Raw genomic sequence first — 917723 nt, forward strand, 5'->3', positions numbered from 1 at the left:
CCACGCCGGCCCGCCTCATGCGCCAGCACGTTGTAGGCGCCCATCCGCGTCTTGCGGGCGTCCACGTCGTCGGGCAGTGACTCCGCCTGCTGAATGGCGCTGCGCAGCAGCTCCAGGCCCATGGCGCGGTCGCGTTCGAGCACGAATTGCCCCTCGGCGAAGCTCATCTGCGCGAGCTTGCCCGCCGAGGGCTGGCCGCGGCGCAGCTCGGACAAGGTGCGCCGCAGCAGGTCCGCGTCCTGACTGTCGGCGCCGAAGCGCGCCAGGTTGGACAGCAGCAGCGCGCCGGGCAGCCCCAATGAGCCGCCGCACTCCAGGGCCCGCTCCAGCTCGTGCCGCGCCTCCTCCGCGTCGAACTCCAGCCAGGCCAGGTACGCCAGGTTGCGGTGGACGTACGTCCGTTGCTCGCAGGACTCCGGCATCCGAGCCAGCGACTCGCGCAGGTATGCCCGCGCGCTGGCGACGTCCAGCCGGTAGCGGGCGATGTGCGCCAGCTCCTGGAGGAACTGCTGCTCCAGCTCCCATTCCTCCAGCTCCCGGGACGCCTGCCACCCGCTCCACGCATGCTCGAAGGCCTCGGCCGGGCGGTTGAGCGCGAGGTACAGGTCCGACAGCCGCTTCTTCAGCGTGACGCAGCGGTAGCTCAGCCCCTGGCCCCGACAGGCGCTCACGGCCGCGCGCAGCCGCGCCTCCGCCTTCCACCAGTCACCGCTGCGCGCCTCGGCGCCCGCGAGCTCGCGCTCGGCCAGCAGGGACAACCAGGGGTCGTCTGCCTCGCGAGCGAGCCGGGTGAAGTCCTCCAGGTGGCGCGGCACGGCCATCTGGTTGACGAGCGCGCCCAGGTACAGGTCGTCCTCGCCCGCGAGGCGAAGCGTCTCCAGGAAGCGCTGTCGCTGGGGTGATGGCAGCTCCCCACGCACGAGCTTCGCGTAGTCGACCGCCAGGGGCGCGCGGTGCCCGAAGTCCCGCTGCGCCACGCGGAGCACGTAGTGCCGGAGCACGGCGCCGCCCTGGACGCCGTCCAGCACGTCGGCCAGGGGCAACAGGCGCAGCGCCCGCTCGCGCGACGGAGCGGCCCGCACCGCGTCGTAGAAGGCCAGCCGGACGATGCCAGGGAACCGCCGGGCCTCTTCCAGGGGCAGCCGCGCCTGGGCGTCCACCATCAAGTCCCGCACCGCCGCTCGCGCCCCCTTCCAGGCCCGGCCGCGCGCCTGCGTCTGCTGTCGGAGCGCCCGTGCCCGGCTCCGGGCCTCCTCGCTCCAGCCCGGCGCGCCCTGCTTCGCCACCGCGTCGAAGGCCTCCGCGGCCAGCAGCGTCAGCCCCATCTGCCGCAGCACCAGCGCCCGGTTCCACTGCGCCTGGGCATGGTCCGGCGCCTGCCGCAGCACCCCGTCCAGCAGCGCCAGGGCATCCTCGGGGTGCCCCTGCTCCAGCGCGATGATGGCCAGGTCGCTGTCCCGGTCCGGCGACGACGGCATCCGGTGAAGGAAGTCCGAGGCCTGCCGCAGGTCCTTGCGGACGAGGTACGCGGCGGCGATGCCATGCAGGTCGCCCCGGTCCTCCAGGTCCGCCAGCGCTCGCAAGGGCACCACGGGCGTGGCGACAGCGTCCGCCGCGCCGGCGCGCAAGGGCGCGTAGGGCCGGTGGGCATCCGCGTGCGCATAGGCCACCCGGGCCTCGAGGATGCGCGAGGAGGCCTGCCCGAGCCACACCTCGTCCCGGACCTCACGCACGGTCGGCTTGAAGACGAAAAACAGCAGGATGGCCGCCGCCATGGCGCCCACCGCGCCCAGGGTCCATCGAACACGCGCGCGCCATGTGGCGGCAGGACGCGACGTCGGGGGTACCGGCACGAAGGACTCCAGCGACGCGTCGGCCGCGTCCTCCTCCAGCACCTTGGGGTCACCCAGGGCATGGAAGCCCAGGAGCTCCAGCTGCATCGCCTCGTGCAATCCATTCGCGCATGGGTCGCAGCGGGCGAGATGGTGACGGAAGTTCTCCTCGTCCACCGGCGTCAGCTCACCGTCGAGAAAGAGCGAGAGCCGGTTGCAGAGCGGGCTCATCACGCACCGCCTCCGCCGGTCAGCGGCAGCAACAGTTCCTTCAGCTCCTTGCGGGCCTGGTAGAGCCAGCTCCCCACGGTGCCTTCGGGCACCCCCATGCGCTGGGCGATGGCGCGGTAGCGCAGCCCGGAGGCGTGCAGGGTGTAGGCCTCACGCACGCGCGGATTGGAGAGCTGGGCGATGGCGCTCCGGAAGTCCTGCTCGGAGATGTGCTCCCACACCTCCTGCGCTTCCGGCTCGGGCGCCGCGACCTCGTCGCGCACCAGGCGCAGCTCCGGGCGCTCCTGCTCCAGCAGCTCCGAGCGTCGTTTGCGACACTGGTCCAGGAAGTGATTGGTGAGCGCGCGACACAGCCACGCCCTGTAGACCGGCTCCGGCTGCGCGGAGAGCGAACCGTGGTGCAGCAGTCCGCGCGTGAGCGCCTCCTGCACCAGGTCCTCCGGGTCAATGCCTCCCTGACCGCACAGCCGCTTCGCCAGGGCCAGCAGCATGGGCCTGACACGATGCGCGAACTCCTCGAACTCGTCGGGATGCACACCCGTACTGTAGGCCACAGGAATTCGAATGACTGTGGCAATGCGATGGCCGCTCATCGACCCGGCCTCCTTCCACGCCTCTCGAAACGTGGTTCGGGCCAATCCTTGGGAAGCCGTCGTGAAGCAGACTTAATCGCATTCAGTTGCGCTCGCTCACGGACATCCCCTCCGCCCCCAGGGCCAGGACGATGCAACCTGGCGGAATTCGATGCCGGCCGGGCCTGGGGCGATGGTGGAGCGTACGCTCCTGGCACTCAGCGCACCGTGGCGAGAAACCCGTCCAGCAGTGTGTTCACCACGTCCGGTGCATCGAGCTGCACCCAATGGCCCGTGCCCTCCACCTTCGCGTGCGGCAGCTCGGGGACGAGCCGGTGGTACGAACCAGGCTCCTCGTTGAGGGCCGTCACCACCGACAAGCGCGGACCCGGGTAGGCCCGAAGCGGCGCCACCGGGTCGAAGTCCAGCAACGCCCCCAGCCCGCCTCGGACGCCCGCCTGCGACGTCGCACGCATCTCCGAGAGCACGCGCTCTCGCACTTCCGGGCGGGACGGCGCCAACATGGGCGACCAGGCCTCCTCCACCACCGCGCTCCACGCTTCGGTGGCCAGCACGGCCATCAAGCCCCGCGCCTGTTCCTCCGGAATCAGGCGCCCGTCCGAGGCTGGGTCGAGCAGGAACAGCCCCGCGACCCGGTCCGGGTGCGCCCCCGCGTATGCCACGCTGACGGCGCCGCCCAGGCTGTGGCCCACCAGCACGAAGCGCTGGAGCCCCAGCCCGTCCACCACCGTCCCCACGTCCCGCGCGAAGTCCTCCACGCGGAACTGGCCATCCGGCGGGAGCGCCGACCGGCCGTGCCCTCGCAGGTCCAGCGCGACGGCCCGCCGGGTCCGCCGCAGGTGCGCGAGCTGCGCGCTCCAGTGCATGGTGTTTCCCGCGCTCGCATGGACGAAGACGACCGGCAGACCGCCCTCGCCTCCGTCGTCGACGTTCAGCATTCCGATGGACCGCATCATGATGACCTCCACTGGCCTCGAGGCGCGCAGCCGTGCGCGACGTGATGCTTGTGGAGTACGGCCCATCCCTGTCAGAAACTGTCACCAATGACACGGGTCGACCGGGTGATGCGTCTGATGGACTTCCTGCGGGCACGCGAGGCGACCACCGTCGCGGAGATTGCCGAGGCGCTCGACGTGAGCCCGCGCACCGTGCATCGCGACCTGGCGACGCTCCGGCAGCGCGGTGTCCCGCTGAGCAGTGACTCGGGGCCCGGCGGTGGCGTCCGCCTGGAAAGGGACCGGGGCGTGACGGCCGTGCACCTGTCCCAAGAGGAGGTGGTCGCGCTCTGGCTGGCCGCCAGCCTCTCCGCCACGGGCTCCACGCTGCCCTGGGGCAACGCGGCGCGCTCGGGGCTCCAGAAGCTCTTCGCCAGCGTCCCCAAGGAGCGTGCCCGGGGAATGCGCGCGCTCTGCCGTCGGGTGGTGGTGGGACGGCCCGCGAGCGCCCGGGTGCTGGCGGACGTCGGCACGCCACCCGAGGAGCTGCTCGCCGTCTTCGAGCGCGCCTTCCGTGAGCAGGTCTGCCTGTCCTTCGAATACCGCGACCGCCACGGCAACACGAGTCGGCGGTGCGTGGAGCCCCACGGGCTGCTCGTCGAGGCGCCCGTCTGGTACGTGCTGGCCCGGGACGTGGAGAAGCAAGCGGCGCGCATGTTCCGGATGGACCGGATCCGCCGGGCCCGCCTCGTCCCGGACCGCCCCTTCACGCCGGACATGGAGGGCCTCCAAGCGCAGGCGCATGCCCAGCGCGACCAGGCCCGAGGGCTCTCCTCCGAGGACGCCCCCCTCGAACGCGCGGGATGAGGCACGGGCGCATGCCCGCCCGCATCAGCAGTCCGTGCGACAAGCCGGGCCGGAGGGTAGGCTGCGCGCCCGCCGGAGCCGGAGTGCGCGCCGGAGTCGCCAGGAGTCACACGGTGCGGTACTTCGCCATGGTCGCGGCCGGGGCCACCCTCTGGGGGTGCTGGGCGCTCTTCTTCCGTCCCGCGGGCTTCACCGGACCGCAGAACGCCGTCCTCGTGCTCACGGCCATGTCGCTCCCGGCGCCCTTCCTCTTCCGGCGCGACGCACTGCGTGACCGACGGGCCACGCTGGCCCTGCTCGTGGTGGCCCTGGCGGACGCGGCCAACACCACCCTCTTCTTCGCCGCCATGGAGCGCGGCCCCGTGTCGGTGGCGGTGCTGACGCACTACCTCGCGCCGCTCCTGCTGGCGGTGTCGGCCCCCTGGGTTCTGGGTGAAGAGCGCTCCACCCGGGCCCTGGTGGGGGTCCCCTTGACGCTGGTGGGCCTGGCGCTGCTCATCGGCCGCCCGGAGGGTGCCTTCTCAGGGGTGACGGCCCTGCTGGGCGCGGGCAGCGCGTGCTTCTACGCCATCATCGTCCTCGCGGCGAAGCAGGCGGCGCGGGCGTACTCCCCCATGGCCGTCACGTCGCTGCATGCGCCCCTCTCCGTCGCCGTCCTCCTGCTCTGCTTCGGTGCGCGCGCACTCCCACCCACGGTGGACGGAGGCACGCTCCTCGTGCTCGTGGGCGGAGTGGTTTGCGGCCTCATTGGAAACATCCTCTTCCACACCGGTTTGCGACACGTCCCCACCACGGCCACCGCGGCGCTCACGTACCTGGAGCCCCTCACCGCCTCGTTGGTGGGCTGGGCCTTCTTCGCCGAGACGCTGACGCCCCTGTCCGTGGGAGGCGGCCTGCTGGTGCTGGTGGCCGGCGCCTGGGTGGCGGCCGAGCGCCGTGCCTCGCTCCGGGCCGTCACCGTGCAGGCCGCCACACGATGAACCCGTGTTCCAAAACACCCCTTGCATGCCTGGGGAGTCCTTTGGTCCTCTTGGGACCCCGCACACACCCTTCCCTCCGTTCCTGGCGACGCCGTATGCCTATGGAAACCGCAGCCGACAGCCGTGAGTACCGCGTCGTCTTCTTCTGCCCCGCCTCGAGCGCCCGGCTCGAGCGGCTGGAAGCGCCCGTGCGTCGGCTGCTCTCGCGCATCCACGCGCCGCCCGCGGAGCTGGCACCGCTCCAGGAGGCGGGCGCGCTCACCGATGCGGGCTGGCAGGTGTTCCTCGTCCGCTCGCTGACGGAGCGCTCCGCCGCGCAAGCCATGGCCGCCTACGTCAGCGAGGCCACGGCCGCGCTGGCCGCGGAGCTGGACGCGGAGGTGCTGGGCCTCTACGTGGACGTGTCCGGCGACACGGCGCGCATCTGCCGGTGCGGCCCCGAGGACGGACCGGAGACCTTCGCCGGGCGCCGGCAGGCCGCGCTCAACCGCACCGCCGAGTGGTTGGAAGTGACGCCGGTGAGCCTCTCCGCCCTGTTCCACCTCGACCTGCCCGACGCGGAGTACGAGCCGGACGCGGATGACCGCTTCGTCGAGGAGAAGCTGCGCGAGGCCCGGGCCCTCATGGAGCGCTACCGCCAGGGCAAATGAGGTCTCGTACGCCCGAGGACCTCGCGGGCCGCTGCCCGCGCTGCTTCCTCCCCGTGTCGCTGTGCCTTTGCGCCGAAGTGCCGTGCGTCCCCACGCGCACGGAGCTGCTCATCGTCCGGCACCACAAGGAGACGTTGAAGTCCACCAACACGGCGCGCATGGCGGCGCTCGCCCTGCCCCGCTGCCGCATCGTCTCGTATGGCTCTCCGGGCGTGCCCTTCGACGCCTCCGTCCTGGAGGGTGACGACACGTGGCTGCTCTTTCCGGATGCGCAGCAGACGCCCGAGCCTGGCGCCGAGCTTCCGCGGCGGCTCATCGTGTTGGACGGGAGCTGGGGTCAGGCGCGGCGCATGGTGCAGCGAGTCCCCGCGCTGCGCCGGTTGCCCGGCTTGAAGCTGCCACCGCCGCCGCCGGACTCCCGGCGCCTGCGCCGTCCGCCCCACCCGGACGGTATGTCCACGCTGGAGGCCATCGCCGGTGCGCTCGCGCACCTCGAAGGCGAGCACGTCGCGCAGCCGCTCTACACGCTGCACGAGCAGATGATTGACCGCGTCCTCGCGAGCCGGGGACGGAACGGATAGCCCATGGCTTGGGCAGCGCGGCCTCGCCGCGTCCCCGTAGCCCCCTGAGGGATTCCGGGCCGATGTGCGGCGCCTCGGGCCAGGGATTATTCGGACCGAGTTGGACCTGACCGAAGGCCTTCCGGAAGACGCACCCGCCTCTCAATCCTGCGCGTGCTTGCCGTACCGCTCCTCGACGAACTCATCCAATTCAGAGGATTCCGAGTACGAGAGGAGTGTTCCAAGCTTGAGCTGTCCTCTGGCGACAGCGATGACCCCGAGCAGGGTTTGAATGCCTGATTCCTCCTCCGCGGTCCGAACGTCCTTCAACGCAAGCTCGAGGACTTCCTCCCAGGCCTTCGCATATGACTCCTGGCACCAGGTGGGCAGCGGCGGGTTCTGGGGTCGATGGCGCTCGATTTCGATGGTCGCGAGCAGGCTGTAGAGGTTCCGGTCTACCTGGGTCGCGGCGCTGGCGATACGCACGAGATGCGGCACAGCCGCATAGGACGCTTCACCGACGTCGCCTTGATGATGCAATTCATCCCAGAGCTCATCCCATACGTCCTCGCCTGCCTCCAACTGGCGGAGGACGTCAGAGGCGTCGTATGGGATTCGGTAACCACCGTTGAGCGTCTTCCACCTTGGGTCGTCGAGGGCCAGCATTGGCCCCTTATCTCCCATGGGAGGGCTCGGCGTCACTCGATTGCCGCGACGCGATACTCGCCATCCTCGAGTACCAGCCGGACTGCCCGGTCGTCGCCCAGTGGGAAAACGGCTTCACCCGCGCCGACACGGACATGGGTGTTGAGCGCGAGCCGGGCGCGGCGAAGGCGCTCCTTCGCCAGCGGGTCACGCTCGAAATCCTCGCGAAACCGCTCGGGTGTGTAGCGCGCCCGCAGAGGACCAGAGAGCTGGCTCCAGGCGGACTTCCAGTCGCGCGCTTCCACCCGTTCGATGAAGAGACGGAGCGCAGCGCGGGGGACATCGGCAGGCCGGGCCTCGACCACGCGCCACCCTTGGGGCGTCTGCGCGACCGTCAAGGAGGGCGCTCGCGCCTCGAGCTCGGACGCCCCGGCGCGGACAGCAGCCGCGCGCGCGGTCCGAGCCTCCGCGTCGGAGTAGCGCTCCAGGAAAGCAGCCTCCTCCCCGGGCCCACTGGCGGTCAGGGCGAACGCCTCTCCGACACGTCCCTCCTCGAGCGCGCGGGCGTATGCCTCCGCGACAGCCTCCGGCTCACGCGGCGTGGTCGCACAGGCCGTCAGCAGGAGGCAAAGTCCAGGTAGGTGCTTCATGCGCATGCCGGGAGCATACCTGTCCTGAGCCGAGTGCGGTCCCATCTGTCATCTGGCCTGCCGGCGCGACATTTGCCAGCCGCTCTTCGTGAGCACGGACGAGCGGCCTAGCCTACTGCGCTCGGGTATCGGGCTCATCGCCAGTTCACCCTGCCTGGCCCCCGGTGCGCTCATGGCAGAGGTACGCGCCAGGTGTGCTTACGATCGGCCAGGACAAGCTCGCCGCGCCGAGGGTCGAACAATGCGCCGTCAGCGGGTGGCAGCGGTACCGCGGAGAACGAATGGAGGTCGACAAGCGCGCGGTCAAGCGCGAGCCATCGTCCACATGGGGACGCGGCGAGGATGCGTTCACTCGTACTCTCCCAGCGTACCTCGAGCGTCTCCGTGTCCCGTACGACGACCGTTCCTCCCACCTGCTTGACCGCCAGGTAGCAGCCGTTACGCGCAAACAGCAGGTCCTCCACTTCGCCCTCTCCAAGCGAACATGTGCGGAGGACGCGCCTACCAAACTCGTGCAGTGTGAGTTGCGCCGGGCCGAAGCCTTCACCGCTCGCGAGCCGGTCGAGTAGCGGGTCGTAAGTGACAGAGCTGGCGTCGGGGTCGCACGAAGCAGCACGGGTGAAGGCAAACGCAGCCGCGTCAAGCATCGCGACGCCTGCGCGATAGCGCACGAGCGCACGCGGTTGCACCGGGTCGGCCCATAGCACCACGTCGCCTTCATGTTGCCAGGAGCCATCGACGCGAGAGGCCTCGACCGAGCGCTTCACGTCCCAGATTCGCAGCCCAGAGGCGAAAATATCGCCGATCGCAGAAATCAGGTGCGCGCCTGCAAAGCGCATCTCACGCAAGAGCCAGTCATCGGTGCGCCAGGTGTCGTGCTCAAGTCGGAGCTGACCAGCCTCGTCGCGTACTTCGAGGCGCACGTAGTTGGCCCTCGCGGTGAAGCACTTGCCGTCCACCCATCCGAGTGCTGCGACGTGCATGGGTTGGCGCGAGAGCGCTTCGAGTCGTTTGGTTTCCACGGTGCCGCCCCCGATGACTGAACGTTCACACTGATTGTCGTCAGGCCGACTCCACGATGAAGCGGCGGCGTACGTCCTCGGAAATCGGTCGGGTCATCCCCAATAGAACACGCCCAGGGGCCACACCGGCGTGGCGGTCAACGTCCCCCGAATCCGCCGGCACCTGAATCAGTCAGATGGCGGATGGGCCCGCCCACGCCGTTCGCCCTACTGTCCACTTCATGCGCGCGTTGCGAGCACTGCTGGTACTCACGTTGGGGTGTAACGGGCCCATGCCTCACCCCATTGCGGCACAGGGCGCTCCGCCAGATGTCGGCGAGACATATGAAGCCTGCGGCTGCGGCTGTTGCGCGATGGCGGGGCCGGTGCACGAGTGTCTCTACTGGACTCGGGGAGACAGCCTCCAAGACGTCATCGCCAAGGACAAGGCGATGAAGGACGGATACTGCAAGGGCTCCCGCATGAGGCCGGTGAAGTGGACCCCGTTTTTTGGACCACCCCCATCTTTGCGTTTTGAGCCGACTCCCACGTAGGAGAACGGCCATGAAGCAGAGGAACAAGAAGCGGTTCGACCCGGAGTTCAAGGCGCGCGTAGCGCTGGAGGCGCTGCAGGAGAAGGAGAGCGCAGCTGGGGCGCCGGCACGGGGTGCACCCGGTGCTGGTGGGCCAGTGGAAGAAGCAGCTGCTGGAGAAGGCGGCCACGGCCTTCACCACCGAGGCCGCGGGGCGGGACGCCGAGAAGGTGCAGGACGAACTGCTGCGGAAAATCGGCGAGCTGACGGTGGAGCGCGATTTTTTAGCGCGCGGGCTGCAGCGCTCCCGCTGAGCGAGAGGCGAGCGATGGTGCAGCCCGGACTCGACACGCTCTCGGTGCGCAAGCAGTGCGACCTGCTCCAGGTCTCGCGCTCGGGGCTCTACTACCAGCCCATCGAAGTGAACGCCGAGGAGCTCCAGCTCATGCGCCGCATCGACGAGCTGTACCTGGCGCGGCCCTTCTACGGCAGCCGCCGCATGACGGTGGTGCTCCAGCACGAGGGGCACGAGGTGAACCGCAAGCGCGTGCAGCGGCTCATGCGCCTCATGGGCCTGGAGGGGATGGCACCTGGGCCGCATACCAGCCGGCCCCACCCGGAGCATCCCGTCTACCCGTACCTGCTTCGAGGGCTGGCTATCGTGAAGCCGAACCAAGCCTGGGCGGCCGACATCACGTACGTGCCGCTGGCGTACGGGTGGGCGTACCTGGTGGCCATCATGGACTGGTTCAGCCGGGCGGTGCTGGCCTGGCGCGTGTCCAACACGCTCTCGACGGACTTCTGCATCGAGGCTCTCGAAGAGGCCCTGCGCCACCATGGACCTCCCAGCATCTTCAACACCGACCAGGGGGCGCAGTTCACGGACAAGGACTGGCTCGCGGTGCTCAAGGGGCAGCAGGTGCGCATCAGCATGGACGGCAAGGGCCGGTGCGTGGACAACATCTTCGTCGAGCGGCTCTGGCGCAGCCTCAAGTACGAGGAGGTCTATCTCAACGCCTACGCCGACGTGCGCCAGGCCTGGGCGGGCGTGGGCCGCTGGCTGCGCTTCTACAACCTTGAGCGCCCGCACCAGGCGCTCGGGTACCGCACGCCCATGCATGTCTACCGCACCGGCCTCATCGAGCACGCGGCGTGACTCCACAGGCCTCCACAGCTATCCACAGGTTACGAGTCTCCCCCCGCGCCCCCCTCGACACGACCACGACGACGACGTATCAACACACTCTCACCGTCGGCTCAGGCGCAAAGATGGATTGCCCCAAAGTGGTCCAGCCGATGGGGTCCACCTCACGGGATGCTCATTGGGGACGCTGTACAGGTACTGTGATTGAAAGCACCGGTGCCCTTCGCAGGCAGTAGCGAGACGAGCGCGGAGGAAGCGTGGGGCCCAGGGTCCGAAGGCACTCATGGGAGGTCTCGGCCGCGGAGACGCACGCCCGGAATTCCCCGCAGCTTCGGCGTCACCTGACAGCGTGGGCTGTTAGACTTGCCGCATCATGACCGGCGTCCTTCCGCCAGGAAACGAAGCTTCCAGCGCCCAGTCCCCGAGGGTCGTGGTCCTCTTCGACGGCGTTTGCAACCTCTGCAACGGCACGGTCCTCTTCCTCATCGACCGGGACCCCGAAGCACGCCTGCGCTTCGCAGCGCTTCAGTCCCAGCGAGCTGCCGCGCTGCTGGCGCCATATGGGGTGGTGCCCAAGGAGGAGCCCGACAGCTTCCTCCTTCTGGAGGACGGCAAACTGTACGAGCGGTCCACGGCCGCGCTGCGCGTCGCACGCAAGCTGAGCGGGCCCTGGAAGTGGCTGTACGTGTTCATCGTGATTCCCCGGCCGCTGCGCGACTTCGTCTACCGAGTCGTCGCGCGCAACCGCTACCGCTGGTTCGGCCGCGAGGCCCAGTGCCGAATCCCCACGCCCGAGTTGAGGGCCCGCTTCCTCCCGGAGACCACACCATGACGACCCGCCTTGCCCACGTCCTGAGCGCCGCGGCCATCGTCGTGGCGCTGGTCATCGCCGGAACGCTCTACTCGAAGCTGCCGGACCCGGTGCCCACCCACTGGAACTTCCAGGGACAGCCGGATGGCTTCACCCCCAAGCCGCTCGGTGTGTTCCTGGGGCCCGCGGTGATGACAGGCGTGTGGCTGCTGTCCCTGGTGACGTCACGCAACTCCGCCAGAGCCGCGACGCGCCGGGTCCCGGCCGTGCTGGTGCACGCGCTGGTCATTGTCGTCATCGGTGTCGTGAGCACCGCGTCCCTGATGGCCGCGGTGAAGCAAGCTCCCCAGGCCCTCTCCCAGGAGCAATCAGCCGGCGCCCCGGACGCGCCTGCGAACGGCTAACGAGGCCCCGGCGTCAGCAGGCGTTGGCGTCCGTGCAGCGCGCCTTCTTCATCTCCGACGCGAAGGGACTGGGCGCCAGGAAGCCGGTGACGCGGGGCTGGGCGAGCACCTTGCCCTCCGGGGAGATGAACGCCACGGTGGGCAGGCCCTCCACGCCGAAGCGCTCCATCAGCGCGTCCAACGAGTCCTCGCTGTTCGTCGCATCAATCTTGATGTTGAGGAAGCGCCCCGCGTCGGACTCGGAGATGACCTCCGCGGCGGGATAGGTGTCGCGGTCCAGTTCCTTACAAGCGGCGCACCAGTCGGCGAAGAAGTCGATGAGCACCGGCCGCCCCTCCGCCTTCGCCTGGGCAAGCACCGCGTCGAAGGCCTCGGGAGAGAACGTCGCCTGCTTCGCCGGCATCACGTGGTGCCACTGCCAGGACGGGGCGCGCGGAGGCTGGGCCAGCCCCATGCTCACCCACAGCGTGCCCACCGGCCCCGCATCCAGCGCGCCGCCGCGCAGCACCAGCGCCCCGACGACGAGCACCACGCCCAGCGCCTTGAACGAGAACTCCCGCGCGCCCTCCTTGAACGAGCGGTGCACCGCCCCCAACGCCACGCCCACCGCCACCAGCACCGCGGCGATGGCGGCCCCCGGCACCCGGCCCACCTGGAGGCCCAGGCCCTTCACCACGTCCCGCGCCCAGGGCGAGGCATCCTTGAGGTAGCTGAAGGCCAGCGCCACCAGCATGATACCCAGCACGCTCTTCACCCACTCCATCCACACGCCGCCGCGCGGCAGGCGCACGGTGAAGACGCCGATGAGGAAGAAGGGCACGCCGATGCCCAGCGCGTAGACGAACAGCAGCGACGCCCCCAGGGTGGTGTTGGCCGACCTGGCCACGAAGGCCAGGAGGCCCGTCAGCACCGGCCCGGTGCACGGCGCCGCGAGGAAGCCCGACACGCTGCCCATCAGGAACGCGCCCGCCACGCCCGCGCCGCCCACGTCATTGAGCTTCGTCTGGAGCGACGACGGCAGCGCCAGCTCGAACGCGCCGAACATGGAGGAGGCCAGCAGCAGCAGGAACACCGCCAGGCCCGTCACCACCGCCGGGTGCCCCAGCATGGAGCCGAAGGCCTGGCCCGTCTTCGCCGCCAGCACACCCAGCGCGCTGAACACCACGCCCATGCCCACGATGTAGGACGTCGTGAGGAGCAGCGCGCGGCCCCGCCCCTCCGCCTTGCGCGCGCCGAAGACGGACACGGTGATGGGAATGAGCGGATACACGCAGGGCGTCATCGCGGTGAGCAGGCCGCCGGCGAATACCACCGCCGCGCCCACCGCGAGGCTGCCGGATTCGAGGAACCGGGCCGCATCCAGGTTCGCGTTGGGCCCCGTGGGCAGCAGCCACGGCACCACGGCCACCGCCACCCCGGCCAGCACCGCCATCACTCCCAGCTTCTTCGCATCCATGCGCGCGTGACTCCGTGGTCCCAGGCCTCCTTGTATACGCAGGCCCGGGCCCCCGGGCTACTGCGCTGGAGCAGCAAGCGGGGAGGCAGGCGTCTTGAGTCCCGCAGAGCGCGCCAGGCCCATGACGCCCTCGACGGCGGCGGCGATGTAGCCAAATGGATTGGCTCCATCCACCGCGGTGACGTGCACCTCGCCCATCTTCTGCTGGAAGGCGGCGGCCACCTGGGGGAGCTGCTGCGCCAGCGTCATCTGGATGACCTCCGGGCTGACGCTGTTCTCGATGTCGCGCAGTGCCCGCGCCTTGCCCAGCTCCAGCTCCTGCTGCGCCCGGTCCTTGCGCACGCTCAGCTCGGCGATGGCCACCTCCGTCTCGACGATGGCGCGCCGGGCCTGCACCACCTGGAGCTCCGCGTGGAGCCGCTCCGCCTCCTGCTGGTGCGCGGCCATCTGCACCTCGTGCCACGCGGTGGCCTGCTCGTGCTCGCGGCGCAGTCGCTCCAGCTCCAGCTGGGCCTTGGCGCCGGCCTCCTCCTGCTCGCGGCGCAGCTTCGCCAGCTCCACCTCCTGCTCGTGCCGCTGGCGGGCCAGCTCCAGCTCCTGCTCGCGCTGCTGCCGCGCCAGCTCCATCTGCGCCTTGGCGTTCTCCGCCTCCTGTGCGCGCTGGAGCCGCACCAGCTCGATTTTCGCCTGCGCGGCCTCGGACTCCTGCGCCAGCTTCAGCTTCTCCAGCTCCAGCTTCGCGCGGCCCGCCTCCGTCTCCTGCTCGCGCTTGAGCTTCTCCAGCGCCACGCGCTGGCGGGCGACCTCCGCGTCCTGCTCGCGCTGGAGCTTCTCCATCTCCACCTGCGCGCGGCTGACGGCCAGCGCTCGCTCGGAGACAATCTTCGCGTCGGCCAGACGCGACTCGGCGGCCAGCGCGTCCAGCTTCGCCTGCTCGTCGGCCACCTGCTTCTTCTGACGGACCTCCTGCTCGGCGGCCATCTTCGCCAGGGCCACCTCGCGCTCCACGGAGGCCTGCTCCTGCTTCAGCGTTCGCTCCTGGGCGAGCTTCGCCTCGGCCACGCGCGCCTCCACCGCCAGCGCCTCCAGCCGCGCCTGCTCCTCCGCGGTCTGCTTCTTCTGGCGCACCTCCTCCTCGGCCGCCAGCCGCTGGAGGCTCAGCTGCCGCTCGGCCTCCGTCTCCTCGCGGTGGACGAAGCGCTCCTTGGCCAGCTCCGCCTCGCGCGCCTGCCGCTCCTGCTCGTGGCGGAAGCGCGCCTGCATGTTGGCGAAGACGGTGGAGGACAGGACGCGCACGTCCTGGATTTCAATCGTGTCCAGGATGACGCCCCAGCCCGCGTCCGTCCCGTCTTCCAGCCGGCCCCGGCCGGACAGCACCGGCGCAATCTCCCGCATCAGCTCGCCCGCGATGCCCTCCTTGCGCTTGGAGAGGCACTCCTCCACGGACATGTTCGCCACCAGCCGCCGCGCGGCACCGACGAACATCTCCCGCAGCAGCTCCGCCAGCTTCTCCTGCGCGCGCTCCGGGAAGGAGAAGTTGAGCATGCGGAACGCCACCAGCGGATCCGCGATGCGGTACACCGCCAGACCCGTCACCTGCACGCCCACCTTCTCGTGCGTCACCTGGTCCGCGGTGAACTGGAGCCGCTGGATGCTGGTGGGGACGATGGCCACCGAGTCCCCCGGCCACTTGAAGCAGCTGGCGCCCTGGCCGCTGACCTCCCGCACCCGGCCGCGCCGCATGTGGACCAGGAACTCGCTGGGCCGCGCGGTGATGAGCCCCCAGCGCTTCATCTTCTCGGGGTCCTCGGCGGGCTTGCCGGCACGCCACCCCTCCGCGTACCGCGGCTGCTCCAGCTTGCCGCCGCCCCCGTCCATCCGGACGAGGTGGGTCCTGTTACCGCCCTCGCCCACCTCGGGTGCTTCCTTCGTGCGGGCCGTCTGCTTCGCGCTCATGTGCCTGCCTCCCTGTGGTGCCGCCCCACGGTGCAGGCGGCCGGCCAGGGAGGGGCCTGTCGGGAAATCAAGCAGTTGGCCAGGGGGGCTGCGCCATTCCAGCGCACGCCGCACCAGGACGGCACACGCGGACTGATCCACGCCGGTGCAGCGTTACTTAAGACGGCCTGTTGGGAGCACACACCGGCGCCGCCAGCGCTCCGGATGTTCGCTTGACCCGAAGGTGCCCCTTTTTATATTTGACCAGTCCGGTCCACATTCAGGTGTGACGGTGTAGGCTCCCCTGCGGCAAAGGCCCACTCAGGGCGCCGGTCGACGTCCCCTCCAGGAAGGTGTTGGAAGCAATGGTGAAGCTGCCGATCTACATGGACAACCACGCCACCACCCCGCTGGACCCGCGGGTGCTGGAAGCGATGCTGCCCTACCTGCGAGAGGACTTCGGGAACGCCGCCAGCCGCAACCACGTCTTCGGCTGGAAGGCCGAGGCGGCGGTGAAGAAGGCCCGCCAGCAGGTGGCGGAGCTCATCGGCGCGTCCGAGCAGGAGATCGTCTTCACCTCGGGCGCCACCGAGTCCGACAACCTGGCCATCAAGGGCGTCATCGAGTTCTACAAGTCCAAGGGCGACCACATCATCACCCTGAAGACCGAGCACAAGGCCATCCTGGACACCTGCAAGCGCCTGGAGCGCGTGCGGCAGGAGCGCCTGGACGAGCTGAAGCTGCTGCGGCTCGGGCAGCTCGCCGGCCAGGAGGTCACCGAGGACAACCAGGCGGAGCTGCTCGCGAAGCACGACGTGGAGTCCGACGAGACGTACCGCAAGTGGGCGGAGCTTCCCACCGGCGGCGCGCGCGTCACCTACCTGGACGTGGAGCCCGACGGCCGGGTGAGCCTGGAGAAGCTGGCCGCGGCGATGACGCCGAAGACGGTGCTGGTCTCCATCATGTTCGCCAACAACGAGATTGGCGTGGTGCAGCCCGTCGCGGAGATTGGCGCGCTGTGCCGCTCGAAGGGCGTGCTCTTCCACTGCGACGCGGTGCAGGGCATCGGCAAGGTGCCCTTCGACGTGGAGGTGATGAAGGTGGACCTGGCGTCCATCACCTCCCACAAGATGTACGGCCCCAAGGGCATTGGCGCGCTGTACGTGCGCCGCAAGCCGCGCGTGCGCATCGCGCCCATCATCGACGGCGGCGGCCACGAGCGCGGCATGCGCTCCGGCACCCTGAACGTGGCGGCCATCGTCGGCTTCGGCGCGGCGGCCGAGATTGCCCGCAAGGAGCTGCCCGAGGAGTCGGCCCGCATCCTTCGCCTGCGCGAGAAGCTGCGCAAGGGCCTGACGGACGCGCTGGACATGACCACCATCAACGGTTCGCTGGAGCACCGGCTGCCAGGCAACCTCAACATCTCCTTCGCCCACGCGGAGGGAGAGTCCCTGATGATGGGCATCAAGGACGTGGCGGTGTCCTCCGGCTCCGCGTGCACGTCCGCCTCCCTGGAGCCCTCCTACGTGCTGCGCGCCCTGGGCGTGGACGAGGAGCTGGCGCACAGCTCCATCCGCTTCGGCCTGGGCCGCTTCAACACGGAGGAGGAAGTCGACTACGTGGTGAACCTCGTGGTGGACAAGGTCCGCAAGCTGCGCGACATGAGCCCGCTCTACGAGATGGCCAAGGAAGGCATCGACCTCAAGAGCATCGAGTGGACGGCGCACTAGCGCGCCTTCCCAGGCAGACAGGGGGGCGCAAGCCTCCACGCCCGGCGGGCGTTGCCCTCCGGAACCTTTGTTGAGCAGCATCCGTTGAAGGAGCAGGCATGGCTTACAGCGACAAGGTCATCGAGCACTACGAGAACCCCCGGAACGTCGGGACGCTCGACAAGGAAGACCCGAACGTGGGCACCGGCCTGGTGGGCGCGCCCGCTTGCGGCGACGTGATGCGCCTGCAGCTCAAGATTTCCGATGACGGGCTCATCGAGGACGCCCGCTTCAAGACGTTCGGCTGCGGGTCGGCCATCGCGTCGTCGTCGCTCGTCACCGAGTGGGTGAAGGGCAAGACGGTGGACCAGGCGATGACCATCTCCAACAAGGACGTGGCCCGCGAGCTGTCGCTGCCGCCGGTGAAGATTCACTGCTCCGTGCTGGCCGAGGACGCCATCAAGGCGGCCATCGAGGACTTCAAGAAGAAGCGCGCCGCGCGTCAGGCCAAGGCGTCCTGAGCGAGGCAGAAAGGGAGAGGCGAACCATGAGCGAGCAGGCGACCCAGGAGACGACGCAGCCCAAGGCCCCTGCCCCCGCGCCCGTGGCCAAGCCCCCCAAGGGCATCACCATCGCGGACAGCGCGGTGGCCCGGCTGAAGGAGCTGCTGGAGCAGCGGCAGACGCCCGAGGCCGGCCTCCGGCTGGCCGTGAGGGGCGGCGGGTGCTCGGGACTCCAGTACTCCATGGAGTGGGCGGAGAAGGCCCGCGAGCGCGACAAGATTTTCGAGAAGGATGGCGTGCGCGTCTTCGTGGACCCGAAGAGCTACCTGTACCTGATTGGCACCGAGCTGGTGTTCGAGCAGACGCTCATGGCCTCGGGCTTCAAGCTGAACAACCCCAACATCAAGGCGGCCTGCGGCTGCGGAGAGAGCTTCTCCGTCTGACGCGGCAGCCCGCGCCGCTCCGCCTGTCACGGGCGGGAGGCGCCACCACGCGGGCCCGGCCAGCCGCCGGGCCCTTTTCGTTTGTCCCCCTCCCCACCTGGAGAGCCCCGTGAGGACCCACTTCGACGTCTTCGGCCTGAAGCGCGGCTATGACGTGGACGTGCCGGCGCTGGAGAAGCAGTACCGCGAGCTGTCGTTGCAGCTCCATCCGGACCGCGTGGCACAGGCCAGCGCGCGCGAGCGCCTGCAGGCCCTGGAGGGCACCACCGCCCTCAACGAAGCCTTCAAGACGCTGAAGGACCCGGTGCGCCGGGCCTTCTACCTGCTCAAGCTCCACGGCATCGACCTGGACCGCGAGGACGCGGGCGCCCAGAAGGACATGCCCCTGGAGTTCCTCGAGGAGGTCATGGACCTGCGCGAGGCCCTGGACGCCGCCATGGCGAAGAAGGACCTGAACCGCGCCCGGGCCATGGCGGATGACGTGGAGGCCCGGAAGAAGGCGGCGCTCGCCGAGGCGGCTGGGGCGCTGCGCACCCTGGAGGCCGGCGAGACGGGGGACGGCGGGCAGGCACTGGTGAGAAAGGCATCGCACGCGCTGGGGCGGGTGCGCTACTTCACGCGCTTCCTCGAGCAGGTGGACGCGTTCGAGGAGGAGATTCAGGCGTGAGCAAGAACGGCTACCTTCAGATTCACGACCCGCTGAAGCCCAAGGGGCAGGCGGTGGGCATCGACCTGGGAACGACGAACTCGCTGGTGGCGGCGGTGGTGAAGGACAAGCCCGTCTGCGTCCCGGTGGACGATGGCGACTCGCTGCTCCTGCCCTCCGTCGTGCACTACGCCCAGGACGGCGGCGTGGTGGTGGGTGCCCGGGCCAAGAAGCTCGCGGCCGAGCACCCCACCGACACCATCGCCTCCGTGAAGCGCTTCATGGGCCGCAGCCCGGACGACGCGGAGACGCGCAAGCTGGGGCACTACAAGTTCGCGCCCGGCGCCAAGGTGGTGCGCTTCGAGGTGGCCGGCGGCACGCCGGTGACGCCCATCGAGGTCTCCGGCGAGGTGCTGCGCGCCCTCAAGCGCCGCGCGGAGTCGCACTTCTCCTCCAAGGTGGAGCAGGCCGTCATCACCGTGCCGGCCTACTTCGACGACGCCCAGCGCCAGGCCACCAAGGACGCGGGCCGGCTCGCGGGGCTGGAGGTGCTGCGGCTGCTCAACGAGCCCACCGCCGCCGCGCTGGCCTACGGCCTGGACAAGGGCAGCCAGGGCACCTTCGCCGTCTACGACTTGGGCGGCGGCACCTTCGACATCTCCATCCTCAAGCTGGTGGACGGCGTGTTCGAGGTGAAGTCCACCGGCGGCGACTCCGCCCTGGGTGGCGATGACTTCGACCGCGCGATTGCCCAGCGCGTGCTGGTGGCCCTGGGCGAGACGGCCCCCGCCCCCGCCCTGGTGGCCGAGGTGCTGGCGGCCTCGCGCAAGGCGAAGGAGGCGCTCACCGACGCGACGTCCGTGGAGCTCTCCGCGGGCGGGAAGACGCACACGGTGACGCGCGAGGACTTCGACGCCTGGATTCAGCCCTTCGTCCAGAAGACGGGCACGGTGTGCCGCCGGGCGATGAAGGACGCGGGCGTGACGGCCGGGGAACTGGACGGCGTCATCCTCGTGGGCGGCGCCACGCGCGTGCCGGCGGTGCGCCGGTACGTGGCGGAGCTGTTCGGCCGCGAGCCCCTGGGCGACATCGACCCGGATCAGGTGGTGGCGCTGGGCGCCGCGGTGCTGGCCAACCTGCTCACCACGGCGGACCGGCAGGACGACGTGCTGCTGCTGGACGTGATTCCCCTCTCCCTGGGCCTGGAGACGATGGGCGGCATCGTGGAGAAGCTGATTCAGCGCAACTCCACCATCCCCACCACCGCAGGCCAGGTCTTCACCACGTTCAAGGACGGACAGACGGGCCTGGACATCCACGTCCTCCAGGGCGAGCGCGAGCTGGTGGAGGACAACCGCAGCCTGGCGCGCTTCACCCTGTCCGGCATCCCCCCGCTGGCCGCCGGCATGGCCCGGGTGGAGGTCCGCTTCCAGGTGGACGCAGACGGCATCCTCTCCGTCAGCGCGAAGGAGCAGAGCACCGGCGTCAGCCAGTCGATCACGGTGAAGCCCAGCCACGGCCTCACCGACGAGGAGATCGAGCAGATGCTGCTCGACTCCATCGACTACGCCGAGGAGGACATCCAGGCCCGGCAGGTCCGTGAGCAGCGGGTGGACGCCGAGCGCGTCCTGGCCGAGGCGGACCGGCAGCTTCGGGAGCACGGCTCGCTGCTCCAGGACGGGGAGCGCGCCACCATCGACGCGGCCATTGCCCAGGTCCAGGCGCTGATGAAGGGTGACGACCACCTGAAGCTGAAGGAGGCCGTGCACGCGCTGGACGAGGCGTCGCGCCCCTTCATCGAGCGGGTGATGAACCAGGCCATCACCCAGGTGGTGGCCGGCCAATCCGTGGAGGACTACTGACGTGCCGAAGGTGACCTTCAAGAGCCCCCTGGCCGAGGTCAGCGCCGACGTGCCCACGGGCACCACCCTGCTGGACGCCGCCGAGTCGTGCGGCGCCCAGGTGGGCCACAGCTGCGGCGGCGTCTGCGGCTGCTCCACCTGCCATATCTGGGTCCGCAAGGGCCTCGATTCGCTGAGCGAGCAGACGGACGCGGAGGCGGACCGCCTGGACATGGGCTTCGACGTCCGCCCCTACTCCCGGCTGTCCTGCCAGACGGAGCTGGGGACCGAGGACATCGTGGTCGAAATCACCGAGGAGTCCCTCACCGCCTTCATGGACGAGAACCCCGTCCTGCGCCGTTCCCTCGAAGCCGAAGGGAAATGGCCGCTGAAGAAGTGAGGTTGTTACGTAGTGCTTGACGGGCCGGGGCAGGAACTCTATATGTCCGGCCCATCGCAGCGCCGCACCGCGATGCACCGCCTGCCCAGGTGGTGGAATTGGTAGACACACTAGATTCAGGGTCTAGCGCCTGCAAGGGCATGGAGGTTCGAGTCCTCTCCTGGGCACAAAGTTGAGAAGGGGTCCCGGTTTCAAACCGGGGCCCCTTTTCGCTTTTCAGGGGTCAGGGTGACGCGGGCTCCACGGCATCGTGAGCCACGTGGTGCGCGGCCTCTCGTGCGAGGCTGCCGCCCTTGCGCAGGTCCCGGACGCGAATCTTCCGCAGGTGGACGGAGACGGCGCCCACCGCGACCTGGCTGATGACGGTCCCCAGGTGCGTGAGCGTGGAGAAGGCCGCCGCGTCCTCCGGCGAGGCCCCCAGGCTGCGGGCCGCCCAGCTCGTCACGAAGTAGTAGATGCCCATGCCCGCCGGGACACCCGGGAGCGACTGCCCCAGGGAGATGGCTCCCAGCACCACCGCCCCCGCGAAGATGCCTCCGGAGATGCCGATGCCGTGGAGCGCCAGCCCGTAGCCCAGCGCGGAGGCCAGCACCGGCGCCACCGAGAAGACGAACACCTTGGCCATGCCGGTGAAGGAGCGCGCTGTGCCGAGGCCCTCGCTGACGTGGTGGAGGAAGCCCACCACCCGAGGGAGCTTGTGGCGGCGGTGCAGCGCGAAGGCGAGCGGCCCGGACCAGTGCGCCATCAACACCACCAGCGCGACCAACCCCACGCAGAGTGACACGGCCACCTTCAGCTCGCCCTCGAAGCGAGACAGCGTCCGGCCGAAGGGCCCGAGCAGCGACAGCGTGACGAGCAGCATCAGCGCCGCGAACTCCATCAGCTTGCAGACGCCCACCGAGCCCAGGCACCGCAGGAAGGGGATGCGCTGCGTCCTCGCCAGGAGGAACGAGCGCATGATGTCCCCCAGCTTTCCCGGCAGGGCGTTGTGGACGAAGGCGCCAATGGCCACCAGGTGGTAGCGCTCCTTCAGGGGCACCGGCCGGCGCAGGGTGCGCTGCCACTGCACGGCGCGCAGGGGGATGATGGAGGCCTGGAGCAGCATGAAGGGCACCAGCCACACGAGGTGGCCCGGCAGGTCCCTCACGAACTGGCCCAGTGGGAAGCGCGGCTGGAGCAGCGGCCCTCCGCCGCCGAGGTTCCACTTGAAGAAGGCGGTGGAGAGCAGGACGACGGAGAGCACGAGGCCCAGGAAGGCGACCAGCACCTTGAACAGCGCCCGGCCTCCTTCACGCCTCGCCCTCCCCTTCACGGCACCAACCGGAGTCGAGGGGTGGAGTCCAGGTACGCCGCCGCGAGCCGCTCGTGGAGCTGCGCGCAGTGGGACAGGCCCGAGAGGTCCAGGGGCGCCTTCGCGGGCCAGCACACCAGGCTGTTGGCCTCCGTGCGCGTCAGGCCCCCGTGCGAGCCGAACTCCCAGGCGAAGCCCACGGTGCCACCGCGCCGCACGGCCTCGCCAAAGAGGACCAGGTCCCCCGCCGTCGACATGGTGGGCAGCACCCGGAGGAAGTCCGCCACCGCGCGCTTGCTGAACTCGGAGGACAGCGGGGCGCGGTCCAGCGCGTCCGCGCCATAGACGCCGCCGCGCACCAGCGCCACCGCGCCGTTGCCGCGTCGCAGGGCCACGAGGCCGATGTCCGGGCTCCGTGTCACCCGGGCGAGGACGTCGGGATGGCGCGCGAGCAGGTCCATGGCCTCCAGCGGCCTGGGTTCGCCGGACAGGTACACGTGGGCGAAGTTGCCGCACTCGATGGCCACGGGTGCGAATGGCGCGCGGGGTGTCGCGTCCGGCTCCGGGCGGGCGCGCCCATCACAGAGGCCACGCACCACGTCCTCGGGGATGGGTCCGTCGCCGTGTGGCGCCAGCAGCCATTGCTCCAGGTGCTGGCCCTTCCGCTGCTCCCAGGGCAGGCAGTCCACGTGCCCGTGGTCGGAGAGGATGACGACGTCGTAGGGCCGCTCCACGGCGCCCGCGACCGCGTACAGCTCCGCCAGGTACGTGTCCACGCGGTGCAGCTCGGCCAGGGCCTGGACGGAGCGAGGTCCCCGGCGGTGCGCCACCTCGTCGTAGTTACCGTAGACGAGGTAGACGACGGGCACACCGCGCGCCATGTCCACCAGGGACTTCGTGAAGGCGAAGCTCCAGCCCAGCCGCTGGAGGAAGACATGGCTGAAGAGGAAGGTCGGCTCGTGGCGCCAATCCTGGAGCCCGCGAGCCCAGTGGATGACCTCGCGCGCCGCGGCCCAGGTGTCCATGCCCAGGGAGCGCAGGTAATCCCAGACACCGCGCGTGCGCGCACTGAGCAACCCCATCATCTCGTAGGAGAAGGACCGGGACATCTGCTTGAAGCTGGCCAGCGTGCTCATGCTCAGCGCGTTCTCGGCGCCCGCGCGGAACAGGGAGAAGTATCCATGGCCGCCGCCGTCGAGCAGGCTGGTGCGGCCCGCGCCGCGCAGACGCTGGTCGATGGCCAGTGCGTCCGCCGGGGTGTTCATCTGCACCTTGCGGCCCAGCTCCCGGTCGAACCAGGAGTACGCCGGCAGGTTGGACTGGCGCATCCCGTAGAGCAGCCCTGCCTGGAAGTACGGCGTGGAGGTGGGTGCCCCCCAGAAGGCCTCGTCCAGGTGGAAGGTGCCCGAGCGGATGAGCCTCGACAGGAAGGGCATCCGGCCTGACACGAGCGCCTCGTCGAGCAGCGCCTTCGGCACGCCGTCCAGGTGGACGATGAGCAGCTTCCTCGCCCTGCGTGCGGGCGAGGGCGGCACGCGCGTCTGGACTCGCCGCACGAGGCCGTGGGCCCATAGGTGCATCGCTGGGGAAAGCACAGCGCTCACGGGTCGTATCCCCTCCTCCGGCAGCCAAGATGACCACTTGGGTGAGCAGCCGCCCTGGAGCGGGAACCGCCTTCCAGCAGAGCGGGCGGGCAGCCGTTGCGGCTGATGGCTCCGGGAAGAAACGCAGGCGCCAGAGCGTCCCAGGCGGCCCCCTCATGCTCATTCCCGCCACGGCCGTCCTCCTCGTCAGCCTGAGCGCTTCCCCGGCGGTCCACGCACCACCGGCGCCGGGGCTCGAGCCCGTGAGGCAAGATGCCTTCGATGCGATTGCCATTCCCCTGGTGAGCTTCAGCTCGGACCATGGCTTCGGCTACGGCGCGGTGGGCGGGATGTACCTGTATGCGCCGGGAAAGAAGCCCTACGCCCACGCCATCAGCGCGCAGGTGTTCTTCAGCAACCGGGGCGCGCAGAGTCACTCATTGCGCTACGACGGACCTCGCCTGCTGGGGCCGCTCCGCGTCGAGGGACGGCTGGACTATCGACGGGAGCTTCGCAGCCCCTTCTTCGGTGCGGGCAACCAGTCCGCGCCGGACTTCCGGGGGGACGTCGACAGCGAGCTGTACAACTTCGACAAGGGCACTCCCGGTTTCTGGCTCCGCCTGCGCGGCCATCCCTTCGGGGAGGCGCACCCGCTCCAGTCCTATGTGGGCTACGGCTGGCGACACATGCGCGTGGAGGCCTACGAGAAGTCCATGCTGTCGCTGGAGAAGCCCCTGGGCATGGAAGGCGGCAACATGGGGCAGTTGCTCGCCGGTGTGCTCTGGGACACGCGGGACAACGAGTCCGAGCCGCGACGCGGTGGCGTGGAAGAGCTGTCGCTGCGCGTGTCGGGCAACGCCACGGGCAACCGCTATCACTACATCGGCATCACCCTGAGCGAACGGCGTTACTTCCAGCTGTCGTCACGGCTGACGCTGGCGCACCGGATGACCCTGGACATGCTCTTCGGCGACGTGCCGTTCTACGAATGGAGCAACACCGGCGGCGTCAATGTGTCCGAGGGCATTGGCGGGGCCAACAGCGTGCGCGGCATCGAGCGCAACCGGTTCGCCGGGAACATCAAGGCGTTCATGAACACGGAGCTGCGCTATCAGGCGGCGCAGTTCCGGGTGCTCGGGCAGCAGTTGAAGCTGGGCGCGGTGGCCTTCGTGGACCTGGGCCGCGTGTGGCACCCGGGCGTCGCGGACGGCAAGTGGTGGCAGTGGCACCCGGGCGTCGGCGGCGGGCTGCGCTTCTCCCGGCGCGCGGCGGTGATTCGCATGGACTACGCCGTCTCCACCGGGTCCGGGCGGCAGCGCTGCTACGTCACGTTCGGGCACATGTTCTGACGCCCGCGGGCGGCACGTCCCCTTCGCGAGGGCGGCCGGGTCTGCCCAGGTCTCCGAGGGAAGCCTCGAGAAGGACAGTCTTCTCTCCGTCGCGGCCGCTGACCTAGTCTGTCCTGTCTCATGAACCGCCTCGCACTCGTGCTCCTCTTCGCCGTCAGCATGGCTTGCAGTTCCACGACTGCCTCCGACTCCCCGGACGCAGGACAAGGCGGGCCCCCAGGCTCCGCGGATGCCGGCTCCGGGGGCAATCATGGCATCCCGGATCGCGAGACAGCGTGTTCCGGCACCGACAACCCTCCGGGCCGGATCGTCGAGATTGTCTGGCCCAGCCGGAGCAATGTGCACTTCGCCACCGAAGGCGACACCGTGCGCTTCGTCTGGAACGACGGCGAGCCGCACAACGTGCTGCAGGTGAAGAACTTCGAGGGACAGGATCCGCCCGTCGACACCTACGGCGACGCCCAGTGGCCCCAGCAGATCGCGAGCGGGCCGAAGACGCTCCAAGGCTCGTTCGACTGGAACACCGGCACCTCCCCGTGCGGCTATCGCCCGGGCATCTACTTCTTCGTGGACGAGGGAAACCCCGCTGGCGGCGTCGTCTCCATCGCCCTGACCACGCGCGAGAACCCCAGCCCTCAGTACGCACCGAAGCCGTGCAGCGCGCTCGCCAATCCGCTCCACTACAACGGGCGCTACGCGGCCTATGCGAACCGCGAGGACTGCACGCTGTTCGAGGTCAACAACTTCACGACCGTGGCGCATTACGACTGGGTGGAGCCGACCTTCGCGGCGAAGCAGGGCGACCTGGTCCTCTTCCGCTGGACCGGTCTGCACAACGTCGTGCAGGTCCACAACGTGAACGAGGACGCGCTGATTCCTGGGGGGCTCGCGAGCGGCCCTCGCACCAACTGCGTGGGCGGGCCGAACTACACCTGCGTCAACGGGCCGTACCACCTTGGTGAGTTCCTGATCGACACGGCCCAGTATCGCCCGGGGATGATTCACCTCTCGGATGGCTGCGCCTACGGCTGTGCGGACTGTCCGTGGGAGTGCCGCGGGCCGGACCACGTTCCCACCGGGACGAACATGCAGTTCCTCCTCTCCCGCGCGGAGACCGGCCCCTCGTCGGAGGATGGGGCCTGCTGCGCGATCGACCCTTCCAAGGGGCGGAAGTGCCGTGTGGTCGAGCTCTACAACGACGCGGAGGGAATGCAGTTCGAGTACAACGTCCCGGTGAATCGTGGCGACCTCGTGCGCATGCGCTGGGCGGGGACGCTGAAGATCGTGCAGACGACCCCAACGGCCAATGGCGCGCCCAGCCGTAACCCCAAGCCGGGTGGACTCGCGATGGACGCCCCCGTGGAGTGCGTGCCCGGTCCCAACTGGTCCTGCCTGGGTGGGAACACGGCGCAGGCCGAGCTGGTCCTCGACGTCGACAAAGCCATCCGCGACGGCAAGGCCGAACGGTTCGAGCACGGCCAGCACTACTTCACGTTCCACGCCTTCGGAGAGAACACGGACGGGTACTCCTCGCAGGACTCCGGCATCCTGCTCTATGTCGCGCGAGGCGAGCCCTACGCCGACAATCCGCCCTGCCCCTGAGCGCGCGGTGGGACAACTCCGCTGGGCCGTTGCACGGGCCTCGTCTTCCGTGGGTCGGATGCGCGCCCGCCGGCCCCGGGCGAGGTTGCCCCTTCTCCCAGAGCGGCCCCGGAGGGCAGGAGACTGTCATGAACCGACAGCCGCACAACAGGGCGAGAGGGATTGAAAAACACGTCAGGTATATCTGGTCGCGACCGTGGCCACCCGCCCACGCTCGATGTCTGGCCATGGTCCTTCCCTGACGCAAGGAGCCCCTCATGGCCCACAAGTCCCAGCCGGACTACTCCAGCCGTGCCCTGGATGAATTGAAGCAGGCGTTGCGCGAGCGACTGAAGACCAACCAGCTCGCGCACCGAGAACTGCTGTGGGAGTCCACCCGTGGCAGGGAGGAACCGAGCGAGAACGGGCGAGACGTCGAAGCGTGGTTCCTGGGGCCCCGCGCGGAGAACGCGGACGTCTTCGAACAACTGGTGCTGGAGGCCTTGAGGGACCACGCCTTCTGGCGCCGGAACTTCCACCCGATGGACCCTCCCGCCATCACCCAGAGCATCAAGCGGGACCCGGGCTATCTCCGGGCGCTCGATACGCTGCACACCGAGTTCGACAACCTCCTGGCCGAGCTCAAGAAGTCCGCGCCGTTCTTCAGCATGCGCTACCAGGGGCACATGACCTGGGACCAGACGCTCCCGGGCATGGCTGGCTACTTCGCGGCGATGCTCTACAACCAGAACAACGTCGCGCTGGAGGCCTCGCCGCTGACGACGGTGCTGGAGGTCCGGGCTGGCGAGGACCTGTGCCGGATGGTGGGCTACACCCAGCAGGGCAACATCCGTCCCTGGAGTCACCTGACCAGCGGCGGTACCACCGCCAACATCGAGGCGATGTGGGCCGCGCGAAACCTGAAGTTCTATCCCCTGTCCCTGCGCGAGGCCATCCGGCAGGAGCCCGCGCTCTCCGCCGCGAAGGCCTTGCAGGTGACGCTGCCCTCCGGAACGAAGGCGCGCCTGCTCGACCTGGATGAATGGCAGGCGCTGAACCTGGACGTCGACGAGGTGCTGGGCATCCCCACCCGCATTCAGGAGGAGTTCTCCATTCCCGTGGAGACCCTGACTGCACGGGTGAGCAACTACATGCTCCAGGACCTGGGGCTCGTGGAGTTCACCCGGCGCTACCTGGGCAACATCCGGGCCCCCGTGTTCATGGTCCCCGGCTCAAAGCACTACTCGCTTCCGAAGGCGGCGGCGATCCTGGGCATCGGCGCGGACCACATGTTCAGCATCCCCCTGGATGAAGAGGGGCGCATGGACGTGTCGGCCCTGGAGGAGCGGCTCGACCAGTGCAAGGCGGACAAGCAGCCCGTCATCGCGGTGACGGCGGTGTTGGGGACGACGGAAGAAGGTCTGGTGGATCCGCTCGAGTCGGTGCTGGCGCTGCGCCGGCAGAAGTACCACCCGCAGGGCATGTCCTTCTGCGTGCATGCGGATGCGGCCTGGGGCGGATACTTCGCCTCGCTCCTGCGGGCGCCGCCGAGCGTCTCGAAGCGCCTCGGCGGCCCTCCCGCGCCAGCGCTGCCGCTGAGCAGCTACGTGGAGAAGCAGTTCAAAGCCCTCCCAGAGGCGGACACCATCACCGTGGACCCGCACAAGACGGGCTACCTGCCCTACCCCGCCGGGGCGCTGTGCTACCGCAACCAATCCATGCGCAGCCTGGTGGCCTTCGAGGCGCCCTACATCAACACGGCGGGAGGCCATGAGGACCTCACCGTGGGCAAGTACGGCATCGAGGGCTCCAAGCCCGGTGCCGCGGCGGCGGGCGTGTACCTCAGCCATGCCGTCGTGCCACCGGACCAACGTGGCTACGGGAAGATCCTCGGGAGGGCGCTCTACAACTGCAAGCTGTTCCACGCCCGACTGCTGCTGATGAACTCCGCGGCGAGCGACTACGTCGTGGTGCCAGGGCCGCGCTTCAAGCTGACCGACCCCCTCAAGCTCAAGTACGGCGGGGAGCAGCAGGCGCTGGAAGTCCTGCGTCAGCAAATCCAGGGCGTGCGCCAGGAGCAGCTCCTCACGGCGTCCGGTGGAGAGGAGCTGGAGCTGCTGCGCGAGACGGGCGCCGACCTCAACATCCTTACCTACGCCTTCAACTTCACCACCGGGCAGGGCCTCAATCCGAGCCTGGAGGAAGCGAACACCTTCAACCGGAAGATCTACGAGCGCCTGGGGGTCAAGGCGGACGGCCGCGACATCTACGGCTACCGGCTGCTGGTGAGCACCACGGACTTCATCGAGGAGGACTACGGCAAGAAGTTCTTCGAGGACTACAAGACGCGCCTGCTGGGAAGTGGCGCGGCGTCGTGCCGTGGAAAGGAGGGCCGCATCACGGTGCTGCGCTCTGTCATCATGGACCCCTGGATTACGGAGGACCTCCAGCGGCGGCCGTTCCTCGACACCATCATCGAGGAGCTGCGCACGGCCGTGGAGGACGCGCTCGCCGAGATGAAAGGCACCTCGACCCGGCGCACCCGTTAGCCCCATGGCGGAGCGAGGCCGGTCGAGCACAGGCCTCGCCCCAACAGACTCGCTCAGCTCAACGCATCTACCCACGTTCGCAAGCGAGGCTCCGCCCGAGCTTCGCCGCGCACTCTGGGCTCCTCGTCCAGGGGCAGCGTGTGGGCGACCCGGAACCACTCCTGCATCTCCACCGGCATCGGTATGCACACCAGGTTCCACGGCGGCGGCGCGTCACTCAACGCACCTCATCACGTCGTTGGCCGGACGGATACATTGGGCCGAGCCACCGGCGGGGACGATACCGCTGGGTGGAGGAGCGCCGAGACGAAATCTACCCTGCCCTCCTCCACCTGGACTGCAGCCTCATCCTGTTGCGGAGGCTTGCCGGGCATTGAAAGAAGCTCTAACCCAGACCTGGGCGCTGGAGCACACCCCAGACCCGATTCAGGCCGCCTGAGCCTCAAGGGAGAGGGTGGGCGGGGCTGAAGGAGTAGGATGTGCTTTGCCGACCCTGCTCACGCTGACCCGAGATCGTCCTCCTCAGTTGGTTCCATTGGCTCCGACAAGACCAACGTGACCCAGCGTTCGTCGCCCCCAGACTTCATCAGGTTCGCCAAGTACTCGCGGGCGATGGATTGACTGCGGGTCGCGAACGCACTCGGCAACTCATGCGTCTCTCGCGCCGCGTACCAGCTCTCGTAGGTGGGCTCGAATCGCCCAGCACGCTTCATGTAGACATCGCCTCCGAGCACTGCGATCTCCGTCGGTCGAAGCAACTCCAGTACCTGAGCTGCGTCCTCCGGATGCCAGGCGAACTCCTCGACCCCGAGCCCTGACAGGCTCTCAGCCTTGCTCCAGAGCTCCTTGGGAACAATCAGCCTGCTCATGGGTTTCCCCTGCTTGGGCACGAACAGCCGATGGTTCACCGTACCATTGGGCTCGACGATCCATTCGAAGGCCGCTCTTACAGTCCTTCCTCGAGAGCAGGGCTGTTCCTGTCTGGGGCCGAAGTACGAAGACCGGCGAATATTGAGGGTGCGCGTTTAACTCAGGGCTTCCACCCAGCCGCGCAACCTATGAAAAGCCTGCATCTCGCCGCGCACTCCGGGCTCCGCGTCCAGAAGCAGCGTGTGGAAGCCGCGGGCTTCCAACCCCTTGCACATCTCCGCGCGCACCTGCGCATCCGGCGCGAACAGGATGCAGCCGTCGCCGCCGCCCGCGCCGGACAACTTCCCCGCCGCGCCGTAGCTCGCCGCCAGCGCCAGCACGCGGCGCATGCCTTCCGTCTCTAGCGGGCCCAACTCCAGCAGCAGCGCGTGCTGCGCCTTCACCGCCTCGGAGAAGGCCCGGAAGTCGCCACCGGCCAGCCCGTCCTCGATGGCGTGCCCCAGCAGGTCCGAGCGCTCCACGAAGTGCTGACGGCCCTGCGCCTCCAGCCGCGCCTCTACCTGGCCAATCAGCACCCGCGTCGAAGCACTCTCACCCGTGAAGGCATACGCCATGGACACGCGGGGCGAGGGCAGCCGCCACACGTCCACCGACGGAGACTCCGCCAGCGCCGCACGCAGCCGCCCGGTGTTGCTCGCCTCCATCAGCGGCGCCACGTCGTAGCGACGGTAGCGCAACACGCCACCCGCGAAGCTCGTCGCCACATCCCCGCCGCTGCCCTTGCCGCCCTGCCCCGCCGTGTGCGCCAGCAGCGCCAGCTTCAGCGCATCGAAGCGCTCCTCCAGCACGTAGCGCGCAGCCTCTGACGCCAGCACCGTCGCGCATGCACTGCCGCCCATGCCCAGCTTCTGCCCGTTCGGCCCCACCGCGGACGGCGCCACCGCCAGGTCGAAGCCAGGGCTCGCGCGGCCGTGTGCCCGCAGGGCTTCGTCCAGCGCCCGCGCCACGAAGGAGAACCCCGCAGGGACTTCGCGCTCCCAGCGCACGCCCAACGGGGTGGTGCTCCCCGCCAGCGTGCCCTCCTCCAGGCACACGTGCACCCGGGCATCCGAGCGGCGTCGCACGTAGGCGGCCGTTCGAGGCGCCACCGCGGCCAGCCGCGCCACGCCGCCCCACAGCACGGCGTACTCGCCGGAGAGGAACAGCTTGCCCGGCGCGGAGAGGGCGCGCTCCATCAGAAGAGGTGCTCCTGCTTCAGCGTGGCGTCACCGCCAGGCACGCAGCGAATCACGTCCACCGCGCCGCACGCGCGCGCCAGCGCCTCCGCGGCCACCTCGTGCGCGGCATCCGTCAGCAGCACCGGGTTCGGGCCCGCGTCCAGCGTGAACCACACCGGGATGCCCTTCTTGCGCTGCTCCTTCAGGTGCTGGATGAGCGCCAGCGTGCCGGCGTTCATGTAGCTCAGCGGCGGATTCGCCGCGAAGACGGTCGCGTGCATGCGCCACGCGTTGCGCTCGCACAGCTCGCCCAGCGCCTGCAGGTCCCGCCGAGCGATGTGCTCACGCGCCTGCACCACCTCCACCTCGGCGTCCTTTACCCACGCCGGGTAGTACGGGCTGGTGTCCACCGTGTGCTTCATCCCGTCCCGCGACTTCACCTCCTTCTCGCCGCGGTCGAGAATCGCCACCACCATGCGCACATCCGGCCAGTGGGCCGCATCGAAGCGCTGCACCGCGAAGCTGTCCTCGCCATCCGAACGCTCGCCGCGCTGCCACTCGCAGAAGCCGCCCTGCACGCTGCGGCACGCGGAGCCGCTGCCCATGCGCGCCAGGATGCTCGCCGCGCGAGGCTCGGACGGCAGCCCCGCCGCCGCGCGCCCCGCAACCGCCAGCGCCGCGAAGCCGGCCGCGCTGCTGGCCAGGCCCGCCGCCATGGGGAAGTCCCCGCGCGACACCACCTTCGCGGGGCCCAGGTCACCCTTCGCCTGGGCGCGCACCGCCTCCAGGAGCCGCAGCACACGGTCGCGCTCGCTGCCCTTCGCGGTGTGCCCGTTGAGCTCCACCTGGTCGCTCGCGGCGCCGAACTCCACCGTGGTCGTCACCGACAGCGGGGACAGCGTGAGGGACAGGCTGGACTGGTGCGGAAGAATCAGCGCGTCGTCCCGCTTGCCCCAGTACTTCACGAGGGCGATGTTCGGATGCGCCAGAGCTGTGGCTTTCATGGGAAGACTCACGACGCCCGCGGACCCGCGAGCTGGCTGCTGAAGCAGCGCACGCCCATCCGGGTGAGCTTCGTCACCACCGGCTTGGGCTCGAGGAACAGGCCGATGACGGCCCCACCATCTCCACCGGCTCCGGTGAGCTTGGCGCCCAGCGCCCCCAGCTCCCGCAACCGGTACACCATCTCTTCCAGCGGCGGCGACGACAGGCCCAGCGCCGCCAGCAGGCCCTGGTTGACGTTCATCGCGTCGCCCAGCGCCTCCAAATCTCCCGCCGCCACCGCCTTCGCCCCCTCCGAGGACACCCGTCCAATCTCGGTGAACAGGCGCTCGTAGCGCGACGGCCAGCGGGCCTGCCGCTCCCGCAGCGCGCCCACCGTCTTCTTCGTGGGGCTGCGCTCACCCGCGAGCGCCACCACCACGTGCAGGGGCTTGGGACTGTCCACCACCTGCCCCGTCCCCTTGGCCGCGCCCGGCTTGCGCCGGTAGAAGACGAGCTGCTCCATCGCGCTGGTGGTGTGGTCCAGTCCGGACGGCGAGCCGTGGAACTCCTGCTCCATCGCCCACGCCACGCGCACCGAGTCCTTCGGCGTGGGCGTCTTCCCCGCCGCCTGGAGCAACAGCCGCGCGCACGCCACCGACAACGCGGCCGAGCTGCCCAGCCCCACCGCCAGCGGCAGGTCCGCCTCCAGCGACACCTTCACCGGAGGCGCCCCCGTCGCTTCCGCCGCACGGGCGAATGCCGCCGTGAGCTGCGCGCGCTGCACGCGGTTGAGCGTGGGGGGCAACGAGAGCTGACACGCCTTCGCCGGCACGGCGCGCGCCGTCACGCCCTGAGTCAGCGGCCCGGCCAGGGCCGGGTATCCGTACACGACGCTGTGCTCACCCAGCAGGATGACCTTGCCGGCGCCGAAGGCCGACAAGGATTCAGAACGAGGAGCCACGGCGTCAGACGTTGGTGCCGGTCGCGATCGCGGCATCCTCGGCGGGGAGGCTGGCCAGCAGCTCGCGGGCCTTCTCCACCTTCACGTGGCCCGCCTTCACCAGCAGGTTGGCGATCTTCTCCACCCAGTCCCCCCGCGCACCCGCCGTCACCGCCACGCAGCGCGCGTGCATGGCCATGTGGCCCTTCTGGATGCCCACGCTGCCCAGCGCCCGGAGCGCCGCGAAGTTCTGCGCCAGTCCCACCGCCGCGAACACCATGGACAGCTCGCGCACCGTGGAGGTCTGCATCAGCTTGAGCGCCATCTGCACGCCCGGGTGGATCTTGATGGGCCCGCCCACCGTGCCCAGCGCCATGGGCAGCTCGATGCGGCCCACCAGGTGTCCCTCCTCCAGGTACCAGGTGGACAGCGGCCGGTACTGTCCGTTGCGGCACGCGAACGCGTGCGCGCCGGCCTCGATGGCGCGCCAGTCCTGCCCCGTGGCGATGGCCACCGCGTCGATGCCGTTCATCACGCCCTTGTTGTGCGTGGCCGCGCGGTACGGGTCCGCTTCCGCGAAGCGGCTGGCCTGGGCGATGCCCTCGGCAATCTCCTCGCCCGGCATCTCGAAGTCCGCCAGCAGCGGCACCGGGATGCGGCACATCGCGCGCGCCAGCCGGCGGTCCGCGAGGTTGGAGAGGATGCGCAGGTACACCTTGCCGCCGGTAATCTGCTCGATGAGCGGCGCCACGCCCTCCGCCATGGTGTTGATGAGGTTGGCCCCCATCGCCTCCTGGGCGTCGATGATGAGGTGGACGATGAGCAGCGGCTCGCCGCGCGGGCCCTCGGGGGCCGGCAGCACGCGCACCTCGACGTCCTTCGCCCCGCCGCCACGCGCCACCATCGCCGGGTGGAAGCTGTTGGCCAGCGCGAGGATCTGCTCCTTGTGCGCCAGGATTCGCTCGGAGGCCACGGTCGGGTCGCCGTAGCGCGACACCTGCACCTGGCCAATCATCAGCGACGGGTCCGCCTCGCCAATGAAGCCGCCCGCCTCGCGGACAATCTTCGCCGCGAAGGACACCGCCGCCACCACGGACGGCTCCTCCACCGCCATGGGCACCAGGTAGTCACGGCCGTTCACCTGGAGGTTCAGCCCCAGGCCCAGCGGCAGTGAGAAGGTCCCCACCGCGTTCTCGATCATCTGGTTCGCCAGGACGGGCTGGAGTGCCTCCGAGCCCAGCAGCTGCTGCAGGTCCTCGGGCGTGAGCCGGAACATGCGGGAGAGGTGCGCGTGGCGCTCCTCCATGGGCAGCTTGTGGAACCCGGGAAGCCGGGACGTCACGGTGTCAGACATGTTCTTCCTTCCAAACGTCGGCGCGGCCACCCTCTACAGCGCCGCCAACCAGTCCTTCAACTCCCCGGTAATCACCCGGGGCCGCTGCCTCAGTTCAGCGCAACTTCTGCTTCCCGTCAGGATGAGCGCCTGCCGCAACCCGCCCAGGATGACCTCCAGCGCGGCTTCCGCCGCGGGAAGGCCGCCCTGCTGCTGCGCGCGGAACAACGGCAGCGCCATGCCCGCCAGGTTCGCGCCCAGCGCCAGCACCTTCGCGGCGTCCAAACCGGTGCGCAGCCCGCCGCTGGCGACCAGCCGGACGTCAGAGCCCACGGCCCGCCGCACGGTGGCCAGGGCGGCTGCCGTGGGGATGCCCCAGGCGCTGAACTCGGCGCCCAGCTGCGCCTGCACGCCCGACGCGCGCAGCTGCTCCACGCGCACCCACGACGTCCCCCCCAGCCCGGAGACGTCGATGTTCCGCACGCCCAGGTCCGCCAGGCGCCGCGCGACGTCCGGGCCGATGCCGCACCCCGTCTCCTTCACGAGCAGCCGCTCGCCAAAGGCGCGCACCAGCAGCTCCACCACGCGGTAGCCGCCCTTGAAGTCGCGGTCGCCCTCCGGCTGCGTGAGCTCCTGGCCGGCGTTGAGGTGCAGGGCCAGCCCATCCGCGCCAATGCCGTCCACCAGCCGGCGCGTGCCGTCCACGCCCAGGTGGATGGCCTGGAACATGCCAATGTTGCCCAGCAGCGCCACCGTGGGGGCCACCTGCCGCACCTGGAACGACGCGGCCCGCGAGGCGTCCTCCGACATGGCGCGCTGACTGCCCACGCCAAAGGCGAGGCCGTGCTTCTCGGCGAGCTGCGCCAGGTCGCGGTTCACCGCGCCCGCACGCTCGGTGCCACCCGTCATGCCAGTGACGAGCAACGGGTAGCGCAGCTGCTTGCCCAGGAAAGGCGTGGACAGGTCCACGTCGTCCGCCGCCAGCTCCGGCATCGCGCAGTGGACCAGCTTCACGCACTCGAGCAACGTGCTGTTCCCGGTGGGCTCGACATCACCCGTGGCGCAAAGGTCGAGATGCGCATCCTTGCGTCTGGCTGTGAGGTCGTCGCCCATCTCGCTGGATTCCGGTCTGCCCCCGTGGCGGCGAGGCTTGTAAGTGCCCGAATGACGAGGGTTTCCTAGCAAGTGGAACGGTCATGGCGCAAGCCAAAGGGCCCGGACGGTCGCCCTCGCGGTGTGGGTGGACGATGCCTCCTTTTGAGCGGTATGAGCCTCGCGTGAGCGCCCCCCCGACCCACGTGGTTGTCTTCCTCCACAGCGGCGACTACGACCGCGTGCACCAGGGTCTCTCCATCGCCGCCGCAGCGGTGGCCTCGGGCCGCAAGGCGGAGGTGTACCTGTTCTGGTGGGCCCTGGAGCGCTTCCTTGATGGGAGGCTCGACGAACCGGACTTCATGGGTCGCGACGACGTGTCGGACCGCTTCGAAGCCCGCGGCATGCCCACGTTGCGCGCACTGCTCGCACACCTGGTGGACTCGGGCTTGTTCACGCTCGCTGGGTGTACGGGCTCCCTTGGAGCCCTGGGCGCGGAGTCCCGCGCGGATGCGAGCGGCATCTCCCTGTGGCTGGGCTGGAGCGCCATCCTCCAGCGCACCGCGGGCGTGAGCGACCGCTTCTATCTCTGAAGCAGCCGCCGCCCGCGGTGGGACCGCGCGTCACACGTTCAGCTTGAAGCCCAGGATGAAGGTCCGGGGCGCGTTGGGCCGGGCACCGTAGGGCCGGCGCGACACGATGACCTGCTCGTCCAGGATGTTGCGCACGCTCAGGTACAGCTGCCCCCAGCGGGAGAAGTTCCAGGCCGCGTTGGCGTCGAAGGTCAGCAACGCGTCCGTCAGCTCGCCCGGCGCCGCCTCGCCCTGCCCCGCCTGCTCCCGCATGGCATCCACGTAGAACGCGCTGAGGGACAGGCCGCCCAGCGCCGACTCCACGCCCGCGGTGGCATAGAGCTGGTGCTGCGGTACGTAGGGCAGCTCATCGCCCGCGCGCACGTTGCCGAACTGCGGGTCCGCGGACTGGAAGTCCTCGCGCAGGCGCGTGCGCGTGAAGGTGTACGACAGCGAGACGGGGAACGTCACGCCGCCGCCCGGGCGGAAGGTCTTCTCGCCGAAGACCTCCAGACCGTAGATGTACGCCTTGCCCGCGTCCGTCTGCCGGTCGAGGTCCTCGTTGAGGCAGCCGCTGGAGAACGTGCAGATGTCGGTGAGGTTCGAGTAGTCGTTGAAGAAGCCCACCGCCTCCAGGCGCTCACCCCGGCGCGTCCATCGGGTGCCGGCCTCGTAGTTGATGCTCTTCTCCGGGAGCACCGTGTCAGGCTGCCCCGGTGCCGGCGGCGAGAAGCCGCGATAGGCGCCCGCGAACAGGCCCAGCTCGCGCGTCAGCGCGCCGTAGACGCCCAGGCCCGGCATGAGCACCTCGAGCGCGCCGCGCGACTCGGTGTCGGTCAGCCGGTTCTCCGAGTGCGAACGGATGATTTCCAGCCGGATGCCGGGCGTGAAGACCAGGGGCCCCCAGGCGATGGCGTCCGTCGCATGCAGGGCGACGGCGTGCGTGGAGTCCCTGTTGTTGGCCGTGGTGTACGTGGGCTCGTTCGTCCGCACGAGCTGGCCGCCCTGCATGAGGAAGGCGTCCTCGGTGTGGAGGCGCTCGATGCTGTCGAAGTGGTAGCGCGCGCCGACTTCGACGTTGTGGTGCAGCGGCCCCGTCGTCCCGCTCCAGCGGGCCACGCTCTGCAGGCCCTGGGACACGAAGGTCCGGTCATTGGGACCAATGAGCAGCGCGTCCTGCGTCGACGAGCTGTCGAGCTCGCCGGTGAGCACGCCGTAGTAGATGGCGTTGCGCGCGCTCGTCGGGTCCGCGAGCACGCTGGCGATGGAGGCGCCGCGGAAGCGGTTCACCTTGCGCCAGGCGCGCGTCAGGTCATGCCGGTAGGCCGACGTGGTCACCGCCAGGGCGCCCGCCTCGACCACATGGCTGAGGACGACCTGGGTGCGGTGCCACTTCATGTGGTCCAGCGCGCTGGCGACGTAGCGGCGCAGCGGATTCGCCGCGAAGTCGGCGTCACTCAGGCCCAGGTACGTCTCGTTCGAGGCCTCGTCGGAGTAGCCCAGCTTGAGCTGGAGCGTCTGACGGACCGGGCCCTCCGGCACGAGCAGGTAGCGTCCCTTCGCCATCCACTCGTTGCGGACGAAGCCCGTGTTGCCGCCCACGGTGTCCAGCTCCTTGAAGCCGTCGCTGCGCAGGTGGAGGCCTTCCAGCAGGAAGCCCGCGCGCTCGGTGCTCGCGCCAAACGCGCCGTGGGCCTTGCCGTAGAGGTAGCCGCCGCCCGCCACGTCCAGCCAGAGGGACTCGGCGGCGGGGATGTCCCGGGTGATGAACTCCACGGAGCCGCCCACCGTCTGCGGCCCCTGCTGGATGGCCGAGGGCCCCTTGAGCACGCGGATGCTCTGCATGCGCGTGGCGAGCGGGAAGTAGTAGGCCGCGGGCGCCGAGTACGGCGCGGGCCCGAAGAGGACGCCGTCCTCCAGCAACGTCACCTTCTTGCTGCGGTCCGGGTTGACGCCGCGCAGGCCCACGTTCGGTCTCAGGCCGAAGCCGTCCTCGCCTCGGGCATACACGCCGGGAACCGTCTGGAGGATGGCGGCCGGGTCATCCCGCTCGAAGCGCTCGAGCTGCGCGGGCTTCAGCACATGGATGGAGCCGCTCGTGCGCGCCTCCGACGTGCCCACCACCACGCTCTCGAACTTCTTCTCGACGGCCTCGGGCGAAGGCTCCAGCACGAGCGCCTCGCCCACAGGTGCCTCGGTGGCCAGTGGCGCATCGCCCATGGGCGACTCCGCGGTCGACCCGGAAGGGTCCTGGCCACCCACGGCAAGCGATGAAGCCGGCTCCGGCGGGAGCGAGCCTTCCATCGCGTCCTCCCGGGACGGCCCGGAAGCGTCCTGGCCACCCGCTTCGGCCGCTTGGACCTGCGCTGGCGGGAGTGGGCCTTCCACGGCGCCGTCCCGGAGCGGAGAGGAAGACGTCCGGGCCTCCGCTTCGGCCGCTGGAGCCGGCCCCCCCGGGAGGGAGCCTTCCTCGACGACCGCCTGGGAAGTCGCGGCGGGGCCGGCCGACGCCGGCACAGGGCGCGTGGCGGCCTCCTGCGCCTGGGCGGATTCGGTTTGCGCCGCGGCAGGGGTTGCCCATGCCAGCAAGAGCGCCGGAAGCGTCCAGCTCCGCGCCCGCATCAATTCGTGCTCGAACAGTGCCATCTGAAGCGTATCGACCTTGTCTCGACGGGGATGTCCGCCATTCAAAAAGCCAGGAGCCGGGGGTGGAGGACCGCCCGCGCGCGGCCCTCCCTCCCCGGCTCCTGCTTCTTCACAACAGCCGCTACTACCGCTTCTCGATGGGGCCAGCGATCACGACCTTGCCATCCGACTGGACGGCGACGCCGCGAGCGGTCTCCTCGGTCTGCGCCGTCACGACGTTGAGCGTCGCGATGCCGCCGGTGCCGAAGGACGGATCCAGGTTGCCATCCGTGGTGAAGCGCGCCACCACCATCCGGTTGTCGCCACCCTCGGTCACGAAGCCCGCCGCGTAGATGCGGTTGGACGAATCGAAGGTGACGGACCAGAAGCGGTCGTTCTCCGTGGTGGAGATGGGCGTGGCCTTGAAGACCTCCTCGCCCGTGCCGCCCGTCGGGATGATGGCCAGGACGGCGTCGTCGTTCTGGTTGCCACCGGCGCGGTAGCCCGCCGCGGCCACCCAGTTGCCGTCCGGCGACTTGGCCACGCCGAAGAAGGCCTGGTCCGGGCGGTCGAAGCCGTAGGTCTTGTAGCCTTCCGGCGCGAAGGTCGTGTCCGGCTGACCGTCCGGCGTCTGCATCAGGATGAGGGCCTGGATGTTCTGCGCGCCCAGCGTGCCGCTGCCCACGTGGCACACGCGGTCGTCGTTCAGGACGACCAGGTTGCGGCCGCGGTCGTTGTCACCGGCCAGGTCCAGCACCACGGAGCCACCCGTGCCCCACGTCGGGTCGAGCTCGCCCGTCGAGGTATAGCGGAAGGAGACCAGGTCCACGGTGCCCGTGGACGCGGAGCGGCCGTAGCCCGTCGTCACGTAGCTGCCGTTGGACTGCAGGCCCGCGGCATAGGCCTCGGCCATGCCCCACTCGGGGTTGGTCTCGCTCTGGGCCTGGAACGGCGCGGACGTCACCACACCCTTCCAGCCAAACGTCTCATCCGACTTGCCGTCGTCGTTCAGCCGCTGCAGCACGATGCGGTTGGCCGCCTGCGCGCCCACGCCCGTGGGCATGGACGTATAGCCGGACGCCATGATCTTCCCGTCCGGCTGGATGAGGCCGTAGCGCATGCCGTCATTCAGGTTGGCCAGGTTGAGGGTGCTGAAGCCGTTGGGCGTCTCGCCCGAGCCGAACGTCGTGTCCAGCGCGCCCGCCGCCGTCAGCCGGGCCACCACGCGGTCGGTGTCCGCGCGCGTGCCATCCGCGCGCTTGTTGCCGAACAGGACGATGCGGTCCGAGCCGTCCACCTTCACGTCCCACAGGGAGTCACGCGTGCCGTCGCGGCCGGTGCCGAAGTCCACGTGCGTGATGCCACCCGCACCGAACGTCGTGTCGTGCGTACCATCCTCGTTGAACCGCACCACCGCGATGTCGCTGTCCAGCGGCCCGGTGCCCGCGTCAGGGATGGGGTCCGTGCCCGCATCCGTGCCTGCGTCCGTGTTGGTGCCCGCATCGGGGATGGGCGTCGGCGTGGGCTCGTCGTCGTCGCCACACCCCGTCAGGCACGCCAACGTGAGCGCCAGGGCCGCTCCACGCACCAGGAAGCTGCGGTGCTTCACCGTCTTCAACATGATGGTCTTCCCCTCCTCGGGAACATCTTAACTAGAAATTGATAATCATTATCAATTTCATGGCGCCACTCTCCTACTCCGGAAGCAAACCGAGGGTCAACCTCCAAACTGCGGAAACCCGCACATTCCTCGAAGGCTGCCCTGAAGTTGATTGTCATTACCAACTTCACCATGCTAGCGAGCCCCCCATGAACACTGCGTCGTCGCGCCCCCTCTCCGTGCTGCGTGCGAGCACCTTCGCGCTCGTGGTCCCCGCCCTCCTTTCGTTGTCGGCCTGCAAGTCGGACAGCCCGACGCCTGCGGACGCGGGCACCGATACGCCCGATGACACGGTGGCCACGACGCGGGCCGCGCTGCTGGAGTCGTCGGGGGCGTGCGTGCTGCAGACGGCGCGCGAGTTCCAGACCGTGGCCACGGCGCTGGAGAGCGCGGTCGCGGCCCACGCGGCCACGCCGGATGCCGCCACGCGGGACGCGGCGCGCGCGGCGTTCCACCAGGCCATGGACGCGTGGCAGGTGGCGGAGGTGATGCAGTTCGGGCCCGCCGCGCCCCGCAGCGTCCCGGGCGGCGCGGAGATTCGCGACAACATCTACTCGTGGCCCCTGGTCAGCCGGTGCGCCGTCGAGGAGCAGATCGTCAACCGCAGCTATGAGGCGGCGGGCTTCGAGAACGCGCTGGTGAGCCGCCGAGGCCTGTTCGCGCTGGAGTACCTGCTCTTCTTCGAGGGCGCGGACACCGCGTGCCCCAGCACGTCCGTCATCGTGTCACAGGGCACGTGGGCGGCGCTCTCCGCGGACGAGCGGGCCGCGCGCAAGCGGGCCTACGCCGCCGTGGTGGCCGCGGACATCCACCGCCGCGCGGACGCGCTCGTGAGTGCGTGGGCGGCGGACCAGGGCAACTTCGCCCGGACGCTGACCACGGCTGGCTCCGGCAACGCCGTGTACCCGTCGACGCAAGCGGCGCTGAACTCCGTGAGCGACGCGATCTTCTACTTCGAGCGAGAGGTGAAGGACCTCAAGCTGGCGCGGCCGCTGGCCCTGCGGGACTGCGCCACGTCGACCTGTCCGGAGCACCTGGAGTCGCCGTTCGCGGCGCGCTCGAAGGCGAACCTCCGGGCCAACCTGGTGGGCTACCGCCGCCTGACGGAAGGCTGCGGCGAGAATTTCTCCGGCACGGGCTTCGACGACCTGCTCGAGGCCTCGGGCGCTGGCGCCCTGGCGACGAAGCTGCGCGAGCGCAACGCCGCGGCCGCGGTGGGCATCGAGTCCGTGCCCGGTGACGACCTGGCGCCGACGCTCGCCCAGGACAAGGCCGCGGTGCGCGCACTCTATGACGCCGTCAAGGGTGTGACGGACGTGCTCAAGACGGAGCTCGTCACCGTGCTGGACCTGGAGCTGCCCCAGTCCGTCGAGGGGGACAATGACTGAGGTGCCGCCCGCCGAGCGGCCCGCGTCCGGGCGCCTCTGGAAGGCCCTGCTGGCGCCGCGTGACATCGCGGCGCTGGTGGCGTTCCGCGTGGCGCTCGGGCTGCTCGTCTGCGTGTCGGCGGTCCGGTTCCTCGCCTATGGGTGGGTGGACGTGCTGTTCACCGGCCCCCGCTTCCACTTCACCTACTGGGGCTTCGACTGGGTTCCCGCGCTCCCGGCGCCGTGGATGCACGCAGTGTTCGCGCTGCTCGCGGTGCTCGGGCTCTGCATGGCGGTGGGCCTCTTCTACCGCGTGACGGTGGCCCTGCTGTTCGTCGCCTTCACCTACGTCCAGTTGGTGGACGTCAGCAACTACCTCAACCACTACTACCTGGTGAGCCTGCTGCTGGGGCTGATGTGCTTCGTGCCCGCGCACCGGGCCTTCTCGGTGGACGCGTGGCGCGAGCCCGCGCTGCGCACGGCCTGGCTGCCCGCATGGTGCACCCTGCTGCTGCGCTTCCAGGTCGGCGTGGTGTACGTCTTCGCCGGGCTGGCGAAGCTGACCGGTGACTGGCTGCTGCACGCCCAGCCGCTCAGCATCTGGCTGTCGGCGAGGACGAGCCTGCCCGTCCTCGGCCCCGTGCTCGACGAGCCGTGGGTCGCCTATGTCGCGGCCTGGTCGGGCTTCCTCTTCGACACCACCATCGTCGCCTTCCTCCTGACGCGGAAGTTGCGGCCCTTCGCCTACGTGGCGGTGCTCGGGTTCCACGCGGCGACCTCCGCGCTGTTTCCCATTGGCATGTTCCCCGTCATCATGGTCACCGGCGCGCTCGTGTTCTTCGAGCCCTCGTGGCCACGGCGGTTGTTCAACGGGTTGCGCGCGCGTCTCGCCAGGCACGCCGCTCCGCCGGCTTCCGTGGACGCATCCGCGACGCCGGCGGGGATGGCCCCGGGATGGAAGGGCCGGATTGCCCTGGGCCTGGCCCTGGCCTACGCCGTCGTGCAGGTCGTCGTGCCGCTGCGCACGCACCTCTATGGTGGCAATGTCCTGTGGCATGAGCAGGGCATGCGCTTCTCCTGGCGGGTGATGGCGCGCGAGAAGAACGGCAGTGTGACGTTCATCGTCCGCGACCCGGCGTCGGACCGCGAGTGGCACGTCTCGCCGAGCCAGTACCTCACGCGCCTCCAGGAGCGGGAGATGTCGGTGCAGCCCGACCTCATCCTCCAGCTCGCGCGGCGCATCGCCCGGGATTTCGAGGCGCAGGGCAAGGGCCGCGTGCAGGTCCACGCCGAAGCCTATGTGTCCCTCAACGGCCGCCCGGCGGAGCTGCTCCTGAACCCCCGCGTGGACCTCGCCCGCGAGGTGGACGGCCTGGCGCCCAAGCGGTGGATTCGCCCGGCGCCAGACTCACCGCCCATCCGCCTGCGCGCTCCGCTGCGCGCCGCGACCGCCGAGCGGCCCTAGGCCCGAACGCCAGTCGCTGCGGCTGCGCTGCGCCGAGCACACCACGTCCCTCCAGGCACGCCCGGATTCATTGCCGCGTCCGCACGCCTGTTTACGTTTCCGAAGGGCCCCATCTGGGGCCGGGAGACGAGGGCGACCATGGCGAGAATCGACACCTACGACTCACCCCGGACCGGCCCCAGCCGCCCCACCCTGCATGGCGGCGGCGGAGGGCATCGGCTGGGCAACGCCCTGAAGACCACGGTGCTGCTGGCGGGCCTGACGGCGCTGGTGCTCGTCATCGGTGACCGGCTGGGCGGCCCGCAGGGGCTGCTGTTCGCGGGCCTCTTCGCCGTGGTGATGAACTTCGGCTCCTACTGGTTCAGCGACCGCATCGCGCTGGCCATCCACCGCGCGCAGCCCCTGCCCTACGAGCAGGCGCCCTGGCTCCATCAAATGGTGGAGCGGCTGGCGGCCCGAGCGGGAATGCCGAAGCCCAAGGTCTACCTCCTGCCCACGGCGGCCCCCAACGCGTTCGCCACCGGTCGCAACCCCAGCCACGCGGCCATCGCCGTGACGGCGGGCCTCATGGAGCTCCTCGACCGGCGCGAGCTGGAGGGCGTCCTGGCCCACGAGCTGGGCCACGTGCGCAACCGGGACACGCTGATTGGAACGGTGGCGGCCACCCTCGCCGGCATCATCAGCTATGCCGCGCAGATGCTGTTCTGGTTCGGGGGCTCCATGCTCAGCCGGGGCGACAACGACGAGCGCGGAGGCCTGGGCAGCGCCTTCGCCAACCTGGGCCTGCTGCTGGTGGCCCCCATCGCCGCCACGCTGCTTCAGCTCGCCGTCAGCCGCTCCCGGGAGTACGGCGCGGACCAGACGGGCGCCGAGCTCGCGGGCGACCCGGATGCGCTCGCGGACGCCCTGCTGAAGCTGGAGCGCGGCGCCGAGGCCATCCCCTACGACAGGGCCCCCGCCACCTCCCACCTCTTCATCGTCAACCCGCTCCACCATGGCGGAGTGATGGCGCTGTTCTCCACCCACCCGCCCATCCCCGAGCGGGTGCGCCGGCTCCGGGAGATGGGCGCGCGCCTGGGCGCCCGGACCGGCGGACGCGGCGGCTGGGAGTACGCCTACTGAGGCGCGCATGCCGGGACTCCCGGAGCGGTAGACGTGGCTGGGAGTGCGCCTCCTGAGGGGCGCATGCCCGGACGCCCGGAGCGACCCATCCGGCGGCCGGCTGTCCCCCTGCCGGGAAGGCGGACGGCACCCCGCCGGCACGCCCCAAGGCTTCCGACCGAGCCCAAGCATGCAGCCCTCAGAGTGAAGGCGAGCACGCCCAGCAGTGGACCCTTGACGCGCCAGGGGCTGACGGTAGGCTGCCCCGCTTTTTGCATTTCCCCGTGGAGGTCGTTCCCGTGCTGGTCCTGGTCCTCGCCCTTGCTGTCGGGCTCGCCATCTCGCTGTATTTCAATCTCTTCGCCGGCCCCAAGCACGCCGCGCTCCCGTCGCCGACGGCGTCTTCGTCCGCGCCCCGCGCCGAGCTGGTGACGGACACCCAGGCGCGCGCCAAGGCCGAGGCGGAGCTCCAGCGCAAGCAGAAGGAGCTGGACGAGCAGCGCGCGCAGCTCCAGGACGTGAAGGAGCAACTGAAGCAGGCCAAGCGCAAGCTCTACGAGCAGAAGGAGTCCGACAAGAGCGCCCAGGACCTGGCCAAGGCGCGCGCCGAGGTGGAGCGCAACGCCTCCGTGCAGCTCGAGCGGACCCGTGAGGAGCTGTCCCACGCGCTGGTGGAGAACCAGCGGCTGAAGTCGGAGCTGGAGGCCAAGGGCCGCCGCCCGCAGCCCGCGCCTGTCGCCCCTGCCGCGCCCGCAGCGCAGGTGGCCGCCCCCGCGAAGGAGGGTGAGTCCGTCATCGCCGCGGTGGTCCCGGTGGTGCCCACCGCGACGGAGACGGCGCCCCAGGAGCGGGGCCAGCGCCGCTTCCGCGAGCTGAACGACGCCGACCGCGAGAAGATGGAGCGCCTGGAGCACGCCGCGAACAAGGAGCGCAACCGCGCGGTGGAGCTGGAGAAGGAGCTGCGCCGGGTGAAGGGCCGCAACGAGACGCAGCAGCGCGTCTACGCCGCCACCAAGCACGACCTGGACCTGAGCCGCGACAAGTACAAGGCCCTGGAGAAGCGCCTCAACCGCACCCTCCTGGAGCGCGACCTGCTCCGCCGCGCCATCAAGGACCTGGAGAAGAAGACGGGCATGCTCGCCGACCGCACCGAGCTGACGCCGGAGGAGGTGGCCGCCAGCGACCAGCGCACCGAGGAGACCTCGCGCGTGCGCGCCGAGGCCGAGGCCCAGGCGGCGGCCGCGTCGCAGCCGGAGGCTCCGCCGGACACCGAGCAGGCGCCCGAGAGCGCGGCTCCGGCCGACGCCGAGGCGAAGCCCGCGCAGGCCTGACACCCCGCCCGCCCACGCGCAGGACGAAGGGCTCGGCTTCCTGGATGGCCTCCAGGGCCGGGCCCTTCTCCATTTCAGCGGCTCAGGATTCGGGACCGCCGCCGCAACCTTCCGGCGGCAGCGGGCCGCGGGCCTGGATGAGGCCCGCCTGCAGCTTCTCCATGAGGCGCTTGAGCTCCACCAGCTCCGGGGCCGTGAGGTGGCGGAGAATCTCCTCGTCCGTCCACACGAGGGCGTCGCGCAGCAGCCCCAGCTCGGCCCACCCCGCCGGGGACAGCTCCAGGCGCACACACCGGCGGTCATCACCGGTGTTGCGGCTCACCAGCCCGTCCTCTTCCAGCCGCGCCACCAGCCGGCTCACCGCGGGTGCGTCCACCAACAGCCGCTCCGCGATAGCGGACTGGCTGCGCACACCGTCGGCAATCGCCTTCAGGGCCAGCAACTGCATGAAGGGCCTGTGTGTCTGCTCGCCCAGTCGCTCGGTCAGGAGGCGACGGAGCGCGCGACGCAGGGAGGCCATCTGCTCCGCCACAGTCATCTCACCTAAAGATGGTTGCAGACTACAACTGTTGTCAATTACATCGACGCGGCGCGTTTCGTCGCAACGGGGGGAAGTTTTCAGCCCACACGTAGTTCTCCCCTTTCTTCCTCCTGCGTATGGCATCCCCTTCCGTCATCCTCATGGCGCTCGTCGCGGCGTCGACGCTGGCCGAGCCGTCATCGTCCATCCCTGCGCCCGTCCCCTTCCAGCCGAAGGTGGAGGACGCGATGCTCACCCCTGTCCCCCCCGCCCAGCGGCAGGTGACGACCTGGCAGGAGGCGCTCGCGCTCCTCCGGGAGCGCTCCACCGACCTGCGGTCGGCCGAAGCCGGCGTCGAGCGCGCCGCGGGCCGCTCCCGGCAGGCCCTGGCCGCGCTCCTCCCCAATGCGCGGATGTCGGCCAGCATGGGCGTGGACCTGCTCAACCCGGACCTTCCCGTCGGTGCCGGTGGCACGCCCCTGGTCGGTATCGGCGGGGGCGACGGTGCCTCTCCCACCACGCCGCTGCTGACCGCGAACGCGAACCTGACGCAGTCCATCGTGGACGTCAGCGCCTGGCGCGGGAGGGCCTCCGCCGTGGCGGCGGAAGAAGGCGCGGTGGCGACCCTGGCCGAGACGCGGCGGCTGCTCACCCGCAGCCTGGCCCAGGTGCTGGTCTCCACGGTGGCGGCGGAGCGGGCCGCGGAAATCAACCGCGTGGGCCTGCGCCAGGCGCTGGAGCGCTTCGCGCTCGCGCAGCGCACCTTTGAGCTGGGCGCGGGCAACCAGCTCGACGTGGTGCGCGTGGAGCAGGACGTGGCGGTGGCGCGCAGCGCGCTCGTCGCGGGTGACGAGCAGCTGCGCCGCGCCCGCGAGGCGCTCGGGCTGGCGGTGGGCTTCGACAGCGCCATCGGCGTCAGCCGGGACTTCAACCTCCAGGGGCTCGTCGAGGAGACGAAGCAGGCCTGCACCCCGCTGAAGGACGTGAACGAGCGGCCGGACCTGGTGGCCTCGCGCGCCCAGGTGGAGTCGGCGCGCGACAGCCGCCAGCAGGCCACGGCCGGGTACCTGCCGACGCTGGGCCTGTCCAGCACCGCCGTGGGCCTCACCACCAACCCGGGCGTGGGGCGCGTGGCCATCTGGAGCGTCTCCGCGGTGCTCTCCGTTCCCTTGTGGGAGGGCGGCCTGCGGGGTGGCCTCATCCGCGAGCGCGAGGGGCTGGAGCGCCAGGCGGAGCAGACGCTGGAGAACACCCGGCGCAACGTGTCCATCCAGGTGGCCCAGGCGCGGCGCGCCGTGGAGGTGGCCGAGAACCTGGTGGCGACGGCGGTGGCGTCCCGCGACCTCGCGGAGCGGACCGACCGCCTCACCCGCCGTTCTTTTGAAGTGGGCCGCGGCAGCAGCCTGGAGCTGGTGCAAAGCGGAGCGGCCCTGCGCCAGGCGGAGCTGAACCTGGTGCTGCGTGAATTCGAGCTCGTCCAGGCCCGACTGGACGCATTCTTGACGGAGGCGCGGTGCGACTGGTGAACCGGATGAAGGCAATGTGGGGTGTCACCCTGCTGGCGGCGGTGGCGGGTTGTTCGGGGCAGAAGGCGGCCCCGGCGGCTCCTCCTCCCCGGGAGGTGGAGGTGGTGACGCTCACGCCCCGAGAGGTGCGGGACACGGGGGAGTACCTGGGCTCGCTGCTGTCGCGGCAGAGCGTCACCGTGCTGCCCCAGGTGGCCGGCTACGTGCGCAAGATTCACGTGCGCCCCGGCGACAAGGTGGAAGCCGGCGCGCCGCTCATCGAGGTGGACTCACGCGAAGGCACCGCCGCGCTCGACAGCGCCCAGGCGCAGCTGAGCTCCACCCAGGTGAACCTGGAGCTGGCGCGCAGGACGCTGGAGCGCACCGAGGCCCTCTACAAGGAGGGGCTCGCCAGCGCCCAGGAGCTGGAGCAGGGCCGCGCGCAGGTCGAGGCCGCCGAGGCCGCGGCGCGCTCTTCCGCCGCGCAGGTGACGCAGCGCCAGGTCCAGCTGCAGTACCACCTGGTCCGCGCCCCGTTCGCGGGCACCGTGGGTGAAGTGCTGGTGCGGCTGGGCGACTACGTGGGCCTGGCGACGCCGCTGACCAGCGTGGCGCAGGCGGACGTGCTCGAGGTGAGCGTGTCGGTGCCGTCGCCGCGTGCCCGGTCGATGAAGCCCGACACCGCGCTCGAAATCCTCGACAGCGAGGGCAAGGTGCTGCTCACCAGCAACGTCTTCTACATCGCGCCCCAGGCGGACCCACGCACCCAGCTGGTGGAGGTGAAGGCGGCCTTCCGCAACACCGTGGGCCTGCGTCCCAGCGAGCTGGTGCGCGCGCGGCTCGTCTACTCGGCCCGGGATGCGCTGCAGATTCCCGCGCTCGCCGTCGTGCGGCAGAGCGGGCAGGCCTTCGCGCTGGTGGTCCACGAGAAGGACGGAGCGACGGTGGTGGAGCGCCGCCCCATCACCCTCGGCGCGTTGGGAGAGATGGCCTACGTGGTGGAGAAGGGGCTTCAGCCCGGCGACCAGATCGCCGTGTCCTCGCTCCAGGCACTGCGTGATGGCATGGCGGTGAAACCCAAGCAGGCCAACGTCCCCTCCGCGCCGACTGGCAGCAGCCCCCCGCGGGCTTCTGGCAACGGCGGCGGCGCGGTCGGTGGGAGCCGCTAACGAAGGGCCGGATAACGCACCATGTTCGTCGAATTCTTCATCCGTAGGCCCGTCTTCGCCATCGTCTGCTCCATCCTGCTGACGCTGGTGGGCCTGATTGCCATCCCCACGCTGCCCATCGCCCAGTACCCGGACCTGGCGCCTCCGCAGGTGACGGTGTCGAGCACCTACGTGGGCGCGAGCGCCGAGGTGGTGGAGAGCGCCGTCACCATCCCGCTGGAGCAGGAGCTCAACGGCGTGGAGGGCATGCGCTACATCACCTCCACCAGCAGCAACGACGGCTCCAGCCAGATCACCATCACCTTCGACGCCACCCGCGACATCGAGGTGGCGGCCGTCGACGTGCAGAACCGCGTCAGCCGCGCCGCGGCGCGCCTGCCCTCGCAGGTGAACCAGACGGGCATCGTCGTCAACAAGGCCTCCAGCCAGATGCTGCTGACGGTGGGCCTGTACAGCCCGGACAACCGCTACGACGCCAAGTTCCTCAGCAACTACGCCGACGTGAGCCTGAAGGACGCCATCAAGCGCGTGCCCGGCGTGGGCGACGTCCGCATCTTCGGCGAGCGCAAGTTCTCCATGCGCCTGTGGCTGGACCCCACGGAGCTGGCGCGGCGCAAGCTCACGCCCCAGGACGTGACGCGCGCGCTCCAGGAGCAGAACCTGCAGGTGGCCGCGGGCCAGATTGGCCAGCCGCCGTCCACTGACGACCAGCCCTACCAGCTCGCGGTGCGAGCCCGGGGCCGGCTGGTGGAGCCGCAGGAGTTCGGCGACATCGTCCTGATGCGGGACACGGACGGCACGAGCGTCCGGGTGAAGGACGTGGGCCGCGTGGAGCTGGGCGCGGAGAACTACGGCACCCTCCTGCGGTTCAATGGCAAGACGGGCGTGGGCCTGGGCATCTTCCAGCTGCCCACCGCCAACGCGCTGGACGTGCGTGACGGCGTGTACGCGGAGCTGGAGCGCCTGTCGAAGCAGTTCCCGCCCGGCATGCAGTTCCAGACGGGCACCGACACCACCCTGGCCGTCCGCGCCTCCATCAACGAGGTCATCAAGACGCTGGTGGAAGCCATCGTCCTCGTCATCCTCGTCATCTTCCTGTTCCTGCACGGCTGGCGCAGCGTGCTCATCACCGCCTTCACCCTCCCCGTCTCGCTGATAGGCACCTTCGCCTTCGTCCACCTGATGGGCTTCTCCATCAACACCCTCACCCTCTTCGGCCTCACGCTGGCCACGGGTCTGGTGGTGGACGACGCCATCGTCGTCATCGAGAACATCGAGCGGTTGATGGTGGAGCGGCACCTGTCCCCCGTACAGGCCGCGCGCGAGGGCATGAAGGAGGTGGCCGGCGCGGTCATCGCCATCTCCATCGTGCTGGTGGCGGTGTTCGTCCCGGTGGCGCTCTTCCCGGGCACCACCGGCGCCATCTACCGCCAGTTCGCGCTGACCATCGCCGCCTCCGTTGCCCTCTCCACCTTCTGCGCCCTCACGCTCACCCCCGCGCTCAGCGCGCGGATGCTGAAGCACCACGAGGGCGAGAAGTGGGTCTTCTTCCGCTGGGTGGACAAGGTCCTGGACGGCACGAAGGCGATGTATGGCCGGGGCCTGCGCAGGATGCTGAAGCACCCCTACCTGGTCCTGCTCGCCTTCCTGGCGTGCATCGGCGGCACGGTGCTGCTCTTCCGCGTCGCGCCCACGGGCTTCATCCCCGACGAGGACCAGGGCTACATCATGGTCTCCATCCAGGGCCCCGAGGGCATGTCGCTCGCCCAGACGGAGAAGGTGCTGATCGAGGCGGAGGCGATTCTGCAGGCGCAGCCCGAGGTGCGCGCCATGTTCGCCATCGGTGGCTTCTCCGTGATGGGCAGCGGCCCCAACATGGCCATGATCTTCACGTCGCTGACGCCGTGGGAGGAGCGCACGGGCAAGGACCAGTCGGTGGCCGCGCTGGTGGAGCGGCTGCGTGGCCCGCTGAGCCAGATTGGCGGCGCGCGCGTGCTGCCCTTCCAGCCACCCGCCATCCGCGGCGTCGGCAGCGTGGGCGGCTTCCAGTACATCGTCGAGGACGTCGACGGCACCAGCTCACTGGATGACCTGGCCGCGGCCACGCAGATGCTGGTGGCGAAGGCCAACGAGCAGGGCCAGCTGCGCGGCGTCTTCAGCACGTTCAACGCGGACACGCCGCTGCTGGACGTGGAGGTGGACCGGCAGAAGGCGAAGGCGCTCGGGGTGCCCATCGAGCAGGTGTTCGGCACCATGCAGGTCTACATGGGCAGCCAGTACGTCAACGACTTCAACTACGCCAACCGCACCTACCGCGTGTACGTCCAGGCGGAGCAGCAGTTCCGGGACAACCCGGCCGACATCGGCGCCTTCTACGTGCGCAGCGACACCGGGGACATGATTCCGCTGGAGTCGCTGGTGAAGGTGGAGCCCACCGTGTCCGCCCAGGTCATCCGCCACTACAACCTGTTCCGCTCGGCGGAAGTCAACGGGCAGCCGGCACCGGACGTGTCCTCCGGCCAGGCGCTGGAGGCCATGGAGACGCTGGCGGCGCAGCACCTGCCCCAGGGCATGAGCGCGGAGTGGACGGGCATCAGCCTGGAGCAGAAGGAGAGCGGTGGCCAGACGGCCATCATCTTCGCGCTGGGCCTGCTGTTCGTGTTCCTGGTGCTCGCGGCGCAGTACGAGAGCTTCAGCCTGCCGCTGGTCGTCATCTTCTCCGTGCCCCTGGCCATCATGGGCGCGCTGGGGTTGCAGCTGGCACGCGGGCTCGCCAACGACGTGTTCTGCCAGGTCGGGCTCGTGATGCTGGTGGGTCTGGCGAGCAAGAACGCCATCCTCATCGTGGAGTTCGCCGAGCAGCTCCGGGAGGGCGGGAAGAACGCCATCGACGCGGTGGTGGAGGCGGCGGAGGTCCGCCTGCGCCCCATCCTGATGACGTCCATCGCCTTCCTCCTGGGCGTGGTGCCGCTGATGACGGCCTCCGGCGCTGGCGCGGCGTCGCGCAACTCGCTGGGCACGGCGGTGTTCGGCGGCATGCTGGTGTCCACGGTGGTGAACTTCGTGTTCATCCCCGGGCTCTACGTGCTGATGCAGAAGCTGCGCGGTGACGCGAAGCGGTCCACCGGTGAGGACGAGGCGGTGCCCACGCCCGCCGCGTCGCACTGAGTGCCCAGGCCTCCGGGACTCCGGAAATGAGGCGGCCTGGCTCCTCGCACGAGGGGCCGGGCCGCGTTCTTTTCAAGCAATCAATCAGCCCAACCGCGGCGATGACTCCTGAACGCCCTACGCACCTATCGGTGGAGCCTCCGGTGTCCTCGGGTAGGGCAGTGCGCAAGGCGCTCTTCACGCTCGCATTGCGTTGCTCCCAATGTAGGACAGAGGCATAGACCACCAGTGCCCAGGCGCAGCCTGCACGCGCCTGAAACGAGTGCCCCGTCTCTCCTCCGAGCGGACAAGCGCCCCCGCCTCGGAGAGCCTTACATTGAGGCGGGACTGGGCGTGCCAGGGCCACAGCAGAGCAAGTACCCCGCATCGCTCTCAAGTTTGAACGGATGGTCACTGTGAACCGAAGTCTGCCGCTGAGTCTAGTTGAGCTATGCGCCAGAGGATTCGCGGCGTGTCGCGTTCGGATGCGCCGAGGAATTTTTGCGTGAGAAGCCCAGCCGGGACAGTGTCCGCTGCATGGAAGCCCGGCTGGCCGTGATGCTGGTGCGCGCCGTCAGCCCCTCCAGCAGAGCCTCCACGGTGGCATTCGGCGACTTGGCCACCAAACGCATGAGTTCCTCGGCCACCTTGTCCTGGATGGGCGAAAGTTACCGCCCTGTGGCCTGGGCGTGACGTCACGCGTCTCTCGGCGGAATCTCAGGATGCAACTGACCGGGGCCGCCCTAATGCCCATCAGATGGGCAATTCGCCGGCACGTCAGGCCCGCCTCCCAAAGGTTCGGCCGATGGCTTGCCGCAAATTCTCCGGGCTGGGAAATCCAATGCGCGCCCTTGATGCAAATCAGAACCCGCCAATCGAGCCATCCGTGCCTTGGAGTAGCCGCTGCAATGAACTGCCCAGGCAACCGGAAGTGGTCTGGCATTACTTGGCTACAATGCATGACATGCAAAGAACCTCATTACCCAACGCTCGGTTGGTATCGCCACCACACGCGCCTTCGCTCAGGAGTACTACCACCTGACGCCTTAGAGTGGGCGTCAGTCGCGAGGATCGCCCTGGCCATCGGCGCGCACGCTGGCTGTCCAGACGCAATCGCGCGCTCCGCTTGTTCACCGCAACACCAGACACACCCAGACTGCGAGCAACCCGCCCCTGCTGCACTCTGCGACGTAGAAGGCGCGTCGACTTTACAGCAGCATTCGTGGTTCTGCTCGGCGCAGAGGTGGCGAGGCTTCAAGCCATGAGACGCCTTCCTCACGAACTCAACAGCCCCGCCTTGATGTCACTCTCTAATGCTCCTTAGACATCCCCAATCGGCACACCGCCGCCGCAGCCACACTCCACAACCTGCGGGGAGTACGAGTACTCGGTGCAAGAAGCACCCGCAACGTTCAAACACACGCGGTAACGATTCCGTCCCTGGAAGATCGTTCCCGTCGTCGTCCACCTGCCATCGACTAGAGTCCTGCAATTAGGCGCAGCATCGTCACACGCAGACTGCGACCCGCAGTTGACATACTCCGACCACGCCGAGCAGGATCCGTATCCAGCATCCACGCAGCTAGTGCCGGTAGAGGGCACACAGGAATCAGCCAGTGACTCCAACATGGCAGCATCTGGCACCGGAATCTCGGTGCTCAGAGCCGCATCATTCGAGATAGCCTCCTCCCCCCCCGAATGCTGCTCATCGACGGGACCGCACCCAACAAGAACAGCCATCAACGTCAAGCCCCAAAACACTCCAAGCTTATTCACAGGCAACACCTCCGGCCTGCCGCCCAAAGCCGTATCAGCGGCCCGCCATCAAATGATCACGGACCATAGTGTCATTTCCAGGGATGCGGCGACTTGCCCCAATCAATGGGGTTCCCAGGCCAATTTCGCATTTTCCCTGCCAACTCACAATAAATACTTTCCAAACAAAACGATCTGCCACTCAACCTAATTTCACTTGCATCGCCCCCCAAAAGCCTCTCATTCAATATCAGAGAAAAAATCCAGACACGCCGACTGGCATTCGGGGCTCCCCTCTCCATCAACTGGTGGCCCATTCCAGCGCCCCCACAGGCCGTATGGCGACTGCGTCAAGCCGTCGCGGCAATGTTGTGGCTTGTCTACGCGTAAATTGTCGTGGTCCTCGTCCCTGGGGGAATGCAATGACCCCATCCTGGAGTACGCTATGACCCACTGGAGGTAGCCCCTCCCCCCTGGCGGCCCCCGAGCAGGCGCCCTGCGCCCCCTGGAGACGAGACTTGCGCCTGGACCGCCCGCCGCGTAGCGAGCAATGCCCGTGAAGCTCTCCCTCGCGACACGCATCTTCCTGGGCTACGCCGTGGTGCTCGGCACCTTCGGGCTGGTGTCCCTGTTCAGCGTGACGGAGCTCCACCGCAACCGGCTCGAAATCCGGCTGGTGAGCCAGGGCTACCTCCAGCTCTCCCAGGACGCCGCGGAGCTGGAGACGTTCCACGCCACCCAGGAAAAGGACACCGAGCGCCTGCTCCAGGAAGGCAGCGTCGAGGCCCGCCGCGCCTTCATCCGCCTGGCCCGGCTCTACAACCCACCCCTCATGTCCCAGCGGCTCGCCGCCGCCCAGGCCAAGGCGCACGAGGTGCTGGCCTCCGCGCCCGACAGCGAGGTGCCCTTCATCCGCGGCCTGGAGGCGCGCTTCGGCGAGCTCCAGGCCCGCTACCGCGACTACGGCCGCGCCGCCGAGGCCGTCTTCGCCGCCCTGTCCGCGGAGGTCCCCGACCGCGAGCAGGTGGCCCTGGCCACCGCCGAGCTGCGGCAGCTGGAGAACTCCATCGGCCGCGAGATTCGCGTGCTGCGCGCCGCCCTCTCCAACCGCATCCGCGAGCGCGTGGACGGCGCCGAGGAGCGCGAGCGCACCACCGGCCTGTTCATCATCGGCTTCTCCGTGGCCGCCATCGCCGTGGGCGTGGGCGCCACCGCCTGGTCCGCCCGGACGCTGCGCCCCATGCGCAACCTCATCCGGGGCGTGTCCCGCATTGGCCGCGGCGACTACAACGCCCAGCTCGGCGTGCGTGGCGATGACGAGGTCGCCGTCCTGGCCCGCGAGTTCGACCAGATGGCGCGCTCGCTCCAGGCCCGCGAGGCCCAGCTCAAGGCCCAGGCCGAGGCCCTCATGCGCGCCGAGCAGCTCGCCGCCGTGGGCCGCATCTCCGCGCAAATCGTCCACGAGGTGCGCAACCCCCTGTCCTCCATTGGCCTCAACGTGGAGCTGCTCCAGGACGGCCTGGAGCGGGCGGCCTTCGCCTCCCCCGACGACGCGGCCGAGGTGAAGGACCTCATCTCCGCCGTCACCCAGGAGGTGGACCGGCTGGCCGACGTCACCGAGCAGTACCTGCGCATGGCCCGTCCCCCCCGGCCGGACCTGGACCCGCGGGACGTCACGGCGGTGCTGGACAATGTCCTCGACTTCTCCCGGGAGGAGCTGGAGCGTGCGGGCGTGGACGTGGTGCGCGAGTTCGCCCCGGACACGCCCCCCGTCCTGGCGGACGAGGGGCAGCTCCGGCAGGTCTTCCTCAACCTGCTGCGCAACAGCCGCGAGGCCATGCCCTCCGGCGGCCGGCTCACCGTCGTCACCCGGCCCCTGGAAGACGCCGTGGAAGTCACGGTGCGGGATACCGGACAGGGCATGACGGAGGACGTCCGCCAGCACCTCTTCGAGCCCTTCTTCACCACCAAGGAGGGCGGAACGGGGCTGGGACTGGCCGTGAGCCAGCAAATCCTCCAGGCGCACGGCGGCTCGCTCTCCTGCCAGAGTATTCCCGGCCAGGGCACGGCCTTCGTGTTAAGGCTTCCTCGCGCATGAGCTTCACTACGTACCGGGACGTGCTGCCCTCCGGGCTGCGCGTCGTCACCGTCGAGACGCCCCACCTGCACACGGCCCTGCTGGCCGTCTACGTGCGGACCGGCAGCCGCCATGAGACACTGGTCAACAACGGCGTCAGCCACTACCTGGAGCACCTCTTCTTCCGCGGCAGCGAAGGCTGGCCGGACACCGTGAAGATGAACGCGGCCGTCGAGGAGGTGGGCGGCAACCTCAACGGCGTCACCACCCGGGACCACGGGTACTACTACACGCCCATCCACCCCGCGCACGTGCGCGTGGGCCTGGACATCATCGGCGACATGCTCACCCGGCCCCGCCTCACCGACATGGAGGTGGAGCGGCAGATCATCCTCGAGGAGATGCTCGACGAGGTGGACGAGAAGGGCCGGGACATCGACCTGGACAACCTGTCCAAGCACCTGCTCTTCCCCGGCCACCCGCTGGCCCTGAAGATCGCCGGCACGCGCGAGTCGGTGACGAACCTGACCCACGACCAGATCCTGGAGCACTTCGCCCAGCACTACGTGGCGGGGAACATCGTCGTCACCGCCGCGGGCCGGGTGCGGCACTCGGAAGTCCTGGAGATGAGCGAGCGCGCCTTCGCCCGCCTCCCGCGCGGCCCGTCCAGCGTCGAGGCGCCGCCGCCCCCCACCCCGCCCGGTCCCCGCCTCCACTTCGTCAGCCACGACGAATCCCAGACGGAGTTCCGCCTCAACTTCCGCGGCGTCCCCGAGCAGCACGAGGACTACCCGGCGCTGCAGATCATCCGGCGCGTGCTGGATGACGGCCTGTCCTCGCGGCTGCCGTTCGAAATCGTGGAGAAGCGCGGGCTGGCCTACTCCGTCAGCGCGTCGCTGGACGCCTACCACGACGCGGGCCTCTTCGAGATTGAAGCCGCCAGCGCCCCGGAGAAGGCCGCCACGGTCATCACCGAGGCCTTCCGCGTGCTGTCCACGCTCTGTGAGAACGAGGTGGGCGAAGAGGAGCTGGCGCGCGCCAAGCGCCGGCACCGCATGCTGCTGGAGTTCTCCCAGGACTCGCCGGGCGAGCTGGCCGGCTGGTTCGGCGGCACGGAGCTGTTCCGCACGCCGGAGTCCTTCAACCACCGCGCCGACCTGGTGGACGCCCAGTCCGCCGCCCGCGTGCGCGAGGTGGCCCGGCGCTACTTCAACCGGGAGAACCTCACGGTGGTGGCGGTGGGCCAGCGCAAGGGCCTCAAGGCCCTGGAGCGCGTGGTGGCGGAGGCCCCCGGCCTTCCCGGACCGGAGGCGCCCGCGGTCGCCGCCGTCAGCGGCCGCCGCGGATGATGACCGGGCCCGAGGACTTCTTCTTGGGCTTGGGCAGCAGCGCGGTGAGCTTCTTCTGGGTGCGGAGGTACTCCTCGTTCTCCGGCTCCCGCTTCAGGGCCTCCTCGATGAGCTTGAGGCCCTGCGACACCTTGGTCTGCATCCGGGCATAGAGCGCGGCGAGCTGAGCCTTCTCCTCGATGGTGGCCTCGCTCAGGGTCAGCAGCCGCTCCAGCGACTCCTGCGCGTCCGACACGCGATCCGCCTTCAGGTGCATCCGCCACATGCGCGAGTGCACCGGGGCGAAGCGTGGTTCGGAAGAGAGGGCGAAGCGATAGGCCTCCTCCGCGCCGCGGCGGTCGCCCTGCTCCTCCAGCGAGCGCCCTCGCACATAGAGCGCCCGCGCCAGCCGGGGGTTGAGCTGGAGCGCCTGGTCCACCAGCGCCTGGGCATCCGTCCGGCGCCCCTGGAGGAGCACCGTCTCCGCCAGCCACGCCAGCGCGTCCGCGTTCTGCGGCTGAGCCTTCACCAGCGTGCGCAAGGCCTCCTCCGCGTCCGGCGCGCGCCCCAGCGCCAGCAGCACCCGCGCCCGCAGCGTCACGGCGTCCGGCCGCAAGGCGTCATCGCCCTTCACCGCGTTCAGGTCGGCCTCGGCCAGCTCCGGAAAGCCACTGACGAGGAAGTAGCGAGCCCGCAGCAGCCGCGCGGAGGCCAGCGACGGATCCTGGTTGAGGAGCCGGTCCATGAGGTTGGCGGCCAGCAGCTCGTCGCCCTTCAGCCAGAGCACCTCGGCCTCCACGGACTTGGCCTCGGCGTCGTCGGGATTCTCACGCAGGATGCTCTCCAGCGTCTTGAAGGCTGCATCAATCTGGCCCTCGCGCGCCTGGAGCCGGGCCAGCCGCAGGACGTCCGCGTCGGGCAGGTTGCCCGCGTCCCGCATGGCGATGAGCGCCGCGAGCGCGTCCCGCGTGAGGCCCTGCTGGAGGTAGATGTCGGCCAGCTGGCGCTGAATCGTCGGGTCGGTCCCGGGGGACATGGACGCGGCCTGCTTCAACGCGAGAATCGCGGCGCCCTCGTTGCCCGCCATGCGGTGGGCCTGCGCCATCAGCAGGTGCGGCTCCGGACTGTCGGGTGCCGCGGTGGCGGCTCTGCGCAGTGCGGCAAGCGCGGCATTCGCCTGGCCGCTGGACAGGTGGCTGCGCGCCTCGGTCAACGCGTCCTGGGCCCGCTGGGCCCGGTTCTCCGCGGCGGCCACTTCCGGTTCCTTGCAAGCAAGCAGCGGAAGGAGCGCCAGGGTCCACGGTCTGATTCGAAAAAGACGGTGCATCGCTGAGCGACAGGGTACCGGATGTTATCCTCCCCCGTCGATGGACCCATTCGTTCGGCGCCTCGTGGAGAGGCTCCATGACCCCAGCAAGCCGCTGTCGCGAAACCGGCACTTCCACACGTTCGACACCCCCGAGGGGCGAGCGGCGCTGAAGGTCGTCCGTCGGCTGCGCAGCCTCCAGAAGGACATCCTCGCGTGCCACGCGGAGGGCCTGCGCGCGCGCATCTTCCGCCGGGCGAATGGGAAGGGCGAACACCGCATCGAGCTGCTCATGGAGCGGCTCTCCGGCCGCCGCGTGTCCCTGCTCCAGTCCGACGAGTTCGAGCTGCTCACCGCGCTGCCGGGCGTGCGCGACGCGCTGGAAGTGCTCGACGAGGCAGCATAGGCTCCCCTCCATGCCTTCCAACCGGCACTTCGCCCCCGTGGCGTTCCTTCGCCTGCGCGGCTGAGCGCGGCAGTGAGCTGACGCTTCCGCGCCGAACGGCCGTGGCCTCGCCGCGTCCGTCCCGTGCAAGGTGTGCCCTCTGAGGCACAGCCCGTCTCGCTGCCGACACCGTGCCCGCTTCCCGCGTCGCGGAAGGTCCGGGCGCGATGTGCCGCGCCTTCGTTCCTGAGCCAGGAGTCCCTCTCCGCCGTGAGCCACGTGCGTGACGCGCCGCCGTCATGCGCGCGGCCCCCGTGCTGGCGGGCCTCCGTGCGCTCACACGAGGTCCTGACACCCGCGCCTCCGGGCTTCCCGCGACTCGTCCCCGGCCACACGCCGCAACGAGCCCCTGGAGCCCTTTTCCGCATGTCAGCACCGACGTCATCTCGGTTTCCCTCACACCTGCTTTCCCTGCTCTGTTGCCCCATCTGCCAGTCCGCGCTCCGGCAGGAACCCTCCGCGCTGCGATGCGCGGCCCGGCATGCCTTCGATGTCGCGAGGCAGGGCTACGTCCACCTCCTCCCGGGCCGCCGGCCGCCGGGCAATGCCGATACCCAATCCATGGTCGCCGCGAGGCAGGCGTTCCTCGCCCGGGGCCACTACGCGCCGCTGGCCAGGCTGCTGGCGGAGCATGCCGCGCGGCTCGACGCCACCGAGGGCACGGAGCGCTGCGTCCTCGAGGTCGGCGCGGGCACGGGCTACCACCTGGCGCATGTGCTCGACCGCTGCCCGGGACAGGCCGGGCTCGCCGTCGACCTCTCGCGCTTCGCGGCCCGGCGCGCGGCCCGAGCCCACGTCCGCGCCGGTGCCATCATCGCGGACGGAGAGCGAGCGCTTCCGGTCCGGAGTCAGAGCGTTGCACTGGCGCTCAGCGTCTTCGCGCCTCGCAACGCCCGGGAGCTCCACCGCGTCCTGCGTCCCCAGGGCGCGCTGCTGGTGGCCACCCCCACCGAGCGCCACCTTCGGCAGCTCATCGCGCCCATGGGCCTGCTGAGCGTCGACACGCACAAAGAGGAGCGGCTCCACGCGCGGCTGCGGCCCACCTTCGAGCCGGGCACCCGCGAGTCCCTCGAGCTGGACATGGCGCTGACGCGTGAGGAGGTCTTCCTCCTCGCGGCGATGGGGCCCAGTGCCTTCCACGTCCCCGCCGAGGAGCTCCGTCGGCGCGCGGACGCGCTGCCCGCGCGCACCACCGTCACCGCGTCCTTCACGGTGGCGACGTACCACCGCGTGGAACCGCCGCCCGCACCGGGGGATGGGCCGCAGCGGAGGTAGCGCCGGCTGAGCTGGGCGGCGCTCACGTGGCGCCAGGGGCCGTCCCCTGGCGTCCCCTGGTGGTCCCCGCGCCTCGGCAGCAAGCACCGTCCGCACACGCTCAGTGGGCAACAGGCTCGACGCTCCCGAGCCACCCAGGAAAGTCGCCTCCCCGTCGTCGCGCACGGCCCCTGCGCCTTGGCGGCCCCCCCAGACCGAACACCGTCAACGGTCGCGTGTCGCCACGGCCAACGCTCGGCCTTGCGCGAGGTCGTCAGGACGGAGCGGCCCCATCGTGGCCGCCGCGCTCAGAACATGTGGTTGAAGTCCAGGTAGAAGCCCGTGGTCCCATCCTGCGGGCTGACGCCATAGTCCAGGCGGACGATGAAGTTCTTCTCCCAGGCGGCGCGCAGGCCGCCACCGCCCGCGTAGCGCCCCATGCCGCCATCCCGGAACGACAGGTCCGCCCACGCCGCGCCCGCGTCCAGGAAGGCCACCAGCGTGAAGTCCACGCGCTGGTTCAACGGCACCACGGAGAGGAACTGCCAGCGCACCTCACCGTTGAGCAGCGTCTTCACCTCACCCTGCAACCGGTTCTTCAGGATGCCACGCGAGGTGAAGACGCCGCCCACCCCACCCCATCCGTCCCTCCACTCCACACCGCCGAACGAGCTGAGCAGGAAGAAGGGCACGTCGCCCCCCATCGCATCGCCCATGAGGCGCAGCGCCGCCACCAGCCGGTCCGTGCCCAGCGGGTGGTAGAAGCGGAAGTTCGCCGTCACGCCCCAGTAGTTGAAGGAGCTGCCCGTGGCCCCCGCCGCGCCGCGCACCGCGAGCTCGTGGAACATCCCGCGTATCGGCGCGGGCTCGTTGTCGCGCAAGTCCAGCAGCAGCCCCGCTGTCAGCTCCGCCGTGCGGAACGTCCCCACCACCGGCTTGCCGTCGTTGAGCACGCCCGCCTGGACGTCCTCCTCCAGCCGGGAGGCCCGCGACTGGCCCAGGTCGTCCGCGTCATAGCGCGTGCCCACGCGCGTCATGCGGAAGCGGTACCCCATGGCCACCTGCCAGGGGCCGAGCACCGGCCGACGCGCGTTCAGCACCACGCTCGGCAACGTGCGCTGCTCGAAGTTGTAATAGCGCAGGCCGCGGAACGACGGATTGCCCGGGCAGACATCCGGCGCGTCCTCCAGCGCGTTCCGGTCGTCACACGCGGCGAAGTCCCGGTCGAACGTGGCCGCGCCGCCCACGCCGTAGTACGGCGAGAACCGGTCGCTGAGGATGCTCAGGTCCAGCCCCAGCCGCCACCGTGAGTCGAGGAACGTGGGCGCATCCAGCATGAGCCGGTGCACCGCGTTGCCTCGCGTCGTCTGGAAGAACTGCGCGACGATGGCGTGCCGGTAGGGCGCCTGGGTGCCATCGCCCGCGTCCACCAGCATCAGCCGCGCGCCATAGCCCAGGCCCTCGTCGCTGTTGAAGTTGAGCAACGGCAGCCCCTGGACACGCCACCCCGTGCGAGGTGGCGGCAACGTGGGGGCCTCGGGCGAAGGTGGAGGTACCCTCTCCTGCGCCCGCGCGGCGGCACCTCCCAACAGCGCTGACAGCACCACGGCCCACGTTGTCCGAATCGCGTACATGCCTGTCTCCGGGGCGTCTCAGGGGCGTAGGAACCAGGCCACGGCCAGGCCGAGGTAGGTCCCCAGCGCGAACCCCATGATGCCGGTGGTCACACCAGACACCATCAGCTCCCGATTGCGCAACGCACGGGCCACCGGGCCGATGAAGGCCGGCCCGAAGATGGTCGCCGTCGAGGTGATGAGCACCGTGTCCGCGTCGATGCGGAACAGGGCGCCCAGGCCGAAGTGAAGCGCGACGGCCAGCACCAGCACCGCGGCACAGAAGGCGAAGACGAAGAGCCCCGCCTCCTGGAGGCGGCTCGCGTCGGCCAGCGTCCCCACCGCCACGCAGAAGACGAGCAATGCGTAGTCCCCCAGCGCGTAGCTCCCCGGCAGCGCGCGGATGGCGGGCTGGAACGAGGCCGCCAGCGCCAGGGTGGTGATGAGCAGCAACACCACCGTCACGTCCAGCCGCCCCAGCAGCCACATCGACACGCCCGCCGACAGCCCCACCACCGCCACGGCCAGCAGCAGCGCCAGGCCGCCCCCACGCACCTGGGCCCAGGTGGGCCAGAGGGGCGCCCCATCGCCGTGCGCTCCCGCGTCCTCCCAGCCGGTGGCGTTCTGGAAGCGCGGCAGGAAGAGGAGCGCCAGCCGCTGCGCCACCGTCACCAGGAAGAGCAGGTACACCGCGCCGACGACGATGTCCGCCGTGTTGAGGAGCACGAAGGTCTCCTCGCGCACGCCCAGCGCCAGCCCCACCGCGTTCATGTTGGCGGTGCCGCCCGTGTAGACGCCCGTCAACATGCCGGCCATCTTCCACCACTCGTCCGAGCGGCCCGCGACGGCGTACCCCACCGCCCCGGCGCTCACCATCGCGGAGACACAGGCCAGGACGAAGGACAGCAGCGTGGAGCGCGCCAGCCGCATCCACCGCGGGACGTCGGTGGTGAAGAGCAGCAGGGGGATGGCCAGCGGCACCGCGGCCTCGCTCACCGACAGGCTCACCTCGGGCAGGAGCGGCACGCCGGGCAGGTTGGCCAGCACGATGCCCGCCGCGTAGCACACCACCACCGGCCCCACCCAGGCCACGGGCTTGACGTACCGCGCCGCCAGCAAGGTGAGGCCGGGGATGCCCACCAGGAGAAGGACCTGGATGAGCGTCATCATTCGTAGAGGGCGTCCATGAACTGGCGGATGAAGTCAGCGGCCTCGCGGCGGTCGGGCATGGCGCCCAGCATCCCGTACATGGCCGCGCTGCCCTCGGGGGCGGGCGCGCCACTCGCCAGGCTGGCTGCGCATTCCCGCAGGTCCGCCAGGAAGGGCTCCGCCACGGTCGCGTGCGCGGGCGTCACCATCAGGTGCAGGGCCGGCGGCCCCATCTGCCGGTCCAGCTTCCAGCCCCGCGCCTCCATCGCGTCGCCCAGGGCATAGACGTCCAGCGTGTCGGACGAGAAGGCGAAGACACTGAGCTCCGGCGCGCCCAGCAGCTTCAAGCCGGGAACGGCGGCGATGCCTTCGCGGAGGACGCGCGCGGTGTCCAGCACCGTCCTGGCGAGCTTCAGGTAGCCCTCCTCGCCCAGGTACTTGAGGATGGCCCACGCCGCGGCGATGGCACCGCCCGGCCGCGTGCCCGCCATGGAGGGCGAGGCGTAGATGCCGCCACACCAGTCCGCATAGGTGAAGAACTGATGGCGGCGCAGCTCCGCCGAGCGGTACAGCACCAGCGACGCACCCTTGGCCGCATAGCCATACTTGTGGAGGTCCGCCGACAGGCTGGTGACGCCCGGCACGGCGAAGTCGAACGGGGGAATGTCCTGGCCGAGCCGGCGGGCGAACGGCAGCAGGAAGCCCCCGAGGCAGGCATCCACGTGGAAGAGGACGCCCTTCTCCTGGGCCATGGCGGCCAGCTCGGTGATGGGGTCCACCACGCCATGCGGGTACGCGGGCGCTGAGCCCACCACGAGCACCGTGTTCGGCCCCACCGCGGCGCGCATGGCCTCCACGTCCGCGCGGAAGTCCGCGGCGAGCGGGACGTTGACGGGCTTCACGCCGAAGTAATGCGCGGCCTTCTGGAAGGCCGGGTGCACGGAGGCTGGCAGCACCATCTCCGGCGCGGTGATGCCCTTCTCCGCGCGCGCGAAGTCTCGCGCCGTCTTGACGGCCATGAGGATGGACTCGGTGCCGCCCGACGTCATCGTGCCCGCGGCCGTCTCGCCCTGGAACAGCTCCGCGGCGATGGCGAGCACCTCCGACTCGAAGGTGCGCAGGCTGGGAAAGGCCAGCGGGCTCAGGCCGTTCTCCGACATGAACTCCGTATAGGCATCCGCCAGCAGCCGGCGGATGTCCTCTCCCGCGTTGTACACGAGGCTCCACGTCCGGCCTTCCCGCCAGTTCGCATCTTCCGCGCGCATTTCCCGCATCTTCGCGAGCACGTCCTGGTGGCTCATTCCCTGAGAGGTCAGACGAGGCGTCTTCGGCATCACGGCTCCTGTCATGGGGGCCTGGCGTGGCCCGGAAGGGAGAGCGTCGCCTACTCAGCGTCGAAGTAAACCCCTCTCATCCACCGGGCGCCCGAGAACGCTGTGCGCGCATGCAACATCCGCCAGTTGTCGTAGATGAGGAAGTCGCCCTCGGCGAGCCGGAAGCGGTACTGGTGGCGCTCGTCACGCACCAGCTTCGCGAAGCGGTTGTAGGCGCGGTACCACGCCTCCATCTCCGCGAAGGGCACGCGGTGCGGCGCCAGCGTGAAGTAGCTGTAGCGGATGCGAAAGCCTCCCGGCGCGGCGAAGTCGAGGATGGGAGACACCAGCACCTTCTCGAAGCCCCGCTGCTTCCGGTGGAACGTCACCGGCACCGTGCGCAGCAGGTCGAACGCGTGCGAGTCCACGTCCGCCAGATGCAGCGCCGCGGCGAGCGCGTCCACCACGCTGTTCTCACCGCCCTCCTCCGCGGGCCGCTGGCAGTGCAGGAGCTGGTAGCGCGGCGGCCGCTCCAGGAAGGGCTGGTCCGTGTGGAGTTGCACGGCGCTGTCCGTGTACCCGAGCTGGTCCGTGTTGCGATTCGTCGTGTTGTCGGTGCGCAGGTCCTCGATGCGGCCGAAGTGCGTCTCGATGACGGAGAGGCCCTCGCGGGCGAAGGCCGCGATGAGCGCCTCCGTATCGGCACCGAAGCCCCGCACCACGGCGGCGCCCGTGTCCTGGAGCCGCCGCAGCACCGCGTGGCCCAGCGGGCCGTCGAGACGATGGAGGTCCACCGCCAGCGCGGCGCTGTCGGAGGGCGGCACTGGAGCCGGGCTGCGTCCCATGGCGTAGGCGTGCGTCTGGAGCCAGTGGCTGTCGTAGCGGCTCACCTGCCCGTCGGTCCGGTCGCCCCAGTCGACTTCCAGGGCGGCCGCGTCGGCGGAGACGCGCACGTCCTTGGGGCGCAGCTCCAGCGGCAGGTCCGACGAGCAGACGATGCGTTCGCGCGTCACCGGATGCCGGTCCAGCTCCGAGTTGTGACGGAGCCAGAACCAGTGGAAGTCCGCGTGGCGTGGACCGGCGCCGGGCTGGAAGTGGACGCGCAGGAAGTCGGCGTGCGACTCGAGTCGGTGAATCGTCATGGAGGGACTCCGGGCAGGAACGGGCAAGGACGCGCGCACCCGGACACACCGCGGCTCAGGCGGGCGTCAGCGCGCTACGGGTGCGCGGGTGCTGGCTTCGGGGCGTGCGGCGGCTCGACTAACAACACACGCCGCGGCAACAGAGGCCGCAGGCGGTGGTCAGGAGCCGGTCGCACGAAATACGCATCGTGAGGTGAAGCTAACGGCGAGTGCCAGGATGCGTCAATGGCAGACACCGTGCCATCCGTGAAACGCAGCGGGCCCGGCGCACCTGATGGCGTGCCGGGCCCTCGTGCCGAGCGTTACTCCGGAGGTCCGCGCCGGGGTGGCGGCGCGTGCTTCAGACGCTCGTACTCTTCATCGGTGAAGACGCGGCTGCGGGTGATGAAGCGCACACCCAGCGGCGCCTCCAGGCTGAAGCCCGCGCCCCGCCCCTTCACCACGTCCAGGGTGAGGTGCGTGTGCTGCCAGTACTCGAACTGCGCACCGCCGATGTAGACGGGGCAGCCCTCGACCTCTCCCAGGAACACGTCTCGCTGGCCCACGCGGAAGTCGCCCACGGGGTAGCACATGGGCGCGCTGCCATCGCAGCAGCCGCCCGACTGGTGGAACATCAGCGGCCCGTGCGAGGCGCGGAGCTGGCGGATGACGGCGGCGGCCTCGGGCGTCACGTCCACCCGGGCCACCGCCGTGGCGCCGCCCTGTCCGCCCGTACCGGGGCCGGCACCGGCGCCGCTCATCAGAAGAAGCCCATGGCCTTGGGGCTGTAGCTGACCAGCAGGTTCTTCGTCTGCTGGTAGTGGTCCAGCATCTTCCGGTGGTTCTCACGCCCGATGCCGGACTGCTTGTAGCCGCCGAACGCCGCGTGCGCGGGGTAGATGTGGTAGCAGTTGGTCCACACCCGGCCCGCCTCGATGGCGCGGCCGGCCCGGTAGGCGGTATTGCCATCCCGCGTCCACACGCCAGCGCCCAGGCCGTACAGCGTGTCGTTGGCCTGGCGCATGGCGTCGTCGAAGTCCTTGAACGTCGTCACGCTGACCACGGGGCCGAAAATCTCCTCCTGGAAGACGCGCATCCGGTTGTGGCCCTGGAACACGGTGGGCGCCACGTAGTAGCCGCCCTTCAGGTCGCCGGAGAGCTCCACGCGCTCGCCGCCCGTGAGGACCTTGGCGCCCTCCTTCTTGCCGATGTCGATGTAGCTGAGGATCTTCTCGAGCTGGTCGTTGGACGCCTGCGCGCCGACCTTGGTGTCGGTGTCCAGCGGGTTGCCCGGCTTCACCTTGCGCACGCGTTCCAGCGCCTTCTCCATGAACTGGCTGTAGATGCGCTCGCTGATGAGCGAGCGCGAGGGGCAGGTGCAGACCTCGCCCTGGTTGAGGGCGAACATGGCGAAGCCCTCCAGCGACTTGTCGAGGAAGTCGTCGTCCTGCGCCATCACGTCATCGAAGAAGATGTTGGGGCTCTTGCCGCCCAGCTCCAGCGTGACGGGGATGAGGTTCTCGCTGGCGTACTGCATGATGAGGCGGCCCGTGCTCGTCTCACCGGTGAAGGCCACCTTGGCGATGCGAGGGCTGCTGGCCAGCGGCTTGCCCGCCTCGACGCCGAAGCCGTTGACGATGTTGAGCACGCCGTCGGGCAGCAGGTCATGGATGAGCTCGGTCCACAGGAGGATGCTCGCGGGCGTCTGCTCCGCGGGCTTGAGCACCACGCAGTTGCCCGCGGCCAGCGCCGGGGCCAGCTTCCACGCCGCCATCAGCAGCGGGAAGTTCCAGGGGATGATCTGCCCCACGACGCCGAGCGGCTCGTGGAAGTGGTACGCCACGGTGTCGTGGTCCAGCTCGCTCACGCCGCCTTCCTGCGCGCGGATGCAGCCGGCGAAGTAGCGGAAGTGGTCGATGGCCAGCGGGAGGTCGGCGGCGAGCGTCTCGCGCACCGGCTTGCCGTTGTCCCACGTCTCGGCGACCGCGAGCATCTCCAGGTTCTGCTCCATCCGGTCGGCAATCTTGTTGAGGATGTTCGCGCGGGCGGCGGGCGAGGTGCGGCCCCACGCCAGACGCGCCGCATGGGCCGCATCCAGCGCCTTCTCGATGTCCTCGGCCGTGGAGCGCGCCACTTCACAGAAGGGCTTGCCCGTCACCGGGCTGATGTTCTCGAAGTACTGACCGCGCGTGGGCTCGACCCATCGCCCGCCGATGAAGTTCTGATAGCGGGGCTTGAACTGGACCTTGGAGCCGGGCTGGTTGGGGGCGGCGTAGATCACTGCGCTCTCCTTCGGTTGGGCGGTGAGTGGGGTGCTCGTGCTTTGGACTCGGACCGCTCCACAGCAGCACGCGTGCCAGGGCCCGCCTCCGTCGGCGTCGCGGCGCGTCGTGTCGCGCTCTGCGACACCTGTCCGGACACGCGTGATGCAGGGCGCGACACGTCCGTCCCAGGACGGGCACCGTTGCGCAGTGAACGTTCAGCCCCGTGAGGGCAGTGCGATGCCGAAGCGCTCCGCCATCCGGTAGAGCGTGCTGCGGGCAATGCCCAGCCGGCGGGCGGCCTGGGCCACGTTGCCGCCGCTGAGCGCCAGCGCTTCCTGGATGGCGCGCGCTTCCAGCTCCCGGAGCGGGCGGGCGGCCCCCGCCCCTGCATGTCGCGCCACGGCAGGCGCCCGAGGTGGCGTGGGCAGAGGCGGCATGAAGGTGCCGGGCGGTTCGGCCTGCTGCATCGGCATGGGCGAGCTGCCCAGGCTCGGGGGCAGCGCATCCACGTCCAGCACCGGCGCTCCCCCCGCGCGCACGAGCGCCAGGCGCAGCACCGTCTTCAGCTCGCGCACGTTGCCGGGCCAGCGATGCGTGGCGAGCCGTGCGAGCGCGGCGGCGGAGATGGCGGGTGGCGACAGCCCTTCCTCTTCCGAGAGCCGGGCCAGCAGCGCCTGGGCCAGCTCCGGCAGGTCCGTGCGCTCACGCAGCGGGGGCAGCCGCAGCACCGCGCCCTGGAGGCGGAAGTAGAGGTCGGAGCGGAAGGCGCCGTTGCGCACGGCGGCGTCGAGGTCCCGGCACGTGGCGCCCACCAGGCGGAAGCGGGAACGCCGCACGCGGGACTCGCCCACGCGCGAGTAGCAGCCGTCCTCCAGCACGCGCAGCAGCAGGACCTGGAGCGCGGGGGGCATTTCCGCCAGTTCATCCAGGAAGAGGGTTCCGCCGTCGGCCGCCGCGAGCTTTCCCTCCGCGCCACCCGCGCGAGCCCCGGTGAAGGCGCCGGGCGCATGGCCGAAGAGCTCGCTCTCCAGGAGCGCGGGCGACAGCGCGCCGCAGTTCACCGCCACGAAGGGCCCCGTGGCGACGGTGCTCGCGGCGTGGATGGCCCGCGCGAGCAGCTCCTTGCCCGTGCCTGTCTCCGACAGCAGGAGCACGGGCAGGCTGGTGGGCGCGAAACGCTCCGCCTCGCGCAGTGTCGCGCGGTGCTGCGCGTCGTTGCCCTTGAGCGCCGCCCAGGGGCCGGCCGCACGCAGCGGGCTCGACGCCCATGCGCCTGGAACAGGGGCTCGCAGCGAAGTGCCCATGCCTCCCGAGGACGGGGCGTCCAGAGACGGTCGCGAGTCATCGGCCCTGTATCGGGACGCTCCGCCAGGGGTGGACGTCGGCGATACGGCCCGCGGGCCCTGCGCGAATTGAGCAAGGGAGTCGCCACTGGCGATGGAAGCAGGCGACCTGTCCCGAGGGCCCGGCGAGGCATGGGCAAGGGAGTCGCCACTGGTGATGGACGCAGGCGACACGTTCCAGGCCCCACGTCGCCCCTGCTCCAGGCGCTCCGCGCTGGAACTGGGGCTGGGGGTTGAGAACACGTCCAGGCCTCCGTCCCGGGCCTGCTCCGTGGCCTCCACGCCGAAGCCTGGCGGCACACCCGGGTCGCCGTACAGGCCCAGGGGCTGAGGCCCCGCGCCGGTGACGACGGTGGGCGTCCCATGCAGGGCCCGCGCGCCGAATGGCTCCAACCGGACCAGCACCGCGAGCGCCGCGCTCCCCGTCCCCACCGCCTCCGCATGGACGCGCCAGGCCGGCCCCGCCTTGGGCACCCGCGCCTCCAGCGCCTCGCCCCGGAGCGACGCGTCCGCCAGCGCCCGCCAGGAGATGCCGAGCACCGCCTCCACGGAAGCCGTGTTCCGCCCGCCCAGCAGGGCCCGCGCGGCGGCGTTGGCGCGGCTCACGCGCCCGGGCGACTCGATGACGAGCACCGGCCCGTCCTCCCGCGCCAGACGCGACTCCAGGCCGCCCCTGGCGGCCGCGGCCACCCGGGCCCAGGCCACCTCGCGCAGCCGCGCCTCGGCCGCCTGTGCCACGCTCGCCACCGCCACCAATACCAGGGGGTCCGCGGCCCCGGCCGGCCCCGTGACATCCAGCACCGCCACCAGCTCCCCGAAAGGGTCATGGACCGGCGCCGCGTAACACACGAGCCCATGGTGCCGCTGCGCGTAGTGCGCCGGGCCCACCACCGCGACAGCGGAGGCCTCCGCCAGCGCGGTGCCAATGGCATTCGTCCCGCGAGACGTCTCATCCCAGCAGGCGCCTTCCACCAGACGCACGTAGTCCGCATGCGCCGTGAAGTCCCCGCCCGAGCTGCGCGTCGCCAGGATGACGCCTTCCCGGTCCGCGAGCACCGCCACCCGGCCCGAGGGCAGCGGCGCGGCGGACAGCATCTCCAGCATGCCGCCCAGCTCATGCCACACCGGCTCCAGCCGCGCACGGCGCTCCACCAGCGCCAGGCTCCCCACACTGGGCCCTTCGTCTGGCTGACCGGTGCTCGGGGCGCCCAGCGTCCGCGACCGCTGCCAGCGAGGCAGGATGGACCTCAGCTCCGGGCGCAGCCCGGCCTCCCCGTCGAGTGCACCGACGAGAAACTGCTCCCACAGGAGCGGTGATGCGCTGAGCGTCAGCGTCCCCAAGGACCTTGAATCTTGGTGGAATCTCCGCGGGGACAACAACCGCCGAGCGCCGCAATGTTTCTGGCCCAACCTGACGCAGCGCGTCTTGCCTGTCGGATGGCCACCTACCCCACCTCGGGCGTTGAGGGCGGCGACCTCGCCTGACGCGTCATTGACGTGTCCGGCGCCCGCTGTCCCAGGCCGTTGACGCGTCAACCGCGCGGCCCGAGACCCAACCCACCCCACAGGTCCCTCTCACAGACGTCCCAGGTCCGTATTTGCAGGGATGTGGCGCGTCACATGCAAAACACGGCTTGTTGCATTGTAGGTAGGCGGACACCCGCGTGCGCCGTGTTGGCGCGACGTTGAGGGGGAGGAACCCTTGTCTTCACACATGTATTACCCATGGCTCGGAGGGCTGGCCGTCCTCTGGGCTGTAACGGCCCAGGCCCAGACGCAGCGCATCCCCGGCATCGAGCTGGAGCGGCTGCAGCTCAACCCCGGCGCGAAAGACAGCCTCGTGCTGTCCACCGGCGACCTCATGTCCCGCGGCGAGTACCGCCTCGGCCTCACCGGACACTATGAGAAGGAGCCGCTGGTGCTCGTCTCTGGTGGGGAGCAGCAGGGCGTCATCGTCTCCAATCGCGTGACGGTGCACCTCAGCGGTGCCTACGCCGTCACCGACTGGCTCGAGCTGGGCGCGCAGGTGCCCATCGTCGCGCAGTGGGGGCCGGACACCGGAGCGCTGGGCGTCACCACGCCGTCGACGAGCGCGCTGGGCACGCCCTGGCTCCAGGCCCGCGCGGGCCTTCTCTCCGAGCAGCGGGGGAGCTGGATGGACCTGGGCGTGCACCTCGGCGCGGCCCTGCCCCTCGGCAGCACGGAGACGCTCACCCGGGACGAGGGCTTCGTCTTCTCCCCGCGCATCGGTCTGGGCAAGCAGCTGGGCGGCACGTTCCGCGTGGGCGCCGACGTGGGCGCGCTGGTGCGCACCAAGACGTACGCGCTGTCTCCCAACACGCAGCCCTTCCTGGACGAGCTGGGCACGGAGGTGAACGGCGGCGTCAACCTGTCCGCGGGCCTGGCCGGCTTCCGCCAGGAGCTGGTGGTGCGCGGCACCCTGCCCGTCGCGGACGCTCCCGAATCCATGGAGGTGCTGCTCGGCGTGCGCATCCCCACGCCCGCCGGCACGGAGTTCTATGCCATGGGTGGCCCTGGCTTCGGCCAGACGCCGGGCACGCCGTCGTTCCGGGTGCTCGCGGGCCTCAACTTCGGCACGCCCTCCGCCACGCCCAACGCATGTGTGGAAGGCCAGCCGCATGACCCAGCCCGCTGTCCGGACCTCGACCTGGACGGTGACGGCATCAAGAACGCGGCGGACCGCTGCCCCACCGACGAGGGCCTGTCGGAGCTCTACGGCTGCCCGGACGGCGACGACGACGGCGACGGCATCGCCAACCTGGCGGACCGCTGCCCGAAGGAGGCGGAGAACGTCAACGGCTTCGAGGACCACGACGGCTGCCCGGATGACCCGGACCGGGATGGCGACGGTGTCTCCGATTCCAAGGACCAGTGCCCCGACCAGCCCGAGGACCAGGACGGCTTCCAGGACGAGGACGGCTGCCCGGACCCGGACAACGACAGCGACGGCGTGCCCGACACCACCGACCGCTGCCCGAACGATGCCGGCCCCAGGGAGAACCGCGGCTGCCCGGACCAGGACCGCGACGGTGACGGAATCGTCGACCGGCTGGACAACTGCCCCACCGAGCCCGGCCCGGCGAAGAACCACGGCTGCAAGCAGAAGCAGCTCGCGCAGATTGGCGAGAACCGCATCCAGCTGCTCGAGGCCGTCTACTTCGAGAACAACAAGGACGTCATCGTCGCGCGCAGCCACAAGCTGCTCGACACGGTGGCCAACATCCTCAACGCCCACCCGGAGGTCGAGAAGGTGCGCGTCGAAGGCCATACCGACAACCGCGGCAACGCCGACTACAACCTGGACCTGTCCCAGCGTCGCGCCGAGGCCGTGGTCCAGTACCTGGTGAGCAAGGGCGTGGCCCGGGAGCGGCTGGAGTCCAAGGGCTTCGGTCCGTCCCAGCCCATCGCGGACAACGCGACGGCGCAGGGCCGCGCGAAGAACCGCCGCGTGGAGTTCAAGATCGTCGGTGATGCCGAGGGCATCCAGACGCAGCAGGGCGAGCCCTCCACCGACACCCACTGAGAATCGAGGCAGATATCCCCATGAATACGCGTGTCTTCAAGTCGGCGGCGCTCTGTCTCGCGCTGCTCTCCTCCCTGACGGGCTGTGACTCGGGCGGCGCACGTCCGTCCCCGGCCCCCTCCGAGCCCGTGCTCGCGAGCCAGTCCGCTTCCCTCGTGGGAGATGGCCGGCTCGAGCCCGGCGAGGAATGTGACGACGGCAACACCACCAGCGGCGACGGCTGTTCCGCCACCGGCACCATCGAAGCCGGCTACCTGTGCCACGTGCCCGGGCGGCCCTGCTCGCTGGCGAGCCTGTGCGGCAACGGCGACGTCGACCCGGGCGAGGCGTGCGACAGCGACGACCCCGCCTCCAACTGCACGGCGGACTGCGACCTGTCCCTGTGCGGCAACGGCGTGTTCGACAACCGCGCGCACCCGTCCTACGCGCAGGAAATCTGCGACGACGGCAACCGCTTCGAGGGCGACGGCTGCAGCCGCCTGTGCGAGGTGGAGCCCGGCTTCGCCTGCGCGGGCAGCCCCAGCCGCTGCGTGCGGGCGGGCGTGACGGTCTTCAACACCGGCGTGGACGAGAACAACCGCCGGCTGGAGTCCGGACCGGATCCCCACTGGTTCTACAGCGGCACCACCACCGGCGCCGCCACCGGCCCCCGCACCGCCAGCGACTGGCCGCAGGAGCTCCAGACGGCCCGCTTCATGGCGGCGCCCCTGGGGGAGCCCGTCTGCGTGTACCAGGACTTCATGGTGCCCTCGACGACCAACATCTCGCAGTTCCGCCTGCGGCTGGCCACCTTCAACGACAACGAGTTCGACAGCGCGCGCGTCAACGGCCAGCCCTTCACGCCCACCGTCGTCAGCGAGCCGCCAGGTCAGCCCTGGCAGAAGAACATCTTCCGCGAGTTCGGCACCAACGCGCCCTGGCAAGCGGGCCGCAACCGCATCGAGCTGTGCAACGAGAACCTGGAGTCCGAGCCCAACTCCTTCCGCTACCTGTTCGTCGACGCGTATGACGACCGCTGCGGCGACGGCGCCGTGTCCCTGCGCGAGGAGTGCGATGACGGCAACACCACCGACGGCGACGGCTGCTCGGCCACCTGCGGCATCGAGGCGGGCTACGGCTGCACCGGCCAGCCCAGCACCTGCGCCCAGACGTGTGGCAACGGCACGCTGAACCCGGGCGAGCAGTGCGACGACGGCAACACCTCGGCCGGCGACGGCTGCAACGCGAGCTGCCGCGTGGAGTCCGGCTACGCCTGCCCCACTCCGGGCCAGGCCTGCGTGATGACGTGCGGCAACGGCGCCATCGACGCGGGTGAGCAGTGCGATGACGGGAACACCTTTGACTCGGACGGCTGCTCCTCCGCGTGCCGCGTCGAGCGGGGCTACGAGTGCCAGGGCGCCCCGTCCAACTGCGCCCCCCTGTGCGGCAACGGCCAGATGGACCCGGGTGAGCTGTGCGACGACGGCAACACCACCCTGGGCGACGGCTGCTCCAACGCCTGCACCCTGGAGCTGGGCTACGCGTGCCCCACGCCAGGCCAGGCCTGCGTGGCCACCTGTGGCAACGGCAACGTGGACCCGGGCGAGCAGTGCGACGACGGCAACCTGGATCCTCAGGATGGCTGCAACACCGAGTGCCGCGTGGAGGATGGCTACGCGTGCAGCACGCCCACCAGCGGTCCGTCCGTGTGCATCGCGAGCTGCGGCAACGGCGCGCTGGACCCGAACGAGACGTGCGACGACGGCAATACCTCGGCCGGCGACGGCTGCTCGTCGGGCTGCCGCGTGGAGAGCGGCTACTCGTGCAGCGGCGCGCCCAGCACCTGCGCCACCCTCTGTGGTGACGGCATCCGCGCGGGCACCGAGACGTGCGACGACGGCAACACCACGGCCGGCGATGGCTGCTCCGCCACCTGCGCGGTGGAGCCGGGCTGGAGCTGCCCCGGCGCGGGCACGCAGTGCTTCAACACCTGCGGCAACGGCGCGGTGGACAGCGGCGAGACGTGCGACGACGGCAACACCGACAGCGGCGACGGCTGCTCGTCGAGCTGCCGCGTGGAGAGTGGCTACTCGTGCAGCGGCGCGCCCAGCACCTGCGCCACCACCTGCGGTGACGGCGTCCGCGCCGGCAGCGAGGTGTGCGACGACGGCAACCTCGAGAACGGCGACGGCTGCTCCGCGCGCTGCCTGCTGGAGGACGGCCAGTCCTGCAACGCGTCCGGCGTCTGCGAGAGCGGCGTCTGCGACCCGACCACCAACACCTGTGTCACCCCTGGCATCTGCGGCAACGGCGTCCTCGACGAGGGTGAGCAGTGTGACGACCGCAACACCACCCATGGTGATGGCTGCTCCGCGGCCTGCGCCATCGAGGCGGGCTTCGACTGCACCGGCATCCCGTCGACGTGCGCGGTGACGTGCGGTGACGGCATCAAGGCGGACAGCGAGGCCTGCGACGACGGCAACACCGTCAACGGCGACGGCTGCTCGGCCACCTGCACCATCGAGTCGGGCTTCGCGTGCCAGACGGCGGACGTGCACGTGTTCATCAGCCGCCGGGGCATCACGGACTGCACGCAGGTGACGGACCTCGCCGCGCCGGCCCTGCCCGAAGACGCCATCCAGGCGGCGCTGAGCGTCCCGGGCCGCTACCGTGTCCGGTACGTGTCGGGCGCGGTGAGCTACTCGGACGGCGTCAGCTGGTACCCCGGCATCATCGGCGTCAACGCCAACGCGGGCACGCAGCTGCAGGCCTTCTCCCTGGGCCAGGTGCCGGCGTCCGGTCCGGGCTCGGCCACGCGGGCCGAGGCCATGGTGCTGGGCTTCCCGGTGTCGCGTGACTTCACGGCGGCCACGGGCGATGTGCGCCTCGCGCTGGTGGACACCGACTGCTCGCTCAACAACAACTCCGACACCGCGGTGACCTACCGCGTGGACGCGCTGTCCATCTGCCAGCAGGCCCCCGTCGTCACCTCGCCCACGCCGGGTGGCACCGCGGGCCCGGAGGTGGAGGGCACGGCCACGCCGGGCGCGACCGTGGACGTGTACCTCGATGGCGACCCCGCCCCCGTGTGCACGGTCGTCGCCGATACCTCGGGCAACTGGAGCTGCCCGCTGCCCGGTGACCTCGAGGAGGGGCCGCACACCGCGGTCGTCACGTCCACCTACCCGGGTGCGCCGCAGACGACCTCGACGGTGGACTTCACCGTCGACCCCACGCCCTCGCCCGCGCCGGTCATCACCGGCCCTGTCGATGGCGCCGTGGTGACCACCCAGACGCCGCCCCTGAGCGGCACCGCGACGCCGGGCGCCGAGGTGACGGTGTACGAGGGCGGCACCGTCCTCTGCACCGCCACGGCCGACGTGAACGGCAACTGGAGCTGCACGCCCACCTCGCCCCTGCCCGAGGGGTCGCACACGGTGACGGCCACCGCCACGCCTCCGGGCGGCAACCCCAGCCCCACCTCGACGCCTGTCACCTTCACCATCGCCCTCAGCGGGCCGGAGGCGCCGGTCATCACCGGTCCGCCCGACGGCGCCGTGCTGAACGACCCGACGCCGCCCCTGAGCGGCACGTCGGCCCCGGGCACGGTGGTGACGGTGTCCGCGGGTGACACGGTCCTGTGCACCGCCACCACGAACGACGTGGGCGAGTGGACGTGCACGCCCGCCGAGCCGCTCGAGGACGGGCCCTACACGCTGACGGCCACCGCCACCGACGGCGCCACGGGCCAGACCAGCGCGCCCTCCGCTCCCAGCGAGCTCCTCATCGACACGCACGAGCCCGACACGGTCATCCGGCGCTCGCCGCCCGCGCGCGGTGAGAACCCGACGGCGACGTTCGAGTACGGCGCCTCCGAAGAGGACGTCACCTACGAGTGCAGCCTCGACGGTGGCCCCTTCGAGCCGTGCCGGGACAGCTACGACGTCGGCGAGGGAGAGCACACCCTGCGGGTGCGGGCCACGGACCGCGCGGGCAACGTGGACAGCACGCCCGCGACGTACACGTGGCGGGTGGAGCTCACGCGCGCCTTCGCGGGCGGCGGCTGCAGCGCGGCGCCCGGCGTCTCGTGGGTGGCGCTGCTGAGCCTGCTCGGCCTGCGTCGGCGCAAGCGCGACTAAGGGCGGACCACTACGACTTTCCGCCGGGAGGCCCACACCTTCCCCCTCGGAGGCCCTCCGCCAGCCTCGTGGGCCTCCCGGCGGTTTTTCCCCCCGCCACGCGCCAGCCCGTATGCTGGGGCCGTGCACGTGGCGGGGCGACTGAGTGAGACGTACGAGGAGGAGCTCCTCCTCGCGATGGACGAAGGGCTGCTCTCCGGAGAGGAGGCCGCGGCCCTGCGTGAGGAAGCCCTGCGCCTGCGGCGTGGCCCCCTGGAGCTGCTGCGGGAGCGGGGCCGGCTCTCCGAGGACTCGCTGATGGCGCTCCGCGAGGAGCTCGCCGCCGAGAGCACGGATCCGGGCGCCGCCCGGCCGCTGGAGGCCCCCACCCTCACCCCGGCCACCCCGGGCGTCGCGCAGCCCGCCTCCCCCATGCCGGACGGGACGGACTTCCCCATCCCGGACTGGGACCGCTACCAGCCCGTGCGCTTCCTGGGCCAGGGCGGCATGGGCCGCGTGTTCCTGGCCTACGACCCGCTGCTCCGGCGCAACGTGGCGCTGAAGTTCGTCCGCGGCGAGGACGCCGAGCTGGCCCGCCGCTTCCTCTCCGAGGCCCGCGCCCAGGCCCGCGTCCGGCACGAGCGCGTGTGCGAGGTGTACGAGGTCGGCGAGGTGCGTGGCCGCGGCTACATCGCCATGCGCTACGTGGACGGCCAGTCGCTGGGCCAGCTGGCGCGCTCGCTCACGCTGGAGCAGAAGGTGCTCCTCCTGCGCCAGGCCGCCGAGGGCGTGCACGCCGCGCACGGCGCCGGGCTCATCCACCGCGACATCAAGCCGGGCAACATCCTGGTGGAGCGCACCGCGGACGGCGGGCTCGCCCCCTTCGTCATGGACTTCGGCCTGGCGCGCGACTGGCGCGAGGAGGGCGCCGCGCCCAACGCCGTGCAGGGCACCCCGCACTACATGGCGCCGGAGCAGGCCCGCGGCGAGGTGGCGCGCCTGGACCGGCGCGCGGACATCTACGCGCTGGGCGCCACGCTCTACTCGCTGCTCACCGGGCGCCCCCCCTTCACCGGCGCCACCGAGGCGGAGGTCATCACCCGCCTCCAGAACGAGGAGCCGGTGCCGCCGCGCGCCCTGGACGCCGACATCCCGTCGGACCTGGAGGCCATCGTCCTCAAGTGCCTGGAGAAGCAGCGGCCCGCCCGCTACGACTCGGCGCGGGCGCTGGCGGAGGACCTGGAGCGGTTCCTCGACGGCGAGCCCGTCCTCGCGCGCCCGGGGCTGGCCTACCGGCTGCGCCGCAAGGCGCGCAAGCACCGGCTGGCGCTGACGCTGGGCTCGGCGGCCTTGACGGTGGTGCTGCTGGCGCTGGTCCAGACGGCCCTCGCCCGCGGCGAGGTGGCCGAGCGCGAGCGCCTCACGCGCCGCTTCACCGAGCGGGTGGAGCGCATCGAGGCGTCGGCGCGCTACTCCGCGCTCTCACGGCTGCACGACACGCGCGAGGACCGGCGCGAGCTGCGCGCGAGCATGGAGGCGCTGGAGGCCGAGGTCCGGGAGGCGGGCATGCACGCATTGGGCCCTGGCCAGTACGCCCTGGGCCGCGCGTTGCTCGTGCTGGATGAGCGGGAGGCGGCGCGCACGCGCCTGGAGGCCGCGTGGGCCCAGGGCTACCGCGAGCCCCGGGTGGCCTGGGCGCTGGCGCAGGTGCTGGGCGACCTGTACCAGGAGCGGCTCCTGCTGGACGTGGAGCGCCGCAGCCCCGAGCAGCGCGAGCTGCGCCGCAAGGAGCTGGAGCGGAACTTCCGCGACCCGGCCCTGGCCTACCTGCGCCAGGCCGAGGGCCCCGACGTCCCCGTGCCGCCCCGCTACGTGAAGGCGCTCTTCGCGTTCTACGAGGGCCGCCACGAGGAGGCCCTGGACCACCTGGAGGCCATGGGCCGCGCGCAGCCCTGGTTCTACGAGGCCCCGCTGCTGCAAGGCGACGTCCTGCTGGCGCGGGCCACGCAGCGCTGGCACCAGGGTGACAAGGTCGGCTCACAGGAGGACCTGGACGCGGGCCGCCGCGCCTATGCGACGGCCATCGCCACCGCGGAGAGCCAGCCCACGGGCCACTACGTGCTCGCGCGGTTGGAGCTGGCCGCGATGGTGATGGCGCTCTACGGCGAGGGCGATGTCCTGCCCCACTACGAGCGCGGCGTGGAGGCCGCCTCGCGCGCGCTCATCGCCGCGCCGGACCATCACCGCTCGATGGTCGTCATGGCCCGGCTGCACCGCCGGCTCGCCGAGCAACGCATCAACCAGGGACGCGAGGACGCGGAGCCGCCGCTGGAGAAGTCCATCCACGCCGCGCGCGAGGCCCTCGCCCTGGCGCCGCCCAGCGACCGGGTCGCCCTGGAGCTGGCCATCTCCTACCGGCTGTGGGCCCGCTACCGCCAGGAGCGCGGCCAGGACCCGGCCGAGCAGCTCCGGCTGGCCATCGAGTCCTTCGAGCGCCTGCGTCCCGAGGAGCGGGACTACGCCTTCCACGCCAACCTCGGGCTGACGTACCAGGTCTGGGCCGACGCGGAGGCGGAGCGCGGCGTGGACCCGCTGGAGCACCAGGGCAAGGCGATTGACGCGTACCTCGCCGCCATCCGCCTGCGGGAGAACCAGGCGGACGCGTGGATCAACCTGGGCAACGCGCTGCGCAGGCGCGCCTCGACTCCGGGCGCAGCCGACGCCGCGGGGGACCTGACGCGGGCCCGCGACGCGCTCGCGAAGGCGCTGGCCCTCAACCCCGGCAACGTCGTGGCCTGCTTCCGGGGCGCGGAGATCTCCGAGCAGCTCGCCCGCTGGCGCGCCAACCACGGAGAGCCCCACGAAGCGGACCTGGAGCGGGCGTTGGCGCTCTTCCGCCAGGGCCTGGGCATCAACGCGAAGCTCCCCCCGCTCCACAACGGCCTGGGCGCGGCGCTGCTGTGGCAGGCGGAGCAACGCTGGGAGGAAGGCGGCGACCCCGAGCCCCTGCTCCAACAGGCGCAGGCGGCCTTCGAGGAAGCCCGGCGGCTGGCGCCCAAGCAGGTGTATGCCCACAACAACCTGGGCGAGGTGTGGACCCTGCGCGCCACCTTCCAGTCCGCGCGCCAGGAGTCCCCGGAGGCGAGCGGGCGCGCCGCCGTGGAGGCCTACCGGCAGGCGCTGGCGCTTCAACCGAAGGACGCGGACCTCTGGGCCAACCTGGGTCACGTGCAGACGCTGCTGGCCACGTGGCGCCTGGAGACGGGCGGTGAGCCGAAGGCGGAGCTGGCGAACGCCGAGGCGTCCCTGTCACAGTCGACGGCGCTGAACTCCCGCCAGGGCCACGCCTGGAGGAACACCGGTGAGGCCCGGGCGCTCAAGGCACGCTGGCTGGCGCGCCGGGGCACGGCCCGGGACGCCGACTTCGAGCGCGCGGCCCAGGCCTTCCAGCAGGCCCTGTCGCTGGAGCCCCGGCGGCACGACTACCGACTCGCCGCCGCGCGGTTCCAGCTCGCCTGGGCCGAATGGCGCCAGCAGCACGGCGAGGACGCGGCGCCGCTGCTGAAGCAGGGCCTCGGGCTGGTGGAGGAAGTCCTGACGGACCGGCCCGGCTGGGCGCGGGCCCAGGCCCTTCGCGGCAGCGCGCTGCTCGCGCTGGCGGAATTACCCCAGGCCTCCACCGAGCAGCGGCAGACCTGGCGCGGCCTGGGTGCGGAGGGGTTGCGGCAGGCCTTGGCCCGCAACCCCCACCTGGAACCCGAATGGAGAGGCCGGCGCGTTTCGGCTCGCGAGCCGCTGGCCGGCCCTCCGACGCCCTGACGTGGGCCGAGGGCTCAGGTCTCCGGCGGGTCCGTCGTCACGTCCAGGTTGCCGTTCTTCGTCTCCAGCTCGCTGCCGTGGCTCGGCTTGCTGGACGTGGGGACGTCCACCGTGAACGGGTACGGAATGTACGCGGCCGAGTCGGCAACGGGGTCATCGCGCTTCGCCGCCGCGAGGGAGGTGTTGTCCAGGGTGAAGGATGCCGTCGAGACGAGACACGCGGGCGGATTCACGGTCGCGCTCGAAGGCCCTTCCGCCGAATCGAGGATGAAGCGAACAGTGTCTCCGTGCCGGACCTTGTTGCTGGGGTCGTAGACCAGATCCCCCGACTTCTTGATGATGACGGTGACAATGCCCATGGGCCGTGGCTCCTGTGCCCCGCGAGGGGCCGCTGAAGAAGTGCTGCCGATTGTGAATTGCAGGCACCGTACCAGACAGGTTTGGTTCCCGGCACACTCGGAGACTCCTTTTCAGCGCGGACCTCCGGAAGCACCTGGACACGTCAACCGAACCCAGCAGGTTCGGACTGACGCGTCAGGTTGGCTCAGTCCTCCTCCGGCGGATCCGTCGTCACTTCCAGGTTGCCGTTCTTCGTCTCGCTCCTGCTCTCCAGGCGGGGGTTCCCTTGCGGAGTGGGGACCTCCACCGTGAACGCATACGTGTTGGACGGGGCCACGGCGTCGACGAGGTCATCGTATTGCGTCGGCCCCTCGGGGGGCATTCGCAGGGTGACGGGCTTCTTGTCGACGAGGCAGTCCGGCGGATTGACGGTCGCGGTCGGAGGCCCGGCATCCGGGTCCAGGACGAAGCGGACGGTGCACCCATGCCAGACCGTGTTGCCGGGGTCGTATTCCAGATCGCCCGACGCCTTGATGGTGACTTTGACGAGATTATCGCCCATGGGCCATGGCTCCCGAGCCCCGCTGGGGGCAGGTGAAGGACAGCTGCCGGTGGTGGATTGCAGGCGCTGTTCCAGGCAGGCCTGGCGCACGGTGCACTCGGAGCCCCGTTCCCAGCGGGGTCATCCGAAGGCCTCTGGACACGTCAGCCGAACCCAGCAGGTCCGGGCTGACGTGTCAGGCCACCTCACCCACCACTGAGGCCCAGCTCCCGCACCCTTCGCTGGAGCGCGCGCTTGGAGACCTCCAGCCGCTGCACCATCCGGTCGAGGTCCCCTTCGCACTCATGGAAGCACTGGGCGATTTCCTCGGGGCTCAGGTCGCGGGCGGTGCGCAGGAGCGAGCTCTTGTCGATGAGGACGTACACGGAGGGCCGGGGGATGCCCAACCAGTCCGCGGTGGCCTTGAGGTCCCAGGAGCACGCGCGCAGGGCCTCGAGCAGCTCCTGTTCGCCCACATCGGCCGGCTTGCGCCGCGCCGCCTTCGCCCCGTCGCCGTCGTCCTCGCCCGCGCGCGGCGTCAACGGGCGCCCCGGAATCGGCTGTGCGTCCGCATCCAACATCTGCTCCAGCCGCGCGTCGGTACGCAGCCCCGGCAGGCCCCGGCTGCCAATGACGAGCTGCCGGGTGACGTTGCGAAGCTGGCGGATGTTGCCGGACCACGCATGGCGCACCAGGCGGACGGCCAGGGACGCGGGCAGCCACGGCTCGGCGCGCGGGTCCGAGGCGGTCAGCCGTCCGCCCTCCCCCATGGCCTCCAGCTCCTGGCGGGCGAAGTGGTGGAAGAGCAGGCCAATGTCCTCGCGGCGCTCGCGCAGCGGCGGCACCAGGATTTCGAAGCCGGCCAGGCGGTGCAGCAGCGGGGCCTTGAAGAGGCGCTCCTGGATGCGCGCCTCCAGGTGCGCGTCCGTGGCCGAGACGAGCCGCACGTCGACAGGCACCGGCGAGTGTCCACCCACCGGATAGATTTCCCCCGTCTCCAGCACGCGCAGCAGCGCGGCCTGGACCTCGGGCGGCGCCTCGCCGACCTCGTCGAGGAAGAGCGTGCCGCCCTCCGCGGCCCGGAAGAAGCCCTCGCGGTCCCGACTGGCGCCCGTGTAGGCCCCGCGCTGCGCGCCGAAGAGCTCCGCGGCCACCAGCTCCTTGGCGAGCGCGCCCAGGTTGACGCTGACGAAGGGACCGGCGCGGCGGGGGCCACTGGCGTGGATGGCGCGCGCCACCAGCTCCTTGCCCGTGCCCGTCTCGCCGCGGATGAGCACCGGCACGTTGAGGTCGGCCACCCGGATGATGTCCTCGCGCACGCGGTGGATGCCCTCGCCATGGCCCACGATGCCCAGATCCAAGGGGCTCACCTGGCGGAACGACGACGCCAGGTGGAGCAGCAGCACCACGCGCTCGGCGAGCACCAGCGGCACCCCGGCGGACAGCTCCTCGCGGGAGAACTCACGACCGCCCTGGACCAGCGCGTCCGCCACCCGCACCTGCGTCCCGTCCTCCGGCACCAGCATCCGGAGCCCACCGCGCGGGCCGGGCTCGAACTCCACGGGCTTGCGGCTGAGGAAGGGGTCCCCCAGGGGCAGGGCCATGAGCCCCCCGGGCCGGGAGAAGTCCGGCGCGTTGCGAGACAGGGCCGCCGTGCGGCCCTGGGCCGCGAGCACCTCCAGCAGCAGCCGCTCGCCAATGCGCTGTGGCTGGGGGTGGGACACAATCGTCAGGGCGGGCACGGAGAGCGCTACCGGCGTGTTCCCGGTCTGTGCGCGGCCCGCGGTGGTCGACATGTCTGCGGCGAGTTTCTGCTGCATGGGTATTCGCGTGAGTCCTGGGATACCCGTTGAGCCTACACTGCTCTGCGTCGAAGAGCGGGACCTATCCCCCTGAAATTCGAGGCAGGACGCCACGAGTGGGGTTCGCGGCCCCTCCTCCAGGTCGGCCTCCCATGCCAGACCCTACTCGCAGCGTCCCTCCGTCCCACTCGCCGCCGTGGCATGGCGGCAGGCGTGCAGCGCCGGAGGCACGTCCAGCGAGTAGCTGAGCTGGAGGACATCCTGGCTGCTCTGGATGTTGACGCTCTGCGCCTGAGGGGCCCCCGGGTCGAAGGTGTCAAGGCTGTAGCGAATCTGCCCTTGTGGGTTGATGCTCACCTTGGTGGTGGGCTCCGCCGGAGGCATCAGGACGCTGCGGGCGAGCGAGCGGGCGTAGGAGCCATCCGGCCGCCGGAACGAGTCCGCGCAGTCCGCGGCCCCGTCACCATGTTGGCCTGGTAGATGCGGGCCTGGTTGGTGCCTCCCACGGCGCAGCGCGAGCCGTTGTCGGGCTGGAACTCCAGGGAGTTCCAGACCACGCAGCTGGCCAGCACGCCGGAGCCGCTCGCGGTGCGCTCCGCCATCTGCCCGTACTCCAGCCGCCAGCCGTCGGAGGCCGGCCCGGCGGTGCCGCCGTCCGTGACGTCCACGAGCCGCGCCTCGCGAAGCCTCGTGCGGTCGAATGCGTCCGCCTCCGCCTCGTCTGAGAACGCTCGCACCACCGTGCCGCCGTCGGCTTGCTGCACGGCCTTCCCGTAGGACCAGAACCCGTAGTACCGGTTCTTGCTGACGTGCGTGGCCGGGAAGGTTCCCACGGGGCTCGTGTCGAAGGTCCCCCCATCGAGCGACGCCTGGTCGGTGGTGCAGCCGTAGCCCCCCTCCTGCTCGCCGCAGTGCACCGTCTTGTGCTTGAGCACCTTCGGGGAGGAGAGCCCACCGCAGGCGGAGACCGTGTCCACCTGGGTGCCACGGAAGCCCCCACACACGGCGCCCGGCCTCCGTCACCTGCGACAGCCGTCTACCCGCCAGCTCGGTGGACGTGACGTACTCTCGCGCGCCGACCTCCAGGGTCAGGGTGCTCCGCCAGGTGCAGGCGTACTTCCCGCAGGCGTAGGGGTTGTCGACCTTGCACTTGGGCCTGGGCCCGGCTCTGGGCCCGGGCCATGGTCGCGGCGAGGTCGTCGAGCGCGCCCATCACGTCCATGCGCGGCTGCATCCCGGAGAGCGAGGCCACGGACAGGGTCGCCAGGATGCCCATCAAGGCGACCACGATCACCATCTCCAGGAACGTGAATCCAGACACACGTTTCCGCCACACGAGGCGCCCTCCAGCTTCAATCACATCCACGCGGGGATGACCTGGACGGCGCCAGAGCGCCCACGGCCCGAGACGTCATTTGTTTCACTTTTCCAGCTCAGGAGAGTTGAATCCGACCCGTGCGACACGACACGCCGTACGAGCACGGGTCGACAACCACCCAATCACTAACAGTTTGATATCAGAGAGCCCGCCCAGCCCGGTGCTCCAGGCTGAATTGACAGACTTCCACATGTTTCCGGAGACGAACGAGGTCTCCTGGAGTGAATGTCATTCCCGGCCTCCGGGACGGCGGAGGATGGCCCGGCTCCCGGGATGTGAGCGGGGGACTGGCTGGTCCAGGAAGCCCGACCTATCCTCCCATCGCCATCCACCTCCGGACCCCATGGGCTACGTCCACATCATTCGAGACTTCGCTTCCCCGCATGAGGGGCGCTCGCGCACCGTGCGCATCTACACACCGGATGCGTACGACGCCTCACCTGACAGGTCCTTTCCCGTCCTCTACATGCAGGACGGGCAGAACGTGTTCGCCCATCCGGAGTCCGCCCTCTTCGACACCTGGTGCGCCAACCTCACCCTGGAGCGGCTGGTGGCCGAGCGCCAGGTGGAGCCGTGGATCATCGTCGCGGTGGACTCCACACACGAGCGCCTCTCCGAGTACTCCCCTTGGGACGAGCCGCGCAGCAACGTGGCGGCCGGCGCCGCGCCCTACGTGCGCTTCCTCATGGACACGCTCAAGCCCTACATCGAGCGCACCTACCGCGTCCGCCGCGGCCCCGAGTGGACGGCGGTGATGGGCGCCTCGCTGGGCGGCCTCATCTCCCTCCACCTGGGCTGGACGCACCCGGGCCAGTTCGGTCGCATCGGCGCGCTGTCCCCATCGGTGATGTGGAGCTGGAACCGGATGTTCTCCGAGTGGTCAACCCACACGCGCCAGTGGACGCGCATCTACCTGGACGCGGGCACCACGGAGACGGTGGACCCGGTGGGCTACGTCATGCGCTACGGCGAGGCGACGCGGGACTTCCACCGCCACCTCCAGTCCCTGGGCTACGCCGACCATGAGCTGCGGCTGGTCCTCGAACCCGGCGGCGAGCACCACGAGCGGGACTGGCAACGGCGGCTGCCGGAAGCCATGCGCTGGCTGCTGGGCTGACGTGCCGGGCCATCCGGCGCGTGGCGGGGCAGTGCTAGGGTGTCCGCCGAATGGACGCATCGATTCCAGCGACCCCGGAAGAAATCTTCGTCACTTTCGGTCTCCCCCTCCTCTTCGGCGGCATCCTCCTCTATGCCGCCTGGGTCGTCGGGAGCTTCATCCGCGATGCGATGGTGGAGCGGAACGTGCTCAAGCACGGCGAGGACGCGGAGGCCACCGTGCTCAAGTTGCGGGACACGGCCTGGCGCGTCAACCACCGCCCCGTCTTCGAACTTCTCCTGGAGGTCCGTCAGCGCGGACGCGCGTCGTATCAAGCGCGGGTGAGGAAGCGGCTGGGCCCACACCAGAGCGTCGGGTCGCTGGGCGTGGGGATGCGCCTGAACGTCAAGATCGACCGGAACGACCCGGGCAAGGTCGCCATCGTGGGCGCGGCCATGACAGCGCCTGCTGGCGCCTTCGTGATTCAGGGGATGCCGTCCGCGGGGGATCCGGTGAAGGCCATGAAAGACCTCCAGTCGCTGATGGATGCCGGCCTCATCACCCCGGAAGAATTCGAGGCGAAGAAGGCGCAGATTCTCGCGCGCATCTGAAGCCTCCTCGCGCTACACGATGGACGCGGCGGCCCGCTGGACCTGGGGCACGCCGGGCAGCGTGGGCGCTGGATTGAGCGCCTGGACCAGCAGCGAGCGCAGCGCGTCCGCGAGGTCATCCCCCGAGCCCAGCGCCCCCGCCGGAGCCCCCTGCAACGCCGCGGGGACCTCCGCGCCCACCACCACCACTGGCATCCGGACCTCCCAGGCCAGGTAGTGCGCGAGCCGCACGGAGGGCTCGGCCACGTCCATCAGCAGCGCGCCCATGGCGCCCGCGGTGAAGGGACGCCACAGCGGCCGCGCCGCCTCCGCCGGAGGCAGCACGCAGAAGTCCAGACGCAGCACCTCGCTCAGCACCAGGCGCCCCAGCGTGCCGAAGCCGCTCTTCACCGCGGTGGGCTCGGCGGACAGCGCCTCCATGCCGGGCATGCGGGAGAGGACCCGACGGGCCGCGCCCGCGTTGCTGCCGCACACGAAAATCTTCGCGGTGGCCACCTTCGCGGGGGCCCGCGTGCGCAGAATCCGGCCGCGCAGCGCGTGAACCTCCGCCGCGCCCAGCAGCTCGCCCGTGACGGCCTCCACGCCGTCCCCGTCCGCGGCCTTCGCCACGCCCCGCTGCATGAGCGTGGTGAGGACGTTGAGCACCTCCAGGTCGGTGGCCGGCGCCAGGTCCAGCACCTCGCCCAGGGCGCGCGGCTGGCGGAGCAGGTCCACCACCTGCTGCGTCACCGGGTGCTGGTCCCCTTGCAGGTCCGCGTCCGGCGCCAGCATCAACCGCGTGTGGCGCGGCGGCAAGGCCGGCATCAGCCGGTTCACCTCGTCCGACTGGCGCATGCCCTCCAGCAGCGCGTCATCCATGCCGCGGTTGATGCGCGGCCGCGCCGTGTTTCCACCGGGCGAGAAGGTGAACGTCCCATCCACCCAGGCCAGCAGGCGGAACAGGGCCTTCTCCCCTTCCACGCGCCCCAGCTTCGCATTCACGGGGCGGCCTTCGACCACGGCAATCTCGCCGCGGTCGTTGCCGCGCTCCAGCGTCAGCCGGCCGCTGCGCCGGTTCATGCCCAGCAGCTGCATCAGGTCCGGGATGCTGAGCTGGCTGAGCGAGCCTTCGATTTCCTGCTGCTCGCTCTTGAGGTCCTTGGCCGCCTCGCTGCGCCGGAAGATGTGCTCGATGCGGCTGAGCACCTCGTCCAGATTGAAGGGCTTGCGCAGGTAGCCGTCGCGCAGGCCCCGCAGCCGGTCCGATTCGAAGCTCGCGGTGGTGAGCACCACCGGGATGTCCTCGGTACGCGGGTTGGTGCGCAGAATCTGGATGAAGGTGCGCGCGTCCAGCAGGCGGCAGGCCTCGTCGAACAGCGTGAGGTCCGGGTGGCGCAACACGGCCACCTCCAGCGCCCGCGAGCCGTCTGGCGCGTAGTGCACCTGATACCCCTTGGTGCGCAGCGCCCGCGACAGCGAACGCACGGACTCGAGGTCGGGGTCGGCGATGAGGATTTTCCGGACCGGGGCCACGGTGGCGCTCCGCTTCGTGTCAGTAGGGCTGCAGGTCGTATTCGGCCTGCAGCTTGGAGATGAGCCCGTCCACCACCGCGGTGTCCGAGGTGTGGAACCCCCACGTCGCTCCGTGCCCCCGCCGCTGGATGAGCGCGTAGGCCGCGTTCTCGGAGAGCCAGAGGATGAACTCGTGCCGCGCGATGCGCTCGTCCCCCTCCAGGAACACCGGCGTCAGCGCGGGGTGCGACTCCAGGTCCATGCGGCGGCCGAGCAGGTAGATGCGAGAGGCCAGGTCGGGCGGCGCGGACTCCAGCCCGGCCGCGATGGGCAAATCCGTGCGAATCTCCGGCCCGCCCACGTACAGGAGCCCGCGAGAGCCCGGGTCGCGCATCATCTCCCGGGCAATCTCCGCCTGGAGCTCGTCGAAGAGGACGTCGGCCACCTTGCCCCGGCGGCTCGGCTCGGAGCGCTCGTCCACCGGCAGGCGGGGGCTGTTGGGCGTGCCCAGCAGCAGGTCCACCTCGTCCCAGAAAGGCAGCCCGTCCAGCATCAGCCGGCGCTGCAACGACGCGCGCCGCTCGTCCATGCGGCGGCGGCAGCGGTGCACCAGCTCGTCGAAGTCCTCGCCGTCCTTGGGGAAGGTGCTCGCCCCGCCCACCAGCATCAGCGGCAGGCGCTGGTCCACCTCCATGGCCTCGGGCTCCTCGCGCACGGCGGCCACGGCGCGGCGCACGAACATCAGCGCCCCGAAGAAGTCCGTCTCCGGCAGCAGGAGGTAGAACTCCTGGTCGCTCGCCTTCGCGATGACGTCCGAGTCGCGGATGATCTTGCTGAGCGCCTTGATGATGCCGCGCACCGCCTTCTTCGCGTCCGCCGCGCCCTGGCGCACGCGCACCAGCGGCAGGTTGTCGATGGAGAAGGTCAGCAGCGAGAACGTCCGGCCGTAGCGCCGCGCCTTGTAGATTTCCTTGGAGGCGTAGTCGGTGAAGTAGCTGAGGTTGTACGCCGCCGTCTCGCGGTCGCGGAGGCCCAGGCGCTGGAGCGCGAGCATCTTCCGGCCGTTCTTCAGGCCCACCGCCGCGAAGTCCGCCAGCACGCGCGCATCGCGCATGTGCTCGGGACGGAAGTCCCCCGCCAGCGGGTCGGAGAGCTGCGACAGGCCGACGACTTCTCCCGACGCCACCAGCGGCACGTACATCACCGCCGAGCGCTCGTCCCGGGCCAGCCACGGCTGGGCCTCGCGCAGCCGTCCGGACAGCGGGCCCTCCGGGCTCATCTTCTCCGCGAGGAACTGCCGGTCCAGCAGGCCGCGGTAGGCCCGCAGCACCAGGTCTCCCCGGTCGTCCGTCACCCACAGCGCCGCGCTCTGCGCGTCACAGACAGCCGCGAGCTCCGAGGTGAGGCGCTCCTGGAGCCACTCCAGGTCGGGATGGGACAGCAGCTCCAGGCAGCGCTGGTGCAGGTTGTGGAAGCGGGCGAACTCGAGGTTCTCGTCGCGCAGCTGCGTGCGCTCGCGCCGCAGGGACGCGCGCTCCAGCGCCCGGTCCACGGCGAGCAGCATGTCGTGGGCGTCCACCGGCTTGGTGAGGCAGTCCGCGGCGCCCGAGCGCAGCGCCATCTCCGAGCCTCGGAGGTCGGTGCGCTGGCTGACGAGGATGACCTCCTGGTCCGGGTCTCTTTCGCGCAGGCGTGCGGTGAGGGCGAAGCCGTCCACGCCCGGCATCACCACGTCGGTGATGACCAGGTCGAACGGCGTGCGAGCCGCCTCTTCGAGCGCGAGCGTTGCGTTCTCCACGGCCACCACGCGATGCCCGTTACGCGTGAGCAAGTCGCTGGCGAGCTGACGGAAGAACAGGTCGTCGTCGACGACGAGGATGGGTCCGGCCACGGCGCGTTCTGACCTGGGGGCGAGAGGAACGCGGGAGGTTACCGGCCCGAGGGAACCGCGACAACGCCCTCGAAAACAAACGCCACCGGTCCACGGAGGCGGATGTCGGACAGGTCGGCGGGGACGCGGATGCTCAAGTCGCCTCCTGGCAGGGTGACGCGCAGCCAGGCATCCGCCGGCAGCCGCCTGGCCAGCACGGCCGCCACGGCGGAGGCGCACGCGCCCGTACCGCAGGCCTGCGTCAAGCCGCAGCCCCGCTCCCAGACGACGACGGTGAGCCCGTCCGGGTCCACGCGGACGAACTCCACGTTGGTGCGGTCCGGGAAGGACGGGTGCCGCTCCAGCAGGGGGCCCAGGCGAGGGGCGTCCTCCAGCGGCTGGTCCAGGAGGACCAGGTGGGGGTTGCCCATGCTGACCGCATGGGCGCGCAGCGGGGGGTGGCCCGGCAGGAGCTCGTCAAGGAAGGGCTTTCCCGTGGCGCCCGACGGCAGATTGGGCGCGACCAGCCGCGCTGGGCCCATGGAGATGTCCACGCCCACCACTCCCCCCTCGCCATAGGACGGGAAGCAGGTGAGCACGCCCGCCCCCGTCTCCACGTCGATGTGGCCCGGCGTGGTGCCCGCCGTGTCCACGAGGTACTTCACCGCGCAGCGCAGGCCGTTGCCGCACATCTCGGCGATGCTGCCGTCGGCGTTGTGCACGACCATCCGGGCAACGCCTCGCTCGGAGGGCAGCAGCGCCAGGACGCCGTCCGCGCCGATGCCGAGGCGGCGGTCACACATCCACTGGGATGCGGCGGCGTCGATGTCCACGCCGGAGCCCCTGCGGTCCAGCACGACGAAGTCATTGCCCAGGCCCTGGTACTTGAAGATGCGCTCGCGAGCTTCCACGGGCGCAATCCTAGTCGTGGGCGATTACTCGCGCTCGCCCGGTTTCACGGGAGGACGCTGAGGCGGCAGGTCCAGGGCGGGCACCGCGCTTCGAGGGGCCCTCGCCTGGGTCCGGGCGCCCGTGGCCGGCCCGGACGCCGAGGGCTCGGGGCGGCGGGCCAGCTCGTTCTTGCCCGTGTTCTTCCCGGCGGCGGACATGTCCTGCAGGGAAGTCTGGAGCGCGTCTCGTTCGGCCTCGAGGTCCGCGAGCTTCTGCTGGAGGTCTTCCACCAGGGACTGGAGGAGCTCCATTTCCGCGGCCATCTCCAGCACGGCCTCCGGCTGGGAGGACGCCTTGAGCGACTCCACGGTGGCGAGCAGCTCGGTGCGCTCCTTTTCCAGCGCCTCCAGGCGAGCCTGCTGCTCCTGGAACTGGACGTGGAGGCGCCGGAGCTGTTCGTCGAGCTGGGCGCGCTCGGCCTGAAGAGCCTCGAGGTGTCCCGAGGCATCGCCTTCGCGCTGCTGGAGCCGCTGTGTCGCTTCTTCGAGCGCCTGCTTGAGGCGGGCGCTCTCGGCTCGCTCGGCGTCGAGGATGCGGACCGCGTCGGTGGACGCGGCTTCCAGGGCCGTCACACGGCCTTCAAGACGGACCCGGGCGGCGCGTGCCACCGTCAGGTCGGACTGGATGCGCTCGCGGTCGGAGTCGGCTCGCGCGAGCCGTTCCTGCGCGGCCTGGAGTGCGGCGGCGCGCTCCGCGGCGGTGGCTTCCAGGTCTGTGCGAAGCGTGTCGAGCTGGGCCGTGAGCTCGGCGATGCGAGCCTCGTGGGAAGCCTGGTCGGCTTCGAGCTGCGCGGCGCGCTCGCTGGATGCTGAGAGACGGGCTTCCAGCTCCGCCTGCTGCGCGGTGAGCAGGGTCTCCAGCTCGCCGCGAGCGGCGTCCGCGGTGGCAAGCTGGGTGGCCCACTCGGCGCGCTGTGCTTCCAGCTCGGCGCGCTGAGCGCCGGCCCTGGCGGTGACTTCCGCCAGCTGCGCCTCCAGCGCGCCGCGCTGCGCTTCGCTCTGAGCAGTGGCCTCGGCCAGCCGGGCCTCCAACTTGGCGCGCTGCGCCTCTGCCTGGGTGGTGACCTCGGACAGCCGGGCCTGCAGCTCGGCGCGCTGCGCCTCTGCCTGGGTGGTGACCTCGGACAGCCGGGCTTCCAGCTCGGCGCGCCGAGCTTCGCTTCGCGCAGTCGCCTCGGACAGCCGGGTCTCCAGTTCGGCGCGCTGCGCCTCGAACGATGACGTGACCTCGGACAGCCGGGTCTCCAGTTCGGCGCGCTGCGCCTCGAACGATGACGTGACCTCGGACAGCCGGGTCTCCAGTTCGGCGCGCTGAGCCTCCGCACGTGCCGTGACCTCCGCGAGCTGGCGCTCCAGCGTCTCGCGTTCAGCCGCGACCCGGGCTGCAACCTCCGCAAGCCGATGCTCCGCCTCGGCGCGCTGCTCCTCGGAGCGCGCGACGGCCTCCGCGAGCTTGCCTTCCAGCTCGGCACGTTGCGCTTCGGCGCGTGCCGTGACCTCCGCGAGCCGTGCCTCGAAGCCCGAGCGTTCCGCCTCCCGGGCCTCCAGCTCCGCCCGGGCTCGGGCCAGCCCTTCCGTCGACTCCGCGAGCTGGGCCTCCAACGTGCTCGCCCGCGACTGCTCCACGGCGACCGCCTCGTTCGCGCGCGCCAGCTCGCCTTTCAGCGTCTCCAACGCCGCACGCTCGGCTTCGAGCGAACTCTCCATCGCGGTGGCCTTGCCCGCGAAGCGGCGCGCCGTTTCCAGCTGCACCATGAGCAGCTCGGCGTTCTCCCGCTGCGCCGCGAGCCGGTCCTGCGCGTCCACCAACTCGGCGTCGAGCCGAGCGATGTGCATGCCCCGTTCGTGCACCGCCGCCATGGCGCGCTGGAGCTGCGCCCCCAGGTGCATGTTCTCCTGCCGCGCGGCCACGAGGTTTGTCAGCTCCGACTGGAGCGCCGCCAGCTCCTGCTGTTTGGACACCAGGGCCGCATGCGTCTGGTCCCGCTCCGCCGCCAGCGATTCCAGCTCCCCTTGCTGCCGCTCCGCGCGGGCAACCGCGCCGGCCAGCTCGCGCTCCAGGTCCGCGACCCGCTCCTGCAACGCGGCCTGCTGCCGGGAGAGCTCCTCGCGCGCGTCGCCCAGTGCCCGCTCGTGCCGAGCCGCCAGCTCGCGCGCGCGCCCTGCCTCGGCCTCACCTTCCGCGACCTGCTCCCGAAGCTGGGCCACCTGGGCCTCCAGCGCTTCGATGATTCCGGCACGCTCGGCGAGCTGAGCGTCCGCGGCGCTCCGAGCCGCCTCCAGGTCCGAGAGCGACTGTGCCAGTGCCACGGCACGTGCCGCGTCCGCCTCGCGCTGCGCGCGCATCTCGGTGAGCTGAGCCTCCAACGAGGCACGCTGTTCCTGCGCGGTCCCCTCCATCCAGGTGCGCTCGGACTCGAGCCGGGCCACCGCGTCGCGGAGCGCCTGCTCGCGGGCCTCGGCCTCGACCCGCTGCGACTCCAGCGCCCGCTCCTGCTCGGCCATCACACGCTCGGCGGCCGCCAGGCGCTCCTGCCGCGCCTGTTCGCGCTCCGACGTCTCCACCCGCAGCGCTGCCAGCGTGGACTCGGCATCCTCGCGAGCGCCGCGTTCGCGAGCGGCCTCCTCCTGAACGCGCGCCAGGGCCTCCACTGCTTCGGTCCGCGACCGCTGCTCGTCTTCGAGCGCCGCACGAGACTGGGCCAGAGCAGCCTCGGCCTCGGTGCGAGCCCGCTGCTCGGCCTCGAAGGCCGCACGAGCCTGAGCCAGAGCGGCCTCCGCCTCGGTGCGAGCCCGCTGCTCGGCCTCGAAGGCCGCGCGGAGCTGGGCCAAAGCGGCCTCGGCCTCGGTGCGAGCCTGCTGCTCGGTCCCGAGCTGCGCGCGGACCTGCGCGAGCGCACTGGAGACCTCCGCGTGCGCGGAACGTTCCGTCTGGAGCTCGGACCGCGTCTGAGCCAGCGCGGTGTCGAGCCGAGCCCGCTCTTCACGCTCGGAAGCCGCCTCCTCCTGGAGACGCGTGACGACCTCGTCCGCCCCGAAGGCGCGCTCCCGCATCTCCGTGAGCTCAGCGGCAAGTCGCTCGCGGTGCTCACGCTCACTGGCGAGCCCCTGTCGGGCCTCGGTCAGGGATGCCGACAGCTCTGCTTCGACTCGCGCCCGCTCCGCCTGCGTGTCGTCGAGACGGTTCCGGACCGCGGCGAGCGCATCGTCCGACTGCGCCCGCGCCGCCGCTTCCGCTGCGTGCTGGGCCAGGGCCGCCGCCAACGAGGCTTCCAGCTCGGTGAGGCGCTCGGCATCCTCACGCTGACGGGTCTCGGCGACGGCAAGGGCGGCCTCGACGTCCTCGCGACGGCGTACCTCCTCTGCATGACGGGCCCCGGCGGTAGCAAGCTCGGCCGCCAGTTCCTCGCGACGCCGCGCCTCCTCGACATGACGGGCCTCGGCGGTAGCGAGCGCGGCCGCCAGCTCTTCGCGACGGCGTACCTCCTCGGCATGACGCGCCTCCGCCGTCGCGAGCGTGGACGACACGTCCTCATGCCGCGACGCCTGCTCGGCATGACGTGCTTCCGCTACCGCGAGCGCGGACTCAACCTCTTCGCGCCGACGTACCTCATCGGCATGACGCGCTTGAGCAGTCTCGAGCGCCGCTTCAACCGCTTCGCGCCGCTGCGACTCCTCGGCCTGACGGGCCTGCGCCTCCGCCAGCGCCGACTCCAGACGGGCCCGCTGCTGGCCTTCCACCTGGAGCTGCGACTGCGCATCCGCGAGCGCGGCCTCCCACCGTGAGCGCCGCTCCTCCTCCGAGGCCAGCGCCTCCCGCACCTGGGTCAGCGCCTGACGCGCCTCTTCCAGCCCTGCCCGCGTCTCCGCCAGGGATGCCTCGGCCCCGCCCCGCCGTTCCTGCTCCGCCTCCAGCTGCGCGCGCAGGGTCTCCAGGGCGCTACCCGACTGGGCACGGCCTTCCTGCTCGGACACCAGCGCGGCCCGCGCCTCCGCGAGCGCACCTTCCAGCTCCGTGCGCCGCAGCACCTCCGCGTCCAGCGCCTCGCGGGTCCGAGCAAGGGTGGCCTCGGCCTCCGCCAGCCGCTGCGCCGCGCCCTCCAGCTTTCCCCGAGCGAGCCGCAGCGCTTCCTCGACCGCGGCCCGCGCCTCGCGCTCGGAGTCCAGCTCTTCGCGCGCCTGCCCGAGCTGCGCCTCCGAGGCCTGCCACTCCCGATGTGCGGACTCCAGCTCAGCCCGCGCGGTCTGTAGCGCCGCCTCCAGCTCCGCCGCGCGCTCCGAGGCCTGCCGCCCCGTGCGGGAATGCGAGGAGGCCTCCGCCTCCAGCTCCACCACGCGCCGGACCAGGGCCGCGCGCTCCTCTTCCAGCTCCTGCCGCCGGGCCTCGACCTCCGACTTCGCGGAGACACCGTCGAGGACCTGCTGCTCCAGAGCCGCCGCGCGAGCCCGCTCCTCTTCCAGCTCGCGCTCCAGCGTGGCCAGTCGGGACTGAAGCTCCGCCCGCTCCGACGTCAGCGCCTGCCCCAGCCGCTCCTCGGTCCGCGCGCGCTCCGCCTCCAGCACCTCCAGCCGCTGCGTGGCTTCGTGGAGCGACTCCTCCCATTTCTGCGCCGTGGCCCGCGCCGCGGACTCCGCGCGCGAGAGGGACTCCACCTCCTGGCCCAGGCGCGCCTGGGCCTCGCGAGCCGCGACCAGCTCCGTCTCCAGGCCGCGCACCTCCGCCTGGAGCGCCGCCAGGCGCGACTCCGCGTCCTTCTGCGCCCCTTCCGCCGTGGCCGTCCGCTGCCGCGCCTCCGCCAGCTCTCGCGCCGCCCGCGCCAGCTCCGCGTCCTTCACGGAGACGGCTGTCCCCGCGTCCCGCGACGCCTCCGCCGCCCGGGCGGCCTCGGCCTTGAGGTGCTCCACCGCCGCCAGGGCCGCCGAGTACTGCTCGGCGATGCGCAGCTCCCTATCTCGCGCGGCCTCCGCGGCGCGGCGCCGGTCCTCGGACTGCTCCACGGCGCGCTCGGCCGCCAGCCGGTCCCGCTCGCGTTCGATGCGCAGCGTGGCCTGCTCGTCCTGGAGCTCCCGCACCTGCGCGTACGCCTGCGTCAGCCGCTCGCGAGCCTCATCCAGCGACGTCGCCGTCTCCTCCCGGCGGGCCCGCTCCAGCCGGAGCGCCTCCTGCGCCGCGAGCAACTGCACGCCCGCGTCCGCCTGCGCGCGCTGCGCGGCCTCGACCTCCAGCCGCTGCGCCGCGAGCCGCCGGTCCGTGTCGGCCAGCCGCTCCTGCGCCACCTGGAGCTCCAGCTCGCGCCGCCGCAGCTTCCCGGACAGGTCATCGCGCTCGCGCTGGGCCTCCTCGCTGCCGCGCGACTGCTCCAGCTGCGCGGTGAGCCGGGCCACCTCCTCGCGAGCCGCCTCCAGCGCGGGCCGCAGCGACGCGGCCTCCGCCTCCCGGTCCGTCAGCTCCGCGCGGAGCTTCGTCAGCGCTTCCTTCAGCCGGCCGCTGCGCTCCTCCCACGACTTCGCGCGCGCCACCACCTCGTCGAGCTTGCCGCGCGTGAAGGCCAGCGGCTCCGGAGGCAGCTGCACCCACGTGGGGTCCACCACGCGCGCGGACTCCTGCCCCGCCACCACCAGGAAGTAGGCGGCCTCGCTGTGGTGCACCAGCGTGCCATCCACCTGGAGCCCCTCGCCCCGCTCGAAGGCGAGCTGGTACCCCAGCACCGGCGACTGCGTGGCCACCTCCACCTGGGCGAAGTGGGCCGACAGCGCATCCAGCAGCTGCCCATAGGTGGGCGGGACGGCCTCCTCGGCCTCCAGCAACTGGGGCAGCGCGAGCCCCGCGACGTTGCGCAGGCCCCCGATGAGGAAGCCCTGCCGCGCCACCAGCCGCGCCAGCTCCGCCAGGAGCTCCGGCGCCTTCACGTAGGGCGCCAGGTCCGCCACCAGCACCACATCGAAGCTGCCCGACTCGAAGTCGTCGTAGACGTTGGCCCGGAAGCGCAGGTTGGGACCGCCGTGCGCCTTTTGCGCCGCCTCGACCGCCGCTACATCCCTGTCGCACGACACGACCGCGCGCGCACCTCGCTCCACGAGGAAGCGTGCGCTCTCGCCCCCGGTGGAGGCGACGGCATCGACCTCCAGGACCCTTCGACGGGCGAAGAGGCTCTCCGCGAAGATGTAGCGGGGCAACAGCTCACTGGGCCCCAAGCGGCGGAATGTGTGGTGCATCGGTGTGTTCGGGAGTGGGAGTATACCCCCGGGCCGGCGCGCCCCAAGTTAAGCGCCGGGGCCGGAAATCGGCCTCGCGCTCGCACGTCAGGAGGGCAGGCGACATGAACGGAAACGCACAACAGGGGTTCGGCTACCGGGCGAAGCGCACCTTCACGCGGCTGCTCGTCTTCACTCTCATCCTGGGCCTGGGAGGCGTCGTCGTCTTCCTCTTGTCCCAGCTCAACGCCCGCACCTTCACCCTGGCGCTCCAGAATGGGCAGCTGGTGGTGATGAAGGGCCGCAACGCGCCCATGGGCGCCGTGCCCTACCGCACCGGCGACCCGCGGCTGGCGGACGCCTACGCGCCCATCGCCGTCGAGGGCCAGGACGTGTCCGCGCTCCTCACGCGCAAGTTCACCGACCGGGACGAGCTGGACCAGGCCCTCTTCCCCGTCCTCGAGTCCCTGGCCCGGCCGCGCATCGCCTCGGACGAGCCGGCCCGGGTCGACCAGGGCCTCTACTACCTCCGGCGCGCGGAGAAGCTCTCCGGCATCACCGAGGAGCAGCGGCTGACGCTCCAGAAGCACATGGTGGACGTGGCCTACTACCAGGCCCGGCAGAAGCTGGAGGACGCGCGCCGGCTGGTCAGCGAGGCCCTCACCCAGCTCAAGCTCGCCGCGGAGAGCCAGAGCCGCAACGCGCGCAGCGCCAACCAGATGCTGTCCGCCGTGGCCCCGCCCGCGCGCGACCTGGAGGACGCCCTGCGCCGGGCCGTGCACACGCTCAGCGGGCCCCAGGCGGCGCCTCAGGCCCCGCAGCAGGCCGCGCCCCAGCAGCCCGCCCCGGCCGCGCCGCCGCCCACGCAGACCGCCCCCACGCCCCTGCCGGAGACCACCGGCGAGGCCCTGGACGAGGCCCCCCAGGCCCCGGCCGGAACGGATGCGGGCGGTGTGGGCCAACCGCCTCCTTCGGGCACTTTCTGACCGTCCACGGTGGATTCCAGGAGGCCCACACTCCACGTTCCTGAGCGGGGCCCCTGAGTGTTCAGCGTGTGACGCCGAAATCGCTTCGGAGATCGATCATAGATTGCACGGCCCGTGCCGGGCCGAGCACTAGATCTCGCGTTGACAGTCCTGACACCCCCCCATAGCTTGTGGCTGGTCGATGGCGCCCCACCAGCCGATGTGGCTGGGAGCTGGGGCAGAGGAGGGATTGTGGGTTTCTTGCACACAGCATCGGTTTGGCCCATAAATCTCCTCAGACGCACCGTCGAATCCGACCGCTAGCCCGTCCCGCCCGGAATGGGCCTTACCTGAACAGTTTTCCAGTAACGTGGTGGGGAAGTCCGCTTCCCTGGGCAGGCCTCGTGTCTGCTCGCAGGGCCCCGCTTTTGTCTGGAGTGAGCCGCTCGTGAACTTCGATACGCCCGTGAAGCCCGCCGCCAACATGACCGTCCCGCCCGTCACCTCCGGCAGCCCCACGCCGACGACGACCGCGCCGGCGGGCACCGCAGCCTCGGCCGCTCCGGCGTCCGAGCAGCCCACGGCGGGCGATTTCGGCGCCACCTCGATGCGCGTGCGCAAGCGCAACGGCGGCACGGAGACGGTGGACCTCAACAAGATTGTCCGGGCGGTGGGCCGCTCCTGCGTGGGCCTGCCCCGCGTGGACGCCATGCGGGTGGCCACGAAGACCATCTCCGGCCTCTATGACGGCGCCACCACGCGCGAGCTGGACAGCCTCTCCATCCAGACGGCCGCGGCCCTCATCGTCGAGGAGCCCGAGTACGGCCGGCTCTCCGCGCGCCTCCTGGCCACCTTCATCCAGAAGGAGGTCAGCAACCAGGACATCCACTCCTTCAGCCAGTCCATCGCCGCGGGCCACAAGCACGGTCTCATCGCGGACCGGCTGCTCCAGTTCGTCCAGGCCAACGCGCGCAAGCTCAACGCGGCCATCGACCCGTCGCGCAACGACCTCTTCGAGTACTTCGGCCTGCGCACCGTCTATGACCGGTACCTGCTGAAGAATCCGCAGACGCGCGAGGTGCTGGAGACGCCGCAGGAGTTCTTCCTCCGCGTGGCGAGCGCGCTCAGCGGCGACAATGTGAACGAGGCCATCGAGCTGTACCGGCTGTTCAGCTCGCTGGAGTACCTGCCCAGCTCCCCCACCCTGTTCAACTCGGGCACGCGCCACGAGCAGCTCTCCAGCTGCTTCCTGCTGGACTCGCCCGCGGACGAGCTGGACGCCATCTACAAGAAGTACTCGGACATCGCGATGCTGTCGAAGTTCTCCGGCGGCATCGGCGTGGCGTACCACCGGGTGCGCGCGCGCGGCTCGCTCATCAAGTCCACCAACGGGCACTCCAACGGCATCGTCCCCTGGCTGAAGACGCTGGACGCCTCCGTGGCGGCGGTGAACCAGGGCGGCAAGCGCAAGGGCGCGTGCTGCGTGTACCTGGAGACGTGGCACGCGGACATCGAGGACTTCCTCGAGCTGCGTGAGAACACCGGCGACGACGCGCGCCGCACGCACAACCTGAACCTGGCCAACTGGGTGCCGGACCTCTTCATGAAGCGCGTGGAGGCGGACGGCGACTGGAGCCTGTTCGACCCGAAGACCGTCCCGCACTTCACGGACCTGTACGGCGACGCCTTCGAGCAGGCCTACACGAAGGCCGAAGCGGACGGCCTGGCCATGCGCAAGGTGAAGGCCCGCGACCTCTACGCCCGCATGATGAAGTGCCTGGCGCAGACGGGTAACGGCTGGATGACCTTCAAGGACACCAGCAACCGCAAGAGCAACCAGACGGGCAAGGACGGCAACGTCATCCACCTGTCCAACCTGTGCACCGAGATCCTGGAGGTGACGAGCCAGGGTGAGACGGCGGTGTGCAACCTGGGCTCGCTGAACCTGGCCCGGATGGTGGTGGACGGGAAGTTCGACTTCGAGCGGCTGCGCGCCAACGCCCAGCTGGCCATGCGGCAGCTCGACCGGGTCATCGACCTCAACTACTACCCCATCCCCGCCGCGGCTTCGTCCAACAAGCGCTGGCGTCCGGTGGGCCTGGGCCTGATGGGGCTCCAGGACGTCTTCTTCCAGCTCAAGCTGCCCTTCGACGCGCCCGAGGCGCGCGCGCTGTCCAAGAAGATTTCCGAGGAGATCTACTTCGCGGCGCTGACCACGTCGTGCGAGCTGGCCGAGCAGTACGGCGCACACCCCTCCTTCCCGGAGACACGGGCGGCGAAGGGCGAGCTCCAGTTCGACCACTGGGGCGTGGTGCCCGAGGACACGGCGCGCTGGGACGCGCTGCGCCAGCGCATCATGAAGCACGGCCTGCGCAACTCGCTGATGATTGCGATTGCCCCCACGGCGACGATTGCCTCCATCGTCGGCTGCTACGAGTGCATCGAGCCGCAGGTGTCCAACCTGTTCAAGCGCGAGACGCTGTCGGGTGACTTCCTCCAGGTGAACCGCTACCTGGTGCGCGACCTCCAGGCGCTGGGGCTGTGGAACGAGAACATCCGCAACCGCATCAAGCTGGCGGAGGGCAGCGTGCAGGACATCACCGAGCTGCCCGAGCACCTGCGCGCGGTGTACCGCACGGCCTGGGAGCTGCCCATGCGCTCGCTGCTGGACATGGGCGCGGACCGCGGGGCGTTCATCGACCAGAGCCAGTCGCTCAACCTGTTCGTGGAGACGCCGAACATCGGCAAGCTCTCCTCGATGTACTTCTACGCGTGGCAGAAGGGCCTGAAGACGACGTACTACCTGCGCTCGCGTCCGGCGACCCGCATCGCCAAGGCGACGGTGGGCGCGGGTGGCGGCGCCGGCATGGCGTCCGCGGCCCCTGCCCCGGTGGCGAAGGCGACCGAGGCCGAGGCGGTGGCCTGCTCGCTGGAGAACCCCGAGGCGTGCGAGGCCTGCCAGTAGGCCCTGGACGCTATCGGTTGGGCATCACGAAGAACGACTGAATCGAATCACCGCGCCGCAGCGCGAGGAGCACGGAAGCAATGCTGTTGGACCCTGGCCTGAATCTCACGCTGCGCCCCATGGCGTATCCGCAGTTCTTCGAGATGTACCGGAACGCCATCAAGAACACCTGGACCGTGGAGGAGGTGGACTTCTCCACGGACCTGGTGGACCTGCGCTCGAAGATGACGGACGCGGAGCGGCACCTCATCCACCGGCTGGTGGCGTTCTTCGCGACGGGAGACAGCATCGTTGGCAACAACCTGGTGCTGAACCTCTACAAGCACCTGAACGCGCCCGAGGCGCGGATGTACCTGTCGCGCCAGCTCTACGAGGAGGCACTGCACGTCCAGTTCTACCTGACGCTGCTGGACACGTACGTGCCGGACCCGGCGGAGCGGGCGAAGGCCTTCGCGGCCATCGACAACATCCCCTCCATCCAGCGCAAGGCGCAGTTCTGCATGAAGTGGATGGACAGCATCCAGGGGCTGGACACGCTGAAGACGAAGGCGGACCGGCGCCAGTTCCTGCTGAACCTCATCTGCTTCGCGGGCTGCATCGAGGGCCTCTTCTTCTTCGCGGCCTTCGCCTATGTGTACTTCCTGCGCAGCAAGGGCCTGCTGAACGGCCTCGCCGCGGGCACCAACTGGGTGTTCCGCGACGAGAGCGCGCACATGGCGTTCGCCTTCGAGGCCATCCAGGTGGCCCGCAAGGAGGAGCCGGACCTCTTCGACGCGCAGATGGAGCGCGACGTGGTGGCGATGCTCCGCGAGGCGGTGGAGTGCGAGACGCAGTTCGCCCAGGACCTGCTGAGCGGCGGCGTGGTGGGCCTGTCCGTGCAGGACATGCGCGGCTACCTGGAGTACGTCGCGGACCAGCGGCTCCAGCTCCTGGGCATGTCGCCGGTGTTCGGCACGAAGAACCCGCTGCACTTCATGGACCTGCAGGACGTGCAGGAGCTCACGAACTTCTTCGAGCGCCGCGTGTCGTCGTACCAGGTGGCCGTGGGAGTTGGTGCGGCGACTGACGTGGTCCTCGACGCGGCGTTCTGAGCTCAGTCGTCGCAGCCTGTAAAATACGCCAAGCCGGTAGGCGGGGCTCGTAAGCAAACTGACCGGGTGGCCCCAGACACGCGGTGCGGCCGTCGTCCCGCCAGCCAACCTCCTCTTCAGCCGCACAATCTTCGCACCAGAAGAAAGACCGAGCCCTCACCAACCGCAACAAACGAATATAAAGGAACAGTATGGACCGGTGCTTCGTCATACAACCATTCGACAGAGGCAAGTTCGACAAACGATACGGGGACACATATGAGCCTGCAATCAAGGCTGCCGGATTAACCCCGTATCGGGTTGACTGCGACCCACAAGTCACGATCCCCATAGACGAAATCGAAAAGAACATCCGCGAAAGCCGCGTTTGTCTCGCCGACATAACAACCGACAATCCAAATGTCTGGTACGAAGTGGGATTTGCAATCGCATCCCGAAAGGACGTCGTCCTCCTCTGCTCCACAGAGCGAGAAGGCAAATTCCCATTCGACATCCAACATCGCTCAATCCTGAAATACGGCATCGATTCAGCAAGCGACTGGATCAAACTAAAGAACTCAATAGCAGAGCGACTACACGCCATACTGTCGCGACAGGCCAAAACAGAACTCATCGCCGATATGTCCCCAGTCCGCCCGACCGAAGGACTGACACCGCACGAAATGGCAGCATTGGTTGTAATCGCCGAGTCGTGCATGATGCTTGACGACCACATTACCGGCTGGCGCTTCAGACAAGGAATGAACAACGCAGGCTTCACCGACTTGGCAGCCAGCGTAAGCCTAAGGTGCCTGGAACGCAAGAAATTCATCTCATGCAAGAGAGAGCATGACGAAAATGGAGCCCCATTCACAATGATATCCCTGACCAACAATGGAGAGTCCTGGCTCATTGAGCATCAGTCGCGATTTGACATGAAGCTAGCCCACACAAAGAAGCTCCGCCTCGAAGACGACGATATTCCGTTTTAACAAGAGTGTGGAGCATCCAACCCAAAGAGTCTTGCTTTTCAAATGCCCAAAGGCCTCTCAGCAAACGTAAGGGTAGAAACTGCGCAGGGGCACGACGCAGCAACTGAGGACGTGGAAGTCGAAGTGGACGTCAACCTTGCATTCGTCATCGGCACTAAGGCGACGGAATTGTGAAGTTGCTTGATTTCGCAGAGCGTTATTGACTCTCGACCTCAGACAAACACCTGAAGCAGTTTTCAGGGAATGTGGCTAGCATCAGCGCGGCATCCCGTAAAGCCACCACATCAGCGCCCCCACCGCGAGCTGGCCACCGACGAACAGCGCCAACCGCCACGGTAGGCGCACCGGCCGCCCCTGGAAGTCACCGAAGCGCACCAGGGCGAACAGAGCCCAAACCAGCGTCATCACGCCGCTGAGCACAAAGCCTTTCACGGGGCTATCCACTGGCGGGGCGAAGATGAAGTGGTACAGCACCGCGGGCACCACGAATGCCACCAGCAGAACCAGGCCCCAGACGCGCGCGGCAGGCACCAGCGTGGCCGCCCTGCGCATCCTCCGGGCCCTCCCGAGCTTCGGCGCCATCTCGCTCACCGGCGTCGGCTTGGGCAGCACCTTCCCCTTCCACACCAGGTAGTGCGTGGCCATCAACCGCGTGGCGCGCGTGAGATTGAAGCCCTCCACGGGCGTCCCCGCCGCCATCGCGCCGCGGCAGCTCACCGCCCAGTCGATGTAGTGGTGAACCTCCTCTAGTGGCAGCTTGACGATGCTCCGGATGACCTCGCGCGCCACCACGGGCGCCAGCGGGTCCACGGTCCAGCCGTCGGGCCCCAGGGTGCTCAGCGCCTCGTCCTCCCGCTTCGCACCGGTGGGCGCGCCCTCTTCACCCTGGGACTCCAGTTCCCAAGCCATGGTGCCCACGTCGCCCATCCACACCCGCGTGCTCCGGAAGCCCGCCTCCTTCGCCAGGCTGGCGACTCGCGTCAGGAACTCGTCCTTCACCGCGGACTCGACCGTCCCCGGCTCGCCTTCGACGACGCGCGGCGCTCCGAGCACCTGCACGTCGATGAGCGTCAGTGCCGGCCCGAACTGGAAGACATCCGCGACGACGATGTCGCTCCGAGGCTGCTCCCCGAACGACGTCCCCAGCGCGGCATCCATCCACTGCCGGACCCCGGACCGGTCCGGGCTCCCATGAATCCAGAGGTGATTCGCGATGCCGTAGGCCATGAGTTCCTCGACCCCGATGCCTACCAGAGACGCGGCGCCACGCTCCAGGATGTTGGAGCCCTTCCCCCTTGCCGTATGCCACGCTGGGTCATTGTGGGCAGGGACGCACCGCATGTGTCGCCAGGCCCTCGCGTCTGGCTCTGAACGCGCCTCTTCGGCGTCAACTGCGTGTTCCGGGGCATGCCGAGCACCGATTCCGGGCCAAGCCGAGCAGCGATTCCGGACCAAGGTGAGCAGCCGTTCCGGGCATGCCGAGCAGCGATTCCGGGGATGCCGAGCAGGCATTCCGGGCAAGGCGAGCACCGGTCCGTGGCCGACAGCCGCACCGCCTCCGCATCGGAGACTTGCAGGTAGCCTTGCAGCAGCAGCGCCATGCACAGCAGGGCCGGGGGCTGAGGCGCCTCCCCCTGGCCCGTCTGTCGGTACATGCCCTCCAGCTCTTGCTGGAAGGCCTCGTCGAATAGCTCGTGGCGGTGCCGCCGCAAGAAGACCAAGAGCTTGCGGCTCTTGCCCGCCAGCTTCAGCAGCCGCTCTTCCCTCTCGCTACACGCGACCTCGGGGCTCCACCGATCCATGTTCACTCCTGCCGTGTCCATGGGCCTACCTGCTCACTTCTGACGCTGGCGTCGATCCCCTGGTCCCTGCCTGCTCGCTCGCCGTAACCTGATCGACGTTCTAGCCGAGGGACTCCGTCAGCGCCTCGAAGGTGTCCGCCGACTCCTTGCCGCGAACGTCGCGCGAGGTGACCAAATGCATCATTTGCAGGTGTGCGTACAGTCCAACAAGTGGAGGCTATTTCCTCATCTGTAATTCCACGACGCGCGCGGTTGCGATCTCCCCCAGGATTCTCCGCAGGGTGCCGAGGTTACTTCCTCCGAGGTCAAAAGCTATCCGGTTCCCGGTTTCTGATCTTGGCGTCCCCCTGCACACCATGACCGCATCGGGCCGCTCATAAAGTCTGCAAAGCGGACCGGTGGGAATTGGTTGCTCGAAGCCAAGACTGCTCATCACAGAGTCAAGGTTCGTTAGAAATTCTGGGGTGTCGCCCTTGAGGCTGCCGCTGCTGGTGTGCGGTGCCTTGTCGATGCGGAAAAGTGAGAGCGCCCCCCACGCCAGCATCTCCCTCAGCGTCTCGAAAGCATCGGTCAGTTCCTTACCGCGGGCTTCGCGCGAGGTGACCATGGCATCATTTCGGGCGGGCGCATTGAAGTCATAGAAGAGATGAAGCGGCATCATCTCATCGGACTCATAGGCGATAAGCAGAAAGCGGGAGTCGGGCTTGACCAATTTCTGGGCGTAGCACGCCAGTACGCGATGAGCCGAGAAGTCCAGGGTCGGGTACGCCAGGGGTCCCATGCTCTCGCCCATTCGGAGCAGAAACCATCGATAGAACGGCGGCAGGGGGCGTCCGGCGATCCGCTCAATATTCTCAATCGCAGCAAGTTCTGCCCCCCGCCACTGCTCAGCGAGCCCAGGGACGGTCCTCAACAGCAGGCGCTCCATCTGATGCTCTACTTCTTCGTGTGTTGACATTGCGTCTCCTGAACTTCCGGGCAGATCATCATTGGGAGAAGGACACAACAAGTGCCGCACGGCGGGACCGTCTTTCCATGCTCGAATGGCCCTGCCACTACAGTGCCGCTCGCTCTGTCCCGGAACTTGATCTGCCCGCGAGTTGGATTCCCTTCCGGATGGAACCACTGCTCCGTGATGCCGCCAGGGAAAGCTCTGTCCTGCATCACGAGCACAAGCGTCTTCGGGGCCGCGCACCGCCCCGGCGGATAGGCTGCTGGGAGTTCCTGGTTGCGGCGGAACTTCTGGAACTCCTTGTCGGCCTCCACCCAGACAGTCTCCACGTCACCCGCTCGGTCCTTGAGCCGTCTCTTTAGGAACTCGAAGACCCCGTTGCGCGTGGAGAATCCGCCAGCATCCTTTTCGGAGGCCTCGTCCTGCTCCTCTTCCTTTGGAACCTGGGCGTGGTGCCACCCAAGCTCTTCCGCGCTGGCACAGAACTCATCGTCCGTTTCACCTGAGCGCTCGGCATAGTGCTTCGCCTTACACTTGCATTGGACGACCCCGAGCATCGTGGCGTTCGGATACTCCTTCTTGGTAAGCCTCTTGGCCAGCCGCTCGGCGTTGACCTTGGTCGCCTTGGTCTCTTTGATGGAGCCCTGCTTTCCATGTGCCTTCTTGCACAACGGGCACTTGTCATCTCCCGTGACGAAAACGACAGCGCCGGCGGCCTGGACCACCCCTAGCATCGTTGCCGCATTGGCAGGGCTTCCGCTCGGCCCGCAGTTGTTGAGCATCGGGTCACCGAGCAACTGGACGTTCTTTCCTTCGAACTTCACGTCCATGGCCCCAGGCCCCACGAAGCTGGTGGGCCCCTCTACGTTGGCGGAGACAATCCCACCACCAGTGCCCTTGCTGGCGACATCCCCCATGGAGCCAAAGGTGGCGCCCTGGATTGCAACCTTCTTGCCCGCGATGGTCACCGTCTTGGTGTAGTTCCGTGGGTCCTGCCCGCTCTTGCCAATGCTGGGCAGCGGCGTTGGAACGAACGGAGCCGGAGGCCCCGGCATCTTGCATACGTTGGGCAGCGTCGCAGCGGCGATACCGTTGCTCCCCTCTGTCACAGGGGTTTTCGGTGCGTTGATTGAGACCTTTGGCATGAATGTCCCTCCCTAGGACTCCCGTGGCTCCTGAAGCAACATCGCCCCTCGCAGCCCTCCATCCGAGCCCGCTACGACCAGAGCCCGCGGGCCACTCGCATACCCTCGGGCAAATGCCCGGACCGCCAGGATGCCCCCAAGCGCGCCGGAGGCGGCACCAACATCGCCCCAGCAGTTGCTCGGGGCTTTGTAGCCAGTGGACTTCCAGACGGATGACGTCCGCAGCATGACGAAGCCCCACTCCTCGCTCCGATAGCGCTCTCCATTGAGATCTGTATACAGGTTGTCAACCCCCTGCTGAGGCAGCTTGAGCACCGACACGGCGCCCTCGACCGCCTGGGTCATCCCGACGCCGAGCGAGCCCGTGCGGCTATCGCGAAGCTGCCGCTCCATTGCGGTGCACGCCCCCAGCACGACAGCCAGCCTGGGCAGTCCCAGACGACGTCGGTGCCCAGCGCTCATCACCGCAAGACAGGCAGCGCCCTCGCCAGGCGTGAAGCCATTACGAATCCCCGGCTGCGCAAATCGGCGAGCCTGCTCCAACCAGAGGAAAGTTTCGGTGTGAAGATACGTGTCGACCCCTACCACCAGGAAGAGTTGCTCCCTACCGTCGGCACACTCCCTCAGGGCTTGCTCCACCGCCTGGAGCGTGCCCGCGTGGCCACGTCCAGCGAGCACGACGCGCACGCCGGGACTTTTCGCGCGGTAGCGCACTTCTACGGCGTTGACCAACCAGCCCTCGTCTTCCTCTGAGAATCCGGGGCGGACCTCTGGACACGACAGCAGCACACTGAGCCGGCTTCGCTGGAGCACTTCAGGGCCAAGTTTTGCCTCGACCTCCCACAGCGCGCTCTCAAGCAGTGGCAGGAGCCGCTCCCGCCCCTCCAGCTTCGGGTCAAGCAGCCCATCTGCGGCAATCACCACGGGCTCGCCCTGAGCGTCGGCGAACGGGTACTCCGCGTAGCGAGAAATACCAGCGCGCACAGCCGCCGCGCTGCTCTCCGCAGTATACCCAACCGGGGTCCGTGCGCCGACCGCAACGACGTCAAGTGAGGTGCTCATTCCTCCCCCCGCAGTTCAACAATCTCCGTCTCGTCAAGATAGTCCGCCTCCGGCGCTGGAACACTCAGCGCGCCCTGCCACACGAGCGAGAGCCGCCTGACCTCAGGCTCCACGAGGACCGTAGTCAGGCGTGCGCCATACTCCTCGCTCCTCCGTCCTACATGCGTGGTAAAGCCGAGCGAGATGCGGGGCAACTCGAAGCGCAAGAAACCCTCGGGCGTCAAGTTCACCAATTCGACCCGCTCGCCGCCTGCAAGAGCCCTATCGAACCGCTGGTCCCCGGGAGCACTCAGCGCGAAAGCAGGGTCGTAGTCGTCGGGAAGTAGCGGCTTCTTCGTGCGCTCCCACCGAGCGTCATAGGTCCCCGCGAGTTTGCGCCGCGGCATCCAGGTGGCGTCGATGGGGCCGAACCCCGCTGGGCCACGGATTGCCGGGTCGCCTTTGGGATACTCGATGGTGTGGGCTGGCTTCCCCGCCAGATGGGCATGGCGTGTCACGAAGCCGCGCCCGACAGGATTTCGCTCGTCAAACCGATGATTGCTAGAGTCAGTGTCCGTCTGGTCATAGCCCCCGAATGCGGATTCATAGCGAATGGGGCTGGTGGTGAAGGGCTGTGGCCGGCCCGTTCCCACCCCGAGAATCCCCCGAGAGTAGATGCGCGGCCCGTATACGAGCAAAACCTTATGGAGCGTTCCGAGTCTCAGCGAGACTGGTACCGTTTCGGCGGGCTTGCCGCGCGGAGCGTGCGCACATGCATCAAGCAGCACCTCCGTGCTCGGCTTCACCGCCAGCAAGTCTGAGTCATAACGCAAGCTCGACTGACCGGGTGCGCCAAAGTACTCGGGCATCAGTACGGGAGGAGGCTGCTCGTCTGCCAACTGGAGCCGCCCCCCAGGCGCAATATCGAAAGTCGCCTTGACCGCAACAAGCCACCAGTGGACTCCGTCCTTGTCACGTATCCAGTTTCGCTCCGCAGCGTATGCGGTGCGGTTCTTGAGTGCCCACATGGGACTTCACCCCCCAAAGGTGCGAGCCAGCGGTCGCGCCGGCACGTTCGCGCACACACGCTCAAACCGGGCCAACTCCGCACGTTGCCGAGCCGTAAACGCTAGCGTCTGCACGTTGTGTGCGCCCTGCGTCCTCAACGCCAACTCTTGCGCATGGACGTGTCGTCGCCGCATCGGCCCTCGCGCAAGCACATCCAGCAGCGCATCGCCACTGAACGGCTTGCCGCCCAGATACCGCGCACTCCGTGAGTAATCCTTACGCGCTCGCTGCCACCAGTCAGCAACTGCTGCGCGCGCCGGCACCGGCAATTCGTCCTCTTGCTTGGGGGTCAGGTCAGCGTCGAGATCGTCTTCCTCTAGTGGTGGGAGAAATTCCTCTTCTTCCACCTCCACGGCGTAGGTGTCTTTCAGCACCAGCCCCGTGATGGCGCTAAAAGCTTCTCCGGCCAGACGCGATACTGGGGGCACCTGCCCCATCAGTTCCAAGCAAGCCTCCGCAGCAGCAATCCGCCCTGTAAACCCCAGTGCCCATAGTACGTTCTCGCGGGCGGATTCATCAGTGAGGCACTCCACCATGCGCTCAACGTCCTGGTCATCCCCGCAGATCGCCTGGAGCATCCGGGCAGCATATGCGCCTTCGCCATGGCCTTGCGCCTCCTGCTGACAAGCATCCCATGCCGCGCGTACCCCAGACAGCAGGCCGGATTCAATGGCCGCAAGTCGCACCTGCGAGCGATTGTCGCCCAGCAGTCGAGTTCGGTCGCGGAGCCCGATGTCCCTTCCCCACGCGCCAAGGCCCCGCAGTGCCGCCACCACCACCCGGCCATCCACATGATCGAGCAGTTCCAAAGCCGCTCCTCGCGGTAAGGCTCCACGGAATGCGAGAACCTCCAATGCCAATGCCTGCAAGGATGCATCAGGAACCCTCAGCAACGAAACCAGCGTGGTCTCCAACCCAGAACGTCCGCTGAGTTCGAGCGCGCGCCGCAACGATGCCTGTACCGCCGGTGGCGCGACCGGCGCCAATGCGAATACCGCTTCCAGCGCAGCAGGTGGGGATTCGGCAATGGACGCGAACGCTGAGCAAAACACCTCTCCAGGCTCTCCGCCCTCCAGCGCTGGCCGCAGCAGCGTCTCAGCGACTGGGTCCCCCCCGACCACCAGACCGTCCAAGTGCGCCAGCAGTCGCTCCTCCAACTGTGCTGTCGCCTCCAAATTGAAGCGTGGCCCCCGTAGCGCCCGCTCCCATTGTGACTGCAGGAAAGCCGCTTCGGAAAGGTGCTCTTCGTAAACGTCTATCCTCAGCATGAACATGGCTCCAGATCCCCCGAACCGAGCCGCAATGGCTCCAGGTGACTCCGGCAGAGTGGAATCACAGCCTACACCTCTCAGCGCATCCTCACCGTTGCGCAGCAGGGACTGATGGCCCCGCTGTAGCTCAGCCCGTGCTCGTTCTTTCCCGCATTCGTGACGCGCCTACGCTCCGCCACCTTTCCTACCTTGACCGCTGCGTCGTGCGTCGAGTCTCCGTCAGGCATTGCCTCAAGGAGAGCGAGCAAAGCACGCAGAATACCATTCATCTCCTCCAGCGCCGAAGCGGCAGCAGGAGTCACGACTTAGCCGGGCGTCAGCGCCGGCCCGAACTGGAAGACGTCCGCGACGACGATGTCACTCCGAGGCTGCTCCCCGAACGACGTCCCCAGCGCGGCGTCCATCCACTGCCGGCCCCTGGACCGGTCCGGGCTCCCATGAATCCAGAGGTGATTCGCGATGCCGTAGGCCATGAGTTCCTCGGCCCGGATGCCTACCAGAGACGCGGCGCCACGCTCCAGGGTGATTGGAGCCCCGCCCTCCCCCGGATGCCACCCCGGGTCATGGTAGACAGGGACACACCGCATGGACCGCCTGTCCCAGCTCTTCTGGCTCTGGATGCTCTTCTTCGCCGTCAACGCCCTCTGGGCGCTGGCGCAAGCCGCCGTGGCCAGCACCCTGGGAGCACGGCCCGTGTCCGTCGTCCTGGGCTTCGGCCCCACCCTGCTCTCCGGCCGACTGGGCGGCATCCTCTGGGCCTTCCGGCCCCTCGCGCTCGGCAGCTCCGTGGGCTTCGACGACCCCGTGGACGGAGCCCAGTCCCGAAGCCGCCTGCTCCAGCTCTCACCGCCCCTGCACGCCGCCGTCATCCTCCTGCCCTGGGCCGTGCAGGTCGGCATCGCCATGGCCTGCCTGGGCCCCACAGAGGCCCTGCACCAGTTCCTGAGCGGCTTCGCCGTGCCCTTCCAGCCCGCCCTGCTCCCCGGCCGCGTGGAGCGCTTCCTCGCGCTGCTCCAGCACGGCGAGCTGCTGACGGCCTGGGGCCTGATGAGCGCGAAGCTGGCCGCGCTCAATCTCCTGCCCCTGCCCGCGCTCGCGGGAGGCGCCTTCCTGCTCCTGCCCTGGCGCAAGGGCTACCCTGTCTGGGCCGGCCTGCTCGGCATCATCGGCCTGCTGGCCGCCGTGCCGTGGGTCCTCTACGTCCTCTACGTCATCATCACCGTGCTCTTCTGACGTGACGGCGGTGCGCGACGAGCGAGGGACGCCGTCGCCACCTACTCCTGGCGCTGCAACGCCAGCCGAGCCCCCAGCGCGACGAACACGCCGCCCGTGACGCGCTTCTGCCACACCGCCACCCGCGGGTTCCGCCGCAGCCAGCCGCCGAAGGCTCCGGCCGACGCCGCCAGCAGCACCAGCCACGACGTCCCCGTGAACGAGAACATCAACCCGAGCCCCAGGAACTGGAGCCCCGTCGAGCCCGCGGACGCGTCCACGAACTGCGGCAGGAAGGCCAGGAAGAACAGGGCCACCTTCGGGTTCAGCACGTTGGTGACGACACCGTCGCGGAAGATGCGCCACAGGCCCGTGGGCGGAAGCGCCTGCACCGCCTCGGGCGCGGCGTCCTTGCTGCGCAGCATCTGCACGCCCATCCACACCAGGTAGGCCGCGCCGCCCCACTTCACCACCGAGAAGGCCAGCGCCGACGTCGCCAGCAGCGTGGACAGCCCGAGCGCCGCAGCGGCGATGTGGAACAGGCACCCGCCGAAGATGCCCAGCGCGGAGACGATGCCCGCCCTGCGGCCCTGCCCGAGGCTCCGGGCCAGCACGTACATCGTGTCCGGCCCAGGCGTCAGGTTGAGGGCAAGTCCCGCCAGGAAGAACGCGGTGAGGCGCGTCGGGTCGAAGAGCATGACGGCGGCTCCAGTGGGCGGGCACGGAGGAGGTCCCGCGCACCGTCACCGTACCCGCCGGCGCCCTCCGCGCAAAGCGCCTCGCCGCATCACACGGGCGCCCGTGTACCGCCCCGGCCCTCCGCCAGCCGCTCGGCGCGCTCGCGCCGGAGGGCCGCCTCGGCCTCCTGCGCTGAGATGGGCACAGAAGGCCGGAACACCGTGCGGTACACCGCCGCCGCGGTGGCGCCGCCCAGGAGCGGGGCCACGATGAACAGCCACAGCTGCCCCATGGGCACGCTCCCCGCGAACACCGCCGGCCCCAGGCTGCGCGCCGGGTTCACGGACGTGTTCGTCACCGGAATCCCCACCAGGTGGACGAGCGTCAGCACCAGGCCAATGGCCAGGCCCGCGAAGCCCACCGGCGCGCGCGCGTCCGTCGCGCCCAGCACCGTGAGCACGAGCAGGAAGGTGAGCACCACCTCGGTGAGGAAGGCCGCTCCCATGTTGAAGCCGTCAGGCGAGGCGGCGCCATAGCCATTGGCCGCGAGCCCTTGCGTGGCCACCGAGTACCCACCGGGCATCCCCCGGGCAATCAGCAACACCACACCCGCGCCGAGGATGGCCCCCGCGCACTGCGCCACCACGTAGCCGACCGCGTCCTTGCCCTCCATCTTCCCCGACAGCAGGAGGCCGAGCGTCACCGCCGGATTCACGTGGCAACCCGAGATGGGCCCTATCACGTACACCATGGCCAGCAGCGACAGGCCAAAGGCGAGCGCCACCCCCTGGAAGCCGATGTGGTCTCCCGCCAGCACGGCCGCTCCGACGCCGCCCAGCACCAGACCGAACGTCCCGATGAACTCCGCGACGTACTTCCGGACGGCCTCGTTGTTGTTCTGGTTGCCTGCCCGGGCCAGCGCGGCCCTGTCCCTGGATGCCTCCATGCGCAGCCTCACTCCGCGCGGCGCGTCGCCACGCTTCCGTGCATTCTTCCAGGCATGCTGTGCACGGGCATGGTGACGACAACGCACAGCGGCACCTCATGCCCGCTGAGCGGCCACCGCGAACGGCCCATGCCCCTTCGCCAACCCTGACATCCTCAGACAGAGACAGGCCTTCTTTGACTTTCATATTCAAGCAAGACAGCCTGGACAGGCCGTTCCCACCCGAAAGGACTTGTCATGAAGGCTGCGAGATTGCTGCTTGTGGTGACGACGTTGGTGGCTGGGGTTGGCTGTGGTCCCGTGGACGCGTCGGACGCGGAAGCCGACCTGGGCCAGAGCGAGACGGAGCTGAACAACTGCGGCACGTTCAAGTACGCGTGCCCCACTGGGGAAATCATCCGGTGCCCCGCCGGCACGCAGTCGTGCGGCATGTACACGACGTGCTCGATCTACTGCGACGCCATCGAAATCACCTGCAATCTCCCCTACATCTGCCCGCTCATGTGACGCCAGCGGCCCACAACGGATAGGCCCCCGCCATGAAGACTGGAAGCCTGCTGTTCGCGGTCGCGACGATGCTGGTGCTCGGTGCCTGTGGTCCGGTGGACGCGCCGGAGAACGACGTCATCGCCGAGGAGCTGGGCGAGCGCACCGCGGAGCTGCACACCTGCACCAACAGCTGTTCGAGCACGGGAGGCTCGCCCATCAGCTGTACGGGCAACGCCTGCTCGTCCGCGAGCGACTACGTCGTCTGTGATGGCCGGTACACCTACTGCCAGCCCCCGAACCCGTCCGGCTGCGGGAACTACGGCATGCGCTGCCCTGGTGGCAGCACCATCTGGTGCCCCTCCTACACGCAGACCTGCTCGGATTGGACCAGCTGCTCCATCCGGTGTGACGACGTGGAGATTCGCTGCCCGATGCCCGCGGGCGAGCTGTGCCCGTTCTGAGCATCACCTGAGGACCGGTGCGGCGCCGCGCACGGTGGGCGGCGCCCGCACTCCCAGGGGCACTACTTGTTCTTCATCACCCCGATGAAGGGGATGTTCCGGTACACCTCGGCGTAGTCGAGCCCGTAGCCGACCACGAAGAGGTCCTCGATGACGAAGCCCTTGTAGTCGATGTCCACCTTCGTCCGGGCGCGCGCGGGCTTCTCCAGCAGCGAGCACACCTTCACCGAGGCGGGGTGGCGGGCGCGCAGGTTCTCCAGCAGGAACTGCATGGTGAGCCCGGTGTCGATGATGTCCTCGATGACGAGCAGGTGCTTGCCCGCCATGGGCTTGCTGACGTCGGTGGTGATGCGCACCTCGCCCGTGGACTCCGTGCCGCCCTGGTAGCTGGAGACGCCGAGGAACTCGAGCTTCACCGGCAGGTCGATGTACTTCGCCAGGTCGATGGCGAAGAACGCCGAGCCCTTGAGCACGCAGATGAGCGTCAGGTCCTTGCCCGCGTAGTCGCGGGTGATCTCCGCGGCGAGCTCGCGCACGCGCGCCTGCAACTTGTCCTCGGAGATGAGGACGTCGACTTCCTGCTCGTAGAACGCCAAGGGTTCCTCCGCTACACGTACGCGTTGTTCATGATCTCCCCGAAGCCGCCGCCTCCGGGGACGATGTACTGCCGGTCATCCAGGCCCCGCTCCTTCTCCCAGAGCGCGCCCGGCGCCGTGCCGAACACCTCCGGCGGGGACAGGCCCCGGTCCAGCCGGAGCGCGTAGATGATGACGTCCGGGTGGTCCGTGGTCATCTTCCGCAGGTACTCCGGCGTGACGATGAGGTTCAGGGTGATGATGCGCCGGGGCTTGCCCGGCACCTTGTTCTTGTAGAGCGAAATCGCCGTGGACAGGCTCCCGCCCGTGGCCCCCATGGGGTCGGGGAACAGCACGAAGGCGTCGTCCACGTCGCCGCCAATCTTCGCGCCGCCAATCTCCGAGCCCACCACCGACTCGGAGGCGTCAATCATGCGGCTCATGATGATGTGGTCCTGCCGCACCACCGTGGGGTCCAGCGTGGCGTTCATCAGGTCGTACGTCACCTGCGACGGCAGCGTTCCCGCCCGGGCGATGTTCACCGTCACCACCCGCACCTGCGGGTCGATGACCTCGCCCTGGTAGAGGCCCTGCGGCGTGGAGTCGATCATCCGGGTGGGCAGGCTCACGTTCTTGCGCGGGAACTCCGCGTTGAGCACCGTCTTCACCAGGTCGACGTACAGCGTCTCCACCAGCCGGTTGATCTGCGGCTGGATGACGCCCTTCGAACACAGCGTCGCCAGCTGGGTCAGGAGAAAGGGATTTCCCACCAAGTGGACATGCGGTCCATAGTGGTGGGTCATCTCGTTCAGCTTGAAGGGAACGTTCGAGTACAGGGTGTCGCGCATCCGTTCAGCTCCCGCTCAGTCGAACAACTCCAGCGTCTGCGGCGGCGTGCCCTCCGCAGGTTCCGCCACGTGACACTTGCGGCAGCGCGGCTCGTACGCGCCCGCGGCGCCCACCACCACCCGCTCGCCGCTGGACACGATGCGCTGCGAGCGGTTGGCCGGGTTTCCACACACCACGCAGATGGCCAGCTCCTTCGTCACGTACTCCGACACCGCCATCAGCTGCGGCATCGGCTCGAAGGGGCGCCCCTGGTAGTCCTGGTCCAGGCCGGCGCAGATGACGCGCAGGCCCTTGTTGGCCAGCGCCTCCACCACCGCCACCACCTCCGCGCCGAAGAACTGCACCTCGTCGATGCCCACCACCTGGGTGTCCGGGGCGAGCCTGTAAAAAATCTCTTCAGCCCGCTCGATGGCCGTCGACATGACCTTGAGCTGGGAGTGGCTCACCACCGCGGATTCGTCGTAGCGGTTGTCGATGCGCGGCTTGAAGACCTGCACCTTCTGCTTGCCGTAGACGGCGCGTTGGACGCGGCGGATCAGCTCCTCCGTCTTGCCGGAGAACATGGAGCCGCAGATGACCTCTATCCACCCGATATCTTTGGGGAATTGATGCAAGGAACGCTCACGGGCCGGGGGCGGAAGGGGCGCGGATAGTCTGCCACGACCCCAGGGGAGTCAACTTCCCGCCATGCCCGTCCCATAGCCGAATCGCCCCCGGATGTCGCCCGCTTCCTCGCCTGCTCACGCACAGCCCTCGCGGGCGTTGGCAAGCCTCTTGAAGGGCTCTGGCCACGGACCGGTGAAGGGGGATGGGCGTGGCGGCGACTTTCGAGCAGATGCGGGGCGCGGTGTGGGGCAGCAGGGCTTCGTTCTACCTGTCACCGGCGTCGGTGGCGCTGCTGACGCTGAACCTGCTGGACGGGCTCTTCACCCTCTTCTTCCTCCAGCTCGGGGTGGCCGAGGAGCTCAACCCCATCATGCGGCTGGCGTACGAGCAGTCCCCGCTCTTCTTCATGTTCTCCAAGCTCGTCATCGTGAACGCCGGCCTGTGGCTGCTGTGCCTGCACCGGCACCTGACGGCCAGCCGCGTCGCCATCCGGCTGGGGGCCGCGGTGTACGCCGTCATCGTGGTGTACCACCTCGCCTTCCTCACCCACCTGGTCCTCCACTGGCCGCAAATGCTGACCTAGCCTCCAATCGCAGCGGCGGACTGTGGGCGCATTGAACAGTGGCGCAAAACTCCCTCGCGCCCGCCCTTGCAATTGACACCCGCTATGTCCCAGGCTTCCCTTCAGCTCCGACCTTTCGGGTTCGGGGGGGGACCATGAACATCACCGACGTCCGGGTGTTTCCGGTCGAAGAGGACAAGCTCAAGGCGTACGTCACCATCACCTTGGACCACTGCTTCGTCATTCGCGATTTGAAGGTCATCCACGGCTCGACCGGGCTCTTCATCGCGATGCCAGCCAAGAAGCGGAAGGATGGGACGTACAAGGACATTGCCCACCCGCTCAACGCGGATACGCGCAGCCAGATGGAACGCGTCATCCTGATGGAGTACGAGCGACACCTTCATCAGGCGCAAGCCGGGATGCTTGTCGCAGCGCCAGCGGACCTCGACTAACGACTTCTTTCCTTCCGTCCGCGTCCAGGTTAGTCAGCGGCCCCACCATGCAGCCGCGTGACTTCAAGGTGTTCGCCGGGAACTCGAATCCCGGCCTGGCGCATCGCATCTGCGAGTACCTCAAGCGCCCTCTCGGCAAGGCGGAGGTCGGTCGCTTCTCGGACGGGGAGATCCACGTCGAGATCGGCGAGAACGTCCGCGGCCATGACGTCTTCATCGTCCAGTCGACGTGCCCGCCGGCGAACGACCACTTGATGGAGCTGCTCATCATGTGCGACGCGCTCAAGCGGGCGAGCGCCGGCTCCATCACCGCCGTCATCCCGTACTACGGGTACGCCCGTCAGGACCGGAAGGTGGCCCCGCGCACGCCGATCACCGCGAAGCTCATCGCGGACCTGCTGGAGTCCGCGGGCGCCGGGCGCGTGGTGTCCATGGACATGCACGCGGGGCAGATTCAGGGCTTCTTCAACATCCCCTCGGACCACCTCTACGGCTCGCCGGTGTTCCTGGAGGACCTGCGCAAGCGCTTCCCGGAGCCGCAGGAGCTGGTCATCGTCTCGCCGGACGCCGGCGGCGTGGAGCGCGCCCGCGCGTACTCCAAGCGGCTGAACACGGGCCTGGCCATCATCGACAAGCGCCGCCCCCGCCCCAACGCCTCCGAGGTGATGAACCTCATCGGCGATGTGAACGGCAAGGACGCGGTGCTGGTGGACGACATGGTGGACACCGCCGGCACGCTCACCCAGGCCGCCGCGGCGCTGAAGGCCAAGGGCGCGCGCCGGGTGGTGGCCTACGCGGTCCACCCCATCCTCTCCGGCCCGGCCATCCAGCGCATCCAGGACTCCGTGCTGGAGGAGGTCGTCTTCACCGACACCGTGCCGCTGGCGCCCGCCGCGCAGGCCTGCGCGAAGATCCGCCAGCTCACCACCGAGCGGCTCTTCGGCGAGGCCATTGCCCGCATCCACCGCGCCGACTCGCTCAGCTCGCTGTTCGTCTGAGCCGGCGCCCGCCTGCCTGCCGGGTGGCTTGACTCCAGGCCCTCCGGCTGGCATGTGCACGCCCCTCCATCGGTTGCCTCCACAGGCGCCGTCTTCGGGGCCCACCACTGGGGTGGGATGCCGAGGGCGCCAGGGTGGCCGGTGGCACCCGCAGTCCCATCCGTGAGGATTCCATGTCCGTCGATACCCGCACCCTCGAGGCCAAGCCGCGTGAGGGCTCCGGCAAGGGCGTTGCCCGTCGCCTGCGCGCCCAGGGCCTGATTCCCGCCGTCGTCTACGGCAAGCACCTGGAGAAGCCGGTGCACATCGCCGTGGACCCCAAGGCGATGCGCCAGGCCATCAACACCCCGCACAAGTTCAACACCCTCATCCAGATCAAGGTCGAGGGCGGTGACCGTCAGGTGCTCCTGAAGGACTACCAGATGGAGCCCGTCACCCGCGCCATCCTCCACGCCGACTTCATCGACGTGCTCCCGAACGAGAAGGTGAAGGTCAACGTGCCGCTGGTGCTCACCGGCCGCGCGCAGGGCGTCGCCGACGGCGGTCTGCTCACCCAGGCCCGCCGTGAGATCGAGGTCTGGTCGCTGCCCGCCTCCATCCCCGAGCGCATCGAGGTGGACGTGACGCCGATGAAGATCGCCGAGGTGCTCCACATCAACGATGTGAAGCTGCCCGAGGGCGTGTCGGTGAAGACGAACGTCAACTACACCCTGGCCGTCATCAGCGCGCCGGAGACCGTGGAGCAGGGTCCGGGCGCGGCGGCCGCGGCGGCCGCGGCGGCGCCCGCCAAGGACGCGAAGGCGGCGAAGGCCCCGGCGAAGAAGTAGTCTGTCGCCCACAGCGGTCCTTCTGGAACGGGGCCGGCCCGGTAAGGGGCTGGCCCCGTTTCTCGTTTCGGGAGCCACGTCATGAAGCTCATCGTCGGGCTGGGCAATCCGGGGCGCGAGTACGAGCGGCACCGGCACAACATCGGGTTCATGGTGGTGGAGGCGCTCCTGTCGCGGGCCCGGGCGGACCTGAACCAGGAGAAGTTCGCGGCCAGGGTCGGCCAGGGCACGCTCGCGGGCGAGCGCATCCTCTTCCTGGAGCCCCAGACGTTCATGAACCTGTCGGGCCGCTCCGTGGCGGAGGCCGCGCGCTTCTACAAGGTGCCGCCCGCGGACGTGCTCGTCATCCACGACGAGCTGGACCTGCCCTTCGGGCGGCTGCAGCTCAAGGCCGGCGGCGGCAGCGGCGGCCACAACGGCCTCAAGAGCATCGTCTCCAGCCTGGGCGACGAGGGCTTCATCCGCCTGCGCTTCGGCATTGGCAAGCCAGAGGGCCCCAACGCCCGCGAGCGCGTGTCCGGCTTCGTCCTGTCCAACTTCGACGACGCCGAGCGCCGGGAGCTGGAGGCGCTCACCGGCCGCGCCATGGACATGACGGAGACCTGGATTCGCGAGGGCCTGTCGGTGGCCATGAACCGGTTCAACCGGAAGGCCTGAGGCGCCCGGGAGGTTCCAGGCGGGCGAGCGCGGCGCCCGGCCGCTTGACTTGGCGGGGGGCCCCCCATAGAAGGCCCGTTCCCACACCGGGATGACCCGGTGGGATGTTCTTTTCCAGCTTCCCGTGTTGGTACACGGGACGTAGCGCGAAGGTGACGGGCGCGCGGTTTCCCGTCCCCGGTGGTGGGCCCCCTGGCCTGCCGACCGTTTCCCCGCTCTCCGGATCCGCCGGAGGGCACTCGACCCCAAGGGGAGAGAAAACAATGGCTGAGACGCAGGCCGCGACGCGGCTTCGTGAGTACGAGACCATCTTCCTGGTCAAGCCGGACCTGACGGACGACAACGTGGACAAGCTCAAGGAGCGCGTCCGCGGCATCGTTTCGCGTGAGGGTGGCAAGGTCATCCGCTTCACGGTGTGGGGCAAGAAGAAGACCCTGTTCCCCGTGGCGAAGCAGCCCCGCGCCATCTACGTGCACACCCACTTCCTGGGCGGCGCGAAGCTGGTGGCGGAAATCGAGCGCAACCTCCGCAACCTGGACGAGGTCACCCGCTACATCTCCGTGAAGCTCGCGGACGAGGTGGACCCCGAGACGCGTCCCGTCCTCGAGGACGTGAAGCTGGCCGGCGACGTGGAGGAGGCCCGTCCGGGCGCTCCCGCGGACCGCGAGGGCGGCTTCCGCTCCGAGGGCGCCGAGGAGCAGGGCGGCGATTCCGACGAGGAGTCGTCCGAGGAGGCCTGAGGGCCTTCCGGGTCAATTCGCTAGAGACCATTCCAGGATACGAGAACGCTCATGAGCAACGGAACGGATAGCAAGACGGCCTCTGCCCCCGCCGCCCGCAGCGGTGGTGGCTTCGGCGCTGGTGGTGCGCGCGGCGGTGACCGTGGCGACCGTGGTGGTGATCGCGGCGACCGCGGCGGCGGGCTGGGCGGCGACGACGACAAGCGCGGTGGTGGCCGCGGCTTCGGCCGCAAGAAGGTCTGCCGCTTCTGCGCCGAGAAGAACGCGTCGGTGGACTTCAAGGACCAGGCGACGCTGAAGTACTTCGTGACCGAGCGCGGCAAGATCATCCCCCGCCGCATCTCCGGCAACTGCGCCAAGCACCAGCGCGAGGTGGCGGTGGCCATCAAGCGCGCGCGTGGCATCGCGCTCCTCCCCTACAACGCGGTGGTCGGCTAGTCCGCCGGTCCGCACAGGAGACTGAACATGAAGGTCATTCTGCGTGAGGACATCGAGAACCTGGGCAAGTCCGGGGAGCTCGTCACCGTGAAGGACGGCTTCGGCCGCAACTTCCTCCTGCCCCGCAAGAAGGCGGTGCTGGCGAGCGAGCAGAACCTGCGCCAGCTGGAGCATGAGAAGGCGGTCATCGCCGCTCGCAACGCCAAGCTGAAGGGCGCGGCCGAGGAGCAGGCGAAGAAGATTGGCGCCATCAAGGTCAGCATCAAGCGCCGCGTGGGCGAGCAGGACAAGCTGTTCGGCTCCGTCACGGCGCTGGACATCGCGGAGGCGGTCGCCGCCGAGGGTCAGAGCATCGACCGCCGCCACATCCACCTGCCCGAGCCCATCAAGGCGCTGGGCAACTACGAGGTGGAGCTGCGCCTGCACCGCGAGGTGACAGCGAAGATCAAGCTCGAGGTCCTGCCGGAGTAGTCCTCCGCGGGCATCGACGCTGTTCGGCGAGGCCGTCCGGGGCAACCCGGGCGGCCTTTCCATTTTCGGCCCATGGCCCGCCGCCGGTCCGGCTCGCGCCGGCGCCGGACCGGCTGGCGACGTGCGCGTGGAGCGCCTGGGACGACGTGCGTATCCGGGAGGCGAGGAGACGCACGAATGAGCACCACCGCCCCGCCGTACACCGCCGAAGCGCACCGCCCGGACCTCGACTGGCTCCGGGTGGTGGCCATCCTCCTGCTGCACCTCTTCCACACCGGGATGATGTTCAACACCTGGGACTGGCACGTGAAGAGCCCCCAGGCCCTGCCCTGGCTGGAGCCGCCCATGGCGGTGCTGCACCACCTCCGGATGCCACTCCTGATGTGCATCTCCGGCCTGGGTACCGCGTTCGCGCTGCGGCGGCGCTCGCTGGGCGCCTTCACGAAGGACCGCGTGAAGCGGCTCCTGGGGCCGCTGGTGTTCGGCATGTTCGTGGTGGTGCCGCCCCAGATCTACGTGGAGCGGCTCCAGCGCGGGACGTTCCAGGGGCGCTACGCGGACTTCTACCCGTCGGTGTTCGGCTTCGTGCCCTACCCCGCGGGCAGCTTCAGCTGGCACCACCTCTGGTTCGTCGCCTACCTCTTCGTCTACTGCCTGCTCGCGCTGCCGCTCTTCGCGGCGCTGCGCACGGACCGGGGCCAGGAATGGCTCGCGCGGGCCGAGGCCTGGCTGTGCCGGGGCTGGAACGTGGCCTGGGGGTTCCTCCCGCTCGCGCTCTTCGAGGTGCTCCTCCACCGCTTTCCCCGGACGCACGCGCTGCTCGATGACCCGAGGACCTTCGTCCACTTCGGACTCTTCTTCCTCGGAGGTCACCTGCTGGGCCGCTGTCCGCGCGTCTGGGAGCACCTCGTGGCACGCCGCAAGGCGCTGCTGGGGGCGAGCGCCCTGCTCCTCGCCCTCATGGCGCCCTCGAACACGTACCCCTTCATTCCGGAGACGCTGGGGCGCACCGCGCTGCAGTGGCTCTTCATCCTGACGGCGCTCGCCTGGGCGCGGGCGTGCATCCACGTCCGCCGTCCCTGGCTCCAGCACGCGCGTGAGCTGGCCTACCCGTTCTACATCCTCCACCAGACGGTCATCGTCGTCGTCGGCTTCGCGCTCCTGTCCTGGTCCACGGGGCCCTACACGCTCTTCCTGGCGGTGCTCACGGTGTCCTTTGCCCTCACCTGGGCCTTGTGCCTGGGCGTGGCCCGGGTGCCCGGGCTGCGAGCGTGCTTCGGGATGACGGCGCGCCCCTCGCGGGCGGCCCCCGCGCCGTCCACCACGGCGGTGCATACTGCGTGACGACCCCATGCCCCCCGCTCCGCCCCAGGCCGCCCCGGCCCCCTGGCAATGGCCCCGCCTTCGCGCACGCCCGGCCCTGGCGCTGTTCGCCGTCACGCTCGCCATCGGGCTGTGGCTGGGGCTCTCGGTCTCCCTCACCATCCTCGCGGAGGGTGGCAGCGTGCCCGGCGCGAAGCCCTTCGTCTGGGAGGTCACCGGGGCGCTGGGCATCTGGGCGGTGCTCCCCATCCTCTTCACGGCGGTGCGCAATGCCCCGGGCCCCCAGGTCGGCTGGGGCCGGTTCCTGGGCATCCACGCCGCGGCCTTCGTGCTCTTCACCAGCGTGCACATCGCGCTGATGGCCGGAGCACGGCACCTGCTGTACGCGCTGCTGGGCTGGGGCACGTACGACTACGGCGCGCTCGTCTTCCGCATCCCCATGGAAGCGCAGAAGGACCTCGTCTCCTACGTCGGGGCCGCCACCCTCGTGCGCCTCCTCCACGCGTGGCGGGAGCGCCAGGCCCGGGCGCTCCGCGCGGCCTCGCTGGAGGGTGAGCTGCGCGCGGCCCAGCTCCAGGCCCTCACCGGGCAGCTGCACCCCCACTTCCTCTTCAACGCCCTGAACACCATCAGCGCGGTGATGTACGAGGACCTGGCACGCACCGACCGGCTGCTGAGCGACCTGGGCGGCCTGCTGCGGGCCAGCCTGGAGCGCCGGGAGGCCACGTGGACGCTGGCCGAGGAGCGCGCCCAGGCCGCCCGCTTCGTGGCCCTGCTGTCCGCGCGCTTCGGGGAGCGCGTGGCGGTGCGCTGGGACGTGGCGCCGGGCCTGGAGCGCGCCCGGGTGCCCTGCTTCGCGCTTCAGGCGCTGGTGGAGAACGCGGTGAAGCACAACCAGGACCGGACCGAGCCGCTGGAGGTCCGCATCCGCGCCAGGGAGGACGGGACGGGCTGGCGACTCGAGGTGGAGGACACGGGCCGGGGCTTCGGGAGCCTCTCGCCCGCGTCCGGTCCCGGCGTGGGGCTGGCGCACCTGGAGCGCATCCTCGCGTTGCTCCATGACGGCCAGGCGCGCCTCGAAAGGGGCCAGGGCCCCGAAGGCGGCGCGCGCGTGTCCCTCTGGCTGCCCCGGGAGGCCACGCCATGACGCGCTTCCGGGTCCTGGTGGCGGACGACGAGGCGCCCGCGCGCGCCAAGGTGAAGCGCCTGCTGGCGGACGACGCGCGCTTCGTGCTGGAGGGCGAGGCGGCGGATGGGACGGAGACGCTGAACCGGGTGACCGCGCTGCGGCCGGACCTGCTGGTGCTCGACGTGCAGATGCCCGGCCTCACCGGCTTCGAGGTCCTGGAGGCGCTGGGCCCCGAGCAGTGCCCGGCCGTCATCTTCTCCACCGCGTATGACGCCTTCGCCGTCGCCGCCTTCGAGGCCCAGGCGGTGGACTACCTGCTCAAGCCCTACGACGCGGAGCGCTTCGGCCGTGCCCTGGACCGGGCACACACCGTGCTGCGCAGTGGGATGCCCGAGACGGCCCGGCTCCACGCCTTGCTGGCGGAGCTGAGCGACCGCGCCCCGGCGAGCCGTCCGCTGGAGCGGCTGGTGGTGAAGGTGGGGGAGGCCTGGGTCCCCCTGCGGCTCGCGGAGGTCTGGCGCCTGTCCTCGGAGGACAAGTACGTGCGGTTGTACACGGACCAGGGCGAGCACCTGGTGCGCCAGACGCTGCGGGCCCTGGAGGAGCGGCTGGACCCCACGCGCTTCGTGCGGGTGCACCGGGGCGACATCGTCAACCTGGACGCCGTGGCCCGCCTGGAGCCCTGGACGCACGGAGACGGAATCCTCGTCCTGAAGAACGGGAGCTCCGTCGTCCTCAGCCGCACCTGGCGTGAGGCCTTCCTCCAGCGGTGGGGACTCCAGGGGTAGGCGTCAGTGCTACAGGCCTGTGGCAAAACTTGGCTATGTCAGCCCTGCCTGTAGAGTGGGCAGGCTGCCATGGAGAACGTCCACGAGTTCAGAGAGGGTCGGAAGGTCCACGAGGACCTCGCCGCCGAGCGCGCCGTCCTGGGCGCCGTGCTGGCGGACAACACGCTCATCGCCGCCGTAGGCGAGGTCGTCCACCCTGATGACTTCTCCAGCCCCGCGCACGCCCAGATTTTCGAGGCGATGCTCAAGCTCGACGGCCAGTCGAAGCAGGTGGACCACCTGACGCTGGCCGAGGAGCTGAAGGTGTTGGGCCACCTGGTGTCGGTGGGCGGCCCGGCCTACCTGATGCGCCTGGACCAGGTGGTGCCCATCGCGGCCAACGCGGTCCAGTACGCGCAGATCGTCAAGGACCAGGCCATCCGCCGCCGGCTGGCCAATGTGGGAAGGGAGATCCAGGACCTCGCCAGCCAGGAGACGGGCGAGCTGGAGGTGCTGCTCGACGAGGCCGAACGCAAGGTGTTCCTCCTCGCGGAGAAGAAGCGCGAGGGCGACCTGCGACCGGTCAGCGAGCTGATGGAGCATACGCTCGATCTGCTCGACAAGATGAAGGCGGCGTCCACGGGCATCACGGGCCTGTCCACCGGCTACATCGACCTGGACAACCAGCTCACGGGCCTGCACGCCGGCGAGCTCATCATCCTCGCGGCGCGTCCTGGCATCGGCAAGACGTCCTTCGCGATGAACATCGCGGTCCACGCGGCGCTGAAGGAGAACAAGGCCGTCGGCATCTTCAGCCTGGAAATGCCCGCCGACCAGCTGCTGATGCGTCTGCTGGCCTCCACCGCGCGCGTGGACATGAAGAAGCTGCGTGGCGGCCGGCTGTCGCCACACGACGAGGAGAAGTTCCAGGAGATGGCGGGTGCGCTCTACAACGCGCCCATCTACATCGACGACTCCGGTGGTCTGTCTCCGTTCGACCTGCGCGCCAAGGCTCGCCGCGTGAAGCAGCGCGACCCGCGCCTGTCGCTCATCATCATCGACTACCTCCAGCTCATGCATCAGAAGGGCAAGGTGGAGAGCCGCCAGCTCGAGGTCGCCGAAATCTCCCGCGCGCTGAAGCAGCTCGCCAAGGAGCTGGAGGTCCCCATCATCGCGCTCAGTCAGCTCAGCCGAAAGGTGGAGGATCGCAAGGGCGGCAAGCCCATGCTGTCGGACCTGCGTGAGTCCGGCTCCATCGAGCAGGACGCCGACGTGGTGATGTTCATCCACCGCGAGGAGACCGAGGCCGGCCCCGACGGACAGCCGGCGCAGCCGACGAGCACCGTCATCCCCGTGGAGCTCATCGTCGCCAAGCAGCGCAACGGCCCCATCGGCTCCATCGACCTGGTGTTCCTGGGCGAGTACACCCGCTTCGAGAGCCGCTCGCGGTCGGAGTAGTGGACGCCTCGCGGCGCCGGTCCGCAGGGAGCGCACCACGAGCGCGCGTGGGCAGCGCGACGGCGCCCTACTCCGAGCCGGTGCGCAGGTAGCGGACCACCAGCGCCCGGGCCGTGCGCACCGCGGTCTCCAGCTTGCGGCCCCGCCCCAGCTCCGTCGCCAGCGCGGAGGCCAGCCGGCAGCCCGTGCCACGACGTCCCGGGGCGCGCGCCAACCGCCGGCCCTCCAGCACCCGCACACGCCCCGCCGTGGCCAGCACGTCCGCCAGCCCCTGCGTGTCCGGCAGGTGCCCGCCCTTCACCAGCACCGCGCCGAAGCCATGGCGCGCCAGCGCCTCGGCGGCCTCGGCGGCCTCGGCCACCGAGCGCGCCACGGGACGCCCCAGCAGCCACCCCGCCTCATCCAGGTTCGGCGTGAGCACCACGCGCGGCCCGGCCAGGGCCAGGTAGGCCCGGGCGGACAGACGCGTCAGCGGCTCGCCCCGCGAGGTGCGCACCACCGGGTCCACCACCCACCACGGCTCCGTGCCCGCCAGGGCCTCGCGCGCGGCCTCGAGCTGCGCGCGCCCCGGCACCATGCCGCACTTCACCGCGTGCACCGGCCCCAGCTCGAGCGCGGCCACCACCTGCGCCGTCAGCACGCGCGGCGGCGAGGCCGTCCAGCCGAAGGTGCGCGCCCCCTGCGCCGTCTGCGCCGTGGGCACCGCCACCGGCTGCCCGCGCAGCGCGCGCACCGCCGCCACGTCCGCCAGCAGCCCCGCCCTGCCCGTGGGCTCCAACCCCGCCAGCAGGAGGACGCGAGCGCTCACCGGCGGTGCTCGCGCGCCTTCTGCACGAACGCCTTGTACAGGCCCACGTGCACGGGAATGGACGTGGACATGTATTCGGGGTGCCACTGCACGCCCACGGCGAAGACATGCACCGTGGACTCGATGGCCTCCACCACGCCGTCCGGCGCCACCGCGGTGATGACCACGTCCTTGCCCGCGCGGCGCACCGACTGGTGATGCGTGGAGTTGACCATCAACTGGCCGTGCCCCACCGCCTCCGCCAGCAGCGTGCCGCTCTTCACCTCCACGGGGTGCTGCGGCTGGGTGCGGTCGTGCTTCTGCTCGTGCTCCCGCGCGCCCTCCACCTCGCGGCCGATGTCCTGGTACAGCGTGCCGCCCAGGATGACGTTGAGCAGCTGCATGCCCCCGCAGATGCCCAGCACCGGCATGTTGCGCTTGAGCGCGCCCCGCATGAGCGCCGCCTCGAAGGCGGTGCGCCCCTCCTTCAGCGCCCCCAGGCCCTCGCGCGCATCCTCGCCGTAGGCGGACGGCGGAATGTCGAACGCGCCCCCCGTGACGAGCACCCCGGAGACGCGGTCCAGGTAGGACTCCACGCACGCGGGCTCGTCCGAGTACGGCAACACGAAGGGCAGGCCCCCCGCGCGCAGCACGGCGTCCGCGTACGGAACCTTGAGCTCGTAGCGCGCGAAGGCCTGCTCTCCGGGGGGACTCCAGTCCGGGGTGATGCCGATGTTGGGGCGGCGCGGCGCCTGCCCGTGGTGACGCGAATGGTTGTTCATGGACGCTCCTGGCTTCGAGGCTATGCCCCGGAGCGCCCCTGTTCAAACGCGGCGCCCAGCAGTCTCACACGCTCGGTGATATCCGCAGCGCGCAGCGCGTCGGACACCACGGCCGCGCAGTGCGCTCCCGCCGCCGCGACCCGGGCGATGTTCTCCAGCCCGACGCCCCCGATGCCCACCACCGGCAGCGGGCTGTCGCGCACCACCGCCGCGAAGGCCTCCAGGCCCAGCACCGGCGCGGGCACCTGCTTCGTCGCTGTGGCGAAGACGGGCCCCAGGCCCACGTAGTCCGCGCCCGCCGCCTGGGCCGCGCGCGCGCCCGCCGCGTCGCGCACCGTGACGCCCACCAGCCGGCCGGGCCCCAGCAGCGCACGCGCGTCCCCGGCGGGGACGTCCTCGTCGCCCACGTGCACGCCGTCCGCGTCCGCCAGCAGCGCCAGGTCCACCCGGTCGTTCACCAGGCACAACGCGCCTTGCTGGCGGCACAGCGCCACCACCCGCCGCGCGGCGGCCAGCGCCTCACGGGCCGGGGTGCGCTTCATGCGCAGTTGCACCACCCGCGCCCCACCGGCCACCAGGCGGGCCGCCTTGTCCACCAGTGAAAGCTCTGGCAGGACGGTGTCGTCGCACAGCAGGTAGGGACCGCGGGGAAGGTGCGGGCGGGACGGTGCGTTCATCGGCTCTGGAAGGCAGGACGGCGGCGTTGACAGTTGGCCACCCTGCTATAAGGTGCCGCGCTGTTTTCCAAGCAATTCTGAGGATTTGAACCATGGCGGATTCGGCGGACCCGAAGTACCTCGATAAGCGCACCGTGGAGCGGTACGTGCGCTCTGGCCAGCTCGACGAAGCGGCATACGAGCGCCACCTCCAGGGGCTGCCCGACGTGGCGGAGAAGGCCGTGCCGATCGAGACGCTGATGCTCGATGACGCCGACGACTTCGACGACGAGGATGACATCGACGACGAGGACGACTTCGACGACGAGGACGAGGACGAAGACACGTCCACGGCGGCCTCGAGCGCCGAGGCGGACATGGCGGCTGCGACCTCGAGCGCCGCGGCGGACATGGCGAACAGCGACGACGGCGCGGACAGCGGCGACGACGCGGATGCGGCCTCGGATGACAGCGCAGACGCCTCCAACGACGAGGGGCCGGTCTCCGCATGAGCTCCGGGGACGAGAAGCGCGGCGAGACCTTCGTGATGCGGGGGGAGGCGCGCTCCGCGTCCGAGGAGTCGATTTCCTTCAGCACCTTCATCGTGGGGCTGGGCACCGCGGTGCTCATCCACCTGGGAGGTGCGCCCAATCCGGAGACGGGGCAGATGGAGAAGGACCTGCCCCTGGCCCGGCAGAACCTGGAGCTGCTGTCCATGCTGCGCGTGAAGACGCGCGGCAACCTCACGGAGGAAGAGGAGAAGCTCTTTGACGGGCTCCTCGCGGACCTGCGGCTGCGCTACGTGGAGGCGACCAAGCGTTGACGGACCCGCGCCCGAGGAACCTGCCGGGAGGCATCCGCTTCGCGGCCATGGTGGGGATGGTGTTCTCCGCCTTCACCGGCTGGAGCGCCCTGCTCGAAGCCTTCAGGATGTCTCGCTTCTTCGAGTCGCGCTCGCTCGCCATGGAGCAGGCCGAGTCCACCCTGAACGGGCCGATGCTGGAGCTGTACCAGCGGCTCACGGAGACGTACTTCTCCGCGATGGAGCCCCAGCACGAGCCGCGCATCGTGCTGATGGCGATGCTGACGGTGACGTGCGCGTTCGTCTTCGTGGCGTCGGGGCGGCTTCTGCGGCCGTATGGCCTGCGCCGAGACGGGATGCGGCGCGTGCTCAGCCGGGCCGCCATCCTGACGGCGGTCCTCCGGACCATCGACGGGGCCCAGCTCGCCGCGGTGGCTCGCCGGGTGGGGACGACCCTGGCGGCATCCCTGGACCTGGTCCCCGATCTGCCCCCCGAGCCCAGCGCCGCGGAGGTCGGGCAGTACCTCCCGTCCTTCTTCGCGGGGGGCTCCATCCTCTTCACCCTGCTCGTGGCGGGCACCTTCGCCATCCTGGGGCAGTACTTCCGCAGCGAGAGCGTCCGTGAGGCGGTTGCCGTGAGGGACGGGCCCCAGGAGGAGTAGCCCGCCTCAGAGGGCGTCGGACTCCGGGAGCGGAATCTGGCTGGAAGGCAGCAGGGCTTCCAGGAAGGCGGTGCCCTCCGCGTCCTGCCCTTCCAGCGCCAGCTCGTGGCTCGGCGCCACCCGGTGCAGTCGCAGCAGCTCCTTGCGCGTGAGGCCGAACACGTAGGCCAGGTGCCCCATGGGCCAGCGCTCCTGCATGTACGTGAAGGCCGCGTCGTCCATCTGGTCCAGTGGGACGGGCAGCTCCACGTCCTCGTAGACGACCCGCTCGCCGCCCACCCGCCGACCGTTGCCGTAGGCGATGACTTCCTCGCCCTCGTCCGGATCATAGACGTAGGCCTGGACGGTGACGTTCGCCGCCCGCGAGAGCAGCCGGGGGAGCGCATGGTGGGCCGCATACCAGTGCGCGCCCGGCCTCCCCACGGTGAAGGGCCCCACGTACGCCAGACGGACCACCTTCCGGCGCCGGTTGACGGACACCTTCAGCCCCGTCGCGCCCATGGCTCCGTCGAGCGCCAGCGCTTCACGCGCCAGCCGGAGGAGCTCCAGGCCGCCGAAGCTTTCGAGTCGTACGAGATAGCCGCCGTGCGCTTTCAGTGTCAGCCCCCCAGGGGAATGGGCGCCGCCTATACCCGGCATCATACCCTCTGGCAACTCCAGCACCGAGGAAAGCCAGCGGTTACCAGGGGCTCAAACATTTTCAGGAAAAGCAAAACCCCGGTGCCGCGCGCGTTGCTTGCCAAGGGGTGTCCGACTCTTACGTTGGAGTCATGCGACTCGACAAGTACACAGTGAAGGCGCAGGAGGCGATCCAGGAGGGTCAGACCCTGGCCCGTCGGGCGGATAACCCGCAGTACGAGCCCGAGCATCTGGCCGTGGCGTTGCTTGGCCAGAAGGACGGTATCGTCGAGCCCCTGCTCCGCAAGATTGGCGCGGACGTGAAGCTTTTCGCCGCACGGCTGGGTGAGGCGCTCCAGAAGCTGCCCCGGATGCAGGGCGGCGAGAGCGCGCTGCTCGGCCAGCGGCTGCTGAAGACCTTCGACAAGGCCGAGGACGAGGCCAAGTCCCTCAAGGACGAGTTCATCTCCTCGGAGCACCTGCTGCTGGCGCTCACCCATGACAGGGGCGCGGTGGGCGAGGTGATGAAGTCGTCGGGCGTCACGCGTGAGCGCGTGCTGTCCGGCCTGAAGGAGGTCCGCGGCTCCGGGCGCGTGACGAGCCAGGACGCCGAATCCACCTACCAGGCGCTGGAGAAGTACGGCCGCGACCTCACGGAGGCGGCGCGCTCCGGCAAGCTGGACCCCGTCATCGGCCGAGACGAGGAGATTCGCCGCTGCGTCCAGGTGCTGAGCCGGCGCACGAAGAACAACCCGGTGCTCATCGGCGAGCCCGGCGTGGGCAAGACGGCCATCGCGGAGGGGCTGGCGCGGCGCATCGTCGACGGCGACGTGCCCGAGGGGCTGAAGAACAAGCGCCTGGTGTCGCTGGACCTGGGCGCCATGGTGGCCGGCGCGAAGTACCGCGGCGAGTTCGAGGAGCGCCTCAAGGCCGTCCTCAAGGAGATCGCGGACGCGGCGGGCGAGGTCATCCTCTTCATCGACGAGCTCCACACGCTGGTGGGCGCGGGCAAGGCCGAAGGGGCCATGGACGCGGGCAACATGCTCAAGCCGGCGCTGGCGCGCGGCGAGCTGCACTGCATCGGCGCCACCACGCTGGACGAGTACCGCAAGCACATCGAGAAGGACGCCGCGCTGGAGCGCCGCTTCCAGCCCGTCCTGGTGGGCGAGCCCAGCGTGCACGACACCATCAGCATCCTCCGCGGCCTGAAGGAGCGCTACGAGGTGCACCACGGCGTGCGCATCCAGGACAACGCCCTGGTGGCCGCCGCCACGCTGAGCCACCGCTACATCGCGGACCGGTTCCTGCCGGACAAGGCCATCGACCTGGTCGACGAGGCCTCCAGCCGCCTGCGCATCGAAATCGACTCCATGCCCACGGAGCTGGACGACGTGCGCCGGAAGATGACGCAGCTCCAGATCGAGAAGGAGGGCCTGCGCAAGGAGACGGACCCGCACTCGCAGGAGCGCCTGGGGCAAATCGAGAAGGAGCTCGCCAACCTGGGCGAGAAGTTCAGCGCGCTCAAGGCCCACTGGGACGCGGAGAAGACGGCCATTGGCGCCATCCGCGGGCTGAAGGAGAAGCTGGAGAAGGCGAAGAACGACCAGGCGGCGGCCGAGCGGCAGAGCGACCTGAACCGGGCGGCGGAGCTGAAGTTCGGCGTGGTTCCCTCCCTGGAGAAGGAGCTGAAGGCGCAGAACGAGAAGCTGACCGAGCTCCAGAAGAACCAGAAGTTCCTCAAGGAGGAGGTCGACGCGGAGGACATCGCGCAGGTGGTGGCCAAGTGGACGGGCATCCCCGTCTCCAAGCTGATGGAGGGCGAGGTCCAGAAGCTGGTCCACATGGAGGAGCGGCTGGCGGACCGGGTGATTGGCCAGCGCAGCGCCATCGAGGCGGTGTCCAACGCCGTGCGCCGCGCGCGCAGCGGGCTGCAGGACCCCAACCGCCCCATCGGCTCGTTCATCTTCCTGGGCCCCACGGGCGTGGGCAAGACGGAGACGGCCAAGGCGCTGGCGGAGTTCCTCTTCGATGACGACTCGGCCATGGTCCGCATCGACATGTCCGAGTACATGGAGAAGCACGCAGTGGCCCGGCTGGTGGGCGCGCCTCCGGGGTACGTCGGCTACGAGGAGGGCGGCCAGCTCACCGAGGCGGTGCGCCGGCGGCCGTACACGGTGGTCCTCTTCGACGAAATCGAGAAGGCGCACCACGACGTGTTCAACGTGCTGCTCCAGATTCTGGACGAGGGCCGCCTCACCGACAGCCAGGGCCGCACGGTGGACTTCAAGAACACGGTGCTCATCCTGACGTCCAACATCGGCTCGCAGGACATCCAGGCCGGCATGGCGGGCAAGGACGAGCTGGACGAGCGCACGCGCAACGAGGTGATGGACGCGCTGCGAAGCCACTTCCGGCCGGAGTTCCTCAACCGCGTGGACGAAATCGTCATCTTCGAGCCGCTGCGGAAGAAGGACATCTACCGCATCGTGGACCTGCAGCTGGCGCGGCTGTCGAAGCTGCTGGCCGACAAGCGGCTGACGCTGGAGCTGACGGACAAGGCGCGCGAGCTGCTCGCCGAGCGCGGCTACGACCCGACGTACGGCGCGCGGCCGCTGAAGCGCGCGGTGCAGAAGAACCTGCTGGACCCGCTGGCCCTCAAGGTGCTGGGGGGCGAGTTCGTGCCCGGCGACCACATCCTGGCGGATGCGGGCCCCGACGGGCTCACCTTCGCCAAGGTGCTGGTGGACGCCACGAAGAACGTGAAGCGCTCGGCGTAGGGCCGCGCGCCCTCCCCGGCCCGGCGTCATGGCTTGACGCCGGGCCGCCGCCGCGAGAAGAGCCCCGGCCATGAAGCCCTGGGAGACGCTCGAGCGCGCAGAGGCCCCGGACGTGGGGGAAATCACGCTGGCCCGGCGCGGAGACGAGTACGTCCTCCGGGTGCGGGGCCAGACGCTCATGTCCAGCCGGCAGCACGGCTCCGAGGAAGCGCTGGCGGAGGCCGGCTGCGCGGGGCTGGCGGGCCGTAGCGACGTCCGGGTGCTCGTGGGCGGGCTGGGCTTCGGGTACACGACGCGGGCGGTGCTGGACCGGCTGGGCCCCGATGCCCGCGTCACGGTGGCGGAGCTGCTTCCCGTGGTGGTGACGTGGAACCGAGGGGTGCTCGCGCCGCTGGCGGGCGCGCCGCTGGAGGACGCGCGCGTCACCGTGGTGGAGGGCGACGTGGGCAAGCACATGGCCCGGCAGTCCGGGGCCTATGACGCCATCCTCCTGGACGTGGACAACGGCCCCTCCGCCCTCACCCACCCCGACAACCATGGCCTCTATGGCCGTGTGGGGCTCGCCCACGCCGTCCAGGCGCTGCGGCCGGGAGGGCTGCTGGGCGTCTGGAGCGCGGGGCCCGCCCCCGCCTTCGAGCGCCGCATGGAGCAGGCAGGCTTCACCGTCCAGGTCCTCCACCCGGCCGCCCATGGCACCAAGGGCCCGCGGCATGCCCTGTTCATGGGCAAGCGGAGACCCCAGGGCCGGCGTTAGTAGGGGCCCCATGATTCCTTTCTCCGTCCTCGACCTCTCCCCCGTCACCCAGGGCTCCACCGCGGCGGACGCGCTCCGGAACACGCTGGACCTGGCACGGCACGCGGAGGAATGGGGCTACAAGCGCTTCTGGCTGGCCGAGCACCACAACATGACGGGCATCGCCAGCGCGGCGACCTCGGTCGTCATCGGCTACGTCGCTGGCGGCACCCGGAGCATCCGGGTGGGCTCCGGCGGGGTGATGCTGCCCAACCACGCGCCGCTCGTCATCGCGGAGCAGTTCGGCACGCTGGAGACGCTCTACCCCGGGCGCATCGACCTGGGGCTCGGCCGGGCGCCGGGCACCGACATGCTGACGGCGCGCGCCCTGCGCCGCGACATGACCGCCCCCGCGGACACCTTTCCCCAGGACGTGGTGGAGCTGAAGTCCTACTTCGAGCCCACCGAGCCGGGGCAGCTCATCCAGGCGGTGCCGGGCGCGGGGCTGCGGGTGCCCATCTGGCTGCTCGGCTCCAGCCTGTTCAGCGCGCAGCTCGCGGCGCTGCTGGGCATGCCCTTCGCCTTCGCCTCCCACTTCGCGCCGGACCTCCTGCTGCAAGCGCTGGCCATCTACCGCGAGCGCTTCAAGCCGTCCGATTCGCTCGACCGGCCCTACGCCATGGCGTGCGTGAACGTCTTCGCGGCGGACACGGACGCGGAGGCCCGCCGCCTCTTCACCTCCGTGCAGCAGCAGTTCATCCGCCTGCGCCGCGGCACGCCCGGGCAGCTCCCGCCGCCCGTCGATGACATCGACGCGGTGGCCTCCCCTCTGGACCGCGCGAGCGCGGACCATGCGCTGAAGTACTCCGTCATCGGCGGACCGGACGCCGTGCAGCAGGGTCTGGACGAGTTCATCCGCCTCACGGGCGTTGACGAGCTGATGGTCACGGGCATGGTCTACGACCATGCGGCGCGGCTGCGCTCGTTCGAGCTGACCGCGCAGGCGCGCGCGAAGCTCGCCGCCGCACAGGCCTCCTGACACCGCGCGCCGCCCTGCCCTGTCACCCTGACGGACCTTCGCCTCCGGAGGCACTCCGGTGCGCAGTTCGGCGGAGCCTCCAGCGGCGTGTCGAGCGCCGCGCGCAGGGAGCAGCAGGCCGCCTCGGGCTCGCCGCACGATCCAACAGCGCGGACGAGCGCACCCGCCTCCGCGAGCCCTGCGCCCAAGCTCCGCCCGCCCCCCCAGGCGCGCGTCCAGGCCCTGAACAGCGGACCTGCCGCCAGCCCGAGGCGGCGAGGCAGTGTGGCGTGTAGCGGCCGTGGATACAGCGCGGACCTGGCTGTAGCGCAAACCGCTACACGCCCCTCGTGAAGATGCCTGGAGCATGGCGGTCTGCCTGGGCCCGTGCAGCCCGCCTCGCGCGGCGTGGCAGATGCATGGATGATGGGGCCACGGCGTGCGGTCCCTGCTTCGACCCAAGGTTCCCGCATCGGCACACAGTCCACATGGACGCCTCACCGGGAAAGGTCCCCTCTCTCCGGCGTCGCGCCCGACTTCCCCGCCCCCGGGCCACCAGGAGACCTCATCGATGCGAGGGCGGCTGTACCTTCTCGGCATTCCCGCGGCAGTCCTCGTGCTGACCGGCGTCTGGGCCCACGCGAACCGGCGCCCCCCGCCGCTCGAGCTGGGCGAGCTCGCGACCCGCGCGGAGCCTGACGAGGAGCTGTCCGGTGGCGCCACGTCCGTGGCTGACGCGGGCCGGAATGCCTTCGGCCGTTCGCCCATGAACCTCGCGCGGTCGCGCTGGCCGACGTTCCTCGACGGCAAGCGCATCTTCGACCGCGACTGGACCGACGTGGACGGGCCCGTGCAGGTGGGCCCGCTGTTCAATGCCCCCTCGTGCATGACGTGCCACGTGAAGGATGGGCGTGGGCGCCCGCCCGAGTCTCCCCAGGAGACGCCCGTCTCGCTCGCGTTCCAGCTCAGCGGGCCGGACGGCCGTGGCCCCCATCCCCTCTACGGCGCGCAGCTCGACGTCCGCCACGTGGACGGACAGGGAGCGGAAGGCACCGTCGAGGTGACGTACGAGGAAGTCACCGGCCGGTTCGCGACGGGCGAGGCCTTCTCGCTGCACCGGCCGAGCTACCGGTTCACCGCGCTGTCCCAGGGGCCGCTCGGCGAAGGCGCCCGCTTCTCGCCTCGCGTCGCCCCCGTGAACTTCGGCCTCGGGTTGCTCGAGGCCATTCCCGAAGCCGCGTTGCTCGCCCACGAGGACCCCGACGACCGCGACCAGGACGGCATCTCCGGTCGGGCCAACCGCATCCAGGACGCCGCGTCGGGACAGCCCCGGCTGGGACGCTTCGGCTGGAAGGCCAACCAGCCCACGCTGCACCAGCAGGTGGCCCATGCGCTCGTCACCGACATGGGCCTGACGACCGCGATGTTCCCTCGCGAGCAGGGAAGCGCCCCACGTGACGCCGCCGCCGAGCCCGAGGTCAGCCCCGAGGAGTTGGACGCGCTGCTCTTCTACACGCGGCTGGTGGCCGTCCCCCAGCGGCGCGACTGGGAGGCGCCCACGGTGCTGCGAGGCAAGGCGGTGTTTGGCGCCATCGGCTGCGCGCAGTGCCACCTCGCCACGCCCTTCGTGACGGAGGACGTCCCGGGCTTCCCCGAGCTGTCCGGGCAGCGCATCCGTCCGTACACGGACCTGCTGCTGCACGACATGGGCGAAGGCCTGGCGGATGACCGTCCTGACGGGCTCGCCACCGGCACCGAGTGGCGCACCCCGCCGCTGTGGGGCATTGGCCTGGTGAAGGCGGTGAATGGCCACACGCGCTTCCTGCATGACGGGCGGGCCCGGAACCTGGAAGAGGCCGTGCTGTGGCATGGCGGCGAGGCCGCGCCCGCCCAGGAGCGCTACACACGCCTGCCCCTGACGGACCGGCAGGCGCTGCTCGCGTTCCTCGAATCGCTCTGAGCCCGGTCTGCGCGCTTCGCGTCACGAGGCCGCGATGCCCGGGGCGTCCCCGCCTCGGGACGACCGCCGCATGGGCTGGACCTTTCCATACGTGAGCGAGCGCCACAGCCACTCCGCGGGGCCGAAGCGGAAGCGAGACAGCCACAGGTGACTGAACACCACCTGCGCCGCGAAGACGATGCAGCAGATGACGACGATGCGCGACGGCGGCAGCTTGCCGATGAAGCCCAGCCCCCAGCCGTCATAGATCCAGATGCTCACCGCGGACTGCATCAGGTAGTTCGTCAGCGCCATGCGGCCCACGGGCGTCAGGACGCCCAGCCAGCGGCGCCAACGCTCGCGCTGGAAGAGCAGCGCGAAGGCCGCCACGTAGGCCGCGCCCATGGCAATGTACCCCGGCTCCTGGAGCCCGTTGAGGAGCATCATCCACGGTCCCTGCGGGTCCCACTCCAGCACGCCGGCCTTGCGCAGGCGATACAGCACGAACCCGCCTCCATTGAGCACCAGCCCCACGCCCAGGCCCCAGGCCAGAATCCGGCGCAGCAACGTGCGGTGACGCGCCACGTCCTGCAATAGGAGCAGACGGCCCGCCAGCAGGCCCAGCAGGAAGCGCCCGAGGATGAGGCTCATCCAGAGCACGCGCCGGAAGCCGCCGCCCAGATTCTCCAGGAAGAAGCGCGCGTTGCCCGCCTGCGCCGTCCAGAACGACTCGCTCGACAACGCCACCAGGGTGTCAGCTCTCAAGGCCTTGTCCCTGGCCTGACTGGCCGTCACGGCCTCGGCCGCGGCCTCCGCGCCGTTCAGCAGGACGGGGACATAGCGAATGGCCGCGGGGACCAGGAACGGCATCACGGTGACGAGCCCCAACGCCCAGAACAGCACCGTGCGATTGGCGCGAGCCTGGAAGGCCATCAGCAGGAATCCCACCATCGCGTAGGTGTGGAGGATGTCACCCGTCCACAACAGGAGGGCATGCGCCAGGCCGATACCGAAGAGCACCAGGAGCCGCCGGCTGAAGAGCGGCACCGCGGAGACGCCCCGCGCCTCCGCCCGGGCGAGCTGGATGGAGAAGCCCAGGCCGAAGAGGAACGAGAAGATGGAGATGAACTTCTGCGTCACGAAGAGCTGGTAGACCGCGCTGACCACCTGCTCCAGCGGGGACGCCGCCAGCGCAGCGGCCGCGTCGCGCGGCATGAAAGCCCGGCCGCTGAGCCACATGAGGCTGTTGGAGACAAAGACACCCCACAGCGCGAAGCCACGAAGGGCATCCAGCAAGATGACTCGCTCGGAGGCATCCACCGGATGCGCGCCGGAGGCGGTGCTCGCCGGAAGCGGGCTCGATTCGGACATGCACGCAGCAGACGCGCGCTGCCGGCTGGCCGTCAATCCCACCCAGTCCTGAATGACAGGACCCGCGGGCCTGTCCCCTCCCGACACGGCGGGTGTGCTCTAGTACCGCCCCGCCCCCTCGTCGGACAGGAGTCCGCCCGTGAAGACTTCGCACCTGCTGGCCCTGCTGCTCACCTCACTGGCCGTGCCTGGCGGCCTCGCACTCGCCGCGGAGGCGCCTCCCGTCCTGGGCGGTCTCGACGCGCTCTACCCCGAGCTCGACGCGCTCTACCGCGACCTGCACCAGACGCCGGAGCTGTCCAACCAGGAGACGAAAACGGCGGCGAAGCTGGCCGAGCGCCTGCGCAAGCTCGGCTTCGAGGTCACCCCCAAGGTGGGCGGACACGGCGTGGTGGCCCTGCTGCGCAACGGCCAGGGCCCCACCGTCATGCTGCGCGCCGACATGGACGCGCTGCCGGTGCAGGAGAAGACGGGCCTACCCTACGCCAGCAAGAAGACGGCGAAGGACGCGACGGGCGCGACCACCTCGGTCATGCACGCGTGTGGCCATGACGTCCACATGACGTCGTGGCTGGGCACGGCCACGCTGCTGGCTCGCGCGAAGGACCGCTGGCGCGGCACGCTGATGCTGGTGGGCCAGCCCGCGGAAGAGGTGGGCGCGGGCGCCCGGCAGATGCTCCAGGACGGCCTCTTCAAGCGCTTCCCCAAGCCCGACTTCGCGGTGGCGCTCCACGTCAACACCGCCGCGGCGGGCACCGTGGAGTACACGCCGGGCTACGCGATGGCGAGCGTGGACGCGGTCGAAATCACGCTCCACGGCAAGGGCGGGCACGGCGCCTATCCCCACACCACCGTGGACCCCGTGGTGATGGCGGCGCGCGTCGTGCTGTCCCTCCAGACGCTCATCAGCCGGGAGAAGAACCCATTCGAGCCCGCAGTGGTGACCGTCGGCTCCATCCACGGGGGCACCAAGCACAACATCATCCCCGACGACGTGAAGCTCCACCTCACCGTGCGCTCGTACAAGCCGGAGGTCCGCAAGGCCCTGCTGGACGGCATCGAGCGCATCGCCAAGGCGGAGGCCATGGCCTCGGGCGCCCCCCGTCCGCCCGACGTCGCCATCACCGAGGGGACCCCCTCCACCTTCAATGACCCGGCCCTCACCCAGCGGCTGGTGGGCGCGGTGGCCCGCGTCCTGGGCGAGAAGAACCTCCACGAGGCGCCTCCCGTCATGGGCGGCGAGGACTTCTCCGAGTATGGACGAGCGGGCGTTCCCGCCGTGCTGCTCTGGCTCGGCTCCACGGAGCCGCAGCAGCATGCCAAGGCGAAGGCATCAGGCGCGCCGCTGCCCTCCATGCACTCGCCGCTCTTCGCGCCGGACCGGGAGCGCACGTTGCGGACCGGCGTCACCACCTTGACCACCGCCGCCCTGGAGTTGTTCGACAAGCCCTGAAGCCTGGGAACAAGCCCGGCCTACCGGTGGGTCGGGCACCCGCGCCTCGCGCGCCGATTTGACTCGAACGGACGCGGAAACGTAGACACGGGACTCCCGTATCGCGACAGGACGTCCTCCCTTGTTCAATCACAATCATGTTCTGCGAGCCCTGCTGGGGGCCTCGCTGTGGTGGAGCGCCGGCTGCCAGTCGGACGCCTTCGTGAGCCACGAAGGCACCGTCCGCAGCGGCGCCTCCGTTCCGCTGAGCCTCCAGGTTCACTTCGGCCCCGGCAACTCCGACGGACTCGACGGGCAGATGGTGGCCTGTATCGCGCTGCCCACGGGGTGGCAGGCGCCGAGCGGCAGCTACACGTACGCGGGCTCCGCGGCGGTCGCCGCCCAGGTGGGCTCCGCGGAGCTCGTCAGCAACGCGCAGGCCGCGTGGCCGGTCGAAGGGTCCACCTGGCACTGCCTCATCTCGGAGCGCGTCACGCTGGGGACCGAGGCCGCCTTCGCGACCGCGCAGCTCTCGCTGCCCATCCCCTCCGTGGCGCAAGGCGCCTACCGCCTGCGCTACCAGACCGGCTTCCGAGACACGACGCCGACCGACCCGCCCCATCGCTTCACCGGGCGGCTGGAGCGCCTGCTCCACGTCAACGTGGCGCCCGCCACCACCTTCGACCACTGGGAGGCGGGGACCGCGATGGGGACGTCGGAGACGCCCTCCGCGACGCGCGCGTGGCACGGGGGCGGAACCTTCCTGGCGACGACGAGCGGGAGCGCGGAGATGCTCCGCTCGACGGACGGCCTCACGTGGACGGGCTTCACGCCGGTGGGCGAGGACACCCTCACCCCCATCCAGTTGGAGCGGATGGTCTACTCCCAGCGCAAGTGGTTCGGCCTGGCGAACGGCAGCATCGTCGTCTCCTCCGACAACGCCAACACATGGGTTCCGCTCTACGAGGCCACGCCGCCCCCGGGTGGCACCGCGCGCCGGAGCTTCCTGGCCATCGCCCTCAGCGGAAACCGGCTGGTGGCCGTGGGCACCGCGGGCCTCATCGCCAGCTCGCCCGATGGGGTGACGTGGACGGATGAGAGCATCTCCAGCGACTACGACCTGGTGACGCTGGCGACGGGCCAGGGCAGCTTCCTCGCCGTGGCCAATCCCATGGCCGGCGCGCCTTCGACCGTGCCCGCGCTGGTGCGCCCCCGGGCTGACAGCTCCGGCTGGGAGCTGTTCGAGCCCAGCACGCTGTCGGGGCTCCCCATTCCGCAGCTCGTCGGTGGCAACAACCGGTTCCTCGCCTTCGTTGCGAACACCGAAGCCCCTCCGCCGCCGGCACTCCCCTCCCAGACTCCCGCGGAGGGCTTCTTCCTCTCCGAGGACCTGGGCAGCACCTGGACGCGGGTGGACCGGCTCCAGGTCCCCGTCGATGCGCCGTCGGCCATCCCGCTGGTGACGTTCGTGGACCAGAGCTTCGTCGTCAGCTGGACGGGCACAGCGCCGCAGGGCGAGGCAGCGCTGCCCGCCTTCGAGCTGTGGGTGTCGGCGGATGGCCGGGAGTGGACGTCCCACCTGACAGGCGCCGGCGGCACCTTCACGGCGGACGCCTTCGCGACGGGCGAGACGTCCGTGGTCGCCGTGAACGCCCAGCAGCTGCTGAAGGCCACGCGCCGCCCCTGGCCGCAGCCGGAGCTCCTCACGGAGAGCCTGCCTCCCTTCCACGTGGGGACGACCTACCACGTGGGTCTGGATGCGCGCGGCTCGGGGACGCTGACGTTCGAGCTGGAGGGCACCCTGCCCCCGGGCCTGAGGCTCCTCCCCACCGGAGCCTTCTCTGGCACGCCCACGCAAGCCGGCAGCACCGCCGTCACGGTCCGCGCTCGCGACGCACGCGGTGGTGTGGCCGCGCGCACCTACAGCGTGGATGTGGTGAGTGACCTGAGCATCTCCGGCGGCGCGCTGGCGTCCGCGACGCAGGGGCGCGAATACGAGGCCCGCTTCACCGCCACGGGCGGCCGAGCCCCCTATACCTGGAGCCTGGCCGGCGGGCCCCTTCCCGGAGGCATGACGATTCAGCAGCGCGACGGCGCCTACGTGCTCAGCGGGATTCCCACCGTCAGTGGCACCTTCCCGCTGACGGTGCGCGTGACGGACGCGGCGAACCGGACGGCGGAGCGAAGCGTGTCACTGCAAATCGTGACGCCCCCGCCGCCCACGGACGACGGCGGGGACTCGCCCAGCGGCTGCGGTTGCAGCGGTGGCGGCGCGGGCGTCCAGGCCCTGGGGCTCGCGGCGCTGGCGCTGCTCGGCCGCGTCCGCCGGAAGCGGTAGGCGCCTCGCGAAGGCCTTGCCCTGGCGTCCCCCTCACGGGAGGACGCCGGGGCGCATGTGGCCGTCAGCCCTTTCTCGGCACGTGCCGGGCGCGCGCCTCGATGATGCGAGGCATGCTGTCCTCAATCCACTCCGCGAGCGCCTCCACGCGCGTGGCGACCTCCTCGCCCATGGGCGTGAGGCTGTAGTCCACGTGGGGCGGAATCACCGGGTGGACTTCGCGGTGCACGAAGCCATCCTGCTCCAGCGCCTGCAGCGTCTGCGACAGCATCTTCTCGCTCACGCCCGCCACCTTCCGGCGCAGCTCGCTGAAGCGGTGCGTGCCCTCGAGGAGCGCAATCAACACCAGGACGCCCCAGCGGCTCGTCACGTGGTCCAGTACGCCCCGAGAAGGACACGCGGGCGCGTACAGGTCGCCTCGCTCCACCGCCTGCTTCGCCATCATCCGGGCCAGCGGTCCCGTGCGTTTGTTCGCGCGCATGCCAGTAACTTACCTGAAGGTGGGTACTTACGAAAAGTGAGTGTCGCCGTTAGGGTCTTCTCGCGTCTGGAAATCCCTCCACGACGGGAGATGCGAACCCCATGATTCTTGTGACTGCAGCAACCGGTAAGCTGGGCCGCCTGGTGGTCGCGGGCCTGCTCGAAAAGGTCCCCGCCCACGACATCGCCGTCGCCGTGCGCGACCCGGGCAAGGCCTCGGACCTGGCGGCCAGGGGTGTCCAGGTCCGGCAGGCGGACTACAGCAGGCCGGAGACACTGGGCCCCGCCTTCGCGGGCGTGGACAAGGTGCTGCTGATTTCGTCCAGCGAGGTCGGCCAGCGTGCGAAGCAGCACCAGGCCGTGGTGGACGCGGCGAAGAAGGCGGGCGTCCGGCTGATTGCGTACACCAGCATCCTGCGCGCGGACACCTCGGGCATGGCGCTCGCCGCCGAGCACAAGGCGACGGAGGAGGCGATTCGCGCGTCCGGCCTTCCCTTCGTCTTCCTCCGCAATGGCTGGTACACGGAGAACTACACGGAGAACCTGGCCCCCGCGCTGGCGCATGGCGCCATCATCGGTAGCTCGGGTCAGGGCCGCATCGCCGCCGCGACCCGGGCGGACTATGCCGCCGCCGCGGTAGCCGTCCTCACCGGTACGGGGCACGAGAACAAGGTCTACGAGCTGGCCGGCGACACGTCCTTCACCGCCGCCGAGCTGGCCGCCGAGGTGTCCCGGCAGACGGGCAAGACGGTCGTCTACAAGGACTTGTCGCAAGCGGACCACGTTGGCGCGCTCGTCGGCGTCGGCGTCCCCGCGCCGTTCGCGGAGGTGCTGGCGAACTCCGACGCGGGCGCGGCGCGCGGCGAGCTGAACGACACCTCCGGCGATTTGCGCCGGCTCATCGGGCAGCCGACGACGACGCTCGCGGACGCCATCGCCGCGGCCGTCAAGCGCTGAGGCCTCTCGGTACGCGCATCCGGTCCGGAAGACCAGGACTCGATCCAGGCGGCGGGCGAGCACAGGCACGGGCAGCGATGTCCGCAAGGCCCTGAATCGAACCAGGCCCACGCCCAGTCGTGGGTCGCCGCGTCCATCGCCCACAAGGTCCTGGCTCGAGCCGGACCCCATGGCGCGCGCGCTTCAACGCTGTTGCCCACGGGGCCGCGTCACGAGCCAGGCCCGCGTGCGAGCGCGGGCCCCTGGCTCAGTTGCCCAGGCGCGACAACAGCCAGTCGCGGACGTAGGCCCAATCGCGCTTCACCGTGACGGGTGACACCCCCAGCACAATGGCGGTGTCCTGGAGGTCCAGGCCCACGAAGTAGCGCAGCTCCAACATGCGCGCGAGGCGCGGCTGGAAGGTGTCCAGCTCCGACAGCGCCCGGTCCAGCTCCAGCACTTCCAGGCTCAGGCCGGGTGGGACGTCGGACTCCGTGTCGCCCAGGCTCAGCCGCTCCAGGCGGGCCTCCCGCACCTGGGCCCGGCGCAGCCGCGCCCGGTCCACCATGACCCGGCGCATGGCCTGAGCCGCGGCCCCGAAGAAGTGGCGGCGTGCCTCGGCCGGTGCGCCCGCGCCGAAGAGCCGCATCCAGGCCTCCTTCACCAGCACCGCGGGCTGGAGGGCCGGAGGTGACGACGCGTCGAGCACGGCCCGCTGGGCCATCTGCTGCAGCTCCCGATAGGCCGCCGCCATCAACGCGTCCCGCGCGCCCTGCTCCCCCCTGCGCGCGTGGTCCAGTAGCTCTGTCAGCTCCGACATGCCCACGTTCACCTCCAGGCCAGACGGGTTCGCCGCCCCCCTCACAGACACTACGCACTCAACGAGAAATCTTGGAAAACTGGGGTAGGTACCCTCCACCGCGCAACGGTTCTCGCGGACGCAAGGGCGAGTGGACGACATTCACCCACACGACGAAGCGCCTCCGGCGAGGCGTTGCGCCCGGGCACATTCCGGCCCGCCCAAGCTGGGGAACCGTGTCTATCTGGATTTCCCGGGAACGTGCTAGCGAGCCGCTCGCGACTGGCCGCGCAGGTCCGCGCCCGGCCGCAGCCAACGTGTCACGTGCCCCGGAGCCGCCATGAAGCCGCTGATGTCCGCCTTGCTGCCGTTGCTCTGCCTCGCCGCCACGGCTTCCGCCGCGCCGCAGGCGCCTGTCGCCGTCCAATCCACGCAGGCCTTCCTGTCCGGCCCGCCGACGCTGACCTTCGCCGCGGACTGGAGCGTCACCCTCTCCGGCCAGCCGGAGGCGGGCGGACCGTTGGACATCGTCTATGACACCACGCGCCTGCCGCTCTGCCGCGGCGACGGGTGGACCATCACCGGCTTCTCGATGACGAACCGCGGGCCGGTGCAGCGCTTCGCCGTGGCGGATGCCACCACCGTGGGCGCCGTGGCACAGGTGCAGCTGGCGCTCGCGCAGGGCGGCACGCTGGAGGTGTGGTTCCACAACACGGATGCCACCGGCTGCTCCGCCTGGGACTCGAACCTCCAGTACAACTTCCACACGTGGGTGACGCAGAACCCGACGATTTCGTTCCACCCCGCGCCGGCATGGACGTACACGGTCCACGGCACGCTCCAGGGCGGCACCACGCTGATGGTGGACTACGACATCGGCCGCATCGCGCAGTGCCGGGCGCAGTACATGAATTACAAGGCCTGGGGCACCACCGTGCACTACCGCATCAACGGCGGCCCGGTGACGATGCTCAGCCTGACGACGAGCTGGGGCGAATGGGACGCCGAGTTCTGGCGGCAGGTGCCCGCGTTTATTCCGCTGCCGCCCGGCCCCGCGACGCTCGAGCTGTGGTTCTCCAGCCAGGACCGCAAGGGCTGCCAGCAGTGGGACTCGCGCTACGGGCAGAACTACGGCTTCGCCATCCAGTGATGTGATTCACGACGGGGCCCGGGGCGCGCACGCCTTGCGAGCTCCGGGTCTCAGCCTCCGAGCGACAGCAAGCGCTCCACCGCCGCGCGCACATCGCGCAGCAGCGCCGGGTCCGTCACCGCGACGAAGATGGTGTCGTCTCCCGCCACCGTCCCCGCGAGCCCCGGCAGCTCCGGCTCCTTGTCCAACGCCAGCGCGAGCACCGGCGCGAAGCCCGGCGCCGTTCGAACCACCAGGAGGTTCGGCGGCGCCTCCAGGATGGTGACGCGCGGTCGCTCCGGCACCACCACGGGCATGGCCGGCGCGCGCTGGTAGCGCCCGCCCACCTTCACGACGCCCAGCTTCTTCAGCCGCCGTGACAGCGTCGACTGGCTCGGCGCCTGCCCCTCGGCCTCCAGGAGCTGTTGCAGCACGGCCTGATCGCCGATCTCACGTTCGGTGATGAGCCGCAGGATGGCCTCGTCCAGGTTCATTCCCACCAACATGCATCCCCGTGAATATTCATGCAAGAACCTGCATGCGCCCGTTGCGAATAATCCGCTTGCGCGGCGTGTCGTTCTGCATAATATCCGCCGCCTTTTCGCGGCAATGCACGCATTTTCACGCATATTCATCACGAATATGCAGGCAGCCGCTGTCGGGGAGGCAGGCCCATGAAGCACGTCACGCACATCAAGGATCTGGGGCCCGAGGGCGTGGAGGCGGTGCTCGCGCAGGCGGCCGCGTGGAAGCAGAAGGGCCCGGAGCAGGCGCTGTTCGCCAACACCCTGCTGGGCATGGTGTTCTTCAACCCGTCGCTGCGCACGCGCACCTCGTTCGAGGCCGTCATGCTGCGCGGCGGTGGCAACGCCATCATCCTGGACGTGGGCGCTGGCGTCTGGAAGCTGGAGCACCGCGAGGGCGCGGTGATGAACGCGGACCGGGCCGAGCACCTCAAGGAGGCCGCGCCCGTGCTGTCCCGCTTCGTGGACATGCTGGGCGTGCGCACCTTCTCGCAGGGCGGCGGTGACGAGGAGGACGAGCTCGACCCCGTCATCAACGCGTTCCGCAAGTGGGCCACCGTGCCGGTGGTGAGCATGGAGTCCGCGCGCGAGCACCCCTGCCAGGGCCTGGCGGACGTGCTCACGCTGCGCGAGACGTTCGGCGGCACGAAGAAGCTGCCAGTGACGCTGACGTGGGCGCCGCACATCAAGCCGCTGCCCAAGGCCGTGCCCAACTCCTTCCTGCTGAGCGCGGCGGCCGCGGGGTGCGAGGTCCGCGTGGCCCATCCTCCCGGCTTCGAGCTGCACCCGGCCGTGCGCGCCGAGGCGGAGGCATACGCCAAGGCCACGGGCGGAAGCATCACCTACACCCACGACCAGGACGAGGCGCTGGTCGGCAGCCGCGCCGTCTACGCCAAGTCGTGGGGCCCCACGGCCGCGGCGGCCTTCTCGCCCAACGACGTCACCGCGCTGCTCGCCTCCTACTCCGGCTGGATGCCCACGCGGCTGACGATGTCGCGCGCGGCGAAGGACGCGGCCTTCCTCCACTGCCTGCCCGTGCGCCGCAACGTGGAGGTGGCCGATGAGGTCCTGGACCACCCGAGCAGCCGCGTCGTAGACGAGGCCGGCAATCGCTACCACGTCCAGCGGGCGCTCCTGCACTGGATGCGCTCGCGCTGAGCGGCCCCTCCGCACTCCCACTTTTTTCGACTTCGAGGTCTCACGTGCCCCTCTCGCCCGACCCCTATTCCGCGCTTCGCAACGCGGCGAAGTACGTGCAGCAGTTCCGCCGCAAGACGTTCGTGGTGAAGCTCGGCGGCGCCATGCTCAGCGACCCGCGGCTGCGCCGCGCCGCCTGCGAGCAGATTGCCCTGCTGTGGACCTTCTCCATCCGCCCCGTCGTGGTGCACGGCGGCGGCCCGGAGCTGGACACGCTGTGTGACGCCCTCCACCTGCCCATCGAGAAGGTGGCGGGCCGCCGCATCACCTCCGCGCCCGTGCTGGACGCGGCGAAGATGGTGCTCGCGGGCAAGCTGCACACCGACCTGCTGGCGGACCTCCAGGCGGCGGGTGTGCCCGCGGTGGGCCTGAGCGGCGTGGACGCCGGGCTCATCAAGGCGCGCAAGCGCCCGCCCGTCATGGTGACGGAGGCCGGCGCCACCGAGGGCAAGCTGGTGGACTACGGCCTGGTGGGTGACATCGAGCAGGTGGACACCCGCGTGGTGGAGCACCTGCGCTCGGCCGACTACGTGCCCGTCATCGCCCCGCTGTCGGGCGGCGCGGACGGCGCCGTGTACAACACCAACGCGGACACCGTGGCCGCGGCGCTGGCGGTGGCGCTGTCCGCCGAGAAGCTCTTCTTCCTCGTCCAGGTGCCGGGCCTGCTGAAGAACGTGAGCGACCCTTCGTCGCTCGTCACGCTGGCCAACCTCACGGACCTGGCCACCATGGAGAGCACCGGCGCCATCTCCGGCGGCATGAAGCCCAAGGCGCACGCCATCCGCCACGCGCTCGTGGGCGGCGTGGGCAGCGTGCACCTGGTCAGCGGCGTGCAGCCCAACGCGCTGCTGGAGGAGGTCTTCACCAACGAGGGCAGCGGCACCATGGTCGTGCGGGAGAACGCGCAGAAGCCCGCCGGGGCGGTGGGATGAAGGCGACGGAGCTGCTCCAGGCGCTGGTGGCCATCCCCAGCGTGTCGGGTGACGAGGGCCGCATCGCGGACACCGTGTCCGGGTGGGCGGAGGGCTGGGGTGCGCGCGTCCAGCGGCAGGGCCACAACGTGTGGTTCTCCGTGGGGAGCGGACCTCGCCGGCTGCTCGTCAACTCGCACCTGGACACGGTGAAGCCGTGCGCCGGCTGGACGTACGAGCCCCACGCGCCGGTGTGGCGCGAGGACCGCCTGTACGGCCTGGGCAGCAACGACGCCAAGGGCTGCGTGACGGGGATGCTGCTGGCCGCGAAGACGCTGCTCGCCGAGGGCGCGCCCGCCGACGCGGAGGTGGTGTTCGCCTTCACCGCGGAGGAAGAGACGGGCGGCCAGGGCCTGGGCACGCTCCTGCCGAAGCTGGGGCCGCTGGACGCCGCCATCGTCGGCGAGCCCACCAGCCTCAAGCCCTGCACCGCCCAGCGCGGCATGCTGCTCCTGCGCTGCACGGCGCACGGCAAGAGCGCGCACGTCGCGCACGCGCACTCCACCGAGGCCGTCAACGCCATCCACCTGGCCGCGACGGACATCGCGGTGCTGGCCGAGCTGCGCTTCCCGCCCCACCCGCTCCTGGGCGAGGCGCGGGCGCAGGTGACGCAGGTGCTGGGCGGCCTCGCGCGCAACCAGGTGCCGGACCGGTGCGAGTTCTTCGTGGACCTGCGCACCACGCCGGGCATGGAGCACGCGGCGGTGGCCCGGCAGGTCGCGGCCGCGCTGAAGAGCGAGGTGCAGGTGCATTCGGAGCGCTACCTCCCGAAGGCGACCTCGGCGGAGCAGCCCATCGTCCGCGCGGCGGTGGCGGCGTCCGGCGAGCAGCCGGTGGGCTCCAGCACGGCGTCGGACTGGGCCTTCCTGGGGGACATCCCCGCGGTGAAGGTGGGCCCCGGCGACACGCTGCGCAGCCACCTGGCGAACGAGTTCATCACCCGGGCGGAGCTGGAAGCCGGCGCCGCCTTCTACACGCGACTGGTGCGCGGTTACTTCGAGGAGGTGGCGCGTGGCTGAGACGCTGTGGGGCAAGGGCCTTCCCCTGGACGCGGCCATCCACCGCTTCACGGTGGGCAACGACCCGGTGGTGGACCTGGCGCTCGCGCCGCATGACGCGCTCGGCTCGGCCGCGCACGCGCGGATGCTAGCGCGCGTGGGCCTGCTGAAGGACGCGGAGGCGAAGGCCCTGGTGACGGCGCTCAAGGCGCTGCACGACGAGGCGCGCGCGGGCACCTTCGGCATCCGCCCCGAGCAGGAGGACGGCCACACCGCGCTGGAGGCGGCGCTGGTGGAGCGCGTGGGCGAGCCGGGCAAGCGCATCCACCTGGGGCGCTCGCGCAACGACCAGGTGCAGCTGGCCCTGCGCCTGCTGCTGCGCGAAGAGGTGCTCACGCTGGGCGCGCGGGCGGCGGAGCTGGCCGGGGCCTTCCTGGACTTCGCGCAGGCGCACGCGGACGTGGCGCTGCCGGGCTACACGCACCTGCGTCGGGCCATGCCGTCCACCTTCGGGCTGTGGGGCATGGCCTTCGCGGAAGGGCTGCTGGAGGAGCTGGAGGCGCTGCGCGGCGTGTGGGCGCGGCTGGACCGCTGCCCGCTGGGCGCGGCGGCGGGCTTCGGCGTGCCCCTGCCCATCGACCGGGAGTACGTGGCGACGCTGCTCGGCTTCTCGCGCGTGCAGCGCAGCCCCATCGACGTGCAGAACGGCCGCGGCCGGCACGAGGCGGCGGTGCTGGGCTGGGCCTGCTCCGTGGCGGGCACGCTGGAGAAGTGGCTGTGGGACGTGCAGCTCTACAGCATGGACGAGTTCGGCTTCCTCGGGCTGCCGGACGCGTACACCACGGGCTCGTCCATCATGCCGCAGAAGAAGAACCCGGACGTGGTGGAGCTGGCGCGGGGCCGCTGCCGCGAGCTGCGTGGCCTGGCGCACCAGGTGGAGGCGATTGCCGGCGGGCTGCCCTCCAGCTACCACCGCGACTTCCAGCTCCTGAAGTCCCCCACCCTGACGGCGCTGGGCTCCACGCGCGAGCTGCTGGACGTGCTCACCCGGCTGGTGCCGGCGCTCCAGGTGAAGGCGGACGCGGCGGCGCGCGCGAGCGACGACACGCTGTACGCGGCGCACCATGCCTATGCGCTGGTGGCCCAGGGGCTGGCCTTCCGCGACGCCTACAAGCAGGTGGGCCGCGAGCTGGTGGAGGGCACCTTCCGCCCCGACCGCGGCGCCCTGACGGCCACCCACCTGGGTGGCGCCGGCAACCTGGGACTGCCCCAGGCTCGCGAGGAGCTGGCCGCGGCGCGCGCCTGGCTCGACGAGACACACCGCGCCGTGGCCTCCGCCGCCGGGCGCGTCTGGACGTTTTGAAGTGCTTCCCCGTGAGGAGCGAATCATGAGCAACAAGAAGAACGCAGTGCTGGCCTTCTCCGGCGGACTCGACACCGCTTTCTGCACCGTCTACCTGCGCGAGCAGGGCTACGACGTCACCACCGTCACGGTGGACACCGGCGGCTTCCCGCCCGAGCAGCTGGCGCGCATCGCAACGCTGTCCAAGCAGCTGGGGGCGGTGGAGCACGTGACGGTGGACGCGCGCGAGACGCTCTTCCAGGGCTACCTGCGCTACCTCATCGCTGGCAACGTGCTGCGCGGCCAGGTCTACCCCCTGAGCGTGTCCGCGGAGCGGGCCTGCCAGGCGGTGGAAGTCGTCCGCGTGGCGCGCGAGAAGGGCGTGCAGGCGCTGGCCCACGGCAGCACGGGCGCGGGCAATGACCAGGTGCGCTTCGACGTGGCCTTCCGCTCGCTGGCGCCGGAGCTGGAGCTGCTCACGCCCATCCGCACGCTGTCCCTGAGCCGGCAGCAGGAGCTGTCCTACCTGGCCGAGCGCGGCGTCCACATGCCCCCGAAGCTGGGCTCGTACTCCGTCAACGAGGGCATGTGGGGCACCTCCGTGGGCGGCGCCGAGACGCTGGACTCCTGGAAGGCGCTGCCCGAGGCCGCCTTCCCCGGCGGCGAGCTGCCCGCGGACCTCAAGCCCCGGCCGCTCACGATTTCCTTCGAGAAGGGCGTCCCCGTCGCGCTGGACGGAGAGAAGCTGGGCCCCGTGAAGCTCGTCGAGGCGCTCAACGCGCTGGGGCGCACCTACGGCATCGGCCGCGGCGTGCACCTGGGTGACACGATTCTGGGCATCAAGGGCCGCGTGGGCTTCGAGGCGCCGGCGGCGCACCTGCTCGTCACCGCGCACCGCGAGCTGGAGAAGCTGGTGCTCTCCGGCAAGCAGCTCTTCTGGAAGGAGTCGATGGGCAACCTCTACGGCTCGCTGCTGCACGAGGGCCACTTCTTCGACCCGCTGGTGAAGGACCTGGAGGCGTTCCTCACCTCGTCGCAGGAGCGTGTGACGGGTGACGTGCGGCTGGTGCTGCACGCGCGCACCCAGGTGGTGGAGGGCGTGCGCTCGCCGCACTCGCTGATGGACGCGAAGGTGGCGACGTACGGAGAGGCCAACGTGCTGTGGAACGGCTCGGAAGCCGCGGGCTTCGCCAAGCTGTACGGCGTCGCGCAGATGCTCTCGCATCGCGCGAAGTGAAGTGAGGGTGCCATGAAGGTTTTCGTCGACAAGGTGGGCAGCGTCACCCGCAACCTCGGCCTGGGGCGGACGGTCCACCTCGCCTCCGAGGTGAAGGCCGAGGAAGGCGCCGTGGTGGCCGTGCGCATCCACGGGGAGAAGAGCACCTACAACCAGCTCGAGGACGTGCACGGCCGGCTGGTGACGCTGCACGCCGGCGACATCGTCGTGGGCGCGCTGGGTCACCGCAACGCGCTGCACGGCTACGAGGGCGTGGTGCCCGAGACCGTCACCGTGGGTGAGCGGCTGCACGTGCTCAACATGGGCGGCGTCATCGGCAAGTGCACCTCGCACAACCACGGCGTGGGCCTGCCCTTCGAGGCCGAGGTGCTGGGCCAGGTGCTGGAGTTCCCGGAGCTGATGTCGCGCACCGGGCAGCCGGCGCACGTGTCCTCCGGCGCGCTGAAGGGCACGTCGGCGCCGGTGAAGTGCCCCGTCGTCTACGTGGTGGGCACCTGCATGAACGCGGGCAAGACGTTCGCCGCCGCGGCCATGGTGCGCAAGCTGGCGCAGGCGGGCTTCCGCGTGGGCGGCGCCAAGCTGACGGGCGTGTCGCTGATGCGCGACACGCTGAGCATGCAGGACTCCGGCGCGGACGTGGTGATGGACTTCACGGACGCGGGCATCGTCTGCACGGGGCCCCGCACGGGCGCGCGCGTGGCGCGGGTGCTGTTCTCCGAGCTGGCGGCGGAGAACGTGGACGTCATCGTCGCGGAGACGGGCGACGGCATCATGGGCGAGTACGGCGTGCAGGGCATCCTCGCCGACCCGGAGCTCAAGAGCCTGGCGGGCGCGTGGGTGCTGTGCGCCAACGACCCGGTGGGCGCGTCCGGCGGCGTGCGGCACCTGCGCGAGACGTACGGTATCGAAGTGGACGTGGTGGCCGGCCCGGCCACGGACAACGCCGTGGGCGTGCGCTTCGTGGAGCAGGTGGTGGGCATCCCCGCTCGCAACGCCCGCGCGGACGCGGCGGCGCTGGGCGGACTCATCCTGGAAAAGCTCGCCCCCAAGCTGGGCGCGGGGAGGAAGTCATGACGCAGGTCAACATCTACATCCTGGGTGCCTCCGGCTTCGGCGGCGGCGAGCTCCTACGCATCCTCTCCAACCACCCGGCGGTGGGCAGCATCCGCGCCGTCTCGCGACACCACGCCGGCGAGCCCATCCACAAGGTCCATCCGCACCTGCGCGGGCTGGTGGAGGGCCGCTTCGAGGCGGAGCCCGACTGGAAGTGGCTGGCGGACTGCCAGCAGCCCGTCGTCTTCAGCGCCCTGGGGCACGGCGAGCTGGCCAGGCAGTTCGCGGGCCTGGAGAAGCAGTGGGCGGAGGTCGGCATCGCTGAGCGCCTGCTCCTGGTGGACCTGTCCTCCGACTTCCGGCTGGACCACCCGGGCCGCTACGCGGGTGCCTACGGCCGCCCCCACCCCTCCCCCGAGCTCCTGGGCACCTTCACCTACGGCCTCACCGAGTGGAAGCGCGAGGCGGTGAAGACTGCGAAGCGCATCGCCAACCCGGGCTGCTTCGCCACGGCGGTGCAGCTGGCGCTCCTGCCTATCGCCTCCACGCCGGGCCTGGGGCTGCTCGCGGTAACGGGCATCACCGGCTCGTCCGGCTCGGGCTCGCTGCCCGGCGAGGGCACGCACCACCCGACGCGCGCGCACGACTTCCGCGCCTACAAGCCGCTGGAGCACCAGCACGAGGCCGAGGTGGAGGTCATGCTGGTGGCCCACGGCGCGCAACGGCACCGGCTGGCCTTCGTGCCGCACTCGGCGCCCATGGTGCGCGGCATCTTCGCCACCGTGCAGTTCGAGTGGCCGGAGCATGGCGGCGCGGTGGTGACGGCGTCGCTGATGGAGAAGTACCGCCGCTACTACGAGGGCTCGAAGTTCGTGCGCATCGTCGAGGGCACGCCGCGCATCGCCGCGGTGGCCGGCAGCAACTTCTGCGACATCGCGGTGGCCACCAAGGGCCGCTCTGTGGCGGTCATGGCCGCGCTCGACAACCTGGTGAAGGGCATGGCCGGCCAGGCGGTGCAGAACTTCAACGTCGCCCTGGGGCTGCCGGAAGACACGGCGCTGCGTCAGGCCGCCTGCTACCCGTAGGCCGCGCGTCACCGGGGCCTGGGCGCGCGCGCCCGGGCCCTCCTCGTGGGCGCGCCACCTCGCCCTGGGGGCTGTCAGGCGCCTCCTGCGCGAGCAGCTCCCGCATCAGCTTCCGCCCGAGCAGCAGCCCCAGCAGGAGGCTCACCACCATGCCGGTGGCGGACACCGCCGTCATCCACGTCTTGCCCTGCCCCAGCGAGCTGCCGAAGAGCGTCGTCAGCAGCGTCCCGGGGACGGTGCCCACCGCGGCCCCCAGCGCCAGCGGCCCATAGCGCGCACCGGACGCGGAGGCCGTCGCCAGCATCACGTCCGCGGGTATCACCGAGTTGACGCAGGCGAGGAAGCCCAGCTGGAAGCCATGCTCCTTCGCGGCGCGCTCGAACACCGGGTGCTTGTCCCCCGCCAGACGCCGCATGGGCTTGCGACCCAGCCTGTGCGCCAGGACATGGATGAGCCCCGTGGCCAGCACCGTCCCGACGAGGGCGTACGCCGTGCCTGCCGCCATGCCGAAGAGGATGCCGCCCACGGCCGTGAAGAGCTGCCCGGGCAGCAACGTCACCGGCCGCACCGCCAGCAAGAGGATGAAGGCCACGGGCGCCAGCGCTCCCAGGGGCCGCAGCCACTCCGAGAGCGTGCGCTGATCCAGGTACTGGGGCCCCAACAGCCGCAGCCCCACGAGCAGCCCGATGGAGATGCAGAGCGGCCCGATGAGCTTGAGACCCGCTCCCAGCCGTCCTCCCTTGGAACGGGGGTGCTTGGACATGGCCCAAAGCTGGGAAGCCTCTTACCTGGACGCAAGAGCAGGCGGGCACGAAGCGGCAGGCTTGCATTACGCCTCACCCTGGCATTTTGCCTCGCCCACCGGCCGAGCAGGAACCTCGTCCAGCGCGTCTGTGTTCAGCGCAACTGCGCTATGGTCCCGCGCTTCGAACCAAACGGGTAAGGGACGATGCACTTCGAGTTGGCCTTCGTACTGATTTTCGCCATCGCGACCGCCGTGGCCATCGGCGCGCGGTATTTCAAGTTCCCCTATACGGTTGCCCTGGTCGTCGCGGGTCTGCTGTTGGGGACGTTCAAGGCGTTCGAGCCGCCGCACCTCACGAAGGAGCTGCTCTTCGCCATCATCCTCCCGGGCCTGCTCTTCGAAGCGGCCTTCCACGTCGAGTTCCGCAAGTTCTGGAAGAACAAGATGGCCATCCACGCCCTGGCGATTCCCGGGCTCGTGGCCTCCGCGGCGCTCACGGCCTTCATCCTCACCCGAGTGGTGGATGGGCTGGACTTCGTCCATGGCTTCGGGATGCTGTCCGCGCTGGTGTTCGCGTCCGTCATCGTGTCGACGGACCCCATCGCCGTGGTGGCGCTCTTCAAGTCGCTGGGCGCGCCCAAGCGCCTGCTCATCCTCGTGGAGGGCGAGAGCCTGCTCAACGACGGTTCCGCCGTCGTGCTCTTCACGCTCATCGTGGCGGTGGCCACCGGCGGCCAGTTCACGGTGGGCGGAGCCCTGTTCGACTTCATCAAGGTGTTCGGCATGGGCGTGCTGGTGGGCAGCGCGCTGGGCTTCGCCGTCGCGCAGGTCATCAAGCGCGTGGACGACGCCATGGTGGAAATCACCCTCACCGTCATCGCGGCCTACGGCTCGTTCGTGGTGGCCGAGCACTTCCACTACTCGGGCGTCATCGCGTCGGTGGTGGCCGGCATGCTGTGCGGCAACTGGGCCACGCATGAGGGCATGAGCCCCGCCACCCGCGTGGCGGTGGAGAGCTTCTGGGAGTACCTGGCCTTCGCGCTCAACTCCGTGGTGTTCCTCCTCATCGGCCTGGAGGTGCAGCTCTCCTCGCTGCTGGCGTCGTGGAAGCCCATCCTCGCGGCCTACGTGGCGGTGATGATTGCCCGCGCGGTGGTTGTCTACGGCGTGTCCGCGCTGCTGCGCTTCACCAAGGAGAAGATGCCCTGGTCCTGGAGCGCGGTGCTCACCTGGAGCGGCCTGCGTGGTGCCATCTCCATGGTGCTGGTGCTCGGTCTCCCCAACGACTTCCCGCACCGCGAGCTGCTGGTGAACATGACGTTCGGCGTGGTGGTGCTCTCCATCATCTTCCAGGGCCTCACCATGGCGCCGCTGCTGCGCAAGCTCCGCATCACCGGCCTCAAGGACGAGTTCCAGGAGCAGTACGAGCTGGCCCGCGGCCGGCTGGGCGCCATCCACGCCGCCATGGCCGCGCTGGAAGCCATGCGCCGCACCCGGGAGATTCCGGCCGACGTGGTGACGCAGCTGGAGAAGGACTATCAGGAGAAGGAAGCCGTCGCGGAGAAGGAGCTGGCCGCGCTCAAGCAGCAGTCGATGCGCTTCCACGAAGAGGAGCACCAGGAGGCGGTCCGCCGTGTCCTCATCGTGGAGAAGGCGTCGCTGCTCAAGGCCTATCAGTCCGCCACCATTGGCAAGGAGGCCTTCGAACGGCTGACGGCGGAGCTGGATGAGCGCATCCACGCCGCCGACGCCGCCGAGAACCACGTGCCGTCGCAGGACGAGGCCCCGGCCTCGGCAGGCGCCGCGAGCGCGTGAGTCGCCAGGGCACGGCACATCCGCCTGACGACAGTCGGGCGGTTATGCCGTGCCAGCAGGCCTGCCTGCCCCTAGACTCATGGGCGTGAAACCACGAAAGCAGGCGTACCCGCAGCGGCTTCGCAGAGTGCTCGTCGCGACGGACTTCTCGGAGTCGAGCACGCACGCGATAGGACGGGCCGCGTACCTTCCGCTCGAGGCTGGAGCGAAGTTGTTGGTGACGCACGCGCTCCCCAGCCGGATGCCCACGGAGGTGGGGACACGCGCGCTGCAAGGCACCGCGCGCGAGTTGGAGCGTGTCGCGGAGCGCCTGCGCAAGGCGCTTCGGACCGCGGGGAGCTCGGCCACCGTCGAGACGCACATCTCCCGCGGGAAGCCCGTGGATGCGCTCCTGCGCCGGGCCGATGCCTTCGGCGCGGAGCTCATCCTGCTGGGCCGGCACGGCGCCAAGCCGCTGCGCAACATGTTCCTGGGCTCCACGGCGGAGAACGTCATCCGGCGCGGCCACCTGCCGGTGCTCATCGCCAACCGGCAGGCCACCGGACCCTACCTGCGGCCTGTGGCGGCCGTGGACGCGGACGCGACGTCGCGCAATGTGACGGGCTTCGTCCCGACGCTGATGACACCGGGCTCCGAGCTGACGTTGGTGCATGCGTACGACGTCCCCCTGGAGTACGCGGTGTTCCCCGGCCTGCCGTCCAAGGAGCGCACGCAGTACCAGAAGACGTTCAAGGCGGCCGCGGAGCGCAAGCTCTCGGCGCTGCGGCGGGAGCTCGACGCACGCGGAGTGCCGCACCAACTGGTGATGGAGAACGGTGGCTCGCGCTCCATCGTCCTCGAGTTCGTGGACGACCAGGGCGCGGACCTGCTGGCGCTGGGCACCCGGGCACGCTCCGGCGTGGCGTATGCGCTGCTCGGCAGCGTCGCGACGGACCTGATTCGGGAGGCGAAGTGCGACGTGCTCGTCGTCCGGGAGCGCGAGCCCGCCGCGTAGGCCGCGTAGGAGGTGGCGCCCGGCCCGCGTCGGCCCAGGCCGTAAGCACGAGGCCGGCCGGGGCGCTCCGTTCAGGCGGCAGATACCTTCCAGCCCCGGCACTGCCGTAAGCACGAGGCCCGCCGCGGCGCTCCGCTCAGGCGGCAGGCAACTACTGCCCCGGGCACTGCCGTAAGCACGAGGCCCTGGGTCGCTCCGCTCAGGCGGCAGGCAACTACTGCCCCGGACACTGCCGTAAGCACGAGGCCCTGGGTCGCTCCGCTCAGGCGGCAGGCAACTACTGCCCTGGGCACTGCCGTAAGCACGAGGCCTGTGAGGCGCTCCGCTCAGGCGGCAGGCAATTTCCGGTCCTCGGCATACGCCGTAAGCGCGAGGCCGGCCGCAGCGCTCCGCTCAGGCCTCGGGCGACTTCCGTTCCTCAGTGCTGGCCGCGGGTGGCGGCTCCGACGGAGGCGATGCGGTCACCTGCTCTGCAGACATGACGGACGCGGCAGCTTGCAACGCGTGCGCATGCTCCGCTTCGGACGGCACGGAACCCGTCGACACCGGAGGCTCAGCCGCGGCCTGCGCCACGGCAGTGGGCGTGGATGCGGTGCCGGGCTGCGTCTGGGCGCCGTCGGACGTCCCAGCCTGCTCTGAAGTGTTGGACTCCGGCGTAGCAACAAGCTGCGCCGCCGCCACATCGGGCGTCGCCGAAGCCACGGATGCTGCGTCCGAGGCCGTGCCCCCAGACGTGGCGGCCTGCGCCTCCCGCTGCTCCAGCCGGGCGCCGCCCTGCTCCGCCGCGCGGAGGAACTCGTCGTACTCGGACTTGCGCTCCTGGGCCTTCGTCTGCGCCTTCACCGTCTGCTGCGCCGCCGCGGCCCGCCCCATCGTCACCGCCCGAGCGGTGAGCACGACGCCCCCGGCGAACGCCGCCACGCTCAGGAGCGAGCCCAACCCGCCCAGCCACAGGCCATTCACACCGTTCTGAACGAAGGCCAGCGCGTGCACGAACGCCGAACCCGCGACCGCGGCGCCGCCCGCCGTGGTCCATGGGCGCAGCTCGATGATCCGCGCGGCGAAGTAGCTCAGCAGCGGCAGCACACCGAGCACCCACAGGTTCTCCAGCAGCACCGCCAGCGCCACCCGCAGCACCCCCACCGGCACCGCCTGGATGCGCACGCTCAGCCGCAGCGTCAGCGCCACGCTCAGAATCGAACCGGCGACGACCGCGATGAACCCCAGTCCCATGATGAACTGGAAGCGACGAACACGGACGCGCAGCGGTTCGAGGACACTCGTCTTGGAGCTCACGGGCAGGCAGCCTACCCCACTTCAGCCCTCGTCCTCCTCCGCGTCCGCCGAGCCCCCCGCCGTGCGGGCAGGCGGGCCGTCCCCGTAGAAGACCTCCTCCAGGACCAGTCCCTGCGGTGGCGCGGTGGGCCCGGCGCGCTTGCGGTCCCTGGACGCCAGCACCTCCGCCACCCAGGCCTCGGGGCGCCGCCCCTTCCCTACCTCCACCAGCGTCCCGGCCAGGTTGCGCACCATGTGCTTCAGGAACGCGGTGCCCTCCACCACGAAGGACACGGCATCGCCCGAAGCCCCTTCCACGGCCAGGCCCCGGACTTCGCGCACCGCGTGCTTCGCCTGGCAGTCCGACGCGCGGAACGCCGAGTAGTCATGCCGCCCCACCAGATGCACGGCGGCCCGCCGCATGGCCTCCACGTCCAGCGGCGCGAAGATTTCCCAGTGCGTCATCCGACGCAAGGGCGAGCGCGTGCGCCGGTTGCTCACGCGGTAGCGGTAGCGCTTGCCCAGGGACCAGCGGCGCGGGTCGAAGTCCTCGGGCACCTCCACCGCGTCCACCACGGCCACGTCGGGGGGGAGCATGCCGTTGAGGCCCATGAAGTAGGCCTTCATGGGCAGCACCCGGCGCGTATCGAAGCAGGCCACCTGCCCCAGGGCATGGACGCCCGCATCGGTGCGCCCCGCGGACGCCACCGAGACGCGCTCTCCCAGCAGGCGCTCCAGGCCCTCTTCCAGCACGGACTGGATGGAGGGCCCCTGGGGCTGCACCTGCCAGCCCACGTAGCGCGTCCCTTCGTATTCGAGCGTCAGCTTCAGCCGGGGCATGGTCAGCGGTACTTGAGCCAGGACTCGAGCAGCTCTGCCACCATGCGGCCCGCGGAGACGTTGTTGCGGCGGGCCACCGCTTCGAGCGCCTCGGACACGGACTGACTCAGCGGGACGGCGAGCGTGCGCGGCTCGGTGCGGTCATCGGCCGCGGGCGGCTCGGGCTCCGGCTCCGGCGCGGACGGCCCTCTCGCGGTGTCGAGCGCGCCCACGACCTCGGACAGCTCCAGCGCCTCTTCCGACGTCGGCGCCGCCGCGGCGCGCACGGCCAGTCGGCGCTGCTCTCCGGCCAGCTCCTCCTCGAAGAGCTGCTTGATGAAGTTGGAGAGGTGCAGCGGCGTGGGCGTGAACTCGTAGGCGTCGAGGAAGGCGTCCAGGTCCTGCTGCATCTGCGCGGCCGTCTGGTAGCGCTTGTCGCGGTCTCGCTCCAGCGCTTTCATCAGGATGACTTCCAGCCGCTCCGGCAGGTCCTCGCGGAAGTACGACGGCGCGTAGATTTTCCCCTCGGTGATGCTGCGCATCACCGCCGCCTCGGACTCTCCCGTGAAGAGCTTGAAGCCGGTGAGCCACTCATAGAGGACCACACCCAGGGAGAACACGTCGCTGCGGCAATCAAGGGGCTTGCCCAGACACTGCTCCGGGCTCATGTAGCTGAGCTTGCCTTTGATTTCGCCGTTGCGCGTCTGCTCCATCTGGTTCGCGGCCTTGGCGATGCCGAAGTCCAGAATCTTCACCGAACCGTCGAAGGCGACGACGACGTTCTCCGGCGAGACGTCCCGGTGGACGATGTTGAGCGGGTTGCCGTACAGGTCCACCTTGGTGTGCGCGTGGTGAAGGCCCGCGCAGACGCACGAGGCAATCTTCACCGCGTACACCAGCGGGAAGGGAATCCCGAGCGCCTCCGCCTTGGGCACGACGCGGCGCATGTCGCGGCCGGACACGTACTCCATGGCGATGAAGTAGCTGTCCGCGATCTTTCCCAGGTCGTGAATCTGCACGACGTTGGGATGATTGAGCTGCGCGGCGAGCCGGGCCTCGTTGAGGAACATCTTCACGAAGGCCGCGTGCTTGGACAGATGCGGGCGGATGCGCTTGATGACGACCGGTGCTTCCCGGCCGTCCTCCTGCTGCTGGTGCGCCAGGAATATCTCAGCCATCCCTCCCACGGCGATGCGGTCGATGAGGCGGTACTTTCCAAAGCGGCCGGTGTCGCGCTGAGGGGCGGCGGGAGGCATGGCCCGGCGAGCCTACCCGTGCCGGGCCACGGAGTGCCACCAAACTCGGGCGGCGCTCGCAGGGTCGCTATTCGTACCTGCAGACCTCCGCGACCTCATCCCAGGCGCCACCCCCGTCGAGGCATCGGTCGATGTCCCAGCCTTCGAAGAACCAATAGATGAGCGCCGCGGCGACGAAGGCCATGCACATGACGAACACGATTCGCTCCCAGCGCCGCATGCGAATGAGTGTACCGGAGTGCGAGTGAGCAGACCGAGGGCACACCGCCTCGGTCCCTGGTGCTACCGGACCTGCACCCGGTGCACCTTCAACGCCGGTTCCTGTCCGGAGGGCGGCGGAAAGTCGAGCGCGGACGGCCCCAGCGAGCCCAGCGCATTGCCCTGCCGCCCCGCCTGGGAAACCCCTTCCAGCACCATCGCCTCGAAGCGGCGAGCGGCCAGCCCCGCGTGGTTGCAGCACGCCACCAACTGCCCGCCCGGGCTCACCACGCGCGCGGCGGCCTCGGCCAGCCGGGCATAGTCGCGCGCGGCGGAGAACCGCCCGCTCCGCGTCGTGGAGAACGACGGCGGGTCGGAGATGACGATGTCGAAGGACTCGCCCTTCTTCGCCAGCCGCTTGAGCCACTCGAACACGTCGCCGGCCACGTAGTCATAGCGGTCCACCGACTGGCCATTGAGGCGTGCGTTCTCCTCGCCCCACTCCAGCACCCGCCGGCTCGCATCCAGATTGAGCACCCGCTTCGCGCCGCCCGCCGTGGCCACCACGCCGAAGGCACAGGTGTACGCGAACAGGTTGAGCACGGTGAGCCCCCGCGCGTGCGCCAGCAGCCAGGCCCGCGTGTCCCGCATGTCCAGGTACAGGCCGACCGACAATCCCTGTCCGGGACGGATGAGGAACGAGAGGCCGTTCTCGAGCGCCGTCAGGGACTCCACCGGCTCGCCCCGCGCGGGCAGCTCGGGCGCGAGCGACTCCTTCGCCACGTTGGCCAGGACGCGCGCCTCCCGAGGACGGCGCTTGAGATAGATGCTGCGCGGCGCCCAGGCCGCCGCGGCGGCGTCGAGCAGCGTCTCCTCCTCCGCGGGCGAGAAGTCGCGGTAGAGGCTGATGACGTACAGGTCGCCGAACACATCCGCGGTCACGTCCGGCACGCCGTCCGCTTCGCCATTCAGCACGCGCAGGGCCGTGGTCCGGGCGTCCCCGAGCAGCGGCCCGCGCCGGCCGCGCGAGGCGCGCAGCGTGTCCACCAGTGAGCCAGGCAAGGCGCCCATGACGCCGCTCAAGTCCCCAGCCGTGCGCGCGTCCAGACGCGCTCCATTGCCTGGGTCGCCGCGCGGGAAAGCTCGGTGTACTCGAGCCCCAGCAACTGGCCCTCGCGAACACAGACGCGTCCGTTGACCACGGTCCAGGCCACCGGCGACTGGGCCAGCTGCCCAAGCAGGTGCGGCGAGTAGCCCGTCTCCGGGTCGGCCGTCGGCACCACGTCATAGACGACGACGTCCGCGATGCTCCCTTCCTCCACGTTGCCCGAGGGCAGGCCGAACAGCCGCGTGCACAGCTCCGCGGGACCGTTGATGAGCAGGTGCGCCAGCGCGCCGTCCACGTCCGGCAGCCGCCCGGAGCGGGAGATGCGCAGCACGCCCACCGTCGCCGCGAGCAGCTCGTCCTGCAGGCTGCCGTGGCCACCCGTGCCCAGGCCCAGCAGGTGGACCCGCATCAGCACCGAGTCCATGGGGTCCACGCCGTGCTCCAGCGTGCGCGCGCCCCGCGCCGCCAGCGCCACGAAGGCGCCGGTCTGCTCCAGGAGCTCGGCCTCCGCGCTGTCCAGCACGCGCGCATAGCCCGCGATGGCCCGGGGACCGAGCAGCCCCAGCGCATCCAGCCGCGGCACCACCCGCTTGCCATGCTGGGCGTAGGTCGCCGTCAGGTCGTCATCGCTCTCGGCGAGATGGAAGACGGTGGGCGCGTCCAGCACGCGGCTCAGTTCCGCCACGCGGCGCAGGAGCGCGTCGTCGCAGGTGAACGAGGCGTGGAAGCCCAGCGCCCCGCGCACCAGCGGATTCGCCCGGTGCGCGCGGGTGAAGTCCGCGTTGGCCTCCAGCCACGCGTTGGCCTGGGCGGCGCCGTCCAGGCCATGGGTGGAGTGGCTCGTCACCAGCCGCAGCCCCACGGCCTCGGCGGCACGGGCCTGCGCGGCCAGCCCTCCGGCCACGTCCTGGCAGGACAGGTGCTCCACCGCCATCGTGACGCCATGGCGCAGGGCCCGCGCCGCCGCGAAGCGGGTGAGGGCCTCCACGTCCTCGTCCGTGAGGAGACGGGCCACGTGGTGCATCCGCGCGAGCCGCTCCCGGGGCGGCAGCATCAGGAAATGCCCCGTGGGGGGCAGCAACTGGCCGTTGACGAGGTGCGTGTGACAGTCCACCAGGCCCGGGGCGACGAGCCGGCCCCGGCACGCCACTTCCCAGTCACCGGGCAACACGGGGACCTGGGCGTCGGGGGCCACTTGGCGGATGGTATTTCCCTCCACCACCACGGCCATGCCGTGGCGGACGCGCCCATCCGCCCTGAATACGGCACAGTCTTTCAGCAGCAGGCGGCCTTCCATGAAATGCCAGTTCTAACACGCGTGTGGCGCGGCGCGAGGGGCGCCGCCCATCCGGACCATGTTAGGGTCCATACGGTATGACGCCGCTGAGCCCCGCCGTGAACCCGTCGACGCCCGTAACGGCTCCGTCCCCTCGGGGGGCCCTGGCCTTCCGGGACTTGTGGCTCTTCTCGCCGCGAGCGGATTCCCTCATCGTCGCCCTGCCGCTGGCCCTCGCCCTGAGCACCGCCGCCGCCACCGTCCTGCTGGCCCCGGGCGCCGCGGAGGGCGCGCACCGGCTGTCTGCCTGGACGGCGCAGAACCTGCTCGGCAACGCCACCCACGTCATCCTCACGTTCCTCCTCTTCGCCGCGCACCGGGACGTGCTGACCGCCGCCCCGGGCCAGCCCCGCCAGGTGCTCGCGGGCTCGCTGGCCATGCTCGGGGTGGGCACGGTGCTCTTCTTCACCTTCTACGCGGAGCGCACGGCGCACACCTACGGCGTGGCGGTGCTCTTCAACGTCTTCGGCACGCACCACACGCTGTCCCAGCACCGGGGCATCTGGTCGCTCCACGGGCTGCGCGCGAGCAAGGCCGGCCTGCCCGGCGCGTCCGCGATGGAGCGCAAGCTCCAGCAGATGTACGTCCCGCTGATGCTCACCCTGCTGCTGGTGCGCATCTTCTTCGTCCCCGAGTCCGCCGGGCCGGATGCGCCCGCGTACCTGGACGTGGGCCAGGGCCACGTGCTCCCGCACGGGACGCTCGCGGTGCTGCTGGCGGTGTGGCTGGGCTACTTCCTGCTGCTGTTCCGCTCGGTGATGCGCGCGACGTCCGTCAGCGGACCCAAGGTGCTGTACCTCCTGGCCGTGGCGACGGCGACCGGGCTGGTGCTGGTGGCCCCCACCTGGGGGTACGTCATGCTGCCGGGCATGCACGGGCTGGAGTACTACATGCTCACCGCGCGCATGCTGGAGCCGCGCGAGGGTGACACGCCCCGGCTGCCCCGGAAGCTCATCGTCCCGGCGATGATTGCGTCCATGCTGCCGCTGTTCGCGCTGGGCGCGGTGCATGGCCTGCTCCAGCAGGGCATCGTCCGCGGCGCCCTGGGCAGCAACATGGGCGTGGCGGAGACGCATCCCCTGCTGCGCGCCATGACGTCCCTGGGCTTCGCGTGCGTGCTGGCGCACTACTTCGCGGATGCCCTCATCTACCGCTTCCGGATTCCGTCCATCCGCGCGGTGATGCTGAAGCGGCTGGGCTTCAGCTGACCGTGCGTGGGGCCCTCGGAGCCAGCGGCGTCCGGGCGCGCCGCCCTATGCGCAGGAACCCCCAGCGCCCTGCCGCTCGGCATTGGCCGCGAAGGCGTCCCGCAGGAACAGCGAGAGGCCGGCGCGCACCCGGTCGATGTTCTCCGTGAAGCGCGTGTCCGCGACGTACATCTCCCCCAGCCCCCGGTGCATGGCGGGCGGGCACAGGTAGAACCACTTGCCGAGGTACTGCCGGTGCGCCTCGGCCAGGTCCATGACCTCCGTCGAAGCGGGGCTGGCCCCCGCGGCGAGCAGGTCCGCCAGCGCCTTGAAGAGCGCGTCCCCCTCCTCCTTGATGCGCTTCCAGTCCTCCTTCGTGTAGCGCGCCGCTCGCCGGGAGGACTCCTTGTAGGCCTCCGTCTCTCCCCAGCGCTGCTTCGCCTCTTCCTCGTACTTCGACGGGTCGAAGTCGCCGAAGGCCTCGAACATCGCTTCCTTGTCCACGTGCGTCCCCTTCTCCAGCGCGTCCAGCGCTGCGTCCACGGCGTGCACCAGCGCGTCCAGCCGCGAGGCTCGCTCCGTGAGGAGCTGCCGCTGCATCCGCAGCGCGGCGCGCAGGTCGAAGGCGGGGTCGGCCAGGATGCGGCGAATCTCCTCCAGCGGGAAACCCAGCTCCTTGAAGAAGAGCACCTGCTGCAGCCGCTGCAGGTCCGCCTGCGAGTAGAGCCGGTAGCCGGCCTCGCTGCGGTCCGAAGGACGCAACAGGCCCAGCTCGTCGTAGTGGTGCAACGCTCGGATGCTGATTTTCGCCAGCCGGGCGACCTGGCTCACCGTCAGGGCCATCTCCACCTCGTCAGGGAGAGGTGTAGGGCCTCACGTCGCGTGAGGGTCAAGCCTGTGGGAAGGGGAGCTGCTTCTGCTGGCCGGGCACCGGACTGACGGGGCAGCCCTCGACCTCGGCCGGCCGAGAGGAGCCACCCGCGCGAGGCGGGTGGGGCTCCCCCCGGAAGGAGACGGCTCAGTACGCGTTGTTCTGGCCGAACGTCTTGATGGTCTTCTTCTCGAGGTTGCGCTGACGCTCGGTGGCCTCGGTCTCCACCGCGGCGTTACCGGCGAGCGCGTCGGCGGAGGCGCCGAACAGCTTGCGGATGTTGTCGCCGAACAGGGTCACCACGCCGATGGCGGCGATCGCGATGAGGGCCACGATGATGATGTACTCGGTCATGCCCTGGCCACGGGACTTACGGAGCTGCTTCTTCGAGATCGCCTTCATGGAACTCTCCGGGGATTGCAGTGGTGGAAAAGTCACCCTGCTGCTTGGGTGATTCGCACCCTAGGGCAGATCCCACTTCCACCTCCATCGGTCATCGGGAGGATGGCAGGAATTCCCTGTGATTCCAGCCAGTTACCCCTGAATTGTTGATCCACGAACCCCGTTTCAGGGGCTCGCCGGGGCCGCGACAGGGACAGTAGCGCCGTCGCAGGCCGAACGGGGAAGTGCCTCGCAGAGCGAGCGCAGCGCCCGGGCCAGAGTCGCATCGTCCGGGTGCCGGGCCGCCACCTCCCGCCCCAGGGCCACCGTTTCCTGCAGGGCACCCACAGGCGTCCACATGGTGCGCGACGCCCAGATTCGCGCCGTCACCAGCTTCAGGTACGCCGTCACCAGCTCCGGCTCCCGCCCGCCGCGGGCCACCTCCGGCTCCAGCAGCGACGCCGCCAGCGTCAGGTCCTGCTGGGCCAGCGCCGCCTTCCCCAGGGCCAGGGCGGACTCGGGGCTGTCGGGTGCCAGCCGCCGCCACTGCGCCGCCGCGCCGCGCACCATGGGGTCGTTCGGCGCGTGGTAGCGCTCGATGTTCCGGTACAGCCCGGCGGCCTGCTCGGCCGTGGGCGGGTGCTTCTGGACGTAGTCGTGGAGGAAGAGCCGGTCGGCCCCCTCGGGCGAGCGCCGCTCGTCCCGCACCCGCACGTCCAGGTTGGACACGAAGAAGGCGATGGGCGACGCGTACTCGAGCAGGTTGTGGTCGTCCGTGTTGATGGGCCCCTGGCCCGCGAACTCGAGCTGCCCGGCCTCGCTGTGCACCTGCTTGGACAGCAGCGCGAACACGTCGTTGATGCCCACGCGCGACAAGTCCTTCCGCACCTCCGGGTGGCCCATCCGCTCGGCCAGCCGCTCCGCGTCGAAGGCCAGCGGCTTGCGGCTGGCGACCATCACCAGGTCATGCGGCCCCAGCCACGTGGTGGCGTGAGGGAAGGTGTCGCGCAGGGTGCGGACCACCAGCTTGATGAGGTCCTCGTTGCTCTCGTAGGTGTGGATCCACTGCACCAGGATGCCGTCGTCCGCCAGGTGCCGGTCCACCGTCTGGAAGAAGTCCCGCGTGAAGAGGCCGGACACGCCCGCCACCCACGGGTTGGAGGGCACGCTCACCACCAGGTCGTACTTGCGCGGCGACAGCGCCATGAACGTCTTGGCGTCGTCCACGTGCACGTGCGTGCGCGGGTCATCCACCGCGTTGCGGTTGTCGGCCTTGAACAGGCGCGCCGCGTCGATGACGGCCGGGGCAATCTCCACCATGTCCAAGTGCTCCACGGGGTGCGCCAGCACGCTGCCCGCGGTGATCGCCGCGCCGGCGCCCACCAGCAGCACCGTCTTGGGCTCACGGGGGTGCAGGAGCGCGCCCAGGTGTCCGGCCACCACCTGCGTCTCCGCGTCGCCGCCGTTGGACGCGTCAATCTTCCCGTTGAGCTTCATGAAGCGCAGGTTGTCCACGGGCGCGTCCGCCACCATCACCGTGGCGAAGGTGTCGTCCTGGTAGAAGATGGGCCGGATGATGGCCTCGGTCTCCTCCACCAGCTTCGCGTAGCTCTCCGGTGGCTTCTGGTGGGAGCGGATGGAGGCGATGCTCGACAGCCGCACCGCCCAGCCGCTCATGCCGCCCAGCACCACCAGCGCCAGCACCGCCGTGGCGGCCACCGGCCACAGCGCACGCACCGGCTGCGCGGGACGCCCCGGGGCCGCGTGGAAGGCCAGCCCCGCGCCGAGCAGGTTGGCCGCCACGCCCGCGATGAAGTTGCCCTCCATGCCCCACCACGGCATCAGCACCAGCACGCCCAGCGCCGAGCCCGTGATCGTCCCCACCGTGTTCCACAGGTAGACGCCCCCCAGCTGGCGCCCCACCTCGGACACCTTGGCCGTGGCCACGCGCGCCGCCGCCGGGAAGGCCGCGCCCATGAAGAAGGTGGGCACCAGCAACACCAGGCAGCAGAAGCTGAAGGTGAGGAGCTGGAACAGCGGCCACGTGTCCAGCGAGCGCGTCATCATCCACTGCGCCTTGCGGAACAGGTGCGGCAGCCGGACGTAGAGCGGCAGCGCCACGCAGATGCTGGCCACCAGCGCCACCTGCAGCCGGCCGAAGAGCCGCAGCGAGTCCACCTGCCCCTTGCGCGTCATCAGCCAGAAGCTGCCCAGGCCGATGCCCATGATGAACGCCGTGAGGATGAGCGTGAAGGCGTAGGTGGACGCGCCCAGGACGATGGACAGCAGGCGGATCCACGTCACCTGGTACAGCATGGACGTGAAGCCCGACAGCAGCACGCCCACCAGCGCCGCGCGCACCGCGATGCGCGGATAGGACACCTCGTCCTCATCGCCGCCCGCGGGAGGCGCCTGCCCCGGCGCCAGCGCGGGCGCGAACCTGCGGGCCAGCCCCAGCGCGCCAAACGCCAGGAGGATGTTGAGCCCCGCGGCCAGCCCCGCCGACGCGGACAGGCCGATGGCGGGCACCAGCTTCGTGCCGGCGATGAACACGCCCACCGCCGCGCCCAGGCTGTTGACCGCATAGAGGCGCGCCAGCTCGTAGCGCACGCCAGACAGGCTGGAGGCGAAGTGCCGGACCAGCGCGGGCAGCGTGCCGCCCATGAGCAGCGTGGGAATCACCAGCGACGCCGCGGAGACCAGGAGACGGGGTCCCAACCGCCAACCGTCCGGCACCGCCGGTGCCACGCTCAACCAGAGCGCGCCCAGCACATCGAGCACATAGGGGAAGGCCAGCGCGTACAGCCCCACGCCCAGCTCGAGCACGCCGTAAAGGGCCAGGGGGTTCTTTGCCCGGTCGGCTGTCTTCCCGAAGACAAATGCCCCCAGCGCCTGACCGCCCATGAACGTGGCGAGCACCACGGCATGCGCCTGGCCGCTATTCCCCAGGACGTTCCCGAGGTACTTGGACCAGACGAGCTCATAGACAAGGGCAGTCCCCCCAGACAGGAAGAGGAGGCAGGCCACAAGGTTCTTAGGAAAACGCGCCGTAGATGACATGGGGACAGCGCGGAACCTTAGTCGGTATGTTTCAGGCCCACCAAATGAACACCCATCTCCTGCAAGCCGCGATGCTCGCCTGGACTCCGAGCCTGCGGGTGACACGCGCCGAAGGCGATCTCGCCAGCATCCTGCGCCGCCCGGCCGATGCCCTGCTGGAACAACCGCTGCACGATGTCCTCGGTGTGTCGCCCGCGCGCGCCCGCGAGCTCGACGCCCGCGCCCGCGAGGACCGCCGCGCCGTGGAGTTCATCTCCGCGAACCTGGGCGGCGAGGACGCCACGCCCCTGCGCCTGGCGCTGGGCCTGGACGCGGGCGAGGCCAGCGCCACCGTCCAGGACCTCAACGCCCTGCTGGACGGCGCGCCGCCGGTGCAGATTTCGCGGCTGTCGTCCTCGCTCAGCCACGAGATTCGCAACCCGCTCTCCTCCGTGAAGATGGCGGTGCAGACGCTGGCCCGGAACACCGGCCTCAACGACCGGGACAAGCGGCGGCTCACCATCGCCAACCGGGAGATTCGCACCATGGAGCGGATGCTCTGGCTGCTGTCCGAGTACGGCCGGGACACCACGCCGAAGCTGGATGCCCACCCGCTGCGGGGCGTGGTCCAGGAGGCCACGGACATGGTGGCCCCCGAGCTGGCCGAGCGCCGCGTGGAGGTCCACGTGGACGAGGAGCCCGACCTCCCCCGCGTCCGGGTGGACCCGACCCGGCTGCGGCCGGTGCTGGCCCAGGTGCTGCTCAACGTCGCCATGGGCCAGCCCGAGGGCAGCCCGGTGGAGGTGGCCCTGCGCCGGGGCGGCTCCGGCCAGGTGATGATGGTGCTCCACGACCCCGCCGCCGCCCTGCCCCCCGAGGAGAACGGCACCCTCTTCGAGCCCTTCGGCTCCCGCCTGGCGCGCGGCGCCGGCCTGTCCCTGGCCGCCCTGCGGCGGGTGATGATGGGCGTGGGCGGAGACGTGGCCGCCCGGGGCAGCGCCGAGCCGGGCGTGGTGCTGACGCTGACGTTCGCCACCTGAGAGCGCCATGGAGACCCTTCTCATCGTCGACGACGACGTCTCGCTCCTCGAAACGCTGAAGATGCACTTCGAGGAGATCGAGCAGGACGGCCAGCCGCGCTACCAGGTGGCCACCGCCACCAGCGCCGCGGCCGGGCTGCGCGCCGCGCAGGAGACCATGCCCAGCGTGGTCATCCTCGACATGATGCTCCCGGACCGCACGGGCCTGGAAATCATCGAGGAGATGAAGGGGCTGTGCGGGGACGCGCGCATCATCCTGGTCACCGCGTACCACGACATGGAGACCACCATCCGGGCCATGAAGGCCGGGGCCTTCGACTACATCCACAAGCCCTTCCCGGACCCGGCCGCCCTGGACCTGGTGGTGGAGCGCGCGCTGGAGTACCGCCAGCTGTCGCGCCGCGCGGACGAGGTCCACCGCGAGAATGCCGCCGCGCGCCTGGGCGACATCGTGGGCACCAGCCCGCTGATGCAGCAACTGGTGAAGGAGATTGGAAAGGTCACCGGCAGCCACGCCACCGTGCTGATTACCGGCGAGAGCGGCACCGGCAAGGAGCTCATCGCCCGCGTCATCCACAACTACTCCTACGACGAGCCCCGGCCCTTCATCGGCATCAACTGCTCGGCCATCGTCGACACGCTGCTGGAGAGCGAGCTGTTCGGCCACGAGAAGGGCGCCTTCACCGGCGCCACGGCGGGCAAGCCCGGCAAGTTCGAGCTGGCCGAGGACGGCACCGTGTTCCTGGACGAGATTGGCGACATGTCGCTGATGCTCCAGGCCAAGCTCCTGCGCGTGCTCCAGGAGCGCGAGTTCGAGCGCGTGGGCGGCGTCAAGCGCATCAAGCTGCGCGCCCGCGTCATCGCCGCCACCCACCGCGCGCTGGCCGAGGAGGTGGAGGCCGGCCGCTTCCGCGAGGACCTCTACCAGCGCCTCAAGGTCATCACCCTCCAGATTCCCCCGCTGCGCGAGCGGCGCGAGGACATCCCCCCGCTGGTGAAGCACCTGCTCGAGCGCATCAACGAGAAGGTCCACAAGCGCGTCACCCGCGTGCCCGGCGAGGTGATGGAGCGCCTCACCCGCCTGCCCTGGCGTGGCAACGTGCGCGAGCTGGAGAACGTCCTCACCCGCGCCGTGGTGCTCGCCCCCGGGGACGTCCTGCGCGGCGATGACCTGCCCGCGCTGGAGTCCGCCACGCCCGCCCCCGAGACGGGCCGCCCCGCCCCGCAGGCCGCCAGCGCCATGTTCGCCGCGCCGGCCGAGGACGACGCCAGCCTGATTCCCACCCTGGAAGAGGCCGAGCGCCAGCTCATCGCCCGTGCGATGAGCGTCACCAAGGGGCACAAGGGTCGCACCTGCCAGATTCTGGGAATCAGCCGCCCCACCCTGGAGCGCAAACTCCAGAAGTACGGTCTCGCACAGGGCCAGAGCCCTCAAGTGCACACCTTCCCCGTGAAGGATGCGTCCTGAGCACTCCTGGACAGTGTCACTGCTCCGACACTCACGGGTCCGGTTTGAACGTTTCGTTCAAATTGATCAGACTGTTTGAACGTTCTGTTTCAGGTTTTGGACACAGAACGGGGGTCGGTGCGGGCCTGTAGCGCTAAGTACCCGGCATTTCAGGCGGTGTTGTCCCGGCAGCATTTCAATTCCCGCTGGCACGTTCCTTGGAGAAGGGAAGTCCCGTTCGCCGCTGAAGCAGACGGCCAGACTTCCCCACGTTTTCTTCCCAGGAGTGAATGCCATGCACGGTTTCAACCGCCCCCTCGGCCCCATCGGTTCCAACGTCGTGGCGCCGCTGCAGACGACCAGCTCTGGGATGATGGTCACCGCCAACAAGCTGGTGCCCGGCCAGGAGGCCATCGACTTCAAGGGCTACTTCAAGGTCGAGTCCTTCCCGCACAACTCCACCATCTACCGCCCCGGTGACAACACCGACCGCGTCTACCTGCTGAAGTCCGGCCGCGTGCGCCTGATGCGCATCGGCAAGAACAGCACCCGCTCGGTGGTCTCCATCCTCCGCCCGGGCGACCTCTTCGGCGAGCTGTTCCGCCCCGAGGGCACGCCGATTGAAGAGATGGCCATCGCCGCCGGCGAGGCCGAGGTCTGGAGCATCGAGGGCCGCGACTTCCGCGCGCAGCTCGAGGCCCGTCCCGCCCTGGCGGTGGACGTGGTCCGCGCCTACGCCGAGCGCGTGCGCGCCCTGCGCAAGCGCGTGCTGGGCCTGACGTTCAAGGAAGTTCCGGCCCGCCTGGCGGACACCCTGCTCACCCTGGTCGAGGCGCACGGCGAGCGCTGCCCGCACGGCGGCGAGACGGACCTGCGCGGCATCACCCAGCAGGACCTCGCGGACCTCGTGGGCGCCTCGCGCTCCTTCGTGTCCACGCTCATCAACGAGATGAAGCGCGAGGGCGTGCTCGGCAACGTCGGCCGCATCCTCTGCGTGCGCGACCAGAAGGCCCTGCGCAAGATTGCCGGCAAGGAGAAGTAATCGCGTGCCCGCCCGGCGCGGGTCGTGAGGCCAGACGGGCCTGACCATGCGGGATGCCGCGTGGCCGGGCCCGTGGCGTTTCCGGGGAACGGCTTCGACCCCGGCACGCGGCGCCGCGGCCCTCCGTGTCAGACGCGGCGGCGCAGCTCCTCCACCTCGGCGCGCAGCAGCCAGTCGTCCGGGAAGTCCGTGGCGGCCGCGGCAATCTGGCTCAGCCGCTCCGGCTTCACGGTGTGCGTCTCACGCATCGTCCGCACCTCGCGGTAGAGCGCGGCCAGCGCCGGAGGCAACGCCAGCGCCTTGCGCGAGCGGGCCTTCTCCTCGCCATCCCCCGCCGCGAAGGCGCTCAGCTCGCCATACCAGCGGTCCCACGTCTCCGGATCCGACGGCCCCCCCGCCACCGAAGGCAGGTGCGTGCTGACGAAGAGCCTCGCCACCGCCGGCAGCGCCAGCTCCCGTCCCGCCAGCCGGCCGCGCAGCGCCAGCACCTGGCCACCGTCCGTCGCGAAGCCCTCCAGCTCCAGCCCGCTCGCCAGCGCGAGCTTGAAGGGCCCGCGCTCCGGCAGCAGCCCCGCGCCAAATGCCACCAGCGCAGGCCCGTTCCACGGCCGCGCATCCAGGGACTTCCCCTCGCGCGAGGTGAGAATCGGCCCCTCCATCCGGACCAGCGCGGTGCCCAGCCCCGGCCCCACCGGGCGCGGCGCGGCCAGCATCTCCACGACCTGCCCCGTCACCTCGAGGCCGTCCGCCAGCACCAGGTGGTTGACGGTCCGCGCCCGCAGCGCCTCCGTCAGGCCGAAGTCACCGCCCCGCTTCCACGACAGCGTGGCCTCGAACTCCGCCAGCACCTCGAACAGGTGCTCGAAGTCGCGCGCCACGAAGAGCTGCGGCTGCATGCGGGTGATGTCGTAGTCCATGTCCGCGCACGCCACGCTCAGCGGCAGCTTCTTCACCGCCGGCGTCAGGCAGTGCTGCGCCTCGCCAATGCTGGACAGCAGCCCCGCGCCGTAGATGCGTGGCGACTCCAGGCTGCCCACGAGGCCGTACTCCGCCGTCCACCAGTAGAGGCGGCTGGCCCGGGTGCTCTCACTGACGAAGCGGCGGCTCGCGCTGGCCGCCTCCAGCCGCGCCTGTGCGTGCGCCACCTCCGCCTCGCTGGCGTCCGGGTCCTCCTTCACCACCGACAGGTTCCGGATGGCCTCGAAGACGGCCTGGTCCTCCACGCTGGCAATGGCCTTGAAGCCCACCAGTCCGCAGGCCTTGAGGTACTCCGCGTAGCGCCGGTTGGCGATGATGGGCGCGTGGCCGGCGCTCTCGTGCACGATGTCCGGCGCCGGCGTGTACTCGATGTGCTCGTGGGTGCGGATGTCCGCGGCAATCGCCAGGACGCCCATGGCCTGCAGCTCCGTGAAGACCGCGGGCGGGATGAAGCCACGCACGCCCACACAGGCCCACCCCATGCGGGCCAGCTTCTCGTTCATCTCGTCCAGGCTGGGGATGGACTCCGAGCCAATGCCCGTCGCCTCCAGGCCCTCCAGGTAGACGGGGTGCGCCTTGTCCGCCAGGTGGCCGCGCAACGAGCCCAGGATGTTCCGCCACACGGCCTGGTCCCGCGACGTATACGCCGCGTAGTCCTGGCTCACCACGTAGCGACGCAGATGAGCAGGCAGGCGAGCAATCGTCCGTTCCGTGGGAGTCATCATCGTTCACCTCAGGCAGAATCTTCTACTCTTTGAAGATATCCCCTCTTTGGGTGAACGGAAATCCGGCAGAAATCGACGGCTTCGTCGTTTTAGCGTCGGACTAGTCTGGCTGGCGGCGGAGCCCATCCAGGACGAGCCGGGCCCCCGGGCTGAGCGCGCCGGAGGGCCACAGGGCCACCACCTCCACGGCCTGGGGCTCCTCCTCCGTGAGCGGCCAGACCTGGAGGTCCGGTGGGAAGGGGTGCATCGGCCGGAGGTCCGGGGTGATGGCGCAGGCCCGGAACGCGCGCAGCAGCTCGTAGAGCAGGAGGAAGCTCTCCGCGCGCCCCACCTCCTCCACCGTCACGCCATGGGCGGCGAAGCGGGCGCTGTTGGCGCCGCCATAGGGGTCGTCGCGAAGCCAGTCCACGAAGCGCTGACCCTCCAGGTCCGTCACGTGCAGCGTCTTGCGCGAGGCCGCCCGCCGCGCGAGCGCGTTGTCCGGTCCGGCCAGCACCACGAAGGGCATGCGCAGCAGGGACTCCGACTCCACGCCTTCGTGCGTGGGCAGCGGCGTGAAGTCCAGCGCCAGGTCCAGCTGCCGCGTCTGCACCTGGCGCGTCAGCTCATGCGGCCCGCCGAAGCTGAGCACCAGCTTGAGGTCCGCGGCGGCGGCGTCCCGGGCCACGGTGCCCACCAGGGACAGGGACAGCGTCGGATTGAGCCCCAGGCGCACCACCGGCTCCGCGCTGGCCAGGTCGCGCAGCCGCTTCATGTCCAGCTGGTGCAGCGGCGTCTGGGTGCCCGCGAAGAGGCGCTCCCCCCGGGCCGTGAGCTGCAGGCGCCGGCCTGGCCCACGCTCCAGGAGCGGAGCGCCGTCCGCCAGGGCCAGCTCCAGGGCGCGGACGTGCTCGCTCACCACCGAGCGCGCCACGCCCAGGTGCTCGGCGGCGGCCTCGATGCTGCCCGCCTCAACAGCAGCAGCGAAAGATTCCAGCCATACCAGATGCCGGACGAGTTTACGCGGAGGCATGAGGAGCACCCTTGTACGCCCCACCAGCGAGTTACGCCGATGGACTTCATTGATGCTTGCGAAATTCCGCCCTGCGGAATATCCGCAGCCGCGAATGTCACGATTCCTCAGCGCGATTTCGAACACAAAAGCGACTTGCCACGCTCGCTTCGAGGAGGCCCGTCCATACCTCAGTAACGCCCTGATGTGGTGCGTACTGCACGGCCTGGTCGCCCTCGTGTACTTCGGGAGCGCGTTGCGCCTGGCGGTGGAGCGGCTGGCGCCGTCCCTGCGCCCGATGCTGCTCGTGGGCAGCGTCGCCCAGGCGCTGTTCCTTGGCCTGGTGGCCTTCGTCGGAACGCTGCCGCTGGCCGTCCTGCTCGGCCGCCGCTACCGGTTCGTACTTCCCTCCCTGACAGCGGTGGGTGGGGTGCTGCTCGGCCTGGACGCGCTGGTCCTCAACGCCCTGGGCTTCCACATCAACGGCCTGGTGCTGGCGGTGGCGCTTCAGCCCCGTGCCCTCGCCGAGACGGGCCTGTCCCCGACGGAGATGGGGCTCCTGGCCGTGGCCATGGTGGCCCTCCTCACCGTCGATACGGCCGCGGGCATCTGGTTCCTGAAGCGAGGCTTCGGGCCCCGCCGGGTGGCACGCGCCGTGGTGGTGCTGACCGCGCTGTGCACCGCGGAGCGGCTGGTCAATGCCTCGCTCGTGTTCGCCCATGGTGGCGCCGTGCAGCACGCCGCCACCACCCTCCCCCTCCAGGCGCCGGTGCGGATGAACACCCTCCTGTCGCGCATCACCGGCAGGACCCCCGCTTCCGGCCTTCGGCTGGGTGTGAGCCCCGAGGCGGGCGCCCCGGCCGCGACCATCTCCCCCGAGTCGGTGCGGTTCACCCGTCGTCCGGACATCGTCATCGTCCTGGTGGAGAGCCTGCGTGACGACTTCTTCACCCCGGAGGTGATGCCGAACATGTGGCGCCGGGCCCAGAGTGGCACGCGCTTCTTGCGGCACCACAGCGCGGCCAGCTCCACGGACTTCTCCCTGTTCAGCATGTTCTTCGGACTGGAGGCCCAGCGCCGCGACGCCGTGGTCGGCGCGGGGCGCGCGCCGCTCCTCTTCCCGGCGCTGGCCCACAACGGCTACCAGCAGGCCTTCCTGGCCGCATCCTCCGTCGACTGGATGGGCCTCAAGGACACCGTCTTCCGCGACGTGAAGGGCGGCCTGCGCACGGACTACGAAGGCCGCAGCCACGTGCGGGACGCGGCCATGGTCCGCGACGCGGTGGCGTTCGTGGAGGCCACGCCCAAGGACACGCCGCTGTTCCTGTTCGTGTTCTTCGCCGGTACGCACTTCGACTACGACTACCCGCCGCGCTCCGAGGTCTTCGCGCCCGCCTGGAATGGCAAGGGCGGGTTGTCCACGGCGCGCGTGCCTCCCGAGCACCTCAAGGCCCGCGCGTGGAACGCCGCCTACGAGGTGGACACCAAGGTCGAGGAGCTGCTGACGCGCATCGAGTCCGTGCGCGGCACGCGCCCGATGATTCTCTTCACCGGCGACCATGGCGAGGAGTTCCGCGAGCACGGCCGCGTGGGCCATGCCAGCGACGTGACAGCCTCTCAGCTCCACGTGCCCATGATCATGTTCGACGAGCAGCTCCCCGTGGGCCAGGTCGACGCCGTCACGGGCCACATCGACGTGGTGTCCACGCTCTTCGATTTGCTGGGCGACACACACTCCCCCGCGATGCTGGGCGACGGGATTCCGATGACGCGGCCGGACCCTCAGCGCTACCTGCTCACCACCGTGGGCTGGGAGGCGCGCTACGCGCTCATCGGCCAGGAGCTGAAGGTCCACTTCGGCGCGGGACTGCCCGGCACCGTCATCACCGACCTGAGCGACCGGCCCCTGGCTGATGGCAAGGAGCGCTTCGCGGCGGAAGCCCCACGCATCCTCCGCCGGCTGAAGGGCACCTCGGACACGAAGCTGCCGGATTCGGCCACCGCCTCGGACATGATGCCCTGACGACACGCCAGGGTTTGCAATTGGGGCGGCGCCCGCGGACGCCGCTTCAGAACCGGAGCTTCACACCCAGGGCCAGCGTGAAGAGCTCCACGTTCACCGTGGAGGGGTTCCGGACGAACTGCACCAGCCGGTAGTCGGTGGCGACGAGCTCGAAGTACCCCTCCACGAGCCGCAGGTTCAGCGACTCCACCGGCCTCCCCGCGCTGGCCCCCAGCAGCAACGCCGGACGGATGGCGGTGCGGAACCAGTAGTAGCCCCGGTCGTAGCGGCTGGGCAGGCCCGCGAAGTAGTCGTCGCCCACGGTGTAGCTGAGCATCCCGCCCACCATGAGCGGGCGGAGGGTCCACCCCGCGGCGTCGATCCGGAAGGGCCGCCACTGCCCCTTCAGCGTGAAGGTGATGAAGTCCTCTCCCGCCAACGCGGGAGGCGCCCAGCCCACCAGAAACGCGGCTTCCAGGGAGTCGTCGCGAAAGCTCCAGCCCGGCCCCGCGGAAAGAAAGCCAATGGCCCCCGCGAACTGCATCGCCGCATGGTCAGGGACATACCAGGGCGACGACGCGCGTGAGGGTTCCGCCTCCGCTCCCCGCGCCGCGAGAAGGAGTGCCGCCAGCAGCGAAGCCCGCAGACGCCCGTGCGCATTCATCAGAAATACGCTTTCTGCACCTGCACCGAGGTGCCGTCCACGTCCACATAGAGATAGCTCCGGCCGTTCATCGCATCGGCGGTGACGTAGCGGACGCCGTACGCGAAGATATCGTTGTACCGGTGGACATGGCCGTGGAAGGAGATGGAGACGCCCTTCTGCCGCTGGAGCTCCACCAGTGGCTCGACCAACGCATCGTCGAAGTCCCCGTTCCCCGGCGGCACGTGGGAGAAGGTGAAGGTGTTCTGGACCGAGGGCTCCGGCGAAAGCTCCGTCTTCAGCCACTGCAGGTCCGGGATGTTGCCCGGGAAGCCGTACTCGCGGGAGTTGGAGTCGAAGAAGACGAAGCGGGTGCCCGAGTACGTGAAGGAGAAGGACTCCGGTCCAAAGGTGCGCCGGTAGAGCTTCTGCCCCATGCCCAGCGCGTCATGGTTGCCCATGACCACGAAGAACGGGACCTTCAAACGGGACAGCAGCTCGACGCCCCACTCGTACTCCTGCGTGCTGCCGAACTCCGTCAGGTCGCCCATCTGCACCACGAAGTCGACATTGCGCTGCTCCAGGTCCCGCATCGCCGACGCGGAGTCATCCAGGAACAACTGCATGTCGCCAATCACCGCGAAGCGAAAGGCGCGCTTCGGCTCCGCTGCGAACAGCCGCTCGAGTGAGCGTGCATGCAAGTCCCTGTGGTTTCCCCGTATCTCGTAGGGGTGGAACTCGAAGGCGCCACATCCCGCGCACACCAGTAGCAATGTCAGCCAGACGCGCACGGGCGCAAGGTAACGTCGGCCTCCCGATGCTTCCATGGAATGTGACGCTGGATTGCGGCGCGCGCGACGACGAGAAACAGCCATTCTCACACGCCATATGAACTGGACTCAGCATGCCTCCGGCGCCCTCCTCACCTCTGTCACGGCGGCGTTGCAGTGAGCACACCTCTGTCGACATGGGAGCTGCTGCGGTGGGTGGCAGGACAGCCGTCGGTGAGCTCTCGGGAAGGGCTGGATGCGCTGTGCGCGCGAGCGGACTTCACACACATCGCCACGGACGTGCTGCGGTCGGGCACACCCGCCGAGAAGACCACGGCCCTGCGCGCGCTCCGGGAACTGGCGACACCGGAAGCGCATGCGCTGACCCGGCTCGCGCTCCGTGACGAAACCGTCACAGTCCGAGCCATGGCGGCCCGAGCGCTGGCCCGTTCGCGAGACGCCGAGGACTGGCAGCACCTCCAGGAGGCCTTGGACGACGCGGAGCCCTCCGTGCAGCACGCGGTCATGGACTCGCTCGCGCGGATGAACCCGGCAGCCGCGAGCGCGCTCTTCCGCACCCGCTTCGACCACGCGCCGGAGTCGGAGAAGCTCAACGCGCTCGCCACCGCGCAACGACTGCGGCTCCCCGAATCCATGGCCCTGGCTCGCCTGGGCCTGGCCTCCCGCTCATCCACCACGAGGACCGCGGCCGTTGCCCTGCTCGGCCGGGAAGGCGAGGCCGCGGACGGACTTCTCGTCCAGGCACTCACGGATGCCGCCGAGGACGTGCAGCTCGAAGCCCTCCGCGCCCTGTCCCGCCGCATGCGGGTACCCGCCCGTGTCTTCGCGCCACTGCTCTCCTCCCCCGTTACAGCACAGGTCCGGGAGCAGGCACTCCAGGCGATTGTCCTGCGGGGTGACGCCAGCGCGTGCGCCCCCGTCATCCAGCTTCTGACGAACCCTGAGCCGGCGCTTCGCCAGCGCGCCATTCGCGCCATCGGCCAGCTCGGCTGCACTGAAGCGACGCACGCACTGCTGTCGATGCTGGCCGGGACGCATGACGAGGACGAACGCGCGGACCTCGTCACCGCACTGGGCAGACTCGGTGGCCCCGAAACCTGGGAGGCCCTTCGAAAGGAACTGACCAGCGTCGCTCCCCGTGTCAGGCGCGCGGCCGTCACCGCCTGGGCCTCTAACGCGGCCCCAAGGGACGCAGCCGCCGTGCTGATGGAGCGCCTGCGCGGCGACCCCGACGCCGAGGTGCGGATGGCCATTGCCCTGGCCCTGGCGAACAGCGGCCGGCAAGAAGCACGCGATGCCCTGAAGCTCGCGCTCGAGGACGCGGCGCCCGAGGTCCGGCGGATGGCCGTGCGCACGCTGGGCCGCGACACCAGCGCGGAGGCCCTTCAAACCCTGCGCGACCATCGAGCCACCGAGCAGGAACCGGGCGTCTTGCGAGCGCTCGCCGCCGTGCTCGAACAACCGCAGGGACCCGGAGACACTCCCTCACGAGCAGCCTCGCCCGCCGAGCGTCCCCTCTTCGACCCAGCACGAACGGGACAAAGTGTGACCGAGTGGCTCGCGGCCCCCGAGCGCCATCCCGCCACCGACCGCGTGTACTTCTACGAAGGCGGCCACCTGGAGCACCTGGAGACCGACGGCAAACTCCACGTGTTCCGGTACGCCGTCACCGGTGACGGCCTCCACATCCTGCCCGAGGGCGCGCCCGAACGAAGCACGGCCTTCACCGTGACTCCCGCGCCATCTGCCTCCGGTGACACACCCCACCGCTTCCGCCTGGAGCTGGACCGGGACATCCTCTCCGGAACGGACGCGCCACGAACCCTGTACTGCGTCCAGACCGGGGCCGCCGACGCGGAACCGGGCGCCCCCCACTGACGCGCAAGGCGCGCTACGCCGCCTCGGCCCGGGCGCCGTCCCAGTCCTCGACCTCGTAGAGGAACTTCGAGCCGCCCATCAGCTTGCGGTTGGCCGAGGTGCTCTGCACGAAGACGACGAACTTCTCCAGACTCGCGGGCCGGATGCGCACCGTCTCTCCCGGCGGCAGGCCCAGCATCTCCCGGGCCCGCTCACCGCTGAAGAGGTCCCCCGTCTTCCGGTCCATGAGCACGACCTCCTTGCGCCCCTGGATGGTCTCCGTCTTCGTGAACTCGTAGAAGCCCCGCCCCGTCTTGAACCGCAGCCCGTTCTCCTGCACGAAGTCCTTGATGGGCTGCGTCCGGTCCACGTCCAGCACCTGGAACCTTCCCGGAGGCACCGCGCGCAGGTCCGCCTCGCCGTAGAGCGGCGCTGCCTGTCGCTGGAGCATGGTGCTGAACATCGCGTTCAGGCCCCGGCTCATGCGGCCCTCGCGCACCACTTCCTGCTCAAACGATTGGAGCTGCGCGTCCGACGACTGCTTGTAGCAGACGGCCAGCAGCATGTCGGTGACGTGGGCGAACTGGTCCAGGCTCAGGTGGAAGCCGCCCGACTTCTCCGCCAGCTCCCTGTAGAAGGGCGTCGCATGGCGCCGCGCCAGGGCTTGCACGCCATACACAGGCACGCCCATCCGTCCCAGCGCATCCACTTCCTTGCGCCAGTCCAGCTTGTGCGGATTCTGGGACGGCCCGTGCGGCACGTCGTCGCCAATCAGCACCAGCGCCCGTGTATAGCCCACCGTCCAGGACAGGCTTTGCGCCTGACGCAGCACCCACTCGTAGCATTCGGGCGCGTCGCCCCCACCTGTCTGCTCCACCCGGTCGACGAAGCGGACCACCGCGTTCTCGTCGTCCGTCAGGTCCAGCATCTTGGTGACATATGTGGAGCCCGCGTCGCAGTAATCCCCGTGCGCGATGATGCCGATACGGATGCCGGGAATCTCCTTCATCAGCCGGGACACGGTGCCACGCAGCTTCTTCCTCACCTGCGCCAGACACGGATACATGCTGCCCGTGGTGTCAAAGCTGAAGACGATTTCGACGCGATTATCAACGACAGACGTGCTCATCGCAGTGCCCCCTCGTGACTGCCGACGAGGACAAACATACGTGTGGCGTCTGACATGAAACGGGGGTGGAGCGGGCGCCGGAAACCCGCTCCCGGCGGGGCTTTTCGGAGCCTCCGTCGACCCGGCGTCACCCGATTGCAGCTGCCGCTTGCCCTGGGGGCCGCGCCCCCGCAGCATGCGTGCCCATCGTGTCCGCCACCGCCGAGCCCCCTTCCCCGCACCGTACGTACACCGAGCGCCGCGCCGCCGCGCAAGCTGAGCTGGCCATGCTGGACCGCGTGAGCGCCCGCTACGCCAATTTGCGAACAGTCGCCTTCCTGGCGGCCGCCGGCATCGCGGGCTTCGTCCTCGCCGGGCGCCTGCCCAAGGTGGCGTGGTGGGCCAGCGCCGCCGCCCTGGTGCTCTATGGCGTGCTGGCCGTCCTCCACCACCAGGTCTTCCGCCGCGAGGCCCGGACGAAGCTCTACGTGACGCTGAACGAGCGCGGACTGGCGCGGCTCGGGCCCGGCTGGCACGAGTTCGCCGAGCGCGGTGAGCGATTCCTCTCCCCCAGCCACCTGTACACGCCGGACCTGGACGTCTTCGGCCAGGGCAGCCTCTACCAGTTGCTCAACGAGACGGCCACGCGCGCCGGCGAGGAGCGGCTGGCGGCATGGCTCTCCGCGCCCGCGTCCGCCGAGGAGGTCGAGGCCCGGCAAGGCGCCGCGCGCGAGCTGGCGCCCAACCTGGCCTTCCGCCAGGACCTCTGCGTGGACGCGCGGGACGCCTCCCGCGAGAAGGCGGACCCGGCGCTGTTCATCCAGTGGGCCGAGTCAGGCCCGTCACTGGATTCCATCCGCTGGGCGCGGCCGGTGGCGGTGGTGCTGCCCCTGGTGACGCTGGCCGTCTACATCCTGGGAAAGCTGGACGTGCTGCCGGCGTCCGCGTTCTGGCTGGGACTGGCCGCGCAGCTCGCCGTGGCGCTCGTCACCCGGCGCCCGCTGAAGGCCATGGACGAAGGCGTGGAGGCAGGTGAGCGCGGCTTCGTCCGCTACGCCCCCCTCTTCGAGCGCGTGGAGGGCCAGCGCTTCGAGCACCCGCGCCTGAAGAAGCTCCAGTCCGGGCTCCAGCCGCCCGGCCAGCCGCCGGTGTCCGAGCACTTCAAGCGCTTCAGCCGGCTGTACTCGTTCATCGAGTTCAAGCGCCACCAGTTCCACCCGGTCATTCACTGGCTCACGCTCTGGGACATCCACGCGCACTTCGCGCTGGAGCGCTGGCGCGCGGCCCACGGCAAGCAGCTGCGCCAGTGGTTCGAGGGGCTCGCCGAGCTGGAGGCCCTCTCCTGCGTCGCCGGGCTCGCGCATGACCGGCCGGAGTTCACCTGGCCCGTCATGGCCGCCTCGGGCCCCTGCGTGGAGGCCACGGCGCTGGGGCACCCGCTGCTGGACGCGCCGGTGCCCAATGACGTGTCGCTGCCGGGACCGCGCCACGCGCTGCTCATCACCGGCTCCAACATGAGCGGCAAGACGACGCTGATGCGCGCGGTGGGCGCCAACGTGGTGCTGGCGCTGGCCGGCGCGCCGGTGTGTGCGAAGTCCTTCCGCCTGTCACCGCTCCAGGTCCTCACCAGCATGCGGGTGAAGGACTCGCTGGAGCGCGGCGTCTCGTACTTCTACGCGGAGGTGCAGCGCATCAAGGCGGTGCTGGACGCGGCGCAGGCGGCGCGCGGACAGGCGCTCTTCCTCCTGGACGAAATCCTCCTCGGCACGAACACCCGCGAGCGGCAGATTGCCTCGCGCGAGGTGCTGCGGCTGCTGCTGGGCACGGGCGCCATCGGCGCGGTGACGACCCACGATTTGTCCCTGGCGGTGCTGGCGGACGAGCCCGGGGCGCACGTGGTCAACGTCCACTTCCGGGACCACCTGGAGGACGGGAAGATGGTGTTCGACTACCGGCTGCGCCAGGGCGTGGTGGACACGACCAACGCCCTGCGCGTGCTGCGCCTGGCCGGCGTGCCCGTGGACGACCCGGACGAGGCCGCCGCGGCGCGCTGAAGCCCGGCCTTGCCCCCCAAACGACACGGGCCCCGGGGTTTCCCCCGAGGCCCATGCCCACGTCACGCTGTCACCTCGACGCGGTGACTACTTCGCCGCCTCGATGAGCGCCGCGAAGCCCATGCCGCCGCCGATGCACATGGACACCACGCCGTAGCGGCCGTTGCGGCGCTTCAGCTCGCGCAGGATGGTGGCCACCATGCGCGCGCCGGACACGCCCAGCGGGTGGCCCAGGGCGATGGCGCCGCCGTTGGGGTTCACCTTGTCGAGCGGGATGCCCAGCTCGCGCACGCAGTGCAGCGCCTGCGCCGCGAAGGCCTCGTTCAGCTCGAAGACGTCGATGTCCTCGATCTTGAGCTTGTTCTTCTCCAGCAGCTTGCGGACCGCCGGAATCGGGCCGATGCCCATGATTTCCGGAGGCACGCCCGTCACCGTGGCGTCCACGAAGTAGCCCAGCGGCTTCACGCCCAGCTCCTTCGCCTTGGCCTCGCTCATCACCACCGCGGCGGCGGCGCCGTCCGTCAGCGGCGACGCGTTGCCGGCCGTCACCACGCCCTTGGCGTTGAAGGCAGGACGCAGCTTCGCCAGCCCCTCCACGGTGGTCTCCGGGCGGAGGATGGTGTCCACGGACACGGTGACTTCCTTCGCCACGCCGTCGTCGTCGTAATACGTCGTGGTGACGGGGACGATCTCCTCCTTGAACTTGCCCTGCTCGCGCGCGGTGGCGGCACGGCGCTGGCTCTCGGCGGCGAACTTGTCCGCGTCCTCACGCGACACGCTGTAGCGCGAGGCGATGTTCTCGGCGGTGGCGCCCATGGAGGTATAGACCTCGGGCAGACGCTCCATGATTTCCGGGTTGGCGCTCGTCTTGTTTCCGCCCATGGGGACCATGGTCATGGACTCGGTGCCGCCACCGATGCCCACGTCATACATCCCCGCCTGGATGGCCTGGGCCACCTGGGCGATGGACTGCGACCCGGACGAACAGAACCGGTTGATGGTCATCGCGGGCACCGTGACGGGCAGCCCCGCCAGCAGGGTGGCCAGACGGGCCACGTTCATGCCCTGCTCGGCCTCTGGCATCGCACAGCCCAGGACGACGTCACCGATGTCCTCCGGCTTCAGGCCGGGGACCTGGGCAACGGCCTCCTTGATGGCGATGGCGGCCAGGGTATCCGGCCGGGTGTCCTTGAACTCTCCCTTGTGGGCGCGGGTGAAGGGCGTGCGGACCGCGCTGGCAATCACGACTCGACCAGCCATTGTGCTGTCTCCTTGCCCGGGGAGCACCCGGGCATTCAACGAATCTCAGTTCAGTAGCCTATGGATACTGGCCGGCCGTCAGTTCCGCAGCGGCTTGCCCTTCTCGATCATGTGCTGCAGGCGGTCCTGGGTCTTCTCCTCGCCGCACAGGCTCAGGAAGGCCTCCGCCTCCAGCTCCAGCAGCCGCTCTTCCGTCACGAGCAGCGACGGGCTGGTGTTGCCACCCGTGAGCACGGTCGCCAGCTTCTTGGCGATCTTCCGGTCATGCGCGCTCACCTGGCCGTTGAGCTCCATGTCGTAGAGCATCATGTCGATGGTGGCCGCGCCGCTGACACCCGGCAGGCGGAAGCGCGAGGGACGGGGCGCCTTGAAGCCGGCGTCCGCCATGCCCAGCACGCGGGCCTTCGCGTCGGACAGCAGGAAGTCGCGGTTGGCGCTGATGCCATCCGCCTGCGACAGGAAGCCAATCTCGCGGGCCTCCTCGGCGCTGGTGGCGACCTTGGCCATGCCGATGGTGAGGAAGATCTTCTTGAGGAAGGGCAGGAAGTCGAAGTCCTTGTCCGTCCCGTAGGGGCCGTACACGTTGCGCAGCAGCTGCATGTTGCCGCCGCCGCCCGGGATGAGGCCCACGCCCACCTCCACCAGGCCCATGTACAGCTCGGCGCTGGCCTGGATGGCGTTGCCGCCCATCGTCACCTCGGCGCCGCCGCCGAGCGTGAGGTTGAAGGGCGCCGTCACCACCGGCACCGGGCTGTAGCGCATGCGCTGGTTGACGGCCTGGAAGCCCGTCACCAGCTTGCGGATGGACTCGAACTCGCCGCTCTTGGCCGCCCACAGCAGCGCCACGATGTTCGCGCCCGCGGAGAAGTTGGAGCCGTCATTGCCGATGACGAGGCCCTTGAAGTTCTTCTCCGTCTCGTCCAGCGCGGTGTTCATCATCTCGATGATCTGGTCATCGATGGAGTTCATCTTGGTGTGGAACTCCAGGAGCGTCGCGCCGTCGCCCAGATCCCACAGCGTGGCCCCGTCATTGCCGGCGATCTTCTTGTTGCCGCGCTTGAGGTACTCCACGCGCTGCGTGCGGGCGTTCTCCGGCACCACCTTCACGGACTTCGTCGGGATGTCCCAGTACGTGTCCTTGCCGTTCTCCACGCCGTAGAAGGACGTGCGGCCGGCGGCCAGCATCTCCTCCACCCAGGCGGCCGGCTTCAGGCCCAGGGCCTTCATCCGCTCCACGCCCTTCTTCACGCCGTAGGCGTCCCAGACCTCGAAGGGCCCCAGGTCCCAGCCGAAGCCCCAGCGCACGCCGCGGTCCACGTTGACCACGTCGTCGGCGATCTCCGGGATGCGGCGGCTGGTGTAGGCCAGCACGTCCAGGGTGACGCCCTCGGCGAACTTCGCCGCCTTGTCCTCGGCGTTCATCACCGAGGCCACGCGCTCGCGCACGTTGTCGATGTCACGCGCGGCGCCCAGCGACTCGTAGCGCACCTTCGCCTGCGGCCGGTACTCCAGCGTCTTCAGGTCCAGCGCGAGGATTTCCTTGCCCTGCTTCTTGTAGAAGCCGCCGCCGCTCTTGTCGCCCAGCATGCCCTTCTCCACCATCTTCTGGAGGAAGGCGGGGCTGGCGAACACGTCACGCTCTTCGTCGTGCGTCAGCGTGTCGTAGCAGTTCTTCGCCACGTGGGTGAACGTGTCCAGGCCCACGATGTCCGCGGTGCGGAAGACGGCGGACTTGGGACGGCCCATGGCCGGGCCAAAAATCTTGTCCACCTCTTCGATGGTCAGCTCCGCCTTGTCCATGGCGGCGATGGTCCGCATCATCCCGTACACGCCGATACGGTTGGCGATGAAGTTCGTGGTGTCCTTGCCGTAGACGATGCCCTTGCCCAGCACCTCTTCGCCGAAGCGGTGCAGCGTCTTGAGCACCTCCGGGTCCGTCTCCTTGCCGGCCACCAGCTCCAGCAGCTTCATGTAGCGGACCGGGTTGAAGAAGTGGGTGACGAGGAAGTTCTTCTTGAACTCCGCGCCGCGGCCCTCGGTCATGCCCACAATCGACATGCCGGAGGTGTTGGACGACACGATGGTGCCCGGGCGGATGTGCTTCTCCACCTTCGCGAACAGGGCCTGCTTGACGGCCAGGTCCTCCTTCACCACCTCCACCACCCAGTCGCACTCGGCGATGCGGTGCAGGTCGTCCTCGAAGTTGCCCACCTCGATGTTGGTGAACACCTCGCCGGAGACGATGGGGCTGGGCTTCTGCTTGCGCATGTTGGCCAGCGCGCCCTGGGCGAACTTGTTGCGAAACGCCTTCGAAGAGGTGTCCTCGCCCGGCGCGGCCTTGGGCGGAACGATGTCCAGGAGGAGCGCACGCACGCCCGAGTTGGCCAGGTGCGCGGCGATGCCGCTGCCCATTACTCCGGCGCCCAGCACAGCCACTTTGCGGATCCGCGTCGTCATGTGGAAAAGGCTCCCTGTTGGGAAAGGAGGGGACTGCACAAATGTAGGCGATTGACCCGAAAGTCAATCGGATCGGACGGCCAGGGCGCTCGCCACCGGAGGACAAGCCGACTAGATACCGACGCTCCATGGCTCGCCTCGACCCGCACTCGTACAACGACAGCACGCAGCCTGAGACGGAAACCCTGGACTGGAGGGCCCGCGTCGATTTCAGGACGCAGCGGCTCCACGCGGAGGTCACCCACACCCTCAAGGAAGCCTCGGCCGGTCCGCTGGACCTGGATACCCGGGATCTGGAAATCCGAGGCGTGGTCGACACCGCGGGTCGCCCCTTGCCCTACATCCTCTCTCCCGCCGAGCCCATCCTCGGCAGCCGGCTGCGCATCGAGCTGCCGGCGGGGCTGCGGCAGTTCACGGTGCGCTACCGCACCTCGCCGCGGGCGAGCGCGCTCCAGTGGCTGACGCCCTCCCAGACGGCCGGGGGGCAGCACCCCTTCCTCTACAGCCAATGCCAGGCCATCCACGCCCGCAGCGTGGTGCCGCTGCAGGACACGCCGCGCATCCGCATCCGCTACCAGGCGGCGCTGCGGATTCCCAAGGCGCTCAAGGCCGTCATGGCGGCCAGCTTCCTGCGGCGCGAGGAGCTCGGGGTGGAGGCGGAGGAGCACTACGAGATGCCCCAGCCGGTGCCGCCGTACCTGCTCGCCTTCGCGGTGGGCAGCCTGGCGCCCAAGGAGCTGGGGCCCCGCTCGCGCGTGTGGGCGGAGCCGGAGCTGCTGGAGGACGCCGCGGACGAGTTCTCCGGCGTGGACGACATGCTGCGCGCGGCCGAGGCCCTCTTCGGCCCCTACGACTGGGAGCGCTTCGACCTGCTCACCATGCCGCCCTCGTTCCCCTACGGCGGCATGGAGAACCCGCGCCTGACGTTCCTCACGCCCACGCTCATCACCGGCGACAAGAGCCTGGTCAACGTGGTGGCGCACGAGCTGGCGCACTCGTGGACGGGCAACCTGGTGACGAATGCCTCCGCGGAGCACTTCTGGCTCAACGAGGGCTTCACCGTCTTCGCCGAGCGCCGCATCCTCGAGGCGCTGGCGGGCCCGGAGATGGCGTCGCTCCACGGCGCGCTGGGGCGCCGCGCGCTGGACTCCGCGCTCCAGCACTTCCGCGCGCACCCGCAGCTGACGTCGCTGCGCACGCACCTGGCCGGTGTGGACCCGGACGAGGCCTTCTCCCAGATTCCCTACGAGAAGGGCTACCTGTTGCTGCGCGCCATGGAGGACGCGGCGGGCCGGCCCGCCTTCGACGAGTTCCTCCGCCGCTACCTGGCCACCTACCGCTTCCGCGCGCTCACCACCGAGGAGTTCGTCGCCTTCGCGGAGAAGGAGCTGCCCGGGGTGCTGGCGAAGGTGGACGCGGAGGCGTACCTGCACCGGCCCGGCGTGCCCGTGGGGGCGCCGTCGCCGCGCTCGCTGCGGCTGGAGGCCATGGAGAAGCTGCGCGGCTCCGTGCCCACGCCGGAGCAGGCGAAGGACTGGACGCCGACGGAGTGGCAGCTCTACCTGGAGTCACTGCCCCGGGAGACGCCGCGGGACGTCATCCAGCAGCTCGACGCGCGCTTCAGCCTCACCCAGAGCCGCAACCCGGAGGTGCTGGTGGCGTGGCTGGTGGCGGCGGTCCGCGCGAGCTGGGAGCCGGCCGTGTCCCGCACCGAGACGTTCCTCGGCGAGGTGGGCCGGATGAAGTACCTCAAGCCGCTGTACGGGGTGCTCTCCGCCACCCACGAGTACCGCGGCCTGGCGCGCATGCTCTTCAAGAAGCACGCGGAGCGCTACCACCCCATCGCCCGGCAGGGCGTGGAGCTCATCCTGTCGCGCGCCTGAGCGCGCTCGGGCGGGCGGGACTACCGGGAAGCGATGGCGTTGAGGCGCTTCTCGGACAGGTCGAGGTACTTCTCGTCCATGTCGATGCCGACGTAGCGGTGGCCCAGCTTGAGGGCCGCCACGCCGGTGGTGCCGCTGCCGTTGAAGGGGTCCAGCACCAGCGCGTCCGGGGGGCAGCTCGCCTCGAGGATGCGCTCCAGCAGCGCCACCGGCTTCTGCGTGGGGTGGCTGCCGAAGGCCTTCTCCTCGCCGCCGCGCGGGACGGTGAGCGTCCACAGCCGGCCCTCGCCGTCCGCCGTGAGCTCCGCGTCACCGGAGGGCGGCAGCACCCAGGCGTCGCGCATCTGCTTGCCGCCGTTCTCCGCCTTCATGCGCGCGTAGTTGAACGTGTGCTGCAGCTTGCCGCCCGACTTCGGCGAGGCCCAGATGAGCAGCTCCGTGGAGTGCGTGAAGTAGCGGCACGCCAGGTTGGGGCTGGCGTTGGGCTTGAACCAGGTGACGGTGTTGAGCAGCTTGTAGCCCAGCTTCTGCATCGCGAAGCCGACGTTGAAGATGACGTGCTGGGTGCCGCTCACCCACAGCGTGCCGGTGGGCTTGAGCAGGCGCTGGCAGGCCGCGAGCCACTCGGTGGTGAACTTGTGGTCCTCCTCCACGCCGCGCGACACGTCCCAGCCGCCCTTGGCCACCGAGGCGCGCTTGCCCCCCTTGCAGGTAAAGCCGCCGTTGGAGAGGAAGTACGGCGGGTCGGCGAAAATCATGTCGAACGTCTGGGGCTCGAACTGCGACATCAGCTCCAGGCTGTCGCCGTGCAGCAGCGTGTAGGCCTCCCCTTTGGAATGGACGCTCTCGCTGAGCGAGCGGCGGACGACTTTCAGGGAAGGGGCTGCAGCGTGCGCGGACATCTCGCCTCCGTCGGACACTTCGTCGTGGACGCGGCGGACTGTGCGGTCGCTTCGGTGCTACGTCTAATTTCTGGCCTGTAGCACCCTGAAACTTGACGAGGGATTCAGGCTGTAGAAGCACCGCGAGCAGGGCGGGAGGACCTCTCTTGGAAGGTCTCCGGCACCCTGCTCGGCGGGAACTGCCTGGGCTGTCGAACGCGGACTACGCCTTCTTGGCGGCGGTCGGCGACGCGCCGTACTTCTTGCGGAAGCGGTCGATGCGGCCGGCCGTGTCCACGAGCTTGTACTTGCCCGTGAAGAAGGGGTGGCAGTTCGAGCAGATTTCCACCGAGAACGAGCCGCGGGTGGACTTCGTCTCCACGACGTTGCCGCACGCGCAGGTCACGCGGGAAGGCGGGTAGACGGGATGGATTTCGGGCTTCATGTCTCTCTCCAGTATGCCTTGCCCCCACCCGCCCACGGGTGGGAGGTCCGGCGCTGAGGGGTGGCCGGCGCTTATAATGGCGCTTGGGCCGGTTCACAAGCCAGCTCGGCTCAATGGGCCGCCGAGCCAGGAGGCTCGACGCGCTCCACCCGCTTCTGGACGGCTGGGTCGGCCGCCACGTCGCTGCCGAGCTGGATGTACGACAACAGATGCGTGCGACCGCCGCCCGTTGCGCCGCCTTCCAGCGTCTTGTGCAGGGCCTTTTGCCGGGCCTCCAGGCTGGCGACCGCCTCCTCCAGGGCCCGCTTCTCCGCCGCGTCCTGGGTGCCCGAGAGCCGCGTCCTCGCCCGGGCGAGGTTGTTCTCGAGCAGCCGCAGGCTCTGCCGCGCGCGCTCCTGCTCACCGGCGTCCTCGAAGCGGCCCTTCCCGTCCAGTTGGAGCACGAGCTTCGCCAGCTGACGCCCCCGGTCCCCCGGAGGAATCACGGTGGCCTGCGCCTGGCGCTGGGCGATGCCCGGCGGCCGGCCCTCGTGGGACTGCACCACGAAGTCCACGCCCTCCACCTGGTCGGCCAGGCGCAGCGCCTCGGCGTGAGGCAGCGCCGCGAGCACCACCACCACGTCCACCTTCGACTTCTGGCGCAGCTGCCGGACCTCGGCGGACAGGAGGGACTCCACCGCCAGGCCCTGGACCTGCTCCTGGGGCGCGCCCGGCGCGGGCACGCCCACTGGCACTGGCTTCTCCGTGACGGGAGACACGCCCACCACGCCCACCTTCACGCCGCGCACGGTGGTCACCAGGGAGGCGGGGAACAGCCGCTTGCCCTGTGCGTCCGCGAGGTTCACCGAGAGGAGCTTCATCCGCGCCCGCTGCGTCTGGCGCTTCAGGAAGGCCACGCCGAGCCCGAGGTCGCGCGTGCCCACCGCCATGGCCGCGGTGCCCTGCGCGTCCATCTCGGACAGCAGGAGCTCCGCGCGCGCCCGGGCATCCGGCGCACTCGCGCTGTCCCGGCTCTTGAAGAGCGCATTGCCCGCGTCCAGCACGAGCACCGGCAGGCCCTGCTTGCGCTCCTTCTCGATGACGACTTTTCGTCTGGCCAGACCGCCAGACGGGTTGTGCCTTCAACCACAGGGGGCGACTTCGCCCCCATTGTCTCCGGTGAAGAGGAGGACGAGCTGCTTCGGCGCCGCCCCCGCCACCAGCGGCAGCAGGAGCAGCAGCGCGAGCGCGGCCAGCTTCAGCGGGCGCGGGCTCATTTCTTGGCCTTCTTGGCCGGCGCCTTCGCCTTGTCCAGCTCGGCGATGCGCGCCTTGGCCGTCTTCGCCTCGGCGGACTTCGGGTAGCTCTTGATGAGCTCCTCGAGCGCCAGCCGCGACTCCTCCTTCATCTTCAGCTGGGCGAAGCAGTCCGACGAGCGCAGGTACGACTCCGGCGCGGAGTCCGACTTCGGGTAGTCCTGAAGCACCTTGCCGTACTCGAAGAGGGCCTCGCGGCACTTGGACTCGGCGAAGTACGTCTCGCCGAGGCCGAAGTGGGCGTCACCCACCAGCGGGTCCTTGGCCCACTTCTTCATGAACTCGTTGTAGAGCTGACGCGCCAGCAGCAGGTCCCCGGCCTTGGCCTTCTCCTTGGCGAGCGCGAGGAACTCCTTCTTGTCCGTGGGGCGCTTGAGCTCCTCGGCCTTCTTCTTCGCCTCAGCCTCCTTCAGCGCCGCCTCGCCCTGCATGGCCACCAGCTTCTGGTCCTGCGCGGCCAGGGCCGTCTCCAGCTCGGTGATTTTGTGGAGGTAGGTCTCCACCTGGCCGCGGAGCTGGGCGAGGTCCTCGACGGTCTTCTGGAACTGGACGCCGATGTCCGCGTCCTTGCGGCGCGAGGCGGTGTCCAGCCCCTTCAGGGCCTTGGTGACCTCGGCGACCTTCTCGTCGATGAGCGGGAGCGTGGCGGCGAGCTGGTCGCGCGTCTCCTTCAGCTCCGTCTGAATCTGGGCCGTGTCGGCGCCGAGCCGGTCGACCTTCGCCTCGAGGGCGCGGCCGCGGTCAGCGGGGTAGAAGCAACCTGGGAGTGCCAGCAGGGATATCAACGCCAAGCTTCGCATCGCCCGCCATCTTAGGCCCAAACGCCCTGCCCGTCCGGACTTCTGTCGCGCATCCGGCCTTCCGCCGCCGCCTGCCTGGCTGGCCGGTCAGCGCCTCCGGCCGGAAAACTCCAGCCGCTCGGCAGCATGCGCGCAGGCCACCCGGAGCCGGGCGGGGTTGAGGAAGAAGGGAACGGGCCGTGAGCGCCCCGCCTCCAGGGACTCGAGGGCCCGCCGGTACTCGCTCGCGGCCTCGGGCGCGCGGCGGCACTGCTCCAGCAGGAGCCCGAGGAGATAGCGGGCCGCCGCGTGGTCCGGATCCAACGCGAGGCAGCGGCGTAGCTCCCGCTCCGACACGCTGTCCGGCACGCCCGAGGCGGCGCCGTCCAGGACGCAGGCGAAGAGCAGGTCCGCCTCGGCGATGGCATCCGGGCCCGGGAGGAGTTCGTGGGGCACGGCCGCGGCAGGACCCGGGACGGGCTCGTGGGGCACGGCCGCATCCGGCTCGGTGGTCCGGAGCGGGCCCGCCCCCCGGGCCTCGCGCGTGTCCCGCGAGGTCCCAGGCCCAGGGGCCGCAGCCTCCCTGGGCGCAGGGTCAAGGCGCGTCCTCGCGGGCGCGCCCATCGCCCGGGCCGGGGCGTTCGCGCCACGAGCACCGGGCCCCGGCGATACGCGTGCGGTGGCCTGCCGCGGCGGAGGGCCGACCTCGGCTGCCGCCGCAGCAGCCTCCGCGGCCGAGGCCTCCTCCACCGGGCGCACATAGAAGAACGCCTGCTCGCCGCGGTGGACCCGCAGCGTGGGTGGCACCTGGAGCAACGGCTCGGAGGCGGACAGCACCAGCGTGCCGCCGGGCGCCAGGCTCGCGGCCAGCGACTCCACGGTGCGCTGGAACGCCTCGGCCGTGAAGTAGATGAGGACGTTGCGGCAGAAGATGACGTCGAAGCCGCCCCCGCCCGGCGCCACGGGATATGGCGTCTCCATCAGGTTGTGGAACTGGAAGCTCGCGCGTGCACGCAGCGCGGGCGCCACGACCTCCTGCGCGCCGGACCGGACGAAGTATCGCGCGCGCAGCTCGGGCGGGACGCGGCCGAGCTGCTCCCGGCTGAAGGCCAGCCACCGCGCACGATGCAGGGCCTCGCTGGAGATGTCCGTCCCCAGCACCGTGCTGTCCGGGTCGGCGCCCGCCTCCGCGAGGAGGACGAGCAACGTGGCCACCTCCTCCCCCGTGGCGCACCCCGCGCTCCACACACGCAGCGGCCGCCGCGCCCGCGCCACCAGCGGCGTGAGCACCTGGCTGCGGAACGCGGCGAGCTGCACGGCGTCCCGGAAGAGGTCCGTCTTGTGCACCACCAGCGCGGCGATCAGGTCCTCCAGGTCCGTCGCGCCCGCCGGAGACTTGAGGAACATCAGGTACTGGTGCGGCGTGAGCCCCTGGCTGCGAGCCATGAGCCGCTCCTCCAGCCGCCGAAGCTGGGGACCGCTCAGCGCCATGCCCGTGAGCGCCGACAGGAAGGCGCGCACCTCGGGCCATGGCGCGCCGCCGGCCACCCGCGCTCAGCGCCCCACTGCGAGGGACTCGCCCCGGGACAGCCGCACCAGCGTCGCCGCGACCTCGTCACCGTGGATGAGGTGGTCCACCGCCTTGCGCTCCACCGCCGCGCCCGGCATGCCGAACACCACGCAGGACTCCTCGTTCTGCGCCACCGCCAGGCCCCCGGCCTGCTTGATGGCGAGCAGGCCGTCAGCGCCATCCGCGCCCATGCCCGTCAGCACCAGCCCCACCGCGCGGCGGCCATAGGTCCGCGCCGCGCTCTCCAGCAGCACCGTCCCGGAAGGCATGTGCCCATCCCGCTCCACCCCCGGCTTGAGCGCCACCCGCCCCCGGAAGGGGATGACGGTGTGCTGTCCCGGCGGGGCGATGAGGACGTGGCCCGGCATGAGCGGCTCGCCGTCCTGCGCCAGCCGCACCTTCAGCTTGCTGGCGCCCGCCAGCCACCCGGCCAGCGACTCCGCGAAGGCCGCGTTGATGTGCTGGACGATGACGATGGGCGCCGGGAAGTCCGCGGGCAGCTCCGACAGCATCTTGAAGAGCACCTGGGGCCCGCCCGTGCTCGCCGCCACCACCACCACGCCCATGGACACCGCCGGCAGCACCGACGTGGCCACCCGGGGCGGCAGCAGCGGCCCACGCTGGGGCCGGCGCAGGTGGCGGATGACGCGCACCGAGGACAGCAGCCGGATTTCGCGCACCAGGTTCCACGCGTCCGGCCCCGCGTCGATTGCGGGCTTGATTTGCAGGGCGAGCGCCCCCAGCTCCAGGGCGCGGTAGGTCAGCTCCGGCGCCTGCGAGCGCGGGTCCGCCGTGAGCACCAGGATGGGCGTGGGGCACTCGGCCATGATGTGCTCGGTGGCCGTGAGCCCATCCATGACGGGCATGTCCACGTCCATGGTGATGACGTGGGGACGCAGCTCCTTGGTCATCTCCACGGCCTGCTTGCCGTCCGCGCAGGTGCCCACGACTTCGATATCGGGGTCCTTGCTCAGCGCCTCGCAGATGAGCTGTCGGCAGATGAGGGAGTCATCGACCACCAGCACCGACACTTTCTTGCCCATGCCCTGTCCATACCCCGTGCGCGAGCCCGGGAGTATAGCCAATGCGAGGGCCTGTCAGCCCAGCAGTCGCCGCACCACATCCACCAGGTCCTGTCGGACCAGGTCCCCCTTGGTGATGTAGCCGTCCACCCCCGCCGCCAGCCCCCGCCGCCGGTCCTCCTCCCCCCCACGGGTGGTGAGGATGACCACGGGCAGCCGCGAGTGGACGGGGTGCCCCTTCAGGCGCCGCGCCAGCCCCAGGCCATCCATGCCGGGCATCTCCAGGTCCGTGACGACCAGGTCCACGGAATGAGAATCCAAGACGTCCAGGGCCTCCGCGCCATCCGCGGCGATGGTGGTGTCATACCCCACCGCCTCCAGCAGGTTGGCGATGAGCTCCCGGGTGAGGGGTGAATCATCCACCACCAGGATTCGACGGCGCCGGACCTCCGGGCCTGGCGCCTCGGACGGCGCCGGACGAGGCAGCGCGTTGCCGTGGTGGGCACTGGCGGTGAGGTAGGCGGCGGAGAGCACCATGGCCAGGCGCCCGTCCGCCAGGGACGTGGCGCCAGTGAGGTGGCTGAAGCGCCCCAGGATTCCCTTCAGAGGGAGGATGGCCTGGACGCGCTCCTCCAGGACGCGGTCCACCACGAGCGCCGCCGCCCCGCTCTGGCTCTTCACCACCAGCGCCAGCTCCCCCTCGCGGGCGGGCCGCTCCGGCTCCAACCCCATCAACGAGGCCAGCGGCGCCAGTGGCAACACCCGGCCCTCCACCAGCAGCGACGGCCGGCCAGCCACCTCGCACAGGTCCGCGACGTCCACCTTGAGCGCCCGGGAGACATGGGTGGCGCTCAAGGCCAGCGTCTCCGCCCCCACCTGGATGAAGAGCAAGGGGGCCACGGTGAGGGAGACGGGGACGCGCAGCTCGAAGATGGTGCCCCAGCCCGGCGCGGACTCCACCCCCACGTCGCCGCCCAGGCCCTGGATGGAGGTGCGGACCGCGTCCAGCCCCACGCCGCGCCCCGACAGGTCGGTGACGACGTCCCGCGAGGTGAACCCGGGCAGGAAGATGAGGTCGCGGGCCGCCGCGTCCGACAGGGCATTGGCGGCGCTCTCGTCCAGCAGCCCCCGGCGCACGGCCACCTTGCGGAGCTGGGCCGGGTCCACGCCCATGCCGTCGTCCTCCACGCGGAGGATGATGCGGCTGCCCTCGCGAGCGGCGCGCAGCGTGAGGCAGCCGCGCGGCTTCTTGTCCGCCGACACCCGGTCCACCCGGGTCTCCAGGCCATGGTCCAGGGCGTTGCGGACCAGGTGCATCAGCGGCTCGCGCAGGGCCTCCACCACCGCCCGGTCGGCGCGGGTGTCCTCACCATCGATGACGAGCTCCACCTCCTTGCCCAGCTCGCGAGACAGGTCGCGCACCATGCGGGGGTAGGGCTCGAACAGGACGGAGAGCGGCAGCATGCGCAGCGTCTGCACCTCCTCCACCAGCATGCCCAGGTCGCGCAGCTCCGCGTTGGAGAGCAGCTTCGACTCGCGGTGGAGCGCGGCGGCCGTCTCCTTGGCGGAGCCCAATCGTGCCGCCAGCGCGGCACCGGCGGGCCCCAGGTCCTCCGCCTCGCGGGCCAGCTGGCTCAGCTCGCGGGCCAGGGCCAGCCGCCGGGCGTTGGCCAGCTCCCGGCGCCGGGCCACCTGCGTGAGGTTGGTGACGGCGCTGGTGAGCAGGTCCAGGCTCTCCACGCCGATACGCACCGCGGTGTCGGGCCGAGGCTCGGGCTGCCGGGACACCGTCGTTCCCGAGGCCCCCTGTGCACCCGATGAACGCAGGGGGGCTCGGACCACGAGCCCGGGGGAGGACGCGGCGCTGGAGGCCACCGACGCCGAGGCTCCCGCCGAGGTGACGAGGCTCGACGTGGGGCTGCGGCTCGCCGGAGGCGTAACCGGCGTCGTGGCGCCCCCACTCGTGGGAGCGGAAGCACCTGGGGCCCCGGTCGACATCACGCCGCGGCTCGCGGTGGGGGAACCAGGAGAGGCTTGCCCCCCCATGACGAGCGCGGCAGCGCCTGGGGCCCCGAGCGGCGTCGCGCGATGGCTCGCCGAGGGGAAACCGGGAGCGGCAGGTCCACCACTGGCGGGTGTGGCAGCTCCTGGGAGCCCATTCGACGTCCCGCCGCCCTCCCGTCCGGGTAACGCCGGGTGTTGCCCGCTCCCCATGACGAGGGAAGCCCCCACGTTCGGGCCCCTTCCTCCGCCCCCGCCGGGCCGAGCGCCATGAAGCGCAGCGCCTGCAACCAGAGAGGCGGCCTGACGCGTGGAGGCCGTGGAGGGGCCTGGGTTCCCAGACGCGGCGTCCCAGTCTCCCGAGCGGGCGTCGTCCGGCGCTCCCACCCGGACACTATCGCGCTCCATCTGCTGGCCCGCGACAGGCGCCCTCACCATCGTCGGCCGTGCAGCCTCCGAAGCCCCTGCGCTCAAAATCGTCCCGGCAGTCTGCTCGCCAGCGACAGGCGCCCCCGTCATGGCCTGCCGTGTGCCCTCCGAAGCCCCAGCGCTCGCAATCGTCCCGCCAGTCTGCTCGTCAGCGGCAGGCGCCCCCGTCATGGCCGGCCGTGTGCCTTCCGAAGCCCCAGCGCTCGCGACCGTCCCGGGTGGGAGGCGCTCCTGCTCGGAGCGCATGCACTCCTGCAACCAGGCCACGAGCCGCTCCACCGCGGGCGGCGGCGCATCAGCGGGCTGCGTGCCGGAGAACACGAGCACCGCATCCGCGGTGGTCAGCAGCGCGTCCGTGGAGGCCGGCGAGAGCGCGTAGCGAAGCGGCTCCGTGCAGCGGACCAGCTCCTCCATCTCATGGACGAGCACATTCACATCATCGAAGCCCATCATCCGGGCCTCGCCCTTGAGGCCGTGCAGCTCCCGCAGCACGCCCCGCCCCGCCTCCGCGCTGGCGCCGGCCTCCAGCTCCATCAAGGACCGGGTGATGCGCTCCAGGCGCACCGTCACCAGGTCCCGGAACTGCCTGAGCAGGCGCTCGCTCGGGTTCACCCGCCCTCCTCCCCGAGCGGCTCCTGGCCAATCTGGAAGCGCTCGACCACGCCTTGCAAATCCCTCGCGAGCACGAGCAGGTCCGTGTTCGCGGTGCTCACCTGCTTGGTGGCGTTCAGGCTCTGCTGCGTAATCCGGAGGATGTCCGCCATCGTGTCGGCGAGCTGGTCCGTCCCCGTCTGCTGCTGCTGGGTGGCCAGGGAGATGCTGCGCACCGCGTAGGACGTCTGCCCGGCCAGGTCGACAATCTGCCGCAGCGACTCGGACACCTGCTGCGCCAGCGTGGTCCCCGTCTCCACGGCGCGCACACCGCCCTCGGTGGCGGACACGGCCGCGGCGGAGGCCTCGCGCACCTCCTCGATGAGGCCTTCGATTTCCTTCGTGGACTCCAGCACGTTCTCCGCCAGGCGCCGCATCTCGGCGGCCACCAGCGAGAAGCCCCGGCCCACCTCACGGGCCTTGGTGCCCTCCAGCTCGGCGTTGAGCGCCAGCAGCTCCGACTTGTCGGCCACGCCGTTGATGAACTCGACAATCTTGCCAATCTGCTGCACGCGCTTGTTGAGGCGCACCACGGCGGAGGAGATGGCGGCGTTGTCCTGACGCATGCGGGCCATGGACCCGAGGAAGTCCTCCGCGCTCCCCTGCCCCTGTTGCGCCGCCCCCAGCGTGCGCTGCGCAATCTCCGCCACCGAGCCCGCGTTCTCCGCAATCTGTCGCGCCGAGCGCGCCAGCTCCTCCGTGGTGGCGCTCGTCTCGTCCAGCGAGCTGGCCTGCTCCGCCGCGCCCGCCTCGTAGCGCCCCGACGTGGAGAGAATCTCCTCCGTGGTCGCGGTGATTTGCGCACCGGCGCGCTGGAGCTGGGACATCACGTCCGCCAGGTGCGCGCGCATGGTGGAGAACGCCGCGGACACGTCCCACACCTCGTCCTCGGCGGGCACCACGCGCGGGCTGGCGAGGTCGCCCTCGGCGATGCGCTTCGCCTCGTGGGACAGCTCGCGCAGCGGCCGGCCCAGCAGCGTGCCTCCCAGGTACGCTGCCGCCAGGGCCAGCGCGAAGACGAGCAGCACCAGCCCCCCGCCCTGCGTCAGGGCCTCCAGCCGCAGCTCCCGCGCCAGCTCCAGCTGGCGGCTGACGTCGTGCTCCGCCATGAGCCGCGTGAACAGGCGCTCCCCCAGCGCCGACGCGAGCTGGGCGGACAGCACCGCGGGCGTCACCACCGTCACGAAGGCGAAGGCCGCCAGCCGGGCACGCAGCTCCGCGCGCCGGGGCATGGCCTCGATGAGCTGCGCGTGCGTCATGCCCAGCTCCGCCAGCCACAGCACCACCCGGCGCGAGCGCAGCACCACGAGGCAGTGGACGAGCAGCGCCGTGAGCGGCCCGAAGAGCAGCCCCAGCGCGGCGATGCGCGCGGCCACCGCCAGCGGCACGTCCATGCCCAGCCACATGCACACGCCCAGCATCAGCGTGGTGACCAGCCACATGCCCAGCGAGCCCAGGAAGGCCTCGTCTGGCGCGCGCGTCACCTCCGCCACCGCCGACGCCAGGTTCTCCGGCGTGGTGGGCACATCGCCCCGCTCGAGGGCGCGCAGCGTCCGCTGCCGGCCCAGCGAGGCCGCCGCCCCCGCCGCCAGGGCCGTCACGCAGAGCGCGCCGCCCAGCACGCCGAGCACCCCCAGCCGGCCCTCCAACGGCTCCGCCAGGGTGAGCGAAGCGAAGCGCAGGCTGAGCGCCGCCCCCACCAGGTTGGCCAGGGGAACGGGCACCACGAGGTGCCGGCTGAAGGACGCGCGCCGGGGCGCCTTCTCCGCGCTCACGCGTCACCTCCCGGCCCGATGTGGAAGCGCTCCACGGCCCGCTTCAGGTCGCGCGCCAGGGTCGACAGGTCGGCGTTGGCCGCCGCCATCTGCTTGGTGGCCGCGTAGTTCTGCTCGGTGACGCGGAGGATGTCGCCCATGGCGGCCGCGAGCTGGTCGGTGCCCGTCTGCTGCTGCTGGGTGGCCAGGGAGATGCTGCGCACCGCGTGCGACGTCTGCCGCGCCAGCTCCAGGATGAGGCTCAGGCTCTCGTCCACCTGGGCGGCCAGCACCGTGCCCGCGTCCGTCGTCTTCAATCCCGCCTCGGTGGCCATGACGGCGGCGTGCGTGGCATCGCGAATCTCCGCGATGAGCTGCTCGATCGCCTTCGTGGAGCGGATGACGTTCTCCGCCAGCCGCCGCATCTCCGCGGCCACCAGCGAGAAGCCGCGCCCCACCTCGCCCGCCTTGGTGCCCTCCAGCTCCGCGTTGAGCGCCAGCAGGTCCGACTTGTCGGCAATCTCGTTGATGAACTCCACCACCTTGCCAATCTGCTGCACGCGCTTGTTGAGGCGCACCACCGCGTCCGCGATGGCCTGGTTGTCCTCCTTCATGCGCTGCATCGCGCCCAGGAAGGCGGCGGCGCCGCGCTGCCCCGTCTGCGCCGCGGCGAAGGTCGTCTCCGCGATGGCGGACACCGACTCGGCGTTGCCGGCAATCTGCTGCGCCGAGCGCGCCAGCTCCTCCGTGGTGGCGCTCGTCAGGTTGAGCGACGCGGCCTGCTCGTCCGCGCCGGACTCCTGCTCGCCGGACGTCGCCACGAGCTGCTCGGTGGTGGTGGAAATCTGGAGGCCCGCGCGCTGCAACTGCGTGAGCGCCTGACCGAGCTGCGTCTGCATCTGCGCGAAGGCGGCGGAGGTGGCCCACACCTCGTCCTCCGCGGCGATGATGCGCGGCGGACGGAAGTCGCCCTGGGCGATGCGGGTGGCATCCTCGGTGATGGAGCGCAGCGGCTCGGCGACGACCGCGCCCCCCACGTAGGCCGTCACCATCACCAGCACCGCCACCAGGCCTGCCACCGCGAGCCCCTGTGTCTCGCTGGCACGCGTGGCCACCTCGCGCTGGACCTGCGCCGGCGCGCCCACCATGGCGTCCACCGCGGCGAAGCTCCGGAACACGGCGGCGTCGAGGATGAAGAAGGACGGGCTGAGCAGCGCGACGGCGGTGACCAGCACCATGCGCCGGCGGACCCGCCGCTGGCGCGGCGGCGTCGTGGCCACGACCTCCATGGGCGACAGGCCCTGGGCGGCCACCAGCTCCACGGCCTTGCGGGAGCGGCGAGCCACCAGCAGGTAGACGAACAGCGCGCTCAGGGGCCCCAGGAACAGCCCCATCAGCGCCAGGCGCAGCCCCAACGTCCACGCGCCGTCCACCAGCGGAACGAACACGAACGCCATGCCCAGCGACACCAGGAGCCAGCACTGGAGGACGAAGCCGAAGCTCCGCTCGGGGAAGGTGCGGGCCTCCAGCAGCGCCTGCAACAAGGACTCCGCCGAGGCCGCCTGCCGGCCCTCGCCCAGGGCATAGAGCACGCGCAGCGCGCGCCGCCCATGGACGCCGGTGAACCAGAGCGTCAGCGCCAGCACCAGCCCCACCAGCAGCAGGAAGGGCGCCCATGCCCCCGGGGGGACGGTGTCGGTGAGCTGGCAGTGCAGCACCGCCAGCGCCGCGCCCACCGAGCAGCCCAGCAGCGCCGGACGCGCCATCCACCGCGCGAGGCCCCTCAAACCCACGGGCACCGTCATGCGCCCTCCCCCCGTTCGCGCAGGAAGCGCTCGAAGTCCGCCAACCCCAGCAGGGGCCACAGCTCGCCGCGCGCCACGACGAAGCCCTGCAGGCTGCCCCCCGAGGCCCGCACCGCCACCGGTGGCGCGGGCAGCACCGGGTGCGGCTCGGCGTCGATTTCCAGGGTGTCCACGCCCACCGCGCCGCCCGACGCCGTCACCAGGGCACGCGAGGCACCGTCGGGCACATGGAAGGCCCGACGCGCGCACGCGACCGTCCGCCCCACGGGCGAGGTGATGGAGGCCACCTCATGCGCACGGAAGGCCAGCCGGTGGGCACCGGCATGACACAGGAGCATTCCCCGGACGTGGCCCGGTGGCTCCATGACTCAGGCCCCCTGGCTGAGGTGGTCGAAGAGTCCTTCCGGGTCGATGACGGCCACGTCCCGGGGGCCGCTCTTGGCGGGGCCGCGCAGGTGGACGTGGACGCCGGTGGGGCCCAGGGGCTCCAGCGTGCCCGTCACCGGGGAGACGCCGGCCACCGTACTGGCCGTGAGGGCCAGGGTGCCACGCGGCAGGCGCACCAGCACCGCCCTTCGTGAACCCTGGCTGACGCCGCCCACCAGCAGGCCCATGTCCACGACGGGGATGACTTCTCCCCGGTGCGCGAACACGCCCAGCAGGTGGGCTGGAGCGCCGGGCACCCGCGTGAGCTCGGGGAAGGTCACGACCTCCGCCGCGCTCTCCGCGGGCACCGCATACCAGCTGCTGCCACAGGCGAAGACGAGATAGGACTGACGCGCTTCAGGCTCTTGAACGGCCATCACGCCGCGCAGCCTACCTCAGACTAGCGCTGGAACTCGACGCGGCGGTTCTCCGCCCAGGCCTCTTCGCTCGAAGCGGAGTTGGCCGGACGGGTCTCACCGTAGCCCACCGTGCTCAGCTGGCTGGCCGGAACGCCCAGGTCCGTCAGGTAGCGCTTGACGGAGGCCGCGCGGCGGTTGGAGAGCTGGAGGTTGTACTCCTCGGTGCCGCGCTCGTCAGCGTGGCCGGCGAGCGTGATGCGGCCGGACTCCGACTTCAGGCACTGGGCCAGGTCGGACAGGCGCTGCTGCGCCTCCGCCGTCAGGCCGGACTCGTTGAAGCCGAACGGGATGGGGCTCCAGTCGCAGCGCTCCGCGGCGGCCGTCACGCACTGGCCGGCCTGGCACTCCTGGCCCTCGCCGCAGTCGGCGCTGGAGGCGCAGGTGTTCTCGGGGGCCTGGCACCGACCCGCCTCGCACTTGCCGCCACCGGGGCACTGCGTGTCCTCCTGGCACTGGGCCTGCTCGCACTTGCCGGCCTCACAGATGCGGCCGCTGCCACAGGCGCTGTCCGTGGTGCACTCCGGCGGCTTGGGGGCGCACTTGTTCGCCTGGCAGGTGAAGCCCTCCTGGCAGTTTGCATCCGTGGCGCACTCCTGGCACTGGCCCTGGACACAGACCTCGCCCTTCTCCGCGCAGTGCTCGTCTTCGTTGCACTTGGGGTACGAAGGGGTGCAGCCGCCCATAATGGCGACGGCGAGGGAGAGCCCCGCCAAAAGGGAAATCTGACGCATTATTTCCTCCAGTAATCCTGTCGTCGAAAACGCGCCCGCGCCCGCGGGGGTATTGGGTGGCGTGTAGTCTCACTGGAGGGGGTGAGTCAAAACATTTGTCCCGCCCCAGACACCCCGCCCGGTCGCCGAACCCCTTGAATGTCCAAATATTTTCCGTGAGATTGTCACGATTGACCCGCGCGTGGCCGCGCCCTTGAGCCACCTCGGGGAAAGCCCGCCATGCCCGCCTCCGTCCTCATCGTCGATGACGAGAAGAACATCCTCCTCACCCTGAGCCAGTCGCTCCAGCTGGCGGGGTATCAGACGCACCTGGCCAGCAGCGGCCAGGTGGCCCTGGACGTCGTCAGCGCGCGTCCCGTGGACGCGGTGCTGATGGACGTGAAGATGCCGGACATGGACGGCCTCACCGCGCTGGCGAAGCTCACCGAGCTGAAGCCCGAGCTGCCCGTCATCATGATGTCCGGGCACGGCACCATCGACACCGCGGTGAAGGCGACCCAGCTTGGAGCCAGGGATTTCCTGGAAAAACCAATCGCCCGCGAACGGCTGCTGGTGGCGCTGCGCAACGTGCTCAAGCACCAGGCAGCCATGGCGGAGCTGCAGGAGCTTCGCGCGCAGCTGGGGCGCTACGACATGGTGGGCAGCGGCCCGGCCATGCAGCGCATCTTCTCGCTCATCCAGCGCACGGCGCCGTCCGAGGGCCGGGTGCTGATCACCGGCGAGAATGGCACGGGCAAGGAGCTGATTGCCCGGGCGCTGCACCAGCACTCGCGGCGCAAGGGGCAGCCCTTCGTGAAGCTCAACTGCGCGGCGGTGCCGCACGAGCTCATCGAGAGCGAGCTGTTCGGCCACGAGAAGGGCGCCTTCACCGGCGCGGTGAGCGTGCGGCGGGGCAAGTTCGAGCTGGCCCACGAGGGCACGCTGTTCCTGGACGAGATTGGCGACATGCCGCAGGCCATGCAGGCCAAGCTGCTGCGCGTGCTCCAGGAAGGCGAGCTGGAACGCGTGGGCGGCGCGGAGACGCACAAGGTGGACGTGCGCGTCATCGCGGCGACGAACAAGAACCTGGAGGCGGAGATTGCCGCCGGGCGCTTCCGCGAGGACCTCTACTACCGCATCAACGTGGTGCAGATTCACTCGCCCCCGCTGCGCGAGCGGCGCGAGGACCTGCCGGACCTCATCAAGACGTTCCTCGACGAAGCCTGCGCCAAGAACGGGCGCCGGCCGCTGACGCTCTCCCCCGAGGCGCTGGCGGTGATGAGCGCCTACGACTACCCCGGCAACGTGCGCGAGCTACGCAACCTGGTGGAGCGGCTGGCCATCCTGTGTGAAGGCCCGGTCGTCACCCGGACGGATGCGCTGGAGTTGCTGCCCCGGGGACGGAACGTGCCGCCGCCCGCCCCCGTGGAAACGCCGAGCCCCCTGCCCTCTCCCGAGGCCGCGGTGGCCGTCGCGGCGAGTACGCCCGCGCCCGCCATCGCCGCCCCGGTGGCACCCGAGCCCCCCGCCCCCACAGGCTTCCGGCCCCGCGCGGACCGGACGTTCCGCGAGCAGGTGGAGGACGCGGAGCGCGAGATCATCCAGTACGTGCTTTCCCATACACATGACAACGTGACGGAAGCCGCGCGACTGCTCGACCTGGAGCGAGGACACTTCTACAAGAAGATGAAGGCCTTGGGCCTGCGACGCGGAAGCTCCGAGTCGTAACGCATGGGCTGGATTGAGTTTTCCAGCATCGCTCCCAACGTGCGATTCATGAGTCCTCCCTTTCCTGCGTTTCCGGCGTGGACACGACAGGCATGAGGGAAATCAGCAAACCAAGGCGCACCGCAGCAAGACCAGCGGCGCCTGGCAATTCCAGACATACAAAAGCAATTGCATTCCCTGCCGCCCCGACGGCTCCGACATCGCGGACGAAGGCCCGGAGCCTCGGCGTCTCTCCGCCGCGCCCCGGGCCTCATTTGACACCCGCGCCTCAGCTCAGGGACGCGATGCCCTGTCCCAGCAGCTCCGCCTCGCGGCCACGGCGAGACGGGTAGCGGTCCCCGAAGTCCTCCAGGTTGGCCTTCGCGTCATCCCAGCGCTGCTCCGCCACCTGCGCGAAGAAGTTGGGCGTCTCCGACCTCAGCGAGCCGTACTGGAAGCCGACGGAGGCAATCACCGTCTGCATCTCCCGCGGCAGCTCCGCGAACCGCGGTCGGGAGCCACCATCCGCGGCATTCAAGGCGTCGACCTGGGCGTTGTACTCATTGACGATGTTGTCCAGCGCCTCGCCCTTGACGGCCCGGTCCAGTTCCCTGACCTCGTCCGCCGTCAGCGTCAGCGGGTTCTCCGCCAGGAAGTCCGCGGCCTCCTGGCCCTGCTTGCCCAGATAGGGCTCCAGCTTGGCCTTCAGCGCGTCCGACAGCCCCAGCCGGTCCAGGTCGTTCATGTCCCGGGCGCCCAGGTCCACGCCCGTGCCCACCGTGACGCCGCTCCTGCTGCCCGAGGGGTCCGGGACATAGCCCTGCTGGACCGCCCGGCCCTCCTGCTCGGCGATGAAGTCCCAGTCGACGTCGGGCTCCGTCGCGGCGACGGTGCCAGCGGCCTCCGCCTGGACCGCCTGGATTTGGCCCCGGGCCTCTCCCTGGAGCTGCACCCCGCGCTGAGCCGACCGCGAGTCCCACCCATCCTTCACCGAGTACCCAGCAGCCCGGTTCTGCGCCGGCTGCCGCGCCTCCTCACGCCGGGTCGCTTCGTTTCGGATGCCGCGTGCCCCCTCGTCCCGGGACACACGCGATTCCCTCTGGGAGCTTCTCGAAGATGACGAGCGATCGATTCCAGTCATGGCAAGTCCTCACTGAGTCCGGGGGAAATCGACTGTCAGTGCGAAAGCGTGCCACCCACATCCCCCTCCATCAAGCCGCAGTGCGTGATTTGACCTGAACTCAACCTACACCCGCCATCCGCAACAAAGCTGTAACGCCCGCGGCGCCCACGACGACCACCACGAAGGGCAGCTTCCGCCACGCCAGCAGCGCGCCGACGAGCACGCCCGCCGGACGGGCCCAGCCCGCGAAGCCACCGCCCGCCGTCAGCGTGGCCGTGGCCACCAGCGCGGTGAGCAATGCAATCGCGGACAGGGACAGCAGCCCCTGGACCCGCGTGGACACCTGCATGCGCTGGCTGAGCAGCGGGCCCGCGAGCCGGAATGCGTAGGTGCCCGCCGCGAGGACGAGGATGGGAAGCAGCGTCATTTCAGCGCCACTCCGACCGCCAGCAGCGACAGCAACACGGGGACCCCGGCGGGAAGAAACGGCGTGGTGGCCAGCGCGATGATGGCCGCGCCCACGGCCACCCAGCGCGCCCTGGCGGCGGCGGCATCGGCCTCGTGCGCCCGCGCCGTGTCCGGTGCGCCCTCCGCTTCGGGTCCGGCCTGCTTCCCTCTCGCGGGTGCGGACAGGGAGGGCAACAGCAGCGCCAGCATGCCGGCGGGGAACGCGGCATCCAGCCCCAACGCATCGGGATTGCCCAGCGCCTGACCACCCCACGCGCCCACGATGACGCCCACGTTCCAGGCGATGAACAACGCGCCGCCGCACAGCCAGTACGCGGCTTTCCTGCGGGCCGGCGAGCCCTGCGCGAGCGCGAAGGCCACGGACTCGTCCACCATCAGGTGCGCTCCGAGCAGCCGCATCGGCCAGCGCGTGCCGAGCACCTCCGGAATGGCCAAGCCGAACGGCAGGTGCCTCGCGTTGAGCAGCAGCCCCGCGACGACGGCGGCGACGGGACTGCCTCCCGCCGCCACCACCCCCACGGCCATGAACTGCGCGCCGCCCGCGAAGACGAACAACGACATGGCCGAGGCGAGCCACACCGACAGCCCCGCGGCCACGGCGATTGCTCCGAACGACGCGCCGACAACGCCCGATGCGGCGGCCACGGCCGCCACGTCCCGAATCAACCGCCGATCGACATGCTCCATGGCGCGCATCCATGGAACGGCGCCGCCAGGCGGTCAACGAACAACCGCGGCGTGGCCGCGTGCGCGCCGTACGCACCCAGCGGCACATTTCTACTGCCCGTCTCCTCGGACCGCCGCCATGGAGTGAAGCGAGCGCAACCGGGCTGCAAGTGACCCACCCCGGCTGCACGCGTGCCCGCTTTCAGGGGCTGAACGTGCCGACGGGACGTGGGAGAGTCGGCGTCGATGAGTACCGGCTCCATCCTTGGCATCGACTTCGGGACCACCAACACCGCCGCGGCCTACTTCGACAAGGCAGGCAAGCTCCGCGTCGTTCCGGTGACGGACAAGAGCGTCACCCTGCCCTCCGTGGTGTGGTTCCACGCCGCGGACAAGGCCATCGTCGGCCACGCCGCGCGCCGGCAGATCATCGACGACCCGCGCCACACCGTCTTCGGCGCCAAGCGCTTCCTGGGCCGCCGCTTCCAGTCCGAGTACGTCACCCAGCACAAGGACAAGTACGCCTTCGAGCTCGTCGAGGCCGAGGACGGCTACACCGCCGTGACGATGTACGGGAAGCAGACGTCCCTGACGGACGTCGCGCACCTCATCATCAAGCAGATTCTCACGCTGGCCAACCACGCCGCGGGCACGCCCTTCCGAGAGTGCGTGCTCACCGTGCCCGCGCACGCCAGCAGCCGCCAGCGCGCGGCCGTGCGGCACGCCGCGGAGCAGGCCGGCCTCCAGGTCCGCGCCATCATCAACGAGCCCACCGCCGCCGCGCTCTATTACGCCAACCTGCGCAACCCCGAGCAGACGGTGATGGTGTTCGACCTGGGCGGCGGCACCTTCGACGCCACCCTGCTCGCCGTGCAGAACAAGGTCGTGAAGGTGCTGGCCACGGGCGGCGATGCCTTCCTGGGCGGCGCCAACTTCGACGAGCGCATCGTGGAGATGCTGGTGGACGACTTCCAGCAGAAGCACGGCATCGACCTGCGCGGGAACAAGGTGGTGATGCAGCGGCTCGTCTTCGCCGCCGAGTCCGCGAAGATGAGCCTGAGCCAGCGCGACGCCACCGTGCTCCGCGTTCCGTGCATCGCCCAGAAGGACGGCGGCTTCGTCGACTTCGACTTCACGCTCACGCGCAAGCGGCTCGAGGAGATGGTGTTCCAGCTCATCGAGCGCACCGCCTCCGCCTGCGACGACGTGCTGGAGCGCGCGCAGCTCAAGCCCGACCAGATCGACGAGCTCGTCCTCGTCGGCGGCCAGACGCGCATGCCCGCCATCCGCCAGCGCTTCTCGCACTTCAAGCGGCTGTCCTCGGACAAGGAGGTCCACCCGGAGCTCGGCGTCGCGGTGGGCGCGGCCATCCTCGGCCGGAACCTGGCGCGGGGCATCACCGGCCTGGCGGACGTGGTGCCCATGCCCATCAGCATCATGGTGCCCGGCGGCGCCCAGCACGAGGTCATCCCCGCCAACACGCCCGTGCCCGCGACGAAGTCGATAACGCTGGAGCTGCCCATGATTCCCGGGCCGCTCTCCATCGCCCTCTTCGAGTCGCTCGACACCACCACCGTGGACCGCGAGCTGCTGGGCACCGTCCGCGTCGAGCTGGACTGGCGCACCACCCACAAGGGCCCCACCACGCTGGAGCTCCGCATGGGCCAGGACTTCGTCCTCAGCGCCGCGCTCGTCTCCCCCCAGGGCGCCCGGCACCCGCTGACCATCAGCGACCTGCGCGCCCCCAAGCGCTCCGCGTAGGCCCACAGCCCGACCGCCTCGGGCACCCGGGTGTCCACGAGCGTCGCGGGCGCAACCGGTCTGCACCGCAAACCAGTTATTGACAGCGACCATTCGGGCGACTATCCAGGAGCGGTTTGCATCACAAACTCGTCTGTCCCATCCAAGGACTGAACATGGAAGACCGGCTCCGTCGCATCCAATCCGTGACGCGGTATTACGACTGGCTCCAGGGACTGCGGTTCCTGCCCTTCGGCCTGGTGCTGCTCGGCTTCGCGCTGTGGCTGGCCTGGCTTCCCGCCGGCGGAGGTAGCGCCGCCGCGGTGGGCGCGCTCTCGCTGGGGGTGGGCGTGCTCGCCGCGCTGGTGCTTCATCCGGTGCTCGGCATCTATTACCAGCGCCGGTTCGGTCAGGTGCGCCCCAGCGCGGCCACGAAGCGGCCCCGCCTGCAGATGGCGCTGGCCTTCTCAGGGGTGGGGCTGTTGCTGGCCTTGGGTCTGGCGGCGCTCGCCAGCCGAGGCTCGGACTCACACCTGTCCGTGAGCGGGGCGCTCGCCGTGAGCGCGGCGGCGCTGGTGGCCTACTGGGCGGTCATCGGGCGCTTCATCCCGCACTATCCGCCCATCGCCGGCGCCATGTTCCTCGTCGCGGCGCTGCACCAGCTCGGGCTCAATCCCGTGTGCGGTTGGATGCACGCTGGCGAGGCCACATCGACCGGCCCGTGCGGCCTGGTGACCTTCAACGCCGCGTGGGGCCTGGCGCTCGTGGTGCTGACGCTGCTGGACCACCGCATGCTCGTCCACACGCTGAGCCCCGCGCCCGCCGAGGCGGTGGAATGAAGGCGCCCTTCGAGCAATTGGCCACGCTGGACCGGCTCATCCACGAGCCCGCCCGGCTGTCGCTCCTCACAGCCCTGGCCGCCTGCGACAGCGCGGACTTCCTGTACCTGCAGAACCTCACGGGGCTGTCCAAGGGCAACCTGTCCAGCCACCTGTCGAAGCTGGAAGAGGCGGGGCTCGTCACCGTGGAGAAGCAGTTCAAGGGCAAGACGCCGCATACCCTCCTGCGCATCACCCGCACGGGACGTGAGGCCATCGAGAGACACTGGGAGCAGCTCGAGAAGCTGCGCAGCAGTGCCCGGCGCTGGGCCCCCGAGGAAGGCAGCGGGTAGACCGCCTTGAGGGCCCTCGCCCTCAAGGCCGCAGCGTGACGCACACCGCCGTGCGAGGATGCGCGTGCAACCTGGGAGGTACACGGCATGGTGGGTAAGTCCGCGGTGGGTTTGACGCTGATCCGCGTGGTGTTCGGTCTCTCGCTGGGGCTGGGGCATGGGTTTCCCAAGCTCACCGGCGACATGAGCAGGTTCGCGGCGGGCGTGGCGCAGCTCGGCTTCCCCTTCCCGACCTTCTTCGCCTGGTGCGCCACCCTGGCGGAGTTCCTCGGCGGGCTGCTGGTGGCCGTGGGCCTCTTCACGCGTCCGGCGGCCGCGATGGCGGGCTTCACCATGCTGGTGGCCCTGTACCGGCACCGCGCGGACCCGTTCGGACGCATGGAACTGGCGCTGCTCTACCTCGCCGTCATGGCCGCGGTGGCGCTCATCGGCCCGGGGCCGTGGAGCCTCGACGCCAAGGTGCGCCGTCGCGCCTGAGCGCAGCCGCTCAGGCGGCCACTCGCTCCACGCAGGCCGGGGTATCGTTGGCGGGGGAGTTCACCACGCGCGACACCTCGTAGGCGTCCAGGGCCTCTTCGCCGAACGGCACCAGCAGCGGGAGCAGCACCGAGGACTCCTGCGGCTCCGGACGCAGCCACACCTCCTGCGCCTCGGGTGCGAGGATGACGGGCATCCGGTCATGGATGGGCGCCATCAGCGCATTCGGTCCGGTGGTGATGATGGTGCAAGTGTTGAGGACCTCGCCCGTGTCCGGCGCGGTCCACTCCTCCCACAGCCCCGCGAGCGCCAGCGGTTGCCCGTCCTTGCGGTGGAAGTGGTACGGCGTCTTCGGCTTCGTGGACTGCTTCCACTCGTACCAGCCATCCACGACGACCAGACAGCGACGCCTCTTGAGCGCGGAGCGGAAGCTGGGCTTCTCCGCCACCGTCTCGCCCCGGGCGTTGATGAGCTTGTTGCCGATGGCCGGGTCCTTCGCCCACGAGGGGATGAGGCCCCAGCGGAAGGCGTCCAGCATCCGCGCGCCATCGTTGGTCACCACGGGCATCAGCTGCGTGGGACACAGGTTGAAGCGCGGCCGGTCCACGGCGGTACGGATGCCCGCGAGGCCCAGCCCGGTGACAATCTGCTCAGGAGAGGTTCGGACGGTGACACGGCCACACATGGGCGGGGAGTATCGCCCTGGCCGGCCGAATGCCCAAGAAGACGACTGACTGGCGCAGGCGAACAGGCGGGCGGACGCCGCGGTAGAATGGCGGGCATGAGCGACCAGGACAGCACCCGCTTCGGCGGCAAGCCAGCGGAGTCCCCGAAGAACCCCAAGGTATTCGGGATGCCGGTGAAGATCGATCCGTACACGTCGGTGCGGCCGGGCCCACCCACGGGCACGACTCCAAGCGCGCCGAAGAAGAAGGACGAGCGGCCGTTCGACCCCTTCGGCGTCGTCATCGAGTCGCCAAAAGGTGGAGACTGAGCAGCGGAAACCGGCGCCACCTGCGGGGCCCTGGACTACAACGGGCGTGCCATGAACCGGACCTCGTTGCTGTCTCTTTGCGTCGCTGCCTCGCTCGTCGCCTGCACCGAGCGAACCCCTGGCCCCACCACCGGAGCCGACTCCGGCGCGTCCGCCGCTTTACCCGCGCCTGCGGGACAGACGCCGACGCCTGCACCAGGAGGCGCGGGCAACGCTGCTGCCCCGGAAGCGGAGCGGCCCACGCCGTCAGGCACGCCTGCGACGGACGCGGCGACTGCGGATTCCGGCTCCCAGACCGCGGGCATCAACGATGCTGGCGTGGGCGAGTACACCGGAGCACCAGCGGCGGAGAAGGGAACGTGCTCGGCGGCGGGCCTCTCTCCGCGCGCGACGCCTGCGTCCCCTGCCCTGCCTCCCCCGGTGGAGTCCATGCGCCAGCGCATCATCGCCGCCGCGGTGGCGTGCGATTACACGGCGCTCAACACCCTGGCGGATGAGAATGGCAAGGCCGTGCGGTTCACCTTCGGCGACGCAACCAACGCGGGCGAGTACTGGCGCGCGTCGGAGAAGCTGAACAACCCCGTGCTGGCGCGCATCGTCAAGGTGCTGAACCTGCCCTACGCGAAGCAGGGCAACCTCTACTTCTGGCCGGCGGTCCACGTCACCGGTCCGACCTCCGACAAGGACTGGTCCGCCATCACCGGCGTCTACCCGGAGGACGAAATCGAGGGGATGCGAGACCAGGGCAGCTACCTGGGTATCCGCGTGGGCATCACGCCCGAAGGCGACTGGCAGATTGCGGTCGATGGGGACTGAGGACTCGTTCGACGCGAGGGCGGCATCAATCGTCGTCACTCGCCCACCCTGCACGGATCCTGGCGACCATTTCCAATGCATCCGCATCAGACGAGGACTGGGCAATGGACTCGGCCCTTGTCAGGCACGAATGTGCACTGTCAGCTTGACCTAACCGCCAGCGGACGCCCGCCAAGGCGAGCAACGGGAGCGGATCGCGAGCTGCGGTAGCAACTGCTTCTTCGTAGTAGAGCGCCGCCTCCGAAAGCCTCCCGGCCCCCTCGCAGAGGAGTCCCGCAGTCCTAGCCAGGAGGGATGCGTTGGCGGGCCGTTCCTTGTCGGACCGAGTGCGAGCCAGCGCCGACTCCAGGCAATCGATGGCCTCAGACGTCCTGCCTGCTTGGGCGAGAGCGGACGCGGTACGAAGTGGACTCTCGTGGTTCACAAGGACATTCCTCCCAGGCCGGAAGCGTTGAGCGCGAAATACGACCTTGAGCTTCACCCTTGAGACGCGCCAACCAAGAGCTACGGTCCGTGCTCTCCGCGTCCGACGTTCGTGAGCACGGTCGTAGCTTGGGTAGCATCTACATCCGCGACGAACCCGCCCCTGCTACTGGTGACAGATGCAGGAAACAACGACTCCATCTGCCACCTGCACCCCGTCGCCGCACTTCAGACGCTCGCCACCATCGGAAACGCCGATCCACTTTCCAAGCCACCAGCGATCCTTTGCAACCGGCCAGAAGCACTCCTCCCTGGACGGGGGAGCGAAAAGGCTCATTCCGTATACGGTCTTCACCTCCAGCAGGGGGACGACGAAGCGACCGAGCCCGATGCCAACGAGGAGGGCGACGCCTGGAAGTAGACGCCTGGTCCCCGTCAAGGCGCTAGAAGCCATTCTCGCAATCCTCCCGAAGGGTTGCCTCATTGGAGCGATGTAATCTGTACATTAGCATTCCCCTGCCCCAGGACGTGGTTGGCGTGAGAGGTGTTCGGAAGGGCCTGAACGTCATAGGGGGTGAGGATTGGCCTTTCCACTCCGAAGAAGCGTATCCGTCTGGTAGGCGCCGTGCCGGGAAGCTTGATGACGGACGAGAACCGTGTTCGGCGAGCGCCGAGCCGGGCCACGTCGTTGACGTTGGTGTCCGTGAAGAATCGCAGGCGCGCTCCGCTGGCCAGCACCACCTCCAGCAGCGCCGTATTCGACTGCGACACGCCAGCTAGGAGTGTGTAGCGGTAATGGGGTTGGGAGCGAGGCGGGGCGAGAGACGCCGGTGGGCCGCAGGGTGCGGCAGGCCGTTACGCTGCTGCCGTCGCTCGGAAGAGCTTGAGGAGGTTGTGGGTGGCGCAGATGAGGGCCCACTCCTCCCGGGCGGCCTTCAGGCCTCGGCGCAGCAGGGCGCGGATGCCGCGTGCCTCTTTGATTTGGCCGAAGACGGGTTCCACAATCGCCTTGCGCATCCGGTACACCTCCTTGCCTCGCTTCGTCGCCAGCTTCCGGACCATCCGCTCCTTGGGGGTGAGCCCCGCGGGCGGACGGCCCCTGACTTTCGGTGGCGCTTCTCCATGCTTCTGGCGGCCGGTGGCGAGGTACGGCTCGACGCCCACTGACTCCAGCCAGCGGACATTCTTCGCCGAGAAGTAGCCCGCGTCCGCGCTCAGCTTGCCTGGCACTTCTTCGAGGTGGGCGGCCACCCGGTCCACCAGTGCCGGCAGGTGCTCGGCGTCCGGAGGCTGGTTGGTGAGGGCCTGGGCGACAATCACCTGGTGCGCCGCGTCCACCGCCGCCTGCGCGTTGTAGGCCTGCTCGAAGCTTGCGCCCTTCTTCATGATTCGGCTGTCGGCGTCCGTGAAGTTGCGCTGCGCCTTCGGCGTCGGCTTGCCCTCGGCCGTGTGGGGCACGGTGTGGCCGGGCAAGTCCTGGGCGGGCGGGGGCGCGTCGTCGTCATCATCCTTGCCCTTGTCTGCTTCGGCGGCCGCCTTGGCTTCGGCCTCCAGCGCCTGCCGGGCCTCTCGAATGCGCTGCAGCCGCTCCCGCGTGCGCCGCAACTCCTCGGGAAGCTCGTCGCCTCGCTTGCCCTTGCCGTGGCGGGCGTCCTCTTCCGCGTCGACGGCCTCCGCCTGGGCCAGCAGGTGCCGCACCTGCTCGCGCAGCTTCCCTTCCTCCTGCTTCATCCGCTCGTAGCTCATCGCCTTGTGCTTGCTGGCGTTCGCCTTCAGCTTCGTGCCGTCCAGCGCCACGTGCCCCAGCTTCACCAGCCCCGCCCTCGCGCACAGCTTCAGCATCTGCACGAAGAGACTCTCGAAGTGCGCCCCGTGCCGACGTCGAAACTCCGAAATCCGCGAGTGGTCTGGGGACTGGTTCGCCGCCAGCACGCGGAAGGCCACGTCCTCCTGCGTCTTCCTCTCAATCTTCCGAGAGGACGTCACCCCAGTGCAGTACGCGTACAGCAGCAGCGCCACCATCATCTTCGGCTCGTACGGCGGGTAGCCTCGCAGCTCCTTCTCGTACGACTCGTAGATGGGCCCCAAGTCCAGCTCCTCCACCACCTCCAGCACGAAGCGCGCGAGGTGGTGCTCCGGCAGCCAGTCCAGCAGCGACGGCGGCAGCAGGAAGTCCTGCTGCACATTCCAGGGGCGGTACTTCTTGCTCATGCGGGGCATTGAGCCCCTTCAGACTCCGCCGGGCAAGCCCCTCGCGATTACCGCGACAGGCTCCTAGCTCCAGCGGCAGCAGCCACACCGGCTCCGCCCTCCAGGCCCGCTGGCGTCGGGGCCGGTACACCCATGACTGCAGCGTGCTCAGGCGCAGACCTCGCTGCGACGCGAGCTCCTGCTGCGTCAGCCCGCTCGCCTCGAAGGATTCAGCGCCCCGGAACCACTCCTGCTTCTCCACCGGCTTCGACATGCTCTACAGTGCCTACGGCGCCGACTCCTCACTCAACGTCCCTCACCACGTCGTTGGCTGGACGGACACACCAAGTCAACCTCAAGGCATGCCTCGCTGATGTCCTGCTGCGCGTGCAGGCGCACCTCAACTCCCGCGTCGGTCAGTTGCTACCCCGCGAGTGGGTGCGGCGACGCGTCGCTTTCCCGGCCCAGTCGCCCCTCCGGCCCAGTCCCTGAACACCCTCGCTCCTCACGGCGCTCGCCGAACACGGTCCTCGTCCGCCATCAAGCTTCCCGGCACGATGTCCACTGGACGGTTACGGTGCTCGGCTTGCCCCGGAACACGCAATGGAGATCTCGACACGGTGGCCGAGCTGCGCAGCCAGGGCCGGAGCTGGAGGGAGATCTCCCAGCCCCTGCACGTCCCCCGGCGGCCCCTCACCAAGCCCTGGGTGCTGAAGCACAACCCTGGGCTGGATTCAGCTGCCTGAGCCCCGAGAGAGAGGGTGGGTGGGGCGAAAGGAGCAGGTTGTGCCGCTCAGTGGGACGTGGCGGTATTCGGCCCCGGGCCGCCATCCTCGGCGGCGTCCATAGTAATCATGAGCGTGGCTATTGCGGTGCCATCCGGCGCGTGCGGCTCCTCGACCGAGGTCGCCAGCATAATGTTCAGCTCGCTCGGACCCACACGCCACGAGCGCTCGGTGCCGCCAGCAAGGCAGGCGACTCCATTACAGGCGCAGTCTGCTCCGGAACCGTGTTGCCGCAACATGGCGGAGAAGTCTCTGGACAGCGAGTTGAAGAGATCGCAGGTCCAGAGCGCTGGTCCCTGCATTCTCCAGAGGACAACGCTTCTGACGGTTCCGTCCCGCCAGAGACTGACTTCCACCGGCTGAGCGACATCATGCCCAAGGCACTGGTACGCCCGGTCGCCATACTTGATGCAATTGGCTGGCAGATCTGTGGCTGGGACACCAGGGCGAACGATGCCCTGCTTCATCGTAAAACCGCCGTCCGCGAGCCGCGTCAGCAAGGCCCGACTGAAGTCCTCGGTCCGCTGAGCACGGGAACCAGCACAGGCAACCGTGACGAGGACGAGCACCAAGAGCAAGCAACGGCCCTGCATCACTTGCTCCAGGCGATCTCTACGGCGCACGCCTCGATGCGCTCGTAGAGGTTGCCGTCGGTCTTGTTGTGCGGAGTGCAAGTGGGCCATGGACCGCAGAGGTGAACCGAAGTCGGCGTATTTCCAGTACAAGCGCAGCCAATTGACGTAGGACTCAATCGCCCGCGCTTTCCATCCCTCCCTGGAATCAATTTACAAATCAGATTCAAAGCAAGGCACATCACTATGACATCCAAGCAACACCCAGCGCCGATACGCGAGCGTGGGTCGACAAAGGCACAGCAGCCCCAGCACCAAACGAGAAAGTACAGGCACAGACAAGCAGCACGCAATGGCTACCTGCACCGCAACTTCCGGCGGCCATGACAACGCCATCGTATGCGCCCCAACGTAAATCACTACCATCACGTCGGCAGCTTGATACCCGACAGCCGCTGGAACAGCTCCACCGCGAAGCCGTCCGTCATGCCGGAGATGTAGTCCGTCACGCACAGCAGCCGCTGGTACTTCGACAGCCGGGCCACGGCCTCACCGATGGCCTCGTCCCGGGACGCGGGTTCCGGCCTCGCGTCCCGCGCATGCTCCGGACGCTGAAAGAGGTCCAGCGGCAGCAATTGCCGCAGCTTCTTCTCCTCGCGGTTCGGCGTGTCCGTCACCACCGCCGACGCGAACATGTCCAGCAGGCCGCCCAGCGTCTTGAAGCCCGCGCTCTCGATCTGGAGCACGCGCTCGCTCTCATAGCCATAACGCCGCGTGAGATTGCGAATGGCATCCAGCGGCTGCTTCACGTCCTCCCGCGCGGAGGCCAACGGCTTCTCCCACCGCCCCTCCTCCATTGCCTCCACGTTCTCCAGGAAGACCTTCACGCAGGCCTGGATGAGCTCGCCAATCGCCCGCGCTCGCGCCTGGGCCAGCCGCGTCTCGGGGTGTGACGGCGGTGGACGCACGGGCCCCTTCACCGGCTTGGGTAGCACCGCATCCAGCAACTCACATGCATCCCGGATGGGAATCAGCCCCAGCTTCGCCGAGTCCTCCAGGTCGATGACCGCGTAGCAGATGTCGTCGGCGGCCTCGACGAGGAACGCCAGCGGATGCCGCGAGAAGACGCCGGGCTCCCGCTCCACCAGCCCTACGGCCCGATACGCCTCCAGCGCCAGGGCCTCGTCGTCCTGGAAGTAACCGAACTTCTTCTCCGATACGCGCGCCTTGTCCCGCTCCCGCCCGCCGGGAAGCACCGAGGCACGCGGGTACTTGCTCATCGCCCCCAGCGTCGCGGCCGTGTAACGCAAGCCACCGCGCCGCTCGCGCGATTGGAGCCGGTTGAGGATGCGAAAGCCCTGCGCATTGCCCTCGAAGGACTCCAGGTCCTTCCACTCCTCCAGCTTCGCGAAGGGGCTGGGCCGCCCCTCCACCGTGGCTCCCGGCGGCGCCAGCCGCTGTGAAACCCAGTGCTGGATGGCCGCTTCCCCCGAGTGCCCGAACGGCGGATTGCCAATGTCATGCGCGAGGCAGGCCGCCGCGACGATGGTGCCCAGGTGCGAGGGATTCACCAGGACATCCCGCGCCCGCAGCCCCCGGCCCGCGAGCGCCCCCAGTGAGCGCCCCACGCACGAGGCCTCGATGCTGTGGGTCAGCCGCGTGCGCGTGTAGTCGCTGGTGGACAGCGGAAACACCTGCGTCTTGTCATGCAGGCAGCGGAACTCCGCGGAGAAGACGATGCGGTCATAGTCGCGGTCGTACTCGGTCCGCTCGTCCTGGAGCAGCGCGTCCATGTCGCTCAGGACGGGCGCCGGCGCCTCCACCGGCTTCTTGTCCGACCCGACCCGGTAACCCGACAGAAGCTGCCGCCAACGCTCCGTTCGACTGCTGCTGCTCACGCCTGCCTCGCTGTGCGAAGGGACCCGGAGCGACATGCTGCTCCCCTCTGCGTGCGAGGCAAGTTTTACCAGCCGGGCGGACGAGCCCCGTCACATCCCCCACGTCGGACATCGCGGCGCTGGACGAACGCGCGGCGCCTGGGCAGCCTCACGCCCGGCGTACACCTCCCCTCACCGAGGAGTCCTCACGTATGAAGCTCAAGGCACTGTGCATCGCCGTGTCGCTGCTCACCCTCCCTGGCGTGGCCTCCGCGCAGGGCGCGCTCGATGCGCTCGGCAAGGCCGCGGGCAGCGCCGGCAAGTCCGCCGTGGAGAAGCGCGTCAACTCGAAGCTCCTGGAGGAAGGCCGTCAGAACCAGTGCAGCTTCAAGACGGGCACCGCGCAGCTCGACGCCGGGTGCGAGGCGAAGCTCAAGAAGCTGGCGAACGCGCTCATCAACGCCAAGAAGCAGCTCGTCGCCGCGGGCGTGAAGTCCTACAAGTTCGAGGTCTCCGGCCACACCGACTCCTCCGGTGACGCGGCCAAGAACAAGACGCTCAGCGAGCAGCGCGCGGAGACCATCGTCAAGGAGCTCGTCGCGCGTGGCATCCCGCGGAGCGAAATCATCGCCGTGGGCTACGGCTCCGAGAAGCCGCTGGTGAAGCCCGACGACACCGCCGCCAAGAAGGCGAAGAACCGCCGCTACGAGCTCCAGGTTCGCCTGTAGCCTCAGCCCGCGCGGGCGCCCGTGGCGGTTTGCACCGCGGGCGCCCCAGGCGCGGAGGCCTCGTCCCGCAGCGGCGTCGTCCGGGCCGCGGGAATGAAGCTCATCGCGCGCTCGGCCAGCGCCGTAATCGTGAGCGACGGGTTGACGCCCGGGTTGGCGGAGATGGCGGAGCCGTCCACCACGTACAGGCCTTCGTACCCGTAGACGCGGTGCCGCGAGTCGATGACGCCCGTCTCCGCCGAGTCGCCCATGCAGCAGCCCCCCAGGATGTGGGCCGTCGTTGGAATGCCCAGCAACGTCTCGCTCACCATCGTCATCGCGTAGCCATCCAGCTTGCCCGCGACGCGCCGGGCCAGGTCGAACGCCTCCGGCATGTTCGCCGTGGGCGCCGGGCCCGCCTGGAGCGCCGTGCCCAGCCCCAGCCCCCGGGAGCGCTTCATGCGCAGGTGTCCTTCCAGGGTCCGCATGTAGAGCAGAATCAGGGTCCGCTTCGCGAAGTCCGGGACGAACCACGCCTTGAGGAAGCGGAGCGGATGCCGGGCCAGCAGCCCCACCAGCCGCGTGAGGCGCTGGAACAGCGTCGCCCCCGGCACCTGCGGCGCCATCAGCAAGCGGAAGAAGCCCGAACCCGCCGAGTAGCGTACCGGCTCCAGATGGGACTGGGCGTCGGTGTGGAGGATGGAGCCAATCGCGATGCCGCGCGACAGGTCATGCTCCTTCCGGCCGCTCACGACGCCCACGAGCGCCTCGGAGTTCGTGCGCACGCCATCACCCAGCCGGTCCGACAGTCGCGGCAGGCCGTCCGGGCTCGCCTTCAGCTTCAGGAGCAGGTCCAGCGTGCCCAGCACGCCACCGGCGAAGACGACGTGCCGGGCGGTGAAGCGCAGCGTCTTCCGGAGAAAGCGCCGGGCGCCCTGGAGCGCCTCGACCTCGTAGCCGCCCTCGGGCAGCGGGCGCACCCAGGTGACCTCGGTGTCCGCATGCAGCGTGAGGCCGCGTCGCTCCGCCAGGTAGAGGTAGTTCTTGTCGAGTGTGTTCTTGGCCTCATGGCGGCACCCCAGCATGCAGCCGCCGCACGCGTTGCAGCCGGTCCGGTCAGGGCCCTCGCCGTTGAAGTAGGGGTCCTTCACGGTGACACCCGGCTCGCCGAAGTAGACGGCGACGGTGGTCGGCTGGAAGTCCGTGCGCCCCAGGTCCGTGCCCACGTCCTGGAGCACCTGGTCCGGCACGGTGCGCAGGGGATTCGTGGTGGCTCCCAGCATCTTCCGCGCGGTCGTGTAGTGCGGCGCCAGCTCCTCCTTCCACCCCGCGAGGTGTCCCCATGACGGCGCCTGGAAGAAGTCATCCTTCGGGATGGGCAGCGTGTTGGCGTACACGAGCGAGCCCCCGCCCACCCCCACGCCCGACAGCACGGTGACGTGGCGGAAGAACGTCATCTTGAACAGCCCCCGCCACCCCAGCATGGGCATCCACAGCCAGCGCTTCAGGTCCCAGTTCGTCTTCGGGAAGTCCGGGCCGCGCAGGCGTCGCCCTTTCTCCAGCACCACGACGCGGTAGCCCTTCTCGGTCAGCCGGAGCGCGCTGACGCTGCCACCGAATCCCGAGCCGATGATGAGCCAGTCGCAGTCCATGGCCGTCCTGCCTCCCCTCGGCGTCCGCGCCGCGAATGCCCCGCGCGAGCGTCGCGGGGCGCACCCACTCTATTTCAGGCGGATGCGCCCACTGGCGCCAGAGATTCAGGACGGGCGGGTGACGCACCGCTTGCCTGCCGCTGGTGACTACTCGACCACGGGCAGGTACTTGCCGTCGCAGTTGGAGTCGTTCACGAAGGTGCCGCAAGCACTGGTGACACTCGAGATGGGCGCGCGGCCCCCCACGTAACACCCGGTGTTGGGCGCGTCCGCGCAGTATGCGTAGGAATTGAAGTCGATGCAGCGCCCCGTCTGGTAACCGTAGGCGTCCGTCTCACAGTAGGCGTAGTACTTGAACTGCTGCACGTCGCCTTCGGACTCGGGCGCCGGCGTCTCTAGCTCGGTGCCGCCACAGGCCGTGCCGCCCAGGGCGGCCACACACATCAAGGAAATCCACGACGCGGAAAAGCGCATGACTCGACTCCTCAGGTGACGATGTCCGGGTGAAGTGCTCGGCTCGATTTCACAGCGAGTGTGTCTTCTTTTCCACACCCCTGACCGCCCATTGTAAGCCTTTCTTCCAGGAAAAGCAGAGGCTGCTCCCCGCGGCCCTCCCCCGGGCCGTGACGCAACGCCGTCCCCTGGAGGAGCAATGCGGATGAAGACCTGGATGCCGGTCGCCTTGTTGCTGCTGAACGCCCCGCTGGCCCTTGCCGAGCCCATCAAGGCAAAGCCAGCTGACAAGACTGTCTGGGTGGTGATGGGTGCGGATGCCATCGCGCCCATGCAGGAGACCTTCGCTGCCGAAGGCTGGAGCGTGCCCACCGCCCTCAAGCAGCAGGCGCACGCGGGCGTGTTCCAGCTGAAGGAGTCCCAGCTTTCGCGACTCGCGCTGATGATGCACGAGAAGTTCGACCGGTGTGCGGGCTTCATCACCTACGAGACGCAGGAGGAAGCCCTGGCGTCGCTGACGCCCGCGGCCCCCAAGGCGACCCAGAAGGCCGTCAGCTACACCCTCACCAACGCCGCGACCGTGAACACGCTGATAGGTGAGCTGTCGGCCGCGAACATCCGCGCCACCATCGCCGAGCTGTCCGCCTTCCCCACGCGTAGCCAGAACTCGGACGGTGGCGTGAACGCCGCGGCCATGCTCCTGGCGAAGTGGCAAGGCTACGCCACCAGCGCGGGACGCACCGATGTCACCGTGGCGTACCGCACACACACGGGCTGGCGGCAGCCCTCGGTCGTCCTCACCATTCCCGGAACCACGCTGCCCAACGAGGTCGTCGTGGTAGGCGGCCACCTGGACTCCATCAGCTCCACCAGCGCCGCGCCCGGTGCCGATGATGACGCGTCCGGCATCGCGACGTTCACCGAGGTCATCCGCGCCGCCATGGCCCGCGACTTCCGGCCCCAGCGCACGGTGAAGTTCATGGCCTATGCCGCGGAGGAGACGGGCCTGCGCGGCTCGCGCGAAATCGCCATCGAGCACAGGAACAACAACGCCATCAGCGTCGTGGGGGTGATGCAGCTCGACATGACGAACTACAAGCACACCAACGCCACCTCGGACGTGGGCATCGTCACCGACTACACGAACGCCAGCCAGAACCAGTTCATCCGCGACCTGATAACCACATACGTCGGCGTACCGTTCATCGATACGAGGTGCGGCTACGGGTGCTCGGACCACGCTTCCTGGCACAACCAGGGCATCGCGGCCTCCATCCCCTTCGAGGGGACTGTCGGCCAGAAGAACCCCAACATCCACACCTCGAGGGACACCCTGGCGAACTCCGACAGCACCGCCGCGCACGCGCTCAAGTTCTCCAAGATTGCCGCCGCGTACGTCGCCGAGCTGGCCAAGGGCACCGCGCAGTAGCCCATCGCGCCCGGAGCTCCGGCGCGGCGGGAATCGCGCCGGAACCCTCCCTGTGGGACTCGAGCAGGACCGGCTGCCCGTGGATGCCCCCCAGGAGAGACGCGGCCTCCCGGGCGTGGTTCGCGCCCATGCCCCGTGACGTGTTCATCACCCGCCGGCCGTCACGGGCGCGAGCCGAGCGGCGCGGGCCGCCTCACCTCAGGCGGACCAGATGGCCTCCACGCGCGAGCGCACCTTGCGCCGCGCTTCGGAGAACCCCGGCAGCGCACGCAGGGGTGTCAGCACCGGGCAGCGGTCCATCCACTCCAGATCGATGAGCGCCAGGTCCGCGGCCTGCTGGAGGTAGCGCAGCGCCTCGGCGGGCTGGGCCCGGATGCACATCAACTCCGCCGCGAGCTGACACACCATCGACGCGAAGCGCGGATGCACCGGGCGGGCGAGCATCCCGTCCAGGTTGGACAGCGCGTCCTCCACCGACACCTCGCCCAGCGACACCGAGCAGTACATGGCGACGTGGAAGGCCATGTGGCTCGGGTCCTCGTTCAGCGCATCCCGGCACTGGCGCACCTCGTCCAGGTCGCCCTTCCAGGCGGCGACGCGCATGCGGAGGAGGAGCACCGGAATGCCCAGCAAGGGCTGGTTGCCCAGCCGCGCCATGCACCACTGATAGGTCGCATCGTCGCCCCGCAGGGCACTGCAACGCGCCACCTCGACCAGGCAGATGGCCATGCCGGGCTCCAGGGCATACGCCAGCCTCAAGCGGGGCAGGCCCTCGTCCACGCGGCCCGCCTCGCATTGCAGGTTCCCCAGGAGCTGGAGCGCGGGCGCATAGGTGGGCGCCGTATCGAGCGCCGAGCGCAAGGCCTCGACCGCGTCGCGCCACCGGCCTTCTCGCGTGGCCAGGAGCGCCTGGGCCAGCCGGGTCTCCACCAGCTCGGGCGCCACCCGCCGGGCGCGCTCCAGGCTCGTCCGCGCCAGGGCATCCCAGTCGACCTCGTCCGCCAGCGTGCGCAGGAAGCCCGCCCTCAACGTCGCCACGGCGTGCTGCGCCGCCGCGGGCAGGAAGCCGGGCTCCGCCGCGTGGAGTTGCTCGAGCGGCGCGATGACCTCGTCATGGAGCTCGCGCGTCATCGAATGCGAGCGCAGCCGCGACAGCACCTGCCGGTAGAGGGCCAGCGCATCCGGCGGAACCGTGGCCCGGTAGACCAGGATGGACAGCTCGCCGCGAAGGGACTCCGCCAGTCGCTGCGCCAGCCGGTCCTGGAGCTGGAACATGTCGTCGTCCGCGTCTTCGAAACGGCCGCTCCACAGCTGCGTGCCCGACGCGCCCTCCACCAGCCGGAGCGTCACGCGCACCGTCTTTCCGGCGGCCTGGAGCGTGCCGTCCACCACCAGCTCCACCCCGAGCTCTCGCGCGGCGACGCGAGGGTCTCGCTCGTGACGGAAGCGCTCGGTGGCGCCGCTGCTCTGCACCCGGAGCCCGCGCGTCCTCGACAGCACGTCGATGAGGGCCTCCGTCACGCCGTCGCCCAGGAACTCCTGGTCCTTGGGCCCCATGAAGCGCAGCGGAAGCACCGCCAGCGACTGCTCCTCGGCCCGCAGCGGCGTGCGGGGCGTCGCCGGCACCAGGGAAGCGCTGCCGGTACGGGTGGGGGTGGCCCTCGGCGAGGACGTGCCCGGAGGGGATGCCGTGGGCGTCAGGCCCCTGCCCAGGGGCTGCGCTCTCGGCGCGAGGTGCGCGCCATGGCCATGCTCGGGCTCCACGGGCTCCCCGGCGGAGTGAAGCCACTGCCTCAGCGCATCCGCCACACAGGCCGCGTCCTCGGGACGTCCGGAGGGCTCACGGGCAAGGCACGCGAGCACCAGCTCCGCCAGCGCATCCGGCACCACCGCGAGCAGGCGCGGGTCGGGCGGCGGCTGGCGCAACCGGGCCACGGCCACGGCCATGGGAGAGTCGCCGGAGAACGGCGGCGTGCCGGTGAGCAACTGGTACAGCACCAGCCCGGTGGCGTAGAGGTCGGCGCGAGCGTCCACTTCGCCGCTCTCCAGTTGCTCCGGCGCCATGTACATGGGCGTGCCCACCAGCCCCTGCGTGCGTGAAGCCGCCTCGCCCGCCACCGCGCGGGCGATGCCGAAGTCCGTGAGCACCACCCGGCCACCCGGCTCCACCAGCACGTTGGCCGGCTTGAGGTCCCGGTGCACCACGCCGGCCGCATGGGCCGCGGCCAGCCCCTCGCAGAGCGCCAGGACGAGCCGGGCGGCCCGCGCGGGAGGAACGGCGCGCTCGCGCTCCATCAACGACTGGAGGCTCTCGCCCTCTACGTACTCCATCGTCAGGTAGAGGCGCCCGCCGTGCTCGCCCAGGTCGAAGGTCCGCGCCACGTGACGGTGGGTGATGCGCCGGGCCAGCCGGACCTCGCGGCGGAAGCGCTCCATCCACTCCGGCGCGGGCGAACCGCCCAGCTCCAGCATCTTCAACGCCACCATGTCGCCAACCAGCGTGTCCCGGGCCCGGTACACCGCGCCCATCCCGCCACGCCCCGCCAGCTCTTCGAGCACGTAGCGCCCGGCGAACAGCTCGCCTGCATTCACACCGGTGATGACGGGGCGCTGCGGGGAGAGCACCGTCGCGTCGGAGCCTTCGGGTGGCGCGTTCGGGTTTTTCTCCTCGGACACGGCCGCGAATCTACCCTGCCGTGACGCCGAGTGCCCGGCAATCGCAGTGGAGGCGCTCCATGCGAATGCGCTTTCTGGATTTCCAGATTCCCATGACCTGCTGGGCTCACTCCATGCCCTGGGACGGCCCCGGCGCCCGGGGCTTGAAGAGCGCGCACGCGCGGACGGGCTGAGGTGGATACTTCTGGGGCAGCAGCGGGCAGAGGATGAACGTGGTGGTCCGCGACTGGACGTAGCGCGGCGGCGCGGCACAGCGATGACACAGGCTGTCAGGGAACGGCAGCGATTCGGGGGGTGGCGTCGTCATGGCCTCGTGGCCAAGAGCATCGCACGAATCCCTGGGCGGCCCCCTACCCCTGCGAGCCCCGGGGCTTCGCGACCGGCGCATCGAGCACCGCGGGGATGACGTACTGAGGCACCAGGTCCTGGAAGCGATACCACCGCGTGAAATCGCCGTAGTTCGCCGCGGCAATCATCACCGTCAAGTCCAGCTCCGGCACGACGATGACGAACTGGCCACCGTTCCCCTCCGCCGCGTACTGCCGGTAGGTGCGGTCGCCCACCTTCAGGTCGTGCAGATGCCACGCGTAGCCGTAGCCGTGGTCATCCGAGAACCGGGCGTGCCGCCGCGTGGAGGCCTCCACCCAGCGCGGGCTCACCACCTGGCGCTGGTTCCAGCGACCGCCGGAGAGGAACACCTGCCCCAGCTTGAGGGCGTCCCTGGGGCGCAGGTAGATGCCGCCGCCCAGATAGCCCTCGCCGGTCGGCATCAGGTTCATGTGGTAGTCGCGGATGTCCAGCGGCCGGGCGAAGCGCTGCTCGAAGAACTCCGGAAGCGCCATGCCCGACTGCTGCGAGACGATGGCACCCAGCAGGTTGATGCCCGCCGAGCAGTAGACGGCCTCGGCGCCTCCGGGCTCCCGTGACATGGGCAGCGCCAGCGCGTACCGGTACCAGTCCCGCTGCGCCCGCTGTGACTGCATGACGTCCTCGTTGCCAGGCGAGTCCCCATCACCGTCATCGCACGCCAGCCCCGAGGTCATCGTCATCAAGTGCTCGGCGGTGAGCCGCTGCTTGCGCGGGTCGTCCTGGAAGAGGGCCTCGTAACGGGGGAGCAACCGGGAGAGAGGCGTGTGGACATCGACGCCCTTCTTCTGCTCCAGCGCGATGCCGAGCAGCACCGACGCCAGCGTCTTGCCCGCCGAGCGCGTGTCGTGGACCTGGTCGCGCCCATGGCCATGGAAGTACTCCTCCACCACCAGCTTCCCGTGGCGGGCAATCAGCAGCGCGTGGATGTAGGGCGCGTGCACGTCGGTCGCCGCGGCGCCCTGGATGGACTCCATCAGCGCGGCGATGGGCTTCGGGTCGAGCTTCACGCTCTCCAGCGTCGCCGTCTTCCAGCCATCGTCCGAGGGCACGGGCGGCCGGTACACGTAGGCGGGAGCGCCGGGAGTGCGTGGGTAGAAGCGAGGCGCGCTGTTCTCGTCGCGGCGCGAGAACTCGAACTGACCGACGCCCTGGATTCGCAGCGAGATGTGGCCCGTCTCCTCGTCGAAGAAGCCCCGGAGCGTGTCGTTCTTGCGCCGCGTGTTGACGAAGGTCAGCGCGTTGCCCTGGACCTCCAGCTTGAAGGGCCGGCGCAGCCCGAAGTTGAACTCGGGATTGCGGATGAAGCCCGTCAGTGAGCCCTCCGGCTCGCGCTGGATGCGCAGGTACATGGAGCTCGTGTCGGCCAGGGGCTTCACCGACCCTTCCCAGACTCGCGAGCTGGTGGCGCGAAGCCGCAGGGGCGTCGCATACGCCGCGCTCAGCGTCATGCCTGGCGGCTGAATCCAGAACCCTTCCAGGGCCTTCTCGTCCGGGGACAGCCGGCCGCGAAACGCCCCGTGTTCCCCCGGAAGAGCGAACGTGACGTCCGCCCCGGTGCGCTTCGCGGCGACGTCGAAGCCCGCGATTCGGACGCGCCATTCGGACTGACGCCCATCCACCGTGAGCGCGCCTTGGACCTTCGGCCCGAAGGACGTCTCGTTGCCCCACAGGCCGGGGAGCTGCTCCGGGAGCGAGGGCGTGCTGGGAGCCTGGGCCCACGCGGGCGGCTGGACAGCCACTGTGGCGAGCAGGAAGCAGACGAAGGCGGAGTGGCGCATGCACTGGGTGTACGTGCGGCCGGGCAAGCAATTGCACGGGAGCCCCCCGTGGGCGACGAGGAGCTCCCAGCGGCAGGTTCAGTCACGCAGCTCGAGCCACACCGGCGCGTGGTCCGAGGGCTGCTTGCCCTTGCGCTCCTCGCGGTCCACGTCCACCACGGTCAGCCGTTCCGCCAGCGGGGCCGTCACATAGAGATGGTCGATGCGCAGACCCAGGTTCTTGGGGAAGCCGAGCATGCGGTAGTCCCACCAGGTGAACTTCTGCACGCCCGGGTGCAGCCTGCGGAAGGCATCCGAGAGTCCGAAGGCCCCCAGGTGCTGGAGCGCGTCCCGCTCCTTCAGCGTGAAGAGCGTCTGCCCTTCCCACAGCTTCGGGTCGTAGGTGTCGATGTCCTCGGGCGCCACGTTCCAGTCGCCGCCCAGCACCAGCGGCTCATCGGGCTCGTGGCGCGTGTCCAGGTAGCGCCGCAGGCGGCCGTACCACTCCAGCTTGTATTGGTACTGCGGTGAGTCCACCGACTGCCCATTGGGCGCGTACGCGCTCACCACGCGGATGCCGCCCACGGTCGCCGCGATGAGGCGCGCGTGCGAGTCATCCACGCCATCGGAGAGCCCCTTCACGACGTCCTTCGGCTCCTCCTTCGCGAGGATGGCCACGCCGTTGTACGTCTTCTGCCCGTGGACGGCGGCGTGGTAGCCCAGCTCACGCACGGCCTCCATGGGGAAGTCCTCGTCCACGCACTTGAGTTCCTGCAGGCAGAGGATGTCCGGCTGTGCCTTCTTCAACCAGGCGAGCAACCGCTCCTGCCGGGCCCGCACCGAGTTCACGTTCCAGGTGGCGATCTTCATCGCGCGGACCGTCGCATGCCGCCCGCGCCCACCGCCATGCTTTTCCCCCTCCGTGTGGCCATGGGGCCACACAAGCGCCCTCGTCCCTCGGAGCGCGCGCGTGGCACGCGGGTCGCATTGACGCCAGGTGGGAGGCCGACACACGGCCACTCCGGAGCCCCGGCCCGGGCGCTCCGCTGGAAGCCGAGGTCGTCACATGCGCCGGAGCCGCTCGAAGCACTCGCCTCTCGTTGGATTCGCCCTGCCGTCCTCCGTCCGGAGCGCGCTGGTGCCGGCCAGCCTCATGGCGATCGGGCTGGTGGTGGCGTGGGCGGATGCGCCCCTGCCGCCGACGTTGACCGCGTGGCTCGAGTCGGAGCGGCAACCCGCGCCCTTCACGGCCGTCCACGTCCCCTTTCCGCGGGACGACCTGGCCACGACACCGGATGACGCCGCGGTGGCCCGTGGCGACAGCGTCCCGAGCGCCCGTCCTGACGTGGCGGTTCCGGCGGCCGGCTCGAACAACCTCCCGGGCACGATGACGGCCGAGCTTCCGCCTGGCCTGGCCGCGGATCCGGATGCGCCCGACGCCTCGGTGGAGCCCTCCAGCGCGGACTTCGCACCGGATGCCGCGCTCGCCCTGGAGCACACGCACGGACGCCGCGTGGACCACCTCAGCCGGGCCCACCTGCTGCGCGAGTGGGACGACCTCTCCGGTGCCCTCACCGAGTGCCGCCGTGCGATTCACGACGCGCCGGATGACGTGGTGGCCGTGGCCCTGACGGCGGAGCTCGCCGGGCTCACCGGGCGGCTGGACCTCGCGGTGCGCGCCTATGGCCAGCTCGGTCGCCTGCTGCCCCTCGACGCCCGCCCGATGGTGCGGCAGGCGCGACTCCTGGTGTCCCTGGGCCGCCACGCCGAAGCCATCGCCGCGGGAGAAGAGGCCGTGCTCCGCAATCCCGAATACGTGGAGGCCTATCAGGTGCTCGGCCGGGCCCACCTGGGCCAGGGCGCGCTGGCGGCGGCCATGCGCCGCTTCCAGCAAGCCGTCCACCTGAATCCGGAGCACGGCTTCGCCCTCAACAACCTGGGCTTCACCTACCTGCGCGCGGGGGAGAACGAGAAGGCCGCGGAGGTCCTCACCCAGGCAGCGGCGCTGCTGCCGCACGTGGCCTACGTGCACAACAACCTGGGCGTGGCCCACGAGAGGCTCGGCCACATGGAGGAGGCCCGCGCCGCCTACGCCGCCGCCATGCACCTGTCACCGCGCTACGTGCAGGCCCGCCTCAACGCGGACCGGATGCGCCGCATGGCCCAGGCGGACATGGCCGGCGCCCAGACACAGCGTGGGCAGTCGCGGCCCACCCAGGGTGCGGCGTCCCCGGCCCACTAGCGCCTTCCTGCCCGGAGCCCCTGCGCCGGGAGGGGCTCCAGAGCGGTTCCCGTTCCACGTCCCCCGGTCTAACCTGCGGACTTCATTCTCAGTCCCGCGCAATGCCCACGGTCCCCGCGATGCCCTCTTCGCCCGAAACCTCCACACCCGCTCCCCCGGCGCCGCCGTCGCGCCCCGGGCTCGGTGCCAGGCTCTGGCGCTGGACGAAGCGGCTGCTCATCACCGGCGTGGTGGGCCTGGTGCTCGCCATCGCCGTCGGCGTGGGCGGCTACATCTACTACAGCCGGGACCTGCCCTCCGTGGATGCGCTGCGCAACTACCAGCCGCCGCAGGTCACCAAGGTCACGTGTGGAGACGGCAGCGTCTGCGCCGAGTTCGCGCGCGAGCGCCGCACGCTGGTTCGCGTGGAGGACCTGCCGCCTCACGTGCGCAACGCCTTCCTCGCCGCCGAGGACGCGGACTTCTACAAGCACGAGGGCCTGGACTTCTTCGGCATCACCCGCGCGGCCATCAAGAACCTCATCCCCAACAGCCGCAAGTCCGGCGCGTCCACCATCACCCAGCAGGTGGTGAAGAACCTGCTGCTCACGCCCGAGCGCAAGTTCTCGCGCAAGGCCCGCGAGTGGATCCTCACGCCGCGCGTGGAGGAGGCGCTCACCAAGGACCAGATTCTCGCGCTCTACATCAACCAGTCCTACTACGGGCAGCGCCGCTACGGCCTGGAGGAGGCCGCGCTCTACTACTTCGGCAAGCACGCGAAGGACCTGAACGTGGGCGAGGCCGCGGTGCTCGCCGGCACCGTGCAGCTCCCGCACCGCATCAACCCGGTGACGAACATGACGCGGGCGAAGTCGCGTCAGCGCTACGTGCTGGACCAGATGGCGCGCAACGGCTTCGTCCCCGCCGAGGTGGCGGAGGCGGAGAAGGAGAAGCCCATCGTCCTGGCCCCGCGACGCGGCAAGGCGGTGGGGCCGTACTACACCGAGGAGATTCGCCGCACCCTCATCGCGCGCTACGGCGAGCAGGCGGTGATGGAGGGCGGCCTGCGGGTGGACATCGCCATGGTGCCCAAGCTCCAGCTCGCGGCGGAGCAGGCGGTGCGCGAAGGCCTGGAGGCCGTGGACCGGCGCCAGGGCTACCGGGGCCCCCGCGGCACGCTGGAGAAGGGCCAGTGGGAGCGCTACCGGGCACTCATCGCCACGCGCATCGAGGAGGCCGGGCGCCGGCAGAAGGACCAGGGCTATGTCGCGGACCTGGCGCCCCTGGCGAAGGCGGAGAAGGAGGCACCGAAGTCGCCAGAGCCCGCCGGCGCCGCGCTGGAGCCCCTGGAGGAGGAAGGCACCGAGGAGCAGCGGCCGGACCTGACGCCCGAGGACGAGGCGCCGCTGTCCCCGGACCAGGTGCTGACGCAGTCGGTGCGCCTCAAGCCGATGGAGGAGGGCCTGCGCCTCACCGGCTACGTCATGCAGGTGGACGACAAGCGCAACGTGGCGCGCGTGGACCTGGTGGGCCGCACCGCCGAGGTGGCCTTCTCCACCGTCACCTGGGCACGGCAGAAGGGCAAGAGCGCCCCCAAGAGGATTTCCGACGTCTTCGAGGAGGGCGAGCTCGTCTTCGTGCGCGTGCTCAAGGCGCCCCCCGCGCCCGCCTTCGTGGAGGCGACGCTGGACCAGATTCCCGAGGTGCAGGGCGGGCTGGTGGTCATCCGCCCCCAGGACCGGCACGTGGTGGCGCTGGTGGGCGGCTATGACGCGGAGCAGTCCTCCTTCAACCGCGCCACGCAGGCGAAGCGGCAGCCGGGTTCGTCCTTCAAGCCCTTCCTGTACGCCGCCGCCATGGGCAGCGGACGCTACACGCCCCTGTCGAAGGTCAACGACGCCCCCGAGGCCGTGCGCGACCCGTACACGGGCAAGACGTGGAAGCCGCAGAACTACGACCGCCAGTTCCAGGGCCCCATGACGCTGCGGGAGGCGCTCACCAAGTCGAAGAACACGGTGTCCGTGCGCCTCATCGAGGCGCTCACCCCGGCCACCACCATCGACTTCGCGCGCCGGGCGGGCATCCACTCGCCGCTGCCGGAGAACCTCACGCTGGCCCTGGGCACGGGCGAGGTGACGATGCTGGAGGCCGCCAACGCCTACGCCACGCTCCAGGCCAATGGCCGCTACGCGGAGCCGTTGATGCTGCTGCGCGTGCGCGACGCGCGCGGCAAGGTGCTGGAGGAGCACCAGCCCGCCTTCGAGGAGACGCTGCCGCCCGCGGTGGCCTACCTCACCACGTCCTTGATGCGCAGCGTGGTGGAGGACGGCTCGGGCCGGGCGGTGCTCGCGCTGGAGCGCCCCGCCGCCGGCAAGACGGGCACCACGCAGCAGTCGCGCGACACCTGGTTCTCCGGCTACACCGCGGACTGGGTGGCCAGCGCGTGGGTGGGCTTCGACAACAACGCTCCGCTGGGCGGCAGTGAGACGGGTGGCCGCGCCGCGCTGCCCATCTGGCTCCACTTCATGCGCGTGGCCCATGAAGGGCTGCCCGTGCGGGAGTTCGAGGTGCCTCCCGGCGTCGTTCAGGTGCGCATCGACCCCATCAGCGGCCTGCTGGCGGGCAACTCCGTCCCCGGGCGGCTGGAGCCCTTCCTCGACGGCACCCAGCCCACCGCGGAGGCGCCTCCGCCGGGGCAGGTGACCACGGACCAGTTCTTCCTGGACGAAGGCAACAGGCGGGGATTGTGAGCCGACACTGGGTCCTGGCCCCGGTGCTCGCCGCGCTCACGGCGCAGGCGGCGCCCTCCTCGGCGGAGAGCACCTCCGCGATTGACCGCCTCGCCCGGCAGGTGGCGGCGGCCGTGCGCGCGCAGCGCGTGGAGGCGCCGGTGGCGGTGAACGTCACGGGCGGCTCCGCCGAGCTGCGGCGCGCGGTGGGCACGATGCTGGCCTCACAGCTCGCCGCCGCGGAGCTGGCGCCGGTGGTGCTGGACGCGCCCACCGCCGAGGCCGCCGAGGCGCTGGCGCGCGCGCAGGGCTCGCGGGCCCTGGTGCGGCTGTCCCTGGACGTCGAGGGCGGTGAGCTGCGCGCCCGCGGCGACCTGCTGGGCACCTGGGTGAATTTCTGGTCCGGCCGCGCGCCCACGCGCCCGCCGAAGCCCGCCGCCACGCTGGTGGAGGCGGTGCCGGCGGATGCGGCGGTGCTGGCGCTCGCGCTGGAGTCCGGAGGCGCGTCCACGCCCTCCGGCCCGCCCGAGGGAGCGCCTCCGGGCATCCGCCTGCTGGGCGCCACCCTGGCCCGCCTGGAGCATCCCCTGGCGGCGCTGGCCGCGGGAGACCTGGACGGCGATGGCCGCGACGAGGTGATGGCGCTCACGGAGCACGACGTCTCCGTCTTCGACGCCGAGGGACGGCTCGTCGCGCGCAAGGCGATGGACACCCTCCCCGCCTCGAGCGCCACCACGCGCGAGCCCTTTGGCGCGCTGGCCCTCCTGCCCGGACCGCCTCGCCTCGCCGCATGGAGCACGCGGCATGCGCACGGCGAGCTGCTCGCCCTGGACAAGGCCCGCAGCACCCTCCGGGTGGTGGGGACGATGGAGCAGGCGCCGCTGGGCGCGACGGAGCGGGCCGACTTCGTCCCCGGACAGACGGCGTTCGCGCCCACCGTGAAGCTGGCTGAAGGCCGCACGCTGACCGTCCCCGCGCCCTTCACCACCGCGAGCCTGGAGGCGCAGCGGATGTTGTTCGTCCATCCGGATGGCGCTGCCACGTACTACGCGAACGCGGGCGCCGTACCGTTGCGCTGGAGCCACCTGGGCGCGGGCAGCGCCCTGGGGGACCTGAATGGTGACGGCACTCCGGAGCTCATCACCACCTCGCCCCAGCTCTCGCCGTCGCCCGACGTGGTGCGCGTGCTCGCCACCCACGTCGACGACCCCGGCGCGCACGAGCCGCTGTGGCAGGGCGCGCTGCCCGCGGGCCGTGCGCTGTACGTGGTGACGGCCAACCTGGACGGCGACAAGCGCCGCGAGGTCATCGTCGGACTCTGGAAGCCGGACGGCACCAGTGAGCTCTTCCTCCTGCGACAGGGGACGCCATGAGACTCCGCGCAACCCTTGCCTGCGCCGTGCTGCTCGCGTCCGCGTCCGCCCAGGCGGCGGGGCGGCCTCGCTACGGCGGGGAGCTCCGCGTCGCCCATGACGGCCCGCCCGAGGTGGGAGAGCCCGCGCTCGCCGACACGCCGCTGGAGGCCACGTTGCTGGGGCTGCTCTCGCGGCCGGTGTGCCAGACCACGGCGGACGGCGCCGTGGCCCCCGCGCTCGCGCGAACGCTATCGCGCCCCACCTCGCAGTCCCTGCACCTCACGCTGCCCAGCGCCGCCGTCGCCCAGGCGCTCGCGCGCGCCTGGATGCGCCTGACCAGCAACGAGGGGGCATCGCCCTACCGCGCCCTCTTCCATGCCGTGCGCGGCGAGGCGCGGCAGGTGACGCCCCGGGGCGCCGCGCTGGAGCTGGCGCTGGCCTATCCGTGGCCGGACCTGGAGCGCGCGCTGTGCCATCCGGCCCTGGCGCCGCCCGTGTCCGCCAGCGCCCTGGGCCCCTTCACCGCCGCCGGACGCGGCGCGCTGGAGGCGCAGACGGCCTGGCCGCAGGGGCGCCCGTACCTGGACCGGCTGCTGCTCTCCGCCACGGACCAGCGCGGCCTCTCACGGCTGTGGTCCGCCCGGCAGGTGCAGGTGGAGCTGGGCGTCGCGTCGGAGACGGACGCCGTCGCCGGGCCGGCCCTCTACGCCACGTTCCTGGCCTTCTCCCCCCGGCGGCTGCCCCCTGACTTCCGGCAGGCCGTGGAGAGCGCCATCGACCGCGAGGACCTCACGCGGCTCTTCGTCCAGGCCCCCGCGCAGCCCATGCCGCACCTGCTGCCGCCCGTGTTGCTGGATGCCCCCGCCCGTCCCCGACCGTCCGCGCCATCGGCCGGCGGCTCGCGCAAGGTGACGCTGCTCTACGACGCTTCCGTGGAGGACCAGCGCGCGGTGGCCGAGCGCATCCAGGTCAAGCTGCATGACCGCGGCTACACGGTGGCGCTGGAGGCCCTCCCCCGCGCGGCCCTGCGCGCCCGCTGGGCCAGGGGTGACTTCGAGCTGATGCTGCACGCGCTGCTGCTGCCCCCCATCCCCGGCCCGGCGCTCGCGGTGGTGCTGGACGCGGGGGGCCGGCGAGACTTGCTGGGCGTGGAGCTGCCGGCCATCGGCTCGCTCCCGGCCCCGGCGGCGCGGGACGCGCGGGCGCGCGAGCGGGCCCTGGCGCTGGCGGCATCCGTCCCCCTGGTGCCGCTGTACGCGCAGGGCCTGGGAATGCGCTTCGCTCCGGACGTGGGCGGGGTGATGATGGATGCACAAGGCCTGCCCTCGCTGGACGGACTGTACGTGCTGCCACCGGAGGGGACGGCGATGGGAGGACGTCCTTGAGGAGACCGCCATGCGCTTGAGGACACGGCTGGCGCTCGCCTTCGCGCTGCTGGCCCTGGTTCCGCTCGCGGTCGTCGTCCCCCCCACCCTCACCCGCCTGCGTGACACGCTGTCGCGCGAGCTGGATGCGCGCATGGAGGCCGCCACTGCCTCCGCGCAGGAGTCCCTGGAGCGCGCCAGCACCACCGCCCGCCGGGCCGTGGAGGAGCTGGTGGACAGCACCATCATGGAGGACCTGGCCCGCGAGGCCCGGGAGCGCCCCACCCGCGCCATCCAGGCCGGCACCGCCGAGAGCCTGATGAAGCCACGGGGCCTGAGCGTCCTGACGCTCTTCGACCGCGACGGCACGGTACTCTCTTCCGGCCACCTGCCGGCGCGCCGGGGAGACCCGGAGCCGGTCCTCTTCGCCGTCACGCGCGAGAAGTCATCCCGGCCCGTGCCGGTCCGCGTGGAGGTGCGCACCGCGTCCGGCCTGCGTCAGCTCCCCGCGCTCGTCACCGCCCGGCCCGTGGACTTCGGGGACCTGCGGCTGTGGGCCGTGGGTGGGGTGCTGCTCGACGAAGGCGTGGCGCAGCACCTGGCGCGGCTCACCCAGACACAGGTGACGCTGCTGGCGGGAGACACGGCGCTGGCGCGCGCCGGAACGGCCGAGCCGCCAACGGTGACGAAGACGCTGCCGCTGGGCGAGGCCGGCACGGTGCAGCTCGTCTTCAGCCGCGCCGCGGCCCGTGAGGCCGAACAGGGCGTCATGCGCGCCTTCCTCCTGCTGGCGGCGCTGGGCGGCACCTTCGCGGTGCTGCTGGGCGTGCTGGTGTCGCGGTGGATGACGCGGCCGGTGGAGGCCCTCACCGAGGGCGCCCGGCGCGTGGCCGAGGGCGCGCTGGAGTCCCGGGTGACGGTGGAGGCCAGCGGCGAGGTGGGCGAGCTGGTCCGGACCTTCAACCACATGACGTCCGAGCTCAAGGCCACCACCGAGCGGCTGATGGCCAGCGAGCGCATCGCCGCGTGGCAGGAGGTGGCGCGGCGCCTCGCGCACGAAATCAAGAACCCGCTGACGCCCATCCGCATGTCGCTGGAGACGCTCCAGGCCGCGCAGGAGGCGAAGCACCCGCGCTTCCCGGACATGTTCAAGGAGAGCGCGGGCGTGGTGCTCGAAGAGGTGGACCGGCTGCGGCGCATCGTCGACGAGTTCAGCCACTTCGCGCGGATGCCCAAGCCACAGCTCGCGCCCGTGGACCTGGGCGAGCTGGCGCAGAGCGTGCTCGCCCTGTACGCCACGCCGCCGCCGGGCATCCAGCTACTGCCCACGCTCCAGACAGGCGTGGTGGCGAGCGCGGACCGGGACCAGCTCACCCAGGTGCTGGTGAACCTGGTGAAGAACGCCGAGGAGGCCATGGCGGCCACCGGCGGCACCTTGCGCGTGCGCGTGCGCGCCACCGACGCCGACGCCATCGTCGAGGTGGAGGACAGCGGCCCCGGCATCCCGCCCGAGCACCGCGCCCGCGTCTTCGAGCCCTACTTCACCACCAAGGAGGGCGGCACGGGCCTGGGGCTCGCCATCGCCGCGCGAATCCTCCAGGAGCACGGCGGCCGGCTGGAGGTCGGCGGCGAGCCCGGCCAGGGCGCGCGCTTCAGCCTCGTGCTGCCGCGCGCGAGCTGAGCCTCAGGCCCCTCGCTCCGCGAAGCGGACGTGGACCAGCGAGGGCACCCGCTCCTTCACCCAGGGCGTTTGGTTGAGGGCGCTGTAGATGAGCCGGTGGAGCCCGCGAGGGAATGCGTAGGGCTGCAGGTCCACCCGCGCGATGCGGGGCTCCCACCGCTTCAGCGTCGCCTCCACCTCATCGCGGTTGATGCCCCAGGGCATCCGCGGGAGCTGGTACGCGCGCGTGCGCCGCAGGCCCTTGAGCGTCTGACGCGAGAACCACCTGGGAATCGTGTCGAAGACGAGCTCGGCCCCCGGGAAGCGCTCGGCGATGTCCACGAGGAGCCGCCGGACCTCGTCTTCCTCGAAGTACATGAACAGGCCCTGGGCGACGATGAACACGCCCTTGCTGGCGTCCACCTGCTCCATCCACGCGCGGTCCAGCGCGCTCACCGGGGAGTGCCGCAGCCGCTCGGTCGGCGTGAGGAAGCGCTCCCGGATGGCAATGGCCTCGGGCAGGTCCACGCTCAGCCAGCGAAGCTGCCCATTGTCCAACCGCTGCGCCTGCGTCTCCAGCCCCTCCCCCAGCGACACCACGAAGCCATCGGGGTGCGAGGCCAGCCACGCGCGGATGGCTTGGTCCGTCTCCACCGCGCGAACCGCGTGCGAGGCCTCCGCGCGACCAAACGACTTCTCGAAGTCGTAGTCGATGGCGTCGTAGATGCGCACCGCCTCCGCGTCCTTCAGGATGCCGTCCGGGCGCTTCGCCTCCCCTGCCCGGTTGTGCAACGTCCAGAGCATCGTCTCCGGGATTCCGGTGAGGTTCGGGACGTACCGCGTCTGCATCTGCTTCCTCCTTGATATCGACAACACCCAAAGACGAAGCCGGGCCTCAGTGGGCCGCCGACTTCGAGAACACGTTGATGACGAGCACGCCCGCCAGGATGAGCCCGATGCCCCCGAGCGCGGCGGCATCCAGCCGCTGGCCCTGGAAGAGCCACGCCACCGCGGACACGAGGACGATGCCCGCCCCGGACCAGATGGCGTAGGCGACGCCGGTGGGGATGGTCCGCAGCGCGAAGGACAGGCAGAAGAAGGCCACGCCGTAGCCCAGGACCACGAGAATGGAGGGCCCCAGGCGCGTGAAGCCGTTCGAGCTCTTGAGCGCCGAGGTCGCCACCACCTCGGCGAGGATGGCTATCGCCAGATAGACGCCGTTGTTCATGTGCTGCCTCCGGGGCCCTCTATAACCACCCGCCGCGCGGACAGCCCGCGTGTCATCGGACACGACAAGGCCCGCGGCCTCCTGAGAGACCACGGGCCTTCGTCACGGCCAGTCGAGCGGGAGGACTCAGTCCTTGACGGGCGTGGCCTTGAGGGCCGCCTTGCCTTCCTTCACGTAGACCTGGAAGCGCACCGTCTTGCACGCGTACTTCTGGACGAGTTGCTCCTTGTTCTTGCGCAGCTTCTGCACGAACTTGTCGTACGTCAGGCCATCCGCCGCCTCGCCACACCGCTCACGGGTGGAGACGAACTCGCGGAAGACCTCCTGGAAGTGCTGCTCGTCGGAGAGGGCCACCGCGGAGTTGCCCAGCCCCGGGAGGGGAACCGCGGCCTGCGCGCCAGCCGCCGGACGCGGCGGGGGCATGGGGATGGCGTCCGACGTCGGCGGACGAGCGCTGGCCTGGAGCAGCTCGCGCGGAATCGCCGCCACCCGCGTCGTCTCGGGGCTGTCCGGCGTGGCCTGCGCAGCCGCCAGCGCGAACGGATCCGCCGCCTGCTGGAGCGAATAGGCCGCCGTGGGCTGGTCCTCGAAGGCGAACGCGCCACGTCGCGGCGCGGCCGGCGCCAGGGGCTCGGGGCCACCAGCGAACGGCTCGGCGGCGGGCTCGAACGGCATCGCCGAGGCGCTCGCGGGGGCTTGCGGCGGCGCGGGGAACGGGAACGCCTCGGCCGAGCCAAACGGCGCAGCGGCGGGCGCTGGGGGCGGCGGAGGGGGCGCGAACGCGAACGGGTCCGCGGCGGGCGGAGGGGCCGGCGGCGCGAAGGCGAACGGGTCTCCCACGGGCGCCTGGGCCGGCGGCGACATCGCGAACGGGTCTCCCGCCGGGGGCGGAGCGGCCATCGCGAACGGGTCCGCGGCGGGCGCGGCCGGCGGCGCGAAGGCGAACGGGTCCGCGGCAGGCGCGGGTGCAGGAGCGGGCGGCGCGAAGGCGAACGGGTCCGCCGCGGGCGCAGGCGGCGCGGCCGGCGGCGCGAAGGCGAACGGGTCCGCGGCCGGAGCAGCGGCGGGCGGCGCGAAGGCGAACGGGTCCGCCGCGGGCGCGGGCTCGGCGGCAGGCGCGGGAGGCTGCGACGCGACCGGGGCGGGCTTCGAGGCCATGGCGGCCGACAGGCTCAGCGTGTCGGAGCTGCCACTGGAGTCCTCTTCCGCCACGGCCTTGCGGCCAGAGCCCATCATCAACGTCCACAGGAGGCTCAGCCCCAGGAGGCCCGCCAGCGCGAACAGGGCGTTCTGCTGGTACGCGGCCAGCGTGCCCAGCACGGGCTGCGTGCTGGCGATGGCGAGCACCTCCAGCGGCGTGCCCGCCAGCGCGCGGCGGGTGCCCACCATCAGCGGCGCCTTGCCGCCCATGAAGTCATCGACCTGGGTGAAGACGGGCAGCGAGACCGGGCCCAGCGCCAGGAGCTTGCCGGTGCTCAGCACCACGCCCGAGGTGTCCGCGGCCACCTTCGAGAGCGACCCTTCCGCCAGCAGCTTCTGGGGCCCGGCGACGCCGGCCAGCGCCTCGCCCTTCACCAGCGCGAGCGCGGCCACGCCGGACGCCTGCACCGCGGCCTCCAGCCCGCCCTCGTCGAGCAGCGGCGCGCCCAGCACCAGCGTCACCGACGGAGCGCCGGCGGACCACGCCAGGGGCACCGCGGCGAACGCATGCGGCGCGCCGAAGGCCTCCGACACGCTGGCGCCGGACTTGATGAGCCCCACCACGTCCAGCTTCGCCGCGTCCGAGGACGGCTCGGCTCCCGCGACGGCGTGGAACTGCGCGTCCTGGGCGGCCACGGCCACCACGGCGCCCTTGAGTTCCTGGGGAATCACGGCCTCGACGGCGCTGCGGACCGCGGCGAAGCGCTCGGCGGTGAAGACGCGAGCGGCGGCGGCCTCCGCCTCGGCGCGCTCGCGCTCACGCGCGTTGCGAGGCGCGGGCTGCTCCGGCAGCGCCGGAACGGCGGCGGACACCACCTCCGGCATGGCGGCCAGCTTCAGCGCGAGCGACTGCACTTCGGCACGACGTGTCTCCACGCGACGCGCCACCTCGGCGGCGCCCGCGGAGGCCTGGGCCGACGCTCCGGCGACGGCGCGCTCGCGCAGCGGTCCCGACAGCATCGGCAGGTGTGCAACGCCCAGTCCGATGACCAGGAATGCGAAGACGAGGAACTTGAGGCGGACCATCGCCGTCCTTTTAGCCCGAGGTTGAAGGGTTCCGCTTATAGCGTTCACCGTTCGGCCCCAGCAAGATTCGGGCACTGGACATGGCGAACCCGGCCGCCAGGTGTACGACCTGGGGGCCGGGCCCGTGTCGCCTCACACTGCACTCCAGTGCGGCTAGTAGGTGGGAACGTCGACCGCCACGTCCTGGGGCAGGCCGTTGGTGTGCACCTCGCGCCGCTTCTCCAGCAGGCGCTTGAGGCTCTTCTCCAGACGGTCACGCGTTGCGTCGATGGCCGGGTACATCGAGTCCGCCGTCTCCGTCACATGCACCGCGGAGAGCCCGGGCAGGCGCACCGTCACCCGGCACTCCTTGTCCATGCCCCCCTTGGGGCCGTTGGTGTCGACCAGGGAGATGTCGATTTCCGCCGCCTCGTCATCCGCGAACCGCTCGATATGGCGCACCAGGTGTTCGTCGACATACGACTTGAGAGCATCCGACAGGTCCAGGTGCACTCCACGCAGCAACACCTTCATGGCATTTCCTCCGGACCCAAAGATGGGCAGCCTGACGCCCGGAAGTGAGCCACCCCCTGCCCTTTGGCGCTCCTCCGGTCGCGCTCCCCTGCTCCCCTGACAGGAGACCCTCCGAGCGCACGCGGACGCAACGGACGAATCACCGGCGCCGCGTGGGTTTCCCAGAGGCATGGGTGAGCGAATCAAGGTCTTGCTGGTCGAGGACGACGGGGATAGCCGGGAGCTGCTGGCGGAGCTGCTCGAGCCGGAATTCGACGTGAGCACCGCCACGGATGGCGTGGCCGGCCTGAAGGCCTTCGAGGCCGAGCATCCAGACGTCGTGGTGACGGACGAGTCCCTCCCCGGCATGAATGGAACCGAGCTCGCACAGAAGGTGAAGGAGCGCGAGCCGCGTGCCCGCGTCATCCTCGTGTCCGGGTACACCCAGGTGCAGGGCTCCGAACATTGTGACGTGGTGCTGCGCAAGCCCATCGACGTGGAGCGCCTCAGCGCGGCGCTGGGTCAGCTGGGGAACGAAGCCCGACAGTGAACGAAGTGACGGGCCCCGGGTGCCGCCGCGGGACGCCCGACCTACTCTTTTCCTCCAGACACCCGCGGGTAGGAGGGACGGCAATGAGATATTGCGCCAGGTGCGGCTCCGAGTATCAGGACAGCGTCGAGGAATGCGCGGACTGTCCGGGCAACCCTCCGCTCGTGAGCACGGAGGAGATGCGCAGCCGGGGGCTGCCCCTTCCGCACGAGCTGGACACGCGCGTCTTCGTCCGCGCGGGCTCGGCGGAGGACCCCTTCACCGCCGAGGTCTACGTGCAGTTGCTCCAGGACGCGAACATCCCCGTCCTGGTGCGCGCCGGCCGCTCGGGCGTGGTGGACAAGCTGACCACGGGCAACGTGCTGCCCTGGTGGGAAATCCACGTCCCGGCCGAGCAGCAGGTCCGGGCCGCCACGTTGCTTGAGCAGGAGCGGCTGCGGGAGCTGGCCACCAACGACGAAGCCGCCGCGGCCGCCGAGGCGGAGGAGCGGGAGTCCGAGTCCCCCGCCGTGCCGCCACCGAGCCTCTGAGCGGGCGCGGAGGGCCTCAGGGCGTCGAGCGCATCACCGAGCCGCCGCTCGTCGTGTCGGGGCGCCGGGGCTCGAAGAGGCTGACGCCCGTCACCTTCCACTTCGCATAGCGCGCGTTGCGGGCGAGGAACGTCTCCAGGTCCTCGTCCACCACGCGGTTGTAGCCGCCGCGTGACGCATGGCGCAGGTACGTGCGCTTCTTGCGCTGCACCACGAAGCCCAGGTGGGTGATGCGGGTGGCCTTCAGCGGCAGGTCCTCGCGCAGCACCACCAGGATGGTGCCCGAGGGGATGTCGCGCGCGTGCGCCATCACCCGCTCCAGGGGCAGCATGTTCAGCGAATACGTGCCCACCACCTGCTGCGCCTTGGGGAGCCCCAGGGCCTGCGACGAGCGCGACTGCCAGGTGAGCCGGGTGAGCGTCTTCGTCACCGCCACCGCGTCCTCGCCCGCGTAGCGCCGCGTCACGTCCGCCAGGAAGCCCTTGCGGATGTTGTTGGGCAGCCACTGCGCCTCCATGAGGTGGTTGCGGTCCTCGTAGGTGGGCATGCTGGCGTAGCGGATGCGCTCCAGCAGCGGCGCCACGTCCTCCTCGCTGGCCGCCAGGCTCAGCGCCAGCGACTGCTCGACGAAGGTGAGGCAGTCCACGGCGTCCAGGCGGAAGGTCGGGTCGGGGTCCACGCCGTGCCCCTCCCCGAGCGGGGACAGGACGTAGGGCGTGTTGATGAAGCGCTCGCTCATGCGCAGCAGGCGGCGGGCGAGCGGCGCGCCCACGTCCTCCGCCACGAGCGCGGCGCGCTGCTCCGGCGTGAGCCCCACCCAGCCGTTGGGCTTCACCGGCCGGGCCGTCGCGACCTGCGAGGACGCGGCCGGGGACTCGAGGAGGGCCTCCGCGCCGGGGCGGGCATCCGCGTCCGCCGAAGGAAGGGGCGCCGCGGGCGCCTGGGACAGCAGCGCCGCGGCCAGGACCGCGCCCAGGCTCATTGCGCGACACCCGCCTTGCGGAGGATGGCCTTGCGCCGGTCGTCGCGCAGCTGCAGCGCCTCCAGCTCCCGCTCGTAGGCGAGCTTCTCGTCCGACTTCGCGTTCCACGACGCCAGCACCAGCCACTCCAGCATCGACGCGTCGCCGCCCTCGTGGAGGATGCGGGCGGCGCTGGCGGCCAGCGCGCGGTCCTTGTCCTCCAGGAGCGGCTTGAGCGCGGGCGCGGCCTTCTTCGCGCTGACGCCTTCGTAGAGCTCCAGGCCCTGCCGGCGCACGAAGCGGTCCTCCGAGCCCAGGAGCTTGCCCGCGAAGGCGAAGCCCTCCGGCGCGCCGAGCCGGCACAGCCCCTTCGCCGCGGCGAAGCGGGTGGACTCCGAGTCGCTCGCAAGGAACTCCTTCAGCGCCGGCCCCTGCTTCGCATCCCCCGTCTCGCCCACCGCGGCCAGGATGGCGGCGCGGACCTCCAGCTCCTTCTCCGCCTTGGCGGCCTTCACCAGCACGGGCCCCATCTTCGGGTTGCGCGAGGCCCCCAGGGCCCGGGCCGCCTCACGACGCACGCCGCTGCTCTTGTCGTCCAGGAGGGGGACCAGCACCTGCGTGTAGCGGCTGTGGAGCTTCGCCAGTCCCTGGGCGGCATACATCCGCACCGCGCTGTCCTCATCCGACGCCAGCCCCACGAGGGTGGGCTCGGCGGCGCGCGTCACCAACCCCGCAAGCACCGCCGTGAGGTTGCGGCGCAGCCGCTCCTCGTGGACGTTGCGCAGCGTCGTGGCGATTTCCCGGGCCGCATAGGCCTCCTCCCGGAGGTAGCGCAGGCGCGAGACGGCCGTGGGGACCGCCCCTCCCTCCACCACGGCCTGGATGACCGCGTCCGTCTCGGCGCGGCGGGACGTCCGTTTGGCGGCGGACGCCGGCCCGGACAGGGCGGCCCAGGGGACGAGCAGCGAGAGCACGAGGACGAGGCGGACGGACGGGCGCACGGGTACGGGACGATGGCAAGGGCGGCGCCAGCCGTCAAAGTCCTGCCACATGCCCGCCCCCCTGGTCCGCCGGGATGCCCGATTCTTGACCCTCCAGGGGGCGATTGATACGACCGCCAGGTTTCACCCCTTCCAAAGGCGCCACCCTATGAAGAAGCTGATGGCGTTGGTGGCGGTGTCGGGAGCGCTCGCCGCGTGCGGTCCCGTGAAGTCCACCGCGAACATCCTCGACGCAGAAGTGCAGATCCAGGCCGCGCGCACCGCCGGGGCGGAGCAGCTCGCTCCCTACGAGTGGACCGCCGCCAACCTGTACATCGCCAAGGCGCGTGAGGAGGTGGGGTACTCCGACTACCAAGCCGGCGTGGACTTCGCCGTGAAGGCCTCACGCTACGCCAACGAGGCCCGCGAGAAGGCCATGGCCGCCGCTGGCAACACCGAGGCCGGCGGCCGCACTCCGAACCCGTGACGCCCGAGCGCTCCCCGATGACGCGTCAATTCCTAGTCGCGCTGCTTCCCCTCCTCCTCACCGTCTCCTGTGTCAGCGGCAGCAAGATTCGCGCGGACACGGAGGTGCTCGCGGCCAACGTGGAGCGCGCCCGCCGCGGCGGCGCCCTGCGCTGCGCTCCCGTGGAGCTGGCCACCGCCGAGGCCCACCTGGACTTCGCCCGAGGCGAGCTGAGCCAGGGCAACAGCGGCCGTGCCGACACCCACGTGCGCACCGCCGACACCGCGGTGAACCGCGCGCTGGCGCTGTCGAAGAACTGCGGCCCGCGCCAGGTGCTGGTCCGCGACCGGCCGGAGGCCCAGCAGCCGCAACAGCCCCAGCAGCCGCAGCAGCCCCAGGTGGTGGTCCGCATCGAGGAGACGGACAGCGACGGCGACGGCACCCTGGACAAGGACGACCCCTGCCCCGACCAGGCCGAGGACAAGGACGGCTTCCAGGACGAGGACGGCTGCCCCGACCCGGACAACGACAACGACGGCGTGCTGGACGGCAACGACAAGTGCCCGCTCACGCCGGGCGTGGCGGAGAACCAGGGCTGCCCGGCCGAGGCCCCGAAGGACCGCGACGGCGACGGCGTCCCCGACCCGGAGGACAAGTGCCCCGACCAGGCCGAGGACAAGGACGGCTTCCAGGACGAGGACGGCTGCCCCGACCTGGACAACGACGGTGACGGCATCGTCGACACGGCCGACAAGTGCCCCGACGAGGCCGGCCCCATGCAGAACTTCGGCTGCCCCATCGTCGACAAGGACGGTGACGGCGTCCTCGACGTGGACGACAAGTGCCCGGACGAGCCGGAGGACAAGGACGGCTTCCAGGACGAGGACGGCTGCCCCGACCTGGACAACGACGCCGACGGCGTGCCGGACGCCCAGGACAAGTGCCCCGACGAGGCCGGCGCGACCGAGAATGGCGGCTGCCCGGACAAGGACACGGACGGCGACGGCATCGTGGACCGGCTGGACGCGTGCCCCGAGGATCCCGGCGTCCAGGAGGAGCGCGGCTGCGCCAAGCAGTACAAGATGGTCGTCATCAAGCGCGACCGGATCGAGATCAAGAAGCAGATCCTCTTCAGCTCCGGCTCGCACAAGATCTACGGCAAGCAGAGCACCGCGGTGCTCGACGACGTGGCGCAGGCCCTGCGTGACGCCCCGTGGATCAAGCGCATCCGCGTCGAGGGCCACACCGACTCGCTGGGCAACGACGCGTCCAACATGAGGCTGTCGCAGCGCCGCGCGGACGCGGTGATGGCGCAGCTCATCCGCCGCGGCGTCGACCCGGCCCGCCTCCAGGCGGTGGGCTATGGCGAGACGCAGCCCATCGCGCCCAACAGCACCAAGAAGGGCCGCGCGATGAACCGCCGCACGGAGTTCAAGGTCGCCGAGTAGCCCTGTCGCCGCCCCGGCCTCACGAAGGCCGGGGCACGACGCACGACGCCTCCCGGGCCCCGAGCCCGCGGAGGCGTCTTCGTTTCGGGGGTCAGCCGTCCTTGAGCAGCTCGTGGAGGACCTCGGTGGCGTACGCCCCCCGAGGCAGCTCGAAGGTGAGCCAGAGGTCCTCCCCCTCCTGCGTCGTCTCGGCGGTCAGCTCGGGTGAGCCCAGGCGGACGCGGTAGGGCCTGCGGCCCCCTTCCGTCTCCCCGCCGCCGCGCCGGAAGTCCTCCGGCGTGACGCCCTCCTCCGCCAGCAGCCGCGCCTCGCTCTCGGCCACGGCCCCGGCGGTGGCCGTCATCTTCGGCCCGAAGAGCGGCCCCGCCGGGCTCACCTCGAAGGCCGCGACGCGCGGGCCATCCACCTCGGGCGACTCGCACACGAAGAGGCCGCCCGTCTCCTCCTTGCGCAGCACGTCTCCGAGGAGCGCGGTGGCCAGCGTGCCCGCACGCAGCCGCTCCGCCAGCGCGCGGTTGAAGAGGCGCGACTGGAAGGCGGAGAGGTACAGCTTGCGCTGGAACCGGTCCGGCCGCTTCGGCAGCCGCTGCCCCAGCACGAGCAGCCGCCCCAGGTCGGCGTTGTCTCCCGCGCGGCCGAAGCGCTGCTCTCCGAAGTAGTTGGGCACGCCCTGCGCCACCAGGCGGGAGAAGCTCTCGCGCGCCGCGCCCGCGTCCTTCACGCCGCGCAGACGCAGGCGGAAGCGGTTGCCGCGCAGGTGGCCGGTGCGGAGCTTGTTCCCGTGGCGCTTCGCGGCCAGCACCTGCACGCCGTCCAGGGCGAAGTCCGCCACCTTCGGCTCGGCGCGCGCGGGCACGGACACCCACTGCCGGGTGACGGCCTGCCGGTCCTTCATCCCTGCCGCGCCGATGTCGTCCTCTTTCACGTCCAGCGACGCGGCCAGCGCGCGCACGAGCTCGCGCGTGTCACGGCCCCGCTTCTCCACCCACAGGTAGAGGTGCTCCCCCTCGCCAGCCGGCAGGTAGGCGGGCAGCTCCTCCACCTCGAAGTCCTCGGGCACCAGCTTGAAGGCGCCCCCACAACCGGGCACCTCCGCCGTGAGGCGCGGCCATCCAGAATCCGTCACGGTGCCTCGATCGTGGCCAGCAGCTCCTTCACGCGCCGGGCCAGGTCCTCGTCCGCGCGTGACTCCAGCAGCTCACCGGCCTGGAAGAGCAGGAAGAACATCATGTCGCTGAGCGCTTGCTTGAAGGTGGCCAGCGGCTCGCTGCCCAGCTGCGCGCGGTGGCGCTCGAAGCTCTCGATGAGCTTGTTCTCCGGGAGGCTGCCATCCGGGGCAAAGGCCAGCCCCTCCAGTACCGGGGACGACGTCAGGCCCTGGCCGGAGAGCGCGGCGTTGGCCGCTGCGATGAACTCGCGGTCCATGCCCTGCTTGGCCACCTCGTCGCGAATCTCCCGGAAGATGAAGTTGAAGACGCGGGCCACCGGGCGCGGGTCCACCGTCGGCGAAGGGCGCGCTGGCGTCCGGGCGGTGGACGCGGCAGGCACCGGCCGCTCGGGGGGCTGGGGAACCGGCGTCGGGACGCCCGGGCCGGGCACCATCAGCGGCTTGTCCGACACCGACGCGAAGCCGCCCTCCAGCAGCCGGAAGACGACCTTGGTGATGTCGAACTCGGACAGGCGCGCCGCGTGCCCCAGCTCCAGGAGGGTGCGCCGCCCGTCGAGCAGGCCCAGCACGCGGTCCTCGTCCTCCTCCAGCTTGCCGTCCGAGGGCCGCTTGCGCGTCACGTACAACCGGCCGTGGGGGATGCGCTTCCGGAAGTGCGCCAGCTCGTCAATCTTCCGGATGCTGTCCATCAGCAGGCTCTGCGTGGACAGCTGGATGATGTGGCCCGACTTGTCGTCCACCGGCTGGTCGATGAGGAAGAAGCTCCCCTCCCGGCACAGGACGATGGCGTGGAAGATCTCGCTGACCTGGTGGGTGACGCACTTGAAGAGGTCGTGCGACTTGAGCAGCCCCTTCTCCACCAGCGCGCGGCCGACCTTGGACGGCGGGTGCTCGCGCAGGACGGCCTCCACCTGGGGCCGCTCCACGTAGCCCATCCGCACCAGCACCTCGCCCAGGCGGTCGGCGGGGTCGTCGGAGGAGGCGCCGCGCACCTCGCCCTCGCGCAAGGTGACGGAGCGCTCGCCGCCCGGTGAGTGCACACGCACCACCCCGCTCCAGCGCGACTGGCTGAGGAAGGCGATGAGGTCCGACAGCGGGAAGCCGCCCGCGTCCCCCGACAGCACCACGCGCGGCGCCGGGATGGAGCCACCCTCCGCGGGCGTGCGCGAGAACACCAGCAGGTCGGGCGCCGTCGCCATCAGCGCGTACGTCCCCGACCGCCCCGCGAGCGGCGAGGGCGCGTGGCGGTCCTCGGGGACGAGCTGCGCCGACGCGTCGATGCGGAAGCGGGGGGTCGTCATGACGGCGTCAGTCAGCCGCCCAGGCGTTCTTGTTGGCGGACCACTCCAGCTCGTCTTCCAGGCTGTGGGAGAGCATCTCCGGCTCCACGAAGGCCAGGTCGAGCGCGCGCCCGTTGAAGTACACGGCGGGCGTGCCGCTGATGGCCGCCGCGCGGCCCTGGCTGCGGTAGTTGTCCAGCTCTTCCTTGTAGGCGTCCGTCTTCAGCAGCGCGGACAGCTTCGCGCCGTCCAGGCCCAGCTGCGTCGCCAGGGACGCAATCGCCTCCGGCTTGAGGTTGGACTGGTGCTCGAAGAGGGCGTCGTGCATCTGCCAGAACTTGCCCTGGTCCCGGGCCCACAGCGCGGCCTGGGCCGCCGGCAGCGCGTTGGCGTGCATGGACAGGGGGAACGGCAGGTAGCAGAAGCGCACCTGCTGCGCGTGCTTCTTGGCGAAGGCCTCCAGCACCGGCCGGGCCTTGGCGCAGTACGGGCACTCGAAGTCGGAGAACTCCACCACCGTCACCGGCGCGCTGGCGGAGCCGGTGCACATGCGGTCATCGACCTGGAACTGCGCCCGCGGCTTCCGGAAGCCGTCGTAGTACGTCGACAACGTGAGGATGACCTCGGTGGCCGGGCTGCCCTCGGACACCATGCGCGCGGCCAGCTGCGCCATGCGCCGGGCGTGCTTGCAGGGGGTGTGCGACTTCAGACAGGCGCCCAGCGTGTGGGGGCAGCCGCAGTAGCAGAACTCGTCGCTGAGCACCGTGGCCAGCTCGCGCTTGGCGGTGGGCGACAGCGAGGAGAAGTCCATGCCGGGGATGCCCGTCAGGGCGGCGGCGGGATCCGCGGGGGCTGGGGCGGCCGCCGCGGGGGGCGGGGTGGCCGGGGCCGCCGCGGGGGCGGGAGCCGACGGCACCGACTGGCCTCCCGTGGGGGCCGCGCTCTCGGGATTCTTGCACCCCGGGGCCGTCACGACCGCGGCGGCCAGCAGGGGAACGACACGCTTCCAGCAGGAAAGGAGCACGCGGCGGGTCTTAGCGACGCGCGCGGGGCTTGTAAAGCAACGCCAGCCTTGGCAGGGAAGCGCCTGTTCATCATGCCCAGAGTCCTGCTGCTGCATACGGGGGGTACGCTCGGAATGGCCGGGGGCCGCCCGTCCGCCCTGCGCCCCGCGGCCTTCTTCAAGACCCTCAAGGCCCGGGTGCCCGAGCTGTTCGAGCTGGCCGACATCGAGCTGGAGCTGTTCAGCAACCTGGACAGCTCGGAGATGCAGCCCGAGCTCTGGAGCCGGATGGCCGCCCACCTCCATGCCCACCTCCCCCACTTCGACGGGGCCGTGGTGACCCATGGCACGGATACGCTCGCCTATACCGCGAGCGCCCTCTCCTTCATGTTGCGCAACCCGCCCTGCCCCGTGGTGCTGACGGGCTCGCAGCGGCCCCTGGGGAAGATTCGCTCCGACGCGAGGCTCAACCTGATCGACGCGGTGCTGTCCGCGCTCCAGGGCCCCCGGGAGGTCACCATCTGCTTCGACTCCCGCCTCTACCGGGGCAACCGCGCCCGGAAGGTGAAGGTCGCCGAGTACGACGCCTTCGACAGCCCCAACTGCCCGGTGCTGGGCACCCTGGGCGTGGACGTCACCTTTGAGCCGGGCCTCAAGCCCCGCGGCGCCTTCCGCCTCCTCGAGCGGCTGGACCCGCGGGTCTTCCTCCTCAAGGTGTATCCGGGGCTGGACCCGGCGCTGCCGCTCCAGCTGTTGCCCCACGTCCGGGGGCTGGTGCTGGAGGCCTATGGGGCCGGCAACTTCCCCATCGACCCGGAGCTGGGGCGCTCGCTGCGGCCGCTCTTCCTCCAGGCACGGGAGCGGGGCGTCCCGGTGGTGGTGGTGAGCCAGGCGCACCGGAATGGCGTGGACCTCTCATTGTATGAATCGGGCGCGGCGGCCCTGGAGGCCGGCGCGGTGGGCGGCGCGGACATGACGCCCTCGGCCGCCCTGGTGAAGCTGATGCAGGGGCTGGCCTACCACTCCGGCTCGCCCCAGGCCCTGGCGCGCTTCCTCCAGACGCCCGTGGCCGGAGAATTGACCGTCGGCAGGCCGACAGTCGCCCCGGAGCCCCCGGACCGGCGCCGCGCCGCGCGCCGGTCCAGAGGGGAGTCGTGAAGAGTCGGGCAGTATGCTTGCCGCCGCGAAATGGCGGCCCGTAAGATGGGTGCCGCGATGTCCGAGGAGAAAACTTCCGTCCATTCGATTTCGGACCTGCTGGGCAGTGCCCAGCAGCAGAGCGCCTATCTGATCGTCATCAGCGCCAAGTCCGCGGCGGGCATCGGGCGGATGTTCAAGCTGGACCGCTCCGAGGTCGTCCTGGGGCGCAGCTCGGAGGCGCAGTTCCAGGTCGAGGACGACGGCATCTCCCGCAAGCACGCCAAGGTGGTGGCGCTGGGGGACGGCCGCTTCCAGCTGGTGGACCTGGCCAGCACCAACGGGACGTACCTCAACGGCCTGAAGGTCAACGCCGCGCCGCTCTACGACGGCGACAAGATCCAGATCGGCTCCAACACCGTCCTCAAGTTCTCCATCCAGGACGCGCTGGAGGAGCAGTACCAGCGCAGCATCTACGAGTCCGCCACGCGCGACGGCCTCACCCGCGTCTACAACAAGAAGTACTTCCTGGAGACGGTGCGCAAGGAGTTCAGCTACTGCCTGCGCCACCGGGTGCCGCTGTCGCTGGTCCTCTTCGACGTGGACCACTTCAAGAAGATCAACGACGCGTATGGCCACCCGGCCGGTGACTACGTGCTGACGCGTATCGCCCAGCGCGTGAGCGACACGGTGCGCACCGAAGACCTGCTCGCTCGCTATGGCGGCGAGGAGTTCGCGCTGATGCTGCGTGAGTCCGCCGAGGACCAGGCGCTGGCGTGCGCGGAGCGCTGCCGGTACGCCGTGGACAAGGCGGACTTCGTGTTCGGCGGCACGCCCATCAAGGTCACCATCAGCCTGGGCGTCGCCACGTTGCTGGACTCGGACTTCTCCCAGCCCGAGGACCTCATCGCCGCGGCGGACAAATACCTCTACCGGGCCAAGCGCGCGGGCCGGAACCGCGTGGACGCCAAGGCCATCAGCGGCGTGTAGCCGGGCCGCCTGACGCCCGCGGCGCCTTCTGGCCGGGGGCACCGCCGGGCTAGTGCCCGAAGCCCAGCCGCCGCAGCGCCTCGCGGGACACGTGCTGCACGTGGGCATCCGCGTCGCGCGCCGCGGCGTCCGACAGCGCCGCGGCGGCCTGTGCCCCACCGATGCGTCCCAGCGCCTGCGCCGCGGCCACCCGCACGGGCGCCTCCGTGTCCTCACGCAGACACCCGGCCAGCGCCTTCACGTGCGACGCACGGCCAATCTGCTCCAGCGCCTCGGCGGCAGCCACGCGAACCTCCGCGTGGTCCGACGTCAGCAGCAGCGCGGCCTCGTCACCGCGCGACGACTGCCGCTGCGCTGTCAGCAACTCCAGCGCCGCGCTCACCACCTCGGGCGCGGGGTCCCTCAGCGCGCGCGAGGTCACCTCGGGCACGCCCGGGTGCCGCGTCGTCAGCCCGCTCAAGGCCCGGACAGCCCCCGCGCGCAGCGGCGGCTGCCCATCGTTGAAGAAGGGCTCCAGGGTCGCCACGCGCTCCCGCGTCCCCTCCCCGCAGTCCGAGAGCTGCGCCAGCGCGGCCCCCCGGACGGCCACGGGCAAATCCCGGTCCCGGGCCGCGCCCAGGAAGAAGGCCGCGCACCCCTTCTCGCGCGCCATGGCCTCCAACCACGGCCGCGCCTGCGTGGCCTCGCTGGACGCCATCCGGCGCTCGGCGGCCGTGCGCAACGGCACCCCTTCCGCCTCCGCCAGCGCGCGCGCCGCATCCCGGCGCACCCACCGGTCGGTGTCCCCCAGCGCCCGCTCCAGCTCCCGCGTCGCCAGGGGCCCGTACACGCGCAGGCCCTCCACCGCGCGCCGGCGCTGGAGCGGATCCGTCCCGGTGAGCTCCGGCTGCAGCGCCTCCAGCTCCTTCGAGTAGACGGCGAACAGCCGGTTGATGCGCGCCTCCTCGCCGGGCTTCGCCTCGTCCACCAGGAGCCGCCCCACCGACGTGTGGTTGCGCCCGGCCACGACCTTGAGCGCGCTGGCGATGACGGCGTCCGCGCGCTCCGGCCGGGACGCCATGGCCTCCAGCACGACGCGGGCGGGCTTGCGGCCCAGGAAAGCCGCCAGGTGGGCCAGCGCCGAGCTCCGGACGGACAGGTCCTCCGAGTACAGCTCCAGCTCCAGCGCCTCGCGAATCGCGTCCCGCCGCCCCCAGACCCGGGCCGCCGCGTTCGCGCCCCGCGGGCCCCCCTCACGGAGGAACTTCGCGGAGGAAGTCCCCGCCTCCGCGGCGGCGCGGGCCGCTGTCAGGCAGGCATCCAGGTTCGACGCCACCGGCTGCGCCAGCACCCAGTCCGCCAGGGCCCGCCGGTCCGAAACGCCCAGGCGCTGGGCATCCGCGCGCACCGCCGCCCACCTCACCCGCCAATCCGAATCCTTCATCGCGGAGACGAGCGGCGCCCGGGGAATGGGCCGCTGGCCCGCCAGCGTGCGGACCCAGGAATCCACCCGTCCGCCGGGCAGGCACGAGGCGCAGGTGCGGGCCCGCAGGGCGGTGTCCACCACATGGCGCTGACAGGACATCCAGCACGCCTGGGTCGGGGTCCCACCCTGCTGCTGGCCGGTCGTCAGGAGTACCACCAGGAGGAGGGCTGGGCTCACGAGGCGGACACTGTAGTCCATCCGCCTTAGCGTTTTCGTCCGGCGTCCTTGCGTTTTCCCGCCCAGTGGGCCATACCCGCTGCCCCTTTTGATCTACACCCACATCTACGTACGGCGGAAGGAGGTGACTGCATGCCCGGTATCCGAGTGAAGGAAGGAGAGTCCATTGAGAGCGCCCTCAAGCGCTTCAAGAAGGCCACCGAGAAGGCCGGAATCCTTTCCGAGATCCGTAAGCGCGAGCACTACGAGAAGCCTTCCGTGAAGCGGAAGAAGAAGGCCCTCGCCGCCAAGAAGCGCGCTGTGAAGAAGGCCCGCAAGTCGTTCTAGGCGCGTGCCTCGCGCGAGGAGCCGGGGCGCCACCGCGGTCAGGTGCCCTGGCTCCCGCCGTCGAAGTCCCCTGAACAACGTCTCACCCTCCCGGAGTCGCGACCATGGCCACCCTGAAGGAGCGGATCGACGCGGACCTGAAGGACGCGATGCGGTCCAAGAACGAGCTGACGCTCGGCGTACTGCGGATGCTCAAGAGCGCGGTGAAGTACAAGGAAGTGGAGCCCGGCGCCTCCGCCCTGGACGACGCGGGAGTCCTCTCCGTCATCACCGGCCTCATCAAGCAGCGCCGCGACTCCATCGAGCAGTTCAAGTCGGGCGGCCGCCCGGAGCTGGCGGAGAAGGAAGAGGCGGAGATCGGCGTCCTCCAGAACTACCTGCCCAAGCAGCTGACCGCCGACGAGCTGGCCGCCGAGGTGCGCGCCGCCATCGCGGAGACGGGCGCCAAGGGCCCCAAGGACATGGGCGCGGTGATGAAGCACCTCAACCCCAAGCTCCAGGGCAAGGCCGAAGGCCGGGCCATCTCCGAGGCCGTCAAGGCGGAGCTCGCGAAGCTCTCCTGAAGATTCCACCGTTCTGAGGTGGGCGCTGGCGCTGTCGGGAAACCGGCGGCGCCTTTGCATTATAGGGCTGGACAGGGATGCGGAAACTTGCTCCCTCGCTTCCCCATCATTAAGTGCCTGGGTCAGTCCCGCCGTGGCCTCCGCTCACCCCAGCGGGCGCCCCGCGCCGGGGCCAGGAGTCCACCCCATGCAGCGACCACCCCCTTCCCTTCCGAGCGCTCCGGCAGCCCCCCTCCCGGGAGTGATCCGCCAGGTCGGCCGGTGGGCAGGCAACGTCAGCCCCGGACGGCAGGATGGAGGGGCTGGCCCCACCCTGGGGTGGGCCAGGGGGTGGGAGCCGTGATTCCCGAGCACAAGATCCAGGAAGTCATCGAGCGGGTGGACCTCGTCGGGCTCATCTCCCGGCACGTGGAGCTGAAGAAGGCCGGCCGGGAATGGAAGGCGTGCTGTCCCTTCCATCAGGAGAAGACGCCCTCCTTCTACGTGGTGCCGGAGAAGCGCTTCTATTTCTGCCACGGCTGCCGCGCGAGCGGCGACGCGGTGTCCTTCGTCCAGCGCTACCTGGGGAAGACCTTCCTGGACGCGGTCAGGGACCTGGCGCGCGAAATCGGCGTGGACCTGGAGGCCGAGCAGGACCCCAGCATGCGCGAGCGGCAGCAGCTCAAGGAGGCCACGGACCAGGCCGCCGAGCACTTCCGCGCCATGCTGTGGCACCAGGACGAGGGCCGCGCCGCCCGCGCCTACGTGGCCAGCCGGGGCGTCTCCGAGGAGACGGCCGTGGCGTTCGGCCTGGGCTGGGCGCCCCATGAATGGGCCTCCCTGACGGAGCGCTTCCACAAGCTGGGAATGCTGGAGTGGGCGGCGAAGGCCGGGCTGGTGCTCAAGCGCGGCACCGGCGACGGCTACTACGACTTCTTCCGCAGCCGGCTGATGGTGCCCATCCGCGCCCCCGAGGGCCGGCCCATCGCCTTCGGCGGGCGCCTGGTGGGCGCGGACGAAGGGCCCAAGTACCTCAACTCGCGCGAGTCCCGGCTCTACAACAAGAGCGAGACGCTCTTCGGCATGGACCAGGCGCGCGACGAGATGCGCAAGCGCAAGGCCGCCGTGCTCGTGGAGGGCTACTTCGACGCCATCGGCCTGCACCAGGTGGGCGTCCGGCACGCGGTGGCGCTCTGCTCCACCAACCTCACCGCCGGCCATATGCAGGTGCTGAAGCGCGCCGAGGCCCGCGAGCTGATTCTGCTGCTGGATGGAGACTCGGCGGGCCTCGCCGCCGTCGAGCGGCTTGCCGGTCCCCTGCTCGCCGCGGGAGCAACCGCCCGAGTGGCGCTGCTGCCTCATGGGGATGATCCGGACACCTTCGCGCGTCGAGAGGGACAGGAGGGCGTGGAACGCCTGCTGGAAGGCGCCCAGCCGCTCACCTCCCACCTGTTCGCCTCGCTCCTGCCCGAGGGCAAGGCCGCAAGCTTCGAGGAAAAGATGGCGGCGCTGGAGCGGCTGAAGCCGGTGGTGGGCCAGGTCCCCGTGGGCCTGGTGCGCGCCACCCTCTTCGGCGCCGTGGCCGAGCACTTCGGCTGGCGCCCCGCGGACGTGGAGGCAGCCCTGCGCAGCAAGGTGCCCCTCGCCAAGCCCGCTGGCGGGGACGCACCTCCTTCGAGCCCCAACCGTCCGGCCGCGCCCCTGGAGAAGCCTCCCCCCGCGCTGGAGTCCTTTTACGTGGCCGCGGTGTTGAGAGAGCCACGGTTGATGGCGCGGGACACCTTCCGCGTGTGTGACGAACTGTCCCACATGGGCCTGCGGATGGCGCTGGCCCACGCGACGTCCGGGCACGGCGCCAACGACGCGCTCTTCGAATCCACGGATGCCGTGAAGCGCGGCATCGAGGGCGCGCTGCGGCAGCTCCCCACGGACCCCCTGCAGCTGGAGGGGGCGTTCCTGTCCATCTGCCGGGAAATCATGGTGCGGCGCATCGACGAGCGGCTCGTTTATATAAAGCGGGCGACGGAACAGACGCCGGGGGCGTTCGACCTGACAGAGGAGACGCGCCAGCTCCTGGCGGAGCGCGTGGAACTGTTGGCGCTCAAGAAGCGTGTCCTGGAGGAGCTCAAGCCTGCCTCCTCGGGAACAAAGGCGCCCATGCAACCGGTTTGAGTTCGCGTTTGTAAGAAACCCTGACTTTGCGGTAGATCGGCCGGCTCGCCCAGGCCTCAAGCCCCTGAATTTGCTCAAGGAGAAGTACCCGAATGCCGACGCAGAAGCCCTCAAAGGCGTCCGTGAAGCCCACCAAGAAGAAGGTGGATCCGGTGATCCGCAAGAAGAAGGCTCCGGACGGTGCCACGGCAAAGGGGGCCAAGGCGGGCGCCGAGGAGAAGGAAGAACTCGTCGCGAGGGACGTCGTCGCCGAGGCCACCGAGAAGCTCAAGAAGAAGAAGAAGGGCGTGGCGCCGGTGATGGGCGATGACGTGGACCCGGAAGAGGCCGCGGAAGAGGCCGCCGCCGCTGTCCAGGTCGACCCCGACGCCGTCGAGGACGACATCGAGGAGGATCCGGTCGCCGAGCGCAAGGAGGTCAAGGACCTGCTCGCCGCGGGCCGCGAGAAGGGCTTCCTCACCTACGACGAGGTCAATGACGCGCTCCCCGCCGACATCGTGTCGTCCGATCAGATCGACGACGTGATGAGCATGTTCGGCGACAACGACATCGAGATTGTCGACGCGCAGAAGGCCGCCCAGAACAACGAGATCAAGCCCACCGTCACCGTCGAGGAAGAGAAGGAAGACGCCGACGAGGACGAGAAGGACGAGGACGACGAGCCGGGCGGCAAGTCGAACGACCCGGTGCGCCTGTACCTGCGCAAGATGGGCAGCGTCAGCCTGCTCACGCGCGAGGGCGAGGTCGAGATCGCCAAGCGCATCGAGGAGGGCGAGAAGGAGGTCCTCCGCGCGCTGCTCGCGTGCAAGGTCGCCGTCGAGGAGATTCTCGACATCGGCAACAAGCTGAAGACGGCCAAGCTGCGCGTGCGCGACGTCATCAAGGACGCGCCCGAGGAGTCTCAGTCCGAGGGCGGCGACGAGGCGCCCGAGGAGGTGGGTGAGGGCGACGCTCCGGCGCAGCTGGCGCAGAGCGAGCTGAACAAGATCGAGCAGATCTGCAAGCAGATCGAGCGCTTCCGCAAGTTCGCCCAGGACTGCGACGTCCTGGAGGAAGAGCTGGCCTCCAAGAAGAAGCTGACCGAGGTCCGCAAGAAGGAAGTGAAGCAGGAGATCAAGGACCTCCGGACCAAGATGATGGAGGTCCTGGAGGAGATGCGGCTCAACAAGAAGCAGGTGGACCGCATCGTCATCAACCTCAAGTCCCTCATCGAGCGCGTCGACAAGGCCGAGGACGAGCTGCGCGACCTGGAGCGTCGCTACGACGTCTCCATGAAGGAGCTGCGCCCGCAGCTGAAGGAGTCGCGGGAGAACCCCAACATCGGCAAGAAGCTGCAGAAGCAGCTCAACCTCACGCCGGAGCAGTTGGAGGTCCTGGACCGCGACGTGCGCACGGCGGTGCGGAAGATCAAGAAGGTCGAGGAGGAGGCCAACCTCCCCGTCGACGCGCTTCGCCGCAACTACGACGCCATCCGCCTGGGTGAGCGCCGCGCCGAGCGCGCCAAGAGCGAGCTGGTAGAGGCCAACCTGCGCCTCGTGGTGTCCATCGCGAAGAAGTACACGAACCGCGGCCTGCAGTTCCTGGACCTCATCCAGGAGGGCAACATCGGCCTGATGAAGGCCGTGGACAAGTTCGAGTACAAGCGCGGCTACAAGTTCTCGACCTACGCCACCTGGTGGATTCGTCAGGCCATCACCCGCGCCATCGCGGACCAGGCCCGCACCATCCGCATCCCGGTGCACATGATCGAGACCATCAACAAGCTCATCCGCACCAGCCGCTACCTGGTGCAGGAGATTGGCCGCGAGCCGACGCCGGAGGAGATCGCGGAGAAGATGGAGCTGCCGCTCGACAAGGTCCGCAAGGTCCTGAAGATCGCGAAGGAGCCCATCTCCCTCGAGACGCCAATTGGCGAGGAAGAGGACAGCCACCTGGGCGACTTCATCGAGGACAAGAGCCTCGTGTCGCCGGCGGACGCGGTCATCAACATGAACCTGGCGGAGCAGACCCGCAAGGTGCTGGCCACGCTGACGCCGCGCGAGGAGAAGGTGCTCCGCATGCGCTTCGGCATCGGCGAGAAGTCCGACCACACGCTGGAAGAGGTGGGCCAGGACTTCGAGGTGACGCGCGAGCGCATCCGTCAGATTGAGGCCAAGGCGCTGCGCAAGCTGCGCCACCCGAGCCGCTCCAAGCGCCTGCGCTCCTTCGTGGAGAGCTGAGCCGCTCCTGAGCTGAGCTCGCACAGGGCCCCCGCTCCCTTCGTGGACCGGGGGCCTTCGTGTTTCTAGAGTCCGGGACCGTGGCACTCCGAGCGAAGACGAAGACGCAGAAGTCCGAGCCGACGAAGACGCCCCCGCCCTTCTCGAAGGCGGTGTGGCAGGCCGTGCGGGCCATCCCGCGCGGGCAGGTCCGCTCCTACGCCCAGGTGGCGCTCTACGCGGGCCGTCCAGGCGCGGCGCGCGGCGTGGGCCGGGAGATGGCCACCCTGCCCCACCAGCCGGACGTGCCGCTGCCCTGGTGGCGCGTCATCCGCTCGGACGGGACGCTGGCGCCCCAGGTGGCACACGAGCAGGCCCGGCGGCTGCGGGCCGAGGGCGTGGAGGTGGCGCAGCGTGGGGATGCCTACCGCGTGAAGGTGCCGAAGGAGGCGTCGGCGCCCAGGGCGGGCGCGAAGCGGAAGCGCTGAGGCTCGATGGGAAACTCGGTGGAGCCTGGGTGGAACGAGGCCTCTTGCCAGGACTGCGCGCCCGGCGATATGCAATCCGTCACGCGGTTGGTTGGCGCATGAGGGCCCTTAGCTCAGCGGTTAGAGCTGTCGGCTCATAACCGATTGGTCCCTGGTTCGAATCCAGGAGGGCCCACTTCCCTCAATGCCTTACAGCTCCCCGAAAATCTCTTCGAGGGTGCCTGTCCATTGAGCAGCGTCCGCTGAGCTCCACACCATCGGCGCATCACGCGGGCCTCCCAAGCAATTCTGCGAAAGTCCACACGCGGCGGTCTCTCCCTCATCGGCGCCTTCCTGGCCGCCGCCTGGGGCCCCCTCCCTTCCTCCTCTCCTGCGTGGGGAATGAGGCCCGTGTAGCTTGGCGGGCGGGGAACCCAGCGCCCCACCCTGGCGCGTCGCGCCTGGGCTGCCCCCGCCGGGCCGTCCCGAGCGGGGCGCCCAGCGCTCGTGCTCACATGGAGCGCGGTGACGCGGTCAGAAGTACTCGGGATGCTCGGTGGCCAGCATCTCCTCCAGCGCGCTCACGTCCTTCAGCAGGTGGTGGCCCGGCGCGATGTTCCTCGCCGCATCCCAGCACAGCCAGGCCGCGCCCATGTCCCAGGCCTCGATACAGAGGTCCCCCAGGTCCTTGTAGGCTCCTGTGAAGTATGGATTGGCCTCGATGACCTGGAGGAACAGCGCGCGCGCCTCCTGGGCCTCCCCCAGGGCTCGACGGGCCCCCGCTTCCAAGCTCTTGAGCACGTGCGCATGGCGCCCCGCCGCAGCACGGAGCTCGACAAGTGCCGGAGCCATGGCACTGGCTGAGGCCTCGTCGGTCGGAGGCCGCGACATGACCGCCCGGAAGCGGCGCACGTCCTCGTCCGGGATGCTCTGAATGACATCCCCCAGCCCCGGCACCGCCTCACCGGTTTGCAAGGCCAGCTCGAAGAACGCGAGCACGCTTTCGAGCATGCGGCCGGCGTCCACGGACTCCTTCGCTTCCATCTGCCGTTGCTCCCGCACCTGGGTGCTGTCCGGAGCTGCGCCGAGCGTCACGCGCTCCAGTGTGGCGTCGTCCGGCAGTCCGGGCCGTCCCCGCACCACGCGGCGATAGCCATCGAGTGGAGTCCCGCTGTCGGGCACGGCGTTGGCGGACTGGAGCCGCAAGGTAACGGTGCTCCCAGGGGAGCCGCGCATCTCTTTCGCGCTGTATTGGATTTCACGCGGCACTCGACCTTCCGAGGCGAGCCGTTCGAGGATGAGCGGATGGCCGTGGTAACGGTCACGGAGGAACTGGACGAAACGTCTGCCCAGGTCGGGCTCGACGTGGGTGCCGTCATCCGAGTACGCGAACAGCCGACGCCCCTCCGCGGTGGCATACACGGTGTGCCCTGCTTCGGAGGTCGCGGAGATGTCACTCTGCTTCTGGGTTCCGGAGAAGGCGGAGCGCAGCAGCCCTCCAAGCCCGGTGCGCTTGGGCGCCGCCGCATCCGCGAGCGTTCGTCCCCGCGCCTTGTCGAGCACGGAGAGCTGATGCTCCATGATGACGGGCTCGAAGTCCGAGAAGTCGCCCTGGCCGGCCGCGATGACTTCGCGAATGAGCTCGCGGTTGGGCAACTCCAAATGCCGGAAACAGACGGCCGCGTACATCGACTCGTCGGTGTACGTCCTCGCGTCCTCATCGAGTTCGATGCGACGCCGGCGCGTGAAGTCCAGAAGCACCTCGTGCTTCTCGGGCTCGCGATACCCCAACCAGCCGCGCCGCAGGCGGACCTGCGTCACATAGGTCCGGTCAGGGACAGGGGGCTCATCGGCGTTGCGCCTTCCGCCGGACTCCGTGACTTGGAAGCTCAGATCGAGACCCATGTGCCTCTCGTGTGGGCGATGCGTGGTGGCCACGCCCAGGGGGACTTCCACAATCATGCCATCCCCCCTCGGCTGGAGGGCGTTCTTGTCAGCCATCTCCATGGCACGGCCAGCAAGGCGCACCGGGGCTGCTTTCGGGGAGGGGGCCGCACGTCCACCTCAGTCCAGCGCGTCCGCAGGCCCTTGCGCGGGCAGGGCCCCACTTTTCTCCAGCAGGCGTAGCAACGTAGAGCGAGACCTCGTCGACGAGCCCGACGCGCAGCGCGTCGGCCGCGAGCGTCGGACCTTCGATAGCGACGTCGCCGTCGGAGGCCGCAATGAGCCGCCGGAGCGCCTCGAGGTCGAGCTCGCGTCACAGCTTCGTGCGCGGCGTGGTCGGCGTCTCGAGCGTGCGTGAGACCACCACCTTGACGGCGCCCCTCCACAGGTGGGCGAAGTCGACCATGACCGCGAGATCGAAGTCCTGCCAGGCGCGCAGGGTCTCGTACATGCGTCGGCCATAGACGTGCGTGAGGATGCCACGCATGCGCTTGTTCACGAAGGCGTGCACGTCTTCGTCGGGCACCGCCCAGTCGAAGTTGCGCCGCTCGTCGCAGATGAACCCGTCGAGTAAGGTGAGGTTGGAGTACACGGGTCTCCCCATCGCCTCTCCTCCGGGCCGGTCGAACCGGCCGCAGTCATGGGTCACTCTGCCTCCGCCGGCTCACGGCGCGCGTGGCAGTCGCTTCGCGGCTCACGCCCACCGCCTCGGAGTCAGCAGCCACTCACTTGAACATCACGCGGCCCGGGTAGGAGAGGAGCACGACGCACTCGCCCGAGGCGCACTCCAGTTGCTCGCACACCGCGTCGGCGTTCACGCACACCGACTCCATCGCCCCGGAGGTGAGCGGCACCGTGATGCACGCCAGCCCCTCGGCACAATGCGGCAGCGCCACACCGCAGCGCGGAGCCTCGTCAACGGACGCCCCTGCGCGCAGCGCCAGCTCACTGCTCTTGCCGGGGCCAGGCTCCGCCGAAGGACCACACCCCGCGGCGCACGACACCAGCAGCCAGCACAGCAACGTTCCACGCATTGCCCCCCTCCTGGGTAGCACCTGGCCGGCGAGGAGAGCCCGTACGCGCCTCAATCCTTGCAGCACGCTGACGGGTCGGTGCTTCTTCCCGCGGGAGCTCTTCGCACCCGCATCCGGAATGTCGCGCCGCCGCCTTCTGTGGGCAGGTGCTGCAGGCTGCCGCCGTGGCCTTCCGAGATGCGGCGGGCGATGGCCAGCCCCAGCCCGGTTCCGCTCCACTGACCTTCCCGGCGCCAGAACGGTTCGAAGATGTTCTCCCGGTCGGACTCCTCGACGCCAGGGCCGTGATCGACGACGTCGACCGTGACGATGGACGTGCTGGCTTCCATCCTGACGATCACCGTCCCGCCAGCGGGCTCGGCGCGCAGCGCATTGTCGAGCAGGTTGGCCAACGCCGACCGAAGGCCATCGGCCTGTCCCAGCACCATCTCTGAGGGCGATGCGGCTTCCAGAGCGATGGCTCGTCCGCTCCGCAGCGCCAGCGGCGCCATGTCGCTGATGAGCTCACGCAGCTGCTGGACGAGATCCAGCGCTCTCCAATCCGCCGGGGTCTGTCCCTGCATGCGGAAAGCCGCGAGCAGCTGGTCGACCATCAGCCCCAGCCGCGTCGCATCCCGCCGCAGGTCGCGCGTGCCAGGGCTGTCGCCCAGGGAGTCGAGCCGGGCGCAGAGAATCGCCACAGGAGTGCGCAACTCGTGCGCGGCATTGGCGACGAACAGTTGCTGGCGGGAGACGCCGCGCTCGAGCCTTTCCAGCAGCTGATTGATGGCCGTGACGAAGGGCTGGATCTCCTTGGGCACGCCATCGGGCGACAGCCGCTGGTCCAGCGTCTCGAGGCCGATGCCGGATGCGGCGTTGGCAGCCCTCGTGAGGGGTTGTAGCGCGCGACGCAGCATCAGTGGCAGCACGAGGACGGTGGCGAGGACGGCCGAACCAAACAGCTTCATCACGCGCGGAATCAGCGTCAGCAGCGCGGTTGGCAGGTCATCCAGTCCGAGGCGATTGCCGCTCGTCACGACGACCGCGGTCCCGATGCCGTGGACCGGGAACATCGAGACGTTCGCGCGCTGGCCATCTCCGAAGGCGATCACCGGATCTCCGCACTCACCGAGCAGCTGCACACACTGCAGGTCAGGGAAGTGCCGGTACAGGTCGGCGAGGGTGGGCGCCGGTTCGAGGTTCGCGCCAGGTGCGCCCCAGCCGCGTGGAGAGATCGCGTGGGCAAGCTGCTGCGATGAGCCGGGCACCAGGCGGCCGTCCAGGTACACGGCGTAGGCCAGCTGCGGACGTCGTGCCTGATAGGCGCGCAGAGCGCTCGAGGGCTCGATGCGAGGGTTGCCTGCCGGGTCCAGCGTGATCGACTCGGCAACGCGACGTTGGGAGGTCGCGGCGGACAAATCGTCGTGCGAGACGGAGTGGGAGAACACCATCCAGAACAGCATCAGCCCGGTGATGACGATGAGCTGCGTTGCGAGGACGGCCGCAATCAGGCGCGGCGCCAGTGAGTCCGTGAGACGCTTCATGGCTCGTCAATCAGATAGCCGACGCCCCGGACCGGGTGCAGCACCACCCCCGCGCCACAATCCTCGAGCCGCCGTCGCAGCCTGGAGATGTGTGCTTCCAGGGTGTTGGCACTGGGCTCCTCGTCGAACCCGTAGACCTCCTTGATGAGGGTGTCGCGCTGGACGACCCGCCGCGCGCGGCGCATCAGGGCGGCCAGCAGCGAGGCCTCGCGCCGGCGAAGCAGCAGCGGCCTTCCCTGCACCGTCAGCTGCCTGGAGCCGAGGTCGTACTCGATGGCGCCGCAGCGCACCGGCTGCAGCTGTCGCGCCTGTGCTGGCCGCCGCAGCACCGAGCGGATGCGCGCCCGCAGCTCGTCTGCATGGAAGGGCTTTCCCACGTAGTCATCCGCACCCGCATCCAGGCCTGCGACTCTCTCCGGAACATCTCCCATCGCGCTGATCACCAGCACGCCCGCCTCCGACTGCCTGGCACGGATCTCGGGAATCAGGCACAGGCCGTCGCCATCGGGCAGGCGGCGGTCCAGAAGCACGATCGCGTAGGCGCCCAGGTAGAGCGCGCTACGGGCCTCGGTGACCGAAGCCACGACGTCGACCGAGAAGCCCTGGGACGTTGCTTCACTTGCCACCAGCCGCGCGAGTTCCGGCTCATCCTCGACAAGGAGCGCACGCATGAGTCCCCTCCCTGTCGACGGACGCTACTCCTCCCGTGGCGAAGGCGCCGCAACAATCACCGACTGTCAGGCTCGTGCAAGCCTGCGCTGCCAGAAGAGAATGGAAGGAGGCGGGCGATGCCCCCTATGCGAGCACCTGCGTACTGTCCCGGGACCGAGATGACGAACCTCTTCCGTAATTGCTGCCTGGCCATCCTCCTGACGAGCTGTGCGGGCACCTCTACGGCCAGGGAGCAGGCTGGCCCCAGCAGCCGGCGCGAAGCGACCGCCATCGTCGCCAACCTGCGCCGGATCGTGACCCCCATGGGTGTGGAGCGGCTGGAGAAGATCCGCATCGGCGGGATCGACCAATGGGTCTCGATCCGCGGCGTTGACCGGGCGAATCCCGTGTTGCTGATGCTCCACGGAGGTCCCGGCTTCGTGTCGATGCCGACGAGCTGGTACTTCCAGCGGGGGTGGGAGGAGTACTTCACCGTCATCCAGTGGGATCAGCGCGGTGCCGGAAAAACCTACCTGGCGAATGACCCCTCCGCGGTCGCGGCGACCATGACGGCGGAGCGGATGATCGCCGATACCGAGGAGATGATTCGCTGGGCACGCAAGGAGCTCGGCAAGGAGAAGATCTTCCTGCTCGGACATTCGTGGGGCAGCTACCTCGGCCTGACCGTCGCGCAACGTCACCCGGAATGGCTGCACGCGTATATCGGAATGGGACAGGCGACCGATGTCCTGGAGAGCGAACGGCGCGGATGGCGATTTGCCATGGACAGGGCACGCGCAGCCAGAAACGGGGAGGCGATCAGGGAGCTGCAATCGATCGCGCCCTACGCGACGCATGGCGCTGCGCTCGAGCTGCCCGTCGTCGCAGTCCAGCGCAAGTGGCTCGGCTTCTATGGTGGCCAGGTGCACGGGCGGACGGGTGGCCAGGCCGAAGCGGAGGGCTTCGCGCTCTCTCCGGAGTACACGGATGCCGATCTGGCCTCGGTGTGGACCGCCAACGAGCTCTCCGAGGAGAAGCTGTTCCCCGCCGTACTGCGGGCCGACTTCAGCAACGTGACCCGGCTCGAGTGCCCGATGCTCCTCTTCAATGGCCGGCACGACTACAACGTGTCGGCAAGCGTCGCGGCCGAATGGTTCGAGCGCCTTCACGCCCCCATCAAGCACCTGGTCTGGTTCGAGAACTCGGCCCACGAGATCATGAACGAAGAGCCGGGCAAGATGCTGCTGTCTCTCGTCAGGTACGCCCGGCCCATCGCCGAGGCGGCAGGCGATGTACCGAAGCCTGCACCTCGGAACGCAGCCGCCGGGGCGCGATAGGCACGACACGCCACCCTGAAGTCCTCGCCTCGCGCGGCGCACCTGCGAGGCCTCTTCCCACTCACGGGGGCTCCCCGGCGCTCGCGCCGCCCCCGCCCGCTTCCCGTGCGCCGTCCCCACGCGCGCTGCAAGTCCTACCCCCACGCCAGCGGGTCCCGCGCCGCGGCCACCGGCGTCGCCTGCGTCGGCTCGGCCTCGTGAGCCGTCACGGCCACGAGGTCGAGCGTGGCGTGCGCTCGACGTCGAGATTGGCCTGGCACGGCCCCTACGGATGCGCCAACGCGTAATCGAGCGCCGCCGTGACCGCCGCCACCTGCGCGTCGCTGCACTGCGCGGGCGTCGCGCGCGGGCTGTCGGGGTAGACCTCGGTGGTCGTCACGTAGCGGGCGCGCGTGATGCCACCGCACAGTCCGAGCTGGCGGAGTGCGTAGTGGATGACGCCCGGGGCGACGACGGGAGAGCCAATGATCTTACCGTCGGCGTCGGGCGGGGCGATGTGGGTGACCTTCGCGACCGCGGCGATGACCGCCTGCTGGAAGTCGAGCTGCGGGTTCTCGGTGTCACCCACGACGTAGAAGCCGTCGGGGGTGTGGCCGGGCTCGAAGGGATTGCCGTCGCGCGCGGCCAAGGCGGGGCGGAACTCGGTCTCGTCCGAGTCGGTGGTCTCGTGCAGGTCCACGTGCACGAGCACGCGGTCGCGCAGCGGGGCGACCAGTCGCATGAGGGCCGCCGACTCCTCCGCGGGGCTGGGCTCGCGGAAGGAGCGGTTCGGGTCGATGGCATTCATGTTCCAGCGGTGGATCCGCTCGTAGGCCCACGGGCTGACGCATGGGGCGACGAGCAGGTTGATGCGGCCCGCGTAGCCAGCCGCATGCCGCTCGACGAACTGCAGCGCGCCGTGGACGCCGCTCGTCTCGTAGCCGTGTACCCCACCCGTGACCAGCGCCACCGGCAACCCGTCGCGCCAGTCGCGGCTCGCGAGCGCGAACAGCGGGTACGTGTCCGGCGGGTAGTCCAGCAGGCCGTACTGCACCACGTCGAAGCGCGCGCGCAGGCGCTCTATCGCGCTCAGCACGTCGGCCGCGTAGCTGCGCTTGCGGGTCTGGCGGGACCGCCAGGCCGTGACTTCCGCCTCGCCCCAGGGACGTCCGGGGGAACCAATGGGGTACGGTGCAGTGCTCATATCGGCGATTCTAGAGCGGGTTGCGGGCCGCTACCCGGGCTTCTCGTGTGTGACATCAGGCGTTCGATGCATTCGCCCGCGCCTTTGGGACAGTGAACCGCCAGCGGCACCCGTGCCTTGAGCAACAGCGTTGCCGTGGTGTGGCGCAGGTCGTGGAAACGGGTGGCGCGCGGCGTGGGCACGGGCCACAGCAGAACACCGCAGCCCGCCTTGGCGCAGCGGCGCACGTCAGCCTTGGGCTTGTGCTTGGTCAGCAGCAAGTCGACCGTCTCGACCCGGCCCTCAGCGGCGCCGTGGCGCAGGCGGACAACAGGGCGGCGGCGACGATAAGGGTGCGCATGAGCACCCGCAATCCGCCCGTCCGTGCGCGAAACAAGCGGCTCAGGGATAGCGGCGTTTCATCTCCTCCCAGCTCGCGACGCACAGCTCGCGCAGCACGCCCATGTCCACCTGCTCCAGCCGTTTGATGTAGAGACAGGCCACGCTGGTCGTGTGCGGCCCCAGGCGCGCCAGCATCGCTTCCGTTTCCGGGGTCGAGGCGAGATAGAGGGTCAGCGCGGCCTTGCGTGGCGAAAAGCCCATGCGCGGCCAGTCGGTGGACCTGCCGTCAGCGGTGACGTTGGCGTAGCGGCCAAAGCCGACGATGGACGGCCCCCAAAGGACCGGCGCCTCGCCCGTGACCTCCTGCATCAGGGCGCAGACGGCCTGGCCCTCATCGCGTCGCCGCGCCGGTTCGACAGCGGCCAGGAAGTCCTCAACCGAGGCGTCCGTCGGCTTGGTCTTCGGCCCGCTCATCCGTAGCATCCTCGTCAGGGCTGGGTTCAGCTCAGGTCGGCAGTCTGCACCGGCCCGATCCGCCCCGCCAGACACCGGCCGCGTGCGCAGCCAGCTGCCCTCCGGCGCGTGGCGCCCCACCAGGCGCCGTCCACGAAAATGAAGTCGTCTCCGCCGCGCCGTCCAGGCACTCTCCACCGCTGGACGCCTCGCCTCCCCCGCTCAGGACATGTACTCGAGGGCGAAGAGCTCCGCCCACAGGGAAGTCTCCTCGGCCACCGCCTTGCCATCCGGGTTGGCCTGGCGCAGGAGCGCGTCGGTGATGGGCGCCGCGTCGGCGGTGCGCTTGAGCGGCTCCACGAAGCCGCCCCCGCCGGTCTCCAGCACCTCCGACACCACGTCGAACGCGGTGGACAGGTCCCCCAGGCGCACGAAGCCGGGGTGGGCCATGTTGCCCTCCGTGGCGGGGATGCCCAGCCTCCGGGCCATCAGCGTCCGGCGGAAGTGGGCGATGGAGGGGCACACGTCCTGCTCGTACACCGTGTCGGTGAAGACCAGGTCGCTGCTGGCGTCGAACGTCAGCCCGCGGCGGCGCAGCGTGCTGGAGCCCACCAGCGCCCAGGTGTCATCCACGATGATGCTCGTCGTCGCCAGCCGGCTCGGACGGCCAGGAAAGCCCATGGGGTGGAAGACGCGCTTGCGGTCCGCTGGCAGCGAGTCCAGCCGCGCCTGGCGGTCCTTCAGCTCGTAGTCGATGAAGCTCTGGAACCGGGGCGGGGAGTCCGTCTGCCTCGGCGTGCACAGCACCACCTGAAGCGTCGGCACTTCCATCATCCGCGCCAGCAGCACGCTGAAGAGGTCCTCGGGCGCGGGGGTCTGGGTGCCCTGCACCAGGCGGGTGGTGCCCAGGCCCGGCGTCTCGATGTAGACGAACCGCCGCGCCCGGCCCAGCGCCGCCCGCAGCGCCCACTCGGTGTCGCGCCGTCCGTACACCGCCGTCACCACGCGCCGGTCCAGTTCCTGGAACAGCCGCTGCTTGCGCAGGTTGGCCGTGGCCACGGGCAGGTTCAGGTCGGTGACGGCCTGGTTCACCTCGTCGCGGATGTCCGTCAGCATCTGCCGCGTGGGGGCCGCCACCTCGATGTCGTTGCCGTCCACCGTGACGGTCTTCCCCTGCAGCCGGGTGTCGATCCAGTCCACCAGGTCCGAGAAGTTGTTGGCGGGGTTCGTCCACCCGGCCCGCGCCGTGGCGTAGTCGCCCATCTCATCCTTGAGGAAGTACAGGCCCGGCATCTCGGCCAGCGGCGCGGTGTTCTGGAGCACCGCGCCCGCGAAGGTGCCGGCCGCGGGCGCCGCGGGCGCATCCCAGTCCGACCCGAAGAGCACGACCAGCCCCGTCGGGAGGAACCGCGTGCGCCGCAGCCCCAGCACCGTCAGGTCATGCCTCAGCAACCCGCCCGAGGTGGACACGCCGACGGGCTGGACCTCGCGCCCCCCCGGCCCGCCCGGTGAGCCCAGGCGCGACTGCGCGGACAGCGTCTCCGGCGTGAGCCGGCCTCCAGAGATGACGGCGCTGGAGAAGCTGGACACCACCAGGTCCCGGCACGCCATGGTGGGAAAGCGCGGGGGCTCACGCCCCACGGGCCCTGGCGCGCCCGGATTCTCCGGCTCCACGCCCACCAGGCCCCAGAGCAGGTCCAGCGCGCTGCCGGCTCCCGGCGGCGTCAGCCCCAGCACCCGGGCGCTGCAGGTGCTCTTGTACACGCCGGCGAGGCCAAAGGCGTTGGCCACCGGCGCCACGGGCAGATTGGTGTCCGGCACGGTGCTGCTGGAGGCGATGCTCACGTCCTGGTTCCCGAAGATGCGGGCCACTAGCGCGCCATTCATCAACTGGTCGCTGACGAGCGCCAGGTCGTAGCGCAGCACCGCGTTGGCCGGGATGCTCTTCACCGTCCCATCGAGGCCCACCAGGCCGAAGGGGTCCTTCAGCACCAGCGACACGGACGTCTGATTCGTGGCCACCACCGCGCCCGCCCCGTCGCCCCGCGTCACCACCGCGTCCTCGGAGAACTTCCGGGGGAAGACGTGCACCGCCGTGCCCGGCTCCAGGTTGTTCAGCGTCAGCAGCACGTCCGGCGTGGTCGTCCCCTGCACGGTGATGTACGCCGCGGTCCCAGAGAAACTCCGCGTGACGAGGTAGTCGGGCGGCAGCGCCCCGGGCCCGGTCGCAGGCTGCGGCGCGAAGGCGGGCCACTTCGAGCCCGCGCCCACCACTGCGGGCACCGTGAAGGTGTCGTCCAGTGCCTGGGCCACGCACTGGAACTGGCTGTTGGGGGGAGCCCCCGCCAGCACCGCCTGCGCCGCCCCCAGCACGTCGTTGCCGTCCGGCAGCGGGGTGAGCGTCTCCGCCATGCGCACCGCCGGGCGCTGCTCCAGCGCCACGCCGTTGGCGCGGGCGAAGTCCGGGTCCGGCGTGCCGAGCAGGAACGCATCCAGGTCCATCACCCGCACCGTGAAGAAGTCCCGGAACATGGCTGGGCGCGGTCCGGGCTGGGCGCCGGTGATGGCGCCCGACAGGTCTGGAAGCGGCGTGGGCGGCGTGAAGGCCACCCCCAGCGTGCCCCGGTGCGGCGAGCCCAGCACCAGCGTGGCGGGCTGGCCATCGTTCCGGGTGACGGTGCCCCCAAGGCCATCGGTCAGGTCGCACAGGCCGGTGGCGGCATCCACCGCGCCAATGCCGCCCAGGCCCGCGCCTGAGTGGGGCTGACCCTCCGGGCCGCACAGCCGCAGCCTCACCCGGTTCGGGTTGCCCTGGGAGAGTCCCTGAGCCACGAAACCCAGCAGGTTCTGCGCCGGGGGGTCCACCAGCAGCAGCGGCATCCACATCAGCGACGGGTGGTACGCCAGGAGGATGTTGAGCGCGGAGAACACCGCCAGCGGGTCAATGGGCTGCCCGTGCACGTCGTAGATGCGCAGGTCCTCGTACTGGCCCAGTTCGTCTCCCGGGTTCACCCCGCCGTTGAGCTTGAGCGCCAGGTTGGGCGTCATGTCCTGCGCGGAGTAGAAGAAGTACTTCGGCACCGGGCGCACCGGCACGCCGCGCGGGTTCACCGGGTTGCCTGGCACCGCGGGCGTCTCCAGCAGCTCGCAGTACAGGCGGGACAGGCGCGCGTAGAGCTGCGGGAAGAGCGTGACGAGCACCCCCGTGCCCTGCTCCGGCGTCCCGTCCGCGCGCACCAGCGGCACGCCCAGGGGCAGGTTGGCCGTGGTGTCCACCTGCCGCATCGTCCCCGCCATCAGGGCAATCCAGGTCGCCGGGGTGTTGGTGCCCTCCACCAGGCCCCGCAGGGTGAGGGGGGGCTGCCCATCGGGGTCCTCCCTGGACGTGAAGGTGACCCCATTCGCCACCCAGGGGCTCCAGGCGATGCGGGGCATGGCCAGGCCGAAGGCCTGCATCCCCAGCTTGCTCAGGACGTTCATCACAACAGTCATGGCGTGGCCCCTCTCCTTACGGCCCGTTGAACAACTGCGCGATGGGCACTTCCGTGGCCCGCCCCAGCGGATCCACCAGCCGCAGCACGAAGGGTGAGCCCCAGATGGGCCGTGGGTACGACTGCTGCGTCTGCGGGTCCGTCACCAGCTCCGTCTTTCCCAGCAGCTTCACGTACAGCCGGTACTGCGCGGGGAAGGCGTTGTTCGGGCTGCGGAAGAACTGCAGCAGGTGCCCCGACTGCATGACGCCCCCCACCATGTCGTCGGGATTGGGGAACGCCCCCTGCGCCGCCAGCTCGTGCGTCTTCGCCTGGAGCACCCGGTTCCGCGTGGGCACGCCCCGGGCCGACACGCCCGTCTGGTACAGCTCGATGAGGGCCACGCCCAGGGGCGATAGCCGGTGTGGCAGGTCCGTCTGGAAGGTGAGCATGTTGACGCCGTCATTCGCGTCCACCCAGGTGTTCCCCAGGAAGTCGAGCGACGGCGGAGCCGGCGGCGTGTGGAACACCTCCACCACGCTGGACGCCTCGGACTCGCCCGGGTAGCGCCCATGCATCACCGGGTCGTCAGGCTGCATGCCGCCCAGCGCCTGCGCCCGGTAGTAGAACGGGAACCAGGATGGCGCCTGCGCGTCCAACAGCACCCGCGTCTCCACCAACTCCGCGCTGCCCAGGGACTTCGGCACCAGCTCCGTCTGCCATTGCGGCGCGGTGTGGCCGTACACCGCGGGCCCCATCAGCCCCACGTCCCGGGCCTGCACCTCGCGGCGGACGCGGTGGAGCCGGAAGCCGTCTGCCTCGGGTCCGGGCCCGGGGTGCACGGTGAGCCGGATGCCCCCCGGCTCCGAGCGCGCCATCAGCACCGGCTGGCCCGGCTGCACCCGCTCCGGCACGCCCACTGCGTACATCTCCGACGAGCGCGTGGATTCCACGCCCGTCTTCGACACCGCGGAGAAGCGATAGAGGAAGAGCATTCCCGACGAGCCCGGCAGGGCCGCCTCGAACTCCTTCACCTTCAGGGGCTTCTCGTTGAGGCGGGTGAAGACACGGATGGAGTCCTCGTCGCCGGACATGGCCGCTTTGCGCACGGTGTCCTTGAGCAGCAGCGCGCGCTCCTGGATGCCCTCGGGCAGGGCCAGGTTGGCCTTCTTCGCCAGTGCGGACTCGGTGGCCATCCACACCATGTAGCCGTCCGCGGCCGGGTCCCCATCCCACGTCAGCCGGGCGCGGGCCTTCCCGGTGACGTCCGGCAGCGACGTCCACTTCACCTGCGGCGGCGTCAGGTCCACGGAAGGCGGCGTGGGGTCGAAGACGTACGTGACACGAGGCCCCACCGACGCGCTCCACGCGCCGGGCGCGGGAGGCGCGGGGCGCACCGCCTCGCTGCCGCGCGCATAGGCGGCATAGCCCACCTTCTTCAGGGACGCGGTGAAGTCCACCGCGCCGCCGTCCAGGATGAGCCGGTAGCGCCGCACGTCCGAGTTGCCGTCCGCCACCGCCCCCAGCACCTGCACGGTGCCCTGCCCCGCGTGGGCGGCGCTGGCGAGGTAGGGCTGCTCGGCGGCGTCGAAGCGCACGTGCACCGGCGTCCCCGCGCCCGCCGGCGTCAGCGCGAAGCCCGCGGGCGGCGCGGGGTCCGGCTCCACGCCCTCGCCGGGAAAGAAGCGCCCGGTGAATTCGAGGGTGTGCGGGCTGCGGTCCCCCCAGTCCCAGGCGAAGTCCACCACCCACCTGCCATGGAGGGTGGCGCCGGTCTCCCCCGGGTTGGGCTCGAACATCACCTTGTCCACGCCGGGCCGGGCCACCGCGTCCGCGGTGGAGTTGAAGGACGCCTGCGTCCAGGTGGTGGACCAGCGGCCGAAGACATCCGTGCCGATGACGAAGTAGCGCGTGGTGTTGCTGCCGCTGGAGGGCTGCCGGCCGTACCGGTCCACGTAGTGCGAGCGGGTCCCGGGCATCACCACGCCCTCCACCGTCCCCGGCCGAGCTGGCACATAGGGCTGGTAGCCCTTGCCGCCCAGGCGGGGCACGTTGAGGATGACGGGCGTGGCGCCCGCCCGCTCCGCGACCAGGCCATAGGACTGGGGCAGGAGCGACGGCAGCCACTCGAGCCGACGGGACTCGTACGCCTGCGTATCCCGCGACGGCGGCCTGTCGCGCGACAGCAGCGAGGCGGTCAGGGACTGCGCGGGCAGGGGCTCCGGGCGCACCTCGGCGATGGCGGCCAGCTCCACGTCCCACTCCACCTGGGTGCCCATCACCTGGGCCAGCACGTGGAAGGGCGCGACCACCATGTAGTCATGGGGAAGGTCCACCATGCCCGTGGGCCGCACATACGAGGAGGGCAGCGGCAGGTTCAGCCCGCCGCCCTTGGGCGCGGACACGGTGGCCGGGGGCGGGAGGTCGATGGTGCCGTACCCCAGCCCGGTGGCCGCGAAGCTGTCGGTGGCCACGTTCACCATCGACGTGCTGACCACCGGCAGGCGGAACGTCGTCGTTCCCTCGGGAGGCACATTCTGGCCCACCTGGACGAGCCCATCCAGCACCTGGGTGACGACGAAGTCGCGCTGCTGCCGCGTCGGGTCGCTGTCCACCGTCTGCGACAGGCATGCGCGCACTGCCCGGAAGAAGGAGCGCCCGCCCGAGCCCGCGCGGCCGTTCACCATCTCCTGGAGGAAGAGCTCCGGGTCCGGCGCGGGCCAGGCCGGGGACACCACCACGCCAGGAACCGGCGGCGGGTCCACCTGCATCAGCGCGGCGATCTTCAGCCGCAGCTGCGCGGCGTCGTACCCCGTCTTGTTCGCGGGCGCGTAGCCCTGGAGGACGGCGCCGTCATAGACGGGCGCGGCCGCCTCTCCCGCCTTGTAGGGCAGCCCTACCACCTGGATGGGCTGGTTCCAGGAGGGCAGGTTCACCAGCGTCTCCTGGGGAATGCCTACCAGCGTGTTCACCGTGCCCACGCCGCTGAAGCCCAGGCTGGCGATGCCGTGCGCCCGGAAGCGCCCCCAGCCAGACCCGCTGAACGTGATGCGCTGGCCAGGCAGGGGCTCACCATACGTGTCCCGCGCCACCACCGTCAGCGAGTTGCCCGCCGCCAGGGTGACCCGGAGCGCCACGTCGAACATGGTGTTGCTGCCCCACGTCCACTTCGTGTTGGCCGGCACGGCGAACGCGCCCGCCGCCAGCAATTGGCCGTGCAGGTTGAGGTCGTCCCCCGTGCGCAGCCGCCGGTAGACCTGGAACGGCCGGCGCGGAAAGCCCAGCATCGGCCGCGACATCCACCGCAGCGCCACCGAGGGCCCGGTGGTGTGCGTGATGTAGAGGAGCGGCTTGACCAGCTCCTGGCGCTTCTGGCGGTCCGCCTCGCTCAGGGGGCCGGCGTGCAGCATCAGGCCCCGGGACCAAACGGTTCTAGCCATGGCGCTCCTCCCGCATGGAATCAGTAGTCAAGGTCGTCCTCCCACGGTGGGGTGGCGGTGAGCTGGAGGGTGAGCAGGTCCGCGCCGTCCTGCGGCAGCAGGTCCGCGTACAGGCTGCTGGCGGGGCGGTTGAGCCGCAGGGTGAAGGTGGCACCGACCTGCCCCGGCGGGGGCAGCATCGCCGGGTCGAAGAAGGCCACCGTGCGCGCGCCCCCCGTCGTGTGGATGAAGCGCTGGATGTGGCCGCTCGGGGACGTCAGCTCCAGGGCCGGCCGGGTGCGCATCTCCACCCGCTTGAAGTTCGGGTCATACGTGTAGTCGTCCGCGTCCTGCACCGTGACGAGCTCCGGCTCCTGGCGGGTGCGCCAGTGCGGCTCCACCGTGTCGATGAGCACCGCGTGCGGCTGGTCCCCCACCCAGTAGACGGTGAGGGTGTTCTCCCCGGGCGCCGGCAGGGCCTGCTCGCCGGCCGCCATCAGCGCGCCGAGGACCTCCTCCTCCGTGCGCGCGCCGGACGTTCCCGGCAGGTGGATGGCGGAGCCCAGCACCTTGTGCCGCACCCGCGCGCCGCGCACGTCCTCGGCGAAGGCGTGCAGGTCCGCGTACCGGCCCGTCTTGAACGAGCGCCGGAAGAAGGGCAGCTCGCCCTGGGCTCCCTCCACCGGCTTGATCTGCACCGGCTTGCCCTCGTCGATGGCCACCGGCAGCAGCTCGAAGGTGTAGCCCATCAGCGGCGCCAGCTGCGCGGCGAGCTTCACGTACGTCTGCGTCTTGCTGGTGCCGGACGCGTTGATGCACGGCAGGTCGGGCAGCGTCTCCAGCACCGTGTCGTAGTAGGGCGAGCCGAAGTCCGCGGCCTTCACACCCGAGAACGGCGCGATGTCCACGTCGACGGACGTCTCCGGGTCCTGGGGCTGCGGGAAGGGGTTGCCGCCCTCGTCCTGCAGCGGCGGCATCACCGCCCGGCCATCCGCCCCGCGGAGGCGGTACTGCAGCTTCGCGTTGTACGCGGCCAGCATGGGGAGGGTGGAGACGTCGTTGAACACCACCATCACCGGCTCGCCGTAGAAGTGGAACGCGTCGCCCGTGTCCGGGTTGAGCCCCATGACATAGGGGTCCAGCCGGCTGGGCAGGTGCGAGTCGGTGCGGAAGAAGAACGAGCGCTTGTAGGACGTCAGGTCCGTCGCCTGTTCGTACGGCTCGATGCCGGGACCCACCTCGATGGTGGAGACGCCGTTGGCCTCGTACTCCACGTCCAGGCGGTACTCGGAGCCAGGGGTGAGCAGCGCCACCGCCTCGCCCTCCTCCACGTAGTCCTGGAGGGTCTCCTTCTTCGTCTCCTTCTTGGAGGACTCGAACTTGAAGCGCTGCTCCTCGGCCAGCGAGCAGACCTCCACCGCGCCCACCACCAGCGTGTACTCCTTCTGCGTGACGGACAGCATCGGCTTGCAACGCAGCTGGACGATGGCGCAGCGAGGCTCCGGCTCGAGGGTGAGCAGCAGCCGGCTCATGGAGGCGAACTCGGGCTTGCCGCTCGTCAGGAAGTTGTAGACGGGGGTGACCTCCTGGGCCCACGGCAGCGCCGGGTCCGTCCACGAGGCCGGCAGGTCCGCGGCGCTGGCCAGCACCTTGGGCGCGGCCAGGTTGAGCGCGGTGGTCTTCAGCAGCGCGCCCTTGTTGTCCAGCTGGCGCACCTCGAAGACGCCTTTTTTCCAGTCCGAGTCCGCCAGCAACAGCAGGCGGACCTGGTTGGCCAGCCCCGTGTGCAGGTTGACCCACAGCTTCTGCTGGAGCGCCAGCATCACCTGGTTGTACGCAGGCGGCTTGGGGAACGTGGACGGCGCGTGCGCCGTCTTGTCGAACAGGCGCGGCAGCTGCAGGCCCCGGGCACAGCGCAAGCGCTCGACCTCGCGCTCCGACTGGGGCACCCGGCCAATGACCTTGGCGGGCGCGGGGAACGGGTCCCCGTACTCCTCGGCCACGGTGGCGATGACCTGCTCCTGCGGCGTGAGGATGAGCTCGCCCACGTACATCCCCGTGGGCGGAGGCGTCTCGCGGTCCGTGCCCGGCGGGTCCGGCAGCGGCGTGCCCTCCAGGTCCCACCCCTTGCCGGAGGGGCCCAGTGGCTTGTCGCAGAAGGTCCACAGCACGCACGCGGGTGGCGCGGCTGGCGTGCAGGTGGACTCCCAGCTCGACTCCACCAGCGTCTCCAGCTCCGTGGAGCGCTCCAGGGCGCGCGGCGTGGGCGACGGCGTGCGACTGCCCAGCGCCAGGTCCACCCGCTTGTCGGGCTTGTCGTTGCGGGCCTGCTTCTCGAAACGCCACACCGCGGGCGGCGCCTCCCCGCCGTAGCTCTCCGCCTCGAAGGCGTCGGCCGTGCCCGCCTTGCGGCGCCACAGCGACAGGCGCTTGAGGCGGAAGCGGCACTTGAGCGAGCCCAGCGTGAGGTAGCCGTCCTTCGCGTGGAGCGCGGGGGAGATGGGCAGGGCCTCGGTGAAGGTGGCGGTCGGCTCGCGCGGGACGGGAGCCTGGTTCGCCTCGTCCATCCACACCTCGTCGGTGGCGCCCACCAGCGGAGAGCACAGCATCTGCAGCACCGGGATGCTGTCGATGGGCACCACCGGCATGCTCCCCTCGGAGCCGGCCGGGGGCTCGTCGCCGTCGGTGTTGCCCGAAGGCACGCCCCGCACCGCGTTGCCCAGGCTGGCGTCGATGGGCCGCTCGCCACCCTGCCCCGCCGTGATGAGGGGCGCGAAGCTCTGCAGGTACACGCCGTTGAGGAAGTCCGGGAAGCCCTTGGTGTTCGGCTCCGAGCCGCCGAACTCCACGTCCACGCAGCCTTCAATCTCGAAGAACAGCAGATTCACCTTGCCGCACACCTCGCCGCGGAACCACGCGGGGGGCGCCTTGATGGTGAGCGCGGCGGATGCGGAGATGCTGATGATCCACAGGTTCAGCTCGCCCGTCAGGCGGAACAGGCCCACCATGAAGAACGGGTCGAACGAGAAGCCCACGTCGGCGCGGGCGGACAGCTCCAGGTAGAGGCCAATCTTCTTGGAGCCCCACACCATGCTGGCGAAGATGCCCGCCGCCACGGCGACACCTTCCAGCGTGATTTCATCCCCGCCCCCCACCGGGAAGCCGGGAATCTCGTCCCCGGCGATCATGAAGTAGCCGCCACCGCGGATGATGCCGAGGATCTCCGCCTTGGCCGGCTGCTGGATGGTGCCGACGTACAGGTGCCACTGGTCCGGCTTGTTCCAGCTGAAGAACAGCTCGATGGGCAGCTTGATCTGGATCAGCTCCTTCACCGAGAAGTCGATGATGACGCCCAGGGTGATCTGCCCCAGGTTGAAGTCCAGGTCGAGCACGCCCAGCAGGCCCGTGGTGACGTCGCCTTTCAGGTTCCCCGGGAGCTGGGAGATGACCGTCATCTTCACGGCGATGAGGATGCGGGGCCCGGGCAGCTCCAGCATGAACATGCCGCGCAGGTTGGTGAGGAAGCCCCCGTCCAGCGTGCCGAGGATGGCGCCCACCCCGAAGCTCCACCGGTCCTTCTCCGGCCCCCAGAGCGCCTCGTTGCTGGAGTTGACCAGCCGGGGCGGCTCTCCCTCGGCCTTCTCCAGCCAGCGGAGCGCCGGGCCCACCGGGTCTCCCGGCTGGCGCGGCTCCTCCAGCCGCTTGTAGTGCATGGCGAACAGGCCCTGAAACCCGTAGATGCCCAGGCCGGTGGCGCCCAGGATGATGGGCGAGGGGAACTCCACGGTGAGCCCGACGAAGACGGCGGTGACGCGCTCGGCGGGCGGCGCGGTCGCCGGCACCTGCTGCACGCCCAGGCTGGCGGCGATTCGCACCTTGAGCGGCACCAGGGTGACGTCCAGCGAGCCCTCGAAGCCGTTGTCCAGCAGGTGCAGCCGGCCGTTGCCCTTCAGCGTGCCCGGCACGTCCACCTTCACTCCGGCGGGGAGGATGCTGGGCATCCCCGGCCCCGGGTCGGCGATGGGCCACTTCACCTTGAGCTCGTCCACGGTGACGACGCCCAGGTCGATGTTGAGCCCCAGGTCCACCTCGAGGGTGAGCGGGTTGTAGCGGGCCACCCGCGCACCCAGCACCTTGATGAGGTCTCCCAGGAGCCCGTCCACCTCGAAGAGGCTCGGGTCGTCCAGGTTCAGCTCGTAGCCCTTGGACGGGTCGAAGATGGGCTGGTACTGCCAGGCGTCGCCGTTCAGCGGCACGTGGAGGTTGAAGCCCACCGACTTGTAGCGCACGCGCAGCGGCTTGCTGGACTTCACCTTCACGACTTTGAAGTCGACGCCGAAGTCCACCGCGTAGTCGAACAGCACCGCGGCGTCGGAGAAGTGGACGTCCTGTCCCGGCGGCGCGTACTGGCGGGCCTTCAGCTCACCGCCGTAGAGGGTGAGCTTCTTCGCCTGGATGACGTCCAGCCCTCCCAGCAGCGCCGGCACGCCCCACGAGACGGCCATGCCCGCCCAGTCCTCGGGCTGGTCCAGCTCCGCCGTGCCCGTCGCCTTGGACAGGATGGGCGACAGCAGCATCATCGCCCCCAGCATGTTCTTCCACCGGTAGCCCGCTTCGTTCGGGTCCAGGACGATGGGCGGCAGCACACCGTCCAGGTCCTCCTGCGCGGCGTGGATGCGCAGGCTCTCCGTGCGGTAGTGCGTGGACGGGTCGTACGTATAGGCGAAGGTGAACTCGGTGATGCCGTCGCCGGGGTTGTTGAAGAGGGGCTTCTGCGGCGCGTTGTCGCCCTGGATCTGCTGCTCGCGGACCTTGCGCTCCAGCGTGGTCTCGAAGTCCAGCTCGCCCTCGACCTGGGCCAGGATGAGGGTGTTGCGCTCCACGCGCACGCGCACGCTCATGCGGCGGAACACGTCAGGCGGCGCGTTGGACGTTGGATAGGGCGGCGGCTCCTCGGGCGGCGGGACGACGATGGGCTGGGACGCGTCGCGCTTGAGGGTGCCTGTCGCCGTGGCGGCGGAAGCCCCGCCCACCCCGTCGGCGCGCAGCAGCACCACGCGGTCGTGGATGTTGCCTTCGCGGCCCTTTCCGCTCAGCTCCCCGGGCGGGTAGACGGCGGGGTCCGTCTCCGTGTCCGAGCCGCCGTGCAGCTTCTCGCCCGCCTTGGCCAGCAGCTCGCCATGCGCCACCGTGTTCACGTCCCCTGCCGGTGGCTGGAGCACCTTGCGGTTGGCGATCTCCACCGGGGCGCCGGGGTACTTCGCGTTGTAGTCGTCCACCGCCGCGTAGGCGACGGCGAGCCTTCGCAAGGAGAGCTTGAAGTTGTGCGTCTCGGTCCAGGAGTGGCCCTCGGTGCTCGCGTAGCCGTCCACGTAGACGGTCCGCTTGCCGTTCACCTCGGGCACTCGGTGCCACAGCCAGGCCCGCAGGGCCTCCGGGCCCGACTGGCCGGGGGACGGGGGCGAGCCCGCCGCGGCGCCCGCGGGCGGCAGGGGCCAGGCCGGCGTGGGCACCTTGCTGCCCATGAAGAACGGATCCACCTTGTCCGGCGGTGACGCGCCGAAGCCGCCCACGTAGGCGGGGACGATGCCCGGGTACTCATCCTCGAAGGGCCGGTCGTAGTCGTAGAGGAGGTGGAAGTACTCCCGCTTCGCGTCCACCTGCGCCAGCGCCAGCTCCACGTCGTACTCGGCGCCCTCGGGCACGTCGATGGGGATGGTGGGGACGTAGTACTTCTGCGGGCCGATGACCGGCGTGTTCGTCGCCTTGTCGGTGACGGTGACGGTGACGCCGTCCCGGAGGATGTTGTGCCGGGGCGCGGAGACGGTGAGCGTCTCGGTGATGCCAGTGGTGGCCGGTACGAAGGTGACGGTGACGTCCGGGGGAATGGAGTCCGGGTCCCAATTTGCCGTGTGCTTCACCGGCGTGCCCGGGGCGGGCAGCTGCGGCTGCTGCGAGGACGGCGTCAGCACCAGGGCCGTCTTCTGGTAGCGCGTGCGGGGCGAAGGCTTGGACGAGTCCGTCATCGCCACCACCAGCTCGCCCGTCTTCGGCAGGCCGTCGGTGAGCTGGGCGCGCCCCTTCGCGGCGTCCCACGGCAGCGGCGTGCCCGCGTAGGAGATGGACACGGTGAAGCCGGGCACCCCGCCCAGGGCGGACACCTGGATGTAGGCGTCCTCGGGCGCCACCGCGTTGCCGGAGACGCACTCGGCCTCCGAGTAGGCCTGGAGGCCGGGCTGGTAGTCGATGGAGGTGGCGCCGTCCAGCAGCAGCACCGACATGCGGAAGTCGGACTGGAGCACCACGTCCACGAAGGCCTCGAAGGAGACCTCGCCCTGGAAGGAGATGAGCGCGTTGTCGACGCCGAAGGTGAAGCCCCACTGCTTGGCCTCGTCGGTGTAGTAGACGCGGATGGCCTTGATGAACAGGCCCGTCCAGGCCTCGTCGGTGCCGAAGTACTCCAGGATTTGCGGAGGCGTGGAGTCCTGGCTCAGGTCCAGCAGCACCTGGTCCACGCCGAAGGCGAAGCGCCCGCTCTCGTGCATGGCGATGGGCGGCTCCATGCGGATGAGCTCGCCCACCCCCAGGTCCGCGGGAGCATCGAAGCCGCCGCTGCCCCAGGACTTCATGCGGAAGCGGGGGGCCGTCGCGTAGCCCTGGTCCTGCTGGTACTCGAACACCACCTTGGGGAGGACGAAGCGCACGTCCCCGTCCGGGTTGGCCGGGTCGATGATGATGCGGTGGTCCTGATACACGCCGGGCTTCCAGGTCTTGCCCAGGTGGAAGGAGAGCTCCGGCATCATCAACTCCAGCCGGAACGCGGTCCCCAGCGCGTCGGTGGTGGCCCCGGCCGCCAGCGGCGCGCCCTGCGTGGGCACCGGCCCGAGCCGATCCACCAGGCTGTTCAGGTTGCGCATCGTCCGCCCATCACGGACGAGCGCTGGATCCTGGTTGGCGGCGATGAGGTCCTGCCCCGCGTCGTCGACCTCATCGACGGCGGCCTGCAGGTCCTGCGAGGCCGTGTTGCGCGGCACGGTGAGCCGGAAGGGAATGGTGAGCGCGTCCCAGGTGAAGACCTCGCCGGAGGGCGCGCGGTGCTCGCGCTTGGGGAGGGCCCCGGCGTCGCCCATGATGCTGAGCGTGCCGGTGTAGACGACGGCCGTGTCGTCATAGGTGGCCTGGAGCGAGTCCACCCCGAGGACGGAGAGGTACTCATCGATGAAGTCGGGGAAGGGGATGGCGAACTGCGGCGCGAGCAGCTCGTACAGCCCCAGTTTGGTCGCGGCCATGCAGGCCCCCTCTTCCCGGGCACACCGGTGCAAAAGAAAGCGCTTCGAAATTCATAAACGCTCCGCCCCTGGCATTCCCCTCACCGCCCCTCCGATTTCCGGGTCTGGGCGGAGGTGGGCGATGCCGCGCGCGTCTAAGTCAAACGCGGGGCCGCGCCGCGGCGCTGGAGCGTCACTTCCGCTGAAGGCAGCGCTGGCCGCCGCAATAGGAGGCATCGCGGCACGTACCGCAGGGGCCCCATGTCCAAGCCCTTACTCCTCCTGCTCTGCCTCGCCCCCACCGCGCTGCTCGCGCAAGCCAGGTCCACCGAAGAATGGGTGGTGACCACCCGGCTCTACGGCAATCTCTTCCACCAACGGCTCGTCCTCGAACGCGACGGTGCCCACCTGCGAGGAAGCCTGGATGGCGACCCGCTGGAAGGACAGTCCAACGAGGGACACGTCCAGTTCGTCGTCACCCGGAGGAACGGCGCGACCTGCACATACAGCGGCACGCAGCAAGGCACGACCCTATCAGGTCAAGCGGAGTGGCCTGACCACCACGACGCCAAGGCGCGGGCCACACACGCCTTCACCGCGAGGGCCGTCCCCGCTCGGCCACCAGGCCCTCCACGGCATCACCACTTCGAGCCGACATCGTTCTCCAATACCTTCTCCGCGGACCTCCCGCCCGTCCTCACACTCTGGCCAGGGGATTCCGTGAGCACGCACACCGTCGACTCCGGCGGCGTGGACGCCCGGGGCGTCACCCGTGCGCTCTACGGCAACCCACAGACGGGCCCGTTCTACGTGGGGACGGCCGCGGCGGGAGACACCCTCGTGGTCCACCTCAAGCGCCTGCGCCTCAACCGCGATTGGGCAGACAGCCTGGATGACCTCGTAAGCCGTACCATGGGCCCACGACTGGCCGCGCGCGCGCATGGGCTGGGGAAGGCCGTGCGCTGGAAGCTCGACCGCAAGCGCGGCACTGCCCGGCCAGAGAATCCCTCCCTTGGCATGAAAGACTTCACTGTTCCGCTGCGCCCGATGCTCGGTGGGCTCGCGGTCGCTCCCGCATTTGGCTTCCCGCCCATCTCCACCGGCGACTCCGGCCGCTTTGGCGGCAACATGGATTTCAACGAACTGGTGGAAGGCAACACGGTCTACCTGCCCGTGTCACAACCCGGAGCCCTGCTCTACCTGGGGGATGCCCATGCGGCGCAAGGGGACGGCGAGACGTCTCAATTCGCGCTTGAAACTTCCATGGACGTCGAGTTCTCCGTCGACGTCCTGCCAGGAAAGTCCATTGCGACGCCACGAATTGAGTCGCCCACACACATCACCGCGCTGGGCCAGGCGGGTTCCCTGGACGAGGCCATCCGGGTCGCGACCGCGGGGCTGACACAGTGGCTGGAGCAGGAGTACGGCCTCTCCCTCTCCGAATGCGCCCAGGTCCTGGGCACGTCCGTTCAATACCGCGTCGCGAACCTCGCGGGCCGGAATGTAGGTGTCGCGGCCAGCCTGGAGAAGCAGCGGCTCGCCCGACTGAAGCCACCTGCCCGCCCCTGAGCCGGGATTGCCCGCGCATAGGACGAATAGGGATTCTGTTGAGGGTCACGGGCAGGAGTAGAGGGGACGAGGAAGGCAGCTGACGGGGGGCGGCTGAGCTGTGTGTCAGGCCAGTGGAGAGGCCGCTTGAGCCCCCTTGGGGGCACGCCTGTCCAGGCCGCCCTCCCACGAGAGGCGCGGCAGGGGGCGTAGGCCTGTAGGCGATGCATTGAGCCTCAAGACCACGCCGCCGGAAAGCGGCCCTCGCGCCGGGGCCAGCCTTGCACTCGCCGTAGGCAGTCCCAGGTTCTCAAGCATCGCTCGTGCCCATGCACGCACGCGGCGCCGACGCGGGGTTTATCGTCCTCGGGCGCTGCCGGTCATCGGCGACGGGTGGATCGTTCGCCTTGATGCCGGCGGCGAGGTTCTCAGCGCCAGCCGCCTGTTCGGTAGAGCATGGAAGTCACTGCAAGGCCGCTCGAGTTCCCCCCAGTGAGAAGCTCGGCTCGTCGGCTGCAGGGAGCATTCACGCTCCCGGAAGATCCGCCGAACGAGCTCCGCGCATAACGCCGCGTGCTCACCTACCCGAACGCTCCGCCGCCGCCCGTTCGGGATGATCTCGTCGCCGCACGCGGTTCGCGCCCACCATGACGATTCCGAACTTCTTCAGGGCTTCGTTCATCTCCGCGCTCGTCATTGGCACCGCCGCTCCGGCGCTCGCCGCCCCGGCCACTCCTCCCGCTCCCGTGGCGGAGGTCGGTCCGGACGGCGTGGGGATGCTGTTCCCGTCCGAGCCCTCCGGCAGCAGCTTCCATCTCGGCGACGGCGACCCCACCGACTCCGAGCCATTCTTCGACATGGAAGGCGACGAGGCCACGCCCGGCTTCGAGTCCGGCGTCCCCTACTGGTCGACCACTGGCCACCGCGTCACGTACGCGAGCGGCAAGCCCGCCGGAAAGACGGTGCGGCTCCACCTCCGTCCCGGCGGCGGCAAGCAGTCCTTCACCTGGCGTGACGGCGCCATCGAGAACGGCTTCATCGGCAGCCCCGACGATCTCCTGAACTTCGAGGCCACCGTCTACGTGCGCGTCCACGAGGACAACGGCACGCACCACTCCATGTCCTGGAAGATGCGCGGCGGCAAGCACACCAAGCCCGAGGTAGCGCGCTCGAGCTGCGTCGGCATGGACGTCCCGTTCGGCGGCGTCTCGCCCCAGGCCTTCCGCGAGCTCGACCACCCGACCTACGACCACCTCTCGCTCACGCCCTACTTCGACTATCAGCTGCAGGAAGGCCGCTGGCTCGGCGTGAAGGTGGTCTCGTATCTGGTCGAGGGCGGCACCCGGAACCTGCTGTTCCTCGACACCGAGCCCTTCGACGCCTCCGGCACGCCGCGTAACGAGTTCCGCCTCTTCACCGAATGGCACGACCGCGACGGCGAGAGCACCGGTCACTACGATCGGGCGGCCACGTGGGCCGGCTGGGAGACGACGTTCCGCGTGGATGGCTGGCGGCGGGTCGACTTCGCCTACCCCTCGGCACGCGAGATCGTGCCGCCGACCCCGTAAGCGCCCTGGCGCTACAGGCCCTCTCCTGCTTGGGGCCAGAAATGGCCGCTGTCTCGCGCCTGGAGCGAAGACACCGTGGAACCTCGTGAGTGAGGTTTGCCCGAGGCGGAGGCACCAGGGGTATCCGCGTCGGGGGCTCACACCTCGACGCGGTCCTCCCTGGAGAAGCCCCGATGTCGTTCCGCGGGCCCCCTTTACACACGAGCCCTGCTCAGCATCCTGGAGGGCAAAGCCAGGCGCATCGAACGGATGGTCGAAGCTGAGCATCCACGAGGGGCACAGCACGGCGCTCAGAGCTTGTAGCCGCCCGTCACTTCGATTCGCTGACCGGTGAGCCAGCGCGTCTCCGGCGAGAGCAACGAAGCCACGACACCTCCGATGTCGTCGGGCACGCCGATGCGGCCGAGTGACGTCTCCGCGATGACCGCCTTCTGGAGCTCGGCGTCACGCATGACGCCGCCGCCGAAATCTGTCTCGATTCCGCCCGGTGCGATGACGTTGACCGAGATGCCTCGCGGCCCCAGCTCCGCGGCCATGTACCGCGTCAGGACTTCGATGCCGCCCTTCATCAGAGCGTAGGCGGATAAGCCAGGGACCGTGTAGCGCGTCAGCCCCGTCGACACGTTCAGTATCCGCCCTCCGTCCGCGATGAGGGCTAGGAGCTGCTGCGACAGGAAGAACGTGGCCTTGACGTGGACGTTCAACAGCGCGTCGAACTGTTCCTCCGTGGTGTCCGCGAAGGGCGCAGCTCCACCGGAGCCCGCGTTGTTCACCAGGCAGTCGAAGCGCTCACGCCGCCAGACGCGTCCGAGCACGGACTTCACCTCGGCCGCGAACGCAGCGAAGCCTCCGGCCTTGCCCACATCCAGTTGCAGGACAGCCGCCTTGCGCCCCTTGGCTTCAATGCTCGCGGCCACGTCGCGAGCCTCTGCCTCCTGCGTGTGGTAGGTGAGCATCACGTCGACGCCCCGGTCGGCGAGGTGAAGGGCCATGCTCTTTCCCAGGCCCCGGCTGCCTCCCGTGATGAGGGCGATGGGGGCTGCGGTGCTTTCGCTCGTCTTGCTCATAAGCTTCCCTTTCAAGCGGCCATTCGCGGGCCGTGAGTCAGGTGTGCAGGACGAGCCATGCTGTCGCTAGAGACTCTTTCCTCCGCTAGGCACCCGGTCGTGCCATAGGCACCATTTGGTAACCATGCCTCCCATCATCAAGCAGCTTCCCCCCATTCCCGCGGAGCGCGCGATCAAGGTGATTGGTGGCCGCTGGAAGGTGGTCATCCTCTACCACCTGTTCGAAGGCCCCAAGCGGCTGTCGGAGCTGCGGCGGCTGGCGCCACGCGCGAGCCAGAAGGTGCTGGTGCAGCAACTCCGCGAAATGGAGGAGCACGGCATCGTCCACCGGGAGGTGTTCGCGCAGGTGCCGCCCCGTGTGGAGTACACGGCGACGAAGCTGGGCCTGAGCTTGAAGCCCATCATCGGAGCCCTGTGCGAATGGGGGCGCCATCACGAGGAGGAGCTGAACGCGCTCGACCGCGCCGAAGCACGGGAACAACAGGATGGCTCCCGCAGGCCACCGCCCATGTCACGCGCCACAGAGGTACGCAGGCCCCCCCTCGACTGAGCAGGCCCTGCTCGGAAATCCTCTATCGGTGGACGAAGGGCGTCGGCGTCAGTCACGCCGCATTCCTCCGTAAAAGGCTGGCATGCCATTACGTTGCTATCCCTACGTAGGCCCCGAGGAGATACGCCTCGCGGTCGCCGCAGCGCCAGCCGGAGTCCCCATCCTGGCTGCACGGGACGTCGAAGCATGGCTCCAGGCGACACCGGATGCCCTCGAGGAGGGAGCCACCTACGTCGTCGACCTCCAAGGACGACTTCGCCTGGCACCACGAAGGTCCGAGCACGTCGCATGTGCGAAAGGCGAGGACGTGCTGGCCGCGGGAGAGCTTCGCTTCCAGCGAGAAGCCCACGGCGTCACGGTGGCCGAAGTCTCGAACCAGTCCACTGGGTACTGTCCGGACACGACGTGTTGGGCCGCCGTCGAACAGGCCCTCACACAAGCGGGATTGGAGGCGCCCGCTGGCTTCACGCACGAAGTCATCTTCCGGCGCTGCCGCCAGTGCCGCGACGTCAACCTCGTGAAGGAGGGCTGGTTCGTCTGCGTCTTCTGCGAAGCAGACCTGCCTCGGGAGTGGAACGTTTCCGCTACTGCTTCTGGAACTCCGGCGAGCCGAGCAGCAATCCGGCGCTGAGCGGGACATCCACGAGGCGCCGCCCGTCGGACGCATTGGACTCCAGCACCAGCACCTTGCCCGTCTCCGCGTGGTGGTCCACGGCGAGGAAGGCGTGCCCCGCGCTCGCCTCCTCCGCACCTGCCTGAGGGACCAGAAATGGCCGCAGTCTCGCGGCCAGAGGGGTCGACCGGACTGCCAGACGCATCAGGCTCCTCCCTGGGAAGCGGCCACGGCCGGCACACGCGCCGCGGCGACGAACGAGAGCCTCCCGTCATTCCGCAAGCCCGCGACACGATCGCAAATCCGAAACCCGGGTTTGACCCGAAAAATAGGTCGCACCGCTCTCTGAGGTGCGGTGCCTCCGGGCCCGCCAATCTCCTCAGCGAAAGGCAGTCTCCATGTCGCTTCCAGGACTTCTCCACCGGGCGGGGCTCGTCGCCCTGGTGGTCCTCACCACGCTGCTCAGCATCCTGCTCCCCGCGAACGTGCTGGCGGCGGACCGGGGCGCATGGGCGCCCGACACCGCGTACACCGTGGGCGACATCGTCTCGCATGGTGGAAAGGGCTACGACTGTCGTCAGTCGCATCGGTCCCTCGTGGGCTGGGAGCCACCCAACACGCCCGCGCTCTGGCTGGAGCGGACCGGGAATCCGCCTCCGGACACGCAGGCCCCATCCGCGCCGCCGTCGCTCACCTCCACCGCGAAGACGCATGAAAGCGTGTCGCTGTCCTGGGGCGCCGCCACGGACAACGTGGGCGTCACCGGCTACGAGGTCTTCGTCAACGCGGGCACGTCTCCTTCCTCGGCGACGACGGGCGCCACCAGCGTCACGGTGACGGGCCTCCAGGAGAACACCACGTACACCTTCACCGTGAGGGCCCGGGACGCCGTGGGCAACCGCTCCGCGCCCAGCAACGCGCACAGCGTGACGACCTCACCGCGCCCCGCCCCCGACACCGTCCCGCCCACCACGCCCGGCGCCCTTCGCGCCACGGGCGTGAGCAACAGCAGCGTGTCGCTGACCTGGACCGCGTCCACCGACAACGTGGGCGTCACCGGCTACGAGGTCTTCGTCAATGGCGGCAGCAGCGCGTCCACGACGACGACGGATGCCACCAACGCCACGGTGACGGGCCTGGCCGCGAACACGACCTATCTCTTCACGGTGAAGGCGCGGGACGCCGCGGGCAACCGCTCGGCGGCGAGCAACAGCGTCTCCGCGACGACGATGGGGACGCCGCCCGCGGGGAGCAGGCTCATCGTGGGCTACTGGCACAACTTCGACAACGGCTCGACGAACATCCGGCTGCGGGACGTCTCCCCGAAGTTCGACGTCATCCAGGTCGCCTTCGCCGAGCCCGTCGGTGGCCCGGGCTCCGGCCGCATGGCCTTCACGCCGTACAACGCGAGCGTCGCGGACTTCAAGGCGGACATCGCCCTGCTCAAGAGCCAGGGCCGCAAGGTGCTCATCTCCATCGGCGGCGCGAACGGCACCGTCCACCTGGATAACGCCACCGCGCGGCAGGACTTCGTCACCACCATGCAGGCCCTCATCGACACCTACGGCTTCGACGGGCTGGACCTCGACCTGGAGGGCAGCTCGCTGTCGCTCAACGGCGGCGACACCGACTTCCGCAACCCCACCACGCCGCGCATCACCAACGTCATCCAGGCCACGCGCCAGCTCCTCAACCAGAACGGCCCGGGCTTCATCCTCACCATGGCCCCCGAGACGGCTTACGTCCAAGGCGGCATGGCCGCGTACGGCGGCCCCTGGGGCGCGTACCTGCCGGTCATCTACGCGCTGCGAGACAGGCTCACGTACCTGCATGTGCAGCACTACAACACCGGCACCGTCATGGCGCTCGACGGCCGGGCCTACGCGCAGAGCACGCCGGACTTCCACGTGGCCATGGCGGAGATGATGCTCCTGGGCTTCCCCGTCGGCGGCAATCCGCAGGCGATGTTCCCGGGGCTGCGTCCGGACCAGGTGCTCATCGGCCTGCCCTCGTCACCGCAGGCGGCGGGTGGTGGGTACACCACGCCGGCCAACGTGCACAGGGCGCTCGACTATCTCATCATGGGCCAGTCCTTCGGAGGGACCTACGTGCTGCGCAATCCCGCTGGATACCCCGGCTTCAAGGGCCTGATGACCTGGTCCATCAACTGGGACGCGTTCACGAACTTCGAGTTCTCCAACAGCCATCGCGCGTACCTGGACAGCATCCGCTAGAGCGCCCCGGCGCGGGGAGGCGACCGCTGGATGACAGCGGCCGCGCTCCTGCTCCGGGAGGGAGTCGACGCTATCGGCAACGGTGCGCCACTTCGGCCCGCGACTCCAACGTCTCCTGGCCATCGGCATTGCTCCACACGGACCGCGCCTCTGAGGCCTGGCTCAATGAGCAGGCGCGCCACGTACGCCTTCGCTGCCAGGAGATTCTTCACGCAGGCGCTGGACGGCTCGCGCCAGGAGCTCATCACCGCCCGCTTGGAGGCCCGTGATTGTCGGGCGGAGCTTCACGTGGGGGATGAGCCCCATGCGTTGCAATTGCCGGCCATCCCCGTGGCGTATTTCCTGACCAGTGAAGGTAGACAGGATGCCGCCAGGTTTGCGTGCAGGCGCGTGTTGGCGTGCAGGCAGTGCGCTCTGGTAAGCTCGCAGCGCATCCTGCTGGCTCTACGCCGAGCCACCTTTGACGCAATGCCCCAGGCCCCCGCCGGGTTTTCCGTCAATACTCTCGGAGGGTGAGGGACAGATTTTCAGTCCGACGCAATGGACGAAGGACATCCCCGCACACCCCACGCGATTGCCTGACAAGGAGAGGCGGATGTTCAACCCAATGGACTTCAACTCTCGCGAACTCCTGGTCCGGGAAAGGGTCACCATGGCCCTCGGCAGCTCGCTGTCCCTTCCGGAGATGCTAGAAGCGACTCGAGCGCCGCTTCTCGAGTTCGTCCAGGCCGACGCCATGGCCCTGTGCCTCATGCACGTCGCGCCTACGCTTGACTTCCGATGGCACGTCCCGGGCCCGCCTATCCCCATTCTCAGGGAGTATGCCGGCATCGTCGACCATGACTTCCTCCGGGCCCCCATCCTCGCCCAGCCCGAAGTGCCCATCTGCGATACGCAGCTTCTCTCCCGCGAGGAGTACGAACGAACCCACATCTACCAACGCAGCCTGGAGCTGGAGCCGCGCCTGGAACACATCCTGGCTGTCCTCGTGCCCATCCGCTCCGGCCTCGTCGGCGCCGTCGCGTTCTACCGTCACGAGCGGTCCCCTTTCTCCTCCCAGAGCATCACTGCCCTCTCCAGCCTCACCAGGCACCTGTCGAATACACTGGGCAACTGCCATGCCTATCGGGACCTGACCGCTCGCACCCAACTGCTCCAAGAGCTCTACCAACGCAAGGACTCCGCCTTCCTTGTCTTGGAGCCTCCCACGCACGAGGTATTCCGCTCCTCGCACGCCACCGCTCTGCTGGAGCGCTGGTTCACCCCTTCGGACGTTCACGCCTCCGGGCTCCCGCACGTCCTCAAGGAGCGGTTGGACGCCCTGGTTCGGATGGACGCGGACTCGCGGCTCGGTAAGACCCTCTGGATCAGCAACCATGAAGAGGGCTACCGCACGTGCCGGTTCGTCGAGCTGCCCGCCGGTGACGGCCCCCGGCAATGGGCCCTTCTGCTGACCGAGTTTCCCCACTCCATCCCACTCCCCTTGCACATGCAGCATGCGCTCACGTCCCGCGAACTCGACATCGCGCGGGGCGTGCTTCGAAACTGGTCCAACGGACAGATCGCCGATGACCTCGAGATCTCCGGCCAGACGGTGAAGACCCACGTGCGAAACCTCTTCCGCAAGCTGGGCGTCGACGACCGCGCCGACTTCCTCTACCAGGTCGCCCACCTCAATAGACCGGTGTGAGGCGGCCTGCGCGCCCTCGCGACGAGTGGGAGATGCCGCGAGGGACCACATGGGAAGGCGCCTCCCGGAGGACAGGGTTCGAACGGGAGGTTCTCCCAGCTTGCGTGCGGTTGTCTCTACCTCTCCGGGGGTAGGCGGGAGGCGTCGCCATCACGGAAGATGCACGGGTAGACACTCCGGGCGACGCGGGCCGAGAAGAGGATCGCCTCCTGGTCCTCCGGCTCCGTCAGCCGCCCGAGCAGCCTCGCCATCTCCGCCACGTGGTCTCCGTCCAGAGCCCCGTGGCTGCGCAGGAACGTCACGGACTTGTGGATGTTCGGAATGGCGGACACCTCCATCAGTCGCTCGGCCCACACGCCCGCCCGCGTCTGCGACAGGTACTCCAGCACGTACGAGGTCCCCAACACCGCCGTCGGAACGCCCGCGCGGGACGTGAAGAAGTTCCACCCCGTATAGGCCTCCACTGCCGGGCTTCGAGCCGCCGTCTCCACGGACGCCTCCGGGCACCCCAGGTTCTTCAGGTCCGACAGCAGCCACCGGTCGTGCCCCCGCTCCTCCTCCGCCTTCTGAATCAGCAACTCCGCCAACTCCGGGTGCCGGCCCAGCCGCTTCAGCCGCTCACCCGCCTCGCCGAGGATTGGCGTGCTCCAGCGGGCGTAGTGGTACGTCTGGACGAGGTAGTGGATGTAGCCCGCCCTATCGAGGGTGCCATCGAATAGGCGGCGGGCGTCGGGCCGCGCATCCACCGCAGCCACCAGCCCGCGCGCCTCCGCGTCCAGCGCCGCCAACCAGTTCGTTCCCACGTGATTCTCTGCCTGTGTTTGCACGTACGTCTCCTATCCGGTGCCTTTGGGGCTACCGGTCGCCGCGTGTTGAAGGTGAAAGGAAGGGAGGAACCGCCCCGGACTAGGCGCCGGGACTCATGCCGTTCTCCAGCGCGCGGAAGCGCGCCACGGAGTCCGCCGGGACTTCATCGAGCGCCATGACGAGCGGCAGGGTGAACCATTGGAAATACGTGTCGTAGATCGGCTCTGCGATGAAGCGTGCCCCCATCGTCCTGGCGAAGAGCGAGGGCGCCCTCGGCAGCCGCAGTTCATCCAACAGCCCCTGCGCCGCCCTCGCCCGCTCCTCTGGCGTGTAGAAGGGATTGCGGGGATGCACCGGGGCACGCCAAGGGTCTGGCACGGCCACACGCCAGCGCGGGCTCAGCCATCCCCGGCGGGCCGCCACCTGCCATGAGAGGAGCGCGTCCGCGGGCGAGTCCGTCTCCAGGTTCGCGGACGCAATCCAGTGCGTCACCCCGCGCCGCCGGCTCTCCGCGTACATGCCCGCCTGCAACCACGTGACGGCCTCCGAGCGCCGCCACTTCGGCAACACGCAGAAGCGCGAGGGCTCCGCGAACACCCTTTCCGGCTGGAGCAGGCCCGAGAGGTCCAGTCGCTGCTCCATCTCGAGCCCCACCTTCCCACCCAGGTTCGCCGCCACCTCCGCGTTGGGCAACGCCACTCGCATTGTCGCCACCGGCTCGTCGCCGGCGTAGACGAGCACGTGCACCGTGGTGTCGAGCGTGTCGACGCAGGTCACCTCCCGTTGAGACAGCGCGGACTGCTCGGGCAGCAGTCCGAGTTCTCCGCCGAAGACAGCCCAGCGGATGCGAGCCACGTCATCGAGCTCTCGCTGGGTGGTGGCAACACGCCAGCGCCAGTGCCTGCACGTCATGGGTACTCTCCTGGTAGCGAAGCGGGCCGGTGTTTCGCCGCCCTCTCACGTTCTTTCGTCGCAGGTGACTCGAGTTCGACTGCGGTCCCTGGGCGTACAGGCTCCCCGACATGGGCCGGAGTCCCATGACGCCCGCGTCCGCAGAGCCTCTCCGCACGCGAGCCAGTCCTGGAACGTTGCTTCCGCGGGCGCTCCCGTTGAAACGCGCGCGTCGCATGAACGAAAAACCGAGGAGGGGTCGGAAACCTGGGGGCGAAGCCGGTAGCGTGCCCGGAATCCCGCGAGGCCCCTGCCCCGTGGCCCTGGACCGGAGGACCACCCCGTGCGTCGTGATGTTGCCGTGCTGCTGGAGAACGCCCCGCCGCGGCGCCGGTCCCTGTCAGAAGTGGCGTTCGTGTTCCTCGCCGTCCTCGGACCCTCGTCGGTGGGCCCCGCGGGGCGGGTCGTCCTGGCCGTGCTCGCGGTCGCGCTGCTCGCCTGGGGGCTGGCCCTGCTGCGCCCCTGGGAGGCCACGCGCGCGGGAGCCTGGCTGGGCGTCCTGGGGCTCCTGGTGGCGCTGGGCGGCACGGGCGCAGGCGCCTGGGTCGCCACCGCGGCGGAGCAAGAGAGGGGCTTCTCCCTGTCCATGGCTCCCCTATGCCTCCGCGCCCTGGGGATGATCCTACTGGTGGCGGTGCTGGTGTGGCGCGACGGCCAGGGGTCCGCGCAGGTAGGGCTGGCGCGCGAGGGCTGGGCGAATGAGCTGCTGCTCGGCGTGCCGGTGCTCGTCGCCACCTACGCGGTGCACATCGCCGCGTCGGTGCCCCTGGCGGCCATCGCCGTGGCGTTGAAGCTGGCCGACAAGGAGCTGCTGGCGCGGAAGAGCCTGGCCACCGCGCTCATGGACACCGGCCTGGGCGTGCCCGCCTTCGCGGCCATCATGGTGCTGGTGACGGGCTTCGAGGAGTTCGTCTTCCGGGGCTTCCTCGTGCCCCGCCTGCGCGTGGTGCTGGGTCGCTGGGTGCCCGCGGTGCTGGTCGCGGCAATGTTATTCTCCGTGGGCCACCTCTACGAAGGCACGCTCGCCGTCTTCCAGACCTTCGTGATGGGGACATGGTTCGGGTTCGTCTTCTGGCTCCGGGGACGCCTGCTGCCCCTGGTTGTCGCGCACGCGGCCTTCAACACCATCAGCTTCGCGCTGGTGATGTGGCTGTCGAAGTCAGGCTTCCTGGACAAGCCGCCGCCGCTTTGACCGCCTCCCACCGCGAGCCCACTCGGTGTAGGGTGCGCGAGTGCTGCTCAACGACGGATATGTGTATCGCGAGAAGCTCGGGCGCCGACCGGGCAGCAGCGCGCTCGCCCATCTGACGGACAAGTATCGCCACTCCTCGGAGGAGGAGTGGCGGGCACGCTTCGCGCGGGGCGAGGTGCGACTCGACGACGTCACCGCCGACGGCTCGGAGCCGCTGAGGCCGGGGCAGTGGCTGTGCTGGCACCGCCCGCCGTGGGAAGAGGAGGACACTCCGCAGTCCTTCGAGCTCGTATACGAGGACGCGGAGTTGGTCGTCGTGGTGAAGCCGAGCGGACTGCCGACCCTGCCCTCGGGTGGCTTCCTGAAGAACACCCTGCTCTCCTTCGTCCAGGCACGATGGCCCGAGGCGGTTCCCAGGCACCGCCTGGGACGCGCGACGTCGGGCCTCGTGCTCTTCACCCGCACCCGCGACGCAGCCGCGCGCCTGGCGAGCGATTGGCGCGAGGGCCGCGTGCACAAGCGCTACCGCGCACTCTCCCAGGGACTCGCCGCCCGGGAGTCCTATGACATCCGCGCGCCCATCGGGTTGGTGCCCCATCCGCGGCTGGGCGAAGTCCATGGTGCCAGTGCGCGGGGAAAGCCCTCACACAGCACGGCCCGGGTCCTGGAGCGGCGCACCGAGCACACCCTCTTCGAGGTGGACATCCACACGGGGCGCTCCGAGCAGATCCGCATCCACCTCGCCTTCATCGGCCACCCACTCGTGGGGGACCCGCTCTTCGCCGTGGGCGGCCTGCCGCTGGCGGAGCACCCCGGCCTGCCCGGAGACGGCGGCTATCTGCTGCACGCGGAGTCGCTCACCTTCCTGCATCCGCGCTCGGGCGAGCAGGTCCAGCTTCAGGCGCCACCCCCGCTCGAGCTGTGCGTCCAGGGCTCCTGACAGTCGCTTTCGAACCCATCCCTCAAGCCACGCATGCGCGCCGGCCACCCGGGGCCGCGCGATGACCTGTTCGGCAGCGGAGACTCGGAACGCCCAAAGAAGGCAAGGAGTCAGTGGCATGGATGCGAGCGGCGCGGTGAAGCCCTGGGACGAGTGCTTCGACACCTACCTCATTGAGCTCGAGGACGGCCCCACGTTGTTCCTCCTGGACATGCACGCGGCGCCTCATGCGCCGCTGGCGAGCCATCCCATCCGGCTCGCCGTGCGCGTGACGATGAAGTCGCCTCGGCCGGACGGGCTGCGCTCACGTGAGGAGTCGGAAGCCCTCTTCGAATTGGAGCATGCGCTCGTCGCCGCGCTCGCGACGTTGGGGTTCCACTACGTGGGCCGCAGCGTGGGGCAAGGGTTCATGGATGCGTTCTTCTTTGGTCCGCGCGGAGTCGCGGAGCCCGACATCCAGCGCGTGGTGACGCCCCGTCAGGGGGACTACACGCTGGAGCTGGAGCTCGAGGAGGACCCGGGATGGTCCGTGTACTTCGACTGGCTCTATCCCCCAGAGCTCCACTGCCACCTCATGTCGAACCGCAATCTCCTCGACCTGCTGACAAAGCAGGGAGACCGGAGCGAGGTGGTGCGAGAGGTAGATCACCTCGCGTACTTTCCCGACCTGGACAAGGCGACTCGCGCCGCGGCTCAGCTCGCGAAACAGGGGTTCAAGGTCTCTCCGCCCCGCGCGCCCGAGGCCCCCGCGACGGGGTGGGCCCTGTCCTTCACGCGCGAAGACTCCCTGGCGGAAGGGCGCGCGGACGAAGTGACGGTGGAGATTCTCGAGGTCCTGCGGGCCCACGAGGGTGACTACGACGGCTGGGGCTGCCTGGTGACGACCTGGCGCGGTTCCTGCCCTCGCGTCAGTCCATGGAGCCGTGGCGGCGGGATTCTGAGAGTCCCCCGCCGGACATCTCAATAAATCGGCATGCGGGTGAGGACTTCTTCGACACCGCTTTACCTCTGGAGCTGGCCTCCCCACCGGCACCCTGTCCCGCGTCCTGGAGACGGAGCCGAGCCTCTTCGACTCCGGGGTCCTGATGCTTGAGTGCACCGTCATCGACGCCCGCCACACAGTGCAGGGGGCGCCACCACCGAGTCCGTCTCCACGCGGCTGAAGGCGGCTCCCCTCAAGTGAAGTCCGAACCTCTATGACGTCATCATCGTCCTGAAATATCTGGCCTGCCCGCGTGTCCGACCCATCGTGCTTTTGCCCCAGCGCGCCCTTTCTGGCAGCGCCCGCGGCAGGATAAAGAACTGCGCCGTTCCGCACCTTAGCGAGACCTTCCAGCTTTTCCGGCGCGACGCACGACCAGAACACAGATGAAGCTCTGGCTGGATGTTGCTCCACCGAAACCGCTGTTGCCAGGGGTTGCCCTGGATCAGCGTTGTGCTTTGCCGGGCACCCTGCCGGAATCAAGAGAATAGCCATCGGCGCCTACTTCACCGATGTTGCATGCAACACGGCATGATCATTCCTTCAAAGATCATCTATGGGGTCTTGCCCAGCACCAGGGTCGTTGCACACTCGCCGTCGCCCTGCGGCGATGTCGAGCTGACAACCCTCTCCATGCAAGACTTGATCGTCGGCGTGGGCGCTTCCACCGAGACATTGGTCACCTTGCCCTCGGAGAACGACCAGGTGACGCGGAGCTCTGCACCCTTCGGCGCGCATTTGTCGAGCTCTGCCTTCTTTTTCGAGAGCGCGCCCATCGCGAACATTGGGCCTGCGAGAGCGCCGAACACCCCACGACTTCCATCCAGGCGGCAGCTGAGATTCTTGGCCGTCAGCCCATCCACCGTCACTGAGTCCACTGTCACGTTGGCGCCCGGCACGCCTTTCGACTCGGATGTTGTTTCCAGCGCTGTAACGAGCTCACAGGCTCGCGCATGCTCGAGTGCGCAAGCTTGCTTCATGTACGCCGTGCCCCTCTGCAGGTCTTCCGCTACGCCTTCGCCCTTTAGATAGGCGACGCCAAGGTTGAAGCAGCCGCCGGACCGTTTTCCGTCACATGCCTTTTCGAAGAATGGAATGGCCGCGGTCTTGTTGACAGCGTGCCCAAACTTTCCGTCGAACAAGATGACTCCGGTGTTGAAGCAGCCCCCCAGATGACCGAGTTCGCATGCCTTACGCATCAGCGCTATGACGGCGGCATCGTCGCGCTCTACCTCTTTTCCTTCGTAGTAGGCAGCCGCCAGCACATAGCAGTCCTCCGCATTACCCTCCTGGCATCCTTGTTCGTACGCGGCGATGGCAGGTGGTAGCTTGTTGGCGGGCTCCGGCTCGGATGAGGAGGCGCCTACGCTGGCTGTTGGCGGAGGCTCAGTCGGCCCCGCCGTTTGTTCAGGCTGAGGCACCACCGAGGGGGAGATTGCGGCACACCCGAGCAGGCTTGCGACAGCGAGTGACGACAAGAACACACGAACGAAGGAACGCGAATTCGGAAGGGACAGCATCGTTGCTCTCACTTGAATTGAAGCTTCCCCAGGCAACGGGCGCTCCCATACCTTCGGGGAGACGTATCGACACGTCATCCAGTCGAGTCGACAATGGCCTTCGCGGAGATGCGTGAGACATGAGTAGGCCCAAGTGCGAACACACTCAATCTCGATTCGACCATCGACCTGTGGAGGAGTTGGTGACCGCCGCACAGGCCGCAGCGCTCCTGGGCGTGAAACGGGCCACGCCCTACACCTACGAGAGCCGGGGACGCTTGCGCTGCGTGGAGGAGGGGCTCGCGTACCCGGGCCTCTCGCCGGGGTCGCCGCGCACCAACCGTGGGCATCCTGAGCCCCAAGCGGACGTCCCCCGGAGCTTGCCCATCTGAAGGGGGCTCCGAGGGACGTCTTCAACCCAGGGGATGATGGCGCAGGGGCGCGCCGCGGGCTCAGAGCATATTGGCGATGTCCTTCACCGGCTGCGGCGCGGCCTCCGTGTTCGCCAGCGCGCCCATGGCACCTCCGAAGATCATGGAGGCCGGGTTGGCGCGGCCCGTAGTGACAGCCCCGAGGACTCCCTCCGCGGCGCCCTTGATGGTGTTGAGGTAGCCCTTCGCGGCGCCCTCGAAGACGCCCTTGACGCCACCCTCCGAGTTGCCAATCCCCGTCAGGACGTTGCTGACGCCCGGCAAGAACCACAGGTGCTTGCCCGCCTCACCCGCGAACCACTGGAAGTTGTCCTTGTTGCTTCCGTCCGCCTTGACGTGGGTGTCCTTCGTGGTCGGCAGCTGGTGCTCGCCCAGGAACGAGTACCCCTTCTCCGCGAAGTCCTTCACCATGCCGGCCTCGGTGCCGTGCCGTGCGTCGCCATCCTTGGTGATGCCCTCGATGTTGCCGTCACCCTTGCCGTTCTTGACCTTGTTCGACCGGTCCTCGCCATTGGAGGCCTTGGCGCTGTCGATGAACTCCAGCACCTTGGCCAGCCGGTAGACGGCGTCCGGATTCTGCCTCGGGTCCTTCAGGTCGAGCTTGGGGTCGATGCCCGTCTGCTTGCACAGCTGATCGAACTTGATGTCCTTCTGGCGGCCGAGGTTCTTCAGCGCGGGGGTGTCATCGACAATCTGCGCCGCCGTCCGCTTGTCTCCAGCCGGGCGCTTGTCCTTGGCGCTCGGGACGCCGGAGCCGGAGGCCTCGGGCGCCGGCTCGGGCGCCGGCTTGAGGTTCTGCAGGTTCTCGAGGTTCTTGGGAAGCCCGCGAGGCGCGAGGGTAGCGGGTTCGCCGACCGGCATCTGCGCCATCGGTAGCATCGGCGCGTTGAAGGCCTGCGGCTGGGTGATGGCGCCCGTCTCGAACCCATCCATCGGGTTGACGTGGCCCATCGGCACGCCACCGGCCTGGAGCGGCGACACAGGACCGAAGTTGCCCATGGGCGGGAGGGCGGACACAGGACCGAAGCTGTCCACCGGCGGGAGCGCGGGCCCCGGGCCGAAGGCGCCCATCGGCGGAAGCGCGGCCGCCGGGCCGAAGCCACCCATGGGCGGGAGCGCGGCCGCAGGACCGAAGCTGTCCATCGGCGAGAGCGCGGCCCCAGGACCGAATCCGCCCATCGGCGGAAGCGCGGCCCCAGGACCGAAGGCGCCCACGGTCTGAAGCGCCGCGGGACCGAAGGCGCCCACGGTCTGGAGCGCCGCGGGACCCAAGTCGGCCACGGTCTGGAGCGCCGCGGGACCGAGGTCGGTCAATGTCTGGAGCGCCATCTCCCGGCCGGAGGGCCGTCCGGGCGCGCCCGCGGACTGGGGCGCCGCCGCCGGGCTGGAGGGCCGCGAGGACGCACCTGCGGACTGGAACGAATCCACCGGGCCCGAGGGCCGCGCGGACGGGTTCGCTGGGCTCTGGGGGACGCGCCCGCCCTTGTCCGGAGCGGAGCCCGCCGAGGGCAGCGGCTTCGGGGCCGTGGGAGAGGACTGCGCAGCGCCCGGACGCTTGGAGGAGAAGGAGGGGGCCTTGGCCTTGACGCCGATCATGGGGTTCACCTGGTTTCTGACAGCGAAGGAGGATTGCTGCGGCGAGTCTGTCCCGCCCATGCGCTGTCTCATTGCAGCGCCCATGCCACCCCAGGCGTTCGACGTAACCCGCTGATTTCTCATGGCTGCGATGGCTTCGGAGCCCCCATGTGAGGCGTTGGGCCGGTGACCGCAGTCACCAGGCGGATGGCGCCAGTCACCACCGGGGAGCCGCCATCTCGAGCGCATCCACATCAGCGGCATCCATCGAGGTGCCGCGGGCTCCAGCTGTCGCGGAGACGCCATGCCCCTGCGGCGTCATTCGGTCCGCCCGCTTCTCGCCGCGCGCCATCCCCGTGGAGGGTGATGCGGGTTGGAGTCACGGGGCCCCGAGGAAGCGCGTGGCCATCGAGGTCACGGCCGGCGTGACGGTAGCCTCGCAGGGAACGACGCTCGCCGCGCTCGCCCCCGCGACGTCCACCCTGTCCGCCGTCGCCGCGATGACGACCTCAACTGCGCCTTCCTCGCCGCTGATGAGGGCGCCCCTCCTCTCCTGCTTCCTCAGCGTGGACGCGGAGGCGCTTCGCCATGGCGCGGGCGCGGTATCAGAACTCCGCGTCCGGGATGGTGATGACCACCTCTTCCGGATAGGGAATCGACACCGACTCCAGGGTGGACCTGTAGATGCGCCCCTTCCAATGGGCAATCGGCGCGGTGATGCCCACTTCGTCGGTGTGCCATCGGCCCTGCGCGTCCGTGACGCCGTTCACGCCGCCTCCCAGGATGAGCTCCGCGCCAGGGACGGGCTTGCCTCCCGCCGTGAGCACGCGGATTCGCAGCACCGCGGGGTCGCTGCGCTTGCGGAGGACCAGCTCCACGTCCCGAGGCTCTGTCTTGTCGAGCTCCACCTGCTGGCTGAGGAGGTCTCCGTTGGAGCCAATCACCTTCAGGACGTAGACGCGGGGCGGGAGGTGGTCCAGCACGAACCGCCCGCGCGCATCCGTCAGCACCGTGGAGAACTCCCGCGACCACTGATCCCGCCAGGCCACCTGCACTCCAGCCGCGGGCCGCTGCCCGGGTGTGAGCACCCGGCCTCGCAGCGTGGCCGCGCGCTCGAGCGTGGCGTCGATGCCCGCGTGATGCGCCTGCTCGCGCCCGTTGAAGATACCGCCCCACTGGCTCTTCCCCGGCGCCTCGACCGAGAGACGCCACTGGATGCGCGGCACCTTCGTGAGCACGAAGGTGCCATCCGGCCGCACCGGGTAGCGCTTCGTGCCCAGCGCCATGGCGTCATCCCACTCCTGATGGGGCCTCAGCACCACCACCGCGTCGGGGACGGGCCTGCCCTCGAACCTCACCGCCCCTTCGAACCGGCCGTCCTTCAGGATGGGCGGCGGCTTCGGAATCACGTGCGGCTCGAGCCGGCGGATCCGCGTGAACCACGACGGCACGGGCGCAACGCCCCCGCTCGAAGCGGCTCCCCGGAGCGTCACCAGGAGCACCCCGTCCCCCGAATCCGTCACCGCGAGCATCCTGCCCTCCAGGCTGAACACGATGAGCGGGCGGAGCATGCCGCCGGAGAGAGGAATGGGGGGTGAAGCCCGCTGCCCCGTGCTCGCGTCGAGCAGCAGGAGCCCCTCGTTACCACCCGCCGCGGCCAGCAGCTTCCCATCCGGGCTGAAGCGGACCTGCGTCACGCTCTCGCGAATCGTCACCGGCACTGACGTGCTTCCGGAGAGGTCCCACAGACGCACGATGCCCTCTTCACGAGACGCCGTCGCTAGCAGCGGCTGCGTGGGGTGGAAGGAGAGCGAATCCACCTCTTTCACGTGCCCAGCGGGGAGCGCGGTGACCTTGCCAGTCGCCGCGTCGATGAGCCGCACCGCTCCGCCCTTGAGCGCCGCGGCATACCGGGAGCCGTCGGACGAAGCCGCGAGCAGCGCCACCGGGGCCTCGAGCTGCACGCGCTGGCCCACGGGCTTGCCTGTCTCCACTTCGAACTGCTGCAACTCGGAGGAGCTGCCGCACTCGCCCATGGAGGCAAGTTTCATGAGCAGTCTGCGCCCGGAGGGATGGTACGCGAGCGGCAGGCACCGCTTGTCCTTCTCCGCTGGCTCAGGAGAGGGCGGGTTCGCGCGGCCCGGGCGCCAGAGCCGCATCCCTCGCGAGGCGTCCTCGAAGAAGCCGAAGGGCTCCTGCGCGCGAGCATCCCAGCTCAGCGTGAGGCTGTAGGGCTCGCGGACGAGCCGGGTCACCCCGGATGGGGTCTTCCATTGGACCTCCTGGCTGGAGAGGTCGACCGGCGCCCCCACGACCTGGCCCTGGGTGATATCGATGAGCTGGAGTTGCCCGCGGCCGGAGGCCAGCAGCAGCTGGGAGTCCGGGATGATGAGCAGGTCGGGCAGCCCCGTACTGTCGCCCGACGCGCTCAACTCCACCCGCTGCGAGCGCTCGACGAGGGTGGTGGCCTCGCCCAGTCGGGTCAGGGCCTGGCACCCGGCCGCAGTGCCCCGGAAACAGCCCCGTTGATAGGCTCGCACGGCCTCCTCGCGTCTCTTCAGGGCCTCCGCGCTCGCGCCCGCGTTGACGCAGGACTCCACGCGGCCCAGCCCGCACGCCGCGAGATAGTGCTGGAAGGCCCGCTCACCGCTCGGCTCCACGCCGCGCCCCTCCTGGTAGGCCAGGGCGAGGGCCTCACACCCCTCCGCGTCCCCCTCCTCGCAGGCGCGCAGGTAGTAACCGGAGGCGGCCTTCAGGTCCTTGGGGAGCCAGGGCCGCCCCTCGCGCAGCATCTCTCCCACGGAAACGCACGCGCGCGGCAGCTTGTGCTCGCAGGCCCCGAGCAGGCGCTGACGCGCCTTCTCCGGCTGGGGAGGCGCACCGTCGATGCCACTGCCCTCGAGGCTCGCGAGCCGCTCGCACGACGGGAAGGAGCCGAGCTCGCAGCCACGCGCGTAGCGCTTCGCCGCGCGCAGGAGAGACCTTCGCGTGCCCTCCCCACGCTCATGGGCCAGGCCCGCCTGCTCGCAGTCCTCGCTGCTTCCCTGCGTACAGTCCCGCTCCGCATGACGAAGGCGCTCGTAGTCACGACGGAAGTCCTCGTCGCACGCGTCTCCGTAGTTCTCGCAGGCACTGGCGCTATCCGCATCACACCCCTTCTTGAAGGCCTCGCAGGCGGCTGTCTCCCGAACCATCCCCATCGGCCCCAGGGCCAGCGTCCCCAGGCCCGAGCAACCTTCCCCGTCACCTCCCTCACACGCTCGCTCGAACAGCGCCTTCGCCCTGGCGATGTCAGCCTGCGAGACATCCCCCGAGAGGTCCTCGTCGGCAATCAGTGAGTTCCCCAGCCCCGTGCAGCCCCGTGCCACCCCGCGCTCACACGCTTGCTCGTAGAAAGTGCGCGCCCGCGGCTCGTCGCGCTCCGCTGCTCCAAACTGTGAGTAGATTTCACCGAGCAGGAAACAGCCCATCGGCTCGTCACCCGCGCAGGCCTGCTCCAGCATGGGGCGCGCCGCCGCGAACTCCTGGTGCCCCCCCATCCCCATGGAGTGCACCCTGAACAGATGCTCACAGGCCGTGAAGTGCTTCATCTGGCAGGCCCTGCCGAGCAGCGGGTATCCCCGGGCCTCGTCCTTGGAGATGACGCTCAGCCCGAACAAGAAGCAGTCGGTGGCATCCCCGCGCTCGCATCCCGCCTCCTCCTCGGACGCGGGACGCTCCTCGAGGTCCAGGCAGGCTTGCAGGTTCGTGCGGCACTGCTCACGCAAGGATGGAGCGGCCGCGGTGGGCTGGTCAGGGCGGCCCGCGACACATGCGCACAGCGCGAGCAGTACGCATGTCCAGAGACGCAATGGGTGCAGGGGCATGGAGGGGCCGGAGCCTAATCCAGGTCAGCCCACGGCGTGCAAACCCTGGTGGCATGGACCACCGGCGTCGAGGGTGCCTCCGGTCCGGGGAGCGCCAACTACGGCCGCTGCTTCGAGAACATCCAGTCCCAGAAAGCCTGGTTGCTGTACGTCTCGTTCCAGCCCATGTGGGCGTTACCTGGATACACCACCCAGCGAAGGATGGAGCTCCCCGTGGCGACGACCCCAGGCTGCGACGTCCAGTTCTGAGTCGTCTTGTCGAACAAGTAGGTGGTCACCTGGGAAGGCTGCGTCACCGGAGGGAAGGACCAGTAGTTGTAGTTCTTCGTCACGGTCAGCAACCAATCCCGCTCGGCCCAACGGTCCCCGTAGCTGCTGGTGGACCAGACAGGGACGTCGTTCATCTGGGTGAGCGTGGTCCCCTGCGGCCCGATGTTGGTGGCACTGGTCGCCAGCGCCGCCAGCTCACTCCCGTAGAGCTCGGCGTACTGCCAGGAGCCCCGGCCGCCGAAGCTCAGCCCTGTCAGGTAGACGCGCTTGGGGTCGACCCGGTAGTTGGCGACGATGTACCGCACGAAAGGGCGAATCTCGGCCGGGACATAGTTGTTGATTGCCTGGGGAACGAAGACCAGCGCCTTCTTCTGGCCAAAGTACGCCTTCCACGTCGCGCTGTTGCGGATGTGCTTCAGCGCACCGTTGCGCGTCACGATGTCGTAGAGCGCCGCCTCATCCGTCGCCACGCCCAGCTCGCCAATGCCGTTGAGGTGGATGACGGTCGGATACAGCTCCGTCGATGCGTTGTAGCCCGGCGGGATGTACACACCGAACGGCAACGGGTTGCCGAGGGTGTTCTTCAAGTGGACGGAGATCTGGTCTTCGACCGGCGTGATGAGCGAGGCGGGTTGATTGCCGGTTTCCTGCGTGGCGCCTTGTTCCGATGCGGGGCCGCAGGCCGCGAGAACCGCCACGGCGGCGGCAATGGCAATGCGTTGCATGGAGTCACCTCGAAGCGTGGGATGGGGTGATCCAGGCCATTCTATGGCGAATCGCGCCAGCTCACGAATTGCAAGATTTCAAACCTTTACGTCCAGGCGGGATAGAAACCGTGTTGAGGGTGAGGGCTGGAGCGCAGGCGCCGAGAAGGGAAGCGGACGGGGGCCGCACGTCACGGTCAACAATCGAGCCCCTGCCAGGGGAGCCTTGGCCCGATGGCAAAGGAACTCCTCGGGAGCTCGCGCGCCGCAAGGAGCCGCGCTGGCCTTTCGCCTGCGCCGTGTAATGTCCGGGCGGGACGAAACCTCATCCCTGCATAGCGCGAGCGATCGAGCCCGGAACCGTGGGCTCGCTCGCTCCCCACAGCAGGAGATGCAGCCTTGTCCCGTATCGAATCGCTCCTCCGCCTCGCCGCTCGTGCCGACCGCATCGGAATGAACGTCCTTCGCGCCGGCCTGATCGTCGTCCTCGTCTGGATCGGCGCGCTCAAGGTCGCCGAATACGAAGCCGACGGCATCGTTCCGTTCGTGGCCAACAGCCCGGTGATGCGCTTCGTCTATGCTTACGACGCGCCCGACTACCGGCAGCATATGAATGCCGAAGGCGCGCTCGTTCCTGCCAACCGCGCGTGGCACGAGGCGAACGGGACCTATGGGTTCGCCTACCTGCTCGGCGGCGTCATCGTGCTCTTCGGCCTGCTCATCGCCGCCCATTGGTGGCGCCCCGAGCTCGGCGCGATCGGCAGCTTCCTCGTGATTGGCATGTCGGTGGTGACGCTCTCTTTTCTCGTCACCACCCCTGAGAGCTGGGTGCCGGCGCTCGGCGATGCCCACCACGGCTTTCCGTGGCTGAGCGGCCGCGGGCGACTGGTGGTCAAGGATGCAATCATGATTGGCGCCGCCATCGTCACCATGGCTGATTCCGCGCGGAGCTGGCTGGCGCAGCGCAAGCCACAACCGGCCGAGCAGCTCCCGCGCGCCGCCGCCTGAGAGCGCTACCCCGCCATGCACTCGCGGAGCTCACGCTTCGCGCGGTGCAGAATCACGGCGACGTGGCCAGGCGTGGTGCCGAGGAGATCCGCCACGCGGACTCCCGGCACATCTTCGAGCAGGCGCAGCGTCACCACCTGGCGCTGCACCGCGGCGAGCTTCTCCACGCATTGGAAGGCGAGCACATGCGCCTCGGCATGAGCGATGAGCGAATCGACGCTCTCCCGATCGTCGGCCAGGCTCTCGACCATCTCGCTGTCACTGGAATGCGGCCGCGCGAGGTCGTGGCGCCGCCGCCTGTTCCGCGCGTGGTTGCGCACGAGGATGGCGAGGAGGTTGCGGCTGTCGACCTCCTCGTACGCGAGCTTCCGCGCGTGGGGAAGGCGGAGGAAGGTCACGAAGGCGTCCTGGACGGCGTCGAGCGCGTCGTCGGCGAGCAGTCCCTCGTTCCGAGCCACCGCCGCGAGCGCGCCGCGATGGTCGCGCACCAGGTTGGTGACCCAGGAGAAGAACCCCGTCTCGTCGTTGCGCTCCATCTCCAGCTCCTACCAGCGGCAGCTCCGGCAAGCAACCGTCGAGCTCTCGCGGAGCTTCCTGCTCACCCTTTGTCGCGTCGAGCGGGCACAACGTACAATCGCCAACTCCTGATTGGCCTCTGGACGCACCTCGTGAAGCGTCACCGCGCCAGGCCTTCTCCGAGCACCCTCAAGGGGATGGCAGCTGCGCGAGCCAGAGCTCGAATACCGCGAGCTCCGCGCCGTCCGACAGTCACTTGAGTCCGCCCCCCACCACGGTGCGCACGGAGAGGACGCCTTCCGGCACGGAGCCTGGGCTCCGCCGCACGCCAGGGAGCCGCGCCCACGTCGTACTCTCCGGTGAGCATGAGCAGGGGCGGTGCGGGCCCCATGTCCACGACGCTCGGCACAGCGCAACGGCTGCCCTCGCGAGGCGTGGCCTTCTTCGGCCCCAACCGCGACGAGCCCTACGGCGCAAGACGCGAACTCGAAGCCGAGGCGTCTGTGGAGGATAAGGTCGTGCTGGACTTCGACCGGACCTACAGTCCCACTTGTACCTTCTCCGCCTACAGCCTGTGCCCGCTGCCGCCGCGCCAGAACCGGCTTCCCTCGAGAGTGCAGGCGGGAGAAAAACGCCTATCGAGTCACTGAGCGCTGCGTCTCTCCTTCCGCTATCGGAGGTCTGATGATGAAGCCCCTGCACCTCGCCGTGCTCCGGATGTTGCCTGTGCTCTGTCTCGCGTGTGCCCACTCGCCCCAGGCACCCCACGAGGGGCCGGTTGCTGCGCCCGCACTCACCTACGAGACGTACACCGTCGGAGCGGGTGAGCCCGAGGCGATGCTCGTCGCGCTGCACTACTCCGGGTCCACGCCCGGGTTCTGGAGGCCGCTGCTCGAGGACTGGCGTACCCCCACCCGCGTCGTGCTGCCGCGCGGCCCGCACCCGCGCAGGGAGGGCTTCACCTGGTTCGCCGCCGGCCACGAGCAGAAGGCGACCGCGGAGAAGACCGCCGAGGTGGAGCAGATGGCCGCGCGGCTCGCAGAGCTCATCCGCGAGCTGCGCGCCGCGCACCCCCGCATCCGCCGCGTCGCCGTGACGGGCTTCTCCTACGGCGGAGACCTCGCCTGGGTGCTCGCGCTGCGCCACCCGGAGCTGGTGGACATCGCGGTGCCCATGGGCTCGCGCCTGCTCGGAGCCCCCACGCCGGGTGCACCGGCCGCGAGGCGCGTGTGGGTGCTGCAGGGCGAAGCCGACCCCATCATCACCGCCCCGCAGACCGCGGCGCGCGTGGACGCCCTGAAGGCAGCCGGTGTCCCCATCGACGTGAAGGTCTACCCCGGCCTCGGCCACGATTTCTCACCGCAGCTCATCGAAGACTGGCGCACCTTCCTTCAACAGCAGCTGCGCACGGAGGCACCGCGATGACGTGGACCCTGATTGGCGAAGCCATCTCCCCCTGGTCCGAGAAGGCCCGCTGGGCGCTGGATCACCACCGCCTCGCGTACGCGTACCGCGAGCACTACCCGCTCATCGGCGAGCTCTCGCTGCGGCTGCGGGCGCGGCGGCTGAGGGGCCGCGTGAGCACGCCCATGCTGCTCACGCCCGAAGGGCCGCTCATCGACTCCTTCCACATCGCCCGCTACGCGGACGCGCACGGCAGCGCGCCCACACTCTTTCCGGCCGAGCACGCCGAGGAGATCGCCGCCTGGAACGCCCGCAGCGAGGCCGCGCTCGGCGCGGCGCGGGTGCGCTACCTCGACCGGCTCGCGAACGACCGCGCCGCGAAGCTGGAGCAGCAGCCGCCCGCCTTCCCTGGTTTCGTGCGCCAGCTCTCGGTGCCCGCGGTGGACCTCGCCATGGCCTTCCTGCGCAGGAAGTACGGGATGCCGGACAGCGCGGCGGCGGAGGCTACGCTGGTGCTCGAGCTGGAGGGGCTGCAGCGTGCGCTCGCGGGTGGTAAGCGCTACCTCGTCGCGGACCGCCTCACCTACGCGGACCTCGCGATGGCAGTGACGCTGCAGTTCGTATCCCCCGTGGACGGAGGGCACCTCGCGTTAGGCCCCGCCACGCGCGCTGCGTGCGTCCACCCGCAGCTCTGCGCGCGCTATCCGGACGTCGTCGCCTGGCGCGACGCGCTCTACGCGCGGCACCGGCGCAGCGAGCAGCCCGCCGTGCCCTCCGGGGCGTAACGCACCTGCCCCTCCCTCAGTGTCCGGCGTCGAAGCCCCTGAGCACGTCGGCCACGTTGAGGCCGAGGTCCTCCACCGCGTAGCCGCCCTCCTGCACGAACACCGTGGGCAGTCGCAGCTGCGCGAGGCGCCGGCCCATGAGGGGGAAATGCTCGCGCTCCAGCGCGAAGGCGCTGATGGGGTCTCCCACGTAGGTATCCACGCCCAGCGACACCACCAATGCATCCGGGCCGAAGCAGGCCACGGCGTCCAGCGCGGCGTCGAGTGCGGCGCTGTACTGCGCCCAGGTGGTGCCGCGCGGCAGCGGGAAGTTGCGAGTGAAGCCCTCGCCGGCGCCGGCCCCGCGCTCGTCGGCGTAGCCGAGGAAGTAGGGGTACTCCGTCTCCGGCGTGCCGTGCAACGAGACGAAGAGCACGTCGGCGCGCTCCCAGAAGATGTCCTGGGTGCCGTTGCCGTGGTGGTAGTCCACGTCCAGCACCGCCACGCGCGAGCAGCCGCGCTCGCGCAGGTGCTGCGCCGCCAGCGCCGCGTTGTTGAGGAAGCAGTAGCCGCCGTAGGTGGAATGGCCTGCGTGGTGCCCCGGAGGCCGGCACAGCGCGTAGGCACTGCGCTCACCCTCCGCCACCCAGGCCGCGGCCGTCAGCGCGCACTGTGCGGCTGCGAAAGCGGCGTCCCAGGTGCCCTGGACGATGGGCGTTCCGGCGTCGAAGGCGTAGTAGCCCATCTGACCGTTGATGCCAGAGGGGATGTGGTCGCGGCGCATGCCCCGTGCCGGAAAGCCGCTCGGCAGCATGAAGCCCTGCTTGCCGATGGCCCGCCACTGCGCGTGCGCGGTTCGCAGGAACTCCACGAAGCCAGCGTCATGTACGCTCCGCAGCGACTCAAGCCCGAAGGCCCGCGGCTCGCTCACCTCCAGGCCGGCCCGCGTCACTGCCTGCAGGATGAAGTCCGCGCGTGCCGGCTTCTCGAAGCAGGGCACCAGCTCACCGCGGTGCAGCTCCATGCCGCCGTCGTGGAGGGCGTGCTGCGGGGAATGAACGACTCGCATCGGGAGGGCTCCAGGTTGCACGTGAGCAGTACCGGCACACGAGGTTACAGGACCTTCGTCACGCTCGTGTGTCGCGCTCGCCAGCCGCATGCTCATCACCTCCTGCTTCGCGGACCTCGGCTGCAAGCGCGCGCAGTGCGGCTTCAACGCGGCCCACGCGTGTAGCCAGCGCGTGTTCGAGAAGCGCGGCCTCGTGCTCGAGGGCGCGCTGCGAGACTTCGAGCCGGTACCAACGCCGGAGCGGCGTCGCACCGGGCTGCAGCTGAGCCCGCCAAGTCTGCTCGGCCGCCTCGTTCTCGAGGACGCGCGGGGCTTCCCTGGTTCGAGGAGATGGCGCGCGCGTGCAGCCTCCCGCGCTCAGATGAAACGGCCCTGCTCCCACAGGCCGGAAAGTGGCGCCGCGTCAGCCGCAGCATCTAGGGTTCCGCGCACCTGACTCCCGAGGACTCCCACCATGACGCTCACGACCGCCCTGCTCCTGCTCACCCTCGGCGCCGCGCCGGCCCAGCCCGCCGCGAAGAAGCTCGAGTTCGACAAGCACTACCTCGTCCTACTCGAGCGCGTGCCTGACGCCAAGAAGCTGCCGGAGGCCGCGCTGGCGCAGTTGCAGAAGGAGCACCTCGCGCACCTCACGCGCATGGGGGAGAGCGGCAAGATGGTGCTCGCGGGCCCCTTCGGCGAGCAGGACGACGTGGGCATGCGCGGAGCATGCATCTACCGCACCGCCACCAAGGCGGAGGCGAAGCAGCTCGCCGAACAGGACCCGATGGTGAAGGCGGGCCGGCTGCGGGTGCAGGTCATGGCCTGGTACACGGAGAAGGGCTACCTGGCGTTCCCTCTGGCCCCGCCCGTCGAGGATGCCAAGGGCGCAACGAAGGACGCGGGCAAGTAGCGCCCGGGCAGGCGGGCCTCCAGGCGCCGCTGCGCGCGGCCGCATGTGTGCTCACACGCGCGGCGTTGCCGCTCCGGTCCTCCAGCTGCCGCTGCGCGCGCGACGGCCTACCCTCCCCTGGCTGCAACGGGCCCGTGGGGCCCGGCATCTCGTGCGCATCCGGAGCACGGAGCGGCAACGCAGTGAGCACATCGGAGTGACGCGATGCTGAACTGGGCAGAGGCGTTTCGACTGAGCATGCCGTTGGGGGAGTCCTTCCTGCGCGGCACGGTGATGTTCCTGGCCATCTACGCCATCACCCGCGTGGCGGGAAAACGCGAGGCCGGAGCGCACTCGCTCACGGACCTGCTGGTGGTGGTGCTCGTGGCACAGGCGGCGGCGCCCGGGCTGGTGGGTGAGTCGCGGGGCATACCAGACAGCCTGGTGCTCGTCGGGACCATCTATGGGTGGAGCCTGGCGATCGACGCCGTCGCCTATCGGTGGCCTGCCCTCCTTCCGCTGCTCAAGTCACGGGCGGTGCCGCTGATTCGCGACGGGCAGATCAACCAGAAGGCGCTGCGTCGCGAGCTCATGCAGCGAGAGGAACTGATGGCAGAGCTGCGACTGCACGGTATCTCGGACGTGAAACAAGTCGCGCGGGCGTACCTCGAACCGAACGGGAGCGTCAGCATCATCCACGCGGACCAGAGGGAGCGTCACCTGCAACGCCGCTCCGAAGAACTGGACGAATGACACGGCCCCAACCTGCCAGGCCAGACGGACGCAGGTGAGCCCGACGCGGGCGAACCAGACGCGGCCCCACACCTCTCTCCCGACGGGCGCACGGTGCACTTCACTTCCAACCGTCCCGAGCCTGGGAGTCAGGCCCCCGAAGCTCGTTGTTGTACCAGGCCACGATGCGCGTCCCTCAGGCACGCGCGTCCTCGACGGCCCGAAGGGGCGCTGCGGGCAGGAGGGGCGGCACTGCAGCGTGCGGAAGAGGGCCTGGTGAAAACGCGTTGTCGTCAGAGACTCGGGGTCGGCTGAAGGGAGGGAGCGCCCCCAGCCGCTGCAAGGTGGCCAGCAGCGTGGCGCCACCGTTGTCTGGGTGCAGCACCAGCCCCTCGGGGCAGCTTCGCTGACCGCCTTGAACCCCGGCTCCGCCCCGCTTGAGGGAGCAGGCGCCTCCGTCAGCTGCGACTCCGGCACCGGCACAGCCAGGCACACGCATCTCGCTGGGTAGACGTTGATCGTCCCTGCGGCGCTGCGCCCACTACGGGGCGTGCTGGGCGAAGCTTGCCAGGTGATCTTCGAGGGCCTTCTGAAAAGCAGGCCGTGTTTCACAGCGGCGCTGGTAAGCCTCGAGCAGCGGGCGCTTCTTGACGAAGTCTGTGTCGCGCAGGATGCGCAGCACGGTGGTGAGCAGGACATCGGCTGCGGTGAAGCGACCGAGCAGGTAGTCCTTGCCTTCCAGCTCGCGCTCGAGCACGTCGAGGCGCGATTCAGTCCAGCGCGCGATCCAGCCTCGCAGCCCCTGAACGTCGTCTCCCTTCGGGCCCTGGTACAGCATGTCGATGACGTTGAGCATCATGACGGGTGGCTCGACAGAGTTGAGCGCGCCGAAGATCCACGCCGTGACGTCTGCTCGACCGGCCGGGTCTTGTGGCATCAATGCCGGACTGCGCTCCGCGATGTGCAGCACGATGGCGCCGGACTCGAAGAGCTTCAGCTCATCGCTCTGAAAAGCGGGCACCTGACCGAAGGGCTGCAGCTCGCGGTACTTGGTGCTCGCTTGAGCTTCGGGGCTGACGAAGTGCTCGCGATAAGGCCAGCCGGCTTCTTCGAGCGCCCAGCGCACGCGCAGATCTCGCACCAAGCCATGGACGATGGGGGGCGCCCAGCGCAGGACGCTGACTTGGATGTCTTTGGGTGTGGTCATCGCTGTCTCCTTTTTCAGGGAGCTTGCCGGCAGGCAAATAACGGCGGCCAGTTCTACATCTACCAATATGTCAAGCGCCCGGGAGTTCGGGCCATCCGGCCACCCGACTGGAGCAAGCCAATCGGTGGACGCGATCTCGCCACCTATGAAGAGGCGGTCGGGACGGCCTGTGCGCCCGCCTTTGACCGGGGGCCGGTCTGTGCGCTCGCCCAGGAGAACATCGCTCGACACGGCCTCTCTGGCAGCGTCACGACCTGGGAAGGCAATATGCTGACCGAGGCCGGTCAAGTCCCGAATCTTGTGTAGTTGGTTCGGAGGGGGTTCGGGGGAGGGAGGCTCCTTGGCGGCATCAAGCAGCGGCAGTGTCAGGGGTTGAATTCAGCAGAGACATGTCGAGGTAGCGGCGGTCATCCCAGACGCCGGTGACTTCGAGGGCGACGGCGGTGATGAGGCGCAGCGCGCTGGCGCGGTCCGGGAAGGCGCCCACGGAGCGGATGCGGCGCTTCACCTCGCCGTGGAGGCGCTCGAGGCCATTGGTGCTGCGAAGGCGCTTCCAGTGGGCCTTGGGGAAGGCGAAGAAGCAGGTGGCAGCGGCGAAGCCCTCGCGCAGGCACTCCATGGCTTCGGGGACTTGCCGCCCCAGTCCCTCCTGGAGGGCCTCCAGCCGCTTCCTGGCGTCCTGAAGGGAGGCGGCCTCGAAGACGGCCGACGTCTCCTTGCCGAGGCGTCCACGCAGCCTCCAGGGGGCCTTGGCGAGGACGTTCCGGGTGAGGTGCACGGTGCAGCGCTGCAGCCGCGCCTCGGGCAGGGCCTGGCGGGCCGCGGCGGCCAGGCCCGCGTGCCCGTCGGCGATGACGAGTCGTACGCCCTTCAGCCCTCGCTCCAGAAGCTGGCGCAGCAAGTCCAGCCAGGAGTCCGCCGACTCGCTACCTCCCAGCGTCACCGCCAGCAGGTGCCGGTGCCCATCCTCGCCCACGCCATAGGCCACCAGGGCGGAGACGTTCTGCACCGTGCGCGCCCACCTGGCGTCCAGGAAGGTGGCATCCAGGTAGAGGTAGGGGAAGGCCTGGGTGAGGGGCTGGGTGCGCAAGCCCTCCACTTTCTCCTCCAGCGTCCGTGTCACCCGACTCACCGTCGAACGCGAGACGTCCTCGCCCATGAGGGCCTGCGTCACCTTGCCCATTTTCCTCGTGGAGACGCCCTGCACGTACGCACTGGTAATCGCCTCGTCGAGTTCCCCGCTGCGCCGCTTGTAGCGGCCCAGCACGTCCCCCGCGCTACCACTGTGCCTCGTGCGTGGCACCGCCACGTCCACGGCCCCCGCCGTCGTCACCAGCGTGCGCAGGTAGCTGCCGTTGCGCACGTCCGCCCGGCCCACCATCCGCTGCCACCGGCCGGCCCCCACCAACTCCCGTACCTCCTCCTCCAGCAGGGCCTCCAGCGTCATCCGAATGGCTCCGCGGAAAAGCGCCCGCAGGTCGGCCTGCACCTCTTCGTGCGCGGGGGACTCAAACTCGCTAACGTCCACGTCGGGGAACTCCTCGGCTCCTCTGCCAGGAGGAGACCGGCTCGGTTGGTTTCACCGAGGAGCTTCCCTCTTTCCCGCTCGTCCCTCCTCGCCTTCTACACACTTATAGGGACACGACCCCGAGGCTGGCCTGGGGGATACGACGGCATCCTGCTCGCCAGCGTTCTACACAACTGGGACGAAGAGACCTGTCAGCTCCTGGCCCGGAGAGCCATGGAGGCGCTCGAACCCGGCGGATGGATCCTGCTGCACGAGATGCTCTTGGGGGAGCGGAAAGATGGCCCCCTGCCGGTAGCCTGCTTCTCCGTCGAGATGTTCCTCAAGCACCGAGGAAAGCAATACACCCGCTCAGAACTCCGGGCGTTGTTGCTTAGCAGCGGCTTCGAGGACTTCCAGGCAGAGCCCAGCTTCGGCTTCTACTCCCTCCTCTGGGCAAGAAAACCCGTGTGAACCAAGCCCATTGGCCATGGACTCAACGACGAAGAATCTCTGGTGCTGGGCCGGCCGTGGCGTGGGCCCGTCGGGATTCACCAGCCAGGACTACCGCTGGTCCGAGGGAGCAATCGGAGCGGTGCTCACGAGCAGCCCGCGTGGGCATCGGTGTGCGTCCGCCACCTCCCGGTCCGGCAGGCAGCGAATCCTCTTCGAGGGGAGCATCTACAACGCCGAGGAGCTGGGCTCGGCCTTGCGTGGCTCGGCACACGCGCCGTCGCCGGAGGAGCTGACAGACGCGTCGCTCCTCCTCGCGCTCTTCCTCGAGCACGGCCCCGGGGGGCTCAACCTCGTCAATGGCCCCTTCGCGTTCGTCATCTGGGACGAGACGCGGCAGCGGCTGAGCCTGGGCCGCGACAGGTTCGGGATGAACACGCTCTTCTGGAGGGAAGATGCGCAGGGGCTGAGCATGGCCTCGCGCATGACACCTCTGCTGGCAGCCCCCGGCGCCCGGCGCAGACTGGACAAGGAAGGAGCGCTCGACTTTCTCATCAACGGCTTGACGGATCAGCGTGAGTCCACCTTGTTCGCGGACATCCAGCAGCTGCCGGCGGGCTCGGTGATGGAGTTTGACCTCCCGGCGTGGAAGCCAGGCCTGGCGGCTCGCCAGATTCGCGACTGGTACTCACTGCCAGAGCCAGGCGGGGTGCTGCTTTCCGCTCAGGAAGCGGTAGCCGAGTTCCGAAGGCTCTTGTCTGACGCCATCCGTCTCCGCTGGAGGTCCCCCGAGCCCAAGGCGCTGTTGCTCTCGGGGGGGCTGGATAGCTCCGCCATCGCGGGCCTCGTGGCCACCGGCCCATCCTCCGGTCCCCTGCTGCAGACGTACAAGGCGTATTTCGACATTCCCCGGTACGACCAGCCGGAGTGTGTGTCGAGCGTGGTGGAGAGGACGGGCGCAGTCCATCGAGGAATCTCCATTGGCCCGCCTGAGCTCCTCGCCTACCGGGAGCAACTCCTTCACGCACTCGAGCAGCCGTATGAACGCTCAATCATCTCCGCGCATTGGGCGGTGTGCCAGCTGATCGCCACCGACGGCATCCGCGTCACGTTGGATGGTCTGGGCGCGGATGAGCAACTCGGTGGGTATCGCCCCTGGGTGAGGAGTTTTGGTCCCCTCCAGCGGGGAGAAGACGTTCGTGGATTGCCATTCATCAGCTCGTCGAGGCCGCCCGAGAGCTTCGAGCAGGGGGCCGATCTCGGCAGGCTGTTCAGCTGGCTGTCACGGGAGTCCCTGGACCTGGCGATCCAGAAAATCACGAGAGAGAACGCGCTGGCCATCCGCTCGTTCGGCGAGCTGTGCCGATATCACATCCGCCATGGGGCCTTGCCGCTGCTGCTGATGTTCAATCGCTGCATTGGAGCCGCGTTCGACCAGGAAAGCCGCTCGCCATTCATGGATCACCGGCTGGTGGAGTTTTCGCTGGGGCTGGGGAGCCACCACAAGGTCGTCGGGGAGCAGACCAAGTACGTCCTCCGCAAGGCCGTCGAGGATCTCGTGCCCGGTATCGTGGCTCGCCATGTGAACAAGGAGAGCTATGTCGACCTGGAGGTGAGCTGGTTGCGGGGATCAGGGCTCGAGCAACTGAGGTCGGAAGCCGTAAGAACGGCCAGGGAGTGGCCAGCCCTCTTCAGCCTGGACGCCATGGAGGTCCCTGCGGAAGGCCAGGAACCGAGCAGGCTGACCCTCTTGCGGCTGTGGCGGATCACCTGCTTTGGCGCATGGGCACGGCAGTTCGGCGTGCAGTGAGCGGCAGGCGAGCTGCGTGGAGCGGACTTCATTCCGTCTTCGCGCCTGGATGGAGCAGGCTGTATCCTCGAAATACCTTTTAGACCAGAAAGGTATCCAAAGGAGGAAACATGCAAGTGAAGTCCATCGTCATGGCCATGGTGCTCGCCGCGGGATTTCTGACGGGCTGTGGTGTTCCGGAGGAGACGCCGGAAGGGGCCTCGGAGGTCGAGGCGGCGGCGCTGTGTAGCGACTGCGGCTGGCTCTACGTGCGGTGTATGTCGCGTGCGCAGACGCCCGAAGCCAAGGCGATGTGTGAGGAAGGCCGCGCCGACTGCGAGGCGACGTGGTGCCCTGGCGCGGCGCCCGAGGTCGAGCAGGCCGGTGTCTGCGAAACGGCGTGCGACACGCGGCTCGACCAGTGCCTCCGTGCGGGCGGTTCCGTGGCGACCTGCTTCTATCGCCACACCGAGTGCCTCAACAACTGCCCCATCGTGGACGCGGACGCGCCGGCCCAGCAGTAAGCCGGCGTTGAGTGGTGTGGTGTGAACCAGGGGCAGACGCCGGGCCGGGATGCGCCCGGCAGCTGCCTCTGATGAGGCCGCGGCGCGGAGGCCGCCGCCACGGCGCAGCCGCTACGGCATGGGCCGCGAGCCCGCGGACGGCGCGGACGGAACCGCGGGCCAGCCATTGGGCCACGTGATTGCATCCACGAGCATCACCCGCGCCGTGTGGGCACTGTTCCACGCGTGGTAGACCATGTACATGTTTCCGCCCGGCCCGGTGACGACGGAGTTGTGGCCCGGCCCCGTCCAGCCGCCCCCCGTCTTGAGAATCGGCGAGCCCAGCTTGGTGTACGGCCCCAGTGGGTTCGTCGCCCGCGCGACGCCCACGGCGTAGGTGCTGTTGTAGTACGCGTTACCGCTATAGAAGAGATAGTAGTAGCCGCCCCGAGCGACGACCCACGGCGCCTCGACAACGCCGCCCTCCCACGAGAGGTTGTTGCTGATGAGCGTCTGGCGCGTGCCCACCAGTGACAAGCCATCCGCCGACAGTGCCTGCCCGTAGATGGGCGTCGGTCGCCCCACCGCGTTGCCGTCGGCCTTCCACACCAGGTACGGCGCCCCGGTGGTGCTCTTGAAGAAGGTGGCGTCTATCATCCCCATCGCAGCGTCATGCACGAGCGGCCGGCCGATGTCCGTGAAGGGCCCGAGCGCGCTCGTCGACGTTGCCGCGCCGATGGACAGCTTCCCGTCCGAGTGCCGCGCGGTGAAGTAGGCGATGTAGCGCGTCCCCACCTTGTGGATTTCCGGCGCCCAGAAGTCGCCCCTCGCCCAGGTGGGCTTCGACGCGGACGGGAAGATGAAGCCCGCGTTCGTCCATGTCACCAGGTCCGTCGACGTTCGCAGGGGGAACGCATTCGCCGCGCCGCCGGACGTGCACGCAGCGACGTACCGCGTCCCATCATGGATGACGCCCGGGTCCGCGCAGTCCACGGGCACCACGGGGTTCTGGTACAGCCCGCCGCACCCCGTGTAGCGGAAGGACATGCCGCACGCGGCCGTGCCGCTGAAATACGGCTTCCATCCGTTGGAGAGCATCGCGTACGAGTTGTTGCCCTCGTTCGTGCAGGTCCGGTCCCAGAACACGCGCCCGCTCACGTCGTCGTACTGCGCGGTGTGCCCCGACGGGTGCATCCACGGCGCGGCATAGGTGACGCGCGTCGAGCACGCGGAGGCCCCGGCGCAGTCCGTGTCGAGCGCCATGACGCACGCGTTGTTGCCGGTGAAATAAGGCCGCCAGCCATTGGAGAGCACCGCGTACGAGTTGATGCCCTCGTTGATACAGGTGCCATCCCACGTCACCAAACCACTCGCGATGTCGTACTGCGCGGTGTGCCCCGAGGGGTGAATCCACCTCTCGCCGTAGGTGATGCGCGTGCTGCACGCGAGCGGCGCGACGGCGGTGCCGCTCAGCGCGTCCTCCGCGAGCAGGATATCGGTGCGCTCGTCGCCACAGCCAGATGCGAGGACAGAGACGACGCACACCACCGTGAGCGTCAGGATGCGCGGGAACTTCCTCATGGAACCACCTCCAGATGGAGGGGTAGGAACTAGCACGAAATACCAGAAATCCATGATTTTCAGGACCGCAGTGTCCTTCAGTTGACCAGAGACAACAGCGCTCATGCATCCACTCGCATGATGAGGGTGGCGGGCTGGAGCCAAGGGGCGCGGAGGGCCGCTGACGAGGGGCGCCCGAGCTGTGTCATCCGCAACGCGTCGTCGACGCCCCCGGGCGAAAAGCCCCTCCAGCGGCACGGCGGGGAGCCGGAGGCCCGGCGAACGGCCAGCTCCCGGCCACCTCGCAATGTATTGCAGTGCCTCGGGGACCATTCCGGAGACGAAGGTGCCCGAAGACGACTGCCGTGAAGCCAGCCGTCTCCCTCACCCGCGTCCTGGCGTTCCCCAGGCGCGCCTCACGGTGGAGGCAGGCCTACGACGCCTACCCCTGCTTCCACCGCGTCATGGCACGAGCTGCTCGACCGACGGTGCGTGCGAGATGCGGATGGCCGGCTTGTCCACCACGTCATCCTGCTTCACCCGGGTCCCCACGATGACCTGGTAGGGTGGCTCATCCAGGACGGGGGCCCGTCCATAGACGACGAAGTAGCGGCCGTTGGCATAGGCCACGTTGCTGGAGTCGATCTGTCGGGCCGCCGTCCCCTTGGAGATGGCGAAGCCGTGGCGGTCTCGGACGTCTCCGTTCAACTTCACCCGAGCCCCGCGAACGCGACTGGTGTCCACCGTCAGCGCGCTCCAGCTGACGAGCACCTCATTGCCCGCCGAGGCGGCCCTGGGGAGGAGCTCACGCGCCCCCGTGGTGGCAATGGGGATGCCCGCGGGGTCCAGGACGTGCGCGCTCCCTTGAAGCACCCGGGCGCCATAGATGTCGGGCGTGCCGCTGCGAGAGTCGCTCCAGACCACGAAGAAGCCCTGCTTCGTTGCCGTCACGTCCGGGAAGTTCTGATTGCCCGGCGCGTTCGATATGACGAAGCCATCCGGGTCCAGCACCGCGCCCGAGTCCCGGACGCGTGCGCCGAAGATGTCGTCGCCGCCCAAGCGCGCGTCCGTCCAGGTCGCGAGATACCGGTCATGGGACCACGCCACGGACACACCATATGAATTGATGGCGAACGGCTGGTTGGAAATGGAGACCTCCTTCAAGTCGAAGCCCGGCTTCGCCATGTTCAGGGTCACACCACGCACCATGGAGTTGGCCGTGCCTCCGAACCCAATCCACGCGACCAGGCACTTGCGACCGTGGCAGGCGATACCGGGCCGCCCCGCGGGCGTGTGGTCCGTGGTCGTGAAGAGCGTGAGCGGTGGACCGTCCAGGGTGCCATTCCGGTTGACGCGGGTCAGGTAGAGGGCGCGATCTCCGGTCCAGACGACGAGGAAATGCCGGCCGTCGAACGCGGTGGCATGAAAGTAGGCGTCCTGCCGAAGCTCGGGATTGAGGGAGATGGCCTCCGGGTCCAGCAAGCGGCCCTTCTTCGAAACGCGCGCGGCGAAGAAGCGGCCAGGGCGGCTGTCTGACCAGGCCACGAAGAACTGGCTTCCGTCCTCGACCACCTGCGGAGCGCTCGCGAAGCTCGGGGTCGTCTCGTTCGGATAGGGTCCTTGGTGGCCAGGCCCGTGGCGCTCGGCCTTGGCATCCTCGCTTGCAGTAAAGCTGTCATCAGGCAGCTCCGCATCGCCGCCACACGCCAGGGAGAGCAGTGCTCCGACGAGCACTCCTCTCCAGCCCAAAGTTCGCATCGACGGTCCACGCATGATTCGCCCCCTTGCAGCCATGGTCCGGCGCGAGGGTCCGCCGTGCTCCTGCCACGGGCAACGCGGACTCGTTTCCAAAGCGGGCGAATGGACAGACGTCGGGAGTCGGCTGACCTATGTCGTTGCAGCCTGAACAGAAGCCTCGTGCCATGGCGCGAAGGCGGTGCTCGCCACCATCCACTGCCCCCGCTGTACCTTGAATGGAATGCCTCCGTGTACGGTACCCCGTCCTCCCTGCTCTCGGCCCCCGGGGCCTCGCCTGCTCGGCACATCCTTCGGGGCAACAACTTCCCTGGCGGGGGAGAATGACGTGGACCTTCATGGTCAACGCCGAGTTCGTCGACTCCGGCCCCCGGGGACTTCGCTCGAGCTCGCGGTTATGGGCGACAAGGAAGTCGCAGGCGATTGACTTCCCGGCGGCTTGCCCGTCGTCACGTCGAGGGCTGTCGGCTCGCTCGCTGACGATTCACTCGCGCTTGAGCGGGCGCCTCGTCGCTCGATAGACACTCGCGTCTCGCGTGGGCACCATCAATTCGCGGCCATTACGTTGCGCAATGAATGGGTGCCCATGAGAGGAGCAAGGCGCGGTGTCGCTCGGTCAGCTGCTCTGCAACCACACTGATGAGCTCGTGCAGCGGTGGTATGCGCGGTGGCTTCGTGAGCGGCCACCGATTCCGGACTTGAACGAGGCCACGCTCAAGGACCACCTCCCCCTCCAGCTCCGCGTCATCGGAGAGGCGCTGCGCGAGGACGATTCCTCCCGTCCGCCGGCCCGAGAGCTGTGGCGGCAGCCAGAACGGCTGGATCCCGAGAAGCGCGCACTCGATGAGGTGCGCATCGCGGAGGTCGTGCGCGAATACGCATTCCTCGTCGAGGAAGTCCGGATCTGGCTCAACGAGCGAGGCGAGCAGTTTTCCTTCCAGGATTATTCGTACTTCTCCCTGGCCATCTTCGAGCTGACCGCCGAGTCAGCGCGCCGGTATGCGCTGTTCCGGTCAGAGCAGGTAGCCCGTGAGCGCGCGGAATATGTGGCAGGCATTACCCACCAGCTGCGCACGCCTGTCGCCGCGCTGAATCTGGCTGTCCAGCAGTTAGAGCGTGGGAAGGGGGCTCCGAACGCTCGAATCCTGGAGCGGTTACGTCGCACAGTCGGACGGCTCGCGCGGCTCGTTGATGGCCTTATGCGACTGGAGCGATTCAAACCCGACGAGCTGCCGATCCACCCGGAGTCACTCGCCCCGGCCCATATCATCGACCAGATCGTCGCCGACTACGAGCACGAGGCCAGCACCAAGGGCTTGAGGCTGGACGTCTCCGCCAATCGGTCCGCGCGCATCCTGGTGGACCGCGACCTGCTGGTGGATGCGCTCGGAAACCTCATCCAGAACGCCATCAAATACACCGCCAGGGGCTTTGTCCGCGTCACCATGGAGGAACAGAAGGACGGGGTGGTCTTCAAGGTGGAGGACTCCGGCCCCGGTATCAGCCCCGAGCGTCAGCGGGAACTCTTCCGGCCCGTGAGTCCCGGGCAGCCCGGGGGCGTTGGACTGGGCTTGAGCATCGCCTCCCGTGCTGCTGCGGCACAGGGCGGCTCGCTCGAACTGGAGAGCGAGCCCGGCCGCGGAAGCACCTTCCTCCTGCGCCTGCCCTGGGCCGTGCGCAAGCGGGAGTAGTTGACGAACAGGCGCCGCGGCACGCCCAGCCGGATGAGGAGAGACGGGCCCGTCGCCGCGGCAAGCCCCGCGTCGTGGCTACGGAGGGGGCAGCGGCTGCCAGTTCGGGTCGGGCCAGACGAAGGGATTTCCACCTGACCCCGGAGCCGCCTCGCCGAAGTAGCGCTGGCAGCCCTCGACGTTCCCGGGTTCCCCCTGGAGCTCCCAGAAGCCAGGGCAGACATCCCGGGGGATTCGCGTGCGGCAGTCCGCCATCGTCCGCTCTCCCGCGTCAGGCTGCGCGTAATAGGCGCTCACGAAGTCCCACGCGATTCGCTGGAGGGCCTGGACGGTCGCCGCGTTCTCGCCAGGCGGCACCAGGGCCCCTTCGGGCGACTCCCGGAACACGGACGCATGGTGGACGGTCAAGTCCCGAATCGTGTGTAGGAGGGGGGAGCGGGGGGAGGGCCTCGGTGTGCTTCAGGAGAGCTGCTGAACGGGCTGTTCTTGGGTGGGATTGAGCAGGGACATGTCGAGGTAGCGGCGGTCGCTCCAGACGCTGGAGACCTCCCATGCGACGGTGGTGATGAGGCGCAGGGCACTGGCTCTATCTGGGAAGGCACCGACGCTGCGGATGCGACGCTTCACCTCTCCGTGCAGACGCTCCAGGCCATTGGTGGAGCGAAGGCGGCGCCAGTGCCCCTGGGGGAACTCGTAGAAGACGGTAGCCGCAGCGAAGCCCTTCTCCAGGCAGGCGACGGCCTCGGGCAGTTGGGCGCCCAGTCCCGTTTTGAAGGCCTCCATGCGGACCTTGGCCTCCTTGCGGCTGGGCGCGTTGAAGACGGCGGACACCTCACGGGCGACGCGCTGGCGCACGCGCTGAGGCACCTTGGCGGCCACATTTCGAGTCAGGTGCACGGTGCAGCGCTGTTGGCGAGCCTCTGGCAGCAGCCGGCGCACAGCGGCTTCCAGGCCCGAGTGGCCGTCGGCGATGACCAGGCGCACGCCGCCCAGGCCTCGGTCCACCAACTGTTCGAGCAGCTCCTCCCAGCTGGCCTGGGACTCGCTGGGCCCCAGGGTGACGGCGAGCAGGTGCCGATGCCCGTCCTCGCCGACGCCGTAGGCCACCAGGGCCGAAACGTTCTCCACCGCGCGGGCCCACCGGGCATCGAGGAAGGTGGCGTCCAGGTAGACGTAGGGAAAGGCCTGCGTGAGGCGGGCCCTCTTCAAGCCCTCCACCTTCTCTTCCAGGGACTTCGTCACCCGGCTCACTGTGGAGCGGCCCACGCCCCCTCCCATGAGCGCGGCCGTCACCTTGCCCATCTTCCGGGTGGAGACGCCTTGCACGTAGGCCGCGGTAATGGCGTCGTCCACCTCCTCGGTGCGCCGCCGATAGCGCCCGAGCACGGCTCCCGCGCCTCCGCGACCGCGAGTGCGTGGCACCTCCACCTCCAGCTTTCCCACCGAGGTGGTGAGGCCGCGCCGGTAGTAGCCGTTGCGCGAGTCCTGTCGGCCCTCCACACGCTCGAAGCGGCCGACCCCTACCAGTCGCTCCACCTCCTCTTCGAGCAGCACTGTCAGCGTCATGTGGATGGCCTGGAGAAACAGCGCGCGCAGGTCCGCACCCACCTCCTCTTGGGTGGGAGGGGCAAACTCGGTAGCCTTCTTCACGGGGAACTCCTTGGGCCTCCCCTGGCCGGGAGGTTTCGGTGGTTGGGTTCACCGAGGAGCTTCCCCGCTCCTTGCCGGCTCTGCGAATACTCGGAGCCGGCCTCCTACACACTTATAGGGACACGACCTGGTGGACCGCGGCCATGTAGTACGCCCCCAGGGACGTCAGGTGGACGTTGTCACTGAAGAGCCTGTCGAGCTTCTGCGAGGTCGAACCGCTGATGCCGGGAACCTCGTTCTCGATGACACGCTCCACCAGCTCGACCAGCGCCGTGCTCCCGGGGAGCGCCCGCACGCGGTCCGCCCGACCATCGGCCTGCAACGTGAGGTTCACCTTCGAGGACACGCACTCCCAGGCGACCCGAGCGTTCTTCTCGTAGGCGATCCACTGAGCCGGGTTGGCCTTATCGATATCCAGCCACGTGTGATAGAAATACGTAACGGCTTGCGGGTTCCCGGCAATCAAACGGTCATGGAAGTGCCGCAAGTAGCCGATGGTGTTCTCCCACTCGACGGTGCCCAGGAGGTCATGCCGCTCGGTGATGAGGAGGGTGTCGTATCGCTCGCCCTGCCCCAGCGTCTGGGGGGACAGCAGCTCCTGGACCACGTCCATGTTGTCGCCCACACGGTTCTTGCCCGAGCGGTACCCTTCCCAACCGCCATTGCCCCAGGTCCGGACCCGAAGGGGGGAGCCAATCACGTTCTGCTGGTTCCAGTTGAAGTCCTTGCCCCGGCTCGTGGCGATGTCATCGAAATGGTCGGGCATGGGGTTGTCGAGCAGGCTGTGGCCAGAGAAGAAGACCCGGGCGCTCGTGATGGGGGACGCCCCGGCGTCCGGACTGCCAGCATCTGGGACACCCGCGTCATCAGCCCCCGCATCTGGCTCCGTGCCGTCACCTCCCGGGGGACGAACGCCCGAATCGGGGGTGCCAGGGAGCGCTTCCTCGGGAACCTCCTGGCTGGACTCCCTGGCACACGCCAGCCCGAGGGAAAAAACAAGGAGGGCGCACGGCGCCAATCTTGATGCGTTCATGGTGCAGTTCCTCAGCGCTGAAACGACGGCTCCATCCCACCGCCCCGCCAGACAGCCCGACCTGACTCCAGAATAGACCGGTAGCCGCCACTTCAGACATCCTATGCCTTCTCCAAGGAGGCGCAGATGAAGATGGGACGCATCGCAGTGGGCTTCGTTGCTGGCCTTGTGTCCTGGGTGGGCTGCGGTCGCCCGGCGCAGGACGCGCCGAACACGGACGCGGCGACCGAGGGCCTCGAGCAGTCCTGTGTGTATGCCTATTTCGAGTGTGGCTATCGTGGCCACCCGTATCCCTACGCATGGCCGGATGCCTGCGCCGTCGGCATCCATACGCACCAAGAGGCGCATCAGGCCTGTCTTGCGGAGTGCCCCTGGATGTGCACCGACACCGGAGACCTCGGCACGGGCCCGTGAGCCGCCCTTTTTGTCCAGCGACGGGTCCGGGCCCGAGCCCGTCGGCGTGACGGGGCCCTCCGGGAATGGGCCTGCAGAAGACGGCCGCGGGCTCGGGCGCGGTTCACGCGCACGTTCAAAGCGCAGGCGGTGGACTCTTCCCGGGAGCGGTAACCCCTGGGCTGGTATCCTGCAACACGTCAGCATGCACGCGCTCAAGGAGAAACGCATGGCGGAACACAACGTTCCCCATCCGAAGAACGTGGCTGGGGACTTCTATGTCGTGGACCAGTGCTGCACCGCGTGCGGTGTTCCAACGCACCTGGCGCCCGAGACGTTTTCGTTCGTGAACGGCCGACATGGTGACCACTGCTACGTCCATCGGCAGCCCACCCGTCCCGAGGAAGTCGACCGCGTGCTCAGGGTCATCCGCTGTCAGGAGATCGAATGCATCCGCTACCGAGGCGCCGACCCCGTCATCCTGCGCCGGCTCACGGAAGCGGGAGCAGGCGACGCGTGCGATGCGCCTCTGCCCGCAGGCATCCACCCTGTCGTGCGGAACCACACCTCCATCGAAGCACAGAGCCTTGATGCCCGCGCCTGGGCGTCACCCTCGGTGCTCGAGCGCTTCCGACACTGGCTGATGGGTCATTCGCCCAGCTATCGAACCACCCCTGTCATGACGAGCGCCTCCGGCGCATCCTTTTCGTTCTCCTGGACCGAAAATAGCTTCCACGAAGTGACAGCCAAACCCGTTGGCGACGCCCCAAGCCGATGGCTCCTCCAACACTCAGGGAATATCACGGTGTCCGAGATCATCGAGGAGTGGTTGGAGAGTGAGTGTGACCTGGGCGCTGTGCAGTGGTACTCGCAGGAGGAGTGGGAGCGTGGCTCGCCGGGCCAGCTCCACCCGTGGTAGGGCGGCGACTTCCGCTCGGGGCAGATAACCGATAGGCCGCCAGGCAGGGGGGTGGGCGGGGGCTTTGAATCAGCCTCGAATGCGATGGGCGTCCACGTCCAGGAGGACACCGAGCGCGGGGTGGACCCGGCCCGGCTCGATACTGAGAATGGTGTACTCCGCGACGCCAGCGAGAACGAACGGGTCCTCGGCGGCGATACGCTCCACGGCCGCGCGATCGATCCCCCTCGCAACGATGACCCCGCCCAGTGAGGTCGGCACCGTCTGGCCGGAGAGGATGAACGTCCCGGCACCGTGATACCGCTCGAGGAAGCGGACATGGTCGGCGACATAGGGCGCGGCAGCGGCTTCTGATTCCCGGTACTTCAGACACAGCAGATGCAGCATCGTCGGGGCGCTCCTGGCGTGGCGACAGAGCCTTCTACTCGATCCGGATGCTCGCCGCATGCCTCCAGACTCCCAGTGCCTGCGTGAGCGGGCAGCCGACACACACTGGAAGTATCAGTTCGCCGTGAGGCCCCTGGTCGACAAGTTGGCGGAGCGACCACGCAGTCCCGAGCTGGCGCTGACGGGACGCGGCGCCGACCTGGATGCTCTACATGCCGAGACCCGATGATGCCTCGGCACGCTCAATCAGTGTTCAGCCCGGATGCGGCGCCAGCAACGCAGGACGGAAACGCGCTGCGGCTCCCCTATCACTCGACCTCTGACGTGACGTCTCGAGCCATGCCATCACAAGGCTCGGCATACAGCACTTGCACATATGGCGTGCGCCTTCCCGTATGCTCTGCCAGACGCCCGCACTCACAATAATCCTCTCCCACTGCCGTCGTATAACTCGGGTCACTGTAATAAATGTACCGAGCGCGCTCGAGACAGAGATAATCAGTATCTGCCCTCTCGGCCTGGGGCTCGTCTGCCCTGCTTGCCTCGGTAGCCCCAGCAGCAGTTCCCAGCATCAGCCCCAGCGACGTCATAAGCACAGCAGACAGTGCGGCCATGGTTCCTCCAGGTAGAGATGAATGGGACCGTATGAGATTCACAGAGAGGCGGCAAAGCCACCAAGCCCCAATCATGACTACTTAACACTCACATCTTCTGCTGTCCCCATCCCATTCCCTCCTTGCGGCACCGGCCAGCGCGGTTCATCTCTCGCACACCGGGGCGCTTCGTGCGGAGCATCTCCACAGCCACGCACTCCGAGAGCCACGGCCTGGAGATAGCGGCGAGCAACAGGCCCAGTGGGCGCCCTGCCCCACCAGCCGCAGCTGTGCTCAGCGAGCGTCTTCGCCGCCCGACTCCAGGCCCTCCGCAAGCGTTGCGGCAGGCGCTACCTGTCCAACCCACTCAGGCCCGCCGCCGACACCCGTATTCAAACGTTCCTGCCAGACTTGAACCACCCCAAAGATTGACATGGCGGAGTCATCGCTCCCAATGTCGACCCGTCGCCATCGCTGGCGACCCGAAGAAGCGCGTCGCGTGCGAGCAATCGCAATGGCTCTCACATGCAGACGCACATCGCCGTCCATCGCGTCATTCCATGCAGAGGACCGCTCCATGTCGAGACCGAATCAGCCCACGCCGACCGTTTCTCGCCGCCGCCTGTTGCCAGCACTCGCCGCGCTTGCCCTGGCTATCGCCGCTCCGGACGCCAGCGCGTACTCGGCCATCTACGGTGGCGGCCCGTTCTATTCTGGCGGTACCGCGGTGATGAATGACCTGCGCAATTCGGGGTTCACCACGGTCATCCTGTGGAGCTTCCACATCGAGGAGAATGGCGACCTGATCTACAACGACATTCCAGTCGTCAAGAACGGCGCCTACATGGGCGATCCCGCGTGGCCGACCCGCCTGGCGACCCTCAAGACAGCGCCGACCTCTGTCAATCGCATCGAGGTGTCGATCGGCGCCTGGGGCGTTCCGGACTTTGAACGCATGATTCGACTGGTCAACGGCACCGCTCCCGGCTGCGGCACCACCATCGTCTGCGGCACCGGGAGCAACAGCATCCTATACAGGAACTTCCAGGCGCTGAAGGCCGCCACCGGCGCCGATGCGGTGAACTTCGACGACGAAAGCGCCTATGACCTGGCTCCGACCACGACCTTCAGCCAGATGCTCATCGGGATGGGCTACAAAATCACCTTCGCGCCGTACACGCAGCAGACGTTCTGGCGAAACCTCAGGAACAACCTCGGCAGTGCCGTCGATCGCATCTACCTGCAGGTGTACGCCGGCGGCGCCGGCAACAACCCGGCGAGCTGGAACACCGCCATGGGCATGACCGTCGCTCCGGGCCTGTGGTCCAGGCACGGCAGTGGCTGCGCATCAGGCGACAGCCCGGCCTCGGTGCAGACCCGGATGAGCAACTGGAAGGCGAGCGCCGGCATCAGCGGCGGCTTCATGTGGCTGTATGACGACATCCAGCAGTGCAGCGCGCAGGGAACGACCGCGCAGTATGCGGCGGCGATCAACACCGCGGTCAGCGGCAATACCCCGCCGGTGGCGAACTTCGGCGTCACCGCCAGCGGCCTCACCGCGACCTTCAGCGATGCGTCCACCGATGCCGACGGCACCATCGCCTCGCGCAGCTGGAACTTCGGCGACGGCAGCACCTCCACCGCGACTCACCCTTCGCGCACCTATGCGAGCGCGGGCCACTACACCGTCACGCTGACCGTCACCGACAACGGCGGCGCGAGCCATACGAAGTCCCAGACGGTGTCCGTCGGTTCGGGCTTCGCCAATCTGGCGTTGAACAGGCCTACCACCAGCTCCACGCCCTGCAACAGCAATGAATCGGCGGCCAAGGCGGTCAACGGCAGCGTTTCGGGCGGCACCACCGACAAGTTCTGCTCACTGGCCTCGCCGGCGTGGATGCAGGTCGATCTGGGTTCGGTTCAGACGGTCAGCAGCTTCACGATTCAGCATGCGGGGGCGGGTGGCGAATCGACGAGCTGGAACACCAGGGCGTTCACGATCCAGACCTCGAGCAATGGAACCACCTGGAGTACGCCCGTCACGGTGAGCACCAACACCGGCAGCAGCTCGACCCATGCGCTCACCGCGACAGCTGCGCGCTACATCAGACTCAACGTGACGACGCCGACCCAGAACGGCGACCCGGCGACGCGCATCTACGAGCTCGAAGTTCGCTGAGGTTGCGAAAGCGAAGCCGGCCCGCGGCACCATCGCGGGTCGGCATTGAGCCTGGCCTCCTCCCCTTCTCGCCCACTGCCGCTGGAGCCGCAAACGGCTCAGCACATGGTCCGGCGCAGCGCCTGCTTCTTCAGGAGCCCCATGACCTCCAGGCCAGGCGGACCACCCGGCGCTAGGAGTGTGTAGCGGTAATGGGCATCGGAGCGAGGCTTGACGAGACTCGCCAGCCGCCAGTGGGGTGCGCGGCAGGCCGCTCTGCGGCCGTCGCGTGGAAGAGCTTGAGGAGGTTGTGGGTGGCGCAGATGAGGGCCCATTCCTCCCGGGCTGCCGTCAGGCCTCGTCGCAGCAGGGCACGGATTCCGCGTGCCTCTTTGATTTGGCTGAAGACGGGTTCCGCAATCGCCTTGCGCATCCGGTACACCTCCTTGCCTCGTTTCGTCGCCAGCTTCCGGGCCACCCGCTCCTTGGGGGTGAGTCCCGAGGGCGGACGGCCTCTGACTTTCGGCGGCGTTTCTCCGTGCTTCAGTCGGCCCGTCGCGATGTACGGCTCGACGCCCACCGACTCCAGCCAGCGCACATTCTTCGCGGAGAAGTAGCCCGCGTCCGCGCTCAGCTTCCGAGGCACTTCTTCGAGGTGGGCGGCCAGGCGGCCACCCGGTCCACGAGGGCCGGCAGGTGCTCTGCGTCCGGAGGCTGGTTGGTGAGGGCCTGGACGACATTCACCTGGTGCGCCGAGTCCACCGCCGCCTGCGCGTTGTAGGCCTGCTCGAAGCTTGCGCCCTTCTTCATGATTCGACTGTCGGAGTCAGTGAAGTTGCGCTGTGCCTTGGGCGTCGACTACGACCTCCGATACTGCCACCGCCGCTACAACGTGCATCAGCCGTCGCCCAACCGTTTCGGCGGCATGTACGGCGAAGGAAGCGGCGGCCCGTATGTGAACCCCCTCACCGGTCTGGCGTCTTGCCCGGATGGCTTCAAGGCGGTCCAGATACTGGCAACCTCCGGCGTCGATTACCCCGTGTACTTCTGCTATCGCAAGCAGTAGCCATCGCTCGAGGTACCACGCAGGGGGACACCCTCCCCCTGCGTGCAGTCATGGGGCGTCCGCAACGGGCGTTATTCGGGCTCGAACCCCGGGACGCGTGTTGTCGACGTCCCGGGAATCCTCAGCGCGTTCCGAAGCCCACGCCCTTCGAGAGCGTCCACAACAGCCGAATCTGTGTCGCGCGCTGGCGGATCGTGTCGGAGACACTGCCGAACTGGCCCGCGCGGTTGGCCACGAAGGCTTCGAGCGCCACGCCATGGAACCCGGCGAGCAGGAGCTCGGCCCGCGCGGTGGCATAGGTGATGAGCTCCGCCCCCTCTCCGAGGAAGGCGCCCGAAATGAGGTAGTTGCGCACGGACACGCCGACGCGTCCGACGCCCCGCCGCACCAGGCCCAGCTCGAAGACGGTCTGCGCCCCGGGCCCGTAGTGGTAGTCACGGGCGGACTCTGGCGAGTTGAGGCCGCCGCCATGGCCAAATGGCACGCCTGCGATGTTCGTCGCGAAATCCAGGGTGAGCTGCGGCGTGAGCGGAACCTGGGCCACGCCGCCGAGGCCGAGGCTGACCGAGGAGACGCGCAGCGTGTTCGGATTGGCGAAGTCGTAGCCCGCCATCAGGCCCCAGAGCCCCGAAATGGAGCGGAGCTGGAAGCGGTCGCCGAAGAGGAGCCCCCGGCTGAACAAGCCCACCGTCAGCGTGTCGCGCGAGATGCCCAGACGCGCGGAGAGGGTGAAGTAGTCGAAGGGCTGGTCATAGTCGCCCGCGTTGAGCTGCGGGGGCCCATAGACGAGCTCGACGCCCAGGTGCCCTTCCAGCTGGTTGGGAACATCGAAGCGCGTGCCGTCGATGTCGTTGTAGTTGTCGACGTTGCTCGTCACGCCGGCCACGAAGTGGATGAAGTTGCCCGGCACCGGAAAGAAGTCGTTCTTGCGGCGGCCGAAGAGGTAGCGGTTGATGCCGCCCACGGGCTCGACGAGGAACGAGACCACCGAGCGCGCCAGCGAGGGCTCGCCTTCGTCGAGGATGGCGAGCGCGGTGCGATGCAGGACCTCGCCCAGCACGACGCCTCCGATGGACGTCGTGATGAGGTCGTTCGTGGATGGGGACTCGGACTCCATGAACAGCTCCCACAACACACTTGACGCCACGGTGAAGGGGACCGAGCCCCAGAAGCCGAAGCCGCTCGAGCGCGCCGCGGTGTAGGCCAGCGAGCCCTGGTAGGGGTGTCCGAATGCGTTGGTCGCGAACGCGTCCTCGTCCCACACCCAGCCGTCGCGGAGGTTGCGACGCATGGTCTCCAGCGAGATGTCCGCGTAGGGCTTGCCGAGGACCTTCGCCGTCCCCCAGAAGATGCCGTGGAGGGCACTCAGCTCCACGATGGGAACGAGGAAGTTGCGGCCGCCGCCGTCAGGCGCGTTCCAGATGACGCGGCGAGGTGGGTGCACGAGCTCCGGAACGAGGAGCCGGGGCTCCGCGGGAGCGACCTCGACACACTCCGCGCACGCCAGCGGCGCATCCGCGGGTGCAGCGCCTGCATCGCCTCCAGCGACGAGCACGACGACAGAGACGAGGCATGAGATGCGTTGCACGAGGAGCGGAGTCATGGAGCGCCTCGGGCTTTAACCATTCTCGGGAGCGAGTGCACGCGCCAACCTCGGCATGTTTCGCGCCGGTAAAACCGGAGAGAAGGTTCGCCGCTCGCCGCCTTGCCCGCTTTGAGCCGAGACGTATCGCGCAGCCGTGTCATCGCCCCTGCGACGCGCTGTGAACTCCAGTTGACGCGTGGCTACACCCAGCCGCGCGCGAGGAAGTTCCATGGAGCGTCGCCCCCTGGGAAGGACGGGACTGCAGGCGTCCGTGCTCGGCTTTGTTGCCTGTCACATGGGGGCTGCAGCTCGCGGAGACAGAGGCCGCCGCGCTGCTGCATGGCCCCCTTCCCCAGGACTTCGTGGAGGCCCTTCGCGATTCGTTCCGCCGGTGTGATGCCGGCTGGGCCGGGATGATTCGAGTCTGCTTCGCGCTCAGCGGGGACCGAACTCGTGCACGAGGACTCGTTCGAATGCCGCCATCGGCAGGAAGCGACGCGCGACCGTGGCGAAGACGGCCTTGCCTCCCACACGGTAGCGCGCCGCCGGCGCTCGCGCAGTCGAGGCGCGAAGAATCGCCTCCGCCACCCGAGCGGGGGCATCGCCCGTCTCAATCTGCCGTCGGATGATGGACTCGACGCGCTCTCGCCCCTCGTCGTAGAGGGGCATCGTCTCACGCGGTCGCACCATCTGGATTCCGGTGCGGTGCGCGGAGGGCTCGATGAGCGAAACCTGCACGCCCAGCGGCGCAAGCTCCACCCGGAGTGCCTCCGTGTAACCGGCCAGCGCATGCTTGCTCGCCGCGTAGGCACCATGGAACGGCACGCCAACGAAGCCCGACACCGAGCCCACGTTGATGATGCGCCCTGCGCCCCGTTCCCGCATGGACGGAAGTACGGCGTTGATGACCCGCATGACTCCGAACACGTTGGTTTCGAACAGGGCGCGCGCCTCGGCTGCACTCGTCTCTTCGCATGCCCCCACCATGGCGCGCCCCGCGTTGTTCACGAGGACATCGATGCGCCCCGTCTGCCGCAGCAACGCGTCGATGCACGCGCCCACGGAGACATCGGAGTCGACATCGAGCGGGAGGAAGCCGTCTCCGCCAGCACGTCGGGTGCCGAACACCTGGAAGCCGTGCTCCCTGAATCGGGCCGCGGTGACAGCACCGAACCCCGAGGAAGCGCCTGTGATGAGTGCAACGGGTCGTTCATTCATGGAGCGGACGATGGGGCGTTTCCGGGCAGGCCACCACTCAGGTTCCCATCGGATGTTTCCGCTCCGGGAGCGCCCCTCGCGCCGAAATGGCTTACTTTTGCCGCGTGCCTCCTCGAGATCGAACGCGCCGCCGCATCCACCCCCGCCAGCAGCGCGCCCAGCTCACGGTCGACAGCATCCTCACCGCGGCCGAGCGGGTGATGGTGAAGGATGGCTATGCGAAGACGACGACCAATCGCATCGCTGAGGTTGCGGGCGTGAAATCGCACTCGTGTACCGCTACTTCGCGGGGAAGGAAGCCATCGTGGGCGCGCTGATCGAGCGCTGGGCCCACATCACCGCCGAGGCGTTCGAGCGGACCCTCGCGTTGCATGCTGACTCGCCACTTCCCGACGCGGTGAGGGCCATCATCGAGGTCCTCGTGAAGACCCCGGGACTCCCCGCCGACCTGCATCGAGAGCTTGTCAAGAACGTGGAGGTCACGAAGCGAAGCGCCACCATCGAAGCGCTCCGTGCGCGCGCCGGTACGGCATTCATCCACTTCCTCCAGCGACGTCGCGAGCTCGCACACGCCGCGGAGGCCGAGGCACGGCTGTTCGTCCTGACCCGGGCCCTCGAGGCAGTGAGCCACGCTGCGGCGTTCGAGCGCCCCGAAGGAGTTCCTCTCGACACGGTGCTCGACGTGACGCGCGACCTGGTACTGGGTGTCCTCGACGCGCCAGGGAGCACTCCGAACGCCCGGACACAACGACGTTGAGCGAGTCGCCGGGGCACGAACGCCGCCGCTGACGGGGGGAGGCCGCTGGCAGAAGCCGCAGCCTGAAACCGACCGCTACCCGCGACAATGCCCCAGCTCGGCTCGCGCCTCCTTCGTCTCCTGGACGTAGGCCTTGCTCCACACGGTCAGCTCCGCCCAGGCGCGCCGCGCCTCCTCGCAGGCCGCCTCCACCGCGCCCGTCAGCCGGAGCGCGCGCGCGAGCCGGCGGCGCACCCTGGGGACGCGCGCGGAGACCACCTGCCGGGCCGTGAGGCTCTCCAGCGCGGTCCGCAGCGGCGTCAGTGCCGCGGCGGGTTGGCCTCGAGCGAGATGGACGTCCCCCAGCACCAGCAGCGCCTCGATACGCTCGGACGACGAAGGCCCCAGGTCCCGCTCCGTGGCCGCGAGCGCCTGCTCCACGTGGCGCCGGGCCTCCTCCACGTGCCCCAGGAAAAGGAGGGCATCCGCCAGGTAGCGCAGCCCCACGCTGTCCAACTCGCCCTTGTCCGCCAGGGGCCGCTGGATCAAGACGCCGCGCGAATGGAAGCTGCGAGCCTCGTCCGAACGCCCCAGGAGGCGCAGCACCCTGCCCACCTCGTGTGCGTCGAGGGCCACCTCTGGGTGTGAGGCACCATAGGCGCGCTCACGATACGCCAGGACGCCGCGGACGTGTTCCAGTTCCAGCAAACGCTCGCCCTGCTCGCCCAGGACGCCAAGCCGGTTCGACTTGATCCCCAGCAGCACCGGGCTGTCGGCGTCCACGCTCTTGAGCGCCACGGCCCAGCTCCCCTCCGCGGCCTCCCGCGCCTGGGCCGCATGCCCCCACTCGAAGTAGCCGAACGCCAGGTTGGACAAGGCCCGGGCCACCGACAGGTTCTCGTCGTCCTGCGTCCGGCGAAGGATGTCGAGCGCCCGTTGAAGGACGGTTTCGGCCCTCGCCAGCTCGCCCAGGGGCACCAGCGTGGCCCCCAGGTTCACCAGGGCCCGTCCCGTGTTCGGGTGCGCTGGCCCAAAGTGCGCCTCGCTGAGCCGCAGCGCCTCCTCCTGCCAACGCTTCGACTCCACCAGCCGCCCCTGTTGTCGTGCCAGCTGCCCCAGCCGGTTGCTCAGCTCCACGTGCGCGAACGTCTGCCCCCGCGCGCGGGCCGCCTCCATCGTCGCGCGCAGCAGTGGTTCCGCCTCCGAGAAGCGTCCCTCCTGCTCCAGGAGCTGCGCCTGCATCTGGTTCAGAACTATCTCCAGTTCGGCGTCTCGCAGCGTCTCCGCCACGGCACGCGCGCGCTGGAAGTAGGGCCACGCCTCCTGCGGACGCCCCAGGAAGTACGCATGCAGCCAGGCCTGGGAAAGCAGCACCCGCGCGAGCACCCCCAGATGCCGCCCTGCTTCGGCCGCCAGCGAGCCCTGGGCCAGTGACACGCGGGCGTCCTCGAACGCTTCGGTGTCCTCCTGCAAGCGCGAGCAGAGGTGATGCGCCTCCGCCTCCAGGGGCCGATGGCGGGTGGCGAGCGCACGCGCACGGGCGGGGAGCGCGATTCGCAGCGCCTCGGCGGAATGCCCCGCGAGCATCTCCGCGTTCGCCCGCGCGAGCTCCGCGCGCACCGCCTCCACTTCCGCACGGACGGTCGGGTCTTCCGGAGGAGACACGGCCTCCTGCAACGTGCGCACGTCCGCGCATCGGGCCACGCCCCCAAGCGAGCCCCCTAGCCCGAAGCCCCGCTCCACCGTCCGCGCGTCCGCGCCCTGGAGTGCCACCGTCAGCCGCGACAGCTCTCCCAGCCGCTGGTCCAGGCACGTCATCCGCAACTCCAGCGCCGCCTCCGACTGCTCGCCGAAGACACGCGTCGCCTCGCACGCGGACTGATGCGCGCGCGTCCAGTCCTGCGTCCACGCGTCCAGCGTGGAGGCCACGGCCTGGAACGAGGCCTCGGCGGAGGGGTCACCCGTCCTCAAGAAAGCCTGACGCGTGGACTCCCGCACGGACGCATCCCAGATTCCCGCGAGGTGCCGCTCGCTGCCCTGACAGGTCTCGCTCGGCGTCGCCGATGAAGGCCCCAGCACGAGGCACCCCAGTCCCACCAGCCCGCCCGCGAGCACCGCCGTGGCGGCGCTCCGCTTCCAGGCCCCCACCTCCCGAGAGAGACGGCCCCGCAGGACCTCCATGGACTCGAAGCGCCGCGACGGGTCCACGGAGAGGCCTCGCCGGACCACGGCCTTGAGCCACGAGGGCACGTCCCGCTTCTCCGGACGCACCTCCTGGCGCTGCATGGATGCCAGGAGCTCCTCGCGCGTGGCGCCCGCGAAGGGCCGCTGCCCGTTGAGCGCCTCGTAGAGGGCGACGCAGAAGGCGAACTGGTCCGAGCGGGCATCTCCCCGCTCACCTCGAAGCTGCTCCGGCGCGCCGTAGGCGGGGGTCCCCAGGAACGTTCCGGTGACGGTGAGCGGCGCCTCGCTGGAGACGGAAGCCGCGTCCTCCCGAGGTGGCCCCAACGCCCCCGCGGCGTTGGCGAGGCCGAAGTCGGTGATGCGCACCTGCCCGTCTCGCGTCAGCAGCACGTTGTCGGGCTTGAAGTCGCGGTGGATGATGCCCAGCGCGTGGGTGGCCGCGAGCCCATCCGCCGCCTGGATGAAGCGCGCGAGGATTTCCCGGCGCGTGCGCGGCTTCTCCGCCAGCCACTGTCGGAGCGTGCCGCCCTCGATGAGCTCCATCACCAGATAGAGCTGCCCCTGGAACTCCCCCACGTCATGCAACCGGGCGACATGAGGGTGCGACAGCCGGGCCATCGTGCGGGCCTCGCGCTCCAGCCGCTGACGCGCCTGGACCAGGGTGCCCTCCCCGAGCCTCGTGAGGTTCAGCAGCTTGAGCGCCACCTTGCGGTCCAGCTCCGGGTCGTAGGCGGCATGGACGCGCCCCATGCCTCCTTCGCCGAGCAGCCCGAGCACCATGTAGCGCCCCACACGCGCGCCGGAGACGAGCAGCCCCGTGTCGACCAGCGGTGGAGGCAGCTCCAGCCCGCCCAGCGCGGCGAGCACGCTCCGGCACTCCGAGCAGTCAGCGACGTGCTGGCGCACGCTCGCCGTGCCCTCCGGGTCCAACGCCCCGCTCGCATAACCCGAGAGCGTGTTCTCGTCAGGGCAGCTCATTCGCGCCCCTCCAGCAGGCCCGAGAGGCTCAAGTCCAACCGGCCGTGAATGGCGCGCATCACGCTGTCCACTTCCGACTCGGGCAGCGACAGACGTTCTGCGAGCAAGCGCCGCGTCCGCTTCTCCAGCAGCGCCTGCACCGCGGAGAGCCGACGTGAGAGGGTGGACTTGTGCAGGCCGAACAGGCCGCCCATGCGCTCCAGGGAGAGGCGCTCGACGAAGTGCAGTCGCAGCAGCTCGCGGTCCTCGTCATCCAGCGACGCCACCGCCCGGATGAAGGCCGCGCGCACATGGCCCCGGGCCTCCTCGCGGACGAAGCCCAGCTCCAGTCCTCCCGGCGCCGGGTGCGCGGCGAGCACCTCGGCCTCGACTTGCGACTCTTCTCCCAGCGCCTTGCGCATCCGCAGCGCGAGCCGCGTCGCGGAGATGCTCACCCAGTGCAGCAGCGGGCCCACTCCCGCGTAGCCGAGCAGCCGTGATGGGGCTTCCGCGCGAGGCATCAGGAGGTTGGCCCGGAGCGCCTGCAGCACCTCGTCCACGAACACCGGCGACGGGTGGATGCGGGATAGAGGAACACGCAGCTTGAGGAGGACCTCCTGCTCCAGGAGCGCACGGGCCGCTGGCAGCCCCTGTACACAGGAGAGCGCGAGCGCGAGGTCGCGGGCATGCAGCCGCTCCAGCGCGACCATCGGGTCGGCCGCGCGCGAAAGTTGGAGCCCCAGGTGTCGCGCGAAGGCCGTCGGCTCTGGCGCGGCGTCGTGGAGGGCCGCGGCCTGGGAGACGGCACGCGCCACGGCCTCTCTGGCTCCCGGTGCTTCGCGGAGGCGGGCGGAGGACAGCTCGCCGGCGGACTGCAACACAATCTCGAAGGACTCGGCGTTCGCCCCATGCATCCCAAGCACCCCTGACACCCGGTCCACGATTCGGCGGGGCCAGGGCCACGCTCATGAAGCTAGCACGAATGGGCTTATCCGGGTTCTACGGACAGGTGGGGCACACGGCCCGCCGCACCGGTGAGGCGGGCGGCTCGAGCTCAGCCGGGTTGACTTCGCAGGGCGAGGAGCGCCACGGCGGCATCGCAAGGCAGGATGGCGTCGGAGGGAGCCTCACGGATGCCCGGCGAGCGCCGGGGCTGATGGAAGTTGCGGTAGCATGGAATGGATGAGTCCGGCTGACGCGCGTCTCTACATCCGTCTGGAGGGCGATCCCCTCTACGCGCCCGAGACCTCCGTGCCGCGCGGCACCCTGGCCGAGTGCTCGGTGCTCGCGGCCCTGTCGAACCATGTCGCGCATGTCGAGGTCTACCGCGACGACATCTCCGGCGTCGCCTTCGAGCACGTCCTCCCCGATGGTGCGGTCCGGCTGATGTTCGACCTGGGTTCGAGGCACGGGCAGGCGTGGGCCGCAGGTCCATCGACGAAGCCGACGCGGCTCCGGCTCGAAGGTGCTATCGCCAACCTCACCGTGACGCTGCATCCCGGCGCGGCGTTCGAGCTCCTCGGTGTGCCGGCACGAGCGCTTCGGGACCAGTGCATTCCCCTCGAGTCCCTGTGGCCGCGGGACATCGCCTCGGTCTCCGAAAAGCTGGCGACGGCATGCGACGACCACGCGCGCTCCGTGCTCGTGCAATCGCTGCTTTCGGCGCGACTGGCTCGCGCGAAGACCTCGGAGCGAACCCGGGCCGTTCACGCACTGCGCCTGCTGAGGACGGGACGGCGCACGGTCCGGGAAGCCGCGGCAGCGCTCGGACTTGGTGAGCGGCGTCTGCAGCAACTCTTCGAGACGGAGGTAGGACTGACACCCCGCGCCTACCGCAGGCTCGCCCGGGTACATGCGTGCCTGCGGGCCCTGAGGCGGAGCCCGTCGCCACGCTGGGCGGAGCTGGCGCTCGACCACGGCTTCTACGATCAGGCGCATCTGGCGAACGAGTTTCGCGGCCTGCTCGGTCTCTCACCTACGGCCTTTGTCGAGTCGGTTTCGGGTTCTTCCAAGACGGCTCGCTGAGCAGCGCCCGAACATGGGCGCATGAATCCTTCAGAGACTTTGAGCGCCCCGAGCAGGGGGCACATCGAAACTGTCACTCGAGAGTTCGAGGGGAGGGTCGCCCTGGTCACCGGCGCTGCCACCGGAATTGGCGAGGCAATCGCCAGACGCCTCGTATCAGGCGGCGCGAAGGTCGTGCTTGCAGGCCACGATGGCGCGGCCCTGATGTCGCTCGCCGAAGCCCTGGGGTCGGCGCGTGCACGGGCGATGGAGGTCGAGGTCCGTGACGAGCGCGACGTTGCGCGCGCGGTGGACCTGGCCTGCGAAGCCTTCGGCGGACTCCACCTCGCCGCCAACGCGGCCGGCATCACGGGCCCTGCGGGCACGCGGGTCGAGGACGTTCCCGCCGAAGACTGGAGGCAGGTCATCGACGTCGACGTCACCGGAACGTTCCTCTGCATGAAGGCGGAGCTGCCGCGCATCGTCGCCAGCGGTGGGGGCGCGGTCGTCAACCTCTCCTCGGCGAATGGGGTGGTCGGCCTGGCCGGGATGTCCGCGTACACCGCGGCCAAGCACGCGGTGGTGGGCCTGTCCCGGAGCGCCGCACTGGAATACGCATGCCACCGGGTGCGCGTGAATTGCATCGCCCCGGGATACGTGGCGACGCCCCGCATGCTCGCGTCGCCGCAGGACGTGCTCGACGCAATGGCGGAGGCCCACCCGATGAAGCGTCTCGCCTCTCGCGAAGAGGTGGCCGAGCTCGTCGCGTTTCTGCTCTCTGACCGCGCCACGTTCATGACGGGCGCGGTCGTCCCCATCGACGGGGGCTACACCGCGGGTTGAGTCGTTCCTCAGAGTCGCTCGAGGAACCGCAGCAGGTCCTGCTTCTCCCGGGCGCTGAGCGACTCGAGGCCGCCCCCCGGCACCTCCGAGGGATGGATGGGCGGCAGCGCCAGCGCGGGGACGAGAGGCAGGATGAGCTGGCTGTAGGCGTTCACGACGTCCGATAGGGTCTCGAAGGCGTGGTCATGGAAGTACGGCGCCGTCTTCGCGATGCCGCGGAGCGGTGGCAGGTCGAAGGCCTCGAAGTCCTCGGGGTTGCCGGTGATGAGCGCGCGTCCGGGGTCGGTGGTGAACCACTGCGGAATCAGGTTGGGGCCGACGATTGGCAGGCCATGCGCGTCCAGCGCGGGCGTTGGGTCCAAGGGGTCACCGCTCGCCGTCACGGGGATGGGCGGCAGCTCCGTCACGGCGTGCTGGCGCGTTGCATCCGTGTAGAAGCGGAAGCGGTAGCGAGGGAGCTCCAGCGAGGCGTTGTACGCGGGGAACAGCCCCAGCTGTCCCAGGTACGTGAAGGTGCCGAAGCCCGCGTTGACGAACTTGCTGTTCGCCCGCGGTGCGAAGACGGGAACGGGGCCCGCCACCGGGTCCAGGGTGAACACGATGTTGCCGTCCGGCTTGAGCACCGGGCCCGTGGCGGCGACTTGCTGGTGAAGCTCGGCGTCGACAATCTGGTTCGTGGCGGCGCCACCGTGGCAGCCCTCACAAGCGCGCTGGAAGACCTCCCGGCCGCGCTGCTCCTGGGGCGTGAGCCACATGAAGTCCTCGGGCGTCGGAATCCGGTCCATCGGCACGCCGAAGTCGAGCAGTCCCGCGACGAAGCGGGCTCGGCCCGAGGTGAACTCGTTCCGCTGGAAGTCGGCGATGTGCCGCAGCACGGAGGGGGCGACCGTCCCGCCCTCGCTGTGGCTGGTAATGGCAGACTGCGCCTGCTCCTCCAGCGTGGCCTCGCGGCCGTCGAACTGGAACGGCGCGGTGAGGGCCGTGTCCGCGACGCTGGGCACCGCCCGCCAGACGGAGATCTTCCGGTCCGCCGGAGTGATGACCTTGCCCTCGATGTCGATGACGTCCATGTTGGCCGGCAGCGGCAAGATGACGCGAACGAGCCCCCGCTTCAGGTTCTCGAAGGTCAACGTCTCCGCCGTGGGGTCGTCCGCATCCAGCCGATTGAAGAGTGGATCGTCCGGCCGCGTCGCCAGCCTCGCGGCGACGTTCGCCGGAGACAGCGCCAGGCCATCGTCGAGGACGTGGCAGGTGGCACAAGAGCGGCCGTTGGTGTGCGGCAGTGGCTCGCTGAAGAGCCGCTTGCCCTCCGCGGCGCTCCGCAGACGCGCGGCCTGCGCCGCCGTGGTCTCCGCCTCCGCGGAGGGGAGCGCCTCTTCCGGCTCCGAGTCCGAACAGCCCGGGAGTCCGCCGAGTGCCATGGCACCGGTCAGCCCCACGATGATGTGCTTGCGAAGCATGTCTGTGTCCCCGCGGTAGGTGGCTGTCTGGGAACACCGGCGGTCCGTCCAGGTGTCACCCAGACGCGGCGGATGCGGAGCCGCTGTCCCGGGACGTACGAGCCCTCATCCGCATGTGAATGGCTTCCGCCGATTTGCGGGTGGGCCTCGCGTATAGAAAATCCCGGACATGCACGTGCTCGAGGCCCAGCCCAATCCCCCCCTTCCACCCACGCCGGCCCCCGCGGCCGAGCCCCCTCCGAGAGCTCCAGCGGCGCGGGCCTGGGGGCTCGGACGACGCATCGCGTTCCGGTGGACCTTCGTCTACCTGGTCCTCTACGGCTTTCCGTTCCCGCTGGACCTGGTGCCGGGCTTCGGCTGGCTTCACGACAGCCTTGCAGCGTTCTGGGAGACGGTCATCCCCTGGGTGGGGACGCACGCCCTGGGCCTGGACATCGTCGACTTTCCCTTCGGCGGGACCAGCGACACGACGTTCGACTACGTCAAGCTGCTGCTGTTCGCGGTGGTCGCCGTGGCGGTGACGCTCGTCTGGTCCGTGGCGGACCGGTGCCGGGGCGAGGACTCGCGACTCCACGAGGGGCTGCGCGTCTACCTCCGCTACATGCTGGCCACCGCCATGCTGTCCTATGGACTGGCCAAGGTCTTGATGACGCAGTTTCGATTCCCCGAGCTCCGTGAGCTGCTCCGGCCGCTGGGCGATGCGTCCCCCATGGGCCTGATGTGGGATTTCATGGGGTACTCGCCGGGGTACAACCTCTTCACCGGCGGCGCTGAAGTGCTGGGCGCCGTGCTGCTGTGCTTCCGGCGGACGACCACGCTGGGCGCCCTGGTGGTGGTGGGCGTCATGAGCAACGTGGTGATGCTCAACTTTGCCTATGACGTGTCGGTGAAGATGGGCTCGTCGCACCTGCTACTGGTGGCCGTGGTCCTCCTGCTGCCCGATGCCCGGCGCCTGATCGACTTCCTGGTGCTGAATCGCCCCACCGCGCCAGCGCCCCTCCGGACTCCGTTCGCGCTTCCCTGGATGGAGTGGGGACGACGGGCAGTGAAGGTCCTGTTCCTCGGCTGGTGCGCGGTGTCGATGACCGCGGAGAAGCTCGAGGACCGGAGGCTGTGGGGCGAGGACGCGCCGCGGTCCGAGCTGTACGGCATCTACACGGTCGAGTCATTCACGTGGGACGGGCAAGAGGTGCCCCCACTTGCCACGGACGCGACGCGGTGGAAGCGGGTCGTCTTCGAGGCCTTGAGTCATGGAGCGATTCAGCGAATGGACGACTCCTGGATGCGCTACCGCGTGACCCTGCGCCCCGAGGAACAGGGCCTCACCCTGGCCGCCATGGAGAACGGGCACGTACCGATGATCCTGAGCTACTCCCGCCTGGACGCCGACACCCTGATTCTGGAGGGCATCTTCGGCGACCGCTCGTTGCGGGTCCTGCTCGCGAGACAGGACGCATCCAAGCTGGAGCTCGTCAAGAGCCGCGGATTCCGCTGGGTCAGCGAGACGCCACGCAACAAGTGAACGCGGCAGGGTGGAGTCCCTGCCCCGACTCCGCCCGGACCTTCCCTTGCCGCGAGCATCAGCGAAGGTCCGGCGGCCGCGTCAGGTGCGGAGGCCGCCTCGGAGAGCCCCCGCCCACCGCCCTGGCTGTGGCGTCTTGTTTTTCTTACCCATTATCGGGCGCCCCCCTCGTTGAGATAGAACGTGCGCATGCTCCGCTCGTGTCTTCTCCTCCTGGCTTTCTCGGCGACGGTTGCGGTCGCCGCCTCCTGTGGCTCATCGGAACCGGTATCGGACCGTCCGAACGTTCTGCGTTTCAGCGCGACCCCCGCGACCATCGCTCCAGGCGAGTCCGTCGAGCTCTCCTGGGAGGTCACCGGCGCGAAGACCGTTTCCATCAACTCCGGCGTGGGTGAGGTCAGCGGAAGCGCGACGCAGGTCCGGCCGACAGTGACGACAACGTACACACTCACGGCGACCAACGAGCACGGCAGCACCACCGCGAACACCACGGTCACTGTGACCACTTCCGGTGGGACCGACCTCTCCGGGGACCTCACGACACGCACGCTGACGCTCGCGGGCTCTCCGTACCAGGTGACGGGAGACCTGACGGTACCGGAGGGGAACCGGCTCACCATCGAGCCCGGCGTCCGCCTGGTCTTCATGGGGCACTTCAAGCTCGCCGTGCACGGGCGCATCACCGCGCAGGGAACCGCCGAGCGCCCCATCGTCTTCACCGCCAACAATCCCACCACCGGCTGGGCCGGGCTGCGGCTGGCCGCGACGTCAGATGCCGGAGAGGACTTCCTCGAACGCTGCATCTTCGAATACGGCAACAAGGATGGCGGTGAGAATGGCTTGGGTGACGAGGGCTCGTATTCCGAGAACGCCGGTGGCGCGCTCTGGATTGGCTCTCGTGCGAACGTGAACGTGAACTACAACGAGTTCCGCTTCAACAAGGCGCCCGCGTTCGGCGGCGCGCTGATGCTGATTGCGCCGACCAGCTCGGGGATCGCCACCGGGAACATCTTCCACGACAACGAGTGCACCGGCCCGCGAACCCAGTTCGGGGGCGTGGGCGGAGCGGTCAATACCGCCCACCTGCCAGCCAGCAACCAGTGGACGTTCCGCGGCGGCGAGTTCCGCAACAACCGGGCGCAAGAGGGCGGAGCCCTCTACTTCTTCGACAGCAACGTGACGCTCGATGGAATCGCGATGTCGGGCAATTCGCCGCAGAACTGGGCGACGCCGGAGCCGCAACGGCTGACGGTCATCGATACGCCGAGATAGCCGAAGGGCCGCGCCTTCCCGGTGCGCGGCGCGCAGCGCCACACCGTGTCCTCCTTTCCCGGGTCAGGTCGCGCCCCGTGCCCCCTGTACCTCACACGGTGGAGCATGCGGCCTTACAAGGTGTGAGCGCCAGCGGAGGCCGTGTCCTCCCGCCGCCCTGGCTCTCCTCCCTTCGTCCCGGCGAAGATGAAGGGGTATGGATGACTTCTATGCGGATGTCCTCGACCACGTCGGACGCCCACCCCGGGAGTTCGGCGCCGTCCACCTGCACGTGGAGCCCGTGACGCGCAATCCGCTCGGGCAGGCCACCGCGGTCCTGTGGCTCCAGAGCGCTTTCGAACCTCCCACCGCCACCCCACCATCCGTGCGGGTCATGGGCCGGCAGAAGCAGGGCCCCGCACACCGGATGCTCGGCCAGTTCCCCCTCCCGTCCCTGGCGGGAGGCCGCGTGGTGCGGTGGCGGATTCCGCTCGAACTTCCGCCGGAGTTCGATGAAGTCCATTTCGAGGTGGACTCGGAACTCCACCCCAAGGCCGAACGTGTGCGGCCCGCGTGGAAGCTCTTCGACACCCTGGAGATGCCCAAGGAGAGCGACATGAAGCCCATGTCGAGCGAGGTCTCGATGGGAATCGACGTGGGCGACTCACTGGTCAACTCCGTGCTGTCCGGAGGCCTGAGCGTCTCCTTCTTCGTGGGAATGGGCACCCAGACCTCCCCGGGGCTCGACCGGGCCCTGACCGTGAAGCGCCACGCGGCGGCCACGCTTCCCACGGCGTTCATTGCCGCCGTGGTCGACGGGCCGCTGGAGCCCCTGCCTGCGCTGCAATGCGAGCTCGTCTGGGAGCCGGGAATGCCCCTCCCCGCCGCCAGCGCAGCGCCCAGTTGGGGGACGGCGCCCACACCTGCCCGGGCCGTGCCCGCTCAGAAGCCTGAGCGGACCTGTTACACATGCGGCTTCGAAGGCCCGCGTGCGGAGTACGAACGCGCCACGCTGTGCCCCCGGTGTGACGCGGCGTGGATGTAGACACGTCCCGCCGAAGCACCGCACCTCCCAGGTGCGGTGTGAAACGCAATTCATGTCGGAATTGTGTCAGGCCGTGCTGCGCCCGTAGGTACACGCCAGTCCAGGCCGCCTGCCCTGGTGGGACGAATCAGGCCATCGATGTGCGGGCAATGGACGCGCGCTGGATTCGCCTCACCTTCGCCGCGTCGGGCTTCTGAAGGTGAGCCAGAGGCTTCCGTGGCGGACGTCGTAAAGCCCATTCCACAGCACGCGGTGTTCCGGAGCCGTGCGCATCCAATGGCTGAGAAACTGAAGGAGCGCGAACGAAGCTCTCCTGGGGAAACGGCGTTCGCTGTTTTTCAATGCCTATCTCGAAGAAACGACGCCGTGACGCGAATGGTCGGTTCCTCTCGCTTCTCCGTGAAGAACCCGTGACAATCCGCGAAATGAACCTGCGACGCTCGATTCTCTCCATGTTGGTTGTCTCTCTCTCGGTCGTTCCCCCACTTGCTGGCTGTGGTTCCGACGATGACGATCCGAAGCCGGATGCGGGCCTCCAGTCGGACGCAGGCACCGAGCCCGACGCTGGCACTGAGCCGGACTCTGGCACTGAGCCCGACGCAGGCACCGAGCCGGACTCTGGCACTGAGCCCGACGCAGGCTCGGAGCCGGACTCTGGCACTGAGCCCGACGCAGGAACCGAGCCGGACGCAGGAACCGAGCCGGACGCAGGAACCGAGCCGGACGCAGGAACCGAACCGGACGCAGGCACCGAGCCCGATGCAGGTACCGAGCCCGACGCTGGCACCGAGCCGGACGCAGGCACCGAGCCCGACGCAGGCACTGAGCCGGACGCAGGGACGGAACCCGACCCATTCACCACCTGCGAGGGCGCGTGCCAGGAGACCGCCGTCACGATTCAGATGGACGGGAACCAGCGCGTCTTGACCAGCGCCTACTTCGGCTACGAGGAGCCGGAGAACCCCGGGGACCCGTGGGAGCTGTGGATCGAGCTCAACAACGGCGCACCGGGTGAGTGCCCTTCCGAGGATTCGCCCGTCCCGCCACAACTCGTCAACGTCCACGCGGTGAATGTGCCCGTGGACGCGACGCCCCAGGTGGGCTCAACGGAGGGCGGGCCGACAGCGACGCTGGTCGACCTCGGGCGCGAGCTCACCATGGCCTACGTCCTCCACAGCACGAGCCTCACCTTCACGCCCACGGCGGCATCGCTCTGCCCCACCTGTGTCCTGGACGGAGCCCCTCCCGCGTCGCACTTCGTGGCCTTCGACGTGAACGGCACCTACGAGAACGGCACCCTCACCGGGCACGGGTACGCCACCTACTGCCCCTCACTCGACTTCTTCCGGGAGAGGTGACCGCGGTCCGGTTTGCCTGATGGTGAGTCGGACCTGCCGGGCCTCCGTCAAGGGGGCCCGGCCTGCTGTCACGCGTCAGAGCCACCGTCGGGTGCGCCGCGCATATTGCAGGTATGCTTCGCCAAACCGGGCGCGCATCATGTCTTCCTCGAACGCAATGTACCAGCGATCGGAAATGACGAGATAGGCCGCCACACAGAGCATCGCAGGCCCTGAGCCAAGAAAGACGGCGAGGCCCGCGAGTGCCACGGAGAAGCCCAGGTACATAGGGTTGCGCGTGAAGCGGAACAGTCCGTCCGTGACCAGACGGTCCGGCTGGCGGAAGGTGTAGATATTGGTGCGAACCCGCGCGAACTGGGCCCGAGCCGCAATGGTGACGACAAGGCCCAGCAGAATCAGCAGCAAACCCAGCCACTGGAACGCGGGAGGCACCAGCTCCGGGCCGGGAAGAAATCTGTCGAAGCCCACCATCAATGCGGCCAGGATGAGCGCGAGACGCGGAGGAAGGAGTCTTTGCATGCCTCGCAATGTAGAAACCGCGACTGCCGCACGAAACTCGCGTTCGAGGCGCTCCGGGAGGAGCCCCGAGCCCCCTCGGAAAGAGCCTCGCCAGGGACGCTCGATGCACATGGTCGACACCATCCTGGAGGCAGCGGCTCGCGTTTTCGACCGGCATGGCTATGAGGGCGCCAACACCAACCGAGTCGCGGAGCGAGCCGGCGTCAGTGTGGGGTCCGTCTACCAGTACTTCCCAAACAAGAACGCTCTCCTGACCGCGCTGCATGAACGGCACTACCTGCAAATGCAGGCCGTCGTGGACCGTGCGCTGGATGCGGCGCAAGGCCGGACGCTGCGCGAGGCCATCGAAGACATCGTGACGGCGGCGCTTGCGCTTCACCGGGCCGAGCCTCGCCTGCAGCGAATCCTTCATGTGGAGTACCCGTACTTCGAGAAGCCCGCTGGCGCGAGCCGCTCAGCGCGGCGCCTGTTCGAGCGCTCCAAGGCCCTGCTCGAGGCACACCGCGCGCAACTGGGCCGTGACGACCTTGAGCTCGCGACCCACATGGTGCTGCGAATGGTCGAATCGTTGGTGCACGCGGCGGTGCTGGACCCTCCCGTCGCGGACGCAGGGGCGCTCGAGGCAGCCATCGCCGACGCCGTGGAGGGCTATCTGAAGCTCCGACGCTGAGCCACACGATGCTGGCTCATGGAACTCAATTAGTTCACCGTGCCTGCAACCCCATGGACGGCTATCCAACGCGCAACTCAATAACTAGAGTACTCAACTCCCCACTGGTTGGAGCGGAGTTGCCATGCCGACATTGCAACGCATGTTGTTGGGTTGGGTCCTGCTCTTCGCGCAGGGCGCATGGGCCGCGCAGGGGCAGATTCTGGCGCGCCCCAGGACGACGGTGCCGGGCATCAACTACGGCTACTGGGAGTACCTGCCGCAGGATTACGACGACCATTCCGAGGCGAGCTATCCGCTGGTGATCTTCCTGGGCGGGCTGGGACAGGAGGGGGATGGCACGGCCTCGGCAACGGGCCTGGAGAAGCTGATGGGCGTCACGGCACCGCCCCGGCTCATCCGGGACGGACGGCACTTCCCCTTCATCCTCATCTCGCCGCAGCGGTTCAATGCCTGGTGGGGCAGTGGGGAGATCGACGCCATCATCGAGTTCGCCAAGAGCCGCTATCGCGTCGACGCGAACCGCATCTACCTGACGGGGCTCTCGGCAGGAGCCAACGTCGCCTGGACGTACGCGGTGAACCATCCGCACAAGGTCGCGGCCATCGTCCCCATCGCGGGGAATGGCAATGCGCTCCCCATCTGCAACATGTGGAACGTCCCTGTGTGGGCATTCCATGGCACGGCGGATACGACGGTGTCTCCGTATGGCTCCATCGAGCCGGTCAACAAGCTGAACACCGTCTGCAATCCGGCGGCGAGCCCACCGGCGCAGCTCACGCTGTATCCGGGCGTGGGGCATGACTCCTGGTCCCGGACCTACAGTGGCTCCGCGGGCCATGACATCTACACGTGGATGCTGAGCCACTCGCTCTGACGTTTCGTCAGGGAATCTGGGCCTCGGGCGACTCCTGCGTGGACGCAGTTCCACGCTGAAGCTGCCAGTGTCCGTGACCGAGGTCCTCCCGTAGCGCCTCCATCTCCCTCGGCATGTCGCCCGAGGTGCCCGTTGACCTGACGCTGGAAACGGGCGAGTGCTCGCCCCGTATGAGTCACCCCGACACCGGCATCCCGGCACCGAAGGCACCCTCGGAGCGCCCTGGCCCGGTCGCGCTCGTCGCATCGTCTCCCGTTGCGCCGGTCAGGCCCTGGTGGAAGACGCCGCGCACCGCGGACCTGGCTGCCGGCGTCGGCGCCAGCGCGCTCTTCGTCGGCGCCTGGTTGCTCATCAATGGGTATCAGTTCGGGACGATGGACCACGCCATCCACCTGCCCTACGTCCTGCGGGCGCAGGCGCCGGACTTCCTTCAGGGAGACCCGCTCGTCGAGGCAGGCAGCCACCACCCCTCGCTGCTGTGGGCGGGGCTCGCGTGGGTGACGAAGTGGCTGCCGCTCGAGCCGCTGTACTTCGTCCTGCACCTCGCCTCGGTGCTGGGACTCTTCTGGGGTACGGCGTGCCTGGCGCGGGCCCTCTACCCTGGGAGGCTGGGCCGGTGGGCTGCCGCGCTCGCTCCGGCGGTCATGGTGGTGCCGAAGCTGACGCTCACGTGGATTCCCACCTTCGATAATCATCTGCTCAACCGGACCCTCGCGCTCGGGCCTGAGCTCGTGGCCCTGGCGCTGGCCGCATCGGGCCGCTTCCCGGCGGCCTTCCTGCTGACCGGAGCCGTGTTCATCCTGCACCCCACGACGGCCAGCCATACCGCGTTGCTCATCTGGTTCGCCGCGCTCGTCGACCGCCGCCACCACCGGGCCCTGCTCACCGGCCCGCTGTGCTTCCTGCTCAGCGCGTCACCGCTGCTCGTGCAGATGCTCCTGCGGGGCAGCCATGGCGGGGTGCCCTTTCCCGCGCCGGAAGACTGGATGCACCTCAACCGGCTCCAGCTCTTCTTCCACCACTTCCCGTCGACCTGGATGTTCGCGGACCACTGGGAGCGGTTGGCGCCGCTCATGTTCATCCTGGGCGCGTGGCATGCCCGGGCGCTGCCACGGGCGGCGGCCGGCTTCCTCCTGGGCACGCTCATCGCCTGCGTGGCGGGCTGGGTGGGCCTGGAGTGGCTGCGGCATCCCGCCGCGCTGCACCTTCACCTGCAGCAGGCCTCCCGGCTGATGAACTTCGTGGTGGCCATCTGCGGCGCGGCGTGGGTGGCGAAGACGTGGACCTGGCCGCTGCGCCGGCCACCCTTCGCGGCGCTGGCGCTGCTCTCCTACGTGCTGGACTTCAACCTCCCCATCATCGTCCTGGGCCTGCTCGACGTGGCGCTCGGGCGCCGACAGGAGCGCGACGTCGCCAGCCCATCCCGATGGGCCCCCTCGGCGGCGGTGCTCGGCATCGTGGCCAGCGTGTGGGTCGCAGCGCAGGTGCTCGGGCTGTCCGTGCCGCCGGTACAGCTCCGCTTCGACACGCTGCCAGGGAGCCGGGTCATGGCCTGGTCCCGCGAACACCTGCCGGAGGATGCCGTGGTGGCCATTCCTCCGTACTTCACGCATGCCCTGATTTCCTACCGCTACGGCGCCCGGCGCCAGGTGCTTGGCACCTACAAGGACGGCTCCGAGGTCAGCTTCAGCATGACGTTCCTCCGCCAGTGGCAAGAGCGCATGGAGGCGCTCTGTGGCTGCCAGCCATTCGACGTGGCTCCGGGCACGCCCGAGCTCCTGGCCTGGTTCTCCAGTCAGGAAGCCGTCCTTTCGGGCTACCGGACCGCGGATGCCGCCCGCTTCCGCGAGCTGGCCCGCCGCTTCGGCGCCACCCATGCGGTGGTGGAGCGCTCACCGCAGCATGAGGGGCACCGCCCGCCACCCTCGGGGTTGGAGCAGGTCGCGGTGGTACAGCCAGCGCTGCCGCTGCTGTATCAAGACGATGAGTTCTCGGTGTACCGGATTGCCCCCGCGCCCTGAGTGAGCGCGGGGAGGCGGCGCCCCCCAAGCGGAGACAGCCCCCGACAGCGGGCGTCAGCGCCGCGCGAGCCGTGCGAGGCGAGCGCAGCCCTGGGCCGTTACAGCAGGGCGCGCAGGCCGGCCCGGAGCGCGTCGACATCAATCTGTTCCAGCAGCCGCTCGGTCTCCGCGTTCATGCGCTCCCAGAGGGGCACCGCGGACTGAAGGAGCTGGAGTCCCGCGTCCGTCAGTATCAGCAGCTTCCCGCGGCGGTCGGCCGGGTCGACCGCGGTCTTCACCAGCCCGCGCCTTTCGAGCGGCTTCAGGTTGGCGGTGACGGTGGTCCGGTCCATCGCCAGGAGCTCCGCGACTGGCCCGATGGACGGAGGCTGGGGGCGATTGAGCGACATCAGCAGCGAGAACTGTCCGTGCGTGAGGCCCACGGGGCGCAGAGCGTCATCGAAGCGTCGCGCCAGCGCGCGGGAGGCCTGCTGGACCACCAGGCACAGGCAGTGGTCTCGGACGTGAAGCGTCGTGGCGAATGGAACGGGCCGGGACATTGACATGGCTCAATATGTTGATATCAACCTTTCGTCAACGCAGAGGTCTTCAGGAGAGATGCCATGCCCTACATCGATGGATTCGTGGCCGCGGTGCCCGCGGCGAACAAGGAGGCCTACCGCCAGTCCGCGCTCGACGCCGCGCCGCTTTACAAGGAGTTCGGTGCGACGCGCCTCATCGAAAACTGGGGCGATGAGGTCCCGGAAGGCAAGGTCACGGACCTCCGGCGCGCGGTGAAGGCCGAGCCCGGGGAGGTCATCGTCTTCTCCTGGATTGAATACCCCAGCAAGGCCGTGCGCGACGTGGCGAACGAGAAGGCGATGAACGACCCGCGGATGCAGTCAATGGGCGCGCAGATGCCTTTCGATGGGAAGCGGATGATCTACGGCGGTTTCGTGCCCAGCCTCCATGGGCGTGGACAGGAATCGACGGGCTATATCGATGGGTCGCTCGTGCCGGTTCCGACCGGGAACAAGGACGCCTACCACGCCCTGGCGTCCACGCTCGCGGAGGTGCTGCTGGAGCATGGCGCCCTGCGCGTCGTCGACGCCTGGGGTGACGACGTCCCCGACGGCAAAATCACGGACTTCAAGGGCGCGGTGAAGGCCGCCGGAGACGAGCAGGTCGTCTTCGCCTGGATTGAGTGGCCCTCGAAGGCGGCGCGCGACGCGGGGTGGCAGAAGGCCATGTCCGACCCGCGCATGCACCCGGCCAAGGTTCCCTACGACGAGGGGCGCAGGGCTTTCGGTGGCTTCGTACCGCTCGTGGATGAGAAGGCCGACAGCGTCACGAGCGCATCGTCATGATCGACCACACAGGCATCGGCGTGGCGGACATGGCCCGCTCCGCCGCCTTCTACGATGCCGCGCTGGGGGCGCTCGGCCTCCGCCGGGCCATGCAGCTTCCCGAAAACGTGGGGACCGACGGCATCGGCTATGGGAGCGACTACCCTGTCTTCTGGATCGACCGTTATCACCCGCCTGGCGTGAAGCAGCACACGGCGTTCGCGGCGAAGAGCCGCGCCGAGGTCGATGCTTTCTACGCTGCCGCCTTGAAGGCTGGTGGACGCGACAATGGCCCGCCCGGAATCCGTCCGACGTCCGAGGGAAACCCGCCGGGCTACTATGCCGCCTTCGTGCTCGATCCTGACGGCAACAACATCGAGGCGGTCTTCCGCGAGCGCTGAGCGTGCCGCCCATGCCATGACAGGCCCATCGCCGGTCGCGGCAGCACCCCGCCGTTGCGCGCCATGACAGGCAGCCGCACCTCGACCAGAGTCAGTCCTGGTATGCGTAGGACAGGCGGGGCTCGTGAGGCCGTGCGCGGCCCATGAGGTAGACATCGTTACCGGCCCCCCGTGCCTCATCGACGGTGTTGAGCACGAACCCGGGGGGCTCGGGGACGCCGTCATCGAACCAGCGCAGCAACAATTCGTGGGCGAATTCCATCAGGAGCAATGGAGCAGCCACTGGGTCAGCGAGCGCTCGTGACGGCGCTGGCCAGTCGAGGGCACGCAATGCCCGCTCCACCGAAGCATCCGGATTGGGGAAGCGTTGGCAGTCGGCCACCCATTCGGCCCAATCGCCTTCAAGCAGCGCCACTGCGTAAGCCCCCGGTAGAATGACTTCATAGCGCACGTCGACGATGCCCGGCGTGCGCCAGTGCTGGTTGAAGTTCATGGTGCGCACGCGCAACGCGTCCACCGGCACGCGGCGGCCCTCCACGAGGTAGCTCGACGTATGGGACGGCGGCGGAAAGCGGGTCCGCCACGCGTTCTGCTTGTCCATGACGACACGCTGCCGTGGATAGGAGCCCGGTGTCCACCCGGTCTGCCGGATACCGCGCGCGCCTCCGGGCAATCGACACCTGAGGCGCACACCGAAGGCACTTGAAGAACCAAGGGAAAGGAAAAGCCCAGCCCCCGCCAAGGAGTGCTGGGCTTCTCGGCATCGACGAGGAGGGCCCCAAAGCCCGCGGCTCACGGGCGTATCAGGCCCGATGGAAGGACTTGGCGAAGAAGTTCTCGATGCGCGACTTCTCGGGCTCGATGGTGCTCGCGGGCGAGGCCACGCCCGTGGCGCCGGCGAGCGAGGGACGCAGGCCCGCCGCGATGCCCGGCTTGATGTGGTGGCGCAGGTCGACCGCCACGTCGGACTTCAGGTAGGTGCCCAGACCCGCGGCGGCGTTGACGTCCGCGGAGCTCTTGAAGAAGCCATTCTCCAGACCGAACTTTCCGCCCGCCTGGGCCGCCGCGCCCGCCACCGCGCCCGCGGTGACCGAGCCGTGCAGCCGGCCCAGGTGCCCGCCCGCCGTGGCGTACGCGCCCGCCGTGGCGGCCGCGCCCACCTGGCCGGAGACCATCGCCGTGGCCGTCCTCGGGTCCACGGTGGCCACGCCCTCGGCGAAGGCGCTGGCCGAGGCCCTGGCATCGCCCTTGATGTATCCGCCCACGTGCCGGTTGAAGTCGTGGCTGGCGCTCGCCGTGACGCCCAGCCCCGTCTCCGCCTTGCCCGTCAGCGCGGCCGTGTAGGCGTGCTCGTTGCGGTCGAGCGACACACCGGCCTGGGCCTGCGCCTTGAAGGTGTTGACGTCGGCGGTGAGCTGGCCGCTCGTCACGCCCAGCCGGCCCGCGTGCGTCTTCTGCAGCTCGTAGGAGGCGTTGGGCCCGCTCAGCTCGGCCTGGGCCGAGTAGTGGTGCACGCCGCCGCCGCTGTAGCGCGAGGTGGAGGCCTGCATCGAGCCCACGTTGCCACTCAACGTGCCGCCGAAGGTGTCCTTTTGGAAGGGGTTGCCCGGCCTGTCGATGAACATGTGCTGCTGGGCGGCAGCAGGCGGCGTGAGCCTGTTGTCACCGCCGCTCACCATCACATCCGAGGCCTGGCCCGTGGTCTTCTCCCAGGGGCTGTAGGAAGGCTGCCCCTCGGGCATGCCCGGGTGCTTCAGGGGCCTGGGCTCAGCGGCCGTCGGCGCGCTCGCGGTGGGCCGAGCCGCCGCGGGCTGGGTGGACGCCGGCGCGCTCGCCGTTGGCTTGGGCGCCGCGGACTGGGTGGACGTCGAGGCCGGGAGCGTGGAGGCGCGGGCCGGGGGCTTGGGCTTGGACGCCGTGGAGGAGGACGGGAGCGTCGACGAACGGGACAGGGACGAACCGAGGCGGCGGAGGGACATGGGAGGCTCCTCTAAAGTGCGGCGAATGGGGTCAGTGCAGCGATGCCCTGCCCCACCGCACCCGACATGCCATGCCAATGTCGACCGCTGTGGCCAATCCACGCCCGTGGTTTCAAGGGGTTGGCGGGAGGGGGGACTGAGCGCCACGCGAGGCCCCTGGTGACTGCCGTCACCAGGCCGAGGCCGCTGTCATCACCCCGGGGCCATCGCCGGGAGCGGCCGGTGTTGGTGTTGCGCTGGGCGCGGTCTTCGTTCCCACCGAATGGCCAGCCACACTAGGCGGTACGCATCCTTACGAGCACGGGGCCACGGCATCGCGGCGAGCAGCGTCCGGGGCCGCGATTCACGCGCGCCCGGCCAGGGAGCGTTCGGCTCAGCTCCCTGTGCGCAGCCGGGTGATGGCGTCCACCACGGAGGCGGGCGCGGCCGGTTCACCGAAGAAGCGCGAGAGCTCGGCCTGCGCCTCGCGGGCTTGTGCGCCGTTGATGCGGCCTTCGCGCTCCATCCTCCTGACGACGATGCCCGCGCGCGTGCGCAGGGTCTCGGGCTTCTGCGCGGGCAGCCAGCGACGTGGAGCGGGCAGCATGGCCGCGAGCATCGCGCCCTGCGCCACGGTGAGCTCCCGCGCCGAGGTGCCGAAGTGCTCGCGCGCCGCCGCCTCGATGCCGTACACGCCCTCTCCCCACTCCACGACGTTCAGGTACAGCGTGAGGATGTGCTGCTTGGACAGCTGTGCCTCCAGGCGACGGGCGATCAGCAACTCCTTGCCCTTGCGCAGGAGACTTCGGTCCGTGGAGAGGTAGAGGTTCTTGGCCAACTGCTGGGTGAGCGTGGAGGCGCCGCGCCCCAGGCGCGCCTTGCGCACCGACTGTTCGAGGGCATTCTCCACCTCGATCCAGTCCACGCCCTCGTGCTTGTAGAAGCGCGCATCCTCGGAGACCAGCACGGCCTCCACCGCATGCGGCGCCACCGCATCCAACGACACCCACACATGCCGAACACGGGCCTTTTTGCCGGCCTCGAGCGCCTCCTCTGCTCGCTGCGCCATGAGCGCGGTGGTGCGCGGGTGCTGCGTCCGCAGGACGCTGACGTCCGGCAGCCGCGCGTACTCCGCGCTGAGCCAGAGGACGAGCAGCAGCCACCCGCATAGCGCCCAGCGCCCCCACCCCGAGCCAGAGCGTGCCCCCACGACGCGCCGGGCGCCGGATGGGAGCTGCTTCGTCTTCTGCGTCCGGAGAGAAGAGGCTCGCGCGGAGGGCGGACGGGAGGCCATCGGTATCCCCTCATCTGCCCCGGTCGACGGGCACTGTCCAGAAGACGGCCGACGGGGCATCCTGCCCCGATGCTCTCCATTCGGAGCGCGCTCGGCGCGGGAGTCCTCGGGCTGGGCCTGGGTGTGGCCGGGCTTGCGGTGCATCATGTCCAGACGGAGCGGCGCGCCGGGGTCGAGGCACGCGTCGAAGCCCGTCTGGAGCCTGTCCTGACGCCAGCTCCAGGACCCGCACCGCGAGGACTTCCCGTCGTGGCAGCGGACGGGGTCAAGCCAGGTGAGGCCCCCCCGTGGGCACGTGGACGGGGTGGCGCTGCGCTCGCTCCTGCTCCGCCGCCAGTTCGAGGAGCTGACCCAGGCGGTCGAGCAACTCCAGTGGGGGATGGAGGCAAACCCACAGGACGAGCACTGGATGACGGACGGCATGCAGGCGCTCGGCAATGGCTCCCCGGATTCGACAGAGCTCCTCGACGCATGGGTCGTCGCATCGCCGCTGAAGGCGGAGGCGCCGGTCGACGACACGCAACCCGAGGCGCCGGAGGACTTCCGCGCCGTACAGCAGCGGGACTATGCCCTCGCACGCGAGCGGCGCTTCAAGGAAATCCTCCCGCTCTGGGACGCCTTCCTCGCGCGCAATCCCGACCATGGGCTCGCCTACCTCGAGCGCAGCGGGACCCACTTCCACCTGCGCGACCTCAAGGCGGCGCTGGCCGACCTGAAGAAGGCATGTGACCTGGGCGTCAATAAGGGCTGTGCCCGGGCCCGCCACCTGGAGCGCGCCAGGCCCGCGGCCCGCTGAGCCGCAGCCGCCGACACCATCATCCCGCTGTCGGAGACCGGGACGGCGTGGCATATCCGCCCGCACATCCCGGTTTTTGCGTCCCCGATTCGGAGAACTTCGTATGCGCCGTCTTCACCGTCCCCTGGCCGCGGCCCTGGTCGCCTCCAGCCTGGCGACCGCCCTTCCTGCCTCGGCTTTCGACCTGCCGCACGCCTCCGGCACCCTGAGCGTGCCCGCCACGCCGTCCCGCCTCGCGGTGTACGACCTCGGCGTGCTCGACACGCTGAACGCGCTCGGCATCCGTGCCGTGGCCGTGCCGAAGTCCACCTTCCCGGCCACGCTGGCCGCCTACAACAGCAACGGCGTGACGCAGGCCGGCAGCTTGTTCGAGCCGGATGCCAAGGTCCTGGCGGAGGTGAAGCCGGATCTGATCGTGGTGGGCGGTCGCTCGCGGAAGCAGGCCGACGCCCTGAGCGCCATCGCACCGACCGTGAACATGTCGGTTCGCGCGGACCACTTCGTGGAAGACGTGACGGGCCAGACACTGGCGTTGGGCAAGGCCTTCGGAAAGCAGAAGGACGCCGAGAAGCTGGTGAAGACCTTCGAGAAGGCGTCGAAGGACCTGAAGAAGCTGACGCAGGGCAAGACGGCCGTGATGCTGTTCACCGTGAATGGCAACGCCATGGTCCACGCGCCCGGCGACCGCTTCGGCTACCTCCATGAGCTGACGGGCTTCAAGGCGGTGGTCCCGCCGGCGGATGGCAGCAACGATGGCCCGCGCCCGAAAGCCGGTTCGCCCGAGGCCAAGGCCCGTCAGGAGGCCGCAGCGGCCCTGCTGAAGAAAGCCATCGCCGCCGAGCCGGACTGGCTGGTGGTGCTGGACCGCGGCGCCGCGACCGGCGGTGGCGAGAACAAGGCCCGGGAGACGCTGGCCAACCATCCGCAGCTCAGCCAGACCCGTGCCTTCAAGGAAGGCCGTGTGGCCGTGGTCGACGCCCCGAGCTGGTACGTGGTCGGCGGCGGTATCGCGAATGTGACCAGGATCGTCCAGGACCTGACCCGCACCCTGAAGCAGTGAATCCAGGGGGACCGCCTCCTCCAGCGCGGCTTCAGACACCGCCAGGAGGAGGCGGTCAACCTCGCGGTGCGGCCTGCTCGGACGCCACGTCGAGTGCAGGCGCAAGAGGCACGCCCTGGATGTCGATGGAGCCGTGGCGCGCAGCGAGGGCCGACGGTTCGAGCAGCGCCTCCGCCCGAGCCCGCGTCCGCTCGATGCACACCGCCATCAGTCGTCCCAGCTCCGCCTGAGGCAGCACCCCGTTGCGCGCGAGGAAATCCTCGTCGACGCCCGGGATGCGGGGAATCGCGGGCGTCTGCTGCGACTCCAGCTCCGAGAGGGCCTGGCGCAGGGCTTCCTTCGCACTCCGGCCGCCCCGCTCGAGGGCGAAGCCGATGACGTCCCAGGCCAGCTCCGCGTGCCGCCCCTCGTCCTCGGAGATGACCGACAAGGTCTCCCGCACGACGGGGTCCGTTGCCCGAACTGCCCCTTCACCCGCGACCATGGATGCCATTCCCTCGGCCAGGCAGCCGTCGAGCAACGACCCGCGCACCAGCCGGGACCAGGGCTCCCCCGTGGACTTCGGGGAAGGCGAGGCGCTTGCCTGCGTGAGCGCTGGAATCGTTCCCGCCGTCCAGCTCACCCCCGAGTAGGCCCTGGCGAGCGCGAAGCACCGCCTGGCATGACGGACCTCATCCAGCGCCGCCAGGTGGCAATCCTCCAGCAGGTCCGCGGGCGCCCCCAGCGCGGAGAGCTTGAGCGACAACTTCGAGAAGGCGGGAACGGACGCGTGCTCCAAGCCCGCTGAGTACATCCAAACCTCGCCGAGCACCGTTCGCTGCCAGGACGTGAGCCCCGAGACATCCGGGACAGCGTCATCCGCCCAGCCCTCCCCGAGGGCCCGGCGAGCCACGCGCGCCCGCCCCCGCAGGCGAAGCACCCGTCCCTTCGAGTTGTTGCCGGAGAGGAGCGCGAAGAGGCCCCAAGCGATGCCTCCCGTGATCACGGTGCCGGCGAGCGCCATGACCGCGCCGAGAGCACGGCGTCCCGAGGAGTTGCGCTCCTGGAACATGAAGAAGAGCCCCGCGATGAGGAACACAGGTCCCAGGAGGACGACGAGAATCAGGAGTTCAGCCATCACGGGCAGCCCTTTTGAGAATCAGTGGAGGTGTGACCTCCAACCCAATTGCACACATATCGTCGGTGCAATGCACCGCGGATGCCAGCCCTTCGGGTCTTCCGGAGGCCTGTTGAAGGCCCGGGTGTGCAAGGGCCGCCGCGTCAGCGGTACACCTGTGCACGCCGCTGCACGGTGCGTCGATGGCTTGCTCCTGACGGTTTCCAGCGCGAGGGGAGACAGGAGGGGGCCTGTACGGCCGGACGGATAGCCGCACCCCTGCTACACTCCCAGTGAATGGCCCTTGGGGGTGAAGCGATGAGGTACGCGGAGCCGGAGTCCGTCGAGGCGGCGCTGTCGGCCCTCTCCACGCACGAGGACGCCCTCTGCCTGGCGGGCGGCGCGTCGTTGGTGGCGATGATGAACGCGGGCCGCATCGCGCCCGGCATGCTGGTCAGCCTGCACCGCATCCCGGAGCTGTTCCGCATCACGGAGACCGGAGACGGCGTCTGGCTGGGCGCCATGTGCACGCACCGGACAGTCGCGGCCGACACGCGACTGCGTGGGGCCATGGAGGTGGTGCGAGCCGCGGCACGGCAGCTCGCGCATCCGGCCATCCGAAACATGGCCACGCTGGGAGGCTCCATCGGGCTGGCCGACCCACAGACGGAGCTGCCCGTGGCCCTGGTCGCGGCCTCGGCGCTCGCGGAGGTCGCCAGCGCCAATGGCCGGCGCGTCGTCCCCGTCGAGTCGCTCTTCGTGGACAGCCACCGCACCTCCCTCCAACGGGGTGAGCTCGTCACCCGCGTCTTTCTTCCCCAAGGTGCCGAGGGGGCGGTGGGCCACCATCTGCGCTACAGCCGCGTGGCGGCCGACTACCCCACCGTGTCGCTCTCGCTGGTGCTCGACATGGACGGTGACACGTGCCGGCAGGTTCGCATCGTCCTGGGCTCATGCGGGCCCGTGCCACTCCATGTGGATGCGGCGGACCAGCGGCTCGTGGGCACCCGTCTGGAGGCGGAGGACGTGGCCGATGCGGGAGGGCTCCTCGCCCAGGCCGCGGCGCCCATCGACGATGTTCGCGGCTCGGCCGAGTACCGGCGCATGCTGATTCCGCGCCTGCTCGGCCGAGCCCTGTCCCAGGCCCGGGAGCGCGCGCATGTCTGACAAGGTCTCCATCTCACTCACCCTCAACGGCGTGGAGCACGCGCTCAGCGTCGCTCCGGAGCGGACGCTGCTCGACGTGCTGCGCGAGGACCTCCGCGCCACGGGAACCCGGCGCGGCTGTGACGAGGGAAGCTGTGGCGCCTGCATGGTGCTGCTGGACGGCGTTCCCGTGCTCTCATGTCTGTCCCTGGCGGTGACGCTGCCTGGCCGTGCCATCACCACCATCGAGGGCGTCAGGAACGGCACCGAGCTCCACCCGGTACAGCAGGCGCTGGTCCAGCACGGCGCGGTGCAGTGCGGCTTCTGCATGTCGGGCATCGTCCTCGCCGCGAAGGCGCTCCTGGAACGCACGCCTTCGCCCTCGGTGGAGGATGTCCGTCAGGCGCTCGGCAGCAACGTGTGCCGGTGCTCCGGCTATGCGCGCGTCGTGGAGGCGATTGCCTCGCTCGGAGGTCGGCCATGAGCAGTCACCCGAAGCCGGGGCCCATTCCGGAGCCCGTGGGCGAGGTCCTGGGGCAGTCGGTGCCGAAGCCGGATGCACGCGAGAAGGTGACGGGGCGCGCTGTCTACACCGATGACCTGTGCGTCCCCGGCATGTTGCATGGCGCCCTGCTGGGCAGCCCGCATCCCCACGCGCGCATCTTGTCGTATGACACGTCGCGGGCGCGGGCCTTGCCGGGTGTCCGCGCCGTGCTCACGGCGGAGGACCTGCCCGCCAACGATATCGGTCCCGTCATCAAGGACCAGCCGGTGCTCGCGCGAGGCAAGGTGCGCTACGCAGGCGAGCCCGTGGCCGCCGTCGCCGCGGTGGACCTTCCCACCGCGCGCCAGGCGCTCGAGCTCATCGACATCCGGTACGAGGTGCTTCCCGCCGTGTTCGACGCGGAGGAGGCGCTGAGCCCGGACGCCCCCGTGCTGCATCCACCGCGAGGCCCCGGGCATCCCAACGCCGCCTCGCACATCCGGCTCATCGAAGGCCAGCCGGACGCCGCATGGGCACGGTGTCACGTCATCATCGAGGACGTCTACGAGACCCCCGCGCAGCAGCACATCTACCTGGAGCCGTGCTCGACCCTGGCGGAGGTGGACCCCGACAGCGGGAGAATCACCCTCCACACCTCCACGCAGACCGCATTCCGGGTGCAGGCCGTGACCGCGGAAGCGCTGGGCGTGCCCATGTCCAAGGTCCGCGTCCTGGTGCCAAGGGTGGGAGGAGCATTCGGCGGCAAGGTGGAGTCCACCAACCAGCCCATCACCGCGGCGCTGGCGAGGGCCGCGGGAGCGCCGGTGCGGCTGACCTTCTCCCGCACGGACGACATGCGGATGATGCGCTCGCGTCACGGCGCCCGCATCCACATGCGCACGGGGGCGACGCGGGACGGCCGCATCCTCGCCCGTCAGGTGAGAATCTACTTCGACACCGGGGCGTACGCGGATGACGGGCCCTTCGTCGCGAACATCGGGAGCTACTTCGCACGCGGGCCCTACCGCATCCCTCACGTCGACGTGGAGTGCTGGTGTGTCTACACCAACAAGCTCCGCGCGGGAGCGTTCCGGGGGTTCGGCAATCCGCAAATCCACTTCGCCAGCGAGGTGCAGGTGGACCGGCTCGCCGAGGCCTTGGGAATGGACCCCATCGAGCTGCGGCTCCGCAACGCGCTGGAGACTGGCGAGAAGTGGCTGGGAGGCGCCCCCGTCGAGAGCGGGACGCTGCGCGCCTGCCTGGAGCGGGCCCGGGAAGTCTCGGACTGGTCCCGGCGGCGAGAGCGGCCACCCGCGCCCCCCGGAAAGCGCCGCGGCATCGGCGTGGCGGCGGTGAGCCACGTGTCCGGCCTGCTGGGCTCGAGCGCCACCGTCCGGCTCAACGAGGACGGCACCGTCGCCGTGATGACCGGTGCCGTGGATACGGGACAGGGCTCGGACGTGGCGCTCGCGCAGGTCGCGGCGGGCGCGCTGGGGCTGTCCATGGAGCAGCTCCAGTTCAGCCGCCCCGACACGGATACGTCGCCGTATGACTGGTGCTCCGGGGGAACCCGGACGACGTTCACCGTGGGCCACGTCATCACCCGGGCCTGCGAGCAGGTCCGAGCGCAGCTCTTCGAGCACGCCAGCGAGATGCTCCAGCGTCCGGTGCGGCGCCTGGAGCTGAGGCCCGGCGGCTTCATCGGCGTCCGTGACGAGCCTGGAAGGTCCGTCACCTTCGGTGCCATCGCCGCCCGAGCCCTCTACGAGGAAGGAGGGCCCATCATCGCCTCTGCCCGCTACCTGTTTCCCGCCTGGCAGCTCGACACGGACCGGACGCAGGTCGAGGGGCTCCCCTTCATGGGCAATGGCTTCTTCGTGTTCGCGGCGCAGGTGGCCGAGGTCGAGGTCGATGAGCTGACGGGCCACGTCGAGGTGCTGGAGGCATGGAGCGTCCACGACGTGGGCCGGGTCATCAACCCCGCGGCGGCGGAGGGACAGGTCCAGGGAGGCTTCGTCCAGGGGCTGGGCTACGCCCTGACCGAGGAGCTGGTGTGGAAGGAGGGCCACCTCGCCAATCCCACGATGGGGGGCTACAAGGTCCCCGGCGTGCTGGATGTGCCCGTGGCCATCCACCCCGTGCTGCTGGAGCAGCCCTTCGGGCCGGGGCCCTTCGGCGCCAAGGGCGTTGGCGAGGTGGGCCTCGTCGGCGTGGCGCCCGCCATCTGCAATGCCATCCGGCATGCCACGGGCGCCCATGTCCGTCAGCTTCCGGCCACGGGGGAGCGCGTGCTGCGAGCGCTGATGGCAAGAGATTGACGTCCCCGCGCGGTGTCCCCGGCTCCCACCGGAACCTTGAATTGTAACCCGGGGACTCTGTTCAAACACTCTGCGCTCATGCCAGAACGCCGCGCATGCCATCGCGATGCATGCTGTTGTGTCTTTCATTATTGCTCTCCACGGGTTGCGCGACGTCGCGGGCGCTGTGCCCCCAGGAAGGCGGGCGGCCCTGGCACGAGGTCCAGAGCACGCACTTCCGTATCCAGACGAACCTGTCGCCCGAGGCCGCGACCACCACGGCACTGGAGCTGGAGAAGCACCGGCGCGCGCTGCTGCTGGCATGGGGCACGGACTTCGACCCGCCCGGCACGGTGGAGGTCATCCTCCTGCGCAACCTGCATGAGCTCAGTGAGTTCACCCAGGGCCACGCGGCCGGCTTCGCGGGCACCACCGAGCGGGGGCCCCTGCTGGTGATGGGCGGCAACGGGTACCTGCTGGAGGACTCACCAGACCTGCGGATTCAGACGCACGAGCTGGCGCACTACCTGAGCCGCTTCGTGCTGCTTCGCCAGCCCCGCTGGCTGGCGGAGGGGTTGGCGCAGTACCTGGAGACGGCGCACATCAAGCCGAGCACGAACGAGGTGGTGCTGGGCCGTGCGAATGGCTGGAACCTGGGCTACGTGCGCGAGCACGGCTGGCTGGACATCAGCGAGCTGTGGGCCTGGGACCAGAAGGGGCTGATGAGCCAGAGCGAACAGCAGTGGCACTACGCGTCCTCGTGGCTGTGGGTGCACTACCTGTTCAACATCCACCCGGAGCGCATGGAGGACTTCCAACTGCGGCTGGCCCGCGCCGAGGACCCGAAGAAGGCGTGGGAGGCGTCGTTCAAGGGCGTGCAGGACCTTCAGGGCGAGCTGCGTACGTATGTCACGAGCGGGCGGTACAGCGTCCTCACCATGCCGCTGCCGCCAGTGCCGCCACAGGTGGATGTGCGGCCCATGGCGAACGCGGACGTGCACGCCGTCCGGGCGCTGCTGTACCTCCGGTCGCCGGGGGAACGCACCGGGGAGCAACGGCTGGAGAACGCGAAGCGCGAGGTGGCGCAGGGGTTGAAGGAGGAGCCGACGAACGTCAACGCGACGATTCTGGCGACCCTCCTGGGCAAGGACACGGTGCCGATGGAAGCCGTGCGGGCGCTGGTGAAGGCTCACCCTGACAACGGCCGCGCGTGGGATTTGCTGGCGAGCCGACTGGCAGCGGAGGGTGAAGTCAAGGAGGCGGAGGAGGCACGGAAGCGGGCGGCGGAGTTGCTGCCGAACGATGCGAACATCCTGAACAGCCTCGCGTGGCACTACGCCGTGACGCAGGAGCCAGCAAAGGGGCTGTCGGCGGCGCAAAAAGCGGTGGCGCTGTCGCCGGGAAGCTCGTCCATCCTCGACACGTATGCGGCGTTGCTGTTCCAGCTGGACCGGTGCCCGGAGGCGCTGGGAATGCAGCGACGCGCCATGGACATGCTGCACGAGCGAACCCCGGACGCGGCACGTCAGGAGCTGAATCAACGGCTCCAGAGCTACCACGCGAAGTGTGGAGGCACGGCGTCCGCCGTCACGAAGTGAGGTAGCGAGTTGATGGGCTGGCACCCGCTCCGGCAGCGCCTGGAGTGGGTGCCATGCACTGCCGCATTCTCGCCGGACGCCCCCATCCAGGAGCCCAGCGACAAGCGGTGGTGGCTCGCCCCACCCGCCCCGACATTCTCTTGTTTTGCATGAATTGCTAGTTTCTTCGAACACTGCGCCGGGAAGCCCCTGGCGCAAGATTCGAGGGAATCATGCTCAAGCTCTTGTCGTCGGCGGTGCTCAGCCTGCTCGTCTCCCTGGGGCTCCTCCCCTCCTCCCCGTCGGAGGAGCTCGCGGCGCTCGCCGCCACGACGACCACGGTCGCGACCCACAACACCCTGCGCGGGCAGGCGACGTTCAAACCGCTCGCGGACGTCATCGGCTGGCAGGAGGTCAGCACCGCGGAGGGTCACTCGAAGCTCGGGGCGCTCGAGTACTACGACCATTACCGCCCGGGCGAGGAGCGACTCGCCGCACGCAACTCCATCGCCATCTCCTGGCGCAAGAACAAGTACGAGCGGACCGGTGGCGGGTCCCGCCTCACGCACGGCGGTGAGGCGGGTGTGACGCCAGCGCGCTTCGTGAACTGGGTCGTGCTGAAGAACAAGGAGACCGGCGCGAAGCTGGCGTTCATCAACACCCACTACATCTCCGGCGCGTGGAACGGTCAGCACCCCGAGCGCCAGGAGCGCTGGCGGACGCACAACGCCGTGGTGCGCGAGGTCGTCGCGGAGCTGCGCGGCCGGGGCCTGCCCGTCGTCCTGGTGGGCGACTTCAATCGCCAGCTCTCGCAGGACATCCCGGGGATGAACCACCTGCGCACGGCGGGCGTCTCCGGCGTGCCCATCGATCAAATCTACGTCAGCCAGGGTATTGGCACCGGCCCCGCCGAGCGCCTGGAGAAGTACGGCTCCGACCACTTCGCCTACACGGCGACCGTCCGATACTGAGTGGGTGGCCGCTCCGCCCTGGCTGCTTCCCTGCAAGCGCCAGCGGCGTTGGCTGTAGCGACATTGTCAAGGTGCGCGCGCGCCAGCGTTCAAGACACTTGTCCCCTGGTACGAAATCGATAGGCGCGGAAGCGCATGTGCTACGTCGAACCCGCATGCGCTCTCTGCGACGACTCGCGGTTTGTGTCACCGCATTGCTGATGACGGCATGCCCCCGTGCGACGCGCCCGTCTGCCGAGAGATTGCCCCTTGGCAACGACAGCATGCTCCGGGTGCCCCTGGACGAAGCACTGTCGAAGGCACGGCAGGTCCTGGAGAGTCAGGGGCACACCTTCGAAGCGCCCAGGGGCGGTGCATCGCTTCGCACGTCATGGACAGCCCTTCCCGGGCAGCCAGGCTTCATACGCCGTGTGGTGACGGGCCTACGCGTCGAGGAAGGCGTATCCCTGGTCCGTGTCTTCAAGGTGTGGAGCCCGACGGCTTCAGGCCCGGCTCCCGGCAAGGTGCGCTACGAGCGAGACCGTGCGCTCGAACAAGCCCTCACGGCGGCCCTCCCTCCCGACACCGTGGTGGAGCTCGACCAGGGCCGCTTCCCTGTGAATCCTCAGCGAGCGCCGGTGCGTGACGCGAGCTTCTATCTGGAGCGCTGGGCGCTGGAGGGAACGGGCGGGCTCGATGCACACGGGCGCTGCTCGCGCCACATCAAAGGCATGCGGGCGCTCATTCAACCAGGATTCACCCTGCTGGTGGGTGAACAGCTCGGGAGCCAGGAAGCACCCGCGGCGGTCGGCGACCTCGTGTGTGAGGCCGCCGAGGCAGGCCAGGACGTGGCCCTGGGGCTCTCCATTCCCCGGACCGAGCAAGAAAGCGTGGACCGCTATCTCTCCAGCCTTGGTGCACCTGCAGACCAGGACGCGCTGCTGAAAGGCGTCTTCTGGCGCCGCCCCTATCAGGACGGGCGCAGCAGTTGGGCGATCGTGGACCTTCTGGACCGGGTGAGAGCACTGCGGGCCTCGGGCCTGCCCATCACCGTGGTGGCCTTCGATACGGACGGCACGGTGGTGGGCAGCGAACGTGACGCGAAGATGGCGGCCGTCTGGACGGCCCGTCGCGCGGAGCATCAGGACGAGGCCTTCATCGTGCTGGCAGGAAATGCCCACATGCAGATTGCGCGAGGCACCCGCTGGGACGCGCAATTCGAGCCCATGGCCTGGCTGCTCGCGAAATCGGAGCGGCGCCTGACGGCGCTCGACCTCAGCTTCTCGGCAGGGAGGCGGTGGGGTTGCGACCTCACCGCGGGGAGCGAGCTGCAATGCCAGGTCGTCGAGGCGGAACCGTCCGAGCGAGTTGCCGGGACTCCTGGCCAGTCTCCCCACATCCGGCTGTTCTCGTCGTTCTCCTGGGGCTTCCACGGGCTCCTGTATGTGGGGGCACTCTCACCCTCCATGCCAGCGACGTCCTTGGCAGGGCACGCTCCGCCTCCGGAGGACCCGCTGCTTGCGCCCCGCAAGGGCACGCAGCGGCGCGTGAAGCTCTACTGACCCAACCACGGGGGACAATGAGCGCCCCAGCGCGATGGACGAACTGACGGCGCCGCCTGCCTCCACACCTCAGCCGCTCGGGCCCGCTCGGCAGGGCCAACGTGGCTCACGCCCGACTCCCGTCCTCCCTTCAAGCGGAGATAAAGCGCTCGCTGGCGGCTGGCCGGGCGCGCGTCGGCGCTCACGTCTCATTCTGTTATACGGGGCGGGTGAGCGTCGCTTCCCTTGAAGAAGGCCCGCTGCGAGGGCCGAGCTTCTTTCTGAGCCGTACCGCACTCCGTTCGCTCGCGCTTTCCCATCGCGCCAGCTACGGCGCGGCGCGGCCCCACCCCCACGTCGTCATCGATGGATTCCTGGGAGAGCCGCTGGCATCCGGCCTGGCCGACGTCTTCCCCGGCGCAACAGAGGCCAGCTGGAAGCGGCGTGACCACCCGGAGCAGGCTGCACGCCTGGGGCAGCTTCAGCGCAAGGGCTTCGAGGAAGTGCCCGGAGCACTCCGGCACCTGCTCTCGGAGTTCTCCGGGATGGCGTTCATCGACTTCCTGGAGACGCTCACTGGCGTGCAGGGGCTCATCGCGGATCCGCACTTCCGGGGCGCGGGCCTCCACCTCACGTTGCGCGGAGGGCATCTGGCGCTGCATGCCGACTTCAACCGGGATCGCTTTCGTGCGCTCACCCGGCGGCTCACCGTCCTCTACTACCTGAACCCCGGCTGGGAACCCGCCTGGGGTGGTGACCTGGAGCTGTGGAGCGCGGACCTCTCCCGGTGCGAGACGCGCATCGCGCCGCTCCTGGATCGCCTGGTCGTGATGGCTCATGGTGACGACCACTGGCATGGGCACCCCAGTCCCCTGGAGTGCCCCGAGGGACGAGGCCGCGCCGCCGTCGCGGCCTACTTCTACACCGCGGAGGTGTCCCCGGACGCACCCGAGCCCCACAGCGCCATCTGGGCGCCACCGCGCGCATAGAGGCTCGCCCATGATTCGCAGCGCATTCATCCAGGAGTACGGCGCTGGGCGCATGGAGCCTGAGATGAGAGCGCTGCTCGACGAGCTCCTGGCACGCGGCATCCCCGTCGAAACGTTCACGGAGAAGCGCCTCTCCCGGGGGCAACTGCCACTGGCCCGGGACGTGCTGGTCGCGGGCGATGTCCCGACCGTGTTGGGAGCCCTGAGGCAGCTGGGCATCGATGCACCGGAGACGCAGGACTATCCACCGAGCCTGAGCCCCTTCCTCCACCGACGTGTCTGGCGGAGCACCGTCCGGCAACTGACCGCCGATGTCCTCTACGGCTCGGTCCCACCGGTTTTCGCCAAACCCCGTGGACGTCGGAAGCGATTCACCGGCCACGTCTTCGCCCGTGCCGACGACTTGCTCTATCTGGAGCGCGCATCCGCGAGCACGGACATCCTCTGCTCCGAAGTCGTTCGCTGGCTCAGCGAGTACCGGGCCTTCGTCGTGCGTGGCGACATCGTGGGTATTCGCAACTATGGCGGTGACCCGTCCCAGCGCGTGGATGAAGAGTCGGTGCGACAGGCAATCCAGTGCCTGGAGTCAGCAGGTGAAGGCACCGCGGGCTATGCGGTTGATTTCGGAGTGCTCGAGCCGGGCCAGACCGCGCTCGTCGAGTGGAATGACGGATTCTCGCTCGGCGCGTATGGGCTGGAGCGCGGTCCGTATACCGACTTGACGCTGGCCCGATGGCTGGAGCTGACGCAATCCGGATAACGTCCAGACGAAGCCCCGCCCCCGGAGATGCCGGGAGCGAGGCGTGGTGCCCAGACTCGAGCTGGGCGGGTTCCTCGAGGGACGGAGCCCCACCGCGCTCGCCAGCTACCGGCCGTCGAGCCTGCCGTCCAGGTTCCGGTCGAGCGCGATGCGCGTACCGGAGCCCGGGGGCACCGCGGTGAAGGTCACCTCCTGCCCCGGCGTGTTCGCCAGCGCGCGAAGCGCCGCGGTGGAGATGTTCGCGCCACCGTCATCCGGCTTCCACGTCCCTGACGCCCGCTCGTACAGGAAGCCCTTCACCCGGTTCCCCACGGCCGACTTCGCCACCAGGTCGGCCTCATGGGTCGCGCCACCGAGAATCTTCGACACGAACGGCGCTCGGGCACGCGCGATCAGCAGGTCGATGCGCGAGCCGACAGCGGAGGCGTTCGAGGCCGTGAGCGTCACCTGCTGGCCGACAATCGGCGCCAGGTCGGTGTCCGCCGCGAGCATGAAGTCCTCCATCTGCCGACGCTCGGTGTCGTTCCGGAAGCCCACCAGCGGCCCGCCAATGCTCGTGTTGGTGAAGACGATGGCGCTGAAGAAGCGGAACAGGGTGTCCACCGCGCCATCGTGCGTGAAGCCGAAGCCGCGAATCTGGTCTCCCAACTGCCCCGTCTCCGGGTGCGTGAAGAAGCTGCTGTCCGGGAAGCCGAACATGCCGACCTTCGTGTACATGTTCCGCACGTGGGGAATCTTCATGATCTGGCTGATGCCCTCGAAGCTGGCCCGGGTATCGGTGCCGAAGAAGCCCTGTGCACCGTCAATCGCGTGACAGCCATTGCAGTTGAAGCCGTTGTCTTCACCAATGGCGATGCCATCCACCCGGCGGCTGCCGAAGTAGAAATCGCTTCCCGCCTTCTGGGAGGGCGTGAGCGAGTTGTCCAGCCTGCGGATGGGGTTGGGCGGCAATTGCACCTGGAGCTGGAAGGTCGTGAACTTGTCCATCTCCTCCTCGGTGGGCATCGACGCGCGGCCCAGCAGCTCCGGGAACGCCACGATGAAGTTCTTGAAGGACATCTCCTCCCCGCCGGCATCGACACCGAAGAAGCCGTTCGAGCGGTCTCCCCGCCAGTGCATGGCCCCGCCGTTCGTCATGCCGCGCAGGGTCTGCGTCGTCATGGGCCCCTTCATCGGGTGGAACTCGTTCTGTCGCCCCGTGCCGTTGATGGGTGAGCTCGGGTGGCCGGTGAAGGCACGGAAGATGCCAATCTCCAGGTCGCTCGCGAGGCGCATGTTGATGGGGTTGCTCGTCACCGGCGCGTCCGGATTGCCCAGGTCCCAGGCCAGCTCGTCCTTGTCGCCGAAGATGTGGCAGCTGGCGCAGGACGCCTCGCCGTTGGCCGAGGAGAAGTTGGCGTCATACAGGAACGGACGGCCCTGGACGACGGAGGCCGGCTCCGGGTTGTAGAGTGGCACCGAGGACAGCTCGGCCTTGGTGGCCAGGTCGATGACCTTCACCGCGTTGTCGAAGCGGGTCATCACGTAGAGGCGGTTGCGCGCCTCGTCCAGCACCAGGCCGCTGGGGCCACCTCCACTCACGGGGATGTGGTTGGCGCTCGCGGTGCGAGGGTTGAATGCGTTGCTCTCCAGCGCCGCCGTGTCGTAGACGCCAATCTTGCTGGAGCTGAACGCGGCCACATACAGCTTCGTGCCATCCTGGGAGACGACCATCTCCGTCGGCGTGGAGAGGCTGTGGGCCTTCACCGAGGGGTCGAAGCCGGGCTTCCCCGCCAACTTCGAGTAATCGATGTGCTTGTTGAGGTGCCGAGGGAGGACCGCGCCCCCGGAGATGACGGTGATGCGCATCTGCGCGATGTTGCCCTGTACGGTACTGCCACCAAACTCACCGGGTCCCTCGAAGTGGGTCAGGTTGTTGGCCTCGCTGTTGGACGCATACAGCACGCCCGACTTCGGGTTGGTGGCCAGGTTGAAGATGGTGGTGCCCACGCCCGTATAGAAGGCCGTCTCCCGGAGGCTGTCCGCGTCGATGGCGAAGACGTCCTTGTCCGGCAGCCGCAGGCGCACACCATTGTTGAAGTTGCGGCCCAGCGAGTCCTGCCACTGCCCGGCGTCGTTGTTCCACTTGACGATGAGGGCAGCCTCCGGCGCCTTCGCGCCCTGGAAGTTCGTCGCGGGCCCCGGCAGGCCGCCCGGCATGAGGTTGTTGCCGAATGGCGGGGTATCGGGGAAGACGAGGCACAGGTCCCTTTCCTTGAACCCGTCACACACATTCCCCAGGTTGACGGAGGTCGTCTGATTGCCGGACTGGGCAATGGCCGCATAGACAGTCTTCTTGTCCGGACTGGTGGCGAGCCCGCGCGGCGTGTCGCCGAAGAGCGTCACGATGCGCACCGGCGTTCCGCCGAGCGTCGCGCCCAGGGAGGCCGGGTTGAAGACCCAGACGTCCGCGCGTCCTACCCCCGGCGTGGTGAGCTGGGGGTCACCCGCACCGGGGACATTGGCGATGGACGCGTCGGTGCGGTGCTGACCGCGATGCGCCGTGGTGATGAAGGCGTAGCCGTTGGTGCCGGCGAAGACGATGTCGCGCGGCTCGTCGCCCACGAGCAGCGTCCGCACCACGCGCGGCGTGCCGACCAGGCTGACCACGCTGACGCTGTCCGACAGGTGATTGACCACCCAGACTTCCGTGTTGCTGCGCGCGGCGACCGAGACGGGCTCCAGGCCCACGGGGACCTCGGCGATGAGCGAGAGCCCGGCGCTGCTGACCGAGAAGACCTCCAGCCGGTTGTCCGGGGTATTGACGGCGAACAGCCGCGTCCCATCCGGGGAGAGGGCCAGGGGACGCACGTGCGCGCTCTCGAACGTGATGAACGAGGGCGCCTGCGCCGCGGCGGTGAAGGCGGCCAACAACGACACCGCGGCGCACAACGAAACGGCTCGAGCGCGCCAGCGACTCCTGCTCGCGCCCATTTGCTGAGTACCCACCATATGGCTCACCTCACGAGACGGGGAAGCGTTGCTGTCCGGGGATTACCAGTGGGCCGCGCGACATTGCCCCCACCGAAGGGAGGGGAAACGGCCTGTGTGACGCATTGCAGTGTTCAATTCGCGACGCTCGCGATGGGATTGCTTCGCGCGAGCCCGACCTGATTCACCGGTTTTCCGTGGTCTACTGACTGACGCAATCGGCCGAAGGGGTGGTGCCCATGGCAAGCCTTCGAAGCGCACCGGACAGTCGTCATGCGTCAACGACGGAGCGCCCGGGAGCGCCGGGCGAGCCGCTCTCGCGTCTGCTGCCCTCGAAGCTCGCTCCTCCGCGGACGGCATCCGTGCTGGTGCCGTGTAGCGCGGCCCTGCGGAAAGTCGACGAGGGTATTCACGGGAAGCTGGTGCTGGTGACGGCGCCACTCGGCTCGGGCAAGACGACGCTCCTGACGCAGTGGTATCGCGAGGCGCGCGCACCACACCTGCTCGCGTGGCTGTCGCTCGATGAACAGGACAACGCGCCCGAGCGGTTCTTCTCGTACCTGGCCGGGGCGATTCGCCGGGCCGCGCCGGACTTCGACGCATACAGCACGAGCCAGCCCGACCACGCGACCTCGGTCCTGCTGCGGAGCCTGTGGAACCTGGGCCGCGAGCTCGTCGTGGTGCTGGATGACTTCCATGTGCTGCACGAGCGCTCGCTGGTGCGGGCCTTCTCGTACCTGCTCGACCACTCGCCACCGCACGTGCACTGGATTGTCGCGTCCCGCCACCCACCCGAGCTGGACCTGGCCAGGCTGAAGCTCACCGAGCAGCTCGTGACGCTCGACGGCCGGGACTTGAGCCTGGACGGCGACGCCATCCGCGAGCTCGGCCTTCGCCTGTGCGGCGCCGCGCTCACGCCCGAGGACATCGAATTCCTCCGCGCGCGCACGGAGGGGTGGGTCGCAGGCGTCAAGCTGGCCCTGCTGTCCGCGGGCGAGCACGCGAGCGTGAGCGACGCGCTGAGGAAGGCCATTGGCTCCAACCACGACGTGGCGAAGTACCTGGCGGACGCGGTGCTGCGTGAGCAGCCCGAGGAGGTCCGCGAGTTCCTGGTCCTGAGCTCGGTGGTGGAGCAGCTCAACGGGGAGCTCTGCAACGCGCTCATGGGCATCACCCGCGGGCCCGCCCTGCTGGCGCACCTCGAGCGGTCACAGCTGTTCATCCAGCCGCTCGACGCCGAGCACCAGTGGTACCGGTACCATCCCCTGTTCCTCGACGTCCTGCGGGCCCAGCTCGCCTGCGACTACGGAGACCGCGTCCCGGGACTCCACCGCGCGGCGAGCGCATGGTTCGCCCAGCGCCAGATGCCGGACGAGGCGCTGACGCATGCGTTCGCCTCGGGCGACAGGGGCTGGTGCCTGGAGCTCACCGCCCGCTGCATGGAGGCGTGGATGCGCGAGGGCGAGATTGCCTCCGTCCTTCAGTGGACGGCCCGGCTGACGCCTGAGGAGGTCATCCGGTCGCCGGCCATCTGCGTGGGACACATCGCGTGCCTCGTCCTGTCCCGTCGCTTCGCGCACGCGACGTCGGCGCTCCAGGACGCCCAGTACCACCTCGAGACGGCGTACCCGGTGGCCTCCCCGGAGCGCGAACGGCTGTCGAAGCGGCTCGCGCACCTCACGCTGCTCCACGCCGTGCTGTCCGACTCGGCTCCGGACTCCGGAATCGACCTGGACGCCTCGCCGGGGTCCGAGGAGTCGGATGTCTTCATCGCTGGCGCGGTGCTGGCCGCGAAGGCCTACCAGGCGCTCCGGATGAACCGGTTCGATGCGATGCGCCGGCTCGCGCTGAGCGCGCGGGAGACGCTGCAGGGGCACAACAACCCCTTCCTGGTCGGGTACACGGACGTCCTCGTCGCGCTGGCGGACCGGGCGCAGGGGAACATGAAGGACGCCGCGGAGCGATGCGAGGAGGCCTTCGAGCGCGCGAGCCGCGGACGGCGCAACCCGGTGTGGGTGAATGCGGCGACGGCGCTCGCCAACGCTCGCTACGAGCAGAACCGGCTCGACGAAGCCGAAGCGCTCTGCGTCGAGGTGCTGCCGCTGCTCCCGCAGGCCTCCGTGTTCGAGACCTTCGCGCTCGCCTACCTCATGCTGGCCCGCATCAAGACGGTTCGCGGGAAGTACGCGGAGGCCTACCGGCTCCTGGACTACCTCCACAGTGTCCTCGAGTGCAGCCACCAGACGCGCTTCCTGGCCCACGTGTGCGGAGAGAAGATCCGCCTCTACCTGGTGGAACAGGCGCCCACGCGGATGAGGGTGGTGGCCCAGGAGTTCGGCCTGGGCGAGCGCATGCGGCGAGGGGAATGGAGCGAGAAGCGCTTCTACGACGAGACGTGGGAGCGGCTCGGGCTCGCGCAGGCCTGGGTGATGATGGTGCGAGGCCGCCACGACAAGGCGCACGCCATCCTGGAGACCCTGCGCGCCAGCGCCCATGAGGCGGGCTACGTGTCCCGCGAGACGGCGCTGCTGGCCGCGATTGCCGTGTGCCAGTGGCGGGCGGGGGACGCGCTGGCGGCCTTCGCCGCGCTGAACCGGGGCTTCGCGCTGGTGCAGCGCTTCGGCTTCGGGCGCAGCGTGTTCGACGAGACGCCGGGCTTGCAGGAGGTCGTCGTCGCGGCCGCCATGCAGCGGAAGCTGAGCTACGCCCTGCCGGCCCGCTACACCACGCGGTACCAGGACCTGCTGTCGGCGGGCCCCCGCGTCCCACGCGAGTTCGCGACGCCCCCCTCCGCGCCGCTGGAGCCACTCACCGAGCGCGAGCTCCAGATGCTCAAGCTGCTCGCGCAGGGGCTGAGCAACCAGGAGATCAGCGAGCGCTCCAACGTGGCGCTCTCCACGACCAAGTGGCACCTGCGGAACGTGTTCGCCAAGCTGGAGGTCACCACCCGCACCGCCGCCATCGTGAAGGCGCAGGAGCGACTGCAACGGAACCTGTGAGGGGGGCCACGGGCCCGTCGAGAAGGTAGAGGGCCTGGTTCCGCGAGGCTTCGAGAGGAGACCGGGATACCTCCGGTGTGACGGCGAGTGGTCCACCCACACTCCTCGTGGGAGGCGAGGCCGGACGCCGCCCGCAGCGGCTGGGCGCAGGTGGGATGTGGTGGACCTCGCGTCCCCTCCCCGCTCTAAGCTCCGGGGCAGTCCCCGCGTCCCCGCCATGTCGAGCCCAGGGGCGGATGAAACGGACGTCACGCGCCACCGCAGGCGCGGAATGGCTCCATGCCTCAGGAGAAGTCCTCATGTCCGCAACCACCATCCCCACCGTCGAGACCGAGCGCCTCGTCCTCTCCGGCCACCGCCTCGAGGACTTCGAGGAATGCCTCGCGATGTGGGCCGACCCGGCGGTCGTGCGCCACATCAGCGGCAAGCCGTCCACGCGGGAGGAGATGTGGGCGCGGCTCCTGCGCTACGTGGGCCACTGGCAGCTCCTGGGCTACGGCTTCTGGGTGGTGCGTGAGAAGGCCACCGGGCGCCTCGTGGGCGAGGTGGGGCTGGGCGACTTCCATCGCGACATGCAACCGTCACTGGACAGCGCCTTCGAGGCGGGGTGGGTGCTGGCGCCCTGGTCGCACGGCAAGGGCTACGCCACCGAGGCGGTGCGCGCCGCCCTCGCCTGGGCGGACGCCCACCTTCGTCCAGCGCGCATGGCGTGCATCATTGCCCCCGAGAATGTCGCCTCCATTCGCGTCGCCGAGAAATGCGGCTTCCGCCAGACCGGCCAGGGCGTCTACAAGGGTGAACCCTCGCTCATGTTCGAGCGCGTGTCACAGCCGGCGCCGGGGGCCCGATGATTCACGAGGTGGATTGAGTCCATGGCAACAACGAAGCGACCGGCACTCAAGCGCGCCAGGAACCCGATGCCCGCCCACGTCCGGGCGGCGCTCGTCGAGCGCGGATTGATGGACGCCTACAAGGCGCGGCCGCCGTACCAGCAGAACGACTACCTTGGCTGGATTGGCAGAGCCAAGCTCGAGGCCACCCGGCTCAAGCGTCTCAACCAGATGCTGGACGAACTGGCAGGAGGGACGAAGTACATGAACATGTCATGGTCCGGCGGACGGAAGCAGCGCTGAGTCGAACCTCGCTGCCGCTGACGTACGGACCACCGACGCGGCGACGGCCCCTCGCTCCATCTTCACGAAGAGGCATGGCACTTCGATTGGGCCAATGTGCCGCCCCGGGACACCTGGAGTGCATTCGGTGGCAAGCGGCCACTGAGACGTGCATGGCGCAACGCCTCACAGGGCTGCGCCAGGCATAGAACCGTTGCCTGTTCCCTCCATGCGGGCGCGCTTGGCTCCCCGCTGCTGCGGTGTCAGCCATGGCAAGGGCCAGGCAATAGTTACTCGTGCACCCTCCAGCCCGAGGAATAGCGCCTGACGAAAGGCGACGTGGCGCTGACCGTTGGCAAGGGCTCAGGCGTTAGAATGGACAGGATGATGACGCGATTCGTCCTGTTCCTCGCCGTGGTCTCGCTCTGGCTTTGGCCGACAGCGACGCAGGCATGTGTCTGCATCGTGGGTGGGGGTGACCTTCACCAAGACCTCAAAACGGCACGTGAACGTACGAGCGCAATCTATCGGGCTCGCGTCCTTCCATTTCCACCGGGCCCGCGTTGGGGCCCCGCGGAGGTCGAGGTCCTGGAGGTCTTCAAAGGGCAAGTCGCCGTGGGCGAGAAGTTCACAATCCCCACGAGTGGCGGAGGCGATTGCCTCATTCAGTTCCAGTCGGACACCGAGTACCTCATGTACGCCGAGCCTGAAAAACCCAGGTTCGTCTGGAGATGCTCCCGTACCCGGCCGTTGGACACCCCGGATGACCCGGAGCTGGACTGGCTCAGAACGGGGACGCTGCCTCGCATTCCAGTCGTGCTCCAGCGCGAGTCCGTGTCATGCGAGCCCTGCGACATAAACCGCATTGGCGGCCAGCTGACGGCCCGTCCAGGGAAAGCCCCCGTCGCTCCGCAAGAGGAACGCAAGGCACTCGCCTTGATGAAAGCCGGCCGTCCATTCTTCACCGACTCCAGCATGGCCTCAGATTCGGAGCGGCGGGTCATGGTGGGCAGGACGTGGGAAGGCAAGACGTTCGAGCTGACTCAGACGCCTGATGACTCCGTCGACGAGCCCTGCAGACAGCAGGTCCACCTCCGGTGGTGCAAGCGAATCGAAGTATCGAGGCCACACCCGGACAGCGGCCCATCCTTCCGCTGCATCGAGCCGGAGCCCGCTGCTCTGGTATGCGACGAAAACAAGAGCCGCACGTCGAAGTGGGAGCTCCCGGAGCCACTCTCCGCGGGCCAGTGCAGGTGGCGCACTCCCAACAATGCCAGGTGCACGCTCAGCAGCCCCCCTGCCCCACTCGCGGCGGGCGTGCCTGCGTCGCCAGTGCTGGTCTGCAGGCCCAAGGCGGGACACCAGCCCAATTACACATGCAGCGTCCAGCCTGCTCCGATGCCGCCACGGCCCGAGTAGACGACGAGGGCCTGGCCGGAGGTCGGCTGGGATTCATGGCACGTCATTGAACGGCGCTCCCCTGCGCCGCGAGCGCCACCCAGTTCAGCCACGAGACCGCCCGCGCGTTGCGCCGACTCCCCCAGGGCCGAGATGCGGGCACGTGCTGCCAGGTCCTGGCCCAGGTCACCGCGACGCCATCCCTTTCAGCCATGCCACAGGGCTTTTGCCTCGACCGCAAATGAAGCCGCTCCCAGCACCGTGCCTCGTGGCACGGCCCCCAAAGGCCCCTGCCATCAGGCCTCACGCCTTCGCGGGCTGCTTCCCTGCATCCTTGCCTTCGTCGCGGCCATGCACGGACGCAGGCGGGCTGGTCGCCTCCACGGCGGAGAACGTCTCCAGCACCTTGTACGTATGACTGGAGCCGCGCGGCACCAGCCAGGAGTCACCGGGGTTGAGCAGGATGACCTGTCCCTCCAGGTGCAGCTCCGCGCGCCCCTTCAGCACGTAGCCGACCGTCTCGTAGTCCCTCACGGTGAGGGGCGCGGCCTCCCCTGGTGGCTCGTCCTCCCACAGCCGCATCGACAGGCGGACGCCGGACGCCAGGTACTTCTGCCCCATCTCCCCCTTGGGAGAGTGCCGACTCTCCACCTTCTTCACGCTGGTGTCGCCCATGCCTTCTTCTCCGTTGGATGGCGGCGGGTACGCCGCGCGTCTGCCGTGAAGGTAAGGAAGGCCTCCAGCTGTCGACGAACCCCCGAAGCGGGCCGCCTGCCCGGCATACCAGGGGCCAGACATGCGAAGGCCCCGCCTCCCTGGTGAGGAGACCGGGCCTCGGGCACACACAAGCGTGGCCTGCGGATGCTTCAGATGGCGCGGACGTTCTGCGCCTGGAGGCCCTTCGGGCCGCGCGTCACGTCGAACTCCACCTGCTGCCCCTCCTGGAGGGTGCGGAAGCCATCCATGTTGATGGCGGTGTGGTGGCAGAAGACGTCCTCACCGTTCTCCTGAGCGATGAAGCCGAACCCCTTGGCGTCGTTGAACCACTTCACGGTACCAGTTGCCATGTGACCTTCTTCTTTCTGCTTCGTGGCCGCCGCCAAGGGCTGCCCGAACGACTGTGCGGAGCGGACATCGCGCCGGCGCCCTAACGACAAACCGCCCGGCATTTCCTGTCCACACGCGAACCGCCTTTCGGGCAGCCTGCCGTCCGCCAGCGGACACTCCGTATCCCGGGACTTCCCTGGCGCGTCGCCCGACGTCTGCCTCTCCGCACTTCCCGGGCGCCTCGCAGCGGGCACGCCTTCACACTTCTTCATCCCGCGCGGGCGCGGCCTTCATACCCGCCTTCTACCTTCCCGCCCGTCGTCACCTCACCGCCGGCCCGCTCGGTCCGGCCTCATTGGGAGCGTGGAAGCATGTTCGGGTTTCTCTTTGGAACGGCCTGCCTCGCCGGGCTCATCTACACCGTCCGCGGTGGACCTCACTGGCGCCACCCCTCACACCGCAGGGGCCGCTGGAGCGGACGCAACCGCCTTCGCTGGCTCTTCGAGCACCTGGATACGTCCCCCGGCCAGGAGAAGGTCCTCCTCAAGGCCGCGGACGATGTCATGGAGGCTTTCGCCAAGGCCCGCGACGAGCTCGGCCCCAGCCGCACCGCGGTGGGCACCGCTTTGCGCGGTGAGCACTTCGATGGTGCCGCCCTGCGCGAGCTCTTCGCTCGTCACGACGTGGCCATCGACAACGTGCGCCGCACGCTCCAAGGCGCGCTCGCCCAGGTCCATGAGGCGCTCGACCCGAAACAGCGCCGCGAGCTGGCGGACCTGCTCGAACACGGTCCTGGCTACGCCCACCGCTGGCATGGAGGCCACGGAGGCTGGCACCGCCGCTGTGGTGGGCCCGGTGGCTGGCGAAGTGGAGCGTTCGGGCACGGCGGAGGCCGCCACGGTGACGGCCCTGGCCCCTGGCGCACGGATGGCCCGCGCGAGGTGTGAGGCACACCCGGTCCGTCCCTGGATTCTCGAACGCCCGAAGGAGCATCCCCATGCGCCGCCGCCTGCTCATCGTCCTGCTCGCCCTGGGCACCGTCGGAGGCTACGCCTCCGGCTTCGCCCGCCTCGCCCGGCACCGCTCACACGAGCGCCATCACTGCCACCATGGCTCCGTGGAGCACGGCTGGAGTCCGAACAGCCCCCACGGGCGATGGGAGCCACCCGGCCATCCCAGGGTGACTTCCCCGTCGACGACCAGCCCCACCATCCACATCGCGCATCCCTGAAGTAGAAAGCAGTGCATGTCCACGCGCGTCCTGCTCATCGACGACGACACCCGGATGTATGAACTGCTCGCGCAGTACCTCGGGCAGAACGGCCTCACCGTCGCCCACGCCGCCGATGGTGGCCGGGGGCTCGCGGCGCTGGAGGCCAATGCCTACGACGCGGTGCTGCTCGACGTGATGATGCCGGGCATCGACGGCCTGGAGGTCTGCAAGCGCATCCGCGCCAAGAGCCGCATCCCCGTCATCATGCTCACCGCCAAGGGAGACGAGACGGACCGCGTGGTCGGCTTGGAGCTCGGCGCGGATGACTACCTCCCCAAGCCCTTCAGCCCTCGCGAGCTTCTCGCCCGGCTGAGGGCCGTGCTGCGGCGCTCGCAGCCCTCGGCGGTCGCGGACCGGCTGGAGGCCGGGGGCGTGTGCATCGACGTGGCCGGACGCGAGGTGCGCGTGGAGGAGCGGCCCGTGGAGCTGACTGGCCTGGAGTTCGACCTGCTCGTGGCGCTGGTGCGCAGGGCCGGGCGCGTCATCCCGCGCGACGCCCTGCTGGGAGAGGCCGGGCGCAGCGACACCGTGGTGGGTGAGCGCACCGTGGACGTGCACATCTCCCACCTGCGACAGAAGCTCGGCGACACGGGCACCCGCCTCATCAAGACGGTGCGCGGCGTGGGCTACGTCTTCGCCAAGGAGGGTGCGTGAGACGCGGCCGCCACGGCGGGCTCTTTCGGCCCCCGCACGGATGGGGCGACTGGGGAAACGCGCACGAATGCGGTCCCTGGGGGTACCGGCACCCGCCCCATGGCTACTGGCACATGGGGCGACTGGGGAGCTTCGTGCGCGCCCGGTTGCACCGGCGCCTCTTCCTGTGGTTCGGCCTGTCCATCATCGCCACGTGCGCGGTGGTGTTCACGGTGATGAGCCTGGTGGGCGGCGGCACGTGGAAACAGGAAGGCGAGCGGGTGCGCGCCTTCCTGAGCCACCGCTTCGAGGAGGTCTGGGACGAGCCAGCACGACGCAACGCGCTGGTGGACTCCATCGCCAGGGACTTGCAGGTTGGCGTGGAGCTGCGCGACGCGACCGGCGCCCTGCTGGCGCAGACGGAGCCGCCATGCCGGCGGCCCGAGCTCACGCTGCCCGTGATGCGCGACGGCGCCCTGCTGGGCTCGGTGGGCGCCTGCTACTCCAGCTTCCGTCCAAAGAGTCCCCTCAAGGTGGTGCTGCCGCTGGCGCTGTCGTGCATGGTGCTGTGGCTGGCCGCCGGCAAGCTCGCGAGGCGGCTCGCGCGCCCCATGGATGAGCTGGTGCGCGCCACCCGGGAGCTTGGCTCGGGCCGGCTGGACTCGCGCGCGGACATCGCGCCGCAGGTCACCGGTGAGTTCGCCGTGCTGGCGGATGCCTTCAACGACATGGCCGGGCGCATCGAGAAGCAGGTCGCGGACCAGCGCGAGCTGCTGGCCGCCGTGTCCCACGAGCTGCGCACGCCGCTGGCCCGGCTGCGCGTGCTGACGGAGCTGCTGCGGGACGGCGGCGGCAACCCGAAGACGCTGGACCAGGTGGACCGGGAGGTCGTGGAGCTGGACGCGCTGGTGGGCGAGCTGCTCGCCAGCTCCCGGCTGGACTTCGGCCAGCTCACGCCGCGTGTCCTCGACGGCCGGACACTCGCCACGCAGGCCCTGGAGCGTGCCGGGCTGACCAGCGCCATCCTGGACGCGGACGTGGAGCACGCCGGGCTCGTCGGCGACGCGACGCTGCTGGGCCGCGCGCTGGCGAACCTCCTGGAGAATGCACGCAAGCACGGCACCGGCGCCGAGGCGCTGCGACTCCTGGAGCGAGGCGAGCACCTGGCCTTCTGCGTGGACGACCGCGGACCGGGGCTCCAGCCGGGCGAGGACGAGCGCATCTTCCGCCCCTTCTATCGGAAGGACTCGGGCGCGGAGGCCCGCGAGGCGGGTTCGCTGGGCCTGGGGCTGGCGCTGGTCCAACGCATCGCGCACGCGCACGGCGGAGACGTCTTCGCGGAGAACCGTCCAGGCGGAGGCGCCCGGGTGGGCTTCACCGTGCGGAAGGTCGGCCCGCCGAGCACGGAGCGCCGCCCAGCCGCGTGAAGCGCGAGGCGAGGGATGGCGCCCCTCTCCTCGCCCCACTTCGCGTGCGCGCCGAGGAGAGGGGCCCGGCGATACGTCGCTCCGACGAGCCGGGGACTCTCGGCATGGGGTGCGAGTCGACGAAAGAGGCAGCTCCCCGCGCCCCTACCTCACGCATGCGACGGAGGACCGAGCGCGACGGCTCGTCGCTCCGGCGAGCCGGACACTCCCAACGTGAGGCGAAAGCCGAGGGGTTGGCCCCCTGTCCCACCTTGCGCGCGCCGCTAGACGAGCGCAGCGGGCGTCGGCATCGACGCGCCGGGCGCTCCCGCGAGGAGCGCTCCGGCTCACGCCGCTGTCACTTCTGTGCGGACGCGTCCTCTGCGGTGAAGGTGAACGACGCCTCCGCCGGCGCATCGTCCTTCACGGTGACCTCGGCCGTCTTCGTGCCGAGCGTCTCGTGCCAGGCCTCCACCGTGTACGTCCCCGCGGGCAGGCCCTCGAGCGAGAACGCGCCGTCCTCGCCCGTCGTCGCGAAGTACGGATTCTCGTTGCGGACGACGAACGCCGACATCCACGGGTGCACGTCGCACTTGAGCTTCAGCACGTCGGCATCCGCGGGCATCGGCCGCTCCACGGGCGCGCCCGACGGCGGCTGCGCGACGTTGAACGCCGGCTTGGTGCCCACGATGCCGCGCACGTTGTGCAGCGTGCCGTCGCTGTTCTTGAACGCCACCTGCTGGCCCACCATCGCCCCCTGGACGCGCGGCACATAGGTGCACTTCGACTGGTCCACCACCACCGGGGTGCGCGGCGCCGGGGGCGCACCGGCGACCTGGCCTTTCACGCGCACCAGCACGTTCTGCAGGTTCCCGTCCTTCACCAGCACCGACGCATCCTTCGTCGCCATGCCCTCGCACGCCGGGTCATTGCTGGCGGGGATGTCGGCGGCCTCGGGCGGCGTGCCGGTGAACTTCACCGTGCCCTTCACCACGCCCTTGCCCGCCGGAGCCACGGGCGCGGCGGCAGCGCCTTCGGGCGCCTGGATGGGCGAGGCGGCGTGCTCCTTCTTCGCGGCGGGCGCCGCGGCAGGTGCCGCCGCGGCTGGAGCGGCCTCCTCCTTCTTGCAGGCAGAGAGGGTCAGCAGCCCCGCGGTCCCCAGCAGCGTCAGGCCGAGCGTGCGCAGCGTCATCGTGCAATCTCCTCGGAAAGTCAGGTGATGCGTCTGCCCACCTCGTAGCGAAAGGGGCAGCGCATGTCCAACCCACCGAGACGCCGCGAAGGCGGGCTGTCTACTCGCGGCGGCTGACGCTGAAGGCGGCCAGGCCCACGAACACCGCGGCGAAGGCCACCAGCACCGGCACCTCCAGCCCCGCCGAGGACGCGGAAGCGCCCAGCGCCACCGACGCGTCCGCGCCGTACAGCGCCCGACGCACGCCTTCCACGGAGTAGCGCATCGGGTTGAGCCGCATCACCCAGGCCAGCCAGGTATCCGCGCCCTTGAGCGGGAACATGGCGCCGGACAGCACCCACATGGGCAGCAGCACGATGCTCATCACCGCGTGGTAGCCCGCACTGGAGCGCACCCACCACGCCAGCGACATGCCCATGCCCGTCAGCGCCAGCGCCGACAGCACCATGACGGCCAGCAGCAACGGCACGTTCAGCGTGGCCGCGCTCACGCCCGCCAGCGGCGCCAGCAGCAGGAACAGCGACGCCTGGAGCAGCGCGATGGCCGACGAGCCCAGCGCCTTGCCCAGCACCACCGCCAGCCGGGAGCCGGGCCCGGCGAGCACCGCCTGGAGGAAGCCCTCCTTCCGGTCCTCGATGACGGTAATCGTCGCGAAGATGGCGCTGAACAGCAGCACCATGGTGACGACGCCGGGGAAGAAGAACTGCTGGTAGCCCAGCCCCTGCGCGCCCTCCACGCGGAACGAGCCCGCGAAGCCAGAGCCGATGACGAACCAGAAGAGGATGGGCTGCGCGAGCGCGCCCACCACCCGGGACGGCTGGCGGAAGAAGCGCACGATGTCGCGCATCATCAGGACCCGCACCGTCGCCCACTGGAGCGCGAGCGTCCCGGGCGGAGTCGACACGGCCGGGGCCCCGGCGTTCATCGGTTCGGGGGCGGCGGACAGCTCGGCGCTCATCGACGTCTCCTCGGCGCGGGTTCAGCGGTGGGCACGTCCGCGCCCAGCGCGCGCCCCGTCAGCTGGAGGAACACGTCCGCCAGCGTGGGCCGGCGCAGCGACACGGAGGTCAGCCTCCCGGCCGGGAAGGCCTCCACCAACCGGGGCACCAGCGCGTGGCCCTGCGAGGCCTCCACCTGCACCCGGCCCTCCACCACCTTCGCGTCCAGGCCCAGCCGCTCGCGGAGCTCGGCCGCCAGGGACTCGGGATTGGACGCTTCCACGGAGAGGATGTCCCCGCCCATGCGGGAGGCCAGCGCCTGCGGCGTGTCGCACGCCACCAGCCGGCCCGCATCCAGCACCGCCAGCCGGTCGCAGACCTCGGCCTCGTCCGCGCGGTGCGTGGTGAGCAGCACCGTGAGGCCCTCGCTGTCGCGCAGCCGCTTCAGGTGCGCCCAGAAGGTGCGGAAGGCCGCCTCGTCCAGGCCCTGCGTGGGCTCGTCCATGAGCAGCACGCGCGGCTGGTGCACCAGCGCCCGCGCCAGCTCCAGTCGGCGGCGCATGCCCCCGGACCACGTGGACACGCGCTCGTCGCCACGGTCGGCCAGGCCGATGAGCGACAGCATCGCTTCCACCCGCTCGCGCGCCCGTGGACCACCCAGGCCATACAGCCGGGCGCCGAGCATCAGGTTCTCCCGCGCGGTGAGCAGGTCATCCAGGCTGCTGCGCTGGAAGATGATGCCCATCTGCCGGCGCAGCGATGGGTCGCTCAGCGCCAGCTCGCGGCCCTCGAAGCGCACCTGTCCCGCATGGGGGGCCAGCAGGCCCGCGAGGACCTGGAACGTGGTGGACTTGCCCGCGCCGTTGGGCCCCAGGAGGCCCAGGATCTCCCCCGGCCGCACCGACAGGGACAGGCCATCCACGGCCGTGCGCCCCTTGAAGCGGCGCGTGAGCCCCTCCAGCTGGAGCAGCGGAAGGGAGGTGGCGGTGGAGACCTGAATCTGGGGCATGAATGGGCGTCCCCCGTGCGCCCCGGACGCTATCCGCGAGGAACGCGGTCCAGCGCCAGCGCGGCGAACAGGACGGTGAGGTAGATGAGTGAGAAGAAGAACGTCTGGCGAGCCCAGGTGTTTCCCAGCCGCCGGAAGAAGCCCCACGCCCCCAGCCCGAGGAAGCTCAGCCCCAGCACCACCGCCGAGGCCAGGTACCACGTCCCCGCGATATGGAGCTGGAAGGGCAGGAGCGTCATCGGAATCAGCGCCACCAGGTAGAGCACCACCTGCGCGCGGCTGGACTCGTCACCGCGCTCCAGGGGAACCGACTTGAGGCCCGCCGCCCGGTACTCCTCCTTGCGGAACAGGGCGATGGCGATGAAGTGCGGCATCTGCCAGAGGAACATGATGGCGAAGAGCGCGAAGCCCCCCGCGTCCACCTGGTTCGTCACCGCCGTCCAGCCCATGAGCGGGGGCAGCGCGCCGGGCACCGCGCCCACCAGCATGGCGGCGGACGTGCGCGCCTTCAGCGGCGTGTACGCCAGCACGTAGCTCAAGAGCGCCAGCAGGCCCAGCGCGGCGGTCAGCACATTGGCGCCCAGCGCCAGCGCCGGCAGCGACACGGCCGCCAGGGAGATGCCGAACCACAGCGCCACCGCCGGCTCCATGCGACCGGAGGGCAGCGGCCGGTTGCGGGTGCGCGCCATGAACTGGTCGCTGTGCCGCTCCCAGTAGCAGTTGAGGGCATTGGCCGCGCCCACGGTGCCCGCCGTGGCCAGCAGCGTCACCAGCGCGTTGACGGCGCCCAGGCTGCCGGGCGCCAGCCACATGCCGCCCGCCGCGGTGACGAGCACCAGGGTGGAGAGGCGCGGCTTGGTGAGGGAGATCAGGTCGGACGCGACTGTCGGCAGGGACTCGGCACGCGCGTTCACACAGACTCCAGGGGGTGGGCACGACAGTCAGGCTGCCGGCGCGGTAACGGACTTCCCATACAGGCACCACCCGGGGGTGGGCAAGGACACGGCACCCCAGGGAGACCGCGGGGGACGGACGCCCGGCTGGCCCCCGTGACACGTCACGGCGACACCGGATTCCCGCCACCCACCCCGGTGCGCTCGGGACGACAAACGCCTCGGGGCATAACGTCAGGGCGCCGGTGGCATCAACCACGACAACGGGGCTGACCGCGCGTTCTACTGCCCGCGCGCATCAGCCCCGCTTGTCCCGCGCCCCGGTGGCGCCGGGCCTGCTCAGCCGCCCGACAGGGACCGGGCGGCCGAGGCGTGCTCGCCGCTCGGGTCGCGCTTCAGGTACTCCTGGGCCAGCATCCTCGCCTTGGCGCCCTGCTTCGCGTCCTTCGCCAGCAGCGTGGCGTAGAAGTAGTAGGCGGGCGTGTACGCCTCGTCCGCGTTGAGGGCGCGCTGGTACGTCTCGTCCGCCTTCGCCGCGTCGCCCTTGCCCTGGAACACCCGCCCCAGCTCGGTGAGCGCCATGGCCGCGCGGTCCGCCTGACCGATGAACTCCTGGCTCGCCTTCTCCAACTGCTCCTGGGCCTTCGCCCACTCGGAGCGCTCGCGGTAGATGGCGCCCATGGCCAGCCGGGCCTCCGGGTTCTTCGCCTTCGGGTCCTTCACCGCACGCTGGTACTGGGCCAGGGCCTCATCCAGCTTGCCCTGGCGGCGGTACGCGTTGCCCAGCATCACCACCAGCTTGGGGCTGTCGCCCATCGTCTTCAGGGCCGTCTGGAGCGCATCCGCGGCTTCCTTCTCGCCGCCCTGCTTGCCCATCAGCGACTTCGCCAGCTCGACGTAGAACTGGGCGCGCGAGCTGTCCATGCGGATGGCCTTGCGAATCTCATCGGCGGCCGCGTCGAAGTTGCCCTCCGCCAGCAGCCGGCGGCCCTTGATGAGGTGCAGCTCCGGGTTCTGCTTGTCGAGCGAGAAGCCGGTGTCCTCGCTCTTGAGCATCTCCGCGCGGGCCTTTTCCTTCTCGACTGGCACCGCGGTGGCCTCGGCGAGCTTCTGCTGCATGTCCGGCTTCATGTCCGCCATGGCCGTCGACACGCGGCTGATCAGCAGCGAACGGGCCAGGTGCGCGGCGGCGAGCTGCCGTGGCGACGGCGGTGGGTCCGCCTCCAGGAGCTTCTTCAGCATGGTGTGGGCCAGCCCGAAGTTGGGCGAGTCCTGCTCCAGCATCAGCAGCGAGCGCCCCAGCAGCGACTCCGGGTGGTCCTTCTCGTACCGGAGGGCGAAGTCGTAGTTCCGCCAGGCGGCGGCGTCCTGCCCCAGCCGCCGGTACACCGTGCCCAGGCCCGCGTAGGTGCGCGGGTCATCCGGCGACAGCACCTGCGCGCGGTCCAGGCTGTCGCGGCCACGCTCCAGGTCGCCCGCGTTCATCTGGATGAGGCCCAGCGTGAGGTACAGCAGCGAGCTGGAGCGGCCCTCCGCGTCCAGGCCCTTCACCTTCTCCTCGAGCTGCCCCAGGGCGTCCTTGCCCTTGCCGCTGTAGGTCTGGATGAGCGCCTCGGCCGCGATGAGGTGCGAGCTGAGGTCGCCGCCCTTCTTTCCAGCGGCCAGGTGCTCCTCGGCCTGCCGGCGCGCGTCGTCACCCCCACCGTGCTCACCCCAGCGGATGGCCCAGGCGTAGGCGAGATAGCCGTGCGCCACGGAGGAGTCGGCGTCCACCTCCAGCGCCTGGTCCGCGGCCTCGACGGCCTTCTTGTAGCTGTCGAAGGAGTCGTGCTTGAGCAGCTCGCTGGCCGCATCCAGGCTCTTCTTCAGCTCGCGCGACTTCTGCCGGGCGTTGGCCGAGTACCAGCCATACCCGATGGCGAACACCGGGATGGCCACCAGCAGGGCCAGCGTCACCATCTTGTTGCCACGGCCGCCCGACGAGGCGCGGCGGCGCGACACCGGCTCGTCGTCCTCGTCCTCGTCCACCTCCTCCACGACCACCTGGGGGCGGCGGGGCTGGGGGGCGGGACGCGGCGCCTCGGCGCGCGCGGTGGCCGCCGGGGCCGGCGCGGGCGAGGCCGCAGCGGGCTTGGCCGCCGGCGCATCCGCCGCCCCGGTCGCCGCGACATTGGAGAGCGCGGAGGCGGACTGCTGGGTGGCGGACGGAGCCGGCGCCGCCGTGGGCGCGGGCGGAGCCGCGGGGGCGGCCGCCGCGGGGCGCGGCAGCTCGATCTTGTGCTGCTGGAGCAGCGTGACGGTCTCCGGGTCACCCGGATCCGCCGTATAGGCCTTGAGGAGGTTCGCCTTGCCGGGCTCAACCTCGCCCGTCTTCAGCTGGAGGGCGCCGGCCATGCGCAGCGCCGCCTTGTCGTCGGGCTGGACCTGAAGGGCCCCGAGCGCCTCCTCCAGCGCCTTCTTGTCCTTGCCCTGCTCCGCATAGACGCGGGCGAGCAGGAGGCGGGGGTCTGCCGCGTTCGGGTGCGCCTTCACCCCCTTCTTGCAGACGACCATCGCCTCCATGAAGCGGCCCATGCTCAGGTACGCTTCGGCGAGGGGCTTGTAGGCCGCCGACGAAGGGTCGGAGGCAAACGCATGTTCAAGCTTCGCGAGCTCGGCCGGGCTCAACGTCTTCGAAGGGGAGATAGACATTAACGGGGGGCAGCAAAACGGGCGGGAAGGATACGCCTGACAAGAGCGGTTTTTATGGCACCCGGTACGCAGCACGTCAATCGCCGGAATCCATGTTCGAAGCTTGCGCTTGACACCGCGAAGGGCCTCCGGTACTAGCCCATCCCACTTCGGCGGCCCCAAACCGCCGAGGCGCAGAAGGCAGGACCGTTGTGGGGGTGTAGCTCAGTTGGGAGAGCGTCGCGTTCGCAATGCGAAGGTCGTCGGTTCGATCCCGTCCACCTCCACCATGCAACAAACGAAGGGCCTCACGGGAAACCGTGAGGCCCTTTGCATTTGCGGGCTCCCCGACGAACTGCCGAATTGCAAAGCATCCGGGCTTTGTTATCCGGTGCCGATGACCGACCAGCCCGCCTCTTTGTCGTTCTTCGCCCGCTTCTGGCTCGCCTGGCTGTGCTTCTGGCGCTGCCTCGTGTCCCGCGAGTTCGCCCAGGCCGTGCTGCCCGCGAGCAAGGCGTACGACGCAGGCCAGCTCGCCCAGCTTCCCTCGGGTGGCCCCGCCCCCACGCCGCTCCGCAAGCAGGAAGAAGCGCGGCCCGCCCCCCGGGCGCCCGAGCCGCCCCCTGCCCTGCCGCCCGAGCGCGAGCACGCCAGTGCCCTCTCCCTGCTGGGCATGCTCCAGCGAGAGGGCCGCTTCGTGGACTTCCTCCAGGAGAACGTCTCCGCCTTCTCGGACGCGGAGGTCGGCGCCGCGGCGCGCATCGTCCATGAAGGCTGCCGCAAGGTGGCGCAGACGTACCTGACGCTGGAGCCGGTGCTGCCCCAGTCGGAAGGCGACGCGGTGGCCGTGCCCGTCGGGTTCGACGCCCAGCGCATCCGCCTCACCGGCAGCGTGGCCGGCCAGCCGCCCTACAACGGAGTGCTGCGCCACCACGGCTGGATGACGACGGCGGTGAAGCTACCCACGGTGAGCCCCGCCATCGACCCGCGCGTGCTTGCTCCCGCGGAGGTCGAGCTTTCCTGAGCCGGCCGCCGCGGCCCCACAGCGCGAACAAACAGGCGCCTTCCAGGAGTTCTCGTCCGATATGGCCCGCTATTCCATTGGCATCGACCTGGGTACCACGCACTCCGCGGTGTCGTACTTCAACCTGGAGGAGGGCAAGCCGCGAGGCGGCGCGCAGTCCATGCTGCCCGTCCCCCAGCTGACGGCGCCCGGCACCGTCGAGGCCCGTCCGCTGCTGCCCTCCTTCCTCTATCTGCCCTCCACGCAGGAGTTCCCCGCGGGCAGCCTCGCGCTGCCGTGGAAGCCGGAGGCCAGCACCCTCATCGGTGAGTTCGCCCGCACGCATGGCGCCAAGGTGCCCACCCGGCTGGTGTCCTCCGCCAAGAGCTGGCTGTCCCACCCGGGCGTGGACCGGCGCGCGGCGCTGCTGCCATGGCAGGCGCCCGAGGAGGTGCAGCGCATCTCCCCTCTCGACGCCTCCGCGCGCTACCTGCGGCACCTGAAGGACGCGTGGGACCACACCTTCGCCCGCGAGCGCGACGAGTCCGGCAACGTCCTGGCCGAGCAGGACGTCATCATCACCGTCCCCGCCTCCTTCGACGCGGCGGCGCGCGACTTGACGCTGGAGGCCGCCAAGGCGGCGGGCATCCCCAACCTCACGCTGCTCGAGGAGCCCCAGGCCGCGCTCTACGCGTGGCTGGAGGCCATGGGGGAGAACTTCCGCAAGCAGGTGAAGCCCGGCGAGGTCATCCTCGTGGTGGATGTGGGCGGCGGCACCTCCGACTTCTCCGTCATCACCGTGCGCGACAACGAGGGGGATTTGGAGCTGCTGCGCGTGGCCGTGGGCGACCACATCCTGCTGGGCGGCGACAACATGGACCTGGCGCTGGCGCACACGCTGAACCAGCGGCTGGCCGCCGAGGGCAAGAAGCTGGATGCCTGGCAGTTCAACGCCCTCACCTACGGCTGCCGCCACGCGAAGGAGGCGCTCTACGCCGACCCGTCCCTGGAGCGCGCGCCCATCTCCGTGCCGGGCCGGGGCTCGTCGCTCATCGGCGGCACGCTGCGCACGGAGCTGACGCGCGAGGAGCTGGACCGCGTCCTCACCGACGGCTTCTTCCCGGTGACGCCCGTCACCGAGCTGCCGCGCACCGCGCGCCGCACGGGCCTGGCACAGATGGCCCTGCCCTACGCCCAGGACGCCGGCGTGTCCCGGCACCTGGCCGCCTTCCTCACGCGGCAGGCGCAGGCGCTCGCCGCCAGCCCGGACGCGCCGGTGGACGTGAGCGGCAAGGCCTTCCTCCACCCCACGGCGGTGCTCTTCAACGGCGGCGTCTTCAAGGCCGGCCCGCTGAAGGCGCGCGTCATGGAGGTGCTCAACGGCTGGCTCACGGCGGACGGCGGCGCGCCGGCCAAGGAGCTGGAGGGCGCGGACCTGGACCTCGCGGTGGCGCGCGGCGCCGCCTACTACGGCTGGGTGCGCCAGGGCCACGGCCTGCGCATCCGCGGCGGCACGGCCCGCGCCTACTACGTGGGCGTGGAGACGGCGATGCCCGCGGTGCCCGGCATGGAGCCCCCCGTGAAGGCGCTCTGCGTGGCCCCCTTCGGCATGGAGGAAGGCACGCAGGCGGACGTCCCGCCCCAGGAGTTCGGGCTCGTCACCGGGGAGCCCACCAGCTTCCGCTTCTTCTCCTCGTCCCTGCGGCGCGACGACAAGGTGGGCGTCATGCTGGAGGACGTGGACACCGAGCTGGCCAGCGGCGGGCTGGAGGAGCTGGCCCCCATTGAAACGACCATGCCGGGACAGCCCTCGGCCTTCAGTGACTTGACGCCCGTCAACCTCCAGGCGGCCGTCACGGAGGTGGGCACGCTGGAGCTCCGGTGCCTGGAGAAGGATGGCCCCGGGCGCTGGAAGCTGGAGCTCAACGTCCGCATGAAGGAGTAGAAAGCCATCCGTCAATCGGAGGCGTATGCGAATCGTTGGCATCGACCTGGGCACCACCCATTGCGCCGTGGCATCCGTGGACCCCTCGCGGGGCGCGGGTGCCCCCGTCGAGGACTTCCCCCTTCCCCAGCTCGTCCGGCAAGGCGAGGTGGCGCCCCGGGCCCTGCTGCCCTCCACCGTGTACGTGCCCGCCGGCCACGAGCTGGCCGCGGACTCCCTGACGCTGCCCTGGGGGGATGACGGCGGGCCCTATGTGGTGGGCGAGCTGGCGCGCTGGCAGGGCGCGCGCGTGCCGGGGCGGCTGGTGGCCAGCGCCAAGAGCTGGCTGTGCCACCCGGGCGTGGACCGCTCCGCGCCCATCCTCCCCTGGGGCGCGCCCGCGGACGTCCAGAAGCTGTCCCCGGTGGACGCCAGCGCCCTGCTGCTGACGCACATGGCCCGCGCGTGGGATTACGCGCACCCGGACGCGCCCCTGTCGAAGCAGGAGGTGGTGATTACCGTCCCGGCCTCCTTCGACGAGGCGGCGCGCGCCCTCACGGTGAGCGCGGCGCGCAAGGCCGGGCTGGAGAAGTTCACCCTGCTGGAGGAGCCGCAGGCGGCCTTCTACGACTACACCGCGCGCCACCGGGCGGACCTGGACAAGACGCTCTCCCACGTCCGGCTGGTGCTGGTGGTGGACGTGGGCGGCGGCACCACGGACTTCACGCTGGTGCACGCGGGCGTGTCCCCCGAGGGGCCCATGCTGCGGCGCCTGGCCGTGGGCGACCACCTGATGCTGGGCGGCGACAACATGGACGCCGCGCTGGCCCGCCGGGTGGAGGAGAAGCTCTTTTCGGACGGCCGCCGCCTGTCCGCCACCCAGTGGACGCAGGCCATCCAGGCCGCGCGCACCGCGAAGGAGGCGCTGCTGGGCCACGCGCCGCCGGAGAAGCACGGCGTCTCGCTGGTGGGAGGCGGCAGCAAGCTGCTGGGCGGCACGCTGTCCACGGAACTGACGCGCGACGAGGCCCAGGCGCTGGTGCTGGACGGCTTCTTCCCCCGCACCGCGCCCGCGGACCGGCCCCGCCGCGCCGCGCGCATGGCGCTCCAGGAGCTGGGCCTGCCCTACGTGCAGGACGCGGCGGTGACGCGACACCTGGCGGCCTTCCTCGCGCAGCACGCGGCGGCGGGCTTCGCGGCGCTCGGCGAGACGTCACCGGCGGAGGGCGCCCTGCCCCGCCCGGATGCCATCCTGCTCAACGGCGGCGTGTTCAACTCGCCCCAGATTTCCGAGCGACTGGTGGACGCCCTCTCCGCGTGGTGGCCGGACGCGCCGCGCATCGCCTTGCTGCGGCACGAGTCGCTCGAGCTCGCGGTGGCCCGGGGCGCCGCGTACTACGGGCTGGTGCGACGCGGCCATGGCCTGCGCATTGGCGGCGGCGCGGCGCGCGCGTACTACGTGGGGCTCCAGCGCGCGGCGGACAGCGCCGAGCAGCCCGCGCTGTGCCTCATCCCCCGCGGCTTCGAGGAGGGCCAGAAGGTGGACCTGGGCGAGCGCCCCTTCTCGCTCACCCTGGGGCGCCCGGTGCAGTTCCAGCTCTACTCCACCACCAGCGACCGCATCGACAAGCCGGGTGACCTGGTGCCCCTGGCCGAGGACCTCAAGCCCCTGCCCCCCATCCACACGCTGCTCAAGGGGGCCTCGGGCAAGGTGGCCGAGGTGCCGGTGCACCTGCAGGCGGCGCTGACGGAGATTGGCACGCTGGAGCTGTACTGCGTCTCCAACGCGGCGGACGAGCGGTGGCGCCTGGAGTTCGAGCTGCGCGGCACGGGCGGCTCCCACGAGCTGACCGTCACCGAGTCCATGCCCGCGCGCTTCGTCGAGGCGAAGGACAACATCGAGCGCGTCTACGGCAGCAAGCCGCTGCCCATTGGCCCCAAGGACGTGAAGCAGCTCAGCCGCACGCTGGAGAAGGCCCTGGGCCCGCGCGAGACGTGGCGCGTGCCGGTGCTGCGGGAGATGTGGAGCACGCTGTTCGCGGGCGCCAGCAAGCGCCGCCGCACCGAGGACCACGAGCGCGTCTTCTACAGCCTCACCGGCTTCAGCCTGCGGCCGGGCTTCGGCTACCCGCTGGACGGCTGGCGCGCGGAGCAGACCTTCGGCCTCTTCGACGCCCTGGTGCAGCACCACACCGACAAGGCGGTGTGGACGGAGTTCTGGGTGATGTGGCGCCGCATCGCCGGCGGGCTCGACGAGGCGCGGCAGCAGAAGCTGTACGCGTACCTCCAGCCCCACCTCGCCCGGAAGGTGCCGCCGGACGCGCCGCCGCCCGGGAAGCTCAAGGGCATCCAGCCGGAGGGCCTGGAGGAGATGGTCCGCACCGCGGCCTCGCTGGAGCACCTGCAGCCCGGCGACAAGGCGGAGCTGGGCCGGTGGATTGCCGCGCGCCTGAAGGCCGAGGCGAAGTCCGGCGGCCCCTGGGCCTGGTCCCTGGGCCGGCTGGGCGCGCGCGTGCCGCTGTATGGCAGCAGCCACAAGGTGGTGGACGTGGAGACGGCCGAGGCGTGGCTCACGCTGCTCCTGGAGCTGGACCTGCGGAAGATTGACGGCGCGTCCTTCGCGGCGGCCCAGCTCGCGCGGCTCACGGGGGACCGCACACGGGACTTGGACCCGGCGCTGCGCGAGCGCACGGCCCAGGCCCTGCTGGCGGCGAAGGCCTCCGAGACGTGGGTGCGCATGGTGCGCGAGGTCGTGGCCCTGGAAGCGGCCGACGAGGCGCGCGCGCTTGGCGACACGCTGCCCGCGGGCCTGCGCCTGTCCTGACGCGCTTCATCGGGTGGCGCGGACCCGCCGGGGAGGAGGCGCATCCACCGCCTCCTCGGCGTCCGCAGGGCCCGGGCGTCCTGGACAGTGGCCGTCCCGTCGGGATGTCTTGTGGGAAAAGCTCCCGCCGCGGCCGGCCCCGAAGCGGTCCGGCGCTCGGCAGCGAGCGTTGCGAGGTGGATCAGCCCTGCACGGCGGCGGCGGGCTCGGCGGGCACTTCCGCCGGCTCGGGCCGGGCAGCAGCGGCGTCCGTCACCACCTGGAGCACCGGCGCCGTGTCCTCCACGGGCGTGGCGGCGGCCTCCTTGGCGGCCTTGGGCTTCTTGCTGCCGGCGCCCGAGCGGCACGTGCGGCACCAGGGCTGATTGCGGATGGCGCCATCCGCCATCTTCCGCAGCCCGAACTGCGCCAGCGGCTTCAGCGTCTTGCACTTGATGCACATCAACGAGATGAGCACCTCGTGACCGTCCGCGTCGTAGACGGCGGACTTGCGACGCTTGCGCGGCTGGCCCTGCCCCGGTTCACGCTGCTTCGCCTTCTCCGGCGCAGCCGGCGCCATCATCGGGGTCACTTTGTAGAGCATGTCGGTTCCTCCAGCTCACGGGAGTCCGCACACGCAGGCCCTGGGCCACCTCGGAGCGGACACTCGCAGGGACTAGAGTAGGACCTCCTCTTCCCGTTGGAAACTGATCCCAGGCCGAAAAATCGGCCCCGGGAGCGTTTCCGCCGTCCTTCCGCCGGGTTGAGCCCTTCCGTTCAATCCCAGCGGATCAGCCATCGGTCGAATTTTCAGCCGGGGCTCTCTCAGCGTGGCGGGTGGGGGCAGCCTGCGACACCGGTGTAGCGCACGCGCCCCAGCGCGGGCGCGGCGAGCGTGCCCCCCTGGGCTTTCCCGTAGTCGATGAGCGCCTGGCGCAGGTCGAGCCCCCTCACCGGGGACAGGTCGGCGCGCTCCGGTGGCAGGGCGCGCGTGACGGGCCCCAGGCCGTCGCCGCCCCGCGCCAGGAAGTCCGGCAGGGCCACGCGATACAGGTGCTCGGGCTGGAGCGGCTTGCCACCCGTGAGCGACACCCCCTGGAGCCGTCGCGGTCCCGGGCAGCGGTCCAGCGTCACCTCCAGGCCGGAGACAGCGAAGACGGCGCCCCGCTCATCGGCATGGGCCAGCGACATCAGCCGCGTCAGCTCGGCGCCCGTCAAGGTGATGACCGCCACCATGTTGTCGAAGGGCAGCGCCTCGAACACATGACCGAACGTCAGCGGCCCCGCTGGGAGGTCCGCGCGGATGCCGCCCGGGTTCATCACCCCGACGTCCGCGCGAGCCGACGCGCGCAGCACGTCCGCCACGAGGTTGCCCAGGGCGCCTTCGGCCGTGTACCCGCGGACGAGCGGGGTGGGCGCCACCAGCCCCACTTGGCGGTGCTGCGCCTCCCGCGCGAGCTCGAGCGCCGGCGCCAGCAGCGGCGCCACCTGGGCGTCGGGCACCACCTGCGTGCCCAGGAAGTCCGCGGGCGCCAGGCGCACCTCGGGCTGCGCCCCCAGGCGACGCCCATCACACGAGCCCGACGCCGCGTCCACCTTCGCACAGAGGGGAATGGCGGCCTGGATGCGGGTGCGCTCGGGGATGACCCGGCGGCGCACCGGGTCGACGTACAGCTCCACCACGCCCAGCGAGCGCGCCAGCCCCGACGTCTCGATGACGGGCACGTCGCCGAAGAAGTGCCCCATCGTCTGGTGCGTGTGCCCCGCCACCACCGCGTCCAGCGTGCCCGGCGGAAGCGCGTCCAGCATCGCCAGGATTTCCGCGTCACCCCGGTCACAGCTCGACGTGTCGCGGGGGTCGCGCAGGTCCGCGCACTTGCCGCCCGCGTGCGCCACCGCCACCACCACCTCCGCGCCTCGCGCACGCAGGGAGCGCGAAGCGTCCAGCGCGGCGGGCGCCAGGGGCAGGAAGCGCAACGACGTCACATTGGCGGGATTGGTGACATTGGGGGTGGACTCCGTGGTGAGCCCGAGCACGCCCACCTTCACGCCCTTCACCGTCGTCAGGAACGTGCCGTCGTTGCCCATCCAGGCGGGGGCCTTCCCGGTGGCGGCCTCGCGGAGGTTCGCGGACAACATCGGGAAGCGGGCCTGGCGGACGCGGGCCTTGAGCGCGCCCAGCGGATCCTCCCCGGCGCCGAGCGCCATGGAACCCGGGCCCTCGGGGCCATAGTCGAACTCGTGGTTGCCAATGGCCGCGGCGGCCACGCCCAGGTGGTTGTACACGTCGATGACGACGGCACCCTCCGTGAGGTTGGAGGGCAACGTGCCCTGGAACATGTCCCCCGCGTCGAGCAGCAACACGCCGTCCGGGTTGTCCGCTCGCAGCCGCGCCACATAGGCCGAGAGCGTGGCCGCCCCGCCCTCTTCCAGCACCTGCCCGTCCTTCAACGGCGTGCGGTGGGGCTCCACCTGTCCGTGGAAGTCGTTGATGCCCACCAGGGTGATGCGGACGGGCTCCGCGGGCGCGGGAGCCACCGGCGCCGTACGCGGCGTGGAGCCGGCACAGGCGGCGGCGCCACAGGCCAGCGCGAGGACGAGGACTCGGAAGGAATGCATGCGGGCGCGCACTTCAGCGCGGCACGCGCCCGCTGGCAACGCGCTTCAGTCTCGGCGGCGGCGCCCCAGCCGGACCAGGGCGAGCAGGGCCAGCAGCGCCGTGGACGGGACGGAGGCCGAGGCGCACGAGCACCCCGAGTCGTCAGAGGGCGGGTTCCACCCCGGCTGAGGCTGCGGCCCCGGTCCGCCGATGACGCCTCCCCCGTCACCCGGGCCACCGTCCGTGCCCCCGTCCGTCCCGCCGTCTGAGTCGGACCGCGTGTCGACTCGCAGCGGGGGTTCGAAGGCATCCGCCACGGCCGCCCAGGAGGCCAGCTTGAGGTTCTGCGGACTGCTCAGGGCGTCGCTGCCCGCGAAGAGCCCGTCCGGGAAGGAGGTGCCCATGCGCTGCGCGGACACCGCGAGGGCCAGCGGCGCATTCGCGCTGATGACACCACCGTCGGTGGCCAACTGGAACGTCCCCACGAAGGTCCGCGCCCTGCGCTCGAAGACAGCGAACGCATTCGCCCCCGGGTCGGCGACCAGGATGTACCCCTCGCCATTGCGCGCGCGGTACAGGCCCACGCGACCCACGTTGGTGGACAATTGCGTGCCCCCCGAGGCCGCCAGCTGCTGTCCCTCGCCGTCATCATCCGGCTCGGTGCTGTACCGCCACAGGCCCTGCCCCTGCTGCGTCACGAACAGCGACTCCGTCGCTTCGTCCACCACCAGCCCGACGACGGCTCCGGATGTGCGAAGCGACCGCACCGGCGTGGCCGTCACGGCGCCCAAATCCCCTGACAGCTCGTACTGCTGGAGGAAGCCATCCGCCCCCCCCGCGAAGAGATAGAAGCGGCCCGAGTCCTGGCTCCGGTGCAACGCCACGGCGGAGAACTGCCGCCCCGTCACGAAGCCCGGGGCGCCAAGGCGCACCACGCGGTCCGCGCGCCCGGTGTCTACGGTGAAAGCCGTCAGCCCGTTGGCGTTCAAGCTGGCCGCCACCACCAGCGTCTGCTCCACGCCGGACACCAGGAAGCCATCCAGCACGGCCACCGCCGACATGGGACCCTCCGCCAGCTCCGCATCCACCTGCTGGCCGTCGAGTCCGAAGGTGACCAGGCCCGTGTTGGCGTTCTCGTAGGCGGTGAGGAGCAGGCTGCTGGCGCTGTTGCCCGGGGCCTCCCAGAGCGTCGCGTCCCGGAGCACGCCACCGGTAATCGCCGGCTCTGGCAGGGTCTGCGACGAGGGTGCCACGGCGACCTGCGCGGACACAGGAGTGCCCAGCAGCAACGCCGCCAGGGCCAGGGGGGTTGGGTTCCGCATGACCGCCTCCAGGGTGAACGTTGGGAACGTCCTAACTTGGCATGAGCCCAATGTCTTTCAAGTAGGAAGACTCCGGGAACGGTTGGCGGGCGGCGACAGCGTCGGCTAGAAAGTGCGTCTTCCAGCCGACATAGAAACGACCATGGCGACCAAGCGCGCACTCATCACGGGCATCACGGGACAGGACGGCAGCTACCTGGCGGAGCTGCTCCTTTCAAAGGGCTATGAAGTGCACGGCATGGTGCGCCGCTCGTCGGAGGAGAAGTTCGAGCGCATCCAGCATCTTCACGGGAAGATCCAGCTCCACCAGGGTGACCTGCTGGACCAGTTCTCGCTCGCGGCGCTCTTGAACCTGACCAAGCCGGACGAGGTCTACAACCTGGCGGCGCAGTCCTTCGTCCCCACCAGCTGGAACCAGCCCGTGCTCACCGGCGAGTTCACCGCCCTGGGCGTGACGAAGATGCTGGAGGCCATCCGCCACACCCGCCCGGAGGCGCGCTTCTACCAGGCGTCGTCCAGCGAGATGTTCGGCAAGGTGCTGGAGGTCCCCCAGACGGAGGACACGCCCTTCTATCCGCGCAGCCCGTATGGCGTGGCCAAGGCGTACGGCCACCACATCACCGTGAACTACCGCGAGTCGTTCAACCTCTTCGCGGTGAGCGGCATCCTCTTCAACCACGAGTCGCCGCGCCGGGGCCTGGAGTTCGTCACGCGCAAGGTCACCTACAACGTGGCGCGCATCAAGCTGGGCCTCCAGGACAAGCTGCCCATGGGCAACCTGGACGCCAAGCGGGACTGGGGCTTCGCCGGCGACTACGTGGAGGCCATGTGGCGGATGCTCCAGCAGCCGCAGGCCGAGGACTACGTGATAGCCACCAACGAGACGCACACGGTGCGAGAGCTGGTGGAGATTGCGTTCGCCCGCGTGGGCCTGGACTGGGAGAAGCACGTCTACATCGATCCGGCCTTCGTGCGGCCGGCCGAGGTGGACCTGCTCATCGGCGACCCGACCAAGGCGAAGACGAAGCTGGGCTGGGAGCCCAAGGTCCGTTTCAAGGAACTGGTGGAGATGATGGTGGACGCGGACCTCGAGCGCGTGAAGGCGGGGCAGCGGTAGATGCGCATTCTCGTCACGGGAGCGGATGGCTTCGTTGGCCGGCACCTGTGCGCGCTGCTGCGCGCCGCGGGCGACGAGGTGGTGGAGGCCCACGGACCGCGCGGTGAGGGCATCAACAGCAGCGCCCTGCACTTCGACGTGGCCAACGAGGCCGCGGTGAAGGCGGCGGTGGCCGAGACGAAGCCCGAGGGCATCATCCACCTCGCGGGCTTCAGCTCGGTCGCGAAGAGCCACCACAACCCGTCACGGGTGTTCGCGGTGAACACCATGGGCGTGGTGCACCTGCTCACCGCGGTGCGCGAGAGTGTCCCGAAGGCGCGCGTGGTGCTGGTGGGCTCCGGCGAGGTGTACGGCCCGGTGCCCGAGGGCACGCGCGCCGCCGAGGACACGCCCGCGGTGCCGCTGAGCCCCTACGCGGCCTCCAAGTCCGCGGCGGAGCTGGCCGCGGTGCAGTTCCACCGCAGCTACGGGCTGGAAGTCGTGATGGCGCGGCCCTTCAACCACCTGGGCGCGGGGCAGGACCCCACCTTCGTGGTGCCCTCGTTTGCGGCGCAGATTCGCGCCATCGGCCTGGGCACGGTGGACCCGGTGCTGCGCACCGGCAACCTGGAGGCGGTGCGCGACTTCTCGCACGTCCGCGACGTGGTGGAGGCGTACCGGCTGCTGCTGGAGAAGGGCGAGCCGGGACAGGCGTACAACATCGCCAGCGGTGAAGGGCGCACCATCCGCAGCCTGCTGGAGGAGATGCTGCAGCTGGCGGGCGTCAACGCGCGCATCGAGCTGGACCCCGCGCGGCTGCGGCCCTCCGACATCCCCAGCCTCGTCGGCGCGCCCGACAAGCTGAAGGCCCTGGGGTGGGCCCCGAAGCTGACGGTGACGGACGCGCTCCGCGACGTGCTCGGCCCCCGCGTCCCCGGCGCGGCCTGAGCCTCGCTTCACGGCCGGGGCGTGGGTCAGCCGCCCCGTTGCCGCAAGGCCGCCCAGGCCTCGAGCCGCCGGTCCAGCGCCGTGAGGCTCCACAGGTCCGCCGGGTTGTCTGGCCCTACCTGGGCCAGGTCCCGCTGGAGCGCCTCACGCGCCTCGACGACGCCCCACTCCGACAACACCCGCAGCGCCATCAGCGACGGCCTGCGCGTCACCAGCGCCAACAGCGCGTCCACGACGCGTGGGCTGCGCTCGTCGGCCAGGCGCTGCACGGCCTCGTGACGTGCCTCGGGCGTGGAGTCCGGCGCCTCCAGCACCGCCGCGAGCGAGGTGAAGCGCGCATCGGCCAACAACGGGCGCGGCCCTGGCAGCGGCTCCCAGTGCTCCACGGTGACGCGCGTGCGGCCAAGGGCGACGCACTCCCGGCGCACGCCGTCATCGCCGAAGAGGTCCAGCATGCTGTCCCTGGACGGTGTGCCTCCCTGGAGCACCTGCCGGGCGCGCTCGGAGAGCCCGGGTGACACACCGAGCAGATGGATGCGCAGCACGGTGGCCTCGGCCGCGGCGCTCTGCTCGGCGGGGACGCGGTTCCACTTGAGGAACACCTCCGCCATGCCACCCGCCTCGACATACCAGCGGTACTCCAGCCACACGGCGCTCGGGCGGAGCGCGAAGCGCGCGTCTTCCTGTTCGCGGAGCCGGGGAGCCCCCTCCTCCAGGCCGAAGAAGGAGCGTTCCAGCAGGACTTGTGCGTCGGAGAGCGTCATGAAGGCAGGCGCCGCGGAACACGGCGTCCCGGCAGTGTACGGCGCTTGTCAGGCGCGCGCGCCATCGCCGTTGGTGTACCATCAACACTATCTCCAGGGAGAGACCATGAGCGGCGCTCCGAAGCCCCGGTTCACCTTCTTCTGGCGGGACCACTCGCCCTTCTCGCAGTGGCACCGCGTCGCCTTCGAGGTGGGCGGCGTGCGCTACACGTGCGCGGAGCAGTACATGATGGCGGGCAAGGCGCGCCTCTTCGGCGACACCGAGGTTCTGGCGCGCATCCTGGCGTCGGACGCTCCCAAGACGCACAAGGCGCTGGGCCGCAAGGTCCGCCACTTCGACGCCGCGCAGTGGGAGCAGGCGCGCGAGCAGATTGTCTACGAGGGCAACCGCGCGAAATTCACGCAGAACCCTTCACTGCTGGAGGCGCTGCTGGCCACGGCAGGCACGGAGCTGGTGGAGGCCAGTCCGCTGGACCGCATCTGGGGCGTGGGCCTGAGCGAGGAGGACCCGCGCATCCAGGACCCCGCTCAGTGGCGGGGCTTGAACCTGCTGGGCAAGGTCCTCACGAAGCTGCGTGAGGACCTGCTGGCGGCGGGTGCGGCTCAGAAGGCGTAGTGCACGGGGGCCTGGTCCGGCAGGGCCAGATTCACCGCGCCCGACGCCTTGCCGAACTGCGCGCCGAAGCGCTGCGAAATGGGAGACAGGTCGAAGCGCGGCCTCTTCCGAAGGAGCGCCTTGCACCGGTCATTGTTCCCGTCGTGCACCAGCACCAGGTTCGCCACCGGCGTGCCGTCCGCGCCCTGCTGGAGCGTGCCGTCCCAGGCCAGCGTGTACGTGTGCTCGGCGCAGCCTCCGCCGTGCGTCACGAGCAACTCCAGGACGTTGCCCTCCACGCGGGCGCTCATGATGGAGATGGCGTCCTTCGGCTCGGGGTTCGCCGTCACCTCCAGCGGCAGCGCAGGCGCCTGAGCCTCGCCCTCCGCCACGGGGGGAATCGCCACGGCCTGCGGCGCGCCGGACGCCTGCGAGTCCCCCTGCGTCTGCGACTCCGCCGGCGCTTGTGACTCACCCGCGGGCGCAGGCGCCGCGCCGGAGCTGGCAGGCGGTGCCTCCGCGGTCGCCTCGCCCACCTCCTGACGGCTCGCGCAGCCCACGAGCAGCCCGCACAGCATGACTCCACTCCAGACGAGCTTTCGCATACGCCTCCTTATCGCCGCAGCGCGGCCTCGTACGCCGCCAGGGTACCCTCGGCGGTCCGCTTCCAGGTGAACTTCGATGCCTGGACCTTTCCACGCTCCGCGAGCGCCCGCCGTTCCTCCGGAGAATGGAGCAGCCGCTCCAGGGCCCGCGTGAGCCCGTTCGCATCGTCCGGCCCCACCCTCAGCGCGGCATCCCCGCAGACCTCCGGCAGCGAGCCCGCCGTGGAGACGATGGTGGGCGTCCCCAGCCGCATCGCCTCCAGCGGTGGCAGGCCGAACCCCTCATAGCGCGAGGGGAACACGAACACGGCCGCGCGGCGCATCAGCTCGTAGAACACCGCGTCGGACTGATAGCCGAGCGAGCGCACGTCGTGCCCCTCCGAGCGCAGCCGGGAGATTCGCGACTCCACGCGGCCGGCGCCGAACCAGCTCTGCCCCGCGAGCACGAGCGACGCGGGCCGGCCCCGCAGGCGCAGTCGCTCCAGGGCGTCCAGCACCAGGTCCACGTTCTTCCGCACGTCGAGCGAGCCCGCGTAGAGCACGTAGTCCTTCGGCAGCGAGAGCGCACGCAGGAAATCCTTGCTGGTGGCGTCCAGCTCCGGCGCATGGACGTGGTCCACGCCGTTGGGCACCACCACCGTGCGCGGCTCCACCTCCGGGTAGCGGGCCAGCAGGTCCTGCCGCGTGCGCTCGCTCACGCACACCACCTGGTCCGCCACCATCAGGCTGCGTGCAAGCCACAGGCGGAACTGCCAGCGGAACGCGGAGGACACCGTCTCCGGCATCAGCAGCGGGATGAGGTCATGCACCGTCAGCACGTACTTCATGCCCGGGGCGCGGACGAGCGGCAGGTTGAAGTTGCCGTGCGCGTGGTACAGCGACGCGTCCGAGCCCCGGAGCACGCGCGGCAAGCCGCCCAGCGTCCAGGCGGTGCGCCCGGCCTTCGCGCGGGGGGCCTCACCGGAGTGCTGCGCGCCCACGCGGGTGAGGCGGACACCGAGCGATTCCAGCGCGGAGGCCAGGCAACGGGTGTACAGGCCGATGCCGGTGGTCGGCTCGTCCCAGAGTGTCGCGTCGAAGGCGATGGGTCCCATGGACACGGTGCGCCTCATAGCACGTGCATGTGATAGGCAGGGCCGGCATGGCGATCCACCAGTTGATACCGAGCTTTGTCCCCGGCGACGCCACCGGGCAGGCCGCGCTGCACCTGCAGCTCGTGCTGCGGCGGATGGGGCACGCGGGCGCGCTGTACGCGGACGAGGTGGGCCCGGGACTCGAGGGGCTGGCCCAGCCCGCCGACAGGCTGCGGCCCGAACCGGGTGACCTGGTCCTCTACCACCACGGCATCGCCTCCCCGCTCAGCAGCCGGCTGATGCACCTGTCCTGCCGCCGCGGCATCGTCTTCCACAACATCAGCCCCGCGCGTTTCTATGAGGGGCTGCCGCTGGCGGAGGCCCTGGTGGCGGGCCGGGCCCAGCTCGCCGCGATGGCCCCCTTCACGGACGTGGCCATTGGCGTGTCGGACTTCAACGCCGCCGAGCTGCGCGCCGCGGGCTATCGCAACGTCCACACGGTGCCCCTCTTCATCGAGCCGGAGCGCTTCTCCCGCGCCAGCGCGGACGCGAAGATGCTCCAGCGGCTCGCCGGTCCCGGGCCCGTGCTGCTCGGCGTGAGCCGGGTGATGCCGCACAAGCGCTTCGAGGACCTGCTCGCGCTCCACCGGGAAGTGCTGCGGCTGCGGCCCCAGGCGCGCCTGCTGATGGTGGGCGGCTACGAGCCCGGCAGCCGCTACTTCCGCATGCTCGCGCGCGAGGCGCGGGACTTGCGCGGCGTGAGCTTCCTGGGGCGCCTGAGCCACGCCCAGCTCGTCGCCGCGTACCGCTCCGCGTCCGTCTTCGTCTCCATGAGCGAACACGAGGGCTTTGGCGTGCCGCTCATCGAGGCCATGGCCGCCGAGGTCCCCGTGCTGGCCTATGCGGCCGCGGCGGTGCCGGAGACGCTGGGCGGCGCGGGCGTGGCGTTCGACCAGAAGCGCTTCGCCTTCCTCGCGGAGCTGGCGGTGGACCTGAGCGAGGACCTGTCCCTGCGCGAGCCCATCATCGCCGGGCAGACGCGGCGGCTGGAGCATTTCTCCGCGGCCTCCGCGCAGGCCTCGCTGGCCAGGGCCCTGGAGTCGGTCCTCCCCCGCCCCGCGCCCCGGAGGCCCCGGAAGATTCCTCGGCGCCCACGCATCGCGCTGGTGGTGCAGCGCTACGGCGAGGTGACGGGCGGCGCGGAGAAGCTCGCCGCGCAGATGGCCGAGCACCTGGCCCCGCACTGGGACCTCACCGTGCTGACCACGTGCGCGAAGAACCACCTGGTCTGGGACAATGCCTTCCCCGCCGGCCCGGACGAGGTGAACGGCATCAAGGTGCTGCGCTTCCCCTCTACGCGGGTGCGCAACATCCGTGGGTTCAACGGCCTGTCGCGGCAGGTGTTCGACAAGAGCCTCGAGCGGCTGCGCGAGGAGCAGTGGGTCGCCGAGCAGGGCCCCATGTGCCCCGGTCTGCTGAACCACCTGGCCACCGAGCGCGACGCCTACGACGGCTACCTCTTCTTCACCTACCTCTACGCGCCCACGGTGTGGGGGCTGCCGCTGGTGGCGGACCGGGCGCTGCTGGTGCCCACCACGCATGACGAGGCCCCGGTCCGCTTCGGCACCTACCGGGATGTCTTCGAGCGCCCGCGCGCCCTGCTCTGCCTCACGCCGGAAGAGAACACCCTCATCGAGAAGTACTTCCCGAACCACGCGCGCACGCGGGTGGTCGGCGTGGGCGTGGACCGGCCGCGGGCGGACAGCGCTCGCTTCCGGCAGAAGCACGGCATCCACCGGCACTACCTGCTCTACATCGGCCGGCAGGAGCCGGGCAAAGGCGTGCCCGAGCTGCTCGAGTACCACCGTGCGCTGAAGGAGCGGTTCGCCGACGCGCCGGACCTGGTGCTCGCGGGCGACACCAACATGGAGCTGTCTGGCGAGGGCGTGCGCTACCTGGGGCGCATCGAGGAGCAGGACAAGCACGACGCGCTGGCGGGGGCGCTGGCGGTGGTGGTGCCCTCCCGCTACGAGAGCCTGTCGCTGCTGACGCTCGAGTCCTTTGCCCAGGCGACGCCCGTGCTGGTGAACGGGCGCTCGGAGGTGCTCGTGGGGCAGGTGGAGCGCAGCGGCGCGGGCCGCGCGTACACGGACCTGGAGTCCTTCATCCAGGGCCTGCGCGAGGTGGGCTCGGAGCGGGGCCCCATGGGCAAGCGGGGCCTCGCCTACGTGAAGAAACAGGGCTGGCCACAGGTCGTGGCCGCCTACCGGGAAGAGATGCAACGCATCCTCGAGGAGAATCGCCAATGAAGCTGCTGGGACGGGACATCCCCGCGCGGGAGCTGATTGCCCGCATCGAGGAGCGCCTGCGCACGCGCGGCCTCCCCACCTCCGAGGAAGTGGAGCTCCCTCCCGAGGGCGTGGAGCCCCGGGTGGAGCCCCTGACCTTCAACCTGCACGCGCTGGAAGAGCATGCCGACGCCACGCGCCCGCTCCCGCTGCACACGCACCGGGGCGGTGTGGGACAGGTGGTGCTGCTCGCCAAGTGGGCCTTCCGCAAGTCGTGCCAGGTGTTCATCAACGAGGCGCTGGGCAGGCAGCGCGTGTTCAACGGGCACGTGCGCGACTCCTACGCACAGCTCTCCGCCGAGGTGCTGCGCCTGCGGCGCGAGGTGGAGGCCCTGCGGGCGCGGAGCGCTGCCACCGTGGCGGAGACGTCTCTGCCGAGCGCGCAGCCATCGCGACCTGAAGCCTCGGCCCTGACTGCCTCCGAGCCACTCACGGTTCAGGCGCCCGCGGCGTCCACTTCCGCGCGCCAGGGAGACACCGTGCTTCCCAAGCCTCGGGACGCGCGGCGGCCCCCGGGCCAGCCTGCTCGAGCCAGGAAGCCCGCGGAATCCGCTCCCGTGGAAGCGGCGTCGAACGAAACCGCTCGGGAGAAGGGCGGTGACACGTCCCCGGCGCCCCACGCCCCGAGCGATGCGGCCAACGCGCCAACCGGGGCCCGTACTTCGGCCACCGCGAGGGCGAAGACGACGGCCCCCGCTTCGGCCCCACGCGCGAAGAAGGCCGCGACCACCGCCCAGGCCACCGGGCCCAAGAAGCCGCACCGACGTTCCCAGGGACAGAAGAAGCATCGTCCCAAGCCGAACCGCTGACCGCGGAGCCGGGCCGTCGATACCTCGCATTGACGGCCCGTCCGCACCTGTGCTCAATCGCGTCCGTGACCGTACCCGCCGTCAGCGTCGTCATCCCCGCCTACAACGAGGGACAGCGGCTTCCCCGCTTCGTCGAGGCGCTCACGCGCGTGTTCCTGGAGCGCCCCGCTGCCCCGGTCGAGTTCATCGTCGTCGACGATGGCAGCACGGCCGGGCACACCGAGCAGCAGCGCGCCAGTGTGGAGGCAGCCCAGGCCCGATTCGTCAGCGCGGGTGCGCCGCATCAGTTCACCTACGTGACGGCACCTCGCAATCAGGGTAAGGGCTCTGCCATCCGTCTCGGCTGGCGCCATGCGTCAGCGGGCGTCACCTGGCTGGCCTTCCTGGACGCGGACGGAGCCATCTGCGCGGAGGAGTTCCACCGGCTGGTCGAGCTAGCCACCTCCCCCGCCTCGGCGAACCTGGACGTGCTCGCGGGCTCGCGCATCCTGATGGCCGGCCGCCGCGTGGTGCGCAACCTCCACCGTCACCTGCAAGGTCGCATCTTCGCCACGCTCACCGACGCGAACTTCAAGCTGCATTTCTACGACACGCAGTGCGGCGTGAAGTTCATGCGAGCCGACCTGCTGCGTCCGCTGCTGGACGTGCTCCAGGAGCAGCGCTGGCTGCTGGATGTGGAGCTGCTGGTGCTGTTGAAGCGCCGGGGCGCGCGCTTCCTGGAGGTCCCCATCGACTGGGAGGACTTCGGCGGCTCGAAGGTCGTCCCCGGTCTCGATGCGGCCCGCATGTTCTGGGGCCTGCTGAAGCTCCGGCGGCGCCTGGAGCGCGTCGCATTGCCAGGCCCTCGCGAAGCGCTTCCCAGCGGCAGCCCGCGGGCTCGGCAGTAGCCGGCCACGCTCCCGTGTAGGCGTGCCGCCCCTGCGCCCCTCTCCTGCGCCACGCGCTCTCACCTCCAGTGACAAGCCCGCTTGATTTCCCGGCGGTGGCCCGCGAAATAGGTCGGACTTGGAAGCCGTTCCTCCAGGTTCCTCCCACACTGTTCGTGACATGCGCGCATTGACCGACCTGTCCTCTGACGCCACCCCTCCTCTGTCGCTGGGCCTGCCGGGCTTCGTCTTCGAGGACCTGTACCGCCCCAGCGGTCTGCGCCGACTGGCGGAGCGCTTCGACGCGAAGCTCGCGGAGGACGAGCCCGAGCTCTTCCAGTCCTTCGACGCCTACCGCAAATCGGGCGGCACGAGTGTCAGTGGCGCCGCCGAGTCGGAGCTGCTCATCCGCGTGGCCCGCCACGTGTCGCGCTTCGTCACGCGCCTCTTCCGCGTGGAGCAGGAGCTGGAGCGCCTGTCCGGCCGCCTCAAGGGCGAGCTGCCGCTCTTCGACTTCAAGCGCGAGTTCATCACCCGCCGCGTCTTCAAGAAGGGCGCCGCGGACCGCCCGACGCTGGCCGAGTTCCCCTCGCTGGACGCGCGCATGCGGCTGCTTCTGCAGCTGGGCTTCCCCGAGGCGCTGGCCACCGGTGACCTGGAGCGCGGCCTGGCGGAGTCCATCCTCTCGTTGATGGACCTGGAGCGCCTGTTCTCCAACGCGCTGCCCGCCGAGCGGAAGGACGAGGCGGAGGCGCTGCGGGCGCGCTGGGCCGCGCTGCGCGAGGTGCTGCTGTCCACGCCCGAGGGCAAGGATGCCTTCGGCTCCAGCCTCGTCACCACGGGCGATGACGCCGCGGAGCTCCAGTCCGTGCGCGCGCTGCTGTCGCTGGCGGACCGCTGGACCTACGCGCGGGCCCTGCACCCGGAGACGAAGGAGCTCTTCCACACCTGGCCCACGCACCGGATTCCCAAGCCCCTGGTGTTCGACCAGCTCGTCCAGCTCCAGCGCCCGGACAACGAACTGCCGGAGGCCACCGAGGGCCTGGAGCACCACCTGCGCCACCGCGACGGCTTCAAGCTCACCGACCGCCGGGGCACCCCGCGCGACGTGATGAACGAGGTGGACTACTGCGTGCTCTGCCACGAGCGGCAGAAGGACTCGTGCTCGTCCGGCTTCCCCGCCAAGGACCCGGTGGCGGAGGGACACCACTACAAGAAGAACCCGCTGGGCATCCCCCTCAACGGGTGCCCGCTCGACGAGCGCATCTCCGAGGCGCACCTGCTCAAGCGCGAGGGCAACGCCGTGGCCGCGCTGGCCATGGTGACGCTGGACAACCCGATGTGCCCGGGCACCGGCCACCGCATCTGCAATGACTGCATGAAGGCCTGCATCTTCCAGAAGCAGGAGCCGGTGAACATCCCCCTGGCGGAGACGGCCACGCTCACCGACGTGCTGGGCCTGCCCTGGGGCTTCGAAATCTACGGCCTGCTCACGCGCTGGAACCCGCTCAACGTCCGCCGTCCGTATGCGCTGCCCTACGTGGGCCGCAACGTGCTGGTGGTGGGCCTGGGGCCCGCGGGCTACACGCTGTCGCACTACCTGCTCAACGAGGGCTTCGGCGTCACCGGCGTGGACGGCCTCAAGATCGAGCCCTTCCCCGACGAGCTCGTGGGCCGCAACGGCCACGCGCTCAAGCCCATCCGTGACTGGGCCGCGCTCACCAGCGAGCTGGACGAGCGCATCCTGGAGGGCTTCGGCGGCGTGTCCGAGTACGGAATCACCGTGCGCTGGGACAAGAACTTCCTCACGCTCATCCACCTCACGCTGGCGCGCCGCGAGGGCTTCCGCATCTTCGGCGGCGTCCGCTTCGGAGGAACGCTGACGGTGGAGGACGCGTGGGCGCTGGGCTTCGACCACATCGCCATCGCCGCTGGCGCGGGACGTCCCACCATCATCGGGATGAAGAACAACCTCATCCGGGGCATCCGCAAGGCCAGTGACTTCCTGATGGCGCTCCAGCTCTCGGGCGCGTTCAAGAAGGACTCGCTCGCCAACCTCCAGGTGCAGCTGCCCGCCATCGTCATCGGCGGCGGCCTCACCGGCATCGACACCGCCACCGAGCTGATGGCGTACTACCCGGTGCAGGTGGAGAAGGCGCTCGCCCGCCACGAGAAGCTGGTGGCGCAGGTGGGCGAGGAGGCGGTGCTGGCCCGCCTCGACGCGGAGGAGCGCGCCACCTATCAGACCTTCCTGGAGCACGGCCGCGCGGTGCGCGAGGAGCGCGAGAAGGCCAGGGCCCAGGGCCGAGACCCGGACTTCATCAAGCTGGTGCGCGGCTGGGGCGGCGTCAGCCTCGTCTACCGCCGCGGCCTCACCGAGTCCCCCGCCTACCGCCTCAACCACGAGGAGGTGACGAAGGCGCTGGAGGAAGGCATCCGCTTCATCGAGCGCATGAGCCCGGTGGAGGCGCTCCCGGACGCCTCCGGCGCGGTGCGCGCGCTGCGCTTCGAGCGCATGGTGACGGTGGACGGCAAGCTCAAGGGCAGCGGCCAGTTCTTCGAGCTGCCCGCGCGCACGGTGTGCGTCGCCGCCGGCACGGCCCCCAACGTCACCTACGAGAAGGAGTACCCGGGCACCTTCCAGCTCGATGCGCGCGGCGAGTACTTCCAGAGCCACGAGCTGGTGGAGACGGACGGCGGCTTCTCGCTGGCCCCCGTGAAGGCGAAGGAGGACCCGGCGGCCAAGACGGGCTTCTTCACCTCGTACCAGCGGGACGGCCGCTTCATCTCCTTCTACGGCGACAACCACCCCACCTACGCCGGCAACGTGGTGAAGGCCATGGCCAGCGCGAAGGATGGCCACCCGCAGGTGGCGCGGCTGTTCGCCAAGGAGGTCGCCTCGCTCGACTTCACCGACGAGGTGGCCCAGGCCGCGCGTGACGCGAAGCGCGCCGAGCACTTCGCGAAGCTGGACGAGGCGTTCACCGCCACCGTGGTGGCCGTCAACCGGCTGACGCCGACCATCGTCGAGGTGGTGGTGCGCGCGCCCTTCGCCGCCAGCCACTTCTCCCCGGGCCAGTTCTACCGGCTGCAGAACTTCGAGCGGAACGCGCCCGTGGTGGACGGCGTGCGCCTCACCATGGAGGGCCTGGCCCTCACCGGTGCGTGGGTGGACAAGGAGAAGGGGCTGATGGGCACCATCGTGCTGGAGATGGGCTCGTCCTCGCGCCTGTGCGCCGCGCTCAAGCCCGGCGAGCCCGTGGTGCTGATGGGCCCCACGGGCGCGCCCACGGAGATTGGCCACAACGAGACGGTGGTGCTCGTGGGCGGTGGCCTGGGCAACGCGGTGCTCTTCTCCATCGCCCGCTCGCTCAAGGCGGCCGGCTGCCGCGTCGTCTACTTCGCCGGCTACCGGCAGAAGACGGACTCCTTCAAGCACGACGAAATCGAGGCCGGCACGGACCAGATTGTGTGGTCCGTGGACACGGGGGACACGATTGAGCCGCGCCGCCCGCAGGACGCGGCGTTCCGGGGCAACGTGGTGCAGGCGATGGTGGCCTACGCCGAGGGCAAGCTGGGCCCGGCGCCCGTCATCTCCCTGGCGGATGTGGACCGCATCATCGCCATCGGCTCGGACGGCATGATGCGCGCGGTGGCCGAGGCGCGGCACGGCGTGCTCCAGCCGCACCTCAAGCCGGGCCACGAGGCCATCGGCTCCATCAACTCGCCGATGCAGTGCATGATGAAGGAGATCTGCGCCCAGTGCCTCCAGCGGCACGTGGACCCGGTGACGGGCAAGGAGACGTGGGTGTTCTCCTGCTACAACCAGGACCAGCGGCTGGACCAGGTGGACTTCGTCAACCTGCGGCAGCGCCTGCGCGGCAACACCGTCATGGAGAAGGTCGCCGACGTCTACCTGGCGCAGCTCTTCAAGCAGGCCCCCCACCTCAAGCGCATCTGAGGCGAGGAGCCCGGGTCCGTCTTCACCGGCGCGTGCCGGTGAAGACGCGGATCATCTCCTGGTAGTTCTGGATGAGGTCCTCCTCGCGCGTCAGGACGACGTCGACGTTCGCCTCGCCGTAGTCACGGCGCACGTCGGGCAGCTTCTGGAACGCCTCCACCTGCGCGCGCATCGAGGCCACCTGCTCCGCCATGCCCTCCTGCTGCTCGGGCGGCAGCCGCGCCTGGAGCGCCTCCAGCTTCTGCAGCTCCTCCTCGTACTGGAGCGTCCGCCCCAGCTGCCGCTGGCTGATGACGGCGGTGACGATTTCGGCGATGCCGTTGACGTCCGCCTCGCTCAGGTTCGCCTCCCGGCGCGCCTCCGCCTCCGCCTTGGCCTTGGCCTCCACCACCTTCAGGCCCTCGCGCGCGGCGGCCATGGCCTCCGGGGTACCGGCGTCCACCAGCGCGCCCAGGTTCTGCATCCCCTTCACCAGCGTCCCGTAGACATCCAGCATCCGCCGCTGATAGCCGACGTAGGCGTCGAGCTTCTCCTTCGTCACCGTGTAGGGGCCGGGCGCCACTGCGTCTTCATTGACCCCAGGGGCCTGCTCGCCCACTGCTCCGGCAGCCGGGCCCTGCGCCTCCTCGGCTTTCTTGCAGGCCGAGAAGGCCATGAGCACCCACAGTCCCCACAACACCTTGCGCACGCGCGTTCCTCCAGACGGGGCATGTCAGCCCCTCGTGTATGCTCCGGCAACCTGGACGGTGAGGGGCGCCCCGCCTCTGTCTGTCATGGTGGGGTTGTTCCGGCCACTGAACAATCGCCGCATTACCTTTGACCAACCCTGCCGCGCTCGTGTACGAACCGCGGTTCTGTCGAAAGCGGTGGAGGGAATTTGAGGCTTTTCCTGGTTAGGCACGGCGATGCGGACGCGGAGATCCCGGAGGGTCTCGGTGACGAGGCACGCGCCCTCACCGCGAAGGCCCGCGCCAACACCGCCCAGCACTTCGCTTCGTTGTCCGCGCGCATGGGCCCCGTGGGCCGCATCCTGACCAGCCCGCTGGTGCGCACGGTGCAGACGGCGCAGATTCTCTCCATCGCCGCCAAGCACGAGGGCCCGCTGAAGGTGCACCGCTGCCTGCTGCCCGACATGCCCGTGGGCGCGGTGGAGCCGGTGCTGAACGAGTACGCCGACGAGAACCTCGTCCTCGTGGGGCATCAGCCGTCCATGGGCGCCCTGGCGGCCCACCTGCTCGGCATGCAGTCCTTCCCCAAGCCCGTCAACCCGGGCACCGTCATTGGCCTGGAGCGCACGGAGGGGGAGGCGTCGCCGCCGTTCAAGTTCCTGTTCTACGCGGCCCCCGGTCAGCAGGTGCTCGACATCATCCAGTGAGGCCTTAGCGGCCATGATGGACGAAGCTCGCTACAACCAGCTCGCTGCCGCGGCGTTCAAGCGCATCCTCGCGGCGGCGGACGACATCGACCCCGACATCCTCGAAGCCGACAGCACCGGCGACATGGTGACGCTCACCGCCGCTTCGCGGGAGAAGTGCATCGTCAACACCCAGCGCGCCGTGCGGCAGATCTGGGTGGCGGGACGGGGCCAGGGCATCCACTTCGACTACGACGCGGCCACCGGCACCTGGAAGGACGACAAGGGCCGGGGCCTGGAGCTGATGTCGTTCGTCGCGGAGGTCATCCGCGACATCAGCGGCGTGGACTTCGTCTACCCCGGCTGAGTCCTTCCGCTCGCGGCCTCCACCCAGTCGCCGCCCGCGGCCTGCGCGCGGCGCAGGGCCTCTCCGGCCTCCTTGAGGAGACTGCCGAAGCTCACCTGCGCGAACGCCCCCGTTACCGGGCCACGGCCCGCGGTAGGCTCGGAGACGGCGACGCCGACGGAGGCGCTGGCACCCTCGAAGGCCTTCAGGGACTTGATGAGCTCGCGCAGCCGCTGGCCCACCACCAGCGCGCCGGAGCGCGGCGTGTGCGGGAGGAAGACGACGAAGCGGCTGTCCGCGAAAGGCACGGCCACGTCGATGTCCCGCACTCCGGACACCAGGAGGCCCAGGGCCTCGGCCAGCGCGAGCTTCCGCGCGGCGGGAGGCAGGGCCGCGGCCTTCTCCGCGAAGCGGTCGATGTCCACCAGCAGTACCGCGATGGGGTAGCGGTAGCGCCGGCTGCGCTTCACTTCCATCAGCATCAGCCGCTTGAGGAACTCGAAGTCCGGGTGCGCGCCCACCGACGCCAGGTCGGACCGTGAGATGCGGCGGCCGTCCGGCGCGGGCGCCAGCGCGGGGAAGGAGCCGGACAGCCGCGAGCCCGCGGCAGGGGTTGGTGCCCCCCCAGCCGAGCCCGAGTCCGTGGACGCAGCCACGGGCGTTCCCGACGTGCTCGCCACGGCTTGCGACGCCGCGGCGGACTCGGTCGTACCGCCAGGCGAGGACGCTGAGGACGGCGTCGCAGGCTCGGTCTGCCCACTCCCAGGGAGGGCTGCTCCTCGGGAGGCGTGCGCCGCCGAAGTGCCTCCGGTCGGCGCCTCCGAATCTGCGGTGGGCGTCGCGAGGGAGGCATGCGCCTCCGCCGGGCCGCCGGATACCGCGCTCGCGGCGTCGGACGTCGCCTGCGATTCAGGCGAAGACGCTGCCTGCGAGGCCTGCGCCGCGGACGCGCTCGCAGGCGCGGCCCCCGTGGCGTCGGCCGTCGCTTGCGATTCAAGCGGAGACGCTGCTTGCGAGGCTTGCGCCTCCGACACGCCACCCGCCGTCTCGAGCGTCGCGCTGGACGGAAGCCTGGCGCCCTCGGCTGTGGTGGATTCCGCGCTCTGAGCGAGGCCTGAAGCCTCCGCGCCATCGCCTGGCAGCGACGCGGGAGGAACGGCAGGCCCATCGTCGACCAGGACGCCCGTGGCCACCGGCGGCTCGTCGGGCTCCGGCTCCGCGTGGAGCAACGGAAGGTCATCCTCCTCGGAGTCCCCCGCCCCTGGAACAGCCAAAGGCGGCATCATGGCCGCGGCCTGTTCCTCGCCGTCGGCTTCGGAGGACGGTGAGGTAATCGGCTCGGCGTCCAGTTCGGGCGCGAGTGGCCCGGCCTCGGACATCCGCTCGGCCGATGCTGCGGCGCGCTCCACCCCCACGGGCGCATCATCGGAGCGCGGCAGCGGAGGCAGGACGGCCGAGGGCTGCGCGCCCACGTCGTCTTCGGATGGCGGCAGGGGTGGAATCGCGAAGGCCAACGCGCCTGCCGCACCAGGAAGCGGCGGCGGAACCGCAGCGTCTACCGTGCCCGGCAGCGGCGGCGGAACAGCGGCTTCCCTCGCGACTACCGTTCCCGGAAGCGGCGGCGGAACGGAGGCATCCCTCGCGCCCACCATACCCGGAAGCAGCCCAGCGGCCTCCCCCGCGCCCGGCAGGGGCGGCGCCCCGTCGGTGGCATCCTCGTCATCGAGCGGCGGCGGAGGCGGAGGCACCACCGGCATCGGCGGCGGCAGCGCCTTCAGTGCGGCCACGCGCCTGCGGGCGTCCTCGCGCTGCACCAGCAAGGACACGCACGTCAGCACCGTGGCGCGCTTTAGCGGCCCCACCAGGCAGCCATCCGCGCCCGCGTCGGCGGCGCGGGTGTCCGCATGCTCCTCTTCCGGCGCGTACAGCAGCAGCACCGGAGCGGCCAAGCCTTCGGCGCGCACACTCCGGCACAGCGCCTCGCCATCCAGGGCGCCCGTTCCGGACGCCAGCAGGATGGCGGGCGATTGCTCGCGTACGGTGCGCAGCGCCTCGTCGACGCTGCCCACCCACGACACTGCGTGACCGGCGGACTCCAGGTAGCGGCGCAGGGCGCCCGCCACCGGTGCGGAGGGCTCGGCGAGGACGATGGAGGGCATCAGACCTCCATGACCTCCTTCTCCTTCTTCTTCACGATTTCATCCACCTGCGCGATGCCCGCGTCGGTCTGCTTCTGCACCAGCTCGGTGACGCGCTTGTGGTCGTCCTCGGTGATCTTCTTGTCCTTGAGCTGGGTCTTCAGCGCCTCGTTCGCGTCGCGGCGGAGGTTGCGGATGGCGACCTTGAACTCCTCGCCCTTGGTCTTCACCTGCTTGGCGATGTCCTTGCGGCGCTCCTCGGTGAGCGGCGGGAAGGGCAGGCGAATCATCTCGCCGTCGTTCATCGGGTTGATGCCGAGGTTCGCCTCGCGCAGCGCCTTCTCGATGTCCTTGAGGACGCTCTTCTCCCACGGCTTGATGGTGATGAGCCGGGGCTCGGGCGCATTGACGCTGGCCACGCCGGACAGCGGCGTCGGCGTGCCGTAGTAGTCCACGCGGACGCCATCCAGGATGGCGGTGCTGGCGCGGCCCGTGCGGACCTTCGTCAGGTCCGTGCGCAGGCCCTCGAGTGACTTCTCGATGCGGCCCTTCAGTTCGGCGACGACGTCTCCACTCATTGCGTTTTCTCCTTGAGTGCTTGCCGGTGGCTCCGGACTCAGGCCCAGAGGGTCTCGCTCCCACCCACCAACGTACCAATGTCCCCGTCACCCAGCACCGCGCGGCGGATGTTCCCCCGCTGCGTCAGGTCGAACACGATGATGGGGAGCTTGTTGTCCATGCACAGCGAGATGGCCGTGGAGTCCATGACGTTGAGATTCTGCTTCAACACGTCCATGTACGTCAGCGACCGATAGCGCCGCGCGGAGGAATCCTTCTTCGGGTCCGCGCTGTACACCCCGTCCACCTTGGTCGCCTTCAGGATGACCTGCGCGTTGATTTCCATGGCGCGCAGGGAGGCGGCGGTGTCGGTGGTGAAGTACGGGTTGCCGGTGCCCGCCGCGAAAATCACCACGCGGCCCTTCTCCAGGTGGCGCACGGCGCGCCGGCGGATGTAGGGCTCGGCGATCTGCTCCATCTTGATGGCGGACAGCACGCGCGTGTGCAGGCCCTTCTTCTCCAGCGCGTCCTGCATGGCCATGCAGTTGATGCACGTGGCCAGCATCCCCATGTAGTCGGCGCTGGCGCGGTCCATGCCCTCCGTGGCGCCGGCGACGCCGCGGAAGATGTTGCCGCCGCCAATCACCAGCGCGACCTCCACGCCGGCCTGCGCCACCTCGATGACTTCGTCGGCGATGCCCATCAGCGTGGGCGGATGGATGCCGTACTTCCCCTCCCCCATCAGGGCCTCGCCCGAGAGCTTGAGGAGGATGCGCTTATACGGGAGCGGCTTCGTCGTGTCGGAGGACATGCGCCACCGCTTCTATCCCCCGCCCCGCGAGGGATCAACGCTGGAGTCGGCTGGCGCCGCTCGCATCGTCCGCTGGCGGTCGCCTGGGGAGGGGTCGTCCTGACCCAAAAGGAAGGGCCGCGTCGCCCGGCCGCCCCTGGAGGGGTGGTTCCGGAGCGCGCGGCCCAGGTCCTGCCTGCGTTCAGACGCGCGGCCCGGGGGGACCGCGGGCGCCTTACGCCTGGCCCAGCGTCTTGGCGACCTCGGCGGCGAGGTCGTCCTTCTTCTTCTCGATGCCCTCACCCACCTCGTAACGGACGAAGCGGCGCACGGAGACCTTCTCGCCAATCTTGGCGGCGCGCTCGGAGATCATCTCGCCGACCTTCTTCTTGTCGTCCTTGACCCAGAGCTGGTCCACGAGGCACACGCCCTCGTAGTACTTCTCCATCTTCCCGACGAGGATCTTGTCCAGCATCGCCTCGGGCTTGCCCTGCTGCTTGAGGATCTCCCGCTGGATCTCCTTCTCCTTGTCCAGGTTCTCCGTGGGGACCTCCTCACGGCGGACGAACTTGGGGTTGGCCGCGGCAATCTGCATGGCCACGTCCTTCACCAGCTCCTGGAAGTCAGGGTTGCGAGCGACGAAGTCCGTCTCGCAGTTCACCTCGACGATGACGCCGATGCGGCCACCGTGGACGTAGGTCCCGACGACGCCCTCGGCGGCAACGCGGCCTTCCTTGCCGGCGGCCTTGGCGATGCCCTTCTTGCGCAGCCACTCCTCGGCCTTGGCGAAGTCGCCGCCCGACTCGGCGAGCGCCTTCTTGCAGTCCATCATGCCCGCGTTGGTCCGCTCGCGGAGCTCCTTCACCATCTGGGCGCTAACTTCGGCCATTGTCGTCTCCTGCCTCCGCCTCACCGAGGGCGCGCTGCGCCGGGCGGAGCATTGCAAGTTCAAAGGGATACTGCGGTACCAGGGAAACGGAAGGCGGCCGGGTAGCAGGCGCGTACTGGCGCCACCCGGCCGCTTCAGCACGGATGTGGGGAAGGGACGGCCTACTCGGCCGCCGCCTCGCCCTCGGAGCCCGCCTCAGCGGCAGGCTCGGACGCGACCGGGGCCGCGCCCTTCATCTCGACGAGGGGGCCACGGCGCTCGCCGCCACGGTCACCACCCCGGTCGCGACGGTCGTCGCGGCGGTCGCCACGGCGCGGGCCACGACGGTCGTCACGGCGGTCGCCGCGCTCCTCACGGCCCTCGCGCTCCTCCTGCTCGTCGCGCTCGGCGGCGCCCGAGGCGCGGTAACGCGCGGCGCCCTCGAGGCAGGCCTCGGCAATCTTCGAGGTGAACAGCTTGATGGAGCGGATGGCGTCGTCGTTGCCGGGGATGACGAAGTCGATGCCGTCCGGATCGCAGTTGGTGTCCACCAGGCCGATGACCGGGATGCCCAGGCGGCTGGCCTCGTGGATGGCGATGTGCTCCTTCTTCGGGTCGATGACGAAGACGCAGCGGGGCAGCTTCGACATCTCCTTCACGCCGCCCAGGTTCTTCTCCAGCTTCTCGCGCTCACGCTCGAGCTGGGCGACTTCCTTCTTGGGCAGGCGGTCGAAGGTGCCGTCCTCGGCCATCTTCTCCAGCGACTTCAGGCGGTCGATGCCCTGCTTGATGGTCTTGAAGTTGGTCAGCGTGCCACCCAGCCACCGGCTGGTGACGAAGAACTGACCGGCGCGCGAGGCCTCCTCGCGGATGACGTCCTGCGCCTGCTTCTTGGTGCCGACGAAGAGCACCGAGCCACCGCGCGCGGTGATGTCCGCCACGAAGCGGAACGCCGAGCGGGCCATCGTGACCGTCTTCTGCAGGTCGATGATGTAGATGCCGTTGCGGGCGCCGAAGATGTACGGCTTCATCTTCGGGTTCCAGCGCTTCGTCTGGTGGCCGAAGTGAACACCGGCCTCCAGGAGCTGCCTCATCGTGATGCCACCGGCGGCGGCCATCGCCTGCTGCTGCGACTGCGTGTCCTGCGTTTCCATGTTGTCTCTCCGGTTATTCCGCCACGTCCGGGCAAACCTTCCGGCCGAAACGTCCGGGAGCGCGGCCTCCTTCGAGGAGGGCCTCACCCACGGAAGCACCGGCGACCGGCACGGACGTGTGTGTAGTGGGTCCTGCCAGGGGTGGACTTCGCCCCTGACCCCAGACCTCGGGGCCGGGGGTCCTTAACAGAACCCCTCCGGGCCGCGCAAGCTTCGCCGCACGGCCCGTCCGGGTGAGGACGGCCCGGGCCGCTCCCCTACCCTCCCGCCGTCCCGGCGCGGCCCTTCCGCCCCGAAAAACGGCACCGGCGCGGAGCCTCCCGGAGGAAGCCGTCGCGCCGGAACCCCGCCAAGCGTCTTCAGCGGGCCAGCGTCCTAGACGCTGGCCTCCGAGGCGCCGTGGCACTTCTTGTACTTCCGGCCGCTGCCGCAGGGGCAGGGGTCGTTGCGGCCCACGGGGGGCTTGCTGGCCGCCGCCGGCCGGGCCGCCGCTGCCACCGAGCCCTCGTCCAGCTTGCCTTCCGCCGTGGCGCGCCCCTCCACCGCCCGCTTCTGCTGCTGCGCGAGCTGGCGCTGGATGCGGGCGGCCTCTTCCGCCGCGCTGGTGGCGGAGCGGGGCTGCACGTGCATCAGCTGGGTGACGAACTGCGCCTTGATGGCGGAGAGCATCTGGATGAAGCCCTGGTAGCCCTCCTTCTTGTACTCCTGCTTCGGGTCCTTCTGGCCGTAGCCACGCAGGCCGATGCCCTGGCGCAGGTGGTCCATGGCCAGCAGGTGGTCCTTCCAGAGCCGGTCGATGGTCGCCAGGTAGTTGTACTGGAGGAAGCGCATGAAGTTCTCACCGAACTCCTCCTCACGCGCCTGGAAGATCTTCTCCGCCGCCTTGTAGATGTGCTCCTGGAGTTCCTCGCGGTTGCCCACGCCCTCGAAGTTCATCTCGAGGTTGAAGGTCTCCTTCACGGACTGCTGGAGCGCGGCGATGTCCCAGCCCTCCACGCCGCGAGTGGGCGCGTAGGTGTCGGTGAGGGACACGATGACGTCCTCCATCGCGTCCAGCACCATCTCCCGGAAGTCCGCCCAGCTGAGGGTGCGCTCGGTGCGCGTCTTCACGCGCGTCTTCGGATCCTCCTCGTACTCCACCAGCGGGATGCCGGCGCCCGAGGCCAGCACCTGGCGGCGCAGCTTGTAGATGGTGCGCCGCTGCTGGTTCATCACGTCGTCGTACTCGAGGAGGTTCTTGCGGATGTCGAAGTTGTGGCCTTCGACCCGCTTCTGGGCGCCCTCGATGGCACGCGTCAGCCACACGTGCTCGATGACCTCGCCCTCCTCCATGCCCAGCCGCTCCATCAGGCCCTGGATGCGCTCGGACCCGAAGATGCGCATCAGGTCGTCCTCGAGCGACAGGAAGAAGCGGCTGCCACCCGGGTCACCCTGGCGGCCGGCGCGGCCACGCAGCTGGTTGTCCACGCGGCGGGACTCGTGCCGCTCGGTGCCGATGATGAAGAGGCCGCCGGCGTTGTGGACCTCCTCGCGCTCCTTCTTCGTCTGCTCCTCGAGCTTCGCCTTGGTCTCCGCGAACTTCTGCTCCCAGGCGGCCAGGGCCTGCTCGTAGGCCGTCAGGTCCAGCGGCTGTCCGTCCGGCGACGCGGTGGGCGGCTCGGGCGGCGGGCCCATGGCCGCCTTGGCCAGGACCTCCGCGTTGCCGCCCAGGAGGATGTCCGTTCCACGGCCGGCCATGTTGGTGGAGATGGTGACGGCGCCCTTGCGACCCGCCTGCGCGACGATGTCCGCCTCACGCTGGTGCTGCTTGGCGTTGAGGACGTTGTGGGGGATGCCGCGCTTCTTGAGGAAGCTGGACACCACCTCGCTCTTGGCGATGGACACCGTGCCCACCAGCACCGGCTGCCCGTTCTTGTGGAGCTGCTCAATCTCCGCGGCCACCGCCTCGAACTTCTCGCGCTCCGTCTTGTAGACCACGTCCTGCAGGTCCTTGCGGATGGGCGGACGGTTGGTCGGGATGACGCGGACGTCGAGGTTGTAGATCTTCGCGAACTCCTCCGCCTCCGTGTCCGCCGTGCCCGTCATGCCAGCCAGCTTGGAGTACATGCGGAAGTAGTTCTGGAACGAGACCGTCGCGAGCGTCTGGTTCTCGTTCTCGATCTTCACGCCCTCCTTGGCCTCGATGGCCTGGTGCAGGCCGTCCGACCAGCGGCGGCCCGGCATCTGGCGGCCGGTGAACTCGTCGACGATGACGACCTCGCCGTCCTTCACCACGTAGTCCTTGTCGCGCTTGTACAGCGTGTGCGCGCGCAGGGCCTGGTCCACGTGGTGGAGCGTTTCAATCTCGCCCGGGTCGTACAGGTTGGCCACGCCCAGCCGCTTCTGGAGCTTCTCGATGCCCTCGTCGGTGAGGGACACGGAGCGGTGCTTCTCGTCCAGGGTATAGTCCTGGTCCGGCACCAGCCCGGGGATGACCTGGTCCACCCGGTAGTACTTGTCCGTGCTGTCCTCGGTGGGACCGGAGATGATGAGCGGGGTGCGGGCCTCGTCGATGAGGATGGAGTCCACCTCGTCGACGATGGCGAAGTTCAGCTCGCGCTGGACGTAGTCCTGCAGGCGGAACTTCATGTTGTCGCGCAGGTAGTCGAAGCCGAACTCGTTGTTCTGGCCGTAGGTGATGTCCGCGCGGTACGCCTCCTGCCGCTGCTTGTCGTTCAGCTCGTGCAGCACGCAGCCGGTCGTCATGCCCAGGAAGCGGTAGACGCGCCCCATCCACTCCGCGTCGCGGCGGGCGAGGTAGTCGTTCACCGTCACCACGTGTACGCCGCGGCCGGACAGGGCGTTGAGGTAGGTGGGCAGCGTCGCGGTCAGCGTCTTGCCTTCACCGGTGCGCATCTCCGCGATGCAGCCCTCGTGGAGGAACATGCCGCCGATGAGCTGCACGTCGTAGTGACGCTGGCCGATGACACGGCGCGCCGCCTCGCGGGTGAGGGCAAAGGCCTCGAAGAGCAGGTCGTCCAGGGAGCGGCCATTCTGGATTTCCTGCCGCATGCGGTTCGTCTCGGAGACGAAGTCCTCGTCCTTGAGGGCCCGCATGCGGGTTTCCAGCTCGTTGATTCGGGCGACCTTCGCGTGGGCCTTCTTCAGCTCACGCTCGTTCTTGGTCCCAATCAGTTTCTTTAGCGTCCATTCGATCATTCGGTCGGCTCTCTCGCCGGAGAATCCTCGAAGGACGGCGGCGAGTGAAGGGAAATCCCTGGAGGTGTAAGGGAGAAACGTATGGAAACCACGTGCGTCCGCCGAAACTTCCACCCGGCCGGCCGCCCACCACGCAGCGGTTCAGAGTAAAGCGGAACCTCGCGCACGCAATGTCCTCCACACGAAATCAACGCCGCGGCCCGGCCCGGCCTTCTCGACGCCCTCCCTCCCGGCACTCCGGACGCCCTGGTGCCCCGGCGAAGCGCCAGGGTGCTGCCCCCCGGGGCAAGGCGCCTGCACACACCGCGCCGCCCGCTCCCAGCGCCCCTCCCCGAGCCAAGGCCCCCGCTCCGCCCGCCCGGACGCTGGCCGCCCGGCCCGGGCGCTGGTTATGGACGTGCCGCGCCGGCTTCGAGTCGCACCTCTTCGAGGAGCTGGCCTGGGCCGGGGCCCAGCCGCGCCTGCTGGGAGAGGCCCTGGTGGAGAGCGACGCCGTCTCCGGACCGCCCCCGGCCTTTGCCCGCGCCGGCTACCAGGTCGTCGCCTCGCTGGCGGCCACCACGCCCGAGGCCACCACCGAGGGCGCGGCGCAGGCCGTCCTCGCGCTTCCGGGCCACGCGCCCTGGGTGCTACAGGCCTTCACCCCGGATACGCCTCGGGGCAATGCCCTGGCCCCGGTGGCGGAGGCGCTGGAGTCCGCCGTGGGCGCCCGGCTGCCACCCGCGCGGCGGGTCGAGGACGCCCAGCGGGCACGCGAGGCGGGGGCGCTGCTCATCTCGCTGTGCGTGGCGCCGGATGACGTCACGGTGGTGGGCGCGGTGCCCGCGCGCGAGGCCCTGTCCCTGGCACCGGGTGGCCGCAGGCGCATGCGCCGGGCCGGCGACGCCCCGTCGCGAGCGGCCATGAAGCTGGAAGAGGCCCTGGATGGGCTGGCCTTCGAGCCGGGGCGCGGCGACGTCTGCGTGGACCTGGGCGCGGCCCCGGGTGGGTGGACGCAGCGGCTGGTGAGTCGCGGCGCCAGGGTGGTGGCCGTGGACCCGGCCCGGCTGATGCCGGAGCTCACGGGCCACGCACGGGTGAAGCACGTCCAGGAGAGCGCCTTCGCCTACGCACCCGACGAGCCGGTGGACTGGCTCTTCTGCGACATGGCGTGGCGGCCGCTGGAGGTGGCGCAGCTCCTGGCCAAGTGGGGGCGCCGCGGCTGGGCGCGCCACCTGGTGGCCAACATCAAGCTGCCGATGAAGGACAAGAACCCCATCCTGCTGCGCGTGCGCCACACGCTCGCCCAGGAGGGCGGCTGGGAGGGCCTCACCGTCCGCCAGCTCTACCATGACCGGGACGAGGTCACCGTCACCGCCCACAAGCTGAAGTGAGGCCCTGCGCGGCGGCGGAGGACGCGCTACACAAGGGGCGCCATGCCCTACTCGCTCGATGACGCCACCGCCACCGCCCTCGTTGCCCTCCACCCATGGGTGCTGACCCGCAGCCCCCAGGCACCGGTGCAGGCCGCCGTGGAGGTGCTCGTCCAGGCGGAGCAGGCCCGCCGCGGCCAGCCGGACGCGAAGACAGGGGCCCTTCAAGTCCCCGCCCTCACCCAGGGCAGCCTCCTCAAGGAGGAGTATGACCTGTCCACGCACGCCCACCATGACGGGTGGCGCGTGGGCGCCGTCATCGCCGACGTGCAGGGGATGATCAACGTCAACGCGCGCTTCGGCTTCCCCACCGGGGACGCGGTGCTGCGCGCCACGGTGGAGTCCCTGTCCGCGCAGTATCCGGGCGCCAAGGTGGTACGCATCCACGCGGATGCCTTCGCCGCGCTCCTGGTGCCCACATCCCAGCTCACCGTGACTGAAAACCTCGCGGCGCCCACGCGCGAGCGGCTCGCTCAGGACGTGCGGCGCGTGCTGCCCGAATCCACGCCTGACACGGACGTGCCCACGTGGACGGTGAGCCTGCTGGAGCTGACGGTGGATGCCCCTTCGCACTGGCAGGTGCTGGGGCCCCTGCTGTGGGCGGAGCTGGAGCGCACCCACGTCATGGAGCGCACCGGACGCGCGCAGGGGCTTCAGCGCCGACGCATCCGGTTGGATGGCGCCGTCCCCGGCCGCGCGACCCTTTGAGGTACGCGGCACCGCCGGGACGGCCACTTGAGGCGCCCGGCCGCATCAGTCCAGGGCACGGCGCTAGCTGCTTCGTGCCATCCCCGACCGCGCCACCCTTTGCTTGAGGCACGACCTGGACGGAGCCCCAGGCCGCGTCACGCTGACGGCACGCGGTGTCGCCTGGACGGCGTGCCCTGGACGTCTCCGCAAGGGCGGCCACTTCAGGCGCCCCCCAAGCCCCGAGGGCTTCCAGGGGGATGCCCGGACCTGCGCGAAGCGTCTGGACCCGCCACCGAGTGACTCGGGCCCGCTCCGGCTACTCCTCCAGGATGAACTTGCGGGGGTTCTGCCCGATGCCGTTGACCCGGACCTCGTAGTGGAGGTGCGGGCCGGTGGAGCGGCCGGTGTTGCCGACGGCGGCGATGTGCATGCCGCGCTTCACCTTGTCGCCGGCCTTCACCAGCATCTTCGACAGGTGGCCGTAGCGCGTCTTGATGCCGTAGCCGTGGTCGATGACGAGCACGTTGCCATAGCCGCCCTCAAGGCCCGCGAACACCACCGTGCCGTCCGACGGCGCGTAGACTTCCTTGCCGTGCGGCGCCGCGATGTCCATGCCGCTGTGCATGACGCGATCAGCGGTGTACGGGTCCAGGCGCGAGCCGAAGTCGCTCGTCACCCAGCCGCGAGCGGGCCAGATGGACGGCGTGGAGGCCAGCAACGACTTCTGATCCTGGAAGTAGGCCTGCAGCTCCTGGAGGCTCTGCTCCTGACGCGTGGCCTCCGCGCTCAGGCGGTCAAGCCGGCTCATCAGCGCCTTGGGCGTCTCCGTGGAGGTCAGCTGGGTGAACTGCGTGTCCGTCGCCGGCGCCGTCGTCCCGGCCTCCGGCTCCGTCGGGCCCATGGCCAGGTTGCGCTGCGGATCCGACAGCAGCGTCACCGCGCGCAGCTTCTGGTCGAAGCGCTCCACCCGGTCCAACGTGGAGCCGATGTGCTCGATGCGCTCGCGCACGGACTTCAGCTGCGAGCGGAGCGTCAGGTTCTCCTCGCGGAGGATGCGGTTCTCGGAGGCGTCCGCCGCCACCTGGAAGTAGTGGATGCTCGCACCCACACCCAGTCCCACCACGAGCATCAGCCCCATCCCCACCTGGGTGAGGAAGGACCGCTGGATGGTGTACCGCTTGACCGGAGCGTCATGGTCCGGAATCACCATCAGTGTGAAGGACTTTTTCGCCACGGGACAGCTCCCCTGCTTGCGTGGGACTTCTGGCGCAGCAAGCTAAGTCGCCTGCTCGCGCGCAACACCTCCCCCCGCCGCCTACCCCTCCCGCTTCGTCACCCACCGGCATTTCGCCTCGGCTGGAAACGTTGGGGCAGCTACCACTCAGATTCCAAGAGTGTCAAGGTCAACAGACCCGCAGGGAGGTCTGCCTGCCACGTCCAGACTCCCGGTGTGTCAGGCTTCCACTCGCACCACGATGACCGTGATGTTGTCGTCGCCGCCGCGCTCATTGGCGAAGTCGATGAGACGCTTGGGGACCTCGTCGAAGGTCCGCGCCTTCACCACCGTCTCGTGGATTTCGCGGTCCTCGATCATGTTCGCCAGCCCGTCCGAACAGAGGAGGAAGACGTCGCCGGGCTCTGACACCAGCCCCATGACGTCCACCTGCACCTCCTCCTCGAAGCCGACGGAGCGGGTGATGATGTTCTTGTACCGGGAGTGCTTCGCCTCTTCCGGCGTAATCATCCCGGCCTTGATCTGCTCGTTGACCAGGGAGTGGTCCTCGGAGATCTGCTGGATGAGGTCGCCCCGGATGAGGTACGCGCGGCTGTCACCCACGTGGGCGAAGAAGGCGTGCTCGTCACGCACCACCAGGGAGATGACGGTGGTGCCCATGCCGGACAGCCGCGCATCCTCCTGCGCGGCCGTGAAGATGGCCAGACAGGCCCGCTCCACGGCGGTGCGCAGCGCCTCCGGGATGGGAGAATCCTGGAGGTTGGGCACGGAGACGAAGGGGTTGTCCTTGCCTTCCCGCGCCCGACGCATCTCCTTGTCGATGGTCTCCACGGCGATTCGAGACGCCGTGCCACCTCCTGCGTGGCCGCCCATTCCGTCGGCGACGACGTAGAGCTGGAGCTCATCATCAATGAGGAAGCTGTCCTCGTTGTGATTTCGTTTGCGCCCGACATCCGTCAGGCCAGCGGAGATTATCTTCAAGCGGGAGGCCGCGGTCTGCCCTGCGGTGCTGGACACACCCGGGATGCTATGTGAGGCCCAAGGATGGGGCAAGGACACGGATGCACCGCGTGTACTTCACGCGGTGCGTCGGAGCCGACCCCGGGGGCTCCCCTCCGGTCCGGACTCCCTGCGGGCTCGCGTCCCCAGCGCCCGGTGTGCGGAACGCACCAGGGCCTCGGCCGCGCCCATTGCCTCGCGCGTCACCTCCACGCCCGACATCATCCTCGCCAGCTCCCGGGTCCGCTCCGCCCCCGCCTCCAGCACCACCACCTCGGAGACGGTGCGCTCGCCCTTGAGCCCCTTGCGGATGAGCAGGTGTGCGTCCGCGTAGGCCGCCACCTGCGGCAGGTGGGTGATGCACAGCACCTGCCGGTGGCTGCTCACGTCCTTGATCATCCGCCCCACCACGTCCGCGATGGCGCCGCTGACGCCCGCGTCCGCTTCGTCCAGGATGTAGCACCCGCCCCCGTCGCTGTCGGCCAGGGCCTTCTTGAGCGCCAGCAGCAGCCGGCTCGCCTCACCACCCGAGGCCACCTTGGACAGCGCGCGCGGCGGCTCGCCGGGGTTGGCGCTGAAGAAGAACTCCACGTCGTCCGCGCCGTCCGGCCGGAGGGATTCCCCCGGCGTCACCCGCACCTCGAAGGCCGCCTTGCCCATGGCGAGCTGTCCCAGGCCCTCGCGCACCTGCGCGGAGAAGGCCACCGCGCTGGCCGTGCGCGCGCGCGTCAGCGCCGCGGCCGCCTTGCGGGCCCGCTCCTCCACCTTGCGCCGCTCCGCGGCCAGCTCCTCCAGGATTTCCTTCCGGTTCTCCAGCGTGCCCAGCTCGATCTCGATTTCGCCCCGCTTCTTCAGCAGGCCGTCCAGGTGCGTGCCGTGCTTGCGGCACAGGCGCTTGAGCGCGTCCAGCCGCTCCTCCACGTCCGCCAGCCGCGAGGGGTCCGACTCCAGCCCCTCCACGTACCGGTTGAGCCGGCGCTGCGCCTCCTCCAGCTCCGACAGCGCCGTGCTCAGCGCCTGGGACACCGGCTCCAACGACGCGTCACACTTCACCGCCTCGTGCACCAGCCCCAGGGCGCGGCCCACCGTCTCCACGGCGGACTGCTCCTCGCCGGCCACCAGCAGCTCCGCCTCCGAGGCATGCCGCCTGAGCTTCTCCGCCCCGCCCAGCCGCTTGCGCTCCGCGTCCAGGCGCGCGTCCTCACCGGCCTCCGGGTCCAGGCGCGTGATTTCGTCGAGCTGGAAGCGCAGGAACTCGGCGCGCTCGCGCACCTTCGCCTCGTCGCCGCCCAGCGCCTCCATGCGCGCGTCCACCTCGCGCAGCGCCGTGTACTCCCGGAAGAAGGACGCCAGCACCTCCTCCAGGTTGCCGTACCTGTCCAGCAGCACGCGGTGCAGCCCCGAGTCGAAGAGGCTGACGTGCTCGTGCTGGCCGGCGATGTCCACCGCCCCGCGCGTGAGCTTGCCCAGCACGCCCACCGTCACCAGCGAGCCGTTGACGTAGGCCTTGCCCCGCCCCGTGCGCCCGAGCACCCGGCGCACCAGCACCTCTTCCCCGAGGTCCGGCAGCCCCAGCTCCTCCAGCCGGGCCTCCAGCGTCGGGGTGCGCGCGAAGACGCCCTCCACGGACGCCTCCTCGCAACCGGCGCGGATGACATCCGCGTCGGCGCGCCCGCCGAGCAAAAGGCCCAGTGCATCCACGAGGATGGACTTGCCCGCACCTGTCTCACCCGTGAGGACGGTGAGGCCGGCTCCGAACGCCACCTCCACCTCCTCGATCACCGCCACGTTCGAAATCCGCAGACCCAGCAGCACGCGCGCCCTCCAATGTCCGTACGACGGCCCTGGCACTGAACACCCTAACAGGTCCCACTGACACTGCACAGGCGTTCGGGTTGAGCGCACGGATGGCGGGCGGGAGGGAGAGGGGCCTCGTTGGGGCCCCAACCTCGTAAGTCCTCAGATTTCCGTGAAGAGCTCCTGGATATCCTCTTCCGTGAGCGTCCGGCCCAGCTCGTCGCCATCGCCGCCGAGCACGCCGGCGGCCAGGTCCCGCTTGCGGCGCTGGAGGGCGAGGATCTTCTCCTCCACGGTGCCGCGGGTGATGAGCTTGTAGCTGATGACGGCGCGCGTCTGACCGATGCGGTGCGTACGGTCCGTGGCCTGGTCCTCCACCGCGGGGTTCCACCATGGGTCGAAGTGGATGACGTAGTCGGCCGCGGTGAGGTTGAGGCCGGTGCCGCCCGCCTTGAGGGAGATGAAGAAGAGCGGCGGGCCGTCCGGGCTGTTGTACTCGTCCACCTTCCCCATGCGGTCCTTGGTGCGGCCGTCCAGGTAGAGGTAGCGCAGGCCCTTCTTGTCTGCCTCCTGCTTCAGCAGCTCCAGCATCTCGGTGAACTGGCTGAAGACGAGCGCGCGGTGGCCCTCCGCCACCAGGTCCTCCACCAGCTGGAGGAAGCGCTCCACCTTCGCGCTGGGCGGCATCAGCGTGCCGGGCGGCAGCTTCAGCAGGCGCGGGTCGCAGCACACCTGACGCAGGCGCATCAGCGCGGCGAGAATCGACACGCGGCTGCGCTTGAAGCCCACCTTCTCGATGCTCTCGTGCACCTTGCGGCGGCTCTCCTCCAGCACCTCGCGGTAGAGCGCGGCCTGGCCGGGCTCCATCTCGCACCACGCGACGCTCTCCGTCTTCGGCGGCAGGTCCTTGGCCACCTCCGTCTTCAAGCGGCGCAGGATGAAGGGCTGGATGCGGCGGCGCAGGCGGTCCTTCGCGGACGCGTCGTTCGCCACCTGGATGGGCTGCTCGTAGCGCTCCCCGAAGCCGTCCGCGCTGCCGAGGAAGCCCGGCATCAGGAAGTCGAAGATGCTCCAGAGCTCGGACAGGCGGTTCTCCAGCGGCGTACCGGTGAGCGCCAGGCGCGTCTCGCTGGGCAGCGCCTTGCACGCCTGCGCGGTGGCACTCCCGGCGTTTTTGATGTTCTGCGCCTCGTCCAGGATGATGTAGCGGAACCCCACCTGGGACAGCTGGTCCAAATCCCGGCGGACCAGCGCATAGGACGTGAGGACCAGGTCCATGTCCTTCAGGTCCTCCGCCCGCTCCTTGCGGTCCTGGCCGTGCCACACCATCGTCTTCAGGCCCGGCGTGAAGCGCTCGGCCTCGCGCTCCCAGTTGGCCAGCACGCTGGTGGGCGCCACCACGAGCGACGGCTTGCGCCCCTCGTCGTTGGCCACCTTCTGCATCAGGCTGAGCGACTGGATGGTCTTTCCCAGACCCATGTCGTCCGCGAGGATGCCGGACAGGCCGTGGCGGCGCAGGAACCAGAGCCAGGACAGGCCCGCCTCCTGGTAGTGGCGCAGCGTGGCCTGGAGCCCCTCGGGGACGCCCACCTTCGGCACGCCCGCCGTCTCGCGCAGCTCCAACATCGCCTGGCGCGCCTTGGCCTCCACCTCGGTGAACTCACCCAGGTCCGCCAGCAGGTCCAACGCGACGGCCTGGTGCAGCGGCAGCCGCGTGCGCGAGCGGCCCGGCAACGCGCCGGCCTCCTCGAGCAGGTCCGCCACACGCTTGAGCTCGACGGGGTCCGCCTCCGCGAAGGTGCCGTCCTTCAGGGGCACGAAGCGGCGGCCGGAGTCCAGCCACATGCGCACCGCGCCCAGGTCCACGGCCTGGTCGTCGGTGATGAACTCGGCGTCCAGGTCGAACCACTGCACGCCGCTCATGCCCACGCGGATGCGCGGCTTGAGCTTGGGGCGCAGGCGTACCTTGGGGGCCTGCACGCCATAGCGCTCCCACGACTCGGGGAGCGACGCCAGGCCCCGCGCCCAGAACTCCAGCGCGGTGTCGCCAGCGGCGTCGAAGGCGTGCGCCTGCGTGTCATAGCGCAGGCCCAGGTCCAGCAGCTGCTTGCCGGCGGCGCGCTCCAGGTCCTCGCGACGGCGGTACAGCTTGCGGCTGTCCCCGCCCACGCCGCTGGCGTAGCCCAGGTGCGTGGCCGTGGGAGACACCGGCACCGTCGTCTGGCCGTACTTCGCGGCCAGCTGCACCTTCACGCGCTCGGGGTTGCCCTCGAGCGTGAGCATGAAGCGAGGCTCCACCGCCTCGTCCACGTCGATGTCGTCCGCCTTCAGCGCCATGCGGAAGCGCGGCAGGTGCGCGGCGAAGAAGGTCAGCACGCGGTCCAGCTGCCCCGTGGGGAAGGACATGCTCGGCTCGAGCAGCCACTTGCGCAGCAGGCGCGGCGGGAAGTCGGGCTCCACCGGGTGCAGGTTCTGCCCCTGGATGACCCAGGTGCGGCGGCCCGCCAGGAGGATGACGTCCTTGAGCGAGTGGCTCGCGTTGTCCGGAAAGAGCAGCTCGATGCGCGCGGTGGCGCCGTCCACGCGGGACTCCAGATGAATCTGGGGCCGCACCGGCGCTTCCGTGTTGATGAGCTGGGTCCCGCGGTAGATGACGCGGCGGTAGCGGAGCAGCTCCAGCGCCTCGCTCAGCTCCTCGTCGGACAGGACGATGCGCGAGTCATAGCGGTGCTCGTGGCGCGACAGCACCATGAAGACGCGCTCGTCCGCGGGCGAGAGGCGGCCACCCGTCTGGAGCAGGCGCTTGACGTGGATGGGCCCCTTCGTCTGCGCGTCCTGGCGGCGCACGTCGATGATCCACTGCCGCGTGCTGCCGTTGCCGGTGCTGGCGGCCGTCAGCCGGTAGAAGAACTCGTAGTCGGGCTGCGAGGACAGGCCCAGCCAGCTCTCCACCTTGGCCAGGGCCGGGAGGCTCACCGCTTCGCCACTCGACGCCACCGGTTCCACCGGCGCTTCGTCGTCGATGACCTCCTGCTTGGGCTCGGGCGGCGCCGCGACGGGCTCCGCGCGAGGCTGCGGCGGGCCGGGCGAGCGGAAGCGGGCGGCGTAGATGAGCGCCGCGGCCACGACGTGCTTGCAGTGCGGACCGCCGACATTCCACGACGGGCAGGTGCACGTGGACGTGGCTCGGCCGTTCCCCAGCAGGATGGCTGTCTGGTACCGCGCGCCGGACGAGCTGGCGACCTGGGCGCTGATGCGGTCACCTTCACGGTGGAGGCCGAAGACGCGGCGCGACTCGGCCACCTCTCGCCCCTGCTTGAAGGTCGTGGGTTGGACTTCAGCCTTCAGGGCACGGAGCCACTGGGTGTCCTGAGGCGGGAGGATCTCTCGGATATCGGCGGTGGATTGCACGGCTGGCACAGGCCCCAGGCTCCAAATCGCCGGGGAACCCGTTGAACTACCACAGCAACGAGGCTCCCGGTCGCGGGAAAAATCAATGCGTCCGCCAGCAGAACCCGCCGCTGGCATCAAGCTGTGAGAGCATCAACCCCCGTCATGGCCCGGACCGTCCGCTTTCGCGCCTCCGAAACCCGCCCGCTCTCCGGCAGGCCGTCCGGCCCTTCGAGCGGACGTTCCATTTCACGGCCTGAAACAGTCGCCCTCGCTCGGAAGGTGTGTGCGGGGCGCCGCGCGGCCCCTGGCAGCCCGCCCTCTGTCGGCACGTTGTCAGCGCAGGCCGCGAACCGTGCCCTCGGGCGTCAGGCGGCCCTGCAGCGCCCGCCCCACCCTGGCACCTGGAGGCCAGCGGGGCCCTTCTCCCTCCTCACGCCGGAGTCTCTTGGATGAACACGCCCGTCACGAGCCTGACCGACACCACCCTCGTCTCGGACCTGAATGCCCGGCTTCGAGACGTACCGGACTTTCCCAAGCCAGGCATCGTCTTCAAGGACATCACCCCCGTGCTGGCGGACCCGCGCCTCTTCGGCCGCGTCATCAACGCCATGTCCGCGCCCTTCCGCGGGCAGCACGTCACGAAGGTGGTGGGCGTGGAGGCCCGAGGCTTCATCCTGGGGGCGCCCATCGCCCTGGCGCTCAACGCGGGCTTCGTGCCCGCGCGCAAGCCGGGAAAGCTGCCGCACCGCTCGGTGGTGGAGCGCTACTCGCTGGAGTACGGCGCCGACGGCGTGGAGATGCACGAGGACGCCATCCTCCAGGGAGAGCGCGTCCTCGTCGTCGACGACGTGCTGGCCACGGGAGGCACGGCGGAGGCCACGGCGAGGCTCGTGTCGCGGCTCGGCGGCGAGCTGGTGGGCTTCAGCTTCCTCCTCACCCTCGACTTCCTCGAAGGCCCCAACCGGCTGGGCCGCGAGCGCGTGACGACGTTGCTCAGCTTCTGAGCGGCCCGCGCGCAAGCGGCGCGAATGAGACGCGCCGCCCGCGGGCGCCCGAGGCGCTGCATGAGCGCCCCGGCTCCGGTGCTACGGAATGCCGACGGGAATGAGCGGCTCGCAGCCCATGTGAGCGGGCATGCAGTACGAGCGGCTCGGGCCCGGGCAGCACACCTGCGAGCTGTGACAGCCCAGCGTCCCGGCGCCACACTTCGGCCGGCACGTCGGCGCAGTCTGGGTCGGGTAGTCGTAAACGCACGTGCCACCGCCGCCACACAGCGACCCCGCGGGCGCCCCAGGCAGGCACTGCGAGACAGCGTCCTCCTGGACGCCCAGCTCTTCCGGAGCGGCCGTCTCCAGCTCCGTGCCTCCACAGCCCGCCAACAGGACGGCGACCGCGAGGACGCAGCTTCCGATGAGCGACTTCACTTGCATGTGGACTCCTCCATGGCCAGGGACAGCCCGGCGCTGCAAGCAGGATAGCATGCAATCAAAGAATTATTTGATACAGGCGCGCCATGCAGCCGGGCAGGACGGCCCCGTCCGTGCCGCCTGCTGACATGCAGGCCAGCCCTGCGCACCCTCTGACGAGAACCACCCAACGCTTCCACGGAGGGGACGACATGCCCGAGGTACGCACCCGCGGCGGCGCCCGCATTCGCTATGACGACGTGGGGCGTGGCGAGCCCGCGCTCCTCTTCATCCCGGGATGGTGCACCACCCGGGCGAGCTTCCAGAAGCTGCTGCCCCGCTGCTCCGCATTCCGCCGCATCCTGTCGGTGGACGTGCGGGGACACGGTGAATCGGAGGGCGGCGACACCGACTTCGACAGCGCGACGGTGGTGGAGGACCTGCTCGCGGTGGTGGCGGCCAGTGGCGCGCGGCAAATCGTGCCCGTGGCCATGTCCCATGCGGGCTGGTGGGCGCTCGACTTGCGGCGCGCGCTGGGGCCTTCACGCGTGCAGCGCATGGTGCTGCTGGACTGGATTGCCACCGAGCCGCCCCCAGCCTTCCTCCACGCCCTTCGCGGCCTCCAGACCGAGCGCTGGAGCGAGGTGCGCGACCGGCTGCTCCAGGGCTGGTTGAAAGGCCTGGACGATGCGGCCATCGAGCGCTTCGTCCGCGACGACATGGGCGCGTTCGGTGAGGCCATGTGGGCTCGCGCCGGCAGGGAGATTGAAGCCGCGTATGCGCGCGAGGGCTCGCCGCTGCGTGCGATCGCGGCGCTCGAGCCCATGCCCCTGACGATGCACCTTTACGCGCAGCCGGAGTCCCACGACTACCTCGCGGCGCAGGTGAACTTCGGCGTGGAGCACCCGGGCTTCCACGTGCTCAAGCTGCCCGCGACCAGCCACGCCCCGGCCCTGGAGGTGCCGGACATGGTGGCGGCGGGCATCGAAGCGCTCGTCTCCGCGCGGGAGGTTCCCATCCACGCGGGCGCAGTGCCGGCCTGAGGCGGCGCGGCCTAGCGGAGTCCGAGCGCTTCCTTCATTCCATCGGTGCGCTCCCGCGCGCGCTGCATGGCGATGCGCTGGAGCCCCGGGTCCTGGGGAATGGGCATCCAGGCCAGGTATCGGACCCTGGAAGGCCCTTCCCCGGACTGGCTGCTGGCGACAACCATCGTCCGGTTCTGGAAGGCCGCCTCCCAGGGGCCGCAGTCCGTCATGGAGAACCTGGTGACGGAGTCATCCTTCGCCTGCGTCCACGCGATGCAGGGGAACTCGGAGCAGTCCAGCGCCACCACGTCGAGCCCCATGCCACACTCACTGGCGGCCCGGAAGGCAACCTCCTCGAAGCCCTTGGGCGTGAAGGCCTCGGGCAGCTCGGAAGGAAATGCCAGGGGCACATCCTCCGGCGCAGCAGCCGCTTCATCCGCGGGCGCTTCCGCGTCCAGGGCCGGGTCCGGAAGCCGCCGGAGCACGGTGGCCTCACGAGGTGCCGCGGCCTCGGGGATGGCGGCGGCCTGCTTCGGCACCTCCGCCTTGGACGGTGCCGTACGAGCCACAGGTGACACAGGCGGCGCGGGTGTGCCCGTCGCCGTGGCGGACGCCTGGGCTGGAACGGCTTCGGGAGGAACCTGCGCAGCGCCCTGCCCCCCGCTGAACCAGACGCCTGCGGCGAACGCCAGGGCGACAACGAGCCCCAGCGCCGCGAAACGAACCAGCTTCATGGACGTACCCTCACTCATCGAGAATGAACTTCACGGGACGCTCCGCGGTGCCGAAGTAGCCCTCGGGCACGTCCTTGCCAGGGACGAGGGTGACCGCCGCCCCTTTCTTCTTGAGGACCGCGCGCTTCACCGGCGCATCCTTCCCGGGCAACCACACGGAGACCTCGTAGGTCCCCTGGCCGTCGTGCATCGCCAGGACGCGCAGCGTGCCCTTCCAGGTCGGCCATCGAAGGTGGACGTCGCGGCCCGATTCGAGCCGGAGGCCGGACTCGCCCTGCGCGCCCTGCACCTTCAGGGCAATCATCCGCACATCACGGGCGATGGGCGGGCCATCGGGCCCGTGCAGCGGAGGCACCGCGGGCGCGGCCCCTGACATGGCCAGGCTCCCTCCCCCCACGAGTCCAGACAGCACCACGGCGCGAATGCGACGAGCTGCTCGGGTCATCCACCGGACGCTATCAGCGCCTTTCCTGACTTCCACATTCCAGTCCGCCCGGCGTCCGGTCCCGGTGGGATTGACGCCCACGCGGACCGGCTTTATAAGTTGGTCAAACAACCAATAAACGAGCCCTGCATGCCCCGCCCGTCCAACACCGAAGAGCGCCGTCAGCAGATTGTCGCGGGCCTGCTGAAGGTCATGTCGGAGCGCGGCTACGAGCGTGCGTCCGTGGGCGAAATCGCGAAGGCGGCGGGCCTGAGCCCGGGGCTGGTCCACTACCACTTCAGCGACAAGCAGGAGATTCTCCTCACGCTGGTGGAGCAGCTCGCCGCGCAGGCCCGGCAGCGCGTGGAGGCGAGGCTCGCGCGGGTGAGGGGCCCGGACGCCCGGGCCCAGGTGGACGCCTTCCTGGAAGCGTTCCTCGCCACGGGCGCTGACGCGGCCCCCACCGCCGTCGCCAGCTGGGTCGTCATCAGCGCGGAGGCCATCCGCCAGCCCGAGGTCCGCGCCATCTACGAGCAGGTGGTGCGCGCCGACCTGGAGAAGCTGACGTCGCTCGTCGCGGCCGTCGTGGGACGGCGCAAGGCGCCCGCGCTGGCCGCAGGCCTGTTCGCCGCCGTGCAGGGGTACTTCGTGCTCTCCGCCAGCGTCCCGGGCCTCGTCCCCTCCGGGTCGGCCGCCAGCACCGTGAAGCGCATGGCCGCGGGGCTCCTGGATACGGCGGGCACGAAGGAGGACGCATGAAGACGGCGACCAAGCTCGGCCTGCTGTCCAGCCTCTACCTGTCGCAGGGGCTCCCCTTCGGCTTCTTCACCCAGGCGCTGCCGGTGCTGCTGCGCCACCAGGGGCTGTCGCTGCCGGCCATCGGCCTGGCCCACCTGCTGGCCCTGCCCTGGGCGCTCAAGTTCCTCTGGGCACCGCCCATGGACCGGCACGGCTCGTCACGATGGGGCCGGCGGCGCGGCTACATCCTCCCCTTGCAATGCCTGTCCGCGGGGCTGCTGCTCGGGCTCGCGCTGCCCGACGGGAGCCTGGATACGCGGCTGCTGATGGCCGCGGTGCTGGGCGTCAACCTCCTGGCCGCCACGCAGGACGTGGCCACCGACGGGCTCGCGGTGGACCTGCTCACGCCCACCGAGCGGGGTTGGGGCAACGGCATCCAGGTGGCCGCCTATCGCGTGGGGATGATTCTGGGCGGCGGGGTGATGCTCGCCGTCTTCGACGCGGTGGGCTGGCGCCCCACGTTCCTCGCGCTGGGCGCGGTGCTGCTCGCGGCCACCTTCCCCATCGCGCGCTACCGCGAGCCGCCCTCCGCGCCTCCCGCCGCGCAGAGCCTGGGCCTGAGGTGGTGGCTGACGCGCCCGGGCGCCGCCCCATGGCTCACGCTGCTCGTCGTCTACAAGGCTGGCGAGGCCCTGGCCACGGGCATGCTGCGCACCTTCCTGGTGGACGCGGGCCTGTCGCTGACGGACATCGGCTGGATGCTGGGCGGCGTGGGCTTCACCGCGGGCCTCGTGGGCGCGCTGCTGGGGGGCAGCCTGGTGGCGCGACTCGGGCGGCGGAAGGCCCTGCTCGTCTTCGGCGGCATCCAGGCCGGCGCGGTGCTGCTCTACGCCCTCGCGGCCCGCGGCGGCGCATCCCACGCCGTGCTCACCGCGGTCTGCGGCGTGGAGCACGTGGCCAGCGGCATGGCCACCGCCGCCGTCTTCACCGCGATGATGGACGCGTGCCGGCCGGACCACGCCGCCACCGACTACACCGTGCAGGCCTCCGTGGTGGTGCTAACCACGGGCGCCGCCGCCGCGGTGAGCGGCTTCAGCGCGCAGGCCCTGGGCTATGCCGGGCACTTCACGCTGGCCGCGCTCCTCTGCGCCGCGGGCACGCTGTACGCGGCCCTCACCTTCCACCCGCCCCGGAGCCTCGCTCCCGGGGCCGCACTCGAGGTGTCGTGATGACCATCGCCGTCTACGCCGGCAGCTTCGACCCCGTCACGGCCGGCCACATGTCCGTCGTCCGCCAGGCCGCCCGGCTCTTCCGCCACGTGGTGGTGGTGGTGGCCATCAATCCCGACAAGCAGACCCTGCTGTCCGCCGAGGAGCGCGTGGCCCTGCTCCGCGAGGCCGTGGCGCACCACCCCAACGTCACCGTGGCCTTCACCCAGGGGCTCATCGTCGACTTCGCGCGCGACATCGGCGCCAGCGTCCTGCTGCGCGGCGTGCGCGGCGCCACGGACGCCCAGTTCGAGACGACGCTGGCGCAGAACAACCGCGCGCTGGCGCCCGAGCTGTCCACCCTCTTCCTCCCCGCCGAGGCCCACCTGGCCGAGGTGAGCAGCAGCGGACTGAAGGCCCGCGTGGCGCGCGGCGAGGACGTTTCCGCCTTCTGTCCGCCGGCCGTCGCGGCGAAGCTCCAGGAGCGACTGGCCCCTACCCTCCGGAGCTCGCCATGAGCCTGTCCTTCATCACCCTTGGCATCGGCGACGCCTTCTCCGCCCTGCGCTACTCCTCCTGCCTCGCGGTGGAAGCGGAGGGTCAGGTGCTGCTCGTGGACTGCCCGCACCCCATCCGGAAGATGATGCGCGAGGCCTCCGAGTCCACCGGCGAGCCCCTGGACGCGGACCGCGTCAGCGCCGTGGCCCTCACCCACCTGCACGCGGACCACGCGTCGGGCCTGGAGAGCCTGGGCTACTTCTCCTTCTTCGTCCTGAAGCGGAAGCTGGAGGTGCTCGCCCACCCCGCCGTCGCCCAGCGGCTCTGGGAGGGGAACCTGGCCGCCGGCATGGAGTGCCTCATCGAGCGGCGCGGCGAGCCGCCCAACGCCAAGCACTTCGACGACTACTTCGAGCACACGCCGCTCTCGACGGAGTCCTCCGTGCGGCACGGGCCCTTCCTCATCGAGAGCCGGATGACGTACCACCACGTGCCCACCACCGCGCTGCGCATCCACGCGGGAGGCCGGTGCCTGGGGTACAGCGCGGACACCGCCTTCGACGAGGGCCTCATCGACTGGCTCTCGGAGGCGGACCTCATCATCCACGAGACGAACTACGGCGTGCACACGCCCTACGAGAAGCTCGCGGCGCTGCCCGCCGAGCTGCGCGCCCGGATGCGGCTCATCCACTACCCGGACGACTTCGACACCGGCGCGAGCGTCATCGAACCGCTCGCGCAGGGCCGCCGCTACAACGTCTGAGGCCGCGAGGCGCCCGGTGCATGGAACCCGGGCGCCCCGCGCCGTCAGGCGCTACTGCGAGAAGATGACCAGCGAGTAGGGGCCGATGGCGAACGACGCGTTGTGCGACATGCCGTCCTTGGCGCCGCTGTAGGCGACGGTGTCGACGGTGGCCGTGTTGCCGAAGTCGCTGGAGTACACATTCGCGTCGCTGTTGAAGCGCGCGTACCACATGCCCCCGCGCGGGAAGCCGATGTTGTAGCTGGGGAAGTACGTGCCGCTGAAGTTGGCGACGATGACGACGTCATCCCCGGGCCCGCCGTTCTCCCAGCGGTGGTACGCAATCACCTTGCCGCTGTTGTTCACGTGGTGGACGTTGACGTTGCCGCCACGCAGGCCGCGCGTGTTGTTGAACCAGTTGCGGCGCAGGCGGATGAGGTCGCGGTACAGCGTCCGGATGCCGCCGTACGTGCTGTTCTTGCCCCAGTCCACCGGGTCCGTGTCCTGGAAGTAGCCGTCCTCGAGGAACTCCTGGCCCTGGAAGATCATCGGGATGCCGGGCGAGGTGAAGACGACGCCCGCCGCCAGCGTGGAGCGCTTCTTGGCGGCCCAGCTGCCCGCGTTGCCCGGCCAGATCTCCTCCGGCACGCGTGCCTTGCCGTTGGCCACCTCGTCGTGGCTCTCCGAGTAGATGACGCGCGCGGTGTGCCGCCCGCTGTACTGCTGGGTGATGGCGTTGCGCACCGCGTTCATGTCACGGCTGCCGTCGTTCGACGCGATGACCGCCGCGCGGATGGCGTGCACGAAGTCGCCGCCCCACTGCGAGTCGAAGTCGGCGCCGCCCGCGGTGTCGGACGAGGAGCCGTTGGTGATGGAGTCACCGCCGCCAAAGTCCTCGGCGATGCTGATCTTCCAGGGCTGCGTGGCGTTGATTTCCCGGTTGATGGAGCGGAACACGCGCCACGCGTCGGGGATGGCGGTGGAGTCGCTGCCATTCTGCGTGCGCATGTACTTGGTGGCGTCCCAGCGCAGACCGTCGCCACGGAAGTTGTGGAGCAGGTTCATCATCGAGTCGCGGATGTACGCGCGAACCTCGGGGCGGCCGTAGTCCGGGCGCGTGTCCCCCCACGGCGTGCTCTTGCGCCAGTCGTTGTAGAAGTACTCGCCGCCGGAGCCCAGGCAGTCGCCGCTGTAGCACCACATGGGCAGGTCGCTGGGGCCGTAGTGGTTGTGCACCACATCGAAGATGACGCCGATGCCGCGCATGTGCGCCTCGTCCACGAAGCGCTTCATGTCATTGGGGTGGCCGTAGGCGCTCTCCGGCGCGAACGGGAAGGCCGCGTTGTAGCCCCAGGAGAAGTCACCCGCGAACTCGTACGCGGGCATGACCTTGACCATGTTCGCGCCCAGGTCGCGGACGTGGTCGAGCTTGGCAATCGCGCTGTTCCAGTTGCCAGGGCCCCAGCCGGGCGAGTCATGGAACGTGCCGACGTGCAGCTCGTAGATGATCATCTCGTTGAACGCCGGCGTGCTGAACTGCTGCGCGTTCCACCAGTACTCACCATGGTCGTAGATGATGCTGGAGCCGGTGGAGTTCTCCTGCCACGCGGAACGGGGGTCCGCCCGCCACGCGTCGCTGCCCCACTGGTTGCGGGTGATGAACTTGTACTTCTGGCCCTTCACCGCGCCCGGGACGTCACCGGAGAAGTTGCCGTTGAACTCGTTGCCCAGCTCAATCCAGGTGCCCCAGCCGTTGAAATCGCCGGAGACGAACACCCGGCTCGCCAGCGGCGCCCAGGTACGGAACGTGACGCCACCGTTGTAGATGGTGGCGCCCATGCCCGGCCGCGTGGACGAGCTGAGCTGCTGGCTGATGACCGCCGTCTCCTCCGTGGAACCTTGCTGCCCTTCGAGCGCGGACTCCCCGCAGCCGGCAATCACACCGGCCAGCAGGAGCGCACCCCACCTGTTGCAGTGCCTCATGGATGACAACCTCCCTTGGTCAGGGAGCGTCCTAGCAACCGGCGTGAATCCAGCGCAAACGGCTCTGCACGAAATCTGTAACTTTTCACCATATCGGGGTGCATCCAATGTATCAGTCCGCACGCTGCCGCCACCGCGTGACACGGCGCGTGAAGCCCCCGGTGCTCGCCATCCTCCCCTGAGTGCGATACGCCCCCGATGTTGCGCCCCACCCAGGGAGCGCGCTGGGGAGAGCGACGCACGATGACGAAGAAGACAGCGCTGGCCCGCCGTGAGGCCCTCCTGGCGTTGGCCGCGGTCCTGGCCAGCGGTTGCGCCACGACCTCACCGGGCACCCCACCCGCGCCTCCCGCTGGCACGGTGCGCCTGACGCTGCTGCACCTGGCGGACGTCTACCAGGTGCAGGCCGTGGAGGACGGCCAGCGGGGGGGCCTGGCGCGTGCGGCCACGCTGCGCAAGCAGGTGCTGCGGGAGTCGCCTCATGTGCTGACGCTGATGGGCGGCGACACGCTGTCTCCTTCCGTGGAGTCCCTGGTGGAGCTGGATGGGCAGCAGCTCAAGGGCCGGCACATGGTGGCCGCCTGGAACGCACTGGGTCTGGACTACGCGGTGCTGGGCAACCACGAGTTCGACTTCGGGGACGACGTCCTACGCGAGCGAATCCGCGAGTCGCGCTTCACGTGGCTGGGCGCCAACGTGGAGGACACGAAGACAGGTGGCCTCTTCACCGGGGTGAAGGGCTACGCGGTGCGCGAGCTGGGTGGCATCAAGCTGGGCCTCTTCGGCGTGGTGCTGCCGGAGACGAAGGGCACCACCAAGGCGGGCAAGGACACCCACTTCGGCGACGTCTGCGAGGCGGCCCGGAGCGCGGTGGCGAAGCTGCGCGAGGCCGGCGCCCAGGTGGTGGTGGCGCTCACGCACCAGACGGCGGACCAGGACCGGGCCCTCACCCGCTGCGTGCCGGTGGACGTGGTGCTCGGCGGGCATGACCACGAGGCGCTGGAGGACCACAGCACGGGCACGCCCATCTTCAAGGTGGCCGCGGACGCGGTGGACGTGGGCCGGCTCACGCTGGACGTGGACACGGCGACGGCGAAGGTGCGCCAGGTGACGTGGCAGACGCTGCCGGTGACGCGGAAGGTGCCGGAGGACGCGGAGTTCAACGCGGCGATGCAGCCCTACGCGGCGCTGTTCGACCGGCTGTCGGAGCGCGTGGGCCGCACACCGGTGGCCCTGGACGCCCGGGCCGCGCAGGTGCGCACGCAGGAGACGAACCTGGGCTCGTTCGTCGCGGACGCCTTCCGCGCGGCGGCGGGCGCGGACGTGGCGCTGGTCAACGCGGGGGCGCTGCGGGCGGATACGGTGCTGCCCGCGGGCGGCGTGACGCGGAGAGATCTGCACTCCATCCTCCCCTACGCGGACGAGCTGGTGGTGCTGCTGGTGAAGGGGGACACGCTGCGCGCGGCGCTGGAGAATGGCGTCAGCCTCAGCCGCGAGGACTCGCGGCCGGGCCGCTTCCCCCAGGTGTCCGGGATGGAGTTCACGTTCGACTCGGACCGGCCCGCGGGCCAGCGGGTGCTGAACGTGACGGTGGGCGGCAAGCCGCTGGACACGGCAGCGACGTATCGGCTCGCGACGTTGAGCTTCCTCGCCAGCGGCAAGGACGGCTACGACATGCTGAAGAACCAGCCGTCCGTGCCGGCGATGGTGAACGGGGACTCCCCCCTGGATGTGCTGGCGGAGGCGTTCCGCACCGGCACGCCGTCGCCGCATGCCCAGGCGAATGGCCGCATCTCCCGGCTCGGCAGCGGCGCGTTGGCGCCCGACGCGCGGCAGCCGCCTGCGCCGCTCAAGTAGCGCGGCCCGGGACGGCGCAGCAATGCGCAATCCCCGCCCCCGCCCGGGGCAGGCCCGCTCAATCCGCCGTCCAGCCTCGCAGGCGATACACGACCCGCCCCGCCAGCTCGCGCAGCGCGTCCGTGCTCACGCTGAGCGCCCCGGCCCGGGGCAGCCAGCTCATCCGCCGCAGCGGCGTGCTGGACGCGCGCGCGTCCACCGGCAGCGTGTCTGGCCGCAACCCCACCGCCGCGAAGCACCCCGCCGCGCGTGGCATGTGCGCCGCGCTCGTCACCAGGAGCAGCGACGTCCAGCCTCGCGCCTGGATGATGCGCGCCGACTCGAGCGCGTTCTCCCGCGTGTTGCGGCTGCGCCCCTCCCGGACGATGCGCTCGGCCGGGATGCCCCACTGCTGGAGCTGCCGCGACAGCACCTCCGCCTCCACCACGGCCTCCGGCCTCGGGTCCAACGAGCCCCCGGAGAGGAGCACCTGCCGCGCCCGGCCCTCTCGCAGCAGCTCGAAGCCCCGCAGCACCCGCTCCACCGCCGCGTTGTACTCCGGCACGCCGGTGCGCTCGGTGGCCGCCGGGTCCAGCCCGCCGCCCAGGACGATGACGGCGTCATAGGTGACGCCCGGCTGGAACGTCCGCACCGCCCCCGCCTCCGTCAGCCGCATCAACCCCATGGCCACCGGCTCGGTGGAGAACGCGTACAGCCCCACCCCGCCCAGCAGGCTCAGCACCCGCGCCGCGCGTGGCCTCCGCCGCAGCCCCCAGGCCGCGAGCCACAGCAGCAGCGCCCAGGTGAGCGGCGCCAGCAGCAGGTCCAATACCTTCGACAGGAACAGGAACACGTCGCCTGGCGCTCTTCAGCGCTCGCCCCAATGGAGCTTCTGCCGGAGGATGGAGAAGTAGGCCACCTTCGGGTTGCGCACCAGGTTCACCCGGTTGGGCGAGCGCACCACCTCGATGCAGTCCCCGCCCTGGAGCCCGTGGCCCGTCTGCCCGTCGATGGTGAGGTACGTGTCCGCCGTCTCACTGCGCAGCGTCACCCGGATGGTCCGGTCCGCCGGCACGACGATGGAGCGCTGGGTGAGCGCGTGCGAACAGATGGGCGACAGCACCGTGCAGTCCACCGACGGGTGGACGATGGGTCCTCCCGCGGACAGCGAGTACGCCGTGGAGCCCGTGGGCGTGGCCAGGATGACGCCGTCCGACTTGTAGGTGGTGATGGGCACCCCGTCGATGGACGTCTCGTGGTCGGCGATGCGCGCCAGCGCGCCCTTGTTGATGACCACGTCGTTGAGGACCTCATCCTCGATGAGCGTCCGGCCCCCGCGCAGCAGGCGGCAGGTGAGCTTCATCCGGGAGTCCACCTGGAAGCGCCCCGCGAGCACCTGCTCCAGCATGGGGTACAGCTCTTCCACCGGGACTTCCGTCATGAAGCCCAGGCTGCCCAGGTTGACGCCGAGAATGGGCACCCCGCGGCCGCCCAGGAGGCGCGCCGCGTAGATGAGCGTGCCATCCCCGCCCAGCACCACCATCAGGTCCGCCCGAGCCACCAGCTCCCGGTCATCCACCCGAGGCCAGCCCACCTCATGGGCCAGCGTGCGGTCCGCCAGCACCGTCAGGTGGGGGTACCGCTCACGGATTTGGGCCGCGAGCGCTACCGCCTCGGGCTTGTCCCTCTTCGCGACGATTGCCAGGGTCTGCACGCAGCCCTGCCTTCTAATCCAGGCGGCCCCCCGGCGCTCATGCGAAATGCCGGGGTGCCCGCCTGCTGACACACGTCAGGACGCCGCTTCCAGCGCCTCGGTGTCCTCCGCCGGGGCCACGCGGGGCTTCATCGAGCGGCCGGCCACCTCGTACTGCTTGAGCAGGCGGCGGAAGTTGGAGCGGTCCACGCCCGCCGCACGGGCCGCGCTGGAGACGTTCTGGTTGTTCTTCTCCAGCAGCGCGGACAGGTAGCGCCGCTCGAAGGCGCGCATCGCCAGGCGCTTGGCCTGGGCGTAGGGCAGGTGTGCCAGGCTGAACACCTCCACGGTGGAGTCCGGCTGGGGCGCGGACTGGAAGCCCGGCGGCAGGTCCTCGACGTCGATGATGTCGTTGCCCGTGAGCACCACCGCGCGCTCGATGACGTTCTCCAGCTCGCGCACGTTGCCCGTCCACCGGTTGCAGGTGAGGGCCTCCATGGCGCGCGGGGAGATGCCCGTCACCTTCTTGTCCGCCTTGGCGGCGTACAGCTTCAGGAAGTGGTGCGCCAGGAGCGGCACGTCCTCGGGCCGGTCGCGCAGCGGCGGCAGGTCGATGGTGATGACGTTGAGGCGGTAGAAGAGGTCCTCGCGGAACTTGCCCTGCTCCTTGGCGCGGGACAGGTCCACGTGGGTGGCGGCGATGACGCGCACGTCCACCTTCACCGGCTCGTTGGCGCCCACGCGCTTGACCTCGCCCTCCTGGAGCACGCGCAGCAGGCGCACCTGGGTGGCGGGGGGCACGTCGCCAATCTCGTCCAGGAAGATGGTGCCGCCGTCGGCCGCCTCGAAGAGGCCCTTCTTGTTGCCGGTGGCGCCGGTGAAGCTGCCCTTCACGTGGCCGAAGAGCTCGCTCTCCAGCAGCGTCTCCGTCAGCGCCGAGCAGTTGACGGCCACGAAGGGCTTGTCCTTGCGCGCGCTGCGGTAGTGGATGGCGCGGGCCACCAGCTCCTTGCCCGTGCCGCTCTCACCCTGGATGAGCACCGTGGCCGTGGAGTGGCTCACCGTCTCCACCAGCTTGAAGACGGAGCGCATCTGCGTGGACTGGCCGATGAGGTCCTCGAACTGGCTGCGAACCGTGAGGGCCTCCTCCAGCGCGCGGGCGCGGTCCTTGAGCGCCTTGCGCTCGGCCGCCTTGGCCACCGTGAGGCTGACCTCGTCGATGTTCTCGAAGGGCTTGGTGAGGTAGTCGTAGGCGCCCGCCTTCACCGCCTCCACCGCCGTCTCCACGGTGGCGAAGGCCGTCATCATGATGACCTCCACGTCCGGGCGCTCGGCCTTGATGCCGCGCAGCAGGTCCATGCCGGACAGGTTGGGCATCTTGATGTCCAGGACGACCACGTCGATGGTGGGGTCCTTGGCCGCCGTCAGGCCCTCCACCGCGTCGTCAATGGCCACCACCGGGTGGCCCTCGCGCTGGAGAATCTGCGTCACGGCCTTGAGGACGACGGAATCGTCATCCACGACGAGGACTTTGGCGCGCTTGACTTGGTTCACGGCAACCTCTCGAGCTGCAGGGGGATGGGCAGAAAAACGGTGAAGCAGGAGCCTTGGCCGACCTGGGTGTCCACGTGGAAGCTGCCCCCGTGGTCCTGGACGATGCGGTACGCGATGGAGAGCCCCAGGCCGGTGCCTTCACCCGGGGCCTTGGTGGTGAACGACGGCTCGAAGATGCGGGGCAGGTGCTTCTCCTCGATGCCCGTGCCGGTGTCCGTCACCGCGAAGTAGCAGCGGTCGCCCTCGCGACCGGTCACCAGCGTCAGCTTGCCCTCGCGCTCGGGCAGCGCCTGGAGACCATTCTGCAGGAGGTTGAGCACCACCTGCGCGAGCTGGCCGGGGTCGCCGTACACCTTCGGCAGGTCGTCCGCGAGCCCCAGCGACAGCTCCACCGTGGGCATGGACTTGAGCTGCGCGCGGAACAGCACGGCCGCGTCCTCCACGCACTTGGACAGGTCGAAGGGCCGCCGGTCCTCCACGCGGCTGTGGCGGCTGAACTTCAGGAGGCTCTCGACGATGCGCTTGCAGCGCAGCGCGCTCTCCTCGATGAGCCCCAGCGACTCCAGGTCCGCCTCGCTGCGGCCCGCGTCGCGCGACATCAGCTGCGCGAAGGCGAGGATGCCGCCCAGCGGGTTGTTGATTTCGTGCGCCACCCCGCCGGCGAGCTGGCCCACCGCGGCCATCTTCTCCGTCTCGATGAGCCGGCGCGTCATCGCCTGCTCCTCGGTGACGTCCCGGTAGGTGCAGACGACGCGCTCATCCCCCGCCATGGGGTAGGCGGACACCACGAAGGTGCGCCCGCCCTGGCGGACCTCGCCGCGCGCGCCCTTGCCACTCTCCACCGCCGCCGGCAGCGGGCAGCCCGTGCACGGCTCGTTGCGGCCGAAGAGGTAGCGGTAGCACGTGGTGTCGGAGGGAATCTCCTCGATGGAGCGCCCGGCCACGTCCGCGTACGCGAGGTTCGCCCGCCGCACCGCGAAGTCGCGCGCGCGCACCACGCACAGCGGCGTCTCCATGCAGTCGAAGGACAGCTCCCACTCGCGCTTGGCCTGGCTCAGCATGCGCGTGCGCTGCGCGACGCGCTCCTCCAGGTCCGCGTTGAGCAGCTTCAGCTCCGCGTTCTGCGCCTGCGTCACCGTGTAGAGCCGCTCGTTCTCCGCCTGGAGCGCGTACTGCTCGAAGGCGCTCTTCACCGTCAGCACCAGGTGGCTGTCGTTCCAGGGCTTGGAGATGAAGCGGAAGATCTCGGACCGGTTGATGGCCTCTTCGATGGCCTGCTGGTCCGCCTGCCCCGTCAGCATGATGCGCTGGGCGCGCGGCTCCTGCTGCTTCACCCGGGTGAGGAAGTCGACGCCATTCATCCCCGGCATGCGGAAGTCGGAGATGACGACCTCGGGGTGGAAGGCCTCCACCGCCCGCAGGCCCTGCTCGGCGTCCGTCGCCGTCTCGATGTCCCAGTCACCGCGGCGCAGCACCCGGCGGATGGACTTGAGGATGTTCTCCTCGTCGTCCACGAGGAGCAGCCGCCCGCGCGGCGAAACGGCCTGCTGACCGTGGGCATGTGCGGCTTGAGAACCCATGAATTGTTTCCGCCCCCTGACAAATGCAATGGCCCTGCCAGCAGAAACTCCCTGCCCAACAGTCTGGAATCACGGGCCTTGACATTTCCGTGGCGCGAAACAACACCGGGTGCAATTAGACCCATCCCTACGAAATGGGTCAACACAGACCCCGGGTCTTTGACCCGGGCTAGGTTCCCGGCGGACCGATGGGGAGCTGGGGGTGCAGGCAGATGCGGTCCCTGCCGTCCCGCTTGGCCTGGTAGAGCGCCTCGTCCGCGGTGAGGAGCAGCTGCTCCGGGCTGAGGACGGTGCGGTGGGGGAAGCTGGAGACGCCCAGGGACGCGGTGACCTGGAGGCTGGCATCGAGCTCCAGACGCAGGGCGCGCAGCTCCCGGCGGACGCGCTCGGCCACGGTGAGGGCCCCGGTGAAGTGGGTGCGTGGCAGCAGCACCGCGAACTCCTCTCCTCCGTAGCGGGCGACCAGGTCCGTCTCTCGCACGCCCCGTGTGAGGGCGGCGGCCACCTCGCGCAGCACGCCATCTCCAGCGGAGTGGCCGTACTTGTCGTTGATTTCCTTGAAGTAATCCAGGTCCAGGAGGATGAGCGAGAGGGCGTCGTCATAGCGCTGAGCGCGGCGGAACTCCTCCCTCAGTCGCTCTTGGAAGTGCCGGTGGTTGTGCACCCCCGTGAGGCCATCCGTGGAGGACAGCCGCTGCAGCTCCCCGACCTGGGTGGCGAGCGCCTCCAGCCGGGCGTGAACGACCAGGGCGCGGTGCACCCGGGCCAGCAGCTCCTCCGGGGTCCATGGGTCCAAAACGACCTCAGCCCCGCGACGCAGGGCTTCCACCCAGGTGTCCCGCGGCTCGGGAGGCGCTAGGAGCACCACGGGCGTTCCCAGGGCACCGTCGCCCGGCGTCAGCCGCTCCAGCAGGGCCAGGCTGGCGGTCGCATCCTCGCCTGGACACAAGACGACCAGGGAAACCTCCCGCGCCAGTCTCGGCACCTCCGGGCCGTGGGCGGTGATGCGGAGGGCGAAGTCCTCCGGGCCCAGGGCTCGGGCCACGCGTGGCAACGTCGACTGCGAGTCATCCACTACCAGCAGGGTAAAGGGCCTGGAGTTCACAGTGTCCCCGCAAAATGGTGCTTTCACGGTATCACATGCCTGCGACGGAGTGCGACCCCCGTCCGATGGGAAAAGCGGGATTCTCTGCTACCAAGTCACTAACCCTGTAGGTCCGCCATCGGAGGTCGCCCATGGCCTCATACCCGAGCGTCAGCCTGTTCTTCCCGGCCTGGAACGAAGAGGACTATGTCGAGCGAGCGGTGAGCCGGGCCCTGGAGGTCCTGCCTGGCCTGACGGACGACTTCGAAATCATCGTCGTCGATGACGCGTCCACGGACCGTACCTGGGAGGTCTGTGAGGAGCTGGCCCGAAAGGTGCCGCAGCTGCGCGTCATCCACCATCCGGTGAATCTGAAGCTGGGGGGTGCCATGCGCACCGGCCTGGCGGCCTCGACGAAGGACATCGTCGTGTACTCGGATGTGGACCTGCCCTGGGACATGCGGGAGCTGGAGCGCGCCCTGCACCTGATGGCGTACCTGGAGGCGGACATGATTTGCGCCTTCCGGTTTGACCGCACGAGCGAGGGCGCCAGGCGCATCGTCTACTCGTACGTCTACAACCTGCTCATCCGGTCGCTCTTCGACATCCAGATCAAGGACGTCAACTTCAGCTTCAAGGTGATGCAACGCCGCGTGCTGGAGTCCATGGAGCTGCACAGCCAGGGCTCGTTCATCGACGCGGAGCTGGTGGTGAAGGCCATCCGCCAGGGCTTCCGCGTGTTCCAGATGGGCGTGGACTACTTCCCGCGCACGCGCGGCGTGTCCACGCTGGCCTCGCCTTCCGTCATCGCGACGATGGTGCGGGAGCTGGTGGCGCTCTACCCGAAGCTGCGCTCACCCGAGCCGCCCGTGCACCCCGTGCGCCTGCCGCCGTCCGTGCAGCAGCTCCACACCGTGTCGCCGGGCCACGCGGCGCGGGGTTCAGCCCACGGATGACACGCCGCCTCACGCGGCTGGTGGTGAACGCGGATGACCTGGGGCTCCATGCCTCCCTGGACGCGGGCATCCTCCGCGCGCACCGCGACGGCATCGTCACCAGCGCCACCCTGCTGGCCATGGGGCCCACGGCGGCCGGGGCGGCGGCACGCGCGAAGGCAGCGGGGCTCGCGGTGGGACTCCACCTGGCCCTCTCGACGCGGCTTCCACCGGCGGCGCCCGCCCATGAGGTGCCCACGGTAGCGCCCGGGGGGCGGCTGCGTGGCAGCTGGGCGGACTTCGCCCGCGCGTGGCTCACGGGCCAGGTGCGCCGGGACGAGCTGGCGCGCGAGCTGTCCGCGCAGCTCGAACGAGCCCGGGCGCTGGGAATCGAGGTGGACCACCTGGACGGGCACCAGCACCTGCACCTGCTGCCCGGGGTGCGGCCTCTCGTGGAGGTCCTGGCCGCGCGGGAGCGGCTGCCGCTGCGCTGGCCGGATGCCCTGCCCCGCCCTCGCTGGCTGCGGACGCCGGGCCCCGCGCTCAAGGCGACGCTGTTGGCCGTGCTCGCCCGCGCCGCGCCGAGGGCCGCCTGGGGCGTGCGCCGGGTGAGCGCGGGCGGCCTCTTCGAGGCGGGCCGCCTGGACGAGTCCGCCCTGCTCGCGGTGGTGGACGCGCTGCCTCCGGGGGACTTCGAGCTGGGCTGCCACCCGGGTGAAGGCGCGCCGCACGTGCCGGAGGACCCGGGCTGGCGCTACGGGTGGCAGGCGGAGCTGGAGGCGCTCACCAGCGCACGGGTGAAGGCGCGGCTGCTCGAGCGCGGCGTGCAGTTGCACAGCTACGGCACGTTATTCTCGGCCACGTAGAGGCCGTGAGGCGTGGTGTCGCGCGGTCCCACACCGCCGCCTCGCTCACCGCGAAGCCCGCTTCAGCGCCCCCCCGGGCGCTCCGCCACGCAGAGGATGCCGAGGGAGACGGAGCCGAGGCGCACGCTCACAACCTCGCGCAGCAATGAGGCCCGCGGCCTCGGCTACGCCCCCCGGCGCTCCGCCACATAGAGGACATGCGGCGTGGTGTAGCCCGCGCCCAGGTCCACCACCTCGCGCACGGCGAAGCCCGCGTCCTCCAGGTACCGCGTCAGCGACCCGCGCGGCTTCAGCGCCATGCCACCACTGGCCTTCGTGCGCCCCAGCAGCGACACCATCACCCACTCCTGCGCCAGTGCCTTGCGGTGCTTCCAGGAGCCGTCCCCCTCCACCTCCTTGAGCAACAGCCGCCCGCCCGGCCGCAGCAGGCCATGCACCGTGGAGAGGAAGCCCGGCCACTTCGACTCGGGCAGCAGGTACAGCACGTCGCAGACCACCGCCGCGTCGAAGCCCCCGGGTGGCTCGCGGGCCAGCGTCTCCTCCACGGTGCCTTCCGCGATGCGCACGTTGGGCTGTCCCGCGAGCGCGCGCCTCGCCCAGGCCACCTTGCGCGGGTCCGGGTCCACGCCGTGCACCGCGCGACGCGGGTCCGCCAGGGCCAGCAGCGCGGTCAGCAGCCCATGCCCACAGCCGATGTCCGCCACCCTGCCGCCGGGTGTCCGCGCCGCCAGGGCCAGCAGCGGCGCGGAGAAGGCGCGCGCGTGGACGTGGAAGCGCTCGGCGACGGGCAATCCGTCGTAGCGCAAGAGGGCCTGATGAAGCAGCTCGCTCATGACACGTAGTAGTCGGCGCCGAAGGCCCACGAGAGGACGAGCAGCGACGCCGCGCCCACCGCCAGCGCCCCGCGCAGCAGCCGGGGCCGCTCGCGCAGCAGCATCGCCGCGGTGAGGAAGAGCGGGAAGGCGGACAGCAGGTAGCGCCCCATGCCCATGAAGTCCTTCGTGGACCACGCGGGCATGCCCACCATGGCCAGCACGTACACGGCATACCCCCAGCCCAACCGCTTGCGCGTGGGCCACACCAGCGCCAGCGCCAGCACCGTGAAGAAGGCATGCGCCGCCAGCCGGATGGCCTCGCGCTTGTCCTGCGGCGCGAGCACGACGCGCTCGAGCCAGCTCACCTTCAGCCACGTGTGCCAGCCGGGAATCTGCTCCCAGCCGGGCGCCCCCTGCACCTTCACGAAGGCCACCGGGTCTCCGAACTGGTGCCACAGGAAGAGCATGTACGCGCCGAAGCCCAGGCCCGACAGCACCGGCAGGAAGTCCACCGCGCTCCACGTCTCCCCGCGCGCGTGCTTCCACTCCAGGCGGCGCACCAGCAGGCCCAGCACCACCGCGGGCGCCACGGGTCGTGCCGCCGTGGCCACCGCCGCCACCAGGACGGCGGGCAGCAGGAGCCCCCGCTCCAGCAGCAGGAAGGCCGCCACCACCAGCAGGACGAACAGCGCGTCCGAGTACATGGCGCCGTAGAAGTAGAGCGTGAAGGGATAGCAGGCCATCAGCAGCCCGGCCTTCAGCGCGGTGTCCTCGTCCGTGAGCCTGCGCGCCCAGCGGGTGAAGAGAATCAGCGCCAGCGGACCGCACACCAGCGTGACGAGCACGCCGGACTGGTACACGTTGGGGCCCAGCGTCTCCACCGCCCGGATGAGCAGTGGATAGAGCGGGAAGAAGGCCACCGAGCTCTGCTGCCCCGGCACGAACTGGTAGCCCTCCTGGGCAATCCGCATGTACCAGCTCGAGTCCCAGGCCACCCAGCCCATGGTGAAGTACTCGTCGAGCCGGACCACGGGGTTGCTCGGGTCCTTGTGGAAGAAGCGCCAGGCCCCAGCGGTGGCGGCGGCACCACAGGCCACCACGGCCGCGAGGGCGAACAGGGCAATGCTTCGGGACGCAGAGCGTACCATTCGAGTCCGGAAGCTCGGGCCATGGGCTGGCGCCGGTCAAGCCCGGGAGCCCCTGGTACGAGGGACTCCCGGGGGCAATCAGACGTGGCTCAGCGCGGGTAGAACGTCTTGCCCGCCTTCACCATCTCCACCAGGTGCGGCGCGGGGGCGAAGCGCTCGCCGAGCTTGTCGTGGAAGTGCTCCAGCTTGCGCAGCACCTCGGCGGGGCCGCGGCTGTCCACGTAGTGGAAGGGGCCACCGAGGAAGGGCGGGAAGCCCAGGCCGAAGATGGCGCCCACGTCGCCGTCACGCGCGCTGCGGAGGATGCCCTCGCCCAGGCAGCGGATGGCCTCGTTGACCATCTGCAGCACCACGCGCTCGGCCATCTCCGCGCGGTCGAAGGAGCGGCGCTCCGTGCCGTGCGGCAGCAGCGCGTAGATGGAGTGGTCCACCTCCTTCTTCTTCCCGTCCTCGTACAGGTAGAAGCCCTTCTGCGTCTTGCGGCCCAGGCGGCCGTCGGCCACCACCTTCTCCAGGGCCTTGGGCGCCGCCATGCGCTTGCCGAAGGCGGCCTCCATGATGGGGCCCACCTTCTGCGCCACGTCGATGCCCACCTCGTCCAGGAGGGTAATCGGGCCCACCGGAAAGCCGAACTCGACCAGCGCCCTGTCGAGCTCCGCGATGTCCGCGCCTTCCGCCAGCAGGTACGCCGCCTCGTTCATGTACGGGGCGAGGATGCGCGAGGTGTAGAAGCCCGGCCCGTCGTTGACGACGATGACCGTCTTGCCCTGCTTGCGCCCCACCTCCACGCAGGTGGCCGTCACCCAGTCCGCGGTGCCCACGTGGGTGATGATCTCCAGCAGCGGCATCTTGTGGACCGGGCTGAAGTAATGCATGCCAATCACCTGCGCGGGCCGCCGGCTGCCCTTGGCCAGCTCCGTAATCGGGATGCTGGAGGTGTTGGACGCGAAGATGGTCTGCTCGCCGGTGACGGCCTCCACCTCCGCGATGACGCGGTGCTTGAGCTTGAGGTCCTCGAACACCGCCTCGATGACGAGGTCCGCCGACTTGAAGCCGCTGTAGTCCGTGCCCGCCGTCACCAGCGCCGACTTCGCCGTGGCCTCGCGGCGCGTGAGCGAACGCCGCTTCACGCGCTCGTCGAGAATCGACTGCACCTGCTTCATGGCCCGGCCCACGCCCGCGTCGTCCTTGTCCTTCACGCGCACGGGCACGCCCTGGAGCACGCTGGCCACGTAGGCGATGCCGCCGCCCATCAGCCCGCCGCCCAGCACGGCCACCTTCTTCACCTCGCGCGGCTTCACGTCCGGGTTGGACGTGCCGTTCTCCTTCTTCAGCGCCGTGGTGGCGAAGAAGATTTCCACCAGCCGCTTGGAGACGTCCGACACCACCAGCTCGCCGAAGGCCTTCGCTTCCGCCTCCTGGCCCGCCTTGTGGCCGGACTCCAGGCCCACGCGCACGACCTGAAGCGCCTTCTCCGGCGCGGGGAACTTGCCGCGCGTCTTCTTCAGGAGCTGCTTGCGCGCCTGGTCGAAGAGGACCTTGCGGCCCAGCGGGTTGTCCTCCAGCGCCACCTCGGCCCACAGCTCCTTGTTGGCCAGCCCCTGGATGAAGCCCGCCAGTCCCTTCGCCTTGCCGCCGCGGGCCACGCCCTTGAAGCCCTGACCGTGGCGGCGCTCGACCTTCAGCTTGCCGTCGGCCAGCTCCTTCGCGCGCCGCACCGCGATGTCGCGGAGGATGGGCACCGGCACCACCTCATCCACCACGCCCAGCTTCTTCGCCTTCGCGGGCTTGAGGCTCTTGCCGGTGAGGATGAGGTCCAGCGCCGCCTGCACGCCAATCAGCGCCGGCAGCCGCTGCGTGCCGCCCGCGCCCGGAATCAGGCCGAGCTGCACCTCCGGCAGGCCCAGCGACGTCTTCGGGCTGTCGGTGGCGATGCGGTAGTCACACGCCAGCGCCCACTCCAGGCCGCCGCCCAGGCATGCGCCGTGGATGGCCGCGACGACAGGCTTGGGGAAGGCGTCCAGCTTGTCGAAGCCCTCCTGCCCGTTGCGGCTGATGGCGGTGGCCTCCTCCGCCGTCTTGATGGTCTGCAGGAAGTCGATTTTCGCCCCGGCGACGAACGAGTCCTTCTTGCCGGACGTGAAGACGACGGCCTTCACCTCGGGCTCCCGCTCCGCGCGCGTCATGACGCGCAGGAAGGCCTCGCCCGTCTCCGGCGACAGCGTGTTCACCGGGGAGTCCGGCAGGTCGAAGGTGATGACGGCGACGCCGTCCTCCACCTGGTACGAGAAGCCCTGCTTCGCCTCGAGCTCTTCAGCCTTGGTGGCCATCACGCACGCTCCAGGATGACGGCGGCGCCCAGGCCGCCAGCCGCGCAGACGGTGCACATCACCGTGTTCTTGTTCCGACGCTTCAGCTCATTGAGGGCCTGGGTGACGATGCGCGCCCCCGTGGCCCCGAAGGGATGGCCAATGGCGATGGAGCCGCCCGTGACGTTCAGCCGCTCCCGGTCGATTTCGCCCACCGGCGCGCTCCAGCCCGCCTTCTTCGCGAACGCCTGAGACGCCAGCGCCTGGATGTTGCTGGCCACCTGCGCGGCGAAGGCCTCGTGCATCTCCACCAGATCGATGTCCGCCAGCGTCATGCCCGCGCGCTTGAGCGCCGTGGGCACCGCGTAGGCCGGCCCCTGGAGGAGCTGGTCCCCCGGGTCCGTGGCCGCGTAGGCGTGGCTGCGCAAGAAGCCCAGCGGCTCGTAGCCCAGCGCGCGCGCCTTCTCCTCGCTCATCAGCAGCAGCGCCGCCGCGCCATCCGTCAACGGCGACGAGTTGCCCGCCGTGATCGTGCCGTACTTGCGGTCGAACGCCGGCCTGAGCTGCGCCAGCGCCTCCATGCTGGAGTCCTCACGGACGATGTTGTCGCGCTCGGCCGTCTTGTCGAACTTCGGCGGCACGACGACGTGCATGACCTCGTTGTCGAACAGGCCGTCCTGCCACGCCTTGGCCGCGTTGCGGTGCGAGTGGTAGGCGATGCGGTCCTGCTCCTCGCGAGAGATGCCGTTCTCCTTGGCCATCTTCTCGGCGCTCTCGCCCATCGTCATGCCAGTGGAGTACTCGGCGATGGCCGGCGGCACCGGCAGCAGGTCCTTGGCCTTGAGGCGCTGGAAGGGCTTGAGCTTGTCCGGCAGCGAGCGCCCCTTGGACGCCGCCACCAGCGCGTGCGCCAGCGGGCGGCTGGTGAAAATCGGCGCGTCCGACATGGACTCGGTGCCACCGGCGATGACGACGTCCGCCTCGCCCGTGGCAATCGCGTTGGCCGCCGTCGTCATCGCCTGGATGGACGTGGCGCACGCACGCGACACCGTGAAGGCATCAATCTTCTTCGGCAGCCCCGCCGCGATGACCACCTCGCGGGCAATGGACGGAGCCGTCAGCGTGGGGATGACCTGGCCGAACACCACCTGGTCGATGACCTCCGGGTCCAGGTCCGTCTTCTGCACCAGCTCCTGGACCACCATGCGGCCCAGGTCGAGCGCCGTCAGCCCCGAGAAGACGGAGCCCGCCTTCACGAACGGGGTCCGCAGGCCGCGGACGATGGCCACCCGGCGGGGGCCGTTGCGCTTCTCGCTTGCCATGTGTGCCTCACCTCCAGCGAAGTCGGGAGGCGGGCATCTAACGAGCGGCAATGCGTCGCGTCAATCGTCCATTGATTCAAAAATCAATCGGTGGACACTCCCCTCGGACGGCAGCCCGGGGGAGGTGCAAGCGACCCTACGCTCCCAGCGTGCCCTGACGCAGGGCCACGCCGTGGCGGTGGACAGCGTCCACGAGGAACTTCGCGGACTCGGGGTCCGTGGGCGGGAGGATGCCGTGGCCCAGGTTGAAGATGTGCCCCTGGGGACCCGCGCGCCGGAGGATGTCCTTCACGCGGCCGTCCAGCTCCTCGCGGGGGAGGAACAGGTGCAACGGGTCCAGGTTGCCCTGCACCGCCACGTCCGGCCCCAGCACGCGCCGGCCCTCGTCCATGGGCAGGGTCCAGTCCAGGCCCACCACGTCCGCGCCGGTGCTCTTGAGCAGCGGCAGGTGCGTGGACATGCCCACGCCGAAGACGATGACGGGCACGCCGGTGGCCTTCAGCTCGGACACCATGCGCTTGAGGTACGGAATGCAGAAGCGCTCGTAGTCCCACGGCGACAGCTCGCCACCCCACGAGTCGAAAATCTGGACGATGCTCGCGCCCGCCTCCACCTGCATCTTCAGGTAGGGAATCAGCGTGTCGGTGAGCTTGCCGAAGAGGCGGTGCGCCAGCTCGGGCTGCTCGAACATCAGCCGCTTGATGAGGATGTAGCTCTTGGAGCCGCCGCCCTCCACCATGTACGCGGCCAGGGTGAAGGGCGCGCCCGCGAAGCCGATGACGGGCACCGAGTCGTTGAGCGCCTTGCGCGTGCGGCGGATGGCCTCGGCCACGAAGCCCGTGCCCTGTACCGGGTCCGGCACGCCCAGCTTGTCGATGTCCGCGGCGGAGCGCACGGGGTTGGGGAAGTGCGGCCCCTTGTCCCCCAGCTCCAGGGTGATGCCCATGGCCTCCACGGGGATGAGGATGTCCGAGAAGATGATGGCCGCGTCCACGCCCAGGCGCGTCACCGGCTGGACGGTGACTTCGGCGGCCAGGTCCGGGTGCTTGCACAGGTCGAGAAAGGCGATGTTGCCGCGGATGGCCCGGTACTCGGGCAGGTAGCGGCCAGCCTGGCGCATCAGCCAGACCGGCGTCGTGTCAGTGGGCTGGCGGCGCGCCGCGCGGAGGAGTCGGTCGTTCACTTCGGACCTCGGAGTGGGCCCCGCACCAGGCGGGGCGAAAGGAGGCAAAGACGTCAGCGCTGATTCCACGCCAGGGCCTGGCGCAGCGGCTCGGTGCCCTCGGTCACGAACAGCAGGCGGTTGTCACCGTCCTCCCAGTCGAGCTTTCCGGAGGCCCCATCGCGCAGGAGCTTGTACTCGAAGACGGCGCCCACGGGCAGGGACAGCGAGAAGCCGTCCGGCCCCGGACGCAGCGCGCGCTCGGCCTTCCAGCCTCCCAGCTCCGGCCCGCTGCCCACCAGGCGGAGCGCCGGGTCTGCCACGGACAGTTCCACCCTGCGCCGGGTGCCCGCGCCCCGCCACCGCAGGCCCGCGAGCTTCGTCGCCGCGGTGAACCCGGCGCGCGAGGTGGGCGTCACCCGCGCCAGGGCCACCTGCCCCGGCGCCACGCGCACCACGCCCTCGGCCGCGCCCGGCAGCGGCGGCGCCATGGCCACCGGCTCCAGCCGCGCGGCGGCGAGCGCGTCCGGCAGCGCCACGTCCACGGCGCTGTCGCCCGCGTTCACCGCGACGATGACGGCCTCCTGCGCGGTGACGCGCGCGTAGGCAAAGAGGTCCTCCCGGGCGGCGAGCACCATCGTCTCGCCGCGCTGGAGGGCCTCACTGCCCCGCCGCAGCGCCAGCAGTCCACCAATCCACGCGCGCAGCGGGTGGTTGGTGAAGCGCATATCGCCCCGGTTCTCCGGCTCCTTCGCGCCCGTCAGCCCCTCCTCGGTGCCATAGGTCAGCGCCGGCACGCCCCGCGCGGTGAGCTGCACCGCCAGCGCCCGCTTCACCCGCTCCACGTCGCCGCGGCACTCGCTCATCACCCGGGGCAGGTCGTGGTTGTCCAGCATCGTCACCAGGGCGCCGGGCGCCGGGTACAGCCGGTCGTTGGAGAGGATGGCGCCCAGGTGCGACGGCGAGCGATCCCTGCAGAACACGTCCACCAGCGCGAAGGCGAGCGGGAAGTCGAACATCGTCCCGAAGCGGCCCTCCTTCATCGTGGTGGCCAGCAGCACCGGGTCGCCGTCCAGCATCTCCCCCAGCAGCAGGAAGTCCTCGCCCGCGTGCTGGCGCAGGTCGTCGTTGTAGCGGGCCCAGAAGCTCGTGGGCATGTGCTTCACCGCGTCCAGCCGGAAGCCCGCGGGCTTCAGCACGTCCACCCACCGGCGCGAGTGCGCCAGCAGGTGCGCGTACACCTCTTCCTTCTCCACCGCGAGGTCCGGCAGGCCGTGCACATCCCCCATCACCAGCTCGCGCGGGTCGTTCCAGTCCTTGATGGGCCCCAGGCCATGGAACCAGTCGGGCCGCTCGCGCGACAGGCGCGTCTCCGGCCCCACGTGGTTGAGCACCACGTCCAGCACCAGCCGCATGTCCCGGCGGCGCAGCTCCGCCGCCAGCGTCTTCAGCAGGGCCTCGTCACCGAAGCGCGGCTCCACCCGGCCGAAGTCCTCCACCCAGTAGCCGTGGAAGGCGCCGTACCCATAGAACTTGTCGGTTCGCATCTGGAAGACGGGTGAAAGCCACACCGTGCGAACACCGAGCTGCTGCAGCCCGTCCAGTCGGTCGATGACACCCTGCAGGTCTCCGCCGTGAAAGGCCTGCGCGTCCTGCATGTCCACCACGCCGTCATTCTTCGAATCACCATTGGCGAAACGGTCCACCATCACGAAGTAGACCGCGTCCCCCTCCGGCGGCTCCCACGAGCCCCGGTAGGGCTTGGGCGCCGGCGGCGTGCTCTTGCCCGGCTCGATACCCGGCCCGGCCGGCGCGTTGAGCCCCGGCACCGTGCCCGGGCCGCCGTCCGTGCTCGGCACGAGGAAGGGCGAGGCCAGGAAGGAGTCGAACAGCGACCCCACCTGCCCGGCAATCTGCTGGGCCACCTCCAGCTGCGCGTCGTCCTCGCGCTGCTGGTCGAACTGGAGCGCCGCGCCGTAGTCCTGGGTCAGGACGGTGGGCGCCATGGCCGAGTCCGCTCGCGCGCCCGTCGTCCGCACCGAGATGTCCCACGAGAAGCGCCCGCCCACCTGGCTGAAGAACGACACCCGCGTCTCCACCAGCAGGTGCAGCGGCGCCTCCGGCGTCAGCGCCTTCATCATCTCGAAGCGGCGCTGCGAGTCGCGCACCTTCGCGTAGTAGGCGGAGTAGTCCGCGTACGGAATCACCTCCGCTCGCAGGTTGCGCTTGGCCAGGGTCTCCGCGATGCGCTGCTTCAGGCCCTCCGGCACGTCCGCAATCACACCGGCTCGCCGCGCGTCATCCCGCACGTAGGCCACGGCCACCACGGTGCCGCTGGGCGCCAGGGGCGGCGGCGCCGCGCGCGGCAGACACGCCGCGAGCGCCACCGCGGCCACCGCCGCCGAGAAGGACAGCACCACACCCCATCGCGTTGTCAGAACCATCCTTCGGCCTCAATGGCGACCACCGAGTGCCAGTGGCGCTCGGGACCGACGTAAACGTTGTACTGGTCCAGGCTGTCCACGAAGGAGTTCCCGAACGCCGCGTGCTGCGAGGAGTGCTGGAGGCCGTAGATGAGCCGCAGGCTGGGGCGCGCGTAGATGCTGCGGCCCGTGGGGTTGAGCACCACGCCGGCCTTGAACTGCCAGGTGTCGCGCGTGTCGCTGTCACCGAACTCCAGGCCGCGCGAGTCCGCCATGCCGTCGGTGCTGGTGAAGACCGAGTCGACGTGGTTGCGGTAGAGGTTGCCGTTCAGGCTCTTCTCGCGCGCCACGCTGCCCTCGACCAGGAGGTGGACCCGGTCGGTGAGGAAGTACTGGAGGCGCAGCACCGTGGAGGCGATGACGCGGTTGTCCTCGCCGGCCATGATTTCGTTGTCCTTGTTGAAGGAGTAGCCGGCCCACACGCCCCACAGCGCCTCGAGCTTGTCGGGGATGATGCGCAGGTAGGCCTCGTTGCCGAGGTTGGCGTCATAGCGCTCGTCGGTCTGGTCCGCGATGTACACGGTCCAGTCCCGGCCGTTGTAGTTCTCCGTGTAGGAGAGCTGCGGGTGGCGCTTCTCGAAGGTGGCGTAGAGGTTGCTCCACACCAGCGGACCGAGCCCGCCGAAGCCCAGGTAGCCGATGGCGCGGTAGGAGAGCGCGCTGCGCGCCCGCAGGTCCGGCACCAGGTCCTCCTGGCCCGGGTTGGCCTCGAAGTAGCGCCGCACCACCTCGCGCCGCGCGAAGTCCTCGTAGTTCACGTTGGGCGACGCGTAGAGCGCGTTCTTGTTGCCGCGCACCGCGGGCTCGTAGCCCACCTGGCCGCGGATACCCACCTCGAGGTGCCCGGGAATCAGCCGGTAGCGGAACGACGCGGCGCCGGTGAGCACGGTGTTGTAGTTCCGGGGCCGCAGCGTGTAGCCGCTGTCACCCACCGCCAGCAGGACGTCGTAGCGGTCCCCCTGGTACGTGCCGGACAGGCCCACCGTGTCCCAGAGCAGCGTGCCGGGGCGCTGGTCGTAGATGTGCAGGTCGTTCCAGCGGTCCTCGAGCGTGCCGAGCTGCCACGTCACCCGGTCCAGCAGGATGTTGCCGGCGCGGACGAAGAGGTAGTCGGCGCTGAAGTTGACCAGCGAACCATTGCCCGGGTCGGCCGAGCGGAACGAGGTGCCCGAGATACGGGAGTGGACCTCGGCCCACACCTCGTTGGTTCCCGGCGCGGCCTGGAGCGCGTCCAGCCGGAGGTTGAGCTCGCCGTAGGGGCTCTCGTTGAGGAGCCGGCCGTAGAGCCAGTAGTAGCCCAGCTGACCGGAGCCGCCCGAGAAGTCCGGGCGGGTCATGATGCGGAAGTAGCCCGCGGCCCCGAAGCGATCTCTTGGAGCATCGGCCAGGGCAACGAGCGGGAGGAGCGTCAACAGGATGGCGCCGAGGCGCGATGGCAGGACTCGCATGAACGGGCCCTGCTTATAGCGCAACCTGGCTGCCTGCCCTACTCCGCACGCAGGACGACAATGGTTCTTTCAGGCATGCCGTACGTCGTACCGTTCACAGGCGACGGATTGTCGAGCCAGGAATTACCCGTGGCGCGGCTGTCCAGGCCCGCCGTCGTGAGATAGGCGGGACTGTCGAAGTACGCCTGCGTGTCGATGAGCCGCGTCCACTTGCGGCCCTCGGGCAGCGTGAACTCCACCGCGCGCGGCTCCATGTTGATGAGCACCAGCAGCTCCGGCCCGAAGGACGCGTCGTAGTAGTGGATCATCAACTGCTTGCTGTCCCACGCCGCCTCCGTGTTCTGGGCGCTCTTCCAGGCCAGGGGCGCGCCCTTGCCGTAGTCCTTCGGGGCAAAGGCATAGGCGTGCTCCTTGCGCAGGCGGATGGCGGCCTTCACGAACTCGAACATGCGGTGCCGCTCGTCCCGCGCCAGATACGCGCCCCACTGGTACCAGTTGAACGGGTTGTCGGAGAGCGTGGAGTAGGCGTTGTTGTTGCCCAGCTGCGTGCGCATCCACTCGTCGCCGCCCAGGATCATCGGCGTGCCGTGGCTGATCATCATCGACATGAAGGCGTTGCGCATCATCTGCCGGCGCATGCTCTCCGCGCGCTCGTCGCCAATGGGCCCCCAGTTGCGGGAGCGGTTGTGGTCCTCGCCACTGACCTTGTCGCAGAAGGGGCTGTTCGGCGTGTCGCAGCACACCGGGTTGAGCGGACCGCAGCGGTTCTGCTTCTCGTCGTACGCGAACAGGTCGTACATCGTGAAGCCGTCGTGCACGGTGATGAAGTTCATGGAGTGGTACGGGCGGCGGCCATTGCGCTCGAACCACTCCTGGCTGCCGTACATCAGGAAGCCACCGTCCACGGTGCCGGGCCGGCCGCACAGCGAGCCCTCGTTGGAGTTGAGCTTCCACCCGTCCTGGTTCATGAACGCGCGCCACCAGTCGCGGAAGCGGCCGTTCCACTCGTACCAGCCGTTGCCCGGCTGCGTGAGGGAGTTGGGGAACTCACCCAGCGGCATGCAGTACCAGCCGCCCGCGCTCCAGGGCTCGGCGATGATGCGGGTGTTGTACTTCTGGAGCACCGGGTCGTCGATGACGTCCTGGAGCACCGTGTTGCGCGGATCGTCCCAGCGGTTGTAGTCGCCGTCGCGCTCACCCAGGATGGGCGCCAGGTCGAAGCGGAAGCCGTCCACGTGGAGCTCCTCCACGTAGAAGCGCAGGCTGTCGATGATGAGCTTGCGCGTGGGCCGGTGGTTGGGCCGCGTCTGGTTGCCCACGCCCGTGTTGTTCCAGTACGTGCGGCGGTCGCCGTTGAGCGCGTAGTACGCCTGGTTGTCGATGCCGCGGAACGAGTACAGGCCCGCCGTCTCGGCCGGGTCCAGGGACTCCAGCGGCTCGCCGGGCATCACGTCGTCCGTCTCCAGCTTCTCGCGCCAGAGGCCGCCTTCGCCGGTGTGGTTGTAGACGACGTCGACCAGCACCTCGATGCCGTGCTTGTGGAGCTGCTCCACCATCCACTTGAACTCGTCGATGACCTGGTGCGGCTGCTTGTGGGCCGCGTAGGACAGCTCGGGCGCGAAGAAGTTGATGGTCTGGTAGCCCCAGTAGCCGCCGTCCAGCGGCTTCTCGTGGATGGGCAACAGCTCCACCGCGGTGATGCCCAGCTCGGCCAGGTAGGCCGCCTTCTCACCGAAGCCCCGGTAGGTGCCCGGGAAGCGCACGCCGCTGGCGGGGTCGGCCGTGAAGCCCTTGGCGTGGACCTCGTAGACGATCATGTCCTGCCAGCCGTGGCCCTCCCAGTTCTCGTCCTGGCGGTTGGCGCGCCACTGATGCTCCGCCTCGCCCCACTGGTAGTCGCTCTTGACGAGCACGCTCTTGGCGGAGGCCGCGTACGTCACCTCGTGGCGCGCCGGACCACTGGCCGTGCTGCCCTTGCTCCAGTCGTGATCGCGGTGCAGGGCCTTGGAGTACGGGTCCGTCAGTAGCTTGTTCGGGTTGAAGCGGTTGCCGTAGGCGTCCGCGTCCGCCTTGAAGCCGTGGATGGAGCCGGGGAACCAGTTCGGGTCGTACTCCCAGTTGGGGCCCCAGGCGCGGAAGCCGTAGTGCTGCCCCAGCCCCACGCCCTCCACGTAGACGCTCCACACGTCGCCGTAGCGCGTCATCTCGTAGGTGCGCGCCGGGCGGTTGCTCTCCGGATCCTCGAAGAGCAGCAGCTCCAGCCGGGTGGCGTTCTCCGAGTACAGGGAGAAGTTGACGCCCTTGTCCACGAAGGTCGGCCCGATGTACCGCATGGACTCGATGTCATCGACGGAGTAGCTCGGCGCCCGGGCCTCGGCGTGGTACAGCCGGACGTAATCGCTTTCGCTACAGCCGGTGACGAACAGGGCGGTGGACAGCGCCGCGCCCACGAGGCGGGACATTCTGGGAGTGCGCATCAGGTAGGATGACCTCAATGTCCGGACGCGACGCGGCCCGGCAAAAAAACTCCGCTTCCATAACAAGCGCCTTCCGCCCCTGACAAGGCAGGCCCCGGGTTTCCGCGGGGAGACGGCGCTTCGTCCATTGGTGCACACGACGCGATGACGCACCGCGTGCAACCAAGGAGGTCTGGGTAAACGGCGAGCGTACGGGTAAGGTGCGCGACCGTCTCCCCATAAATTTCTCCGAGCACGACTTGTCCGAAGTCACCCTGAGTGGGATCAAGAAGTCGTTTGGCCAGAACCTCATCGTGAAGGGCGTGGACCTTCAGGTGGGGGAAGGTGAATTCCTCGTGATGGTCGGCCCGTCCGGGTGCGGGAAGACGACGCTGCTGCGGCTCATCGCCGGGCTGGAGCAGGTGGACGAGGGCGAGGTACGCATTGGTGGCACCCGCGTGAATGACGTCGCGCCGCGCGATCGCGACGTGGCGATGGTGTTCCAGTCCTACGCGCTCTACCCGCATATGACGGTGCGGGAGAACCTGGCCTTCGGGCTGACGCTGCGGAAGTTCCCCGCCTCGGAGATTGACGCGCGCGTCCAGGAAGTGGCGGGCATGCTGGAGCTGAGCCACCTGCTGGAGCGCAAGCCGAAGGCCCTGTCGGGCGGGCAGCGCCAGCGCGTGGCCATGGGGCGCGCCATCGTCCGGCGGCCCAAGGTCTTCCTCTTCGACGAGCCCCTCTCCAACCTGGACACCGCGCTGCGCGTCCAGATGCGCGGTGAGCTGGCGCGGCTGCACCGCCGCCTGGGCGCGACGATGATCTACGTCACGCACGACCAGGTGGAGGCGATGACGCTGGCCACCCGCGTGGCCGTCTTCAACGGTGGGCTGCTCCAGCAGGTGGGCCCTCCGCTGGACCTCTACAACCGCCCCGCCAACCGGTTCGTGGCGGGCTTCCTCGGCTCGCCCTCCATGAACTTCCTGGAGGCGGCGCGGGAAGGCGCCCACTTCACCGGCAAGGGCTTCACCCTGCCCTGTCCCACGGACGTCCCCGCCGGGCAGTCCCGGGTGCTGCTGGGGCTGCGGCCGCAGGATCTGCGCGTGGCGCCCCAGGGCCCGCTGGTGGGCACGGTGGACGCGGTGGAGCGCCTGGGCTTCGACGGGTACGCCTTCGTCACCACGGAGGCGGGGCCGGTGGCGGCGCGCTTCGACAAGGGCGTGACTGTCGCCGTGGGCGACAAGGTGCACCTGGCCCCCGTCTCGGACGCGCTGCATGTCTTCACCGGGGACGGCGCGGCGGCGCTGCGTCACCCGGAGGAGCGGGCCTCGCTGGAGGTCGCGTCGTGAAGCGCTGGCTCGGGCTCGCGCTGCTCGCCACGGCGCTCAGCGCGCAGGCGGCTCCGGAGAACGCGCGCCCCCTGAAGCTGTGGCACGCGTACCGAGGCGGCGAGGAGACGGCGCTGGTCCAGGCCACGGAGCTGTTCACCGCGAAGACGGGCGTACAGGTGGAGCTGCTCGCCCTGCCCTATGACGCCTACGCCGCCAAGCTGACCAACGCCATTCCCCACGGCGTGGGCCCGGACGTCTTCATCTTCAACCACGAGCGGCTGCGCAACTTCCACGCGCAGCACCTGGTGGCCCCCGCCAGCGGCCTGGTGCGCGAGGACTACTTCCCCAACGCCGTGGAGGCGCTGGAGGTGGATGGCCAGGTGTACGGCTATCCGATGTCGCTCAAGTCGCTGGCGCTCTACGTCAACACGAAGCTCGTGCCCGCGCCGCCGGAGACGACGGACGCGCTGCTGGCGATGCTGCCCGCCCTGTCGGACGCGGACGCGGGCCGCTTCGGGCTGGCCTACGAGAGCGGCGACTTCTACTTCCACGCGGGCTTCCTGTTCGGCTTCGGCGGCGAGCTGTTCGACGCCACGGGCCGCGCGAGCTTCGACACGCAGGGCATGGCGCGCTCGCTGGCCTTCGTGAAGGGGCTGCAGGACCGGCGCTTCATCCCCCAGGAGGCCTCGGGCGCGCTGGTGAAGAGCCTCTTCAACGACGGCCGCGCCGCCATGGTCATCAGCGGCCCCTGGTTCGCCGGTGAGATTGCGCCGGACGTGGCCTACCGGGTGGTGGGCCTGCCCGTGGTGAGCGAGACGGGCATCCCCATCCGGCCCTTCCTGGGCGTGGAGACGGCCTATGTGTCGTCGCGCTCGGCCCAGGCGGAGCAGGCGCAGGCGCTGGCGCGCTTCATCTCCCTGGGCGAGGCCTCGCGCGTGCGCGCCACGGTGGGCCGGCAGATTCCGGCGGACGTGGCCGCGTACACGCTGCGCGAGGTGCAGGAGGACACGCTCATCTCCTCCTTCCGCGAGGCGGCCCGCCACGCGACGCCCATGCCCAACACACTGGAGATGGCCCGCGTGTGGGAGCCCATGAAGCTGGCGCTGCGCGCGGTGCTCCAGGGCGGCGTCGAGCCGGAGGACGCGGGCGCGCTGGCGGACCGGCGCTACCGCGCGTTGCACCGCGAGCGCCCGCCCGACGCCAGCCCGCTGCCCTGGCTGGGGCTGGTGGGCGCCATGGCCCTGGGCGGCTCCGTCTGGGTGCTGCGGCGGCCCGCGGCGGCGCTCCCCTTCAAGCGCCGCTATCCGGACGTGGCGCAGGCGGCGGCGTACATCGCGCCGGCGGCGGCCGGCGTGGCGGTGCTGGTGTTCATCCCCTTCGCGGTGGGCCTCAGCCTGTCGCTGTTCCACCACGAGGCGGGGGAATACTCGTTCGTGGGCCTGGCCAACTTCGTGGACATCCTGGCCAGCCGTGGCTACAGCATCACCGAGCCACTGTCCTTCTACTTCACGCTGGCCGTGACGCTGCTGTGGACGCTGGTCAACGTGGTGCTCCACGTCGGCATCGGCCTGTTCCTGGCACTGCTGCTGAAGGATCCGCTGCTGAAGCTGCGGGGTGTCTACCGGGTGTTGCTCATCATCCCCTGGGCCGTGCCCAACTACATCACCGCGCTCATGTGGAAGGGGATGTTCCACCGGCAGTTCGGCGCCATCAACGGCCTGCTCGTGGCGCTGGACCTGGAGCCGGTGAGCTGGTTCACCCGCTTCTCCACCGCCTTCGCGGCCAACGTGGCCACCAACACCTGGCTGGGCTTCCCCTTCATGATGGTGGTGGCCCTGGGCGCGCTCCAGTCCATTCCCCAGGAGCTGTACGAAGCGGCGGAGGTGGACGGCGCGAGCAAGTGGACGCAGTTCCGCCGCATCACCCTGCCCCTCTTGAAGCCCGCCATGCTGCCGGCCGTCATCCTGGGCAGCGTGTGGACCTTCAACATGTTCAACATCATCTACCTGGTGTCCGGCGGTGAGCCGGGCGGTGGCACCGACATCCTGGTGTCCGAGGCCTTCCGCTGGGCCTTCCAGCGCAACGAGCAGTACGGCTTCGCCGCTGCGTACTCCGTGCTCATCTTCGTGGTGCTGCTGGGCTGGTCCGCCTTCACCAAGCGCCTGACGCGGTCGTCCTCGGAGGTGATGGGATGAGCCGCCCCTCCCGCTGGAAGATGGCCGCCATCCACGCCGGGCTGTCGCTCCTGTGCATGGCGACGCTCTACCCGGTGCTCTGGGTGGTGAAGATGGCGCTGTCGCCCACGGACGGGCTGGCGCTCACCGCCAACCCCTTCCCGGAGACCGTCACGCTGGAGCACTTCCGCCAGGTGCTCTCCGGCACGGACGCCGCGGGGCGGTGGGTGTTCGGCCGGCAGCTCTTCTCCAGCATCGTCGTGTCCGGCGCCACCACGCTGGTGGGTCTGACGCTGGCGGTGTCGGCGGCCTATGCGCTGTCGCGCTTCCGCTTCCCCGGCAAGGAAGGCGGGATGCAGGCCCTGCTCGTCACCCAGATGTTCCCGGCGACGCTGATGATGGTGCCCATCTACAGCATCCTGCAGAAGCTGCACCTGCTCGACAGCCTCACGGGGCTGGTCCTGGTCTACGCCACCACCGCCCTGCCCTTCTGCATCTGGAACCTGAAGGGCTACTTCGACACGCTGCCGCGCGAGCTGGAGGAAGCGGCGGTGATGGATGGGGCCTCCACCTTCCAGGTCTTCGTCCGGGTGGTGCTGCCACTGGCCCGGCCCGCGCTGGCCGTGACGGCGCTCTTCTCCTTCATGACGGCGTGGAACGAGTTCATCCTCGCCGCCACGCTGCTCAATGACCCGTCCCGCTTCACCCTGCCCGTCGCCCTCCAGCGGTACGTGGGCGAGCACAAGGTGGAGTGGGGCAAGTTCGCCGCCGGCGCGCTGATTGTCTCCGCGCCGGTCATGGCGCTGTTCTTCGCTCTCCAGAAACACCTCGTCGGCGGGCTGACCGCTGGCGGCGTCAAGGGGTGATGTCGATGTCGTCTCGCTGTCTCCGTACGCTTCTCCTCGTCCTGCCTCTGCTGGCCGTCGCCTGTGGCGACGATGCCGACGGAACTCAACCCACCGACAACCCACCCACCGTTCGGGAAGTGCAGCCCTCGGGCGGCCCTGTCGCGGGCAACACCCTCATCAACGTCTACGGCTCCGGCTTCAAGGAGGGCGCGAAGCTCTACTTTGGTGAGCGGGAAGCCCTGCGCGTGGTGGTGGTCAACTCCCACCGCATCTACGGCTACACCCCCACCGCGACCTCGGGCGCGGTGGACGTGCGCGTGGTGAACCCGGACAACGCCTACGGCGTGCTGGTGGGCGGCTTCACCTACGAGGGTGCGCCGGACGGCGACATCGACCAGGCCGAAATCCTCATCGGCAACGTGGACGCGGTCAGCAACGGCCAGCCGGTGGGTGTCACCGTGCGCGGCGCCGTCACCGTGGCCGGCATCACCCGCGGCACCGGCCAGGGCGGCAGCGTGCAGGCGCAGGTGGGCTTCGCGCCGGCGGACGCGGACCTCCTCAACATGGAGAGCTACACCTGGGAGAACGCGTCGTACGAGGGCGACTCGGACAGCCGCGAGGCGGACATCTACCAGGGCACCGTGCTGCTCCAGCCGGCCATTGGCGGCGAGAGCCGCGAGTGGGTCGTCACCATGCGCTTCTCCATCGACGGGGGCGCCACGTGGGTGATGGCGGACGGCGACGGCAGCGCCAACGGCGTGTCCGAGACCATGCTGCGCCGGGTGTTCATCTCCCGGCCTCGCGTGGACTACTGCAAGCTCGGGCCAGACGGGAACAACGGACCGGTCAACGTCTTCTACCGCCCCGGCGATACGACGCTCGTGAAGGTGGCCGGCCAGGTCTACGCGGCCGGCGTCACGCAGGGTGGCGGCGCGGGCTCGGGACTGGTCGCGCAGCTGGGCTACGGCCCCGCGGACTCCGACCCGCGTGACTCCAACGCGTGGACGTGGGTGGGCGCCACGTACAAGACGGACCACGGCAACAACGACGAGTGGGAAGCGGACATGCCCAACCCGGGCACCGTGGGCACCTGGCGCATCGCCTTCCGCTTCAGCATCAGCGAGAACGCCTGGCGCTACTGCGACAGCGACGGCGTCAACGACAGCAACGAGGGCAACCTGACCTTCAGCCTGGAGCGGCTGGGCACGCTCACCGTGGGCGACGAGGCTCCGAAGCCGCCGATTACGTGGTGCAAGATTGGCCTCGACCAGACGCCGCCCGAGGTCATCAACTACACGACCACGCAGACGTCGGGCCTGAAGACGGTGTACGCCCAGGTCCACCTGCCGGGCGTGACGGACCGCCAGGGGGCGGGACCGGGCCTGTCGGGCCAGCTCGGCTGGGGCCCCGCGGGTGAGGACCCGCGCACCTCGCCGCTGTGGAACTGGTCCACGCAGCTGACGTTCGACCAGGACAACTTCGACGTGAACGACCAGTGGAAGGGCACGCTGCCCAACCCGGCGGTCAATGGCGAGTTCCGCTACGCGGTGCGCTTCAACCACGACGGCGGCCCCATCCGCGTGTGCGACGGCAACGGCGTGGACGACGCCGGCCAGGACTTCGAAATGGACCAGCTCGGCGTGCTCACCGTGACGGGCCAGCCGGTCGTCCCCCGCGTCATCGGCTACTGCAAGCTGGGGCCGGACGGCAACAACACGCCGGAGACGGTGACGTACACCACGACCACCACGCCTGGCCGCCTCATCGAGGCGCAGGTGTTCGTGCAGGGCGTGACGAACGCGTCCGGCGAGGGTGCCGGCGTCGTGGGCCAGCTCGGCTGGGGTCCCGCCAACGAGGACCCGGCCACGTCGTCTGCGTGGAACTGGGAGACGAGCGGCGCGTACAAGTCGGACCTCAGCAACAATGACGTGTACGAGGCCACGCTGCCCAACCCGGGCGTCGCCGGCAGCTACCGGTTCGCCTACCGCTTCCAGGTGAACGACGGCGAGTTCCTGCTGTGCGACGCGGACGGCGCCAGCGACGCCGCCGGCTTCGACCCGGAGCTGACGGGCACGCTCACCGTGAGCGAGGCGCAGGACATCGACGTGGTCGGCTACTGCAAGCTGGGGCCGGATGGGAACAACACGCCGCAGTCGCTGGCGTACACCACCGCGGAGGCCCCCTCCCACGTCATCACCGCGTACGTGCACGTGGCGGGCATCACCAACACCACGCAGGGCGAGGGCGCCGGCATCGTGGGTCAGCTCGGCTGGGGGCCCGCGGATGAGGACCCGACCACGTCCGATGCATGGGACTGGACGACCACCGCGCAGTTCGCCGATGACTTCTGGGACAACGACCGGTACGAGGCCACGCTGCCCAACCCGGGTGTCGTCGGCAGCTACCGCTTCGCCTACCGCTTCCAGGTGAACGGCGGCGAGTTCCGCTACTGCGACGCGGACGGCAACAGCCCCGACCCGGGGGCCAGCTTCGACGTGGCGCTGACGGGCACGCTGGCGGTGAGCGCGCAGGACCCGGACCCCGAGCCCACGGATGCCTACTGCCGCCTGCAGAGCGTGAGCGGCACGACGGTGGGCAGCGGTGACGTCGTCAACGTGGTGGGCCGGGTGCACATCCCAGGTGTCACCACGGGCCCGGGCGCGGGCGCCAACGTCCAGGTGGAGGTCGGCATCGGGGCCGCGGACGCCAACGCGTCCATCCAGGCGTCGGCGTTCACCTGGAAGGCCGCGGAGTACACGGGCGAGGCCGACGGCGAGGCGGACACGGATGAGTTCTCCACCGCCCTGACGCCGGCCTACACCGGCAACCGTGCTGTCAGCATGCGCTACACCACGGACGGCACCACGTGGACGTACTGCGACAAGGACGGCAGCAACGTGGGTGGGTACACGCTGGGCCAGCAGCACGCCCTCACGGTGGGCAACCACACGGCGATTGGCTACTGCAACCTCCAGTGGCCGTTCGAAATCGGAGTGGAGGCGGAGGGGGCGGCCCGGACCGTCTATGGCCGACTATGGGTGGCGGACGTCACGCCGGGCACTGGCCAGGGCGCGGGGGTCATCGCCGAACTCGGCTACGGCCCCGCGAGCAGCGACCCGGGCATCTCGGGATGGACCTGGGTGGCCGCCACGTACGTTAGCGACGAAGATAACAACAGCAACGACCAGTACGCCGTAGACCTGCCGGCGGGCGTGCCTGCCGGGATGTCCTACACGTACCGCTACTCGTACAATGGCGGGCCGTACTGCTACGGCGACCGGCAAGACCGGGGTGGCAGCACAAACGGCTTCTCGGGCAACGACGTGGGCACGGTCGTCCCGTAAGAAGGCATGACTCCCGCTGGCCGCCCGGATGCTTGTGAGGCTCCGGGCGGCCTTGCGGAATGATCGGCGTCTCCGAAACGTATGCTTGACAGTGTCGGATGGGGTCGGTACAAGCCCGCCTCACCGATGCGCGGCGGACGCCTGACGGGCGGATAGCTCAGCGGTAGAGCGGCGCCCTTACAAGGCGATGGTCACAGGTTCAATCCCTGTTCCGCCCATGGTCGTACCGATGTGGGGAGTTAGTTCAGTTGGTTAGAACGCCGGCCTGTCACGCCGGAGGCCACGGGTTCAAGTCCCGTACTCCTCGCCAATAAGAAGGGCCCGGAATCGTAAGGTTCCGGGCCCTTCACCTTTAGGGTGAGGGCTGCAGAATTCATCCTGCGCCGCGTGTCGTACCGATGTGGGGAGTTAGTTCAGTTGGTTAGAACGCCGGCCTGTCACGCCGGAGGCCACGGGTTCAAGTCCCGTACTCCTCGCCAATAAGAAGGGCCCGGAATCGTAAGGTTCCGGGCCCTTCGCCTTTTCTGACCGCCCTCGTCGCACACAGGAAGAGTCCCGCAGGCGTGCTGTGAGCAGCAGCCGCTGCTTTGGGTCAGCCGCCCCCGGTACACGCTCCCTCGACGCGAACCCGATCCAGGCTGTGACGTCCCGCGGCGACGAGCAAGGGGAGAGAGCCGCCCGCTCCGGTGCTCGACGCGACGATGAGCCAACCCAATCGTTCCAGCGCGACCAGCGCACCGAGGAACGTGGGGAATCCTCGTCACTGCCGACAATCCCAGGCACCATCCGGGCGATTCTCCACACCGGAAATTTCCATCCTCTTGCTTCCAGCTCCTCCTCCCATGCCCCATCCGCACCGCGTCGCTCGAGCCCTGGCCCTCGCCCTGCTCCCTGCCCTCGCTTCCTGCTCCTCTTCCGATTCCGAATGCACGGAGGACCGCGACTGCGCCTCCCGAGGCCCGGACATCGTCTGTGTCGAGGAGCTTTGTGTTCAGGCCTCCTCACCCGACGCGGGAACCGGAGACGCGGGCGTGGACGGTGGGCCGACGGATGCGGGCTCTGACGACGACGGCGGCGTGGACGCGGGCGCTGGAGATGCAGGCGCTCCGGACTCGGGCACGGACGGCGGTGCCCCGCCTCCGGAAGCACTGCTGCGCATCACGGAGATCAACCCATATGTCCAGCCGGACCTCATCGAGCTGGTGGCCGTTTCCGGCGGGTCCCTGACGGGAATCTCCCTCGAGGAGCTCACCAACTCCGGCTTCACCTTCACCTTTCCCGCGGGCTACACGGTGGAGACGGGGGCCGTGCTGGTGCTTCACCTCGGCGGCGGCTGCACCGACGCCCCCGGGAACCCGGCCTCCTGCGGTCAGACCGCGCCCTTCAGCGCCGTGGCGTGGGACTTCAATGCGCAGGGTTCGCTCAGCTACTCCGGCAAGGTCTTCGAGCTCTTCGCGTCGGATGGCTCGCCCATCGACGGCGTCCCCTTCGTGCGGGCCTCCGGAGAGATGCCCTCCAACCTCGTCGCCGCGGTCCAGCGCCTCCAAGCGGACCGGGTCTGGGACCCGACACCCTGCATTCATGACCTCCAGACGGGGTTCGCGCGCGACCGCTACTGCCGAAACATCGCGGTGGACTGGTCCAACATGAACGCGGGCGCCAGCATCATGCGCATCGCCGGGGACTCGCCGTTGACGACGCCCGGGTCGCGGACGCAGTGGAGCGCCCCGCTACCGTCACGCTGGGGCACCTACTAGCGGTGTCGGAGAAAGCCACCTGGCGCGCCGTCGCGCTGGGCGAGGGCACGGCGCGACGGCGCGCCCCATCGTTCCGCCCATCGCCGCCCGCATCGCGGCGACGCGAAAGCTGGGCGAGGATTTGTCCATGCCGATCCTGCCGAAAGAGCGAGACCCCAGGTTGATCACGATTCGTCGTGGCGGGAGCCTGACCGACGAGGACCATCACCTGCTCGCGGAGTGGGCCGCCCTCTGCGCGGAGCACGTCCTCCCCTTGTTCGAGAGCGCGTGCCCTGAGGACACGCGCCCCCGGGACGCCATCGCCGTGGGTCGGGCGTGGATCAGGGGCGAGGTGCGGATGCGTGACGCCCACAAAACCGCGTTCGTGGCCAACGCCGCGGCGCGTGGGTTGCCTGCTCCGGCCAGGTTCGCTGCGCTTGCGGCAGGCCAGGCAGTGGCCGTCGCCCACGTCGCTGCGCACTACCTTGGCGCGGCGGCGTACGCAATCCGGGCCGCCGCCGCGTCGGTCGCCGAGGGGGACGCGGAAGCGGCCCGTCTGCAGGAGCTCGGATGGCAGCGGAAACGGATCCCCGCCCCCCTTCGTAAGCTGGTCCTCGAAGACCAGCGGGCGCGGAACGACATCTGCTGGGGCGTCTTCGCCGGGTGACGCAGGTCCGAGTCCTCACGCTTTCGCGGCGCCGGGCCGAATGGTGGTCGCCCGAGGTCGCGTTGGATGGTTGGAAGCACTTTGCATTGATGGTGCCCCACGCCCCGTAGAGGACGCCTCATGTCCATCGACAATCTCGAACATGCCAGGCGGCTGGCCCTGGAGGAGGCAAACCGGGGTTGGAAGGATTTGGAAGACCCCATCGTCATCAACGACGCCGTGTCCTACGCAACCCGATATGGCTGGGTCTTCTTCTACAACCTTCGCTCCGTCATCGAGGGGCGCAAACCCCTCGGGCTGCTGGGCAACGGCCCCATCGCCGTCCTGCGCGACGACGGCTCGGTCCACCGGATTCCCGCAGCACGTTGGCGACGGGACCTGGAGGTATTCGAGGCCGCACTCAGCGCTCAAAAGCCACAGTGAGCCCGGCCCGGCCTTCCGGACAACACGCTCCAGCAGGGCGCCCCCTCACGCCGCTGACGTCTGACGGACGGATAGCTCGGCGGTAGAGCGGCGCCCTTACAAGGCGATGGTTACAGGTTCAATCCCTGTTCCGCCCACGGTTGTACCGATGTGGGAAGTTCGTTCGGTTGGTTAGAGCGCCGGTCTGTCACGCCGGAGGCCACGGGTTCAAGTCCCGTACTCCTCGCCATTCGAAGCCCAGCAATCCTCAAGGGTTGCTGGGCTTTTCTTTTTCCTCCGTCCCCCTATGTGCCCTCAGTGTGCCCCTCCGGCGTCGTTGGCCGGAGCGGCGTGGAGCTGGAGGGGCACCGGCCGGTCGAGCTGCTGCACCGCGCTCTCACGGGCCTCCGGCGCGAGGTGGGCGTACCGCATCGTCATTTCGATGGTGGCGTGGCCCATCAGCTCCTGGATGACCTTGAGCGGGACACCCCGCATGGCGAGGTGGCTGCCGTAGGTGTGGCGCAGGTCGTGCCAGGTGATGCGCCCCTGCTCGCGGCTGATGCCCGCCTGGCTCACCGCCCGCGATAGCCGGTGCTCCGTCATGCTCGCGGTGAGCGGCTGGCCGTCCGGCTGGCAGAACACGTAGGGGCCGCGCAGGTGCCGATGCCCCTTGAGTGCGTCCACCACCGAGCCGGGAAGGTCCACCGTCCGTCCCCGTCCGCCCTTGGGCAGCCCCGTCACTCCCTGCCAGATGGAGCGCCGCACCTGGAGCTTGCCGCGCTTCAAGTCCACGTCGCTCCACTGGAGCCCGATCAACTCCCCATGCCGCAGCCCCGTCTTGAGCGCCAACAGGACCAACGTGCGCCACTCCGGCTCGGCGGCGTTGAGCAGGCGCTCGGCTTCCTCGAAGGTGAGGAAGTCAAAGGCGGGCTTGTCCGTCTTGAAGAGCTTCACACGCGGGACGTGTTGGAGCACGCCCTGTTCCTGAGCCAGTGCGAGCAACTTGTGCAGCACGGTCAGGACGTTGTTGATGGACTTGAGGCTCAGGAGCTTCACCCCGGAGCCCTTGCGCAGGGCATCCTTCGAGGGGGCGTTCTTCCTTCCGGGAATGCCCGCTGGCTTCTTCCGCATCGCGGCCTTGAAGTCCTCGATCTCCGCTGGACCGATGGCGTCAAGAGGCGTGTTCCCGAACACGGGGAGCAGGTGGTCATCAAGGATCTGCCGCTTGGTGACGACGCTGGAGTGCTTGTTGTTGTTCTCGCTGTACGTGATGAAGCGCGGGACGAACTCCCCGAGGGTGAGGACCCGGCCCGGCTCGTTCTGCTTCTCCTTTCCGAAGGTGCCCGTCAGGAGGGCTTGGCGGACTTGACGCTCGTACTCTTCCGCGCCCCGGCGGGTGTTGATGGGCGATGCCTTGCGGACTCGCTCCACCCTCCCGCTCGGGTGCTGGTACTTCACGTCCACCCACCACGCCTCCTGCACCTTGCCCTCCTTCGTCTTCCACTTCCGCAGCCTGACGCTCATCGCTTCTCTCCGAGCGCAGGACCGCCGTTACCCGGCATCCAACGTAGCAAGACAACGCGGCGGATGCGGATGGATCGACCAAGGTGGAGGACTCCGGGCACCTGTCCGAACCGGATCGACTCGTAGAGCGTCTTCCGGTTCACGCGCAGGAGTGCTGCGGCCTCTTCGACGGTCAGGAAGTCGGGCGCGTTGGAGCCCGCTCCCGTGGGCATGTTCATCGCGTGCCTCCGCTCGCGTTGCTGGGCGTTGCGTGGACAGGCTTGGGCTCGGTTGGCGAGTGCGCGGAGCCAGCACTCGCCCCGGCAGCGCTACGCGGACCCGCGAGAGGAACGACCTTCGTTGCGAGCGCCGTAACGTCGTCGTCCGTCTGGTGCCACGGAGGGAGCCAGCCCCGCGTCTTGCTGTCGCGCTGCTCAGTCCAGCCCGCCGACTTCAGCGCGGAAAGGAAGGTTCTTTTCTGCGGCGGATGCTTCTGCCCCACCACGCGGCAGAAGCCGCAGACCGCCGCATACAGCGCGTCGTTCGTGAACGCCTTCGTCTTGCCGACCACGGGCCCCGGAGGCGCGTGCATGTTTGACGGCGCGGTGGGGCTCTTCGTCGCCCAGTCGAGAATCTGGCGGTCGGGGTCCGGGCTGTCGATCAACTCGCGCAGGAACTGCTCCGTCACCGGCTCGCTGAGCTGCTGAAGCTCCTCACGGGAAGCGTTCGCGTGAGGGCGCCTGACTCGCCGCAGGTCCACGGCGCGGGTCGTCATCTCATGAGCGAAGGCGGCCACTTGCACCATGAACTCCGGAGTAAAGGCGTCGTCCTCACCCGGCGCGTGCAGCGACTCCAAGAACTCTTGATGCGTCATGCCGAGGTCGGGGTGCTGGTAAGCGGCGGGCTTGGTCTTGTTGTGGAACACCGTCCAGCGGCGGTCGTTCTCCTCGATTTCGATGGGCTTCGTTCGGTTGGTAGCGGCCAGGAGCCCGGCGCGGTTGGATGCTGGGGTTCGGGGAACGCCCTTGCTCTCCAGGAAGACCTCGCTATCGGTGATCATCGCCTTGAGCCCGTCGCCGAGCGAACCGCCACGCTTGTGGTTGTCGAGCAGCTCGTTGGCGAAGATGAGGAGCTTCGTAGCGAAGTGGAGGTTGTAGGGCTTGGCCAGGTCCGCCTCGCCAATCTGGACGCAGTTGGAGGGCCCCAGCAGGTGCGCGAGCACGCGATAGAGCACGTTCTTTCCGGAGCCCGGGGGCCCTTGCAGAAGGATGGCGGTGCCCGGCCTGGAGCCCGGATTCTGCACCTTGAACGCGATCCAGTTGAGCAGCCAGTCAAGGCCGGCTTCGTCTTCGGCGAGCCAGAGCAGAACACGGCGCACGGTGGACCACTCCCCCTGAACTGGCGCGAGCGTAGGAGCCTCCCAGGTGTTGACCGCAAACGTCCCGTCCTTGCGCCGGATGAGATCGGGCGCGTTCGGCCTGCACTCAATGGCCATGACGCCCGCGCAGAGGTCCGGCACGTCGGGCGAAGCGGCCAACGGGCTGACTCCACGCGGCCACATATTTCGCGGGTCCACCAGCCCTCGCAGAATCAGGTAGTCCTCGGCCGCCTTCTGCGTCAGGAACTCCGGAGCGAAGCCACGCCCATCGTGGCGCCGTGCAAGGTATCGCTCCAGCGGAACGACCTTCACGAGCGGCAGCTTGGCAACCTGGGTCAGCGCTGCTGCCGTATCGGCTGCGTGCGCCAGCGCATCACCGGGATGGATGCTCGTGCTCATTGCGCGCCCCCGTTCCAGTGGCCCGAGCTGGCCGCCAGTCCCAGAGTCCGGCGCCATTCCGCGTACTCCGCTTCCCGTTGGGCCGCTCTCTGGCGGTCCCATTGCGTGAGCTTGGCGCGAGCCCCGCGCACCCCTCGCAGCGCCTCACCCCACACGTCACGGGATGGCTCCAGCCGCACGAGCGCATCGAGCGAGCGGCGCGCGACTTCGAGGAGGCTTTCCGAACTCTCCTCGGGCGTGGCCACGCGGGCGAGCATTTCGGTCAGCTTGTTGATGCCCAGGTGCCGCTGCCCGTCGAGCATGAGCACTTCGCCCGCGTCCATCTGCGCGAGAATCGTCACGGCGTCGGGACGCTTGAAGCGCCGGAGCCGCTTGCGCACGTCCTTGAGGTCCGCCACCCGCGAGCCGTCCAACTGTTCTTCGGTGGGACGCTCGGCGTAGCGTGCGAAGGGCTGCCGCAGCAGAGGACCGAACTCGGCCTGTACGTCGAGCGGCTGGCCCTGGTGGTGCTCCGGGGCTGGACGTGGCAGCGCATTGGAGGGGTCCCAGCTTGGCAGGTAGTAGAGCCGCGCGACGTCCTTGCAGGAGATATCGGCCTTCAACGTGGCTTCCGTCAGGCCCCCGAGCCCCACGCACTGCATGAGGCGCGGCCACAGGCGCTCGGACCAGCGGCTCGCCGAGCCAACGGGCACGGGCTCACTGAACGGGAAGACGACGCGGTAGCGGATGGGCTTCGCGGTGCGCCCGTAGGAGTGCGTCGGGTAGGCGAGGAACCAGAACCCGCGGCGGCGCAGGCTCTCGAGCCATGCATCCAGCGCGGCCTGCGTTTCACCGTCGAAGTCCACGATGGCCAGGGTGACGTGAGAGAAGTTCGCGTTGCGGCGGTAGGGCGCTGGCGTCGGTTGCCCGTCCTTGCCCTCGTAGAGCCCATCGGCGCGGGGCGGATGCGGCTTGGCCGGGATGATGGCGCGGCCGTCCTTCTCCGGGCGCACGAGCGGAGCGGCGGCCACCTCGTAAAGAGCGGCCATCAACTCGCCCGCTGAGCCGAACTCCACGACATCCAGGCTCCCGGGAGTGAAGCGCGAGTCAGTCAGGCAGACCGTCCAGGAAGCGGGCACCTGCGCGGGGCCCGACGCTCGGTTTCCCGCGTCAACATGGGACGGCATGGGGGGAGCTGTGACGGAAGTCCCAACGCGCTGGGGCTCCGTCATTGCTCCGTCACTGGGGTTTTCACTCTGTACGTGACGGAGTGACGGAACTCTCTCTTCCTTAAGTAGAATAGAGAGAGAGGGGAAGGAGATACGAGCTGCGTCAGTCATTCCGTCACCCCCTCGCGACGTGGGGCAGGCGTAGCGACCGGCGTCAGCGCGTTGGGGTCGGCGAGCATGTAGACGCGCGGCACCGCACCGCGCACGCCGGGCCTGTGACGGTGGGACACGCGCACCGCGCCAGTTGCCAGCAGAAGGGTCAGGGCCCGTCGGGTGAACTGTTCTCCGGAGCCGAGGTGCCCGCGCAGCTCCTTCACGGTGAGGCCATCAGGCCCGGCTTGGGTGAGCGCTGCGATGACGTGGGGAATGTGCTTTTCGAGAACTTCAATCATGTTTGTTTTTCGTTGTTTCTCCCATCACGGTAAATGCGTGCGTTTTTTGGCCGGTGGTTCACGGGCACTGGCACCGATGGGCGACCGTGCTCCGCTCGCTCGCAGCGCAAAGGGCCTGACATTCCGCAGCCCGCCCTCGCGGTGGACGGACTTGGAGACATCCCCCCGGCTCCGATTTCCGCAGCGAGGCCACTTGGGACCGTGCTCGGCGGTCGTACACGCTGGGAAAATTTTCAGAAAAACTGGGGCCCGCTGGTTTCGCCGTTCGTCCCCCCGAAATTCTTGCCGAAACCTGCCTCTGACTGGCTGGACGTTGACGCGGCGCCGATACAAGCCGAGCAGGCAACTCGCGCTAACACGCTCCACAGGCAACTGCGCTACTGCCCTTATTCCGGTGGCTCACGTCCGTCGCCGCGTTCCTGAGTCTTCCAGGGCGCCAACGTTCTGTTCCCCGGTCAGGTCCAGCCGAGCGACGCCCGCCGCGTTCCCGGTGCCCTCCAGGGCCCCGTCGTGTCATTCCCCAGTCTCGATGCTCGTGGCGTTGGTTCCTGCGTTCCTGGAGCCCTCCAGGGCCTTTGGCTGGCCTCGGCTGGTGTTGCTCTTCCGGCCTGTTCTTCGCACCTTGGCGGCTCCACAACTTCCAGGTGCCGGCACTTCGGGCACTCTTCACCTGTCGGTTGTTCTCGTGAAGGTGGGGCGTGAGGGCAACTACCGGGAGATCGCGGTCGGTGCCAAGAGGACGCCCGCGCCGCACTGGCTGAATGGACGGCCGGGTGGGGAAATGAGCTTCTCGTTGCGTACCTGATGCCAGCGAGGCACGTCGCGACCTACAGCGTGCCGCTCGTCGGAGGGGCGATCCTCTGGGGCGGCAAGGTGTACCGCTGGACCCTTGGGGCGAGCAGCCGCGGGCGAGACGGTGCCCCTGCGCAGGCGCAGCCGATGGTAGCGTGCTGTCTTGGGAGGTCACGCACCATTGCTGCAACCTGTTAGATTGGCCCTTGCGCTCGTGCTCGTCTGGGGGACTGCGCCGCGAGCCGATGCCGCCCCGCCGCGCACGGAGCGGAAGCGGGCCGTTTCTGTCGTCGTCAACCCGGATGCACCGTTGCCCGAGATTCGCGTCGAAGCGGCGTCGCCGACATGGCTGTACTTTCCGACCGCCATCGCGGAAAGCACGCTGACGGTTGACGGGCAGCCGCGCACGGTCGACGCGGCGGCGGTTCCGGGCGAAGGGGTGCGGATTCGGGTGCTCGACGTGGGCAAGCGTTCGATCATCGTTCAACCCGTGGAGGATCTTCGACCGGGTGAACGTCACGAACTGACGGTCTTCTTCGCGGACGGGCGAGCACCGGCACGGGCCGCGTTCGTGCTCGTGTCGGACCCGGCCGAAGTGGACTCGCGGATCGACGTGGAGCGGCGCGAACCGCCGAACGCAGCCTGCCCTGCCGAAGCGCCGCGCGCCCCTCCCCGACCGGAAGACTTCGTGTTGCTGGGCTACGTCGACCAGAACGGCGTTCAGACGGGCACTGTTGCGCCGACTGCGGACGACCCGAGGGGCCTGCGGTCAGAGTCAGGCTGGACGTATCGCGGGGCTACGTGGGCGCTGGTAGACGTGCGGATCTGGAACTTGGCCGGTCAGCGACCGTGGACGCCGGGCGAGGCAACGTTGACGGGGAAAGGTGGTGTCACGCTTCGGGCTCGGGTCGTGACAGAGGGGGGCGGGGAGGTAGCTCCCGACGAGGCGCTGCGGGTGCTCGCCGTGGCTGACACTCCGCCCCCCGAAGCGGGTGGGGTTTTCGCTTTGGAGGTACGGGGGACGGGTGGCCGAAATCTTGTGATTCCGCGAGTGCTTTTCCCCAAGCGTGCGACGGAGGGCGACCGATGACTTTGAACCTGATCCGCCTGCCTTCCGGCACGCTCATTGACGGCTGGCATGTCGTGAAGGAACTCGGCAACGGTGGCTCTGCCGTCGTCTACCTCGTGGAGAAGAACGGCAAGCAATACGCGCTCAAGCTCGCACGACACCGCGACGCCAGCGGGGATGAAATGCAGACCCATGCCCGCATGATGCGCGAGTTGTCGATCATCACATCGCTGAGTCATCCAAATATCGTCAGCCATCGCGGTTCCGGATACGTTGAAACTGGCAACCTCTACCTTGTGCTGGAGTATGTGGATGGGTGGACGCTTGGGGAGTGGAAGGAACGCAAGCACCCCACGGCGCATGAAATCCTGCGTGTCTTCATCAAGATTGTCTCCGCCTTGGCTTACATGCACAGGTTGGGCGTTCTTCACCGTGATCTGAAGCTGGCCAACGTCCTGATTCGCAAGAGCGACAGGGAGCCGGTCATCGTTGATTTTAGCAGTGCTACTCACGCGCTCGCTGACGATTTGACTGATGGTGGCCTGCCCCCCGGCACGGATCGTTACCGGGCCCCTGAGCAGTTCAGTTTTCTCCGAGAGCACAAAGACGAGCGTCGGGCGCGGTATGCCTTCCAGGTGGCCGACGAAATTTTTGCTGTCGGAGCCATGCTCTATGAACTGCTGACGGACCCGCGACCGACGGAGTACCGGGCTCGCTCGCCGCTCAACGACCTGACCATCCCGCCGGCCCCGGCAAGGAAGGCGAACCCGCGAGTTCCGGAGGCGCTCAGCGACCTTGCGGAGAGCATCCTGTCCCGAGACCCGGCGCGGCGTCCGGTTGATACCGAAGTGCTGCGGCGCGAGTTGGTGGAACTTCTGGAGGATCCTGGAGCTGACTACACGGCGCCAGTGCATCCACCCTCGGAGCAGCGGCAGCGTGAGCCCTCCGAAGGTGAGGCCCCAGCGATGCCGGAGCCGGCGAGCAAGCCCCGTCCGCACAGGCGCGGGGCGCTCGCGGCGGGTGCCGTTGCCGTGGGGCTTACCGCTGGCGTGGCGCTTTGGGGACTGTCCGGAACGGTTCCCGCGCCGCCTGTCGAGCCGCACGTGGCCCCGCGCCCGGTGGCCTCTCGTGCGCCTTCCGCGTCCCCGAAGACTGTCTCGCCTGATATGTCAGCCCCTACCCCCATCGTACAGGGGGACGCAGGTCCATCACCTGCCGCCGTTCTGGAGGAAGGTTCAACCGTGAAGCCCCAACCCCCCGAAGCCCCGAAGCAGGCGCGCACTGGACGCGGCCAGAAGGCGCCCCCCATGCCGGACGTGTGCAAGGCGCTGCCGCTCGTCGCCGCCCTTGCGGCAGGGTGTCCCGGTGTCCAGGTGCGGCCCGAACCTTTCGAGTGCCCATCCGGCGCCGTTCAGGCGATGCGTGAGGAACTTCGCTGGCGAGGCAGCGAGTCGTTTTCGGTCCTCATCGACGACCGTCACGGGGTCCACGAGCGCCTTTGGTTTTCCGCAGGCTCGGAGGTTGTTGGAGTCGTCCCGAAAGGCGTGAACGATTCCCGGCAGCGGGAAGTCGCTCCCCCTGGGACGCGGTTCCTTGGCGGGAAGGTCTATCTCATTCCCGAGAGAACGCCGCTCGGGAGCCCTGGACGGGTGATTGTGAAGTATGACCGCGTGAAGGTTCCTGGAAAGGACGAGCTGCCCGTGTGCTTCGTGGTGGATACGCCAGCCGAAGAGCTGAAGGACACGGCAGGGAGAGCCTTCAACGGGACGATCGGATGGCCCGTTACTGAGTGGCCCTGAGCGTTCCCCGCAGGGGGACGTGGCGGGTAGGTGGTCGTTTCTTGGCGCTGCCCCCATTTTGGGACACCACCCTGTGAGGGGGTTCCCTTCCGTCCCATCCTCTGGGTAACGTGCTCCTGCGTCGCGTCGGCCCGGAGCCTGCGCGAGTGGCGGGAGGACCGAGGATGCCGGCAATCGACTTCAAGCTCCCCAGAGGAGCAATCCTGTTCACCGATGACGAGTTCGCTTACGAGTTCCGTGAAGACCTGGGAGAGGCTCACCACGGGCTCAGCCTCTTCGTCGCGCGGCGCCGGACGCTGGAGGGGAATCACCCCCGGGGGAAGGTGCTGCTCAAGGCGGTAGGCAGGGCGACCGCTGAGGAGGGGGCGCGCGTCAAGCGTGCAAGGGCGAAGCTGGAAGAGCAGGTCCGCCTGGCAACATACCTCCAGCACCCGGGCATCCTCAGCGTCCACGGTCTGCGCAAGACGGAAGGGGCTTGGTACGTCATCACCGAGCACCCGTCCGGCCATACCCTCAACGAACACTTGACCGTTGTTTCAGAGTGCCGACGCTGGTTCTCGCCTCTGTTCGCGCTGTACGTCGGAGCGCAGGTGGCGAGTGCCCTGGAGCACGCGCACACGGCAACGGACGAGAAGGGGAACCCGCTCGGCATCGTTCACCGGGCCATCGACCTGGATCACGTCTTCATGGACTGGGACGGCACGGTGCAGGTGGCGGACTTCGGACTCGCCCTTTCCAACCTGCCGGGGCGCGTGGCGTCCACCGTGGTACGTCCGCAGGCGGATACCTACTTCTCCTCTCCTGAAATGCTGCTGTCTGGCCGCGTCGATGCACGCTCGGACCTCTACACGCTGGGCCTCGTCATGCTTGAACTGGCGACGGGGAAGAACCTGCTCGACGTGCCCGACGGGGTTCCCGATGCGTTCAAGGCGAGGCTGTCGCGCCGGCAGCTCCAGCGGGTCAATCGAGCGCTCCGGCGTGCCCGGCTTGCCGGCTGGGGCCCCGCGATGGACGCGGTCATCTTGCGCGCGGCGACCTACACGCCGGAAGACGTGGACGCGGTGACGGCGAATCTCCCCGAACTGCTGCGGGTGCCGCTGTGCAAGCTGCTCCAGCGGGAGCCTGCCGCGCGCTATCAGTTGGCGGGAGAGCTGGCGTCAGACCTGCGTCGGTGGCACGGCGAGGCTTACGGGAAGAGCGATGCGGCTGTCGAGGTAAAGCGCGCCGCCAAGGACGCAAGCGAGGCGTTGGTGGAGTTGGACCTTCGGGGGCCCCGTAGTGACGGTCGCGCCATGGACGACACCACGACGCGCTAGGTGTGCCGACCGTGTACCCTCCAGCGCGGTTGAAGGCGGCACACGGGAACGGCGTGGAGCGGGGCGGGAAGACGAATCCGAGGAGAATCAAGGCGATAGCGGATAACAACACGCCTGCCCAGGCCCCGCTCCCAACTGCTAATCAAAGTCCAGCAGGCGAAATACCTCGGCAGGAGAGAATGCGGCAGGGCGCACATTGAGAATAAATACACCCTCAGTAGGATAAGCAACCTCCTCACAATATAGCTTATACGGGACGCTAAACTGCCCAGTAGCCTCCGCAAAAAGAAATGCAACCGTGCGGTCTCTAAAGGTCCCTTGCAGGATGCTTCCAAAGTGGACGCTCAGCAACGTGCGGCCCCTGTCACGAGACAGTCTGATTTCGCTCGCATCCGCATCTACATCGAAAGCCTCCTCAAGTCGCGTGCCGGAAGTGAGCTTCAGTTGCCACTGGCGGCGGAGTTCCGTTTCGCTGGAGAATGAAGGAATCTTGAAAGTCGCTGGGCTTGTGGGACGTTCGGGGACACTAGGGGGAATTGGGAATGAAAATCTGTTGGGGAACCACGTCAATCCCTCAGGAAGTTCCAACCGAAGAAAAGTCTTAGTCGCCTTTCTCGTTCCATCATTGTAAACCCTCAATGGAACAGAGAAGCTTTTCGCCGCATTTTTAACCGCCTGCGAAATCTTTGGAGCCCACTTCTCATTTATGGATTTGACGTACTCATCTACCTCCTGGTTGTACTGATCGAGTTGCTCTTGTGTAGGCGCCTGAATACTCGGCAGCGAGACTCCTAGCACGCCTGATAGTGCACTTCCGGCTACCGTTGCAGCTGTCTTCATAAAATCAAGACGTGAAGCGCTCAGCGGAGTTGGGGGAAGACAGGTAACTAGATGATCAAAAGCCCTCTTGAGAGAGTCAGAGTCGGGGAGATTGACATCTAGCTGTGTTGCTGGCTCGCCCTCAATTGAGATGACAGCAGAGTTGGACGGGGCTGTATGACCGAATGCTCCAGTCGCAACCATACGGGACAACGCGCGTATCGAAGGATCTGCATTCACAATGCGCGCAGAATACTTTTCCCATTCGCTGCGATCGGCAAAGAGCGGAAACCACTCGTTTCCATCGAACCGTCCAAACTTCCAAAACGGCGGCAAAAGGCTCTTGGGTGTTGAATGCTGAAGCACCGTCAGCTTTTGAAGATTCCCATACCCCAAAAGCCGAGCATTCAGCGTTTCATCCCCCCAGCCTGCCTTGTCGGCAAACAAGTCTCTCGATATCTTTGATATGATATCAACGGCCGCTTGCGCCTTTTCCTTGCTCGCCCAAAGGGCTCCTCCGTACTCAAGCCACTTTACAAAATCTTTTCTACCCGAATAAACAACAACAGAAAGTCCCAGCTCCCTTGCGGCAGTTTGGACATCAGTTGCACCTTCTGACAATTCCACTGCAACAACTATGTAAATTGGAGTAGTCTTCAGGCGCTCCAATGCCTCTTGCGACCAAGGGCGACTAACATGCTCGCGCTCTCCTTCAAATGAAGGATAAAGCTCCTGAAAGAATCTTTTAAGCTGAATGCCAGAAGTCAAATTGTCATCAAAAAACACAATGGAAGAAACCGGGGATGCTTGCTTGAGAAGTTCCTCAATCTCCGTCAGTTCCATTAGGCGTCGACTCAATTCTTTTTCAGGGTAGCCGAGCGCCTTTGAGAGCACATACCCGACATGCGCGGCACTATCGTGAACCTTTCCTGCCGGCACAAAGATCGCCGACTCTCGGTGCGCAATAGGGATTTTATTAATGGCCGCAAGCAGGAGGTGGCCAAGTCGCGACTCGTCTATAAAATGTATGTTTTCTAAAAGTCGAAGTGCAACTTGAACGGCTGCTGGCTCCCTAAATTGCAGAAGCCAATGGACAATTCCGTCAGGAGTGACTTGACCCGTATAGTACGTCTTGCATTCATCGGCAATCCGATGAACAACCATCATATTGCTGGCGATAATCTGTGCTGAGGCAGCGATTGTGTCGGCTGTTGTTGGCAAGATGGTCTCCTAATCTAAATATTTAAAATTGCGCCATGGTGCCCGAGATATTCGCAGCATGTTCAGGAGGGGCGCAAGGCGAAGGTGCCCCAAAGACGGAAGGCGAAGGTGCCGAAGGAACAGGCCCCCCCAGCATCCAGGGAGCGGCGCCGAAGGATGCCCCGCCATCCACTCCCGAGCCCACCGAAACGCGCCGGGAGGACACGCACCGAGCCGACTTGCCGGGACACTCCGCCAGAATCCCCCCGGCAGTGTCTGGGGCCGGGGTCATGGACCGCGCCAGGGTCGGCCAAGCGGATCGCGACTCCTGATCGATCAGGGCTGGCCGCCTGCGGCCGGCTTGCCCAGGTGCCCGCGCGGAGGGAGCGTCAAGGGCGCAGAACCGTTCAGGTTTCGGCGTAGCCAACCCTTGATGCTCCCGAGCACGCGGGCTCCCCGTCTGATCGAGACAGCGATCCGAAGGGGTGACCCGCGAGCGATCCGATGGGGCGACCCCTCACAGGAAGGCGGCCACGCCCGGGACGACCGTGCCAACGCCTTCGCCCAGTCTATCTTCAAGTACATCGTCCGGAAGCGATAGAACGCGGGCGCGGCCAAGCGAGCTGCCGAAAAATCGGTGCCAGATGAGGAGTAACTTGGCATGCCCTTAGGCAACGTTGCGCGTCGCAAGAGCTTAGGCGAAAATCTTCCTTCCACATGGGGGATCAATGACGTCCGCCGCTGCTGCTACACCCAAGGCATTCATCTCATACTCCTGGTCTTCACCCGAGCATAAGGAACGAGTGCGCCAGCTAGCCGATCGACTCCTTGCTGACGGTGTGGATGTAATTCTCGACGAGTACGACCTCAGAGAAGGCCATGACGTCGTTCATTTCATGGAACGACTGACGACGGACACCACCATCTCGAAGGTCCTCGTCATATGCGACAAGGTCTACACCGAGAAAGCGAATGCTCGAAAGGGAGGAGTGGGCACGGAGTCTCAGATCATCTCAGCCGAAGTCTACAGCAAGATCGATCAGGAGAAATTCATCCCCTTAGTCTTCGAATCCAGCGATGGCTCACCCATGCTGCCCGTCTTCTTGAGAAGTCGATACTACATTGACATGTCGACTCCGGAGAGGGAGGAAGAGAATTACGATGCGCTTATCAGGAATATTTTCAACAAGCCGCTTAGAAGGAAGCCCACAGTTGGGAAGCCTCCCGCGCACATACTCGAAGACGAGTACAAACCATCCGCAACCCGGCATCTCGCCCGAACGGCGCGCGAGGCCATTCTCCACTCTCGACCGTACGCCGATGCCTCGTCCAAACGCTATCTCGCAACATATGCCGAGCATCTAACGGGCCTTAGGGTTCCCAGCCACAATTCAGCCGACGCATTCGAAGAGGCATTAATCAAGGCACTTCACGATTTCATCCCTGTCAGGGACGAACTTGTTGAATTCATCGACTTCTTGATTGGCCATGCGGACATCAACCGAGTTTCGGAATACATCTTTGACTTCTTCGAGAGTGCCGCAGGAGCAATGGCGGTGCCAATGCCTGAGAGCGGGCCTGTTCCACCGGAGGCAACAGTCGAAGCTGCCAAGTTCGCTGTTCATGAGCTGTTCTTGCACATTTTCTCCTTGCTGATTAAGCACGGCCACTTAGCGGCCGCTGAGATTCTCTTGTCGCGCGAGTACCACGTCCCTCTCAATTACGGTCGTCTCGCGTTTGACTCTTTTGTTCACTTCCAGCCGCAGCTTGAAATTTTGGAGGCATATCGAAGAAATAAGACGAACCTCATCAGTCCAGCGAGCGGCCTTCTTAAGGATCGCGCCGTCGGGCTAGTGAAGTTCCCCGAGATAATGCAGTCGGACTTTGTGCTCTTTGTTCGTAGCATTATCCACTCAAGCGTGGGGCCATGGGTGCCTTCGACGCTTGTTTATTCAAAGTACTCTCAAACGATTCCGATCTTTGAGAAGGCAGAGTCTGGACGGCACTTCGCGAAGCTCAAAGTCTTGCTGGGCGTCGAGAGCAAAGCCGATCTTGTGAAGAGGTTAGAACAGGCTGACGAAGGTTACAGGCTTCGGGGGCGGGTACTGCTCCCATCGAACCATTCGCGCATGCACATTGCCGAACTTGCCGGGCTCGCGAAACTCGATACGCGTCCATAGTCTCTCGACGCATGAGAGGGATGGGGCCCTGTTCAGGGGTGGGCGGGAGGGTGCAAAGGGGCCGAGGAGGGCCGCTGACCGGGCCGCCCGAGTCAGGGCACACGCTACCGTCAGCCACCCATGGGCTTCTCGTGAGCCCTGGTAGACCGGGGCACTCGGGCCGCTCGCATCCGTGAGCGGATTGACCCTGTTGGGCCGCATGTGCCCCCAGTGTGCCCCTCCAGCGTGGTTGGAGGCGGCACACCATGGAACGGCATGGGACGGAGCGGGATGACGAACCCGAGCGAAATCAAGGCGATAGCGGGTAACAGCGCGTCCTGCCTGGGGTTTCCTATCGCCCTGCCCACGGGTTCAAGTCCCGTACTCCTCGCCAATGAGAAGGGCCCGGAGTCGTAAGGTTCCGGGCCCTTCGCTTTTTCGAGCTCCATCCTTCCCCTTCGTCCTTGCTGGAACCTGAGTTCCACCAGCACACAGTGGCCCCAGGTACTGCCCAGTGTCCTCCCGGGAGAGGGCCTTCTCATCCGGGATGGGAGCCTCGATGGGCGGCGAGAAGACGGGCCGCTCCACCACCATGTCGAAGTCGGCGGCTTGAATGAGGGGGGCGTCGTCGGCGTTGGCCGGGAGCGGCGTGTCCACGTCCACGACCGCCGCGTCGACCACCACGTCCGGGCGCGCGGCCACGGCGCGCTCGGCGGAGTACACGAGGAAGGCGCTGCCCTCATCGGGCGCGATGTACACCGCGCACGCGGAGGCTGAGGGCTTTGTACCGCTCGAGGCCCGCTCCTCCCGGTCGTGCCAACAAGTGCTCGGGTGCGCTCCCAGTCGAATCCCGGTGCACCCTGGTCCGAGACGTCCGCTGCGGGGTCCGATACAGAGAAATCGTCATGTGACGGCGAGAAGCCTGCCCACTGACTCTTTCTTCAACGCAACCCCTGGAAGCAGAAGTGAGGCAAGTGATGAGTCGATTCTCGTGGTGTGTAGCGATGGCTGTCGCCGGCTCGGCGCTGAGCGCGTGCGGGGTGGAGGACGAGCAGCTCGCGATGGCCATGGAGGCTGATGCGGCCTCGGCCTCGACCACCGAGCAGCCTCTGGCGGCGTTGACCTTCGCCTCCGTGAGGGCCTTCAATGATGGCTGGGTCACCGACGATGCCGTCAACTCGACGGAGCACTACAACATCGGGAAGATCTACTGGTTCTTGTCGGGTGACAGCTTCTACGACGCATTCATGACGTTCAGCTTCGAGGCGCTGCCGCCCCTTACTGCGCCCATCGAATTCGCGCGGCTGCGCCTCTGCCTGCAGTCTGTCACTGGAGATCCGTGGGGCAACCTCGGCCCCCTGTATGTGGCTCGCGTCGATCCCTATAGCTCGCTCAACACCTCGCTCTACTATTCGGCCTCGTTCGATACGCAGACGTACTGGAGTGGGAATCCCTCGACCAAGTGCACGCAGGTGGATGTGACTCAGATGGTCCGCAACGGTCTGGCCAAGGGAAATCGGGTCTACCTGCGACTCTTCTTCCCTCATGCCCCCAGGGGTGGGACCCAGGAGTTCATCAGGGTGAGCTCCAGCCGCGACAGCCAAAACTACCCGTACCTCTACGTCAAATACAACTACACGTACGAGTGATGGGCCCCCGGCTCGCCAGCCGGGTGAGCCCATGTCAAGGGCTGGCTGAAGCAGCGCTGAAGTCTGAGCGAGCCTGACAAGGCCTGGCATGCCCACCTTCCGGTGCATGCCTCGCCGCGAGCGGGCCCTGGGCGCCTCTGGGTTGGCTCAGCGCGAGCCCGTGGCGGCGATCTTCCGCCACTCGCGTGGCGCCATGCCGTAAGCGGCCCTGAACACGCGGCCGAAGTGCGACACGTCCCGGAAGCCCCACCCCAGTGCGATGTCTGCGATGGTCCGTGCGCGCATCGCCGGGTTGGCGAGGTCCTTCTTGCAGCATTCGAGACGCCGCGAGATGACCCATTGCATGAGCGTCGTGCTGCTCTCGTCGAACAGCTCATGCAGGTAGCGCTTCGACATGCGAAGCTCCGCCGCCACACTCGCGGGAGTCAGGGAGGGGTCGGCAAGGTGGCGCTCGACGTACTCACGGACCCGCTGTCTCCGGGCTTCCTTCGTGCTGGGCGACGCGGCGTGCGCCACCTCGGCCGTGGCACCAAACGCGAGGGCCAGCACGTCCAGGAGGATCCGGATGGCAGCATCGGTCTCAGGCTCGGTCAGCGGTGGCGCCGTCAGGAGCGCGCGCAGGTAGGCCGAGGCAAGCGTTCCCACGCCCGTTCCCGTGCGCACGACCCGCCCCACCGCCCGGTCCGCGTCAGCGAGCCGCGGCCGCAGGACATGTTGAGGTAGCGCGAGGGACATCCCCTGCCACTCGGTATTGAAGCTGAACTCGGTCGGCCGTGTCAGGTCGACGAGCGTCAGATCTCCTGGTCCGAGCGGATGTTCCTCACGGCCCTGCGTCAGCCTCCCGGTTCCGGCGAGCTGGAGGTTGACGAAATAGAGCTCCCGGGGCGCGCGGGCGATGTCGCGAGCGCTACGACACATGCGCTGCGCCACGGAATCGAGATGGATGAGCGGGAACTGGCCGAGGGTCCGCAGGTGAACCTGCCCGACGAATGGCTCCGCCTGCTCCGACGGCTCCCACCGCGAGCCCGCGACGCGACTGCTTACGACCTCGCGCCAGCTCGCGTGCAGCCCGTTCTCTGGGACAGTGCCAGGAGTGAGGTTGCTCCGCATGCCGACAGACGCTCCAGGAGTACGTGTCATGCGGGACCAGCCCGGATGCTCTTGGAGCCTGGACGTGTCCACGCACCATGAGAGGAGCACAGATGGAGTATCAGTGCCAGTTGGGCCTCGAGTAGTCACCGCCAGCCCGCGCCACTGCGACCGAGCATGGCGGCCACCACCCGGTCACAGCGAGGCGCCTGGAAGGTGAACGTGGTGTAGCCCCCTGAAGAGTCGGACTTGCCCTCCTCCAGCACCAGCTTCACGGCCCCGGCCTTGAACCCCGGGCTGAAGCTACGCCGCTGTCGCCTCTGCTTTTTCTCGCTCTCCGACATCGAACACCCTTCCCTCACATCGAGGGTGTCCACGGAAGTGGTTGACTCTCACCAGCTTCTCAAGTGCGCACATGGTACCCGTCGGCTCGGGCGTTGGGACTCCGTGCCGGGTTGGGGAGGTGGCGCGACAACGGGGCAACTTCACTCCGACCTGATTCATGCGCACCGCGTCTTCCGGGGCAGCTTCAGTCAAAGCGACAACGTCCCTGACATAGGGGGCCAATCAGCCGCCCCATCCGTTTTATGGCGAAGGCCACGCAAGCATCGCGGCATCAATGATGGTGGTGAGCTTCTTGGCGGAAGCACCATCACGGGCCTGGATCGACAAGCCCTCCAGCACCGTAGTGTAGAATGCGGCGAGCGTTCTCACATCGGTTGACGCAGGGAGGTCTCCCTCCGCAATCCCTCGCTCGAGCCGCCGTTTCAGGGCACGCTCGCCATCGAGGCGTTTCTCGGCGAGGAAGGTTCTGACCATCTCGTTCTCCGGTGTGCCCAGGAGCGAGGCCAGGACGATCATGCACCCGCGCGGCTTTTCGCTAGCGATGTAGGCTCGCGCATTGGCACGCAGCATTCCCTCCACCGCCGCGCGCGCGGATGGCGCGTCATTCAGGCTACGAGTGGTGTGAATTCCTTCAGTCCGGTCGTAGAGCTCGACGGCTTCGCGGAAGAGCTCTTCCTTGCAGCCGAAGATGGCATAGAGGCTGGGCTTGTTGACGCCCATCGCTTCGACCAGGTCCTGGATGGACGTGCCTTCGTAGCCGCGCGACCAGAATACGCGCATCGCCTCCACGAGAGCCTCGTCGCGATCGAAGCCACGGGGCCGGCCCATCACGGAGGGGGGCTTCTGCGTCTTTGCCTTCGCCTTGTTCGTGCTCATCTTTCGAGTGCCCGCAGGCCGGCGACGCCGACGCCGATCATCATCAGGAAGACGATGCGGGCCGCCGAGACCTGTTCGCCGAGAACTATCATGCCGAAGACCGCGACGCCGCACACGCCCAGGCCCACCCAGACCGCGTAGGCTGTGCCAACGGGCAGTTCCTTCAAGGCGAGCGCCAGCAGCACCAGGCTGACCATGGCGAGGCTCAGGCCGACGACACTCGGCCAGAACCGCGTCAGGCCGTCGGCTTGTTTGAGCGCGAGCGCCCAGGCGATCTCCAGGCACCCCGCCACCACCAACAGAATCCACGCCATGAATGCCTCGCGTTGTCGCGCCATCAAGCAGAGAAGCCACCGTCCACCGCGATGGATGTGCCAGTAATGAAGCGTCCGCCGGCACCCGCCAGATGCCCGACAGTGGCGGCGATGTCCTCAGGGCGGGCGTAGTGATTGAGAGCCAGGAGTGCCAGTTCGGAAGTGGCGGTGGGGCCGTCAGCCGGGTTCATGTCCGTGTCGGTGGGTCCTGGATCGATGACGTTCACCGTGATTCCGCGCTCACCGACCTCCCGAGCCAGCCCCCTTGTCATGCCGAGCAGGGCGGATTTGCTCATCGAGTAGAGCGTGACGCCGCCATAGGGAACGCGCTGCGCGAAGCATGAGCCAATCGAGATGATGCGGCCCCCGTGCGTCATGTGCGCGAGCGCGGCCTGGGATGCGATGAACACGCCACGGACGTGGATTGCCAGCGTCCTGTCGAGCTCTTCGAGCGTGACCTTTTCGACCGGCCCGGAAGGAAAGATACCGGCGTTGTTGACCAGGATGTCCAGACGGCCCAGCTCGGACGCCGCGCGTTCCACTCCGCCACGGACGGCATCGGGGTCTCCGCTGTCCGCCTGGATGGCCAAGGCCCGCCGGCCCAGCGCCTTGAGCTCCCCCACCAGCGCGGCTGCTTTGTCTTCAGCGCTCGCATAAGTGAATGCAACGTCCGCGCCGCCCTTCGCCAGATGCCGAACGATGGCGGCGCCGATGCCGCGGGTGCCACCCGTCACCAATGCTGCCTTGCCGTTGAACTCCATCATGGCCATCCTTCGTTTAGAACCGATCGTTTAAAATATATGCAAACCAGGGGCTTCGTCGTCAAGACTTTTGTACCGGTCGGTATCAATTGCGCGGTGAGCCGATGATGTGCATCCGATTGCTCCTCCCAACACCGCCTGGGCAGGGCCGCCCCCAGGAGAGTGGGGCTGGGAGTCACATGCCTTCCTTGGAGCCCACCGATGTGGTGGAGGAGAATGCGGTCTTCAGCGGCGCGCCTGTGTGTTCTGCCGACGTGTCTCCGGGTCGGTGGGTAGCACTGTCACCGTCGCCGTGCGCCCGGACACGAGGAGTACCTCGGGCGGCACCTCGTCGAGTGCCACTCGCACGGGCACGCGCTGGGCCAGCCGCACCCAGCTGAACGTCGGATTCACGTTCGGAAGAAGGCTCGGCCCCTGGGCGCGGTCCCGATCCTCGATGCCCGCGGCGATGCTCTCCACGTGGCCTCGCAGCAGGGGCCGCTCGCCCATGATTCGGATGGAGACCTCGTCCCCCACGTGGATGCGAGACAGCTTCGTCTCCTCGAAGTAACCCTCGACGCGAAGGGAGTCCGTGTCCACCAGCGCGATGACCTGCCTTCCGGTGGCCGCGTAGTCCCCGGGCTCGAGCGCCAGGTTGGTGATGATGCCATTCACCGGCGCCTTCACCGTGGAGCGCTCCAGGTTGAGCGCCGCGACGTTCCGGTTGGCGATGGCCTGGTCGAGCGCGGCGCGGGTCTGCTCGACGCGCGCGAGCCCCTGCTCTCGTTCCTGCGTGGACAGGAGCGTCCCCATCCGCCGGTTCCGCACGGACTCGCGCTCCGCCTGCGCCAGGGCCGTGCGCTGACTGGCCACGGCCGCGTCCGCCTGCTTCAGCGCCAGCTCGAAGCGCGCCCGATCGATGACGAAGAGCTCCTGCCCCTTCGTCACGGGCTGGTTGTCCCGCACACTCACCGACGTGACGAGGCCCGATACATCCGGCGCGAGCTGCACCACGTCCGCGCGCACGCGCCCGTCCCGCGTCCACGGCTCGACCTGGTAGTGCCGCCACATCCACCCGGCCGCGAGGAGGGCGGCGGCCACGGCGACCGCCGTCACCGCGAACCGGACCAGGAAGGTGGGGGTCGTCGGTTTCATGAGGCCTCAGCGATGCGGTGCGTGGAAGGCGAGCGCCGTCACCGCGCACCAGAGGATGACGAAGAGGGACAAATCGAACAGGGCCGGGTGCCACACCCAGCGGTAGAAGTGCACCGCCCGGAGCACGCGCCGGATGGCAACGCTGAGCCCCAGCGCCACCAGGGCCCAGACGAGCAGCGAGGCGATGAAGACGCCGTGAAAGGACACCTCGCCCGTCATGAGGCCCCCTCGCTCGCGGGACGCGGAAAGTAGGGCCCCGCTCCGGGAAACAGGGCGCGACGCAGGCCGACGAGGGCCATGATGCCGTCGCGCTTGCGCGGCGTCGGTGGCGCCTCCGCGACGCGGCCAATCGCCTGGTCCAGCTCGCCCAGCAGCTCCGGCGCCGGTGGCTCCGCGCGGCCGGCGGAGCGCGCCTGGAAATGCCTCGAGACACCGCGCAGCAGGCGCTCGGCGGTGGCGCGGGCCTGGGGACTGGCGTGAGCCCGCAGCTGCTGGAGCTCGACGACATTCAGGCCGAGCCGCAAGTCACCGAGGGCGTCGGCCGCCTCGAGCGACTCGTCGCGCGCGAGCGCCAGCCTCGGCGAGAGAAGGCCCAGCCGGTCGAGCATGCGGCTCGTCCAGCCCTGGCGGTCCACCGGCGCCCCGGGCGTGGACAGCCCCGCGAGCTCCCGCCACCCGAGCCGCAGCAGCCGGTGCACGCTCCAGTCCGCGCCGACGGAGCGGAAGAAGCGCGTCGCCATGGCCGCCGCGATGAAGCCACCCGCCTGGGCCAGCGAGCCGTTGATGAACTCCGCGAAGTCCGGGGTGAACGTCTCCTGCAGCCCCAGCGTGCCCAGCAGCCCGAGCATCGCGATGTTCGCGCGCCCCGCGTACCTTGGCTGCGCCATCAGTACGCCGACGAGCAGCAGGACGGGGGCCAGCACCAGCGTGAGCATGGCGAAGTCGTCGATGGCCGGCAGCACGCCGAAGAGGTACAGGCCGCCCAGGGGGAACGACGCCAGCGTGAAGTACAGCGCGGAGAGGATGGCGGGGACGGGGTCGTCCTGGCTTGCGAAGAGGCAGCTATAGACGGCCGCCATCATCGCCGCGGCGCTTCCCTCCGGCCACGCGGTCGCAATCCAGAAGGCGCAGCAGCCGAGGATGGCGATGACGGCCGCGAACGACGACTGGAGCGCGAGCCGCCGGTCCCGGTGCAGCGGGCGCTGCGCACGGGCGCGCACCAGGGGCTCCAGTTGCTCCGGCACGGGGCGCGCCGGGTCCCGGATGAGGGCGCGGAGCTCCCGGCAGTCCTGGAGCGTGGCCACCAGCTCCTCCAGGCGCACGGCGAGGCTCGTGGTGACGAGCGCATCCCAGTCCGAGCGCGCGTCCAGCGGCGGTGCCAGCGCGGCGCAGGCCTCGCGCAGCCGCTGCGCCTCCGCGCGCGGTGTGTCCGGGCTCGCGCGGACCCAGGTGCCCAGCTCCTGGAGGAGCGCTTCCAACCGGGGCTCCAGCGGGCGGCCTCCGGACTGGAGGACGGAGAGCCGGTCCTCCACGCTGGAGAGGATGGGAAGCAGCAGGGCCATCCGGTCCTGCAGCGCGCGCACGGCGCGGGTCCTCGGACGCAGGGCCGACGTGTCGAACGGCAGGTGCGTGGAGAACAGGTGCAGCTCCGTGATGTCGGAGGCGAGCCTGCGCCGCTCTCGGGCTACCCGCGCGTCGCTCCGCCCCGCGAGCGCGTCGAGCGCCCAGCGCTGCGCGTCGCGCAGGAAGCCGTCGATGCGCGCCGTGAGCACCGGGCTCAGGGGACGCGGGAAGAAGACGCTGTGCACCACGGTGGCACAGGTGATTCCGAGGGTGATTTCCTCCACGCGCGCGACGGCCGTGTCGAAGATGGCGGTGGGGACGGAGACGCTCGGGAAGCCGATGATGGCGGCGGTGTAGCCCCCGAGCATGAAGACGTAGCTGCGCGGCGTGCGGTCGAGCAGTGCGAAATACAGGCACAGCCCCACCCACAGCGCGAGCGCCAGGGACAGCAGCTCTGGCGATTGAACCAGCAGCGGAACGAGGACGAGCGCCATGCTCGCGCCAAGGAGGGTGCCAAGCACCCGGTACACGGCCTTCGAGCGGAGCGCGCCGGAGAGCGGCTGGCTCACGACGTAGACCGTGATCATGGCCCAGTAGGGACGAGGGAGGCCGAGACGCAGGGCAAGGTAGAGCGCGAGCATCGCCGCGACGAAGCTCTTGATGGAGAACATCCATTCCGCGCGGCCGGGTGTCTTCATCGCTCCATGTCGGGTGCGTCCGGTGTCCTGAAGATTGAAGGTGGGGGCCAGGACCCGGGATGCAAAGCGGCGCGTCCAAGTCCGCCTCTCTGCCCGGTGCACCTTCGCGAGCGAGCGGGAAGCCTCCGACTGACGGCGCCCTCAAACGGAATGGGAGCCCTGTTCGAGGGAGCGGACTGCTGCAAAGGACCGCTGGAGCGTGACGCGCGGGCTTCCAGACCACTGCGGGAGCACAGCGGCATCATGGCGCGTATCTGGTGGGGGGCGTCTTCAAGCAGGTGGAGACGGGCCTGCCATAGGGCGTCACGCTCGACCGGGTGCACCTGCGTCGGACGGGCGGCGAGCTTCCGTAGGCCGAGTACGCACAGGCGAGGAACCGACCGCTGAGGACTGCTCCTGACTCCGCGCTCGCCTCTCGAAGGCGGGACGGCTAGAAACACTCCTTCCATGGCGCCTCCTGGCCTCTCTACCCCCTCTCCCCTGCCCTCCATTCCCGGAAGTGGGGGCGTATGTGTGAAGGTCGAGGGCCTGCGCCGCACCTTCCCAGGCAACCTCCCCGTGCTGTCGGGACTGGACCTGGACGTAGCGCCCGGTTCGTTCGTGGCGCTGCTCGGCCCCTCCGGATGCGGCAAGTCCACGCTGTTGCGGCTGGTGGCCGGGCTGGACCGCGCCGAGGCCGGCCACATCTCCTTCACCCCGACGCTGGAGCGCACCCAGGGCGAGCGAGCCCCCATTGCCTACGTCTTCCAGGACGCGCACCTGCTGCCCTGGCGCTCGGTGCTGGACAACGCGGCGCTGCCGCTGGAGCTGACCGGCGTGTCGAAGCCGGAGCGGCAGGCCGCCGCGCGCGCCGTGCTCGAGCAGGTCGGGCTCGGTGACGCCACCGACCGCTATCCCGCGGAGCTGTCCGGCGGCATGCGCATGCGCGTGTCCCTGGCACGCGCGCTCGTCACGCACCCCCGGCTGCTGCTGCTGGACGAGCCCTTCGCCGCCCTGGACGAGCTGACGCGCGGCCGGCTGGATGATCAACTCCGCGCGCTGTGGCGCAGGCTGGGGATGACCGTGCTCTTCGTCACCCACTCCATCTCCGAAGCCGCGTACCTCGCCGAGCGGGCCGTGGTCCTGTCACGACGGCCCGCGCGCGTGGTGCTGGACCGGACGCTGGAGCTGCCAGTGGAGCGCAGCGCGTCCCTGCGCACCGAGGCGTCCTTCGCCCGCGAGTCCCGCCTGCTCAGCGAGGCCCTGGAACAAGGAGAGCGCTGGTGAACCGCTCAACCCTTCGCGCGGCGGTCCCCCCGCTGGTGGCGCTCGTCGTCCTCCTGTCCCTCTGGGAGAGCACGGTGCGCCTGCTGGAGGTTCCGCGCTGGCTGGTGCCGCCGCCCTCGGCCATTGGTGCCGCGGGAGCCCAGGAGGCGTCGTCGCTCCTCGGCGCTGCGGTCACCACGGGCCGCTCCGCCCTGGTGGGCTTCGGGTTGAGCGCGGTCCTGGGGGTGCTCGTGGCCATCCTCCTGGCCTCCTCGCGGATGGTGGAGCGCGCCCTCTACCCCTACACCCTCTTCCTGCAGACAGTGCCCATCGTGGCCATCGCTCCCCTGCTGGTGCTGTGGTTCGGCCCGGGGCCCCGCGCCGTCGCGGTGTCGTCCTTCATCGTGTCTCTCTTCCCGGTCATCGCCAACACGCTCACCGGGCTGCGCTCGGTGGAGCCGTCGCTCCGGGACATGTTCCGCCTCTACGGCGCGCGGCGGCTCGCCACGCTGTGGAAGCTGGAGCTCCCCGCGGCGATGCCCCACCTGTTCACGGGGCTGCGCATCGCCTCGGGCCTGTCCGTCATCGGCGCCATCGTCGGTGAGTTCGTCGCCGGCTTCTCCGAGGGCACCGCGGGGCTGGGAATCCTCGTCCTGGGCGCGTACCGTCAGCTGCGCACGGATCTGCTGTTCGCCGCGGTGCTGGCGGCCTCGGGGCTGGGCCTGGTGTTGTTCGGCGCGGTGAGCCTCACCGGTGCCCGGCTGCTGCGGCGCTGGCACCCCTCGGCGCAGGGGACATGAATCGCTTGGGAAGGAGCTGAACGTGAGCGGACGCCTCTTGAGACTGTTGGGTTGCGCGGTGCTACTCGTGGCCGCGGGCGCCTGCTCGCGCCAGAAGGAGGAGCCCAAGCAGGGCGCCCAGGCCGCCCCGAAAGCCAGCGCCGCCCCCGCCAAGGTGAAGCTGGCGCTCAACTGGGTGCCGGAGCCCGAGTTCGGCGGCTTCTATGCGGCGCGGGAGTCGGGGGCCTTCGCCCGCCATGGGCTCGAGGTGGACATCCTCGGTGGCGGAGCGGGCGCCCCCGTGCCGCAGATGGTGGCCACCGGCCAGGCGGAGTTCGGCATCAGCGGCGCCGACGAGCTCCTCATCGCGCGAGCCCGGGGCCTGGACGTGCTTCCGCTGTTCGCGGTGTACCAGACCTCGCCGCACGCCATCATGGCCCACGCCTCTCGGGGGGCGAAGAACATCGCGGACGTGCTGTCCTCGGGCACGGTGGCGCTGGAGCCGGGCCTCTCCTACGTGGCCTTCCTCAAGAAGAAGTACAGCTTCGACAAGGTGAAGGTGGTGCCCTACGACGGGGGCGTCGCGCGCTTCCTGGCGGACCCGAACTTCGCCCAGCAATGCTTCGTCACCGCCGAGCCCATCGCCGCGAAGCGGCAGGGCGCCACGCCGGCGGTGTTCATGGTGGCCGACGAGGGCTTCAACCCGTACCTCGCCGTGGTCATCACCCGGCGCCAGTACTGGAAGGAGCAGCCCGAGCGGGTGAAGGCCTTCGTGGCGGCGGTGCGAGAGGGGTGGCGGGCCTACCTCGACAACGCGGGGCCCACCAACGCGGTGATGGGCAAGCTGAACGCGACGATGGACGCGGAGACGTTCGCGGCGGGGGCCGAGGCGCAGAAGCCGCTCATCGAGACGGAGGAGACGCGGGCCCGAGGACTGGGCACGATGAACCGCGAGCGGTGGGAGCAGCTGGCCCAGCAGCTCGTGGAGCTGGGCCTCATCGAGAAGGCGCCCTCCTCGGACGCTTTCCTGCTGCCGGAGTTCACCGGCTCACGCGACTGATTACTGCTGGGTGATGAGCTCCACGTACTCATCCGCGGAGATGGAGTTCCTCCACTTGGAGGAGAACCCCAACGCGTGCTGCGGGTTCACCACGCGGGGCGCGGCCGTCTTCGCCACGTCCAGGCGGGTGATTTCGTTCTGGAACAGGTCCAGGACCAGGCCGAACTGCTTCGCGGTGAGGTAGGCCCGGTTCATCACCTTCTCCACCATGTCCTCTCGCGTCAGCTCGTTGCGAGTGCTCTTGAGGGACTGCAGGAACCCGCGGAAGGTCTCCGCGTCCATCGCGTAGTGGCCGTGTCGCTGCATGGTGCAGCCCGGATCCTGGTTCGTTCCGCAGTCGCGGTAGGCGGGCTCGGGGGCGTATCCGACGTGCTGGACGGGGACCTCGCGCGGCGCGACTTCCTCGCGATGCTCACGGCGCTCCCTGCGCTCATGCCGCTCCCTGCGCTCATGCCGCTCGTGTGACGGAGGCGCTCCGGTCCCCGACACCTTGAGCTCCATGTGGGCGCCACCACCGCGAATCTCCATGTTGACGTTCGCTGCATCACCATCGGGCGACTCGCCCTCCACGGTAATGCGGGTCGACGGCATGGCCATGTCATCGGCCTGGATGCTCATTCCGACGTTTTGCGCGAAGGCATAGGAAACGGTGAACAGGGATGAGGCAAGCACTGCGCGAGCAATCGAGTTCATGGCGCTTTTCTTTCTGGATGAGAGGCCGGTGGGCAGCGCCAGGTCGTACGCCGCCATGTTCATGCCGTCCTCCCCCTGAGTCTGGGGGACACGGATGTCCCCCCTTGACTGAGGGAGACAGGCCGGACGGCGCCGTTGCATGAAATCGACCTGAGCCCCTTCGAAACGAAGTTCGCCGATGCTCGCGGCATCCTGGCGTTCCAGGCAGCGCGGTGCTCGAAATCTGGTACGGCGAGCGTGGGACCAGAATCGGACGAGGGCCAGCGGCTCCTGAGGGAGCTCGCCCAGTCCATCACGGCCGAGCTCTCACACGCGGCCTGGTACCGGTAGCCGCGGAGCCCACCTGCCCACGGAATCCGGGCAAGCTCAAGGCCCGTCGCGCTGGCGACGAGGCCCCGGACATCGGTCGCCTTCAGACGGCGCCTCCGACTCCCACTATACTGGGAACCTCGTCGGGCGAACCGTGGAGAGGTCAGCGTGTCGGTAACCAGGACTGTGCGGTGGGCCGTGAAGGAAGCGCCCGTGGTCCCCACGGGCCGTGCCCTGCAGTGCGCATGGCTCGCATGTGTGCTCCTCCTCGCGAATGCATCAGCGGCGCAGTCGATGGAGGACCGGGCCTACATCGGCATCACCACCGCACGGGGAACCCGGATTGGCACGCAGGGCGGGCGGCTGGACGACCGCCAGCAGCTGGATTTGCGCCTGCCCCTCCCGCCCGTCTTCCTGGGGCGGACGGTGCTGGTGCCCTCGCTGGGCTATGAGACGCGCTGGATGGGACTGGAGCAGCGCGGCCCACTCGCGAACGTGTCCGAGGAAGACCTGGGCCGGCGATTCCATCGCTTCAACCTGGGGCTCACGCTGATTCGTCCACTGGCGCCCCGGTGGATGCTGCTCTCGGGGGTGTCCGCGAACACGCACACGGACTTCAAGAGCGCGCTCGACTTCGGCCTGGATACGACGTGGGTGGGCTTCGCCATGGCGAACTACCTGATTGGCGGAGACCCGGGCGTGCGACTGACCTTCGGGCTTGTCGCGCTGTATCCATTCGACGTCACCCCCATCATCCCCATGATGGCCTTCACGTATCGCAAGGGCCCGTACATCCTGGAACTGGGCCTGCCACGGCTCACCGCGATGCTCAAGGTGGGCGAGGGCCTGGAGTTGGGCCTCAGCGGCATGTTCGATCAGCAGGTCTTCCGCCCCCGCCTCCCGGAGGGCGGACAACAACTCAATGCGCGCTACGTGAGGGAGACGGCGCTGCGTGTCGGGCCCACGGTGAATGCCCGCCTGGGCGGCGGCAGTCTCTGGCTGAGCACGTCCCTGGGGTTCGACTTCCTGAACGACTACACACTGCTCGACCGGAACCGGGACCGGCTGGAGCTGGGAAGTCACCAGTCCACGGGCCCGGCGCCCTACCTGCGGGTGTCGCTCGGGTGGCGTCCACCGAAGCGGGCTGCGGCGTCCACGCGACGGACGACATCGCCGGCGGGAAGCCCTCCCGCCTTTCAGGAGCGGCGCCCCCAGAGCGGTGAGCCTCCGCGATAATGCCTCGGCGCCGTTGCGAGGTCCTGCCCGGCAACGATGACGGCGCTCGTCACCTGCGCGCCCCGTCTCCTGCGCCGAAGCCACCACCGCGCCTGCGTGGCGCTCCGCCCGCGAGGCCTCAGTAATTCCAGGCGACGCAGTCGGTGGTCGTTCGGGTGACGAACTCCGCCAGCGTCCGCATGTTCCTGACGAACGTGGCCGTGTCCAGGTAGTCGCCGGGCGTCGCGCCGCTTCGAGGGCCACCCGGACTGTACGTCGTGAGCCACTTCTCGTTGTTCACGGCCGCGTCCACGGCCTGGGCCGTGTCGGCGCGGAGCTGGTGGCACGAGCGCTTCATCGCGCTCGTATCACTCGCCAGGCGGTCGTACTCCGCGCGAATCGCGGCGAGCTGCGATGGGACCTCCCACGCGTAGTTCTGGTAGGTCGGCGGGGCGGCGGAGAACCGGACCGGATAGCCGCCGGGCCTCACGGTGTAGAAGCCGATGTTCGATGGCGCGGTGTCATCGAGCTCGATGAAGCGGTTGATGAGCGTGTCGTTCGCGAAGTCGACGTCTTCGAGGTACGCGAGCGCCGTCCCGACCGCGTCGCGGTTCGCCGCGGCGCTGGGGTCGAGTTGATAAAGGCGAAGCAACGCCCACATGACGTCCTGGCTCTCCTGCCCCGCGATCGCCGGCGCCTCCCAGTTGCGCGCCCAGCGTGGCTGCATCTGGATGTCGTACTGCTGCGCCCAGGCAGGCTGGGGCTGTGGCATCTGCGCCCGACGCAGGAAGTCGCCGAAGGCGGTGAGCATGGACTGATAGGTCGCGGCCCGTGCCGGGTAGACCTCCCTTGCCCAGTACAGCATCTCCACGAAGGCCGTCGCGAGGTTGTCGTTCAGCGTCGGGTCGTCCCAGTATTCGGTGGTGTAGGCGTTCGCGTAGCAGTGGGCGAGGCCACACGAGGTCCCCACCGAAGGCGGATAGCTCGCGGAAATCGCCGGCCGCGCGGCGACGGGACCGGCGAACCCCTGGGGGAAACCACCATGCGTCGGGAACTGTGAGGCCTCTACCCTCGCGAGGGCATACGAGGACGCCTCGGAGATGGCCGCGTTCGCGAAGCCGAGGAGCTGGTCGGTGCGCATCATCGCGATGAGCGCGTTCTGGGTGACCTGGTCGTCGTAGACCGACATCGTGCAGCCGCCGCACCCGCAGCTTGCTGTCGTATTCCGGTAGCACGCCCTGAGGATCGGCGTGGGCTTGAAGTCCGCGTACAGCCGCCAGCCACCGGACTTGATCTGCCCGTGGCGCAGCGCCATCGCCGCGTCCAGTGCGTAGGTCTTGAGCGCGGGGGTGGCCGGGTCGGCGAGCGCGGCTTCGACGAAGGCAATCACCACGTCGGGGGTCCCCGGCGATTGGATCATGATCTGATCTTCGTCCAGCTGGATGTCGCCCCAGCGCTCACTCAAGTCGTTGGCGTTGTGATGCCACGCATAGCCGCCGTGGCGCGCGACCTGGTCGTGAAAGTACTTCGCCGCGTTCCGCATCCGGCCGAGCGCCTTCGCGCGAAGCGGCGTCACGGCCTCCTGGGTGGACTGGCCCAGTTCACTCTCCAAGTCCACGTCCGCAGGGATGCAGGCCAGTACCGAGAGAACAGGGACGAGAACCCGCACCATTCTATTTTTCATGAAATAGGCGACTAGCACGACTTACCCGTCCGCTGGAACTTCGCTTCGAGCCATGGGAGTGGCGAGGCGAGTCCCGAAGTCAGGCAATCGCTGCGGCGCGCCAGCAGGTTCTGTGTCACGCCTCGCCGGGTGGAAGCAGCGGAGGAATCACTTCTGCTCGAGCGACGGATGGGGGACGCTCTGGCGCTCCCCACGAACGGAGTCTGTGATGGCGTACATGCTGTTGATCATGGAGGAGGGCAGGCGCAAACGGAGCCGGACGCCCGAGGAAGGGCGCCGCGAGATGGAGCGGATGGTCGGCTTCGTCGAGGACCTCAAGGCCCGCGGGATATGGAAGGGCAGCGACTCGCTCCGGTCCGTTTCGGAGGGGGTGCGGATCGAGGTCCGCGGCGGCCAGCGCACCCTCCGCGATGGCCCGTTCGCCGAATCCAAGGAGATTGTCGGAGGCTACGTCCTCTTCGACTGCCCTACCCGGGAAGAGGCGCTCAAGATCGCCAGCGAGTGTCCCGCGGCCGAGTGGTCGACAGTCGAGCTGCGTGAAATCGGCGTCTGTTACGAGGAAGAGTGAAGCGCCGTCGATACAATCGAGGAGCACAGACCGATGAGGGCGCAGCACGCCCCACGTCGGCCAGCACGTGGACGCGCCCCACCCGATTCTCCGGTCCGTCGTGCGGCTTGAGCTGCGCGTTCACGTTCGCTACCGGACGGGCCCTCCTCCGGACCCGCCCTCCCCTGCCAGCGTCCCCTCAGCACCGGCGTGCAGCAGTTGCAACCTGAGGTCGACGTTCGTCTTGCCACACCTGGTGAGCCCCCGCCTTCTCACGAGGGAGCTGGGAAGCCGACACGTTCGGCTAATTCGCCGTCTCACCCGCCGCCGCCCCATCCTGAGCAGCGCTCGCGGCAGCCTGGGCAGCCTTCGCCTCGGCGAGCGTCTTCGCCTCGGTCTCGGAGAGGTTCTTCAACGTGGCGAGCCCCTCCTCGAAGCTCTTGCCCACCATCTGGTCCATGTCCATGAACACGGAGAATGCCTTGTGCATGAAGCCGTTCTGGCCGGACATCACCCAGGTGACCTTGGTGCCGTTATCGGCCCGCTCGAACCGGAAGACCGTGGCGTTGGTGGCCTCGAACGGCTTGATGAACTCGAGCTCGAGCTCGAGCTGCTCCGGAGGGTTGAGCGAGACAATCGTCATCTTGCCCTCGCCAGCATTGTCGCCACCGAGCCAGGCGACCGAGTGCCCCACCGTGGCGGGAGTGCCAGCGTAGGTATCCTTCCGGCTGGGGTCGGGCTTCAGGAACGGCGACCAGGTCCCCACCTTGTGGAAGTCGGCCACGAGTGCGAACACCACGTCGGCCGGCGCACTCACCGTGGTGGAACGCTCGACCTTGAAGGTGGACGGACGTGTCGCGATGAAACCGATGAACGCGACAAGGACAACGGCGAGACCGAGCAGGATCTTCATGAACATGTGGGACTCCTCCATTCGACTTCGTTTCCTGCTGCGTCGAACGAGCCCCGGAGAAATCGACACGCCGAAGATCTTTTCCCAAGGCCTCTCCAAGCACTTGAAATTAAAGGCGATTCACAAAGTCCTTCCCCAGCCGGGGACGTGGGCCCCGGAAGTCGCGCCACGATTTCTGGGGCGCCAGCGTCGCACTGCCGCGACGCGCCGTCGCTTGGTCCGCTGAAAAAACGTCGGCGCGCATCGCGCTTCCGTTGAGTGGAAGCACGTGCGCGCCGAGGTGGAGGAAGCCGAGTCGCTTCGCAGGCGGCTCAACGACTGACGAAGGCCTTCTCGATGAGGAAGTCGCCGCGCTCGTGTGAGTCGCCTTCCTGGAGGCCGAAGCCTTCGAGGATGGCCGAGGTCTCCTTGATCATCTCCTGGCTGCCGCAGATGACGACGCGGTCGTGCTCGGGGGAGAGCGGATTCGCACGAAGCATGGCGGTGATGCGGCCCTGATTCCGGAACGGTTCGCGCGTGACGGTCGGGTGATACGTCAGCTTCTCGCGCACGAGCTCGCCGAGGTACGGGTCGTTCGGCAATTGCTCTTCAAAGAATGCCGAGTACGAGAGGTCGGCCACGTGACGGACGCCGTGCACCACGGTGACGCGCTCGAAGCGCTCATAGGTCTCGGGGTCCTTCACCATGCTCAGGAACGGCGCGAGCCCGGTGCCGGTGGCGAGCATCCAGAGATGCCGGCCCGGCCTGAGGTTCGCGACGGTGAGCGTGCCCACCGCCTTCGTGCCCACGAGCAGCCGATCGCCCGGAGCAACCTTCTGCAGCCGCGAGGTGAGCGGCCCGTCTGGAAGCTTGATGGAATAGAACTCGAGCGTGTCGTCGTAGTTCGCGCTCGCCATCGAGTACGCGCGCATCAGCGGACGGCCATCGACCTCAAGGCCCATCATCACGAATTGACCGTTCTGAAATCGGAAGCCGCTGTCGCGCGTGCAAACGATGGAGAAGAGACGGTCAGACCAGTGCTGCACCGAAAGCACACGCTCAGTCGTGAAACCAGTAGCCATTGTTCAGCGGTCCTTCGAGGCGAAGTTCCAGTTCACGAGCGACGTCAAGAACACGTCGACGAACTTCGCGCGGAGGTTTTCGAACTTCATGGGGCCCCTATAGCCGCATGCCCGCCAGCCTGTCGCCTGTTTAGCTGGCGCATTGGAATAATACCAATACACTGGAAAACGGCCAACATCCACAGTGTAGACAAAATCCACACAACAGCATGCCACATAAGGGGGCAACCCGTCGGGTGCCGTCACGGCCCCGTCCGGCCATCAACCGTTGGCATGCAGGAAGATTCCCCCAGCCACGCACAGCGAGGCGGCGTGTCGCCGGCCTACTTGCTCGAGCCCCGGGCCGGCTGTCCGGGTAATGCAGTCAGCAGCCGGTCCACGGCATGGAACACTGCGGCGGCACTGGCTGGATGCCTCACGTAGGCTGCGGGATTCAGGTGGGAGAGCCGACCCACCAATGAATCCGGCCCGCTCACGTTCACCATGACGATGCGCGTGCCGATGCGCGCCGCGGACGTGAGGACGTCCAGGGCCGAGCTCGCATCGACGACGACGAGCGGCACGGGCGTGTCACTCTCCGTCACCACGCGGATGCCCTTCTGCGTGAACAACTCCGAGACGAGCGTCATCAGCCGCGCGTCCGAGAGGCGCACCAGGACGAGCGGGCGCGTCTCCACCTCCACGGCCTCCGCCGCCTTGGGAGCGGCGGTGGGGGTGTTGCCGAGCTCGCGTACGTCCGAGGTCAGCAGCTCCCGGACGTCCGTGCGCAGGACGTTGCGCACGCGCTTGAGCAGCGAGGCGTCCTTCACCAGCAACTCCTTCAGCCGGCGCTCACCGTCAGCCGGAAGCTGGGTGAAGGCCACGCCCATCCCTTCCTCGCGAGACCAGGCGACCTGGCCATGGGCGACGAGGAGCTCGGGAGCATCCGGCAGCTTGATTCGCAGCTCGAGCATGCTGCCCACCGGCAGCGCGCGCGGAGTGCGGATGGCCAGCCCCCCGGCACCGATGTTCTTGCTGAACGCGCGCACCACGTCGTCCTGAGTAGCGAACGACAGCTCGAGCACGGCGTCCGCCCTCGCGGGCCGGATGGGAAGAGCGCTCGCTTCGGGCGGGAGCGCCCCCAGCTCCAGGAGGACGTCCCGGAGCAGCTCGAGGCGCTGTTGCTGCTCGGCACTCAGGGCCTGCGACTGCTGCTGCCCCAGGAGGGCGGTGTACTCCTCGAGGGCGCGTGCTCTTGGGTTTCCCATGAGGGCGTTTATCCAGGGCGGCGATGGGCCTGTCGGCGGTCAGTGGACCTGGGGTAGCAGGCGGTCGGCAACGGAGACTCCGTCCCCAGGCTCAATGACGTGGACTTCAATCGCCTTGTGAACACCGCCCGCGATGAAATAGCCCACCCGCACCTCCCCGGTGTCGGTCAGCCGACCTCGCTGCTTCTCATCCTGCCAGTCGTAGTGGGTGCGGTCATCGATGCGGACGGTGACCTCGTCGCGCGTGGCGGTTTCTCGGATGACCAGGTGGTCCGCCCCCACTTCCACAACTCTCCCGCTGACCACCTTCTCCACTTTGTTCAGGTGCTCTTGCCCGCTCGGGTGCTGGGTCTGCATGGCGCTCCCATCGCGTCAGCCGTGTCTCCTGACGCCCATTCACCCCAGAAGGTGGAGCCGCCCCGCGCCTGGGCCAACAGGCCCCTGCCCCGGCACGACCGATGGAGCGGTCAGGGGCCGGGCCGAGAGGGCGTGGACGCAATCGGAATGTGTGCGCCCCCTGCGCCCGGAAGCGGAGCACCGCCCGGACGAGACCTGACCAGGCTGGACGAGCCCATTGCTTGATGCTCGACGCAGCACCACCGCCAGCGTCCGCTTCCTCATGCACGCCTCCCGGGGCGGTTGAGCGCAGCGTTCCGGCTGCCGATGGTGCGCCCCTTCCCAGCACCAGCCAGCGGCGGCGGGCGGTGGAAACGCGGCCCAGGCATGGACGGAAACCGGAGGGGACCCGATGAGCAGGAAGACGGATGAAGCGCTGGTGCAGCAGCTCGCGCAGGGCACGGGGCACGGGACCGTCAACGACGGGGCGCAGGGCGCGAAGGAGGACCTCCTGACGACGCGCCAGGGCCACCCCGTCTCCAACAACCAGAGCATGCGCACCGTGGGGCCGAGAGGGCCGACGACGCTGGAGAACTACCACTTCCTCGAGAAGATCACCCACTTCGACCGGGAGCGCATTCCCGAGCGCGTGGTGCATGCCCGCGGCGCCGGAGCCTACGGCTACCTCGAAGCCTACGGCACCGTGGGCGACGAGCCCGTGTCGAAGTACACGCGCGCGAAGCTCTTCCAGCAGAAGGGCAAACGCACGCCGGTGTTCGTGCGCTTCTCCTCCGTCATCCACGGCGGCCACTCCCCGGAGACGCTGAGGGACCCGCGCGGCTTCGCCGTGAAGTTCTACACGGAGGACGGCAACTGGGACCTGGTGGGCAACAACCTCAAGGTCTTCTTCATCCGCGACGCGATGAAGTTCCCGGACCTGGTCCACGCCTTCAAGCCCGACCCCGTCACCCACCGGCAGGACACCCGGCGCATCTTCGACTTCGTCAGCCTCTCGCCCGAGGCGCTGCACATGGTGACCTTCCTCTTCAGCCCCTGGGGAATCCCCGCCAGCTACCGCCACATGGAGGGCTCGGGCGTCAACACGTACAAGTGGGTCAACAGCCAGGGCGAAGCCGTCCTCGTGAAGTACCACTGGGTGCCCAAGCAGGGCGTGAAGAACCTGCTCCAATCGCAGGCCGAGACGATTCAGGCGAAGAACTTCAATCACGCCACGCAGGACCTGTACGAGGCCATCGAGCGGGGCGAGCCTCCCGAGTGGGAATTCTGCGTGCAGCTCATGAGCGACGGCGAGCACCCGGAGCTCGACTTCGACCCGCTCGACGCCACCAAGCTGTGGCCCGAGGACTCGTTCCCGCTGCGGCCGGTGGGGCGCATGGTGCTGGACCGCAACCCCGTGGAGTACTTCGCGGAAGTGGAGCAGGCCGCCTTCGGCACGGGCGTGCTGGTGGACGGCCTGGACTTCTCCGACGACAAGCTCCTGCAGGGCCGGACGTTCTCGTACTCGGACACGCAGCGTTACCGGGTGGGCGCCAACTACCTGGAGCTCCCCATCAACGCCCCGAAGCGGCCGGTGGCCAGCCACCAGCAGGGCGGGCAGATGGCCTACACGGAACCCACCGAGCGCACCCGCAACCCGCACGTCAACTATGAGCCCTCGGGGCTGGGCGGCTTGCGCGAGTCACCTCCGGACGGTCCGGACCACATGCCCTTCGTCTCGGGGAACCTGGTGCGGCAGAAAATCGATCGGCAGAACAACTACCGCCAGGCCGGTGAGCGCTTCCGCAAGTTCGAGGACTGGGAGCGCGACGAACTCATCGGCAACCTCGTCAAGGCGCTGAAGGGCTGCACGAAGGAAATCCAGGAGCGCATGCTCTGGCACTTCGGTCAGGCGGATGCGGAGTACGGGCGACGCGTGGCCGAGGGCCTGGGCATGTCCGTCCCGGGCACCCTCCCCGCCTCGCTGCGCGAGCGCCTGCGGCCAGAGGATGTCGCGGCCGCGGTGGGCGGGCCCGATCCGCAGGGCGACTCCATCACCTCGCCCAAGGCCACGGGGGAGGAGCCCACCGGGAAGCCCTGAGCGCCGTCCGGGCGTAGACCGACGAGAGGAGCAGGTTTCGGAGGAGGCCCCGGCATACGGGCTGTGGCTGACGGATGAAACCCCACGGTCGCAGCAGCTCGGGCTGAGGCCCCCAGGCTTCGCCCAGGCTCGCGGCAGCCGCGCCCGGCCCGTGCGGCGCATACGCGCCTTCCGCAGCGCCTCCTCCGGCGGTGGTGAGCGGCCACCGCGAGGTCCTGGCACTGCGTCCCGGCGACGCGCTCGGCGCGAAGGCCGTGCGGGCACGGTCCAGTGACAGCCCCTCAAGCGCGGCGATGCGCGCTTTCGTTTTCGTCCCTCAAATCCTGTCATTCCAAGACACAGCGGACACTGGAGACAGGAGTGCATTTTCTTTACCCGCACGAGCCAGCCAATCCGTGCGGGCGCGATATACATACAGTGCGCGATCGCCGCGCGTGGCTGGCAGGGAACGGGACACATCGAGCGGGCTCCACGCCCGCGCGGCAGCCAACTGCGCCTGCGACGATACATTTGCAACGCGCCTACACCACACACGTCGTGCGGGCCGTCCGGCAGGGCAGTTGGCCCCTCTTCTTCCCCCTCCACGGGTCGCGGCTGGCCCGATTCTCCCTCTGAGAATGAGCCCGCTCCAGCCCGAATCATACACACCCGGGCCGCGCTCCCGTGCCGCATGCTGGGAGTGAATCAATTTGTAATCAACCACGCTCCTGCTAATCGTCTCGATACATTCTTGCGAACAGGCCGTGACGAATGCGGCTCTCGTGACGGGCGCGGCGCGCACGGCACGGCGGCCCATGGGGGGTGGTGGTCCTGCTCGGGCAACCGGCAGCACGGCCCTCCATGGTGGAGGGCCACCTGCCTTGGAGGGGTGGCACGCATGACACGTGGTGCATCGCTGAAGAGAAGCTATTGGACCGTTGTTCCCACTCACGGCCGGAAGCGGGGCGTGATGCTGGGTGCGTTCCTGCTGGCGGGAGCAGCCTCGGCCGAGCTGCCGAACTACACGTTCCAGCTGCAAGCGCGCACCAACCTGGCCGTCAATACGGAGGAGGGCTCCTACAACGTCGAGCTGGGCAGCCTCCTCCCTGGCAGCTTCAGCATGCCCATCACCAAGGACCGGCAGGTGGGCTTCCAGCTCTCCATCACGCCGGAGGGACGCCCGGGCATCTGGTACGGCCAGAACGGCGAGGGCCGCCGCATCTACCTGCTCCCTGACGGCCTGGGGCCGGATGCCCACGTCGGCGAGGTCAGCCTCAACTCGCACCGGCAGGTGGTCTTCTCCGTCACCGGCACGAATGACGCGTCGAAGAACGGCATCTACGTGCTGAACGCGGCCGCGCCGGATGAGCCGGTGCAGATCGTCCGCTCGCCGCTGGGTTCCTCCAGCTGGTCCAGCCTGGTCATCAACGAGGCGGGACAGATGGCGGCCCGCGTCACGCTGAGCACGGGCTATGCCTACACGCTGTACACGCCCAACGCGACGGGTGGCTTCGACTCGAAGATTCTCGCGGCGGAGAAGTACGTCGACCCGAGCTACCCCTACACGTTCCTCTACTCCCCCGGCGCGAACGACCTGGGGCAGATGGCCGCGGCGGTGGACCTGCAGGCGCCCGACTCCGCCTGGTACCAGGAGCTGCGCATCTTCAATCCGGATGGGACCTCCCAGGCCATCGCGGACACCCGGGGTTACAACCCGGCCTCCAACATCTACCGCTTCGCCTCCGTCCAGCCCGCCATCAACAACCTGGGCCAGGTGGCCATCCAGGCCACGCTGCTGGATGACGCCGGACGGCGGGTCATCTCCATCCTCCTGTGGGATGGCAACGAGATGAAGGTGGTCGCGCAGGACGGAATGGCCGTGCCGGGCGAGCCCGGGGAGTCCATCGGGTCGATTGAGGCCTTCCCCCCCGACATCAACGACCGCGGACATGTGGTCTTCCGGGCCACGCGCAAGTCGGACGGGTTCCGCGCGGTGTGGCTGGGTGACGGAACGGACCTGAAGCGCGTGGTCACCGAGCACGACATCCTCCCCTCGGACAATGGGGACGCACGGGTGGACCAGGAGACGCCCTCCAACCCGGTGTTCGCCGGCACGCCGAACATCAACCGTGACAGCGACATCAGCTTCGGCGTGGGCCTGGCTCCGCCGGAGACGGACCAGGTGGAATGGGGCACCGCCCTCTACATCGCCCAGTCCTCGCTCTGGACGCCGGGTGAACCGGACGCGGGTACCGAGCCCGACGCGGGCACCGAGCCTGACGCGGGTACCGAGCCCGAGCCCGATGCGGGCACCGAGCCCGACGCGGGCACCGAGCCCGAGCCGGACGCGGGTACCGAGCCGGATGCGGGCACCACCCCGCCGGACGCGGGCTCGGGCACCACCGACCCGCAGCCCGAGTCGGACTCCGGCTGCGGCTGCCAGTCCACCTCGGCCGCCGGCCTCTGGCCCTTCGCGCTCGCGGGCATCGCGGCCCTGACGCGCCGCCGCTCGCTGAAGCGCCGCGAGCAGGCCCCGCGCGACTGACGTCCTTCTCGCTCCTTCCGCGGGAGCGCGTCCGAAGGCGGCGCGCCCCCGCAACCGCTTCGCCCATTCGGGGGCGCGGCCCGTCTGGGTCGCGCCCCCGTTGTCTCTCCCCTCCTCTCCGGAAGAACGATGCACCTCAGGAAGCAGTGGCTCACCCATGTCCTGCTGGCGTCATGTCTCGGCACCAGCGCCTCGGCCGCCCCACGGTCGAACTTCGACGCATTCCTCGCGCGGCCCGGCAGCAGGCCACTCGCCGTGGCCAATGAGCAGGCCCTCTCCCGTGGCCTGCGTGTCGAGCACACGGAGGCGCGGCTCGGCGTCCCCTCCGTCCTCTGGGCCGCGCAGTCTGGCCCGAGCCTGCAGACCGCGGCTCGCGCCGGCACTCGTCCCGAGGACGCCGCGCGCGCCTACCTGGGCCAGGTGGCGGACCTCTACCGGCTGAAGCGAGAGGACGTCTCCGCCGCGCCGTTGCAGGCCGTGCACCAGACGGGCAAGGGCGCCGTCATCGTGAGCTTCCGCCAGACGGTGGAGGACGTGGAGGTGTTCCGCAGCGAGGTGAAGGTGGTGATGACGCAGGCGCTCGAGCCCGTGGCCGTCACCGGCTACCTGGCGCCGAGCGAGCTCACCCTCTCGGCCCGGCAGCGCGCCGGCGCGAACGCCTTCCAGCTCTCCGCGGCGGACGCCGTGGCGGCGGCCTACTCGGACCAGAGCGGCACCACGCTGGGAGCGCACGCCTTCGTTCCAACGGACTCGCACGGCGGCTACACGCTGTTCGACTTCGAGCCCGGTGTGCGCACCGTGATGCCCGGCCAGCTCGTCGTCCCCGCGCGCGCGAAGAAGGTGTTCTTCACCCTCCCCGATGGCCTGCGGCCCGCCTGGTACGTGGAGGTCAACGCGGGGCCCAAGCGCAGCAAGGACTCGGACTACACCGCCTACGTCATCTCGGCCGTGGACGGCGCGGTGCTCTTCCGCAACGACCTGCGCGCCCACGCCGCGGAGCACACGTACCGCTACACCGTGTGGGCGGAGACGGCCGCACCGTACATCCCCTTCGACGGTCCCCAGGGGTCCGTCGGCTCGCCCTACCCCCGGCAGGAGCTGGACGGCTACGACGCGCCGCTGAACGTGGCCCCCAACGTCGTGGAGCTGCAGAACAGCCCCTTCTCGCGCAACGACCCGTGGCTGCCCGCCAACGCCACGCAGACGGTGGGCAACAACGTGGACGCCTACGTGGACCTGGCGTCGCCGGACGGCTACCAGCCCGGCGTGGACCTGCGCGCGGACATCACCGGTGAGCGCACCTTCGGCCACGTCTACGACCCCCAGCGCGCCCCGGGCTCCAGCATCGAGCAGATGAAGGCCGCGGTGGTGAACCTCTTCTTCCTCAACAACTTCCTGCACGACTGGTACTACGACGCGGGCTTCGACGAGGCCTCCGGCAACGCGCAGATGCAGAACTTCGGCCGGGGCGGCATCGAGGGTGACCCGCTGCGCGTCGAGGGGCAGGACTTCAACGGCCGCAACAACGCCAACATGGCCACGCCCGCGGATGGCACCTCGCCCCGCATGCAGATGTACGTCTTCGACGGCCTGCCCATCCTCGAGGTGACGGCTCCCGCCTCGCTGGCGCGCAGCTACGTGAACGTGGAGAGCATCTTCGGTGCCCAGGAGTACACGCTCGACGGCCCGGTGCGGGTGCTCGCGCCCACCGGCCGGACCCTCGGCTGCACGCCGTTCGAGGCGGGCACGTTCGACGGGCACGTGGCGCTGCTCGACCGCGGCACCTGCGACTTCACCACCAAGGCCCTGAACGCGCAGAACGCCGGCGCCATCGCGGTCATCGTGGCCAACACCAACGCGGGTGAGGGCCCCCTCTACATGGGCGGAGAGGACGCGCGCGTCACCATTCCCGCGGCCTCCATCTCCCGGGAGACGGCGGACCTCTGGAAGGCGGAGGTGGCCGCGAACGCGAGCACGCTCCAGGTGCACATGCACCGCTCCAAGGACCTGGACCGTGACGGCACGCTCGACAACACCATCATCGCCCACGAGTGGGGCCACTACATCAGCAACCGCCTGATTGGTAACGCCAACGGCCTCACCAACAACCAGGGCCGCTCCATGGGCGAGGGCTGGGCGGACGTGCACGCGCTGCTGATGATGGTGCGTGAAGGGGACGACTTCGCGCGCGGCGCCTACGCTGTCGGCGGCTACGTGTCCGGTGGCGGCGGCGGCGACGGCTACTACTACGGCGTGCGCCGTGCCCCCTACGCCACCGCCCCGACGCTGGCGGAGAGCCGCAACGCGCTGACCTTCCGGCACATCGCGAACGGCAATCCCCTGCCGACGAGCCACCCGCTCGCCTACGGGCAGACGGGCCTGGGCAACTCCGCCGTGCACAGCAGCGGCGAGGTGTGGGCGTCCATGCTGTGGGAGTGCTACGTGTCGCTCCTCCAGGCCCACCCGTTCCAGGAGGCCCAGGACCGCATGAAGCGGTACCTGGTCGCCGGCTACAAGGCCACGCCCGTCTCCCCCACCTTCCTCGAGGCGCGTGACGCGCTGCTCGCGGTCACCGCCGCGAGCGACCCGGCCGACTACCAGCGCTTCCTCCACGCCTTCGCCAAGCGCGGCGCCGGCATGGGCGCGAAGGCGCCGGACCGGGACTCCATGGACCACGTGGGCGTGGTGGAGAGCTTCGATGCGGGCAACCTCATCGAGGTCGCCTCCCTGAAGCTCGACGACTCCCTGGAGGGTTGCGACCGGGACGGCGTGCTCGACGTGGGCGAGACAGGCCTGCTGCGCGTGAGCGTGCGCAACGTGGGCAGCGGCCCGTTGGGTGGCTTCTCCGGCAGCGTCTCCACCACCAGCAGCACGGCCACGCTGGAGTTCCCCTCCGGCAACACCCTGACCTTCAGCTCGATGGACCGCGGCGGCACGGCCACCGCCACCGTTCCGGTGAGGCTGGTCGCCGCGCAGCCGAACGCGCACGCCGGCCTGAGCATCACCTTCGACGAGCCCTCGCTCCCCGCCAGCGCGAGGAGCACCACGTATGACCCGCGCGTGAACTACGACGAAGTTCCCGGCGCGATGGCCGAGGACGACTTCGAGGGCGCCCTGTCCTCGTGGACCTCGTCCACCTTCCTCAACCCCTACGGCGAGCCGGACTGGAAGGTGCAGGGCCCGGAGGGTGCGCGGTACATGCACGCGCCCAACCCGGCGGTGCAGGCGGACCTCCTCCTCGTCTCCCCGTGGCTGAAGGTGAAGGAGAGCGGCGCCTTCACGTTCAGCTTCCGCTACCGCCACTCGTTCGAGTCCGAGCTCTACACGGGCGGCTCCATCGCCCCGTACTACGACGGCGCCGTCCTCGAGTTCACGTACGACGGTCTGCAGTGGTACGACATCTCCGCGCTGGGCGTCAGCTCCATCTACTCCGTCGACCCGTTGACCGGCGCCGTGGGCTACATCGAGCAGGGTCCCAACTCGCTGATGTACCGCAACGCGTGGGTGGGCCAGAACGTCACGGAGGAGAACGGCCAGACGGTGCGCTTCCCGGAGTGGTCCACCGTCGAGCTGCGGCTGGCGGACCTGCTCGCCGGCAAGAACGTCCAGTTCCGCTTCCGCATCGGCACCGACACCCTGGTGGGCGCGTACGGCTTCGACCTGGATGACGTGCGCTTCACCAACGTGGAGCGCATGCCCTTCGGCGGCCGCGTGGACGAGCAGGGCGACGGCACCACCTGCAACCAGCGGCCGGTGGCCAACGCCGGGCGAGACCTCGGCAGCCCCACCGCCCCGGTGCTCGAGCGCGTGAGGAACCCCGAGACGGGCGCGCTGGAGCTCGTGCGCCACACGCTGGACGGTACCGCCAGCTATGACCCCGAGGGCCAGCCCCTGACCTACCACTGGACGCAGGTGAGCGGTCCGGCGGTCACCCTGGCGGACGCGGACACGGCCACCCCGTCGTTCACGGCGGATGTGCCAGAGGACTCGATTCTGACGTTCCAGCTCGTGGTGCGCGACGGCGTGGAGACGAGCATGGCGCGTCAGGTCCAGGCCTGGGTGCTCAACGTCAACCGTGCGCCCATCGCGGTGGTGACGGCTCCCGCGGAGGTGGCGGAGTTCTCCACGGAGCCCGTGACGTTGGACGCTCGTGGCTCGAACGACCCGGACGGGGAGCTCATCACCTACAAGTGGACGCAGACCTCCGGCCCCACCGTCGCGCTCAAGGCGGGCTTCGGCGCCACGCCGAGCTTCACGGTGCCCGAGGTGGCCGCCGACACGCAGCTCACCTTCACGCTGGTCGTGAACGACGGCAGGACCCAGAGCAATACGGCCACCGCGACGGTGATGGTGCGCAACGTCGACCAGGCCCCCGTGGCGGAGGCCGGCTCGGACCAGGTGGTGGACCCGCTGACCACCGCGAGCCTCAGCGCGACGGCGGTGGACCCGGACGGGGATGCCGTCACCTGGACGTGGCGCCAGGTGGAGGGCCCGACGGTGGAGCTGCAGGGGGCCGACACGGCCACCCCGTCGTTCACCGCTCCCGAGGTGCGGGCGGAGACGGTGCTGCGCTTCGAGGCCATCGCCAGCGCGAACGGGCTGTCCAGCGCCCCGGTGACGGCGACGGTGACGGTGCGGCACGCCAACAAGGCGCCGCTGGCCCTTCCGCGGCTGGTGGGTGACGCGCGGTCGGGCAAGGAGGTGACGCTCGACGCGTCCGCCTCCAGCGACCCGGATGGAGATGCCCTCACCTTCGCGTGGAAGCAGGTGGACGGCCCGACCGTCACGCTCTCCGCGTCCGAGGGTGCGCAGGTGACGTTCCGCGCGCCCGAGGTGTCGCAGGCCGTGACGCTGCACTTCGAGCTCACCGCGACGGACGCTCGCGGCGGCGCCAGCACGACGGTGCTCGGGGTGACCGTGCAGCCGTCGTCGAGCGACTCCTCCGGCGGCTGCTCCAGCACGGGCGGCTCGTCGCCAGCGCTGCTGTTCTCCCTGCTCGGGCTGCTCGCCGGGGCTGTTCGCAACCGGCGCCGCGAGTAGTTGCAGTTCATCCGCCCTGTCGCGGTGGAGGGATTCACCCCTCCGCCGCGACAGGCCGCGGTGAAGCAGGCTTGAGTGGATTGGGGCGCGGGGTTTTCCGCCCGCGCCCCTTCAGCCCTTCACGCCTGCGGCTCCGCTCTCCAATCGTCGACACGCGTGCAGCCCGCCAGTCCGGCGGCTTGGCCTCATGTACGTCGAGGCGCGGGTCGTCTCCCCCTCAGCCCTCCAGGCCTGAGGCGCTCCATCCCGTGCGTTGAGCCGCGCTCCGCGTCCTCGGACACCTCTGTGCGAGGCGCCCCCACGAAAGAGGGCCGCGCCCCCTGGATGGGAACGCGGCCCTCGAGACTTCAGTGACGCATTGCCGGTCTGACTACGGCCGGGCCGGGTTCTCCTCGCCGAAGCTGGACGTCTCCGCGGCGGCCCAGTCCGCCACCGAGTGGGTGTCCGCCCCCGAGTAGCGGAACACGCTCTTGGTGTTCGCATCCACCACGCCCCAGTCCACCGACACGTCGAGCGCCGTCAGTGGAGCGCTGTCGTAGGTGCACGCCACCGGGGTGGCCGTCTCACCCCGGCAGTCCACCGGGCTCCAGTGGCCCTCCGCCTGCGCGGCCTGGAGGACAACGGGGTAGGCAGCCGGGCGGGTGGTGGTCATGCTCTTGTGGGAGAAGGCCACCACGTCCTGCGTTTCGCCCTGGGGATTCGCGATGCGCAGCAACCGGTCATTGAAGGTCGGATGGCTGCTGGTCCCCGTCACGACGTCCCACGCTCCGGGGTAGAACGTCTCGTACGTCTTCTCGTCCTTGGCCAGCATGTCGTTGCCCGCCGCGAGCTCGGCGGAGTTCGGACGGAAGTGGATGACGATGAGGTCGCCCGCGGCGACCGTCACGTCCGGCAGGGTCGCCAGCCGGGACACACTGGAGGCCTCCTCGGTGAGCGTGATGCCCTCGATGGCGCCACCCGTCACGGCCTTGAGCTCGATGAGGTCGCGGTTGTTCGTCGCCGAGACGCCCGTCGTGATGTTCGGGTTCACCTCGTTGATGACGAGCAGCGCCGGCACCCGGTAGCCCTTGAAGGTGGCCGTCCCGCTCACGCTGACCCCGGTGTAGCTCTTCACCGACGGGTCCACGGTCAGCGTGTACTGCGTGCCGGGCTCCTGCGCGGTCGTGGTGAGCACGAGCGTCTTCTCGTCGAGCGTGTAGGCCGAGGCGGCCAGCCCGCTGTCGCCGAAGGTGAACTGGGTCGCCACGTCGGTGATGGTGCTCGGGTCGATGCCGGGCTCGAAGGTCACCCGCAGCTGCGTGGGCGACAGCGGAACCACGGTCTGCACCTTCAGGGTGACGGCCGTCTCCGAGCAATCCACCGAGAAGTCCGACAGCGAGAAGGCCGTCACCAGGGGCATGGGGTAGTACGGCGTCTGGGGGTTGGGGGTGTTCGCCGCGTCGTCGTAGCGCCACATCACGCCCGCCTGGACGGAGACGAGGCAGTTCAACCCGACGCCAACGAGGTCGGCCAGCTCGGTGGGCATGCGCAGCCGCGGCCCCATGCCGCCCGTGAGGGTGGTCCCGTCGATCGCGAACTGCGCGGCCTTGTACCCGGTGCCCGCCTGCCGACCGGTGCCCGCCGTGGTGGTCACCTTGCCAGTCACCCGGACGAGCCGGCTCTCGTAGGTGTCGATGTTCACCACCACGTCATCGGTGACGTGCGTCACCAGGCCGCCGTCCTCCGCTGGCTTCCGCACGGGGTGGCCCGAGCTCAGCTTCTGGAAGTCGGAGATGACGCTCGCGGTGCCCAGCTTGTAGTCCGCGGCGGCGTTGCCAGACTGGAGGATCTTCGTCACGACCTTGAAGGAGACCCGGTCCCCCACGGCCACCTGCACCTCGTCGGAGTGGCTGACGAACAACGCGGGGCCTTGTGCCTGGGCCTGCACGAAGAAGCCGCGGGGCTCAGCGGTAGTCGGAGTGATGGCGGTGACGAAGGCGCCGTGGATGGCCAGCGGCTCGGCCTGGTCGCCCGTGGGGGCCGCGTGGAAGGCCGCAATCTGGGCGCTCGCCTCGTCGAGCCCCGTCAGCGCCTCGCACCTTCCCGCCGCGTTGCAGCTCTGCTGCGCGGTGCACTGGCTGTTGTCGATGCACTCCACGCACTCGCCCTGGCCGTTGTCCCGGGCGGCGTCGCACAGCGGCGTCTCACCGCCGCACTGAGCGTTCTCGGCGCAGCCGCACACGTTGTTGTCGCTGCACACCGGCTGGGCGCCGCTGGCGCAGTGGCTGTTCTCCAGGCACTCCACGCACACCCCCGGGGACCCGGACTTGCACTGCGGCGTGCCCTCGGCACACTCGGCGTTGGTGCTGCAGCCCTCGCACACGCCGAGACCGCCATTGCCGTCGGCGTTGCAGACCTGGCCCGGCAGGCATCCCTGGGTGCTGTCGTCGGTGCCCGCGAGGCACGTCTTGCAGCTCTTGCTGGTGAGGTCACAGACCGGGGTATCACCACCGCACTGCGCGTCACTCAAGCACTGGACGCACGCACCCCGTCCGTTGTCCGCCGTCTCGTCGCATACGGTACCGCTGCCGCACCCGGCAGCGCAGGGAGAGTCGTCGGGCACGCACTTCTCCTCGACGCACACGTACGGGGTCTCCCCATTCGCCGCACAATCCGATGAAGTCTCGCACTCGGGCGAACAGCCTGTCGCCCCTAGGGCAACGGCCAGCATGCCGAGCGCAGCCAAGACACTTCGTTGTCTGATCATGTTGGGTATCTCCAGGTGGGCTGCGCATTCGTCATACGCTTCGTCCGGGCAAGCGTCCATGCACTTGGCCTCTGACCAGAAACGATGGATTTGCCCAACCCCGGAGTCACACCGGACGTGTATCAAGGCCCGTCGGCGAGTATCAATGATACATACTTCATGGAATTCGCCTCGCCGCCGGCACCGCCTTGGATGTGATTAGACAGCGATGAATGCCACTCCCGCGACTCACGAAAACGTGGGAACCGCCCGCCGGAGCCCGGCCCCCTACGTCCTCCGGCACGACGTGTTCTCAAGAGCGGCGACGCTGGTGCGCCCAGGTCTCGAAGCTCATCGGCGAAAGGCCGTAGGCGCGCGCGAGCTCGGGCCGTGCCAGCACCGGGGCGACGTTCAAGTACGTCATTCCACGCGCCACTTCGGGATGCAGGCCGGCCGCGACGGCCTGCTCCACCGTGTCGTACTGGACCACGTACTCCTTGCCGTCGAGGCGCGAGAGCACCTCGACGATCTGAGGCAGCGTGAGCAGGTCACCCGCGAGCTGCAGCGTCACACCATCGAATGTCTCGGGAGCGTTGATTGCCGCCGCGGCCGCCTTGCCGATGTCCTCCGGCGCGACCAGCGCGATGGGCTGATCGGTCCTGACCACCGTGAGCAACCGACGCCCGTCGACGAAGCCAGCGGGGTCCAACATCGGATGATCCATGAACGTGGCGGGCAGGACGAGGGTCCAGTGCTTGAAGCCCGCGCTGCGTACAAGGTCGCAGGTGGCGAGCTTGTTCTCCCAGTACACCTCCTGCGACTTCCATCGCCCCTCGGCCCAGCCCTCGACGTTTCGGTGGTCGCCGACGCCGCTCGTCGCGGTGTGTACGAACGTCTCGACGCCCTCGGCGAGCGCGGCCTCGATGAGGTTCCGCCCTTGCTGGCGCTCCTTGCTGTAATCGACGCCGGTCGCGGAGACGATGGGTGACTGCATCGAGAAGACGGCCCGGACCCCGGCGCAGGCGGCACGCAACGACGCCGGGTCATCAAGGTCCCCGACGACCAACTCCGCGCCAGCCGCCGCGAGGACCTTGGCATTGCGCGCCTCCGGGTTTCGCACGAGGGCGCGCACCGATGTCCCTCCGTCGGCCAGCAGCGCGCGGGCGGTGGCGCCGCCCTGGCGCCCCGTGGCGCCGGTGACGAGGACGGAATTGTTGCTGCGCATGAGCAGTTCCTCTTGAAAGTGGGGTGGGTCTCCGCTTGATTCCATGCTCAAATATGGAGGGGCACCCCGTTTGTCAAGGAAGGTTGCTGGGAGGAGAAGCGCCGTGAAGCATGTAAAGCCTTTGCGAGCGGACGGACGACGCAACCGAGCGCGGCTTGTCGCGGCCGCCGCGGAGCTGGTCGCCAAGCATGGCGCGCAGGTGTCGCTTGAAGAGATTGCAAGGCGGGCGGGGGTAGGCTCGGCGACACTGCACCGGCACTTCCCGTCGCGGCAGGCGCTATTGGAAGTAGTATTCCGTGATGGCGTCGCGCAACTCTGTGCGCGGGCGGCCGCGCTGCCAGGTGAGGAGCCTGCCGCGGAGCTGGCGGCCTGGCTCGAGGAGTTGACAGTCTATACCGCGGCCAACCGCGGGCTCTCCACCGCGCTGCTGACCGGCCCGGATGCCATCTCGGCCGAGGAGCTCTGCTGCTCCGGCCTGGTGCTCGAAGTGTTGGAGAACCTGGTGGCGCGAGCGTCATCGGTGGGCGCGATTCACGCCAGCGCGACGGCGAAGGACCTGATGCTGCTGGCGAACGCCATCGCCATCGCCAACGAAGACGATCCACACACCGCGCGCCGAGTGCTGCGCCTCGCGCTCACCGGAATCCGGAGCACACGGGCTCACGGCTGATTCAGCCCGCGGCTGGATTTGGCAGCAAGCCAATCGCTTGGAGGACGGTGTAGGGCCTGCGCTTGTATTCGCGCAGGCGCCCCTCCAGTGCGTCGAGGTGCCCCTGAAGGGTGTCGTAGAGGTGGTTGTGGCTGACATCGTGGCGCAGCGGCCTCCACAGCTTTTCGATGGGCTGCAGCTCGGGCTGTAGGGCGGCAGCCGGTAGAGCAGTAGGTGGGGGTTGCGCCGCAGGGCCTCGTCGATGAGCCGGCCGCGGTGCCAGGGTGCGCCATCCACCAGCAGCACCACGCGCAAGAAGTCCTCGCGCGGGAAGGTGCGGCCCACCGCATCCAGATGGTGGGCAAACTGCTCCTGCATGCGGGCGCACCTGCTCTTACCGTCCCGTCGTCGCTCGCGCTTTTCGCTGGCATACAGGTGGTGCACCAGCTCGCCGGTGGCGAGGTTGACCGAGCCGAAGACGTGCACCACGTCCTTGGAGTCCCAGGTGCCCACCTGGGGCCGCGCGCCCTTGATGCCCAGCGTGCGCGTGAGAGTGGGCACTTGAGTGAAGCGCGCCTCGTCTTGGCTCAGGCAGACGATGGTGCCGTCGCGGCCCCCTTTTTGAGGGCTGCGATGTCCTCGGCGGCGCGCGCCTGCTTCTGGGCGTCTGCACGCAGGAAGCGGTAGGTGGGCCGGTAGGGACGGATGCCATGGCGGTGGCAGAAGTCGCGCATGCAGGTTTCACTGACACCCACGTCCTTCACCCGCGCGTCGTGCTCGGCCAGGGTGCCGTACATCCAGTTGGCCCGCGCCACCCCACAGGCCTGAGGGCCCTGCCGCCCCCACTGCTTCACCTCCTCGGCATGCGCCTCGGCGACGAGTGGCGCCTTGCCCGGCGCCCAGTGGATGCGCAGGCCTTCCAGGCCTCCCTGCCGATACAGCCGCAGCCAAGTGTATACCGTGCGCACGCCGGCGCAGACGTCCTGGGCAATCTCCTCAGGACGCCGGCCGCGCGCGGCCATCAACACCGCCTGGCAGCGCTCGGCCAGCCGCCTGTCCTGCGTCGTGCGGAACACCTCCTCCAACTCCGCACGCTTCCGCTCTCCCAGCGTTAGCCCCGCCATACTGGGCTAACGCTCGGGCCTTGCCGGGTTCATCTGCGGGCTGAATCAGACGAGAAACGATGGATTTGCCCAACCCCGGAGTCACACCGGACGTGTATCAAAGCCCGTCGGCGAGTATCGATGACACACGTCCCATGGGCTTCGCCTCGCGACCGGCGCTGTCATTGGATGTGGTTAGACAGAGAGCGACGCCACTCCTGTGAGTCATGAAAACCTGGGCCCCACCCGCCAGACCGGCGCAGCAGCGCCTCGTGCAGCGGGGCGCCCCCGACCTCAGCAGGAAGCTCGAAGCGCCACACAGACGGCGCAACTCATCCGCACAAGCCAGTGTATTGCTTTTGACCCACCGCTTGGGCTTCGGCAGCCGCGCCTGAACAAGCAGACTGCGGGACAACGGAAGTTGCCATGCGCATACCAGTGACACGCGCGCGGGTGCGCAGGTTCGACATGGCGCGAAACCACACGCCCGCCCAACCGCAGGCAGAAGCAGCTCGTCGCTCTGCTCGAGAAGCCACGGCCAAGGCTCACACAAGGCCCGAGGCGAGGAGGAAGATGGCGCCACCATGCAGCAGCGTGGCAGCCAGCACCCCCGAGCGCGCTCGCACCAGCCCCGCAAGGCAGCCCTCCCAGAGAGTGAAGAGCAGCAGCGGAAGCCCCGCGTCCGTCACCGTGAGGGCCAGGAACCCATGGCAGAACGCGAACAGCACTCCGGACAGTACCGCGGCGCGCCAGATGCCCACCGAGGGCTCCATGAGCCCCTGGACGTACCCTCGGAAGAGCACTTCCTCATAGAAGTTGCCCAGCAGGCAGAACATGGCCAGCACTGGCCAGAGGGACGCAGAAACGGCCCCCGCCTCCCCGGCGTGCGAGCCTCCCGAGAGCAGCCACACGGGGAGCACCACCACCCCAGCGCCCAGGGTGCCCAGCGCCAATGCCGTCCCCCACCCGCCCCTGCGCCACACCACGGCGCGCGCGAGGTCGGGGTCGGCCGTGTTCATCCCCCAGACCACGCCCGCCGATGCCACGCCCATCACGAGCAGGAAGCCCGCATCCGAGGACATGCGCAGCCAGAAGCCGCCCTCCACCCCGAACCGCCAGAGTCCCAACGGGGTCATCACGTCCCGCAAGAGGACGAAGAGCATCAACCAGATGGCGAGCCGCAACTCCACGCGTGAGCGGGGAAGGAGTGACAGGAGGACCGCCCCCAGCATCAGACCGGGCAGAAGTCGAAGCGAATAGGCGGAAAGCAACGCGAACGTGTTCAAGCAGGCACCCTGGGGTCCTCGCCCACGCAAGCAGGTGCGTGGGAGCCGGAGTGCTGCAAGAATGCGAGCAATCACTCGGGTTCAGCGACTCGGATTCCGCCTGGAGGCCCCGTGCCGGCACGCAACGCAGCCCTCTCGCCCCGGAGGCGGCCCATGCAGCGCCGCTCCGAGCGCACCGTGGAAGCCATCCTCGCGGCGGCTGCTCGGGTTTTCGCCCAGCGGGGTTATGCGGGAAGCACCACCAACCACATCGCCACGCGCGCGGGCGTGTCCGTCGGCTCGCTCTACGAGTACTTCCCGAACAAGGACGCGCTCCTCGTCGCGCTGGTGGAGCGACACCTCGAGGAAGCCGAGGCGCTGCTCACCACCACGCTCGCCTCCGCCATCCCTGCCGATGGCACGCTGCCGCCCCTACGACTGCTGGTGCACGCCCTGGTGGACGCCGCGTTGAAGCTCCATGCCGACAATCCCCGCCTGCACCGGGTGCTGTTCGAAGAGGCCCCACGTCCTCCGCGCATCCGGCAGCGCCTGGAGTCCCTGGAGGCCCACCTGCGCGAGGGCGTGGAGGCCCTGTTGCGCGTCCACCCCGAGGTGCGGGTGCCCTCGCACGCAGTGGCCGCGGGCATGCTGGTCCGGACCGTGGAGGCGCTCACGCACCGCGCGGTCCTGGACGGAGCGCTCACGCCCGAGCTCCCCCAGGAGATGACACGGATGCTGTGCGCCTACCTCACCGCTGCCTGACGAAAAGGCATACAGGCCCGGTGGCGACTGCCCCCAGGCGACACCGTTGATGAAACCACCCAGGGCCTGGCCCCCGCATCCCCCGAGCACGCCGTGTTCTCAGGAGCTGCGAAGGCGGCGACTCAGAAGAGACGCAGCAGGGTCAGCGAGACGGGACCGCTGGAGAACTCGACGCCCGAGGCGAGGCACTGCGGAATCCCAGGGACGTGGGTCAGGACGAGGCTCTTGATGGCGAGCGCGTTCTCATACCGGCCGCTGCTGACGCGGCCCAGCGTCGTGACGACGGACTGCCCCAGGGGCTTCACGTCCACGCCCCCCACGAACTCGATGACGCTCTGGCTTCCATCGTTCCAGGTGACGACGTTCCGGGTGGGGATGCTCGCGAGGAGGCAGCTCGCGCCGCCCATGCCCTCCACGGTGAAGTCGCCGGAGTTGATGCCCTGGCTCATCACGTCGATACACGACGAGTACTGCCCGGTTCCCGTGACATACACCTGCTGGGAAGCGAGGTGGATGGGGGGTGTGTAGCGCTGATTCTGACTGCCCAGCAGACACTCGACCAGGGTGAACCCGGACTGGAGCTCCTCCGGGACCTGCCCCTCCGCAGAGGCCGTGGCAGGCGCCGCCACACAGGTCAGCGCGGCGGCGAAGCCGCCCAGGGACCTACGGATGAACGCTGCGGGGGTCTGATTCCGACGCGACATGACTGCCTCCGGGCAAAGCCGTGGAAGCAGCAAAATTTGAATTGACCTGAATTCCTGCCACTACCCCGTCGACCGATACCTCGTCCAGCGATGGCCAGTGCCTGGCCCCGCGGGACAGAGGCACCAGGCGTGTCCTCCAGCCTCACTGTTCGATTTCTGACATGTCAGACCTTGGACCCCAAACATATCCTGTCAATAGCCGCACAGCGTCAAAGGTGCTTGATTCGTGAATCAACGCGGTTTATGTCGGAAATCCGCAAACTGAATAGTCCATTGGGGAGGTTTGCGGTTTCGGGTCAGCCATGCGCTCTGATTCCTCATCCGACAGCGGTCCCCGTTCCCATGACCAGGATTGGCGGGCGCGCACGTTCCGGAGCGTGGTTCAGCTCGTGGGCTGCGTGGGCGCCTTCATCGGCCTCGCGGGCGCAAGCTACGTCTGGCTTGAAAAATCGCTGGTGGCGGGGCTCGCGCTCGCGGTGCTCGCGGGCGTCGTCCTGGTGCGGGTCTTCATCCTCCAGCACGACTGTGCCCACCGCTCGCTGTTCCTCCGCCCGCTGACGAACGACCGGGTGGGAGCGGCGCTGGGCATCCTGACGCTGGCCCCCCATGCGTACTGGCGGGCCATGCACCTGGTCCACCACAGCACCAGTGGCGACCTGGACCGGCGCGGCGTGGGCGACATCGTGACGATGACGTCCAAGGAATACCTCGCGTTGAAGCCCGCCGAGCGCCTCCGCTACCGGCTGTATCGGCATCCCGCGGTGCTGCTGGGTGTGGGCCCCATCTTCCAGTTCCTGCTGCGCTTCCGCATGCCAGGCATCATCCCGCGCGAGCGGAAGGCCGAGCGCCGGTCCATCGCCCTGACGAACCTGGGACTGCTGGCCGTCCACCTCGCCTTCCTGTGGCTGGGCGACTGGCCCCGGTGGCTGGTGGTGCATCTCGTCATCACCCAGGTGGCGGCGGGGCTGGGCATCTGGCTCTTCTTCGTGCAGCACCAGGTGGAGCAGCCCTACTGGGTCCCTCGTGCCCAGTGGTCATTGAAGGGCTCGGCGCTCCAGGGCAGCAGCCATTTGATGTTGCCGCGCGCGCTCGAATGGCTCTTCGGCGCCATCAACCTGCACCACGTGCATCATCTCAAGCCCCAGATTCCCAACTACCTGCTGCGTGGCTACATGCAGCAGCACGACCTGGACGGCGCGGGTGTGAAGCTCGGCCTGTGGGAGTCCGTGCTCGCCTTCCGCCTCAAGGTCTACGACGAGGCCACCGGCAGGATGACGGGCTTTCCACCCGTTCCCCCGGAGCACGCCAGGGGACCGCTGGCCTCCGCGCCCCCCATTGAACTGCCAGGACGGCTGAGCCGCCTGATGACCTTCTCCGGCGAGGAACGCTGAACAATGCCTGATTACATCCATGTCCTCCTCGGACTCGCGCTGGGGTACGTCATTGCCTCGTACGTCGAGTCCTTCATGCACGAGTACGTGTCCGACGCACGTCCGAAGGCGGTGCGCTTCTGGAACCGCGCGCCGTGGCTCTTCCGGCCGATGATCAACACGCACTACTCGCACCACACCATCCATCACGTGAGGACGTACCGCAGCAACCACGTGACGCAGTTCCGGAGCGAAGAGGAGAAGCAGAAGCTCACCGAGGAGCTGCTCCAGCGGGGCAAGCACGGCCGGACCATCATCAACGGTGCCTATGCCACGCGGCTGCATGGCGAGGGCGCCTTCGTCTTCGTGGCCCCGCTGGTCATCTTCTTCCCGGTGTTCTACTTCACGCTCAAGCCCATCGCCTTCCTCGCGGGCTGCGTGACGCTGCTGCTGCCGCCGTTCATGAGCCACTTCGTCCACCCGTACCTGCACCTGCCCTTCGAGGAAGGCCAGCGCACGGCGCCCCGGTGGCTCGCGTGGCTCTTGCGCACCCGCTACATGCGGGCCGTCTACCGCAACCACTTCCTGCACCACCGCTACGGCGGCGTGTCCAACTTCAACCTGGTGCTGGGCGCGGACATCGTGCGGCGGCGCACGCGCGTGCTGACCGAGCGGGACCTGGCCGTCATGGCGGAAATCGGGATGCCCCTTCCCGAAGAGGCCAGTGAGCGGACCGTCCATGGCTGAAGGCATGCACGGCTTCCACGTCCCCTGGTGGCTGCGGCATTCGCACGTCCAGACGGTTGTCCCGCACCTGGACCGGCGCCGCTACGACGTGGTCACCGAGCACGTCCGCCATGAGCTGTCCGATGGCGACTTCGCGGACGTGTACTGGCTGGGCCGCACCCGGAAAGGGCCGCTGTTCATCCTCCTGCCGGGGATGCAGGGCACCCAGGACTCCACCTACATCCGCAGCCTGCTGTCGGAGCTGTCTCGCCGGGGACTGCGCGCGGCGGTGCTCTGTCATCGCGGCGGCGCCGTGCCCAACCGACAGGCGCCCTTCTATCACGCGGGCTTCACCGACCACCTCGCGTGGCTGGTGGGCCTCATCCGCGAGCAGGAGCCGCGCACGCCCCTGTATGGCGTGGGCTTCTCCCTGGGCGGCAGCATGCTGATTCGCTATCTGGCGGAGACGGGCCATGCGAGCCAGTTCTCCGCGGCGGCGGCCGTGTCCCTCACGTTCTCCCTGGCCAGCACCGCCCGCCGGGCCTGCGAGGGCATCAACCAGCTCTACCAGCTCCGCGTCCTCGGCTCGTACAAGCGCACCGCGCGCCTCAAGGCCCACCTGCCGGAGTTCGCCTCGCGCGTGGACAAGCTGAACGGGCTGCGCAGCATCCAGGAATTCGACGCGCTCTTCACCGCGCCCCTCCATGGGTTCAAGGACACGGACGACTACTACGGGCGCTGCAGCAGCCGGCAGTTCCTCTCGCGCATCGAAGTACCGTTCCTCGTGCTCAACGCGGAGGACGACCCGCTCGTCGCCCGAGACACCCTCCCCGACACCCGCGAGCTGCGCGCGCACGTGCGGCTGGAGTTGACGCCCCACGGCGGGCATCTGGGTTTCATGTATCCGCGGTCATCCGGGCTTGGCTACTATCCGCCCGCTCGGCTCGTCTCGTTCTTCCTGCAGGAGCAGTGCGAAGCACATGAATCTCTATCTCAGGATGTTGTGGGTCATGCTCTCCTCGCTCTGGAAGCCGGAGATGCGCGTGGAGGCCTTGACGAGCACGCTGGAGCAGCGCGTCCTGCTCAATGACCTGGACCTGAACCTCCACATGAACAACGGGCGGTTCCTCACCGTCTGCGACTTGAACCGCGTCGACCTGTTCATCCGGACGGGCCTGCTGGCCCTGATGCTCCAGCAGAAGTGGGCGCCCATCATCGTGCGCCACACCATGGACTACAAGAAGCCGCTCCGTCCGTTCCAGAAGTACACCGTCTCCATGTCGATTACGCGCTGGGACGAGAAGTACTTCTATGCCACGCACCAGTTCGTCTCGCGCGGCAAGGTGGTGGCGGAGGGAGAGTCCACCGCGGTGCTGCTCGGGCGCGACGGTGTCGTCCCGCCCGAGAAGGTGATTGAGGCCGTCACCGCACGGCAGAACCGGACGGCGGTGCAGGCCCGCTGACGCCCGGGCCCGGACCATCCGTCACGCCGTCTACAGCCCGGTGGTGACGGTCACCCCCGTGCCCACTGCGCGGGGCGTGGTCACCCCGGTCACCAGGTTCCCCGTGGAGACCACGGAGAGCGAAGCGCCTCCATCCTTCTGATAGCTGAGCCCCGTGCTGCTCGCCGAGCCCACGCCTCGGATGAGGTTGCCCTCCACCGTCACGAACCCGGTGCCGTAGTTCACCTGGCTGATGCCCAGGTAGACGTAGCGGGAGCTTGCGTTGGACTCGCCGGCGAAGTTGAAGACCTTGTTGCCAGAGATGACGGAGCCCGCGTCCCCCTGGACAGTGGCGTTGATGCCGTACCACGTCCCCGCGGTAGTGCTGGCGCCGAAGTCCTCGATGTAGTTGTTGGCAATCGTCGTCCCGAAGAGACGTGCGGCGTAGATGGCATGCTCCTTCACGCCGTAGACGTGATTGCCCGTCACCTTCCAGCCCGCGGCGTTCTCCAGCCGGATGCCTTGCCGGCCCGAGTCCGCAATCCAGTTGTCCATCAAGTCCCAGTCGGTGCAGGAGTTGCCCGAGTCCTGGACGTAGATGCCGTACTGGCCGGAGTCGGTGATGAAGTTGTGGGTGATGCGGCCATTCACCTGCGTGTTCGTGAGGGTGGTGCCGGTGCTGCTGGTGTTCGTCAGCCGGATGCCCGAGCCCCGCATGTTCTGGATGGTCAGCCCCTCCACCGTCGAGTTCCACGACATGAGCACGACCCCATCCGTGGCGCGGCCCGTGTTGGCAGCGGCGTTGCCGTCCAGGGTGAGGTCTCTCAGGGTGATGGGATTGCCCGTGTACGTCGCGCCCGAGAGCCAGGTGTCGCTGGCGAGGAGCGCGGCGAGGTTTGCCCCCGCCGCCTGCCGGATGACCGTGCCCGACGCGTTCTGCCCGCGATAGGTGCGCTGCCCCACCAACCGGATGGTTCCATTGATGAGGCACGGGCCGTCGATGACGATTTCATCACCGACCTCACTGGCATTGCTGGCCGCGTTGATGGCCTCGTCGTCGGATGGCGTGTTCGTACACACCACGTTGACCTGAGCGGCCAGGCCGCCAAGGGGACTGACCATCAGGGCGCCCAGTCCCAACCGAAACCCGACACGCATCGACCGAAAGTAGGAGCAGTGCATTCGCATGCACCCGGTTCTAACGCTTTCAAGGCAGGACAGACATGCGCATGACGCCGTCTGCGCCCTGCCTGTCATTTCATCGCGCATGGGCATCGCGACGCGCGCGGCTACCTGACTGCCTGGGACTGGTAGACATTGGGGTCATGCCGCTCCATGAAGCGCGCGGGCGCGCCCAGCGGCTGGAATCCGTACTGCGCGTAGAGCGAGTGGGCATCTCGCGTGGCGAGCAGGAACCGGCGCAACCCCTGCAGGTCGGGATGCGCGAGGAGCGCCTCCAGCATCCACTTCCCCAGCCCCCGCCCCTGCCACGACTCCAGGACGAAGACGTCACAGAGATAGGCGAAGCTCGCGCGGTCCGTGACGACGCGCGCGTAGCCCACCTGGCCCTCGGGGGAATAGAGCCCGAAGACGAGTGAGTTGCGGACGGCCCGCTCGACCGTCTCGCGAGGAATGCCCGCGCTCCAGTATGAGCGGGCCAGGTAGCCGTGAACGACATCCAGGTCGAGCCGTCCGGGGTCATCGGATGCGACGAACCCGTCGTCGCGACGGACCTCGTAGGTGCGCGCCAGCGTCATGGAGCCAGGTTGGGAGTGCATGGGGGCGCCATCATACGCAGCCCTGGCGCGCCCCGAGCCCCAATCTCCCACGCCGCCCGCCTGTGCACCTCACGGCCACCAGCACAGTTTCGCGTGCGTCTCGTCAGGGGCAATCCACGACGACCTTGTCCACCTTCAGGTTCCGGTCCTCGGTGGCGGTGCGGGTGTCGTTGTCGAACGCCACGCGAATCTCCCTGTTCCCCGCGGTGCCGTTGAAGGTGAACGTGTATTGCGTCCAGGTGCGGCTGCTGACGAAGACATCTCCCACACGCACGCCTCCCACGGAGACGACCATGTGCGGCCAGACGCCGGCGGCCGGGTCTCCGCTGGCCGTCACCGCGAGCGTGCTGGTGCCGCTCGGGAAGTCATGGCTCGTGGACATGTAGCCATTGCCCCAGAGGCTCCAGCCGCCCGTCACGGTGCCACCGCTGGAGCGCGTCATGTTCTCCGCCTCATAGGTCCTGCGCTGACAGGCGGACGCGGTGCCCAGGTGCGGCTCCAGCGCGTCCATCTGCGGACGGTCCGCGCCATTGAGCGGCTCGAGCGTGGAGAAATAGTCCCCCCACCACGGGCCGCCGGCCCAGTACGTCCAGCCCAGGTAGACGTCCGCGTTCGCCTCCAGGTGGCTGACGATGTCGCCAATGGCCGCCGCACAGACGGAGTCCCTGCCGCCGCCGAACTCGCCCAGGAAGCCGCGCTTGCCGTTGGCCCGCAGCCAGTTGGTGAAGTTCTGCATCCGCTGACCGCCGATGGTGGCGCTCACACAACTGGAGGAGGTCCCCGACGAGTCTCCGTCCAGGTACTGGTGAACCTCGAAGGCCATGTTGTTGCCCGGGTCCTGGATGCTCAGCATCGCCACCGCGTTGGGCGTGCCGTACCAGGACGAGCTCCACGAGTGGGCCCCGCTCCAGGCGTTCCCCGGCACGAGGATGAGGTTGGTGGCCCCGGTGGCGCGAATGGCCTGGATGGCGGCATTGGCCGCGGTCACCCACTGCTCCGTGCGCATGCTGTGCGGCTCGTTCATGAGGCCGAAGAAGATGCGCGGGTTGTTCTTGAACTCCTGGGCGAGCCGCGACCAGAAGTCCGCGAAGTCGGCGTTGGGCACCGAGCCGCCAATGACGCCGGCCCCGTAACGCGCGTAGTTGTGCGGGTCGAGGAGCACGTAGCCGCCCTTGCCCACGATGCGGTCCACCGTCGTCCGGAGCCGGCTCAGCTCCGCCGCGTTGAAGGCCGCGCCGCGCGTGGGCTGCAGACGCTCCCACCGGAAGGGGAACCGGAAGGTGTTCATCCCCTTCGCGAGGTAGTAGTCCAGCGTCGTGTAGTTCGTATAGGCGGGGTCCGGGTAGATGTAGTGCGTTCCATGGGTGCCAGGGAACGTCGAACCAAACTCCGCCCCCGCCAGGTTGACGCCGCGATACGGCAGCGCATCCGCGTGGGCCACGGTGCCGCAGAGCATCAGCCCCAATGCCATCCAGCTCGATGAGCGCTTCTTCACTGTCGCCTCCTGGTGGGCCAAGGCAGCACACACGCGCACCGCCCTTCCTCATGAGGCAGCCATCATGATTTTCATGAGTTCAACGTTAATTGCGAATTGGAATATTTTTAGCAGAAAATCAAACAATCGCAACGGAAGGCAAGTTCTGATGAGGGCATCAAGTTGCCAAGACATGACACATCCAAATTCGCGCCTCGCGATTGTACTAGACTGGGGTCACGTCCCGAATGACCGGGACCGACACCTGGAGCAAACGATGCCGATCTGGATGCGCAACGCTGGGCTCGCCGTGGTGCTGTCTTTGGGGCTGGTAGGCTGCGGTGGAATGCAGGAGCCGGAGGCGCCACTCGGAGAGTCCGAGCAGGAGCTCATCATCCCCTGCAGCTTCGAAGACGACTCGGCCTGCCGCACCCGGCGCGACATGGTCTGTAACTACAACCAAGGCTACTGTGTGTCCGTCTGTAGCGACGGCAGCGTGTGTCCGACCCATCGCTATTGCTGCTGAGGCCGGGCTCCGGCGGGCCGGCCGCGTCGCCGTGGCCGGCTCGTCGGACGGCTGCGCCGGCCCGGCGACGCCAGCGGCCTGAACACCAGCTGTTGGGTGGTAACTCCTGTCACCAGGTGATGGGACCCGTCATCACCTGCTCACGGGAAAATTGCGCGGGAGGCAGACACAAGCCGCGCTGTGCCCCCTGAAGCCTGCCAAACCCGAGATGGCATGCCACGTGCTCCTGCGGACGCCACAACACGCCAGGGAATACCACTCACTCCCACGAGCAGGGCCGTCCCCACTGCCCTGGCGTTGGTCCTGCCGTAGGAACACCCCATCCACTCCATGAATCGAATGTCTGATTGGCTTTCCACCGCGGCCATGTTCGCCAGCCTCGCCACCCTGACGGGTCTGCCCATGACCGCCGCGGCCGCGTCCCCGCAGGACCTGGACGTCGCGCCGGAAATCGTCTCCGCGATGCGCCGCGACTTGGGCCTCACCGAGGAGCAGGTCCGCCAGCGGCTCGCCTTCGAAGCGAAGGCGCCCCAGCTGGAAGAAGCGGCGCGCGAGCAGCTCGGCACCGGGTTCGGTGGCGCGTGGCTCGACGCGGAGGGCGGCGAGCTCATCGTCGGTGTCACCGACGATGCTCACGCCACCAAGGTGCGCCTCGCGGGCGTTCGGACCGTGCGTGTCGCTCGGAGCCTGGAGCGGCTGGAGCAGGTGAAGGCGGAGCTGGACCAGAACGTCAAGGCGCTCTCCCCCGCCATCCACTCCTGGAACGTCGACCTGCCCACCAACAGCGTGGTCGTCTACGTGGATGCCTCCAGCCAGGCGAAGCGGCGCGTGGACGCCTTCATCAGCCGGAGCTCGGGCTTGAAGGACGGCACCATCCGCGTGGTGGCCTCGCAGCACGCGCCGGTGCCTGCCTACGACCTGCGCGGTGGCGACCCGTACTACTTCAGCGGCTATCGCTGCTCGGTGGGCTTCCCCGTCAACGGAGGCTTCGTCACCGCGGGCCACTGCGGCGGCGTCGGCACGCCAACCACCGGGTACAACGGCGTGGCCCAGGGCACCATCCGTGGCTCCGTGTGGCCTGGCGCGGACTACGGCTGGGTGGGCACGAATGCCTCATGGACCCCGCAGCCCTGGGTCTACAACTATGGCGGTGGCAACGTCCTCGTCCATGGCTCGAACGAGGCGCCCGTGAATGCCTCCATCTGCCGGTCCGGCTACACCACTGGCTGGCGGTGCGGCGTCCTCCAGGCGAAGAACATCACGGTGAACTACTCCGTCGGCCCCGTGTACGGCCTGCACCGGACGAACGCCTGCGCGGACGGCGGTGACTCGGGCGGCTCGGTCGTCTCCGGCAACCAGGCCCAGGGCGTGACGTCCGGCGTGGCGGGGACGTGCGCCACCGGCAACCCGCCGCAGACCTTCTACCAGCCCGTCAACCCCATCCTGAACGCCTATGGCCTGCAGCTCCGCACGGCCGGGGGCGGTGGCAGCGGACGCGCCTTCGTCTCCCGCCTCAACGGCAAGTGCATCGACGTGCCGAACTCGAACTTCTCCGATGGCGTGCGGCTCCAGATGTGGGACTGCAACGGCACCAACGCGCAGCGATGGACGTTCATCAACGGCACCGTCCAGGCGGGCGGCAAGTGCATGGACGTGGCCTGGGCCTCCACCGCCAACGGCGCGGCCATCCAGCTCGCCAACTGCAGCGGCAACCCCGCCCAGCAGTTCGTGCTCAGCGGCGCGGGTGACCTCGTCAGCGTGCTCGCCAACAAGTGCGTGGACATCGTGAACCACAACACGGCCAGCGGCGCCCAGCTCATCATCTACGAGTGCACGGGCAACCCGAACCAGAAGTGGGACTACCGGTAGTCTCCGCTTCCTTCCGCTCGGGGCATGCAGCACGCGCCCCGTGCGGCCCGGCGGGCGGCGTCTGGCAACGCACCGCCTGCCCGGGTGCTCGCCCGTGACTCCGCGTGGGTCGTGCTCCCACCCGGAGGCGAGCGGCGCCAGCGGACGCGCCTCACGGGCGTTTCCGCCACCGTGAGCGGCAGGGGCATGCCACGCTGGCGGCATCCGGTGCCCGTGGGCTGGCCAGCCCCGAGCGACCGCGCATCTGGAGGACGCCCATGGCCCCGCCCCTGCTTCGCCCGAGCCGCCTGCTCCTGCTCGTCCCGCTGCTCCTGGCGGCGGCGCCGCAACCCAAGGCCCCCGCTCCGCCCCGGCTGGAGGACGCCGTCCCCGACACCTTCACCGGTGTGGAGCGCGTGGTGGCGGTGGGAGACGTGCACGGGGACGTGGACGCCTTGAAGGAGGTGCTGCGGCTGGCGGGCATCATCGACGCGAAGGACCGGTGGGTAGGGGGCAAGGCGCACCTGGTGCAGACGGGTGACATTCCGGACCGCGGCGACCAGACGCGAGCGGCCTTCGACCTGCTCATCCGGCTGGAGCAGGAAGCGCTCGCCGCGGGAGGCCGGGTGCACGCGCTGCTGGGCAATCACGAGGCCATGAACATGCTCGGGGACCTGCGATACGTCAGCCCCGGGGAGATGGCGTCCTTCGCGGACCAGAGTCCCGAGCCCCAGGGCGCCGGCACGCCGGTGGGGCTCCACGGTCACCGCGCGGCCTACAGTCTCCAGGGCCGCTATGGCCAATGGCTGCGGCGCCACGCCGCCGTGGTGCGCATCAACGACACGCTCTTCGTGCACGGCGGTGTCGCGCCCCAGGTCCCCGGCGCGAGCCTGGCCGAGCTCAACCGCTGGGTTCGCCAGGATTTCTTCCCGGGTCATCCGCCCGGCGGCGCCAGGGATGCGCAAGGCCCCCTGTGGTTCCGGGGCTATGCCCTGGGCGAGCCGCACGAAGCGGAGCCCGCGCTGGACGCGGTGCTTCAGCGCTTCGGCGCGAAGCGCATGGTGATGGGGCACACCACGAACCGCGACGGGAAGATTCAGGTGCGATTCAACGGCAAGGCGCTGCTCATCGACACCGGGCTGAGCACCGGCTACGGACGGAACCTGGCGGCGCTGGAGCTTCGCGGCGGGAAGCTCAGCGCCATCTACCGGGAGGGCACCGTCCCCCTGGCTCCCGTGAAGGCCCCCGCCCCGCCACGCCCGGCCCAGAAGCACTGAGCTCCCCGGGTGCCGCGCGGGTGCACAACTCAGCCCGCGCGGCGTGCAAGCCATTGCACATCTGCACCATGTCTCGCTCGGCACCGAGCAAGGGCCCGGCCATTGCATTGCCGCCAGCCCATGCGCTTCTCCGTGCTTCTCCTCGTGTCGTCCGTGTTGTTCGCATCGCCGGCGAGGGCGGACATCAAGCTGTTCCCCGAAGGGGAGACGTGGCTGTCCATTGGTCCCATGTTCAGCACGACGCTGAACTCGGACGAGTCAGTCCAGGGCGTGGGCGCGGAGCTCTCGCTCAACTATTTCAAGGACCTTGGCGCACTGGGCGCCTTCGGACAGGCCCAGAAGATGAGCCATGGCAGCACGCGTCTGTGCGCCGGGCTGCAGGGCACCCTGCTCGTCGGCGGCCTGGAGCTGGGCATCGCGCATGAGACGGCGAACCGCACGCGCGTCGCCACGACCGCGCTGCACGTGGCGCCCTACCTCGCCTTCGTGTTCGGGACCGTGGGCCTGCGCTTCGGGATTCCGCTGTCTGGAGACCCGGATGTGGGCCCGGGTGGCGTGGAGCGAACCCGGCATCCCCGCGAGGTGGGGCTCGTGCTCACCGCCAAGCTCCCCCTCGCGTTGAGCGCGGACTCTGTCTGGGGCCCCATCTTCCCCTGGAACTAGCCAATTGTCCTCGGCGGCTTTCCCCCCTGAAAGCATCTCCGATGCCCTATCCTGCCAGGCCGCCATGAACGAATACGAACTGATTGGCTCGCCAGGCTGTGGATCCGCCATCATCGAGATGGCGATGCGCATCGCGGGTATTCCGTGCCGACTCACGGACCTGCCGTACCTGGAGCCGGGCCCGGGGCGAGACCGGCTGCTGAAGCTCAATCCGCTGGGCCAGGTGCCCACCCTCGTCCTCCCGGATGGCCGGATCATGACCGAGAGCGCCGCCATCCTCCTGCACCTGCATGACGTCGCGCCGCAGGCTGGGCTGGTGCCCTCGGCCTCCGAGCCCGAGCGCGTGACCTTCCTCCACCTGCTGCTCCGCATCGTGGGCGCGGTGTACCCCACCTTCACGTTCGGCGATGACACGGCCAAGTGGACCCTGGCTGGCCCCGCCGCGGACCGGCTGCGCGACACCACCACGGAGCGCCGCACCAACCTCTGGCGGGAAATCAACGCGCTGGTGGGCGCGCCTCATGCGCTCGGTGAGCAGTTCAGTGGCTTGGACCTGTACATCACCGTGATGTCGCGCTGGTGGCCCGGGCCAGACTGGTTCAAGGAGCACTGCCCGGCACTGGCGGCGGTGGCCCTGCAGGCCGAGAAGAACCCGCACGTCGCCGCCGTGCTGGCGCGCCACTTCCAATGAGCCCCCGGCGCCCACGCTCGCATTGAATGGGAGACCTCCAGGAGCTTCGAGCTCCCTGCCGACGCGCTGAGAGTGAAATCCCGCTCCACGCAAGGAATTGAAACAGCGACACATGGGCTGGCCCGGGACGGCGAATTCTCACGCTCGGAGCGAGCCCGGTGCCCAGTGGCCGGGCATATCCGTCCGGTATCGCCTCATAAAGCTCACGGGCCGTCAGGTCGACGTCGCGGCCATGCTGGAGAAGGCGCGCCTCGCCCATCTGACGCCGCCCGCCACCCTGAAACCCGACATGCGGGTTTATCACGGCGAAACACAGGACTGCCGGAGATTCCCCGCCCGGCGAGATTCGAAGCCCTCACCAATCTCACGCATTATCTGAAACAGGGTCAGCCAGCACCCGTTGCTGGCGTGATAACTTTCCGGCATAGGACAAAGCCAGCCATGCCGACCGGATTCGCGGCAGCTCCTTCACAGGCCGCATCCTGCTCAGCCAGCCTGCTCATCACATGACTCAGCCATCGGCACCCCCCGAAACCATCTCGGTCGACGTCGAGCGCATCGAGCGGATCCGCGATGTACTGGCCATGATTTCACTGGGAGAGTTCGACCCGGCCCAGCACCTCATCCCCATCCCCCGGGAGGATGCGTTCTCCTCGTTCGAGGAGACCATCAACCTGTTCGCCCGCCAGCTCCACGCGTCCGTGCAGGCCAACGAGCAGTCCATCCAGAAGCTGGATGCCGCGCGCCGGGAGCTGGAAGAGAAGCTCGCCACCATCGAGCAGCAGCGGCTGGCCATCCGGGACCTGTCCACGCCCATCATCGAGCTGTGGGAGGACATCCTCACGCTGCCCATCGTCGGGGTGATGGACACGCAGCGCTCGGTGGACATGACCGAGCGCCTCCTGCACCGCATCTCCCAGGGCAAGGCCCGCTGCGCCATCATCGACATCACCGGCATGGAGGTGGTGGACACGGCGACCGCCAATCACTTCATCAAGATGGTGAACGCAGCGCGGCTGCTGGGCACCTACTGCGTCGTCACCGGTATCAGCCCCTTCGTGGCCCAGACGCTCACCCAGATTGGCGTGGACCTCCGGGACGTGAAGACGCTGGGAAGCCTCCGCGACGGCCTCAAGGAGTGCTTCCTCTACCTGCGCGGCCAGAACTCGCACCGGGCCTTCGAGACCACGACCCGGTAGCTCCCTCGGAGTTCCTCAACATGACCACTGACTCCCCCTGGCAGGGCATTGCCGCCTCCGGCGCCAGCGTCGCCTCCGTCGTCGAGGCCGTGAAGTCGTTCTCCGTCCTCCTCGGCGTCCTGCTCGAGACGATGAAGGTCCAGACACGTGACGCCGAGGGCCACCTCACCATCGACGTCAACGCCTGGTACCCGCTGGAGGACTACCTCCGCGCCTACAAGAAGATCGACACCCTGCTGGGTGGCCGCGGCCTGGAGAAGGTCGGCTCCATCGTGCCCCGAACGGCCGTGTTCCCGGCGAACATCACCGACGTCCGCTCGGCGCTCGCCTCCATCGACGTCGCCTACCACATGAACCACCGCAAGGACGGCAAGGGCATGTTCAACCCCGTGACGGGGGAGAAGACGGAGGGCATCGGGCACTACGTCCTGCACCCTGTGGACGGGAAGAACGAAGCCCACATGGTGGTGAGCAATCCCTACCCGTGCCGCTTCGACATGGGGCTCATCAAGGGCATGGCCCAGCGCTTCGCGCCCCAGGCCACCCTGACCCACGACCCTTCGGCGGGGTGCCGCCAGAAGGGCGCGAGCGCCTGCACCTACATCATCCAGTGGTAGGTCAGCAGTCGGACCGGCAGTCAGCCTTCAGCCGAGCCCGGCGTGTGGTCCGGGTCCGGATAGGGGTGGTTCCGGAGCGGCGTGTCCTCATCGTCGCCCTCCGCGCTCCCGGGCGTATGGCCCGGCTCTTCCTCCATGTAGCGCCCCTGTCGCTCGGGCGCGTCGTCTGGCGGCTCGGACAGCGGCCGCGGCGCTTCGGTGTCTGGCATGGCGTTGTCCTCCTCCTGGAGAAGTTAGGCAGCCTGGAAGTCCCTCGCGGCACGCGGCATGGCATGTTGGAGCCCCACCCAGGAGGCACGCATGGCCGCGGCAATGGGAGCCTTTCACCAGCTTGTCCACACCGTCCGGAATGGCGCGAACGCGGCCTTCACGATGTACCTGGCGCTCCGGCCCGGCCGGAAGGCAAGCGAACGGGCCCGGCGCAACGCGGAGGCCCTCATCGCGGCCTGCCGTGCCTACCAGGTCAAGCATGGACGGCTCCCTGACACGCTGGCGCAGCTCGTCCCGGAGTTCCTCGCCGAGCTGCCGCCCGCGAAGTTCAGCGGCCCCGTCTTCGGCTTCACCTACGTCGTGAGCGGCCCGGAGGCGGCCCCACGGCACGTGCTGGGCTGGACGGACCGGCTCCCCTTCGGCCGCCCGTTCTACGTCTTCGAAGAGGACCGCTGGGGCTACCTGGATTGAGCGCCTGACCGGCAAGCCGGCGGGTGCGTGGCCAGGCCAGGTCAGGGAAGCACTCGGAGCGCGTGGCGCCCTGGCCGCCGCATGCCCACCTTTCCGGGCGTGGAGCCCGCGGCGGGCGCGACGCCACGAGGGCGCGCATGCCTCCGCGGCCAACCAGGAGGACGGGACCGTGCGTGGGGAAAGAGGCGTGGGAGTGCTGTTGGTGGGGTGGCTCGTGCTGGCCACGGGCGCCTGTGGCCTTCCGCGCGACACCCACGGGACGCAGGCACGCATCCAGCAGGAAGGCCTCCTGCGCGTCGGGCTGGTGCGTCACGCGCCGTGGACCGAGCTCCTGGACGGCAAGCCCACCGGCCCCGAGGCCCAGGCCGTGGCACAGCTGGCCGAGCAGCTCGGCGCCCGGGTGGCCTGGACGGTGGCCCCCGAAGCCGAGCTGATGCACGCCTTGAAGGAGCGCGCGGTGGACCTCGTCATCGGCGGCATTCCCGCGAAGGCGCCGTGGGCGAAGCAGCTCGGCACCGGCCACCCCTATCTCACCACCCAGGTTCGCGTGGGGGCGCCGCCCGGCCAGTCCGTGCCGGAGACGCTGGAAGGCCTCACCGTCTTCGTGGCGCGGGGCAGCGACGCCGGGCCTCGGCTCCAGGAGGAAGGCGCACACGTCCGCGAGACGGATGCGCTGCACGAAGCGCCCGGGTTCCGGGCCGCATGGGACTGGCAGCTCGCGGCCTGGGGCTACGTCCCGGGTGGAGCGCCGCTCCGCGAGGAACAGCGCATGTGGGTGGTGCCCGCCGGTGAGAACCGCTGGCTGCTCACCGTGGACCGCTTCGTCGTCGAGCACGCGCAGGACATCCGGCAGGGGCTCATCGCCGCGGCGCAGTCCCGAGCCTCCCGCGCCTCGGCGGAGGGACGGCGATGAGCTGGCGACAGCGGCAGCGCTCCGGCGCGGCGGATGAAGACGACCTTCCCGACGACAAGCGCAGCGTCCTGAAGCGCGCGCAGCGGCTGGAGGCCTGGGCCCTGGCCTACCTGGTGTCGGCCATCGCCGTCATCTACCTCACCCTGGGCGCCTCCCAGGCGATGAAGGCCGCGTGGCTGGAGGACCTGCTCAGCCTCATCCCGCCCATCTCCTTCCTCGTGGGCAGCCGCGTCGCGCACCGGAAACCCTCCCGCGAGTACCCCTACGGCTACCACCGTGCCGTCACCGTGGCGTACCTCGTGGGCTCGGTGGCGCTGCTCTTCATGGGCCTGTGGCTGCTCGTGGAGTCCGTCCTCAAGCTGGTCCGCGCGGAGTACCCCTCCATCGGCACCACGCAGCTGTTCGGTCACACGGTGTGGATGGGCTGGCTGATGCTGGCGGCCCTGGCCTGGTCGGCCATTCCCTCCGTGCTGCTGGGCCGGGCGAAGCTGCCGCTGGCGGAGGCGCTCCACGACAAGGTGCTTCACGCCGACGCCCTGATGAACAAGGCGGACTGGCTCACGGCGGTGGCCGCCATGCTGGGCGTGGTGGGCATTGGCATGGGGTGGTGGTGGGCGGACGCGGTGGCCGCGGGCGTCATCGCGCTGGACATCTCCTGGGATGGCCAGCGGCACCTGCGCACCTCCCTGGGCGACTTGATGGACCGCACCCCGCGCACGCTCGACTCCAAGCATGCCGAGCCGCTGCCGCGCCGGATTCACGAGGCGCTCAGCGGCCTGGAGTGGGTGGAGGCCGTCCACGTGCGGGTGCGCGAGGACGGACACGTCTTCTGCGCGGACGTGCGCGTGGTGCCCAGGGACAGGGGCCCGGAGCTCGTCACCCGGCTGGGGAACGCCGCCGAGGCCCTCAAGCGCCTCGACTGGCGCCTGCGCGACGTGATGCTGGTGCCCGTGGAGCGGCTGGGCTGAGGCCATGCGGCCCACGCCGCCGTGTCAGCGGCCCGGCGAGCCCGCGTCCCCGAACGTGTCGCACGCGTCGAGGCGGCCCTGCTCCAGCCCGCGGCGGAACCAGGAGACGCGCTGCGCGGACGAGCCATGGGTGAAGGACTCGGGGACGACGTAGCCCTGCGCGCGCCGCTGCAAGGCGTCGTCGCCGATGGCCGCCGCCGCCCCCAGCCCCTCCTCCACGTCCCCCGCCTCCAGCAGCTGCCCCTGGCGCTGGGCGTGGTGGGCCCAGCTGCCGGCGAAGCAGTCCGCCTGGAGCTCCTGGAGCACGGACAGCGCGTTGGCCTCCTCCGGAGACACGCGGCCCCGCATGGCCTGGACCTGCCGGGAAAGGCCCAGCAGGTTCTGCACATGGTGGCCCACCTCGTGCGCCACGACGTAGGCCTGCGCGAAGTCGCCGGGCGCGCCGGCGGGCCCCCATCGAGACCTAGGGCTGGGACATGGCCTGGATGGCGGACCGGGCCTGGCCTTCGTCCGCGGTGATGGAGACGACGAGCCGCTTGAGGCAGCCTTCGAACTCCTGCCGCAGGGCTTCCGCCGTCACCGCCTTGAGCAGCGCGGGCCGGCGCGTCACCGCCTCGGGCTCGAAGCCGCGCACGCGCGCCGTGAGCAGCGCGTTCACCCACGCTTCCGCGGTGATGAAGGACACGGCCTGCGACGCCAGCAGTTGCGCCCGCGCCCGCTCCAGGTCGCGCTCGGACACCTGCTTCGCGAAGCCCGAGAGCGCGTCACGGACCGTGGCGATGCCCTCGGCCATGCGCTGCGCGTCCACCGCGCCCTCCACGACGAGGTGGGCCGCTCCGCCCCGCCCCAGCCAGGGCTGCGCGTGGAAGCCGTAGGTCGCCCCCCGGCGTGAGCGCATCTCCCCCGTGGCCGCCCCGGACATCAGGCTCGCCATCAAGGCGTAACGTGCCTCCAGCTCCGGCGTGGCCGTGGGCAGCCGGCAGGCCAGATGCACCTGCGCCTGGCTCGCCCCGGGACGCGGCGTGAGCAGCGCCTTCGCGCTGGAAGGCGCCGCCGGCAGCTCGGGCGCGGGCGGCACGGCCACGGGCGTGGGCTTGCCCCGGCTCCATCCGCCCAGGTACTTGCGCGCCAGGCCTTCGACTTCCTTCACGTCGAGCTCGCCCGCGATGACGACCACCGTGTTGGCGGGGCGGTACACGTCCTCGATCCACGCGTTGGCCTCCGTCCAGGACACCTGCGCCAGGTCCTCGCCGCTGGCCTCACGCCCGTAGGGATGCGCTCCGTACAGGGCCGTCTGCAGGTGGCGCTCGGCCAGGACCTCTGGGTAGGTGTCCACGGCCCGCCGCCAGGGCAGCACCTGCTCCCGGTAGTAGCGCACCACGTCCTCGGAGGTGCGCGTGGAGTCGAGCTGCTCGGCCAGCATCGCCAGCATGTTGCCGACGTTGCCCGCAGTGCCGGAGATGCCGACGCGCAGATGGTCCCGCCGGAAGGAACCCGAGGTGTGCAGTCCCCAGTCGCTGGGGCGACCTTCGAACCAGGACTCGCGGAAGGAGCCCCAGTTGGCCAGGTCCGCCACGCCGGGCTTCGCTCCGTGGGACCAGCCACCGCCCAGCGCCGCGCCCACGCGCACCACGGGGAGGCCCGGACGCGGGACGAGGAGCACCTCCATGCCGTTGTCGAGCTTGAGCACGTGGACGGGCGACTCCAGCGCGGCGGTCATGGAGGCCGTCACCCGCTCGGCGGGGGTGCTCGAGGGCGCCTCGTCCGCAATCGCCGGGAGGCTGGCCGCGACCGCGCCCGGCGTCTCGCCGGGCCGCACGACGATGATGCGCGCCCGGTCCCGCTGGAGCCACTGGTAGGAGAAGTCCGTCACGTTGCCGCCACCCAGCGCCATCAGCGCCATCTGCGAGCGGGTATAGGAGCGCACGTCCTGCGTGAAGTGGGTGAGCAGCGCGCGGCGCTCCGTGCGGAAGAGGAGGTCCTCGGACTCCAGCACCATGCCCGTCACGACCTGACGGCGCATGGCCTGGAAGTCGAACTCGCGCCCCAGCACCCCACCCGCCTGGATCTCCTGCGCCCATGCGTTCTGGACCTGGTCCAGGACCTTGCCCGCCGAACGCGCCGGGTCATCGCCGCGGCTGAGCGTCACCCGCACCACCAGCAGCGAGGCACGTGTGCCCGGAATCAGGTCGGTGGAGATGCCCGCGATGTCCCCGTCACTGCGCTGTGCCCCCCAGAGGCCCTGGCTGAAGGTGGCGCGAACGAAGTCGTGCACCGCGCTGGCCTCCTCGAAGCCACGCGGCAGCACCCACGACAGGTACACCTCGGGCGTCGGCACGGCGGCCGCGTAGACGGGAACCGACTTCTGGGGCGGCGCGATGGATGGCGCCGTGGCCTGCGCGGGCAGCCGCGGCTCCAGCGCCAGCGGCGCGCCCGTCCCCACCCAGGCCTCGGGCAGGTTCTGCCGCAGCGTGGCCTCCACGGCCGCCAGGTCCACATCTCCCGCGATGACCAGGGTGACGTTCTCCGGCCGGTAGTGCGCCCGGGCGAAGCGCTGCGCGTCCGACAGCGTCAGTGCGGACAGCGTCTCGTGCGTCCCGATGATGGGGCGCGCGTAGGGATGGCCCGCGGGGAACGCGGAGGCGTGCATCCAGCTGAAGACCTGCCCCACGTAGCCCGTCTCGTTGCGCTGGCGGAGCTCGTTGCGGACCACCTCGCGCTCCACCGCGAAGACCTCGGGGCTCACGCCCGCGAGCGGCGCGGACAGGCGCTGGCCCTCCATCTTCAGGAGCACGGGCAGCGACTCCTTCGGCCCCAGCGTCTCGTAGGACGTGTAGTCCAGGCTGGTGGAGGCGTTGTAGTGGCCGGCTCCGGAGGCCTCCAGCCGCGTCCACACGGACGGCCCGCCCGCGTGACGGGCGCGGAAGGCCAGGTGCTCCACCACGTGCGCCAGGCCTTCCTTGCCGCCCGGGTCGCTGGAGCCCCCGGCCCCCACCACGGCGACCACCGCCACCACGGGTGAACGGGTGTCCTGCTCCACCACCACGCGGAGCCCCGAGGGGAAACGGAAGTCGCGCAGCGGGAAGGCCACGTCGCGCATGACCACCTGGCCACGCTGCGGCAGGGTGGCGCACGCGCTCAACAGCACCGCCAGGGCGACGACGGCGGCTGCGGGTCGCCAGGGAGAAGACGAACGGACTCGCGGGGGAAACATCCAGGCTCCAGGTGACAACCGGGGAGCGACACGGAGGGCACACGCCCACCGCCTCCCCCCGGGCGGAAGTGATTCTCGACGGCAATGAGGCGGAGTGCGGACCGAATGGCCCCTGGACTCAAGGCCAGACGGTGCAAAGACTCATACCATCCACGGCTGAACAGGCCAAGCGTGCCGGCCGACTGATTTGCGATTACAGAGCTCCTGGCAGCTCCGCCATCCTGGCAATTCCCCATTAGCGCTGACGAAACGCAGGCGTGCATTCCGTCACGCACGGGACGCGGGCTGGCCAGTGCAGCGCCAGGTCAGGCAACACACGTAGCGGGATGGCCAGGCCCCGGCCACACGTGAGGTCGGGCAGGCGCTGGAGTTGCCGCCCAGGTCCAATGCCAGGACGCGACGCCCGGCCAGCCGCTGGGCACGGCGTGGGGCCGCCCGATTCGTCCGTGGGGTCACCTCTCGAAAGGATGCCGCCCATCTCGGCGGGACGCCTCAGCCCAGGCGTCGGATGAGCCTTGCAGGAACCCCTGCCACGAAGCTGTTCGGAGCGACATCCGCGGTCACCACCGAGCCGGCGCCCACCACGGAGTTCTCTCCCACCGTGACGCCCGGCAATATCGTGACGGCCGCGGCAATCCAGACATTCTTCTGGAGGATGATGGGCCTGGCGACCGCGGAGGCACGCCGTCTGGACGGCTCCAGGGGATGGCTCGACGTGATGAGGTTCACCTTGGGGCCAATCATGACATCATCGGCGATGTCGATACCGCCGATGTCCATCAGCGTGCAACACTGGTTGATGAAGACATTCCGACCGACGCGGATGTTGACGCCATGGTCGGTATAGAAAGGCGGAATGAGCGAGAACGTGGTGTCGACTTTCCTGCCGGTCAGCTCGCTGAAGCGCGCCCTGATCTCTTCGGCATCGTCGAATGAGAGCTTGTTCAGCTCCGCGGTCAGGCGCATCGCCCGCCGGATGTTATTGAACATCACCTCGGATTCAGGGGTGCCAATCCGCACCTCCCGGGGAAGGAATGGCGGCTCGCCATGCATGGGTCAGGACTCCTCGGGTCCAATCCGTCGCTGAGCGACAGCGTGTTGTGACAAAGGACCCTAGCCATTGCGCCACGGTGATATCAAACAACTCATCTGACGCCGCGATACAACCATTCGTTGTACGTGCGCTATGATGCCCAGGCGGTCCTGGGGCGAGAAGACGGAGTGACATGGATCTCGATGGTGTGCGGACCTTCCTTGCCGTGGCCGACACGGGGCAGTTCCAGGAAGCGGCGGCGAGGCTGTCGCTCACGCAGCAAGCCGTCTCCAAGCGTATCGCCGCACTCGAGGCCGCTCTCGGGGTCCGCCTGTTCGTCCGGACGCCGCGCGGGGTTCAGCTCACCACCGACGGGCGGGTGTTCCTGCCTCACGCCCGCAATCTGCTGGAAGCGGCAGCGCGAGCGGCGGACTCCGTGCGCCCCGGCCGCCGTGGGCTGCGCGTCGACGTGGTCAATCCCAACCTCGGCCCCGCACGACTCCTCCGAGAATTCCATAGCGCGCATCCCGAGATTCAAATCGATGTCGTCACCCACCTCTTCGATGCGAAGACGGCCCTGGCCGCGGTGCGGACGGGAGCCATCGACGCGACCTTTCGCGCCATCACCCAGCCTGCCCGGCAGCTGACGGACGGCGTCGAGGCGCTCCGCGTGCTCGACGACCCCGTGGAGTTGCTCACGAGCCATACGCACCCGCTCGCCGCCGCGAGCTCGGTGACGCCCGCCGAGCTCGCGAGGCACAAGGTCTGGATGCCCTTCCTCGTCCCGGGGACCGAGTGGGCGGCCTACTACGACGCGCTTGCAACGAGATTCGGGCTCACCATCGACACCATGGGGCCCGACTTCGGCATCGATGCGCTCCTGGAGGTCGTCGCGGGCTCCTCGACCCTGGCCACGCTGGTCGGTGAGCACATCCGGCTGGTGTGGCCGTCCGAATACGAGCTCCGCCGCATTCCCATCCGCGGCCCGATGCTCGTCTACCCTCACTCCCTGGTCTGGCGAAGCGACAACGCGCACCCGGCGCTCGCGAAGCTCCGCGACCACCTCCACTCCCGGCTGGACGTCTACCGGCGCCCCAAGGCGTGGACTCCGCCATGGCGGAAGCGCTGAAGGCGGTGGGGAGCCTCGGGCCCACCGCTCAGCGGGCCTGGACCGGCGTATCCGCGGAGGGGGGCTTCGGCAGGTCGGCGTCCTTCAGTACCCGCCCGCGACGCTGACGCTCCGTCGCATCCGTGTAGCCCCGGTCCACCAGGCCGCTCAGGTCGAAAGGCAGGCGCTGGGCGCGCTCCAGCGTCTCCGCGCGCGCCTCCAGCGTCTTTGCCGCCACCTTCTCCTCGTAGCCCACGCCCACCAGGATGCGATTCGAGCTCTGCGGCACGATGAACTCGTACAGCTGCGTGAAGGCCACCTGCCACGTATGCACCATGGCGTCGTAGCGGTGGTTCGGAGGAAAGGCCCAGACGTTCCCCACCACCGCGCCCTGGGGGCTCAGCTTCGCGCGCACCGCCGCCAGGAACTCGGCCGTGGCCAGGTGCTCGGGGATGCTGTCCGGCCCATAGGCGTCCAGGAAGATGAGGTCATACGCCGGCCGCTCGGCTTCGATGAAGCGCCGGCCGTCCCCCACGTGCGCACGCAGGCGCGTGTCCTCCTTGAAGCCGAAGTAGCGCTTCGCCACCGTCACCACGTCCGGGTCGATGTCCACCACGTCGATGTGCGCGCGCGGCACCACCTTGCGCAGGAACATGGGCATGGCACCACCGCCCAGCCCGATGACGAGGATGCGCTTGGGCGCGGGCACGTAGGCCAGCCCCACCATGGACACCTGCGTGTAAGGCAGCACCAGGTCCAGGGGCCTTCCCGGCCGGACCACGCTCTGGAGCGCGCCCGAGGAATCAAAGCCCAGGTAGCGCCGCCCCTCGTCGTCCTCCGTCACCGAGATGAAGGTGTACGGCGAGGCCTTCTCATACAGGACCTTGCGCGACGCGAAGGCCGAACACGCCAGGACCGACAGCCCCACCAGGACGAGGCGCCGGGTCACTCGGTGCATGTCCACTCCTCCAAGGTACAGAGTACCAAAAAGACAGCATTTCTCTCAGGAAAAACAACAGGTTGACGGGCACGGCTCCGAGGTTCACCTTGCCGCGCATGAGCCACGCCGAGGCGCCGCTGCCCGACAATGCCCGCGCCATCATCGACGAGGAAGAGGCCTTGCTGGCCCGTGTTCAGTCCACGCTGGAAGCCGCGCGGCGCAAGTCCGCACGCGGACAGGACAACCAGGGACTTGTCGCCCAGCTTCAAGTGCTCCGCGACGATGCGGCCACCGCGGCCGTGGCCGACCTGCCTCACATCTTCGCACAGATGAATCAGATGCGTTCCCTCATGGAACGCCAGGAGGCGGTGAAGCTGCCGGACCCGCAGGCCCCCTACTTCGCGCACCTGCGACTCCAGGGGGAAGGCGGCCCGCGCGACTACCTGCTGGGCCGCACCACGTTCGCGGACGTGAGCGCCGGCGTGCGCGTCATCGACTGGCGCTTCGCGCCCGTGGCCCGCGTCTTCTACTGCTACGAGGAGGGCGACGACTACGAGGAGTACTTCGGCGAGCGCCTGGCCGAGGGCAGCGTGGAGACGCGCCGGCTGGTCGTCATCGAGCGCGGCGTGCTGACGCGCATCATCGCCGGGCCGCTCGTCCTGGAGCGCGGCGCGGACGGCACCTGGCACAGCGTGAGCCGAGACTTCGCCTCGCTCCAGTCGGGCGGCGCGGGGACGGCGGCGCGGCCGGAGTTCCTCGGCACCGGCAAGGGCGCCCGCCGCATCGACGATGCCTTCGGCGTCACGGCCATGCTGGACGCCGAGCAGTACGAGGCCGTCTCCACCGGGCCGGACCAGCCGCTGCTCGTGCTGGGCAGCGCGGGCAGCGGGAAGACGACGGTGGCCCTGCACCGGCTGGCGAAGCTCGCCTTCGACGACCCGCGGAAGTTCCCCCAGGCGCGCATGAAGCTCATCGTCCCGGAGGAGGGGCTGGCTCGGCTGTCGCGCCGCCTGCTCGCGCCGCTGGGCCTGGGCAACGTGGCCGTGCAGACGCGGGACGCGTGGCTGCTTTCCACCGCGCGCGCCGCCTTCGACCTGCCCGGCATCAAGCTGTGGCATGACACCCCGCCCCTGGTGTCCCGCCTCAAGCGGCACCCCGCCCTGCGCCGCGCCCTGGCGGCGCGCGTGGGCGTCCCGAAGTCGGACGCGGGCACCACGCTGGAGCGCCTGCGCAAGCGATTGGCGGATGCGTACATGGACCGGCGCTTCCTCGAAAGCGTGGTCCACGCCGCCAAGGGAGAGATTCCGCTCACGGCCATCGACGAGACGCTGGAGCACACCCGCCTCCAGCTCGCCACGCCGCTGGCGAAGGCGCTGAAGGACATCACCGACGCGGAGCGGCTCATCACCGTGGATGGGCGCTCCATCGAGGAGGACACGCCGGACGCCATGGCCGGCACCGTGGATTTGGACGACCTGCCCATCCTCATGTTCCTCAAGGCGCAGCACACCTCCCTGGGGCTGGAGCGGCTGGCGCACGTCGTGCTCGACGAGGCCGAGGACTTCTCCCTCTTCGAGCTGTTCGCCGTGCGGCAGCTCCTGGGCAAGGGGAAGAGCTGCACGCTCGCGGGCGACGAGATGCAGCAGACGGACGCGGGCTTCGCGGGGTGGCCCGCCGTCCTCAACGAGCTGAACATCCGCGACGCCGCCACCTGCCGCCTCCAGGTCTCCTACCGCTGCCCCCGCCCGGTGGTGGCGCTGGCGCGGCAGGTGCTGGGCGCCCAGGCCCCGGAGGCCCACGTCACCGGCCGCGAGGGCGCTCCCGTGGGCTTCCACCACTTCCCGGACGAGGCCCAGGCCCAGCTCTTCATCGGTGAGGCGCTCCGGGACCTCGTCTCCCGCGAGCCCCACGCGTCGGTGGGCGTCATCGCCAGCAGCCCGGAGTCCGCGCAGGCCATCTACCGCGTGGTGGCGGACCAGCCCTGGGCGCGGCTGGTGAGCGACGGAGCGTTCACCTTCGAGCCCGGCGTGGACGTCACCGACGTGGGCAGCGTGAAGGGGCTGGAGTTCGACTACGTCATCCTCCCGGACGTGACAGCGCGGGCCTACCCCATGGACGACGAGTCACGCCGCCGCCTGCACGTGGCGGTGACGCGCACCTCGCATCAGCTCTGGGTGGTGTCCTCGGGCGTGCGCTCGCACCTCGTCAGGCCCGAGGACGCGGCAGCTCCACGATGAAGGTGGAGCCCTGGCCGGGCGCGCTCTCCACCCGGATGCGGCCGTCCATGGCGTCCACGATCTGCTTCACGATCCAGAGCCCCAGGCCCAGCCCGCCGTAGTGCCGCTCGCTGGCCAGGCGCTCGAAGCGCTGGAAGAGGCGCGCGCGCCCCTCCGGCGGGATGCCCATGCCGTGGTCCTTCACCGACAGCCACGCGTGGGAGGCCTCGGCGCCCACCCGCACCTCGATGGGGCACCCTCGGCCGTACTTGATGGCATTGGAGAGCAGGTTCTGCAGCACCTGCTCCAGCCGCAGCCGGTCCCAGTGGCCCATGGCGGGGCCCTGCGCGTCCAGGCGCAGCTCACAGCCCGCGCGCGCCAGGTCCTCGGAGAAACGGGGCACCACCTCGCGGGTGAGCGCGGCCAGGTCCAGCTCCTCGCGCTCCAGCACCAGCCGCCCGGCGGTGATGCGGGACACGTCCAGCAGCTCGCGCACCAGGCTCGACAGGCGGGAGACCTGCCGCTGCACGGCCACGACCTTCGCCGAGAGCGCGTCGGAGGACGCGGGCGTGCCGCCCGGGCGCGGCTCCATGTCCCGCCGGAGGGCCTGGACGTTGAGCATCAGCGAGGTGAGCGGCGTGTTCAGCTCGTGGGACGCCACCGACAGGAAGCTGTCCCGGGCGCGCACCGCCTCCTGGGCCTCCGTGTACAGCCGCCCGTTGTCCAGCGACGTGGCGGCGCGGCGGGCGAGGTCCTCCGCCAGCCGCACGTCCGCCTCGGTGTAGCGGCGCCGGGACTCCGAGTTGAGCAGCGTCAGCGCGCCCAGCACCCTGCCCCGGCTGATGAGCGGGACGATGATGTACGTGGTGATGCCCAGCGCCTCCACGGCCCGCCGGTACTCCAGGTCGCCCCCCTGCGTGGCGGCCAGCACCGCGGCGAAGTCCGGGACGAACTCGGTGACGCCGGTGCGCAGCACCTTGCCGATGCCCGTCGGGTCATCCAGGCGGACCGGAAAGCGCGCCTGGAACGCCTGCCCCTCCGCCTCCAGGTCCGGCTTCCCGTAGGCCATGGCGGCGCGGCGCACCTGTCCGTCCGGCATGGGCAGGTCCACCGAGCACGCGTCCGCCAGGATGGGCACGGCGAGGTGGGCCAGGCGCTGGAGGATGAGGTCGTGCTCCAGCGACGACGCCAGCACCTCGCTGGCCTGGGCCAGGAAGGCGGCATGGCGCTGCGCCCGGCGCATCTCGTCGTAGAGGGCGCGGAGCGTCGCCTCCTGCTTCTTCTCGGCGGTGATTTCGCGGCAGAAGAAGACGACGTGCTCGTGGGCGCGGAGCAGCCGCAACACGAACCAGCGGTCCACCGCCTGGGCATGGCGCTCGAACTCGGCGGCCTCCCCCGTCTGCGCGACCTGCCGGAAGCGCTCCTGGAAGGAGGACTCCGTCCACTCGGGATGAAGCTCCCACAGCGCCCACCCCAGCAGCTCCTGCCTCGGCCGGTTCAGCAGCCGTTCCAGGACGGGATTCACGTGCACGCACACCCCGTCCAGCAGGCAGACGGCGACCGCCTCCGGAACCTGGTCCAGCAGGGCGGTGTCCAGCCCGGTGCCTTCCGACCCGCGGCGGCTGCCGCCAGCAGGGTCCTGTCCGGTCTTGAGTAGGTCCACGCGGTCGGTGTGAGAACGGGCCAAGGCGGTGTCCCTGCCGATTAACACTTCCCTCACGCCTACCCCACTGTCACGCGCCAGAAATCTGCATGACAGGTGACATTTTCCGAGCCCCGGGCCTCCCCCCGGCGCCGGTGTCCACGACTGAACAGGACGTGGGCCGCGGGCCCGCCGGGTTCAGGGCTCCTGACGCCCCTGCCGCCAGGCCTCTCGGCGCCGCTCCTGGGCCTCCCGGCGTTGCAGCGCGTCCTGCTCCTGGGCCGGCAGCTCCGCCAGCCGCGTGCGGTGCATGTCGATGCTCAGCTCGTAGAGGCCCCGGTCCCGCTCCGGCAGCACCTCCCCGTACTGGGACAGCACCGCTTCCGAGAAGGTAATGAAGTCCTCGGACATCTTGCGGCGGTGCCCGTAGTAGTCGCGAATCTGCTCCACCGTGGCGTCGGCCGAGAGGACCTTGCCGTACAGCTCGTTCCAGTGGCGGGATGCCGCCTCGCGGCGCTCCAGCACCGCCGGGTCCTGCGTCGGGGCCGCCAGCTCCCAGTAGAGGTTGTCCGGCAGCTTCGCCCGAATCACCTGCAGGTCCACGGGATGCACCTTGGGCGTGTTCTCGTCCTCCACCGGCTCGGGAGGGCGCGTCAGGTCCACCGGGGGCGGGGCGGGCGTGTGAGACGGCGGCGAGGGCGCGTGGGCCACGGGTGGCGACGCGGGGACCGGCTCCGGTGCGGCCGCTTCCGGGGCCACGGGCTCCGCCACCGGACGCAGCGCGTACACGAGCGCCGCCGCGACCAGCACCAATGCCAGGACAATGCCCGGCAGGCCTTTCTTCCATGCACTCACGGCCATGTCGCTCCGCATACCGCGCACCGCGAGGAGGCGGCAACCTCCCCTGGATGGCGCAATGCATTACACCCCATGCCGCAACGCAGCGCACCCCTGGCGCAATGCATCATCAAGCTTCGTCTGCCCCGAGACATGAAACAACCACAAACCGCCTGACTCTGATGCAACGCCATTGTATACACGGGTTTTCCAACTAAACCCGGAGGTCCCCGAATGAAGAACCTCGTCCTGGCCGGACTCACGGCCGCCGCGCTGGTGCCCGCCGCCGCCCGCGCGGAGGTCCTCGTGTCCGGCATCGTCGACGTGCTGGTCGACGGTGGCAACAACTACAACTGGCAGAAGGTGGAGCTGCCGGGGACCAAGTGTGGCAATGGTTCCCAGTTCAAGTTCTGGGTGCATCGCACGAGCTCGCCCAACCTGATGTTCCTGTTCGAGGGCGGCGGCGCGTGCTGGGATTACGACACGTGCAGCGGCCGCGCGGGCCTGCTGGGCGCCGCCAACCCCAACGGCATCGCCGACGACTACATCACCCAGTTCACCGCGAAGTACGTCTCGCCGCTCGTCAACGGCGCGGACCCGGGCCTGCCGGGCCGCAGCAAGACGGACCTGGTGACGAAGGGCTGGAACATCGTCTACGTGCCGTACTGCACCGGTGACGTGCACGTCGGCAACAACGTGGCCACGTACACGGACCCGACGGGGCAGAACCCGCCGCTGACGTGGCACCACAACGGCTACGCCAACACGATGGCGGTGGCGAACTACGCGAAGACGCAGTTCCCCAACGTCCAGAAGATGCTGATGACGGGCTACAGCGCGGGCGGCACCGCGACGGCGGCCGGCTACTACTTCGTGCGCAAGGCCATCAACCCGGCGCGCGGCTACCTGCTCAACGACTCCGGCCCCATCTTCCTGGCGCCCAACGCGAACCACCGCTCGCGCGCGCTGCACGACCAGATTCGCCAGTCGTGGAACCTGAACTCCGTCTTCTCCCTGCTGCCGGCCACGTTCAGCCAGAACGACTTCGGCACCATCAACCGCATGGTGGCGATGGAGTTCCCCAACGACCAGCTCGCCTACACGGGCTACACGCGCGACTACAACTACTCGCGCTTCTCGTATGAGCGCTTCCACACGCCCAACGACAAGGAGTCCCTGCACGGCTACTGGAAGCAGGACCAGGACGCGCTGGTCGCCGAGCTGAACAAGTACAACAACTTCAGCTACTTCATCCCGCACGAGCGCGCCATCAACCAGAGCCACTGCAGCACCATCATCACCTTCATCGGCGCGCACGCCTGCCAGCAGATGGAGAAGAAGCGGCACTGGTACGAGTACCTCGAGTTCCCCTGGAGCCAGACGTACAAGTGCTACAGCGAGTTCGTGGGCATGGACACGTTCCTGTCGCGGTGGATTGACGGCAACCAGCGCATCCGCATCTACGAGCCCGCCAACGGCTACAACGCCGAGGACCCGGGCATGCAGATTGTCGCGCCGCTCATCAACGGCGCGCTGGGAGGGTAGTCACCGCCGGACACCGGGCCTTGTGGCCGGGTGGACACGTGGAGCGGTGCGCCGGGCTTCCTGGCGTCCCGCTTCGCCGTTTCAGGGGCCGGGCGGCAGCCTCCTCTCCCGGCGCTGGCCTCGCGGCCGGCGGGGCGGTAGAGGCAAGGCACGCCATGGACAACCTCACCCACGGACTGCTCGGGCTCGCCATCGGCGCCCTGCGCCCGCCCGACGTGCGGCCCGGCGCCCCGGAGCGCGCGTCCCCCACGGACCGCGCGGTGCTGGTGGCGTCGGTGCTCGCCGCGGAGCTGCCGGACCTGGACACGCTGCTGGCCCGCGGCGACGCGGTGACGGTGGCGCTCCAGGCCCACCGGGGCCTGTCCCACGCGCTCGTCTCCGCCCCGCTGGTGGCGCTCGCCGCCACGCTGGCGGCGCGCGCCGTGTTCCGGGGCGCGAGGCTCCTACCGGTGTTCCTCTCCAGCCTGGCGGCCGTCGTCTTCGCGCACCTGCTGCCCGACCTGTGGACGGGCTGGGGCACGCGGGTGCTGCTGCCCTTCTCCGACACCCGCCTCAGCCTGGACTGGACGATGGTGGTGGACCCCTGGGTGACGCTGCCGCTGCTCGCCGCCGCGGCGGTGGCGTGGCGCCGGCGCTCGGCCTGGCGCAAGGCGCTGCTCGTGGGCCTGGCGTGCTCCGCTGGCTACGTGGGCTTCCGCGTCGCCACATGGGCCGCGCTGACGCAGCGGGTGGAGGCGGCCTACCCGGCCGCGCAGGCCGTGCGCGTCTTCCCCCTCCCCTTCTCCGTCGGGACCTGGCGCTATGTGGCCACGCTGCCCGGCGACGTCTTCGCCGCGGGGGACGTCCCGCTGTCCGGCCCGCCAGCCGAGGCCGCGCGCGAGCCGGCCTCCGCGGCCGTGCTGCCGGAGGACGTGCGGGCCGTCCCCACCGTGCGCGAGGCGCTGGCCTGGGCGCGCTTTCCGCGCATCAGCCTGGAGCCGCTCGCGGACGGCGGCCGGCAGGTGCGCATCGCCGACCTGCGCTACCACCTGCGCGGCGAGCCCACGCTGGCCTTCGTCATCCGGCTGGACGCCGCCAATGTCGTGACGCACGCGCAGCTGGAGCGAGGCGGCAGCGCACGCGAGCTGCTGCGCCGGTGGCGTGGCCAGCAAGCGGCGCCCTGAGCCACGACAGGGCACGGCCCCGGCGGGAGGAAGGTGTCCTCCCCACCGGGGCCGCGTACCCGGGCACTGCCGCGAGCGCCGCGCCGCTCAGGTGAGGCCCGGCAGCGTCCCCGTGTAGTCGCGGTTGCCGAAGGTGTTCCCGCTCACCCCGAAGGCCTGGGCGATGGAGACCAGCAGCTTGTTGTGCGCCACCGCGCCGCGCAGGGGCGTCGCGGGACCGCCCCAGCCCTCCAGCGGGTTGGAGTTCGCCGCGCGCAGGCGCAGGAAGCGGCCCATGCGGAACTTGCCGCCCGCGCCGCCGGCGAGCACGGTGGGGACGCGCACGTTCATGTGGCCGGACGCATCCCCCAGCTCGTTGCCCCAGAGGATGAGCGTGTTGTCCAGCACGGAGCCGCTGCCCTCCTGGATGGAGGCCAGCTGGGTCATCAGGTAGGCGACCTGCTCCGCGTACCAGCGCTGCACCTGCACCATCTTCCCGCGGATGGTGGACCGGCGAGGCTCCTCCGCCACGTCGAGCAGGTGCGCGATGTCGTTGTGCGTGTCCTCGTGGATGCCCAGCCAGGGCATGGACGGCCCTGGAATCGTCATGGTCACCACGCGCGTCAAATCACACGCGAAGGCCCGCGCGATGAGGTCCAGGTGCAGCCGCGTCAGCGCGGGCATGTTGGCGAGGTTGCCCAGGCCGCCCAGGCCATAGGACGGCGGCGCGGAGCCGCCACCGCACGCGGCCTCCGCGGGCTGCGGTGTGGGGTTGGGCGTCGGGTCCGTGCCCAGCGCGCCCAGGCGCCGCTCGATGTCGCGCAGCGCCTCCAGGTGCGTCTCCAGCTTCTGGCGCTCCGCCCCCGCCAGGCGGTTGCGCAGGCGCGTGGCGTCCTTGACCAGGAAGTCCAGAAGGCTCCTGCGGCGCGCCAACTCGCCCGCCACCTGGGCCGGGTCGGCCGTGGGAGCGGGCGCGTCACCGAAGAGACGCTGGTACACGTTGGCCGGGTCGCGCTCGAAGGGCACACGCGAGCCGTTCGCCGTGAAGCTGATGCTGTTGTAGACGTGCTGCCCGCCGAACTGCTCCCAGGCGTTGAGCTGCAGGGAGCGGAACCGCGTGCCACCGCCGATGTGGTTGCCAATCACCTGGTCCAGCGAGGCGCTCTCCGGCAGGTGGTCCCCGCTGGCGGTGTTGACCTTGCTGCCGGTGAGGAAGGTCACGGGGCCACCTTCGTGGCCCGTCAGCCCCTGCTCGTAGAGCACCTGGTAGTCCAGGCCGTCCAGCACCAGCAGCTTGTCCTTGTGCGCCTCGAGCGGGGCCAACATGGAGTTGGGGAAGTCGAGCGTGAAGCTCGACTCGGTGCCCTGCGGGTTCCATAGCTCCGGCAGGCAGCCATGCGCGGTGAAGAGGGCGATGAAGCGCAGCGGCGGCGTGGTGCCCTGCGCATAGGCGTCGGTGGTGCCAAGCAGGTTGGCCAAAGGGAGCGCCGCCGTCGAGCCGGCCAGCGCCTGGAGCAAGGAGCGTCGGGAAAGTTCGCGGAGCATGGTGGCTACTCGGGGGAAAGGGTACGCCGGTGGACGAAATAGGGAGAGCGCACGAGTCCGACGAGCGCATCGCCCAGGCGCCACTCTGAATTGGACCGGAAGGCCGCGCGCATGTCGGCCAGGACGGGCTCGTCAATGGGAAGCTCGTCGCGCCCCATGGCGTAGCGGAAGAGCTGGAGCGGCACGCAGTCCGCTACGTCGTCACTCTGCGCCAGGATGCGCGCCAGCTCGGCGGCGCCCGTGAAGGAGACGGTGCCCGTCGAGAGCTCCACCGAGCCGCTGGCGTCCACGTCGAGGCCGTTCTCCGAGGTGCGGTACTTGCCCAGCCCGTCGAAGTCCTCGAAGCCGAAGCCGATGGGGTCCAGGGTCCGGTGGCAGCCCGCGCAGGTCGGGTTGTTGGTGTGGGCGGCAAAGCGCGCGCGGGTGGTGCTGTCGAGCACCGGCTCTGGCGGGACGATGGAGATGGTGGCCGGCGGCGGTGGCACCTCGCGGCACAGCAGGCGGCCGAGGACGAACTTGCCGCGGCGGATGGGCGAGCTGGAGTCGAAGAGCGCGTAGGTAGCCAGCACGCTGGCGTGGGTGAGGATGCCTGCGCGGTTGGCCGGCAGCGGCAGCCGTCCCAGCGTGCCGTCCGGCATGGAGGGCTGGGTGTCGTAGAAGTACGCCATGCGCGCGTCCGCGTACGTGTAGTCCGCGTTCAACAACTCGCGCACGGAGCCGTTGCGCTCCGTCAGGATGTGGTCGATGAAGGCCTTCGTCTCCGCCTGGCTGGAGTCCTTGAAGGCCACACTGAAAGCCGGGAACACCTGGTTGTTCTTGTTGAGATTGGCCTGTCCGGTGATGCCCAGCCACTCCTCGACGAACCGGTAGAGGTGCCGCCGCGCGGCGGGCGTGGCCAGCAGTCGGCGGGCGTGCTTCTCCCGCTCGTCCGCGGAGTCGAGCTTGCCGGCCTCCGCCGCGGCGAGGAGCTCCGCGTCCGCGGGGCTGGCGGTGATCGCGAACGACAGCGCCGTGGCGGTTTCATGAGGCGTCAGCCGCACCACCTGGTTGGCGTCGGCCTCCATCGCCCCCAGTTCGGTGCGGTACAGGAAGGACGCCGAGGAGAAAATGGCCTGGAGGACATAACGAGCCGCGGTGCCTGGGTCGTTACCCTTGCGCGCGTCCTTCCAGAGCACCAGGAAGTCCTCCACGTCCTCGTCCGTCACGGGACGGCGGAAGGCACGCGTGGCGATGCCACGAATGAACGTCTCCGCGCACTCAAGCTCCGGCACGCTCGAAGGGCACGTCCACTCCGCCTGCAGTTGGTTCTTGCCGTACTCCGCGACGCTCCTTGCCGCGACGTCGATCTGGTCCGCCAGCAACGACGTGACCTGCAGTCGGTCGTGCGTGGAGAACCCGAGGATGGTGTCCTCCGGCGCGAAGGCATACGTCATCACCAGCGGTTGAGTCGTGGGGAAGATGGCGTTGACGCTGTTGTCGTACTCGGCACGCGTCAGGCGCCGGACACGCGCCGAGGAGGCCTCGTCGACTTCAGGAGGCGCCCCGGACGAGGACTTGCCGGAACACGACACTGCTGACAGCAGCAAGGCCGCGGGAACGAAGAAACGAATGAGTCGCATACGCAAGGCACCCTCGAACCAGCAACCCCCAGGTGGCCCCCTCTGAAGTGCTGGCTTGGCAACGATTCTAGCGGCTCCACCAACACCGTCCGTCACGAATCGAGCGCAGTGTGTCGAAGGGCCTGGGCGTGCAGGTCCGCTGCGGGATTGCGCTGAGACTGCTGCTGCCCCACAGAGAATTCTTTGAATACAGACAATACAGCCCGCACAGGCGCCTACGTACGCGCAGTTTGCCTTCTGGGTGCGGGTGGACTCCGGGTGTATTCACACACCGCGCGCGCCGGCTCAACGCGCGCGGTGCTCGACGCCCTCCGGGCCCGCCACCACCAGGTCCGTGGTGATGCCCAGGAACAGGCCATGTCCCACGATGCCGGCGCGCGCCCCCAGGCGCAGGGCGAGCGGCACGGGCGCGTCGATGGGCCCGAAGGCGCAGTCGAGCACGAGGTTGCCCTGATCGGTGAGGAAGGGCGCGCCGTCCGCGGCCTGACGAACGGTGACGCTCGCGCCGAGCGACTCGAGGAAGCGCAGCTGGGAGCGCCAGCCGAAGGCCATCACCTCCACTGGCACCGGCCGGTGCGTCCCCAGCACGGGCGACAGCTTGTGGACGTCCGCCACGATGGCGACGCGCTGGCTGGCCTGCGCGACGATTTTCTCGCGGAGCAGCGCACCGCCACCGCCCTTGATGAGGGACAGGTCCGGCGCCACCTCGTCGGCGCCGTCGATGGTGACATCCAGCGACGGATGCGTGTCCAGCGTCGACAGGGGCACGCCCAGCGAGCGCGCCAGGGCCTCCGTGGCGCGAGACGTCGGCACTCCCACGACATCCAGGAGCCGCCCCTGCGCGCGCAGCGCCGCCAGCCGGCGGACGGCGAAGGCCGCGGTGCTGCCGGTGCCCAGCCCCACCACCATGCCGGGCTGGATGAAGGCGTCCACCGCCCATTCAGCGGCCGCCTGTTTGTAGCGGGCGTCCGACGCCCCCGCCTCCTCCTGGCTCATGCGGCGAGCGTAGCGCGGCGGCGCGCGGCGTCACCGCGCGTCCGGGCGTGATGTCCCGTTCAGGACGCCTCAAGGGACCTTGAATTGCCCTCGCGGCGACCACGGCTCCGGGCTCTGCGGGCCGTCGAGGCCGTCCATGAAGCGGAAGAGCACCGTGTCGTAGCCCCCGGCGCTGGGACTGCTGGACACCTGCCCCCAGGTGTAGCCCACCAGGTACACGGCGCCGTCCTCGGCGGTGGCCACGCCCTGCCCCCGGTCCGTGGTCGGCGAGCCCACCTGCCGCAGCTCCAGCCATGTGCCCCGGCTGTCGTACGTGGCCAGGAACAGGTCCGTGCCCCCGAGCGAGTCGGCGCCGCCCAGGGACCCCGACGTGAAGCCCGCCAGGTGGATGCGGCCATCCGCGCCCACCGCCACGGCCTGGGCATAGTCCGTGGTCGTGGTGCCCAGCTGCCGCGTCCAGTGCCGGTTGCCCTCGGTGTCGTACTTCACCAACACGGCGTCGTACGTGCCCACGCGGACGTTCCCATCCAGCGCGCCCGACGTGTAGCCGGAGACATAGACGCCGCCATCCGCCGCCACGGCGACACCGGTGCCGAACTCGTCGCTGGTGGAGCCGAGCTGCCGCACCCACCGGGCCTCGCCCTGGACGCTGTACTTCGCCAGGAAGAGGTCCACCGTGGAGCCCGGGCTCGTCACGCCATCCATGCTGCCGTACGTGTAGCCCGTCACGTAGACGTCCTCGCTGGGGCTCACGGCCACGCCCAGCGCCACGTCGCTGCGCGAGGAGCCGAACTGGCGCAGCCAGTAGGGGTTGCCGCCGGTGTCGAACTTCGCCACCACCACGTCGTAGTGGCCCTGCGGCGCGGTGCCGTCGAAGCGGCCCAGCGAGTAGCCGGCGACGAAGACGGCGTCCTGCCCTTCCTGCCGCGTGGCGGCGACGCCGGTGGCGAAGTCATCCGTGGCGGTGCCGAATTGCCTCACCCACTGCAGCGTGCCGGCCGCGTCGTACTTCGCCACGAACTGGTCCGTGCCACCCGCGTTGACGTAGTAGCCGAAGCTGCCCCAGGTGTAGCCCGCGACGTAGACGTTGCCGAACGCGTCCGCGGACACCGCCTGCGCACGGTCATGCGCGGTCGTCCCCAGCTGGCGCGTCCACAGCAGCGCGCCCGAGGCGTCGTACTTCGCGACGAAGGCGTCGTGCCCTCCCGCCGAAGCCTCCTCGCCCAGCTCGCCGTTGGTGTAGCCCGCCACGTAGATGGCGCCCGCCGACGTCGTCACCGCCAGCGCCAGCTCGTCATCCACGGTGCCGGTCTGTTGAATCCAGTTGCCAGGCTGCGGGAGCGCGGGAAGCTTCGCGAGCGAGACCAGCGGGAAGCTCAGCAATGCCAGTCCGCCCACGACTCCACACGCGCTCCACCGCTGCCAACTCCACACCATGGGCGACTCCTCGGGATGAAAGATTCTGCCCGCACTCTATGCAGCCAGCAGACAATGAACATCCCGAACGACGACGTCCCGGGTAGGGAAGGACGTGACGCGACGTGTTGGCGTCGCGTCACTTGAGACTGCGCGTGAAACACAAACCCGGCTAGTCTGGATTAAAGGTTCCAGCTCCCGCGAACGCCGAGCATGAGCAGGCCATAGGGGCCATCACCGACCTGGTCCAGGGGCTCCTCCTGCGTGAGGTTCAGCGCGGGGATGTTGACGGTGCTGGTGCCGCTGCGGGTCGTGTACCGGGCGTAGGTCGCCGTCAGGTAAGGGCCGAAGGACAGCGAGTCCGACAGCCGCCACTTGCCGCCGACGGTGAGGTTCACGAACTCCGGGCCGCGCGTCTGGCCCTCGATATCGACCGTTCCGGGCGCGGGCGCCGTGATGGGGCCGGAGACCTTGTTGTTCAAGAGCACCATGCCCACACCCAGCCCCACGAAGGGGTCGAACGAGGCCTTGGGCGCGAAGTGGTACTGCACGTGGGGCCCGAAGCGAATCTGCGAGACGGAGCAGTCGAAGCCTTCCGGGCAGGTGTAGGGGTTCTCCTTGACCAGCACCTGCGAGTACTGGCCGAACGCGCCGACGTACCACCGTGAGTTGATGCGGTAACCCGCCTCCAGCAGGAAGGCGATACCGCCATTGGCCGCGTCGCTGAGCTTCAGGTCGCGGACCGAGCCGTCGACCCCAGCGCCATCCTTGTAGAGGTAACCCGCGCCCGCTTGGAAGCTGACCCCCACCGAGAGCTCCAGGCCACTGATCTCATCGTGCGTGGAGGACTCCAGCGTCTGCGACTCCTCCGCTCCCGCTCCCGAGGAAACCAGCAACGACACCACCGCCAGGGACCACGACAGCTTGCCCATCATCTGCCCCTCCATTGAAGTGGATGCTCACAAGGCATCCCACTGGAGGCGACTGTAGGATCGCTTACACAAGCGACGTAAGGCGCGCCGCGTCACGAATACCGGGACAGCCCCGATTTGAGTACCAACGACGTGTGCACGAAGAGGTGCCTCACGTTGTCAGGAGATTGCACAATGCCGGGCATGAACGTCACCCTGGAGCAGGCCCGCGCGCTGGATGCCCTCGCCCGCCACGGCACTTTTACCGCCGCGGCGGAGGCGCTGCGCAAGGGCCACACGGCGGTGCTGTACGCGCTGCGGACGCTCGAGGCCCAGACGGAGCTGACGCTGCTGGACCGGCGTGGCTACCGCACCCGGCTGACGCCCGCCGGGGAACGCATCCTGGAGCACTGCCGCAAGCTGCTGGCAGCCGAGCGCGATTTGGAGGCCGCGTGCGCGGAGATACGCGCCGGCTGGGAGCCCGCGCTGCGCATCGTCTTCGACGGCATCTTCCCCGCCGAGCCCCTGCTGCGCGTGGTGAAGGCGCTTCGCGCCGAGGGCGCCAGCACCCGCTTCCACGTCTCCGCGGAGTTCCTCTCCGGCGTGGAGGCCTCCTTCGTGCGCGACGAGGCGGACCTCATGGTGTCCCTGCTGCCACCCACCGTGCCGGGACTGCGCAGCTACCGGCTCCCCGAGCTCAAGGCCGTCCTGGTGGCCCAGCGTGAGCACCCGCTGGCGCGGCGGCGAGGCCCGTTGAAGGACGAGGACCTCGCGGAGCACCTGGTGCTCACCGTGCGCGGCTCGGACCCCCGGCTCCAGCTCAGCACCGGCGCCCTGGAGACGCGCTCCACCGTGCACCTCAACGACTTCGCCGCGAAGAAGGCCGCCATCCTGGAGGGCCTGGGCTTCGGGTGGCTGCCCGAGTACCTGGTCTCCCGCGAGCTGCGCCGAGGGGAGCTGAAGGCCCTGAAGCTGGCCGGCGGCGCCACCCATGCCTTCCACCCCCAGCTCCACCACCGCGCGGGCATCACCCTGGGCCGGGCGGCCCGCCGCGTCGTGAAGGCGCTCACGGAGGCGGAATCCATCGCCTGAGTACACCTGGCGTCCGCTCCGGCTCCCTGACGGCGGCTACTGCGTCACGACGCCACAGTCGCCGGTCATGTTCGTGGCTGGCTGCCCGTTCACCGTGTTCCCACTGAAGACGTTGTCGGGGGTGATGACCAGCTCGCCGGTGTTCGACCCACGGTTGCAGGTGATGACGCCCCCCGCCCCGCCCCGGTTGTTCACGAAGCGGTTGCCCCGCATGATGACGGTGCGCGACCCGCCGATGTCCTCCAGCTGGACGGCCGCACCCGGCCCCAGGGGGATGAAGTTGCCCTCGAACAGGTTGTCCTCCAGCAAGTCATTGTCCGGCTGGAAGTAGTGGATGGCGGCCCCGCCTCCCAGGTCGAAGATGCCTTCCGGGTTGGGCCACGTGAGGACGGGCCGCTCCCAGAGCTCGCTCGCCAGCGAGCCGCCGAACGCCTGCACGGAATTGCCCCGGAACGTGTTGTTGCGCAGCACCGTGTTGCGGCCGTGCGTGATGCACACGGCCCCACCACCCGCCATGGAGTAGGTGCCCGGCTGCGCGAAGCGGTCGACTTCCCAGATGCGGTTGTCCTGGAAGACGGTGCGTTCCACGCGCGAGCCGTCGGTGAACATCAGGTCCAGCGCACCGCAGTTCGCGGAGGACTCGTTGTCGCGGAACACCGAGTCCGTAATCGTCACCGGCCCCGGGTAGTAGACCCACAGCGCGCCGCGCGTCCAATCGCGGTCGCTGTTGTACTGGTTCTTGCGCACCTTCTCGAAAATCATGTGCTCGAACACCGGGTGGCCCGCGCCCACGGAGTTCTCGCCATAGAAGTTCATGCCCCACCAGCCATACGGGTTGGTGGACGTCAGCAGCACCGGCGCCTCCGCCGTGCCGCGCACCTGGATGGCGCCGTAGACGCGGACCTCCACCCGGCCCGCCTGGTGGTTCATCACGCTGCCGGGTGAATCCACGTCCACGTCCGCTTCCGTCACCTCGGGTCGGCCGCGGAAGTCCAGGATGACGCCCGGGTCCACCGCGAGCACCTGACCGGGGGGAATGGTGACCACCCCATTCGCATCGCCAACCACTCGGTACGGCGAGCCCTCCACGGTGAGCCGTCCCGACAGCGTCCCCGTGACGACCGTTCCACCGTCCTCCGGAACCTCGATGTCCGGGCCCGCGTCCGGTGTCCCCGCATCAGTGCCGCTGTCCGGCGAGCCCGCGTCGAGGTCGCTTCCCGCATCGGTGCCGCTGTCCGGCGCGCCTGCGTCGTGCTCCGCACCCGCGTCGGGTGCCCCTGCGTCGGTGTCACTCCCCGCGTCGCCATCCGAACCCGCGTCGGGCGTTCCGGCGTCAGTGTTACTCCCGGCATCGCCATCCGAACCCGCGTCGGACGTGCCTGCGTCGTCGCCCGCCCCCGCATCGGACGTCCCTGCGTCGTCGCCCGCCCCCGCATCGGACGTCCCTGCGTCGTCACCCGTCCCCGCATCGGACGTCCCCGAGTCGACGCCGCCATCACTCACGCCCGCGTCATCGCGCCCCGGGGGTGGCCGCTCATCCGGATCCGACGAGCAGGCAGCGAGCACCAGCAATAGGGGCAACGCGAACAGCGAACGCGCGATACGGAGGGAATTCATGTTCTGTCGCGCTACCACGCGGCCCTGACGGCTCGCAAACCGGGTCGGGGCGACCCGGGGACACATCGCTGGGACGGACGCGGGCGCCCTGTTAGAAGCGCGCACATGGCGAAAGACGTTCTCGTGCTCTCGTATTCGGGCTGCGGCACCTGCAAGAAGGCGTTGAAGTGGTTGCAGGAGCAAGGTGTTGCCCATCAGGTACGCCCCATCGTCGACATGCCGCCCACCGTGGCGGAGCTGAAGCAGTGGATTGCCCGCAGCGGCCTCTCCGTCCGCAAGTGGCTCAACACCAGCGGCCAGAGCTACCGCGCGCTCGGCAAGGCCAAGGTCGACGCCGCCAGCGACGCGGAGCTGGTGGATTGGCTGGCCGCGGATGGAAAGCTCGTGAAGCGGCCCGTGCTGGTCACGGGCGACACCGTCCTCGTGGGCTTCAAGCCCGAGGCCTACGAACAACGCTTCGCCTCGCGGGGCTGAGCCTCGGGCGTCAGGCCGGGCGGGCAAGCGGGCGCACGTCCCACCGCCTCTCGCCGAGCGGGGCTCCGCGTGAAGACTTCATGTCTTCATGGAGACCGGCTCACGACGTCCGCTCGGCGAGATTCTCCTGGAACAGGGAGTGCTCAACCGCGCTCAGCTCCGGGTGGGGCTCGTGCATCACCACGAAGTGCATGTCCCGCTCGGCCGGGCGCTGGTGCGCGAGGGCCTCTGTTCGGACGCTGACGTGCTGCGCGGCCTCTCCGAGCAGCTCGGCGTGGACGCGGTGGACCTGGACCGCACCCCGCCGGACGCCTCGCTCGTGGCGCACATCCCCGCCCGCGTGGCCCGCCAGTACCACGCCGTGCCCCTTCACCTGGAGAAGGTGCTGCTGGACCAGGGCGAGCGCGAGGTGCTCCACATCGCCTTGCCCGCGCCCGTGTCCCTGGAAGCCGTCGACGCCGTGCGCGCCGTGTCCGGCCTGCCTCGCGTCGAGGCCCACATCGCCTCCGACGCCGCGCTGGCACGCGCCCTGTCGCGCCTCTATGGCATTGAGCTGCCCACCGAGCCGCCCGCTCCCGCCGTACTCGCGCCGGGGGGGCCGCTGCTCCTCTATGGCTGGCCTCCCGTCACGGCGGTGCTCATGTCCCGCCTCCTGGCCCGAAACGGGTTCCAGGCCCGGACGGCATCGCCGCTGGAGGTGCTGCACACCGGCCCCGGGGACATCGTCCTCGCCCCCCTCCAGGCCATGGAGGGACTGCTCGCCGGCGAGGTCCACATCGCGGGCACCCTCATCGTCCACGGCAACTCGGATGACGAGGGCTTCGAACGGGCCCGGCAGGTCGGCGCACGCGGCTTCCTGGCCAACCCGCGCGACGAGCAACTCCTCCTGCGCGCGGTCCGGCGTCTGAGGCCCCATCCACACGCGGGCGGCAGGGGCTCTCCAGACCCGGCGACCCACTCCCACTGAGGCGCACCTCCTGGGCCGCCCGGGCACACCAACACCCGAGGTGAGCCACGAGCTCACACTTCCTGAGAGAAAGTCGGGGCTCGATTCTCAAAAAGTGAAGGGCCCAAGCAACTCCAGATTTCGATCGCGGAGAATGGGGGACAGATGGCGTCCTTCCGGGCGCCCCGGAATCCCGCAGGAGCCACCATGTCCCCCCGTATCGGCAACCGTCCGCAGCCGCCCCCGCCGCCGCCTCCTCCGCCGCCGGCCCGCGACCCCAGGGCCCCCGCCCAGGGCGGACGTAACAGCCCTCGCGTCGATACCCAGGCCTCGGGCTCGGTTGAGCAGCCGCGGCAGAACGCCCTGAGCGCCCAGTCCAGCTTCACGGCGGGCGGCGCGCGCGCCGAGGTGAGCGGCACGGGCCCGGGCGGCATCGACACGCGCGCCCACGTCCAGGGCCCCACCTTCTCCGCGGATGCGCAGGTGGACGCGGACATCGGCCTGTCCGGCATCGACGTGAGCGTCGACATCGACATCGAAGCCAACCTCCTCGAGGCGGGCGCCGGGGCCTCCAAGACGGTCGAGTTCGAGATCGCCGGCGAGGAGTACTCGGTCGAGCTGGACCTGGAGGCGCTGGGCAAGATTGGCGCCGAGGGCAGCATCGAGCTGGACCTGCACGTGGGCACCGACGGCAACGTGTCCATCAACGCCGCGGCCTCGGGCTTCGCCGGCGCGCAGGCGAGCCTGACGGGCTCCATCGAGCTGAAGCACGAGGACAACACGCTCGCGTCCGGCAGCATCACCGCCAGCGCCAGCGCGGGTGTCAGCGGCGACGCGCACGCCGACATCGGCATCAACAACGGCAACCTCGAGTTCGACGTCGGCGTGGAGGCCACCGCGGGCCTGGGCCTCGGCGTGGAAATCGAGGGCTCGGTCAACCCCGGCAACGTGCTGAAGGCCGTGGGTGAGACGGCCGCCGCCGCCGGTGGCGAGGTGCTGGAGAACGTGGTCGACGGCGCCATCAACGCGGGCGGCGCCGTGGCCGAGGCGGCGGGTGAGGTGTTCACCAACGCCGCGGACGCCGTGACGGACTTCGTCGGCGACGTGGGCAGCGGCATCAAGAACGCGTGGGAATCCGTCTTCTAGACGCCCCCATCGAGGTAGCGGTACCCACCTCCCGCGTCCGGAGCTAGAATCAGGGCCCATGGCCGTCTCCAAGCTGGCATCCTCCGCCGCGCGTTTGATGAAGCAGGGCCTGCTGAAGGAAGCAGCCCGCGACTTCGAGCGCGCCATCGAACAGGACCCGAAGGATGCCAGCGCGCTGCTGGGGCTCGCCCGGTTGCGCCTGGCGCAGCAGGACGAGCCCGCCGCGCGCGACGTGCTCCAGCGGCTGGTGGCGCTGCACCCCACCCATCCCGAAGCCCTCAGCCACCTGGCCCGGCTCGACGCGGAGAAGGGTGACGCGCGCCAGCTGGACCTGCTGGCCGCGCTCGCCGCGCAACCGAAGGCGGGCTTCTTCGAGGTGCTCAACCACGGCCGTGGCCTGCTGGCGCATCACCGGTATGCCGACGCCATCCCCGTGCTGGAGCGCGCGCTCGCGCTGCAGCCGGGCAACGCCCAGACGCTGACGTACCTGGGCATGGCGTTCCAGGGCGACAAGCAGCTGGACCGGGCGCTGCGCCGGTACCAGGAGGCCGCTGAAAGCAACCGGAAGGAGCACCTGCCGCTCCAGCTCGCCGCGCGCGTCCAGCTGCTGCAAGGACACGTGGGCGCGGCCATCGTGACGCTGCGGCAGGCGATTCTGCGCAGCCCCCGGGAGACGGCCCTCTTCCGGGAGTTCGCGTCGCTGTGCCTGATGGCCGGAGCCCCCGAGGCGGCCATGCGCGCCGCCATCGAAATCCGCCTCCAGCTTCCGGACAGCGCGGACGCCATCTACCTGCACGGCATCTCCGCCTTCGTTGCGGGCAAGGACGAGGACGCGGACCGGATTCTGCGCGAGGCGCTCGCCAAGGCCCCGGACTCCGCGCCCGTGCGCGTGGCACTGGCCAAGGTGCGCCGCAAGCTGGGCGACGACGCCGAGGCCCAGAAGCTGCTGGAAGCGGCGGTGGCCAGCGACCCGTCCGAGGTCGGCGCCGCCAACGACCTGGCGGTGTTGCACCTGTCGCGCCCGGAGGGTGCCGCCGCCGCGCGCGCCGTTCTCACGGAGGCCCTGAAGGCGCACCCGGACGACCCGGATGTGCACCTCAACATGGCGCTGGCCCTGGCGGACAGCGACAAGGCGCAGGCGCTCACGCACGCCAAGCGTGCCCAGACGAGTCCCCGCCAGCCCATCCGCGAGCAGGCGGAGCGGCTCATCACCGCGCTGGGCAAGAAGTAGGGCCGGCGGCCTCGCTCGCGCCGCTAGCCCTGCTGGGTCAGCCCCAGCACTTCGGGGTACACCTTGCTGGCGAAGTGGCGGCCACCGGCGACGGTGGCAAGGCCAGCGGCCTCGCTCGCGCCGCTAGCCCTGCTGGGTCAGCCCCAGCACGCCCAGCACCTCGGGGTACACCTTGTTGGCGAAGTAGCGGCCACCGGCGACGGTGAAGTGCACGCCGTCCTGCATACGCAGCCGCATGGGCTTTCGGAAGCCGTCCACCCGGGCCTGCCGCAGCGCGCGGCCTTTCGCGTCGGTGAAGAAGGGGCGCGTGTCCAGGTGCACCGCGTCCTGGCGGGAGGAGACGACCTCGCGCTGGACGGCGCGGATGATGCGCAGCTTCTGCTCGAAGCGCTTGAGCCCCGTCGCGGGCAGCTCCAGCCAGACAATCTTGCGGCCCGGCGAGGCGAGGACGCCCAGGAACTCCTCCATGCGCTGGCGGTAGGCCGCCTGCCACTCCGCCCGTCCCCACGGGACGGGCTTGCCGCCCTTGGTGTCCTGGAGGGACTGCCCGTCGTTGCCCCCCAGGATGACGACGACGACGTCCGGCTGGTGACGCTCCACCTCCTCGCGACCGACGTCCATCCAGTCGAAGAAGTCCGGCCGGGCCAGGCCCGTGGAGGACTTGGCGCGGCGGGCCGACTGGATGCGCGGGTGCGCGTCCAGCTGCGCCTGGAGGTACTCCCCGAAGCCGGTGGCGATGAGGCTGTCGCCCAGCAGCAACACCTTGTGTTTGCGGGCGACCTCCGGCGCGGGTGAGCCGGCCGGGGTTGGCGCGGTGCCTGGCACGGGGGCCGCGGACGACGGCGCGGCAGCCGCGGGGGCAACGGCGGTGGGCGCAGGCTGCTGCACGGAAGCAGACAGCGCGGGCGCCGCGGACAAGACAACGAGGGTGACGAGCAATCGCGTGAGGCGGTTCTGCATTGGCGCCCGAAAGGTAGCGGCCCTCGGGCCATCCGTACATCCCCCTCCTCGTCTGCCCGGGCCCGGATGTGCGCAGCGGCCCTCAGGCGGCGCTGCTCGCCACCTCGGCCTGGACAAGCCGTCCCGCGGGCGCGACGTCCGCCGCCGCGGGGCCCAGCGCCTCCAACCAGGGCGCGAGGAGCCGGGCACAGGCGTCCGGGTGCGTGAAGTACGGCACATGCCCCGCGCCCCGCAGCAGGTGAAGGGGCGTCCCCGCGGGAAGCGACGCGGCCAGCCGCTCCAGCGTGGCCGGCGGCACCAGCACGTCCCGCGTCCCCTGGATGCAGACGCAGGTCACGGGCAGCTTGCGCAGCTCCGGTGGGGGCGCCTCCCCGCGAATCGCCAGCGCGCGATGCCAGGTGGAGCGGCGCTCCAGGTCGGTGGTGGGGACGACTTCGGCGACGCGGGCGAAGGGCACCGGCGTCCATGCCGCGAGCCCCGCGGCCACGGCGCCCGGACGCGCCCACCTGGCGATGGGCCCCATCATGCCAATGGCGAGCCCGCGCAGACCCAGGTGCTCGGTGCGGGTGAAGGAGCCCAGGAACGCCACGCCGCGCGCCACGCCCGCCGCCGCGAGGTGCGCGGCCACCATGCCACCAAAGGAGCTGGCCACCACCGCGTCCAGCGAACCAGCGGCCTGCAACACCTGCCGCGCCAGCGCGCTCGCGCCGCACGCGGCGGCTTCGCCTTCCGGGTACTCCACGAGGACCGGACGGCACTGGTGCGCCAGGCGCTCGGCCAGCGCGAGGAAGCCGGAGCCGCGCGCGCCCAGGCCCGGCAACAGGAGCACCCGGGGCCCCCGTCCCGCGCCCAGCTCGGTCAACTGCACGTCTCGACGCATGCCATTCCCTCGCGAATGCGGCGAGAAACAATCGCCGGTGAGCCGATTCTGCCCCGCCCGGTCCTCCGCCTGCCTGGCGTGCGGGCCGCCAGCGCGCGGCGCGTGCTCAAGCCCCCAGGGCGCGAACCGGGGCGACGCGGCCCAGGCCCAGGAAGGCGCGCGTGCGTTCATGGTGCGGGCTGGCGAGCACCCGGGCAGGCGGGCCTTCCTCGATGATGCGCCCGCCGTACAGCACCAGCACGCGCGAGGCGAGCTCCTGCGCGAAGCGCATCTCGTGCGTCACGGCCACCAGCGTGAGGCCCTCCGCGCGGAGCTGCTCCAGCAGGTCGATGAGCGAGCCCACCCGCTCCGGGTCCAGCGCGCTGGTGGGCTCGTCCATCAGCAGCACCTCCGGCTCCATCGCCAGCGCCCGGGCAATGGCCACCCGCTGCTGCTCGCCGCCGGAGAGCTCGGAGGGGTACGCGTCCTCGCGGTGGGACAGGCCCACCTTCTCCAGCAGCGCCCGCCCCCGCTCCAGGGCCTCCTTCCGGCCCACGCCCTTCACGTGCATGGGCGCCTCCATCACGTTGCCCAGCGCGGTGCGGTGCGCGAACAGGTGCCACTGCTGGAAGACGAAGCCCACGCGGCGGCGGATGCCGCGCACCTTCTCGCCCTGCGCGCGGACGTCCCCCGGGGCCAGCGTGTCCGAGCCCACGCGCACCACGCCCTCGTCGAAGGGCTCCAGGCCGTTGAGGCACCGCAGCAGCGTGCTCTTCCCACCGCCGGAAGGGCCCACCAGCGCCGTCATCTCGCCCGGGGCGAAGACGGCGTCGATGCCGTCCAGCACCAGCCGTCCCTCGTAGCGCTTGCTCAGCTTCTCGACCTCGATCATCCGCGCTCCAACCTCGCTTCCAGCCGCCGCGCCAGCCGGGACAGGGGATAGCTCATCGCCAGGTACAGCAGCGCGCACAGCGCGCCCGGAATCAACCAGCTCCGAACATCCACCGCGGTAATCGTCATCCGCTTGGTGAGCTCCACCACGGAGATGACGGACACCAGGGAGCTGTCCTTCAGCAGCGCGATGAAGTCGTTGGTGACGCCGGGCAGGGCCACGCGGAAGGCCTGGGGGAGGATGACCCGCCGCAGCGCCAGCCGCAGCGGCATGCCCAGCGCCATGGCTGCCTCCAGTTGCCCGCGCGGCACGGCCAGCACACCCGCCCGGTACACCTCCGCCTCATAGGCCGCGTAGTTCAGGCCCAGGCCGAGGATGGCCGCGCTGAGCGGGTCCAGCCGCAGCACCCCGGCCAGTCCGTAATAGAGGACGTAGAGCTGCAGCAGCACCGGCGTGCCCCGGAACAGCTCCACGTAGGCGGTGGCCAGCCGGCCCGCCCAACCGGGCCCGTACAGCCGCGTCAGCGCCAGCCCGATGCCCAGGGGGATGGCGAGCAGCATGGCCCCCACCGACACCAGCAGCGTCACCCCCGCGGCCTGGAGGAACAGCACCAGCTGGCCCCAGCCCAGGCGGACCGTGTGTGTGGAGGCCAGCACCTCGCGGGTCTGCGCCTCCGTCCAGTCCACCATCCGCTGCTGGGCGGCGCTGTCGATGCCCCACCGCTGGAAGATGGCGCGCAGCTCGCCCGAGCGGGCGATCCGCCCCAGCGCCTCGTCGAGCGCCTCGCGCAGGTCCTCGTCTCCGGGCCGCACCGCGATGGCGTAGTAGCCCTCCCCCACATCGCCCACCACGCGGAGCGCCGGGCGTGGCTGGCCGTAGCGCTGGGCGATGATGTCGTCCATCAACACCGCACGCACCCGGCCCTGCTCCAGGTCGATGTAGGGCTCCTCCACGCCCTCGTAGGGCACCGCCTCCACGCCGCTGCGCTGGAGCAGGTCCCACGCCAGCGAGCTGGCCAGCGTGCCCACCCGCTGTCCCTTCAAGGAGTCCAACCCCGTGACGGCCGCGTCATCCCGGCGGGCCAGCAGCCGCAGGTTGAAGACGTAGTACGGCCGGGTGAAGAGAATGCGGCCGGAACGCGCCGGCGTGACTTCGATGCCGTTGAGCGCCACGTCGAACGAGCCGCGCTCCAGCGAGGGGATGAGGCTGGACCAGTCATTCTGGACGAACCGGGCGCGCACGCCCAGCTCGCGCGCGAGCGCCTCGGCCAGCTCCACCTCGAAGCCCTTCATGCCGCCGGGCGCGTCGGGGTCCTCCATGGCGTAGGGCTCCCCACCCTGGGCATCCGCGCCCCAGCGAAGCTCCCCCGTGCGGCGCACCCGCGCCAGCCCGCTATCCGGCTCCGCGCCACACGAAGGCAGCCACGCCAGCGCCAGCAGCGCCAGGACGGCGGGCAGGAGGGATGAGGACCTTCTCGCCTGGGACAGGGGCGCGCTCCTTCTGGCGTGCGGGCCTCCGCCATACGACAGGTACCGTCCCGCCGCCAGTCGCGCCTGCCAGCGCCGCCCTCCCGCGCTGGCAGGTCCGCGCCCAGGAGCGGCCTCCCGCCGGCGCCATGCGCCCTGCCCGCCCTCAGCCCCGCGCCTGGTGGCTGGGAAGTGGTGGGGCCCTGCTGGTCGTGGGTGCGTTGCTGCCGCTCAGGTGCCCCCCGGCCGCAACCAGGATGAAGCAATTCCTCCCACCCTGTCGCAGGTGTACGCCTGACCCGGCATTCATTTTCCAGACTCGGGGATTTTCCGTAGGAGCCCGTCTAGAGTGCGCGCCCGAGGAGCGACGTGGTCATGGAAGCGTTCAGGGTTCTGATAGTCGACGACGAGCCGCCCATCGCACGCGCGTTGCAGCGGCTGCTGAAGCGAGAGGGATTCGAGGTCCAGATTGCCTTCAACGGCAACGAGGCGCTCGAGCGGCTGGGGGAATTCCATCCGGACATCGTCCTGTCGGACTTCCGGATGCCAGGAATGACGGGCAGCGAGCTGCTCCAGCGCATCAAACGCAGCCATCCGCTGGCGCTGCGCCTCATCATCTCTGGCTATGCGGACTTCAAGTCCGTGGTGGCGTCGGTGAACGAGGGCGAAATCTGCCGCTTCATCAGCAAGCCCTGGGACGACGCGGAGCTGGTGACGTACCTCAAGGGCCTGCTGAGGCACCGCGAGACGATGGCCAGCCTCTACGCCCCCTTCCGTGAAGCGCCCCTGGGGGTGAACGCGGAGGTGGGCATGTCGGAGGCGTCCATGGTGCTCAAGGTCCAGGTCGCCGACCCCTCCTTCCCGGCGGAGCAGGCCGTCTCCCTCATCGAGCGCTTCGCGGGGCTGCTGGCCAACGACAGCCTCAAGGTGGTGGGCGGGCTGCTCGAGCGCTACGGCGGGCGTCTCTCCTTCATGGCCGACGTGGGTGGACCCCAGCGGCTCAAGCTGGAGGTCCCCGTCCCCACCGTGGAATCCACCACCGACCTGCGGCCCGGCGCCCGCGACGCCTGAAGCGCCGACGCGACGGCCTCGTCCCACTGCCAGCGCGGCGCGACCACCGACTTCACCACGCGGGTGGTACAGGTGCCCCGCCGTCGTCCGGCGCGGCAGCGGCCTCCGCCGCGCGCCCTACCGCGCGTCCGCGCCCGGTGCCCGCGTCTCCTCCGGCGTGGCGGACACGAGCCCGGCGAGCGTCTCCACGTAGGCCGCGGCCACGCGGAGGAAGCGCGCGCCCTTCACGCCGGTGAGGTACTGCCGCTTCATCGCGCGCGTGGCCCCCACGTAGAACATGGCGCGGCGGATGCGCTCATTCTCCCGGGCAGAGCGCTCGCGTGCCCCCGCCATCCACTGCTCCGCGGTGTCCAGCGCGTCCAGGCCCGCGAAGAAGACGATGGGGCACTCGTGCCCCTTGCACGAGAACACCGTGGTGGCGCGCACGTGGTCCACGCCGCTGACGCGGAAGTCCGTCACGTTGCGGCCACCCTTGCCGCCGTAGGCCTCCGCGGGCACGCCCGCGCGCTTGAGCGCCTCCGTGAACTGGGAGGGCATGACGGGCGCCACCACGAGGATGTCGCTGGGGTGGACGCCCTCTTCGCGAATGAGACGGGCCACCTCGCGGGCGACCTGCCGTGCCTCGCTGGCGCTGGAGGCGAATCCACGCACCTGCGGCAGCACGCCGCCGCGCTCGGTGGACTGGACGCGGAAGAGCCCCTCCAGCGTCTCCTCCGGGAGCCAGACGAGCCCCTCGCGCGCCAGCTCGCCCACCTTCATGTATTCGCGCATGCCGGGCTCGGCCGCGCCGTGCTGGCGCAGCGGGTCCAGCACCACATTGAAGGCCACGTCGAGGATGTCCCGGGTGGCGCGGAACGTCTCCTTCAGCACGCGCGTGCGCCCCCGGAAGGACAGCCCTTCGGGGAGCTGCTCCTTGAGCGCGTCGATGGGCACCTGGCCATAGACGTTCTGCGAGTCGTCCATGAAGAGCTGGAAGCAGCGCACCTCGCGCCCGTCCGGCAGCGTGTCCGGGCGCACCAGCCCGTGGAGCATGGCCAGCGCCTTGGCGTCCATGTCCTGGGCCTCGTCCACGAAGACACCGTCGAAGGCCCCGGGGGCGATGCGGCGCAGGGCGCCCACGTGCTTCACCGTCACCCGGGAGCGCAGCTCGCGCACCCGCAGCCGGCCCGCGCGCTGGGCAATGGCCTCCACCAGCAGCTTGTCCACCAGCGGCGCCAGCGCCCGGTTGAAGAAGGACACCAGCACCTGCGCCTCGGGGTGCTCCAGCAGGTACCGCGCCACCCAGTGCGCCAGCACATATGTCTTGCCGCTGCCCGCCACGCCGCGCACCAGGTGGTGCCCGTCATCGAAGCGCCGCTCGAAGAGGGACACCTGCTCGTGCGTGAAGAGCGGACGGCCGGGCCGCGCGCCCGCGATTTCCGCGCCCAGGTCCACCGGCACGGGGGGCGGAGGCGGAGGCGGCGCGCGCTGCGGGACGGGCAGCGGCTCCAGCCGCAAGGCGTCCCCCGGGAGCACCCGCAGGCGCGGCAGCAGCGACAGGAAGCGCTGGGGGATGGTGGCGGCGCGGGCCTCGTCGCGAGAGGCCAGCACCAGCAGGTAGTCCTTCGCGCGGCTGGCGGCCACGTTGAGCATGGGCACCAGCGTGTGCGGCGGAAAGGGCCGCCCCCCGGCGACGGTGTCCACCAGCACCACGTCGTACTGGGTGCCCTGCTGGCGGTGGATGGTGGAGGCGCTGAAGACGTCGCCGCGCAGCCCCGCCGCGTTGCCCAGCCGGCGCAGCAGCGCGGCCTGGGCCCGGTACGGCGTGACGCACAGCACGCTGAGGCCGGAGCGCACCGCCTCCCGCGCCAGGGACACGGCGAGGTTTGCGGACAGCTCGCGCTGGTAGCCCGAGCCCGTCTCCCCACGTCCGTGCGTCAGCCGCTTCACATCGCGCGTGAGGCCATCCAGCACCACCCACCCCGCGCGCGTCTCCGGGAACGCCGCCACCGGCGCGGGCCGCTCCGCGCGGGCCTTCACGCCGTCACCGTCCTCCAGCGCGCCGCCATAACAGAAGTGGCTCACCACCTTCGCGATGTGCGGGTGCATGCGGTGCTGGGTGCGCAGCAGCAGCACGTCCGCGCGCGCCGCGTCCCGCACCGCGTCCTCCAGGTGGGACAGGCCGCTGCCGCGAAGCCACTTCTGCGTGCCCTTGCCGGCGCCCTCGGCGGCGCGGCTCACCGGGCCGATCTGCTTCGGGTCTCCCGCGAGCGTCACCCGCTCCGCCAGGGGCCCCATCAGCGCGGTCGCCGCGCGCGTCACCATGCCCGCCTCGTCCACCACCAGCCGCGCGAAGTGCTGCTTTCCCTCCAGCTCCGAGACGAGGCGGAGCGCGCGGTGCACGGTGAGCACCACCAGCGGACAGTCCCCCTTCTCCACCTCCTTGAGCGTGGGGTCCTTCACCTTGCCGCGCAGGCCCCGCAGCTCCGCCTGGAGCTTGGCCAGCTCGTGCGCGGGCCCGCCTCGCATGCGCTGGAGGATGAGCTCCCGCTCCCGCTCCTCGATGCTGGCGCGCAGCTTGCCCCCCTTGGTGTCCTCCAGCATGACGGTGGGCAGCTTCGCCAGCGCCTCGCTCGCGCCCGTGCCTCCGCGGAAGATGCTGCGCGCCAGGGGCCGCAAGGGGATGGGCTCGCGCTCCAGCAGCGCGCTGACGCGGAGGACCAGCTCGTCCGCGGCGCGGTTGGTGGGCGCCACGGCCAGGATGCGCTCGCCGGGGTAGGCGCGCAGCGCACGCGCGATGAGGTCCGCGACGGCCGTCGTCTTGCCCGTACCCGGAGGCCCCCAGATGCAGCCCCAGGGCTGACGCCACAGTCGGTCCGCCGGGAGCAGCAGCTCATCCTGCGGAGACAGCGCGGCCGGAGGCGCCTCACCACACGCCCGGCGCAGGGACTCGGCGAGCGCGTCCTGCCGCTCTTCATAGGCCGACGCCGCCGCGCACAGTGCCTCCGCGAAGTCATAGGGGCGGTAGCACCAACGGTCGGCGGACAGCGCGCGGCGGTCCACGTCGTCGCCGTGGCTGGGCGCTGCGAAGACGCGGCCCGATTCGAAGTCCAGGTGGACGACGTCGCCGCCGAAGACGCACTCCTCGCCCTGGAAGCCCAGCACCGTGCCGCCCGACCAGTCCGGGTCCGCCGCCGGCCTCGGGATGAGGGACAGCACGCCCGGCCCCTGGAGGCTGACCTCACGCACGTCCTGGAGCAGCTGCGCGCGGTACTGGCTGCGCTCGGACAGCAGCGCCTCCCGCAGGTCCTCGGGCAGGTACGCGGGCGGGGACCAGAGCTCGCGCCGCTTGCCGCTGGCCACCGCGGCCCGCATCGCCTCGCGCTCGGCGGGGCTCACGTCCTCGGACGCGGAGACGTCACGGGACGGGACATCCTCCGGCGACTCCCGGCCCCGCGCCATCCGCGACACGAGCAGCGGATTCGGCGCCCGCGCCACCTCCGCGTCGGGCTCGGGAGGCACCGGCGCCTGGGGCGCCTCGGCGCGCACCGCATTCTCGGTGCGCCGCAGCGCGACCTCCTCTTCCCGAGGCGGCTCCGGCACCACGAGCGTGTTGCGCCAGCGCGGCACCGGGCCGTTTCGCCGCGCGGGGGCGACAGCGGGCGGCGGCGCGTCGTCGTACTCGATGTGCAGCTCTCGCGTGGAAGCAGACGCCCCCGAGGCCCCGGCCTCGGGTTCCGCCGCCTCACCTGCCCTGCCCGCGTCCGGCCCTCCGCTCATCGGACGCGTGGCCTCCGCACCTCACCAGGCACCGGCCCTGGGCCAACGGAGTCCCACGGGGCCGTCCTGTCCGCTGAGGCTGAGGAAAAGGCTGCGACTGCCATGAGGTGCACTCGAGGACCTACACTTCACGACCTGTCCACCCGAACAGGTCGCCACATGTAAGAGGGCGGCCAAGGTAGGGGAGGCCTGGATCGCCGTCAATGCGCCACACTTCGGGTGCATTCCCGGGTACACCCCTCCAGCCGGGCTTGCTTCTGTATCGTCCCGATGTTCTGGGAGGAAGCCCCGCCCCCTCTCCGACATGGCCCCTCAGACGCGCTACGCCCATCCCTTCCTGCCCACCACCCGCGCCGACATGCAGGCCCGGGGCTGGGAACAGTGCGACATCATCATCGTGACGGGCGACGCGTACGTGGACCACCCGGCCTTCGGCCCGGTGCTCATCGCACGCTTCCTGGAGGGCCGCGGCTTCAAGGTGGGCCTCCTGCCGCAGCCGGACTGGCACTCGGCCGAGCCCTTCAAGGCCCTGGGGCCCCCGCGCCTGTTCTTCGGCGTGGCCGCGGGCAACCTGGACTCGATGCTCAACCGGCTGACGGCCCAGAAGAAGAACCGCTCCGAGGACCAGTACAGCCCCGGCGGGCGGACCAACTGCCGGCCCGATCGCGCCACCATCGTCTACGCGCAGCGCTGCCGCGAGGCCTATCCCGACGTCCCCATCATCCTGGGCGGCATCGAGGCCAGCCTCCGCCGCATCGCGCACTTCGACTACTGGAGCGAGAAGGTTCGCCGCTCCATCCTCTTCGACGCCAAGGCGGACCTGCTCGTCTTCGGCATGGGCGAGCGCCCCATCATGGAGGTCGCGGACCGCATGCGCCGGGGTGAGCGCATCCAGGACATCCGCGACGTGCGCGGCACCGCGTACATCATCAACGACGAGGAGATGCGCGCGCTGGAGGCGGACCCGGCCCGGCGCGCCGTGGACCGCAAGACGGTGGTGCTGCCCTCCTACGAGCAGGTCATCGAGGACAAGCACGCCTTCGCGGTGATGAGCCGCGACTTCCAGATGGAGACCAACCCGGGCAACGCGCGGCCGCTGGCGCAGCGTCACGGCAACCGCGCCATCTACATGAACCCGCCCGCGCTCCCGCTGGAGGACGGCGTGGGCACCGCCCATGCCGACACCCCGTCGGTGGCCATGGACGAGCTGTACGACCTGCCCTTCAACCGCGTGCCGCACCCGATGTACCAGGAGCGCATCCCCGCCTACGAGACGGTGAAGCACTCCATCGTGCTCATGCGCGGGTGCTTCGGCGGCTGCACCTTCTGCTCCATCACCGAGCACGAGGGCCGCGTCATCCAGAGCCGCTCCGCGGAGAGCGTGCTGCGCGAGGTCCGCGCCCTGCGCCGCATGGGCGACTTCCGGGGCACCATCACCGACCTGGGGGGCCCCACCGCCAACATGTACAAGCTCAAGTGCAAGAGCGAGGACATCGAGAAGCGGTGCCGCAAGCTGTCCTGCGTCCACCCGGGCGTGTGCGAGAACCTCCAGACGGACCACGGGCCGCTCATCAGCCTCATGCAGGACGTGCGCAAGGAGGACGGCGTCAAGCACGTCTTCATCGCCAGCGGCGTGCGGTACGACCTGGCGGAGCGCTCGCCGGAGTACGTGAAGGAGCTGGCCGCGCACCACGTGGGCGGGCAGCTGTCGGTGGCGCCGGAGCACGTGTCCCCGCGCGTGCTGGAGAAGATGAAGAAGCCCGGCATCGAGAGCTTCGAGCGCTTCCAGCAGATGTTCGCCTGCGCCAGCGAGGAGGCCGGCAAGGAGCAGTACGACATCCCCTACTTCATCAGCGGCCACCCGGGCTCCACGCTGGAGGACATGGTGGAGCTGGCGCTGTGGTTGAAGAAGAACGGGAAGCGGCCCCGGCAGGTGCAGGACTTCATCCCCACCCCCATGGCCATGGCCACCGCCATGTACTTCACGGGGCTGGACCCGCTGAAGATGGAGCCCGTCTACACGGCGCAGGGCCTGCGCGAGAAGCGGCTCCAGAAGGCGCTGCTGCTCTACTGGAACCCGGAGCAGTGGCCCCTGGCGCGCGAGGCGCTGAAGCAGGCCGGCCGCGAGGACCTCATCGGCCGCGGCCCACACGCGCTCGTCCCGCCGGAGTCGCCCGCCGAGGCCGCGCGCCGCCAGCGCGCCGAGCGCGATGCCCACGAGGGCTCCGCCACGCCGCGCCAGGACGCCGCGCCCCGGGGTGGCCCCCGTGGCCCCGGCCGCTCCCGGCCGCACCGCCCCGGCGGGCCGCGCGCCCGCTGAGCCCGCACCACCCACCGGGCACCCCACCGTGCCCGCCCGGCGTCCGGGCGGCTCCGATGCGGCCGGTTGAATAAACCGCCGCCATTTTCGTCGGGCCTCCCACCATGCTCAGCCTTCTCTCCGCGTTGTGGCTCGCGACGGTTCCCCTGGAAGCCTCGGAACAGCCCGTGGTCCGGCCGCCGCCTCCGCAGTGCCTGTTCGCCCAGGGGCGCTCGGTGTGCGGGTATCAGTGCAAGTCCAATGGGACGCAGGCCGCTTGCGCCCGGACGCCCTACGGCATCTGTGAGGTGCTGGTCGGGGGCGTGCACTGTTGGGACCCGCCCCTGGCCGCCATCCAGCACCCGCCCACCCGGGGCGCGAAGCCCGAGTGCAAGGAGAGCCGGGGCCAGGTGGCCTGCGGCTACAACTGCCGCCAGTTCAACGGCGAGGTGGCCTGCAACCGGACGCCCTATGGCGTGTGCTCCACGAACTTCAACCAGCTGAAGTGCTGGGACCCGCCGGACGCGGTCATCCACCAGTACGGCGCGGAGACGCCCGCGCCCCGCTGCCTCAACGCCTCCGAGGCCCTGGCTTGCGGCTACGACTGCAAAGCCACTCGCACGGAGGTTCAATGCGCGGCCACGCCCGACGGCGTGTGCCGGCTCGACAACCAGCGCTTCAGCTGCTTCGACCCGCCGTCGCTGCTGCACTGCGACCACAGCGCGCCGCCACCGCCCCGGCACTGAGGTCACACCGCGAGCGCGTGTGGCTCCGCACGCGCGACGAGCCCACAGGGGAGGCCAGGCCCCCCTTTGCGGCGCTTCGCGGCTCCGGATAGGGTGCGCCGCCTTTCGCAACATCGCGACACATCCAGGAGCACGAAGACGATGCCGAGGACTTCCCAGGAGCAGACCCAGGAGCGCCACGCGTTCCTGCTCGACCTCTTCCGCCAGCAGCCGGACATCAGCAGCAAGGAGGCGCTGGAGTCCTTCAAGCAGAAGTTTGGCGGCACCATCAACATGAAGACCTTCAACCAGCTCCGTGAGCAGGCCGAGGACGAGGCCGCGTCGGCCGCCGCCGCGCCCGCGCCCACCCCCGAGGTGGAGCCCGAGCCCGAGGCCGAAGAGACGGAGCCGGTGGTGGATGACGCCGCGGCCCGCCTGAAGGCCGCCGCGGCCCCGGAGGCCCTCAACGGCGCGCCCGCCGCCCCGGCCAAGAAGCCCAAGGCGAAGGGCAGCGGCCCGAAGAACATCTTCGTCGACGCGCCGAAGGAGCACCTCACCTTCCTGGAGGGCATCATCCAGCAGTTCCAGGAGGCCGGCGCCGCCAACATCCGCATCGACCACGCCACGGACCGCTGGATGGTCGTCGTGGTGGACTCGAAGTAGTCAGGAGCTCCTTCCCGGCCAGGCGGCGTGTCCGCCTGACCGGAATCAGTGCCGTCAACGTTTGGCGGACGGCGCCAGCATCTCGAGCGGGAGTGGCTCGGAACCGGACAGCCGGCTCACTTCCAGCGCCGGGCCCACCCCACTCACACGCGCGCCCCGGAATCCCGTGGCGTCAGCGGCGTCCTCCTCCCACGCCACGAACCAGGCGTCACCGTCCCACACCACCACGGGCGCGCGTGATGTCGCCCCGGCGGGCAGGACGACGGGCACGTCGAGCAACCTTCCATCCAGGCTCACCCGAGCGGCCAGCATGCCCGGCGTGCCGGAGAGGTTCTCGCTCCAGACCGCCAGGTAGGCGTCGTCGCCGCGCGCGGCGGCCACCGGCGGCTTGTGCTTCGACGGGCGCGTGAGCCGCAGCGCCGGCCTGTCCTTCACCGTGTCGTCGTGCGTCACACGGGTCGCCAGGATTTCGTGCGGGCCGAATTCATCCGTGCCCGTGGTCGTGCCCGCGTAGGTGACGAGGAACTTGTGGTCTCCGGCCGCCACGGCGGGCGCAAGCTCCTCTGGGAAGTCCCCCGAGGAGATGGTGAAGCCCGACTTCGAGCCCAGGATGCTTCCGTTGTCCCCCACCCGGACACCGCGCACGCGGTGGTGCCCCGTCCGGGTGTCATCCCAGACGACGAGCGACTTGTTGCCGCTGGGCGCCACGCGAGGCACTGTCTGGTCGCCCGCGCCCGTGGCGATTCCGAAGGCCGCGGGCCCGTCCAACGCGAGGTCCTTGCGGAAACGGGCGCCGTAGACATCCTGCGTGCCGTTCTTGTCGTCCTGCCACACGACGAAGAAGTGGTTGCCCGTCCACGTCACGTCGGGGACCGTCTGTGCGCCCTCGCGGACGACGAGCGGGACACCGCCCGGCCCGTCCAGCCGGGTGCCGTCTTTCTTCACCCGGTTTCCGAAGAGGTCCGGCGTGAGGATCCCACCGCGCTCGTCGCTCCAGACGACCAGGAACTGCTTGCCATCCCAGGCCACGGCCGGGCTGATGGCCATGTTGGAGGCGGAGACGGAGAGCTGCGTGCGCTCGGACACGTCTCCGTCGGACGTCACACGAATGGCATTGATGATGCTCTCCACGTCGCCCACGAAGGGGAAGGCGAGCAGACACAGCTCATGCGCGCAGGCGATGCCAGGAGGCCCCCGTACCTCATCGGAGCCGAAGACGACGAACCGGCGGCGCACGTCCCCGTCGCGCTCGACATGGGCGGCCACCAGGCCGGACGCGCTGACCCAGGTGACGAGGAAGAACTTGCCGTCCCAGGCCACACGGGGCTGCCCGCCATCCAGCCCACTGCCCGCGTTGATGGGGAAGCCTCCGGGGTCGAGCACCTTTCCCTTGGGCGTCACACGCGCGCCGAAGACGCCTCCCTCGCGTTCGTCCTGCCAGACGACCAGGAACTGTTTGCCATCGAAGGCCACGCCCTCGCCCGGACGTCCCGTGAGCGGCGTCTTCGCCATGCGCGTTCTCGCCTCGGACGGGATGGACAGACCCGCCCGCCCGTCCAACGCCTCCCAGACCTCCTCTGGCACTTCATCCGGTGGCTCATCCGACGGCATCCCGCAGGCGGACAGCAGGACTCCCAGCAACACGCCGCCCCACCGCGCCACCCGCGCGGGCTTCCACTTCGCCTGACGCATACGTTGCTCCCCTCTGGTTCGACAGGCGGCAACGTCATGCGCGAGAGGAGACGCAACAATCCGCCCGGTGGGGAGGGAAACGCATCCAGCCCGGGGACCTGTGGCCATCCCGTCGGGTCCCCCCGCGAACGCCCTCCCCCAACGGCTGTCACCGGTCCACCACCGTGCCCACCCGGATGTGGTCCCCGGCGCCTGCCTTGTGGATGAATGGCGTGCGTGATGCGCACGCTCCTCATCGCTTCCGTCCTGCTGTCCGCCTCCGCCTGTTCGCGCGCCAGCGCCACGCGGCCTGACTCAGCCGTGGTGCAGCCGGCTGCCCAGGCACCGCTCCCCAGTGGGTGGTCCTCCCCGCTGCACCGGGAGCATCCGCTCACGGGCCGAATCTGGGACGTGAAGGCGTCCCGCTTCGTGGACGCGGACACCTTGCGCCGTTCGCTCGCCGAGGCGCGCTGGGTGGTGCTGGGAGAACGGCATGACCAGCCCGACCACCACGCGCTCCAGGCGTGGCTGGTCCAGTCCCTGGCCGCGGGAGGGCGGAAGCCCGCGCTGGCCTTCGAGATGCTGGACGTTGGGCAACAGCCAGCGGTGGACGCGTCGCTGGCGCGGGCGCCTCGTGACGCGGAGGCGCTCGCGGCCGCGGTCAACTGGGCCGGCAGCGGGTGGCCGGACTGGAGCCTGTACCGCCCCGTCTTCGCGGCAGGGCTGGAGGCGGGGCTTCCCGTCATCGCCGCCAACCTGCCGCGCGCGCAGGTGCGGGATTTGGTGATGCGGGGTCCGGAAGCCCTGGCACCCGAGCTTCGCCAGCGCCTCTCCCTGGACACGCCCCTGCCCGAGGCCGTGGAGCAGGCGATGCGTCAGGAGCAAGACGAAGCCCACTGTGGCCACCTGCCCCAGGAGATGCTCGGCCCCATGGTGCAGGCCCAGCGTGCCCGGGACGCGCATCTGGCGGACCGGCTGCTGAGCGCGGACACGCGCCAGGGCGCGGTCCTCATCACCGGCAATGGCCATGCGCGCACGGACCGGGGTGTGCCCGCGCAGCTCGCGGCGCGTGTCCCCGGCCAGAGTGTGCGCTCTGTGGGCTTGCTCGAAGCCGCCCCGGAGCTGGGCGAGCCCACGGACTACGCGGCCTCCTTTGGCGTGCAATCCCTTCCCTTCGACTATGTCTGGTTCACGCCGGCGGTCCCCATGGAGGACCCGTGCGCGGCGCTTCGCAATCGCACGACGAAGTAGCGTCGTCGGACACTGCGTGAAGTAGCCAACATGTCAGGGCATGGGCTATGTCGCCGCGCCCATGACACCCTCGATTCTCGCCGCCTCGCTCGTCCTGGCCCTGGGACAGAGCCCGGAGTCCACCGACACGCAGGAAAACCCTTCGGCGTCGTCGTTCCTCCAGACGCGCGGGTCCCTGCTCCTAGCAGACACCGACTTCGGTGCGCCGGATTCCCTCACGCGCTTTCACGTCGCGCTGGATGCGCGCACACCGGAGTTTCCGTCGGGACTGAGGGCGGAGGCCGGGGTGTCTGTCTTTCTGCTTGCGACGGGGACCCAGGGCATCTCCCTGGCGGACAACGCCAGCTTCTTGCGGCTCCGCTACCGGCCTTCGTCCTGGGCGCCGGATGAGGGGCTGGCCCTGACCGCGTTGCCCGTGAGCTCGACTCGGCTGTACATGGGCTACGAGAACCCGGTGGCCTGGGGACGCCAGCCCTACCGCTCGCCGCAGCCCGGCGGCGAGCCGGGCCTGGAGCTGAGCCTGTCGCGGCGGCGCTGGGACGCCTTCGTCGCCGCCAAGTCCGCGCGCGTGAACAACGGCCTGACGCTCGAGACGGAGCGGCGGCTCATGCTGATGGCAGGCGCCGGCGTGGACGTGTCTCCGGGCTTCAGGGCGGAAGTGAAGGTCGCGAATGTCGACCGGGGGCCCGCCCCGGGCGCCGGTGGGATGGGAATCGAGAGCCCCATCCATGCACGTGGGGTGTCGGGGCGCCTGCTGTGGCACCATGGCGTCCCCGTCGGCTCGAACGTGGACCTGGCGCTCTATGAGGGAGACCCGACCTTCTTCGAGCGCTTCTTCGTGCCCGACGTGTACCCGGGAGGCTTCGGCGCGAGCGTCGCACTGGAAGGGAGCTACGTGTCCCAACAGCTTCTGGACACGGCCTCGCTGGATCCGGGGGAGACGCGCAAGGAGTCCGCCCATGCCGCGGCGCTCGTCGCGAGGTTCAAGTGGGACCTGCTGCGGCTTCACGCGCTCGCCTACTACCGCACGGCCACCTTCATCACGGTCGATATGCCCGGCTTTCCGTACGACCAGGCGCAGGCCCCAGAAACGCAGCTCCAGTCCGAGCTGTCGGCCACGGTGGGCGTGGATTACTTCCTGCGGGACTGGGGCCTCACGCCGGGGCTGCTCGTGCGCGTCACCGCGCCAGCGACGCTGGAGCGGATCTATCCGCTCTCGCCAGGGCTCCCGATCAGCCCCCTGGTCCTTCGGGGCCCCAACCAGGTTTCCATGCTTCCCGCAGGCGAGGATAGAGGCCTCATCCTGACGGCCAGGGCCACGGCGCTCTGGGACCTGGGAGAGGCCGTCGGTGTCCTCGCCGAGCTGTTCTACACACGCGACCCGAACCAGACCATCTTCATGGAAGACGAAACGGGAGTCGATCGCCCCGTCCTGACGTCACCGGACCTCGTGGGCGGCAACCTGCTGCTCCAGGTGCGCTTCTAAACCGAAGCACACGCTTCACGAATGGCCTCGGGCGACTCGCCCGAGGTCGGCTTCTGCGCCGCCGCTGCATCATGCGCCACGCTTGCCCCCTCCTCCCCTTCGAGGGGAACTGACGCGGCAGGGCCCACCGCGCTGGCCGCCTGGAGTCGGACTGCCGCGGGTTGCGCCACCGCCGGTGCGAATGAAGGTTTGGGTCGACGTCCTCGGCAACACAGGAGGCCGACCTTCATGCCACTCGAATCAACGGCAAGAGAGCGCATCGATGGCCTGCCCGGCCCTGCGCTATTCCCGCCAGTCACGGTGCGCTCCGCCATCGCACGCGCCATTGCCGCACGCGAGGAGGCGTTCCCGACATGCAACTGACCTCTCAACAGGCCCAGGTCGTCCTCGACAGCGCGGAGGCCAGGGCTCGTGAGCTCGGGCTGTCCGTCGTCATCGCCGTGCTCGACGCTGGCGCGCACCTCAAGGCGCTCAGGCGCATGGATGGCGCGGTCCTGGCGTCGATAGACATCGCCATCCGCAAGGCTTCGACGGCCGTGCTTTTTCAAGCGAACAGCGAAGCGGTCTGGGACTACTGCAAGCCCGAGGCGCCCGCGCACTTCCTCGAACTGACGAACAGAGGCCTCGCCCCGTTTGGCGGCGGCATCCCACTCAAGGGGCCGGACAGCGCCGTCATCGGCGCCCTGGGCATCTCCGGTGGCACCGTTCCGCAAGACACCGAAGTGGCGCAGGCTGCCTTCGCGGCCTTCGAAGCCCGGTTCAAACCAGCAAGGAGCAACGCATGAAGCGGATTCTCATCACGGGTGCCGGTTCCGGCTTCGGCGAGGGTGCGGCCATTGGCCTCGCCAGGAAGGGCCACGACGTGATTGCCACCGTGCAGGTCTCTCCGCAGGTCACGCCACTCCGGGAGAAGGCCAGGGAGCTCGGCCTGAAGAACCTCCGCGTCGAGCGGTTGAACCTGGACGACCCCTATGACGTCGCCCATGCGCAGACGTTCGACATCGACATCCTCTGGAACAACGCCGGCATGGGAGAAGCCGGGCCCGTCTTCGAGATTCCAGTCGACCTCGTACGCCGCAACTTCGAGGTCAACGTGTTCCTGCCGCTGCAGCTCACGCAGGGCTTCGTCCGCAAGTGGATCGACACGCGGACGAAGGGGAAGGTCGTGTTCACCTCGTCGATGGGCGGCCTGTTCACGCCGGCGAACTGGGGCGTCTACGTCTCCACCAAGCATGCGCTGGAGTCCATCGCCGAGGCCTTGCAGCAGGAGCTCGAGCCCTACGGAATCAAGGTTCAGACCATCAATCCCGGCGCGTACTACACCGGCTACAACGAGACGATGGCGGACGCGCCGTTCCGCTGGCTCGACGACTCCAGGCACGTCACGAAGCGCGCGGCGCTGCGAAAGGAGTTCGACGCCTTCTTGCAGGCCCCCGAGGGCCATCTGGACGCGCGCGAGATGATCGACCGCATGATTGAAATCGTGCCCGCGGACACCGGCAGGTTCCGAAACGTCGTGCCGAAGGCCGTCGAGGACATGCTCAAGAAGCATCAACTCGCCGCCTGGGAGAAGAACATCTGAGCTGCGAGGAACGCATGACGCTGAGAACCGTCATTGCGGCTTCGGCCTTCTGCATCGCATCAGGGGTGGGTGGTAGCTCCATGGGACAGACGCATCCGGAAATCGAATCGCGCAACAAGGCGCGGGTCATGGAGAAGTTCGAGGCATGGGCGTCCGGCACCGGCAGCCCCTACGAGCTCCTCGCGGAGGACGCGACGTGGACCATCACCGGCAGGTCGCTCGCCTCGAAGACCTATCCCAGCCACGAAGCCTTCATGAGCGAGGTCATCCGGCCGTTCAATGCGCGCATGCGCGTTGGCCTGAAGCCGACGGTCCACCGCATCTACGCGGAGGGCGACACGGTGACCATCCTGTTCGATGCGAGGGGAACAGCGCGAGACGGCGTGCCCTATGAGAACACGTACGCTTGGTTCCTCGAGATGCACGACGGAAAGGTGACGAAGGCGACGGCCTTCTTCGACAGCCTGACGTTCAACGAGCTGTGGACTCGCGTGGAGCCCGCCGCGCGCGAGGAAGGTCGCTGACACGGCGCGCGCAGCGGTGGCGGGGAGGCGCCCCGTGTGCCTCACCCGCCACGCAACAGCGTGAGGGCGCGCTGGAAGTCTTCGGGCAGCGAGGCTTCCACGCGAACGAGATGTCCCGAAGCGGGGCTGGGGATTTCCAATCGGAAGGCATGCAGCGCCTGCCGGCCCAAGGTCTGCGCCGCGGCATGCGCTCGCGCCGCCTGCGTGCCGTAAAGCGAATCCCCCAGCACGGGGAAACCGGCCTCGGAGAGCTGCACGCGAATCTGATGCGTGCGGCCGGTGTCCAGGTCGACTTCCAGCAACGCCCCATCGGCGAAGCGCTCGCGGACCTCGAACGAGAGCGCGGCCCTGCGCGCGGACGGCACGCGGGTGGTGAAGCGCCGCGGGTCCGCGGGGTCGCGAGCGTAGGGCCCCTCCAGACGCCCCTGGTCCGGTGGCTGGCCCAGCACCAGCGTCCAGTACCGCTTGTCCACCCGCTTCTCCTGAAAGGCGCGAAGGAGCGCAGCGGCGGCCGCGTCCGTGCGCGCGAAGGCCAGACAGCCACTGGTCTCCCGGTCCAGCCGATGCACCACCCCGGGCTGGGCCATGCCCTCCACATCGAATGGCGGTCGCTGCGCGGCAAGCAGGCTCACCACGGAGGCCGCGCGCCCTTCTGGCTCCACCACGATGCCCGGGGGCTTGTTCACGATGACCAGCGCCGCGTCGTCGTGAAGGACCGGCAGCATGGGTCCCTCGGTGGCCGCGGGCTGCGCCGCGCGGGGCTCCGGCCTTTCGAGCTCAATCTCCTCACCGCCCCACAGCTTGCGCGTGGGCTGGCACTTCTTTCCGCGAATGCGAACCGCGCCCGAGTCGATGAGCGCACGCGCCCGCTCCAGGTTGAGGCCCGGCACCTGCTTCGACAGGAAGCGGTCGAGCCGCTCACCAGCGGCCTCACGAGGAACCTGGACCTTCTGCTGTGCCATGCGTTTCCCGTCCCTCAACCCGGGGGACGAGTCAACAGCCACGGCACCGGCAACGTCCACCACCTCTACGCTCCGGACATCGCGCTCCGCACGCAGGGGGCCCTGGAAGCCGGAGGCAAGACCGCCTTCGTCCATGGGCAGGCAGTCCCGCTCCGGGCACATCGCTCGCGGCGCACGAGGGACCGGAAGATGGCGGCAGCTCGCCCCCGCGCTGGGCGCATCGCTTGCGGTGCGCTGGGTGCCCCCGGAAGATGATGGCAGCCTGCCCCCGTCCGCCCGTGAATCTCCTCTGCCCCGCCTGTCATTCCGCCCTTGCCGTCGCCCCGGCGGACACGCGACGCGCCTGCCCCTCCTGCGGCGCGGAGGTCGTGCCGGCCGGGGATATGCGGGGCGTCCCACCCGAGGTGGACCTCACGGGTGAATCCCTGGGCGGCTTCCGGCTGGTGGCTCGTGTGGGCGTGGACGACACGGGCGCGCTGTATGAGGCGGAAGGCCATGCCGGTCCCTGCAGCGTCAAAGTGCTGCCCGCGCATGTGACGGCGGACGCAGCGCACCGAGCACGCTTCCACCGCGAGGTGGACGTCCTGAGAAGCGTGCGGCACCCGGGACTCGTCCACGTCCTGTCAGCCGGAGAAGAGCGCGGACGCTGTTGGTACGCCATGGAGCCGGTCACCGCGCCCGACCTGAAGACGCGGCTGGACCGGGTCAACGCCCTCCCCTGGCCCGAAGTGGAATGCCTGGCGCTTCAGTTGCTCGAGGCGCTCGGCGCCGCGCACGAGGCGGGGCTCGTCCACGGAGACCTGCGGCCGGAGAGTGTCCTGCTCGCTCCGGGTGGCGTGAAGCTCTGGCGCTTCGGCCTGTCGCTCGTGCCCCTCGGTCCCCGCCCGCCCCAGGCGCCCGAGCAGCGCAAGTGGGGCCGCGCGGTGGCGCAGTCGGACCTGTATGCGCTGGGGCACGTGCTGTACGAGGCCCTCACGGGCGGCGGCCCCGGAAGCCGCCCCCTGCCGCCGAACGTGCCGCGCCACCTGCGCAGGCTCTTGGAGGCCCTGCTCTCGGAGCCCATCGAAGGCCGTCCGGACAGCGCCGCGTCCGCGCGGAGGCTGCTGACCTCGCGCGTCCGGCTGGGCCCGCTGATTCTAGGCGGCGCGATGCTGGCCCTGGCGCTGTACTCGCTGCTGCGTGTCACCTGAGCCGGCCCGTCCTCAGGCGCGGTAGAGCTGGGCATCGGACATGCGGTGCTTCGGCTTGCGGCGGATGAAGCGGTTGGCGTCACCCCGTCGATAGCAGGTGATGAGGCGCTCCTCGTCGTTGAGCAGCACAATCCACCCACGCGCCTGCCGCGCCACGTCCAGGCTCCGCCACGCCCGGGGCAGCTCCCGCTCCAGCACCGTCACGTGCGTCATCCCTGCCGCCCGGGTCCGACTGCCGAACTCCAGGATGAAGTCGAGCACGTCATCACGAAGCTGCCGGAGCGAGCTGCGCTCGACGAAGTGGCGCGTGACGGAAAACCCAGGGGAGACGGGCGGGCGGCAAACGGGCATGGCGTGGACCTCCTGTTGCCGGGATGCCATTACACACGCCGTTCCAACGTTCCCTGCTCGGGATTCCGCGAACTTGCCCGCCACGCGCACTGCCGCCGAATGACAATCCGTCAATTCCCGTGCGGGCGTGTGACAGCGAGACGCGGGCGACTGGACTCCGGCCGTCCCTGGCCGCCTGGGACACATGGTGTAGAAGGCGCCCCATGGGTTCCATGCCGAAGCTGCCCCCCGGTGAGCTGCTCCAGGATGCCACCCGCGCCTACGTGCGCGGGTACCGCTCGGCGTCCCTCTGCGCCGGCATCACCCAGGGCGGCGTGCACCATGTCGAGGCGCTGCGGAGCAAGGGCACGCCCCCGGCCCCAAGTGCCATCTTCGCGCTGGGAGAGCTCACCCAGGTCTTCACGGGGGCCCTCCTCGCGTTGCTCGTGGACCAGGGCAAGGCACGGCTCGACATGCCGCTGGCCGAGGTGATTCCCCGGTCGCTGCTCACGGATGCCACGGCGGGCAGCATCACCCTGGAGCAACTGGCCACGCACACCTCGGGCATGCCCCACCTGCCGCCCAACCTGGAGCACGAGGCCCTGAAGCGGGAGGACCCCTTCGGCCAGTACGACGCGCGGCACTTCGGTGAGTTCCTCCAGGGCTACCAGCCCCAGTGGCCACCCCCGCGCCGCTACGCCGCATCGATTCTCGGCATGGGCGTGCTGGGCCATGCCCTCTCCCGGCGCGCGGGCGTCAACTACGGGCACGCCTTGAGGGACCTGCTCTTCAAGCCCCTGGGCATGGCTGACACGACGCTCCGACTCTCCGAAGAACAGGAGCCACGCCTGATGCCCGGCCACACGGCGAGGGGAAAACCCATCCCAGGATGGACCTTCCCCGCACTGCCTGGAGCAGGGGCGGCCTTCTCCAGCGCTCCCGACCTGCTCCGATTCCTCGACGCGAACCTGGGGCGGGGCGACGCGGGAATCGTGCACGCCCTGCAGCGGACGCATGTACCGCGCGCGGAGGCGCCCCACGGACACGTGGGGCTCGGCTGGAACGTGTCGCAGGTGCGTGGGCAGCCCGTGGTGTGGCGCTCCTCCGTCATGGGGGGCTACACCGGCTTCATCGGCTTCGCTGCCGCGGCGGACGCGGGCGTGGTCCTCCTGGCGAACCACGGCTGGTCCTTCTTTGCCGCGCTTCGTGGGCGCGTCCCGCTGGAAGCGCCGGGCCTCGCGCTGCTCTCCAGGCTCCTCCCCGGGTGAGCACGGCAGTGGCACGACCGAATTCGTCTTCGCCCAAACGGAATTCCAGGGATGGAACAGCATCCCGGAGAATGCGGTACGCTCTCCTGACGTTGAAAAACGGGAGTTGCCCATGACCGTGCTGAACGCGCTCCGGGAGCGCATCGAGTCGCATTTTCCATCGACCGCGTATGCGGATCCCTCGCCACACGCCTTCCAGCCCGCCCCGCTCCTGGCATTCGCCACGCGGGTGACGAATGCGTACGCGGCCGACGCGCGGCTGGTCGACACGGACGCCGCCGGTTCATGGCGGGCCCTGCTGACGCACGCCATCGAGGTCTATGAGGCCGTGAGACCTTGCCTCGACATCACCTACTCGACACGCACCGTGTACTCGGGTCCCGAGGACATCGTCGCGGACCTGGAGCGGGGGCGGCTCGAAATCAACACCGAGCACTGCGAGCACCCGCTGTGGACGCCGGAGGAGAACTGCATCTTCCGAATTGCCCACGACATCATCCCGCACGCCCTGCACCTCCGGCCCTTCTCACTGGAGGGCGAGGTGCTGGCGTTCCATGACCACGTCCGGAAGGCGCCGCCCGAGGCCCGGCTGGCACTGTTCACGGAAATCTTCGGCTATGCAGCCATCCGGTACTCCACGGGCGTCTATCCCGAGGCCCAGAAGTGCATTGTCTTTCCGGAGCTGCTCGCGGAGTACGAAGCGGCCTTCCTGCCGCCCGGCGGAAGCGCGCAGGCGTAGGGAAAGGCCTGCCCCTTTCCTCTCAGCGCCGGGTGGACTTCTTGCGAGCCCGGCGCGCCGCGACCGTGTTGCGCACGAACTGCTTGCCGCGCCGTGAGCCCGCGCGCTTCTTCCGCTCCGTCGCGCGCTTCTGGGCGGGGCTGAGCTGTTCCCACGCCTGCTTCGGCAGATAGCGGGACGTGGTGGCGCCCTGGCGGGCCCGGGTGTCGCCTTCCTTCGTCTGCCACGCCTCCTCCGTCCAGGACGTGAGGGACTTCTGCGTCCCGCTGCGTCCGCCCCTGTAGCCACCGCCGGCCTTCTTGTACTCGGCGGCCACGAGCTGCGCCTTGCGCGCGCTCCACTCGCCCGCGCGGCCGCCCTTGCTGCCGCGCAGGATGCGGGCCTTGATGCGCTCGCGCAGCTCCGGCTCCGTGTACCTGCCAGAGGAAGCGGCCTTCCGGGCCGTGGTGCGGGAGGCCGCCCCCGACTTCCGGGCAGGGGTGCTGCGCCGTGGTGACGTGCGCGGCTTCGCAGCAGCGGGACGTGAGCGCTTCCTCGTGGCCATGGGGCCCTCCTCGCGATGTCCAACCAGGCGCCCTCCAGACTGGGAATGCCGCCGGTCATCCGCAAGCGAGGCCGCCCGCGCGGGCCCCCGGACATGAAGGCCTCGAACGCTCCCCTGCTTCACTTGGGCGGAGGGAGCGCCACCATCTTCTCGGGGTCCACCGGCACGTCCAGGCGCGAGTACGAGAACACCAGCGACGTCTCGATGCGGCTCACCTCGGGACGGCTGGTGAAGGACAGGATGGTCAACCTCCGGAGGTGCTCGGTGTCGCGACACACCACGTGCACCAGGAAGTCCGTGCTGCCGCCCAGGCAGTAGACGGCCACCGTCTCCGGCAGCGAGCGCAGGTGCTCGCCAATGCTGCCGAAGGCATGGTCGACGTGCAGCTTCAGCTGGACGGAGATGAGCGCTTGAAGCCCCAGGCCCAGTGCCCCCGCGTCCAGCTCCGCGCGGTAGCCCTTGATGAAGCCTTCCGACTCCAGCTTCTTCACCCGCGTCAGACATGAAGAGGGCGCCAGCCCCACGTGCGCCGCCAGCGCCTTGTTGGACAGCCGCGCATCCTTCTGGAGCGCGGCCAGACCGGCCATGGGCGTGCCCGTCCACCATCCGGACGTGCGCGTCTTCGAGGTGAAGGACCGCGCCAGCAGCTCGGCGCGCCCGAGGAGGTGGGCATGCGCTTCCGCATGTCCCATTTCGGGCATGTGTTCGCGAGCAACGCCTACGCCGCGGGCTACTACCGCTACCTGTGGGCCGACGTGCTGGCCGCGGATGCCTATGACGCCTTCGCGGGGGCGCCCCCGGCCCAGGTCACGAAGGCGGCGGACCGGCTGCGCCAGCACGTGCTGTCGGTGGGCAATACGGTGGACCCGTTCGAGGGCTACCGCGCCTTCCGCGGCCGCGACGCCGACATCCGCGCGCTGATGCGCGAGCGCGGCTTCCCGGTGAGGCACAAGCCCCACGACGCGGCAGCGCCCACGCCGAAGTAGGCGTGTGACGGTGAGGAGCGGGAGAAGCCCCGCTCCCTCTTCGTCACACGACGATGTCGTCCCCGCCGGAGTGCACCGACGGAGCGGGCGAGGTGGGGCTATCGAAATCCCGGCTGGGGTCCCGGGCAGCGGACTCGGGCGCCTCGTGCGCTTTCACCGAGGTGGGGCGCGTGCCGCGGTCCGGGCGGCTCACGCCGTCGAAGGCGTCCTGCTGCGCCCGGGCCCCCGCCGCCGCCGGTGCGGACGTCGCCGCCCGAGCTGCGGAGGGCGCAGGCGCAACGTGAGGACGAAGCGGCGGCGTGAGGGGCTTGGGTCGGATGGGGGAGGTCATGGGACTCTCCAGGCGAGGGGGTTTCTCCTATTCTCCGAGAACCTGGGCCTCGAGTTGCGTGGGGCCTCAGCGGCCCGCCCGGGCGTCCCGCCAGCGTGAAACCTCGCGAGCCTGGGAGGCCTTGGTTTCGCCCGCGCCCTGGAACGCGGTGAGCGCCTCGCCCGACAGGGAGAGCGCCTGCTCACGCGAGCCGACCTCCCACAGGGCCCGGGCCAGCTCGAACTGGACCTCCGCCATCCGGGGGGCGCTCCAGCCCAGGGGCCGGATGATGTCCAGCGCCTGCTCCGCGGCGCGGCGCGCCCGCCGCGGCTGTTTCAAATCGAGCCACGCCCGCGCCAGCTCCGTGAGCCCCGAGACGAGCCGGGGCTGGCCCGCGCCTCCCGTCTCCTCGTTCCGGGCGAGCACCCACTCCAGCTCACGCACGGCCTCCCGCGCCCGGCCCACCCTGCGCAACACGGCCGCGCGTTCCTCCCGCGCGCGCAGCGTGGGCCCCGCGCTCGGCCCCAGCAGCCGCTCCTGGAGCGCGAGCACCCGCTCGTACCGCGCCAGCGCGCGCTCGAGGTTCCCCTGGCGGACCTCCATCCGCGCGAGCGCCGCCAGGGCGTCGGCGTGCGCCGCATGCTCCTCGCCCAGGGCGCGCGCGCTCAGCGCCAGGGCTTGCTCATGGTAGTCCCGCGCCCGGTCGAAGCGCCCCATCAGCTCATGGAGGAGGCCCACGTCACTGTAGAGCTGGAAGGTGCTGACGTGGGTGTCCCCGAGCGTGCGCCGCCGCAGCGCCAGGGCCTGCTCGTACAGCGGCAGCGCCGCCTGCGGCCCCTCCAGCATCCGATGTGCGTCACCGATGAGGAGCAACGTGTTGACCACCAGCGGATGCTCGGCGCCGAGCTGCCGCCGCTGGATGTCCAGGGTCCGCTCGTAGAGCGGCAATGCGTCGCGCACGCGCCCCTGCCGCACGTACACCAGGGCCAGGTTCGAGAGGACCTTGCCCGTCTCGAGGTGCTCGGGCCCCAGGACGCGCTCGCGGATGTCGAGCGCCCGCTGGTAGTGCTCGAGCGCCTGGGGCAGCAGCCCCTCACCGAAGTGAACGACCCCCAGGTGGTTCTCCAGCTGGGCGGCGACCTCCTCCGCCGGACCGACGCGCTCCATCAGGGCGCGCGCCGCGGCGGCCTGGTCCAGGCCCCGCTCCAGGTCCTCCAGCTCGTAGCCGTGGATGTAGACCCGGTCCGTCGCCGCGCGCAGCGCCAGCAGGTCATCGCGGCCGGCCAGCGCCGCCCGCTCCGCTCCCGCCCAGCTCCGCGCCGCGTCCTCGTGGCGGGCCAGCCGGAGCTCCAGCCAGCCGGTGACATGCAGGGCCTCGGCCTCCAGGGGGCGGTAGCCCACCGCGCGCGCCTCGTCCCGCGCGGCCAGGGCCTCCGTCAGGCCCTGCGCGTAGCGCCCCGTCTCCAGCAGCACGCGGGCTCGCGCCAGCCGCCTGCGCGCGTCCTCCAGCCGAGCCTGGACATCGGGCGCATCGGGAGGAGGCACCACGGAGAGGATGGACGCCACGCGGGCGCAGTCCGCGACGCGAGGCAGCTTCAGCGCGGCCTCCGCGGCCTTCACCACCAGCGCCGCGTCCGCGTGCTCCAGCGTGTCCGCGAGCACGTCCAGGGATTGCAGCCTCGAGTCCAGGCAGGCCATGCGCAGCGAGAGCACCTGCCCGGACTGCTCGTGCCGCACGTGCGTGGCCTGACAGGCGTCGGTGTAGCCCGCCTCCCACTCGCGAACGTAGGCGGACAGGTGGCCGGCGACCGTGTCCGCGGCGGAGGCGGCCAGGGGACTTCCCGTCGCGAGCAGGGCCTGGCGCAGCTTCGCCTGCCGGGCCGCGCTCCACACCGGGGCGACCCGGCCAGGCGCGCCGGTGCACGGCGCCGGCTCCGCGCGCAGGAATGCCACGAGCGCCAGCCCCGCCGCCACCGCGACCGCCCCCAGCCCCGCGGCGGCCCGCGCGCGCTTGCGGGCCGGGTCACGCCGCAGGGCGTCCAGCAGGGCGTCCATGGAGGGGTAGCGGTCCGCGGGAGAGACGCTGAGGCCTCGCAGCACCACGCGGCGAACCCAGGACGGGACGCCCGTGTCCCGCTCGGGCTCCTGGAGGCGCTGGAAGTCGGGAGGCTGCCCACGGGCGAAGGGGCGCACCTGGAAGAGGGCTTCGTACAGGGCGACGCAGAAGCTGAACTGGTCCCCCCGCGCGTCCATGGGCTCGCCGTTCCACTGCTCGGGCGGGATGTACGCTGGTGTCCCCACCAGCGAGCCTGTCCGGGTGAGGGAGCCGTGTCCCTGCGCCAGCGCGACGCCCCCGGGGACCGGGGTGGGCACCGAGGCGGGGACGTCCTGGAGGCGCGCCAGCCCGAAGTCCGTCACCCGCACCCGGCCAAAGCCATCCACCAGCACGTTGTCGGGCTTGAAGTCGCGGTGCACGAGCTGCGCGGCGTGAGCAGCGGCGAGCCCCTCTCCTGCCTGCCGGAAGACGGCGAGCACCTCGCGCCAGGAGCGGGGCCGCACCTTGAGCCACTGACGCAGCGTGCAGCCCTCGACGAACTCCATGGCCATGAAGAGCCGCCCGGCCACGGTGCCGACGTCGAAGACGGTGATGACGTGGGGATGCGACAGCCGCGCCACGGCCTGCGCTTCTCGCAACAGGCGCGCCTCCAGCTCCCGCGCGCCCTCGCCTTGCAGCGAGCGCACCAGCTTGAGCGCCACCTTGCGGTCCAGCTGCGGGTCATAGGCGCTGAGCACCACGCCCATGCCTCCCGCGCCGACCCGGTCAATCACCACGTAGCGACCCAGCACGGCGCCACGGCCCAGCGCCTCCTCGGAGAGGGAGGGCTCGCCGGTGCGTGGGCGGCTGGCGAGGTCCTCCGCCATGACAGTGGGCTCGTCCCCGCGGGCCGCCTCGCCCACCAGCGCGAGGCAAGCCGAGCACCCGTCCAGGTGCGCCTCCACGGCCTGCGCCTCCGCGCCGCCGAGGGCGCGCTCGCAGTACGCCAGGAGCGTGTTCTCGTCAGGGCAGCCCATGGTGTCATCGCAGCAGACGCCGCATGCTCAGCTCCAGCCCGCTCAGGAGCGTCTGCATCAGACTGTCCAGCTCTGAATCCTCGACCTTCAGCCGGTGCCGCAGCTCCTCGTGGGCCCGCCGGCGGAATGTGTCCCGCGCGGCCTTCAGCCAGCGCGTCATGGTGGCGCGGCTCACCCCATACACGCGGCCAATGTCCTCCACCCCCACGTTCTCCACGAGGTGGAGGCGAAGGAAGGCGCGCTCGCGAGGCTCCAGCGCCGCCAGCGCGGCCGCGATGGCGGCATCCAGGTCCGCGTGATGCCGGTGCTTGAGCGCCGCGAAGGACGCGCCGTCCGTCGGCAGCAGCGCCAGTCCCAGCGCCTCCAGCGGCGGCCGCGCGGCCCGCTCGCGCAGTTCGGTGAGCGCCAGCCGAAGGGCCACGGTGCGCACCCAGGCCTCCAGGGGGCCGCGCCCGTCGTACTCCGCCATGCGCGGAGGGGCATCCCGCCGGGGCAGCAGCAGGCGCTCGCGCACCCGCTGCATCGCCTCGTCCACCACGTCCGCGGCCATCCCCCTGCGCGCCAGCGCCTGGCGAGCCGGGGGCAACAGGCGGCGCTCGAAGTGGGCGAGCGCCTCCGGCTGTCCCCGCGCGCAGGCGCACGCGAGGTACAGGTCCTCCACGTAGGCGGGGACGGCCTGGGCCTCCCCTCCGGCGGCGGTGCGGGCCGCCAGGTGGGCCAGGAAGTCCTCCTGGGCCAGCACGACTCCGGGCCACGCGGAACGCGCCCGGAGGTACAGGCCTTCGCGAGAGGCGGGGGGCAGCATGGCGCCGGGAGTGTACAACGCCGTCCTCGCTACTCGATACCCAGGTGCCGCCGCACCTCGGCCGCGTAGGTGTAGACCTGCTGGAGGTACTGGGCGGAGTCGTTCTCGGACGGAGGCGCGTAGCGGTAGACGAGCGCCTCCCAGTTGCCGCTGTCGATTTCGCTCCGGTAGTACGTCCCGAGCAGCTTGAAGTACGCCTCGATGCCCTGCTCCATCGTCGGCCAGCCCGCGAAGCTGCCCGCCGCGCCGGGAGAGGTGAAGGCGTCGTAGGCCCCCTCCTGCCCCACGAACTTGAGGTTGCCGGGGTTGTTGTGCTCGCGCGACAGCCCCGTGGAGCCCCACTGGGACTCCTTCCACAACATGGCGAGCGCCAGGTCGATGGGGACGTCGTACTTCTCGGACAGCCGCAGCAACTGCTCGCCCTGGCCGGCGAAGCCCGTCTCCGCGAGCGACCAGGCTCCTGGCGCCAGCCGCAGCGACTCCAGCCGAGCGCCCTGCGCGGAGAGGTCCGAGGCCGGCGCCTCGGTGGGCGCCACGCCCGGAGGCGGCTGGATGGCGGTGGCGAAGCCGCCCGCGTGGTGCGAGGCGAGGAAGCGCTCCAGCTGGTCCGGCGTCAGCTCACGGCAGGTGCTGGACGGGTCCTTCACGATGAAGTTGCCCTCGGGCGTCATCCCCGTCACGGCAATCCAGTGGCCGCCGGAGAAGTTGCCGGAGGCATAGGGCGGCTGCTCGTTGGCGAGCATCACGCTGCTCTCGCCGTTGACGGCGACGAGGTTGCCCGCCTCCAACTGCTGGCGAATCCAGCCCACGTCCGAGCCGGCGCGGGTCTCGGTCTGCAGCCCCAGGTTCGCGGCCATCTGCTCCATGCCCACGTAGCCCGTGCCCTCGGCGCCCATGCCGATGGAGTTGGCGAGCTGGTTGATGAAGGCGCCGTCCGACAGGCCGCCCCCCAGCCCGAAGCCCTTGGCAATCATCGCCAGCGTCGTGGGGCCGCAGTTGGAGAAGCGGTTCCAGTCGTCCTCGGTCCCCTCGGAGTTGATCTGGTTGATGTAGGGCACCGGATAGCGCTCGCCCGGCGTGGAGGGTGTCGCGCCAGGGCCACCCGGGGTGCCCGGCGCCGCGGTGCCCGGCGTGGACGGAGCCCCCGGCGATTCCGCGCCACCGGGAGCGGAACCCGGCAGCCCCGGCGTGCCCGGCGCCTGGGTGGAGCCGGGGACGGCGGGCACCACGAGCGTGCTGCCCGCATAGATGAGGTCCGGGTTGGTCAGGCCGTTGAGCTCCACGATTTGACGAGCAATCTCCTCCACCGGGCCCGGCACACCTTGCTGCATGAGGGCCCAGGAGATGTCGCCCACGGTGTCACCGGGCTGGACCTGCCAGGTGGTGGTCGCCGGCACAGGCGCGTTGTCCCCCGGCGAGGGCCGCATCGCACGCGCCGCCACGTCCGCGGCCGCGCCTCCCAGCCGCTGGAGCATGACCTGCTGCCTCACGGCGTCGGCGACCTCCTCGAGCCGCTGGCGCATGCTCTGCTGCTTCACGGCGCCGGCGAGCTCCTCGAGCCCCTGACGCATCTTCTGCTGCTTCACGGCATCGGCGAGCTCCTCGAGCCGCTGGCGCATGTTCTGCTGCTTCACGGCGCCGGCGAGCTCCTCGATGCGCTGGCGCATGTTCTGCTGCTTCACGGCGCCGGCGAGCTCCTCGAGCCGCTGGCGCTGCAACGCGTGCTCGACGGCCTCACGGAGCTCCTCCCGGGCGCGAGGCTCCAGCCCCTTCAAGGCATCGTGAGCCTGGCCTCGTGCGCGCTCGAAGCCATCAACGGGCAGCTGGCCAGCCCGCGCCTTCACGGCGGTGTGGGCCGCTCCTGGCTCCTTCTTGCCGAAACAGGTGGAAGCGGAACGGAACGGGGGAACGCGAGGCGAGGAAGAACGGATGGACATTGCATGCTCCTATCGGGGGAACCTTCGATATATTTATCGCCGCGAGCAATGAATTGTTTCGCATCACGGAGCCGTCCTCTGCATCGTCACCAGACGTTGCCGTCCATCAAAATTCACCAGCAATTTCAGCGGCTTGCGCGAAAATTCAAAAAGAATGAGCCACTAATCCGGCGTGCTCCGTCTTCAGTTGGGAGACAGCTCACAGCAATCACTATCATGAATTGAATTGTGAATCCTGTCGACCCTCACGTCGGTTCCGAATGCGAGCTCGGATGATGTGTTTTCCGATGCGAGCTCGATACGCATGGGGAGCGCTGGAGAACCTCATCAGCGTCGACGCACTGCGGAATGCGTGGACACCGAGAGAGTGTGACTCGCCGCGTCGCGAGCATTTGACGCATCACGACAAACCCCAGGCGACAGCAGGTCTGGCCTGTCTTGCCGATAATGCGGGAGGTGCCTTGAAATTTATTCCGGACCGACCTACGCGTTGACTCGCGGGTCAATCTGCAGTGGGCCCGTCCCCCAAACAGGAGCCCCTCATCATGCGAAACGCTGTCCGGACACTCGTTCTGGCTGTCGCAGCACTTGGCTTGTGGGCGAAGCCCGCTCACGCGGATACGTACACGAAGACGCGCTATCCCATCGTGCTCGCGCACGGCATGGCGGGCTTCGATTCGCTGTTTGGCGTCTATGACTACTTCTACGGCATCGGCTCCGACCTGCGCTCCGGCGGCGCGACGGTGTACGTGACGAGCGTGCCGCAGTTCAACACCACGGAGCAGCGTGGCGAGGCGCTGCTGGCGCAGGTGAAGGACATCGTCGCGCGCACCGGCAAGGGCAAGGTGAACCTCATCGGCCACAGCCACGGCGGCCTGGACGTGCGCTACGTGGCGGCGGTGCGGCCGGACCTGGTGGCGTCGGTGACGACGGTGGGCTCGCCGCACAAGGGCGCGGACCTGGCGGACTACCTGCGCGGCAACATCCGGGGCGGCTCCTTCGCGGAGAGCGTCCTGGCCTACTTCGCCAACAACCTGGGCACCATCCTGGGGCTGCTGTCGGGAAGCACGAACCCGCAGAACGCCATTGGCGCCCTGGAGGCGCTGAGCAAGACGGGCACGGCGGCGTTCAACCGGAAGTACCCCGCCGGCATCCCCTCCAGCAGCTGTGGCCAGGGCGCGGCGACGGGCACGCAAGGCCAGCGCTACTACTCCTGGTCTGGCACCGACCCGTTCACCAACCTGATGGACGTGTCCGACTACGCGATGAAGCTGAGCTCGTTCTTCTACAGCGAGGCGAACGACGGACTCGTCGGCAGGTGCAGCTCGCACTTCGGCACGGTGCTGCGTGACAACTACGACATGAACCACCTGGACGAGGTGAACCAGGTGCTGGGGCTCACCGCCTTCTTCACCAACCCGAAGACGGTGTTCCGGGGTCACGCCAACCGTCTGAAGGGGCTCGGCCTCTAAAGGCCGTCCGCGAAGGAGCGCCATGAAGAGCCGCACCGTCATTCCCGTGGCCGCGCTGTGCGCCCTGCTGGGTGCCGTCGGCTTCTCATGGTGGAAGGCCCGGGCGACGCCCCCGCCGCCCGGGCCCGCTGTCACACACGCCCCACCGCCGGTGGCCGCGGCCCCGGCTCGCGCGGCCGTGCCCCCAGGCCCCGCGCCCATCGCTGCGGCCTCGCCATCCGAGCCGCCACTTCCGCCGATGCCCGGCTCGCTCCAGGACACGGAAGAGGACGGCGCGGTGCGGGTGGACGCGTCGGGCCACCTGGTGGTGACGCCGGACCTGCGCCGCCTGTTCGACTACTACCTGTCCGCCATGGGCGAGGAGGAGCTGGCGGTCATCCGTGCCCGCATCCTCGCCTCGCTGCGGGCGAAGAAGCTTCCTGCCGCGGCGATGGAGGAGGCCGTGCGGCTGCTGGACGACTACCTCGCCTATCGCGACGCGGCCCGCACCTTCGCCAGGAACCAGCGCGGCGCGGACCAGGACCTGTCCGCGCGACTGGAGTCCCTGCGGGAGCTGCGCCGCGAGCATCTGGGCCCCTGGGCCGATGGTCTCTTCGGTGACGAGGAGCGCGTGGACGCGGTGACAGTGGAGCGGATGAAGCTCGAGCAGGACACGTCGCTGGCGCCCGAGGAACGCGAGCGCCGCCTGGCCGCGCTGGACGACCAGCTCCCCACCGACTACCGCGCCAGCCGCGACGAAGCCCTCCGGCCGCTCCAGCAGCAGGCCGTGGAGCGCGAGCTGGTGGCATCCGGCGCCACGGAGGAGGACCTACGGCAACACCGGCTGGCCACCGTGGGGCCGGAGGCCACCGCGCGGCTGGAGGCCATGGACCGCGAGGAGGCCGAATTCAAACGGCGGCTCGCGGAGTTCCGGGCGCGCCGCGAGGCCTTGGCCCAGACAGAGCCGGACCCCGTCGCCCGGCAGGCCGCCGTGCAGCGGCTGCTGTTCGACGCCTTCACCCCGGAGGAGCGCCTGCGCGTGGAGGCCCTGGACGCCATCGACGCGGCGGCCGGAGCGCCGTGAGCCTCACAGCGCCGGGTAGTCCACGTAGCCCTGTGGCCCAGGCGTGTAGAAGCTCTGGAATTGCGGCGGCGCGAGGTCGGCGCCGCGCTGCATGCGCGACACCAGGTCGGGGTTGGAGATGAAAGGCCGGCCGAAGGAGACCAGGTCGGCCTTCCCCGCCTCGAGCACCGCCTGCGCGCTTTCGCGAGTGAAGCCTCCGTTGACCATGATGGGCCCACCGAAGCCCTCCCGGATGGCCTGCGCCGTCGCCTCGAAGCCCTCGTGGGGATTCGACACCAGGTGCACGTAGAGCAGCCCCTTCAGGGACTGGGCCAGCGTCGCGTACTGCGCCTTCACCTCGTCATGAAGGGGGAGGTCGTTGAACGTGTTGTATGGCGACAGCCGGATGCCCACGCGCTCGGCGCCAATGGCCTCGGCGCTGGCCCTCGCCACCTCCACGACGAAGCGGGCCCGGTTCTCGACGCTGCCGCCATAGGCATCCGTGCGACGGTTGGTGTGCGGATGGAGGAACTGCTCCAGGAGGTAGCCGTTCGCGGCGTGGAGCTCGATGGCGTCGAAGCCCGCGTCGATGGCATTGCGAGCCGCCTGGACGAACTCCTCACGCGTGTCGCGCAGGTCCGCGTCGCTCATGGCCTCCGGCGTCGGATACGGCTGCAACCCTTCCGGGTCCGTATACATCTGCCCTTCGGGCCGGACGGCGCTCGGCGCGACGATGCGAGCCCCCGTCGGCATGTTGAGGGGATGCGCGATGCGCCCGACATGCATCAACTGGGCGACGATGCGCCCACCCGCGGCGTGGATGCTCCGGGTGATGCCGCGCCAGCCTTCGACCTGCTCCGCCGAGAAGAGGCCCGGGATGCGCGCGTAGCCCAGCCCGTTGGGAGAAGGCGCGATGCCTTCGGTGATGATGAGCCCCGCGGACGCGCGCTGGGTGTAGTACTCCCGCATCAGGTCATTGGGCACGCCGCCCACCGCGCGGCTCCGCGTCATGGGTGCCATCACGACACGGTTCGACAGCGCGATGTTTCCGAGACGATAGGAAGAGAAGAGGGCCATGGGGTTGCTCCGCGAAATCGGGACACCGCCAATCTGCGCCCGCCAGGGCCGTTGGCCAATGCCATGATTCTGGAAGTACTGTCCGGCCATGCGGACAATCCGTCAGGCGGATCCCAACGCGGTCATCGCCTTCGTCGAGGTCGCTGACCGGAAGAGCTTCCGCGCCGCGGCGCTCGCCCTGGGAGTGCCCAAGTCCACGCTGAGCCAGCGCGTGGCGGCGCTGGAGGCGCACCTGGGCGTCCGGCTCTTCTCTCGCACCACGCGCAGCGTGACGCTCACCGACATCGGCGCCAGCTATCTGCACGAAGTCGTCCCCGCCATCACCGCGCTCCGGGACGCCGAGGCCCTCGTCGGCAAGCTCCAGTCCCACCCGAGCGGGCGCTTGCGGATGACCACCCCGTTCGAGCTGGGACAGAGCGTGCTCGGCGACGTCCTCTCCACCTACGCGTCCCGCTATCCGGAGGTGCGCGTCGAGGCCGACTGCACGGACCGACGGGTGAACCTGGTCGAGGAGGGCTATGACCTGGCCGTGCGCATCGGCCCCATGGACGACTCACGCCTCATCGCGCGCAAGCTCGGTGAGCCTTTCCGGCTGGGGGTGTTCGCGAGCCCGACCTATCTGCGGCGCATGGGCGTTCCAGCCCGGCCGCGCGACCTGGTGAAGCACCGCTGCCTGGCGATGACGGGCGCCCTGACCCCCACCACCTGGAACTTTCGCGGCGATACGCGCGCGACCTCCGTGAGCATCGTTCCCAGTCTGTCCGTCAACAGCTTCCGGGTGCTGGTGGCGCTGGCGGAGGCAGACCAGGGGCTCGTCCGCCTGTCGGGGATTCATGCCTCCCCCGCCGTCGCCGAGGGCCGGCTCGTCGAGGTGCTGCAACGGTTCGCGCCGCCGCCCCTGCCCCTCTTCGCTGTCTACCCGAGCGCACGCAATGTCTCGCCCGCCGTGCGGGCCATGCTCCAGGTACTCACGGACTACTTCAAGCAGCCTCCCTGGTCACGATAGCAAGCGTCCGTCCTGTCCAAGCCCTATCGCACCTTCAAGCACAGACATGGCGCGCCGCAGTCCATTCCATGTCACGCAGGGTGCCCCGTGGTTCGTCCCCGCCCACGGACCATTCATCCCAGCCGGGGTGCAAGCCATCCCTGACACCCGGTACCCTACCGCGCCATGCGTGAGCAGGAGCAAGCCAGCCCCGGCGAGGTGCCCCCTCTTCCCTCCTGGGCCGTGTGGGCGGGCGCCACGGGCTGGTGGCTGGCGGATGCCCTCATCTCCGTGAGTCAGGTGCAGCTGCTGCAACGCATTGGCGAGGTGGAGGTCTCCGAGGGCGAGCTGTGGGGCATGTCGCTGGCCAGCTCGCTGCTCTGGGTGCCCATCACCGTGATGTGCCTGCGGCTGTCGGAGCGCGTCCCCCTGACGCGCTCGGGAATGCTCCGGGCCCTGGGCGTCCACCTGGGCGCGCTGCTGCTGGTCGTGGTGGGCCGCGCCACCTTCGTCATCCTCACCCAGGACCTCATCGGCTGGTACGAGCGGCTGCCCCATGTGGGCGACATCCTGGCCCAGAGCGTGGTCAACAACCTGCTGCCCTATCTGCTGCTGACCGCTGGAGCCCACGCGCTGGGACTCGCGAGGCGCGCGCATGTGCGCCAGCGCCGCGCCGACCAGTTGCAGGCACAGCTCGCCGAAGCGCGGCTCCAGGCGCTGGCGTCGCAGCTGCGGCCCCACTTCCTCTTCAACGCGCTCAATGCCGTGGCATCGCTGGTGCAGTCGGACCCGGACGCGGCCGAGCGGATGCTGGCGCGGCTGGGCGACCTCCTGCGCCACAGCCTGGAGTCCCACGGCCGCCAGGAGGTGACGCTGCGCGAGGAACTGGACGCGCTGGCCCCGTACCTGGACATCGAGCGAACGCGCTTCGGCCCCCGGCTCCAGGTGGATTGGAGGCTGGCGCCTGACGTGCTGGACGCGCGCGTTCCCTTTCTCGCGCTCCAGCCGCTGGTGGAGAACGCCATCCGGCACGGGCTGGCTCCCCGCGCGGAGCCCGGGCGCATCGAAATCACCGCCGAGCAAGAAGGCGACGCGCTGCGCCTGTCCGTGCGGGACAACGGCGTGGGGCCGCCCCCGGTGAGCCCGACACGGAGCGGCGGCGTTGGGCTGTCCAACCTGCGAGCGCGCCTGGCCACCCTCTACGGCGCGCGGGCCAGGCTGGAGCTGAGGCCCGAGACACCGCACGGCGCCGTCGTGGAGCTTCGCGTACCGCTGGCCCGCGTCGAGGCCAGGGAGGCGCCGTGAGCACCGGACACCCGGAGACCGAGCCCCAACACGCCGCGGCCCAGGGAGGCGAGCTCCGGCACCCGCCCCCGCTGCGCGTCATGGTGGCGGACGACGAGCCCCTCGCACGACAGCGCCTGCGCGCGTTGCTCGCCACGGAGCCGAACGTCGAGCTGGTGGCCGAGGCCGAGAATGGCGCGGAGGCCACGCGGCTGGTGCTGTCCCGGCGCCCGGACGTGCTCCTCCTGGACGTGGAGATGCCCGCCGGAGACGGCTTCGAGGTGCTGCGCGCCCTGCCCCCCGAGGCCCTGCCGGTGGTCGTCTTCGTCACCGCGTGGCAGCGCTACGCCTTGCAGGCCTTCGAGGCCCAGGCGCTGGACTTCCTCCTCAAGCCCTATGACCGGGAGCGCTTCCGCGCCGCGCTCGCGCGAGCCCGCGAGCAGGTGCGACTGCTCCGCCACAGCGAGGCCGTTGCCCGGCAGGAAGCGCTGCTCTCCGGCCTGGCGATGGCGGAGGCGCCGCTCAAGCGGCTGCCCGTGAAGGTGGACGGCCGCATCCGCTTCGTCGAGTGCGCGGCCATCACCCATGTGGAGGCGGACGCCAACTACGTGCGCGTCCACGCCAGCGGCGAGCAGCACGTCCTGCGTGAGACGCTGACCCACCTGGAGGAGCGGCTGGACCCGCGCCGGTTCCTCCGGGTCCACCGCTCCGTGCTCGTCAACCTGGACCACGTCCGCGAGCTGGAGACGCTCTCACAGGGAGAGTACCTGCTGGTCCTGGGCCCCGATGGAACCGCGGTGCGCACCGGGCGCAGCCACCGCGCCCGCGTGGAGGCGGCGCTGGGACTGGGCCCGGAGGGAACGGGCGCGAGGCGAGGCGCGGGTGAGTCCGCGCGCGAATCCTGAGATAGTCGCCCCTGAATGAAAATCTGGGTCGATGCCGATGCCTGCCCGGGCCCTGCCCGTGACATCCTCCTGCGTGCCGGCCAGCGCGTGAAGGTGCACACCGTCTTCGTGGCCAACCACGCGCTCTCCCTGCCCCGGCTGGCCTACGTCTCCAGCGTGCAGGTGGAGGCCGGGCTCGACGTGGCGGACCGCCACATCGCCCAGCACGCGCAGCCCGGAGACCTGGCCATCACCCAGGACATTCCGCTCGCCGCGCTGCTGGTGCCCAAGGGCGTCGTCGTGCTGGACCCGCGCGGGGAGGCATTCACCGAGGAGAACGTCGCCGAGCGGCTCTCCGTCCGGAACTTCATGCAGGAGCTGCGGGAGAGCGGCGTGACGACGGGGGGCCCGGATGGCTACTCGGCGCAGGACCGGCAGCAGTTCGCCGCGGCCCTGGACCGGGAGCTGACCCGGCTGGTGAAGGCGGAGCCCCGGTAGAATTTGTTCAATCCCTCCGGGCGCGGTGGGGGCATCCTCCTGGTATCCACACCCATCCAGGACGGTGCTCCATGAACGCCACGAAGACGCCTCCCGCCGCGACGAAGCTCCCCGACGGTCCCCGCCTCTCCCTGGCCCTGGTGATGAAGGACGCGCCCGCGGCGCTTGCCTTCTACACGCGGGCCTTCGGCGCAAAGGAGCTGTACCGGCTCACGGAGCCGAGCGGGCGCGTGGGCCACGCGGAGCTATCGCTGGGGGGCGTGACGCTGATGCTCGCGGACGAGTACCCTGAATACGACATCGTGGGCCCCCAGAGCCGCGGGGGCACCACCTGTTCCCTGAACCTCCTGGTCGAGGACGTGGACGCCGCCGCCCAGCGCGCCATCGACGCGGGCGCCACGCTGGAGCGCCCCATCCAGGACGCGTTCCACGGCCACCGCGTCGCCCACCTGAGAGACCCCTTCGGCCACCGCTGGACGCTGGCCACCCCGAAGGAGGACGTCTCCCCCGAGGAGATGCAGCGCCGCTTCACGAAGATGCTCCAGGGCTGACGCTAGCGCGCCAGCGACTTCACGAAGTCCGCGCGCTTCTGCACCGAGTCCACGGTGTCCAGCGAGAAGCTGCGCGCGTGGCCGATGTCCTCTCGCAGGAACGCGGCCACGTCCTCGGCCAGGGCCTGCACGGCCTTGCGCCGCTTGGGCGCCAGCGGCTCGAAGGTGTGCAGCACCACGTCGTCCGCCTTCGGGTCGAACTCCCACAGCCCCACCAGCCGCTCCCCGTCCAGCACGGGGCGCACGAACAGGTGGGCGGCCTCGCCCAGCGTGGACGCCTTGGTGGAACCCCAGGCCGGCACCTCGAGCCCGTGGTGCGCGGGGTCCGTCACCAGCGCCGGCCCACCGTGCGACGAGATGTACATGTCGTGCGCGGGCAGGAGCGACACGGACGTGGCCGCGGGGACCTTCTCGCGCAGGGCCTCCAGCATGTCCTCGGGCACGTAGGCCGCCTCGGCATCGCCCTCCACCGCCACGGGGACCAGCCCCGCCCGCGCCACCGCCGCCTTCGCGTCGCGCTGCGAGAAGGCCGCCCACGCCGCGAAGTCCTCCACCGTGGCCGGGCCGAACTGGCGGAAGAAGATGGCCGCCAGCCGCGCGTTCCGCTCCTCGGCCGCCGCGGGCACCTTGGTCCCGGTGAAGGGGTTGCGCGCCGGCAATCCCCAGAGGTAGCGCTCCGTGTCGAGCCGCCCGCCCTCCATCCGGCGCTCCACCTTGCCCTCGAACTCCAGGTGGCGCAGCGCCGGCGGCAGCGTCGAGGACAGTCCCACCTTCTTGCCCACCTCGCCCAGGCTGCGGACCACGCCCGCGGGCAGCGCCTTGCGCAGCGCGTCCGTGGACAATGGCCCCTTGCGCAGCGCCACCAGCACGGCCTCGGCCACCTCCGCCAGCTCCTTCGCGTCCAGCCCCACCTTCTCGTGCTCACGGTCGGCCCGCTTGCGGTACGCCTCCTCGGCCACGCGCAGCACCAGGGGCACGTCGGAGCGAGGCACCAGGTAGATGCAGCCACGCACCGCGGGAATCACCTGGAGCCGGGACGCCTCCGCGGCCGCGTCCAGGTCCGCCCGCCGCATCCCCGGCACCCGGGCGCGCACCGCCAGGTACACGTCCGCGCCGCCCAGCGTCCGCACCCAGCCGGTGGCCGCCACCACCTCCTCCAGGCTCCCCTTCAGCGGCGCCGCCAGCCCTTGCGTCCGCAGCCAGTGCACGCGGGCTCGGTCCAGGGTGATGCGCGGAGCGGAATCAGCGGATGCGGCGGCCTTGCGAGCCATGGTGTCTCCTCCTGGGCCCCGTCTAGTGCGCGGGGCCCCGGCTCCACCAGCGGCACCGCGTGCGGAAGCGCCCTGAACGGAGCGCGAGACTGTGGGGCCCGAAACGTCCGCCCCCGGGTGGATGCATACACCCCTGGCTGCGGCACCCCTTCGGCATTAGCTGGAGGCCATGCCTACTCTCGTCCTCGTCCGACACGGTCAGTCTCTCTGGAATCAAGAAAACCGCTTCACTGGATTCGTCGACGTGCCCCTCACCGAGAAGGGCCGCGAGGAAGCCCGGCTCGCGGCGAAGGCGCTCCAGGGAATGACCTTCGACGTCGCGTACACCTCGGCCCTCTCCCGGGCCCAGGAAACGCTGGCCATCATCCTGGACTCGCTTGGTCAGCGCGTACCCACCATCCGGGATGCCGCCCTGAACGAGCGCCACTACGGCGACCTCCAGGGCCTCAACAAGGCGGATGCCGCGAAGCGCTGGGGGGATGCGCAAATCAAGGAGTGGCGCCGCTCCTATGACGTGCCGCCACCCAACGGCGAGTCACTGGAGATGACCGCGAAGCGCGTCCTGCCCTTCTACGACCGCGCCATCGCCGGTGACCTGCGCCTGGGGAAGAACGTGCTCGTGGTCGCCCACGGCAACTCCAACCGCTCCCTGGTGATGAAGCTGGACGGGCTCACGGGCGAGCAGGTGGTGGGGCTGGAGCTGGCCACCGGCGTGCCCCTCGTCTACGAGATGTCGCCTGAAGGCGAGGTGCTCTCCAAGCACACCGTCTCCCCCTGAGGCCCGAACTGAAGAAGGGGGCTCCCTTTCCCCCCCGAAGTCGTGGGATACGCTGGGCCGCGCGTGAGCGGCTCAAGCCGTTGCAGGGGGATTTCCGTGTTCCGGACGCTGACTGCACGCCGTGCCGCAGGCGGTTGAATGCCACCGACCCTGGCGCGTCAGATTCTCCGAGCACATGAAAGGACGCTCCCCATGAAGGCCCTGATCACCTCCCTTGCCCTCCTCTTCGCCCTTCCCTCTCTTGACGCCCACGCTCAGGCGGACATGCGCCGCGGACCGCCGCCGGGCCAGCCGATGCCTCAGCACCACCCGTTCCCGCCGCAGCACATGGGCAGCAAGGTGGTCGTGGACCGCGATGAGCTGAACGAGCGTCTGGCCCGTCTGGAGAAGCAGCTCCAGGAGGCCGAGGAGCGGATGAACCGGCAGGAGCGAAACAAGTTCCGCAAGGCCCGGGAGACGCTGAACTCCGTGCAGGGCCTGGTGGCCCAGGCCCCGCTGCTGGCCACCGTCCTCCCGCCGCCGGCGCCGCCGCCGCCGCCCCGGCCGATGGTGCGTCCCATCTCGGAGAATGAGCTGCGCCGCATCAGTGACTCCATCGCCCGGCAGTCCTTCGCCGAGGACAAGATGCGCGTGCTCGTCTCGGCGGCCCAGCACCACCACTTCCTCGTGTCCCAGGTGGGGCAGCTGCTCACCCACTTCCAGTTCTCGCAGGACAAGCTGACGGTGGTCCGCACCCTGAAGCCCTACATCCTGGACCCGGAGAACGGCCACCTGCTCTACAGCTACTTCTCCTTCTCCAGCGACAAGAAGCAACTGGACGCGATTCTCGCGCAGCGCTGAGAGAACGCTGGCTGTGATGCGGGCGCCGCGGAGCTGACTCCGCGGCGCCCTTCGCGTTTCAGAACGAGCACACCGGACCGCGCGGGAAGCCACGTGCGGGCGGCACGGGAAGGAAGGCACGCTCCAGGGCCTCCGCGGCCTCGGCCAGCGGACCATGCGAGGCCTCGATGCGGGCGAAGCGCGTCCGCATCCGGTCCAGGATTCCCGCGGGAAGGAGCCGGCGCGCCAGGGGGAACACGTGGGTCTCCTCCACGGCGGTGTGACCGCGATACAGCCGCAGCCAGTCCTCGGCGGCGGACAGCATGCGAGCGGGGTCCGTCTCTCCGCCGCGCAGCATCGACTCGGCCGCGCAGAGGAGCTCCACCGCCTGCTCACTGCCCGTGCCGTGCTCGCCGGACACCTGCGCGAGCAGCCCGGGGGCCAGCGGCAGCCGGTGGGCCACCATCGTCTGGAACAGCACCATCTCCTTCGCGTGGTGGCTGCCGTCCACGAAGGTCAGGAAGAAGTTCCCCGCGCGAAGGAAGAGCGAGGCCGAGACGAACTCTCCCTCCCGCCCCTTCGCCACCGCCCGCTCCAGGACCACCAGCACGCGCTGGATGTGGCGGTGCTCCTGGTTCAACACGTCCAATGCATCCATGACCTATCCCCTTCACACCGTGCGGGAAAAGCGGGGCCGCTCCGCCCCCGCGAGATACGCGTCGAAGACCATCGCCACGTTGCGGACGAAGAGCCGGCCCAGGGGCGTCAGCTCGAGCTGCGTTCCGGTGCGCGTCACCAGACCGTCGTCCTCGAACGCGCGCAGCCGCTCCAGCTCCGGGGCGAAGTAGTCGGGAGCGTCCGCCCCCAGGTCCACCCAGAAGTTGCACATCAGCCGGGTGATGACCGCGCGGCGGCGCTGGTCGTCGGCCGACAACGCCAGGCCTCGCTCGGTGGCCAGTCGGCCCTGGGACACGCGCTCGTAGTAGCGCGGCAGGGGACGGACGTTCTGCGCGTAGGCGCCGTCCACGTCGCTGATGCCAGTGCTGCCCAGCGCCACCACGTCCGTGGCGGCCTGAACGGTGTAGCCCTGGAAGTTGCGTCCCAGCCGACGCTCGGCCTGCGCGCGCGCCAGCTCGTCCTCCGGCACGGCGAAGTGGTCCATACCGATGGGCCGGTACCCCGCGTCCACGAAGGCCGCGTAGGCGGCGCGGAACAACTCCAGCTTGGTGCGTCCTCCGGGGATGGCCTCCGCGGGCATGCGCCGCTGGTGCTTCAGCACGTCCGGCATGAACGCGAAGGAGTAGACGGCCAGCCGGTCCGGCCTCATGGCGAGCACCGTCTCCAGCGTGCGCGCCCAGCCCTCCGCGTCCTGGTGGGGCAGGCCGTAGATGAGGTCGAAGTTCACGCCCTTGAAGCCCAGCAGGCGCGCATGCTCCAGCAGCGCCCGCGTCTCCTCCGGCGTCTGGAGACGATTCGTGGCCTGCTGCACCCGCGGGTCGAAGTCCTGGAGGCCCATGGACACGCGGTTGAAGCCCAGGCCGCGCAGCAGCGTGAGCTGGCCAGGCGTCGTCACGGCCGGGTGGACCTCGATGGCCACCTCCGCGTCCGGGGCGACCCGGAAGTGCCGGGTGAGCGCCGTCCACAGGCGCTCCAGCTGCCGCTCGTCGAGGAAGGTGGGCGTCCCGCCGCCCCAGTGAATCTGGGACAGCGTGCGCCGCGCGCCGAGCCGCTCCACCACCAGGTCCAGCTCCATCACCAGGTGGTCGATGTACTGGTCCGCCGCGCTCCGGTCCTTGCTGACCACGACGTTGCAGCCGCAGTACCAGCAGAGGCTGCGGCAGAAAGGCAGGTGGACGTAGAGGGACAGCGGCTCGGTGGGCTCCCGGGTACCGGCCCGCGCGAGCCGCTCCAGCAGGTGCTCCGGGCCGAACTCCTTCCGCCACTCCGGTGCAGTGGGGTAGCTGGTGTAGCGGGGGCCGGAGACGTTGTACCGGCTCAAGAGGGCTTCGGGAGGCGTCGGGACTTCGTGGCGGGGGGGCTCCATCTCACCGCTTCACCGTTCCAAGCCTCGTGCCAGGATCATCCGTGACGGGCCCCAGGGTGGGAGGCTGCGAGGGTCGCGCAAGCCTTGCGGCCCCTCCCGCTCCCAGCGCAGCGCCTGCGCCAGGACACCTCGACCTACCCTCCCGCCGGGGCAGGCCCCAGGAACCGGGCCTCGATGCGCTTCACCTCACCCGAGGCCGAGTCCTCCACCTCCACGGTGAACGCGAACGGCGCCTTCACACCCGGGTCCACGGTGATGAACAGCGGCACTCGGAAGCTCTCCAGCGAGGCGAGCGTCACCTGCGACTGAGGCACCACCACCTCCGCGGACACGGGGCTGTCCACGCGAATGGTGAGCACCGTCTCCGTGGGGTTCTTGTTCACCAGGTGCAGCTCGAACTGGTTGCGCACCGTGCCCTGCTCGACGACGTAGGGCATGCCCTGGAAGCGCAGGAGGTTCGCCTCGAAGGGCACCCGCTGCACGAGGCTCAGCGCGAAGCCCACCACCGCCACCACCATCAACGCGCCGTAGATGAGCAGCCGGGGACGGAGGACGCGGCGCGGCTGCCCATCGAGCCCGTTGAGCGAGTCATACCGGATGAGCCCGCGCGGCTTGCCCAGCTTGTCCATGACGCCGTCGCACGCGTCCACGCACTGCGCGCAGGCCAGGCAGTCCATCTGCAAGCCATTGCGGATGTCGATGCCCGTGGGGCACACGGCCACGCACTTGAAGCAATCCACGCAGTCGCCGCGCGGAGGCGGCGCCGTGGCCCCCGGCGCCACCTTGAGCAGCCGGCCCCGGGGCTCTCCACGCCGTGCGTCGTAGCCGACGATGAGCGAATCCCGGTCCTGCATCGCCGACTGGAGCCGCCCATACGGGCACACCACCACGCAGAGCTGCTCACGGAACCAGGCGAAGTTGAAATACAGCGCGCCCGTGACGGCCATGGCCCACGAGAAGGCCACGGGCGAGGCCACCGGCCCCTCGGCCACCATGGCGACCAGTCCTCCCGCGGAGACGAAGAGGCTGAGCGCCGCATGGGAGATGAGCAACGACACCGCCGCATACGCCCCATGCTTGAGCACCGCCCGCACCGTGCGCGCGGGCGTCGAGGGCTCTCGCGCCGCCTTCAGCCGCCGCTCGCGGGGCCCATCGAAGAAGCGCTCGATGGGGCGATAGACGGCCTCCAGGAACACCGTCTGGGGACACGCCCAGCCGCACCACACGCGCCCCAGCCACGCCGTGAAGAACAGCAGGCCGAAGCCCACCGACGTCACGAGGAAGAGAACGCGCCAGAAGTCCTGCGCGTTGTACGTGCCCCCGAAGAGGTAGAAGCGGCGCGCCGCCACGTCCAGGTGCACCGCGGGGTGGCCGCCCACCTCCACCAGCGGCAGGGCCAGGTAGATGGTGATGAGGACGGCGAAGCCCAACCGTCGCTTCGTGATGAACCGGCCGCGCACGTCCGCCGGGTGGAGCGCCAGCCGTGAGCCATCCGCGCGGATGGAGCTGAGCTGGTCGATGCGCGGGCCATTCCGCTGCGGTGCCGCCGACATGGCTGCTTCCTCTCCCGTGAGCTACGGCTGCTCGGGCTCGCCCTGCGGCGCCTTGCCGCCGGGCGCGTTGGTGCCCTTGAGCGTGAGCAGATAGGCAGTGACGGCCTTGACCCGCTCCGCCCCCAGGGTCCGCTCCCACGCGGGCATGCCCTTGGCCACCACGCCCTCCGCCACGACCCGGTGGATGGCCATGGGCGCCCCACCGTGCAGCCAGTTCGCATCCGTCAGGTTCGGACCGATGAGGCCCTGTCCCTGCGCGCCGTGGCAGGCCGCGCAGTTCGCCTGGAACACCTGCTTGCCGCTGTCCAGGGAGGCCGGGTCCTGGGCCAGCGCCAGCAACATATCGTCGGACACCGGCGTGTTGTCGGCAGCGCGCTTCGCCACTTCCGCCGTCTCCGCGGCGTACTCGTCGAGCTGCCCGGGCCCCGCCTCCGCGATGTGGAACCAGAACCAGTAGCCCACGCTGAAGACGATGGACGTCCAGAGGATGAACAGCCACCAGTTGGGCAGGTGGTTGTCGTGCTCCTCGATGCCGTCATAGACGGAATGCACCAGCGACTTGTCACTCATGGCCGCCCTCTCCCTGCTCGCTCAGCGGCATCCGCGCGAGCGCGTCGAAGTCCCCGCTGCGCCGCGCCACGAACACCCACGCGACGACGCCGAGGAACACCGCGATGAACAGGACCAACGCGAAGAGGGGCAGCTCGGTGAGCGACATCCCCTGATAGAATTGCTTGTACATCAGCGGTCCTCCTCACTGGTGATGGCGGCGGTGGGCAGTCGGCTGGGAGGCGCGGGCGCCTTCTCCGGCGGCGCGGGCAGATCCTGCGGGCCACGCCCCAGACGCTGGAGGTAGGCGATGATGGCCACCATCTCCGAATCCCAGGCCACCTGGACACCCTGCGTGGCCAGGTCCGCGGCGATGCCCTCCGCCTGCGCCTTCTGCCGAGCCTCGGCGCCGTCCACGTCCGCGTTGGAGTACGGCACGCCCAGCCGCTGCATCAGCGCCAGCTTCTTCGGCGCGTCCTTCACGGCGATGCGCTGCTCCGCCAGCCACGGGTACGGCGGCATGTTGGAGCCCGGGCTCGTCGCCCGAGGGTCCATCATGTGCGTGTAGTGCCAGAGGTTCGGATACTTGCCGCCCAGGCGGTGCAGGTCCGGGCCGGTGCGCTTGCTGCCCCACTGGAAGGGGCGGTCGTAGATGAACTCCTCCGCGCGGGACACCTCGCCGTAGCGCTGCGTCTCCGCCACGAAGGGGCGAATCATCTGCGAGTGGCAGGTGTAGCAGCCCTCGCGCACGTAGAGGTCACGGCCCTGGAGCTCCAGCGGCGAGTACGGCTCCTGGGCCTGACCGTGCGCCGGCACCGCCTGCTTGAGCATGATGGTGGGCAGCAGCTCCGCCACGCCGCCGATGAGGATGGCGATGAGCGTGAGCACGGTGAAGGCGAGCGGCCGGCCCTCGATGAGGCCGAACCAGGACGGGCGCCCCGCCTCGCGGTCGCGGCGGGTGACAATCCAGGCGAGCTCGCCCAGGGCGATGATGGCGCCCAGCAGCACCAGCGCGCGCACCGGCTTCGCCCAGCCGAGGAACATCGTCACGGTGAGGATGGCGATGGCGAACAGCAGCGGCCGGCCGGTGACGACCTGCACCCAGCCAGGCGTCGGCGCCGCCGCGGGCACGGGCTCGGCGGCGGGTGCGGGCGGCTCCACCACGACGGTGGTCTCCCCGTCCACGGCCTTGCCCGCGCGGGCCGTCTTCCACAGGTTCCAGGCCATCATGATGAAGCCGACCAGGTACATGGACCCGCCGACGAAGCGGACGATGTACATGGGCCGGATGGCCAGCAGCGTCTCCACGAAGTTCGGATAGAGCAGCGTGCCGTCCGGGTTCGCCGCGCGCCACATGAGGCCCTGCGTGACGCCGCTGATCCACATGGACACCATGTAGAGGAGGATGCCCACCGTCCCGAGCCAGAAGTGCGCGTCCGCCGCCTTGGGCGAGTGCAGCTTCGTGCCGTACAGCCTGGGCACCAGCCAGTAGAACATGCCGGCCGCCATGAAGCCGTTCCACCCCAGCGCGCCGCTGTGGACGTGGCCCACAATCCAGTCCGTGTAGTGGCCCAGCGCGCTCACCGACTTGATGGACAGGAGCGGCCCCTCGAAGGTGGCCATGCCGTAGAAGGTGACGCCCGCGATGAGGAACTTGAGGACGGGGTCCTCGCGCAGCTTGTGCCAGGCGCCCTTGAGCGTGAGCAGGCCGTTGAGCATGCCGCCCCACGACGGCGCCCACAGCATGACGCTGAAGATCATGCCCAGCGACTGCGCCCAGTCCGGCAGCGCCGTGTAGAGCAGGTGGTGCGGACCGGCCCAGATGTAGATGAAGACCAGGGCCCAGAAGTGGATGATGGACAGCCGGTACGAGTACACCGGCCGCTCCGCCGCCTTGGGCAGGAAGTAATACATGATGCCCAGGATGGGCGTGGTGAGGAAGAAGGCGACGGCGTTGTGGCCGTACCACCACTGCACCAGCGCGTCCTGGACGCCCGCGAAGACGGAGTAACTCTTCAGCGCCGACAGCGGCAGCGCCAGGCTGTTGACGATGTGCAGCACCGCCACCGTGACGATGGTGGCGATGTAGAACCAGATGGCGACGTAGAGGTTCTTCTCGTGGCGCTTCGCCAGCGTCCAGAAAAAGTTGATGGCGAAGACGACCCAGATGACCGCGATGGCCACGTCGATGGGCCACTCCAACTCCGCATACTCCTTGGAGGTGGTGATGCCCAGGGGCAGCGTGATCGCCGCGGCGACGATGATGAGCTGCCAGCCCCAGAAGTGGATCTTCGAGAGCAGGTCCGACGCCATGCGCGTCTTCAACAGGCGCTGGGTGGAGTAGTAGATGCCCGCGAACATCATGTTGCCCACGAAGGCGAAGATGACCGCGTTCGTGTGCAGCGGGCGCAGGCGGGAGTAGGTCGTGTAGGGGATGCCCAGGTTCGCCTGCCACCAGGCGAGCTGACTGGCCACCAGCGCCCCTACCGCCATGCCCACGATGCCGAACAGCACCGACGCGAGGATGAAGCGCCGGACCGTGGTGTCGTCATAGATGATTCGTTGCTGATGCACGGCTTCACTCCTGGGAAGCGGAGGGCGGAGGCTCGAGGGCGCGCGGCGCCGGAGCGGCGCTGTCGTCTTCGAGCGGGAAGAGGGAGAGCCGGTCGGCGTGCTCGTGGTCGCGGTGGCGCACGCTGTAGACGAACAGCAGCACCGAGCTGGCGACGAGCATCAGGCTCACGAAGACCTGGAGGACGAGGACGTTCATGCCGGCACCTCCCGCAGCGGCGGCGTGGGCGTGGCGGCGGCGCGCTCACGCGAGGCGGACAACCACCACACCGTGAAGAGAACGGTGGCCAGACTGGTGGCGGGCATGGCCACGGCGGCGCGCAGCGGCGTCATCCACCCGGCCAGACACACGGAGACGGCCACCACGTTGTAGCCCACGGCCAGCGCGAGCAGCCTGCGCACCACCTGCCGCAGCCGCGCCGACAGCCGCAGGGCCTCGCGGATGGCGCCGAGCCCCTCGCCGAGGAGGAAGAAGTCGCTCTTGCCCGGCATCACCGGCCGGTCGATGGCGGGCGTGCCCGCGCAGAGGGCCCTCTCGAAGGCGAGGCTGTCGTTGACGCCGTCGCCCAGGTACAGCGTGTCCGCCGCGTCCAGCTTCGCGACGGCCGCGGCCTTGTCCTCGGGACGCTGCCCTCCCAGCGTGCGCTCCGCGGGGATGCCCAGCGCGGTGGCCATCTCCTTCACGCGCGCGGGCGTGTCTCCCGAGATGAGCCACACCTCGCGACCTTCTGCCTGGAGCGCCTGGACCTCACGACGCGCGTCGGGCCGCACCGACTCCCGGAGCAGGAAGAAGGCTACGGGCACGCCGTCGCGGGTGAGCACCGGCCCCGCGGCGAGGCCCGAGCCGGACAGGAGGACCTCCACACGCGGGGGGGATTTCGGGAGCCGGTCCACGGCGCGAGACGGACCGGCTGGAACCGTGTGCGCACCGGCTGGCGATATCATCTCAGCGGCGCCCTCACCGGCCCTGGCGGCATTGAACACGCCCACCGGGGTGTCGGCCGCGAGCCGCCGGTTCGGCTCGTGGGGATGCAGCTCCGCCATCCCCGCCTCGGTGGCCCAGTCCGCGCGCCCCAGCCGCCAGCGCACGCCGCCCCGGTGCATCTCCAGGCCCTGCCCCGCGAGCTCCGCCACGCGCGCCTCGGGATTGAAGCGTGCGCCTTCCCGCGTCAGCGCGGCGGCCAGGCACCGGCTGGCGGGGTGATTGCTGCGCGACACCAGGTCGAACGCGAGGTCGCGCGTCGCGGGCGTCAGACCCCTCACGGCGGCGCGGTCCACCAACTCCAGGCGCCCCAGCGTCAACGTCCCCGTCTTGTCGAAGAGCACCTTCCGCACTCGCGGCAGTCGGTCCAGCAGGTCCGTGCTCCGGATGAAGAAGCCGCCGCGGCGCAGGCGCGCCTGGACCAGCTCGTAGGCCAGCGGCGTGGCGATGCCGATGGCGCATGGGCACGTCACCACCAGCAGCGCGACCGCCACCTCCAGCGCCTTGTCCGGCCCGGCGGGCCACCACAGCGCGAGCCCCAGCGCGGAGACGAAGAGCACGGTGGCCACCCAGCGGCGCGACACGCGGTCCCAGAAGCGGGTGTGCAACGCGGGGCGGCCCACCTCGGTGGGCACGCGACGGAGCAGCGCCACCAGTGGCGAGTCCGTGAAGGCCTGCTTCGCCTGGACGCGCACCGCCTCACGCCCGGCGTTGAACGCCCCCGCGGGCAAGGCCTCCCCCTGTCCCACCGCGCGCTCGCCGGGCTCGCCCGTAATCCAATCCGTGGACACACGGGCGCCCGAATCGAGCAGCACCGCGTCCACGGGCACCAGGTCCCCCGACGCAATCACCAGCACGTCGCCGTCGGCCACCTCGGCGGCGCGCACGGTGGTGAGCCGTGCGCCCTCCTCCCTGCGTACGAAGAGTCCCTCCGCGCCGTCGTCGTCCAGCAGGAAGCGCCGGTTGCGCTCCAGCACGCGCTGCTGGAGCCACCGCCCCACGAGCATCAGCGTGACGAAGGTATTGAGCGTATCGAAGTACGCCAGGTCGCCTCGGCCCCCTCGTGCCTGCGCCAGCGACATGCCGAACACCAGCAGGATGCCCAGGGCAATGGGCAGGTCCAGGTGCAGCACGCCGCGCCGCAAGCCCTGGAGCGCGGAGCGGAAGAAGGGCCAGCCGCCCACCACCACGACGGCGGACGACAGCCACAGGCTCAGCCGCGTGAAGAGGCGGAAGACGTCACCGTCCTCCGGCGTGAGCCCCACGTAGAAGCTCACCGAGAACAGCATCACGTTCATCGACAGCGCGGCGCAGATGCCCAGACGGATGGGCAGGTCCAGGCTCGTGCGCTCCGGGCGCTTGCGGCTGGGGCCGAAGAGATAGCCAAAGCCCTCCACGCCGCGCAGGAACTCCGCCACGTCGAAGGCGCCGCGCCGCCACTGCAGCCGCACCTTGCCCAGGGCCGGGTCCACCGTCAGGCCCGCCCCGCCCGGCTGCCGGCGGAACAGCTCGTTCATCAGCCATACGCATGCGGCGCAGTGAATGCCCTGCACGTCCAGCTCGAGCGCGCACAGCGGGCCGGGAATGGACTCGGCGCGGCTGATGAGCGGCTCCAGCCACGCGAACGCACGTTCCTTGCGCGGCTCAGCCGCGGGCGCCGTCTTTCCTTGCGCGAGCTGGTAGTAGCGCGTGAGGCCCTGCTCCACGAGCAGTCCGTGCACGGCCTCGCACCCCACGCAGCAGAAGTCGCGCGCCGCGCTCCCGGGCGGGACGGGACTGCCGCAATGGAGACAGGCGGCTGGAGCAGGCTCCGATGTCGTGGAGGCAGGCATTCACGGTGTCACCTTGCGAACGGCATGCCTGTTGCGATGCACCGTGTTCATGTCGCCCGAACCGGCCGCTGTCGCATCGCTGCTCCTCAGCCCCGCTCCCGCGCCCACCGTCATCGCCGGCGCACTCGGCGCGTTCGTGGTGGGCCTCACAGGCAGCGTGCATTGCCTCCTCATGTGTGGACCGCTGGCCTGCGCGAGCCTGCCTGGCGCTCCCGACCCGGAGGGGCGCAAGGCCGTCATCGCCTACCAGGGCGCGCGCCTGGGCGCCTACGCCCTCGTGGGCGGCGCGCTGGGCCTGCTGGGTGGAGGCGTCACCCAGGCGCTGGCGGTCTCCACGCGCCCCTACCTGCCCTGGCTGATGGCGGCGGCGCTGGTCGCCTCCGCCCTGGAGCTGGGAAAGCGCCTGCGCCCGCTGCCAGGCATGGCCCACCTCGCGCGGCACGTGACGCGATGGGGCGCAAAGTTTTCGTGGACGGGCCGCGCGAGCGCAATGGGTGCAGTGACTCCGCTGCTGCCCTGCGGCCTCCTCTATGGCGTGTTCGCGGTGGCGCTCGCGAGCGGCTCGTTCGGCGGTGGCGCACTGGTGCTCGCCGCATTCGCGCTCGGTGGCCTGCCCGCCCTGCTGGGCGCCCAGCTTCAGGCCGCGCTGTGGAAGCACCGCCCGAAGTGGATGTCCCTGCTGCTCCAGCGGGCGGTGCCCCTGGCCGCGGCGGCGGTGCTCATCTACCGCGCCGTGAATGTGAATAGCGGTGCGGCCAGTTGTCACTGAGCGGCCCGGGCTCAAGGCCTTCAACGTAGCGAGGCAACCGCCTCGAGCGCCGACGGCTCGCCCGCGACGAGCAGCGCGTCCGACGGGGTGAGCAGCCGGTCCGGGTCCGGCACCGGCAGCATGCGGTCCTGGAGCACGTCGTGCACGGCCACCACGTGCACGCGGTAGCGCTGCGGCAGGGCCAGCTCGCGGAGACTCTTGCCGTACCAGGCCTCCGGCACCGGCATCTCCTGCAAGCCGAACTCCGTGCCCAGCTGGACGTACTGCAAGAGCCGGCCACTGGTGATGCGGCTGGCCAGGCCCAGGGCGCTCTCCCGCTCCGGGAAGATGCTCTCCGTGGCGCCCAGCGCGTTGGCGATGCGCGCGTGGTCGTCCGAGCGAACCTTCACGTAGATGTCCTGGATGCCCGTATCCCGCAGCGCGAGCAGCGCGAGGATGCTGGCCGAGAGGTCCTCGCCCGTCGAGACGATGGCCGCGTCCGCCCCGCGCGCGCCCACCTCCTCCAGCACCTGGCGCTGCGTGGCGTCACCCACCATGGCCTTGGAGACGCGCGCGCCCAGGGCGTCGACCACCGCCGGGCGTGGGTCGATGGCGATGACGTCGTGCCCCTGCTCGTGCAGGCGCGCGGCGATGACCGAGCCGAAGTTGCCCAGCCCCACCACGATGATGCGTTTCATCCGTGCTCCTTAACCAACGATGAGGTCCTCTTGCGCGGGACGCACGTGCCGCAGGTGCGTCCGAGCGCGCAGGCTGAGGGCGGCGAAGAAGGATAGCGGGCCCAGCCTTCCCACGAACATCAGTACGATGACTTGGAGCTTGCCCGCCACGCTCAGCGAGGGTGACACGTCCATGGTCAGCCCCACCGTGCAGAAGGCGCTGACCACCTCGAAGAAGACGGGCAGGAAGCTGGCGCGCGCGACCGCCACCGACTCCGCGCCACGCCCCTCCGTGAAGCTGAGCACGAAAACGGCGGCGGTCATCACCCCGAAGGCAATCAGCGCCAGCGACACGGTGCGCTCGATGGTGCCCTCGGGAATCGCGCGCCCGTGAAGCTCGGCGTGCCGGCGCCCCCGGATGCGCGTGAAGGCGAGCGCGGCCAGCACCGCCAGCGTCGTCGTCTTCAGGCCCCCCGCCGTGGAGCCAGGGCTGCCGCCCACCACCATCAGCAGAATCGTGAAGAAGCCGCTCGCGTTGCTCACCTCGGCGTAGCTCACGCTGTTGAAGCCCGCCGTGCGCGCGGTGGCGGACATGAACCAGGCGTTGGCCACCCGGTCCACGTACCCCAGGTGCGCCAGCGTGCCCCGCCACTCGAAGAGCGCGAAGAGCACGGTGCCGCCCACCAGCAGCACGCCAGTGACGAGCAGCGCCGCGAATGTGTGCACGCTCAGCCGCCGGGTGCGCTGGCCGCGGCTGCGCCACCAGCGCAGGGCCTCCTCGCTCGACAGGTAGCCCAGGCTCCCCAGAATGATGAGGCCAGAGATGACGAGGAGCGTGACCGGCGCCCGGTTGAAGCCCACCAGCGAATCACTGAACGTGGAGAACCCGGCGTTGCAGAAGGCGCTGACGGAGTGGAAGACGGCATGCCAGAGCGCCTCCTTCCAGCCGAAGCGCGGCAGCCACAGCAACCACAGCAACAGCGCGCCCAGGGCCTCCACGTACAAAGTGAAGCGGGCGACCCGCAGCGTCAGCGACACCACGTTCTCCCGGTGCGTGTAGTCGATGGGTGCGCCGACGATGACCTCGCTCCGGAGGGAGAGCCGGCGGCCGAGCGCACCAATGACCAGGGTGGTGAGGGTGACGAGCCCCAGGCCGCCGAGCTGGATGAAGAGGAGCAGCCACAGCTGCCCCCAGCGCGTGAAGGCCGTCGCGGTGTCGACCACGGAGAGGCCCGTGACGCACACGGCGCTCGTCATGGTGAAGAGCGCGTCGAGAACGCCCAGGCGCGGGCCCGTATACAAGCCCGGAAGCCAGAGCAGCCCCGCGGTCCCCACCACGATGAGGACCGCGAAGGAGAGCACCAGCAGCATCGCCGGAGAGATGGAGAACCAGCGCAGCCAGAGCCAATGCAGGGGCGAACGGAGGAAGGAGTCCACGGGGTAGCGGCCACCATCCTCCAAGACGGTATCGGCTACCAGATTTCCCCTACGGGAATCCGCCTCGGTGCTAGGGCGAGCGCTCCGCGCTCACCCGCCGCGACGCCTGGCCCCCTTCCGCCGTCCGGGCGACGACGGCTCCTTCGGCAGGTGCCGCAGCCCCATCCAGCCGAGCGCCGCGACATGGCGTGCGACGTGATCCACCGAGAAGGAGCGCCCCTCCTCCGCCCACCACTGCCCCACCTGCGTCACCATGCCCACCAGCGCGTTCGCGTAGATGGGCGCGACGTCTGGGTCGTAGCCAGCGTGCTCGAACTCACTCCGGAAGATGTCCGCCACCCGCAGCGCCAGGTCGTCGATGACGCGCGTCAGCCCCCGCCGGCCGGCCGCTAACGGTGAGTCGCGCGTCAGCACCGCGAAGCCCGCGGGCTCTTCCTTGGCGTACGTCATGAAGGCCAGCACGGCTTGCTCGAAGCGCTCGCGTGGCGTGCCCGTAGCGATACTCTCCGACATCCGGGCCACCAGGTCATCCATCTCCCGGTCCACGATGGCCGCGTAGAGCCCCTCCTTCGCGCCGAAGTGCTCATAGACGATGGGCTTCGACACGCCCGCCTGCTGGGCAACCTCCTCGATGGAGGTCGCCTCATAGCCGCGCGAGGCGAAGACGCCACGCCCCACCTCCATCAGCTGGCTCCGACGCTCGGCACCCGACAGTCGCTTCTTCTTCGCCACGTTGACCTCAAACCTACCCATCGGTAAGTTACCCAGAAGAAACCTACTGCACCGTAACAACCACCTGGAGCTGGAGCCCCCATGTATCCCGACTCGCGCGGAGGCGTCTTCCCCGCAGCCACTCCGTCCGGTTGCGTCACGAAGACGCCGTTCACGGCCTCTTCCTGCGACATGCGAGGCCTGTCCTGAGCGCCCAGGCCGTGGAGAAGCCCAGGCTTCGAGGCGTCCTGCACCAGTTCGCCGCAACAGGCGCGCTCGGCGCGGGCTGCGTGCTCGTCTCGATGGCCCCCACCGACCGGGCGGCTGCCGCGGCGGCCGTTTATGCCCTCAGCCTGGTGGCGTTGTTCGCCGTGAGCGCGACCTACCACCGGGTGAACTGGTCCACCCGCGGCAGGACCTGGATGCGACGCATGGACCATGCCTCCATCTTCATCCTCATCGCGGGCACCTACACCCCTGTCGCGCTCCTGGGCATCTCGGGCGCCGTGGGGAATCGCCTGCTGGCCGTCATCTGGGCCGGGGCGCTGGCGGGCATCCTCCAATCGCTGTTCTGGATACAGGCGCCCAAGGTGGTGACCGCGGCAATGGCCATCGCCGTCGGCTGGACGTTGGTGCCGTACCTCGACGAAGCAAGGCAGGCGCTCTCCGGCCCCCAGCTTGCCCTCATCCTCGCGGGAGGTGTCGCCTACACCGCCGGCGCCCTCGCCTATGCGCTGAAGCGGCCCGACCTGCGCCCCGGCGTGTTCGGCTATCACGAGCTGTTCCACGCGATGACCCTCGTTGGAGCCGGGCTCCACTTCGCGGTGGTCCTGCGGCTCGTGCGCGCCGCGGGCGCATAGCGCTTCGAGGCGGCTGGAGACCTGCCCCAGCCACCTCGCGCCCCCTCGTGGTCCAAGGCACCTCGCCCTGAGCCGCTACAGCGCGCTGGGCCCCACGTCGCGGCTGAGGTCCGACTGGCCTCGCTCGAAAGCCCGATAAAATCCCCCCGCAACTTCCTCAGAAGTGCCGGGTTCATGCTTCCAGACACCTTGAGCCGGCGTGGCCGGCACGAAGCTGGAGGCGGACATGAAGCGGAACATCCTGGCGATGGGGACGTTGGTGCTGGGCCTGCTCACGGCGCTGCCCGCGAGCGCGGCGAAGGCGGACCGGCGGCAGGCGAACCAGCACGCACGCATCGCGCAGGGCATTCGTAGCGGGGAACTGACGGGCCGCGAGGCCGTGCGGCTGTCCGCCCAGCACCGCGAGATTCAGCGGGACATCCGCCAGGCGCGCCGCGACGACGGCCACATCGATGCCCGGGAGCGCGCGCAAATCAACCGCGAGCAGAACCAGCTCAACCGCCGCATCGCCCGGCAGAAGCACGACGGCCAGTCCCGCTAGCCCTGCCACGTGTTGGCTTGCGAAACCGTCACCGTGCCCATGCGGAGCCGGTAACACAAGCCCCGGCCACCGCCCGTGCACTCTTGAACCGACGGGGAACATGCGTGCGTGGGCGGCTTGACTAGAAACTGATTCTAGAATCAGATTCTAGCCATGGAGCGGAAACGCCGCAGTGCGACGGGCGAGCAGAGCCGTCGCGCCATTCTCGATGCCGCGCTCGAGTGCTTCTCCCGGTTGGGGTGGGCCGCGACGACCATCGAGGATATCCGGAAAGTCAGCGGCGCCAGCGTGGGCAGCGTCTACCACCACTTCGGTGCGAAGGAAGGCATCGCGGTGGCGCTCTACATCGACTGCCTGCGCCTCCATCAGGAGGCGCTGCGGGCGCGGCTGGAGCGGAAGCACGGCGCGGAAGCCTTCGTGCGGGCCGTTGTCACCCACCACATCGCCTGGTCCCGCGAACATCCGGAAGCCGCCCGCTACCTGCTGAGCATGCGGCGTGAGGAAGCCGTGGCCGCGGCCGAGCAGGAAATCCAGTCCGCCACGGGCGGCTTCGTCCGGGAGGGCTTCAGCCGGATGAAGGCCTTCGCCCAGGAGGGTGAGCTGCTGCCCCTGCCTCCCTCCGTCTATCTGCCGTTGATGCTCGGCCCAGCGCAGGAGCTGCTGCGCGCCTGGGCGCACGGTCACGTCGAGCTGAAGCCCGGCATCGAGAAGGTGCTCGCCGACGCCGCGTGGCGCTGCCTCCGGCCGGAAGCGCCTCCCTCCAGGAAGGTGCCGTGATGAGCGCCGACGCCCTGCCCTCCTCCGAGACGCAGGTCGTGACGGAGGTCGTCCAGATGGTTCGAAGAGGCGGCTTCCGCCCACGAGGACCATGCCTATCCGTCGTCCCCAACGCCGTCGCAAGCCAGGAGGAAGGCCCCATGAGCGCACTCGTCACGGAAGAGACCGAAGGGTTCGTGCGGAAGATTGGACTGAACCGGCCGGAGAAGCGTAATGCCATGAACATCGCGCTCATCGAGCAGCTCTCGGCCGCGCTGGGGCGGGCGGAGGCGGACGAGAACGTGCGCGTCAGCCTGCTCTTCGCGCACGGCTCCATGTTCACGGCCGGGCTGGACCTCATGGATGTGTTCCCCAGGCTCGGGGACGCCCAGACGTTGTTCAGCGCGGCGGGCATCGACCCCTGGGCGACGCACGGCCCCGCGAGGACGAAACCGCTCATCATCGCGGTGCATGGCAAGTGCCTCACGCTCGGCATCGAGCTGATGCTCGCGGCCGACATCACGGTGGCTTCCGAGGACGCCACCTTCGAGCAGATTGAAATCGACCGAGGCATCTTCCCCTTCGGCGGTGGCACGGCCCGCTGGGTGCGGACCATGGGCTGGGGCAACGCGATGCAGTACCTGCTGACGGGTGATGCGCTCGACGCGCGGGAAGCGCACCGGCTGGGGCTCGTCCAGAAAGTCGTCGCTCGCGAGGCACTGATGGACACGGCGATGGGCATCGCGAACCGCATCGCGTCGAAGGCGCCACTTGCCATCAAGGCGACCATCGAAAGCGCCAGGACGGCCGTCCTCGAGGGCGAGCGCGCCGCGGCGGAGAAGCTCCTGCCAGCGATTCAGCACCTGGCGACAACGGAGGACGTACAGGAAGCGCTCTCCGCATACTTCGAACGCCGGCCCGCGACGTTCCGCGGTCGCTGACCGCCCCAGGGCCCCGGAGCCTGACCATGCATCCAGAGCCCATTCGAGGGGAACCGACCTCACTGCGCGCGTCCGACGGCTTCCCCCTCGGCGCGAGCCGATTTGCCGCCACAGCCCCCCTGCGCGGCCGCATCGTCGTCGCGGGCGCGACGGGTGTTCCGCAGGGCTTCTACGCGAGCTTCGCGTCGCACGCGGCACACAACGGCTTCGAGACCCTGACCTTCGACTACCGAGGCGTCGGACGCTCGAAGCCAGCGACCCTGGTCGGATTTCAAGCGTCGTTCCTCGACTGGGCACGACTCGACCTGACCGCCGCGGTGGAAGCCTTTGCAAACGACGACGCCCCGCTCTTCGTCGTCGCCCACTCGTTTGGAGGCCATGCGCTGGGGCTCATTCCGAATCACCACCGCATCGCCGGCTGTCAGGCCTTCGCAGCCGGAGCGGGCTGGCATGGATGGATGTCTCCCCTCGAACGGGCGCGGGTCTGGATGCTCTGGAATGCCATCCTCCCGCCCATCGTGCGATGGAAGGGGTACCTGCCGTGGAGCCTCCTCGGGCTGGGGGAAGACCTGCCGCTCGGCGTGTATCGCCAGTGGCGCAGATGGTGTCAGTTCCCCCGCTACTTCCTGGACGACCCGACCCTGCCCGAGCTGGCGCAGCGGTGCGCACAGGTCCGCGTCCCCATCGTGGCCGTCAACGCGCTGGACGACGCGTGGGCCCCTCCGAGGTCCCGCGACGCCTTCCTGCTGAACGCCTACCCGCGTGCGACCATTGAGCGCGTGGACATCGATCCGCGCGAACTGGGCCCCATCGGGCATGTGGGGTACTTCCGGAAGAAGGCCCGCCCGCTCTGGGACCGGGCCCTGGCGTGGTTCTCCGAGCGGGGGCTCGAAGTGGACCACGGTCTGGCGTTTTCGCACGGCCCCACGCGCATTTAAGCTCGCTCGGATGAAGCCACGCGAAAGCCCCGCGGCCCTTCTGATTGCAGGTGCACTCGTGGCCGCGATCGGCGTGAGCATGACGCTCGGCATGCTGAAGCCACGGCCGCTCGAGGTGACCGACACCTCCCATGCCACTGACGCAGGTCAGGTCTCCCCCCGCCCCTGGGCCATTCCGCACATCCCCCAGGCCATTCTCGGGCTCGGATGCCTCGGCATCGGTGTGGGGATGATGTGGCACGGCCTACGGAGTCTTCGGACGAACCGGAGCCTGTTGTCGGAAGGGGTGGCCGTCGTCGGACGCATCGTTCGCGTCGTACATAAGAAGCACCAGAACGGCGGACTCTTCGTCACCTACCAGTTCGCGGACGAACACGGCACCGTGCACAAAGGCGTCCATCGAAGCTCGGCATTCGGAGACTCGACGTTCCATGCCGAAGTCGGCCAGGACGTCACGGTGCTCTACGACGCCCGGCAGCCCACCACGCACATGTTGGACGTGAACAACGTGCGGCCCGTGGACGCCCCGCGCCGTCGCCGGCCCGAGGCATCCTGACGTCGCCCCGCCTCAGGCCTGCTCGGTGCGCAAAGTCACCGGGTGGTCCTTGAGCCACGCCTGGCAGCGCTCGATGCGCGCGGCGGCGGCCGGCAGGCCCATGGTCAGCAGAAGCGCGCGGTAGGGCTCGAAGGCCTCCGGCGTCCACGCGGTGAGCGCCTTGAGGTCGGCCAGCGCCACCATCTCCTCGGGCGAGCGGCCCTCGGCCTCCTTCCGGGCCGTGAGCAGCGCGGCGAGCGTCATCCGCGCGGGCTCCGCCTCGAAGGCGATGGCGGCATCCATGTACGCCGTCCGGGTCGCTTCATCCGCCGCCGGGGCTTTCGCCTTCTCCCGCAGCCCTTCGAGCAGCCCCGAGAGGAAGTCCTCGTCGAGCGCGCCCTTCACCGCCCGCATCAGCTCCGTCACGGCTTCCCGGCGCACCGCGGGCTCCGTGCCCGTGGGCAGGTTCTTCAGCGCCTGCATCGGCTCCCAGAGGGCGCACGTCAGCCACAGCTCCTCCTCGGGCGAGAAGACGGCTGGCGACGTCGCGGCCCGCAGCCACGCTTCCACACGGGCAGCTCGCTCCTTGGCCTCGCGGGCGATGCGCTCGGCCAGCGCCGGGTCCTCCTGGACGTACTTGAGCAGCGCGCCCACATCGCCGCCCCGGGCCTGCTGGAGCGCGGCCTTCGCCTCCTCGGGGAGCGACTCCTCCTCCAGGCCCTTCACCAGCGCCTCGTACTTCTGGGACAGCTCCTTGTGCTTCGCGCTCCACTCGCGGAACTGAACGTCGAAGACGACGTCCAGCACGGGGATGTCCTCCGGCCGGGCCTTTCCCATCCGCTTGGACGCCGAAGCCAGCAGCGTGCCCACGCCAATAGCCCTCCGGTCCTCTGCGGACAGTCCCGGCGTGGACAGCTTGGACATCAGCGCGGCGCCGAGCGACGCCAGGAACGCGGGCGTACCGAGCGCACGCACCGTCCCCACCAGCAGCTCGCGCCGGGCGCTGGCGGCGTCCTGTTCCACGTTCTCGGACAGCCGGGCCAGCTCCTTCCCCACGTGCTCGGAGAAGGCCGTCACGTCGAAGCGCAGGCCGGGCAGCGGCCCCCACTCCGCCATCAGGTCCGCCAGCCGCTCCAGGGCACCGGACAGCTTGGACACATCGGGGTCGCCCAGCACTTCCATCGCCGCTTCGAGGTTGGCCCTCGCGGACGCGGCCGGGACGGCGGGCGGCGCGGCGCGGGCCCGGTCCTCGGCGGCATGGCAGACCTTGTACTTCTTGCCACTGCCACAGGGACACGGGTCATTACGGCCGGGCTTCTTCGAGCTCAAGAGGTCCTCAGGGGGTCGCGCAGGCGACAAGGAGAGTCCACGACGGCGCTAGGAGTAGGCATCCCCCCGGGCGCGAATCAAGCAGTGCCTGCATGGAAGGCGGCACGCTCCGCCTCCAGGTGCGCCTGTGCCTGCACTCCGCCCCGTGTCCGGGCAGGGAGGCCCTGTTCAGCTTCCCACGCAGGTGGACTCCGCATTCGTCGGCCTGCGAAGCCCTGATTCAAATGCTGGCGGCGCTGCCCGACCTGGACCGGTGAATTCGTTGTCATCGCCCCTGATATGCTGACTCGGTATTCCCGACACCTGAGGGGGACTCATGCAATTCCGTTGCTTTTCCTTGTTTCTCGTGCCCGCGTGCGCTGCGTGGCTCGCGTGCGCTGACGGAGAAATCGACGTGTCACCGGCGACGGGGCTGGGCCCGCCGCTCGCCACGGGCCTGACCACGGATGGGGGTACGGTGCTCGTGACGGCCTCCGCGCACTTCCACAACGCGGGCGGCATCACGGCGGTGCCGAGAGACCTGTCGGCCAGCAACCTGGAGATCCTCATCCCCAACGGCTCGACGTTCACTCACCTCACCGGCTCGGCGACCCCGGACGGCGGTTGGCAGTTCACGGGCGTACCCTCAGGCCTGTACTACCTGAAGAGCGGCTCCACCTACACCATCACGGACGCGAGGGAGGTGGAGCTCGACTCGCATGACCTGGGCCGGGCGGACACCGTCTTTTCCCCGGAGACCATCTCCCCCCTCGACATCAACGTGACGAACCTCGCCCCGTGGATGCCCTACCGGCGAAACACGGAGCCCGGCTCCAGCCTGCAGGTCGCCTCCGGGCAGGTGAACCTCGGTGCGTTCCTGACCCTCTATGAGGATGTGCCCGCCGGGCAGACGAGCCTCATCACGAGCCAGGCCGATATGTGGAACACCACCGGAGGGACGCCCATCTTCGAGGCGGCCAAAGGGGACCGGTTGTACGTGAACCAGCTCAGCCAGCTTGACGCGGGCACCCTGCCAGATGGCGGCGCGCTGGCATACAGCACCGTGGTGCGCAGCGTGGAGATGCCCGCCTTCGACTACGCGGCGGACGGCACGACGCCCCTGCCCGTCACCGGCGCGCTGCAGCCGGTGCCCCAGACGGCGTTCAGCGTCGACTGGCGCCTCTCCGAGTATCCCGGCCATGCCTCGACGGTCCACCCCACGGCCACGCCGGACACACCCGGGTTCTACGTCTACCCCTCGGCGTATGGCCTGAGCCATGGTTGGCTGGGCATCGTGGGCGAGGTGTTCACCCTCGAGCTTCCCGCAGGTACTTTGCCCGACTTCACACGCCCGCTGACGTACGGCAATCCATACCCCTCCAGTTGGGGGATGGTGGGCTACGCCCAGTATTCGTTCCGGGTCTGGGCGCCTTTCCCCGATGGCTCCGGTGGCAGTTTTGGACTGCTGGGTACCATGCTCACGCATGAGCGGCTGGAGGACCTCGTCGCCGGGCCCGTGCAGCCGCGCGTATCTCCACCCCGGACACTGACCCTCGACGGAGCGGATGCCATGACCTCGCTGCAGGTGGCTTCGCTCACCCCCGTTGTCGCCTGGCAGGCACCGACCCTGGGCTCACCCACCGCCTATCGGGTGGCCGTCTATGGTCGAAGCGGCTTCTCGCTTCGCCTCAAGGGATACGTCTACGTCCCGGGCTCGCTCACCCAGGTCCGGCTGCCCCCAGGGTTGCTCTCGTCGGGCGCCATCCACTATCTGCGACTGACGGCCATCGATGCCCCCTACTTCGACCTCAGCCGCCGGGGCTCCACCACGTACCTTCTGCCGAACAGGCAGGCGGATGCCCTGAGCGCCTTCTTCACCACGCCCTGAGGCGTCACGACGGTCGGGATGCGGCCCGGGCGGATAATCGGGCCGAGCATGCCGCGGTCTTGCGCGAGCGAGGGAGCAGGCAGGGGCGATGGCCCGAGCCTGCCCCTCACAATCCCAACCGCCGCGTCGTGCGAATCAGTCAGCGCCAGCGTCGAAGGCGGCACGCTCCGCCTCCGTGAGTGCCAGCGGCTGCGCACGACCACTCGCCTGGGCCTCAATCCCCGCCTCCAGCACGGCCTGGACGACCACGGCCTGGACGGGCGTCACGGGGTTGGGGGCGCCGCCCAGAAGCGCATCCCGGATGCCCGCGTAATAGAGCCGGTAGTCCCCTACCGACGCGACGGTGGGCGCGCCATCCCGCACAGGAGCCTCACCCCAGCCCGTCCCTTCCGGTGAATCCCCCATCACGAGGCGCGGCACGTGTGGGTCCCGTCCCAACGCCAGCCACGAGCCCCGCGCGCCATGCACTGCGAAGCGGGGCATCCGGGCCGCGACGAGCATGGACGCCTGAAGCACCACCTGCCGCCTCGGGTAGACGAGCGTGTACTGGAACCAGTCATCCACGAAAGCGCCCTCTCGAAGGGCTTCGCGGGTCCCGGACACCGAGTCCGGCAATCCAAACAGCTGCAGTGCCTGGTCGACGAGGTGTGGCCCCAGGTCGAACCACACGCCCGCGCCCGGCACCATCTGTTCCCGCCACTGGCTACGAACCTCCGGGCGGAACCGGTCGAAGCGCGACTCGACATGGGCCACATGGCCCAGGGTGCCTTCCGCCAGCAGCGCCCTCAACGCGAGGAAGTCGGTGTCCCAGCGCCGGTTGTGGAACACCGAGAGCAGCAAGCCGCGCGACGCCGCCAGGGCACGCAGCGCGCGGGCTTCGGCCAGGGTGATGGTGAAGGGCTTGTCGACGACGACGTGCTTCCCCGCCCGGAGCGCGGCCTCCGCCAGTGGAAAGTGCAGGTCGTTCGCCGTGGCGATGACGACCAGGTCCACATCGGGGTGCGTCGCCCCGGCCTCATGGGAACCACAGAAGGTGACGTGGGGCAGCGTGGAGCGCACCGCTTCTTCCTGGCGCGAGGCGACGACCTGGAGCACCAACCCGTCCACACCTTGAATCAGCGGGGTATGGATGTACCTCCCCGCGATGCCGTAGCCCAGCAGGGCCACGCGGAGGGGGGTTCGTCCCGGAGATGAAGAGGCCATGGCGCACCCTACCCTGGAAAGGGCAACGCCGCCCGCCGAGGAGGACGGACGGCGTCGCGTTCGGGAGCGGGCTTCCGGGGAGGCCCCGCCATCGAGGCATCCACCGCTCCCTTTTCTTCGAACCAGGCTCAGGTGTGGTGGTGCAGGCTCTCCACCAGGTACGGGTCGCCCACCGGCACCATCGGCGTCTCGCGCACGGTCCGCGTCACCGCCAGCGTGAAGAGCGCGCCCAGCCCCACGAAGCCGGCCAGCTCGAACACGCCCAGCGCCACGCCGTCCGGCTGGTGACCGGGCACCACCATCAGGTACAGGTCCAGCCAGCGTCCCACCAGGAGGATGGCGGCCACCCGCAGCAGGTGCAACGGGTTGCGCTTCGCCGGCCGAGGCAGCAGCAACACGAAGGGCAGCGCCCAGTTGAGGACGACGTTCGCGTAGAAGGCCACCGCCCACGTTCCGTGCAGCCGGTTGACGAAGTAGACGGTCTCCTCCGGGATGTTCGCGTACCAGATGAGCAGGTACTGCGAGAACCACAGATAGGCCCACAGCGTGGCGAAGCCGAACATCAGCTTGCCCAGGTCGTGCAGGTGGCTGGTGTTGAGCTGGGGCAGCGCGCCCGCGCGGTGGAGCAGAATCGCCACCACGGTGATGGCGCACACGCTGGAGCTGAGCAGGCCCGCCACGTTGTAGAGCGCGTAGATGGTGCTGAACCAGTGCGGCTCCAGGGTCATCAGCCAGTCGAACGCGGCCAGACAGAAGGTCAGCGAGAAGAGCACCAGGAACACCGCGGACACCGTCACGTTGCGCCCGGCCAGCTCCGGCGAGCGCTCCGTGTCCTGCCGCAGGGAGATGCGCCGCAGCATCCACGTGAAGCCCGTCCACAGCGTCAGCATCACCACCATGCGCACCGCGAAGAAGGGCACGTTGAGGAAGGCCGCCTTCTCGTGCAGCAGGTGGTCCGTCTCCATGACGCCCGGCTTCGCCCAGGGGTACAGCGAGGACACGAAGGGCAGCAGCGCCAGGATCGTCACCGCGCCCCACGGCACATAGGCCGCGAAGGCCTCCGGGATGCGCTTGAACACGGTGAACCAGCCCGCGTTGGCCACGTACATCAGCGCCAGGAACACCGCGCCGCCCAGGCCCAGGCACAGGAAATAGAAGCCATTGGCCAAGAGGCTCGTCAGGGCCCGCTCGCGTGCCAGGGCCAGCCCCGCCACCAACGTGCCCAAGCCCACGCCTGCCAGCACCTGCGCCGCGCGGTGCACGGCGGGGGGAACCTCGAAGCCGCTCGTCGGAGCGGCGGACACCTCATGCAGTGGAGCACTCATGGCACGTCCTTCCGCGCCGTCCGCGCGGGGTCCTGCAAGGTCCGGACGTAGTGGACGATCTTCCACCGGTCCTCCGGAGCCACCTGCGAGCCGTGGGCCGGCATCAGGCCCTGGCCGTGGGTGATGATGTGGAACACCTGCCCGTCGGGGAGCTGCTTCGCGTGCTCGGCCAGCAGCGACGGTGGCATCGGGAAGCGCGCCGTGACGAGGCCGTCTCCCAAGCCTTCCGGGCCGTGACACGGACCGCAGTAGCGCGAGAAGGCCACCTTTCCCCGCGCCAGCACTTCCGGCGACGCGGGATAGGGATTCCGGAGCTCCCGCCCCGCGCGCACCGCCTCCTCCGGCCCCGCCGCCAGGTGCAGCGGCTGGTGCCCGCGCGGCACCGTGCCCTTCACCGGTGCCAGCAGCGTCTTTCCATCCACGGTGACGGGATTGGCCGCGAAGCTGTCATACGGCACGGACGACACCATGTCCGGCGCGTACTCGAAGTTGGGCCGCGTCTCGTCCTGCTCGCAGCCCGTGAAGGCCAGACTCACGACCACCACGCCCAGGTGCAGCTTCTTCACGGCGCCACCTCCCGCAGGTCCGTCGCCACGGCACCGTGGCGGCGCATCAGGTCCTCGGCCGCGTCCAGCTCCGACGGGGCCGAACGCGGGGCCACCGCGATGGCGAACCGGTCATCCGTGACGCGCGGGAGCACCGGGCGCCGGCTCCCGGGAAAGAGCTTCGTTCGCACCAGGAAGGCCGCCACCGTCGTCAGCGCCGCGAAGAGCACCGTCAGCTCGAAGGACACCGGGATGAACGCGGGGAACGAGTTGAAGGGCTTGCCCCCCACGTTGAGCGGCCAGCTCACCACGCTGGTGTAGAGCTGGAGCGACAGCGCCAGCGTGCAGCCCAGCAGGCCCGCGCCGAAGCACACCCAGGTGAGGCGGCTGGGCCTGAGCCCCATGGCGTCATCCATGCCGTGCACCGCATAGGGTGTGTACACGTCGTGGAGGACGAAGCCCGCCTCGCGCACCGCCCGGGTGGCGTCGAGCACCTGCGCCTCGTTGTCGAAGTAGCCGATGAGAACCGGGGCACTCATACGGGTGCATCCTTTCGGGTGGCGATGGCCAGCGGCACCGGCGACACGGGCCGGTGGGCCACGGGGTGTGGCTCCTCGGCGGCCGGCTTCGCGGGCGGGTGCGGCTGCGCGTCATGTCCTTCGCGGGCGAAGCCCAGCACGCTCTTCACCTCACCGATGGAGATGATGGGCAGCACGCGGACGAAGAGCAGGAACAGCGTGAAGAAGAGGCCGAAGGTGCCGATGAAGGTGCCCACCTCCACCATCGTCGGCGTGTACATGGCCCAGCTCGACGGCAGGAAGTCGCGGTGCAGGCTGGTGACGATGATGACGAAGCGCTCGAACCACATGCCCACGTTGATGACCAGCGACAGGACGAAGATGGCGGCGGGCGAGGTGCGAATCTTCTTGAACCAGAAGAGATGCGGCGACACCACGTTGCACGTCACCATGATCCAGTACGCCCAGGCGTAGGGCCCGAAGGCGCGGTTCATGAAGGCGAAGCGCTCGTAGGGGTTGCCCGAGTACCAGGCGATGAAGAACTCCGTCGCGTACGCCAGCGACACCAGGCCACCCGTGACGATGATGATCTTCGTCATGTTCTCCAGGTGACGCAGGGTGATGAGGTGCTCGTAGCCCAGCACCACGCGGGTGATGATCATCAGCGTCAGCACCATGGCGAAGCCGCTGAACACCGCGCCCGCGACGAAGTACGGCGGGAAGATGGTGGTGTGCCAGCCGGGGATGACCGACGTGGCGAAGTCCATGGAGACGATGGTGTGCACGCTGAGCACCAGCGGCGTGGCCAGTCCCGCGAGCAGCAGGTACACCGTCTCGTAGCGGCTCCACGTCCGGTGCGAGCCCGTCCACCCCAGCGACAGCACCTTGAAGACGGCCTTGCGGATGCCCGCCTTCGCCCGGTCTCGCACCGTGGCCAGGTCCGGAATCAGGCCCACGTACCAGAACACCGCCGACACGGTGAAGTACGTGGAGATGGCGAACACGTCCCACAGGAGCGGCGAGCGGAAGTTCACCCACAGGCTGCCGCGGTCATTCGGATACGGCAGCACCCAGAAGGCCAACCAGGGCCGGCCCATGTGGATGACGGGGAAGAGCGCCGCGCACATGACGGCGAACAGCGTCATGGCCTCCGCCGCGCGGTTGATGCTGGTCCGCCACTTCTGCCGGAAGAGGAAGAGGATGGCGGAGATGAGCGTGCCGGCGTGACCGATGCCCACCCAGAACACGAAGTTGGTGATGTCGAAGGCCCAGCCAATCGTCTTGTTGAGGCCCCACACGCCGATGCCCGTGGCCACCTGGTAGCCGACGATGCCGGCGCCCGTGCCGAGCACGGACACCGCGATGCCGAAGGCCACCCACCACTTCCACGTGGGAGGCCGCTCCATGGGGGCGCAGATTTCCTCGGTGAGCTCGCCCAGGGAGCGCGGCTCGGTGACGAGCGGCTCGCGCAGCGGGGACAGGTGCTGGTTGCTCATGTTCCGCTTCCCGACCCGGTGTTCCGGATCTTCGTGAGGTAGGTGATGGACGACCCGATGTTCAGCTCCTCCAGCAGCCGGAACGCGCGCCCGTCCTTCGCGAGCCGCGCCACCTGGCTGTCGGGGTCGTGCACGTCGCCGAAGTGGATGGCCTTCGCGGGGCAGCTCTGCTGGCAGGCCGTCTGGATGTCTCCATCGCGCAGTGGGCGGCCCTCGCGGTTGGCGGCGGCCTTGGACTCCTGGATGCGCTGCACGCAGAGCGAGCACTTCTCCATGACGCCCCGGCTGCGCACGACGACGTCCGGGTTGAGCACCATCCGCTCCAGCGGCTCATCGTGGGGATAGTCGAACCAGTTGAAGCGGCGGACCTTGGTGGGGCAGTTGTTGGCGCAGTACCGCGTGCCCACGCAGCGGTTGTAGACCTGCTGGTTGAGCCCCTCGCTGGAGTGCACCGTGGCCAGCACCGGGCACACCGACTCGCACGGCGCATTCTCGCAGTGCTGGCACATCATCGGCTGGTGGACGACCTGGGGATTGGCCTCGTCACCCTGGTAGTACCGGTCGATGCGCATCCAGTGCATCTCGCGCCGGCGCAGCACCTCGTCGCGCCCCACGCTGGGGATGTTGTTCTCCGCCTGGCACGACACCACGCAGGCCGAGCACCCCGTGCAGGCGCTCAGGTCCACCGCCAGCGCCCAGCGGTGCCCCTTGTACTCGTGGCCGGACCACATGGAGAGCGAGTGCCCTCCCCCACCGTGGCCCGCCTGCACCTCGTTGCCAGCGCGCGGGTTGGCCAGGAAGGCGGCCAGCTCCGCCTCGCGCACGTGCGGACGCCCCTCCAGCCGGTGATGCGTCTGGGTGAGCGCCAGCGGCTGCTGCTCCCCCGTGGCCTCCACCGTAACCCCCGGCACCGTGCGCCGCGCGCGCCCGTCCGTCACGGTCGACAGGGGATAGACGTTGACGCCGATGCCATCCGCCACGCGTCCGGCCTGGGTGCGGCCGTAGCCCACCGGCACGGCGATGACGGAGGGGTGCGTCCCCGCCTGCACCAGCACGGGCACCGACACCGACCGGCCGCCCGCGCGCACCTTCACCACGTCGCCGTCCTTCAACCCCAGCGCCTTCGCGCGGGCGGGGGCGATGCACGCGGGGTTGCCCCACGTCGCCTTGGTGATGGGGTCCGCCATCTCCTGGAGCCAGCCGTTGTTCGCGGGAGCGCCGTCGCGGACGGCCACCGTGGGGTACAGCACCAGCTCCCACTCCACGGCGGGACGGGCCACGCCGGCCAGCGCCTTCGCCAATCCCTCGACACGGAAGGCTGGAGCCTCGGCCTGAGCTCCGGGCAGCGTCACCACGCCCCGGCGAAGGGCGTCGTCCCAGAAGGCCCCGAAGCCCAGTGCCGTCGCGCTCACCCGGGGGAAGACCTCCGCCTCCCACCGCGCGCGGAGGAAGTCGTAGTGTGGCTGGGGCGCGCCCGCCCACTGGAGCAGCGACTCCACCGCGCTGCGCGTCTCGTGCAGCGGCGCCACCGCGGGCTGGCGCAAGGACACGACGCCTCGGCGCACCTCCGCGTCGCCCCACGACTCCAGCGCCGTGGCGTCCGGCGCGTGGAGCCCCACGTGGGTGGCCGTCTCGTCCCGCCGGTCGCTGGTGGACAGGGTCAGCGGCACGTTCTTCAGCAGCGCCGCCAGCTCCTCGCCGCGTGGGTCGGTGTAGACGGGGTTGGCGCCCAGGAAGAGCACCGCGCCCACCGTGCCCGCTCGCAGCTCCGCGAGTAGCGCGTCCAGCGACAGCGCGTCCGCATCCAGCGCGGTGCCCTCCGCCAGCGACACCGTGCGGCCCTCGTTGCCCAGGAGCGCGTTGGCGGTGTTGACCAGCACCTGCGTGGCCACGTCGTCACCGCCCGCCACCACCAGGGCGCCCTCGCGCTGGGCCCAGAGGTCCTCCGCGAGCGCTTCCCGCGCGGCTTCGTCCAGCGTGGGCGCGGGCAGCGACGGCAGGCCGGGCAGCTCGCGGCCCGCCTTCACGGCCAGCAGTCGCACCAGGTCCGCGAGCACCAGCGGCAGCTCGGACGGCGCCACCACGAGCCGTCGGTCCGCGGCGGCCCCCGTGAGCGTCATCATCGGCTCGACCTGATAGTGCCGCGACATGGTCCGCTTGCCGGCCGCGTCGCGTGCCTCCGTGTACTGGCGGGTGAAGGCCACCGGCGACACCCACGTCCCCAGGAAGTCCGCTCCGAAGCTGGCGATGACGGTGGCCTCGTCGAAGCGGTAGTCCGGGACGGCATGCACGCCGTGCGTGACACGGTGGGCCTCGGCGATGGCGGACAGCTCGCCCAGCGGCTCATCGCGCACGGTGCGCGCGGTGGGGTACGCCGCGAGGAAGCGTTTCACGGCCGCCTCCGCGGTGGGACCCAGGTGCCAGGGCAGCACCACGCGGATGCCCTGCCCCGCCTCGGTGGCCTTGCGCAGGGCCTGCTCGACGTCCGCGTCCAGCTCCGTCCAGGCCACGCGCTTGCCGGCCCGGGTGGGGAAACGGGCACGGCTGGCGTCGTAGAGCGACAGCACCGACGCCTGCCCCACCGCGCACACGCCGCCGCGCGACACGGGGTGCTCGTCGTTGCCCTCCACCTTGATGGGGCGCCCATCGCGCGTCTTGAGGAGCACGCCGCAGCGGGCGCTGCACCCGTTGCACGTGGACGCGTACCAGAGCGCGAGGCCCGGCGTGACCTCGTCCGGGCGCGCCACATAGGGGATGATTTTCTGAACCGGCGCGCGCTGGCAGGCCACCATGGCCGCCGCGGCGCTCAGGCCCATCAGCTTGAAGAAGTCACGGCGGCTGCGCTCATCCGGCGGCGTGGCGGCGACGCCCACGGGCAGCGGCTCGGCGAACTCGTCCTGTGCCTGGGCGAGGACACCCGGGTCGCTCGCGCGCTCGGCCAGGCTCTGCCAGTACTTGGGAAGTGGGTCGGACATGGGTGGGACTCCTCAGCGGTGGCAGCTCGAGCAGTCCGTGGGGGGCTGCAGGACGCGGGGTGCCTTCAGGGGCTCGGGGGCGGGCGCGCCGGACGACAGGGCCAGCAGTTCGCCCGCGCGGGGCGCGGAGGGCTTCGGGGCCGACACCTGCTTCGCCGCCGTGTCGCGGTGGCAGTCCAGGCACCAGCCCATCGTCATCGGCTCCTTCTGCTCCACGCGCACCATCTCCTGCACGGGCCCGTGGCACGTCTGGCACTCCAGGCCCGCGCCCACGTGGCTGGCATGGTTGAAGTACGCGTGGTCCGGCAGCCGATGGATGCGCACCCACGCGAGCGGCTTGTTCTCCGCCACCGCCGCGGCGACCTTCTGGATTTCGGGCGAGTCCGTCTTCACCTGCGTGTGGCAGTTCATGCACACGCTGGTGGCGGGCACACCGGCGTGGCGGCTCTTCTCCGCGCCCACGTGGCAGTACTGGCAATCCAGGCCGTACTGGCCGGCGTGGACGGCATGTGAGAAGGCCACGGGCTGCTCGGGCATGTAGCCCTGCTGGTTGTTGACCGGACCGCTGCACCCCGCCAGGGAGAGCGCGGCCAGGCAGCCCACCCAACCAGCGGCGAGCGCGCGGCGCGGAATGCGAGTCGAGGCATCTTTCATGACGGGTGCACCGCCGCGTCAGCCGGCGGTCTCCTCCCGAGGCGTGACGAGCAGGGGCGCGGCCACGGGCCCGGGCCGCGCGCGGATGAAGGGAGCCAGGGCCAGCATCACCATCCCGGAGAGGGTGTGGAGCTGGACGATGAAGGGGGCCTGCGCCAGCAGCGCCGCGTCCGGCTGGAAGGCGAGCACCGAGCGCAGGTACGGCACCACCACGTGGACGTACCAGGCCGAGCCCCAGCGCAGCGACACCGCCAGGTAGATGCCGGAGAGTGCCTGCGTGAGCAGCAGCCCCAGCAGCGCGGCGGCGCCCCACTGGCCATCCCGCGCGCGCCGCAGCGTCAGGCCCGCCAGCCCCCACGCGAGCAGCAACCCACCGATGAGGCTCACCGCCTCCAGCGTGAAGAGCCGTCCCGGCGACGCGTTGAAGGCCTGCATCACCCGGGGCGCCAGCAGCCCCAGCACGTGGTTGAGCGCGACGATGGAGGCCCCCGCCAGGACGGCCCGCCCCGGGGGGGTCCAGGGTGTCGGCGCGGCGGGCGTGGGCGCCGGCGTTCGCGCCATCAGCCGGCGCACCCCGCCGGCCACGGCCGCGCCCGCCGCCACGTAGGGGATGGCGGAGAAGAGGGCGTCACTCACGGCTGACCTCGCTTGGCCGTCGCGCCGAAGGCGACGCCCATGAACCCGAGCACCGCCAGCGTCCCGACGAGCCCCAGGTAGAAGAAGTCCCGGTCCGGGCGGGGCTTGCTGCCGTCGCGCGATGCGTCCGCGAGGAAGGCCTTGAGGGCGTACTGCTCCTCTTCCTCCAGCGGCGCCTTCGCGTACAGCGCGCCCATCATCGGCGTGTCCAGCTTCGCCAGCGCGGGCCGCATGCCGCGCTCGCCCATTCGGGCGAAGGCGAAGGTGAGGTTGGGCCCCAGCGTGCCGCCGCCGGCCACCCCCACGCCGCGCACGTCATGGCAGCCGAAGCAGGCGGGGCCGCCCTTCGCCAGCGGCTCGGTTCCCTCGAAGAGGCGGCGGCCGCGGGCAATCTCCTCCGCCGTCGCGTCCGTGCCCATCTTCGCCGCGGGCGACGGCTTGCAGGCGCCCTTCCCCTTCTGCGTGCAGTCGCGGAAGAAGGCGTAGAGGGCGGTGCGCTCCTCTGGCGTGAGCTGCTGGTCCGGCATGCGGATGCCGTTGAACTGCTCCAGCAGCGCGGTGGCCACCGGGTCGCCCGCGTCGATGACCGCGCCCGGGCTGGTGATGAAGCGGGTGACCCACGCTTCCTCGCGCCGCTCCAGCACCCCGTGCAGGTCCGGCCCCACGCGGTCGCCCTCGCCCACCGTGTGACAGGTCGCGCAGCGTTGCGTGAAGAGCGTCGCGCCCTGGGTGGCGCCCTGCGCTCCCGCCGCTGGCGCCACCAGTACGGCCAGGAGCTGAATGACGGGGACGAGCCCCCGCGCCCCGCGCGGTCGTCCTTCCTGGGCGTGTGTCCGCATCGCCGCGTGCCCCTCCTCGAAGGGAGGCCGGGCTCACTGCCCGGCACGCTCGACACGAATTGCAATGCGAGGGCCAGAATGACGAACGGCCAACACCCAGGCAGTCATGCGTGGGTGTTGGCCGTGGGAGCGCAGCATTTGCGCCGCGCGCCGTGATTCAGCGCAGCATTTACCCGCCGCGGCTCACATCGCCGTGCTGGTGAAGACGCCGCGGCCAATGGCCATGATGCCGCCGATGATGAAGACGAGGGACAGCACCACGCCCACCAGCGGCAGCACGAAGGCGGGCTGCGGCTTGCGGCGGTTGATGGACAGCGTGGCCTGCGCGGCGCCGACGGCGAGCACCATCATCACGATGTGACCGATGAGCGCCGGGTAGTAGAAGCGCGTCACCAGCACGCCGATGCCCAGCAGGAACTGGAGCTGGAGCAGCCCGGAGTACGCCGAGCCCAGAATGCGCCCCAGCTTGTCGAAGGGCTTCCGGGTGGCGAGCCCGAAGGCGAAGTACGCGAGGGCCAGGATGCCGGCCAGCAGCACCAGATAGCGGAGCCCGGAGTGGGCGTGGAAGAGCATTCGGTCCATGACCCCGCTGCTTAGCAACGCGCGGGGCGCCACGCACGCGTCAAGACGGGTCCGGCTTGGGCGTCTTCGCGGTGCTGGGGGGAAGCTCCGGCGCGGAGATGAGCTCGGCCGGGGGGAGCTCGCCCGTGAGGCTCTTGAGGAAGGCGACCAGGTCGTCCACCTCGGTGTCCGTCAGGGTGCGCGCCAGCTGGTGCTTCGCCATCAACCGCACCATCTGCGGGAGGTCCACCACGCTGCCGTCATGCAGGTAGGGCCCCGTCTTCTCCACGTTGAGGAGCGTGGGCACGCGGAACTTGCCCCGGTCCTCCTCGTTCTTCGTGGCGTCGAAGCGGCCCGCGTCCTTCAGCCCCGGGTAGTCCTCGATGAGGCCCAGCTTCTGGAAGGACGTCCCCCCCACCGCCGGCCCGTTGTGGCAGGTGGTGCAGCCCGTGGTGGCGAAGAGCTGCAGGCCGCGCTGCTCCTGCGCGGTGAGCGCGTCATGCTGGCCGGACAGGTAGGCGTCGAAGCGCGAGGTGGTGACGAGCTTGCGCTCGAAGGCGGCGATGGCGCGCGCGGCGTTGGCCATCGTCACCGGCTTCTTCTCGCCGGGGAAGGCCTCGCGGAAGCGCTTCGTGTACTCCGGGATGGAGCTCAGCGTGGCCACCACGCGCTTCTCGTCCGGCATGGCCATCTCCACCGGATTGAGGATGGGCCCCGTGGCCTGCTCCTCCAGGGTGTCCGCGCGCCCGTCCCAGAACTGCGCGATGTGGTTCGCCGCGTTGTACACGGTGGGCGAGTTGCGCGTGCCCTTCTGCCCCTTGTGCCCGTCCGACAGCGCCTTGTTGTCCACGCCGAAGGACGTGAGGCCGTGGCAGGTGTTGCAGGACACGTCATGGTTCTTCGACAGGCGCGGCTCGAAGTAGAGCATCCGCCCCAGCGCCACCTGGGCCTCGGTGTCCTCGGGCGGAGGCGGAGCCCCCTTGCGCGGCGGCAGCGGCTTGAAGAAGTGCGCCAGCTGCTCGGGCGTCATCGGCTTGGGCTCGGGCAGCTTCTCCGGCTCTGGCGCCGCCACGGGCGCGGCGGGAGGCGGCGTCCGCTCACACCCCGCGAGCGCACCGGTGCCCAGGGCGGACAGCGCCAGCAACGAAACCCACCGGTTCTGGAACATGAAGCCCTCCACGGCTGCTTCGATAGCGCGGCCCAAGCTACCAGCTAGGACGCGGAGAGGAACGCCGCGACGTGACAACCCTGCACGCCCGCTTTCCGGACCTATCAGCCACCGGGGTGCCGTCCCGCTCGGAGGGCACCCGGACGGGCAGCGGCGCCTGCGGGATTCCCGACAACGCGCTACCTCCAAGTCCCAGGCGCGTTTCGTGCGCCGGCCGACAGGGCGCCAGCCAGCGGAGCATCGCCATGCCAGGCCGGTGAATTGGCGGCGCGCGGCATCAACGACACCCGGGAGGATGGATGCAGGGCGACAGCGTCGGTGGGCCAGTGGAGGACGTGGAGGTGCTCGTCTGCCGGAAGTGCCTCATGAAGGGCGGCGCCCGGGCTGGCGGCCTGGATCTGCCGCGCTGGCTGCAGGGCACGCTCGCCGAACGGGGCCTGGGCGAGCAGGTCCGCGTGCTGCCCTCCGGCTGTATGAATCAGTGCCCGCGAGGCAAGGTCACCGTGCTGGTCACCAGCGTCTCCGGCCGGGGCGGTGCCCTGGTGACGGTGGACCCGAGGCTGCAACGCGAAGCGCTGGTAGAGCTCGTCGAACGCCAGGCGCGTGGCGAGCCAGCCCCGGACGTCCCCGCCCCCGCGCCCCTCGAAGGTGAGCGCCACGGAACGACGTAGCGGCCAGCGCCGCCGCGCCAGGTCCGGCGCCCCTGCTTCGCGGAAGAAGAGCCGGTCCACCACATACGCCACCGCGAGCCCCGATGCCGTCCCCACCGCGTCCCACGCCAGGTCCTTCAGGGAGAACGTCGTGCCGCGGCCCAGGTCGTAGAGCTCCTTGCCCACGCCCACGCCCATCGCGAGGCCCGCGCCCGTGAGCCAGCGCGCGGAGGGCGTGTCGAAGAGGAGCGCGCCTCCCCCATAGCCCGCGCCCGCGAGCATGAAACACGCGGCGAAGTGCTTGGGCTTGTCCGGCCCCAGCCAGTCATCTCCCGACGCCGCGCGCGCGGTGGGAGCAGTCAACAGGACGAGCAGCAGGCCGAGTGGCAGGTCTCCGGGCAGGCGCATGCGCCATCCCTGTAGCACCACACGACCCGCCAGGGCGCCCCGCCTCCGCGTGAAGCGCGGACGGAACGGTTCATGCGTTTTCGAGACGTGGCCCGAGTCACGGCCTATGCTGGAGACCTCGTGAGTCAACTCGGCCCTACCTTCACCTTCCAGAAGCGAGAGACCCGGCACCCCGGCCTCGACGCCGCGCGCGGGCTCGCGGTGATGGCGATGGTCATTGGCCACACGCTGGACGCGGTGTTGTCGCCGACGGTGCGTGAGGACGTGTGGGTTCAGCACTACTGGACCTGCCGAGGCATCACCGCGCCGCTGTTCCTGATGGTCGCCGGGTGGGCGGTGGTCGCGGCGCTGGGCTCGAAGCCCACGGCGGCCCGGGACACCTATGGCAAGCGGGTGCGGCGCGCGCTGCTACTCATCTTCCTGGGCTACCTCGTGCACTGGCCCGGGTGGTCCACGGTCATCCACATGGGGTTGACCGAGAAGATGCTGACCAAGGTGTTCACCTTCGATGCGCTCCAGTGCATCGGCTTCGCCCTCCTGGTGGGCTCCACCCTGCTGGCGGTGACACCGGGCCGCTGGGGACGCACGGTGATGCTGGCGGTGATGGCGGTGGGCCTGCCGTTGATGAGCGCCACCGTGCGGACGATGAGCGAAGGCCTGCCCGGACCGCTGACGCAGCTCATCGGCACGGATGGCTTCAGCCGCTTCGCCTTCTTCCCGTGGGCCGCCTACTTCTTCGCGGGGGCGCTGGCCGCGAACCTGCTGGGCGCGCTGCGTCCCGGCGTGCCGCAGGGGCTGGCGCTGCTGGTGCTGGGCAGCGGGCTCTTCTGGTTCATGCGCGGGCAGCCCCAGGACTGGGGCCCCGCCAGCGCGTGGCTGGTGGCCTACCGCGTGGGCCAGGGGATGATGGTCCTCGGCCTCGTCAACATGCTGCCCACGCGCGTGAGCGGCCTGCTGGCCCCGTTGGGGCGCCTGTCCTTGTGGGTCTACGTGCTACACCTGCCTGTGGTGTACGGCTGGTCCAGCTACCAGGGCCTGTCGAGCCGTGTGGGCCCCACGCTCAGCCTGTCGGCCGGCCTGGGCATCGGCGTGGCGCTGCTGCTGGCCTGCGCGCTCGTGGCCCGCATCGGGACGTGGCTGCGAGACCAGGCCCGGCCCTGGCGGACCGGCTCCACCACGCTGGCGGCCAGCGTCGGCAGCCTCGGCTCGCGAGGCAGCTGACGCCTCAGCCCCTCCGGGGCTCCTCCTCGGTGAACTCGGCGTCCACTTCCGCCTGCGGCGCCTGCGGACGCCGGGCGGGGGTGGAGGTGCCAGCGTCCTCCTCGATGACCCGCGTGTAGGGCGTGCGAGGCACGGGGCCTCCCGGGAAGGGGCCTCCCACCGATGCGTGGAAGCCGCCCCCGAAGGCGCCGCCTCCGAAGGTGGTGACGTGTACCGAGCCCTCCCGCACCTTGCGCTCCAGGGAGCGGCGCACGCGCGCGGAGATGAGGCGCCGCACCGGCGGCAGCAGGAGCAGCAGCCCCACCACGTCGGTGATGACGCCGGGGATGACGAGCAGCACGCCGCCCGCCAGCACCAGCACGCCACTGAGAATGCCCTCTTCGGGGACCTGGCCGCGCGCCATGGCCTCCCGCCACTGGCGCAGCACCCGCCGGCCTTCTCGCCGGGACAGCGAGGCCCCCACGAGTCCCGACAGCAGCACCCAGGCGAGCGTGGGCATGGGCCCTATCTGCCGGCCGATGGCCAGGAGCAGATACAGCTCGAGGAAGGGCACCACGATGAAGGCGATGAGGAGGAGTCTGAACACGCCCCCAAGGTAACCCTTCGGGAGGGGCCGTGCCGGACAACCGGACGTGCAAGTCCGACCCCGCCCTTCGCGTCAGCGCCCGCCCAGCTGGGCCACCAGCGAGTCCACGACCAGGTACAGGGCCACCAGGATGCCGATGGCGATGAGCAGGAAGCGCCCGGAGAGCTGGAAGCCGCGCTGCGTCTGCGTCTCCATGCCGTAGCTGCCCGCGCCGAGCGCCTCGGGCATGCCGGCCACCTCGCCCGCGTAGCGCGCGGTGCGGACGTACTGTTCCACCACGCCGGCGTCGTCCTTCGTGGTCAGCGGGCGGCCGAGCTGAGGGTCCATCAGCCGGACGTCGGCCTCGGCGGCCAGCGAGGCCGCCTCCGCCAGCACCTCGCGCACCAGGTCCGTCCGGTCCGACAGCGGCACGCGCAGCTCGGTGGCCACCACCTGGCCTCCCTCGCGCAGCTCGCCAATCTCGACGTCGCCATGCTTGAAGGGCCACCTGCGCACGCCGTCCGGCCGGACAGCCACGCCCCGCTGGGAAAGGAGGGCATCCACCCGCGCCGCCTCGTAAGGCGTACCCGGTGTCATCGTCTGGAGGAGCAACTCGTATCTCACGCGGGTTGCGAGTATACGCCGCGAACGCCATGCCCACCTCTTCCAAGCCCCCCCGCCCGCACCGAGGCGCCTCCCGGCCTCCCGCTCCGCCCCAGGGTCGGGGCCGTCCCCACGCTCGCCCCGAGAAGCCCGCCCCGGACCGCACCGCGCCCGAGCTGGGCCCGGACGGCCTGCCCCAGGTCTCCCTGCTGCGCCGCGGCGTGGAGCGCTGGCAGGGCGGACACCCGTGGATCTACCGCGCGGACCTCAACGGCGACCCGGGCCTGGCCGGCGGGGAGGTGGTGCGGGTGACGGACACCCGGGGCTGGTTCCTCGGCAAGGCCTTCTATTCGAAGCACTCGAAGATTTCCCTGCGCTGGCTCAGCTTCGACGACGTCGCGGTGGACGCGGACTTCTTCCGCGAGCGCCTCCAGGCCGCGGACGCGCTGCGCCAGCTCGCGCTGCCGGGCGAGAAGACGTACCGGCTGGTCCACGGCGAGGCGGACGGCTTGCCGGGCCTCGTGGTGGACCGCTACGGCGACTTCCTCAGCGTGCAGTTCCTCGTCCCCGCCATGGAGCAGCGCAAGGCGCTCATCGCCGACCTGCTCCAGGCGCAGTTCAACCCGCGTGGCATCATCAACCGCTCCGACGTGGGCGTGCGCAACCTGGAGGGCCTCACCCCGGAGAAGGGCGTGCTGCGCGGCGAGCGCCCCGGCCCGGTGGCCTTCGACGAGGGCCTGGTGAAGATGCGCGCGGACCTGCTGGAGGGCCAGAAGACGGGCGCCTTCCTGGACCAGCGTGAGAATCACGTCATGGCCTCGCAGTACGCGCATGGCGAGGCGCTGGACTGCTTCTCCTACGTGGGAGGCTTCGCGCTCCAGCTCGCCACGCGGGCGAAGCACGTCACCGCGGTTGAAATCTCCGACGCGGCGGCGGCCCAGCTGCGGGAGAACGCCGCGGCCAACAAGCTGGGCAACCTGGACGTGGTGGTGGCCAACGCCTTCGACTTCCTCCGCGACGCGGTGGACGAGGGCAAGCGCTTCGACACCATCGTCCTGGACCCGCCGTCCTTCGCGAAGAACAAGGACGCCATCCCCGCGGCGGTGCGCGGGTACAAGGAAATCAACCTCCGCGCCATGCAGCTGTTGCGGCCCGGGGGCATCCTCATCTCCGCCAGCTGCACGTACCACGTGGACGAGCAGGCCTTCGAGGACATGCTCGCCTCCGCCGCCGCGGACGCGCGCCGCCGCGTGCAAATCATCGAGCGGCGTGGCGCCGGCCGGGACCACCCCGTGCTGCTCAACCTGCGCGAGACGCGCTACCTGAAGTGCTTCGTGCTCCGGGTGCTGTGAGGCCACGCCCATGCGGACGCGGGACGACTCGGACGAGGAGGACGACGATGCCCCCCGGGGCGGCACCCGCGAGCGGGAACGCGCCCTGAAGGAAGTGCGCGCCATCTACCGCCAGGCGGACGCGGCCTACGCCCCCTACTCCTGCCCGGCCAGCGGCGAGTGCTGCCAGCTCGCCGTCACCCGGCGCCAACCCTGGCTGTGGCAACCCGAATGGGAGCTGCTTGCCCGCAAGCGCCCACTGCCACCGCCGCGCGCGGATGGCGGCTGTCCCTACCTGGACGCCACGGGCCTGCGCTGCTCGGTGTACGCGGACCGGCCCTTCGGCTGCCGGACCTTCTTCTGCGAGCGCATCCGCGGCCCCGCACGCCAGCCCGCGGAGACGGTGGCCGCGTTGCTGGAGCGCCTGGAGCGCGTGTCCCAGCGCATGGCCCCCTCGCTGAAGGCCCCGCGCCCGCTGCTGGACTGGCATGCAGAGGCCTGGGACGCCGCAGCGAATGCTTGAATTACAACGTTTTGATTCAGATCTTTACAGGAATTCACGGCGATATCGGTGAATTGAAACATCGAAGTGATGAAACACGCCGCACCCCAGGAGTGAGAATGATGCTGGGAGTGGTATGCCAGGGGTGGGGGCTCTTGCAGGTGAAGGACGCGGTACCGGTCCCCTGGCCTTCTGGAGTTCCTTGGACACCTCAGAAAGCGCCAAGCCCTTCATCGTGATTTCTCCTCGCTGGCTCGTCGCACCGCAGGAATTCAAAGGGACCCTGACCGCCTCGGAGGCCGCCGAGGCCATGGCCAAGGGCCTCCGGGCGTCCTCCCCTGACGTGGTACTGGACGTGGCGCCGCTCGCGGATGGCGGGCCCGGCACCGTGGACGCGTTGCTGACGGGCCTGCGCGGCGAGCGACGCCAGCAGGTGGTGCGCGGGCCGCTCGGCGCGCCGGTAGAGGCGCACTGGGCACTGGTGGAGGATGGCCGCACGGCGGTGGTGGAGATGGCCGCGGCCTCTGGCCTGACGCTGCTTCCCGCGGAGGCCCGCGACGCGCGGAATGCGTCCACCTACGGCACGGGCGAGCTGATGCGCGCGGCGCTGGACTCGGGCTGTGAGCGCCTCATCGTCGGCCTGGGCGGCAGCGCCACCACCGACGCGGGCACAGGCGCCCTCAGCGCGCTGGGCTTCCGCTTCCTGGACACGCAGGGCCAGCTGCTGCCCCCTGGGGGCGCGGCGCTGGGGCGGCTCGCCTCCGTGGACGCCAGCGGGCGTCACCCACGGCTGGGCGAGGTGGAGATTCTCGGTGCCACGGACGTCGCCTCGCCGCTGCTGGGGCCGGATGGCGCCGCGCGGCTTTTCGGTCCCCAGAAGGGCGCGGACGCGACGGACGTCGAGGCCCTGGAGGCGGCGCTGGCCCACGCGGCCGGGGTGCTGGGCGACACGCCCGCGGGCTGGCCCGGCGCGGGGGCCGCGGGTGGCTTCGGCTTCGGCCTGCTGTCGCTCGCAGGCGCTCGGCTGGTGCCCGGCTATGAGCTGGTGTCGCGCGCCCTGGGCCTGGAGCGGCGGGTGCTGATGGCGGACGTGGTGCTCACAGGCGAGGGCCGCTTCGACCGGCAGACGTCGCTGGGCAAGGGCCCGGGGGGCATCGCGCGGCTGGCCCGCGAGCATGGCACCCCGGTGGTGCTCTTCGCGGGTCAGGTGCGGCGCGATGAAGGCCTGGAGCTGGACCTCTTCCACGAGGTGGTGGAGCTGGCCTCGCAGCCACACCCCGGTGAGGACGCCGCGAAGGTGCTGTGCGAGGCCGCGGCGCGCTGGGCCGCCCAGCGGCTCAAGGGCCGCTGAGCAGAGGCGTCACTTCCCCGCGGGCTTGGGGACGCGGCCTCCGCGGAGCGCGAGGCCGCCGGCGTTGTCCGGCGTGGGATTGGAATCCATGGACGGGCGCTCCGACTCACAGCGCATTCTACTCAGGCTGAGACTCACGGCCATGGCACGGCGCCTGTTTCCACAGCCGCGGTGCGGAGAACATGCAGGGCACGGCCGGCGATGGCCACGAGCGTGAGAACCGGCAGCAGGACGCAAAGCACCACGACACTGATCCACCCGGTGCCGCAGGCTCCCAGGAGCACCCAGCCCCCGAGCACGAGCCACGGGAAAACGCCGACATCACGACTCGTGACAAGCCGCAAACTGAGCCCCGCGGTGAGCGTCGCGACCAGCCCACCGGCAAGCCCTGCCACGGCGCCGACTGCCATTTCTCCTACGTCCGGAGCCGCATCCGATACCACGCCGAAAGCCATCCCCAAGAAGATGCAGACCACCCAGGCCACGAGGAGCACACACGCCGAAGCGGCGGCTCCCAGGCCCGCAAGGCCGTAGCCGAGTACCCGTCGCCCAAGCTCACGCTGGCGCCCATTCGCGATGGCCCGGCCCGTTTCACGCATGCGCATGCTCGTGGCTCGCTAAGCGCCGACGTCCACCGGGTCCGTGGTCCGCACCACGCGCATGCCGGCCGCCTGGAAGTCCCGGAGGGCCTCGCGCGCCAGCCGGGGGAAGTCCAGTGACGGCGGCAGCGGGTCCAGCGGCGGCGCCGGCACCGGGCTCATGGCGTCCTCCAGGATGTAGACGCGCCCCATCCTCGAGGGGTCCGTCCGCTCGATGTGCCGCCGCAGGTCCAGCAGCGTGTTCAGCACGCAGTGCGAGCTGGCCTGGCCGAACACGTAGATGCGGTCAAAGGACATCAGGTGCTCGAAGAGGCGCGTGTTGAACGCCCCCACCTGCTGCCCCTTCACCTCCGTCACCTCGGGCGAGAGCACGGAGTAGTTCTCCGTGAGCGGGTGCTCGCCCTTGAGCTCGAAGTGCGTGGGCACGTCGCGGACCAGGGCGTGGAAGAGGCTCGCCTCGAAGACGGACGGCACCAGCGCGTGGCTCAGGCCCCCGAGCATCGCGTGGAAGGGCCAGACGGTGAGCACGTAGCGTCCGCTGGCCTCCAGTTGCTCGCAGTAGGCCAGGCTCTCCTCATGGAAGCGCGTGGCCCGCCACCGGCCCGAGCGCACGTCCGCGGCGGTGATGGACGTCAGCGGCGGAGGCGGCCGCCCTTCCGCGTCCCGCCACCAGGAGGGGTGGAAGACATGGAACGCCCGGTGGGTGTCCAGCGAGAACACCAGCTCCGTCACCCGGTCCAGGTTCGCGTAGAGCCAGCGCAGCGTGCGCTGCGTGTCCTCCACCGCGCCAGGAACGAAGAGACTGGCGCCCGGCGTGCAGAAGGCCACCTGCACGTCGATGCCGAAGGCGGCCACCCGCACCGCGTCCTCTCGAGAGGGACGAACGCGGTGCTCGGTCAGGTAGCGCAGGGCCTCCTCGGCCACCTCCGCGCCGCGCTCCAGGTAGAGCTGGCTGGCGCGAGCGTCCTCGTGAAAGCGGGGTATGGGCAAGGGCATGTCGGCCTCAGCGCTGCTGATGAGGAAAGTGACGCCGGTGCAGCGCGTCGACCAGCGCCTGCGTCGCGGCGGTGTAGCTCACGCGGGCGTCGGCGGCCGCCTCCTGGGCCCCCACGAGCGACGGCGCCTCCGGCTCGCTCTCCATGAGCGGGAAATAGCCATCGGGAACGGGTTCCCCCACCTGCCCCACGAGTCCGATGGGCCCGGAGCCATGACGACGGCGGAAGAGGACGGGCTCGCCCGGGATGCTCTTCTTGCCCTCGGCCATCTCGTTGCCGAACTTCATCACCGGCGTGTTGCCCGTGCGCGACAGCTTGTAGATGGCGGCCACGCGGTCCCGCGTGAGCGGGCAGTCCATGGTCCGCGCGATGATGTGCCCGCCGAAGCCGTAGAACTGGGCGGAGGGCTCCCAGCCCACCTGCCGGCGCAGCGCCTCGAACTCACGCGTGGCCTCCGCGTCCAGGCCATCCTCGAGGATGTTGACGGGGCGAATCCCGATGTCGCGCGCCCGCGTCACCGCATAGAGATACTGGAGCTTCTTGTTGCCGGAATCGAAGCGGATGGAGTCCTGGTTGGCCGGCTCCTCGCGGATGAGCTCGAAGGCCGCGGGAATGCCGGACGTGAGCGTGTCGAAGGTGTCCAGCAGGTAGCTGGAGCGCTGCGGCCGCCGCTCACGCATGGCCCGGAAGGCCGCTTCATCCGAGCCGTAGCGCTGGATGTGCTCGTGCCCCATGGTGCCCACGGGAATCATTCCCAGCTTGTACGCCCCCTCCACGTTGCTGGTGCGCGTGACGCCGGCATCCTTGCAGCTCTGCAGCGCCAGCTCGTGCTGCTGCAGACAGGTGGCCGCGCGCAGGCCGACCTCGAAGATGCGCGCCGGGTCCTCGACGATGTCCACCAGCTCCTGGACGGTGGCGTGCACGCGCTTCGCGTAGCCCTCCGAGTCCACCGTCATGGGCACCGCCTTCACGCCCACCGCGTCGAGCGTCTCCAGCGCAATGGCCTTCTGCTCTTCGCAGGTGACGGTGGCGAGCGCACGGCTCAGGGCCTCGCGGTCGGACAGCGCCAGGGTGGCGACCTGGATGCGGAAGTTGAGCTGGAGCAGCAACGGCTCCACCCACGACACCAGGGCGGATGGCCCGGTGAGCGTGAGGATGGGCTCGCGCGGGTAGAAGAGCGCGCCCTTGGGGATGGCACGGATGCTGAGTTTCTCACGGCGGAGGATGGCCGCCTTGAAGCCCACCCCCATCTCGTAGTCGTACCGGCTGAGGAACTCGTAGTCCTCGGCCTTGGGCTCCGGGATGAGCGACTGGACGAATGCGGCCACGTCGAGCGGCATCACCTGCAGACCGCCCCGGCGGTGCGAGTAGTAGAACGTTTCCCGACGAAGCGGCCAGCCCGCCTCCGCCATGCTGAACTTGTAGCCATCCGTCGCGAGCAGCGAGGTCGCCATCCTTGGGTCCTTCCTCCGATGCCGCGAAGAGTAAACGCGTCAGGGTTGCGTTTCCTATCCTCCCCCTTTGATTCTCGGGGCATCGCGAGAAAGCGGGGTTAAATGGAGGCGCATGTCCCCCGCCCCCACCCGCCGCCTGCTGCCCGCGCTCGTCGCCAGCCTGGGCGTCCATGGGCTCCTGTGGCTGGCACTGGAGGGTGGGGAGCCTGTCGCGCGGAGTCAGCCCCCCGCTCCTGCCCCTGCCCTCGAATGGGTCGACGTGGAGGTGGCGAAAGCCAGCGTGGCGTCCAACGTGGGCCCATCGGCCGATACGAGGGCAGCATCCCTGCCAGGAGTCGCCCCTCCAGCCAGTTCCGAGGCGCTCGCGCCAGAGGTGGCGCAGGGCCTCTCTGGCCCTCCGCCAGCGGCATCACCCGACGATGCGCCCAAGGCCGTGGCCGACCCATCAGGCCCGGGCGTCGCAGCAAGTCCACCCGGGACACCGCCGCCCGCGGTGCCCGAAGCCCCCAGCGCCGGGCCTTCACAAGCGCCTGTCTCCTCACCGCGCTTCGCCCAGGCGCAGTCCGGAGCCGATTCGCCACCACGCGAGGTGACGGAAGCGCATTCGGCGCCCGAGCCACTGGCACGCGACGCTGCCTCCATGCCCGAGGCGGCACGGCCCGAGCCCACCTCGCCCCTGCGCGATGCGGCAGTCGCGGACGCGCACTCCGCAACCCGGGTGTCCCCCCAGGACGTGCCCCCTCCGCCCTTCGCGGACGTTCCCCGCCGGGACGCACAGCTCTCGGAGCTGCCTCTCGCCGAGCGCTCCGCCTCCGACCGACCGAGCCTCGCCCCCACCACCGGCGCACAGCTGCTGCTCGCGGCCCGCCAGACGACGCCGCTCGCAGGCAGCGGGAGCGGCCCGGCCGCGGTGCTCGACGCTGGCGTCGCGGACCCGCGGGCCCCTCCCTCCGCCCAGGCGCTGGTGGAGGAGCTCGTCTCCGAAAGCGTCGGCCGTGGCCGGGTGGAGCGAGGCCTCGTGCACCCGTACTACGGCCAGCTCGGCAAGGCGCTGATGAAGGCGTGGGACGCCGACCGCTCCGTGAAGGAGCACGGCCTGCAGGGCTACTTCGACATGGGCATGGAGCGCGGCCGCGCGTACTCGCGCATGTGGAAGGAGCGCGCGGCGGACTATGGCGCCACGGGCTCGTTCGCCGCGAAGAACGGCCCCGCGGAGGACCGGCGCAGGCCCCTGAGCACGGCGGGAGACCCCACGCTCAACGCCCGCCGGGAGATGCGCCAGCAGATGCGCCAGGAGTTCAACTCCACGCGCCGCGCCCTCATCCGCGTCGTCCAGGACGCGCAGGGCCAGCTCCTCGACGTGCAGCTCCTGGACCCCAGTCACCAGCCCGAGGTCGACAAGGAAGCCATCAAGGACGTGCGCGCCGTGGCGGAGAAGCTGCCCCCGCCGCCATCCGAGGCCGTGGGCGGAAGGACGCGCCTCACCAGCGTCTGGGAGTTCGAGCTGATCATCTCCATCAGCCCGCCCATCCCCACCTTCAGCTTCGAGTTCGACGAAGCGCTCGGCTTCATCGACACCCGCTTGCCGCTGGACCGCCGCATCTACAAGCGCGTGCGGCTGGTCGAGGTCCGCTGACGTCCGCTCAGGACGCTCGGGACTTGCGCGCCGCCTTCGTCTTGGCCTTCGCGGGCTTGGCGATCTTCGCTTCCACCGCCGCCCGGCGCGTGCGGCCGGAGCGCGCCGGCGCCGCGACCTGGGGACCATAGATGCGCTCGTAGTCCCGCATGCTGCGCTTGATGACCTCGAGCGCCTCCGGCTGGTCATAGACCTCGGCGATCTCCACGCTGCGCTTCCCCTCGCCCGGAATCTGCTTGTACGTGAGGAAGTAGTGCTTCAGCCGGTCGAGCAGCGCGCGCGGCAGCTGCGCGAGGTGCTGCAGCTCGCCGTACACCAGGTCGGACTCCAGCACGGCGATGATCTTGTCGTCCGCCTCGTCGCCGTCGACCATGCGGAAACCGCCAATGGGAATGGCGCGCACCAGCAGGTTGCCGCTGGAGATGACCTTCTCCGTCAGCACGCAGATGTCGATGGGGTCCCCGTCGCCCTTGATGTCCTTGAGGCCCGTGCGCTCGGCGCAGCGCTTCGCCACCAGCTCGTCGCAGTACGTCTGGGGAATGAAGCCGTAGAGCGTCGGGCACTGGCTGCTGAAGCGCTGCGGGCGGTCCAGCTTGAGGATGCCGGACTCCTTGTCCAGCTCGTACTTCACCGCGTCCGTGGGGACGATTTCGATGTACGCGGTGACGATTTCAGGGGCGTCCTCACCCGGGGTGATGCCGTGCCACGGGTGCGCTTGCGACGTCGTCTGGATTGGCTTCTTCATGGAGTGTCTCCCGAGCGCTTGCACGCCTCGGCATAGAGTTCTGCGACCGCGTCCTCCAGCTGACGCGTGAGCGAGTCGCGGTCCTGCATCGTCAGGCCCTGGGTCATGATGGGCTTGCCCACCACCAGCGCCACCCGCTGCCCCCACCGCACGGCCCTGCCCCCCTTGGGAAGGATGAGCCGCGTCCCCGACACGGCCAGGGGAACCACCGGCACGCCCGATTGAATGGCGAGCGTCGCGGCCCCCTTCTTGAACGGCCGCAGCCGCCCGTCCGTGCTGCGCGTGCCCTCGGCGAAGAAGAGGACGCTGACCCGCTCCCGCACCGCCGTGACGGCCTCGGACAGGCGGGCCCTGTCTCCCCCGCCGCCGGTGCGCTCGACCGGGATGTTGCCCGCGTGCCGGAGCGCCGGGCCGAAGAGGGGGATGCGGAACAGCTCCGCCTTCGCCACGTAGCGCGTGTGCTTGCGGATGTGCGCGAAGTTCACGAGCGCGTCGTAGTGGGACTGGTGGTTGCTCACGAAGATGACATTCGTGTCCGCGGGGATGTTCTCGACACCCACCGCCTCGTGTCGCACACCCGCGGACGCCAGCAGCGAGCGCGCCCAAAACACCAGCACCCCGTCCGCGTCCCGGGCATCCCGCATCGACAGCACGGACACCACGGGAGACAGCGCACCGGTGATTCCTACCGCCGCCGTTCCAGCGAAGGCCGTCTGGAGGAGCTTTCGAATCAAACGAACTCGTGGGCGGGGAACAGGAGCACGTCCGAGATGCGCTGGACCCCGAGCAGCAGCATCAGGATTCTATCAAGCCCCACGGCGATTCCCGCCGAGGGTGGCATCCGCCCTACCGCGTCGAGGAACCGCTCGTCCAGTGGGTACACGGAGCGCCCCAGGCGGCGTCTGAGTTCCTGTTCTTCCACCAATCGGGTCCGCTGTTCCACCGGGTCCGTCAGCTCGGAGAAGCCGTTCGCCAGCTCCAGGCCCTTGGCATACAGCTCCACCCGCTCCGCCACCGCGGCGTCACCGGGCTTCAGCCGTGACAACGCCGCCATGGACGCCGGGTACTCAATCAGGAAGGTCGGGCGTTCGTGCCCCAACCCGGACTCCACCCTCTGGAGGAAGAGGTGGAAGAAGACGTCATCGAAGGTCTCTGCATCCCCCGTGCGCACACCGACCGCCTCCGCCGCCCGCTTCAGCGACGGACCGTCCGAATGCTGACGGATGTCCACGCCGGTGGCCCGCAGCACCGCGTCACGCACCGTCAACCGCTCGTACGGGGTGCGCGTGAAGAACGCGGGGTCCGCGCCGGGCTCGCCCTCCGTGGCGCTGCGGCCGGCCTCGGCCAGCGCCCCCTCCAGGTCCGCCATGATGGCGTGGTAGTCCGCCTGGGGCCGGTAGAACTCCAGCATCGTGAATTCCGGATTGTGGGTCGGTGAGACCTCGCCGTTCCGGAACACCTTGCACAGCTGGAACAAGGGCCCTGCCCCGTCCGCGAGCAGGCGCTTCATGGCGTACTCGGGGCTGGTGTGCAGGTAGAGCGTCCGCGCGGAGCCCACGTCGGTTTCCGGGATGAAGCCGGCCTCGAACGCGTTGATGTGCGGCTCCATCCCCGGGGTGGGGACGAGCAGCGGCGTCTCCACCTCCAGGTAGCCATGGGCGGCGAAGAAACGTCGCAGGGCGGAGTAGAGGGACTGACGTCCCCGGGCGGCCCGCCATTGAGAAAGATTGGGCATGGGCAGCGCGCAAGTAACATGAGGAGCCACATGCACCCAAGGATTCCCCTGCTGCTGGCCCTCGCCTGTTGCCTCAGCGCCTGCCCCAAGGGCCCCCCCGCCGACGCGCGGCAGCCCCTCTCCGAGAAGCAGCAGCTCCAAGCGGACGTCAGCGCCATGTCCACAAAGGCCGAGGCGCTGCTGGAAGCCCAGAGCCGCCTGGTGTGGGACTTCTGGACGGAGGGGCGCCACGTGGACGTCGCCTCGACGTACGCGGGCCAGGAGACGCTGTTCAGCATCGAAAACATCCGCCGCATCGACCGGCTGCGTCAGCTCACCGAGGACGCCCGCGAGGTGCGCGCCCTCACCGCGCTGCACTCACACTTCGCCGGGGAGTACCTCTCCCACGCGCTGGCGGAGTTCAACGACGCGGCCGCCAACCTGGAGGCGTCGCTCACCTTCACCGTGGACGGCAAGGAGCTGCGCTACCGCGACCTGGAGCGACTGCTGGCCAACGAGCGCACGGCGGCGCGAAGGCGGGCCATGTACGCGGCGGCCACGCCGGCGCTCGAGCGGCTCAACCAGACGCTGCGCCGCCGCGAGGAGCGCGCAGAGGAGCTGGTGCGAGAGCTGGGCTTCGCCTCCTACGAGGCCTTCGGCAGCGAGCTGCGGCAGGCGGACCTGGGGCGCCTGAGCGTGCTGGCGGAGGAAATCCTCCAGGCCACCCTGGCGCCCTACCGCGTGGTGATGGAGCGGCTGAGCCAGCGCGAGCTGGGCATGGCGTTCAAGGACATCACCCGCGCGGACATCCCCCGCCTGTTCCGCTCGCGCGAGGTGGAGGACGCGTTCCCCAAGGGCGAGTCGCTGCTCAAGGCCCACGGGACGCTTGCGGGCATGCACCTGGACCTGGGCGAGATGCCCAACGTCACCATCGACGCCCGCGAGGTGAAGGCCAAGAGCTCGCGTCCGCTGGCGCTGGCGGTGAAGGTACCGTCCGACGTGCGCATCTCCTTCAAGCCGGGCACGGGCGTCCTGCACCAGGCGCGCGTGCTGCACGAGTTCGGCCACGCGCTGCACGCCGCCTTCACCGAGGAGACGCGCTTCGAGCTGGCGCGGCTGGGCAACCCCACCGTGGGTGAGGCCTACTCCGCCCTCTTCGAGGACCTGGTGGAGGACCCGGTGTGGCTGGAGGAGCACGCGGGCGTCAGCGGCGAGCAGCGCGCGCAGTACCTGGCCGCGTCCAGCGCGCACAAGCTGTACCTCATCCGCCACGCCGCGGGCCGCCTGCTCTACCAGCTGGAGCTGCACCGCCGCGTGGAGGCGGACCCGAAGGCGCTCTACCGCGAGGTCATGTCGCGCACCGACGACATCCCGATGACGGACGAGGACGTCGAGCGCTACCTGGTGGACCAGGAGGACTTCTTCCAGTCCGCGGACAGCTTCCGCGCCTGGTTCCTGGCGGGTCAGCTCCAGGCGCAGCTCAAGGCGCGCTTCGGCCCCGCCTGGTGGCGCACGCCGCAGGCCGGCCAGTTCCTGAAGGGCCTGTGGGCCAAGGGCAACGCCCTGTCCGCGCGCGAGGTGGCCCAGGCCATTGGCGAGAAGGGCATCGAGCCCGACGTGCTGCTGCTGCGCCTGGGCACCACGCTCCAGGTGCCCATGAAGCTCAACCTGGAGGGCGTAGAGGACGCCATCCTCCCCGCCGCGCCAGGGCTGGAGGACTTCACCCAGCCCCCGCCCGCGCCGGGGCTCGAGGAATTTACCGCCCCTCCCGCCCCGCAGGCGCCGGCGCCCTAGCTAGAAGGGGCCGAACGCCGCCTCCAGGTGCTGGCGCACGTGCGCCGGCCGCGCCTGGGCGAAGGCGCGCATCGCGTCCACGTTGTAGCGCCAGGCCTCCACCGAGGCGGGATAGCGCCAGCGCGCGATGTGCGCGGGCATCTCCGCCTCCACCTGGGCCACCACCGCGTCCAGGTGCGCCGTCACGCGCTCCGGGGTGAACGTGTGGTCCAGGTGCCACAGGAAGCGCGACACGAAGCGGCTCTTGAAGTCCGGGTTCGTCAGCAGGCTGCGAATCAGGACAACGGACCATTCCGGCAGCGTCTCGTCCGTCAGCACGCGGGCCAGCGAGTCGTAGGCCGGGTCGCCCAGGAAGGCGCCATCCAGGTCGTACAGCAGCCAGCGCCAGCGGCCGTCCGTGGCCGCGGGCCCGCCGGCCTCCGGCTGGGTGTAGCGCCAGAACTTCACGTTGTTGTGGGGCCAGTCGATGTTGGCGAAGAAGACCTCGGCGATGACGTAGTCGGTGAAGTCATCGACATCCATCTGCGACGCAACGTGGGCGAAGTGCTCCGGCAGGGAGACGTCGTTCGTCCGGACGTAGTCGAGCAGCGCCAGGTAGGGCGCCTCGTCACCTTCTTCGCCGGTGTCGAGCACGCCATCCAGCTCCAGGATGGTCACCTTCTTGCGGTCGATGCCGTGGCGCGAGGCCAGGTAGTACTCGTCATACCGCTCGCGCAGCTCGTGCAGGCCCCAGTACTCGCCGTTGAGGTACAGCACCGTGGGGCGGCAGGCCTGCAGATGGAGCGACGTCTCGCGCAGCAGCCCCTGCAGGACGCAGTCGCGAATCTTGGTGTAGAGCAGGTCCTGCCCCGACGTGCGGACGATGAGCCGGGTGAACTGCTCGAGCGACGCGTCAGGGAAGATGGGCGCGTTGAACGTCTCGGGGCCATAGTCATCCTTCGCGTACAGGCGCAGGCTCTTGTGCGGCAGCGCGGCGCTCCCCGAACCGTGGATGCGCACGCCGGCCCCCTGCGAAATCACCGGCTGGCCCTCCGGGAGGAACCACTCCACGTGGAGCGGCCGCTCCCAGTCCTTCCCGCTCTGGTGGTAGTTGCCGTTGCCCCACATCCAGTCCGGACGCGGGTCCTCCGCGTGCGTCCGCCCCGGAACGTAGATGCCGTGCTCGAAGCCGAAGAAGTGCTCCGGGTCCACCGTCAGCGACATCACTGGCAGCGGGCCATGCGACGCATCGATGAGGTAGGTCCGGGTACCGGACGTGCCCGCGGGCGAGGCGCCCTGGAACTGCTGGAAGCGCACCACGGCGGCACGCCCCACCGGCCCCGCGGGCGGCTGCCACAGCCACTCCACCGGCGTCTCCGGTGGATTGGTGGGGATGAGGGAGAGGGGCGTGGGCTCGCCCTGCGAGCGCATCAACACCAGCGGCGCGGTGTATTCGGGCGAGTCGGGCGTGGGCGGCGAGCCATCCAGCGTGTAGCGCGTCACCAGACCTTCGGCGGTGGGGAGCGCGAGCAGCGACGCGGGCTGGTAGAGCGCGTGCGGCACCTGGAAGTCCAGAGGCTGGAGCGTCAGTGACGCGCGCCCGGGTTCGCCAGAGCCGTCATGCGCCACCACCTCCACGGAACGAGCCCCCGGCTCCGGCTGCCAGCGGAAGCTCCACTGGTCCCCGCGCACCTCGGCCCAACCGATGAGCACGCCGTCCACGCGGATGCCCACGGCCCGGATTTCACCCTCCCCTTGGACGGTCCCCCGCAGCACCCCGGCCACGTTGTCCATCCCATCGATGGAGACGAAGGGAATGGATTGTTCCTCGCGCGGCACGTCCACGGGCGCGGGGGCATCCTCCCGGCAGGCGGACAGTGACAGGGCGAGCAGCAGCAATACCGAGCGGGACTTGCAACGAAACGAATTCAACGCCTCATCTCCCTGGGAACCAACGGCCAGCCAAGCCTGGCGCGAGGACGGTCGGCCCACGGAAAGAGACCTGCCCCCCCCGCGCTACGTCCCCGCGCCCGTGTGCGATACGCACCACCGAGGCACTTCTGGCTGAAGCCCCCCGGCACGCACGCCGCCAACGAGCGTGGCCGAGCAATGTATCCAAGGAAACATTTGGGGTCCATCGACCCGCGGGGCTGCCCAGGTACGCAAAAGGCCCCCGCCCGATGTCGGACGGAGGCCTTCAGCGACTGCGGTGCCAGCGTCGAAGGACTACAGGAGCTTCATCAGCTCCGCGCGCTTGGCGTTGTACTCGTCGTCGGTGAGCACGCCCGCGTCCTTCAGCTCCTTGAGCTCCTTCAGGCGCTGCGCGGGGCTGCGCGTGTCCGCGGGCGCCGCCGCGGGCGCGGGCTCCGGCGGCCGCTGCTGGTACTGCTGCTGCTGCTGGTTCATGAACTGCTGGGCCATGCCGAAGCCCATGCCCATGCCCATGCCGCCCAGCGCATTGCCGCTGCCCTCACCGCCCTTGGCCATGCCCTCCGCGGCGCCCAGCATCGCCTGGCCCTGCGCGTACTGCTGGAAGCCACCGGCCAGACGCGAGTACGCCACGTCCTTGCCCAGCTTCTTCAGCGTCGCCTCGTCCTCCTCCTTGATGGAGACGTGGAAGTTGCCCATCCGCACCACGGTGAGGCCGTAGCCGTCCACGTGGGGCTTGAGGCCGGCGATGACCTCGGTCTCGATTTCCTCCGTGTACGCGCCGCTCGTCACGTCCAGCAGCGGCCAGCGCTTCTTGACGAGCAGCTCCGCGATGCGGTCACGCGTCACCTTGAGGACCTGGTTCTTGAACCAGCCGAGCAGCTCACCGTTGTCGGTGCGGCCCATGCCCACCAGGCCCACCACGAGGCGCTCCGGGTCCGTCACGCGGATGGAGAAGTCGCCGTACACCATGGTGCCGATGCCCAGGCCCGTCTCCGGGTCACGCACGTCACCGATGGGGCCGCCGAACTTCACGCCGGCGAACTCCCGGGTGGAGACGAAGAAGATTTCGGAGATGAAGAGGTTGCCGCCCGTGAAGCCCTCGATGAGCCGGGACAGGAAGGGGATGTTGTTCGTGTCCAGCGAGTGCCGGCCGGGCCCCAGCTTGCCCTCCACCTTCCCGTCCTTCACGAAGAGAGCGACCTCGTCCGCATCGACGGTGAGCTGGGTCAGCATCCGGACGTTGTTCTCCGGATACTTGTAGATGATGTCGCCCTTCGCCGAGTCCGCCCGAGCGATGAAGTTGCGCTTCGTCTCGCCCTTGATGCTGTCGAAGATACCCATTGCCAGTCAGCGCCTCCGTGGCCGCGTTGGCAGCCGGTCAACCCGCACCGCCACCCCACCCCTTTTAAGAGCATGGCATCCGGGACGAAAGCGCGCGCGCTCGCGTACCGTCACCTGCTCGCAACATGCCAGTTTCACTGGCGAAAGCCTAGCCGCTCGGCGGGCCGGCCGCCCGGGAATGCGACAGCCGGGGCCTTCAGCCCCAGCGGCTCACCAACCGCTCCCGGTCCAACAGGCGGATGCTGGCCCACAACAGGATGGCGTCCAGCACGAGCACCACCGCGCCCTGGAGCAGGTAGTACCCGAACCCCGCCTTGAGCACGCCGGCCACCTGGCCGCCCATCATCCCCACCAGCGGCAGCACCACCAGGGCGGAGAGCTGCTGCGCCATGCGCGCCTCGTTCACCCGCGCGGAGATGAGCACCGCCACCCCGTTGCCGAAGAAGGCGAACAACGGCGCGATGACGAACACGCCGAAGGTCCACAGCGCGTTCGGCATCAGCGGCGCCTTCACCAGCGGCCACGCGGCGATGTCCACGCCCACGCAGAACACCACGAAGGCCGCCCACGTAATCGCCACGGCGGGCACCAGCGCCGCCAGGCTCTTGCCCGCCACCAGCTCCGTCGCCGTTATCGGCGACGCCAGCAGCGGCTCCAGTGTCCTCCGCTCCTTCTCGCCCGCCACGCTCTGGGACGCGATGAGGATGGGCACGAACACCGGCATCACCAGGAACATGCCGAACCAGTCGGTGAGCGTCTTGTCGATGAGGAAGCGCGCGGCGCTGGCCCCCAGCGGCAGCGTCGGGTCATAGAAGAGCGCCACGCTGCGCAGGTCCGCGTCGTGCGGCGTGCGCACGTACGTCCACACCACGCCGATGGGCACCAGCACCATGACGGCCGGCAGCACCGCCATGGACACCAGCAGGCCCGCGTTCGTCCGCAGGTCCAGGAAGTCCTTCCAGAACACCGCCAGGGCCCGCCTCGGACGGAACGACATGGACTACCCCCTCCCCTCGCGCAGCAGCTCCAGGTAGACCTCTTCCAGCGGGCGCTGCGTGGGCACAGCGCTGTGCACCCGCGCGCCCGCGCCCACCAGGCACGCCACCACGTCGGGCGCGTGCGCCTCGTCCGCCAGCATGACGCGCAGCCGCGGCCCCTCCGCCAGGACGTTGGGCTCGAAGGGCAGCTGGGACAGCGCGCCCCGGAAGCGCTCCGCCTCGCCCTCCACGCGCACCTCCAGCGCCTGCCCCGCGTGACGCAGCTCGCGAATGGGGCCCATGGCCAGCAGGCGGCGCTTCACCACCGCCACGCGCTCGCACAGTCGCTCCACCTCCGACAGGTTGTGCGAGCACAGGATGATGGTGCGTCCCTCGGACGCCAGCTCCGCTACCGCGTCGCGCACGGTGCGCGCGGACTCCGGGTCCAGGCCGCTGGTGGGCTCGTCCAGGAAGATGACCTTGGGGTCGTGCACCAGCGTCCGCACGATGGCCAGCTTCTGCCGCATGCCCTTGGAGAAGCCGCCCACCGGCTCCTGCTCACGGCCGCCCAGCCCGAAGCGCTCCAGGTAGTGACGAGCGCGAGGCCAGGCCTGGGCTTCGTCCAGCTCGTGCAGCTTCATGAAGAAGCGCAGGTTTTCGTGCGCCGTGAGCCGGTCGTAGAGGCCGGGCTGCTCGGTGAGCAGCCCCACCACCTTGCGCAGCGGCTCGCCGTCGCGGTCCACCCGGTGGCCCCACACGGTGGCCTCGCCCTCGCTGGGCCGGAGCAGCCCGGTGAGCATGCGGACCGTGGTCGTCTTCCCCGCGCCATTGGGCCCCAGCAGCCCGAACACCTCGCCGGGCCGCACGTGGAAGGACAGCGCTTCCACGGCCACGCGGTCGCCAAAGCGCTTCCCCAGTCCCTCGACGTGGATGCCGCTCAATCGATGGTCACCAGGACGAACTTGTTGTTGATGTCGCGGTCCACCGGCGTGACGACCTTGTCCGAGCCCACCGCGGTGCGCAGCAGGTTGAGCCGGTTGTGCTCCACCAGCGCCCACTCACGGCCCGGGCGCTGGGCGGCGGCGCGCATGCGCGCGTTCGCGTCCGACGCGCGGTACTGCTCCACCGTGTTCTGCGAGTAGAGCGTCTCGCCGCGCCAGTTCATCATGTACGCGATGATGGGCTCGCCCTCCTGGCGCTGCGCGTAGTAGCGCCAGAAGAGGTCGCGCTGCGTCCAGTGGTGGGACAGGTCCACCCAGTGGTTCCAGTTGAACCAGAGGGCCATCCCCGCCGCGAGCACCCAGAAGGTGCCGAACAGCATCGCCCGCGCCCGCATCAGCGCCGCCACCACCGCCATGCCACCCGCGACCGCGAAGGTGAAGCCCAGCGACTTCTTGATGTTCACCGGCTCCGACAGCGCCTTGAGCAGCGAGTCCTCCGCCGCCGGCTGACGGAAGCCCCGCACCGCCAGCGCCACGCCCACCACCGCCAGCACGCCGGCCAGCGTCTGGAGCGACGCGCGGCTCTCGGCGTTCGCGCGCATCGACTCCCAGCCCAGGTAGCCGGCGACCATGAGCACCGCCACGCCCACCAGCGCCTTGGCGGACACCTGCGCCTGCGCGCTCACCGCGCCCAGGGTGGCCACGCCGCCCAGCAGCAGCAGCAGCGCCACCGCCCGCGCGCTCGGCGTCGTCCGGGCCCGTCCCTTGGCGGAGAAGGCGTCGAAGGAGAGATAGACGCCGAAGGCCAGCAGCACCAGCGTCACCAGGTCTCCCGACCACAGCGGCCGGGAGGAGAAGAAGGCGATGGGCTTCGTCACCAGGTCCTGCGGGTAGGTCCGGTCGTAGTTGTAGACGAACAGGTCGGTGAAGATCTTCGGGTTCTCCGCGATGTTCTTCCCCACCAGGATGAAGAGCACGAGCCCGAAGATGAGGCTCACCGCGTGGGCGGAGATGCCCTCTTCCCACAGCCGGTCGATGAACAGCGCCAGCAGCACGGCCACGCCCGGCAGCACCGGGAAGACGTAGTGGTGGAACTTGGTGGCGCTGGAGGACAGCAGCCAGAAGGAGAAGGCCACCCACAGCACCGCGATGATGGCCAGGTGGTCCGCCGCCTTCTCCGAGCGCAGCTTCAGCCGAGCCACCACCGAGAAGGCTCCGGGCAGCAGCGCCACCCAGGGGAAGATGGCGAAGCCGCCCTGCTCGATGAAGTAGATGAACGTCCCGCCCGGCGTGGTGGTGTGCACGCCCGACGTGAGGCGGTTGAGGTGGTCGTGGACGAAGAAGCGGTACCAGAAGAGCTTGCCCTCGTCGTCCACCGAGCCGAACAGCGACAGCGTCAGGTACCAGGGGCCCGCCACCGCGAAGAACACCAGGATGCCGGTGCCCAGGTGCATCTTGTACATCTGCCCCCACAACACAGGCATGGGCTGGCGGCCCTCGCGCACGTCCTTGCGGAAGCTGGACTGCGTGAGCCACTTCAGGTGTGCGTCCAGGCTGGCGCTGTCCCAGGGGATGACGGACAGGGCCGCGTACAGCACCAGGATGACGGCGGGGAGCCCCACGCCGAGCAGGCCCTTGGCCAGCGCGGAGAGGCCGGCGAAGAAGTAGAAGCCATACCACCAGGCGGCGCGGTGCTTCGTCGTCTCATCCAACTGGCCGATGAGCGCGCACGCCATGGCGCAGATGAACGTGGTGACGAAGGGCGTGTCCGTCACCGTCTGCCGCGTGAGCAGGAAGTAGAGCGGCATGGTGGCCAGCACGAAGCCGGTGGCCAGCCCCGCGCGCCGCGACACCACGCGGGCCACGGCCAGGGACAGCAGCGCCACCGCGGTGATGCTCAGGAGCGCGAAGGGCATCCGCATGCCCCACTCCGTATAGAGGCCGAGCATCCCGCCGGGGTTCACCGCGCCCACCGCGTTCATCCCCAGCGCCTGCATCCACATGGTGAGCGGCGGCTTGGAGAAGAACCACGCGCTCTCCCAGAAGGGGTACACGTAGTCCTGGCGGATAATCATCATCCGCGCGACCTCGCCGTAGTGCGTCTCCCAGGGGTCCCAGAGCCCCACCGCGCCCAGGTAGGGGAGGAACAGCAGGGCCGCGAAGCCCGCCGTGGCTGTCACGACGCGCAAGCTGAGGGACAGCTCCAGCCAGCGCTTCGCCCACTTCGCCTGGAAGAAGTCCTTGCCGAGGATGGCCTCGGAGAAGGTCTGCTCCTGCTGCTGTTCGACTTCGCTCTCCACGGACTGAAGCTCCTTGAGTCGTTCCGGGCGGTGGGCCGGCCCACCCTCGGCAGGACGCGGCGTTATATCCCCGCGGCCCCCGCCGGTCGACCATCGCCCGTGGCCAACGCCGTGAGCCTGACTGCGCGTCGCTGTGCAGGCGGGTGTACACGACAGAGACGCCAACCCCGCGAAAGCACGTCTCCCCGCCAGGGGCACGGCCCTTGAAACGCCCGGCCGCGGCGGCGCTTCCCGAGGCCGACGTGAAGCGCCCGCCGAGGAGACTCCATGCTCGCCCCCGCCATGTCCCTGGCTGGCGCTCTCCTGCTCGCGCAGCCAGGAGCCGAGGCCCCCGTCCTCCAGCGGCCATCCTCCCCGCCGCCAGTCCAGGGCTGAATCGCGCCCACGCTGCGTTCGTGTCAGCCCACCGGATGCCTTCCGTCTCCACGGCCCCGGCCAGACGCCGTGGAAGGGAGGGTACATGGAGAGGAAGCTCGTTTCGATTCAGCGTATCGACCACCTGGAGCCCGTCCCGGGAGCGGACACGCTCCTCAAGGCGCGCGTCATGGGCTGGGACGTCGTCGTGAAGAAGGGCGAGTTCGCCACCGGCGATGCCTGCGTCTTCTTCGAAATCGACAGCCTCCTGCCCGAGGGCCGGCCGTGGGCGGAGTTCCTCCGGCCCAGGGGCTTCCGGGTGAAGACGGCGCGGCTCCGGGGCGTGCTGTCCCAGGGACTCGCGCTGCCGACGTCCATCCTGCCCGGGGAGGTTCCTCCCGTCGGCACGGACGTGCGGGACGAGCTCGGGGTCATGAAGTTCGAGCCGGCCCTGCCGGACACGCGCGAGGTCGCCGGGCCCTTTCCGGGCCAGGTGCCGAAGACGGACGAAATCCGGCTGCAGTCGGCCCTGGGCATCCTGGACGAGATTCGCGGCCACGACTTCTTCGTGACGACGAAGCTCGACGGGACCTCCGGGACCTTCTTCCGCACGCTCGAGGGTGAGCTGGTGGCGTGCTCGCGCAACTGGGCCCTGAAGCGGGGGCCCAACCCCGTCTGGCGCATGGCCGAGCGCTACTCGCTCGACACCGTGCTGCCTCCGGGCTTCGCGGTGCAGGGCGAGCTGTGTGGCCCCGGCATCCAGAAGAACCGCCTGGGCCTCGACGCGCTGGAGTTGTTCGTGTTCAGCGTGCATGACACGCGGAGCGGCTGCTTCCTCGGGTACGCGGACTTCATCGCGTTCTGCGCGGAGCACGGCCTGCGCACCGTGCCGGTGGAGCACGTCGTCACCGGCGAGGCCGCGCGCACGTTCGACCACGGCCTGGAGCACTACCTGAAGCTCGCGCAGGGCCACTACGCGGGCACGAAGCACCGGAAGGAAGGCATCGTGGTGAGGCCGCTCGTCGAGCGGCTCTCGCCCGCGCTCGGCGGCAGGCTGTCGTTCAAGGTCATCAACAACGACTTCCTGCTCAAGGACGAGGATTGAAGCCCGGGGCCCGGGCGCTCCCCCCAAGGAACGCCCGGGTCCGGTGACTCAATTCGACGACGGCGTGAAGAGGCTGTTCACCGTGTTCACCACCGCCGCGCCCTGCGCCAGGCCGGGCACGGGCAGCGCGGAGAGCACCGCGCTCGTCGAGTCGATGAGCGCGTGCGTCTTCTGCGACGTCGTGGAGTTGGGGTTGGAGAACACGTCCCGCGTGTTGGACACGGAGGACACCGCGTTGGCGATGTTCAACCCCGGCACGAACTTGCCCGCCGTCTTCCCGACGAGCGTGGTGGGCAATGCCGTGGGAACGGTGCCCCGCGCCATCTGCCCGATCGTGCGGGCGCCCGTCTCGAAGGTGTCCGCCACGTTGATGATGTTGTTCGCCGTGCCCGCCGTGCTGCCAATCGAGTTCAGCACCTGCTGCGGCGTCGTCACCGGCGTCGAAGGCCCATTCTTCCCCCCCACGCTCTTCGCGACGTTGGCCTCGAGCTGCACCACGTTCATCGTCCGGTCCGCCACTTCCAACGTCACGCTGCCCGGCTTGATGTTCGAAACAGTGGTCGGCTTGACTCCAGGAATCTTCGGCATGATGTCCCCCCCTGCGTGTGACTGCGGCTTACATTGGGGTTATCTGCGATGATTATCAGGAGTTTCGCCTACATTTTCCGACCGACTTCTCCACGGTCCAGGGGCGGTCTCCAGCACGGTCCGGAGCGCCAGCTCCGCCGCGCGCAGCCGGGCATCCTGCGGGTCCACCCGGCGCGCCTCCACCAGACGCTCCAGGGCCTTCACGACATCGCCGCGTGAGAGCTCACAGCGAACGCCGGCCTCCAGCGCGCCCGTGTCCGAGGGGCCGTACAGCCTCGCCTCCGCGGCCGCGTGACAGCCCTCGTCCACGCGAGAGGCTTCGAGCAGCGCCCGGGCCAGCTCGACCCGCGTCTCGACATGAGACGGCGACAGCCGCACGGCCTCCGTCAGCGGCCCCACCGCCTCCCTCGGAAGGCCCAGTCGACGAAGCACCGCCCCCAACGTGCGCAGCGGTCCGGGCGCACCCGGGACGAGCAGGGCACTGGCGCGAGCCTCTCGCAGGACGGAGGGCTCCTCGAAGCGCAGCTCCGCCACCATCCGGTTCACCACCTCTTCATAGGCGGGGTACGCCGCGGGCCAGGTGAACACGAACCGGTAGACCCACTCGCCCCGCGGCACGAAGAGGGCCATCAGGTGTGCGGTGCCGCCGGGCGCCTCCAGCTCCGCGCGCAGCCGCTGCGCGCTCCGCCCATTCACGCGCGTCGCCGTGGGCCCCGTCACCTTCACCGTCCGGCCCTCGGGCCCTGGCGCACCGGGCACCAGCACCTCCTGCTGGTACTGCCGCGCCTGCACCGAGCCGTCTCCTGGCTCTCCCGTCTCGATGGCCTCCGCGGCGAAGGTCGCGCGGCCTCGTCCTGGAAGCCCGTTGGAGAAGGCCCGCCGGCCCTGCCCGTCCACCTCGCCCCGCCAGTCCCGCGGCAGCGACACCGAGATGCCGAAGCCGTCATCCCGCTCCGTGCGCCACACGGAGCGCTCCGCCACCACGGCGAATCCGAGCACCACCGCCGCCGCCACCATGCCCACCGGCCGGAGCCACCCCACGTCCGGCCGCCAGCGCGGCTCCAGGAAGACACCGCCCAAGAGCCCCGCGAGCAGCCCGCCCAGGTGCCCCGCGTTGTCCACGCCCACGGACGTCCACCCCATCCAGAGGAAGACGAGCACCGTGGGCAGCGCCCCCTCCATGGACATCCACCGCGCCGTCAGCCGCGTCTGGTGGCGGCGCCCCAGCACCAGCAGCGCCCCCACACAGCCGTACACCATGCCCGAGGCCCCCACGCTCACCGCGCTGGACCAGCCGAGCGAGCCCACCATGGTGGCCAGCCCCGCCGCGGCCAGCAGCGCCACGTAGTCCCGGCGACGGCAGCGCCGCTCCAGCGCGCTCCCCGCCGCCAGCAACACCAGGAGGTTGAGGCCCAGGTGCAGCGCGTCCCGGTGGAGGAAGTTCGCGGTCATCAACCGCCAGGCCTGCCCCGCGTCCACCACCAGCGGCCCCGCCTTCGCGCCCCACCGCAGCAGGGTGTCCACCCCCAGCGGCCCCGAGGAACGCGCCGCGGCATGGATGCCCACCAAGAGAGTGGCGAGGATCAGGGTCACCCAGGGAGCCCCGCCAGGTCGCCCTTCACCGGCCGATTGACCGATGGACAACAGGCCCGACTGCCCCACTTCCTCGGGAGAAAGCCCTGTCTTTTGAGGGGGATACATGGCTTGTACAGGGAAAGGGCGTTCTGCTATGACTGTACGCGGATCGGACCCGTGCTGAAGCTCATCATCGAAGACGACGAGGGGCGCAAGACTGTCGTTCCCTTCGTGCGTGACGAGATCACCATTGGCCGTCAGGAGGGAAACACCATCCGCCTGACGGAACGGAATGTGTCTCGTCGTCACGCGCGATTGGTGCGACTCAATGGCCACGTCGTGGTGGAGGACCTGGGGAGCTATAACGGCACCCGGATCAACGGCGAGCGAATCGCAGGTCAGTCGCCCCTGAAAGAGGGCGATCTGGTCCAGATTGGCGACTACGACCTCGCCCTCCAGGCAGAGGGCGCGGCCAACGCCGTGGGCCCCATCACCACCAAGGTGCCTGCCCGCCGGCCGGAGCCCGAGCCGGACGAGGACGACGACTCCGGCGATCACGGCCGCGACGACGCCGAGGAGAGCGACCACACGCCGCCCTCCCTCAGCGCCAGCGACGCGCGCCGCCACTCCACCTCCATCATCCGGTTGGATCAGGTGGAAGCGGATCGCCCCCGCAAGGTGGTGGACGTCCCTCCCGAGGACGCCCCCCGGCTGCTCGTGCTGTCCCCGGACGAGCTCAAGGGCCAGGAGTTCGCCTGCATCCGCACCGAGCTGCGGATCGGCCGCACCGACGACAACGACATCACGTTGGATCATCGGTCGCTCTCGCGCACCCACGCCAAGCTCGTCCGCGAGGACGGCGGTGAGTGGCGCGTCATCGACATGCAGTCCGCCAACGGCATGACGGTCAACGGTGAGAGCTACGCGCAGGCCACGCTCGCCACTGGCGACGTCATCGAGCTGGGCCACGTGAAGCTGCGCTTCGTCAACGCCGGCGACGTCTCGGACGACCTGGCGGACGGAGGGGGCTCGCGCTCGAAGCTACCGCTGGTGGCGGGGCTCGCCGCGCTGCTGCTCGGCGGCGGAGGCGCGGCGCTCTACTTCATGAGCCAGCAGGTCGAGCTGCCCTCGGCGCCGGTCGTCATCGCGGAGCCGCCGGAGACGGCCCCGCCGCCCGTCGATGAGCCGCCCCAGGCGCCCGCCGACGACACGCCGGAAGAGACGGCCCAGGCCGCGGCCACGCCGCCGCCGCCCGAGCCACCTCGCGGCCCCTCCCTGGAGGAGCAGCGGAAGGTCGCCGACGAGGCGATCAAGGCGCGTGACTTCGACGCGGCCGTGGCGGCGCTGGAAGGCATCAAGGACGCCAACGGCCGGCGCCCGAGGGACATCGAGACGCGGCTGGACGAGGCGCGCGCCGAGCAGCTGATGAAGCGTCGGCTCGACGAGGCCCGCCAGGCGCTGAGCGACGGCAAGCTGCCCGAGGCGGACGAGGCCCTGCGCGAGAGCGCCGGCACCAAGGCGTTCGCCAAGGAGTACGCGGCGCTGAAGGCCCAGGTCGCCGAGGCGCAGAAGAAGGCGGCGGCCGCCGCCGCGGTTCCCACCTCCGGTGTGGAGAAGCCGCCAGCCGCGGTCTCCGAGGCCATGAAGGCCGAAAAGGATGGCCTGGAGCACCTCAACAACAAGCGCTACACGCAGGCCATCGAGCGGCTCGAGCAGTGCATTGGCATGGAGCCCAACCGCGCGGAGTGCCACCTCTACCTGGGTGTCGCGTACGCGCGGAATCAGCAGGCGGACGAAGGCTCGAAACACTATCGGCGCTTCATGGAGCTGGCGCCGAACCACCCGCGCTACGCCGCCGTGAAGCAGCTCGTCGACGATTACGAGCAGAAAAAGAAGTAGTGGTCTGCCGGAGGCACCCCATCCCCCCCTGGGGACCTCCGGTCACATGACACTGAACTGCAGCGAGGAGACGCTGTGCAGATTCGCATCCTGGTAGTTGATGATGAGCAGGACAACTGCGACTACCTCAAGCTGGTCCTGACGCGCGAAGGCTACGAGGTCGTGACCACGACGGACCCCACCCAGACGGTGGAAATCCTCCGGGGCTCCGACTTCCACCTCGTCATCCTCGACATGATGATGCCGCAGATGTCGGGCACCGAGGTGCTGGAGCAGATTCGCAAGTACGACACGGACGTGGCCGTCATCGTCGCCACCGCGTACCCCACGGTGGACACGGCCGTCGCCTCGCTCAAGGCCCAGGCTTCCGACTACGTCAAGAAGCCCATGGAGCCGGAGCAGTTCATCACCGCGGTCCGCAACGCCCTCCAGAAGAAGGGCCTGTCCCAGGACCCGGAGGCGGACCTCCACCGCGCCATTGGCCGCACCATCCGCGACGCGCGCAAGACGCAGGAGCTCACGCTCAAGCAGCTCGCGCGGCGCACCGGCCTGTCGGTGTCCCTGCTGTCGCAGATTGAGCGCGCGGAGTCCTCCGCCTCCATCTCCTCGCTGTACAAGATTGCCTCGGCGCTGCAGCTGCGCATGGGCGAGCTCTTCGGCGACACCTGATGTCGCCGTGGCAGTCCCCCTCCGGCCGCCTTGACTAGCGGCCGGAGAAGCGGGGCGGGCGCTTTTCGAGGAAGGCCGCCCGCCCCTCCTTCGCGTCCTCGCTCCCGAAGGCCGCCGCGCGCAGGTCGCGCAGCCGTGCCCGGTCCGCCTCCTCCAGCGGGGCCCGAGCCAGACGTCCGAAGGACTCCTTCATCCCCGACACCGCCAGCGGTGCATGGCTGGCCAGGGTGGCGCACAGCGCCAGCGCCCGGGCCTCCGCATCCGTCAGGCAGTCGTCCAGCAGTCCCCACTCCAGCGCTTCACGTGCGCTCAGCTTGCGCGCGGCGAGGAAGAGCTGCTTGGCGCGCGCCACGCCCACCAGCCGCGCGGCCCGGGCCAGCCCTTCGGGCGAGTACACGATGCCCAGGCGCGCGGGCGGCATGAGGAAGACGGCGTTGGGCGTGCCGATGCGGAAGTCGCACGACGCCGCCAGGTCGAAGCCCGCCCCCACCGCCGCGCCCTCCACCAACGCCACGCTGGGCGCCGGGTGGGACTCCAGCTTCAGGAGGCAGTCCACCAGCAAGTCGTCCGGCAGCCGCCCGTCCGCGCCGGGCGGCCCCAGGTGCGTCAAGTCATAGCCGGAGCAGAACGCCCCGCCCGCGCCCCGCACCAGCAGGGCGCGCACGTGCGGAGCGGGCTCCAGCGCCGCGTCCAGTCGGGCCAGCAGTCCGTCATCGAGCGCGTTGCGCCGGGCCGGGTTGGACAGCGTCAGCACCCGGACCCCGTCGTCGCGGTCCTCGACGGTCAGCGAAGCCCCTGTCGCGGCGACGGGTTCCACTGCTAGCCGAGCACCACGAGGACGTCGCCCTCGTTGACCGACTGGGACTCCTTGACCCGGATTTCCTTCACCGTCCCGCCCTCCTCTGCCTCCACCGGCATCTCCATCTTCATGGACTCGAGGATGACGAGCGTGTCGCCCGCGTTGATCTGCTGGCCGACCTGGACCTCAATCTTCCACACAGTGCCGGTGATGTGCGCCGCAACGTCCGCCATGAATCCGTGCCTCCTCAGGGGTGGGTGGGGCTGGAGCGGGCCCCGCTACGCCGGCTTGGCGTGGTGCTCCAGGAAGTGGGTGTCCAGCTCGCCGGCCTGGAAGGCCGCATCCTGCACGATGCGCAGGTGGAGCGGGATGTTCGTCTTGATGCCTTCGATGCGGAAGGACTGGAGCGCCGCCACGGAGCGCTCAATCGCCTGCGCCCGCGTCTCACCGCTGACGATGAGCTTGGCAATCATCGGGTCGTAGTTGGGCGTGACGGTGTTGCCCTCGCCGTAGCCCGCGTCCAGCCGGACGCCCTCGCCCGTGGGCGGCTGGAACACCTTCAGCGGGCCCGGGGACGGGAAGAACTTCACCGGGTCCTCGGCGTAGATGCGGAACTCCAGCGCCGCCCCGCGCCGCTTCACGTCCTCCTGCTTCACCGTGAGGCGCTCACCGGCGGCGATGCGCAGCTGCCAGCCGATGAGGTCCAGCCCCGTGGTGAGCTCCGTCACCGGGTGCTCCACCTGGAGGCGGGCGTTCATCTCGATGAAGTACACCTGCCCGTCCGAGTACAGGAACTCCACCGTGCCGGCGTTGGCGTAGCCAAAGGCCTTCGCCGCGGCGATGGCGGCCGAGAAGAGCTTCTCCGCCAGCTCCGGGTTGCGGCCGTCGGCGAACAGCACCGAGGGCGCCTCCTCGACGACCTTCTGGTGGCGGCGCTGGATGGAGCACTCGCGCTCCAGGCCGTGGATGAGGTGGCCGTGGTGGTCCCCCAGAATCTGGACCTCGATGTGCCGCGGCGCCGGGAAGTAGCGCTCCACGTACACGCCTTCCTTGCCGAAGGCGGCCTTCGCCCGGTCCGTGCACTGGCGGTACGCCTTCTCCAGCTCCGCGGGGTTGTTCGCCACCGCCATGCCGATGCCACCACCGCCGCTGGCCGCCTTGATGAGCACCGGGAAGCCGATGCGCTCGGCCGCCGCCTGGGCGCTGGCCACGTCAGGCACCACGCCGTCGCTGCCGGGCACCACCGGGACGCCCGCGGCGGCCACCAGCTTGCGGGCCTGGCTCTTGTCCTTCATCCGCGCCATGGCCTCGGGCGGCGGGCCCACGAAGATGAGCCCCGCGTCCTTGCAGGCCTGGGCGAACTCGCCGTTCTCCGACAGGAAGCCGTAGCCCGGGTGGACGGCCTGGGCCCCCGTCTGCTTCGCGGCCTCCAGGATGGCGGCGGCGTTGAGGTAGCTGTCCTTGGCCGGCGCGGGCCCGATGCGGACCGCCTCGTCGGCCTCCTTCACGAAGGGCAGCTCGGCGTCCGCGTCCGAGTACACGGCCACCGTCTTGAGTCCCATGCCCCGGGCCACCACGCCGATGCGGCGGGCAATCTCTCCCCGGTTGGCGATGAGCAGCTTCTGGAACATGACGGAACCCCTGGGGTGTGGGTGCGAAAGGGCGGCGAACCTAACCCTCGCCCCCTCTCAAGACAAGGGTGCGGACGGCCGTGCAACAGGTCCCTACAGTCCAGTAAATTTGCGGGTCTACGAGACGGTGACGTACCTTGTCCCCCGTGAAGCCCCCCTCCTCTTCAAGCCCTGGCGGCGTGGTGGACCTGCACCGTGCGCGCCGCGCCAAGCGCCTGGACCTCTACCGTGGCCGACAGGCCGACCGTGTGCGCTTCGTTCGCACCACGTTGGAGACGCTGACGCAGAGCGGAACGCTCTTCACACAGGAAGGCACGCGCCGAGGCCTCGCCCTGCTCAAGGCGCTCCAGCTGCTGCAGCGGGCCCACGCGCGCCTGGAGGAAGTCTCCGGCGACGGCGTGCTGCCCGCGGCCCGGCTCCCGGAGCGCGTGGACGCGCTCTATTCGGAAGTCGACGGCCTGTTCGACCGCGCGGACACCCTGTCCGGCCGCGACGAGGCCAGCGTGGCCCAGCTTCCCGGCCGCTGAGCCCCGCTCCGACGGCGCGGCTTACGGCAGCTCCGTCTGGCCCTGGCGCCGCAGGAACGTGGGGATGTCGAACTGATCCTCGTCCAGCGGCAGGGGCGCGTCCTTCACCACCGCGGTGCGCGCGCTCACGGACTTGCCGCTCTCCACGGCCAGGGGCCGCGAGCCGGCGGCCTTCGCGGGCACCAGGCTGGCGACCTCCTCGCGCGCGTTGGCGAGCACGGACGGGCCCGGACGCGACATGGGCACCTGCACCACCGGCGCCACCGTGCGGACCTTGGGCTGGTCGCGGTGGACGAAGCCCGTGGCGATGATGGTGATCTTCACCTCGTCCGAGATGTTCTCGTCGATGAGCGAGCCGAAGATGATCTCCGCCTCGCTGTCGGCGGCGTCGTGCACCAGCGTCAGGGCCTCGTTGACCTCCTGCAGGGTCATGTCGCGGCCACCCGTGATGTTGATGAGCAGGCCCGTGGCGCCGTCGATGGACACGTCCTCCAGCAGCGGGCTGGAGATGGCCTGCTGCATGGCGACCAGCGCGCGCTTGTCACCCGACGAGTGGCCGGTGCCCATGAGCGCGATGCCCTTGTCGCTCATGATGGTCTTCACGTCGGCGAAGTCGACGTTGATGTAGCCGTGGTACTGGATGAGGTCGCTGATGCCCTGAACGGCGTTGAGCAGCACCTCGTCCGCGCGCTTGAACGTCTCCAGCAGCGGCATGGGCTCGTTGGAGAGCGACAGCAGGCGCTGGTTCGGAATGGTGATGAGCGTGTCCACCGCGGCCTTGAGCTCCACGATGCCCTGCTCGGCCTGCTTGCGGCGCTTGTTGCCCTCGAAGAGGAAGGGCTTCGTCACCACGCCCACGGTGAGGCAGCCCAGGCTCTTGGCGATGTCCGCGATGATGGGCGCGGCGCCCGTACCGGTGCCGCCGCCCATGCCGGCGGTGACGAACACCATGTCGGCGCCCTCGAGCACCGCGGCAATCTGGTCCCGCGACTCCAGGGCCGCCTCGCGGCCCATCTCCGGGTTGGCGCCCGCGCCCAGGCCCTTCGTCAGCGTCTGCCCCAGCTGGAGCCGCGTGGGCGCCTTGCTCGCGGCGAGCGCCTGGACATCGGTGTTGGCGGCGATGAAGTCCACCCGGTCCAGCTTCGAGAGGATCATCGTATTGACCGCGTTGCAGCCGGCCCCACCCGCACCGACGACCCGAATCTTGGCGGCCTGCTTGTTCTGATCGAACTGGTCCATGGTGGTCCTCTCGCCCGGAGTTGCGCGATGCAGCGCGCGTGCTCCCAACCTCCACAATCATCAGCAAGTCCCACGCTTTGGCAAGTATTCCGCTACGAGCCTGTAGCGGGATGCTGCGCGTCCGAGTCCTGACGCGCACTTACGCCAACACAAGGCCGTGCAGGCATACGGCGTGGTGGGCGCACTTCGCCCCTTGACTCGCGCTGTGTGGCACTGCGTAGCGGGTCGGACGCAGCATGCCCGAAAACACGAAGGGTGGCTCCGAAAACCGTCTCGGAGCCACCCTCGCGTGAAATCAACCGGTGTGTTTCACCGGCTATTCGAGGCCCGCGCGCATCAGTGCGCCTCGCGCTCCACCTCCACCTTCGCGATGCGGACGATGGTGAACTCCACGCGGCGGTTGTTCTCGCGGCCCTTCGCCGTCTTGTTGGTGTCCACCGGCTTCGTCTCGCCGTAGCCCACCGCCTCCATGCGGCTCTCGGCGATGCCCTCCTTCACCAGGAAGGCACGCACGTTGTTGGCGCGGCGCTGGGACAGGTCCAGGTTCCTCGCGTCGTTGCCCTGGCTGTCCGTGTGGCCCTCGATGCGGACCAGCTCCACCTGCGTGTTGGCGCGCAGCACCGCGGCCACCTGCTTCAGCAGCGGGAACGAGCGGGCCAGGATGACGTCCTTGCCGGTGGCGAAATACACCTTCTCCAGGATGACGATGCGCTCGCCCTCGACCTGCACCTTCACCTTGCCCTTGTCGGGGCAGCCGTCCTCGTCCTTGACGCCGTTGATGGTCTCCGGCTCGTTCGGGCACTGGTCCACGGTGTCCGGGATGCCGTCCCGGTCATTGTCCGGGTCGGGGCAGCCGTCCTCGTCCTGGAAGCCGTCCTTGTCCTCCGGTTCGTTGGGGCAGCGATCGTCCGGGTCCATGAGGCCGTCGCCATCCGTGTCCACCGGGGGCGGAGGCGGCGCGGTGTCCGGGCAGCCATCCGTGTCCTCGAAGCCGTTGGCCGTCTCGGGCTCGTTCGGGCACGCGTCCGCCGTGTCGACGATGCCGTCCGCGTCGTTGTCCGGGTCGGGGCAGCCGTCCTCGTCCTGGAAGCCGTCCTTGTCCTCGGGCTCCGTCGGGCAGCGGTCATCGAGGTCCACCAGGCCGTCGCCATCCGTGTCCACCGGCGCGGCCTGCACCGGCTCGCGCGACGGCTCCGGGCTGTAGCTGAAGCCCGCGAGCAGCCGGAAGCCCGGCGTGCCGTAGCCGCGCGTGAGGCCCGGGCCGCCGCCCACGTGCGCGGAGAAGCCGCCCAGGGAGCGGTACTTCAGCGCCGCCAGCAGCTCCAGCGGACGCTCTTCGGTGTTCTGCTGCTCCAGGCCCACCGCGCCCACCACCGTGGCCGCGAGCGCCAGCGGCACCTCGCTCACGGTGAAGGGCAGCTCGGCGCCCACGCCATAGGACACCGCGTTGCCGATGTTCAGGTTGCGCAGCTGCTGCTGCTTCCGGAAGTCCACGCCCACGTTGGCGGCCAGGCGGAACCGCTCGCCGTACTCGGCCACGAGGCGCGGCTGCACGCCCACGCCGGAGCCACCGAGGAAGTCCGAGCCCCCGCCCGTGGGCAGCACCACCGGCACCGTCAGCGCCAGGCCGAAGGCGCCCTCCTCCAGCAGCCGGGCCTTGGGCACCAGCCGCAGGTCGCCGATGCCACCCGAGCCCACGCCCTGCGCGAAGGACGGGTCCACCATGGGCGCCGCCTGTGAGCGCTGCAGCGTCACCGGCAGCAGCACGCCGAGCTCGAAGCGGTCGAAGAGGCCCACCGAGCCCATCAGGTCCACACCCACCTGGCTGCGGACCAGGGCCGTGATGAACCGGTCCGTGCGCGGGTCCATGAAGTTGAGCGGCTTGTCCGCGTAGTTGACGGACACCCCCACGTTCCAGCCGAGGTGGCGGTGCACCTGGGCGCTCTGGACGCCCAGGATGTCCTTCGAGCTGGGCCCCGGCTTGTACTGCTGCACGTCGATGGACTGCGACGCGGACGGAGCCTGCACCTGCGCCGAGGCCGGCTGCGCCACCAGCATGCCCGCCAGCGCGAGCACCGCCGCGGCCACGCCCGGGAAAGCGCCGGCCCGCCCCGCCGTGCGGCGGAAGCGGCCCAGCAGGGGCAGCCCGAGGAGCAGCAGCGCCAGCGGAGCGAAGGTGCCCGCCCCGCTCGTGCTGCAGCCACGGCCGGAGATGACGAAGTCGTCGTTGCCGTCCAGCGGGTCGGTGCCGCCGGTGACCTCCTCACCATCGTTCACGCCGCCCGCGTCCGTGTCCTCGTTGTTCGGGTCCGTCTCGCCGTTGTCGAAGGCGCCGTTGTGGTTGGCGTCCTCCACACCGTCCGTCAGGCCATCGCCGTCCGTGTCGGGGTTGAGCGGGTTCGTGGGGTTGGCGCCCCCCACTTCCACGCCGTCGCTCAGGCCGTCGTCATCCGTGTCCGGGTTGTTGGGGTCGGTCTCCGTGGTGTCGACGCGGCCGTCGTGGTTGGCGTCCTCCTCGCCGTCGGGCAGCCCGTCACCGTCCGTGTCCGGATGCTTCGGGTCGGTGGTGGTGCTCGGGTCCGCGTCCGGCTGGAAGTTGGGCGAGCTACGGTCGGTGTCCGCCGGAGCGCTCTCCAGCGTCACGCCCAACTCCGTGCCGTCCAGGATGCCGTCGTTGTCGCTGTCCGGGTCCAGCGCGTCGATGAGGCCGTCATCGTCCGTGTCGGTGATGCCGTCCACGCCGTCCGGCACACCGTCGTCGTCGCTGTCCGCGTCATTGGGGTCCAGGCCCAGCGCGATTTCGGTGGCGTCGTCGATGCCGTCACCATCCGTGTCGACGTCATCCGCGGCGAGCAGCGGATCCGTCTCGCCCGGGTCGACGCGGCCGTTCTGGTTGGCGTCCTCGATGCCGTCGCGCACGCTGCCGCCGTCCGTATCGGGGTTGAGCGGGTCCGTCGTCGTCGTCGGGTCCGCATCCGCCACGAAGCGCGTCAGGTCCGTACCGGTGCCCTGGGGCTCGGCGAGGCCCGTCTCCAGACCGTCGGAGAGCAGGTCACCGTCCGTGTCCCAGTTGTTCGGGTCCGTCTCGCGCTCGTCGACGATGCCGTTGTGGTTGGCGTCCTCGTTGCCGTCCAGGATGCCGTCATCATCCGAGTCGTCATCCAGCGGGTCCGTCCCGGCGACGTTCACCTCGATACCGTCCGGCAGCCCGTCACCGTCCGTGTCGGGGTTGTTCGGGTCGGTGCCCCGCGCGACCTCCTCGGTGTCCGACAGCCCGTCGCCGTCCGTGTCGTTCGCCACCACCCACGAGTAGGTGGCCGGCGTGTCATCCACGTTGCCGGCCTCGTCCACCGCCCGCACCGACAAGGTGTGGTCGCCTTCCGCCAGGCCGGTGAAGGTGACCGGGTCCGTGCACGGCGCATAGGGCGCACCGTCCAGCGAGCACTCGTACGTCACCGGAGAGGTATCCGAGTCGAAGTCGAACGTCGCCGTGGCAGGCGCCTCCGTCAGCGGCGGCCCCGACAGGATGAGCGTCTCCGGCGCGGTGGTGTCCACCGTCCACGTGTAGCTGGCCGGCGTCGGGTCCACGTTGCCGTCGGCGTCCCGCGCCCGGACCTCGAGCGTGTGCTCGCCGTCGTCGAGGCCCGAGAAGGTGGCCGGGTCCGGGCACGCCGCGAAGGGCGCGCCATCCAGGCTGCACTCGTACGTCACCGGGGACTCGTCGGAATCGAAGGTGAACGTCGCCGAGTCGCTGTTGGAGAGCGCCGGCGGCATCGTGATGAACGTCGTCTCGGGCGGCTGCGCGTCCACGGTGAACGTGTGCGTCACCGTGGAGCCGGTGTTGCCCGCCTCGTCCACGGCGGTGGCGGACACCGTGTGGGAGCCCTCCGAGAGCGTGTCCCCCACGGGGAGCGACCAGTTACCGGCGTCATCCGCCTCGGCCGTGCCCACCGTGACTCCATCCACCACCACCGTCACGGTGCTGCCCGGCTCCGTCGTTCCCGTGTACGTCACCACCGCGACGTCGAGCACCTCGCCGTTCGCGGGCGTGGTGATGCTCACCCCGGGCGCCGTGGCGTCCACGGTCCACGTGTGCTCGGCGGGCGACGGGTCCACATTGCCCGCCGCGTCCACCGCGCGCACCCGCAGGGTGTGCTCGCCGTCGCCCAGCGGGCCGAACTGCGCCTGGGCCGGGCACGCCGCGAAGGGCGCACCGTCCAGCGAGCACTCGTACGTCACCGGGCTCTCATTGGAGGAGAAGACGAAGTCCGCGATGGCCACGTTCGTCAGCACCGCCGGCCCGCTGTCGATGGCCGTGTCCGGCGCCGTCGTGTCCACCGTGAACCCGGAGCTCGTCGGGGCGCTGGTGTTGCCCGCCTCGTCCGTCGCCGTGACAGTGACCGTGTAAGGCCCATCCGGCAGCGTCACCGGCGGCGTGAAGGTCCAGTTGCCCGAGGGCTCGACCGGGATGGGGCCGTAGGTCGTCCCGCCCACCGTCAGCATGACGGACTCGGCCCCCTCCGCAGTGCCCGTGATGGTCACCACGCCGTCATCCAGCACCGCGCCGTCCGCGGGTGAGGTGATGAGCGGCGCCGCCGGCGGCGCGGTGTCCACCGTCCACGTGTACTCGGCGGGCGACGGGTCCGTGTTGCCCGCGGGGTCCACCGCGCGCACCAGGAGCGTGTGGTCTCCGTCGGAGAAGCCCTCGAACGTCGACGTCTCCGTGCACGGCACCCAGCCCGCGCCATCCACGCTGCACTCGTAGGTGGCGCCGGGCTCGGAGGCCGCGAACACGAAGGTGGCCGACGTCTCCGAGGTCGGCGTCGCCGGGCCGCTCGCGACGAGCGTATCCGGAGCCGCCGTGTCCACCGTCCACGCGTACTGGGCGGGGGTCGGGTCCACGTTGCCCGCCGCGTCGACCGCACGGACCAGGAGCAGGTGGTCGCCATCCGGCACACCCGTGAAGCTCGCGGGGTTGTCGCAGGGAACGAAGGCGCCCGCATCCAGGCTGCACTCGTAGGCGACACCGCCGCCCTCCGAGCGGAGGTCGAAGGTGGCCGTCGTCGCATTCGTCACCAGCGCAGGGCCCGACTCGATGAACGTGTCGGGCGCCGTCAGGTCGACGATGAACGTGCTCGTCACCGGCCCCGCGGAGTTGCCCGCGGCGTCGACGCCGGTGATGGACACCGTGTGCGGCCCCTCTTCGAGCGGCTCGGGCACGGTGAAGGTCCAGTTGCCGTCCTCATCGACGGGGATGGGGCCGTGCGTGGCGCCGCCCACTTCCAGGTAGATGTCGGTGCCCGGCTCCCCCGTTCCCGTCAGCGTCGGCGTCGCCGTCGCGACCTCTTCCTGGTCCGCAGGCGATTCGATGGTCGGCAGCTCAGGAGGCGTCAGGTCCACCGTCCATGCGTACTCAGCGGGCGTCGGGTCCACGTTTCCGGCCCCGTCCACCGCGCGCACCCGCAAGGTGTGGTCACCTTCGCTCACGCTCGGGAAGACCTGCGGGTCCACGCACGCCGCGAAGGGCGCACCGTCCAGCGAGCACTCGTACGTCACCGGGCTCTCATTGGAGCTGAAGTCGAACGTAGCGCTGGTGGAACTCGTCACCGCAGGGGGCCCGCTCACGATGGTGGTGTCCGGCGCCGTGGCGTCCACGGTCCAGGTGCGCGTCGCGGGCGTCGGGTCCTCGTTGCCCGCCGCGTCCACCGCGCGCACCGCCAGCGTGTGCTCCCCGTCCGAGAGACTCACGAACGTCTGCGGGTCCGTGCACGCCACGTAGGGCGCACCGTCCAGCGAGCACTCATACGTCACCGGGTTCTCGTTGGAGCCGAAGTCGAACGTGGCGCTGTTGGACGTCGTCGTCCCCGACGGGCCGCTGACGATGGTGGTGTCCGGAGCCGTCGTGTCCACCGTCCACGCATACGTCGCAGGCGTCGAGTCCAGATTGCCCGCCGCGTCCACCGCACGCACCGCCAGCGTGTGGTTGCCCTCGCCCAGGCCGGGGAAGGTTTGCGGGTCGGCGCACGCCGCGAAGGGCGCACCGTCCAGCGAGCACTCGTACGTCACCGGGCTCTCATTGGAGCTGAAGTCGAACGTAGCGCTGGTGGAACTCGTCACCGCAGGGGGCCCGCTCACGATGGTGGTGTCCGGCGCCGTGGCGTCCACGGTCCAGGTGCGCGTCGCGGGCGTCGGGTCCTCGTTGCCCGCCGCGTCCACCGCGCGCACCGCCAGCGTGTGCTCCCCGTCCGAGAGACTCACGAACGTCTGCGGGTCCGTGCACGCCACGTAGGGCGCACCGTCCAGCGAGCACTCATACGTCACCGGGTTCTCGTTGGAGCCGAAGTCGAACGTGGCGCTGTTGGACGTCGTCGTCCCCGACGGGCCGCTGACGATGGTGGTGTCCGGAGCCGTCGTGTCCACCGTCCACGCATACGTCGCAGGCGTCGGGTCCAGGTTGCCCGCCGCGTCGCGGGCGCGCACTGCCAGCGTGTGGTTGCCCTCACCCAGGCCGGGGAAGGTCTGCGGGTTGGTGCACGCCACGAACGGGCCACCGTTTAGCGAGCACTCGTACGTCACCGGGTTCTCGTTGGAAGCGAAGCTGAACGTGGCGCTCGTGGCGTTGGTCACCGCCGGGGGGCCACTCACGATGGTGGTGTCCGGCGGAGTGGTATCGGAGGCCACGGTGAACGTGTTGGTGTTGCTCAGCACGGACGCGACGCCCTGGAGCGTGGCGTAGGCATTCACGATGTGCGCGCCGACGGACAGGTCGGCGCTTGGCGTGAGGCTGAAGTTGCCCATGGCATCCGCCGGCACCCGGCCCAGCTCAACTCCGTCTACGAAGATGACCACGGTGGCGTTCGGCGGCGCCGTGCCGCTGATGACCGGACGCATGCCCGTGATGGAGCCATTGGCGGGCATCGTTACCACTGGCGAGGCCAGGGACGCGGGGAAGGCGCCCGGCAGGACGGTGACGACACCCGGGCTTCCGGGGTCGGCGCCATACGTGAGCCCGTCCGGCGCGTTGGCCGTCGGCTGCGTGCCGGCCGCTCCACCGGTGACGACCGGAGTGCACCCGACCGTCGCGCCCTGAATCAGCAGACGGCCGCCACCACCGCCGCCACCCGTTCCATGCTGGTCGTACGTCGTGCGGCCACCATTGCCACCAAGGGCCGTCACCGAGTTGGCCGAGCAGCTCAGTGCTCCGGTGACACGCAGGTACACGGTACCGCCAGCGCCCGCGCCACCCGCGGCATCGTTGGCAGTGCCCACGGCGTCGCCTCCCGCGAGCCCGTTCGCCGACACGCGGCCAGCGCCCGCGAGCGAGGCGGCGCGAATGAACACGACACCGCCGCCCGCGCTGCCGCCACCGGCCGCATCGTCGTTGCCATGTCCAGCACCGCCACCACCGCCAAACACCGTCCGGACCACCGGATCGAAGGTCAGGGAAGCGCCCCCAAGCCCACCAACGGGCCGGGACGCCGGAGGCTCTTCTCCCACCCAGGTCCGCCCGCCAATGCCACCCGCGCCCGCGTTGCTGCCACCACCGCCGCCCGAGTTGTGACACACGCCGCCACCACCGCCATTGGCGATGTTGCCCCGGCCCGTCGTTCCAGTCGGAATGGGGAAAATGTCCCCACCAAATCGCGAAGGCACCAGCCCCTCGCCCTTTGACGTTCCGCCCGGCCATTCCTGGTCCAGGCCGGTGCACGCATCACCGTCACCATTCCAGGGGAAGCCTCCGCGGAACCCCCGACCATCCGCGTGGATGGCGCCCTCATTGGTCACCGTGTTTTGCGCCAGGAAGGCCACCACGCCACCCGTGGCTCCATCCCAGGGACGGGCGACGATGCTGCCCGAGGCATTCACCATCACGGTGGAGTACTCAGGCACGCGAATCACCTGCGCCCCAGTCGCCGCGAAGGCCCCCGTGAGTGGCTGCGTGAAGTTGATCCGCGTCGCCGTGACGCTGCCAATCCGCGCGAGCTCCCAGCGGCCGACTGGCGTCGCCGTCAGGTCGATGGGCGTCTGACTGCCCGAGGCCGGCTCCGTCGGCAAGCCCGTGGTCTGGTGCACCATGACCAGGTTGCCCACCGCGAATCCCGACGAGGAGGCCACCATCACGAAGCTCTGCCCCGCGGGCGCCGCGGCCGTCACCTCCGTGTAGGTGTTGATGACGGTGTTGGGCGCGCTGATGGTCAACGCGGCGGTCCCATTTCCCAGACCGAAGGTGTCCGCGGCGGCCTTCGCGGCGGACCCCAGCAGCGCGGCGCACAGCAGCGCCAGGGGTGCGGCGAACAGGCGAATGCGTCCTCGGAAAGCCCGACTAAGCAGGGGGACGTCAAAGGTCTCTTGAGTCATAGACTTGGGCGCGTGGGGGGGGGTGTGGACCCAACGGCAATTGCCGCACGTAGCAATCCGGAAGCCAGCGCCTGTCCACTCTACGACCGCCGAGGCTCCACGGTTCTCAGCCCCACGGGCCCGGGGTGAAAGGCGCCCCATCCGAGCCACGGATCCGAATTCCAGAAACCAGACCGGCCCAGCGCCTCTCGGAGCGCAACCCACCAGGTCGGCTGACGCGTCAACGCAGGACGCGTGACGCGTCAATCGGGACGCAGGGTGCGGCCCGGCGCCAACAAAAAAGGGCCCTCCTCACGGAGAGCCCTTGGGCAACGCGGCGGGCGCTTGGCCCGGCGTGTCAGAAGATTTCCTCGAGCCACTCGCGCATGCGGCCCTTCACCTTCTTGTACACGTTCTCCTCGCGGATGCGGAACATGCGCCGGTCCAGGTGGCGGGCACCGTAGACGACCAGGCCCACGCCCGTGGCGTACATGGGGCTCTTCACCACATCCACCAGGCCGCCGATGCCGCGCGGCATGCCGCGACGGACGGGCAGGCCCAGCACTTCCTCGGCCAGCTCCGGCATGCCGGCCAGTAGCGTGGAACCACCGGTAATCACCACGCCCGAGGCCAGCAGGTCCTCGTAGCCGCACTTCTGGATTTCGCGGTGCACGAGCTGGAATATCTCCTCCACGCGCGGCTCCAGGATTTCGCAGAGAATCTGCCGCCCGAGCACGCGGGGCTGACGGCCCCCGACGCTGGGCACCTCGATGGTGTCGTCCTTGTTGATGAGCGTCGACAGGGCGCAGCCGTACTTCTGCTTGATGCGCTCGGCCTCATGCGCGGGGGTGCGCAGGCCAATGGCGATGTCGCTGGTGAGGTTGTTGCCTCCCAGGGCAATCACCGCCGTGTGGACGATGGAGCCGCCGGAGAAGATGGCGATGTCCGTGGTGCCGCCGCCGATGTCGACGAGGCACACGCCCAGCTCCTTCTCGTCCTCGCCCAGCACCGCCTCCGCGCTGGCCAGCGGCTGGAGGACGATGTCGGAGACGTTGAGCCCGGTGCGGTTGGCGCACTTGACGATGTTCTGCGCGCTCGACACCGCGCCGGTGACGATGTGGACCTTGGCCTCCAGGCGGACGCCGGCCATGCCCAGGGGCTCCTTGATGCCGCCCTGGTCGTCGATGATGAATTCCTGCGGGAGGACGTGGATGACCTCCCGGTCCAGCGGAATCGCCACGGCCTTGGCCGCGTCGATGACGCGGGCGATGTCGGCCTCGCGGACTTCCTTGTCCTTGACGGCGACGATGCCCTGGGAATTGAAGCCCTTGATGTGGCCCCCGGCGATGCCCGTGTAGACGTGGGAAATCTCCGCCCCCGCCATGAGCTCCGCTTCTTCCACCGCGCGGCGGATGGAAGAGACGGTCGCCTCGATGTTCACCACCACGCCCTTGCGCAGACCCTTCGACGGATGCGTACCGATACCGATGATGTCGATGCCGCTGTCGGTCAGCTCTCCGACGATGGCGCAGATCTTCGTCGTGCCGATGTCGAGGCCGACGATGATCTCCCCCGACTTCTGCTTCGCCATGACAACCCTCCCAGGCCCCCCACTCTCGTGAAAGGGGCGCGTCCGCTTACCGCATCGAAGCCCCGCTCCTCTCGGACGCGGGGCTCGAAATCTTCACCGCCACCCAGCCGGGCCGGGCACGGTTATCCAGGTGAATGATCTCCGCTGCAAGCCCCCTCGCACCCAGTTCGCGCCGGACACGGGCCAGACGTTGCAGCTTGACCTCCGAATCTCCTTCACCCAGGCGCACTTCCTGCCCGGACGCCGTCACCAGCGTCAGGCTCTGCGCCTCCAGGCGGACCTCCGACAGCTGCTCGGCCTTGTCGGGTGACAGCCGCGCATAGGCGCTCGCCACCTCCAGCGCCGAGCGGAAGCGCTCCTGCGCCACCGCCGGATCCGCCACATAACCTTCCCGGTCCAGGCCCGTCACCAGGGGCAGGTCCAGGCCATCACCGGGCGTCACCCGCTTGAAGGGCTCGCCCTGGTCGTCCAGGACGTACAGCTCGCCCAGGACGGCCATGGCCACCGGGGTGTGCTCCGTCACCTCCACCGACACGCGGTTGGGGAAGCGCCGCGTCACCTCCACCGTGCGCAGCCAGGGGTGCTGGTGCATGGCGCGCTCCAGCGCGTCCACGTCCAGCGTCCACAGGTTCTGCCCCTTCGTCAGCGCCGCCAGCCGCAGCAGCTCCACGCGCGAGGCGCGCTGCAGGCCGGAGAAGGACACCGCCTCCAGCTCGAAGCGCGGCGACGTCAGCGCCCACTTCCGCACCGCCACCCCACCCCACACCAGCAGCCCGGTGGTCACCGCCAGTCCCAGCACCCTCAGCACGCCCGGCGCGTGCGCGCGCACCGCGCCCCGGACCGCCTCTTTCTGCTGGGCGGCGTCCTGACGGCGGCGGTTCTTGGATTTACCAAAGGCCATGGGGAGAAAACGGTTGACGCATGCTGTGCGCGGTTGGGGAGCCACGCCAGTTTTTGGCTACAGGCACGTCGCTGTAGCGCAATGCGCTGCACAAGGGCTTCGGAAATTTTCGGAGATGCCCGACGCCGAGTTGCGCCGGACTGAAAACGGACGCTCAGGCCTTGAGACACGCGCCCAAGAGCAGGCGCTCGCACAGGGCCGGGAAGTCGATGCCGCGCCCAGCGGCAATCTTGGGCAGGAGGCTGGTGGCCGTCATGCCCGGCAGCGTGTTGGTCTCCAGCAGGAACACCTCGCCTCCGTCGGTGACGATGACGTCCGACCGCGAGCCCCCGCTACACCCCAGGGCCTGGTGCGCGGCCAGGCACACCTCGTTCACCCGCGCATACTGATCCGGAGGCAGGGGCGCGGGGAAGAGGTACTGCGTGCCCGTGCCCGCTTTGTACTTCGCGTCATAGTCGTAGAACTCGCGCGCGGCGCGGACCTCGATGACGCCCAGGGCCTCATCGTCCAGCACCCCACCCTGCACTTCCCGTCCCTTGACGAACTGCTCCACCATCAGCGTGCCCGCGTACTTCGCCGCGTCGTTGACCGCTGCCTCGTAGACGTCCCGCGTCTTGCAGACGTGAACGCCCACGCTGCTGCCTTCCCGGCTGGGCTTCACCACCACCGGGAACGGGAAGGGCAGGCTGTCCACCGCCGCCAGCGCCGACGCGGCGTCCCGGAACGCGCGGTACGCGGGCGTGGGGATGCCGTGGGCCACGAAGACCTGCTTCGCGTAGACCTTGTCCATGGCCAGCGCGGAGGCCAGCACGCCGCTGCCGGTATAAGGAATGAAGAGCGACTCCAGAAGCCCCTGGAGGCAGCCGTCCTCGCCGTAGCGGCCGTGGACGGCCAGCCACGCCACGTCCACCTTCTCCGCCGCGAGGCGCGCGGGCAGGTCCTTGCCCACGTCGATGTCCACCACGTCGTACCCCAGCCCACGCAGGGCCCCGGACACGGCCTCACCGGTGCGCAGGGAGACCTCGCGCTCCGCGGACATTCCGCCCAACAGCACGCCGACACGCTTCTGCTTGAGCTCGTCCTTCGTGAAGGCACCGCGGTTGGCAGTCACAGGAAGTCTCCCAGGCGCTTGACTTCGGGTTTCATGTCGACGCCGGACTGCTCGCGCACCCGCTGCTGCATGAGGGTGACGAGGCCCAGCACGTCCCGGGCGGTGGCACCGCCCAGGTTCACAATCCAGTTGGCGTGCAGGGTGGACACCTGCGCGCGCCCCAGCGAGTACCCTTTCAGGCCCGCCAGTTCAATGAGCCGCCCGGCATGGTCGCCCGGCGGGTTGGTGAAGACGCTGCCGAAGTTGGGCTGGCTGAGCGGTTGTGTCCGCTTCCGGTAACCCAGGTCCGCGTCCATGACGGCCTTGGACGCCACCACGTCGCCCTTGCGCAGCGCGAAACGCACCCGGGTGACGACGCCTCCAGGCGGCAGCTCGGAGTGACGGTAGGCGTGCGGAATCTGCGCCTTCGTCAGCCACCCCACCCCGTCCGCGGTGGCCACCTCCACCGCCTCGATGACGCGGAAGGCCTCGCCATTCTTGGTGCCGGCGTTCATCGCCACCGCGCCGCCCAGCGTGCCGGGGATGCCGGCCAGGAACTCCGCGCCGACCAGCGCGTGGGCCCGCATGACGTTGATGAGGCGGACGATGGCCGCCCCCGCGCCCAGCGTGAGCCGCCCCTCCTCGGGGCCCACCTCGGCCACCTCGGGGAAGAGGTCTCCGGGAAGCTTCAGCGTCAGGCCGGGCACCCCGCCGTCGCCCACCAGCGTGTTGGCGCCGCCGCCCAGAATCGACACCGGGGCGCCTTCCTCGCGCGCCAGCTTCAGCAGCGCCACCAGCGCGTCGGGCGAGCGCGGGCGCACCAGCGCTTCGGCCGCGCCGCCCGCCCGGACGCTGGTGAGCGGGGCCAGCGGCTCGCCGGCCTTCACCTCGCAGCCACCCAGCGACTCCACGCGCGCCGCCAGCGCCGTCTTCACGCCCGCTTCCACCATGGGGCTAGTCCTTCGACAGGCGGGAGGTGCGCAGCAGCTCGAGCAGCTCCGGGCCCACGTGGGTGATGTCGCCGGCGCCCAGCGTCAGCACCAGGTCGCCCTCGCGCAGGCGCGGCAGCAGGGCCGCCGGCAGGTCCGCGCGCTTCTCCACGAAGGTGACGTCGCGGTGGCCGTGGGCGCGGATGGCGTCCGCCAGCGCGTCGCCCGTGGCGCCCTCGATGCGCTCCTCGCCCGCCGCGTAGACGCTGGTGACGAAGAGCACGTCCGCGTCGTTGAAGGAGGTGGTGAACTCCTTCATCAGGTCATGCGTGCGCGTGTAGCGGTGCGGCTGGAAGGCCACCACCACGCGGCGCCCGAAGGCCCGCCTCGCGCCCGCCAGCGTGGCCAGCACCTCCGTGGGGTGGTGCCCATAGTCGTCCACCACGGTGATGCCCTGCGCCTCGCCGCGCACGGTGAAGCGCCGCTGCACGCCGCCGAACTCGGCCAGCGACTCGCGCACCGTCTCCAGCGGGATGTCCATCTCCTCCGCCACGGCGATGACGGCCAGCGCGTTGAAGGCGTTGTGCGCGCCCACCATCCGCACGCGGAACTCGCCCAGCGACTCGTCCCGGCGGTACGCGTTGAAGCGGGTGGTGAAGCCATCGAGCTGGATGTTCTCCAGCCGGTAGTCCGCCATGTGCGAGCTGCCGTAGGTGACGAAGCGCTTCTCGATGCGCGGCAGCAGCGCCTGGACGTTGGGGTTGTCCAGGCACAGGACGTTGAGGCCGTAGAACGGCACCCGGTTGCAGAACTCCACGAAGGCCGACTGGAGCGTCTCCAGGTCGCCGTAGTGGTCCATGTGCTCCGGGTCGATGTTGGTGACGATGGCGATGGACGGGTGCAGGTGCAGGAAGCTGCCGTCGCTCTCGTCCGCCTCCACCACCATCAGCTCGCTCTTGCCCAGCTTGGCGTTGGAGTCGAGCACGTTCACCTTGCCGCCCACCACCGCCGTCGGGTCCAGCCCCGCCGCGCTCAGCACGGTGGCCACCATGGACGTCGTCGTCGTCTTCCCGTGGCTGCCGGCCACCGCCACCGCGTACTTCAGGCGCATCAGCTCCGCGAGCATCTCCGCGCGGGGGATGACGGGAATCTTCCGCTGGCGGGCGGCGACCACTTCCGGGTTGTCCTTGCGCACCGCGGAGGAGATGACCACCACGTCCGCCTGGACCAGGTTCTGCGCGCGATGGCCCTCGAAGAAGGTGGCGCCCATGCGCGCCAGGCGCCGGGTGATGTCGCTCTCGCGAAGGTCCGAGCCGGACACCCGGTAGCCCAGGTTGAGCAGCACCTCGGCGATGCCGCTCATGCCGATACCGCCGAGCCCCACGAAGTGGACCTGCGCCGCGTGGCGCGTCTTGAAGAGACTGGGGGGCTTGTTGCGCGTCACGAATGGCTCCTCGGCGCCTTCTTCTCGGCTTCGACAGGGGTGCGCTCGCGGCCGTTGGGGCCCCACGCCTGGACCATCAGGTCCACGCACACGTCCGCCAGTTCCTTGGCGGCCTCGGGGCGCCCCAGGAGGCCCGCCTTCTTCTCCATGCTCTTGAGGCGCTCGGGGTGGCTCTTGAGCTCGCGAATCGTCTGCGCCAGCTTCTCGCCGGTCAGCTCCGACTCGCGGAACATCAGCGCCGCGCCCGCGTCCACCAGCGCGCGCGCGTTGACGGCCTGGTGGTCATCCGTGGCGTGCGGGAAGGGAATCAGGATGCTGGCCTTCTTGCAGACGGTCAGCTCCGCGAGGGTGGTCGCGCCGGCGCGGCAGACGACCAGGTCCGCCCGGGCATAGGCGCCCGACATGTCGTCGATGAACTCCACCACCTCCGCCTGGAAGCCCTTGTCGGCGTACCCCTTGCGCACCGCCTCCAGGTCGTTCTTCCCCGTCTGGTGGACGAAGTGCAGGCTGTCCTTCAGGTCGCCCAGCGAGTCCAGCGCCTCCGTCATCCGCTGGTTGATGCCGCGCGCGCCCAGGCTGCCGCCGAAGACGAGCACGGAGAAGCGCTCGTGCGCCACGTGGCTGCGCAGGTAGTTGTCCATCAGCTTGCGGCGGATGGGGTTGCCGATGAGCTGGACCTTCTTCTCGGGGAAGAAGGCGCGCGCCTCCTCGAAGGCGATGAACACCACGCGGACAATCCGGCCCAGCACCTTGTTGGTGAAGCCGGGCAGCGCGTTCTGCTCCTGGATGGCGGTGGGGATGCCCATCAGCCACGCGGCCAGCACCACCGGCCCGCTGGCGTAGCCACCCACACCCACCACCACGTCCGGCTTCTGCCGGGCGAGGATGCGAAAGGACTCGATGAAGGCCAGCGGCAGCGCAATCAGCGCCTTGAGCAGGGACACGAAGCCCTTGCCCTTGAGGCCCTGCACCTTCACCAACTCCAGCGGGTAGCCTTCCTTCGGCACCACGCGCGACTCGATGCCGCGCTCGGTGCCCACGAAGACGACCTCGTTGCGGTGGTGCCGCGTCACCACCTCTTCCGCCAGGGCGATGCCCGGAAAGAGGTGACCGCCCGTGCCCCCGCCCGCGATGAGCACCTTCATCATGCCGCCACCTCCCGCATGTCGGTTCCCACCCGGCTGGGCCTCGCGGCCCCCTGGGTGTTCGCGCTCAACGACAACAGCACTCCCGCCGCACCCATCAACACCACCAGCGATGAACCTCCGTACGACACGAAGGGCAGCGTCAGCCCCTTCGTCGGCAACAGCCCCATGGCCACGCACATGTTCACCGCCGCCTGGAAGGCGATGATGGAGCTGATGCCCAGCCCCAGGTACGTGCCGAACGTCTCTCCCGCCGCCAGGCTGGCCTGAACGCCGCGCCACAGCACGACGCCGTAGAGCACCACCAGCAGCCCCACGCCAATCAGGCCCGTCTCCTCCGCGATGATGGAGAAGATGAAGTCCGTGTGGGCCTCCGGGAGGAAGAAGAGCTTCTGCCGCCCGTCGCCCAGCCCCAGCCCGGCCACGCCGCCCGAGCCGATGGACATCAGCGACTCGGCCACCTGGTAGCCCACGTCATGCCGGTGCGCCCACGGGTCCATGAAGGCCAGGATGCGCTTCATGCGGTACGGGCTGGAGGCAATGGCGACATACGCCATGGGCAACGCCAGCAGCACCATGCCCACCAGGTAGCTCAGCTTCGCGCCCGCCGCGAAGAGCAGCACGAAGAGCATGAACACCAGCAGCACGCTGCTGCCGAAGTCCGGCTGCATCATGCACAGCAACACCAGGATGCCGCACAGCGCGAGGTGCGGCACGAAGCCCACGGAGAACTTCGCCACCTTCTCCCGCTTCTTCGCCAGCGAGTAGGACAGGTAGACGACCCAGGCGAACTTCGCCACCTCCGCCGGCTGCAGGCCGAAGCCCGGCAGGCGGATCCACCGCCGCGCGCCGCCCGCCGTGCTGCCGATGCCGGGGATGTTCACCAGCACGAGCAGGACGATGGCCGCCAGCAGCAGCGGGTAGGCCCAGCGCGCCAGCCGGCGCCAGCCGACCTTCATGGCCGCCGCCATGGCCACCAGGCCCAGGCCCGCGGCGACGAGCTGACGCTTGAGGAAGTAGAGGCTGTCGCCCAGCTTGTCCTGCGCCAGCACCGCGCTGGCCGAGTACACCATCACCAGCCCGAAGCTCACGAGCCCGAGCACCGCGCAAAGCAACACCGGGTCGAAGCGCACGAGGGCGGCGGACGGTGGAGAAGAGGTCTTCATGCCGTCACAGCGCCTCCACGAGGCGCTTGAACGAATCGCCCCGGTCTTCGAAGTTCTTGAACTGGTCGAAGGACGCGCACGCGGGCGACAGCAGCACCGTGTCTCCGGGGGCCGCCAGCTCGCGCGCTCGCGCCACCGCCTGGGCCAGCGTGCCACACGCGTACACGTCCGCCGCGCCCGCGTAGGCCCGGGCCAGCGTGTCCGCATCGTCGCCCATGGTGAGCACGCCCTTCACCTTGCCCCGCCCCGCCTCCACCATGGGCGCGTACGGCGCGCCCTTGCCCTTGCCGCCGGCAATCAGCCACACGCCAGTGGTAAACGCGCGCAGCGCCACCAGCACCGACTCCACGTTGGTGGCCTTCGAGTCGTTCACCCACTCGACGCCGTCCAGCGTGCGCACGCTCTCCAGCCGGTGCGGCAGGCCCGGGTAGCCGTCCAGCCCCGCCTGCACCGCGCCCGAGGGCACGCCGCCCAGCCGCGCCAGCAGCGCCGCCGCCATCGCGTTCTGCGCGTTGTGCGCGCCGCGCAGCGCGCGGTTCGTCAGCGTGTAGTGCTCACCCAGGAAGTCCAGCCGGAAGCCGCCCGGCTCCACCACCGCCAGGCCCGCCAGGGCCGGCGCCTGCGCCACGGGCCTGCCCGTGAGGCTGAAGCCGTACACCGGCGCCTTCGCGCCGCGCGCCAGGCCCAGCACGTCCGCGTCGTCCGCGTTCACCACCGCGAAGTCACCGGCCTGCTGATTCTGGAAGATGCGCGCCTTCGCCTCACCGTACGCCGCGTGGCTCGGGTAGCGGTCGATGTGGTCCGGCGTGAGATTGAGAATGGCCGCGCCCCGGGGACGCAGCGTGCGGATGCCCTCCAGCTGGTAGCTGGACAGCTCCACCACCAGCGCGTCCCATTCACCCGGAGGCATGGCCGCCTCGCTGAAGGGCCGGCCCAGGTTTCCGCCCACGAAGGTACGCTTGCCGCCGCTGGAGAAGAGCGCGCCGGTGAGCGCCGTGGTGGTGCTCTTGCCGTTGGTGCCGGTGATGCCGAACAGCGGGACGTCGGCCAGCAGGCGGCCGGCCAGCTCCACCTCGCCCCACACCGCCACGCCCGCCGCGCGCGCGGCCTGGATTTCCGGCAGCGCCAGCGGCACGCCCGGGCTCACCACCACCAGGTCCTGTGACGCGAGCAGCCCCGCCGGCGTGGGTCCCGACACCAGCGTGGCGCCCAGCGACTTCACCTCGTGCGCCACCGCGCCCAGCGCGTCCTCGCTCCGCGCGTCCAACGCCGTGACGTGCGCGCCGTGCTGACGCAGCAGGCGCAGCGCGGCCACGCCGCTCTTCGCGAGCCCGAACACCAGCACCTTCTGACCGGACAGCGCCAACGTCATGGCCGTGCCACCTCCGGGTTCAGCGGAGCTTCAAGGACAGGAGCGCCACGCCACCACAGAGGATGGAGACGATCCAGAAACGGACGATGATCTTCGGCTCGGCCATCCCTTTGAGCTCGAAGTGATGGTGCACCGGCGCCATCTTGAAGACGCGCTTGCCCGTCATCTTGAACGAGGTGACCTGAATCATCACGCTCAGGATTTCGGCGAAGAAGATGCCGTGGATGATGGCGGACACCACCTCGTTCTTGGACAGCATCGCCAGGCCGCCCAGCGCGCCGCCCAGGGCCAGCGAGCCGATGTCGCCCATGAAGACGGAGGCCGGGTAGGTGTTGAACCACAGGAAGGAGATGCCCGCGCCGACGATGGCCGCGCAGAACACCGCCAGCTCCGCGCCGCCCGGCACCTGGAGGACGCCCAGGTACTGGTACAGCGGCGTGGCCACCAGCTTCGACACCCCGCCCACCGTCTCCGAGTCCGCGATGCTCAGCGTGGTGCCCGCCACGTAGCAGAGCACCGCGAAGGTGATGGCGGAGACGATGGTGGGGACGATGGCCAGGCCGTCCAGGCCGTCCGTGAGATTCACGGCGTTGGACGTGCCCACGACGACAATCCACGCGAAGACGACGTAGAACCAGCCCAGGTCCGGGTTGAACCAGCGCGTGGGGATGAAGGGCAGCGTCAGCTTGGTGTTGATGAGCAGCGTGGGCCCGAAGGAGCCGTCCGGCAGCGTCCACGTGGTCAACAGGCCGAACACCGCGACCAGGAAGAAGAAGGTCTGAAGCACCATCTTCTTGCGCCCGGCCAGGCCCTTCGAGTTGCGCTTGGACAGCTTGAGCCAGTCATCCAGGAAGCCGATGAAGCCGTAGCCCAGCGTCAGGAGCAGCATCACCCACACCGCGCGGCTCTTCAGGTCCGCGAACAGCAGCGTGCCCGCCGCGATGCACAGCAGGATGAGCGAGCCGCCCATGGTGGGCGTGCCCTTCTTCTTCTGGTGCGAGTCCGGCGTGTCCTCGCGCACGTTGCTCTGCCCGTGCTGCTTCAGCCGCAGCCGGGCGATGAGCTTGGGCCCGATGAGCATGCCGAGCAGGAGCGCGAAGACGCCCGCGGCGATGATGCGGAAGGTGGGGTAGCGCAGGAAGTTGAGGACGCGCCCCGCCTCCGTGTTCTGGATGACCTCGTAGAGGAGGTACAGCACTAGTGGTTTCCTCCGGGGGCGGCCGTGCCCGTCAGGGCGGCCACCACCCGCTCCAGCCGCATGCCGCGGCTGCCCTTCACCAGCACCACGTCACCTTCGCGCAGCCGCGGCGCCAACCACGCCATCAGCGGCTCCACCTCGGTGAAGTGGGCGGCGGATTCACCCATGGAAGCGGACTCCCACCCCTTCGCGGAGCGAGGCCCGAAAAACGCCGCCAGCGTCGCGTGCGAGGGCACCTGGCGGCCCAGGCGCGCGTGCTCCTCGAGCTCGCCCGGCCCCAGCTCCAGCATGTCCCCCAGCACCACCACCGCCCGGCCGCCCGCGGGCACCAGCGTGCGCAGCGTCTCCAGCGCGGCGTCCATGGAGGCCGGGTTGGCGTTGTAGCAGTCGTCAATCACGGTCACACCGTGCTGCCCGTCCACCACGTTGAGGCGCCGCGAGTACGGCCGCGCCGACTCCAGGCCGCGCACGCACTCCTCCGGCGTGTAGCCCAGCGCCAGCGCCACCGCGAAGGCCGCCGTCGCGTTCTGCGCGTTGTGCGGCCCCACGAAGTGCAGCCGCACCGGCCACTCGCGGCCCAGGTGCCGCACCGTGGCCACCATGCCCTCGCGGCCCAGCGTCTTCACGTCCACCAGGCGCACGTCGGCGTGCTCCGCCCGGCCGAACGTGAGCCGCTGCGCGGTGCTGCGCTCCGCCTGCGCGGGGATGAGCGCGTCGTCCACGTTCACCACCACGGTGGTGCCCGGGCCCATCTCCTGGAACAGCTCGCCCTCCGCCGCCGCCACACCCTCGATGCTGCCCAGCCCTTCCAGGTGCTCGGGCTGCACCACGGTGATGACGCCGGCGTCCGGCAGGACGATGCGCGCCAGCCGCTCGATTTCCCCCGGCTGGTTCATCCCCACTTCGATGACGGCCGCGACGTGGTGCGGCTCCAGCCGGAAGAGCGTCAGCGGGACGCCAATCTCGTTGTTGAGGTTGCCCTCGGTCTTCAGCGCAGGCCCGCGCGTGGCCAGGATGGCGCCCACCATCTCCTTGGTGGTCGTCTTCCCGTTCGAGCCGCCCACCGCGCACATCGGAATCCGGAAGCGCTGGCGGTGGAGCCGGCCCAGCGCCCCCAGGGCCCGCAGGGTGTCCTCCACCTCATAGAGGGCCAGGCCCTCGGGCAGCGCGGGCAACGGGCGCCCGCGCGCCACCACCGCGCCAGCCGCCCCGCCCTTCGCCGCGGCGTCCACGAAGGCGTGGGCGTCGAAGCGCTCACCCACCAGGGCCACGAACAGGCACCCGGGGGTGAGTGCCCGCGTGTCGGTACAGACGGTAGCGTAGGCGGCCGGGGCCGGGCCGCCACGCCGGGTGGCCCCGGTCGCCTGCACCACCTCTTCGTCGCTGAAGGAAGCTGCCATGGTGTGAGAGATGGGCGGGTCGCCGGGGCGCGTGAGGCTCAGCCAGCAGTGCGGTTGGCCAGCGCCTTGGCCGCCACCTGCCGGTCGTCGAACGCGAGCTTCTCCGCGCCGACGTGCTGGTACGTCTCGTGGCCCTTGCCCGCGATGAGGACGACGTCGTCCGCGGACGCCAGGCTGATGGCCTGCTCGATGGCCGCGCGGCGGTCCGCGTCGACCAGGTAGCCCTTCTCACCGCTCTTCGCCTTGCCGGCGGAGATGCGGCGCAGGCCGCTCTTCTCGAGCCCCGCCGTCACCTGCGCGATGATGTCTTCCGGGTCCTCGGTGCGGGGGTTGTCGCTGGTGACGACGGCCAGGTCGGCGCCCTCACCCGCCACCGCGCCCATCAGCGGACGCTTGCCCTTGTCCCGGTCCCCACCGCAGCCGAACACGGTGATGACGCGGCCCTTGGCCAGCGTGCGCGCCGCCTCGATGGAGCGCTTGAGCGCGTCATCCGTGTGCGCGTAGTCCACCAGCACCGCGGGCGCGCCGGCGGGGCCGTAGTTCTCCACGCGCTCCATGCGGCCGGCCACCGGCATCATCCGCTCGATGCCTTCCTGCACGTCGCGGCGCGAGAAGCCCGCGCCCAGGCCGATGCCCACCGCCAGGAGGATGTTCTCCAGGTTGTGGGGGCCCAGGAGCTTGCTCTTGAGCGGGATGTCGCCCGCGGGCGTCTTCAGCACGCCCTTGATGCCCTGGAGCGAGAAGCTCACGTCGGCCGCGGAAATCTCACCCGTGCCCTGACGGCTGAACTTCCACGCCATGCGCTTCTGGCCGCGCTGCTCGTTGTAGATGCGGCTGGCGTAGGTGTCGTCGCCGTTCACCACCGCGACGCCCGTGGCGGACAGGTTCTCCGCGAAGAGCTTCCGCTTGGACTGGAAGTAGTCCTCCATGTCCTTGTGGTAGTCGAGGTGGTCGCGGCTCAGGTTGGAGAAGCCCGCGGCCTTGAAGGTCAGCCCGTGCACGCGCTCCTGCGCGAGCGCATGGCTGGAGACCTCCATGATGACCGTCTCCACGCCCGCGTCCACCATCTCCCGGAGGATGCGGTGCAGCTCCAGCGGGTCCGGGGTGGTGTTGGCGCTCTCCTGCGTGCGGCCCGCGAACTTGTAGCCCAGCGTCCCGATGACGCCGGTGGACGCATACGCCGCGGTGCTCATGGCCTCCAGCAGGTAGCTGGTGGTGGTCTTCCCATTCGTACCCGTGATCGCCAGCAGCGTCAGCTGGTCCGCCGGGCGGCCATGGAAGTTGGCCGCGATGAGCGCCAGCGCCTTCCGGGCGTTGCCCACCTTGAAGAAGGGCACCTGCGAGGACGGCACCGGCTTCTCCGACACCACCGCCACGGCGCCACGGGACACGGCCTCACCGATGAACTGGGCCCCATCCTCCTTCGTGCCAGGAATGGCGACGAACAGGTCTCCCGGCTTCACGCGCCGCGAGTCCTGCGTCACACCGGTGACGTCAACCGCGGAACGGCCGCCCGAGGTCTGCTCGGCACCACATCCTGCGAGGACATCCGTCAGCTTCATCTCTTCCCCTTCACACGCATTGCAAGAGCGGGGCCTGGAGCGGACGCGGCCTTATTGCCGCGCGGCGAGCTCCAGCGTCACCCGGGCCCCCTTCTCCACCAGCGAACCGGCGGCGGGGGTTTGAGATACCACGCGTCCACTGCCCAACACCTGTGGCTCCAGCGCCGCGGCGAGCAGCTTCACCACGGCCTCACGTCCTACTTCTCCCTGAAGGTCCGGCACACGCACCGTGCCGGGCTCAGGGGTCTCCGTCACCGCGTCCGCGAGCGCCGTCCGGGCGGCACCGGTGGCCTTGGCCCCCGGCTTCGCCGCGGCAGGCGCGGGGGACACGGCGGCCACGGCCACCTCGGGTGCCACCGTCCGGGACGGAGGCACGGCCAGGTGGGCCATGGCGGCGGTCGCAATCTCCTTGAAAGCAGGGGCAGCCACGAGCCCCCCGTATACGTCCGTCTTCGGTTCGTCCACTACGACAAGAATCACTGCCCGCGGAGACTCGGCCGGTACCACCCCGACGAAGGAGGCGATCCGCTTGTCCGAGTACCCCCGCGCCACCGGGTCCGCCTTCTGGGCGGTGCCCGTCTTCCCGGCCACCCGGTAGTCCTCCATGGCGGCCTTGGGAGCCGTCCCTCCCTTGACCACCACGCTTTCGAGCATCCCCACGACCTGCCGGGCGACCTTCGCGGACACCACCCGGCGCAGCTCCGTGGGGCGATTTTCCAGCAGAACGACGCCATCCGGGTCCACCACCTTCGACACCAGGTAGGGCCGCATCAGCACGCCATCGTTGGCCAGCGCACCATAGGCAGCCGCAATCTGAACTGCGGTGGCCGTCATCCCCTGCCCGAAGGACTGGGTGGCCAGGGAGACTTCCGCCTTCGGGTACGGCAGCACGCCGCGCCCCTCGCCCGGCAGCGACAGGCCGGTGCGCTCGGCGAAGCCGAAGGCGTGGTAGCCCGCCACGAACTTCTCGCGCCCCAGGGCCTGGGCAATCTTCGCCATGCAGATGTTGGAGGACACCTGGAGGATGCCCTGCGGGGTGAGCCAGCCGTAGGAATGGGTGTCGTTGATGGTGTGGCGGCCCACCCGCCAGGCGCCGTTCTCACAGAAGAAGAGGCTGTCGGCCGTGATGGCCTTCTCCTCCAGCGCCGTGGCCACCACGAAGGACTTCAGCGTGGAGCCAGGCTCGAAGGTATCCAGGGCGGCGCGGTTGCGCATGCTGGCACGCGAGCTGGACTCCGGCGTGTTGGGGTTGAAGCGCGGGTGGTTGGCGACGGCGAGCAGCTCGCCGGTGCGCGGGTCCAGCACCACCGCCATGCCGGCCACGGCCTTGGCGTCCTCCACCGCGCGGCTGAGCGCCTTCTCCGCGACGTACTGGATGTGTCTGTCCAGCGTGAGGGTGACGGCGGCGCCCTGGCGCTGGAGCGGATCCAACGCGCCCTGCACCAGCAGCTTGCGGCCCTTGGCGTCGCGGAAGCCGGACGTGCTCGAGTTCTGCCCGGACAGCTCGTCCTGGAAGGCCAGCTCCAGGCCCTCCAGGCCGCGGCCGTCCATGCCCACCGTGCCCACCACGTGCGCGCCCAGCTCGCGCTGCGGGTAGAAGCGCTTGGGCTCCTTGGAGAAGCCCATGCCCGGCAGCTCCAGCGCCTTCACCGCGGCGACCTCGGCGGGCTTGGCCTGGCGCTTCACCCACGCGAAGCGCTTGGCCCGCGCAAGGCGCGCGTGCAGCTCGTCCGCGTCCAGCTTCAGCGCCCTGGCCAGCGAGCGGGACGCGGCCTTCACGTCGGGCAGCATGGAGGGGTCCACCCAGATGGAGTCCACCTCCACGCTCTGCGCCAGCGGCGTGCCGCGCCGATCGAAGATGTCGCCGCGGCGCGCCGGAATCTCGATGTGCCGGACGTACTGCTCCTGCGCCATGCCGCGCAGCTTCTCCTGCTCGAAGACCTGGAGCTGCACCGCACGACCGAAGGCGACGCCCAGCAGCATCAGGAACAGCCCGAACAGCAGCCGCACCCGCAGCCTCAGCCACTTCGCGTTGGGCTCGGGAGCCCGCGCCGCCTTGAAGTCCCTCACCGGCCCGCTCCAGCGCGGCCCGCCACGCGGACGCCTGGCTGGGCGGTGTCGGCCGCGTCCGCGCGCGCGCCGCTGCCGCGGGCCGGCTTCTCCGCCGACAGCGACACCACGGCGCCGCCGCGCGGCATGGCCATGTTGAGCTGCTCACGCGCCACGCGCTCCAGCCGGCCCGGGGCCTTGAGCGTGGCCAGCTCCAGCTTCAGCCGGTCATTCTCGCGGGTGAGGACGCGGTTCTCCGCCTCCTCGCGCGACAGGCGGTAGCCCATGTCCACCACCAGCACGCGGCTGGTGACATGGAGGATGCCCACCGCCGCGAAGAGGGCGAAGAGGCACACGGCCGGGAGGAGGTGCAGCAGCACGCCGCCCACCGTCACCGAGGAACGCAACGCCGATACCCGGGAGTGCACCTTGTTCATCGGACTTTCTCCACCACGCGCAGATGCGCGCTGCGAGAACGCGGATTGGCCTCGACCTCCGCCTCGGAGGCGGCCACGGCCTTCTTCGTCACCAGCTCGAAATCCCCCACGCCCCCGCACGCGCACACGGGCAGCCCCGGTGGGCACGTGCAGCGCCCCGCCAGCGCGCGGAACGCCTCCTTCACCTTCCGGTCCTCCAGGGAGTGGAAGGCGATGACGGCGGCGCGGCCCCCGACCTTGAGCAGCCCGGGGATGGCGGCCAGCAGCGCGTCCAGCGCCTCCAGCTCGCCGTTGACCGCCATGCGCAGCGCCTGGAAGGTCCGGGTGGCGACGTGGATGCGGGTGGGCCAGGCCTTGCGTGGCACCGCCCGCTTCACCACCTCCGCGGCCTCCAGCGTGCGCGTGGGCAGCGCGCGCTTCAGCTCGCGGGCAATGGGCCGCGCGAAGGGCTCCTCGCCGTAGTCCTTGAGGATGCGGGCCAGCTCGCGCTCGTCGGTGGAGGCGATCAGCTCCGCCGCCGTGGGGCCGTCCGGGCCCATGCGCATGTCCAGCGGCCCGTCCTTGGAGAAGGAGAAGCCGCGCTCGGCCACGTCCAGCTGGGGCGACGACACGCCCAGGTCCACCAGCACCCCATCCACCGGCAGCAGGTCCGCGGCGACGCGGGGCAGCTCCGCGAAGTTCCCCGCCCGGCCCTGGAAGCGCGGGTTGGCGCCCAGGCGCGCGGTGGCCGCGGCGAGCGCCACCGGATCGCGGTCCACGCCCACCACGGACGCGCCCTCTGCGAGCAGCGCCTGCGAGTGGCCGCCACCCCCGAGCGTCCCGTCGATGATGACCTTCCCGTCCGCCGGCCGGAGCAGCTCCACTGCTTCCCGCAGGAGGACGGTCTGGTGCTGGAAGTCCAGAGCCTCCACGGGCTGTCAGACGAAGGGGGCCCGCGCAAGCGCGAAGGCAGCCCGGGCATCGTTCATGTGCGGGTAGATTTCGAAGCAGTCGTGCGCGCCGGCCGCGCGGAAGATGGCGGCCAGGTACGGCGACAGCCCGGACAGCTTCACGTCTCCACCGCTGCGGCGGAAGGCCTCCGCGCGAGCCATCAGCGGCTTGACGCCGCGGTAGTTCAGGTGGCCCACGTCGCCGAAGTCGAGCACGACCTGGCGCATGCCGCGGTTCAGCTTGCGGCCCAGGTCCTCGCACAGCTCGAGCAGGTCCTGCTCGCTCAGCTCGCCCTCGAGCATGAGCGTCTCGACGCGCCCGGCGGCCATCGCCGCGCCCGCCAACCCCGGCCGAACCTCCAGAACCTGGTTCATACGCTTGCCACCCTCCCGGTACTTCGGGCTCCTGTCGACTTTCCCGTCACGTCTGCCGCAGCTCGGCGAGCACCTTCATCACGTCCGCGGAGGTCGCTTCCTGGCGCGCCTCTTCCTGCGCCTTCGCCCACCCCTCGCGGCTCCACAGCTCGATGACCTTCACCATCCCCGCCCACACCACGTCCTTCTCCAGCCCCGCATAGGAGCGGAGCGTCGGCGGGATGAGCAGGCGCCCCAGCTTGTCCAGCGGGCACTCCTGCGCGCTGGCCACGTACAGGCGCATCAGCGTCTTCACCCCAGGCTCCATCGGGTTGCGCTTGGCCAACGACGCCTCGAGCGCTTCCCACTCCCGCACCGGGTAGGCGTGGAGGCACCGGTCGAGCGCCGTCGTGAGGATGAGCCTCTCGTCGTAGGCGCCCACCAGCGTGTCCCGGAGCTTCGCCGGGAGGCTCGTCCGCCCCTTCGCGTCGATCTGGTGCTCATAGACGCCTCGGAACACTCGGGACGATCCACCTTTTCAGCCCACCAAGGGATGAACCTCCACTCCTTCCCACTCCTTGCCACTTCCGGGCGGCATACATACGCGCCCCACCTGGGGGGGTCAAGAAACCGCAACAGGTTGAAACAGCGGTTTGTCCGCGCCCGACGTCCTGAAAGGTCGTCACACCTGGAAGGTCCAGTGTTTGGCGCAGTGCGACGCCCTACCTATTGCGCTGGGGTAAACTTGAGTTCCCCCCGGCCCCAGGCGCAGAGTGTCGGTTGCGTGAACACGAACGTTCGGCTGAAGGTGGCCTACAAGACGCCGCAGTCCTTGGTGGGGGAGTACACGCGCAGTGTCGGTCTGGGGGGCGTCACACTGGAGACGCGCCGCAGCCTGCCGCTGGGGACTCGCTTCACCTTCGAGCTGCATGCGGGCGGCATGGCCCGCCCCGTGGAGGTGCTGGGCGAGGTGGTCCAGGTCGTCCCGCACGACGCCGAGCGCTTCCTGCTCACCGTCCGCTATGGGGTCGGCGAGGACCGCAGCGCGCTGGACGCCATCCTCCAGCACATCTTCGCCACCCAGGAGCACGAGGGGATGCGCCGCTTCCCGCGCCTGCCCCTGTACCTGCGCGCGATGGAGGCGGCGCCGCTGTCACCGGGCTTCCTGGTCCGGGACATCTCCCGCGGCGGCGTGGGCCTGGAGGTCCAGGGCCCCGCCCTGCCGCGCCAGGTGAAGGTGGGCACGCCCTTCCTGCTGGAGATGGACCTCAAGGAAGGGCCCATGATGCTGCACGGCGAGGTGGTTTGGACCTCGTCGGTGCCCCGCAAGGACTCGGGGACGGTGAAGCCGGGCTTCGGCGCCACCTTCGGCCGGCTCCGCCCGGACATGCAGAAGCGGCTGGAGGGCCTGCTGTCCCTGGCCTCGCTTCCCTCCGCCCCCTGGAAGGCGCGGGTGAGCTTCGGGATGGAGGCCGTCACGCGGATGCCGTGACGGCGCCCACCGCCGCGCGCTACACCGGGCTCAGCGGATAGCCGCCGGCGGGCTCCAGCGCCCCCACCACCGTCTCGCGCAGCGCGGCCGGGTCATAGGGGGTGAAGACGTCCAGCGCGCGCAGGCGCTCGAGCTCCCGGGTGAGCGCGTCCTCCTTCAGCGTGGCGCACAGGGCGCGGCGGGTCCTGTCGTAGGCGCGGGGGATGGCGTCCAGCGCGTAGAGCTGCGTCATGGCCACGCGCACCGGGTCCAGCGTGCCGCCCGCCGCGGCCTGGCGCGTGCGCGTCACCATGGAGTCCAGGGCGAAGGCGTCCATCACCACGTCGGACAGCGCCGCGAGCACCTCCTGGTGCTGCTCCAGCTCGGTGCCGAACGTCTCCGCCGCCACGCGCAGCCCGTGCAGCGCCAGCCGCTTGGCGGACTCGGCGGCCACCTCCTGCGGTGCCAGCGCGTCCTGGACGCGCGCCTGGGGGCGCTCGCCGCGGGACAGCTCGTCCGCCACGTTGCCGGCCATGGCGAACAGCGGCAGGTCGCCCTTCACGGCGCGCTTGAGGAGCATGCCCGTGATCAGCATCCGGTTGATTTCGTTGGTGCCCTCGAAGATGCGGTTGATGCGCGCGTCGCGGTACGAGCGCTCCACCGGGTACTCCTCGATGTAGCCGGCGCCGCCGTGGAGCTGGACGGCGTCGTCCACGAGCTGGCCGAAGGACTCCGAGCCGTGCACCTTCATGATGGAGGACTCGATGGCGTACTCCTCCACCGCGGCCAGCAGGTGCGCCTCGTGGTCCGGCGCGGCCTTGTCGCTCTGCCCCAGGCGCGCGTCCACGAGCCCGGCGGTGCGGTACGTCATGCTCTCCACCGCGTAGACGAGCGCCGCCATGCGGGCCAGCTTCTCGCGCGACAGCGGGAAGCGGACGATGGGCGTGCCGAACTGCTTGCGCTCCTGCGTGAAGTGCAGCGCGTTCTGGAGCTGGAGCTTCATGCCGCCCAGCACGCCCGCGCCCAGCTTGAGGCGGCCGTAGTTGAGGATGTTGAAGGCAATCTTGTGGCCCTTGCCCACCTCGCCCAGCTGGTTCTCCACGGGGACGCGCGCGTCCTCGAAGTAGAGCGGGCAGGTGGAGGAGCCGCGGATGCCCATCTTGTGCTCCTCCGGCCCCACGGTGAGGCCCGGCGTGCCCTTCTCCACGATGAAGCCGGTGAACTTGTCCCCGTCCACCTTGGCGAAGACGATGAACACGTCCGCGAAGGCCGCGTTGGTGATGTAGAGCTTGGAGCCGTTGAGAATCCAATGCTTGCCGTCGGGCGAGCGCACCGCCTTCGTCTTCGCGCCCAGCGCGTCGCTGCCACTCCCCTGCTCCGTGAGCGCGTAGGCCGCCACCCACTCCCCGGTGGCCAGCTTCGGCAGGTACTTCGCCTTCTGCGCCGCGTTGCCGAACCAGACGATGGGCAGCGTGCCGATGCCGGTGTGCGCGCCGAACGTCACCGACCACGAGCCGTTGAGGCTCATCGCCTCCGCGAGCAGCAGCGACGTCGTCTTGTCCAGGCCGGTGCCGCCGAAGGTCTCGGGGATGTCCACGCTCAAGAGGCCCAGCTCGCCCGCCTGCCGCAGGAGCTCCCGCAGGAGCGCGTTGTCCTTGCCCTCGATGCGCTCGGCCTGGGGGAGGACCTGCTCGCGGGAGAACTGGAGCGCGGTCTTGAAGAAGAGGCGCTGCTCCTCGGTGAAGGCCTCCGGGGTGACGATGGGAGCGGCGCCCACCTCCTCGAAGAGAAAGGCCCCACCAGGGGGCAGCGCCTTCAGCGAAGCAGGCTTGGATGCTGCGGCCATCGATGACCTCCAGGTCCAGGGAGGGAACGTCCCTCCTCGGGGCGGGAGCACCCCGCCCTGGCGCCTGAATCTAATCCTCCGTCTCGCGGAAGCTCGCGAAGGCGCGAGGCGCTGGCGCCCGTACCGAGCCCCCGGGGCTCGTGGACGAAGCCGCTGTCCGGTAGTCCTTCCGGGCGCGACCAGATGGCGGGGGGCTCCAGGCGGCCTGGCAACACGGAGTGTCCGGCCAGGCCTCGAACGGGGGCCGTCCTCGAGGCGGCGGCGGCCCGGGGGGCCGGCGCGTGAGCCCGGGTCGCGTCCAGGCAGGCAACCTGGCACGGACAGGCGCACCGCGTGTGCTCCGCAGGACACCGCGCACGCGGGCTACGAGCCACCGCCTTCTTCTTCGGCCTTGGCGCGGGCCCGCTTGCCGCGCGCGACCTCGGTGGCGAGCGCCTCCAGCCGGGGTGTCCAGAACACGCGGAACTGCTCCAACCACGCGTCGACTTGCTGCAACGGCGCAGGGTCGACGCGATAGACACGGCGGGTCCCCACGGCCCGCACATCCGCGAAGCCGCTGTCTCGGAGGACCTTCAGGTGCTGGCTGACCGCTGGCTGGCTGATGCCGAATTCGGCCTGGATGGCCTCGGAGACCTCGCCGGAAGGGCGTTCGCCCTCGGCGAGGAGCTCGAGAATCCGTCGTCGTACCGGATCACCCAGGACGTCAAAGGCATGCATCGTCGCGGTCAGGTCCCCGGATGCTTCACGTCCGGGGGCGGCGCGCCAGTATAGAACGCGGTCGTCCGCGCCGCGCGAGCCTTCGCCACCTCGGCGTCCTCCCCCGCCGCTACGTCCGCTTGCCCCCAGCCCTCGCTGCTGGCCGTGATGAAGGCCTTCCCTTCATCCGACATCGTCCAGGCCTCCACCGCGGCGCTGTCGACGGCGGCGCCGCCGGACGCCAGATGCTTGTCCAGGCCCTTCACCAGCGCCAGCTCCCAACCGACCCCGACAGCGCCCGGCCCGTAGTCGTTCCAATGCGGACTGACGTGGGCCATGTGCTCCAGCCGCAGCCGCGTTCCACCGCCCGGGGCCTCGGCCAGGATGACGTCCACCCAGCTGACGCCCCCACCGAACTCCCACGTCACCGCCAGGTGCCGCGGCCGCTCACAGCGGGTGACCGTCCCACCCGCATTGCCCTGGAACTGGTAGCGCCCCCCCAGCTTCAGGTCGCCGGACACCGGAAGGAACCAACGGGGAAGGCGCTCGGGGTTGGTCAGCGCATCCCAAAGGTCATCGACCGTCGTATCGTAGTCGCGCATGGCGACGACGACCCGCGCGGGCTTGCCCTCATGCTCCCGGTGCTCCACCTCCCGCACGACGGCCCCGAGATAACGCTCCACGTTGTTCATCCAGCCTCCGAATATAAGTTTGGACTTATATATCTAGAGGCACGAGTCCGATGTCAACACCCGTGGCGCTGCCCGCCGCGCAACGGTGGCATGCCCGTTCCAGCCCGCCACGGCAGGCGCGTCCGGCGCTCCGAGCCGGGGCATCAACCTGCGTCGGTGGGCCGGTGCGGCGTGGGATACACGAGACAGAGCGTGTCGAAGAGCGGCTCGCCCGGCGCCGAGTACACCCCGCCGAGCGCCCGGGCGACCTGCGCGACCTCCATGCCGAACGAGGGCACCAGGCAGATGTCCTCGGACGTCTTGAAGCGCCCCTTGAGCAGGCCGAGCCCCCGGCGCAGCGTGACGATGTCCTGCCGGCCCGCGCGCACGGGCACCGACGGGCCATTCGCGTCAGGCCCCGGCAGCTTTCCCACGCTGGTGGTCAGCTCGAAGCCGTCCGCGCGCATGATGATGCGCAGCTTGCCCGGCGCCACCTCCTCCAGCCACGCACGAAAGCCCGCCTCGTCCCGGAGCACCAGCGGGTACGCCGCCGGCCCGTCCGGGTGCGCCAGCCACACCGCCTCCGCCGAGCCCCGCAGCACCGCCAGCAGCTCCGATACCTGCACCAGGAACGTCTCCGCGTCCGGCACCACGAGCACGGCGTGCCCCTGGACCCGCTGCGCCAGCCGCGCGGCGTCCTCCGGACGCGTCGGCGCGAAGGACTCCGCGCCCAGGCGGACCTGCTCTCCGGCCAGCGCCACGCGAAGCGCCTCGGCGGGAAGTGGCTCGCCGTAGACAGGGCCGGCCACGTCCACCTCGTTGGTCGGCGCGGGCCGCGCCTCGCCCGGAGCCTCTGCGTTCGGCGCCGAGAGCGAGGGCAAGGGCTCGGGCTTCAACGACTTGAGCGGCTCGGCCGGCTTCTCCTCGCGGCAGCCCACCGCCACCATGGCGAGCAGCACGGCGACGAGTGCACGGGAGGTCGACTTCACGACGCCCCCTGCCCCGGGCCCGCCCCGGCGGCCGCGCCATCCATCACCTTGCGCACGTCGCCCCCCACCCAAGTGGCCGCCATCCAACGTCGCGCAGGACGACACATCCACAAGTGGCGTGTGGAGGGGGCATCCTTCGGCGCCCACCACCCCCGGGGTGCCGGAATGGCGGAAGGCATCGCACGGGAAAGAAAGGGGCACACCGGCCGCATCATCATATTCAGCGGAATTTTCCCATAATGGCGTCTTACTTACCCCATGATACCTTCTCCCGCCCCCGCGACGACACGAGGGCCCCCTTGGCGTAGCGGCCACCTGCGTCCGAAGGAGCCGGAACGAACGTGCAGCAGCCTTCCGAAGGGCTTCATTTCGGCAAATACAAGCTGCTCGAGCGCATCGCGACGGGCGGCATGGCGGAGATCTACCGCGCCCGCATGACGGCCGCGGCCGGCGTCACCAAGCCGGTGGTCATCAAGAAAATCCTTCCGGGCTACGCGGGCAACAGCGCCTTCCTGTCCATGTTCGTCAACGAGGCGCGCATCGCCGCGGGGCTGAGCCACGGCAACATCGCCCAGGTCTTCGACTTCGGCGAGGTGGACGGGGAGTACTTCATCGCCATGGAGTGGGTGGACGGCCGCACCCTGTCGAGCGTCATGCGGCGCGCGCGGGAGAAGGGCCTGTACACCCTGCCCCAGCCGCTGGCCCTGCTCATCGCCGTGGAGATGCTGGAGGGCCTGGCGTACGCGCACACGCGCCTGGACGAGCGCGGGCGGCCGCTCCACATCGTGCACCGCGACGTCAGCCCTCAGAACGTGCTGCTCAGCTACGAGGGCCAGGTGAAGCTCGTGGACTTCGGCATCGCGCGGGCGCGGCTGGCCGGTATCCCCGAGCCCGTGGAGCACGAGCTGCAGGGCAAGTACACCTACTTCGCGCCGGAGCAGGTCCGCGGTCGCGAGCCCGACGCGCGCTCGGACATCTTCGCGGCGGGCGTCGTCATCTACGAGATGTTGTGCGGCCGGCTGCCCTTCGAGGGAAAGCTGCCGGACGTGCTGCGCAAGCTCGCCCTGGGCGACTTCCCGCGGCCCCGAGACCTCAACCCGGGCATCCCCACCGCGCTGGAGCGCATCCTGCTCACGGCCCTGGCCGTGGAGCGGGAGCAGCGCTACGCCACCGCGGAGGCCTTCGCCGAGGCGCTCACCCGCCACCTCCACACCGCCGCCCCCGACGTGTCGTCCAGCGCGCGGGCCCACTTCATGGGCTACCTCTTCGAGGCGGAGCTGGTGAGCGAGGGACGTCCGGTGATGCTGCCACGCGACTTCCTGGCGCAGATGGCCCGGTGGACGCATTCGCCCCGGGAGCGTCGCGCCTTCCGCGAGCCGCCTCCCGTGCGCGAGCCACCTCCCGGTGACGAGGAGGAAGCGCGCACGCCCGTCGCGGCGTTCGAGCCGCTCCCGCCAGCGGCCCTGACACCACTGGCCACCCGCCCTGCCAGCGCCTCCGCCCCCACCGAAGCCCGCCCGGAGCGCACCACGCTGCCGCTGCCCGCGCTGCCCGGCACCACCGAGCCCCCCGTCGGCGCGCCCCCCATGGACACGCTGCCTCCGCGGCTGCTCGGCCTGTCCTGGCCCGTGGCGCTGGGCGCCCCCATCGTGGTGGCGCTGACGGCCACGCTCGCGCTGCTGATCACCCACAGCGCGGGAACCTTCTCCGTGGAGCTGAGCTCGTCGCCGCCGGGCGCCGCCATCCGGGTGAACGGCCGGCAGCACACCGCGCGCACGCCCGCCCTGCTCACCCAGCTGTCCGCGGACGCGGAGCACCTGCTGGAGGTCCAGGCACCAGGCAGGGTGCCGTGGAGCCAGACGGTGCGCGCCGAGCACGGCACCACGCTGGCCGTCCACGCCCGGCTCCTCCCGAAGCGAGTGCCCGCCCCCGCGGCGGAGCAGGCCCAGCGGGCCCCGCCGCCCCAGGAGGCACGCATGGCCGCCGGGCCCACGAAGCTGCCACTGTCGAGCGTGGCGCATGCCTTCCGCGTGCCTTACCTGTCCACCGCGCAGATGCGGCTGGACCCGTCCCGCATCTACAGCGTGCGGGTGGAGGGATGGACCTCGCTGGGCGGCCCGCACCTGGTGGAGCAGGCGGGCTACTTCCTGGAGGGCGACGCGCGGCTCGCGGCGCATGAGTCTTTCGGCGTGCTGGACGGCGATGAGCGCCTGGTGCGGCACGCCTCCCGGCTCCACGTCTTCCTGCTGGACGCGAACCGGACGGACAACCAGGGCACCCTGCTGGTCCGCGTGCGCGAATGGGACGACGACGGCGCCGTCACCACGCTCCGCGTGGATGCACGGACGCACGCGGTGAAGCTCTCCCGCGCGGACCGCTTCCTGCTGCGTGGCCTGGACGCGGCCACCGCGTATGACGTCATGGTGTACGACACCGCCGAGCCCGTGCGCACCCGGGGGCTCGACGGCGGGCCCGTGGGGCGTGTGCTGGGCCTCTACGGCGCTGGCGAGGGCCCCGAGACGGCCGCCGGCAGGCTGGTGTTGCTGGAGGCCGGGCAGCCCCTGCGCGTCAGGGGTGCCACCTGGCTGCAGCTCGCCTTCCCGGACGACCACCTGGCGGACAACAGCGGCAGCCTGCTGCTCGAGGTGTCCCCCGTCGCCGCGCCTGGCGGCCCGCCCCACGGGGAGCCGCCGACCTCCAGCGCCCCCGCCCGGTAACGCGCTGCTACAGCGGTGCAGCGGCCTGTTGCCGAAAAGTTGATCAGCGGAGGCTGCCCCCTACCCTGGGCTCCACGGAGGACTCACCATGAAGAAGCTGGTGGCGGTGGCCGTGTTCGGCCTGCTGGGAACCCTGGGGTTGGCCGCGCGCGTGGACGCCCGGCCGGGAGTCAATGGGATGGAGCCAACGGATGCACAGGTCGAGGCGGCGCTGGATGCCCGGCAGAAGCTGGTGCTGAGCACGCTCCTTCGGGCGCAACAGGCCGACGCACGCACGGCGGCAATCCACCGGTAAACTCGTGGCGTCCGACGTGGCTCGGTGCTAAGCCCGGGCCTCTTCCGACGTTAACCCACCAACCTCACCCGTGAGGGGGACATGCCTGAAGGGTCCGCGTCACTCCAGCTCGCGGTTGGCGACCGGGTCGTCTATCCGAACCAGGGAGTCTGCCGCGTCTCCGCCATCGACGTGAAGGAAGTGGCGGGACAGAGGCTCACCTTCGTCACGATGCGCCGCGAAGAGGATGGCGCCGTCGTGATGGTGCCCGAGGGCAAGGTGCTCGCCATCGGTGTGCGCAAGGTCGCCTCCGCCGAGGACGTGGAGGCCATCTTCGCCTTCCTCCGCTCGGACAGCGACAAGGCGGACCTCGACTGGAAGCAACGAGCCCGCACCAACCTGGACCGGATGACCCAGGGCGGCATCATGGGCCTGGCCGAGGTCGTGAAGGGGCTCCAGGTCCTCAGCGAGCTGCGCCCCCTGCCCACCAAGGAGCGTGAGCTCTACGACAACGCCCGGCACCTGCTGGTGACCGAGGTCGCCGCCGCGCTGGGCACCGCCGAGGTCAACGCCGAGGACGCCATCGACATCGTCCTCTTCCCGCCCGGCCGCGAGCGCCCCAAGCGCACCGCCGCCGAGTTCCAGCGCGAGGAAGGCGACCTGGACCTGGACAGCGACCTGCTGGGCCTGGACAGCGACCTGGACCTGCCCTCCGACGAGGAGCCGGCCGAGGAGGAGCCCTCCGAGGAAGGCGAGGCGCAGGAGGAGGCCGAGTCCTCCGAGGAGGCCGCTCCCAAGAAGCGCGGCCGCCCGCCCAAGGCGAAGACGGCCGCCGCCGAGGGCGCCGAGCCCGCCGCCCCCAAGAAGCGGGGCCGCCCGCCCAAGCCCAAGCCGGAAGCCACGGCCGAGGGCGCCGAGCCGCCCGCGCCCAAGAAGCGCGGTCGTCCGCCCAAGCCCAAGCCGCCCGAGGTGGAAGGAGCGCCTCCCGCCGCGCCCAAGAAGCGCGGCCGTCCGCCCAAGGTGAAGCCCCCCGAGGGTGAGAGCTGACAGCCCCCATGGACCGACGGGCCCTCATGGGTGGGTGCGCGAGGCCGCACCACCCCGGGCCCTTCCGCCGAGGTGACGCCCCGTGATTCGCGTCGTGACGCTGGACCCCTTCGACGACAAGCAACTCGCGAAGTTCAACCGCACGCTCTACACGGCGTTCGGCGTGGGCAGCGAGCACTCCGGCAGCGCGGAGGTGCCCCCGGGCATGTCCGAGCCGCTGGATGCGGAGAAGCTGCTCGACGAGGTGAAGGGCATCCGTTCCTACAAGGACGACAAGGTGCTGCTGCTCACCTCGCGCAAGCTGAAGGACCGCGAGCTGCCCAGCGGCGTAGCGCCCACGGCGGGCTTCGCGCGCCAGGGGAAGGACCGCGCCATCCTCAGCATCGCGCCCCACAAGGACCTGGAGAGCGCCTTCAAGGCCGTCTCCCGCCACGCGCTCCACCAGCTGGGCCACCTCTGGGAGCTGCATCACTGCCTGGACCCGCGGTGCTCGATGTACCCGCCCTGGACGCCGTCCTTCGTCCAGGGTGAGGCCATCTTCTGCACCTTCTGCCGGGAAAAGAGCGAGCAGAAGATCCGCCTTGCCAAGTCCTAGCGTCACGCGCGCGCTGCCCCTCGTCGAGCTGGGGGGGCTCCTCCTCGTCGCGCTCCTGTGCCTGGTGTTCCACCTGCGCCTGCCGGGCCGCCTCCCGTCGGAGGCGGACTACCGCGCCGTCGCCGAGCGCCTCCAGGCGGAAGGCCAGCCCGGCGACGCGGTGCTGCTCTTCCCCTGGTGGACCGAGCGCGCCCGCATCTTCGTCCCGCCCACGCTGCCGGTGTACGGCTACCTGGGCTCGGACAAGGACGACCTGTCCGCCCACCCGCGCGTCTGGGTGCTGGGCCAGCCGGAGCTGCCGCGCTCGGACGAGGCGGAATTCCTCGTGCGCTTCCTGCCCGGGCGCCGCGCCGTGGGCACCGCTTCGCGGCACGGCACGCTGACGCTGGCGCTCTATGAGAACGGCCGTCACCGGCCGCGGCGCTTCACCGCCACGGATGCCTACGCGCGCGCCCGCGTTTACCTGGAGCAGCCGGACGGCACGCGCCGGGACTGCCCCTTCGACGGCAAGGCGCACCGCTGCCCCGGCCCCGCGCACCTGTACGTGGCACCGGAGTGGCACGAAATCCTCTACGAGCCGCGGCGCTGCCTGTGGATGCACGCGCCCGGCGGCAAGCAGCGGCTGGTGGCGGAGCTGGACGGCGTGCCCGGCGGGCTGGGCCTGCGGCTGGAGGGCGGCATCATCTTCGAGCACGCCTTTCCCAAGGACGCGCGCCTGTCCACCACGCACCTGGGCGTGGATGACGCCACGAGCGGCGCGCGGCTGCTGTCGCTCGCCATTCCCCCGGGCCTGGAAGGCGTGCAGAAGGCCGAGGTCCGCCTCCCGGACGGTGCGCCGCACACGGTGAAAATCTGGGTGCAGGCGGACAACGCGGACCGGCGGCAGGTGTGCCTGGACGTGCTGGCCGTGGAGCCCGAGGTGGGGGTGCGCGGATGATGCGAGGACGCGCCCCCACGCGCGACGAGAAGCACCTGGCCTGGGCCCTGTGGGTGCTGGCCTTCGCGGCGCTGTGGCTGACGGAGTCCGCGGTGGGCTACACGCGCGACGAGAGCGTCTACTTCATCGCCGGGGAGAGCTACGCGAACTGGTTCCGGCAGCTCTTCCGTTCACCGGCCCGCGCGCTGACGGACGCGGCCATCGTCCGGGCGTGGGACTACAACCACGAGCACCCGGTGCTGATGAAGGCGCTGTTCGGCCTGAGCCACCTGCTCTTCCACACGGGGCTCGGGTGGATGCGCTCGGCGACGGCGTTCCGCCTCCCCGCCTTCGCCATGGCGGCGCTGATTCCCGCGCTGACGTTCCTGCTGGGCAGCGCGATGTACGGCCGCATCGCCGGGCTGTTCGCGGCCTTCGCCTTCCTGCTGGTGCCGCGGCAGTACTTCAACGCGGAGCTGGCGTGCTTCGACGTGCCCGTGGCCGCCATGTGGCTGCTGGTCGTCTACTGCTTCTGGCGCGCGCTCGAGGACAAGAAGTGGGGCCTGTGGTGCGGCGTGGCCTTTGGCCTGACGCTGGCCACCAAGCACAACGCGCTGTTCCTCCCCTTCGTGCTGACGCCCTTCGCGCTGTGGCGCGCCTGGAGCGAGAGCGAGGGCCAGCCCGAGGCCCGCGCGTGGCTGGGCCGCTTCGTGGGCGTGTTCGCCGCGGTGGCCGTCTTCTACGGGCTGCTGGTGCTGTCGCTGGGCGGCGGCGAGGGCTTCCAGCGGAAGTTCCTGCTGCTCAGCCCGCATACACTGCTGTTCGCCGGTCTCGCCGTGGGCGGCGCGTGGGTGCTCCGGGGCGTGGACAAGGTGAGCGCGCCGGTGACGCGGGCGCTGGTGCCCATCGCCGCCATGGCGGTGCTGGGGCCCGTCATCTTCTACCTGCACTGGCCCTACCTGTGGCACCACCCGGTGGACCGCACCGCGTGGTACCTGGCCTTCCACGCCAAGCACAACCACTACGCCTGGTTCTACCTGAACCAGCTGCTGCGCGAGCCGCCCTTCCCGCTCGCCTACGTCGTGGTGAAGACGGCGCTGACGGTGCCCACCAGCCTCTTCGTCCCCATGGTGACGGGGCTGGTGGCGCTGGTGGCCCGGGCGGTGCTGGGCGCCTTCGAGCGCACGCGCGCCTGGGTGGAGCGCCCGGTGACGATGACCGAGGTGCTGGTGGGCGTGAATGCCCTGGCCTCCATCCTCATCATCAGCCACCCGCAGGTGCCGCACTTCGGCGGGGTGAAGCACTGGTTCCCGTCCATGGTGTTCCTGGGCATCCTCGCGGGCGCCGCGGTGGCCCGGGGCTGCACGGCGCTGTGGGAGCGGCTGAAGGTGAAGTGGCCCTCGCTGCCCCAGGCCGCGGTGGCCGCGCCGGTGTTCGCGGTGCTGCTGGCGCCCGCGCTGGTGTACTCGGTGCGCGTGTTCCCCTACGGGACGGCGGCGTACTCGGAACTCGCGGGCGGGCTGCCGGGCGCGGCCACCCTGGGCATGCAGCGGCAGTTCTGGTCCAGCCACGTGACGGGCGTGCTGCCGTGGATCAACGCCCACGCGAAGCAGGGCGCGCGGCTGTACCTGCACGAGGTGCACGGCGGCTCGTTCCGGGACTACCAGCGCAACGGCCTGCTGCGCCCGGACCTGCGCGCGGTGGGCAGCCCCGCCGACGCGGACATCGTCGCGTACCAGTACCACCAGGAGTTCCGTGAGCACGAGTTCCTCACGTGGCAGGCCTTCGGCACGCGCACGCCGGTGACGGGGCTCTACCTGGACGAGACGCCGCAGGTGGTCGTCTACGTGCGTCCAGAGACGCGGTAGTCGTCGAGCCCGTCCCCCCAAAGGCCGCGCTGCGGGCGAGGTGTCTGTCATTGACCATTCACCAGCCTTCCGACAAGCCCGCCCAATCGCTCACTTGATTCTCAATTCCTGTCGAACTCCTATCCCGTGATGCGAATCCCACTCCCTGCCTTCATCGCAGTGACGCTCATGGCCGCGGCTTGTGGAGGCGATGCTCCGCTCGAGGCCACCGCAGGAACGGGCGAAGCCTTCACATCCCAGGTGCAGGCGGCGTTCTCCGGTGTGAATGGCACCTACTGTCTGGTCAGCCCCTACAACTGCAAGCTCCAGGCGTCCGGCGGCAATCGCGTGCCCACCAACGCCCCCGAGGACGACAACTGGGGACTGGTGACGGGCGTGCCCATCCGGGATGGAAACGGCACGGTGGTGGGCACCAACACACGCACGAGCGCGGCCTTCAACCACGGGCAGACGCGCACCTTCGCCGGTGAGAAGCACGCCTTCGCGGTGTCCACGTCCAACTCCAGCGCCGGATGGCTGCCCATCTCCAGCATCCTGGGGCGCACGTCCTTCGAGCAGAAGGTCGGTCACGTGTCGGCGCTGGGAGCGGGGCTGGCGAAGCTGGGCTGCTATGCCGTGCGCAACTCGCACGACGCCACCCTGGAGCTGAAGAAGGTCGTCCACGACAGCACGGCGACCCACGAGCGCGCGGGCGACTACCTCCCGCTGGTGCGCGCCAATGGGCTGCGCTCGGTCAACCTGGTGTTCAACGTACCGGGCTTCGCGCTCGGAGGCCCCGCGGTGGACCACTTCCCGGCGGGCACGAAGTTCCAGCGGCTGGCCGTGCCCACCGAGCACGGCGTGCCGTCCATCGACATCCCCCTCTGGGTGCAGGACAGCGCCGGCCGCTACCGCCAGCAGTCCGGGACGATGAAGTTCCTCTACGGCTATGTCATCGCCGCCACGGGCACCAAGCGCAACGGGTGGATGGCCTACGACGCGCTCCAGGTCAGCTCCGGCTGTCCCTGAACGCCGGCACCTTGCCCTCCAGGGCATGACGCCATGCCTGGGCGCGCCCGTCCGCTTGCGGTGTGCACTGGCGGTCGTTGTCGTCCATGCGCGCCGCTCATGAACACCCCCTTCCCTCCCCGGGGGCTGACGCTCCGAAGTAATCTGGACGCGCGGGTGAAGACGCGCCCACACCCCGGGAGGGACACATGAAGCGCTGGACTGGGTTGCTGGTGGTGGCCGCGCTGTGTGGCGTGGCTTGTGACGGGAAGAAGTCGACGGACAGGCCCGCGCGCGCGCAGCTGCGGAAGACGGGGCCAACGACCGTGGAGGTCATCCCCTCCGAGGGTCAGCTCCCCTATTGCATGCTGTACACGGTGTCGGAGAAGGGCGTCATCCGGCAGCTGACGCTGACGCGGGAGAACCGCTCCATCCGCTGTGACGCGAACAAGCCCGTCGCCCACACGAGCTTCCGCATCCCGTACCAGGAGGGGAAGGTGCGCATGTACATCTTCTTCTCCAACGAGCGCATCCCGGCGGGCCCGGTGGCGCAGCAGCTCTACGAGCTGCGCGGCCAGGAGCGCATCAACGCCATGGACCTGCGCCTGCCCGGCCAGGTGTTCGTGGAGACGCTCGAGTTTACGCCCGAGGAAGGCGGCTCCGCGGTGCCAGGCACCGCGGGAGACGGCGCGGACGGCACGGGCGCATCGGTGCTCTCGGATGGCGGCACCGCGGGCGGAGGCCTGGGCGCCATGGAAGACGGCTCCTGACGGGCCCTGCGCCATCGTCAGCCGGGGGAGTCCCCTCCCCCGGTGCAGGCGCGCTCAGTACGCCTCGCGCGCCATGGCCAGCAGGTCCGCTTCCGTCACCTTCCGCGGGTTGCTCAGGTGCGACGCGTCCTGAAAGGCCTTCTCCGCGATGCGAGGCAGGTCCTGCTCCCGCACACCCGCGTCGCGCAGCCGCGAGGGGATGCCCACCGCCGCGTTGAGCTTGCGGACCCGGTCGATGGCCTGCCCCGCGAGCACCTCCTCGCGCGCGTTCGAGGTGTCGCCCATGGCCACCGCCACCCGGGCCAGCCGCGCCGTGCAGACCGCGCGGTTGAACTCCATCACCACGGGCAGGACGATGGCGTTGGCGAGCCCGTGGTGCAGCTGGGAGATGGGCGTGAGCGCGTGCGCCAGCGCGTGGCAGGCGCCCAGGCCCTTCTGGAAGGCCATGGCGCCCTCCATGGCCGCCACCATCATGTCCGTGCGCGCGGCCAGGTCCTTGCCGTCGCGCACCGCCGTCTCCAGCGAGCGGCCCACGCGGTGGATGCCGTCGATGGCCACCGCGTCCGCCAGCGGGTGGAAGCCATTGGCCAGGTAGGCTTCCAGGCAGTGGGTGAAGGCATCCATGCCCGTGGCCGCCGTGACGCCCGGGGGCAGTCCCAGCGTCAGCTCCGGGTCGCAGATGGCGGCGCGCGGCAGCAGGTGCGGGCTGAAGATGACCGTTTTGCGGCCCGTGTCCTCCAGCGTCACCACGCCCGAGCGCCCCACCTCGGAGCCGGTGCCCGCGGTGGTGGGAATGGCGATGAGCGGCGGCAGGTCATCGCGCACGTACTGGTCCCCGCCCTTCGCGTCGTCGTAGCGGCTGAGCGGAGGCTCGTGCGTGGTGAGGAGCTGAATCAGCTTGCCCGCGTCCAGGGCGCTGCCGCCGCCCAGCGCGACGATGCCGTCACAGGAATGGCTCCGGTACGCCTCCAGCCCCGCGAAGACGTCGCGCTCGGTGGGGTTGGGCTCCACGCGGTCGAAGACTTCGCAGGCCAGCCCCGCCGTCTTGAGCACGTCCACCACGCGCGCGCACAGTCCCGCCTTCACCACGCCCGCGTCCGTCACCAGCAGCGGACGCTGGATGCCCAGGCGCTGGGCCTGCGCGGGCAGGCGCAGCAACGCGCCAGCACCGAAGACGATGCGCGTGGGCCACGCCATCTCGGTGACCCGCGGCTCGGAGGGAAGGTCGAACGGCTTCATGGCGGCTGCCTCTTTCGCGCTCATCAGATGAGCTCCAGGTAACGCTCCAGCTCCCAGTTGGTGACGGCGCGCTCGTACTGACGCACCTCCCATTCGCGCGTGCGCACGAAGTGGTCCACGAAGCCGTCCCCCAGCAATTCCCTCGCGCGCTCGCTGCTCTTCAGCAACGCCACCGCGTCCTTCAGGCTGCGCGGCAAGGGCTGCGCGTCGTTCTTCGCGTAGGCGTTGGCGTCACACGGCGGCGGCGGCTCCACCTCGTGCTCGATGCCCCACAGGCCCGCGGCCAGGCTGGCCGCCATGCCGATGTACGCATTCATGTCCGCGCCGAGCTGCCGGTACTCGATGCGCATCGCCTTGGCGTTCTCCCCGATGACGCGGATGGCGGTGGTGCGGTTCTCCAGGCCCCACGTCACGGTGGTGGGCGCCCACGTGTTCTCCACGCTGCGCTTGTAGCTGTTGATGGTGGGCCAGTAGAGCGCGGTGAGCTCCGGCATCAGCGCCACCTGCCCGCCGACGTAGTGGCGCAGCAGCTTGCTCATGCCGTCCGGCGCCTTCGCGTCGTGGAAGAGGTTGTGCTCGCCGTCGAGGTCCCACAGCGACTGGTGCACGTGCCCCGAGCACCCTGGCAGCTTCGCGTTCACCTTCGCCATGAAGCACGCGGTGAGGCCGTGGCGGGCGCAGATTTCCTTCACCACCGTCTTGAACAGCGCGGCCTTGTCCGCCGACGCCTCGATGTCGTCGTAGCGGATGGCGGCCTCGAAGACGCCCGGTCCCGTCTCCGTGTGGAAGCCTTCCAGGCCCAGCCCGAAGTCGTTGCACCCGTCGATGAGCGCGTGCACCAGCGGCGCGTTGAGCGAGGTGCGCAGCCACGAGTAGCCGAACATGCCCGGCGTCAGCGGCGTCAGCCCCTGGAAGCCCTTGTCCTTCAGGCTCTGCGGCTGCTCCTTGAAGATGAAGAACTCGTACTCCGCGCCGAAGCGCGGCAGATAGCCCAGCGAGCGTGCGCGGGCCGCCACCTTCTGCAGGAGCTGACGGGGGCTCGCCTCGAAGGGCGTGCCGTCGGGGTTCTGGAAGTCGAGCAGGAAGGCCGCCGTGTCCGGCTCCCAGGGAATGACACGCCCGGTGGACAGGTCCACCTTCGCGTGGGCGTCCGGGTAGCCGGTGTGCCAGCCCGTCACCTCGGTGTTGTCGAGCAGGTCGTCGCTCAAATCCCACCCGAAGACGACATCGCAGAAGCCCAGGCCGCCCTTGGCCGCGCTGAGGAACTTCTCCAGGGAGATGTACTTGCCGCGCCAGACGCCATCGACGTCCACCGCGCCCACCTTCACCTTCTTGATGCCCTTCTCGTCCAGCCACCGCCGCAGCGAGTCCACGCCCGCGGCCTCCCGTCCGGCGCTGCCTCGCGCGGGCGCACGCGACGCCTTGCCCCGCATCCGGCGGGCCATCGCGGGATGGGTGAGCACCTTCGCCTTCGGTCGCGTCGGCATGGAATCAATCCCCTCTCTCGGTGGAAGACGCCCGGCGTCCCTCGGGGGACTCCACCCGCCGCCCGCTCGTGCGCAGACTGGGGACGGTGGGTGGGGAGTTGAGCCAACGAGCGCCGGTCATGTGGAAACCTCGGAGCACACGGGCGCGTTCCACACACACTGGTCAGGAACGAACACGCGGGGCATGACACGGTAGGAATAGGGATGCGATGCGGCAACCTGCGGCGGTGAAGAACGTCCTCTTGCTGAAAGCCGGCGACGCGGCCGCCTCCGTGCGCGTCTCCGTCGGCGACTATGACCGGTGGTTTCTGCAAACCATTGGACTGTCCGGCTACCGCTTCGACATCGTCCCGGTGCACCGGGGCGCGCCTCTGCCCACGAGCGCGGACCGCTACGACGCGGTGATGATGACGGGCTCGCCCCTGTCGGTGACGGCGCTGGCGCCGTGGATGGAGCGCGCCGCGGAGTTCATGGTGGAGGCCGGTGAGCGGGGCACGCCCGTGCTCGGCGTGTGCTTCGGCCAGCAACTGCTCGCGCGCGCCTACGGCGGGCGCGTGTCGCGCAATCCCGAGGGCCGGGAGACGGGCAGCATCCAGGTGACGCTCACCGAGGCCGGGCGGCAGGACCCGCTCTTCGACGGCGTGCCCGAGCGCTTCACCGCGCAGGCGACCCACGAGGACATCGTGTCGCAGGTGCCCGGAGGCGCCCAGGTGCTCGCGGGCAACGCGAACACGGCCGCGCAGGCGCTGGCCTTCCGGCCCAACGTGCGCGGCGTGCAGTTCCATCCGGAGGCGGGCGTGGACGCCATGCGCGCCGTCATCGAGGCGCGCCGGGAAGGCCTGGAGCAGGCCGCCGTGGCTCGCGGCGCCGCGCCGGGAGAACATGTTCGCCAGTTGCTGGCGGGGCTCACGCCGTCTCCCGCGGGCCGCCGAATCTTGCTGAACTTCCTCGAGCGTTTCTCCTGACCCGCAAGAGGCCCCCGTGTCCCGACTCGCCCTGCCGACCCTGCTCCTCGCCCTCTTCACCAGCGCCTGCTCGGAGGACCTCTGCGACGAGGCGCCGCGCTGTGACGGCTCGGAAGCCCTCAACTGTGAGCCCGAATGCACCGTGGGCCCCTGCTCGAGCGGCCCCATCCTCCAGGAATGCACCCAGGGCACGACGTGCACCGTCGTCCCGGGCGACCGCGGTGACGCCCGCTTCTACCGCTCGCGCGCGGTGTGCGCCGTCACCCTGGAGGTCTGCGACCCGGCGACCGCGGCCCCGCCCACCTGCGGCGACGACCGCTTCGTCACCGGCTGCGGCGCCCACCGCCGCAACATCCGCGTCTCCTGCTCCCAGTCGGCGCTGTACTTCGCGCAGGTGCCCGCCTGCTGCCAGAACCCGGGCACCGGCGACGGCGGCACCGACGCGGGCACGGATGACGGCGGGGTCCCCGACGCGGGCACGGCAGACGCCGGCTTTTGAGGGCATTTGCGATAGAGAAGAGGCCATGGCGTCACGCTGGGACCATCTCTTCGACCTCAAACCGGTTTCCCTGGTGGACCACCTCCTGGAGGAGGTGGCGAAGCTGCTGCACAAGGACCTGCTGCAGTGGCCGCCGCCCGTCCAGGAGCTGGACCTGGACACCGGCGGCAGCTTCGCGCCGCTCTTCACCGAGCCCAGGCCCCGCCCCGCTCCGGCCGTCTACCGGGAGGCCTTCCGTCTGGCCCAGTGGGAGCTGGCGCGCGAGACGGACGCCTACGACGACTACATGCGCAACAAGCGCTACCTGGAGCGGGGCCTGGCGCCGGACGACCGGGTGGCCCTGCTGTTCCTCAGCCGCTGGCTCACCGAGCAGATGCTGGGCCTGGGCGAGGCCACCGAGGGGCGCATCAAGCGCAAGCACATGCGCGACTGCCTGGAGCGGCTCCAGTCCAAGCTGAGCGGCATCCAGCTGCCGAGCGCCTGAGCCCCCAGGAAGTGTTGAGCGGGCATCAGTCGCGCCCGGGCGCCTCTCTCGTGGCGGCCCTTGTCACAGGCAAGGCACTGCCGTAAGCCAACCTCACCATGTCGCAGCCCCAGGACACCGCCACCTCCGCCGTCCGACGCAATCGCCTGCTCCTGCTGGGAGCGCTGTGGCTGAGCATGGTGCTGCTCCTGCTGGCCTTCCGCTCGGTGGTGATGCCCTTCGCGGGCGCCGCGCTCATCGCGTACCTGGTGCAGCCGCTGGTGGGGCGCATCACCCGGGTGAAGGTGGCTGGCCGGCCGGTGCCTCGCTGGGCGGCGCTGCTGCTCATCTACGCCGGCTTCTTCGTGGGCGTGTACCTCTTCTTCGTCGCGCTGGTGCCCCAGCTCTACCGCGAGATTTCGCGCGTCAGCCGCGAGGCGGTGTCGTTCGCCAACACGCTCACTCCGGAGCACATCCAGGAGCTCGCCCAGCGCGCGGAGACGTGGCTCAGCACGCGGGGCATCCCGGTGGCGCTGTCCAACCGCGCGCTGGAGGGCGCCGACGCGGGCACCAGCAACGGAGGCTTCGGCTTCGCGCTGGACCTGGAGCAGTTCCTGGGCGACGCGGCGAAGCGCGTCTCCGTCCTGGTACAGGAGAACCTGGGCGACATCGTCAACATGTCCCGCAGCATCGTCACCAGCGTGGCCGCGGGCGTCTTCATGCTCTTCTTCGTGCTGATGGTGGCCGCGTTCTTCTCCATCGACGCGCACGCCATCCGCCACTACTTCGGCACGCTGATTCCGCCGGAGTACGCCGACGACGCGCGGCAGCTGCTGGAGCGCATCGACCGCTCGCTGTCCGGCGTGGTGCGCGGGCAGGTCACCATCTGCATCGTCAACGGCGCGCTGACCTTCGCCGGGCTCTTGCTGTTCGGTGTGAAGTTCGCCTTCCTGCTGGCGACCATCGCCACCTTCTTCAGCCTCATCCCCATCTTCGGCACCATCCTCAGCTCGGTGCCCATCGTCCTCATCGCCCTGGCGGACGGCTTCCAGAAGGGGCTGGCGATTCTCGCGTGGATCATCGGCATCCACGCCGTGGAGGCGTACTTCCTCAACCCCAAAATCATGGGCCAGGCGGCGCACCTCCACCCCGTCATCGTCGCCTTCTCCCTCATCGCCGGGGAGCGGCTCTTCGGGCTGGTGGGCGCGCTCTTCGCGGTGCCCGTGGCGTCCATCCTGGTGGCGTGCTTCGACTACGCCCGGCTCAAGGCGCAGCCCGCGCCGGCCGTGGCGCTGGCCACGCCCGGCCCGCTGCCCGCCGAGCGTCAGCCGCCCGCCGCCTGAGCCCTACTGGCAGGCGGCGGCGCAACGCGACTCGCGGCAGGTGGGGATGCAGCGCCCGCAGTCGAGGGTGCCGTCCGGGCAGCCACTGTCGCAGGACCCGTTGCAGGTCGGCCCCTCGTCCGCGTGCGTGACGGCGGTGCCCAGCCCACAGCAGGCATTGGGCACGCAGTCGTCGTCCGTGTAACACGTCAGGTCGGACAGCCCCGGGGGCACGTCCCCCAGCGGCAGGTCCTCCAGGCCGTCACACCCCACTCCACCGCCCAGCGTCACCCCCAGCGCGAGGGTGAGCAGGCGGAAACGTCCGTGTCTGAGCAATCGGCACTCCTTGCTCAGACCAATCTCTACCGATTCATCGACCCGAGGAAGTCCGCATTCGACGCGGTGGGGCGCATGTGTTTGAGCACGAACTCCATGGCGTCGATGGGGGTGAACGGGTGGAGCACCTGCCGCAGGGCGGTGATGCGCACCAGGTCGCCCGGGCTGAGCAGCAGCTCCTCCTTGCGCGTACCGGACTTGTTGATGTCCAGCGTCGGGAAGATGCGCTTCTCCATCAGCTTCCGGTCCAGGACGATTTCGGAGTTACCGGTGCCCTTGAACTCCTCGAAGATGACCTCGTCCATGCGGCTGCCGGTGTCGATGAGCGCGGTGCCGATGATGGTCAGCGAGCCGCCCTCCTCGATGTTGCGCGCCGCGCCGAAGAAGCGCTTGGGCTTGTGGAGCGCGTTGGCGTCCACGCCGCCGGACAGAATCTTTCCGGACGCGGGCACCACCGTGTTGTAGGCGCGCGCCAGACGGGTGATGGAGTCCAGCAGGATGCAGACGTCGTACTTCTGCTCGACCAGGCGCTTGGCCTTGTCGATGACCATCTCCGCGACCTGCACGTGGCGCGTGGCGGGCTCGTCGAAGGTGGACGACACCACCTCGCCGCGCACGTTGCGCTCCATGTCCGTCACCTCTTCCGGGCGCTCGTCCACGAGCAGAACGATGAGGTAGACGTCCGGGTGGTTGCGGCTGATGGCGTGCGCGATGTTCTGCAGCAGCACCGTCTTACCGGCCTTCGGCGGCGCCACGATGAGGCAGCGCTGGCCCAGGCCGATGGGGCAGAACATGTCGATGATGCGCGTGGTCATCTCCGACGACTCGTGCTCCAGCTTGAGCTTGCGCGTCGGATAGAGCGGCGTGAGGTTGTCGAACAGGATGCGCTCGCGCGCCGCGTCCGACATCGGGTCCGCGAAGTTGACCTTGTCCACCTTCTGGAGCGCGAAGAAGCGCTCGCCCTCGCGGGGCTGGCGGATGGGGCCCGTCACCGTGTCGCCGGGACGCAGGTTGAAGCGACGCACCTGCGACGGGGACACGTAGATGTCGTCCGGGCTGGGCTGGTAGTCGCTGTCCGCGCTGCGCAGGAAGCCAAAGCCGTCGCTGAGCAATTCCAGCACGCCCTCGGCATGGACCTCGAAGCGCTTGTCGGCAATGCCGCCCAGCAGCGCGAAGATGAGGTCCTGCTTCTTCAAGCCCTGGTACCCCTCGATGCCCACGTCGTGGGCCATCTTCGCCAGGTCCGTAATCTTCATCCGCTTCAGGTCATTGAGCTTGATGACCTGCATCGGCTCGCCGTCACGGGTGACTTCCGTGATGGCGGGGGCCTCGGGGGCCTCCGGGGGAGGCGGCAGGGAGGCGGCCGGCTCTTCGGCCTCGCCAGAGATGCGGGCCTCCTGGAGGTCGTCGTCCCGCACGGGGCGGGAGATGGGGGTCAGGACGGGACGAGGCGGCTCGGCGGGGGCCTCCTCGGCCTCGGCGCCAGACTCGTCGTCGCGTCGGGTGCTGCGGCGGGCACGGGCGGGCTTCTCGGCCTCGTCCCGCTCCGCCGTCTTCGCCGCGCGCTTGCGGCGGGGCTTCTCCGTGTCAGCCTCGACGGCGACATCGGTGTCGGCAGCCTTCTCTCTCGAAGTACGGGCTTTACGCATGTCTGTAACGCTTGGGAGGAATGAAGCGCCCGAGGACTCGGACGGGTGGTATGGCGGGGGGAGACGTCCGCGCGGCCCTCGGAAGCACCTTCCAGGAGGACGGCCCCGCCGGAATCCCAGGAAGGGACTGCGCGGGCGTGAGCCTTGTGGTTGGGAGAAGAGACGGCGCCGTCGGATACGCCTGCGCCATGAACCGCGAGGGACGTTATTGACGGCCTCTGGGCCTGTCAAGGCATCTTGAGGCCCGCGTTTCCGCCGCTTCCTGCTGACCAACAAGCGCCCAGGGGCACCCCATTTCCGGGCTGTCGGTGCGGGCCGACAATGGCCCCGGGCCCCGGCCCGAGAACCCGATGGGTTGCCGCTGCGACAGCGCCACTCCCAGCGATAACCCGTGGCCCTCGAGGTCCCCTTCCCCCTGGAGCCGGGTTCACGCCCAGGCGGCGACCGGACCTTGTCAGTCGGCCCCCCTAGAGTGGCGCCTTCCGCGGCACGCACCGCCGCGGTGGATTTTGGAGTAAGGACCGCGAACCGTGGACGACTTCCAGAAAGCCGCAGCCCGAGCCCGTGAGCTCCACCGTGAGCTGGCGCACCACAACTACCGTTACTACGTCCTCGACTCGCCCGAGGTCAGCGACGCGCAATACGACAAGCTGATGCGCGAGCTGCAGGACCTGGAGGCGAAGCATCCGAGCCTCCAGACGCCGGACTCGCCCACCCAGCGCGTGGGCGGCGCGCCTGCCGAGGAGTTCGGTGAGGTGGTGCACCGGGCGCCCATGCTCTCGCTGGCCAACATCTTCGAGGACCAGGGGCTCGTCGAGTTCGACGAGCGCATCCGCAAGCTGGTGGGCCAGCCCTCCGTCACCTACGTCTGCGAGCCGAAGCTGGATGGGCTCGCCATCGCCCTGCGCTACGAGAAGGGCACCTTCGTCCAGGGCGCCACGCGCGGCGATGGCACCACCGGCGAGGACGTCACCGGCAACCTGCGCACCATCCGCAGCCTGCCCATGGCGCTCTTCCCCCAGGACGGCGTGAAGGTGCCCGAGGTCCTCGAGGTGCGCGGCGAGGTGTTCATCCGCAAGAAGGACTTCCAGAAGCTCAACGAGAAGCGCGAGGAGGAGGGCGAGCCGCTCTTCGCCAACCCGCGCAACGCCGCCGCCGGCAGCCTGCGTCAGCTCGACCCGAAGGAGACGGCGTCCCGGCCGCTGTCCGTCTTCCTGTACGAGTGCGTCCCCACCGACGGCGTGCCCGCGTTCAAGACGCACGTCGAGAAGCTGGAGTACCTGAAGACGCTGGGCCTGCCCATCAACCAGTACCGCCTCGCCGAGGGGCTGGAGGGCGTGCGCGCCGCCTATGACGCCTCCCTGAAGGGCCGCCACGAGCTGCCCTTCGAGGTGGACGGCATGGTGGTGAAGGTGGACGACGAGGACCTGCGCAAGCGCCTGGGCCAGGTGTCCAAGAGCCCCCGCTGGGCGGTGGCCTACAAGTTCCCGCCCGAGGAGGAGTCCACCGAGGTGCTGGACATCGGCATCCAGGTGGGCCGCACGGGCGCGCTGACGCCAGTGGCGCACCTGAAGCCGGTGAAGGTGGGCGGCGTCACGGTGGCGCGCGCCACCCTGCACAACGAGGACGAGCTGCGCCGCAAGGACGTGCGCAAGGGCGACACCGTCTTCGTGCGCCGCGCCGGGGACGTGATTCCGGAGATCGTCTCCGTGGTGCTGTCCAAGCGCCCCGAGGGCTCCACCCCGTTCGAGTTCCCCAAGCACTGCCCCGTCTGCAACGCGGTGGCGACCAAGGACGAGGACGGCGCCATCATCCGCTGCACCGGCGCCTCGTGCCCCGCACAGCTGGTGGAGAAGATTCGCCACTTCGCCAGCCGCCTGGCCATGGACATCGAGGGCCTGGGCGACAAGCTGGCCGCACAGCTGGTGTCCACCGGCATGGTGAAGACGTTCGCGGACCTCTACGCGCTCACCAAGGAGAAGCTGCTGACACTGGAGCGCATGGGCGACAAGAGCGCCGACAACCTCATCTCCGCGCTGGAGCGCTCCAAGCAGACCACGCAGCGGCGCTTCCTCTATGCCCTGGGCATCCGTCACGTGGGTGACGCCACCGCCAAGGCGCTGGCGGAGGCCTTCCCAGCGTCGGAGAAGCTCTTCAGCGCCAGCCTGGAGGACATCTCCCGCGTGAAGGACGTGGGTCCCATCATGGCCCAGGTCATCCACACCTTCTTCCAGGAACCCCAGAACCAGGAGGCCATCCGCGCGCTCCTGGCCGCGGGCGTCACCCCCGCGGCGCCCCAGGTCGCCACGGGAGGCCCCTTCGTGGGCAAGTCGGTGGTGCTCACCGGGGCCATGACGGGTATGACTCGGGAGCAGGCCAAGGAGGAGGTCGAGCGGCGGGGCGGCAAGGTCGCCGGAAGTGTCTCGCGCAAGACCGATTTCGTGGTGGCGGGCGAGGATGCGGGCAGCAAGCTGAAGAAGGCCCAGGAACTCGGGGTAAGAATCCTGGACGAGCAGGCGTTCCTGCAGATGCTGCAGGCCAGCGCCTAGAGCATGGGGCGGTCCATGAGCGGCACGCGGCGAGCCACGCTGCGCATCGAAGGCAAGGTGCAGGGCGTCTTCTTCCGGGAGAGCGCCCGCGTTGAAGCCACACGCCTGGGTCTGACAGGCTGGGTGCGCAACCGGCCGGATGGGGCCGTGGAGGCCGTCGTGGAGGGTGAGCCCGCCGTGCTCGAGGATTTCATCCGCTGGTGTCATCGCGGTCCGCCGCAAGCCCGGGTCTCGGGCGTTCAGCGCACGGACGGCGAGGCCACCGGCGAGTTCAGTCAATTCAAGGTGGAGCGCACGTCATGACGCCCTACGCGCTGGCCTCCCTCCCGGCGATGCTGGGCATCCGGGCCGGGTCCAAGGTGTCCGTCATCAACCCGCCGCGGGGCTTCGTCCAGAAGCTCAACCCGCTGCCGGACGGGGTGGAGTTCCTCATCACCGCGGTGACGGGCCTGGATGTCATCCTCTTCTTCACCCAGGACCCCCAGGAGCTGGTGCAGCGGCTGCCCGCCCTGGCCCGCGCCATGGCGCTGACGGGCGGCATCTGGGTGTGCTGGCCGGGTGGCGAAGGCATCCGCCGGGGCCTCTCCGAGGACTTCGTCCGCCACGCGGCCCTGGACATCGGTCTGGTGGACAACAAAATCTGCACCATCGACGCGACCTGGACGGGCCTGCGGCTGGTGCGGCGGCCCCGTGGGCGGCTGGACAAGCCAGGGGAGCGCAAGCAAGCCCCTGCCCAGGCCTGATGCCCTGCCGGGTAGCCACCCGGCATCTGCCTGACAGTGGATGGAAGCCGTTTCTCGGCTTTACACACCGGGGGGGCCGTGAAAAACTCCCCGTGTTTCTGGACGGTTGTGTGACGCCCCGCGTTGTCGGGGTCAACGTCTGGTAGGGATTTTGACGGGTTGCGTTCCCGGCTCCTCCAGACGCGCCAGCTGCACCGAGGCTCCAGTCGCCCCCCCAAGGTGGCCCACGAGGGCATCGACCGGGTGTGGATAGAAGAGCGGACGGCTCGCGCGTCGTGGGGAAGCTCGAACGCGTTGTGAAGACAAGGCCTCGCCCGGCACGGTGCCGGTCGCAATGCGGGGCGCCCATGAACTCGGAGGAGCAGGCGGTGGTCCCCTCGGTCCTCGACAGCGCGCCCCCAGCCGCACCCGGCATGCCCGGGCAGGCGTCGTGCGCTGAAGGCCCTCCGGCGGCCGCCTCTCCCTTCGCAGCGCGCACGGAGGCGCGGCGTCTCGCCGCCGCCCGTCCGGTGAGGTCCGCCCTACCGCGCGCGCCAGCAGGACTCACCCATGAGCAGCATCCTGGTCATCAACGCCGCGGGTCGCGAGACGCGCGTCGCGCTCGTCGAGAGCGGACACATCGCGGAGTTCTACCTCGAGCGTAAGAAGGACAAGGGCGTCGTCGGAAACATCTACAAGGGCCGGGTCGTCCGGGTGCTCCCCGGCATGCAGGCCGCCTTCGTGGACATCGGCCTGGAGAAGGCCGCCTTCCTCTATGTCAGTGATGTCGTCTACGACCCGGACTTCGCGCGCGCGCAGTTCGAGCTGACCGAGGGCGAGCACGAGGATGCGCCGGACGTCCCCACGGAGTCCGAGGTCGAGGCCGCCGAGGCCGCCGCCCACCACGGCCCCCGCCTCGCCGAGCTGGAGGCCGAGGACGCCCACCTCGAGGCCGCCGCGGTGCTGCCACGCGACACCGTCATGGAGCTGGCCGCGAACGCCCCGTCGGTGACGCCGTCGGACACGGAGGCGCCGGAGGCCGCGGCCGTCGCGGCGACCCTGGAGTCCAGACCCGTCGATTCGGGCGCCGAAGTGGCGGCCGAGTCGGCCGCCGCGCCTGCGGGTTCGGAGCAGGTCCCGGCCGAGCAGTCCGAAGCTCCGGCCATGGCGCAGCAGGGTGAGGCCATGACCGCGCAGTCTCAGCAGTCTGAGGCAGCGGCCGTGGCGCAGCAGGGTGAGACACCGGCCCATCCCTCCGAGGAGGGGGCCGTGGCCCAGTCTGGTGAGGCGCCTGCCGCGCAGCCGGTGACCTCGCCCGAGGCGGCGCTGGCCATCGCAGCGGCTTCGGAGCCCGTCGCCGCGGAGACGCCCGCCGGCGTGGGTGCGGAGACCGCCGAGGGGGACGCCCCTCCCCTCTCCGTGGAGCCGCCGCCTCCTTCGGCCGCCGCGCTGGGGGACATCATCCCCTCGCCCGCTGGCGCGGAGGCCGCTCGTCCCGCCGAGGTCTCCGGTGAGCGCCGCACGCCGCGCGAGGCCCGCGAGGCGCGTGAGCCTCGAAGCCGGGACAAGGAGCGCGAGAAGGACAAGGGCCGCCGGCAGCAGGAGGAGAAGCGCCGCGGCGACAAGCGCGAGGACGAGAAGGAGAAGGAGAAGGAGAAGGCCAAGCCGCGCCGGACGGACAAGATTGAGGACCTGCTGAAGGTGGGCCAGGAGGTCGTGGTCCAGATTTCCAAGGACCCCATCGGCACCAAGGGCGCGCGGCTCACCTCGCACATCTCCATCCCCGGCCGTCACCTGGTGTTCATGCCCACCGTGGACCACGTGGGCATCAGCCGCCGCATCTCCAACGAGAAGGAGCGCCGGCGCCTGCGTGAAATCGTGGACCGCCTGCGCCCGCCCGGGACGGGCTTCATCGTCCGCACCGTCGCGGAGAACGTGCCGCAGGAGAAGCTCGAGAGCGACATCCGGTTCCTCATCGAGGTGTGGAACCAGGTGGTGCGCAAGAACGAGAAGCGCGGCGGCCCCGGCCTCCTGCACCCGGACCTGGACCTCATCCTGCGCGCCACGCGCGACCTCTTCGCGCACGACGTGGAGAAGCTCGTCGTCGATGACCGCGAGGAGTACGAGCGCATCCTCGGCTTCGTCACCGCGCAGGACCCGGCGCTGCGGGACCGGGTGGCGCTGCACGAGGGCGATGACACCGTCTTCGACGCGTACGGCATCGAGCAGGAGCTGCAGCGCGCCACCCAGCGCAAGGTGTGGCTGAAGAGCGGCGGCTACCTCATCATCGACCAGGCCGAGGCGCTCACCGCCATCGACGTCAACTCGGGCCGCTACGTCGGCAAGAAGAGCCTCGAGGAGACCATCACCAAGATCAACGTCGAGGCCGCCAAGGAAATCGTCTACCAGCTCCGGCTGCGGAACATCGGCGGCATCATCATCTGCGACTTCATCGACATGGAGAAGGCGCAGAACCGCGACAAGGTCTTCAAGGCGCTGCAGGAAGCGCTGGGCCGCGACAAGGCGAAGACGAACGTGCTGCGCATCTCCGAGCTGGGGCTCGTGGAGATGACGCGCAAGCGCGTGCGCGAGTCCATTGGCCGCGTGCTCCACGAGGACTGCCCGTACTGCGACGGCAACGGCTTCGTGAAGACGGCCACCACCGTGGCGTACGAAATCTTCCGGGAGATTCGCCGCGAGGCACCGGGCTACAAGGACTCCACGCTGGTCATCAACTGCAACGCGGAGGTCGCGCGCCTGCTCCAGGGCGAGGAGCGCAACGAGCTGCGGCACCTGATGGACCGGTACAACAAGTCCATCCAGGTCAAGGCGCAGCAGAACTACCACCGCGAGCAGTACGACATCTACGGGCGCTCGGCCACGGGGCCCGAGCACAAGGTGGCATCGTCCCCCGGCTCGGGTGATGGCGAGCTGGCCATGCAGCAGCGCAAGCCCGACAGCAATGGTGGTGGCTACGGACGCCAGGAGCAGGGGCGGCGCGGCGGTGGCGGCGGTGGCAGGGACCGGGGTGGTGAGCGGGGTGAGCGCGGCGGCGAGCGCTCCGAGCGCGGTGGAGACCGCCGCGAGGGCCGTCGTGAGGGCCGCGGTGGCGACCGTCCCCGGGGCGAACGCGGTGAACGGGGTGAGCGCGGCGAACGGGGCGAGCGCTCCGAACGGAGTGAGCGCGGCGAGCGGGGTGACCGGTCCGAGCGTGGCGAGCGCGGTGACAGGTCCGAGCGCGGCGACAGGTCCGAGCGTGGCGAGCGGCACGAGCGTGGCGAGCGCCGCGGAGACCGGGGTGAGCGCGGCGGAGCCCAGAACGCGGCTGCCTCGGGCGGCGGCGAGAGCTCCGGCGGCTCGACGCCCCCTCCCCCGCCGTCTTCGGGCGGAGGGACGGAAAGCTCGGGCGGCGGGACAGCCTGAGCGGCTTTCCCCACTGACTCGAGTCATGGCGCCTGGCCCCGCACACGTCTTCATGCGCGAGGCTGGGCGCCGGCCGCGGCCGCAGCTCGGCGTTGCCTTGCCAAGCCGTGGACGTCGGTGGCACGCCACCACTCCAAAGCCGTCGATGCACACGCGCCGCAGCCCCGCGCCCATCCAAGACTGAGGTTGGGCGTACATGGCCATCGGCCGCGTGTCGGCTTGTGTACGACGAGACGCCACCTCGGACTGGGGTGGGCTGGCCCTGGTCACCGGGGATTGGCTAGCGTGGGCACCCATTCCTCGGGGTCCGTACCGCCTCCGAGGCCGGCCAAGTCACACGGATGATGTCCGCCCACTTCGCGCGCGTATCGCCCCGTCGGGGGCCACGTTCCCTCTGCCACCGCCAGGCGCACGCCTGCCGTGGATGGAACGCCTGAGGACCGCCGTGACGGTGACGCCCCTGCCGTGGCTCCGCAGCATCCGCGAGAAGCTGGGCGCCCGAGCCGCCCGGCTCTGGGCGCCCATTCAGCACACGCCCCTGGGGCTGTTCGCGACGGACACCTTCCTGGCCGCGAAGACGGTGGCGCAGGGCTTCCGCGGCGAGAACCTCCGGCTGAGGGCCGCGGCCCTCACCTACGTCAGCATGTTCTCCATGGTGCCGCTGTTGACCGTGGCACTCGTCCTGCTGACCGCGTTCCACCAGGAGGAGTTCAAGGAGAAGCTGCGCTTCGTCGTCAGCGAGGTGCTCGACCCGGGCGTGCGCGGCAAGTCCTCCGCGTTCCTCGACCGGTTCCTGCACCCCAGCAGCACCATCGCCATCGGCAGCGTGGGCTTCCTCGCGGTGCTGCTGTCCGCGGGTTCCCTGCTCCGGCAGCTCGACGGCGCCGTGAACGAGCTCTGGGGCATCCGAAGGCAGCGGCCCTGGCGCATCCGCCTCCTCATCTACGCGGGCCTCCTGCTCATCGGGCCGTTCTTCCTCGCGGTGTCCTTCTCCGGCACGGGCAAGGTGCGCGTCTTCCTGCAGAGCCACGCGCCCTACGCCAACGCCTTCATCCTGCTGGGAACCACCCTCATCGCGGTGGCGAGCCTGACGCTGCTCTACTACTGGACGCCCTACTCCCACGTCCGTGTGCGCTCGGCCGTCGCGGGCGGACTGGTGGCCGGCCTGGGATGGATGGTGGCCAAGCAGGTGTATGCCGCCTTCGCCGAGCGAAGCTTCCAGTACAACCCCCTCTATGCCTCGCTCGGCGCATTGCCCATGTTCCTGGCCTGGGTCTACATGAGCTGGCTGCTGCTGCTGTTCGGCGCGAGGCTCTCCTACGCCGTGGAGCACGCCGCGTTCCGGGACTCGCTGTTCGCCTTCGGCAGCCACCCGCGCGCGCACGAGCTGGTCGCCGCCCGCGTCGCTCAGGAGACCACCCTGGCCTGGGTGGACGGCTTGCAGCCCCCTACGCCCCGCGAGCTGGCAACCCGGCTCCGCGTCCCCGAGTCGCTCGTGCACGAGGTCGTCGACCGCATGGTGGCCGCCGTGCTGCTGGAGCGCATGCGCAGAGGCGGCGTGCGACCCGCGAAGGACCCGTCGACCCTCACGCTGGCGGACACGACGCTGGCGGTCCACGGGGTCATGATTTCAGGTGGCGCGGAGACATGGGACGGCCCGCGGGCCCCCGGGTTCGAACAGCTGGAGCCGCTCTTCCAGGCGGCGGACTGCGCCGGCATCGACCTGCTCCGTCGCACGCGGTGGCTGGACCTGGTGGTCCCCCTCCGCCCCGGACTGGCGGAGCCTGCTCCCTCCTCTCCTGGCAGGGCAGTTGCTGGGGGAAATCCGTAGAGGTTCTGGGTGTTTGGAAGCTCACCCAGCTTGCACGAAGGATGCGTTCTGTTATGTTTTCAGGATTCGACCATGGGCCAGAGCGCCCTGTTTCCAAGGGGTCACCGGGTTTGCGGGAGCGTCCGATGCTCAAGTCCGATCTGATCAACATCCTCGTCGCCAAGCGGGGCGTGACGCAGAAGCAGGCTGAGGCCACCATCGAGACGATTTTCGAGTCGATGAAGGATGCCCTCTGCCGCGGCGAGAACATCGAGATTCGCGGGCTGGGTGCCTTTCACGTGAAGAACTACCAGGGCTACCAGGGCCGCAATCCGAAGACGGGCCAGGTCATCCCGGTGAAGCCCAAGCGCGGCCTGCTCTTCCGCACCGGCAAGGAGCTCCGGGACCGCGTCAACCGCCCGGCGCCGCAGCAGGCCCAGACGGACCTGCCCTCGCTCCCCGAGAGCAAGGGCCCTGGGAACACGGGCACCGGGCTCTGAGCGCCCTCGCCCGGAACTGCCGCCTCAACGCCCCACCGCCACGGGCGACAGCCGGCCGATGGGGCGAATCTGTAGCGCCCCATCCAGCTCGCCATAGGTGAGCACCGCGACGTCCGGGAACGCGCCCTCGCACAACCTGCGCAGGGGCCGCCGGACGTCCGGCGCGGTGAGGAGCACCGCCCGCCCATCCGTGGCCACCTGCCGCACGCCCTCGAGAATTTCCGCCACCCGCTCCGGGTCGGGCGCCAGGCCGCGAGGCCCCATCCCCCGAAGCACCTCTTCCACTTCCGGGTCCACGAGGTAGGCATACAGCGGCCCGGTGGGCGCGAACTTGTGGCTGAGGTACCGGCGAAGCGCCTGCCGGCAGCGCTCCGCGAGCGCGACGGCGTCTCCTTCTGTCGTGGGTGACACGAGCGCCTCCAGGATGGCGCGCAGGTCGCGGATGCTGACGCCCTCCTGCAGCAGCTTGCGCAGCACGTCGGTCAGCAGCGGCAGCGGCACCTTCTGAAGCGCCTCCTTCACGAGCACGGGCGCCTGCGCCTCCAATCCATCCAACAGCCCCTGGACGTCCTGAAGCCCCAGGAGGTCCGCGGCGCGCGTCCGCAGCACGGCACGCACGTGGTCCGCGAGCAGCTCGCCGGGGCGCCGCAAGGGCACCTGCGCGGTCTCCAGCAGGGCCCGCCCTGACTCAGGGATGCGGCTGATGACCTTTCCGCTCGCGGGCTCCGTCGCGGCCTCGGCCTGCACCTGAAGAAACGCGAGCTCGTCCGGAGGCACCAAGGCATAGAGCGCGCCGGGGATGAGCTGCCCGCCCCCCGCGGGGACTTCATCCACCAGGATGCGGTACTCCCCGGTCGACAGATAGGCGGCCAGGGTACGCACCCGGATGCCGGGAACCCGGACGCCCAGTTCGAAGAACAGCTCGTCCCGCACCCCGTTCAACGTCTTGTGGACGAAGGCCGCGCCGTCCGCTTCCGCCAGCGCCGTGAGGTCCGGCGCCAGGTCCAGCGTCAGCGGAGAGACGCCCACCGGCGTCGCAGCACTCTCGGGAGGAGTCCCCGCGGCGCCTTCGACAGGTCCTTCCGCAGGGGCGCCGTCCTGTGCCTCGGGCTTCAGCACCCCCGGCCGGCTGAGGAGATAACCCAACCCTCCCAGTGCTCCCGCCAGGAGCAGGAACGTCAGGTGCGGCATGCCGGGCATGAGCGCCAGTGCGGCGCAGAGGCCCGCCACCACCCAGAGGGTCCGCGCCTCACCGAAGAACTGACTCCCAATCTCCGCCCCCAGGGTGTCCTCTTCCTTCTCCGCGGCGACCCGGGTGACGACGAGGCCCGCCGCCACCGCGATACACAGCGAGGGCACCTGGGAGACGAGTCCATCGCCAATCGCGATGAGCGCGAAGGTCGCTGCCGCCTCGGACAGGGACATCCCGCCCTGCAGCACGCCGATGACGGTTCCGCCGAGCAGGTTCACCGCGACGATGACCAGGCCTGCAATCACGTCGCCCTTCACGAACTTCATGGCGCCATCCATGGCCCCGAACATCTGCGACTCGCGCTCCAGGTCGCGCCGCCGCCTGCGAGCCTGCGCCTGGTCGATGGCCCCCGCGCGCAGGTCCGCGTCGATGGACATCTGCTTGCCGGGCATGGCGTCCAGCGTGAATCGCGCGGACACCTCCGCCACGCGCTCCGCTCCCTTTGTGACGACGAGCAGCTGCACCAGGGTCAGGATGGCGAACACCACCGCGCCAACGACGTAGTCCCCCCGCACCACGAACTCGCCGAAGGCCTGGATGACATCCCCCGCGTGACCTTCAGCCAGCGCGAGCCGCGTGGACGACACGTTGAGCGCCAGCCGGAACAACGTGGTGAACAACAAGAGCGTGGGGAACGACGTCACCTTCAGCGCGTCCCGGGCCCGCAGCGCCGCCACCAGCAGGGCCACCGCGGCCGCGAGGTTGATGGCGAGCCCCGCGTCCAGCAGCCACGCGGGCAGGGGGATGATGAGCGCGCCCAGGACCGCGGCCATGGCCACAGCCAGCACGACGTCCGAGGACTTCCGGGCCTTCAGCAGCACCTTCACGAGGGGGGTCATGACGTCTGTCTCCGTGGATGGTCGTCCACCTCCCGCGCTTCCATCGCCGTGCGCAAGACGACCGCGGCCGCCTGGTACAGCTCCTCCGGAATGGACTCGCCCACGTCGTAGTGGATGAGGCTGCGCGCCAGCGGGATGTCCCGCACCACCGGAATGCCGAGCTGGCGTGCCTGCTCCCGCAGGGCGAGTGCGTCCTCCTCCTGGGCTTTCGCCACCAGGTAGGGGGCCTCACACTCCCTGGCGTCGTAGCGAAGCGCGACCGCGATATGCGTGGGATTGACGACCACGGCAGTCGCCTTCTGCACCCCTCGTGCCGCGCCGCCTTGCGCGAGCTGACGATGCAGCGCCTTTCGCTGCCCCTTGTGCCGCGGGTCCCCCTCACTTTCCTTGTACTCGCGCTTCAGCTCCTCACGGCTCATCATCAGGTCCTTCATGTGGCGCCGCCGGGCCAGCACGTAGTCCCCCACCCCCAATGCCACCATCAGCCAGGTCAGCCGACTCACGAGCCCCGAGACATGCGTGAGGACCGCGGTCAGGCTCTCCGCGCCACCGAGCCAGGAGGTCCGCAGCGCATCCGGTCCAGCCTCCTCCACGTCGCTCCAGATGAAGGCGCCCAGCAGACCGACGATGAGGAGCGCCTTGGCCAGATCAATCCAGGGCCGCCAGCTGAAGAGCCGCGTCGCCCCCACGGCGATGCTGATGCGCTCCAGCTTGGGCGTGACCTGGTCGAAGTTCGCCTCGAAGCCAACCGTGGCGACCGAGGCCACCAGCGCGGCAGCCAGTGCGCAGCCCAGCACCGGGACACAGAGGCTCGCGCCCACCCACAGGCCTTCCTGCCACACGCCCGGGTCTTCCGGCCCCAGGAAGAGACGCCCGGTCCAGGCTTGAAGCCGCTCGAACCCCTCCGGCGCGGTCATCGTGAGGCCGAACATGCCCCCCGCCGTCACCGCGCTGGACGTCAGCAGCCGGCTGCGGGGAATCTGTCCCTTGCGCCGTGCCTCACGCAGACGCTTCGCGCTGGGCTTCTCCGTCTTTTCGCCGCTCATCGCGCCGCCTCCCCCAGCAGCGCCAGCGCGCCGTCCACGGAAAGCACTCCCGCCAGCAGGCGCTCACAGAACAGGCCCGTCCCGAGCCACAACAAGGCGCCCCCTCCGAGAATCTTCAGCGGCGCTCCCACCTCCTGGAGGTTCACCTGCGGAGCCGCACGCGACGCCAACCCCAGGAAGCAATCCACGACCAGCACGGCCGCCGCGATGGGAGCCCCCACCGCCAGCCCCGTGGCCATGGCCGCCCCCGCCAGCATGACGACCTGCAAGGTGGCCGCCTCCGTTGGAATGAAAGCGCCGAGCCGCACCACGCCGAACCCGCGCAACACGCCGCCCATGACGAGCGGCCACAGTCCCCCCGAAACCACCAGCGCCACCAGCAGGTGATAGAGCCCCTCTCCCGCGGCGGACTCGCGGCTTCCCGCCATGGGCAGGCTCGCCTCCGCGGACGTGCCCCGAAGCAGATCGATGAACCGCCCTCCCATGCGCGCGGCATCGAATGGCAGCGCCGCGACGAGCCCCACGGACGTGCCGTAGACGAGCTCGCGAATCACCAGTCCCCCCAGGGCCACGGTGGATGCCACTGGCGCGTCCAGCGCGACGCCCGCCTCCACCCGGAGGAAGAGGGACAACGAGAGCACCAGCGACAGCCGGACCATCGTCGGCGCGGACCGCCCCCCCAGCAATGGACACAGAAACGCAATGGGCAGCAGCCGCGCGGCGCACAGGGCCACCACGACGATGTCCGGCCCCAGCGACTCGAGCCAGGCGCGAAGCGTCTCCAGGTTCATACCGCGACCTCGGAGATGAGCAGCAGGAGCTGGTGGGTGAAACGCGTGAGCTGCCCCGAAATCCAGGGCCCGGCGAGGACCAGCGCCAGCGCGGCGGCACCCAGCTTGGGCACCACGGACAACGTGGGCTCCTGAAGTTGCGTGGTCGCCTGGAACAGGCTCGACAGGAACCCCACCACGAGGCTTGCGCCAATGGGTGGCAGCGACGCCAGCACCATCAACAGCAAGGCCTCTCGCCCCAGGGTGAGCAGGACGTCGTGGGTCATCGCATCACCGGTAGCCAAGGATGAGGCCGCGGGCGAGCAACGACCAGCCGTCCACGGCGACGAAGAGGAGAATCTTGAAGGGCAGGCTCACCTGGCTGGGCGACAGCGTCTGCATCCCCAACGCGAGCAGCACGTTGGCAATCACCATGTCCAGCACGAGGAACGGCAGGAAGACGAGGAAGCCAATCTGGAAGGCCTCCTTCAGCTCGGTGATGACGAACGCCGGGATGACGACGAAGAGGTCCGTCTCCTGCACGGACTCCATTTCGTCGACGGGGCGCAGCTCGCGCGCCAGGTCCACGAAGCGCGCCCGCTCGTCGGGGCTCCCGTGCTTGACCAGGAAGGCGCGCAGCGGCTCCGACACGCGAGACGCGGCGGAGAGCATCTCCGCACCGGAGCCGGATGCCACCTGGGCGTAGGCCACCTGGCCCGCGTCGTACATGCGCTCCATCACCGGCGCCATGATGTGCCCCGTGAGCACCGCCGCCAGCCCCGTCAGCACCACCGTGGGCGGCGCCTGCTGAGTCCCCATGGCCGAGCGCGCCAGTGACAGGACGACGGCAATCTTCGAGAAGCTCGTCAGCATCAGCACCGCGAACGGCAGCAGCGACATCACCGCGAGCATGCCCATCATCGACAGCGGACTGCCCGCGTAGGACAGCTTCGACAACGACTGCTCCGCCGCGGAGGCCACGGCCGGAGCCAACAGGCTCGCGCCCAGCATTCCGTATCTCATGGCTCCACCCTCCGGCCTCGCACCGTGCGCGGCCTCGGCATGGGTCGCCGGGCCTGCGCCAGCGCGCGGCTGAATTCAGGGGCGGACTCAGGCGTCTCGCGAATCTCCGCGAATGCATCACCGAAGGCGACCAGGTAGCTACGCCCGTCCACCTCCACGAGCGCCAGCCCGCACCGCTGCGAGAGGCCCGCTCGCGACACGACATTCAGCCGTGGCGCAGCGGACGCTCCAGGGACGGAGGTTCCGCGCTTGTGAAACCACCACCCCAGCACCGCCAGCGCGACGGCGCCCAGCACCCACCGCGCGGCCACCGTCGAGGACACACCCGCCATGGGGCCCAACGCGGCCAGCCCCAGGACCAGGGCGCCCGCCAACACCAGGCGCGAGCGCGGAGCTACCATCAGCTGCTTTGCGTTCATGAGTGGGCTCACGGCAGCAGCGCCAGGACACGGGCACCGACCTCGCCCTCGATTTCCACCAACTCGGCGCGAGCCACCGCGCGGTCCCCCACGCGCAGCAGCACCGGCTCACTGGCGTTGATGTGCAGCGGGAGCAGCGCGCCCGGCTTGAGCGCCGCGAGCTCCGACAACGGAATCATCACCCGCGTCAGCTCGATTTCCACGTCCACCGGCAGCGGAGGCATGCCCGCCTCCGATGGGTTCACCGCAGCCATGTTCGACTCCTGGGGAAGTGCGCGCTTCTGCGCGCGGGTCAGCGAAAAGCCCTCTGCGTGGAAGTCTCCCGAGAGCGCGAAACCACGCGTCACCAGCCGGCCAGGGCCGAAGAGCTTGCCGCCCTGCTGATGCACGCCCTCGAAGACGACGACATCGCCCACCACGAGCGCGTCCAGCGCGGTCGCAGGCAGCGGCGTCTGGCCCACGAGGCACCGGGTCTCCAGCGTGGCGGCCAACACCTCCGGCGCGATGTTCGGCGTCCGCTCCACCGGCAGCGCCTGGAACACCGTCTGGACCACCTGCGCTGGCAACAACAGCCGCGCGCCCGCGCGCAGCTCTCCGAGAGACACCGACAGCTCGATGCCCACCAAAGCCTGGCGGCCCTCCAGCCGCGCCACCACGTCCGACTTGCGCATGGTCACGCCCGCCAGGCGGGGGCCGAGCAACGGATACGCCCCACCAGCAGCCCGCCCAGCGGAGAGCGCCACCAACAGGAGATAGGCCAGCGTCGCCTCCTCCAACCGGGCCAGCTCCGTGACGACTCCTGGTCGCTGCCCTGCGCCAGCGATGCGCTCCAGCCCCGCGAAGGCGAGCGCGGGCTCCAGCTCCAGCACGGCGGTGCCCCCGACCGCCGCCAACTCCAGCACGGCGAAGATGGCGGGCTCCGCGAGCCCCACCGCGGGCGAGATGACCGTCTCCAGGAGGCGTGCCTCCGCCTGCACCGGACAGCCCAGCTCCCGGGTCAGCGCCTCCATCACCGCCTCCAGGGCCTGCCTTCCAAGGCCCGCCGCCTGGGGACGCTCGGCAATCACGAGGTGCGCCCGAGCCAGCCGACGCGTTCCCAGCCGGCGCAGGGGGCGCACCCGGCGGGTGGAAGCCTGTTCGATACGGGTGTTCATCCTTCTCTCCGGTACTGCAGGGGACGCACTCCACCCGTGCAGGCCCCTCGCCAGGGGCCAGACACGTGGCATCGCGGGTTTGGGAGGGCGCGGCATCCCCGGATGGGACGCCAGGTACAGGGGCCGGGACGGCGCCCCTGTGTGAATCAGCGGGTGGCCTCACGAATGAGGCGCTCGGCCAGAGCGCCGAGCGCTGGCGGCACCTCCTGTGGAAGAGCCTCCACCCGCTCAGAGGGGAACAGCGAACGGTGATACGGGGGCAGGCGGCGGAGGATTTCCCGGCGCAGCAGGGGCGGTACCTCAGCCATCACCTGCCGCAATCGCTCGGCAGCATCCGCCCGCTCACCGAACTCGACCGCGACCTTCGCCTGCCGCTGCGCGGAAGGCAGCGACGCCAGCCGCCGCAGATGGTCCGTCGCACGCTCCGCGGACCCTTCCCCCAGACCGCCCAGGAGGTCCGCGGCTCGCTCGCGCCCGAGCACCCAGGCCACCAGCGCGAGACGCTCCAGCGGCATGGGCAGAGGCGGCGGCGGCCCGGCGAGGCAGGGGACCTCCTCTGTTGGCGCTTCAGCCCGGACAGGGGCGGGACTCCTGCCCGGCCGGGGTTTGCGTCCCACGCGAGTCGCATCCATGCGTTCACCCTCCACGAGACGCTCAGGCCACCTTGCGTGCCGGCCCCGGCGACAGCACGGGACGCGCGGGGCCTGCCGGCGCCGCCGGAGCTGGCGCCCGGTCGCGGTAGTGCCGCATCCGCAGCGTCACCAGCACCAGGGCCACCGCCAGCCCCGTCACCATCAGCCCCAGCACCGCGAGGAGGACCCGCAGCCGGGTCAGTGGCGATGGGCCGCCCGACGCGGGGACCTCCACCCGGGTGGAGACTTCGTCCACCAGGAGCGAGACGGACTCGGGAGACAGTCCCTCCACGCCTCCCGCGAGCAACACCTTCAGTGTCTCGGAGGACTGCCTCACCCGGGCCGCGCTTCCCGGAGCCACCCGCAGCATCGCGGAGGCCTTCGACGGCCCCGGTGTCTGCCCGACCCGCGGCGGCGCGGGCACCACCAGATGAACCCGTGCGAGCAACACGCCTTCCACGGACTGAAGCGTCTTCTCCAGGCCCCGCTCCATCACCCGCACCCGGCAGACACTCTCCTCCACCGGCGTGCGCACCAGCCCGCCCCCGCCGAAGACGTCACACCCCACTTCCTCCGGGGGCCTCGGCAGGCCGAGCTCCGACAGGATCCTCACCGCGTCCGAGGCGTGCTCATCCGCGACCTCGATGGACCAGGTGGGCTTCTTGCCCGCCTCGGGCACCTTGCGCGCATCGAGCCCCCGCTCGATGAGCACGGATTGAAGCTCGTTGGCCTGCCGCTCATCCAGGCCATGCTGGATGCGCTCGCGGCAGGCCGTGACGGTGAGAAGCAGGAACAGCAACAGACAGCGGCGGAGAGGGAAACGCATCGGGTGCTCCTCAAACCTGGGTCTGGAGGACCTGCTTGACGCCGCCGGTCGCCTTCTCGACGACCTTGCCGGCGAGGTCGAGCTCCTGGCTCGCCCGGTAGACATGGGCCTGCAACGCGAGCAACTCCGCGGGCGTGAAGCTGCGGCCGGACTGCGCCAGCTCCAGGATGCGGTCCAGCCGCTTCTGCGCCTGCCCCACGCGGTCCAACACCTGCGCCGCCTGCTGCTCCCGGGCCGCCTGCACCGAATCCACACGGGCCCCAGGCTTCACGTCCGCGCAGCCCGGTGACGCCGGCCTCACCGCATCCGCTCGGGCCACGCCAGGGGGTGCCGCCGTGGGGGTGGGCTTCGGCGCCCCCTCGGTGGCCACCGGAATCCCAGCGCCCTTCGCCGACCCCTTCACCTCGTCAAACACCTTGCCGAACCGCTCCCGGCTGGGCTCCACCGCGGGCGACGCGCCCGCTCCACCCACCGGTCCCAACGTGTCCATGGCCATGGCTCGCGCGGCTCCTCAGCGGATGTTGTTGATGGCCGCCTTCGCGGAGTCGTGGCGGACCTTCATGATGTTGGAGACCGCGTTGTGCTCCCGGCTCTCCTTCTGCATCTCGTTCTGGAGGCTCAGGTAGGCCATGTTGAACTTCTGGCCCTCGGCGGTGAGCACCTTCTGCGCCTCCAGCAGGTCCCACGCGTCCTGGTTGCCCGCGGCAGCGCCCGAGGCGCCCCCCGTCTCGGCGGTGGCGGGAATCCCCGCCGCCGACGCCTTCGGCGCCACCGCCGACACCACCGTCTTCGTGCTGGAGATGGCCGCGCTGACGATGGGGCCCGCCGGAATCATGCCGCCCATCAGGCCCGCGCCCGAGCGCACCACCTCGTTCGCCGCGCGCGCCAGCACCGTGCCGAAGTCATTGTGCGGTGTCTGCCTCGGGACGGTATGGGTGATGGTCAGTGTGGGAATCCGACTGTCTTGGGACACGGGCAGCCTCCTGCGGCGAGTTGCCCGGCCCCTTTTCAGCAGACGTGCCAGTGGGAAACCCCAGCAATCCCAAGCACCTGGACGGCCGCGCCGGCGCTGACGCGCTCCGCGGGCCGGGAGGAGCGTCCAAGAGGGTGGACGGCGCTCCCCGGCTGGAAACTTGCGTCCGCGCCAGAGTGCCTCAGAGTTGTTGCACCCTGTTGTGTGGGAACGAGGAGAAACCCCGGTGAGCACGACCGATGGCGGCCCCCAGATTGCCGAGCGCTTTCATCCGCGCGTCGACGCCAACCTCCCGGTGAAGGTGCTCCTGACGGGGCGCTCGGTCATGGCCCGCGCGCGAGACGTGTCCATGGCGGGGCTGTTCCTGATGGCCCACCCGGCGGACACCGCGCGGCAACTCACCATCTCCATCCCCCTGCCCGGTGACCGGGAAATCACCACCACCTGCCAGATTCGCCGCCGCGAGGTGGACGGCGTGGCGCTGGAGTTCGGCGAGCTGGACTGGGACGACCTCATTGCCCTGGCGCGCTATCTCCACCCGCGCCTCCCCTGAGGCGGCCGCCCTTCAGGGGAGCTCGGACTTCGGCCCCGCCTCCCGGAGCCGCTCCACCAGTGCCATGAGCTCGGCGCCCCGGAAGGGCTTGTGGATGTAGCCATCCGCGCCCGCCTGGGTGGCGCTCTCCACGTCCGAGCGCTTCGCCTTCGCGGTGAGCATGTACAGGGGAACTCCGGCGGTGGCCGCGTCACTCTTGAGGATGCGGCACACGGAGATGCCATCGAGCTGCGGCAGCACCACGTCCATCAGGATGAGCTGGAACGTGCGGCTCTTGGCCAGCTTCAGGCCCTCCAGCCCCGTGGCGGCGCAGACCACCTCGACGGTGCCGTCGCTCAGCATGGAGCGCACCAGCTCCCGGATGACCGGCTCATCCTCGACGAGGAGGATGTGGAAGGGTGCCTGGGAATTGCCAGCCATGGTTCTCCGGACACGAAGCCACTGCGGAACGGGTTCGCGACAATCGCGGTCCCCCGCAGCCAATGTCACCCGCCGCGCGCGGTATAGCCCTCCGGGCCCGGACTGCACCAGCCAGGATGCAACGGATTGTGCAATGTTCCCCGTCTTCTCATTACGTAAGCCAGCCACCCGCTGGATGCCTCCCTTTTCGCCGGGGCCAGACCCTCATGCGCCCCCGTTCGCTGCTGAGGCAGGCTGACCACGGTAGCCCGGGTGCCCGTGCACCCCGCAAGCACGGCAAAACGGCCAGGACTATGATGAGCCTGGAATGGCCTCGAAATCTGGGTGCCGGAGCTGGCCTCATCCTGGTGCACCAGCGCAAGGACTACCGGCGCGCCGTCGAGCTGCTGGAGCGGGCTGTGGCCCAGGAGCCGAACCACCCCGTCTTCCAGCAGCACCTGCTCGACGTGACGGACCTCGCGGCCGGCGACGCGGGCACGCGCGAGGTGGAGAAACGCGGCGTCTTCGCGCACCTCACGGGGCGCCGGAGCTGATGCACGCTTCGCGGCTCAAGGCCCGCCGCCATCCAGCAGCCGCTCGGCCTCCTCGAGAGAGAAGGCCAGGTACGCCTCATGGCCCACCCGGCGGCTGCTGCGCTGGAACCGCACGGCCGCAGTGACGGAGCGCCCCACCACGCGCACCACCCGGCGGAAGCCGCGCACCCGCGCGGCCTCCACGACGCGCTCAATCTGCCCCGAGCCTGACTCCGGCAGCTCCGTCACCTCTCTCAAGTCCGAGAGGATGTCGAAGCCGGGCCGGAGCCGCTCCAGGGCAAGAATCGAGGCGTCCCCAATCTGGAGCGCCTCTTCTTCCGTGACGACACCCCAGAGGCGAATCACCAGCCGGTTCTTGCCAACGAGCGCCTCGACCGAAAACACAGGGCCACGACCTCCTGGCAATACCCGTCGTCCCTCCGGCGCCAGTCTACCCTCCGGATGACGGGAAGTTCCAGGCTTCCGCGCCTCCCTGCACAACACGGCCGCTGGCCGACTGCGTCAGATTTCGGCCACGCCGTCCCGCTCGGCCCACCCCTCCAGGCCATTGGGCAGGCGGATGCGGACGAAGCGGCCCGTCTCCTCCAGCAAGCGGACCTTGAGGCCGGCGTGCACCTCGAAGATGGAGCGGGCCCCGGGCTGGGGCAGCTCGCGCGCGACCAGCGTGGGCGCCAGCACCACCGCTTCATGCACCGTCGCCCCCACGTAGGCATGGGTGGCCACCAGCAAACCCGAGGGCACCGCCACCGCGAAGAGCAGCACGGCCAGGATGCCCACCACCGTCCGCCGCCCCTGCCCCAGTGCGCGCCAGAGCAGCACCAGGACGAAGGCCGCCACCCAGGTGCCCAGGAAGGTCCACGCCACCACCTGCCCGTCCGTGGCCGCCGCCACCCGGGGAAGGAAGGCATCCTCCGCGGTGGCCCCCACGACCTTGTCCACCTGCCGCGCGCGGGCCAGGGCCAGGTTGGCCTCCAGGTCCGGCGCCTGGCCTCCGGCCTTGCGGGCCTGCTCGAGCGCGAGCACCGCGCGCCCCAGGTCGCCCTGCGCCAGGTGCGTGGTCCCCAGGTTGTAGAGCACGTCCGGGCCACCCTGGCCGTTGGCCAGCAGCTTCTCGTAGCCCTCCTTCGCCGCCGCGTAGTCCTCGCGCGCGTAGGCCTCGTTGGCCTTGAGGAAGATGTCCTGCGCCTCTTCCGGCGTGTAGTAGCCGCTCACGCCCAGCCCTCCATGGCCGCCGCCGCGGCATCCATCACCTTCTGGCGCTCGGCCGGGTCGCCTCCGCCGCCGTAGCGGCCGAAGTCGCACGCCTCCAGCACGAAGAGCACCTTGGCGCGCCGCTCCGCGTCCGCGCCCGCCGCCGTCAGCTTCTCCGCGAGCGCCTCGCGGGTGAGGCCCACCACCGGCATGCCGAGCCGCGCCTCCAGGAAGCCGTGCAACGCCTTCTCCACCTCGCCGTAGAAGGCCCCCACGTCCGCGCCGGCCTGGAGCTTCTCCGCGTCCGCCAGGCGCTTGCGCGCGGCCTTCGCCTGCTGCCGCCCACGGCCCGCCTCGGAGCGCAGCGCCAGCCGCCCGCGTACGCCGCCAATCAGCGCCACGCCCAGCAGCAGCCCCAGCGGCGCCAGCACCAGGGGCAAGAAGAAGGCCCGCTGCCACACCGGCACGGCCGGCGCGGCGAACTGCGCCTGGTACCGCACCGGCCGCAGGCCGCCCGCGGTGAGCACGTTCTTCTGCTCGTGGGCCACGTCCGACGACGCCTGCGGCGAGCCCGCGGCCATGGACGACGCGCCGCCCGCGCCCGCCTCCACCGTGAGCGTCACGGGGTCGGTGCGCGACACCTCGTACTTGCGGGAGCGCGGGTCGAAGTAGGTGAACTCCAGCGACGGCAGCGTGAAGCTGCCCGTGCGCTGCGGCATCACCAGGTACTCCATCACCCGCCGGCCCTGCACGCGGTGGCGCTGCGGGGACACCTTGTCGGTGGTGGTGGGGTCATAGATCTTGAGCGCGGCGGGGCCCTTCAGCGGCGGCGGCGTGACGTTCTTCACGTTGCCCACGCCTTCAAGAGTGACCTTCACCGTGACGGGCTGGCCCAGCTCCACCTGCGTCTGGGACACGTCCATGGACAGCCGCCAGTTGCCCACGTGGGCGTTGGGCATGTCCTCCGGCCCGCCCGGCGGCAGCGGCTTCACCTTCACCTTGAGGGCGTTGGAGATGCGGTGCACGCGGTGGCCCGCGAAGAGGAAGCCGGTGGTGATGTCCGCCTCCGCGGGGGTGATGGACAGGGTGCCGGACTTCACCGGGAAGATGGCGCGGCGGCGCAGGAGGTAGGCGCGGTAGGGGATGCCGTCCACGACGCGCTGCTCACCCGACAGCTGCGTGGGGCTCTCCACCTCTTCCGTCCAGAAGCCCTCCAGCTTGGGCATGGTGACGGCGTCCACGCTGGACAGGTCCACGCGCGAGTAGATGTAGAGCGACAGCGTCACCTGCTCGCCCACGTAGACGGTGTCCCGGTCGAGGCTGGCGCGCAGGAACAGGTCGGAGTCCCCCCGCGGAATCGAGGGACGGTCCGCCTCCATCAGGTCGCCGAAGGCCTCCTCCATCTGCTGCATCTGCGCCTGCATGCTGGCGAAGGGGTCCGGCTGCCGGCCACGCCCCGCCTGCGCTGGAGGCGACGCGCCGCCCACCCGGCCGGCCCTCACCGTGAGCTCCACGGGCTGCGTGCGGTACGTCTTGCCGCGCACCGTGATTTGCGACGGCGGAATCTTGAGCCGGCCCGGGCGATTCGCCTGCATCACCAGCACGTGCCGGGTGACGTCCTGGATGACGGCGGGGCCGCCACCGGAGAGCGAGATGGAGCGCTGGCTGCTGCGCGAGCTGGAGTGGATGGTGAAGTCGTCCGACTCCGGCAGCTTCACCGGCGCGTTGGAGGGCGCGTCCACCACCACCACCGTGAGGCGGAAGGTGTCCTCGGTGCCCACCTCCTCGCGGTCCACCGTCTGGTAGAAATCGAGGTCGTCCGAGGCCGCCCACGCCGGCGCGGTGGCCAGCAGGGCGAACACGGCGAACACCACGCCGAGGGCGCTACCAGTCCTTCTCATTCGGCTTCCTCTGCTTCTTCTTCTGCTGGAACCGCCAGAGCTGGAGATTCTTCTCGTTCTGCTTCATCGCATCCAGCAGGCGCTCCGCCTCCTGCCGGTCCAGTTCCGACTCGCTGGAACCCCCATCCGACTCGGACGCTTCCGAGTCTTCTTCTCCCGCGCTGCCGCCGTCACTGCCACCGTCCTGGGGCTCGCCCTCTCCGTCGTCCTGTCCACCATCCGCGCCGCCGTCCGCGCCGCCATCGCCCTTGTCCGGCGGGCCCTGCTCACCACCGTCCGCGCCTCCGTCGGAGCCGCCGTCCGCGCCACCGTCCCCGTCCCCACCATCCGCGCCGCCGTCCGCGCCTCCGTCGCTGACGCCGCCATCCGCGCCACCGTCAGCGCCCCCGTCCTCACCTCCATCCGCGCCACCGTCGGTGCCGCCGTCCTGGGGCTCACCGCCATCGCCCTTCGTGCCGCCGTCCTCGCCAGCGTCCGGACGCCCACCGTCACTGCCGCCGTCGTTTCCGCCATCCGCGCCCGCGTCCTGGCCGCTGTCCTGGGGGGGCGGCAGGTTGCGCAGCACCACCTCGTAGTTGTGGCGGGCCTGCATGTCCTGCGGGTCCAGGGTGAGCGCGCGCCGGTAGGCCTTCAGCGCCTCCTGCCGATCTCCGGTGGTCGCGTGCAGGTTGCCCAGGTTGTACCAGGCCTTCTGCCGCAGGTCGGCGCGGTTGGACTCCGTCACCGACTGGAAGAGTGCCTTGGCATCCGCGACGCGCCCCAGCTTGGCCATTGCGTCCGCGCGGTTGAAGTCCACCGCCACGTCGTTGGGGCGCTCCTTCTTCGCGGCCTCGAACGCGGCGAGCGCGTCCTCGTAGCGGCCGGCCGCATAGGCCTCGCGGCCCTGCGCCACCAGCGGGTGGTCACGCTCCAGCGGCCCCGCGGCCCACACGGGGGAGGGCAGCGCCAGCGACGCCACCAGTCCATACGCCAGCCACCGCGCCGCGGGCGTCACCTTCGCGCTCATGGCGACGACCTCCGGCGCGACGACGGCAGCAGCACCATGCCCAGCGCCAGCAGGGCGAAGCCCGGGATGGCGAACGACTGGAAGCGCTCGTCGTAGCGGACCGTCACCCGGCTCTCCAGCTCACTCTTCTGCATCTGGTCGATGCGCTCCACCACCTGCGACATGGCCACGCCGCGCGGCTGGAAGTAGAAGGCGCCGCCGGTGGACTCGGCGATGGCCGTCAGCCCCGCCCGGTCCAGGCGCGTAATCACCGTCTCCCCCGCCGCGTCCTTCTTGTAGTCCACGAACACGCCGCGCCGGTCGAAGACGGGAATCGGCTCGCCGGACTCGGAGCCCACGCCCACCGCCAGCACCTGCACGCCCGCGTCCTTCAGCTGCTCGGTGGCCTCGGACACGTCGCCCACCAGGTCCTCGCCGTCCGACAGCAGCACCACCACGCGCTCCTTCGAGCCGCGGTCCGCGTTCTCCAGCACCTGCCACGCCAGCCGCAGCGCCGCGCCCACGTTGGTGCCGCCCTGGGGCATCACGTCCGGGTCCACCGCGCGCAGGAACAGCTTCACCGCCGAGTAGTCCGACGTGAGGGGCGACTGGATGAACGCGTCGCCCGCGAACACCACCAGCCCCACCCGGTCGCCCTTCAGCTCGTCCAGCAGCGTCGTCAGCTCCAGCTTCGCGCGCTCCAGGCGGCTGGGCTGGACGTCGCGCGCCAGCATGGACTTGGAGGCGTCCAGCGCCACCACCACGTCGATGCCGCGCCGCTTCGTCAGCTCGCTCTTGGTGCCACACTGCGGCTGCGCCAGCGCGAAGCCGAAGAGGGCCAGCCCCAGGCCATAGAGCCCGCCCTGCGCCGCGGGCCGCCACACCGACACGCCCGGCGTGAAGCGCTCCGCGTGGCGCTCGTGCAACAGCGCCCGGACGCGCGAGCGGCGCCGCAGCGCCCCCACCAGCGCGAGCAGGCCCAGGGCCACGCCCACGAGCACCAGCAGCAGGAACAGGGGCTGCGCCAGCCCCGCCTGGTATCCGAGCACGGTGAAGCGCCAGGGTTCCACGGGCGTCACGGGAAGACCCTCAGGAAGGAGGCGCGCAGGAGCAGCTCCAGCGCGGCGAGTCCGAAAGCGGCCAGGAGGAAGGGATGGAACTCCTCGCGGTAGGTGGCGCTGGCGCCGCCCTCCATCAGCTTCGAGCGCTCCAGCGAGTCGAGCACCTTCTGGAGGCCCTCGCGGAGCTGCTCGGGGTCGGTGGCGCGGTAGTACTCACCGCCGGTCCGGTCCGCGATGTCCTGCATCAGCTCCGGGTTGATGGGAATCTCCGTGTCGCGCCACACGGTGTTGCCGAACAGGTCCGTGCCCTGCGGGAAGGGCACCTTGCCGCCCTTGCCCACCAGGATGGTGTAGATGGGCACCCTCAGCGCCTGGGCCATGTTCGCCGCGTCCATGGGGGAGATCTTCCCGGAGTTGTTGTCGCCGTCGGTGATGAGCACCACCACGCGGCTCTTCGCCTCCGAGTCCCGCAGGCGGTTGAGCGAGGTGGCGAGCGCGTCGCCAATGGCCGTGCCGTCCTCCAGCACGCGCGTGCGCAGCTGCTTGATGACCTCCTTCAGCACGCCGTAGTCCAGCGTCAGCGGCGCCTGCGTGTAGGCCGCGCCCGCGAACACCACCAGGCCGATGCGGTCGTTCACCCGGTTGGAGATGAACTCGCTCAGCACCTCCTTGGCCACGTGCATGCGGTTCTGCGGACGGAAGTCACCGGCCTCCATCGAGGTGGACAGGTCCAACGCCACCACGATGTCGATGCCCTCCACGGACAGGTCGCGCACGCGCGAGTCGCGCACCTGGGGCCGGGCGATGGCGAGCACGGCCGCCGTCACCGCCGCCACGCGAAAGAGGGGCAACAGCGGCAGCAGGTACGTGCGAAAGCCCCTGCCACCGCGGGCGAAGACGTGCGCCGCGGAGAAGCGCAGCGTGGCGCGGGCGCGCCGCTCCCGCCACGCCTGCCAGAGCAGCAGCGGCACGAGCAGCAGCCCCCAGAGCGCCTCGGGGTTATTGAACGCGGGGAGCGGCGGCATTGTCAGAGGCCTGGGGCGGCGGTGGCGGAACGTACGTCTGGTCGATGAGCGCGTAGCCGAAGGCCAGCGCGGCGCGGCAGGACTCCGCCGAGGCGTCGGCGCGCGCGTACTTCACCATGTCCGACTCGGACACGAAGCGCATCAGCGCGTCCTCCGGCAGGCCCGGCGTGGACATGCGGCGCAGCGACGCCATCAGCTCGGAGCTGGTGCACTCCAGCGCCTCGAAGGCGTAGCGCTCGCCCAGGTAGCCACGGACGATCTCCGACAGCCGGAAGTAGAACTCCTTCACCTGGCCGCGCGCGGGCAGGTCGTCCGCCTTCAGCGCGTCCAGCGCCTTGCGCGTGCGCACGTCCAGCGGCAGCGGCGGCGTCACCACCACGTGCTTGGGCCGGTTCCTCCACCACCGGAACAGCAGCCACGCCAGCAGCGCCGCCGCCAGCGCGCCCAGCACCGTGAGCACCAGGCGCCACGAGCGGATGGGCACCTCCTCCGGAGGCTTGTAGTCGAAGAGGTCCGCGCCCTTCCCGTCCGCGTCCTGCGGCAGCGTGGACGTCACCTCCACCGCCTGCGCCGGCGCGGTGAAGCGCTGGGGGCCCTCCGGCGTGGCCACGTCGAACGGCAGCGCGGGCACCTCCACCGAGCCCAGCGCGAAGGCGGACAGCCGCACCCGGAACGTGGTGGTGGCCGAGTCCGGCCCGTCCTGGCGCTGGCGCGTCTGGTCCAGGAACTCGAAGTCCCCCGTCTCCTGGGGCACCGCCAGCTCGTAGCGGTGCGCCTTCGGGTGGGTGATGACCACTTCGTAGACGAAGGGGTCGCCGATGCGGACCTGGGGTGGGTCCACGCGCACCGACACGTCCAGGGGCTTGGCCTGCTCGTGCGTGGGCGCGCCCGCGGCCGCGGGGGCCTGGGCCCGGGCCTGCGAGGACGCCACCACGAAGCACATCGCCAGCAGGGGAAGGAGCCGCGTCACGCCGCCATCCTCCGGGCTCGCGCGCGGAAGAAGTTCGCGAGCGCCTTGCCGTGGTCATCGCCCGCGCGCAGCTCCACGTGGTCCAGCTCCAGCTTCTTGAACAGCTTGCGGCGCTCGTCGCGCGCGGCCTGCATTGCCCGGGCGAAGCGGCCTCGCACGCGCGGGTCGCTGGTGTCGACGACGAAGCGCTCGCCCGTCTCCGGGTCCTCCATGTCCACCAGCCCCAGCCGCGGAAAGGCCTCCTCCAGCGGGTCCGCCACCACCACGGGCACCAGGTCGTGCTTGCGCCCCACCAGCCGCAGCGGCTTCTCGTAGTCGCGCGCCTGGAAGTCGGAGATGAGGAACGTCACCGCCTTCCGCTTCGCCACCTGCGTCAGGTAGTTGAGCCCCACCGCCAGGTCCGTCCCCCGCCCCTCCGGCTGGAACGTGAGGATGTCGCTCACCAGGCGCAGCACGTGCGTGCGGCCCTTGCGCGGCGGCACCACCTTCTCCACGCGGTCCGAGAAGAGGATGAGTCCCACCCGGTCGTTGTTGGCGATGGCGCTGAAGGCAATCTGCGCGGCCACCTCCGCGGCAATCTCCGACTTGGTGCGCTCGCGCGAGCCGAACTCCTTCGACGCGGACACGTCCACCACCAGCATCACCGTCAGCTCGCGCTCCTCGGTGAAGACCTTGACGTAGGCCTCGTGCATGCGCGCGGTGACGTTCCAGTCGATGATGCGAATCTCGTCACCGGGCTGGTACTGGCGCACCTCGGAGAAGGCCATGCCCCGGCCCTTGAAGACCGAGTGGTACTGGCCGGCGAGCATGTCGGAGACCACCTTGCGGGTGCGAATCTCCAGCTTGCGGATGCGGCGGATGAGGTCCTTGGGAAGCACGGGGCGCCTGGCGGGCTCGCGAGGGTGAGGGTCAGGGGACTTCGACGCGGTCGAACACGCGCTGGATGATCTTCTCCGGCGTGAGGTCCTCGGCCTCCGCCTCGTACGTCATCGCCACGCGGTGGCGGAGCACGTCGAAGGCAATGGCCTTCACGTCCTCCGGGGTGACGAAGCCTCGGTGGCGCAGGAAGGCGTGCGCGCGCGCGGCCTGGGCCAGCGCGATGGTGGCGCGGGGCGAGGCGCCGAACTGGATGTAGTCCGCCAGGTCCTTGAGACCGTACTTGGCGGGCTCGCGCGTGGCGAACACCACGTTGAGGATGTAGTCCTTCACCTTCTCGTCCATGTAGATGTGGTGGACGAGCTCGCGGGCCCGGACCAGGTGCTGCAGGTCGATGACCCGCTGCGCGCGCGGCGACACGCCGCCGGACATCCGGTCCATGATGACCTTCTCTTCGTCGCGCGTGGGGTAGCCCACCTTCACCTTGAGCATGAAGCGGTCCACCTGCGCCTCGGGCAGCGGGTAGGTGCCTTCCTGCTCGATGGGGTTCTGCGTGGCCAGCACGAGGAAGGGCGAGGGCAGCCCGAAGGACTGGTCACCGATGGTGACCTGGCGCTCGGCCATGGCCTCCAGGAGGGCGGACTGCACCTTCGCCGGGGCGCGGTTGATTTCGTCCGCGAGCACGATGTTGGCGAAGATGGGGCCCTTGCGGACGGTGAAGTTCGCCGCCTGCTGGTTGTAGATCATGGTGCCCACCACGTCCGCGGGCAGCAGGTCCGGGGTGAACTGGATGCGCATGAAGGTGGCGCTGAGCGAGTCAGCGACGGTGCGCACCGTGAGCGTCTTGGCGAGGCCGGGCACGCCTTCCAGCAGCACGTGTCCGTTGCACAGCAGGCCAATGAGGATGCGCTCCAGCATGTAGCGCTGCCCGACGATGACCTTGCTGGTTTCCTGGTTCAGGACCTCGACGAAGCTGCTTTCCTGCTGCACGCGTTCGGTGAGCGCGCGAATGTCGGTGTTCATGTCGCCTCGTGTCGGACTGGCGGCGGGCAGCCTAGGGTTTACAGGGTATCCGGCTCAACACCGCAGAGGGCCGCACATTCCAGTAAGTTACCCGTCCGTCCGCTCCTCCTGGAGTGTCCTCCCCATGTACCACTCACAGCCCCAACGCCAACCCCTGTTCCACTCCCGGCGGACGGCCGCGCGGTGGGCAACACCATGAAGGCCCCCGCGGTGGGGCCCGTGGAGGCCGCGCTGCTGGCCCAATTGGCCCCGGCAGTCACGGCGACGGTTCACTGGTTGCCGGGAGGCGGGGCGCTCCGCGTCCTGGAGGCGGGCGCGGGCCCCACGGTGGTGCTGCTCCACGGACGCGGCGGCGCGGCCTCCTCGTGGTTCGCCTACCTGACGGCGCTGGCCCGAACGCACCGGGTGCTGGCGGTGGACCTGCCGGGGTTCGGCCTGTCGTCCCCCACCGACGGTCCGCTGACCACGGCCGAAGAGGCGGTGGCCTTCTTCACCGCGCCCGTGGAGGCGTTGCTGGCCCGGCTCGCGCCCGGCCCGGTGAGCGTGGTGGGACACTCGCTGGGCGGGCTGGTGGCCCTGGAGCTCGCATTGCGCGGCCGGGTGCCCGTGGAGCGACTGGGCCTGGTGGGTGCGATGGGCCTGGGGCCGGAGATGGCGCGCAAGGCCCGCCTCTTCTTCCGCTCGGGTCCGGAGCGCCTCGCGCGCGCCCTGGGACCCTGGGCCTGGGCCCGGATGGTACCGCCGCCCCAGACACCGCTGGGCCAGCGGCTGGGGGCTCTGGACTACGAGCTGCACGCCCGTCCGGGCACCAGCCCCGAGGTCGCGCGGGCCTTCGACCTGCTCGTCCCGCTCGTCGGCGAGGTCTTCCACCGCGCGCGGCAATTGGACGCGGTGGGCGTACCGGTGTTGGTCGTGTGGGGTGAACGGGAAGACGTCCTTCCGGTATCCATGGCCGAACAGGCGGCGCGGCGGCTGCCGCAGGCGCAGCTCGTGCGAGTGGATGCGGGCCACAGTCCTCACCAGGAGCGGCCGGAGCGCGTGCTCCCCGAGCTGAAGACCTTTCTCGACGCCCAGCCCTCGCCGTAGTGCACGGTGGGCGGGCGCCCGATGGCCCCATCGGCTCGTCCCGCGGTCGCAGTGCGCCCTTCCGGCGCTTGTCCCGGCCTCCCCGGATGCCAACCGTGCAGCCGTGTCATTCGCGGGCCATTCCGCCTGGGAGGTTTCCATGAACCACAAGACGCATGACCGTCACGACCACGTCCACGCCGCGGGCTGTGGCCACCCCGCCATCCAGCACCAGGACCATGTGGACTACCTGCATGACGGGCACCTGCACCACGCGCACTCGGACCACACGGACGAATGCACCCTGTCCGAGGACACCCGGAACCCCGCGCGCTGTACGCCACAACATGCCTGCGGCGCGCATGAGAGCGCCCACCGTCATGGGCCCACCTGCGGCCATGCGGCGGCCCCCCATGGGGACCACGTGGACTACCTCGTCGATGGGCATCTGCATCACCCGCACGACGGCCACTGCGACGACCACGGCAAGGTGCAGGTGCTGGGCTGAGACATACACGAGCAGGGACTCCCGTCATGGGAGGCCCCGCCTCGCGCGTGCCATCCAGTGGGTGCCGCCTCCAGGTGGTGGTCGCCGGCGCCTGCCGCGTCAGACGGTCCACGCGCTGCTTGCACAGCTTGCCCGCGACGTGCCGGCCTGCGGGCCTCGCCTCGAGCTTGAGGCGACGTCTCTTGCTGCGCCAGACCGCCCACGCACTGCTTGCACAGCTCGCCTGCGACGTGCCGGCCTGCGGGCCTCGCCTCGAGCTTGAGGCGACGTCTCTTGCTGCGCCAGACCGCCCACGCACTGCTTGCACAGCTCGCCTGCGACGTGCCGACCTGCGGGCCCCGCCTCGAGCTTGAGGCGACGTCTCTTGCTGCGACAGACCGCCCACGCACTGCTTGCACAGCTCGCCCGCGACGTGCCGGCCTGCGGGCCTCGCCTCGAGCTTGAGGAGACGTCCACTGCTGCGCCAGGCGTTCCACGAACTGCTCGCGCGCCTCGCCCGCGACGTGCCCGGTCTGCCCCCATCAAGCTTGAGGCGATGACCCCTGCTGCGCCTGGCGTTCCACGAGCTGCTTGCGCACCTCGTCCATGTCGAGCGCGCGCACCTGACGGATGAGGTCATCGAGCGCGCTGGCCGGCAGCGCCCCCGCCTGCTCGAACAACATGATTCCGTCCCGGAAGACCATCAGCGTGGGGATGGAGCGGATGGCGAACGCGCCCGCGAGCTCCGCCTCCCGGTCGGTGTCGAGCTTCCCGAAGACGATGTCCGGATTCTTCGTGCTCGCCTGTTCGAAGACAGGCGCGAAGGTGCGGCACGGCGCGCACCAGTCGGCCCACCAGTCGAGGAGGACGATTCCCTCCTTCGAGACGATTTCCTTGAAGTTGGCCTTGGTGATGTCGGTGGTTGCCATGCCCTGACACTGGGCCCTCCCCCCCAGAGGCGCCAGTGTCAGGATGTGGCCAGCCAGGCTCCCCCCAGGGCCTGACTCCCAGTCGCCTTCAGCCCACCGCGGCGGCCCATGACAGGTGGGCCGCCGGCACGGCAATCGGGCTCAGCCCCAGATGCTCGCCCGGCCCATGAACTGCGCCAGGTCCAGCCGGTTCGACTGCGTCTCACGCCGGGGCGCCTTCGCGGTGAAAGACTCCAGGTCCTGCAGGCTGATGTGGACCTCCTTGCTGGACTTGGACTTGCTGGCGCCCTGGTCCACCGAGCGCAGCGCGGTGGGGTGGTCGAGCAGGAACTGCGCCGCCTCGCGCAGCTCCCGCGGCGCGCCGCTCTTCGGGTCGGCCACGCGCTTGAGCTCCGACAGGCCGATGTTGTTGTCGCCCGCGCCCTTGCCCTTGGCGTTCATGCCGACGCCCTCGGCGAAGGCGAAGTGCTCCTTGAGCGTCTGGGCGGCCTTGTAGACGTCCATGGGGCCCTGACGGTCGGCGCCGAAGGACGGGCGGAACTGCGGACCGAACGAGGGGCCGCACAGGTCCAGCCGCGGCGGCAGGTTGGGACGGTGGGGGTTGGGGCCGCACGGGCCGCCGAAGCCGCCGCCGAACCCGGAGCCGAACAGCGGCGGACGCTGCGGGAAGGCGGGCCGCTGGGGTCCCCCGCAGTCCGAGGCATTCTTGGCATGCGCCTGGAGGTCCGCCTTGCTCAGGTGCACCTCGTGCTTGCCGCCATGGGCCTTGCTGGCGCCCTGGTCCAGCGAGCGCAGGGCAATGGGGTGGTCGAGCATCCACTTCGCTGCGGCGCGGACCTCGGCCGGAAAGCCACTGTTCGGGTCCGCCACGCGCTTGAGCTCCGACGTCCCGATGTTGGCGTCCCCGGCGCCCTTGCCGCTGGCGTTCATGCCCACGCCCTCGACGGCGTCGAAGTGCTTGAGCACCGTCTGCGCCGCCTTGGACGGGTCCATCGACCGGTAGGCGGCCTGGAAGTTGTCCGACGGGCCGCAGCCACGGGTGTTGCCGGAGAAGCCGTTGCACTGGATGGACTTCGCGATGGACACGCTCATGGTCATGACTCCTGATTGAGATTGCTGCGATGGTTTGGATTGGGGGCGAGTGGCTGTTTCAGCCGAAAGCCCCGCGCGCTGACTACATGCACATTCTCTATCCGACCCGCGCGTTGTTTCCTGCGGTGTTTTTATTTGTTTTCCGCGCGCGCCAGGGGGAAACGAACCGCAATTCAAACACAAACACGCCCATCCACGAGCCGTCTGTCCATTCAAGACAAGACATCGCGGATGGGCGCCAGGATGCTGGTGTTATCGAAGCGAGCCCAGTCCACTGCAGTGGACATGCCAGGGCCCTCCAGGGGCATTGCCCCGGCGGAGAGCCCGCGCGCTAGAGGAGGAACGAGCGCCGGGCGGGCCCGGGCGCCTGATAACGGCGGTTGTCAGGTGGCAACAACAGTTGTCACCCCCTCCCCTGCATAGGCGAGGTGGTAGCCTGCCGGCCGTGGCGCACCCTGGCGACAACGACATGGAGCCCGACGAGCTGGTCCAGACGGCGCCCGTCCCCATGGCGCGGCGGGGCCCCCTGCGGCTGAAGCTGCTGGTGCTCTCCGGGGAGCAGGCGGGCCAGAGCCACCCCCTGCGGCCGGGCGTGCTCAGACTCGGCACGGCGCCGACGTGCGACCTCGTCTTGACGGACCGCGTCGTCTCCCGACAGCACCTGCAACTGGAGGTGACGGAGGACCGGGTGGTGGCCACCGACCTGGGCTCGCGCAACGGCTCCTTCTTCGAAGGCGTCCGCTTCACCGAGCTGGAGGTGCGCCCCGGCGCGGTGCTGACGCTGGGCACCGTCGTCCTCAAGGTGGTGCCGGAGGACTCGCGGGAGCGGCCCATGCCGTTGTCCTCCCGCCAGCGCTTCGGCGCGCTCGTCGGTGCCAGCGTGAAGATGCGCGAGCTCTTCACCATTCTGGAGCGGGTGGCCGCGGGCGGCGGGGACGTGCTCGTCCAGGGAGAGACGGGCACGGGCAAGGAGCTGTGCGCGGAGGCCATCCATCAAGAAGGCCCGCGTGCCGGTGGCCCCTTCGTCATCGTGGACATCGCCGGGATTCCGCCCTCCTTGATGGAGTCCGAGCTCTTCGGCCACGTGAAGGGGGCCTTCACGGGCGCCCAGGGAGAGCGGGCGGGCGCCTTCGAGCGCGCCCAGGGCGGCACCGTCTTCCTGGACGAAGTGGGCGAGCTGCCCCTGGAGCTGCAACCGCGTCTCCTGCGCGTCCTGGAGCGCCGGCAGGTGAAGCGGGTGGGCGCCAATGACTACCGCATGGTGGACATGCGCGTCGTCGCGGCCACGCACGTGGACCTGGAGCAGGCCGTCCAGCAGGGCCGCTTCCGCAAGGACCTCTATCACCGGCTGGCGGTGCTCAAGGTCGTCCCGCCACCGCTGCGGGAGCGCGTCGAGGACCTGCCGCTGCTCATCGACGCCATGCTGGAGCGGCTGGGCCGCCCGCCCAGTGCCCTGTCCGAGCAGACGCGCGCGCTGCTGGCCCAGTACCCGTGGCCGGGCAACGTGCGCGAGCTGCGCAACGTGGTGGAGCAGGCCATCCACCTGGGCGAGGACACCCTCCCGCCCCTGGAGCCGCCCTCAGGGTCCACCCGGCTCCCGGCGGCCATTCCAGAGGCGGAGCTGCCCTTCAAGGAAGCCAAGGAGCGGCTCATCGAGGTCTTCGAGCGGGACTACCTCCAGGGCCTCATCACCCGGTGCGACCGGAACATCTCCCGAGCGGCCCGCGAGGCGGGCATCGCCCGCGTCTACCTGCGCAAGCTGCTCACCAAGCACGGCATGATGCTCGGGGACGACGACAACACCCGGGATTGAGCGAGGAACACGCCCCATGCGACCGCCACTTCGGGCCCAGCCCCTCACGAAAGAGGCCTTCGCGCCGTTCGGCGACGTCATCGGGCTGGAGCTCGCGGGCGGCACCAGCGCCAACCAGGGCACGGCCACGCGCTTCGACAGGGTGGCGAACCTGACGGGCAGCCGGCCCCAGGCCCAGCCCAACCTCGCCGTGTTCCGCTCGGTGGCGAAGTCGCTGCCCTTCGAGGTGCGGCTGCTGGAGCGCCACCCCTGCTCCACGCAGATGTTCGTGGCGCTCGCGTGTCAGCGCTTCCTGGTGGTCGTCTGTCCGGACGACGCACGCGGCGAGCCGGACCTGGACCGGCTGCAAGCCTTCGTCTGTGGCCCGGGCCATGGCGTGAACTACCGCCCCGGCCAGTGGCACCATCCCATCATCGCGCTGGACGGTCCCGCGGACCTGCTGATGCTGGCCTGGGAGGATGGGTCCGCCCAGGACTGCGAGGAGCGCCCCCTGGCCACGCCCCTGCTCGTCACCAGCGACTGACCGGCCCTGCCCGTTCGGGACTCAGCGCGTCTGCGACTCGCGGCTGGGCTCACGCGTCGAGTGGATGCTCTGGAAGCCCGCGATGCACCGCGGCACCGAGTCGGAGTACGGACCACCGGAATAGAGCATGTCGATGCCATCGCGCGGCATGAGCGTCAGTCGTCGACGTCGTTCACGACGTTCGTCGGAATGCCCGGCGGGACGCGGTTGCCCTCCAGGTCGGTGAGCGTCTTCGTGGAGACGAGCCAGATATCCAGCGTGTCATCGACGTCGATGTTCCCCGCACAGGCCATCGTGAGCTGGCATTCGGGGCACGCGCCCACGACACCGAGCTGCCGGGTGACCCAGCTGGGCAGTCCCTCGAGCGTCACGGGACGGATGCGCTCATCCCTCGAGCGCTCCACGCCGATGCCCACGGCATCCTCCCCCACGCTCGCCTCCGCCGTGTCACGTGCCGCCACCGGTCCTACAGCCGTGAAGTATGCGTAGCGATTGCCACGTTCGGGGATGAAGCCCACCTTCGAGATGGTGAGCGCATAGGCACCGTGCTCGGCATGGTAGCTGCGCTGGGCGTCGAAGAACGCGCGCAGGTTCGCCTTGCACTCCCACTGCTTGGAGCGCACGGGCAGCTTGTTGTAGTTGGGAATCGCAATGGCGGCCAGGAAGCCGAGGCACGGGCAGAGGAAGAGGACGCCCAGCGCGGCCCACACGCCCCCCAGGCGCGTCACCCACGAGCGAGCCGGCACGGTCGCCACGTTCCCACACTCACAGGTGACGATGACGCCCGGGGAAAGCCCCGTGACGTCCATGAGGCTGCCGCACTTCGGGCACTCCAGCTTCGCCATGTCCTGGATTCCCCCTGGAAGCGCGCGAGTCCTGCACGCAGACGCGCAACGTACCATGGCCACCCGCCAGCCCACGGGCGGGTGCGACGACCGGGGAGATGGACGCACCACCCGTCCTGGCCGCTAGACTGCGCCCGTGCCCAAACCCCTGCTCGAACTGGACGCAACACCCGAACGCCTGCGCGCACTCGCTGACGCGGGGGTGCTGACGCCCGCCGCGCTCGAGCGCGCGATGCACGTGTCCTTCGCGTCTCCCCCTCGGACGGACTGGCGACGCTTCCTGTCCACCACGCTGATGGGCCTGGGCGTGCTGCTGGTGCTCTCGGGCGTCATCTACTTCTTCGCGTACAACTGGGCGGACATGCACCGCTTCGCGAAGCTGGGCCTCATCGCCGCGGCGATTGTCGGCGCGGCGCTGAGCGCGTGGAAGCAAGGCGAGACGCTCGGCGGGCGGATGTCGCTCCTGGCGGCCTCGGTGCTCGTGGGCGCGCTGCTGGCCGTGTACGGGCAGGCCTACCAGACGGGAGCGGACCCGTATGAGCTGTTCATCGGATGGACCGTGCTCATCGTGCCCTGGGTGGCAGTGTCCCGCTTCACGCCCCTGTGGCTGCTGGCGTTGGTGCTGGTCAACACCGGCATCGGCCTCTACTGGGAGCAGGTGCTGAACACGGGGTGGGACAAGAACTACTGGCTCGCGGTGGTGTTGGGCGGAGGCAACGGCTTCGCCTGGGCCACCTACGAGCACTTCGCCAACCTGCGCGTGCCCTGGCTCCAGGCCCGCTGGGCGCCCCGCGTGCTCGCGGTGATGACCGTGGCGCCGCTGCTCGCCGCGTCGGTGCCGTTCGCCGCCAGCCCTTCGAGCGCGCCCTCCGGCGCTTCGGCGGCGCTGCTGCTCGTCCTGGCCTCGCTCGCGGCCGAGTACGCGCTGCACCGGCACCTGAAGGGCGAGCTGTTCATGCTCACGCTCGGCGCGCTGAGCGTCATGACGCTCCTGACGTCCGGTGCCGTCGGCGTTGTCTTCGACTCCTTCTCCAGCGTGGACGAGGTCGGCCTCTTCCTGCTGCCCCTCTTCGTCATCGCCCAGCTGGCGCTCGCCGTGTGGTGGCTGCGGCACGAGGCCCGCGTCACCGGCGCCACGGAGGAGTCCTGACATGGGCCTGCGACCTTCCTTGCAGGACGTGCTGAATACGCTCCAGGCCGAAGGCCAGCTCGCCCCCGACGCGGTGGCGCAGGCCCGGTCCGCCCTGGAGGCCCATCAGCGCAAGTCGGATGCCGTGCCCTGGTTCGTGAAGGCGTTCGCCGGCGCGGGCGCCTGGATGGCCGCGGTGTTCGTGCTGAGCTTCTTCGCGTGTACGGGCCTCATGGATGAGGAGGTGGCGATGGGCGTCGTCGGCGTCATCCTCTGTGTCTGCGCGACCCTGCTCCGCCGCGTCACGCGAGGCGTCTTCGTGGAGCAGTTGGCGCTGGCCCTGTGTCTGGCCGGTGCCATCATGGCGTCCGTATTCTTCGGCATCGAAGCCAGGAGCGAGGTGCTCATCGCGGTGCTGGCGCTGGTCATCAGCGCCGTGCTGCTCGTCACCTACCCCGATGCCATCCTCCACTTCCTGAGCACCTGGGGCATGATCGGCGCTGCCAGCTTCCTCACGGCGAGGTTCGCGGGCAGGTACGGCGTGGACCTGCTGCTGCTGGGCTGCACGGTGCTGATGCACGTCCTCTTCCTGGAGCAGGCCCGCCTGCGCCAGGGGCCCCTGGGTGAGCGGGTGGGGCCCGTGGCGTTCGCGCTGGCGAGCACCGTACCGGCGGCGACGTTTTCGAGAGGAATCGTGGGCATGTTCGGCCAGGTCCTGGGCAACACCGCCGAGCTCCCGGTGGGCGCGCTCACCCTGGGGCTGACGGCCCTGACGCTGTACTCGGCCTGGCGGGTGCTGCGGGAGCTGGACATCGACCCCACCGGCGTGGCCGGAGCAGCGGTGTTCGCGGCCCTCGCGCTGCTGGCCGTGCTCACGCTCCAGACGCCGGCGGTCATCACCGCCGTGGGCATGATGCTGCTCGGCTTCCACCGACGCAGCAGCCTGCTGCTTGGCCTCGCGGTGGCGTTCCTGCTCGCGGCGGGCAGCTGGTACTACTACGACCTGAGCCTCACGCTGCTGGCCAAGTCGCTGACGTTGATGGGCAGCGGCCTGGTGTTCCTGGGCCTGCGCGCGTTCATGCTGAGGCGCTTCCCCGCCCCGGCGACGGAGGTGCGGTGATGCTGAGGACCGCGGTCATCTTCGGCGGGCTGGCCCTCGCGCTGCTCGTCCCCACGGGGCTCGTCATCCAGAAGGAGCGCATCCTGCGCTCGGGAAAGGTGGTGCTGCTGGAGCTGGCGCCGGTGGACCCTCGCTCGTTGATGCAGGGCGACTACATGGTGCTGGACTACGCCATCAGCCAGGCCCGGAGGGGGGAGCTCGCCTCCATCCCCGCGGATGGGCGTCTGGTGCTGAAGCTGGACCCGAATGGCGTGGGCACCTTCGCGCGCCTCGACACGTCCGGCACGCCGCTGGCGCCCGATGAAGCGAAGCTCCGCTACCGCGTGCGCGCGGGGCGCTTCCGCCTGGGCGCGGAGTCCTTCTTCTTCCAGGAAGGCCACGCCAGCCGCTACGAGGACGCCCGCTACGGCGAGCTCCGCGTGGCGGAGGACGGCACCAGCGTGCTGGTGGGCCTGCGGGACGCCCAGCGGCAGCCCATGGGCCGCTGACGCTCCCCCAGCCTGGGACACACGGGTCCACTTCCCCACACTCACCGCAACTCGCGAAAGGGCCAGGGCTTGCTCTCCAGCGGCCTTTCGTGCATCATCATTTTGATTTCGATATTCAAAATCAAAATCAAGGATAACGACGATGGTTGGTCAGGGATGCGGCAAGACGGTGCTGGCGCGAGGTCCGTGCGCGGAAGTGACGCGGTGCTCCTGCGGGCACATCCACCTGGCCATGGGGCCGGTGACGATTCGCGTGGAGGAAGAGGTTCTGCGCGCCATCGGCATGACGCTGGCGGAGGCGCTCCATCAACTGGGGACGCCGCTGGAGTCCCACTCGAACGAGGACACCGGGCCCATGGCGCTGAGCGCGCTGGCCGGCGGCGGATGGAAGCAGTGAGCGCCACCGGCACGTTGCGCCTGCCCCGGACGGACGTGTCCGCGCGAGTGAAGCGGCTGGTGGCGCCGGAGCGCCCGGCGTCCTCGCCGCTGTCCGCGGGCCCTTCCCCGCTGTCCGTCCTGCTGGCGGAGGGGACGGCGAAGCTGGCGGAGCAGGCGGAGCGCTCGCTCTTCATCCAGTCCCTCTACTTCGACGCGTGGGAGGGGGGCCTCTATGGCCAGTACGTGCGGGCCCAGCACTACGTGAGCCACCTGCGCCAGCTCCACGCGCTCTACACGGCCTTCGAGAGCGCGCTGCCGCACGTCATGGGCACCCCGCTCACGACGGTGCTGCTGCTGCCCGAGCTGCGCCTGGCCTCCGCGCTCGAGGCGGACCTGACGTACTTCTGCGGCGACTCCCGCCCGGACACCCTGGCCTGCCTGGAGACGCGGCTTCACGCCGAGCGCCTCCGGGAGGTGGCCGAGGAGGCGCCCCACCTGCTGGTGGCACACGCCTACGCGCGCTGCGTGCTGGACGTCTTCGCCGGGCACCGCCGGGCACAGCGCATCGCGGCCGCCTTCGAGCTGGCGGAGGGCCAGGGCACCACCTTCTACGGCACCGTACCCGAGGCGGAGCTGGCCGCCTTCCGCGTCCGCTTCCACTCGCGCATCGACGGGCTGGAGCTGGACGAGGACGAGGCGCGCGAGGTGGTGCAGGAGGCGCGCATGGCCTTCCGGCTCCACGCGCTCGTCTGTGACGAGCTGGCGCGCGGGGCCACGGGCATGGCCGCGGGCCCCCACGCCGACGCCCGGTAACCCGGGCGCCGAGGCTCAGGCGGCCTCGACCTCCGACAGCAGGTCCGAGAAGGGCGAGCCCTCCTCGCCCAGGGCCTTGTAGAGCGAGTCCACCTTCTCCAGCTCGCGCTTGAGCGCCTTGTGGTGGTTGCGGTTCTTCACCAGGCTCTCGCGCCCCAGCAGCTTGAAGCCCTCGTCGCGGCCCACCTGGCGGATGGCCAGGCCCAGCACCATGCCGCGGAAGGCATCCGCCAGGTCCAGGTCCAGCGGGGTGCTGCGGCGGCGCGCCTCCGCGACGAAGGCCTGGGCCGCCGCGCGCAGCGCCTCCGGAAGCGGCCGGGCGCCCGGCGCCTGCTCGTAGTCCAGCGCCCGCGCGACGTGCTTCTCATGAAGCACCAGCTCGCCCGAGGCGTCCGCGTGCTCCACCATGGCCAGCGTGTAGGCGCGACGGACGATGTTGTCGAGCTGCCGCAGGTTGCCGGGCCAGGGGCTCCCCACCAGCAGCCGCTCGGCCTCCTTCACCAGGCGGGCGCGGCCCTCCGGCGAGCGCTCGCGGTGCCGGCGGTTGACCATGTACTGCGCCCATAGGGGGATTTCGTCCTGGCGCTCCTGCAGGGGCGGCATGCGCACCGGCAGCACGTTGACGCGGTAGTAGAGGTCCTCGCGGAAGCGGCCGGCGCGCACCTCCGCGTGCAGGTCCGCGTTGGTGCCGATGATGAAGCGCACATCCGCCTGCCGCTCACCGGTGCCCTCGCCCAGCGGGCGGTAGCTGCGGGACTCCAGCAGGTGCAGCAGCCCCGCCTGCGCCTTGAGCGACAGCTTGTCGATTTCGTCGATGAAGAGCGTGCCGCCGTCCGCGCGGGCCACGCTGCCGGGCGCGTCGCGCACCGCGCCAGTGAAGGCACCCTTCTTCCAACCGAAGAGCTCCGCCATCTGGAGGTCCTCGGGCACCGTCACCAGGTCCAGCGTCTCGAAGGGCTTGCCACGGCGGTTGGAGCGCTCATGGCACCAGCGCGCCAGGCGCGACTTGCCCGCGCCGGTGGCGCCGCTGATGAGGATGGTCTCATCCTGGAGCGCGAAGACGCGGAGGATGGGCAACAGCTCCGCCATGGAGCGCCCCACCACCGGGAGGAACTCGTCCACCTCCGGCTGCGCCGCCGGCCGCTGCGGCAGCCGCGCCAGGTAGGGCGCCGCCACGTCCGCCAACAGCTGGAGCCGGTCCCCCGCCTCCATCCACACGAACTCCTGTCCCATGGCGGCCAGGCAGTCCGCCTCCAGCGAGATCATTCCCTCGATGGTGCCCCCGGGCGTGCGCAGCGGCAGCACGCACACGTGCGTCGCATGGCGGCCGAGGAAGCGCTGCCGGCTCTCATGGCTGTTGAAGCCCGCCAGGCCCGGGTCCCCCGTCACCGGCGCGTTGGGGGCGTGGGGCTGCACCGTGCCGACATTCACGTCGATGGACACCGCGCACCGGTGCTCCACCACCGCGCGCCACGCCGTGGCCGAGGTGAAGAAGGGCGTCCCTACATTGGCATCCGTAATCTCCGCCGCGCCCACCTCCAGCGCGGCCAGGCTGCGGTAGGCCTCCCCGGGGCGCAGGTGGACGATGCCGCGGAGCACCCGGCCTCGGGCTGCGTACCGACTGGACGCAACAGCCTCCTGGGCAACGGCCTGCAACCGCCGGAGGGTGGCGGCCGCCGCGGTCTCGAAGTCCCTGGCTCCCCGCAAATCCGTGAGGAGTTGCGCCATCTCGTCTTGCATCCACTCGCCTCCGTCCAAGGCCCTCTGACGGGCTCCGTCAGTCAGGAACCACATCAGGGGGACGGAGTGTAGCGGAGATGAAGAACGCGGAAGGAGCGGCCCCTCCTTCCGCGTTCCCGAGACTCCGAGACTGCGGGGCTGCCCGGTCTCCCGGAGCGCCACGCCGCAGCGCCATGCGCGTGGCATGCCACCCAGCGCTTTTTCGTGTTTTCAAGGGGATGACGGGCCGCGACGCCTCCCCAAGGCACCCTGGCGCGTTCCAAGCGGACGCGGCTGCGTCCCAACAGGACGCAGCGCCCTGAAAACCCCACCACGAGTACGCCCCGGGCCTCTCCTGAACGGCCTCAGCGTGAAATCTTGCGCCGTTTCTCGACCACGGAAGCCCCGCGCGGCGCTTTCCGGACGGACGCAGGCGCCGGCGAAGGGGTGTCCACGGGCTCGGACGCGGGGTCCGGCTGGAGGACGAAGACGCGGTCCAACCGGAGGCTGCCCCGCGTCACAGGTGCGTCGATGTCGTAGTCGAAGGTGAAGCAGGCCCGCACCCGCATCCCCGCGTCGCGGAACAGCTTCGCGGCCTGTGCGGCGCTGTAGGTACGGAAGAACCACTGCGTCTCGATGAGCCAGTCCTTGTCCGGTCCGGTGACGCGCAGGCGGTTGCGCATGGCCGAGCGCCGCGCCCGGCGCTCCGGCAGGCCCTCGTTCGTGTTGCACACGACGCGGTCCGCGCCCACCTGCCCCACCCAGCGCTCGTGCTCGGGACGGGCGCGCTCGTAGTCCGTGAGGTGGAAGCCGAGCACGTAGATGCCGTCCGGCTTCAGGAGCCGCCGCGTGCCCACCAGGTGCTGGCGCGCCGCGGCCTCGCTGTCCAGGTAGCGGAAGGTCGACACGAGGCAGTGCGCCAGGTCCACCTGCCCCTCCAGCGACGGGTCCGCGAAGGCCTCCATGCGCGACGGGCCGAGCTTCACGCGGCGACGCTGCGCCGGCGTGAGGCGCTTGCGCGCATGGTCCAGCATCGCCTCGGAGATGTCATAGCCCACCACCCGCAGGCCCCGGCGCGCGGCCTCCTCCACCAGCCGCCCCGCGCCACAGGCGGGCTCGAGCCACAGCTTGCCGCCGGTGCCGAAGCGCTCGCTGAGCGTCTGGAGGAAGTCCACCTCGCGCACGGTGTCGGTGCCGAAGATGGCTTCGTAGTACTGCGGGTGCTCGTACCAGTCAGTGCGTTTTTCCATGAGGGGACGCCCGCTCGCGGGCGTGGGCATCCTCCGGTCCTCCGCCATGAAAGCAAGAAGAAGGCTGCCCGCGCGCCACGCCTCAGGGCGGAGCGCTCGCCGCGTCCTTCAGCGCGTCGCCCACGCGCGACTCCGCCGCGTCCAGCAGTCGAGAGGCCAGCCGCATGAAGTCGGCCTCCGTCACGATGCCCACCAGCGCGCCCTTCCCGTCCACCACCGGGAGGCAGCCGAAGCGGTGCTCGAGGAGCAGGTGGATGGCCTCGCGCACCGGCAGGTCCGGCGTCACCGTCTCCAGCTCACGCGTCATGATGTCGCCCATTGTCACCGGCGGCGCTCCGGAGGACGCGGGGTGACGCGCCAGGGCGCGGATGAGGTCCCGGTGGCTCACCAGGCCCACCAGCTTCCCGCCGCGCAGCACGGGCAGGTGGCGGATGTGCTGGAGCTTCAGCAGGTCGTCCCCCTGGAGCACCCCGTCCGTCTCCTGGAGCGTGGTGACGTCGCGGGTCATCAACTCTCCCACGGTGAGCATGGCGTGGCCTCCTCGCGCCCGCGGCCCGAGGACACCCGGAGCCGTCTCCTGAGGGTGCGACGGCTCCGGGCAGCGCGCACCCGTTCACGGGCACGCGAGCGGGCGACCGCCCCGTGGGCAGCCGGGTGGACGGCGCGGGCCCGGGGCGCTCAGTGCTCGGGGTGGCCGGGATGTCCCATGAGCCGCGCGAGCAGGAACATCAGCAGCAGGCCCACGAAGAGCGCCAGCACGTTGCGGCCCGGCTGGTCCTTGCCCTGCCGGTGCACGTGCGGCAGCAGGTCCGACACGGCGATGTAGAGGAACGTGCCGGCGGAGAAGGCCAGCGCCTTGGCCGCGAGGCTCTCGAACTGCAGCATCGCGTCGAAGAGGAAGTAGAGCAGCGCGCCGGCCGGCACCATCAACCCGTACAGCGTGGACAGCGAGAGGATGGAAGCCCGCGAGCGCCCCTCTGACTTGAGGATGGAGGCCAACGACAGCGCCGAGGGCACCTTGTGCGCGACGATGGCCAACAGCGCCATGCCCCCCACGCCCTCCTCCACCGCCGAGCCGAGCGCAATCCCGTCGAAGAGCGTGTGGGTGGACAACCCCAGGAACGCGGTGAGCCCCAGCACGTGTCCCGGGTGCGGCGGGTGCCCGGAAGCCGCCACCGCGTCGCCGGAACAATCCTCGCCCGCGTGCGCGACGAGGTAGCGCTCCAGCACCAGCAGGAAGGCGAAGCCCGCGGGGACCAGCGCGAAGGCCCACCATCCGCCGCCGGAGTACGCCTCCGGCAGCATGTGGAAGAAGGCCGCCCCCAGCATCACGCCCGCGGCGAAAGCCAGGAAGCGCACCAGATGCGTGGGCCGGTCGTTCAGGATGACGACCACTGCGCCAGCCAGCGCGCCGAGGACGATGATGAGGGAGTACAGGGCCACCGTGGCCAGGACCGGCGACATGGGGCGCGCACCCTACATCAAAAATCCGATTCAGTAGCGCCGCACCACCAGGACCCCGATTCGGCCCGGCTTCACCTCCACCGGGTGCTCCGTCGTCTGTCCCCAGCTCGTCACACGCACGGTGTGGCTCCCAGCGGACACACGGAAGCGCGCCACCTGGAACTCCGCCGGCAGGGAGAGCCAGGATCGCAGGTCTGGCGCATTCACCGCGTTGAGCACGAGAAACGTCAGCGCGCCCAGCTCACCGCTCTTGGTCAACGCCCCCACCCCCGCCGCCACACCTGCCTTCACCGCCACGCCCGCGAGCTGCTTCGCCAGCAGGCGTCCAATCCGGTCGTCCAGGTGGACCACGGCCACGTCCGCCAGCGACGTCACCGTCACCGCCTGCTGGGACTGGCCCTCCAGTGCGACATTCACCGGCGGCGCCAGCCCTCGCGTCCGGTAGACGGGCACTTCAATCAGGGCTCCGCCGTCACCGCCGTCCCGGGAGCCGCGCTGCTTCTCCGGAGACAGACCGGCCTCCACCACGACGATGAGCTGCCCCTCGCCCGGCGCCAGCGGCTCGTGCGGCACGTCCGGGTACTTCGCCAGCAGCTCCGCGTACATGTCGTCGCGGCCCACCTTCTTCGCCAGCCGCAGCAGGGGCTCCGCCAGTGCCTCCTTGCGGGGCGCAATCTCGTAGGCCTTCGCGTAGTCGATGTACGCCGAGTCCCAGTCCCGCTGGTCCTCCCGGATGACGCCGCCCAGGTAGCGCGCGATGGCGAGCTGCTCGTAGGGCTTCTTCTCCTCGGCAATCATCTTCTCCAGGCGGTCGTTGACCTGGCGCACCTCCACCATGGCCGCTTCGTCGTCGCCCAGCTCGACGTAGTTGAGCGCCTGGAGGACGGAGATCATCAGCTTCTCGAAGTCCTCCCCCTTGTAGGCGCGCTGGCGCTCGTTGGTGACGAGCGTCTTCGCCTCCTCGCTCACGGAGACGCTGTCGAGCTGCTCGCTGAGCCGCTCCGCCTCCTCGAGCACGGCGTTGCTCTCCGCCCACTGGCCGGCGGCGTGCAGCACCATGCCCTTGTCCATCAGCACCAGCAGCCGGTCCTGCTGCGGGCCGTCCTTCGCCGCGGCCTCCAGGCTCTCCAGCGCGCGCGAGTAGTCCCCCTGCTGGTACGCAGACCGCACGCCGCGTGTACGCGCGACATAGTCACCCGCGCAGCCAGACGACAGGAGGAGCACACTCGCGAGCGCGAGCGCGCCCCACCCGCTCAGGCGGATGGGGCTCCGGGAGAGAGAGGACATGATGGAGGGGAAGGCCCGTTACCAGCTGACGCCGCGCTTCTCGAACTTCTTGCGAATCTGCTTCTCGTCCGTCCACTCGATGAGGCCGGTGCGCACGTTGCTCAGCTTCGCGGTCATCTTGTAGTAGACGAGCTTGTCCCGGCCGACCTCCTGGATGATGGACGCGAGGTCGCCCGTCATCAGGAAGTCCACGGAGATCTGCTGGCCCGGCCCCTTGGCGGTGTTCGGGTCCACGTAGCCGGACTGCTGGTACTCGTACTCCTCCGCGATGTCCTGGCGCGCCTGCTGGTCCACCAGCGCGAAGCGGCCCGTCTGCGCCAGCGCCGTCTGAATCTTGTCCCCCAGCGAGCGCATGTCGATGTGCTCGGAGGTGCTGTTCTTCAGCTTGCCGACGAGGACGATGGGCAGCGAGCCGTCCGGCCGGGGCTGGGCGAAGCGCGGCGAGTTGGCGAGCGAGTCCGCCATCTTCTTCGCGATGAGCTGCAGGTCGTTCTCGTTGAAGCGGTCCGACAGCATCTCGATGGTGTTCGGGTCCTCGTAGGTCCCACGCGTGAAGGCGCGCGGCCCCGAGCACGCGGTGAGCGAGGCGGCGAGACAGGCGGAGAGCAGCAGGCGGCGGGTGTTCATGGTGCGGGTCACTCCTAGTTCCATTCGCATTCGAAGCGGCTGCCTTCGAAGTTCCACTTGTGGGCGAGCACCGCGTCACGGCGGTACCCCGCCGTCAGGCGGCAGACGCTCTGCAGTGAGGCGCGAGGGTAGTCGAAGGTGTAGCTCTGCGCCTTCGCCAGCTCCTGCGAGGTGAGCTGGGACGGATGCGTGAGCGTGGGGCTGGCGCTGGCGGCCACCAGCACGTGGTGCTTGCCATAGGTGCGCAGCGGCACCTGGCCCGCGAGCTGGACGCGGCGCACGGTGCGCGCCACCAGGATGTCGCTGCGGTCCACCATCGTCTCGTGGCTGTTGCGGCGGCGCAGCAACTCCGGGATGTTGGCGCTGAAGACGCGGGTGATGTCCCCGTCCTCCACGAAGAAGTAGAGGAAGCCCTCGCGCGCGGAGCGGCTCTCGCCCGTGAAGTCCAGCGTCACCAGCAGGTTCAGGAAGCGGTTGGGCGCCAGGCCGTGCCGCGACACCGCGGCCAGCACGTCCTTGTTCACGCCGGCCTTCTTGAGGCGGATGAGCCCGTCCGCGCTGGCGTCACAGGCGCACCGGCGCTCCTCGATCATCTTCACGATTTGCGCGGGCTCGAAGCCGGCCTGGGACAGCTTGGTCAGCTCCTCGTCGGTGAGGGGGAGCTGGTCGGAGCGCTCGTAGAGGCGCGGCAGCTGGTTCGGGTCCCACTGGATGATGTTGTAGGTCTGCACGTCTCCGGCGGGAAACGGCAGATTCACCTGCGGGCTTCCGCGCCCGGAAACGGAGACGGGCGCCTGGCTGGCGGCCAGCGCCAGCGTGGCGGCGAGCAACTGGGCAATCATGACGGAGCCTCCCCTCTAGAACTTGTAGCCCACGGACATGCCCAGCCGGTGCGTGACGCCGCCACCGCCAATGGGGATGTCCGGGGTGTAGTTGAGGGCCATGAGGATGTTCTCGCGATCCCCCAGGAGGATTTCGGCGCCCACCTGCGGGGAGATGCCGAAGCGCAGGCCCTCGCCCTCCGGAATGACGATGGCGCCGGCCTTGAGGCCCGCGGTGAACACCAGCGGCCAGCCCCAGGTCCGGAAGCGCGGGCCGACCATGCCGACGAAGCGGCCGCCGTCGAACACGTAGGCGCCGCTCACGTCGAGCTGGTACCAGTCCGCGCCCCACAGCGACAGCGTGGCGCCCACGAACAGCGGCGGTCCCTCGGGCGCGCCCCGGGGTGGCTCCCGGGAGTTGATGGCCGCGCCCCAGTCGAGCTGGAGCGACACGCTCCGTCCGCCCGGACCGCTGTAGCCGCCCTTGCCGTATTCGGACTCCTCTGGCCCGTCCGTACGGCCTCGGGACTGGGCACTGGCGGTCAGCGGCACGGTGGCGGCCAGCATCGCAAGGGCCCCACACAACCTGACATGACGCATCATCTCGAAGACTCCCCCGGGCGGTAGGTGCGAAATTCCGACGCTTGGACAGCGCGGCCGGCCGAATATTCAAGACCGCCTGCTCCCAGGCAAGGACTCCCTGCACCTGGGGGCAGCAGGCCTCAGGCCCGGGGCGGCACGGGCGGGGCGACGGGCGAGGCCGGCTCCAGCGACGAGGCCAGCTCCGGCGGCGGGAAGGGGCGGGCCTCCGTGCGGGTGACGGGCAGCCACAGGGGATGCGCGCGCAGGAAGGCCACCAGCTTCTCACGCACCAGCGCACGCAGGTCGAAGAGCTTGCTGAAGTCCGACACGCTGACGAGCGCGCGCACGGTGAGGGTCCGGTCCAGCACGTCCATGACGACCACCGTCGCCACGCGGCCGTCCCACATGTCCTTGCCCTCGTTCTCCAGGATGCGGCGGAGCTCCGCCCGGAGCGCGTCGATGTCCGTCTGGAAATCCACCTGGAGGATGACGGGCCCCAGCATCTCCGGGTTCCCCTTGCTCCAGTTCTGGAAGGGCTTGTCCAGGAACTGGGTGATGGGGATGACCAGGCGGCGCTGGTCCCAGGTCCGCAGCACCACGTAGGTGAGCGTGATGCGCTCCACCGTGCCCCACTCCCCCTCGGTGATGAGGGTGTCCCCGATGCTGATGGGCTGGGTGATGGAGAGCTGGATGCCGGCCAGCAGCGTGCCAATGGACTTCTGCGCGGCGAGGCCGAGCACCAGGCCGGCGATACCGGCGGAGGCCAGCAGCGACACACCGACGTTGCGCACCACCTCGAACTGGATGAGCAGCAGCGCCGCGGCGATGACGTAGGTGGCCACCTCGAAGATGGCCCGGAGCACCACCAGCTGCGTGCTCACGCTGCGCGCCCGCGACGCGTCCTTCATCTCCGACGACAAGCGGCTCTGCACGAAGGTGGCGGAGACGTGGAGGATGCGCAGGACGGCCCAGGCCAGCGCCACGACGCTCAGCGAGTAGCCCACCCGCAGGAAGACACCCTGCGCCGGACGCGGCAGCCGCAGCAGCAGCGTGCCCACCACCAGCAGCGCGGAGAAGGTGAGCAGCTTCACCGGCCCCTTCCCCGAGGAGACCACGTTGTCCTCCCAGGTGAACCGGGTCCACCGTGCCAGCCGGCGGGCGAAGGCCAGCACCAGTCGCTCCAGCAGCGCCGCGAGCCCCGCGCTGCCCAGCAGGGTCACCAGCAGGCCCAGCCACTGCCACGGCTCCAGCCCCAGCACCGTGTCACTGAAGAAGAAGGCCGGCAGGAACCCCACCAGGCGGGGGCCATACTCCGCGAAGAGCGGATCCACCTGCCGCACCGTGGACTCGTTGAAGACCCACACCAGCCCCTCTTCCGAGGGGACGCGCTGGACGCGGATGGGGATGGTGTTGCCCTGCAGGGGGATGGTGCCCAGCTGGTCGTAGCGCGCGTTGGACGGGTCTCCCTCCGGCTCCTTGCTCAGCGAGCCCACGTCCACGGGCAGCTTGCGGTCCAGCACGAACTTGAGCGCGCGGGCCAGCTGGACGCCGCGCTCCGCCTGCTCGGCGCGGGGGATGTAGTCCAGGTCCAGGTAGTGCGCCGCCGTGGCGTAGTCCCCGCGGTGCGCGGCGGACAGGAAGCCCTGGACGGCGGCCTGCGGCGTCTGGCGGTCCACGTTGGGCGGGGGCGTTCCAAGGCCTGCGTTGAGCGCGGCGGCAGGCAGGCTCCACAGCAGTCCCAGGGTCAGGACGAGTGCTCTCTGAGTCCAACTGTCACGGTGCATCATGGCTGACTTCCATATCCCCTTTTGGATGTCTCACTGGAAAGAAGTCAGCCCTGGCGCCCTGGTGGGCGACCGTGCGCCGGTGGACACCCGAAATCAGGGAAACACGGGCGCCCGGAGCGCATGGGAAAGCGTTGGTGTGGCGCGTGGGGGTAGGATAGAAACGGGACCAAGGAAGGTCGCCGTGTCCGAGAAGCGAAGAATCCTCCTGATTGACGACAGCGAGATTACGCTCGCCATGGAGAAGGCCGTGCTCGAGGCGCGCGGCTACGAGGTCATCGCCACCTCGACGCTCATGGAGTTCGAGAAGACGCTGCAGGCCTGGCGCCCGGACCTCATCCTCACCGACATTCACATGCCCGAGGCCAAGGGCACAGACATCTGCCGCACGCTCAAGAACGAGTACGGCACGCAGGACATCCCCATCGTCCTCTTCTCCAGCCTCCCGGACGACGAGCTGTCCAAGCTGGCCGAGCAGGTGGGTGCCGATGGCTCCCTGTCCAAGGTGAATGGACTGGAGGCCATGGGCGAGAAGATCGACGAACTGGTGCAGAGCATCCTCTGGTGAGCCCCATGCGCGCCCTCCTCGCCGCGGTCCTGGTGGCCGCGTCGCTCGCCGGGTGTGCACGCAAGGACCCGCCGCCCAGGCCCGCGGATGCGGAGGCGTCAGCCGCTCCTACCGCGAAGCCCCCGGCCGCGGCCCAGTCCCAGGGCGAAGGCGCTGTCCTCTTCATCTCCGCCGATACGCGCGGCTACCTGGGCCCGTGCGGCTGCAGCGAGAACATGCGCGGTGGCATCGCCCGCGCCGCCGCGCAGGTGCAGGCGGCGCGCAAGGGCCCCCTGCCCGTCCTCTATGTGGATGGTGGCAACAGCCTCTTCGGCGAGCTCAAGCTCAAGCCGGGACAGGTGCCGCAGGAGGAGCGCAAGGCGAAGGCGCTCGCGGACGCCATGCGGAGCATGGGCCTGTCGGTGCGCGCCACCGGGCCGCTGGACGACACGCAAGGCGTGGACTTTCGCAAGGGACTGGGCCTGCCGGAGCTGCCTCCGGGAGGCGTGAAGGTGCTGCCCGCCGGCCAGCGCAAGGTGGGCGTGGTGGCGGCGACGACGGCCGCGCAGCTCGTCGAGGCCAGCGCCCAGGCCCGCGCGCAGGGCGCGGACTTCGTGGTGGGCCTGCTGGACGTCACGCTGGACGTGGCCCAGAAGGCGGCGGAGCAGCCGGGCCTGAAGGCGGACGTGGTGGTGGCCACTCGCACGGCCACCGAGTTCAGCGGCGAGCAGAACCGGCTGGTGCGCTCGGCCGTGCCCGTGGTCGCGCTGCAGAGCAAGGGGCGCTCGCTGCTGCGCGTGGACCTGGCGTATGCCCCGCAGCCCGGCCCCTTCTCCCTCCAGAAGGGCCAGGAAGACCTGGAACGGGAGGCCGCGGCCCTGGAGCAGCGCGCGGCGTTGCTGGACCGGGACATCAACCTCCCCGGCACCGACCCGAAGCTCAAGGCGCTGAAGCAGGCCAAGCGTGATGAGCTGGTGACCCGACGGCAGGCGCTGCTGAACAGCCCTCCCGCGTCCACGGATGGCCTCAATGCCTTCACGCTGCGCTTCGTGCCGCTGGAGTCCAGCCTCCCCTCCGACGCGGACGCCCTGGCCCTGGTGACGGCCTATGACGCGGACGTGGGGAAGATGAACCTCGCCTGGGCGAAGGCCCATGGCCAGGACTGCCCCGCTCCGGGACCGGGACGCGCGGGCTTCGTGGGCAACGAGCCCTGCCGCACCTGCCACGAGGAGGCCTTCCCTCTCTGGGAGAAGTCCAAGCACCACCACGCCTGGGAGACGCTGGAGCAGGTGGGCAAGCAGTTCCACCTCAACTGCGTGGGGTGTCACGTCACTGGCTGGGAACAGCCGGGCGGCGTCTGTCGGCTGGACAAGGTGGCGGGCCGCGAGGACGTGGGCTGCGAGAGCTGCCACGGCCCGGGCTCGGAGCACGCGGAGGCGCCCTCCACCGACAACATCATCGCCTCGCCGGGCGAGAGCGTGTGCATCACCTGCCACAACCCGGAGAACTCGCCGCACTTCGACTTCGCGACCTACCTGCCGCGAATCGTGGGGCCGGGTCACGGGAAGCCTTAATCAAACAGGAATCCAGGGCCTCGCCTGGGCGTTCGCCCCTACCGGGCGTCCCGGCTCGACGCGTACCCAGCGACTCCTTGTTTGACTGTCAAGGAAAAGAGCGATTACTTCCGGCCTTCGCCCGCCTCCGGGCGCCCGTTCCCGCGACTGTATGCCGCCTCTACCCTTGCTCCTGCTTGCCCTGGCCTCTGCCCCTGCCACGGGGCTCGCCCCGCCGTCCACGGGGCCTTCTCCCGCCAAGGCCCAGGTGGTCGCACCGAGTGGTGCGTCAGCGCGCGGGGCGGAGTCATCTGCTGAGGCCGGTGCTGGGAATACGCCCGCTGCCGCCGCGGAGGCTGCACCTGAAGCCGTGAAGTCGGCAGGCGTGTCGCAGGCTCCGGCGCCTGGCGTCGAGCAGCCGCAGGCTGTTGCCGTAGAGACTTCGGCTGCTGTTGCCAGACAGCCTGCTGGCACCGTGGAGACAAGTGCGGCGAAGCCGTCGTCGGCCGCCGCGCAAACCTCGCCAGCCGATGCGAAGCCGTCCACCGCCGCGCAAACCTCGCCGACCGCTGCGAAGCCGTCCACCGCCCCCCAGGCTTCTCCGGCCGATGCGAAGCCGTCGCCCGCCGCCGAGGAGGCCGTCGCCGCGGCCCCCGAGGCCGACGGCGTCGAGGCCGCGCTGGAGCCCGGCACCGCCCTGGTGGCCGAGGACGCCGCGGAGGAAGACGAGGCCACGCGCGACGCGGTCGAGTCCGAGTCCGCGGAGCTGGAAGAGCTCCGTGCGCTGGAAGGCGCCGCGCTGGACCCGGCGTCGCGCTCCACCGCCGAGGTGATGCAGTCGCTGCGGCGGCTGGGGCTCGCCAATCCACTGCGCATGCGCATGCTGGACGCCCTCGACGAGCACACCTTCCGCGAGGACGAAGAGCTGCCGGAGATTCCGCTCATCACGGACCTGGCCACCTTCGACGTGGCGCAGATCCAGGACCGCTACGACATCCCGGTGGAGATGCAGCCGCTGGTGGCCCAGTACATCCAGTTCTTCCAGGGGCCGGGACGGCGCTGGTTCCGCAAGTGGATGGCGCGCGCGGCCCGGTACGTGCCGGTGATGCACCCCATCCTGGAGCAGTACGGCCTGCCGAAGGACACCGTGTACCTGGCGATGATTGAGAGCGGCTTCTCCGCGCACGCCTATTCGTGGGCGCACGCGGCCGGGCCGTGGCAGTTCATCTCCAGCACGGGCAAGCAGTACGGGCTGAAGCAGGACTTCTGGGTGGACGAGCGCAGGGACCCCATCAAGGCCACCCACGCCGCGGCGTCCTACCTCAAGGACCTCAAGCGCGAGCTGGGTCACTGGTACCTGGCGTGGGCTGGCTACAACACCGGCTCCGGGCGTGTCCGGCGCATGGTGGAGCGGCACGGGACGACGGACTTCTGGGCCCTGTCGGAGGAGCGCGGACTGGCCAAGGAGACCAAGCACTACGTGCCCAAGCTGATTGCCGCGGCCCTGGTGGCCAAGCACCCGGCGGCGTTCGGCTTCAAGGAGGAGGAGTTCGACCCCGAGCCCGTGCTCGAATTCGACGAGGTGCAGCTCACCGACGCGGCGGACCTGGACGTGGTGGCGCGCGCGGCGGGCGTCCCCGTCAAGGCGGTGCAGGACCTCAACCCGGAGCTGAAGCGCTGGTGCACCCCGCCGGCGTCGACCAAGAAGCCCTACACGCTCCGGCTCCCCAAGGGGACGGCGACGCTGTTCGCGGAGAACTACAAGCGCATCAGCCCCGCGGAGCGGCTCACGTTCCGCATCCACAAGGTGAAGCGCGGCGACACGCTGTCGCAAATCGCGGAGAAGTATGGCTCGGCGTCCGAGGCCATCCTCCAGATGAACCAGCTGAAGTCGGCCCACAAGTTGCGCGTGGGCGGGGAGCTGGTGATTCCGATTCCCACCGGGAAGCGCGCGGGCAGTGCGCTGGCGACGAAGGTCGCGCAGGCCCGCCGCAGTGGCGTGGTGGTCCGGCCCGAGGATGAGGTACCGGCGGGCACGCCCCGGGGCCCTGTGGCCGCGGGCCCCGTGAAGAAGGAGACCATCAACGGGCGTACCCGCCTGACCTACGGCGTGATGTCCGGCGACAGCCTCTGGGTGATTGCGAACAAGTTCAACGTGTCGGTGGACTCGCTGAAGCAGTGGAACAACCTCAAGCGTCGCAACCCGACGCTCCAGGTGGGCTCCACGCTGTTCATCTGGCCCGAGGGCAACACGGCCACCGCCAGCGTGCAGGAGCGCGGCGGAACGGTGCTGGCGAAGCACACGGTGAGCACCACCAAGCCCGCGGGCAACGCCGGCAAGGTCCACGCCCTGGCCGAGGGTGAGACGCTCTGGTCCGTGGCACAGCGCTACGGCGTCAGCGTGGACGACATCATGCGGTGGAACAAGATCAAGGACCACCGCACCCTCCCCACGGGGAAGGTGCTGCGCCTCAGCGCGCCGTAGCTTCTGGCGCGTACAGGGTGAAGGAGCGCCTCGCGAGGTCGGGCTTCGGGCGAGCGAATTGCACCGGGACGGGGGATGACCTCATCCATCTCGCCATCCGAGTCACGATTCTCGTTCCTTCCGACTGACACCCCGGGCGTCCCCCCGACGTCGCCTCCAGCGAAGTTCGAGCGAGTTCCCGAAGGCGCCTCCTCGTCCACCACCGGCCGCGGCATGCAACGCGCGCTGGATGGACGTCCGGCTCCCGGGACACTCCCGTCCCTGGATGGCGTGGAAAGAACGGCACGGATGACCGCGCCTTCAGGGACGCTCCCGTCGTCCCTGAACGGTGTGGACAGTCCGGCACGCACGGCCGTCCCTCCCGGGACGCTCCCATCCTTGGACGGCGTGAACAGACAGGCACGCACGGCCGCTCCTCCAGCCAACGCGCGCTTCACGGGCCTGCCTCAGTTGGCCGACGTCGCCTCGGGAGCCCAGGTCCTCGGCCCTGGCAGCCAGGGAGAAGGACTCCGAGCCGTGCAGACCGCCCTGCTCGACATGGGCTTCGCCCTGCACGGCGGCGCGGACGGACGCCACGGGCCGCACACCACCCGAGCGCTGCGGAACTTCCAGGTCCACGCCTCACGAACCTTCCCGACCGTCCTCCCCACCGGCACGCTGGATGCCGCCACGCTGCGCGCGCTGGACGCGCTGGCCCCCGCGCCGGGGAAGCGCGGGCAGACCCGGGGACTGCCTTCCGCCTTCTTCGACGGCCAGCCCGTCCGCGTGGTGGTGGCGCTGCGAGAGCACCGGACCTTCCTCTTCGACACGCGTGGGCAACTGGTGGACATCTTTCCCAACGCCACGGGCGCCACGGCCTCCCCCACTCGCACCGGGCTCAAGGTCGTCCGCACGAAGCTGGATCAACTGGCCACCGAAGCCGCAGGCGCGCGGCTGTGGAACGACCGCCACGTCTTCGGTGTGCGCATGCTCGACCTCTCCTGGGCGGATGGCCGGCACTCCGGAGAAGAGCTGCACGGAACGAACGCCCCTGCCCTGCTGGGGACGGACGTCTCCCATGGGTGCATCCGCCACTCGAACGAAGCCGTGCGCGTGCTGCACGACGCGCTCGCCGTGGGAGACCGCGTGGCCGTCGTGGAACACGTGGACGACCCGCACCTGGGCGTACCGCGTCCCGTGGCGTGAGCCCGCGCCTCCAGGCTTCGCGCTGGGCCGAAGCCCCGCGTCAGTTGCCGGGTGCGAAGCGGAAGAGGCTGGCGGCGAAGTACAGGCTCTCGCGCTGGAAGACGCCCTCGTCCGGTGTGCCCTTCTCCAGCTTCTCCTGCACGCCCTTGGGCAGGTTCGCGTAGAGGTCCTGCCCCAGCAGCTCCTCGATGCGGTCCACGGGCACGCGATGCGAATCGAGCAGCGGGAGGATGTCCTCCTTCTTCGAGGGCCCCTCCTTCATGTTGGGCACCAGGTACGCGTACATCGTGAGGTTGCCGTTGGGCAGCTCGTGGAGGACCGTCTTGAAGTTGTGCGTGGGCACGGCGAGGCGGCGCTCGCCCGCGCCCGTCGTCTCCCGCTTCTCGGGGGGCAGCGGCTGGCCCTTGTCGTCCAGGTACAGGTTGCCGGTGATGATGTACGCCTTGCCCCCCTGCGAGTTGACGAGGCCGGAGACGCCCTGCTCCAGCGTGCGCCACACCTGCTGGTTGTGGTTGCCGTGCTGGGGGGCGATGTTGCTCATCAAGTGGCTCTCGTCCATCGCCTCCTGGGTGGGCGAGTCCTCCGCCGGCTTCATGTGGCCCCGGTCGAAGCCGGTGTTCGTGTAGTCGGAGTCGGTGACGCCGTTGCGGCCCAGCTCGGGGTCCCGCACGAACGTGCTCTCCAGCCGGCTCACCCCCGCGGGCGTCTCCTGGACGTCCGACGCGGACAGCATGTAGCTCACGAAGGTGGGGACATTGGCCCCCTGGTCCAGCGCCAGGCGCGAGTACTCCTTCACCAGGCTCAGGCCCTCGGAGCCCAGCTCACCGGCCGGCCGCAGCGGGTCCAGCTCACCGGCGGCTTCCGCCACCCGGCTCTGGAACGCCGCCGCCTGCTGGTCCGGCACCCAGCGCGTGTCCGCATGCTTCCCGGCCTTCGACGCCTGGATGAACGCGTCCAGCTCCGCCGCGCTGAGCTGGCCGTCCCCGTTTCCGCCCAGCAGGTCCGCGCGCCTGGCCACCGTGTCCTGCCAGCCGCTGTCGAAGGCATCCACGTCCACCGCGTTGCCCTTGGCCTGCGCCAGCTTCGCGTCGAGCGCGGACCGCTTCTGCTGAAGCGCGGTGGACGTCAGGAACTGCCCGTCCCCGGGCGCGGCCAGGTAGCTCTCCAGCTCGGCCGCGGACACCGCCCCGTTGCCACCGCGCGACTTGCTGGTGCTCGCGGCGTCCGCCGCGTTCATCAAGCCCACCTGCCAGCTCTCATCCGCCCAGCCGAACTTCTCCTGGAGCTCCTGGATGGGCACCTCGCGGGCCGTGGAGCGTCTCCAGCTCCCTCCCGGCGTGGTGACGGCATTGAGGGGCGAAGCGGCCGATGCCGGGCGCGGGGGAACGGCTCGCGTCGTGGTGGGTCGCAGCGTCATCCTGAATGTCCTCGGGGCCGACGAGGAGAAGCACGAGGTGGGGCCCCGCCTCCCATCGTCGGCCGATCACCGCGCCAAGTTGCGTCACGGCTCCGTTTTCTTACGAAGAAATAGAGCCCCGGGTTCCTTTCGCACCGGGATAACCGCCTAACCCTTCTTTCCAGGGGCCGACGACGGGCCCAGGGCCCCGGGCCCCGCCTTCTGGAGGGCCTGGACAATCCGGGCCTCGGCCTGGAGCCGCTCCACGTGGTCCGGGGACAGCCCGGCCTGCTCGGCCGACAGCGCCAGGGTGACGAGGAAGGACTCACTCACGAGCCCCTGGGCGGGCGTCGCGGGAGCCGCGGGCGTGAAGGCGTACGCGGTGAGCACGGCCCCGGTAAAGGTGCGCACCTTCACCGGGCGGACGGCGGTGGCTCCCGCCAGTGCCGCTTCCAGGCGGCTCAATGCGTCCCAGTCCTCAGGCTCGACGCGGCGCAGCATACCGGGGAGCTTCCGGCCCGGCGCGTCCACCAGCCGGGCCACCTTTCCGCCCCACGCCGCCGATGCCACGTCGTAGACGACGTCCACGTCGAGCGCCTCGGCCAGCTCCCCCTCCAGCACGTCGGGGATGGGTGGCAGGCCCGGGAGGCGCTCACGCGCCATCACAGGAGCCAGGTCGAGGGAGTACGCGAACCAGGGACGCGGGGCAGTGGGGCCAGCAGCCATGCCCCGAGTCTCAGCGGGCAAAGGCCCCCAGGACAAGCGCCTGGGGGTGAGGCGCGCGCTACTGGGACTCCAGCAGCACCTTCAGCTCGCGCACGCGCCGGGTGATGTAGTCCCGGTCGAGCTGACGGAAGCCCTCGGGCAGTAGCTCGCGGCTGGTGCACTCCTGCACCGCCACCAGGTTCTGCAGCTCGATTTCCAACGGATAGCTGGGCGGCACGAAGTCCGCGAGCACCGCGGCCAGGTCGTCCTTCGTCACCGCCTCGCGGCCCTCGGCCAGCGCACGGAACTTCGAGCGCACCATGACGGCCTCGATGTCCGCGCCGCTGAAGGCGCGCACGCCCTCGGGAATCAGCGTGGAGAAGGACTCGATGCCGTCCACGGAGACGCCTGTCTTCTTGGACATGACCTGGAACAGCTCGTCCCGCTCCGCGTCCGTCTGCGGGTAGAAGAGCGCCAGGTGCTCCTCCGCGCGGCCCTGCCGCTTGAGGTCGATGGGCAGCAGGTCCGGCCGCGCCGTCATCAGGAACCAGACAATCTTCCCGCGGTAGAACGTATTGCCCATGAACGAGGCGATGGAGCCGAACACGCGGCTGCTCGTCCCGGAGTCCCCGCCGGAGTCACGGTTGCCGAGGAAGGTGTCCGCCTCGTCAATCATCACCGCCACCGGCCACAGGGCCTTGAGCAGGTTGAAGATCTTCTCGAGGTTCGCCTCGGTGACGCCCTGCCACTGGCTGCGGAAGTTGAGGAACTTCACCACGGGGATGCCAATCTCCCCCGCGAAGCAGCTCACCATGAACGTCTTGCCCGTGCCCACGGGGCCCGCCAGCAGGTAGCCCATGGGCATGACCTCCAGGCGCCCCTTCTTCAGGGCCGCGGCGGCCTGCCGCAGCATCTGCTTCGCCTTGGCGTGGCCCGCCACCGCGTCCAGCGTGTGCACCGGCTCGATGAACTCCAGCAGGCCGTGGCACTCCGCCTGGATGATTTCGCGCTTCTTCTCCTTGAGCAGCTCGGAGGTGATGCGCACCTCGCGCTCGAGCGCCTCGGTGAGCACGCGGTCCAGGTTGATGCGGGACAGGCCCGCGGTCATCTTCGCCAGGCCCGCCAGCGGCACGTCCGACACGGACTGGAGCCGCTTGCCCTCCAGCTTGTAGCGCACGTACTCCAGCCGCTCCTCCTCGGTGGGCAGGGGCAGCTCGATGGGCGCCACGTACGGGTTGCGGCTGATGCGCGGCGACACGTCCGCCAGGTTCTCCGCCAGCAGCACCACGGACACGTCGCCCGCGAGGAACTGCGGGTCATGCGCCCACTTGTCGAGCGTGGCCACCACGAAGCGGTCCTCGCTGGACAGGTGGCTCATCTCCCCGCCCGGAACGAGCGTCTCCGCGAAGTCGATGATGAGCGCCAGCGAGCGGCCCTCGCTCAGGCGCATGCGCAGGAAGTTCTCCAGAATCTGGAGCGCGCGGCCCGGGTCTCTCGGCATGACCTTGGCGTAGTCCGTGCCGTACATGGCGTCGTAGCCCGCCATGGCCCGCTGCAGGTCCTTCTGCGTCTCCGGCGTCGCCGAGCGGATGCCGGACGAGCGGTCATAGAAGAGCACGTGGTCCCGGCCGCCGAAGAGCTCCTCGGAGAGGAACGTCTTCAGCGTGCCAAAGCCGCGCCCGCCGTCCTCCAGCTGCAGGGGCTGCAGGTCCCTCACGGCCCCGTACAGCAGGAAGGCACTGACCGTCTTCGTGTAGTACTTCCGGGCCAGCTGCTGGGCCCAGCGAGGCAGCTCCGCCAGCGGATCCGCCTTGCTCACCTTGCGCACCTTGCTCACGAACTCCCGCCTCCTCTCGCTCCACCGCCTGGGGAGCTGGCGCGCCCGCTCCCGGCTGGGAAGCGGGCCTTCGGCTAACGGCAGCGCGGCTGCCGCTTGAGGGAAACGCTCGCGGTCGCCGGCTCATTGCCTGGCGCCGCGTCCGGGACGTCGATGTCCGCCTCGTTGTGGCACCGCAGCTTCAAGGTGAGCTGCCGGGCCTCTGGGGACACCTGCACGACGGCGGGCGTGACGGCCCCCACGTCCTTGCCATCCACGAAGATGGTGGCACCGGCCGGGCGCGACTCCACCTTCACCGCCACCTTCACCACCAGCGGCTCCAGCTTGAGCGCCACCTCCACCGGCCCGCCGCCGGACACCGGCACGCGCTTCGACGCGGGCTTGTGGCCGGGCGCGCTCACCTCCACCACCCACTCCGGACCGTTGAGCGGCACGTCCTTGATGTACGCGGCCGTCTTCCCCTGCTCGCGCACCACCCGGCCGTCCACCTTCACCTCGGCCGTGGGCGGCTCCGTGGTGAGCACCAGCGCCGAGGTGCGCACCAGGCTCTCCAGCACCGCCTGCACGGGCGTGACGTCCTTGCCCGCGGCGACCTCCACCGTCTTGGTGAAGGTGCTGTAGCCCTCGGCGCTCACCACCACCATGACCTTGCCGGCGGGCACCTCGCGCAGCAGCGTCGCGCTGCCGCCCTCCAGGGGTATCAGCTGCGTGTCCAGGCGCACCTGCACCCGGCTCCGCACCTCGGAAGGCACGCCCTGCAGGTCCACCAGCACGTAGCCCACGCCCGGTCCGGACAGCGCCCAGCCGAGCAACCCCAGCACGAGCAAGGCGGCCGCGCCCACGGCGCCCAGCACCAGCTTCTTCTTCTTCGGATCGCGAGGCGTGACAGCGGCCATGGCCCCCGTGGGGCGCTCCTGCGGATCCTCCTCCTCGTCGTAGACGGGAGCGAGGGGGGCCGGCGGCGCGGGCCGTGCCGGTCCGTCCTGCACCACGGGGACGTCCCGCGTCATGCGCGGCAGCCCACCGCCCCGGCTCGAGCGCGGCGCGGGTCCGGACGCGGGCGGCGGAGGCGGCGCAGCCTCCAGGGGAGCCAGCGTGGGCACCGCCGGGGACGGCCGCATCACCGGGATGTTCGCGTGCGACAGCCGGGGCGGGTTGGCCGGGGTAGGCGGCAGCGGCGCGGGGGGCGGGATGACCGCCGTCCTGCCGGTCACCTGCTCCGCGTCCTCGTCATGGCCCGGGGGCGGCGCTGGCACCTCCAGCGGCGTGATGGCGCGCCCGACGGCGGCCCCCGGCTGCGTGGTGGGCTCCGGGGTGTCCGCGAACTCGTGGTCGCTGGACACCAGCTGCGTCGCGCCTCCCCCGTCATCATCGGCCGCGGGCGCGGCGGTGGCGGCCGTCAGCTTCGGCAGCGCGGCCAGCGTGGGCGAGCGGCGCACGCCGCCCGGCGCCACCGCCGGCATGGAGCCCGTCATCCGCGGCTGCGGTGCCACCGCTGGAATGGAGCCCGTCATCCGCGGCTGCGGCGCCACGGGCTGCACCACCGGCACCGGCGCGGGCGGCGCGGACGTCTGGATGGGGCTGTTGAAGGCCGCCGCCTCCAGCGCCGCCTGCATGCCCTCGGGCGGCTTGATGTCCGCGTAGTCCAGCAGGCGCTGCTTCTCGCGCTCCACGTCCTCGGCGAACGTGGACTTCATGTACTGCGCCAGGTCCTTGCGGCTGAAGATGGTGTCGCTGGTGATGAGGAAGCGCTGCAGGTCGTCGCCCAGCTCGCTGGCGTACTGGTAGCGCTCGTCCACGTCCTTGGCCAGGGCCTTGAGGACGATGCGCTCCAGCGCCTCGGGGATGCGGCGGTTGTACGTGGAGGGCGAAGGCACCTCCGCCTTGCGCACCTTCTCCAGCACGCTGAAGTCGCTGTCGCCCACGAAGAGGCGCTCACCGGTCAGCATCTCGTAGAGGCACACGCCAATGGCGAACACGTCCGAGCGCCGGTCCAGCGGCAGGCCGCGAATCTGCTCCGGGCTCATGTAGCCGAACTTGCCCTTGAGGATGCCGGCCTGCGTCTTGGTCGCCTTGCCGGCCGCCTTGGCGATGCCGAAGTCGATGACCTTGACCTCGCCCTCATAGGAGATGAGGACGTTCTGCGGCGAGATGTCGCGGTGGACGATGTTCATGTCCCGCCCCATCCCGTCCTTCTTCCGGTGGGCGTAGTCCAGGCCCTCGCACATCTTGGACACGCAGAAGGCCACCAGCGGCACCGGGGCGGGCTCGCCCTTCTTCCGGCACCGGTCGAAGATGGCCCGCATGTCCTTGCCGGGGATGTACTCCATCGAGATGAAGTAGCTGCCGAGGATGTTGCCCAGCTCGTAGATGGACGCGATGTTGGCGTGGGTCAGCTGGACGCTGATCTTCGCCTCATCGATGAACATCGAGATGAACTCGTCATCCTCCGCGATGTTAGGAAGGATGCGCTTGATGGCCACGAGCCGCTCGAAGCCGCTCGCGCCGAACTGCTTCCCGCGCCACACCTCCGCCATGCCGCCAATGTTGATGCGGTCCAGAAGGAGGTACTTCCCAAACGGGATAGGCTGCCGCTTCGGTTGAGTGGTCGTCACGTGTGGGAGGGTCCGTTCTCCGCGAGCCTATCGATCGGGGCTCCAAGGGGTCAACCTCGTGAAAGCCCCGTCCAAGCTGACCAGGCGGGCAGGCGGCGGATCAGGGCCCGGCCCGAGGGGAGCCCGCGTCCACGTCAACGGCAGGTGACGGCGAGGGACCGAGGTTGTCGCGGAAAGCAGTTCCTGGCTCGCTCTCCTCGGGAGGAATGGGTCGTACCAGCAGGAAGCGCGCCTCACCCGCCACGGACACGATTGCGGGCGCGCCGAAGCGCTCCTCCGCGGGGAGCCCCACCACGGTGATCCACGCGCCCAGCCGCTCGGGGGCGACGCAGTAGATCAACGTCCCCGGCCGCACGCCGGGCGCCTCGCGCACGGGGCCGTCGCAGTCCTTTCGGACCTGGAGGGCGTACGCCTGGAGCGGCTCCCCTCGCACGAGATACGGCGGCCGGCCCAGCTCCTCCAGCATGGGTTGGAGGAGACGCGGGTCATCCGGCACCTCCAGCGCGGAGGTGCGCTCCTGCGCGAGCTGGTGGAAGCGCTGGAGCGCCATGGACGCCATGTCCGTGGACGTCAGCGGCGTGCGGCTCTCCGACAGCACCAGGTCCACGAAGAGCGCGCCCACCAGGACGATGGGCAGCAGCCGGTAGCCCTTGAAGCCCTCTTCCTTGCCCTGGAACAGGCCCACCACGCCCACCAGCGCGGCCAGCGCGGCCACGACGAGCACCAGGGCGGGACGCTCCAGGGAAGGCAGGGCGATGAAGGCGGACACGTCGGCGCTGCGGGCGCGCACGGCGTCGTACAAATCGCCTCCGTAAATCCAGGCGATGGCGATGAGGCTCAGCGCGTTGCCAAGCAGCGTCTTGCGTGAGGGGAGTTTCATCCGGCGAGCGTGCGTGCGGGGTCGGTGGCGGCGGCGCGGCGGCTGGGGAAGTACGCGCCCGCGAGCGCGGCGACGAGGCCCAGCAGGACACCGCCGACGACCACCGGCCAGGGGAAGGAGAAGAAGCTGTCGGGTTTGAAGGGGAAGTTGGGCAGGTAGCCCGCCGCCAGCCTGTCGACGCCCTGGGCCAGCAGCAGCGCGGCGGCCGTCCCCGAGGCGCCGCCCGCCAGCCCGACGACGGCGGCCTCGGCCAGGACGATGGCGCGGATGTCCGCGCGCGAGGCGCCCACCGCCTGCATGACGCCAATCTCCTTGGCGCGGGCCCGGACGGACGCGGACAGCGCGTGGGCGATGTTCACCGCCGCGAGGATGCAGATGAGGATGGACAGCAGCGCCAGCGCGGAGGTGGTGAGGGCCACCGCCGCGCCCGAGTTCTCCGCCATGCGGCGCTCCTGGTCATCGATTTCCAGCCCCATGGCCTTCACCGCGTCCACGATGGCGGGCACCTGCGACGGGTCCGTGGCCACCAGCGTGACGCCGGAGAAGTTCTCCGCGTCCATGCCGAAGGTGCGGTTGAGGCGGATGGCCGCCTCCAGCGGAATGGTGATGCCCGCGAGCAACGCCCGGTCGGACGCGCCCACCACCTGCGCCTGCGCGGCCTGCGTGGCCCCGGACGCGGACGCCGCGGCCACGTAGGAGCGATTGAACTCCACCGGGAAGCCGAAGCCGACGAGCATGTTCGCGGACAGCTGCGGCAGCTTGCGCGCCGGGGCGAACGTCTTGTTGTACAGCTCCAGCAGCCGCGTGGACACGAGCGACGGAATCGGCTGCCCCTCCCCCGCGTCCTTGAACTCGCCGAGCTGCACGTCGCCCTGCACCAGCGCGGGCTCCACGCCCAGCGCCAGCACCTCCATGCCCATGCGCAGCCGGCTGCCGAAGAAGACGCCGTCGTAGCGCGTCACCGCGGGCACGCGCACGTTCATCTTCCGGTAGGCGGCCTCCACGCCGGGCAGCGCGCGCAGACGCTCCACGGTGGGCGCGTCCAGCTTGCCGCCGCCCAGCAGCGAGCCCAGCGACACCGCCGGAGGCACCACGTCCACCAGCCGCGCGTCCGTGGGGAAGATCTTCTCGCGGATGACGTCGCCGACGCCCAGGCCCAGGCCCAGGAAGAACACCAGCGCGCCCACGCCCATGGCCACGCCGAACGCGGAGAAGAAGGCCCCCTTGCGCTCGCGGGCGAGGCTCAGCCTGACGAGCCGGGACAGCGCGTCCAGCCTCACGGGGCACCTCCCGTGGCCACCTGCAGGCCGGAGCGCTCCTCCACCAGCCGCCCCTCCGTGAGCCGCAGCACGCGTCCGGCCGCGGCGCTCATCCGCTCCTCATGGGTGACGCACAGCACGGTGAGCCCTTCCCGGTGCAGCTCCTGGAACAACGTGATGACGCCCGTGCCCGTCGCCGCGTCGAGGTTGCCGGTGGGCTCGTCGCACAAGAGCAGCCGGGGCTTGTTGAAGAGGGCGCGGGCGATGGCCACGCGCTGCCGCTCGCCGCCGGACAGGCGCACCGGCGCCCGGTCCTTCTTCGCGCCCAGCCCCACGCGCTCCAGCAGCGCCTCCGCGCGCTTGCGGGCGTCCACCGGCGCCGCGCCGAAGTGCGAGGGCAGCAGCACGTTCTCCACCGCGGAGAGGTTGGGGATGAGGTGGAAGGACTGGAAGACGAAGCCCACGTGGGTGTTGCGGAACTGCGCCAGCGCCTTGTCGCGCATTCCCCGCAGCGACACGCCGCCCACCGCCACCTCGCCGCGGTAGTCCACGTCCAGGCCGCCCAGGAGGTGCAGCAGCGTGGACTTGCCGCTGCCGGACGAGCCCACCACCGCGACGAACTCCCCGTCCGCCACGTCCAGCGACATGCCGTCGAGGACGCGCACCCGGGTGCCGTCTCCGTCCACGTACTCCTTCGTGACGTCTCGGGCCTGAATCACGGCGCGGCCGACGGGCTGGGGGTGGCGGCGGGCGCCAGGCGCAGGGACAGCTCCGCCTGGAGCGCCTTGTCCTTGCGGGACACGGCCAGCGTCACCGCGCGCAGGTCGTCGACGGCTTCGAGCCAGCGCACGGTGGTGGCCTTGATGGCGAAGCCGCCGATGCCCCAGGCCTCCGAGGGGAGGCTCCGCACCGCGTCCGCCAGTCGCCGCAAATCCAGCACCGCGCTGAAGGCCGCATCCTTCCCCGCGTCCTTCAGGTCCGCGGCCACCGGCCCGTCCCCCGTGGGCTTCGCGACCGAGGCCAGCGTGGACTCCAGCCGCGCCTTGGGCGACGCCACCACCAGCCGGCCATTGGGCGCGAGCGCGAAGTGCGCGCCCTCCCCCGCGCGGTAGGACGTGAGGTACACGCGCTGCGTGCCCACCTCCGAGGCCTCCACCTTGGCGCCGAAGTCCCCGGCGATTCGCGGCAGCTGCTCCAGCGTGGTCTGCATCTTCGCGGCGTCCTCGGCGTCCGCGAGCGCGGCCAGGTGCACGAAGCGGAAGGGGTTGGTGCGGCGCAGGTCCAGCACGGGCATGCCCGCGCCCAGGTTCACGGTGGGCGACAGGGACAGGCCCAGCACCGCGCCCGGCTTGAGGTTGTCGAGCACCTCGGCCTTCACGTCGAGGCCGCTGTTCTGCACCGCCCGGGTGAGGTAGCCGCCCGCCAGGTAGGGCCACACGCCGTCGAGGTGCGACGGGTCGCCGCGAAAGCGGGCCACCAGGAAGCTGTCGGCGGGCAGGGCCGCCGCGAGGTCGTTCTCCGGCGCCACCGCGTCCAGCGCGGTCAGGGACGCCTGGGTGTCCGGCCACGGCGCGTCCGCGCGCAGCGTCACCGCGCGGTCATCGATGCGGCCCGTGAGCGTGACGCCCTGGACGGTGCCCGGCGGCACCAGGCCCGCGCCCCCCGGGAGCCACACGTGGAAGTCCCGCTCGGCGGGGAGCCGCTGCAGCGAGGCGGCCATCACCGGCTCCTTCGCGAGCGAGCGCTCCTCGGGCTGCGTGGCCAGGGTGCCCAGGGTGGCGACAGAGGGGCCCGCGCCGAGCAGCGCGAAGCGGGAGCCCTTCAAGAAGAGGATGCCGAGCGAGGGCGTGGTGGCGCCCGTCCGGCTGAAGGTGACGAGGTCGCCGCCGTCCACGGAGGACTTCTTCGTGTCGGAGGCGCCCAGGCGGGTGCGCGCGAAGTTGCCGAACGTCTCCTCGAGCTTGCCGGCGTCCTTCACGCCCACCACGGAGATGGCGCGGTTTGCGCCCAGGAACGCCGCGCCAGCGCCGAGCTCCGGTGCGATGCCGGCGGCCTCCAGCGCCTGACGGCTGCGCAGGTCCACGCCAATCTGACGCATCACCGCGGAGACGTACCCCTCGGCGGTGGAGAAGTTCTGGAGCTGCGCGGCGAACGAGGCGGCCTTCAGCTTCTGGAAGCGGGCGAGCTTCTCTCCCAGCGCCCCCAGGTCATTGATGACCACGGCGGCCTGCGCGTCACGCGGCAGATAGCGGGCCACACCCACCGTCGCGGCCGGGGCGGCGGTGTCCGCGTCCTTGCCACAACGGGAGCAGCCCGCGACGGCGAGCACGAGGAGGAGGGACGGAAGCCAGACTCGGCGGAGCATGCGGGCACCTCAGGATGCCTGGGGCGGAGAGTCAACCGATTCGTGGGTGCCCCTGCCCCCATCCGGGAGCCCGATTGATGGGCAGGCGGCGAAAGGCGGGCGCCCCTTCCGCGCGCGGCGCGTCACGGCGCGGGCAGGCGACCCACCGGTGGCAGCGGGCCCTGGCGCGGAGCCCCTCACCGCACCCGGCTGCCATGCGGGAGCGGGCCGCGCGTCTCCTCGGAGAACTCGAGGAACTGCTCCATCTGCCGCACGGACTCCTCGGTGGCCTCGGCCTCCGCGCTCAGCATGGTGAGCTGGCGGTTGACGACCTCCGGGTCGCGGATGGCCACCGACTGCTCGTGCGTCAGCCGCATCAGGTCCTCGATGCCCGCGAGCTGGTGGCTCACCACCTCGCGGCTCTCCCCGGCCTGCTCGAAGCGCGCCAGGCGCTTGCGGAGGATGTCCACGCGGTTCTGCTTCACGTCCTTCAGCCGCGGGTTCGTCTCCCGCGCGAGGTCCGCCTCCAGCTCCGCCACCTCGCGCTGGAGGTGCTCGCGGTCCGAGCTGTTCAGGTACGTGCGGTACTGGTTCAGCGTGGAGATGAGCCGCAGGAAGGACGTCAGCAGCGCGTCCAGCCGGGGCTCGCTGTCCGCCTCCAGCACCTTGCCGCCCGGCAGCTTGCGGTAGTTGGCGAGGATCTTCTCCTTCAGCCCCACCAGCTGCTGGTAGTGCTCGCGCTGCGAGGGCGCCAGGTCCGCCTGGAGCGCGTCCAGGGCCTTGGCCGCCGCCTCCGGGTCGTGGAGCGAGCTCGCCCGCACCGCCCGCTGGAAGCGTTTCATGGACGAGATGACGCCCAGGTAGATGCCTTCCAGGCCCAGCGCCACCAGCATCGGCAGCGGCTCGCCCGTCATGGCCGCCGAGGCAGCCGCCGTGCCCAGGCCCACCAGGTTGGCGGGCATCAAGAAGGCGGCCTTGATGTAGTTCGGCGACTTCGCCACGTCCGTCCTCCTCAGGGGCCGCGCGCCTCCGAGACGTACTTCAAGGCCCCCAGGTCCTTCGTGTCCTCCGCGGGAGGCACCGGAGGGCCCTGCTTCAGCTTCTGGAAGAGTGCCGCGGCGCTCTGGAAGAGCTCGTCATAGGTGACAGGCGCCTCGCCGGAAAGCCCGAAGAAGGCCCGATTGTCCGCCAGCGTGGCGGGCGGCGCGCTCCGGATGGCTTCCGTCGGGTCGCCCAGGTACGGCGCCATCTCTCCCAGCATCCTTGCCCCCGCCGTCGGGTCCTTCAGCACGCTCTGCCCCGCGTCGAGCAGCCCGCGCAGCACCCGGCGGACCGCGTCCGGGTAGCGCGCCGCGAAGTCCCCGCGCGCCACCAGCACCGTGGCCACCAGGTGGGGGGCATCCGCCGTCGTCGCCAGCACCGCACCCTCCCGGTCCCGGGCCGCCAGCTCCACGTCCCCCCACAGCCCCACCACGGCGTCCGCGCGGCCCTCGCGGAGCGCCCGCCCCGCATCCAAGGTGGTGGGGAGGTCCACCCAGCGCACGTCCGTGATGCGCAGCCCGGCGCGCGCCAGCAGCCACAGCGCGAAGTAGTGCGAGGAGCCGTAGGGATAGACGCCCAGGCGCTTGCCACGCAGGGAGGCGAGGTCCGGCACGCCCACGGCCGCCAGGGCCTCCTGCCCCCGGCTGCGCCCCACCAGCATCAACGTGCGGGGCGCCGCGTCCCGCAGCGCCGGGGCCCAGGCGGCCAGCCGGTCCACGGAGAGCATGGCCATGTCCACGCCGCCGTTCTCCGCGCCAATGGCCAGCGCGTGCCGCAGGTCCTCTTCCCGGGCGAAGAGCACCGCCCGGGCGTCCAGCGCATAGGCCGTCTTCAACAGGCCCTGCGCCGCGCCCGCCGGAGGCACCGGGTTGTCCAGCGTCGTCGCCCCGCCCGTGGCCACCAGCAGGCCCGCGGACGAGCCGCGCGCGCTGAAGCCGATGAGCACCGGCCGGAGGGGGACGGAGGCCACGTCCGCCACCGGGGCCGCCACGCCGGCCGGGAAATCCCCGGGCGACAGGCGGACGGCCTCACGCGTGGACGGGAAGTACCGCTCCTGGAGGCGGTCCAGATACCCCAGGCGCGACGCGAGCGCATAGCTCGCGCCGAGCACGCAGAGGAACAGGAAGAGGAAGAGACCTGGACCGCGGTGGAGCTTCATTCAAGACGGGCTTACTCGACTCCCACCTTCTTGCCGATGGTCTTCTCCGGGCCGCTGCCGACCTCGGACACCGGGGCCGGGCTGCTCATGAGGCCCATCTCCATCTTGAATTGCTTCACCAGCTCGTTGGCCTGGATCTTCTCGGCCTCTTCCTCGATGGACGCCGCGGTGTGGTCCACCGACTCGAGGGCCATCTGCATGCGGGCCTCGTTGATGGCGGACTTCTCCTGCACCTTGCGCAGCATCTCGTCGTGCGTCGAGTCGATGCCCGCCACGGTGAAGGACTCCATCGTGTCGGCGACCTTGGCCTGCCACTTGGCGCGGCGCGCCTCGCGGATGGCGTTCATGGCCTCCTGCGTCTTGCGCTCCTTCTCGCGCATGAACGCCTTCTTCACCGACAGGGCCTTCTCGTAGGCCTGGCGCGCGGTGGCCAGCTGCTGGTCGTTGCGGGCGAGCGCGTCCTTCTCGATCTGGAGCTTGGAGGCGTACTGCGCGGCCAGGTCGTCGCGGCCCGCCTGGATGGCGGCCTTGACCTTGGACGTCAGCGAGCGCACGTCCTCCTGGTACTTGGCGTTCTCCTTCTCCAGCAGCGTCACGTTCGCCCGAACCATGGCGATGGACTCGTTCATCTTCGGGACCTGGTCGTTCAGGTCACGGACGTTCTGCTCGAGAATCAGCTCCGGGTCCTCGATGGAGGAGACGAAGAAGCCGGCGAAGCTGCGCATTGCTCTCTTGAATCGTTGCCACATATCGGCGGTCTACCTCCATCCAGACCTACTTGCAGCCACCTTACACGATCCCCGGGGCGAGCAAGCATCCACAGTCCCAATGTCTACCTGGTGTCTACGTGCCTCTACCTAAGGCGATTGCGGCGGATTCAAAAGCGCGGCGCGACGATTCCTCGGCCTGAAAACGCGCCCGCCCCCACCTCGCCCTCCCGTCCGTCCGCTTCCGCACGATCGGCGGCCGTGCTTGCAAGCAGGGAAGGAAGCGGGGAAAACCCCTGGATTGTGACGTCCTTGCCTCCCGTGGCCGGCCCGCTCGACGAGACGATGTCCCGGGCCATGGACGCCCAGCGGCGGAGCGTCGTGGGCGTCGGCGCGGCGGTGCGGCTGGTGGGCGCCGCCCTGTTCCTGACCATCAGCACCACGCTGTGGCTGTCCGGAGGCCAGGGCTGGGCCATGTACCCTCCCGCCCTGGGGCTCTACGCCGCGGTCGCCGCGACGCTGTTCATGCTCCGCCAGCGCCGGGTGGCGCGCGGCCTGGGCGCCGTGCAGTCGCTGGTGGACGTGGGGCTGGTGTACTGGCTCCAGTCCGCGGCGCTGCCCGTCTCGCGCTTCCCGGCGGGCGTGGCGGGCTTCAGCCTGGGCCTGTTCGCGCTGGTCGTCGTCCTCAGCGGCCTGAGCCTGCGCGGCAGCGTCGTCTACGGCACGGCCCTGCTGTCCGCCCTCGCCCAGACCTCGCTCATGCGACAGGCGGGCGTGGGCTGGGGCGCGGTGGCCACCGCCGTGGTGGAGCTGGTGCTGGTGGCGGTGGCGAGCCACTACGGCACGGGGCGGCTGCGGCACCTCGCCGTGACGCTCACCCGCATGGAGGTGGACCGGGCGCTGGAGGCGCGGCGCTTCCAGGAAGTGGAGGAAGCGCGGCGCACCATCGAGCGCATGCTGGAGGAAGCCCAGGCGAAGAACGCGAAGCTCCAGTCGCTGCAGCGGGACATGGAGCAGCTCACCCAGTTCCTGGTGCATGACCTGCGCTCGCCGCTGTCGGCGCTGACGCTGTCCCTGTCCTGGATGGAGCAGGAGGTGCCCCGCGAGGGCATCCTCGGCGAGTCCGTCCGCACCGGGCTGGCCGTCACCGCGCGGCTGGACCGGATGATTTCCGACCTCATGGACGTGCCCCGCCTGGAGGAAGGACGGCTGGAGCCCCTCAAGGCGCCCGTCCCCGCCGCGCGCGTGCTGGAGGACGTGCGCCGCTCGCTGGAGGGCGTGGCCCGCTCGCGCAAGCTGACGCTGGACGTGGACGCCCCCACGGACCTGGTGCTGCTGGGCGACGCCGACCTGCTGGTCCGCGTGGTGGAGAACCTCACCACCAACGCCCTGCGCTACACGCCTCCGGGCGGACGGGTGCGGCTGGAGGCGGGCGCGAACACCGAGGGCCGCTGGCTCGCGGTGCGCAACGACGGCCCGCCCATCGCCGAGGAGGCGCGCCTGCGCATCTTCGACAAGTACGGGCAGGCCGACGCGGAGCGCGACAGCCGCCGCGGCTATGGCCTGGGCCTGTACTTCTCCCGCCTCGCCGCGGAGGCCCACGGCGGGCGCCTCGCGGTGGAGGACGCCCCTGGCTGGTCCACGTCCTTCGTGATGCGGCTGCCGGCCTGAGCGTCAGCCGCTGCGCGCCTTCTTCTGGCGGCGCGAGAGGATGCGCGCCACCTGCGCCTTCGCGTTCGCCAGCACCGCCGGCGCGTCCAGCGTGGTGAGCACGCCGTCGCGCAGCACCGGCTGGCCGTCGATGAAGACGTGCGTCACGTCGCTGCCCCGGGCGGAGTGCACCAGCGGCACCAGCACGTCCTCGGGCTCCGGGCCCGCGTGCAGGCCGCTGATGTCCACCACGGTGATGTCCGCGCGCTTGCCGGGCTCGAGCGAACCCACCTCGTCCTCCAGGCCCAGCGCCCGGGCGCCGTGCAGCGTGGCCATCTCCAGCACGCGCATGGGCGTCATCGCGCACGGCCCCACGCGCGGGTTGTGCATCACCGCCGCCAGCCGCATCTCGTGGAAGATGTCCAGGGTGTTGTTGCAGGGCGCGCCGTCCGCGCCCAGCGCCACCGCCACGCCCGCGTCCAGCAGCTCTGGCACCTTGGCGATGCCCGAGGCCAGCTTGAGGTTGGAGCCTGGGCAGTGGCACACCACCGTGCGCGTGTCGCGGAGGAGGTCCTGCTCCTCCTGGGACAGCCACACGCAGTGGGCCATCGTCACGTGCGGGCCGGACATCCCCACCGTGTGGAAGAAGGCCACGTTGTCCTCGCCGCCCGTGTACTGGCGGACCGCGTCCGTCTCCTTCGCGTTCTCGCTGGCGTGGGTGTGGATGCGGATGCCGAGCTCCCGGGCCAGCCGCGCCACCTCGCGCAGCAGCTCCGGGGTGCAGGACAGCACGAAGCGCGGGGCGAAGGCGTAGCGCAGCCGTCCGTCATGCGTGCCGTGCCAGCGCTCCTTCAGCGCCAGGCTCTCCCGCAGCGAGTCCTCGGTGCTCTCGCGCAGGCCCGCGGGCACGCCCGCCCCCGCGTCCATCATCGCCTTGCCGCCCACCAGCCGGAAGCCGGCGTCCCGGGCGGACTCGAAGACAGCGTCGTAGTGATACACGCTGCCCATGTCGAGCGCGGCCGTGGCTCCCGAGCGGATGAGCTCCGCGAAGGTCAGGTCCGCCGAGGCGCGCATGGACGCGGCGTCGTGCGAGGCCTCGAAGGGCCAGATGCGCTCGCGGAGCCAGTCCAGCAGCTCCAGCCCGTCCGCGCGACCGCGGAACAGCGTCTGACAGGCGTGGAGATGGCCGTGGATGAGGCCCGGCAACACCACCTTTCCCGCCACGTCCACCACCCGCCGGGTGCCGCGGGGCTTGAGGCCCCGGCCCACCTTGGCGATGCGGCCGTCCTGGACGAGGACGTCCGCCTCCACGAGCACCTCGCGCTCGCGGTTCATCGTTACAACCGTGCCACCAGTCAGGAGCAGATCCACGGTGTGCTCAGGCTCTCTTGCTAGAAAAAGGCTTTGGTGAAGGCGTGCGGCAGCAGCCCTCCCAGGGTGTAGCGCGCCTCGCCGCCCTGGGGCGTCCGGCTGCGCACGGGCAGGTCCTGCCCGCCAAACTCGGCCATGACCTGCCGGCACATGCCGCACGGCGGACAGGGCTCGGGGGTGTCCACGACGATGGCCACCGCCACCGGCTGCGTGTGCCCCTGGGCCACCCCCGCCGCGAAGGCGTTGCGCTCCGCGCAGACGGTGAGCCCGTAGGTGGCGTTCTCCACGTTGCAGCCCGCCACGATGGCGCCGTCCGCGTAAAGCACCGCGGCGCCCACGGGGAAGCGCGAGTACGGCACATGGGCCCGCGCTCGCACGCGCGCGGCTTCCTCGAACAGGCGCTCCCAGGGAATCTCATCCGCCATGACGCCCTCCTATACGAAGCCGCGCCGTGCCGTTACGAGCGGCCCGCGCTGCGCTGTACTTCATCCAGGTGGCGCGCGATCGCCAGCTCGGACTCCACCGGCAGGTCCACGAAGCGGACCCGCGCCGCCGGGCCGTTGGCCCCCTGCGCGACGTGGAGCACCTCGCCCTTCGCCTCCACCTCGTCGGGGAGGATGGGCAGACGGAAGCGCACCTCCACCCGCGCGCCCTGCTCCCACCCGTCGCCCTGCCAGGCACAGCCGCCCAGGGACAGGTCTCCATCATGCTGCTCGAAGTCCCCCGAGCTGCCCTCCCGGCGCACCTTCAGGCGCATGGGAATCCGGGGCGAATCCCGCCGGTCCTCGGCCTTGTCGCTCATCGAGTCGTTCCTCTCGGCCATCGCCGTTACCTCCTACCGCTCATGCCCGCGCCACCGCCTGCGGCGTGAAGCCCGCCACCCGCCAGCGCCGCGAGCCAATACCGTAGACGCCCGCTGGCGTCTCGTCCGAGGCGACGTCCACCCCGCCGACAGCCCCCTCCCAGAGGGCCTCCCCCCGCTTCCCACCCTTTTGTAACGCCCCATCCTCCCCGCATCATACGGGGGAACAGGGGCGCGCGAGGCCCGGAAATTGGGGCTCCCATCGTTCGGATGGGGATTGAGCGGGGGGCGCGCCGGGATTTCCAGGCCGGGCTCTCAGACGGGGACGCCCTTGTCCCGGGACACCCACCAGTCGTCGCCGTAGCTGATGCAGAGCTGCTCGCCCGGGTGGATGTCCCGCAGCGCGTGGTAGCAGAAGACGTCCCGCGCCACCTCGCGGTGGTAGGCCGTGTTCGGCTCGCGGGCGTGGTTGTAGATCATCCCGTAGCCCAGCACGAGGGCCACCCACTCGCCCGGCCGGGGCGCCTCGTGCTCGGCCCACTGGAGCTGGAACACGTAGTCCTGGAGCTGCGGGTTCTGCGAGTGGGCGCGCGGCAGCTTGAGGTAGTGGCACTCCTCGATGAGCTCGCCGGCCTTGATGAAGGCATCGGTGAAGACGCCGTAGCCCCACTCGCAGGGCCGGACCTTCACGCCCGGATGGATGTACAGCGCTGAGCCCTGGTTCATGCTCTCCCGCCCCGCATGGCTCCCGGCGCAGGATGGCGCCTTCCCTGTGCGGGGTGAAGTGGCAAGGCGGTCGCCATCCCCCGCGGCAGGGTGGGTGGGTCCGGGCCACCTCTACCGCTGTGCGGCGACGGGTCAGCCCGCTAGAGTGCGCTCGCGCAGTTCCTCCCCGCTCGCCCCCCACTCGTTCCAACACGCACTGCGTGCGCGGGCGCTCACGTCCGACATCACGAGGCCATGCAGTCTCAAGCCGTTACTCCTGAAGCCCATCCTGTCTGCCCTGAGCACCTCGGGGAGCCCTCCGTCGGGACGTGCGAGCGTTGCGGCCGATTCCTCTGCGCGCAGTGCCTCCAGCCCCAGGCGCACCTGTGCCGTGCATGCGATGCGCGTCAACTGCTGGAGCTCCCCTCCCCGCGCCACTGGGCGACGTGGGTATGCCGGCTCCTGTTCTTCCAGGTCGCACTCTGCGTGCTCAGCGGCGTGCTGCAGGTGTGGTTCATCGCGAGCATGGAGAACAGCGTCGCTGGCGACTGGGAGACCGAGTCCTACAACTCGGCAACGGCGACGCTCGACCTGCTCGGGCTGGTTGCGTTCTTCATCACCGGCGTCGCCTACCTCCGGTGGCTGCACCTGAGCATCCGGACCACCCGAGTCCTCGGCGTGTACCGGGAGTCCCCTTCGTGGGCGGTGCTCAGCTGGTTCATCCCACTCTTCAACCTCGTCAAACCTTATCGAGTCGTGAGAGGGCTCTGGTGGGGCCTGGGTGGCTCCCTCATGCGAAAGCTGCTCCTCCCAGGTTGGTGGGCAGCATGGATTGGCGGCAAAGTCGCCGCGAAGCTCAGCAATGCCGGGTTCAGCGCTCACGAACACTATGGCGAGCTCTTGCCGATACTGCTGAGCATGGCCGTGGGCTTCAAGTTCGTGGCAGAGGGGGTCACCGCCATTTGCGCACTCCTCTGTGTGCGCATCGTCAGAGACATTGATTCAGCGATCGAGGCACGTCGAGAAGCGGCGGCTTTGTTGGCGCGACCCGCCAGCCCTGGCCCCTGACGTCCCCACTCGCACGGGATGGCGGCTTCCCGAGCGGGGTGAAGCCAGGAGTACAGAATCCCCGCGCCGCGCTCATATCAGTGCATCGGCGAGGCTGGGTCCGGGCCGCCTCTGTGCAGCGCATATGGGGACCGCTAGGTTCTGGCGCTGCAGTCCTTCCCCGACCGCCGCCCATGCAATCCAACACGCGGTGCGTGCGCCGCGGCGCCTTGTTGTCCTCATGAGCCCATGCTGACTCAACCCGCCGTTCCAGAAGCCGCCCCCGCCTGTCCCGACCATGCCGGCGAGCCGTCCACGGGGACGTGTGAGCGCTGCGGCCGCTTCCTCTGCGCGCAGTGCACCCAGCCCGTGGCGAACGTCTGTGTCCCCTGCAACGCGCGGCAGGTCCTGGCGATGCCCGCCACGCGGGGGCTGGCGCAATGGGCACGAGGAATCTTCTACCTCGGCGCGGCGCTGTCGGGTGTTGCCGCGCTGCTCAACCTCTTCCTCTTCGCGAGCCTCAATGAGGACGGCCAGCTCGACAACGGGACCGCCACCTTCTTCGGACTGGTCACCAGGGTCGTCGCCGGTCCGCAATTGCTGTTCACGCTGACCGCCATCGCCCTCTACCTGGGGTGGCTGCACCGGAGCTTGAAGACAGCCATTGCGATGGGCCTGAGCAAGGAAAGCACGGCCTGGGCCATGTTCTGCTGGTTCATCCCGCTCGCCAACCTCTTCGTGCCGCTCGAGGTCGTCCGCGGCCTCTGGCGCGCGGTGGGGGGACAGCCCCGGCACGCGTCCCGGCTGACGGCCTGGTGGGCCACCTGGCTCATGAGCATCGTCATCACCAACGTCATCTCGGTGGCGTTGAGCGGCGGCTCGCCCACGCCGACGATGTTGTCCGTGACAGCGCTCGGCCGGTTCGTGGCGGAGGGACTCATGGCCGTGGCCGCGTTCCTCTGCGCTCGCGTCATCTGGGACATCGAGTCGATGCTCAGCGCGAGGAGGGCGCAGTCCGCGGAATCCCTCCGGCCGGACAGGGCTGACAGCACCACGTGAGACCACACGCCCCGGCTCCAGCTGGGTCCGGGCCGCCTCTGTGCAGCGCACAGGTGGCACGCTAGGATTTGCGCCGCAGTCCTTCCCCGCCCGCCCCCCACCCGTTCCTACGCGCGTTGCGTGCGCGGCGGCGCCTTCTTGTCCTCACGAGCCCATGCTGACCCAACCTGCCGTTCCAGAAACCGCCCCCGTCTGTCCCGACCATGCCAGCGAACCGTCCATAGGGACGTGTGAGCGCTGCGGTCGCTTTCTCTGTGCACGGTGCGCCCAACCCGAGATGCGCGTCTGCTTGCCCTGCAACGCGAGGCAGGTCCAGGCGATGCCGCACACCTCGGGCCGGGCGAAGTGGACGCGTGGCGTGCTCTACGCCAGCGCAGGGCTGGCCGCTCTGACGGGCCTCCTGAACGCCTGGCTCCTCCTGAACCTGGAGGGCGGCACCACGCCGTCGATGGAGGACGCGCAGACCTTTGACAGCACGAATGCCTTGCTCGCCACCCTCACCTTGCTGGTGATGGTGACGACCGTCGTCAGCTATTTGCGGTGGCTGCACCTGAGTGTGAAGACGGCGCGAGCGCTTGGCGTGTTCAGCGAGACGCCAGGCTCGGCCATGTGGGCCTGGTTCATTCCCTTCTACAACCTCGTCAGGCCCTACGAAATCGTACGCGACCTCTGGCTGAACCTGGGGGGTGCTCCGGCACAGAAGTCCCTGCTCAAGGGGTGGTGGGCCGCGTGGCTCATCAGCAATGGCGTGTCGAACGTCAGTGGTTCGATGCTCAGCAAGGTCGCGACCACGCCGTCGCTTCTGCCCATGGCGCTCATCGGCGGACTCGCGGCGGAGCTCCTCAGCGTCCTGGCCGCGGTGCTGTGTATCCGTGTCATCGCGGACATCGAGTCGATGCTCGCGGGCCGCAGGGCGGACCTGTCGGCCCTCATCGCGAGGACCGACAGCGCTACGCATGCCTGAGCCGGGCACGGCATGACGCCGACCCCACGCGCGGCAAGCCCCCGCCATGCCATGCACGAGCACCTGCGGGGCTCCCAGCGCCACGACGACGAAGCACCGCCCTGCTCCACCCGCTCCTGGTTCAGGGGTCGGGCCGCAGGGGCTCCCGGTGCCGCGACCGTGGTTCGCCGCCCTACTCCACCCGCTCCCGGATGAGCGGCCGGGGCGCGGGGGCCGCGTCGCCGAAGCGGTACGCGGCCAGCAGGCGCGCCTTCACATCCGCCAGCGGAGCCGCGTCGTTGTAGTGCACGCGCACCACGGGCTCGCCCTGCTTCACGGCCTCGCCCGTCTTCTTCAGCAGCGTGAAGCCCACGGCCGGGTCGATCTTGCTGTCCGTCCGCTGGCGACCCGCGCCCAGCGCCACCGCCGCCAGGCCCACGCCCTCCGTGTCGATGCCGGTGACGAAGCCGTCCCGGGGCGCCACCACGTCCGCGGTGGACTTCGCCTGCGGCAGCAAGGAGTAATCATCGATGGCGCGCGGGTCTCCGCCCTGCACCTGGACGATTTCCTTCAGCTTGCGCACCGCGCTGCCATCCTCCACCACCTTGCGCAGCTTCTCGCGCGCCTCCTCCACGGTGGCGGCCTGCTGGCCCAGCACCAGCATCTCCGCCGTCAGGGCATAGGTAATCTCGGTGTAGTCCTCCGGCGCGTTGCCGCGGAGCATGTCCACCGCCTCGATGACCTCCAGCGCGTTGCCCACCTTGCGGCCCAGCGGCTGGTCCATGTCGGTGAGCAGGGCCACGACCTTCTTCCCCATCTCCGCGCCCAGGCCAATCATCGTCTTCGCCAGCGTGCGGGCGTCCTCGTCGCGCTTCATGAAGGCGCCGCTGCCCACCTTCACGTCCAGCACCAGCGCGTCGATGCCCTCCGCCAGCTTCTTGCTCATGATGGAGGACGCAATCAGCGGGATGCAGTCCACCGTCGCCGTCACGTCGCGCAGCGCGTAGAGCTTCTTGTCCGCCGGGGCCACCTGCGCCGTCTGGCCAATCAGGCAGCAGTTCACCTCGCGCACCAGCCGCCGGTACTCGGACGTCGGAAGGTTGACGTTGAAGCCCGGAATGGACTCCAGCTTGTCCAGCGTCCCGCCCGTGTGGCCCAGCCCCCGGCCGGAAATCATGGGCACCGGCACCCCACAGGCCGCCGCCAGCGGCGCCAGGCTGAGGGAGACCTTGTCCCCCACCCCGCCGGTGGAGTGCTTGTCCACCTTCACGCCCGGGGTGTCGGACAGGTCCAGGACCTCGCCGGACTCCAGCATGGCGCGGGCCCAGGCGCCCAACTCCCGGGAGTCCATGCCCCGGAAGAAGATGGCCATGCACATGGCCGCCATCTGGTAGTCCGCCACCGTCCCCGCCGTATACGCCTCGATGAACGCGCGGATGTCCGCCGGGTCCAGCCGGCCGCCATCCCGCTTGGCCTTGATGAGCTCGTAGGGTTGCACGAGGCGAGCCCATAGCAGGAACCCACCCCTTCATGCACTCCGGGAAAGGGCGAGCATCTGGTAGATAGGCCCCCATGATGCTCCGCCTCCACGTCCTTGCCCTCACCGCGCTCCTGTGCGCCTGTTCCAAGCAGAAGGAAGAAGCGCCCTCCTCCGGCGCCCAGGCCCCCGCCGCCGCGAAGACGGAAAAGAAGGCCCTCCCCGTGGGGCTCGTCATCGACGTGGGCGGGCGCGGAGACCACTCCTTCAATGACGCGGCGCTTCGTGGCCTGGAGCTGTGGGCCGCGGGCAAGCGCTACGAGGGTGGCAAGTACGTGGACGCGACGCCCGACGAGGTCCGCCAGTCCCTCCCGCCCCACCTGGCCGCCACCGCCGCCAGCTTCAAGGCGCTGCCCATCCAGCCCATCGTCCTGCAGAGCAAGGCCCAGGAGGACTATGTCCCCAACCTCCAGCTGCTCGTGGACCAGGGGGCCCGGCTCACCATCGGCAACGGCTACATGCTGGCCAACGCGGTGCGCACCTCCGCCCAGGAGAACCCCAAGGCCCAGTTCCTGCTCATCGACAGCCAGGTGCTGGACGCGCAGGGCAAGGCGATGAAGCTGCCCAACGTGCGCACGGTGCTCTTCAAGGAGCAGGAGGGCAGCTTCCTCGTGGGCGCGCTCGCCGGGCTGGTGACGAAGACGAACAAGGTGGGCTTCGTGGGCGGCATCGAGGTGCCCCTCATCCAGCGCTTCGAGGTGGGCTACCGCGCGGGCGTGAAGACGACCAACGCGCAGGCCGCGCAGGCCCTGATGTCCGTCTACACGGGCAGCTTCAACAACATGGCCGCCGGCAAGCAGGTGGCGCAGGACCTCATCTCCAAGGGCGCGGACGTCCTCTTCCACGCCGCGGGCGCGGACGGCATCGGCGTCATCCAGGCGGTGAAGGAGGCGCGCGCCGCGGGCAAGAACGTGTACGCCATCGGCGTGGACTCGGACCAGGCGCACGTGGCGCCGGACGCCATCCTCACCTCGATGATGAAGCACACCGACCTGGCCGTGTACCAGGCGGCGAAGGACCTGGTGGACGGCACGTTCTCCGCCGGTGAGCAGGTGCTCGGCCTCAAGGAGAACGGCGTGGGCATGGCGGAGGTGCGGGTGGACTTCCCCGGCAAGGCCGAGGCGCTCCAGAAGGTGGAGGCCCTGCGCCAGCGCATCATCGCGGGGAGCATCCAGGTCCCCGCCGTACCGGCGGACCTCGCCTCCTTCCAGGCTGTCGCGCCCTGATTTCCCTCCGGAACATCCACAAGGCCTTCGGCACCTGCGTCTCGCTGGCGGACGCATCGCTCGACGTGCACCGTGGCGAGCTGCTCGCCGTGGTGGGCGAGAACGGCGCGGGCAAGTCCAGCCTGATGAACGTCCTCTACGGACTGTACCAGCCGGACGCGGGCGTGCTGACGCTGGACGGGCAGCCCGTGCGCTTCAAGAGCCCGCGGGACGCGATTGCGCGGGGCATTGGCATGGTGCACCAGCACTTCATGCTCGTGCCCACGCTGTCGGTGGCGGAGAACGTGGTGCTCGGCCGCGAGCCCACGCGCAACGGGCTGCTGGACCTGGAGCGCGCCGTGCAGGAAGTGGCCGCCACCTGCGCCCGCTTCGGCTTCCAGCTCGAGCCCCGCGCGCGCGTGGACACGCTCAGCGTCGGCTCGCAGCAGAAGGTGGAGATCGTCAAGGCGCTGCACCGGGGCGCCCAGGTGCTCATCCTCGACGAGCCCACCGCCGTCCTCACGCCCCAGGAGTCCGACGAGCTGGCCCGGGTCATGCGCGGGCTCGTCGCGCAGGGGCACACCGTGGTGCTCATCAGCCACAAGCTGAAGGAGGTGCTGGGCGTGGCGGACCGCATCGCCGTCATGCGCCGGGGTCGCTGCGTCGCCGAGGTCCGCGCCGCCGACACCACCGCCGAGCAGCTCGCCGCGCTCATGGTGGGCGAGAGCCACCGTCCGCAGTCCGCCCCCGCGCCCGTCGCATCCGCGTCCCAGTCGCCAGGGGAGCTGCTGCTGGAGGCGCGGGGCCTGCAGGCCACCGGAGACAACGGGCGCCCTGCCCTGCGCGGCGTGGACCTGGAGGTGCGCGCGGGCGAAGTCGTCGGCATCGCGGGCGTGGACGGCAACGGACAGCGCGAGCTGGCGGAGGTCCTCACGGGCCTGCGGCCCATGACGTCCGGAAGCGGGACGATGCTGGGCGGTCCGTTGAGCGGGCTCACCCCGGCCCAGGCGCGCTCGCGCGGCGTGGGACACATCCCCGAGGACCGGCTCCACCGCGCGGTGGTGAAGGCCCTCAGCGTGGAGGAGAACGTGGCCCTGGGCCGGCACACGCGGCCGCCCTTCGCGAAGGGGCCCTGGATTGACTTCGCCGGCCGCCGTGCGCGCACGCGCGAGCTGACCGCGGCCTATGACGTGCGGCCGCCCGACGCGGAGGTGGCCCTGCGGGCCCTGTCCGGCGGCAACCAGCAGAAGGTGGTGGTGGCGCGCGAGCTGGATGCGCGGCCCCGGCTGCTGGTGGTGGTGCAGCCCACGCGAGGCCTGGACGTGGGCGCGGTGGCGCAGGTGCACGCGAAGCTGCGCGAGGCGCGCGGGCAGGGCACGGGCGTGCTGCTGGTCTCCCTGGACCTGGAGGAGGTGCTGGCCCTGTCGGACCGCGTCTATGTCTTCTTCGAGGGCCGCGTCACGGGCCACTTCCTCCGCCACGAGCTGGACGAGCGCGAGCTGGGACGGCGCATGCTGGGCACCACGGAGCCGGGCCATGCCTGAGCGCGTGAGGCAGTTGCTGCCGTCGGTGCTCTCCGTGCTGCTGGCGCTCGGCGTGTGCTGGGTGCTCATCGCGGTGACGATGGAGCCGGGCACGGCCACGGACGCCTACCTCCAGATGCTGTGGGGCGGCATCGGCAACTGGCCGGCCTACCTGGACGGCGCTGCCCCCACCGTCATCACCCGCCCGCTGGGCGAGGCGGCGATGAAGGCGGCCCTGCTCACCCTCACCGGCCTGTCGGTGGCGGTGGCGTTCAAGGTGGGCCTGTTCAACATCGGCGCGCAGGGGCAGATGCTGCTGGGCGCGCTGGCCGCGGCCGTGGTGGGCGCCCAGGTGACGCTGCCCGGCGTGCTGCACGTTCCCGCGGCCCTGCTGGGCGCGGCGCTCGCGGGTGCGGCGTGGGCGGGCATCGCCGGGCTGCTCCGCATCTACCGGGGCGTGCACGAGGTCATCTCCACCATCATGCTCAACTGGGTGGCGCTGAGCCTGGTGGACAACTGGCTGGTGGTGGGGCCGCTGCGCGGCGCGGCCGAGGGCGGCCAGTCCATCACCGGCACCGCCGAAATCCAGGCCACCGCCGTGCTGCCGCGCCTGCTGGGCGATGGCTCCCGGCTCAACCTGGGCTTCCCGCTCGCGCTCGCGGCGGCGCTGGCGGTGTGGGTGTGGCTGACGCGCACGCGCTCCGGCTTCGAGACGCGCGCGGTGGGCCTGGGCGCAGAAGCCGCTCGCACGGCGGGCATCCCCGTGGCCCGGCGCATGGGCTGGGCCATGGCGCTGGCGGGGGCCATGGCGGGCCTGGCGGGCGCGGTGCTCGTGCTGGGCACCGAGGGGCGCTACCCCGGCACGCTGGGCGCGCCCTACGGCTTCGACGGCATCGCCATCGCGCTCATCGGCAACAACCACCCGCTGGGCGCCACCGTATCCGCGCTCTTCTTCGGCGTGCTCCGCGCGGGCGGCACGCGCATGCAGCTGCTCGGCGTGCACAAGAGCTTCCCCGAGCTCATCCAGGGTCTGGCGCTGCTGTTCGTCGCGGGCCGCATGGTGTGGCTCGCGCTGCTGCGCCGGCGGAGCACGGCGCCCGCGGCATCGGCGGAGGTGCCCCGTGCTTGAAGTCCTCCACTCGCTGCTGTTCTCCACGCTGGACGCCGCGCCCGCGCTCGTCTTCGCCGCCCTGGGTGCGGTGCTCTCCGAGCGCGCGGGCGTGATTGCCGTGGGCACCGAGGGGATGATGCGCGTGGGCGCCTTCTGCGCGGCCGTGGCGGCGCTGGCGATGCCCACGCCGCTGGCCGTCGTCATGGGCATGCTCGCGGGCGCAGCGCTGGCCGGCGTGCACGGCTTCCTCAGCATCCGCTGGCGCTCGGACCAGGTGGTGTCCGGCATCGCCCTCAACCTGGTGGCCCTGGCTGGCGGCACCTTCCTGCTCGAGTCCCTGTACGGCCCCAACGGCACCCCGCCCATCCAGCAGCTGACGCGCTGGAACATTCCCGGCCTGGGCGCGGTGCCAGTGCTGGGCGCCCTCTCCGGCCACTCCGCGCCGACGTACCTGGCGCTGGTGCTGCCCTTCCTCTTCCAGGGCCTGCTGACGCGCACGCCGCTGGGGCTGCGGCTGCGCGCCGTGGGCGACAAGCCCCAGGCCGTGGCCACCCTGGGCCTGTCCGTGCCGGGCCTGCGCTGGGGCGCGGTGCTCGGCAGCGGGCTGCTGGCGGGCCTGGGCGGCGCGGTGCTGTCCACCGCGGTGCTGGACCGCTTCGAGCAGCACACCCCCGCTGGCCTGGGGTTCATGGCCCTGGCCGCCATGGTGTTCGGCCGGTGGACGCCCGTGGGTGCCTTCCTCGCCGCGACCTTCTTCGCGTTCGGCAACGCGCTGCGCATCGGCCTGGTGTCCAGCGCCCCCGGGCTCGTCGAGCTGATCCCCCAGGGCGTGCTCCTGGCCCTGCCCTACCTGCTCACGCTGCTCGTGCTGACGCTCCAGGGACAGCGCAGCAGCGCTCCCGCCGCGCTCGGCACCCCGTATGAGCAGGAGTCACGCTGACGATTTCTGCACAGATGAGGTCATAAAAGACCCGGGTCTGGGCTGATTTTTGGTCAGAGCTGACCCGTCATCCGGCGCTGCGCGCAGCCAGGAGGCGACTTTCTCCAGCGTCGCAACGATTCAACCCCCCGCCGTTACAGGGCTGGGCGGGTGGACTGCCCGGCTGCTGGATTCGATACCACTGAACGAATTCCGGCACGGGCCTCGCATGGACACCACGTGGTGTCGGATCACGTACCGGCCTGGAGGCATGCGCCCGGGGGGAGCTCCATCCAGGCCCCGAAGGGTCCGTGGGAACTGCCTGGAACACCCGGGTGAAGGTCACCTGGTCACCAAGTAGGGGTGGCGTGATGCTGGAGACGACGGAGACCGAGGCGTATCGGCCCCGGGTGTTGGCCGTGGACGTGGAGTCAGGTGGCATGGAGCGGCTGTGCTCCATCCTGTCGCCAGCGGGCTACGACGTGCTGCCCGCCAGCGGAACGGCGTTGGCGGCCGCGGCGATGAAGCAGGCCGCGGACCTGGTGCTGCTCGACGTCGAGCGCCCCGGCACGGACGGCCTCGCCACGTACCGGCGCCTCCAGGACGCGCTCGGCGAATCGTCGCTCCCGGTGCTCATGCTCACGCCCAGCGCGGACCGCGAGACGCGCCGCGAGGTGCTCGATGCGGGCGTGGACGACCTGCTCATCACCGAGCCGCTGGACCCGCTGGAGCTGAAGGTCCGCGTGCACACGCTGCTGGAGCTGAAGGCGCACCGCGAGCGCGGCGGCCAGCGCACCGAGGCGCTGCAGGACCCGCGGACGCGTTGGGTGGAGATGGAGCGGCTGGCCCGTGTGGGCACGCTGGCCGCGGACGTGGCGGAGAACCTGGGCCGCGTGGGCGAAGGCCTCCAGCGCGCCCTGGAGCACGTGCGCACCCAGGCCCTGCAAGGGCTGCCGCCGGACGCGGACGCGCTGAAGAAGCTGGGCGTGGCGGGCGAGCAGATGCGCCTGCATGGCCAGCACCTGCTGTCGCTGGGGCCCACCAATCCCAAGGACATCCAGCGCTTCGACCTGCGCGAGCTGGTGCCCGCGGTGGTGGAGCGGATGCGCGCCGCCGGCCGCCTGGGCACCGCCGAGATGACGGTGCTGCTGCCCAACGAGCCCATCGCCGTCGTCTTCAACCGCCGCCAGCTGGAGCAGGTGCTGACGGAGCTGCTGGCCAACGCGGTGGACGCGGTGGAGGACGTGATGGACCGCCCGCGCCGCATCATCACCGGCGTGGAGCTGCCCGACATCTTCGGGGACTTCGGCCCGCTCCTCTTCGTCGAGGACACCGGCATCGGCATCTTCGAGGACGAGCAGCAGGCCGTCTTCGAGCCCTACTACACGACGAAGGCGCCCGAGAAGGGCGCCGGCCTGGGCCTCACCGTGGCGCGCACCCTGGTGGAGGCCATGGGCGGCACGCTGACGGTGCGCAGCCGCGTCAACCAGGGCAGCACCTTCACGGTGGAGCTGCCCGAGCAGACGTCGTCCTGGTAGCTAGAAGCGGTAGGCGACGCCGAAGAGCGCTTCCAGCGTGAACTCGGTGTCGTCGAAGTCCGGGATGACGGCGGGCCCCAGCCGGACGTTGAAGGTGACGCCGAGCTGGCGGTTGACGAAGTACTCCAGGCCGCCGCCCACGAGGATGGGGAACACCGGGCCGATTCCCTCGCCGAAGTAGACGTGGAAGGGAACGTCCAGGCCCAGGTTCACCATGACGGCGCTGCCGGCGGGGATACCGACCACCAGTCCCAGGGGCAGCGCCAGGCCCACGTCGGTGTCGTACTCGTCGAAGTAGAAGAAGGGGCCCGGCTGGAAGGTGAGCGCGAGCGAGAAGTTGCGCTCCTGGATGAGCTGCAGCCGCATCCACGCCTGGAGCTTGATGCCCGGGTCCGTGTAGCGGACCCAGCCCTCGCGGCCCCAGTTGAAGTTGAACTTGCCGCCGATGTCGAAGCGCTCCGAGCCGCCGTGGAGCACGCCCAGGGAGATGCCGGGCCAGCCAATCTGGCCATGGAAGGCCGTGTTGCCCCGGCCCAGCGTTTCACCGGCCAGGACGGACCAGCCCTGTCCCCGCTGCGCCAGCGCGGTGGCGGGGAGGGCCAGGAAGCAAGCGAGGAGGACTCCGGGGAGCAGTCGCTTCACACGATACCTTTCTACGAACGCCGCCACGGTGGGCGGACGGTGGGTGTGGTGCTGCGTCTCTAGACTCACGTGGGCTGTCCGCGCTCACGTGCGAGCGCGATGAAGGCGTCGATGAAGCGGGCCAGGCTGGACTCGGCGCGCTGACGCGCCTGGGCCAGGGGCTCGCCGTCCGCGAGCGTCTCCTTCAGCTCGAAGTAGTATTTGATTTTCGGCTCGGTGCCCGAGGGCCGCAGGGTGACGCGGCCGCCGCTCTCCAGCTCCAGCGCGAGCACGTTGGAGGGTGGCAGGCCCCGCTCGCCCTTCTTGTAGTCGCGCACGGCGCGGACAGCGTCACCGCCGACGCTCGCCGGAGGCGAGGCGCGGAAGGCGTCCATGATGCCACGGATGACCTGGGCCCCCGCCGCGCCAGGGAAGGTGAAGTTGCGCTGCGCGCCGACGTACAGGCCATGGGCGCGCTGGATTTCCTCCAGGTAGCCCAGCACCGTGGTGCCGCGCGACTGGCACCAGGCGGCGAGGTCCGCCATGACGAGCGCCGAGCCCACGCCGTCCTTGTCCCGCGTCACCGTCCCCACGGTGTAGCCGAGCGCCTCCTCGTAGCCGAAGACGAAGCGCGTGCCCTCCGCGCGCTCGCGCTCCAGCGCGCGGTTGGCAATCCACTTGAAGCCGGTGAGCACCTCGTCATACGCGGCGCCCAGCGAGCCCGCGATGGCGCCCAGCTGCGCCGACGAGACGATGGTGGTGACGACGTGGGGCGTCCCCTGCCTGGGCCCTTGCGTGAGCAGGTAGTGGCCCAGCAGCACGCCCACCTCGTTGCCCGTCAGCAGCCGCGGCGTCCCGTCCGCGTCGCGCGCCATGACGGCCAGCCGGTCCGCGTCGGGGTCGTTGGCCAGCACCACGTCCGCCTTCACGCGCTCGGCGGTGGCGGTCGCCAGGTCCATGGCCCCGGGCTCCTCCGGGTTGGGGAAGCGCACCGTGGGGAAGCGGCCGTCCGGCTGCTGCTGCTCGGCCACGGCGGTGAAGCGCGGGAAGCCCGCCTCGCGCAGGGCGCGCTCGGCCCACGCGCCGCCCACGCCGTGCATGGCGGTGTAGACGATGGACAGCGACTCGGAGCCCTTCCCGTACACGCGCAGCCCGAGGATGGCGCGCACGTAGGCGTCCCCGAGCGAGGCGGGCACGTCCCGCCACAGCCCCTTCGCGCGGGCGTCCGCGAGCGCCAGCAGCGGCACGCGGTTGGCGGGCTCCACCTTCGCGATGGCGGCGGCGATGCCCGTGTCGTGCGGCGGGATGATCTGCGCGCCGTTGCCCCAGTAGACCTTGTAGCCGTTGTACTCGGGTGGATTGTGGCTGGCCGTCACCATGACGGCCGCGGCGGCGTTGAGCTGGAGCGCGGCGAAGGCCACCAGCGGCGTGGGCACGGGCTCCGGGAAGACGTGCGCGGGGATGCCCTCGGCGGCAAGCACCGCCGCGGTGTCCTCGGCCAGCTCGGCGCTCAGGTTGCGCGCGTCCCGCCCCACCACCACGCCGCGCGCAGCGACGTCCGGCACCTGGGCCTTGAGGTAGCGGGCCAGACCGGCGGTGGTGCGCCGGATGACGGCGCGGTTCATCCGGTTGGGCCCCGCGCCCAGCACGCCGCGCAGGCCGGCGGTGCCGAACTCCAGGTCCTGCGAGAAGCGGTCCTCCAGCTCGGCCCAGTCCTGCTTCGCCAGCAGCGCCGCCAGCTCCGCCGCGGTGGACGGGTCCGGGTCCGCCTGACGCCACGCCTCCGCCCGCTCCTTCAGTCCGGTGGTGTCCATGAGCCCTCGAAGCCTCGTGTAGCCGGTGAGGGCGCGCGAAGCCCAGCGGCTCGCGCGCCGGTTGTTCAGGTGTAATCGGTCAGCTTGCGGCGGGTGGCGCGCCCCTTGGGGCCGTCCTTGCCCCCCTGGCACGTCACGCACAGCTCCGCGTAGGGCATGGCGCGGAGCCGGCCGAGCGGAATCTCGTCGCCGCACTCCTCGCACTCGCCGAAGGAATCCGGGTCCTCGCGCAGCTTGCCCAGCGCCTTGATGACCCGGGCCAGCACGCCGTCCATGTTCCGGTTCCGGTTGGACGCGATGGCCTGCATCATCTCGTTGAGCGGCTGCTCGTCCTCGTCGCCGCCGATGCGCGCGTCATCGGTGCGGTTGGGCTCGATCTTCGCCGGCGCCTTCTCCGTCAGCTCCGTGTGGAGCGCGAGCAGCAACGCCTTGAATTCCTCTCGCTGTTTCGCGTTCACGGTGTCCGCCCCGGTCAGTACTTCGCGGTGGAGGCCTGCCCGCTGACGATGGCCACGGACGCGGACGCGCCCAGGCGGTTGGCCCCCGCGCGCAGCATCTTCATCGCGTCGTCCGCGGAGCGGATGCCGCCGGACGCCTTCACGCCCACGGTGTCGCCCACCACACGGCGCATCAGCGCCACGTCCGCCTCGGTGGCGCCGCCCGGGCCGAAGCCGGTGGACGTCTTCACGAAGGCGGCGCCCGCGGCCTTGGAGAGCGAGCAGGCGATGACCTTCTCCTCGTCCGTGAGCAGGGCCGTCTCCAGGATGACCTTCACCGGCACCGCGCCGCAGGCGTCCACCACCGCGGCGATGTCCTGGTGCACCAGGGCGTAATCGTGCGCCTTGAGCGCGCCGATGTTCACCACCATGTCGATTTCCCGCGCCCCGGCGCGGATGGCCTCGCGGGCCTCGAAGGCCTTGGCGGACGGCAGCGACGCGCCCAGCGGGAAGCCCACCACGGCGATGGGCACCGTCGACGTCCCCGCCAGCACCCGCGCCGCGGTGGCCACGTGCGCGCTGTTGACGCAGACGGTGGCGAAGCCGTGTTGCCGGGCCTCCTCGGCCACCTTCACCACGTCCTCGGCGCGGGCCTCGGGCTTGAGCAGGGTGTGGTCGATGTAGGGCGCCAGGTCCGCCGGAGAGCGCACCGTGTCCATGTTCACCCGGGCCGTGGCGGGGCCCGTCGCCGGAGCCGCGGCCCCGGGCGTCTTCCCCTCCTTCCACGCCTGCAGCCGGCGGCGGGCCTGGTCGGCAATGTCCTCGACGAAATGGAAGAGGTCTTCGGAGTCGGACATGCCCGGCCCCTTAGCCCACTTCCCGGCCCTCGGGAAGCGCTCGCGGGAGGAGTGGTGTGCCCGCGCCCCGTGGGTGCCCAGGGCCGCCACGGAGCGGTAGACTTCGCCCGTGACGTCCTTTGCCCGGTGGCTCGCACTCCTCGTCCTCTGTCTCGCCGCGCTTCCGGGCTGGGCCCTGGCCCAGTCGGCCAGCCAGCCGCTGACGGTGCACTTCTTCGACGTGGGCCAGGGAGACGCCGCCCTCGTCATCTCTCCCACCGGCAAGACGGTGCTCATCGACGGAGGCCCGCCCGAGGCGCGGGCGCACCTGGAGAAGCGGCTGCGGGAGCTGGTGCAGGGGCCGCTGGACCTCGTCATCCTCACCCACCCGCACCTGGACCACCTGGGCGGGCTCTCCAACGTCCTGCGCACGGTGGGCGCGCGGCGCTTCATGGACCCGGGCTTCGACCACCCGAGCGAGGCGTACCGGGACCTGCTGAACGTCGTGGGTGACGAGGTGGGCCAGGTGATGACGCCCGTGCCCAACCCGCAGGAGCCGCGCACGCTGCTGTCCATCGGCCTGGGAGACGGCGCCGCGCTCACCGTGCTCTGGCCGCGTGTGCCGGAGGACCCGTTCCTCACGGGCACGCGCTCGGACCCGAACTCCAACTCCATCGTCGCCAAGCTGACGTACGGGAAGACGGCGTTCCTCTTCACCGGCGACGCCGAGCCGGACACCGAGGCCACGCTGCTGCGCAAGGACATCGACTTCACTTCCACCGTGCTGAAGGTGGCCCATCACGGCGGGCGGCACTCGTCCACGGCGGCCTTCCTCGCCGCGGTGAAGCCCCAGGCCGCCGTCATCTCCGTGGGCGCGAAGAACGACTACGGGCACCCCACCTCGGAGGTGCTGGGGCGCCTGCGCGCGGAGAAGGCGGAGGTCTTCCGGACCGACCTGGACGGCGAGGTGGTGGCCACCAGTGACGGAACCGCCGTGGCCGTGCGCGCGGAGAAGCGTGGCGGCCCCTCCCTGCTGGTGGCCGGCGAGGTGAAGCCCGGCCCCGTGGCCCAGGGCCCCATCACCCGGGGCACACGCAAGACGAGCGCCCCCCGCGGCCGGAGCGCATCGTCCACCGACTCGGAGAGTGACACCCCGCAACGCGCTACGGGCGAGCCCCGATACTTCAGCCTCAAGGGCAGCAAGGTGTTCCACAAAGAGTCCTGCAAGACGCTCAAGCGCTCCAAGTCGAACCGCACCGAGTATGCGAGCCGCGCCGAAGCCATGCGCGAACGCCGCCCCGCCGAGGACTGCCACCCATGAGCTTCCGTCCGAGCATCGTCCTCGCCGTGCTGCTGGCCCTGGCGGCCTGCAAGGAGCCACCGCCGCCGCCCCCCACGCCGGCCCCGCGCCCCGCCGAGCCCCAGCGCCGCTACTTCGGCGGCACCCCGGACGGGAAGCTCCACGTCTACTTCTTCGACGTGGGCCAGGGGGACGCCGCGCTCATCGTGTCGCCGGACGGGTACACCGCGCTGGTGGACGCGGGCCCGCCCAATGCGACGGAGCACCTGGTGAACCGGCTGCCGGAGCTGCTCACGCAGCGGCTGGACCTGGTCATCCTCACCCACCCCCACGCCGACCACCACGGCGCGCTGGAGGCGGTGCTGAAGCGCGTGGGCGCCAGGCAGCTGATGGAGCCGCAGCTCGGCGCCACGCCCAAGGCGTATGACGCCCTGCTCGCCACCGTGGCCCGCCAGGGCGTGGAGTTCATCTCCCCCTCCCCGTCCCCCGCGACGCCCAACGCCCTCCAGCGACTGCCCCTGGGCGCGGGCGTGGCCCTCACGGTGCTCTGGCCCCGCGCGCCCACCGAGCCGTTGCTCGACGTGCCCGAGGCCGCGCTGGAGGCCAACTCCGTCATCCTGCGGCTCACGTACGGCGACACGGCGGTGCTCTTCATGGCGGACGCGCACGCGCGGACGGTGGAGCACCTGCTGACGCGCAACGCCCCCATGCAGGCCACGCTGCTCAAGGTGGCCTCGCACGGCATCGACGGCCCCACCTCCGAGGCCTTCCTGTCGGCCGTGGCTCCCCGGGCCGCCGTCATCTCCGCCGGCGAGGGCAACCTGATTGGCGCCCCATCCCCGGCCACGCTCGAGCGCCTGAAGGCCGCCGGCACCCAGGTGTTCCGCACCGACGAGCACGGCGAGGTGCAGGTGGTGAGCGACGGGAAGACGCTCGTCGTCACCCCGCAGCGGCTGTCCGAGGGCGTGCCGGAGGACACGCGCTACAGCTATCCCGGGCTGGGCACGCCCATGCCGGTGCCCTTCCGCGCGGACGGCTCGAAGCCGTCGCCCGGCCGCGGCACGGCGTCCTCTGGGCGGGGCTACACCCTCGACCTCGAGGACCCGGCGGGCGAGCAGACGAGGCCTTCGCGAGGTGGCTCGCGCGCCCGGATGGGGAGCGCCAGCTCACGGGTGACGGTGGGGACCTACGTGGGCAGCATCCACAGCGACAAGTTCCACAAGCCCACCTGCCGCAGCGTCATGAACATCAAGACAGCCAACCTGGTGACCTTCGCCACCCGGCAGGAGGCCGCCCGCCAGCGGAAGCCGGCCAGGGACTGCAACCCGTGAGCAGCAAGGAGCCACCGCCCATGACGACCCGGGCCACGCTGGACCGCATCGAAGACGACATCGCCGTGCTCGTGGTGGAGGGCCGCCAGGTGACGCGCCCCTTGAGCGAGCTGCCGGCCGGCGTTCGCGAGGGCGACGTGCTGGACCTCGACACGCTGCGGGTGGACCGGCAGGCCACCGAGGCCCTGCGCGACGAGGTACGCAGGGCCCGCGAGAAGGCGACGCGCGGCAAGAAGCCGCCTCCCGCGGGGAACTTCGACCTCTAGGCGCTACATCGACTTGGAGAGGACCAGCGGAATCTCCAGGTCCACGTCCTCGCCGGCGAAGGCGGAGAAGACCATCCCCTTGGCGCGCTCGCGGATGCAGGTACCCACGGTGCTGTTGCGGTTCAGGTCCTTGCGGTCGAACACGGCCTCCTTCACCGTGCCCGAGCCGCTCACGGTGGCGGTGAGCGTCACCTTGCCGCCCTTGAAGGACGGGTTCTTCCGCAGCTCGGCCTCCACGCAGTCGCGGAAGGCGGGCTGCGTCTTCTCCAGCACGCGCTCCACCTCCTCGTCCGGCGGGCCGCCGACCTCTTCGGTGTCCGCCGCGGCCACTTCGGCGCCGCCGCGCACCGCGGGGTCCACGTCCTTCTTGTCCGGATCCGCGTAGACGGCCTGCAGCTCCGCCTCGGAGGGCTGCGCCGCGGCCCCCGTCTGAGCGCCCTCCGCCCCCGCGGGCGGCACGGCGCCGGTGTCCGCGGGCGGCGCCGCGGGACGCTTGCCCTCGGCGGGACGCTTGCCGTTCGCGGGCGCCTTGGGAGGCGCGGGCGGCGGGGTGTTGCCCAGCAGCTTGTCGCGCAGGGCGCCCACGCCCTCCGACGAGAAGACGGGCTGCTCCACGGCGTTGCCGTTGGCGTCCACCGTCTGCACGCGCAGCGGCATCACGCCCAGCGTCTCGGACAGCACGTAGGCGAGCCCCAGCGGGACGATGAGGAGCAGCAGGATGAAGACGGCGTACTTCCAGACCGGGTTGCGGCGCGTCACGCCCGACTTCTTGGCGAAGTGGCGCGTGTCCTCCACCGCCTTGCCTTCGTCGTCGTCCTCGCCGCCGCCCAGCGCGGCGCGCGGGTCCTCGGGATAGGGCACGCCGTCGTCGTCCTGGGGCGCCTCGTCCTCGCCGTCGTTGCGCTGGTTCGGCAGGTCCAGGTCGGAGAACAGCGCGTCATCGAGCGGCGCCGCGGTGGCGGTGGGCCGCGGCTGGGGGCGCCGGCTCGGCTGCGCCTGAGGCATGGGCTCCGGCTGGGCGCGCGGCAACGGCTCGCCGAAGTAGGTGTTGTCCGGTGCGTCCTCTTCCTCGTCCGGCCAGGGCTGCTCGGCCGCGGCCTGGCGGGGCGCCGGCTGTGGCTCGGGCTCCGGCACGAAGGGCTGCGGCTGCGGCTCCGGCTCACGACGGGCCGGCGCGCCACGCGCGGGACGGGCCGGCTCGGGGGCCGCGGCCACGGGAGGCGGCGGAGGCGGCGGCTCGGCGACGGGCGGCGGCTCGAAGAGGCCCGCCAGCTCGGGGATGTCCGAGCCCCGCTTCCAGTCCGCCATGCCCTGCTGCCAGAAGAAGCTGCGGCCATTCACCGAGCCGGTGGCCACCAGCTCGCGCAAGGCGCCCTCGTCCAGCGGGCCCTCTTGCTTGTTGCGCACCATGACGAACCAGGGTGAACCCGTGGCCTTCATGGGCGCGGCGCGCGTGGGCTCATCATCCCAGGGCGTCTGCAGCGCGGCCTGGGCCGCCGCCGTCTTGGGCGCCGGGGCGGGCGCGATGGGCGCGCTGATGACGGCCGCGGGCGCCGCACTCGGCTCCGGCTCCGCCAGCGAGCGCTCCTGGGCGCGGATCCGCTCGACGTCCGCGAGGGAGACGACGCGGGTGCTCTCTTCCTCCGCGGGTCCTTCGACGGTGATGACGTTCTGGCAGTTCTTACAGCGGACCTTGACCGTCTTGCCGCGGACCTTTTCGTCCGCAATGGAATACCGCTTCTGGCAATTGTCGCAGGTAAAGTTCAAGAGGGGCGTCCAGCTTCCGGGGGAAAACGCGAGCTGGATGCTACCGCTAGAAATCTTCGACGCAAACCACAGGTTGACTCCGTCTTGCGGCCCAACTATTGAGCCGCCCTCCCCCCCTGTCTTCACTCGCCTTTTACAAAGGTGGCGAATGCCGGCGAAGGACCTCGGAACCAAACACGTCTGCTTCAAGTGCCAGACGAAGTTCTACGACATGAAGAAGCCGGACCCGATCTGCCCGAAGTGCGGCGCGGATCAGCGGGAAAGCCCGGCGCTGAAGCCTCAGCCCGAGGGAAGGCGCGGCCGTCTGGCAGCCACCCCGAAGGTCATCGAGCCCCTTGAACCCGAGGAGCCCACCGGTCGCGGGGACGAGGACGAGGAGGAACTGGACTCGTTCGATGACGAGGACACCGCGGGAGCGGACACCGACGAAGACGACATCTAGGTGCATCAACAGCAAGGGGCTCCACGGCACAAGCCGGGAGCCCCTTCGCTTTTCAGGCCGCGGCGGGCGCGCCGGACCGGCCTGGCTTCAGTTGGATGAGACGGGCGTCAGTTCCACGAGCGCACGGCGGAGCTGCTCGTACAGGGTCGGCCCCATTTCCTGCATGCCGATGGGCCGGACCGCCTTCCGGGGCGACTCCAGGCCGCGCAGCTCAGTGGTCAGGGTTACCCGCTTCTTTGGCTGCTGCATGACGCTGCCCCCCTCTTCGACGTGGCGACTGCCACCTTTATAACAATATTTCCACCAGAACGGAACCCCGATCCATTCGCGGCTTCTCACCCTATTAGACGCCGAGCGCCCGAAACCTTGGACGGGTTGTCCCGGTGCCCTGTCACTTCAGGTCGGTAGCGGCCCACTCCGAGTCCACCTGGACGGTCTCCCCCGCACGAACCGTCACGGTGCGCGATTGCTCCGGGAGCCGCTCGTGCCAGAGGACCAGGGTGTGGGTGCCCTCGGGGACCTCCAGGCGGAAGCGGCCGTCCTTGCCGCTGGTGGCGAAGTACCCGTGGTCGAAGGTACGTACCCGGGCGCGCATCCAGGGGTGGATGTCGCAGTGGATGGGCATGTCGCCGGGCTCGGCGGGGAGTTGACGGCGCACCGTCATCCCCTCCAGGGGCATGGCCACGTTGAAGAAGGCGCGGTTCGTCCCGGAGGCGGCGCGGACGTTGTGGACCAGCGGGTCCGAGTTGCGGATGACCAGCGTGCCGCCCGTCCGCGCGGCGAGCACGGGCGGGTCATAGACGCACTGCTTCTGGTCCAGCACGGGCTCCGGTGCGGGCTGGGCTGGCTCGGGAAGGGCCTTGCCCTCTTTCAGGGACACCACGACGTGGGCCAGCGCGCCCTGGTCGCCCACGACGAGCGAGCGCTCCTCCGTCTCCTCACCACACACGGAGACGACCGTGCCGATGGTGGGCTGCCGGGCGGGCGCGGGCGGCGTGCCGGAGAGGCGGACGCGCCCCTCGATGACACCTCGCTTCGTGTTCGCGGGGGCCGCGGGCGCGGCGGAGGGGGCCGTTGTGGCGGCGGGCGGCGGAGACGCGGCCTCCTTGCAGGCAGGAGCGAGCGCGCAGAGAACGAGGATGAAGGATGGACGAAGCACGCGCTCCGGTCTAACGGGTGCGTGAAGCTGTTTCAAATGCGGCATGGCGACAAGGGCCACGAGGGATGACTCATGGCCCATTTGGACGTTGGACCCTCATCATCCTTGTTGGTACAAGAGCTTGGCCGTTGCCGTACACGGTGCGGCCCTGTGGGAGGCAGCAACTTTGCGGGAGAAATTGAAAGCGCTGGCGGAGCTGCAGAACGTGGACCTCGAGGTCGCCTCGCTCCGGAAGGCCGCGGAAGTTCACCCCCGTCAGATTGCCGAGCTGGAGCGCGAACTGGGTTTCGCCCGGAGCGCCATCGAAGCGGAACGGGCACGTGTCTCCGACATGGAGAAGCAGAAGGCCCAGCTCGAGCAGAACATCACGGACGAGAAAGACAAGGTGAAGAAGTGGGAGGCGCGCCTGAGCGAGCAGCGCTCCACCCGCGAGTACTCCGCCCTGGCCCGTGAAATCGACATCGCCAAGAAGGCCAATCTGACGATGGCGGAGGAGCTGACGGAGCTGACGAAGCAGCTCGGCGCCGCCCGCGAGGCCATCAAGGGCAAGGAGGCCGATTTCGCCACCAAGCAGCAGGGACTGGCCGGCCGCATGACGGAGCTTCGCGGCAAGCTGAGCGAGGCCGAGTCGCAGGTGAAGGGGCTCGAGGGCAAGCGCGCGGAAGTGGCCGCGGGCGTGGATGCCACCCTGCTGCGCCGCTACGAGGTGGTGCGCAAGAAGAAGCTGCCCGCGATGGTCGGCGTGGTGGCTGGCACCTGCCAGGGCTGCAACATGAACGTGCCCCCGCAGCTCTACAACCAGCTCCGCACCACGCTGGGCACTGACATCTGCCCGTCGTGCAACCGCATCATCTACGCCGTGGAAGCGCTGCAGGAAACGCCGGCGGAGAAGTAGCCCGCGCGACTTCGTGGCCATGCCCGCGCCGTCCATCATCGACATCCTCCGCCACATCGCACGCGAGGAGCCGCTGCAGGGGACGGTGCGCGAGTTCCGAGGCCTCACCCGTGAGCACCTCGGTCAGCTCATCGAGGAGGCCGCGCAGCGGCTCGCTGGAGCGCCTCCCGCGGCACCCCCTCCCGGAGTGAGCGCGCCAGAGCCTGCGGCCCCACGGGCCGAGACAGCGCCGGCCGCCGAGTCGCATCCCCGCCTGCGCGTCTACTCGGACGGTGCGGCGCGGGGCAACCCAGGTCCTGCGGGTGCGGGCGCCGTGCTGGTGGACCCCACGGGAAACGTGGTGGCCCGGCTCGGGCGCTTCCTCGGGACGCAGACGAACAACTGCGCCGAGTACATGGGCCTGCTGCTGGGCCTGAAGCACGCGCAGTCCCTGGGCGCGCGCGAGGTGGACGTCTACGCCGACAGCGAGCTGCTCATCCGCCAGCTCGGCGGACGCTATCAGGTGAAGAGCCCCACGCTGCGTCCCCTGTACGAAGAGGCGCAGAAGTTGCTCAAGGGCTTCACCAAGGTGAAGCTGCACCACGTCCCCCGCGCGCAGAACGCCGAGGCGGACGCGATGAGCAACCGCGCCATCGACGAGCGGATGTAACCGCGAGGGCGGGCGTCAGTCCTCGTCACCGAAGTAGTCGAGGTCCAGCTTCTTCACCGTGTACGTCGCGACCTCCGTGACTCCGACGCCGTGGTCAATCATCAGCCTGGCGAGCTCGACGCCATTGAGGAGGACGATCTTCTTCTCGATCTGCTTCACGTAGTCGCGCACTTCGCGGGCGAAGTCCGAGGTCGTGATGAGCACACCCTTCCGGGCCCGCTGTCCCTCGAGGCTGCCGGCGAAGGCTTGGACCACGGGCCGGCCGACCGTGTTGGTCCACCGCTTCGCCTGGATGTAGACGACATCGAGCCCAAGGCGGTCTTCCTTGATGATGCCGTCGAAGCCTTCGTCGCCGCTCTGCCCGACGGCAAGTCCAGCGTCCTTGCGGGAGCCGCCGTAGCCCATGGTCCTCTCCAACCCTATTACTCTCAATGATTGTCGTGCCTCAATCCCACGCAATCTGGTCGAAGGTGGCGCGCAGCCTTGCGCCTCGGGCTGGATGCAGGTGTGCGACCCAAGCGATGCGGCCCAGCAGGTGCGCGCGAAAATCGGGATGGCCCTCGGAGTTCTGGCTCGCGGGTCCTCGCGTGCGGCACAGATGGAGGATGGCCTTCAGCCGGTCGTAGTCCGCGCGGGGGACAGAAGGCCGCGTATTCACCACGACGCCCGCGAGCCGCTGCTGGGTCCCTTGAGACATCACCCGCGTCTTCCCAGCGCGCAGCGTGAAGCCCTCCTCGCGGAGAATCTGGCTCACGTAGCGCAGCAACTTGTGCGTGCGCCGAGCCAGCGCGTCCCCTCCCGAGAACGCCAGGTCATCCGCGTAACGCGTGTAACGCGCGCCCATCGCCGTCGCGAGCGCGGACAACCGCACGTCGAGCCGGTACGCCGCGAGGTTCGCCAGCGCGGGCGACGTGGGGGCCCCTTGAGGCAGGTGACGCGATTCGAGCCGCCGTGCCAGACGCCAGCGCGCATCCGCCTCGGAGATGGACTTGGGCTGACGTACCTGTGCCAACACCGCCTGGGGCGTTCGGTTCGTGCAGAGCCCCGCGAGCGCGCTCGCCACGCCGTCCGGATATCCCGCCGTGCGGAACACCGCCCAGATGCGCGCAGGCCGCACGGAGAAGAAGAAGTCCTCCAGGTCCACGCGCACCACCACCGCCTGCCCTGTGTGGGGCTCCGCGAAGCTGCGGACGCTCCGCCCCGCGACGAAGCCATGCGCCGCGTCGTGCGGTGGGATGGGGTCCAGGATGCCGTGGAGCACCTTCCGCTGGGCCAGCGCCAGGTCCAACCCCGGCTGCTCCAGGAGTCGCTCACCGCCGCTGCGCTTCGGAATCCAGGTGTACCGGTAGCGCCGCCACCGCCCCGGCTTGGACGTGCGCTCGATGCCCGGCCCATCCGCCAGCCAATCCAACTGCGCCCCCGTCACGCCCAGCCAGTCCGCGAGGTCCGCCTGGGTCGGCAGCGAAGGCACGGGCCATGGCTGCCGGTCCATTCGTGGCTCGGAGGTCATCCAGCGCACGATGCGAGCCCGTGCCGGAGGGTCCACGAAGCCCTTCGAAAACACGGGCCGCGAAGCCAGCACCTCCGCGAGCAACTCCAGCCGCGCATGCGGCGGGCGCGGGAAGAAGAGCATCGCGCTCCGGGCCAGCGACAACACCCAGGGAGCCCGTCCTCCGACAGCCTCCGAGCCCCGTGCAACGAGGCCCTTCAACGTCCAAGGCCCCGCCAGGAACGCGGACGCGAGCCCCTGTGCCACGGCGCGCCGCTCACTCATCGTCCGGACTCACACCATGCGGCGGCATGGCCCCACCTGTCGTGTCTGGCGTGGCAGCGCCTGCGGCTTGCCGCAGTGTCTGCCTCGCGTGACGGTATGCTCCTGATGAGTTGTCCCCGGGGGTACCCCGGAGAGGCAGTGGACCGCATCTTCACGGACCATCTACCCGCTGGGTGTCCAAGCCGCCGCATGGCCCGCCGACGGTACACGCCGCACTTTCAAAAAGAAAATGCCGGGTGCGCAGGCCGCTTGTGTCGGGAGCAGACGGTGATTGAGTTGCAACCCGTGACGTCCTCTTCCGATACGCAGCGCGCCATCCAAGCTGTCTGGAGAATCGAGTCCGCCCGGCTCATCGCCGGTCTCGCGCGGATGGTGCGCGACGTGGGCCGCGCGGAAGAGCTCGCGCAGGACGCGCTCGTCGCCGCGCTGGAGCGGTGGCCGGAGTCGGGCGTTCCGGACAACCCGGGCGCGTGGCTCATGGCCACCGCCAAGCGCCGGGCCATCGACGAGCTGCGCCGGGGCAAGCTCCTCGATCGCAAGCACGAGGAGCTCGGGTTCGAGCTGGAGGCGCTCCAGGGCTCGACCGCGCCCGACCTCGATGCCGCGCTCGACGACACCGTCGGTGATGACCTGCTGCGCTTGATGTTCGTCGCCTGTCACCCCGTGCTCTCCATGGAGGCGCGGGTGGCGCTCACGCTTCGCCTGCTCGGAGGCCTGACGACCGAGGAGATCGCGCGCGCGTTCCTCGTCCCCGGTCCCACGGTGGCCCAGCGCATCGTTCGGGCCAAGCGGACGCTCGCGGAGGAGCGCGTCCCCTTCGAGGTGCCCCAGGGCGAAGCACTGGCCGCTCGTCTGTCGTCCGTGCTGGAGGTCATCTACCTCGTCTTCAACGAGGGATACTCCGCGACGGCCGGTGACGACTGGATGCGGCCCGCGCTCTGCGAGGAAGCGCTCCGGCTCGGCCGAATCCTGGTGGGGCTGGCACCTCAGGAGCCGGAGGTCCATGGGCTCGTCGCGCTGATGGAGCTTCAATCATCGCGCTCGCGGGCGCGCATCGGGCCGAAGGGCGAGCCCGTGCTGCTCCTGGAGCAGAACCGGGCCCTGTGGGACCAGCTGCTCATCCGCCGGGGCCTCGCGGCGCTCGACCGGGCCGAGGCGCTGGGAGGCACCCAGGGCCCCTACGCGCTCCAGGCCGCCATCGCCGCCTGCCACGCCCGGGCGCGCACGCCCGAGGCCACGGACTGGGCGCGCATCGCCGCGCTCTACGACACCCTGGTCCAGGTCATCCCCTCCCCCGTCGTGGAGCTGAACCGCGCCGTCGCCCACGCCATGGCCTTCGGCCCAGCGGCGGGCCTGCCCCTCGTCGAGGACCTCGCCTCGGAGCCATCGCTCCGGGCCTACCACCTCCTGCCGAGCGTCCGGGGAGACCTGCTCGCGAAGCTCGATCGGCTCGACGAGGCGCGAGCGGAGTTCGAGCGCGCCGCCGCCCTCACCCAGAACAACCGTGAGCGCGCCTTGCTCCTGGAACGGGCCGCCGCCTGCGCCCGGGGCGTCGCGCCGTCATAGCGGACTGCCCTCCTCCGCCGACCGCGCGGCCCCTGGCCCCACGGGATGGGCGCCTCGGAGTGGACCACCCCCGCCCGGCTGTTGTAAGCGCAAGGTGCCGGAGCGGCCCGGGTGAACGCCGGTCACCGCAGTCATGGGTGGCGGGAGGAAAGTCCGAGCTCCAGAGGGCAGGGTGCTGGCTAACGGCCAGTCGAGGCGACTCGCAGGAAAGTGCCACAGAAAACAAACCGCCCGTTCCGAAAGGGGCGGGTAAGGGTGAAACGGTGCGGTAAGAGCGCACCGCGTCCGGGGTGACTCGGACGGCACGGTAAACCCCACCTGGAGCAAGAGCCAATAGGAGCGCGTCCTCCGCCGTACGGGAGGACAGGGATGGCCCGTCCCATGCGTTCGGGTTGCTCGCTGATGAGGCCCCTGGGCAACCAGGGCCCTAGACGAATGTTCACCGCCCATCCCGAAAGGGGTGGGAACAGAACTCGGCTTACACGGCCGCTCCGGTCTTTTTCTTCCGCCCGCCGCTCAGCGCGCCACGGGCACCTGCCCCAGCAGCACGCGGTCCTTGCCGTCGTTGCGCACGGCCTTCGGATTGAGGATGCGCAGCCGCGAGTCCGTGCGCGGCTCCCACAAGCCCAGCCAGATGTTCAGCGCCCGGGCCGGCGTGCCGGGCGGCACGTAGACGGAGAACTCGTCCTTCACCGTCTCACCGGGCTTCCACTGCGACGTGGGGAGCATGCCGCCCGCGGGCTTGTGGTCCACGTTGATGCGCTCGGCGCGGCCGTCCGCGTCCTCCACGTGGACGAAGACGATGTAGTCGTCGTCGATGGGCTGGAGCACCTTGAAGTAGAGCGCCACCTTCGCCTGGTCTCCGGGCGTCAGCCGGCCCGGCTCCACCGTGGCCCCCACCAGCTCCACCTTGCCCCCCAGGTTGGCGCCGTTCTTCACGGACAGGGGCGGGACCTGGGTGACGGTGGCCGCGCGGCGCTCCTTCTCGCTGGCGCCGCCGGGCGCCTCGACGATGCAGGCGCTGCCGAGCAGAAGGACCGACGGAAGCAGGACACAGGAGGGCTTGAGACGCATGACGACCGGGTTCTACCCGGCCACGGGCGCTGCATCCACCGGCGCGTTGGTGTATGCGAGGCCGCGCACATGAAGACGCCCAACGCCCTCGACGTCCTGACCGCGCAGGTGCCGCCCGCGCCCCCTCCCGCCCCCACCCCGGGTGGGGAGACCACGCAGCCGGGCACCGGCACCCCTCCCACGGACGGCTCTCCCGTGGGCGATGTCGTCGGCATTGGCGCCGCCGCCCTCTTCGTCCTGCTGATGGTGCTGGCCGCCCGGAAGCTGTTCTTCCGCAAGCGCCCCGAGGAGAAGAAGCCCACCGTCCCGCCCCCGGCGGAGAAGCCCGCCCTCCCGGCCGAGAAGCCCCAGCTGCGCGTGGAGCTGCCCCCCTCCGAGGCCGAGGCCGCCCGCCTGCGCGAGGCCGAGGAAGCCCATGCGCGCGCCGAGGCCCTGGCCCGTCAGCGCGCCGAGGCCGCCCAGGCCGCCCGCGCCGCCACCGACGCCGCCGAGCGCGCGCGGCTGGAAGCCGAGGCCCGTGCCCTCAAGGAGCGCGAGGAGGAGGAGAAGCGCGCCGAGTACCGCGCCAAGAAGGCCGCCGACGACGAGGCCCGCGAGCGGCGCAAGCGCGAGCAGGCCGAGGCCCAGCGGCTGGCGGAAGAGGAGCGCGCCCGCGAGGCCGCCGCCGCCGAGGAGGCCCGCCGCGCCGAGGAGGCCGCCGCGCGCGCCAAAGTGGAGGCCGAGGCCGGCCGCACCCTGGCCCAGGGCCTGGACAAAACGAAGAACCAGGGCTTCATGGCCCGGCTCAACGGCCTCTTCGGCCAGCAGCGCCAGGTGGACGAGTCCGTGCTGGCGGAGCTGGAGGAAATCCTCTTCACCGCAGACATCGGCGTGCGCACCGCCAACCACCTGGTGGAGGTGGCGCGCGAGAAGCTCAAGCGGAATGAGCTGAAGGACCCCGAGCGCATCAAGAGCCTCATCCGCGACGAGGTCGCCCGCATCTGCGACCTCCCCGTGCCGCGCTCGCTGGAAGGCGGCGGCCCCCCGCACGTCGTCATGGTGGTGGGCGTCAACGGCGCCGGGAAGACGACCACCATCGGCAAGCTGGCCTCGAAGCTCACCGGCTCGGGCAAGAAGGTGGTGCTCGCCGCGGGCGACACCTTCCGCGCCGCCGCCACCGAGCAGCTCGACGAGTGGGCCCGGCGCGCCAACGCGGAGCTGGTGAAGGGCGTCGAGGGCGGAGACCCGAGCGCCGTCGTCTTCGAGGCCGCCAAGAAGGCGAAGGAAGAAGGCGCCGACGTCCTCATCGCGGACACCGCCGGCCGGCTCCACACCAAGGCCCCGCTCATGGAGGAGCTGAAGAAGGTCAAGCGCGTCATGGACAAGGCCCTGCCCGGCGCGCCCCATGAGGTGCTGCTGGTGCTGGACTCCACCAACGGCCAGAACGCGATTCAGCAGGCCAAGCAGTTCCACGAGGCGGTGGGTGTCACCGCCATCGCCCTGACGAAGCTGGACGGCACCGCCAAGGGTGGCGTCGTCATTGGCATCTGCGACGAGCTGAAGCTTCCCGTCGTCTGGGTGGGCGTGGGCGAGAAGGCGGCCGACCTGCGCCGCTTCGAGCCGCGCGAGTTCGTGCAGGCCCTCTTCGACTGAGGGCCCGGCTCACTGCCCCATCAGCCCGGGGATGAGCTGCTCCATCAGCTCCTTCGTCTGGGCGTCGAGCTCCTGGAAGGCCTCGAACCCCGGCATGCCTTGGAGCGCCTCCATGTCCATGCCCTGGAGCGCCTCCAGGGACTCCAGCCCTTCGAGTCCCTCGAAGCCTTGCAGCAGCGACTCCAGCCGGGGCTTGCCCAGGTCCTCGTCCCCCTTGGCCTCGCGCCACCAGCGCGTGCGCAGCCGCTCCAGCGCGCTCGCGTTGGCGGGGCTCGCCTTCGCCAGCTCCTTCGTGAAGCACTCCTTGCACGTCCACTTGAAGCGGTAGGTGTCGACGTAGGCACGCAGGGCCTTGAAGAAGGCCGCGTCGCCCACGAGCTTGCGCGAGGCGTGGTGTAGCAGCGGCGCCTTGCCGTAGACGAGCGCGCCGTACTCGAACTCGTCCGCGAAGTGGCCGGTGGGCCGGTCCGCCCGGCCGTCCTTCCCGCCCGTCATCCGGTACAAGTGGTACTGCCCCACCAGCGTCTCCTGACGCATCGTCTCCGCCACCTTCTTGCCGTGCTTCCACTCGAGGTAGAGGAGCGCGGCGTACTGGGCCAGCGACTCGTCCACCACGGGCTCCAGGATGGGGTCCGAGCCCACGAGGCTCGCGAAGTACTGGTGCGCCACCTCGTGCGCCACCGTGAACTCCAGCGTGCGCTCCATGGCCCCGTTCATCTGCGCCAGCACGCCCCCTCCACCGGCACCTTGCCCCAGCATGCCCATCAGGGCCTCCAGGTCCTCCGCGCCCGGCATGCTGCCCATCAGCTCCGAAGCCCCCGCCGCGCCCCGGTACAGCGACGTGGCGATGGTGACCAGCCCCGGGAACTCCATGCCTCCCGCGCCGTCGGTCAGCGGTGCCTGCACGACGCGGAAGTGCGTGTAGGGCAGCGGCCCCAGGCGGCGCTCGAACTCGGTCAGCATCGACGTGGCGTACTTCAGCACGCGCTCACCCGCGGCCTGGTCCGCCGCCACGTAGTGACTCTCCACCGTGACGCCATTCACGGTGGCGGTGGAGCTCGCGTAGCCCCGCGACACGAGGATGGGGAAGTCCCGCACCGCGGCGGCCGCGAAGGCGAAGCGCACCCGCCCGTCCCGCTCCGGCACTTCCCCCATGGGGACGCCCGTGGCGTGCACCGCCCAGCCCGAAGGCACCGTGATGGTGGCCAGCACGTGGGCGGGCTCGTAGAGCCCCAGGTCGCCAATGCCCTGAGGCCCGTCCCAGGGCCGCCCCGCCGCGTCCACGGGTGGCACCTGGGGCACCACGCCCACCAGGCTGATGAAGTCCGGCGAGGCGGAGAAGGCCCCATGGTCTCCTCCGGAGGACCGACCGCCCCCGCGCCCCGAGAGCAGGCCCAGCACACCACCGGACGCCCCCGTCGAGGGCGCGGCGGCCCGGGGCACCAGGCCCTCCACCGCGACGTCCAGCACCGCGGCCGCGCCGGGCGGAATGGGCTCTGCCTCCAGCGGCAGCCGGTACAACGTGGGCTCCGGCCGCTCCAGCCGGACGGGCTGTCCGCTCAGCTTGGCGTCGGACAGCGTCACCCGGCGTCCCTGCGCGTTGGGCGTCAGCCGCAGGTAGAGCTCCGTGAGCGGACGCTTTCGGGCCAGCACCTCCACCTGCACCCGGCCCTTCACCACGCGCATCTCCGGGTCCACCTCCAGCTGCACCCGGTAGCGCGGCAGTTCCTCCAGGGGCCCCAGCGCCTTCGCGGCCCGCTCCCGCTCGGAGGGCTTCAGGTGCTGCAGGCACAGCTGCACCTCGGGGGAGACTTCGGGCGCCGCGGGCGCATTGCCCCAGGCCGGTGTCCCGGTGAACGCACACCACAGCAGGCACCCGTACAGGAAGGTCCGCATGCGGCCATGCTAATTGAGCCTGGACACCCCTGCTCATCTACCCTGGACTCCTCATGCACTCTCGAACGCTCGTGCTGGCCGCCACCCTGGGACTGATGGCTTGTGCGCGGCAGGTACCCGCCTCGACCAGGCCCGCCTCCACTTCGACCGCGCCTCGCGCCGTTCGGCTTCTGCTGGACACCCCCGCCCAGGAGACCCACACCCTCACGAAGCTGCGCGAGGACGTGGAGGTGGACTCGACCGAGGGCGAGCGCACCCCGCGCGTCGTCGCCACCGGACAGACGCCCACCCTGAGCCTCGACGGGAACCGCGCACGCCTCTACGGAGACGCGCAGGGCACGCTCGGCTTCGCCGTGGACAACTTCCTCCTGCTGGAGGTGCTGGATGCCAATGGCAAGGTGACCCGGCGCGCCACGGTGGGCTTCACCGAGGCCGTGCATATGGAAAGGGACCAGGTCGACAGCGTGGGACGGCGGGCCTTCAACTTCGAGCCCGGCGAGGTGGACATCACCGCCCTGCTGCCCGAATCGGCGCCCTTCCAGGTTCGCGCCACCGCGCTGGACACGTGGGGCGTGGGACGGGTGAGCGACGTGTACCTGGTGCTCGCGCCAGACAGCCGCGACGACGAGGACGACCTGCGCGGGCAGTGAGTCGAGCCCCCGTAGGCTTCCGGCGCGCGCCTCGCCCGCGACCGCGAAGCACCAGGGCACGCCCTGTGGCGTTGCCCCCCTCAGTAGGCGCCAGGCCAATCCGCGGTGATGCGCCTCTCAGCGAGGCGCCAGGCCAATCCGCGGCGATGCGCCTCTCAGCGAGGCGCCAGGCCAATCCGTGGCGCTCCGCCTCTCAACGCGGTGCCAGACCACAATCCGCCGCGTAGCAGCCGTCAGTGAGGCGCCAGGGCACAACCCGCGGCGATGCGCCTCTCAGCGGGGCGCAAGCCACACGACCATTGACTCAGAGGTAGATGGTCCCAGCGGGCGTGCGCTCCTGGAGTCCCCCACCGCCGCCCGCGGTACTCCGCCCCTCCATCGGGGGCGGATGCCGCAGGGCCTGAATCAGAAGCGGATGGCCCCGGCGGGCGCGGGCGCCTGGAGCCCTCCGCCACCGCCGCGCACCGAGCGGACGCCGCCCAGCACGGCGTCGCAGTCGCCGCCGCACACGTCCGTGGGGCTCAGCGGACTGGCACCGCCGCCCTGCGTGGCCATCACCGCGCCCACCGTTCCGGCGGCCACCACGGCGCCGATGCCGGCCCACACGTACCAGCGGCCGTACCACGGCCTGGAGCTCTCCACCTCCGGCTCCTCCGGCGCATCCGCGAACGACAGGCCCGGCGGCGGCTCCTCGTCGTTGCCGAGCTTGGCGGACGGCTCCAGCACGGGGCTCTTCGGCGCGTCCGCGCTGGCGACGGCAGGCTCCAGCAGCGGCCGCAGGTTGCCGGTCACCTCGTACGTCCTGCCCGCGAACACGGTGACGTTGTGCACGTCAGGCTTGAAGCCCTCCGCGCGGAACTCGATTTCCCGCGAGCCCGGGCGCAGCAGCACGTTCGCCTGCGGCACGGTGCCCACTTTCTGCCCATCCACCAGCACCACCGCGTCCGCCACGTCCGCCGTCAGCGTGGCGAAGCCCATGGTGGCATCCAGCGACACCAGCACCTCCGCCTGCGAGCCCGCCTTCACGTCGATGCGACGGGTGAAGTCCGCGTAGCCCGGGCGACGCACCAGCAACTGGTGCTCTCCCGGCTTCACCTCGACGGGGACGACGGCCGCGGACAGCACGCCGAACTCCTTCCCGTCCACGAACAGCCTCGCGCCGCGCACGTTGCCGGTGAGGCGGACCAGCACCTCCGTCTTCGCCGGCGTCAACGGCGCCAGCAGCAGGTCGTCCTCGGCGGGCGTCGCCGGCTTCTTGCTCTTCGAGCGCGCCGGCTTCTTGGTGACGCGCGAGGGCTTCTTCTTCACCCTCACCTTGGGCTTCGGCTTCGGCTTCGGGGACTCCGACGGCGTGGTGAGCGGCGCCAGGAAGTCATCGTCCTGCGCGAGCGCGGAGGCCGGGGCCGCCAGGACAGTCACCAGGGCGAAGACGACGATGCGGTGGAAGCTCATGACGGACCGAAGGTTAGAGAGTCATCCCATGGGAATCAAACAGAGTCCCTGTGCCTTGCGGATTGGGAGAATATCCGCGCCCCATGCACCGCGTCCTGCCTCCACTGGCCCTCGGCATCAGTGTCCTCTCCCTCACCGCGTGCCCCGCCAAGGCGCCGCCCAGGACGGAGCCCGCGCCACCCGCCGCGCCCGCAGTGAAGATTCCCCCTGGCTGCGAGCAGAACCAGGCCGGCGAGTACCACCACGCCGAGAACCCAGCCTTCCGGTACTACGGCGAGGACGACGGCGGAACACTCTCACTCGCCGTGGTGCGCGCACATGATTCCGTGGACTTGGACACCCCGGACGCAGGCTCGCCGTCCATCGTCCTGCGGCGCACGCCCGCGGGCTTCGTGGGCGAGACGCACGCCATCGGCTTCTCCAGCACCGGGACGCCCTGCCCCGTCGTCTTTCCGACAGAAGTGATGCGGTGCGACGACGCGGGCCTGACGCTGCGCTCGGCGACCAGCACCTCCATCGACGAGAACTGCCGCCCCGCCCCCACAGGCGCCCCCAGCGTGCGCCTGGAGCAGGTGCTGCTGCGCGGCGCGCCGGATGCCGGCAGCACGCCCGACGCCGGCACCTAGAACGACGAAGGGGTGAGGCGGCGCGATGCCAGCCTCACCCCGGACCTTCCCAAGAGAAGGATGCTGCTCAGGCCGCGCGGCGGGGCTGCTCGCCGGACGACTCCACTGTGGGGCTCGACTCCACCAGCTTCATCCTGCCGGACAGGCCCTGGAGCAGGCTGGAGCTGCCCACGTACAGGAAGCCCGCCAGGAACAGCACGATGAAGGGCACCGACGTGTAGATGCGCGCGTCGATGGCGAACCACAGCGCGCCGGTGAAGTAGGCCGCGAAGAGCAGCTCCACCAGCGGCAGCAGCGACTTGCTGCCCCGATACGTCTTCTTGACGGTGACAGCCTTCTTGCCCTCGGCGCCCGTCTTCGGCGTGCGCGCGAAGCCCGACTGCTGGTTCAGCAGCGCCTCCGCCACCGCCTTGGCGTTGCTGATGGCCATCCCGATGCCCAGGCTCATGAGGAAGGGCAGGTACTTCACCCGCTCCCAGCCCGTCGCGCCGCGCTCGCGCTGCGCCGCCACGTAGAAGAAACAGACGCTGGCGGTGGCCGTGAGGAAGAAGGGCAGGTCCAGGAAGAGCGTCCCGTACAGGCCGTGCTGGAAGCGCACCACCATGCTGATGGGCATCAGCACCGACAGCAGCACCATCAACAGGTAGGCCATGTTGTTGGTGAGGTGGAAGAAGGCCTCGCGCTTCACCGCCAGCGGCAGGTCGCTCTTGAGGATGGTGGGCAGCAGCTTCTTCGCCGTCTGGATGGAGCCCTTGGCCCAGCGGTGCTGCTGGCTCTTGAAGGCGTTCATGTCCACCGGCACCTCGGCCGGGGAGATGACCTCCGGGAGGAACACGAACTGCCAGCCCTTCAGCTGGGCCCGGTAGCTCAGGTCCAGGTCCTCGGTGAGCGTGTCGTGCTGCCAGCCACCCGCGTCGGAAATCGTCTCGCGGCGCCAGATGCCCGCGGTGCCGTTGAAGTTGAAGAAGCAGCCGGAGCGGTTGCGAGCGGTGTGCTCGATGATGAAGTGGCCGTCCAGGAAGATGCTCTGCGCCTGCGTCAGCAGCGAGAACTCGCGGTTGAGGTGCCCCCAGCGCACCTGCACCATCCCCACCTTGTCGTCCGAGAAGAACGGCACGGTGCGCATCAGGAAGTCAGGGCTGGGCACGAAGTCCGCGTCGAACACCGCCACGAACTGGCCCTTGGCCAGCTTCAGGCCGTTCTCCAGCGCGCCGGCCTTGAAGCCCTGGCGGTTGGTGCGGTGGATGTAGACGATGTCGTGGCCCTTCTGGCGCTGACGCTCCACGCAGGCCCGGGCGATGGCGCACGTCTCGTCCGTCGAGTCGTCGAGGACCTGGATTTCGAGCAGGTCGCGCGGGTAGTCGATGCGGCACACCGAATCAACCAGGCGCTCCACCACGTACATCTCGTTGAAGATGGGGAGCTGGATGGTGACCTTGGGCAGCGTCGCGAGCGCACCCTTTGGCGTCGGCAGCTTGAACTTGTGCCGGTAGTACAGGAACGCCATCCGGTACCTGTGCGAGCCGTAGACTCCCAGCACGCACAAGAGGCTGAAATAGACGCCCAGGAAGATGATCTCGACGGTGGTCATCGGTGACGCTCAACCCCTGCCACAGCCCAGAGGGCCTGCGGTCCTTCCGTGCGGGGGTGGCTCAGCCGATTCCACCTCGCGCGAACCGCCGCCAGATGGGTCCTCTGAACCCCCACATCGTATGTACCCGAAAAGACAAGGTTTTGACCTTCGGGGAGTGATCGGCGCCGGACAATAGGAATGCGTTCGAGGCCGTGTCAAACTATTCCCCGGATTTGAACGTTCCGTTCACGGGGTTCTGACACCCTGCGTCACTCCTGACACACCCGGCTTGTGCCCCTGGCGCCGGGGTTGAAACAACGCCAGGGGTTGACCGACCTGAGGGGTCAGCTCACGGCACGGCGCGGTTCGGCCAGGGCCGGAAGGACCTCCTCCACTGCGGGTGCGTCCAGCACGCCCGCCTCGTCACGGGTGGCGAGCTCCAGGATGCGCTCGGTCAGCGACGCGAAGTCCAGCCCGGCCCTTGCGGCGATTTTCGGCAGCAGGCTGGTGGGGGTGAAGCCCGGCAAGGTGTTCACCTCCAGGATGACGTCGTTCTCCGTGTCGGAGCACAGCAGGTCCACCCGCGCCTGCCCGCGGCAGCCCAGCGCGCGGTACGCCGCCAGCGCCAGCGCCTCCACGTTGGCCACACGCGTCGGGGACAGCCGGGGTGGGCAGAAGTACATGGCGCCGCCCTTGTACTTGGCATCGAAGTCGAAGCCCTCGCGCGGCGTGGCCACCTCGCAGCTGCCGAGCACCTGGCCCCCCAGGATGCCCACCGTCACCTCGCGCCCCGCCACGAAGCGCTCCACCAGGGCCTCGCCGCCGAAACGGCACGCCTGAGCCACCGCGGGCGCCAGCGCCTCCGGCTCACGGACCACGGCCAGGCCCACCGACGAGCCGCCATGCGCGGGCTTCACCACGCATGGGAAGCCCAGGTCGCCGTGGAGGGTCAGGGCACGCCCGGCGTCCTCGCGCGCCACGGTGTAGCCCTGGGGCGTGCTGAGGTTGTGCAGACGGAAGAGCCGCTTGGCGAAGGGCTTGTTCATGGCCAGCGCTGACGCGAGCACGCCGGAGCCCGTGTACGGCAGCTCCAACAGCTCCAGCAGGCCCTGCACGCGCCCGTCCTCGCCCATGCGCCCGTGCAGGGCGACGAAGGCCACGTCCAGCTCGGCCGCGCGCAGTGCCCGGTCCAGGCCAGGGCCCGCGAAGATGCGGGTCACCTGGTGCCCTCGGGACTCGAGCGCCGCCACCACGGCCTCTCCCGTCTTGAGCGAAATCTCCCGCTCCTCGCCCCACCCGCCCATCAGCACTCCCACGCGCTTGCCCATGTCGATGATGCCTCCTGGGCGGGGTGCAGAGCACGGAGGATGCCAAGCACGGCGCGTCTCGTGGGAAGCAACAGCGCGTGCGGTCTCCCTCTGGAAGTGGGGCTGGCGCGGGTGGGCGACGGACGAGCGGGCGTGTCCTCCCGGCCACGCCGCGGCCCGGTGACCACGGACGTGGCCAGATGAGGAGCCACGGCGCCCCGACGCCCCCGGATCGAGGTACCCGCGTGTGGCAGCCCCCGAAGGCGCAGCCAGGGTTCGGGCTTGGTGACTACAGTCACGTCACGGGAACCGAGTCGCGCGTCCTCGACTCCAGAAGCGTCACGATGCGGGGGCCGTTCCCAGGCAGGCGCGGTGCGCACTCAGCGACCACGAGAGCAGCCCGTTCAAGCGCTGCGCCCCGAGGCGAGGCCCATGCCGGACACCTCTCATGGGACGTCAGCTCGCAACGCGGCTCGACGCGGCCCAGGTAGCCACACCAGCGTCAGCGTACCGCCGCAAACCGCGAGGCTCGCCACCGCCCCGTCGCCATACGGCCAGCGTGCCGCCGCAACTCAAAGGCCCGACATGGCCCCGTCGCCACACGGCCAACGTGCTGCCGCAACTCAGAGGCGAGGCCCAACCAGGCCCGGTCGCTACACCAGCGACAGCGTGCCGCCGCAACTCAGAGGCGCGGCTCGACACGGCCCGGTAGCCCCACCAGCGTCAGCGCGACACCCCACCTCGCCGAGGCGCGACGCGGGCCATGCCGTGACGGGCGCGGCTCGCGCAGAGGAGCCGCCCCCGAACTTCACACGAGAGGCGCTCAGCTCGTCGGATGGTCCGGCAGGGTCTCCACGGGCCCTGCATCCGGGTCCGTCTCACCAGGCCCTGCATCCGGGTCCGTCTCACCGGCATCACCGGCGCCCGCGTCAGGGTCGAGCCCCGCGTCGGGGTCGAGCCCCCCGTCCGTGCCGGCATCCGCACCGCCGTCGGGCGGAGTCGTGCCATCGGACGTGCACGCGTTGTCGACACAGGTGTAGCCCTCGAGGCAGCGGTTGAACTCATCGCAAGGCTGCCCCTCCTCGTCGAAGTCGACGAGGAGGCTGCACGCGGACAGCCCGCTACCCAGGGCCACGGAGACAAGGAGGTTTCTCAAAGGACGGCGCATGGCTAGTAGTTCCGGAGATCGTCTTCGTCGAGAGCAGGCCGCTTCTTCTCTTCCTGACGCCGCCGCTCCTCTTCCCGCCGCCGCTCTTCCTGCTCGCGCTGCGCCGCGGCCTCCTCCTGCTTGCGCCGCTCCTCCAGCTCCTTGCGCTGGCGCTCCACCTCTTCGCGGCGCTTGCGGAGCTCTTCCTCACGCTGACGCGCTTCTTCCTCCTGCGCGTTCTTGCCCGCCTCCTTCTGGGTCGAAGCAGGCGTCGTCTGGGCCGGAGGCGGTGGCATGGGCAGCGCCTCCTTCATCGTGGAAGAGTCCTCCTGCGCGGCGGGCACCGGCGTCGGCGCGGGACGGCTCGAACGGGACGAGGCCTTGGAGCTGCTGCCACCGCCGCCGTTCGCGAAGGCGAAGTAGCCGCCCACGCCCGCGGACGCGAGCCCCAGGAGGATGCCGAGGTCGGCCACCAGCGCGTACGACTTGCCGGTGCTCTTGAGGTCCTCGGCGCGGCTGCTGTTCTGGACCGCGCGCTTGAAGTCATCCGACTTCGCGGAGGCCTCCATGCCGAAGTAGACGCCGCCAGCCAGCAGCGCCACACCGGTGGCCATCAGCACGTAGCCCACCGTGCGGCGCGTGCTGCTGACCCCGGTGGAGAAGTGCGTCACCGGCTTGCCACCCTGCCGCGGCGCATCAGCGCTCACGAGCTGAGCGAGCAGCGCCTGCGAACCCTCCGCCAGCGCCTCGCCGCGCGGCACCGTCCCCAGCGCGTACGCCTGGTTGTGGCCATCCGACACGTCCAGCCGGACGCCCGTCACCGCCAGCGGCCCGGCGCCAGCGCCACCACGCACCAGCAGCGCCAGCACCTGAGGCACGCCCGCGAGCGTGCCCAGCTCGCGCAGCGCCTGGTCCCGCTCGGGGCCCTCCGGCTTGCGCGCCACCTGCTCCGAGAGAAGCTGCAGGCCGGTCGCCGAAGGCAGCGGCGCCAGGGTGAGGTTGGCCTCGCCCTCGCGCTCCCGGCGCTGGTTGGTCGCGAAGCCCGGCGCCACCACCGTCACGTAGTGGTCCGCCGGCGTGAGGCCGGTGATGTCCACCGGCGAGATGCCACGGAACTGGCCGTCCACGAACACCTGGGCGGGCACCGGCTCGGTGCTCACGCGCAGGGTGCTCTTCGTGCCCGTCAGCACCGCCTTCCGTTCCTTCTCGACGAAGGTCATCTCCTCCGGCGGGAAGTAGTTGGGCGAGAAGCGCGCCTCGGGGTTCAGCGCCAGCGCGGTGCGAATCTCCAGCTGCGCGGCGGTGTTCTCGCCGTTCGCCACCTGGGACGCGGCCTTCATCACCCGCGCGCGGCTCAGCTCGGTGAAGCGCAGGGAGAGGTCCGCCCCCTCGTAGGCGCGCACCGCCTTGTCGAAGAGCACCAGCGCCTTCTCGGTGTCGAGCTCGTCATAGGCGCGCTGCCCCGCCTTCATCGCCTCGGCGCCCTCGGCCTCGCGGGCCTGGCGCTCGCGCAGCCCCTCCGCGTCCAGGGCATCCGACAGGCGCACCAGCTTCAGCCGTCCGGAGCGCGCCACCGCCTGCTCCGCCTCGCGCGCCAGCCGGGCCGCGTCCGCCCGGGCGGTCGCGTCCAGCGCAATGGCCACCACGGTGACCGCTGGCGCATCCGCCGGAGCCTCGGCCGTGGCCGCGCTCAGGGCCCCAGGCACCAGCCGCGTGGACACGGGCGTCTGCGCCGCCGCGGGTCCCACGGCCAGCAGCCCCACCAGCCATCCACTCAACGCGGCGTGAGCCGCTCGCACTTTCGATGGTCGCATCACTCGTTCACCTTTGGCTCGTCGTGCATCAAACGGACTGCACGGCGAAAAGCAAGAGAGAAGGAGTCCTCAGCGACCCGCGGCCCGGGCTGGCACGCGCGAGGGAGCGGAGGCCACGCCATGGAGATAGTCCAAGGCGACCCGCAAGGGATAGTCCTCGAGCTTCGCGGTGACGTCCCAGGGCTTGAGGCCCTCGGGCAGTCCTCGCGGCTCGGGCGCCGCGGGCTCGCTCGTGACCGAGGGCTCTGCGCGGAAGTGACGCTGGAGGTCCTTCTCGCGCACCACGTTACGCGGCACCTTGCCACCGGGCTCGTCGGGGACGAGGAAGTCCGGGGTGATGCCGCGCTCCTGGATGCTGCGCCCCTTGGGCGTGTAGTAGCGCGCGATGGTCAGCTTCAGGCCCGAGCCATCCTCCAGCTCGATGACCGTCTGGACGCTGCCCTTGCCGAAGGTGGGCGTGCCCATGATGGTGGCGCGGCCGTGGTCCTGGAGCGCACCCGCCACGATTTCGGACGCGGAGGCGCTGCCCGCGTTGACCAGCACCACCACGGGGTAGTCCTTCTCCGTGTCGCGGTCCTTGCTGCGCTCCATCGTGCCGCCACGACCGTCACGCCCCCGGGTGGAGACGATGGGCAGGTTGCCCGGCAGGAACCGGTCGCTCACCGCCACCGCTTGGTCCAGGAGCCCGCCCGGGTTGTTGCGCAGGTCCAGCACCAGGCCGCGCAGCTCCTTGCCGCCGTTGAGCCCGCGCAGCCGCTCCAGCTCCTTGCGCAGGTACAGGTCCGTGCGGTCCTGGAAGTTCTTCACCTTCACGTGGCCGATACCGCCGTGAAGGGCCCCCTCCACGGAGACGATGCGGATGTGGTCGCGGATGATGGCGATCTCCCGCGGGGCGGTGAAGCCCTGGCGCATGACGGTCAGCAGCACGCGGCCGCCGGCCGGGCCGCGCATCTTCTGCATCGCGCGCGCCACGTCCATGCCCTCGGTCCGCTCGCCGTCGATGGCCACCAGCTCGTCGCCGGCCTTGATGCCCGCGCGCGCCGCGGGCGTGTCGTCGATGGGGGCCACCACCACGATGCGCTCGCCCTTGCGCGCGATCTCCATGCCCAGGCCCCCCCACTCGCCCGAGGTATCGATTTTCATCTCCCGGAAGACCTCCGGGGGGAGGAACACGGTGTGCGGATCCAGCGTCTCCAGCATGCCCTGGATGGCGCCGTACATGAGCCGCTGGCGGTCCGGCGGCTCCACGTAGTTGTTCTCCACGTAGGAGAGCACCCGCGCGAACACCTCGAGCTGGCGGTACGTGGCGTCGTCGCGCTCGGCCTTCTCCGCGCTCGTCGCGGCGCCTCCGCTCTTCCGGGGCGGCTCGGCGGCATCCGCCGAGGAGACACACAGGAGAGCGAAGGCGGCCAGCGCCGCGCGCCACGGCTGGGAGGAACCCGTCACGTCGGTACGTCCTTTCCCGGGAAGGCCCCGGAAGGCTCCGTACCAGTCTACCCGGCCGTCACAGCTCCGCCGAGTCGGCGAAACGCACCAGGTGCGAGACCAGCTCGTCCGGGCGCTCCAGCTGCGGCACATGCCCGAAGCCATCCACCACCCGCACCTGGGCATGGGCAGGCAGGTGGGCGCGGTACCAGTTCAGCGTCTCCGAGGGCAGCAGCCGCTCGCTGCCGCCCCACAGGAACAGCACCGGCATGGCCAGGTTGCGCACCTGCTCGGGGGCCAGGCAGGCGCGCGTGGCCAGCGCCTCCGCGGTCAACGCCCGCACGGTGGGCGTGTCGTAGAAGTGGCGCAGCTCGTACGCGAAGAGCAGCGCGGGCAGCGGCGGGCGGTGGAACAGCCGCCGCGTGAAGGCGCGCGCCTCCGCGGGCGACTTCACGGCGAACGAGTTGAGCAGCGCGGTGTTCTCCGCCTCCGGCAACTCCGCGCCCGCGGGGGCCACCAGCGCCAGCGCGCGCACCCACTGCGGGTGCTCCGCCGCCAGGTTCACCGCCATGGCGCCCCCCAGCGAGTTGCCCACGACGAAGGCCGGCGCCTTCACCACCTCCTCCACGTAGGCGCGCAGCACCTCGAACTGGTTGCGCACGCACACCTCACCGCCGCAGTACTCGACGGAGAAGCCATGGCCCGGCAGGTCCGGGGCGAACACGCGGGAGAACCGCTTCGCCATCCCGAAGAGGGTGCGCCCGAAGCCGTTGGCGGAGCCGCCCAGTCCGTGCACCAGCACCACCGGCGGCCCCTTGCCTTGCCCCGTCAACGCATAGTGGTGCACGTCCTGACCACCGACACGCACCGTCGAGGACTCGACACCACGCGCCACCAGCATGTGCCGCAGCGCCTTTTGCATTCCGCCCATCAGGTCCATGCGCTCGACTGCTCCTCGCAGAAGTGTCCCTGGACAATAACAACGGGCCCTCGGCCTTGCCGCATTGCGTCAGGGTGCCGGGCTCAGCCAGAGGGCGGGGTCGACTGCCTGGCCGCCCTTGCGAACCTCGAAGTAGAGGTAGGCGCCCTTGAGGGAGCCGGTATCCCCCACCTCCCCCACGACGTCTCCCGGGAACACCATGGCGCCCAGCTCGGGAAGGATGGAGGACAGGTGGGCCATGAGGGTGTGGTAGCCGTCCCCGTGGTCCAGGATGAGCAGGTTGCCGTAGCCGCGCAGCGAGCCCGCGTAGGCAACGGTGCCTTCGGCCACCGCCCGCACCGGCGTGCCCGCCTTGGCGCGGATGTCCAGGCCCTTCTGGACGGTGACGGTGTTGAAGCGCGGATTGACGACCTTGCCGAAGCCCACCTCCACCACGCCCTCCACGGGCCGGGGAAGCTTGCCGCGCAGCGCGCCGAAGCCGCTCGTGGCGGGCAGCTCCTTCAAGTCCTGCACCACGCGCGTCAGCTCCGCGTCGGCCTGCTCCAGCTCGCGCACCGCGCGCCGGGCCAGCTCCGCCTCGCCCGCGAGCGTCCCCACCACCTCTTCCAGCCCTTCCTGCTGCATGCGGGCCAGCCGCTCCTGCTCCTGGAGGAAGGCCATGCGCGCGGCGAGAGAGGCCTGGAGCCGCTCCAGCTCGCGCGTCGCCTGACGCTGGAGGCGCGCCACGCGCTGCACGGTGCGCAGCAGCTCCAGGTCGCCGGACATGCTGGCCTCCAGCGCCCGCGCGCGCCACACCAGCGCCGCGAAGTCCTCGGCCGACAGCAGCACCTCCAGCGGGCGGCGCCGCATGAGGCGGTAGAGCGTGCGCAGGCGCGGGGACAGCCGCCGCAGTTGCAGCTTCAGCGCCTCGGCCAGCACGGCCTGTTCGCGCTCGGCCAGCAGCACCCGGCGGCGGAACACGGCCAGCTCGCCCTCCAGCGAGCGCACGCGCCGGCGGGAGAAGGCGGCCATCTCCTGCATCAGCTCCACGCCCTCCAGCACGGAGAGCTTCTTCGCCTCCACGAGCGCCAGCGTCGCGCGCTGCGCGGCCAGCCGCTCACGCAGCGCGGCCTGCTCGGCCTCCTCGGGCACCGGCTCCGGCGCGGCGGCCGAGGCGACCGAGGCCCAGAGCCCCAGCGCCAGCACGAGGAGGCACCGGCTCATACGCGGAGGAAGCGCCCCACGGCGACGAAGCTGCCGCCCAGCCCCAGGCCGCAGCCAGCACACAGCAGCTCCAGCGCCAGCCGGGGCTCCACCCACGGCGCCGCGACGCCGGGCCCCAGCAGGAAGGCGAAGAGCGCGCCCAGCGTCGGCCCCAGCACCCGGCCGAAGGCCCACAGGCCGAACAGCGCCACCGCCGCGCCCAGCACGCCTTGAAGCAGGCCCTCCAGGAGGAAGGGCGCCTTGACGAAGCGGTCGGTGGCGCCCACCAGCTTCTGGATTTCAATCTCGCCGCGCCGCGAGTAGATGGCCAGCTGCAGCGTCGCCGCCACGATGACCACGGTGGCGCCCAGCACCACCGCGAAGGCCACCAGCGTGCCGAAGCGCAGCGCCCGGGCGATGGCCGACAAGCGCTGCACCGCGGCCTCGCCGTAGTCCACGCCCGCCACGCCAGGCGCGTCCCGCAGCGCCCGGGCCAGGGACTGGAGCGCGTCCGGATTGCGCCGCTCCGGGGGCACGCGCAGCTCCAGCGACACCGGCAGCGGATTCTCGGGCAGCTCGGCCAGCGCCTCGCCCAGGTCGCCCAGCTCCGTGCGCAGCCGCGACAGTGCCACGTCCGGCGACACCAGCGTCACCACGCCGCCGCTGAGCGTCTCCACGTAGGAGCGCACACCGTGAACCTCGTCCGCGTCCAGCTCGGGCGACAGGTACACCGTCACCTCGACCTCGCCGCCCAGCGAGGCCAGCAGGTTGTCCAGCACCCGCGCCGCGCCCCGGGCCATGCCCGCGGAGAACAACGCGATGGCAATGGTCGTCACCGCGATGAAGTGCACGAAGGGCGACTGCTTCAGCCCCACCGCCGCCGAGCGGCAGAAGTACGTCACCTTCGACAGCGCGCTCATACCACCATCCGGCGCGCCGCCTTGACGCCGTCCTCGTCGGACACAATCTGTCCCCGCTCCAGGCGCACCGTGCGCTTCTGGTAGCGCGACAGCAGCGTCGCATCGTGCGTGGCCACCATCACCGTGGTGCCGCGCACGTTGACCTGGGTGAGCAGGTCCATGATTTCCACCGTGAGTGCCGGGTCGAGGTTCCCCGTGGGCTCGTCCGCCAGCAGGATGGTGGGGTCGTTGACGAGCGCCCGCGCGATGACGACGCGCTGCTGCTCTCCACCCGACAGGCGCAGCGGAAACGAGTCCGCCTTGTGCTCCAGGCCCACCAGCTTGAGCATCCGCCGGACCTTCTCGCGCGCCTCCGCGCGGGGCACGCCCAGCACGTCCAGGGTGAAGGACACGTTGTCCTCCACCGTCCGGTGCGGCAGCAGCTTGAAGTCCTGGAAGACGACGCCGATGTTGCGCCGCAGGTACGGCACCGCGGACTCGCGGATGCGGGCGATGTTGCGGCCGCCCACCAGAATCTGCCCCTTGGTGGCCTTCTCCGCGCAGAAGATGAGCTTCAACAGCGTCGTCTTCCCCGCGCCCGAAGGGCCCGTGAGGAACACGAACTCACCCTTCTCCACGTTGAGGTTGATGTCCGACAGCACCGGTGGGTCACCGGGGTACGCCTTGTATACGTGGAAGAACTGAATCATGGCGGCGCGCGGAAGGCCGCCAACCTAGCACGCCCGGCGAGCCGCCCCCACGCACGCCCCGCGAGAGGGAGCCTCGATGGCCCCCGAGGCCCAGGCAGCCGGGCTGGATGCACGCGCACGACGTGCCGGCCCCGGCTGACGCGCCCCACCCCGAGGCCGCGGGCGCGCGTCAGAAAGGCCTGGCGCGGCACACACACACACGCAGCACCGGAGTGGCACGCAGGTGCCCCATCCAGCGCGGACGTAGGACCTTCGCGGGAGGGCTACTGCTCGCCCTCACCCGCCAGGTAGCTGAGGATGACCTCGTCGAGGCTCTTCTCGGAGATGAGGTCCTCGCCGAAGAGCGTCTCCACGCCAATCTCGTTGATCTTCGGCTTCTCCTTGAGGGCGCGCGCGGCGGCGACCTCCGGAGGAACCACGGCGGGAGCGGGCGGGGCCACGGGCTGCGGGGGCGGCGCGGGCCGCTGCGCCATGGACTGCCCTGGCTGCAGCTTCACCTGCGCGGCGTCCCCATCCGCCGCGAGCTGACCGGGCTGGTAGCTGCGCGCGGTGGACTCGTAGCTGTCGTACACCCCGTTGATGAGGTTGCGCAGCATCTCCTTGTGCTGCTCCTCCATCAACTCACGCACGACCTCCGCGAGGTTCTCCGCGTTGAGGATGTCCGCGTAGGACGTCTTCTTCGACGCGAGGATGTTCCCGCCCACGAACAGGTGGGTGATGATGTGGGGGTTGTTGATGCCCGAGTCCTCGGTCTGGACGTGGTAGACCTTCCCCTTGTGCTTGATGTTGTGGTTGAAGCCGGTGACGGCTTTTTCGAAGGTTTTCGTCATCGCCGAGGTCGCGGACCGTACCAGCCGCATCCTCACGACACAAGGTAAGCGTGACCTGCCCTGTGTCCCTTGCGCGCGAGCGGCTCCCAGCCCCACCAACCGTGCAGGCCCACGCATTCGCCCGGCGCGTCCGTTGAAAAGCCGAAAGCGGCTGGGATACGTACAAGCGGACGGACGTGGTTCTCAACGACCCCACGAACGGCCAGGACGCCCGGATGAAGACCCAAGAGATTGAGAAGAAAGTGCGCCAGCAGGATGCGCAGGTGCTGGCCCAGGGGTACTCACCCGCCATCCGCGCGATGGAGATTGGCGCCATCGTCTCCTTCATCTCCCTGGAGGCGGCCCTGGTGTACCGGCTGTGGGGCAATCCGCACACGGGCACCTGGCTGCTGCTGAGCGCGGTGCTGCTGGGCTACCTCGCCGCGGACTTCGTCTCGGGCTTCGTGCACTGGCTGGGCGACACGTGGGGCTCCACGGAGATGCCCATCCTCGGCAAGGCGCTCATCCGCCCCTTCCGCGAGCACCACGTGGACGAGAAGGCCATCACCCGCCACGACTTCGTGGAGACGAACGGCAACAACTGCCTCATCTCCCTGCCCGTGGCCATCATGGCCCTGTGCATGCCCATGAGCAGCCCCGGCTGGGTGTTCTGCGCGTCCTTCCTGGGCGCGATGATTTTCTGGGTGATGGCGACCAATCAGTTCCACAAGTGGTCGCACATGGACACGCCGCCCGCGCTCGTCGGCTTCCTCCAGCGCGTGCACCTCATCCTCCCGCCCGACCACCACCGCATCCATCACACCAAGCCGTACAACAAGTACTACTGCATCACCGTGGGCTGGCTGAACAAGCCGCTGACGATGATCCACTTCTTCCCCGCCGCCGAGCGCCTCATCACCTGGGCCACCGGCCAACTGCCGCGCCAGGACGACATCGGCGCCGAGGCGGCCCTCGCGCTGGTCGCCGCGGAGAGCACCAGCGAGGCCCCGGTGGTCCAGGCCGCCAAGGAGCTGCTCACCAAGGCCACCGCCCCGGAGAAGCCCGCCTCCTCCCGGCCGTCGGTCTGAAGCGGCCGCTCCGTGCCACCGCCCGCGCGGCTGCTGGCGCCACCTGACGAAGCCCCCTAGGGACAGGCGCCGCCCTCCACTGCGGCGTGTCAGGCGTCACGTCAGAAGGTCAGGTCCACCTGCTCGGCGGCGGTGATGGGCCGCCCCAGGAAGCGGGCCCCCACCTCCATGAAGCGCTCGGGCACGTCCGTCACGTAGTACGCGTGTGACGGCGAGCCGTGCTCCCCAGAGGCCAGGCCGCCCCGCTCCGCGAGCAGCGTGGCCACAGCCTCGGCGGTGGCCTCCGCGGAGTCCACCAGCGCCACCCGCGGCCCCACCACCTCCGCGATGACGCCCTTGAGCAGCGGATAGTGCGTGCAGCCCAGCACCAGCGTGTCCACGCCGTCCCGGGTGAACTCGGCCAGGTAGTCTCGCGCCACCAGCAGCGGGACGTCGCCCGTGGTCCAGCCCTCCTCCGCCAGGGGCACGAAGAGCGGGCAGGCGCGGGCCTTGGCCCGCACCCGCGGGTCCGCGGCCTCGAGCGCGCGCTGGTAGGCCCCGGAGCGGATGGTGCCGGGTGTGCCGATGATACCCACCCCACCTCCTCGCGTGCGCGCCAGCGCCGCCTGCGCCCCCGGGAGGATGACGCCCACCACGGGCACCGGGAGCGCCGCCTCCAGCGCGGGCAGCGCCACCGCCGAGGCGGTGTTGCAGGCCACCACCAGCAGCTTGATGCCGCGCTCCAGCAGGAACTCCGCGTTCTTCAGCGAGTAACGCGTCACCACCTCGCCAGACTTGGTGCCGTAGGGCACCCGCGCGGTGTCCCCCAGGTACACCGTGCTCTCGTGGGGAAGCCGGGACATGAGCGCCTTGAGGACGGTGAGCCCTCCGACGCCTGAATCGAACACGCCAATGGGACTGTGGCTGCCTTGCCGCATGGGGCGTGTCCCTATCACGTTTGATGCCAGCGCCAGCGGCGGTCCCCGCAAGCACGAAGGGCCGGAGCATCCGCCCCGGCCCTCCGCTCACTTCCCCGCCTGCCGCCCGCGCCTACTCCTGGGTGAGGTACACCGGCAGCGCGGCGTTGGGGCCCGGGAACTCGTGGGCCACCACGTCGATGACAGGCGAGTCGATGGGAGAGAAGTACTCGCGGCCATCGTATGCCTGGGCGTACATCTCGACCACGTAGCGGCCGGGCCGCAGGAACTCGTACACCACCGGGGTCGGCGTCGGAGAGTCGATGCAGTCATGCCAGTCGCCGACGTCGCCGTACACGAGCTCGCCCGTGTAGTAGTCCCGGAAGTTGATGCCCACGCGGGTCACCCCGGCCTCGTAGCAGCTCAGCGGCGTGCCGTACCACGAGCGCAGCACCCACCGGACGGAAGCCCCACCGACAGCCCACAGCGAGACCGTGTGCGAGGTCGGCCGGCTCGCCTGGGTGTCGATTCCGCCGATGAAGTAGTACCAGGGCCGCCCCTGCGCATCGACGGCGACGAACTCCACGTCGTGATAGCCCGGCGCCAGGTACCGTGTCTGGATCTGGTTGCCGCCGTGGCCCTCCCAGCACTCGGCGCGCTCCCACTCTCCATCATCGATGCGGAACTCGATGTGGGTGATTCCCGCCTGGTTGCAGTTGGGGCTGGGGCTGTACGTGTTCGCCGGGAAGAGCCAGCTCAGGTAGGCGAAGGACGGCGGGCTTCCCACCGGCGTCATGTCCACGTTCACCGACACATCACCGTCCACGGTGAAGGTGCCGTGGGCCTCGTACAGCAGCTCGTTGGTGTAGCTGACGCCCTCCAGGTGGAACTCGTACGTCCCCGGCAAGAAGTCGTGGAGGACGATGCCGTCGAAGCCGTTCGTCTCGCAATTGTAGCGGCCGCCGTTGGCCAGCGACTCGCCCGGGATGATGACATTGACGCCCATCACGGCGCGGTCCTCGGAGCAGCGGAGTCCGCCGAAGCTCCAACGGAAGGTCACGTCCCCCTCGTAGCGGGGCGACTCGTTGACGATGCAGCCAGGGAGGATCGCAAACATGCAGAGGAATGCGACCAACAACCGGGAGTTCATGGGGCACCTATCGGTGGGGCGGTGAGGTGTTCGGCCCGTTTCTGCTCCATCCGACGGGCAACGCCGGGAATTATTCACCCTCATGGGCAATCCGGCTCAAGCAACCAACCGTCCCCCCATTGTTTGACCCTGTCTAATCGGAGTGTTACGCGCTGCTCCCCATGACGCCCCACCTGCCCCTGGCGCTTGGCGCCATGAACTACGTGGAGATCATCCGCGACGCCTCCTTCATCGAGCTGGCCGTCCTCCTGCTCCTGATGGGCGTATCCGTCGCCTCCTGGGCCCTCATCGCCATGAAGGCGTCCCAGCTCGCCAAGGCCCGCGCACAGTCTCTCACCTTCCTTGACACCTTCTGGAAGGCCTCCCGGCTGGAGGCCATCTACCAGTCGGCCCAGAAGCTGGACGGCTCGCCGCTGTCCAAGGTCTTCTGCGCCGGTTACGAGGAGCTGACCAAGCTGGCGCAGGCCAAGGAAGGCGGCGGCGAGGGCGGCGCCCTGGCCGAGCGGCTGGGCGGCATCGAGAACGTGGAGCGCGCGCTCCACCGCGCCGCCACCGCGCAAATCACGGAGCTGGAGAACCGGGTGTCCTTCCTGGGCACGGTGGGCGCGGCCGCGCCCTTCGTGGGCCTGTTCGGCACCGTCATCGGCATCCTGAGCGCGTTCAACCAGATTGCCGAGCAGGGCAACGCGACGCTGGCCACCGTGGCCGCGCCCGTGGGCAACGCGCTCTTCGCCACCGCCGCCGGCCTGTTCGCGGCGATTCCGGCGGTGGTCGCCTACAACTCGTTCGTCAGCCGCATCAAGGTGTTCGACACGGAGATGTCGAACTTCTCCGCGGACTTCCTCAACATCATCAAGCGTCACTTCTTCCGGTAGGCGGGCGCGACCATGGGAATGGGCGGAGGAAACCGCGGCGGTGGCCGCACCACCATGAGCGAGATCAACGTCACGCCCATGGTGGACGTGATGCTGGTGCTGCTCATCATCTTCATGGTGACGGCCCCGCTCATCCAGCAGGGCGTGAAGGTGAACCTGCCGGAGACGCGGGCCGCGCCGGTGGAGGCCACGGAGAAGAAGCTCGTGCTCTCCATCGACGCGGGTCGCAAGGTCTACATCGGCGATGCCGAGGTGGCGCTGGAGGAGCTGGAGCAGAAGCTGGCCGCCAACGCCAAGGCGCAGGCCGACAAGGAGGTCTATCTCCACGCGGACCGGGACGTGCCGTACGGTGTGGTGGTGGAGGTGATGGCCGCGGCCCAGCGCGCCGGCATCGGCAACGTGGGCATGATTACGGACCCGTCGGCCGGGGGCCGGACGTCCAACACCGGCAAAGGCAAGTCGAAGGAAGCGAAGCGCTAGCCCATGACGCACTCCGCGGTCAGCCACAGCCTGCTCGTCACGCGCTCCACTCGGATGTCGCGCTTCGTGGTGGTGTCGGTGGTGGGGCACGTCCTGGTGCTCGTGGCGGCGATTGCGTACGCACGCTTCTCCTCCGGCCCCAAGGTGGACCTGGACGCCAAGCCCATCCGCGCCACGCTGGTGCGCCTGGGCAAGCCCCGCGACTCCAAGCTGCTGCCGCGCAAGGAGCAGCTGCCGCCGCCGCCCAAGAAGGTGGAAGCGCCCAAGCCCGCTCCCGAAGCGCCGCCTCCGCCGCCCACGCCCGCCAAGGTGGCGGTGCCCGTTCCGGGTGTCCAGCCGGAGCCGTCTCCGTCCAAGCCCACGCCGCAGAAGGGCGAGGACACGGGTGAGGACCGGCGCAAGCGCCTCTTCGGCGCCTTCGACAAGACGGCCAAGGCCGCCGAGCCCGAGGAAGCGGAGGGCGCCGAGGACGGAGACCCGGACGGCGACTCGGCCACCGCGGAGGGCGAGCGCTACTTCGGCCTGCTGCAGTCTCAGGTGCGCCGTCACTACAGCGTGGCGGACACCATCCCCGAATCCGAGCGGCTGCACCTCAAGGCCATGGTGGCGGTGCGCCTGGGCCGCACGGGTGAAGTGCTGGACGTGAATCTCACCAAGGCCAGTGGGAACGACCTCTTCGACGCGGCCGTCATCACGGCCGTGCGCAAGGCCGCGCCCTTTTCTCCTCCCCCGGACCATCTCCGGGACGCCCTGCAGAAGAGTGGCGTCAACCTGGTGTTCAACGCCCTATGAAAGCCCTGCTCCTCTCCCTCCTGTTGCTCCCCGTCGTCGCGCTCGCGCAGGCGCCCACCATCGAAATCTCCGGCGCCAACTTCCGTCCGCTGCCGGTGGCGGTGCCCGCCCCCCTGACGCAGAACGACGGCGCGAAGGCGTTGGCGGCCCCGTTCGACGCGGCCTTCAGCTTCGACCTGTCCGCCTCTGGCATCCTCCAGGTGCTGGACCGCAAGGGCTTCACCGCGGACCCGAAGGAAGGCATGGCGGCGGCCAGCATCAACTTCAGCCGCTGGTCGGACGTGGGCGCCGAGGCGCTCGTGAAGGTGTCGCTGGCGCAGGACGGCGGCGTGCTGCGCGGTGAGATGCGCCTGTTCAACGTGGGCACCGGCCGCGAGGACCTGAAGGTGTCCAAGGACGCGCCGGCCGACAACGCCTCCCTGCTCGCGCACCGGCTGGCGGACGCGCTCTACCGGCACTTCACCCGCGAGCCCAGCCCCTTCCTGTCGCGCATCGCCTACGTGCGCAAGGCGGGCAACAACCGCGACGTCGTCGTGGCGGACTGGGATGGCGGCAACGCCCGCGCGCTCACCAAGGGCGGCATCAACATCCTGCCCGCGCTGAGCCCGGACGGCGCGCAGGTCGCCTTCACCACGTACCGGAAGAACCGCCCGGACATCTACGTGCAGGCGCCCGGCGGCGAGGCGCGCGCGGTCATCTCCGGTGGGCAGATGGCGACGGGCGCGGCCTTCTCTCCGGACGGCAAGCGCATCGCCTACTCCCTGGCGGAGGGCGAGAGCGCGCAAATCTACGTGGCCAACGTCGACGGCAGCGGCAACCGCGCGCTCACCGACACGCCCTACGGCCTCAACACCAGCCCCACCTGGTCTCCGGATGGCAAGCGCATCGCCTTCGTGTCCAACCGGGGCGGCAGCCCGCAGGTCTATGTGATGAACGCGGATGGCACGGGCGTGCGCCGGCTCACCTTCCAGGGCAACTACAACCAGACGCCGGATTGGTCGCCGCGCGGGGACCTCATCGTCTTCACCGCTCGCGACGAGCGCAACGCCTTCGACCTCTTCACCATCAACGTGGAGACGGGCAAGGTGACGCGCCTCACGCAGGACCAGGGCAGCAACGAGGAGCCCGCCTTCTCTCCCAACGGCCGCCTCATCGTCTTCACGTCCACGCGCAACGGCGGCTCGCAGCTCTACGTCATGACGGCGGACGGCAACAACCAGCTGCCTCTGCGCGCCGAGAAGGGCGTCTACCAGACGCCGGACTGGGCGCCGCTGCCGCAGGCGCAGTAGTTGCGACTCGCACGGCTGGGGCGCTCGAGCCCCAGCCCTTTCGCGGGAAGAGGCGACGCGCCTCGTCCAGGCCCGTGGCGCCCCCTCGGTGGAAGCCGGCATCGGGCAAGCACCGCATCGATATCTGAGTGCCTCCGGACAGTGCCCCGTCGGCCCATGCCGGATGCTCCTGCGGTGCGTTGACAGGAACAGCCCGCTCGGGTCGAGTCCTTGCGCATGAGCGCGTCCTTCCGAAGCCACTGGAGCCTGGACCCCGAGGTCATCTTCCTGAACCACGGCTCGTTCGGGGCCTGCCCCACGGCCGTCCTCCAGCGCCAGTCCGAGCTGCGGGCCCGCCTGGAGGCGGAACCGGTGCGCTTCCTCCACCGCGAAATCGAGCCCCTCCTCGACGACGCCCGCACGGCGCTGGCCGAGTTCCTCGACGCGGACGCGGACGACCTGGGCTTCGTCCCCAATGCCACCGCGGGCGTCAACACGGTGCTGCGCTCGCTGCGCTTCGCCCCCGGCGACGAGCTGCTCACCACCGACCACGAATACAACGCCAGCCGCAACGCCCTGGACTTCGTCGCCTCCCAGTGGGGCGCGAAGGTGGTGGTGGCGAAGCTGCCCTGGCCGGTGCCCTCCGCGCAGTCGGTCGTGGACGCGGTGCTGCCCCACGTGACGCCGCGCACGCGCCTGTTCCTGGTGGACCATGTCTCCAGTCAGACGGCCCTGGTGATGCCGCTGGCGCAGCTCGTCACCGCGCTGCGCGAGCGCGGTGTGGAGACGCTGGTGGATGGCGCGCACGGGCCGGGCATGCTGCCGCTGTCGCTTCGCACGCTGGGCGCGGGCTACTACACCGGCAACTGCCACAAGTGGATGTGCGCGCCCAAGGGCGCCGCGTTCCTCCACGTCCGCAGGGAGCTCCAGCCCGCAATCAAGCCGCTGGCCATCAGCCACGGGCACAACTCCCGGCGGACGGACCGCTCGCGCTTCCGGCTCGACTTCGACTGGACGGGGACGCACGACCCCTCCGCCGTGCTCTGCGTGCCCGAGGTGATTCGCGTCGTGGGAGGCCTGCTCCCCGGCGGCTGGCCCGAGGTGATGACCTCCAACCGCGCCAAGGCGCTTGCGGCGCAAAACATGCTGTGCGCCCGGTTGGGCACCCAGCCCCCCTGCCCCGAGGACATGGTGGGCAGCATGGCCACGGTGGCCCTGCCGGACGGCTTCCCGGAAGCGCCCGAGCCCCCGCTCTTCGTGGACCCGCTCCACCTGCGCCTCTTCGACGACTACCGCATCGAGGCGCAAATCACCCCCTGGCCGCGTCCGCCGCACCGGCATGTGCGCATCTCCGCGCAGCTCTACAACACCCCGGCCGACTACGAGGCCCTGGGCAGCGCTTTGGAAGCGCTGCTGCGTTGAGTAGGCTGCCGCGCATGTCGCGTTTCGCCACCATCGATGTGGGAAGCAACTCGGTGCTGCTGCTCGTCGCCGAGCGCATGCCGGACGGCCGTTTCGAAGCGGTGAAGGAGCGCGCGGAAATCACCCGCCTGGGCCGGGGCGTGGACGCGACGCGCCGGCTCTCTCCCGAGGGCATGGAGGCGACGCTCCAGGTGCTGGAGTCCTTCGCCAGCGAGGCGCACGCGCTGGGCGCGCAAGCCATCGCCGTCTCCGCCACCAGCGCCGCGCGCGACGCGGAGAATGGCGCGGAGTTCCTGGCGGCGGCGAAGGCCCGCGCGGGCGTGACGGTGGAAATCATCTCCGGCGCCATGGAGGCGGAGCTGTCCTTCGCCGCGGTGCACGCGGACTTCGCGGCGGACGCCGCGGGCCCGCTGCTGGTGCTCGACATCGGCGGCGGCTCCACCGAGTTCATCTACGGCAACCGCGGCGGCCACGTGGACTTCCGCCACAGCTTCGACGTGGGCGCGGTGCGGCTCACGGAGCGCTTCGTCCGCTCGGACCCGATGACGGCCGAGGACCGCGCACGCGTCGAGGCGCACCTCCGGGAGACGTTCCGGGCCCTCCCTGCTCCGCCTCCAGGTGCCGCGCTGGTGGGCGTGGCGGGCACCGTGACGACCCTGTACGCCGTCCAGCACGGCATCGCCCCGTATGTCGCGGAGCAGGTCCACGGCGGCACGCTGTCCGTGGGCGAGCTGTCCGCCCTGACGGACCGGCTGTGCGGCCTCCCGCTGGAGCAGCGACGCCCCCTGCCCGGCATGCAGCCCAAGCGCGCGGATGTCATCCCCGCCGGTGCACTCATCCTGCTCGAAGCGGTGAAGGCCCTGGGCCTGGACGCGTGCCGGGTGAGTGACAGGGGGCTGCGCTGGGGCCTGCTCGCGCACCGCTTCGGAGCCGGAGCCACCTCTCCATGAACGCCCAACCCGCGGCCTCACCGGCCGCGCCCGCCGCGCCCGCCAGCAACGCGGGCTATGCGCTGCTCATCCTCACCCTCATCAACTTGGTCAACTACCTCGACCGCTACATCGTCGCGGTGGCGCTGCCGGGCATCCAGAAGGAATTCGGCATCAACGACACGCAGTCCGGCCTGCTGGGCACCATGTTCATCGTGGTGTTCATGCTGGCCTCGCCGGTGGGAGGGTTCCTCGGGGACCGCTTCCCGCGGCGGCTGCTCGTGGCCGGCGGCGTGATTCTCTGGAGCCTCGCCACCGGGGCCAGCGGGCTGGCCACGTCGTTCGGCGCGCTGCTCCTGGCTCGCGCGGTGATTGGCATCGGTGAGGCCGGCTACGGCGCGGTGGCGCCGAGCATCATCTCGGACCTGTACCCCCGGGAGCAGCGCACGCGGATGCTGGCGTTCTTCTACATCGCCATTCCCGTGGGCGCGGCGGCGGGCTACGGCCTCGGCGGGTGGCTGACGCAGGCCTACTCGTGGCACGTCGCCTTCTTCGCGGGCGGCGTCCCGGGCCTGATTCTGGGCGCCATGGCCTTCTTCATGCCGGAGCCCCAGCGGGGCGCCATGGACGGGCCGGACGCGGAGGCAAAGCTGCCCTTCCTCGTGGGCCTGAAGGGGCTGGGGCGCAACGCGGCCTTCTGGGCGGTGACCGCCGGCTACACGTTGATGACGTTCTCCATCGGCGGACTGGGCTTCTGGATGCCCACGTACCTGGTGCGTGAACGGGGCCTCGCGCAGGACAGCTCGGGCTTCATCTTCGGCGCGATTACGGCGGTGGCGGGGCTGCTGGGGACGGTGGCGGGCGGCTGGCTCGGCGACAAGCTGGACCGCAGACGCGAGGGCGGCGGGCTCTGGATGTCGGGCATCGGCCTGCTGCTCGCGGCGCCGTGCATGTACCTGGCGGTCAACCTGGACGCCGTCGGCCCGACCTTCGCCGCGATTGCCGTGGCGCAGTTCCTCATCTTCCTCAACAGCGGCCCCATCAACGCGGCCATCGTCAACTGCGTGCCGCCCGCGTTCCGCGCGTTCGCCATGGGGCTGAACGTGCTGTGCATCCACCTGCTCGGTGACGCGATTTCGCCCACGCTCATCGGCAACATCGCGGACGCGTCCAGCCTGCACACCGCCATCGCCGTGAATGCGCTGCCGGTCCTCCTGGGCGGCTTCGCGCTGCTGCTGGGTGCGAAGCTCTTCCGGGAAGCGGTGCCCCGGGCGCGCTAGCTTCGGGCGGTGGCATCCAGCCGCGGCCGGTACTCATCGGCCAGGCGCTCCACTTCCGAGGCCAGCCGCTCGCCATCCGCGAGCAGCAGCGCCTTGAGCCGCGCGCGGTTGCCCAGCGTGAAGAACACGCGGATGTCGCGCTGGAGCGCCTCCCAGCGCTCCGAGAAGTAGAGGGTGAAGAGCGCCAGCGGCGGCACCGCCACGAAGACGGCCACCGCCAGCGCGGCGCCGCCCCAAACCGCCGCGGCGGCCGTCAGCGCCCCCCACCACACCAGCGCCACCACGAAGGCGGTGAGGAACTTCACCGTCGCCTGCACGTCCAGCTCGGCGCTGCGGCTGGCGAGCCGCGGCACCTGGTACGGCAGCCAGAACAGGCCCAGGCCGAGCGCGAACAGCGGCAGTCCCAGCACCAGCGCCAGCAGGTTCTTCACGACGAAGGGCACCACGTTTCCGGGGCGGTAGACGAGCGCCAGGTCCTCCGGCCCGGTCGCCTGGACCAGCGCCAGCCGATGCTGGAAGGCGGCCAGGTGCGCGCGGAGCCCCTCGAAGCGCTCCGGCTCCCGGGCACGGAAGAGCTGGACGCCGCGCGCCCACAGCCGGAGCCGCTCCGCGTCGAGCGCCCCCCCCTGCTTGAAGGCGAAGAGCTGCTCGGCGAGCTGCACCAGCGGCAGGTCCGCCCACTGCTCCAGGTTCAGCGTCACCGCGCGCAGCCCTTCGGCGATGCGCTCGGTGAGGGCCCGGACGGCGTCGGGCTCCGCGGCGGCGTCCGCGGGCAGGAAGGCCGCCACGTCGATTGCGGGGCCCACGTCGATGAGCACCTCGCTGCGGAACACATGCTTCTCCGCGTAGGTGAGCCCCACGGGGATGATGCGCACGGGCGCTCCCGCCTTCGCCGCGCTCAGGGCGATGCGCGCCGCGCCCGTCTTCAGCTCGGCGAGCCCGGGCTCCGAGTGGCTCTTCCCCTCGGGGAAGATGGTGATGGCGCGGCCCTGCACCAGCGCGCCCTTCGCCGCCTCCAGCGTGCCCTCGTTGCCCGCCATCTTCGACGGGTCATCCTGCTTGCGGTACACGGGCAGCGCGTCCAGCCCCTTCAGCAGCCAGCCGATGACGGGCATCCGGAACAGCGGCGCCTTCGCCAGGAAGGTCACCTTGCGCCGCGTGAGGATGAACACCAGCGCCGGGTCGATGAGCCCGTTCGGGTGGTTGCCGACAAAGAGCACCGGGCCGTCCGGCTCCAGCGCCGGGGCATTCACCTTCACCCGGTAGAAGAGCCGCAGGCACAGGGCCACCACCGCACGCACGCACGCGTAGAACACGCTGGGGACTGTACTCCACGTCTCAGGGATACCGGTCCACCACCTGGATGACACCCGTGTTGTCCTGCACCACGGAGAAGCCCTTCATCGGGCTCGGGTACGCAATCAGGCCCTCGCCGTCCTTGTCCCAGCGCGAGTCCAGGAGGATGCCGCAGAAGGGCACCGACATCGCCCCGGACTCCGGCAGGAAGATGCGGTCATACCGGCCGAAGACGCGGTGCTTCGTCACGTACAGGCGCCCGCCGATGCGCGCCCCCGGGAGCTTCTGCTCCCCCTCGCCACGCGGCAGGGCAATCACGAAGCTGTAGTTGTAGCGCGCCGGCCCCGGGTGGTCCTGGATGGCATCCACGATGACGGGGACCTTGTCCCCGGGCTTCAGGCCCAGGCGCTCCATCTGGAGCAACGCGCCCCGCGGACACGTCCCCTCCGGCGGCATCCACTTCGGCCGCGCGGGCCCTGCGTCGGACGCCTTCGTATGCCCGCAGCCGGCGACGGCGCCCAGCAGCCCCAGTCCCACCGCCCAACTCCGCCAGCGCATGCACCCTCCCCTTCCTCAGAACGTGCCGATGCTGAAGTGGAACTGCGTGGTCGCCTCGTTGATCGCATCGTCGGGGTCCAGGTTGAAACCCACGTCGAAGGCCAGCGGGCCCACGGGCGTCACGTAGCGCAGGCCCGCGCCGGCCGCGTAGCGCAGCCGCCCCGGGTCGAACTGCGTCCGGTCCAGCCACAGATTGCCCGCCTCGAAGAAGAGCCCCAGGTCCACGGAGGACAGGGCCGGCAGGCGCAGCTCCGCCTTCCCCAGCGTGAAGAGCTCGCCGCCCTGGCTCGCGGGCACCTGCCCCGCCAGCACCGCCTTCAGCTCGGCGGAGCACCCCGACGGCGAAATCAGCGCCCGGCAGTCGCGCAGCCGCTGGTGCAGGGCCACGCGCACGTCCTCGGGCAACACGCCGTCCTCGCGGAAGCCTCGCAGGCTCGACGAGCCGCCCAGGTAGAACAGCTTCGAGCCAATGGCCTGCGCCTCCGGCTCCAGCGGGAGGATGGTGCCCGCGCGCGCGGACAGCGCCACGCTCGCCCTGCGCCCCAGCGGGATGTAGCCACTCAGGCTGCCGGACAGCTTCACGCCGTCGATGGGATACGCGTCCACGCGGTTGCCGGCGACGTCCGTGGGCTTCACGCTCAACCCGCGCGTGAACTCCGCGCTGGAGACGAACACCACGCCGCGCCGCGGATTGGCCGGGTCGTCCCGGAAGTCGAGCGTGGCGGAGGGCCGCAGCGAGTGCAGCGCGAAGTCGCCGAACGGGTAGCGCAGCCGCTCCCGGTCGGCGCGGTTGAGCAGCTCGAGCACACCCGCGCGCGAGCGGAGCCGGTTGTTCTCCACTTCGTAGGACAGCGACACGGTGAGCCACGACGCCACCGCCCAGTCCGTGGCGGCGGCCGCCGCGAACCGCGTGGACACGTAGGAGGGCCGGTGCACGCGCTCGCCAATCAGGTCCAGGCGGGCCCCCACCTGTAGCGGCAGGAGGAAGAACAGCCGCGGCTGCGACAGCGCGAGGTTGCCCCGCCCGCCGAAGCCGTTGATGCCCCGCAGCTCCAAATCACAGCCCGGGGCCGGCCCTCCACCGGGCACCACCTGCCGGCAGGCGATGCGCCGGTCCTGGGACAGCGCATCCGCGCTGAAGCCCGCGTAGTTGATCTTCCCGCGCGCCAGCAGGCTGAGCCCCATCCCATCCAGGTTGCGGTAGGCCGTGTCGAGCGTGATGCGGGGGCCGTCCACCAGGAAGTAGCCGGCGGACACCTGGCCATCCAGCCGGGGCCGCTCCTGGACCGTCACCAGCACGTCCTTGGCCTCTTCTCGCCGCGTGGGGTCGGCCAGCGCCACGTCCACCTGTCGGAACACGCCCAGCCGGGACAGGCGGCGCTGCCCCTCCGTCAGCTCGTCCAGCGAGACGGGCTTGCCCTCCTCCACCGCCAGATTGGCCAGGACCAGCTCCGGGTCGGTGCGCGTCAGGCCCTGCACCAGAATCCGCCCCACCTTCACCTGCGGCCCTGCGTCCGCGCGGAAGACGACGGTCGCCTGCGTCCCGTCCTCGCCGACGCCCGTCTCCGTGGTGACGCGCGCGAAGAGGTAGCCCTGCCGCCCCAGCTCCTGCTCCAGCGCCTGACGCGAGGACTCCACCGCGTCGAAGCTCAGCGGCTCGCCCTTGCGGATGCGCGGCCCCAGGCCCCAGGACGACAGGCCCGGTGGCACGCCATCGAAGTCCACCTTCACCAGCCGCGCCTGGGGCCCTTCCTCCACGTCGAAATCGGCGACGGCCGTGCGCCCCACGACGTCCACCGTCAGCCCTCGGAACGACACCACCGCGGAGAGATAGCCCTGCTCGCGGTAGGCCTCGTTCATGACCTCCACGGCCTCCTGCCATGCCTCCTCCACGTACACCGTGGAAGGCGGCGGAGGCGGCGCGACGCCCGGGAGCTCCGGGCCGTGGCGTCCCTCTGTATTCAGGGGGTCATCGAGCATCCGCAGGTCCAGCTCCGGCCGCGTCATGCCCGCCAGCACCCGCTCCGAGAGCAGGGCGCGCAACGTCTCGGCGGGCAGCCCGGCGTTGCCGTGGAAGCGCACGTCCACGACGCGCGTCACATGCCCCTCCTCCACGTCGAACACCAGCGCCGCGGCCTCGCCATCGGGGCGGAGCACCTCGCGGGCGCGCACGCGCACGTCGAGGAAGCCGCGGTAGCGGTAGAACGCCTCCACGCGCCGAGCCAGGCGGCCCGCGAGCACCTCGTCCATGGGCTCCGAGGTGTCGTGGGCCAGCACGCGCAGCAGGACAGCCTGCGGGAAGTGGCGGTTGCCATGGAAGCGCAGCACGTAGCGGGGCCCCGCGGACAGCGGCACCGCCACCGACGCGAGGCTGCCCTCCACCAGCACCGCCGGAGCGCCCACCTGCGCGCGCCAGTAGCCTTCCTCGCGCAGCAGCGTGCGCAGGTGGTCCAGCGAGCTGGACAGGCGCGACCGGTCGAACACCTGCCCCGGCCGCAGCTCCAGCACCTCCAGCAGCCGGGACAGCGTCAGGCCCGGGCTGCCGGAGAAGGTCACCTGGCGGACGCGCGTGGGCAGGCCCTCGGCAACGGTGAGCACCACCGCGACGCCGTCCGTCACCGGCTCCTGCGTCACGGTGACCTTCGCCGCGTCGTAGCCCTTGCGCTGGTAGGCCTGGAGCACGGACGCCACCGCGCCATCCAGCTCCTCCCCGTCCAGGGGCCCGCCCTCCAGCAAGCCGCTGGCCTCCAGGAGCTCTCCGTCCGACAGCACGGCATTGCCCTCGAAGCGCAGCCGCGCCAGGCGGGCAACGGGCGTGAGCTGGAACATCAGCCGCACGCCGCCCTTCACCGGCTCCGTGCGCGCCACCACGTCGGTGAAGCGGCCCGTGGCCCACAGCCGCTCCACGGAGCGCCGCACCGCGCCTGGCGACAGCGTCTGCCCCTTGCGCACCGCGACCAGGTCGCTCAGCCCCTGCGCGTCGGCGCCCCCGGGGAGGTGCAGCTCCACGGCGATGACTTCGGCACCGAATCCGCTTCCGTCGTCGCCCTGGGCGTGCGCGGCGCCCGAGAAGAGGACGCAGAGCCCCAGCGCCAGCAGCGCGATGGCGCGGGCTACTCGACCTCCCAGCTCAGCTTCAGCTCGAGCCCGAGGTTTCCAAACGAGGCTTCGTTGTTCTCGTTGTCCCACTGGGCCTGCGCGGAAAGTCGGTCATCGAAACGGTACTCGGCCCGCGCCCGCGTGCCGCGCCCGCTCACGGGTTGCGTCATGCCGATTTTAAGCTGCTCGCTCAGGAACTTCGACTCCAGTTGCGCGGTGGGCTCCGCCTGCCGGGTGGCGTCGTTGTAGGTGGTCGAAATCTGCAGGGACAAATCCCTCAACACCGGATTGCTGGGAAGGAGCCGCTGGAGCTGGCGGTCCAGGCCCGACACGTTGAAGAGGGCCTCGGCGGCCAGGCCGGCGCTCGCGGAGACGGCCGTGTCCTGGTCGGACGAGGTGAAACCCAGGGTGAGCAGGGAGATGATGTCCCCTTCCACCAGCGCTGGCTCGGAGGAGAGCAGAATCTGCGGGTCCGCCACCTTGCCGAAGGCGTGCAGCCGCACCACGTACTCGCGCACCTGCGTCTGGGCCTGGACCTCGAAGACAGGGTCGATCTGCGTCGCGTCCTGGAACTCCAGCTGCCCCTGATTGATGGTGAAGGGGTTGTTGCGGAAGAACGCCTGGCTGCCCTCCGCCAGCTCCACCCGGCCAAGCAGGCCCGGCCGCAGGTCCGTCCCCGTCAGCCGCACATCGCCGAGCAGGCGGGCCTTCGCCAGGTTGTTGTCCACCCGGACGTCGCCGAAGTGCACGTTCACATCCCAGATGACCCAGGGCTTCGGCGGCTCGCCGGACGCGGACGCGGACGCCGCCACCGGATGCGCGGTGCGCTTCTGCAGCGTCTTCAGCAGCGCCTCCACGTCCAGCGCCTTCTGGTAGCGCATCTTCACGATGTCCATGCCGCCGGTGACGGTGAAGCCCTTGGGGGGCCCCACGACCTGGAGCAAGCCGGAGAAGGTCGCGGGCAGGTCCTCCGTGAGGCGGTAGGGCACTTCGTCCAGCTGCACGGTGAGCCCCAGCCGCTGCGGCAGGAAGCGCTCCAGCCGCACGTCGCCACGCGCGGACACGCGTCCCTCGTTGACCTGGCCCTGCAGGTGCTCCACCAGCACCCGCTGCCCCGTCATCTCCACGCGCCCGGCCATGTTGCGCACCTGGACGGGCCAGTCACGCAGCGCCAGCCGCATGTCGAACAGCTCCGCGGTCCCCACCACGGAGGGTTTTTCCAGCGTGCCGGAGGCCTCGGCGTCCACGGTGACGCGCCCGGAGGCGCGCTCCACCATGGACGGCATCAGCGACTCCAGCATGCGCACATCCAGTCCGCCCCGGAGGGTGACGTCCAGGCCGCGCGGGCTCATCCACCCGCCCAGCGACAGGTCCACGTACTGCCCGGTGAAGCGGAAGGGCTGCACGTCCGTCCGGCCGCCCGCATACGCGAGGACGATGGGGCCCGCGTTCTCCCCCCGCAGGTCATCGCGTGTGAGGACCAGCCGCTCCACGGTGGCGTTCACCTGCGAGCCCGCGGGCTCCAGCAGCAGCCCCTTGGCGCTCAAGGTGCCCGCGAGCGAGCCGCTCACGCCCGCCCACATGGGCGCGTCCGGCAGCAGCGGGCGAATCTCCGGCAGCGCGAACGAGCCCTGCGCTTCGTAGGGCCACCCATCCTGCACCTTCATGACGATGCGGCCCGTGGCGTCCTTGAAGGGGTTGCCCCACACCTCGAAGCGCTTCCCCACCAGCCTCCCGGTGAGGTCCATGAAGCCCAGGTTCCGCTCCGCGAAGGTGACGCGCGGCGCGCGCAACGTGACGTCCACCACCGGCACGTCGGCGGTGCCCGACACGACGCCGTCCATCACCATGGTGCCCTGGATGCCCATGCGCCCGGCGAGCTCGGGGTCAACGGCCTCCGCCAGCGACAGGCCATCTCCCCCGAAGCGGTAGTCCAGGCCGCCCTCGAAGGTGAACGTCCCCTCCGCCCAGGTGCGGCCCAGGGGGCCCGTGAGGGTGGTGCGCTCCAGCACCATGGCCTTCCCATCCACGAAGCGCAGCCGCGCCGCGCCGTCCCCCATGCGCCGCCCGTAGTAGGTGGTGTCCTTCATGTCGAACGCCACCAGCCCCTCCAGCTTCTCCACGGGGCTGTCCACCTCCACCCGGCCGGTAGCCGTGCCGCCCAGCGTGCCCTGCATCAGCGCGAGCGAGGGACTCAGGCCCGCCACCACATCCACGAGGTCCTCGGTGCGCCCCTGCGGGACGTTCACCTCCAGCCGGAGGTTGAGCAGCCGCCCGAAGCCCACCCCCGCCTTGCCGTAGTACTGCGTGCGCCCCTTCTGGCCGGTGAAGGCCGGGAACGTCAGCTGCTGGTCCTTGTAGCCGAGCTTCCCCTGCAGCACGCCCAGCGAGAGGTTCCAGAACTCGAAGTCGCGCAGTGACAGCCCCGCGTCCACCTTCACGTCCGACGCGGGCCCCGTAATCGCGTAGGTGGCGCTCCCGCGCCCCGCCCAGGGCAGGCCCGCGATGTGGCCGAAGTCCCCCAGGTCCAGGTCGCCCTGTCCGTGGATGTCCACTCCCAGCTCGCTCCCAATCAGCAGCGCCACGTCTCCCGTCACGCGCGAGCCGCCCGACTCCGCCTTGATGTGGTTGAAGGACACCCGGTCCGCCTGGAGCTTCACCTGCGCCGTCGCGTGGCCCTTCTCGAAGGTCAAGATGGTGAGCCCGTCGCGAGGCTGCGTGTCGAACGCATGCGTGGCCAGCACGAAGCGGCCGGTGCGTAGATCCAGCGGCCCGGACAGCGAGAAGCGCGGCAGCAGGTTGCCAGTGAGCTGCGCGTCCAGCGTGGCCGGGAAGTCCACCCACGAGCCCTTCACCCCCGCCCGGTCCAGGATGCGGCCCAGCGACGCGTCCTCCGTCGACAGGGAGACCTCCAGCGGGAGGTTCGGCGTGAGACCCAGCCGCCCCGTCGCGCGCACCTTGCCCGCGCCCACGGGGACGGTGAGCTCCTCCAGCCGGACCTCCTCCCCCGAGTACGACACGCGGGCCTGGAGGTTCGTCGGCCCGAACCGCGCGTAGCCCAGGCTGTTGCCCGACAGCTCCAGTGACACCGCGGGGGACTCCGCCTTCCCCGCGATGGACACGCGCGTCCACAGGTGCCCCGTGGCGGGGCTGGGAATCAGCCGGGCCTGATAGAGCGCGCGCAGCGGGAGGAACACCTGCGCGTCCAGGGCCAGCCGCGGCGCGCACAGCGAGTCCACGCGGCCGGACACCGTGGTCGTGATGTCGTCCAGCGACACCTCCGCGCGCTCCAGCTCCAGCAGCGCTTCGTCCGGGTCCAGCGCGCCCGCGACCACCAGCTGCCCCAGCGCCAGCTCCCGTCCACCCGGCCCCAGGCGGACGTGCCCGCGCCGGGCCTCCACGTCCAGCTCGATGACGCCCCACTGCTCGTCCCAGCGGACGTCGAGCTCGTCCACCTCCACGCGGCGTCCCCCTGGCAACGCCAGCCGCAGCTCCGCGCCGGCGATGTCGAGGTTCGCCACGCGCAGGTGCTCCAGCGGCTCCAGGAAGCAGAACGCCGGCTTCTCCGCCGAAGGCGTGCTCGGCTGCGTCAGGTCGAGCACCACGCGTGGACGCGATGCCTTCACTTGCGCCAGCGTCAGGCGGCCTCGCAGGGGCTGGAGGAAGCCGAGCTGCACCTCCGCCCTGTCCACGGCCACCAGCGGCGTGTCCGTGCCCGGCAGGAAGAGCGAGAAGCCGTGCACCACCACCCGCGAGCCCAGCGGGTCCAGCTCACAGCGCCCAAGCCCGACATCCAGCCCCAGCACGTCCGGCAGGTGCCGGCGCCCCAGGGTGCAGGCCACTTCCCAGGTCGCTGGCATGCGCAACAGCAGCACGCTCCCCGACAAGACGAGGAGCACCAGCAGCAGCGCCCTGCGCGCACCGTGGCGGCCCTGAGAGAACAAAGCCGCTACAGTTTACCCAGCCCTTCGAGGTAGCGGTCGATCTCCGCGAGGTCCACCTTGCTGCTCGTCGTCCTGGGCAGCGGCGCCGGGGCGCTCGACCGCTCGCCTGCTTGACTGGCGGGCGAGTTCACGCCGAGCAGGCCCAGGTTCTTCCCGATGCGATGCACCAGCTCCGCGGACACCATCTCCTCGCGCGCGAGGAAGGCCTCGAAGAGCGCGTTGTCGCACAGCGTGTTGATGACGCGGGGTGAGCCGGATGAGTGCTGATGCACGGCCAGCAGCGCCTCCGGGCTGAAGGGCATGCGCGGGCAGCCGGCGAGCCGGAGGCGGTGCTTGACGTAGGCCTCGGTGGACTCGGCGGTGAAGGGCTCCAGCCGGTAGCGCATGGCCACGCGCTGCGCGAGCGGCGGGTCCAGCTTCAGGTTCTTTTCGATTTCCGGCAGACCGAAGAAGACGAAGGAGATGAGCTTGCGCTCCGGCACTTCCAGGTTGAGCAGCCCCCGGAACTCCTCCATGAGCTCGCGCGTCTCCAGCATCTGCGCCTCGTCGATGAGGACGACGGCCTTCTTGCCGGACTCGTAGATTTGCAGCAGCCGCTGGTACAGTTGCGACAGCAGCGCCAGCTTCTCCTGCGCCGGGTTCTCCACGCCCAGCTGCAGCGCGATGCGGCGCAGCAGCCAGTTGGCGGTGATGCCCGAGTGGATGATGACGAGCAGCGCCGCCTCGTACTCGGACTCGGGCAGCGAGTCGAGCATCCGCCGGGCCAGCGTCGTCTTCCCCGCGCCGATGTCGCCGACGAGGATGGACAGGCCCTTCATGTAGCTCACCGCGTGCATCAGCCGGGTGAGCGCCTGCGAGTGCTGGGCGGAGTTGTAATAGAAGCGGCTGACGGGAGCGTTGGAGAAGGGCTCCTGGGTCAGCTCGAAGAAGTCCAGGTACGTAGTCATGGGCTCGCCGGACCTCGCGGGGTGCAACTACAGGTAGCCGACCTTGCGCGCCTTGGACGCGCCAGCCGCTGGAATGGGAGTCGTGGTGGTGGGCGCCGCGGCCCCCGCGGGTGCGGGCGTGCTGCTGGCCTTGGCCCCGTTGGCAGAAGGCGTCGGAACCGGATCCTCCACCGGCTCCACGGAAGCGGCAAGCCGGGACACGTGCCCGGCGACGTCCCGGTACTTCGCGTCCATCGCGGCCACGCGCTGGTAGTGGAAGAGCGCCTTGCCCGCGTCGCCCTGCGCCTCGTACGCCGCCGCCAGCTCGAACCCCAGGGCCTTGGCCGCCTCGCCCGTCGCATGCGGGTTGCCCAGGCCCTCGCGGAAGGCCTCCACGGCCGCGGTCGCGTCACCGCGCTGCAGCTGGAGCATGCCCATCATGGTGATGCAGTCGAGCTCGCGCTTCGTGCCCACGCTGCCCTGGCGGGCCACGTCGAACTCGTGGAGCGCGTCGTCGAGCAGGCCCATCTCCTTGTACGCGATGCCCAGGTCGTAGTGCGTGTCCACGTCCTCGGGCTTCACCACCTTGGCCAGGCTCTTCTTGAACTCGGAGAAGACCTCCTCCACCGAGTACTGGAAGTCCTCTTCCGCCGGCAGCGCCGAGGCCCCGGAGTCATCACCGAGGTTGTCGATCTCCCCGGCGAGCTCCGCCGCCAGGTCGAACGCGTCGCGCTCGCCCGTGGTTTCTTCCGCGGGCTCGCTGTCGAAGGACTCCGTGACGGGCTGCACGGACGGAATCTGCGCCGGCCCCGCGGGCGCGGCCTCCTCCGCGGAACCTCCCGCCTCCGCCGCCTCCAGCCGCTCCATCAGCTCGGCGGCGCGCGCGTGGCCCGGGAAGGCAATCATCACCGTCTCGAGGATTTCGCGCGCCTCCTCGAACAGGCCCTGGTCGAGGAAGAACGAGGCCTCGTCACACTCCTCGGCCGCGGGCTCCTCTTCCTCGGAAGCACTCTCGGCTTCGGCGACAGGCTCGGCCTCGACCTCCGGTTCTGACTCGGGCTCAGGCACCTCGAAGGCAACCGCCTCGGGCTCCTCGGCCGCATCCAGGTCGGTCGCGTCCTCGACGATGGACTCGTCCTCGACCGCCACGATGGCGTGCGAGGCCGTGGGTTCCTCGAACTCCGTCGGGTCGCCCAGCGCGGGCGCGCCGAAGGGGTCCTCGTCCAGGTCCGCCGCGGTCAGCGGCGCGGCGCCCACGCGCGTGGGGGCATCCTCCAGGTCCAGCGGAGGAGGCGCCTCGTCGTCCAGCGTGGGGACCTGGAGCGTGTCCGGAGAGGCCTCGTCGAGCAGCGCCTGCGTGGGCGCATGCATCTGGGTCGGCGGCGGCTCGTCGTCGTCACCGAGCGACAGCGCCTCCATGGACGTGGCCGTGCCATCGTCCACCAGCGACTCGTCCTCGAGCGAGTACGCCGCTGCCGCGGCCAGGTCATCGTCGCTGGAGGCCACGAGCGGCTCGTCATCGGACACGCCAAGGCCGGGCTCGTCCGACAGGGCCAGCCCGACGTCGTCCGTCACCAGCGTCTCGTCCACCGACGCGGCGGCCAGGTCCTCCGGCTCGGCCGAGCCGTACACCTCGAACTCGCCCGAGGTGATGGCCTCGCCGACGAGCGCCTCCTCGCTGATGACGGTGGTGTCCCCGTCCTCCTCGATGACCTCGTCCGAATCGCTCGATGGCAGCGTGGCCAGCGCCAGCTCGTCCCCTGGCGGATGGAGGAGCGCGTCCTCCGGCGGCGGCGCGACGAGAATCTCGTCGTCGCTCGAGTCCACCAGGATGGCGTCCTCACCCACCGACTCCACCATGGACACCGGCGGCGCGGCCATCACGGGCCCGCTCGTGCGCAGCACGGACAGGAACGCGGGGACCTCGGGATGGGCCGGGTTCTCCTGGAGGATGGTGGCCAGATACGGCTGCGCGCGCTGGACCTCCGCCGCACGCGTGCAAAGCCGCAGCACGTTCAGGAGCTGCTCGGACGCCTGGGCCTGGTTCCCGGACGCGACGTAGATTTGATACGCCTTCTCGTGAGCGTCGAGGTTCTCCGGGTCGACAGAGAACACCTTGCGCAGGTGGTCCAGCGCTTTGTCGTGGAGCCCGTACTTGACGTAGACGTCCGTCTCCGTGAGCAGCTTGGAGAGCTGCTCGCGCCCCATCCCCGCGGGCGGAGGCGGCGCCATTGGGGCCGGTGCGGGCGCGGGCGCCGCCGCTGCGGGCTGGGGCGCGGCGGGACGCGGCGCGGGCTGCGGTGCCGCCATGGGCTGGGGCGCGGCGGGCGCGGGCTCGGGCGCGCGGCGCGCGAGCAGGTCGGGGTCCGCCGGGTCCAGCACCTCAATCTGCGTCCAGACGGCCTCGGCCTCGGTGAGCCGGCCGCGCTCCTGATGAATCTTGGCCAGCTCCTTGTAGACGGAGATGGTCTTCGACGTCTGGCCCAGCCCCTGGAACGCCTGCGCCAGCAGCGTGAGCGTCTCCACGTCGCGGCCATCCGCCTTGAAGCACACCTGCAGCTTCGCCAGCGCGCGCTTCTGGTCACCGCGCTGCAGGTACGACGTCGCCAGCTCCTTCGCGAGCGGGAGGTTGTCCGGCTCCAGCGCGGAGAGGCGCTCGGCGACGCGGAGCCAGTCATCCGCGCGGCTGTTGCGCTTGAGGTACTCGGCGGCGCGCTTGAACTCCTGGGCCGCCTCGCGCGTCATGTTCTCGCGCGCGTACAGCTCCGCCAGCTTGATCTTCGACGCCACGTTCTCGGGGTCGAGATCCACCATCTTCTTCAAGGTATCGAGCGACGACTTGGTGTCACCCGCCTTGTCGTAGTGGTTGGCGACAATCTGGAAGTACGCCATCGCCTCGGACATCAGCCCGAGCTGCTGGTGGAGCTCCGCCAGCTTGAGGTTCACCTCCAGCAGGTTCGGATTAAGCTTGAGGACCTGCTTGTAGAGCGCGACGGCCTTCAGGAAGAAGCCGTCGGAGGAGTAGCTCTCCGCGACCTTGGTGAAGAAGTGGGCGGCCTGAGGGTTGTCGTTCTTCTTCTGGTACAGCTCCCCCATCTTCTGGAGCACCCGGATGTCCTTCGGGTCGACCTCCAGGACCTTCTGGTACTCCTTGATGGCTTTGTCGTAGGCGCCCTTCGCGACGAGCTTCGCGGCGGCTTCGATGATCTTGTTCTTGTCCATCGAGCGGTGGGCTTCCAGCAGGCCGAAACCCCTTGAACTTCGCGGGTTTCCATCCTCAGCAAGGGGGAGTGTCGGAGGCTAACGGAAAGCTCCGACGCGGGTCAAGAAACGACCCGGCTCCCCCCGGGGCCGGATCACCTGCTCGCGTGGCGGCCCGTCAGGCGGGAATCCACACCAGGTGTATGGGTGCTACGGCGTCTCCTCGACGGCCTTCTTCAGACGGCGCGAGCCCGTCTCGCTCGCCAGCAGCCGTTCCACGAACCGGGTGTCGTAATTACCCTCCTGGAAGGACTCTTCCGCCAGTGCGGCCCGGTGGAAGGGGATGTTCGTGCGGATGCCTTCTACGACGTATTCGCCCAGCGCGCGCTGCATGCGGCGGATGGCCGTGGCGCGGTCCTCGGCATGGACGACGAGCTTCGACAGGAGGCTGTCGTAGTACGGCAGCACCGTGTAGTTCTCGTAGGCCCCCGAGTCCACGCGCACCCCGTACCCGCCCGGCACGCTGTAGCCGGTAATCTTCCCCGGCCAGGGGGCGAAGGTAATCGGGTCCTCGGCATTCACGCGGCACTCGATGGCGTGGCCGCGAATCTGGATGTCCTCCTGCTTGAAGCGCAGGGGCTCTCCATAGGCCAGGCGAATCTGCTCGCTCACCAGGTCCACGCCGGTGACGAGCTCCGTCACCGGGTGTTCCACCTGGATGCGCGTGTTCATCTCCATGAAGTAGAACTCGCCGCGCTCGTCGAGCAGGTACTCGATGGTGCCCACGTTGTTGTACGCGAGCTTGCGCATGGCGTTGACGGACACCTCGCCCATGCGCTTGCGCAGCTCCGGCGTGAGCGCCGGGGACGGGCTCTCCTCGATGAGCTTCTGGTGCCGGCGCTGCACCGAGCACTCACGCTCGTTGAGGTGGATGATGTTGCCGTGCTCGTCCGCCACAATCTGGATTTCGATGTGGCGCGGCTTCTCCACGTAGCGCTCGATGTAGAGGTCGCCGTTGGAGAACGACGCCACCGCCTCCGCCTGCGCGGTGGAGAAGGCCTGCGCCAGCGCACCCGGCTCGCGGACGATCTTCATCCCCTTGCCGCCGCCGCCCGCGGCCGCCTTGAGGATGACGGGGAAGCCAATCTCCTTGGCGAAGGCCTCCGCCTCGCGCGGGTCCTTCACGGTGCCGGGGCTGCCGGGCAGCAGCGGAAGCCCGGCCTCGCGCGCGGCCTGGCGGGCGCGCACCTTGTTGCCCATCAACCGGAGCATCTCCGGTCGCGGACCGATGAAGCGAATCTTGCAGTTCTCGCAGACCTCCGCGAACTCGGCGTTCTCCGACAGGAAGCCGTAGCCCGGGTGGATGGCGTCCGCGCGGGTGATTTCGGCGGCGGACAGCAGCTGCGGGACGTTGAGGTAGCTGTCCTTCGACGCCGGCGGGCCGATGCACACCGCCTCGTCTGCAAAGCGGACATGGAGCGCGTTGGCGTCCGCCGTGGAGTGCACCGCGACCGTGGCGATGCCCAACTCCCGGCAGGCGCGGATGACCCGCAGGGCAATCTCCCCGCGGTTGGCGATCAGCACCTTCTTGAACACGTGGGTGTCTCCGTCAGGGCCGTCTCGAGGAGCGGCACGCCCGCGGAACACGGGCGGCGCGCGGTCCCCTTCGTCAGGCCACTTCGATGCGGAACAGCGCCTGCCCGAACTCCACCGGCCGGCCGTTCTCCACGAGGATTTCCGCCACGCGGCCGGAGACCTCGGACTCAATCTCGTTCATCAGCTTCATCGCTTCGATGATGCAGAGCACCTGGCCCTTCTTCACCACGGTGCCCACATCGACGAAGGGCGGCTGGTCCGGCGCCGGGGTCCGGTAGAACGTGCCCACAAAGGGGCTCGTCACCTGGTGGCCGGGCTTCTCGGCTGGCTTCTCCGCGGCCGGCGCGGGTGCCGCCGGAGCAGCGGCCGGCGCCGGAGCGGCGGCGCGCGGAGCGACAACCGGGGCGGTGTACTCCACCCCGGCACCCGCGGCGACAGGGGTCGGAGCGGCGTGGTGGACGATGGTCGTCTCGGGTCCGTGGCCGCGGCGGATGAAGAGCTTCTCCTCGCCGCGCTTCCACACCAGCCTCGTGACGTCCGAGGACTCGAGAATCTCCACGATCTGCCGCAGGGCATCCACGTCCAGCGACGTGCCACTCGTGTCGGAAGGGCCGCTCGGGGCGGCTTCCGTTCGCGCGGGCGTCTGCGCCCGGGTCGACTTGCGCTTCGTTGCCATGACTCGCGTCCCCTTCCCTCCAGTATCGCTACGACCTTGCGAACTAGCCCCTGGTGGCCACGCGCGTCAGGTACTTGCCGTCACGCGTGTCGATCTTCAGCACGTCGCCCTCTTCGATGAAGAGCGGGACGTTGACGGTGTAGCCCGTCTCAAGGGTCGCGGGCTTCAGGGCGCCGGAGACGGTGTCACCGCGGATGCCCGGGTCGCACTGGGTGACCTTGAGGTCCACGGAGTTCGGCAACGTCACGCCAATGGCCTTGCCGTTGTAGAAGAGCACCGCGACGTTGATGTTCTCCTTCAGGAAGTTCTTCGCATCACCGAGCACCTTCTCGTCGAGGAAGGTCTGCTCGTAGTTGCGGGTATCCATGAAGTAGAACTCTTCGCCCTGGACATAGAGGTACTGCATGTCCTTCTCCTCGATGTCGGGCTTGCCCACCTTCTCACCGGACTTCAGGGTGGGCTGGAGCACGCGGCCAGAGAGGAGGCTGCGAATCGTGGTGCGCACGAACGCGGACCCCTTGCCGGGCTTGACGTGCTGGAAGTCGACGATTTCGTACGGCTCACCGTCGATTTCGATCTTCAGACCCTTGCGGAACTCGGACGTATCGATGACACCGGCCATGGGGACCGACTCCTTACAGACTCGCAGCAGCGAAAGCTTGAAAAGTCCGGGGTGTCTAGCCCATGCGCCCCTTCGATGGGAAGGGGAAAGCAGCGTCGGAAGCGTCGTCTGGATGACTGCTGAGCAGGGCGCGCGGCTAGAGCTCGGCGCGCACCTTGGGGGCCGTGACGCGCAGGACGTACCGGCCCTTCCCGAAGTTGCCGTCCGCGTGCATGGCGAGCACCAGGAAGTACTCCGGTGACACCAGCCGCATCACGGTCAGCACCTTCTCGCTGTTGACGCTGACCTCGCTCACGGTCCCCGTCTTGAGGGTCTCCGCGGCGTTCCGGAGCTGCGTGAGGAGGTTCGCGTACTCGACCCAGGCGCCGTTGAGGTCCAGGTCGGCGCCCTCGTCCTTCTGGAATGTGTCGACGGAGATGCCATCGAAGCCCATCACGCTGCACGCGAGGGCTCCATCCACCTGGTTGACCACCGACTCGAGGTGCGTGCGGAAGGACATGGGGTGATGCTCTTAGGAGGCAGCCGGGGCCCGGTCAAGGGCCCCGGCGGGCTTGGGGACTACTCGACTTCTTCCTCAGGAGGTTCCGAGCACTCAGGCCGGAAGCTGTCCTGGCCGCCGGTGCCGCCGCAGGGCCCCGTTTGCAGAAGGAAAGTCTCCGGCGGGCACGTAAAGCCCGAGGCGTAGAAGGTGATGGGGTAGGCAATCTCGTTCGATTCTGCCTTCGAGCCCGTGACAGTCTTCCCGATCAACTTTACCCGCACATTGAACGTCGCAGACGAACCAACCGCCAGTTGACTCGAAAGCGTCTCGAGCGCGTTGCCGCCAAGCAGGTCGATGACCATCGTGCTGTTGCCGGCAGCATTCGAAGGGAGCGCGAAATGGGTGGGATAAAGTTCGCTCTCCAAATCAGGGCCATCGCCCTCGGTTTCGTAGGTCAACTCGACGTGCGTGACGTAGACCGCCGTGTCATCGCCTGTGCCTGTCAGGGGCCCGTCGTTCACAACGATTTCCGTCGTCGAGAGCCCACTGCGGACAGCGAACCCGGCCAGGTAGCGATTTGAAGTCGAAAGATCCAGGGAGCCACCTCCACTGGCGGCACCCGACAGATTCACGACGCATGTGTCATCCGGAATGTACGCGTTGAAGATCTGGATGGCTGGTGGGTTGTCGACGCAGCCGGACATGGCCAGTGCCAGCGGCACCGCGAGATAGAAGTTCTTCATATGCGAACGTTCTCCTGCACGAGGACAGCAACGGACCCTTACAGGGTCTGCGCGATGGTCTGCCGGTTGAGGATGCGCGGCGTGATGAAGATCAGGAGTTCCTGCCGCGCATCACTCTCAGATTTGTTCTTGAACAAGAGCCCCAGTACCGGAATCCGCGACAAGAATGGTACCGAGTTGACCTGAGTGGTACCGCGACGGACGTAGATGCCACCGATGACCGTCGTGTCTCCATCCTTCACCAGTACCTGGGTGTTGGCCTCCTTACGCTGAATGGAAGGCTGACCATTGGCACCCGTACTCGACGGGTCAGGCTGGTTATTGGATGCGTTGATCGACATCAGGACGCTGCCATCCTGCGTGATGTGTGGCGTCACCTCCAGCGACAAGCGCGCCTCCACAAACGTGGTGTTCACGCCTTGCGCCGACGTCTGGCTGAACGGAATGGACACACCCTGGCTGATGCGCGCGGTGTTGTTATCGAGCGTCGTCACCTTGGGCGCGGAGATGGTCTTGATCGTACCCTCGTTCTCCGCCGCGGACAGGCGCAGATTGAGCTGAAGCGCGCCCCCCGCCGACCCGAACGTGAAGCCCATGGCGCCGCCCACACCCTGCCCGACGCCAGCCGGCAGGTTCACCGCGAAGTTGGGGTTGCTCGGCAACCCAGTCGCGGTGCCGGCCACGCCACCCGTCACCGCCACGTTATTGGGGAAGATGAGGCCCGTCGCATTGCCCGTGGCCTGCCCCGCGCGCGCCTGACCACCCCACTGAACGCCCAGCGAACGGCTGAAGGTGGTGTTCGCCTCCACGATGCGGCTCTCGATAAGCACTTGCGGGGTCTGCGTATCCAGGCTTCGGACCAACGAACGGGCCCGTTCCGTGTTGGAGCGCACATCCTTGACGATGAGAACGTTGGTGCGCTGATCCACCGTCACCGACCCGCGCTCACTCAGCACATCCTTGACCCGCGCCGCCATCTCACTGGCCACGGCGTAGTTGACCGGGATGAGGTTGACCATGAGGTCCTCCTGCTGCTGCAGCGACTTCTTCCGCTCCTGACGCAGCCGGGCCTCTTCCTCCAGGGTCTTCAGCGGCGCGATCCGGATGATGTTCCCGAACTCCTCCTTGCCAAGTGCCTTGGTGCGCAGCACGAGGTCTAGCGCCTGGTCCCAGGGAACGTTTCGCAGCCGGATGGTCACACGGCCGCTCACATCATCCGCCACCACGATGTTCTTCTTCGAAATCTCGGCGATGACGCGCAGTAGATTCTGGATGTCGATGTCCTTGAACTCGAAGGACACACGCTTACCGCGATAACGAGCCTGCTGCGGCGCACCTTCCGCGGCGTAGGCGGGAGCTTCCGTCGTGAAGCCAGCCGTCCGCTGAGCCACCGCGACCTCTTCCGTCTTCACGCCCTTCACATCGAGGCGCCAGGTCAGGGTATTCCCGCTCTGCGAGACCTTCTCCTGGATTGCACCGTCGGCGGCCACCACCAGGCGCACCTTACTCCCCTCACCGGGCACGCTGAAGGCGCTGATCATCTTCACCGGGGTCTCCAGCGCGCTGGTGTCGAGGCTCCGCTCCAGCTTCTTGGGCAGACGCGCGCTGTCCAGCGTCAGCACAGCACTGCGCGGATCCGGACGGTCGACCTTCCAGGCCGCAGTCCCCGACAGCTTCATGACGATACGACCGCCCGCGCTGCTCTCCTCGAATCGAAGGTCCTTCACTTCCACCATGGCGGGAGACTCGGCCTTCATCGGAACCGGGCGAAGCGGCTCGACCTCCGCGACGGATGCAACAGCCTCTTCCGCGTCGCGTGCCGGTGCAGCCTTGCGGGCCACCGCGCCACCAAGCACCACCTCGAGCCCACGGCTGGCACGGTCTACGCGATAGGCGGGCATGCTCCCGCGCACATCGAGGACGAGCCGCACCTTGTCCGAGTGCGCTCCAACACGAACGTCACGCAGCGTGCCGGAGTTCACCCGCGGAGCGCGAGCCGCCAACCCCACGCCAAACACGTCCACAGCGAGCCGCGGAGGGTCGGCAAGCTCCAGAACCTCGTACCGGGCAATGTCACCATCCGCCCGGATGCGCAGGGTGTCATTGGAGAACGACATCGCCGTGATTCGCTGAGCCGGGTTCGCCACCTCGCGCTCATCCGCCTCGGCGGCGACAACATTCTCGGGCAGCGCAGCCTTGGCAGCCGCAGCATCGGCCTGCATCGTCTCAACCGGGGCCACGGAAGCCACCGCAGGCTCGCTCGGCTTTGCAGCAACCGGCGCGCTGCTCACAACCGCCTTGGCCGAAGCCTCGGTGCGCTGTTCCGCGACAGGGGCAGGAACCGGCTGCGTGGCGCCGTCCACCGAGATGACCACCCGGTTGCCGTCCGCGCGCACATCGTACTGGGACGCCTTGTCGAGCGCCAGCAACACCCGGCCAACGCTCGCGCGCTCGTCCGAGAACTGTGATGCCACGACGCCGGAGACCGGTCCCGAGCCATCGTGGTGTCCCTTGATTCCCGTCGCATCCGCCGACGAGAGGTCAACCACCAAGCGCTCCGGCCCGCTCAGGCGGAACACGGTAAAGGTCGGCGGCCGGGTGCCGGTCACCACCACCTGGGCACCCGAGCCCGTGCGGGACACTTCCAATCCCCGCAGCGTATTCAGCTCGGCGCCCTGCACCCTGGCGCCCATCAGCACGACCGCCCACGCGGTCGCTAACATCCACTTGCCCCTCGTCACAGCGCTCTCCTCGAGCATGCGTCCCCTCAACAAGTTGGAAGCGGGCCACCGCCCGCGGGAGCGCCTAGAGGGCGCTACTCTCCGAAGTTCCTGCCCGTCATCATGTTGTAGGCGGGATCCTGCTTCGCATCAGGCTTCAGCTGCAGCGTCACCGGATTCTTGATGATCTCGCCGTTGCCCGAGAACACCTCCGTCACCGTCACGGAATCACGGAGGATCTGCGTCACCTTGCCGCCCTGGCGCCCCATACGGGTATTCCGGCGTACGATGTGCCCGCGGCCCGCCGGGTCCTCGACCATTGCCATGGGGCTGGCGTCTCCCGTCACGACGGCAACGAGCTTCAGCTGGTCCAGGTCGAAGGCACAGAGTGGCTCGTTGCAAGTGGTGACCGGGTTGGTGGCGACCGGACCAAGCTCGTCGATCGGACTGCGAAATGGGTCGCGCTTGCCCACCGGATTATACGTATAGGCATAGGTCGGAGCCGTCTGCGCCTCGGCTGCGGCGGCGGGGGCTGCCTGCTTGGGCGCTGCCGCCGCGGCCTTGGGCTTCGCGGGCGAAGGAGCCGGCATCGGCGCCTCCTCGCACGCGACGAGTGCCAAGGCGAGCATCGCGGTGGTCATGGTGGCCTTGAACGTCTTCATCCTCAATCCCCTTGTCGCCCTACTTCCTGGGCGGATCAAGTTTCTATTTCTTTGAGTTCGCGTTCGAGGTGCCCGCCTTCGTCGCGGCGGCGCCCTTCTCCTCGACGAACCGGAACGTCGTGGCCATGAACTCGCTCTGAAGAACGACCTTCTCGTTCTTGAGTGAGGCCGAACCGAACTTGATGTTGTTGACGTTGACGATGCGGCGCATGTTCGCCATCTCCTGAAGGAAGAGGGCAATCTCATGGTAGTTGCCGTTCACCGTCATTTTGATGGGGATGCGCGCGAAGAACTCCCCCCCCCCGACTGACTCCTTGCCAGGGGTCACGCTGGCCAGTTCCAAGCCGCTTTTCTTCCCGATGTCGTTGATCTGCGCGAGCAACTCCTCGATGTCACGCTGCTCGGGCAACTCCGTGAGCGCCTCCGAGAGCTTCTGCTCAAGCACGTCCATCTCGCGCCGGCGCTCGTTCAGGTTCTGGGCGATCTCACTCTTGTCCGCCAGTTCCAAGTCCAGCTTCCGGCGCTCCTCCATCGCCCATCCGATGGCATCCTCCGTGGGCTGAATGAATATGAAGAAGTTTGCGACCGTCAGAGCCACGACAACAAACGCCAGGCCACCAAACTTGATGGCGGGAGGCGCCTTGACGAATTGATCCAGGTACTTGTCCATGACGAGCGGCCTTGTCAGATGGCGTAGTTGGACGTCAGCGTGAGCTTGAACTCGACCACTGCGTGCCCGCCAGCCTGAGCGGCGTCAATCTGCTTGGCGGTCTGCAGGTTGATGTTCTTGAAGAACGGAGTCACCTGCGCATCAGGGAACTCCTCGATGGTGGCGTCCGCGGTGAGCATCTCTACACGCGCCGTCTTGCTGTCTCGGCGGCGGTCCACAAGGCGGCCCATCCCCTTGGGCGTCCATACCACCCCATTGAGGCCGCGCATGAACTCTGCGACCTCGTCGTGGCTGACGGCAGAGCCGTCGATGGAGACAGTGTTGTTGTTTTCAGCGAAGGTCTTGACCCAGACCTTCTTGGGAGTGGCCGAGGCGAGCGCATCCATCATGCGAACGGGGCCACTGCGCCCCTTGCGCAGCGCATCCAGCACGGCGAGCTTCTTCTCCACCTCGGTCTTGCGGGTGTTGATGTTCTTGACCTCGCCGATGATCTTCTCCAACTCGGCGATCCTCGCCTTCGTCGAAGCAACGCCCGCCTGATGCGCCTCGAGCTCAGTCTGGCGGTCGGAGTACCAGAGGTAGTTGGCCACGCCGGCGCCAATCAGGACCACGGCGAAGAGGACCAGCACCTGCCGGCCCATCTCGCGCTTCTTCACCGCCCGGACGGGCAGCAGGTTGATGCGAATCATCATGTGCGTCGTCTCCAGAGGGTGGTCCGGTCAGCCCAGCTTGTCGCCCGGGCGCCGCAGCGCCAGTCCCACGGCCACCGCGGCCATGGGCGCCACGTCCATGATGAACGCGGGGTCGAACTTCCGGTTGTCCACTTCGATCTTGCGGAAGGGATTGAGAATCTCCACCGGCACGCCCGTGCGCGCCTCGATGGTCTTGAACAGCGCGGGAATCTTCGCCGTGCCGCCCGACAGGTAGACCTTGCTGAAGTTCGAGTCGGCGGCGGTGCCCGCGTAGAAGTCGAGCGAGCGCTGGATTTCTCCCGCCACCTGCTCCGCCACGCTGGAGAGCACGCGCTCCACGTCCTGCGGCACCACGGCGTCGGCGTCCGCGCCATTGCCGCCAATCTTCAGCGCCTCGGCCTCCTCGTAGGAGACGTTGAGCTGCTTCTGAATCTCCTCGGTGAACTGGTTCCCGCCGATGGTGACGTCGCGGGTGAACACCGTCGCGCCGTTGGAGATGATGTTGATGTTCACCACCGAGGCGCCCGCGTTGATGAGCACCACCGTCTCGCGCTCCGGCACGTCGTAGTTGACGGAGAACATGTTCTGGACGGCGAACGCGTCCACGTCCACCACCACCGGCGCCAGCCCCGCCTCGGAGACCACCGTGGTGTAGTCGTTGATCATGTCCTTCTTGGCCGCGACCAGCAGCACGTCCATCTGTCCGGTGGCGTCGTTGCCGCCGCCATCGAGGATCTGCGTGTCGATGTTCACGTCCTTCACATCGAACGGGATGTACTGCTCCGCCTCCCACTGGATGCTCTCCTCGAGCTCATCCTGGGACATGCGGGGCATCTGAATCTTCTTGATGATGACCGAGTGGCCCGACACGCCGATGGCGACGTCCTTGCCCTTCACCTTCAGCTCGGCCATCAGGTCCTGCACGGCCTGGACGATGGCCGTGGAGTTCATCAGCGCGCCGTCGACGATGGCCTCTGGAGGCAGCGGCTTCATGCCGAAGCTCTGCAGCGCGTACACGACCTCACCGCGCTTGCGATGCTCCTTGAGGAGAATCATCTTGATGGACGTCGATCCGATATCCAGGCCGAGTACCAGTTTGCCCTTCGCCATGCTTGACTCCGTCGAGAGGCAGCCAGCGTAGCACTGGCCGTCAACCCCTCCTAAAAAGTGCCTGGAGCCCGCCTGCCCTCCGGACGGACGGGAGCCCTGCACCACCACTGCGCCGGGCCCCTCAACACCGTCGCGGAGGCCCGATTTTCCGGCCTCCGGCGCGTTCCGTCAAATGCCCGTCGGCCCGTCCAGCATCTGGACCGACCCCGCACCTCAGCCCCGCTCCGCCTCGGCGTCCGGGTCGATACCGTACTCCTTGATTTTGTAGAGGAGCGCCCGATGGCTGATGTCCAGCAACTCCGCGGCCCGGGTGCGGTTCCCTTTCGTTTTCCGCAGGGCGGCTCGGATGTAGGACTCCTCCAGCCCCCGAATGGCGCGCTTGAGTGACAGGTCGCCACCATCCTGTAGCACCGGGCCCACATGCGGCGTTGCACCCTGGGGCCCAGGTGGGGAGGCGGCCCACAGCCTTTCGGGCAGGTTCGCCGGGAGGATGAGCGACTCGTCCGCCAGCAGCACGGCACGCTCCATGGCGTTCTCGAGCTCGCGGACGTTTCCTGGCCAGGCGTAGGACAGCAGGAGTGACTCGGCTTCCGCCGAGAGCCCTGCGACGGGTGGCTCCCGGTTCAGCTCGCGGTTGAAGCGGGAGATGAAGGCCCGCGCAAGCAGCGGCACATCCTCGCGCCGCTCCCGCAGTGGCGGAACACGGAGATTCACCACGTTCAGGCGGTAGTAGAGGTCCTCGCGGAACTCCCCCTTCGCTACCAGCCGAGACAGGTCGCGCAGCGTGGCGGCCACCACTCGCACGTTCACCTTCTCGACGCGGTTCTCCCCCACCGGGCGGATTTCCCCCTCCTGGAGGACGCGCAGCAGCTTCACCTGGGCGGACAGCGGAAGCTCCCCCACTTCGTCCAGAAAGAGCGTGCCGCCATCCGCCTCCGCGAAGAGGCCCCGCTTCGCGGTGCGAGCGTCCGTGAAGGCGCCCTTCGCGTGGCCGAACAGCTCGCTCTCAATCAGCCCAGCGGGAATGGCGCCGCAATTGACCGCCACGAACGCCATGGGCGCGCGAGGACTCCGCACGTGCAGCTCCCGCGCGATGAGCTCCTTGCCCGTACCGCTCTCGCCGCTGATGAGCACGGTGGTGTCCACCGGCGCGAGCCGGGTCACCTGGCGCAGCAGTGCGTGCAGCGCGGGGCTCTCGCCGAGGATGTGCCCCTCGGGCGTGGAAGGCAGGGTGGCCTGCTTCAGGCGCCGGTTCTCGCGAACGAGCCGCTCACGCTCCTCCGCCTTGCGGAGGACGAAGACGATTTCGTCCGGCTTGAAGGGCTTCTGGACGTAGTCGAACGCGCCGGAAGCAACGGCCTGGAGCGCCTGCTCCTGTGAGCCGTAGGCGCTCATCACCACCGCCGTCAGCGAGGGGTGCGCCGCCAGGGCCTCGCGCAGGACGGAGAGCCCATCCTTCTTCGGCATGCGCACGTCACAGAGCAGCACGTCGTAGTCACGCGCGGCGAGTTCCTTCAGCGCGTCCTCGCCGTCGGCCACTGCGCGCACTTCATAACCGTGGCCGGTGAGCACCAACGTGAGGATGTGCCGGATGGAGGGCTCATCATCGGCAACGAGAATCGTGCGGAACAGGGGCATGGCCGTCTCGGCGCATCATCGCCCACCCGAGGGGGAGCCGGTAGCTTCCGCCCCGCAGTCGCGCGAGTTTTCCTCAGGGTGCGGGCAGGCACACGGTGAAGCGGGCACCGCCCCCCGGAGCATTCTCCGCCTCGAGCCGGCCCCCCATGACCTGCGCCAGACGCTGCGAAACCGCCAGGCCCAGTCCTGTCCCCTCGCGCCCCTTGGTCGTGAAGAAGGGCTCGAACAGGCGAGGCATGACGTCCTCGGGGATGCCCGTCCCGCCATCCTCCACGGCCAGGCGGACCTCATCCGCGACTTGCCGCGTGGCGACCCTCACGCTCCCCTGCCCTCCCATCGCCTGGGCGGCGTTCAGCAACAGGTTGATGACAATCTGCGAGAGCGGACCCGGGTCAGCACGTGCGAGCAACCCCGGCTCCAGGTCCAGCGCCACCGTTACCCCGGATAGTTCGGGCGCGGCACGAACCAGGCGCACACAGGTCTCCACCACCGCGCCCACTTCCACCGGGCCGAGCGAGGTGGTGCCAGGACGCCCCAGGTCGAGAAGTCCCCGGATGATGCGGTCGATGCGCTGCACCTCTTGGTCGATGCGCTCCAGGAAGTCCTTCAGCTCGGGCGTGTCCGCCTTGGCTCGCGCCAGTGCCACGTAGCCGAGGATTCCCGCCAGCGGATTGCCCACCTCGTGCGCGACGCCCGCGGCCAGCCGCCCCACCGTGGCCAGCCGCTCCGAGGCGACCAACTCCGTCTGCGTGCGCGCCAGCTGGGCGTTGGACTCGCGCAGGGATGCCATCTGCGCGCGTGTGAGCGCCTGCTCCTCGCGAAGCGCCTCCGCCATGCGCTGCAGGGAGCGCTGGATTCGCGACACCAGCGTTCCGCCCTCGGTCGGAACCAGGTGCGGCTCCCACTCCAGCCGGCCGAACTGCTCGACCACTGCCTCTGTCCGGCGCAGCGGACGGCCCACCATCAGGTCCAGGACCACGTAGGTGAGCACCGTCAACGCAACGAGGTCCAATCCCAGGACCCAGGGAAGGACACCGCGCACGCGAGCCAGTGCTTCTTCCTCCGCGCTCCCTTCAGGCACCCACCGGCGGAGGGCATCCAGCAGCCGGAAGAGCACCGGCTGCACGGACAACCAGGTGAGCCCCGACGACACGGAGCCCAGCAGGAACGCGACGCTGGCAATCCGCCACTTCATCGCCTCCCCGCACCGCTCATGGCACGCCGCCCAGCATCATGGCGATATCCCCGGGCAACACCCGTGAGAGCCAGGGCCCCAGCAGCAGGAGCTCCAGCCCCGCGAGCGCCAGCCAGGGCCCGAAAGGAATGCTCGTGCGCTCAGGCACCCACTCTTCCTCTTCCCCCTCTTCGTCCAGGGGAGCATCGGGAATGGGCTGGACCAGCAGGCACACCGGCACCAGCAGCAGCCGCTTCCAGAGTGGAAGGCCGGGCTGCATGAACTCCCAGGTCATCGTGAGCGGCGCCACGTCACCCTCGGGCTCCTCGGGGACACTCTCCGCGCGAGGACCGGCTCGGCCCGTCACCAGCAGCATCACGATGCCCACCACCGCGCCCTGCATGGACGCGAACAACAGGATGCCTAGCAGCGAACGCCACGTGAGGAACGCCCCGAGCATGGCAACGAGGTACTTGTCGCCTGCGCCCAGCGCCTCACGCTGGAACACCTTCCATCCGATGTACTCCATCATCCGGAAGGACAGAAAACCCACCGCCGCGCCGATCAGCGCGTCGCGGAAGGCCTCCATCCCCTGGGGAATCGCCAGGACGAGCCCCGCCAGCATGCCCGACACCGTCATCGACAGCGGCAGAATCCAGTGGTCCAGGTCGATGAAGGCGAGCGGCACCAAGATGGACACGAGCACCAGTGCGGGCACCAACTCGTACGTCCAACCGAAGCGACGCAGGCACGCGAAGTACAGGAGCCCCGTCAGAAGCTCCACCAGCGGATAGCGTACGGAGATGGGCGCGCCGCAGCCCCGGCAGCGGGCCCGCAACGCCAGCCAGGACACCAGCGGGATGTTCTCGTACCAGGCCAGGACGTGCCCGCACTTGGGACACCTCGAGCGCGGGCGCACGATGCTCTGGTCCAACGGCACCCGTGCGATGACGACGTTGAGGAAGCTGCCCACGCACAGGCCGAGCACGAACAGGAACACGGCGAACAGGGGCCCGAAGTATCCCGGCAGGGAGGAATGCGTCACAGGGGACGCATCCTACCCGAGCTTCAGCGGAAGTCGCGCCGCTCGAACACGATTGCGGCCAGCACGCAGAAGAGCGCGCCCCAGCCCAGTGCGTAGAGCGTGGCGGAGCCCAGCTCAGCGGCCGTCACCTCGATGGCGTAGGTGGCACGCGGACGGAAGTTCAGCCGCTCGAGGTTGGGCAGCGCGTAGTACGTGGCCTTGCTGATCCACTGCACGAACTCGACCTTGGACTTCACCCCAAGATTGTAGATGTCCGAGCAGAGGTGACCCGCGAAGTAGAGTCCCGTCGTCACCAGGGCGGAGACGAGCTGGCTTGCGAAGGTGGACATCAGGAACCCGGCACTGGTGAGGACGAACAACTCCAGGTAGAGCCCCCAAAGCGCGGCCATCTGTGGCTGAGTGATGGGCGAGCGGTGGAGAACCAACTCCACCCAGAACAGCAGCGTCATGGCTACCAGCAACACCCCGAGGGTGAGCATGTTGCCCGCGAGTCGAGCCAGCAGGAACCGGCTTCGGGACATCGGCTTGGACACCATCAGGAAGATGGTCCGCCGCTCGATTTCACGGCTGATGAGCCCGGACGACAGATAGATGGAGAGGAAGACGAGCAACAGGCTCATCACCCCGAGGCCGAAGTCAGTCACCACCCTGTCGAAGGTGCTGACGGTGACCTCGGTGACGAGCGTCGTGGCAAAAAGCAACAGGAGCGCGAACGCCGCAACCAGCACCGTCACACGGTTGCGACGCGCCTCGCGGAACCCGTTCCACGCCATGGCGGCAAAGGCACCCATCACTGAATCTCCCCTCCCACCATCTGCCCACCCGCCTTCTTCATCGCATCCAGGAAGAGGTCCTCCAACGAGAAGCGCGCGGGCTGAACCCGGCTGACGCGCCCCCCCTTGCTAATGACGGCTTGGAGCAGGCCGTGTGAGTCGGCATCCGCTATGCGGAGCAGCACTCGGCTGTCCAGTTGCTGCGCTTGCTCATACGAGAACCCCAGCGACTGCAACTGCTCCAGCGGGAGCCCATGCACCACCATCTCCACCAAGGGAGCCTTCGCAGACACCAGCTCCTGCACACTCCCTTCTTGAACACGCCGCCCGCCAACCAACACCACCACGCGGTCGCAGAGCGACTCGACGTCGGCGATGATGTGTGTACAGAAGAGGATGGTCGTACCCTTCTCGCGTTCGGCAAGAATGAGGTCGCGCATTTGCCTACGTCCGAGGGGATCCAGACCGGAGGTGGGCTCATCCAGAACCAACAGGCGAGGCCCGCTGATGAGCGCCTGAGCCAGCGCAGTGCGCTGCACCATCCCCTTGGAGTAACGACGGATCTGCAGGTCGGACGCTCGCCCCATCCCTACCTCGCCGAGCACTCGCTCTACGCGCCGGTCCAAGTCATGGCCGCTCAGCCCAAAAATGCGCCCAGCAAGCGTTACGAACTCCCGCCCGGTGAGGTACTCATAAAGCGAGGGATTCTCAGGCAAGAAGCCCACTTGACGACGCACATGCGGCCGGTCGGGAGGTTCGCCAAAAAGTAGCGCCTGCCCCTGGGATGCTCGCACCAGTCCCATGAGGATCTTGATGGTCGTGGATTTGCCCGCGCCGTTGGGCCCCAGCAAGCCGTAGACCTGCCCTGGAGCAATTTCCAGGTCCAGCCCTTGGAGGGCCTTCACCTGCTTGTTGAGGAAGAACCCCACCCGGTATGTCTTCGACAATCCGCGGATCAAAACGGGCAGGTTCGACTCGGACGAAGCAGCCGTCATGGTGCATCCTCCGCCTCATCGAACTGGATGCCGCCTGCTGCGAGATCTTCCTGCAACTCTTTTTTCTTGACGTCGTCGTACATCTCCAACCTGTACAGTCCCGATGTTGAGCGCGCACGCCCCCGCCGGTCGATGAAAAACTGACCTTCCAATGGGTCCTCGGGCATCGCCCTCAGGTAGCCTGAGCGAACCAACGCAGGGACCGTCTTGGGCAACTCGCCTCGGTCGCGCTGGAAAGCACTGATGGCATCATCGATCTGCGTGAGCACGCGCTCACGCAAAATCTCCTTGATGCGATGTTCGTAGAAAGCCCGCGACTCATCATCTCCCGCGCTGTCACGGAGCATTTCCGCCATCTGCAACCCGGCGTCAAAGCTCCCTGCCTGCGCGTACAAACGAGTAGCAAGCTGGACCAGGTAGCGTGGGGTATCGGGGAAGCGTGACAGCCGCAAGAGAAGGTCGGCAGCCCCTTGATAGTCGCGCTCGTACGTCATCTTATTGTAGGCAAGCTGGAACAAGAAACGGCGATCATCCGGGAATTGAGCCAGCCCCTTGGTCAGCAACCGAGATGACAGGTCCGTGTTCACCCACTGCTCACGCCCAAGGTTGAATGGGGTCGCAATTGCCCCCCATTCGTAGACATAGCGAAACTTGGGATCGAGATCTGTCGCCAAGTCCGAATAGAAGAATACATCCCGATATTCGGTGTCGGAGTTGGCGCGCCCTACCTGCTGAATTGCCTGAATCCAGTAGAAGTCCGCCAAAAGCGGCCGCTGAGCGGCTCCTAGCATCTGAAGGAGTTCTCGGCGGGGGAGAACAGGGCCGTCCTTCGTCCGCAAAGGCTTCGCCGGCTTCTCAGCCAGCAGCCCTACCGAGCACACGGCCAGCGCCAAGACCATAATCCGAATATGCACCTACAAGCTCCTAAATGACGAAGGGCCACCATCCTGAAGGAGGGCGGCCCCGAGAACAGTGGTCAAGCCACCGCTCATTCCACGTCAGACAACGTCAGTTGTTACCTGTAGCTCCGTCGCAGGCGACGTCGTTACGGGTGTTGTACGGGGTACCCGAAGCAACGTTGCCCGACTCCGAGCAGGGACCGGGAGCACCCGTACCCTCGAAGCCGGCAATCACCCAGTCATCGAAGGAAGCCTCGTTGTCCGCGTTGCCCTGCGCGCCGGCGAAGAAGTTGCAGTTAGGGCACGTTTCGACGTCTGGCTGCACGCCGAAGGTCGTCGTCCAGCCACCAGAGCTGGCGACCGTGAACGTCGAGACAATCGGGGTCGGGGTGGCAATGGCGCTGTTCGGACCGAAACGGTTCGCGTCACTGCCGATGCAGGGCACACCCGCGTTGGGCACCACAATGTCGGCGCCAGTACGGTCCTCGCAGGTGCCCGCTGCGGCGGAGACCCGGTAGGCGTACCGGTTGCCACGCTCAGGGGCAAAGCCAATTTCGTTGGCGTAGTGCGAGTAACGGTCCTTCTCGGAGAAGAACGACTTCTGCGCGGTGTACAGCGCCTTGAGGTTCGTCTTCGCCTCGGACTGCTTCGAGCGGGCCTGGAACTTGATGAAGTTCGGGATGGCGATGGCCGCCAGGATGCCGATGATGGCCACCACGATCATGAGCTCGATGAGCGTGAAGCCACGGTTGCGGGGGGTAAAACGCGAGACGCGCATGGGGGATCCTTAAGGAAGGTTGCAACGGGGGGCACTGCGCCCGCGGTGAGCATTAGCACCGAGCATGCCAGCGGGCTCCAAGCCGCCAAAGCCCCAGATTTTCAAAGCTTGGAGAAAGGCCCCCCTGAGTGCGGGGTCTAGGGCTGACAAAATTCGGCAGTGACGCTGACGAGAACTGTCGATCAGCTTACGCATCCAGCGTGCCTCCTGGCTCTAGGTCATCGGTGAGCCCGTGCTTGGCCAGCCGATAGCGGAAGGACCGGAATGAAAGGCCCAGGAGCTCCGCAGCACGGGTCTTCACGCCCCCCGCCTGCTTCATCGCCGCCACCAGATAACGGCGCTCGCTCTCATCGAGATGCCGCTCCAGGTTGAAGCCCGCGCCCAATCCCGGTTCGCTTCCTTCAGGGGTCCGCGCAGCGGGGTCTGAATCACCCCTCACGGCTGGAGGGAGCGTGGACGGTCCCAGGAGGTCCGAATCGGACAGGGTCGCGGCCCGCTCCACCATGTTCTGCAGCTGTCGCACGTTGCCCGGGAACGGATAGCGCTCCAGCAGCGCCAGAGTCTCGGGCGCGAAGCGCAGGCCGGGCCGCCCCAACTCCTCCGCCATCCGTGACAGGAAGTAGTTCGCCAGCAACGAGATGTCACCGGCGCGCTCCCGCAGAGGCGGCAGCTCGATGGTAATCACGTTGAGTCGGTAAAAGAGGTCCTCACGGAAGCGACCGGCCTTCACCTCGGCTTCAAGCCGCCGATTGGTCGCCGCGATGACGCGTGCCTGAAACGGAATCTCCGCGGCGCTGCCCACCGGCTTCACCCTGCGCTCCTGGAGCACACGGAGCAGCTTCACCTGCGTGGCGAGCGGCATCTCCCCCACCTCATCCAGCATGACGGTGCCGTCACCCGCCGCCACGAGGAGCCCCGAACGGTCCGTGGTTGCCCCGGTGAAGGCGCCCTTCACATGCCCGAAGAGCTCGCTCTCCAGCGTTCCTTCATTCAGCGCGGCGCAGTTGAAGGGCAGGAACGGTCGCGCGGCCCGGCTGCCGCGCATGTGGATGGCGCGCCCCACCAGTTCCTTTCCCGTCCCGCTCTCGCCCGTCACCAGCACGGTGCTCCGCCCGGAGGCCACCTTCTCCACCAGCTCCCAGACCGCCTGCATCCGAGCGCTCTGCCCCACGGCCCCATCCAGGCCAGGAAACAGGCGCGCCCTGAGGCCACTGTTCTCCTGTCGAAGCGAGCGCTTCTCCAAGGCCTTCTGGACCAGCAGCCGCATCTCCTCGTTGTCGAAGGGCTTGCAGATGTAGTCGTACGCGCCTTCGCGCATCGCCTCCACGGCGGCGGCGGGAGTGCCGTACGCGGTGATGAGCACCACTTCCGGAGAGGCGGGCCGGGCCCTGGCTGCGCGCAGCACATCGAGGCCACTACCGGTCCCCAGCTTCAAGTCGGAGATGACCAGGTCCACCCCGTCCTGGGCCAGCACATCGCACGCGCTCTTCACGCCCGCGACGCTCGTGACCGTGTAGCCCTCTCGCTGGAGCAACAGCTCAAGGTACTCGCGCATGGACAGCTCGTCATCGACCACGAGAATGTGGCCACGCGTCCCCAACTCCCCTCCCTGAGCCGACGTCACAGCGGCAACCCCACCATGAACTCGGTGCCCTCGTCGCGATTCGAGCGAACCTGGATGGAGCCACCATGAGCCCGGATGATGGAGTGCGCGGTGGACAGTCCCAGTCCCGTACCGCCATCGCGTGTGGTGAAGAACGGCTCGAACAAGTGCCCCATCATCTCCTCCGTTATCCCTCCCCCCGAGTCCCAGATGTGGATTTTTGCCTCATTCTCGCCTCGCGTCAGCGTGACCTTCACATGGCCTTGAGGTCCTGCCGCCTGGAAGCCGTTTCGCACCAGATTGATGAGCACCTGCCGGAGCTGATCCGGGTCAACCGAGACCGACACTGCCACGGGTGTGGTGACTTCGACCCGGACGTCCCGTGCCAGCGGATCCACACGCAGCATGTCCACGGTCTCCGTCACGAGCGACGCTAGCTGCACCGTCTGCAATACGGGCACCGGAGGCCGGGCAAAGCGGAGGAAGTCCTCGACGAGCCGCGCCAAGCGATCCGCCTCTCGCATCAGGATGTTGGTGAGCTTCTGGGAGACGCCATCCCGCGCATCCTGCGCCAGCAACTGCGCCGAGCCGCGCATGGACGCCAACGGGTTGCGCAGCTCATGCGCCAGTTGAGCGGAGAGCGCCCCCAGGCTCGCCAGCCGGTCCGCCCGCTTCAAGTCATCCTCCATCCTGCGAAGCTGGGTGAGGTCCTGGAAGACCATGAGCAAGGCCCCTGGCTCGCCTTCCAGCGGCGTCACCGACAGCCCCAAGATGCGTCGCTTCGGCCCCTTCCCCACGACCAGCTCACTGCGCGGAGACCGCGGGGCCAGCCCTGACACACTCGGCAGGAGCGCTTCGACCTCCGTCCCAACGACGTGAGCTGCTTCGACCTGAAGGATGGCGCAGCCCGCGGGGTTCACGTACGTGATGCGTCGCTCGGCATCACACGTCACAAGCCCCGATGGCATGGAAGAGAGGATCTGCTGTTGCAGCCGCCCCAATCGCCGGAGATCGGCCTCCCGCGCAGACAACGCCCCACCTGTCGCGGAGAGCTGACGTGAAAGGTAGCCGGCAAGAGCGGCAATGAGCCCTAAAGCAAGCGAGTTGCTGCCGAGGACGAACAGCACCCGCGACGAAGGCATCAGCCCACCGGGCACGGTACCCAACAGCCGAGGCCCCATGACCAATGCCCCGAAGCACAGGGCAGACGCGGCCGCGGCCCAAAGCGCGCCGCGTCGGTCCAGGACAACGGAAGCACCGATGACGGCCAGGCTATAGAGAAACGTCAGCGGGGAATCGGCACCACCGCTGAGAAACACCAGTCCCGTGGCGATGGCGACATCGCCCACGACCTGGACCCAAGCGTCCCCGAAGCCCCCCTGGCCTTTTCGCAGGCGCAGGCCCACCACCACCGTCGAGACGTACGCGATGATGATGACCGCGAGCGACAGGGTATCCGCGCGGCTCAACTCCTGAGATGGATGGAGGAGGAGCCGCGCAAGGGTGATGACAAGCGACAGGCTCGCGGCCACCGTACGGAACAGCACAAGCCATACGAGCCGCGAGCGAAAAGCGCCCCCATCCGCAGGGCGAGTTCCCACCACAACGAACCTACTGGATTGCGCCGGCAAGCGAGAAGATCGGCAAGTACATGCCGATGAGGAAGCCACCGACCACGCCGCCGAGGAACACCATGAGCACCGGCTCGATCATCGCCGTCAGGCTGTTGATGGCCGCGTCCACCTCGTCGTCGTAGAAGTCGGCGATCTTGTTGAGCATGGTGTCCATGGCGCCTGTCGCCTCGCCCACGCCAATCATCTGCACGACCATGGAAGGAAAGACCTTCGTCTCGGATAGCGGGCCGGCGATGTTCTTGCCTTCGGCAATCTTCCCACGGACATAAAAGATCGCCTCTTCCACCGTCCGATTACCCGCCGTCTTCGCGGTCACATCCAGCGCGTCCAGGATGGGCACACCTGACGAAATCATGGTGCCCAGCGTGCGGGTGAATCGGGCCACGGCCACCTTCCGGAGCACGGGACCGAAGATGGGCATGGAGATGAACACCTTGTCCCAGAACTTCCGACCGCGGGGCTGGCGGTAGCTCCAAGAGAATCCCGTGACTAGAGCGGCGATCGTGCCAGCCGCATGGAAGAAATACTTCTGCGCGGTGTGCGAGAAGTCGATGATGACCTGGGTGGGCCCCGGCAACTCCGAGCCGAAGTCCGCGAACATCTTCTCGAACACCGGCGTCACCTTCAGCAGCAGCACCGCCGTCACGCCGAGGGCCACCAGGATGACGATGGCCGGGTAGGTCATCGCGCTCTTCACCTTGGCCTTGAGCTTCTCGTTCTTCTCACGGTACGCCGCGAGCCGGTTGAGGATGGCATCGAGGATACCGCCGACTTCACCAGCGGCGCAGAGCTGGACGTAGAGCTCGTCGAAGACCTTGGGGTGCTCCTTCAGCGCGTCCGCGAAGGTGCTGCCCTGCTCCACCTTGCCCTTGATGGCGACCAGCACCTTCTTGAAGGCTGGGTTGTCCATCTGGCTGGCCAGGATGTCGAGGCACTGCACCAGCGGGAGGCCGGCGTCGATCATCGTGGCGAACTGCCGGGTGAAGACGAGGATGTCCTTGCCCTGGACGCCGCCGAGGCCGGGGATGGCGATATCCCCGTCCAGCAGGCTCTTCTTGCGGACCTTGACCGGATTGAGGCCCAGGGACTTGAGGCGCGCGTTGACGGCCTCGATGTCCATCGCCTCCATCTCACCCTTTTTGGTCTCCCCGCTCTTGGTCTTCGCCTCCCAGAGGAACTGGGCGGTGGCCTTCTTGGGAGTTGCTGCCGACTTCACTGCTGGGGCTGCCATGAGCTGGACCTCCGCGGGTGCCGCGCCACTCTAACCGCTGATCTCCGAATCCCGGAACTAACGACCACCCGCTCCCCCGCCTGGCCGCTGCATTCCGGGCAGGGCCCCACCGCCACCCGTGGCCAAAATGTTGCGAAGTTCCTCAGGGTCGCTAGAGCGCCCGAAGGCCTCGTCCTGGGTGATGAGCCGCCGCAGCAGCAGCGCCGCCAGGGCCTGATTGAAGGTCTGCATGCCGAACTTCGCCTGGCCGACCTGCATGGACGAGTAGATCTGGTGGACCTTGTCCTCGCGGATGAGGTTCCGGATTGCGGGGTTCGGAACCATCACCTCCAGCGCCAGCACGCGGCCAGGACCGCCCGCCTTCGCCACCAGCGCCTGGCTCATCACGCCCTCCAGCACGAAGGACAGCTGCGCGCGGACCTGCGGCTGCTGGTACGGCGGGAACACGTCCAGCACGCGGTTGATGGTCTGCACGGCGCTGTTGGTGTGCAGCGTCGCGTAGCAGATGTGACCCGTCTCGGCGATGGTGAGCGCCGCCTCGATGGTCTCCAGATCGCGGAGCTCACCGACGAGCACCACGTCCGGGTCCTGGCGGAGGATGTACTTGAGGGCCGTCTTGAAGTTCCGCGTGTCCGCACCGACCTCGCGCTGGTTCACGAGGCAGTTCTTGTGCGGGTGCAGGTACTCGATGGGGTCCTCGATGGTCATGATGTGCTCATGACGCTCGGTGTTGATCTTGTCGATCATCGAGGCCAGCGTGGTCGACTTGCCCGAGCCCGTGGGGCCCGTCACCAGGATGAGGCCGCGCGGCTTCTTCACCAGCTCCGCCACCACCGGCGGCAGGCCCAGCTCCTGGAAGGTCAGGATCTTGAACGGAATGGTCCGGAACGCCGCGGCGACCGCGCCACGCTGCATGAAGATGTTGGCGCGGAAGCGCGACAGGCCCTTCACGCCGAAGGACAGGTCCAGCTCGTTGTCCTCCTCGAACTTGTGCTTCTGGGCGTCCGTGAGGATGGAGTAGCAGAGCTGCTTTGTCTCCACCGGGGTCAGCGGCGCCGTCTTCAAGGGAACGAGCTCGCCGTCGACGCGGAGCTGCGGCGGAGAGCCGGTGGTGACGTGGAGGTCGGAAGCGCCCTTCTCGACCATCGCCTTGAGGAGCTGGTGCAGGTTGGCCACGGGGGGATGTCCTTCGCCTTCGGGGGGATGCGGTAGGGGTGAGGTTGACTAGAAGCGGTCCGGAGCGGTGTTACCCACCACCTCTTCCAGCGTGGTGGCGCCGTCCATCATCTTCTTGAGACCGCTCATGCGAAGGCTGCTCATGCCCAGGCGGATGGCCTCCTGCTTCAGCTCCGCGGCGGAGGCGCCGTTGATGACCAGCTCCTTGAGGCCGTCCCAGAACGGCATGACCTCGTAGATGGCCACGCGGCCCCGGTAGCCACGGTCGTTGCAGTCGCGGCACCCGACCTTCTCGTACATCGTGAAGGTGCCAATCTTGTCCGGCGGCACGCCGGCGTCGATGAGCGCCTGCTCGTCCACGTTCTCCGCCGGCTTCTTGCAGGCCGGGCACAGGCGGCGCGCCAGACGCTGGGCCAGGATGAGGTTGAGCGACGCCGTCACGAGGAAGGGCTCGATGCCCATGTTGAGCAGACGGCTCACCGTGCCCGGGGCGTCGTTGGTGTGCAGCGTGGAGAGCACCAGGTGGCCCGTGAGCGCCGCCTTGACGCCGATTTCCGCCGTCTCGAAGTCGCGGATCTCACCAATCATGATGATGTCCGGGTCCTGGCGGAGGAACGAGCGCAGCGCCGCGGCGAAGTTCAGGCCGATGTCGTCGTGCATCTGCACCTGGTTGATGCCGGCGAAGTTGAACTCGACCGGGTCCTCCGCGGTGGAGATGTTGGTGTCCACGCCGTTGAGGCTGGAGAGCGCCGAGTACAGCGTCGTCGTCTTGCCCGAGCCCGTGGGGCCCGTCACCAGCACCATGCCGTAGGGCCGGTCGATGGCTTCCTTGAACCAGGCCAGCGGCTGCGGATCGAAGCCCAGCTTCGTCATGTCCAGCTGGAGGTTGCTCTTGTCGAGCAGACGCATCACGACCTTCTCGCCGAAGAGCGTGGGGCACACGCTCACGCGGAAGTCCATCTCCTTGCCGCCGCCCATCTTGATCTTGATGCGGCCGTCCTGCGGCAGGCGCCGCTCGGAGATGTCCAGCGAGGCCATGATCTTCAAGCGCGACGTAATCGCGTTGCGCAGCTTCATCGGCGGGCGCATCACCTCGTACATCACGCCGTCGATGCGGAAGCGGACGCGGAAGTCCTTCTCGTACGGCTCGACGTGGATATCGGACGCGCGCTTCTTGATGGCGTCCATGAGGATGAGGTTCACCAGCTTGACCACGGGCGCGTCGTCCGCGGCCTTGGCCATCTCATCGATGTTCTCCGCCTCTTCCTTGGTGACCTCGATGTCGTCACCGACGTCGCCGACGATGTCCTCGAGCGACGGGCCCTTCTCCGCGTAGTAGCGCTCGATGGCCTCGCGGATGGAAACCTCGGAGGCGACCACCGTCTCGATGTTGTAGCCGGTGAGGAACTTCAGGTCGTCGACCGCGAAGATGTTCGACGGGTCGCACATGGCCACGATGAGTGACGGGCCCGCGCGGTTGACGGGCACCACCAGGTGCTTCTCCGCCACTTCCTTCGGCACCAGCTTGATGATGTCCGGCTCGACGTCGAAGTCCTTCAGGTTGATGGCCGGCACGCCGTACTGCTTGGAGAGGAAGTCGGTCAGCTTCGACTCCTCGATGGCGCCCGTCTTGACGAGGGCGGTGCCGATGCGCGTGCCGTTCTTCTGCTGTTCTTCCTGGGCCTTGCGCAGCTGCTGAACGGAGATGAGGTTCTCGCGAACCAGCAGTTCACCGAGTCGACCGGACATTCGTTGATGCCTCTTCCTTGAAGAAGAAAGAAGCGGGCGGGGGCCCGCCTCCGAGCTCAGAGACGTGAGAGCAGTGCCGGGGGTGATCCACACCCATGGCACGGTTCCTGATTGCGAATTAGAGGGGAGCCGCTCGCGCGCGTCAAGGCGCCCTCGCCTGCTCCCCTGCTGTCACAACCCGTTGAACGGACACGGGAAAATTGCTCAATCATCCGCGCGCGCAATCACGGCGCGAGCGGACTCCACATCGCGTTTGATCTGCCCCGTCAGCTCGGCGACCGAGCCGAAGCGCTGCTCGGGGCGCAGGCGCTCGAGGAACTGCACGCGCAGCTCCTTGCCGTACAGGTCTCCGGCGAAGTCGAGCAGGTGCGCCTCGATGGTGACCTCCGTGCCGCCAAAGGTGGGCTTCACACCGATGTTCGCGGCCCCGCCATGCCAGGTGCCTTTTGACTCGCCCGGCAGGTGGACGCGGATCGCGTAGACACCCGGTGCGGGCCGGAGCTCGTTCTGTGTGTCCACGTTCGCGGTGGGGAAGCCGATGCCCCGCCCCCGCCCCGCACCGGACACCACCGTGCCGTCCAGGTCGAAGGGGCGCCCCAGCAGCCGCCTCGCGGCGGACACGCGCCCCTCTAGAATGTACTCGCGCACCCGGGACGACGACGCCACCACGCCATCCACCGTGACGGGCGGCACGACGTGCACGGAGGCGCCGCGCCGGGCCGCGGCCTCGCGCAGGGTGTCCACGGTGCCCTTGCGGGCCGCGCCGTACGTGAAGTCACTGCCCACCACGACATGCGCCACGCCGAGCGTGTCGAACAACGCGGCCTCGAAGTCGGCCGGCGGCGTGCGCGCGTACTCGCGGGTGAAGGGCTGCACCACCGCGGCGTCCAGGCCGAACTGCTCGAACAGCTCCAGCTTGCGCGGCAGCAGGGTGATGAGCTTCGGCGCCAGCTCTGGCTGGAGCACCTTGCCCGGGTGGGGATGGAAGGTGAAGGCCGCGGCCCGACCGTGCCTGCGCGCCTCCGCGAAGAGGGCCTGGTGGCCCACGTGCACACCGTCGAAGTTGCCCAACGCGAGCGCCTGTCCAGCCAGCGCCCGGCCCGCTTCCGACACCGCAGGGAAGACCTTCATGGGCTCCCGTATACTCCAGGCCCCGCGTTTTTCCCTGGCCAAACCCGCCACCTCCATGGTTGGTGGCGCCCGCCCATGTCCCGTCCCCGCCTGCTTCCCGAGCCCGTCGGACTCAAGTTCGTCACCCAGGAGACCCCTCCCGACTGGGATGCGGAGTTCGGCTTCGGGGGCCCGCTCGAGCTGGAAATCGGCTCCGGCGCCGGCGGCCACGCCCTGGAGTACTGCCGCCGCCACCCCGAGGTGCGCTACGTCGCCTTCGAGTGGCGCAAGAAGTACGCGCGCGACACCCAGGACCGCGCCAACAAGGCCGGCCTGCGCAACCTGCGCGTCATCGAGGCCGATGCCCGCTTCGTCGTGCCTCGCATCTTCGCGCCCGGCTCGCTCGCCGCCATCCACCTCCAGTTCCCCGACCCCTGGTGGAAGCGCTCCCACGCCAAGCGCGCCGTGATTCAGCCCGCCTTCGCCGAGCTCCTGTACGGCAAGCTCGCACCGGGCGGCCGCTTCGACATGCGCACCGACGTCCAGGACCGCGGGGTGACCATGCTCGCCATCCTGGAATCCGCTGGTTTCAAGAACCCCCTGGGTTCAGGTGTTTTCCACCCCTATGACCCGGAAGAAGTGCCGTCCACGCGTGAGCGCCGGTATCTCGCCAGCGGCGAGCCGGTGTACCGGGCGCGGCTAGTGAAGCCTGCCTGACGTCGGCCTCCGCGCACATGCCCAGGGTCTTGCATCCAGAGTACGGGCAGTGAGAATGGCGGCCATGCCCGCACCGCGGGATGATTGCTCCGGGGGCGAGACAGCATGGCGGATGGCGAACGGAAGAGGACGCTGGAGGTCGCCCGCCGTGCCTCACCTGGAGGAGCGCTGGAGGGCCGCACGGTGCTCATCGTGGACGATGACCCGGCGCACGTCCGGCACGTCCGCGACGGCCTGGCGCCGCACGGCTACCTCTTCACCGAAGCCCATGACGGCGCCCAGGCGCTGTCCGCCATCCGGGAGTCGCGCCCAGACCTCATCCTCATGGACGTGGAGATGCCGGGGCTGGGCGGCGTGGAGGTGTGCCGCATCGTCAAGGCGAACGCGAGCGAGGACGGCTTCGGTTTCATCCCGGTGATTCTCATGACGGCGCGGCAGGCCGCGGGGAAGGTGGAGGGGCTGGAGCTGGGCGCTGACGACTACCTGGTGAAGCCCTTCGACATGCTCGAGCTGTCCGCCCGCGTGAAGTCCATGCTGCGGCTGAAGGCGCTCCAGGACGCGTTGGTGGAGAAGAACCGCGAGCTGGACCGCGCCAACAAGGAGCTGGCGGCGAAGCGCGAGGAGCTGCTGGCCCTCACCCGCACCGATGCGCTCACCGGCCTGGCCAACCGGCGCGCGTTCGAGGAACGGCTGCACGACGAGTTCGCCCGCTCGCGCCGCTACGGCGCCCCCCTCTCGCTGGTGATGCTCGACATCGACCACTTCAAGCGCATCAACGACAGCTTCGGGCACCCCTTCGGCGACCAGGTGCTGAAGGCGGTGGCACAGACGGCGCGCGCGCGGCTGAGGGAGGTGGACCTGCTGGCGCGCTATGGCGGCGAGGAGTTCATCGCCCTGCTGCCGGAGACGGCGCCCGAGGACGCGCTCCGGGTCTGCGAGCGCGTGCGAGACGCCATCGCGGCGCTGGAGCTGGTGCATGTGGGTGGGAATGGAAGGCCCCAGGACGTGCGGCTGACTGCGTCATTGGGTGTGGCCACCGTCCCGTCAGGAGACCTGCCGAGCGCGGAGGCACTGCTACGGGCGGCCGACATCAGCCTCTATGCGGCCAAGGAAGCGGGACGCAATCGCGTCCATCAGCACGCCGCGTGACATGTCCGCACCTCGGGCTTTTCCCCGGCGGCGCTTTGACCTAAACCCCTGTCCCCATGCGCCTCTCCGCGACGATGCCCTGGCTGGTGGCCCTGGTCCTGCTGGGCCTGGCTGGCTGCAACCGGCCCCGTTTCGGCACTCCGCAGGATGCCTACACGTCCTTCCATCGGCTGGTGAAGCGAGGGGAGCTGCAGCAGGCGTGGGGCGCGCTGTCCAAGCCCACCCAGGACGTGCTGGCCGAGCGTGCGAAGGTGGTGGGCCAGGCCTCTGGCGGGGAAGAAAAACCCGAGCCCATGGCTCTCTTCTTCGCGAATGTCCCTCCGCCTCCGGATGTTACGGAGGTCTCGCTGGTCCGGGAGGAGGGAGACGAAGCGACAGTGCTCGTGCGCACGGCAGGAAGTTCCCACGAGGTCCGGATGGTCCGAGAGCCCTCCGGGTGGAAGGTCGACCTTTCAGCATCCCTCCAGCCGTGAAGCCGGGTATGCCCGGTAAACTCGCATCAGGTAACGTACGACTGTGAACGACAGGAAGACACGGCGGGTCATGCCCGCGGTCGAAGTCATCCGGCGCCCGGCAGCGACGCCCGGCACGTCCGCTTCGACCCCGACACCGGCGCCCACGCCGCGCCCCACGCCCACCCCACGCCCCACCGGCGTGGCCCCCACGCCGCGGCCCGCGGGTGCGGCTCCCCTGCCTACACCCCGTCCCACGCCCACCGGCACGCCACCGGCGCCGCGTCCCGCGCCGACGGGCGTGGCTCCCACGCCTCGCCCCACGGGCACGGCGCCCAGCCCCCGGCCGCTCGCTCCCCGACCCTCGGGAATGGGGGGCAATGCCCCGGCGCCTGGACGTGCCCCGGGTGGTTTTGGCGCACGGCCCGGCGGGTTCCGTCCCTCCACGCCCCGGCCGCCCCCGACGCCCGAGCAGATTCAGGCACTGGCGGTGCGTGAGCGCGTCCCCGCCCGCATCGCCAAGGGCGAGCTGGAAGGGAAGATGAAGTGCCGCATCTGGCGCAAGCTGCACGCCGAGGAGGCGAAGCGCTTCGACCAGGTGTACGAGCTCATGGGCCAGACGCCGGGCCTGTCGCTGGGTGACGCCTTCGGCGTGCTCCAGAGCGGCATGACGGTGGCGGAGTTCATGGCTCGCAAGGAGCGCACGCAGCGCAAGGCGGCCATCAAGCAGGCCCGTGGCGAGGTCGAGAACGCCGTGGTGGCGGAGTTCCTCGCCAGCCTCATCCGCGACAAAGCCGAGGTCTCCGTGGTCCTCGCGGAGCGCTCCCTGCTCGACACGCTGCAGGTCGAGGAGCCCATCGCCTTCACGCTGGAGCGCACGGGCCGCCTGGAGAAGCTGCAGGTAGTGCTGCTGTCCCGGCGCGCGGATTGGGAGCGGCTGCTGCCCGGCCTGGAGCGCGACGCGAAGCTGACGCAGAAGCCGGCCGCGGTGGCGCGTCAGCCGGACAAGCGTCCGCATTCGGACCCGCGCGCCTTCCTGGACCACATCGGCACCTCGCCACGGCTGGTGCTGCGCAACGGCATCACCCTGCAGCTCCCGCTGCTACGCGTGGGCCGGTTCGACCTGCTGCTCGGTGAAGAGGGGCACGAGGTGTTCGTCCCACTGCACGCCCTGCTCCGCTTCGAGCCCGCTCCTTCCACCTCCGATGAGAGCGCCCCCGCGGACGAGGCCTGAGGCCCGTCACCGCGGGGCGCGCGGCCCCTCCTCGACTTCACCGCTGAGACTCACATGCGCCCGTTCATCTCCCGCATCATCAAGCCCTGGCTCGCCCTGGTCGCAACGGCCGCCATGGTGGGCATCACCCAGCAAGGGTGCACCAAGGACGCCGACGCGGCGAAGGCGCCCCCCGTCCCCGAGAAGCGGGAGAACGGCGTGCGCATCGTCGAGCTGTCCGTGACGGAGAAGGGCTACGAGCCCAGCCCCGTGAATCTGAAGAAGGGCGAGCCGGTGAAGTTGGTGGTGACCCGCAAGACGGACCACACCTGCGCCACCGAGGTCGTCATGGACGGCTACGACATCAACACGCCGCTGCCGCTCAACCAGCCGGTGGAGATTTCCTTCACGCCGAAGGAGTCCGGCAAGCTGGTGTACGGCTGCGCCATGAACAAGATGATTTCCGGCGTTTTCATGGTCGACTGACGACCGGCTGGCCGATTTCTGGGCAGCGCCACCGGGAGGAGTAGTCTCGGCGCCCTGAATGGGCGGCGCGGCGGAGCTCTTCACCCGGCATGTCTTCCTCGACCTCGAGACCACGGGGCTGGACCCTCGTGTGGACGAGATCATCGAGCTGGGCTGCATCTTCTTCGAGAACGGGCGCGAGGTGGACCGCTTCGCGCGCCTGTACTCGGCGTCGCGGCCCCTCCCCCTCACCATCCGGCGGCTGACGGGCCTGACGGACGCCGACCTCGCGGGCAGGCCCCGCTTCGGCACCGACATGGCGGAGCTGCGAGAGCGGCTCACCGGCTGGACGGTGGTGGCGCACAACGCCCCCTTCGAAAAGGGCTTCCTGCCGGACCTGCTGGGCCCCATCCGCGCCCCGGTGCTCGATTCGTGCGAGCTGATGCACTACCTGCACCCGGAGCTGACCAGCCACTCGCTGGAGTCGCTGCTGCGCTGGGCCGGGCTCGCACTGCGGCAGCCGCACCGCGCTGTGTCCGACTGCGAGTCGGTGTACTCAGTGCTGGTGCACGCCATGGACCGCTGCATCCGCGAGGGCCGCGGTGATGACGTCGTGGACCTGCTCGCCGCGCTGGATCCGCGCAAGGGCGCGGAGCTGCGACTCGCCATGGAGGGCGTGGGCCTGACGAACGGCGCGAGCGGCGCCTTCGACTACGAGGAATGGCCGCTGGTCGACCTACTGTCTCGGCTGGCCGCCGCATGTCGTGCGGAGGCCGCGCCCCTGGCGCTGGAGGCACAAGGTTTCCTGCGCGGACGCCCCGAGCGACGGCGCGCGGGCGGCGCGAGCGCACCGCCGGAGCCCGAGGCCGATGCCCCCGTGTTGCCGGTGCGGCCGGACGAGGTCGACGCGCTGCTGGGCGCGGGCGGCGCGCTGGAGCAGTCCGGCGAGGGCTTCGTGAGCCGCGCCGCACAGCTCGACGTGGCGCACGCCGTGGCACGTGCGCTGTCGGACGGCGGGCAGCTCGCGGTGGAAGCCGGGACGGGTACGGGCAAGTCGCTGGCGTACCTGGCCCCCGCGGCCCTCTTCGCGGCACGCAACGGTCGCAAGGTGGGCGTCGCGCCGCACACGAAGACGCTGCAGGACCAGCTCCTGGAGAAGGACCTGCCCCGGCTGCACCGGGCGACCCAGGGCGCCTTCGGCTACGCACTGCTGAAGGGCCAGACGAACTACCTGTGCCGCCGCCGCGCGCTGGAGGCCACGCGCGTGGAGCCCGGCATGGGGCACGCCGCGCGAGCGCCCCGGGCCTATCTGCGCGCGTACCTGCGTCGCAGCGGCGAGGGCGACCTGGACCGGCTGAGCCACTGGTTCCGCGAGCGCTTCCCGGTGCTGATGGCGCTGGTGCCCGCCGTGCGCTCCGAGGCGTCGACGACGCTGGGCGAGAAGTGCCCGCACTACCACCGGTGCTTCTATCACTCGGCCGTGGCCCAGGCGCGTGAGGCGGACGTGCTGGTCATCAACCAGTCCCTCGCCTTCGCGTGGCCCGCGCGCTACCCGAAGCTGGACCACCTGGTCTTCGATGAGGCGCACGAGGTCGAGGACGTCGCGACCACCGCGCTGGCGCTGGAGCTATCGGACCTGGCCTTCCTCCGCCTCACGGAACGGCTGCACGGTCGGGACGGTCGGCGCGGGCTCTTCGCCGAGCTGAGGAAGGCGCTGAGCGCTTCACGACGGATGGAGACGCGTTCGCTCATGGGCGAGGTGGAGGATGGCCTCCGCCGGCTGCTCGACGACGCGCGCGACCTGGGTGCCCGGGTGACGGAGCTGTGCGAGCCCGCTGCGACCGCCGTGGGGGAGGACCCGGACGAGGGGGCGTACTCCCCGGAGCTGCGAATCACCGCGGCCGTTCGCGCCCTCCCCGCCTGGGAGCCTGTCCGCGAAGGACTGGAGTCCGTGCGTGGCGCGCTCCAGGCGCTGCATGTCCTGCTGTCCGTGCGCGTCCCCGCGGCGCTTCCCGAGCTGGCGGCACGCCAACCCGCGTTGGAGCGAGAGCTGTCCGGCGCCAACACGGAGCTGGGCGAGCTGGCCATGCTCGCGGGCGAGCTGGCCGGAGAGGCCGCGCCGGGCCGGTGCTACGCCGCCACCGCGGAGCCGAAACGCCAGCGCTGGAGCCTGAGCGCGCAACCTGTGGATGTGTCCACCTACGTCTCGCAGGACTTCGCCGAGAGCAAGCGCACGCTGGTGCTCGCCTCCGCGACGCTGGGCACGGGGGACGGTGTCCCCTTCGTCCTCCGGCGCCTCGGGATGGATGGCCGCGGAGGACGTCCCGCACCAAGGCTCGTGCGGGCGGCAACGCCGTTCAAGCTTCGGGAGCAGGCGCTGGTGGTGCTCGTCACCGACGCGCCGCGTGCTCACGAAGAGCCCTTCATCGAGTGGGCCTCGCTCCGGATTTCAGGCCTGGCACAGACGATGGGAGGCCGGGTGCTGGGGCTGTTCGCCTCCACACGGCGAATGGATCGCGTGGGCGCGAGCGTGCGCGCCAGGCTGGACCCACTGGGCATCGAGGTGCTGCGGCAGTCGCGCGGGCACAGCCGCTCACTGGCGGCACGGCAGGAGCGCGACACGGGCACGGTGCTCCTGGGCACCAAGAGCTTCTGGCAGGGCGTGGACATCCCGGGCCGTGGCGTGGGCTGCGTGTTCATCGACAAGCTACCGCTGGAGCCCGCACTGCGCCCCCTGGTCGCGGCGCGCGAGGAGCCCCTGTCCCGGAACGGCGGCGAGTACCTCGGGTTCCTCCACTACCGGCTGCCTCGCGCGCTCCTGCAGCTGCGGCAGGGGGTGGGCCGGCTCATCCGCTCCACCACCGACCGGGGCGTGGTCATCATCGCGGACCCGGGACACCCCAGCTACCGAGCCCACCTGATGGGAGCCCTGGATGGTTACCGCGTCGAGGCCCTCCCGTGGGCCCAGGCCCGCCTCCGCATCCACGCGATGCTGAAGGAGACAGGGCTCACCGTGGAGACGGGGCCGGAACGCTCCTGGGGGTGAGCCTGCTCGGGCTCACTCCTCCAGCCGCGACTTGTAGCGCGCATCCAGCGCGCGCAGCTCGTGGATGAGCTCGGCTGAAGCGCCCGAGTGCTCCGCGGCCAGGAGGACGTTGGACAGCGTCCTCGCGTCTTCTTCGTTCTGCTCGCGGAGCCGCTGCACCATCTTCCGCGTGGCCTCGAAGAGGTCCTGGAGCTCATCGCCCTCGCGGAGCCCGTGCTGCGGCGGGCGCAGCCGGCCGTCATGGACCTCCTGCACCATGCGGCGGATGCGGAACAGCGGACCCGCCACCCTGTGCGTCACCACGATGGTCCCCAGCGCCACCACGGCGATGAAGGCCACCAGGAAGCCGCCCAGGGCCCACCAGGTGAGCTTCTGCTGTCGCTCCAGCTCGGAGCGCTGGGCGATGATGGCGGCACGCTCGGCCTCGTAGGCCGAGTCGATGGCCTGCGCCTTCTCGCGGAAGCTCGCCTCGAAGACCGGGTCGTCCATCCGGGCCAGGAGCTCATTGGAGAGGGTGGCACCGGACAGCTCCCGGCTGACCTCCGCCGCGCGGGAGCGGGCCTCCACCGCCGCCGCCGTCTCACGCATCAGCGCCCGCGCGCCCCGGACGAGGAACACGCCCAGCAGCGCCGACAGCACCAGCGTCACCGCGACGATGTACGCCGTCAGCTTGAGCTGGAAGCTCGTGTCGAGGAGGAAGTTGCGCCAGCGCCGCTTGGCGGGCGTCAGGGGCGCCGTGGTCGTCGTCATGTCTCGCTGCTCCACTCGAAGGTCTCCGCCGCTTCCTCCACCGCGCGAGGCACCAGCGCCTTGATGAGCTCCCCCGGCTGAGCGCCCGCGGCATTCACTTCCACCTGCCCCATCAGCGACATGTCCGGGTAGGTGAGGCAGACGAGCGCCACACGCAGCCCGCCCCCCTCGGTTTCATGAAGCTCCGGGGTGATGCGGTAGCCCCGGACCCGAAGCTTCTTCAGTGTGCCCTTCGCGGCCGCCTTCGTCTCCTTCGCGGGCGCAAGCTGGGCCCCACTGCGCACCAGCCGCGAGCGCAGCCGGGCTTCCGTCACCTTCATCAGCTCGGCGGGCAGCTTGCCCGTGCGGTCCTTCACTGCCTCGAGCTGCACGTAGAAGCGCGGCGGCCGGGACTTGTACTCCTTCAGCGCGTCCACGGCCTCCCGCACCGCGGCCTGGACTGTCGCGTCCGCTTCGCCCTTGTGGGCCTGGAGGCAGTCGAGCGCGTCGAGCTCCAGCAGCTTCGCCAGGCCCTTGGCGGCAGCCGCGCGCACCAGCTCACTTTCGTCCTTCAATCCGTTGCACAGCAGAGGAACGGCCTCGGGGTCCTCCGTGGCGCCGAGCACCAGCGCCGCCTGCGAACGCGAACGCGGGTCCTTGCTCTTCTGGAGCTGCTTGCCCAGGAAGGCAATGCGGGAATCACCCTGGGCCAGGGCCGCGCATGGCGCGAGGAGCAACAGGACGAGGGCGGAGGAAAGCAGCTGCATGTGCAGGAAGGGAATCCGGAGAGTCTAACGCCGTCTGCCGATTGGCGAACAGTTGCATGGCCTTGCACGTGGAAGACAGTGGGTCATCCCCACTCCCGCGCCGGAGGGCCTTCCGCGTTCACTCCGGTCGAGGTGTCTGTTCAGACCTCGGAATGTCGCTGGCGGACACACCACCTGGGCGCTGAGCTCGGGCACACTTGAGTCGCGCACCCTATTCCAGGCCAACCGAAGGGCTGCCCGCTGGCTGGTTGGCACCGGGGCAGCGTGTCCACGGGACATCGGGTGGGGCATGGGCGGCCTTGAGTCCTGGCCCGCTTCCATTCAATGCGGCCCCGCGCCGACGTGGAGTGGCCCCCGACGGAGCCGGAAGCCTTGGTCCCGCCAGGAAATGGGCCTCCTGGGCGCCCTGGCCGGTGTTCCTCCGCCTTCTCCAAGGCCGCAGGGCCGGCAGGAATCGAGCCATCGGCTCGGGGATGTGGCGGTGATGGGGTAATGTACGCATCTCCAGGAGGGCTCACCAGGTGTCTTTCACTTCCCGGTTGGAAGGTCTGCTCCAGAACGTAGGGCTGGGCGGTATCGTGGGTGAGGTGCGTGCGCGGCTCGGGCTCAAAGGGCCTCGGGATACATCCGCGCCTCGTGGCGCAGACTTCCCCTCCCCGGCCTCCCGTGCTGCCCCCCAGCAGACCGTGGTCGAGCGCACCCCACGTCCCAGGCCTGTCGCCCCACCGCCGGCCGTCGCGCCAGCGCCCGAGCCGACCGTGGCCGAGCGCACCCCACCCCGCGGTGCGGTGACCACCGACGCGGATGCCCCTTCGGCCACGCCGACCTCGCCGGCCGAGCCCCGCCGAAAGGTGTCGGCGAAGACGCCTCGCTCCGGTGCGAAGAAGAAGCCGGCGACGCGGCAGGCCCAGGCGGCGGCGTCGAGCACGAAGGCAGAGAAGCGAACGACCCGCCCGGCCGCGAAGTCCAAGAAGCGAGCGCGCGCGGCGAAGGAGCTCGCTTCCTCCTCGAACGGGAACGGCGGCTCGGCCGTGGAACAACTGCTGGCCGCTCTGCGCAGCCACCCACGCCAACAGGAGCTCATCTCGGCGGGCAAGCAGAAGGACCAGCTCGTGCGGTCGCTCATCCCTCTCTATCTCGCGCGTTCGCTCGATGCGGACTTCGAGGTGACGTCTGGAACGACGTCCCGGTTCTGGGGGGAACTGGGCGTCACCTACGCGGCGCCGAACGCGGCCAAGGCGCTCCGACTACACGGTGGTTATGCGCAGGACACCCAGAAGGGCAAAGCCATCACGGCCCGGGGCGTCCAGTATGTGGAAGAGATGCTGAATCGCTTCGGTAACGCAGCAACAGGTACCTGAGCGAGCTGCTGAGACCAAGGGCGACCGGGCGCGTGCTGCTCCGTCGCTCGAACTCCCTTGGGTTGAACCCGCTCAACGCGGAATGCCCCCGGCTCGCCAACAGGCGCCCAGGCGCCAGGGTGAACTCCATACCGGGCGCAAGCCTGGTGCTTCGCGTCCTTGGCGCGCTGGTGCCATGTATCGCCCAAGCAGCTACCGGCGCCATCAAAGGCAAACAGCATAAAGGCTCCGTTCTCCTCGGATATCTCGAGCCTTGCCACCTGTGAACTTTGGGATGGCAGGGCCCCTCCGCGCGCCCCTGCATCCAGCGACGAGACCTCCCGCACGCGCGACAACTGAGCAACAAGCCTCATGCAACCTCCTGCGGGCGAGTGGCGACACATCTGCAGTTCACTGCATTCAACACCGCGTACACCCTATTGGCGCTGTGCGCGCAGCGCAGGTCCCGGCTCACCCGCATCCAGAGTACGCGGCACTTCGCCCACGCGTTGGAACCCGCTGGAGCCCCAACAAGCTGGCCGATGAATCGGAGCCCACGCATCCGGCTTTAGATGCCTCCTACATCGCCCGCCCTCTGCCCGCCCTCCACCCAGGCGACCGAGCGGGTCAGCCCGGGGCTCCGGGGGTCGTCCGGCACCTCATGCAACCGCCAAGAACTCCTGCGAAGCCGCCTCTTGTGGCATATACCCACACCATGCCTTCCGCCCTGACCGCCTCCGAGATCCGCGAGGCGTTCCTCAAGTTCTTCGAGGAGCGCGGCCACCGCCGTGTGGCGTCCTCCTCCCTCGTGCCCGCGAACGACCCGACGCTGATGTTCACCAACGCGGGCATGGTCCAGTTCAAGGACGTCTTCACCGGCCGTGAGAAGCGCGACTACCGCCGCGCGACCACGTCGCAGAAGTGCGTGCGCGCCGGCGGCAAGCACAACGACCTCGACAACGTGGGCTTCACCGCCCGGCACCACACGTTCTTCGAGATGCTCGGGAACTTCTCCTTCGGCGACTACTTCAAGGCCGACGCCATCGCGTACGGCTGGGAGTTCGTCACCCGGACGCTCGGCCTGGCCACCGACCGGCTCGCCGTCACCGTGTTCAACGGCGAAGGCGGCGTTCCCTGGGACGAAGAGGCCTACGAGCTCTGGAAGAAGCAGGGCGTCCCCGCCGAGCGCATCTACAAGCTCGGCCTCAAGGACAACTTCTGGGCCATGGGCGACACCGGCCCCTGCGGCCCCTGCTCCGAAATCCACTACCACCAGGGCGACGACATCCCCTGTGCCGAAGAGGCCGCGGGCCAGAAGTGCCTGGGCGTCGCGTGCGACTGCGACCGCTGGCTCGAAATCTGGAACCTCGTGTTCATGCAGTTCGAGCGCAAGGAGAAGGACGCGCCCCTCATCCCCCTGCCGAAGCCGTCCATCGACACCGGCGCGGGCCTGGAGCGCATCGCCTCCGTCGTCCAGGGCAAGCGGTCCAACTACGAGACCGACCTCTTCCAGAACATCATCGCCACCGTCAGCGAGGTGAGCGGCAAGCCCTACTCGCAGGAGACCGGCGCGTCCCACCGCGTGGTCGCGGACCACAGCCGCGCGGCGGCCTTCCTCATCTCCGACGGCGTCCAGCCCTCCAACGAGGGCCGCGGCTACGTCCTGCGCCGCATCATGCGCCGCGCCATCCGGCATGGCACCCAGCTCGGCCTGGACGACGTCTTCTTCTTCAAGGTCGTCGACCGCGTCATTGAGCTCATGGGCGACGCCTTCCCCGAGCTCAAGGAGAGCCGCACCTTCGTGCTCGAGGTCTGCCGGCACGAAGAGACGAGCTTCCGCCAGACGCTCAGCCGCGGCCTCAAGCTCATCGAGGAGGAGCTGTCCAAGCTCCAGAAGGCCGGCGGCAAGCAGCTCTCCGGCGAGGTCGTCTTCCTGCTCCACGGCACCTACGGCTTCCCGTGGGACCTGACGCAGATCATCGCGCGCGAGCGTGGCTTCGACGTGGACTTGGCCCGCTTCGAGGAAGTGCTTAGGGCGGAGGCGGACAAGAATAAGTTCGTCATCGACGTCAAGACGTTCACCGACCTCTACATGAAGCTCTCGGAGCAGCTCGGCCCCACCGAGTTCCTCGGCTACGACGGTGAGGGCCACGAGGGCGAAGGCAGCATCCGCGCCATCGTCAAGGATGGTGTTGAGGTCACCCAGGCGAACCCAGGCGACACAGTGGAACTTGTCCTCGACCGCACTCCCTTCTACGGCGAGTCTGGCGGTCAGATTGGCGACACGGGCCGCATCGTCGGTCACGGTGGCAAGGCCGTGGCGCAGGTCACAGACGCGCAGCGTCCTGTCCCTGGCCTCGTCGCCCACGTCGTCCACATCACCGAGGGTACCTTCAAGGTCGGTGACATGGTCCAGGCGGGCGTGGACGCGGAGCGGCGCAAGGCCATCCGCGCGAATCACTCCGCGACGCACCTGCTGCACAAGGCGCTCAAGCTCGTTCTCGGTGAGCACGTGAAGCAGGCGGGCTCTGTCGTCGCGCCGGACTACCTGCGCTTCGACTTCGCGCACTTCTCTCCGGCCACGTCCGAGCAGCTCGAGAAGGTCGAGGACCTGGTCAACGGCTGGATTCGCGACAACGCGGCGGCCGAGACGCGCATCATGAACCTGGAGGACGCGAAGAAGTCCGGCGCCGTCGCCATGTTCGGCGAGAAGTACGGCGAGACGGTTCGCGTCGTCACCGTGCACCCCGAGTCCACCGAGCTGTGCGGCGGCACGCACGTGCGGCGCAGCGGTGACATCGGCCTGTTCAAGATTGCCAGCGAGAGCGGCGTGGCGTCCGGCGTACGCCGTATCGTCGCGCTGACCGGCATCGGCGCGCTCCAGTACGTCCGCGAGCAGGAGCACGAGCTGCGCAAGGTGGCCGAGCTGCTGAAGTCGAACCCCAAGGAGGTCTCCAAGCGCGTCGAGGCGACCCAGAAGCGCGTCAAGGAGCTGGAGCGCAAGGTCGAGGAGGTCGCGGTCAAGGCGCAGACGGCCAGCAGCAAGGACCTGATGGAGCAGGCCCGCGACGTGAACGGCATGAAGGTCCTCGCCACCAAGGTGGACGCGGCGGACGACAACGTCCTGCGCGGCATGGCGGACCAGCTCCGGGACCGCATCCGTTCGGGCGTGGTCGCCATCGGCGGCGAGAAAGACGGCCGCGCCATCATCCTGGTCGCGGCCACCAAGGACGTCGTGGCCAAGGGCATCAACGCCGGCGCGCTGGTGCGTGAGATGGCCAAGGAGGTCGGTGGCAAGGGCGGCGGCAAGGCGGAGATGGCCCAGGCCGGTGGCCCCGATGCCTCGAAGCTCCCCGCGGCGCTCGAGAAGCTGTACGAGCTGGTGAAGGGCGTGGGCGCGGCGTGAACAACCACCGGGCCTCCGCTTCCGTGGCACTCCTGGCGGCCGTCCTCTTCCTGGGCGGCTGCAAGGAGGAGTCCGTGCCCGAGTACCCGGGTGCGGGTGACGACCGGACGCTCCAGAAGCTCCGCCAGGAGGTGGACCGGGTCAACCAGGGAGGGCGCCCCTCCCAGGGCCCCGAAGCCACTCGCGGAGACCCGAACGCGAACCTCGCTGGACTGGCCGCGGGCATCAACGCTCCCACCGAACGCACCTGGGAGCTCCCCTCTCCCAACGAGGCCGTGCGCGTGGACGCCCTGTCCGTGAAGCTCACCGGGCTGGAGTCCTCGCACTCGGTGAAGGGCTCGGGGAAGGTGAGCGTGACGTCCGAGGACCTGTTCTTCCGCGTGCAGCTCGCGACGCACAACGCAGGCAGCACGCCGCTGACGCTGGACCTGGATGGCGCGAAGCTCGTGGGAGCCGAGGGCCAGTCGCATGTCGTGGCCCGTGACGCCCAGGCGGTCGCGGGCACCCGGCCGCTGCGACGCACCTGGGCTCCGGACGAGCGCACCGACGTGGTCCTCCTGTTCGAGCTTCCTCCGGAGGCCCTCCGGGATGACGGGCTGCACCTGCTTCTTCAGGGCTCCGGGGGGGATGCGCGGATTCCCTTGAAATGAGCGGGACCGCATCCAACCTCCTCCCGCTTCGTATCCGCCTCCCGTACACGACGGAGGAGGAGTTCATCGACAAGTACGGCTCGAACGTGGCGCGCGGCGGCGTGTTCGTCGCCACGCGCGCCATGAAGCCCGAAGGCACCGGGCTCGCGTTCGAGTTCGTCCTCGCGGATGGAACCCGGCTGCTTCGCGGCGAAGGCGTTGTCGTGAAGGCCCAGGTGGACTCCATGGGCGGGCGTACCGGCATGACGGTGCGCTTCGTGAAGCTGGATGCCGCCAGCAAGTCGCTCGTCGACCGGGTCGTGGCCCGGCGCACGGGCGCATCAGAGCCTCCACAGCCTCCCGCGCAGCCCGCCCCCGCGCCAGCAGCGCACACGCCAACGCCGCCGCCTGGGCTCGTTCGCCGTGCGCCGGGGGCGCGGACGTCGAACCCTGTGCGCGCCACGACGGTGTCCTCGCAAGACGCGACCCGCGCTGAGGTGGCGACAGCCGACGCCGCAATTGCCAAGGCCGTCCAAGCGGCTCCTGCGGTTGCAGACAAGCCGCCCCTCCCCGCCGCGCTACCCAACGCGGAGACCGTAACGAAGGGACGTCAGACAGCGGCCAGATCTCTGCCGGATGCGACGAGCGCCAGCCCAGTGGCGGCTCCATCCAAGCCGGATGCAGCCTCTGAAACGGGCGTGGATGCAAAGCCCCAAGCGTCCGCGGATGTACCGAGCGACAGCACGGCCGGACATGGTTCGACGAGCAGTGACACGGAACCTGAGTCCCCGCCCGCTTCAGATGCGCTGGCTGAACCCGAGCCCCCCAGGCACGCCACCCCTCAGTTCGAGTCCGATTCGAACGAAGGACTCGGCTTCGCCATCGCCGCGAGGCTTGCGGCGACCGAGACGAATGACGCGAGCTCCGCCCCTGCTGAGCGCCGGGTGGCCATTCGGGAGACCGAGCCCCCCAGCGAGGTGGCCGCTCCGCTCGCGGCTCCACCTGCCACGATTAATGGTGCGGGAGGTTCTCAAGGCGCTGATCCCGCCGAATCGGCACGTAGGCTTGAAGATGGTGATGACTCGGCGGCCGAAGCGCTGCACCGTGATGAAACGGGTGCGAAGCCAGCGCCCCCTAGCGCGTTGTTGGACAGTGGCGAGCCTGATGCCCGCTCGGATAAGGCCCCCACTCCCGTAACAGAGCCCTACGAAAGGCCTGACAGCGAAGCACCTGCCACCGCTCACGTCACCGCGTCACACAAGCTGGCTGCGCCGGAAGTATCCACGCCAACCGCCGTAGCCGACGCGGCCTCCCGCCGTCCAACGCCGTCTGATGAGCTTGGGCCTGCAGCAGGGACTCCGCCGGTCGTCGGAACGAGCGGAGCAGCCGACGCCCGCGGAACTGCGGTTACCGAGGCAGATGCTGTAACAGCCGCGACCTCTACAGCAGCAGCCGTGGGCCCGCGTTCAGAGCCATCCGCCGTTACCTCCGACGCGACAGACACGCTCGTTCCTCCGGTGGCGGACACTCCACGCAAGGCGCCAGAGGCCGAGGCACACACGGGTCGGCACGCGGCAGGCCCGGCCCAAGAAGCCGAGACAGGCTCGCGTTCTCCTTCGGCTGCGGACCTCACCGAGACGCCAAGCGCCGAGCATGAAGCCGGGACAGGCACGAGTCCTTCCCCCGCTGCAGACAACACGCTCAAAGAGCCAGGCTCCAAGCCAGATGACGAGACAATCACGCGTCCTGGCTTGGAGGCCTCAAGCAAGAGTGCTGCGCCCGTAGGTGCTACGGGCACGACACCGCTTTCGGGGGCTGCTACCGAGAACACCGAGCGCAGTGGCGCGAATAACACCGCTCCTTCCGAAGAGCCCGCCAGCGAACGCGTCGCTTCTGATGCGGAGACGGGCACTCGCCCGCCGCCGGCTGCCGCCAGCGAACGTATCGTTTCTGCTGCGGAGATGGGCACTCGCCCGCCGCCGGCTGATTCCAGCGAACGTATCGTTTCTGATGCGGAGATGGGCACTCGCCCGCCGCTGGATGCCGCCAGCGGACGTGCAGTATCGAGCGGCGCGGTCGAGACGTCCCCCTCGACCACCGTTGCGAATGAAGCCGCCTCTGATTCCGCAACGACCGCCACGACGGACATCGAGTCCGTGGGGACCTCTGCATCCTCGGGAACCACCGTCCTTGACGATGCGTCGGGCAAGTCGAACTCCACACCGTCCGCCGCCCAGGGCCCTGTTCCCCCGACGCCTGACGGGAACACGCCCGCCGTCGCAGCGGAGTCGGCAACCGTAGCCACCGGCCAGACAGCCTCCATCGAGAGCCAGGCTCCAGGTCCGGCGCTGGTCAACGACGCTTCGGAGTCGGCACGGCAGCCACTCCCAAGAAACGAGCAAGCACCCGCCGACGCACTGCCCCTGTCCAACGCCGACACCGCGGCGCAGAAGCCCACCCGCGACGAAGCCGCGGCCCGCGCTCCCTCCGAGCCAGCGAAGGCCGAGCCAGGCCGCCCCGAGTCCGAGTCCACGCCGGCCAACTCCGTCGACGCGGACGCGCCCCGGAACCGCCGCCGCGCCCTGTTCGAAGTGCCTCCACCGGCGACGGCCGCGACGCCTGCGTCGCCCGAGGTGGTGCTCGGCATCGACCTGGGCACGACCCATGCCCGCGTCGCGGTCGTCCAGGACGGTACGCCGACGCTCATTCCAGTCCCCGGTAGCAGCGCCACGGACCTCCCCGCCCTCATCGCCGTGAACGGCAGTGGAGACCTCGTTGTCGGAACCGCCGCACAGACCGAGGGAGCCCGCGCCCCTCGCCGTGCCGTTTCCGGCCTCAAGCGGCTGCTGGGCCTGCGGCCCCGCTCTCCGCAGCTCCGCTGGCTGGCCCCGCTGCTCCCCTATCCCGTCACCACGGATACGAACGGAGATGCCGCCGTCGAAGTCCGAGGCCGCGTCATCTCCCCCACCCTGTTCACGGCCATGCTGCTTCGAGAGCTGAAGCAAGCCGCCGCGACGCACCTCGGCCGCAAGCCGACTCGCGCCGTCATCTGTGCGCCGACGCACTTCACCGACCGCCAGTGCGCGGCCCTACGTGAAGCCGCCACGCTCGCGGGGCTCGACGCCCAGCGCATCCTCATCGCCCCCGCGGCGGCGGCGCTGGCGTACGCGCATGGCCGAGGACTCGCCCGAAAGCGCGTCCTCGTCGTGGACCTGGGCGGCGGCGGGCTCCAGGTCTGCGTGGTGCAAGTCACCGGCGACGACCTCGAGGTCATCACCACCGGCGGGGACGCCACCCTGGGCGGCATGGACTTCGACACCCGCATCGCCGAGGCGCTCGCCAGCGACCTCTCCGAGCAGGGTGTCCCCAAGCCGGACCACCCGCTCGACTGGATGTCCCTGCGCACCGCGGCCGAGTCCGCGAAGGTGGCCCTCTCCACCCAGGACCAGGTGGACGTCTCGCTCGCGTCGGGCGCCGTGCCGCCCTTCAACCGCGAGCGCGTGGAAGCCCTCACCGCGGACCTCGCCCAGCGCGTCACCACGGTGGTCCGCGACGTCCTCGACTCCAACGCGCTCTCGCCCCAGGGGCTGGATGCGGTGCTCCTCGTCGGCGGGCAGAGCGCCACGCCCATGGTCCGCCGCCGGCTCGAGGAGAGCCTCGGCGTCAGCGTGCGCGACGACGTGGACACGAAGAACAGCGTGGCCTTGGGCGCCGCGCTGCTCGGGCAGGGCCTGCTGCTCGCCGAGGCCGGCAAGCCCGCGGCGACCGTCTCCGAAGTCCTCTCCTCGCCTCTGGCCGTCGCCGAGCGCGGAGGAACCCTGCGCCGCGTCCTCGAGCGCAACACCCGTCTGCCCGCGACCAAGACGCTCGTGGTGCCCTGCGCCCCCGGTCCGCTCGAGGTCGCCGTCTTCCAGGGCATCTCCCCCCAGGCCACGGACGCCGAGTACCTCGGCCGCCTCGCCCTCAACGTGGAGCGCGCGGGCGAGGTGGAGCTGCACTTCGCGCTCTCCGCGGACGGAGCCCTGTCCCTGGAGGCCACGCTGCCCGGCGTGAAGCGGCACGCGGTGTCCCTGAGCACCGAGCACCTGGATGACGCTGCCTTCGACGCGCTCATTGCCCGCTCACCGTGGGCCCCCGACCCGGAGCCCCGTCCGGGGGGCCTGCTCTCCGGGCTCAAGAAGCTCTTCGGCCGTCGCTGAGCCCCTGCCCGCCCGACCGGGTGGAAGCCCCGGCGGCTCCCGCCCCAGGGGCCGATGCGGCCGCGGCCCTCCAGGCCACCGTGCGCCCCTGCGGCTCTCTCTGTAACCGTGGCGACAGATGCCCAGTTTTCCGGTGACTGTTTTCCCGGGGAGGGATGCGATGCGACGTTCGATTGCGGGCGGAGTGGCCACGACGGCGCTGGGCCTGGCGGGACCGGCCCTGGCCATGGAGGCACAGCAGGTGGGCGAGCGGCTTCGTTTCGACGAGCGGCCGCTGGTGGGGGCGGACGTCCGCGTTGGCCTCGGCGGCTTCACAGGAGGCCTGGCGGACACCACGAACGTGGGCATGCTGCTGGGCATTAGCGCCAGCGCCTTCCCGTGGCAGTACGGCGGCGTCGAGGTGGGCTACGAAGGTCAGCGCTTCCCCCTCGATGACACGCGGCTGCCCGACAACGGCGATGGCGAGGGCGTCTGGCGGCACAACGCCACGCTGCTCGCCAAGGCAGGCCCGCTCATCGACGAGAAGTGGCGGCCCTTCGTTGGCGCGGGCGTGGGCCTGAGCTACCTCAACCCGTCTGATGGCGCGGACCGGTACTACAACAACGACTGGCAGACGGAGCTCCCGCTGGCCGCGGGCCTGGACTACCGCTTCGGCAACTTCGTGGCCGGTGCACGCGCCACCTACCGGTTCGTCGGCGGTGAGGGACTCGTCCGCAACCCCGTCACCAACGCCGACGAGAAGGGCAGCCTCTTCAACGGCAACGTGATGATTGGCGGCCAGTTCTAGCCGCCTCCGAAGTCAGCGTCCGAAGCCGTCGAGCAGCGCCTCGGGGCGGGGGTTCTTCTCCCACGCCTCGAGCACGGCCTGCGCGGGCGAGCGCCCCGAGGCGGCCACCTCGGCCAATGGGTCCAGCAGCGGCGCATCCAGCGGATCCAGCCGCTGCAGGCCCCGCCGAGAAATCTCCACCATCTCCGCCGCCAGCCGGTGCAGCTCCTGCGCGCCCAGGCGTCCCGCGAGGCCCTCGCGCCGGGCCGTGTCGTGGAACGCCAGGTGCTCGGTGTAGCCGAGCTTCGGCAGCAGGCGCTCGGCTTCGTCCAGCGCGGTGGCGTCGTACAGGATGCCGCGCCACAGCGCCGCGAGCGCGCCCGTCATCGCCGGGTTCACGCAGTCCGCCCCACGCACCTCCACCACCGTCTTCAGCCGCACCTCCGGGAAGAGCGTGGAGAGGTGGTCCGTCCAGTCGTTCAGGTCGGGGGGCTTGCCCTCGAAGCCCTCCTTCAGCAGCTGGCGGAAGGTCAGCTTCGGGTACAGGTACTCATTGTTGCGCCGCAGGAAGAGCAGCGGGGCGTCCAGCGCCCACTCCACGTAGGCCCGGTACGAGAACGAGCCGTCGAAGAACGCGGGCAGGTACCCGCAGCGCGTGGGGTCCACCTCGTCCCAGACGCGGTTGCGGAAGGACATGTAGCCGGAGGGCTTGCCCTCCACGATGGGGCTGTTCGCGTAGAGCGCGTTCATCAGCGGCGCCAGCCGCGCCACCACCACCGTCTTGCGGACACAGTCCGCCTCGTCCGCCCAGTCCAGTGACACCTGGCCGGTGGCCGTCATCAACATCATGTTGAGCGCCAGCCTGCCGCGCTCCGGCAGCGTGCGGCGCATGATGAGGTAGCGCGTCTTGGGCATCCACGGCATCTGCGCCGTCGTGCCGAAAGGCCGGTACCCCAGGAAGACGAGGCGCAGGCCCAGCGCCTCCGCGGCCGCCGACACCTCGGACAGGTGGGTCAGGTTCTCCGCATGTGCCTCGCGCGCGGTGACGAAGGGGCTGCCGGACAGCTCCAGCTGGCCGCCGGGCTCCAGGGAGATGGTGGCTCCGCCGCGCTGCAGCGCGATGACGGGCGACTCCGGCGTCTCCCGGAACGGGGTGTAGCCCGCGGCGGACACCCGGTTCAGCAGCGCGCCCACCCCCTGCGCGCCGTCATAGGTCGGGGGCTCGGCGCCGCCCACGGGGTAGAGGAATTTCTCGTGCTCGAGGCCCAACCGATGCGCTCCGCGGGGCTTTTCGGCGGCCCGGAAACCGGCCACCAGCATGTCAACGGAGGAGATGGGCTCTGAGGCCGCGCGCTTGAGGTCGAGTGACATTGGCGCGCCCTATATAACGTAGCCCTTCGGACCCGCTCTGATTTGCGCATCGGCCCTTTATGAGCCCACATTCCGCCCTCCTCCCCCGCATCGCCCCCAAGCCCCGCTTGTCCGATTTCTTCCAGGGGTTGGGGCTGCTCGGCCGGGCCTTCTCCCTCATCCTCCGTGACCGCCGCCTGTTCCTCCTGTCGGCCATCTGTGCTGCTGTCACCGCCGCCGCACTGTTAGGGCTCGTCTGGCTGCTGTGGAACTTCGCCCCCGGCGCGCTGGAGTCCGTCTGGGCCCGTCCCGACACCTGGTACGGTCGGGCCGCGTGGACCACGGTGCTCATCCTGTCCTCGGTGGTGCTCTGGGTGGTGGGCGCCAACGTGGTGCCCCCTTTGCTGCTCGCCCCGCTCCAGGACCCCCTGTCCGAGCAGACCGAGGAGGCCTGCGGCGGAGGCCCGAGCGCCCCCTTCACGATGGCGGGCTTCGTGCGCGGGCTCGTCACGGGCATCGCCCATACGCTCGCGCGGCTGTTCTTCCTCCTCGTGGGCCTGGCTGTGCTCCTGCCGCTCCACCTGCTCCCCGGCGTGGGCAGCATCCTGTGGACCGTGCTCGGCAGCCTGTGGACCATGATGTGGATGGCGGGCGAGTTCCTGGCCGCCCCGATGACGCGGCACCTCTACCCCTTCGCCGAGGTGCGCCGGATGATGCGCGCGCGCCGCGCGCTCTGCCTGGGCCTGGGCGCGGGCATCTACGTCCTGCTCTGGGTACCCATCCTCAACGCCTTCTTCCTGCCGGTGGCCATCGTCGCCGGTACCCTGCTCTACGGCGGGCTGCGCGAGGCCGGGCTGCTGCCTCCCCCTCCTGACGGAGCCTCTACCGCTGCGTTGAAATAAACGCCTGGGCCGGGTGTCGAACGCGGAGGAACGGGAACGCAATGCCCACCAGGGACGTTCTGCTTCACCAGCGAAGAGGCGACGCCTTGAAGCACCTGGGGCCCGTGATTAGGCTTGCCCGGCCGCTTACAGTGTTCGCCTACTCGCTTAAACGGTCGAAATCTCAAGGCTTCTCGCCACACCCGGGGCGCCGGACGACAGCGCCCCAGCTTGGATGAACCAAATGCCGCGTTTCCTCCGCCGCATCACAGCCGTTGCCGTGCTCCTCGGCGCCTGGGCCCTGGTGGGCAATGACCGGGCTCCCCTGCCGCTGACCATGGGAGCAGCCGAGGCCGGGCAAGGCTCGTGGGATGGCAGTCTTCCTGCCGCCAAAGGCGAGAAGGCCCCGCACGACCTCAACAGTCTCCGCGTCCTGACGAAGGTCATCCTCTACGTGAAGGAGAACTACGTCGACCCGAAGCGGGTGAAGCCGAAGGAGATGATGATCGCCTCGCTGGAGTACGTCGAGAAGAGCGTCCCCGACGTGCTCGTCGACGGCAACCCGGAGACGGGCAAGCTCAACGTCAACGTGAACGGCAAGCAGCGCGAGTTCGACATCGCCCACGTGGACTCGCTGTGGAAGATGTCCTTCGCGCTCAAGGACGTCTTCGACTTCCTGTCGAAGAACATGCGGCCCATCGAGGACACGCGCGACGTGGAGTACGCGGCCGTCAACGGCATGCTGTCCACGTTGGATCCGCACTCGGTGCTGCTGCGCCCGGAGCTGTACCGGGAGATGAAGCTGTCCACCAAGGGTGAGTTCGGCGGCCTGGGCTTCGTCATCCAGATGCGCGAGGGCAACCTCACCGTCGTGAAGGTGATTCCGAAGACGCCCGCGCACCGCGCCGGCATCCTGAAGGACGACCGCATCAAGAAGATTGGCGAGGAGTCCACCGTCAACATGGACCTCAACGAGGCCGTGTCGAAGCTGCGCGGCCCGGTGGACAGCCGCATCACGATCACGGTGGAGCGCGACGGCTGGGAGAAGCCCCGCGTCATGACGCTCGCCCGCGCCATGATTTCGATCGAGAGCGTGCAGCACAAGCTGCTCGCCAACAACGTGGGCTACATCCGCCTGAAGAACTTCCAGGGCAACACCACCCGCGACCTCGAGTCCGCGCTGACGCAGCTGCGCAAGCAGGCCGACGCGAAGGGCGGCTTCAAGGGCCTGGTGCTCGACCTGCGCGGCAACCCGGGCGGTCTGCTGGAGCAGGCCATCCAGGTGTCCGACACGTTCCTCTCCAACGGCACCATCGTCGCGACGGTGGGCCTGTCCGACAAGCTGCGCGAGGAGAAGCGCGCGCGCGCGACGGACGGCGAGGACAGCTACCCCATCGCGGTGCTGGTCAACGCCGGCAGCGCCTCGGCGTCCGAAATCGTCGCCGGCGCGCTGAAGAACCTCGACCGCGCGACCATCATCGGCCGTCAGACGTTCGGCAAGGGCAGCGTGCAGGTGCTGTACGACTTCCCCGACGACAGCGCGCTGAAGCTGACCATCGCCAAGTACCTCACCCCGGGTGACGTCTCCATCCAGGAGGTCGGCATCGTCCCGGACATCCAGCTCGTCCCCACCCGCGCCACCGACGAGCGCGTGGACGTGTTCGCGCCGCGCCGCTCCATGGGCGAGGCGGACCTGGACCAGCACTTCGGCAACCCGGACTCCACCACCGTGGCGAAGAAGCGCGAGGACGTGCTCGACCGCGAGAAGCCGCTGGAGAGCCTCAAGTACCTGAAGGTGGACGAGAAGCAGGCCCAGGCCACCGCCAAGAAGGAAGAGGGCAAGGCGGCGCCGAAGTCGGCCGCCAACGACAAGAAGCACGGGGACAAGGACCCGCTGCTGGACGTCGACGTGGCCGGCATGGGCGAGGACCTGGACGACCAGCTCGACGCCGAGGCGCAGGATGAAATCAAGGAGGACTTCGAGGTCCTCTTCGCCCGCGACTTCGTGCTGCGCGCGCCGGCCACCACGCGCAAGGAGCAGCTCAAGCAGGGCAAGGCGTTCATCGACCAGAAGCGCGCCGAGGAGGAGGCCCGCATCAACGCCGCCATCTCCGCGCTGGGGGTGGATTGGACGCCCGGCCCGACGCCGAAGAACGTGCAGATGGCCGTGTCGCTGACGCCGGGCCCGGACGCGAAGATTGCCGCCGGCGAGGTGATGGAGATGGCGCTGACGGCGGAGAACCGCGGCACCGAGCCGCTCAAGCGCGTGCGCGCCTGGACGGAGAGCGACAACGCCTTCCTGGACCGCCGCGAGTTCCTCTTCGGCGCGCTGAACCCGGGTGAGAAGAAGACGTGGAAGGTGAAGGTGCGCCTGCCCAAGGACCTCACCAGCCGCCGTGACGACGTGACGGTGCGCTTCTTCGACGACCACGGCGCGCTGCCGGAGACGCGGGTGGCCGAGCTCAACTTCGTGGAGCTGCCCCGCCCCGCCTTCGCCTTCAACTGGCAGGTCATCGACGACTGCGCCTCCTGCAACGGCGACGGCACCGTGCAGCGCGGGGAGTCGGTCTCCGTGCTGCTCGACGTGACGAACGCGGGCACGGGCCCGGCGCTCGACTCCTTCACGCAGATCAAGAATGGCGGCGACGCCAACATCTTCATCGAGAAGGGCCGCTTCAAACTGGGCGAGCTGAAGCCCGGTGAGACGAAGACGGCGAAGTTCCAGCTCGAGGTGAAGAAGGGCTTCAAGGGCGAGACCTTCCCGCTGAAGCTGGCCATCATCGACGAGCCGCTCGAGGAGTTCGTGATGGAGAAGCTGGAGCTCCCCGTCACCGACAGCGCCGTCGCCACGATGGAGCCGAAGAAGGGCCTGGTCCGCCTGGGCGACAAGGTGGAGCTCTACGGCGCGCCCACGCAGGGCGCCCGGCCGGTGGCGAAGCTGAGCGGGACGACGGTGCTGCCCGCCGAGGCCGTCACCAAGGGCTTCTACCGCGTGGAGCTGGAGAAGGACCGCTTCGCCTTCGTGCGCAGCCAGGACGCGCGTGAGGTGAAGTCGGGCCGCGCCACCTCGCCGAAGGCGACGCTGGCCACCAACCACCGGCCGCCCGACATCCGCCTGGACGTGGACCCCGCCTCCGGCGGCCTGGTGGCCAACGGGGACAAGTTCACGCTCTCCGGCGTGGTGACGGACCCCCACGGGCTGCTGGACGTCTACGTGCTGGTGAACGACCAGAAGGTCTACTTCAAGGGCGTGGACCCCAAGGGCAGCGAGCCGAACACGCTGAAGTTCTCCACCGAGTTCGCCCTGAAGGAGGGCAACAACAACGTGCTGGTGGTGGCGCGCGAGGACAGTGACTTCGCCAGCCGCCGGACGCTCGTCATCCGCCGCCGCCCGGCGGAGGTGGCCCAGAAGCTGGCCGCCCAGGCGGGCAACCCCGCCGGCAAGCCGCAGCCGCAGTAGGCGCCCCCAGGGGCTCGCCGCCGCATCCGGGCGGCCTTTCCAGCGGGACTCCGGGAGGAGACCGCGGGAGGGGCCGCCCGTTTTGTTGACGCTCATCGCGAGCAGGCGTTAGCGTCCGGCGCGGTGGGCGCATCACCGGCCGGTCGCGCGCCCGGGAGGCGGTGACTCGAATGCGGACGTTCAGTCGGTGGCTGGCCCTTGCGGCCTGGGCGTCAGGAGCGTCCGCGGTCGCGGCGCCCAATGACCTGCAGATCGCACGGTTCGGCAACCCCACGGGCGATGCCCGCGTGGCGTCCGCCGACGCGGACTTCCAGGCCTTCGCCCGCATCATGGGCGCCGCCATCACCTCGGCGAACCTGATGCCGCCGGAGACGACGGGGCACTCGGCCTGGGCCATCAACGCCGAGCTCTCCGTGGTGTCTCTGCCGGACAGCGTGAACATCCCCACGCAGAACGAGCAGCCAGGCACGGTGCTCATTCCCTCGTTCCACGCGCGCAAGGGCCTGCCCTTCTCGCTGGAGTTCGGCGGGCGCGTGGGCTGGGTGGAGAAGAGCAGCCAGGTGGTGGCCACCGGCGAGCTGAAGTGGGCCGCCAACGAGGGCTTCACCTACCTGCCCGACTTTGGCGTGCGCGGTCACGTGACGAAGCTCTTCGGCGCGCGGGACCTGGGCCTCACGGTGATGGGCCTGGACTTCGGCGTGGGCAAGCAGTTCCCCCTGGGCGGCATGGTGACGCTGACGCCCTACGGCGGCCTGGACCTGGGCTTCGTCGGGGCGACCTCCAGCCGCATCGACTTCAACCCGGACCGGAGCTTCGAGGACTCGACGGGGAACGACTCGCGCGAGGCGCTGACCGACACCGCCGCGTACAAGAAGGTGTCCTTCGGCAGCAACATCAACCAGCGCATCTACGGCGGCGTGCGGTTCATCGGCGGCGTGCTGCAGCTGGGCGCGGAGCTGTCGCTGACGCGCACGGGTAGCGTCTCCTACGAGGAGAACGGCAGCACCGTGGACCGGGGCCTGCCGGCCGTCTTCGCCTTCAACACCACGCTCGGCCTGGACTTCTGAGCGCTACCCGGCCGGGTGCAGGGCCTGACGGACCACCCCCGGCCGGTTGGTGATGAGGTAGCTGATGCCCATGCGCGCCAGGACCTGGGCGCGCTGGGGGTCATCCACCGTCCACGCCGCCACACTCAGGCCCGCCCCGCGCCACGCGGCCACCCGCTCCGGCGTGCAGGCCTCGTGGAATGGGTGGACCGAGTGTGACGACACGAGCGGGCTCACCGCGTAGGCCTGGACGGCCCAGGACTTGTCCGGGTCGATGAGCAGGCCCCGGCGCAGCTCCGGTGCCGCGGCCGCGAGCCGGAAGAGGCACAGCGGGTTGAAGCTGGAGATGACGACCCGGCCCGCCAGCCCGCGCCGGCGCACCAGCCGCGCGACCTGCTCCGCGAGGCCGCCGTCGCCCGCGCGCTCGCACTTGAGCTCGATGTTGACGAGGAACTGCGGTGGCAGGGCGTCCAGCACCTCCTCCAGCAAGGGGATGCGTGCCGGCGCGAAGCCCAGCGGCGAGCCGACATCCGCGCGCTGGAGCTTCCACCACGGCGTGAGGCGGACCTCCCAGGGAAGGCCTGCGAGCCGCTCCAGCCGCTCGTCGTGACAGACGACGACCTCCCCGGAACCACAGAGCATGGCGTCCAGCTCCACGCCGTCGGCGCCCTGGCGGGCGGCCTCGGCGAAGGCTTCCAGGGTGTTCTCGGGGGCATCGGCGCTGGCGCCACGGTGGGCAAGCAGGAGCATGCCCTCCAGTCTGCGCCGGTGCTCGGCGCCGTGCAGCAGAAGTCCAGCCGGGCGTGCAGCGGTGGACGCACGGCTTGCCTCCCCCCGCCCTTTGCTGCACTGTGCCCCATCATGCTGGGCCTCGGCCTCGGAGAAATCATCGTCCTCGGCTTCATCCTGCTGGTGGTCTTCTCGGCCGCCCGCATGGGTCAGCTTGGCAATGCCGTGGGCAAGTTCGTGTACTCGTTCCGCAAGGCATCGCGCGGCGAGGACCTGGTCGACGCCAAGCCGCTGCCCCCGGCCCGCCGGAGCACCACGGACGCCGAGTTCACCGAGCCCGAGCAGCCGCGCCGGCGCTAGGCCCCTCCCCGGCGCGCCGGGCTTCGACGTGCGACGCGCGGGTAGGCCCGCCTCAGCCGTGCCCGCGCGGCCCTGGCCGGGCAGTCAACGCGTCGAGGTCCTCCGAGGCGGTCCCCGTCCTCGTGCCGTCAGCAAGCAGCCGCGTGGCCTGCGCGCGCAGGGCCGGGTGCAGTGAGGTATTCGCCACGAGCTCCCGCAGGTCCGCCGTGTTGAGCAGCGGGACGATTTTCGCGCCCGTCTCGGGTGGCAGGTACGGGTTGAAGACGAGCGCGCGCCGGACCGCGTGACGCACGGACCAGCGCGGCGACTTCCAGATTTCGATGAGCGGCTCGGGCCGGGCCGGGCGACGCGCGGCGATGCGCACCACCAGCTCCTCGGTGAGGCGCGGGTTGATGAGCACGTTGCGCAGGACGGAGGGGTTGCTGACCGTGGCCAGGCGGGACAGCGTGTCCGGGTCCCGGGTGAGGCGGGCCTGCTGCTTCAGGTGCCCCAGCGACTGGGAGAAGGCATTGGCGTCCGCGCGGGCGGCGGCGTCCGCGTCCATCTCCAGCTTCGCGGGGCCCTGGGCGAACAGGTCCGCCACGGTGTCGAGCGACTGCACGTGCGCGAGCCGCCGCAGTGACTCCACGTGAGGGATGTGCTCGGCCTCCTGCTCCAGCGCGGCCATGAAGTCGGACAAGGCACAGGCGGCGGGCCCCCATCCCGCGCGGGAGAGGGCGATGAGCTCACCAATCAGCTCGTTGGAATCGAGCGGATCCCTCCGCGCCAGCTCCCGCGCCGCGGCCTTGCGCCGCACGTCGGCGCCACCGCTCAGGGCGTGGATGAAGCGGGCAACCGTCCGGGCTTCCTCCTGTGTGGGCATGGTGACTCACTCCGTCCGGCGGCCCGCCTCCGCGGTCTTCGACAGCTCGGGCTCGAGCGTCAGCTCCAGGCGGAAGCCGCCCAGGTCCGCCGGGTGCTCGTGGAACAGGACGACAAAGGGCGCCTTCGCGCCTGGGGCCACGGAGACGGCGGCGGCGTCGATACGCTGGCGAAGGGCCGAGGCCGACTCGGGCGTGGACACGTTGTAGAGCTCTTCCGGCGTCGGGAGCCCTCCCACGAGCGCCTCGGAGGACGCCACGCGCTGCCGACCGTCGTACAGCGCGGCGCGCACCCGGATGCGAGAGGCCGTGCTCGAGTGGTTCACCGCCTCGCCCCGGACGTAGTAGAGCGCGCGGCCATCACGCGTCTCGTAGAGGCCATTCGTCACGTCGACGGCCACCAGCGGCTTCGGCGTGGGGATGAGCAGGGAGCGGAGGGACTCCAGCGACAGCGCGGACAGGTCCACCCTCCCCTCGCGCAGGTACACGCGGCCGACCGTGCCCAGCACCGCCACCAGCAGCGCGGCCAGCACGAGGTTGGCGACGAACGCCATCGCCTTGCGAGCACGCCCCATCGGCCGGCTCTGGGGGATGCCCACGTCCTCGGGACGGGCGGTGGGCTTGGCCACGGTGACCACGGGCTTCGCCGGAAGCCCGTCCATGTCCAGGACCTCGCGCTGGACGCCGCCAGGTGTGCCAACGCGGCCCAGGGTGACGCCCAGCGCCTGTGCGTCGTCCATGGGGGGAACGTCCGCGAGCAACGAGGCGCCTGACACATCCTCTGGAGCCGAGAGCCCCTCCCCAGCGGGCGCCGTCGTCCCGAACAGCGCCGCACGACCGGTGTCAGTCGGAAGCAGGCCCGAGTCCTCTGCGTGAGCCCCGACGTCCGAACCGAGGTCGAACAGGTCACTGGCACTCGGTGCAGCGGGGAGCGCCGCTGCCGGGGGCATCCCCGCGGGACCGGTTCGGGACGTCGAAGCAGCGGGCCCGAGAGCGCCGGGTGCCTCTATTGCTCCGAATGGTTCGGCGCCCGAGGCCGCGCCGGAACCTCGGGCTGCGCCCGGCTTCTCCGACGGGCCGATGTCGATGGAGGCGAATGGGTCGGCGCCGGTCGCCGCCGGGGCGCCCCTGGTCCCGTGAATGTCGATGGAGGCGAACGGGTCGGCGCCGGTCGGCGCTGGGCCCCCCTTCGCCAGGGGCCCATGAGGGTCGATGGACGCGAACGGGTCAGCGCCGGTCGCCGCCGGAGGCCCCTTGGCCGGAGTCCCATGGAGGTCGATGGAGGCGAAGGGGTCGTGGCCCATCGGCGACGGGAGCCCCGGGTCCGCCAGGCTGGGCGACGCAGCGCGGGCAGCCGTGCTCGCGACCGGCGACGGCGCAGGCCTTGAAGGAGGCGCCCCGTGAATGTCGATGGACGCGAACGGGTCAGCGCCGGTCGGCGCCGGGCCCCCCTTGGCCGCACGAGCCTGCGGCGCCCCGTGGATGTCGATGGACGCGAACGGGTCAGCACCCGTGGGCGCTGGTGCGCCGCTCTCCGCCGAGGCCCCATGGAGGTCGACGGACGCCAATGGACCCGCGCCCCGAGCAGGAGGACGCCCCGGCGACGCGGAGGGCACCGTCGCATCATCGATATCGATGGCCGCGAATGGGTCGTTCGCCGCGGCAGGCGACGCCCCAGCGGGCGCAGGGGGCTCCGCCGCCACGTCGATGTCGATGGATTCGAACGGGTCATCCCCCCCGAACGCGGGCGGAGCCGCCGGCGGCTGCGCGGCGCTCGGGCGCATCACGC

Annotated in this window: 771 protein-coding genes, 8 tRNA genes, 1 other RNA gene and 6 pseudogenes (1 of these 786 running past the window's edge); 353 read left to right on the forward strand and 433 right to left on the reverse strand. The window is 69.7% G+C overall.

Annotated elements, in window-relative coordinates; translation table 11 throughout:
• The 3 genes from VZL07_RS01555 to VZL07_RS01565 all read right to left on the reverse strand — a co-directional run.
• On the reverse strand, positions 1 to 2066 hold the 5' portion of the coding sequence (locus VZL07_RS01555; RefSeq protein ID WP_426753536.1) for a CHAT domain-containing protein. The gene continues 922 nt to the left of window position 1, outside the view; only the first 2066 of its 2988 coding nucleotides appear in the window; its start codon is at positions 2064 to 2066; its stop codon lies beyond the left edge, outside the window.
• Positions 2063 to 2656: an RNA polymerase sigma factor gene (locus VZL07_RS01560; RefSeq protein WP_426753537.1), complete on the reverse strand. Its 594-nt coding sequence runs from the start codon at positions 2654 to 2656 to the stop codon at positions 2063 to 2065. The genes VZL07_RS01555 and VZL07_RS01560 overlap by 4 nt, the downstream gene beginning before the upstream one ends.
• Before the next feature lie 197 nt (positions 2657 to 2853).
• Positions 2854 to 3612 (reverse strand): alpha/beta fold hydrolase, encoded by a 759-nt coding sequence (locus VZL07_RS01565; protein ID WP_426753538.1) that lies wholly within the window; start codon positions 3610 to 3612, stop codon positions 2854 to 2856.
• Between the two features lie 87 nt (positions 3613 to 3699).
• Here VZL07_RS01565 and VZL07_RS01570 point away from each other — a divergent pair, with 87 nt between their 5' ends.
• From VZL07_RS01570 to VZL07_RS01585, 4 genes are all read left to right on the forward strand, one after another.
• Complete coding sequence (locus tag VZL07_RS01570) at positions 3700 to 4458, forward strand: helix-turn-helix transcriptional regulator (protein WP_426753539.1); 759 nt, start codon at positions 3700 to 3702, stop codon at positions 4456 to 4458.
• Positions 4459 to 4571: 113 nt separating this feature from the next.
• Entirely contained in the window at positions 4572 to 5438 is an 867-nt protein-coding gene (locus VZL07_RS01575) for a DMT family transporter (RefSeq protein WP_426753540.1), read from the forward strand.
• A 101-nt stretch (positions 5439 to 5539) separates the two neighbouring features.
• On the forward strand, positions 5540 to 6088 hold the full coding sequence (locus VZL07_RS01580) for a hypothetical protein (protein ID WP_426753541.1): 549 nt from the start codon (positions 5540 to 5542) through the stop codon (positions 6086 to 6088).
• Positions 6085 to 6669, forward strand: coding sequence for a tRNA-uridine aminocarboxypropyltransferase (locus VZL07_RS01585; RefSeq protein ID WP_426753542.1), 585 nt, complete (start codon positions 6085 to 6087; stop codon positions 6667 to 6669). The genes VZL07_RS01580 and VZL07_RS01585 overlap by 4 nt, the downstream gene beginning before the upstream one ends.
• A 141-nt stretch (positions 6670 to 6810) precedes the next feature.
• Here the strand turns inward: VZL07_RS01585 and VZL07_RS01590 are convergent, their stop codons facing one another.
• From VZL07_RS01590 to VZL07_RS01600, 3 genes are all read right to left on the reverse strand, one after another.
• Positions 6811 to 7314 (reverse strand): hypothetical protein, encoded by a 504-nt coding sequence (locus VZL07_RS01590; RefSeq protein ID WP_426753543.1) that lies wholly within the window; start codon positions 7312 to 7314, stop codon positions 6811 to 6813.
• Positions 7315 to 7346: 32 nt separating this feature from the next.
• The gene (locus tag VZL07_RS01595) at positions 7347 to 7949 is read right to left on the reverse strand and encodes a hypothetical protein (protein ID WP_426753544.1); all 603 of its coding nucleotides are present in this window, start codon (positions 7947 to 7949) and stop codon (positions 7347 to 7349) included.
• A gap of 164 nt (positions 7950 to 8113) precedes the next feature.
• A complete protein-coding gene (locus VZL07_RS01600) occupies positions 8114 to 8965 on the reverse strand; it encodes a hypothetical protein (protein ID WP_426753545.1) in 852 nt (283 codons plus the stop codon).
• Between the two features lie 543 nt (positions 8966 to 9508).
• Between VZL07_RS01600 and VZL07_RS01605 the strand changes: the two are divergent.
• The 3 genes and pseudogenes from VZL07_RS01605 to VZL07_RS01615 all read left to right on the forward strand — a co-directional run bounded on the left by VZL07_RS01605 (position 9509) and on the right by VZL07_RS01615 (position 11836).
• Positions 9509 to 10633 (forward strand): annotated as a pseudogene (locus VZL07_RS01605) (IS3 family transposase).
• A gap of 418 nt (positions 10634 to 11051) precedes the next feature.
• Complete coding sequence (locus VZL07_RS01610) at positions 11052 to 11453, forward strand: thiol-disulfide oxidoreductase DCC family protein (protein WP_426753546.1); 402 nt, start codon at positions 11052 to 11054, stop codon at positions 11451 to 11453.
• On the forward strand, positions 11450 to 11836 hold the full coding sequence (locus VZL07_RS01615; RefSeq protein ID WP_426753547.1) for a DUF1648 domain-containing protein: 387 nt from the start codon (positions 11450 to 11452) through the stop codon (positions 11834 to 11836). The genes VZL07_RS01610 and VZL07_RS01615 overlap by 4 nt, the downstream gene beginning before the upstream one ends.
• A gap of 13 nt (positions 11837 to 11849) precedes the next feature.
• On the opposite strand, the gene VZL07_RS01620 is transcribed toward VZL07_RS01615, so the two are convergent.
• Positions 11850 to 13292, reverse strand: coding sequence for a protein-disulfide reductase DsbD family protein (locus VZL07_RS01620; RefSeq protein WP_426753548.1), 1443 nt, complete (start codon positions 13290 to 13292; stop codon positions 11850 to 11852).
• Between the two features lie 57 nt (positions 13293 to 13349).
• Positions 13350 to 15248, reverse strand: coding sequence for an SPFH domain-containing protein (locus VZL07_RS01625; RefSeq protein WP_426753549.1), 1899 nt, complete (start codon positions 15246 to 15248; stop codon positions 13350 to 13352).
• A gap of 347 nt (positions 15249 to 15595) precedes the next feature.
• On the opposite strand from VZL07_RS01625, the gene VZL07_RS01630 reads away from it, so the two are divergent.
• The 7 genes from VZL07_RS01630 (at position 15596) to VZL07_RS01660 (ending at position 20936) form a co-directional block, all read left to right on the forward strand.
• Positions 15596 to 16957 (forward strand): IscS subfamily cysteine desulfurase, encoded by a 1362-nt coding sequence (locus VZL07_RS01630; protein WP_426757217.1) that lies wholly within the window; start codon positions 15596 to 15598, stop codon positions 16955 to 16957.
• A 98-nt stretch (positions 16958 to 17055) separates the two neighbouring features.
• The gene (gene iscU / locus VZL07_RS01635; RefSeq protein WP_426753550.1) at positions 17056 to 17457 is read left to right on the forward strand and encodes a Fe-S cluster assembly scaffold IscU; all 402 of its coding nucleotides are present in this window, start codon (positions 17056 to 17058) and stop codon (positions 17455 to 17457) included.
• A gap of 26 nt (positions 17458 to 17483) precedes the next feature.
• Complete coding sequence (locus VZL07_RS01640; protein ID WP_426753551.1) at positions 17484 to 17882, forward strand: HesB/IscA family protein; 399 nt, start codon at positions 17484 to 17486, stop codon at positions 17880 to 17882.
• A 109-nt stretch (positions 17883 to 17991) separates the two neighbouring features.
• Positions 17992 to 18549 (forward strand): Fe-S protein assembly co-chaperone HscB, encoded by a 558-nt coding sequence (hscB, locus tag VZL07_RS01645; RefSeq protein WP_426753552.1) that lies wholly within the window; start codon positions 17992 to 17994, stop codon positions 18547 to 18549.
• Positions 18546 to 20390 (forward strand): Fe-S protein assembly chaperone HscA, encoded by a 1845-nt coding sequence (hscA, locus tag VZL07_RS01650; RefSeq protein ID WP_426753553.1) that lies wholly within the window; start codon positions 18546 to 18548, stop codon positions 20388 to 20390. The genes hscB and hscA overlap by 4 nt, the downstream gene beginning before the upstream one ends.
• A gap of 1 nt (position 20391) precedes the next feature.
• The gene (locus VZL07_RS01655) at positions 20392 to 20769 is read left to right on the forward strand and encodes a 2Fe-2S iron-sulfur cluster-binding protein (protein ID WP_426753554.1); all 378 of its coding nucleotides are present in this window, start codon (positions 20392 to 20394) and stop codon (positions 20767 to 20769) included.
• Positions 20770 to 20852: 83 nt separating this feature from the next.
• Positions 20853 to 20936 (forward strand) — tRNA-Leu (locus VZL07_RS01660).
• A gap of 56 nt (positions 20937 to 20992) precedes the next feature.
• Here the strand turns inward: VZL07_RS01660 and VZL07_RS01665 are convergent.
• Together VZL07_RS01665 and VZL07_RS01670 are read right to left on the reverse strand one after the other, a co-directional pair.
• Complete coding sequence (locus VZL07_RS01665) at positions 20993 to 22081, reverse strand: lysylphosphatidylglycerol synthase transmembrane domain-containing protein (RefSeq protein ID WP_426753555.1); 1089 nt, start codon at positions 22079 to 22081, stop codon at positions 20993 to 20995.
• On the reverse strand, positions 22078 to 23640 hold the full coding sequence (locus VZL07_RS01670) for an alkaline phosphatase family protein (protein WP_426757218.1): 1563 nt from the start codon (positions 23638 to 23640) through the stop codon (positions 22078 to 22080). The genes VZL07_RS01665 and VZL07_RS01670 overlap by 4 nt, the downstream gene beginning before the upstream one ends.
• A gap of 179 nt (positions 23641 to 23819) precedes the next feature.
• Between VZL07_RS01670 and omp85 (VZL07_RS01675) the strand changes: the two genes are divergently transcribed.
• From omp85 (VZL07_RS01675) to VZL07_RS01685, 3 genes are all read left to right on the forward strand, one after another.
• Positions 23820 to 24992 carry an Omp85 family outer membrane protein gene (gene omp85 / locus VZL07_RS01675; RefSeq protein WP_426753556.1) on the forward strand — a complete coding sequence of 391 codons (1173 nt, stop codon included), beginning with the start codon at positions 23820 to 23822 and terminating at the stop codon, positions 24990 to 24992.
• Between the two features lie 339 nt (positions 24993 to 25331).
• Positions 25332 to 26594: a cupredoxin domain-containing protein gene (locus tag VZL07_RS01680; RefSeq protein ID WP_426753557.1), complete on the forward strand. Its 1263-nt coding sequence runs from the start codon at positions 25332 to 25334 to the stop codon at positions 26592 to 26594.
• A gap of 257 nt (positions 26595 to 26851) precedes the next feature.
• The gene (locus VZL07_RS01685) at positions 26852 to 29122 is read left to right on the forward strand and encodes a pyridoxal phosphate-dependent decarboxylase family protein (RefSeq protein WP_426753558.1); all 2271 of its coding nucleotides are present in this window, start codon (positions 26852 to 26854) and stop codon (positions 29120 to 29122) included.
• 497 nt (positions 29123 to 29619) lie between these two features.
• On the opposite strand, the gene imm40 is transcribed toward VZL07_RS01685, so the two are convergent.
• The 6 genes from imm40 to fni form a co-directional block, all read right to left on the reverse strand.
• Entirely contained in the window at positions 29620 to 29991 is a 372-nt protein-coding gene (gene imm40, locus VZL07_RS01690; RefSeq protein WP_426753559.1) for an Imm40 family immunity protein, read from the reverse strand.
• 156 nt (positions 29992 to 30147) lie between these two features.
• Positions 30148 to 31227 carry a mevalonate kinase family protein gene (locus VZL07_RS01695; protein WP_426753560.1) on the reverse strand — a complete coding sequence of 360 codons (1080 nt, stop codon included), beginning with the start codon at positions 31225 to 31227 and terminating at the stop codon, positions 30148 to 30150.
• On the reverse strand, positions 31227 to 32213 hold the full coding sequence (gene mvaD / locus VZL07_RS01700; protein WP_426753561.1) for a diphosphomevalonate decarboxylase: 987 nt from the start codon (positions 32211 to 32213) through the stop codon (positions 31227 to 31229). The genes VZL07_RS01695 and mvaD overlap by 1 nt, the downstream gene beginning before the upstream one ends.
• Before the next feature lie 8 nt (positions 32214 to 32221).
• Entirely contained in the window at positions 32222 to 33154 is a 933-nt protein-coding gene (gene mvk, locus VZL07_RS01705) for a mevalonate kinase (RefSeq protein ID WP_426753562.1), read from the reverse strand.
• Positions 33155 to 33158: 4 nt separating this feature from the next.
• Complete coding sequence (locus tag VZL07_RS01710; RefSeq protein ID WP_426753563.1) at positions 33159 to 34487, reverse strand: hydroxymethylglutaryl-CoA reductase, degradative; 1329 nt, start codon at positions 34485 to 34487, stop codon at positions 33159 to 33161.
• A 33-nt stretch (positions 34488 to 34520) separates the two neighbouring features.
• The gene (fni, locus tag VZL07_RS01715; protein WP_426753564.1) at positions 34521 to 35579 is read right to left on the reverse strand and encodes a type 2 isopentenyl-diphosphate Delta-isomerase; all 1059 of its coding nucleotides are present in this window, start codon (positions 35577 to 35579) and stop codon (positions 34521 to 34523) included.
• 134 nt (positions 35580 to 35713) lie between these two features.
• Here fni and VZL07_RS01720 point away from each other — a divergent pair, with 134 nt between their 5' ends.
• Positions 35714 to 36151, forward strand: coding sequence for a hypothetical protein (locus VZL07_RS01720; protein ID WP_426753565.1), 438 nt, complete (start codon positions 35714 to 35716; stop codon positions 36149 to 36151).
• Positions 36152 to 36181: 30 nt separating this feature from the next.
• Here the strand turns inward: VZL07_RS01720 and VZL07_RS01725 are convergent, their stop codons facing one another.
• The gene (locus tag VZL07_RS01725; protein WP_426753566.1) at positions 36182 to 38776 is read right to left on the reverse strand and encodes a TonB-dependent receptor domain-containing protein; all 2595 of its coding nucleotides are present in this window, start codon (positions 38774 to 38776) and stop codon (positions 36182 to 36184) included.
• A 124-nt stretch (positions 38777 to 38900) separates the two neighbouring features.
• On the reverse strand, positions 38901 to 40376 hold the full coding sequence (locus VZL07_RS01730) for a hypothetical protein (RefSeq protein ID WP_426753567.1): 1476 nt from the start codon (positions 40374 to 40376) through the stop codon (positions 38901 to 38903).
• A gap of 188 nt (positions 40377 to 40564) precedes the next feature.
• On the opposite strand from VZL07_RS01730, the gene VZL07_RS01735 reads away from it, so the two are divergent.
• The 4 genes from VZL07_RS01735 to VZL07_RS01750 all read left to right on the forward strand — a co-directional run bounded on the left by VZL07_RS01735 (position 40565) and on the right by VZL07_RS01750 (position 45679).
• Entirely contained in the window at positions 40565 to 41803 is a 1239-nt protein-coding gene (locus tag VZL07_RS01735) for an imelysin family protein (RefSeq protein ID WP_426753568.1), read from the forward strand.
• Positions 41796 to 43247: an HTTM domain-containing protein gene (locus VZL07_RS01740; RefSeq protein ID WP_426753569.1), complete on the forward strand. Its 1452-nt coding sequence runs from the start codon at positions 41796 to 41798 to the stop codon at positions 43245 to 43247. Before VZL07_RS01735 ends, VZL07_RS01740 begins: the two co-directional genes overlap by 8 nt.
• Positions 43248 to 43385: 138 nt before the next feature.
• The gene (locus VZL07_RS01745; protein WP_426753570.1) at positions 43386 to 44369 is read left to right on the forward strand and encodes a zinc metalloprotease HtpX; all 984 of its coding nucleotides are present in this window, start codon (positions 43386 to 43388) and stop codon (positions 44367 to 44369) included.
• Between the two features lie 278 nt (positions 44370 to 44647).
• Positions 44648 to 45679, forward strand: coding sequence for a cell envelope biogenesis protein TolA (locus VZL07_RS01750; protein ID WP_426753571.1), 1032 nt, complete (start codon positions 44648 to 44650; stop codon positions 45677 to 45679).
• An 82-nt stretch (positions 45680 to 45761) separates the two neighbouring features.
• Here the strand turns inward: VZL07_RS01750 and VZL07_RS01755 are convergent, their stop codons facing one another.
• Positions 45762 to 46199, reverse strand: a complete 438-nt coding sequence (locus tag VZL07_RS01755) for a MarR family winged helix-turn-helix transcriptional regulator (RefSeq protein ID WP_426753572.1) — start codon at positions 46197 to 46199, stop codon at positions 45762 to 45764.
• A 137-nt stretch (positions 46200 to 46336) separates the two neighbouring features.
• Here VZL07_RS01755 and VZL07_RS01760 point away from each other — a divergent pair, with 137 nt between their 5' ends.
• From VZL07_RS01760 to VZL07_RS01770, 3 genes are read left to right on the forward strand one after another with little or no spacing between them, the layout of a single operon-like run.
• A complete protein-coding gene (locus VZL07_RS01760; RefSeq protein WP_426753573.1) occupies positions 46337 to 47725 on the forward strand; it encodes a TolC family protein in 1389 nt (462 codons plus the stop codon).
• Entirely contained in the window at positions 47713 to 48873 is a 1161-nt protein-coding gene (locus tag VZL07_RS01765; RefSeq protein ID WP_426753574.1) for an efflux RND transporter periplasmic adaptor subunit, read from the forward strand. Before VZL07_RS01760 ends, VZL07_RS01765 begins: the two co-directional genes overlap by 13 nt.
• 21 nt (positions 48874 to 48894) lie before the next feature.
• A complete protein-coding gene (locus VZL07_RS01770; protein ID WP_426753575.1) occupies positions 48895 to 52041 on the forward strand; it encodes an efflux RND transporter permease subunit in 3147 nt (1048 codons plus the stop codon).
• A gap of 428 nt (positions 52042 to 52469) precedes the next feature.
• On the opposite strand, the gene VZL07_RS01775 is transcribed toward VZL07_RS01770, so the two are convergent.
• A complete protein-coding gene (locus VZL07_RS01775; protein ID WP_426753576.1) occupies positions 52470 to 52667 on the reverse strand; it encodes a hypothetical protein in 198 nt (65 codons plus the stop codon).
• Positions 52668 to 54325: 1658 nt separating this feature from the next.
• Between VZL07_RS01775 and VZL07_RS01780 the strand changes: the two genes are divergently transcribed.
• On the forward strand, positions 54326 to 55873 hold the full coding sequence (locus tag VZL07_RS01780) for an ATP-binding protein (protein ID WP_426753577.1): 1548 nt from the start codon (positions 54326 to 54328) through the stop codon (positions 55871 to 55873).
• The gene (locus VZL07_RS01785) at positions 55870 to 57201 is read left to right on the forward strand and encodes a M16 family metallopeptidase (RefSeq protein ID WP_426753578.1); all 1332 of its coding nucleotides are present in this window, start codon (positions 55870 to 55872) and stop codon (positions 57199 to 57201) included. The genes VZL07_RS01780 and VZL07_RS01785 overlap by 4 nt, the downstream gene beginning before the upstream one ends.
• Here VZL07_RS01785 and VZL07_RS01790 read toward each other — a convergent pair.
• Positions 57182 to 58507: a tetratricopeptide repeat protein gene (locus VZL07_RS01790; protein WP_426753579.1), complete on the reverse strand. Its 1326-nt coding sequence runs from the start codon at positions 58505 to 58507 to the stop codon at positions 57182 to 57184. The genes VZL07_RS01785 and VZL07_RS01790 overlap by 20 nt on opposite strands.
• A 40-nt stretch (positions 58508 to 58547) precedes the next feature.
• On the opposite strand from VZL07_RS01790, the gene VZL07_RS01795 reads away from it, so the two are divergent.
• Both VZL07_RS01795 and VZL07_RS01800 read left to right on the forward strand, forming a co-directional pair.
• Entirely contained in the window at positions 58548 to 58892 is a 345-nt protein-coding gene (locus VZL07_RS01795) for a hypothetical protein (RefSeq protein ID WP_426753580.1), read from the forward strand.
• 405 nt (positions 58893 to 59297) lie between these two features.
• Complete coding sequence (locus VZL07_RS01800; RefSeq protein WP_426753581.1) at positions 59298 to 60206, forward strand: putative RNA methyltransferase; 909 nt, start codon at positions 59298 to 59300, stop codon at positions 60204 to 60206.
• 287 nt (positions 60207 to 60493) lie between these two features.
• Here VZL07_RS01800 and omp85 (VZL07_RS01805) read toward each other — a convergent pair whose 3' ends face one another.
• The 7 genes from omp85 (VZL07_RS01805) to VZL07_RS01835 form a co-directional block, all read right to left on the reverse strand.
• Positions 60494 to 61819, reverse strand: coding sequence for an Omp85 family outer membrane protein (gene omp85 / locus VZL07_RS01805; protein WP_426753582.1), 1326 nt, complete (start codon positions 61817 to 61819; stop codon positions 60494 to 60496).
• A gap of 18 nt (positions 61820 to 61837) precedes the next feature.
• Positions 61838 to 62968: a DUF819 family protein gene (locus VZL07_RS01810; protein WP_426753583.1), complete on the reverse strand. Its 1131-nt coding sequence runs from the start codon at positions 62966 to 62968 to the stop codon at positions 61838 to 61840.
• Positions 62965 to 64281 (reverse strand): pyridoxal phosphate-dependent decarboxylase family protein, encoded by a 1317-nt coding sequence (locus VZL07_RS01815; RefSeq protein ID WP_426753584.1) that lies wholly within the window; start codon positions 64279 to 64281, stop codon positions 62965 to 62967. Before VZL07_RS01815 ends, VZL07_RS01810 begins: the two co-directional genes overlap by 4 nt.
• Positions 64282 to 64331: 50 nt before the next feature.
• The gene (locus VZL07_RS01820) at positions 64332 to 65402 is read right to left on the reverse strand and encodes a TauD/TfdA family dioxygenase (protein ID WP_426753585.1); all 1071 of its coding nucleotides are present in this window, start codon (positions 65400 to 65402) and stop codon (positions 64332 to 64334) included.
• 302 nt (positions 65403 to 65704) lie between these two features.
• On the reverse strand, positions 65705 to 66142 hold the full coding sequence (locus tag VZL07_RS01825) for a DUF779 domain-containing protein (RefSeq protein WP_426753586.1): 438 nt from the start codon (positions 66140 to 66142) through the stop codon (positions 65705 to 65707).
• A complete protein-coding gene (gene adh / locus VZL07_RS01830) occupies positions 66142 to 67662 on the reverse strand; it encodes an aldehyde dehydrogenase (protein WP_426753587.1) in 1521 nt (506 codons plus the stop codon). The genes VZL07_RS01825 and adh overlap by 1 nt, the downstream gene beginning before the upstream one ends.
• Before the next feature lie 198 nt (positions 67663 to 67860).
• Positions 67861 to 70329: a sigma-54-dependent Fis family transcriptional regulator gene (locus VZL07_RS01835; RefSeq protein WP_426753588.1), complete on the reverse strand. Its 2469-nt coding sequence runs from the start codon at positions 70327 to 70329 to the stop codon at positions 67861 to 67863.
• A 373-nt stretch (positions 70330 to 70702) separates the two neighbouring features.
• Here VZL07_RS01835 and VZL07_RS01840 point away from each other — a divergent pair, with 373 nt between their 5' ends.
• From VZL07_RS01840 to VZL07_RS01850, 3 genes are all read left to right on the forward strand, one after another.
• Positions 70703 to 72532 (forward strand): OmpA family protein, encoded by a 1830-nt coding sequence (locus VZL07_RS01840; RefSeq protein ID WP_426753589.1) that lies wholly within the window; start codon positions 70703 to 70705, stop codon positions 72530 to 72532.
• Between the two features lie 20 nt (positions 72533 to 72552).
• Positions 72553 to 76650, forward strand: coding sequence for a DUF4215 domain-containing protein (locus tag VZL07_RS01845; protein ID WP_426753590.1), 4098 nt, complete (start codon positions 72553 to 72555; stop codon positions 76648 to 76650).
• A gap of 123 nt (positions 76651 to 76773) precedes the next feature.
• Positions 76774 to 80448, forward strand: a complete 3675-nt coding sequence (locus VZL07_RS01850) for a protein kinase domain-containing protein (RefSeq protein ID WP_426753591.1) — start codon at positions 76774 to 76776, stop codon at positions 80446 to 80448.
• 14 nt (positions 80449 to 80462) lie between these two features.
• Here VZL07_RS01850 and VZL07_RS01855 read toward each other — a convergent pair whose 3' ends face one another.
• The 6 genes from VZL07_RS01855 to VZL07_RS01880 form a co-directional block, all read right to left on the reverse strand.
• Entirely contained in the window at positions 80463 to 80807 is a 345-nt protein-coding gene (locus VZL07_RS01855) for a hypothetical protein (protein WP_426753592.1), read from the reverse strand.
• Between the two features lie 185 nt (positions 80808 to 80992).
• Positions 80993 to 81349 (reverse strand): hypothetical protein, encoded by a 357-nt coding sequence (locus VZL07_RS01860; RefSeq protein ID WP_426753593.1) that lies wholly within the window; start codon positions 81347 to 81349, stop codon positions 80993 to 80995.
• A gap of 185 nt (positions 81350 to 81534) precedes the next feature.
• Positions 81535 to 83148: a sigma 54-interacting transcriptional regulator gene (locus VZL07_RS01865; RefSeq protein ID WP_426753594.1), complete on the reverse strand. Its 1614-nt coding sequence runs from the start codon at positions 83146 to 83148 to the stop codon at positions 81535 to 81537.
• Positions 83149 to 83292: 144 nt separating this feature from the next.
• Entirely contained in the window at positions 83293 to 83514 is a 222-nt protein-coding gene (locus VZL07_RS01870; protein ID WP_426753595.1) for a hypothetical protein, read from the reverse strand.
• Entirely contained in the window at positions 83514 to 84134 is a 621-nt protein-coding gene (locus VZL07_RS01875; protein WP_426753596.1) for a hypothetical protein, read from the reverse strand. Before VZL07_RS01875 ends, VZL07_RS01870 begins: the two co-directional genes overlap by 1 nt.
• 32 nt (positions 84135 to 84166) lie before the next feature.
• Positions 84167 to 84496, reverse strand: coding sequence for a pilus assembly FimT family protein (locus tag VZL07_RS01880; protein ID WP_426753597.1), 330 nt, complete (start codon positions 84494 to 84496; stop codon positions 84167 to 84169).
• 355 nt (positions 84497 to 84851) lie between these two features.
• Here VZL07_RS01880 and VZL07_RS01885 point away from each other — a divergent pair, with 355 nt between their 5' ends.
• Both VZL07_RS01885 and VZL07_RS01890 read left to right on the forward strand, forming a co-directional pair.
• Positions 84852 to 85625 carry an alpha/beta hydrolase gene (locus VZL07_RS01885; protein ID WP_426753598.1) on the forward strand — a complete coding sequence of 258 codons (774 nt, stop codon included), beginning with the start codon at positions 84852 to 84854 and terminating at the stop codon, positions 85623 to 85625.
• 50 nt (positions 85626 to 85675) lie between these two features.
• Entirely contained in the window at positions 85676 to 86215 is a 540-nt protein-coding gene (locus tag VZL07_RS01890) for an SHOCT domain-containing protein (RefSeq protein ID WP_426753599.1), read from the forward strand.
• Between the two features lie 12 nt (positions 86216 to 86227).
• Here VZL07_RS01890 and VZL07_RS01895 read toward each other — a convergent pair whose 3' ends face one another.
• The 4 genes from VZL07_RS01895 to VZL07_RS01910 are packed head-to-tail and all read right to left on the reverse strand — an operon-like array spanning position 86228 to position 96742.
• Complete coding sequence (locus VZL07_RS01895; protein ID WP_426753600.1) at positions 86228 to 87727, reverse strand: DUF4388 domain-containing protein; 1500 nt, start codon at positions 87725 to 87727, stop codon at positions 86228 to 86230.
• Positions 87728 to 87746: 19 nt separating this feature from the next.
• Entirely contained in the window at positions 87747 to 89597 is a 1851-nt protein-coding gene (locus VZL07_RS01900) for a response regulator (RefSeq protein ID WP_426753601.1), read from the reverse strand.
• A gap of 38 nt (positions 89598 to 89635) precedes the next feature.
• On the reverse strand, positions 89636 to 90487 hold the full coding sequence (dapF, locus tag VZL07_RS01905) for a diaminopimelate epimerase (RefSeq protein WP_426753602.1): 852 nt from the start codon (positions 90485 to 90487) through the stop codon (positions 89636 to 89638).
• 24 nt (positions 90488 to 90511) lie between these two features.
• Complete coding sequence (locus tag VZL07_RS01910) at positions 90512 to 96742, reverse strand: methyltransferase domain-containing protein (RefSeq protein WP_426753603.1); 6231 nt, start codon at positions 96740 to 96742, stop codon at positions 90512 to 90514.
• Positions 96743 to 96846: 104 nt separating this feature from the next.
• Between VZL07_RS01910 and VZL07_RS01915 the strand changes: the two genes are divergently transcribed.
• The 4 genes from VZL07_RS01915 (at position 96847) to VZL07_RS01930 (ending at position 102713) form a co-directional block, all read left to right on the forward strand.
• A complete protein-coding gene (locus VZL07_RS01915) occupies positions 96847 to 97707 on the forward strand; it encodes an IF-2 protein (RefSeq protein WP_426753604.1) in 861 nt (286 codons plus the stop codon).
• A 427-nt stretch (positions 97708 to 98134) separates the two neighbouring features.
• Positions 98135 to 100651 (forward strand): ribonucleoside-diphosphate reductase subunit alpha, encoded by a 2517-nt coding sequence (locus VZL07_RS01920; protein ID WP_426753605.1) that lies wholly within the window; start codon positions 98135 to 98137, stop codon positions 100649 to 100651.
• 80 nt (positions 100652 to 100731) lie between these two features.
• Positions 100732 to 101742 carry a ribonucleotide-diphosphate reductase subunit beta gene (locus VZL07_RS01925; protein ID WP_426753606.1) on the forward strand — a complete coding sequence of 337 codons (1011 nt, stop codon included), beginning with the start codon at positions 100732 to 100734 and terminating at the stop codon, positions 101740 to 101742.
• 191 nt (positions 101743 to 101933) lie between these two features.
• Positions 101934 to 102713: a hypothetical protein gene (locus VZL07_RS01930; RefSeq protein WP_426753607.1), complete on the forward strand. Its 780-nt coding sequence runs from the start codon at positions 101934 to 101936 to the stop codon at positions 102711 to 102713.
• Between the two features lie 255 nt (positions 102714 to 102968).
• Here the strand turns inward: VZL07_RS01930 and VZL07_RS01935 are convergent, their stop codons facing one another.
• The 8 genes and pseudogenes from VZL07_RS01935 to VZL07_RS01970 all read right to left on the reverse strand — a co-directional run bounded on the left by VZL07_RS01935 (position 102969) and on the right by VZL07_RS01970 (position 110465).
• Positions 102969 to 103940 carry a hypothetical protein gene (locus VZL07_RS01935; RefSeq protein ID WP_426753608.1) on the reverse strand — a complete coding sequence of 324 codons (972 nt, stop codon included), beginning with the start codon at positions 103938 to 103940 and terminating at the stop codon, positions 102969 to 102971.
• Between the two features lie 299 nt (positions 103941 to 104239).
• Positions 104240 to 104515: pseudogene (locus VZL07_RS01940) on the reverse strand (IS1182-like element ISStau7 family transposase); the annotation flags it as partial.
• A gap of 217 nt (positions 104516 to 104732) precedes the next feature.
• Positions 104733 to 105443: an SMI1/KNR4 family protein gene (locus VZL07_RS01945; RefSeq protein WP_426753609.1), complete on the reverse strand. Its 711-nt coding sequence runs from the start codon at positions 105441 to 105443 to the stop codon at positions 104733 to 104735.
• Positions 105444 to 105451: 8 nt separating this feature from the next.
• Positions 105452 to 106612 carry a PAAR-like domain-containing protein gene (locus tag VZL07_RS01950; RefSeq protein WP_426753610.1) on the reverse strand — a complete coding sequence of 387 codons (1161 nt, stop codon included), beginning with the start codon at positions 106610 to 106612 and terminating at the stop codon, positions 105452 to 105454.
• Positions 106613 to 106624: 12 nt separating this feature from the next.
• Positions 106625 to 107674 carry a hypothetical protein gene (locus VZL07_RS01955; protein WP_426753611.1) on the reverse strand — a complete coding sequence of 350 codons (1050 nt, stop codon included), beginning with the start codon at positions 107672 to 107674 and terminating at the stop codon, positions 106625 to 106627.
• A complete protein-coding gene (locus tag VZL07_RS01960; RefSeq protein WP_426753612.1) occupies positions 107671 to 108681 on the reverse strand; it encodes a DUF2169 family type VI secretion system accessory protein in 1011 nt (336 codons plus the stop codon). The genes VZL07_RS01955 and VZL07_RS01960 overlap by 4 nt, the downstream gene beginning before the upstream one ends.
• Positions 108682 to 108687: 6 nt before the next feature.
• Positions 108688 to 109995 (reverse strand): TIGR02270 family protein, encoded by a 1308-nt coding sequence (locus tag VZL07_RS01965; protein WP_426753613.1) that lies wholly within the window; start codon positions 109993 to 109995, stop codon positions 108688 to 108690.
• A gap of 302 nt (positions 109996 to 110297) precedes the next feature.
• Positions 110298 to 110465, reverse strand: coding sequence for a hypothetical protein (locus VZL07_RS01970; RefSeq protein ID WP_426753614.1), 168 nt, complete (start codon positions 110463 to 110465; stop codon positions 110298 to 110300).
• Between the two features lie 112 nt (positions 110466 to 110577).
• Between VZL07_RS01970 and VZL07_RS01975 the strand changes: the two genes are divergently transcribed.
• Positions 110578 to 111225, forward strand: coding sequence for a hypothetical protein (locus tag VZL07_RS01975; protein ID WP_426753615.1), 648 nt, complete (start codon positions 110578 to 110580; stop codon positions 111223 to 111225).
• A gap of 41 nt (positions 111226 to 111266) precedes the next feature.
• On the opposite strand, the gene VZL07_RS01980 is transcribed toward VZL07_RS01975, so the two are convergent.
• Positions 111267 to 111902 carry a LysE family translocator gene (locus VZL07_RS01980; protein WP_426753616.1) on the reverse strand — a complete coding sequence of 212 codons (636 nt, stop codon included), beginning with the start codon at positions 111900 to 111902 and terminating at the stop codon, positions 111267 to 111269.
• An 89-nt stretch (positions 111903 to 111991) separates the two neighbouring features.
• Entirely contained in the window at positions 111992 to 112828 is an 837-nt protein-coding gene (gene aqpZ / locus VZL07_RS01985; protein ID WP_426753617.1) for an aquaporin Z, read from the reverse strand.
• A 237-nt stretch (positions 112829 to 113065) separates the two neighbouring features.
• On the opposite strand from aqpZ, the gene VZL07_RS01990 reads away from it, so the two are divergent.
• Positions 113066 to 113335: a hypothetical protein gene (locus VZL07_RS01990; protein ID WP_426753618.1), complete on the forward strand. Its 270-nt coding sequence runs from the start codon at positions 113066 to 113068 to the stop codon at positions 113333 to 113335.
• 32 nt (positions 113336 to 113367) lie between these two features.
• On the forward strand, positions 113368 to 113778 hold the full coding sequence (locus VZL07_RS01995; RefSeq protein ID WP_426753619.1) for a hypothetical protein: 411 nt from the start codon (positions 113368 to 113370) through the stop codon (positions 113776 to 113778).
• Positions 113779 to 113840: 62 nt separating this feature from the next.
• Here the strand turns inward: VZL07_RS01995 and hpt are convergent, their stop codons facing one another.
• The 3 genes from hpt to VZL07_RS02010 are packed head-to-tail and all read right to left on the reverse strand — an operon-like array spanning position 113841 to position 115816.
• Positions 113841 to 114374, reverse strand: coding sequence for a hypoxanthine phosphoribosyltransferase (gene hpt / locus VZL07_RS02000; RefSeq protein WP_426753620.1), 534 nt, complete (start codon positions 114372 to 114374; stop codon positions 113841 to 113843).
• An 11-nt stretch (positions 114375 to 114385) separates the two neighbouring features.
• A complete protein-coding gene (locus VZL07_RS02005; protein WP_426753621.1) occupies positions 114386 to 115201 on the reverse strand; it encodes a uracil phosphoribosyltransferase in 816 nt (271 codons plus the stop codon).
• Between the two features lie 15 nt (positions 115202 to 115216).
• Positions 115217 to 115816, reverse strand: coding sequence for a thymidine kinase (locus VZL07_RS02010; RefSeq protein ID WP_426753622.1), 600 nt, complete (start codon positions 115814 to 115816; stop codon positions 115217 to 115219).
• Positions 115817 to 116010: 194 nt separating this feature from the next.
• Between VZL07_RS02010 and VZL07_RS02015 the strand changes: the two genes are divergently transcribed.
• The 12 genes from VZL07_RS02015 (at position 116011) to dnaB (ending at position 125633) form a co-directional block, all read left to right on the forward strand.
• Positions 116011 to 116391 carry a DUF5658 family protein gene (locus VZL07_RS02015; RefSeq protein ID WP_426753623.1) on the forward strand — a complete coding sequence of 127 codons (381 nt, stop codon included), beginning with the start codon at positions 116011 to 116013 and terminating at the stop codon, positions 116389 to 116391.
• Between the two features lie 134 nt (positions 116392 to 116525).
• Positions 116526 to 116825 (forward strand): septation regulator SpoVG, encoded by a 300-nt coding sequence (spoVG, locus tag VZL07_RS02020; protein ID WP_002634160.1) that lies wholly within the window; start codon positions 116526 to 116528, stop codon positions 116823 to 116825.
• Positions 116826 to 116872: 47 nt separating this feature from the next.
• Positions 116873 to 117823, forward strand: a complete 951-nt coding sequence (locus VZL07_RS02025; RefSeq protein WP_426753624.1) for a ribose-phosphate pyrophosphokinase — start codon at positions 116873 to 116875, stop codon at positions 117821 to 117823.
• Positions 117824 to 117996: 173 nt separating this feature from the next.
• Positions 117997 to 118650, forward strand: a complete 654-nt coding sequence (locus tag VZL07_RS02030) for a 50S ribosomal protein L25/general stress protein Ctc (RefSeq protein WP_426753625.1) — start codon at positions 117997 to 117999, stop codon at positions 118648 to 118650.
• Between the two features lie 81 nt (positions 118651 to 118731).
• Positions 118732 to 119307, forward strand: a complete 576-nt coding sequence (pth, locus tag VZL07_RS02035; RefSeq protein ID WP_426753626.1) for an aminoacyl-tRNA hydrolase — start codon at positions 118732 to 118734, stop codon at positions 119305 to 119307.
• A 263-nt stretch (positions 119308 to 119570) separates the two neighbouring features.
• The gene (gene rpsF / locus VZL07_RS02040) at positions 119571 to 120047 is read left to right on the forward strand and encodes a 30S ribosomal protein S6 (RefSeq protein WP_426753627.1); all 477 of its coding nucleotides are present in this window, start codon (positions 119571 to 119573) and stop codon (positions 120045 to 120047) included.
• Between the two features lie 51 nt (positions 120048 to 120098).
• On the forward strand, positions 120099 to 120485 hold the full coding sequence (gene rpsR / locus VZL07_RS02045) for a 30S ribosomal protein S18 (protein ID WP_426753628.1): 387 nt from the start codon (positions 120099 to 120101) through the stop codon (positions 120483 to 120485).
• A gap of 27 nt (positions 120486 to 120512) precedes the next feature.
• Complete coding sequence (gene rplI, locus VZL07_RS02050) at positions 120513 to 120956, forward strand: 50S ribosomal protein L9 (RefSeq protein ID WP_426753629.1); 444 nt, start codon at positions 120513 to 120515, stop codon at positions 120954 to 120956.
• A 177-nt stretch (positions 120957 to 121133) separates the two neighbouring features.
• Entirely contained in the window at positions 121134 to 122300 is a 1167-nt protein-coding gene (locus VZL07_RS02055) for an acyltransferase family protein (RefSeq protein WP_426753630.1), read from the forward strand.
• Between the two features lie 7 nt (positions 122301 to 122307).
• The gene (locus tag VZL07_RS02060) at positions 122308 to 123426 is read left to right on the forward strand and encodes a sensor histidine kinase (protein ID WP_426753631.1); all 1119 of its coding nucleotides are present in this window, start codon (positions 122308 to 122310) and stop codon (positions 123424 to 123426) included.
• A complete protein-coding gene (locus tag VZL07_RS02065; RefSeq protein WP_426753632.1) occupies positions 123423 to 124196 on the forward strand; it encodes a LytR/AlgR family response regulator transcription factor in 774 nt (257 codons plus the stop codon). Before VZL07_RS02060 ends, VZL07_RS02065 begins: the two co-directional genes overlap by 4 nt.
• A gap of 69 nt (positions 124197 to 124265) precedes the next feature.
• Positions 124266 to 125633: a replicative DNA helicase gene (dnaB, locus tag VZL07_RS02070; RefSeq protein WP_426753633.1), complete on the forward strand. Its 1368-nt coding sequence runs from the start codon at positions 124266 to 124268 to the stop codon at positions 125631 to 125633.
• Between the two features lie 67 nt (positions 125634 to 125700).
• Here the strand turns inward: dnaB and thiD are convergent, their stop codons facing one another.
• Genes thiD through thiE form a run of 3 tightly spaced genes read right to left on the reverse strand, consistent with a single transcriptional unit; the run spans position 125701 to position 127879 of the window.
• Positions 125701 to 126441, reverse strand: a complete 741-nt coding sequence (gene thiD, locus VZL07_RS02075; RefSeq protein ID WP_426753634.1) for a bifunctional hydroxymethylpyrimidine kinase/phosphomethylpyrimidine kinase — start codon at positions 126439 to 126441, stop codon at positions 125701 to 125703.
• Complete coding sequence (locus tag VZL07_RS02080) at positions 126438 to 127202, reverse strand: gamma-glutamyl-gamma-aminobutyrate hydrolase family protein (protein ID WP_426753635.1); 765 nt, start codon at positions 127200 to 127202, stop codon at positions 126438 to 126440. The genes thiD and VZL07_RS02080 overlap by 4 nt, the downstream gene beginning before the upstream one ends.
• A 20-nt stretch (positions 127203 to 127222) precedes the next feature.
• Entirely contained in the window at positions 127223 to 127879 is a 657-nt protein-coding gene (gene thiE / locus VZL07_RS02085) for a thiamine phosphate synthase (protein ID WP_426753636.1), read from the reverse strand.
• Between the two features lie 92 nt (positions 127880 to 127971).
• Here thiE and VZL07_RS02090 point away from each other — a divergent pair, with 92 nt between their 5' ends.
• From VZL07_RS02090 to VZL07_RS02100, 3 genes are read left to right on the forward strand one after another with little or no spacing between them, the layout of a single operon-like run.
• Positions 127972 to 128370 (forward strand): RNA polymerase subunit sigma, encoded by a 399-nt coding sequence (locus tag VZL07_RS02090; RefSeq protein ID WP_426753637.1) that lies wholly within the window; start codon positions 127972 to 127974, stop codon positions 128368 to 128370.
• Positions 128367 to 128681, forward strand: a complete 315-nt coding sequence (locus VZL07_RS02095) for a DUF1844 domain-containing protein (protein ID WP_426753638.1) — start codon at positions 128367 to 128369, stop codon at positions 128679 to 128681. The genes VZL07_RS02090 and VZL07_RS02095 overlap by 4 nt, the downstream gene beginning before the upstream one ends.
• The gene (locus tag VZL07_RS02100) at positions 128678 to 129322 is read left to right on the forward strand and encodes a hypothetical protein (protein WP_426753639.1); all 645 of its coding nucleotides are present in this window, start codon (positions 128678 to 128680) and stop codon (positions 129320 to 129322) included. Before VZL07_RS02095 ends, VZL07_RS02100 begins: the two co-directional genes overlap by 4 nt.
• 6 nt (positions 129323 to 129328) lie before the next feature.
• On the opposite strand, the gene VZL07_RS02105 is transcribed toward VZL07_RS02100, so the two are convergent.
• On the reverse strand, positions 129329 to 129964 hold the full coding sequence (locus VZL07_RS02105) for a hypothetical protein (protein WP_426753640.1): 636 nt from the start codon (positions 129962 to 129964) through the stop codon (positions 129329 to 129331).
• 128 nt (positions 129965 to 130092) lie between these two features.
• Here VZL07_RS02105 and clpB point away from each other — a divergent pair, with 128 nt between their 5' ends.
• The 4 genes from clpB (at position 130093) to VZL07_RS02125 (ending at position 136428) form a co-directional block, all read left to right on the forward strand.
• On the forward strand, positions 130093 to 132717 hold the full coding sequence (clpB, locus tag VZL07_RS02110; RefSeq protein ID WP_426753641.1) for an ATP-dependent chaperone ClpB: 2625 nt from the start codon (positions 130093 to 130095) through the stop codon (positions 132715 to 132717).
• 70 nt (positions 132718 to 132787) lie between these two features.
• The gene (locus VZL07_RS02115; RefSeq protein ID WP_426753642.1) at positions 132788 to 133471 is read left to right on the forward strand and encodes a hypothetical protein; all 684 of its coding nucleotides are present in this window, start codon (positions 132788 to 132790) and stop codon (positions 133469 to 133471) included.
• A gap of 10 nt (positions 133472 to 133481) precedes the next feature.
• Complete coding sequence (locus tag VZL07_RS02120) at positions 133482 to 134489, forward strand: LLM class flavin-dependent oxidoreductase (RefSeq protein ID WP_426753643.1); 1008 nt, start codon at positions 133482 to 133484, stop codon at positions 134487 to 134489.
• A gap of 550 nt (positions 134490 to 135039) precedes the next feature.
• Positions 135040 to 136428: a di-heme oxidoredictase family protein gene (locus tag VZL07_RS02125; protein WP_426753644.1), complete on the forward strand. Its 1389-nt coding sequence runs from the start codon at positions 135040 to 135042 to the stop codon at positions 136426 to 136428.
• A gap of 21 nt (positions 136429 to 136449) precedes the next feature.
• Here VZL07_RS02125 and VZL07_RS02130 read toward each other — a convergent pair whose 3' ends face one another.
• The gene (locus VZL07_RS02130) at positions 136450 to 137778 is read right to left on the reverse strand and encodes a DUF418 domain-containing protein (RefSeq protein WP_426753645.1); all 1329 of its coding nucleotides are present in this window, start codon (positions 137776 to 137778) and stop codon (positions 136450 to 136452) included.
• A 139-nt stretch (positions 137779 to 137917) separates the two neighbouring features.
• On the opposite strand from VZL07_RS02130, the gene VZL07_RS02135 reads away from it, so the two are divergent.
• Complete coding sequence (locus VZL07_RS02135; RefSeq protein ID WP_426753646.1) at positions 137918 to 139231, forward strand: amidohydrolase; 1314 nt, start codon at positions 137918 to 137920, stop codon at positions 139229 to 139231.
• A 121-nt stretch (positions 139232 to 139352) separates the two neighbouring features.
• On the forward strand, positions 139353 to 141548 hold the full coding sequence (locus tag VZL07_RS02140; RefSeq protein WP_426753647.1) for a putative Ig domain-containing protein: 2196 nt from the start codon (positions 139353 to 139355) through the stop codon (positions 141546 to 141548).
• A 64-nt stretch (positions 141549 to 141612) separates the two neighbouring features.
• On the opposite strand, the gene VZL07_RS02145 is transcribed toward VZL07_RS02140, so the two are convergent.
• Positions 141613 to 142029 carry a winged helix-turn-helix transcriptional regulator gene (locus VZL07_RS02145; protein ID WP_426753648.1) on the reverse strand — a complete coding sequence of 139 codons (417 nt, stop codon included), beginning with the start codon at positions 142027 to 142029 and terminating at the stop codon, positions 141613 to 141615.
• A gap of 101 nt (positions 142030 to 142130) precedes the next feature.
• Here VZL07_RS02145 and VZL07_RS02150 point away from each other — a divergent pair, with 101 nt between their 5' ends.
• The gene (locus tag VZL07_RS02150; protein ID WP_426753649.1) at positions 142131 to 142985 is read left to right on the forward strand and encodes an SDR family oxidoreductase; all 855 of its coding nucleotides are present in this window, start codon (positions 142131 to 142133) and stop codon (positions 142983 to 142985) included.
• 247 nt (positions 142986 to 143232) lie between these two features.
• Here the strand turns inward: VZL07_RS02150 and VZL07_RS02155 are convergent, their stop codons facing one another.
• Positions 143233 to 143784, reverse strand: a complete 552-nt coding sequence (locus tag VZL07_RS02155) for a sigma-70 family RNA polymerase sigma factor (protein WP_426753650.1) — start codon at positions 143782 to 143784, stop codon at positions 143233 to 143235.
• 319 nt (positions 143785 to 144103) lie between these two features.
• Here VZL07_RS02155 and VZL07_RS02160 point away from each other — a divergent pair, with 319 nt between their 5' ends.
• Positions 144104 to 144913: a DUF6209 family protein gene (locus VZL07_RS02160; RefSeq protein ID WP_426753651.1), complete on the forward strand. Its 810-nt coding sequence runs from the start codon at positions 144104 to 144106 to the stop codon at positions 144911 to 144913.
• A gap of 50 nt (positions 144914 to 144963) precedes the next feature.
• Here VZL07_RS02160 and VZL07_RS02165 read toward each other — a convergent pair whose 3' ends face one another.
• Complete coding sequence (locus VZL07_RS02165) at positions 144964 to 145398, reverse strand: arginine repressor (RefSeq protein ID WP_426753652.1); 435 nt, start codon at positions 145396 to 145398, stop codon at positions 144964 to 144966.
• Between the two features lie 168 nt (positions 145399 to 145566).
• On the opposite strand from VZL07_RS02165, the gene VZL07_RS02170 reads away from it, so the two are divergent.
• The 7 genes from VZL07_RS02170 to argC are packed head-to-tail and all read left to right on the forward strand — an operon-like array spanning position 145567 to position 153299.
• Positions 145567 to 146574 carry an N-acetylornithine carbamoyltransferase gene (locus VZL07_RS02170; RefSeq protein WP_426753653.1) on the forward strand — a complete coding sequence of 336 codons (1008 nt, stop codon included), beginning with the start codon at positions 145567 to 145569 and terminating at the stop codon, positions 146572 to 146574.
• 44 nt (positions 146575 to 146618) lie between these two features.
• A complete protein-coding gene (gene argB, locus VZL07_RS02175) occupies positions 146619 to 147545 on the forward strand; it encodes an acetylglutamate kinase (protein ID WP_426753654.1) in 927 nt (308 codons plus the stop codon).
• On the forward strand, positions 147542 to 148603 hold the full coding sequence (locus VZL07_RS02180) for a M20/M25/M40 family metallo-hydrolase (protein ID WP_426753655.1): 1062 nt from the start codon (positions 147542 to 147544) through the stop codon (positions 148601 to 148603). Before argB ends, VZL07_RS02180 begins: the two co-directional genes overlap by 4 nt.
• Positions 148596 to 149945 carry an argininosuccinate lyase gene (argH, locus tag VZL07_RS02185; RefSeq protein ID WP_426753656.1) on the forward strand — a complete coding sequence of 450 codons (1350 nt, stop codon included), beginning with the start codon at positions 148596 to 148598 and terminating at the stop codon, positions 149943 to 149945. Before VZL07_RS02180 ends, argH begins: the two co-directional genes overlap by 8 nt.
• 25 nt (positions 149946 to 149970) lie before the next feature.
• Positions 149971 to 151161, forward strand: coding sequence for an argininosuccinate synthase (argG, locus tag VZL07_RS02190; RefSeq protein ID WP_426753657.1), 1191 nt, complete (start codon positions 149971 to 149973; stop codon positions 151159 to 151161).
• Between the two features lie 12 nt (positions 151162 to 151173).
• A complete protein-coding gene (locus VZL07_RS02195) occupies positions 151174 to 152235 on the forward strand; it encodes a hypothetical protein (RefSeq protein ID WP_426753658.1) in 1062 nt (353 codons plus the stop codon).
• Positions 152232 to 153299, forward strand: a complete 1068-nt coding sequence (gene argC / locus VZL07_RS02200) for an N-acetyl-gamma-glutamyl-phosphate reductase (RefSeq protein WP_426753659.1) — start codon at positions 152232 to 152234, stop codon at positions 153297 to 153299. The genes VZL07_RS02195 and argC overlap by 4 nt, the downstream gene beginning before the upstream one ends.
• On the opposite strand, the gene VZL07_RS02205 is transcribed toward argC, so the two are convergent.
• Positions 153238 to 154062, reverse strand: a complete 825-nt coding sequence (locus tag VZL07_RS02205) for a TVP38/TMEM64 family protein (RefSeq protein WP_426753660.1) — start codon at positions 154060 to 154062, stop codon at positions 153238 to 153240. The two genes, argC and VZL07_RS02205, sit on opposite strands and share 62 nt — an antisense overlap.
• A gap of 186 nt (positions 154063 to 154248) precedes the next feature.
• Between VZL07_RS02205 and VZL07_RS02210 the strand changes: the two genes are divergently transcribed.
• Entirely contained in the window at positions 154249 to 155859 is a 1611-nt protein-coding gene (locus VZL07_RS02210; protein WP_426753661.1) for a Na+/H+ antiporter, read from the forward strand.
• An 85-nt stretch (positions 155860 to 155944) separates the two neighbouring features.
• On the forward strand, positions 155945 to 156853 hold the full coding sequence (locus VZL07_RS02215) for a universal stress protein (protein ID WP_426753662.1): 909 nt from the start codon (positions 155945 to 155947) through the stop codon (positions 156851 to 156853).
• A gap of 393 nt (positions 156854 to 157246) precedes the next feature.
• Here the strand turns inward: VZL07_RS02215 and VZL07_RS02220 are convergent, their stop codons facing one another.
• The 6 genes from VZL07_RS02220 to VZL07_RS02245 form a co-directional block, all read right to left on the reverse strand.
• Complete coding sequence (locus tag VZL07_RS02220; RefSeq protein ID WP_426753663.1) at positions 157247 to 158149, reverse strand: hypothetical protein; 903 nt, start codon at positions 158147 to 158149, stop codon at positions 157247 to 157249.
• 21 nt (positions 158150 to 158170) lie between these two features.
• Complete coding sequence (gene truA, locus VZL07_RS02225) at positions 158171 to 158968, reverse strand: tRNA pseudouridine(38-40) synthase TruA (RefSeq protein WP_426753664.1); 798 nt, start codon at positions 158966 to 158968, stop codon at positions 158171 to 158173.
• Positions 158969 to 158970: 2 nt separating this feature from the next.
• The gene (locus VZL07_RS02230; protein ID WP_426753665.1) at positions 158971 to 160203 is read right to left on the reverse strand and encodes a serine/threonine protein kinase; all 1233 of its coding nucleotides are present in this window, start codon (positions 160201 to 160203) and stop codon (positions 158971 to 158973) included.
• Positions 160204 to 160270: 67 nt separating this feature from the next.
• Positions 160271 to 160402, reverse strand: a complete 132-nt coding sequence (locus tag VZL07_RS02235; RefSeq protein WP_426753666.1) for a hypothetical protein — start codon at positions 160400 to 160402, stop codon at positions 160271 to 160273.
• 83 nt (positions 160403 to 160485) lie between these two features.
• Entirely contained in the window at positions 160486 to 161472 is a 987-nt protein-coding gene (locus tag VZL07_RS02240) for a class I SAM-dependent rRNA methyltransferase (protein ID WP_426753667.1), read from the reverse strand.
• Between the two features lie 8 nt (positions 161473 to 161480).
• Positions 161481 to 162806: an amidohydrolase family protein gene (locus VZL07_RS02245; protein ID WP_426753668.1), complete on the reverse strand. Its 1326-nt coding sequence runs from the start codon at positions 162804 to 162806 to the stop codon at positions 161481 to 161483.
• 77 nt (positions 162807 to 162883) lie between these two features.
• Between VZL07_RS02245 and VZL07_RS02250 the strand changes: the two genes are divergently transcribed.
• On the forward strand, positions 162884 to 164053 hold the full coding sequence (locus VZL07_RS02250) for a hypothetical protein (RefSeq protein ID WP_426753669.1): 1170 nt from the start codon (positions 162884 to 162886) through the stop codon (positions 164051 to 164053).
• A gap of 45 nt (positions 164054 to 164098) precedes the next feature.
• Here VZL07_RS02250 and VZL07_RS02255 read toward each other — a convergent pair whose 3' ends face one another.
• From VZL07_RS02255 to VZL07_RS02265, 3 genes are all read right to left on the reverse strand, one after another.
• Positions 164099 to 164875 (reverse strand): MerR family transcriptional regulator, encoded by a 777-nt coding sequence (locus VZL07_RS02255; protein WP_426753670.1) that lies wholly within the window; start codon positions 164873 to 164875, stop codon positions 164099 to 164101.
• A 175-nt stretch (positions 164876 to 165050) separates the two neighbouring features.
• A complete protein-coding gene (locus VZL07_RS02260; RefSeq protein WP_426753671.1) occupies positions 165051 to 165305 on the reverse strand; it encodes a hypothetical protein in 255 nt (84 codons plus the stop codon).
• 165 nt (positions 165306 to 165470) lie between these two features.
• A complete protein-coding gene (locus VZL07_RS02265) occupies positions 165471 to 168344 on the reverse strand; it encodes a fused MFS/spermidine synthase (RefSeq protein ID WP_426753672.1) in 2874 nt (957 codons plus the stop codon).
• A 44-nt stretch (positions 168345 to 168388) separates the two neighbouring features.
• Between VZL07_RS02265 and VZL07_RS02270 the strand changes: the two genes are divergently transcribed.
• From VZL07_RS02270 to mrpC, 3 genes are all read left to right on the forward strand, one after another.
• Positions 168389 to 169363 (forward strand): sensor histidine kinase, encoded by a 975-nt coding sequence (locus VZL07_RS02270; RefSeq protein WP_426753673.1) that lies wholly within the window; start codon positions 168389 to 168391, stop codon positions 169361 to 169363.
• A gap of 7 nt (positions 169364 to 169370) precedes the next feature.
• Positions 169371 to 170831, forward strand: coding sequence for a sigma-54-dependent transcriptional regulator (locus VZL07_RS02275; protein ID WP_426753674.1), 1461 nt, complete (start codon positions 169371 to 169373; stop codon positions 170829 to 170831).
• 274 nt (positions 170832 to 171105) lie between these two features.
• Complete coding sequence (gene mrpC, locus VZL07_RS02280) at positions 171106 to 171852, forward strand: Crp/Fnr family transcriptional regulator MrpC (protein ID WP_002634092.1); 747 nt, start codon at positions 171106 to 171108, stop codon at positions 171850 to 171852.
• Positions 171853 to 171980: 128 nt separating this feature from the next.
• On the opposite strand, the gene VZL07_RS02285 is transcribed toward mrpC, so the two are convergent.
• Positions 171981 to 173552: an aromatic amino acid hydroxylase gene (locus tag VZL07_RS02285; RefSeq protein WP_426757220.1), complete on the reverse strand. Its 1572-nt coding sequence runs from the start codon at positions 173550 to 173552 to the stop codon at positions 171981 to 171983.
• A gap of 103 nt (positions 173553 to 173655) precedes the next feature.
• Positions 173656 to 174567, reverse strand: a complete 912-nt coding sequence (locus tag VZL07_RS02290; RefSeq protein ID WP_426753675.1) for a LysR family transcriptional regulator — start codon at positions 174565 to 174567, stop codon at positions 173656 to 173658.
• Between the two features lie 94 nt (positions 174568 to 174661).
• Between VZL07_RS02290 and VZL07_RS02295 the strand changes: the two genes are divergently transcribed.
• Entirely contained in the window at positions 174662 to 176569 is a 1908-nt protein-coding gene (locus VZL07_RS02295) for a sulfatase-like hydrolase/transferase (protein WP_426753676.1), read from the forward strand.
• A gap of 46 nt (positions 176570 to 176615) precedes the next feature.
• On the opposite strand, the gene VZL07_RS02300 is transcribed toward VZL07_RS02295, so the two are convergent.
• Both VZL07_RS02300 and VZL07_RS02305 read right to left on the reverse strand, forming a co-directional pair.
• Positions 176616 to 177212, reverse strand: a complete 597-nt coding sequence (locus tag VZL07_RS02300) for a hypothetical protein (RefSeq protein WP_426753677.1) — start codon at positions 177210 to 177212, stop codon at positions 176616 to 176618.
• A complete protein-coding gene (locus VZL07_RS02305; protein ID WP_426753678.1) occupies positions 177212 to 177892 on the reverse strand; it encodes a metallophosphoesterase family protein in 681 nt (226 codons plus the stop codon). Before VZL07_RS02305 ends, VZL07_RS02300 begins: the two co-directional genes overlap by 1 nt.
• Before the next feature lie 303 nt (positions 177893 to 178195).
• Here VZL07_RS02305 and VZL07_RS02310 point away from each other — a divergent pair, with 303 nt between their 5' ends.
• Complete coding sequence (locus VZL07_RS02310) at positions 178196 to 179860, forward strand: HEAT repeat domain-containing protein (RefSeq protein ID WP_426753679.1); 1665 nt, start codon at positions 178196 to 178198, stop codon at positions 179858 to 179860.
• A gap of 13 nt (positions 179861 to 179873) precedes the next feature.
• Here VZL07_RS02310 and VZL07_RS02315 read toward each other — a convergent pair whose 3' ends face one another.
• Positions 179874 to 180968 (reverse strand): hypothetical protein, encoded by a 1095-nt coding sequence (locus VZL07_RS02315; protein WP_426753680.1) that lies wholly within the window; start codon positions 180966 to 180968, stop codon positions 179874 to 179876.
• A 188-nt stretch (positions 180969 to 181156) separates the two neighbouring features.
• Between VZL07_RS02315 and VZL07_RS02320 the strand changes: the two genes are divergently transcribed.
• Complete coding sequence (locus tag VZL07_RS02320; protein ID WP_426757222.1) at positions 181157 to 183001, forward strand: MutS-related protein; 1845 nt, start codon at positions 181157 to 181159, stop codon at positions 182999 to 183001.
• Positions 183002 to 183088: 87 nt separating this feature from the next.
• Here the strand turns inward: VZL07_RS02320 and VZL07_RS02325 are convergent, their stop codons facing one another.
• Positions 183089 to 184261, reverse strand: coding sequence for a thiolase family protein (locus VZL07_RS02325; protein ID WP_426753681.1), 1173 nt, complete (start codon positions 184259 to 184261; stop codon positions 183089 to 183091).
• A 78-nt stretch (positions 184262 to 184339) separates the two neighbouring features.
• Complete coding sequence (locus VZL07_RS02330) at positions 184340 to 186718, reverse strand: 3-hydroxyacyl-CoA dehydrogenase/enoyl-CoA hydratase family protein (RefSeq protein ID WP_426753682.1); 2379 nt, start codon at positions 186716 to 186718, stop codon at positions 184340 to 184342.
• 128 nt (positions 186719 to 186846) lie between these two features.
• On the opposite strand from VZL07_RS02330, the gene VZL07_RS02335 reads away from it, so the two are divergent.
• Positions 186847 to 188601: a M1 family metallopeptidase gene (locus tag VZL07_RS02335; protein WP_426753683.1), complete on the forward strand. Its 1755-nt coding sequence runs from the start codon at positions 186847 to 186849 to the stop codon at positions 188599 to 188601.
• Positions 188602 to 188621: 20 nt separating this feature from the next.
• Here the strand turns inward: VZL07_RS02335 and VZL07_RS02340 are convergent, their stop codons facing one another.
• The 13 genes from VZL07_RS02340 to VZL07_RS02400 all read right to left on the reverse strand — a co-directional run bounded on the left by VZL07_RS02340 (position 188622) and on the right by VZL07_RS02400 (position 202809).
• Complete coding sequence (locus VZL07_RS02340) at positions 188622 to 189503, reverse strand: DNA-methyltransferase (protein ID WP_426753684.1); 882 nt, start codon at positions 189501 to 189503, stop codon at positions 188622 to 188624.
• A gap of 202 nt (positions 189504 to 189705) precedes the next feature.
• A complete protein-coding gene (gene rpmE, locus VZL07_RS02345) occupies positions 189706 to 189927 on the reverse strand; it encodes a 50S ribosomal protein L31 (protein ID WP_426753685.1) in 222 nt (73 codons plus the stop codon).
• A 110-nt stretch (positions 189928 to 190037) separates the two neighbouring features.
• Positions 190038 to 190976 (reverse strand): 5'-nucleotidase, encoded by a 939-nt coding sequence (locus VZL07_RS02350; protein ID WP_426753686.1) that lies wholly within the window; start codon positions 190974 to 190976, stop codon positions 190038 to 190040.
• Between the two features lie 72 nt (positions 190977 to 191048).
• A complete protein-coding gene (locus tag VZL07_RS02355; RefSeq protein ID WP_426753687.1) occupies positions 191049 to 191183 on the reverse strand; it encodes a hypothetical protein in 135 nt (44 codons plus the stop codon).
• Positions 191180 to 192022, reverse strand: coding sequence for a tetratricopeptide repeat protein (locus VZL07_RS02360; RefSeq protein ID WP_426753688.1), 843 nt, complete (start codon positions 192020 to 192022; stop codon positions 191180 to 191182). Before VZL07_RS02360 ends, VZL07_RS02355 begins: the two co-directional genes overlap by 4 nt.
• Before the next feature lie 87 nt (positions 192023 to 192109).
• Positions 192110 to 193549, reverse strand: coding sequence for a CheR family methyltransferase (locus tag VZL07_RS02365; RefSeq protein ID WP_426753689.1), 1440 nt, complete (start codon positions 193547 to 193549; stop codon positions 192110 to 192112).
• 6 nt (positions 193550 to 193555) lie between these two features.
• The gene (cheB, locus tag VZL07_RS02370) at positions 193556 to 194614 is read right to left on the reverse strand and encodes a chemotaxis-specific protein-glutamate methyltransferase CheB (RefSeq protein ID WP_426753690.1); all 1059 of its coding nucleotides are present in this window, start codon (positions 194612 to 194614) and stop codon (positions 193556 to 193558) included.
• 54 nt (positions 194615 to 194668) lie between these two features.
• The gene (locus VZL07_RS02375; RefSeq protein ID WP_426753691.1) at positions 194669 to 197635 is read right to left on the reverse strand and encodes a response regulator; all 2967 of its coding nucleotides are present in this window, start codon (positions 197633 to 197635) and stop codon (positions 194669 to 194671) included.
• On the reverse strand, positions 197632 to 199449 hold the full coding sequence (locus VZL07_RS02380) for a methyl-accepting chemotaxis protein (protein ID WP_426753692.1): 1818 nt from the start codon (positions 199447 to 199449) through the stop codon (positions 197632 to 197634). The genes VZL07_RS02375 and VZL07_RS02380 overlap by 4 nt, the downstream gene beginning before the upstream one ends.
• Complete coding sequence (locus VZL07_RS02385; RefSeq protein ID WP_426753693.1) at positions 199446 to 201233, reverse strand: methyl-accepting chemotaxis protein; 1788 nt, start codon at positions 201231 to 201233, stop codon at positions 199446 to 199448. Before VZL07_RS02385 ends, VZL07_RS02380 begins: the two co-directional genes overlap by 4 nt.
• Positions 201230 to 201598 (reverse strand): protein CrdC, encoded by a 369-nt coding sequence (locus VZL07_RS02390; protein WP_426753694.1) that lies wholly within the window; start codon positions 201596 to 201598, stop codon positions 201230 to 201232. Before VZL07_RS02390 ends, VZL07_RS02385 begins: the two co-directional genes overlap by 4 nt.
• Positions 201599 to 201601: 3 nt before the next feature.
• A complete protein-coding gene (locus tag VZL07_RS02395) occupies positions 201602 to 202036 on the reverse strand; it encodes a chemotaxis protein CheW (RefSeq protein ID WP_170114769.1) in 435 nt (144 codons plus the stop codon).
• Between the two features lie 23 nt (positions 202037 to 202059).
• Positions 202060 to 202809, reverse strand: coding sequence for an OmpA family protein (locus VZL07_RS02400; protein WP_426753695.1), 750 nt, complete (start codon positions 202807 to 202809; stop codon positions 202060 to 202062).
• A 219-nt stretch (positions 202810 to 203028) separates the two neighbouring features.
• Between VZL07_RS02400 and VZL07_RS02405 the strand changes: the two genes are divergently transcribed.
• Positions 203029 to 204516 (forward strand): sigma-54-dependent transcriptional regulator, encoded by a 1488-nt coding sequence (locus VZL07_RS02405; protein ID WP_426753696.1) that lies wholly within the window; start codon positions 203029 to 203031, stop codon positions 204514 to 204516.
• A gap of 268 nt (positions 204517 to 204784) precedes the next feature.
• Here VZL07_RS02405 and VZL07_RS02410 read toward each other — a convergent pair whose 3' ends face one another.
• The 3 genes from VZL07_RS02410 to VZL07_RS02420 form a co-directional block, all read right to left on the reverse strand.
• Positions 204785 to 205582: a pesticin C-terminus-like muramidase gene (locus tag VZL07_RS02410; protein ID WP_426753697.1), complete on the reverse strand. Its 798-nt coding sequence runs from the start codon at positions 205580 to 205582 to the stop codon at positions 204785 to 204787.
• Between the two features lie 154 nt (positions 205583 to 205736).
• Positions 205737 to 206045, reverse strand: coding sequence for an AzlD domain-containing protein (locus VZL07_RS02415; RefSeq protein WP_426753698.1), 309 nt, complete (start codon positions 206043 to 206045; stop codon positions 205737 to 205739).
• On the reverse strand, positions 206042 to 206773 hold the full coding sequence (locus VZL07_RS02420) for an AzlC family ABC transporter permease (RefSeq protein WP_426753699.1): 732 nt from the start codon (positions 206771 to 206773) through the stop codon (positions 206042 to 206044). Before VZL07_RS02420 ends, VZL07_RS02415 begins: the two co-directional genes overlap by 4 nt.
• Positions 206774 to 206998: 225 nt before the next feature.
• On the opposite strand from VZL07_RS02420, the gene VZL07_RS02425 reads away from it, so the two are divergent.
• The 4 genes from VZL07_RS02425 (at position 206999) to VZL07_RS02440 (ending at position 210140) form a co-directional block, all read left to right on the forward strand.
• The gene (locus tag VZL07_RS02425) at positions 206999 to 208513 is read left to right on the forward strand and encodes an Hsp70 family protein (protein WP_426753700.1); all 1515 of its coding nucleotides are present in this window, start codon (positions 206999 to 207001) and stop codon (positions 208511 to 208513) included.
• 155 nt (positions 208514 to 208668) lie between these two features.
• Positions 208669 to 209331: a hypothetical protein gene (locus tag VZL07_RS02430; RefSeq protein WP_426753701.1), complete on the forward strand. Its 663-nt coding sequence runs from the start codon at positions 208669 to 208671 to the stop codon at positions 209329 to 209331.
• Positions 209328 to 209663 (forward strand): winged helix-turn-helix domain-containing protein, encoded by a 336-nt coding sequence (locus tag VZL07_RS02435; protein ID WP_426753702.1) that lies wholly within the window; start codon positions 209328 to 209330, stop codon positions 209661 to 209663. Before VZL07_RS02430 ends, VZL07_RS02435 begins: the two co-directional genes overlap by 4 nt.
• Before the next feature lie 87 nt (positions 209664 to 209750).
• Positions 209751 to 210140, forward strand: coding sequence for a DoxX family protein (locus VZL07_RS02440; RefSeq protein WP_426753703.1), 390 nt, complete (start codon positions 209751 to 209753; stop codon positions 210138 to 210140).
• Positions 210141 to 210150: 10 nt separating this feature from the next.
• On the opposite strand, the gene VZL07_RS02445 is transcribed toward VZL07_RS02440, so the two are convergent.
• A complete protein-coding gene (locus VZL07_RS02445) occupies positions 210151 to 210825 on the reverse strand; it encodes an SOS response-associated peptidase (RefSeq protein WP_426753704.1) in 675 nt (224 codons plus the stop codon).
• Between the two features lie 96 nt (positions 210826 to 210921).
• Here VZL07_RS02445 and VZL07_RS02450 point away from each other — a divergent pair, with 96 nt between their 5' ends.
• Both VZL07_RS02450 and VZL07_RS02455 read left to right on the forward strand, forming a co-directional pair.
• Positions 210922 to 211134 carry a hypothetical protein gene (locus tag VZL07_RS02450; protein WP_426753705.1) on the forward strand — a complete coding sequence of 71 codons (213 nt, stop codon included), beginning with the start codon at positions 210922 to 210924 and terminating at the stop codon, positions 211132 to 211134.
• Between the two features lie 51 nt (positions 211135 to 211185).
• Positions 211186 to 211950 carry a hypothetical protein gene (locus tag VZL07_RS02455; protein ID WP_426753706.1) on the forward strand — a complete coding sequence of 255 codons (765 nt, stop codon included), beginning with the start codon at positions 211186 to 211188 and terminating at the stop codon, positions 211948 to 211950.
• A 1278-nt stretch (positions 211951 to 213228) separates the two neighbouring features.
• On the opposite strand, the gene VZL07_RS02460 is transcribed toward VZL07_RS02455, so the two are convergent.
• Positions 213229 to 214584 (reverse strand): IS1182 family transposase, encoded by a 1356-nt coding sequence (locus VZL07_RS02460; RefSeq protein WP_426753707.1) that lies wholly within the window; start codon positions 214582 to 214584, stop codon positions 213229 to 213231.
• A 1135-nt stretch (positions 214585 to 215719) separates the two neighbouring features.
• On the opposite strand from VZL07_RS02460, the gene VZL07_RS02465 reads away from it, so the two are divergent.
• Positions 215720 to 215989 (forward strand): hypothetical protein, encoded by a 270-nt coding sequence (locus tag VZL07_RS02465; RefSeq protein WP_426753708.1) that lies wholly within the window; start codon positions 215720 to 215722, stop codon positions 215987 to 215989.
• Positions 215990 to 216345: 356 nt separating this feature from the next.
• On the opposite strand, the gene dgt is transcribed toward VZL07_RS02465, so the two are convergent.
• A complete protein-coding gene (dgt, locus tag VZL07_RS02470; RefSeq protein ID WP_426753709.1) occupies positions 216346 to 217854 on the reverse strand; it encodes a dGTP triphosphohydrolase in 1509 nt (502 codons plus the stop codon).
• A 155-nt stretch (positions 217855 to 218009) separates the two neighbouring features.
• On the opposite strand from dgt, the gene VZL07_RS02475 reads away from it, so the two are divergent.
• Complete coding sequence (locus VZL07_RS02475) at positions 218010 to 218525, forward strand: OmpA family protein (RefSeq protein WP_426753710.1); 516 nt, start codon at positions 218010 to 218012, stop codon at positions 218523 to 218525.
• A 2-nt stretch (positions 218526 to 218527) separates the two neighbouring features.
• On the opposite strand, the gene VZL07_RS02480 is transcribed toward VZL07_RS02475, so the two are convergent.
• A complete protein-coding gene (locus VZL07_RS02480; RefSeq protein ID WP_426753711.1) occupies positions 218528 to 220156 on the reverse strand; it encodes a GMC oxidoreductase in 1629 nt (542 codons plus the stop codon).
• A 147-nt stretch (positions 220157 to 220303) separates the two neighbouring features.
• Positions 220304 to 220630 carry a hypothetical protein gene (locus VZL07_RS02485; RefSeq protein WP_426753712.1) on the reverse strand — a complete coding sequence of 109 codons (327 nt, stop codon included), beginning with the start codon at positions 220628 to 220630 and terminating at the stop codon, positions 220304 to 220306.
• Between the two features lie 184 nt (positions 220631 to 220814).
• On the opposite strand from VZL07_RS02485, the gene VZL07_RS02490 reads away from it, so the two are divergent.
• Entirely contained in the window at positions 220815 to 222038 is a 1224-nt protein-coding gene (locus tag VZL07_RS02490; RefSeq protein WP_426753713.1) for a M20/M25/M40 family metallo-hydrolase, read from the forward strand.
• Positions 222039 to 222236: 198 nt separating this feature from the next.
• On the opposite strand, the gene VZL07_RS02495 is transcribed toward VZL07_RS02490, so the two are convergent.
• The 4 genes from VZL07_RS02495 to xth all read right to left on the reverse strand — a co-directional run bounded on the left by VZL07_RS02495 (position 222237) and on the right by xth (position 227710).
• Positions 222237 to 224714, reverse strand: a complete 2478-nt coding sequence (locus VZL07_RS02495; protein WP_426753714.1) for a protein kinase domain-containing protein — start codon at positions 224712 to 224714, stop codon at positions 222237 to 222239.
• 106 nt (positions 224715 to 224820) lie between these two features.
• A complete protein-coding gene (locus tag VZL07_RS02500) occupies positions 224821 to 225021 on the reverse strand; it encodes a hypothetical protein (RefSeq protein WP_426753715.1) in 201 nt (66 codons plus the stop codon).
• 43 nt (positions 225022 to 225064) lie between these two features.
• The gene (locus VZL07_RS02505; RefSeq protein WP_426753716.1) at positions 225065 to 226861 is read right to left on the reverse strand and encodes a serine hydrolase domain-containing protein; all 1797 of its coding nucleotides are present in this window, start codon (positions 226859 to 226861) and stop codon (positions 225065 to 225067) included.
• Positions 226862 to 226939: 78 nt separating this feature from the next.
• Positions 226940 to 227710, reverse strand: a complete 771-nt coding sequence (gene xth, locus VZL07_RS02510) for an exodeoxyribonuclease III (protein ID WP_426753717.1) — start codon at positions 227708 to 227710, stop codon at positions 226940 to 226942.
• A 283-nt stretch (positions 227711 to 227993) separates the two neighbouring features.
• On the opposite strand from xth, the gene VZL07_RS02515 reads away from it, so the two are divergent.
• The 5 genes from VZL07_RS02515 (at position 227994) to VZL07_RS02535 (ending at position 236190) form a co-directional block, all read left to right on the forward strand.
• Positions 227994 to 229082, forward strand: coding sequence for a tetratricopeptide repeat protein (locus VZL07_RS02515; RefSeq protein ID WP_426753718.1), 1089 nt, complete (start codon positions 227994 to 227996; stop codon positions 229080 to 229082).
• Between the two features lie 119 nt (positions 229083 to 229201).
• Positions 229202 to 231811: a penicillin-binding protein 1A gene (locus VZL07_RS02520; RefSeq protein ID WP_426753719.1), complete on the forward strand. Its 2610-nt coding sequence runs from the start codon at positions 229202 to 229204 to the stop codon at positions 231809 to 231811.
• A complete protein-coding gene (locus VZL07_RS02525; RefSeq protein ID WP_426753720.1) occupies positions 231808 to 233163 on the forward strand; it encodes a VCBS repeat-containing protein in 1356 nt (451 codons plus the stop codon). The genes VZL07_RS02520 and VZL07_RS02525 overlap by 4 nt, the downstream gene beginning before the upstream one ends.
• Complete coding sequence (locus VZL07_RS02530) at positions 233160 to 234530, forward strand: peptide ABC transporter substrate-binding protein (RefSeq protein WP_426753721.1); 1371 nt, start codon at positions 233160 to 233162, stop codon at positions 234528 to 234530. Before VZL07_RS02525 ends, VZL07_RS02530 begins: the two co-directional genes overlap by 4 nt.
• A 10-nt stretch (positions 234531 to 234540) precedes the next feature.
• Positions 234541 to 236190 carry a sensor histidine kinase gene (locus VZL07_RS02535; RefSeq protein ID WP_426753722.1) on the forward strand — a complete coding sequence of 550 codons (1650 nt, stop codon included), beginning with the start codon at positions 234541 to 234543 and terminating at the stop codon, positions 236188 to 236190.
• A 3-nt stretch (positions 236191 to 236193) separates the two neighbouring features.
• Here VZL07_RS02535 and VZL07_RS02540 read toward each other — a convergent pair whose 3' ends face one another.
• The 4 genes from VZL07_RS02540 to hpf form a co-directional block, all read right to left on the reverse strand.
• Positions 236194 to 237018 carry a class I SAM-dependent methyltransferase gene (locus VZL07_RS02540; protein ID WP_426753723.1) on the reverse strand — a complete coding sequence of 275 codons (825 nt, stop codon included), beginning with the start codon at positions 237016 to 237018 and terminating at the stop codon, positions 236194 to 236196.
• A gap of 46 nt (positions 237019 to 237064) precedes the next feature.
• Complete coding sequence (locus tag VZL07_RS02545; protein WP_426753724.1) at positions 237065 to 237397, reverse strand: SMR family transporter; 333 nt, start codon at positions 237395 to 237397, stop codon at positions 237065 to 237067.
• A 126-nt stretch (positions 237398 to 237523) separates the two neighbouring features.
• A complete protein-coding gene (locus tag VZL07_RS02550) occupies positions 237524 to 239623 on the reverse strand; it encodes an MXAN_5187 family protein (protein WP_426753725.1) in 2100 nt (699 codons plus the stop codon).
• Between the two features lie 153 nt (positions 239624 to 239776).
• Entirely contained in the window at positions 239777 to 240136 is a 360-nt protein-coding gene (gene hpf / locus VZL07_RS02555) for a ribosome hibernation-promoting factor, HPF/YfiA family (protein WP_426753726.1), read from the reverse strand.
• A 169-nt stretch (positions 240137 to 240305) separates the two neighbouring features.
• Here hpf and VZL07_RS02560 point away from each other — a divergent pair, with 169 nt between their 5' ends.
• A complete protein-coding gene (locus VZL07_RS02560; protein ID WP_426753727.1) occupies positions 240306 to 240665 on the forward strand; it encodes a response regulator in 360 nt (119 codons plus the stop codon).
• Between the two features lie 83 nt (positions 240666 to 240748).
• Positions 240749 to 241195: a hypothetical protein gene (locus VZL07_RS02565; protein ID WP_426753728.1), complete on the forward strand. Its 447-nt coding sequence runs from the start codon at positions 240749 to 240751 to the stop codon at positions 241193 to 241195.
• Positions 241196 to 241211: 16 nt separating this feature from the next.
• On the opposite strand, the gene VZL07_RS02570 is transcribed toward VZL07_RS02565, so the two are convergent.
• Together VZL07_RS02570 and VZL07_RS02575 are read right to left on the reverse strand one after the other, a co-directional pair.
• Positions 241212 to 242177 carry an N-acetylmuramoyl-L-alanine amidase-like domain-containing protein gene (locus VZL07_RS02570; protein WP_426753729.1) on the reverse strand — a complete coding sequence of 322 codons (966 nt, stop codon included), beginning with the start codon at positions 242175 to 242177 and terminating at the stop codon, positions 241212 to 241214.
• Positions 242174 to 243208, reverse strand: a complete 1035-nt coding sequence (locus VZL07_RS02575; protein WP_426753730.1) for a HEAT repeat domain-containing protein — start codon at positions 243206 to 243208, stop codon at positions 242174 to 242176. The genes VZL07_RS02570 and VZL07_RS02575 overlap by 4 nt, the downstream gene beginning before the upstream one ends.
• A gap of 97 nt (positions 243209 to 243305) precedes the next feature.
• On the opposite strand from VZL07_RS02575, the gene VZL07_RS02580 reads away from it, so the two are divergent.
• On the forward strand, positions 243306 to 243623 hold the full coding sequence (locus tag VZL07_RS02580; RefSeq protein ID WP_426753731.1) for a DUF4398 domain-containing protein: 318 nt from the start codon (positions 243306 to 243308) through the stop codon (positions 243621 to 243623).
• A 17-nt stretch (positions 243624 to 243640) separates the two neighbouring features.
• Positions 243641 to 245050 (forward strand): OmpA family protein, encoded by a 1410-nt coding sequence (locus tag VZL07_RS02585; protein WP_426753732.1) that lies wholly within the window; start codon positions 243641 to 243643, stop codon positions 245048 to 245050.
• 91 nt (positions 245051 to 245141) lie between these two features.
• Here VZL07_RS02585 and truD read toward each other — a convergent pair whose 3' ends face one another.
• From truD to VZL07_RS02600, 3 genes are read right to left on the reverse strand one after another with little or no spacing between them, the layout of a single operon-like run.
• Entirely contained in the window at positions 245142 to 246176 is a 1035-nt protein-coding gene (gene truD, locus VZL07_RS02590) for a tRNA pseudouridine(13) synthase TruD (RefSeq protein ID WP_426753733.1), read from the reverse strand.
• Positions 246173 to 247519 (reverse strand): DUF4388 domain-containing protein, encoded by a 1347-nt coding sequence (locus tag VZL07_RS02595; RefSeq protein ID WP_426753734.1) that lies wholly within the window; start codon positions 247517 to 247519, stop codon positions 246173 to 246175. The genes truD and VZL07_RS02595 overlap by 4 nt, the downstream gene beginning before the upstream one ends.
• A gap of 7 nt (positions 247520 to 247526) precedes the next feature.
• Positions 247527 to 248522 carry a DsbA family protein gene (locus tag VZL07_RS02600; protein ID WP_426753735.1) on the reverse strand — a complete coding sequence of 332 codons (996 nt, stop codon included), beginning with the start codon at positions 248520 to 248522 and terminating at the stop codon, positions 247527 to 247529.
• Positions 248523 to 248594: 72 nt separating this feature from the next.
• On the opposite strand from VZL07_RS02600, the gene VZL07_RS02605 reads away from it, so the two are divergent.
• On the forward strand, positions 248595 to 249659 hold the full coding sequence (locus VZL07_RS02605) for an asparaginase (RefSeq protein ID WP_426753736.1): 1065 nt from the start codon (positions 248595 to 248597) through the stop codon (positions 249657 to 249659).
• A 57-nt stretch (positions 249660 to 249716) separates the two neighbouring features.
• Positions 249717 to 250628, forward strand: coding sequence for a diguanylate cyclase (locus VZL07_RS02610; RefSeq protein WP_426753737.1), 912 nt, complete (start codon positions 249717 to 249719; stop codon positions 250626 to 250628).
• Positions 250629 to 250677: 49 nt separating this feature from the next.
• Here VZL07_RS02610 and VZL07_RS02615 read toward each other — a convergent pair whose 3' ends face one another.
• Entirely contained in the window at positions 250678 to 252291 is a 1614-nt protein-coding gene (locus tag VZL07_RS02615) for a HEAT repeat domain-containing protein (protein WP_426753738.1), read from the reverse strand.
• A 111-nt stretch (positions 252292 to 252402) separates the two neighbouring features.
• Between VZL07_RS02615 and rpsU the strand changes: the two genes are divergently transcribed.
• From rpsU to VZL07_RS02645, 6 genes are all read left to right on the forward strand, one after another.
• Complete coding sequence (gene rpsU / locus VZL07_RS02620; RefSeq protein ID WP_002614080.1) at positions 252403 to 252597, forward strand: 30S ribosomal protein S21; 195 nt, start codon at positions 252403 to 252405, stop codon at positions 252595 to 252597.
• 104 nt (positions 252598 to 252701) lie between these two features.
• A complete protein-coding gene (locus VZL07_RS02625; RefSeq protein ID WP_426753739.1) occupies positions 252702 to 253160 on the forward strand; it encodes a GatB/YqeY domain-containing protein in 459 nt (152 codons plus the stop codon).
• Positions 253161 to 253490: 330 nt separating this feature from the next.
• On the forward strand, positions 253491 to 255311 hold the full coding sequence (dnaG, locus tag VZL07_RS02630; protein WP_426753740.1) for a DNA primase: 1821 nt from the start codon (positions 253491 to 253493) through the stop codon (positions 255309 to 255311).
• A gap of 92 nt (positions 255312 to 255403) precedes the next feature.
• Complete coding sequence (gene rpoD / locus VZL07_RS02635) at positions 255404 to 257530, forward strand: RNA polymerase sigma factor RpoD (RefSeq protein WP_426753741.1); 2127 nt, start codon at positions 255404 to 255406, stop codon at positions 257528 to 257530.
• An 80-nt stretch (positions 257531 to 257610) separates the two neighbouring features.
• The gene (locus VZL07_RS02640) at positions 257611 to 257997 is read left to right on the forward strand and encodes an MGMT family protein (RefSeq protein ID WP_426753742.1); all 387 of its coding nucleotides are present in this window, start codon (positions 257611 to 257613) and stop codon (positions 257995 to 257997) included.
• 102 nt (positions 257998 to 258099) lie between these two features.
• A tRNA-Ile gene (locus VZL07_RS02645) sits at positions 258100 to 258172 on the forward strand.
• Positions 258173 to 258510: 338 nt separating this feature from the next.
• On the opposite strand, the gene VZL07_RS02650 is transcribed toward VZL07_RS02645, so the two are convergent.
• The 5 genes from VZL07_RS02650 to VZL07_RS02670 all read right to left on the reverse strand — a co-directional run bounded on the left by VZL07_RS02650 (position 258511) and on the right by VZL07_RS02670 (position 263148).
• Entirely contained in the window at positions 258511 to 259881 is a 1371-nt protein-coding gene (locus VZL07_RS02650) for a hypothetical protein (RefSeq protein ID WP_426753743.1), read from the reverse strand.
• Positions 259882 to 260233: 352 nt separating this feature from the next.
• On the reverse strand, positions 260234 to 260524 hold the full coding sequence (locus VZL07_RS02655) for a dihydrofolate reductase family protein (RefSeq protein ID WP_426753744.1): 291 nt from the start codon (positions 260522 to 260524) through the stop codon (positions 260234 to 260236).
• 121 nt (positions 260525 to 260645) lie between these two features.
• Positions 260646 to 260954, reverse strand: coding sequence for a hypothetical protein (locus VZL07_RS02660; protein ID WP_426753745.1), 309 nt, complete (start codon positions 260952 to 260954; stop codon positions 260646 to 260648).
• A gap of 50 nt (positions 260955 to 261004) precedes the next feature.
• Positions 261005 to 262477, reverse strand: coding sequence for a sensor histidine kinase (locus VZL07_RS02665; protein ID WP_426753746.1), 1473 nt, complete (start codon positions 262475 to 262477; stop codon positions 261005 to 261007).
• Positions 262474 to 263148, reverse strand: a complete 675-nt coding sequence (locus VZL07_RS02670; protein WP_426753747.1) for a response regulator transcription factor — start codon at positions 263146 to 263148, stop codon at positions 262474 to 262476. The genes VZL07_RS02665 and VZL07_RS02670 overlap by 4 nt, the downstream gene beginning before the upstream one ends.
• Positions 263149 to 263307: 159 nt before the next feature.
• Between VZL07_RS02670 and VZL07_RS02675 the strand changes: the two genes are divergently transcribed.
• A complete protein-coding gene (locus tag VZL07_RS02675) occupies positions 263308 to 264465 on the forward strand; it encodes an alpha/beta fold hydrolase (RefSeq protein ID WP_426753748.1) in 1158 nt (385 codons plus the stop codon).
• 265 nt (positions 264466 to 264730) lie between these two features.
• On the opposite strand, the gene VZL07_RS02680 is transcribed toward VZL07_RS02675, so the two are convergent.
• The 7 genes from VZL07_RS02680 to VZL07_RS02710 all read right to left on the reverse strand — a co-directional run bounded on the left by VZL07_RS02680 (position 264731) and on the right by VZL07_RS02710 (position 281041).
• Positions 264731 to 265648, reverse strand: coding sequence for a M14 family metallopeptidase (locus tag VZL07_RS02680; RefSeq protein ID WP_426753749.1), 918 nt, complete (start codon positions 265646 to 265648; stop codon positions 264731 to 264733).
• Positions 265645 to 265908: a hypothetical protein gene (locus VZL07_RS02685; RefSeq protein ID WP_426753750.1), complete on the reverse strand. Its 264-nt coding sequence runs from the start codon at positions 265906 to 265908 to the stop codon at positions 265645 to 265647. The genes VZL07_RS02680 and VZL07_RS02685 overlap by 4 nt, the downstream gene beginning before the upstream one ends.
• A gap of 121 nt (positions 265909 to 266029) precedes the next feature.
• Positions 266030 to 266443 (reverse strand): DUF1801 domain-containing protein, encoded by a 414-nt coding sequence (locus VZL07_RS02690; RefSeq protein ID WP_426753751.1) that lies wholly within the window; start codon positions 266441 to 266443, stop codon positions 266030 to 266032.
• Between the two features lie 201 nt (positions 266444 to 266644).
• On the reverse strand, positions 266645 to 269914 hold the full coding sequence (locus VZL07_RS02695) for a hypothetical protein (protein ID WP_426753752.1): 3270 nt from the start codon (positions 269912 to 269914) through the stop codon (positions 266645 to 266647).
• A 16-nt stretch (positions 269915 to 269930) separates the two neighbouring features.
• The gene (locus VZL07_RS02700; protein WP_426753753.1) at positions 269931 to 273332 is read right to left on the reverse strand and encodes a hypothetical protein; all 3402 of its coding nucleotides are present in this window, start codon (positions 273330 to 273332) and stop codon (positions 269931 to 269933) included.
• 20 nt (positions 273333 to 273352) lie between these two features.
• Entirely contained in the window at positions 273353 to 280600 is a 7248-nt protein-coding gene (locus tag VZL07_RS02705; RefSeq protein ID WP_426753754.1) for a hypothetical protein, read from the reverse strand.
• Positions 280601 to 280852: 252 nt separating this feature from the next.
• Positions 280853 to 281041 carry a hypothetical protein gene (locus tag VZL07_RS02710; protein WP_426753755.1) on the reverse strand — a complete coding sequence of 63 codons (189 nt, stop codon included), beginning with the start codon at positions 281039 to 281041 and terminating at the stop codon, positions 280853 to 280855.
• A gap of 258 nt (positions 281042 to 281299) precedes the next feature.
• On the opposite strand from VZL07_RS02710, the gene VZL07_RS02715 reads away from it, so the two are divergent.
• Positions 281300 to 282148 carry an acetamidase/formamidase family protein gene (locus VZL07_RS02715; RefSeq protein WP_426753756.1) on the forward strand — a complete coding sequence of 283 codons (849 nt, stop codon included), beginning with the start codon at positions 281300 to 281302 and terminating at the stop codon, positions 282146 to 282148.
• Positions 282149 to 282774: 626 nt separating this feature from the next.
• A complete protein-coding gene (locus VZL07_RS02720; protein WP_426753757.1) occupies positions 282775 to 283695 on the forward strand; it encodes a hypothetical protein in 921 nt (306 codons plus the stop codon).
• A gap of 290 nt (positions 283696 to 283985) precedes the next feature.
• Here VZL07_RS02720 and VZL07_RS02725 read toward each other — a convergent pair whose 3' ends face one another.
• The gene (locus VZL07_RS02725; protein ID WP_426753758.1) at positions 283986 to 284762 is read right to left on the reverse strand and encodes an SDR family NAD(P)-dependent oxidoreductase; all 777 of its coding nucleotides are present in this window, start codon (positions 284760 to 284762) and stop codon (positions 283986 to 283988) included.
• Positions 284763 to 284886: 124 nt separating this feature from the next.
• Here VZL07_RS02725 and VZL07_RS02730 point away from each other — a divergent pair, with 124 nt between their 5' ends.
• Positions 284887 to 285312, forward strand: a complete 426-nt coding sequence (locus VZL07_RS02730) for a winged helix-turn-helix transcriptional regulator (RefSeq protein ID WP_426753759.1) — start codon at positions 284887 to 284889, stop codon at positions 285310 to 285312.
• A 584-nt stretch (positions 285313 to 285896) separates the two neighbouring features.
• Here VZL07_RS02730 and VZL07_RS02735 read toward each other — a convergent pair.
• The gene (locus tag VZL07_RS02735) at positions 285897 to 286130 is read right to left on the reverse strand and encodes a hypothetical protein (RefSeq protein WP_426753760.1); all 234 of its coding nucleotides are present in this window, start codon (positions 286128 to 286130) and stop codon (positions 285897 to 285899) included.
• 193 nt (positions 286131 to 286323) lie between these two features.
• Between VZL07_RS02735 and VZL07_RS02740 the strand changes: the two genes are divergently transcribed.
• Together VZL07_RS02740 and VZL07_RS02745 are read left to right on the forward strand one after the other, a co-directional pair.
• Positions 286324 to 288159: a fibronectin type III domain-containing protein gene (locus tag VZL07_RS02740; protein WP_426753761.1), complete on the forward strand. Its 1836-nt coding sequence runs from the start codon at positions 286324 to 286326 to the stop codon at positions 288157 to 288159.
• A gap of 574 nt (positions 288160 to 288733) precedes the next feature.
• A complete protein-coding gene (locus VZL07_RS02745; protein WP_426753762.1) occupies positions 288734 to 289849 on the forward strand; it encodes a response regulator transcription factor in 1116 nt (371 codons plus the stop codon).
• A 116-nt stretch (positions 289850 to 289965) separates the two neighbouring features.
• Here the strand turns inward: VZL07_RS02745 and VZL07_RS02750 are convergent, their stop codons facing one another.
• Positions 289966 to 290676 carry an iron-containing redox enzyme family protein gene (locus VZL07_RS02750; protein ID WP_426753763.1) on the reverse strand — a complete coding sequence of 237 codons (711 nt, stop codon included), beginning with the start codon at positions 290674 to 290676 and terminating at the stop codon, positions 289966 to 289968.
• A 79-nt stretch (positions 290677 to 290755) separates the two neighbouring features.
• On the reverse strand, positions 290756 to 291568 hold the full coding sequence (locus tag VZL07_RS02755) for a GNAT family N-acyltransferase (protein ID WP_426753764.1): 813 nt from the start codon (positions 291566 to 291568) through the stop codon (positions 290756 to 290758).
• 322 nt (positions 291569 to 291890) lie between these two features.
• Between VZL07_RS02755 and VZL07_RS02760 the strand changes: the two genes are divergently transcribed.
• From VZL07_RS02760 to VZL07_RS02770, 3 genes are all read left to right on the forward strand, one after another.
• The gene (locus VZL07_RS02760; RefSeq protein ID WP_426753765.1) at positions 291891 to 292799 is read left to right on the forward strand and encodes a CPBP family intramembrane glutamic endopeptidase; all 909 of its coding nucleotides are present in this window, start codon (positions 291891 to 291893) and stop codon (positions 292797 to 292799) included.
• A 40-nt stretch (positions 292800 to 292839) separates the two neighbouring features.
• Entirely contained in the window at positions 292840 to 293739 is a 900-nt protein-coding gene (locus VZL07_RS02765; RefSeq protein ID WP_426753766.1) for an RluA family pseudouridine synthase, read from the forward strand.
• Between the two features lie 118 nt (positions 293740 to 293857).
• Positions 293858 to 294706, forward strand: a complete 849-nt coding sequence (locus VZL07_RS02770) for a DUF695 domain-containing protein (protein WP_426753767.1) — start codon at positions 293858 to 293860, stop codon at positions 294704 to 294706.
• Positions 294707 to 295275: 569 nt separating this feature from the next.
• Here the strand turns inward: VZL07_RS02770 and VZL07_RS02775 are convergent.
• The 4 genes from VZL07_RS02775 to VZL07_RS02790 form a co-directional block, all read right to left on the reverse strand.
• Positions 295276 to 296241 carry a tetratricopeptide repeat protein gene (locus VZL07_RS02775; RefSeq protein WP_426753768.1) on the reverse strand — a complete coding sequence of 322 codons (966 nt, stop codon included), beginning with the start codon at positions 296239 to 296241 and terminating at the stop codon, positions 295276 to 295278.
• A gap of 431 nt (positions 296242 to 296672) precedes the next feature.
• Entirely contained in the window at positions 296673 to 298247 is a 1575-nt protein-coding gene (locus VZL07_RS02780) for a hypothetical protein (RefSeq protein WP_426753769.1), read from the reverse strand.
• A gap of 584 nt (positions 298248 to 298831) precedes the next feature.
• The gene (locus VZL07_RS02785; RefSeq protein ID WP_426753770.1) at positions 298832 to 301993 is read right to left on the reverse strand and encodes a carboxypeptidase regulatory-like domain-containing protein; all 3162 of its coding nucleotides are present in this window, start codon (positions 301991 to 301993) and stop codon (positions 298832 to 298834) included.
• Positions 301994 to 302190: 197 nt separating this feature from the next.
• Positions 302191 to 303087, reverse strand: coding sequence for a phospholipase (locus VZL07_RS02790; RefSeq protein WP_426753771.1), 897 nt, complete (start codon positions 303085 to 303087; stop codon positions 302191 to 302193).
• Between the two features lie 378 nt (positions 303088 to 303465).
• Between VZL07_RS02790 and VZL07_RS02795 the strand changes: the two genes are divergently transcribed.
• On the forward strand, positions 303466 to 304074 hold the full coding sequence (locus tag VZL07_RS02795; RefSeq protein WP_426753772.1) for a DUF417 family protein: 609 nt from the start codon (positions 303466 to 303468) through the stop codon (positions 304072 to 304074).
• Positions 304075 to 304079: 5 nt separating this feature from the next.
• Here the strand turns inward: VZL07_RS02795 and VZL07_RS02800 are convergent, their stop codons facing one another.
• Positions 304080 to 304610: an RNA polymerase sigma factor gene (locus VZL07_RS02800; protein ID WP_426753773.1), complete on the reverse strand. Its 531-nt coding sequence runs from the start codon at positions 304608 to 304610 to the stop codon at positions 304080 to 304082.
• A 369-nt stretch (positions 304611 to 304979) separates the two neighbouring features.
• Here VZL07_RS02800 and VZL07_RS02805 point away from each other — a divergent pair, with 369 nt between their 5' ends.
• From VZL07_RS02805 to VZL07_RS02815, 3 genes are read left to right on the forward strand one after another with little or no spacing between them, the layout of a single operon-like run.
• Positions 304980 to 305240 (forward strand): DUF1684 domain-containing protein, encoded by a 261-nt coding sequence (locus VZL07_RS02805; protein WP_426753774.1) that lies wholly within the window; start codon positions 304980 to 304982, stop codon positions 305238 to 305240.
• 34 nt (positions 305241 to 305274) lie between these two features.
• Entirely contained in the window at positions 305275 to 306015 is a 741-nt protein-coding gene (locus VZL07_RS02810) for an alpha/beta hydrolase (protein WP_426753775.1), read from the forward strand.
• The gene (locus VZL07_RS02815) at positions 306012 to 306779 is read left to right on the forward strand and encodes a glutathione S-transferase N-terminal domain-containing protein (protein ID WP_426753776.1); all 768 of its coding nucleotides are present in this window, start codon (positions 306012 to 306014) and stop codon (positions 306777 to 306779) included. The genes VZL07_RS02810 and VZL07_RS02815 overlap by 4 nt, the downstream gene beginning before the upstream one ends.
• A 16-nt stretch (positions 306780 to 306795) precedes the next feature.
• On the opposite strand, the gene VZL07_RS02820 is transcribed toward VZL07_RS02815, so the two are convergent.
• Positions 306796 to 307827: a histone deacetylase family protein gene (locus VZL07_RS02820; protein ID WP_426753777.1), complete on the reverse strand. Its 1032-nt coding sequence runs from the start codon at positions 307825 to 307827 to the stop codon at positions 306796 to 306798.
• A gap of 454 nt (positions 307828 to 308281) precedes the next feature.
• On the opposite strand from VZL07_RS02820, the gene VZL07_RS02825 reads away from it, so the two are divergent.
• Both VZL07_RS02825 and VZL07_RS02830 read left to right on the forward strand, forming a co-directional pair.
• The gene (locus VZL07_RS02825) at positions 308282 to 308719 is read left to right on the forward strand and encodes a YciI family protein (RefSeq protein WP_426753778.1); all 438 of its coding nucleotides are present in this window, start codon (positions 308282 to 308284) and stop codon (positions 308717 to 308719) included.
• Between the two features lie 204 nt (positions 308720 to 308923).
• Positions 308924 to 309451 carry a DUF421 domain-containing protein gene (locus tag VZL07_RS02830; RefSeq protein ID WP_426753779.1) on the forward strand — a complete coding sequence of 176 codons (528 nt, stop codon included), beginning with the start codon at positions 308924 to 308926 and terminating at the stop codon, positions 309449 to 309451.
• Positions 309452 to 309652: 201 nt separating this feature from the next.
• On the opposite strand, the pseudogene VZL07_RS02835 reads toward VZL07_RS02830, so the two are convergent.
• The 3 genes and pseudogenes from VZL07_RS02835 to VZL07_RS02845 all read right to left on the reverse strand — a co-directional run.
• Positions 309653 to 309827 (reverse strand): annotated as a pseudogene (locus VZL07_RS02835) (IS3-like element ISGur5 family transposase); the annotation flags it as partial.
• A 144-nt stretch (positions 309828 to 309971) separates the two neighbouring features.
• Complete coding sequence (locus VZL07_RS02840; RefSeq protein WP_426753780.1) at positions 309972 to 310637, reverse strand: glutathione S-transferase family protein; 666 nt, start codon at positions 310635 to 310637, stop codon at positions 309972 to 309974.
• Between the two features lie 349 nt (positions 310638 to 310986).
• Positions 310987 to 312165, reverse strand: a complete 1179-nt coding sequence (locus VZL07_RS02845) for an IS256 family transposase (RefSeq protein WP_426753781.1) — start codon at positions 312163 to 312165, stop codon at positions 310987 to 310989.
• Between VZL07_RS02845 and VZL07_RS02850 the strand changes: the two genes are divergently transcribed.
• The 3 genes from VZL07_RS02850 (at position 312133) to VZL07_RS02860 (ending at position 314907) form a co-directional block, all read left to right on the forward strand.
• The gene (locus VZL07_RS02850) at positions 312133 to 312615 is read left to right on the forward strand and encodes a methyltransferase (RefSeq protein WP_426753782.1); all 483 of its coding nucleotides are present in this window, start codon (positions 312133 to 312135) and stop codon (positions 312613 to 312615) included. The genes VZL07_RS02845 and VZL07_RS02850 overlap by 33 nt on opposite strands.
• A 16-nt stretch (positions 312616 to 312631) precedes the next feature.
• Entirely contained in the window at positions 312632 to 314404 is a 1773-nt protein-coding gene (locus VZL07_RS02855; RefSeq protein ID WP_426753783.1) for an asparagine synthetase B family protein, read from the forward strand.
• Positions 314405 to 314514: 110 nt separating this feature from the next.
• On the forward strand, positions 314515 to 314907 hold the full coding sequence (locus VZL07_RS02860; RefSeq protein ID WP_426753784.1) for a hypothetical protein: 393 nt from the start codon (positions 314515 to 314517) through the stop codon (positions 314905 to 314907).
• 111 nt (positions 314908 to 315018) lie between these two features.
• Here the strand turns inward: VZL07_RS02860 and VZL07_RS02865 are convergent, their stop codons facing one another.
• Positions 315019 to 316467: a glycoside hydrolase family 43 protein gene (locus VZL07_RS02865; RefSeq protein ID WP_426753785.1), complete on the reverse strand. Its 1449-nt coding sequence runs from the start codon at positions 316465 to 316467 to the stop codon at positions 315019 to 315021.
• 441 nt (positions 316468 to 316908) lie between these two features.
• Positions 316909 to 318180: a hypothetical protein gene (locus VZL07_RS02870; RefSeq protein ID WP_426753786.1), complete on the reverse strand. Its 1272-nt coding sequence runs from the start codon at positions 318178 to 318180 to the stop codon at positions 316909 to 316911.
• Between the two features lie 626 nt (positions 318181 to 318806).
• Between VZL07_RS02870 and VZL07_RS02875 the strand changes: the two genes are divergently transcribed.
• Positions 318807 to 319892 (forward strand): sensor histidine kinase, encoded by a 1086-nt coding sequence (locus VZL07_RS02875; RefSeq protein WP_426753787.1) that lies wholly within the window; start codon positions 318807 to 318809, stop codon positions 319890 to 319892.
• Between the two features lie 78 nt (positions 319893 to 319970).
• Here the strand turns inward: VZL07_RS02875 and VZL07_RS02880 are convergent, their stop codons facing one another.
• The 3 genes from VZL07_RS02880 to VZL07_RS02890 form a co-directional block, all read right to left on the reverse strand.
• A complete protein-coding gene (locus VZL07_RS02880) occupies positions 319971 to 320300 on the reverse strand; it encodes a hypothetical protein (protein WP_426753788.1) in 330 nt (109 codons plus the stop codon).
• 51 nt (positions 320301 to 320351) lie between these two features.
• Entirely contained in the window at positions 320352 to 321542 is a 1191-nt protein-coding gene (locus tag VZL07_RS02885) for an IS256 family transposase (RefSeq protein ID WP_426749971.1), read from the reverse strand.
• 112 nt (positions 321543 to 321654) lie between these two features.
• Positions 321655 to 322308 carry a hypothetical protein gene (locus VZL07_RS02890; RefSeq protein WP_426753789.1) on the reverse strand — a complete coding sequence of 218 codons (654 nt, stop codon included), beginning with the start codon at positions 322306 to 322308 and terminating at the stop codon, positions 321655 to 321657.
• Positions 322309 to 322701: 393 nt separating this feature from the next.
• On the opposite strand from VZL07_RS02890, the gene VZL07_RS02895 reads away from it, so the two are divergent.
• Both VZL07_RS02895 and VZL07_RS02900 read left to right on the forward strand, forming a co-directional pair.
• Entirely contained in the window at positions 322702 to 322989 is a 288-nt protein-coding gene (locus tag VZL07_RS02895; protein WP_426753790.1) for a hypothetical protein, read from the forward strand.
• A gap of 184 nt (positions 322990 to 323173) precedes the next feature.
• Positions 323174 to 323887: a ferredoxin gene (locus tag VZL07_RS02900; RefSeq protein WP_426753791.1), complete on the forward strand. Its 714-nt coding sequence runs from the start codon at positions 323174 to 323176 to the stop codon at positions 323885 to 323887.
• Positions 323888 to 323956: 69 nt separating this feature from the next.
• Here the strand turns inward: VZL07_RS02900 and VZL07_RS02905 are convergent, their stop codons facing one another.
• Positions 323957 to 324274 carry a YciI family protein gene (locus VZL07_RS02905; protein WP_426753792.1) on the reverse strand — a complete coding sequence of 106 codons (318 nt, stop codon included), beginning with the start codon at positions 324272 to 324274 and terminating at the stop codon, positions 323957 to 323959.
• A 1170-nt stretch (positions 324275 to 325444) separates the two neighbouring features.
• On the opposite strand from VZL07_RS02905, the gene VZL07_RS02910 reads away from it, so the two are divergent.
• Positions 325445 to 327046: a PKD domain-containing protein gene (locus VZL07_RS02910; RefSeq protein WP_426753793.1), complete on the forward strand. Its 1602-nt coding sequence runs from the start codon at positions 325445 to 325447 to the stop codon at positions 327044 to 327046.
• A 172-nt stretch (positions 327047 to 327218) separates the two neighbouring features.
• Here VZL07_RS02910 and VZL07_RS02915 read toward each other — a convergent pair whose 3' ends face one another.
• Together VZL07_RS02915 and VZL07_RS02920 are read right to left on the reverse strand one after the other, a co-directional pair.
• Positions 327219 to 327671, reverse strand: a complete 453-nt coding sequence (locus tag VZL07_RS02915; protein WP_426753794.1) for a transposase — start codon at positions 327669 to 327671, stop codon at positions 327219 to 327221.
• The gene (locus VZL07_RS02920) at positions 327656 to 327835 is read right to left on the reverse strand and encodes a hypothetical protein (RefSeq protein ID WP_426753795.1); all 180 of its coding nucleotides are present in this window, start codon (positions 327833 to 327835) and stop codon (positions 327656 to 327658) included. Before VZL07_RS02920 ends, VZL07_RS02915 begins: the two co-directional genes overlap by 16 nt.
• On the opposite strand from VZL07_RS02920, the gene VZL07_RS02925 reads away from it, so the two are divergent.
• A complete protein-coding gene (locus tag VZL07_RS02925; RefSeq protein WP_426753796.1) occupies positions 327834 to 328091 on the forward strand; it encodes a hypothetical protein in 258 nt (85 codons plus the stop codon). The genes VZL07_RS02920 and VZL07_RS02925 overlap by 2 nt on opposite strands.
• 121 nt (positions 328092 to 328212) lie before the next feature.
• On the opposite strand, the gene VZL07_RS02930 is transcribed toward VZL07_RS02925, so the two are convergent.
• Complete coding sequence (locus VZL07_RS02930; RefSeq protein ID WP_426753797.1) at positions 328213 to 329694, reverse strand: DUF3943 domain-containing protein; 1482 nt, start codon at positions 329692 to 329694, stop codon at positions 328213 to 328215.
• A 417-nt stretch (positions 329695 to 330111) separates the two neighbouring features.
• The gene (locus VZL07_RS02935; RefSeq protein WP_426753798.1) at positions 330112 to 330894 is read right to left on the reverse strand and encodes an SDR family NAD(P)-dependent oxidoreductase; all 783 of its coding nucleotides are present in this window, start codon (positions 330892 to 330894) and stop codon (positions 330112 to 330114) included.
• 86 nt (positions 330895 to 330980) lie between these two features.
• On the opposite strand from VZL07_RS02935, the gene VZL07_RS02940 reads away from it, so the two are divergent.
• Both VZL07_RS02940 and VZL07_RS02945 read left to right on the forward strand, forming a co-directional pair.
• Positions 330981 to 331211: a TetR family transcriptional regulator gene (locus VZL07_RS02940; protein WP_426753799.1), complete on the forward strand. Its 231-nt coding sequence runs from the start codon at positions 330981 to 330983 to the stop codon at positions 331209 to 331211.
• A complete protein-coding gene (locus VZL07_RS02945; protein ID WP_426753800.1) occupies positions 331199 to 331651 on the forward strand; it encodes a hypothetical protein in 453 nt (150 codons plus the stop codon). Before VZL07_RS02940 ends, VZL07_RS02945 begins: the two co-directional genes overlap by 13 nt.
• A 75-nt stretch (positions 331652 to 331726) precedes the next feature.
• On the opposite strand, the gene VZL07_RS02950 is transcribed toward VZL07_RS02945, so the two are convergent.
• Both VZL07_RS02950 and VZL07_RS02955 read right to left on the reverse strand, forming a co-directional pair.
• A complete protein-coding gene (locus tag VZL07_RS02950) occupies positions 331727 to 334792 on the reverse strand; it encodes a protein kinase domain-containing protein (RefSeq protein ID WP_426753801.1) in 3066 nt (1021 codons plus the stop codon).
• Positions 334789 to 335685, reverse strand: a complete 897-nt coding sequence (locus VZL07_RS02955; protein ID WP_426753802.1) for a transcriptional regulator — start codon at positions 335683 to 335685, stop codon at positions 334789 to 334791. The genes VZL07_RS02950 and VZL07_RS02955 overlap by 4 nt, the downstream gene beginning before the upstream one ends.
• Positions 335686 to 335944: 259 nt before the next feature.
• Between VZL07_RS02955 and VZL07_RS02960 the strand changes: the two genes are divergently transcribed.
• Entirely contained in the window at positions 335945 to 336796 is an 852-nt protein-coding gene (locus tag VZL07_RS02960) for a helix-turn-helix domain-containing protein (protein WP_426753803.1), read from the forward strand.
• Positions 336797 to 336817: 21 nt separating this feature from the next.
• Complete coding sequence (locus VZL07_RS02965) at positions 336818 to 337618, forward strand: SDR family NAD(P)-dependent oxidoreductase (protein ID WP_426753804.1); 801 nt, start codon at positions 336818 to 336820, stop codon at positions 337616 to 337618.
• A gap of 8 nt (positions 337619 to 337626) precedes the next feature.
• On the opposite strand, the gene VZL07_RS02970 is transcribed toward VZL07_RS02965, so the two are convergent.
• Positions 337627 to 339078, reverse strand: coding sequence for a cytochrome c peroxidase (locus tag VZL07_RS02970; protein ID WP_426753805.1), 1452 nt, complete (start codon positions 339076 to 339078; stop codon positions 337627 to 337629).
• A 169-nt stretch (positions 339079 to 339247) separates the two neighbouring features.
• Here VZL07_RS02970 and VZL07_RS02975 point away from each other — a divergent pair, with 169 nt between their 5' ends.
• The 4 genes from VZL07_RS02975 (at position 339248) to VZL07_RS02990 (ending at position 344254) form a co-directional block, all read left to right on the forward strand.
• The gene (locus tag VZL07_RS02975; protein WP_426753806.1) at positions 339248 to 340600 is read left to right on the forward strand and encodes a hypothetical protein; all 1353 of its coding nucleotides are present in this window, start codon (positions 339248 to 339250) and stop codon (positions 340598 to 340600) included.
• Positions 340601 to 340789: 189 nt separating this feature from the next.
• Entirely contained in the window at positions 340790 to 341872 is a 1083-nt protein-coding gene (locus tag VZL07_RS02980; RefSeq protein WP_426757223.1) for a hypothetical protein, read from the forward strand.
• Between the two features lie 196 nt (positions 341873 to 342068).
• On the forward strand, positions 342069 to 342896 hold the full coding sequence (locus VZL07_RS02985) for a hypothetical protein (protein ID WP_426753807.1): 828 nt from the start codon (positions 342069 to 342071) through the stop codon (positions 342894 to 342896).
• A 452-nt stretch (positions 342897 to 343348) separates the two neighbouring features.
• The gene (locus VZL07_RS02990) at positions 343349 to 344254 is read left to right on the forward strand and encodes a hypothetical protein (RefSeq protein WP_426753808.1); all 906 of its coding nucleotides are present in this window, start codon (positions 343349 to 343351) and stop codon (positions 344252 to 344254) included.
• Between the two features lie 75 nt (positions 344255 to 344329).
• Here VZL07_RS02990 and VZL07_RS02995 read toward each other — a convergent pair whose 3' ends face one another.
• Positions 344330 to 344773: a methyltransferase family protein gene (locus VZL07_RS02995; protein ID WP_426753809.1), complete on the reverse strand. Its 444-nt coding sequence runs from the start codon at positions 344771 to 344773 to the stop codon at positions 344330 to 344332.
• A 109-nt stretch (positions 344774 to 344882) separates the two neighbouring features.
• On the opposite strand from VZL07_RS02995, the gene VZL07_RS03000 reads away from it, so the two are divergent.
• The 3 genes from VZL07_RS03000 to VZL07_RS03010 all read left to right on the forward strand — a co-directional run bounded on the left by VZL07_RS03000 (position 344883) and on the right by VZL07_RS03010 (position 348341).
• A complete protein-coding gene (locus VZL07_RS03000) occupies positions 344883 to 345443 on the forward strand; it encodes a TetR/AcrR family transcriptional regulator (protein ID WP_426753810.1) in 561 nt (186 codons plus the stop codon).
• 124 nt (positions 345444 to 345567) lie between these two features.
• Positions 345568 to 346320: a dienelactone hydrolase family protein gene (locus VZL07_RS03005; RefSeq protein ID WP_426753811.1), complete on the forward strand. Its 753-nt coding sequence runs from the start codon at positions 345568 to 345570 to the stop codon at positions 346318 to 346320.
• A 170-nt stretch (positions 346321 to 346490) separates the two neighbouring features.
• Entirely contained in the window at positions 346491 to 348341 is a 1851-nt protein-coding gene (locus VZL07_RS03010) for a hypothetical protein (protein WP_426753812.1), read from the forward strand.
• 98 nt (positions 348342 to 348439) lie between these two features.
• Here the strand turns inward: VZL07_RS03010 and VZL07_RS03015 are convergent, their stop codons facing one another.
• Positions 348440 to 348880 carry a MarR family winged helix-turn-helix transcriptional regulator gene (locus tag VZL07_RS03015; protein ID WP_426753813.1) on the reverse strand — a complete coding sequence of 147 codons (441 nt, stop codon included), beginning with the start codon at positions 348878 to 348880 and terminating at the stop codon, positions 348440 to 348442.
• Between the two features lie 63 nt (positions 348881 to 348943).
• Between VZL07_RS03015 and VZL07_RS03020 the strand changes: the two genes are divergently transcribed.
• Entirely contained in the window at positions 348944 to 349687 is a 744-nt protein-coding gene (locus VZL07_RS03020; RefSeq protein ID WP_426753814.1) for a DUF1428 domain-containing protein, read from the forward strand.
• Positions 349684 to 350067, forward strand: coding sequence for a VOC family protein (locus VZL07_RS03025; protein ID WP_426753815.1), 384 nt, complete (start codon positions 349684 to 349686; stop codon positions 350065 to 350067). The genes VZL07_RS03020 and VZL07_RS03025 overlap by 4 nt, the downstream gene beginning before the upstream one ends.
• Before the next feature lie 91 nt (positions 350068 to 350158).
• Here VZL07_RS03025 and VZL07_RS03030 read toward each other — a convergent pair whose 3' ends face one another.
• From VZL07_RS03030 to mtgA, 3 genes are all read right to left on the reverse strand, one after another.
• Positions 350159 to 350668 (reverse strand): hypothetical protein, encoded by a 510-nt coding sequence (locus VZL07_RS03030; protein ID WP_426753816.1) that lies wholly within the window; start codon positions 350666 to 350668, stop codon positions 350159 to 350161.
• Positions 350669 to 350870: 202 nt separating this feature from the next.
• Positions 350871 to 352046: a hypothetical protein gene (locus VZL07_RS03035; RefSeq protein WP_426753817.1), complete on the reverse strand. Its 1176-nt coding sequence runs from the start codon at positions 352044 to 352046 to the stop codon at positions 350871 to 350873.
• A gap of 373 nt (positions 352047 to 352419) precedes the next feature.
• Positions 352420 to 353319, reverse strand: coding sequence for a monofunctional biosynthetic peptidoglycan transglycosylase (gene mtgA / locus VZL07_RS03040; RefSeq protein ID WP_426753818.1), 900 nt, complete (start codon positions 353317 to 353319; stop codon positions 352420 to 352422).
• Between the two features lie 274 nt (positions 353320 to 353593).
• Here mtgA and VZL07_RS03045 point away from each other — a divergent pair, with 274 nt between their 5' ends.
• The gene (locus tag VZL07_RS03045) at positions 353594 to 354115 is read left to right on the forward strand and encodes a hypothetical protein (RefSeq protein WP_426753819.1); all 522 of its coding nucleotides are present in this window, start codon (positions 353594 to 353596) and stop codon (positions 354113 to 354115) included.
• Positions 354116 to 354191: 76 nt separating this feature from the next.
• Positions 354192 to 355175 carry a siderophore ABC transporter substrate-binding protein gene (locus VZL07_RS03050; RefSeq protein ID WP_426753820.1) on the forward strand — a complete coding sequence of 328 codons (984 nt, stop codon included), beginning with the start codon at positions 354192 to 354194 and terminating at the stop codon, positions 355173 to 355175.
• 55 nt (positions 355176 to 355230) lie between these two features.
• On the opposite strand, the gene VZL07_RS03055 is transcribed toward VZL07_RS03050, so the two are convergent.
• Positions 355231 to 356292 (reverse strand): ferritin-like domain-containing protein, encoded by a 1062-nt coding sequence (locus VZL07_RS03055; RefSeq protein WP_426757224.1) that lies wholly within the window; start codon positions 356290 to 356292, stop codon positions 355231 to 355233.
• 297 nt (positions 356293 to 356589) lie between these two features.
• On the opposite strand from VZL07_RS03055, the gene VZL07_RS03060 reads away from it, so the two are divergent.
• The 8 genes from VZL07_RS03060 to VZL07_RS03095 all read left to right on the forward strand — a co-directional run bounded on the left by VZL07_RS03060 (position 356590) and on the right by VZL07_RS03095 (position 366015).
• Positions 356590 to 357438 (forward strand): FAD binding domain-containing protein, encoded by an 849-nt coding sequence (locus VZL07_RS03060; protein WP_426753821.1) that lies wholly within the window; start codon positions 356590 to 356592, stop codon positions 357436 to 357438.
• Positions 357431 to 357901 (forward strand): (2Fe-2S)-binding protein, encoded by a 471-nt coding sequence (locus VZL07_RS03065; RefSeq protein ID WP_426753822.1) that lies wholly within the window; start codon positions 357431 to 357433, stop codon positions 357899 to 357901. Before VZL07_RS03060 ends, VZL07_RS03065 begins: the two co-directional genes overlap by 8 nt.
• Positions 357898 to 360219 carry a xanthine dehydrogenase family protein molybdopterin-binding subunit gene (locus VZL07_RS03070; protein WP_426753823.1) on the forward strand — a complete coding sequence of 774 codons (2322 nt, stop codon included), beginning with the start codon at positions 357898 to 357900 and terminating at the stop codon, positions 360217 to 360219. The genes VZL07_RS03065 and VZL07_RS03070 overlap by 4 nt, the downstream gene beginning before the upstream one ends.
• 95 nt (positions 360220 to 360314) lie before the next feature.
• Entirely contained in the window at positions 360315 to 361796 is a 1482-nt protein-coding gene (locus VZL07_RS03075) for a DUF1570 domain-containing protein (protein WP_426753824.1), read from the forward strand.
• 212 nt (positions 361797 to 362008) lie between these two features.
• On the forward strand, positions 362009 to 362746 hold the full coding sequence (locus VZL07_RS03080; RefSeq protein WP_426753825.1) for an endonuclease/exonuclease/phosphatase family protein: 738 nt from the start codon (positions 362009 to 362011) through the stop codon (positions 362744 to 362746).
• Positions 362747 to 363159: 413 nt separating this feature from the next.
• Entirely contained in the window at positions 363160 to 364287 is a 1128-nt protein-coding gene (locus tag VZL07_RS03085; RefSeq protein ID WP_426753826.1) for a hypothetical protein, read from the forward strand.
• Positions 364288 to 364496: 209 nt separating this feature from the next.
• A complete protein-coding gene (locus VZL07_RS03090) occupies positions 364497 to 365255 on the forward strand; it encodes a 2OG-Fe(II) oxygenase (protein WP_426753827.1) in 759 nt (252 codons plus the stop codon).
• Positions 365256 to 365265: 10 nt separating this feature from the next.
• The gene (locus tag VZL07_RS03095) at positions 365266 to 366015 is read left to right on the forward strand and encodes an ATP-grasp domain-containing protein (protein WP_426753828.1); all 750 of its coding nucleotides are present in this window, start codon (positions 365266 to 365268) and stop codon (positions 366013 to 366015) included.
• A 105-nt stretch (positions 366016 to 366120) separates the two neighbouring features.
• Here the strand turns inward: VZL07_RS03095 and VZL07_RS03100 are convergent, their stop codons facing one another.
• On the reverse strand, positions 366121 to 369006 hold the full coding sequence (locus VZL07_RS03100; RefSeq protein ID WP_426753829.1) for a YncE family protein: 2886 nt from the start codon (positions 369004 to 369006) through the stop codon (positions 366121 to 366123).
• Positions 369007 to 369224: 218 nt separating this feature from the next.
• On the opposite strand from VZL07_RS03100, the gene VZL07_RS03105 reads away from it, so the two are divergent.
• From VZL07_RS03105 to VZL07_RS03115, 3 genes are all read left to right on the forward strand, one after another.
• Entirely contained in the window at positions 369225 to 371984 is a 2760-nt protein-coding gene (locus VZL07_RS03105; protein WP_426753830.1) for a LuxR C-terminal-related transcriptional regulator, read from the forward strand.
• Positions 371985 to 372283: 299 nt separating this feature from the next.
• Positions 372284 to 372835, forward strand: coding sequence for a GNAT family N-acetyltransferase (locus VZL07_RS03110; RefSeq protein WP_426753831.1), 552 nt, complete (start codon positions 372284 to 372286; stop codon positions 372833 to 372835).
• A 21-nt stretch (positions 372836 to 372856) separates the two neighbouring features.
• On the forward strand, positions 372857 to 373117 hold the full coding sequence (locus tag VZL07_RS03115; protein WP_426753832.1) for a YdeI/OmpD-associated family protein: 261 nt from the start codon (positions 372857 to 372859) through the stop codon (positions 373115 to 373117).
• 1680 nt (positions 373118 to 374797) lie between these two features.
• Here the strand turns inward: VZL07_RS03115 and VZL07_RS03120 are convergent.
• The gene (locus VZL07_RS03120; RefSeq protein WP_426753833.1) at positions 374798 to 375169 is read right to left on the reverse strand and encodes a cupin domain-containing protein; all 372 of its coding nucleotides are present in this window, start codon (positions 375167 to 375169) and stop codon (positions 374798 to 374800) included.
• Between the two features lie 191 nt (positions 375170 to 375360).
• Positions 375361 to 375561, reverse strand: a complete 201-nt coding sequence (locus VZL07_RS03125; protein WP_426753834.1) for a cold-shock protein — start codon at positions 375559 to 375561, stop codon at positions 375361 to 375363.
• Between the two features lie 351 nt (positions 375562 to 375912).
• Between VZL07_RS03125 and VZL07_RS03130 the strand changes: the two genes are divergently transcribed.
• The 4 genes from VZL07_RS03130 to VZL07_RS03145 all read left to right on the forward strand — a co-directional run bounded on the left by VZL07_RS03130 (position 375913) and on the right by VZL07_RS03145 (position 378874).
• Positions 375913 to 376488, forward strand: coding sequence for a periplasmic heavy metal sensor (locus VZL07_RS03130; protein WP_426753835.1), 576 nt, complete (start codon positions 375913 to 375915; stop codon positions 376486 to 376488).
• Between the two features lie 50 nt (positions 376489 to 376538).
• Positions 376539 to 376772, forward strand: coding sequence for a hypothetical protein (locus VZL07_RS03135; RefSeq protein ID WP_426753836.1), 234 nt, complete (start codon positions 376539 to 376541; stop codon positions 376770 to 376772).
• A gap of 15 nt (positions 376773 to 376787) precedes the next feature.
• Complete coding sequence (locus tag VZL07_RS03140; RefSeq protein WP_426753837.1) at positions 376788 to 377468, forward strand: response regulator transcription factor; 681 nt, start codon at positions 376788 to 376790, stop codon at positions 377466 to 377468.
• A 113-nt stretch (positions 377469 to 377581) separates the two neighbouring features.
• Entirely contained in the window at positions 377582 to 378874 is a 1293-nt protein-coding gene (locus tag VZL07_RS03145; protein ID WP_426753838.1) for a HAMP domain-containing sensor histidine kinase, read from the forward strand.
• Positions 378875 to 379211: 337 nt separating this feature from the next.
• Here the strand turns inward: VZL07_RS03145 and VZL07_RS03150 are convergent, their stop codons facing one another.
• From VZL07_RS03150 to VZL07_RS03170, 5 genes are all read right to left on the reverse strand, one after another.
• Positions 379212 to 380045: a carboxypeptidase regulatory-like domain-containing protein gene (locus VZL07_RS03150; protein ID WP_426753839.1), complete on the reverse strand. Its 834-nt coding sequence runs from the start codon at positions 380043 to 380045 to the stop codon at positions 379212 to 379214.
• Between the two features lie 100 nt (positions 380046 to 380145).
• Positions 380146 to 381003, reverse strand: a complete 858-nt coding sequence (locus VZL07_RS03155) for an ABC transporter permease (protein WP_426753840.1) — start codon at positions 381001 to 381003, stop codon at positions 380146 to 380148.
• Positions 381000 to 381992, reverse strand: coding sequence for an ATP-binding cassette domain-containing protein (locus VZL07_RS03160; protein ID WP_426753841.1), 993 nt, complete (start codon positions 381990 to 381992; stop codon positions 381000 to 381002). Before VZL07_RS03160 ends, VZL07_RS03155 begins: the two co-directional genes overlap by 4 nt.
• 29 nt (positions 381993 to 382021) lie before the next feature.
• Positions 382022 to 382906 carry a heme o synthase gene (gene cyoE, locus VZL07_RS03165; protein ID WP_426753842.1) on the reverse strand — a complete coding sequence of 295 codons (885 nt, stop codon included), beginning with the start codon at positions 382904 to 382906 and terminating at the stop codon, positions 382022 to 382024.
• A 318-nt stretch (positions 382907 to 383224) separates the two neighbouring features.
• Positions 383225 to 385576 (reverse strand): tetratricopeptide repeat protein, encoded by a 2352-nt coding sequence (locus VZL07_RS03170; RefSeq protein ID WP_426753843.1) that lies wholly within the window; start codon positions 385574 to 385576, stop codon positions 383225 to 383227.
• A gap of 193 nt (positions 385577 to 385769) precedes the next feature.
• Between VZL07_RS03170 and VZL07_RS03175 the strand changes: the two genes are divergently transcribed.
• From VZL07_RS03175 to VZL07_RS03190, 4 genes are all read left to right on the forward strand, one after another.
• Positions 385770 to 385845: transfer RNA gene (locus tag VZL07_RS03175), tRNA-Ala, on the forward strand.
• 107 nt (positions 385846 to 385952) lie between these two features.
• Positions 385953 to 386579, forward strand: coding sequence for a DUF2760 domain-containing protein (locus VZL07_RS03180; protein ID WP_426753844.1), 627 nt, complete (start codon positions 385953 to 385955; stop codon positions 386577 to 386579).
• Between the two features lie 61 nt (positions 386580 to 386640).
• Positions 386641 to 388503 carry an Hsp70 family protein gene (locus VZL07_RS03185; protein WP_426753845.1) on the forward strand — a complete coding sequence of 621 codons (1863 nt, stop codon included), beginning with the start codon at positions 386641 to 386643 and terminating at the stop codon, positions 388501 to 388503.
• 25 nt (positions 388504 to 388528) lie between these two features.
• The gene (locus VZL07_RS03190; RefSeq protein WP_426753846.1) at positions 388529 to 391306 is read left to right on the forward strand and encodes an Hsp70 family protein; all 2778 of its coding nucleotides are present in this window, start codon (positions 388529 to 388531) and stop codon (positions 391304 to 391306) included.
• 181 nt (positions 391307 to 391487) lie between these two features.
• On the opposite strand, the gene VZL07_RS03195 is transcribed toward VZL07_RS03190, so the two are convergent.
• From VZL07_RS03195 to VZL07_RS03205, 3 genes are all read right to left on the reverse strand, one after another.
• Positions 391488 to 391889 (reverse strand): hypothetical protein, encoded by a 402-nt coding sequence (locus VZL07_RS03195; protein ID WP_426753847.1) that lies wholly within the window; start codon positions 391887 to 391889, stop codon positions 391488 to 391490.
• A 221-nt stretch (positions 391890 to 392110) separates the two neighbouring features.
• The gene (locus VZL07_RS03200; RefSeq protein ID WP_426753848.1) at positions 392111 to 393904 is read right to left on the reverse strand and encodes a bifunctional metallophosphatase/5'-nucleotidase; all 1794 of its coding nucleotides are present in this window, start codon (positions 393902 to 393904) and stop codon (positions 392111 to 392113) included.
• Positions 393905 to 393949: 45 nt separating this feature from the next.
• Positions 393950 to 395206, reverse strand: coding sequence for a myxosortase-dependent phytase-like phosphatase (locus VZL07_RS03205; RefSeq protein WP_426753849.1), 1257 nt, complete (start codon positions 395204 to 395206; stop codon positions 393950 to 393952).
• A 142-nt stretch (positions 395207 to 395348) separates the two neighbouring features.
• Between VZL07_RS03205 and gmd the strand changes: the two genes are divergently transcribed.
• Positions 395349 to 396323 carry a GDP-mannose 4,6-dehydratase gene (gmd, locus tag VZL07_RS03210; protein ID WP_426753850.1) on the forward strand — a complete coding sequence of 325 codons (975 nt, stop codon included), beginning with the start codon at positions 395349 to 395351 and terminating at the stop codon, positions 396321 to 396323.
• On the forward strand, positions 396324 to 397250 hold the full coding sequence (locus tag VZL07_RS03215) for a GDP-mannose 4,6-dehydratase (protein WP_426753851.1): 927 nt from the start codon (positions 396324 to 396326) through the stop codon (positions 397248 to 397250).
• Between the two features lie 26 nt (positions 397251 to 397276).
• On the opposite strand, the gene VZL07_RS03220 is transcribed toward VZL07_RS03215, so the two are convergent.
• Positions 397277 to 398014 carry a hypothetical protein gene (locus VZL07_RS03220; protein WP_426753852.1) on the reverse strand — a complete coding sequence of 246 codons (738 nt, stop codon included), beginning with the start codon at positions 398012 to 398014 and terminating at the stop codon, positions 397277 to 397279.
• 106 nt (positions 398015 to 398120) lie between these two features.
• On the opposite strand from VZL07_RS03220, the gene VZL07_RS03225 reads away from it, so the two are divergent.
• Positions 398121 to 398630 carry an NADAR family protein gene (locus VZL07_RS03225; RefSeq protein WP_426753853.1) on the forward strand — a complete coding sequence of 170 codons (510 nt, stop codon included), beginning with the start codon at positions 398121 to 398123 and terminating at the stop codon, positions 398628 to 398630.
• On the opposite strand, the gene VZL07_RS03230 is transcribed toward VZL07_RS03225, so the two are convergent.
• Both VZL07_RS03230 and VZL07_RS03235 read right to left on the reverse strand, forming a co-directional pair.
• On the reverse strand, positions 398618 to 399214 hold the full coding sequence (locus tag VZL07_RS03230) for a hypothetical protein (protein ID WP_426753854.1): 597 nt from the start codon (positions 399212 to 399214) through the stop codon (positions 398618 to 398620). The two genes, VZL07_RS03225 and VZL07_RS03230, sit on opposite strands and share 13 nt — an antisense overlap.
• Before the next feature lie 8 nt (positions 399215 to 399222).
• Entirely contained in the window at positions 399223 to 400308 is a 1086-nt protein-coding gene (locus tag VZL07_RS03235) for a glycosyltransferase family 4 protein (protein ID WP_426757225.1), read from the reverse strand.
• A 47-nt stretch (positions 400309 to 400355) separates the two neighbouring features.
• Here VZL07_RS03235 and VZL07_RS03240 point away from each other — a divergent pair, with 47 nt between their 5' ends.
• From VZL07_RS03240 to VZL07_RS03255, 4 genes are all read left to right on the forward strand, one after another.
• Positions 400356 to 402596: a glycosyltransferase family 4 protein gene (locus VZL07_RS03240; RefSeq protein ID WP_426753855.1), complete on the forward strand. Its 2241-nt coding sequence runs from the start codon at positions 400356 to 400358 to the stop codon at positions 402594 to 402596.
• Positions 402593 to 403444, forward strand: a complete 852-nt coding sequence (locus tag VZL07_RS03245; RefSeq protein WP_426753856.1) for a hypothetical protein — start codon at positions 402593 to 402595, stop codon at positions 403442 to 403444. The genes VZL07_RS03240 and VZL07_RS03245 overlap by 4 nt, the downstream gene beginning before the upstream one ends.
• Positions 403445 to 403509: 65 nt before the next feature.
• Positions 403510 to 404331 (forward strand): glycosyltransferase, encoded by an 822-nt coding sequence (locus tag VZL07_RS03250; protein ID WP_426753857.1) that lies wholly within the window; start codon positions 403510 to 403512, stop codon positions 404329 to 404331.
• A gap of 160 nt (positions 404332 to 404491) precedes the next feature.
• On the forward strand, positions 404492 to 408271 hold the full coding sequence (locus tag VZL07_RS03255; protein ID WP_426753858.1) for an FAD-dependent oxidoreductase: 3780 nt from the start codon (positions 404492 to 404494) through the stop codon (positions 408269 to 408271).
• A 22-nt stretch (positions 408272 to 408293) separates the two neighbouring features.
• Here the strand turns inward: VZL07_RS03255 and VZL07_RS03260 are convergent, their stop codons facing one another.
• Complete coding sequence (locus tag VZL07_RS03260) at positions 408294 to 408959, reverse strand: hypothetical protein (RefSeq protein WP_426753859.1); 666 nt, start codon at positions 408957 to 408959, stop codon at positions 408294 to 408296.
• 189 nt (positions 408960 to 409148) lie between these two features.
• Here VZL07_RS03260 and VZL07_RS03265 point away from each other — a divergent pair, with 189 nt between their 5' ends.
• Positions 409149 to 409646 (forward strand): SixA phosphatase family protein, encoded by a 498-nt coding sequence (locus tag VZL07_RS03265; protein WP_426753860.1) that lies wholly within the window; start codon positions 409149 to 409151, stop codon positions 409644 to 409646.
• Between the two features lie 13 nt (positions 409647 to 409659).
• Positions 409660 to 409992 (forward strand): iron donor protein CyaY, encoded by a 333-nt coding sequence (gene cyaY / locus VZL07_RS03270; RefSeq protein WP_426753861.1) that lies wholly within the window; start codon positions 409660 to 409662, stop codon positions 409990 to 409992.
• Here cyaY and VZL07_RS03275 read toward each other — a convergent pair.
• The 6 genes from VZL07_RS03275 to secA all read right to left on the reverse strand — a co-directional run bounded on the left by VZL07_RS03275 (position 409980) and on the right by secA (position 418677).
• The gene (locus tag VZL07_RS03275; RefSeq protein WP_426753862.1) at positions 409980 to 412130 is read right to left on the reverse strand and encodes a diguanylate cyclase; all 2151 of its coding nucleotides are present in this window, start codon (positions 412128 to 412130) and stop codon (positions 409980 to 409982) included. The two genes, cyaY and VZL07_RS03275, sit on opposite strands and share 13 nt — an antisense overlap.
• Positions 412130 to 412687 carry a ribosome recycling factor gene (gene frr, locus VZL07_RS03280; protein WP_426753863.1) on the reverse strand — a complete coding sequence of 186 codons (558 nt, stop codon included), beginning with the start codon at positions 412685 to 412687 and terminating at the stop codon, positions 412130 to 412132. Before frr ends, VZL07_RS03275 begins: the two co-directional genes overlap by 1 nt.
• A 38-nt stretch (positions 412688 to 412725) precedes the next feature.
• Positions 412726 to 413478 carry a UMP kinase gene (gene pyrH / locus VZL07_RS03285; protein WP_426753864.1) on the reverse strand — a complete coding sequence of 251 codons (753 nt, stop codon included), beginning with the start codon at positions 413476 to 413478 and terminating at the stop codon, positions 412726 to 412728.
• Between the two features lie 214 nt (positions 413479 to 413692).
• Positions 413693 to 414346, reverse strand: a complete 654-nt coding sequence (gene tsf / locus VZL07_RS03290) for a translation elongation factor Ts (RefSeq protein ID WP_426753865.1) — start codon at positions 414344 to 414346, stop codon at positions 413693 to 413695.
• Between the two features lie 161 nt (positions 414347 to 414507).
• Positions 414508 to 415479, reverse strand: coding sequence for a 30S ribosomal protein S2 (rpsB, locus tag VZL07_RS03295; protein ID WP_426753866.1), 972 nt, complete (start codon positions 415477 to 415479; stop codon positions 414508 to 414510).
• A gap of 375 nt (positions 415480 to 415854) precedes the next feature.
• A complete protein-coding gene (secA, locus tag VZL07_RS03300) occupies positions 415855 to 418677 on the reverse strand; it encodes a preprotein translocase subunit SecA (protein ID WP_426753867.1) in 2823 nt (940 codons plus the stop codon).
• Positions 418678 to 419042: 365 nt separating this feature from the next.
• Between secA and rlmM the strand changes: the two genes are divergently transcribed.
• Both rlmM and VZL07_RS03310 read left to right on the forward strand, forming a co-directional pair.
• On the forward strand, positions 419043 to 420050 hold the full coding sequence (gene rlmM / locus VZL07_RS03305) for a 23S rRNA (cytidine(2498)-2'-O)-methyltransferase RlmM (RefSeq protein WP_426757226.1): 1008 nt from the start codon (positions 419043 to 419045) through the stop codon (positions 420048 to 420050).
• 42 nt (positions 420051 to 420092) lie between these two features.
• Positions 420093 to 420797, forward strand: coding sequence for a diguanylate cyclase domain-containing protein (locus tag VZL07_RS03310; protein WP_426753868.1), 705 nt, complete (start codon positions 420093 to 420095; stop codon positions 420795 to 420797).
• A 298-nt stretch (positions 420798 to 421095) separates the two neighbouring features.
• Here VZL07_RS03310 and VZL07_RS03315 read toward each other — a convergent pair whose 3' ends face one another.
• The 4 genes from VZL07_RS03315 to VZL07_RS03330 all read right to left on the reverse strand — a co-directional run bounded on the left by VZL07_RS03315 (position 421096) and on the right by VZL07_RS03330 (position 428229).
• Positions 421096 to 422013: a peptidoglycan DD-metalloendopeptidase family protein gene (locus VZL07_RS03315; protein WP_426753869.1), complete on the reverse strand. Its 918-nt coding sequence runs from the start codon at positions 422011 to 422013 to the stop codon at positions 421096 to 421098.
• A 219-nt stretch (positions 422014 to 422232) separates the two neighbouring features.
• Positions 422233 to 423030: a Stp1/IreP family PP2C-type Ser/Thr phosphatase gene (locus tag VZL07_RS03320; RefSeq protein ID WP_426753870.1), complete on the reverse strand. Its 798-nt coding sequence runs from the start codon at positions 423028 to 423030 to the stop codon at positions 422233 to 422235.
• A gap of 60 nt (positions 423031 to 423090) precedes the next feature.
• Positions 423091 to 424827 (reverse strand): DNA repair protein RecN, encoded by a 1737-nt coding sequence (gene recN, locus VZL07_RS03325; RefSeq protein WP_426753871.1) that lies wholly within the window; start codon positions 424825 to 424827, stop codon positions 423091 to 423093.
• Positions 424828 to 424971: 144 nt separating this feature from the next.
• Entirely contained in the window at positions 424972 to 428229 is a 3258-nt protein-coding gene (locus VZL07_RS03330) for an SNF2-related protein (RefSeq protein ID WP_426753872.1), read from the reverse strand.
• Between the two features lie 422 nt (positions 428230 to 428651).
• Between VZL07_RS03330 and VZL07_RS03335 the strand changes: the two genes are divergently transcribed.
• On the forward strand, positions 428652 to 429206 hold the full coding sequence (locus tag VZL07_RS03335) for an adenine phosphoribosyltransferase (RefSeq protein ID WP_426753873.1): 555 nt from the start codon (positions 428652 to 428654) through the stop codon (positions 429204 to 429206).
• A gap of 81 nt (positions 429207 to 429287) precedes the next feature.
• On the opposite strand, the gene VZL07_RS03340 is transcribed toward VZL07_RS03335, so the two are convergent.
• Positions 429288 to 429632: a hypothetical protein gene (locus VZL07_RS03340; protein ID WP_426753874.1), complete on the reverse strand. Its 345-nt coding sequence runs from the start codon at positions 429630 to 429632 to the stop codon at positions 429288 to 429290.
• 188 nt (positions 429633 to 429820) lie between these two features.
• On the opposite strand from VZL07_RS03340, the gene VZL07_RS03345 reads away from it, so the two are divergent.
• Complete coding sequence (locus tag VZL07_RS03345) at positions 429821 to 430651, forward strand: alpha/beta fold hydrolase (protein ID WP_426753875.1); 831 nt, start codon at positions 429821 to 429823, stop codon at positions 430649 to 430651.
• An 11-nt stretch (positions 430652 to 430662) separates the two neighbouring features.
• Here the strand turns inward: VZL07_RS03345 and VZL07_RS03350 are convergent, their stop codons facing one another.
• Positions 430663 to 431367: a hypothetical protein gene (locus VZL07_RS03350; RefSeq protein WP_426753876.1), complete on the reverse strand. Its 705-nt coding sequence runs from the start codon at positions 431365 to 431367 to the stop codon at positions 430663 to 430665.
• Between the two features lie 10 nt (positions 431368 to 431377).
• Entirely contained in the window at positions 431378 to 431743 is a 366-nt protein-coding gene (locus VZL07_RS03355; RefSeq protein ID WP_426753877.1) for a hypothetical protein, read from the reverse strand.
• A gap of 198 nt (positions 431744 to 431941) precedes the next feature.
• On the opposite strand from VZL07_RS03355, the gene VZL07_RS03360 reads away from it, so the two are divergent.
• Genes VZL07_RS03360 through VZL07_RS03375 form a run of 4 tightly spaced genes read left to right on the forward strand, consistent with a single transcriptional unit; the run spans position 431942 to position 434998 of the window.
• Positions 431942 to 432550: a TetR/AcrR family transcriptional regulator gene (locus tag VZL07_RS03360; protein ID WP_426753878.1), complete on the forward strand. Its 609-nt coding sequence runs from the start codon at positions 431942 to 431944 to the stop codon at positions 432548 to 432550.
• A complete protein-coding gene (locus tag VZL07_RS03365) occupies positions 432547 to 433758 on the forward strand; it encodes an MFS transporter (protein ID WP_426753879.1) in 1212 nt (403 codons plus the stop codon). The genes VZL07_RS03360 and VZL07_RS03365 overlap by 4 nt, the downstream gene beginning before the upstream one ends.
• Positions 433758 to 434255: a pantetheine-phosphate adenylyltransferase gene (coaD, locus tag VZL07_RS03370; protein WP_426753880.1), complete on the forward strand. Its 498-nt coding sequence runs from the start codon at positions 433758 to 433760 to the stop codon at positions 434253 to 434255. Before VZL07_RS03365 ends, coaD begins: the two co-directional genes overlap by 1 nt.
• A complete protein-coding gene (locus VZL07_RS03375; protein ID WP_426753881.1) occupies positions 434252 to 434998 on the forward strand; it encodes an MBL fold metallo-hydrolase in 747 nt (248 codons plus the stop codon). Before coaD ends, VZL07_RS03375 begins: the two co-directional genes overlap by 4 nt.
• Before the next feature lie 51 nt (positions 434999 to 435049).
• Here the strand turns inward: VZL07_RS03375 and VZL07_RS03380 are convergent, their stop codons facing one another.
• Positions 435050 to 436960, reverse strand: a complete 1911-nt coding sequence (locus VZL07_RS03380; protein ID WP_426753882.1) for an alpha-amylase family glycosyl hydrolase — start codon at positions 436958 to 436960, stop codon at positions 435050 to 435052.
• Positions 436961 to 437203: 243 nt separating this feature from the next.
• Here VZL07_RS03380 and VZL07_RS03385 point away from each other — a divergent pair, with 243 nt between their 5' ends.
• A complete protein-coding gene (locus VZL07_RS03385) occupies positions 437204 to 438817 on the forward strand; it encodes a bifunctional metallophosphatase/5'-nucleotidase (RefSeq protein ID WP_426753883.1) in 1614 nt (537 codons plus the stop codon).
• 58 nt (positions 438818 to 438875) lie between these two features.
• Here VZL07_RS03385 and VZL07_RS03390 read toward each other — a convergent pair whose 3' ends face one another.
• The 5 genes from VZL07_RS03390 to VZL07_RS03410 all read right to left on the reverse strand — a co-directional run bounded on the left by VZL07_RS03390 (position 438876) and on the right by VZL07_RS03410 (position 444755).
• Positions 438876 to 439649, reverse strand: a complete 774-nt coding sequence (locus VZL07_RS03390; protein ID WP_426753884.1) for a YdcF family protein — start codon at positions 439647 to 439649, stop codon at positions 438876 to 438878.
• Positions 439650 to 439664: 15 nt separating this feature from the next.
• Positions 439665 to 440510: an NAD(+)/NADH kinase gene (locus tag VZL07_RS03395; RefSeq protein ID WP_426753885.1), complete on the reverse strand. Its 846-nt coding sequence runs from the start codon at positions 440508 to 440510 to the stop codon at positions 439665 to 439667.
• 75 nt (positions 440511 to 440585) lie between these two features.
• Positions 440586 to 442043 carry a sigma-54-dependent transcriptional regulator gene (locus VZL07_RS03400; protein WP_426753886.1) on the reverse strand — a complete coding sequence of 486 codons (1458 nt, stop codon included), beginning with the start codon at positions 442041 to 442043 and terminating at the stop codon, positions 440586 to 440588.
• A complete protein-coding gene (locus tag VZL07_RS03405) occupies positions 442040 to 443623 on the reverse strand; it encodes an ATP-binding protein (RefSeq protein ID WP_426753887.1) in 1584 nt (527 codons plus the stop codon). Before VZL07_RS03405 ends, VZL07_RS03400 begins: the two co-directional genes overlap by 4 nt.
• Before the next feature lie 169 nt (positions 443624 to 443792).
• Positions 443793 to 444755: a GGDEF domain-containing response regulator gene (locus VZL07_RS03410; protein WP_426753888.1), complete on the reverse strand. Its 963-nt coding sequence runs from the start codon at positions 444753 to 444755 to the stop codon at positions 443793 to 443795.
• Between the two features lie 104 nt (positions 444756 to 444859).
• Here VZL07_RS03410 and VZL07_RS03415 point away from each other — a divergent pair, with 104 nt between their 5' ends.
• Both VZL07_RS03415 and VZL07_RS03420 read left to right on the forward strand, forming a co-directional pair.
• Positions 444860 to 445663: a glycosyltransferase family 2 protein gene (locus tag VZL07_RS03415; RefSeq protein WP_426753889.1), complete on the forward strand. Its 804-nt coding sequence runs from the start codon at positions 444860 to 444862 to the stop codon at positions 445661 to 445663.
• Entirely contained in the window at positions 445660 to 446508 is an 849-nt protein-coding gene (locus VZL07_RS03420; RefSeq protein ID WP_426753890.1) for a ChbG/HpnK family deacetylase, read from the forward strand. Before VZL07_RS03415 ends, VZL07_RS03420 begins: the two co-directional genes overlap by 4 nt.
• Positions 446509 to 446672: 164 nt before the next feature.
• Here the strand turns inward: VZL07_RS03420 and VZL07_RS03425 are convergent, their stop codons facing one another.
• From VZL07_RS03425 to VZL07_RS03460, 8 genes are all read right to left on the reverse strand, one after another.
• Positions 446673 to 447341, reverse strand: a complete 669-nt coding sequence (locus tag VZL07_RS03425) for a class I SAM-dependent methyltransferase (RefSeq protein ID WP_426753891.1) — start codon at positions 447339 to 447341, stop codon at positions 446673 to 446675.
• A complete protein-coding gene (locus tag VZL07_RS03430) occupies positions 447338 to 448471 on the reverse strand; it encodes a mannosyltransferase family protein (RefSeq protein WP_426753892.1) in 1134 nt (377 codons plus the stop codon). The genes VZL07_RS03425 and VZL07_RS03430 overlap by 4 nt, the downstream gene beginning before the upstream one ends.
• 89 nt (positions 448472 to 448560) lie before the next feature.
• Positions 448561 to 450801 (reverse strand): fatty acid oxidation complex subunit alpha FadJ, encoded by a 2241-nt coding sequence (gene fadJ, locus VZL07_RS03435; RefSeq protein ID WP_426753893.1) that lies wholly within the window; start codon positions 450799 to 450801, stop codon positions 448561 to 448563.
• Complete coding sequence (gene fadI, locus VZL07_RS03440; RefSeq protein WP_426753894.1) at positions 450801 to 452102, reverse strand: acetyl-CoA C-acyltransferase FadI; 1302 nt, start codon at positions 452100 to 452102, stop codon at positions 450801 to 450803. Before fadI ends, fadJ begins: the two co-directional genes overlap by 1 nt.
• A gap of 136 nt (positions 452103 to 452238) precedes the next feature.
• On the reverse strand, positions 452239 to 453285 hold the full coding sequence (gene hemE, locus VZL07_RS03445; RefSeq protein WP_426753895.1) for a uroporphyrinogen decarboxylase: 1047 nt from the start codon (positions 453283 to 453285) through the stop codon (positions 452239 to 452241).
• Between the two features lie 53 nt (positions 453286 to 453338).
• Positions 453339 to 455708, reverse strand: a complete 2370-nt coding sequence (locus VZL07_RS03450) for an alpha-amylase family glycosyl hydrolase (protein ID WP_426753896.1) — start codon at positions 455706 to 455708, stop codon at positions 453339 to 453341.
• Positions 455699 to 457195 (reverse strand): hypothetical protein, encoded by a 1497-nt coding sequence (locus VZL07_RS03455; RefSeq protein WP_426753897.1) that lies wholly within the window; start codon positions 457193 to 457195, stop codon positions 455699 to 455701. Before VZL07_RS03455 ends, VZL07_RS03450 begins: the two co-directional genes overlap by 10 nt.
• Positions 457196 to 457233: 38 nt before the next feature.
• Positions 457234 to 459672, reverse strand: coding sequence for a glycogen debranching protein (locus tag VZL07_RS03460; RefSeq protein WP_426753898.1), 2439 nt, complete (start codon positions 459670 to 459672; stop codon positions 457234 to 457236).
• Between the two features lie 239 nt (positions 459673 to 459911).
• Between VZL07_RS03460 and VZL07_RS03465 the strand changes: the two genes are divergently transcribed.
• From VZL07_RS03465 to VZL07_RS03520, 12 genes are all read left to right on the forward strand, one after another.
• The gene (locus VZL07_RS03465) at positions 459912 to 461000 is read left to right on the forward strand and encodes an ABC transporter ATP-binding protein (protein WP_426753899.1); all 1089 of its coding nucleotides are present in this window, start codon (positions 459912 to 459914) and stop codon (positions 460998 to 461000) included.
• Positions 460997 to 463177 (forward strand): extracellular solute-binding protein, encoded by a 2181-nt coding sequence (locus tag VZL07_RS03470; RefSeq protein ID WP_426753900.1) that lies wholly within the window; start codon positions 460997 to 460999, stop codon positions 463175 to 463177. The genes VZL07_RS03465 and VZL07_RS03470 overlap by 4 nt, the downstream gene beginning before the upstream one ends.
• The gene (locus VZL07_RS03475) at positions 463174 to 464022 is read left to right on the forward strand and encodes a sugar ABC transporter permease (protein ID WP_426753901.1); all 849 of its coding nucleotides are present in this window, start codon (positions 463174 to 463176) and stop codon (positions 464020 to 464022) included. Before VZL07_RS03470 ends, VZL07_RS03475 begins: the two co-directional genes overlap by 4 nt.
• A gap of 5 nt (positions 464023 to 464027) precedes the next feature.
• Positions 464028 to 467348, forward strand: coding sequence for an IPT/TIG domain-containing protein (locus VZL07_RS03480; RefSeq protein ID WP_426753902.1), 3321 nt, complete (start codon positions 464028 to 464030; stop codon positions 467346 to 467348).
• 146 nt (positions 467349 to 467494) lie between these two features.
• Positions 467495 to 467566: transfer RNA gene (locus VZL07_RS03485), tRNA-Val, on the forward strand.
• A 15-nt stretch (positions 467567 to 467581) separates the two neighbouring features.
• Positions 467582 to 467658, forward strand: a tRNA-Asp gene (locus VZL07_RS03490).
• 92 nt (positions 467659 to 467750) lie between these two features.
• A tRNA-Asp gene (locus VZL07_RS03495) sits at positions 467751 to 467827 on the forward strand.
• Between the two features lie 552 nt (positions 467828 to 468379).
• Positions 468380 to 469105 (forward strand): hypothetical protein, encoded by a 726-nt coding sequence (locus VZL07_RS03500; RefSeq protein ID WP_426753903.1) that lies wholly within the window; start codon positions 468380 to 468382, stop codon positions 469103 to 469105.
• Between the two features lie 127 nt (positions 469106 to 469232).
• The gene (locus VZL07_RS03505) at positions 469233 to 469751 is read left to right on the forward strand and encodes a putative immunity protein (protein ID WP_426753904.1); all 519 of its coding nucleotides are present in this window, start codon (positions 469233 to 469235) and stop codon (positions 469749 to 469751) included.
• Between the two features lie 120 nt (positions 469752 to 469871).
• Complete coding sequence (locus VZL07_RS03510; RefSeq protein WP_426753905.1) at positions 469872 to 470174, forward strand: hypothetical protein; 303 nt, start codon at positions 469872 to 469874, stop codon at positions 470172 to 470174.
• 65 nt (positions 470175 to 470239) lie between these two features.
• Positions 470240 to 470311, forward strand: a tRNA-Val gene (locus VZL07_RS03515).
• A gap of 15 nt (positions 470312 to 470326) precedes the next feature.
• Positions 470327 to 470403 (forward strand) — tRNA-Asp (locus tag VZL07_RS03520).
• Between the two features lie 65 nt (positions 470404 to 470468).
• Here VZL07_RS03520 and VZL07_RS03525 read toward each other — a convergent pair.
• The 5 genes from VZL07_RS03525 to VZL07_RS03545 form a co-directional block, all read right to left on the reverse strand.
• The gene (locus VZL07_RS03525) at positions 470469 to 471677 is read right to left on the reverse strand and encodes a tyrosine-type recombinase/integrase (protein ID WP_426753906.1); all 1209 of its coding nucleotides are present in this window, start codon (positions 471675 to 471677) and stop codon (positions 470469 to 470471) included.
• On the reverse strand, positions 471674 to 471895 hold the full coding sequence (locus VZL07_RS03530; RefSeq protein ID WP_426753907.1) for a helix-turn-helix domain-containing protein: 222 nt from the start codon (positions 471893 to 471895) through the stop codon (positions 471674 to 471676). Before VZL07_RS03530 ends, VZL07_RS03525 begins: the two co-directional genes overlap by 4 nt.
• A complete protein-coding gene (locus VZL07_RS03535; RefSeq protein ID WP_426753908.1) occupies positions 471892 to 473433 on the reverse strand; it encodes a primase-helicase family protein in 1542 nt (513 codons plus the stop codon). Before VZL07_RS03535 ends, VZL07_RS03530 begins: the two co-directional genes overlap by 4 nt.
• Positions 473430 to 474488 (reverse strand): hypothetical protein, encoded by a 1059-nt coding sequence (locus VZL07_RS03540; RefSeq protein ID WP_426753909.1) that lies wholly within the window; start codon positions 474486 to 474488, stop codon positions 473430 to 473432. The genes VZL07_RS03535 and VZL07_RS03540 overlap by 4 nt, the downstream gene beginning before the upstream one ends.
• A 260-nt stretch (positions 474489 to 474748) precedes the next feature.
• Positions 474749 to 475033 carry a hypothetical protein gene (locus VZL07_RS03545; RefSeq protein WP_426753910.1) on the reverse strand — a complete coding sequence of 95 codons (285 nt, stop codon included), beginning with the start codon at positions 475031 to 475033 and terminating at the stop codon, positions 474749 to 474751.
• Between the two features lie 973 nt (positions 475034 to 476006).
• On the opposite strand from VZL07_RS03545, the gene VZL07_RS03550 reads away from it, so the two are divergent.
• The 3 genes from VZL07_RS03550 to VZL07_RS03560 all read left to right on the forward strand — a co-directional run bounded on the left by VZL07_RS03550 (position 476007) and on the right by VZL07_RS03560 (position 480009).
• Positions 476007 to 476915, forward strand: coding sequence for a DUF2381 family protein (locus VZL07_RS03550; protein WP_426753911.1), 909 nt, complete (start codon positions 476007 to 476009; stop codon positions 476913 to 476915).
• A complete protein-coding gene (locus tag VZL07_RS03555; RefSeq protein WP_426753912.1) occupies positions 476912 to 478693 on the forward strand; it encodes a serine/threonine protein kinase in 1782 nt (593 codons plus the stop codon). Before VZL07_RS03550 ends, VZL07_RS03555 begins: the two co-directional genes overlap by 4 nt.
• 164 nt (positions 478694 to 478857) lie before the next feature.
• Positions 478858 to 480009 (forward strand): serine/threonine protein kinase, encoded by a 1152-nt coding sequence (locus VZL07_RS03560; protein ID WP_426753913.1) that lies wholly within the window; start codon positions 478858 to 478860, stop codon positions 480007 to 480009.
• Positions 480010 to 480147: 138 nt separating this feature from the next.
• On the opposite strand, the gene VZL07_RS03565 is transcribed toward VZL07_RS03560, so the two are convergent.
• Entirely contained in the window at positions 480148 to 482049 is a 1902-nt protein-coding gene (locus tag VZL07_RS03565) for a phosphoribosyltransferase-like protein (RefSeq protein WP_426753914.1), read from the reverse strand.
• Between the two features lie 707 nt (positions 482050 to 482756).
• Between VZL07_RS03565 and VZL07_RS03570 the strand changes: the two genes are divergently transcribed.
• Entirely contained in the window at positions 482757 to 484208 is a 1452-nt protein-coding gene (locus VZL07_RS03570) for a toll/interleukin-1 receptor domain-containing protein (protein ID WP_426753915.1), read from the forward strand.
• A 351-nt stretch (positions 484209 to 484559) separates the two neighbouring features.
• Here VZL07_RS03570 and VZL07_RS03575 read toward each other — a convergent pair whose 3' ends face one another.
• Positions 484560 to 484946: a hypothetical protein gene (locus VZL07_RS03575; RefSeq protein ID WP_426753916.1), complete on the reverse strand. Its 387-nt coding sequence runs from the start codon at positions 484944 to 484946 to the stop codon at positions 484560 to 484562.
• Positions 484947 to 485191: 245 nt separating this feature from the next.
• Between VZL07_RS03575 and VZL07_RS03580 the strand changes: the two genes are divergently transcribed.
• Positions 485192 to 485836: a hypothetical protein gene (locus tag VZL07_RS03580; protein ID WP_426753917.1), complete on the forward strand. Its 645-nt coding sequence runs from the start codon at positions 485192 to 485194 to the stop codon at positions 485834 to 485836.
• Positions 485837 to 485983: 147 nt separating this feature from the next.
• Here VZL07_RS03580 and VZL07_RS03585 read toward each other — a convergent pair whose 3' ends face one another.
• From VZL07_RS03585 to VZL07_RS03620, 8 genes are all read right to left on the reverse strand, one after another.
• Positions 485984 to 486946 carry a helix-turn-helix domain-containing protein gene (locus VZL07_RS03585; RefSeq protein WP_426753918.1) on the reverse strand — a complete coding sequence of 321 codons (963 nt, stop codon included), beginning with the start codon at positions 486944 to 486946 and terminating at the stop codon, positions 485984 to 485986.
• A gap of 125 nt (positions 486947 to 487071) precedes the next feature.
• Positions 487072 to 487200, reverse strand: a complete 129-nt coding sequence (locus VZL07_RS03590; protein WP_426753919.1) for a hypothetical protein — start codon at positions 487198 to 487200, stop codon at positions 487072 to 487074.
• 310 nt (positions 487201 to 487510) lie between these two features.
• A complete protein-coding gene (locus tag VZL07_RS03595) occupies positions 487511 to 488146 on the reverse strand; it encodes a TetR/AcrR family transcriptional regulator (RefSeq protein WP_426753920.1) in 636 nt (211 codons plus the stop codon).
• Positions 488143 to 488460, reverse strand: coding sequence for a DMT family transporter (locus VZL07_RS03600; protein ID WP_426753921.1), 318 nt, complete (start codon positions 488458 to 488460; stop codon positions 488143 to 488145). The genes VZL07_RS03595 and VZL07_RS03600 overlap by 4 nt, the downstream gene beginning before the upstream one ends.
• A gap of 23 nt (positions 488461 to 488483) precedes the next feature.
• Positions 488484 to 489224 (reverse strand): 3-oxoacyl-ACP reductase family protein, encoded by a 741-nt coding sequence (locus VZL07_RS03605; protein ID WP_426753922.1) that lies wholly within the window; start codon positions 489222 to 489224, stop codon positions 488484 to 488486.
• A 222-nt stretch (positions 489225 to 489446) separates the two neighbouring features.
• On the reverse strand, positions 489447 to 490355 hold the full coding sequence (locus VZL07_RS03610) for an efflux RND transporter periplasmic adaptor subunit (RefSeq protein WP_426753923.1): 909 nt from the start codon (positions 490353 to 490355) through the stop codon (positions 489447 to 489449).
• A gap of 6 nt (positions 490356 to 490361) precedes the next feature.
• On the reverse strand, positions 490362 to 490574 hold the full coding sequence (locus VZL07_RS03615) for a DUF1656 domain-containing protein (protein ID WP_426753924.1): 213 nt from the start codon (positions 490572 to 490574) through the stop codon (positions 490362 to 490364).
• Entirely contained in the window at positions 490571 to 492616 is a 2046-nt protein-coding gene (locus tag VZL07_RS03620; protein WP_426753925.1) for an FUSC family protein, read from the reverse strand. The genes VZL07_RS03615 and VZL07_RS03620 overlap by 4 nt, the downstream gene beginning before the upstream one ends.
• A gap of 513 nt (positions 492617 to 493129) precedes the next feature.
• Between VZL07_RS03620 and VZL07_RS03625 the strand changes: the two genes are divergently transcribed.
• Genes VZL07_RS03625 through VZL07_RS03635 form a run of 3 tightly spaced genes read left to right on the forward strand, consistent with a single transcriptional unit; the run spans position 493130 to position 495700 of the window.
• Positions 493130 to 493882, forward strand: coding sequence for an ABC transporter ATP-binding protein (locus VZL07_RS03625; protein ID WP_426753926.1), 753 nt, complete (start codon positions 493130 to 493132; stop codon positions 493880 to 493882).
• A complete protein-coding gene (locus tag VZL07_RS03630; protein ID WP_426753927.1) occupies positions 493879 to 494661 on the forward strand; it encodes an ABC transporter permease in 783 nt (260 codons plus the stop codon). Before VZL07_RS03625 ends, VZL07_RS03630 begins: the two co-directional genes overlap by 4 nt.
• A 22-nt stretch (positions 494662 to 494683) precedes the next feature.
• Complete coding sequence (locus VZL07_RS03635; protein WP_426753928.1) at positions 494684 to 495700, forward strand: ABC transporter substrate-binding protein; 1017 nt, start codon at positions 494684 to 494686, stop codon at positions 495698 to 495700.
• Here the strand turns inward: VZL07_RS03635 and VZL07_RS03640 are convergent, their stop codons facing one another.
• Positions 495701 to 496456 carry a DUF4476 domain-containing protein gene (locus VZL07_RS03640; protein ID WP_426753929.1) on the reverse strand — a complete coding sequence of 252 codons (756 nt, stop codon included), beginning with the start codon at positions 496454 to 496456 and terminating at the stop codon, positions 495701 to 495703.
• Positions 496457 to 496900: 444 nt separating this feature from the next.
• On the opposite strand from VZL07_RS03640, the gene VZL07_RS03645 reads away from it, so the two are divergent.
• On the forward strand, positions 496901 to 497938 hold the full coding sequence (locus VZL07_RS03645; RefSeq protein ID WP_426753930.1) for a hypothetical protein: 1038 nt from the start codon (positions 496901 to 496903) through the stop codon (positions 497936 to 497938).
• A 118-nt stretch (positions 497939 to 498056) separates the two neighbouring features.
• Here VZL07_RS03645 and VZL07_RS03650 read toward each other — a convergent pair whose 3' ends face one another.
• Positions 498057 to 499535, reverse strand: coding sequence for a pectate lyase (locus tag VZL07_RS03650; RefSeq protein WP_426753931.1), 1479 nt, complete (start codon positions 499533 to 499535; stop codon positions 498057 to 498059).
• A gap of 274 nt (positions 499536 to 499809) precedes the next feature.
• On the opposite strand from VZL07_RS03650, the gene VZL07_RS03655 reads away from it, so the two are divergent.
• Positions 499810 to 500169: a YciI family protein gene (locus VZL07_RS03655; protein WP_426753932.1), complete on the forward strand. Its 360-nt coding sequence runs from the start codon at positions 499810 to 499812 to the stop codon at positions 500167 to 500169.
• A 283-nt stretch (positions 500170 to 500452) separates the two neighbouring features.
• Here the strand turns inward: VZL07_RS03655 and VZL07_RS03660 are convergent, their stop codons facing one another.
• The 4 genes from VZL07_RS03660 to VZL07_RS03675 all read right to left on the reverse strand — a co-directional run bounded on the left by VZL07_RS03660 (position 500453) and on the right by VZL07_RS03675 (position 503726).
• Positions 500453 to 501061, reverse strand: coding sequence for an SRPBCC family protein (locus VZL07_RS03660; protein WP_426753933.1), 609 nt, complete (start codon positions 501059 to 501061; stop codon positions 500453 to 500455).
• Positions 501062 to 501372: 311 nt separating this feature from the next.
• Positions 501373 to 502122: a ferredoxin--NADP reductase gene (locus VZL07_RS03665; RefSeq protein ID WP_426753934.1), complete on the reverse strand. Its 750-nt coding sequence runs from the start codon at positions 502120 to 502122 to the stop codon at positions 501373 to 501375.
• A gap of 323 nt (positions 502123 to 502445) precedes the next feature.
• Positions 502446 to 503369: a PilZ domain-containing protein gene (locus VZL07_RS03670; RefSeq protein WP_426753935.1), complete on the reverse strand. Its 924-nt coding sequence runs from the start codon at positions 503367 to 503369 to the stop codon at positions 502446 to 502448.
• Positions 503370 to 503408: 39 nt separating this feature from the next.
• Positions 503409 to 503726 carry a hypothetical protein gene (locus VZL07_RS03675; RefSeq protein WP_426753936.1) on the reverse strand — a complete coding sequence of 106 codons (318 nt, stop codon included), beginning with the start codon at positions 503724 to 503726 and terminating at the stop codon, positions 503409 to 503411.
• A gap of 391 nt (positions 503727 to 504117) precedes the next feature.
• Here VZL07_RS03675 and VZL07_RS03680 point away from each other — a divergent pair, with 391 nt between their 5' ends.
• The 3 genes from VZL07_RS03680 to VZL07_RS03690 all read left to right on the forward strand — a co-directional run bounded on the left by VZL07_RS03680 (position 504118) and on the right by VZL07_RS03690 (position 513367).
• Complete coding sequence (locus VZL07_RS03680; RefSeq protein WP_426753937.1) at positions 504118 to 505803, forward strand: catalase; 1686 nt, start codon at positions 504118 to 504120, stop codon at positions 505801 to 505803.
• Positions 505804 to 506752: 949 nt separating this feature from the next.
• Positions 506753 to 508327: an MXAN_5453 family MXYO-CTERM-anchored protein gene (locus tag VZL07_RS03685; RefSeq protein ID WP_426757227.1), complete on the forward strand. Its 1575-nt coding sequence runs from the start codon at positions 506753 to 506755 to the stop codon at positions 508325 to 508327.
• A 129-nt stretch (positions 508328 to 508456) separates the two neighbouring features.
• Positions 508457 to 513367 carry a myxosortase-dependent M36 family metallopeptidase gene (locus VZL07_RS03690; protein ID WP_426753938.1) on the forward strand — a complete coding sequence of 1637 codons (4911 nt, stop codon included), beginning with the start codon at positions 508457 to 508459 and terminating at the stop codon, positions 513365 to 513367.
• A 370-nt stretch (positions 513368 to 513737) separates the two neighbouring features.
• On the opposite strand, the gene VZL07_RS03695 is transcribed toward VZL07_RS03690, so the two are convergent.
• Entirely contained in the window at positions 513738 to 515969 is a 2232-nt protein-coding gene (locus tag VZL07_RS03695) for an Ig-like domain-containing protein (protein ID WP_426753939.1), read from the reverse strand.
• 436 nt (positions 515970 to 516405) lie between these two features.
• Positions 516406 to 517317 (reverse strand): NmrA family NAD(P)-binding protein, encoded by a 912-nt coding sequence (locus VZL07_RS03700; RefSeq protein ID WP_426753940.1) that lies wholly within the window; start codon positions 517315 to 517317, stop codon positions 516406 to 516408.
• 103 nt (positions 517318 to 517420) lie between these two features.
• On the opposite strand from VZL07_RS03700, the gene VZL07_RS03705 reads away from it, so the two are divergent.
• A complete protein-coding gene (locus VZL07_RS03705; RefSeq protein ID WP_426753941.1) occupies positions 517421 to 517987 on the forward strand; it encodes a TetR/AcrR family transcriptional regulator in 567 nt (188 codons plus the stop codon).
• A gap of 222 nt (positions 517988 to 518209) precedes the next feature.
• Here VZL07_RS03705 and VZL07_RS03710 read toward each other — a convergent pair.
• The 3 genes and pseudogenes from VZL07_RS03710 to VZL07_RS03720 all read right to left on the reverse strand — a co-directional run.
• Positions 518210 to 518527, reverse strand: a pseudogene (locus VZL07_RS03710) (transposase); the annotation flags it as partial.
• A 26-nt stretch (positions 518528 to 518553) separates the two neighbouring features.
• The gene (locus tag VZL07_RS03715; protein WP_426753942.1) at positions 518554 to 519042 is read right to left on the reverse strand and encodes a helix-turn-helix domain-containing protein; all 489 of its coding nucleotides are present in this window, start codon (positions 519040 to 519042) and stop codon (positions 518554 to 518556) included.
• Between the two features lie 572 nt (positions 519043 to 519614).
• Positions 519615 to 520355, reverse strand: a complete 741-nt coding sequence (locus tag VZL07_RS03720) for a CPBP family intramembrane glutamic endopeptidase (RefSeq protein WP_426753943.1) — start codon at positions 520353 to 520355, stop codon at positions 519615 to 519617.
• Positions 520356 to 520508: 153 nt separating this feature from the next.
• Between VZL07_RS03720 and VZL07_RS03725 the strand changes: the two genes are divergently transcribed.
• On the forward strand, positions 520509 to 521096 hold the full coding sequence (locus VZL07_RS03725) for a TetR/AcrR family transcriptional regulator (protein ID WP_426753944.1): 588 nt from the start codon (positions 520509 to 520511) through the stop codon (positions 521094 to 521096).
• Between the two features lie 122 nt (positions 521097 to 521218).
• On the opposite strand, the gene VZL07_RS03730 is transcribed toward VZL07_RS03725, so the two are convergent.
• Entirely contained in the window at positions 521219 to 521800 is a 582-nt protein-coding gene (locus tag VZL07_RS03730; RefSeq protein ID WP_426753945.1) for a hypothetical protein, read from the reverse strand.
• Positions 521801 to 522177: 377 nt separating this feature from the next.
• Here VZL07_RS03730 and VZL07_RS03735 point away from each other — a divergent pair, with 377 nt between their 5' ends.
• The 4 genes from VZL07_RS03735 to VZL07_RS03750 are packed head-to-tail and all read left to right on the forward strand — an operon-like array spanning position 522178 to position 525359.
• Entirely contained in the window at positions 522178 to 523191 is a 1014-nt protein-coding gene (locus VZL07_RS03735) for a fatty acid desaturase (protein WP_426753946.1), read from the forward strand.
• A 3-nt stretch (positions 523192 to 523194) separates the two neighbouring features.
• Complete coding sequence (locus VZL07_RS03740; RefSeq protein ID WP_426753947.1) at positions 523195 to 523917, forward strand: hypothetical protein; 723 nt, start codon at positions 523195 to 523197, stop codon at positions 523915 to 523917.
• Positions 523910 to 524986: a YheT family hydrolase gene (locus VZL07_RS03745; RefSeq protein WP_426753948.1), complete on the forward strand. Its 1077-nt coding sequence runs from the start codon at positions 523910 to 523912 to the stop codon at positions 524984 to 524986. Before VZL07_RS03740 ends, VZL07_RS03745 begins: the two co-directional genes overlap by 8 nt.
• Positions 524907 to 525359, forward strand: a complete 453-nt coding sequence (locus tag VZL07_RS03750; RefSeq protein WP_426753949.1) for an acyl-CoA thioesterase — start codon at positions 524907 to 524909, stop codon at positions 525357 to 525359. Before VZL07_RS03745 ends, VZL07_RS03750 begins: the two co-directional genes overlap by 80 nt.
• Positions 525360 to 525389: 30 nt before the next feature.
• Here VZL07_RS03750 and VZL07_RS03755 read toward each other — a convergent pair whose 3' ends face one another.
• The 3 genes from VZL07_RS03755 to VZL07_RS03765 form a co-directional block, all read right to left on the reverse strand.
• Positions 525390 to 526460, reverse strand: coding sequence for a right-handed parallel beta-helix repeat-containing protein (locus VZL07_RS03755; RefSeq protein WP_426753950.1), 1071 nt, complete (start codon positions 526458 to 526460; stop codon positions 525390 to 525392).
• 167 nt (positions 526461 to 526627) lie between these two features.
• The gene (locus tag VZL07_RS03760; protein WP_426753951.1) at positions 526628 to 527116 is read right to left on the reverse strand and encodes a GNAT family N-acetyltransferase; all 489 of its coding nucleotides are present in this window, start codon (positions 527114 to 527116) and stop codon (positions 526628 to 526630) included.
• Positions 527117 to 527219: 103 nt separating this feature from the next.
• The gene (locus VZL07_RS03765; RefSeq protein ID WP_426753952.1) at positions 527220 to 528611 is read right to left on the reverse strand and encodes a cellulase family glycosylhydrolase; all 1392 of its coding nucleotides are present in this window, start codon (positions 528609 to 528611) and stop codon (positions 527220 to 527222) included.
• A gap of 268 nt (positions 528612 to 528879) precedes the next feature.
• Between VZL07_RS03765 and VZL07_RS03770 the strand changes: the two genes are divergently transcribed.
• From VZL07_RS03770 to VZL07_RS03800, 7 genes are all read left to right on the forward strand, one after another.
• Positions 528880 to 529116, forward strand: coding sequence for a hypothetical protein (locus VZL07_RS03770; RefSeq protein ID WP_426753953.1), 237 nt, complete (start codon positions 528880 to 528882; stop codon positions 529114 to 529116).
• A 330-nt stretch (positions 529117 to 529446) separates the two neighbouring features.
• Positions 529447 to 530985 carry a ricin-type beta-trefoil lectin domain protein gene (locus tag VZL07_RS03775; RefSeq protein ID WP_426753954.1) on the forward strand — a complete coding sequence of 513 codons (1539 nt, stop codon included), beginning with the start codon at positions 529447 to 529449 and terminating at the stop codon, positions 530983 to 530985.
• 257 nt (positions 530986 to 531242) lie between these two features.
• Entirely contained in the window at positions 531243 to 532241 is a 999-nt protein-coding gene (locus VZL07_RS03780; RefSeq protein ID WP_426753955.1) for a metallophosphoesterase, read from the forward strand.
• Between the two features lie 120 nt (positions 532242 to 532361).
• Positions 532362 to 532904: a hypothetical protein gene (locus VZL07_RS03785; RefSeq protein WP_426753956.1), complete on the forward strand. Its 543-nt coding sequence runs from the start codon at positions 532362 to 532364 to the stop codon at positions 532902 to 532904.
• A gap of 64 nt (positions 532905 to 532968) precedes the next feature.
• Positions 532969 to 533595, forward strand: coding sequence for a glutathione S-transferase family protein (locus tag VZL07_RS03790; RefSeq protein WP_426753957.1), 627 nt, complete (start codon positions 532969 to 532971; stop codon positions 533593 to 533595).
• A gap of 584 nt (positions 533596 to 534179) precedes the next feature.
• Positions 534180 to 534794 (forward strand): STAS domain-containing protein, encoded by a 615-nt coding sequence (locus VZL07_RS03795; RefSeq protein WP_426753958.1) that lies wholly within the window; start codon positions 534180 to 534182, stop codon positions 534792 to 534794.
• Positions 534795 to 534814: 20 nt separating this feature from the next.
• Positions 534815 to 535411, forward strand: a complete 597-nt coding sequence (locus VZL07_RS03800) for a hypothetical protein (protein WP_426753959.1) — start codon at positions 534815 to 534817, stop codon at positions 535409 to 535411.
• 20 nt (positions 535412 to 535431) lie between these two features.
• Here the strand turns inward: VZL07_RS03800 and VZL07_RS03805 are convergent, their stop codons facing one another.
• A complete protein-coding gene (locus VZL07_RS03805; RefSeq protein ID WP_426753960.1) occupies positions 535432 to 535620 on the reverse strand; it encodes a hypothetical protein in 189 nt (62 codons plus the stop codon).
• Between the two features lie 91 nt (positions 535621 to 535711).
• Between VZL07_RS03805 and VZL07_RS03810 the strand changes: the two genes are divergently transcribed.
• The 3 genes from VZL07_RS03810 (at position 535712) to VZL07_RS03820 (ending at position 537973) form a co-directional block, all read left to right on the forward strand.
• Complete coding sequence (locus tag VZL07_RS03810; protein ID WP_426753961.1) at positions 535712 to 536092, forward strand: hypothetical protein; 381 nt, start codon at positions 535712 to 535714, stop codon at positions 536090 to 536092.
• Positions 536093 to 536261: 169 nt separating this feature from the next.
• A complete protein-coding gene (locus VZL07_RS03815; RefSeq protein ID WP_426753962.1) occupies positions 536262 to 537005 on the forward strand; it encodes a transporter substrate-binding domain-containing protein in 744 nt (247 codons plus the stop codon).
• Complete coding sequence (locus tag VZL07_RS03820; protein ID WP_426753963.1) at positions 537002 to 537973, forward strand: cation diffusion facilitator family transporter; 972 nt, start codon at positions 537002 to 537004, stop codon at positions 537971 to 537973. The genes VZL07_RS03815 and VZL07_RS03820 overlap by 4 nt, the downstream gene beginning before the upstream one ends.
• A gap of 24 nt (positions 537974 to 537997) precedes the next feature.
• Here the strand turns inward: VZL07_RS03820 and VZL07_RS03825 are convergent.
• The 3 genes and pseudogenes from VZL07_RS03825 to VZL07_RS03835 all read right to left on the reverse strand — a co-directional run.
• A pseudogene (locus VZL07_RS03825) lies at positions 537998 to 538417 on the reverse strand (neutral zinc metallopeptidase); the annotation flags it as partial.
• Positions 538418 to 538436: 19 nt separating this feature from the next.
• Positions 538437 to 541187, reverse strand: coding sequence for a M16 family metallopeptidase (locus VZL07_RS03830; protein ID WP_426753964.1), 2751 nt, complete (start codon positions 541185 to 541187; stop codon positions 538437 to 538439).
• Positions 541188 to 541679: 492 nt separating this feature from the next.
• Complete coding sequence (locus VZL07_RS03835; protein WP_426753965.1) at positions 541680 to 542240, reverse strand: sugar O-acetyltransferase; 561 nt, start codon at positions 542238 to 542240, stop codon at positions 541680 to 541682.
• Between the two features lie 173 nt (positions 542241 to 542413).
• Here VZL07_RS03835 and VZL07_RS03840 point away from each other — a divergent pair, with 173 nt between their 5' ends.
• A complete protein-coding gene (locus tag VZL07_RS03840) occupies positions 542414 to 543349 on the forward strand; it encodes a LysR family transcriptional regulator (protein ID WP_426753966.1) in 936 nt (311 codons plus the stop codon).
• Positions 543350 to 543377: 28 nt separating this feature from the next.
• On the opposite strand, the gene VZL07_RS03845 is transcribed toward VZL07_RS03840, so the two are convergent.
• Positions 543378 to 544286: a spermidine synthase gene (locus tag VZL07_RS03845; protein WP_426753967.1), complete on the reverse strand. Its 909-nt coding sequence runs from the start codon at positions 544284 to 544286 to the stop codon at positions 543378 to 543380.
• A 98-nt stretch (positions 544287 to 544384) separates the two neighbouring features.
• Between VZL07_RS03845 and VZL07_RS03850 the strand changes: the two genes are divergently transcribed.
• The gene (locus tag VZL07_RS03850; RefSeq protein WP_426753968.1) at positions 544385 to 546505 is read left to right on the forward strand and encodes an ATP-binding domain-containing protein; all 2121 of its coding nucleotides are present in this window, start codon (positions 544385 to 544387) and stop codon (positions 546503 to 546505) included.
• Here VZL07_RS03850 and VZL07_RS03855 read toward each other — a convergent pair.
• Positions 546474 to 548171: an ATP-binding protein gene (locus VZL07_RS03855; RefSeq protein ID WP_426753969.1), complete on the reverse strand. Its 1698-nt coding sequence runs from the start codon at positions 548169 to 548171 to the stop codon at positions 546474 to 546476. The genes VZL07_RS03850 and VZL07_RS03855 overlap by 32 nt on opposite strands.
• A gap of 153 nt (positions 548172 to 548324) precedes the next feature.
• Positions 548325 to 548987, reverse strand: a complete 663-nt coding sequence (locus VZL07_RS03860) for a hypothetical protein (RefSeq protein WP_426753970.1) — start codon at positions 548985 to 548987, stop codon at positions 548325 to 548327.
• A gap of 210 nt (positions 548988 to 549197) precedes the next feature.
• On the opposite strand from VZL07_RS03860, the gene VZL07_RS03865 reads away from it, so the two are divergent.
• Together VZL07_RS03865 and VZL07_RS03870 are read left to right on the forward strand one after the other, a co-directional pair.
• Positions 549198 to 550508 (forward strand): pectin acetylesterase-family hydrolase, encoded by a 1311-nt coding sequence (locus tag VZL07_RS03865; protein ID WP_426753971.1) that lies wholly within the window; start codon positions 549198 to 549200, stop codon positions 550506 to 550508.
• A 155-nt stretch (positions 550509 to 550663) separates the two neighbouring features.
• Complete coding sequence (locus VZL07_RS03870) at positions 550664 to 551671, forward strand: metal-dependent hydrolase (RefSeq protein WP_426753972.1); 1008 nt, start codon at positions 550664 to 550666, stop codon at positions 551669 to 551671.
• 87 nt (positions 551672 to 551758) lie between these two features.
• Here VZL07_RS03870 and VZL07_RS03875 read toward each other — a convergent pair whose 3' ends face one another.
• From VZL07_RS03875 to VZL07_RS03895, 5 genes are all read right to left on the reverse strand, one after another.
• On the reverse strand, positions 551759 to 553195 hold the full coding sequence (locus VZL07_RS03875) for a DUF1552 domain-containing protein (protein WP_426753973.1): 1437 nt from the start codon (positions 553193 to 553195) through the stop codon (positions 551759 to 551761).
• Between the two features lie 5 nt (positions 553196 to 553200).
• Entirely contained in the window at positions 553201 to 554814 is a 1614-nt protein-coding gene (locus tag VZL07_RS03880) for a DUF1592 domain-containing protein (protein WP_426753974.1), read from the reverse strand.
• Between the two features lie 285 nt (positions 554815 to 555099).
• On the reverse strand, positions 555100 to 555810 hold the full coding sequence (gene rpiA / locus VZL07_RS03885) for a ribose-5-phosphate isomerase RpiA (protein WP_426753975.1): 711 nt from the start codon (positions 555808 to 555810) through the stop codon (positions 555100 to 555102).
• A gap of 69 nt (positions 555811 to 555879) precedes the next feature.
• Positions 555880 to 557247, reverse strand: a complete 1368-nt coding sequence (locus VZL07_RS03890; protein WP_426753976.1) for an SBBP repeat-containing protein — start codon at positions 557245 to 557247, stop codon at positions 555880 to 555882.
• A 161-nt stretch (positions 557248 to 557408) separates the two neighbouring features.
• On the reverse strand, positions 557409 to 558161 hold the full coding sequence (locus VZL07_RS03895; RefSeq protein ID WP_426753977.1) for an outer membrane beta-barrel protein: 753 nt from the start codon (positions 558159 to 558161) through the stop codon (positions 557409 to 557411).
• A gap of 171 nt (positions 558162 to 558332) precedes the next feature.
• Between VZL07_RS03895 and VZL07_RS03900 the strand changes: the two genes are divergently transcribed.
• The gene (locus VZL07_RS03900) at positions 558333 to 559229 is read left to right on the forward strand and encodes a LysR family transcriptional regulator (RefSeq protein WP_426753978.1); all 897 of its coding nucleotides are present in this window, start codon (positions 558333 to 558335) and stop codon (positions 559227 to 559229) included.
• A gap of 36 nt (positions 559230 to 559265) precedes the next feature.
• On the opposite strand, the gene VZL07_RS03905 is transcribed toward VZL07_RS03900, so the two are convergent.
• A complete protein-coding gene (locus VZL07_RS03905) occupies positions 559266 to 560846 on the reverse strand; it encodes a right-handed parallel beta-helix repeat-containing protein (protein WP_426753979.1) in 1581 nt (526 codons plus the stop codon).
• Between the two features lie 105 nt (positions 560847 to 560951).
• Between VZL07_RS03905 and VZL07_RS03910 the strand changes: the two genes are divergently transcribed.
• The 4 genes from VZL07_RS03910 (at position 560952) to VZL07_RS03925 (ending at position 564643) form a co-directional block, all read left to right on the forward strand.
• Positions 560952 to 561320 (forward strand): arsenate reductase family protein, encoded by a 369-nt coding sequence (locus VZL07_RS03910; RefSeq protein ID WP_426753980.1) that lies wholly within the window; start codon positions 560952 to 560954, stop codon positions 561318 to 561320.
• 88 nt (positions 561321 to 561408) lie between these two features.
• Entirely contained in the window at positions 561409 to 562287 is an 879-nt protein-coding gene (locus tag VZL07_RS03915; protein WP_426753981.1) for a hypothetical protein, read from the forward strand.
• 186 nt (positions 562288 to 562473) lie between these two features.
• Positions 562474 to 563412, forward strand: coding sequence for a Circumsporozoite protein (locus VZL07_RS03920; protein ID WP_426753982.1), 939 nt, complete (start codon positions 562474 to 562476; stop codon positions 563410 to 563412).
• A gap of 58 nt (positions 563413 to 563470) precedes the next feature.
• On the forward strand, positions 563471 to 564643 hold the full coding sequence (locus tag VZL07_RS03925) for a tetratricopeptide repeat protein (protein ID WP_426753983.1): 1173 nt from the start codon (positions 563471 to 563473) through the stop codon (positions 564641 to 564643).
• A 123-nt stretch (positions 564644 to 564766) separates the two neighbouring features.
• Here the strand turns inward: VZL07_RS03925 and VZL07_RS03930 are convergent, their stop codons facing one another.
• From VZL07_RS03930 to VZL07_RS03945, 4 genes are all read right to left on the reverse strand, one after another.
• Positions 564767 to 565603, reverse strand: coding sequence for a DUF459 domain-containing protein (locus VZL07_RS03930; RefSeq protein WP_426753984.1), 837 nt, complete (start codon positions 565601 to 565603; stop codon positions 564767 to 564769).
• An 82-nt stretch (positions 565604 to 565685) separates the two neighbouring features.
• Complete coding sequence (locus VZL07_RS03935; protein ID WP_426753985.1) at positions 565686 to 566483, reverse strand: alpha/beta fold hydrolase; 798 nt, start codon at positions 566481 to 566483, stop codon at positions 565686 to 565688.
• 106 nt (positions 566484 to 566589) lie between these two features.
• Positions 566590 to 567354, reverse strand: a complete 765-nt coding sequence (locus VZL07_RS03940) for an amino acid ABC transporter ATP-binding protein (protein WP_426753986.1) — start codon at positions 567352 to 567354, stop codon at positions 566590 to 566592.
• Positions 567351 to 568799, reverse strand: a complete 1449-nt coding sequence (locus VZL07_RS03945) for an ABC transporter substrate-binding protein/permease (protein ID WP_426757228.1) — start codon at positions 568797 to 568799, stop codon at positions 567351 to 567353. The genes VZL07_RS03940 and VZL07_RS03945 overlap by 4 nt, the downstream gene beginning before the upstream one ends.
• Before the next feature lie 396 nt (positions 568800 to 569195).
• Here VZL07_RS03945 and VZL07_RS03950 point away from each other — a divergent pair, with 396 nt between their 5' ends.
• A complete protein-coding gene (locus VZL07_RS03950; protein ID WP_426753987.1) occupies positions 569196 to 569891 on the forward strand; it encodes a response regulator in 696 nt (231 codons plus the stop codon).
• Between the two features lie 117 nt (positions 569892 to 570008).
• Here VZL07_RS03950 and VZL07_RS03955 read toward each other — a convergent pair whose 3' ends face one another.
• Positions 570009 to 573650: an AAA family ATPase gene (locus VZL07_RS03955; protein WP_426753988.1), complete on the reverse strand. Its 3642-nt coding sequence runs from the start codon at positions 573648 to 573650 to the stop codon at positions 570009 to 570011.
• 304 nt (positions 573651 to 573954) lie between these two features.
• Between VZL07_RS03955 and VZL07_RS03960 the strand changes: the two genes are divergently transcribed.
• The 3 genes from VZL07_RS03960 (at position 573955) to VZL07_RS03970 (ending at position 577337) form a co-directional block, all read left to right on the forward strand.
• The gene (locus VZL07_RS03960; RefSeq protein WP_426753989.1) at positions 573955 to 575970 is read left to right on the forward strand and encodes a YgiQ family radical SAM protein; all 2016 of its coding nucleotides are present in this window, start codon (positions 573955 to 573957) and stop codon (positions 575968 to 575970) included.
• 104 nt (positions 575971 to 576074) lie between these two features.
• Positions 576075 to 576695 (forward strand): hypothetical protein, encoded by a 621-nt coding sequence (locus VZL07_RS03965; RefSeq protein WP_426753990.1) that lies wholly within the window; start codon positions 576075 to 576077, stop codon positions 576693 to 576695.
• 141 nt (positions 576696 to 576836) lie between these two features.
• Positions 576837 to 577337 (forward strand): hypothetical protein, encoded by a 501-nt coding sequence (locus tag VZL07_RS03970; protein ID WP_426753991.1) that lies wholly within the window; start codon positions 576837 to 576839, stop codon positions 577335 to 577337.
• A 54-nt stretch (positions 577338 to 577391) separates the two neighbouring features.
• Here VZL07_RS03970 and VZL07_RS03975 read toward each other — a convergent pair whose 3' ends face one another.
• The gene (locus tag VZL07_RS03975) at positions 577392 to 579029 is read right to left on the reverse strand and encodes a hypothetical protein (protein WP_426753992.1); all 1638 of its coding nucleotides are present in this window, start codon (positions 579027 to 579029) and stop codon (positions 577392 to 577394) included.
• A gap of 219 nt (positions 579030 to 579248) precedes the next feature.
• On the opposite strand from VZL07_RS03975, the gene VZL07_RS03980 reads away from it, so the two are divergent.
• From VZL07_RS03980 to VZL07_RS04000, 5 genes are all read left to right on the forward strand, one after another.
• Complete coding sequence (locus tag VZL07_RS03980; protein WP_426757229.1) at positions 579249 to 580259, forward strand: ChaN family lipoprotein; 1011 nt, start codon at positions 579249 to 579251, stop codon at positions 580257 to 580259.
• Positions 580260 to 580320: 61 nt separating this feature from the next.
• Positions 580321 to 581745, forward strand: coding sequence for a hypothetical protein (locus VZL07_RS03985; protein WP_426753993.1), 1425 nt, complete (start codon positions 580321 to 580323; stop codon positions 581743 to 581745).
• Between the two features lie 353 nt (positions 581746 to 582098).
• Positions 582099 to 582530: a GlcG/HbpS family heme-binding protein gene (locus VZL07_RS03990; protein WP_426753994.1), complete on the forward strand. Its 432-nt coding sequence runs from the start codon at positions 582099 to 582101 to the stop codon at positions 582528 to 582530.
• On the forward strand, positions 582527 to 583327 hold the full coding sequence (locus tag VZL07_RS03995; RefSeq protein ID WP_426753995.1) for an SDR family oxidoreductase: 801 nt from the start codon (positions 582527 to 582529) through the stop codon (positions 583325 to 583327). Before VZL07_RS03990 ends, VZL07_RS03995 begins: the two co-directional genes overlap by 4 nt.
• 14 nt (positions 583328 to 583341) lie before the next feature.
• A complete protein-coding gene (locus VZL07_RS04000) occupies positions 583342 to 583851 on the forward strand; it encodes a nuclear transport factor 2 family protein (RefSeq protein ID WP_426753996.1) in 510 nt (169 codons plus the stop codon).
• Between the two features lie 41 nt (positions 583852 to 583892).
• Here the strand turns inward: VZL07_RS04000 and VZL07_RS04005 are convergent, their stop codons facing one another.
• Positions 583893 to 584813 (reverse strand): RluA family pseudouridine synthase, encoded by a 921-nt coding sequence (locus VZL07_RS04005; RefSeq protein ID WP_426753997.1) that lies wholly within the window; start codon positions 584811 to 584813, stop codon positions 583893 to 583895.
• 368 nt (positions 584814 to 585181) lie between these two features.
• On the opposite strand from VZL07_RS04005, the gene VZL07_RS04010 reads away from it, so the two are divergent.
• Positions 585182 to 586003 (forward strand): serine/threonine-protein kinase, encoded by an 822-nt coding sequence (locus VZL07_RS04010; RefSeq protein ID WP_426753998.1) that lies wholly within the window; start codon positions 585182 to 585184, stop codon positions 586001 to 586003.
• 12 nt (positions 586004 to 586015) lie between these two features.
• Here the strand turns inward: VZL07_RS04010 and VZL07_RS04015 are convergent, their stop codons facing one another.
• Complete coding sequence (locus tag VZL07_RS04015) at positions 586016 to 586354, reverse strand: hypothetical protein (RefSeq protein WP_426753999.1); 339 nt, start codon at positions 586352 to 586354, stop codon at positions 586016 to 586018.
• 203 nt (positions 586355 to 586557) lie between these two features.
• Between VZL07_RS04015 and VZL07_RS04020 the strand changes: the two genes are divergently transcribed.
• Together VZL07_RS04020 and VZL07_RS04025 are read left to right on the forward strand one after the other, a co-directional pair.
• Positions 586558 to 587601 carry a serine hydrolase domain-containing protein gene (locus tag VZL07_RS04020; protein ID WP_426754000.1) on the forward strand — a complete coding sequence of 348 codons (1044 nt, stop codon included), beginning with the start codon at positions 586558 to 586560 and terminating at the stop codon, positions 587599 to 587601.
• Positions 587602 to 587713: 112 nt separating this feature from the next.
• Positions 587714 to 588340, forward strand: coding sequence for a hypothetical protein (locus VZL07_RS04025; RefSeq protein WP_426754001.1), 627 nt, complete (start codon positions 587714 to 587716; stop codon positions 588338 to 588340).
• A 22-nt stretch (positions 588341 to 588362) separates the two neighbouring features.
• Here VZL07_RS04025 and VZL07_RS04030 read toward each other — a convergent pair whose 3' ends face one another.
• Both VZL07_RS04030 and VZL07_RS04035 read right to left on the reverse strand, forming a co-directional pair.
• Complete coding sequence (locus VZL07_RS04030; protein ID WP_426754002.1) at positions 588363 to 588884, reverse strand: hypothetical protein; 522 nt, start codon at positions 588882 to 588884, stop codon at positions 588363 to 588365.
• A 119-nt stretch (positions 588885 to 589003) separates the two neighbouring features.
• Complete coding sequence (locus tag VZL07_RS04035) at positions 589004 to 589585, reverse strand: Lrp/AsnC family transcriptional regulator (RefSeq protein WP_426754003.1); 582 nt, start codon at positions 589583 to 589585, stop codon at positions 589004 to 589006.
• On the opposite strand from VZL07_RS04035, the gene VZL07_RS04040 reads away from it, so the two are divergent.
• Positions 589556 to 589870 (forward strand): M3 family metallopeptidase, encoded by a 315-nt coding sequence (locus tag VZL07_RS04040; protein WP_426754004.1) that lies wholly within the window; start codon positions 589556 to 589558, stop codon positions 589868 to 589870. The two genes, VZL07_RS04035 and VZL07_RS04040, sit on opposite strands and share 30 nt — an antisense overlap.
• Positions 589871 to 589913: 43 nt before the next feature.
• On the opposite strand, the gene VZL07_RS04045 is transcribed toward VZL07_RS04040, so the two are convergent.
• The 4 genes from VZL07_RS04045 to VZL07_RS04060 form a co-directional block, all read right to left on the reverse strand.
• Complete coding sequence (locus VZL07_RS04045) at positions 589914 to 590201, reverse strand: hypothetical protein (protein WP_426754005.1); 288 nt, start codon at positions 590199 to 590201, stop codon at positions 589914 to 589916.
• Between the two features lie 66 nt (positions 590202 to 590267).
• A complete protein-coding gene (locus VZL07_RS04050) occupies positions 590268 to 593252 on the reverse strand; it encodes a tetratricopeptide repeat protein (protein WP_426754006.1) in 2985 nt (994 codons plus the stop codon).
• 4 nt (positions 593253 to 593256) lie between these two features.
• Positions 593257 to 594057 (reverse strand): sigma-70 family RNA polymerase sigma factor, encoded by an 801-nt coding sequence (locus tag VZL07_RS04055; RefSeq protein WP_426754007.1) that lies wholly within the window; start codon positions 594055 to 594057, stop codon positions 593257 to 593259.
• 29 nt (positions 594058 to 594086) lie between these two features.
• Entirely contained in the window at positions 594087 to 595994 is a 1908-nt protein-coding gene (locus tag VZL07_RS04060; protein WP_426754008.1) for a glucosaminidase domain-containing protein, read from the reverse strand.
• Positions 595995 to 596539: 545 nt separating this feature from the next.
• Here VZL07_RS04060 and VZL07_RS04065 point away from each other — a divergent pair.
• Both VZL07_RS04065 and VZL07_RS04070 read left to right on the forward strand, forming a co-directional pair.
• On the forward strand, positions 596540 to 597466 hold the full coding sequence (locus VZL07_RS04065; RefSeq protein WP_426754009.1) for an esterase/lipase family protein: 927 nt from the start codon (positions 596540 to 596542) through the stop codon (positions 597464 to 597466).
• Positions 597467 to 597488: 22 nt separating this feature from the next.
• On the forward strand, positions 597489 to 598529 hold the full coding sequence (locus VZL07_RS04070) for a lipase secretion chaperone (RefSeq protein ID WP_426754010.1): 1041 nt from the start codon (positions 597489 to 597491) through the stop codon (positions 598527 to 598529).
• Between the two features lie 3 nt (positions 598530 to 598532).
• On the opposite strand, the gene VZL07_RS04075 is transcribed toward VZL07_RS04070, so the two are convergent.
• Positions 598533 to 599585, reverse strand: a complete 1053-nt coding sequence (locus tag VZL07_RS04075) for an alkene reductase (RefSeq protein WP_426754011.1) — start codon at positions 599583 to 599585, stop codon at positions 598533 to 598535.
• 88 nt (positions 599586 to 599673) lie between these two features.
• Between VZL07_RS04075 and VZL07_RS04080 the strand changes: the two genes are divergently transcribed.
• From VZL07_RS04080 to VZL07_RS04100, 5 genes are all read left to right on the forward strand, one after another.
• Complete coding sequence (locus tag VZL07_RS04080) at positions 599674 to 600591, forward strand: LysR substrate-binding domain-containing protein (protein WP_426754012.1); 918 nt, start codon at positions 599674 to 599676, stop codon at positions 600589 to 600591.
• 165 nt (positions 600592 to 600756) lie between these two features.
• Positions 600757 to 601875, forward strand: a complete 1119-nt coding sequence (locus VZL07_RS04085; RefSeq protein ID WP_426754013.1) for a sensor histidine kinase — start codon at positions 600757 to 600759, stop codon at positions 601873 to 601875.
• Positions 601872 to 602759 carry a LytR/AlgR family response regulator transcription factor gene (locus tag VZL07_RS04090; RefSeq protein ID WP_426754014.1) on the forward strand — a complete coding sequence of 296 codons (888 nt, stop codon included), beginning with the start codon at positions 601872 to 601874 and terminating at the stop codon, positions 602757 to 602759. The genes VZL07_RS04085 and VZL07_RS04090 overlap by 4 nt, the downstream gene beginning before the upstream one ends.
• Before the next feature lie 15 nt (positions 602760 to 602774).
• Positions 602775 to 603236, forward strand: a complete 462-nt coding sequence (locus VZL07_RS04095) for a YaiI/YqxD family protein (protein ID WP_426754015.1) — start codon at positions 602775 to 602777, stop codon at positions 603234 to 603236.
• Positions 603237 to 603307: 71 nt separating this feature from the next.
• Positions 603308 to 603787, forward strand: a complete 480-nt coding sequence (locus VZL07_RS04100) for a VOC family protein (protein WP_426754016.1) — start codon at positions 603308 to 603310, stop codon at positions 603785 to 603787.
• 2 nt (positions 603788 to 603789) lie between these two features.
• Here the strand turns inward: VZL07_RS04100 and VZL07_RS04105 are convergent, their stop codons facing one another.
• Positions 603790 to 605058, reverse strand: coding sequence for a DNA glycosylase AlkZ-like family protein (locus VZL07_RS04105; protein ID WP_426754017.1), 1269 nt, complete (start codon positions 605056 to 605058; stop codon positions 603790 to 603792).
• 169 nt (positions 605059 to 605227) lie between these two features.
• Between VZL07_RS04105 and VZL07_RS04110 the strand changes: the two genes are divergently transcribed.
• Together VZL07_RS04110 and VZL07_RS04115 are read left to right on the forward strand one after the other, a co-directional pair.
• The gene (locus VZL07_RS04110; protein ID WP_426754018.1) at positions 605228 to 605836 is read left to right on the forward strand and encodes a 2,3-bisphosphoglycerate-dependent phosphoglycerate mutase; all 609 of its coding nucleotides are present in this window, start codon (positions 605228 to 605230) and stop codon (positions 605834 to 605836) included.
• Between the two features lie 192 nt (positions 605837 to 606028).
• Entirely contained in the window at positions 606029 to 606676 is a 648-nt protein-coding gene (locus VZL07_RS04115) for a DUF4476 domain-containing protein (RefSeq protein WP_426754019.1), read from the forward strand.
• A gap of 58 nt (positions 606677 to 606734) precedes the next feature.
• Here VZL07_RS04115 and VZL07_RS04120 read toward each other — a convergent pair whose 3' ends face one another.
• The 8 genes from VZL07_RS04120 to VZL07_RS04155 all read right to left on the reverse strand — a co-directional run bounded on the left by VZL07_RS04120 (position 606735) and on the right by VZL07_RS04155 (position 616186).
• The gene (locus VZL07_RS04120; protein ID WP_426754020.1) at positions 606735 to 607313 is read right to left on the reverse strand and encodes a hemerythrin domain-containing protein; all 579 of its coding nucleotides are present in this window, start codon (positions 607311 to 607313) and stop codon (positions 606735 to 606737) included.
• A 12-nt stretch (positions 607314 to 607325) separates the two neighbouring features.
• Positions 607326 to 608699: an oxygen-independent coproporphyrinogen III oxidase gene (gene hemN, locus VZL07_RS04125; RefSeq protein ID WP_426754021.1), complete on the reverse strand. Its 1374-nt coding sequence runs from the start codon at positions 608697 to 608699 to the stop codon at positions 607326 to 607328.
• 134 nt (positions 608700 to 608833) lie between these two features.
• Positions 608834 to 610252, reverse strand: coding sequence for a cytochrome c oxidase accessory protein CcoG (gene ccoG, locus VZL07_RS04130; RefSeq protein ID WP_426754022.1), 1419 nt, complete (start codon positions 610250 to 610252; stop codon positions 608834 to 608836).
• Between the two features lie 21 nt (positions 610253 to 610273).
• Entirely contained in the window at positions 610274 to 610822 is a 549-nt protein-coding gene (locus VZL07_RS04135) for a c-type cytochrome (protein ID WP_426754023.1), read from the reverse strand.
• Positions 610815 to 610994, reverse strand: coding sequence for a cbb3-type cytochrome c oxidase subunit 3 (locus VZL07_RS04140; RefSeq protein ID WP_176410673.1), 180 nt, complete (start codon positions 610992 to 610994; stop codon positions 610815 to 610817). Before VZL07_RS04140 ends, VZL07_RS04135 begins: the two co-directional genes overlap by 8 nt.
• Entirely contained in the window at positions 610994 to 613375 is a 2382-nt protein-coding gene (gene ccoN, locus VZL07_RS04145; RefSeq protein WP_426754024.1) for a cytochrome-c oxidase, cbb3-type subunit I, read from the reverse strand. Before ccoN ends, VZL07_RS04140 begins: the two co-directional genes overlap by 1 nt.
• 4 nt (positions 613376 to 613379) lie before the next feature.
• The gene (locus VZL07_RS04150; protein ID WP_426754025.1) at positions 613380 to 613571 is read right to left on the reverse strand and encodes a cytochrome oxidase; all 192 of its coding nucleotides are present in this window, start codon (positions 613569 to 613571) and stop codon (positions 613380 to 613382) included.
• Positions 613568 to 616186: a heavy metal translocating P-type ATPase gene (locus tag VZL07_RS04155; protein ID WP_426754026.1), complete on the reverse strand. Its 2619-nt coding sequence runs from the start codon at positions 616184 to 616186 to the stop codon at positions 613568 to 613570. The genes VZL07_RS04150 and VZL07_RS04155 overlap by 4 nt, the downstream gene beginning before the upstream one ends.
• A 49-nt stretch (positions 616187 to 616235) precedes the next feature.
• Here VZL07_RS04155 and VZL07_RS04160 point away from each other — a divergent pair, with 49 nt between their 5' ends.
• On the forward strand, positions 616236 to 616955 hold the full coding sequence (locus VZL07_RS04160; protein ID WP_426754027.1) for a sulfite exporter TauE/SafE family protein: 720 nt from the start codon (positions 616236 to 616238) through the stop codon (positions 616953 to 616955).
• Between the two features lie 20 nt (positions 616956 to 616975).
• Here VZL07_RS04160 and VZL07_RS04165 read toward each other — a convergent pair whose 3' ends face one another.
• From VZL07_RS04165 to VZL07_RS04175, 3 genes are all read right to left on the reverse strand, one after another.
• On the reverse strand, positions 616976 to 617632 hold the full coding sequence (locus VZL07_RS04165) for a potassium channel family protein (protein WP_426754028.1): 657 nt from the start codon (positions 617630 to 617632) through the stop codon (positions 616976 to 616978).
• A gap of 9 nt (positions 617633 to 617641) precedes the next feature.
• The gene (locus VZL07_RS04170; protein WP_426754029.1) at positions 617642 to 619048 is read right to left on the reverse strand and encodes a TrkH family potassium uptake protein; all 1407 of its coding nucleotides are present in this window, start codon (positions 619046 to 619048) and stop codon (positions 617642 to 617644) included.
• Positions 619049 to 619138: 90 nt separating this feature from the next.
• Complete coding sequence (locus tag VZL07_RS04175) at positions 619139 to 619780, reverse strand: TetR/AcrR family transcriptional regulator (protein WP_426754030.1); 642 nt, start codon at positions 619778 to 619780, stop codon at positions 619139 to 619141.
• A gap of 200 nt (positions 619781 to 619980) precedes the next feature.
• On the opposite strand from VZL07_RS04175, the gene trhA reads away from it, so the two are divergent.
• The 6 genes from trhA (at position 619981) to VZL07_RS04205 (ending at position 624351) form a co-directional block, all read left to right on the forward strand.
• Positions 619981 to 620619 carry a PAQR family membrane homeostasis protein TrhA gene (trhA, locus tag VZL07_RS04180; RefSeq protein ID WP_426754031.1) on the forward strand — a complete coding sequence of 213 codons (639 nt, stop codon included), beginning with the start codon at positions 619981 to 619983 and terminating at the stop codon, positions 620617 to 620619.
• Between the two features lie 226 nt (positions 620620 to 620845).
• Positions 620846 to 621160, forward strand: coding sequence for a hypothetical protein (locus VZL07_RS04185; RefSeq protein ID WP_426754032.1), 315 nt, complete (start codon positions 620846 to 620848; stop codon positions 621158 to 621160).
• Positions 621161 to 621313: 153 nt separating this feature from the next.
• Positions 621314 to 621937, forward strand: a complete 624-nt coding sequence (locus VZL07_RS04190; protein ID WP_426754033.1) for a TetR/AcrR family transcriptional regulator — start codon at positions 621314 to 621316, stop codon at positions 621935 to 621937.
• A 140-nt stretch (positions 621938 to 622077) separates the two neighbouring features.
• Positions 622078 to 622857: a crotonase/enoyl-CoA hydratase family protein gene (locus VZL07_RS04195; protein ID WP_426754034.1), complete on the forward strand. Its 780-nt coding sequence runs from the start codon at positions 622078 to 622080 to the stop codon at positions 622855 to 622857.
• 26 nt (positions 622858 to 622883) lie between these two features.
• Positions 622884 to 623795: an alpha/beta fold hydrolase gene (locus VZL07_RS04200; RefSeq protein WP_426754035.1), complete on the forward strand. Its 912-nt coding sequence runs from the start codon at positions 622884 to 622886 to the stop codon at positions 623793 to 623795.
• Between the two features lie 10 nt (positions 623796 to 623805).
• Complete coding sequence (locus VZL07_RS04205; RefSeq protein WP_426754036.1) at positions 623806 to 624351, forward strand: DUF3592 domain-containing protein; 546 nt, start codon at positions 623806 to 623808, stop codon at positions 624349 to 624351.
• A 12-nt stretch (positions 624352 to 624363) separates the two neighbouring features.
• Here the strand turns inward: VZL07_RS04205 and VZL07_RS04210 are convergent, their stop codons facing one another.
• Positions 624364 to 625659, reverse strand: a complete 1296-nt coding sequence (locus tag VZL07_RS04210; protein ID WP_426754037.1) for a YecA family protein — start codon at positions 625657 to 625659, stop codon at positions 624364 to 624366.
• A 394-nt stretch (positions 625660 to 626053) separates the two neighbouring features.
• Between VZL07_RS04210 and VZL07_RS04215 the strand changes: the two genes are divergently transcribed.
• Complete coding sequence (locus VZL07_RS04215) at positions 626054 to 627526, forward strand: hypothetical protein (RefSeq protein WP_426754038.1); 1473 nt, start codon at positions 626054 to 626056, stop codon at positions 627524 to 627526.
• A 135-nt stretch (positions 627527 to 627661) separates the two neighbouring features.
• On the opposite strand, the gene VZL07_RS04220 is transcribed toward VZL07_RS04215, so the two are convergent.
• The 12 genes from VZL07_RS04220 to VZL07_RS04275 form a co-directional block, all read right to left on the reverse strand.
• A complete protein-coding gene (locus tag VZL07_RS04220; RefSeq protein ID WP_426754039.1) occupies positions 627662 to 628729 on the reverse strand; it encodes an oxidoreductase in 1068 nt (355 codons plus the stop codon).
• A 128-nt stretch (positions 628730 to 628857) separates the two neighbouring features.
• Positions 628858 to 630054 (reverse strand): hypothetical protein, encoded by a 1197-nt coding sequence (locus VZL07_RS04225; RefSeq protein WP_426754040.1) that lies wholly within the window; start codon positions 630052 to 630054, stop codon positions 628858 to 628860.
• Complete coding sequence (locus VZL07_RS04230) at positions 630051 to 630620, reverse strand: c-type cytochrome (RefSeq protein WP_426754041.1); 570 nt, start codon at positions 630618 to 630620, stop codon at positions 630051 to 630053. The genes VZL07_RS04225 and VZL07_RS04230 overlap by 4 nt, the downstream gene beginning before the upstream one ends.
• Positions 630617 to 631138 carry a DUF3341 domain-containing protein gene (locus VZL07_RS04235; RefSeq protein WP_426754042.1) on the reverse strand — a complete coding sequence of 174 codons (522 nt, stop codon included), beginning with the start codon at positions 631136 to 631138 and terminating at the stop codon, positions 630617 to 630619. The genes VZL07_RS04230 and VZL07_RS04235 overlap by 4 nt, the downstream gene beginning before the upstream one ends.
• Positions 631135 to 632613 carry an NrfD/PsrC family molybdoenzyme membrane anchor subunit gene (gene nrfD / locus VZL07_RS04240; RefSeq protein WP_426754043.1) on the reverse strand — a complete coding sequence of 493 codons (1479 nt, stop codon included), beginning with the start codon at positions 632611 to 632613 and terminating at the stop codon, positions 631135 to 631137. The genes VZL07_RS04235 and nrfD overlap by 4 nt, the downstream gene beginning before the upstream one ends.
• A complete protein-coding gene (locus VZL07_RS04245; protein WP_426754044.1) occupies positions 632610 to 635588 on the reverse strand; it encodes a TAT-variant-translocated molybdopterin oxidoreductase in 2979 nt (992 codons plus the stop codon). The genes nrfD and VZL07_RS04245 overlap by 4 nt, the downstream gene beginning before the upstream one ends.
• 12 nt (positions 635589 to 635600) lie before the next feature.
• On the reverse strand, positions 635601 to 636242 hold the full coding sequence (locus VZL07_RS04250) for a cytochrome c3 family protein (protein WP_426754045.1): 642 nt from the start codon (positions 636240 to 636242) through the stop codon (positions 635601 to 635603).
• A gap of 18 nt (positions 636243 to 636260) precedes the next feature.
• Positions 636261 to 636878: a respiratory nitrate reductase subunit gamma gene (locus tag VZL07_RS04255; protein WP_426754046.1), complete on the reverse strand. Its 618-nt coding sequence runs from the start codon at positions 636876 to 636878 to the stop codon at positions 636261 to 636263.
• Entirely contained in the window at positions 636875 to 637717 is an 843-nt protein-coding gene (locus tag VZL07_RS04260) for a c-type cytochrome (protein WP_426754047.1), read from the reverse strand. Before VZL07_RS04260 ends, VZL07_RS04255 begins: the two co-directional genes overlap by 4 nt.
• 183 nt (positions 637718 to 637900) lie before the next feature.
• Complete coding sequence (locus tag VZL07_RS04265; RefSeq protein WP_426754048.1) at positions 637901 to 638299, reverse strand: hypothetical protein; 399 nt, start codon at positions 638297 to 638299, stop codon at positions 637901 to 637903.
• A gap of 40 nt (positions 638300 to 638339) precedes the next feature.
• Positions 638340 to 639446 (reverse strand): cytochrome-c peroxidase, encoded by a 1107-nt coding sequence (locus VZL07_RS04270; RefSeq protein ID WP_426754049.1) that lies wholly within the window; start codon positions 639444 to 639446, stop codon positions 638340 to 638342.
• A gap of 179 nt (positions 639447 to 639625) precedes the next feature.
• Complete coding sequence (locus VZL07_RS04275; RefSeq protein ID WP_426754050.1) at positions 639626 to 640504, reverse strand: hypothetical protein; 879 nt, start codon at positions 640502 to 640504, stop codon at positions 639626 to 639628.
• A 72-nt stretch (positions 640505 to 640576) separates the two neighbouring features.
• On the opposite strand from VZL07_RS04275, the gene VZL07_RS04280 reads away from it, so the two are divergent.
• Positions 640577 to 641725: an acyltransferase family protein gene (locus VZL07_RS04280; RefSeq protein WP_426754051.1), complete on the forward strand. Its 1149-nt coding sequence runs from the start codon at positions 640577 to 640579 to the stop codon at positions 641723 to 641725.
• Between the two features lie 4 nt (positions 641726 to 641729).
• Here VZL07_RS04280 and VZL07_RS04285 read toward each other — a convergent pair whose 3' ends face one another.
• On the reverse strand, positions 641730 to 642311 hold the full coding sequence (locus VZL07_RS04285; protein WP_426754052.1) for an FxsA family protein: 582 nt from the start codon (positions 642309 to 642311) through the stop codon (positions 641730 to 641732).
• A gap of 72 nt (positions 642312 to 642383) precedes the next feature.
• Entirely contained in the window at positions 642384 to 642914 is a 531-nt protein-coding gene (locus VZL07_RS04290; RefSeq protein ID WP_426754053.1) for a hypothetical protein, read from the reverse strand.
• A gap of 29 nt (positions 642915 to 642943) precedes the next feature.
• On the opposite strand from VZL07_RS04290, the gene VZL07_RS04295 reads away from it, so the two are divergent.
• The 3 genes from VZL07_RS04295 to VZL07_RS04305 all read left to right on the forward strand — a co-directional run bounded on the left by VZL07_RS04295 (position 642944) and on the right by VZL07_RS04305 (position 646077).
• Complete coding sequence (locus VZL07_RS04295; RefSeq protein ID WP_426754054.1) at positions 642944 to 644245, forward strand: class I SAM-dependent rRNA methyltransferase; 1302 nt, start codon at positions 642944 to 642946, stop codon at positions 644243 to 644245.
• A 10-nt stretch (positions 644246 to 644255) separates the two neighbouring features.
• Positions 644256 to 644747 carry a YkgJ family cysteine cluster protein gene (locus tag VZL07_RS04300; protein WP_426754055.1) on the forward strand — a complete coding sequence of 164 codons (492 nt, stop codon included), beginning with the start codon at positions 644256 to 644258 and terminating at the stop codon, positions 644745 to 644747.
• A gap of 214 nt (positions 644748 to 644961) precedes the next feature.
• The gene (locus tag VZL07_RS04305; protein WP_426757230.1) at positions 644962 to 646077 is read left to right on the forward strand and encodes a glycerate kinase; all 1116 of its coding nucleotides are present in this window, start codon (positions 644962 to 644964) and stop codon (positions 646075 to 646077) included.
• Between the two features lie 134 nt (positions 646078 to 646211).
• Here VZL07_RS04305 and VZL07_RS04310 read toward each other — a convergent pair whose 3' ends face one another.
• The 3 genes from VZL07_RS04310 to VZL07_RS04320 are packed head-to-tail and all read right to left on the reverse strand — an operon-like array spanning position 646212 to position 649125.
• Positions 646212 to 646676: a hypothetical protein gene (locus VZL07_RS04310; RefSeq protein ID WP_426754056.1), complete on the reverse strand. Its 465-nt coding sequence runs from the start codon at positions 646674 to 646676 to the stop codon at positions 646212 to 646214.
• Between the two features lie 18 nt (positions 646677 to 646694).
• Complete coding sequence (locus VZL07_RS04315) at positions 646695 to 647672, reverse strand: nicotinamidase (protein WP_426754057.1); 978 nt, start codon at positions 647670 to 647672, stop codon at positions 646695 to 646697.
• Between the two features lie 7 nt (positions 647673 to 647679).
• Complete coding sequence (locus VZL07_RS04320) at positions 647680 to 649125, reverse strand: nicotinate phosphoribosyltransferase (protein ID WP_426754058.1); 1446 nt, start codon at positions 649123 to 649125, stop codon at positions 647680 to 647682.
• 112 nt (positions 649126 to 649237) lie between these two features.
• On the opposite strand from VZL07_RS04320, the gene VZL07_RS04325 reads away from it, so the two are divergent.
• On the forward strand, positions 649238 to 650761 hold the full coding sequence (locus VZL07_RS04325; RefSeq protein WP_426754059.1) for a TonB C-terminal domain-containing protein: 1524 nt from the start codon (positions 649238 to 649240) through the stop codon (positions 650759 to 650761).
• A gap of 7 nt (positions 650762 to 650768) precedes the next feature.
• On the opposite strand, the gene VZL07_RS04330 is transcribed toward VZL07_RS04325, so the two are convergent.
• The 3 genes from VZL07_RS04330 to epmA are packed head-to-tail and all read right to left on the reverse strand — an operon-like array spanning position 650769 to position 653241.
• Positions 650769 to 651506 (reverse strand): inorganic pyrophosphatase, encoded by a 738-nt coding sequence (locus tag VZL07_RS04330; RefSeq protein ID WP_426754060.1) that lies wholly within the window; start codon positions 651504 to 651506, stop codon positions 650769 to 650771.
• Positions 651503 to 652240: a lysophospholipid acyltransferase family protein gene (locus tag VZL07_RS04335; RefSeq protein ID WP_426754061.1), complete on the reverse strand. Its 738-nt coding sequence runs from the start codon at positions 652238 to 652240 to the stop codon at positions 651503 to 651505. Before VZL07_RS04335 ends, VZL07_RS04330 begins: the two co-directional genes overlap by 4 nt.
• Positions 652237 to 653241: an EF-P lysine aminoacylase EpmA gene (epmA, locus tag VZL07_RS04340; protein ID WP_426754062.1), complete on the reverse strand. Its 1005-nt coding sequence runs from the start codon at positions 653239 to 653241 to the stop codon at positions 652237 to 652239. Before epmA ends, VZL07_RS04335 begins: the two co-directional genes overlap by 4 nt.
• 30 nt (positions 653242 to 653271) lie before the next feature.
• Here epmA and VZL07_RS04345 point away from each other — a divergent pair, with 30 nt between their 5' ends.
• Entirely contained in the window at positions 653272 to 655014 is a 1743-nt protein-coding gene (locus VZL07_RS04345; RefSeq protein WP_426754063.1) for a chromosome segregation protein SMC, read from the forward strand.
• Here VZL07_RS04345 and VZL07_RS04350 read toward each other — a convergent pair whose 3' ends face one another.
• From VZL07_RS04350 to VZL07_RS04370, 5 genes are all read right to left on the reverse strand, one after another.
• Complete coding sequence (locus tag VZL07_RS04350; RefSeq protein WP_426754064.1) at positions 655015 to 656925, reverse strand: CotH kinase family protein; 1911 nt, start codon at positions 656923 to 656925, stop codon at positions 655015 to 655017. It lies immediately after the preceding gene.
• A gap of 294 nt (positions 656926 to 657219) precedes the next feature.
• Positions 657220 to 658266: an SPFH domain-containing protein gene (locus VZL07_RS04355; protein ID WP_426754065.1), complete on the reverse strand. Its 1047-nt coding sequence runs from the start codon at positions 658264 to 658266 to the stop codon at positions 657220 to 657222.
• 196 nt (positions 658267 to 658462) lie between these two features.
• Positions 658463 to 659263 carry an ABC transporter permease subunit gene (locus VZL07_RS04360; RefSeq protein ID WP_426754066.1) on the reverse strand — a complete coding sequence of 267 codons (801 nt, stop codon included), beginning with the start codon at positions 659261 to 659263 and terminating at the stop codon, positions 658463 to 658465.
• 3 nt (positions 659264 to 659266) lie between these two features.
• Positions 659267 to 660184, reverse strand: coding sequence for an ABC transporter ATP-binding protein (locus VZL07_RS04365; protein WP_426754067.1), 918 nt, complete (start codon positions 660182 to 660184; stop codon positions 659267 to 659269).
• Entirely contained in the window at positions 660181 to 662484 is a 2304-nt protein-coding gene (locus tag VZL07_RS04370; protein ID WP_426754068.1) for an ArnT family glycosyltransferase, read from the reverse strand. Before VZL07_RS04370 ends, VZL07_RS04365 begins: the two co-directional genes overlap by 4 nt.
• Positions 662485 to 662944: 460 nt before the next feature.
• Here VZL07_RS04370 and VZL07_RS04375 point away from each other — a divergent pair, with 460 nt between their 5' ends.
• The gene (locus VZL07_RS04375) at positions 662945 to 663943 is read left to right on the forward strand and encodes an RNA ligase (ATP) (protein ID WP_426754069.1); all 999 of its coding nucleotides are present in this window, start codon (positions 662945 to 662947) and stop codon (positions 663941 to 663943) included.
• A 48-nt stretch (positions 663944 to 663991) separates the two neighbouring features.
• On the opposite strand, the gene VZL07_RS04380 is transcribed toward VZL07_RS04375, so the two are convergent.
• Positions 663992 to 664531, reverse strand: a complete 540-nt coding sequence (locus tag VZL07_RS04380) for a hypothetical protein (protein ID WP_426754070.1) — start codon at positions 664529 to 664531, stop codon at positions 663992 to 663994.
• A gap of 39 nt (positions 664532 to 664570) precedes the next feature.
• Positions 664571 to 666118 (reverse strand): rhomboid family intramembrane serine protease, encoded by a 1548-nt coding sequence (locus VZL07_RS04385; protein ID WP_426757231.1) that lies wholly within the window; start codon positions 666116 to 666118, stop codon positions 664571 to 664573.
• A 165-nt stretch (positions 666119 to 666283) separates the two neighbouring features.
• Here VZL07_RS04385 and VZL07_RS04390 point away from each other — a divergent pair, with 165 nt between their 5' ends.
• Together VZL07_RS04390 and VZL07_RS04395 are read left to right on the forward strand one after the other, a co-directional pair.
• Entirely contained in the window at positions 666284 to 668005 is a 1722-nt protein-coding gene (locus tag VZL07_RS04390; protein ID WP_426754071.1) for an FHA domain-containing protein, read from the forward strand.
• Between the two features lie 75 nt (positions 668006 to 668080).
• On the forward strand, positions 668081 to 668674 hold the full coding sequence (locus VZL07_RS04395; RefSeq protein WP_002634367.1) for a response regulator: 594 nt from the start codon (positions 668081 to 668083) through the stop codon (positions 668672 to 668674).
• Between the two features lie 34 nt (positions 668675 to 668708).
• Here the strand turns inward: VZL07_RS04395 and VZL07_RS04400 are convergent, their stop codons facing one another.
• Genes VZL07_RS04400 through VZL07_RS04410 form a run of 3 tightly spaced genes read right to left on the reverse strand, consistent with a single transcriptional unit; the run spans position 668709 to position 671104 of the window.
• Entirely contained in the window at positions 668709 to 669491 is a 783-nt protein-coding gene (locus tag VZL07_RS04400) for an enoyl-CoA hydratase/isomerase family protein (RefSeq protein ID WP_426754072.1), read from the reverse strand.
• Positions 669492 to 669493: 2 nt separating this feature from the next.
• Entirely contained in the window at positions 669494 to 669706 is a 213-nt protein-coding gene (locus VZL07_RS04405) for a biotin/lipoyl-binding carrier protein (protein ID WP_426754073.1), read from the reverse strand.
• Positions 669707 to 669751: 45 nt separating this feature from the next.
• Positions 669752 to 671104, reverse strand: coding sequence for an acetyl-CoA carboxylase biotin carboxylase subunit (locus VZL07_RS04410; protein ID WP_426754074.1), 1353 nt, complete (start codon positions 671102 to 671104; stop codon positions 669752 to 669754).
• Positions 671105 to 671241: 137 nt separating this feature from the next.
• Here VZL07_RS04410 and VZL07_RS04415 point away from each other — a divergent pair, with 137 nt between their 5' ends.
• Positions 671242 to 671631 carry a hypothetical protein gene (locus tag VZL07_RS04415; RefSeq protein WP_426754075.1) on the forward strand — a complete coding sequence of 130 codons (390 nt, stop codon included), beginning with the start codon at positions 671242 to 671244 and terminating at the stop codon, positions 671629 to 671631.
• A 21-nt stretch (positions 671632 to 671652) separates the two neighbouring features.
• On the opposite strand, the gene ftsZ is transcribed toward VZL07_RS04415, so the two are convergent.
• The 18 genes from ftsZ to mraZ all read right to left on the reverse strand — a co-directional run bounded on the left by ftsZ (position 671653) and on the right by mraZ (position 699294).
• Positions 671653 to 672870, reverse strand: a complete 1218-nt coding sequence (gene ftsZ, locus VZL07_RS04420; protein ID WP_426754076.1) for a cell division protein FtsZ — start codon at positions 672868 to 672870, stop codon at positions 671653 to 671655.
• A 336-nt stretch (positions 672871 to 673206) separates the two neighbouring features.
• Entirely contained in the window at positions 673207 to 681228 is an 8022-nt protein-coding gene (gene agmC / locus VZL07_RS04425) for an adventurous gliding motility protein AgmC (protein ID WP_426754077.1), read from the reverse strand.
• 337 nt (positions 681229 to 681565) lie between these two features.
• Entirely contained in the window at positions 681566 to 682798 is a 1233-nt protein-coding gene (ftsA, locus tag VZL07_RS04430; protein WP_426754078.1) for a cell division protein FtsA, read from the reverse strand.
• Positions 682799 to 682844: 46 nt separating this feature from the next.
• The gene (locus VZL07_RS04435; RefSeq protein WP_426754079.1) at positions 682845 to 683699 is read right to left on the reverse strand and encodes a cell division protein FtsQ/DivIB; all 855 of its coding nucleotides are present in this window, start codon (positions 683697 to 683699) and stop codon (positions 682845 to 682847) included.
• Between the two features lie 154 nt (positions 683700 to 683853).
• Positions 683854 to 684810 (reverse strand): D-alanine--D-alanine ligase, encoded by a 957-nt coding sequence (locus tag VZL07_RS04440; RefSeq protein ID WP_426754080.1) that lies wholly within the window; start codon positions 684808 to 684810, stop codon positions 683854 to 683856.
• Positions 684807 to 685739, reverse strand: coding sequence for a UDP-N-acetylmuramate dehydrogenase (murB, locus tag VZL07_RS04445; protein ID WP_426754081.1), 933 nt, complete (start codon positions 685737 to 685739; stop codon positions 684807 to 684809). The genes VZL07_RS04440 and murB overlap by 4 nt, the downstream gene beginning before the upstream one ends.
• A gap of 4 nt (positions 685740 to 685743) precedes the next feature.
• A complete protein-coding gene (gene murC / locus VZL07_RS04450) occupies positions 685744 to 687162 on the reverse strand; it encodes a UDP-N-acetylmuramate--L-alanine ligase (RefSeq protein ID WP_426754082.1) in 1419 nt (472 codons plus the stop codon).
• Positions 687159 to 688310, reverse strand: a complete 1152-nt coding sequence (gene murG / locus VZL07_RS04455; protein ID WP_426754083.1) for an undecaprenyldiphospho-muramoylpentapeptide beta-N-acetylglucosaminyltransferase — start codon at positions 688308 to 688310, stop codon at positions 687159 to 687161. Before murG ends, murC begins: the two co-directional genes overlap by 4 nt.
• Entirely contained in the window at positions 688307 to 689473 is a 1167-nt protein-coding gene (gene ftsW / locus VZL07_RS04460) for a putative lipid II flippase FtsW (protein WP_426754084.1), read from the reverse strand. Before ftsW ends, murG begins: the two co-directional genes overlap by 4 nt.
• A gap of 4 nt (positions 689474 to 689477) precedes the next feature.
• On the reverse strand, positions 689478 to 690845 hold the full coding sequence (gene murD / locus VZL07_RS04465) for a UDP-N-acetylmuramoyl-L-alanine--D-glutamate ligase (RefSeq protein WP_426754085.1): 1368 nt from the start codon (positions 690843 to 690845) through the stop codon (positions 689478 to 689480).
• A gap of 19 nt (positions 690846 to 690864) precedes the next feature.
• The gene (mraY, locus tag VZL07_RS04470; protein ID WP_426754086.1) at positions 690865 to 692043 is read right to left on the reverse strand and encodes a phospho-N-acetylmuramoyl-pentapeptide-transferase; all 1179 of its coding nucleotides are present in this window, start codon (positions 692041 to 692043) and stop codon (positions 690865 to 690867) included.
• The gene (locus VZL07_RS04475; RefSeq protein WP_426754087.1) at positions 692043 to 693443 is read right to left on the reverse strand and encodes a UDP-N-acetylmuramoyl-tripeptide--D-alanyl-D-alanine ligase; all 1401 of its coding nucleotides are present in this window, start codon (positions 693441 to 693443) and stop codon (positions 692043 to 692045) included. Before VZL07_RS04475 ends, mraY begins: the two co-directional genes overlap by 1 nt.
• Before the next feature lie 38 nt (positions 693444 to 693481).
• Positions 693482 to 695005, reverse strand: a complete 1524-nt coding sequence (locus tag VZL07_RS04480) for a UDP-N-acetylmuramoyl-L-alanyl-D-glutamate--2,6-diaminopimelate ligase (RefSeq protein ID WP_426754088.1) — start codon at positions 695003 to 695005, stop codon at positions 693482 to 693484.
• A 51-nt stretch (positions 695006 to 695056) separates the two neighbouring features.
• Complete coding sequence (locus VZL07_RS04485; protein ID WP_426754089.1) at positions 695057 to 697075, reverse strand: penicillin-binding protein; 2019 nt, start codon at positions 697073 to 697075, stop codon at positions 695057 to 695059.
• A complete protein-coding gene (ftsL, locus tag VZL07_RS04490) occupies positions 697072 to 697491 on the reverse strand; it encodes a cell division protein FtsL (RefSeq protein WP_426754090.1) in 420 nt (139 codons plus the stop codon). Before ftsL ends, VZL07_RS04485 begins: the two co-directional genes overlap by 4 nt.
• Positions 697488 to 698402 carry a 16S rRNA (cytosine(1402)-N(4))-methyltransferase RsmH gene (rsmH, locus tag VZL07_RS04495; RefSeq protein WP_426754091.1) on the reverse strand — a complete coding sequence of 305 codons (915 nt, stop codon included), beginning with the start codon at positions 698400 to 698402 and terminating at the stop codon, positions 697488 to 697490. Before rsmH ends, ftsL begins: the two co-directional genes overlap by 4 nt.
• A 6-nt stretch (positions 698403 to 698408) precedes the next feature.
• Positions 698409 to 698795 carry an STAS domain-containing protein gene (locus VZL07_RS04500; RefSeq protein WP_426754092.1) on the reverse strand — a complete coding sequence of 129 codons (387 nt, stop codon included), beginning with the start codon at positions 698793 to 698795 and terminating at the stop codon, positions 698409 to 698411.
• A 46-nt stretch (positions 698796 to 698841) separates the two neighbouring features.
• Complete coding sequence (gene mraZ, locus VZL07_RS04505) at positions 698842 to 699294, reverse strand: division/cell wall cluster transcriptional repressor MraZ (RefSeq protein ID WP_426754093.1); 453 nt, start codon at positions 699292 to 699294, stop codon at positions 698842 to 698844.
• Positions 699295 to 699558: 264 nt separating this feature from the next.
• Here mraZ and VZL07_RS04510 point away from each other — a divergent pair, with 264 nt between their 5' ends.
• Positions 699559 to 700266, forward strand: a complete 708-nt coding sequence (locus VZL07_RS04510; RefSeq protein WP_426754094.1) for a PilZ domain-containing protein — start codon at positions 699559 to 699561, stop codon at positions 700264 to 700266.
• Between the two features lie 19 nt (positions 700267 to 700285).
• On the opposite strand, the gene VZL07_RS04515 is transcribed toward VZL07_RS04510, so the two are convergent.
• From VZL07_RS04515 to VZL07_RS04530, 4 genes are all read right to left on the reverse strand, one after another.
• The gene (locus tag VZL07_RS04515) at positions 700286 to 702091 is read right to left on the reverse strand and encodes an acyl-CoA dehydrogenase family protein (protein ID WP_426754095.1); all 1806 of its coding nucleotides are present in this window, start codon (positions 702089 to 702091) and stop codon (positions 700286 to 700288) included.
• A 363-nt stretch (positions 702092 to 702454) separates the two neighbouring features.
• Complete coding sequence (locus tag VZL07_RS04520; RefSeq protein ID WP_426754096.1) at positions 702455 to 702808, reverse strand: ArsR/SmtB family transcription factor; 354 nt, start codon at positions 702806 to 702808, stop codon at positions 702455 to 702457.
• An 8-nt stretch (positions 702809 to 702816) separates the two neighbouring features.
• Positions 702817 to 703479, reverse strand: coding sequence for an SRPBCC family protein (locus tag VZL07_RS04525; RefSeq protein WP_426754097.1), 663 nt, complete (start codon positions 703477 to 703479; stop codon positions 702817 to 702819).
• Between the two features lie 143 nt (positions 703480 to 703622).
• Positions 703623 to 704405: a hypothetical protein gene (locus tag VZL07_RS04530; RefSeq protein WP_426757232.1), complete on the reverse strand. Its 783-nt coding sequence runs from the start codon at positions 704403 to 704405 to the stop codon at positions 703623 to 703625.
• 383 nt (positions 704406 to 704788) lie between these two features.
• Between VZL07_RS04530 and VZL07_RS04535 the strand changes: the two genes are divergently transcribed.
• The 8 genes from VZL07_RS04535 (at position 704789) to VZL07_RS04570 (ending at position 713621) form a co-directional block, all read left to right on the forward strand.
• Positions 704789 to 707164, forward strand: coding sequence for a protein kinase domain-containing protein (locus VZL07_RS04535; protein ID WP_426754098.1), 2376 nt, complete (start codon positions 704789 to 704791; stop codon positions 707162 to 707164).
• 88 nt (positions 707165 to 707252) lie between these two features.
• The gene (locus VZL07_RS04540; protein ID WP_426754099.1) at positions 707253 to 707459 is read left to right on the forward strand and encodes a hypothetical protein; all 207 of its coding nucleotides are present in this window, start codon (positions 707253 to 707255) and stop codon (positions 707457 to 707459) included.
• A gap of 81 nt (positions 707460 to 707540) precedes the next feature.
• Positions 707541 to 708485 (forward strand): CarD family transcriptional regulator, encoded by a 945-nt coding sequence (locus VZL07_RS04545; RefSeq protein ID WP_426754100.1) that lies wholly within the window; start codon positions 707541 to 707543, stop codon positions 708483 to 708485.
• An 82-nt stretch (positions 708486 to 708567) separates the two neighbouring features.
• A complete protein-coding gene (locus VZL07_RS04550) occupies positions 708568 to 709080 on the forward strand; it encodes a hypothetical protein (RefSeq protein ID WP_426754101.1) in 513 nt (170 codons plus the stop codon).
• Positions 709067 to 710017 carry a hypothetical protein gene (locus VZL07_RS04555; RefSeq protein ID WP_426754102.1) on the forward strand — a complete coding sequence of 317 codons (951 nt, stop codon included), beginning with the start codon at positions 709067 to 709069 and terminating at the stop codon, positions 710015 to 710017. The genes VZL07_RS04550 and VZL07_RS04555 overlap by 14 nt, the downstream gene beginning before the upstream one ends.
• Entirely contained in the window at positions 710014 to 711864 is a 1851-nt protein-coding gene (locus VZL07_RS04560) for an ArnT family glycosyltransferase (protein WP_426754103.1), read from the forward strand. Before VZL07_RS04555 ends, VZL07_RS04560 begins: the two co-directional genes overlap by 4 nt.
• Before the next feature lie 129 nt (positions 711865 to 711993).
• Entirely contained in the window at positions 711994 to 712872 is an 879-nt protein-coding gene (locus VZL07_RS04565) for a hypothetical protein (RefSeq protein WP_426754104.1), read from the forward strand.
• Positions 712873 to 713060: 188 nt separating this feature from the next.
• Positions 713061 to 713621 carry a hypothetical protein gene (locus VZL07_RS04570; protein WP_426754105.1) on the forward strand — a complete coding sequence of 187 codons (561 nt, stop codon included), beginning with the start codon at positions 713061 to 713063 and terminating at the stop codon, positions 713619 to 713621.
• Between the two features lie 54 nt (positions 713622 to 713675).
• On the opposite strand, the gene VZL07_RS04575 is transcribed toward VZL07_RS04570, so the two are convergent.
• Both VZL07_RS04575 and VZL07_RS04580 read right to left on the reverse strand, forming a co-directional pair.
• The gene (locus tag VZL07_RS04575; protein ID WP_426754106.1) at positions 713676 to 714860 is read right to left on the reverse strand and encodes an iron-containing alcohol dehydrogenase; all 1185 of its coding nucleotides are present in this window, start codon (positions 714858 to 714860) and stop codon (positions 713676 to 713678) included.
• 23 nt (positions 714861 to 714883) lie between these two features.
• Positions 714884 to 716347, reverse strand: a complete 1464-nt coding sequence (locus tag VZL07_RS04580) for a glutamine synthetase family protein (protein ID WP_426754107.1) — start codon at positions 716345 to 716347, stop codon at positions 714884 to 714886.
• 209 nt (positions 716348 to 716556) lie between these two features.
• On the opposite strand from VZL07_RS04580, the gene VZL07_RS04585 reads away from it, so the two are divergent.
• From VZL07_RS04585 to VZL07_RS04600, 4 genes are all read left to right on the forward strand, one after another.
• Positions 716557 to 717312 carry a glutamine amidotransferase gene (locus VZL07_RS04585; protein ID WP_426754108.1) on the forward strand — a complete coding sequence of 252 codons (756 nt, stop codon included), beginning with the start codon at positions 716557 to 716559 and terminating at the stop codon, positions 717310 to 717312.
• Between the two features lie 16 nt (positions 717313 to 717328).
• Positions 717329 to 717811: a hypothetical protein gene (locus VZL07_RS04590; RefSeq protein WP_426754109.1), complete on the forward strand. Its 483-nt coding sequence runs from the start codon at positions 717329 to 717331 to the stop codon at positions 717809 to 717811.
• 25 nt (positions 717812 to 717836) lie between these two features.
• Positions 717837 to 718295, forward strand: a complete 459-nt coding sequence (locus VZL07_RS04595; protein ID WP_426754110.1) for a hypothetical protein — start codon at positions 717837 to 717839, stop codon at positions 718293 to 718295.
• 98 nt (positions 718296 to 718393) lie between these two features.
• On the forward strand, positions 718394 to 719617 hold the full coding sequence (locus VZL07_RS04600; protein WP_426754111.1) for an AI-2E family transporter: 1224 nt from the start codon (positions 718394 to 718396) through the stop codon (positions 719615 to 719617).
• A gap of 3 nt (positions 719618 to 719620) precedes the next feature.
• Here the strand turns inward: VZL07_RS04600 and VZL07_RS04605 are convergent, their stop codons facing one another.
• Positions 719621 to 719932 (reverse strand): hypothetical protein, encoded by a 312-nt coding sequence (locus tag VZL07_RS04605; protein WP_426754112.1) that lies wholly within the window; start codon positions 719930 to 719932, stop codon positions 719621 to 719623.
• Positions 719933 to 719958: 26 nt separating this feature from the next.
• Entirely contained in the window at positions 719959 to 721581 is a 1623-nt protein-coding gene (rho, locus tag VZL07_RS04610; protein ID WP_426754113.1) for a transcription termination factor Rho, read from the reverse strand.
• Positions 721582 to 722111: 530 nt separating this feature from the next.
• On the opposite strand from rho, the gene ligA reads away from it, so the two are divergent.
• The 6 genes from ligA to VZL07_RS04640 all read left to right on the forward strand — a co-directional run bounded on the left by ligA (position 722112) and on the right by VZL07_RS04640 (position 730585).
• On the forward strand, positions 722112 to 724130 hold the full coding sequence (ligA, locus tag VZL07_RS04615) for an NAD-dependent DNA ligase LigA (RefSeq protein ID WP_426754114.1): 2019 nt from the start codon (positions 722112 to 722114) through the stop codon (positions 724128 to 724130).
• 3 nt (positions 724131 to 724133) lie between these two features.
• Positions 724134 to 724433, forward strand: a complete 300-nt coding sequence (locus tag VZL07_RS04620; protein WP_426754115.1) for an acylphosphatase — start codon at positions 724134 to 724136, stop codon at positions 724431 to 724433.
• Entirely contained in the window at positions 724430 to 724873 is a 444-nt protein-coding gene (locus VZL07_RS04625; RefSeq protein WP_426754116.1) for a DUF3052 family protein, read from the forward strand. The genes VZL07_RS04620 and VZL07_RS04625 overlap by 4 nt, the downstream gene beginning before the upstream one ends.
• 549 nt (positions 724874 to 725422) lie before the next feature.
• The gene (locus VZL07_RS04630; RefSeq protein WP_426754117.1) at positions 725423 to 728275 is read left to right on the forward strand and encodes an Rne/Rng family ribonuclease; all 2853 of its coding nucleotides are present in this window, start codon (positions 725423 to 725425) and stop codon (positions 728273 to 728275) included.
• Between the two features lie 424 nt (positions 728276 to 728699).
• Positions 728700 to 730106 carry a YhjD/YihY/BrkB family envelope integrity protein gene (locus tag VZL07_RS04635; protein ID WP_426754118.1) on the forward strand — a complete coding sequence of 469 codons (1407 nt, stop codon included), beginning with the start codon at positions 728700 to 728702 and terminating at the stop codon, positions 730104 to 730106.
• 125 nt (positions 730107 to 730231) lie between these two features.
• The gene (locus tag VZL07_RS04640; protein WP_013942089.1) at positions 730232 to 730585 is read left to right on the forward strand and encodes an HU family DNA-binding protein; all 354 of its coding nucleotides are present in this window, start codon (positions 730232 to 730234) and stop codon (positions 730583 to 730585) included.
• A gap of 24 nt (positions 730586 to 730609) precedes the next feature.
• On the opposite strand, the gene VZL07_RS04645 is transcribed toward VZL07_RS04640, so the two are convergent.
• From VZL07_RS04645 to VZL07_RS04695, 11 genes are all read right to left on the reverse strand, one after another.
• Positions 730610 to 732676 (reverse strand): FHIPEP family type III secretion protein, encoded by a 2067-nt coding sequence (locus tag VZL07_RS04645; protein ID WP_426754119.1) that lies wholly within the window; start codon positions 732674 to 732676, stop codon positions 730610 to 730612.
• On the reverse strand, positions 732673 to 733722 hold the full coding sequence (locus tag VZL07_RS04650; protein ID WP_426754120.1) for an EscU/YscU/HrcU family type III secretion system export apparatus switch protein: 1050 nt from the start codon (positions 733720 to 733722) through the stop codon (positions 732673 to 732675). Before VZL07_RS04650 ends, VZL07_RS04645 begins: the two co-directional genes overlap by 4 nt.
• Positions 733719 to 734513 (reverse strand): EscT/YscT/HrcT family type III secretion system export apparatus protein, encoded by a 795-nt coding sequence (locus VZL07_RS04655; RefSeq protein WP_426754121.1) that lies wholly within the window; start codon positions 734511 to 734513, stop codon positions 733719 to 733721. The genes VZL07_RS04650 and VZL07_RS04655 overlap by 4 nt, the downstream gene beginning before the upstream one ends.
• Positions 734510 to 734779, reverse strand: a complete 270-nt coding sequence (locus VZL07_RS04660) for a flagellar biosynthetic protein FliQ (RefSeq protein WP_426754122.1) — start codon at positions 734777 to 734779, stop codon at positions 734510 to 734512. The genes VZL07_RS04655 and VZL07_RS04660 overlap by 4 nt, the downstream gene beginning before the upstream one ends.
• 4 nt (positions 734780 to 734783) lie before the next feature.
• Entirely contained in the window at positions 734784 to 735515 is a 732-nt protein-coding gene (gene sctR, locus VZL07_RS04665; RefSeq protein ID WP_426754123.1) for a type III secretion system export apparatus subunit SctR, read from the reverse strand.
• Positions 735512 to 735934, reverse strand: coding sequence for a flagellar biosynthetic protein FliO (locus VZL07_RS04670; RefSeq protein ID WP_426754124.1), 423 nt, complete (start codon positions 735932 to 735934; stop codon positions 735512 to 735514). Before VZL07_RS04670 ends, sctR begins: the two co-directional genes overlap by 4 nt.
• A gap of 8 nt (positions 735935 to 735942) precedes the next feature.
• On the reverse strand, positions 735943 to 737088 hold the full coding sequence (gene sctQ, locus VZL07_RS04675) for a type III secretion system cytoplasmic ring protein SctQ (RefSeq protein ID WP_426754125.1): 1146 nt from the start codon (positions 737086 to 737088) through the stop codon (positions 735943 to 735945).
• A gap of 146 nt (positions 737089 to 737234) precedes the next feature.
• The gene (locus tag VZL07_RS04680) at positions 737235 to 737603 is read right to left on the reverse strand and encodes a hypothetical protein (protein ID WP_426754126.1); all 369 of its coding nucleotides are present in this window, start codon (positions 737601 to 737603) and stop codon (positions 737235 to 737237) included.
• Positions 737604 to 737742: 139 nt separating this feature from the next.
• Positions 737743 to 738546, reverse strand: a complete 804-nt coding sequence (locus VZL07_RS04685; RefSeq protein ID WP_426754127.1) for a flagellar M-ring protein FliF — start codon at positions 738544 to 738546, stop codon at positions 737743 to 737745.
• Between the two features lie 10 nt (positions 738547 to 738556).
• A complete protein-coding gene (locus tag VZL07_RS04690) occupies positions 738557 to 739042 on the reverse strand; it encodes an ATP-dependent helicase HrpB (protein WP_426754128.1) in 486 nt (161 codons plus the stop codon).
• Between the two features lie 15 nt (positions 739043 to 739057).
• On the reverse strand, positions 739058 to 739519 hold the full coding sequence (locus VZL07_RS04695; RefSeq protein ID WP_426754129.1) for a hypothetical protein: 462 nt from the start codon (positions 739517 to 739519) through the stop codon (positions 739058 to 739060).
• Positions 739520 to 739745: 226 nt separating this feature from the next.
• Here VZL07_RS04695 and VZL07_RS04700 point away from each other — a divergent pair, with 226 nt between their 5' ends.
• Positions 739746 to 740072: a PilZ domain-containing protein gene (locus VZL07_RS04700; RefSeq protein WP_426754130.1), complete on the forward strand. Its 327-nt coding sequence runs from the start codon at positions 739746 to 739748 to the stop codon at positions 740070 to 740072.
• A 12-nt stretch (positions 740073 to 740084) separates the two neighbouring features.
• Here VZL07_RS04700 and VZL07_RS04705 read toward each other — a convergent pair whose 3' ends face one another.
• Entirely contained in the window at positions 740085 to 740492 is a 408-nt protein-coding gene (locus VZL07_RS04705; RefSeq protein WP_426754131.1) for a response regulator, read from the reverse strand.
• Positions 740493 to 740839: 347 nt separating this feature from the next.
• On the opposite strand from VZL07_RS04705, the gene VZL07_RS04710 reads away from it, so the two are divergent.
• The gene (locus VZL07_RS04710) at positions 740840 to 741025 is read left to right on the forward strand and encodes a hypothetical protein (protein ID WP_426754132.1); all 186 of its coding nucleotides are present in this window, start codon (positions 740840 to 740842) and stop codon (positions 741023 to 741025) included.
• Positions 741026 to 741040: 15 nt separating this feature from the next.
• Here VZL07_RS04710 and VZL07_RS04715 read toward each other — a convergent pair whose 3' ends face one another.
• The 9 genes from VZL07_RS04715 to VZL07_RS04755 all read right to left on the reverse strand — a co-directional run bounded on the left by VZL07_RS04715 (position 741041) and on the right by VZL07_RS04755 (position 750057).
• Positions 741041 to 741409 (reverse strand): hypothetical protein, encoded by a 369-nt coding sequence (locus VZL07_RS04715; protein ID WP_426754133.1) that lies wholly within the window; start codon positions 741407 to 741409, stop codon positions 741041 to 741043.
• Positions 741410 to 741526: 117 nt separating this feature from the next.
• On the reverse strand, positions 741527 to 742237 hold the full coding sequence (locus VZL07_RS04720) for a tetratricopeptide repeat protein (RefSeq protein WP_426754134.1): 711 nt from the start codon (positions 742235 to 742237) through the stop codon (positions 741527 to 741529).
• Positions 742234 to 744117: a BatD family protein gene (locus VZL07_RS04725; protein WP_426754135.1), complete on the reverse strand. Its 1884-nt coding sequence runs from the start codon at positions 744115 to 744117 to the stop codon at positions 742234 to 742236. Before VZL07_RS04725 ends, VZL07_RS04720 begins: the two co-directional genes overlap by 4 nt.
• Positions 744101 to 745123 (reverse strand): tetratricopeptide repeat protein, encoded by a 1023-nt coding sequence (locus tag VZL07_RS04730; RefSeq protein ID WP_426754136.1) that lies wholly within the window; start codon positions 745121 to 745123, stop codon positions 744101 to 744103. Before VZL07_RS04730 ends, VZL07_RS04725 begins: the two co-directional genes overlap by 17 nt.
• Positions 745120 to 746181, reverse strand: coding sequence for a VWA domain-containing protein (locus VZL07_RS04735; RefSeq protein WP_426754137.1), 1062 nt, complete (start codon positions 746179 to 746181; stop codon positions 745120 to 745122). The genes VZL07_RS04730 and VZL07_RS04735 overlap by 4 nt, the downstream gene beginning before the upstream one ends.
• A complete protein-coding gene (locus tag VZL07_RS04740; RefSeq protein ID WP_426754138.1) occupies positions 746178 to 747188 on the reverse strand; it encodes a vWA domain-containing protein in 1011 nt (336 codons plus the stop codon). Before VZL07_RS04740 ends, VZL07_RS04735 begins: the two co-directional genes overlap by 4 nt.
• The gene (locus tag VZL07_RS04745; RefSeq protein ID WP_426754139.1) at positions 747163 to 748158 is read right to left on the reverse strand and encodes a hypothetical protein; all 996 of its coding nucleotides are present in this window, start codon (positions 748156 to 748158) and stop codon (positions 747163 to 747165) included. Before VZL07_RS04745 ends, VZL07_RS04740 begins: the two co-directional genes overlap by 26 nt.
• A complete protein-coding gene (locus VZL07_RS04750) occupies positions 748155 to 749036 on the reverse strand; it encodes a DUF58 domain-containing protein (RefSeq protein ID WP_426754140.1) in 882 nt (293 codons plus the stop codon). The genes VZL07_RS04745 and VZL07_RS04750 overlap by 4 nt, the downstream gene beginning before the upstream one ends.
• A gap of 31 nt (positions 749037 to 749067) precedes the next feature.
• The gene (locus tag VZL07_RS04755) at positions 749068 to 750057 is read right to left on the reverse strand and encodes an AAA family ATPase (protein ID WP_426754141.1); all 990 of its coding nucleotides are present in this window, start codon (positions 750055 to 750057) and stop codon (positions 749068 to 749070) included.
• Positions 750058 to 750252: 195 nt separating this feature from the next.
• On the opposite strand from VZL07_RS04755, the gene VZL07_RS04760 reads away from it, so the two are divergent.
• Together VZL07_RS04760 and VZL07_RS04765 are read left to right on the forward strand one after the other, a co-directional pair.
• Positions 750253 to 751143: an alpha/beta fold hydrolase gene (locus tag VZL07_RS04760; RefSeq protein WP_426754142.1), complete on the forward strand. Its 891-nt coding sequence runs from the start codon at positions 750253 to 750255 to the stop codon at positions 751141 to 751143.
• A gap of 139 nt (positions 751144 to 751282) precedes the next feature.
• Entirely contained in the window at positions 751283 to 751630 is a 348-nt protein-coding gene (locus VZL07_RS04765) for a hypothetical protein (protein WP_426754143.1), read from the forward strand.
• Positions 751631 to 752151: 521 nt separating this feature from the next.
• On the opposite strand, the gene trxA is transcribed toward VZL07_RS04765, so the two are convergent.
• Positions 752152 to 752538: a thioredoxin gene (gene trxA, locus VZL07_RS04770; protein WP_426754144.1), complete on the reverse strand. Its 387-nt coding sequence runs from the start codon at positions 752536 to 752538 to the stop codon at positions 752152 to 752154.
• A gap of 141 nt (positions 752539 to 752679) precedes the next feature.
• Entirely contained in the window at positions 752680 to 753630 is a 951-nt protein-coding gene (locus VZL07_RS04775; RefSeq protein ID WP_426754145.1) for a hypothetical protein, read from the reverse strand.
• Between the two features lie 469 nt (positions 753631 to 754099).
• Between VZL07_RS04775 and VZL07_RS04780 the strand changes: the two genes are divergently transcribed.
• Entirely contained in the window at positions 754100 to 755443 is a 1344-nt protein-coding gene (locus VZL07_RS04780; RefSeq protein ID WP_426757233.1) for a sigma 54-interacting transcriptional regulator, read from the forward strand.
• Positions 755444 to 755459: 16 nt separating this feature from the next.
• Positions 755460 to 755966, forward strand: a complete 507-nt coding sequence (locus tag VZL07_RS04785; protein ID WP_426754146.1) for an ureidoglycolate lyase — start codon at positions 755460 to 755462, stop codon at positions 755964 to 755966.
• Between the two features lie 21 nt (positions 755967 to 755987).
• Here the strand turns inward: VZL07_RS04785 and VZL07_RS04790 are convergent, their stop codons facing one another.
• The gene (locus VZL07_RS04790) at positions 755988 to 756116 is read right to left on the reverse strand and encodes a hypothetical protein (RefSeq protein ID WP_426754147.1); all 129 of its coding nucleotides are present in this window, start codon (positions 756114 to 756116) and stop codon (positions 755988 to 755990) included.
• A 5-nt stretch (positions 756117 to 756121) separates the two neighbouring features.
• Positions 756122 to 756811, reverse strand: coding sequence for a type IV pilin protein (locus tag VZL07_RS04795; RefSeq protein ID WP_426754148.1), 690 nt, complete (start codon positions 756809 to 756811; stop codon positions 756122 to 756124).
• Between the two features lie 136 nt (positions 756812 to 756947).
• Between VZL07_RS04795 and VZL07_RS04800 the strand changes: the two genes are divergently transcribed.
• From VZL07_RS04800 to VZL07_RS04820, 5 genes are all read left to right on the forward strand, one after another.
• On the forward strand, positions 756948 to 757961 hold the full coding sequence (locus VZL07_RS04800; protein ID WP_426754149.1) for a DUF2157 domain-containing protein: 1014 nt from the start codon (positions 756948 to 756950) through the stop codon (positions 757959 to 757961).
• A 1-nt stretch (position 757962) separates the two neighbouring features.
• Positions 757963 to 759060, forward strand: a complete 1098-nt coding sequence (locus VZL07_RS04805; protein WP_426754150.1) for a DUF4401 domain-containing protein — start codon at positions 757963 to 757965, stop codon at positions 759058 to 759060.
• Positions 759060 to 759548 (forward strand): GDYXXLXY domain-containing protein, encoded by a 489-nt coding sequence (locus tag VZL07_RS04810; RefSeq protein ID WP_426754151.1) that lies wholly within the window; start codon positions 759060 to 759062, stop codon positions 759546 to 759548. Before VZL07_RS04805 ends, VZL07_RS04810 begins: the two co-directional genes overlap by 1 nt.
• A 142-nt stretch (positions 759549 to 759690) precedes the next feature.
• On the forward strand, positions 759691 to 759945 hold the full coding sequence (locus VZL07_RS04815) for a hypothetical protein (protein ID WP_426754152.1): 255 nt from the start codon (positions 759691 to 759693) through the stop codon (positions 759943 to 759945).
• Complete coding sequence (locus VZL07_RS04820) at positions 759942 to 760739, forward strand: heme oxygenase (biliverdin-producing) (protein WP_426754153.1); 798 nt, start codon at positions 759942 to 759944, stop codon at positions 760737 to 760739. Before VZL07_RS04815 ends, VZL07_RS04820 begins: the two co-directional genes overlap by 4 nt.
• 15 nt (positions 760740 to 760754) lie before the next feature.
• Here the strand turns inward: VZL07_RS04820 and VZL07_RS04825 are convergent, their stop codons facing one another.
• From VZL07_RS04825 to VZL07_RS04865, 9 genes are all read right to left on the reverse strand, one after another.
• On the reverse strand, positions 760755 to 762479 hold the full coding sequence (locus VZL07_RS04825; RefSeq protein WP_426754154.1) for a sigma-54-dependent transcriptional regulator: 1725 nt from the start codon (positions 762477 to 762479) through the stop codon (positions 760755 to 760757).
• A gap of 344 nt (positions 762480 to 762823) precedes the next feature.
• Positions 762824 to 763708 (reverse strand): class I SAM-dependent methyltransferase, encoded by an 885-nt coding sequence (locus VZL07_RS04830; protein ID WP_426754155.1) that lies wholly within the window; start codon positions 763706 to 763708, stop codon positions 762824 to 762826.
• 82 nt (positions 763709 to 763790) lie between these two features.
• Positions 763791 to 764237 (reverse strand): CBS domain-containing protein, encoded by a 447-nt coding sequence (locus tag VZL07_RS04835; protein WP_426754156.1) that lies wholly within the window; start codon positions 764235 to 764237, stop codon positions 763791 to 763793.
• Between the two features lie 149 nt (positions 764238 to 764386).
• Positions 764387 to 765172, reverse strand: coding sequence for a ZIP family metal transporter (locus VZL07_RS04840; protein WP_426754157.1), 786 nt, complete (start codon positions 765170 to 765172; stop codon positions 764387 to 764389).
• Positions 765173 to 765202: 30 nt separating this feature from the next.
• A complete protein-coding gene (locus tag VZL07_RS04845) occupies positions 765203 to 766459 on the reverse strand; it encodes a COG3014 family protein (protein ID WP_426754158.1) in 1257 nt (418 codons plus the stop codon).
• 18 nt (positions 766460 to 766477) lie between these two features.
• A complete protein-coding gene (gene lpoB / locus VZL07_RS04850; protein ID WP_426754159.1) occupies positions 766478 to 767086 on the reverse strand; it encodes a penicillin-binding protein activator LpoB in 609 nt (202 codons plus the stop codon).
• A gap of 14 nt (positions 767087 to 767100) precedes the next feature.
• Positions 767101 to 767928, reverse strand: coding sequence for a hypothetical protein (locus tag VZL07_RS04855; RefSeq protein WP_426754160.1), 828 nt, complete (start codon positions 767926 to 767928; stop codon positions 767101 to 767103).
• Positions 767929 to 767943: 15 nt separating this feature from the next.
• A complete protein-coding gene (locus VZL07_RS04860; protein ID WP_426754161.1) occupies positions 767944 to 768510 on the reverse strand; it encodes a hypothetical protein in 567 nt (188 codons plus the stop codon).
• Positions 768511 to 768629: 119 nt separating this feature from the next.
• Positions 768630 to 770276 carry a mechanosensitive ion channel family protein gene (locus VZL07_RS04865; RefSeq protein WP_426754162.1) on the reverse strand — a complete coding sequence of 549 codons (1647 nt, stop codon included), beginning with the start codon at positions 770274 to 770276 and terminating at the stop codon, positions 768630 to 768632.
• A gap of 181 nt (positions 770277 to 770457) precedes the next feature.
• Between VZL07_RS04865 and VZL07_RS04870 the strand changes: the two genes are divergently transcribed.
• The 4 genes from VZL07_RS04870 to VZL07_RS04885 all read left to right on the forward strand — a co-directional run bounded on the left by VZL07_RS04870 (position 770458) and on the right by VZL07_RS04885 (position 776043).
• Entirely contained in the window at positions 770458 to 770841 is a 384-nt protein-coding gene (locus VZL07_RS04870; protein ID WP_426754163.1) for a response regulator, read from the forward strand.
• A gap of 5 nt (positions 770842 to 770846) precedes the next feature.
• Complete coding sequence (locus VZL07_RS04875; RefSeq protein WP_426754164.1) at positions 770847 to 772394, forward strand: multiheme c-type cytochrome; 1548 nt, start codon at positions 770847 to 770849, stop codon at positions 772392 to 772394.
• Positions 772395 to 773070: 676 nt separating this feature from the next.
• Entirely contained in the window at positions 773071 to 774858 is a 1788-nt protein-coding gene (locus VZL07_RS04880; RefSeq protein ID WP_426757234.1) for a LysM peptidoglycan-binding domain-containing protein, read from the forward strand.
• A gap of 387 nt (positions 774859 to 775245) precedes the next feature.
• On the forward strand, positions 775246 to 776043 hold the full coding sequence (locus VZL07_RS04885) for a L,D-transpeptidase family protein (RefSeq protein ID WP_426754165.1): 798 nt from the start codon (positions 775246 to 775248) through the stop codon (positions 776041 to 776043).
• A 40-nt stretch (positions 776044 to 776083) separates the two neighbouring features.
• Here VZL07_RS04885 and VZL07_RS04890 read toward each other — a convergent pair whose 3' ends face one another.
• The 11 genes from VZL07_RS04890 to VZL07_RS04940 all read right to left on the reverse strand — a co-directional run bounded on the left by VZL07_RS04890 (position 776084) and on the right by VZL07_RS04940 (position 790028).
• Positions 776084 to 777343 (reverse strand): DNA/RNA non-specific endonuclease, encoded by a 1260-nt coding sequence (locus VZL07_RS04890; protein WP_426757235.1) that lies wholly within the window; start codon positions 777341 to 777343, stop codon positions 776084 to 776086.
• 264 nt (positions 777344 to 777607) lie between these two features.
• Entirely contained in the window at positions 777608 to 778165 is a 558-nt protein-coding gene (locus VZL07_RS04895; protein WP_426754166.1) for a gamma-glutamylcyclotransferase, read from the reverse strand.
• Positions 778166 to 778223: 58 nt separating this feature from the next.
• Entirely contained in the window at positions 778224 to 779981 is a 1758-nt protein-coding gene (locus VZL07_RS04900; RefSeq protein ID WP_426754167.1) for an ATP-binding protein, read from the reverse strand.
• Positions 779982 to 780055: 74 nt separating this feature from the next.
• A complete protein-coding gene (locus VZL07_RS04905) occupies positions 780056 to 782596 on the reverse strand; it encodes a protein kinase domain-containing protein (RefSeq protein ID WP_426754168.1) in 2541 nt (846 codons plus the stop codon).
• 100 nt (positions 782597 to 782696) lie between these two features.
• Complete coding sequence (locus VZL07_RS04910) at positions 782697 to 783476, reverse strand: hypothetical protein (RefSeq protein WP_426754169.1); 780 nt, start codon at positions 783474 to 783476, stop codon at positions 782697 to 782699.
• Positions 783473 to 784756 (reverse strand): ABC transporter permease, encoded by a 1284-nt coding sequence (locus VZL07_RS04915; protein ID WP_426754170.1) that lies wholly within the window; start codon positions 784754 to 784756, stop codon positions 783473 to 783475. The genes VZL07_RS04910 and VZL07_RS04915 overlap by 4 nt, the downstream gene beginning before the upstream one ends.
• Positions 784753 to 785454 (reverse strand): ABC transporter ATP-binding protein, encoded by a 702-nt coding sequence (locus VZL07_RS04920; protein WP_426754171.1) that lies wholly within the window; start codon positions 785452 to 785454, stop codon positions 784753 to 784755. The genes VZL07_RS04915 and VZL07_RS04920 overlap by 4 nt, the downstream gene beginning before the upstream one ends.
• Complete coding sequence (locus VZL07_RS04925; RefSeq protein ID WP_426754172.1) at positions 785451 to 787100, reverse strand: hypothetical protein; 1650 nt, start codon at positions 787098 to 787100, stop codon at positions 785451 to 785453. The genes VZL07_RS04920 and VZL07_RS04925 overlap by 4 nt, the downstream gene beginning before the upstream one ends.
• 176 nt (positions 787101 to 787276) lie before the next feature.
• Positions 787277 to 788080: a hypothetical protein gene (locus VZL07_RS04930; RefSeq protein ID WP_426754173.1), complete on the reverse strand. Its 804-nt coding sequence runs from the start codon at positions 788078 to 788080 to the stop codon at positions 787277 to 787279.
• An 11-nt stretch (positions 788081 to 788091) separates the two neighbouring features.
• Positions 788092 to 789279, reverse strand: a complete 1188-nt coding sequence (locus VZL07_RS04935) for an ABC transporter substrate-binding protein (RefSeq protein WP_426754174.1) — start codon at positions 789277 to 789279, stop codon at positions 788092 to 788094.
• Between the two features lie 11 nt (positions 789280 to 789290).
• Positions 789291 to 790028: a PspA/IM30 family protein gene (locus VZL07_RS04940; RefSeq protein WP_426754175.1), complete on the reverse strand. Its 738-nt coding sequence runs from the start codon at positions 790026 to 790028 to the stop codon at positions 789291 to 789293.
• A gap of 261 nt (positions 790029 to 790289) precedes the next feature.
• Here VZL07_RS04940 and VZL07_RS04945 point away from each other — a divergent pair, with 261 nt between their 5' ends.
• Positions 790290 to 791657 (forward strand): sensor histidine kinase, encoded by a 1368-nt coding sequence (locus tag VZL07_RS04945; protein WP_426754176.1) that lies wholly within the window; start codon positions 790290 to 790292, stop codon positions 791655 to 791657.
• A 3-nt stretch (positions 791658 to 791660) separates the two neighbouring features.
• On the opposite strand, the gene VZL07_RS04950 is transcribed toward VZL07_RS04945, so the two are convergent.
• The 4 genes from VZL07_RS04950 to VZL07_RS04965 all read right to left on the reverse strand — a co-directional run bounded on the left by VZL07_RS04950 (position 791661) and on the right by VZL07_RS04965 (position 794535).
• A complete protein-coding gene (locus tag VZL07_RS04950; RefSeq protein ID WP_426754177.1) occupies positions 791661 to 793007 on the reverse strand; it encodes a 5'-deoxyadenosine deaminase in 1347 nt (448 codons plus the stop codon).
• 20 nt (positions 793008 to 793027) lie between these two features.
• Positions 793028 to 793432, reverse strand: coding sequence for a cytidine deaminase (locus VZL07_RS04955; protein ID WP_426754178.1), 405 nt, complete (start codon positions 793430 to 793432; stop codon positions 793028 to 793030).
• Between the two features lie 32 nt (positions 793433 to 793464).
• A complete protein-coding gene (locus VZL07_RS04960) occupies positions 793465 to 793830 on the reverse strand; it encodes a TIGR02266 family protein (protein WP_426754179.1) in 366 nt (121 codons plus the stop codon).
• 294 nt (positions 793831 to 794124) lie between these two features.
• A complete protein-coding gene (locus VZL07_RS04965) occupies positions 794125 to 794535 on the reverse strand; it encodes an SET domain-containing protein-lysine N-methyltransferase (protein WP_426754180.1) in 411 nt (136 codons plus the stop codon).
• A 465-nt stretch (positions 794536 to 795000) separates the two neighbouring features.
• On the opposite strand from VZL07_RS04965, the gene VZL07_RS04970 reads away from it, so the two are divergent.
• The 3 genes from VZL07_RS04970 (at position 795001) to VZL07_RS04980 (ending at position 797584) form a co-directional block, all read left to right on the forward strand.
• Positions 795001 to 795582: a DUF4328 domain-containing protein gene (locus VZL07_RS04970; protein ID WP_426754181.1), complete on the forward strand. Its 582-nt coding sequence runs from the start codon at positions 795001 to 795003 to the stop codon at positions 795580 to 795582.
• Between the two features lie 228 nt (positions 795583 to 795810).
• A complete protein-coding gene (locus VZL07_RS04975) occupies positions 795811 to 796620 on the forward strand; it encodes a DUF4328 domain-containing protein (protein ID WP_426754182.1) in 810 nt (269 codons plus the stop codon).
• A 277-nt stretch (positions 796621 to 796897) separates the two neighbouring features.
• Positions 796898 to 797584: a DUF4328 domain-containing protein gene (locus VZL07_RS04980; RefSeq protein WP_426754183.1), complete on the forward strand. Its 687-nt coding sequence runs from the start codon at positions 796898 to 796900 to the stop codon at positions 797582 to 797584.
• Between the two features lie 172 nt (positions 797585 to 797756).
• Here the strand turns inward: VZL07_RS04980 and VZL07_RS04985 are convergent, their stop codons facing one another.
• Entirely contained in the window at positions 797757 to 799061 is a 1305-nt protein-coding gene (locus VZL07_RS04985; RefSeq protein ID WP_426754184.1) for a thymidine phosphorylase, read from the reverse strand.
• Positions 799062 to 799135: 74 nt separating this feature from the next.
• Here VZL07_RS04985 and VZL07_RS04990 point away from each other — a divergent pair, with 74 nt between their 5' ends.
• From VZL07_RS04990 to VZL07_RS05010, 5 genes are all read left to right on the forward strand, one after another.
• Positions 799136 to 800326: a BMP family lipoprotein gene (locus VZL07_RS04990; protein WP_426754185.1), complete on the forward strand. Its 1191-nt coding sequence runs from the start codon at positions 799136 to 799138 to the stop codon at positions 800324 to 800326.
• A 65-nt stretch (positions 800327 to 800391) separates the two neighbouring features.
• Positions 800392 to 801849, forward strand: coding sequence for an ABC transporter ATP-binding protein (locus VZL07_RS04995; RefSeq protein ID WP_426754186.1), 1458 nt, complete (start codon positions 800392 to 800394; stop codon positions 801847 to 801849).
• Complete coding sequence (locus VZL07_RS05000; RefSeq protein WP_426754187.1) at positions 801842 to 802957, forward strand: ABC transporter permease; 1116 nt, start codon at positions 801842 to 801844, stop codon at positions 802955 to 802957. The genes VZL07_RS04995 and VZL07_RS05000 overlap by 8 nt, the downstream gene beginning before the upstream one ends.
• Complete coding sequence (locus VZL07_RS05005) at positions 802950 to 803879, forward strand: ABC transporter permease (protein ID WP_426754188.1); 930 nt, start codon at positions 802950 to 802952, stop codon at positions 803877 to 803879. The genes VZL07_RS05000 and VZL07_RS05005 overlap by 8 nt, the downstream gene beginning before the upstream one ends.
• Before the next feature lie 350 nt (positions 803880 to 804229).
• Positions 804230 to 805396, forward strand: a complete 1167-nt coding sequence (locus VZL07_RS05010) for a hybrid sensor histidine kinase/response regulator (RefSeq protein ID WP_426757236.1) — start codon at positions 804230 to 804232, stop codon at positions 805394 to 805396.
• Here the strand turns inward: VZL07_RS05010 and VZL07_RS05015 are convergent, their stop codons facing one another.
• The 4 genes from VZL07_RS05015 to deoC form a co-directional block, all read right to left on the reverse strand.
• Complete coding sequence (locus VZL07_RS05015; protein WP_426754189.1) at positions 805397 to 806038, reverse strand: hypothetical protein; 642 nt, start codon at positions 806036 to 806038, stop codon at positions 805397 to 805399. It abuts the gene before it with no gap.
• 65 nt (positions 806039 to 806103) lie between these two features.
• Positions 806104 to 807831 (reverse strand): phospho-sugar mutase, encoded by a 1728-nt coding sequence (locus VZL07_RS05020; RefSeq protein WP_426754190.1) that lies wholly within the window; start codon positions 807829 to 807831, stop codon positions 806104 to 806106.
• Between the two features lie 65 nt (positions 807832 to 807896).
• Entirely contained in the window at positions 807897 to 808289 is a 393-nt protein-coding gene (locus VZL07_RS05025) for a TraR/DksA family transcriptional regulator (RefSeq protein ID WP_426754191.1), read from the reverse strand.
• Positions 808290 to 808303: 14 nt separating this feature from the next.
• Positions 808304 to 809125: a deoxyribose-phosphate aldolase gene (gene deoC, locus VZL07_RS05030; protein WP_426754192.1), complete on the reverse strand. Its 822-nt coding sequence runs from the start codon at positions 809123 to 809125 to the stop codon at positions 808304 to 808306.
• A 109-nt stretch (positions 809126 to 809234) separates the two neighbouring features.
• Here deoC and VZL07_RS05035 point away from each other — a divergent pair, with 109 nt between their 5' ends.
• Genes VZL07_RS05035 through VZL07_RS05045 form a run of 3 tightly spaced genes read left to right on the forward strand, consistent with a single transcriptional unit; the run spans position 809235 to position 812001 of the window.
• Entirely contained in the window at positions 809235 to 810425 is a 1191-nt protein-coding gene (locus VZL07_RS05035) for a ComEC/Rec2 family competence protein (protein ID WP_426754193.1), read from the forward strand.
• The gene (locus tag VZL07_RS05040; RefSeq protein WP_426754194.1) at positions 810422 to 811735 is read left to right on the forward strand and encodes a ComEC/Rec2 family competence protein; all 1314 of its coding nucleotides are present in this window, start codon (positions 810422 to 810424) and stop codon (positions 811733 to 811735) included. Before VZL07_RS05035 ends, VZL07_RS05040 begins: the two co-directional genes overlap by 4 nt.
• A 20-nt stretch (positions 811736 to 811755) precedes the next feature.
• A complete protein-coding gene (locus tag VZL07_RS05045) occupies positions 811756 to 812001 on the forward strand; it encodes a DUF3006 domain-containing protein (protein WP_426754195.1) in 246 nt (81 codons plus the stop codon).
• Positions 812002 to 812004: 3 nt separating this feature from the next.
• Here VZL07_RS05045 and VZL07_RS05050 read toward each other — a convergent pair whose 3' ends face one another.
• Positions 812005 to 813768, reverse strand: a complete 1764-nt coding sequence (locus VZL07_RS05050; protein ID WP_426754196.1) for an AgmX/PglI C-terminal domain-containing protein — start codon at positions 813766 to 813768, stop codon at positions 812005 to 812007.
• A gap of 148 nt (positions 813769 to 813916) precedes the next feature.
• On the opposite strand from VZL07_RS05050, the gene VZL07_RS05055 reads away from it, so the two are divergent.
• Positions 813917 to 814210: an FYDLN acid domain-containing protein gene (locus tag VZL07_RS05055; RefSeq protein WP_426754197.1), complete on the forward strand. Its 294-nt coding sequence runs from the start codon at positions 813917 to 813919 to the stop codon at positions 814208 to 814210.
• An 87-nt stretch (positions 814211 to 814297) separates the two neighbouring features.
• Here the strand turns inward: VZL07_RS05055 and VZL07_RS05060 are convergent, their stop codons facing one another.
• Together VZL07_RS05060 and VZL07_RS05065 are read right to left on the reverse strand one after the other, a co-directional pair.
• Positions 814298 to 814459 (reverse strand): hypothetical protein, encoded by a 162-nt coding sequence (locus VZL07_RS05060; protein ID WP_426754198.1) that lies wholly within the window; start codon positions 814457 to 814459, stop codon positions 814298 to 814300.
• A gap of 142 nt (positions 814460 to 814601) precedes the next feature.
• Positions 814602 to 815369: a hypothetical protein gene (locus VZL07_RS05065; RefSeq protein WP_426754199.1), complete on the reverse strand. Its 768-nt coding sequence runs from the start codon at positions 815367 to 815369 to the stop codon at positions 814602 to 814604.
• 166 nt (positions 815370 to 815535) lie between these two features.
• Between VZL07_RS05065 and VZL07_RS05070 the strand changes: the two genes are divergently transcribed.
• Both VZL07_RS05070 and VZL07_RS05075 read left to right on the forward strand, forming a co-directional pair.
• The gene (locus VZL07_RS05070) at positions 815536 to 816264 is read left to right on the forward strand and encodes a zinc ribbon domain-containing protein (protein WP_426754200.1); all 729 of its coding nucleotides are present in this window, start codon (positions 815536 to 815538) and stop codon (positions 816262 to 816264) included.
• Between the two features lie 19 nt (positions 816265 to 816283).
• Positions 816284 to 816913 (forward strand): ribonuclease HI family protein, encoded by a 630-nt coding sequence (locus tag VZL07_RS05075; RefSeq protein WP_426754201.1) that lies wholly within the window; start codon positions 816284 to 816286, stop codon positions 816911 to 816913.
• A 15-nt stretch (positions 816914 to 816928) separates the two neighbouring features.
• On the opposite strand, the gene VZL07_RS05080 is transcribed toward VZL07_RS05075, so the two are convergent.
• Both VZL07_RS05080 and VZL07_RS05085 read right to left on the reverse strand, forming a co-directional pair.
• A complete protein-coding gene (locus VZL07_RS05080; RefSeq protein ID WP_426754202.1) occupies positions 816929 to 817318 on the reverse strand; it encodes a restriction endonuclease in 390 nt (129 codons plus the stop codon).
• Between the two features lie 40 nt (positions 817319 to 817358).
• Positions 817359 to 818687, reverse strand: coding sequence for a reverse transcriptase family protein (locus tag VZL07_RS05085; protein ID WP_426754203.1), 1329 nt, complete (start codon positions 818685 to 818687; stop codon positions 817359 to 817361).
• A 285-nt stretch (positions 818688 to 818972) separates the two neighbouring features.
• Between VZL07_RS05085 and VZL07_RS05090 the strand changes: the two genes are divergently transcribed.
• Together VZL07_RS05090 and rnpB are read left to right on the forward strand one after the other, a co-directional pair.
• Positions 818973 to 820253, forward strand: a complete 1281-nt coding sequence (locus VZL07_RS05090) for an RNA polymerase sigma factor (protein ID WP_426754204.1) — start codon at positions 818973 to 818975, stop codon at positions 820251 to 820253.
• A 99-nt stretch (positions 820254 to 820352) separates the two neighbouring features.
• Positions 820353 to 820750: RNase P RNA component class A (rnpB, locus tag VZL07_RS05095), an RNA gene on the forward strand.
• A 19-nt stretch (positions 820751 to 820769) separates the two neighbouring features.
• On the opposite strand, the gene VZL07_RS05100 is transcribed toward rnpB, so the two are convergent.
• Positions 820770 to 821327 carry a hypothetical protein gene (locus VZL07_RS05100; RefSeq protein WP_426754205.1) on the reverse strand — a complete coding sequence of 186 codons (558 nt, stop codon included), beginning with the start codon at positions 821325 to 821327 and terminating at the stop codon, positions 820770 to 820772.
• A 69-nt stretch (positions 821328 to 821396) separates the two neighbouring features.
• Here VZL07_RS05100 and ftsY point away from each other — a divergent pair, with 69 nt between their 5' ends.
• The gene (gene ftsY, locus VZL07_RS05105) at positions 821397 to 822959 is read left to right on the forward strand and encodes a signal recognition particle-docking protein FtsY (protein WP_426754206.1); all 1563 of its coding nucleotides are present in this window, start codon (positions 821397 to 821399) and stop codon (positions 822957 to 822959) included.
• A 9-nt stretch (positions 822960 to 822968) separates the two neighbouring features.
• Here ftsY and VZL07_RS05110 read toward each other — a convergent pair whose 3' ends face one another.
• Positions 822969 to 824855: a M1 family aminopeptidase gene (locus VZL07_RS05110; RefSeq protein ID WP_426754207.1), complete on the reverse strand. Its 1887-nt coding sequence runs from the start codon at positions 824853 to 824855 to the stop codon at positions 822969 to 822971.
• A gap of 53 nt (positions 824856 to 824908) precedes the next feature.
• Between VZL07_RS05110 and VZL07_RS05115 the strand changes: the two genes are divergently transcribed.
• Positions 824909 to 825505, forward strand: coding sequence for a hypothetical protein (locus VZL07_RS05115; RefSeq protein ID WP_426754208.1), 597 nt, complete (start codon positions 824909 to 824911; stop codon positions 825503 to 825505).
• Between the two features lie 405 nt (positions 825506 to 825910).
• Here VZL07_RS05115 and VZL07_RS05120 read toward each other — a convergent pair whose 3' ends face one another.
• Positions 825911 to 826957, reverse strand: a complete 1047-nt coding sequence (locus VZL07_RS05120) for a PEGA domain-containing protein (protein WP_426754209.1) — start codon at positions 826955 to 826957, stop codon at positions 825911 to 825913.
• Positions 826958 to 827040: 83 nt separating this feature from the next.
• On the opposite strand from VZL07_RS05120, the gene VZL07_RS05125 reads away from it, so the two are divergent.
• On the forward strand, positions 827041 to 827583 hold the full coding sequence (locus tag VZL07_RS05125; protein ID WP_426754210.1) for a hypothetical protein: 543 nt from the start codon (positions 827041 to 827043) through the stop codon (positions 827581 to 827583).
• A 67-nt stretch (positions 827584 to 827650) separates the two neighbouring features.
• Here the strand turns inward: VZL07_RS05125 and VZL07_RS05130 are convergent, their stop codons facing one another.
• The 10 genes from VZL07_RS05130 to VZL07_RS05175 form a co-directional block, all read right to left on the reverse strand.
• Positions 827651 to 829174, reverse strand: a complete 1524-nt coding sequence (locus tag VZL07_RS05130) for a cellulose synthase family protein (RefSeq protein WP_426754211.1) — start codon at positions 829172 to 829174, stop codon at positions 827651 to 827653.
• A 326-nt stretch (positions 829175 to 829500) separates the two neighbouring features.
• Positions 829501 to 830484 (reverse strand): D-alanine--D-alanine ligase, encoded by a 984-nt coding sequence (locus VZL07_RS05135; RefSeq protein ID WP_426754212.1) that lies wholly within the window; start codon positions 830482 to 830484, stop codon positions 829501 to 829503.
• An 802-nt stretch (positions 830485 to 831286) separates the two neighbouring features.
• Positions 831287 to 831631: a hypothetical protein gene (locus tag VZL07_RS05140; protein WP_426754213.1), complete on the reverse strand. Its 345-nt coding sequence runs from the start codon at positions 831629 to 831631 to the stop codon at positions 831287 to 831289.
• 2 nt (positions 831632 to 831633) lie between these two features.
• Positions 831634 to 833424 carry a PEGA domain-containing protein gene (locus VZL07_RS05145; protein WP_426754214.1) on the reverse strand — a complete coding sequence of 597 codons (1791 nt, stop codon included), beginning with the start codon at positions 833422 to 833424 and terminating at the stop codon, positions 831634 to 831636.
• A 69-nt stretch (positions 833425 to 833493) separates the two neighbouring features.
• The gene (locus VZL07_RS05150) at positions 833494 to 834870 is read right to left on the reverse strand and encodes a S41 family peptidase (protein ID WP_426754215.1); all 1377 of its coding nucleotides are present in this window, start codon (positions 834868 to 834870) and stop codon (positions 833494 to 833496) included.
• A gap of 58 nt (positions 834871 to 834928) precedes the next feature.
• Positions 834929 to 835789 carry an alpha/beta fold hydrolase gene (locus VZL07_RS05155; RefSeq protein ID WP_426754216.1) on the reverse strand — a complete coding sequence of 287 codons (861 nt, stop codon included), beginning with the start codon at positions 835787 to 835789 and terminating at the stop codon, positions 834929 to 834931.
• 69 nt (positions 835790 to 835858) lie between these two features.
• Positions 835859 to 836992: a murein hydrolase activator EnvC family protein gene (locus VZL07_RS05160; RefSeq protein WP_426754217.1), complete on the reverse strand. Its 1134-nt coding sequence runs from the start codon at positions 836990 to 836992 to the stop codon at positions 835859 to 835861.
• The gene (locus tag VZL07_RS05165; RefSeq protein ID WP_426754218.1) at positions 836989 to 837891 is read right to left on the reverse strand and encodes a cell division protein FtsX; all 903 of its coding nucleotides are present in this window, start codon (positions 837889 to 837891) and stop codon (positions 836989 to 836991) included. The genes VZL07_RS05160 and VZL07_RS05165 overlap by 4 nt, the downstream gene beginning before the upstream one ends.
• Positions 837888 to 838580, reverse strand: coding sequence for a cell division ATP-binding protein FtsE (ftsE, locus tag VZL07_RS05170; RefSeq protein WP_426754219.1), 693 nt, complete (start codon positions 838578 to 838580; stop codon positions 837888 to 837890). The genes VZL07_RS05165 and ftsE overlap by 4 nt, the downstream gene beginning before the upstream one ends.
• Before the next feature lie 263 nt (positions 838581 to 838843).
• Positions 838844 to 839410 (reverse strand): hypothetical protein, encoded by a 567-nt coding sequence (locus VZL07_RS05175; protein WP_426754220.1) that lies wholly within the window; start codon positions 839408 to 839410, stop codon positions 838844 to 838846.
• A gap of 215 nt (positions 839411 to 839625) precedes the next feature.
• Here VZL07_RS05175 and carF point away from each other — a divergent pair, with 215 nt between their 5' ends.
• Positions 839626 to 840477, forward strand: a complete 852-nt coding sequence (carF, locus tag VZL07_RS05180) for a plasmanylethanolamine desaturase (protein ID WP_426754221.1) — start codon at positions 839626 to 839628, stop codon at positions 840475 to 840477.
• A gap of 101 nt (positions 840478 to 840578) precedes the next feature.
• Here carF and murI read toward each other — a convergent pair whose 3' ends face one another.
• On the reverse strand, positions 840579 to 841394 hold the full coding sequence (gene murI / locus VZL07_RS05185) for a glutamate racemase (protein WP_426754222.1): 816 nt from the start codon (positions 841392 to 841394) through the stop codon (positions 840579 to 840581).
• Positions 841395 to 841506: 112 nt separating this feature from the next.
• On the reverse strand, positions 841507 to 842490 hold the full coding sequence (locus VZL07_RS05190) for a hypothetical protein (protein ID WP_426754223.1): 984 nt from the start codon (positions 842488 to 842490) through the stop codon (positions 841507 to 841509).
• Positions 842491 to 842684: 194 nt separating this feature from the next.
• Between VZL07_RS05190 and VZL07_RS05195 the strand changes: the two genes are divergently transcribed.
• From VZL07_RS05195 to VZL07_RS05225, 7 genes are all read left to right on the forward strand, one after another.
• Positions 842685 to 843398, forward strand: a complete 714-nt coding sequence (locus tag VZL07_RS05195; protein ID WP_426754224.1) for a MotA/TolQ/ExbB proton channel family protein — start codon at positions 842685 to 842687, stop codon at positions 843396 to 843398.
• Between the two features lie 12 nt (positions 843399 to 843410).
• Positions 843411 to 843878 (forward strand): protein TolR, encoded by a 468-nt coding sequence (tolR, locus tag VZL07_RS05200; protein WP_426754225.1) that lies wholly within the window; start codon positions 843411 to 843413, stop codon positions 843876 to 843878.
• 3 nt (positions 843879 to 843881) lie between these two features.
• Complete coding sequence (locus VZL07_RS05205) at positions 843882 to 844670, forward strand: energy transducer TonB (RefSeq protein WP_426754226.1); 789 nt, start codon at positions 843882 to 843884, stop codon at positions 844668 to 844670.
• Positions 844667 to 845959 (forward strand): Tol-Pal system beta propeller repeat protein TolB, encoded by a 1293-nt coding sequence (tolB, locus tag VZL07_RS05210; protein ID WP_426754227.1) that lies wholly within the window; start codon positions 844667 to 844669, stop codon positions 845957 to 845959. The genes VZL07_RS05205 and tolB overlap by 4 nt, the downstream gene beginning before the upstream one ends.
• Positions 845960 to 846175: 216 nt before the next feature.
• Positions 846176 to 847360: an aminotransferase class V-fold PLP-dependent enzyme gene (locus VZL07_RS05215; protein ID WP_426754228.1), complete on the forward strand. Its 1185-nt coding sequence runs from the start codon at positions 846176 to 846178 to the stop codon at positions 847358 to 847360.
• A 14-nt stretch (positions 847361 to 847374) separates the two neighbouring features.
• On the forward strand, positions 847375 to 848310 hold the full coding sequence (locus tag VZL07_RS05220; RefSeq protein WP_426754229.1) for a Ppx/GppA family phosphatase: 936 nt from the start codon (positions 847375 to 847377) through the stop codon (positions 848308 to 848310).
• On the forward strand, positions 848307 to 849569 hold the full coding sequence (locus VZL07_RS05225) for a spinster family MFS transporter (protein ID WP_426754230.1): 1263 nt from the start codon (positions 848307 to 848309) through the stop codon (positions 849567 to 849569). The genes VZL07_RS05220 and VZL07_RS05225 overlap by 4 nt, the downstream gene beginning before the upstream one ends.
• Here the strand turns inward: VZL07_RS05225 and VZL07_RS05230 are convergent.
• The 29 genes from VZL07_RS05230 to VZL07_RS05370 all read right to left on the reverse strand — a co-directional run bounded on the left by VZL07_RS05230 (position 849566) and on the right by VZL07_RS05370 (position 888391).
• On the reverse strand, positions 849566 to 850885 hold the full coding sequence (locus VZL07_RS05230; RefSeq protein WP_426754231.1) for a lysophospholipid acyltransferase family protein: 1320 nt from the start codon (positions 850883 to 850885) through the stop codon (positions 849566 to 849568). The genes VZL07_RS05225 and VZL07_RS05230 overlap by 4 nt on opposite strands.
• A 22-nt stretch (positions 850886 to 850907) precedes the next feature.
• On the reverse strand, positions 850908 to 851423 hold the full coding sequence (locus tag VZL07_RS05235) for a hypothetical protein (RefSeq protein ID WP_426754232.1): 516 nt from the start codon (positions 851421 to 851423) through the stop codon (positions 850908 to 850910).
• A 15-nt stretch (positions 851424 to 851438) separates the two neighbouring features.
• On the reverse strand, positions 851439 to 854522 hold the full coding sequence (locus VZL07_RS05240; RefSeq protein ID WP_426757237.1) for a POTRA domain-containing protein: 3084 nt from the start codon (positions 854520 to 854522) through the stop codon (positions 851439 to 851441).
• Positions 854523 to 854536: 14 nt separating this feature from the next.
• Positions 854537 to 858466 carry a translocation/assembly module TamB domain-containing protein gene (locus tag VZL07_RS05245; protein ID WP_426754233.1) on the reverse strand — a complete coding sequence of 1310 codons (3930 nt, stop codon included), beginning with the start codon at positions 858464 to 858466 and terminating at the stop codon, positions 854537 to 854539.
• A 5-nt stretch (positions 858467 to 858471) separates the two neighbouring features.
• Positions 858472 to 859413, reverse strand: a complete 942-nt coding sequence (locus VZL07_RS05250; RefSeq protein WP_426754234.1) for an ExeA family protein — start codon at positions 859411 to 859413, stop codon at positions 858472 to 858474.
• A gap of 27 nt (positions 859414 to 859440) precedes the next feature.
• Complete coding sequence (locus VZL07_RS05255; protein ID WP_426754235.1) at positions 859441 to 862614, reverse strand: tetratricopeptide repeat protein; 3174 nt, start codon at positions 862612 to 862614, stop codon at positions 859441 to 859443.
• Between the two features lie 189 nt (positions 862615 to 862803).
• The gene (gene accC, locus VZL07_RS05260) at positions 862804 to 864189 is read right to left on the reverse strand and encodes an acetyl-CoA carboxylase biotin carboxylase subunit (protein WP_426754236.1); all 1386 of its coding nucleotides are present in this window, start codon (positions 864187 to 864189) and stop codon (positions 862804 to 862806) included.
• Between the two features lie 73 nt (positions 864190 to 864262).
• Complete coding sequence (gene accB, locus VZL07_RS05265) at positions 864263 to 864865, reverse strand: acetyl-CoA carboxylase biotin carboxyl carrier protein (RefSeq protein WP_426754237.1); 603 nt, start codon at positions 864863 to 864865, stop codon at positions 864263 to 864265.
• A gap of 43 nt (positions 864866 to 864908) precedes the next feature.
• Complete coding sequence (gene efp / locus VZL07_RS05270; protein ID WP_426754238.1) at positions 864909 to 865487, reverse strand: elongation factor P; 579 nt, start codon at positions 865485 to 865487, stop codon at positions 864909 to 864911.
• Between the two features lie 136 nt (positions 865488 to 865623).
• Complete coding sequence (locus tag VZL07_RS05275; protein WP_426754239.1) at positions 865624 to 865986, reverse strand: roadblock/LC7 domain-containing protein; 363 nt, start codon at positions 865984 to 865986, stop codon at positions 865624 to 865626.
• Between the two features lie 59 nt (positions 865987 to 866045).
• On the reverse strand, positions 866046 to 866711 hold the full coding sequence (locus tag VZL07_RS05280) for a hypothetical protein (protein ID WP_426754240.1): 666 nt from the start codon (positions 866709 to 866711) through the stop codon (positions 866046 to 866048).
• 38 nt (positions 866712 to 866749) lie between these two features.
• Positions 866750 to 869470, reverse strand: coding sequence for a type IV pilus secretin PilQ (gene pilQ / locus VZL07_RS05285; protein ID WP_426754241.1), 2721 nt, complete (start codon positions 869468 to 869470; stop codon positions 866750 to 866752).
• A 56-nt stretch (positions 869471 to 869526) separates the two neighbouring features.
• A complete protein-coding gene (locus VZL07_RS05290) occupies positions 869527 to 870093 on the reverse strand; it encodes a pilus assembly protein PilP (protein WP_426754242.1) in 567 nt (188 codons plus the stop codon).
• Between the two features lie 43 nt (positions 870094 to 870136).
• Entirely contained in the window at positions 870137 to 870763 is a 627-nt protein-coding gene (locus VZL07_RS05295) for a type 4a pilus biogenesis protein PilO (RefSeq protein WP_426754243.1), read from the reverse strand.
• A 14-nt stretch (positions 870764 to 870777) separates the two neighbouring features.
• On the reverse strand, positions 870778 to 871455 hold the full coding sequence (locus VZL07_RS05300; RefSeq protein WP_426754244.1) for a PilN domain-containing protein: 678 nt from the start codon (positions 871453 to 871455) through the stop codon (positions 870778 to 870780).
• A gap of 27 nt (positions 871456 to 871482) precedes the next feature.
• Entirely contained in the window at positions 871483 to 872565 is a 1083-nt protein-coding gene (pilM, locus tag VZL07_RS05305; RefSeq protein WP_426754245.1) for a type IV pilus assembly protein PilM, read from the reverse strand.
• Positions 872566 to 872778: 213 nt separating this feature from the next.
• Positions 872779 to 874203: a sigma-54-dependent transcriptional regulator gene (locus VZL07_RS05310; protein ID WP_426754246.1), complete on the reverse strand. Its 1425-nt coding sequence runs from the start codon at positions 874201 to 874203 to the stop codon at positions 872779 to 872781.
• Between the two features lie 73 nt (positions 874204 to 874276).
• The gene (locus VZL07_RS05315) at positions 874277 to 875398 is read right to left on the reverse strand and encodes a sensor histidine kinase (protein ID WP_426754247.1); all 1122 of its coding nucleotides are present in this window, start codon (positions 875396 to 875398) and stop codon (positions 874277 to 874279) included.
• Between the two features lie 16 nt (positions 875399 to 875414).
• The gene (locus VZL07_RS05320) at positions 875415 to 876422 is read right to left on the reverse strand and encodes a prepilin peptidase (RefSeq protein ID WP_426754248.1); all 1008 of its coding nucleotides are present in this window, start codon (positions 876420 to 876422) and stop codon (positions 875415 to 875417) included.
• Between the two features lie 23 nt (positions 876423 to 876445).
• The gene (locus VZL07_RS05325) at positions 876446 to 877213 is read right to left on the reverse strand and encodes an ABC transporter permease (protein ID WP_426754249.1); all 768 of its coding nucleotides are present in this window, start codon (positions 877211 to 877213) and stop codon (positions 876446 to 876448) included.
• Positions 877213 to 878190, reverse strand: a complete 978-nt coding sequence (locus tag VZL07_RS05330; RefSeq protein ID WP_426754250.1) for an ABC transporter ATP-binding protein — start codon at positions 878188 to 878190, stop codon at positions 877213 to 877215. Before VZL07_RS05330 ends, VZL07_RS05325 begins: the two co-directional genes overlap by 1 nt.
• The gene (locus tag VZL07_RS05335) at positions 878187 to 879104 is read right to left on the reverse strand and encodes a tetratricopeptide repeat protein (RefSeq protein ID WP_426754251.1); all 918 of its coding nucleotides are present in this window, start codon (positions 879102 to 879104) and stop codon (positions 878187 to 878189) included. Before VZL07_RS05335 ends, VZL07_RS05330 begins: the two co-directional genes overlap by 4 nt.
• A 94-nt stretch (positions 879105 to 879198) precedes the next feature.
• The gene (pilA, locus tag VZL07_RS05340; RefSeq protein WP_426754252.1) at positions 879199 to 879867 is read right to left on the reverse strand and encodes a type IV pilin protein PilA; all 669 of its coding nucleotides are present in this window, start codon (positions 879865 to 879867) and stop codon (positions 879199 to 879201) included.
• A 187-nt stretch (positions 879868 to 880054) separates the two neighbouring features.
• Positions 880055 to 881491, reverse strand: coding sequence for a sigma-54-dependent transcriptional regulator (locus VZL07_RS05345; protein WP_426754253.1), 1437 nt, complete (start codon positions 881489 to 881491; stop codon positions 880055 to 880057).
• Positions 881488 to 883002, reverse strand: coding sequence for a two-component system sensor histidine kinase NtrB (locus VZL07_RS05350; protein ID WP_426754254.1), 1515 nt, complete (start codon positions 883000 to 883002; stop codon positions 881488 to 881490). The genes VZL07_RS05345 and VZL07_RS05350 overlap by 4 nt, the downstream gene beginning before the upstream one ends.
• A 79-nt stretch (positions 883003 to 883081) precedes the next feature.
• Positions 883082 to 884335: a type II secretion system F family protein gene (locus tag VZL07_RS05355; protein ID WP_426754255.1), complete on the reverse strand. Its 1254-nt coding sequence runs from the start codon at positions 884333 to 884335 to the stop codon at positions 883082 to 883084.
• Between the two features lie 57 nt (positions 884336 to 884392).
• The gene (locus tag VZL07_RS05360) at positions 884393 to 885511 is read right to left on the reverse strand and encodes a type IV pilus twitching motility protein PilT (protein ID WP_426754256.1); all 1119 of its coding nucleotides are present in this window, start codon (positions 885509 to 885511) and stop codon (positions 884393 to 884395) included.
• 48 nt (positions 885512 to 885559) lie between these two features.
• Positions 885560 to 887260 (reverse strand): type IV-A pilus assembly ATPase PilB, encoded by a 1701-nt coding sequence (gene pilB, locus VZL07_RS05365; protein ID WP_426754257.1) that lies wholly within the window; start codon positions 887258 to 887260, stop codon positions 885560 to 885562.
• 204 nt (positions 887261 to 887464) lie between these two features.
• Positions 887465 to 888391, reverse strand: a complete 927-nt coding sequence (locus tag VZL07_RS05370) for a bifunctional riboflavin kinase/FAD synthetase (protein ID WP_426754258.1) — start codon at positions 888389 to 888391, stop codon at positions 887465 to 887467.
• Between the two features lie 75 nt (positions 888392 to 888466).
• Here VZL07_RS05370 and trmB point away from each other — a divergent pair, with 75 nt between their 5' ends.
• The 6 genes from trmB to VZL07_RS05400 all read left to right on the forward strand — a co-directional run bounded on the left by trmB (position 888467) and on the right by VZL07_RS05400 (position 895412).
• Positions 888467 to 889087 carry a tRNA (guanine(46)-N(7))-methyltransferase TrmB gene (gene trmB, locus VZL07_RS05375; RefSeq protein WP_426754259.1) on the forward strand — a complete coding sequence of 207 codons (621 nt, stop codon included), beginning with the start codon at positions 888467 to 888469 and terminating at the stop codon, positions 889085 to 889087.
• 105 nt (positions 889088 to 889192) lie between these two features.
• The gene (locus VZL07_RS05380; RefSeq protein ID WP_426754260.1) at positions 889193 to 890236 is read left to right on the forward strand and encodes a diguanylate cyclase; all 1044 of its coding nucleotides are present in this window, start codon (positions 889193 to 889195) and stop codon (positions 890234 to 890236) included.
• 56 nt (positions 890237 to 890292) lie between these two features.
• Positions 890293 to 890709, forward strand: a complete 417-nt coding sequence (locus VZL07_RS05385) for a hypothetical protein (protein ID WP_426754261.1) — start codon at positions 890293 to 890295, stop codon at positions 890707 to 890709.
• 70 nt (positions 890710 to 890779) lie between these two features.
• Positions 890780 to 891922 (forward strand): hypothetical protein, encoded by a 1143-nt coding sequence (locus VZL07_RS05390; protein WP_426754262.1) that lies wholly within the window; start codon positions 890780 to 890782, stop codon positions 891920 to 891922.
• A gap of 54 nt (positions 891923 to 891976) precedes the next feature.
• Positions 891977 to 892387: a cupredoxin domain-containing protein gene (locus tag VZL07_RS05395; protein ID WP_426754263.1), complete on the forward strand. Its 411-nt coding sequence runs from the start codon at positions 891977 to 891979 to the stop codon at positions 892385 to 892387.
• Between the two features lie 58 nt (positions 892388 to 892445).
• Entirely contained in the window at positions 892446 to 895412 is a 2967-nt protein-coding gene (locus VZL07_RS05400; RefSeq protein ID WP_426754264.1) for a helicase C-terminal domain-containing protein, read from the forward strand.
• A gap of 12 nt (positions 895413 to 895424) precedes the next feature.
• Here the strand turns inward: VZL07_RS05400 and VZL07_RS05405 are convergent, their stop codons facing one another.
• On the reverse strand, positions 895425 to 896162 hold the full coding sequence (locus tag VZL07_RS05405) for a signal protein (protein WP_426754265.1): 738 nt from the start codon (positions 896160 to 896162) through the stop codon (positions 895425 to 895427).
• Positions 896159 to 896908 (reverse strand): HEAT repeat domain-containing protein, encoded by a 750-nt coding sequence (locus tag VZL07_RS05410; protein WP_426754266.1) that lies wholly within the window; start codon positions 896906 to 896908, stop codon positions 896159 to 896161. Before VZL07_RS05410 ends, VZL07_RS05405 begins: the two co-directional genes overlap by 4 nt.
• Before the next feature lie 758 nt (positions 896909 to 897666).
• Between VZL07_RS05410 and VZL07_RS05415 the strand changes: the two genes are divergently transcribed.
• From VZL07_RS05415 to VZL07_RS05440, 6 genes and pseudogenes are all read left to right on the forward strand, one after another.
• Positions 897667 to 898269 (forward strand): hypothetical protein, encoded by a 603-nt coding sequence (locus VZL07_RS05415; protein ID WP_426754267.1) that lies wholly within the window; start codon positions 897667 to 897669, stop codon positions 898267 to 898269.
• A gap of 694 nt (positions 898270 to 898963) precedes the next feature.
• Entirely contained in the window at positions 898964 to 901654 is a 2691-nt protein-coding gene (gene alaS, locus VZL07_RS05420; RefSeq protein ID WP_426754268.1) for an alanine--tRNA ligase, read from the forward strand.
• Positions 901651 to 902304, forward strand: coding sequence for a hypothetical protein (locus tag VZL07_RS05425; protein WP_426754269.1), 654 nt, complete (start codon positions 901651 to 901653; stop codon positions 902302 to 902304). Before alaS ends, VZL07_RS05425 begins: the two co-directional genes overlap by 4 nt.
• Positions 902301 to 902594 (forward strand): annotated as a pseudogene (locus VZL07_RS05430) (TIGR02266 family protein); the annotation flags it as partial. The gene VZL07_RS05425 and the pseudogene VZL07_RS05430, both read left to right, overlap by 4 nt.
• A gap of 1845 nt (positions 902595 to 904439) precedes the next feature.
• Positions 904440 to 906482: an Hsp70 family protein gene (locus VZL07_RS05435; protein WP_426757238.1), complete on the forward strand. Its 2043-nt coding sequence runs from the start codon at positions 904440 to 904442 to the stop codon at positions 906480 to 906482.
• Between the two features lie 160 nt (positions 906483 to 906642).
• A complete protein-coding gene (locus tag VZL07_RS05440; protein ID WP_426754270.1) occupies positions 906643 to 907269 on the forward strand; it encodes a hypothetical protein in 627 nt (208 codons plus the stop codon).
• Positions 907270 to 907281: 12 nt separating this feature from the next.
• Here VZL07_RS05440 and VZL07_RS05445 read toward each other — a convergent pair whose 3' ends face one another.
• Complete coding sequence (locus VZL07_RS05445; RefSeq protein ID WP_426754271.1) at positions 907282 to 908619, reverse strand: glutamate--cysteine ligase; 1338 nt, start codon at positions 908617 to 908619, stop codon at positions 907282 to 907284.
• A gap of 59 nt (positions 908620 to 908678) precedes the next feature.
• Here VZL07_RS05445 and VZL07_RS05450 point away from each other — a divergent pair, with 59 nt between their 5' ends.
• The 3 genes from VZL07_RS05450 (at position 908679) to VZL07_RS05460 (ending at position 914006) form a co-directional block, all read left to right on the forward strand.
• A complete protein-coding gene (locus VZL07_RS05450) occupies positions 908679 to 909500 on the forward strand; it encodes an EI24 domain-containing protein (RefSeq protein ID WP_426754272.1) in 822 nt (273 codons plus the stop codon).
• 214 nt (positions 909501 to 909714) lie between these two features.
• The gene (locus VZL07_RS05455) at positions 909715 to 912939 is read left to right on the forward strand and encodes an MXAN_5808 family serine peptidase (RefSeq protein WP_426754273.1); all 3225 of its coding nucleotides are present in this window, start codon (positions 909715 to 909717) and stop codon (positions 912937 to 912939) included.
• 170 nt (positions 912940 to 913109) lie between these two features.
• On the forward strand, positions 913110 to 914006 hold the full coding sequence (locus VZL07_RS05460; protein WP_426754274.1) for a hypothetical protein: 897 nt from the start codon (positions 913110 to 913112) through the stop codon (positions 914004 to 914006).
• 3 nt (positions 914007 to 914009) lie between these two features.
• On the opposite strand, the gene VZL07_RS05465 is transcribed toward VZL07_RS05460, so the two are convergent.
• Positions 914010 to 914735 (reverse strand): glycerophosphodiester phosphodiesterase, encoded by a 726-nt coding sequence (locus VZL07_RS05465; RefSeq protein WP_426754275.1) that lies wholly within the window; start codon positions 914733 to 914735, stop codon positions 914010 to 914012.
• A gap of 111 nt (positions 914736 to 914846) precedes the next feature.
• On the opposite strand from VZL07_RS05465, the gene VZL07_RS05470 reads away from it, so the two are divergent.
• The gene (locus tag VZL07_RS05470) at positions 914847 to 915074 is read left to right on the forward strand and encodes a twin-arginine translocase TatA/TatE family subunit (protein WP_426754276.1); all 228 of its coding nucleotides are present in this window, start codon (positions 914847 to 914849) and stop codon (positions 915072 to 915074) included.
• A gap of 52 nt (positions 915075 to 915126) precedes the next feature.
• Here VZL07_RS05470 and VZL07_RS05475 read toward each other — a convergent pair whose 3' ends face one another.
• Positions 915127 to 915936, reverse strand: a complete 810-nt coding sequence (locus VZL07_RS05475) for a hypothetical protein (RefSeq protein ID WP_426754277.1) — start codon at positions 915934 to 915936, stop codon at positions 915127 to 915129.
• A 6-nt stretch (positions 915937 to 915942) separates the two neighbouring features.
• Positions 915943 to 916674, reverse strand: a complete 732-nt coding sequence (locus VZL07_RS05480; RefSeq protein ID WP_426757240.1) for a hypothetical protein — start codon at positions 916672 to 916674, stop codon at positions 915943 to 915945.
• Between the last annotated feature and the right edge of the window lie 1049 nt (positions 916675 to 917723).

This window comes from Pseudomyxococcus flavus, assembly GCF_050038885.1.
GTDB classification, from domain to species: domain Bacteria; phylum Myxococcota; class Myxococcia; order Myxococcales; family Myxococcaceae; genus Myxococcus; species Myxococcus flavus.

Coding starts and splice junctions, on each gene's coding strand:
- VZL07_RS01560 (WP_426753537.1), bottom strand. CDS start 2,656: ATGAGCGGCCATCGCATTGCCACAGTCATTCGAATTCCTGTGGCCTAC.
- VZL07_RS01565 (WP_426753538.1), bottom strand. CDS start 3,612: ATGATGCGGTCCATCGGAATGCTGAACGTCGACGACGGAGGCGAGGGC.
- VZL07_RS01570 (WP_426753539.1), top strand. CDS start 3,700: ATGACACGGGTCGACCGGGTGATGCGTCTGATGGACTTCCTGCGGGCA.
- VZL07_RS01580 (WP_426753541.1), top strand. CDS start 5,540: ATGGAAACCGCAGCCGACAGCCGTGAGTACCGCGTCGTCTTCTTCTGC.
- VZL07_RS01585 (WP_426753542.1), top strand. CDS start 6,085: ATGAGGTCTCGTACGCCCGAGGACCTCGCGGGCCGCTGCCCGCGCTGC.
- VZL07_RS01590 (WP_426753543.1), bottom strand. CDS start 7,314: ATGCTGGCCCTCGACGACCCAAGGTGGAAGACGCTCAACGGTGGTTAC.
- VZL07_RS01595 (WP_426753544.1), bottom strand. CDS start 7,949: ATGCGCATGAAGCACCTACCTGGACTTTGCCTCCTGCTGACGGCCTGT.
- VZL07_RS01615 (WP_426753547.1), top strand. CDS start 11,450: ATGACGACCCGCCTTGCCCACGTCCTGAGCGCCGCGGCCATCGTCGTG.
- VZL07_RS01620 (WP_426753548.1), bottom strand. CDS start 13,292: ATGGATGCGAAGAAGCTGGGAGTGATGGCGGTGCTGGCCGGGGTGGCG.
- VZL07_RS01625 (WP_426753549.1), bottom strand. CDS start 15,248: ATGAGCGCGAAGCAGACGGCCCGCACGAAGGAAGCACCCGAGGTGGGC.
- iscU (WP_426753550.1), top strand. CDS start 17,056: ATGGCTTACAGCGACAAGGTCATCGAGCACTACGAGAACCCCCGGAAC.
- VZL07_RS01640 (WP_426753551.1), top strand. CDS start 17,484: ATGAGCGAGCAGGCGACCCAGGAGACGACGCAGCCCAAGGCCCCTGCC.
- VZL07_RS01670 (WP_426757218.1), bottom strand. CDS start 23,640: ATGCACCTATGGGCCCACGGCCTCGTGCGGCGAGTCCAGACGCGCGTG.
- omp85 (WP_426753556.1), top strand. CDS start 23,820: ATGCTCATTCCCGCCACGGCCGTCCTCCTCGTCAGCCTGAGCGCTTCC.
- VZL07_RS01685 (WP_426753558.1), top strand. CDS start 26,852: ATGGCCCACAAGTCCCAGCCGGACTACTCCAGCCGTGCCCTGGATGAA.
- imm40 (WP_426753559.1), bottom strand. CDS start 29,991: ATGAGCAGGCTGATTGTTCCCAAGGAGCTCTGGAGCAAGGCTGAGAGC.
- VZL07_RS01695 (WP_426753560.1), bottom strand. CDS start 31,227: ATGGAGCGCGCCCTCTCCGCGCCGGGCAAGCTGTTCCTCTCCGGCGAG.
- mvaD (WP_426753561.1), bottom strand. CDS start 32,213: ATGAAAGCCACAGCTCTGGCGCATCCGAACATCGCCCTCGTGAAGTAC.
- VZL07_RS01710 (WP_426753563.1), bottom strand. CDS start 34,487: ATGTCTGACACCGTGACGTCCCGGCTTCCCGGGTTCCACAAGCTGCCC.
- fni (WP_426753564.1), bottom strand. CDS start 35,579: ATGGGCGACGACCTCACAGCCAGACGCAAGGATGCGCATCTCGACCTT.
- VZL07_RS01720 (WP_426753565.1), top strand. CDS start 35,714: ATGCCTCCTTTTGAGCGGTATGAGCCTCGCGTGAGCGCCCCCCCGACC.
- VZL07_RS01725 (WP_426753566.1), bottom strand. CDS start 38,776: ATGGCACTGTTCGAGCACGAATTGATGCGGGCGCGGAGCTGGACGCTT.
- VZL07_RS01730 (WP_426753567.1), bottom strand. CDS start 40,376: ATGTTGAAGACGGTGAAGCACCGCAGCTTCCTGGTGCGTGGAGCGGCC.
- VZL07_RS01735 (WP_426753568.1), top strand. CDS start 40,565: ATGAACACTGCGTCGTCGCGCCCCCTCTCCGTGCTGCGTGCGAGCACC.
- VZL07_RS01740 (WP_426753569.1), top strand. CDS start 41,796: ATGACTGAGGTGCCGCCCGCCGAGCGGCCCGCGTCCGGGCGCCTCTGG.
- VZL07_RS01745 (WP_426753570.1), top strand. CDS start 43,386: ATGGCGAGAATCGACACCTACGACTCACCCCGGACCGGCCCCAGCCGC.
- VZL07_RS01755 (WP_426753572.1), bottom strand. CDS start 46,199: ATGGCCTCCCTGCGTCGCGCGCTCCGTCGCCTCCTGACCGAGCGACTG.
- VZL07_RS01760 (WP_426753573.1), top strand. CDS start 46,337: ATGGCATCCCCTTCCGTCATCCTCATGGCGCTCGTCGCGGCGTCGACG.
- VZL07_RS01770 (WP_426753575.1), top strand. CDS start 48,895: ATGTTCGTCGAATTCTTCATCCGTAGGCCCGTCTTCGCCATCGTCTGC.
- VZL07_RS01780 (WP_426753577.1), top strand. CDS start 54,326: ATGCCCGTGAAGCTCTCCCTCGCGACACGCATCTTCCTGGGCTACGCC.
- VZL07_RS01785 (WP_426753578.1), top strand. CDS start 55,870: ATGAGCTTCACTACGTACCGGGACGTGCTGCCCTCCGGGCTGCGCGTC.
- VZL07_RS01790 (WP_426753579.1), bottom strand. CDS start 58,507: ATGCACCGTCTTTTTCGAATCAGACCGTGGACCCTGGCGCTCCTTCCG.
- VZL07_RS01795 (WP_426753580.1), top strand. CDS start 58,548: ATGGACCCATTCGTTCGGCGCCTCGTGGAGAGGCTCCATGACCCCAGC.
- VZL07_RS01800 (WP_426753581.1), top strand. CDS start 59,298: ATGTCAGCACCGACGTCATCTCGGTTTCCCTCACACCTGCTTTCCCTG.
- omp85 (WP_426753582.1), bottom strand. CDS start 61,819: ATGTACGCGATTCGGACAACGTGGGCCGTGGTGCTGTCAGCGCTGTTG.
- VZL07_RS01810 (WP_426753583.1), bottom strand. CDS start 62,968: ATGATGACGCTCATCCAGGTCCTTCTCCTGGTGGGCATCCCCGGCCTC.
- VZL07_RS01815 (WP_426753584.1), bottom strand. CDS start 64,281: ATGCCGAAGACGCCTCGTCTGACCTCTCAGGGAATGAGCCACCAGGAC.
- VZL07_RS01820 (WP_426753585.1), bottom strand. CDS start 65,402: ATGACGATTCACCGACTCGAGTCGCACGCCGACTTCCTGCGCGTCCAC.
- VZL07_RS01825 (WP_426753586.1), bottom strand. CDS start 66,142: ATGAGCGGCGCCGGTGCCGGCCCCGGTACGGGCGGACAGGGCGGCGCC.
- VZL07_RS01840 (WP_426753589.1), top strand. CDS start 70,703: ATGTATTACCCATGGCTCGGAGGGCTGGCCGTCCTCTGGGCTGTAACG.
- VZL07_RS01845 (WP_426753590.1), top strand. CDS start 72,553: ATGAATACGCGTGTCTTCAAGTCGGCGGCGCTCTGTCTCGCGCTGCTC.
- VZL07_RS01855 (WP_426753592.1), bottom strand. CDS start 80,807: ATGGGCATTGTCACCGTCATCATCAAGAAGTCGGGGGATCTGGTCTAC.
- VZL07_RS01860 (WP_426753593.1), bottom strand. CDS start 81,349: ATGGGCGATAATCTCGTCAAAGTCACCATCAAGGCGTCGGGCGATCTG.
- VZL07_RS01865 (WP_426753594.1), bottom strand. CDS start 83,148: ATGCAGCAGAAACTCGCCGCAGACATGTCGACCACCGCGGGCCGCGCA.
- VZL07_RS01870 (WP_426753595.1), bottom strand. CDS start 83,514: ATGCCTCCGGCGGAGCCCACCACCAAGGTGAGCATCAACCCACAAGGG.
- VZL07_RS01885 (WP_426753598.1), top strand. CDS start 84,852: ATGGGCTACGTCCACATCATTCGAGACTTCGCTTCCCCGCATGAGGGG.
- VZL07_RS01890 (WP_426753599.1), top strand. CDS start 85,676: ATGGACGCATCGATTCCAGCGACCCCGGAAGAAATCTTCGTCACTTTC.
- VZL07_RS01910 (WP_426753603.1), bottom strand. CDS start 96,742: ATGCACCACACATTCCGCCGCTTGGGGCCCAGTGAGCTGTTGCCCCGC.
- VZL07_RS01915 (WP_426753604.1), top strand. CDS start 96,847: ATGAACGGAAACGCACAACAGGGGTTCGGCTACCGGGCGAAGCGCACC.
- VZL07_RS01925 (WP_426753606.1), top strand. CDS start 100,732: ATGCTGTTGGACCCTGGCCTGAATCTCACGCTGCGCCCCATGGCGTAT.
- VZL07_RS01930 (WP_426753607.1), top strand. CDS start 101,934: ATGGACCGGTGCTTCGTCATACAACCATTCGACAGAGGCAAGTTCGAC.
- VZL07_RS01935 (WP_426753608.1), bottom strand. CDS start 103,940: ATGGCCTACGGCATCGCGAATCACCTCTGGATTCATGGGAGCCCGGAC.
- VZL07_RS01945 (WP_426753609.1), bottom strand. CDS start 105,443: ATGGAGCGCCTGCTGTTGAGGACCGTCCCTGGGCTCGCTGAGCAGTGG.
- VZL07_RS01950 (WP_426753610.1), bottom strand. CDS start 106,612: ATGCCAAAGGTCTCAATCAACGCACCGAAAACCCCTGTGACAGAGGGG.
- VZL07_RS01955 (WP_426753611.1), bottom strand. CDS start 107,674: ATGAGCACCTCACTTGACGTCGTTGCGGTCGGCGCACGGACCCCGGTT.
- VZL07_RS01960 (WP_426753612.1), bottom strand. CDS start 108,681: ATGTGGGCACTCAAGAACCGCACCGCATACGCTGCGGAGCGAAACTGG.
- VZL07_RS01965 (WP_426753613.1), bottom strand. CDS start 109,995: ATGTTCATGCTGAGGATAGACGTTTACGAAGAGCACCTTTCCGAAGCG.
- VZL07_RS01970 (WP_426753614.1), bottom strand. CDS start 110,465: ATGGCCTACGGCATCGCGAATCACCTCTGGATTCATGGGAGCCCGGAC.
- VZL07_RS01975 (WP_426753615.1), top strand. CDS start 110,578: ATGGACCGCCTGTCCCAGCTCTTCTGGCTCTGGATGCTCTTCTTCGCC.
- VZL07_RS01980 (WP_426753616.1), bottom strand. CDS start 111,902: ATGCTCTTCGACCCGACGCGCCTCACCGCGTTCTTCCTGGCGGGACTT.
- aqpZ (WP_426753617.1), bottom strand. CDS start 112,828: ATGGAGGCATCCAGGGACAGGGCCGCGCTGGCCCGGGCAGGCAACCAG.
- VZL07_RS01990 (WP_426753618.1), top strand. CDS start 113,066: ATGAAGGCTGCGAGATTGCTGCTTGTGGTGACGACGTTGGTGGCTGGG.
- VZL07_RS01995 (WP_426753619.1), top strand. CDS start 113,368: ATGAAGACTGGAAGCCTGCTGTTCGCGGTCGCGACGATGCTGGTGCTC.
- VZL07_RS02005 (WP_426753621.1), bottom strand. CDS start 115,201: ATGCGCGACACCCTGTACTCGAACGTTCCCTTCAAGCTGAACGAGATG.
- VZL07_RS02015 (WP_426753623.1), top strand. CDS start 116,011: ATGGGCGTGGCGGCGACTTTCGAGCAGATGCGGGGCGCGGTGTGGGGC.
- spoVG (WP_002634160.1), top strand. CDS start 116,526: ATGAACATCACCGACGTCCGGGTGTTTCCGGTCGAAGAGGACAAGCTC.
- VZL07_RS02025 (WP_426753624.1), top strand. CDS start 116,873: ATGCAGCCGCGTGACTTCAAGGTGTTCGCCGGGAACTCGAATCCCGGC.
- VZL07_RS02030 (WP_426753625.1), top strand. CDS start 117,997: ATGTCCGTCGATACCCGCACCCTCGAGGCCAAGCCGCGTGAGGGCTCC.
- pth (WP_426753626.1), top strand. CDS start 118,732: ATGAAGCTCATCGTCGGGCTGGGCAATCCGGGGCGCGAGTACGAGCGG.
- rpsF (WP_426753627.1), top strand. CDS start 119,571: ATGGCTGAGACGCAGGCCGCGACGCGGCTTCGTGAGTACGAGACCATC.
- rpsR (WP_426753628.1), top strand. CDS start 120,099: ATGAGCAACGGAACGGATAGCAAGACGGCCTCTGCCCCCGCCGCCCGC.
- rplI (WP_426753629.1), top strand. CDS start 120,513: ATGAAGGTCATTCTGCGTGAGGACATCGAGAACCTGGGCAAGTCCGGG.
- VZL07_RS02055 (WP_426753630.1), top strand. CDS start 121,134: ATGAGCACCACCGCCCCGCCGTACACCGCCGAAGCGCACCGCCCGGAC.
- VZL07_RS02060 (WP_426753631.1), top strand. CDS start 122,308: ATGCCCCCCGCTCCGCCCCAGGCCGCCCCGGCCCCCTGGCAATGGCCC.
- VZL07_RS02065 (WP_426753632.1), top strand. CDS start 123,423: ATGACGCGCTTCCGGGTCCTGGTGGCGGACGACGAGGCGCCCGCGCGC.
- dnaB (WP_426753633.1), top strand. CDS start 124,266: ATGGAGAACGTCCACGAGTTCAGAGAGGGTCGGAAGGTCCACGAGGAC.
- VZL07_RS02080 (WP_426753635.1), bottom strand. CDS start 127,202: ATGAACAACCATTCGCGTCACCACGGGCAGGCGCCGCGCCGCCCCAAC.
- thiE (WP_426753636.1), bottom strand. CDS start 127,879: ATGAACGCACCGTCCCGCCCGCACCTTCCCCGCGGTCCCTACCTGCTG.
- VZL07_RS02090 (WP_426753637.1), top strand. CDS start 127,972: ATGGCGGATTCGGCGGACCCGAAGTACCTCGATAAGCGCACCGTGGAG.
- VZL07_RS02095 (WP_426753638.1), top strand. CDS start 128,367: ATGAGCTCCGGGGACGAGAAGCGCGGCGAGACCTTCGTGATGCGGGGG.
- VZL07_RS02105 (WP_426753640.1), bottom strand. CDS start 129,964: ATGATGCCGGGTATAGGCGGCGCCCATTCCCCTGGGGGGCTGACACTG.
- clpB (WP_426753641.1), top strand. CDS start 130,093: ATGCGACTCGACAAGTACACAGTGAAGGCGCAGGAGGCGATCCAGGAG.
- VZL07_RS02115 (WP_426753642.1), top strand. CDS start 132,788: ATGAAGCCCTGGGAGACGCTCGAGCGCGCAGAGGCCCCGGACGTGGGG.
- VZL07_RS02120 (WP_426753643.1), top strand. CDS start 133,482: ATGATTCCTTTCTCCGTCCTCGACCTCTCCCCCGTCACCCAGGGCTCC.
- VZL07_RS02125 (WP_426753644.1), top strand. CDS start 135,040: ATGCGAGGGCGGCTGTACCTTCTCGGCATTCCCGCGGCAGTCCTCGTG.
- VZL07_RS02130 (WP_426753645.1), bottom strand. CDS start 137,778: ATGTCCGAATCGAGCCCGCTTCCGGCGAGCACCGCCTCCGGCGCGCAT.
- VZL07_RS02145 (WP_426753648.1), bottom strand. CDS start 142,029: ATGCGCGCGAACAAACGCACGGGACCGCTGGCCCGGATGATGGCGAAG.
- VZL07_RS02150 (WP_426753649.1), top strand. CDS start 142,131: ATGATTCTTGTGACTGCAGCAACCGGTAAGCTGGGCCGCCTGGTGGTC.
- VZL07_RS02155 (WP_426753650.1), bottom strand. CDS start 143,784: ATGTCGGAGCTGACAGAGCTACTGGACCACGCGCGCAGGGGGGAGCAG.
- VZL07_RS02160 (WP_426753651.1), top strand. CDS start 144,104: ATGAAGCCGCTGATGTCCGCCTTGCTGCCGTTGCTCTGCCTCGCCGCC.
- VZL07_RS02165 (WP_426753652.1), bottom strand. CDS start 145,398: ATGTTGGTGGGAATGAACCTGGACGAGGCCATCCTGCGGCTCATCACC.
- VZL07_RS02170 (WP_426753653.1), top strand. CDS start 145,567: ATGAAGCACGTCACGCACATCAAGGATCTGGGGCCCGAGGGCGTGGAG.
- VZL07_RS02180 (WP_426753655.1), top strand. CDS start 147,542: ATGAAGGCGACGGAGCTGCTCCAGGCGCTGGTGGCCATCCCCAGCGTG.
- argG (WP_426753657.1), top strand. CDS start 149,971: ATGAGCAACAAGAAGAACGCAGTGCTGGCCTTCTCCGGCGGACTCGAC.
- VZL07_RS02195 (WP_426753658.1), top strand. CDS start 151,174: ATGAAGGTTTTCGTCGACAAGGTGGGCAGCGTCACCCGCAACCTCGGC.
- argC (WP_426753659.1), top strand. CDS start 152,232: ATGACGCAGGTCAACATCTACATCCTGGGTGCCTCCGGCTTCGGCGGC.
- VZL07_RS02205 (WP_426753660.1), bottom strand. CDS start 154,062: ATGTCCAAGCACCCCCGTTCCAAGGGAGGACGGCTGGGAGCGGGTCTC.
- VZL07_RS02210 (WP_426753661.1), top strand. CDS start 154,249: ATGCACTTCGAGTTGGCCTTCGTACTGATTTTCGCCATCGCGACCGCC.
- truA (WP_426753664.1), bottom strand. CDS start 158,968: ATGCCCCGGCTGAAGCTGACGCTCGAATACGAAGGGACGCGCTACGTG.
- VZL07_RS02230 (WP_426753665.1), bottom strand. CDS start 160,203: ATGCCTCCCGCCGCCCCTCAGCGCGACACCGGCCGCTTTGGAAAGTAC.
- VZL07_RS02240 (WP_426753667.1), bottom strand. CDS start 161,472: ATGGGCGCCTTGCCTGGCTCACTGGTGGACACGCTGCGCGCCTCGCGC.
- VZL07_RS02245 (WP_426753668.1), bottom strand. CDS start 162,806: ATGGAAGGCCGCCTGCTGCTGAAAGACTGTGCCGTATTCAGGGCGGAT.
- VZL07_RS02250 (WP_426753669.1), top strand. CDS start 162,884: ATGACGCCGCTGAGCCCCGCCGTGAACCCGTCGACGCCCGTAACGGCT.
- VZL07_RS02255 (WP_426753670.1), bottom strand. CDS start 164,875: ATGGCCCTGACGGTGAGCCAGGTCGCCCGGCTGGCGAAAATCAGCATC.
- VZL07_RS02260 (WP_426753671.1), bottom strand. CDS start 165,305: ATGAAGGCGATCTCGAAGAAGCAGCTCCGTAAGTCCCGTGGCCAGGGC.
- VZL07_RS02265 (WP_426753672.1), bottom strand. CDS start 168,344: ATGTCATCTACGGCGCGTTTTCCTAAGAACCTTGTGGCCTGCCTCCTC.
- VZL07_RS02270 (WP_426753673.1), top strand. CDS start 168,389: ATGAACACCCATCTCCTGCAAGCCGCGATGCTCGCCTGGACTCCGAGC.
- VZL07_RS02275 (WP_426753674.1), top strand. CDS start 169,371: ATGGAGACCCTTCTCATCGTCGACGACGACGTCTCGCTCCTCGAAACG.
- mrpC (WP_002634092.1), top strand. CDS start 171,106: ATGCACGGTTTCAACCGCCCCCTCGGCCCCATCGGTTCCAACGTCGTG.
- VZL07_RS02285 (WP_426757220.1), bottom strand. CDS start 173,552: ATGACTCCCACGGAACGGACGATTGCTCGCCTGCCTGCTCATCTGCGT.
- VZL07_RS02290 (WP_426753675.1), bottom strand. CDS start 174,567: ATGCCTCCGCGTAAACTCGTCCGGCATCTGGTATGGCTGGAATCTTTC.
- VZL07_RS02295 (WP_426753676.1), top strand. CDS start 174,662: ATGTCACGATTCCTCAGCGCGATTTCGAACACAAAAGCGACTTGCCAC.
- VZL07_RS02300 (WP_426753677.1), bottom strand. CDS start 177,212: ATGAATGCGCACGGGCGTCTGCGGGCTTCGCTGCTGGCGGCACTCCTT.
- VZL07_RS02315 (WP_426753680.1), bottom strand. CDS start 180,968: ATGAGCACGTCTGTCGTTGATAATCGCGTCGAAATCGTCTTCAGCTTT.
- VZL07_RS02325 (WP_426753681.1), bottom strand. CDS start 184,261: ATGGCTGGTCGAGTCGTGATTGCCAGCGCGGTCCGCACGCCCTTCACC.
- VZL07_RS02330 (WP_426753682.1), bottom strand. CDS start 186,718: ATGACGACGCGGATCCGCAAAGTGGCTGTGCTGGGCGCCGGAGTAATG.
- VZL07_RS02335 (WP_426753683.1), top strand. CDS start 186,847: ATGGCTCGCCTCGACCCGCACTCGTACAACGACAGCACGCAGCCTGAG.
- VZL07_RS02340 (WP_426753684.1), bottom strand. CDS start 189,503: ATGTCCGCGCACGCTGCAGCCCCTTCCCTGAAAGTCGTCCGCCGCTCG.
- rpmE (WP_426753685.1), bottom strand. CDS start 189,927: ATGAAGCCCGAAATCCATCCCGTCTACCCGCCTTCCCGCGTGACCTGC.
- VZL07_RS02355 (WP_426753687.1), bottom strand. CDS start 191,183: ATGAGCCCGCGCCCGCTGAAGCTGGCCGCGCTCGCGCTGCTGCTCCTG.
- VZL07_RS02360 (WP_426753688.1), bottom strand. CDS start 192,022: ATGCGAAGCTTGGCGTTGATATCCCTGCTGGCACTCCCAGGTTGCTTC.
- cheB (WP_426753690.1), bottom strand. CDS start 194,614: ATGGGCAAGAAAGTGTCGGTGCTGGTGGTCGATGACTCCCTCATCTGC.
- VZL07_RS02385 (WP_426753693.1), bottom strand. CDS start 201,233: ATGACGGTGCCCGTGGGTTTGAGGGGCCTCGCGCGGTGGATGGCGCGT.
- VZL07_RS02390 (WP_426753694.1), bottom strand. CDS start 201,598: ATGGAGCCACCGGGCCACGTCCGGGGAATGCTCCTGTGTCATGCCGGT.
- VZL07_RS02395 (WP_170114769.1), bottom strand. CDS start 202,036: ATGGCCGTTCAAGAGCCTGAAGCGCGTCAGTCCTATCTCGTCTTCGCC.
- VZL07_RS02400 (WP_426753695.1), bottom strand. CDS start 202,809: ATGCGTCAGATTTCCCTTTTGGCGGGGCTCTCCCTCGCCGTCGCCATT.
- VZL07_RS02405 (WP_426753696.1), top strand. CDS start 203,029: ATGCCCGCCTCCGTCCTCATCGTCGATGACGAGAAGAACATCCTCCTC.
- VZL07_RS02415 (WP_426753698.1), bottom strand. CDS start 206,045: ATGACGCTGCTTCCCATCCTCGTCCTCGCGGCGGGCACCTACGCATTC.
- VZL07_RS02420 (WP_426753699.1), bottom strand. CDS start 206,773: ATGGAGCATGTCGATCGGCGGTTGATTCGGGACGTGGCGGCCGTGGCC.
- VZL07_RS02425 (WP_426753700.1), top strand. CDS start 206,999: ATGAGTACCGGCTCCATCCTTGGCATCGACTTCGGGACCACCAACACC.
- VZL07_RS02430 (WP_426753701.1), top strand. CDS start 208,669: ATGGAAGACCGGCTCCGTCGCATCCAATCCGTGACGCGGTATTACGAC.
- VZL07_RS02435 (WP_426753702.1), top strand. CDS start 209,328: ATGAAGGCGCCCTTCGAGCAATTGGCCACGCTGGACCGGCTCATCCAC.
- VZL07_RS02440 (WP_426753703.1), top strand. CDS start 209,751: ATGGTGGGTAAGTCCGCGGTGGGTTTGACGCTGATCCGCGTGGTGTTC.
- VZL07_RS02445 (WP_426753704.1), bottom strand. CDS start 210,825: ATGTGTGGCCGTGTCACCGTCCGAACCTCTCCTGAGCAGATTGTCACC.
- VZL07_RS02450 (WP_426753705.1), top strand. CDS start 210,922: ATGAGCGACCAGGACAGCACCCGCTTCGGCGGCAAGCCAGCGGAGTCC.
- VZL07_RS02455 (WP_426753706.1), top strand. CDS start 211,186: ATGAACCGGACCTCGTTGCTGTCTCTTTGCGTCGCTGCCTCGCTCGTC.
- VZL07_RS02460 (WP_426753707.1), bottom strand. CDS start 214,584: ATGAGCAAGAAGTACCGCCCCTGGAATGTGCAGCAGGACTTCCTGCTG.
- VZL07_RS02465 (WP_426753708.1), top strand. CDS start 215,720: ATGCCCAAGGCACTGGTACGCCCGGTCGCCATACTTGATGCAATTGGC.
- dgt (WP_426753709.1), bottom strand. CDS start 217,854: ATGTCGCTCCGGGTCCCTTCGCACAGCGAGGCAGGCGTGAGCAGCAGC.
- VZL07_RS02475 (WP_426753710.1), top strand. CDS start 218,010: ATGAAGCTCAAGGCACTGTGCATCGCCGTGTCGCTGCTCACCCTCCCT.
- VZL07_RS02480 (WP_426753711.1), bottom strand. CDS start 220,156: ATGGACTGCGACTGGCTCATCATCGGCTCGGGATTCGGTGGCAGCGTC.
- VZL07_RS02485 (WP_426753712.1), bottom strand. CDS start 220,630: ATGCGCTTTTCCGCGTCGTGGATTTCCTTGATGTGTGTGGCCGCCCTG.
- VZL07_RS02490 (WP_426753713.1), top strand. CDS start 220,815: ATGAAGACCTGGATGCCGGTCGCCTTGTTGCTGCTGAACGCCCCGCTG.
- VZL07_RS02500 (WP_426753715.1), bottom strand. CDS start 225,021: ATGACGACGCCACCCCCCGAATCGCTGCCGTTCCCTGACAGCCTGTGT.
- VZL07_RS02505 (WP_426753716.1), bottom strand. CDS start 226,861: ATGCGCCACTCCGCCTTCGTCTGCTTCCTGCTCGCCACAGTGGCTGTC.
- xth (WP_426753717.1), bottom strand. CDS start 227,710: ATGAAGATCGCCACCTGGAACGTGAACTCGGTGCGGGCCCGGCAGGAG.
- VZL07_RS02515 (WP_426753718.1), top strand. CDS start 227,994: ATGGCGATCGGGCTGGTGGTGGCGTGGGCGGATGCGCCCCTGCCGCCG.
- VZL07_RS02520 (WP_426753719.1), top strand. CDS start 229,202: ATGCCCTCTTCGCCCGAAACCTCCACACCCGCTCCCCCGGCGCCGCCG.
- VZL07_RS02530 (WP_426753721.1), top strand. CDS start 233,160: ATGAGACTCCGCGCAACCCTTGCCTGCGCCGTGCTGCTCGCGTCCGCG.
- VZL07_RS02535 (WP_426753722.1), top strand. CDS start 234,541: ATGCGCTTGAGGACACGGCTGGCGCTCGCCTTCGCGCTGCTGGCCCTG.
- VZL07_RS02540 (WP_426753723.1), bottom strand. CDS start 237,018: ATGCAGACGCGGTACGTCCCGAACCTCACCGGAATCCCGGAGACGATG.
- VZL07_RS02545 (WP_426753724.1), bottom strand. CDS start 237,397: ATGAACAACGGCGTCTATCTGGCGATAGCCATCCTCGCCGAGGTGGTG.
- VZL07_RS02550 (WP_426753725.1), bottom strand. CDS start 239,623: ATGGTCCGCCTCAAGTTCCTCGTCTTCGCATTCCTGGTCATCGGACTG.
- hpf (WP_426753726.1), bottom strand. CDS start 240,136: ATGAAGGTGTTGCTGCGTGGAGTGCACCTGGACCTGTCGGATGCTCTC.
- VZL07_RS02560 (WP_426753727.1), top strand. CDS start 240,306: ATGGGTGAGCGAATCAAGGTCTTGCTGGTCGAGGACGACGGGGATAGC.
- VZL07_RS02565 (WP_426753728.1), top strand. CDS start 240,749: ATGAGATATTGCGCCAGGTGCGGCTCCGAGTATCAGGACAGCGTCGAG.
- VZL07_RS02570 (WP_426753729.1), bottom strand. CDS start 242,177: ATGAGCCTGGGCGCGGTCCTGGCCGCGGCGCTGCTGTCCCAGGCGCCC.
- VZL07_RS02575 (WP_426753730.1), bottom strand. CDS start 243,208: ATGTGGCAGGACTTTGACGGCTGGCGCCGCCCTTGCCATCGTCCCGTA.
- VZL07_RS02580 (WP_426753731.1), top strand. CDS start 243,306: ATGAAGAAGCTGATGGCGTTGGTGGCGGTGTCGGGAGCGCTCGCCGCG.
- VZL07_RS02585 (WP_426753732.1), top strand. CDS start 243,641: ATGACGCGTCAATTCCTAGTCGCGCTGCTTCCCCTCCTCCTCACCGTC.
- VZL07_RS02595 (WP_426753734.1), bottom strand. CDS start 247,519: ATGACGACCCCCCGCTTCCGCATCGACGCGTCGGCGCAGCTCGTCCCC.
- VZL07_RS02605 (WP_426753736.1), top strand. CDS start 248,595: ATGCCCAGAGTCCTGCTGCTGCATACGGGGGGTACGCTCGGAATGGCC.
- VZL07_RS02610 (WP_426753737.1), top strand. CDS start 249,717: ATGTCCGAGGAGAAAACTTCCGTCCATTCGATTTCGGACCTGCTGGGC.
- VZL07_RS02615 (WP_426753738.1), bottom strand. CDS start 252,291: ATGGACTACAGTGTCCGCCTCGTGAGCCCAGCCCTCCTCCTGGTGGTA.
- rpsU (WP_002614080.1), top strand. CDS start 252,403: ATGCCCGGTATCCGAGTGAAGGAAGGAGAGTCCATTGAGAGCGCCCTC.
- VZL07_RS02625 (WP_426753739.1), top strand. CDS start 252,702: ATGGCCACCCTGAAGGAGCGGATCGACGCGGACCTGAAGGACGCGATG.
- rpoD (WP_426753741.1), top strand. CDS start 255,404: ATGCCGACGCAGAAGCCCTCAAAGGCGTCCGTGAAGCCCACCAAGAAG.
- VZL07_RS02650 (WP_426753743.1), bottom strand. CDS start 259,881: ATGGGTCTCGATCTGAGCTTCCAAGTCACGGAGTCCGGCGGAAGGCGC.
- VZL07_RS02655 (WP_426753744.1), bottom strand. CDS start 260,524: ATGGGGAGACCCGTGTACTCCAACCTCACCTTACTCGACGGGTTCATC.
- VZL07_RS02660 (WP_426753745.1), bottom strand. CDS start 260,954: ATGCGTGGAACGTTGCTGTGCTGGCTGCTGGTGTCGTGCGCCGCGGGG.
- VZL07_RS02665 (WP_426753746.1), bottom strand. CDS start 262,477: ATGAAGCGTCTCACGGACTCACTGGCGCCGCGCCTGATTGCGGCCGTC.
- VZL07_RS02670 (WP_426753747.1), bottom strand. CDS start 263,148: ATGCGTGCGCTCCTTGTCGAGGATGAGCCGGAACTCGCGCGGCTGGTG.
- VZL07_RS02675 (WP_426753748.1), top strand. CDS start 263,308: ATGACGAACCTCTTCCGTAATTGCTGCCTGGCCATCCTCCTGACGAGC.
- VZL07_RS02680 (WP_426753749.1), bottom strand. CDS start 265,648: ATGAGCACTGCACCGTACCCCATTGGTTCCCCCGGACGTCCCTGGGGC.
- VZL07_RS02690 (WP_426753751.1), bottom strand. CDS start 266,443: ATGAGCGGGCCGAAGACCAAGCCGACGGACGCCTCGGTTGAGGACTTC.
- VZL07_RS02695 (WP_426753752.1), bottom strand. CDS start 269,914: ATGACTGTTGTGATGAACGTCCTGAGCAAGCTGGGGATGCAGGCCTTC.
- VZL07_RS02700 (WP_426753753.1), bottom strand. CDS start 273,332: ATGGCTAGAACCGTTTGGTCCCGGGGCCTGATGCTGCACGCCGGCCCC.
- VZL07_RS02705 (WP_426753754.1), bottom strand. CDS start 280,600: ATGGCCGCGACCAAACTGGGGCTGTACGAGCTGCTCGCGCCGCAGTTC.
- VZL07_RS02720 (WP_426753757.1), top strand. CDS start 282,775: ATGACGATTCCGAACTTCTTCAGGGCTTCGTTCATCTCCGCGCTCGTC.
- VZL07_RS02725 (WP_426753758.1), bottom strand. CDS start 284,762: ATGAGCAAGACGAGCGAAAGCACCGCAGCCCCCATCGCCCTCATCACG.
- VZL07_RS02730 (WP_426753759.1), top strand. CDS start 284,887: ATGCCTCCCATCATCAAGCAGCTTCCCCCCATTCCCGCGGAGCGCGCG.
- VZL07_RS02735 (WP_426753760.1), bottom strand. CDS start 286,130: ATGCGTCTGGCAGTCCGGTCGACCCCTCTGGCCGCGAGACTGCGGCCA.
- VZL07_RS02740 (WP_426753761.1), top strand. CDS start 286,324: ATGTCGCTTCCAGGACTTCTCCACCGGGCGGGGCTCGTCGCCCTGGTG.
- VZL07_RS02755 (WP_426753764.1), bottom strand. CDS start 291,568: ATGACGTGCAGGCACTGGCGCTGGCGTGTTGCCACCACCCAGCGAGAG.
- VZL07_RS02770 (WP_426753767.1), top strand. CDS start 293,858: ATGGATGCGAGCGGCGCGGTGAAGCCCTGGGACGAGTGCTTCGACACC.
- VZL07_RS02775 (WP_426753768.1), bottom strand. CDS start 296,241: ATGCTGTCCCTTCCGAATTCGCGTTCCTTCGTTCGTGTGTTCTTGTCG.
- VZL07_RS02780 (WP_426753769.1), bottom strand. CDS start 298,247: ATGATCGGCGTCAAGGCCAAGGCCCCCTCCTTCTCCTCCAAGCGTCCG.
- VZL07_RS02790 (WP_426753771.1), bottom strand. CDS start 303,087: ATGCAACGCATTGCCATTGCCGCCGCCGTGGCGGTTCTCGCGGCCTGC.
- VZL07_RS02800 (WP_426753773.1), bottom strand. CDS start 304,610: ATGGAGCGCAACGACGAGACGGGGTTCTTCTCCTGGGTCACCAACCTG.
- VZL07_RS02805 (WP_426753774.1), top strand. CDS start 304,980: ATGTCCACGACGCTCGGCACAGCGCAACGGCTGCCCTCGCGAGGCGTG.
- VZL07_RS02810 (WP_426753775.1), top strand. CDS start 305,275: ATGATGAAGCCCCTGCACCTCGCCGTGCTCCGGATGTTGCCTGTGCTC.
- VZL07_RS02815 (WP_426753776.1), top strand. CDS start 306,012: ATGACGTGGACCCTGATTGGCGAAGCCATCTCCCCCTGGTCCGAGAAG.
- VZL07_RS02820 (WP_426753777.1), bottom strand. CDS start 307,827: ATGCGAGTCGTTCATTCCCCGCAGCACGCCCTCCACGACGGCGGCATG.
- VZL07_RS02825 (WP_426753778.1), top strand. CDS start 308,282: ATGACGCTCACGACCGCCCTGCTCCTGCTCACCCTCGGCGCCGCGCCG.
- VZL07_RS02830 (WP_426753779.1), top strand. CDS start 308,924: ATGCTGAACTGGGCAGAGGCGTTTCGACTGAGCATGCCGTTGGGGGAG.
- VZL07_RS02840 (WP_426753780.1), bottom strand. CDS start 310,637: ATGACCACACCCAAAGACATCCAAGTCAGCGTCCTGCGCTGGGCGCCC.
- VZL07_RS02855 (WP_426753783.1), top strand. CDS start 312,632: ATGGACTCAACGACGAAGAATCTCTGGTGCTGGGCCGGCCGTGGCGTG.
- VZL07_RS02860 (WP_426753784.1), top strand. CDS start 314,515: ATGCAAGTGAAGTCCATCGTCATGGCCATGGTGCTCGCCGCGGGATTT.
- VZL07_RS02865 (WP_426753785.1), bottom strand. CDS start 316,467: ATGAGGAAGTTCCCGCGCATCCTGACGCTCACGGTGGTGTGCGTCGTC.
- VZL07_RS02890 (WP_426753789.1), bottom strand. CDS start 322,308: ATGCCCGACCATTTCGATGACATCGCCACGAGCCGGGGCAAGGACTTC.
- VZL07_RS02895 (WP_426753790.1), top strand. CDS start 322,702: ATGAAGATGGGACGCATCGCAGTGGGCTTCGTTGCTGGCCTTGTGTCC.
- VZL07_RS02900 (WP_426753791.1), top strand. CDS start 323,174: ATGCACGCGCTCAAGGAGAAACGCATGGCGGAACACAACGTTCCCCAT.
- VZL07_RS02905 (WP_426753792.1), bottom strand. CDS start 324,274: ATGCTGCATCTGCTGTGTCTGAAGTACCGGGAATCAGAAGCCGCTGCC.
- VZL07_RS02910 (WP_426753793.1), top strand. CDS start 325,445: ATGTCGAGACCGAATCAGCCCACGCCGACCGTTTCTCGCCGCCGCCTG.
- VZL07_RS02925 (WP_426753796.1), top strand. CDS start 327,834: ATGATTCGACTGTCGGAGTCAGTGAAGTTGCGCTGTGCCTTGGGCGTC.
- VZL07_RS02920 (WP_426753795.1), bottom strand. CDS start 327,835: ATGAAGAAGGGCGCAAGCTTCGAGCAGGCCTACAACGCGCAGGCGGCG.
- VZL07_RS02930 (WP_426753797.1), bottom strand. CDS start 329,694: ATGACTCCGCTCCTCGTGCAACGCATCTCATGCCTCGTCTCTGTCGTC.
- VZL07_RS02935 (WP_426753798.1), bottom strand. CDS start 330,894: ATGAATGAACGACCCGTTGCACTCATCACAGGCGCTTCCTCGGGGTTC.
- VZL07_RS02940 (WP_426753799.1), top strand. CDS start 330,981: ATGGCTTACTTTTGCCGCGTGCCTCCTCGAGATCGAACGCGCCGCCGC.
- VZL07_RS02950 (WP_426753801.1), bottom strand. CDS start 334,792: ATGAGCTGCCCTGACGAGAACACGCTCTCGGGTTATGCGAGCGGGGCG.
- VZL07_RS02955 (WP_426753802.1), bottom strand. CDS start 335,685: ATGCATGGGGCGAACGCCGAGTCCTTCGAGATTGTGTTGCAGTCCGCC.
- VZL07_RS02960 (WP_426753803.1), top strand. CDS start 335,945: ATGGAATGGATGAGTCCGGCTGACGCGCGTCTCTACATCCGTCTGGAG.
- VZL07_RS02965 (WP_426753804.1), top strand. CDS start 336,818: ATGAATCCTTCAGAGACTTTGAGCGCCCCGAGCAGGGGGCACATCGAA.
- VZL07_RS02970 (WP_426753805.1), bottom strand. CDS start 339,078: ATGCTTCGCAAGCACATCATCGTGGGGCTGACCGGTGCCATGGCACTC.
- VZL07_RS02975 (WP_426753806.1), top strand. CDS start 339,248: ATGCACGTGCTCGAGGCCCAGCCCAATCCCCCCCTTCCACCCACGCCG.
- VZL07_RS02980 (WP_426757223.1), top strand. CDS start 340,790: ATGCTCCGCTCGTGTCTTCTCCTCCTGGCTTTCTCGGCGACGGTTGCG.
- VZL07_RS02985 (WP_426753807.1), top strand. CDS start 342,069: ATGGATGACTTCTATGCGGATGTCCTCGACCACGTCGGACGCCCACCC.
- VZL07_RS02990 (WP_426753808.1), top strand. CDS start 343,349: ATGTTGGTTGTCTCTCTCTCGGTCGTTCCCCCACTTGCTGGCTGTGGT.
- VZL07_RS02995 (WP_426753809.1), bottom strand. CDS start 344,773: ATGCAAAGACTCCTTCCTCCGCGTCTCGCGCTCATCCTGGCCGCATTG.
- VZL07_RS03000 (WP_426753810.1), top strand. CDS start 344,883: ATGGTCGACACCATCCTGGAGGCAGCGGCTCGCGTTTTCGACCGGCAT.
- VZL07_RS03005 (WP_426753811.1), top strand. CDS start 345,568: ATGCCGACATTGCAACGCATGTTGTTGGGTTGGGTCCTGCTCTTCGCG.
- VZL07_RS03010 (WP_426753812.1), top strand. CDS start 346,491: ATGAGTCACCCCGACACCGGCATCCCGGCACCGAAGGCACCCTCGGAG.
- VZL07_RS03015 (WP_426753813.1), bottom strand. CDS start 348,880: ATGTCCCGGCCCGTTCCATTCGCCACGACGCTTCACGTCCGAGACCAC.
- VZL07_RS03020 (WP_426753814.1), top strand. CDS start 348,944: ATGCCCTACATCGATGGATTCGTGGCCGCGGTGCCCGCGGCGAACAAG.
- VZL07_RS03025 (WP_426753815.1), top strand. CDS start 349,684: ATGATCGACCACACAGGCATCGGCGTGGCGGACATGGCCCGCTCCGCC.
- VZL07_RS03030 (WP_426753816.1), bottom strand. CDS start 350,668: ATGGACAAGCAGAACGCGTGGCGGACCCGCTTTCCGCCGCCGTCCCAT.
- VZL07_RS03035 (WP_426753817.1), bottom strand. CDS start 352,046: ATGTCCCTCCGCCGCCTCGGTTCGTCCCTGTCCCGTTCGTCGACGCTC.
- mtgA (WP_426753818.1), bottom strand. CDS start 353,319: ATGGCCTCCCGTCCGCCCTCCGCGCGAGCCTCTTCTCTCCGGACGCAG.
- VZL07_RS03055 (WP_426757224.1), bottom strand. CDS start 356,292: ATGGCTGAACTCCTGATTCTCGTCGTCCTCCTGGGACCTGTGTTCCTC.
- VZL07_RS03060 (WP_426753821.1), top strand. CDS start 356,590: ATGAGGTACGCGGAGCCGGAGTCCGTCGAGGCGGCGCTGTCGGCCCTC.
- VZL07_RS03065 (WP_426753822.1), top strand. CDS start 357,431: ATGTCTGACAAGGTCTCCATCTCACTCACCCTCAACGGCGTGGAGCAC.
- VZL07_RS03070 (WP_426753823.1), top strand. CDS start 357,898: ATGAGCAGTCACCCGAAGCCGGGGCCCATTCCGGAGCCCGTGGGCGAG.
- VZL07_RS03075 (WP_426753824.1), top strand. CDS start 360,315: ATGCCATCGCGATGCATGCTGTTGTGTCTTTCATTATTGCTCTCCACG.
- VZL07_RS03080 (WP_426753825.1), top strand. CDS start 362,009: ATGCTCAAGCTCTTGTCGTCGGCGGTGCTCAGCCTGCTCGTCTCCCTG.
- VZL07_RS03095 (WP_426753828.1), top strand. CDS start 365,266: ATGATTCGCAGCGCATTCATCCAGGAGTACGGCGCTGGGCGCATGGAG.
- VZL07_RS03100 (WP_426753829.1), bottom strand. CDS start 369,006: ATGGTGGGTACTCAGCAAATGGGCGCGAGCAGGAGTCGCTGGCGCGCT.
- VZL07_RS03105 (WP_426753830.1), top strand. CDS start 369,225: ATGGCAAGCCTTCGAAGCGCACCGGACAGTCGTCATGCGTCAACGACG.
- VZL07_RS03110 (WP_426753831.1), top strand. CDS start 372,284: ATGTCCGCAACCACCATCCCCACCGTCGAGACCGAGCGCCTCGTCCTC.
- VZL07_RS03115 (WP_426753832.1), top strand. CDS start 372,857: ATGGCAACAACGAAGCGACCGGCACTCAAGCGCGCCAGGAACCCGATG.
- VZL07_RS03120 (WP_426753833.1), bottom strand. CDS start 375,169: ATGGGCGACACCAGCGTGAAGAAGGTGGAGAGTCGGCACTCTCCCAAG.
- VZL07_RS03125 (WP_426753834.1), bottom strand. CDS start 375,561: ATGGCAACTGGTACCGTGAAGTGGTTCAACGACGCCAAGGGGTTCGGC.
- VZL07_RS03130 (WP_426753835.1), top strand. CDS start 375,913: ATGTTCGGGTTTCTCTTTGGAACGGCCTGCCTCGCCGGGCTCATCTAC.
- VZL07_RS03135 (WP_426753836.1), top strand. CDS start 376,539: ATGCGCCGCCGCCTGCTCATCGTCCTGCTCGCCCTGGGCACCGTCGGA.
- VZL07_RS03140 (WP_426753837.1), top strand. CDS start 376,788: ATGTCCACGCGCGTCCTGCTCATCGACGACGACACCCGGATGTATGAA.
- VZL07_RS03145 (WP_426753838.1), top strand. CDS start 377,582: ATGGGGCGACTGGGGAGCTTCGTGCGCGCCCGGTTGCACCGGCGCCTC.
- VZL07_RS03150 (WP_426753839.1), bottom strand. CDS start 380,045: ATGACGCTGCGCACGCTCGGCCTGACGCTGCTGGGGACCGCGGGGCTG.
- VZL07_RS03155 (WP_426753840.1), bottom strand. CDS start 381,003: ATGAGCGCCGAGCTGTCCGCCGCCCCCGAACCGATGAACGCCGGGGCC.
- VZL07_RS03160 (WP_426753841.1), bottom strand. CDS start 381,992: ATGCCCCAGATTCAGGTCTCCACCGCCACCTCCCTTCCGCTGCTCCAG.
- VZL07_RS03170 (WP_426753843.1), bottom strand. CDS start 385,576: ATGTCTATCTCCCCTTCGAAGACGTTGAGCCCGGCCGAGCTCGCGAAG.
- VZL07_RS03180 (WP_426753844.1), top strand. CDS start 385,953: ATGACCGACCAGCCCGCCTCTTTGTCGTTCTTCGCCCGCTTCTGGCTC.
- VZL07_RS03185 (WP_426753845.1), top strand. CDS start 386,641: ATGGCCCGCTATTCCATTGGCATCGACCTGGGTACCACGCACTCCGCG.
- VZL07_RS03190 (WP_426753846.1), top strand. CDS start 388,529: ATGCGAATCGTTGGCATCGACCTGGGCACCACCCATTGCGCCGTGGCA.
- VZL07_RS03195 (WP_426753847.1), bottom strand. CDS start 391,889: ATGCTCTACAAAGTGACCCCGATGATGGCGCCGGCTGCGCCGGAGAAG.
- VZL07_RS03200 (WP_426753848.1), bottom strand. CDS start 393,904: ATGCATTCCTTCCGAGTCCTCGTCCTCGCGCTGGCCTGTGGCGCCGCC.
- VZL07_RS03205 (WP_426753849.1), bottom strand. CDS start 395,206: ATGCGGAACCCAACCCCCCTGGCCCTGGCGGCGTTGCTGCTGGGCACT.
- gmd (WP_426753850.1), top strand. CDS start 395,349: ATGGCGACCAAGCGCGCACTCATCACGGGCATCACGGGACAGGACGGC.
- VZL07_RS03215 (WP_426753851.1), top strand. CDS start 396,324: ATGCGCATTCTCGTCACGGGAGCGGATGGCTTCGTTGGCCGGCACCTG.
- VZL07_RS03220 (WP_426753852.1), bottom strand. CDS start 398,014: ATGACGCTCTCCGACGCACAAGTCCTGCTGGAACGCTCCTTCTTCGGC.
- VZL07_RS03225 (WP_426753853.1), top strand. CDS start 398,121: ATGAGCGGCGCTCCGAAGCCCCGGTTCACCTTCTTCTGGCGGGACCAC.
- VZL07_RS03230 (WP_426753854.1), bottom strand. CDS start 399,214: ATGCGAAAGCTCGTCTGGAGTGGAGTCATGCTGTGCGGGCTGCTCGTG.
- VZL07_RS03235 (WP_426757225.1), bottom strand. CDS start 400,308: ATGGGACCCATCGCCTTCGACGCGACACTCTGGGACGAGCCGACCACC.
- VZL07_RS03240 (WP_426753855.1), top strand. CDS start 400,356: ATGGCGATCCACCAGTTGATACCGAGCTTTGTCCCCGGCGACGCCACC.
- VZL07_RS03245 (WP_426753856.1), top strand. CDS start 402,593: ATGAAGCTGCTGGGACGGGACATCCCCGCGCGGGAGCTGATTGCCCGC.
- VZL07_RS03255 (WP_426753858.1), top strand. CDS start 404,492: ATGCGCGCATTGACCGACCTGTCCTCTGACGCCACCCCTCCTCTGTCG.
- cyaY (WP_426753861.1), top strand. CDS start 409,660: ATGATGGACGAAGCTCGCTACAACCAGCTCGCTGCCGCGGCGTTCAAG.
- VZL07_RS03275 (WP_426753862.1), bottom strand. CDS start 412,130: ATGCCCTCCATCGTCCTCGCCGAGCCCTCCGCACCGGTGGCGGGCGCC.
- frr (WP_426753863.1), bottom strand. CDS start 412,687: ATGAGTGGAGACGTCGTCGCCGAACTGAAGGGCCGCATCGAGAAGTCA.
- pyrH (WP_426753864.1), bottom strand. CDS start 413,478: ATGTCCTCCGACACGACGAAGCCGCTCCCGTATAAGCGCATCCTCCTC.
- tsf (WP_426753865.1), bottom strand. CDS start 414,346: ATGGCCGAAGTTAGCGCCCAGATGGTGAAGGAGCTCCGCGAGCGGACC.
- rpsB (WP_426753866.1), bottom strand. CDS start 415,479: ATGGAAACGCAGGACACGCAGTCGCAGCAGCAGGCGATGGCCGCCGCC.
- secA (WP_426753867.1), bottom strand. CDS start 418,677: ATGATCGAATGGACGCTAAAGAAACTGATTGGGACCAAGAACGAGCGT.
- VZL07_RS03310 (WP_426753868.1), top strand. CDS start 420,093: ATGCCCTACTCGCTCGATGACGCCACCGCCACCGCCCTCGTTGCCCTC.
- VZL07_RS03335 (WP_426753873.1), top strand. CDS start 428,652: ATGAACACGCCCGTCACGAGCCTGACCGACACCACCCTCGTCTCGGAC.
- VZL07_RS03340 (WP_426753874.1), bottom strand. CDS start 429,632: ATGCAAGTGAAGTCGCTCATCGGAAGCTGCGTCCTCGCGGTCGCCGTC.
- VZL07_RS03345 (WP_426753875.1), top strand. CDS start 429,821: ATGCCCGAGGTACGCACCCGCGGCGGCGCCCGCATTCGCTATGACGAC.
- VZL07_RS03350 (WP_426753876.1), bottom strand. CDS start 431,367: ATGAAGCTGGTTCGTTTCGCGGCGCTGGGGCTCGTTGTCGCCCTGGCG.
- VZL07_RS03355 (WP_426753877.1), bottom strand. CDS start 431,743: ATGTCAGGGGCCGCGCCCGCGGTGCCTCCGCTGCACGGGCCCGATGGC.
- VZL07_RS03360 (WP_426753878.1), top strand. CDS start 431,942: ATGCCCCGCCCGTCCAACACCGAAGAGCGCCGTCAGCAGATTGTCGCG.
- VZL07_RS03365 (WP_426753879.1), top strand. CDS start 432,547: ATGAAGACGGCGACCAAGCTCGGCCTGCTGTCCAGCCTCTACCTGTCG.
- coaD (WP_426753880.1), top strand. CDS start 433,758: ATGACCATCGCCGTCTACGCCGGCAGCTTCGACCCCGTCACGGCCGGC.
- VZL07_RS03375 (WP_426753881.1), top strand. CDS start 434,252: ATGAGCCTGTCCTTCATCACCCTTGGCATCGGCGACGCCTTCTCCGCC.
- VZL07_RS03380 (WP_426753882.1), bottom strand. CDS start 436,960: ATGAGGCACTGCAACAGGTGGGGTGCGCTCCTGCTGGCCGGTGTGATT.
- VZL07_RS03385 (WP_426753883.1), top strand. CDS start 437,204: ATGACGAAGAAGACAGCGCTGGCCCGCCGTGAGGCCCTCCTGGCGTTG.
- VZL07_RS03405 (WP_426753887.1), bottom strand. CDS start 443,623: ATGGGTTCTCAAGCCGCACATGCCCACGGTCAGCAGGCCGTTTCGCCG.
- VZL07_RS03415 (WP_426753889.1), top strand. CDS start 444,860: ATGGCCTCATACCCGAGCGTCAGCCTGTTCTTCCCGGCCTGGAACGAA.
- VZL07_RS03420 (WP_426753890.1), top strand. CDS start 445,660: ATGACACGCCGCCTCACGCGGCTGGTGGTGAACGCGGATGACCTGGGG.
- VZL07_RS03425 (WP_426753891.1), bottom strand. CDS start 447,341: ATGAGCGAGCTGCTTCATCAGGCCCTCTTGCGCTACGACGGATTGCCC.
- VZL07_RS03430 (WP_426753892.1), bottom strand. CDS start 448,471: ATGGTACGCTCTGCGTCCCGAAGCATTGCCCTGTTCGCCCTCGCGGCC.
- fadJ (WP_426753893.1), bottom strand. CDS start 450,801: ATGGCCACCAAGGCTGAAGAGCTCGAGGCGAAGCAGGGCTTCTCGTAC.
- fadI (WP_426753894.1), bottom strand. CDS start 452,102: ATGGCAAGCGAGAAGCGCAACGGCCCCCGCCGGGTGGCCATCGTCCGC.
- VZL07_RS03450 (WP_426753896.1), bottom strand. CDS start 455,708: ATGGTTCTGACAACGCGATGGGGTGTGGTGCTGTCCTTCTCGGCGGCG.
- VZL07_RS03455 (WP_426753897.1), bottom strand. CDS start 457,195: ATGCGAGTCCTGCCATCGCGCCTCGGCGCCATCCTGTTGACGCTCCTC.
- VZL07_RS03460 (WP_426753898.1), bottom strand. CDS start 459,672: ATGCGCACTCCCAGAATGTCCCGCCTCGTGGGCGCGGCGCTGTCCACC.
- VZL07_RS03475 (WP_426753901.1), top strand. CDS start 463,174: ATGAGCCGCCCCTCCCGCTGGAAGATGGCCGCCATCCACGCCGGGCTG.
- VZL07_RS03480 (WP_426753902.1), top strand. CDS start 464,028: ATGTCGTCTCGCTGTCTCCGTACGCTTCTCCTCGTCCTGCCTCTGCTG.
- VZL07_RS03505 (WP_426753904.1), top strand. CDS start 469,233: ATGCCGATCCTGCCGAAAGAGCGAGACCCCAGGTTGATCACGATTCGT.
- VZL07_RS03510 (WP_426753905.1), top strand. CDS start 469,872: ATGTCCATCGACAATCTCGAACATGCCAGGCGGCTGGCCCTGGAGGAG.
- VZL07_RS03525 (WP_426753906.1), bottom strand. CDS start 471,677: ATGAGCGTCAGGCTGCGGAAGTGGAAGACGAAGGAGGGCAAGGTGCAG.
- VZL07_RS03530 (WP_426753907.1), bottom strand. CDS start 471,895: ATGAACATGCCCACGGGAGCGGGCTCCAACGCGCCCGACTTCCTGACC.
- VZL07_RS03535 (WP_426753908.1), bottom strand. CDS start 473,433: ATGAGCACGAGCATCCATCCCGGTGATGCGCTGGCGCACGCAGCCGAT.
- VZL07_RS03545 (WP_426753910.1), bottom strand. CDS start 475,033: ATGATTGAAGTTCTCGAAAAGCACATTCCCCACGTCATCGCAGCGCTC.
- VZL07_RS03555 (WP_426753912.1), top strand. CDS start 476,912: ATGACTTTGAACCTGATCCGCCTGCCTTCCGGCACGCTCATTGACGGC.
- VZL07_RS03560 (WP_426753913.1), top strand. CDS start 478,858: ATGCCGGCAATCGACTTCAAGCTCCCCAGAGGAGCAATCCTGTTCACC.
- VZL07_RS03570 (WP_426753915.1), top strand. CDS start 482,757: ATGACGTCCGCCGCTGCTGCTACACCCAAGGCATTCATCTCATACTCC.
- VZL07_RS03580 (WP_426753917.1), top strand. CDS start 485,192: ATGGCTGTCGCCGGCTCGGCGCTGAGCGCGTGCGGGGTGGAGGACGAG.
- VZL07_RS03585 (WP_426753918.1), bottom strand. CDS start 486,946: ATGCGGAGCAACCTCACTCCTGGCACTGTCCCAGAGAACGGGCTGCAC.
- VZL07_RS03595 (WP_426753920.1), bottom strand. CDS start 488,146: ATGAGCACGAACAAGGCGAAGGCAAAGACGCAGAAGCCCCCCTCCGTG.
- VZL07_RS03600 (WP_426753921.1), bottom strand. CDS start 488,460: ATGGCGTGGATTCTGTTGGTGGTGGCGGGGTGCCTGGAGATCGCCTGG.
- VZL07_RS03605 (WP_426753922.1), bottom strand. CDS start 489,224: ATGATGGAGTTCAACGGCAAGGCAGCATTGGTGACGGGTGGCACCCGC.
- VZL07_RS03610 (WP_426753923.1), bottom strand. CDS start 490,355: ATGAAACCGACGACCCCCACCTTCCTGGTCCGGTTCGCGGTGACGGCG.
- VZL07_RS03615 (WP_426753924.1), bottom strand. CDS start 490,574: ATGACGGGCGAGGTGTCCTTTCACGGCGTCTTCATCGCCTCGCTGCTC.
- VZL07_RS03620 (WP_426753925.1), bottom strand. CDS start 492,616: ATGAAGACACCCGGCCGCGCGGAATGGATGTTCTCCATCAAGAGCTTC.
- VZL07_RS03640 (WP_426753929.1), bottom strand. CDS start 496,456: ATGAACATGGCGGCGTACGACCTGGCGCTGCCCACCGGCCTCTCATCC.
- VZL07_RS03655 (WP_426753932.1), top strand. CDS start 499,810: ATGGCGTACATGCTGTTGATCATGGAGGAGGGCAGGCGCAAACGGAGC.
- VZL07_RS03660 (WP_426753933.1), bottom strand. CDS start 501,061: ATGAAGATCCTGCTCGGTCTCGCCGTTGTCCTTGTCGCGTTCATCGGT.
- VZL07_RS03665 (WP_426753934.1), bottom strand. CDS start 502,122: ATGGCTACTGGTTTCACGACTGAGCGTGTGCTTTCGGTGCAGCACTGG.
- VZL07_RS03670 (WP_426753935.1), bottom strand. CDS start 503,369: ATGGGAAACCCAAGAGCACGCGCCCTCGAGGAGTACACCGCCCTCCTG.
- VZL07_RS03675 (WP_426753936.1), bottom strand. CDS start 503,726: ATGCAGACCCAGCACCCGAGCGGGCAAGAGCACCTGAACAAAGTGGAG.
- VZL07_RS03680 (WP_426753937.1), top strand. CDS start 504,118: ATGAGCAGGAAGACGGATGAAGCGCTGGTGCAGCAGCTCGCGCAGGGC.
- VZL07_RS03685 (WP_426757227.1), top strand. CDS start 506,753: ATGCTGGGTGCGTTCCTGCTGGCGGGAGCAGCCTCGGCCGAGCTGCCG.
- VZL07_RS03690 (WP_426753938.1), top strand. CDS start 508,457: ATGCACCTCAGGAAGCAGTGGCTCACCCATGTCCTGCTGGCGTCATGT.
- VZL07_RS03700 (WP_426753940.1), bottom strand. CDS start 517,317: ATGCGCAGCAACAATTCCGTCCTCGTCACCGGCGCCACGGGGCGCCAG.
- VZL07_RS03725 (WP_426753944.1), top strand. CDS start 520,509: ATGCAGCGCCGCTCCGAGCGCACCGTGGAAGCCATCCTCGCGGCGGCT.
- VZL07_RS03730 (WP_426753945.1), bottom strand. CDS start 521,800: ATGTCGCGTCGGAATCAGACCCCCGCAGCGTTCATCCGTAGGTCCCTG.
- VZL07_RS03740 (WP_426753947.1), top strand. CDS start 523,195: ATGCCTGATTACATCCATGTCCTCCTCGGACTCGCGCTGGGGTACGTC.
- VZL07_RS03745 (WP_426753948.1), top strand. CDS start 523,910: ATGGCTGAAGGCATGCACGGCTTCCACGTCCCCTGGTGGCTGCGGCAT.
- VZL07_RS03750 (WP_426753949.1), top strand. CDS start 524,907: ATGCTCTCCTCGCTCTGGAAGCCGGAGATGCGCGTGGAGGCCTTGACG.
- VZL07_RS03755 (WP_426753950.1), bottom strand. CDS start 526,460: ATGGTCAGTCCCCTTGGCGGCCTGGCCGCTCAGGTCAACGTGGTGTGT.
- VZL07_RS03760 (WP_426753951.1), bottom strand. CDS start 527,116: ATGCACTCCCAACCTGGCTCCATGACGCTGGCGCGCACCTACGAGGTC.
- VZL07_RS03770 (WP_426753953.1), top strand. CDS start 528,880: ATGCGCAACGCTGGGCTCGCCGTGGTGCTGTCTTTGGGGCTGGTAGGC.
- VZL07_RS03775 (WP_426753954.1), top strand. CDS start 529,447: ATGAATCGAATGTCTGATTGGCTTTCCACCGCGGCCATGTTCGCCAGC.
- VZL07_RS03780 (WP_426753955.1), top strand. CDS start 531,243: ATGGCCCCGCCCCTGCTTCGCCCGAGCCGCCTGCTCCTGCTCGTCCCG.
- VZL07_RS03785 (WP_426753956.1), top strand. CDS start 532,362: ATGCGCTTCTCCGTGCTTCTCCTCGTGTCGTCCGTGTTGTTCGCATCG.
- VZL07_RS03790 (WP_426753957.1), top strand. CDS start 532,969: ATGAACGAATACGAACTGATTGGCTCGCCAGGCTGTGGATCCGCCATC.
- VZL07_RS03795 (WP_426753958.1), top strand. CDS start 534,180: ATGATTTCACTGGGAGAGTTCGACCCGGCCCAGCACCTCATCCCCATC.
- VZL07_RS03800 (WP_426753959.1), top strand. CDS start 534,815: ATGACCACTGACTCCCCCTGGCAGGGCATTGCCGCCTCCGGCGCCAGC.
- VZL07_RS03805 (WP_426753960.1), bottom strand. CDS start 535,620: ATGCCAGACACCGAAGCGCCGCGGCCGCTGTCCGAGCCGCCAGACGAC.
- VZL07_RS03810 (WP_426753961.1), top strand. CDS start 535,712: ATGGCCGCGGCAATGGGAGCCTTTCACCAGCTTGTCCACACCGTCCGG.
- VZL07_RS03820 (WP_426753963.1), top strand. CDS start 537,002: ATGAGCTGGCGACAGCGGCAGCGCTCCGGCGCGGCGGATGAAGACGAC.
- VZL07_RS03830 (WP_426753964.1), bottom strand. CDS start 541,187: ATGTTTCCCCCGCGAGTCCGTTCGTCTTCTCCCTGGCGACCCGCAGCC.
- VZL07_RS03835 (WP_426753965.1), bottom strand. CDS start 542,240: ATGCATGGCGAGCCGCCATTCCTTCCCCGGGAGGTGCGGATTGGCACC.
- VZL07_RS03840 (WP_426753966.1), top strand. CDS start 542,414: ATGGATCTCGATGGTGTGCGGACCTTCCTTGCCGTGGCCGACACGGGG.
- VZL07_RS03845 (WP_426753967.1), bottom strand. CDS start 544,286: ATGCACCGAGTGACCCGGCGCCTCGTCCTGGTGGGGCTGTCGGTCCTG.
- VZL07_RS03850 (WP_426753968.1), top strand. CDS start 544,385: ATGAGCCACGCCGAGGCGCCGCTGCCCGACAATGCCCGCGCCATCATC.
- VZL07_RS03860 (WP_426753970.1), bottom strand. CDS start 548,987: ATGGCCGTGAGTGCATGGAAGAAAGGCCTGCCGGGCATTGTCCTGGCA.
- VZL07_RS03865 (WP_426753971.1), top strand. CDS start 549,198: ATGAAGAACCTCGTCCTGGCCGGACTCACGGCCGCCGCGCTGGTGCCC.
- VZL07_RS03870 (WP_426753972.1), top strand. CDS start 550,664: ATGGACAACCTCACCCACGGACTGCTCGGGCTCGCCATCGGCGCCCTG.
- VZL07_RS03875 (WP_426753973.1), bottom strand. CDS start 553,195: ATGCTCCGCGAACTTTCCCGACGCTCCTTGCTCCAGGCGCTGGCCGGC.
- VZL07_RS03880 (WP_426753974.1), bottom strand. CDS start 554,814: ATGCGACTCATTCGTTTCTTCGTTCCCGCGGCCTTGCTGCTGTCAGCA.
- rpiA (WP_426753975.1), bottom strand. CDS start 555,810: ATGAGCCAGGAGGAGGCGGGGGCGTCGGACGCCCGCTACAAACAGGCG.
- VZL07_RS03890 (WP_426753976.1), bottom strand. CDS start 557,247: ATGGTGTGGAGTTGGCAGCGGTGGAGCGCGTGTGGAGTCGTGGGCGGA.
- VZL07_RS03895 (WP_426753977.1), bottom strand. CDS start 558,161: ATGATGGGCAAGCTGTCGTGGTCCCTGGCGGTGGTGTCGTTGCTGGTT.
- VZL07_RS03900 (WP_426753978.1), top strand. CDS start 558,333: ATGCCGGGCATGAACGTCACCCTGGAGCAGGCCCGCGCGCTGGATGCC.
- VZL07_RS03905 (WP_426753979.1), bottom strand. CDS start 560,846: ATGAATTCCCTCCGTATCGCGCGTTCGCTGTTCGCGTTGCCCCTATTG.
- VZL07_RS03910 (WP_426753980.1), top strand. CDS start 560,952: ATGGCGAAAGACGTTCTCGTGCTCTCGTATTCGGGCTGCGGCACCTGC.
- VZL07_RS03915 (WP_426753981.1), top strand. CDS start 561,409: ATGGAGACCGGCTCACGACGTCCGCTCGGCGAGATTCTCCTGGAACAG.
- VZL07_RS03920 (WP_426753982.1), top strand. CDS start 562,474: ATGTCCCCCCGTATCGGCAACCGTCCGCAGCCGCCCCCGCCGCCGCCT.
- VZL07_RS03925 (WP_426753983.1), top strand. CDS start 563,471: ATGGCCGTCTCCAAGCTGGCATCCTCCGCCGCGCGTTTGATGAAGCAG.
- VZL07_RS03930 (WP_426753984.1), bottom strand. CDS start 565,603: ATGCAGAACCGCCTCACGCGATTGCTCGTCACCCTCGTTGTCTTGTCC.
- VZL07_RS03935 (WP_426753985.1), bottom strand. CDS start 566,483: ATGCGTCGAGACGTGCAGTTGACCGAGCTGGGCGCGGGACGGGGGCCC.
- VZL07_RS03940 (WP_426753986.1), bottom strand. CDS start 567,354: ATGATCGAGGTCGAGAAGCTGAGCAAGCGCTACGAGGGACGGCTGGTG.
- VZL07_RS03950 (WP_426753987.1), top strand. CDS start 569,196: ATGGAAGCGTTCAGGGTTCTGATAGTCGACGACGAGCCGCCCATCGCA.
- VZL07_RS03955 (WP_426753988.1), bottom strand. CDS start 573,650: ATGAGCGGAGGGCCGGACGCGGGCAGGGCAGGTGAGGCGGCGGAACCC.
- VZL07_RS03960 (WP_426753989.1), top strand. CDS start 573,955: ATGGCCCCTCAGACGCGCTACGCCCATCCCTTCCTGCCCACCACCCGC.
- VZL07_RS03965 (WP_426753990.1), top strand. CDS start 576,075: ATGCTCAGCCTTCTCTCCGCGTTGTGGCTCGCGACGGTTCCCCTGGAA.
- VZL07_RS03970 (WP_426753991.1), top strand. CDS start 576,837: ATGCCGAGGACTTCCCAGGAGCAGACCCAGGAGCGCCACGCGTTCCTG.
- VZL07_RS03975 (WP_426753992.1), bottom strand. CDS start 579,029: ATGCGTCAGGCGAAGTGGAAGCCCGCGCGGGTGGCGCGGTGGGGCGGC.
- VZL07_RS03980 (WP_426757229.1), top strand. CDS start 579,249: ATGCGCACGCTCCTCATCGCTTCCGTCCTGCTGTCCGCCTCCGCCTGT.
- VZL07_RS03985 (WP_426753993.1), top strand. CDS start 580,321: ATGACACCCTCGATTCTCGCCGCCTCGCTCGTCCTGGCCCTGGGACAG.
- VZL07_RS03990 (WP_426753994.1), top strand. CDS start 582,099: ATGCAACTGACCTCTCAACAGGCCCAGGTCGTCCTCGACAGCGCGGAG.
- VZL07_RS03995 (WP_426753995.1), top strand. CDS start 582,527: ATGAAGCGGATTCTCATCACGGGTGCCGGTTCCGGCTTCGGCGAGGGT.
- VZL07_RS04000 (WP_426753996.1), top strand. CDS start 583,342: ATGACGCTGAGAACCGTCATTGCGGCTTCGGCCTTCTGCATCGCATCA.
- VZL07_RS04005 (WP_426753997.1), bottom strand. CDS start 584,813: ATGGCACAGCAGAAGGTCCAGGTTCCTCGTGAGGCCGCTGGTGAGCGG.
- VZL07_RS04015 (WP_426753999.1), bottom strand. CDS start 586,354: ATGCCCGTTTGCCGCCCGCCCGTCTCCCCTGGGTTTTCCGTCACGCGC.
- VZL07_RS04020 (WP_426754000.1), top strand. CDS start 586,558: ATGGGTTCCATGCCGAAGCTGCCCCCCGGTGAGCTGCTCCAGGATGCC.
- VZL07_RS04025 (WP_426754001.1), top strand. CDS start 587,714: ATGACCGTGCTGAACGCGCTCCGGGAGCGCATCGAGTCGCATTTTCCA.
- VZL07_RS04030 (WP_426754002.1), bottom strand. CDS start 588,884: ATGGCCACGAGGAAGCGCTCACGTCCCGCTGCTGCGAAGCCGCGCACG.
- VZL07_RS04040 (WP_426754004.1), top strand. CDS start 589,556: ATGCGCTTCCGCATGTCCCATTTCGGGCATGTGTTCGCGAGCAACGCC.
- VZL07_RS04035 (WP_426754003.1), bottom strand. CDS start 589,585: ATGCCCGAAATGGGACATGCGGAAGCGCATGCCCACCTCCTCGGGCGC.
- VZL07_RS04045 (WP_426754005.1), bottom strand. CDS start 590,201: ATGACCTCCCCCATCCGACCCAAGCCCCTCACGCCGCCGCTTCGTCCT.
- VZL07_RS04050 (WP_426754006.1), bottom strand. CDS start 593,252: ATGGGCTGCCCTGACGAGAACACGCTCCTGGCGTACTGCGAGCGCGCC.
- VZL07_RS04055 (WP_426754007.1), bottom strand. CDS start 594,057: ATGCTGCCCCCCGCCTCTCGCGAAGGCCTGTACCTCCGGGCGCGTTCC.
- VZL07_RS04060 (WP_426754008.1), bottom strand. CDS start 595,994: ATGTCCATCCGTTCTTCCTCGCCTCGCGTTCCCCCGTTCCGTTCCGCT.
- VZL07_RS04065 (WP_426754009.1), top strand. CDS start 596,540: ATGCGAAACGCTGTCCGGACACTCGTTCTGGCTGTCGCAGCACTTGGC.
- VZL07_RS04070 (WP_426754010.1), top strand. CDS start 597,489: ATGAAGAGCCGCACCGTCATTCCCGTGGCCGCGCTGTGCGCCCTGCTG.
- VZL07_RS04075 (WP_426754011.1), bottom strand. CDS start 599,585: ATGGCCCTCTTCTCTTCCTATCGTCTCGGAAACATCGCGCTGTCGAAC.
- VZL07_RS04080 (WP_426754012.1), top strand. CDS start 599,674: ATGCGGACAATCCGTCAGGCGGATCCCAACGCGGTCATCGCCTTCGTC.
- VZL07_RS04085 (WP_426754013.1), top strand. CDS start 600,757: ATGCGTGAGCAGGAGCAAGCCAGCCCCGGCGAGGTGCCCCCTCTTCCC.
- VZL07_RS04095 (WP_426754015.1), top strand. CDS start 602,775: ATGAAAATCTGGGTCGATGCCGATGCCTGCCCGGGCCCTGCCCGTGAC.
- VZL07_RS04100 (WP_426754016.1), top strand. CDS start 603,308: ATGAACGCCACGAAGACGCCTCCCGCCGCGACGAAGCTCCCCGACGGT.
- VZL07_RS04105 (WP_426754017.1), bottom strand. CDS start 605,058: ATGGCTCGCAAGGCCGCCGCATCCGCTGATTCCGCTCCGCGCATCACC.
- VZL07_RS04110 (WP_426754018.1), top strand. CDS start 605,228: ATGCCTACTCTCGTCCTCGTCCGACACGGTCAGTCTCTCTGGAATCAA.
- VZL07_RS04115 (WP_426754019.1), top strand. CDS start 606,029: ATGAAGGCCCTGATCACCTCCCTTGCCCTCCTCTTCGCCCTTCCCTCT.
- VZL07_RS04120 (WP_426754020.1), bottom strand. CDS start 607,313: ATGGATGCATTGGACGTGTTGAACCAGGAGCACCGCCACATCCAGCGC.
- hemN (WP_426754021.1), bottom strand. CDS start 608,699: ATGGAGCCCCCCCGCCACGAAGTCCCGACGCCTCCCGAAGCCCTCTTG.
- ccoG (WP_426754022.1), bottom strand. CDS start 610,252: ATGTCGGCGGCACCGCAGCGGAATGGCCCGCGCATCGACCAGCTCAGC.
- VZL07_RS04135 (WP_426754023.1), bottom strand. CDS start 610,822: ATGAGTGACAAGTCGCTGGTGCATTCCGTCTATGACGGCATCGAGGAG.
- VZL07_RS04140 (WP_176410673.1), bottom strand. CDS start 610,994: ATGTACAAGCAATTCTATCAGGGGATGTCGCTCACCGAGCTGCCCCTC.
- VZL07_RS04150 (WP_426754025.1), bottom strand. CDS start 613,571: ATGAACGTCCTCGTCCTCCAGGTCTTCGTGAGCCTGATGCTCGTCGCC.
- VZL07_RS04155 (WP_426754026.1), bottom strand. CDS start 616,186: ATGCCTGCCTCCACGACATCGGAGCCTGCTCCAGCCGCCTGTCTCCAT.
- VZL07_RS04160 (WP_426754027.1), top strand. CDS start 616,236: ATGTCGCCCGAACCGGCCGCTGTCGCATCGCTGCTCCTCAGCCCCGCT.
- VZL07_RS04165 (WP_426754028.1), bottom strand. CDS start 617,632: ATGAAACGCATCATCGTGGTGGGGCTGGGCAACTTCGGCTCGGTCATC.
- VZL07_RS04185 (WP_426754032.1), top strand. CDS start 620,846: ATGAAGCGGAACATCCTGGCGATGGGGACGTTGGTGCTGGGCCTGCTC.
- VZL07_RS04190 (WP_426754033.1), top strand. CDS start 621,314: ATGGAGCGGAAACGCCGCAGTGCGACGGGCGAGCAGAGCCGTCGCGCC.
- VZL07_RS04195 (WP_426754034.1), top strand. CDS start 622,078: ATGAGCGCACTCGTCACGGAAGAGACCGAAGGGTTCGTGCGGAAGATT.
- VZL07_RS04200 (WP_426754035.1), top strand. CDS start 622,884: ATGCATCCAGAGCCCATTCGAGGGGAACCGACCTCACTGCGCGCGTCC.
- VZL07_RS04205 (WP_426754036.1), top strand. CDS start 623,806: ATGAAGCCACGCGAAAGCCCCGCGGCCCTTCTGATTGCAGGTGCACTC.
- VZL07_RS04220 (WP_426754039.1), bottom strand. CDS start 628,729: ATGGCCTCTTCATCTCCGGGACGAACCCCCCTCCGCGTGGCCCTGCTG.
- VZL07_RS04225 (WP_426754040.1), bottom strand. CDS start 630,054: ATGAGTGCTCCACTGCATGAGGTGTCCGCCGCTCCGACGAGCGGCTTC.
- VZL07_RS04235 (WP_426754042.1), bottom strand. CDS start 631,138: ATGAGTGCCCCGGTTCTCATCGGCTACTTCGACAACGAGGCGCAGGTG.
- nrfD (WP_426754043.1), bottom strand. CDS start 632,613: ATGAGCAACCAGCACCTGTCCCCGCTGCGCGAGCCGCTCGTCACCGAG.
- VZL07_RS04245 (WP_426754044.1), bottom strand. CDS start 635,588: ATGTCCGACCCACTTCCCAAGTACTGGCAGAGCCTGGCCGAGCGCGCG.
- VZL07_RS04250 (WP_426754045.1), bottom strand. CDS start 636,242: ATGAAAGATGCCTCGACTCGCATTCCGCGCCGCGCGCTCGCCGCTGGT.
- VZL07_RS04260 (WP_426754047.1), bottom strand. CDS start 637,717: ATGCGGACACACGCCCAGGAAGGACGACCGCGCGGGGCGCGGGGGCTC.
- VZL07_RS04265 (WP_426754048.1), bottom strand. CDS start 638,299: ATGGACCGAATGCTCTTCCACGCCCACTCCGGGCTCCGCTATCTGGTG.
- VZL07_RS04270 (WP_426754049.1), bottom strand. CDS start 639,446: ATGTTCCAGAACCGGTGGGTTTCGTTGCTGGCGCTGTCCGCCCTGGGC.
- VZL07_RS04275 (WP_426754050.1), bottom strand. CDS start 640,504: ATGCGCCTGCCCGGAGACCTGCCACTCGGCCTGCTGCTCGTCCTGTTG.
- VZL07_RS04280 (WP_426754051.1), top strand. CDS start 640,577: ATGCGTTTTCGAGACGTGGCCCGAGTCACGGCCTATGCTGGAGACCTC.
- VZL07_RS04295 (WP_426754054.1), top strand. CDS start 642,944: ATGCCCACCTCTTCCAAGCCCCCCCGCCCGCACCGAGGCGCCTCCCGG.
- VZL07_RS04300 (WP_426754055.1), top strand. CDS start 644,256: ATGCGGACGCGGGACGACTCGGACGAGGAGGACGACGATGCCCCCCGG.
- VZL07_RS04310 (WP_426754056.1), bottom strand. CDS start 646,676: ATGCGTGAAACGGGCCGGGCCATCGCGAATGGGCGCCAGCGTGAGCTT.
- VZL07_RS04315 (WP_426754057.1), bottom strand. CDS start 647,672: ATGCCCTTGCCCATACCCCGCTTTCACGAGGACGCTCGCGCCAGCCAG.
- VZL07_RS04320 (WP_426754058.1), bottom strand. CDS start 649,125: ATGGCGACCTCGCTGCTCGCGACGGATGGCTACAAGTTCAGCATGGCG.
- VZL07_RS04325 (WP_426754059.1), top strand. CDS start 649,238: ATGTCCCCCGCCCCCACCCGCCGCCTGCTGCCCGCGCTCGTCGCCAGC.
- VZL07_RS04330 (WP_426754060.1), bottom strand. CDS start 651,506: ATGAAGAAGCCAATCCAGACGACGTCGCAAGCGCACCCGTGGCACGGC.
- epmA (WP_426754062.1), bottom strand. CDS start 653,241: ATGCCCAATCTTTCTCAATGGCGGGCCGCCCGGGGACGTCAGTCCCTC.
- VZL07_RS04345 (WP_426754063.1), top strand. CDS start 653,272: ATGCACCCAAGGATTCCCCTGCTGCTGGCCCTCGCCTGTTGCCTCAGC.
- VZL07_RS04355 (WP_426754065.1), bottom strand. CDS start 658,266: ATGGGTATCTTCGACAGCATCAAGGGCGAGACGAAGCGCAACTTCATC.
- VZL07_RS04360 (WP_426754066.1), bottom strand. CDS start 659,263: ATGTCGTTCCGTCCGAGGCGGGCCCTGGCGGTGTTCTGGAAGGACTTC.
- VZL07_RS04375 (WP_426754069.1), top strand. CDS start 662,945: ATGGAGAGGAAGCTCGTTTCGATTCAGCGTATCGACCACCTGGAGCCC.
- VZL07_RS04380 (WP_426754070.1), bottom strand. CDS start 664,531: ATGCCGAAGATTCCTGGAGTCAAGCCGACCACTGTTTCGAACATCAAG.
- VZL07_RS04405 (WP_426754073.1), bottom strand. CDS start 669,706: ATGGCGGACGTTGCGGCGCACATCACCGGCACTGTGTGGAAGATTGAG.
- VZL07_RS04410 (WP_426754074.1), bottom strand. CDS start 671,104: ATGTTCCAGAAGCTGCTCATCGCCAACCGGGGAGAGATTGCCCGCCGC.
- ftsZ (WP_426754076.1), bottom strand. CDS start 672,870: ATGGACCAGTTCGATCAGAACAAGCAGGCCGCCAAGATTCGGGTCGTC.
- agmC (WP_426754077.1), bottom strand. CDS start 681,228: ATGACTCAAGAGACCTTTGACGTCCCCCTGCTTAGTCGGGCTTTCCGA.
- ftsA (WP_426754078.1), bottom strand. CDS start 682,798: ATGGCGAAGCAGAAGTCGGGGGAGATCATCGTCGGCCTCGACATCGGC.
- VZL07_RS04435 (WP_426754079.1), bottom strand. CDS start 683,699: ATGGCCTTTGGTAAATCCAAGAACCGCCGCCGTCAGGACGCCGCCCAG.
- murB (WP_426754081.1), bottom strand. CDS start 685,739: ATGGTGGAAGCGGGCGTGAAGACGGCGCTGGCGGCGCGCGTGGAGTCG.
- murG (WP_426754083.1), bottom strand. CDS start 688,310: ATGATGAAGGTGCTCATCGCGGGCGGGGGCACGGGCGGTCACCTCTTT.
- ftsW (WP_426754084.1), bottom strand. CDS start 689,473: ATGAAGACCTCTTCTCCACCGTCCGCCGCCCTCGTGCGCTTCGACCCG.
- murD (WP_426754085.1), bottom strand. CDS start 690,845: ATGACGTTGGCGCTGTCCGGTCAGAAGGTGCTGGTGTTCGGGCTCGCG.
- VZL07_RS04475 (WP_426754087.1), bottom strand. CDS start 693,443: ATGGCAGCTTCCTTCAGCGACGAAGAGGTGGTGCAGGCGACCGGGGCC.
- VZL07_RS04480 (WP_426754088.1), bottom strand. CDS start 695,005: ATGAAGCTGACGGATGTCCTCGCAGGATGTGGTGCCGAGCAGACCTCG.
- ftsL (WP_426754090.1), bottom strand. CDS start 697,491: ATGAACAAGGTGCACTCCCGGGTATCGGCGTTGCGTTCCTCGGTGACG.
- VZL07_RS04500 (WP_426754092.1), bottom strand. CDS start 698,795: ATGAACCAGGTTCTGGAGGTTCGGCCGGGGTTGGCGGGCGCGGCGATG.
- VZL07_RS04515 (WP_426754095.1), bottom strand. CDS start 702,091: ATGGCCGCAGCATCCAAGCCTGCTTCGCTGAAGGCGCTGCCCCCTGGT.
- VZL07_RS04520 (WP_426754096.1), bottom strand. CDS start 702,808: ATGCATGCCTTTGACGTCCTGGGTGATCCGGTACGACGACGGATTCTC.
- VZL07_RS04525 (WP_426754097.1), bottom strand. CDS start 703,479: ATGAACAACGTGGAGCGTTATCTCGGGGCCGTCGTGCGGGAGGTGGAG.
- VZL07_RS04530 (WP_426757232.1), bottom strand. CDS start 704,405: ATGGTGGCGGTGGGCTGCCGCGAGGAGAAGCCGGCCGAGCCGCTCAAG.
- VZL07_RS04540 (WP_426754099.1), top strand. CDS start 707,253: ATGAAGAAGCTGGTGGCGGTGGCCGTGTTCGGCCTGCTGGGAACCCTG.
- VZL07_RS04545 (WP_426754100.1), top strand. CDS start 707,541: ATGCCTGAAGGGTCCGCGTCACTCCAGCTCGCGGTTGGCGACCGGGTC.
- VZL07_RS04560 (WP_426754103.1), top strand. CDS start 710,014: ATGATGCGAGGACGCGCCCCCACGCGCGACGAGAAGCACCTGGCCTGG.
- VZL07_RS04565 (WP_426754104.1), top strand. CDS start 711,994: ATGCGAATCCCACTCCCTGCCTTCATCGCAGTGACGCTCATGGCCGCG.
- VZL07_RS04570 (WP_426754105.1), top strand. CDS start 713,061: ATGAAGCGCTGGACTGGGTTGCTGGTGGTGGCCGCGCTGTGTGGCGTG.
- VZL07_RS04575 (WP_426754106.1), bottom strand. CDS start 714,860: ATGAAGCCGTTCGACCTTCCCTCCGAGCCGCGGGTCACCGAGATGGCG.
- VZL07_RS04580 (WP_426754107.1), bottom strand. CDS start 716,347: ATGCCGACGCGACCGAAGGCGAAGGTGCTCACCCATCCCGCGATGGCC.
- VZL07_RS04585 (WP_426754108.1), top strand. CDS start 716,557: ATGCGGCAACCTGCGGCGGTGAAGAACGTCCTCTTGCTGAAAGCCGGC.
- VZL07_RS04595 (WP_426754110.1), top strand. CDS start 717,837: ATGGCGTCACGCTGGGACCATCTCTTCGACCTCAAACCGGTTTCCCTG.
- VZL07_RS04600 (WP_426754111.1), top strand. CDS start 718,394: ATGTCGCAGCCCCAGGACACCGCCACCTCCGCCGTCCGACGCAATCGC.
- rho (WP_426754113.1), bottom strand. CDS start 721,581: ATGCGTAAAGCCCGTACTTCGAGAGAGAAGGCTGCCGACACCGATGTC.
- VZL07_RS04620 (WP_426754115.1), top strand. CDS start 724,134: ATGGGGCGGTCCATGAGCGGCACGCGGCGAGCCACGCTGCGCATCGAA.
- VZL07_RS04625 (WP_426754116.1), top strand. CDS start 724,430: ATGACGCCCTACGCGCTGGCCTCCCTCCCGGCGATGCTGGGCATCCGG.
- VZL07_RS04630 (WP_426754117.1), top strand. CDS start 725,423: ATGAGCAGCATCCTGGTCATCAACGCCGCGGGTCGCGAGACGCGCGTC.
- VZL07_RS04635 (WP_426754118.1), top strand. CDS start 728,700: ATGGAACGCCTGAGGACCGCCGTGACGGTGACGCCCCTGCCGTGGCTC.
- VZL07_RS04640 (WP_013942089.1), top strand. CDS start 730,232: ATGCTCAAGTCCGATCTGATCAACATCCTCGTCGCCAAGCGGGGCGTG.
- VZL07_RS04645 (WP_426754119.1), bottom strand. CDS start 732,676: ATGACCCCCCTCGTGAAGGTGCTGCTGAAGGCCCGGAAGTCCTCGGAC.
- VZL07_RS04650 (WP_426754120.1), bottom strand. CDS start 733,722: ATGAGCGGCGAAAAGACGGAGAAGCCCAGCGCGAAGCGTCTGCGTGAG.
- VZL07_RS04655 (WP_426754121.1), bottom strand. CDS start 734,513: ATGAACCTGGAGACGCTTCGCGCCTGGCTCGAGTCGCTGGGGCCGGAC.
- VZL07_RS04660 (WP_426754122.1), bottom strand. CDS start 734,779: ATGACCCACGACGTCCTGCTCACCCTGGGGCGAGAGGCCTTGCTGTTG.
- sctR (WP_426754123.1), bottom strand. CDS start 735,515: ATGAGATACGGAATGCTGGGCGCGAGCCTGTTGGCTCCGGCCGTGGCC.
- VZL07_RS04670 (WP_426754124.1), bottom strand. CDS start 735,934: ATGAACGCAAAGCAGCTGATGGTAGCTCCGCGCTCGCGCCTGGTGTTG.
- sctQ (WP_426754125.1), bottom strand. CDS start 737,088: ATGAACACCCGTATCGAACAGGCTTCCACCCGCCGGGTGCGCCCCCTG.
- VZL07_RS04680 (WP_426754126.1), bottom strand. CDS start 737,603: ATGCCGCTGGAGCGTCTCGCGCTGGTGGCCTGGGTGCTCGGGCGCGAG.
- VZL07_RS04685 (WP_426754127.1), bottom strand. CDS start 738,546: ATGCGTTTCCCTCTCCGCCGCTGTCTGTTGCTGTTCCTGCTTCTCACC.
- VZL07_RS04690 (WP_426754128.1), bottom strand. CDS start 739,042: ATGGCCATGGACACGTTGGGACCGGTGGGTGGAGCGGGCGCGTCGCCC.
- VZL07_RS04705 (WP_426754131.1), bottom strand. CDS start 740,492: ATGGCTGGCAATTCCCAGGCACCCTTCCACATCCTCCTCGTCGAGGAT.
- VZL07_RS04725 (WP_426754135.1), bottom strand. CDS start 744,117: ATGAGAAGGACTGGTAGCGCCCTCGGCGTGGTGTTCGCCGTGTTCGCC.
- VZL07_RS04730 (WP_426754136.1), bottom strand. CDS start 745,123: ATGAGCGCGAAGGTGACGCCCGCGGCGCGGTGGCTGGCGTATGGACTG.
- VZL07_RS04740 (WP_426754138.1), bottom strand. CDS start 747,188: ATGCCGCCGCTCCCCGCGTTCAATAACCCCGAGGCGCTCTGGGGGCTG.
- VZL07_RS04755 (WP_426754141.1), bottom strand. CDS start 750,057: ATGAACACCGACATTCGCGCGCTCACCGAACGCGTGCAGCAGGAAAGC.
- VZL07_RS04760 (WP_426754142.1), top strand. CDS start 750,253: ATGAAGGCCCCCGCGGTGGGGCCCGTGGAGGCCGCGCTGCTGGCCCAA.
- VZL07_RS04765 (WP_426754143.1), top strand. CDS start 751,283: ATGAACCACAAGACGCATGACCGTCACGACCACGTCCACGCCGCGGGC.
- trxA (WP_426754144.1), bottom strand. CDS start 752,538: ATGGCAACCACCGACATCACCAAGGCCAACTTCAAGGAAATCGTCTCG.
- VZL07_RS04775 (WP_426754145.1), bottom strand. CDS start 753,630: ATGAGCGTGTCCATCGCGAAGTCCATCCAGTGCAACGGCTTCTCCGGC.
- VZL07_RS04780 (WP_426757233.1), top strand. CDS start 754,100: ATGGAGCCCGACGAGCTGGTCCAGACGGCGCCCGTCCCCATGGCGCGG.
- VZL07_RS04785 (WP_426754146.1), top strand. CDS start 755,460: ATGCGACCGCCACTTCGGGCCCAGCCCCTCACGAAAGAGGCCTTCGCG.
- VZL07_RS04790 (WP_426754147.1), bottom strand. CDS start 756,116: ATGCCGCGCGATGGCATCGACATGCTCTATTCCGGTGGTCCGTACTCC.
- VZL07_RS04795 (WP_426754148.1), bottom strand. CDS start 756,811: ATGGCGAAGCTGGAGTGCCCGAAGTGCGGCAGCCTCATGGACGTCACG.
- VZL07_RS04805 (WP_426754150.1), top strand. CDS start 757,963: ATGGGCCTGCGACCTTCCTTGCAGGACGTGCTGAATACGCTCCAGGCC.
- VZL07_RS04810 (WP_426754151.1), top strand. CDS start 759,060: ATGCTGAGGACCGCGGTCATCTTCGGCGGGCTGGCCCTCGCGCTGCTC.
- VZL07_RS04815 (WP_426754152.1), top strand. CDS start 759,691: ATGGTTGGTCAGGGATGCGGCAAGACGGTGCTGGCGCGAGGTCCGTGC.
- VZL07_RS04825 (WP_426754154.1), bottom strand. CDS start 762,479: ATGCAAGACGAGATGGCGCAACTCCTCACGGATTTGCGGGGAGCCAGG.
- VZL07_RS04830 (WP_426754155.1), bottom strand. CDS start 763,708: ATGGAAAAACGCACTGACTGGTACGAGCACCCGCAGTACTACGAAGCC.
- VZL07_RS04835 (WP_426754156.1), bottom strand. CDS start 764,237: ATGCTCACCGTGGGAGAGTTGATGACCCGCGACGTCACCACGCTCCAG.
- VZL07_RS04840 (WP_426754157.1), bottom strand. CDS start 765,172: ATGTCGCCGGTCCTGGCCACGGTGGCCCTGTACTCCCTCATCATCGTC.
- VZL07_RS04845 (WP_426754158.1), bottom strand. CDS start 766,459: ATGTCCTCTCTCTCCCGGAGCCCCATCCGCCTGAGCGGGTGGGGCGCG.
- lpoB (WP_426754159.1), bottom strand. CDS start 767,086: ATGAACACCCGCCGCCTGCTGCTCTCCGCCTGTCTCGCCGCCTCGCTC.
- VZL07_RS04855 (WP_426754160.1), bottom strand. CDS start 767,928: ATGATTGCCCAGTTGCTCGCCGCCACGCTGGCGCTGGCCGCCAGCCAG.
- VZL07_RS04860 (WP_426754161.1), bottom strand. CDS start 768,510: ATGATGCGTCATGTCAGGTTGTGTGGGGCCCTTGCGATGCTGGCCGCC.
- VZL07_RS04865 (WP_426754162.1), bottom strand. CDS start 770,276: ATGATGCACCGTGACAGTTGGACTCAGAGAGCACTCGTCCTGACCCTG.
- VZL07_RS04875 (WP_426754164.1), top strand. CDS start 770,847: ATGCGCGCCCTCCTCGCCGCGGTCCTGGTGGCCGCGTCGCTCGCCGGG.
- VZL07_RS04895 (WP_426754166.1), bottom strand. CDS start 778,165: ATGGCTGCTGGCCCCACTGCCCCGCGTCCCTGGTTCGCGTACTCCCTC.
- VZL07_RS04910 (WP_426754169.1), bottom strand. CDS start 783,476: ATGAAACTCCCCTCACGCAAGACGCTGCTTGGCAACGCGCTGAGCCTC.
- VZL07_RS04925 (WP_426754172.1), bottom strand. CDS start 787,100: ATGCTCCGCCGAGTCTGGCTTCCGTCCCTCCTCCTCGTGCTCGCCGTC.
- VZL07_RS04935 (WP_426754174.1), bottom strand. CDS start 789,279: ATGAAGCTCCACCGCGGTCCAGGTCTCTTCCTCTTCCTGTTCCTCTGC.
- VZL07_RS04940 (WP_426754175.1), bottom strand. CDS start 790,028: ATGTGGCAACGATTCAAGAGAGCAATGCGCAGCTTCGCCGGCTTCTTC.
- VZL07_RS04955 (WP_426754178.1), bottom strand. CDS start 793,432: ATGGCGGATGAGATTCCCTGGGAGCGCCTGTTCGAGGAAGCCGCGCGC.
- VZL07_RS04960 (WP_426754179.1), bottom strand. CDS start 793,830: ATGGCCGAGAGGAACGACTCGATGAGCGACAAGGCCGAGGACCGGCGG.
- VZL07_RS04965 (WP_426754180.1), bottom strand. CDS start 794,535: ATGAACCAGGGCTCAGCGCTGTACATCCATCCGGGCGTGAAGGTCCGG.
- VZL07_RS04975 (WP_426754182.1), top strand. CDS start 795,811: ATGCTGACTCAACCCGCCGTTCCAGAAGCCGCCCCCGCCTGTCCCGAC.
- VZL07_RS04980 (WP_426754183.1), top strand. CDS start 796,898: ATGCGCGTCTGCTTGCCCTGCAACGCGAGGCAGGTCCAGGCGATGCCG.
- VZL07_RS04990 (WP_426754185.1), top strand. CDS start 799,136: ATGATGCTCCGCCTCCACGTCCTTGCCCTCACCGCGCTCCTGTGCGCC.
- VZL07_RS05000 (WP_426754187.1), top strand. CDS start 801,842: ATGCCTGAGCGCGTGAGGCAGTTGCTGCCGTCGGTGCTCTCCGTGCTG.
- VZL07_RS05010 (WP_426757236.1), top strand. CDS start 804,230: ATGCTGGAGACGACGGAGACCGAGGCGTATCGGCCCCGGGTGTTGGCC.
- VZL07_RS05020 (WP_426754190.1), bottom strand. CDS start 807,831: ATGGACACCACCGGACTGAAGGAGCGGGCGGAGGCGTGGCGTCAGGCG.
- deoC (WP_426754192.1), bottom strand. CDS start 809,125: ATGTCCGACTCCGAAGACCTCTTCCATTTCGTCGAGGACATTGCCGAC.
- VZL07_RS05040 (WP_426754194.1), top strand. CDS start 810,422: ATGAGCTTCCGTCCGAGCATCGTCCTCGCCGTGCTGCTGGCCCTGGCG.
- VZL07_RS05045 (WP_426754195.1), top strand. CDS start 811,756: ATGACGACCCGGGCCACGCTGGACCGCATCGAAGACGACATCGCCGTG.
- VZL07_RS05055 (WP_426754197.1), top strand. CDS start 813,917: ATGCCGGCGAAGGACCTCGGAACCAAACACGTCTGCTTCAAGTGCCAG.
- VZL07_RS05060 (WP_426754198.1), bottom strand. CDS start 814,459: ATGCAGCAGCCAAAGAAGCGGGTAACCCTGACCACTGAGCTGCGCGGC.
- VZL07_RS05075 (WP_426754201.1), top strand. CDS start 816,284: ATGCCCGCGCCGTCCATCATCGACATCCTCCGCCACATCGCACGCGAG.
- VZL07_RS05080 (WP_426754202.1), bottom strand. CDS start 817,318: ATGGGCTACGGCGGCTCCCGCAAGGACGCTGGACTTGCCGTCGGGCAG.
- VZL07_RS05085 (WP_426754203.1), bottom strand. CDS start 818,687: ATGAGTGAGCGGCGCGCCGTGGCACAGGGGCTCGCGTCCGCGTTCCTG.
- VZL07_RS05100 (WP_426754205.1), bottom strand. CDS start 821,327: ATGCGTCTCAAGCCCTCCTGTGTCCTGCTTCCGTCGGTCCTTCTGCTC.
- ftsY (WP_426754206.1), top strand. CDS start 821,397: ATGAAGACGCCCAACGCCCTCGACGTCCTGACCGCGCAGGTGCCGCCC.
- VZL07_RS05110 (WP_426754207.1), bottom strand. CDS start 824,855: ATGCGGACCTTCCTGTACGGGTGCCTGCTGTGGTGTGCGTTCACCGGG.
- VZL07_RS05115 (WP_426754208.1), top strand. CDS start 824,909: ATGCACTCTCGAACGCTCGTGCTGGCCGCCACCCTGGGACTGATGGCT.
- VZL07_RS05120 (WP_426754209.1), bottom strand. CDS start 826,957: ATGAGCTTCCACCGCATCGTCGTCTTCGCCCTGGTGACTGTCCTGGCG.
- VZL07_RS05125 (WP_426754210.1), top strand. CDS start 827,041: ATGCACCGCGTCCTGCCTCCACTGGCCCTCGGCATCAGTGTCCTCTCC.
- VZL07_RS05130 (WP_426754211.1), bottom strand. CDS start 829,174: ATGACCACCGTCGAGATCATCTTCCTGGGCGTCTATTTCAGCCTCTTG.
- VZL07_RS05135 (WP_426754212.1), bottom strand. CDS start 830,484: ATGGGCAAGCGCGTGGGAGTGCTGATGGGCGGGTGGGGCGAGGAGCGG.
- VZL07_RS05140 (WP_426754213.1), bottom strand. CDS start 831,631: ATGCGCCGTCCTTTGAGAAACCTCCTTGTCTCCGTGGCCCTGGGTAGC.
- VZL07_RS05145 (WP_426754214.1), bottom strand. CDS start 833,424: ATGCGACCATCGAAAGTGCGAGCGGCTCACGCCGCGTTGAGTGGATGG.
- VZL07_RS05155 (WP_426754216.1), bottom strand. CDS start 835,789: ATGGACCTGATGGGCGGAATGCAAAAGGCGCTGCGGCACATGCTGGTG.
- VZL07_RS05160 (WP_426754217.1), bottom strand. CDS start 836,992: ATGAGCCGGTGCCTCCTCGTGCTGGCGCTGGGGCTCTGGGCCTCGGTC.
- VZL07_RS05165 (WP_426754218.1), bottom strand. CDS start 837,891: ATGAGCGCGCTGTCGAAGGTGACGTACTTCTGCCGCTCGGCGGCGGTG.
- ftsE (WP_426754219.1), bottom strand. CDS start 838,580: ATGATTCAGTTCTTCCACGTATACAAGGCGTACCCCGGTGACCCACCG.
- VZL07_RS05175 (WP_426754220.1), bottom strand. CDS start 839,410: ATGACGAAAACCTTCGAAAAAGCCGTCACCGGCTTCAACCACAACATC.
- carF (WP_426754221.1), top strand. CDS start 839,626: ATGAAGACCCAAGAGATTGAGAAGAAAGTGCGCCAGCAGGATGCGCAG.
- murI (WP_426754222.1), bottom strand. CDS start 841,394: ATGCGGCAAGGCAGCCACAGTCCCATTGGCGTGTTCGATTCAGGCGTC.
- VZL07_RS05190 (WP_426754223.1), bottom strand. CDS start 842,490: ATGTTTGCGATCCTCCCTGGCTGCATCGTCAACGAGTCGCCCCGCTAC.
- VZL07_RS05195 (WP_426754224.1), top strand. CDS start 842,685: ATGACGCCCCACCTGCCCCTGGCGCTTGGCGCCATGAACTACGTGGAG.
- tolR (WP_426754225.1), top strand. CDS start 843,411: ATGGGAATGGGCGGAGGAAACCGCGGCGGTGGCCGCACCACCATGAGC.
- VZL07_RS05205 (WP_426754226.1), top strand. CDS start 843,882: ATGACGCACTCCGCGGTCAGCCACAGCCTGCTCGTCACGCGCTCCACT.
- tolB (WP_426754227.1), top strand. CDS start 844,667: ATGAAAGCCCTGCTCCTCTCCCTCCTGTTGCTCCCCGTCGTCGCGCTC.
- VZL07_RS05215 (WP_426754228.1), top strand. CDS start 846,176: ATGAGCGCGTCCTTCCGAAGCCACTGGAGCCTGGACCCCGAGGTCATC.
- VZL07_RS05220 (WP_426754229.1), top strand. CDS start 847,375: ATGTCGCGTTTCGCCACCATCGATGTGGGAAGCAACTCGGTGCTGCTG.
- VZL07_RS05225 (WP_426754230.1), top strand. CDS start 848,307: ATGAACGCCCAACCCGCGGCCTCACCGGCCGCGCCCGCCGCGCCCGCC.
- VZL07_RS05235 (WP_426754232.1), bottom strand. CDS start 851,423: ATGCGCTGGCGGAGTTGGGCGGTGGGACTGGGGCTGCTGGGCGCCGTC.
- VZL07_RS05250 (WP_426754234.1), bottom strand. CDS start 859,413: ATGACTACGTACCTGGACTTCTTCGAGCTGACCCAGGAGCCCTTCTCC.
- VZL07_RS05255 (WP_426754235.1), bottom strand. CDS start 862,614: ATGGACAAGAACAAGATCATCGAAGCCGCCGCGAAGCTCGTCGCGAAG.
- accB (WP_426754237.1), bottom strand. CDS start 864,865: ATGGCAACGAAGCGCAAGTCGACCCGGGCGCAGACGCCCGCGCGAACG.
- efp (WP_426754238.1), bottom strand. CDS start 865,487: ATGGCCGGTGTCATCGATACGTCCGAGTTCCGCAAGGGTCTGAAGATC.
- VZL07_RS05275 (WP_426754239.1), bottom strand. CDS start 865,986: ATGTCCTTCCGCACGCACCTCGAGTCGGTGGTCAACCAGGTGGATGGA.
- VZL07_RS05280 (WP_426754240.1), bottom strand. CDS start 866,711: ATGAAGAACTTCTATCTCGCGGTGCCGCTGGCACTGGCCATGTCCGGC.
- pilQ (WP_426754241.1), bottom strand. CDS start 869,470: ATGCTCGAGGAGAGCGCTGTGACGAGGGGCAAGTGGATGTTAGCGACC.
- VZL07_RS05290 (WP_426754242.1), bottom strand. CDS start 870,093: ATGAAGACGTTCAAGGCCACCATGACCACCGCGATGCTCGCCTTGGCA.
- VZL07_RS05295 (WP_426754243.1), bottom strand. CDS start 870,763: ATGGACAAGTACCTGGATCAATTCGTCAAGGCGCCTCCCGCCATCAAG.
- VZL07_RS05300 (WP_426754244.1), bottom strand. CDS start 871,455: ATGATGATTCGCATCAACCTGCTGCCCGTCCGGGCGGTGAAGAAGCGC.
- pilM (WP_426754245.1), bottom strand. CDS start 872,565: ATGGCGAAGGGCAAACTGGTACTCGGCCTGGATATCGGATCGACGTCC.
- VZL07_RS05310 (WP_426754246.1), bottom strand. CDS start 874,203: ATGCCCCTGTTCCGCACGATTCTCGTTGCCGATGATGAGCCCTCCATC.
- VZL07_RS05315 (WP_426754247.1), bottom strand. CDS start 875,398: ATGAAGTGGCGGATTGCCAGCGTCGCGTTCCTGCTGGGCTCCGTGTCG.
- VZL07_RS05325 (WP_426754249.1), bottom strand. CDS start 877,213: ATGGGTGCCTTTGCCGCCATGGCGTGGAACGGGTTCCGCGAGGCGCGT.
- VZL07_RS05330 (WP_426754250.1), bottom strand. CDS start 878,190: ATGACGGCTGCTTCGTCCGAGTCGAACCTGCCCGTTTTGATCCGCGGA.
- pilA (WP_426754252.1), bottom strand. CDS start 879,867: ATGCGCGTCTCGCGTTTTACCCCCCGCAACCGTGGCTTCACGCTCATC.
- VZL07_RS05355 (WP_426754255.1), bottom strand. CDS start 884,335: ATGGCAGCCCCAGCAGTGAAGTCGGCAGCAACTCCCAAGAAGGCCACC.
- pilB (WP_426754257.1), bottom strand. CDS start 887,260: ATGTCCGGTCGACTCGGTGAACTGCTGGTTCGCGAGAACCTCATCTCC.
- VZL07_RS05370 (WP_426754258.1), bottom strand. CDS start 888,391: ATGAAGGTCTTCCCTGCGGTGTCGGAAGCGGGCCGGGCGCTGGCTGGA.
- trmB (WP_426754259.1), top strand. CDS start 888,467: ATGTCCCGTCCCCGCCTGCTTCCCGAGCCCGTCGGACTCAAGTTCGTC.
- VZL07_RS05380 (WP_426754260.1), top strand. CDS start 889,193: ATGGCGGATGGCGAACGGAAGAGGACGCTGGAGGTCGCCCGCCGTGCC.
- VZL07_RS05385 (WP_426754261.1), top strand. CDS start 890,293: ATGCGCCTCTCCGCGACGATGCCCTGGCTGGTGGCCCTGGTCCTGCTG.
- VZL07_RS05390 (WP_426754262.1), top strand. CDS start 890,780: ATGCCCGCGGTCGAAGTCATCCGGCGCCCGGCAGCGACGCCCGGCACG.
- VZL07_RS05395 (WP_426754263.1), top strand. CDS start 891,977: ATGCGCCCGTTCATCTCCCGCATCATCAAGCCCTGGCTCGCCCTGGTC.
- VZL07_RS05400 (WP_426754264.1), top strand. CDS start 892,446: ATGGGCGGCGCGGCGGAGCTCTTCACCCGGCATGTCTTCCTCGACCTC.
- VZL07_RS05405 (WP_426754265.1), bottom strand. CDS start 896,162: ATGACGACGACCACGGCGCCCCTGACGCCCGCCAAGCGGCGCTGGCGC.
- VZL07_RS05410 (WP_426754266.1), bottom strand. CDS start 896,908: ATGCAGCTGCTTTCCTCCGCCCTCGTCCTGTTGCTCCTCGCGCCATGC.
- alaS (WP_426754268.1), top strand. CDS start 898,964: ATGCCTTCCGCCCTGACCGCCTCCGAGATCCGCGAGGCGTTCCTCAAG.
- VZL07_RS05440 (WP_426754270.1), top strand. CDS start 906,643: ATGCGACGTTCGATTGCGGGCGGAGTGGCCACGACGGCGCTGGGCCTG.
- VZL07_RS05445 (WP_426754271.1), bottom strand. CDS start 908,619: ATGTCACTCGACCTCAAGCGCGCGGCCTCAGAGCCCATCTCCTCCGTT.
- VZL07_RS05450 (WP_426754272.1), top strand. CDS start 908,679: ATGAGCCCACATTCCGCCCTCCTCCCCCGCATCGCCCCCAAGCCCCGC.
- VZL07_RS05455 (WP_426754273.1), top strand. CDS start 909,715: ATGAACCAAATGCCGCGTTTCCTCCGCCGCATCACAGCCGTTGCCGTG.
- VZL07_RS05460 (WP_426754274.1), top strand. CDS start 913,110: ATGCGGACGTTCAGTCGGTGGCTGGCCCTTGCGGCCTGGGCGTCAGGA.
- VZL07_RS05465 (WP_426754275.1), bottom strand. CDS start 914,735: ATGCTCCTGCTTGCCCACCGTGGCGCCAGCGCCGATGCCCCCGAGAAC.
- VZL07_RS05470 (WP_426754276.1), top strand. CDS start 914,847: ATGCTGGGCCTCGGCCTCGGAGAAATCATCGTCCTCGGCTTCATCCTG.
- VZL07_RS05475 (WP_426754277.1), bottom strand. CDS start 915,936: ATGCCCACACAGGAGGAAGCCCGGACGGTTGCCCGCTTCATCCACGCC.
- VZL07_RS05480 (WP_426757240.1), bottom strand. CDS start 916,674: ATGGACGACGCACAGGCGCTGGGCGTCACCCTGGGCCGCGTTGGCACA.